Origin of the sequence: Trichlorobacter lovleyi (assembly GCF_015239775.1) — a bacterium.
GTDB lineage: Bacteria > Desulfobacterota > Desulfuromonadia > Geobacterales > Pseudopelobacteraceae > Trichlorobacter > Trichlorobacter lovleyi_B.
On record NZ_CP058409.1, the window covers coordinates 1,866,201 to 2,788,946 of the forward strand.

Consider the following 922,746-nt stretch of genomic DNA (forward strand, 5'->3'; position numbering starts at 1 on the left):
ATGTTCGCAGTGCCGTTGCGAGAAGTGGTAAGGATTCATTCGTCATCTGGTACCACCGGCAAACCAACAGTGGTTGGCTATACCAAGCATGACCTGAAAACCTGGTCAAACCTGGTGGCCCGTTTTATGACTGCTGCCGGTGTAACCCCCGATGATGTGGTCCAGATTGCCTTTGGGTACGGCCTGTTCACCGGTGCCTTTGGTCTGCACTATGGTACTGAAGCCATTGGTGCCGCGGTAATACCGATGGGTGGGGGCAACACTGAAAAGCAGATCATGATCATGCAGGACTACCGGACGACCGCCCTGGTGGGGACGCCCAGCTATGCCTTGACCATTGCAGATCGACTGGAGAAAATGGGGCTTGACCCCAAGTCACTTTCACTAAAGGTTGGTCTGTTTGGTGGTGAACCCTGGTCTGAGGCGATGCGGACTGAGATCGAGCAACGCCTGCAGATCAGTGCCACTGATAACTATGGTCTGTCTGAGGTAATCGGGCCTGGAGTGGCCGGCGAATGTCAACACAAGTGCGGCATGCACATTGCTGAAGATGCCTTTATTGCTGAAATCATTGATCCTGAAACTGGCGCAGTATTGCCGCCCGGAAGCGTGGGGGAACTGGTGCTGACCAGTCTGACCAAAGAGGCCTTCCCGATGATTCGCTACCGTACCCGTGATATCACCAGCCTGGTCTATGAACCTTGTGCCTGTGGCAGGACCCTGGCACGGATGAAGAAAACCATGGGACGCAGTGATGATATGTTGATCATCAAGGGGGTTAATGTTTTCCCGTCGCAGATCGAAGAGGTGCTGTTTGCCATTGAAGGGTGCGAACCCCATTATCAATTGATTGTGCAGCGTACCGGTACCACTGATACCCTTGAAATAAATATCGAGGTCACCGAGCATATCTTTTTTGATGAAATGAAGAAGCAGCGGGCCTTTTTAGAGTCTGTGGAACGCAGGATTCACTCCGTTCTGGGTGTCGGTGCTACTGTTAAACTGGTTGAGCCGAATAGTATTCCGCGCCATGAGGGTAAGGCTCAGCGGGTTATTGATAAGCGGAGTTTGTAGACGTTCAGAGGTATTGCCTTTTTTAAATGGTTTGTGCTATTACAATGCACACTATATCAGGTCAGCCGCAGTGCTTCCGGTACTGCGGCTTTTCTATGTAAATTTAACGTGTTGGAGTTATTTGCTGTGCCGTATATCCATTTTCTAGCGCCCATGAAGCTGAAGCATTCGTTATTGTTCCTGTTGTTATTGATCCCAATTTCATTCACTGCCTGTCAGGACAACCGCAAACCCGCCGTTGTTGCTGCACCTGCAGCAAAAAATGTGCAGACTGCGTCCAGTAGCAGTGCCGGTACCAGTCAGCTACAACCCAAAGGGTTTGCGCAGCATAGCAGTACGATTGGTTCTGAGCTTCCTACCCAGAGCCAGATCAGCTCCGCCCGGGCTGCCAAACTTAAATACAATGCCGGTGAAGATCCTGAATTTGCACGTCGCAAAGGTTGGCCCAAAAAGTATCCAACGCCGCTACAGGGGGCGATTGTACCGCAAAAACGGATTGTGGCCTATTACGGTAATCCGCTTTCAAAGCGAATGGGTGCCCTAGGTGAATTCCCCAAGGACGAGATGATCAAGCGATTAAAGCTTGAGGTTGCCAAGTGGGAAAAGGCTGATCCGGGAGTTCCGGTCCAGCCTGCACTGCACCTGATCGCTGTGGTTGCTCAAGGCGCTCCAGGCAAGGCCGGCAAATACCGGCTTGTCATGACCAATGATCTGATCAATCAGGTCTATGGTTGGGCCAAAGAGGCCGGTGCGCTCCTGTTCATTGACATTCAGACCGGTCATGATGATATTCGTGCAATTCTGCCACAATTTGAATGGATCCTGAAATATCCGGATGTCCATTTGGGCATAGACCCGGAATTCAATCTGATCTCAAGCAAAGTAAAGCCCGGTAAGAAGATTGGAACCTATGATGCTGCTGATATCAACTATGCCAGTAACTATCTGAAGGAGCTGGTGCAGAAATACAAACTGCCTCCCAAGGTGTTTACGGTGCATCGTTTTACCCGCAACGGGGTAACCAATGCTGATAAGATCATACTTCGTCGCGAAGTGCAGATTATCATGCATATGGATGGTTGGGGTGCTCCCTGGTTAAAGCGCGACTCCTACAAAGATTATATTGTGGCGGAGCCGGTACAGTTTACAGGCTTCAAACTGTTCTACCACAATGACACCAAGAAAGGGGATCCGCTGATGACCCCCCAGGAAGTGTTGAAGCTGAACCCCAAGCCGATGTATATTCAGTATCAGTAATATCAGGTAGATATCTGCATACGGAGATATTGCGCATACTTTACATAATATAGCTTATGGGTGTTTTGCTTGTGGCATGAGTCAAGGCTGGTTTTATATAAGACTTGCAAATCACACAGAATACCGGTAGTGTAACGCCGCACTTAAGAAGAGCACACAAAGGAGCAACCAGCTGCATGAGCAAAGAAGAAGCGATTGAGGTTGAAGGTACGGTTATTGAGCCGTTGCCAAATGCGATGTTCCGGGTCAAGCTTGAAAACGATCATATTGTACTGGCTCATATTTCCGGCAAGATGCGTAAATATTTCATCAAGATTCTGCCTGGCGATAAGGTGACGGTTGAGCTTTCCCCCTACGATCTTACTCGTGGACGGATTACCTACCGAGCAAAATAGAACCCTTTTCACACCAAACACAACAACATGACTCATGTATACTGCCGGTGCAGTGCATGAGTTTTATGTTGTTTATCTATCTAGTACATAACAAGGAGCCGCTATGCTGTCTGTTGCAGATTTAAAAAAAGGAACCAAGCTTATTCTTGATGGTGATCCCTATGTGGTGACGGCCTTTGACTTTGTCAAACCAGGTAAAGGACAAGCACTGTATAAATGTAAAATGAAGAACATGATCAGTGGATCGACACTTGATCGTACCTACCGTTCCGGTGAAAGCTTTGAGCCTGCCGGTATGGATGAACGGGATATGGAATATCTGTATAAGGAAGGCACCCACTACACGTTCATGGATCAGCAGAGCTATGAACAGGTAGTTATGGAAGAGGATGCTGTGGGTGACGCAAAGAACTTCCTGCTGGAGAACACCAAGGTGGCAGTACTTTTGTTTGGGGACAAGCCGATTGGGGTGACCCTGCCCAACTTCATAAATCTGCGGGTTACTCAGACAGACCCCTGGTTAAAGGGTGATACCTCAGGTAGCGATTCCAAGCCTGCCACGGTTGAGACAGGCTATGTATTGCGTGTGCCGCCATTTATTGAAGAAGGTGAGCTGATCGTGATCGACACGCGTACCGGCGAATATTCTACCCGGGTTAAAGGATAATCTCATGCAGAACCCAGGCGCTCTTTACATCCGGGCGCAGGTGCTGCAGACGATTCGACGTTTTTTTACGGAGCGGGGGTTTCTAGAAGTAGAAACCCCCTTTCGTATTCCTGCCAACGCACCTGAAGAGTTTATAGATCCGGTCCCTACCCTCGCCTCCTGGCAACTTCAAACTTCTCCCGAAATCTGTATGAAGCGGCTGTTGTGCCGAGGCTATGACAAAATCTTTCAGATCTGTCGCTGCTGGCGTGCTGATGAGCGTGGTACCAGGCACCTGACAGAGTTTACCATGTTGGAATGGTACCGCAGCAATGCCGATTACCATGATTTGATGCAGGATTGTCTTGGCTTGCTCCAACAGGTAGCAGATACCTGTAGTGTAGGCGCTTGTTTTAAACGAAACAACCTGAAAATAGACCCAAATCAAACCTGGCTGCATTTCAGCCTGCAGGAGGCGTTTTTGCGTTTTGCCAAGGCCGATGCCTTGGTCAGTGCTCAAAACGGGCTCTTTGATGAGCTTCTGACCGACCTGATTGAACCTGCTTTGGAGAAATTTGAGGTGCCGGTTATATTGCAGGACTACCCTGCTCAACTGGCTGCCTTGGCCAGATTGAAAACAGAGACCCCTGATTTTGCAGAACGGTTTGAGTTGTACGTTGGCGGGTTGGAGTTGGCCAACGGCTTCAGCGAACTAACAGACCCCTTTGAACAGCGTGCACGTTTTGAGGAGGCCAATCGAATCAGGCAGCAGATGGGGAAGTCTGAGCTGCCGCTACCGGAACCGTTTCTGGCTGAACTTTCTGCCATGCCGCCGGCAGCCGGTATCGCCTTGGGGGTGGACCGTCTGGTGATGCTCACGGTTGGCGCAGACTGTATCGATCAGGTTGTGGCCTTTACTCCGGAATCACTGTAAGTCTCTTCAACCCGACAGAGGGCGCTCCCTTGGTGCAGCCTCAGCCTGACCTCTTCTCCAATCGCCAGTTCAGCGGCATTTCTGATGATATGCTTGTCGGTCTGTCGTTCAATCACAGAGAACCCCCGCGCCAGCGTGTGCAGGGGAGAAAGTGCCTCCAGTCGCGCAGTTGCCTCTCCCCGTTCCCTGCTAAGTTGTTCAAGCTGGCTGGTTACCCGCCGCTCAGCATGTTCTGTCAACAGCAGCAGTTCCTGGCGCAGTTTACTGATCTGGATGGCAGGATGCAAACCGGCCAGATGCTGTTCATGGCGGGCAAGTTGTTCCCTGCGTCGTCCAAACAGGTTTCGTAGTGCCATGTCCAGGCGTTCAGAAAGGTCATCCACCCGCTGTAGCTGATGCCCTAACATTCGGGAGGGATCATGCAGGGCACGGCGCAACCCGGCAAGGTTGTGCATACGCAGCTTCAGCTGGCTTGAGATAGCCTGATCCAGTCGAAGGACAAGATTCTGAATTTGATTGAGCAGTTCTTCTCGAGCAGTGCAGACCAGTTCTGCAGCCGCCGATGGCGTTGGAGCTCGCAAATCAGCAACAAAATCACAGATAGTCCAATCTGTCTCGTGGCCCACTGCAGAGATAACCGGAATTTTGGAGCGATACACCGCTCGGGCAACCAGCTCTTCGTTAAAGGCCCAGAGGTCTTCCAGAGAACCACCGCCACGACCTACAATCAGGACATCAGCAGCATTCAGTCGGTTAAGATTGTCAATGGCAGCAGCAATCTCAGCAGCTGAACCAACACCCTGAACCCGTACCGGGTATACAATCAGGTGCAATCCTGCATTGCGTCGCCCCAGTACATTCAGTATGTCATGGATTGCCGCGCCACTTGCAGAAGTGACAATACCGACCTTCTGAGGCATGAACGGCAAGGACTGTTTGTGGGATTCACTGAACAGCCCCTCTCCTGTCAGGCGTTCCTTTAGCTGCACAAAGGCAGCCTGCAGGGCACCTAGGCCTTTGGGTTCGACATATTCTGCAATCAGCTGGTATTCTCCGCGCTGGTCGTAGACAGAAAGCCGGCCCCGTACAACCAGGGCCATTCCCTCTTCAAGCTTGAACTTAAGTGCCTTGACACTGCTGCGAAACATGACACAGCGCAGCATCGCTCCACTGTCTTTAAGGGTGCAATAGACGTGGCCTGATGCAGCATAGGTCAGGTTTGAAACCTCGCCTTCAACCCAGACCTGGCTAAAGTTGTCCTCAATCAGGTCTTTCAGGAGTGAGGTTAGTCGTGAGACAGTCAATATGGTCTGTTCTGCAAAGAGATTCATGGCTGAAAAGGTATCACAGTGGCTGCAGATGGTCAAACCAGGGTTGACCACAGGGCTCACTTTCCGTATGATGCGCGCCATGAATAATTTTCCCTATATCCTGACCATTTCATCTGAAAAGGGTGGTGTCGGCAAGACCACGCTGGCAACAAATCTGGCAATTTACTTGAAGGCTATGCAAGAAGATCTGCCGGTTACCATCATATCCTTCGACAATCACTTTACTGTTGACCGCATGTTTGAGTTAAAAGGTCAAGAACCGCGTGGTACGGTCGAAGATATGTTGACCGGTACCCCTGGAGCCGATCTGCTTCACCAGGGACAGTACGGTGTCAGTTACATCCCGTCTTCCAACAACCTGACTGAGCTGTATCAAGGTTTTAAAGGGCCGATGGCGCTCTGCCGTATGGTGGCGGAATCTGGCATTTCTGGCATTATTGTGCTGGATACCCGCCCAGACCTGAATATCCTGACCCAAAATGCCCTTTACGCAGCAGACCGGGTCCTGATTCCGGTAAAAGATATGCCCAGCCTCGAAAACTGCAAGCATATCTTTGCGTTGTTTGATCAGCGCGGTATTGACAAGAAATCACTCTCCCTTATTCCCTGTCTGATAGATAACCGGATCAAATATGATGGCCTGTTCAAGGACCAGCGTACCCTCTTGCGGGCCTTTGCCATCAATCGCGGCTATCGCTGCATGGATACCTATATTTCTAAAAGTCCCAAGGTTGAAAGCCTTAACACAAATCCTGATGGCAAGATCTATCCAATACTCAGTCATGCCCGTGAAACCGAGGTGCACAATCAGTTCACTGAACTGGCACGGGATATCCTTTCCAGCTATCAGCAGACCGCCGAGCCGCGCGCCTACCTGTATCATCAGTGGTTGTCCGAGCAGGAAGGGCGTAAGAAAGAGGCGTTTCTTGCACGTCTGGAAGGTGTGTTGCCCCATTGTGTTATCTGTGGCAAGCTGCATGAGGAGGCAGGTTCCAAAGGCTTCTATTTCGAGACAGCAGATCGTACATCGAGGGGCTTTTTGCACAGTGACTGCTTCGTAGGGATGCTTTGCTCAATCCTCTATGATCTGCATCCCCGCTCTGACCTGTACCAGCTTTCACTGCAGGTTGTCCGCGAAAGTGCAGGGGCATCCGTTGCCATCTTCCGTCCCCTGTTGGATCAGTCCGGTCAGCCTCGCTTGCTTTTCCAGCAGGTTGATCCTGATGGAAGCCCTCTGCTTGAGCGAGAACTGTCTCTTGAAGGGTTTCTGGAAGGTGTCTTTGACGGCATACGCGACCAGTTGTTTTTACTCCTGAACGAGTCAATGACCGGCTATGATGGCGGGTTGCGTGCTAGCTGGCTTGCAGTCCATCCGGTGGATGAGTCAAGACCTGAACAGGTATTGCAGGAAACCTCCTATCGCAGAATTCAGGATTTGCATCGGCGTGTTACTGAGATGGCCACTAACTGAAGACAGGCGACTGACAGGAACTGAATTCATGACAAACCTGATTACTTCACAGGGGTTAAAGCGACTTCAGGACGAGTTTGAATATCTTTGGCGGGTAGAACGGCCCAAAGTTGTACAGGGGGTCTCTGATGCTGCAGCCGAAGGTGATCGTTCTGAAAATGCCGAATATATTTACGGGAAAAAACGTCTGCGGGAGATCGACCGTAAGCTCAAGCAGCTGGGGGGGCGTCTGAAGGTGCTTGAAATAGCACCAGCGCCGCCACAAAACCCGGTCAGGGTAAGCTTCGGCTGTTGGGTTTCCTATGAGGATCTGGAAGGCAACTCCTACTGCTATCAGCTGGGAGGTCCGGACGAGTTTGATGTGAAACAGGGAGTCATCAGTATCGACTCACCGGTTGGCCAAGCCCTGCTGCATAGACAGGTAGATGATGAGGTCACCATCCGCCGTCCAGGTGGTGACCTCGTGGTCTATATCACCGAGATAAACACTATTCGTGGTTGATGCTTTCTTTGAGGATCGCACTTGGCTTGAAAGTCAATACTCGACGGGGGGCAATGGTAATCGCTTCGCCGGTCTGAGGATTACGGCCCCGGCGCGCATTTTTCTCCCTGACCTCGAAGATGCCAAAACCTGAAATCTTGACATTTTCTCCTTTTTCCAAAGTCTCCTTGATCAGATCCAGGAGCGCCTCAACATAGTCTGCAGCCTCTTTTTGCCGTATACCAAGTTCTTGGTGCAGTTGTTTGGCCAGCTCAATCTTGGTCATATGGATACCCTCCCTGATTCAGGTCTGCTATCAGCAGTCCGAGTGTGTTTTGATTCTGGATTATTGGGCAGTAATCAGTCTGGTTATCTTTACCAGTGTAATACCTTTTGACTGCAATTCAGGCAATGCCTTGGTCAAAGTGGCAACAGTTACAGGGTGGGGATGGCAAATAGCTATGGCACGACTGTTTTTCCGGGCACGGGCTACTGCCTGGTTCAATTGCCCTCTGATATACTCTTCATTCTGTTCATTATCCAAAAACACATCCCGACGGGCAGAAGCCAGCTTAATCTCTGCAGCCACCTTGAGACCTGTTGTTTTTGGTGTTGTGATACTATCAACAAAAAAAAGGCCATGTTCCTTCAGAACATTTAAAACAACACGCATCTTATCTGCATTTTCTGTGAAACCTGATCCCATATGGTTATTGGCACCCACTGCCTGGGGCAGAAGCTCCAGATAACCGCGCATTCTGCTGCGCAGCTCATCATCTGACTGTTCAAGCAACAGTCCATTGGATTCCAGGCGCCGCTGGGGGTATTCCTTGGGCTGCATTGGCATATGTAGTAAGACCTCAATTCCCTGCCCTGTCGCAAATAGTGCTACCTCACGGTCATGTCGCAGGCCTGGAATGATGGCAAAATTGATAGGTACCCCGATAGCTGCCAGTGAGCGGGCCTCCTGCAGCGAACTCCCCATGTCATCAATAATGATGGCAAGCTCAGCTCTGCCTGCCGTTGGCCTTTGAACTGTTTGCGGCGGCAATTGGGCGGGATGGATATCACCGGAATAATAGTCAGTTCCGGGTTGCGTCTGGCTTGTCGCAACTTCTGCAGGTTTTTGAGTTGACGGTGACAGCGTTGAGGATGACCGAGGGCTCTGGGGAACTGGTAGCTGTTGTACGGTTGTTTTATTCTGTTGGGAAGATTTCTGGAGATAGTGTTGCAACAGGTAGCCACCAATCATCAGAATACAGACAGCAATCAAAAAAACGGCAAAGGCGAAACCGCCCTTGCCGTTCTTCTTATACCTGTTTGAACGTGGTGAAGGCTGCTTTGGTGCCACCTAACGTTTCTCCGGACCTATTTTCTTCAGGATTTCCCAGCCTTTCAACAGGTCAAGGGCACGTACCAGCTGATAGTCCACCTTGAGTGGGTCCACTGCCTTCTTAGCATCAGCAGTTTCCTTTACCGTCTCTTTGGAGGTCTCTTTTTTATCGTCGGCCTTTTTCTCTGCATCGGTGTTTTCAAAGTGGTTTTCCAGATCCTTTTCCCGTATGAAAAGAGACTCACGACGGGTCGTTTCTTTAGGCATTTCCATCTGTTCTACCACTATGTCCGGAGTGATTCCTTTCGCCTGAATAGAGCGCCCTTTGGGGGTATAATAACGGGCTGTGGTCAAGCGCAGACCGGATTCATCAGCCAGAGGAATGATGGTTTGAACAGAACCCTTGCCAAAGCTCTGAGTGCCCATCACAATTGCCCTTTGATGGTCCTGTAAAGCACCGGCCACAATTTCCGAGGCGCTGGCGCTACCGCCGTTGATCAAGACCACGATCGGGTAACCAGGCTCTTTAGCACGTGAACTTGCGGTAAACTGCATGCGGGATTCTTTATCCCGGCCTTCGGTGTAGACAATCAGCTTGCCACTTTCAATAAAATGATCCGAGATGCGGACTGCCTGATCCAGCAATCCACCCGGATCATTACGCAAGTCAAGCACCAAGCCTGAAAGCTGTTTACCCTTGTTTTCTTCAACCAGTGCTTTAAGCGCCTTGGCAACATCCTCGTCAGAACGTTCCTGGAATTGTGCGACCCTGATATAGCCATAACCATTATCCAGCATACGGGACTTGACGCTTTTGACCTGGATTATGTCACGAATCAGGGTAAACTCTTTCGGGCGTTCAAAACCATCGCGCATAATGGTCAAAATGACCTTCGAGCCTTTGGGTCCACGCATCCGTTTGACTGAATCAGTGATGGACATGTCCTTGGTAAAACGTTCATCAATCCTTAAAATCTGGTCACCAGCCTTGATGCCTGCCCGCTGGGCCGGGGTATCTTCAATGGGAGAAATAACCGTCAGGATTCCCTCTTTCATGCTGATCTCTATCCCCAGCCCACCAAAAGCCCCCTTGGTTTCAACCTTCATCTCCTTGAAGGTATCAGGTGACATGAATGAACTGTGGGGATCAAGAGCAGCAAGCATGCCGTTGATTGCTCCATAGATAAGCTTCTTGGAGTCAACCTCTTCAACGTAGCTCTTCTTGACAATGGACATGACATCCGTAAACAGACCAATATATTCGTAGTCCTTGCCACCCTGGGCATCACACCGGCGCTGGGTGCTGATGCCGATAAAGGCAACCAGGGCAATAACAATAATCACAAAACCAAAGGCAATTTTCTTTGTTCTGCCGGACTTCAGCATGGTGATTCATCCTCCAGATGGGATTAAGCTAGTTAACGTTCTTTTATACATCGAACCGATAAGGAAAACGAGCGTTTTTTACAATAATTTCAGTGTCAGCGGACCCACCCGGCCGGATCAACCGGCTTACCCTGGTGCCTGATCTCAAAATAAAGGGCTGGCCCCTTGGATGAGTCCACATCACCAACCGCGGCCACCACATCCCCCTTGGCCACATCGCTGCCAACCTTGCGGTTGAGTCGCGATGCATAGGCGTAGAGGCTGAAATAGCCGCCACCATGGTCAATGATGATCATGTTGCCATAGCCCTTGAAGTAGTCTGCAAAGATAACGGTGCCTTCATAGATAGTGCGGATATCTGACCCGGCTGCAGCAGAAATGACAATCCCCTTGCTGAAGGTGTACGAGTTGAATTCAGGATGCTTGTGTTTGCCAAAGGTTTCAATCACCTCACCTTTGACCGGCATCCTCATCCGGCCTTTTTGAGAGGCAAAACCACGATCAGGCACAGGAGGCAGCTCGGGCAGCTGCTTACGCTTTGCCGATGGATCATGTTTTTCAGCCGCTTTCCTGCGGCTTTGGGCTTCAAGTCTGTTAAGCATGCTCTGAAGCCGTGAGGCATTGGCCTGCAGCTCTTTCAGCGAGGTTTCGTATCCTTGCCGGTCCTGCCTGACTTTACTTAAATAACTTGATTTTTTCTGTTTGTCCTGCTCAATCTCTTTCTTTTTGGAGGCGATATTCCCTTTTAACCGCTCCTTACGGGTTGCATCCTGTTCCAGGCGCACTTTCAGCTGACGCAGTTCTTCAATTTTCTGGTTATACTCAGCAAAGATCCGTTTGTCCTGTTCCAGCACTGAGCGCATATAGCGAATATTTTCGGCCATCTGGGGAAAACTCTCCGCAGAGAAAAACATTCGTACCGCTCCCAGTTCTCCTGCTTTGTAGAGCGAGGTCAGACGTCGTTCAATCTGCACCCGCCTTTGTTGAGCTTCCACTGTGGTCCGTTCAATTTCTTTACCTGTCTTATCAATGCTGCCTTCCACCGTCTGCAGGTCACGGTCGAGCTGTTTCAGCTCAGATTCTTTACGGTTTAATGACTGCATGATTTCCTGCAACTCACTTGAAACGGCCTGCTCAACCTTGCGGGTTTTTTTAATCAGGTGTTGTTTTTCGCGAATCTCCTTCTTGACGCCGCGCAGTTCATCCTGAGGGCTGGCCGTTACTGGCGATGTCGAGCAAACAAGCAGGCACACCTGAATAACAACAGCTATGATGATAGTAAATGTTTTCACTCCGGCTAGCCTGTGATCTCATTGATGAAGCGTCTCAGTGCAGCCAGGCTGCCGAGAAAGCCAAGTCCGGCTCCGGCCCCGAACAGTCCGGCTATGTACTCAGGCGGTAAAAAAGCGAGACCGGCAGTGGCCGGATTAAAGGTCAGAAAATTTCCGGCATTATGCAGAAACAACAGGTGCACGGACAACAGCAACAGCAGGGCTAGTATACCGCCAGCCATTCCCTGCAGCAGTCCCTCCAACAGAAAAGGCATCTTGATGAACAGCCGGGTGGCACCTACCAGCGACATTACCTCAAGTTCGTCACGACGGGCATAAATGGTAAGCTGAATGGTATTGGAGACAATAAAGACTACTGCCAAAACCAGAAAACCTCCCACCAATCCCCCAACAATCCGCATAAAGGTCAGGAAGGTGTTGAAGCGTCTGACCCACTCTTCACCATACTGTATTTCACCAATTCCTGAAATGCCCTTCAGTTTTGCGACATATGCATCTACTGCCTCAGAGCCCCGGCTGCTCTTCTTTAGGCTGATTTCAAAAGAGGCTGGCAATACTTCCGGCCTGATCCCCTCAAGGAGGGTCTCCTGGCCTTTTAAACGGGTCTTAAAGCGTTTGAATGCCTCATCACGACTGATCCAGCTGACTCTGGAGGTGGCAGGCAGAGCCTGAATCTTGTTCTTGAGATCACTTTGTTCCTGCGGGGTGAGTTCTTTATCAAAATAGACCGTAATCTGTACCTTCTCGCTCCAGGTATCAGCGGCATTTTCAAGATTTACAAAAAGCAGTAAAAACAGTGCGACAATCAGCAGTGCAAGGGTAATGGTGCCGACCGTTACGACGTTTACAAATACGTTCTGACGTATATTGGTTAAGGCCCGCCCTACAAAATACCGCAGACGTCCCTGGGCACCGGGGGCAGTCATAGTGGGACGCTTGTTATTGAATTTCTTCACTGCGTACCTCCCCGCTATCTGCAAGTTCACCGTGCTTCAAACAAATGGTCCGGTAATGGGCATGTTCAATCAGGCGGCGGTCGTGGGTTGCAACAACCACGGTGGTGCCTCGAACATTGGCCTCTTTAAAGATATTCATAATCTGCATCTTATTGGCATCGTCAAGATTGCCGGTTGGCTCATCAGCCAATAAAATTTTAGGGGCATTTACAAGTGCCCTGGCCAGCGCAACCCGCTGTTGCTCACCACCTGAAAGACGCTGAGGCGTGAGATGGATCTTGCTCTCCATCCCCATCTGACGAAGGATATGCATAACCCGCTTACCGATGTCAGCCGGGCTGCCTCCTCCCTGTACTTCAAGGGTAATCGCAACATTTTCAAAGACAGTCCTGTTTTGAAGTAGTTTAAAATCCTGGAAAACAACGCCGATACTACGTCGCAAGAAAGGTAGTTGTGATGGTGTTAATCGGCTAACATTCTGACCATCAATCAATACTTGACCACGGGATGGTGTCAGAGCCCCATAAATCAGTCTTAAAAGGGAGGTTTTGCCAGCACCCGATGGGCCGGTTAGGAAGACAAATTCACCTTTTGCAACACTGAAGCTGACGTTTTGCAGCGCTGTGGCGTCCTTTTGGTAGGCCAGAAAAACGTTATGAAACTGAATCATCATAGTCACCAGTGAGTAAAGGGATGTTCAGATTGTAATAGCACAGATGGAGGGTAATGGGAAAACTGAAAAAACCGCTAAAACAGCAATCAGGTCTTTATGCCAGACGTAAGGCTATCATCCAGAGACCTGCGCACAAAACAGAGGTTGCTCCCCAGATTATGGCCGGTCTTGCCTGAAAGACACCCAAACGAGGAAAGGCTTTAAACATGAACAACAGACTGCTGGCGACCCAGCACCAAAACGTGCACGTGGCAATCACAGACCATAGTTCCGTTGGCATGCGTCTTAGCTCCTGCGTCCAAACAGACTGCCCAGTTTCAGCTTCCAGACCATCAGCACCGCTTCTCTCACAATCCTTTTTGACATCTTTGATTGGCCTGAACGGCGATCAATAAAGATGATCGGCACTTCACAGATTCTGGCGCCAAGCTCAGCCGATCTGAAATGCATTTCAATCTGGAATGAGTAGCCGTCAGAACGTACCCTGTCAAGATCGATAGCTTCAATCAGGCTGCGACGAAAACATTTAAAGCCACTGGTGCAGTCCATAATGGTCAAGCCGGTAATTAAACGGGTGTACCAGTTGGCGCCGTAGCTGAGCATAAGCCGTCGTAATGGCCAGTTGACTACACTGATGCCGTTTAAGTAGCGTGATCCGATAACCAGGTCATGGGTCTCGATCTGTTCAAGAAAGAGCGGCAAAACCGAGGGATCATGGGAAAAGTCTGCATCCATCTCTATCAGCAGGTCAGCGCCAAGCTCCATAGCACGACGAAAACCGTCACGATATGCAGATCCAAGTCCCAATTTGGCTGGGCGATGCAGCACATGTATCCTCTCGTTTGATCGGGAGAGTTCGTCTGCAAGCTGGCCGGTACCATCAGGCGAGTTGTCATCAACCACCAAGACCTGTAATGACGCGTCCTGCGCCAGTACCTGTTCAATCAGGCGCTGCAGATTATCCTGTTCGTTGTAGGTCGGTATGACAACAAAGGCCTTGAGCATATCGAAATATGTACCTCGTTTGTTTACAAAAAGAAAGAGGGTGCCTGGAGAGCACCCTCTTTCATACTAATGGCGGGGTTGACGGGGCTCGAACCCGCGACCTCCGGCGTGACAGGCCGGCACTCTAACCAACTGAGCTACAACCCCAAATTGTTATCAGCGGTATCACTGCTGATTGCTGATAAAAAAAGGAAAAGTTGCCTTTTCCTTTTGATTGTTATGGTGGGTGAAGAGGGGATCGAACCCCCGACATCCAGCTTGTAAGGCTGGCGCTCTCCCAGCTGAGCTATTCACCCAAAAAATTTCTTTAAAATGGCGGGGTTGACGGGGCTCGAACCCGCGACCTCCGGCGTGACAGGCCGGCACTCTAACCAACTGAGCTACAACCCCAAACTATATCTGCTTAACGTGTAACCGGAACTGCTTACTTACCGTTTACGGCTTCCTTCAGAGTCTTGCCAGGCTTGAACTTGGGTACAGTCGCGGCAGCGATATTGATCTTCTTGCCGGTCTGTGGGTTCTGGCCTTTGCGAGCAGCGCGCTTGCTGGTACTGAAGGTACCAAAGCCAACCAGGCTGAGCTTGTCGCCTTGCTTGAGGCAGCCAGTCACAGCGGAGACAAATGCAGCAACAGCCTTCTCAGCCTCAACCTTCTTCAGACCAGCTTTTTCAGCAACGGCGGTAATCAGTTCAGCTTTCGTCACGTTACACCTCCATAAGAGATTGGTTAGGGAAGAATCAAAGAGAAGAAGTTTTTATCAATGCTGTTCAAAACTGTCAAGCACTTTTTTCAGTATTTATGCGACCGCAGAGCCTGCTGACGGTTCGTACACCAGTAAAGGCCGCTCTTTGTGGTAGATCACATCTTCGCTGATTACTACTTCACGAACCGTATTCTGCGAGGGAATCTCATACATTACATCCAGCATGGCCCCTTCGAGAATTGCCCGCAAACCACGAGCACCAGTGTTGCGCTTGAGGGCTTCCTTGGCAATGCTGACCAGTGCTCCATCGGTGAAACGCAACCGTACCCCTTCCATGTCAAACAGTTTCTGATACTGTTTGGTGAGGGCGTTTTTGGGCTCGGTCAGAATTTGAACCAAGGCATCTTCATCAAGTTCTGTCAGGCTGGCAAGCATCGGTAGTCTGCCAATGAATTCAGGTATGTAGCCGTATTTTAGTAAGTCTTCCGGCGTTACTTGCAACAGCAGTTCGCCAGCCTTCTTTTCCAGCTTCTTTTTGACATCGGCCCCGAAGCCCAATGTCTTCTTGCCGATGCGCTGCTGGATGACTCCGTCAAGACCGGCAAAGGCACCACCGCAGATAAAGAGTATATTGCTGGTATCAACCTTGAGAAATTCCTGCTGAGGATGCTTGCGGCCGCCCTTGGGAGGAATGCTGGCCACAGTGCCCTCAATGATCTTCAGCAAGGCCTGCTGTACACCTTCACCGGACACATCTCGGGTCAATGAAGGGGATTCAGCCTTGCGGGCGATCTTGTCGATCTCATCGATATAGACAATTCCTTTTTGCGCCCGCTCGACATCGTAGTCAGCTGCCTGCAGCAGACTCAGAATGATATTTTCAACATCTTCACCAACATAGCCTGCCTCAGTCAGGTTGGTGGCATCGGCAATGGCAAAAGGCACTTTCAGCATCCGGGCCAGGGTCTGTGCCAGCAGAGTCTTGCCCGATCCGGTTGGTCCAAGGATCAGGATGTTGCTCTTCTGCATCTCTACATCGCCCGGTTTGGCTGGACGTTCGATCCGCTTGTAATGGTTGTAGACCGCTACGGAAAGAACCTTTTTGGCGGTTTCCTGGCCAATGACATACTCGTCAAGAAACTCTTTAATTTCTTTAGGCTTTGGCAGCTTGGTGACATCAGGCCCCAGGGCGTCTTCCATCCTGATTTCTTCGGCAATGATGTCATTGCAAAGTTCAATGCACTCATCGCAGATATAGACTGCCGGCCCGGCAATCAGTTTTTTAACCTCATCCTGGCTTTTACCGCAAAATGAGCAGGTAAGATGATGCTGTGACGTGTCTCTTCGACTCACGTTAGTCACCTCCGTCTGGACGACGGGTCATGACGGCGTCAATCAGGCCGTAATTTCTGGCCTCTTCAGCCGACATGAAGAAGTCTCGCTCCGTGTCCTGTTCCAGGCGTTCCACCGGCTGTCCGGAAAGGTCAGCCAGCAAACGGTTGAGTTCCCGTTTCATGCGTAAAATCTCTTCGGCCTGAATCATGATGTCAGTGGCCTGACCGCGTGACCCGCCCGAAGGCTGGTGAATCATGATGCGGGCATGGGGTAGCGCAAAACGTTTCCCTTTTTCTCCGGCAGTTAACAATACCGCCCCCATGGAGGCAGCCTGGCCGATGCAGATGGTTGAAACCGGGGCCTTGATATAGTTCATGGTGTCAAAGATAGCCATGCCTGCAGTCACCACACCACCGGGAGAGTTGATGTACAGGTGAATATCCTTGTCCGGATCCTCTGCTTCAAGAAACAGCAACTGGGCGATCACCAGGTCTGCAACCTGATCATTGATTTCGCCCCCCAGGAAGACAATCCGCTCTTTCAGAAGCCGTGAATAGATGTCGTAGGCGCGCTCACCGCGTCCGCTCTGCTCAACCACCATCGGTACATACATGGACATGAATCCTTTATTCTCCGGCAACCGGAGCATTCAGCTCAGCAGCTTCAACTTCAGTGACTACCGCGTTATCCAACAGGAAGGCGATAGCTTTGTCTTCCTTGATTTCTGCCACCATTGAGTTGCGGGCATTGGCTTGAGAAGCATAGAACTCCTTGATGCGGCTGAGCATATCGTCATTACCTGCAGCGATCTGGGCATAACGGGCCTCAAGATCAGACTCTTCAACGGCAATATTTTCCTGCTCAACCAGCGCCATCACCAGCAGACCGCCTTTGACTTTCTGGGCAGCCTCACCCCAGAAACGCTGTCTGAAGCCGTCTTCATCAAGCCCCATCATTTCAAGGGACATGTTCTGGCCTTTTAGGCGGTTTTTGAGGTTTTCCAGCATAAAGTCGGTCTGACGGCGCACCATGGAATCAGGCACTTCAAGCGGATTTTTTTCGATCAAGGCATCAATGATCCGGGTTTTGAGGTCAGTCTTGATCCGCTCAAGTTCCTGTTGTTCACGCATCTCGGCCAGCTTGGTCCGCATATCAACGATAGTCTCGAAATCACCGAACTGCTGGGCAAACTCGTCATTCAGTTCAGGCAGTTCCTTCTTCTTGATTTCTTTCAGTGTGACCGTAAAGACTCCCGGTTTGCCGGCAAGTTCCTTGTTTGGGTTGTCGTCAGGCATCGTAACCGTAATGTCTTTGGTCTCGCCCAGCGCCATGCCGATCAGGCCTTCCTCCAGCCCAGGCAGCAGACGCCCGTTGCCAACCTCTACCGAGGCATCCTTGCCACTGGTCTCTTCCTCGGGATATCCGGGAACGGCAAAGGAAAAATCAACCGTCAGAACCATGCCCTTTTCAACGGTTCCTTCTTCGACCGGAGCCAGCTGGGCCATATTCTCGCGCATCCGCTCGATTTCGCCCTCAACTGCCTTTTCGTCAGCAACGTAGCGCTCTTTCTTGACCTGCAGACCTTTGTACTCGCCTAACAGAATCTGTGGCATAATCTCGATCAAGGCAGAATATTTGAAGGGAGTCCCCTCCTCTACCAAGGCAATATCATCGATCATCGGAGCGTCAACCGGTTCGATCTTGTGCTCATCCAGTGCCGGGAAAAGGGTCTGTTCATACAGACGGCGCATGACCTCATCCTGCATGGCATTGCGATAAAACTTTTTGACCATCTGCAGCGGTGCCTTGCCCTTGCGGAAACCGGCAAGAGTGGCCTTTTTCTGAATACCGGCAAATGATTTTTCAATCTCGGTATTTACCCGCTCAGCCGGGACTTCAACACTTATTCTGCGCTTAACTGAACTGATCTCTTCTATCTTAACCTGCATCACTGTTCCTCGCTTGCGTGGGATGAAATATTAAATGGTGCGAGAGAGGAGACTTGAACTCCTATACCTTGCGGTGCCAGATCCTAAGTCTGGTGCGTCTGCCAATTCCGCCACTCTCGCAGTATTTGGAATTGGTTAAATTAGGTCAATTACCTTGTTTCGTCAAGGTAATTTCTAAAACAATTCCATTTGTGCCTCTGATTCTACTGGGGCTCTGCGACGTTGCCTACCTGCTTCCGGTTTGTCCACCAACTCTGCGGGCAGCTCAGTAATAAAACGTGAAAGCTCGCGCAAGCCCTGCCCCATCCAACCCCTATAACCTGATGCGGTCAGGATGACACGTTGCTTTGCCCGTGTCAGACCGACGTAAAAGAGTCGGCGTTCTTCCTCCACATTAGGGGTCCCCATCAAGGTGCAAGGAAAGATCCCCTCTTCAAGGCCGGTCATGAAGATGACCGGGAATTCAAGTCCTTTTGAACTGTGGCAGGACATCAGTGCAACCGCTTCGGCCCGCGGATCATAAACCGTTGCTGAGGCATACTGCTTGAGGTGGTGACTGAAGGCGGAGAGATCCGTTCCGAACCCCTCTGCCATCTGCAGGAGTCGGTCCGTAACATCATCAGGTTCCAGGCCAAAGACGGGCAAGGAGATCCGCAGGGCAGCTGCGACGCCCTGGTCAGCTGCTGATTTCTGCAACCTGTCAAGGGTGGATGCCAGCAGTTTGAGGGCCTTGCCCGTTGCCGGGGTATGATCATGTTCAGCCGCCAGGTCAAAAAAATCCCCCCTCAGCGGCAGTTCAGACTCAAGCCGATCAAGGGTGGTTGTTCCCACCCCCTTCAGAGCCCCAAAAAGACTCAGCCAGAGGGCGATTTCATCGCTGCCGCTTGCTGCCTGCAACAGCTGATACAGGGGGCGAAGCTTGGACTCCATGTAAAAGGGAGTTGCTCCTACCAGTTGATACGGTATACCACGACGAGTGAGCGCCTCAGCTAGTTCTTCGGCCTGACGCCCCAGGCGGAACAGAATGGCAAAATCAGCAAAGCTCAGGTTGTCAGGCAATGGTGTGTTGCCACTTCGGCCAGTACTGCGGGAAAAGCTGTCAACACCGCCGATCAGCTCCTCGATTCGTCTGACAATCAGTTCTGCTTCAGCACCCGGGGAGAGTGCCCGATGGAATTCTATTGCCCCCTCCGGGCAATTGTCGGCAGCTGAAAGCGGCAAGCCGCTGCAGATCAGGTTACGGCAGATCAGGCTGCCGGCAGCCTGTACAATCCTTCTGGGCAGACGATAGGTGGTCTTGAGCGGCAACAAAACCGTGTCCGGCACCTCGGCAAAACGGAAGAAGTAGCGCAGATCTCCCCCTCTGAAACCATAAATGGCCTGATCCGGGTCGCCAATGGCAAAGACCGTAGCCTGCTCTGCCAGTAGTTGTACCAGATCGTATTGGGAGCGGTTCAGGTCCTGGAATTCATCCACAAACAGGTGCTGTACAGCCTGTTGCACCCGCTGTTTAAATGATTCGTCGGCATTCATGAGCTGGACACAGACCGGAATAATGGCATCCAGATCAAGGGCGTTCAGGCGCACCAGTTCATCCACATAGAGCTTGGTCTCTTCAGTCAGGGCCACCTGAATGCCGGAACAATGGGCTGAGATGGCATTGGATATCCTGCTGCGTTCAGCCACTCCCCGTTCGGCATAAAGCCGCTTCAGCAACCGCTGGCGACTTTCCGGCCCAACCACGGTCAGGCCAGGATTGTCCTGGCGTAACTGTTCCAGGCAGAAGCGATGAAAGGTGCCGATAAAAAGGTCCTCTGCCGTTGCCCCGCAACTCTTTGCAAGGCGTTCCCGCATCTCTTCAGCAGTGCGGGTTGTAAACGTGATTGCAACAATACGACTGGGATCTGCGCCTTGATCAAGCAAACGCTGCAGGCGTGACACCAGGGTAAAGGTCTTGCCGGTGCCGGGCCCGGCAGCCACCAGCACGCGCCGTCCATCGTTCTGAATGGCTGCCTGCTGCTCAGGGTTCGGACCGGTTGCCTTGGCTGGAACCCGCTGATTGTCAGTTGCGGGTGGAGACGCGAGTTGTTTTGGCAACGGGTCTGACAGCGGCTTTTTGCGGCTTCTGGGAACACGTTGTTCACCGAACAGCCCCCCCTGCCCTGCCAATTGAGCCAGCTCGCCTTGTTCAAAGACCCGGATGACACCAAATTCGCCGTCATAGCCAGGGTGACGGATTACGGTGCCTTCACGCATCCGCTTGACCGCTTCAGCCAGGAGTGGCTCAAAACTCCTGATCTGTTCAAGCTCTGCATGTAACAACAGATTAAATTCAGACCCGAATTGAGCCAGCGCCCGGCCATACTGATGGATGACCTGTTTGGAGGACGGCCCAACCTGGAGTAGCTCTCCCAGCAGCTCCGGCAGCGGAATCAAGGAATAAAACACGGGGGCATCATCGCGATACTGTGGCTCTGCACGATCTGCCAGTTCCAGCACCCGATGATGTACCCCCACGGTAACCGGTTTACCACAGGCCGGGCAGAGGTTTTGCAAACGGCGGGTTTCATGGGGATCAAGGCAGACCTTACAGTCCCGGTGACCATCAAAGTGGTATTTACCCTCTTCAGGAAAGAATTCAACCGTTCCACAAAAGCTGTCACGCTGGTTCTTCTTCAAGGCATCGCGCAGGGAGAAAAAATCAAGACCGGTGTTGAACAGATTGGCTTCGCGCCCCAGCTTTGAGGGAGAATGGCAGTCTGAATTAGAGATCAGGGCACAGTGATCCAGCCCTGAGATCAGGCGGTTCATGTCAGGATCAGAAGAAAGCCCGGTCTCCAGGGCGAAGATATGGCTGCTCAGGTCGCCGAAACACTCTTCAATGCTGTCAAAACCTGATTTTGAACCAAACAGGGAAAACCAGGGGGTCCAGATATGGGCTGGCACCAGAAAGGCATCTGGTGAACATTCCAGCATGATCTCCAGCAGGTCGCGACTGTCCAGCCCCAGGATCGGCCGGCCATCCGATGCAATATTGCCAATCCCGGCCAGTTTGGCGTTCAGACGCTCAACCGAGGCAAAATCAGGCAGATAGAGCAGGTTATGGATCTTGCGGGTTGCCCCGCCCCGTTTGTAGATGGAGCTGATCTCGGCAGACAGCAGAAAGCGGATCGGGCTGTCAGATTGCATCACCCCTGGCAGGATATCAGGAATGCTTTTTTCATCTTTCAGGCGGTAGAAACCTGGTTCAGCAGGTTCAAGCTGCTCTTTCAGCCGCTTGAACCAACCGGGATGGGTACAGTCACCGGTGCCGATCACCTGAATCCCTTTCAGGCGAGCCCATGCCGCCAGTCCGGCCGGACTGCTGTCCGGGCTGGTAGCCCGTGAAAAGGGGGAATGGATATGCAGGTCAGCGATATAGTTCATGGTTGTTGTGTCAACAGAGAAATGATCGGCCAGTCAGCCTCAGCCCAGTCCAGCGTTGCCAACTCATGGGGGGCAAGCCAGCAGGCAGCGCTGTGTTCATGCAGGACCATCTGTCCCTGCAGGCTGTCACAGTGAAAGGGATGGAGTGTTACCGTAAACGTGGGATAACGGTGGGTAAGCGGTTCCAACCCTGCCCCTACCCTGACCACAATTCCCAGTTCTTCCTGTAGCTCACGCAGCAGACACTGTTCTGCAGACTCCCCGGTTTCCAGCTTGCCGCCGGGAAACTCCCACTTAAGTGGCAAGGACATGCTCGCAGAGCGTTGGGTGGCCAGTATCAGGCCATCATTTTTGATGATGGCGCAGGCAACATGTATATGTGGAGTCAGGTCAGGCATGGCACTACCTGTATCATACTGTATCAAGAGCGACAATCAGGGAAAAGCAAAAGCCCGGCAACAAAGGTCGCCGGGCTTTTGCTGAAGCTGCAATTGCAGACTATTTCAGGCGGCTGGCATAGAGTGGAAATTTTTTCATCAGCTCATTCACCCGTTTCTGGATGCTGGCCAGAGCGTCATCATTGCCGATATTGGCTACGGCATCGGCAATAAATCCGGCCACCTGCTCCATCTCGGTCTCTTTCAGGCCATGTGAGGTGCAGGCCGGAGTACCGATCCGGATACCGGAGGTGACAAAAGGCGAACGGGTCTCAAACGGCACAGTGTTCTTGTTCACCGTGATGCCGGCCTTGTCCAGAGCCTCTTCAGCAGCCTTACCGGTAATTTCGGTACCGGTAAAGTTAAGCAGCATCAGGTGGTTGTCAGTACCGCCGGAGGTCAGCTTGAACCCTTTTGCGATCAGACATTCTGCCAGCTTGGCAGCGTTTTTGACAATCTGTTGCTGATAGGTCTTGAATTCAGGTTGCAGTGCCTCTTTAAAGGCCACTGCCTTGGCTGCAATCACATGCATCAACGGTCCACCCTGAATACCGGGGAAGATTTGCGAGTTAATGGTCTTGGCATATTCCTCGCGGCAGAGAATCATGCCACCGCGGGGGCCACGCAGGGTCTTGTGGGTGGTGGTGGTAACAAACTCAGCATAGGGAACCGGGTTGGGGTGCACGCCGGCAGCCACCAGGCCGGCAATGTGAGCCATATCAACCATCACCTTGGCACCAACCTTGTCAGCAATGGCACGGAAGGCCGGGAAGTCGATGATGCGGGGATAAGCACTGGCACCAACGACAATCATCTTGGGCTTGTGCTCAAGTGCCAGACGCTCAACCTCGTTGTAATCAATGGTTTCTGTGTCGGGAGAAACACCGTAGGGCACCACATTATAGAAGCGTCCCGAGAAGTTGACCGGGCTGCCGTGGGTCAGGTGGCCGCCATGGGAAAGGTTCATTCCCAGAATGGTATCACCCGGTTGACAAACCGCATTGTAGACTGCCATGTTGGCCTGGGAACCGGCGTGGGGCTGCACATTGGCATGCTCTGCGCCGAACAGCTCTTTGGCCCGCTCAATAGCCAGATTTTCAACCACGTCCACATGGTGGCATCCGCCATAGTAGCGCTTGCCCGGATATCCCTCGGCGTACTTGTTGGTCATGACACTGCCCTGAGCCTCAAGCACGGCTTCGGACACAAAATTTTCAGAGGCGATCAGCTCCAGGTTGTACTCCTGGCGCTCGGTCTCATGCTGAATTGCTTCAGCAACTGCTGGATCAAACTGGGAGAGAATTGACATCGTTCATGCTCCTTGAAAGGTTGTATACGGTTAGCACAAAAAAGCAAGCGGGACTTTTGCAAGTCCCGCTTGATAGTATAGCTGCTAAGAGACTCTACTGACAGCTCTTTTTTTCAATGGTGGTGATCTTGTCCAGACGGCGCTGGTGACGGTCTCCTTCATAAACAGCATCAAGCCAGGCTGTTACGCAGGCCTCGGCTGTTTCAAGCGACAGGATACGGCCCCCCAGGGCAAGGATGTTGGCATTGTTATGTTGCTTGGCCAACTCAGCCATCTGGGGTGTGGTTACCAGGGCAGCCCTGATACCGGGAAGCTTGTTGGCAGCAATGGAAATACCGATGCCGGTACCGCAGATCACAATTCCTGCGTCTGCCTCACCATGTACCACCAGCAGGGCCACTGCTTCAGCAAATTCAGGGTAATCAACCGAATCGGTTGAATAGGTGCCAGCGTCTGCCACCTCAATGTCCCTGCCCTGCAGAAAAGGGATCAGGGCCTGTTTTAATTCAAATCCACCGTGGTCTGAACCGATAGCAATCTTCATTGCTACACCCGCTTGAACAACAGGGTGGCGTTGGTACCGCCAAAGCCCAGCGAGTTGCTCATGACATAATCCACCTTGGCTTCACGGGCCTTGTTGGGCACGTAGTCAAGATCACAGGCCGGATCAGGCTCTTCGTAGTTAATGGTGGGTGGAATAATATTTTTGTCCAGCACCATACAACTGATTACCGCCTCAAGACCACCGGCAGCACCCAGCAGGTGACCGGTCATGGACTTGGTGGAAGAAACCATCAGTTTGTAGGCATGATCACCAAAGACCGATTTAATGGCCAGAGATTCATTCAGGTCATTAAAGGGGGTAGAGGTACCGTGCGCATTGATATAGCCAACCTGCTCAGGGTTTACGCCTGCATTCCTGAGGGCCATCTTCATGCAGCGGGCAGCGCCCTCTCCGCCATCAGCAGGCGCAGTCATATGGTAGGCATCACCGGTCAGACCATAACCAACGACCTCGGCATAGATCTTTGCCCCACGTTTTTTGGCTGCTTCATACTCTTCAAGCACCACAATACCAGCCCCTTCGCCAAGGATAAAGCCGTTACGGCCCTTATCAAATGGACGGGAAGCACGTTGCGGTTCGTCATTGCGATCAGAGAGCGCCTTCATCACCGCAAAGCCACCGATTCCCAGCGGTGTAACCGTAGACTCGGTTCCGCCGGCAATCATGGCATCCGCATCGCCACGGGCAATCATATGGTAGGCATCACCAATCGAGTGGGTACCGGTAGCGCAGGCAGACACAGAAGAGAGGTTCGGGCCTTTGGCGCCATACTTGATTGAAATATGGCCGGGAGCCAGGTTGATAATCAGCATCGGGATGAAGAAGGGCGAAATCTTCTTGTAGCCCCCTTCAAGCAGTGCCGTATGATACTTTTCGATGGTGGGCAGGCCACCCAGACCGGCACCGACCAAGACACCGACCTGCTCGGCATTTTCTTCAGTAATCTGCAGACCGGAGTCCTCCATGGCAAAGTGGGCTGCAGCCATGGCATACTGAATAAAGAGATCCATCTTCTTGATCTCTTTTTTATCAATAAACTGCTCGGCGTCAAAATCCTTGACCTCTCCGGCTATTTTGACCGGAAGGGAACTGGCATCAAATCGGGTGATATAGTCAATGCCGGAGCGGCCGTTAATCAGGCCATCCCAGTTTTTCTGATTGCCGGTCCCCAAGGGGGAGACGGCACCCACACCGGTAACGACGACTCTTCTCATCTTTAAACTCCCATTCATAGTGGGTCTGGTAAAAAAGGAAAAGAGGGGACCAGTCCCCCCTTTTCAATCCTGCCGGTCTTCGATCAGATCCTAGGTGTGCTCAGTGATGTAATCAATGGCATCCTGAACGGTCTGGATCTTCTCAGCATCCTCATCGGGGATCTCAATATCGAATTCCTCTTCAAGAGCCATAACCAGCTCAACGGTGTCAAGGGAGTCTGCACCCAGATCATCCATGAAGGATGCCTCGGAAACAGCCTGTGCCTCGTCAACTCCCAGCTGCTCGGCGATAATTTCTTTTACTCTTTTAGCTACATCAGACATCTTACACCTCCGTGTGATATAAACCGTTGCTGGTTTTGTTTTTGAAAACGTCTCTGCTTCTTAGCAAACAGAAACGACAAATGTCAAAGCAAATTTTCAGGAGATTGGAACAATATCCAACTGCCTGAAATCATGCTACATATACATGCCGCCATTCACCGAAAGGACATGCCCGGTAATGTAGGCAGAGGCCTCAGAGGCCAAAAAGACAACAGCGTTGGCAATATCATCAGCCGAGCCGAGTCGCTCCAGAGGGATCTGGGCAGCAAGTTCTTCACGCACTTTTTCCGGCAGTGCGTCGGTCATGGCAGTGGCAATAAAACCGGGGGCAACCGCGTTAACGGTTACATTCCGCTTGGCCATCTCACGGGCATTGGACTTGGTCAGGCCGATCAGGCCTGCCTTGCTGGCACAGTAGTTTGCCTGGCCGGCATTCCCCATCTGACCAACGACTGACGCGATATTGATGATCCGGCCATAGCGCTGCTTGCTCATAACCTTGAAGGCGGTACGGGTGCAGACAAAGGCACCTTTCAGGTTGACACTCAGGACCGCATCCCAATCTTCGTCCTTCATCCGCATGATCAGGCCGTCACGGGTGATTCCAGCATTATTGACCAGAATATCAACCCGGCCAAATGCCTCGACAGCCGCATCAATCATCCGCTCTACGTCTGCAGCCACCGTAACGTTGCCAACAACGGCCAGGGCCTTGGCACCGCTTGCCTGTAACTCTGCAACGGTTGCATCGGTAGCAGCCTGATCCATATCCATGGCCACAATAGTGGCACCCTGTGCTGCCAGTGCAAAGGCGATACTCTTGCCGATCCCCCGTGATGCACCGGTAATGACAGCTACTTTTCCTTTTGGCATATTCTGTCTCCTCTCAAAAATATCAGGATTGCTTATCTGCAAAGGTTGCCTTCAACTCTGCTTCAGTTACAACTTTACCATCCACCAGAGCCTTGGCATTAAAGAACCAGATACCACGCTTGCAACCGGTGGCCTCAATCTCAAAACGAAGCTGGTCACCCGGCATAACCGGCTTACGGAAGCGGGCATTATCAATACCGGTAAAATAGGTCACCTTGTCCCGTACGCTCTCATCTGATTGATAGGCCAGAATTCCGGCCACCTGGGCCATTGCCTCGATAATCAGAACCCCTGGCATAACCGGGTGGCCCGGGAAGTGACCGGGGAAAAACGGCTCGTTGATGGTAACATTCTTAAGGCCGACAATCCGCTTGCCAACCTCGATTTCAAGAATGCGATCAACCATCAAAAAGGGATGACGGTGGGGTAATATCTTCATAATCTGATTAATATCAAGCATGGGTACCACCCTCCTTTAAAACAGGAATCAAGCTGCAGCCTTTACACCGGCCGTGTCTTCAATATTAACCAGAGCCATCTCCTTGTTGATCCGCTTGACCAGCCCGGTCAAAACCTTGCCCGGTCCAATTTCTACAAAGCGGCTTACCCCCTGATTAATCATGGCATGTACAGACTGTTCCCAGCGTACCGGCGCACAGACCTGGGCCACCAGCAGTTCACGCACCCGGCCGGCGTCCTGATTGGCTGTTGCTTCCACGTTGGTGACTACCGGGAGGGTGAGCGGATGGATCGTTACACAATCCAGCACCTCTTTCAGACGGTCGGCGGCAGGTTGCATCAGTGCGCAATGGAACGGGGCGCTGACCGGCAGCAGCATGGCCTTACGGAACCCTTTGGCCTTTGCCAGCTCAATGGTTCTGTTTACTGCAGTTGCATGCCCGGCAATCACGATCTGTCCGGGGGAGTTGAAGTTTGCCGGAGCGACCACCTCTCCCTGGGCAGCCTCAGCGCAGATGGCAGCAAGTTCGTCAGCTTCAATCGAAAGCATGGCTGCCATGGCACCAACCCCAACCGGCACAGCCTCTTGCATAAACGTACCGCGGGAACGCACGGTGCGTACAGCATCCGCCAGTGACAGGGCACCACCACAGACCAGGGCCGAGTATTCACCCAGTGAGTGACCGGCGACACAATCGGCTTGTAGACCGGTTTCCTGCTGAACCACCCGTAGGACGGCAATACTTGCCGTAAGGATAGCCGGCTGGGTATTAAAGGTAAGCTTCAGGTCGTCTTCCGGGCCGTTAAAGCAGAGATCGGAGAGCTTGAATCCAAGCGCCTCATCTGCCTCATCAAAGGTATGCCGTGCAATGGAAAAATTTTCTGCCAGATCCTTGCCCATACCGGCATACTGGGAGCCTTGTCCCGGAAACAAAAAAGATGTTTTGCTCATACTATCAGTCCTTTACTGAAACATTATGGTGTTACCACTTTAACAAAACCGAGCCATAGGTAAAGCCACCACCAAAGGCATCCAGTAACACCAGGTCACCGGATTTCAGGCGGCCTTCGCGGTTGGCCTCATCCAGAGCCAAGGGGATGGAGGCAGAAGAGGTGTTGCCGTATTTATGCAGATTGACAAAGATCCGTTCTTCAGGAATGCCGACCCGCTTGCCTGTGGCCTCAATAATGCGGCGATTGGCTTGATGGGGAATCAGGAGTGACACCTCATCGGCAGTGACCGAGTTGTGTTCAAGTGCGGCAACGGCAGCATCACCCATGGCACGCACCGCATGCTTGAAAACCTCATTACCTTCCATTCTCAGGTAATACAGTTTGTCACTATAGGTGGTTGGCCCGGTGGCAGGATTTCTGCCGCCGCAACCTGGCTGGTACAGCAACCCCCAGTGGGTGCCATTGGTGAAGATATGGCTGGAGAGAATGCCCTGCTCGCCGTTATCGGCTTCAACAATAACAGCACCTGCCCCGTCACCAAACAGGATACAGGTGTTACGGTCTGTGAAGTCCACAATACGGGTTAACACCTCGGCTCCCATCACCAACACCTTGCGAGCCATGCCGCTCTTGATGTAGGCCTCTGCGATATTCAGACCGTAAATAAAACCAGAACAGGCAGCTGACAGATCAAATGCCGCAGCATGGTGGGCACCGAGTTCTTGCTGAACAATACAGGCGGTGGCAGGAAACGGGAAATCAGGTGTGACAGTACCCAGGATAATCAGGTCAAGTTCTTCAGGCGTGATGCCGGCCATTGCAAGGGCCCGGCGTGCCGCCAGTGTGGCAAAAGTGGAAGTATATTCGTTCTCGGCAGCAATACGACGTTGTTTAATGCCGGTCCTGGTGGTGATCCATTCATCGTTGGTATCGACCAGTTTTTCAAGATCGTGATTGGTGAGAACCTTATCGGGAACAGCAGAACCGGTTCCCGTGATGCGGGCGCGCAGCATGTGACCCCCAACCGGAACTGAGGAACACCTGGTTCCGGCAATCAAATAACAGATGGAAGGAAATCTTCGGTCAGGACACTGGTGGTACTGATTGACCGGTGCGTGGAAACAGTGCCCCGTAATTCTCAGAGAGTTTCTCGGCAATACGTTGCGTTACACCGCTGGTTGCATAATCGTGGGCAAAGCGGATGGCGTTCTTGATCGCCTTGGCATTGGAGCCGCCATGGCAGATCATGCCGACACCGTTAATACCGATCAAAGGTGCGCCACCGTACTCGGCGTAATCAACGGTCTTTTTAAAGCGCTTAAAGGCACCACGCATGAATAGATAGCCCATTTTGGCGATCATGTCTCCCATGATCTCGCGCTTGAGCATGGTGCCGGTAGCCTCAGCCAGACCTTCAGAAAGTTTGAGCACAACATTTCCTACAAAGCCATCACAAACCACCACCTCAACCGTACCTTTGAAGATATCGCGACCTTCTACATAACCGGCGTAGTTGAGTGATGTTTGACGGAGAATGGCATTGGTTTCGCGGGTCAGCTCATTGCCTTTGGAATCTTCCTCGCCATTGGAAAGCAGTCCAATGCGAGGGTTGGGGATACCCAGGGCATGCTTGGCATAGACCTGCCCCATAATGGCAAACTGCACCAGGTGGGAGGCCTTGCAGTCAACATTCCCCCCCACATCCAGCACCAGGGTTTTACCTTCAAGGGTTGGGAAGACCTGGGCTATGGCAGGCCGTTCAATACCGCTGATCCGTTTCAGGACAAACATGCCGGCAGCCATGGTGGCACCGGAGTTGCCGGCACTGACCGCAGCACAGGCCTGTCCATCCTTTACCAGTTCAAAGGCGAGCCGAACCGACGAGTTACGCTTCTTGCGTACCGCATCAGAGGCAGAGTCATGCATCCCCACCACCTCGCTGGCATGGTGAATGGTGATATCCAATCCTGATGCAGCATGATGGTCAAGTTCCTGACGAAGACGATCCTCATCCCCGACCAGGATAATGGGAATACCGTATTGACGGGACGCGGCAACAGCACCCTCAACCTCAATGGCCGGGGCGTTGTCACCTCCCATGGCATCAACAGCAACTCTCATGGTATGCAAATCAGACCCTATCAGGCCTGTTTTGCAGCCCCGGCTACTTCCTTACCCTTGTAGGTTCCGCAGGAAGGACAGGCGCGGTGCGGCATTTTAGGGGATTTGCATTGTGGGCAGACCGACAGGCTGGGGGCGGTCAGGAAATCGTGGGCCCGACGCATATTCTTGCGTGATTTGGATGTTTTCTTCTTGGGTACTGCCATGGCTGATACTCCTTTGTTGGTAGCCTTGAGGCCACTGTTTATGGGCGGACTTTAAAGTCCTTTAAAACAGCAAATCTTGATTGTTTCTGTTCACTGACACAACTACAGGTACCGCTGTTCAGATCAATGCCACAGACGGGGCATAACCCCTTGCAACTTTCCGAGCAGAGCGGCTTCAGCGGAATCTCCAGGGCAACCTGTTCCGCAATTTCAGGCATCAGGTCAATCTCGTCACCGCTAAAACTGCTTGAGATCAGATCCCGCTCTTCCAGTTCGACCTCATCTTCTTCTTCGTGATTTACAGCAGCACCTTCCCGGAAGAAAATGGTGAAACGTGAAAAAACTGTACGATCAAAGCTGCAGAGGCAGCGGGAACAATCCAGCTGCACCGGCACAGAGACCGTACCCTCAACCCGATAATGGTCCAGTTCACGTTCGGCTGTTAATGCAACCTGCACCGAGCCGGTAAAACGGCACTCACCGGCAGCCATCATTGCGGCAAGGACCGGAAATGACTCTGCCGGTTCATTGAAGGAAAACTCCCGAACGGCTTCCTTGATATGTTCGGTTCTGACCTTCATGCACGCACCTCGGGCTGATGGAGGGTTAAGAAATGAGGTAATATAGTGAAAGCTGGTAGTTTGTCAAGAATAAAGAGCTTTTCTACTGTGGCACGAACGCCCCGCGGTCAGTAATCCGTTTAAGCGTCGCCACAATCAGCTTGGCAGCCTGCTCCAGATCTCCCAGGGACACCACCTCTACCGGTGTATGCATATAGCGCAGCGGCAGTTTCACCAGGGCCGTGGCTACACCGCCCCGGGAAATCTGCATCACGTTGGCATCGGTGCCGGTGGCACGCGGGTTGGCGGTCAGCTGTACCGCAATCTTATCCTTCTGGGCTGTGGCGTATAACAGCTCGAACAGGGCATGGTTGATATTGGCGCCACGGGTCAGGATCGGACCTTTGCCCAGGGCTACCTCACCATTGTGTTTACGCTCCACATCGGGCTGATCAGTGGCAAAATCCACTTCAACACAGATGCCGATATCCGGGTTGACGGTATAACAGCTGGTAGTGCCGCCCCGCAGACCGATCTCCTCCTGAACGGACGAGACGCCATAGAGATCAACCGGCAGCTTTTTCTTTTCTGCAGCCACCAGGCGCAGTACCTCTGCCACCACAAAGGAACCGGCCTTGTCATCAAAGCCCCGGGATGCAATCCGATCGCCTTGCAGGCGGGTAAAACCGCTCTCAAAGGTAATGCAATCCCCTACCCGCACCAGTTTTTGAGCCTCTTTCTTGTCCTTTGCCCCGATATCAATGTACTGAGCCTCCAGCTTGACCACGGTTTCGCGATCTTTGGTATCCATCAGGTGGATCGGGCGCTTGCCGACAACACCGGGAAGCGGGCCGTCTGCCGTATGGATATGGACGACCTTGCCCGGTGTCAAATGGGCATCAACCCCGCCAATGGCGGCAAAGTAGAGAAACCCCTTGTCATCGATGTATTTGACCTGCAGGCCGATTTCATCGGAATGTCCCACCAGCATCACCTTGGGACGATCTTTGCCCTGACCTGCAATAAAGCCGTAGACGTTACCCAGTACATCGCTGCTGACCTGGCAGTAGGGGGCAACGTAGTCACGAAACAGTCGCTGGGCAGGTTGTTCATAGCCAGAGGGGCTGGGGGCGGCCAGCAGCTTTTCCAGAAAAACCAGTGATTCCTTACGCATTGAGACTCTCCTTGTAAATATCTGTGGTTATAACAGAACCTATACTCTTCTGCTGTAAGTTTTGCAGGCAAATCTGATCATGGTTCAGGCCGGGATCAGTCAGGATCCGGTCTACTGGCAGACCTGCTTGTTGCCAGCGTTGCAGGTTGCTTCGTGCATGCCCCTGCACTTCTGAAAGCCGGTCAGGGGGGCAGGCCAGCTGCAGCCCGTCAAGGGATTTGAAATGTTCTGCAAGTGTGAGAACCAGATCGTGATACAGCTGGGCCTTAACCAGCTGCCCTAGGGCCGGATGCCAGCACCCGGCCAGGATGGCGCCTTCTGCTGACAACCCCTCCTCAGTCTGTAAACCGATCCGGATAACCGGTATACCTGCCTGCAGGCAGAGATGCAACATCCGGGCACAGGTTTTTACCCCCTGCGCAAGATCCGGCGGTTGATAGTGGCCTGCCCTGTACTGATCAGCCAGTGCGGTGCCTGAAAGCACCACTGCCGGGTAAATCCGCACAAACCGGGCTCCGGCAGCCATGACTCCCTGCACGCTGGCCAGTGCCTTTGCGCGGGTATCTCCGGGCAGACCAGGTAATAACTGTGCCCCGACCTGAAACCCGGCAGCCCTGACACGCTTGATTGCAGCCAGACTGTCTGCTGCAGTATGACCTCTGTTGCTCTGCAGCAGGACCAGATCATCAAGGGACTGCACCCCGATTTCAATCGTGGCCACCTTGTGCGCAGCAAGAAATGTCAGTTCTGCAGCTTCAAGGGCATCAGGTCTTGTTGAGATCCTGATGCCGGTTATCAACTGTTGTTCAATCAGCGGCTGGACTGCTTCAAGCACCTGTTGTTGCTGCTGTTGTGGCAACAAGGTGAAGCTGCCGCCGTAAAAAGCCACCTCAGCCGGCCTATTGGGGGAACGCTCCAGCCACCCCTGTACCGTTTCTGTTATCTGGATGGCGGACGGCACACTTTGCTCCACACCGGAGATCAGGCGCTGGTTACAGAAAAGACAGGTGTGCGGACAGCCTGCATGGGGGATAAAAAACGGGATAATCAGTGGACGCATGATGCCTGGATTAACTCCGCAAACGGGCCAGCGCTGATTCTGCCGCCGACTGCTGGGCCGCCTTTTTGCTGCGCCCCTGCCCCTGTCCCAGCGCCATGCCGTCAACCGACACCTCAATACTGAAAAGGCGATCATGATCCGGCCCCTGCTGGTCAATCAGGGTATAGACCGGAGCAGCCTGTTTCCGGGCTGCCAGCAGTTCCTGCAGCTCACTTTTGGCATCATGCTGAGCCGGGGCATCAGCTGCTATGGCAGCAACCAGCGGTCTATAGAGCTGCCAAACCACCTTCTGTACGGCGGTAAATCCGGCATCGCAGTGGATGGCGCCGATCAGGGCCTCAAATACATCAGCCAGGATGGAGGGGTTTGTGCGCCCCCCTTCCCGTTCAGCGCCCTTTCCCATCAGGATCAGCGGGGCGATTCCGGCATCAGCGGCAAGCCTGGCCAAACGGGGTTGATCAACCAGTGAGGATCGCAAACGTGACAGGTCACCCTCTGAAAGACCGGGGAACTGCTGATAGAGCAGGTCAGCCAGTAGCAATCCCAGCACGGCATCCCCCAGAAATTCAAGCCGCTGATAGTCGGCAGCGCCTTCCTGGCGGGCCTCATTCAGGTATGAGGGATGGGTCAAAGCCTGTTGCAACAGAGTCCGGTTGGTGAAACTGTGGCCTAGTATCAGATTCTGGAGAGGTGACATGCCAAGGAGTATACGGGATGCACCGGTTGGCTGCAAGTAGCTTTGATCGTTGATTTGCGTTGCCAAGTATGGGCTAGATGCCTATAATGATCCACTTTCATGGAGACCGTATGTTTATTACCTTTGAAGGCATAGAAGGCTGCGGCAAGAGCACCCAGATTGCACTGCTTGCAGCATCCCTGCAGCAGGCCGGCCAGCGGGTGCTGCTCACCCGTGAACCGGGCGGGTGCCCCATAGCTGATCAGATTCGTGGTGTCTTGCTGGATGCCGCCAACACGGCCCTGGTGCCGATGGCAGAACTGATGCTTTATGCAGCCAGCCGGTCACAGCACCTGACGGAGGTGGTCAGTCCGGCACTGGCTGAAGGTACTATTGTGCTTTGTGACCGGTTCAGTGACGCCACCCGTGCCTATCAATCCTTTGGTCGCGGTATTGATCGTCAGACCATTGAAACCCTGAATAATCTGGCCTGCGACGGTATTGCCCCGGATCTAACGGTGTTACTTGACTGCCCGGTTGAGACAGGCCTGGGACGTGCCAGACAGAGGATTGAGTCAACCAGCGGTCCACGGGAGGAGCGGTTCGAGCTGGAATCCCTGGCCTTCCACCAACGGGTGCGGGATGGCTATCTGCAGCTGGCTGCAGAAGAACCCGGCCGTTTTGTGATTGTTGATGCAGCCGGAAAGCCGGCTCAGGTTGCCTTGGCAATTTCTGATGCGGTTCTGTCCCGCCTTGCGGTATCTGCCTAGATGTCTTTTTCAGCAATCAAGGGACAGGACCGGGTACTTGATGCCTTAAAACGTTCCATCCATGCGAACCGGGTAGCCCACGCCTACCTGTTTGAAGGACCGGACGGCTGTGGACGGCGCACAACCGCCCTGGCCTTGATGCAGGCGCTTTTCTGCAAGGAGCCGCAGGACGGTGATGCCTGCGGGAACTGTCCGTCCTGCCGTAAACTGGCTTCCGGTAATCACCCAGACCTGCACCTGCTTTCGCCCCTGCCGGACAAGCGGGATATCAGCATTGAGCAGATCCGGGAGCTGCAGCAACAACTGTCTCTGCGTCCGTTCGAGGCCAAGCGCAAGGCCTGCCTGATCGAACCGGCTGAGCGGATGAATGAAAAGTCAGCCAATGCACTCTTAAAGACCCTTGAGGAGCCACCTGGTCATGCGATCATCATTTTGCTGTCAACCCAGGCGGATCTGCTGCTCTCAACCATCCGTTCCCGTTGTCAGCACCTGCGCTTCAGCCCGCTGGATGACAGCGTTGTAGCAGATTTATTGATTCAACAGGGGATGGCCCCTGACAAGGCGCAGGAGCTGGCGCCACTGGCAGAAGGAAGCATGGAGCGGGCCAGCACGCTGGACGAAGAATCTGATGCCACACGCCGCCAGGAGTTGCTGGTCATGCTGTCAAAGGCATCATCCAGGCAGGTTGCCACTGTTTTTGACACTGCTGAATCGGTTGCCGGTGGACGCGAGGAAACACTGTCAACCTTTAATCTGTTGCTGTCGCTGTTACGTGACCTGTTACTGATCCGTTCCTGCGGGCAGATTGGTATAGCAAACGGTTTTCTGAGTACTGAACTTACTGCTGAGGCCTCCCGGTTTACCCCTGCCAGCATAATGGAGGCCCTTGAGTGTTGCCTTGAAACCAGGCGTGCGATTCAGGGCAATGCCAACCCCAAGCTGGCATTGGAACGCTTTCTGCTGGCCTATGATCGTTTACGAAAAGGAGTCTGATACGTGATACGTGTTGTTTCCATACAGTTCAATCCGGCCGGTAAGATGTATGATTTCAATGCCGGCGCCCTGGATCTGAAGCCGGGAGACCGGGTGGTTGTTGAAACCGAACGTGGCATCAGTCTGGGCACCATCGTCACCGGACCGCAAGAAAAAGACGAAACCGGTTTCAGTCATCCCCTTGCCCCTGTACAACGCCTGCTGGGGCCGGAAGATGAAAAAACCCTGGCTCATCACCAACGAAGAGAAAAAGAGGCCTATGACTTCTGCCTGCGCCGGATCAAGGAACGGGGCATGGATATGAAACTGGTCCGGGTTGAACATCTCTTTGATGGCAGCAAGGCGATCTTTTACTTTACCGCCGACGGCAGGGTCGATTTTAGAGAACTGGTCAAGGATCTGGCCCATACCTTCCATACCAGGATCGAGATGCGCCAGATCGGGGTGCGGGATGAGGCCAAAATGGTCGGCGGTCTGGGGATCTGTGGACGCGAGCTGTGCTGTGCCTCGTTTCTGCGTGACTTCCAGCCGGTATCGGTCAAGATGGCCAAGGAGCAGAATCTGGCCCTGAATCCCTCCAAGATATCAGGCCAGTGCGGCAGACTACTCTGTTGCCTGGATTACGAATATGAGACCTACTGCGACCTGCGGAAAAATTTCCCCAAGTGCGGCAAGCGGGCCCGGACAGCCCAGTACAACGGCACGGTGGAAAAAATGAACCTCCTGACCGGAGAGTTGATCCTGCGCCTTGAAGACGGCAAGCAGGTCAGTGTCAAGGTCAAGGAACTGGTTGATGAGAACAGCTCGTCGCCCCCTCAGCCGGAGACAACCAAGGAACAGGAAACGGTGGTTCAGCAGCCTCAGCGGAGGCCACGGGAGCAGCAGCCGCAGCAGCAGCGGCGACCACGTCCTGCACCGGCAGCAGCAGGTACAGTTTCAGCCCCCGTTGACACGGCCAGTACCAGACCAGTCGCTGCAGAAGCCGGGGAAGCCGGCACGCAGCAACCCAAGAGTGATGAGAAGCAGAAACGTAAAAAGCGTAACCGCCGTCACGGACATCGTAAACCATCTGATCAGAAACCAGATAGACCAAGCCAGGAGTAATCAGCAATGAAACCATCTTTTTACGTCACCACCCCGATCTATTACGTTAATGACGTGCCCCATATCGGCCATGCCTATACCACTGTCGCGGCTGATGTACTGGCCCGTTACAAGCGGATGAAGGGATTTGATGTCTTTTTTCTGACCGGCAGCGACGAGCATGGGCAGAAGGTTGAAAAGGCAGCCCAGACAAACGGCGAGACCCCGCTTGAACTTGCCGACCGGGTGGTTAAACGCTTTCAGGCCCTGTGGGAAAAACTGGGAATCTCTCACAACGACTTTATCCGCACCACCCAGGAACGTCACAAGCAGGGTGTCACCCATATCTTTAAACAGTTGATGGAGCAAGGCGACATCTATCTGGGGGAATACGAAGACTGGTACTGCACCCCCTGCGAGACCTTCTGGACCGAAACCCAGGTTGAAGATGGCAAATGTCCTGACTGTAACCGTCCGGTTGAGAAGCTGAAGGAAGAATCCTACTTCTTCAAGATGAGCGCCTATGGTGAAAAGCTGCTGGCACATATTGAGGCCAACCCTGACTTTATCCAACCCAAAACCAGGCGCAATGAGATCATCTCTTTTGTCAAAGAAGGGCTACGGGACCTGTCAGTATCCCGTACCTCGTTCTCCTGGGGTATTCCGGTGCCAGGCAATGAACGCCACGTCATCTATGTCTGGTTTGATGCCCTGACCAACTACATCAGCGCGCTCGGGTATCCGAATGCCGATGGCAACTATGGCCATTACTGGCCCGCCGATGCCCACCTGATCGGCAAGGATATCCTGCGTTTCCATACGGTCTACTGGCCGACCTTTCTGATGGCAGCCGGCCTGCCGATTCCCAGGAAGGTCTTTGCCCACGGCTGGTGGACGGTGGAAGGCCAGAAGATGTCAAAGTCGCTGCAGAACGTTGTTGAGCCCAACATGCTGATCGACAAATACGGCGTGGATGTGGTGCGTTACTTCCTGATGCGGGAAGTACCCTTTGGCCTGGATGGTGATTTCTCACACGGGTCACTGATCAACCGGATCAACTCTGACCTGGCCAACGACCTGGGCAACCTGCTATCCCGCTCAACAGCCATGCTGGTCAAATATTTTGACGGCATCCTGCCCGCACCAGGTGCTTTTTCAGAGCTTGATAAAACCTTGAAAGCCAAGGCTGAAGGGATGATTACTGCGGTTGACAGCTGTATGGATGAACTGGCCTTCAGCAAGGCCCTGCAATCAATCTGGGATGTTATTTCAGCCGGCAACAAATACATTGACGAAACCGCTCCCTGGGGTCTTGCCAAAGATCCTGCCAAGCGCGAACAGCTGGCAACGGTCATGTATTGTCTGCTTGAAGCCCAGCGGCTGGTACACTCGCTGGTTGCCCCTTTTATGCCAGACACCGCTCGTAAGGCATTGGCCTGCCTTGGCTGGCAACAGGAACCGGCTGGCGAAGATCTTGTCTGGGGCAAACTTGCTCCGGGGACGGTTATTGAAAAGGCCGCAGCGTTGTTTCCGCGGATTGAGACAAAGGAACAGCCCTGACAAACAACAAAGGGGGAGACCGGATTGGCCTCCCCCTTTGTTACCCATAACCTTATTAAGATTTATCTATGCGCAGGAAGAACCAAACTCCGGCGAGATCACGAATCCCTCACGCATACCAGAGTTAACAAAATCAATTACCTGACCATCAAGGAAAGAATTCAGGCTTTTTTCTGCAAGCAACTCAATGCCGTTCAAAGTCATCCTGGTATCATTTTCACCTGGCTCATCCAGAGCCAGCCCCAGACGGGGACCACCTCAACCAAAACCTTCAAACACCACCCGCAGCAGTTTGCCGGGGTTCTGGGCCAGAATCGGCTCCAGAGCTGTCTTTGCCGCATCTGTAATCTTCATGACGCCGCTCCTTTGTAAGTATTCATATATTTGAATATAACAAGTGGTCCAGACAAAAGCCAGAAAATTTTAATGGCAATTATGACAAAAAAGAGCAGCAGTAATCAGCTACGGTCTGAACCTTCATCGTGAAGGAGGAATTAGCGGCCACCTCAAACGACTGACCGCCGCCAATCCGTCTCCAGCCAGTCTCACCGGCCAATTGCAAATCCAGCTCACCGCTCAGTATCTCCATCAGCTCTGCAGCGCCGGTATTAAAGGTATATTCACCCGGCTGCATGATTCCCAGGGTCTTCTTGGAACCATCAGGAAACAGCACCGTATGGCTTGCAACAGCCCCGTTAAAATAGATGTTGGCTTCTCGAACAACAGTGACACCTGAAAACTCTGACATGCGTACGCTCCTTGGATATGTGGATATGTCTTAAAAGGGGTGTAAATCACCCTGAAACAGCTACGGCATAACACAGACGGCAGCAGCAATGTGATAAAATGCAATTATTTCAATACAATAAAAACATGGCACACCTGATGCTAATAGATGAATAACATCATCACACAAGGAGGAGTACCATGAAACGGCTCATTTTCGCAATTACCGCATTACTGATTAGCCTGGCAACAGTGTCATTTGCAGAAGAACTTAAAATTGTCGGCCCTGTTGTCAAGATTCAGGCCGAAGCAGGCAAGGCAACAGTCGTGATCAAAGACAACGCCAGCGGGAAAGATGTTGCCATCACGGTCACTGACCAGCTGACGGTGGATAAGCTTAATGACAAACGGATTACTGTCGGCGATGAGGTACGGGTCAAATACGACACCAAGGACTATGTGTCCAAGCTCTTCAGAAAGACTGCAGGCTGCTGACAGGCACACACAGGGCCGGCCGGAAACGGACCGGCCCTTTTCTTTTTAGAGCAGCTACTGAGCTGGCGGTGTCTGTGACCCTGGACCGATCCTGAGATTGGCCGTGGCAATATAGATCTCTCGCAAAAACCAGATCAGCCCCAACACCATGGAGAGCATGGCGCAGACAAACAGGACCGCCACCGGCATCGAGGGATCAAGTTCCAGAAACGTGCCGATGAACATCAGCGCAATAACGCTGCAGACCAGGAAGGCCGTGGTCGTACAGAGATTGATGGCCTGACCGATCAGCTTGGCACGGCGTGCCAGTGTCGCAAGGTCAGCCCGGATAAGTTCCCTGTGGCCTTCTTGCGCGGCAGTTTCAAAACGGGCTTCAAGCAGGCGGGCTCGGTCAATGATCCGTCCCAGTCGGTTGGTCATGACCGAGAGCATCGCGCCGATACCGGTTAACAGAAAGACCGGAGCCACCGAGAGCTGAATGGCACGGGCGACAGTGCCCACATCAGAGACTGTCCGTAACATGGTTGCACCTCCCCTTTGTCATGCGATACCTGCCAGCTCCAGCCGTTTACCCCAGCGTTGCAACAGTTCCTGGAGTATTCGTTGTCCTTCAGATGAATGCAGCTGTTCATCCCGTTCAAGTAATTTAGCGGCAGCAGACCTAGCCTGCTCCAATATGGCACCATCCCTCAGAATACTTGCCACTCTGAAATCAGGCATACCGGATTGGCGCGTACCGAGAAAATCGCCCGGGCCACGGATTTCAAGATCGGCCTCGGCAATCCTGAAGCCATCGGTGGTGGCCTCCATCACCCTGAGCCGTTTTTCTCCATCTTCAGACAGCTTACCCGCTGTTAACAGTATACAGCTGGAACGGTGACTTCCCCGCCCTACCCTGCCCCGTAACTGATGCAGTTGAGAAAGACCAAAACGCTCGGCATGTTCGATTACCATCAGGGTGGCATTCGGCACATCGATCCCCACCTCAATCACGGTAGTGGCCACCAGGATATCCAGCTCCCGCTTTTTGAAGGAGGCCATCACCGCCTCCTTTTCCTCCGGCTTCATCCGGCCATGCAACAGCCCCAGCCTGAGTCCAGGAAAAATGTCAGCCTGTAGATGTTCAGCCATCTGAGTTGCGGCCTTCAGGTCAGACTTTTCAGACTCTTCAACCAGAGGATAGATAACGTATGCCTGACGACCCAGGCCAATCTCCTGGTGGATCATCTCGTAAACCTGTTTACGGCGTGATTCAAAGTATATCTTTGTATTAATTGGTGTTCTACCCGGTGGCAGTTCATCAATGACTGACAGAGCGAGGTCACCAAACAAGGTCATAGCCAGGGTACGGGGAATCGGGGTGGCGGTCATCACCAGAATATCAGGATTAGCACCCTTTTTCTTTAGAACGCCGCGCTGCAGAACACCAAAACGGTGCTGCTCATCCACAATCCCTAACCCCAGACGGTGGAACTCAACCTTATCCTGAATCACGGCATGGGTGCCGATCACGATGGAAGCCCGGCCATCCGCAACCTGTTGCAGCGCCTCTTTCTTGATTTTGCCCCGCATACCGGAGGTAAGCAACACGACGTTGACCCCCAGCTGTTCACACCAATGGTGAATATTATGCCAGTGCTGCTCAGCCAGGATCTCGGTGGGGGCCATGATTGCCACCTGGTACTCGTTTTCCACTGCCACCAGGGCTGCCATCAGTGCCACCAGTGTCTTGCCACTGCCCACATCCCCCTGCACCAGACGATGCATCGGGTGGGAAGCCATCATATCGGCCTTGATCTCCGACAACACCCGCCGTTGGGCAGCAGTCAACTGAAATGGCAGCAATTTTACCAGCTCTTTGGTATAGCGATGGGTAACCTGGAAGGAGATCCCTTCTTCCAGGGTTACCCCCCGTTTCTTTAATGCCAAACCAAGTTCCCAGAAAAAGAACTCATCAAAGGCCAAAGATCGGTGGGCCAGAGTACGACCTTCATTCAGATCAATCAGAGGCGCATCTGATGGCGGCAGGTGGACCTGGCCAAGTGCTTCCCGCAGCGGAAGATACTGATACGTTTCCAACAGGGATTGAGGCAGAATATTTTCCAGATTGGGCAGAAAGGTATCCACCACCTGGCGCATCACCCGCCGCATCCCCTTCTGGTGCAGACCTTCCGTTAAAGGGTAGACCGGCACAATCCGCCCGAAATTGACCGGATCAGCAGCCATTACGGCATTTACATCGGCATCTTTTTCCAACCACTCTACATCGGGATGATGCACTTCAGGTTTCCACCCAAAACTGCTCACCTCACCGGTAAAGACCCCTTGCCGCCCCACCTGCCAGGTCCGTTTCATCCAGACACCGTTGGCATGAAACCACTTCAGCACAATACTGGCGCTCTCATCCTGCACCACCGCCTCAAAGACCTTGCGGCCTCCTCTGGTTGCCGTACTTTCAGCAGAAACAACAGCACCTTGAAAGACCTGGGTTATTCCCGGTTTTAACTGTCTGATGGGGATGAGTTGACGGCGGTCTTCATAACGGTGCGGCAGACAGAACAGGGCATCTTCAACCGTATGAATACCACGCTTGGCGAGCAGTTCCGCCAATTTTGGACCGACTCCTTTGATAAACCGGATACCGGTGGCCAGATTTTTATGTGCAATTGCCTGTTGAACGGAGTCTGCAGGAAGTGCAACTGTAACCTGTTTACGCAACAGGACCCCTGCATCATTGGCTTCAATCCCCACACAATCGCCCGGCTGGAGGCCAAGCTGCATCAGTTCCTTGGCAGGAATTAACAAGGCACCAGTATGATCAACCTGAAGTTTTGTCATGGCAGTAGGAGATATACCTGAAAAAACCAGAGAAGTCAGCCAGCAGTATGTTCAATCTGCTTTACACAGTGGTCAATCACCTCAGACACACTGATTTCCTGCATACAGCGAGCATTATACGGGCATGGTGGGGTCGTGCCAAAGGAAGTACAGGGAGAACAGGAAAGATTTTTATTGATAACAGTATGCAGCTTCCCACGCGGAGCCCATTTAAGGGCGCGGCCTGGACCGAACAGGGAAACTGTCGGCACCCCCAATCCTATTGCAACATGCAGCAGACCAGAATCAGCGCTGATAAGCAGGGCAGAGCGGGAAATCACAGCAGCAGTCTCTGCAAGAGAGGTCCGTCCTGCCAGATCCAGTCCTGACTCATCTGCAATGGTTTGAGCATCTGTCCGGTCAACGGTTCCTCCCACCACGACCACCCCATATCCTTTTTGTACAAGCGCAGCTGCCACAGCCCTGAACCGATCAGCCCCCCAACGACGCTCCGGGATAGAGGCACCGGGGAATATAGTTACAAAAGGCTTATCACCCAAAGTTGCAAGCAGCTTTCGAGCAGATTCTTTTGAAGTTACAGGAATGGTCAGGAACGGAATCGTGGCTTCAGTCTGCTCTGACACGTCCGTAAGCGGTTCTAGCAGACGTTTAAAACTAGAGACTTCATACTCATCATGGGAGTACGGCAGCGCATGGGTAAACATCCGCCGTCGCTCATTGGTAGCAAAACCGATCTTGATGGGAGACCGTATCAGCCGGGCTATAACAGCCGAAAGACGGTGCCACTGTTCGGTATCAATGACAACATCATATTTATCACGTACTGCACGCCAGAATTCAGCAGGTCTGTCGTAACAATACAGCAGGTCTACAGACGGAACCAGGGCAAACACACCGGCATTGCGGCGTTCTGCCAAGATAGTGATTTGAATATTGGGGTACTTGACTTTAAGTTGGCGGATCACCGGTGCCAACAAAACCGCATCGCCAATGCCGCCGGGGCGGATGAGGAGGACAGAGTAAACAGACTCAGGGAGATCAGGCGTAGACAGAGATGGCAACAGGTTTGTTATCAAACGCCCCAGCAGAGCATCAGCTGTCTTCACAAAACAGATGTTCACAACGCAGTACCGTTTACCGTAGGTTCTGAACCTTGGCGTAGTATCCGGTCCACCACCTCTACTCCCTGCATAAAGCTGTGATCCATATTGCCAACTTCATACTTCCAGGCTCCGAACCGGCCGCGCGAATACACCCCCTGGTCCTCAAGATATGGCTGGATAGTCTGCAAGGCACTATTGCGGGAAAGGGTAGGCACTGGATAGGAATAAGGAATATCAATGAGGTAGCGACTGGCAATCTGTTCCTTGGCAGCGTCCGAGATCATGCCGCTATTGCTAAGCCCTTGCACTGTTTCATCAACAATTGAGTTCTTGTCCTGAGGTTTATGGAGAGAGTACGTTGTCTCACACATGAGCGAATAATGTCGATCTATGGCACCACCCGGTACATTGTGGCGCGAATAGTTGTGAAAATTGGTAACGCGATAGAAAGGACTACTTGATTCAGGAAAATACATCCAGCACTTTGTATCGTCCCGGCGACCTTTAAACCCAAGCCCGACAATCAGGCCACCATTATGGGTAAGCCCCTCAGCTGCAGAGACAACTGCTTCTGGTATAGAGACACATGACTTAACAAATAGATCCAGTGGAAGCGTCGTAATCAACAGATCGTACGCTTCCACCTTGCCATTGGTGAACCTGACCTGTCTTGCATCAAGGTCTATTTCCTGCATTTCATGGTTCAGATGAATTTTGTCTCTGAACCGGTCTGCAATCCCTTCATAAATTGCACCGGTACCGCCACGTTCAGGGAATTTGAAGGTGTTATTCGGCCCCCAGCTCAGATCATCCCGTCCCTCAGTAATGTTCTTTTCAATACGAGACAAATCCACCATGCTGACCCGTTCAGCAATCCAATCCTTGCTCATCTGTTCAAGCGGTGTGCCCCATACCTTGCGGTTATAGGGTTCCATGAAATACGTGACAATACCATTGCCAAAGACAGCATCCATCCATTCGCGAAAGTTGGTTGCTTGCAATGGATTGCCTTTAAGGTTACGTAGACCTTCGATACACGCTCGTAAGGCGTCATCCGGGAGATGGCGGACGTTGTTCTGAAACGGGTACGGCACCCAGGTTTGCAGGATGCGGACCCAGCTTTCACGCTGGTGTTCGTAGTACGCATCACCCAGGGCTTCAGCAACAGCGTTGTCAAAACAGTCGTAGTGAGAGAAGAGGACATGCCCGCCGATGTCCCAGGTAAAACCTTTGTCATCCGCAAAAGACGCAGACAGACCTCCAACGTAGGAATTGCGCTCATACAGTTGCCAGTTGGTATAGCCCAGTTTATTAAGATGATAGGCAGCACCAAGACCGCATGGGCCTGCGCCGAGGATGAGGATGTGATAGCACATATAAACTGTTTCCGTTGCGACTTAAGTAAGTGTGCTCAAAAAAACCATTGCTATAGCTGATGATCAAACTCGACCGGCGGTATCTGATTTTTTGGTACCCTTAGCAGCCAATAGACGAACTGTCGCGCTACAATAAGCAGCTTGAATGGTAGGGGAATTACTATCACCGGAATGAACATCAAGAACAGCAATTTGTGAGGCAGATCGAGCGATACAAAAACAGTTGTGACCTTGTGATAGAAATCGTGCTTGTTAATCTTTTTTTCTAGTGCGATCCAGAACCCCAAGGATTTAACAAAACCGCGCAGTCTGGTTGCCTGAGACACCGTCTCCTTCTTCAGTTCGTGGTCAGTGATGGTTCGGCAGCAGGTTATCCATGCTTTATACCACGACAACGGCGAGAAGGTCGAAACGTTGACATCGTTCCTGATCACCATCGGCGTCTCAGGTATCAACACAGAGAAGTTCTCCCGCACAGCTTTGTTAATGAACTCGAACTGAGGATAGCTATCTGGAATGAGTCGGTAGCCGTGCATGAGGCACTCACTGTCAAAAAGCGCGGTGCGAAAAATGATCGCAGGGAAGAAGCTCAAGCTGAAATAGAACATGTAATCATCAGCGACGAGAGCTTGGGCAGTAGTGCGCCCGATCCGCTCGACGCCACCGTCGGTGACAGGACGAACCAGGATGAGGTCATCTCTCCCTGCCACGATGGCGTCGATCACCTCGTCGGAAGCTGAGAAATCAAAAGTATCGTCGTCGCATACAATCCAGGTATAGGGGGAAGTGGAGAGCTCGATAGCCCGCAGATAGTTGGCGTTGCCCCCGATGTTCTTGGGGTGCCGAACGACATTTAACCGCGGAAAGGCTTCCTTCAAGGCAGCGCACACTTCTGGGGTGGCATCGCTGGAGCAGTTGTCAAGCAGGGTTATCTTGTAGTCCCTGAAAGGGCTGTCTGCCAACTCACGCATGGTCCTCTCAAGAAAGGTCGATCGGTTGTAGGTGATGAGTATTATTTCTAGCAGGTCGCTAGTCATTGCCTCTTAGTTCTCCCTTCTAGGATATATTGTAATTCCTTGTCCAAGTCACCATCCAGACCATTCCTGGAGCGGAGATAGCTGGTCGCACGCCTCAAAAACGAGACCGGGAGAACCAGATAAATGATCAGGGCAAGGGCCACTGAACCTCTCATCCCCACGCCATAACCGATCAGGGAGAAAAGGTAGGGGAGCTGATCAAAACCGAGAGCTTTGGGTTTCAAGGCTAGCTGTAGGATGATCCGGACATTTTGTGCCCACGAGAACCTGAAACGAAACTGTTGCCTCTGGTACGACATGATGTCAGCAATGACACGTTCCTTGATCCTGCGGTCCTGTATATACCTAGTGGAACGGCAGTAATAGGTCAGCCATTCCAAGTCTCCGAAGAAATAGCCACGATCCTCGCTGGGGGTATGAACCATGAAGTCAGCACTCAGAGAGTACACCTTCACCGCGGAGGAAGTTGTCTCCTTGTAGAAAGGGACCATCTGGGGATAAAAATCGCTGATACTGAAATAGGCTTCTGAAATGTACCTAGTTGTAAAATCCCGGCGTGCGATGACCGAGGAAATCATGCTTACACTGCCGAGAAAGGAGGATGAAGTGCTAACCAGTTCGGACAGGGTGGACATGGTGCCGCGTTCCGCTGCAGCGACCTGCCAGCCCAGCCGGATCACGTCGGCTTCCCCTTTGCCGAGCACCTCTATCAATTCCGGGAGTCCCTCGAAGATCCACTTGTCATCATCGCCGATGACCCAGCAGTACTCGGAATCGGTTATCTCCAATGCCCTGAGGTAATTGGCACAGCCGCCGATATTGTAAGAATTCCTTACGTAATTAAGTTGCGGCCACTTCTGCTGATAGCTTCTTACCACTTCTGGAGTGTTGTCAGGAGAAGCGTTATCCAGGATGGTGAGCTGCATCGAACTCAGCCCGGCAGAGAAGAAAGCTTCCAATGTCTCCGCGAGTTGTTTGGCGCGATTGTAGGTGATAATGACCGGCTGCAGCTTGTCATTTGGCCAGAGAACCCCGTTAGTCGACTCACTGTTTTCCATGATTGGCCCTGGCGAGATCCAGGCGGCGCTGGATCTCGTCCCGGTATTCGTCGATGTTGTCAGGGACGATCTGCAGATAGTAGCACTCCCTGCATGCGGCGTTTTTGTGGCGTTCTCTCAACATCATGACCCTGAACTGGTACAATTCCTCACTATTCCAGATCTCGGACAAAGATTTTTCCCTTACACTTCCTACCACCGTCTGTTGAGACCAGTCGTTGCCGCAAAGAGAAACACTACCGTCACAGTTGACGGCTAAGACGTAGAAGGGATAGGCGCAAACCATCTTTTTTACGAAGGGCAGGCCGTCGTAGGTATCGGGGGCTGTCCCTAGAGTGAAATCCTTGACGCCGGAGTTTGACCAGCCCATAAGTTTCTCGATCGCTATGTGGGTACAGATGGACTGGAAGTCGTCGTAAAACTTTGACTTCTGTTCCTCTGAGAGATTTACATCCACAATCTTGATGTAGATTTCGCAGTCGCCGCGGTGCCGGTATAAATCCTCAATGTTGGTCAGCAACTTTGAGTAGTCGATGTCAACAGCAGCTATGTCTCGGTACCCATCGTGGCTGACTGCTTCGATGGAAATGCAGATGTGGTTGAGACCGGCGTCGATGATGTCCCGGTTTAGTTCCGGATTGAGCAGCGAGCCGTTAGTTTTGGTCCAGATCCTTTCGGCGATACCGGCGCGGCGGGCGATCCTGACCATTTCGGCAAAATTCGGGTTCAATAACGGCTCGCCGTCCTTGTACAGGCTAAGCAGCTTCAGCCGGCAGTTGAAGCCACTGATGTCGCCAATGATCTTGCGGAACATATCGAGCGACATCATCTTTTTGGCTCTCCCGACGCTGCGCAATAACTCGTCGTCGCTGGTAGGACAGAATTTGCACTTGAAGTTGCAAGCGTTAGTCGGGTCAATGTACATCACGAAGGGAGCCGGTAGGGGGATAATTTCCTGAAGCGGCTGCCGCTTCGCGCATCTCAGTTCTTTTGCTTCGATACGTTTGCCACTCATGACGACTTCCTAGCGTCCCATCCAACCGCCGTCCACCAGCAAGACGTGGCCGTGGATGAAACAGCTCCCTTCTGAGGCAAGGAAGAGCACCGGTTGCACGACGTCGTTGGTCGTGGCAAAACGTCCTGCAGGCACTCTGCCCGAGAGTTCCTTTGCCCGAACCGGATCGCTGAATACCCCAACCGCCATATCAGTATCGACAATGCCAGGAGCTACCGCGTTGACGTTGATACCATGACAGGCCAATTCATTGGCAAGACACTTGGTTAGACCGACCAAGCCGTGTTTGGCTGTCGAATAGCCGACGATGTTCCTGGCGCCTTGGAAGCTGCTAATCGAGGCGACGTTGATGATTTTGCCGCCATCGCGGTCGCGCATGATGCGGGCAGCCTGTATGGAGAGATCAAATATCGAGGTAAGCATTAGCTCTAGATCGGCGTCCCACCTGGCTAGGCCATAGTCGAATACCGAGGCGGTCTCTTGGAGTCCCGCGTTGTTGACCAGAATGTCGATGGTGCCAAAATCTAACACCACCTGCTCCATGAGGCTAGCCCTTTGCTCCCGGTCCAGCATGTCGACCGCATAGTATCTGCACCTGACGGCGTGGTCGCCCAACGACTCCAGCACGCCACCGTCCTCTTCGCTCTTGGCCATCACCGCAACTGAAGCTCCACAACGGGCGAATGCCTGAACCAGTGCGCGCCCGATTCCTCTGCGCCCTCCCGTGATGGCGACAACCTTGCCTGTAAAATCAAAGTTAATCATCCTTCCCCCTTGATAGGTTACCCATCCGTTTGCGGCGCTACGATCATATTCTTTTTAAACTCCTCGCGATCCAGCAGAGGCGACATATCCTCCAGTGGATTGGAGATCATTTTACCGTCGGGGAGCCGCGTGGACGAGAGTTTCGGCTCGATGGCATGGTCCGGGTTGAGGACGATCTCACAGAGGACAGGTCCGCCGGTCGCAAGCACTCCCCTAATCTTCTCCCGCATCCCTAAATTCTCCTCAATGCGCGCGGTCTTCATGCCAAAGGCTGTAGCCAATGCCGGGATATCGGGAAAACCAACTCCGGTGGCTTCGTCGCAGCCATGAAGCTTCCCGAAAAAGTTTGACTGTGTCTGCCGGATGGAAACGTAGCCGAAGTTGTTGAAGACGAAGATGGCAATGGGCAGCCGATAGTAGACAATGGTTGAAAGCTCCTGAAGGTTCATCATGATGCTGCCGTCACCAGCCAGACAGACGACCGGCTGCCTTTGGTTGGCCAGACAGGCGCCAATGGCTGCCGGGATGTCATAGCCCATGGAAGCGCATCCCGAGTTCCAGATGGCGCGCTGTCCCCTCTTTACAACCCCGCCTTGAAAGTAGACGATGTTGGCAGTCGCGTTCGACGTCACGACCACGGCGTTTTCGCCGAGCTCTTCTGAAAGTATCTTGGCAAAAAGGTAGGGATGCACCGGGGTCAGCGGATATTTTTCGGCTGCCAGCACCACCGGAAAGCGTTCTTTCCAGTCAAGGCACTTGGCCAGCCACTCTGAACGAATCTTAGGCTTACTCCTCATAAGCTCAGCCCTTAACCGTTCAAGAAGGAATTTGACATCGGTATGGATCTTCAGATCGGCGGCAAGGGTTGGCTTTACCAACTCCGCCGCGTCGATGTCGACCACTATCTTTGTAGCGGCCCGGCCGACACTCCCCCAGCCATAGCTCACCTGACGTATGTTGTTGCGGGTACCAAGGTAGAAAATAACGTCGGCGTTTTGCAGTGCGAAGTTGCCTGCTCGGTCGCCGATGGTGCCGATGCGCCCCACGTAGAGCGGGTTATCGCTGGGAACCAAGTCGAAGCCGTTGAAGGTGGTCAGGATCGGGATATGAAGTAGCTGTGCCACATCAAGGAAGATCTCCTGCGCTCCCGAGATGCGGACGCCGTGTCCTGCCACCACCACCGGACGCTGGGCCTTCTCAAGCAGATTGAAGACTTTGGGGACCGCAGCTGCAGCAGCTTCGGCATCGTAGATCGTGCCTTCCTCCGGGATGTAACCGGCCAATGTGCCCAGGTCCACTAGCGCCCCCTGTACATCCATCGGAATGTCCAGCCACACCGGACCTGGACGACCTGTTGTGGCGGCGTACCACGCTTGCTCCAAGGCGGTCCTGATCTGGTTTGGGTCGATGACGCAGGTGGCAAACTTAGTAAGCGGGCGTACAATCTCAACAATATTCACTTCCTGGTCACCAAGTTGCCGCAGGCCAAGCTCCGGGCAGGAACGTATTGTAGTTTCAAATTTAACTTGCCCCGATATATAGATCACAGGAACGGAGTCAGTCCATTGACCCATGACACCGGTAAGCGTATTCAGTCCCCCTGGTCCGGTGGTAACCAAAACTACAGCCGGCTTACCTGAAACTCTAGCGTAACCCTCAGCAGCAATTGCCGATGCCTGCTCATGATGATTGCAGAAATACTGCAACCGGCGACCCGCTGCGTCATTGAGATGCATGGCACCGCCCCCGGTTATCATGAAGATATCCTTGATTCCGAACTGAGCGAGGCGCTCCATGATGTAGTCGGCGACCCTGATCATTCCTAGAGCCCCCGGCCGTAAATTAGTTTCTTGAGTTCCTCATGGTTGGCATAAGGGCTGTCGATGGTGTCTATCATCACCGGAGTATCCTTCTCAACCGCCTTGAGCAGTACCTCGCCGCGCATCAACTCACGGCAGGATATCTGGCCTTTCTGGAGCGGTATAGCCAGATAGACATCGTCGTCGTGCAGGACATGGCCTTCAGGCAGGTCGCGTTTCGCGTAGACGCCGCGCACCAGTGCGTCGAGGTATTTTTTCTCTCGCTCCGGCACGATGCGTTTCTGAACACCGGGGCCGCCGCAAATTTCCTTGGCCTTGTTGAATGCTTTGAACCACTGGTCAATCTGGTGTGGCAGCGAGCAGTAGGGGCTGACCGCTACGGTGCCGTCGTCGATGTCGACGTGGCGTTCAAAGGTCCTTGCCCCCTTTGCATAGGCAACCAGTATGGAGTCGTTCCAATCGTGGTACTCGTGGCTGGAGAAACCAATAGTGTTGTCAGGATAGCGGCTCTTCAGGAAATCAATCTGGTTCAGCTCCAATTCGTGGTCCTCGCTGGGATAAAGAGAAACACAATGGTTGATGGCGAGCGGAATATTGCGTTTTTCGAAGAAGGAGACGAGGTCGTCGATGTCCTTGAGTGAGGTTCCACCGGTCGATACGATGACCGGTTTGCGGGTGGCCGCGATGGCTTCGATCAGTATCCAGTCACTGATGTCCGAACTGGCGATCTTGATGATCTGAATCCCCAATTCCACACATAATTGCACTGATTGTTCATCAAAGGGGGTAGCCATGGGGATGCAGCTATTCTGCCGGATAGCCTGGACGAAGGCGGCATAGTTTTCCTTCTCCATACGTGTGTCCAGCGTTTTCTTGATGTAGCGGATGTCATCACGCCCGATGAAGTCCTTGTGAATGAAGCTATCAACGTCTCTGAACTGGAGTTTGATGGCGCCACGGATATTGTTGAAGCGCACTACTTGTGCGAACTCCGAAATAATTTTCATGCCACGCGCCAGATTGCCCCAATGGTTGTTGGCCATCTCCAAGACAAACAGATCTTCAAAAATGTTTCTATTCATGGCTCTCCCCGCCTCGCATCGGATTTTATTTGTCTACAATAAGTTTTGATCTGTCGATCGAAGCTTTGTTATCGCTGTACCATTGGTAGAGCTCGGCAACTGCATCAGTAAGTTCAGTGAATTGCAACCCCGGTAACTCCTCTTTCAGGCGACTGTTGTCCCCGCTATACTCTGACCCCATCCCTTCTTGGAATATCACTACCGGCAATTTTTTCCCCGACACGGCGAGGATTAGTTCGGCTAACTCCTTGAGTGAAATGGGGGTGTCCGGCGTAACATTGTATTCCCTGGACCGAGCATCGTGGTACAGAAAGTGGTCCACCACCGGGAAAAGGTCACGGACGTAGAGGTAATCAAAGTTCCGGTTCTGCTTTATGGTGATCGGGAGGTCGAAAAGCGTCTTACAGATCGCATTCGAGATAAAGCGGATAGCATAGTCCTCGTACTTGCCAAAAACACCGAACAGTCTAAGGTCCACCACGCCGGGCGAAGCGACAATATGATGGGCTGTCACGTAGCGAAAGAAGCCGTGCTCATCGGCAGGGATATGGTGGTGCCACTCATCTTCCTTCATCTTCGGACGGTATTTTCGCAGATCATAGATACCGCCGGAACCAGCGATCAACAGCCTCCCAAAATACTCCCGGCTGTGCATTAAAACGAAGTACATCCGCGTGTCTGCCCAAAAGACACCAGTGGGGTCAGCGGCATTGCGGTGTCCAGGTTTTCCAGCGGCATGGATGATCGCATCAAAAGAGTTGGCCTTGAGGTAGCACCGCACCAAACACTCGTCAAGGAGATCAAGCTCCTGCCGCGTGGGTGTTGCCACCTCATGCGCCTGAGTCAAATGTTCAACTAGGTTCTTCCCTAAAAAGCCTGATGCGCCGGTTACCAGAATCTTCATGGCCTTGCAAAAGTACAAATCAGATCAGCCATGTATTCGAGAACATCGCCGGTCATCCCCGGATAGACGCCAACCCAGAAGCTGTTTCTCATGATCTTGTCGGTATTTCTCAGGTGACCGACCGAGCGGTATCCTGTCCCGCTGTTGCGCATCTCATCGAAGCAGGGGTGCTTGATGAGGTTGCCGGCGAAGAGCATTCTGGTTTGTAAGCCGTTTTTCTCGAGGTGCTCCACGACTTGGTCGCGGGTAAAGCGGGCACCGTCGCGGACCGTCATCAGGAACCCGAACCAGGAGGGATCGCTGTTTGGTGCCGGCTCTGGAAGTATCAGGCTCTCCTCCAGTCCCCTCAAACTTTCACGAAGCTGGTGCCAGTTGCGCCGGCGTGCTTCGACGAAGCTTGGTAGTTTCTCCAACTGCGCACATCCTATAGCTGCTTGCAGGTCAGTCGCCTTGAGGTTGTAGCCAAAATGTGAGTAGACATATTTGTGATCATAGCCGACCGGGAGTTCGCCGAACTGCCGGTCGAATCTCGTGCCGCAGGTGTCGTCCTTGCCGGAGGGGCACCAGCAGTCGCGCCCCCAGTCCCTGAAGGATTCTACGAGTCTGCTTAACAAGGGATCGTTGGTATAAACCGCTCCTCCTTCGCCCATGGTCATGTGATGGGGAGGGTAGAAACTCGAGGTGCCAAGATGACCGACGGTTCCGGTTTGGCGCCATTGCCCGTCAATCAGGTAGCGCGAACCGAGGGCATCACAGTTGTCTTCGATCAGCCAAAGGTCATGACGGTCGCAAAAGGCCTTCACCCGCTGTAGGTCGAACGGGTTACCGAGGGTGTGTGCCAGCATCACAGCCTTGGTGCGCGAAGAAAGTGCCGTCTCGAGTTGGTGACAATCGATGTTGGCAGTGGGGAGTTCGACATCTACGAAGACGGGAACCGCTCCGTACTGGATGATAGGCGCCACCGTTGTCGGAAAACCGGCCGCCACCGTGATCACCTCATCGCCCCGATAGATGCGGCGCTCCCCAAGCCTGGGAGAGGTTAGTGCCATAAAAGCGAGCAGATTGGCCGAGGAACCTGAATTGACCAGAGAGCAGTGCGCCGTCCCTAGGTACGTTGCTAACTCCTTCTCGAAGCGCTGAGCGTAGCGCCCGGCGGTAAGCCAGAAATCAAGCGAGGCATCGATCAGGTTAGCAATTTCGCTTTCATCAAAGACCCGACCGGCATAGGGGATGCGGTCGCCGGGCTGGAAAGCGGTGGAGGCAGCATGCCGGGCACGGTAGTAGGAGAGTGCCGCTTCAACAGCCTTCGCCCGGAGATCTTTTTCCTGTTTGATGTTCATCAGGCCTCCATCAGTGAGGGCATTTCCCGCTCAACGTTCGCATCGACGGAATGTGCCTGCCGTTTCCGGTCCGTTTCATTGCGTTCGATCTGGGCCAACGACCGCGCTAGCATATCTCCACCCGACCGCCAGACCTGCATCCAGTCGACGATGGCATCGAGTGCGGTCTCGAGATTCCAGCAGGGCTGCCAGCCGAGCAGGGTCTGCGCCTTCCCGATATCGAGCCGGAGGTATCCCGTCTCGTGGGGGTGAGCGCCTGAATCGATTTCAAAACCAACAGCTCCGCCCCATTTTTCACAGAGTGTCTCGACAATCCATCGGACCGGCTTAGCATCGTCACCGAAGGGGCCGAAGTTCCAACCGCTACCAAAATCGCAGCCGTCTTCATACAAACGTTGGGCCAGCATAAGATAGCCAGACAGGGGCTCCAGTACATGCTGCCAGGGCCGAATAGCATGAGGATTCCGGATGCGAACCGGTTTGCCATCCAGCAGAGCCCTGATGCAGTCAGGAATGAGACGGTCCGTTGCCCAATCTCCCCCTCCGATCACGTTGCCGGCCCTGGCAGTTGCGATTGCTACCCGATGCTCGGCATATTTTTCGGGATTAAAAAAGGAGGAACGCCAACTTGCTGTAATGAGCTCCGAGCACGCCTTGCTGTTGGAGTACGGATCATACCCCCCGAGCCGCTCGTCCTCTCGGAATGCGTGATCGTTACCAACATTCTTATAGCACTTGTCTGAGGTAACGTTGACAACTGCACGGATTGAGGGAACCCAGCGGACCGCCTCCAGGAGGTTGACCGTTCCCATCATGTTGGTGGCGTATGTTTCCACGGGCATCAGGTACGATTCACGGACGATAGGGAGGGCCGCGAGGTGAAAGACAATCTCAGGCTTGGCCTGAACGAGGACCTGTTGCAACCGGACGCCGTCCCGAACATCCCCTTTAAACGAATCAATCAGCCGGTCTAAGCCGGCAAGGCGGAACAGGCTCGGCTCGGTGGGCGGATCGAGGGCGAATCCGGTGATTTTGGCGCCCATGGCATGAAGCCAGATAGATAGCCAAGCGCCCTTGAAACCGGTATGCCCGGTGATTAAGACTGATTTTCCTTTCCAGAATGTGTTCATCGCACCACCTACCACACTTTCCACTTTGCATCTCCAGTGCGCCATTGTTCTTCGAGATCCACCTTATCACGCAAAGTATCCATCGGCTTCCAGAACCCCACGTGCCGGAAGGCCATCAGTTGCCCGTCACGAGAGAGCTCCGAGAGCGGTTCTTTCTCCCAGAGGATATCATCCGAGGCAATGTAGTCGAGCACTTGCGGCTCTAACACGAAGAAGCCGCCATTGATCCAAGAACCATCCCCTTGCGGTTTTTCTTGAAAATTACTGACTACATCCCCATGTCCCTCAAACGCCAATGCTCCAAAACGACCGGGAGGCTGCACAGCTGTTATGGTAGCATGCCTGCCATGTCCCCTGTGGAATTCCAAAAGTTTGTTGATATTAACATTGGCAACACCATCACCATAAGTCATCAAAAACGTCTCATTTCCCAGATATTGGCGAATGCGTTTCAAGCGCCCCCCGGTCGGAGTCGTTAGGCCAGTATCAACCAGAGTGACTTTCCAAGGCTCAGCAGCTGAATCATGAATCTTCATACTGTTTTGGCCCAAATCAAACGTAACATCCGAATTATGTAAAAAATAGTTGGCAAAATACTCTTTAATGACATACCCCTTGTAACCGAGGCAAATTGTGAAATCATTGAACCCGTAGTGGGAGTAGATCTTCATGATATGCCAAAGAATAGGATTTTCTCCGATTTCAATCATCGGCTTAGGCTTTAAATGTGATTCTTCGCTTATACGCGTCCCTAAGCCACCTGCAAGTATGACTACTTTCATACTAAAACTCCCGTCAATGCGATGCCATGATCAAGGGTTATGATGTTGTCACAAATTCGCGTAAGTGATGCATGGTCATGACTTACAACCAAAATTGTCCCATTATTTGACCTGATAGACTCAATGCGCTTGAGGCAACGTGCTTGAAACTCCTCATCACCCACAGCCAGAACTTCATCAAAGAGAAAGATATCTGCCGGGCTGTGAACGGCAATAGAGAAGGCCAAGCGAAGGTACATTCCAGATGAATACTTCTTGACCGGTACGTTGATAAAGTCATCAAGGCCTGAAAACTCCACTATGCTGCCAATATTCTTTTTTAACTCTCGAATGGTGAGTCCTAAAATTGTCCCGTTCATGTAGATGTTTTCAATGCCGCTCAGGTCAGGATGCATGCCTGCACCAAGCTCAATTAATGGAGCCACCCTTCCTTTTATCACAATGTCACCCCTTGTTGGATAGGTGACATTGGAAATAAGCTTCAATATGGTACTTTTCCCGGAGCCGTTATGCCCAGCAAGCCCAATACAAGCGCCCTTTCCAGCATAGAGACATATATCCTTTAAAGCCCAGAACTCGCCATCTGAAAGTTCTTCATAACACTTTTTTCCTGTCAAGAACGAAATAAGCTCCTCACGTAGCGAGTTATTTAAAACCGACTGCTTGGAATACTTTTTCCAGACATTTGACAAAGATATTATTGGGTTAGATGACATCGGCAAAGGCTCGCTCAATACGGATAAAAATTTTATATACAACAATATACAGCAAAAACACCCCAGCCAGTTCAATCCCAAGTTGCCAAAGGATAACTCCACGCCCTTCGATGGTAACACGCCGCATATTTTCAACGATAAAAGTTAGAGGGTTAAGAAATAGAAACATCTTCCATTTGTTATCGACAGAATCAATAGAATAAATTACTGGTGTAGCAAAAAACAAAAACTGAATTAAAAAAGTGGTTACAAGTTTGACATCACGGTAGTAGACATTGAGTGCGGCTAGTAACAGAGAAATTGAAGTAGTATAGATAACCAGCATACCCTGCAAGGGAAGTATCCAAAGCATATTCCAACTAATTGGGACTTGATAAACTATCAGCATCAAAAAATAAACACAGAAACCTATCAGATAGTCTATAAAGTTGATTGCTACGCCAGAAAATGGAATTATTTCGCGGGGGAAATATATTTTTGTTACAAGATTAAAGTTACCAGAAAGACTGGTAACTGCAAAGTTTGACGCTCCTGAAAAAAAGGTCCAAGGAAGTACACCGGCAAAATAAAATAGAGTGTACGGATACGCTTTTGGCGTGGTCTGTAGCACCACACCAAAGATGAATGTAAACAACAACATTAAGCTAACCGGCTGTAAGATGGCCCACAGCACACCGATAGAGGTCTGTTTGTAGCGGATCAGGAACTCTCGCCAGATGAAGACAAGCAAAAGGTCTTTATATGCATAAAGCCGCCACTTCATCCGTACACCTGTTCTTTGCTGCCCTTAAAACCTTCCAAGACTCCCAACAGGAACCCAATGCCAAAACGCCCCTGTTCTTTCAGCCGCCGGCCGGGTAGTAGAAACAACGGTGCATGGCGGGCACAATTTAACATTAACAGGATCCAGACCGGCCAGGAATAACGGTTTTTTAGCCCGAAAAATGAAAACCCTACTGCCCGTGGTTTACGGGTGTTTGGCACCAGCAATGGAGGATGAAAATAGTTCAGATCAGCACAGTTGATTGCGGTATTACCGGCGATGGTAAAACGGGTTACAAACTCCACATCCTCCTGCCCTACAAAATGATCCATAAAGCCACCGAGTTTCTGTAAGACCTGTCGGCGGTAGGCTGTGCAGCGACTGGTCATGAAATATGGATCGTGAAAGTCGTAACGATCTTCGATGCAGGCGTAGGCAGCATGGCCATGCGGCACCACAGCATCAGCAACAGGATTTTCAGCACAAAAAGAATCAAGGGCAAGTAAAAAGTCATGCTGCAATAGGATCGTATCATCATCCAGAAACAGAATAATCTCTCCCCTGCTACGTGTTAGCCCGAAGTTACGTGAGTAGCCCATTTTGCCAAACTGTGCATCTAGTGGCAGATAGACGACCTGCAACATGGTTGAAAAGTCAGAGGCCATCTGCCTGCCTGCATCCGTCCCTCCCCTGTCTTCGACAAGCAATACCTCAAAACGGTCTTTGGGATACTGCTGGTCTGCCAGAGAACAGAGTATCCCCTGCAGCAGGTCCAGACGGCCATAAAAATTAATGACACAAGAAATACGAATGCCATCTGCAGCAGACGGCACTACACCATCACCTTTAAGGTCAAAAGGGAATAACCGGTACAGCGCCTGAAGAATGGTTTTTCTCATGTCCCGTAGATCCCCCACCCCACCATGGCACTCCATCCGGCTCCGACAACCAGTATCCAGGGATCTCGCAATAATGATTCCGTCGGATCGCCGCTTAGCCCCGACTTAACTCTCAAAATATAGCGTAGTAGTCCAAAGCAACAGAGTGGAACAGTATACAGTAAAAAATTATGGGATAGAGTGTACATGGTGTAGGTGACCAGTACTGCGCTGCCGGTCATAAACAGCACGCCGTCAAGGAAACCGTCTGGATAATGTGTCAACACTTTACGATGAGATGCTGCAGTTATAACGCTGAGAGTCTGTTTTTCAGAGAGGCGTTTTCCGGCACTTAAAAACAGTGAGAGCAGCAATACGGATAAAAACAGCCACTCAGAAATACGGATGCTGAAAACAGCCCCTCCCGCCATGAGTCGGAACAGAAAACCGGTGGCAATACAAAACAGATCAACCACCGGCATTTTTTTTAAACAGCATGAATAGGCAACCGATACTGACAGGTAGGCCAGTACTAATAAAGTAAAGGTTGTACCGACAGATAGGGCAACGATAATGGCGCTGGCAGCCAGTAAAATGGCCAGTGTTTTGGCAGTCGTAACAGCGACCATACCTGACGCCAAGGGACGCGAGGACTTCCGTGGATGATTTGAGTCAGCTTCACGGTCCATCAAGTCATTGACAAGGTAGCCGGCACTTGAAGCCAGAGAGAACACAACGCAAGGGATGGTTCCCTTAACAACCATCCCTTGCGTTAACAGAGTACCACCAAGAAACGGAGGAAAAAACAGCATCAGGTTCTTCAACCACTGGTGAGGTCGAAGTAGTTGAAGGATGGCGGTAATGCGTTTCATCAAGGTCTGTTCAATGCCTCTCTAAACTGCCGGCAAACTACCATTCGTCATCCTGCTCAGAGCGGTCTTCATCATCAAAGACACTGTATTGGTTATCATCATCTTCCTGCTCTTCGGTATAGCATTCATCATCATTATCTTGATCTTCATCTTTGCCAAAATGCCATGCAGGACGTTCTTCAGGTTCTGCAGCCGCCTCAAAACGGGCCAGCATTTCAGGATCAGTACAAAAACGGTCATCCTTGAAGTGGCATTTTTCAAGTTCACAGAGATCAAACAGTTGAATCTCACTACAGAGCCTACGAGGCAGTTCCTGAGGCACCTCGTCCTTGTCAATCAGTTCTTCCACGCTACTCACGCACAAGCTCCATTTAAAAATTCTGTGGCTTTCGCCACATCTTCTTTGCAACCAATATAAATTGGTGCCCGTTGATCAAGTCCCTCTGGTTGCATGTCAAGAATCGGCATACACCCATTGGTAGCAGCGCCGCCAGCCTGTTCAATCAAATATGCCATGGGGTTCAGTTCAAACAAAAGCCGTAGCTTACCATTGGGGGAATCGGTCAGGGCCGGGTACATAAAGATCCCTTTGCCCTTCATCAAAATCTGATTGATATCCGGTACAAATCCACCTGAATAACGCAGTTTTGAACCTTTATCTTCGAGATAGCGGATATAGGCTTCGTTTTCTGGCGTATATTTCTTACGCAGGCCACCTGGAGAATAGATATCACCGGACGGCTTCATCTGAACCTTTTCGCGGGTCAGGGTAAACTCCATCAAATGGTTCATGGTAAACTCATAAACCCCCTTACCCACTGAATAGACCATGGAGACCCTTGGGCCATACAGGATGTACATGGCTCCAACCATATTACGGCCCGGTTGCAGCAGATTGTCGCCCTGATAAATCCCGACAATGGTTCCTACGGCCAGATTCACATCAACCAATGAGGAACCGTCCAGCGGGTCATAGGCCACTGAAAACATCCCCAAAGGGTTACTGGTGACTTGAAAGATTTCATCCATTTCTTCAGAAGCAATGTTACAGACCACTCCTGAATACATCAGTCGTTTGCGCAGAATTCGGTCGGACAACACATCCAGGGCCAACTGTTCTTCGCCGTACAGATTGGAGGTACCGGCAACCCCCAAGTCACCGGTACGAACCGCGTTGATCACATATTTACTGGCCTCGGCAATTTCACACAACAGATGTACCAGATTACCACTGATATTCTGCTCACGCAGATGACGACGGAAGTCGGTCTGAAATTTGGTGCTCCCGGGCTCTTTGCCCATAAGAAGGTCCTCCTGAACAGGTAGTGTGCTAGATTAAAATATAGATAGTACAGGATATGTCTGATTTCAAGGGGAATCAGGCAACCGCCAGCAGAGAGGCAAGATACGTTATCACCCCATCCAGGACAAAAATTGAAAAGAGGCTGGTAATGACAGCCCTGGTTGCAGCCTGGGGGATTTCCGTGGCACTGGTACCAACAGACATTCCGGCATTACAGCAGATAAGCGGGATAATCAGACCGAATGCCGCTGCCTTTGCCATCAAGACAATCACTTCTCGTATTCCAAGTGAGGCAACAATCCCCTGGATAAACTGATCGTACGATATATGGTGGCCAAACGAGACAATCAGAAAGCCACCTACAAATGAAGTCAGCACAAAATAAACGGTAAGGAGCATGACAGAGGTGGCAGCACCTATGACGCGGGGTAACAACAGGTAACGTTCCGGATCGATTCCCAGCCGTTCCAACGCGGCAATTTCACCATTAATTTTCATGGCCCCCAGTTCGGCTGCGATGGCAGTGCCACTGCGGGCAATGACAATCATTGCAGTTAAAAGAGGGCCTAACTCAAGAAACACAACCCAGACCAGCACTTTACCGATTAATGAACCGTTTCCACCGCCAACCAGACCAATCACCTGACTGACAATAACGGTTCCGAGGATAACAGCAACCAGCACAATGATTTTTGCAGCCTCAAAACCGGTAAAATAGAGCTGTTTCAGTAATACCATGCGAATAGCAGGGTTCCCCAGCGAGGGAGGACTGAGCAATGATACCAGAGACTGCAGAATGAGTCGTGTGATGGTGATAAAAAACTGCCCCCGGCGAAGCACAAAGGCCCCAATGCGATCAGGGAACTGCAGCACATTCGACTCAGATATCATAGATAGTCCCATCACGCAGCAGTTCAACCTGGCGGATCCCCATCTGTGCAATTTCATCCCGGATCAGCTCATAATACTGTGGCTTTGGATGGGTAATCAGAATCCGTTTGGGGAGTTCTGGGATCTTGGCCAACTCCTTTTCAAGCAATGAACAGCACAGATGCTGCGTCAAAAGCGCCAGCGACTCTTGACTGTTAGGGAACGACACCTCAACTATCAGGACATCGGCACCTGAGGCATAGCGCCAGATTTCTTCAGTCGGGCCGGTGTCACCGGTATAAACCAGACGGCGTCCGGCATGTTCAACGCAATAGCCAACTGCCGGGACCGTATGATGCACCGGTACTGCAGTCAATGAGTAGCCGTCAATACTGCGGCGTTCAGGAGTCAAATTACCAAGCACAACCGGTTCAGACGGTTGAATGACATTAAAACGCAACACCGGTTCTTCCGGCGTGGGCAGACAGGTAAAATCAGGCCAGATCAGGCCGTTAAACAGATGGGTACGCAGGGCTTCAATAACTGATAACGGTGCATAGACATCAACCAGGTGGCGCAGATTTTTGACGATTATATTGTCAGCCAGCGCCGGGATACCGCGAATATGATCCAGGTGGGCATGGGTAATAAAGATATTTCTGATTGACCATTGTTCATCTTCTGTCAAAACAGAACCGATAGTACCCGCATCAAGCAACAGTGAGTCATCGATCAGAAAGGCCGGCGGCCTGAAATCAGGAAATTCTGCCCCGGCACTTCCCAGAATACGCAGCTTCATTGCTTCTCCTCCCTGTTCATGGCTGATTCTGCACTACTGAAACTGCTCTTTTAATTGCCGGATGATTTCAACCTGACGGCCGTAAATATACTGTGAAATAACTTTGTCTGCATTCTTGTCCGGCTCGAACCGAAAGGTGTGCACAAACTCCCCTTCCTTTTCAGCCGATTTCACCAGCGTTGAAGGCAAGATCAATTCCGAACCATTGACCGAAAGCTGCAGGGTGCCATTTTCCGGGATACCTGCCGGTACAGACTGCTGGTTATGAATGGCAACCCCGGAAACTGAGATGTCGTCAGCACGACCGGACAGCGTTTGGGTGTCAGCTGTATAGGCGGCTGGCACAAAACCATCAATCTTTACGCGAACCGCACCACGTCTTTCTGCACGAATCGAGGCATAGGCAAAACGTCCCAGCACAGCAAAACTGTTCTTTACATTGACATATTCAACAAAACAGTGGACTCCCAAGCCTTGTGGAAAAGAAGAGCTTGTCAATAAAGCCTGCTTTTGCAACCCCAGGACGACTGATTGTGCCTGGTGTGCAGTAACCTCGATGCAGTCGCTATCAATTGAATCGATCTTTGCAGAATAGCTGATCGGGACTTCATGGTAGTAATTCAGCAATTTCAAATCGTTTTTGAGACGTCCTGTTTTCATCTCCCGCAGGGTGTGCAGGATCGACTCCAGGTCTTGTTTGCCATCTTTTATGCTTACGATCTGGAATGTTTCTCGCACAATCCCCCCATCCCCAAACTACCCGAGCGGCTGGCAAACAGGGCAAAAATGGGTTCCCCTCTGACCAAGCCGTTCTTTAACAATCAAAGTACCACAGACAATGCATGGTCTGCCTCCCCTGCCATACACCGCAACCGGAAATGAGCCTGCCTCAAAGACACCATCAATATTGGCACCTTTGGCAGCAACAGCCTGAACCAGCACACCATGCAGGGCATGATACAAACGCTCTGCCTCCGGTGATGACAGATCTGCAGACAAACGGGCAGGATGCAGCTGAGCACGGAATAATGTTTCATCGGCATAGATATTACCGACTCCTGCCACAAACGACTGATCCAACAGTAACGGTTTCAACTGCCTCCGCGTACCATGCAAACGGTCCAAAAATGTATTCTGCCGGATTAGCAGTGCATCCGGTCCCAGCTTGCCGGTGACTTCTGACGGTTCATCAATCAACCAGACTCGCCCAAAGGCACGGGGGTCGTCAAAACGAAGCGCCAAACCGTGGTCAAGCAGCAATGAGAACCGGGTATGACGTTCTGCAATCTCCTGCTCCGGCACCAGAAACAGGCGACCGGTCATGCGCAGATGCAGGGCCAGCCAAACCGGTTTCTGCTCAGAACAACCTTGAAATCCAAAGAACAGATACTTGCCATGCCGGCAAACAGCACAGCAGGTTAGTCCTGTGACTGTTTGTACAACAGTATCTGCATCCCCTTCAACTACCGAATCACGCAGAATCCGCACCTCACGGACCAGCCTTCCTATCAGCGAGGGATTACTGGTGGTCAGACATTGCAGAACACTTTCGACTTCCGGTAATTCAGGCATTATTTGCTTTTGGCCGTGTACACGCCATCCCAGTCTGCTGGAGGCGGCGTTTCAAGGTACTCTGCACAACGATTACTGTAGAGACGTGAAGGGCCATCAGAGTAGTCAGCAACTAACCGGTCAAAGATCTGCTGCGCTGCAACAAACTGCTTTGCACGGTATTTTTCAAGCCCTTCTTCAAACTGTGGCAACAGTGCAAGATTGGTAATCATCAGCTCATACATGACAATCGGCAAATGTTTGCCCTTGACCCGTACCCGGTCAACTTCACGGAATACAAAGCGCTCGCTTGACACCTGGTTACGGGTATCCTCACTGACCAGAATATGGGAGCCATAATACTTGTTCAGCCCTTCCAGACGGGAGGCAAGATTGACTGAATCCCCGATGGCGGTGTAGTCAAAACGGATATCTGCCCCCATGTTACCCACAACTGCCGGTCCCGTATTGATACCGACCCCAATATCCAGGGTATGCATGCCACGCTCTGCAAACCCCTCGTTCAGGCGTTTTAACTCTTCAAGCATTCGGACAGCAGCAGCGCAGGCATGCTCTGCATGACCGGGAACATCCAGTGGGGCATTAAAGATTGCCATAACTGCATCGCCGATAAACTTATCCAGCGTCCCCTTTTCTTCCAGCACAATCCTGGTCATCGGTGAAAGATATTCATTTAAAAGTGTTACGAGTTCAGGAGGCGTCAGACTTTCTGAAACTGTTGTAAAACCGCGGATATCTGAGAATAAAATTGAAATTTCACGTTGTTCACCCCCCAACACCAGTTTGTCAGGATTTTTTTCAATTTCGCGCACCAGATCAGGGGAAACATAATTGGAAAAAGCCTTCTTCAGCTGCCTCCCCTTTTTTTCAACCACCAGATTTCGCCAGGATTCGCTGCCCAGGTAGGTCAGGCCGATGCCAAGCATTGGATAGATGATGGTCATATCCCGCAAACCCAGGGTAAACCCAAAATAGTTTACCGCCAAAAACAGTACGGCCGTTCCAGCAAAGGCAGCCAAGCCGGCAAATGTGCCAGGCACAAAAGCCAGCACAACCCCCAGCAGGATCGGCAACAGCAGGATGCAGAGCATCTCCTGCATTTGCGTAATCCCATCGTACTTCAGGAAACGACGTTCAAGGGCATTTGCTGCAACAGTGGCATGCAGCTCAACACCTGGCTGGGTGGCATCAAACGGTGTTGGCCGGATATCGTAAATTCCGATCTCAGTGGCGCCTACAAAGGCAATGGCGCCTTTCAGCTCATCGGGCTTCAACCGTTTTTTGAGTACATCAGCTGCGGATACCGTTCTGAAGGAGTGAGCCGGTCCGTAATAGTTTAACGACATGGTGCCGTCTTCACGGGAGGGAATTCGCAGGGAGCCGATCTGCAGACCATCAATGCCGTAGGACTTCACCTCCAGCATGATATCACTGTTCAGATAGTGACGCAGCGCCTTCAGAGCCAGAGAAGGATAGATATCACCATTGTAGAGCAGCAGCAGGATTGAGCGCCGGTACAATCCATCACCATCAGGTCTGGCATTGAAAAAACCGAAATCACGTGCCCCGGCACCCAGCTGCGGCAGATTAACATCCAGGTTGGCATATTCAGTCAGCGGAATGGATTGCACCCCTTCAGCAACCCTCATCAGCTTGACCGTTGCCCGCTCCATCTGGGCAATGGCCGCCGGATCAACAGACTGTTCCTCGTCACGGAAAAAATAGCCCATGACCACATTGTCCGCCTTGGCAATAGAACTGGCCAGGGCAGCATCTGCGGCCGGGTTTTGGGGCTCTGAAAAGACAATATCCAGCGCAGTGACTTTGACCCCATAGCTTGCCAGGTTTTGGATCAAACGCCCGGTTACTTCTCGGGACCAGGGCCAGCGACCGATCTCCTTGATACTGGCATGATCGATCGCCACCACCACAACATTCTTGTCCGGCTTAATCGGCCCCCGGACACGAAAGCGGGCATCCTTCATCCGGTAATCAAGCTGTTGCAACGCCTGGGGGGCCTGTCGATAGGCCACAAACGTGAGGATAGCGGCAATCAAACCAAAGACAACGAAAGCAAGGCGTTTTTTCATACAGTTATGCCTACTTACCGATGCCGTTCAGCAGGGTTTCGGCATTGCTGCGTTGTTTCCCCTGGGGATACATCTTGAGATACTGTTCGAAGCGCAGCTTGGCCTGCTCGTTAAAGCCCATTTCAGCAAGGGTCTGAGCAGCATTAAACAGGGCGAATTCAGCCTGGGGCAGACTGGGGTATTCTTCCAGCACCAACAGATACTCTGCCAGGGCAAGTTCCGGATTGGACAGGAAGCGGGCATATACGGCGCCGCGCTCCATATGGGCATCGGCCCGTACAGATTCAACCTTGGTCAGGTCCAGTGCAATCTGAAACACGTTCAGGGCGTCCTGATACTTGCCGCTGTCTGCCAGGTAGTGGCCATGATTGATGTTCCAGCGCGCACAAATATCAACAATTTTTCCTGAGTCAGTCCATTCTTTGGGGGGCTCGGCAGCGGTTACGCCATCGAATATGCCTTTTGCCTCAGCCAGTGGTGTTCCCTGGTCAATCTTAACCGGCTCTGCCGGAGGCAAACCACGGGTATTCTGAACATAGGTGGACGAAGTAAGCGGCTGCTGCCCGGACTTCCCGTCACCGGAAACCGATACAGTGCCTTCATTGCCGAAAAACACGTTGGCCTGCCCTTGTGACAGCATGAGAAACTCGGTGCCCTTGATTCCGGCAACCGCCGTGCCGCTCTTCACTGTCATACCACTCTGTTTACCGCCGAACTTTACCACTGAAGCCCGCAACTTGCCTTCTGCCAGATTAAAGGTACCTTCCCGCTTGTTCTTGGTTAGCAGGAAGCCGGTCACCTCGAATTCGGTATTATTGGCCAGAGTGAAGGTGCTCTTATCATTCAGGGTCAATTCAACCCAGCCTTTGGGACCGGTCTTGATCCAGGTGCCGGTGGCAATAGCAGTGCCCTTGGTGAGTGGTGTATAAGGTACGCCGGCCTTAACCCGCATGTAGGCCTGGCCATTAAGTCCGGTGATTTTTCCTACCGGCGCAGCAAAAGCCAGTACCGGCATGAGAACGAGGCTAATCAGCAGGACAAACAACAGTTTTTTCATGAGACACCTCCAGAAAAGATATCAGGCGAAGTTGGATTGGATGGGAGTAATCAGGCTGTTTTCCGCCGATTGTACCAGTATTTCAGCATGAGTCAAACGTTGACGCAGAAAATAACCTGTATCATTTTCTTGAGTATCAGCCGGTATCTGGTATTCTTGCACCATTCAACGGTATCAGTAAGCCCCAATCTCGGTTTGGAGTACAATCATGGACCAATCTCCAACGTCAGATATGAACCTGCTCAAACAACAGCTTGAGTACCGCAAACGGTTGATGGACAAGATTAACGAGATCCATTCCGCTGATAATCTCAACACTATCCTGCTTCATATAAAAGACAGTATTGCAGCTCTGTTTACCGCCCAGCGCATCACGATCTATCTGGCTGATGCAAAACGCAATCTTCTGATATCAAAGGTTTTATCAGGCTCGGAGGTCAAACAGATCGTAGTACCGATCTCTGATACCAGTCTTGCAGGATACTGTGCCCTGTCCGGTACGGTACTGAATATCAAAGACGCCTACAATGATCATGAACTGAAGATGATCAGCTCCAACCTCAAGTTTGATCACTCCTGGGATCAAAAAACCGGCTTTGTTACCAAACAGGTCCTCTGTGTGCCGATGAAGTTCCAACGCACCCTGATCGGTGTGATTCAGATCATCAACAAGCAGAACGGCACCCCCTTTGACGATACGGATATCACCTACGCCCTGGAGCTGGGGACATCGCTTTCAATTGCCATTCACAACATCTACCGCTTGCAGGTAACCACCAAGATCATTCGCCAGCGCAGCCGCTACAACTACCTGCTGGACCGCAATATTCTGGATGACAAGGCGATTGAAAAGGCATCTGTACACCCGGATGTTGCCAAGTTCGGCCTTGATGCTGTTTTGATGCGCGAATACAAGGTCCCCAGAGAAGAGATGGCCAAGGCGCTGTCGCTCTTCTTTGGCACTGAGTTCATCAAGTATGAGCCGGCAGCCCCTCCCATGGAGGAAGAGCTGCTCAAGCGGATCAGGCCGGACCGTTTGATGAAGGAGTGGTGGGTGCCGTACAAGGTTGAAAACGGTGTACTCTATATCATCATGGATGACCCGACTGATCTGGGGCGTCAGGACATGATCAAATTCATCTATCCTGAATACAAACGGATCAGTTATGTCGGGGCCTTCAGGGATGATATTCAGAGTTATATCGGCCTATTCTACAACCGTGGGGCCTCTCTGGGATCAGGAGGCAGCATAGATGAATTGATCAACAAGCTGGACGCAACGGATGAGCCTGAAATCGAGCAGGAGTCATCAAAAGTCTCTGAACAGGACAGCGTCATTGTCCAACTGGTAAACAAGATCATCATTGATGCAGTCCAGGGCAAAGTGTCTGATATCCATATTGAGCCCTATCCCGGCAAAGAGGATGTCATTGTACGTACCCGGATCGATGGCCGTTGCAAGGTCTATCAGCGCATACCCTATAAATATAAATACGCCATCCCTTCCCGGATCAAGATCATGTGCGGCCTTGACATTTCAGAGCGCCGCAAGCCTCAGGACGGCAAGATCGACTTCAAAAAGTTTGGTCCGCTCGATATTGAGCTGCGGGTAGCCACAGTACCGACAGCCGGTCAGCTTGAAGACGTGGTCATGCGGGTGCTGGCTTCAGGTGAGGCCGCCCTGCCCTATGACAAGCTGGGGCTCACTGAGCGTAACAGCAAGGTCCTGCTGGAATGCATCAATCAGCCCTATGGGCTGGTACTGGTTGTCGGCCCCACCGGTTCCGGCAAGACCACCACCTTGCATTCTGCCATTTCCGTTATCAATACCCCTGAAACCAAGATCTGGACTGCTGAAGATCCGGTGGAGATCACGCAGCGGGGCCTGCGACAGGTGCAGGTGCACCCCAAGATCGGTTTTACCTTTGCCGCAGCCTTGCGTTCCTTCCTGCGGGCCGACCCTGATGTGATCATGGTGGGTGAGATGCGGGATCAGGAAACTGCCGAGATCGGCGTTGAATCATCCCTGACCGGCCACCTGGTCTTTTCCACCCTGCACACCAACTCGGCACCGGAGACGGTTACCCGTCTGCTGGATATGGAACTGGATCCATTCTCGTTCTCAGACGCCATTCTCTGTATTCTTGCCCAACGTCTCTGCCGTCGTCTCTGTGACTGCAAACAGGAGTATCAGCCGGACCGCAAAGAGCTGGAAGATATCATTATGGAGTACGGGGTGGAGGCGTTCAAAAAGACCGGCATAAACCCTGCCGACATCAAGCTTTGTAAGGCAACCGGATGCCCTAAATGTGGTGATTCCGGCTACAAAGGCCGTCTGGGAATCCATGAACTGTTACAGGGTACCGATGAAATGAAGACCCTGATCAAGCGTAAATCTGAGATTGAGGCAATCCGCCGTCAGGCGATCGATGATGGCATGACCACCCTGAAACAGGATGGAATTCTTAAATGCTTCCAGGGATTGACTGATCTGAAAGAGGTCAGAAAAGTCTGTATCAAATAACGACCAAGGAGGTGATAGAACAATGGCAACCTGGAAATGCGACTGCGGCTTCAGCAAGGAAGGACGCTGCAAACCGCAAAAATGTGAGAAGTGTGGAGAAAAGGGCAAGTTCACGAAGGTTGAGTAGGGTCTTCAGGCGGGGCGCTTCAGACTGAAAACGCCCCGCTATTCAGGTGGAGCAATACTGCATGGATAAACCAGACAAAGCCTTAACCGGCATCTCATATACCGACCAGCTCCTGCTGGAAAAATGCAAGACAATTGAACTGCTTAGCAGAGACCTCTACTACTGTTTTGCCGAGGCATATGCTGATTCCCCTGAGGCTGATTACCTCTGGCGGAAAACGGCTCGTGAAGAACAAAATCATGCCGACCAGTTTATCCTGGCCTTGAAATTACATAAAGGCATTCACCTCAGCACCGGTATCAGCCTTAAAAAAGCTGATCAGCTGATTGAACGGCTTACAACCGGTATAAAAAAAGTGACTGCTAAACCTCTGCCTTTGGTTGAGGCCCTGGCCTTTGCCATCAAACTTGAACATTTTTTGGTTGATCTCCACCTTTCCTGCATGGCTGAATTCACTGAGGAGTCTTTTGCAGGTCTATTCAAGGCGATGATGTCGAGCGATCAGGATCATGTCGCCTCAATTGAAGCCCTCTATGCAAAATTGACTACGGCTACCCGGACAGGGGCTTTGACTACTCCTGAAAAGAAAACAAAATCAGCCACAAATGACCGCAATGCTCAATCTACACTGGAACCCTACCAAAACAAAATACTGGAATTGTTTAAAGAACAGGAAATGTTAATGGCATCTATCTATCAGAAGCTTGCCCAACTTTTTCCTGAACATGCAGACAGTTATCTTGAACTTGTTTCTGAGGAAATGGAACACGCCGGTTGGATTGAACAGTTACAGACTGCCTGTCATGCAGGCATCGCCTGTTTTGGTGAAGGCAAAACACGGACTTATACTATTAGCGGTATGATTGCTTACATGCAGGATTTTTATACACGGCTTGAAACCAACCAACTTACCGAACTACAGGCCCTAACCGCGGTGGTTGATTTCGAGCAATCCTTGATTGAACGTAATATTTTTCAACGGTTTTGCGGAGATTCCCCTGACGTTGAAAAGACGTTAAGAATGCTTGAAAAAACACAAAAGATACATTCCGGTAACATTTTAGCCTTATTTCAACATGTTCGGTCCCCTGTTGCCTGACTGCACCTCCAATACCCTGCTAGCTACGGACCATTGACCTGACCGCACTTTGTGGCGGTTTTTCCTTTGTCGGCCTTGGTTTCAGCTTAACAGGCAGCAAAAAGTCAGTAAATCAGCACAAACAGCACATACTTTCTACACACGAGAAAACAACGGAGTGGCGCAAATGGGTGTCTATTGGCGCAAGGGACTGGAAATAGGCGTTATTGAAATAGACAAACAACACCAGAGCCTGGTGGAGGCTTTCAACTCGTTCCTGCTGGCCTGCCGTAATGGCAAAGGTAGTTCAGAATTATTAGAACTACTCAAGTTTCTTGATAGCTATGCGATCCAGCACTTTACTACTGAAGAAACCATCCAGAAGGCGTCATCATATCCCGAGTACGAATCACACCGGCTTCAGCACCTCGGTTTTATGAAAAAAATTCATGATCTCAAAGGGCAACTAACCTCAAATGACCCTCCTCAGATCAATCACCTGATAGCCGCCAATACGGTACTGCTGGATTGGTTCATAAAACATATCTCCGGCTCAGACAGTCACTTTGGCCGTTATCTGTTTGAAACCAACTATTTTGCTGAATCAGACGCACAATAATCCTATCTTAACAAGGAGTTAATCTCAGATGCATGATCTCATAAACATGGACCAGGTAAGCGAGCTGGCAAACGGGGTTTACTGGGTTGGAGCGGGAACCAAGACCTTCTTGAGTCGCAACAGCTTCCTAAGGATCTTCAAGGGAAATGGTACTACCGGCTCTCTGCTGATCGACCCGGGGCCGACCAATGATCTGGACAGTCTTTCCCAAAAGGTCTCTGCCGTGTTGCCCGGTGGCCTGTCAAAACTCAACCTGGTCTTTATCAACCATCAGGACCCTGATGTTGTCGGCGTGTTGCCCACATTAACCAAGCTGAACCAGAATCTGACGGTTATTGCCACAGAGGATACCTGGCGGCTGGTCAACCTGAACGGGATGTCTCAAACCAGTTTTCGGGCAGTTGACCGGGTTCAGGGACAGACCGTCGGGCTGCCCACCGGACATAAACTGCAATTTATCCCTACCCCGTTTTGTCATTTCCGCGGTGCCTGCATGATCTACGATCTGGAATCACGCATCCTGTTCACCGGCGATCTGTTCGGTGGCATTGCCGCAACAGGACTGCATGCCACTGAGGAAAACTGGGCTGGAATCAAGGCATTTCACCAGCTCTACATGCCCAGCAACGAAGCGATCCGGCTTGCGGTGAAAAAGATCCGTGCGCTTAGTCCGGCGCCACTGGCACTGATGCCTCAACACGGTGGTCTGATCAAGGGTGAGTTGATGGAGCTGTTCATGCAGCGGATGGAGGAACTGCAGGTCGGACTGGATATCATCATCTCCCTGACTGAAAAACTGCCGGCACTGATTGCCGGGTTGAACGAGATACTGGAGGGTGTAAAAGAGATTCTTGGTAACGATGAGGTGCATAGGATCATGGGTTTTTTCAAACCCGACGGCACCTACCCGGCCTTGTTTACCCTGGATCACGCTGATCAGGTCAAGGATATTAAAGGAGAACCGGTGGAAGCAGTGGAAGCACTCCTGCGCACCTTTCTCAGGTTTGCTTCAGAAGATCAAAAAGCCCTGTTGCAGCCCAAAATACTGCAGATCCTTCTACAGCACGGACTGCCGCCATTTGATTTTTTGCTGACCCGGGACGACCAGCCAATGGAACTAACTGTGCAATAGCTACTGTTGCCGGTGTATCTCTGCCCCGCAGTATTTACAGGCAGCCAGTTTCCAGGGGTACACTCCTCCGCAGGAAGGGCATTTCCTGAAGTAGCCCGGCACCTCCTGATCAGGCTTTTGAAACCAGAGAATAAACACAAAGAACGGAAACGGTGCTGACAAGAGCCCCCATAGCAGGGGGCTCTTGCCTCTGGAACGGGCCAGCCAGGCCCCCAGCAGCCCGGGTAATCCAAAAAAGGCTGCAATAAAAATAGGGTCATGACTAGAACAGCACATTAGAAAGTGTGCTAACATCTAGTCATGACAATGAAAAATAGGTACGCAAATCGTTCAAAAATTTCAGAGGCCAAATTCAGGGAATTATTACGGCTGTTTTCACTGAATTTGGAGGCGACTCAGATCGCTGAATTGAGCGGCCTGAATCGAAATACTGTTAACCGTTTTCTCAAAGCCATTCGTATTCGTCTGGCCGAGTTTTGTGAGCAGCAATCTCCATTTTCTGGCGAGATTGAAGTCGATGAATCGTTCTTTGGAGCCCGACGCATAAAAGGTAAGCGTGGGCGTGGTGCATATGGCAAAACAATTGTTTTCGGTGTCTTCAAGCGTAATGGTAAAGTCTACACCGAGATTGTTCCTGATTGCTCTAAAGCAACGCTACAAGCCATCATCCGTGGAAAAGTAGAGCCGGAGAGCATCATATATTCCGACGGCTGGCGTGGCTATAATGGACTTGTAGATGTCGGCTATGGCAAGCACCTAAGAGTTGATCATGGCCGTAATGAGTTCGCTAGGGGCAAGACCCACATCAACGGTATAGAAGGCTTCTGGGGCTTTGCCAAATCGAGGCTAACCAGGTTCAGAGGTATGAACTCTGCAACCTTTTACTTGCACCTCAAGGAGTGCGAGTTTAGATTCAATTTCAGAGATCAGGATTTGTACAAAATGATGCTTAAAATCATCAGACAAAATCCGCTGTTCTAGTCATGACCCTAAAAATATATTCTGTAAGTCCCATATCGTCCTCTTCCCCTGCCGTGCAATACGTCACCGATCGTGTATCAGACAACACAGAGACATGTAGCCAATCCGTGCTGGTATTTTCTCACCCACACGGGAGATTACTGACTTTGCTTTACCATTGCCATAAACTCAAGTGCAGCCGGTGACAAACTCTTGCCCCTGCGCCAGGCCAGATAAAAACTACGATGAACCGTAAGTCCGCTGACCTTCAACTCGACAAGCGTGCCATCTGCCAGCTCATGCCCAACGGCAAGGGTTGATACAAAGGCTGCCCCTGCCCCGCTTAATACGGCGCGCCGGACTGCCTCACTGCTGCCAAGTTGAGCAACCACCCGCAGCTGGCGCGGATCCAGCCCGCTTTTTTGAAGCGCAGCATCTACGGCCGTACGGGTACCCGAGCCGGCTTCTCGAATCACCAGTGGCAGCTGTAGGAGCTGATCACGTTCTATCATGGTTGCCGGACACAGATCAGGCCTGGCAACCAGTATGATCCGCTCGGTCATAACCTCCTGCATACTGATACTGTCATCATCAAGCTGTCCACCCACCACTGCCAGCTCAACCAGTTCATCTTGCAACAAGCGCAGCACCTCTCGGGTGTCCCCCTGCTGGAGTTCAAGGCGGACACCGGGCCAGGCCGTGCTGAAACGTCCCAGCATATCAGGGATGAGAAAGGCAGCCGGAATGGTACTGGCCCCTACCCGCAAGGTTGCCTGCTCAAGCCCCTGGAAGCGTCTGACCGCCTCAACAGCCTCATTGCAGTGCCTGCAGATCCCGGCGGCATGGTCGTAAAAAAGCCGCCCGACCTCAGTCAACGCAACCTGGCTTGCCGAGCGATCAAAGAGGCGTGCATTCAGTTCCTCTTCCAGTGCCCGGATATGCTGGCTGGCGGTGGATTGGGCCAGACTGACCGCCTCACCTCCCTTAGAGAAACTCCGGGTATCGGCAACGGCCAGAAATACTTCCAACTGTTTCAATGTCATAGCGTCACCTATCTAAATAATAAATTAACACTAACGCTTTTCTATCAGATTATCTATTTGCCAGGCAAGCATACAAATTGGTATCAAATATATTCACTTTTCTGCATACAAAGGAGAAACAACACCATGCTGAAGAAACTTGTCCTGTCATTTACCCTCACCCTTGCATCCGCAACAATGGCCCTGGCTGCCAATTATATTGAACCACAGGAGCTGAAAGAGCTTCTTGACAAGAAAACACCGGTCATCCTGGTGGACATTCAGCCTGCAGCTGATTTTGAAAAACAGCACATTCCCGGCTCGATAGAGACTAATGCCTTTCCTGCCAAGACGGATGAAGAAAAAGCACGTCTGGACAAGGTTCTTGCGCGTATCAAGAGCTCTAAAGATCTAGTGGTGGTGGTCTGTCCCCGTGGCAAGTCAGGCGCCAAAAACAGCTACAACTACCTTGAATCAAAAGGTGTATCAGAAGACCGGATGCAGATTCTGGAGGGTGGCATTGCCGAATGGCCCTTCAAAGAACTGTTTGTAACAGGCCGTTAACCTGAGAGAGCTACAGCAAACAACCAGGGCGGCCATGACAGATATGGCTGCCAGCTGCACCTCCTGCGGCGAATGTGTTCGCCCTTGCAGCTTTCTGCAACAGCAGGGTACTCCGCTGTCAATAGCCCAGCAGGGGGCAACTGACCGCAACCTGCTTGCTGCCTATGGCTGTTCATTGTGCGGCCTGTGCGATGCTGTCTGTCCTGAGAGTCTTTCACCTTCCGGCATGCTGCGTGCCATGCGTAGTGAGGCGGCAGATCGGGGACTGGTAGACCTGAAAGCATATGCCCCCTGGCTCAACTATGAAAAAATGGGGGCCTCTCCGTTTTTCAGACGGGATTTGATTCCGCCTGGCTGCACCATCGTCTTTTTCCCGGGCTGTTCTTTACCCGGCACTAGACCGGATGCAGTGCTAGAGCTGTTCAAGCGTCTGCGCCTGATGGAACCAGCCATCGGCCTAGTTCTGGATTGTTGTGGTAAGATATCCCATGACCTGGGATTAACAGACCGCTTCACCGCGCTCTTTGGACGGTTGTCACAACGGTTACGGCACAAAGGTATCACTCGTATTCTCACCGCCTGCCCCGGCTGCAGCAAGATTATGCGTAACTATGGAGAAGGGCTTGATGTTACCAGCGCCTATGAGGTACTTGCAGCAGGCACCCTGCCCACGCCTCCTGCTTCTCCTCTTAATGTAGTAACCATTCATGATCCCTGCCCAGCCCGGTTTGATCCGGCACAGCAAACCGCTGTCCGTCAACTGGTGCAATCCTGCGGGTACCAGATTGAAGAGCTGCCCTCCCACGGAACAACCACCCGCTGTTGTGGCCAGGGCGGCATGGTGGAAGGCTGCGTTCCGGGCACCATCAAACAGGAAACCAGGCTTATTGCTGCTGAGGCAGCCGGCCGGCCGGTCATTTCCTCTTGTGCATCCTGCAGTGATAGCCTTACAACTGCAACTGCAGCAGGCCATGTTGTTGATCTGTTGATCAACAAGACTGACTTTCCTGCCAAACCGGTCTCATCGGCCAGACGCTGGTTGAACCGTCTGAAACTGAGATTTGCGAGAATACTATGATCAAGTGGCCTGCACTAATTCTGATGTTTTTTGCCATCCCCGCCTTTGCAGACGAGATTGCCCTATCCCGTTTCGGTTCTGAAGGGATCAAGGGCTGGGAAAGCAAGAGCTTCAAAGGCACCACCGAGTACACAATAGTACAGGAAAATGGCAGGAGCGTCCTCAAGGCACATGCCAAGGCCGCTGCATCAGGCCTGTCAAAAAAGATTACATTCAAACCTGCCAACTACCGCTACCTCAAATGGAGCTGGAAAATTTCCAACACCATTGCTCAGGGCAATGAAAAGAGCAAACAGGGTGATGACTATGCTGCCCGGGTCTATGTGGTCTTTCCGGGCCGTTTCTTCTGGCAGATGCGGGCATTAAACTACATCTGGGCCAACAAACTGCCCAAGGGAGAGTTTGTCCCCAACGCCTTTACCTCAAATGCCATGCTGATTGCTGTTGAATCCGGGCCGTCAAAAGCAGGTCAGTGGGTTACTGAAGAACGCGACCTCCTGGCTGATTTTCGCCGTGTATTTGGCGAAGACCCGCCCGAGGCAGGCGCCGTTGCCATCATGACTGATACCGACAACACCGGTGCAGAGGCCACTGCCTGGTACGGAGATATCACCCTCTCGACAAACCACTGATGTTCTGTGCTATAATGTCTACCTGTTTAATCAACATATACAGGAGGCCTGTCGTGTGGAAAGCGATCTACCGTAGCATCCTTGCCTGTCTGGTCCTTATCAGCTGCCTGCACAGTACTGGTGCAACTGCAGCGACAACTGAGAGGGCGATCTTTGCCGGTGGCTGCTTCTGGTGCATGGAACAGCCCTTTGATACATTACCGGGCGTTCTGTCAGTCATGCCCGGCTACACCGGCGGCACCAAACTGAATCCGACCTATCAGGAGGTCTCTGCCGGCGGCACAGGCCATGCTGAAGCGGTTGAGATCACCTTTGACCCCAGCAAGATCAGTTACCAAAAACTGCTGCAGGTATTCTGGCACAATATCGATCCAACCGTAACTGACCGCCAGTTCTGCGACACCGGTCACCAGTACCGGGCAGCCATCTTCTACCTTTCTGAACAGCAGCACAAACTGGCTCAGGACTCCAAAGATCAGGTCAACAGGACAAAACGTTTCAAAGAAGCGATTCTAACCGGAATTGAGCCTGCCAGTACATTCTATCCAGCAGAAGAATACCATCGTCATTATTACAAAAAGAACCCGTTCAGATACCGCTTCTATCGTGCAAACTGTGGCCGGGACAAGCGTTTGAAAGAGCTGTGGGGAACTGCAGCCGGTCATTAACCGAAAAGGGGTGCTGTCATGAAAAGCATGCTACTGTTGGTAGGAACGATCCTGTTGGCCCTGTTGCTGGCCTGCAGCAACAGCACGACCTCCACCGCCACCACAGCCGCGAAAACAGCTTCAGAAGCGGTAAAAACCATCAAACTCTATTCCGTTGCCAGTAAGGGGTACATCATGAGCGACAAGGTTATCAAGACTGAAGAGGAATGGAAAAAACTGTTGACCCCTCAACAATACAACGTCACCCGCGAAAAAGGCACCGAAGCGCCGTTTAGCGGAGCGACCTGGAATACCCATGACAAGGGGATCTATCGTTGCATCGGCTGCGGCAACGATCTGTTCAGTTCTGAGCACAAGTTTGATTCTGGCACCGGCTGGCCCAGTTTCTGGCAACCGGTTGCCCCTGAAAATGTAACCGAGCGACCTGACAACAGTCTGTTCATGCGACGCACCGAAGTGGTCTGCAGCCGCTGCGATGCCCATCTGGGCCATGTCTTCAATGATGGCCCAAAGCCGACCGGGCTGCGTTATTGCATGAACTCGGCAGCCATGCAGTTTGTCAAGAGCCCCTGATGACTGCCGTTCCCCGGATACTGCCTGATACACCGTACAACAGGCAGCTGGCTGAAAATGTCCATCCCGGCCATTGGACTAACCCGGAACCGCTTGGGCGGTATAATCTGGTGGTGATCGGTGCCGGAACAGCCGGTCTGATCTGCGCTGCCGGGGCAGCAGGCCTGGGAGCAAAGGTAGCCCTGGTGGAACGCAACCTGATGGGAGGCGACTGCCTCAACACCGGCTGTGTGCCCTCCAAGGCCCTGATCCGTGCAGCCAGGGCAATACATGATGCTCGTACCGCTTCCGAGTTTGGCATGCAGGGCAGCAACCTTGCCGGCTTTGATTTCACGGTTGCCATGGAGCGGATGCAGCGCCTGCGGGCCGGGATCAGCTGCCACGATTCTGCCGAACGGTTCCGGGATGAACTGGGAGTTGATCTGTTTATTGGCGAAGCATGCTTCAGCGGGCCGGACAGTGTAAATGTGGCTGGCAAGACGCTGCAGTTTAAAAAGGCTGCCATCTGTACCGGAGCCCGGGCAGCGGCGCCAGCAGTACCCGGGCTGGCTGAAGCCGGGTATCTGACCAATGAGACGGTCTTTTCACTGACTGAACAGCCGCTTCACCTGGCTGTGATTGGGGCCGGTCCGATCGGTTGCGAGTTGGCCCAGACCTTTTGCCGCTTTGGCAGCAAGGTAACCCTGATTGAACTGGCTCCCGCCATCCTGGGCCGGGAAGACCGTGATGCTGCCGCAATCCTGCAGGAGACCTTGATTCGAGAAGGGATTGATCTTCAGCTTGGCGTTAAAATAGCAGCCGTTACATCCAGAGGTAGCCGGAAGGTTCTGCATCTTGAGCAGGAAGGACATCCCCTGGAGGTCACGGTTGATCAGATTCTGGTTGGTGTGGGCCGTGCCCCCAACACGGAGGGACTGGCACTGCAGACAGCCGGAGTCGAGTTTGACAGAAGCGGCGTCAAGGTCAATGACCGGCTGCAGACCACCAATGCGAACATCTATGCAGCCGGCGATATCTGTTCGGCCTACAAGTTCACCCATATGGCCGATGCCCAGGCCCGGATCCTGCTGGCCAATGCCCTCTTCAAAGGCCGACAGAAGGTGTCGGACCTGATCATACCCTGGTGTACCTACACCGATCCGGAGATCGCCCATGTGGGCATGTACGAACAGGATGCAACAGCCCAAGGTATCAGTGTAACCACCATAACGATCCCGCTTTCCGAGGTTGATCGCGCTGTACTGGATGGAGCAACAGAGGGATTTGCCAGGGTTCACCTGCGCAAAGGTACTGACAGGATACTGGGGGCGACCATTGTGGCCCGCCATGCCGGCGAGATGATCAATGAATTGACACTGGCCATCACCAACAACCTTGGTTTGGGTGCCATTGCCCGAACCATCCACCCCTACCCCACCCAGGCAGAGGTGGTCAAGAAGCTGGCTGACACCTATAACCGTACCCGCCTGACACCGTTTGTGACCCGCCTTTTGTCAGGTTGGCTGAAATGGCAGAGGGGTTGATGGTCCAGTTACCCGCTTTGACGGAAACCATCAGGCTGAGTGTGTTTGTTGGCCTGTTTGCGCTGCTTGCCGTGGCAGAACGGTTCTGGCCAAGGCGTCCGCTTACGGTCTCCAGAAAAAGACGCTGGCTGGCAAATCTCAGCATCATTGTGACCGATTCCCTGGTGATACGCCTGTTTTTCCCGATTCTACCGGTGGCACTGGCAGCCACAGCACAGGCGAACAACCTGGGCCTGTTCAACCGGCTGACGCTGCCGGGCTGGTTTCAGATGGCAGCAGGCCTGTTGGTTCTGGACCTGGTGATCTACCTGCAGCACCGTCTGTTCCACCGTGTGCCGCTGTTCTGGCGTCTGCACCGGATGCACCACACCGACCTTGATCTGGATGTGTCAACCGGCAATCGTTTTCATCCGTTTGAGATTGCTCTGTCTCTGTGCATCAAAATGGCTGTCGTGCTGCTGTTTGGTGTGAACCCGCAGACCGTACTGCTATTTGAAATCCTGCTGAATGCCGCCTCGATGTTCAACCATGCCAATCTGTCCATTCCCCTGCCGGTTGAGCGTTGGTTGCGCCTGATTGTGATCACGCCGGACATGCACCGGGTTCATCACTCGGTTATCCCCACGGAAACAGACAGCAACTTCGGCTTCAGCCAGCCCTGGTGGGATCGCCTGCTGGGCACCTACCGAGCGCAGCCCCGTGACGGGCACCTCAAGATGATGATCGGACTGCGCGAATACCGCGACCAGGACAAGCTGGGAATCTGGCGCCTGTTACGCATCCCCTTTGAATCCATTTCTGTCCGGAGAAGCGTGTGAAGAGTAAAAAAATCATCTTGTGCCTGATCGGCCTGGCTATTGTAGCCCTGTTCTTTTATCTTGATCTGGGCCGCTATCTGACCCTTGAGAGTCTCAAGGCCAACCGTCAACTGCTGCAGACATTCCATGCAGACCATACCGTGCTGATGGTGACAGCCTTCATGGCGCTCTATATCATCCAGACCGGCCTGGCCCTGCCCGGTGCCACCATCCTGTCGCTTTCTGCAGGCGCCATCTTCGGGCCGGTCATGGGTACGATCTACGCTGTCAGTGCCGCCTCTATCGGCGCCACCCTCGCCTTTCTGTTCACCCGCTACCTGCTGCGGGACGCCGTGCTCAGAAGGTTCGGCAGCAAGCTTGAAGGAATGAACAAGGAACTTGAAGAACGCGGCATCAACTACCTGTTATTCCTTAGGCTTGTCCCGCTCTTTCCGTTCTTTCTAATTAATCTGGCTGCAGGACTGACCCGCCTGCCTTTGCGCACCTTTATGCTGGGCACCTTCTTTGGCATCATTCCGGGTGGCTTTGTCTATGTTAACGCCGGGGCAAGCCTGGCCTCCATCAATAACCTGTCTGATATCGCTTCAGCACGGGTGCTGGGTTCATTTGCCCTGTTAGGCCTGTTTGCACTGATCCCGGCTCTGTATGCACAATTCAAGAACAGGAACACGACTACCCCATGACCTTTGATCCACCCCGTTGGACACGTTTCCAGCTTGATACCACTGCTGTCTGGCTATGCCCTGATCGTCCCGCCTGGTTTGTCCCCACCGCACATGGTGACCGGTTGCTGCAGCAGATGCCGGCCGCCGACACGGCCAGTCATGATCTTGCAACCACAACCTTCCTGCAACGGCTGCCCGATCCGCCTGCAAACAGCTACCAGGGCCGCCAGACGCTGCTGGGTACTGTACCGCAGCTACGGGAACTCTGGCTGCATATCACGGATCGCTGCAACCTGTCCTGCAGCCACTGCCTGTTCAGTTCCGGCCCGGACCAGGGGCGCCAACTCTCTCTGCAACAGCTGATACAGCATGTCGATGATGCAGCAGACCAGGGATGCCGCCTGTTTGCCCTGACCGGCGGAGAACCGCTGGTGCATCCTGATTTTGCAGAGCTGATCAACCATATCCTGGCCATACCGGACAGCCGGATTGCCGTTCTGACCAATGGTCTGTCTGTGTCTGACAAACTGGCGGCTGACTGGTCCAGGCAGCGGATTCACCTGCAGATCAGCCTTGACGGCAGGCCGGAGCACCATGATCAACTACGGGGAAGTGGCAGTTTTATCCGCCTGGAACAGCAGCTTTGCTGGCTGCGTGAGCAGGGCTGGCGCTATACCCTGAGTTGTTGCGTCACCAAGGAAAATGCCCGCGACTTGACCTGGCTGGTTGACTATGCTGCGGACCAAGGGGCTACCGCACTGCACCTGATGTGGCACTTTATCCGTGGCCGGGGCAGCGCTGACCAGCATCTGCAGCCGACGGAACTGCTGCAGCCGGTGCTGAATGCCCTGCAACAGGCAGAACAACGGGGCATCACCATCGACAACATCGAAAACCTGAAAGCCCAGATCTTCTCAGCACCGGGCACGATCCACGATGGCTCCAGTGCAGGCTGGGAGGCAGCGGCCATCGGCCCGGACAATCAACTCTACCCCTCAGCAGCCACCATCGACCTTACTGAGCTGGCGACCCCACTGGATCAGGGACTTTTGCAGGCCTGGCAGCAAAGCCCCGTACTGGCCCGGATCAGGCAGACCAGTGTAGCCGGCCTTGCCGATCCCTGGCGCTTTCTGCTGGGTGGCGGTGACCTTGATCATTGCTACCATCATGATGGCAGCTTTGTCGGTACAGATCCCTACCAGCCCCTGTTTGAACAGCTATCTCTGCAGCTGATCAAACAGGCGGCAGACCGGCTGCCTGAAGCTGCGCACCCCGGACTGCGTCTCAAGATGGGAGAACTGCTGGTCAGCTGCGGCAGTCACGGCCCGGTGGCGCTCTGCCACACCAATTGTTTACTGGCGCTGGAACCTCCTGCCGACAGTCGCAGCCGGGTGGGCAACTACTACGCCGAGGCTGTTGGAGACAAGCGGCTGGAGATCCTGAATCCAGTTCATTACGATGAAAACATGATGCACCACATCCCGGCTGCTTACCGCTTCAGGGGGTATGGCTGCGGCAGTCCGGTGCTGGATGCCGACCTCAAACCTGGTGAGCAGATGGTTGATCTGGGCTGCGGCAGCGGTGTGGAATGTTTTATTGCTGCCCGGCTGGTGGGGAAAGACGGCATGGTGACCGGCATTGACATGCTGGAGCCGATGTTGGATCTGGCCCAAAAGGGCGCAGTTGAAGTACAAGAGCACCTTGGCTATAACAACCTGCAGTTTTTAAAGGGTTTTCTCGAATCACTTCCTGTTGCTGACAGCTCGCAGGACCTGGTGGTTTCCAACTGCGTGCTGAACCTGTCTGCTGACAAGCGCAGCACCTTCAGCGAGATCATGCGCATCCTGAAGCCGGGCGGCAGGCTGGTGGCGGCTGATGTGGTCTGCGAGACCGAACCCGATGCAGCGATCCTGAATGATGAAACCCTGCGGGGTGAATGCATCAGCGGTGCCCTGACCCAGAAAGACCTGCTGGGTATCCTGGACGAAACCGGTTTCACCGGTTTCAGTGTGATCAAGCGCCTGCCCTACCGGGTGGTAAATAACCATCCGTTCTTCTCACTGACCTTTTGCGTGCGGAAGCCGGAAAACAGTTCTGAAAGCGTACTGATCCTCTACCCCGGCCCTGCAGCAGGCCTGTTGACCGCCTCCGGTGTCTGGTTGCGGCCAGGGCAGGTCAGTCGAATCCCCAGACAGGATGCTGATCTGCTGGGTTCCCAGGTCTGGCATCTGGACAGCCACGGCTTTGTTACCAATGTGCTGATTGAGCCCGGCGCCAACTGCTGCCTTCCACCCGAAGGCAGGAACAGTGCGCCGACAGCCCAACAAAACTTCGATAGCGGCTGTCTGGTCTGCGGTGCCCCCTTGGTCTACCATCCGGTCGAACAACAGACCGCCTGCCATTTCTGTGGCAAGACACGGTCAGCCAACGCCAGCTGCGAGCAGGGGCACTTTGTCTGCGACAGCTGCCATACCGGCGATACCTTAAGCCTGATTGAACACCTCTGCGCAGCCGGCAACACCTCCGACCCGATCCGGCTTATGAGGGATATCTGCCAGCACCCGGCAATACCGCTGCATGGCCCCCAATATCATGCCCTGGTGCCTGGTGTCTTATTGGCCGGCCTGCGGAATGCCGGGCACCCGGTTACCCCAGAGCAGCTGCATGCCGCTATCCAGCGTGGCGCCGGGGTCAGTGGCGGCAGTTGTGGTTTCATGGGGATCTGCGGTGCTGCAACCGGCATTGGTATCGCCTTCAGTGTGCTGTTGGAGGCAACGCCGCTCAAGGCGGCCAGCCGCCAGACCGTGCAACAGATTGTGCAGCAGGTTCTGGCCGAGATAGCGGAATATGAGGCCGCCCGGTGCTGTCAACGCGACTGCTGGACTGCCCTGCGTACCGGGATGCGGCTTGCTGCAGAGCTATGGGCACTGAACATGCCGGAGGTGACGCCGTTTGCCTGTACCCAGATGGCCCGTAACCATGAATGCCTGGGATTGGACTGCCCCCTCTGGCCATAGAGGCGCAAAAGCGGACAACAGCCATGGCTGCTTGACACAGGTCCGGACAGAGGTACTCTTACCTGTATGCATAGACACAGGGAGCATTCCTCAACATCTCACAACCATTTGACATTGTTAGATTGAGCAGAAAACGAGGCAGTTTCCGAACCAGACCGCAGATACGCCGCAACTGAATCGATTGGATCAGCCATGAATCCGCAACAGACAGATCTGCCCCTGATACTGCTGGTTGATGACAGCCCCTCCAACCTGCACCTGCTGGTGGCGGCGTTAAAGGATGATTACCGGATCAAAACCGCTGTCAGCGGCCAGGCCGCTCTAGAGCTGGCAGCCCGTGAAGACCGTCCTGAGCTGATACTGCTGGATATGATGATGCCGGAGATGAACGGGATTGAGGTACTACGCAGGCTGCGCGACAATCCTGACACTGCCGGCATTCCTGTTATCTTTGTCACTGCCGACAACTCTGAGCAAAGCCAGTTAATCGGATTGGAGCTGGGAGCCGACGATTACCTCACCAAACCGGTGGTCACGGCCCTGCTCAGGATACGGGTCCGTAATCTTCTGCAGCGCAAACGGATTGAACGGGAACTGCGCCTCGCCAGCCATGTCTTCAACTACAGTGGTGAAGCGATCATGATCACTGACCGCTCCAACCGGATCATTGAGATTAACAGCGCCTTTACCCGGCAGACCGGATATCCGCTGGAGGAGATAAAGGGACAGGATCCTAAAATACTGTCCTCCGGCCGCACCAATCCGGAAGAATATCGGGACATGTGGCAGAGTCTTCATGATCAGGGGTTCTGGCAGGGAGAACTGTGGGACCGCCGGAAAGACGGGAGCGTGTACCCCAAACTGCTGACCATCTCGACCGTCCGGAACCCCAAGGGGCAGGTTGATTTCTATATCGGCAGTTTCACGGACATCTCCCGCCAGAAGAGCGTAGAGGCTGAAATCCTCCATGTTGCCAATCACGACTACCTGACCGGCCTGCCCAACAGGATGTATGTACAGGTGGTACTGGAGCAGACCATAGCCCTGGCACGCCGGGAACATACTGAACTTGCCGTGATGTTTATTGATCTTGACCGTTTCAAGAACATCAATGACACCTTCGGGCATGCTGTGGGTGATGGGCTTTTGATACAGGTTGCGGCACGGCTTAAGCAGAGCGTGCGGGAAAGTGATCTGGTGGCCCGGCTTGGCGGAGATGAGTTTGTGGTGGTGATGACCAGTCACCTGACTGTTAACGGTGAGATTACCGTGGCACAAAAAATCCTGGAAAACCTGTCACTACCCTATCAGGTCGGTGAACTGACCCTGCGCAGCACCCCCAGCATCGGTATCAGCCGCTATCCTTTTGATGCACTGTCAGTCGAGGAGCTTATGAAGCATGCGGATATGGCCATGTATCAGGTCAAACAGTCCGGCAGAGGACAGTACCGTTTTTTTAAACCGCCACAAGCAGCCGGCAATCCTCAACAACCCGCATGAACAGTACCGCTTTTACCAAAGGGCAGCCCCGCCACTGGGCCATCTTCAGTCTTGGCGTCATCGTACTTGGTCTGGTGCTGTTTCTGTATCTGTTCAGGGAACATGAACGGGCAGGGATACGCGAGCAGGAACAACTTCTGCAGAAGGCGGAGATCATCAGTAAAAACACGGTCTGGAACCTGGAGTCGTTGAACAAACTGCTGCTCAGACTCCAAAAAGACCCTGCCCTGCTGGCAAACGACCCTGGCTACAAGCAACGCTTTGAAGACCTGACAAACGCCATGCCCGGTGTCCGTACCATAGTGCGGCTGGATGCCCGGGGGATAACCCGCCTTTCCAGCAGGGCCGAACTACTGGAAAAGGATTTCAGTGATCGTGAATATTTCAGGATTCCGCAACAACATGCGGGAGAGGATCTGCTGTATGTCTCTCCTCCCTTCAGGACAGCCCTGAACAGCTACGTTATCAACCTGAGCAGGACACTGTACAACCCTGACGGCAGCTTTGCCGGCGTCATCGCAGCCTCCCTTAACCCGGATTACTTCAGCACCCTGCTTTTATCCGTTTTGTACGCGCCGGACATGCGTTCTGCACTAGCCCACGGGGATGGCCTGCTGTTCCTCATGGAACCCGGCCACAAGGAGTTCATCGGCAAAAACCTTGCCGTGCCGGGCAGTTTCTTCAGCAGGCACCGCGCCAGCGGCAAGCTGCAGACAGTGCATACCGGTATTGTCTATGCCACCGGCAGAAACCAGATGATGGCGCAAATCACCATCCGGCCCGTGACGCTGAAGATGAACAAACCGTTGGTGGTGGCGGTATCCCGGGATCTTGAGGTTGTGTATGCCGACTGGCGGAACGAAGTGACCATACTGGGATCTCTGTTTCTGCTGGGTGTGGTGGCAGCCGGTTTCACCCTGCATTTTTTCCATACACGGCATGAGGAGTTTTCAAAACAGAAGGCAGCTTCAGACGAAAGCATCCATAAACTGAGTGAAGAGCTGGATCGATTCTTCAGCATGGCCCTGGATATGCTCTGCATTGCAGATCTGGAAGGTCACTTCAAACGGCTGAACCGTTCCTGGGAAGAAACCCTCGGCTATACCCTGGAGGAGTTGACCGGGAAGCAGTTCCTTGACTTTGTCCATCCAGATGACATCCCGGCCACCCTGGCAGCGCTGTCTGATCTGGATGCAAACAAACAGATTCTCAATTTCATCAACCGCTACCGTTGCAAGGATGGCTCCTACCGCTGGATTGAATGGCGCTCGGCCCCCTGCGCCAACCTGATTTACGCTGCCGCACGGGATATCACGAAACATAAGAATGCTGAGGCGGCGCTTGAAGAGAGTGAACGGTTCATGCGGGTATTGACCGATATCATCCCCGGCATGGTGGGTTACTGGGACAAGGACCTGCATAACCGTTTTGCCAACATCGCCTATCTGGAGTGGTTTGGGAAAACAGCTGACCAGATGCGCGGCATTCATATCCGCGAGCTGATGGGTGACGAACTGTTTGCTAAAAATGAACCCTATATCAAGGCAGCACTGAACGGCGAGCTGCAGCGGTTTGAACGCTCCCTCACCAAGGCCGACGGCAGCATCGGTTATACCTGGGCCCACTATATACCTGACATCGCCGCTGGGCAGACCAGAGGCTTCTTTGTGCTGGTCTCGGATATTACTGAGTTAAAACTGACCCAACTGCAACTGGAGCAACGTACGGCAGAGGCCGAGGCTGCCAACCGGGCCAAATCAGAATTTCTGGCCAACATGAGTCATGAGATCCGTACCCCGATGAACGCCATTCTGGGGTTGACCAGGCTGGTACTTGAGACGGAACTCGATCCGCGCCAGAGAGACTTTCTGCTCAAGGTCTACAGTGCATCTCAGGCCTTGATGGAAATTCTCAATGATATTCTTGACTATTCAAAAATTGAAGCCGGCCGTATTGAAATAGAACAGTTACCGGTCTCCGTTGAAGAGGTTATCAGGAATACCATAGAACTCTTCAGGGCAAAGATTGAAGAGAAAGGGCTTGCCACCACGGTAGAACTGCCTCCCTCCCTCCCTGCCGTGCTTCAGGGGGATCCGATGCGCCTGTCACAGGTACTCAACAACCTGGTGGGAAATGCCGTCAAGTTTACCGAGAGCGGAGAGATCCATATCAAGGTTGAACAGTTGCAGGAAGACAGCAGAACGGTCTTGCTCTGTTTTTCCGTACAGGATACCGGTATCGGCCTTGACAAGGGTGAAACAGACCGGCTGTTCCAGGCCTTTACCCAGGCTGACAACACCATCAGCCGCAAATACGGCGGCACCGGCCTGGGGTTGACTATCTGCCAAAGACTGGTGGGACTGATGGGCGGTTCCATCAGCGTCGCAAGCCAAAAGGGAGTTGGCAGCACCTTCAGCTTTGTCCTTCAGATGCGTAAAGTTCCTCCGGGAACGCAGGCAAGAAAGCTGCACAGCACTGCTGAAGACAACCGGGACAGACCTGACTCTTTGACAGCATCTCTAATGCACCAGAGAAAGCTTGAACTGGACAGGCTGCGTGTCCTGCTGGTGGAAGACAACCGGATCAATCAGGAGGTGGCTGCTGAGATGCTGCAACAGTACGGCGCAGAGGTTACCCTTGCCGAGCATGGTGCTGCTGCGCTCGAGCTGATTACACATCCCTGCTTTGACGTTGTCCTGATGGACCTGCATATGCCGGTAATGGATGGATTTGAGGCCACCCGCAAAATCAGGGAACGGTATGACAGTGCTACCCTGCCGGTGATTGCCATGACCGCTGCGGTCATGCAGGAAGACCGTGAACGCTGCGCTGCAGCAGGCATGGTGGATTTTGTAGCCAAACCGTTCAACCCGGTGGAACTGCTCACCGTACTGAAACGTTTTCAAAAAGCAGCCCCCCCATCGCTACTGCAGCATGATACAGAGGTAACACCTCCTGAGCTGAACGGTTCTGCCACGGATATGCCAGAGTTTGATAGTGTCACTGCCCTGCGTCGCCTGGGCGATCACAGCCTATTGCTGAACAAGCTGTTACTGGCCTTTGTAGAGGAACACGGCCGGTCGGCAGATGAACTTAAGGCCTTGTTGGCTGAAGGTAAAACCGCTGATGCACGGAAGCTGGCCCATAACATCAAAGGTGTCTCCGGCAGCATTGGAGCTGTGCAGCTGATGAAGGCTGCTGCTGCACTGGAGCAGCAGTTGCGTTCAGATGCACGTCAGGCGGATATGGAACTGTTCACCCATGAACTGGAGCTGAGCTTGTCGGCCATCAAACGCTATCTGCTCACCCAGGAACAGGTGGCAACCGGCCCTGCCAGCGATCATAGAGCAGCTGACCATGGGCAGCTGCTCCCCTTGCTACAGGAACTGACCACCTACCTGCGCGAACAGGAACTTGTCCCTGAACAGCTGCTACAGCAGATCGTAACGTTATCCGCCGCTACAGACCACCCGTTACTCACAATTCTACTGCGGCAGCTGGATCGCTTTGACCATGCCGGTGCGCTTGAGAGCGTGCAACAGCTCATTGCCGGGCTGACAGACCAGCCCCGGCCACAATGAAGATTTCAGTTATCATTCCGGTACTGCATGAGCAGGCACAGATCAACGGGATCATCAGCCACCTGCGTTCCATTGATCCTGATGTTGAAATTATCGTTGCTGACGGCGATCCAGGCGGCTCAACCATTGCGGTTATTGCTGATGGCACAGTGTTCCGGCTTGGCTCATCCATCAAAGGCCGTGGTAATCAGTTGGCTGCAGGAGCCGTCACTGCCAGCGGCGATATCCTGGTGATGCTGCATGCCGACACCTTTTTGCCCCCCCATGCCTTCAGCTCCATCCTTGCCGCGATCAACCGCGGGGCTGACTGGGGTGCCTTCCGGCTGGGGATTGATGCAACATCCCCCCCCTATCGCCTGATTGAACGATTTGTTGACCTGCGTTGCATGCTGTTCGAGCTTCCCTATGGTGATCAGGCCATCTTTGTCAGCAGGGCAGCTTTACAGGATATCGGTGGAATCCCCGCCATTCCACTGATGGAGGATGTGGCGTTGGCCCGCAAACTCCGGCAAGCCGGATTCAGGTTTACCCTGTTGCCTGAACGGGTCCGCACCTCCCCCCGCCGCTGGCAGCAGGATGGGATTGTCCGCCGTACCCTGCATAACTGGCTATTGCTATTGCGTTATCTATCCGGGGCTGACCCCCAAAAACTGGCCAATCAATACCGGGCAAATTGACAGTAACTGGTAATGTGTTACACAAACAAACAAAATTAATGATCCTATGGAGGAATCCCCATGAAGAGAGTAGCAGTAATCTCCTGTCTGTTGGTGCTGTTAAACATTGTCTGTGCCTTTGCCGCAGGTCCGGGTAAAGCGGAGTTTGATAAATGGGCCAAGACGGTAAAGCTTGCCGGTTACAGTTATGGCGGTGTGGACCAGACTGATCCCGGTGTTTTCATGGCCGGCTGGATGAGCAGCAAAGGAGATGTACTGGGGGTGCATCTGCATCCGCTTGCCAGCTTCAAGAGCTTTCAACAGGTGATCAACAAGAAAAAACCGGAATCCTTCAGTTACAAAGGACTGCCGGCAGTCTACAGCGACGGTAGCGGCTTTGGCCAGATAGCCATCAAATATGAGAAATCAGGCAAGGTGATCTCCATCAGTCAGATGGGACAATCAGCCCAGCCCAAGGGATTGTCAAAGGCAGAACTGCTCAAGCTGCTGGATGTTATGAAGCCCGAACTGCTGCTGAAATAACTGCTTTACGATTGCAGGAGAAACTATCATGAAAACAGTTCAAACAGTACTTTGCAGCTGTCTGTTCCTGGTTGCCACATCTGCCCTGGCCGCCGATTTTAGCGGAACCTGGTGCCGCCCTCAGCACAGCGGAATGCCGGATGACATTATCTGGGTTGCTTCAGGCACAGAACTCTACTCTGTCAGGCTTACAGAAGGCTGGCAGGGTAAGAATTATTCTCAGGGAGTCGCCTCTGAAGCAGGTAACAAACTGATTGCCACCTTAAAGGGCGAGAGCTCCGGCAAGACAATCCACGCTGTCATGACACTCTCCGGCAATCAGCTTTCGTACCGTTCCTACAAAGACAACCAGACCAGCCACTACTGGCAGGGCAACTACCAGCGATGCTCCAAACCGTAGCCCTGTTCGTCAAACCGCCTATCCCCGGCCGGGTTAAGACCCGCCTGGCCAGGGCTATCGGTGCAGATGAAGCCTGCACTATCTACCGCACTCTGGCTGATCGCACGATTCAGCAGGTACAGGCCAGCGGTACGCCACTGGCCTTGTTCTTTGACGGCTCTGATCCAACTCTGTTGCCGTCTGCATGGCAGCAGGCATCACAGCTCTGCCTGCCTCAAGAGGGGGCTGATCTTGGTGAGCGGATGGCCGCTGCCTTTAGCAGACTGTTTGCCGAAGGCAACCAACAGGTTGTCCTGATCGGCAGCGATATTCCCGGCCTGGATGCCAACTACCTGCAGGCTGCATTCAGCGCCTTGCAACAGCATGATGTAGTAATCGGCCCAACAGAGGATGGCGGCTACTGCCTGATCGGCTGTCACAGCAACTTATTCTCCCCCCGGTTCTTTCAGGGTATACAATGGAGTACCGAGTTCGTGTTTGGGCAGACCTGTCACGCCTGCACCCAGTTAAACCTGGATGTCTGTTGTCTGCCGCCACTCAGGGATATAGACACCCTAGATGATCTGAAAGCAGTACTCAGTTAGCACAGCCATACGTTCTATGGCTTGGTGCCAGACAGGAGCAGACCATGAACCACCTTTTTTCTCCTTTCCGGATGCGTAGCCTTTCAGCCAGAAACCGTATCTTCATGTCCCCCATGTGCCAATACTCAAGTGCCCACGGCATTCCCACGGACTGGCATCTGGTACACTATGGCAGCAGGGCTGCCGGTGGCGCAGGACTCATCATGGTGGAAGCTACGGCTGTGTGCCCCGAAGGCAGAATCAGCCCCCTTGATTGCGGTCTCTGGAACAGTGATCAAGCCAGCGCCTTTATCCCCATAACCCGCTTTATCAAAGAGCAGGGTGCCATTCCAGCATTACAACTTGCCCATGCCGGACGGAAAGCATCCACCCGCCCCCCCTGCCATGGCAGTGGCCCACTCGCTGGCTCCGAAGGCAGCTGGCAAACGGTGGCTCCCAGTCCGCTTGCGTTTGCACCTGATTATACCGTGCCCAAAGAACTGACTGATGCTGATCTGCAAAAAATAGAATCTGACTTTGTTGCTGCAGCTCTGCGGGCTGCATCAGCCGGTTTTGAGGTTGTAGAGGTGCATATGGCCCACGGCTATCTGTTACACCAGTTTCTGTCGCCGATCACCAATCAACGCACAGACAGGTATGGCGGCTGCCTTGAAAACCGGCTGCGCTTTCCGTTACAGATTGCACAGGCAGTCAGACAGGCCTGGCCTGCCGACCTGCCGGTTTTTGTCAGGATATCGGCAACAGACTGGGTTGATAACGGCTGGGATCTTGAACAATCACTTGAACTCTGCAAACAGTTGCAGCTGATCGGCATTGACCTGATTGACTGTTCCACTGGCGGGCTGGTGCCTGATGCTGTCATTCCGGCAGCGCCAGGATTTCAAACCGGCTTTGCCACAGCCATTAAGCAGCGGCTTGGCATTGCCACAGGAGCGGTGGGGTTGATTACATCGCCGATACAGGCTGAACAGATTGTTGCCACTGGTCTTGCCGACACTGTTTTTCTGGGTCGTGAACTGCTGCGAAATCCTTCCTGGCCGCTTTCTGCTGCCCAGCAGCTCAAGACAGAAGCGTCCTGGCCTGTGCAGTATCTCCGGGCGGCTTAACTCCTTCTCCGGGACATCCAAACCAGGCATTTTTTTATTGACCTTTCTACTCAGGAAGAATAGTTTAATATTAAACAATAAAGCATTGACCTATTGGTGATGATCATGAATGCAAAGAAGCCAGCCATACAACAGAGTTTAGCCTGCTATACCAAGCTGATGCGCGCTGCGGAATCGGTAACAGCACGTACCAGTCGCCATATGGCAGCCGCAAATCTGACCATAAGCCAGTTTGGTGTGCTTGAGGCATTGTTGCATAAAGGGCCACTCTGTCAGCGGGATATTGCGGCAAAAATCCTGCGAAGCACCGGCAATATCACCATGGTGATTGATAATCTGGAAAAACGGGATCTGGTTCGCAGGGAGCGGCACCGGCATGACCGCCGCTACCTGAACATTCATCTGACAGACAATGGGGAGCAGCTCATCAAGGAGGTTTATGCCACTGTTGAAGCGGCAATAGTTGCTGAAATGAACGTACTTTCCGATACTGAGCAGCAGCTGTTAGGAGGATTGTGCAAGAAACTTGGGCTAGGTAAAGCAACCACGTAAAAAAATTGGCAAACAATTCAAAAGCAAAACATACGTCAGAAACAGGAGGAAGATCATGAAACGCCTAATCTTTTCACTAATAACCATCATTGCACTGGGAATACCGGCATTAAGCCAGGCAGCAACCTGGAAGATCGATCCGGAACACTCGCATGTCGGCTTTCAGGTACAGCACCTGATGATTGCCAATGTGTATGGTGCGTTCACCACGTTCAACGGTGTTGTTACCCTTGATGACAACGATATCACCAAATCAACTGTTACGGTCACCATCGATACCAATTCCATCAACACCAACGTTGCAAAGCGCGATGAACACCTCAGAAGTGCTGATTTCTTCAATGTTGCCCAGTACCCGACCATGACCTTTGTCTCTCAAAAAATCATCAAAGGAGGCAAGGACACACTACAGATCATTGGCAACCTGACTCTGCACGGCGTCACCCGTCAAGTGGTGCTGAATGCCCGTGTACCGGAGAAAACCAGTAAAGACCCCTGGGGGAATCTCAGGCGTGGAGCAACCGCCAGTGCCACCATCAACCGCAAGGATTTTGGCCTGCTCTGGAACGCTGTGCTTGAAACCGGCGGCGTTGCCGTTGGTAACGACATAACCATTACCCTGGACGTAGAGCTGATCAAACAACAGATCAATAAATAATCAGGAGGAACTCGTCATGTCAACCATAGCCATTATCTATCACAGCACCTACGGCCATACCGAAGCAGTTGCCAAATCAGTGGCACAAGGCGCAGCCAGAGTTGCAGGAAGTACCGTTTCTTTACTGTCGGTTGAAGATATTGAACATAACTGGGAGACATTGCATCAAGCCGATGCCATCATCTTTGGTTGCCCAACCTATATGGGCAGCGCTTCAGCTGAGTTCAAGAAATTCATGGAGGCCAGCGCCAAATTCTGGATGGAACAGAAGTGGAAAGACAAGCTGGCTGCCGGTTTTACCAACTCTTCAAGCCAAAGCGGCGACAAACTCAACACCTTGATACAACAGGCAATCTTTGCCGCTCAACACGGCATGATCTGGGTCAGCCTGGGCATGCTGCCGGGAAACAACGCCAGTACCGCCAACATCACCGACAACAACCGTCTCGGCTCGTTCCTGGGGGCCATGGCCCAGTCAAACAACGACCAGGGTCCGGATGCCGTGCCACCGCCCAATGACCATGAAACAGCAGCACTGCTGGGCCAGCGGGTGGCAGAACTGGCACGCCGTTTCTCTGGCACCAACTGATGTTGCCAACCCATTGCCGGAGCCCGTACCTCAGCACCTGTATGGGCTCCGGTGTTTTACGGGAGTGATCCACCATGCAAACAGCACTACCGGCACTTTTTATCTCACATGGCGCACCAACGCTGATTCTTGAGCCGGGGACAACCCGCTCCTTTCTGACCAGTCTGGGGCAATCGCTACCACGACCCAAGGCAATCATAGCCATATCAGCACACTGGACCACCCATCAACCAACCGTTACCAGCACGCACTATCCAGAGACCATCCATGACTTTGGCGGGTTTCCGGATGAGCTGTATCAGATGACCTACCCTGCCCCGGGAAGCCCGCAACTGGCTGAACGTGTGCAACAGGCACTGCACCAGCAAGGTATTGCCGTACAACAGGACTCGCAGCGTGGCCTCGACCATGGCGCCTGGGTGCCGCTGAAACTGATCTACCCGCTGGCTGACATCCCGGTTATCCAGCTATCGGTGCAGCCCAATCTCAGTCCAGCTCACCATCTGGCCATTGGCAAGGCCTTAGCCCCCTTGAGAACAGAGGATGTTCTGATCCTGGCAAGCGGTTCAGCAACCCACAACCTGCGTGATTTTTTCGGGCGCCCCATTGATGCGGAAATGCCAGCCTATGTCGAGCAGTTTAACAACTGGCTGATCACGTCAATTCTCAACAATGACCAGGCCGCCCTGCTTGACTACCAGCACCAAGGTCCGCATGCTGTACAGAACCATCCCACGCCGGAACACCTGTTGCCCCTCTTTGTTGCCATGGGAGCAGGTCTGAAGCCGGAGTTGCTACACAATGCCGCCACCTATGGCGTCATCTCAATGGCTGCCTTTGCCTGGCACTGACACGTTCGGCTCTGCCTTGACAAAAGCAGGCAAACACTGAATGATGGCAACTCATTCTTTTACGAGGAGCTGCCATTTTATGACAACCATAGACCTGACCTGGAACACCGCCCTGCTCTACCCTGCCCCTGACTCTCCTGAGCTTGAGGCGGACCTTGCTTCATTTGACCAGCTTGCCGCTGACTTTCGCGCTCAATATTTTGAAAAGATCGCAACACTGGATGCCGCTGACATACTCAAGGCCCTGTCTGAGTACGAGGCGATGCAGACCCGGATGGCAAAGCCGTTCTGCTATAGCCACCTGTTGTTTGCCTCCGACTCCGGCAACGAGACCCACCGCGCCCTGTCCCAGCGCTGCTCCGAGCTGGGCAGCCGCCTCTCGCAAGCGCTTTTGTTCTTTGATCTGGAGCTGATGAACCTACCCGATGAGCTGTTCGCGCAGGTCTGCAGTTTGCCTGATGCCGCTCCTTTTGTTCACTTTCTGGAAGGTATTCGCAAGTTCAAACCGTACACCCTGCAGGAAAATGAGGAACGTCTGCTGACCCGCAAAGACCTGACCGGCAGCCGGGCCTTTACCAAACTGTTTGATGAACTGTCTGCCTCGTTGACATACCGGATGGAGTTTGAAGGCGAGATAAAGGAATTTACCGGTGAAGAACTGCTCTCCCTACTGCACCATCCCTCGGCAGAGATCCGCTTTAACGCCCAGACCTGTTTTCTGGAAAAACATGCAGAGTCCGGCAATGCCCTGGTCTTTGGCACGGTCTTCAACACCATGGCCCTGGACCATGGTCAGGAGATGGAACTGCGTGGCTACCAGTCTGCAATCCAGCCCACCAACATCGGCAACGAACTGACCGACGAGGCGGTGGAGCACCTGATGCAGACCACTGAGGCCAACTACACACTGGCCCAGGATTACTTTCGCCTTAAGGCGAAGATGCTGGGGATGGACAAGATCCGCAACTGCGATGTCTATGCACCGGTGGCTGAGGCGCAAAAAAAGTATAGCTTTGATGAGGCCCGCAACCTGACCATTGCTGCCTACCGGAACTACGATCCACAGTTCGGCGATATTATCCAGGCCTTTTTTGACGAGCGCAGGGTGGATGTCATGCCACGCCAGGGCAAGTCCGGCGGTGCCTTTGCCATGGGGATCTCACCAATTGATCCCCCCTTCCTGCTCTTAAACTTCACCAATAACCTGCGTGATATTGCAACCATAGCCCACGAAGCCGGCCATGGTCTGCATTTTGTCCTGTCCCAGAAGCAGAACAGCCTCAACTACCACGCACCGCTGCCTCTGGCTGAGACCGCCTCGGTCTTTGGCGAGATGCTGCTGACCCGCATGCTGCTGGACCAGGAGCAGGATGTTGAAGTCCGCAAGTCCCTGCTCTGCGCCAAGATTGAGGATATCATCGCCACCACCTTCCGCCAGACCGTCTTGACCCGCTTTGAGATGCGGCTGCATGCAGAACGTCAGAACGGCCTGCTCTCCAATGACCGGATCAGCCAGATCTGGCTGGAAGAGAATGCAAAACTGTTTGGTGATGCGGTTGAGATGATTCCGGCCTACAGCTGGGGCTGGTCCTACATCAGTCACTTTATTCACAGCCGTTTTTACTGTTACTCCTATACCTTTGCCGAACTGCTGGTGCTGGCCCTGTACCAGCAGTACCGCGAGACCGGAGAGAGTTTTAAACCAGGCTACCGGGCACTCCTGGAGTCAGGCGGTGCCCTGTCGCCCGCCGACACGGCTAAACTGGCCGGCATTGATATCGAATCTGCCGATTTATGGCAGAAGGGCTATGATTTTCTGGGTGGCTTGATTGAGGAATTGAAGGGAGTAATCGAATAGTTCAGCCCAGCTATCTATCGCACGGCTGTGCTGTTTCAGACATCCCGGTACGTTCCTTTATTCCCGAGAGCACTGCATACCAGACCAGATATACCCGGCGACTGATCGTGCCGGGTATATTTTTTTGTACAGCGCAAAAGTGTAAATAAACTTTACACCTGACCTTGTACTTGCTCCAAATACTGGTATACAAAATTTGACACCGTGATGTTACGAACCGGTGTCAGAAACAAACATCATGGCCAGGAGGCAATTATGCTGTCAAACATCAAGCTCGGTCCCAAGTTGATCGGTAGTTTTCTGGTGGTGGCGTTGATTGCCATGCTGATCGGCATCTTCGGTTATTTTCAGATCCACAGGATTGATGATGCCGACACCATGCTCTATGAAAAAGGACTTACACCTACAGCAAAAATCGGGATTATTGCTGCCAGTTTTCATCGCATGCGGGTTAATCTGCGTGACCTCCTGGCGGCAAAAGACACTGCCGAAACAGAAAAGTTTACCAAAAGAATCAACGAATTACGATCAACCATCGAAACAGCTGATAAAGAGCTTGAAAAAAACCTGCCAGACGCAGAAGCAAAAAAATTGTTTGATGAACTTTCAAACGCACGCAAAAGCTACATTCCCTTCTTAGATCAATCCATTGCCATGGCAAAAGAAAACAAGCACGCAGATGCCTTGGAACTCCTCAAAGGCGATGCAGCTAGCACGGCAGTACGGGCAGAAATTGAATCAATAGACAAGCTTAGTGAATATTTAACAAAATCAGGCAAATCCATATCTGACCAGAACACCGTTACCGCAAACAGGGCTGGCTGGATCATGATCGGGGCAGCAGCGCTTGGATCTATCCTGGCCTTTGTCTTGGGGCTGATTATCTCGCGTTCCATCAGTCTGCCGGTAACGACTCTGGCTGGCCAGGCCCGCCAGGTCGCTGATGGTGACCTGCAGGTACAGATTGATTATCGCTCCGGGGATGAAGTCGGTGAACTGAGCGAGGCGTTCCGCACCATGACTGAAGGACTGCGCACAACGCTCACCAAGGTGGCTGACACCTCAACCCAAGTGGCCTCTGCTGCCAACCAGCTGCAAGCCACGGCCATCAGAATCGCCACCGGGGCTGAAGAGGTTGCAGCCCAGTCAGCCACTGTGGCAACAGCCAGCGAAGAGATGGCTGCCACCAGCAGCAGCATATCCGACAATTGCCAGCAGGCTGCTGATGGTTCCAGCCAGGCCACACAGGCTGCGGTAACCGGTTCCAGTGTGGTTTCTTCCACGATCTGCGGCATGGAGCGGATCGCCAGCCGCGTACGCAGCTCAGCTGAGACGGTTGCCTCTCTTGGCTCCCGCTCTGATCAGATCGGTGCCATTGTTGCCACGATTGAAGATATTGCCGACCAGACCAATCTACTGGCCTTGAATGCTGCCATTGAGGCGGCCCGCGCCGGTGAACAGGGCCGTGGTTTTGCCGTGGTTGCCGATGAGGTGAGGGCCCTTGCTGAGCGAACCACCCGCGCCACCCGTGAGATCAGTGAGATGATCAAGGCGATCCAGACCGAGACCAGGGCAGCAGTTGGTGAGATGGAACAAGGGGTTCAAGAGGTACAGCAAGGCACCGAAGATGCTGCCCGCTCCGGCGAGGCATTACAGGAAATTCTCTCTAAAATCAATGATGTGTCAATGCAGGTCAATCAGGTGGCAACAGCAGCCGAAGAGCAGACAGCCACAACCAGTGAGATTACCAACAACATCCATCAGATCAGTGATGTGGTGCAAGATACCGCCAGCGGTGCTCAAGAGTCGGCAGCTGCAGCAAGTCAGCTGGCCGGCAATGCGGAGGAATTACAGCGGCTGGTTCGTCAGTTCAGGTTATAAAAATCAAGACAATGATGGCTAACAACGGTCTGATGCGCGGTACATGTCCAGAATGACAAATCAACGGGGAGGTCTACAATGGTAAAAAGAATCATCGCTGGGATAATCGGATCCGCACTGCTGGCAGCAGGCCTGGTATTTGCCTCAGCCACCCATCCGGCAATATCGGCTGACGAGGCGCTGCAAAAACTGGTTGAGGGTAACAAACGCTATTTGGATGAAAAACCGACTGCAGCCCAACGCTGCACCACGGCATCACGGGCAGCCCTGACAAAGTCTCAATCACCGTACGCCATCATCCTGACCTGTTCAGATTCACGTGTTCCACCGGAACTGCTTTTTGACAGCGGCCTTGGCGAACTGTTTGTGATCCGGGTGGCCGGCAATATCCCTGACCCGGTGGTGTTGGGCAGCATTGAATATGCCGCTGAACACCTTGGCACACCTCTCGTCATGGTGCTTGGCCATGAGCGCTGCGGTGCGGTAACAGCCACTGTTGATGCCAAAGGCAAGGCCCACGGCAATATTGGCGCAATCGTGAAGACTATTGCCCCTTCCATCAAAAAGGCAACCAAAGATTGCGCTGCCTGCAAAGAAGATAAACAGTGTGAAAAAACCAGAAAGAGTGAGTATGTGGAGTGCGTTATTGATACGAACGTCAAACTGGTCACCGCAAACCTGACCAAAAATTCAAAGGTACTGCAACATCTGGTTGAACAAAAAAAGCTGAAGATTGTTTCCGCCAAGTACGACCTTGACGACGGTAAGGTTACACTCTTCAAATAACAGGAGGGTCAGATAGCTGACCCGTTCCGCGTAGCAAAGCCCCCTCCGAAACCAGAGGGGGCTTTTTTGTTGCCATGCCTTGACTTATTCGGTTCACATGCTTAGCTCTAATTACAGGTACCGCATGTACTGATGAAAGGAAGCAAACTGTATGGACATCAATCGCTTGACCCAAAAATCACAGGAGGCCCTGGGGGCTGCCCAGGCTAAAGCAACCAGTTATGGCCATGTGGAGGTGGATGGCGAACATCTGCTCTGGGCCCTGCTGGATCAGGAAAACGGCCTGGTGCCCCGTATTCTGTCCAAGATGGATGTGGATGTTCCGAGCCTGCTCAAGGCCACCGAGGTCGAGCTTGACCGCAGGGCACGGGTCTCCGGCCCGGGTGCGGAACCGGGCAAGATCCATGTATCGCAACGTTTTTCCCGTTTATTGGTGGCTGCCGAGTCTGAAGCCAAGCGGTTAAAGGATGACTATATCTCGGTTGAACATCTGCTGATGGCGTTGATGGCAGAAGGAGAAGGCAGCGGCGCCGGCAAGCTGCTCAAACAGCACAACATCACGCAGGAACGGCTGTTGGCCGCCCTGACTGAAGTCCGGGGCAACCAGCGGGTAACCTCGGCCAATCCGGAAGAGACCTATGAGGCACTGGAGAAATACGGTCGCGACCTGGTCAAGATGGCCCGTACCGACAAGCTTGACCCGGTCATCGGCCGTGACGAAGAGATCCGGCGGGTGATCCGTATCCTGTCCCGCAAGACCAAGAACAACCCGGTCCTGATCGGTGAGCCGGGGGTGGGCAAGACCGCCGTGGTTGAGGGGCTGGCCCAGCGGATCGTGAAGGGTGATGTGCCTGAAGGACTGAAGGACAAGACCATCTTTGCCCTGGATATGGGTTCTCTGATTGCCGGTGCCAAATACCGCGGGGAGTTTGAAGAGCGTCTCAAGGCGGTCTTAAACGAAATCAAGCAGGCAGAAGGAAGAATCATCCTGTTTATTGATGAACTGCACACCATTGTTGGGGCCGGCAAGGCGGAAGGGGCCATGGATGCCGGCAACATGCTGAAGCCGATGCTGGCCAGGGGGGAACTGCACTGCATCGGTGCCACCACCCTGGATGAATACCGCCAAAACATAGAGAAAGATCCGGCCCTTGAGCGCCGTTTCCAACCGGTACTGGTTGATCAGCCCACCGTAGAAGATACGGTCTCGATCCTGCGCGGCCTTAAGGAACGTTTTGAGGTGCATCACGGGGTCAAGATTCAGGACAATGCCCTGGTGGCCGCATCCACCCTCTCCCATCGCTATATCACCGAACGGTTCCTGCCGGACAAGGCGATTGATCTGGTGGACGAGGCCTGCGCCATGCTGCGCACCGAGATCGACTCCTTGCCGTCTGAACTTGACACCATCTCCCGCCGGGTGGTGCAGCTCGAGATCGAAGAACAGGCGCTCAAGCATGAAAAGGATCAGGCCAGTCGTGAACGCCTTGAAACACTGCGCAAAGAGCTGGTGGAAGAGCGGGAAAAAGCCGATTCCATGCGGGCCCAGTACGATGCTGAAAAGGTAGCGATCCAGCGGGTACAGGGACTACGGGAACAGATTGAGAAGACCCGCCGCGAGATTGAGCAGGCCGAACGCTCCTATAACCTGGAACAGGCCTCTAAGTTGAAATATTCTGAACTGCCCGGTCTTGAAACCGCTCTCAAGAATGAAGAGGCAGCCCTCAACAGTAAACAGGGTGGCCAGAAACTGCTGCGGGAAGAGGTAACCGAAGACGAGATAGCCGAGATCGTTGCCCACTGGACCGGTATTCCGGTTACACGGCTGGTTGAGACTGAGCGGGACAAGCTGCTCAAGCTGGACGAGATCCTGCACCAGCGGGTGGTAGGTCAGGATGAGGCAGTGCAGCTGGTGGCAGATGCCGTACTGCGGGCCCGCTCCGGTATCAAGGACCCCAAACGCCCGATCGGCTCATTCATCTTCCTGGGCCCCACCGGGGTTGGTAAGACCGAGCTGGCCCGGACCCTGGCCGAGTCTCTGTTTGACTCGGAGGAAAACATGGTGCGGATCGACATGTCTGAGTACATGGAAAAATTTGCCGTTTCGCGCCTGATTGGAGCCCCTCCAGGCTATGTGGGCTACGAGGAGGGTGGTCAGTTGACCGAGGCGGTACGCCGCAAACCCTACTGTGTGCTGCTGTTTGATGAAATAGAAAAGGCCCACCCGGATGTTTTCAACATCCTGCTGCAGATCCTGGATGACGGCCGGGTCACCGATAGTCACGGTCGCACCGTAAGCTTCAAGAACACGGTGATCATCATGACATCAAATATAGGTGCGCCACATCTGCTTGAAGGAATCACACCTGATGGCGACATCCGCGAATCAGCCAGGATCGCGGTTATGAATGAGCTGAAGCATGCCTTCAGGCCTGAATTCCTGAACCGGGTGGATGATATCGTACTGTTCAAGCCGCTGCACCTGGATGAGGTCACCCGCATTGCCGGTCTGCTGGCCAGACAGCTGGTGGAGCGTTTGAAGGACCGCCGGATCAACCTGGAGATCAGTGACGAAGCCTTGAGGCAGATTGCCCGGGCCGGCTATGACCCGATCTATGGTGCCCGTCCCTTGAAACGCTACCTCCAGCGAGAGCTGGAGACAAAGGTTGCCCGGGCCATTATTGCCGGACAAGTAACTGATGGCGGCACCTTGCGGGTGGAGTTTGAGGACGGGAAACTGATCATCCACTGATCAGTCTGCTGACAGCATAATATATGGCACCTTTACGCGCCCTGGGCAGACAGTTCTGCCCAGGGCGTTTGCTTGCTTGCAAAAAACAGAATCAGTGCTATTTGATTATCATTGGTTAATCTTTAGCCAGATCCAGCAAGGGGGACGCCATGAAACGCCAGATCCGTACTATTGTTTATCTCGTTTTAGCGTCAATTCTACTCTCTACCCACCTGTGGGCAGAACAATGGAAGATAAGCTTCAATGGCTACCCTGGAACGATGGAACTTTCAGGGTCCCAGAATAACTACAGCGGACGTTTTAACCTGCATGGCAACTGGGAACAGATGCTGGATCTGCAGGTGTACCGCAATGCCATATTCTTCCGCCGTGCTGCGGCCGATCAAAAATATCTGGGAGTCATGGAGGGAGGCCGGATGCAGGGGGTCTTTACCCAGCACGGTTCTGGCCGGTACCCGTGGACTGCAGAACAAACTGACACCGTCTCCATTGATCCGGTTGTGCCTCCCCTTGCCGGTGGAGACACAGGAACAGTCAAAAACCTCGCCCTGAGAAAACAGGCCCGTCAGTCCAGTACGGGTTACGGCGGCAATCCAGAGCGCGCGGTAGATGGCAATAAAGACGGAAACTATTCTGCCAATAGTGTAACCCACACCAACAACTCCCCCAATGACTGGTGGGAGGTTGATCTTGGCAGCCAGAAACAGATTCAGACCATCAAACTCTGGAACCGGACAGACTGTTGCAGTGAGCGGCTCTCTAATTTTTACGTCCTGGTCTCAGCCAATCCGTTTTCAGGTAACAATCTGCAGGCATTGCTGAATGACCCGTCCATCTGGCACTTCCATCATCAAGGTGCTGCTGCACGAGAGACAACGGTTGCTGTTGCCGGCGAGGGACGCTATGTCCGGGTTCAGCTTGCCGGCCAGAACTGGCTGTCATTGGCAGAGGTCGAGGTGTTCGGACATGACAGCAGTGGCAGCACAGCATATCCTGCCGACACCGGCTCAGGCATTCCGGTTACCATCTATTGGCACATGGCTGATGACGCTGATGTCTATTTGAACGGCAAGGCCTTGCGCTCATACTCACCTTCGTTCAAGACCCGGCCTGATGAGGCACCGCGCCCTGCTTTCTCAGCCAGAGCCACCCTGCATAACGGCGATATCTTTACGGTCGGAGGCCGCAGAGGGGGCAGCTTCGGTCTGATGCTGCTGGCAGTTGATGATGGCGGCAGAATCGTCTTCAAAACTGATCGCAGTTCCTGGGCTATCTACGAACCGGATGAGCGCTCTGACTGGTACGAGCCGGCCGTGGCAAGCAGCTCAGCCAGACGTCCGGTCACCGTTCAACCAGACCCCTGGTATCCCCAAAAAGAATTAAATGCCAAGTATCACAATACTGCGCTCTCCATCTGGAGTGAACCTGACAAACGTTTTGCCTACCTGATGGGTACGGTCAGTCTGTCTGATCAGGCCGCCGGCACGGTCAATCCGGTCGGGACCTGGCGCCACCACCCCGGTGCAACCTGGGTGGTTTCACAGGGTGCTGACGGTCGCTACCACGCCCAGGAACATGGTCTGGGAAACGCCTCAGGACCGGCCTATTTCACCTCTTCCGGCAGTTTCAGGATTGATTATGTTACCCGTGACGGTGCGGTAACCGGCTTCTATGAAGTCACCTTCGCACCTGACGGCCATACCGCAACAGGCAGAGTGCAGGAGCTTTCCGGACCGCGGCGTAGCGGCAGTACCAGTTGGACAAAGGAACGCTAGTTAGATAACAGGATAGAGTCACCATGAAAAACCTGTTTATAACAGCTGTGGCCGTACTAATGACTGTTCTTCTATGCCACCCTGCTGTTTCGGCTGACCAACCGAGTCAGGCTGTTCCGGCAGAGATCAAGCAGTTCCTTGAGCAACGAGGCCTGCAGATCACGGCAACTGCAGCGGATGTCAAAAAGACCGGGTACATTCTGGTACTGGGAACAGCCAGCGGGGATAGAGTTACCGCCAAACGCGCTGCAACAGTGACTGCCCAGCGCGCCATGATTTCTCTGTTGGCAGAACTGCCGTCCGGCAAGGGAAAGGCAGGCAAACAGGTGGTCAGGACACCTCCAGTGACTAAAACCAGGGTTTCCGGAACGGTTCGGCGGGCAACGCCCCTCTTCAGTCATTATGACAGCTCACATGAGACCATGTACCTCTTGCTGCAAAAGGCGGTCACCGTGCCTTGAAGCTTTAAACTCAAAAATACGTATTGTATCAATGGGGGGCCTGGTGCCCCCCATTTGCATTTATGCAACATTGCAGATAATCCAGTCGCTGTTTGCACAAATGCAAACCGGATGTTTGGCACAAAATAAGAACATATAACAATAATATCAATATGTTAACAACAACAACACAGATTTACGCTCCTGCCACAAAACCACCACCACAAACACAACATACCGTATTTACACATATTTTTTAGATGGCATAACGTTTGCTTAGCAACAGACATATGTGCATTACGCCCAGCCAGGACCACAGAATGCCGAACAAACCGATCTGCCCTTTTTATGGAAAAAATGATGATTTTTGCGATGTCGGGTGTGGCTACATCTCACCATACGACGTCAACATGATCATCCGCTACTGCAGTAAACGCTACTGCGAATGCGCAAAATACCAGGAACTGGCAGACCGTTATCCTCAAAAAGATATGCTGCTTGTCGCTGCAGCCTGAAAGGAATCTCCCATGCTCTACATGCTTGCGAGCAAGACAGATCCAGCAACGCTTCTGATAGTCCTTACAGTTAGTATACTGTTTACCGTCGTCATCTTTGCAAAGGAGAAGAGACATGACCCAAAGAGAGCTTGAATTGATGCAGCGGATCGAAGAACTGGAGCGCCACACCTGGCGTAACAGCTCTATCCTGCGGGCAGTTGCCATGGTTTCCTTTACCGCCATGGTGGGGATCATTGTTGCAGCTGGTGTCATTGGTGGTGGACACGGCAGTCATTGGTCCGGCCCGGCCTGGAACACCATGTGGCTGTATGGCCTGTTTGCCGCCAATGCGGTCTCAATGTTCTGGACCACTCACAAGGATTAGGAGGAGATCTGTCATGCCGATGAAACTATCCCACGCTGCACTGCTTCTGGTGGTCTGTGTTATCTGTGCCGCCTTCAACATGCGTATCTTCCAGGGTCTGGACGACATGATGGGCGACAACTACTGGGTCGTTGACACCACCCAGGGCGACCATGGCTGGTATGCCATGGGGTTGCTGCCACATCTCAAGACTGTTCCCAAGGATGTCGTCAGGGCAGCCAATACTGACGCAACCATAAAAGACAAATTTATCATCTACGCCCAGAGCGGCGATTTTGCCGGCAACTCGGTCTATGGCATCTGCTTTGGTATCCCATTGATCATGTACCTGATCTGGTTTGCCTTTATTCTTGGATTTCCGGATCGAGTTGACCCCTATCTGTTACCTCGAAGGATATTCACCCTTGCCGTCATTGTTGCCTGTTCCGTCATCGTCAACCTGTTCCTGATGCGTATTGCTGCTGACTTCATCCGTGATCCGATGGCCCGTATTGCCAACATTGCCGGCAACCATTCCTCATTGTTGTTCCACAACGCCGGCATCTGGTTTGCCATCCTGTTCTCTGCCCTGGGAACCCACAACCACTCCTACAACGAGGCACCAGCACCGGATAGCCGTAACTGGCAGACCCAGGCTTCAGAAAAATTCAACTGGCTCTTCACCCTGCTGGCCTTTGTAACCATCCTTGAAGTGGCGCTGGTTAAAAACAAGCTTGCCCTGCCGGACGCTGCGGTTGATTACTCGGTCTGGATTATCTGGGTTGTTATCTTCATGCGTATGTTCGGTTTTTCCCCCAAGTACTGGATCAAGCGGATTCCCGGTATCTCAATCATGCTTGTCGGTACGCTGTTGACCCTGCCTGTCTTCTACCTGCTTGAGCGGGTAACCGGTACCCTTGGCGCCGGCTTTGCATCACCTATTCTTGCCAAGGCACTGGGTGCTGAGAACCAGAATATCGGTCTCTCACTGATGATCTCAATCTACCTCGTCTTCTGGATGGAGTTTGCCGCTGCCATCCGTATGAACGGCCCGGTGAAAAAAGCGGTACCTGAAAAGGCCTAAAGGCACGTTTTCCGCCATGAAAACGGAAAGGCCCCGGCGTGGGAACCGGGGCCTTTCGTATATCAGAGGGTAGGCAGTAGAAACAGAAAGAGACTGACACACTATTCTCAAGAAGCCTGCAGCAGCTATTCCCCCCCCACTCTATTTTTCCGTAACCCTTACAAGCTCAGCTGCCAGATCCTTTATCTTCAAAGGTTTTGTCAGATAACCATCAAATCCCGCTTTCTTGAGTTGTTCTTCAACCCCCTTCAAGGCATCTGCAGTCAGGGCAATTATTGGTGTTCTCAGGCCGGTTGCCTGCTCTTCTGAACGGATCTGTTCAAGGGCCTCCACACCATTCATGACCGGCATATGAATATCCATCAAAATGACATCAAAACTGCCCAAGCGCCAACGTTCCAAGGCTTCCTGTCCATTGCCGGTACAGACCGTCTGATGTCCGATCTTGTGCAGGATCATTTCAACAGTGCGCTGATTCAGCTGATTATCTTCAGCTATCAGGACGGTTAGCGACCGTGCTGGTGTGTACAGGTTAGTTGTCTGCAGGTCAGGTGAAGCTGTTGATGCCTTTTGCTCGATTAAGGCAAAGGGAAGATCCAGATGGAAGCTGCTGCCAGCCCCAGGAGTGCTTTCTACAGTAATGCCCCCACCCATCAGTTGGGCCAGATTACGGCAGATGGCAAGCCCAAGACCGGTGCCACCAAAACGGCGGGTCGTGCTTGAATCCGCCTGCACAAAGGGGTCAAAAATTTTCTGCAATGATTCAGGGGTGATACCGATACCGGTATCACTGACCGTTATCCTGATTATAGCTTTGTCTGCAACACGCTCCAGTATCGATACACTGACCGCTATACCGCCCTGGTCAGTAAACTTAACAGCATTCCCCAGCAGGTTAAGCAGAATCTGTTTCACTCGCAGCTGGTCACCATTTACTACCTCCGGCAGGTCATCTGCGATCTCACTTTTCAACTCAAGGTGCTTCTCGAAAATCCGTGATTTCTGCGTTGTAATAATATCCTGAAGTGCCCTCTTTAGTGAGAAATCAGTGTATTCCAACTCAATCTTGCCCGACTCAATTTTAGACAGGTCCAGAATATCATTAATCAATATCAACAGATTGTTAGCTGAAGTTTCGATGCTCTGCAGATACTCTTCCTGTTCTGCAGTAAGCTCAGTGAAACCCAGCAATTGGGCCATGCCGATCACCCCGTTCATGGGTGTCCGTATCTCATGGCTCATATTGGCAAGGAATTCGCTTTTAGCGCGGTTGGCTGCCTCGGCAGCTTCCCTGGCCTCAATCAGTCTATGTTGGTACATTTTTAATTCAGAGATATCCTGCATAATACCAACCGCATGCCACTCACCATGCAGTTGGACTGATGAGAGACTGACCAATACCGGTATTTCCACCCCATCCTTTCGCAGGGCATCAAGTTCAATTGTTTTGCCGATAACCTGCCCCTGGCCTGTACTGCTGAACAGCGGAAACGCCTCTTTAAATGCGGCGTGATAACGTGTAGGCACAAGTACCTGATGGAGGTCTTTACCTAGCGCCTCTTGGGTTGAATAGCCCGTAATTGCTTCAGCTGCCGGGTTCCAGAAGGTAATCATGCCATGCGCATCTATCATGATAATTGCACTGAGACTTGAATCGGCAATACCACGCAGTTGTGCCTGGCTTTCTCGCAACAAGGCCTCAGTCTGCTTTTGGCAGGTGATATCAACCTCAATGCCGCTCCAAAGCAGATGACCGTCTGAGGCGCGGCGGGGGGTTGACTTGATAAGGCTCCAGCGGACCTCCCCGGCGGGTGTATGATACCGTGCCTCTATCTGAAATGATGTCATCGTTGCAAGAGCACGGTTTTCTTCATCTGCCATCGCTCTCTGATCTTCTTCAACATACTGACCATAGAGCAATTGGGGGTTGTTCTTCACCTCGTCCACAGCTACACCATGCAGCTTTTCCACACCGGCGCTGAGATAGGTAAATGAGCGCAGTTCTCCAGCATGCCCCATGTCAAGTTCATAGGTCATGCCGCCGGGGAGGTTGTCACCAATAATACGCAACCGTTCTTCACTCTGCTTAAGCGCTTCAGCGGCGTGGACATGCTCGGTGATGTCGTAGAGGATAACCAGATGTTCTCCAACAAACGCGTCACCGAGAGGAGCTGCACTGGCAACCACAATCCGGTCAGATCCATCTTTACATCTGATAATAATCTCCATCGGTTCAAAGCCGGTGTGATCTGTTTCAGCCTTGTGGAATCTTGCGCTCCAATTCTCAATTACCTGCTGGCGATAGACTGGATCAGGGTAGGCCTTTAGCCACCAGTCCTCAAGAGTAGGAATATCATCCAGGATATAGCCGAAGGCATTGGTAAAGGCAGGATTCAGGAAGGTGATCTGACCTTGGGAGTTGTTAATTGCCTTAGGTACTGGTGATGCCGTAATGACTGATGCAAATCTGTCAGCGACCTGCTTCAGTTCAAGTTCCATCTGAACTTTTTCGGTAATATCCAGCTGGATGCCATTTTTAATGATATCCCCATTTTCCAGCAACTCGGGGCTTGACTGGATATTAAACCAGCGTAACGAGCCATTGCTATACACCCTGCCAGTCCAGTTCATGGCTGTCATTTCTTTTGTAGCCTGTTCACTTGCTGCCAGAAGACCTGGCAGATCCTCCGGGTGAATGAGATCAAATGCTACCTGAGGGTTGCGCAAGACATCCTCATAGGAACAACCGATCTGCTGACACCAGACCGGGCTGACATAATCAAAACCGATCGTGCCATCAGCGCGTAACCGGTATTTATACACACCCACAGGAATATTTTTGAGTACGTTGGTATGTTCAGTAAGGAGGGATTGAAGGGCCTGCTGCGTCTGCTTACGTTCGGTAATATCCTTTCCGAACACAGAAATGCCAAATACCGTGTCATCACGTTTCAGAAGGTTAAAACTCAACTCCAATGAGGTGGTGCCTGAATAGGCTACATACTCAATGGTAAATGGCCCATCTTCAAGCACCTTCCGGTAAAACGTCTTCCATATCTGCACAAACTCATCAACAGGAAACAGATCCTCAGGCCGCATCCCCTGTTCAATGGCAATACCAAGACACGCCGCAAAATACCGGGCAAGCGAGCTGTTAAAAGAGATTAAGCCGAATGAGACAGGATCAACCGACCAGATCATATCTTCCGTACTTTCAAAGATAGAGGTCAGCAGGGATTTTGACTCAGCCAGCTCCAGCTCTACCTGCTTGCGTGTGGTAATATCATGGGCAAGGTAGACACTGGCCTGGTAGTTCCCTTCGGAATCAAAAAGTGGGGTTGTAGAGATGATATAATGGCCGTCAAACCGTTCGATTGGAGCCTCTGTACTATAACCGGCAAGGGTTTGCAGAGTTTTGGCCTGCGGGCAGTAATCCGGCGGCGTATCAGTTCCGTCGATGCAGGACAGGCAGGTTATTGCCAAGGCCTCATCGTGGGTCATCTGCAACTTGTCCAGAGCAGCCTGGTTAATTTCAAGTATCTTGAACTCACGATCAATAATCATGAGCGGATCGGATATGGCGTTGAAGGTGTGTTCCCATGCCTCTTTGGCAACGGTAAGAGCAACATTCTTTTGATACAGTTCAACGGTACGATCTTCAACCATCTGCTCAAGATCATCATGGGATTTTCGAAGGGCAACAACGGCTGCCTGATCGCTTTGCCAACGCAAGTACATCTGACGTGCGGCGAAGAGACTGGCGGCCATAAAGCAGCTGACCAGCAGTAAAGACTGATAGAGGCTGGTGTGCCATGTGGCCAGATAGTCACTGTCAGCCTGGGCAACAAGTACGTACATTGGGTGGTGAGCAAGCTTTCTGAAAGAAAAAATCCGCTCCACATTATCGAAACTTGAATACCCTGTGAAGGTACCTGCAGTGTCTCCCTTCTGAACAAGCCTGAGAAACTCCTTGTTGGTTGATTTCTGGCCAACAGTGCCAGGCAGCCTGCTTTCAGGGTAACGGGCAATAACCTTCAGATCTTGGTCCCTGAGGGCAATGGCTCCGTGTTTCCCGATAGTCAGGGTTGCAAAGAGATTGGTAAAATGTTGCTGGGACACGGATACAAGAACAACACCGGCAAACCTGCCATCTGGCCCGGTTATGCGCTGGGCAACCGGAATGACCCAGTGGCCACTGATACGTCCATAAACAGGATTGGTTATAATGGTCTTTGCATCAGGATTATCGCGGAGTTGTTTAAAATATTCCCTGTCAGAAACATTTACTTTCGGATCAGGTGTGTAGGATGGTTCACTGCTATAAGGGATGGTGCCACCGGCAGAGATAATACGGATGGCCACCAGTTCCGGAAGATCTTTGAGTCTGTTTCCCAGGTATCTGTTCAGTTGTGCACCGTTGACGCTGCCATTGGCCAGTTGCCGTTCAACCTCCTCTGTTACTGCATGGGCAATAAGCTCGGCCTTGTCAAAGACGCCATTGATATTCTGTTCAAGCACTTGCGCAATGTTCTGAGTTGCAGTCTTGGCCTCCTCCTTATGCTGCACATGGCCCCGGTAGACGTTTGCACCTGACAACAGACAGACTACAAGATTCGTGATAATGACACCAACGAATAGCAGTTTGACATACCCTGACACCCCTTTATGCGATAAGTTCTGCTTATCTGACATGGAAGACACCTCATTGGATTTAATTGTCTGTGGGCGAGGATTGATTCTCTTTCTTATGTGAGACTATAGCGCAATGTGAACAGATTACAACTTGAGCACAACGCCAAAACCACCCGGACAGGAAGTGCAGAAACGCAGCTACAGCCATATATATGGTGATTTAACCGCTACGTAATGAACTACAAGAGAAAGCATGATAATTATCAATTACACGAAAGGCCCCGGCGTGATAACCGGGGCCTTTCGTGTTGTTATGGTCTTACCTCTACTTCACCAACAAATCACCAGACGATCTATTATCCGAACTATCCTGGTACGGTTCCAGGCGTCCTTTGCTCAAAGTCTGATCAGGTCATCATGTTCCTCATCATGGGGATTAATATGGATCATGACATCTCCAACATTATGAAACCGTTCAAAGATCTGACGTTTCACCTCAGTTGCAACGTCATGGGACTGCTTGACCGTCATCTCCGGGTCCATATCCAGTTTCAGGTCGATAATAATGTACTGCCCTGATCGGCGGGCACGGATTTCATGAACATGCTCGACATGTTCAACCGCCTCAGCCAGGTTGGTAACATCCTGAATGTACTCGCCATGCACTGAACCATCCATCAAGTCATGGGTAGCCCCACGGAAGGTTTCCCAGCCGATATGCAGAATAAAAAAGGATGTCAACGCTGCTGCCAGCGGGTCCATGATGCCCCATCCCAGAAACGCACCAATAACACCGACGAGAGTGGCAATCGAGGTCAGGGCATCTTTACGGTGATCCTGGGCAATGGCCAGCAGAGACGGGCTTTCAAGCTGTCTTCCGGTGGCTGTTGAAAAGCGATACAACCACTCCTTGATGATAATGGTCAGAGCTGCTGCCGCAACGGCAATCCAGCCGGGAGATTTAAAATCATGGCGTAGAATGGCTTGCACGGCATCAACAAAAATCCAGATGCCGGTTGCGCAGATCACCAGCGAGATCAACAAGGCCGCCAGAGACTCTGCACGTCCATGGCCATAGGGATGCTGCTCATCATAGGGCTGACGTCCCAGTTTAAGGGCAACCATGGTACTGCCAATGGCGATAAAGTCGCAGGCTGACTCAACACCATCAGCGAAGACGGCATCAGACCTGCCCCAGTATCCAGCTGCCAGTTTCATGACCATCAGAACAGCATTGACCCAGAAACCAACCTGGATAATCCGCTCGGCCTTATCAAAACGTTCATTACGCTGCATGGTAATCCTCTGAAGAACGAAAATCCTTTAACTCCAGCTTGAGTTGCTCACGGCCATTCCAGGTTTCAAGCCTGACCGTGCAGGCCAGATCCACCAGTGCCGGTACGGTCCGCTCTGCCATACCCCACCCCACAGCCTTAAACTGGAGCCCATCCCGCTGTAGCCGCAGGTTGAGATGTCCTTCGCCAAAGCTACGACAGTCCAGAACCTGCATCTGCCTAAGCAGTAGAACCGGTGTTGCGTTCCCCATACCAAAAGGGCCCAGACGCTGCAGTTCAGCAACCAGTGCAGATGTCAAATCACGGGGTGCAACCTCAACATCCAGCACTAGTTCGGGGATCAGCTCCTGATCCCCGAGCCGCGTCAGCGCCGCCTGTTCAAAGGCATCGGCAAAGGCAGCCATCTGCCCGGGTTCAACCGTAACACCGGCTGCGGCACGATGACCGCCGTAGCGTTGAAGAAAGTCAGCACATTCATGCAGGGCCTCCAGTAGATGAAAACCACTGATGCTGCGGCCCGAACCCTTGCCGGAGGCATCGTCCCGCTCGGCAACCAGCAGGGTGGGACGATAGTAGCGCTCCACCAGGCGGGAGGCCACAATCCCCACCACCCCCTGATGCCAGTCAGGGGACGAGAGCACAATACTGTTCCGGTCCTGAAGGCCGCCCTGTGCCTCAATTTGTGCTATGGCTTCATCAAAGATCCGGCGTTCCACCTGACGCCGTTCAAGGTTGGCCCCATCCAGTTCTGCAGCCAATGCTGCGGCCTGTTGCGGATCTTCGCTCAGCAACAGTTCGACACCGGGCACGGCACTCTCAAGCCGTCCAACAGCATTCAGCCGCGGGGCCAACTGAAATCCGACCTGACCGCTGCTGACCTCGCCTTTGATACCGGCAACCTGTTTTAACGCAGCCAGACCGATACGGCTGCCTTCACCCATCCGCTGCAGACCTGCGGCAGTCAGCAGGCGATTCTGGTCCACCAGCGGCACCAGGTCGGCAATGGTGCCCAACGCCACCAGATCGAGCCATTGCCGCAGGTCAGGCCCATTGCCGTCAAAGGCTCCCTGGTCACGCAGACGGCTCCGCAGAGCCACCAGCAGATTAAAGGCCACCCCTACCCCGGCCAGCCCCTTGAAAGGATAGCTGCAATCAGAACGATGGGGATTGATCACAGCCACCGCATCCGGCAGTTGATCGAGCAACTGGTGATGATCTGTGATGATCAGATCCAGCCCGATACTGCGGCTGATACGGGCTTCCTCAATCGCGGTAACCCCGCAATCAACACTGACAGCAATCCCGGCGCCCCGCTCTTTGATCAGACGCAGGGCATCAGCATTCAGCCCGTAGCCATCCTCCATCCGGTTGGGGATATGGTATCCGGTAGTGAGCCCCATTGCCGTGAACCCGGATACCAGCAGTGCCGTAGCGCTGATGCCATCCACATCATAATCGCCATAAATACAGACCGGCTCCTTTGCAGCTCGGGCAGCAACAAGGCGCACCACCGCCTGCTCCATACCGGCCATCAGAAACGGATCAAGCATGGCCGCCAGGGTTGGGTTCAAAAATGACGCAACCTGCTCCGGCTCTGTCAGCCCCCGGCCTGACAGAATGCTGGCGGTAACCGGTGAAAGCCCGGTGGCGGAGGCCAGGGCAGCCACCGTGGACGCTGCAGTCTGTTTGAGTTTCCATTGTTTTTGCATGTTAGAAATTGAAATCCCCCGGCTGGCGGGGGATTTCAAAACCTTTCTGACTACTTGGCAGCAGGAAGCTGCTGGAGCATCTCTCTGGCCTGCCGGGCCAGATCACTGGTTTGATCCTTTTGCAACAAGGCCTCAAAGGTTGCCTTGGCCTTGGCCGGCTGTTTCAGGTCAACGGCATAGACAATACCTATATTGAAAAGACTTTGCAGATGTTTGGGATCAATCTTGTTGGCCTTCTCAAAGTTGGCAAGGGCCCGGTCAAAGAAACCCAGGGCACGGAACATAACGCCCTGATCAGTTAACACATTGGCATTATTCGGATCGATTGCCAGTGCCTTACCATAGGCCTGCACCGCTTTCTGGGCCTGATTGGCATCAAAGTAGTCATTACCAAGGGTAATCCAGGCCTGCAGATTTTTGGGATCTTTGGCGACCACTTGCTCAAGCTCGGCAACCCTGGCCGCAGCCTGCCCAGGATTGGGCATTGCCCCGCCCCCCTGCTGCACTGCCTGCTGACCAACAGAAGTGCCGCTGCCGGACATGAACTTCGCACCCACCAGTGCACCCAACAGGAAACCGATGATCAGGGCAGCTACACCAACGATGGTTGTTTCCTTGTTCATACCAACCTCCCTAGGCTTTTACCGGTTGGCCTGTTCCGGCATCCTGTTTGTTCATGGCACGTTGTTCCAGCAGCAGCACCACAGGACTGGCAACAAAGACCGATGAGTAGGTGGCAACGCCAATACCCACCAGCAGGGCAAAGGAGAAGTCATGGATGACCTCGCCTCCCCAGACAAACAGGGAGATGGCAGCCAGAAAAGTGGTCAGAGAAGTAATAATACTACGGGACAGGGTCTCGTTGATGCTGTTATTAAAGATCTTGTGCAGCGATCCTTTCAGGTCCTTGTGCAGGTTTTCCCGAATCCGGTCAAAAATAACCACGGTATCAGTCAGAGAATAACCGGCAATGGTCAGCACCGCCGTGATGAACAACAGGTTGAACTCTCTGCCGGTAACATAGTAGGCGGCAAACATGGCCAGTACGTCATGCAGGGTAGCAACCACCGCACCAACTCCGAACTTAAAGTCAAAACGCCAGGCAATGTAGCAGATGATCCCCAGCATGGAGATAGCCACGGCAATAATGGTATCCTTACGCAGCTTTTCACCAATGGAGGGTCCTATCTCAGTGGTACTGTCAACCGTGACCTGCAGACCCGGTTGGGCCTTGACAAAGGCAGCCGGTACCAGTTCTGCCGCCTTGCCGACTGCCAGGGCATTCTTGCGCGGCAGTTTTACCAGCAGTTTATTACCTTCTTTGACCTCTTGCAGTTCTGCCTCGATACCGGCTGCATGCAATGCCTTACGGGCATCTGCCAGGGCAAACGGCTTGTCAAACTTGAGCTGTACCGAGGTACCACCGGTAAAATCAATTCCCATATTGGCAGCGCCTCTGCTCATCTGGACGATGGCAATGATGCCGATGATCGAGATAACAGCAGAGATGACAAACGAGATATTCCTTTTGCCTACAAAATCTATCGTAGTTTTTCCAAGAAACTCCATCATATCAGTATCCCCTTTTATATACTCATCTTTTTGACGTTCCCCTTATGCAGGAACAGGTCAAAGATCACCTTGGTACCCATCAACGAGGTAAACAGGTTGATCATGATACCAAGACTCAAGGATACAGCAAATCCCTTGACCGGACCGGTACCGAACTGGAACAGTACTGCTGCAGTAATCAGGGCGGTCACGTGGGAGTCCATGATGGTCAGGAAAGCCTTGTCATAACCGGCCTCTAACGCAGATTTGGGTGATTTGCCCAGACGCAACTCTTCGCGGATCCGTTCAAAGATAATAACGTTGGAGTCAACCGACATGCCCACCAGCAGTACGATGGCGGCAATGCCGGGCAGGGTCAGGGTTGCCCCCAGGGCTGACATGGCCCCCATCAGGTAGAGAATGTTCAGCACCATCCCCAGGTTGGCCACCATGCCGGACAGTTTGTAGTAGATCGCCATAAAGGCGATGACCAGAACCACACCGATGGCACCGGCCATCAGACCTTTGTCAATGGAGTCTTTCCCCAGTGATGCACCGACCGTCACGTTCTGAATGATCTTGACCGGAGCAGGCAGGGCGCCTGCACGTAGCACGATCGCCAGGTCTGAGGCGGTCTTCTCCGTAAAGTTACCGGAGATCTGGGCTGAACCACCCGAGATCCGCTCCCGGATGACCGGGGCAGAGTAGACATTGCTGTCAAGTACAATGGCAAAACGTTTGCCCACATTGGCAGCAGTCACCTGATCAAACAGCCGTGCCCCCAGCGAGTTGAACTCAATCCCAACGTAGGGCTGGTTAAACTGTGAGTCAATCCGTACCTGGGCATCAGTCAACAGGTCACCGGTGATCAGGGCCTTTTTATACACCACCAGAGGAGTCTCGCTGGTGGCACCGGTAGCAGGGTCGGTGTGCTTTTCAAACAGCACTTCACTGTCCTCGGGTACTGCGCCGCCGGTGGGTGAAACCCCCTCTTTAACCATCTTGAACTCAAGACGGGCGGTACGTCCAATCAGTGCAATGGCCCGTTGCGGATCTTTAATGCCGGGCAGCTGCACCACAATCTGGTTAACCCCCTGGCGGGCAATTACCGGCTCGGACACGCCAAACTGATCAATCCGGTTACGAATAGTCTCAAGGGCCTGGGCAACCGCCTTATCCTTGCGATCCTGGATATCCTGTTCCTTCATCCGCAGGGCAATCCCGACCATCCCCCCCTCTTCCACCGTGGGGATGATCTCGTAGTCGCGGTACTTCTCCTTGACCAGTTTCTGAACAGCGGCAGCGGTATCCTTTTCGTACATGACAATCGCGACCTTGTCGCTTCCAGTACGGCTGATCCGCTTGAAACGCAGGTTTTTGCTATTGAGAGTATCCTCAAGATCGGTTGCAACCAGATCCAGGGTTCCCTCAACCGCCTTTGTGGTCTCCACCTCAAGCACCAGGTGAGTCCCCCCCTGCAGGTCAAGCCCCAGGTGGATCTTATCTTTGGGCAACATCCCCTTCCACCAGTCCGGCAGTTTGGGGGTCAAGGTTGGCACCAGATAGATGCAGGACAGGACAATAAAGGCTGCGATCAGGGCGATGCGCCATCCGGCTCCCTTAGGCATTGGCACGGCTCCTTCTGTTTGTAGTATGCAGAAATACTAAATTCTGAAACATGGATATTCTGTTCCGGTTCTGTCAAGCAGGCTGTGGGCGGAGGCGTACAACATCATACGCCGCACAAAGTACATGCCGAAGCTTGACTGGACCAGGACAGAAAAAAGTCGTTTCCCTACTTCACGACAGTCGTAACAAACGGCTTGTCAATCTTGATCTTCACCCCGGTTGCAATTTCAAGGGTTACCACCTGATCTTCCAGGGCGGCAATCTTGCCGTGGATACCGGCTGCGGTCTTGACGCTGTCACCAATTTTAAGTGCGTCAATCATCGCCTTATGTTCCTTGGCCTTCTTCTGTTGGGGACGAATCAACAGAAAGTAGAAGATGGCAAACATGAAGATCAGCGGAACGAAGTTCATAAATGCCGCTGCGCCACCCTGCGGTGCGGCCCCACCAGCCGGAGTTCCCATTGCGAAAGCGATACCAAGCATGTTCATACGTTGTATTCCTCCTTGTTATTTTCAGCGGTAGTCTGTTGCTGATGATAAAATTCCTTGCGGAATGCCTCAAACTGATCCTGCCTGATTGCCTCGCGCATCCGGCCCATCAGGCTGAGATACCAGGCAATATTGTGGTGCGTATTCAGCATTGATGCCAGGATCTCGCCGGAACGGAACAGGTGACGCAGGTATGCCCGGCTGTAATTTCTACAGACGTAACAGCTACAGGCCGGATCGAGCGGCCCCTGATCCTGCTCATACTGCTTGCGCTTGATGTTCACGCGCCCCTGGCTGGTAAAGAGCATCCCGTTACGGGCATTACGGGTCGGCATAACGCAGTCAAACATATCATATCCGCGCCAAACCGCCTCCACTAAATCTTCCGGTGTGCCGATACCCATGATGTAACGTGGGTGATCTGCCGGCAGCAGATCGCTGCAGGCATCCATCACCTCATGCATGACCGGCTTTTCTTCACCAACCGACAAACCGCCCAGGGCGTAACCATCAAAGCCGATCCCCTGCAACTCCTGCAGACTGCGCTGGCGCAGATCACTGAAGCGGCCCCCCTGTACAATGCCGAACAGCAGCTGGTCTCTGCGGGTATGGGCATCCTTGCAGCGCTGTGCCCAGCGGGTGGTCATGGCCAGGGAACGTTCGACATACTCCCGTCCGGCATCAGCCGGTGGACATTCATCAAAGCACATGATGATATCGGCCCCCAGCGCCTCCTGAACCTTAATCGACAACTCCGGAGTCAACAGGTGCATGGAACCGTCAATATGGGAGCGGAACTTGACCCCATCTTCCGTGATCTTACGCAGGTCTGTCAGGCTGTAGACCTGAAAACCGCCGGAATCCGTCAAAATCGGCCTATCCCAGGACATAAAGCGATGCAGGCCGCCCAACTCTTCCACCAGCCGGTGTCCGGGCCGCAGATAAAGATGGTAGGTATTTGCCAGAATAATCTGGGCACCGGCATCGGTGAGATCTTCAGGACGCATTGCCTTGACCGAGGCGTTGGTACCCACCGGCATGAAAATGGGCGTCTTAATCTCGCCATGGGGCGTGGTCAAGACGCCGGTACGGGCCCGGCAACCACTATCCTGATGCACAACCTGAAAATGATCTGGCACTGCTGCTCCTAGACAATCAGCATGGCATCGCCATAACTGTAAAATCTGAATTGCCTGTCGACGGCATCGCCATAGGCGGAAAGAACCAACTCTTTTCCGCCAAAGGCCGAGACCAGCATCAACAGGGTTGATTCCGGCAGGTGAAAGTTGGTCAGCAACGCATCAACCACCTTAAACCGATAACCGGGATAGATAAAAATATCTGCTTCACCTTGACCAGCCTGCAGTTGACCGGCATCGTCTGCTGCATACTCCAGGGTCCGGCAGGCGGTGGTGCCCACGGCAACCACCCTGCCCCCCCGTGCCTTGGTTGCTGCCACAGCAGCAGCAGTTTCTGGGGGAACACGGTAACGCTCACGATGGATGCTATGATCCTGAACCCGCTCAACCCGTACCGGCCGGAAGGTACCCAGACCGACATGCAGGGTGACCCGCGCAAGGCGTATGCCTTTTTCCTGAATCCGCCCCAGCAGTTCCTGCGTAAAATGCAGGCCAGCGGTTGGGGCAGCTACAGCGCCGGATTCAGAGGCATAGACCGTTTGATACCTGACACGATCCAGTTCTTCGGATTCGCGGTTCAGATAGGGAGGGATCGGCATCTGTCCTACTCTCTGCAACCAGCTTTCAAAATCATCGCTGCCATGAAAGCGGATCAGCCAATCCTGCTCACCGAGTTGTTCAACAACTTCAGCCGTTACCCCTTCAGCCAGCCTGATGATCTGTCCCGGCCGGCATCTCTTTGAAGATCGTAACAGACAGCGCCAGCAGGTATCGCCAGTCGGCTCAACCAGAAACAGCTCAATCCGCCCGCCGGTTTCCTTCTGGCCAAACAGCCGGGCCGGAATAACCCTGGTGTCATTCAGCACCAACAGGTCATCTGGCCGTAACCATTCGATAATCTGACTGAAGGCAATCTCAGAGCGTGCAGCCGTCTGCCGGTTAAGCACCATCAAGCGTGAACCGTCCCGCTGACTGGCCGGATAACGGGCAATCAACTCATCCGGGAGCGTAAAGGAGAACTCTTTAACCAGCATCTACCGTACCACAGTCCTAGAGCTCAGACAGTTTGCTCAGCTTGGTGCCGGGATAATAGTATGACAGTATCTCGGTATAGCTGAAACCATCAAGGGCACGCTGTTTGGCCCCATATTGGCATAATCCCACACCATGACCATAGCCGGAACCGCTGAAATAGGCGATCCCTCCTTCAACCCTGACCGAAAAGTTGGTACTCCTGATCACTGTTGAGCCGACCGCCATCCTGAATTTAGTGGCAGGGATCGTCATGGTTCCACGTTCTGTCTCCAGCTGCACCGTTTTCAGACGTCCGCGGTTGTTACGCGGGCCGGCCTTGATGTCGGTCAGGCCGTACACCTTTTGGGCCTTCAGCGATGACTCAATTTTAGACAAGGGTATGCTCTGTTCCCAGCTGCTGGTGGTTGAGGTCAGGCCGTACTGACACTCAACGCCCTTAAGATACGGAAGGGCCACCCCCCAAACATTTTCTGACGACTCTGTGCGCCCGCCACTATTAGCGTGGTAAAAAGCCTGTATAACCGTACCGTTATAGGTCAACACTTCACCTTCTGTCTCAGCAACGCCGCGTGCAGCCCGGCTGTCTTCCTCATCGCTACCTTCGTAGGCCTGGTCCATAACGGTTGATTCAAGGTGGTAATAGGCCTTGCTGCGTTCCTTGCGCTTTGCCACGGCAAAGGTGCGTGCAATCACAGCCTGGGTCTTGATTGATTCCATTGGCCAGGTTGAGGAGATCTCACTTGTAATGACGCCAACCAGATACTGTTCAAGCGGCAGTTCATTTACCACCAGTATTTTACCGTTGCTCTGGAGCGACAACTCAATCTGACCACGGTATGATTTGCCGTTAACCCGCATCAGACCGCCTGCAGCAAGCCGCACCAGTTGACTGGAGCTGTTTCCGGCAAGTATCCTGCCCCGTTCACTCCTCACAGTGACGGGAAGGTCAAGCACAATGGGTTTACCGGAAGCATCAGTCGCAAGCACGCCATCGCCGTCAATGGTCACGGAATCAGCACCCTTGATAATAGCTACCCGGATCAACCCGCTTGACTGAGATGGTTCTTTGGCGCTGGCTATTTCTACAGAAAAAGCGACTGACAGCAGACAACCTATGGTTATGATGAGAAGATATAAATATTTCATGAATAAATCCAGAGGGGTCAGATAGAACCATAAAGCATGATTACTGTCAAACAGTTTCCCTGCACCTAACCACCCTGTTTCGAGGTTTGACATAGACGGTTGCAGCAAGGTAAACTGCCTCACTATGGCACTACTTGAAATCAGCGACCTGGTAACAATCCTACCGACCCAGCACGGTTCTGTCCATGCCGTGAATGGTGCCAGCCTCAGTCTTGAGCGTGGCCAGACCGTGGCACTGGTGGGAGAATCAGGCTCCGGCAAAAGCATGACCGCCCGCTCGATCATGGGCTTGATCCCTGCTTCCGGTAAAATCAGTCACGGTTCCATCCGGCTGGATGGCCGTGAACTGCTGGAACTGCCAGAGGACGAGCTGCGGCTTTTACGCGGCAACCGGATTGCCATGATCTTTCAGGAGCCGATGACCTCCCTGAATCCGGTCCTGCGAATCGGCGATCAGTTGATGGAGCCGCTTCTGCTGCACCGTGCCATGGATGTACCGAGCGCCAGGCAGCACGCAATCGAACTGTTGCATCAGGTCGGTATCCCCAGCCCTGAACTGCGGATCAGGGATTACCCGCACCAGCTTTCCGGAGGGATGCGTCAGCGGGTCATGATCGCCATGGCCCTGGCCTGTTCGCCCGATGTTCTGATTGCCGACGAGCCGACCACCGCCCTTGATGTTACCATTCAGGCCCAGATCCTTGAACTGATTGACCAGTTGCGCCAGGACAAGGGGTTGGCATTACTGCTGATTACCCATGATCTGGGTATTGTGGCTGAACGGGCCGACCGGGTGCATGTCATGTATGCCGGACGGATTGTCGAATCTGCTCAAACCGCAGAGCTTTTGACGCAGCCGTTGCACCCCTATACCCGGGGGCTGCTGGCGTCCCTGCCGGAAAATGCCGAACCGGGCAGGCCGCTCAAGACCATTGCCGGCCATCCTCCCGACATGACCGCCGAGATTACCGGCTGTCCCTTCAAGCCCCGCTGCCCGGATGCCAGGGATTGCTGCACAGTCATGCCAGAGCAACGTGACATGGGCCTGTCTCACCAGGTACGCTGCTGGAACTACCTATGAACCGAACGGTCCTGGCTGCAGATAGGGTGAGCAAGAGTTTTGATCTGAAAGGATCAGGTCTTGGCGCGGGGAATAAACTACGGCTCAAGGCGGTGGATACCGTCTCTCTGAGCCTTACAGCCGGAGAAACCCTTGGCATAGCCGGGGAATCGGGCTGTGGCAAGTCAACCCTTGCCAAACTGATCACCGGGCTGTTGCAACCGGATAGTGGTGTGGTCAGTTTTCAGGGCAACGATATCAGACAGCTTGCTGCGCCGGATGCCCGGCAGTTCCGTCGTTCGGTCCAGATGGTATTTCAGGACCCGTTCTCATCCCTGAACCCCCGTATGCGGATCGGTGATACCATCGCTGAACCGCTCCTGATCCATAAGCTGTGTGATGTGAACCGGGTCCGGGAAACCAGCGTCAACCTGATGGAACAGGTTGGCCTGTCCGGTGACCAGTACGACCGTTTTCCCCACGAATTTTCAGGGGGTCAGCGTCAAAGGATCGGCATTGCCCGTGCCCTGGCTGCCAAACCTGCCGTGCTGATTGCCGACGAACCGGTATCATCACTTGATATTTCCATCCAGGCCCAGATCATTAATCTGCTGCAGGATCTCAAACAACAACATGGCCTGAGCCTGCTGATGGTCAGCCACGATCTGGGAGTACTGCGCCATATCTGCGACCGGATAGCGGTTATGTATCTGGGGGCTGTGGTTGAATTGGCACCGGCCAGTGACCTGTTTACCCGTTGCCGTCACCCCTACAGTCAGGCCCTGCTGACTGCAATCCCCAGCATTCACAAGGTTTCCGGGAAATCCTGCCGGCCACTGCGCTCCCATGACGTGCCATCTGCTGCCAACCTGCCGGAGGGGTGCCGTTTCCACCCCCGTTGTCCCTATGCTGAAGAGATCTGCCGAAAGCAAAGCCCTCCGCTGCAGGAACAGCATCCAGGCCACCTTGCAGCCTGTCATCTCAGTGGCAGGATATTCATCGATTAGGGTAAGCTTGCGCTTTAGATCAATGTGGCATGGCACGGCGTGGCGGGTAAAAGAGAGATCCCGGTCCATCCTGGAGACCGGTGTGCTGCCGTACCGGCCGTACGGCAGTATTCCTCGGTGACGGCAGAATGTTTTCTGAAATGGCTCAGGCTGGATTGCAGTACCTAAAAGACAAAATGCAATTTGACGCTTAACCCGTTAATCGGTGGGACTTCCTGGCTCGATGCCATGTTGACACGCGGTACGTCCTGTTGGGTATGCGGGTCTTCTGGTGGGCAGTACGCAAACACCATCTGCACGGAGCCGTATTTCACCACCAGATCCCCGCTTTGATTCAGACTCACGGTTGCGGCTGTTTTCTGTCTGTTCTGGGGAGTCTGCTGCCAGGAAATAGCGCTACCTGTGTCATCTTTAAAAAAGACCAGAAGCGGTTCAGCACAGACTGTTTGAGGGATAAGAACGGCAATAAGGGCGACTGCGGCAACAAGACGTTGAAAGGTTACAATGCATAACAACCTGCGACAAGCTGCCATTGGGAGCCCCCTTCGGGCATCTGCTGCCCGGTACCGTTGAGTGCCCCGGCACAAAAAAACCGGGACGCGTTCGTATCTGATGGCAGATATTTCGGCGACCCGGCTGTCTCAGAGAGACCCTGTAGGCTTTCCGTCCCATCCTCGCGAATGGTTTAGTATTATCGTGTATCCTGATATGTAGTTTCACTAATTTAGCATAAAGCATGCCCAGCTTGATATTTTTTCAGCAACCCGCTCAAGCGGCCGTTTTGAGGGACTGAAACAGTATACCGGCATGGGCAAGCAGCTCGCCTTGTGGCGCTTTTTGCTTTTATTGAGTGACATTTTTTTGCAGTTTTTTCGCAATTTCCAACAACAGGCATGGATCGCTTGACCAGAGTGTGGAAAACTGCAGAATAGTTCAAAACAACCTACGGCTTTCATAACAGCCGGCTCTGAAACAAAGAAAGCACACTATGAACTTTACCCTCGTAAAAAAAGACGCTCAATCAGCCGCCCGGCTCGGCATCCTCCAGACCAGCCATGGCGAGATTCAGACTCCGATCTTCATGCCGGTGGCCACCCATGGGGCCATGAAACCTCTGACACCGGCTCAGATTCACGAGACAGGGGCACAGATCATCCTCTCCAACACCTATCACCTGCACCTGCAGCCCGGTGAGGGGCTGGTTAAAAAGGCCGGTGGACTGCACAGGTTCATGGCCTGGGAAAAGCCGATCCTGACCGATTCCGGCGGGTTCCAGGTTTTTTCTCTGCCCAAGAAGCGGATCACTGAAGAGGGTGTCTTTTTCAAGCATGAGCTGACCGGCGAAGAGATCTACCTTGATCCGGCCAAGGCGATCGGTATCCAGCAGGAGCTCGGCTCAGACATCATGATGGCCTTTGATGAGTGCATCCCCTACCCTTGCGACAAGGCCTATGCTGAACAGTCCACCCGGAAGACGATCCGCTGGCTGAAGGAGTGCCAGAAGGCCTGGACCAACCGAGAAACCCAGGCCCTGTTCGGTATTGTACAGGGCAGCGTGTATGAAGACCTGCGGATCATGTGCGCCAAAGAGATGCGCAAGCTGGATCTGCCCGGCTATGCCATCGGTGGTGTCAGCGTGGGCGAAGGACTGGAGCTGCTTAAAAAAGTAGTGGGCTGGACCGCGCCGCACCTGCCTGAGGACAAACCGCGCTACCTGATGGGGGTCGGCCTGCCTGAAGACATACTGGAAAGCGTTGAGCGCGGCATGGATATGTTTGACTGTGTGATCCCGACCCGTTACGCCCGCAGTGCCACCCTGTTTACCCGTCGGGGCAAGATCAGGGTCACCAATAAAAACTACAAACGGGATTTTTTCCCGGTTGATCCCTCCTGCAGCTGCTACACCTGCCAGAATTTCAGCCGGGCCTATCTGCACCATCTGTTTGCCGCCAACGAGGTGCTTTCGGCCGTGCTATCCGCCATTCATAACGTCACCTTCTACCTGCAGATGATGGCAGAGATCCGCCAGGCCATTGCAGACAACCGCTTCATGGCCTATAAACAGGCCTTTCTGGCCGAGTATCTGGCTTCAGAAAAACAGTCCCAAGGATCAAAGAAACACTTAAAATGACCAGAATCACTGTAGTAACCGCATCAGTCACCACGGTACTCATCACGTCGTTATTTGCAGCAGATGCACCAGCAGCCACCCAGCCGGTTGTCCCGGCCATCCCCCGGATGGAGGTATCCGCGAAGCCACACCAATGCGAACTGCCCCGCTGCCTGACCCTCAGCGTGCTGCAGCAACGCAAACTGGCCAAATTCCATCAGGTCATGGATGATATCAAGGCTCAACGGGCACTGATCGCCGATTTTGAACGCTATGCCGCCTGGATGAACAGCAATCTGGCCGCCTACAACCGCTATATCCAGGCTGGGTCTGCAGCGGCAGCAATAACCAGATTCCTGCCAATCCCCTATGCCGGTCAGGCAGCAGTTTTCTCAAAGTTTGTGGCCCAGTTCAGCCAAACCCTGGGTACGGCTTCAAAATCCCTTGACACCTATTTACAGATATCTCAGCAGGTCTTGACTCTGGCAGCCAGGCTTGACCCGGCCACCCCTGATCCAAAGTCTCTGGCAGATGTCCATACGCTGGCTGATGTAGACCTGCTGAAGGCCATGTCTGAGGCGAACCAGCAACTTAAAAACGTTGCGGACCTGTCTTCCGGAGCCCAGGCCTTTCTGGTTGGGTTGAACAACTACCTGGCAACTGGCGATGAATACCTGCACAAGGTTAAAGGGGTCTTTAAAAAGGAAGCTGCCCAGCAGGAAAAGAGCTTTCTGACTGAGAGCATCGGAAATCTCAAGACCCAGACCGAGTTGTTTAACTCCCGACTGAAAAATTTTGAGATTCTGGGTGGCCGGATCAGCACGACAGTCAAATCACTCTCGGTTTACGATGAACTTGCTGCAGAGACCGCAACAGCTTCAGCTGATAAATAGCCGGGGCGCTATGTATTGATGCTTTTCTTTTCCTCACCCAGTTGCTATAAAAGTGAGGTTTTTGATCCAATTCCATGAGGAGGCAGTGATGAGCGAAATCGTTGATATCTACGCACGGGAGATCCTTGATTCCCGCGGTAATCCAACCCTTGAGTGCGAGGTTTTTCTTGAGTCCGGCGCCTTTGGCCGGGCAGCCGTGCCCTCCGGTGCATCAACCGGTGAACGTGAGGCGCTGGAGCTGCGTGATGGCGATAAAGGCCGCTATCTTGGCAAGGGTGTTCTGCAGGCGGTTGACAACGTCAACAACAGGATTGCTGATGAACTGATCGGCATGGAAGCCAGTGATCAGGTGGGCATTGACCAGCGCATGCTGGAAATGGACGGTACCGAGTCCAAGAGCAACCTGGGTGCCAACGCCATCCTGGGGGTTTCTCTGGCCGTTGCCAAGGCTGCTGCTGAAGAGGCAGGCCTGCCGCTCTACAAATATATTGGCGGCGCCAATGCCCGCGAACTGCCGTTGCCGATGATGAACATCATCAACGGTGGCGCCCATGCCGACAACAACGTGGATATCCAGGAATTCATGATCATGCCGGCCGGTGCCTGCTGTTTTGCCGAGGCGCTGCGGATGGGAGCCGAGATCTTCCACGCCCTGAAAGGGGTACTGAAGGCCAAGGGCTACAACACTGCCGTGGGTGATGAGGGCGGCTTTGCCCCCAACCTGAAGTCCAATGAAGAGGCCCTGGAAGTCATCATGGAGGCGATTGTCAAGGCCGGTTACAAGCCGGGCGATGATGTGCTGCTGGCCCTGGATGTGGCCTCATCCGAACTGTTTGACAAGGAAAAAGGGACCTACACCCTGGAGAACGAGCCTCAAAAGGAAAAAACACGGGAAGAGATGGTTGCGTTCTACGAAAACCTGGTCAACAAGTACCCGATCATCTCCATTGAAGACGGCATGGCTGAAAATGACTGGGATGGCTGGAAGTTGATGACCGACCGCCTGGGCAAGAAGATCCAGATCGTGGGCGACGACCTGTTTGTGACCAACCCCGCCATCCTCAAGGAAGGTATCCAGAAAGGGATTGCCAACTCAATCCTGATCAAGCTGAACCAGATCGGTACCCTGACCGAGACCCTGGAAGCGATTGAGATGGCCAAGCGGGCCGGTTACACCACCGTGATCTCGCACCGTTCCGGCGAAACCGAGGACACCACCCTGGCTGACCTGGCTGTGGCCGTCAATGCCGGACAGATCAAGACCGGCTCACTCTGCCGTACTGACCGGGTAGCCAAATACAACCAGCTGCTGCGGATTGAAGATGAACTGGACACCACTGCAGAGTTCAAAGGACACAATGTTTTCTATAACATAAAGAAATAGTCTTAAAGTACCAGTTGACAGATGTTCAAAGGGCGGGTTTATCCCCGCCCTTTCTTTTTGGGGCTGCTGACCTGGATTTTCAGGTTGTCTGTGGTATAGGTACAGCATCATCCCTATCTGAAGGAGCAGACCTGATGCCTACAAACACCTGGAACCGCTTTCAGCAACATCTCTGCCACTGCCCCGAGATCGGTCTCTGGCTGGATATCAGCCGGATGAACTTTGATGACGAGTTCCTGAACCGGATGGAGCCTGCCATGCAGCAGGCCTTTGATGCCATGCTTGCCCTTGAACAGGGCAGCATAGCCAACCCGGATGAAGGGCGTATGGTGGGTCATTACTGGTTACGCACCCCTGCCCTCGCCCCCAGACCGGAGATCCAGCAGCAGATCGAATCCACGCTTGAGCGGGTTGCAGCTTTTACCGGCGATATCCACTCCGGCAAGATTACAGCTCCAGGTAATCGCGTATTCAAAAAGCTGCTGATAATCGGGATTGGCGGTTCTGCCCTGGGCCCCCAGTTTGTGGCTGATGCCCTGGGCAACAGCTCAGACAGGATGACACCCTTCTTTCTGGATAATACTGACCCGGACGGCATGGATCGGGTCTTCAGCCAGATCGGCGATCTCTCTGACTGTCTGGTGATTGTCATCTCCAAAAGCGGTTCCACCCAAGAGACCCGCAACGGCATGTTGGAGGCGCAGGCAGCCTGGCAACGGTCCGGGCTGGATTTCAGCAAACAGGCGATCGCCATTACCGGTGATGGCAGCGAGCTGGACAAGCTGGCCCTGGCAGAAGGCTGGGTCACCCGTTTTCCGATGTGGGACTGGGTCGGCGGCCGCACCTCGGTTACCTCGGCTGTCGGGCTTGTGCCTGCTGCCCTGCAGGGGCTGGATATCAGGGCACTACTGAAAGGTGCCCAGGTCTGCGACCAGATCACCCGCAGCAGGATTACCACCTTTAACCCGGCGGCCCTGATGGCCTTGATGTGGCACCACGCCACGGATGGCTGCGGAAACAAAGATATGGTGATGCTGCCGTACAAGGATCGCCTGCTGCTCTTCTCCCGCTATCTGCAGCAACTGATCATGGAATCCATTGGCAAGGAGCTGGACCTGAGCGGCAAACCGGTCTGCCAGGGGTTAACGGTCTACGGCAACAAAGGCTCCACTGACCAGCATGCCTATGTGCAGCAGTTGCGTGAAGGGGTGCACAACTTCTTTGTAACCTTCATCGAGGTGTTGCAGGACCGCCAGGGTGGCTCCATGCAGGTTGAGGAAGGGGTGACCAGCGGCGATTTTCTGTTTGGCTTCCTGTACGGCACCAGACAGGCCCTGTCTGAGAAGGGACGCGAGTCTCTGACCATCACGGTTGAGCAGATTGATGCTGCCACCATAGGTGCCCTGATCGCCCTGTTTGAACGGACTGTCGGGCTGTACGCCTCATTGGTCAATATCAATGCCTACCACCAGCCGGGTGTAGAGGCAGGCAAAAAAGCTGCAGGAGCCGTGATCACGCTCCAGAAGAAGGTGCAGGCATTTTTGGCTGCTCATCCTGATGAAACCTCACCAGAAAAGATTGCCAACGCAATTGGAGCAGCCGAGCAGGTGGAAACCGTGTATGCCATCCTGCGACGTCTGCAGCACCATTAAGCCTCTGTAACAGCAGCACACAAAAGGCTCAACAGACAGTAACCATCCTGCCTGTTGAGCCTTTGCACAGTGTACGGATCACAGCCCGCCCCCATCACGGGGGTTACCCCCTCTTCATCAGCACCGTCACCCTGTTGATGCCGTTGTTGCGCTGGTAGTCGATCTGCTCTGCCAGGTGGGTGATGATGTTCAGTCCCAGCTCATCGGGCAGGCGGTCTTTATCCAGCAGGTTGATTGCCTCCCCCCGGTTCTCCAGGATGATCTCCAGGCTCTCCTTCTTTTCAGAATAGGCGATGGTCAGGTCAAGGGGGGTCGTGGCCAGCAGCGGGGCATGGATCTGCAGCAGTTCCTCCACCAGCAGCAGCAGGTTGTGCCGGGTCTTTCTGGGCAGGATCTGCCGCTCGCAGAAGATCTCGATCTCCGCGTTCATGGCATACAGGTCATAGTCAGCTGAGCTGATGCCGTAGCTGAAGCTGCGGATCCGGTTGATAAAGGCCCTGGTCTTTTCCTGCTGCGGGTTTTCAAAGATCTGCTGCGGAGTGCCTTCTTCATAGATCAGGCCTTCGTCCATGTAGAGTACCCGGCTGGAGACATCACGGGCAAAGTCCATCTCATGGGTGACGATCAGCATGGTCATGCCGTCTTTGGCCAGCCGCCGGATGACCGCCAGTACCTCGCTGACCATGGTGGGGTCAAGGGCCGAAGTCGGTTCGTCAAACAGGATGATCTCCGGATTCATGGCCAGGCAGCGGGCAATCGCCACCCGCTGTTTCTGACCACCGGACAGTTCATCGGGAAAACTGTCGGCCTTTTCAGCCAGCCCCACCAGTTTGAGGATCTCCAGGGCCTTCTGTTCTGCCTCGCCTTTTGGCATGCCCAGCAGTTTAATCGGGCCGATGGTCAGGTTTTCCAGGGCGGTCAGGTGGGAGAAGAGGTTGAAGGATTGAAAGACCATGTTCATCCGCTGCCGGATCCTGGGAATGTCGCTCTTTCTGTCCAGCAGGTCGATCCCGTCCACGGCGATTGAGCCGCCGCTGGGTTGTTCCAGCAGATTGAGGCAGCGCAGGAAGGTGGATTTGCCGGTGCCGGACGGTCCGATGATGGAGATGACTTCTCCCTTGGCAACGCTGAGGGAGATATCTTTCAGTACGGTGACCTCACCGTAGGTCTTTGAGAGGTGTGCGACCCTGATCATGCCCTGCCTGCCTTTCTCTTTTTGTATTTGGGATCGGTGATCCGTTCCAGGTACTCAAGGGATTGCATCAGTGTCCATGAGATCAGGAAGTAGAGGATGGCCACCATGACCAGGGGAAAGAAGGCGTCAAAGGTGCGGCTGCGGATGATGTCGCTGGCCTTGGTCAGATCCTGTACGGCGATGTAGCCCACAATGGAGGTCATCTTGACCAGGGAGATGAACTCCCCCTTGTAGACCGGCAGGATCCGCCGCACCATCTGGGGCAGTACGATCTGGAAGAAGGTACTGGTCCTGGTGAATCCCAGTGAAATACCTGCCTCGGTCTGTCCCTTTTCCACCCCTTCGATGCCGGTCCTGAAGATCTCGGCGGTGTAGGCGCCGAAGTTCATGCCAAAGGCGATCACCGCCACAATGACCGGGTTGATGTTGACTGAGGCAAAGACGACATAGAAGATCAGCATCAACAGCACCAGTACCGGTGTGCCCCGCAGGATGGCGATGTAGAGCCTGGCAGGAGCAGAGAGCAGACGGCTCTTTGCCATCCGCATGAAGCAGATCAGCGCCCCCAGCAGGGTACCGAAGAGGGTGGCAAAGACCGAGATGATCACGGTGGTCTTGAGGCCGTCCAGGATCAGCAGATAACGCCGCTCCATGATGATGTTGCTCTGAAAACTGGTGACAAGACCGCTGAGGAAGGAAGGAACGGCTGTTGTCGCAGACGCGCCGGTCTTTCTGACCAGCACCGATATATCATTTGTAATATAGGGAACAGAAAAACTGACCAGCTTTTTCCGTTCTTCTGTCACGTTGAAATTGGAAAGTGCAAAGTCAATCTTGCCTGATTGCAGCGCTGGAATCAGGGCTTCAAAGTTCATATCAACGATCTCGATTTCTTTATTGAGACGCTCCCCGATCAGCTGGCTCAGCTCACGATCAAGCCCGGTGATGATGCCGTTAGACTGGAACGAGAACGGTTCAAGGTTGGCGCAGGTTCCCATTCTCAGCACACCGTTGGTATGCACAGCCTTGGCGGGCGGTAACTGCGGAGTGACGGCATATCTTGTATCAACCCATTTTGTTCTCAGGCGCTGCAGTTCACCTTCCTGTTTCAAGCCTTGTAATGCCTTGTTCATGCTTGCAAGCAGCGCCGTATTATCCTTTCTGACCGCTGCAGCCACCTCCAGTTTATCCACCGCCTGATCAAGAATCATCAGCTCCGGGTTCTTTTCAACCAGATTCAACAGCACGCTTTTGTCATAGACAAAGGCATCGGCCTTATTGGTCTTGATTGCCAGGGCAGCATCCGCTGATGCTGTAAAGGTTTGAAACTCTGAACCGGGAAAGGCTTTACGGGCCGCCACATCACCGGCAGAACCGGCCAGGACGCAGATCCGCTTCCCTTTCAGGCTGTTGATCGAGTTCAGCTCGGACTTGGGGTGAAAGGCAGCAGCAGGCTTTCTGACCAGCATGACCTGTTTATTGGCAAAATAGGGTTGGGTAAAATTGACCGTCTTTTTACGTTCATTGGTTGCGGTCATGCCGCTGATGATCAGATCAACCTTGCCTGACTGCAGGGCCGGAATCAATGCCATAAACTTCATATTGGAAAACTCAACGGGCCTCTCAAGTTTTGCAGCAATGATACGGGCCAGCTCACCGTCAAAGCCAGACACCCTGCCGTGGTCATCCACAAAACTGAACGGTTCCCGGGTGGCACTCACCCCTATTTTGAGTGCATTACCCTGCCTGGGAAGAACAATGGCACGTTCTTGGTACGGGCTTAAATCAGGCTTCAACCACCGTTTTTCCATATCCGCCAGCGTGCCGTCAGCTTTCAGTGCAGCAACAATCCGATCCACCGTTGCCAGCAGCTGATCATTGCCTTTTTTGACGGCAATGGCGGTATCTTCAAAATCAAGCGGTTCCGGCAGGATTCTTAATTCAGGATTCTTTTTTGAGACCTGCAGGGCAGCGGGAAACAGGGTGATGATCGCATCCAGCTGCCCTGATTTTATGGCAGCAACAGCATCCATGATGTCATCAAAACTCTTGACCTGGGCCTTGGGAAACCGCTTGACAGCAACAGCCTCGCCGGTTGAACCTGTCATCACGCCGATCCTGGCATTTTGGGCATCGGCAAAACCGGCTATACTTTTTTCATTCTTGCTGCAACCGCTAAAGAAAATACTCAGCACCAAAAGAACAAGTGCCAAATGTACAGCTTTTTTCATGCATCACCCTTTCCTGTCATCCTGCATTCCCCGATATTTTATGGCGATCATGGTAACGTCGTCGGATTGCGGAGCCCCATTGGCATGGCGTGTAATTTCGCCACGAATATAATGCACCATATCAGTCAACTCCTGATCGGGAACACGTTGCAGGGCCTGCAGCAGCTGTTCTTCCCCGTACAGCTCGTCAGCACTGTTGGTCGCCTCGGTAACGCCGTCGGTATACATAAACAGCGTATCTCCCGGCTGCAGGATAAGGCGCTCGGCTGTATAGGCCATATCCTGCAGGGGACCCAGCACAAAGCCCGGTTTCAGGTCCAGGTAACGTATTCTCCGGGACTCTATCAACAGCGGCGGATTATGACCCGCATTGGCAAAACGGACCTCGCCGGTTCTGACATCCAGAATGCCGCAAAAAACCGTAGCAAACATACAGCTGTCATTGTCGCTGGCAAGCACGTTGTTCACGTATCCCAGTATCTGGTCAGGCTCCCCCAGCCGCTGACCTTCAGACTTCAGGAGGGTCTTTGCCACCATCATGTACAGGGCGGCAGGTACCCCCTTGCCAGCCACATCAGCAATCAGGAAGCAGAGGTTATGCTCATCAATAAAAAAGAAATCATAGAAATCCCCGCCAACCTCTTTGGCCGGGTCCATTGAGGCAAAGATATCGAACTCAGGACGGTCCGGGAACGCGGGAAACAGACGGGGAAGCAGGCTGGCCTGGATATCGGTGGCAACCTTGAGTTCACTCTGAATCCGCTCTTTGGCAGCAGTGGTCTCTGTCAGATCCCTGATGTACTCCTTGAGGGACTCCTTCATCATCTGAAAGTCATGGGTGAGCAGACCGACTTCATCTTTCGTGCGGATCGGCGGCAGATCCAGATCAAAGTTTCCTGATGCCAGCACGTGGGTTGCTGCAGCCAGCGAACGCAGCGGTTTTGTGATGGAACTGGCAATTGAAACCACTGCCGCAGTCAGAACGAGGATACCGACAAGCCCCATGGCGGCCATGGTCATGCTCAACCGTCTGACATTTTCCAGCAGCTCCACCTCGGGAAACACCACGGCAAGCGTCCATCCGGTCGATCTGATCGGTGTGTAGTACATCCAGCTCCTGACCCCCACCAGACTCGTGTAGAGTATGAACCCGGACTCGCCCCTGATCATCTTTTTGCCCAGTTCCCGCAGTGACGGATCCTTGCGTTCCTCGGCAATGCTGAAGAAGGTCTCATTCATGACCGCATCCTTCAACGGATGGGCAAGCAGCATCCCGTTACGGGAAAGAAGCGCGGCATAGCCGGTCTTGAGTATCCTGGTAGAGGAAATAAGCTTCGTCAGGGAGTCCAGTGAGATATCAGCCGTCACAACCCCCTTGAGCCGCCTTGTCCCGTTGGCCGCATCGTAGAAGGGCACCGAACAGGTGGACATGGAAATATTGCCGGCCCCTTCATCAAAATACGGTTCGCTCCATTCACGTTTGCCCAGTTCCCGCGGGATCTGGTACCAGTCCCAGTAGAGGTACGGCACATGCTGGTAGGCCTTTTCCAGGCGACTGAAGGCAATCGATCCCTTTTCACGGTAAAAATAGGGAGCATACAGGCGGGTAGATCTGCTAAAGGCGTAGGGCTCAAAGGCCACGGTAGATCCGTATATTTCGGGGTTTTTCTCAACCGTTGCCCGGATCAGCGCCAGCAGTTCCTGCTCGCTATAGCGACCGGTCTCCAGTGAACGGGCCACCCCTTCCGTCACCTTGGCCACCGCAACAAGCTCTGTCTCCACCCGGTGCACCAGTGACATGGCTAGGTTGCGTGCGTTGTTTTCCAGCTCCTGTTCAAGTATCTGCCGGGAACGGTAATAGTTATAGCCGAGTGCTGCGGCAAAGATAGATGAGCAGCAGAGCGTGATCACGAACACCAACCTGACGACAATGCTGCTTTTACCGGGCATTGGACCTCCCGCTGAAGGTGGCATAGTCGGGGTAGCTCCGGATCAGACCAGTTGCACGCAGGGCGCGACCAACCCCCTCATAATCCTGCTGTTTAAGCTGACCGGGCAGTCCCTGCGGTACGTCATACATGATCAGGTCCTGCATCCGCTCAAGCATCCATTTCTGATGAACCCGGTTGGCCGGCACCTGAGCCTCACGCATATATTTGATGACAATATCCAGCGTCTCATCCGGATGGGCAAAGGCGTAACGCCATCCCTCCAGCGATGCCGCCACAAAGGCCCGTGCCAGTGCCGGATCATTATGCAATGTTTTTTCCAGTGTGTAGATCCCGTCTTCCGGGTACTGCATCCCCAGTTCATGGAGCGGGAAGAGCTGCAATTCATCGGGATCAAGCCCTGCATTGAGCATCACATGATATTCGTTGTACCACATGGCAGAAGTCAGATCGATGCCACCACGCAGAAAGAGGTTTATCGTGTGGGACTGGGGAACCTCCCGCACCTTGACCCCGTACCTGTCAAGCAGGGCGCGCGGCGGTATTGACAACTCTCCGCCCCACATCCCCACCTTCCTGCCGCTCATATCCTTAACAGTTTTAATACCGCTGGATTTTTTAGCGATCAGCATCATTGAGGACCGTTGAATGATCTGCGCCAGGTTCACCAGTTTGACACCGGCAGAGCGGCGTTGCAGAGCCGTTGTCAACCAGAGCACGGCAAAATCCGCCTTACCCTCCTGCAGGGTTTGTGCAGGAGAATAGCCCGGCCCGGCCTTGAGGATCTTCAGGTCAATGCCGTGGCGGGCATAGATCCCTTTGTCAAGGGCCACATAATACCCGGCAAACTGGGCCTGGGGGCTCCAGAGCGGCATCAGGGAGGCCTTCTTCAGGACAGCTTCAGCGGCGCCGGCAGGAAACCAGGGGGCTGAGCAGAGCACAAACAGCAGCAGTGCGCTGATCTGCCTCAACCAGGGCCATCCGGTGTGATTGCGTTGTGAGTGGGGTAAGATGGTCATAGTGTCTGCCGGTCAGGTGCAAAACCAGCCGCATTCCTCATGAAGTTTTCAGGGGATCTGGCAAAATCGGCGCAAGCAGTTATTGGGATCTACTGCCGGGCTGTTGTGTGTAAATGGTAGCACCAGCCTAGCAACTGTCAATCTGAAAGCGGGTTCGCAGTGCATGGCCGCATTGCACTCCCGCTTGCAGCAGTGTTATCTAACTGCAGCAACTCTGCATCTGCAACGCCCCGGCCGGGCAGACATGGCTGCAGAGTGAACAGCTCTTGCAGACAGCCGGATCAATCTGCGGCAGCCCTTTGTTCCAGCTGATGGCCTGGTAACCTCCGTCACGGCAGGCGGTAAAGCAGGCGCCGCAGTGAGTGCAACGATCAGCCAGCAGTCTTGGAGGAACCATCGTGCCAGCAGGCAACTTTTTGAAACTGGTGGCCGCATCTCGACAGAGCCCGACAAAATCAACCGGAGCGGTAAAATCATGCCATGTCATGAACTCCCGCAGTTCCTGTTGCATCCTGTCAATTACGCCAAAACCGCGGAGCATTACTTCGGTGGCCACCTGCACGACAGGGGCGCCCAAGAGCATGAACTCCACGGCGTCAAAGCCGTTTGCTATTCCACCGCTGGCCATGACCGGCAAACCGGGTGACTGACAGAGTTCACTGACCGCCCGCAGGGCAATCGGCTTGATACCCGGACCGGAATAACCGCCATAGCTGGTTTTACCGCCGATATCAGGTTTTGGCCGCAAGGTGCTCAGATCAAAGCCAAAGAATGAGGGAATGGTATTGATGGCACAGAACCCGTGAGCACCGGCCAGGGCCAGCTCTTCTGCAATATGCTGGATGTTGGCTACAGCGGCAGTCAGTTTGGGAATCACCGGAATGCTGATCTCTTTGCTGCCTGTTAACCAACGGGTGATCTGTGCCGCATAGTCCGGATTCTGGCCGATGGCCGCCCCACGGCCCCGTTCCGGGTAACCGTGGGGGCAGGAAAAATTCAGCTCCAGCAGGTCTGCCCCGGCATCCTGACAGCCCAGGGCAAGGGAGAGCCACTCATCCGGTGAATTGGCAGCCCCCATAATACTGCCGATGATCGGACAATCGGGAAAATCAGCCTTGATGCACCGGATGGCCCGATACCACTCATCCGGTGTCTGTTCACTCAGCAGTTCCAGGTTTTCAAAACCGGTGATCCGATTACCATGCCTGATTGCAGCAAAACGGTTGGGCAGGTTGTGTACCGGTTCACGAATCAGGGTCTTGATCACGGCCCCGCCCCACCCTGCTTCAAAGGCACGCCGCACCATGTCAGCGGTGGCAGTGGGTGGGGCCGAGGCCAGCACAAATGGATTCCGGAAGACTACTCCCAAATAGCTGGAACTCAGAACAACAGGCATATGGTTACCCCTGTCTTCATCAAAACCGCAGTAACGTGACACAACTTTGAAAGATTCAATCTGAAGTATTGCAATCTTTTCCGATTGGACGAAAGTCGGTGACCATCATTCTCCTATGCAGTGGCCAGGCCCCTTGGTGACGTTTCAGCTACAGGCAAAGACCTCTCTCCGTTACAGGGCTAAGGCCTCAAACAATGATCCACCTATAGCCTGTCTACTCAGGGCACTTACAAACCATAGCTGCCTGGAGGGGGCAGCAAGTTTTTCCTTTCACATCATCTTTGGCTGAATGTCCGTCTGATACTCTCAGCACCCTCTGTCCCTACATTTATACCGGTGTGCCTGCGTTGGCGATGACTGACTGCATTGTTGGCGTCAATTGTACCACCAGTTCTGCATTTATCGAGTGAGAGGTTGTATCACTCATCGGAACATTTCCGGTGATCCGCGCCGTGGCAATGGCGTTACCCCGCGAGGTTGTTGCCGGAGATGCAGTTGATACCGCAGGATCAACATTGGTAATAATAATTGAGACGGTGTTGTTGGTATTGCGGTAGATCCTGAAGGTACGGAACTGCTGCGGAAAATCCCGCAGTGATGAGGTCTCGACCTCCCAGAAGCTGCGGGTTGGATCAGTGGGGTGAATCTGCGGCGTGACGGTGTTCATATGGCGGTGCCCGGCAATCCACATGATCAGGTTCGGATAGCCCTGAAGTATGTCAAGCAGTGATTGAGGAGTGCCACTTGATGTTGGATAATCATTAACAACGGAAAAGGGGACCGGGAGAAACAGATGCATACGTTCAGGATTTAAGGCAACCTGGGATGGATCAGTCACCAGATTTGTGTACACGTTAAACGGAATATGGGCGGCAATGATCATCAACTGGTTATTGTCCTGACCGGCCTGCAGCTCACTTTTGAGCCAGTCCAGGCGGATCTGGTCAAGAGCGCCTCCGGCGTAGTTTGGCTGGCCAGTCCCCTTGCAGGTATCATCCAGCACAATCACCTTGATCGGTATGTTTGCCTTGGGCACAAAGCTGTAGCAGGCAAAGCTGGCTCTATCGCTGACTGGAACCAGGTTAATATTCGGGTTGGCTGCAACCAGATTAAAGCCATGCCCCATCGGGGTTGATGTGGTGGCAAAAAACTCCCGGACCCAGTTTTGACTTGAAGACACGGAGGTTGAAAGCGAACGGCGATCAGGGTCGGCTGTAACAGTCGGTGGCACTGCATAATCAGTTTTGGGTCCTGAGAAAATAACCGGCCCCAGGGGATCAGAGCCATCAATTACCCCCGAATAAAAATCACCTGTACCCATGCTCTGACATGGCGACGTCGAGTTGTTTGTAGTTAGTATGGTACTGGAGATATGAGCGGCCTGAAACATTGGGCTTTCATAACAGGACCCCATCCAGAACTGATCATGATTCCCCAGCACCTGATACCAGGGAATTGACCTGTCGAGTCCGTAGGCCTTAAACGGTTTCTGATAATCAATAAATCCGGCTCCGGCATGGTCGCCGGAACTGGGGGTGATAACCTTGCCGTCAAGCACGTCAATATACCACCTCAGCTCGTTATACTGGGTGTTGTTACAGGCGTCGCCAAGGGAAATTCCGAAGTCAAGCGGCGATTTTTTATGTAGTGCATTGATGGTCTGAACGGCAGCATCAAGCAGATGGGTTGATGCCAGAATAACCGGTGAATAGGCCGACGAATTCATCGTTGTTGAACCTGCGGGCTTACTCCATTCGTAGTACAGCGGCTGGGCTGGCGATTCCTTGTCTGCGATATGCACGTCGGTTATGGTAAAAAACGACAGCAGCAACGCAGCATTCGGTGCTTTGGTGGCAATGGTTTCCCACACCGTCCAAGGCAGCCCCGGCCCGACGGTCCATGAGCTATAGTTATACTGGCTGTAGCGTGCCAGCTCTTTGGGGGCAATCAGTGGAGCGCCTGCCGCCACCGGAACCGGGAGTATCTGATGTTCTGCAGTTGTATAGACCGTGTTCGAGATCGGCCATTGGACAACCTGTTCCGTGCTGCTGCTGCATCCGATATGCAGCGTCGTCAGATACATGCAGGCAACCGTTCCGGCTGAATATTTCACAAAATCCCGCCGTGTTACCGCACCGGACATCGTTGGATCGTTGCTTGCCATAACCGTCTCCTTTTTAAGGTTTTCAACAAACTATCAGCAGGGTCCACACACGTCATGACAATCAAAAAAGCCCCTTCTGCATACAACAGAAGGGGCTTTAAAGTAATAATCCATGTACAGCTACTGGCTAAAACTCTGTCTCGCGTGTCTCAATCAGAAGTGACTCAAGCTCTGCAATCTGCAGCTCACCAATATCAAGCACCTCCGCCTCCAGGGTCAGCTGCAGGGCCAGATCCGGTTCTTTTATCAACCCCAGTCCAACCCTGTGGCAGGTGAGGTTAACAAAGCGAACAATGGCCAGCATTTTATTGACCGGATCCCACTCTTCAAGATGATGATCCCTGATGACATCGCAATACATGGAGGGGAAATTCCAGTGTTGCATCAGACGGTAGCCCTGCTCGACATGCATCGCATCAAAGATTTCCATGATCAGGTCGTCATCAAACATGGAACTGATGACACCTGCCTTGACCAGACGCTCAATTGCCTTGAGCAGGTAGAGCTTGCCCACATCATGCAGCAGGGCAGCCAGATAGATCTCATCTGCGATGCCGCGCATACCGCAGTTGTGTGCCAGCCAGCGGGCTCCCAGGGCTGAACCGTGGCTGTGCAGCCAGAGTTCTTTCATGTAGGCATCCAAAGCCGGATTTTCAGAGGCATGGGCAGAGGCCTGCGAAGCGGCAATGGCTATATTGATCACCTGCTGGGCACCAAGTCGGATTACTGCTTCTTTGATGGTGGCGACCTTGGTACGCCCCATGTACATCGGCGAGTTGGCCATCTTCAGCATCTGACTGGCCAGCGACTGATCTTCGTTCGCCACCTGGGCCACTTCATCAACGGTAAAGTCATAGTCTGACAGCATACGCTGCAGCTTCAGCGCCACTGGATGGAAGATCGGCAGCTCGATCGGTTGAGAAGCCAGTAATTTCCTGACTGTTTCAGGCAATGCTACCTGGGACATGCATCCCTCCTGGGAGAACTAACCTATAATTGTAAATTTATGTTATTTCTAAGTTAAATTAGTCAATATGTCAATCAATCCCAGGAAAATTATGCCACTCCAAGCGTTAAATTAACGGGGTACTCCCTGATGGCTCCCTCCCTGCCCTTCTTGACCGACATAACCTGGATCGTCCTGACATTTGCAAATCCGGCATTTCTGAAATAGCCTTCCATCTCAGCAACACTGAAACCATTGTGATATATGCCGGTTGGATCATCATGGAAACTGCCGTCTTCCGACTCCAGGTCTGCAATACAGAGTTGTCCGCCACTGCGCATGGCCGCGTGGAAGACTTCAAACAGCGTGCCCGGGTCGGCAATATGGTGCATGGTCATACTGCTGACAATCAGATCAAATGGACCCGGCAGGGTAACCGGCCCGGCATGCTCAAGTTGAAACGGGAGGACGTTTGTTATGCCGGCATCAGCCAGTTTTGCACCTAACTGTTCAAGCATCCCTTGAGAACTGTCTGCTGCCACCATCTCCTGCACCAGCGGTGCAAGGGCAAGTGTCACCAGACCGGTGCCGGCACCAAAATCAAGCACCCGCATCGTCTGATTCGGCCTCGCATTCCTGATGATTGCCTCACTGACGGCAGAGGCCAGCAGGACACGGCGGGGCTCCTGATCCCATCGTGACGCCACAGCATTAAAATCACGTAGTTGTTGGCTCATTGGCACGGTTTAGCTCCTAACATCCGCAGCCACAATTGTGGCATACTTTTCTGAACTCGACATCCGGGGCCACGGTTTCCGGCGCAAAGGCAACCCTGCGAACAGCCCGTGCAATATCCTCCATGATATCCAGGCGTTCACTTTTGCTAATCAGATGACCGACACAGTGGTTGTGATGATTATCCTGTGGTGATGAGATCTTGATACAGTTTAGCAGATCGGCATAGCTGTTGATGGTGATGGTGATATCTGTGTTAAAGACCAGCCTGACACCAACTCCGAGCGGTTCCAGATCTGCAGTAAGTCCTGCGACAAAGTCAGCAAACGGCGCCCCTTCAAAATCAAAAATCCAATCCTTGCGCTGATGATTCTGGCCTAACACGGTGATGATAAGTGGTTTCATACCGTACCTTTACCTCCCTGCAGCGGGCATTCCCGCTCCCAGGCATCGTAGCCGTCTCCCTTCAACGCAAGAAACTGCCGGATACGGTCATGGTAATAGTCTCTCAGGTCAAGCTCGGCTTCGATCAGTTGCAGCTCTTCAGCGCTGATCAGATGCCGGTCTCGCAAAAAACGGTAGAATGCTTCAATGGCATCCAGATAGCGGTCCAATACCGTCATGTCCGGTTCAAGTGTGCGGGTGATATACCAGGTAGCCGCAAATCGCTTAACCAGCCCTGCCTGCGGCCGTGCCAGATTCTGCTGTGAAAAATCGATCAGGTAATCCCGCACATAGTAATCGGCACCATATGCCAGTTCCGAAGCTTTTTCAGGTGTTAGCCCACTAAGTTGCAAGTGGGAGTAGAACTGTTGCAACAAGGTGCGGCACCGTTCATCCACACGCAATTCATCCTCAAGTGTTTCACACTCAAAATCATCATGTACAAATACGATCTGTGGTTGTTGATCTGGCATGGTAAAGAAGACCTTTAGCGGGAAGTACGCGGGTCAAGGGCATCACGGATCCCCTCCCCCAGCAGGTTATAGGCAAGTACCGTAATCAGGATTGCCTGACCGGGAAACAGGGAAAGCCACCAGGCAAACTCGATATAGTCTTTCCCCGAAGTCAAAATGTTACCCCAACTGGGGGTAGGAGGCTGGACCCCGATTCCCAGAAATGAGAGTGCAGACTCAGTCAGAATCGCCCCGGCAACCCCCAGGGTGGCTGCCACCAACACCGGTGACAGGGCGTTAGGCAGGATATGGCGCAGGATAATCCGCAGGTCGGAACAGCCGATGCAGCGGGCAGCCAGGATGTAGTCCATCTCTCGAATCGTCAGGACCTCGGCCCGCACCAGACGGGCCACCCCCATCCAACCGGTCAGACCGATCACGGCCATGATGATCCAGATCGAGGGGTTCAAAAACGCGATAACCGCAAGGATCAGAAAGAATGAGGGGAAGCAGAGCATGATATCAACACAGCGCATCAACAGGCTGTCCACCCAGCCGCCATAATACCCGGCGACCAGCCCCACTGCCGAACCGAGCAGTACCGCAATGCCAATGGCCACAAAACCGACCTTCAGCGAAATCCTGGCCCCGTACAGAACCCGGGTCAGCACATCACGACCCAGCTCATCAGTGCCGAACCAGTGGTTCCAGGAAGGGGGCTGCAAGACATCCCAGGCATTGATTGCAGAGGGATCATAAGGGGTCAGAAAAGGGGCTAAAAACGAGATTACAAACAGCAGCAGCACTACCAGCAGCCCCCCCATGGCCATCCGGTTACGTTTGAGGCGCGGCCAGAAAACTGCTGCGATGAATGAGGTCTTGAATGCCGTCATTGTTGTCTGATTCGCGGATCTGCCAGCGCATAGCTGATATCGGCTATCAGGTTGCCCAGCAGGGTCAGAAAAGCACCAATGACCAGTATACCCATTACCACCGGATAGTCCCGCGACATAACCCCCTGATAGAAAAGCTGCCCCATGCCGGGGATGGCAAAGATGGTTTCAAATATGACACTGCCACCGATCAGTCCCGGAATGGAAAACCCCAGCAGGGTGATCAGCGGCAGGAGGGCATTGCGCAAGGCATGTTTCCAGATGACAACCCGCTCAGACAGCCCCTTGGCCCGTGCTGTGGTGATATAGTCCTGACCTATCACCTGCAGCATGGCTGAACGCATGTAACGTGAAACACCGGCAAAGGAACCGAATGAAGCCACACAGATCGGCAGGACAAGATGTTTGGTAAGATCCCAGAGCCGTCCAAGCCAGCTGTATGATTCATACCCCAGCGTATGCAGGCCGGAGATCGGCAGCCAGTTCAGTTTGACGCCAAAAAAATACATGAGCAGCAGGGCCAACCAGAAGGTGGGTACCGCGAATCCCAGAAACACAACAACGGTGATCCCCTTGTCAAGAATTGTATCCCTTTTTACCGCAGCCAGCACCCCGATCGGAATGGCAAGACCAAACTCAATTATCAGGGCCACCAGATTGAGCGAAAGGGTAATCGGCAGGCGTTCCTTGATCTTGTCCAGCACCGGCCGGTTGTCACTGGAAAAGGAACGGCCCAGATCAAGACGGGCAAGCCTGCCCAACCAGGTGAAGTACTGTTCAGGGAGCGGTTTATCCAGGCCATAGAACTTGGTCAGCCGTTCTCTGGCCTCTTTGCCTACCTTTGGATTCATGGCCATCTGCATATCCACCGGTTCCCCCGGCGCCAGATGGATTACCGTAAAGGTGATCAGGGTAATCCCCAGCATCAACGGCACCAGCATGGCTATACGTCTGAGCAGATAGGCTGTCATCTATACGCCGCCAAGGAAGTTTTTAAAGGCCTGCAGGGCCTGGCCGCGGTGGCTGATCCGGTTTTTCTCCTCAAGCGGGAGTTCTGCCATGGTCTGCTGATACCCATTAACCAGAAAAAGCGGATCATAGCCAAAACCGTGCTCTCCCCTGGGCTGATCAATAATCGTTCCTGCCACTCTACCTTCAAACAGTCGTTCAACACCATCCGGGCTGACATAGGCCATACTGCAGACAAAGGCAGCACTGCGCTCAGGTTGAGACAGACCGGCTATTTCCTGCAACAGCTTGAGGTTATTGGCAGTGTCAGTTGCATCAGCTCCTGCAAAGCGGGCAGAGTAGACACCGGGGCGGCCGTTAAGGCCATCCACCACCAGTCCCGAGTCATCTGCCAGAACGGCAAGCCCGGTTGCCTTGCTGGCTTCGCGGGCCTTTTTCAGGGCATTTTCAGCAAAGGTGGCACCATCTTCAACCGTTTCCGGCAGGTCCGGCAGATCAGCAGCACAGATAACCTCTTCCACCAGACCGTCCAGCAGAGCCTTGATCTCCTTGATCTTGCCCCGATTCCGGGTGGCAACCAGCAACTGCATCATCGTGCCAAGGCCTCTTGCTGATGCGCAAACAGCTGGTTAATGCCTGCCATGGCCAGGGTACGCATGGCATCCATCTGCTCCAGGGTAAACGGCTCAGCCTCGGCAGTACCCTGCACCTCCACAAAACGACCGGATGAGGTCATGACAAAGTTCATATCCACTTCGGCGCTGGAGTCCTCCTGATAGTCAAGATCAAGCACGGCCTGACTGTCAACGATCCCCACACTGACCGCGGCAACGGCCTCTTTCAGGGGGTTCTCGGCAATCTTACCCTGGGCAAGTAGCGAAGAAACCGCATCAACCAGAGCCACATAGGCACCGGTAATTGAAGCGGTACGGGTACCGCCATCAGCCTGAATCACATCGCAATCCAGATAAATGGTGCGCTCGCCAAGCTTGGCCATGTCGGTTACAGCCCGCAGTGAACGTCCGATCAGACGTTGAATTTCAAGGGTGCGGCCACTCTGCTTGCCCTTGGCAGCCTCACGGGAAGAGCGGGTATGGGTTGCACGGGGCAACATGGAGTATTCAGCGGTAACCCAACCGGTACCTTTACCACGCAAAAACGGTGGAACCGACTCTTCCACTGAGGCCGTGCAAATCACACGGGTATCGCCAAACTCAACCAGCACAGCACCTTCAGGATGCTTGATAAAGTGACGTGTCATTGTTATGGGGCGCAGGTCTGACAGTCCCCGTCCTTCTCTTGGCATCAAACGGTCTCCTCTATCAGTTGTAATTGCAGGAAATGTACGGATACCACAATGACATGTCAAACAAAAAGGGGGATCCTTATCTGGATCCCCCCTGGTATCATCAGGCTACCTATTTCAGTTTGGGTCAGCCAAGAAACGTGCTGCTGCTCCGAACCCTGTTCTGCAGGATGGTCGAATCAACCAATTCACCACAGCAACTGCACTTCCACGCATTAAAGGAACGTACAAAGTCATAGAATTTTTCGGCGAACATGCGACCCTGGCAACGTGGACATTTCATGACATTCCCTCCTTCAACTGTATAGGTTACACATCAAAATCAGCAGGTGGAGATGTTCTATACACCTTGTGTGCCAACAGGAGAGATGTTATCCGGTTTTATATTAACAAAACGAAATTCTATTTTGATATTGAATGGTTAAAATAGGGATAAAGCTGCTTCAACTTCTTTTCACCTATCCCGTCCACCTGAAGCAGATCATCAAACATTAAAGAATCGCCATTTTTTTGACGAAATTCAACAATACGGTACGCCAGGGCCGGTCCAATCCCGGGGAGTAACTCAAAATCTGCCTGGGACATCGTAGTCAGGTCAAGTGGCAGGCCGAGTGTCAGGAGTTGACTGGCTTTCATGCTTGATACACTGACTAACCCCCTATTTTCTCTGGTTTTGCATACCAGATGAATTACTTTACCAGTCTGAATGGGCATTGAGAGCAGATCATCAGAAGGAACCAGGAGCACGGCACACAGCGGAACCGCCATAATTATGGCGTCAATCGTCATTTTTTTGCCATCAACCCGATATATCCCCGGATGGGCAACATCTCCGGAAACCTGCACCACAATGCTGCCGGACTGTCCAGCAGAAAGGGCCGTCAGACCGGAATCGTTTCCGGCCTGACGGCCCTGGGCACATAACATCAGCGCCATTACCGCTGCAATCAGGGTAATGGCGCCACGTTGGAGATACAAATAATTATACCGACTCCTCATGGTGCAACTTGAAGTCTATGCCATCAATCAAGGCCTGGTACGAGGCATCAATAATATTGTCAGACACCCCGACCGTACCCCAGCGGCTGGTTTTATCACCCAGCTCAATCAGAACCCGGATGGACGATGCAGTCCCCTGACCGGCCGGCAGCACCCGAACCTTATAGTCATGCAGCTTGACCTCTTTCAGCTTGGGGTAAAACTTTTCCAGGGCTTTGCGCAAGGCATTATCCAGCGCATTGACCGGTCCATGCCCCTCAGCCGCAGTATGCTCGATCTTGCCGCCCACTTTGATCATGACGGTTGCTTCTGAGGTTGGCTTCTGGTCGTCGGTCCGTTTTTCATCAATCACTCTGAAACCCATAACCTGGAAAAACTTCTTATGGGTACCCAAGGCCTTTTTCATCATCAACTCAAAGGAGGCCTCGGCTCCTTCAAACTGGAAGCCGCGATTCTCCATCTCCTTGATCTCCTCAAGGATTTCTTGGGTAACCGGATCTTTGCTATCCAGGTTGATCTGGAATTCTTCTGCCTTGGCCAGGATGTTGGACTTGCCGGACAGGTCAGAGACCAGTACCCGGGTGCTGTTGCCGACAAGCTCTGGGCGGATATGTTCGTAGGTTTCAGGATGACGCTGGATGGCACTGACATGCACCCCGCCTTTATGGGCGAAGGCAGACTTGCCCACGTAGGCCAGGTGTTTGTCAGGAGAAAGGTTGGCCAACTCAAAGATATAGTTTGAGACTTCACGTAGATGACGCAGTTGCTCATCACTGATACAGTCCTTTTTAAGCTTAAGCTTAATGGCAGGGATGATGGAGCAGAGGTTGGCATTGCCACAGCGCTCGCCAAAGCCGTTGATAGTCCCCTGTACCTGCACAATACCCTGGTCGACCGCCACAATTGAATTGGCAACCGCACACTCACCGTCGTTATGGGTGTGAATTCCAAGCGGCGTCTTGATCTGCTTCCTGACCTTCGCGATAATATCAGCCACTTCATAAGGCATTGAACCGCCGTTGGTATCACACAGAATGATGCAATCAACCCCGGCATCTTCCGCAGCCTTCAAGGTCTTGATGGCATACTCGGGATTGGCCTTGTAACCGTCAAAGAAATGCTCGGCATCGTAGAAAACCTCCGCCACGTTCTGCTTCAAAAAAACCAGAGAATCGTTGATCAGTTCAAGATTTTCCTCCAGCGATATTCGCAGCGCTTCACGCACATGGAAGTCCCAGGTCTTGCCGAAGATGGTAATGACATCCGGCTCTGCAGCAATCAGGGTCTTGATATTATGGTCATTGGCCGGAGTGGTTTTTGCGCGGCGGGTAGAGCCAAAGGCGGCAATCTTGGCCTGGTGCAGTTTTTCCTTTTTGATGTCCTTAAAGAACGCGACATCCTTGGGGTTGCTGCCGGGCCAGCCTCCTTCAATATAATGAACGCCAAGCTCATCCAGCTTGTGCGCAATCCTGATTTTATCCTCAACCAGAAACGAAATATCCTCAGCCTGCGTTCCATCACGCAGCGTTGTATCGTACAGTTTAACCAGGCTCATCAGTTGGTGCCTCCCCTTTCATGGAATCCTACTTTATAACAATGTTAGAATAAAAATCAGTACCCCATAGCCCACACAGGTGTCAAGCCCCTTCTGACGCCTAAATTCTGTCAAGACGGTTGAGCAGCAGCAGCATGTTCCTGACAAGCAGCGGATTGAATTCGGTCCCTGAACCCTGCATCAACACATTGGCAATCACCTCGGGAGGACGGGGTTCCTGGTATGGTCTACGGGTCCGCATGGCATCAAAACAATCTGCAATGGCAGTCAGTTGACTGGCCACTGACTGTTGCCAGCCAGGCGGCACAACCGGATAACCTGACTGATTGTAGCGCATATGATGTTCAAAGGCGACAATTGCCGCCAGACGCGGCACCCCGGGAGTTTCCATCAGGTACTGGGCACCAAGTACCGGATGCCGTTTCATCTTTTCAAACTCTTCATCGCTTAGTTTTTCCGGTTTGGTCAGAATTTCTTCAGGAATAAACATCTTGCCGACATCGTGCAGCATGGCAGCAATACCGATATCATTCAACATCTGTCCGGCAATACCCAAAGACATTGCCTGAGCCAGGGTCAGGATGCAGACATTGGCGGCATGGGTAAAGGTATACTCATCCTGCTCCCGCAGGGCTGCCAGCACCAGCAGTGACTCTCCTTCCCGCCTGAATGCCTCCACCAGTTCGGCAACGGTTGCAGCGATACCACTGGGCTTCAGGCGTTCCTTACGCTTGATGGCCTCATACACCTCACTGAGTCGTGCCAACTCAAGTGCCGATATCTCGCCAAGGCTGACAGCCCGTGCCCCGTTGCCCACACCTGTTGTACCGGATGGGCCGCCACCGGCACCAAGGCTGCCCTCTTCATTCCCGACCTCCGGCATCTCAACCTTGCCAAGCCGGATATGTTCTGTGGATCCAGCCTCAGGTCCGCCAGACTGACGGGCAAGCAGGGCGATCAGCTGGTCAATCTCTTGCCGGGGAGTACCGGCCAGAAAACGGAGGTGACCGATACCATGCTCATGCATAATCTGGATAAAGCGATCGAATACCAGAGAGAACGCTTGTGGCCTGCCATCAATGACCAGCTCGCCATCGACTTCAAGTAACGCAATATCCGGCCGTTCTGCCAATGCCCGGGTAAGACTTGCGTGGGCAGCATCGGCAAGGCGGAAGACCTGGGGGTGATTAACGGTATAGAGCGCAGCTCCAGCCACCGCAGAAAGCAAGTGCCGGATAAATTCGCTGATTTCATGCAGAGCGATCGCGCTGTTCATGATGTCTTGCTCCGCAGGATGCGTAATGTTTCTGCAGCTTGACGCGCCACCTCATCATTACCATCAGCAATCCTCTCCAACAGAGGCAACACGGCTTTTGCCGGATAGCGATCAAGGGAGCGGACAATATCAATTTTCAACCGGTTAAGTGCCTTGAACGCCAGCAGACTGCGGCTTGTCAGCACCTTGACCAATTCCGGCAGCATCTCAGGTCTGCCGATCTCTCCCAGGGCCTGGATTGCCGCAGATTTAAGTTCACACTCAACCGCAGTATAGCCCCCTCCGGTAACCAGTGCCAACAGCTTGCGCATCATCTCGGGCGGGCTGCTCCGGTCAGCCATATTAATGGCGATCAGCTGTGTTTCCCGGTCAGAAGAATCAAGATCACGCAACACCTGGCGCTGCGCCACCGGATCACCGGACTGTATCAACAATTTTAATGCCTCAACACGAACCTTTTGATTGGCATGCCTGAGCAGAGGCCGTACCAGTTCGTTATCCTGCATCGGACCAAGAGCCCGCAACATGACAATGATATTGCGTAAAACATACCAGCGGTTGTCGGACAGCCTGGCAAGCAGATACGGCCGTGCAGCTTCACCAAAGGATTGCACGCGGTCCATCATAAACCGTCGCAACGACATATTCTCTTCTTCTGCCATCCGGTCCAGCAACGGCTCTATAAAGACCCGTCCCAAGACCTGAATCAGCAGCGTAACCTGATCATATTTGGGCTTACCCCAGATGGTAAGTCCGCTCAGAATCTCATCAAGGAATTCACGACGGCAGAAGGCGTCACGCATGGTACTGCGAAGCAGTGGCGGCAAGCGGGGGTCAGCGGCCTGGCTGAGGATCTTCAAGACCTGTCCGTAGTCCCCCAGTTCAAGGAAATGACCACAAAGATCAGCGAGGTTTTGAATCAGCTCCTGAGCAGTTTCGCTCGTTGGGTCTGCAATCACCAGCTGCAGAATGATCTCACTGCCACGACTGTTGATAAACACAGGGTTGAGGGTCGCCAGCAAACCGGACAGCTCCGTTGTGTCCAGCTGTTTCAACGCACCGGAATTCAGGGAGTCGAGCAGTCCCTGCATATACGCATCCGGCATGTAGGCCTCACGTTGGTGTTCCTGCAGCAGGGTCTGCATCCTGTCACGGACGTCATCATCCTGGGTCGTGGTCTGATAGCTGTCCATCAGATGGGGAAGCAGTTTTCTGAGTATTCCCTGCAAAAGCTCCGGGGCGGCGGCGTACTCGTCCGCAGAAGCATAGGTTTCCTGCAGCACGGTAGCACCGAGGTAACGAAAGAGCTCATCTGTTGTTGAGGCATCTGCGGTTCCGGTTTCACAGAAACCGTTCAGGATCTGACGCCTCAGCAGTGGGTCCAGGGCCGCGATAAAGGCCACCAGATCCGCTTTGATCACGGCAGCTGTTTCATTCAGCTCCGACCAGTCACCGGCCTCTCCAGTGTATCCGGCATCTCGGGCGGCACCGGTGTCGCCAGCATCAGAAAGTGCAATAGCCTGTTCTATGATCGCTGTGGCACGCCTCAGGGTATTATTGGAAAGCCCGCTACCGCTTCCCAGGCGGCGTGCAAAATGGGCATTCAGGGTGGCGGCAAGGACTTCGGGCCGGATCTCCCCCTGGGCGTCGGTACCGGCAAGTCCGACCTCACCTTTGGTCATCAGCAGCACAAACTGTTCCCAAAGGGAACCGCGATGCTGTTCCTCATCAGGTTCACTGTTAAGCAGTTCTTCTTCAGTACCACTAAAGCGGTCATAACGGATGGCACGTATTTCCAGCGCAGTAATACCAGCCTCTTGCCAGAGTTTTTCAATCCCCCCCTGCGCCAATACCTCTTCGCGTTTCAAAGACAAAAGAGCAAGTAGCGCCAACAGCTCTTCGTGATCGGGCAATCGGGACACGATCAGGGCACCGATACCCCGCTCAAAAAACGCAGCTGCCAAGTTCCTGCAAATCTGGTTGTTCTTTTCAACATACTCGTCGCCCAACAGCAGCCCATCCCGTGTAATACCGAGCTGAACACCAGTGCCTTCGTTGCAAAGGGTCTGAAATGACGAAAGAAGTTTTTGAACAGAGGACTCTATCAGGGGATGGCCGGACGGATAGGCATTCCAGTTGCGTCGGGCAATGTTCAGATCGCCGGCAACAGCAACAACAGCCTTTACCCGAAGAAGGGGGGCGGCAAGATCACTGACAACAGATTCGAGCACGGAACTCCCTGATGGTGGAATGGTTTGACTATAACGTACAAATTAGGTAATTCAAGCAGAAACTATGTTTTAACGAGGTGAACGATGACAGCCAGAAGACGTGCAGGCGTATTGCTGCATCCAACATCACTGCCCGGATCAGACGGCATCGGCACCTTTGGAACAGAACTAACCGGATTCCTTGATTTTATCTCCAAGGCCGGTTTTACGCTTTGGCAGGTTTTGCCGCTGACGCCACCTGCTGCTGGAAACTCGCCCTACTCCTCCTATTCCGCCTTTGCCGGCAATCACCTCTTGATCGACCTGCAGCAGCTGACAGAGGAAGGAGATCTCTCCAGCCGGGCACTGGAGAAGCGGTTCCCGCTGGAGCTGGTTGATTTCAAACAGGTGATTCCCTGGAAAGAGCAACTGCTGCACGAGGCAGCGCAAAACTTTTTCAATCAGGGGCAGACGCCGCGTCTGGAGGAGTTCTGGCAGTTCTGCGACACAACCTACTGGCTGCATGACTATGCCCTGTTCAGGGCACTGAAGCAGCATTACCGCGATCTCCCCTGGCACCGCTGGCCCGCTGAACTGGCACAGCGCAACCCGCAGGCACTCCAACAGGCCTCCCGGCAGCTTGGATCGGAGATCGGTGTCCAGAAATATCAGCAATGGCAGTTCTTTCGCCAGTGGCAACGGGTCAGAAACGCGGCAGCAGAACGGGGGGTAGCACTCATCGGGGACCTGCCGATCTTTGTGGCACACGACTCAGCCGATGTCTGGTGCAACCAGGAGCTGTTTCTACTCGATGCCAAGGGAAAACCGACGGTGGTTGCAGGAGTCCCGCCGGATTACTTCAGTGTAACCGGTCAGCTCTGGGGCAATCCGCTCTACAACTGGCCAGCCATGGAACAGCAGGGGTATGGCTGGTGGATCGCCCGTTTCCGTCAGTTATTTGAACTGTTTGATCAGGTACGTATCGACCATTTCCGGGGATTTGAGGCGGCCTGGCATGTGCCGGCCACGGCTAAAACGGCTGTCCGGGGCAGTTGGGTGCCTGGCCCGGGATCCGGCTTTTTTGATGCAGTAAAGGCCTCGCTTGGAAATCTGTCGTTCATTGCTGAGGATCTGGGGGTTATCACGCCGGAAGTTGAGGCGTTACGGGATCGCTATGACCTGCCCGGCATGAAGATCCTGCAATTTGCTTTTGACTCTGATGCTGCCAACCCCTATCTGCCCCACAACCATAGTATCAATAGCGTTGTCTACACCGGTACCCACGACAATGACACGACCAAAGGCTGGTTTCACAGCCTCTCCCCGCACAGCATCAACCGGATGTACAACTATCTCGGACTGCCTGGCACAGAACCGGTCCAGGATCTGATCCGGGTGGCCCTGATGTCAGTGGCCCGGACAGCGATCATACCGCTGCAGGATCTGTTGGAACTACCATCAGAGGCACGCATGAACCGGCCCGGTGTTGCACTGGGTAACTGGAGCTGGCGCTATCAGTCAACACAGCTGAAACCTGGATTGGCTGATTACTATGCCGATTTGCTGAGCCGCTATGGGCGGCGGTAATGACCGGTTTGAGCAGACCGTGAACAGGCTTTTGATTACTGCAACTCGTCAAGCAGCCGGTCAAGCTGCCTGATCTCGTCAGGCCCAAGCTTTTTATCCTGATACACAGCGGCAGCATACCGGTCAACAAACTGCCGTACCCGTATGTCACCGCTTGCAGCAGCAATCTCAAACAGCCCCAGGGTGTCAAGACCGTCCAAAGCCTCAAACCTGTGTTTCACAATCCGTTTGAAACGCCGCAACAAACGTTCCTCCCGGCTGCAGAACCACTGTTTTCTTGACTTGAATAATGCCAAAAGGACAAGCAGGATTACGCCTGAAGACAGCAGCCATCGCCATCGCATGGCGTGCTCCAGGGTTTGCAGCTTTGCCCCGGCACTGCGCAGTTGTTCTGCCTGGCGTTCAAAGTCATAGGAAACCACTGTCCGGGTCCAGCGGTAATCCAGCGCATCAAGAAGAAGTCTGAGTCGCGCAGCAATCCCCGGTTTTTTTCTTTCACTCCAGAGCGTTGCGGCATTGACGGCAAAACGGCTTGGATCGGTCCGTACCCATCCTTTACCTTCAACATAGGCCTCAACCCAGACATGGGCCCTGTCCTCGCTGACAAGGTAGTAACCTCCCAGCTCATTGTATTCTCCCCCCAGGTACCCACCCACCAGCCGGGCAGGAACACCGGCAGCCCTGAGTAGTATCGCCAGTGACGAGGCAAAAAACTCACAATGCCCCTGCTTTGAGACGAACAGAAACTGATCCAGGGCATCGTGTCCCGTTGGAAGCCCTACCCTGCTGTAGCGGTAGCCACCATTCAGAAAATGCTGTTCAGCCCGTTCAAGCCGTTCAGCATCGGAGCGCCCTTCCTGCCTGATCCGGGCAGCCAGCTGCCTGATCCCCGGAGAAAGTTTCCCAGGCAGTGTCAGATAAAAAGCGCGCCTAATCGGCACACTGCCCGTCAGGATGCCGCCGGTAAAGGAACGTGCCGTATAACTGGTCCGCCTGGAAAAACTCCGCAGATTTTCAAAGACGGCATCCGGCGCCACCTTGAGTCTTGGCAGGGAGATCTCTGCAGCAGTGTCAAGACTGATCAGCAAACGGGATGCCGAAGGTTCCACCGTAATGGTCTGGCTGACAGAGGCCCCACTGGGGATACTCACCTCAAGGGGGACAACAGGATTGCGACTCCACCTGTTGCCCTGTATCTGGTTAAACACCGTTACCCGCCAATAGGGCGGTTGTGTCTGGCGGGGCAGCTCTGCCCTGAATGCCAGGCTGCGGGTCTCTGCGGCATTGGCAGTACTGCCGGGCTCAACCTTGTCAGAGATGCCGGTTGTGGCTGAAACAGGGGGATTAAGAAAATGCCAGAGCGGAAATGCGGTACGCGGCAAAACCGGAAACAAGACTGCCATGGCTGGTAGGGTGACAAGCAGAATCAGCAGGGCCGCCATGAGTATCTTCCTGAACTCACTGTTCTGCAAAACCAGCCTGCTGTTCTGGGCGTGAAAGGTCAGCACTATCAGCGAGACCGGCAGCAGCAACAATAGCAGCCCCAGCCAGAACAGGAACGTTGGGCTCAGATCAAAGAGCGAGGTGGAGGCAAGACAAAAGAGGGCAAGCAGGTTAATCTGCAGCAGGTTACGGGTGTTTTTTTCACCGCAGAGCCGTACAGCCAGCATAATCGCCAGAACACTGACCACCGGCTGAACCGGGTTGCTGCGGCTGTACTGCAGGATGTACCAGATGAAGATCGGTACCAGGGCCAGATTCAGCTGCCAGCTTTTGATATACCAGCGTCCCTGCCGGAGTTCCTGCAGCATACCGATTGCAAGCCCCAGGACAACAATCAGACGGGGAAAGGTCTCAAGCCAGACAAACAGCGGTATCACCCCTGCCAGGGAGATCGCCAGAGAAAGGTACGCAATCAGTCTGCTAGTGGTGACCATAGAGAGCCAGCTCTGTCAGCAGGAGTGAAGCGTGACGTCGGCCACTGGCCGGCTGGATGATCCGGTCATCAAGCTCCAACCCCACCGGCTGTTCCATAACCCGCTGCTTGATAAGCCAGGCCGCATGGGACAGCTTTTCCTCAATATCAGTACCGGCCAGGCTCTCCAGTCTGATTATCAGAGGTGGCGCTGAGCGGCTGCCAAACTCCTTGACCAGCAGTTCTTCACTGCGCGCCGACAGTTTCCAGTGAATCGCCCGCAATGGTTCCGCACCAGAGTATTCCCTGATGCCTTCCAGTTCACCATCCTGGCCATGAATCTCCTTAGTGCGGCTACCCGGCCGCGCAGCGTCATCACCAGCCCCGTCATCTCCGGATGGCAACGGGCGAGGATAGACGATACAGGTTGTAGCATCTGCATAGTTCCAGTAACGGGTAAAAAAATTGACCGGAAAGGGAGAGCTGACGCTGATCAGGCCGACCGTCTGCCTGCCCCGTTCAGGAAAGCTGAGGGTAAGTGTTGATTCAAGCTTTTCAGCACTGCCGACAAACGGCAGCAGCGTCTCACCATTACCCGCCACACTCAGCCGTATCAAAAAGGAGGGAAGATACCGTTTTTTATTGCGCAACAGCACTTTAAACCGGGCCGGCGTCCCGGCAAAAATCTCGTCAGGAGGCAGCAGTTCAGGAATCACCCCCTTGATATTGAACATGCCTGCATAGCCGGTGGCTGCCATAAAGGCCAGCAGAGCAGACACCACCAGAAACAGCAGGTTGTTGCCGGTGTTCACCGCGGAAAATCCGAGCAGGATGGTGACAACGATATACAGGGCACCAGCCTTGCTGATTTTCAGACCAAAGGAAGGGGTATGCCGCTGATGATCTCCCGTAGCAGTTCTCCTCGGTCCTGGATTGTTTGGCCAGGCCGCATGACAAGACGATGGGCGCAGACTGCAACGGCAATGCCTTTCACATCATCCGGAGCAACATAGTCGCGGCCTGCCAAAAACGCTGCTGCTCGGGCTGCCTGTGCCAGGTTGATGGCTGCCCTGGTTGACAGACCGGTTTGTATCTGGGGGTGAAGCCGGGTAGACTGTACCAGGGCATGGATATAGCCGACGACCTTGTCGGCCAGATAGATTGACTGTTCAACCACCCTCCGGGCCGTCAGAATCTCTGCAGTTGAAACCAGAGGCGTGATGCCGGCTATCCGCTCACGGATTCCTCCACCTGCGATAATAGAGCGCTCCAGCTGTTCAGGCGGATACCCGATGCCGGTACAGATCAGAAAACGGTCAAGCTGCGATTCAGGCAGAGGAAAAGTACCGCTCTGATCAGAGGGGTTCTGCGTGGCAAAGACCATAAACGGATCGGGAAGTTGATGGGTCGTGCCTTCAACCGTTACCCGCCGTTCCTCCATCGCCTCCAGCATGGCGCTCTGGGTACGGGGCATGGCCCGGTTGATCTCATCCAGCAGAACAATATTGTTGAAGACCGGACCCGGCACAAAATTGAAATGCCCGGTCTCACGGTTAAAGACCGAAAGTCCGGTAATGTCTGAAGGGAGCAGGTCGCTGGTACACTGTACCCTACCAAAGGAAAGTCCCGTAATCCCTGCCAACGCCAGGGCAATGGTTGTCTTGCCCAGACCGGGCAGGTCTTCCACCAGAATATGACCACCTGTCAACAAGGCGATGACAGCAAGGCGCACAACCTCATCCTTGCCCTGCAGGTGGTCTTTGCAGAGCGCATCAACCAGGACGGTAACAGGCTTGACGGTATGGGCAATGGCCATGACAACCTCGCGTTAGGAACATGCTTCAGACAAATGATCCGCGTAACTGACGACAGTGTACCCCAAACAAAAACAGGGACTCAACCAATTTGGTTAAGTCCCTGTCTGTATGGTCGGTGCGAAAGGATTCGAACCTTCGACCCCTAGACCCCCAGTCTAGTGCGCTACCAGGCTGCGCTACGCACCGAAATCAATCGATTTCGTATCTTCTATCCCACCTGCACACCTAACAAAGGGCGGGCGAAGAGTTTTTCTATCTAGCACAAGAGCGTACGTGCCGTCAATCTATTATCAGCGGCTATCCCTCTTTATTCGGTACACATAGTTCTCCATTGTGCCAGGCCTGTTGAAAGATCGTCACCAAACGGGGATCAAACTGTTGCCCTGAGCAACGCTGCAGTTCAGCAAAGGCAGCTTCAAAGGTGAGGGCCTTTCGGTAGGGCCGATCTGATGTCATGGCATCAAAGGCGTCAGCAACGGCAATAATCCTGGCATGTAGTGGAATCTCTTCAGACTGACGCCTGTGGGGATAACCGCTGCCGTCATACTGCTCGTGGTGATGCAAGACCCCGGGAACAACCCGTGATAACTGGGGCAGATGCTCAATAATATCGACACCGGCTTCAGGGTGGCGGCACATCTCGTTGAACTCTTCCTGGTTCAGGCGTCCCGGCTTACGCAAGACCTGGTCAGAAACACCTATCTTGCCGATATCATGCATAATAGCAGCAAGACGCAAGATATCCATCTCCTCCTCAGACAGCCCCAGATGCGAGGCGATCAGAACAGAATACTCATGCACCCTCCGGGTATGCCCGCCTGTATAAGGATCACGCAGCTCCAGGGCCTCGGCCAGGGCAGTGGTCACCCCCAGAAAGGTCAAACGCATTTCCTGGTACATCGAGGCGTTTTCAATGGCAATGGCAACCTGGTCAGCCAGGGCCTGCACCAGTTCAAGGTCATGGTCATTAAAAACGCCTGTCAGCTTATTCAGTACCTGTAACACTCCCCAGACCTTTTCCTTGGTGGCAACCGGTGCCACAATCATGTTTCTGGTGTCATAACCGGTAAAGCGGTCAATATCTGACGCAAAACGGGGGTCATGTTTGACATCATCCACAATAACAGCTCCACCTTTACGGGCAACCCAACCGGCTATCCCTTCACCGGGTTTCAGGCGCACCTCTTTCAGGTGCCGCCCCTTTTCACCGCTTGCCGCCTCAAAGTAGAGTTCACCGGTCTCACCATCCAGCAGCAGCAGACTGGCAGCATCAGCCCCTACGCAACGCGGCACCGCCTCAACGGCCAAACGGCGCACCTCGGCAGGGTCAAGAGATGAATTAACCAGGGAAGCGAGCTCCATCAAGGAGCGTAAGGAGGTTATTGCAAATGATTCTGTTTTTTGACTGGGCGGAGTCATGGACCGGTACCTTTTTAAAAACAACCATGCTAGTCTTAATGCTTCATTTCTATCATTATCACCCGGTGTGTCAAGCCGGTAACCAAAAACAGGAGCTTTGTCCAGATGACAACCAACCACGATCAATTCAATCAGATCATGTCTATTATGCGCCGTCTGCGCGCCCCTGGCGGATGCCCTTGGGACGCAGAGCAAACCCACGAAAGCCTGAAGCGCTACCTGCTTGAAGAATCCTATGAGGTCCTAGAGGCGATTGACAGCGGTTCTGATGACCTGTTGAAGGAAGAGCTGGGAGACCTGCTGCTGCAACCGGTCTTTCATGCCGCCATTGCCGAGGAGCGCGGCGCCTTCACCATGGAGGATGTTTTGGCAACCTTGTCTGACAAACTGATCCGGCGTCACCCCCATGTCTTTGGCGATCAGGTGATCAAAGACAGTGAAGCCCAGGTAGCTAACTGGGAAAAGATCAAGAAAGCAGAAAAGGGAGAAGAGCGCCGTTCCGCCTTGTCAGGGATCCCCCCTCACCTGCCGGCCCTGATGAAGGCCCAGAAGATAACTGAAAAGGCGTCCAGGGTTGGATTTGACTGGGAGCATGTGGATCAGGTCATGGCCAAGGTGCTTGAAGAACTGCATGAGTTTGAAGAGGCCATGGAGCAGGGACGTCAGGATCGTATGGAGGCTGAACTTGGCGACCTGTTGTTTGCCATTGTCAATCTGGGACGGTTTCTCGCACTGGATCCTGAAGAGGCACTTCGCAAGACCATTGCACGTTTCCAGAATCGCTTCAGCTACATTGAAGACCGTCTGCACGCCAATGAACGTCATCTTCAGGATGCAAGCCTGGACGAGATGGAGGCCTTATGGGTCGAGGCAAAGTCGCGGGAAAATTCCTGAGGGTGACTGATCCCATCTGCTCGTATGAAAGAATTTCAGCAGGTTGAATCCTTATCCACACAATCTGTGGATAAGTTGTGGATAGTACTGTTGATGAAACAGGAAAGTAATATTCTTACAAGTGATTTTTGCCAAATGCACATTATTTAGGCATTATATTTATACTGCAATAACAGCAAGTTACACAAGAATACGGCTAGTTCTCCAATTTCTCGAGGTTTTTTTGTGTCAAGCAAAATAAATCAATTTTCTTGAAAAAAATGCTGTTCATAACTGGAGAATATCAGACCTTTTTGTTTGCCCTGAAATCAACACCTTCCAGTGATAGTAAGAATTTTTTCATCATAATGCCCCCTGTGGCACTGTACCCGGTCAGGGCACCACTGGAGGCAACAACACGGTGACAGGGAATGATGACCGGCACCGGATTGGCACCCAGGGCACCACCCACCGCACGGGCGGCCCCCGGAGAACCGACCTTGCCCGCCAGTTCTCCATAGGTAGTACTGCTGCCATAGGGGATCTGCATGGTCAGTTGCAGCACCTGCTGCTGAAACAGGGTAAGCGCAGAAATATCAACCGGTAGATCAAACTGTTGCAAATAGCCCTGAAAGTACTCGGTCAACTGTTGCGCTGCCTTTCTGGTAAGGTCAGATTCACGGAAGACGCTCCTGTCAAGATCAGACAGATCATCACCCGGCAACCAGACCCGGCAGATCCCCTGGTCGGTTGCAAGCACGGCACCGGTGCCCTGCCCGGTGGTGTAACGTGATGCACAGACGGTATGCATGGACAACTACCTCCGTATCTTTTTCTTCACCAACCCGAGAAACTCGGTGGCCTCTTCTGAGCGGAACAGATAACTGGACAGGCCGTATAACAACAGGGCAGTCAGCACAATGCCGCCCAGCCCGGCCACCTTCAACAGCTTCTGGTCCGGTAGAGACCAATTCATCAGCCCGGTCATCCACCAGGCAGCCACCCCCATCGGCAGAGAAGCCGCAACTGCGGAAAGGGCTGTGCGCACCATCCTGCGCCCCCCCAGCAAACCTGCCTTACGACGCAGCAGCCAGAACAGAAGCAGCATATTGCCCAAAGCTGACAAGGAAGAGGCCAGGGCCAGACCACCATGCAGAAGTGGCCCCATCAACCAGAGACTGAAGCCAAGGTTAAGCAAAAAAGAGACAAAAGCTGTCATGACCGGAGTTTTTGTATCTTTCAGGGCATAAAAGGCCGGAGCCAGCACCCGCACCAGTGCCACACATGACAGACCGGTTGCATAGAAAAGCAGGGCCCGGGCCGATTGCTGCGCCATGACGTAATCAAACTTCCCCCCCATGAACAGCAGTGCCATCAAGGGCTCAGCACAGACGGCAAGTCCAACCAGGGCCGGGATGGTCACAAACAGGGTCAACCTCACCCCGTAGTTAAGCGAATCCTTCATGGCCTCAAGATCACCTTCAGCTGCCTGACGGCTCATGGCAGGCAGCACTGCCTGGGCAACCGACACCGTAAAGACCCCCTGGGGAAATTCAAACAGACGCTGGGCATAGTACAGGTAAGAGACAGAACCTTGTGGCAACAGTGAAGCCAGAATATTTCCGACTGTGATATTAAGATAATAGACCCCAACACCTAAAGTGGCAGGTAACATCAGCAGGGCGATCTTCCTGACTTTAGGTTCGTTAAATCCAAAACGGGGACGGATCGGAAAGCCTTTCCGCCACAGTACCGGCAGTTGCAACAGTAGCTGGATCAGCCCTCCCAGCAACACCCCCACTGCCAGGGCAGTAATCGGAAATTGAAACAGGGGGCGTAGCAGCAAGGCGGCCAGGATCATGGCTATATTCAGGAAGACCGTAGAGATGGCCGGGGTAAAGAAGTGGCGCACCGTATTGAGGATACCCATACAAAGGGCCACCAGCGAGATAAAAAAGAGATAGGGAAACATGACCCGATTCAACAGGACCGTCAGTTCAAACTTGCCCGGTACTGCAGCAAAACCAGGAAACATCAGCTTGATGATCAGAGGAGAAAACAGGATACCCAGCAACGTGATAAAGGCAACCACCATAGTCAGCAGGGTGAAACAGAGGTTAGCCAGCTCCCGCGCCCTTTCTTCTCCCTCCTGCACCAGGGTCTCGGAAAAAGTGGGCACAAAGGCAGCAGTCAGCGCCCCTTCGGCAAAAAAGCGGCGTAGCATGTTGGGAATCTGAAAGGCTGCAAAGAAGGCATCCGTGGCCATACCGGCACCAAAAAGACGCGCCACCACGATATCCCGCACCATGCCCATCACGCGGGATAATATGGTGGCGCTGCCCAATACACCGGCAGCCTTCAGAATCCCCTTCTTTTCAGACATATGACCTATTTCCTCTCACAAACTATCACTAGGTGATTGTCGTTATTCTTAGCGGGCTGTGGTCTCAGTGGCCGTATAGGTGGCATAATGCAGATCCGTGGTCTGCTTATACCCCTTGTAGATGCGTGCGGCTATCAGATTTAGCAGCGGGTCGGAGATGCCGTTGAGAAAGGCATAGCTGGTATTATCCTGCAGATGGTGGCGGACATGATGCCGTTTTGAAAGCAGGATGCCGCAATTCCCGAGCAGCCGTGAAAGACCGGAGGTGGAACTGTGACACAGATAGTGGGACACCTCGGCAACGGAGGAGAGAATCCCCACATAGACCAGAACAAACAGAACCACCGGGGGGATAGCGAAAAAAACAGCAGACAGGTAGATAATTGCAAGATAGCTAACCAGCCAGACCTTTGATCCGGTTTCAATAAAATAGACAGCCAGCAGATTGCGTTTCTTGTACTGAGGTGTTTTGTGGTGCAGGTGGAAATTGGCGATCAACGGCCCTGCCAGGGACTCATACCGGTCATTATTGTCCATGTACATATGCACCAATCCATTAACGAAATCAGTGACCGGAAATGCCACCAGCATGACCGCCACCTGCCAGGCTGCACCGATCGAGTAGCGCCAGACACGGAACAGAAGGCAGCACTGCAGGGACAGATTGGCAACGGCCACCAGGGTACTGACTACCTGATACCGTTGTAGGCCGGTATAGCGCTGCATGGCAGCGTTAAACTGCTGCTGTTTGCATGCGATCTGAGACATCAGTTGCGTGTCCTGCAGACGCCCGGCCTAACGCCTGCGTTTTTGATCCAGTTCCAGGTCTAGGTTCTTCAGTTTTTCCAGGTTGAGCCGGAGCTCCTTGTTCTCCCGGCTGAGCTGCAGATTGAGCTCCCGTAGCGGCCTGGTCTCGCGCTGTTTCTCAAACAGCCTCTGGGTTGACACAAGGTAGCCGGATAATGCGGCTGACTGGTGGGTCCAGATGCTGTCAGGGTATTCTTTTGCCAGCCGGGCCAACAGGCTGTAACCCTCCTGCCCCCCTTTTTCACCCCCGTCCCGCAACCTCAGCAAGGCAAGCCTGAAAAGGGCATCATCTGTCACCCCCGGCAATCCCGGAGCCATAACGACCTGTTCCAGCAGTTCCCGCGCCCCCTGTTCATTACCCTGGCGCAAAAGCTGTAGTGCCCCGGCAAACTTCCGTTCATGGGACGGCACGGAGACGTCGCTATCGCCATGCTGGCGGTTCAACAGCATACAGCCGCTACAAAGCTGTACTACACAGAAGACTGCTATCCATCTACTCCAGGACAGTCCCATCACCTGTTCCCCTTCTGACAATACAGTAATTACTGCCTGTCTCTTTCTTGACCTGATCCTTCAACTGGGCGGCAGCGGTTGCAATCTCGGCAGCACTGCCGCAACTGCCTGGTGTACAGACCAGCGCAGAGATTGAGATGGAAATCAGGGGAAAGACCCGATGCACGCCGTAACGATCAACCCCTTCAATCGCCCCTTTGAGCCGGTCTTCAGCCGAATAAAAGTCGGGTATCAATGCATCGACGGCATGAATGATAGCCTGGCACGCCGCTTCAGCCTTGCCGGCAGAGATGATGACCACAAAGTCATCACCGCCGATATGGCCGACAAATGCCTGGGGTTCTTGCAGTCCATGCACGGCATCGTAGATCACCCTGCCTGCTTCCCTGATCAGATCACTCGCCTTGATATAGCCATAGCGGTCATTGTACGACTTGAAATTATCCAGGTCCAGATAGCAGACCGCAAAAGGAACCGTACCGGCCAGACGCTGATGTATGGCCCGCTCAATGGCAATATTGCCCGGCAAACGGGTCAGCGGGCTGGCGTCCAGACTGATCTGTTCCAGCTGTTTCAGGCGTATTGCCATGCGACTGAAATCCTTGGCCAGCGTACCGATCTCATCCCCCGGCGGGATCTCCGGGTCATAATCAAATTCCCCTTCGGCAATGCGATGGGTTGCCTTCTGCAACTTGCCAATCGAGCGTGCAAAGGAGTAGATCAGCAGAACGGCGATCAGCGATGAAACCACAACACCGAATGATGCGAGAAAGATTGAACGGCTGACGGTCCTGGTCTCCTGCTCGTCGGTTGTTTTCAGTTTGTACACCAGGCTTTCCTGCTGTTCATCCCTGATCTCGGCAATAATTTTCTCAATGCGTTCGGCCGATTGTTTCATTGCAGGGACAACCGACGTATTGCCGGCAAAGATTTTCTGACTGGCCTGATGGTAGAGTTTATAGGATGTCTCCAACTCCTTCAGCTTGCTTCCCTGATAAATCTGTTGGAATGAAAACAGAGTGTTGTTGAATTGCTGTACATTCTTATCAAAAACATCCCTGAAGACCTGTTCCTTGAGGATCAGATACTTGCCCAGTGCGCGCTCCTGGGCCAGAATTGCATCACGCAACCCAATGGTCATGGTGACCGCTGCCAGGTCTTTACGGGCAAACTCCTCCTCCACGCGATGCATGGCATCAAGACCTGCCAGGGCATAGACAAGAGCAGCGGTCAGGCAGACACCACTGACAGCAAAACTCAAAATCATTTTTTGTACCAGGGTCAACCGAAAGGACAGCATCACGTCGTGGTTCCTCTAGTTTTCATCAGCTACCGCATCAATACCCAACAGCGACTGAGCCTCGCCGCTGGGCAGGGCCTGCACGTTCTTCAACTTGCGCTCCATCTGACGGGTGCGGGTGGCTGCAGCCTCAATATGGTTGCCGGCCTCCTGCAGCTTCTTGCTGGTCTTGTCCAGCATCTCGCCAAACTTGCCAAACTCGGTCCGTACCGCCCCCAGCAGATTCCAGACCTCGGCAGAGCGTTTTTCAATGGCCAGGGTACGGAACCCCATCTGAAGAGAGTTGAGCAGGGCTGCCAGGGTGGTAGGGCCGGCCACCAGCACCTTTAAGTCGCGCTGCAGGGTATCAGCCAGACTGGGCCGGCGCAGCACCTCGGCGTACAGCCCCTCAGTGGGCAGGAACATGATCCCGAAATCGGTGGTCTGGGGCGGATCAAGATATTTGTCACGGATATCGGTTGCAGCCAGACGGATAGCCCGCTCCAGCAGCTTGCCCGCTTCTTCGGCTGCCACTGCATCAGCCCGCTCCTGGGCCTCAACCAGCCGCAGGTAATCCTCCTGCGGGAATTTGGCATCCAGCGGCAGATGGACCACGCTGTCCCCGCTGCCGTCACGGCCAGGCAGCCGCAGGGCAAATTCCACCCGTTGCCCACTGCCTTTACGGGTTTCCACATTGGCGGCATACTGCCCCGGAGCCAGTACCTGTTCCAGCAAGGCCCCCAGCTGCACCTCACCAAAGGTGCCACGGGTCTTGACATTGGTCAGCACCCGCTTCAGGTCCCCTACCCCGTTGGCCAGGGTCTGCATCTCGCCCAATCCTTTCTGAACCAGCTCCAACCGCTCACTGACCAGCTTGAATGACTCGCCCAGCCGTTTTTCAAGGGTATCATGCAGCTTTTCATCCACGGTTGCCCGCATCTGTTCCAACTGTTTGGCGTTATCCTCCTGAATGGCCTGCAACCTGATCTGCAGGGTCTCCCGCAGCTTTTCCATCCGGCTGTCATTGGTACTGGTCAGGTTCTTGAGCTGATCGGCAAAGATATCCAACTGGCTCTTCTGCAGGCCGGCCAGCTCGCTCATCCGCTTCAACAGACCGTCTCCCAGGGTTTGCATTGCACCAATGCTCTCCTCCCGCCCCTGCCGCCCCAGCGTCTGGGCCTCTTCCCGCCCGCGGGCCAGTTCTTCACGCAGGGTGCGCTCATTGCGCTCAAGCATCCGTTCAAGGGAGGCAAGACGGGGTTCGAGGCTTTGCCCCCCTAGGCGGGAGACCTTCACCAGCAGGATAACGGTGATGACCAGGAGTACACTAATCAGGGCAGGTAGTAACAGTTCAGGCATGGCAGCTGGTTCCTTATGGTTCTGTGATACTGCCTCAAGGTTATACCAGAGCAGACAGAGCGGTAACAAGCGGAAACCAGAATAGTTATGACAGGGAAATTCTCACCCGGCAGACAACTCCGCCTGAACCATGGCAAGCAGGGTCGGCATGGCAGCAGCAACTGCCGGTGTTAGCTCGGTATCCATCTCAAGGCTGGCCGGCTGTACGCCGATCAGCACAATCTCATCCGGCAGGTGCCCCATCAAACGGGCCACCGCCAACAGATCCTTCATCCCCATTTGGTGGGGCGAGAGCTTGGTCTCCAGGGCCATCGGCACCTCATCGCCGGCCAGACGGACACAGCTGCCGGCAGGCTGCCCGATCTCAACGGCGTCCACAATAATCAGACGCTTCACCCCTTCCAGGTGGGGCAGCAGATCCAGCCCCAGGGTTCCGCCATCCAGCAAGACCACATTTTCCGGCAGACCGCCACCTTGCAGCAACTGTTCAATTACCTTGGGGCCGATACCATCATCAGACATGATGGTATTGCCGAGCCCCAGTACCAATATTGGCGTCATGATATTCCTTTCAAAACAAACGGGGTGGTCACCCACCCCGTTCCAATCGTTCTATTTTTTACTCTTCCAGGGGAAGAAATCCCAGAATCTGCTCTTGCAGACCGCATAGGGACTGGTGGTGAACTTGTAGCCGCTGAACATGCTGGAGATCTCTCCACCCTTTTCCTTGATGTCCATCAACCAGGCACTGTAGACATGGTTGATCACAAAGCCGAAGATCAGATACATGGCCAGGTGATGATAGAGATGCATCTGCTGGGTGCTCATCATGACATAGACCGGTTTCAGCAGGCTGTGCATGGTGCCGCCCGGCGCATGCTCGGCATACATGGCAAAGCCGGTCAGGATCATGAACCAGTAGACCAGAAACAGCACAAAATAGGCGGTGGCAGCCATGGGGTTGTGCCCTGTGGTCTCAGGTGGATGCTTGCTGCGGAAGGTGTAATAGTCAAACACCTCTTTCATCTCTGCCCGGCCGGCTGCCCCCATAAAGGGAAAGTACTCCCGCCAGCCGGCATAACAGTTGCCCCGGAAGGTCCAGATCATCCGGGTGATAACGCTAACAGCAAAGGCATAGGCAAAGACAAAGTGGATGAAACGGATCCAGCCCATCAGATACGCCTCTGGAGAGCTGCCGATAAAGACCGGATTGCCGATCAGGACACCGGTCCCCGCCAGCACCACAATCGAGAGCACATTGACCCAGTGGCACCAGCGGACCGGCAGTTCCCAGATATACTGTTTAAACTTCTTCTCACCCATGGCAGCCCCCTTTCCTAGGAGACCTTGACCCGCACCAGCTCATTGCCGGTGGCATCAGTAACATGCACGGCACAAGCCAGGCAGGGGTCAAAGGAGTGAATGGTGCGCAGGATCTCCAGCGGCTGGTCAGGCTTGGCCACCGGTGTCCCCACCAGGGCGGATTCATAGGGGCCGCGCTGCCCCTTGGCATCACGGGGCGAGGCGTTCCAGGTGGACGGTACCACGGCCTGATAGTTGTAGATCTTCTGATCCTTGATCTTGATCCAGTGCCCCAAAGCTCCGCGGGGAGCCTCATGCCAGCCATAGCCGCTGGCCTCGGCCGGCCACTGCTTGGGATCCCACATCTCATTGGCATGGATGCGATAATCTCCCTTAGCAATATTGGCGATCAGGGCATCCAGCCAGAGCGGTGTCTGGCGGGCGATCAGCAGGGCATCAATCCCGCGGGCCGCAGTACGCCCCAGGGTGGAGAACAGGGCTGCCGGACCGACTCCCAGCTTGCCCAGCACCAGATCAACAGCGGCCTTGCTTTCTTTATGGCCGGCAACATAGGCCACCAGAATCCGGGCCAAGGGACCAACCTCCATCGGTGCTTCATCATAGCGGGGTGCCTTGACCCAAGAGTATTTCTTATCCGTGTCCAGGAACTCATAGGGCGGTTTGGGGCCGGTGTACTTGGCCTCTGACTCACCTTTCCAGGGATGCAGTCCCTTGCCTTTTGCATCCTGATACTCATACCAGGAGTGATCAACGTACTCAGTCACCTTCTGTTGATCCAGCGGCAGCACCTTGGAGATATCCTTGTTCATGATGGCGCCTGGCGGGAACCAGAGGTTGCCGCTGATTGGATCTGGGAACTCACCATAGGAGAGGAAATTGCCCACCCCGCCGCCGATGGCGGCCCAATCCTTGTAGAATGAGGCAATGGCCAACAGATCCGGGATGTAGACCTTTTCCACAAAATCCTGGGCCTTGGCCAAAAGACGTTTGATGGTGATCAGCTTGTCGGCATTCAGGGCGTTCTGGGAATCAGGATCCACCGGGATCGACATCCCCCCCACCAGGAAGGTCTGGGGATGGGGATTCTTGCTGCCCAGAATGGCGTGAATCTTGATAACTTCCTTCTGCCACTCCAGGGCCTCAAGATAGTGGGCCGTTGCCATCAGATTGGCCTCTGGCGGCAGTTTGTAGGCAGGATGGCCCCAGTAGGCATTGGCAAAGGGGCCCAGACGACCGGTACCGACAAAGGCCTTCAGTTTTTCCTGCACTGCCTTGAAGTGGGTGGCCGAGTTGTTGGGCCAGTCAGAGATGGAGGCAGCCAGGCTGGCGGTCTTGACCGGATCGGCCTTGAGCGCCGAGGTGATATCCACCCAGTCCAGGGCATGCAGATGGTAGAAGTGGATCACATGATCCTGTACCCCCTGGATACCGATGATGATGTTGCGGATCAGCTGGGCATTGGGTGGGACCTTGATCTTGAGCGCATCCTCAACCGCCCGGATCGAGGCTATGGAATGCACCGTGGTACAGACCCCGCAGAAACGCTGGGTCCAGTACCAGGCATCACGGGGGTCACGCCCTTTCAGGATTTTTTCAATCCCGCGGAACATGGTGCTGGAACTCCAGGCATCCTTGATCTTGCCACCTTCAAGCTCGGCCTCAATCCGCAGATGCCCCTCTATTCTGGTAATCGGATCAACGACTATCTTGGCCATAGTCTATTCCTCCCCGTCTTTCTTGTTCTCGTCAGCACCATCCTTGTCCTTGCGCAGGGCATTCAGGGCACCATGGATGGCAAAGGCGCCACCCACGCCGGCTGCAAAGGCAAGCCCGATCCTGTCGGCACTCTGTTCAATACCAAAGCCCGGCACGTTGGGCAGCCGGCGATAGAGTGGCGAGGTATCCCAGAACTGGGGCTCGGAACAGCCGACACAGCCATGACCGGAGGCTACCGGCCAGCTGACTTTCTCGTTAAAACGCTGGGTAGGACAGTTATGGAAGGTTGCCGGCCCTTTGCAGCCCATCTTGTAGAGGCAGTGCCCCTTACGGTGGGCATCATCCCCCCAATGTTCAACATACTGACCGGCATCAAAGTGGGGACGGCGCTCGCAATTGTCATGAATCCGCTTGCCATAGGCAAACAGGGGACGGCCATGGCTGTCAAGGTTGGGAAGTTTACCAAAGGTGAGGAAATGCACGACAACAGCAGTCAGGTTATCGGCATTACAGGGGCAGCCGGGCAGGTTGATCACGGTTGCACCGGGCACCGCCTCTTTGACTCCAACCGCGCCCGTGGGATTGGGCGCAGCAGCAGCAATGCCGCCGTAACTGGCGCAGGTACCCACGGCAATGGTGGCTGCTGCAGAACCGCAGACCTGTTTTGCTCTTGCCAAGTGGGACTTGCCGCCAACACAGCCATAGGCCCCTCCCTCCTTCATCGGGATGGACCCCTCGACCACGCAGAGGTACTTGCCTTGGAACTCCTTGATGGTCTTTTCGAGGTTGGCCTCAGCCTGATGACCGGCTGCAGCCATGATGGTTTCATGGTAATCAACCGAGAGGATATCCAGTACCAGCTCCCCCACGGTGGGATTGGCTGAGCGCAACAGGGCCTCTGTATCGCCGCAGCAATCCTGAAACTCCAGCCAGACCAGCGGAGGACGCTGCACCTTGTCCAGGGCCTGGGCCACCTTGGGCGCCATGGTGGCAGGTAACGCCATGGCAGCGGTGACAGTAGAACAGAATTTCAGGAAATCACGCCGCGAGACTCCCCGTTCTTCAAGCATCCTGGCAACCGAGAAACCTTCCTGTTTTTTTCCAGCACAATCATCTCTGTCCATAGGCACCCCCTCTGGCCGTAGCTGCACAACAGACCCCTGATCTTTATACTCCTCACGTGCCGCATCAACGGTTAATACAAACGATGTTATTATACTGCTGAAATAGTATTTAGCAAGCATCGAGGCGAATATTTCAATCATCCCTATCACCAGCACCAGGAGAGGCCATTACATGCAATTATGTAAATATCTATTTTCCTGCATAAAATTGACCTTTGCCAAAGGGCGTTGTATACACTCCCCATGGTTTTCCTGAGACAGCATATTTTTCTTACCATGCTTGTTACTGCAGTACTGCTTTTCAGTATGTCGGCCAGCCATTACGCCTGGATTTTCCAGGTAATGGATGGCACCCCTTCATCATCCCTACATTTGAGTTACAACGAACTTGATGTAGACAGTCAGGAAGACACATTCTCTCCAGTCTGTTTACTCCTCCCCCCGGATGTTCTGATTCCCCATTCAGCCACCTCTCATCCCAGGCTGTTTACAACGCAACTGGCACCAGAGAATCAGATCTTTCATTTCCCCCAGATTTACTTTGACATCTTTGTCCCACCTCAAAACCTCAGTTTAAATACGCAAGCCGCATAACCGTAGAAATGTATTTATCCTGACCATCCTTCGCTGTTTCAGACAGCAGGACACTATCGAAAGGAGTTATTCCATGAGTATCCGCACCAGAATTGTAGCCAGTTTCGCCATGCTCCTTACTGTTGCCTTGATGGCCGGTTGCGAAACCGGACCCGAGGTCAAGAGCGAAGCTCCGGCACCGCAAACCGTCGCTGCTGCATCAAAAGCTGCAGAAAGTCCCATGGTCAAAGGCAAGGTCAAGACCGTGGTCGGCAAGAGCAGCACCCTTTCAATCGAGGTTGGCAAGGAACTGAAGGTCTTTAAATTTACCAGCGACACAAAGTTCAAAAATGCTGCCAGCTACAAAGACCTGCATGCAGATGAACTGCTGAAAATTGAATTCAAGAACATTGGATCCGAAAATATTGCCACCGTCATCACCAAGGTCGTAGCCGAGCTTCCCAAAGGCACCAGTCTGATCAAGACTGAAGAGATGCAACAACTGGTGGCCAAAGGTCCTGAAGCAGGCAACTACGTGCTGTTTGACGCCCGGCCTGCCGGACGTTATCATCAGGCTCACATCCCTACCTCGGTTTCCCTGCCCTTTGCAGAAATGGACAAGCTGGCTAAAGAGAACAAAGTTTCCCCTCTGTTGCCGCAGGACAAGAACAAACTGGTGGTCTTCTACTGCGGAGGCCCCACCTGAGTACTTTCACCCAAGGCTGCCGGTCTGGCAGTCAAACAAGGCTACACCAATGTCAAAGTCTACTCCGGTGGTGACCCCGATTGGGCCAAAGCCGACCAACCCTTTGCCTCTTCCGCCAAATTTGTCAAAGACGACAACATCCTGCTGCTTGACCTGCGCACCGCGGACAAATTCGCCACTGGTCATATCCCCCGTGCCTTCAATCTGCCTGTTGCAGAACTGCTCAAATACCAGGAGTCAAACCTCCCTGAATACAAAGGTTCTCTGATCGTTTTCTACAGCGACAATCAGGCCGATGTTGATAAGGCGCTGGAACTGATGCGTGATTATGGTTTTACCAAGGCAACCTACTTCCCCGGCGGCCTGGCCAAGTGGCAAAAGCTGGGTAATGTAGCAGAAGGTGGTCCCAAACCGGCCCCGGCAAAGCTAACCTACGTTCGTAAACTTGCGCCGTATGAAATCAGTATCGCTGATTTCATGAAGGCAGTCACCGGCTCTGGCGTACTTATTGTTGATGCACGTTCAACAGGTGAGTTTGCCGCCGGTAAATTCCGCGGTGCTGTTAACATCCCTTCAGAAGAGATGGAGAAGCGCTTCGCAGAAGTTCCCAAAGACAAGCCGGTGTATATCCATTGTGCCACAGGCTCGCGCGCTGAAATGGCCTACGACATCCTTAAGGGCAAAGGCTATACCAACGTTAAGCTGCTCAAAGCCAACATCAGTTTTGAAGGCGACAAGTATAAAATCACCGAATAACTACAGTTTAATGGTTTAATTTACGCCAAAAGGGACGGAGCAATCCGTCCCTTTTGGTTTCACCCCACCTGCACCGGCCGCAATACCCATGAAAGCTGCCCATCTCACCACCGCCATCAAAACAACCGTAATGAAATGACAACGCCGGAAACAGCATCAGTGGTTGCAGCATCATACTGGACCTGCAACAGCCACTCTAATGCAACACGTAATCCAGCCTCACGCCAACAACAGGTAAAATCAATTCATTACATATAGTTACAAAGCAAACCAGATCAACACATACGGACATACCGCACAAAACCATGTTGCAAAACCAAATGCAACATTACCAGAGTCGCGCAACATCTAAATAAACCTGTATTTAAGCCATGTTACACTTATCAACAAATCAGTGGCGTTGCATATGCAACACTATGTATACAACAAGTTCAATCGCCAGACACCAGCCTAATAAGTAATTTACTATTTGATTTCAGCAACTTAAATGCAACGAAAGATAGACATTCAGATATTGGCATAATACTTGGAATACAACAGATGCAACAAACGCTTGTTGCACAAGAATGAAACGAGGCACACCATGACCACCGGCAAGATTGCCATACCTTATTACGGAACCTTAAGCCACCCCAACAGTGGCTTTGAACGGGTTTTCTTTATCCTCGAGCATGATGAACAGAACCAGGGCAAACAGCATCACGTCAGCATGGGCATCTGGGATGCAACAAAGACCCCTCTACTGCCAGCCTGGTTACACCAAAACGGTATTAAACAAGTTGTCTGCAGCTCTGCACCTGACCGGTCGCTGATGGAAACCATGCTGAAAGCCGGGATCAGGGTGTTTGGCGAAAGCAGTGAAAAAGCCCGTAAAATCCTTAAAAGTCTCTGCCTGATTTAAGGCCGGCACCACTAATTACTTACTGTCTGTTGTTTGTCTGAAAGGAGACAGCCATGAAAGCAAAAAGCAATTTTTCAACCCTGGTGGCAGAAACAACCGCAAAGGGAAGTCTGGCACTATTTGCGGGTATCGGCGTATTTCTGGCGGGATTCATTACATGGTCAGCAGCCGGTGCTGTAAGCGCACTTATTGATCTGTTCAGTTAATTTTCAGATACCACACTCACAAGGAGGAAGCCATGAAGGCAAAACAGAATTTTTCAGACTTGGATGACCGCAAGTATATTGGCCGCGTGCTGGCAGTTGCAGGTGTGTTTTTCACTGGTGCTGCTACCGCTGTCGCCTGGCCAGGCCTGAGCCATATTGCTCAAAAATTGATTGGCTAGTTGTTTAGACCGGGCAGGAGCTATTCCTGCCCATTTTTATGCCTTGTCGCCAACTACCCCATGCAGGTGAACCAATTTTGCAACATGCCGTAATTCATACAACTCTGGAGTGTCCAACCTGCTCAACAACACGCCTGTATCGTTTGGCAGACGGACGTTTCAAATGTTCTCTTTGCAGAAAGGTTTTCAGTGCCGGTGACAATCGCCAAGGCAGACTTTCACCGTTGATTCGTGAGGAGCTGGCAAAGGCATTCTGGAGGATGGACGGAACTGCGGACACGGCGGAAGCACTGAAACTGAATATCAAGACAGTTCAAAAGTATTTCAGCCTGTTACGGGAAAATCTGGCAAAACATGCACGTTTGAATCTGATTCAACAACTGGGGAGTGACACACTGCCAACAAGCTGGTTTGAATCGTTTTCCCAGCGCAGTGCCTGCGGACAGCAGGCTCAACCGCTTGCAGCAGTAACCAAGGCAGGTGACAATCTTAACCTCTTGCTGGCAAGCCCGGATGCAGCACAACCGGCATTTCAGGAATCAGCGTTACTGGGCTGGCTGTATGCCCTGGATAACGAGAGTAAGCAACGCATCAACCTGGACCGGATACATTGCCAATCCCGGGACAGCGACAGCATTACCCTTGCAGTTCCATTCTGGAGATTTATCAAACAAGGATTGATCCGTTACCAAGGCGGCTTCAGACATCATTTTCATCAGTATTTGCGAGAAATGGAATTCCGTTACAACGACCGTCAGAAACAGCGTGGACCAGATATCTGTCTGCATTTTCTAGCTTCCGAGTAACACAATTTATTTTCAGGAGAAAGCACCATGCGCCGAACACCAGTAACACTCGTTGTACTCATTTTTTCAATGCTGTTCATGCTGCCAGGCATGCTCCACGCTGAAGTGGACAAGATGGCCTACGACCCGGAAAACTGCCTTGGCTGCCACAGCAGCAAGATCAGCCTCGACAACTTTGCCGCGTCCCCCCATGGTAAAAACGGGTGTACCAGCTGCCACTTGCAAAGTGCCGACCTGAAAAAACACATGACCGGCAGCACCAAACTGGAAAAGGTCAACTGCTCCCGTTGCCATGGTAATGAAGCCAAGGAATTTGAAAAGAGCGTCCACGCCAAGAGCGGCCTGACCTGTGTATCCTGCCACTCGGACATCCACGCCTTCAGCTCCAAAAAAGGCAACAAGAAAGCTGCCACCCTGGCTTGCATCAAGTGCCACGACAAGCAGAAGGCCCACCTCAACTCAGTACACGGTGTGTCTCTGATGAAGGGCAACCCTGATGCCCCCGGTTGCGCAGACTGCCACGGACTGCACGGAATCAAGAAAGTACAACCGGCCAGTACCATTGAAGGCCGCATGTTCCACGTTGATGCCTGTATCAAGTGCCACGAAGACGAAAAAATGATGCATCGCAACCATGTTAACGGCACTGCTGTAGAGACCTATCTCGAAAGCTATCATGGCAAAGGATATCGTCTCGGCATGTTGCAGAAGGCTGCCGGCTGCTCAGATTGCCACACTGCACACAACGTGCTGAAAAAAGACAATCCTGCATCATCAATCAACCCTGCCAATGCAGCCAAGACCTGTGCCCAGTGCCATACCAAGGCGACCGCACTTTTCGCAAAATTCTATGCCCACGGCAGCCATTCAGATCGTCAGAACTATCCTCTCATGTACTGGACCTTCAAGGCGATGGTAGGCCTGCTGGTCGGTACCTTTGCCGTCTTCTGGGTTCACACCCTGCTCTGGATGTTCCGTGGCTTTGTTGAAAACCGCGAGAAGCAGAAGGCCCTGATTGAAGGCCATGTACACCATGTCGACGAGCCGCACAAACTGTACTATCGCTTCAAAAAACGTCACATCTTCCTGCACTTCACCGTTATCGTCAGCTTCCTGGGGCTTTCTCTGACCGGTCTGCCGCTCAAATTCAGTGACCAGGCCTGGGCTCAGACCATGATGTCCTTCTATGGCGGCGTTGAGTATGCCGGCCTGATCCACCGCGGCTGTGCTGTGCTGACCTTCTATTACTTCATGGGCGCACTCTGGATGAGCATTGACTTCCTGCTGCTCCGCAAGGATGTGAAAGGCAACATCCTGCAGCGGATGTTCGGACCAGACTCCCTGATGCCTAACTTCCGTGACATCAAGGATGTGATCGGCATGGTCAAATGGTTCCTGTTCAAAGGGCCCAAGCCGACCTTTGAGCGCTGGACCTACTGGGAAAAATTTGACTTCATCGCCGTCTTCTGGGGTATGTTTGCCATCGGCGGTTCAGGCCTGATGCTCTGGTTCCCTGAGTTTTTCGGTCAGTTCCTGCCCGGCTGGGCCTTTAACCTGGCAACTATCGTCCACTCTGACGAGGCGCTGCTGGCAACCGGCTTCATCTTCACGGTTCACTTCTTCAACACCCATGGCCGCCCCGAGAAGTTCCCGATGGACTTCGTCATCTTCAACGGCCAGATGAACAAGGAAGAGTTCATTGAAGAGCGTGGTGACCAGTGGAAGCGGTACGAAGAGCAGGGTATTCTGGAGCACTTCGAAGTTGAGAAGCCCAGTGGCGTAGTATACGACTTTGTCTTCAAGACCTTCGGCTTTATCGCAGTATTCACCGGCCTTGCCCTTGTGGTGGCCATGCTGTGGGCCTTCCTGGCCTGACAACCTGATCAGGGGGCGGCAATGCTGCCGCCCCCTGACTCTCCACGAGGAGTTAAAAACGTATGAAAAAGGATCTGTCTCTGATACTTTCCATACTGGCCTTTATCCTGTATATCGTTGGTGGACTTGGTATTTTCAGTGGTCTCTTCATGGTATTGGTACTGAAAAGCAAAGATCTGTTTGGTCTGGGTACTGCAGACACCCTGGGCTATCTGTTCCTCTGTGTCGGTGGCTGTCTTTCCGTGGCAGGTGTACTCACCCTTCGCATCATCCGTAACCGCACCAACCAGAAACTGTACCAGGCAGCGACCTGCTGAATGTAAGATCCGTTCCCGGAGGGAACCGTCATTACCATGGCTGATAAAGACAATTGCGAACAACTTAAATATTTCAGTCATATTATGGACTCTGTGGCAGATGGTGTCTTCACTGTAGACCGTGATATGCGCGTTATCGCCTTTAACCGTGCTGCAGAGCTGATGACCGGCATTAAGAGAGAAGACGCTGTCGGCCGTCCCTGTCATGAGATCTTCCGCACCTCGGTCTGTGACAACGGTTGCCCGGTGCGTGAGGCGATAAAAAAAGGCAAGCCGGTTACCAACCGCGAAGTAACCATCAAAAACTCTGAAGACAAACTGATTCCGGTTTCAGTCAGTGCCTCCATCCTGTACGACGATGAAGGCAATCCGATTGGCGGGGTTGAGACGCTGCGCAGTATGAAGCGTATCTACGCAATCATGGACAGTGTTGCCGATGGCCTCTTTACGGTTGACGAAGGGATGCACATCACCCATTTTAACAAGGCTGCCGAAGAGATTACCGGGGTTTCCGCCCAGGAGGCGATCGGCAGACCCTGCTATGAGATATTTAAATCCGAGGCCTGCACCGGCGCCTGCCCGATGGTTGAAGCCATTGCCACCGGTCAATCCATCCAGCGGGAAGTGGAAATCAGCGACCGCAAGGGCCGCAAGAAGCTGATCTCGGTCAGTGCCTCGACGCTTTATGATGCAGCCGGCAATGTCATGGGCGGGGTGGAAACCGTCCGCGACCTGACGCCGATTACCGCCATCAAGGAAGAAATTCGCGAAAAATACTCATTCCGCAGTCTGGTGAGCCGTAACCCTGCCATGCGACGCCTGTTCGATGTCATGGAAGATATTGCTGCCAGCAATGCAACCGTCTTTCTGAACGGTGAAAGCGGTACAGGAAAAGAACTGTTTGCCAGGGCCATCCACGATTTGAGCCCCCGCCGCGAAGGCCCGATGGTGATTGTCAACTGCGGTGCCCTGCCTGAGACCCTGCTTGAATCAGAGATCTTTGGTGTCCGGAAAGGGGCCTTTACCGGTGCCACCGAGAACCGTCCCGGACGGCTTGAACTGTGTAACGGCGGCACATTCTTTCTGGACGAAATCGGTGACCTGCCGTTACCGTTGCAGGTAAAACTGCTGCGCGTCCTGGAAAACCACGAGTTCCAACCCCTGGGCGCCCGTTCACCCATCAAGGCCGATGTCCGCTTCATTACGGCAACCCACCGTAACCTGGAAGAGATGGTGGCCGAAGGTACCTTCCGGCAGGATCTCTACTTCAGAATCAATATTGTCACCCTTAACATCCCTCCCCTGCGTGACCGCCGCGAGGATATCCCCCTCCTGGTGGATATGGCATTGCAGCGCTTCAACCTCACCTACAACAAAAAGGTCCGTTCCGTTTCTCCAGAAGTATTGAAACTGTTGCTTACCCACTCCTTCCCCGGCAATGTCAGAGAACTCTTGAATCTGATCGAACAGTCAGTCATACTCTGCCGTGGAACAGAGATCACTCTGGATCACCTGCCAACCAACTTTCTGGGTCAATCCCACGAGCAGGCGCAGAACACGCGCCGTTCCGGCAAGATCCCGACCGCCGCAGACCTGAACGCCCTGTTAAGCCGCTACAGCGGTAATCGGGCCGAAGTTGCACGGGAGCTGAACATCGACCGTACAACCCTCTGGCGCTGGATGAAAAGGCTTGGTGTGAAGGAGTTTTAAGAGGGGGTACGCTGATTGACACGCGCAGACCTGCAGCACAAAGCACACGCCATTGATACCCTGTTTGACCTTGGCCGGATTGAAGAAGGAAAAACCGCTATTCTGGAAGCCCTGGAGGCAGCCAAGGATGATCCGGCCTACCATCATTATTTCCAGGCTGAAGCAGCCGGTTACCTTGACCACAACAGCAAGGAACAGGGCCGCCTGTTCACCGAAGCACTCAATCTGGCGCCCGATGACCTGTTTCTGATGCGGGTGGTGGGGGTCTGGCAGCTGATGAACGGCAAAGTCTGGTCAGCTGTGCGGACCTTTGACCGTGTGCTGGCAGTTGAACCCCGCGATGGCGACACCCTGCGCTGCATGGGGATTGCCCACTCCCGACTTGACCGGGATCGCAAGGCCATCAAGTTTTATGAACAGGCTCTCTCAGTTAATGCCTCAGACAGTGATGCAATGCGTCAGATCGGTGTTTCCCTCTCAAAACTGGGGGAGGACAGAGACTCACTGGACTGGTTCCGCAAGGCACTGGCACTGAACGATCAGGATTATGATTCCATGCGGCAGCTGGGGATCTCGCTGGCTATGCTGACAGATTATGAAGGGGCCCTGCAGTGGTTGCGCCTTGCCCAGACCGTGAATCCGCAGGATTATGAGACACGGCTGAACATGGCACTGGTGTTGAAGAAAATGCGGGGAGAAGAGACCTGGCTTGAGCGGGTTTCAATCAAACTGGGGCGCTGGATGAGCCGCGTATGGGGCAAGTTGCTGGATCGGTTTAATCTGCGCTAACTGTTCAGGCAATCTCACAGCCAATTGGCAGAGCCTGATCTGCTGTTTCAGCCTGTGTTGTTGCTCCGGTGCCGTGCACTGCATCAAGACGCTGCAGGGCTATTTTCAGCGCCTCTTTTATCGCAACCCGTGCATCCTGTTCCTGACCGGCGTCAAAAAGGGCATCGGACTGTTTGAGCAGGGCATCACCACCGGCAAACGACACCACATTGGCAACGTCAGTCTGCCCGATGGAAACGATTCCTGTGATTGCGCTGTAATTGGTTTTTGCTTTCATAGCTGCCTCCTGCAACACTACCGTTTGTTAGACGGTTAAAAGCAGGAAATATGCCAACAAACAAAAACAATTAAAAATCAGCAGGTTACAAGAAACACCCTCCCGACAAGCAATGATGCAGTTGCAACACACAAATCCGCAAAAATGGCATTCCCTATAAATATCAATTAATTAGGCGTTGCACGCTCATGCAACGCCTAATTAGTAGCGCAACTGCAACAGACATCAGCTGCTTAACAGTTTGGTCACCCGACGTTTCAGGCGTTGTGCCTCCCGTGCTGACTGACTGGCCTGGCTGATCAGGAGTTGATGCAACCCGCCCTGTTCCTGGCCATCAACCGGCTGACGCTGTTGATAGCTCCCATCCGCCTGCATCTCCCAGGCATAGCGCTGGTCAGCGGCATGGGCATCAAGCAGTTCACGTAACTGCTGTTGCAATACCGGAGACTCAACCGGTACCAGTATCTCAACCCGTGACTCAAGATTCCGCTTCATGGCATCGGCGGAGCCGATAAAATATTCCTCCTGACCACCGTTTCTGAAATAGTACAGACGACTGTGCTCCAGAAAACGCCCGACAATACTGACCACTTTGGCTGTATCGGAAAGTCCCGGCACCCCTGGTCTGAACCGGCACGAATCCCGGACATACAGATCAACCCTGACACCGGCCTGACAGGCCCGATACAGGCTTTTCACAATGTCGCCATCATCAAGGGCATTCATCTTGAATTGAATCAGCCCCCCACCCTTTTCTTGATGGAGCGTAATTTCACGTTCAATCTTATCAAGCAGAGAGCGCTTCAGCAGCTTGGGGGCAGGCAGCAGCTTTTTATAGGTCCGTTTCGGAGAGAGGCCGGTGGTCAGGTAGTTGAACAGTTCGGTCAGATCCTGGCCAATGGCATCATCACTGGTAAACAACCCCAGGTCACTGTACAGCCGGGCCGTATCCGTATGGTAATTGCCGGTGCCGATATGCACGTAACGCCGGATGCCGTTATAGTCACGCCGCACCACCAGAATCACCTTGCAGTGGGTTTTCAGCCCCACCACCCCGTAGGTCACATGGATGCCGGCCTCTTCCATCCGCTCGGCAATCCTCAGGTTGGCTGCTTCATCAAAGCGGGCCTTCAACTCCACCACCACCGCCACCTGTTTGCCGTTCTCAGCCGCCCGCACCAACGACTCTATCAACCTCCCCTCCTTTGAGGTGCGATAGAGGGTCATCTTGATGGCGCAGACCTTGGGATCATCGGCTGCCTCATTCAGAAAACGCTCAACTGAACTGGCAAATGACTGATACGGATGTTTGACCAGAAAATCTCCGCTGTTGCGGATGATATGAAAGATGTTGCGTGATGACATCAACTGGGGATGGTCTTCCGGGTGATGTGGCGGGTCATGCAGCTTGGGATGGTTCAAGCGGGCAATCTCAAACAGGTCACGCATCCCCAGCATCTCTGACACCTCGAACACATCACTGGCCTCATCAAGATCCAGCTCTGCGGCCAGACGGCCTTTATGGACCGGATCCATGCCGGGCACCACCTCAAGCCGCACAATCGGTGCAAAGCGACGTTCCTGCAGTTCTGATTCAATCATCGCCACCAGGTCGTCAGCCTTTTCTTCATCCTTCTCTGTATTGGCATTTCGGGTCACCCGGAAAAGCTCACAGGAAACCACCTTCATGCCCGGAAACAGCATATCCAGATTTGCCGCCATCACCTCTTCCAGCGGCACAAAGCGTTCCCCTTTGCCGACCCGCATGAAACGGGCCACACCGGAGCCAAGCGGCACCTTGACCCGCGCCATTGAAACATCTTTTTCACGGGGATAGCGTACCGTTACCAGCAGGTTCAGCGAAAGATTGGAGACAAAGGGAAAGGGATGGGCCGGGTCAATTGACTGGGGCGTCAGAAGCGGATAGATGTCACGTGCATACAGCTCGCGTAACGCCTTTTGTTCGCGGCTGGAGAGGTTTTTCCACCCCACCACCTCAATGCCTTTCTCGTCAAGCAGTTGCACCAACTGCCGGTACAAGACGGCTTTATCAGTGACCAGCGTGCGGACCTGAACATGGCACTCCTGCAACTGCTGGCGGGGTGTACGCCCGTCAATGGTCAGTTCCTGCACACCTGCTGCAAGCTGTTGCTTCAGACCGCCAATCCGCTTCATGAAAAACTCATCCAGATTGGCACCGACTATGGCCAGAAACTTGACCCGTTCCAGCAACGGCGTGCGGGGGTCTGAGGCCTCACTCATCACCCGCCGGTTAAAGGCCAGCCAGGTCAGCTCACGGTTCAGATACCATTGGCTGTCATCCAGGTCAAAGCTTTGCACTTCAGTCACTTTATCCGTTGGCGGTACCGCTTTAACGGCTCGACGTCGTGGCTGAGCCGCCTTCTTTACAGGGGCTGCTTCACCACCCTGGTGTACCTGATCCATCTTCTTCCCCTTATGTTTGTCAAACTTGCGAGCAGCAGTCACATGCCACCTCCGATGGTTATACTCTGATTGATTCTACACTACAGTTACAATCATGCAACAAACTGACTGACTGCTGAGCCCCGTGCACAAGGCTATAAGAAAGGCCTGATACAGGGCGCACGACGCGCAGCGACTGAGAAAAAACATCCCGTTAGGCGAAGAAACAAGCACCGTGTAACGCAGTAGACGGCTTCTGCAGTAGTTTTACACGAGGCTCAGTTTGTGCAGTTGCTACCAGGCCGGTTCTGTGGTACATCAGCTACCCCATGTCACAGCTCAACCCAGAACAGTTCATTGCCGTACACCATACTGAAGGCCCCCTGTTGGTGCTGGCCGGCGCCGGATCAGGCAAGACCCAGGTCATTACCAGCCGGATCGTCCACCTGCTTGCCACGCTTAAAGTCCCGGCAGATCAGATCCTAGCCGTTACCTTTACCAACAAGGCTGCCAAAGAGATGCAGGAACGGGTCAAACGGGCAGCAGGCGCCAAGGCGGAAGGGATGCTGATCAGCACCTTTCACTCGCTGGGGGTCCGTATCCTGCGCCGCGATATCCGCAGACTGGGCTACAAACCCAACTTCACCATCTACAGCGATAGTGATCAGGCCGGCGTGGTGCGCCAGGCCCTTTCAGACCTGAACATCGACACCAAGCAGTTTCAACCGGATATGGTGCGCTGGCAGATCTCCATGGCCAAGAACCGCCTGATTGCACCTGAGCAGTATCCCAAGCTGTCAACCAACCCGCTTGAACAGGTCACGGCAGCGGCCTATCCCCGCTACCAGCAGTTGTTGCGGGCCTATAATGCCATTGATTTTGACGACATCATCATGCTGACCGTACGGATGCTGGAAGAACTGCCCGAGGTCCGCCAGCACTGGCAACAGCGCTTCAGCTACATCATGGTGGATGAATACCAGGACACCAATGCCGGCCAGTACAAACTGATCTCGCTGTTGGCACAAAGCCACGGCAACCTCTGTGTGGTGGGTGACGATGATCAGGCCATCTATGGCTGGCGCGGTGCAGACATCGCCAATATCCTCAACTTTTCTTCTGAGCGTGACCGGTGCAAGGTGGTCAAGCTGGAACAGAACTACCGCTCCACCGGCACCATCCTGAATGCGGCAAACACCGTGATCCGCAACAATAGCAAACGCAGTGACAAGGCGCTCTGGACCGCTTCCGGCACAGGAGAACTGATCAACCTGCTGGTGGCTGACACCGATGACGAAGAGGCCCGCCAGGTGGTGGAGCAGCTCCAACTGGCGCAATACCGTGACAAGCGTCCCTGGCGCGACTTTGCCATCCTGTACCGTTCCAACGCCCAGAGCCGTGCCTTTGAAGAGGCGTTACGGATGGAAGAGGTTCCGTACGTACTGGTGGGTGGCCAGAAGTTCTTTGAGCGCAAGGAAGTGAAAGACTCACTCTCCTACCTGGCGGTACTGGCCAACCCACGGGACGAGGCCGCCCTGGTCAGGACCATCAACTTTCCCAGACGGGGAATCGGCGGTACCAGCCTGCTACGCCTGCAGCAGTGGTCCCTGGAACACAATCTGTCGCTGTACGACACCCTGGGCATGGCTGATCAGATTGAAGGGCTCAGCGAGGCAACCCGTAAGGCCGTGAATGGCTTTCATGCCATGATCAGACAGGAACTGGCAGACTTTACCAACAGCTCCATGGCGCCCCAAATTACGGCCCTGTTCAAAAGGTTGGGAATCAATCAGGAACTGTATCGTACCATCGACAACCCGCTGCAGGCCCGCAAGCGGATTGAAAACATTGAACAGGTCATCAATGCCCTGGCCAGTTTTGAAGAGCGGAACCCGACGGCAGGGCTGGCGGACTTTCTGGAGCGGATCGCCCTGTTGGAAGACAACCGGAGGGAAACCGATACTGATCAGCCCCAGGACGCCGTCACCCTGATGTCGTTGCATGCCAGCAAAGGCCTTGAGTTTCCCCAGGTCTTTCTGGTTGGCCTGGAGGAAGGGCTGCTGCCCCACCACCGCTCCATTGATGAAGACCCTGAGGTGGCAGAGGAACGGCGGCTTTGTTATGTAGGGATTACCCGTGCCAGAGAGCGCCTGACCATTTCACGGTGCCTGAAACGCCGTAAATACGGAACCTGGGAGGAGCGCCAGCCCAGCAGGTTTCTGGCCGAAATCCCGGCCGAGCTGTTTGAAGGTGGGGATGCGGAACACAAAGAGGCAGAACCGGTTGATATGGGGATGGATTTTTTTGCCAGGATGCAGAACCTGTAATAAGCAACGCCCCTGCGAGATTGGCTCACAGGGGCGTTAGCAGTTTATCCTGAAATTACTTTTGCGTGGAAACGGTTCTACTTTACCGCAGCGTTCAGATCCGCCAGTAACTGCTCCGGGTCAAGGCCATGATTAATAGCCCCCAGGTCAATCGGCTCACTCTGGGCCCCCATACAGCCGGCACAGGCCAGGTTGTACTTCTTCAGAACCTTGGCTGTTTCAGGATAGGTCCGCAACATTTCAAGAAACGTCATATCTTTGGTGATTTTAGCTATTGCCTGTGCCATACCCTACCCCCTACTCGTATTTAATCTCGATAATTTCATATTCTTTAGTGCCAGCCGGCACCTTCACCTTGACGGAATCATCCAGTTTATGTCCGATCAGCGCCTTGCCGACCGGTGAGGTGCAGGAGATCTTGCCCAATTTGATGTCAGCCTCGTCTTCACCAACGATCTTGTAGGTAATCTCCTCTTCAGATGCCGTGTCATACAGGGTAACCGTGGCTCCAAAGACCACTTTATCCGGTTTGAGTCCGGTCAGGTCAACCACATGGGCACGTGCCAGCTTGCCCTGCAGCTCCTGAATCCTGCCCTCAATAAACCCCTGACGGTTTTTGGCAGCATCGTATTCGGCATTCTCAGAAAGGTCACCATGACTGCGTGCCTCAGCAATATCCTGAATCACCTTGGGACGTTCTTCACGAATCAAACGCTTCAGCTCTTCCTGAAGTGCCTCATAACTCTCTTTGGTTAGTGGTATGTTGTTTGACATCGGTTACTTCTGCTCCTGACAAAGATAGTCCTGCAGCGGCTTAACCCGTAGTTCCTGCCCTTTCAGGGCAATAATGGCATCGACAGCGGCATTGGCTCCGGTGGCAGTGGTGTAATAGGCAACGCTGTGCATCAAGGCTTCACGACGGATTGAGAATGAGTCAGCCACGGCCTGGGCTCCCTGGGTGGTATTGATCACCAGTTGCACCTCACCGTTTTTCAAGGCATCTACAATATGAGGGCGGCCTTCCATGACCTTGTTGATCCGACGCACCGGAATACCTTTTTCTTCAAGGAATGATGCCGTACCACCGGTTGCAAGGATGCCGAATCCGGCTTTATACAGTTTTTCAGCAGCAGTGACAACATGTTTCTTATCTCCATCCCGTACGCTGATAAAGGCGTTACCGGAAAGCGGCATCTTGACGTTGGCCCCCAGCTGTGATTTGGCAAAGGCCTCGGCAAAGCTGTCGCCGATCCCCATCACCTCTCCGGTGGACTTCATTTCAGGCCCCAGGATGGTATCCACACCGGGGAACTTGACAAACGGGAAGACCGCTTCCTTGACAGAGAAGTAATCCGGCACAATGTCACCGGAGACTCCCAGCTCTGCCAGGGTTTTGCCCGCCATGATCCGGGCAGCGATCTTGGCCAGCGGACGACCGGTGGCCTTGGAGACAAACGGAGCGGTACGGGAGGCACGGGGGTTAACCTCAAGGATATAGATGGTGCCATCCTTGACTGCATACTGGACGTTCATCAGACCGATAACATTCAGTTCCAGGGCCATAACCTCGGTCTGGCGGCGTACCTCGGCAATCAGCTCCTGGGACAATGAGTACGGTGGCAGGGAACAGGCTGAATCACCGGAATGGATACCAGCCTCTTCAATATGCTCCATGATCCCGCCGATCACCACCTGCTTGCCATCGCAAAGGGCATCAACATCGATCTCAATGGCAGCATCCAGAAATTTATCCACCAGGATGGGATGTTCAGGCGAGGCCTGGACCGCAGTGGTCATATAGCGCCGCAGGTTCTCCACATCGTAGACGATCTCCATGGCCCGACCACCCAGTACATAGGAGGGACGTACCACCACCGGGTAGCCGATCCGGTTGGCCACTTCTTCAGCCTCTTCAAAGGAACGGGCCGTACCGTTGGCAGGCTGCAGCAGGTTCAGCTTGTGCAGCATCTCCTGGAAGCGCTCACGATCCTCAGCCCGGTCAATGGCATCCGGGCTGGTACCGATGATCGGCACGCCGGCCTTTTCAAGGGCCACTGACAACTTGAGCGGGGTCTGACCGCCAAACTGCACGATCACCCCCACCGGATTTTCCTTGGCCACGATCTCCAGCACATCCTCCTGGGTCAGCGGCTCAAAGTAGAGACGGTCAGAGGTGTCGTAGTCGGTGGAGACCGTCTCCGGGTTGCAGTTGACCATGATGGTCTCGTAACCATCCTCTGCCAGGGCAAAGACCCCATGCACACAGCAGTAGTCAAACTCGATCCCCTGGCCGATCCGGTTGGGGCCGCCCCCCAGAATGATGATCTTCTTACGGTCAGTTACCTCTGCCTCGCACTCTTCCTCATAGGTTGAATAAAGATAGGGGGTATAGGCCACAAACTCGGCGGCACAGGTGTCCACCCGTTTGTATACCGGACGTACCTTCAGGCTCCAGCGCAGCTCACGCACCTGGTCTTCGTTGATCTTCCAGAGCTTTGCCAGCATCTTGTCGGAGAAGCCGTACTGTTTGGCCTCATAGAGCTGGTCGCGGGTAACAGCAGTTGGATGCAGTCTTTTCAGCTCTTCTTCCTTTTCAATGATCTGGCGCATGTTATTCACAAACCAGGGATCAAAGGCGGTGTGCTTGTATATCTCATCAACGGTCATACCGCTGCGCAGGGCATCCCCCAGATACCAGAGCCGGTCTGCATTGGGAACGCTCAGTTTCTCCAGCAACAGCTGCTGCTCATGGTCAGTCAGGGATCGGCGGGTCTCACTGCCAAGATCAAACAATTTTGAATCAAAACCGCAGACACCGATCTCAAGGGAGCGGAGTGCCTTCTGGAACGATTCCTTGAAGGTCCGGCCAATGGCCATCACCTCCCCCACCGACTTCATCTGGGTGGTCAGGGTGGCGTCAGCTGCCGGGAATTTTTCAAAGGTAAAGCGCGGGATCTTGGTGACCACGTAGTCGATGGTCGGCTCAAAACAGGCCGGGGTCTCGCGGGTAATATCGTTACGGATCTCATCCAGGGTGTAGCCGACTGCCAGCTTGGCAGCGATCTTGGCGATCGGGAAACCGGTGGCCTTGGAAGCCAGGGCCGAAGAGCGGGAGACCCGCGGGTTCATCTCGATGACCACCAGACGGCCATCACGGGGATTGATACCGAACTGGATATTGGAACCACCGGTATCAACACCGATCTCGCGGATGATCTTCAACGAGGCATCCCGCAGGATCTGGTATTCCTTGTCGGTCAGGGTCTGGGCCGGGGCAACGGTGATGGAGTCACCGGTATGGACCCCCATCGGATCAAAGTTTTCAATGGAGCAGATGATCACTACGTTATCGGCGGTGTCACGCATCACCTCCAGCTCATACTCCTTCCAGCCAATCACCGACTCCTCCACCAGGATCTCGTCGGTTGGTGAGGCGTCAATCCCCACCATAGCCATCCGTTCGTACTCTTCCATGTTGTAGGCGATGCCGCCGCCAGTGCCGCCGAGGGTAAAGGAAGGACGGATAATGGCCGGGAAGCCAACCTGTTTGATGACCTCCATCACCTCTTCACGGTTATGGGCCAGGCCGGACTTGGGCACCGACAGGCCGATCTTTTCCATGGCCTGTTTAAACAGGGTACGATCTTCAGCCTTTTTGATGGCTGGCAGTTTGGCGCCGATCAGTTCGACCCCGAATTTGTCCAGTATCCCCATCTCAGCCACACTGACCGCTGTGTTGAGGGCGGTCTGCCCCCCCAGGGTGGGCAGTACGGCATCCGGACGTTCTTTTTCAATGATCTTGGCCAGGATCTCAGGGGTGACCGGCTCGACATAGGTGCGGTCGGCAAAATCAGGGTCGGTCATGATAGTGGCCGGGTTGCTGTTCAGCAACACCACCTCGTAGCCTTCCTCTTTCAGCGCCTTGCAGGCCTGAGTACCGGAATAATCGAACTCACAGGCCTGGCCGATCACGATCGGCCCTGCCCCGATAATCAGGATCTTTTTGATATCTGTTCTTTTAGGCATGTACAACTCCTTGCTAAATTAAGAAATACGATTGTTTCGTCAAGACCAAGGCGGCTGTGTGACTATGCAGAGGCAGACAGCGCACCAGATAGTCAGACGGAACAACGCCGAGACGGGCAAAAGAACGTATTTCTCAGCGAAATATGAAATAGACTGCTCCGGCCAGACAGCAGCCGGCCCAAAGGTAATCAAGTTTCAGCGGAACGCCCATATACAGTATAGCAAACGGGACAAACACAGCCAGGGTAATCACTTCCTGGGTAATCTTCAGCTGTGCCAGGCTGAAGGTGCCGTGGTAGCCGATCCGGTTGGCCGGCACCTGCACCAGGTATTCAAAGAACGCGATCCCCCACGAGACCAGAACTGCAATGAACCAGTGCCGGTTGCTCAGATTCCTTAAGTGGGCATACCAGGCAAAGGTCATGAAAATATTTGAGATAAACAGCAGGGCAACGGTTCTCATGCCGGTTCGGTTATTTCACCTGTAGCAAGATATTTTTGCAATGCTGCCACATGTTCATGGTCGGCTGCCATCATGGCCTTAAAAAGACCGTTAACCGATTGGTCATCAAAACAGAGCACTGCCTTAAGGTGTGTTTCAACCAGCTGTTCTTCCAGGCTGATTGACAGTTTCAACGCCTGTTCCGGGCTTGGCGGTGCCTGCAAAACCTTGTCATGCACCCCGCGAACAGCATCAAGGATCTTATTCAAGCGCTCAACACTGACTGAGGCATCAGGTGTCAGTTGAGACGAATAGAGCCGGCTGGCCATCAGGAACTGCTGTTCATGGTTCAGCTCTTCCCGGGCTGTCTTCTGCCACAGCTCTGAAAGTTGTGGGGATTCAGCATAAAATTGCCCGAACTGAAAGTAGAGATCGCTGACCGCTCTTTCAATTTTTGCACAGGTATTGAGTAGTTCTTTCACGAAAACCTCTTCCCGGCAAATCTAAATATGCTCCCGCTCCTGATCCAGTTCCTGCACCCAGCCGTTTTCAAGGCCAGCCTCTTCAAGCGCCGCAACTGCTGCATCATATTCATCGTGGCTTAGGGCACGATTAATCCCGTCTGTACAGGTGGCTTTCCAGGCAGGAAAATACTGGCTCATCAAGGCGATATGGGTTTCCGGTCCCAGCTGTCCGGCTATCCAGGGCAAGGTCTCGGCTGAACCAGCCCTGGCCTGTGGCAGCACCAGGTGGCGAATGATCAGCCCCTGCACCGCGATCCCGTTTTCATCAACCTGTAGCTGTCCCACCTGGCGTAGCATCTCTGTCACAGCAGACCGGTTGATGGCCGTATAGCCTGGTGCGCCGGACAAGGCAATGGCCTGAGCATCATCGGCATACTTCATGTCCGGCAGATAGACACTGACCACCCCATCCAGCAGCTGCAACGCCTCAACGGTCTCATAGCCGCTGGAGTTCCAGACTATCGGCAGGCTAAACCCCTGTGGAACAGCCAGCCAGAGCGCTGCCAGAAACTGAGGCAGCCAATGGGTGGGGGTCACCAGATTCAGGTTGTGAGCCCCACGTTTTTGCAGTCCCAGCATCCGCTTTGCCAGTTCTGCCGTGCTGATGCTCTCGCCGTTGTCCTGCTGGCTGATCGGAAAGTTCTGGCAGAAGAGACAGCGCAGGGTACAGCCTGAAAAAAAGATTGTGCCGGAGCCCCTGCTGCCGCTGATCGGCGGTTCTTCCCCGCGGTGCAGATTGGCTGAAGCGATCCGCGGCTGGAGCCCGCTGCGACACCTGCCCTGCTCACCCTTGATCCGGTTGACGCCACAGCGATGGGGACAGAGATCGCAGGACAGCAACCTGCGGTACCCCTCACGGATGCGATTCAGCAGTTCGCCTGATTGATAAAGAGCGTGGTATTGCATAAATACTTAACTAAGGCCTGCCTAACGATGCTGCACCATCATTTCAACAAACCGTCCAAACAGATACTGGGAATCATGGGGACCGGGTGACGCCTCGGGGTGATGCTGAACCGAGAAGATCGGCAGCGTACAATGACTGATCCCCTCCACGGTCTGATCATTCAGGTTTTCATGTCCCAAGCAGGCAACATCACCCAGCGATGCGAGATCGACCGCAAAGCCATGGTTCTGAGAGGTTATCTCCACAACGCGGGTGGACATATCCATGACCGGCAGGTTTGAGCCATGGTTGCCGAACGGCAGCTTGACGGTCTTACCTCCCAGGGCCAGTCCCAATAGCTGATGTCCCAGGCAGATACCGAAGATCGGCTTTTTGCCGATGAATTTACGAATCTCCTGCTGCACGGCCAGCAGCGGTTCTGGGTCTCCAGGGCCGTTACTCAGGAAGATGCCGTCAGGGTTCATGGCCATCGCCTCTTCAGCCGGGAAGGTTGCAGGAACCACGGTCACATCACAACCGGCATCCACCAGGCAACGCAGGATGTTGTATTTGATGCCAAAGTCATAGGCTACCACCTTGTATTTCAAGGTAGCGGGATCAACCTGGGGGTAGCCTTCGCCCAACTTCCAGGCACCTTCAGTCCAGTGGTACGGCTTGTCACAGGAGACACCCGAGGCCAGATCAAGGCCAGCCATGCTGGGTATGGCCCTGGCCTTGGCCACCAGCGAGGCATGGTCAAAATCCACCGTGGAGATGATCCCGTTCTGCGCCCCCTTATCCCGCAGGTGGCGGGTCAGGGCCCGGGTATCCAGACCATGGATACCAACCACACCATGCTCTTTCAGATAGGCATCCAGAGTCATGGTGGAACGGAAGTTGGAAGGAAAGTCCAGATACTCCCGCACAATAAAACCTGACAGGAACAGGCCGCGGCTCTCGATATCCTCAGGGTTGATGCCGGTGTTGCCGATCTGGGTATAGGTCATGGTGACCATCTGCCCCTTGTAGGAGGGATCCGTCAGCACCTCCTGATAACCGGTCATGGCGGTGTTAAAGACCACTTCACCGGTCACTTCACCACCGGCCCCAAATGATTTGCCTTCAAAGATGCGCCCGTCAGCCAGCGCAAGGATTGCTTTCATGCGTTTGTACTCCTGAATTCTTGATTATCTACCGGAAAATACGACGTTACCACCAACCACAGTACATGCTGCTGCACCGGTCATGGTTTCCCCCAGCCAGGGCGAGTTCTTGGATTTGCTGGCCAGAGCCGACTCCGTCACAGTCCATTGCTTAGCCGGATCAATCACGGTAATGTCAGCCACGCTGCCCGCTTTAAGTGAACCACGACCAAGACCCAACAATTCTGATGGCTTGCAACTCATTTTTTCAACCAGCTGAGCAAGGGTCAGCAGCCCTTCATCCACCAGTTTGAGTGAGAGCGGCAACGAGGTTTCCAACCCCACAATACCGTTCATGGCCTCGTTGAATTCAACATCCTTTTCATCCAGATGATGGGGGGCATGGTCAGTTGCGATGCAATCGATGGTGCCGTCCTTCAGGCCGGCCTTGATGGCTGCCACGTCATCAGCCTCACGCAAGGGCGGGTTCATCTTGGCGTTGGTGTTATAGCCCCGTACCGCATCATCAGTCAGGGTAAAGTAGTGGGGAGCAGTCTCGCAGGTTACCTTGACTCCACGGGCCTTTGCCTCCCGGATAATCCGCACGGCACCTTTGGTGGAGACATGGGCAATATGGATCGGTGCCCCGACATACTCAGCCAGCATGATTTCACGGGCAGTGGCAATATCCTCAGCCACCCGGGGAATCCCCTTCAGACCCAACTCGGTTGAGGTAAAGCCCTCGTTCATCACCCCTTCACCCACCAGCTCCAGCTCTTCTGCATGGGAGATGACCATAATGCCGATACCGGCAGCATACTGCAGGGCACGCCGCATCAGTTCAGAGTTTTTGACCGGCTTGCCATCATCAGACACCGCCACGCAACCGGACTCTTTCAGCTCCCCCATCTCAGCCAGACGGTCACCGTGCATCCCCTGGGTGATGGTTCCAACTGGAAAGACATTGCATGCCCCTTCAGTCTTGGCCTTATTAATGATGTAGGAAGCAATCGCCTTGTTATCAATGGCAGGCTTGGTGTTGGGCATGCAGCAGACAGAGGTAAAACCGCCCGCTACCGCCGCCCTGGTGCCGGAGATGATATCTTCTTTATACTCAAGACCCGGGTCGCGCAGATGCACATGCATGTCAATCAGGCCAGGAACCACGTACTTTCCCGTGGCATCAACGGTCTCAGCAGCGGCTGGTACGGCTAGGCCTTTGCCGATCTCTTTAACCAGACCGTTTTCCACCACAACATCAAGGGTATCATCAATCCCCTGGCTGGGATCAATCACTCTGCCGCCTTTGATCAGAAGATTCATATAAATCACCTCATAAAAGTAAGTTAACAAACGTCGTACTGATGCAGTCATTTTTTCGCAAGGTCAAGGCGTGCAAGGGATTGCGGCGGAGGCGTACCTTACAGTACGTTGAGCACGCAATCACACAGCACAACGCCGAGATTGCAAAAAAAAAGGGCTGCATCATTCCAGTTCGCCGCCACAGACGTGATACAGCATCGCCATGCGGACAGCAACACCGTTCTCCACCTGCTTCAGCACATGGGACTGGCTGCCGTCCACCACATAGGAGGACATCTCAACCCCGCGGTTGATCGGGCCCGGGTGCATCACCATGGCATCCGGCTTGGCCAGTTTCAGGTTCTCAGGATTAAGGCCAAAATATCGGGAATACTCACGGGTATTGGGCATCAGGGTCTTGCCCTGACGTTCCTGCTGAATCCGCAGCATGATCACCACGTCTGCATCCTGGATCGCCTCTTTCATGGTGCCACAAACCGTCACATTACCCAGCCGCTCCACGCCTGGCGGCATCATGGTGGGAGGACCGGCCAGGAAGATGGAGGAGCCCATCTTGGTCAGCCCCTGGATGTCGGAGCGGGCCACCCGGCTGTGGGTGATATCGCCCACCATTGCCACCTTGAGTCCATCCAGCCTGCCAAACTTATCCTTGATGGTCAGCATGTCCAACAGCCCCTGGGAAGGATGCTCGTGGGCACCGTCACCGGCATTGATAATGGAGCAACCAACCTTCTTGGATAAGAAGTAATGTGAGCCCGAGACCGCATGGCGCATCACAATAATATCCGGCTTCATGGCCAGCAGGTTCAGAGCGGTATCAGCCAGGGTCTCCCCCTTGGTGGCAGAGCTGTTGGAGGGGGCGATATTGACCGTATCAGCTGAAAGCCGCTTGCCGGCAATCTCGAACGAGGTACGGGTACGGGTGGATGATTCGTAGAACAGGTTAATGATGGTCTTCCCTCGCAGGGTCGGCACCTTCTTGATATCCCGGCTGTTTACCTCACGCATGTTTTCAGCAGTGGAGATCAGCAGTTCTATCTCTTCCTTGCTCAGGTCACGCAGTGCAATAATATCCTTATGCTTGAATTCCATGGTCCCTCCCCTGTTTATTTTTCAAGAACCACTTCAACCGGCTGCTGTTTATCATCAAAAGTAACTTCAACATTTTCCTTCAGACTGGTGGGGACGTTACGCCCCACAAAATCAGCCCGGATCGGCAGTTCTCGATGGCCGCGATCAATCAGCACTGCCAGTTGAATGCAACAGGGGCGTCCATGGTCCATCAAGGCATCTAGGGCAGCCCGGATGGTTCGGCCGGTAAACAGCACATCGTCCACCAGCACCACCCTCTTCCCTTCCAGGGAAAAGGAGATATCGGTCTTGCCAACTGACTTATGGGGGGCCTGCTGCTTGATATCATCACGGTACAGCGTAATATCAATTGATCCTACCGGTACCCGCTCACCTTCAATGATCTCCATACAAAGCGAAATCTCGCGGGCCAGATAGGCTCCACCGGATTGAATACCGACCAGCACCACATCTGAGAGCCCCTTGTTTTTCTCAAGGATCTCATGGGATATTCTGGTTAAAGCCCGCCGGATACCGCTGTTGTCAAGAATAACCGTCTTGGTCGTCTCACCAGCCATAGCAACCCTCCCTGGAGAATAAAAAAGGGTCCCTCCGCGCATGCACGGAAAGACCCTCTTGAATATGTGGCTGAAACTGTTGCACCTTTGTTAACCTCACGGGGTTAGATTAAAAGGCAGATATGAAAAGAAGTGTGTTACCTTACCATTCTCCAGCGAAAACGGTCAAGGAGAAGTTTTGACCGACGCCATATGAATCGCCCTGATAAAGGTAGCCTCGGTTGCCTGCTTGATCTCCTCAATCACCGCCTGGGAAACAGCGGAGTCAACCGAGAGGATGACCATTGCCTCGCCTTTTTTCTCGCTGCGCCCCAGGTTCATGGAGCCGATATTGATCTCATGTTTGCCCATGATGGTGCCGATTTTGCCGATCATGCCGGGACGATCAGCATAGTGCAGCAGCAGCATATGCTCTTCCGGTGTAAAATCCATGGCATAGTCACGCAACCGGACAATGCGTGGGGCCCCTTCAAAGAGCGCACCGGCAATGGTGCGACGCTTGCCGTCACCCTCTGCAATCAGGGTAATCAGGTTGGAAAAGGCATCAGCCGAGGTAGTTTTGGTCTCTTCCACCACAATCCCCATCTGCTCAGCGATCAGGGAGGCGTTAACCATATTGACATCCTGGTCGACCACCCGCCCTAACAGTGCTGCCAAACCGCAAACCGTCAGTGGCGAACAGTCATAGTGGGCAATGGCACCGGCATAACTGAAGGTGATCTTCTCAGGATGGCCATCCAGCAACTGGATACCAAAATCAGCCATCACATTGACCAGATTCAGGAATGGCCGCATCTGGTCCATCAAGGCCATATCAAAACGGGGAATGTTCACCGCATTTTCCAACGGCTTCTCATCCAGATAGTTCAGGATCTCTTTGGACACATCCACGGCCACATTGATCTGGGCCTCGTGGGTATTGGCCCCCAAGTGAGGAGTCACCGTGACTCTGGGGTGGGCGATCAGCCCTTTGAGGACGTCGGTTCTGGGCGGTTCTTCGCTCCAGACATCCACGCCGGCAATGGCGATCTTGCCACTGTTCATGGCATCCAACAGGGCAGGCTCATCAATTATCCCGCCACGGGCTACGTTCATTACAATCACGCCGTCCTTCATCAGGCCCAGCTCACGGGCACCGATCATCCCCTTGGTCTCATCAGTCAAAGGGGTATGGACGGTAATGATATCGCATTTTTTGTAGATCTCATCATGGGACACCAGCTTAACCCCCAGATCATGGGCCCGCTTGACCGCAATATACGGGTCGCAGGCCAGCACCTCACACTCAAAGGCCTTCAAGCGGGTTGCCACACGACCGCCAACCTTGCCCAGACCGATCACACCGGCGGTCTTGCCTTTCAGCTCCACCCCGGTAAAAGGGGCACGCTTCCACTCGCCGGCCTTCAAGGAGGCGTTGGCCACCGTCACGTTACGGCAGGCCGCCATCAGCAGCGCCATGGTGTGCTCGGCAGCACTGTTGGTATTGCCAAAGGGGGCATTCACCACAATCACCCCTTTTGAGCTGGCATAGTCCACATCCACGTTATCAATGCCAACACCGGCCCGGGCAACCATCTTCAAGTTCCTGGCCGCATCCAGCAGATCTTTATCAACCGTCGTACCGCTACGGGTAATGATCACTTCATAGTCACCGATCAAGGCAAGCAATTCTTCCTTTTTCAATCCCAAACGGACATCCATCTCAATGCGCGGATCCTGCTTGAGCAGTGCCAGTCCTTGGTCAGCAACTTCATCAGTAACAATAATTTTCATGGTCATAATCCCCGTGTTTGTTGTATTCAAGTTTTTGCATCCTAGACCTGACCCGCAAAAAATGCAAGCGGACTGAAACTGTCTTGAGGTATACATTACCCATGAAAACCTTCAACATTGTACTGGTTGAGCCAGAAATACCACCTAACACCGGCAACATAGCACGTCTTTGTGCAGCTACTGCTGCAACTCTGCATTTAGTCGGCAAACTGGGATTTTCAATTGATGATCGCTACCTTAAACGGGCCGGACTTGATTACTGGGACAAAGTGGATTTAAAACAATGGGACAGTTTAGAGCAGTTGCAGCAGCAGTACCCGGATGGGCGCTTCTGGTATCTGAGTACCAAGGTTGCCAGAAATTGCTACGAGCAGGGGATCTATCAACCAGGAGATTTTCTGGTCTTTGGCAAAGAGACCGCCGGTCTGCCGGCTGAGCTGCTAATAGCTAACCAGGAACGTTGCCTGACCATCCCAATGCCGGGCCAAGTACGCAGCCTGAACCTATCCAACGCTGCGGCAGTGGTATTGTACGAGGCACTGCGCCAGTCAGGACAACTACAGTAGCCTACGCCCCATGCACCAATGAAAGAAAGAAGTCTTCCAGATTTTTACGACGTGGTTCAACCAGGACTATTTCTCGACCAGTTGCAACCTGTTCAGCAAGAAAGCGGTCAAGCAGCTCTTTAGGCACCTCTTCATCCAACACCGTACCGTCTGTATCCTGCAGGCGGACCTGATAGCCAATTATGCCGCGTGACATAATGGCATCCACCCGGTCCACCATCTTTAGCTCACCATGCAACAGAACCCCCACACGGTCACAGACCTTTTCAACATCATCAGTAATATGGGTGCTGAAGAAAACAGACTTCCCGCGCTTCTTCAGTTCAAGGATAATCTCTTTTACCAGTGCCCGGCCAATCGGGTCCAGACCACTCATCGGCTCATCCAGAATATAGACATCAGGATCATGAATCAGCACCTGTGCCAACCCCACCCGCTGCACCATCCCCTTGCTGTAGCCCCGGATAGGACGCTTACGCGCTTCCCACAACTCGAGTTGCTTCAAGACCTCTGCAGAGCGACGGGTTAACAGTGCGTCGGGTATTTTAAATGTTTTACCCACAAACTGCAGATACTCTTCCGCTGTCAGATAATCATAAAAAGCCGGATTCTCAGGCAAATACCCGACCTTACGACGGGAAGCCTCTGACCCGATCGCCTCTCCCACAATAGAAGCAGTGCCGGATGTTGGCCGGATCAGCCCCATCAAACATTTGATGGTCGTACTTTTACCGGCACCGTTGGGGCCCAGAAAGCCGAACACCTCACCCTGCTCTATTGCAAGCGACAGCCCCTTTAACGCCTCAACGGTCTGGCGCTTCTTGCCTTTAAACGTTTTACTCAGTACCTGCATATCAAGAGCGAACATTCCCACTCCTCACTTATTCTTTGTTGCAAATGCAAACTTGCTGGTTGTTGCAACCTTGCCTGACGTTTCAAGATAGAACCTGCCACCGTAAGGGTCAATCGGCGCCGGAGCAAGCAAACCGAGCTGCACCAATTGTTCAACAGAGACAGGTAAACCGCCATGTTCTGCCACAAATCTATCCCGTGCGGTTTCAATACGTTTTACTTCATGAAACGCTGCCAAACGAATCTGGTAATTCTTCTTCAATGCCTGATTTTTCTCGCCCTTTTCCATGGCAGTAAGATAGGCAATCGCCAAATCTGTCTGACCTGACTCCTGCATATACCGTCCAGCCAGACTCTTGTGCAGATCCTGTCCACTCAAATCGGCAGCCCGTTTGTAATATGCAGCAGCCTTAGGGTAGTCCTTTAAAAAATAGGCACTGTTAAACCCGGCAAAAAATGGCAGATACCAATCCCAGGTACGATACTGCATGCCGTAATCAAGCAACGCATTTGCCACCTTAAACTGTTTAGCATCCCACGTTAGAAACCCTTGTGCAAAGTAATAGGCATCCATATTATAGGGGTCTAGTTGCACTGCACCATGCAGAAGGCGGGACATTCCCTGCAGATCAGGCGGCTCGCTGATCACCTTGCCCTCTTGGGCCTTGCCTATAATGCCGCCAAAATACATCAACACCTTCATAACCAAAGATGCGCCTACCAACTCCTTCTGGTCAGCACTCAGCGGCTTTAGCAGCTTCACACTGGGGACATACCCAAGCTTTTCCTCAATCGGTTTATTGGACATATACGAGGAAAAAGGAACAATCAGCAATCCATAGCAAAGCAGACCACTAACCAGCAAGGCAACCGGAATACGCAGGCTGTTCACTTCATTTCCCTCCGGTTGAACAGCAGAGCTGCGCCCCCCAGCAAAATGGCGGTATAGGCAATAAAGTAGCCCACTGTCATCGCAAGTCCTTGTAGATTGGGGGCGATACTGTAAATAGCGTTCACCTTCAGGTCAAACCCAGCCAGATTTGGTAACAGATAATAAACAACTGATGCAACAGCCTTTAAAAACGGAGAAACAGCCTGCGCCGATGCAGGAGAGTGTACAAATTCGTAGACTTGTTGAGTAATGCCACTGGCCAAAAATGTACAGATGGTGCCAAAAACTGGCAGAAAGAAGGAAGTACTAACCGTAGAAAGCAGCATTGCCACTGCCACCAGCAGAATATACTTTAGGGTGATGAACAGTAAGGTCAGCAGCAGATAACTCCAGACAACGGGGCGAGCAGGAGGATACATTCCTGACGCAACCTTGATCACCAGTAACGAGACCGCTCCAAGTACGGCTGAAGTCAGTACCAAGAACAGAGCCAAGCCAAAGAAACGACCTAGCAGGTAAGAACTACGGCTAAGAGGCAGGCTAAGTACGCTAAAGGAATAACGTCGTTCCATATCCCTCCAGATCGAAGTGGCACCTAAAAACACTGAAAGAAGTAGCAGAATAAACGAGATCAGTGAAAGCGAGAGGGTAATCGAAAGCTCGGTCACCTGACGCATGGAAAGAGAGGCTATTGATGGGATAAAGAGAAACAACACTGCCAGAGCTATAATTCCCTGAAAGACCCGATCACGAAAAACACCTTTGAGAGTGATTTTAATTATTGTAGTCACTATATACACACTCCTTTATTGCAAACAACAAATCATATACCTACATTATTTATTTTATTCAGCATATTTTTTGCTTTATATTTTAGTGGCTCATCATCGCGTGACTGTTTAATTACCTTCTCAAAAACATCTTTAGATTTAGCTATTTCTCCTGCTTCGAAGTATTCTTGCCCTAGTCTATAACCTGTAGCAGGCAACTTATTTAATATATATAGTTTATTTAACGCTTCAAGTTTTTTACGAGTAAGCACTTTTTTCATACAAATATCGGACTCTGAAGATTCTCTATTTCTATAAAAAGTAGACATTTCTTCATAAAGCAATACTGACTTACCCTTTGTATTATATTCTATGTCATTATATAATTTTTCTGCAGTATCGTATTTTTTGTTAATACATAATATTTTTGCATATATTATATCATATTTCTCATCATATCTCATACTGTAAAGCTTTTTTGCAATAAAATATTGACGCTCAGCCTCATCATACATTTTTTTATCATACAAGGCAGATATATATATACCTCTAACATTTATAAAGTCAGGTGACTTTTCAACAGCGTCCTTAAAAAGCGTCACATTATTTTGCCAAGTGATGTTTCTTTTTAAGGTAATTGTCGCAAAGAATATCACCACCAGCATGGCTATAATTTTCAGATAGGGGCGCCATAACTCTCCCGTTGCAGAGCGAATGAAACCAATACCGCCAAGTATCCAAAAAGCTGATGGAATATAAACATAACGTTCAGCGTATCCCGTCCAAGCAATAGTTCCAAAGGCAAGAGGCAATGTTGGCACTACCATAAAAAAACCAGTGATGATAAAAGCTGCCTCTATACTCCTTAGCTGTACGAAATATATACAGCCAAGAAAACAGATAACGCCCAAAAGGGAATAGAGTGGATCAATTTCACGAATTGCTATATTAAGTGGCAGAGGGAAAAAAAACTTTTTCATATAAAACCCAGCAGCTCCCATGAACAGCTCTATGGTATAATTCATATCCGTCATCATGACCTTAACGGTGCTCGCTATCTTTGAAACATCTGAAGCAAAAACAACTTTTCTGACTCCCTGATAAATAGCCATAAGTAGAACACATGATCCGGCAACCATTAAGAATGATCGTATCTTGTGAAAAAGTAACCGCGTTAATTGAGCATGGTGAAGAACAATTAGTGAGTGCCCCCAATAGATAACACCAATGAAAACAACAACAAAATAATTCACAAACACGAGTGCTACAAGTAAGGCGGCAACTGTGTAGCACGCAAGCCGGACCAAATCGCTCCTCCTGCTATCAGAAGAGTCAAAATCGGGACGTTCCACTACCTGCAAGCTACGCGGCAACGCAAGGAGGATAAAGACCGAGCCAGGAATAAAACCGAGTGCTGTTTCCTTTGCCAGTATACCAAGTAAAGCAACCGCATATGCACAAAGAAGCAGAAGTTTACTACCGTTTTCTCGATATTTAAGGAGCAATAATAATGAGGAGAGGACGAACATACAGGCCATAGCATCCGTTCTCCCTGAAATCCAGTTAATTGATTCGGTATTGATCGGATGTAAAGCAAAGAGCACCGCTGTAAAAAGTGGCAGTGTCGAAGCGCTGTCCTTTTCGGTTTTGTACAGACTGATAGCAGTAAAGAACACCATGATGGTATTGAATAAGTGCATCAAAATATTTTCAAAATGCATTATTTTTGAATCCAGAAACCACCAAAAACGGTCTATCATGTAACTTATCCCTATGAATGGGCGATAATACCCGCCTTCCTTCCCTCCTGGAAGGAAGATTGATTTTAGACTGAATGATTCTATATTCAACAGACTGGTAATTGCATCCAGATCATCTAAGAGGCTTATCTCAGCAAAGATTGCCGGATAGTAAACAGCAAGCACAATAATGCACAGGAGACAAATCTGGTAAGATCTACCAATTTTAAAGAAATCATTTCTAACGATTATAATTTCATTCATCGGTTGTGGCACCTTGTTGACCTTGATAACTAGCAATCATACTGAGATATGCTGTTTCCAGCCTTTTAACAAACGACGCTCCGTCACACAACGTTGACATAAGCAACCTTGGCCTTAGTAGTGAACGCAAAGATTGTAATTTGGCCCGGTCGTTTACCAAACTAACCACGGTTGCACAAAATTCTTCTGGGGAGCTGGCAATCAAGCCAGGTTCACCAAGGTGTGACAGAATACTTGCTCCGACACGGGACGCATGTCTGTCTCCCGACAAGGTCACCACAGGCACTCCCATAAGGAGCGCCTCAAAGGTTGTTGTCGTACCGTTATAGGGATACGTATCAAGGGCTATATCGGTAAGACAATATGCATTAAGGTGCGCGTACAGAGTGTCCGTCGTCTTAAGAATTGTAATTCTCTCCGGGTTCACGGCAGCACTTTCGAACGATCTTAGAATATTGCGATGTAACAGGTTTTCTGTGCATTTGTTGCTACTTTTTAGGATGAGTCTCGAGTCAGGTACCTGTTTCAATATTTTTGACCAGACAACAATCGTCTCTTCAGTCAGCTTGGCAACATTATTAAATGAGCAGAACGTTATGTAGTTATTGGCTTCGCTTGGTAGAGGCACTATCTCAGGAATGACTTCCGGGGGCTGATAGCAAAGAAAGCCGTTAGGTATCCGGTACAATGACTCTGTATATCCCCGATCCGACGATGCCGGGTCGGCAACAATATCTGTCAAACGATACCCGATTTCTGTAAGCCCTGTAGTATTGGGATAGCCTAACCAACTGACCTGTATTGGAGCCGGCTGCACGAAAAAGACTCCGAGACGGTTGCCTGCCGTATGGCCAGACAGGTCCACCAGTATGTCGATACCGGCATCCCCAATACATTGAGCACTCTGAACATCGGTCATATCAGAAATATCAACCCAACTATCAACGTACTGCTGCAGCTCATAGGTTACCGCATCAGGTCTAGCTACGTTGGAAAAGCAAAACAACTCGAACTGATTGCGATCATGATGCTCGAACAGAGGTCTAATAAAGAAGCTTACCGAATGGAAACGAAAATCAGCCGAAACGTATCCGATGCGGCACTTACCGCTCTTACAGATTGTTGCCGGCACACCTGTCAAGCGTTTCTCAGACAAACGCAGAACTTCCGGCAACGTACTGCGCCATTTGATTGACATATCAAAAATGTCCTGCTGAGAAAATTCAGGCAGATAATTCATGCAAAAAAGAATATTTGAGTACGCCGAGGACAACAAAGGGTTAAGTTCCAGTGTCTGGCGAAAACAGGAAAGGGCCTCACGCTGCCGACCTAGAGCAAGACAAACATTTCCAAGATTATTATGCACTTCAAATAGAGTAGAGTTGCGTTCGAGAATCCTCCGAAGAACTGACTCCGCTTCAGAAGTCCTCCCCATCTTAGATATCGTCATGGCCAGATTATTATGTGCAGGGAAAAAATCCGGGGCTTTCTTAATTACTTCCCTGAATACCTCTTCAGCAACAGCCAAACGCCCTCTTTCCATACTATCAATACCCTCGTTATAGCGAGCAATGATTGTATCGTTTGGAACAAACAACTCCAACGAACTTTTCGTTTTAAGGGAATCACAAACAAGCTCAAACTTTGATCCGAACTTGTCAGAGTAATTTTTCCACATGAAACGGAAAGCATCCTGCAGTTTCTCGGTAAAACCAAGCCCATCGCATAATGGTGACTCTGCCATCATTAAGCGCAGTTTGGTGCGCAGACCTGCGAGATAGTCAAGGTCATTGGCAAGGGCACACGCAATTGAGATAAAATCGCTTGGAGTCGATGCAACGCATTCAGCCAGTCCAACATTAGTTAGATGCGTAAGAGAATGTCGAGATGAAAACAACTTTCCGGGGAGGGTCACAACAGGAACCCCCATCCAAAGCGACTCCAGAGTGGTTAGCCCTCCACTGTAGGGTAGTGTATCCAACTGGATATCAACAATATGATATCGCTCAAATATTTCAGCATGTGGTGATGGCCCTTCCAGCAACAACCGATCACCTCGTATGCCACGCTCCTGGAAAAAAAGTTTGATTTTCAGCGCCTCAGCCGGGTCGGCCAAGGTTGGGTTCTTCATAAACAGACGGGCTCCCTCTACCCTCCTCAACACCTCCAACCAGAGTTCAAGCGCTTCCTCAGAAATCTTGGCCATCCTGTTGAAGGAGCAAAACGTTACATATCCATTAGTAAGGGCTGGAAGAGGTGAAATATCAGGGGCAAACTCAGGCGGACAATAGGAAATATAGTCACCCGGCAAACGGACAATCTCCTCCGTGGTCCAATCATCAGCACTGTCCGGCGATTGATAACGGTCGGAAATCAAATAATCGATAGCTGTAAGTCCTGTTGTCCCTACATATCCTGCCCAGGTAACCTGAACAGGAGAAGGTTTTTGTGCAAAAACGAGCAACCGGTTGGCATTCGAGTGACCAGCTAAATCAATCAAGATGTCAATTTCATCGTGCCTTATCAGGTGATAGAGTTCTTCATCCGGCATACCGTGGACCCAGCGCCATTCGGTCGCAACAGAACGCAAAATTTCAGTCTTATCATCCTCAATGGTAGCATCAGAATAACAATAAATCTCAAACTCACCTCTGTCATGCAGCATGAAGAACGATTGGATAAAATATCCAACTGGATGTTGGTAGAAGTCTGGCGAGACGAATCCTAGGCGAAGCGGCAAGGCATTTTTTCGAGTCCGCATATGAATTTCGTTATTGAGGAGAGGGACGGCAAACCTTTTGTCCCATTGTTGACTTTCAAGAAAAATATCACGCTCAGTAATTCCGGGAAGAAAATGCATGACATAGAGAATATTGGAGTACGCTTGGACATATTCAGGTCGAATATCCACCGCCTTCCGAAATGCCTGAAGAGCCTCTTGAGGGCGGGCACGATTAAGGCTGGCAGTACCAATATTATTATATATTTCAGGAAAATCTGGTTTAATTTGCAGCGCCTTTTCGCAAATAATCAACGCTTCGTCGTTACGCCCGAGATGGATCAGGACTGTAGAGATGTTCAGATAAGCATCGACAAAATCAGGATCAAGACGAATTGCCCGTTTGAACAGCTTTAAGGCTTCGTCTAATGCACCCAACTTAAAATACACGAGTCCTAGATTGTATGACGCCTCCATGTAGCTTGGCTTTATCTCCAGTGCCGCTTGGTAGTATGCGATAGCATTGTCAAAGTCACCATTGTCCGCATAAAGGTTACCCCGGTCGTTAAAATCAATATGATCCCCCTGGAAATGCGAGGCCAGTTCTGTAGTTTTTTCTTCTTGCCTGGAGTATTCTTTCTGTTTTTCACACCAAGTTACCCACATTTTTCTAAAAGCTTGCTGAATATTCTCAGTAAACCCAAGACCATCACAGACAGGTGATGTCATCATCCGCTGTCGTAACGTAAGCCGCAGTTCTGACAAGTGGGAAAGGTCTTCTGCCAGTGTGCATGCTATGGCGATGAACTCATCACGGTTCGAGGCCACACATTCTTCAAGCCCAACATTCATAAGATGTGTCAGAGAATGGCGCGAAGAAAAAAGTTCGCCCGGCAGTGTCACAACAGGAACCCCCATCCAGAGAGACTCCAAAGTTGTGAGCCCCCCGCTGTAAGGCTGTGTGTCCAACTGAATATCAACCAGGGAATAACGTGCAATCATCTCAGGATGAGGACTTTTACCCTCAACAATAATCATCTTTTCGTCAATTCCATATGATTTGAAGAGATCAAGGTAACGTCTGACAGTCCCCTGATCACTAAAGGAAGGATTCTTTATAAAAAAACGGGAACCAGGAACAAGCTGTAATATTTCGCTCCATAGTGCAACCGCCTCCTCTGTTACCTTAGCCAGATTGTTAAAACTGCAGAAAGTAATATAGCCGTTTGATAGTGCTGGGAGCTGTGTAACTTCAGGCGCATAATCAGGAGGACAATAGCAAATGTAGTCATCCGGCAGACGAACAATCTGCTCAACCGTGTATTGCTCAGATCCTTCAGGGGACTGAAATCGGTCTGAAATAAGGTAATCGATTGTTGAAAGGCCAGTAGTGCCCATGTAACCAGCCCAAGTCACCTGCACCGGAGCCGGCTTCATCATAAACACGCTGAGCCGATTTTTATCGGTATGGCCGGCAAGGTCTACAAGTATATCAATCCGATCACGCTGGATCATTTTTGACAACTGCTCATCCGTAATCCCCAATATCCGTCGCCAGGAGTCGGCTGATTCCCGGAAAACAGGGGTTAGATCATCCTCTCCCTCCACATCGGAATAACAGACAACGTGAAATTCATCAGGGTCATGAAGCAGAAGAAAGGCCTGTACAAAATATCCTACAGGATGACGCCGGAAATCAGGCGATACCAGCCCGATGCGGAGCTGACGGTCTGGTTCAGCGGTAACATCCCACGCCGATAATGATTGAATGTTTGTGTTCTGCTTAACCATTAATTCATAGCGAATACTCTCTCGGTAGATCGTCTCCGCAGTTGTTCCGCACTGGTAGTTTAACCAAAACAAATATAATGATTGGGCATTAAAAGAATTCGGTTTTAAATGCAGTACGTTATTCATCAAAAGAATGGCATCAGCATGGCGCCCCTGGTCTAAGCGTATTTTGGCCAGATGAGCAAATCCATAGATAAAATTCGGTTTCAACTCCAACATCCTGTTTAGTGATACAATTGCTTCGTCGAAACAAAGAAATATCTTCCTGTATAACCCCAGCCAATAATGGGCATTCCAGTTGTCTTGATCACAAGACACGGCCTGAATAAGACACGCCTTAGCGTCGTCATACTGTTTTAGGTCAAGAAGAAGTGAGCCAAGTTCTCCCAGAACCTCACTTGATGCCTCACCGCGTGTAATGATCTCCCTGTAGGCATTGACGGCAGCCTTTTTGCAATCAATAGCTTTCAGTATCACACCTTGACTTGTCAATATTTCTATATTACCAGGATTAAGGCTAATCGCGTGTTCAAGACAGTCAAGCGCTTCTTCACTCCTCCCGAGACAATGCAGGACCATCCCAACAGCTCGCAACACACGGGGGCTGTTGGGGGTTAGATTCAAAACATGCAAATAGCGGGCTAACGCCTCTTCATACTTGCCCTGCTGAAATAGAATATTTGTTTCATCAAGAAACGCATCAATATCTACAGATGATGCGAAAGAAGGTGTAAAGCTAAACATAGACGCCCCTTAAATAACAGGTAAAAGATAAGACCTGATAGCAATAAAAAAAGCCTGACATTAATGCCAAGCTTTTTTTATTACAACTCATAAAAGGGAATATTACAGTGTTGTATAACCACTTCCGGTAAAAGAATCAGTAGCATTATTAACTGTCTGAGGATCAGAACCAACCGTCTTAGCAGTCCAGTAAAGCTTGGGATCCTGATTATTGGAACATATGGACCGGTCACCACTGGTATGACCTGAACATGCTGCATAGTTGGTTGTCGTTGCTATCACGTTGATCTTTACTTTATTGGATGGAGAGAAGGTACCACCTCCGAGACTTGTAGCGCCACTAATGGTGCCAGCAAAAGCAGAAGTGTACGACATACTTAAAGCTGCAACAAAACTAAGTATAAAAAAATGTTTTTTGTTCATATACAATTCACTCCTTTCCTAAATATTATAGATTAGCTAATTGTTGTGTACTCTTGCTTGTCTGCAAAATCAGACTCCATCTGGGTTTTGAAGTTTCTCAAGTCACTTGTTGCAGCTGAGTTAAACCCCTTGATGCGGTAAGCCGAGAATTGTGGAATAGCCACAGCCGCCAGAATACCGATGATCGCAACAACGATCAGCAGCTCAATCAGGGTAAAACCTTTTCTGTTCCGAATCTTGTTAAGCATAGTCTGCTTCTCCTTTCATGGTGTTGTGTGGACTGCAATCAAATTGCAGAAGCTGAGCAATAATTTTTCACATCTATTCACATGCAACATATACGCCAACAGCAAAAGCAAACCTCAACCTACTAATTTTTCATATAATACCTTTATCTAGCTCCACAAAACAGCCTTGTTTGTCACAACTAACAGACAAAAATTGTCATCAATCAAAACAATGGGTACGCATGACTGTCAGAAAACTCAGCCTCCATAGTAGTTTTAAAATAACGCAAATCAGCTGTTGCCGCCGAGTTAAATCCTCTAACAGTATAATCTCTAAAAATTGGAATGGAGACTGCCGCAAGTATCCCGATAATGGCCACAACGATGAGGAGTTCTATCAACGTAAAACCAGCTATTGCTACAGCCCGTTTCTCCATGATACGACTCCTTTCACACAATCTAAACACTATGCATTTTCAAGGCCAATTCACAACTTTACATCAATATTTTTGCTCCATCCTGGGCACATACCACCTGATCAGGTTATGTCCAATTCCAGCCGGGGCAGGTTCTATGCCGCGAATACGAGACGAGACTACCGGCAGCGCATCTGGCACATAGAGGAAGGTATAGGGCTGTTCCTCGGCCAGGATGTCCTGAATCCGGTAGTAGGCCTTTTTACGCTTTTCCATATCAAAGGTGCTGCGTCCCTCTTCCAGCAGGCGGTCCACCTCAGGGTTGTTGTAACCGATAAAGTTCAACTCCCCGGGTTTTGTCTTGCTGGAGTGCCAGATATCGTACATATCCGGGTCCTGTGAGGTAAGCCAGGCCAGCAGCACTACCTCAAAATTACCTTTGTCAATAAACTCTTTCAGGAAAGCAGCCCACTCCACAACCCTGATGCGTACATCAATCCCGACCTGTTTCAGACGTTGCTGAATAATCTGGGCCGTCATCAAACGCTGCTGATTACCTTGGTTAGTAAGAATGGTAAAACGCAGCTGTTTGCCTTCTTTTTGTAAAAAACCGTCCGGGCCGTTCTTCCATCCGGCTTCTGCCAACAGCTGACGGGCATAGGCCGGGTCATAGGCAATATCCTTCACATGTGGGTTATGCGCCCATCTGCCTGGTATCATCGGACCATTGGCCTTCTGTCCCATGCCAAACAGCACCCCCTGAATCAGTTCCTGTTTGTTGATGGCAGCGGTTATGGCACGACGGACACGTGTGTCCTTGAACGTTGGGTGACGCAGATTGTAGCCAAGGTAGAGGTAGCCATTTGATGGGTAACGATATTTGTTAAAGGCAGATTTGAAACGCGGCGAGTCGGTCTGCCGGGCAAACTGAACCGGGGTAAGCCCCATCTGATCTATCCCGCCTGCCTTCAATTCCATGTACATGGTTGAAGTATCAGGAATCAACCGAAAAACGTAGCGATCAAGATAGGGACGTCCTTCAAAGTAGTCCTTGTTGGCCTCCAGCACGATTTTCTGTCCAGCCACCCATTCTGTAAAACGGAACGGCCCGGTGCCGACAGGTTTACGGGCCAGTGGACTCCTGGTGATATCCTGTCCTTCCAGTAGATGACTGGGCAGGATCGCCACCCCCCATGAGGCAAGGGATGGCGCATAGGGTCTTGCATAACGCACCACCACAGTATGTTCATCCGGAGCGGTAACCGCAGCGACCTGTTTAAAGTCTTCTGAATAGGCAGTGGGAGTCTTGGGATCAATAATGACCCGGTAGGTATAGAGCACATCACGCGACGTAAATGGTTTACCATCATGCCAGACAACGTTGTGACGCAGCTTGAAGGTAATGATCAGACCATCGGGTGAGACCAGGTAGGACTCTGCAAGATCACCGACAATCTTGAGATTTTTATCATATTTGATCAGGCCGTTGTAGATCAGACCTGCCACGCTGTGGGAGGCACTGTCAGAGGCAAGAATGGGGATCAGGGTGGATGCTTCACCAATCGTACCCTCAACCAGCGTGTCGCCGTAGGCCGGTGATGCTGTGGATACTTCCCGTTTGGTGGATGGAGTTTCACTGCCTGTACAGGCTGCGCACAGTAGCCAGAGGACAGCCGGCATGATGACGCGCAGACAGATGTTTCGAAACCCGCCCCTTACGGTCATTTTTCTTCCAGTTCTCCGCGCAGAATCCGTCTGATTTTTTCATCCAGCCCTTTTTTACGAGGGTCCAGGGCCCGGGCCTTTTTGTAATATTTAAGGGCATGCTTCGGCTCCTTGCGGGCAAGGTGGGCATCCCCCAGATGCTCAAGAATGGTCGGGTCATCAGTCACCAGCTCAACCGATTTTTCCAAATACCGGACAGCGTCATCGTAGCGCTTCATCTGGTAATAGACCCACCCCAGACTGTCAATGAAGAAGCCGTCATCAGGTCTGATTTCCAGGGCCCGCTTGACATGGGCCAGCGCTTCTTCAAGGTTGATTCCCATCTCGGCGTAGGTGTAGCCAAGAAAGTTGTGGGCCTGGGCATCCTTGGGATTCAACTCGACAACCTTCTTCATCCGCTCGATGGACTCCGCACGCTTGCCAAGCTTGTCGTATAATATTCCCATTCTAAACTGGAATTTGGGGTCACCGGAAAAGCGCGTCTCAACGCCCAGCAGCAGTTTCAACCCTTCTGCAGGATGCTGCAGGGAATCATGGAGTGTTGCCAGAGAGAGATACAGATCAAGCTTATCCTGGTTGGTTGCAATCGTTTGCTCCAACAGCTTGACAGCCTCATCCCCCCTGCCCAGTTCCTTGTAGATAAACGCCAGATGCCCAACTGCTTCAGTATAGACCGGTGCATCGGCCGGAATTTTATGGAACTCTGCAACAGCGCGCTCAAGCTCGTTTTTTTCTTCAAAGGCACTGCCCAGATAGAGCCGTATCTGGTAAGCATCCGGGTCCGCCTCCAGCATCTGGGAAAACACCTTGATTGCATTGTCGTACTGCTCAAGCTCCAGATAGATCAAACCGATTTTTCGATTGGTCTCGGCTGTTGCCAGCCCCATCTGGTCCAGCTTTTTAAGATAAGTCAAGGCCTCCTCATACCGCCGGTTCTGTATAAACAGCTGTATCAGGTGCTGGATCAGGGGAGCCCGGTTTTCCGCATCCTCCAGGGCATCTTTGTAAGCGGCAATCGCCTTGTCGTACTCTCCGAGTGCCTCATACGAAATAGCCATATCAATTGTTGCCTGAATAAATTCCGGCCGCAGCTCAAGCGCTTTCTGATAGTAGCCGATCGATTCCCGGTACAACTTCATCTGGCTGTAAACTTTTGCCAGGTAGTAATTTCCTACAGCCGATTCCGGCTTGGCCTTGATCAAGGACTTCAGCACCGTAACCGACTCTTCATACTCAAAAAGCTGCATCAGGGCCGTTACCAGATGCAATACGGCATCTTCCTTGCCCGGCTCAAGTCTGACCGCATTCCGCAGGTAGGATGCAGCCTCCTTGGTCTTACCCATTGTCGACATGATACTGCCACCCAGCAGATAGGAAGGGCGATAATCCGGCGCCACCTTAATGGCACGATCAACAGCCGCCAGAGAGTCTTGCACACGGCCTGATTTCAGCATAATTTCAGCTTCCAGCAGAATCGGATAGGGCGTATCAGGATCGGCAGTCTGGGCCTGACGCGTCAGTATCAGGGCCTGTTCAGCGTTTCCTTCATTCCAGAAAAGACGGGCCTGAGCGTAGGCACCCAACCCGCTGTGGAGATAAGAAGAGGCTGCATCGTCATCCGGAGAATCGGCAGGACGTACAGAACCGCAGGCTGTAAGCAGACAGAGACCAACACAACAAAACAGATATCGTAACATGGGACACCACCCAGAATTCAGCAGGTTGCAGAAATAATAAGTGTTAAACGCTACCATACAACCAGACTAGCGTCAAACGATTCCGTTGAGAGAAGATTTCAACGGCCTTCGGTTGCGTGCAGTATGGTTCAATGGTAAGATTTCACGCGTCCGACCTGAACTCGAAAGGAACAGCATGCCCCATGTGGCACTCAACCAGACATAGAATTCTCAGGCGGCTGCATTTGCGGGAATCATGGGTGATCTTCTTTGTACTGGGAAACGTCATGCTCAACTTCCCGTTCCTTAAAATATTCAACCAGCCCAGCACATTATTCGGCTTCCCGCTCCTGTATCTCTACTTTACGGTTGGCTGGGCCATCTCAATCGGTGTCATATATCTGTTTGCCAGTTCGGTTGAACCGGAACCCGGCGATCAACAGACTGAAGAGCAGGCTCCTCCGTGACGCTGAATATCCTTCATGTTACTGCTACTGCAGCCGCCTATACCGGACTGCTGTTTCTGGTTGCCTGGTATGCACGCAAGCGTTTTGAGCAAGGCCGCAGTCTGGTCAACAACCCCTATGTGTACAGCCTCTCCATAGCGGTCTATTGTACTTCCTGGACGTTCTACGGCAGCGTGGGCAAAGCAGCCACCAGTGGAATCGACTTTTTGATGATCTACCTTGGACCATCGCTGGTCGCCTTTTCCTGGTTCTTTATCCTTCGACGCATCATCAGGATCAGCAAAGAAAATAATGTCTCCTCCATTGCCGACTTCATCAGCCTGCGTTACGGTAACTCCCAGCTGTTGGGCTCCCTGATTACACTGATAGCAGTTCTTGGGATCATGCCGTATATTGCCCTGCAAATAAAGGCGGTGGTCACCTCTTTTGCCCTGGTCAGCGGAGTTACCGAGCGAACCATCACCCTGCCCGGCGCGGATTCATCCGTGATACTCCCCACCGGCTTGACCCTGGCAATCATGCTCTCGATTTTCGGCGTGATCTTTGGCGCCCGGCGCCTCCCCTCAACGGAGCGGCATGAAGGATTGATTGCCGCCGTAGCATTTGAATCGGTGGTTAAGCTGGTCAGCCTGATTGGAGTGGGAGTCTTTGTCACCTGGTATCTGTTTGATGGTTTTGAAGATATTCTATTCCGCTTCCACACCCAGTATCCGCTTTTGTTTGAACGTTTATTTACCCTCAATACGACACAGGGCAATGATGTCATCCCTTCTTCAACCATGCTGTTTCTGTCCATGGGGGCGATCATCCTGCTGCCGCGCCAGTTCCATGTCCTTGTCATAGAAAACGCTGATTTACGGCATATCAGCAAGGCGATGTGGCTCTTTCCCACCTACCTGTTTCTGATCAACCTCTTCATCATGCCGATCGCCCTGGGTGGTATCCTGCAAAGCGGCAGCGCTACAGGTGCTGACTATTTTGTGATCAGCGTGCCCCTGGCGGCCGGGAATGAATCAATGGCTCTGCTGGCCTTTTTGGGAGGCCTGTCCGCTGCTGCCGGTATGGTCATGGTTGAATCAGTCGCTATTTCCACCATGCTGCTTAACAACCTGTTCATGCCGGTCATTGTCAGAATCACTCCCAAGCAATGGTTTCCTCTGCTGTTGATCAACCTGAAACGGGTGGCGATCTTTCTGGTGGTCTTTTTAGGTTATTTCTACTACCGGGCAGTTGGTGACTCTTTCATGCTGGTTAATATGGGGTTGATCTCCTTTTTGGCGGCAATGCAGTTTTTACCAGCCTTGCTGGGTGGACTGTACTGGTCTAAAGGGAACAAAATCGGTGCCATTTCCGGCATGGCACTGGGCTTTATCATCTGGTGTTACACCCTGTTGATCCCCTCACTCTACGCCGGCGCACCGGACAGTCCGATTATGCAGGATGGCCTGTTCGGCCAGGCGCTGCTGAAACCCACGGCCCTGTTTGGCCTGACCGGCATGGATATGTGGAGCCATGCGCTGTTCTGGAGCATGTTGTTTAATGTTGGCGCCTACCTGGTCTGCTCTCTGCTTATCTCCCAAAGCGACCTTGAAAAGGAACAGGTACGCCGCTTCATCGGCAAGTTTGAAACTGAACGGCGTCAGGTCAAAAGTGCTGCCAAACGCCTTTCAAAACCGGTGACCATCCCGCAGTTCATCGGCCTGATGGGCAAATTTATCGGCCCCGAAGAGGCCTCACAGGCCATGACCACCTACCTGAAGGGACGGATGATCGACGAGGAGGTCATGGTTCCCGAGTTTGAGCTGCCAGCCATGAAACGCTTTGTTGAACGGACCCTGGCCGCTTCAGTGGGAGCGGCAGCAGCAGGCGCCATCATGGACAGCTATCTGTCCGATATGGGTAGCCGGATGGAGTCGGTCTACGATATTTTCAGCACCGTCAGGGCCTCCCTTGACCAGAGCCGTGAAGCGCTGTACGTCCGTCTCAAGGCCTCTGAGATCATCAACCGCACCCTTGACCTGCAGACTATTATGGATGAACTGCTGCAGTTGCTGCTCAAGGAGTTCAGACTTGATGTGGCCCTGATCCAGATCCGCACCAGCAGTGACGTACCATTATCTGTGCAGAGCTACCAGGGCTGCGACCGCCGCCCCATCAATCCTGAACACTGGTATCTGGAGAGTGATCCCTACATCAAGATGGCGATGATCGACCAGACCACCCACTTCGTCAATGACATCACAAACCTGCAAGCGATCATCGACCTCTCCAAGACATCATCTGAGGGTTTCGTCTCCTTTGCGCATATCCCGATCTATCGCGAAGGTGAAGAGAGCCTGGGGGTACTGTCGGTATACTCAAAATCCATTATCGGCCTTTTTACTGAAGAATTTGTCGGACTGCTGACCAGTCTGACCGGGCAGCTTGCCCAGGCGGCCCGTCTGGCCAGTGAAATGCAGGCCAAAGAACGGGAACGCCGGGAAAAGGAACAGGCCTTGCTGGCCAATGCTCGGGTCAAACGCGATATGGAGATCGCGGAACAGATCCAGCTTTCACTGTTGCCAGCCGCCCCACCGCTCCTGTTCGGGATTGAGCTTGCCGGACGCTGTTATCCAGCCGCCCATGTCGGTGGTGATTACTATGACTTTTTCAAACGTGACGATCACACCATTGATCTTCTGATCGCCGACGTCTCCGGCCATAGCGTCGGAGCGGCGCTGATTATGGCTGAGGTGCGTACCCTGTTGCGCGCCCATTCCAGCCGGGCCGTCAGTCCCAGCAGCATCCTGGGCGTTCTTAACAGCCAACTCTACGAAGACCTGACAAGGGCAGAACTGTTCATCACCATGTTCTATGCCCGCTACAGTGCTGCCACCGGCCGCCTGTCCTATGCCAATGCGGGACACAACAAACCGCTGATACACCGCCAGGGTGAACAGAGCTGTATAGAGCTGGATGCAGAGGGGTTGATTCTCGGCATCAAGCCCTCCATGATCTTTGAAGAACGCTCCATAAATCTGCAGCAAGGCGACACCCTGCTCTTTTATACCGACGGTATTCCCGAGGCGACCAACCGCACCGGAGAACTGCTGGGAACCGGTCAGGTCTGTCAACACCTCACGCTGCAGAGCACCTTACCGGTGGACGCAATTGCCGACTCGTTCTTTGAGCTGGTAAAGGAGTACAGTCAAAGCACAACACTGCAGGATGATGTCTCGATGGTGGTTATGAAAATTGTTGCCTAATTAAAAGGAGGAACGCAATGAATCTGAAACTTGAAGACAACGGACAGGTAGTGCTGCTGATCGTCAAGGAGGAGCGGCTTGATGCCCATAATTCCGAACATCTTAAACAGGAGCTGGGCAGATTGTTCGGGGAAGGTAAGACCAAGATAGTGGTTGATCTGAAAGAAGTACGTTTCATCGACAGCTCAGGCCTGGGCGCGTTGGTATCCGGCTTCAAGAATGCTTCGGCCCGTCAGGCCGCCTTGAAGCTTTCAAGCCTGCAGAGCCAGGTAAAATCAATGTTTGAACTTACCAGACTGCACCGGGTTTTTGATATCTACACCACCGTTGATGAGGCCATTGAAGCGTTCTGAGCAGGACGTGCGGAGAGCAGCGATGAAAAACCAGATCCAGCTGCAGATCAAAGTACCCAATCAGACCCGTTATCTGAGCCTGATCGGACGGATCAGTGAAGAGCTGGCTGCCCAGTTACAAAACTACAGCGGTGATCGGGAGGCCTTGGCCAACCACATTAACGTGGTGCTGACCGAGGCCCTGGTCAACGCTATTCGTCATGCCAATGCCGATAATCCTGATGAAGAAGTGGAGATCAGGATTATCGGCACAGATGAAGAGCTGTTGTTACAGGTAGTTGATCATGGCAGCGGGTTTGATCTGGCCGGTATTGCACATTCCCCTGCAACCGCAGGGGATGACCTTGAAGATCATGGCAGGGGGCTGTACATCATGCGGTCACTGATGGACTCAGTGGAATACCGTCAGGTTGAGGGCGGCAACATACTTGAAATGCGCAAACGTTTTCACTGAATCACTCACGCGGGATCGAAATAGCTGACAAATTCACCGGAATTTGTCTGTACCTGCCAGCCATCCCCCACTCTGTTCAAACTATCCGGCAGAACAGGCACCTTGCCCTTCCCCCCCGGCAGATCGATCACAAAGTGGGGGATTGCCATGCCTGAAATTTTCCCCCTGAGTGACCCGATCAGCTGTCTACCCTGTTCAAGCGGTGTCCGAAAGTGGGCAGTGCCGCGCACCAGATCCATCTGATGCAGGTAGTAGGGCCGGACCTGCAGCCGCAACAGTCCACTCATCAGCGTTTGCAGAGTCAGACTGTCGTCATTCACCCCTTTCAGCAGCACCGTCTGATTGCCCAGCTGCACCCCTGCCGAGGCCAGCAATCTACAGGCATGTGCAGCCTCCGGAGTCAGCTCAAGCGGATGATTGAAATGGGTATTCAGATAGAGGGGATGATGCTCTGCCAGCATTCGACAGAGTGCGGGGGTTACCCGGGCAGGCGCGGTAACCGGCATGCGGCTGCCGATCCGGATAACTTCAACATGCGGAATCCTGCGCAATGCCAGCAGGATCTCATGCAGCTCATCATCCGACAACATCAGCGGATCACCCCCTGACAGGATAATATCCCGCAACTGGGGGGTCGCCGCAATATATTCCAGTGCCGACGAAAGTGCCGTTTGTCCGCCGGCACACCCTACCCTGCGTTTGCGCATGCAAAAACGGCAATAGGTGGCACAGCGGTTGGATACCAGCAGGACCGCCCGATCCGGGTAGCGGTGAATCAGACCCGGCACAGGGCTTAAACGCTCCTCGTCCAGCGGGTCGGGATGCTGGTTTGTGTCAACAAGTTCCAGCAGTGATGGCACGCACTGTTGCCAGATCGGATCGAAGGGGGCGGTTATCAAACCGGCGTAATAGCTGCTGATACGGTAGGGGTAGAGCTCAGCAACCGGTTTAAGCGGTGTTTCGTCAAATTTAAAGCGGTGGGCCAGCTCAGCAAGGGATACGGTTTGAAACGGCATCAACGGGCGATCACCTTGACAAACTTTGCAAGATAGTCAACACCTGACCAAACAGTCAGAACAAAGGCGATCCAGAAGAAAAACATGCCGGCATTGTGCATATTGACCGTCAACAACGGATGGGCAATACCGAAAAGCCAGTTATAATCATAGTGTAACAAAAGCCCAATGATCGCGGTCAACTGAAAGATCGTCTTATACTTGCCCAGGTCAGAGGCCTGGATCACAATACCTTCCGAGGAGGCGATACTACGCAGGCCGGTAATCACAATTTCCCGCGCCAACACCACAAATACCATCCAGGCCGGTACCCTGCCAAAAGGCAGGATCATGATCAGCGCTGCAGTCACAATCAGCTTGTCTGCTATCGGATCAAGAAACTTGCCGAATACGGTCTCAATGCCCATTCTGCGGGCAAGATGCCCATCAAACCAGTCCGTGGCGGAAGCGAGGGCAAACACCCAGGCGGCCCAGAAACAGGCCTCCCGCGAAGGTGAAAACAACAGGACCACCATCAGAGGGATGCAGGCGACCCTGAAGAGGGTCAAAATATTGGGAGGATTCAGAATGGGATGGTGCTGGGACATTGCATTATCTCATGTATGACAGAACCCTGCTGACATAGGTTCGGGTTTCTTCGTAGGGTGGAATGCCACCGTATTTGGCAACTTTGGAAAGTCCGGCATTGTAGGCGGCAAGGGCCAGAGAGACATCGCCTTTAAAGGTATCAAGCAAAAACTTCAGGTACCGTACACCACCATCAACATTCTGGTGAGGATCAAAACGGTCAGCCACCTTCAGGTGCTTGGCGGTACCGGGCATCAACTGCATCAAGCCACCGGCACCTGCCCGGGAAACCGCCTGAGGGTTGTAACCGGATTCGGCCTGAATAACCGCCCTGATCAGCGAGGCGCTGACACCGTACTTGGCCGAAGCAGATGTAATCAGGTGCTCGAACTCCTGGGGGTTACCTGAGGCGATGCGAAAGCGGGTCCGCAGTTGACGGTCCTTGCGCAGATCACGCATGAAAATCTTGAACTTTTTGTCTGTTGGCGCATCGGTAAAGTGCAGTACCCCTTCTTCATCTTCATAGCGATAAATATCGGCGCTGGAAGGGGCGGGAAATAGTGTAACAGACAGAAACAGCATCCCCAGTAGAAACAACATGCCGGGACAGCAAAGATCTCTGGTACGGCTATGGGCGGCAAGGCGGCTCATGTTAGTAACATAACGGCAAAAGTGCCCGATTTGTCAAGTTTAAAGTACCCGTATACCGGATTAAAATGTACAGTTGATTGACTTTTACCGCCCGATTGGCTAGAAGAAATATCTTCACCAATCAGCCTGCTGAAGATGACTTTTTTGCCTGATAAGGAGCAGTAACCCGTGAGCAAACCTCGTGCGACCTACAAAGAAGCTGGCGTTGATATTGAGGCTGGTAACAGCTTTGTCCAGAAAATAAAGCCCTTGGTCAAATCGACCTTCCGTCCGGAAGTGATGACAGAGATCGGTGGCTTTGGCGGACTCTTTTCGCTGAATGCAGCCAAGTACAAAAACCCAGTCCTGGTATCAGGTACCGATGGTGTCGGCACCAAGCTGAAACTGGCCTTTCTGGCTGACCGTCACGACACGGTAGGTATTGACCTGGTGGCGATGTGCGTCAATGACATTGTAGTCCAGGGCGCTGAGCCGCTCTTCTTTCTGGACTACCTGGCCACCGGCAAGCTTGACCCTGACAAGGCAGCCCAGATTGTAGCAGGTATTGCCGAGGGATGCCGTCAGGCCGGCTGCGCCCTGATCGGGGGAGAAACGGCTGAAATGCCCGGTTTTTATGCTGATGGAGAATACGATATTGCCGGTTTCACGGTCGGCGTGGTCGAAAAGGACCAGATTATTGACGGTTCTTCCATCACAGTCGGCAACAAACTGATCGGTATCGGCTCAAGCGGCCTGCACAGCAATGGCTATTCACTGGCACGCCGGATAATCTTTGACCGGATGGGCCTTGCCATCAACAGTCCGCTGCCGGACAGCACTAAAACCGTTGACGAGGAACTGCTGACACCTACCCGGATTTATGTCCGTTCCGTCCTGAACCTGCTCAAGGATTTCAGGATTAACGGGATTGCCCATATCACTGGCGGTGGACTGCTTGAAAACGTCCCCCGTGTACTTCCCAAGGGCTGTTCAGCCAGTTTCAAACTCGGTTCATGGGAGATGCCGTCCATCTTCACAACCCTGCAGGAAGCCGGAAATGTCGAGCAGAATGAGATGTACCGTACTTTCAACATGGGTATCGGCATGGTGCTGGCTGTAGCGGCAGCCGATGTGGATGATATTCTTTCACGCCTGAACGGACTGGGCGAGCAGGCCTGGCTGATCGGCGAGGTAAAGAGCATGAACAAAAACCAGACAGAACAGGTGGTGCTGGTCTGATGGGCACAGCACCGATCAAGCTGGCGGTACTGGTATCCGGCAATGGCTCCAACTTCCAGGCTATTATCGACGCCATAGAGGCTGGCCGGATCCCCAACAGCCAGGTTGTCTGCCTGATCAGCAACAAGAGCGATGCCTTTGCCCTCGAGCGGGCCAGGAAACACAACATCAAGATCGTTGTACTTGACCACAAAGCCTATCCTGATCGGCAGGCCTATGACACCGCCCTGGTTGAGCTGCTGCGCCAACACGAAGTTGACCTGGTCATCCTGGCGGGATTCATGCGGCTGCTGTCACCAATCATGATTGACGCCTTCCCGAACGCCATCATGAACATTCACCCTGCCCTGCTGCCTGCCTTCCCCGGCCTTGATGCCCAGCAGCAGGCCTTTGACTATGGGGTGCGTTACACCGGTTGCACCGTACACTTTGTTGATAAGGGGACCGATACCGGCCCGATCATCCTGCAATCCGTTGTCCCGGTGCTTGGCAGTGACACCATTGAGAGCCTGACCCAGCGCATACATGGAGAAGAGCATCGCACCTATGTCGAGGCGGTACGCCTTTTCTGTGCAGGACGCCTGAAGGTCGAAGGCCGCAAGGTCATAATCAGCGAATAAAAGCACTTTCCCCTTGACAGTATCAAGACAGCATGCTAAAAATTTCGCTTCAATTAGATTACAATCAGCATATGACTGCTGTACAACATTCGGAGGTAGCACGTGGCTCATCACAAATCGGCAATCAAGCGTATCAAGCAGAACGAAAAGCGCAATGCCCGTAACCGTCATCAAAAATCAACGCTCAAGACCTATATCAAGCGGGTCCGTGAAGCGGTTGAAAGCAAAGATAAAGAGGCAGCAGTAGCTGCCCTGCAGGTTGCAATTCCGGTTATTGACAAGACTGCCACCAAAGGGGTCATTCACAAGGCCAATGCCTCACGCAGCGTATCCCGTCTGACCAAACTGGTTAATACACTGGGCTAAACCTCCGCAACAGACCAGCCCGGTACCATTTAGATAAAACCCCTACCTGTTTTCAGGTAGGGTTTTTTTGTTCCCTCCAGCTATCCCGCTTGCAATCCCCACCCCCATGGCATAATTTATATCAACTTAATTAAGTACCCATCTAAAATTCGTACAAAAGGCTTGGTTATGCGCAGACTACTTCCGGCAAAGCATGTGCTGATTTCCCTTGTAACGGCATCTATCGCTCTGTTTCAGCAGGCCAGCGCTGCAGCCGCCACAGCCCAACTCATGGTTACGGTCAACGGCCAGGGTGCTGTCAGCGGCACTCCGGCCACCATTGCATGCTCGACCGGTTCCTGTAGCTACTCCTTCGCAACCGGAACCTCAATCACTCTGGTTGCGGTCCCTGCTGCCGGTTCTTCGTTTGCCGGATGGCTGGGAGGGTCATGCACAGGGGCAAACAGCTGTTCCCTGACGCTCACAGGTGATACCACCATGAGTGCAACCTTTGTTGAAGGACCGGCAAAGGTACGGATTCAAGGAACACCATCGCGTTATTATCCAACACTTCAGACGGCGCTTGACCATGCCGCTAACGGCGAGGTTTTACGCGCTGCAGGAGGCGTGTTCCACGAGGATATCCTGCTGACAAACCCGGCACTGCTCAGCTTTCAGGGCGGGTATAACAGCAGTTTTGAAAACCAGGACAGTGTCTCACTGCTGGATGGTACCCTGACCATTGCCGGCGGCAGTCTTGCGGTGAGCGGTTTGACCATTGCATCCGGCACATCCACAACCCAGCCGGTGGCCAATGCCGGCTCAGACCGTTTAAGTTTCCCCAACTGGCCGGTCCAGCTGGATGGCACCGGCAGCAGGGACACAGGCAGCAATCCACTCTCATTCAGCTGGGATCTGGCAGTCAAGCCGCAAGGCAGTTCAGCAGTCCTCTCCGGAGCAACCACGGCGACCCCGGCCTTTACACCTGACCTCCCCGGCCTTTACGTGGCCCGGCTGATTGTCAACAACGGCCAGCTGGACAGCACGGCAGACACGGCAACAGTCACGGTGCAGCAGGTTACTGCGCCCTACTCCGCCAGCTCCCTCTTCAGCCAGCCGGAAGCAGCAGCAGTAACGGACTCGCCAAACGCATTCTATACAGCTGAGCAGCAGGCAGCTGTGCTGCAGGCTGCCATAAAGACCTTTGATACTGCTTATACTGGTGGTGTCTACACCTTTGATCTGGTCAATCAGGATACCGACCCCAATGACACCTGGGAACCTGAAGTCAGCGCTCATTTCCTGGCCGATGACTACCCTGATGACGGTGTAGCAACCAATGCCACACTGCGGCTGCGCGGCAACAGCTCACGCCTTGCCGTCCAGAAATCATACCGGGTAAAACTTTCAAAAGATGCCAGCAGCGTCCAGCGCTACTGGCGTAATGAGACGACCCTGCAACTCAACAAACACCCCTGGGATTTGACCAGGGTCCGCAACAAGCTTGCCTTTGACCTGTTCCGTGACATTCCGCACCTTCCCAGCCTGCGGACCCAGTTCATGCAGATCACTATCGATGACGAAAACAACAGCAACGATGGCGATTACGGGCTTTTTACCCATGTGGAAAAGGTGGGCAAGGACTACCTCTCAAACCGGGGGCTGGCAACGGACGGCAACATCTACAAGGCCAACAATTTTACGTTTCGCATGGAGGATGGTCTGACGCTCGGCAGCGATGGCAAAAAACCGTTAGACAAGGCTGCCTTCGAGCTGATTCTGGAGATTGAAAACGTGAATACTGATCACCGGCCGCTTATTGCCATGATCAACGCCGTCAATAACGACAGCAGCAGCATCAATGACACGATCGCAACCTATTTTGACCGCAACAACTATATCACCTGGCTGGCAACCAATATCCTGGCCGGCAACCGTGACACCATCACCCAGAATTTTGAACTGTACCAACCGTCTGCAGGGAACAGATTCTATTTCATACCTTGGGATTACGACGGTGCATTCGGCTTTGAAAACCAGCCGGATATCCAGGTTGCTGGCAACCTGTACGCCCCCTGGCAGATGGGGATCGGCAACTGGTGGGGAGTCCCGCTTCATAACCGCTTTCTCATGGATGCCGCCAACAGGGCTGATCTTACCCGGACCGTGCTGGATATCTACAGCACCTACCTGACACCGGAAAGAATCAAGGCGTTACTGGACAGCTACAGGCCACTGGTTCAACCGCTTATCACCAGGAGCCCTGATCTTGATCACCTGCCCACCGTTGCAGGGGCAGATTCAGAAGAGCAGTGGGCACATGAGTATGCCCGCCTTGTGACGGTGACAAAAATCAATCTTGATCGTTATCTGGCGTCATTGAATCAACCAATGCCGTTTTGGCAGAGTGCAGCCGTGGAGGGATCAACTCTGGTGCTGGCCTGGGATCCTGCCGTGGACTTACAAGGCGGGGCTGTTACCTATGACATTCAGATTGCAAGTGACCCTGCGTTCAGTACCGTTATCCATAGCACCTCAACCTATTCGGACACCAGTCTGACCATAGCCAAACCAGCTGCCGGAACCTACTATCTGCGGGTAATTGCCAGAAATGCGGCAGGGCTGACGACCACCGGGTTTGATCGCCATGACACGGAAGGAGCAACCTACTGGGGGGTTTTACAGTTCACGGTATCCTGAGAATATGAAAGTATGGCTCAACGAGCCAAACCGGCTACTGTCCCGGCACAGGCGTCATAGACCAGTCCCTGCAGAACCGTTGCTGCTGAGGAGCCGGTCTTGACCCCGACATCCCCCCGGTACAACCGCTCAAACAGGGCTTCCAGTTCAGAAACCGGGTATTTTTTGGCCTGGGTGACCTGTTCCCCCAGAAAGAACTGGTGGATCTTGAGTTGCTTACCGATATCAGCAGGGGTCATCTTCTGATCCAGCAGCTCCCGGATCCGCCAGATCCTGCGAAAATGACTGGCCAGGGCGCCCAGGATCATGACCGCCTCTTCACCATTCTGCAGCATGGATTGCAAGGTGGCCAAGGCCTTTGCCAGATTCTTTTCACCCATGAACCTGGCCAGCTCAAAGGCGGTAAAAGACTTGCTCTGACTGACGATTGCCTTGACATCCTCAACCCCGATCACCGGGCGGTTACCAACATACAGGGCCGCCTTCTCAATCTGTGAAACCAGCTCCTGTAGATTGTTACCAACCATGAAGCCCAGCATCTCGGTTCCTGCCCCATCGATCTTCTTGCCATGTACTGCGGCTTCAGCATTGATAAACGGCCCCAGCTTGTTGTCATACAGCTTCTTAAACTCCAGCGTGCCAGGCTGTTTCTTCAGCTCGGAAAAAAATTTACGGCGCAGGTCAGGTTTGGCAGCCAGGAACAGCAGGCAGGTTTCCGGACAGGGATTGGCCAGATAGGGCAACAGCCCTTCCTGGGTTGCGGCTGGCAGCTTGTCGGCCTGCCTGACCACCACCACCCGGCGTTCTGCAAACATCGGCAACGTCTGGGAGGTATCAAGAATCTCGGTCCCTTTGCAATCCGCTCCATAGTAGATGTTCAGGTTAAAGTCTTTCATGGCAGGATCAACCGCCTTTTCCATGACACGACGACCAGCCCGTTCAACCAGAAACGGCTCTTCACCATAAAAGAAATAGACCGCTGAAAAACAGCCGGTCTGAAGTTGTTTTTCAAGTTCCTGTTCAGTCATCAGGTTACCTGTTTCCGTGTACAGGCCTTCACGACCCTGTCCCGCCCCGCATTTTTCGCTTCATAGAGAGCGTTATCAACCTGCTGGATAAATTCATCGATGCTGCACCCGGCGCAAAAAGCCCCCACCCCGAAACTCATGGTCAAATGAATAGGCTGATTATCCCAGACGATCTCTTTCCCGCGCACTGCAGCAGCAAGCTTTTCAGCCACAATCACAGCCTGTTCAAGCGAGGTCTCAGGCAACAGAACCATGAATTCTTCTCCGCCCCAACGGGCGCACACATCCTCTGAACGCAGGCAGTCTCTCAGTTGGGCTCCGATCTGCCGCAGCACCCGGTCACCGGCCAGGTGGCCGAAGGTATCGTTTACCTGCTTGAAGAGATCCAGGTCGCCCAGAATCAGTGAAAAGGTCTTGTTATGGCGTTCAGAACGTTTTTGTTCAATCTCAAGCTGGTTCAGCATCTCCATCCGGTTGGCAAGTCCGGTCAGGATATCGGTCCTGACCATCACCTCAAGCCGCATATTCAGGTCCTGCAACTGAAACTGATAGGAATCACTAATAGTGACGATCTTGTTAAAACGCCTCAACAGCTTGGCATAACGGCTGACAATCTTTTCCAGTTCTAGGCTCAACGGATCGCCGGCAGTTGAAATCCTTTCCAGCAGTTCTTTCATTTCACGTAGCGGTTCGTCTTCAGGTACCTCGGCCTTCTGTCGCTTACTCTGCAATTGCGGCAGAACAACAGCAGACTGTCCCTTTTCCTCCAGCTTGCTGTAGGTGGTCTTGACGCAGTCCGGACAGATGCCGTGACTGAACATGATATCCACATGGCTGCTGAAATAGGTCTCCAAACGCTGCCAGTAATTATCATCAGTCCGTATCTTGTGGCAGTACATACAGATCGGTAATGCCACTTCACTCAACTGACGCAGCTTGATATCGGATTGTTCCAGTTTCCTGGACAACTCCTTCAGTTGCTGCTGGTACGAGTCGCTGATGGCAATGGTTTTATACAACTGGTGATGGAGTTTGTTAAAGCTGTCAGACAGCACAAAATATTCAGCAAGCAGTTCCGTCCTGTCTTCCGGGGGATTGGCCAGAACCTGTACCGTGCGCTGCAGTACAGGATCAGATTGTTCTGGTTTTTGAGATGTTTTTTTTCTGGCCCTAATCATTTGCTAAGTGCCGTTATTTCAAAGGGAAAGCTGACCTCTTCGCAAAATTCCTCCGCCAGCTCAAAAGAACGGGGATTCTCAAGGTCATAATGCCAGATGATCGAGACATTGACACTCCGCCCATAGGCCTCTTCCATGATATCCAGCAGATCCAGCATACATTTGGTGCTGCTGCTGTTCATATAAGTAATGGTAATGGCAATGGTCAGCTGCCGGTTGTCCAGCAGATACTGTTTCAGCCACGCCAGCACCGGTGCATAAAAGGCAAAGGAGTTCTCAGGGTAGGACTCCCCGGAAATACGCAGGGTTTTTGCCTCACAATCAAAACTGATCAACGGCGTCGAAGTGGTCTGGGGAATGTCAAGATGTGCCATAATGTTCTCCACTGCTAAACAAAAGCGCTAAGACTGAAAAATACATAGGTTTCATCAATAGTGCGTACAGAACAGTTCATCGGCGCTGAAGAATGGCGGGCAATTTCAAGCAGCCCCAGCCCCGCCCCCAAGGCTCCGGGCTGGACCTCGCGTCGCATCTGCTCCTTGTAGCTGCGCTTCAGCTCTTCAGGCGTCATGGTGTTAATCTCGTTGATCCGGGCACAGAGCAACGCTGCATCTTCCTGCAGGACCATGTTGCCGGAAGAGACCATGTAGCCCTCGTTCCAACGGGCAATGGTAATGATCGAGGCGGCCGTATCACCTTGGCCAAGTTCTCGTAGCGCCAGGTAATTACGCACATTCTGGGCAAGTTCGATATAGACCGCAAAGACATCCAGTACCGCAGCCTTTGCGATATTTTCGGCTGCCAGGTGATTGCGCAGCGCGGTTCCGATCTCCTCAATGATGCTGTGGGAAAAAGGACCGTTAAAACACATCATCATGCCGGACTCATCAAACTGCTTTCTCAGGTTGTACAGATCCATGGCAACTCCTCTCCAGGATTACAGACGGAAGGCCAACACGGTAATATCATCACGCTGTTTTTTCGTACCACGCCAGGCATCGATCCGCTGCGCAAAAACAGTAAACTGACGCTGCAGATCAAGGCCATGGTTTTCAGACAGCAGCTGACGGAAACGGGCAGTTCCAAACCCATAGCCTTTGGGACCACCACCTTCATCCAGAAAACCGTCAGTGGTCATGTAACAGGTTACTGCACTGTTCAATGTCAGATGATGGTTCTGATAGACAAACTGCAGATCGCTGCCGCTGTACCCCACCCGCTGCCGGTCGCCCTTGATTTCAGACACCTGCTGTTGGTCGGCATAATACAAGGAGATTCCTGCCCCGGCAAAGGTCAAAGACTGCTGCTTAAGATCGATGCAACACAGACCGATATCAAGCCCGGCATCCACCAAACTCTCTCCATCCTGACGCAATCGCAGGGTTTCCTGCAGCAACCGGTTTGCCTCCTGCAAGATCCGCCCCGGATCATCAGCACAGAGGGTATCCGCAATATGGTTCAGCACAGAGTTGACGGTCATGGTCATAAAGGCCCCCGGCACCCCGTGGCCGGTACAATCCAGTACAGCCAGCAAGACCTTGCCCTTGTCAGACTCATGCAGCCAATACAGATCTCCACCAACCAGGTCGCACGGCTGATACAGAACCGACCAGTCGGCAAAGATCCGGCCAAACCGCTGCGGATCCGGCAGGATGGCGGTCTGCAGTATCCTGGCATACTGAAGACTCTCCATGATTCTGGATTGGGACGCCTCAAGCTTTTGATTGGCGTCGGTCAACTCCCGGGTCCGCTGCAGCACCCGCTCCTCCAGATGCGCGGTATGTTCCCGTACCGTGGCAGCCATACTGTTGAAGCTTTGGGTCAGCATGCCGATTTCATCCCTGTACAACACCGGCAGCGCTCTGTCATAACGCCCCTCTGCCACCTCTCCGGCTGCTCCGGTCAAGAGGTTCAGCGGCCTGAGGACCATACGGTTTATTGCATAGCCGATTACCGTAATAACAGCCAGAAGTGCAAGCAGGCTGGCCAGGATAATCGGCAGAAAAGTGGTTGTCTGCATCACGTGGGAAAAATCAACCAACGCAATGGTGTACCAGCCGATCTGAGGCATGTAGGAAACTGCTGCAAACGATTGGCGCCCATTAATCCTGATTGGAAAGGCTGACACCTTTTTTTGGGGATGACTGGCAAGGCTCTCCAGCTCCTGTTTCAACTGTTCTGCCTCTGCAGAGAGTTCAAGTTGCTGGAAGATCGTGACCCTTTTGTCATAATCCTGTTCCAGGGCATTGCGTTCAACCAGCGCCTTGTCGTGATGGGCCTGAATAATGCCGCGACGATCAATCAGGATTGCCGCAGTCCCCGGCTCATCGGTCAGTACGATCTCTTGCAGGAACTCGGTCAGGTCAATGCCGGTACCGCCAATGCCGATCTTAGTGCCCTTGTTGTCACGGATAATGGCATTAATCCAGACCTTGGTTTGATGAATCAGGGCGTCATAATTCAGATGGACCTCAAAGGTATCCACCCTGCGCAACGTATCAAAAAACCAGGAGTCTGAAGGATTATCACGACTGAGCTGACTGCTTTTGGGCTGTTCCGGCGGCGTGGAGCGGTCTGCAGTGTAATAGCTTGCGTCTGCGGCCCGGGCAATGAAATAGCTCTTGTTACGAAAAAAACGGCGATAACTTTCCAACTGATGCAAAGCAGCCTTTTTTACGGCAGGGCTCTGGCCCGGAGCAACCCAGGCCCTGATCAGATCATCATCAACCAGCTTGAGCGATAGTGCCACCTCGCGGTCAATGATTGAAAGGATCTTGTTTTTATCATGCAGGGCCTTACTGGTGGCAGACTGCAAGGCAAACGCAGTGATAATACGGGAGGTCACCCCGGAAAAAAAAGAGAAGACCGCAACTGCGGCAATCAGAAAAACTGCCGAAGTAATCAGGATAAATTTTGTTCTGAGCGTCAGTTGCTGCATATCCGCACGTTGTTGCCCCGGTTGGTCAGTACTGTTGTTCCAGGCTCCAGATCAGCTGTTGTGCCAGTTTGCGGCTGGCAGCGGTCAAAGCGGCATCCTCATTGCTGCGCTGCAACTCAATGGTGGCAGCCACCGGATAGTCCTGCCAGGCCGAGAGGGTTCCACGCCAGAGCGGAGTACTCTCTTTGGCAGCACCACGTTGACGCACGGTAATATCAGCCGTAATGGTCAGACGGTATTCCCGGGCCTTGTCAGCTGCTGAGTAACTGACCACACCGGCGCTATAACCGGTCAGAGTACCCTCCAGAATCAGATCGGCCTGTTCCGCGCTTGCAGCGGGCAGGATAGTGCGCTGTTCGGCAAACTGATCAAAGACAGCCCTTTTCAGGGCAACCGATCCATTGGCACAGGACGTAGAATTCTTAAAAAACGGCACCCAGACCCGCTGTCCGGCCGGCAGTCTGGTGCCGCTGTCTGCGGTAAAATGGTAGCCGCAACCTGCTGCCGACAATACCAGCAGCAGGAGCATCAAGGCCTTACCCAGCTTCAACCTAGCCGACAACGATGTTCACCAGCTTTCCTGGCACATAGATCACCTTGCGGATCTGCATGCCGTCAGTAAAGACCTTGACCTTGTCATCAGCAAGGGCCAGCTGCTTGATCGCCTCCTCATCAATGCCGACTGCCACCGAGAGCTTGGAACGCAGCTTGCCGTTGACCTGCACCACCACCAGCAGTTCTTCATCCACCACCGCCTCACTGTCCCAGGCAGGCCAGACGGTTGCCGAGAGGGGCGTGGCATGGCCAAGCGACTGCCAGAGTTCCTCGGTGATATGGGGGACAAACGGAGCCAGCATGGTCACCACCAGTTCCAGTGCCTCTTTCATGACCGCAGCGGCCTGTGGTGTTGCAAGACGGGCCCCCTGCAGGGTGTTCATCAGCTCCATCACCGCGGCAATGGCGGTGTTGAAGTGGAAACGTTCATCAATATCCTCGGTGACCTTCTTGAGGGTCTTATGGACGGCGCGACGCAGGCTGCGTTCCTCATCGGTCAGCGCTGCAGGGTCAAGGGCAGGAGCAGACAACACCGTCTCGATGTTCTCATGAACCAGTTTCCAGACGCGGTTCAGGAAGCGGTAACAGCCGTCAACCCCCTGCTCGTTCCAATCCAGATCTTTTTCAGGCGGTGCCGCAAACAGCGAGAACAGGCGGGCCGTGTCAGCGCCGTAGCGTTTGATCAGGGCATCCGGGTCAACCACGTTGCCCTTGGATTTGCTCATCTTGGCGCCATCCTTGATCACCATCCCCTGGGTCAGCAGATTGGTGAACGGCTCATCCACATCCACGTAGCCAAGATCGCGCATGACCTTGGTAAAGAAGCGGGCATAGAGCAGGTGCAGCACCGCATGTTCGATGCCGCCGATATACTGGTCAACCGACATCCAGTACTGGGCGCGGGCCTTGTCCAGCATGCCCCCTTCAAAATCCGGGCAGCAGTAGCGCAGAAAATACCAGGAAGACTCTACAAAGGTGTCCATGGTATCGGTTTCACGGCGGGCCGGCTTGCCGCAGAGCGGGCAATCCACCTTGGTAAAGCTTTCCAGGGTCGCCAATGGCGAGCCGCCTTCCCCGGTAAACTGCACATCATGGGGCAGCACCACCGGCAGATCCTTGTCCGGTACCGGCACTGCGCCACAACAGTCGCAATAGATGATCGGAATCGGAGAACCCCAGTATCTCTGACGGGATACCCCCCAATCCCGCAAGCGGAAGTTCACGGTTTTCTTACCCTTGCCCTGCTGCTCCAGCCAGGCGGCAATGGCCTCCTTGGCACTGTCGCTCTTCTGGCCGTCAAACTGGCCCGAATTGGTCATGACACCGACGTCAGTAAAGGCTGCCGTCATCCTGGCCGGGTCAAGCTGTTCAGCTTCAGGCTGGATCACCACCACCAACGGCAGCTCATACTTTTGGGCAAACTCAAAGTCACGCTGATCATGGGTCGGCACCGCCATGACCGCACCGGTGCCGTACTCCACCAGCACGAAATTGGCCAGATAGATCGGCATCTTGCAACCGGTAGCCGGGTTAATGCAGTAGGAACCGGTAAAGACGCCTTCCTTTTCCAGGTCATCAGCTGTGCGGGCAATCCGGTCGGTCTTTTTGACCTTGTCAATGAAGGCCTCAATCTCAGCACGACGATCAGCCGTGGTCAACTCCAGTGCCTTGGGGTGCTCGGGGGCCAGCGACATGAAGGTGGCACCAAACAGGGTGTCGGGCCGGGTGGTAAAGACCCTGATCTCCCCTTCCCGGCCATCCAGCTGAAAGTCGATCTCACAACCGATACTCTTGCCGATCCAGTTGCGCTGCATGGTCAGCACCCGCTCAGGCCAGCCAGGCAGCTTGTTGGTAAACTCAAGCAGCTCCTCAGCATAATCGGTGATCTTGAAGAACCACTGCTCCAACTCCTTCTGCACCACCTCGGTATCACAACGCCAGCAACCACCGTCCTCCACCTGCTCGTTGGCCAGCACGGTTTCGCAGGAAGGGCACCAGTTCACAAAGGACTGTTTCTTGTACGCCAGCCCCCGCTTATACATCTCCAGGAACAGCTTCTGTTCCCAGCGGTAATAGCTGACATCGCAGGTGGCCAGTTCACGATCCCAATCATAGGAAAGCCCCATCTGCTTCAACTGATCCCGCATATAGGCCATGTTTTCATAGGTCCAGGCAGCCGGGTGACAGTTGTTCTTGATGGCGGCGTTCTCGGCAGGCATGCCAAAGGCATCCCACCCCATGGGATGCAGCACATTAAAACCGCGCATCCGCTTGAAACGGCCAACCACATCACCGATGGAATAGTTACGGACATGGCCCATATGGATACGGCCGGAGGGATAGGGAAACATCTCCAGCAGGTAATATTTCTTCCGGGAAGGATCCTCTGTTACCTTGAAGGTCTTCTGAGCCTCCCATTGTTGCTGCCATTTGGCCTCAACCTCGGCCGGTGTATACTTCTGATCTGCTGACATCGGTTACTCCTCTTCTCAAAGTATCAATTTCGGACTGCCAAATCCGCCACATGCAAGTATTGCCTGACTGATGCCCGGTAACGGCACGATGCGGTCAACGCATCCGGTTGCCACGGCCTCGCGGGGCATGCCGTAGACCACCGCACTGTCCTCTGATTCCGCCAGCACCTGGCCGCCCCGTTCCTTGACTGCAACCACCCCTTTGCTGCCGTCATTGCCCATACCGGTCAGTACCACCGCCAGCATCCGGCTGCCGTACAGCGGGGCGCAGGATGTAAACAGCACGTCAGCAGAGGGGACATAACGATCACTGGCTTCCGGCGGTTTTACCCTGGCGCGGATGCCGGCACCAACCTCTTCAAGCAGCAGATTACAGCCACCAGGGGCGATCAGTGCCAGACCCGGCTCAACCGGATCCCCATCATGGGCCTCACGTACCGTAAAGGGCGAGGTACGGTTCAGGCGGTCAGCAAAGGCCCGGGTAAATCCGTGGGGCATATGCTGGGCAACCACCACGGCAAAAGGGTAGCTTTGGTCAAAAGAACTGAAAATCGATTGCAGGGCCGGTGGTCCGCCGGTTGATGAGGCAATAGCCACCAGTTCAACGGCACGTTTGCCGGCAGACCGCAACGGTTTGCGCGGCTTATCCAGCTCCGGCAGCGGTGCTGTCTGGCGAGCCTTTTTACTGAGCAGGCTCACCATGATCTGCTTTACCTTCCACTTCAGATCCAGCTCAATGCTGTTCAGTTCGAGGGCATTACCCTGAATCGGCTTGGCCACAAAATCAAGCGCCCCCATTTCAAGGGCGCGAAAGACCTTGTCTGCGTCAGACAGGGCACTGATGACCAGTACCGGCAGACTGAAGCGGCTGGTCAGAATCCGCAGCAGGGTAAAACCGTCCATGCGCGGCATCTCCAGGTCAAGGGTCACCAGATCAGGCTTGAGTGAAATAACCTGGCGGATCCCCTCCTCGCCGTCCACCGCATAGCCGACCACCTCAACCCCGGGCATTCCCTCCAGCATCTTGCTGATACTGCGACGGCTATAGGCCGAATCATCCACCACCAGTACCCGGATCGGTTTCATCAGACACCTCCTGCTGGTGAGCTGACCGGTTTCTGGTACACCATGTCGTTCTTGAAGTGGCGCAGATTAAACAAGGTTGTGATATTCATCAGTGATTCAGAGTGCCCCAGCAGCAGGTAGCCGGAATCGCGCAGGACCTGATAGAACGACTCAACCACCTTCTTTTTGGCCGGTTGATCAAAATAAATGATGACATTGCGGCAAAAAATCAGGTCAAAGCTGCCCAGCATCTTCATCCTGGTACTGTCCAACAGGTTCAGGTGACTGATGGTAACCAGTTTTCTGACATTGTCCAGAACCCGGAAGCCCCCTTCGGGTTGCTGGGCAAAATACTTGTTTTTATAGTAGTCATCGGTTGAGCGGAATGCCGATGCTCCATAGATACCGCGGCGGGCATGCTGCAGCACACGCTGGCTGATATCAGTGCCGACAATCTCGATCGACCAGTCACGCAGGCAGTCCATCTCAAGCAGCAGCATGGCAATGGTATACGGTTCTTCACCGGTTGAGCAGCCGGCAGACCAGACCCGGATACGATGATTGTGCTCCCGTGCCCCTCTGGCAGCACAGATCTCCGGAACAATCTCATCGGAAAAGGCCTTGAGCTGGTATTCCTCACGAAAGAAATAGGTTTCGTTGGTGGTGAGCAGATCCATGATCTCTTCCAGTTCCTGATCACGCTTGCGGTTAAAACGCAGCAACTGATAGTACTCACGGAATGATTTCAGCTGATGGACAACCAGCCGGCGACTGAGCCTTTTTTCCAGCAGGTAGGAATTCTGGTCGTCAAACCAGAGGCCGCAGTGACTGTAGACCAGATCACGCAGCAGCCGGAATTCCTCCTCAGACATCAGTATTTCCGGTTCAAAAGGACACATCTTCAGTCTGCGCCCAGCTGAGACCTGATCTCGGCCCTGACCAGATCATTATCTTCGCGATCCAGAGCCATCTGCAGCAATGTCGTACGGTCTTCAGCAGGCAGAGCGCTGCTGGCCCTGACAGCGGTTATTCGCACATCCCAATCCTGGTGACAGATGATATGATTAAACCAGGGCAGCAGCAGCGACAGGTCGTAACGGTGCAACAGCTCGACCGCTCCCTTCAGCACCTCACCGTCACGCCGTCCCAGATCCCTTGAAACCGCCTCCAACGCTGCGACTGAGCCGATCTGCTCAAACGCTTCGAGACAGGCCAGCTGCACCACTTCATCTCCCTCTTCCCAGAGTTGCAACAGATCAGGCAGTGCGGCCTCGCCAGCCAGCTGTACCAGGCTACGCAGGGCAGCGGCCTGGACCCAGGCGTCATTGTCATGCAGAGACAAACGAAGCGGTGCAATGGCGGCATCGTCCCGGCAGTCTCCCAGTGCCTCGGCAGCAGCAATCCGGACATCAGGTTCCTCATCAACCAGTGCCATCATCAGATGGGAACAGCCCTCGGCAGGTCTCAGTTTTCCGGCAGCTCGGGCAGCAGATTCACGCACCGAGGCATTTTCATCTTTCAACAGCCGGGCAAGCTGTTCACCATCCTGAACGGCAGCAAAGAGCAAGGCGGCCCCTCTGCGCTGTTCAGGATCCGGCGCAGATGCCAGCTGCTTTGCAGCAGTTCCGATCACCTGGAGGTCACTATCAGCGTAATGAAGCAATGCTGCCAGTGCTGCTGCCCGCACCAGGGCGTCCTCATCATTCAAAAGCTCTGCAACCTGTGCAGGCAGTTCCGGATCGGTCAGTTTGGCAGAGGCATAGACTGCAGCGATGCGTACCTGGGCTGCCGTATCCGCGAGGGCACAGCGGATAGTTTCCACCCCTTCCGGTGCCCCGCAATTCCCGATAAATCTGCACAGGGCAGACCGTTCATCAACCGATGCTGTTATAGCAAAACGTGCATTGGCAGCTCTGACCGCAGTGAGCCCCAGCTGTCGTAATGCCGATTCTGCTGCCGCTGCCAGACGTTCATCCGCCAATGCGGAAAACAGTACCTCAAGACCACGCGGATCTGCCAGCAGCCCCAGAATTGCTACAACCGCCTCGTTCACCCCGAGGCTGGCGGGGGTACATGCAGCAATCAACTGTTCGATCAGCCCTTTATCAGCCAAAAGCTGCAGGCGTGCCTTGGCCTCTGACAACCCGGCAGCATCGAGGCGTTGCAGCACCTGTGCCAGCGAGCTGACAGCAGCCTGGCGGACACTGGGCAGGTGTGACAGCACCCCCTCCAGCAGTAACTCAACAGCATCATGATCGCTACCGATTTTGCCGAGGCACTCAAACACGGCCCGTCGCAGGAGATCCTGCCCGGCAAGCTGCTTGACAACCGCCGGCAATGGCCCGGCAACCCCGATCCGCCCCAGTGCAGCCAGGGCATTGAAGCGGAAAAATGGTTCCTGATTATGTTCAAGATGCCGTAACAATTCGGGAACGGATTCCGCGTTACCTGCAACCCCCAACCCTTCAGCTGCTGCTGCAGCCACGTTGCTGTCCGGGTCTGACAGGGCACGGGTCAAACCGGCCAACGCCTCTTCACCGCCCAGGGCACCCAGGGCATCCACCACCAGCTTGCGCAGGTCATGATCCGCATCGTTCAGATAATCCAACAGAATCGGCACAACCCTGACGCCGCATCTGACCAGCAGCTCGGCAGTTGCATTGCGCAGCCCTGCATTTTCCTCATCCCGCAACAGGTCGATCAGCTGATGGATATCATCCTGGTCAGGCCGTGCTGCCAGCACAACCTCCACAGCCTGCTTACGCACACGCCAGCTTTCGTCACCAAGAGCAGCAAAGAGAACGGCTCTACTTTTCCGCAGGGGCAGATGGCGCTGTTCCTGCACAGCCCGGTAGCGTACTTCTTCGTCATGGTCTGCAGCCATCTGGCGGCTATCAGGCATCGCCATGCAGCATTCCCTCCTGAATCTGTCCCTGGGGGTGTCGTGCTGAAGGGGTAAAGAGGAAATCGATATCAAGCACCAGATAGAGCCGCTCATTGCAGAGGCACACTGCAATCAGAAATTCAGCCCCTACCCCTTCGATCATATCGGGTGGCGGTGTCAGATCCCGCACCGGCACCGTCACCACTTCATCAAGGTCATCCACCGCAAGGGCCACCAGACGTCCTGCCACCGATACGATCATCAGTTTGCCCGGTCCGCCGGGCCGGGGTGGCATCCCGAAACGGGCACGCAGGTTCATGACCGGGATCACCTGTCCACGCAGATTGATCATGCCGTCAAGGCTGCTGTTCTGCAGCGGAAATCCCGCAAGCTTCTGCGGAATGACGATCTCCTTGATCCGCATGATATCAATGGCGAACAGGTTGTCCCCCATCAGAAAACCTGCCAGTTGCAGCTCCTGAACACCTGATTCCATGCTAGGCAACCTCACCAAGGGCAGTATCAACCACCTTGCAGATATCCAGAATGATCAGCATCCGTTTTCCGGTCCTGCCGATACCCGACACAAATTCACGGGCCACCCCTTCAAGCATCGACGGTGTGACTTCGCGGTCGGTTGTGGCGATCTTGACCACATCGGTCACCCGGTCAACCCGTAAGCCATGCAGGCTGTCGCCACAGCGGACAATAATGATCCGTTCCTGACCGGCATCGTACTCAAGAGACATACCGAGCCGCTTGCGCATGGTAAAAACCGGCACAATCACCCCGCGCAGGGAAAGCACGCCATCCACAAAGCCGGGTGTTCTGGGCACCTCGGTCAGTTCCCGGGACTTGATGATCTCTTTGATCTCCATGATGTTGATGCCGTACTCCTCATCACCCAGCCGGAAACAGAGAAACTCTTCAAACAGCTCTTCAGGTACAGCTGTCTGGTGCTCCTGCTCAGTCTCCGGCAGCACCGTACCGCTCGTGGAACGGTCAGACTCCCTGCCGGCAAGAATCACAGACAGCGGGTCAAAATGGGCTGCGACAGGGACGGCACGAACCATGGCCGGCCCGGGGAAGGAAACCGGCGCAGCTTGCTGAGCAACGGAGTCATCGGATAACGTCAAGGCGGGCGGCACGACATGATCGGGCTGCAGGACGACCGGTTCCGGCAATGGAGCACTGAGCTCCTCGGTTGCCCCTGGTGCCCCCTCCTGCCGCGCCTTGTTGCGAATCTTGGCCAGTTCCATCAGAGCGTTACCTCATCACGAACTTCCTGAATAATTGATGCATCTATGACAGCAGCATCACTGCCGTACGCCACCAGCAATGCATTGGTGGCCACAGCATTGATCCTGCGCGGAACCCCGGCTGACAACTCGTAGATTGCCTGTACGGCATCCGGTGTAAAGATCCCCGGAACGCCACCACTTGCCACTATTCTGAAATCGAGGTATTCCATGGTTTCCTCAAGGGAAAGCGGCTGCAGATGAAAATGCAGGGAGATACGCTGCCTGAGCGGTTCCATCGGCTGATATCTGAGCAGGCTGCGCAGTTCGGGCTGCCCCATGATCAGGACACTGATCAGGTTATGATCATCCATCTGGTAGTTGGTCAACAGGCGGATCTCATCAAAGACTTCAAGCTCGGTTATGGTCTGGGCCTCGTCAATCACCAGCACCGGGCAGAGATTGTCCCGGTACAGATCGTAAAGCCTGCCGGTAATCTGGCGCAACAGATCATCCTTGCTGCGGGCAGGTTGCTCAATGTCCAGTCCGTGGGCCATGGTACGCAGAAACTCAAGCGCCCCCATGCGGGGATTAAAGATCAGGACAAAGCGATAGCCCGTGCCGCAACGATCCATCAATGCCCTGGACAGGGTGGTCTTGCCGCAGCCGACATCACCGGTCAAAAGGGCAATTTCACGTTCTTCCACCGCATATTCCAGCCTGGCCAATGCCTCTTCATGCCCTTTGGAGAGGAACAGAAAACGCGGGTCCGGCGTCTTGCCAAACGGCTTTTCCTTCAGGCCGAAATACTCCTTGTACACGGCCTACGCCCCGCTGCCACGCATGGTTTCAGCAATAATGCCGCCAGCGTCCAGCACCAGGATGGTGCGCTGATCCCCAAGGTCCGCTGCACCCGAGATACCGCGCAACGCCCTGAAAGCCGGTCCCAGAGGTTTGATGACAATATCCTGCTGTCCCAACAGGTCATCCACCACAATACCCAGCCGTTTTTCCGCTGAACCGACCACCACGACATACTGTTCTCCGGGATTAATCCCGACCCGCTCAACCCTGAAGAGCCGTTCCAGCCGCAGCAGCGGCAGGGTCTGCTCGCGCAGATTGATCACTTCCTTGCCTTCAACGGTCTTGATATCAGCAGGTTCAAGTATCAGGGATTCAACCACCGAGGTGATCGGTATTGCGTAGGTGCGCCCGGCGCAGAAGATAATCAGAGCCTTGATGATGGCCAGGGTGATCGGCAATATGATTGTAAAGCGGGAACCCTGCCCCAACCTGGTTTCAATATCAACCATGCCGGATACAGCAGCAATATTGTTGCGCACCACATCCATGCCGACACCGCGGCCGGAGATGTCGGTGATCGCATCTGCCGTAGAAAAACCGGGCATAAAGATCAGGTCAAGTGCCTCGCGGTCTGACATGCCGCTAATATCCTGCACCAACCCCTTGGACAGGGCCTTTTGCTTGACCTTTTCAAGGTCAATGCCGGCGCCATCGTCCTCCACTTCAATCACAACATGGTTGCCCTTCTGAAAAGAGGAAAGACGGACCGTACCCCGCTCATCCTTGCCGCTAGCCAGCCGCCGTTCCGGCGACTCGATGCCATGATCAATGGCATTCCGGATGATATGCATCAGCGGGTCGGCAATATCCTCCACAATCAGCTTGTCAAGCTCCGTCTCGGCGCCATACAGCTTCAGCTCGATCTTCTTGCCCTGCTCACGGGAGATCTTGCGCACAATCCGGGACATCTTTTCATACAGCTGCCCCACCGGGATCATGCGGATATCCATGACCCCCTTTTGCAGGTCGGTCAGGCGCCGTTCAAGACCCTTGGCCGCCTTGCCCAGATCAATGGCCATCCGGGAAAACCCTTCGGTCCGCATCCGGTTGGCAATGGATGAAATGGAGGAGTGGGCCAGCACCAGTTCTCCCACAATATTCATCAGTTCATCCAGCTTACCGATATCCACCCGCACGGTTCGGCTCATGCTCTTGGCAGAAAAGGCCTCATCCGGGCTGGCGCTGGGCAGCTCCGAAGCAGGCAGCACCACGGGAGTATCTGCTGTTTCCGATGCAGAGGCAGTGACAGCAACCGGCTGGAAATCGGCCCGGTCCGGTAGCGCTGCTGCCTTTGCATCTCCCTTCGCAGCTCCCGCCAGCAGGATGGATACGTCAAGATGCTTCAGGAGCGCTGAAAGTTCCTGTTCATTGCGATCCGTTCCCACCAGCAGATCAAAATCGATATGGGTTTCGATACGTTCGCCAACGCTTGGCAGGGTACTGATGACCTCGCCACACCCTTTCAGGATATCGGTCAGCTCAGCCAGTCCCTGATCAAAGGTCGTCAGTTCAAAGGAGGCATGCACCACATAGATATGGCGCCCCTTGCTGCAGTTTTCTTTCAGGCGGTGTTCTTCGTACTCGGTCAGCGCCCCCATCAATGAGTCTGAAAGGCCAAGTTGTTCAAGCAAGGGAGGGGCAGAGACCGGTTCAACAGGATTGAGACAGGCTGCAATGGCAGATGCATGGGCGGAGGCGGCAGCCTGATGCTGATCAAGGGTACCGTCAACACAGGCGCGCAGCAGTGTCGTAAGCAGTGCAGCAGAGGAAAACAGCAGTTCCAGCACCGCAGGGGTAAGTGAAATCTTCCCCATCCGTAACCAGTCAAGCAGGTTCTCGGCATGATGGGCGGTCTCAGCGATCATGCCAAAGCCAAACATGCCTGCCAGTCCCTTCAGGGAATGGGCACCACGAAAAATGGCGTTCAGCAGATCAGGCTCCCAGGCCCCCTTCTCAGCCATGTCAGCCAGGTCGGCCAGTTGCGTCCCGAGCTCTTCGACAATTTCCTCGGCTTCTGCCAGAAAATCACGCGCTGCGTCAGATGATGGGGGGGAGGACGAACTCATAGAAACCTTTTAACTATCTCAAGAAGTTGTTCCGGCTGGAATGGTTTTACCAGATACTCATTGGCCCCCAGGGAAAGCCCCTTTTCAATATCTTTACGGCTTCCTTCGGTGGAGATGACAACGACCGGGACATCCTTATACATAGGGTTGTTTCGAATGAAGCTGAGCAGTTCAAGCCCATTGATATCCGGCATATTGATATCGGTCAGAACCAGGTCAACCTGCTCACGGGGCAGCATACGCAACGCTTCAAAACCATTTGGAGCCTGCACAGTAGCAATGGTTCCCAATGTTTCCAGAGTGGAAACCAGCAGTGAACGCATGGCCGCCGAATCATCAACAATAAGAATGGTGAAGGTCTTCATGAATACAGGTTCCTCCAAACCTCTGACCCGTGAAAGTCGCTAGCCCTGCAATGGTAAAATATCTTTGAGGTTGTTCAGCAAAGCAGTGAACTGTTCTCCCTTGGTGTCACCGCGGCGTGGTTTGATCAGAAATGGACAGCCCAGGCCGGCAAGCTCAGAGACAGCCTCGGCATGATGAAAATCGGAAACCGCCACAAGCCTGATACCGGCAAAGTTTCGCTGTAACAGCTGGATCAGTTCCAGTCCTCCCAGCACACCGGTACCATCCATCTTTGGCATGATCAGGTCCACCAGCACCACCGGACAGGAACCGGAACGGAACAGCGCATCCACCTTCACCAGCGCCTCTTCACTTCTGGTGAATACCGATACGGTAAACCAACGTTGCAGTTCATCAGCCAGCGCCTCTGCCATGCTGCTGTCATCGTCAACAACCACCATGGCTGGCAGTGCTGTTTCAGGTTCCAGGGCAGGAGGTTCCAGAATCTCTTCAAGCGGTTCCCGGCCCTCATCAGCCCCAAGCTGTTGCTGGACACGCACGGCCTCGGCAACCAGCTGGTCCGGAGATTTCTCGCCCAGCTCCAGGATCAGTTGCACCGGGTCAAGATAGGCGGCATCCACTGTTTCAACATCAAGAGAAGCACAGTCGAAGCTCCCCTCTGTCCAGGCAAACAGGGTCATCAAGACGTTGCTGATCTGTTCCCGCACGGTCTGCTCAATCAGCTGCAGGTCAACATGGAAACGATGGTGCAGGATCGTGCCGATCCGCTCACGGAACTGCTCCTGCTGCTGGATAGCCAGGGCCTGCTGCACCATCTCGGGAGTGGCGGCACCATTACGGATCAGCAGTTCTCCAAGGCTCTGCTGGAAGCCGGTAGAGGTGACTCTGACCAGCAGGCCGTCACGGAACTGCAGCACCGCCTCACGCCCTCTGCTTTTCAGGGTCAGAATACCGGTACGCCGGCTCACTCCGACAATCTGAAGGATTTCGTCAAGTCCCAGTTCTTCCAGTTTTCCATGCAGTCCGCTCTGCATCTGCACGACAGTTCTCCTTACCGGTAATACCACGACAAACAAGGCGATAATGATAAACCACAGAATAGTTTGAGTAAAGCCATATCACTGTTTAGAGGGTTTTCTTTCCCTGCCGTCAGCCTGCTTTCGCTCCCTGCCACGGAACAGTAACCTGAACGGCGTCCCCTTGAAACCAAAGGCATCCCGGAAGCGGTTGCCCAGGTACCGTTGGTACGGCGTCAGCACTCCGTCGGGCTGGTTGGTGAAGATGGCAAAGGTGGGCGGCTTGACCGCCACCTGGGTGGCAAAATAGAATTTGACCCGCCGGGCGTGGTGCAACGGGGCATGGTGGGCCTCCACCGCTTCCTTGAAGACACGGTTCAATTCAGATGTTGTAACCCTGCGGGAGTACTGTTCTGCCACCTCTGCTGCCTCTTCCATCACCTTATGAATCCGCTGACCGGTCTTGGCCGAAACGAACACGATCGGAGCAAAGGCCAGAAACTTGAATTCATACTGGATTTGTTCCACAAACTTGCCGATGGTCTTGTTATCCTTCTCCAGGGTATCCCACTTGTTGACCACAAACAGACAGGCACGGCCTGCCTCGTAGACATACCCGGCAATATGCTTGTCCTGCTCCGTGATACCGTCTTCGGCATTCAGCACGATCAGGGCCACATCAGCCCGTTCAATACTCTTCAAGGCATCAACAACGCTGTATTTTTCAAGCTTCTGGCTGGTCTTGCCCTTACGCCGGATACCGGCCGTATCGATCAGGCAGTACCGTTTCTTGTTACAGGTAAAAAAGGTATCCACCGAATCGCGGGTCGTGCCGGCAACGGGATTGGCCACTACCCGCTCAAAACCGAGCAGCCGGTTAACCAGCGATGATTTGCCCACATTGGGCCGCCCCACCACCGCGATCCTGGTCACTTCATCTTCGCCCGGCAACGGTTCATCAGGCAGCAGGGCCTGAACCTCATCCAGGAGGTCTCTGATGCCACGATTGTGCGCCGCCGAGATGGTATGCATGTTGTCGATACCCAGGGCATAGAACTCGGCTGCCTCGTTCTCGATCTTCTCACCATCCACCTTGTTGACCACATAGAAGACCGGCTTGTCCACCCGCCGCAGCATGGTGGCAACTTCATTATCTGCCGGGGTCAGTCCCTGCTTGGCATCCATCAGAAACAGGATCACGTCAGCCTCTTCCATGGCCAAAAGCGACTGTTCGCGCATCTGCTGCAGCATCCGGTCTTCAGTGACCGGCTCAAACCCGCCGGTATCCACCAGGATAAACGGCTTGTCGTAACGCTCCACCACCGCGTAGTTGCGATCACGGGTCACACCAGGCATATCATCCACGATAGCCCTGCGCTCGCCTACAATCCGGTTAAACAGGGTTGATTTGCCCACATTTGGACGGCCTACTATGGCTACTATTGATTTCATGTATAAGCCTCTTTCAAAATGTCACGAGGAAGGCCGGATATAAGGCGCACGGAGCGCAGCGATTGAGACATACCATGTAAGGTAGGCGAAAGAGCGAGCACCGCGCAACGCAGTAGACGGCCTCCGCAGTAGTTTTGAAAGAGGCTCACTCGTATCCTAACTCCCGCAGCATGGCGGTCCGCTCGGTCCAGCGTTCCTGCACCTGCACAAACAACTCCAGATAGACCTTGGTTCCCAGCAGGCGTTCGATATCACGACGGGCCTGCTCACCTATTTTTTTGAGCATGACCCCTTTTTTGCCAATGATGATTCCTTTGTGGGAATCCCGTTCCACCATGATGGTGGCGTTGATTGCCACCAGCCCGTTCTCCCGCTCGGCAAACGCCTCCACCACCACGGCTGTGCCATAGGGCACCTCGCGGTTGGTCAGGCGGAAGACCTTTTCACGGATCAGCTCTGCCACAATAAACTTTTCCGGCAGATCCGTCAGGATATCATCCGGGAAGAGCGCCTCACCCTCCGGCAGGTGTTCCCGCACCAGGTCCACCAGACGCTCAATATTACTGCCGCTTTGGGCGGAGATCGGGATGATCTCCGGAAAGTCATACAGGTGGGTATAGCTCTCAATCACGGTAAACAGCTTTTCTTTAGGGGTGACCTGATCGATCTTGTTCAAGACCAGATAGATCGGCGCTCCGGCCTTTCCACAGATATCCTTGATGAATGCATCTTCAATCTTCTGGGTGGCATCCACCACCAGCAGCATCAGGTCAATCCCGGTCACCGCCGTCATGGCAGCATCCACCATGGCCCGGTTGATCCGGGTACGGGCAGTATGGATACCAGGGGTATCCACAAACACGATCTGGCTGGTCTCATCGGACAGGATGCCACGGATCACGTTGCGGGTGGTCTGGGGCTTGTCCGAGACCGCCACGATCTTCTCACCGAGAATCCGGTTCAACAGGGTGGACTTGCCCACATTGGGACGACCGATAATCGAGACAAATCCTGCTTTGTACGTTGAAGTATCCATACGTTAGAGAGCCTCTTGCAAAATGTTGTGAGGAAGCCGAGATGCACGGCGCAAGCGAATGAGGAAGTGAGACGTACTATCCAGGTACGTTGAGCTTCCGAGTGAGTGGCAACAAAGCAGATTGGCTCCGCAGCGGTTTTGCATGAGGCTCAGTTCTTTCCGCCCCAGGTATCACGCAGGGTCACCACACGGTTAAAGACCGGTTTGCCCGGCTGTGAATCCTTCTGATCAGCGCAGAAATAGCCCAGACGCTCAAACTGGAAGCTCTGGCCAGGTGCTGCATCCAGCAGCGACACTTCAACCCGACACTGCGGCAAAGTCTGTAGGGAGTCAGGATTCAGGAACTGCTTGTAGTCTGCCCCACCCCGGTCAGGGTTGGCATCACTGAATAGCCGATCAAACAGACGGGCTTCCACAGTTGCAGCATGGGGAGCTGACAGCCAGTGGATCACCCCTTTGATCTTACGGCCATCCGAGGTCATCGGCCCGTTGGTTGAGCCGGGATCATAGTCGGCATGCAGCTCAACCACCCTGCCCTGCTCATCCTTGATCATACCGGTACACTTGACCACATAGGCATACTTCAGTTTAACTTCGCCACCAACCGTCAGGCGATGGAATCCCTTGGACGGGTTCTCCATAAAGTCATCCGCATCAATCAGGATCTCGCGTGAAAAAGGCAGCTTGCGTGTACCTAGTTCAGGCTGTGATGGATGATTGGCCACCTCAAACTCGTCCACCTGTCCTTCCGGATAGTTGTCGATGATCAGCTTGATCGGATGCAGCACGGCCATGGCCCGCAGGGCAGTATCGTTCAGATCGTTTCTGACACACTCCTCCAGCAGCTCATAGCCGATCCAGGCATCACTACGCCCCACCCCGATCCGGTCACAGAAGGTACGGATCGCTGCCGGAGTGAAGCCGCGACGTTTCAAGCCCATGATGGTGGGCATGCGGGGATCATCCCAGCCATTCACCAGGCCGGTCTGCACCAGTTCCTGCAGTTTGCGTTTGCTCATCACGGTGTAGGAGAGGTTCAGGCGGGCAAACTCGTACTGCCGCGGCTTGGCAGGCACCGGCAGGTTGTCCAGAAACCACTCGTACAACGGACGATGTGATTCAAACTCCAGGGTGCAGATGGAGTGGGTAATCTCTTCAATGGCATCGGACTGGCCATGGGTAAAGTCATACATCGGGTAGATGCACCAGGCATCCCCCACATGGGGGTGGCTGGTATGCAGAATCCGGTACATGACCGGGTCACGCAGGTTCATATTGGGAGAGGCCATGTCGATCTTGGCCCGCAGCACCTTGGCACCGTCGCTAAACTCACCGGCCCGCATCCTGCGGAACAGGTCCAGGTTTTCCTCCACACTGCGGCTGCGGAACGGAGATTCCTTACCTGGCTCCGTCAATGTGCCGCGATACTCCTTCATCTGTTCCGGGGTCAGGTCATCCACATAGGCCTTACCCTGCTGAATCAGGTACTCGGCCCACTGGTAGAGCTGTTCAAAATAGTCCGAGGCGTGATAGAGATGCTCGCCCCAGTCAAATCCCAGCCAGCGCACGCTCTCCTTGATCGACTCAATATACTCGGTCTCTTCCTTGACCGGATTGGTGTCATCAAAGCGCAGGTGACACTGGCCGCCAAAGTCGCGGGCCAGACCAAAGTTGAGACAGATCGACTTGGCATGGCCGATATGCAGGTAGCCGTTGGGCTCAGGTGGAAAACGGGTCACCACGGTCTGATGCTTGCCACTGGTAAGGTCGTCACTGACAATGGTGCGCAGAAAGTTTGCTGTTGGGGTAACGGTTTCAGTGCTCATGCATAACCTCTCAATACTTATAACAACTCGCCCAGCAGGGAGTTGGCATATCCTTCCAGAATCTTCACATCCACCAGCCTGCCGATCAGGGCCGGAGAACCTGCCAGATTAACGATCCGTCCACTGTCGCAACGGCCACTGACCTGCCCATGCCGCTTGGCCAGCCCCTCCACCAGCACCTGCTGGGTCGATCCGACATAGGCCTCGTTGTGGATACGGGAGTGCACCGCCTGCAGCTTCTGCAGGCGATCCAGCCGCGCCAGCTTAACCTCTTTGGCCAGGTCGTCACTCAGCTCAGCAGCCTTGGTGCCGGGCCGGGGTGAATAGACAAAGGAAAACAGGTCAAAGTAGCGCACCTCTTCCATCAACGAGAGGGTCTCTTCAAACTCCGCCTCAGTCTCACCGGGAAATCCGACAATCATGTCACCGGTCAGTTTGATGCCGGGCCGGGCCTGACGCAGCTTGGCAATCGTCTCCAGATAATGTTCGCGGCTGTACCCCCGGTTCATCGCCTTCAGGATCCGGTTGTTGCCGGCCTGGGCCGGCAGGTGCAGGGAACCGCACAGCTTGGGCAGATCAGCAAAGCAGGCAATCAGGTCGTCAGACATATCCTTGGGGTGGGAGGTCACAAACCTGACCCGGTCTATACCGGACACTGCCGCCACAGCCCTGACAAGCTCGGCAAAGGAGGGCTGCTGCTCTCCCCGCAAGCCGTAGGAGTTGACGTTCTGTCCCAGCAGAACAACTTCGCGCACTCCCTGTTCAGCCAGATCCTGCACCTCCTGCAGGATCTCGGCAAAGCGGCGGCTGATCTCCCTGCCCCGTACATAGGGGACAATGCAGTAGGAGCAGAAGTTATCACAGCCCTGCATCACGGTGACAAAGGCGGAGACCCGTTTGCGTCCTTCAATCGGTGGAAACAGGTCAAGCCGTTCGCTGCTGTCCAGAAAATCGGTCTCAGCCCGTCGCCTGCCGGCTTCAGCATCTTTTACCATCTCCGGCACCAGATGCAGGTTATGGGTGCCAAACACCAGATCAACCCAGGGAAATTTCTGCAGCAGCTCCGCCCCCATCTGCTGGGCAACGCAACCGGCCACCCCGATCAGGGTGCCGGGCTTTTTACGCTTCAGGTTCTTCAGGTTGGCGATATTCTGGAGCAGACACTCCTCTGCCCCGGCCCGCACGGTACAGGTATTGAACAGGATCAGAGCGGCCTCATGCCTGCGGGTTGTCTGGGTATAGCCCAGTGGCTGCAGCATGGTCACAATCCGCTCAGAATCGTTGACATTCATCTGACAGCCAACCGTATCAATGTAGAGTTTTTTCTGGTTCATAGAATCGTTTTTTATAGTGTTTTTGGGGCATTCCGTCAATACAAAGCTGGTTGACACAACTAGTTTTTGTGGCGCAGCCAGCCTAGGCCTGCTATAGTACACCACTTATTCAGATTCCATTTCAAGGCGCTCTCTTCGTTGGCTCGTCTTCGGTTCCTCGATGTACTATGTTGTACACCTGTGTCACCGAACTCCTCGCCGCCTTGATATCATCCTTGAACTGGAATCTGAATTATTATTCAACAAGGATGTATTAACCATGAAGATAGCTGACAAACTTGCAACCGGTTGCCGTTTTGTCTCGGTGGAATACTTCCCCCCCAAGGAGCGCCAGGACTGGCCTGCCTTTTTCAAGGTGGTAGAACGTCTGGCCAGCCTGAACCCGCTGTTTGCCTCGGTCACCTATGGCGCCGGCGGCAGCAATCAGGACGCAACCCTTGAGATTGTGACCCATATGCAGCAGCAGCTGGGGCTGGAGACCATGGCCCACCTAACCTGCGTGGGTGCCCAGGCAGACCGCTTGAACCGTTTTCTTGACGACCTGTCAAAGGCCGGTATCCGGAACATCCTGGCCCTGCGTGGTGACCCTCCCCTGGAAACACCGGTGGAGCAGCTGACTGAGTCACCTTTTCATTTTGCCTCTGATCTGGTCTCCTTTGTGGGCCAGTCCCATCCGGAGATGGGGGTTGCAGTGGCAGCCTACCCGGAGACCCACCCTGAGGCTATCAGCCCCGAGGCGGATCTGGGCTACCTCAAGCTGAAGATGGATCTGGGGGGAGCCTTTGCGGTTACCCAGCTCTTTTTCGACAATCAACTCTACTTTGATTTTGTAAAGCGCGCCCAGGGGCGGGGTATCACCAAGCTGATCATCCCCGGTATCCTGCCGGTGTTGAACCTGAAGATGATCGAGCGGATCAAGCAGCTCTCCGGCGCCTTTATCCCGCCTGACTTCATGGCAGCCCTGGAGGCTGCTGACCAGCGTGGCGGCGCAGCAGAGGTACGCAAAGTGGGGGTAGCCCATGCCCGCAAACAGGCCGAAGAGCTGCTGGCTAGCGGCGTGCAGGGGGTACACCTCTACACCTTTAACAAGGCCGAAGCCATACTTGAACTGACCGAAGGACTCTTGCCATGATCAACAATCCCGTACTGCAGGCCCTTTCCCAGCGTATCCTGATCCTTGACGGCGCCATGGGCACCCAGTTGCAGGCCCGTAACCTGACCGCTGCTGATTTTGGCGGAGAAGCGTATGAAGGCTGTAATGAGATGCTGGTCTTAACCCGTCCTGGTGTGATTGAGGATGTGCATAAGGCCTATCTGGAGGCTGGCGCTGATATTGTGGAGACCTGTTCCTTTGGCTCCACCGATATCGTGCTGGCTGAGTATGGCCTAGCCGACAAGGTCTTTGAATTGAACAAGGCTGCGGCCCTGGTGGCACGCAAGGCCTGCGACGCTTACAGTACCCCTGACAAGCCGCGCTTTGTGGCCGGTTCCATGGGTCCTACCACCCGTACCATCTCGGTCACCGGTGGAGTAACCTTTGAACAATTGGTCAGCGCCTTCAGGGATCAGACCATCGGCCTATTGGCTGGCGGGGTTGATCTGCTGCTGCTGGAGACTGCCCAGGACACCCTCAACCTCAAGGCTGCCGCTGAAGGTATCCGGCTGGCCTTTGAACAGACCGGACAGCGGGTACCGCTGATGGTCTCCGGCACCATTGAACCGACCGGCACCATGCTGGCCGGCCAGAATGTGGAGGCGCTCTACGCCTCCCTGACCCACCTTGAAGAAAATCTGGGACTGATCAGTATCGGCCTAAACTGCGCCACCGGTCCTGAGTTCATGACTGACCACCTGCGGGCCCTGTCCGAGCTGGCCACCTGCCATATCTCGGTCTACCCCAATGCCGGTCTGCCGGATGAGAACGGCCACTATGCCGAATCTCCCGACTCTCTGGCCCAGAAGCTGTCCCGCTTTGTGGACCAGGGCTGGCTGAACATCATTGGCGGCTGCTGCGGCACCTCGCCGGCCCATATTGCTGCCATTGCAGGCATGGCCCAGGGCAGACAGCCCCGTAAACCGGTTACAACCCGCCGCAGGCTGGTATCCGGCATTGAACCGCTGTTTATTGAAGAGGATAACCGGCCGATACTGGTGGGAGAGCGGACCAATGTGATCGGTTCCCGCAAGTTCAAGAACATGATCGTGGCCGGTCAGTTTGAAGAGGCGGCCGAGATTGCCCGGGCCCAGGTCAAGACCGGTGCCCAGGTAATTGATATCTGCGTGGCCAATCCGGACCGTGATGAGCTGGCCGACATGGAGCAGATGCTGCTCTACCTGCCCAAGAAGGTACGGGCGCCGATCATGATCGACTCCACCGATGCAAACGTAACTGAACTGGCACTGCAGCGGTTACAGGGCAAATGCGTGATCAACTCCATCAACCTGGAGGATGGCGAAGAACGCTTTGCCAAGGTAGCGCCGCTGCTCAGGCACTACGGCGGTGCCGTGGTGGTGGGCTGTATTGATGAAGATCCCGCAAACGGCATGGCCGTTACCCGCCAGCGCAAGCTGGAGGTAGCCCGGCGCTCCTATGACCTGTTGGTCAACAAGTACGGTCTGCGGCCTGAAGACCTGATCTTTGATCCCCTGGTCTTTCCGGTGGGCAGTGGTGATGACAACTACATCGGTTCTGCCGTGGAGACCATTGAAGGGGTGCGCTTGATCAGCGAGACCTTCCCCCAGTGCAGCACCATTCTGGGGATCTCCAACGTCTCCTTCGGCCTGCCCGCAGCGGGCCGCGAGGTGCTGAATGCAGTGTTCCTGTACCACTGCGTCAAGGCCGGTCTGGGCTATGCCATTGTCAACACCGAAAAACTGGAGCGCTACGCCTCCATACCTGAAGAAGAACGCAAGCTGGCTGAAGACCTGATCTTCTGGCGCGGGACAGATCCGGTGGCGGCCTTTGCTGCTGCCTTTCGGGACAAGAAACCGGTCTCCCATGCCCCGGCAGCGGAACTGCCGTTGGATCAGCGCTTGCCGCTCTACATCATTGAAGGCAGCAAGGATGGCCTGACCGCTGATCTGGATGCTGCCCTGAGCCGGGGCGACAAACCGCTGGAGATCATCAACGGCCCCCTGATGGCCGGCATGGCTGAGGTGGGCAGGCTGTTCAACGACAACCAGTTGATTGTGGCCGAGGTGCTGCAGTCTGCCGAGGCGATGAAGGCAGCGGTCTCCCACCTGGAACCGCACCTGTCAAAGGATGAGACCTCCAGCAAAGGCAAGATGCTGTTGGCCACGGTCAAGGGTGATGTGCATGACATCGGTAAAAACCTGGTAGAAATCATCCTCTCCAACAACGGCTTTGAGGTGATCAACCTGGGGATCAAGGTCGGACCTGAAGAGTTGATTGCCGCAGCCAAGCGTGAAAAACCTGATTTCATCGGTCTGTCCGGCCTGTTGGTCAAGAGTGCCCTGCAGATGATTGTCACTGCCGCAGACCTGAAGGCAGCCGGCATTGATGCGCCGCTGCTGGTGGGGGGTGCTGCCCTGTCCCGCGCCTTTGCCGACACCCGGATTACACCTGAGTATAGCGGCCCGGTGTTGTATGCCAAGGATGCCATGGCCGGCCTGGAACTGGCTAACCAACTGGTTGATCCTGCACTGCGTCAGCAGTTGATGCTTGACCTGGCCCGCCAACAGGAGGCCAGCGCCAAAATTGCAGCAGCCAAGGCCGCAGGCCAATCAACCGTTGCAACCGGCTCAACACACTCAGCTATCAGCTGCAATGCTCCCATCCCGGCGGCTCCGGACCTTGAACAACATATCCTGCGGGATATCCCGGTTGGCCAGATCATCCCCTACCTGAATCGTCAGATGCTCTATACCAAGCATCTGGGCCTGACCGGGTCGGTGGACAAACTGCTGGCCGGCCAGGATGAAAAGGCGACCAGGCTGCACCTGACGGTAGAGGCGATGCTGGAGCGGGTACTACAGGAAGGTCTGATCAAGCCCCAGGCCATCTACCGTTTCTACCAAGCCAACGGAGATGGCAATGAACTGATCCTGTTCAATGCAGATGGCAGCGAGGCAACCCGCTTCAGCCTGCCCCGCCAGAAGAGCGGCGAACAGCTCTGCGTGGCAGACTTTGTCCGGCCGCTGGCTGGCAACGAGAAGGACAGCATGGCCCTGTTTGCCGTCACCTGCGGTCAGGGGGTACGGGAACTGTCTGAGCAGTGGAAGGCTGATGGGGATTACCTCAACTCCCACCTGCTGCAGGCTCTGGCCCTTGAAATGGCCGAGGCCACCGCAGAATACCTGCACAAGCGGATCCGCACCTCCTGGGGGATCGTGGATGACCAGGCCCTGACCATGAAGCAGCTCTTTAATGCCGACTACCAGGGCATCCGGGTCTCCTTCGGCTATCCGGCCTGCCCGGAACTGGCTGATCAGAGAAAACTGTTTACATTGCTGAAGCCCGAGCAGATCGGCATTAACCTGACGGAAGGGGATATGATGGACCCCGAGGCCTCGGTCTCGGCCTTGGTGTTCCATCACCCGGAAGCCAAATATTTTGATGTCAGCAGGTAGTCACCCCTTGAAATCAAGCATCTTGATGCTTACGTTTCAGTCACCTCAATCAACTTAGAAGGAGAAGAACCGGCATGTCCAAGGCAACAAAGCAGTTCCAGACCGAAGTTAAGCAGCTACTTGACCTGGTTATCCACTCACTCTACTCCAACCGCGACATCTTCCTGCGGGAGCTGATCTCCAACGCATCCGACGCCATTGACAAGGCCCGTTTTGAGGCCCAGTCCAATGAGTCTCTGCTGGAAGGCAACAGCGACTGGAAGATCAAGCTAATCCCCGATAAGGACAACGGCACCCTGACCATCCGCGACAACGGCATCGGCATGTCCATGGCCGAGGTGGAAGAAAACATCGGCACCATTGCCAAGTCCGGCACCAAATCATTCGTGCAGGCCATGAAGGATGCGGCAGCAGCCCAGCAGCCGGAACTGATCGGCCAGTTCGGGGTTGGCTTCTATGCCTCCTTCATGGTAGCGGACAAAGTTGTTCTCACCACCCGCCGAGCCGGTGATGCAGCCCACGCTACCTGCTGGGAATCAACCGGTGACGGTTCCTATACCATTGAAGACTGCAGCAAGGCAGAGCGCGGCACCGAGATCGTGCTACACCTGAAGGAGGAGTTCAAGGAGTATCTGGACGAGTGGAAGATCCGCTCAATCGTCAAGAAATACTCCGACTTTATCCAGTATCCGGTCTGCATGGATATCACCCGCACCGAGACCCCCAAAGGGGTGGATGGTGAGGAGATCGAAGGGGCCGGTACCATCGAGAAGATTGAGGAACAGACCCTTAACTCCATGAAGGCGATCTGGGCCCGTCCCAAGAGCGAGGTGACCGAAGAGGAATACACAGAGTTCTACAAGCATGTCTCCCATGACTTTGAAGACCCGTTCAAGACCATCCACTTTGCTGCCGAAGGCACCAGCGAGTTCAAAGCGTTGCTCTACCTGCCGGCCAAGAAGCCGTTTGACCTGTTCATGGCCGAGCGCAAGCGCGGCATCCAGTTGTATGTCAAGCGGGTCTTCATCACCGAGAAGTGTGATGCCCTGCTGCCGGATTACCTGCGCTTTGTCCGCGGCGTGGTGGACTCATCTGACCTGCCGCTGAACGTCTCCCGTGAGATCCTGCAGGAGGATGTGCAGATCAAGCGGATTCAGAAGAGCCTGGTCAACAAGATCCTCTCCACCCTGGCCGAGCTGAAGGAAAAGGAATATGACCAGTACCTGACCTTCTGGAAGGAGTTTGGCCCGGTCTTGAAGGAAGGGCTGCACTTTGACTATGCCAACAAGGAAAAGCTGCAGGAGTTGATGCTGTTCCAGAGCACCCGCTCCGGTGAAGGCGAGTATGTCTCCCTCAAGCAGTATGTTGAGCGGATGCCGGAGGCCCAGAAAGAGATCTACTACATCACCGGTGAGGACAAGGCCAGCCTTGAGCAATCTCCGCTCTTGGAGGCGTTCAACGCCAAGGGTTTTGAGGTACTGTTCCTGACTGACCCGGTTGATGAATGGGTGGTACAGTCGCTGCACGAGTACCAGGAGAAGAAACTGAAGGCCGTTGACCGGGGTGATGTGGACCTGGACAGCGAAGAAGAGAAGAAGGAAAAGGAGAAGAAGCAGGAAGAGGCCAAGAAGGAGTTCGGCTCCCTGCTGGAACTGATCAAGAACCGCCTTGAAAGCAAGATCAAGGAAGTACGTTTCTCAAACCGCCTGACCGACAGCGCCTGCTGCCTGGTGGCTGATGACTTTGGCATGAACGCCAACATGGAGCGGATCATGAAGGCCATGAACCAGGCTGTGCCTGAGTCCAAGCGGGTGCTGGAGCTGAACCCAGATCACCCGATTGTGAAGGTAATGGGCGACATGTACAAGCAAAGTGCCGATGATGCCCGCCTGCTGGATTACGCCGACCTGCTCTATGACCAGGCATTGCTGACCGAGGGCACACCGATCAAAGACCCGCTCAAGTTTACCAAGCTGGTCAGTGAACTGATGGTAAAAGCAGCTCAATAAGCTGTTTCATACGCTCGTTACACAAAAAGGACAGGCAACATGCCTGTCCTTTTTGTGTGGCAATTGTTCACGCGGACCTAAACAGAAACCGTCACAATTTTAGGAATAAAATTTTGATCCAGTTCCGCCATTCTCGACTTACCCAAAGACTCAAGCTGCTTTTTCACCGACTCAGCCTGTCTGATCAGCTCTGCAACATCGATCCACAGGCAGGTTTGCGGCAGCTTACGTAAATAGCCCACACCGCCATCGAGCAAACTGACTGCACCGCTGAAGTTACCATTACGCCAGTGGTGCAGGGCTATGGCAAGTTGGATAATCCCCTGATACAGATTACGCACCTCGCCCGTTGCCGGAATCCAGAGCAGCTCAAGGGTTTCATGGCATTCATACCACTGGGCAGCATTAAACTGCCGAATCCCCAGCAACAACTGCCCTGACGGGCTATCCTGGCATGTTTTTGTCGACTCCGGACCGGTCGGCACCTACCCCTCCCCATCACCACCATACAAAAAGGGCATCGTACCAACCGGTACCATGCCCCTCTTGCAGATACGTTACAAAGAACTGTTAAACTAGCGCGCCTTATCCATCTGGCTCTTCAGCAGGTCGCCCAGGTTTGAGGTTGCCTCACCCTGACCACCACCGAGATAGGACTCAAACTCGGCCTTCTCAGCTGCTGCTGCCAGTGATTTCACAGAGAGGGAAATCCGGCGCTCGCGAGAATCAGCGTTCAGCACAACTGCCTCGATGGAATCACCAACATTGGCGAAGTCTTTGGCAGAAGGAACTTTTTCACGGGAAAGCTCGGAAACGTGGATCAGGCCTTCAATCCCCTCTTCGATCTCAACAAACACACCGAAGTCGGTGGTAGAGGCGACCTTGCCAACCAGACGGGTGCCCGGCGCATACTTTTGCGGTACCAGTGACCATGGGTCCGGAGTCAGTTGCTTGATGCCCAGGGAGACACGCTCATTCTGGGGATCAACCTTGAGTACAACGGCCTGAACCAGATCACCCTTGCTGTACACATCGCCAGGATGCTTGACCCGCTTGGTCCAGGAGATATCTGAAACGTGTACCAGACCGTCGATACCTTCTTCAATACCGATGAACATACCGAAGTCGGTCATGTTCTTGATCTGGCCCTCCAGCTTGGTACCAACCGGATAGCGCTCAGCAATGGACTGCCAGGGGTTATCGTTAACCTGCTTGAGGCCCAGAGAGATCTTACGGTTCTGCAGGTCCACACCCAGCACAACCACATCCACCTGATCGCCAACGTTCAGCATGTCAGCGGCCTTACGAACCCGCTTGGTCCAGGACATCTCGGATACGTGCACCAGACCTTCGATGCCTGATTCAAGCTCAATAAATGCGCCGTAATCCATCAGACTGACAACCTTGCCGGATACACGGGTGCCTTCCGGGAAACGGTTGGCAATATCCTGCCACGGATCTGGCAGGGTCTGCTTGATGCCAACGGAAACCTTACCCTTTTCACGGTCAAACTTGAGGATCTTGACGTTCACTTCCTGGCCTGGTTTCAGCACATCAGCAGGCTTGCCAACCCGTCCCCAGGAGATGTCAGTCACGTGCAGCAGGCCGTCTACGCCGCCCAGATCGACAAAGGCACCGTACTCGGTCAGGTTCTTGACCACGCCCTGCATGATCTGTCCTTCAGACAGTTTCTCAAGGGTTGCCTTGCGGGATTCAGCACGCTCTTCCTCAAGCAGTGCACGACGGGACAGAACGATGTTGCCACGCTTCTGGTTCAGACTGATCACCTTGAACTGGCCGGCTACACCGATATAGGCATCGCCATTGCCGGAAGGACGGGTGTCAACCTGCGAAGCAGGCAGAAATGCATTGATACCGCCGATGGCAACGGTGAAACCGCCATTGGTCTTGGCAATAATGGTACCTTCAAGTACAGCACCCTCGCCGCCAGCTTCATGGATGGTTTCCCAGGCTGCCATCTGATCAGCACGCTTTTTGGAAAACTTGTTACCGCCATCACGGCTGGATACAACCTTGACTTTATCACCGACAGAAACCGATACATTGCCTTCAGCATCCCTGAATTCACTGATGGGAACAAAACCTTCAGATTTACGGCCAACATCCACCAATACCGTATCAGGATCTACACGAACAACGGTCCCCTCAAGTATTTTATCCCGCTCAGGCCGCTCCTGCTCTTTCAGGCTGGCGCTGAACAGTTCTGCAAATTCGTTGCTTTGGTGCTCAACGTCCATATCATCGGTATCTACGTTGAGTCGTTTCACTTCAGTCATGTGACCAATACCCCCTGGTTAATTTTCGCCGTCCGGCTACCGCCGACCGATAGCTGACGCGAGTTGACTACTTTTACACACTTTTACTATTTATTCAATGTGAATTCTTTACCTGATCAAGACGATTCATGACTTCATCAATGATCCATTTCGGGGTAGAGGCGCCAGCGGTCACACCCACCGTGTCAACCCCTTGAAACCATGAACAATCTATCTCTGCAGCCGTTTCAATATGGTAGGTCCTGGGCTGAATCTCTGTACAGATTTCAGCCAGGCGGCGGGTATTGGCACTGTTGAAGCCGCCGATTACAATCATACAGTCGACCTGCTGGGCCAGCTCTGTGGCTTCCTGTTGCCGCACTGCCGTTGCATCACAGATGGTGTTGTAAACCCGTACCTCACCACCACGGCGCAGGCATTCAGTCACCACGCTCTTCAGGTTGTCAAAGGACTGGGTGGTCTGAGCCACGACCCCCATTTTACCCATCTTGGGCAACTGCTTGACCTGGTCGCCGGAAGCCACCACATAGACCTTTTCCTTGCCATAGGAAACAATACCCTGCACCTCAGGATGGTCTGCATCCCCCACCACCAACACGTCATAGCCTGCCTCGGACAGATACTGCACATGCTCCTGTGCCTTTTTCACGAAAGGACAGGTGGCATCCACCACCTCCAGCTGCTTCTGGTGCGCCTCGTCCATCTCGCTTGCCAGCACCCCGTGGGAACGGATAATAACGGTACCGTTACTGACACCGGAGAGGTCCTTGACCACCCCGACGCCCATTTCTTCCAGCTTGTTGACAACCTGCGGGGAATGGATAATCGGCCCCAGGGTAAAGGTCTTCTGATCCTTGCCGGCAGCCTCAAAGGCCATTTGGGTGGCTCGCTTGACACCGAAGCAGAATCCGGCCCGTTTTGCCAGGATTACCTTCATAGTTCGGCTTCCTTTCCTGCTGTTCGCTCACGATAGACCTGCTCCATCAGGGCAATCACCTCGTCAATGGTCAGGCCGGTGGAGTCAATCGGGATGGCGTCCTCTGCCTGACGCAAAGGGGCAAGTTCCCGTTCCGAATCCTGCTGATCACGCTGGGCAACGTTATCAATCGTTTCCTGCAGGGTGGTCTGCACCCCCTTGGCCTGCAATTCCAGAAACCGGCGACGCCCCCGTTCTTCTGCAGATGCCGAGAGAAAGAACTTTATTTCAGCATCGGGAAATACCACCGTACCGATATCACGGCCATCAAGTACAACCCCTCCCTTGGCCCCCATTTTGCGTTGCAGACTCATCATCGCCTCACGCACCGGGGCAAGGGCTGATATCTTTGAGGTAAGCATCGAAATTTCAGGGGTACGGATCTCACTGGTAACATCCTGACCATTTGCCAGTACCCGGGTAGATCCGTTATGAAGCTGTAGCTCAACTTCGGCACGATCGCTAAACGATTTAACCGCCTGTTGATCATCGTAATTCAGTCCGGCCTCGCGGGCCAGCCAGGCCATTGCCCGGTACATGGCTCCGGTATCGATCTCCAGATACCCCAGCCGTTTTGACAATGCCCTGCTGATAGTGCTTTTACCTGCACCGGAAGGCCCATCAACGGCAATGACAACACCACGCTCACGTCTCATCGTACTGACACCCTGTCCAGCAGCTCATAAAAGCCGGGAAACGAGGTGGCTACGCAGGCAACATCATCAATCTCTACATTGTGTCTACACACCAGCGCCGCCACCGACAGTGACATGGCGATCCGGTGATCTCCACAACTGGTCACGGTACCACCTGCCAGCGATTCAACGCCCTGGATGACCATACCATCTTCCGTTTCATCAATCTGCCCTGCCCCGACAGCCCGCAGATTGCTTGCCATGGCTGCAATCCGGTCCGTCTCCTTGACTCGCAACTCCTTGGCATCCCTGATAACGGTGACACCTTCAGCCACTGCAGCGGCCACGGAGATGGCAGGGAATTCATCAATGGCACGGGGTACAACATCTCCCCCGATCTCGATCCCTTTCAGACGCGATGAACGCACCAGCAGGTCAGCCACCGGCTCACCGGAAACCTCGCGCTGGTCCTGCAGGATAATATCTCCACCCATTGCCTGCAGGATATCAATCACACCGGTACGGGTCGGATTAACCCCGACATTGCGGATCAACAGTTCTGAACCGGGTACAATTAGCGCTGCCACCAGAAAGAAGGCGGCAGAAGAGATGTCACCCGGCACGCAGATTTCCTGCCCCTGCAACTCCCTGCCACCACGCACGGTCACACCATGACTGGACCTGTCCAGATCAGCTCCAAAGAATGTGAACATCCGTTCAGAGTGGTCACGGGAGAGTGACGGCTCAGTCACCCTGGTTTCCCCGCTGGCATATAAACCAGCAAGCATAAGCGCTGATTTCACCTGGGCACTGGCAATTGGGGATTGGTAGTCAATACCGGACAAGCTGCCACCGCTAATGGCCAGAGGGGCGAGTGTGCCGCCTCCACGCCCTGCAATCCGAGCTCCCATGCGGGCCAACGGCTCCACTACCCGCTTCATCGGACGCTTACGCAGATACTGATCTCCGGTAAGCACCGAGAAGAAGCCCTGACCTGCCAAGAGACCGGTCATCAGGCGGATAGTCGTACCCGAGTTCCCGCAGTCAAGCACATCTCCAGGCTCTTGCAAACCATGCAGTCCAACACCATGCACGACAATGGTCTGACCATCATCCTCGATCGGAACCCCCATGGCCCGAAACGCCTTCATGGTGGAGAAATTGTCTTCACCCCGCAAAAAATTCGTGATGCGGCTGGTGCCCTGCGCCAGGGCGCCCAACATAATCGAACGGTGGGAAATGGACTTGTCACCAGGAATTGCAAGCTCGCCCCGCACAGCTTGGGCCGGTGAGACGCTAATTGGTTGCGCTTGTTCGTGCATGGTCACCTCAGGGTGGTGTTCCCTTAACATGTCAGATTATATTTCATCTCTCAGGCGCTTTGATGTGGTGAAATAGTTTTCAAGCCAGGCACCATCGCCACTTGCAACCTTTTCTCGCAAGGCAGCAAATTCACTCTGATAGCGATCAAGCATTGCAAGTAGCGGCAATCTGTTCATCAGGGCGATATCCCGCCACATGGAAGGATCAGACGAAGCTATCCGGGTAAAATCGCGAAAACCACCGGCAGAGAAGGCCAGAATATTCTCCTCTTCTTCTGCAGAGCCGTTTACGGCATGCACCAGGGCATAGGCAACCATATGGGGCAGATGGGACACTGCAGCAAAGACCCGGTCATGGGTCAACGGCTCCATGCATTCAACCCTGCTGCCTGCTGCCTCCCAAAGCCGCTGTACCAGATCCAGGGCCTGTTGATCGGTGCGACTGGTGGGGGTCAAGATACAGCGACGTCCCTGATACAGCGTGGCGAACGAGGCCTTTGCACCGGAATGCTCGGTACCGGCGATAGGATGTCCCCCGACAAAAAAACAGCCGGCAGGCATCAGCTGTTCGCAGGCAGAAACCAGCTCATCCTTGACACTGCCACCATCAGTCACCACGCAGCCTGCCGGGAGAAACGGAGCACAACCCGACACAGCAGCCGTCATTGCCCGAACCGGCACAGCCAGAAACACCAGATCAGCAGAGCCGACAGCCTCAGCATAATCAGCAGCAATCTCGTCAACCACCCCGAGCTGCAGTGCCTCAGCCAGGTTCGTAGAATCCAGATCAAAGCCGATCACTCTCTTAACAACACCGGCCTGTTTCAACGCGCGACTGAAGGAACCGCCAATCAGTCCCACTCCGATTACGGCGAGTGTATTGATCACAGGCTGAGTCATCGCGCCTTCGGATAGGAACCGAGTATTTTCAGGAACTGGCAAAAGCTCTTCAATTCATCAATTGCTTCGCTAACCGGCGCTTCCGAAACATGGCCGGACATATCAAGAAAGAAGATATATTCCCAGGCCTTGGTTTTAACCGGCCGGGATTCAATTTTGGAAAGGTTGACGCCGCGCCGGGCAAACGGTTCAAGCATCCGGTAGAGGATGCCGGGTTCATCCCTGACCGAAAACATGATTGAAGTCTTATCGTTACCGGTTGGCTCAGCAGGCTTGCGCGAGATCACCAAAAAACGGGTGACATTATTGACCTGGTCTTCAATTCTGCTGCGCACCATCTTGAGATCATACATCGATGCAGCCAATTCACTGGCTATGGCTGCAGCGGTATAGTCCTCACTGACAATCTGTGCAGCAACGGCAGTTGAGGCCACATCCACCAATGGCACATTGGGCAGATTTTCTTCCAGCCAGTGCCGGCACTGAGCAATCGGCTGCGGATGGGAATACACCTTGCGGATATCCTCCAGCCGGCCAGTACGCGAGAGGAGATCATGGTGAATATCAAGGATGATTTCAGAAATAATCTGGAGGTTGCTGTCCACGAACATATCAAGGGTATGGGTAACAACACCCTCAGTAGAGTTTTCCACCGGTACGACACCATAGAGTGCCTTACCTTTTTCAACCTCCTCAAAAACAGCAGGTATTGATTTTTGAGGTTCAAGCTGGGCAGACAGACCAAACTGCTGCATGGTGGCCAGATGGCTGAAGGTTGCCTTTGGTCCCATGTAAGCCACCTTCAAAGGAGACTCCAGAGACAAACAGGCAGACATGATCTCACGGAAAATGCTGTGCAAGGCCTCTTCCGGCAGGGGGCCCTGATTCATGCGGGCAACCCGCTCATGCACTTCCCTCTCACGACTGGGCACGTGGAAATCACGGTCCTGGCCAGCCTTAAGCCTGCCAACATCAGAGGCTACTCTGGCACGCTGATTCAGCAACTCAACCAGTCGGCTGTCGATCTGGTCTATCTCGCCACGCAACTGCTCAAGACTTTGATTCTTTGGCATGGGGACTCTTCCGAAACCTGCAGGGTATATACATTTTGGGACCGCTACCTTAGTGGATAGACCGTCAAAAGGCAACATTTTTTGCCCTGCAACAGCTAACGGCAGCCCACTTGTGTGGCGCTGCCGTTACACGTCAATCTGCTACTGTTTAGCAAACTTAAAAATCAGTAGGCATACAGCACCGACATGTTTGCCTGTTCAGTTGCATTTGTTACCTTTTCAGCCTGAACTTCAAGCCGATACACGTAGGGTATGTGTTGAGGAGTAATTACAGAAAGAGATTCTGCTACTCCAGCCCCCTCAAGTTCCAGACCACTGACATCAGTATTACCAAAAACAGTATCAACAATTTTGGAATAAATGGCATAAGGCTGCCCCCCGGTTGCAGAAGGCAGCCTAAAGGTAAAGTCAGCGCCAGATTTAGCTGAAACAGTACTACTACAGGCCGAACCCCACTGGGATGTTTCCTTGGTGAGTTTGTCGTTTAAACAAGAATCAGTTGCAAGCACAGAAAGGTTAATGCTTGTTCCATAGGTTGTCTCCAAAAACGTTTTAGGAGAGGCAATATTTTTTAGCACCTGTGGCACAAGCTCTTTCATGACAATGTCAGTGCCCCCATAGGATGCTTCCAGAGCTGTTTTATAGCGTTTCAACGTACCTGTACGCTGAATATTCTGGGTTATCATGTACATTACAGACATCACAATTGCCAGTGAAATCAAGGTCATTAGCAATGACGTAACAAGCGCTACTCCCTCTTCCTGTTGCATAAACTGCTTCATGGCCACTCCTCGTCTAACGAGCATCATTGATTTGACATGAGGTTTTTAGGACGGACCACTAACCGATAAATCTTCCAGCGATAATTCCGCATATCAGAGGTAAATGTATAGGTCTTGGTGATGCCATCTGTTGCAGCATCACCAAGCACAATTGAACTGCTTGGGCTCTGATAATTTGCATCACGTCGCCCTACCTGAGCCAGCAGGTACACTTTCACAACTTTCAGGCTATTGCGTAGTTTTTCAGGGTTGCCCAAAGCATCTGTCACACGTGTTTGCATTGCAGATGCAGAGGGAGTTGCTGAAGACTGAACTGTAATGGCACCACCGGTACCAATTGGGGTAGAGTAGGTATCAATCACACCATCCTGCCCTTCATTACCTTGACCGTCATCAAGATCCCAGCCAAAAATGACCTGCATATCAGCAACACAGTCAAGTAATGGAATGTAGGTTAATTTTGCATAAGCAGCAGAATTGGCATGGACCACTGCACCTTTATACAAAATCCCGGTATTTGCATGACAAAAAGAAGGAATTTTACCAGCTGTTGTTGGGCGGGCAACAAAATAATCAGTGCGGTTAAAAGGCATTCCCAGGGGATCATCGGCTTTAATACCATAAAGGTAATAGACTTCTTCTTTTAGTGTCGGGTTGAATACAGGATCAGCAAAACCGTCCGCATAATATCGAGCCCAGTAAATAGAAGGATCAGAGGAGGTTATCATCTGGTTTGAGTAGCCAGAGCTGGTGTAGGTCTTTTTTAGCACAATCACCCGTGAGGCGTCTGCGCTGGGACCGTCAATCAGGTTTCCGGTTTGCCAGATCCTGGGTTTAAGCTTACCGGTTGTTGCACTACTATAGGGCATGTAGGTCCATCTTTTTGCTGTTTCATTCATACCCAGTGTAGAACCTTTTAAGGCAAGGTAGTCGGTGCCAAGCACGATATTAGTAGCCTCGTCACCGGTAGCCCCGGCAACCGCCCCCAGATTGTCCCCAGCCACCACTGCGCGCGGCACACCGCTTGTTGTTGATCCGGTACAATCATTATAGTTGCTGGCAGGTGCATAACCGGCTTCAATGCAGGATATTGGCGATAAATACGAAAACGGCAAACCATAGCCTGCCTGTTGCAGATCATGGCGAAACATCTCAAGACCGACCACACCCTCAATGTTGCTTTCTTCTGACTTGGTGATTTTGGTCATCTGCGTCAAGATAGTTTTAAATGAGTCCGCAGTAATCATGATGACGACAACAAACACCGCCATGACTACAATCATCTCAACTAATGTAAAACCCTTACGGGAGTTTAGCATGACTGCCTCCAATGCACTCTACTGGTACTGTGACACAACTGATGATATAGAATGCACATAGCGTTGCCCTTTGTATTTCCAAATCAGCTGCATATCAATATTGGTGGATTGAGACGTAAGCGCGGTACTGGTCTTGATCACAGAATAATTCCTAAATGCACCATTAACCATACGTGGCACAACGGCAGAACGGGTATTAGTTGAAATAGCTTCAAACTTCTTGGCTTTTTCAAGATTAATCTGTTCATCACCAACCATCAACGCCTCTTGACGCAGCTGGTTGGTCATATTGTTGGAAATTGCGTAGTTGACAGTCTGCAATAACCCCAACATGCCAACCATCAAAATCACAATGGCAACCAGAAACTCGATCAGTGTAAAGCCGCCATTATTGATATTCACAGTTATTGCCATTGATCCTCCCCATATTTACCCTCGCCGTATGAACACCAATACAGTTATACGCAGGGCTACCCAAACCAGGTCCAACAGCTATAGTAACTAACGACGTCGTGTAGCCTCGATCATCAAAAGTCAGCGTAAAATTACTGAAAGCTGAATAGGTTCCTGTTGAAAATTGCTGAATCTGGTATTTAAGCGGTCGCCTGAAAACCTCAGTACCAGCAGCGTCAAACTCACTACTGTAGCGACGAAAAGTGTAAGAGGTGGGATTAAGAATCACCCTATGCTGTTGTTTAGTCGATATTGCCCTGCTACGTACATCTGTCAGATCTGTCAGCATCTCTTTAACCTGAGCTTCAATATTATACTTTACCTGCCAATCATTGAAGTTCAAGGTCACTACGGCCAACATGATTGAAATCAAAGCAATAACGACTATCAACTCTGTCAGAGAAAAACCACGGTTACTCATGGGGTACCTCGCCCCCCTGCCGCTAAATACTAGCGGTAGGGAGAATGCAGTTAACTACTTTTCTTGGATATGGATAATTTTTTTAACAGGCTTTGGGTTAGTCAGTAATGACAAGCCTTGCGCCTTGGGCGGAACCCCCTGGATGGCACCTGAACGCCTGTTCTCCTTGTCAGTAAATCCTGCCGACATGGACACCTCTGCAAATGCACCAGTTGATACTTGCACCATGATTTTACCCTTCATGGTATTTGGCGCTGGAGCACCACCAGTTGCATAATTTAGTGCCCAGATATACGAATTGCCTCCATATCCGCAGACATCGGATGTCGGGCGGAAGGTGGTGTAGAATACCGTGCCACTCGTCGAAGCAACCGGGTCAGTGATAACCCGCTCGGAAGAGTAACCATCCCCCAAGGAGTCATCATCAAGATTGATGTACCAACCTTTTTTACTTGCTGCCAGTGTAGCTGACGGCGATGTAGTCTGATCATCCAGGTCTGTCGCAGCTACTGTTGTTGTACAGCTCGGTAGAATCTTATTGGTCGCAGCATCATAACAAGGATCTTGCACTGCATACAACCGCCTAGAGCTGCCCGAGTCATCTATTTCGGTTGAGTTCTTGTAGAAATAACGACCGGTACCGAAATACAGCCATAATTTTCCGTTAGCCCTGTCCTGAAGTTTTGCCACAGCTGCAGATACCGGCCCTATACCGCTAATCACGGAACTCCAGGTCCAGGGTTTGCTACCATCATTAGGGTCAACGCTCTCATTAGTAGCCAGACGAATCACCCCACCCTTTGACCAGTGTGTTGCGTCTACCTTTTGCACATACCCGAAATATGCTGCATCATCCTTGTAGAAACCGTCTTTAAAGGAGTATGAACGATCATTGTCAACCGCAGCATTGGAGGCTGAACCTGCAAAGGCATCAGTCAGCGTCGTGGTAATAGTCTTGACTAATGCACCGGTTGCCAAATCAACAACAAAGAGCCTTAGGGGCTGATCTGAACGTCCAAGAAACTGGTTATTGACAGTATCTATAGTGCCGGTCGGGCCAGAGGCAAAGACAGCAAACCAGCGTCCGTTCTTATTTTTATCACCGACCCTCATGATAACCGGCCCTGCCGTAGCATGCCCCAGATTGTTTGCTGCAGTTGTGTTTCCAGGAAACTCCCACAGGTATTTGGGTTGCATTGGATCTGTTACGTCAAGCGCAAAATACGATGAATAGCCAAATCCTCTGGTATTGGGAGCTGCTGTACTGTCAGTAGGATCAACAATGGGGGTTTTAATACAATCCGTACCGCCACCTGCACAACTTCCTGCACGACTCCTGCTGGCGCCACCCAACCCGCTTCCACCTATCAGGACCGTCTTCCAGCTGGTATTAGCGACATCAAGATTCTGGGTACCGGAATTATATTGTGTCTGTTTAGGACACTCCCAGTAATTGGTTGAGCAGCCTGGATAAGCCACCGTGTCATAGGTAGTCGGCTTGTTGATTGAGACATCCACGATCAACGGCGTCCCATCCACATAAAACAGGTGGGGATAGGCCGTGTCTGCCAAGTATTTTAGATAGGGCAAAACCTGCCGGGGAATAAAAGCCCATTCCTCCTTTCCAATAGCATCTGCAGCATCCGCCCTTATATTCGCATTGGCGCCAATAGTTGTACCAGAGGCAACTTTTGTATAGTCGTTGAGTTTTGCCTTGTCTGCCTTGCAACTGGTGCTGTTTGAATCCGACTCCAGATTCCGGCAAGGGTCAGTAAGTTCTTTCAGCACCCCAAGTCTGAAGGCATGCAACATACCGTCATTGGCACCAACATAGGCCATACCACGATTACCGTAATCATTTGATTTTGTGAATTTTTCATACGAACTATCGGCATAGCCAACCGGTGGATTCTGACTATACGCATTCAATCCCACGTTCCCCTGAACCTTTGGGGTGGAACTGATAATATCACCCAGCCGCCAAGTACCTGCAGTGCCAGCAATAGTTGCAGCCCGGGAGCGATAGCCCGATTGATCAGTACCCTTTATGAAGTTAATGATCTTTTCTGCTTCTGTAGCATTCGCTGCCTGCAGATAGGTAAGCACGGTAGAATCTGTCTTTAAAGCAGTTGCAAATTCTGCCAGATGGGTTGCTTCACTTGCAGCGTTAAGTACTGAATCAAGAGTAGAGTCTGTTGACCCGCCAATACGGGTATAGATTTTACGTGCATCAGTCGTTAGATTGCGTGCCCAGAGCATACGACCGGCACGCCAGAGACTCTTGACGTTGGTGGTGTCATCAGGGTTGAAAGAACCGAGGTCTGCCAGGACAGTACCATCGCCCTTGGTATCCCTTAAAAGTCGAACGAGCGTTTGACTACTTGAACTGTCGAAGTAAAACTGGGCAACATAATCTTCCAGCAGATTAAGCTTGTTGTTGGCAACGGTATCCACCCTGATGGAGGTAAAATTAAGGTAGGGGTCAAGGTAGTACCACATGTTCTGAAGCTCTCCAACCCAGGTTGCTTCAGAGCCCGCATCGAAGGTTTTTTTGGGGTAGAACACTGCCTGTAACAGGCTGGCTCCGCTACCCTCACTATTATTGAGGATTGAAGCTGCCGTACCGGAAGAAACACGAGACAAAATATCGTTAAACGCTTGACTAAGGGCTGTTACCAGTTGCTGCCCCTGTTGGGCCTCAAAATACGTATCTGGAATGCCATCACCGTTTTTATCCCATTCAGAACACTTTGAGTTAGGTGATGCCGTACCACAGGTGCTGTCAGTATATGGTTTTCCGTTATTATCGAGGTCTTCATAGCCACCATACTTGGCAGTCCGCTTCAAAAGTTCACGCCCAACAGATGAATCATCAAAGGCAAACACCGTATAGATGGTCAGGTTTTGCTTACCGTCAATATTACTTTTACCAACAGAAGCTGTTCTTAAGTCAGTGTTATGGGCATAATAAGCAACCCCTTCCAGGTAATAGGTACCTTCCGAGCTATTGGCAGCGGTTGCCTTCTGGCTCGTGATCCCTTCGTTGGCTGCAATACTGTCCATCCAGGTCTGCACGTTGAAACTATAAGGATCTGTTACCTTTGAGACAGAACCGTCGCCGTTAAAGGCGCTACTTGGCAGATTCTGATCTTTTGTTGATTCACCATCAGTTACAATCATGACAAAGTTTCTCTGGCATGATTGGGTCACCGGGTCGCTGCTACTGTAATCAACTGAAGAATTATAGGCGCTGGGACGGGCCTCAAAATAGCGCACCGCCTCATACAATGATTCTGCCAGCGGTGTCCAGGAGGATGGATTAGTGGTTTCAATCTGGTAGGTAATAGTCTCTTTTGTAGAGCCTACGTTTGAGGCAATGTAACCACCGTCCTCATCACCACTGTTTGCATCTTCATAGTAGGTGCCGTCTGTGTTAAAGAACATTGTGCCGATCCGGATACGGTCGGCATACTGAGTGACCAGACCATCGGTTGGTGGCTGGGTCCCGTACAACACCTTTATATTATAGCTCTGGGTATACGAGGAACAGCTGCTTGAACTGCAAACCTTGAGCAGCGGACCGTCCATAACCTTGTAATAGACGCCGGAATACAATTTGTAATAGTCGCGACTGGTGTCAGCCAAACCTACCAGATAATTGTTGGTTGAGGTGGTAACGCGAGGGTTCACCGGATTGCTATTGCTGCCCTGTACCACCCTGCCACCAACCAGAACCTTGCGCACAACATCAACCCGTCGCATGGTCAGCCAGTTCAGCATATTGCCGGACCAGAAATTAGTTTTATCCAGCGTCTTGGTTGTGTCGAGCTCAAAATAGCCGCTGCTGTTATATTTGTACATCTTGGTGTTGTCAAAATAGCCATAATACAGCGTGCTGGAATTATAACTGGCATCAGAGCCGGAACCGGTCGAATTCCCTTTGCCTGCGGTCTTGTAGGCGAACTCTTCCATACTGCCGGAGTTGTCAACAACCAGAAGCAGGTTGGGTTTTACGCCAGTACCGGCAACAAAAGGCGGCACTTGGGCATATTCGATAACATTAGGAGGTGTCAGATTCTGCACGGTGGTAAATTTTAGAAGATAGGCACTTGACATACTGTTTCCAGCCAAGTCTTTGACACCCGTCGACACCGTGACAGTGTAATCGGTTGCATAGTTCAGCGAACCGCTACTAAGGGTCAGGGTAACTGTACGGTCACCATCAAATGAAGGTGCTGCCCAGCTGCCTCCGGACACCGTGAAGTTGGCAGCAGTAATGCTGGATGTCAGTATCGGTTCATTAAACACAATCTGAAGGGTGGGAGTAACGGAAACCCCTGTTGCACCTGTTACCGGATTTGTTGACAGCACCTGCGGCGGTGTGCTGTCGGGATTCACGGTGGTAAAACTCCAGCTATAATTACTCACCATGGTATTACCGTTCACATCTTTAACCGTATTGTGGACAGTGACGGTATAGGTGGTACCGGGGCTTAGGTTGGCTGAAGGCTGGAAAGTAGCCTCTTTGGTATCATAGCTGATGGTACCGGTTACTGCAGGAGAAAGAGTGATACTGGCAGCCGGAGATTCGACAGTAGTGGCATCCATATCTTCACTGAACAAGGCAGAAATAGACGAATCAACCGGTATGTTGGTGGCACCACTGGCAGGATAGATTGGACTGACCGTTGGAGGGGTCACATCAGTGCTGGCAACGGTTTTAAAGTAGTAGGTATAATTTGTTCCAAGATCTTCCCAGTTTGAAACTGCAATCTTTTTACTGATAGAAATCTTGTAAATGGTATTCGCCTTCAGGTTGCTCTTAGGGGTCAGGGTATAGCTTGAGCTATTTGAAGTAGGCGAGTAGGTAACGGCCACTGAATTGCCACTAACTGATTCATTTAACGTGATCCTGTAAGTATTATTATTAAGGATTGTAGACCACTTGACAGTTTTATCAAAAGTAACAACGACACCTGAAGTTACCGGCACGTTGAGGGTTCCTGGTGATGATGTGGTACCTGGGGTCACCGAGCTAATTGAGAGTGCCTGAGCAAAAGAGGAAAGACCAAGCAGACAGCTGAACAGCACAACCAAACGAAATAAGTTTTTCATTTCGGCACCTCCTCAACGACAACAAAAGCTGCTGTATCGCCCTCCAAAGAAGCAGCTATCCGGTCATTTTTTCTGGGCTTTGGCGGCTCAGACTGTTCACCAGAGCCTGGCCGGTGCATGAATTTCGTCGCTTCATTCAAATAGATCGTCTTTTTCTGTCCATCTGACAGACGGACCACCAGCCTTGTTGAGGTTAGTTCAATCACCTTGCCTCTTACTAGCTCATTGGCCACCAAAGGAACAGCACAACTGAGACTCAAAACCACCATGAGCACCCACCCCAATAATCTGTTCATACATGATCCTCCTGCTTCAAAGCCGGGCATTAATATCAGCTTAAAAGTTTAGCTGGCAGACAATTATACAAAACTACATTCCCTCAATTGCCTTCTTGATACTTTCAGCATCCCGAGGTCCCTGATACGGCTTGCCGTTCGGCAGTAACACCATCGGGGTACCGTTGATCCCCTGCTCCTGGGCAAACTGTATCACCGCGTCCACACCAGCCTTGCCGGCATCCCCCTTTGGCTTGGGCAGTTCCTTACCTTCAAAGGCAAGATCAAGGTTCTTGCGGCTCTTGGTCGACAGCACCAGCCGCGCCTTGTCGTACGCCTGGGGATGGAGCTGCTGCAAGGGGTAGAGCATGATATGGATTGCCAGATCAGGCATCATTTTTTCAAGTTTCTGCAGTTCCGGGTGCAGGGTACGGCAGTAGGGGCAATCGGGGTCGGTAAAGACATACAGCTTCTTTGCAGCCTTGGGGTTACCCATGACCATGGCATACTGCACCGGGATCAGCTTGGGATCAAGGCCGCTAAACTGTTTTGGCTTGGGAATATCTTTTTCATGGGCAGCCACCGGTTCTTTGGTCTTCAGGTCAATGATCATCCCTTGAATCAGGTGTTTCTTGCCATAGTCGATAAACACGATCCCTACACCGCCATCCTTTTGAAACAGGACCTCGTGCAGACCGTGGCTGGGAGCCGGTTTGACCGACTTAACCGTAACACCGGCAAAGCTGAGCAGATCAGTTGCTTCCTTTACTGAGAGCGAATGGCACTTGGAGCATTCCTGGGTACCGCAGCCATCTTTGGCGGGGGCCATGGCAAAGGAAGAGACCGCAAACAGCAACACAAGGGATATAGTCGACAGTGTAGTGCGAATCATTGAATAAATCCTTTCAGTTAAATTGATCAGACAGATACTTTGCAAAAAAAATGCCGCCCTTGTACGGCAGCATAACAGACTGTATTCACGAAACTTTACAACAATCAAGAACACGACCATGCAGATATTGCATAGTTAGCTGCGGGTTATTGCCAGACAACACCGCAATTTTTGCAGAGTTCACACACCAGCTTCAGTGCGCCTGGATCAGCGCACCGCAGATGCCGGCAGGTTACTCAAGGGCATATTCCTTCAACTTGTACAGCAGGGCTCGATGGCTGATTTCAAGCATCTTTGCCGCATGGGTACGATTTCCCCCGGTCCGCTCAAGCGCCTTGCGGATCAGGTCAATTTCCATAGTCCGCTCCGCCTGCTTGATGGACAGATTTTCATCCGGGCAGACCTGGATCGCAGACTCACCAGTGATCCCATCAAGCAGGCAGTGTTCAGCCAGCTGGTCGCCATCACACAGCACCAGCGCACGTTCAATCGCGTTTTCAAGTTCCCGTACATTACCGGGCCATGGATATGCCATTAGCCGCCGCAGTGCTTCAGGCTCTACTTTTGGTGCAGTTTCCCGGCCGATTCGTGCCGCACAATCCCTGACCAGCAGCCGCACCAGCAACGGAAGATCATCAACCCGTTCCCGCAGGGGTGGAATCTGGAGCAAAAAGACATTCAGGCGGAAATACAGATCTTCACGAAAGCGTCCCGAGGCGACTTCGGCCTGCAGGTCACGGGCCGTGGCTGAAACAACCCGCACATCAACCCGGGTTGAGGTCGTGGCGCCGATCCTGCGCACTTCCCCCTCCTGCAGTACCCGCAGCAGCTTTACCTGCAGTGCAAGCGGCATCTCGCCAACTTCATCCAGGAACAACGTACCGCCGTCAGCCTGCTCAAACAGACCGGGCTTATCAGAACTGGCGCCGGTAAAAGCACCTTTGGTGTGGCCGAACAGTTCCCCTTCAAGCAGGGTTTCCGGCAGGGCGCCGCAATTTATTGCCACAAACGGCTTCGCGCTGCGGCAGCCGCTTTTATGCACGGCACGTGCAACCAGCTCTTTTCCGGTGCCGGACTCCCCCTGAATCAGCACCGTGGTCTTAAGATCGGCCACCCGCTGGATCTGATCATAGATTGCCAGCATGGCAGGATTCCTGCCCACCAGGCCATAAAACGAGCTTTTACCGGCGACCTCGGCTCGCAGGGTACGATTCTCCTCCTTCAATCGCTCCCGCTCCTCCGCCTTTTTCAGGACAATCACAATTTCATCCCGCTTGAACGGTTTTGAGATAAAGTCGTAGGCCCCTTCCTGCATGCAGGCCACCGCAGTGTCAACCGCCCCATAGGCGGTCATCATCACAATCGGAGCAGTAACGCCGCTGCTGACAGCCTGTCGCAGAAACTCCCTGCCATCCATCTCCGGCATACGGATATCGCACAGGATGTAGTCATAGGCATGGCCTGACAGTTTGGCCAGCGCTTCTTCTCCGCCGGCGGCGGTATCCGCATGGTAGCCCTGTTTTCGCAACATGACCGACAGCATGTGGCGCAGGTTCTCTTCATCATCAATAATCAGGATATGAGGTTGTTTCATACCACCTGACCCTTCGTATAGACCGGTACATGGATAGTGAAGCAGCTGCCCAGCCCGACCCTGCTCTGCACCGTAATCCGGCCACCAAAGCTCTCAATGATGCGGGCTGAAATTGCAAGCCCCAGACCAGTCCCTTTTCCCGGGCTCTTGGTGGTAAAGAACGGGTCAAACAGCTTGCCAAGATGCTCTGGTGCTATTCCCGCCCCCGTATCCCAGACCTCCAGCAGCAGTGTCTTTTTATCAGCGCCCTGTTTGAGTGCCAGTTTGATTTCACCGCCCTGCGGCATGGCATCATTGGCATTGATCAGCAGGTTGATCAGCACCTGCTGCAACTGGTGCGGGTCAAGGCTGGCCAGCGAGGAGGCAGGTTCCGTGGTCATGGTCAGTTTTATCCCCTTGAAAAAGCCCTGATGTTGCAGCAGCTCAACTGTGGCCTGCATGAGCAGAGAAAGGTCAACCGGTTCATGAACGGTCTGTTTGGGACGGGCATACTCAAGCAGCCCCTTTACGATCCGGTCAATCCGGCCGCAGCTATCCATAATCCTGGCGAGGTAGTCAGCATGGGCGGGGTTATGCTCCAGTTCTTGGGCCAGAATCTCTGCGTAGCCCATTACAGAGGCCAGCGGCGTGCCTATTTCATGGGCAGTACCGGCGGCCAGCAGCCCCACCGATGCCATTTTTTCTGAACGGATCGCCTCTTCCCGTGCCTGCTGCAGATCCCGGTTGACCTGTTCAAGGGCGGCAACATGGGAGGTAACCTCCTGCTGCTTTTGCTCCAGCGTGCTGGACATGGCGTTAAACGACTCTGCCAGCCGGGCCAGTTCCAGCGCACCGGTGACCGTGAGCTGGTGACCGTAGACACCACCGGTGATCTTCTCCGTGGCTGAAAGCAGGCGGTTAACCGGCGCCACCACAATCCTGGACAGAATAAAGGCCCCAAGCCCGAGCAACAGGATAAAATCAAGGGCAAAATAGGTCAGCAGCAGCTGCCTGGTACGTTGAATGCGTCGCTGTTCATCCTGCAAGGAGAGAATCAGACCGGCCCTGCCAACCTGTTGGCCATTGCGGATGACCTGCATTGAACGGACCAGCGCTGCGCCGTCTGCTATGATCCTGCTTTCTTCCACCTGACGTCCCGGCAGGCTGAACGGGCGATACAGATCACTGCCTTCTCTGCCAACACTGTAAATAACCTTGCCCGACCTGTCCAGGAGAGTCAGGCGTTCAAAGGAGCGTTCTTCAGAAAGCTTGGCGGCATAGAGCGTTGCCGGAGCATCCAGCGGCAGCATGCCTTCCGGGAAACTGGGCAGCTGTTCAGGCAGCTGGTTGACAAAGGTGGCCAGCAGCATCCGGGCATGATCACCCTTCTGGGCGTACAGGTCATTTTCAGCGGTTTTGAAGGCGAGCAGGCTGAAGAGCAGCCAGGTAAGCACCAGCAGGCAGGCCAGTGAGGCAAGAATGGAAAACGTGAGGCTTAGCCGTACCGTCCGCATCGGTTATTTGCCCAGATGCAGATACCAGTTGATCAGCTGGGGACCATAAAAGATATAAAGCACAGCCCCCAGGGCCAGGTAAGGACCGAACGGGATGGCCAGATGGCGCCCCTTGCGTTGCAGCGCCATGATTGAGAGGCCGGCCACGGTCCCCACCAGTGATGAGGTAAAGATGATAAACGGGACAGCCTTCAGCCCCAGAAAGCCCCCCAGCATGGCAAGCAGCTTGGCATCTCCCCCGCCCATCCCTTCACGCCCGGTCAGCCAGAGATAGCTGTAAAAAACCAGTGCCAGACTCCCCCAGCCGACAACAATGCCCAGCAGGGAGGAAAGCCAACCCGGTTCAGGCAGAAAAAAAGAGGCCAGAAAACCAAGGCCGACACCCGGCAGCGAGATCTCATCGGGGATGATCTGATAATCAAAATCAATGAACGTGACAACAATCAATGCGGCAATGAGCAGGGAATAGATAAAGAAAGAGACGGTCAGGCCAAAACGCATAAACAGCAGCAGCAACAGACAGGCGGTAAGCAGTTCAACCAGTGGATAGCGGATCGAGAAGGCTGCCCCGCACCCCCGGCAGCGCCCCCGTAGCAGCAGCCAGCTGATGATCGGGATATTGTCAAACCAGCGCACGGCTGCTCCACAGGAGATGCAGCGGGAACCGGGGCTGACAATCGACTGGTCAAGCGGCAGCCGGTAAATACAGACATTCAGAAATGAGCCGATCACCGCTCCGAACAGAAACACCACCACCGCCATGTACATAAGCGGAGGCATGGTTATTCTTCACCAAATCCGTCAATGATCAAGGCGCCGATAGTCTCCATCGCCTCTGCCTCATCCGGCCCTTCCACGGTCAGACGGATCTTTGTGCCCTTTGAAGCGGCAAGCATCATGATCCCCATGATGCTCTTACCGTTTACCTCAACAGATTCACGGGCCAATTTGACTTCAGACTGAAATTTGCTGGCAGTCTTGACAAACAGTGCCGATGCACGGGCATGCAGCCCCAGTTTATTGACGATCTCAAATTCTTGCTGTTGCATGTAAGCACCCGTTCTATCTAAGAAATTCACCAGCAACAATCACACTTTCACGGCCGCAACGCAGCAATGAGGCACACAGATCCTCCAGTGTCATGCGCTCACGGCGGGAAAAGAAATCCACCATCATCGGCAGGTTAACACCGGTCACCACCTCAACCTTGCCCTCCTGCAAAAATGACATGGCCGCATTGGACGGCGTGCCGCCAAACATGTCGGTCATGATGATCGCCCCGTCCGTACCGACCTTTGCCAGTGCTTCTGCAATACGGGCAACAAGGCCGTCTGCGGGGTCGTCAACGTGCAGTTCAACGGCCTCGCAGCAGTCACTACTGCCGGTTATCATGGTTGCCGCGGCAATCAATGATGTGGCAAGTCCTGCATGGGTAACAACAACAAGTCCAATCATGGTTTACTATCCCTTCTCAATATCGCGGTGACTGATACGCACCTTGAGGCCCAATGTCTCCAAACGGGCGGCAGTTGCCTCGGTAATGGCCACTGAGCGATGCCGACCGCCGGTACAGCCGATGGCGATCGTCAGATAACTCTTCCCTTCGCGGCAATAAGCCGGAATCAGGAACTGCAACAGATTAAAAAAGTGATCGAGAAACGCCGTGGTGTCCGGTTGTTCAAGTACAAACTGACGCACCGCCGGTTCCCGACCGCTATAGGGGCGCAACGCAGGAACAAAATGGGGGTTGGGCAAAAAACGGACATCCATCACCAGACTGGCATCCAGCGGCACACCATAGCGGAAGCCGAACGAAACCACTTCCACGGTAAAATTGCTGCTGCCCTGTTCACCCTTGATGGCACGGATCACCTGTTCCTTCAGCTGGTGGACATTGAATTCGGAGGTATCAATGATCAAGGTGGCGTTCTGGCGCAGGGCTGCCAGCCGCTCCCGCTCAATCCTGATCCCCTCCGGAACCGTACAATGTTCGTCAGCCGGATGGCGACGGCGGGTCTCGGCAAAACGCCTGATCAACACCTCGTCCGAGGCATCGAAAAACAGCACCTCCAGTTCATGCCCCACACTGCGCAACTCACGGAACGACTCGACAATCCCGGTGGAGAGATCGCGGCCCCGGATATCCGTAACCAGCACAACCCCTTTAAAGGACTCGCCGGACTTCTCAATCAGCTCAACAAACTGACGGAACAGCCGCACCGGCAGGTTATCGATACAGTAGAACCCCTCATCCTCCAGGGCCCGCACTGCGGTTGATTTACCTGAGCCGGACATCCCGGTGATCACCACGATCCGCATCAGCTACTCCACCTCATCCCCAAGGTGCCTGACCTCCATCCGCTCCAGCAGGCGCTGCTGAAAATCCTTTGCGGAATGATACCCCATCCCCTTCAGCAGGAAATTCCGGGCTGCCACCTCAATGATCGAGCTAAGGTTACGCCCCGGACGGACCGGAATAACCAGATGCGGCAACTCCACCCCGAGAATGGTGGTGGTCTTGTCATCGATCCCCAGCCGGTCATACTCCTGATCGGGGTTCCACTCCATCAGTTCCAACACCAGATCAATGATCTTCTTTTCACGGATAGACGATACGCCGTACAGATCCTTGATATTGATGATCCCCAGGCCGCGGATCTCCATCAGGTGCTGGATCTGCTGCACCGGTTGCCCGACCAGGCTGGCCGGCATCTTCTTCCTGATAAAGACCATGTCATCAGCCACCAGCCGGTGCCCGCGAATCACCAGGTCCAGGGCACACTCGCTCTTGCCGATGCCGCTCTTGCCGGTCAACAGCATGCCCACCCCCAGCACATCCACCAGCACTCCATGCAGATGGGTGGTAGGAAGCAGCTGTTCCTCAAGGAATTTGGTGATCAGCGAGATGAAGGTGGAGGACTGGTGGGGAGAGACCAGCACCGGAATCGTGTGCTGCTCGGTTATCTCCAGAAAAGCTGCCGGCGGCCTCAGGCCTTTGCTGACGACAAAGCAGGAGATGGGAAACGAGCAGAGTTTTTGCGTGTTGTCACGCAGCCGCTCCTCGCTCAGTTGAAACAGATAGGATATTTCCGTATTGCCCAGTACCTGGATACGATCAGGGTGCAGATGCTGGGTGTAACCGGTCAGGGCCAGACCGGGCTTCTGGATCCGGGGGGAACTGACCCGATGCCCCAGCCCGCTGGCTCCTGCGATCAAACGCAGATCAAGACCATACTCCTTATCGTCGAGCAGGTCCTGTATGGAAAGGGTAATGCCGTCCACAGTACGTGGTGGTATGCCAGGGGAGGCGCAACACGCCTCCCCCGAGGCATCCGTTAGCCCCGCTGGGGCTCGATCAGACCGAAGTTACCGTCTTTACGACGATACAGGACATTTATTTCGTTGGAGGTTGCATCAGTGAAAACCAGGAAGTCCTTGTGAAGCAGGTCCATCTGCATCACAGCCTCTTCCACGGCCATCGGCTTGGCGGTCTCGGTCTTGGTGGTGATCACAACCGGCTCGGCATTGGTCTCAAGCCCTTCAGCCTGGAAGACCTTCTTGGACATGGTGCGGCCATTGTGCTCGCCGGCAGGCTTGTGATCCTTCAGCTTTTCCTTGTAGCGCTTCAGCTGACGCTCGATCTTGTCCAGCACGGCATCAACAGCGGCATACATGTCGTTGGTGGCTTCCGATGCCTTGGTGGTGATACCACGACCCGATATCACGATCTCAACGATGTGGCGGATCTTCTCAACCGTGAAATAGACCTGCGCCGAAATCGGCTCATCAATGTACTTTGCAACCCGCTCAAGCTTCTCCTCAGCGTAGCTTTTCAGGGCCTCGCTCTGCTCCATATGCCGAAAGGTTGTCGATACTTGCATGGTTTCTTCCTCCTCCTGTGTAGTTCCCTCTTGGTAAGTATATCAGAAATGTCGCCGTCGTTCAGACGACGATCCGATACGCATCATTTCACGGTATTTCGTTACGGTCCGCCGGGCGATATTGACGGTGGCATCAGAGAGCATCTCGGCGATCTTCTGATCGGAAAGCGGCTTGGACGGGTCTTCCTTGTCAATAATATCCTTGATCTGGTTCTTGACGCTCTCGGAAGAGACCGATTCGCCGTCGGACGTGGAGAGGCCGCTGTTAAAAAAGTACTTCAGCTCAGACAGCCCCTGGGGGGTCTGCATATATTTGTTGGTGGTAACCCTGCTGATGGTGGATTCATGCATACCGATATCCTCTGCCACATCCCGCAGCACTAGAGGACGCAACCCCTCAACTCCCCGTTCCAGAAACTCACGCTGGAACTTGACGATACTCTTGGCCACCCTGAAGATGGTGCGCTGACGCTGCTGAATGCTCTTGATCAGCCATTGGGCAGCCCGCATCTTGTCACCGACATACTCTTCAGCCTTGGCATCCATACTGCCGCCGGCCTTGGCCTCAAGATAAAAGGGCGAAAGCCTCAGATTCGGCAGTCCTTCTTCATTCAGCAGCACCACATAATCATCCCCCACCTTATGCACAAAGATGTCGGGAGAGATGTAATGCACCTCATCACTGCTGTACAAACGCCCCGGCCGGGGATCAAAACCGGCGATCACGCGAATGGCGGCCAGCACATGTTCAAGCTCAACCTTCAGGCTGCGGGCAATCTGTTTGTAGTTACGGCTTTCCACTTCCGGCAGATAGCGCAGCAGTATCGCCTCAACCACGCTGCCTTCCATCCCCAGACTACGGGCCTGAATCAGCAGACATTCCTGCAGGGAGCGGGCCCCCACACCACTGGGATCAAACTCCTGAATCCGTTGCAGCATGGTTTCCACAACCGGCTCCGGCACATCGCAGACAACGGCGACATCAGCAATGGTGGAGCAGAAATAGCCATCGTCATCAATATTGCCGATGACCTCCTCCCCCACCCGCTGTTCCTCATCACTGTACTTGCCCATCTGCAACTGCCAGTGCAGATGGTCAAACAGGGTCCCCTTGCGGGTCAGCAGGTTTTCAAAGGAGAGCTTGTCATCGTCGTCCCCGGACTGTTCCCCGGAGGTGTAATTGTAGCCGTCAAGGTAGCTGTCCCAGTCGCGCAGGGTCTCTTCACCCGCCGCAACCTCCTGGAACGAATCAGTGCTTGTCAGGGCCTCATCAGGCAGTTCGGCCTCGACAACCTCCAGCAGCGTTTCACCTTCCCGGACCTCTTCCAGCTCGGAGGACTCCTCCAGGATCGGATTCTCCTCCAATTCCTGGCGAACCACATCCTGCAGCTCGATCCTGGTCATCTGAAGCAGCTTGATGGCCTGCTGCAACTGGGGTGTCATCACCAGTTGCTGCGTCATCTTCAGTTGTTGGCGCATCTCCATCGCCATGACTGCTCCTTGCGGACGTTAGAGTTTGAAATCCTCGCCCAGATAAATCTCCCGGGCCTTTTTACTTTCTGCAATCTGTTCCGGCGTGCCGAACTCCAGCACCTCGCCTGCGCTGACAATATAGGCGGCATCACAGACACCCAGGGTCTCACGCACATTATGATCGGAGATCAGGACACCGATATTGCGGGCTTTCAAGCCGATAATCAACTGTTGAATATCAGCCACGGCAATCGGATCAATCCCGGCAAAGGGCTCATCCAGCAGAATAAACGCCGGTCTGGTGATCAAGGCCCGTGCGATCTCCACCCGCCTGCGCTCACCACCTGAAAGGGCATATCCCTTGGTATCCGCGACATGGGTGATACCAAACTCCTCCAGCAGTTCCTGGGCGCGATGCCGTTGCAGCTCCCGGTCCGGCTCGGTGGTTTCGAGGATGGCCAGCAGGTTGTCACGGACCGACAGTTTCCGGAAAACCGACGCCTCCTGGGGCAGATAGCTGATACCGCGCCGTGCCCGTTGGTGCATCGGCTGTTCGGTAATCTCATCCCCGTCCAGCCAGACCTGACCGCCATCGGGCCGCGTCAGTCCCACCATCATGTAGAATGTGGTGGTCTTGCCGGCGCCGTTGGGGCCGAGCAAGCCGATCACCTGACCGGAGTCAAGCGACAGGTTCACCCCCCGCACCACCTGACGGCGGCCATAGGTCTTGCACAGACCTTCAGCGCGCAGATTTCGGCTATGGCTGTTTTTTTGCGTCATGCTTTTTCAGGGTGGCACCTGATTTAGTGGGGTGAATCACCGCTTCAACCCTGGCGTTTTCGCCGCCGATAACCACACTGCGATCATCATCCAGATAGTAGACAATCACCTTGCCGGTAATGGAATCCTTGTCCTGAGTCACCTTGGGATTGCCGGAAAGGGTGATCTTCCCTTCCTTGTTCTCATACAGGGCATGTCCACCGGTGCCGATCCGGTTGGTCTGCAGAATCCGCACCGCGCCGATCGCCTCGATCTTGTCGACCTGGTCTTCCTTATCGCCGTAGTAGATAACCAGCTTGTCGGAATAGATGGTCACATCCTCCTGGCGTGCCACCACCCGTCCGGTAAATGTTGCGATCTTGCCTTTATTGTCGGCCTTCAGCTCATCGGCCTTGATCGTGATGGGCCGAGAAGAACGGTCACGCGCGGCCGCCCCCCCTGACGACGGCTGAGAAGCAGCCACGGCAGGCAGCGCGCCCAGGAGCCAGACCGAAACAAGCACCAGTATCCGCTCAATTTTTCCCATGTATCCCCTCAACAACCGCCTCCACAGAGCCACGGAAACGGGCTTTTTCATCATGCAGCGACATCTCCATCCCTTGCGCTGTCAGGGTAAGGCGGCCATCAACGACCTTGACCGGATGATTCGACACCACCAGTCCCGGCACGGAACGGTACTCCAGCTGTTCCGTGGTAAAGGTCATTCCCTTTCTGGTAACGGCTCGCACATTCTTCTGCATGGTAACCAGATGTTGCTCTTCCAGGTAGCTGCCGGTCTCAGAGGTGATAATCAATCCCCCTGCCTTACCGCCAAATATTTCCGTCTTCACCCCGGCAAGCTTTGCGGTGCCGGTTTCCTTATCATAATCCGCCCGCTCGGCAGTCAAATCCCAGAGCTTGTCATTTCCCCGCATTTCAGAGAAGTTCAGCCTGGAGATGGACATATCAATTTCAGGGGAGATTGGTTTGGAAGCGGTTTCAGGCGGGGTCGAACGGAACTGCCTGAACAGGATAGCCGCCACCAAGGCAACAGATGTGGTCACGATGACCACTGCCAGAACCTGCCTGATTCGCCTTGTGCTCGGCATTTGCATGGGTGCCACTATAGCATCGGGGCGGCCCGCTGTCCAGAGGATAACCACCAAGGGCCCGACAGTTGGCACAGAGATTGTATGAGTTACAACTCATACCTCTCGACAACCAGCTCCTGCCACATGCCACGCCCCTTCAGCAACAGGTCGCACAGCTCACGCACGGCGCCCCAGCCCCCTCTGGCACAGGCAACATAATCCGCCACCTTCAGCACCTCCGGCAGGGCATCCGCGGGGGCGGCAGAGAAACCGACCCGCCGCATGACCGGCACATCAATCACATCATCACCCATATAGGCGATCTGATGGTCGGCCAGGCCGGTATGGCGTTTGATCTCCTCATAACTCTCCTGCTTGCGCAACGAGCCCTGGTAGAGAATCTCGATCCCCAGCTCTTTGGCCCGCAGGTCAACCACCGGAGAGACACGTCCCGTGATGATGCCGACCTGGATACCGGCCCGCTGCACCAGCTTGATGCCGTGGCCATCCTTGACATTGAAGAACTTGATCTCGGTTCCGTTGGCATCCCAGATGATCCGGCCATCGGTCATGACGCCATCCACATCCAGCAGCAGCAGTTCTATATGTTTAAGCTTTTCGTTCACGCAATGCCCGCCTTGAGGATATCGTGCAGATGAATCACACCGCAGGGGGCCTGGCTCTGCTCATCGTCAAACGCAAACAGGGTGGTGATGGAATGACGCTCCATCAACTGCAGGGCCGCAGCCGCCAGTTCCCGACAGAGAATCCGTTTGGGATTGCGGTGCATCAGGCTGCCGGCAGTGCTGTGCAGGATATCCTCACCACGCTCAAGGCAGCGCCGCAGGTCTCCGTCCGTGATCACACCTGTCAGTTTCCCCTGGGCATCGGTGACTCCGGCGATACCCAGCCCTTTGGAGGTAATCACAAACAGCGCCTCTTTCATCAGCATCTCTTCCTGCACCAGCGGAATCGCATCACCGCCATGCATCAGATCCTCTACCCGCAGGAGCAGCTTCTTGCCCAGGGAACCGCCGGGATGGAAGATGGCGAAATCTTCCGCCTTAAAGCCACGCTCAACCAGCAGCGCCACTGCCAGTGCATCACCCATGGCCAGGGTGGCAGTTGTTGAGGAGGTTGGAGCCAGCCCCAGGGGACAGGCCTCCTCAGCAACCGAGACATCCAGAAAGACATCACTGGAGCGGGCCAGATTTGAGGCCGGATTGCCGCTCATGGCGATCAGGCTGGCCCCCAGACGTTTGATGACCGGCAGAATCCGCAGCAGCTCTTCGGTCTCACCGCTGTTGGAGATCCCGATCACCACATCACCGGTCATGATCATCCCCAGGTCGCCGTGAATCCCTTCTGCCGGATGCAGAAAAAAGGCCGGGGTGCCGGTTGAGGCCATGGTGGAGGCGATCTTCTGCCCGACCAGACCTGACTTGCCCATGCCGCTGACCACCACCCGACCGGAGCTGGCCAGGATCATCTGCACGGCCTTTTCAAAGGAACTGTCCAGGCGTCCGGCAAGCGCAGCCACCGCTGCGGCCTCGGCCTGAATAACCTTGCGTGCCTCATCAAGAATACTCATCGCACCACCGCATCAAGGGCCTGCAGACGCTTCAAGAGAGCCGGAAGCTCGGCAAGGGGGATAGAGTTGGGGCCGTCACACAGGGCACAGGACGGGTCTTCATGCACCTCCATGAAGATGCCGTCAATACCGGTGGCAACCGCAGCCCGGGACAGGGTTTCCACAAATTCACGCTGCCCGCCGGAGGACTCCCCCTGCCCGCCCGGCAGCTGAACGCTATGGGTGGCATCAAACACCACCGGATAGCCGTAGGAGCGCATGACCGGGAAGGAACGCATATCCACCACCAGATTGTTATAGCCGAAGGAGGCGCCGCGCTCGGTCAGGATGATATTTTCATTGCCCGAGGCCGCCACTTTGCCCACCACATTACGCATGTCCCAGGGGGCCAGAAACTGACCTTTTTTGACATTGACCACCTTGCCGGTTTTGGCGGCAGCAACCACCAGATCGGTCTGGCGGCAGAGAAAGGCGGGGATCTGCAGCACATCCAGCACCTGGGCAGCCGGAGCCACCTGCTCAATGGAATGGATATCAGAAAGCACCGGAATACCGAGGCGTTCCTTGACCTTGGCCAGGATCCGCAGCCCCTCATCCAGGCCCGGTCCACGGAAGGCGTTGATCGACGTCCGGTTGGCCTTGTCATAGGATGACTTGAAGATCAGCGGCATCCCCAGCCCGTTACAGATGGTCATCAGCCGCTCGGCATGGCGCAGCGTTGCCTCTTCACTCTCGATCACACAGGGACCGGCAATCAGCACCAGCGGGCGTCCGCCCCCCATCTTTACCGACCCGATCGTCAATTCTTTGGTCATGATATCCTCGCTCAATAAAAAAGCCCCGGCAACCAGCCGTGAGGCCTTCAACTACTATCATGTTCCTGGCTCCTTTGACAAGCGGGCAAAATTCGGTCATAGTTCGCCCCATGGAACGAGCCATCACACCGGAAAAACGCGACGACGACCTGCAGTTTGATGCCACCCTGCGCCCCCGTACCCTGCAGGATTACATTGGTCAGGAAAAGATCAGGGAAAACCTGAAGCTCTTTATTGACGCCGCCAAAGGGCGCAGTGAGGCCCTTGACCATGTGCTGCTGTACGGGCCGCCCGGCCTGGGCAAAACCACCCTGGCCAACATCATTGCCTGCGAGATGGGGGTCAACATCAAGTCCACCTCCGGTCCGGTGATCGAGCGCCCCGGCGACCTGGCCGCCATCCTGACCAACCTTGAACCCCATGATGTGCTGTTCATTGATGAGATCCACCGCCTCTCCCATGTGGTGGAGGAGATCCTCTATCCGGCCATGGAGGACTTTCAGCTGGATATCATCATCGGCCAGGGGCCCAGCGCCCGCAGCATCAAGCTGGACCTGCCCCGTTTCACCCTGGTGGGGGCCACCACCCGGGCCGGTCTGCTGTCATCCCCCCTGCGTGACCGTTTCGGGGTCATCTCCCGGCTTGAATTCTACACCCATGACGAACTGGCCTTCATCGTCACCCGCTCAGCCCGTATCCTGGGCATGGCGATTGACAGGGAAGGTGCGCTGGAACTGGCCCGCCGCAGCCGCGGCACCCCGCGGATTGCCAACCGCCTGCTGCGCCGGGTGCGGGACTATGCCCAGGTCAGGGCTGACGGCGCCATCACCCTGAGTGTCGTACAGGAGACCCTGCGTCTGCTGGAGATCGACGAGATGGGATTTGATCAGATGGACCGGATGATCCTGCTGACCATCATCGACAAATTCGGCGGCGGCCCGGTCGGGCTGGACACCATAGGTGCGGCGATTGGTGAAGAAAGCGACACCATTGAAGATGTCTATGAACCGTTTTTGATCCAGAACGGCTTCCTGAACCGCACCCCCCGCGGACGGGTTGCCACCCCGGCGGCCTATCAGCACTTCGGCCGGCTCACGCCGGAACGTCCCCAGGGGTCACTGTTCTGATGCAGCAACAGGCCCTTGATCTGCCGGTTACCCCACGCTACGGTTTTGAAAACTTCATCTCCTGCGCCGGTAACAGCACTGCCCTGGAGTTCAGCCGCAGGATCACCGATCCGGCTGAACCGGAAAAACTGCTCTACCTCTACGGACCGGCAGGATCAGGCAAGACGCACCTGCTGCATGCCATCGGACGCCAACTGGCCGGAGAACAGTACCAGGTCCTGTCATGCCGCAACCTGACCGTCCCGGTTGTGACCAGTCCCGGCAGCCTGTTGCTGGTGGATGACCTGGACCAGCTGCCGGACCGTCCTGAACTGCGTAACGCCCTCTGGGAGGCCTTTAACCAGCAGTACAGCAGCGGCCATACCCTGGCCCTGGCCGGCAGGTTTGCCCCCAAGGAGCTGCCGACCATCGACGACCATCTGATCTCCCGCCTGCTGTGGGGGCTGGTGGCCCGCCTGGATGTCTCTGATGACCGTTCACGTCAGATGCTGATTGCCAAACTGGCCCAGGACCGGCAGATTATCCTGCCCGATGAGGTGGCCAGCTGGCTCTTGACCGTACTGCCCCGTGATGTCGGCTCGCTGGTCTCGGCCTGCGATGCCCTCTACCGGGCGGCCTTACAGCGCAAATGCCGGATCACCCTGCGCCTGGCGCGGGAACTGGTTCTGCAGGGCACCCTGCTGTCCTGAAAAACCGCTTGCAGCCGAAGAGACTGTTTTTTATCGTAGCACCCACTCAACGCAACCGGACTGCCCATGAAATCCCCTGAAGAAATAGAACTTGCCAAAAAACGTCACGAGCTGGCAGACCTGCTTGAAGAACAGTCTCTGATAGAGCGGGAACTGGCTGCCATCAAGGCAGAGATCAGGGTCTTTGAACATGCCTATGCAGAGATGCTGGGGGGCCGGATCGCCGAGCTGGAAGAGCTTGAATGGCAGATCAGCGGGCTGCTGGGGACCGGCGAAAACGAAGAGGAACACCACAAATACTTTTACACATCCGAACATGAATCAACAACCGCCAGCTTTACCCGCACCACCCTGCTGGACGACAACCCTGACACCACCACCATCCTTGAAGAAAAAAGCCTCAAGGCGCTCTACCGTGAGGTGGCCAAGGCGATTCACCCCGACCTCTCCAATGACGACCACGAACGGTTCAGACGCCAGGAACTGATGGCCATTGCCAACCTGGCCTACCAGGAAGGGGACCGGACGCGGCTGCAGAAGATCCTGCGGGAATGGCAACTGGGCCCCAAAACCGCCAAGGGGCTCGATATCGGTGCCGAACTGGTCCGGCTGATCCGCCAGATCGCCTACACACGCCAGCATATCAAGGAATCAAACAAACGGATCGATGAATTGCGGCGTTCCGACATCTACCGCTTCAGGCAACGGGTGGATGACAGCCTGCTGGACGGCATCGACCTGCTGGCTGAAATGGCCGCCACGGTTGACCTTGACATTGCCAAGGCCAAAAAGCGGCTGGCATTGCTGAACGGAGAACAGGAAGCGCCTGAAGAACGCCCGTCGCCACCACTTGAGACCCGCATCATCCGTTTTCCCGCGGAAAACTCCTGTGGCGCCCTGTATCTCCGTGCCATCAACTCGGCGGACTACCGCGACTGGCAGAAACTGGGCTCGGCCAAAGGCCCCCGCGAAATACCGCTGGACAAGGCTCTGCGCTTGGATCTGCGGGGTGACAGCCAGGGGGGGATCACCTTTCTTGAACAGCTGCAGCCCGATGACCTGCAGGCCCTGTTTCTGTACGACGTGGACGATGACGCCCTGGCACAGATCGGCCACCTGACCGGCCTGCAGGAACTCTACCTGTCAAACACCACCATCACGGACGCCGGGCTCGGCAACCTGGCCCGCCTGACCAGCCTCCAGCGGCTCTACCTCTATCACACCGAGATCACCGACAAAGGCCTGGCCAACCTCTATCCGCTCACCTGGCTGCGCTGGCTGACCTTCAGCGGCACCAAGGTCACGGAAAAAGGGCTGGGGAAGCTGCGGACCGCCCTGCCCGCCTGCAAGGTCATCACCTTTAAATGGCGCTATGAATAACAGGCCGCCGGAAACCGGCACGCCCCGGCTGCACCTGCCCCGCAAAGCACCCCTGCAAAGACATTTTTTTCACCACAACGACTAACCAGCTGTTATGTGGGGGATCGTCCGTAATCCACAAAAAATGTGGATAACCCTGTTGATGCCGGTGGATAACTTTTAAAAATACCATGTAAACACTAGCGTTTTTACGGTTTGCACAACGGATAACCACAACACATAACTATACGTAATTACGTGTCAATATCTATTTTTCAGGCAACTGCGTCATACTTTTAAAATACCGCCCAGATGAAAAACCTAAAAAATAGGCAACTTCATTCTGACTCCTTCAAAACAGCCCCATTTTCAACAGATTTTATAACAAACCTGCCGGCAAACCATCTTGCAACAACCTTTGTCAGCAGGTCACAGCTGTGCTGCATACGTGAAGCGATCATCTGCCCTGCTGTAGCCACGCCACCGGCTTTGCTATTCAGCTGGGTCCATCTAGTGAATCCACTGCGGTCTGCTGCCAGTTTCAGCACCCATTGCTTGCACTCTGGGGATTAGTGAGGGTATGAGATAAAAACCTGTGGAGGAGAACTCAGGCGGCCACCAGACCGTTTTTCAGGGCATCATGCAGTACCGCCTCCAGCAGACGGCGGCTGTCTGCCGTGGTGGTAACAAGCTGGGCCTCCAACTGGTCGCAGAGTCCCATCAGTTGATCGACCTTGGCAACGATGCGCTGCTGTTCGGCGAGGGGTGGAAGAGGGATCATTACGGAGTTCAATATTTCAAGATTAATATTTTTCTGAGCTGTTGCCGGAGCAAATGCCAGCAAATCGGCTTTTGCTGTCCGCACAAAATATTCAAAATAACGTGCATTCTCAAACATTGATGCAGGAACAAATCCGACAACACTATCAGGAAAACAAGCATCAAAACTCAAAATACCGCTATCTGCGATATTAGCCGCAATAGTGATACAAAGAGTACCAGCTGGCCATTTCAAGCTTTGAGCAAGCCCGGTATCGTTATATTTATTTGTATAGGTGCGGATTATCCCCTGAGACCGTGCAACATCCCCTGTTTGAATAAGCAAATGAGAACCTTCTACAAAAAGAACGGAATCATTTCTTGGCCTATGTTTTGACTTCCCTCTGCCAAACTTGCCAAGCTCAGGGAATCTCGCCCATGTCCAACCAAGAGGAAGATCAAATGGAGCTTGCTCAAAGTCAATTGCAGGCAATGGAGCTTCTTTTTTTTGCCCAAGTTCCTTCACTAACCGTTCCTTCTCCGCTTGTATCCGCTTCAACAACTCCGTTGCCGGTTCATCGTTGGGGTCTTGCTCCACCAGCTTGCCACGCACCGCCAGGTTCAGGATGGTCTGGCGCAGTTGTTTGATATGTTCTGGCTTGGTGGTCAGGCGCGGGAGCAGATTCAGGTGAAAACGGGCAGCGTCCTTAGCTTCTTCTGCTGTTGTGGTGCTGATCCGGTTCAGGCTGGCAGCCACCAGTTTATCGCGGTGAGCTTCGCGCTGGTTACGCTCTGCCTCCAGCTGGTCACACAACGCCATCAGTTCATCCACCTTAGTAACAATGCGCTGCTGTTCAGCGAGGGGTGGGAGGGGGAAAGGAGTGTTCAGTAGTTCTTCAACTTTGATACCCTTCACTGTCAACCCTGAACCATCAAAACCGTGTGTTTTAAAAAAGTTGTAGTAGTAGTCGATAGAAGCCAGGCTTGAAAGAAATAATGCACGCAAGTCCTGATTGATAGCTATGGGAACACGATTGATAGAAATCTTGCCAAGCCCCATTCGAGTTACAACAATAAGGCTGCCAGGTGGAATACGATTGGATGAACTATCTTTCAGTCCGGCCTCGCTGATCCGGTCGATAGTACTATCAACATATTTACCTTTGCCAATGTCCTTGACACTTGCCCAATAAATATCGCCATCCCAATAGGTAGAGTTGTTCTTTGATGGAGTACCGCCACCAAGATGGCTATTAACTGTAATTCCAAGCGGAACCCATCTCCATGTTGCCGGTAGATCATATGGAGGGTTGGAGACCGTTTTGAATAATATTTTAGGCTCCTTTATCTTCCCTTCCTTCACCAGCCGTGCCTTCTCCGCCTGTATCCGCTTCAACAGTTCCCCCGCCGGTTCATCAGAGGGGTCTTGCTCCACCAGCTTGCCCCGTACTGCCAGATCAAGGATAAACCTCCGCAGGCGCGCAATGGCATCCGGCGCTTCGCTGATCCGGTTAAAATGTTGCAGCAGCAGTTCCGGGGTCATGGCCTGCCACCACGGCTCTTCCCCTTGGCAGTCAGCCGATACTTCTGTACCGGGCTGCGGGGAGCAGCAGGATCGGTCATCTCGATCAAACCCAGCTTCAGGGCCGGGTTAAGGTAGTTGCCCCTAAAGGTCGGTTTGTGACTGAGTTTCAGCCGTTCCATCAGGTCAGTTGCCTTCAGCTCTTCCTGTGCAGCCATAACAGCCAGCAGCCGCCTTACTTGATCGGTTACATAGTCGCTCACTTGGTCGCTCAAGGTTGCTTCTTCAACAGCCGACAGCAAGGCCTGTAGCATGAAATTGATAAACGGGGTGGCGTCACCAGCCTGATCAGCATCGGCCAAGGCCTGATAGTAGGCGGCCTGCTGGTTGTGAATGACGGTCTCCACCGGCAGATAGGCCAATACTGGCTTCCAACGGCTCAGGATCAGGGTCTGCCACAAACGCCCCATCCGTCCATTGCCGTCAGCAAACGGGTGGATAAATTCAAACTCGTAGTGAAAGACGCAACTGGCTATCAGGGGATGCTGCTCTGCACGCGCCAGCCAGCCGCCCAGATCAGCCATTAAGCCCGGTACACGGTTGGCAGGTGGTGCCATGTGCAGCAGGGTGGTGTTGCGGTAAATGCCGACACCGGCATCACGATAGTGGCCAGCGTTGTCTATCAGGCCGGACATCAGTACCCCGTGCGCTGCCAACAGGTGTTCAGGCACTGCTGGCTGCCACTCCTGAAGCAGCTCATACGCGGCAAAGGCATTACGGACTTCCTGGATTTCACGGGGCAGGCCAAGCACCCGCTTGCCATCCAGCAAGGCAGTAACCTGCTCCAGGCTCAGGCTATTGTTTTCAATTGCCAGGGAGGCATGGATAGTGCGGATACGGTTGCCGCGTCGCAGCCGTGGCGAAAATTCTGTCTCGCCATGGGCAGACCAGCGCCCCAGGGCTTCACCGATCCGCTCTACCAGATCAAGGATTTCCGGGGTGATTGAAAATGGCGGGCTGTATGCCTTCATCGCAGCAACGCCTCAGCCAGAATCGCTTTTAACTGGTCACGCAGCTGCGCGCTCTTTTGTTCGCTCTCTTCCAGCAGTTTCAGCAGTTCTTTCGGGTTGCCGTGGTCATCGGCCACGGTGTGAGGGTTTTTGAAATCAAGGTTGTAGCCCCGCGCCTTGATCTCATCAAGGGTCACCTTCCAGGCCTGCTCGGTTTCCTGCCGATTCTCCCGCTCTGCTCCGCCCCACCAATCCACACAGCCTTGCAGGTGTTCAACCCGGATTGGTCTGGTCATGGAGTAGGCCTTTTGCCCCTCTGGCACGCGGTGCTCAAAGAACCAGACATCCCGGGTCGGCTCCCCTTTTTCAAAGAACAGCAGGTTGGTGCCGATGCTGGCATAGGGCTTGAACACGCTGTTGGGGAGACGCACGATGGTGTGCAGGTTGCATTCTGCCAGCAGGTGTTCTTTCAGCCGGGTCTTGACCCCCTCGCCGAACAGCGAGCCGTCCGGCAGAACGATGGCGGCACGGCCACCTTTCTTTAAAAGGCGGATAAACAGGGCCAGAAAGAGGTCGGCAGTTTCTTTGGTGCGAAAATGGGCGGGAAAGTTGGATTCTATGCCGTCTTCCTCACGCCCGCCAAAGGGGGGATTGGTGAGGATGAGATCGACCCGGTCATGCTTGCCGTAGCTGATGTAGGGGCGCGCCAGGGTGTTGTCGTGGCGGACAAAGCTGGGGTCTTCAATGCCGTGCAGCAGCATGTTGGTGACGCAGAGCATGTGGGGCAGCTGTTTCTTTTCCACCGCCCGCAATCCGGCCTGCATGGCCTGTTCATCCGCCACCTTTTTCACATACCGGTCCCGCATGTGCCGGATTGAGCAGGTAAGGAAGCCGCCGGTGCCACAGGAGGGGTCAAACAGGACCTCCCCTGGCCTGGGGTCAATCCGGTCCACCATAAAGGCGGTGACCGCGCGGGGGGTGTAATACTCGCCAGCGTTACCGGCGCTCTGCAGATCATTCAGCAACTGCTCGTAGATGTCGCCAAAGTGCTTGCGCTCGGCCAGGTCATTAAAGTCAACGCCGCTGATCTTGTTGATCACCTGACGCAGCAACTGGCCGGATTTCATGTAGTTGTAGGCATCCTCAAACACGCTTTTGACCACGCGGGCGCGGTTGGCGTTACTACCGCTGGCAGAAAGCTCCTTGAGTGTCGGAAACAGTTCTTCATTGATAAAGGCCAGCAGCAGTTCACCGGTAATCCCTTCCGGGTCTGCCGCCCAGCTGCGCCACTGAAATTTCTCAGGAATGGGTGATTGGTAGTTGTCCTGCATGACCTCCAGTTGCTGATCCTGGTCGTCGATGATTTTCAGGAAGAACATCCAGCAAAGCTGGGAAAGACGCTGGGCATCGCCATCAACCCCCACGTCCTGTCGCATGATGTCTTGTATGGATTTAACGGTGTTGCGTGCCGACATAGTGGTTCCTTGTGAAAGTATACAATCTTAACCCCTCCAAGCCTCCCCTTGTCAGGGGAGGCTTAAAACGTATGCCAAGCTGCTTCTAAATACCTCCCCCCTGATAAGGGGGGATAGAGGGGGGGTGGTTTTCAAGCATACAACGCATCCTGCAGTTCGTGGACAGCATCCTCAAAGTTGGCCTTGGTGCCAAACTGTTTGATCAGCTGTAGCGGGGTGCCCATGCTGCTGAAAGGCGGAATCTCCAGAACACGGACATTATCAAGACCGCTTACCACTCCCTCATCCTGATATTTGGCAAGCAGGGCCTCAAGCACCGCCCTGGCCTGCGGGCCGTACTTGGTGAAGATATCCCGTTTTTTGACGTTGTTGGCCCGTTCCCGGCGGGTAAGCGGAGGCTGGTCAAAGGCGATATGGCAGATCAGGTCAAAGGGGTCCAGCTCTTTGCCGACCTCCTCCATCAGGGGATCAAGCGGTAATCCCTCGGCAGCCAGCTCTTCAATAATCGCTTCCTTGTGTTCTTCTGTTTTCCAGCGCCGCAGAAACTGGTCAAGGCTGGCATACTGGACACGGATCGCCTTACGCGAATAATCACGCAACGATTCGGTGATCAGCTTGCCGTATTCATCCAGGTATTCGACCCGCTCCATGACAACAGCAACCGGCTCACCCTTGATGTAATACTTGGGTGGTGGTGGGGGTGGTGGTGGATCAGGCCCCACTGGTGGCGGGTCTGAAATAATCTCTTCATCATCACCCGGCTCCGGCGGGATCGGATCATCTTCATCAATCACTGGCGGAACATCGTCAGGCGGCATGACCGGATCATCTTCGCCCGGCTCATAGACCTGTATTGGCGGGCCGTCAAACTCAGGGTCGGCAAAGTGGGCCGTGGCCTTGCGGAAATCAACCAGGGTAAAGAAGTACTTCTTGCTGTCTTCATGCACCCGCGTACCGCGCCCCACAATCTGCTTGAATTCGGTCATGGAACCAACAGCACGGTCCAGCACGATCAAACGGCAGGTCTGGGCATCAACCCCGGTTGAAAGCAGCCGCGAGGTGGTGACAATCACCGGATAGTCACTTTCCGGGTCGATGAAGTTGCCCAGTTGCGCCTGTCCGGCAGCATCGTCGCCGGTAATCCGCATGATGTAACGCTCGTTCTTCAGCACCAGATCCTGATTCTCAACTATCAAAGCCTGCCGTAACCGGGCTGCATGTTCAGTATCAACACAGAACACGATGGTTTTCTGAAAGCGGTCGCCACTCTGCTTGAGATAGTCAGAGATCCATTTGGCAACCCGTTGGGTGCGGGTGTCGATGACAATTGTACGGTCAAAGTCCTTGAGGTTGTAGATCCGGTCATCAATGACCAGGCCCTGCTTGTCAAACTCGCCCGTCTTGGGACGATAGCCCTCCACATCAATATCAAGATGCACCTTGATAACCTTGTACGGTGCAAGAAATCCGTCGCTGATCCCCTGTTTGAGCGAGTAGCTGAAGACCGGCGGGCCAAAGTAATTGATATTGGAAACGTACTCAGTCTCTTTGGGGGTGGCGGTAAGGCCGATCTGGGTAGCGGTGTTGAAATGCTCAAGAATTTCGCGCCAGGCAGAATCCTCCGCTGCGCTGCCGCGATGACATTCGTCAATAATGATCAGGTCAAAGAAGTCGCGGGAGAGTTCCTTAAAGAGCTTCTGGCGCTCATCCGGGCCGGTCAGGGCCTGATACAGGCCGAGATAGATCTCATAGGAGGTATCAATGCGGCGTTTGCTGTCAACGGCGGTGGTTAGTTCAGTAATGGTGCCGTCTTCACGTTCAATGGTCTTTGAGCCGGTGCTCAGCTTGGCCATGGTAGCGCCAAAGGGACGGAAGTCGTTGACCATGGTCTGATCAACCAGTACGTTACGATCAGCCAGGAACAGCACCCGCTTTTGTTTGCCGGTCCGCCAGTCTGACTTCCACAAGCGCCAGATAATCTGGAAGGCCGTGTAGGTCTTACCGGTGCCGGTGGCCATGACCAGCAATACCCGATCCTGCCCTTTGGCAATGGCTTCTACCGCTGCATTTATGGCATTACGCTGGTAATAGCGCGGTTCTTTGCCGCTGCCATCATCGTAATACGGTTGCAGCACAATCTTCTCTTCAGCAGGGGTAAGGCCTTTCCATTGCCGGTAGGCTTGCCACAGGGTTTCAGGCCGGGGGAATGCGTCCATAGACAGCTCAACTTCACCTTGAGCAATCAATCCGGTTTTGTCATGGAGCACAAAACCTTTGCCGTTGCTTGAGAATACAAACGGCACCTGCAGTGTAGCGGCATAGTCAAGGGCCTGCTGCATGCCGTGGCCAGTGCTAAAGGTGCTCTTCTTGGCTTCAATGAGGGCAATGGGGAGATGGTGGTAGTACAGAACAAAGTCAGCCTTTTTGGCCTTGCCGCGACTAACCAGCCTGCCGCGCACTATAATCCGCCCTTTGGTGAAGGATACCTGGCGGCGGATCTGGCTGGTTTCATCCCAACCTGATTTGTTCAACGCAGGCGTGATGTACTTGACGCTGATGTCGTCTTCGCTGAGATTATGCATGCGTGTCCGTGCTTGATCTGGCTGGAATTGTTATAATATGCAGGAAATGATTTCACACAATAAAGGCGCACTGTCAACGGGTATGCGCCACAAAATACTATAGAGATCAAAACGCAAAACAAAACGGCTTACCGAGTAACTCGATAAGCCGTTGATTTTATTGGTCGGAGCGAAACGATTCGAACGTTCGACCCCCTGCTCCCAAGGCAGGTGCGCTACCAGGCTGCGCTACGCTCCGAAAAGAAAGATTGTTTACCACACGCAGCGGGCTGATAGCAAGTAAAAAGTGCTATTTTTCTTCAATCCGCCCCGCCCAGACCGGATCACCGGAAAACTGGTGGCGCAGATGTTCTTCAGGGATCTGGCGGTAAAACTCTTCCGCCGTGAATGAAAACCGGTAGGACTGGACGTAGTCCATAATAATTCCGGCGGCTTCATTCAACCTGCGGATACGTTCCGGGTCAATGTCGGCATGCAGATCAGGGTGGGCCTTCCTGACCAGGGTACGATGACGCTGTTTGATCCGCTTGATGCTCAGCAGGTCATTTTCATGAAAGCCGAACAGGTACAGCGCCTCTTTTAGTTCTGCAAAGGTCATGTCCGGTCAGGGGGACTTAAAAAACATCCGTGCGGATTTGGCAATGCCTTCCTTGTCCAGGCCATGCATGGCCCGCAGTTCATGCTGTTCACCCTGCTCAACATACCGATCAGGATAGCCGATCCGCAAGACCTGCGCCTGCAGCCCCTGCTCTTCCAGCAGTTCCAGCACTGCGGTACCAAAACCGCCCTGCAGCGCATTTTCTTCAAGGGTAACCAGCCTGCCATAACGCTTGACCAGCTGAAGCAGCAGCTCTGCATCAAGCGGCTTGACAAAGCGGGCATTCACCACGCCCAGGTCAAGCCCTTCTGCGGCAAGTTCTGCAGCAGCATCCAGGGCAGGATAGACCATGGAGCCCAGGGCCACCAGGACGCCGTCAGCACCTTCACGCAGCAGTTCGGCCCTGCCGATCGGCAGCGGCTTCAGATCCTGATCCAGGGGCACGCCATAGCCGTTGCCGCGGGGATAGCGCAGGGCCATCGGGCCGTTGTGCTCGATGGCGGTCTTGAGCATGTGCTGCAGCTCGTTTTCATCCTTGGGGGCCATCAGGGTCATATTGGGGATATGCCGCAGATAGGAGAGATCAAAGACGCCGTGATGGGTGGGACCGTCGTTCCCCACCACCCCGCCCCGGTCAAGGGCAAAGACCACCGGCAGATTCTGGATGCAGACATCGTGCAACACCTGATCATAGGCCCGCTGCAGGAAGGTTGAGTAGACCGCAAAAACCGGTTTCTTACCTTCGCAGGCCAGACCTGCGGCAAAGGTGGCGCCATGCTGCTCGGCAATGCCCACATCAAAGAACCGCTCGGGATGCTGTTTTGCAAAATTGGTCAGTCCGGTACCGTCCGGCATGGCAGCCGTAATGGCCACGACCCGCTCATCCTCCTCTGCCAGCCGTGCCAGGGTGTTGCCGAAGATGGCGGTGTAGGAGGCAGCCCCCCCCTTGCCTTTCAGGACCTTGCCGGTTTCAATCTCAAACGGACCAACCCCGTGAAACAGGGATGGGTTCTGTTCTGCCGGTTTGTAGCCCTTGCCCTTGGTGGTCAGGACATGGATCAGCACGGCATTGTCCAGCTTTTTGACCCGCTCCAGGGTCTCCAGCAACAGCGGCAGGTCATGGCCGTCAATCGGCCCGATATACTCGAACCCAAAGGCCTGGAACAGCGTAGCCGGGGTAAAGAGCCCCTTAAAGGAGGTCTCCACCTTGCGGGCCAAACGGATGGCGCCCTTCCCCATCTCGCTCTTGGCCTGCTTGATCATCTGCTCGGTTTCGCGCTTGATCTTGTGGATGAATTCGCTGCTGGAGGTACGGGAAAGAAACCCGGACAAGGCTCCGACGTTCTCGGCGATCGACATCTCGTTGTCGTTCAGGATCACGATCTGGTCGCGGTTCAGGTGCCCGGCATGGTTCAGCCCCTCAAAGGCGATCCCGCCGGTCATGGAGCCGTCACCGATCACCGCCACCACCTTGTTTTTTCGGCAGGCCAGGTCACGGGCCACGGCATAGCCGGTGGCTGCCGAGAGCGAGGTGGAGGAATGCCCCACCTCCCAGACATCATGCTCGGATTCGCAGCGTTTGGGAAAGCCGCTGATGCCGTTCAATGTACGCAGCGTAGAGAAGCTGTCACGACGGCCGCAGATGATCTTGTGGGCATAGGCCTGGTGGCCCACATCCCAGATGATCTTGTCGTCGGGCGAGTTGAAGACCTTGTGCAGGGCGATGGTCAGTTCTACGACGCCGAGAGACGGGGCAAGGTGCCCGCCGTTTTTGGCGCAGGTCCCAATAATCAGCTGACGGATCTCTGCTGCCAGCTTCGGCAGATCCGATTGCGGCAACTGCTTCAGGTCTGCAGGTGCATTGATCTGATTCAATAGTGACATAGGGGGTCAGTTCTTTCTCTCAACGATGTAACGGGCGATCTCACGCAGCGGCTCTGCAGCGGCACCCAGCGGTTCCAGGGCCAGCATCGCCTCATCCATCATGGCCTGGGCCTCCTGCTTGGCCGCAGCCAGACCCATCACCGCCGGATAGGTGGCCTTGCCGCGGGCCTCGTCGCTGCCGGCATCCTTGCCGATCTCTTCGGTGGTGCCTTCGATATCCAGGATGTCATCGGCAATCTGGAACGCCAGACCGGCGGCCTCGCCATAACGGAGGATGGCAGCCAGCTGCTGCTGATCAGCCCCGCCCAGCAGCGCACCGGCCACCACCGAGGCCTTGATCAGGGCACCGGTCTTGTGGGTATGGATGTACTGCACCGTGGGCAGGTCCATATCCGGCTTGCCCTCGCTCTCCATATCCACCACCTGGCCACCCACCATGCCGTAGGTGCCGGCACAGGTGGCGATCTCATGGATCACCGCCAGGTGGACGGCAGGGTCAATCCCGGCAGCAAAGCGGGGGTCGCTCATCAGCTTGAACGCCTCGGTTAACAGGCCGTCACCGGCCAGGATGGCGATCGCCTCGCCAAAGACCTTGTGGTTGGTGGGACGTCCGCGCCGGAAATCATCATCGTCCATGGCCGGCAGGTCGTCATGGATCAGGGAATAGGTGTGGATCATCTCCATGGCACAGGCCGCCGGCATGGCCTTGTCAATCTGGCCGCCAACCGCCTCGCAGGCAGCCAGCATCAACACCGGACGCACCCGTTTGCCACCGGCAAAGATGGAGTAGCGCATCGCCTTGTGAATGCTCTGGGGACGTTCGTCCTCCTTGGGAAGATACTGTTCCAGCGCTGCATCTACCAGCGCGATCTTTTCTTTCAGATAAACCTTGAGATCCATATGATTCCTTTATTCGTCGTCATCAGTAGTAAACGGCTCTTTACGGAACGATCCATCGCGCTGCTTGATCAACACCTCAACCTTGCGCTCGGCCTCATCCAGCTTTTTAGCGCAGAAGGCGGCATGTTTGACCCCTTCTTCAAAGGCCTTGATGGAGTCATCCAGTGAAAGCGAGCCCCCTTCCAGCTTGCGGACCACCTCTTCCAGCTTTTTCAGCGATGTCTCGAATTTTTCAGCTGCCATACCTGCCCCCGTAAATGTGAAACGGCATTATACTTTGATTCCGGACGAATCGTCAACCTCAAGCCGCCAGAACGATCTTCCCATACCTGACAAACTCTGTAATAATCACTCTCAATTATACGTCAGACAGACCAGAGGTATCCGTGAACGTACTTTTTATCCACCCCCACGGCAGCAACTGGATGCCGGGAATGCAGGATATCACCACCATCTTCAATGTCATGCCGCCGCTGGGGATCCTTTCCATAGCTGCCTGGCTTGAAAAACATCAGGTGCCGGTTGAGATCATAGACTGCTATGCCACCCCGCTGACGCAGCAGGAGCTGGTGAACGAGGTGCTGCGCCGCAAACCGGATGTCGTGGCCTTTTCCTGCACCACCTCCTCGTTTCTGGAGGGCAACCGGATTGCCGAGGCGATCAAGGCGGCCGACAGCGGCATCATCACCGTCTTTGGCGGTGCCCATGCCTGCACCATGGGAGCGCCGCTGCTGGACCGTTTCCCGGCCATTGACTGCCTGGTGCTGGGGGAAGGTGAGCAGACCATGCTGGAGCTGGTGCAGGCCGGATTCCAGGGCCTTGCCAGCATCCCCGGCGTGGCCTACCGGGACAGCAATGGCCAGGCTGCCCAGTCTGCCCCACGGGAGTTGATTGCCAATCTGGATGAGCTGCCGTTCCCGGCCTATCATCTGCTGCCCGGTTTCCCCCAGAAGTACAAGCTGCCGCTGTTCAGTTCGCCGACCGCACCCAACTCCAGCATCATCTCCAGCCGGGGCTGCCCCTACCAGTGTTCCTACTGTGACCGCTCCGTGTTCTCACGCGGCTTCCGTTTCAACTCACCGGAGTACATCCTTGAGCATGTGGCCATGCTGCAGCGTGACTACGGCATCAGACATGTCTTTTTCTACGATGACCTGTTCACCTTTGACCGCAAGCGGGTGGCCCATTTTTGTGAGCTGAAGGAAAAGATGGGGCTGCAGGTCACCTATAACTGCATTGCACGTCTTGAGCATGTTGATCAGGAGCTGCTGAGCCTGCTGAAAGGCTCCGGCTGCTGGCAGGTCAATTTCGGCATCGAATCCGGCGACCCTGAAATACTGAAAAAGCACCGCAAGTTCTACGGTCTGGACGAGGTGGGGCGCAAACTGCAGATGGTCAAGGATGCCGGGATGCGGGTCAAGGGACTCTTTATGGTGGGGCTGCCGGGCGAGGATGAGGCGGCCATCCGCCGCACCATCGACTATGCCCTCTCGCTGCCGCTGGACGAGATCAACGTCACCAAGTTCACCCCCTTTCCCGGTGCGCCGGTCTTCAAGACCCTGGAGCAGTTTGGCCGGTTTAACGAGGACTGGGAACTGATGAACTGCATGAACTTTGTCTTTATCCCCAACGGCATGACCAAGCAACAGCTTGAGGATCTCTACAACGAGTTTATCCGCCGTTTCTACCGCCGCAGCCGGATTCACTGGGGCTACACCAAGATGATCTGGCAATCCCCCCACAGCGTGCTGGATTTCCTGAAAAACCTGCCGGCCATCCTGAAGTTTGAAAGGAAACAGAAGTGGTAAAAACCCTGCTGACGGCACTTCTTGTTGCCCTGGCAACCAGCCCTGCCGGTGCCGGTGACCTGGGCAAAACCACGGCCGATGCGGGCTATGAGCTGACCCTGCTGACCGGTTACGGTATCACCCACCGCGGTTTTGGCGAGACCCGCACCCAGGTGCAGACCTGGGACGCCATTGCCCGCCTGGGCTGGTATCTCTCCGATGAGGTCGCTCAAGGGAGCTGGTATCAGGGCAGGCATCAACTGCTGGTGGAATTGCCGTACCATCTGGCAGTGGATCAGGGGGGCAGATCAATGCTGGGGGGCTACCTGCTGGGCAGCTGGAAGTTTACCAGTCTAAGCCACGTAAAACCTTACATCTTTGCCGGTGGCGGGCCGCTCTTTGTTGACCTGGGGTTGCCCACTATGGGGGCAAAGCTTAACTTCAGCTATCAGGGTGGCACCGGAGTGCAGATCCCGATTGCCCAGGCTACCATGCTGAACCTGGAGTACCGCTATCACCATATCTCCAATGCCGGTACAGCCTCCCCCAATCAGCCGCTTAACTCCAGCAAGATCCTGCTGGGGGTGAGTTGGTTGTACTGAAAACAACCTGACTATTTTTTGAAAGTATCTTTGATCTCTTCCCCTGCCTTTTTCGCCCCGGCCTTTATCTCCGTACCGGCCTGCTTGAACCCGGCCTTGGTCTCTTTGCCAACCTGCTTCAAGGCCTCTTTGGTTTCCTTGGCCGCTTTTTTGGTATCCTCTTTAATGGTCTTGCCGGCCTGTTTAAAGGCCTCCTTGGTCTCACGGCCGGACTGCTTCACCTCTTCGGTAAACTCGTTGGCCCGGACCGGGGCTGCCAGACAGATCAGCAGCACCAGCTGACACAGCATTGAAAAACGCAGCATGCTCTACCTCCTTGGTGTAGTAACCAATCGTAATGTTGCCGGCACCAGCAGCAGGGCTGCCAGCACCGTGAAGCCGATCCCGAAGTTGGTGGCCCAGCCGATGGACGACATGGCACCGTAATCCGTAAAGGCCAGGGAACCAAAACCGGCAATGGTGGTCAGGGCCGACAGCAGCACAGAGCGGGCCGCCTGAATGAAGTTCTGTTCCTGCTGCTCCGCCAGACCTTCAGCACAGCGATGCTGGATATGCAGACCGTAATCACTGCCCATGCCGATAATGGTCACCAGCACCATGATGTTCATAAAATTCAGTTTCATCCCCACCAGCACCATGGCACCCAGCATGGCCACAGCCCCGAACAGTACCGGTCCCAATGATGAGATAATTCCGGTAACGTTCTTAAAGTGCGACAACAGCAACAACAACGTCAAAATTCCTCCAAAAGCAATACCATTAACAGCGCTTCTGCGTACCGCTGCCAGCAGTTCCTGACTGACCAGGTCAGTACCGGTCACCCGTGCGGCAGGCACGCTCTTGGCAAGTTCCTGCACAAATCCGGCCTGATCAAGCTGGCCTGCCTTGAAATAGAGGTAGGTCAAGGCATGCCAGCCGCTGCGATCCTGTACCAGGTGGCGATCCACCACCCCCCGCAGGGGTGAGGCCTCCAACTGTGCGATAATCACGGATTCATCCACAACCGTTGTCAGGCTGGAACCCTTGAGCTGTTTCAGGTACGACTCGAACGATGCAACGCTAAAACCCTTATCATACAGCTTTTTGGTAAGCTCATCGGCACGAAAACCGATCCCCTGCAACCGGGTAACGATCTGCTCTTGATCAGCCCGGCGGTTCATGATCTGCCCCAGGCTGGACCAGGCCTGCAACCTGCCTTCTGCTGCCAGTCGGATCACCAGCGCCTCCACGGCCAGGTTGTGCTGCATGACAGCGGACTGACCGGCCCCATCAACCGCCACCAGCAGACTTCTGGGGGCCAGATTCAGGTGCTGTTCCACCAGTTCCTGGGCATGAAACGCCTCTGAATGCTGGGGCTGCAGGTTCTTCAGCTCGCCATCAAAGGAGGTGCGCAGACTGAGCAGAAAAAAGAGCAGCACCAGGCCGCCAGCCCCCCACAGCAGGGGACGCGACCATCGGCCAGCCAGACGCCAGAGCCTGACCAGCCCCAATCCCGGCAAGGGACGGTAGACCCGCTCAGGGGTATCGGTCTTGCGCAGCAGAAGCGGCATCAGGAACAGGGTGGCATACAGGGAAAAGATCACCCCCAACCCCACCAGCAGCCCCAGCTCGGACAAGGCCCGCACCTCTGCCCAGCCCAGGGCCAGAAACGGCAGTGCCGTGGTGGTTGCGGCAGTAAACAGCCCCTGACCGGTATCAACCACTGCCAGGCTGATGGCCTGATCGGTTGTGGCACCGGCAACCCGCTCATTGTGGAAACGATCGTAGAGGTGGATGGAATAATCGGTGCCCAGGCCGATGATCAGGGCCATGAAGGCAAAGGAGATGATATGGATGCTGCTGAGAAACAGACCTGCTGTGCCGAGGGCCAGTACCACGCCTACAGCAAGAATTACCGGAATCATCAGGGTGGGCCAGATCCGGCGGTAGACCGCATAAAAGATCCCCAGCACCACCACCAGCGAAGAGATGATACAGGAGAGGATATTGGACTTCATGGCGGCTTCGTCAATCACCGCGCTGATATGGGCACCGGCGCAGGAGATCTTGACCTGTGCCCCGCTGCGGGCCTGATTGATGCCCGCCACCAGCTTGCGGGCAAAGGCCATTTCCTGTACCGGCTTGACCGGCTCGGCAATCATGATCAGCACCCGGCCATCCCGTGACAGAAAATAGGGGGATGACGGGTCCATATCCAAGGCCTGGCTGCCGGCCTTGAGGCGGGGCAGGATCAGGCTGCGCAGCCCCAGCGGGTCAGCCAGGGAGAGCGCCACACCGCTGGCACCGATGGAACCGGCCAGCTCTGCGGTCAGTTGATCCAGGGCCTGATCAACGGCCTTGGGCCTGAACCGCTCAAGCAGTACCGTGGTCTCTTCAAGCGGCACAAAGGCAGCCGGATGGGCCGCGCTGAATGCCACCAGATCGGTAAAGCGCTGGGCCTCGGACTCTTCATAGATCCGGTAGACCACCCGCTTGAAGGCCGGCGCACCATCCACCTGCAGGGTGCGCAACCGCTCTGCCAGACGGGCTGCCTCGGCCGGCAGGGCGGCAGGGTCTCCCTCCAGCAGAAAGTAGGCCTGGTTGGCACCACCGGACCACTCCAGTGAGTCCAGCAGCAGACGCATGGCAGGGCGATCAGCAGGAAACAGGCGGAAGATGTCAGTCTCAAAACGGATGCTGAACAGGGAGGCAAGGGAGCCCAGCAGCAACAGCAGCAATCCGGCGATAACCAGGCGGGGTGAGCTGCGGGTGACCTGATCAACCCACTCAAGGTGGCGGATGGTGAAACGGTTGGCCCGGTCAAGCAGGCCGCTGAAGCCCGGCAGGTTCATGGATCAGCGGGCCTTGAGCTGGGACAGGGGAAACAGGCGCAGGCCGTTCAGCGGCACCGTAAACATCTGTTCTTCAAGTTCGGTGTTCACCTCCGGCTCCTCCAGTACAAGGCGGATCCGGTCCCCTTCAGCGCTCTCCATCTGCAGTTCAAGGGGCAGGCGCACCCCGGCCAGCACGGTGTGGTTGCGGTAGCGGACCAGTTCACCGGATTTCAGGCTCTTTTCAAGCACCACGCCATCCTTGATGGTGATCTGCTCCTGCCCTCCCTGGCTGGCCTGCTGTTCAACCACGCCGGAGGCAGGGGCGCCAACGGGCGGTTCAGAATCCAGCACCCAGCGCAGCATGGTAAAACCGCGTTGCCCGGTTGCAGCCGGCAGGTCCTTGATCCGGCCCTGATAGGCCACCCCATCAGCCGGATAGGCCAGGGTAAGACGATCACCTGTCAGTTGCGCCTCCATCACCGTGGTGCCAAAGGGTGACAGCAGGATCAGCCGCATCTGGTCTGGGCGGCGGTAGACCATGAAGCCACGGCCGGAGATATGTTTTTCAGCGCTACGCAGGGACAGGGTCACGCTGGAGCTGAGGGTTTCAACCACCCTCCCCGGCACAAGCTGTGCGTTGTCAGTAAACGGAGTTTTGCCGACACATCCAGAGAACAGCGCGGTCAGCATAACAAACACGGCAGCAAGTACCACCGGTTTCAATCTGTAGAGGTGCGGCAGCACAGGATCACTCCAATCTGAAATCAGCCTCGGTCAGGCCGACATTCTTGCGGGTCTTGCGGAAGGTCATCACGGTTTTATCACCGGCCCGTTCCTCCAGCACCAGCCTGCGCACCGTGCCATCATCCTGCAGCACAATGGTCAGCTCCTTCAGCTGCCCCCCCTTGGCCGGCCTGATCAGCACCGTGGTCTGGCCGGCGCCTTGCTCTGCCCGCACCTCCATCCCTTCCGGTACGGTTGTAACCGGCTTTGCCAGTGTGGCAAACCAGCGGGACAGCCCCTGTTCCGGCGGCAGCACGATCCGCTGCAGCTCACCCTGACTACCCAGGCGCTGCTGCAGCACCGTATCTTTCAGCAGCACCTTGCTGCTGTAGGGTGGCACCAGCTCCATGTAGAAACGGTCCGGTTTCTTGAAACGGATCTGGCCCTGCATGACCAGCTTCTTCTTCATGATCGAGAGCTGTTTCTCCTGGGTCAGCTCCGCAGTAAAGTCCTGCAGGCTGTTAAAGGAGCGGCGGAGCGCCTCCAGTCCCTCAACCGGCGTAAGACTGCGGGCCTCTGCCTTCAGGGTTGCGGTCAGCAGCAGGCAAACGAGCAAACATGACAAAAACGGTTTCATAGCGGTCCAATCCCCAATGTCAGGGTGACGTGCAACAGTTCTTCATCCTCCACCAGCACCTGTCCTTCAACCAGGCATAAGCGGCCAAAGGACTTGATGATCCGGGCTGTGACCTCCAGGGTCTCGCCAAGCTGCGGGGCACGACCAAAACGGGCCTGATCAACCGCAGCCAGAAAGCCGCCCTCGCCCTGCTGTTCCACAGCCGCAATCCCGGAAAGCTGGGCAACCGCCTCAACCAGCAGGGTCTGGGGATAGGCCTGCAGGGCGGCACTGGTACGATAGCGGGCCCGGGCAAAACTGCCCGGCTGCTGTTCCAGCACCCGGTCCAGCATGACAAACGGATAGCGGTGCGGCAGGTATGCAGTGGGATCAGGATTAAGCAGGGTCGCCACCAGTCACTGACATGGCATAGTAGGGGCCTTCCGGCGAGGCTGACAATTGCAGCCCCTGCTCACCGGGTTGCAGTGATGCCGCCAACAGCCCCAGCACCGTACCACCCATGGCCAAAGAGCTGCCGATGATCCGGCCTGGATAGCGGGTCGATGCTGCCGCAACCGTGCCGAGCAGCGGCTGAACAGCCGGTTCAGGGCCGGAGAAGAACAGCTGATCACAGCTCTTTTGCGTCTGCAGCAGCTGGTTGATCCCCTGCTGCTCTGCACCGGGCAGCAGGAACCCCACGGTGTTGATTGCCGTCAGCCGGGCAGCAATGGCAGCACCGCGTCTACGGGCATGTTCAGCCCGTTCCAGCACCAGTATGCCGCAGCCCTCGCCAAACCCTGCGGCAAAACGCTGCAGCTGACCGGTAACCGCAAAGCCGCGAATCATCTGGGGGGTCAATTCATCCACACCACCAGCCAGCATGATATCGGCCCTGCCTTCTTCAATAAAGCGGCAGGCGGCCAGGATGGCCGATTCTGCCGAGCAAAAACGCTGGATAAAGGTAACATTGGGGCCTTGCAGGCCATATTCAATGGAGGCGTTGCTGGCAGCAGCATTGGCAACCGTATTGGGGAACAGCATCGGCGACAGACCCGGCAGACCGGCCTGATAATAGCCGCTGAGAAATTCCGAGGCATTGGCAATACCGCCAAAGCCGGAGCCCAGGGCAATCCCGATCCGCTCCGGGGCAAACTCGCCCTTAACAAGCCCGGCAGCAGCCAGGGCCATACCGACCGTGGCCACCGCAAACTGGCTGGCGCGATCAAGCTTGCGGGCCTTGAGTGGCGGGATAAAGTCGGTTGCCTTGAACTGATCGGCCTTGCCCCAGCAGTGCCCGCTTGTACCGGCTGCCAGTTCAGCGGGAATCGGTTTCAGGCAGCTGATGTCACTGTTCAGCGCCTCAAGTGCCGGCTTGAGACCGGTCCCTGCAGCGCTGATCAGAGCTGAGCCGGTGACTGCAATGGCCGGTGTAAAACAATCCATCAGCAGACCTCCTGCCCTAAGGCTGCAGAGCCCAGCACAAGTGTGGTGACATTGCCCCCAAAGGCAAAGGAGTTGGACAGGGCGATCCGGGTGTCAGTGGCACGACTGCCGGCATGGCCGTAATCAAGGTCACACTCCGGGTCAACACCCCTGAAATGCAGGGTCTGCGGGATGATACCGGCATTCAGGGCCAGCACGGTCGCCACGGCCTCAATGGCACCGGCTGCCCCCAGACAGTGGCCGGTAATCGCCTTGGTGGAGATCAGCGGCACCCCGGCTGCCCGCGGGCCAAAGACCAGCTTGACCGCGTTGGACTCAACCACATCGTTCAGCGGAGTGCCGGTGCCATGGGCATTGATCCAGCCGATCCGGCCAGGATCGACTCCGGCAGCAGACAAGGCAGCGTTCATGACCCTGGCAGCGGATTCACCGCTGGGCTCGGGGGCGGTCATATGGTGGGCCTCCCCCACCAGGGCATAGCCCAGCAGGTACCCCAGGATCTGCGCCCCCCGGCTGCGGGCTGCCTGTTCATCTTCCAGCACCATGAAGGCTGCCCCCTCCCCCAGAGACAGCCCCTGACGTCCGGCACTGAACGGGGCGCAGGGGTTGGGATCAACCACCTTGAGGGCATTGAACCCGGCAAAGGTCAGCATGGCCAAGGCATCGGCCCCGCCGCACAGCATGGCCTGCTGGCGGCCGCTGCGGATCAGGTCGGCTGCCCAGCCGATGGCGGTGCCGGATGAGGAACAGGCGGTGGTGATGTTGCCCTGATACCCGGCAAAACCAAAGGCATGGGCCAGGGCCGTGGTGCTGCAGTCAGGCAGCAGGGTGCGCAGCAGGCCGGGTCGGCCCGGTTTTCCGCTTAACTCCCCCTGCAACCACGCTTCGGCATGCAGCATGCCGCCAACCCCGCCGCCAACGCAGACGCCGATCTGATACGGGTCATAGCAGCCGGTGACGGCGCTCATGGCAACCGCTTCACAGGCCGCGATCAGGGCAAGCTGGTCAGTACGGGAAAGGTGGCTGATCTGGCGCCGGGTAAAGTGATCTGCAGGGTCATACCCTTTCACCTGGCAACCGATCCGGGCCGGAAACGGCGACACATCAAACAGATCAAGCGGCGCAATGCCGCTTGTACCCTGCAGGATCGCCTCCTGAAAGGCAGGAACCGTTTTGGCAGCCCCGTTGATGGTCCCCAGACCGGTTATGGCGATCCGCTTCAGACTCACAGGATGCCCCCATCAACCACCAGGCACTGCCCGGTGATGTAGGCAGCTTTGGATGAGGCCAGAAACACGATGGCGTCGGCAACCTCGTCCGGCTGACCAATCCGGCCCAGGGCAGCAGATTTCACGATCCGCTCCACCTGATCCTGCTTCAGTGCAGCGGTCATATCGGTTGCAATCAGTCCGGCTGCCACGCTATTGACCCGGACCCCCATCGGCCCCAGTTCACGGGCAAGGGATTTGGTAAAACTGATGGCAGCCCCTTTGGAGGCGGCATAGTTGGTCTGACCGGCAGCACCGCTTATACCGGAGATTGAGGAGACATTGATGATCACCCCGCTGCGGCGGGCCAGCATCTTGCGGACACCCCACTTGCAGCAATGAAACAGGGGGGAGAGGTTGGTACGCAGCACCGCCTCCCAGTCATCTTCCGCCATCATGGCCAGAAAACCATCACGGATGATCCCGGCGTTATTGACCAGAACATCCAGGTAACCGGATGCTGCCGAGGCCGCATCGATCAGGGCGGTTGCCCCGGCAGAGGTAGCAACATCGGCCTTGATGGTGGTGATGCTGCCCGGCAGCCCTGCTGCATCCAGGCACAGTTTATCTGCAGCCTCATCGTTGCTCAGGTAGGCCGCAAAGACCGTGGCCCCTGCCGCTGCAAAGCGCAGGGAGACTGCCCGGCCTATGCCACGGGTGCCACCGGTAACCACGACAACCGTATTTTCAAATTCCAGTTCCATAACGAACAGCCACCTCAAGATTCTATAAACAGCTATTATTCCGGTTTCAAATCAAGGATGAGATCAAGGCGGCGAGGAATTCGGCGACGCAGGCGTACACGCAGTACGTTGAGGAGCCGATGACGAGCCAACGCAGATATCGCCTTGAGTTGGAACTGGAATCACTTCATCGGGGCGATTCTACTTCTTCCCATCCGCTTGAGCAACTTCCAAAGTGGCCCCCGCACCTTGAACATCCGCAACGCCTCCAGCATGGCATCGCTGATATTCACCTCCAGGCCCGGCACAATCCAGTTTTTACGCTGCATGGCCTGTTCGGTCACGATGGTTGAAAGCCGGTCCCTGATGGCCGGAGCCAGGTAGAAGGTGGGTTGCAGCAGGTCGGTTGCAGTGGTGATAATCCCTTCGTCAAGGGCCGTGCGGTACAACCTGGTACGTGGGTAGATCCGTACCCCGGTCATGGCGATGACCGCGGTGGGATTCAGTTCATCCATCAGCCTGAAACTCTCCAGAATGGTCTCTTCAGTTTCGCCGGGGCCGCCAAAGATGATGTAGTGGGCAAAGTCCAGCCCCGCATCCCGGCAGAGCAGCGAGGCTGACCTGACCTGTCCGAGTGTAAACGATTTACAGAGGCTCTGCAGCATGGCAGGGGAACCGGAATCAGTGCCGAACTCAACCGCATCACAGCCGGCCCGCTGCATCAGCTCCAAGAGCTGGGGCGTGATGAAGTCCGGATTGATAAAGGCTGACCAGTTGACGCCAAGCTGTGCCTCAACCATGGCCGTACAGAGCTGTTCACAAAAGCTGACCGGATAATTGAAGATATCATCCACAAAATAGAGGTAGTCAACGCCGTGATCATCCACCAGGCTACGAATTTCAGCAATGATCTCAGCCACCGGCCGGGTCCGCATCTGCTGCCCCTCCAGCAACGGATAGGTGCAGTAGCTGCAACTGAAGGGACAGCCCCGCTTGGTCTGCAGGTTGGCCATGCCCCCCTCTTTCAGATAGCGGGCCACATCAAACAGCTCCCGGTCAGGGGTACCGATTCCGGCAACTGTTTGCGGCAGGACAAAGTCAACTTTCCCTGGCAGCACAACGCCGGGCAGATCAGCCGGATCAGCCCCGTGGGCCAACCGCTCCAGCAGCAGCGGCAGCTGTTGCTCCCCCTCCCCCACCAGACCGATATCGGCACCACAGGACGCCAGGATCTCCAGCGGCATCAGACTGAAACCTGAACCGCCCACAATCACCGTTGCCCGGCCCTTGCAGACCGTTACCAGATCGGTCAGGCCGGACAGGTAGGAACGGGCATCAGGCCAGGTGACGTTATCCAGATTGCGCAACGAAATGATCACCGCCTCAGGCTGCCCAGCAGCAAGGGCCTCCTCCAGCGCAGCAAGGGGATCGGCTTCAAAACAGAGATCCAGCACTGCCAGCTGGTGGCCGGCCTGCTTGAGCGGAGCCGCCAGAAAGGCCAGGCCAAGCGGAAAGACCGGATAGGGAGAGCGTTCGCGGTTTGCTGAAACCAGCAGCAGCTTCATGGGCAGCCACCTGCATCCAGCCAGGCCCGCATAGCGGCCACCCGCTGCTCAATTTCAGCAGGAAGCCGGTACTGCAGCACCCCCTGCAGGTCAGTCAGGGCATGGCAGACCAGGCCGCTGGCCAGCCGCTGGCCGTCTGCTGACAGCATCTCACAGCGGAAGCGCAGCATGGCCGTTGCCTCATCCTCCAGCCAGGTACGAACCGTGACGACATCATGAAAGCGGGCAGGCCGCAGATACTTCAGCTCAAGCGACACCACCGGTCCCTGACAGCCCAGGGCCAACAGGTCATCCGGCCCAATGCCGAACTGCCCGGACAGGTTGTTGCGACCGATCTCCATCCAGGCGACATAATGGCCGTGCCAGGCCACCCGGTAGGCATCCACTTCGTTGAAACGGACAGTTATCGTGGTTTCATGGGCTCTCACAAGGTGCCTGCCTCCGAATCGATCCAGCGGTTGAACTTGCTCAGGGCCTGGCCGCTGCCCACCTCAATGCAGCGGGTAACACCGGCTGCACGGGCCGCCTTCCAGGTCTGCTCCCAGTAGACCGGCTGCTGCAGTTCATCAACCAGAAAAGCCGGGATGCGGGCAGCAGTCAGGTTGGTCTGGCTGCAATGCTCCAGCAACGGCAGTGCCGGTTCGCGAAAATGATATTCGGCCACAATGGCTGCCAGATCAGCGCCCACCTCGGCCATCAGCGGCGTATGCAGCGGGGCTTCGCAGGGAAAGCTGCTGACACTGAAGGCGCCCTGTGCCCGACATTCTGCCAGAGCGGCCTCTATCCCCTGCCGGGGGCCGGCCAGCAGGAAGTGTCGGGAGGTATTGTAGTTCGCCACAAACACCCCGTTGCTGCGGGCCGCTTCCTCCAGCGGAGCAGCCTGCAGGCCGATGACACAGCCGAGGGCGTAGGTGGCAGTGGCGCTCATGCGGGCCATGCTGCTGCCGATCCGGCAGACCAGCTCCAGGGCTTCCTGTTCACCGATACTGTTTGCGGCAGCCAGCGCCGCGTAGATCCCCAGGGAGTGCTCGGCAATCAGGGCAGGACGGCTCCCTTCGCTGTGCAGCCTTCTGGTCCGGTAGAGCGACATGGCCACACCGTAGATCTGCAGGCAGGTATGCTGGCTCAGCCGGCAGCCGGCGAGCGGCTGATGGGAGATCAGGTCGTAGCCGCAGTGTTCCCGGCAAAGGTCCGCGATGGCGCGGAAGTCGTCATCGTCAGGTGTCCCCTGTTCCCACTGCAGCGGCTGTCCGGGAAAGGCCCAGAGTATCATGGGGCACCCCCTGTTCCTGCCGGGCAGCTGGCACGGTATTCCTTCATATATTCTGCCGGCTTCATCATCCGCTGGGTGCGCCACAGCACCCGGATGATGTACGGGATCTGGGAAGGACGCACCTGTTTGACCCAGTCCATGATCCCCTTGTCACCGGCGGTATTCAGGATTGAACGGCGCCAGGTCTCGGCATACAGCTCAAAAAACCGCTCAGGTCCCAGCCTCGGTTCCCAGAGCAGATGGTGCATATCAAAGTTTGACCAGGGCTGACCAACAGTCCGGTGGGCAACGGAACCATAATAGTCGGTGCCGGGCAAGGGGGTCAGGATGGTGAATCCGGCCCGTTGCAGACCGTACTGTTCCACAAAGCCCCAGAGCTGCCTGAAGCCCTCCTCGTCCCAGTCGGGATCAACCAGAAAATTGCCGTTGATGCCGTACCTGAGGTCGCGGGCAATCCGCACCGCCTCAATGCTTTCCTTGATGCCGCTGTCCTTGTCCAGACCGGACAGCCCGTTGTCGCTGGCCGCCTCCAAACCCAGAAAGATGTCAAAGTCCTTTGCCAGGGGACGCCAGGCCGCCATGATTTCGGCACTTCTGCAGATCAGGTCGGTGCGGGTCTGGACGAGAATCCAGCGTTTATAGACCCCGCGCTGCTTAAGTGCCGCAGCCAGCTCCAGGGAGCGGGCCGGATTGTACCAGAACAGATCGTCAGCCACAAAAACCGCGTCACCGCTGGTGGCAAAATCCTCCACCACCGCCGCAATGGAACGTTCCCGGCAGGTACGGTCGTACAGCTGCCAGACCGAGCAGAAGGAGCAGCGATGGGGACAGCCCCGGGCGGTCTCGATCAGCCAGACCGGCTTGAACAGCAGACAGTGGTAGCCGTTGCGGTACTGCCTGACCAGATCACGGGCAGGCAGCGGTACCAGATCAAGTGCCGGGCGTTCCTCAAGCCGGGGGGTACTCTGCCAGCCGTCCGGTCTGCGCAGCCGCAGCCCCGACACCTGTTCCAGCGGTTCCCCCCGCTCCAGGCAGCCTGCCAGCAGCGGCATCAGGCTCTCACCATCCTCCACCATCACGGCATCAACCGCACTGTCCTCCAGCGGGCCGGAGAAGGCCGCAGCAGCATGCCCCCCCACGATGATGAACACCTCCGGCGCCAGGCGCCGTACCTCACGGGCGGTTGCCAGCACCTGCTCGAACTCAAGGGTATGTAGACAGCTGATGCCGACCAGCCGGGGCCGTGAGCGGCGCAGCACCGTGGCAAGCCCGGGGCGGAAGCGCAGGTCGGCAATCGCGACCTGATGATGGTCCTGCAACAGGGCTGCAGCGATATATTCAAGGCCCAACGGTTCAACACAAAAGAACGGCCCCAGACCGAACTTGTCATGACCGGGATGGGGGCGCAGCAGCAGAATGTTCATGCTGTTTTCTCCTCCCTGCCGTAAATCCCGCCCCGCCGCAAGAGGTTGTACAACAGATTGACCCCCTTGCCGGGGCTCTGCATGACCCGTCCGGCAATGGCAGGCCAGCGGTAGGCCTCACGACGGGCCTGCAGCCAGCCGTGGTAGAGCCTCTCAGGCGACATCAGCTTGGGCCGGTACACCACCTGGCCATGGTCATAGCGCTGCCAGTCAGTATGCAGCATTCTGCCCTCCTGCTGATACTGCGAAAACAGCGCAGTGCCGGGATACGGGGTGAGGATATGAAAGGTGGGCAGGCTGGCTGCACAGTTTTCCAGGTAACGCACGGTTCGCTCAAATACTCCTGCATCATGATCGTCAAATCCAAAGATAACCGAGGCCTCCACCACCACGCCGGTATCCCGGATCCGCTTGATCAGGTCAGATTGGGAGGTCTTGCCGGCGGTCTTGGGAAGGTTGGCATACTCACCATCCACAGACTCAAGCCCCACAAAGATACCGACACAGCCGGACGCAGCCAGCAGCCGGACCAGCTCCGGGTCTTCAGCAAAACGCAGGTTGGCCTGTCCGCCCCACTTCAGCCCCATACCGGCCATCCCGCGCAGGATCGGCTTAGCCCGTTCCGGATCTCCCAGGATGTTGTCATCCAGAAAGACCATCAGGCCGGGCTTGAAACTCCTCAGCTCTGCCAGCACATCCTCCGGCTCACGGTAGCGAAAGGTCCGTCCGAAGTGGGGCGTAACCGTACAGAAGGGACAGTTGTAGGGGCAGCCGCGGCTGGCCTGCAGGGTCCTGGTGGTCAGATATTTGCGGGGTGCCAGAAAATCATGACGCGACCAGGGAATGGACAACTGGTCCCCCTCCGGCAGCACCTGATAGAACGGCTGCAACTGTCCCTGCCGCAGATCATGCAGCAAAGCGGCCCAGACCGGCTCGGCCTCCCCCAGCACCACACTGTCGGCATGTTTGATCGCCTCATCCGGCAGCACCGTGGGATGGATCCCCCCCAGCACCACCGGCACCCCCCGTGCGCGAAAGCGATCCGCAATCTGGTAGGCCCGCACCGCCTGATGGGTCATGGCTGTGATCCCCACCAGATCATAGTCCCCTTCAAAATCAATCTCTTCCTGCACCTCGTCAGCCAGCAGCACCTCCCATGCAGGCGGCGTGGCAGCGGCGACCTGCTTGAGGGACAGGGAGGGCAATTGAAAGCGTTTGACCCAGCCCAGTTTATGGGTGGCAGGATAGACCAGCAGCAGGCGGGGGTTTGAGGTCATGCATCTGCCCGTTTTTTGCGGATGGCGGCACGAAAGCCGATATTCATCGGACCAAAGACCTGGACAGAACGGTGCAACTTGAAGATACGGCGGTAGATGGACCCCCAGGAATAGAAACTGCGGCAGGCCTGGTCATAGCCGTCCTGCAGTTGCTGGACCGTCATCCCCCTGGGTTGGAAGGTGACATGTTCCATGTCGTAATCCTGCCAGTTGTTGCTGATAATCCGCCCTTCAGCCTCAAGTCTCTGCCGCACCTTGGTACCGGGATAGGGGGTCAGGATCGGAAAGATGGCTGCCTCAAGCCGGGCATCTTCACAGAAGCGCAGGGTCTGTTCAAAGACCGCCGGGGTATCACCATCGCACCCCATCACAAAGGAGCCGAGGATGCCGATGCCGTGATCCCTGAACTGCTGGGCGTATGTTTTGTAGGACGCGGCCTTGTTGGTGACCTTACCCATGGCCACCAGCGATTCCTGACTGAGGGATTCAAACCCCACAAACATGCCGACGCAGCCGGATTCACCGGCAGCCTTCATGAGCTCCTGATCCTCGGCAAAATCAATCGGGGCGTGGGAAAGCCATTTCAGCCCCATCCCCTTCATCCCTTCAAAGAGCGGTAAGGAGTAACGCCGGTCAGCCACGATGTTGTCATCCACAAAAAAGACAAACGAGTTGGCCTTACGCAGCTCCTGCAGCTCTGCCAGCACCTGTTCCAGTGGACGTTTGCGATATTTGCGCCCGTAAAAGGCGGTGACCGAGCAGAACTCGCAGTCAAAGGGGCAGCCGCGGGTGGTCTGGATGGTGTTGGTAAAGAGGTGGCCGGAACCTTTAAAGATCTCCCGCCGGGCCGACGGGATCAGGGCCGTGTCGATCAGCCCGTCAGCACGATAGATCCGCTGCAGGCGACCGGCCTGAAAATCGGCCAGCAGTTGGGGCCAGGCCAGCTCCCCCTCCCCCACCACCACGCTGTCCACATGCTGCAGCGCTTCATCCGGCAGGTTGCTGGCGTGAAAGCCCCCCATCACGACCGTCTTGCCGCGGCTCCGGAAGGCATCGGCCAGTTGATAGGCACGGTTAGCCTGGGCGGTCATGGCTGTCAGGGCAATCAGATCGGCATCGCTGGCAAGGTCCGTGGCACGGATGGCGTCATCATGAAAGGCAACATCCCAGGCAGGCGGGGTCACCGCGGCCAGGGATGCCAGCGACAGGGTGGGAAATTTGAAGCCGAGCTCCCCCCACAACCGGCCTTTGGGCCACCCGGGAGAGAGGAAAAGAATTTTCATCAGAGCGCTCGAAGAGTGTACGCCGATTTCAATTCGAGGATCATAGCAAGGCGGCGAGAAATCCGGCGACACAGGCGTACACGGCAGTACGTCGAGGAGCCGAAGACGAGCCAGCGCAGAGAGGGCCTCGAAATGGAATCGGCATTATTTTTGGTTATCTGAAATATAGGCTGCCATGGCCCGCACAGAGGCAAAGACCTTGGTGCCGGTGGCGGCATCGGGCACCACCGCCCCGAACTCCTTCTCCATCGCCACCACCAGCTGCAGGGCATCGATGGAATCTAGTCCCAATCCTTCACCGAACAGGGGAGCATCGCTGTCAATCTCATCTGCAGACATCCCCTCAATCCGCAGGGCGTCGATAATCATCTGTTTTACCTTCGGAATCAACTCATCACTCATCTGCTATCCTTTTCTTGCGGGAAGTGTCAGCCCAAAATTCAAAAAAATTGTACCACTGATCCGGATACTGCCGGATATAGCGTTCAAAGACAGCGACCAGCTGCTCCATACCGGCCTTGATTGACTGGCGATGGTGGCCGTGGCCGCCCTGAAAGACGATCGGCTCATCCATCAGCGTTGCATAGCGGCCATCCGGCAGAAGCGGGACAAACACCGGCAGGACCGGGGCTCCGGTGGCCATGGCCAGATAGGCCGCACCAACCGGAATATCGGTTGGTTGACCGAAAAAATCAAGCTGAACCGTGTTGGAGGAGCCGTCGCGGTCACCGATCAGACAGATAATCTCGTTGCGCCGCAGGGCGTTAACCGCCTCAATCACGGCCAGAGGCGAGGTGTCATGGCGGTCAACATAGATCACGCCGATACCCCGTTCTGTGCGCACCTGCTCCCGCTGCTGGTTGACCTTTGCATCCGGCTCGGGAAAGGTCATCACATGCAGCTTGTAGCCCAGATCCGCCAGGCCAAGTCCCCCCAGTTCCCAGTTACCGAAATGGGGCGAGACCAGGATCGCGCCGCTGCCTTTGGCAAGGGCATCATCCAGCGCCTTGCCGGAACTGCGTTGGCCGATCAGGGCCTGAAGACGGCTGCCCCGCAACTGGATCATCAGCATCACATCACACCAGTTCCGGGCATACTTGTAGTAACTGGCAATCAGCAGGCTCTCAACCTGCCGCCTGCCGGTCACTATCCGCAGGTTTGCCCGCATGCCACGGCGCTGCCGCGGTGTCAGCAGGTAAAACAGTGTCCCCCAGAACAGGGCAAAGGGGGCATGCAGCCAGCGGGGCACCAGCATGGTAAACAGCTTGATAAAGAACAGGTTGAGACTGCTGTAAAGCGACATTATCCGTTACGGGTTCCGTTCTTTTTATTAAAGGCCGGATGTTCCCTGAACTCCTCTTCCCAGACCTGGTCAGCGATCTCGCCATAGCTGCGCGAATACTGATCCATCTGGTCGGCCAGGCCGGTAAAGATCTCCTCTGCTCCGGCATGGGTCGGATAGGCCCCTTCACTCTCAAAAAATTCACGGCCGTTTTCCGGATGGTCAATCAGCATGCAGGGACGCAACAGGTTGTCATGCTCCCCCTGTTTTTCACGGATTTTACGGAACAGTGCCGAGCCCAGGGCATCCTTCAGACTGGTCCGCCGGATATTATCCACGGCAAAATGACAGAAAACACACGGTTCAATATCCCCGCTGGCATTGATATGCAGGTATTTACGCCCGGCAGCCAGGCAGCCGGAGATCATCGGACCGTCATTCCAGAAATCAACAAACAGCATCGGCTTGCTGGCCCGGAACTGAACCGTTGCCCGCCGCAGCTGGTCACGCTGTTCCGGCGATGGCATCAGGGCTGGGTCCGGTTCTCTGCCCACCGGCACGTAGGAGAACAGCCAGAGTGCAAACACCCCCTGTTCCAGCAGGAAGTCGATATAGGCCGGATCGGTGATGATGCCGGTATTTTTGCTGGAATGGGTAAAGGAACCGCAGAAGGAGAGTCCGTTCTCCCGCAACAGTCGCATGGCGTTCATCACCTTTTTGAAATGACCGGCACCCCGCCGTTCATCGGTTTCCTGCTCATACCCTTCCAGCGAGAAGGCCGGCATGACGTTACCCACCGCAATCAGACGCTGCACCAGGGTATCATCAATCAGTCCGCCGTGGGTAAAGACCAAAAAGGCCATGTCGCTATGCTTTTCAAACAGCTCAAAAATGCCTTCCATGAAGAACGGCTCACCGCCGGAGATCACCGCAAAGTAGATCCCCATCTCCTTCATCTGGGTCAGCACACCATCAATCTCGTCCAGGGTCAATTCAAGGGACTTGTTGTAGTCTCCGGCGTAGCAGCCGTAACAGGACAGGTTGCAGCGCATGGTGACCGAGATGACCACGGTGGATGGTGGGTAGAAACCGTTCGTATCAGCCCATTCCTTACGTTTGTTGGTGCCCGAGAGCAGATGATTGATCGCCAGGTTGGTGATCCACTTGTCGCGCTGATTGGGGTGCAGCTCCTTCAGAATCCGGCGCGGGAACTCAATGGAGGGGTGCTTCTGCTGCACAAGGTTGCGGATCCAGCGGATTCGATCCCGATAGTAATCCTTCTTGGGGATCATCTCCATCAGGTGGGTCATCTTGATCAGGGTTTCATCAGATGAGCTGGTCGCCATATTCAACAGATAGGATACGACTTTATCACGAGTATATGTCTTCAGTGACTGCAGCATTGGCCGCCTCTCTACATGTATCTCAGGAATGTCATACAGATATTCCAGGTATCCTGCACCGGACGATAATGGCTGGTGGCCCGGCCGTCGGCAACCCGTGCCGGAACCGGCAGCGAACCGATCTTGAAACCGGCCTTCCAGCCTTTCACCAGCAGTTCCATCTCCAGATCATAGCCATCCTTTTCAAGCCTCACCGCACGCAGCAGCCTGGCATGGTAAAAACGAAAACCGGACTGGCTATCGGTAATTTCAAATCCGGTCCGTTTACGGATGCACCAGACACCAAAACGGTTCCAGACCTTGCGCAGCCCGGCCATTTCTTCAAATTGACTGTGCCGGGATGCGAGAAGACAATCATAACCTTTTTTGTCAGCTTCAGCAAGTAACCGTGATATGGCGCCGGGATCATGCTGGCCATCGGCATCAAGGGTGACGACTCCCTCATACTGCTGCTGGAGTGCCCAGGCAAAACCGGTCTTGAGGGCAGCCCCCTTGCCCCGGTTAACCGGATGGCTCAACAGGGTTACCGGCAGCCCGTCAAGGGTTTCCGCTGTGGCGTCAGTGGAACCATCATCAACCACGACAAGCGGGTAGCCCTGCGCCAGTGATTCCAGCACCACCTCCCTGAGTGTAGCGGCAGCATTATAGGCTGGTATCAGGATACAGGGGGACACGATTCAAGCAACTCCACTAACGGTTTAAAGGTATGGTTCGTCAGCAGCTTTTTCAGGCGAGCTTCAGAACCGGCGCGGGGGCCATACGCCAGAAAGCCGCGCAACAGGGGTAGTGACAGGCGGGGGCTGTCGGGATCCAACTCACGGGGATGCACAAACAGCACTCCCGGCACCCCTGCCAGCTGACAGCTGTGTAAGGCACGCTCAATCATCCCATAGGGAAACGCCCTGAAGCCCCAGCCCCCTCCGACCGGCAGATTCCCCAGCAGGGATTGCGCAACCAACGGCGGGAACTCACAGATGCTCCCCTGTGACGTCATAATCAGATGCGGCACCCGCGGTCCGTTCGGATCGCCGATGGCGGCAAGCGGTGTCAGGCTGCTGTCGTAACGGTAGCCGAGCTCTTTCAGGATTTCAAAGGCCCAGGGGGTCTTGCGTCTGTCCAGAGACCAGCGGGGTGCCCTGAAACCAAGCGGCGTACAGCCGGTCTGATGCTTCAGCACGGCAGCTGTACGTTCAAGCTCAGACCTGAATTCAGCCGGGGTCAACCCGGTAACCAGGCGATGCGACCAGCCATGGGAGGCAAGCTCATGCCCATCGGCAACAATTGCAGGGGCCAGCTCCGGAAAAGCATCTGCCACCTCACCAAGCATGAAAAAGGTCGCCCTGCTGCCCTGCCCGCGTAACAGCTCCAGCAGGCTCCGGGTGGCAGCAACAACCCGTGATTGCCTGCGATAGTCCGGCAGAATCTCAGCTCCACAGACGTGGTACCAGTCCTCAACGTCAACGGTCAGGCTGTGGCAGACGGATTCTGGCGATCCTGAATTTAACATCCGAATTTAATACCTGATTATCGAAAGGTACTCAATAAGTATATGCAACAAACAGGCTGCCCGCAGCAGCAGGAACCTGGCGTTGAATAGCCTGCCAGCTGACGGTTAACCGGTACATGGGCTGGCTTGCATCTGCTGCACAGCTGAACGTTCAGGGCAGTATGCGGACACGTGGACTCAGCAGGGCAGGACGGCCATCATGACAGCGGAACGTCAGAATACAATGTTTCACCATGTCACTAGGCCAGTGCAGGATGCGGGGCCCGAGCACCACCCGGTGCCGTCATGGCACGGGGGAGACCGTAAAGGCTCCATTCCCGTAAGCAGCCCCCTTGCCGAGATGCAGCAGCCCCCCCAGGCTCAGCAAGGGGCCCAGTTCATTGCAGGGGCCTTCCAGTACAAAACGACCAGACACGCCACGCCGGCCCTGTTGTTGCACACTTTGGGACAACAGACGAAACCGCTCAGCCGATTGTGCATACCTGCGAAACAGATCGGGGTCAGCGCCTGTGCCGTAATAGGCCGTCAGGGACGAGATCCGGCGCAAAACCGCCTTGACAAACAGTCCGGGTTCAAAGCGGTTCAGTTCACGCCCCTGATGCATCATTCGGAGCGGACTGGTAATCGTAATCAGGATTTGCCGGCAGGAGGCAAAGCGGGGTGTTGCGAGATCAAGCATGGTGGCAACAGAGAGGACCGGTATGCCGGCAAGGCTGCGGGATGAGAAGTCAGGCAGGATACGCCGCAGGTTCTGATAGTCGCAGACAGAGACCTGATGCAGACCAACAGCACCAAGCGACTGCTCAACAGCCTGTACAAACAGTGCGACCTGATGAATGGCCGGCCCCAGCAGGACCAGGCTCAGCTCAACCTGTCCTGATTCTGTCTGTTGCGGTGGCCCCAGAACAAATGGCACCCCCGGCCGCTGATAGATCCTGACCATCTCAGGGTCTGAGGAAAGCTGACGGCCACAGAGCAGCGTAAAACTGCAGATCCCGTTTTGAGGGCAGCCTGCACACTCCCGGTCATGCCGGTTGCAGACCAGGGCACGTAGCGCAGCTTCAAACCGCAGGGCACTGCCAAGCAGCTGCGTGAGCTTTGCGAGCACTTCCGATGACAATGTCAGCTGTAGGGTAACGAGATTCAGGTCCATAAATAAAGCAGGGCGACCGTTGCCGGTCGCCCCTTTACTCCATCATCCATCAGACACAATTAAAATTGGGCCTTGAGATACTCCCTGTTCATCCGGGCGATAAACTTGACGTTGATCCCCTTAGGACAGGCAGCCATACACTCATAGTGGTTGGTACAGTTACCAAAGCCACAGTCCTTCATGGCCTGGACCATGTTCGTGACACGGGCCTTGGCTTCCACTTTGCCTTGGGGCAGCACAGCCAGCTGGGAGACCTTGGCACCGGTGAACAGCATGGCCGCACCGTTGGGGCAACCAGCCACGCAGGCACCGCATCCGATACACTCGGCAGCATCCATTGCCTCATCTGCAGCAGGCTTTGGAATCAGGATGGCGTTACCATCGGCAACACCGCCGGTGTGGCAGGAGGTGTAACCGCCGGCCTGAATGATCTTGTCCAGGGCCTCGCGGTCAACCACCAGGTCTTTCACGATCGGGAATGCACGGGCACGCCACGGCTCGATGTAGATGGTGTCGCCATCGTGGAACTTACGCATATGCAGCTGGCATACGGTAGTACGCTCCTGGCCGCCGTGGGGCATACCGTTGATAACCTGTGAGCACATACCACAGATACCTTCGCGGCAGTCATGGTCAAAGGCCACCGGCTGCTTGCCGGCCTTGATCAAGTCCTCGTTCAGGACGTCGAGCATCTCCAGAAAGGAGTGATGCTCAGTGATCCCCTTGACAGTGTAGTTTTCAAATTTTCCAGTGTCGTTAGCGTTCTTCTGGCGCCACACGACAAGGTTAATCGTCATGGTCTTGTGATCGCTCATTATTTGTAGCTCCTTACGGCGAGATGGACGTTCTCGAATTTGAGGGGCTCCTTGTGCAGTTCAGGCTCGTTGTTGATACCCTTGAACTCCCAGGCGCCTGCATAACAGAAGTTGGCGTCATCACGTTGTGCCTCGCCGTCGTCTGTCTGGTACTCGGTCCGGAAGTGACCACCACAGGACTCGTTGCGATGCAGGGCATCACGGCACATAAGCTCTGCAAATTCAAGGAAGTCTGCGGTACGTCCGGCATTTTCAAGATCCTGGTTAAACTCGGCACCGGTACCGGTAACCTTGACATTCTTCCAGAACTCTTCACGCAGGGCGGGAATTTTCTCCAGGTTTATCTTCAGTGAGGCATCGGAACGGGCCATACCGCAGTTTTCCCACATCAGTCCACCAAGCTCACGCATAAACTCTGAAACGGTCTTCTTGCCGTTTACGTTGAGCAACTTATTGCCGTAAGCCTTGATTTCTTCAACGGACTTCTTGAACTCAGGATTGTCAGTAGAGGTACCGGAAGGCTTCACGCCGGCCAGGTAACCACCGATGGTGTACGGAATGACGAAGTAACCGTCAGCCAGGCCTTGCATCAGGGCTGAAGCACCCAGACGGTTTGCGCCGTGTACCGAGAAGTTAGCCTCACCAAGTACAAACAGGCCGGGGATGTTGCTCATCAGGTTGTAGTCAACCCAGAGACCGCCCATTGAGTAGTGGGGAGCAGGATACATACGCATTGGGCGCTTGTAGCCGTCTTCATCGGTGATCTTCTCATACATCTCAAACAGGTTGCCGTAACGTTCCTTGATGGTATCAGCGCCGACACGTTTGATGGCGGTGGAGAAGTCAAGGTAGACACCGCGGCCGCCAGGTCCAACACCACGGGCATCATCACACTGCTCTTTGGCAGCACGGGAGGCGATATCACGGGGGGCAAGGTTACCGAAGGAGGGGTACTTGCGCTCCAGATAGTAGTCACGGTCATCTTCAGCAATCTCATTGGGATGCTTGCCGCAATCTTCCTTCTTCTTGGGAACCCAGCAGCGGCCGTCGTTCCGCAGGGATTCGGACATCAGGGTCAGCTTGGACTGATAATCACCGGCCTGCGGAATGCAGGTCGGGTGGATCTGGGTGTAGCAAGGGTTGGCAAAGAAGGCGCCCTTCTTGTGAGCTGCCCAGTTTGCCGTTACGGAGCACCCCATGGCGTTGGTTGAGAGGTAGAACACGTTCACATAGCCGCCGGTTGCAAGACAGACTGCGTCAGCAGCATAGCTTTCGATTTCACCGGTAACCAGGTTACGTACGGTGATCCCTTTGGCAACACCGTCAATCACCACCAGGTCAAGCATTTCACGGCGGGTGTACATCTTTACGGTACCGGCCTTGATCTGACGTGCCAGGGCAGAGTAGGCACCCAGCAGCAGCTGCTGACCGGTCTGACCACGAGCGTAGAACGTACGGGAAACCTGGGCGCCACCGAAGGAGCGGTTATCCAGATAGCCGGCATAGTCACGGGCAAACGGCACACCCTGGGCTACGCACTGGTCGATGATGTTATTGGAGACCTGGGCAAGACGCCAGACGTCCGCTTCACGGGCACGGAAGTCGCCACCCTTGATGGTGTCATAGAACAGACGATAGATCGAGTCACCATCGTTCGGGTAGGCCTTGGCAGCGTTGATACCGCCCTGTGCAGCGATCGAGTGTGCGCGACGGGGGCTGTCCTGATAGCAGAAAGCCTGTACGTTGTAGCCGAGCTCTCCGAGAGAGGCTGCGGCAGCGCCACCGGCCAGGCCGGTACCAACCATGATGATGTTGTATTTACGCTTGTTGGCGGGGTTAACCAGCTTCAGATCGAAGCGGTGCTTGTCCCAGCTCTGTTGAATTGGTCCGGTTGGACATTTACCATCGAGTATCACGTGTACCCCCTTAACCTTTTATGATTCCGAAGAGAATTGACAGTGGGATGGCAACGAACCCGGCGAACAGCACCAGAGCAACCAGGGCACCGGCCTTGGTGATGGTGGGCAGGGTGTTACCGTTTGCCAGACCAAAGGTCTGGAACAGGCTCTGAATACCGTGATAGAGGTGCATGAACAGCACCACCATGGCCACGGCATAGATACCGGCACCGGCGATGGATGAGAAACTGGAAGCCACCATGGCAAAGACATTAAAATGACCGGCAGCATCATTAACCAGTGTCAGACCGGGGGTAGCGCGGAACGTGAAATGCAGCAGGTGATACACAATAAAGACAAACAGCAGCAGACCGGTCCAGATCATGTTTTCACTGGCAAAGGTCGCCTTGCGGGTTGCCTTGACAGCGTAGTCGGAGGGACGGCCACCACGGTTTTCAATGGTCAACTGGATACCGTAGACCACGTGTACTACAAACAGTGCCAGCATGATTGCCCTGAAGATCATGATGATGGGCAGCGGCATGCTGTGCAGATGCTCGGCGTAGGCGTTGATCCCGCTCGGGCCTACAAAAATGGTACTGTTGCCGATAAGATGGACAACAGCAAACAGGACCATACACAGACCTGTTACTGCCATCACAATCTTTCTGCCGATGGATGTGTTCAGAAATTCCATAAACTCCCTTCCTTTTATGATGTAGTGATGATGCTCACTGCGTGACTGACTAGCCCAAATACGTCGATTATACGCCCTGCGGTGGTCCCCGCCAGTTAAGCCTGCGGTAATGCGGCATGAAGAGCCTCCTTGTGGGGTATCTATGTCTTGTGCAGAATCCCTTTGAAACAGTATTTCAAAGCACCGCGTATACTAAACGCCGTTTTAGGAAATTGCAAGGGTTTTATGTATACAGCATACAAAGCTGGCCTGCCCCGTAAGACCATCCAAACGGCCCGCCGGCTTGTCTGACGCAAAGCTGGTGGACATCTACCAAAACCCATGTTATATAGTCCATCTTTTGCGGGCATGGTGGAATAGGTAGACACAAGAGACTTAAAATCTCTCGGGGGCAACCCTGTGCCGGTTCGAGTCCGGCTGCCCGCACCACTCTTTCTTAACATCCCTTAATCACTCACCTCTGTTTGCACCTTTTTTCTTTTATTCAGGCTTTTTTTTGTTCTGTTATCAGCCAGCTGTGCTATAAGGCGATTATCTTAATTAATCTCCACAGGGAGGCACTATGAAGAAATCAGAACTTGTTGCAAAGATGGCTGAAGGGGCTGGGCTCACCAAGGCACAGGCTGAAAAAGCCTTGGCAAGCTTCATTGCCGGCGTAACCGGTGCATTGACTGCAGGCGATAAGGTGACCCTGGTGGGATTCGGCACTTTCTCAGCCATTACCCGCAAAGCCCGTACTGGTCGTAATCCCCAGACCGGCAAGGCGATCAAAATTGCTGCAAAGACATCCGGCAAATTTTCTCCTGGCAAGTCACTTAAAGACCTTGTGTGTAAAAAGGCCGCCTGTAAAGCCAAGAAAAAGTAGTAACAACGATAGACGCAAAAGACCCCGCTCTGGCGGGGTCTTTTTTTGTCTCATGCTGACACAATCAGCGGAAATCACTTCCCAAGTTTACTCCTGATCGCCTCCACCACATGGTAGGCATCATTAATAGCCGTATAAATCAGGTTGGGATGCTTCTCTTCCTGAATTGATCCCTCACTGATCTTCATGTATGAAGGTGAAATTGCTCCACCCACCACATAAACCCCTTTGCGGGTTGATTCAAATTCAGCCGAAAGCAGCACCAGACGATCTCCCTCTTTGGCAACCCTGCAGACTCCAGCAGTACAGGAGATCGTCTGCACTCCCAGTTTATCAAAGATCGGTACCGGCCCCTGAGAACCGATACAGGCGATCACATTCTGCATAGGGAAGCTCAAGGCATGATAGAGGTCAATGCCATCCGCCTGCTTGAATTCATTGATCCTGATCACAAGACGATCAACCCCCTCGTCATCCACCTCACCGATACGTGGCGTCGCCCCTGGCAGGAGGCGAATATTACCGCCCAGCAAAATTTCCTCACCGAGTCGCTGAGCAGTCTCTTTGTTGACATCAAATTTTTCAGACTTATGGGCCCAATAAACCGGCTGGGTATCATTACACTCCCGCTTTGACTTTAGAATCGTAATTACCACATCAGCAGCCGTATTACCGCCACCAATCACCAGGGTCTTAACTCCCACATACTTTGTGGGGTCATCCACGTTCTTAGCCACCATCTTGGCATCGCCATAGACCGACAGTTCACGGGGGATGCTACTGCCAAAGGCCAACACCACCTTACGGGCCTTAAAACGGCCCTTATCAGTCGTAATACTCAGAAAATCACGTTCATCCTGAATATTTTCAAAAGCCACCTCGGTGCGAATATGCAGGTTCTCGTGCTGCACAAAATGCTGCACATACTGCAGGTAACTTTCCACTGTCACCGGCTTGTCCGGTGGTCGCAACTCATCCACCAGAAACGGTTCCGGTGCATCTTTGGGCTTGGAGGCATAGACCAGCTTACCCTGGGGATAGGTATTGGCTATCCCCTGAAATGGGGCCTTTCCGGACTCCAGTACGAGATACGTCAGGTTATGTTTGTGGCAGAGATAGGCCGTTGCCAGACCGGCAGGACCACCACCGATAATAATGACATCATAGAATTCAGCAGACATGGGCAGTTAAACCTCCTGCAGGTGGGAGCAAACGATTAAAATAATCAATAGTTACAAACCTATTGGATACAGTCGGCACACACTGCGAACTGTAGTGACTCACATAAAAAAGATACTTAATACCGTAATCAGCTGCAGTCTGCAGATTGGTCTCACTATCCTCCCCCAGCATTGTCCGTGCCGGATTATAGCTGACAAAACGCTGCAATTCTGCCCAAAAACCACCGTCTTCCTTGGGCAGACCTACCTGGTGGGCTGAAACAACACCATCAAACCAGTGACCGATCAGAGTTTTCTTCAACTTAATATCCAGAGTTTTACTATGGGCATTGGTTACCAACCAGAGCTGCTTGCCCTGCTGGCGACAAAAGGTCAAAAACTCAATCACGCCAGGATGCACCGCAATCAGGTGTTCCACTTCCAGCTTTAAGAGCGGAATATCCAGACCAAGCCGGTCAGACCAGTAATCAAGGTCAGTCCAGTTCAGGGTGCGCTCCTGCGAACGAAACAGGTCGTGCAACTGCTCTCTGGCCTGCTTTACCGGTACCTTATGCTTTGCTGCCCAACGTTTAGGTACATGCTCCAGCCAAAAGTGATCATCAAAATGACGATCCAGCAGCGTGCCGTCCATATCCAGCAACACTGTATCAACATCGTACCAGTCAAGTATCATTGTGTATTTATATACCTCTTTGCGCAGAAAAAAAAGGGCAGACCCGAAGGCCTGCCCTTTTCCACATGAAGGTTTACAGCTACTGCATTACAGCTTAGAAGTGAACTTCGAAGGTACCATAGATGTCATGTGCTGACTTAACTGGTGCTTGAAGCAGCATAGTGTTGGCAGTTACGTCAGAAATTTTCATCGGAGCACCAACCCAGTTGTTGCTGCCGGTGTACTCAAAGTCATAGAACTGATAGCCCAGCTTAAAGAATGCCTTAGCAAAGACCGAAGAGATCGGCTTCAGGTCAAGCTCTTGAATAACATAGGGCTCATAGACCTTACCACGAGTTCCAACCTTGCTGGTCCACATGTCATCAGCAGCAGGTGAGAAGGTGATCCAATTTTTTGAACCGTAGTTAAATTCAAAGCCAAGCTTGGTCTTGGTGGGCAGGTCATAACGCACACCAGCAAACACAGCATAACCGGTCTTGTCTGAAGGTGCTTCAGGGTTCATAAAACCACCTGTCAGCAACCCCTGAAAACCAGCATTGGCGGAAACAGCTTGAGTTGGGTGAGTAACACTCAGACCGCCATCAACAAAGAAGTTCAGGTCGCCAGGGCCAACCTTCTTAAGGGTAGACATACCACCCAGACCAAACCAGTCAATGGAACCAAGGTTTGTGGAAGGAGCTGTATCACCAAAGGCGGTGTTTTTCATGACCGGGAAGTCAAAGATATTGAAACCACGGTTCCATTGGAACCAGACCCGCAGAGGATCAGTATCAACCGGGATAATAGCCACACCCAGCATATCAGTATCTTTCAGGCTGTTAGAGGTAGCCTGATGATAGCCGGAATCAAAACCACGGCCATAACAGACCTTGGCATAGAAGCCGGGCAGCATGTCAATATCAGGGGCATAGCCCAAGGTCATACCATCAAAGGCATAGTTAACTAACAACGCAGGAGTACCACCGTTGCCAGGACGCTCATTGTTAGACTTCAGGTTAGTAGGGGCGCCATCAGTTGAAGGACGACGACCAACCGAAAGCCAGACCGGCTGATCCATAATATTTGACCAGGTTGCATAGGCACGGTCAACATTCAGATAACTGCTGGAAGGCACATGGCCCAGCACACCATCAAAGATACCTACACGGTCAGCAAAGTAGGCATTACCGTTAATAGCAGTATCGTCCTGTGAACCAAACACCTTGTACATACCCAACTTGACGTTAACAGTTACGTCCTTGGTTGCCTTGGCCTTCAGGTCAAGTGCAAACTTATTGGTATAGAGTGTTTCATTTTGTGGCTTACCAGCAGGTACCTGAACCATTCCTGCTGTACCCATCATGGCTTGCAATGCAGCGACATTTGCAGGGGTCATGAAACTACTGATAGCACCATAATTATTATAAGCCATAACCGTTGACAACAGATTATATGGCGCAGCGTTACCAGTAAGATATTGCATTTGAGCATAATTTTGCAAATTCATCATTGTACCATAGGCATCTGTGTAAGCTTCAGTCTTACCGTGCAGACTGTCCATACGGAACTGATAGCTACCACCAATTTGCAGCCACTTGCCCAGGGACTTGTCTTCAATCCGCTGAACCTGGCCCTTCAGGTCTTCCATCTGCTGGGACAGCTTGTCAATCTTGACCTGCAGATCTGCCTCTGCAGCCATGGCGCCAGCCGGAATGGCCAGTGCAAGTACGGTGGACAACAACAGCTTGTTTACTTTACGCATGCATCTTCTCCTTTTGGTGGGATGAATACTGCTGGTGGACGTTAACTGCTCTTAAAACCACATCAACATCTTCTATATCATGACAACAAAACGGTGTGACCATACACAAATCTTTACCCAACTGCAACAATTTATCGTATTCATTCAAATATTTGAATATTCACATAAAGACAAAATCAAGATTCATTGACGTTCTATCAATTCACGTACCTGATCCAGCAACACATTAGAATCAGCCGCTTTAACAACCTGTTTATCAACAACTGCAAAGGGTTCTTGCTTACAGGTTTTGCACTGCTTTGCACATTTTTTAATTTTAATATTCAGCCCTGCAAACTGTTCATTTAACCGTTTGGCCAGTTTTTCTGCTCCCTGGTTATGTTCACAGAGCCGGATTTTCACCACTACGCCACCGGAAACGGTGCTGCGCCACCAGGGGGGGCGACAAAGACCCGTGTGCCAAGATCGCCATCAATCATCAGGATGCCGTGGCCGTTATCGCCCACCAGTTTTAGCTTGGCAATGATATCGCGGTCATTGTTTTCTTCCTCAATCTGCTCGGTTATAAACCACTGCAGAAAAATCTGGGAGGCGTGATCTTTTTCCTTTACCGCAAGCTCTGCCAGATCATTGATCCGGCCGGTCACGATCTGCTCATGGGCCAGGGTCTTTTCCATCATATCCAGCAATGACTTGTACTTATTTGGCACCGCCTTGCTGGCGGTCAGGGTGATATTAATTCCCTGGTCAACCAGATAGTTGAAGAACTTCATAAAATGGGTCATCTCTTCCTGATACTGGACCATGAACCAGGTAGCTGCCCCTTTCAGCCCCATTTCATTGGCGGCTGATGACATGGAGAGGTAGATGTTGGCGGAATACAGCTCAAAGTTCATGTGATTATTCAGGGCATCTGCCGTGGTTTTACTGATCATGCTAAAACCTCCTAAATCTTATTTTTTTGTGAGTATACTGCACTAATGCCCAATTTCAAGCAGGCTGATGCTGTCAGGTTGCCAAAAGTGGTGTATAGTTACGGATAGCACTGCTGAAGGAGGGGACCATGAGCCTGCACAACCTGCTGGAATGGCTGAAACAACAACGGAAAAAGCTGCTCGTCTGGGGCGGAGGTATATTTGTCACCTTTGTCCTATTCTCAACCCTGATCCTGCCGGTTATTATCAAATCCCAGGCTGAAAAAGCAATTCTGAAGGCAACCGGTCGCGTTGCCAGCATTGAAAAAGTACGTTTTAACCCCTTTGGCATGACCCTGACCGTGCAGGGGGTCAAGCTGCTTGAGCCTGATGCAAAAACTCCCTTTGTCCAACTTGGACGCTTGCGGGTATCACTTTCCAGCACCAGTATATTCAGATTTGCGCCGGTAGTTGATGAACTGAGCCTTGATACGCTGCAGGTTGGTCTGGTGCGTACGGCTGCCAACCGTTACAATTTTTCTGACATTCTTGATCGGCTGGCTGCTCAGCCTAAAAAAGAGAAGAGCGGCACACCACGATTTTCAATCAACAATATTGCTCTGCAAAATAGTAGTATTGATTTTGATGATAGAGCTGTTGCTGGCGGTAAAAAGCATACCATTCGGGATTTACAACTGGCCATTCCGTTTATCAGCACCATCCCCTATCTAGCAGAACAGTATACTGACCCCAAGTTTGCTGCTGTAATCAATGGTGCCAAATTCAGCTTTAACGGCAAGTCAAAACCATTGGCCAAATCAATGGAGACTGATCTTAACATTAAACTTACGGACCTTGATCTGCCCCACTATCTGGCCTACCTTCCTGCCCAGGTACCAATCAAACTGGACAGCGGCAAACTAAGCCTTGATCTGGCTGTGGCCTATCGTATTTTTCAGAACAAGAAGCCTGAATTGACGGTTAAAGGCCTGACACGGCTTGATGCGATCAGCATTAAGGAAAAGAACAGCGCTGCACTGGCATCATTCAAGCGGTTTGATGTTGTGTCAAAAGAGATTGAACTGTTTAGCCGCAAGGTGGTGCTGCAACAGGTGGCCCTTGATGGCCTGTCTCTGCAGGTTGAACGTGACAGCACAGGCAAGCTGAACTTCCAACGGTTATTGCCAGCACAGTCGGCACCGCCCAAAGTGGTTAAAAAGCCTGCAAAAAAGGAAGAAGCCCCTCCCCTGAAGTTGCTGGTTGAAAACCTGGCGCTGACAGATGGAACCATCTCATTTCATGACAAACAACCTGCCGGAGGATTCAAAAGCCAGCTGCAGGCGATCGCGGTCAAGCTCAGCAACCTTTCCACCACTGCCAATGCTCAAAGCACCTATGACATTTCTTTTAATGGGGATAGTGCAGAAAAGTTTGTTGCTTCAGGCACCGCCGCACTTTCACCAATCAGCGCAACCAGCCAGTTCAACCTGACCGGCATCAAATTACAGCGGGGCTGGCCCTATCTGCAAAACCTGCTGACAGCACCGGTTAAGGGCAATCTGTCATTGGAAGGCAAGGCTGCTTTTACTGCAGAGGATGGAGCATCTGTAAAGGATTTAGGTGTTCATCTAAAAGATATCGTTGCTGAGTATGGTGACAAAGACAGCACCAGACTTACCAGCCTTGATCTGACCGGCATCTCCTTTAGCCAGAAAGAAAACAAGGCTGCGGTTGAAGAGATCAAACTGGCAGGGGGTAACATAAAGCTCTCCCGCGAGGCTGATGGCAAACTATCAGCGCTTTCACTGCTGAAACAACCAGCAGCAAACAGCGCCAAACCGGTTAAGCCAGAACCTGCACCTGTCAAGGCGGCAGTAGCCAAGGCAAATCAGAAGCCGCTTGCCTGGCTGGTCAATAAAATCAATGTAACCGGGCTTTCCACCACCTTTGCGGATAAGCAGTTCAGCGAACCACCTGTCTTTACCCTCTCAAATATTCGGCTAAGTACCGGAAACCTGACCGGCCCGACCTTCTCAGCCATGCCTTTGCAGTTTAGCAGTATCTTTGGCAAAAATGCACCGATCAAGGTTGCAGGTACGGTCACCCCGTTGCCGTTCAAATTTAACGGCACAACCAGCTTTGCCAAACTGCCGATCCAGGATTTTGAAAGCTACATTCCTGATAACGTCAACGTCTTTGTACTGGGGGGCACCCTGGACAGCAGCATGAAGGTGAATGTTGCGTTAGATAAGGATAACAAACCGGTCGGCAGTTTCAGCGGCAGCGCCGGGGTGCGTGGTTTTCATACTGTTGACACGGTGCAGGAAGAAGACCTTCTGAAATGGGAAAGCCTGCAGCTTGACCAGATCAATGGCAATCTGGCCCCCTTCTCTTTGTCCATCCGTCAGATTGCGCTGAATGGTGTCTATTCAAAAATTGCTGTCCGTAAAGACGGCACCCTGAACCTGCAGAACCTGGTGACTAAAGAACAGCAGCAAAAACAACTGCCAACTACAGGGACGGCAGCACCGCCATCTGTTGCGCCTGCACCAGCCACGGTAGCCCCGCAAGCATCCCAAAAGGCACAGATAAAGATTGATACCCTGACGGTTCAGGACGGCACCATCGCCTTCAGCGACGCCCACCTGCCCCAGCAGTTCCGTAGCACCTTTCATAATCTGGGAGGACGGGTCAGCGGCTTATCGTCTGACATGAATACCCGTGCCGAGGTTGACCTACGCGGCAATCTTGAGAGCCATTCACCGCTTCAAATTACCGGAAAAATCAACCCGTTGCGTGACGATCTGTTTGTGGATCTGACCATATCGTTTAAGGATATTGAGCTGTCACCTGCCACCCCGTACTCCGGCACCTATCTGGGCTATGAGATTGACAAGGGCAAGCTGTTCCTTGATCTGAAGTACCATATTGAAAACAAGAAACTGGAAGCATCCAACAAGGTGTTTGTTGATCAGTTTACCTTTGGCAAGTCGGTTGACAGTGCCAAGGCAACCAAACTGCCGGTTCGTCTTGGCATCGCCCTACTGAAGGATCGCAATGGCCAGATCAATCTTGATCTGCCGGTTAGCGGCCGGACCGATGACCCCAAGTTCAGTATTTGGGGTGTGGTCTGGCAGGTGGTGGCCAACCTGTTTATCAAGGCAGCCACCTCTCCCTTTGCCCTGCTCTCTTCCATGATGGGTTCCAGTGAAGACCTGAGCAGCGTAACCTTTGCACCTGGTTCAGCGGTGCTGGCACCAGCAGAGGCAAAAAAGCTGGAAACTCTGGCCTCTGCCCTCAGCCAGAGGCCCGGTCTGAAGGTTGAACTATCAGGCTTTGTTGATAAACAGCGTGACCCTGAAGGATACCGTGCGGAACTGCTGCAACTGAAGATGCGGCAGGAAAAATTCCATGAACTGGTAAAGAACCGCCAAACAAAAGAGGGCGATGATGCAGAGAAGATGGTCATCCAGCCAGCCGAATATTCCCGTTATCTGAAGGCTGTCTATCTTAAGGAAAAATTTCCCAAACCGCGCAACATGATCGGCATGATCAAGGATCTGCCTGATGCTGAGATGAAAAAACTGATTATTGCCAACACCAAAGTAACTGATCAGGATCTGCAGCAACTGGCTGCACAACGGGCCGCTGCGGTCAAACAGCACCTGATCACCAAGGGCAAACTGGAATCCCAGCGGATATTTCAGAAGCAGGATAACATCCTGAAACCACCTAAACAGGAAACTGCTCCTGCCAGCAGGGTGGAACTGAATCCGATTGCATCATGACCAGTACAGAACCACACCATACGAAACGGTTTGCTGTAGCCACACTGGGCTGCAAGGTTAACCAGTTTGAGACAGCAGATATGGTTGAGCAGCTAAAGGCTGATGGCTGGCAACTGGTGCCGTTTACTGCAGAGGCTGACCTCTACCTGATCAACAGCTGTACGGTCACTGCCCGCAGTGATGCTGAATCACGACGTCTGATCCGTCGCGCCCGGCGAGCCAATCCCCTTGCCAGGGTGGTTGCCACCGGTTGCTATGCCCAGGTGGCACCATCAGATCTTCAAGCACTGCCTGAGCTGAACCTGGTGCTGGGTAATGAGGAAAAACATGATCTGGTACTGCATATGGAGCGGGGTGAGCATCGAGTTACTGATCTGACCAGCCTGAAAACAAGCGGACCTTTACGTTTGACCAGTTTTAGCGAGCATACCAGAGCGTTTCTACAGATCCAGAACGGCTGCGAAACAGGCTGCAGCTACTGCATTGTGCCGATTGCCCGGGGGCCGAGTCGGTCCGTCCCCCCCCAAGAAGTTACAGAAGCAGTGAGCAGACTGGTTGGCTCTGGGTATCAGGAGGTGGTTTTAACCGGTATCCATATGGGTGCCTATGGGCTTGACCTGTCCCCCTGTAGCAGCCTGACTGAACTGGTACTGCTTCTGGAAAAGCAGAATGCAATCCATCGTCTGCGCCTTGGTTCCATTGAACCCAATGAACTGACAGACGGGCTGCTGGCCCTGTTCAAACACTCAACACGGCTCTGTCATCACCTGCATATACCGCTGCAAAGCGGCTCTGACAGCGTACTGCAACGGATGGGGCGCGGCTATGACACCAACTTTTATGCCAACCGGATTACAACTGCGGCACAGTTGCTGCCTGATGCCTTTATTGCTGCAGACCTGATTGCCGGCTTCCCTGGTGAAACAGAGCAGGAGTTTAGCGAGACCTGTACCTTTGTGGCATCACTGCCCCTGGCTGATCTGCATCTGTTCCCCTACTCTATCCGCCCAGGCACCAAGGCAGCTGCCATGTCAGGCCATCTCAAACCAGCCATCATCAAGGAGCGGGCAGAGCGGTTACGCGGCATAGCTGCAGATAAACGTGCGGCCTTTCAGCAACGTTTCATTGGTAAGCCTTTACCGGTTCTTGGGCAGCGACACAATCCAGTCACCGGTCTTATGACCGGGCTTTCACGTAACTATCTGGAAGTCTGCTATCCGGCCCCCCCATCGTTACTGAACCATGAAGTTACTGTGCATGTCGATTATCTGCACAGCAACTATTTGCACGGCATCTGTGAAGGAGTCTGACATGGCAACAGCAACATCCCTTGATGAGGCCCTGAAACGCACCAACCTTTCCCGCACAAACCAGATGGAGATGCTCACCTTCCGTTTAAGTGATGGTCAGCTTTATGGCATCAATGTCTTCAAGATTATTGAAATACTGGAAAGCCCAAACCGTTTTGACCGGATGCCCCATGCCAACCAGGCGGTGAAAGGGGCGGTTGATTTCAGGGGCAAGCCGATCGTTGCCATTGATCTTTCAGAGGCGCTTGGTATGGAACCGGTCCCTTTTGACCGGCAACTGGCCTACTTGATTATCTGCGAATACAGCCAACAGCTGAATGCCTTTATTATTGCCTCTCCTGAGACTCTGATTACCCGTGGCTGGGATGAAATCCATAAGCCGGATGGTATTCAGGCCCGTTCGCTGGTGGCTATCGCCTACAGTGATACCAATGAAACAATCTTGTTGCTTGATATAGAGGGAATTCTAGCGGATTTAATGGGATATGAAGCAGAGGTGACGGATGAGCTTGCCAGCCGTGGTGCTGCACTCAAGAACCGGAGCGTCCTGCTGGTGGATGATTCACGAACCGCCCTGGCCATGATGCAGCAGACCTTGAACCATCTGGGGATGACATACAGTTCACAATCATCTGCGGTACAGGCATTAGCCTGGCTTGAGGAACGGGACAAGCAGGGAGAACCGGCCTTTGACCTGGTTATTTCCGATATTGAGATGCCGGGGATGGATGGTTTTACCTTTACCCGCAGTCTGCGCAGCATGCCATCCTATGGGAACACCAAGATACTACTGCACAGTTCCATGAGCAACCCCACCAATCGCCTGAAGGCCGAAGAGGCCGGTGCTGACGACTTCGTTGCCAAGTTTGCCCCCAACACCCTGGCAGAGCATATCTTCAAGGCCCTGGAACGGTCCGACGACGACCTGTTTATCACCCCAGGCGAAACATAACCACCTCTACCTCAGCCACCACCTGTCCATCCAGCTCTGCCCTGCCTTTTGCATCCACCAGGCGACGGCGTTCACCCACCACCTCGCCGATCACCGTGATGGTTGAGCCGGTGGGAACCGGTGCGCGGTAACGCAACTTCAGCTCACTGGTGACCACCTGCATGCCGGTGCCCATGCAGGCCTGAGCACAGATCTCGTCCAGCAACGCCGAGATGATGCCACCATGGGTGATCCCCTGCCAGCCCTGAAAATGCTCAGGGATCTGCACGGTCGTCTCAGCCCGCCGCCTCTCGGGATCGATGACAAACCTCGCCTTCAGCCCGATCGGGTTATCCTTGCCGCAGATGAAACAGCGGCCATCGTCAACAACGTCCATAGTGATAACGACTCCTTCTCTATAAAACTTGCGAGGAAGGCCGGATACAAGGCGCCCGGAGCGCAACGACCGAGACATACCGTTTCAGGTAGGCGAGGGAGTGAGCACCGCGTAACGCCCTCAACCGGCCTTTGGCCACCCTCTCCTGCGGGGAGAGGGTTAAGCTTGCCCTTCCCCCTCGGGGAGAAGGGAGGGGATGAGGGACTGACGGTCTCCGCAGCAGTTTTATCCGAACCGGTAGATCAGCTTGCCATCCTGATACAGCTCAATCGGTCCATCCTGTGAGACCTTGATCACCTTGCCAAAGAAGGAGGCGGCAATGGCGGCCGTGGTCCGTCCACCGCCGGTAACCATCTCACGGGCATGGGAGGTATCAATGATAAAGCCGGTTTCAAGCAACTTGCCCTTATTGTCCAACACGGTCATGCCGTCCGAGGACAGAATCCTCAGCAGAATGCCCGACTGTTTCAGCTGGGCGATGGTCTGCCCCTTGACCTGGCTGATCAGCAACCTGCCGATCGGATCATCACCGCCCACCGAGCCTTTTTTCAGGGTTGCCAGGTGGCGCGGCGTTCCGGCATGGATCAGGATGACCGTGCCATGGCGCTGTTTGGAGACCGCATAGAGGGTCCAGAGCAGGTCATCCACCGCCTCGTTATCAATACTGTCAGCCAGGAAGGAACGGAAGATATCCGGATCAAAGATAACCCAGGCCCCTTTGCGCCGGAGCAGCAGCTTGGCCGGGCTGATCAGCACCTCGATCTCCGACACCTCATTGACCGTAATGGCAAAGGCACCACTGCCGCTGCGCCTGACCAGAGAAAACAGTTCCCGCTGGGTCAGACGTTCAATATCGGTCTGGACAGAGTTGTTGGCTGTCCGCAGCACACCAACCACCTGCATCTGGATCGTGGCAACAAAGAACAGGTTGTTGCCGTCGATAAAACGGTAGGCCAGCGGGTTGTCCAGAAAGGTGGGTGTGACGTTCTGATGGGGTTGCAGCGGGATCAGGGTGTGGCTGCGATCCTTGATGGTTTTACGCAGGGCCGGTTCCGTGGTTCGATGCACCAGAAATCCGGTGGTGGCCGGTTTACCTTCATAGCGCTGATAGGAGAGGTTTTTCAGGAGCTGGATCAGCTGCTGGATCGGCCAGAACCCCTTGCTGCGATCGCCCCGCAGAAACCGGGCAACCGTGATATCCATGATGGATGCCAGCAACGCCGTACGGAAATGGGCAGCATACCCTTCCAGCTTGAACCCGCTGTACAGGCCTGAAAATGCGGTCAACAGCTCACGGCAGAACTGGAGTTCGGTCTTGGTAAAGGGCAACCCCTGTCTGACAGCTGAAAAGGTGTACGACTTGCCCTCAATGGTCACCGGCTGCAGCAGCCTGCCCTCTCCTGTCTTTGTCTCATCCTCACCGGCACGCAAATCAACACCGGCACCCCCCAGGAGGGTGCTGATGGTGGGTCTGATGGCATCAAAGACATTGAGAGGCATGCTCGACTCCTGTACCGATTCCATTTTCAGGCGCTATCTTCGTTAGCTCGTCCCCGGCTCCTCGATGTACTACGTGTACACCTGCGTCGCCGGAATCCTCGCCGCCTTGATATCAGCCTGAAACTGAAATCGGAGTTAATGATTCATTTGCCCCAGTCGCGGGAGTAGCGGAAGTCCCGGTCAATGGTACGTCCGGAGACCTTGGCAATCACCGGCAGACGACGTTTGAAGTGCGAGTTCTGCACCTTGTTGTAGATACTGCTGATAAACTCCTGCTTGAAGCCGGCAGCAACCAGCTCAGCACTATCGGCCCGCTGATCCACCATCCGGTAGAGCAGTTCGTCCACCTCACGGTAGGTAAAACCCAGTTCTTCTTCATCGGTCTGACCAGCCCAGAGGTCAGCCGATGGTTTTTTCTCGATCACCGGCTTGGGCACGCCGACCTCTTCCGAAAGCTGCCAGACCTGGGTCTTGTACAGGTCCCCGATCGGATTGAGCGCAGACGCCATGTCACCGTAGAGTGTGCCATACCCCAGCAGCAGTTCGGTCTTATTGCTGGTACCCAGCACCAGTCCGCCGTACAGGGCAGAATGGTCAAACAGGATGGTCATCCGTTCACGGGCCATCTTATTGCCGCGCCGCATGTTGTCGGCATCGGGAAACTGATCGAAGTAGGCATCCACCATCGGCGTGATCCCCACCACGCTGAACCGCACACCGCTTGCCTCAGCCACCAGCCGGGCATGGGCCTCGGACTCAGGGTTACTGGTTTTGTACGGCATGCAGATGGCATGGACATTTTCAGGCCCCAGCGCCTCGGCTGCCAGGTGGCAGACCAGGGCCGAGTCAATACCGCCCGACAGCCCCAGCACCGCCTTTTTTGCGCCGACCTTCCAGATCTCGTCCTGCAGAAACCCCACCAGCATCCGGCGCACCAGGGGGGTGTTGATAGTCAGTTGCGACATCAGCGACTCCTTTCCCGATCAATCCTGGCCAGCTCACGCAGCGTGATGCAGAGATTTTCGTCACGCACCAGCGGAGAGCTGATCCGCTCCCGCCGCAGCTCGGCATCGCTCAGTGCGACCTGCAGGGTTGCAGGCTCAAACTCAGGCGCGGCAGCAACAATCTCCCCTGAGGGGGCAACAAGATGTGAGCCGCCCCAGAAGCCGACTCCGTCTTCATAGCCCACCCGGTTGACATAGATGACCCGGCAGGTCAGAAAACGTGCCGTTGAGGTGGTCAGGTTGCGCCAGGCGGTCGCAGTCCCCAGTGTCTGCTCATCCACCCCGCGACCCGGGCTGCTGGAGAGGCAGACCAGCGTGGTTGCCCCGTCCATGGCCAGCAGATACGGCGCCGAGAGATGCCACATATCCTCACAGACCAGCAGGCCGATCCTGCCGAATTTTGTATCAAAGGCGCGGAAGCGGTCACCACGGCCAAGGTAGCGCTGTTCATCAAACAGGCCATAGGTAGGCAGGTAGACCTTGCGATGCAGGTGCTTCAGCTCACCATCCTCAAACCAGGCGGCACTGTTGTAGAATTGGTAGTCTGCCGTGACCTCCACAAAGCCGACCGCAATACTGATCCGTCTGGACAGCTGCCGCAGGGCAGAGACTTCAGGGCTGTCCAGGGTCAAGGCGACTTCCGGCACCAGATCCTTCAGAAAGTAGCCGGTCAGGGCCAGTTCCGGCAGCACCGCTAGGTCTGCCTTTTGGGCAATGGCCTGCTCCACCTGTTCCTGAATCAGGGCCAGGTTGTCAGCCACCCGGCCAAGCTTCGGTTTTATCTGCACGAGGGCAACACTGAAATCCATGTAACTGATCTCCTTCAATAGGCCAGATCAAAGGCATTGGGTATATGTTCAATCCTGGGCGCAACACCATCTTGCAGCAAAACGGCGATCACGTCAAACCGTGCCGGACAGTCATGCCGCCTGTTTTTTGAGAGCCACGCCAGCGCCCCTTTGCTGATCTGATGCTGTTTACGCGGCGTAACCGCTAGTTGCGGCAGGCCGTAGGTCAGGCTGCGGCGGGTCTTGACCTCCACAAAGACGATGCAGCCATCCCGATCTTTGGCCACGATATCGACTTCACCGCCACGGCTGCGAAAATTACGTTCCAGTAGCGAGTAGCCCCTGCTGACCAGGTACTCTGCGGCGGCCCGTTCCCCCAGTTCACCAACAGCCTGATTGCGCTGCCCGATCAAAGGCACTGAGCTGCCCTGATCCGGTGATAGGCTGCCAGCTCCTGTTCAAAACGTTGCTGGTCAAGTGGTGCCAGTCCATTGGCTGATTCCGTAAAGAATCGTTGCGGCAGGTTATCGTCGGCAGCAGTAAAACCGCACTGCTGGTTAAACAGCCGTTCCTGCTGGACAGTCCGGCGCCCGATCCTGATCAGATCAGCAGGGCTGTACCCCTGACCAGCAACCGCTGACAGCAGGGCTGCCAACTCTTCCAGCTCAACCGCTGCAGAGGCAAACCGGCAGAGTGACAGGCAATCTACTGCAGCATTGGCATCCTCAAACATGGCAATCACTCTGGCCTTGCCATCAAAGGAGAAACGGTCAGTGGGCACCGGCTTGCGCAGGATCTCCGAGGCGATCGGCCAGGCAGGCAGATGGCTGCCACCATGGGGAGAAGTGGCATAGGCCAGGGCCAGACCGGTTGAGGCACGGGGATCATAGGGAGGCAGATCAAGCCCCTTGACAGTCATGGCCGTTTCTCCTGCAGTCGCTATTTTTTCAGAGCCATAAGAGACCGGATCAACCCCCTGATCATGGCACCAGCTGCACAGCTCAATGATCTGCTCCAGATCGTCCAGACCACACAGGCCGCCAAAGGCCGCCAGCTGGTCATACTCCGGCAGCAGCGTTCCATCTGACACAATCCGTTTGCAAGCCACCGTACAGTCATAACAGCCACCTGGCTGCGGATGAAACCGTTGCTGCAGGGCATGGGCGTTCCAACGGGTCTCGTCGCCGGTGAATGAGGCAAAATGTCTGCCCGGCAGCATGCCGCGCTGTTTCAGCAGATCCACCAAGGCTGAAGTACCATGTTCGCGAATACCTAGTGGCCCAAGCAGAAACGGCGAGGCACGAAAGAGCCGCATCAGGTCCTCCAGGGCCTTGTCAAAACCGGGTTGATCAGCAATTGCCGCTGTTGCCGGACCGGTTTTCAATACAATCCCTTTCAGCCTTTTGCTGCCCATCACCGCACCAAGCCCGCCACGACTGAACGGTTCACCGGATGTTGTTTCAACAGAGGCGTACAGCACCTGCTGTTCTCCAGCAGGTCCGATAACAGCTGCAGCGCCAACCTTGCCCAACTGCTGCATGGCTGCCTCACAACCAAGCCCCCAAAACTGGTCCGCCGGCACAAGCTGCTCGCCATCTTGGCTTATTTCAAGCAAGCAGGGGCTGGCTGCCCTGCCCTGCACCAGAATCGCTGTCAGACCGGCACCCAGCAGGCAAGGCCCCAGAGGACCGCCACTGGTACTACTGAAGATGGTTTTGGCAAGCGGAGAACAACCGGTCAGCACACAACGGGAGGACATCGGGACTGGCGTGCCGCACAAAGGTCCGATGGTCAGTACCAGCGGCATCTCAGGACTGAGCGGATCAAGGTTGGCATACTCCTGCAATAAAGCCGCCCCCAGCCCTCTCCCCCCCAGCGCAGCGGTCATGACCTCTGCAGAAAGCTGCTCACGAAAGCACTGCCCGCTTGTCAGGTCAACCCGTACAATCTGTCCGCCAGCAGTTCCAGCCATGACCTGCACGCTACTCCTGACCGGTCGGGAGCACAATCACCGGCTTCACTGCAGCACGGTACAGCAGGAAGGTCTTACCCAGCACCTGGGCAATATCCGAACCGGTGGCTTCCGACAGCGCCTCCGCAGCCTCGTGGCGATCGAGCATACAGTTTTCCAGCACCTTTACCTTGATCAACTCATGGCAGGCCAGGGCGGCCTCGGTTTCGGCAATCAAGGCCTCATCAACCTCTTTTTTACCGATCAGAATAACCGGTTTCAGGCTGTGTCCCAATCCACGCAGATGACGTTTTTGTTTTCCCGTTAACATAATAAGCTCAAATCCTTTCACACTGAAACATCAGAAAGTAGGATATAGCACACCCCGCAAGTCCGGCACCAGCAGAATCCTGCACAATCCAACGGACTTTCAGCAAAGAGTGTGTACATTTTTTTACTATTGTGCTACAAAAACTCTGTTTATCGTCATCATGGGCTGCATATTCAGCAGCACATATCTGCCTTCAGGAGAAGCATCAACCCTATGAAGTCAAGCAAATACCCGATTTCCCACGCTCTGACATCGTTTAATCATACCACGGCAGCACCAGTGGAAGCTCCGGCCGCCATCAGTGTCAAGAGCCCCGCAAAAGTCCACCGCCTTCCCTCCTCCATCTGGAAAAAGATGGAAGGCAGTGCAGGCAACCCTCTGGATAAGGCCGTTGAACTGACCCGTGACTTTTTCTTTCGCGAGCAGTTGCCGGATGGCTACTGGTGGGCGGAACTTGAGTCAAACGTCACCATCACGGCAGAGTACATCATGCTGTTCCACTTCCTTGGCATGGTTGACAAGGATAAAGAGCGCAAGATGGCCAACTACCTGTTGCGCCAGCAGACCGAGGACGGCTTCTGGACGGTCTGGCACAACGGCCCGGGCGACCTTTCCACCACCATTGAAGCCTACTTTGCCCTGAAGCTGGCCGGCTACCCGGCTGACCATATCGCCCTGCGCAAGGCCCGTGACTTCATCCTGGCCAATGGCGGTATTCTCAAATCACGCGTCTTTACCAAGACGTTTCTGGCCATGTTCGGCGAGTTCTCCTGGCTGGGTGTCCCCTCCATGCCGATCGAACTGATGCTGCTGCCTGACTGGGCCTACCTGAACGTCTATGAGTTCTCCAGCTGGGCCCGTGCCACCATCATCCCCATGTCGGTGCTGATGGCCAACCGCCCGGTCTATAAACTACCGCCCCATGCACGGGTACAGGAACTATACGTCCGTCCGCCACGCCCCACCGACTACACCTTTACCAAGGAAGATGGCATCTTCTCCCTGAAGAACTTCTTCATCGGCGTGGATCACCTGCTTAAGGTCTATGAATCAAGCCCGATCCGCCCCTTTAAGAAGCAGGCAACCGAAAAGGTTGAACAATGGATCCTTGAACACCAGGAGAAAACCGGCGACTGGGGCGGCATCCAGCCCGCCATGCTGAATGCCATCCTGGCGTTGCACTGTCTGGGTTATGCCAACGATCATCCGGCAGTGGCAAAAGGGTTGGAGGCCCTGGCCAATTTCACTATTGAAGACAATGATTCCTTGGTACTGCAGTCATGCATCTCACCAGTCTGGGATACGGCGCTGGTACTGCAAGCCATGCAGGAGGCCAGTGTTCCTTTGGATCACCCGTCCCTGATCAAGGCATCCCAGTGGCTGCTTGACCGCGAGGTACGGATCAAGGGGGATTGGAAGATCAAATCCCCGGACCTGGAACCGGGTGGCTGGGCCTTTGAATTCCAGAACGACTGGTACCCTGACGTGGACGACTCAACAGCCGTGATGATCGCCATCAAGGATATCAAAGTCAAGAACACCAAAGCCCGTCAGGATGCCATCCGGCGCGGTATTGACTGGTGTCTGGGGATGCAGAGCGAAAACGGCGGCTGGGCTGCCTTTGACAAAGACAACACCAAGCATATGCTGAACAAGATCCCCTTTGCCGACCTTGAAGCGTTGATCGACCCCCCCACTGCTGATCTGACCGGCAGGATGCTGGAGCTGATGGGCAATTTTGGTTATTCCAAGGACCATCCCCAGGCGGTCAGCGCCCTGGAGTTTCTGAAAAACGAGCAGGAGCCGGAAGGCCCCTGGTTTGGCAGATGGGGCGTCAACTATATTTACGGCACCTGGTATGTGTTGATCGGGCTGGAGGCGATCGGCGAGGATATGACCAGCCCCTATATCAAGAAGTCGGTCAACTGGATCAAGTCCCGGCAGAACCTGGACGGCGGGTGGGGCGAAGTCTGTGATTCATACTGGGACCGCACCCTGATGGGTTGCGGCCCCAGCACCGCCTCCCAGACCTCCTGGGCCCTGATGGCCCTGATGGCTGCCGGCGAAGTCAGTTGCCAGGCGGTTGAGCGGGGCATTCAGTATCTGCTGGCAACCCAGAACAGTGATGGTACCTGGGACGAAGAGGCCTTTACCGGCACCGGGTTCCCCAAGTATTTCATGATCAAGTACCATATTTATCGCAACTGCTTCCCGCTGACCGCACTGGGCAGATATCGCCGCCTGACCGCAGGAACGCACGCGCAGTAGCAGCTACCGGCAGTAACAGCCACGTACGGGAAGCCCCGCTGTTGCAAGACGGGGCTTTTCCCATTCTGGAGAGACGACAGACCATGAAGGCTTTTGTCACCGGCGCCACCGGATTTATCGGCGCCAGCATAGTACGGGAACTGCTGAAGGATGGGCACAAGGTTCGTGTGCTGGCCAGGAACGGCTCTAACACCGCCAATCTTCAGGGGCTGGATGTTACCATCCTGCAGGGTGATCTCCATGATCAACAGCAGCTTGAACAGGGCATGGCCGGTTGCGATTGGGTCTTTCATGCTGCTGCCGATTACCGGCTCTGGTGCCCTGAACCACAGGCCATGTACCACGCCAATGTGGATGGCACCCGCACCCTGCTGGCTGCAGCCCTTGCTGCCGGTGTGACACGGGTGGTCTACACCAGCAGTGTCGGCACCCTGGGAAATCCCGGCAATGGGACGCCAGGCACAGAAGAGACGCCGGTCAGCCTGGCCGACATGGTGGGAGACTATAAAAAGAGTAAGTTTCTGGCAGAGCGGGAAGCGGAAAAATTCGTTGACAAGGGTCTTGGCCTGATTATAGTCAACCCTTCCACCCCGGTGGGACCGTTTGACATCAAACCGACCCCGACCGGCAAGATCATTGTGGATTTTCTGAACCGCAAGATGCCGGCCTACCTTGATACCGGCCTGAATCTGATCGCCGTGGAAGACTGCGCCAGGGGCCATATCCTGGCAGCGGAAAAGGGGCGGATCGGCCAGAAATACATCCTTGGCAACCGGGATCTCACCCTGCGTGACATCTTCAGCATGCTTGAGCAGTTGACCGGTCTTGCAGCCCCCAGGGTGCGTCTGCCCTACAGACCGATCCTGCTGGCTGCCTATGCAAATGAAGCACTTTCACGGCTGACCGGCAAAGAACCGCTGATCCCGCTGGCCGGTGTGCAGATGGCAAAGAAATTCATGTTTTTCGATGCATCCAAGGCAGTACATGAACTGGGACTTCCCCAGACTCCGGTAGAAGAGGCGCTCCGGCGGGCTGTTGACTGGTTCCGCTCCAATGGCTATGCCTCTGCATAAGGAAACCGCTATGTTACTTGAAACCATACAGAACCCTGCTGACCTGAAAAAACTGACACCGGAGCAACTCCCGGATCTGGCTGAAGAGATCCGCTCTTTTCTGCTCTCCACCGTGTCGGAAACCGGGGGTCACCTGGGGTCAAACCTTGGTGCCGTCGAGCTGTCCCTGGCCCTGCACTACTGCTTTACCACCCCGCAGGACAAGATCGTCTGGGACGTTGGCCATCAGGCCTACACCCACAAGCTGCTGACCGGCCGTCGGGATCGCTTTGCCACCCAACGCCAGTACAAAGGGATATCCGGCTTCCCCAAACGGTGCGAATCAGAGCATGACGCCTTTGGAGTGGGGCACGCCTCCACCTCCATCTCGGCTGCCCTGGGCATGGCGGTTGCCGACAACCTGGATCAGAAGAAGAATAATGTGATCGCTGTCATCGGTGATGGTTCCCTGACCGGCGGGATCGCCTTTGAAGGCCTGAACCAGGCCGGTCATCTCAAGAAAAACCTGATTGTGGTGCTGAACGACAACGAGATGTCCATCTCTAAAAACGTCGGCGCCTTTTCCGCCTTTGTCTCCCGCAAGATGACCACCCGCCACTTCCGTGAGCTGAAGAAGGAGATGAAGGAGCTGCTGACCAGCATCCCGGCCTTTGGCAAGGATATCCTCAAGTTTGCCCGCCGGGCTGAAAACTCGCTCAAGGGATTTCTGACACCCGGCGCGCTGTTTGAGGCCCTGGGGTTTGACTACATCGGCCCGATTGACGGCCATGACCTGCCCGGCCTGATTGAGGTCTTCAACAATGCCCGTGAATTTGACGGCCCGCTGCTGCTGCATGTCATGACCACCAAGGGCAAAGGCTACCGTCCGGCCGAAGAGACACCGGATAAATTCCACGGTGTGGGGGCCTTTGATCTCTCAACCGGCAAGGCGCCGGCCAAGTCATCCACCCTCTCCTACACCGAGGTCTTTGGACGCACCCTGGTCGATCTGGCCAAGGAGGATCCCAAGATAGTGGCCATCACCGCCGCCATGCCGGACGGTACCGGCCTGAACTTCTTCAGCGAAGCCCTGCCGGAGCGCTTCTTCGACGTGGGCATTGCCGAGCAGCATGGCGTCTGCTTTGCCGCCGGACTGGCCGCTGACGGTTTCAAACCGGTCACCGCCATCTATTCATCCTTCATGCAACGGGCCTATGATCAGGTCTTCCATGATGTCTGTCTGCAGAACCTGCCGGTGGTGATCGCCATGGACCGCGGCGGTCTGGTGGGTGATGACGGCCCGACCCACCATGGCGTGTTTGATCTCTCCTTCATGCGGCATCTGCCCGGCCTGACCTTTATGGCCCCCAAGGATGAAAACGAGCTGCGTCACATGCTGAAGACCGCACTGGAGCTGAAAGCCCCGGTGGCCCTGCGCTACCCCCGCGGTGCCGGCTACGGCGTCCCCCTGGACAAGAAACTGGAATGCCTGCCGATCGGCAAAGGGGAACTGCTGCGGGAAGGCACTGACCTGACCATTGTCGCCATCGGTTCAACGGTGATGCCCGCGGTCAAGGCCGCTGAGCAGCTTGCAGAGCAGGGGATCAGCGCGAGTGTGGTGAATGCCCGTTTCATCAAGCCGCTGGATGCCGATCTGATCCTTGCTCAGGCCAGGACAACCGGCAGGATTGTGACGGTTGAAGAAAACGTCCTGCAGGGCGGTTTTGGCAGCGCCGTACTGGAACTGCTGCAGGACAACGGCATGGCACAGGTCAGGGTCAAGCGGCTCGGCATCCCGGACCAGTACATTGAACAAGGAACCCAGGCACAACTCCGCAAGGATGTGGGGATTGATGCCGAAGGCATAGCAACGGCTGCAGCAGCATTTTTCCATCACTAACCACAACAACAGCAGTGTCAATTTTTCAATGAGTTCAAGATGTTTAAGGAACTGCGCGGAGGCGTGCTGAAAATGTACGCCGCACAAGCGGTTCCGCAAAACAACGAAGAAATCGCGGAAAAGTGTCACTGCCACACGAGGATTACATGCGTTTCCCCTGGCGTTTGAATTACGATTTGACCAAGTACATCATCAAAAACAACCTCAACAAGGTTGAAAAGTACCCGCTGGTATTGATGCTGGAACCGACCCACCTCTGCAACCTGACCTGCTCCGGCTGTGGACGTATCCGGGAGTATGCCAACACCATCAACGACATGATGTCGCTGGAGGACTGCCTGAAGTCGGTGGATGAGTGCCCGGCACCGGTGGTCACCATCACCGGCGGCGAGCCGTTCCTGTACCCCCATATCTATGAGCTGGTACAGGGGATCCTGGACCGTGGCCGCCACATCATGTTCTGCACCAATGCCGTGCTGATGGAAGAGTCCATCAAAAAGATGCAGCCCCACCCCAACCTGACCTTCAACGTGCATATGGACGGCCTGGAGCAGACCCATGACCGTATCCTGGAGCGTAAAGGCTGCTTCAAGACCGGCATGGCTGCCATCAAGGCAGCCAAGGCAAAGGGTTTCCGGGTCTGTACCAACACTACCATCTTCACCGACACCGATCTGGTGGAGATTGAGATGCTGTTCCAGCAACTGGAAGAGCTCGGGGTTGACGGTATCCTGGTGGCACCCGGCTTCAGCTATGAAGCGGTTGAAGAGGAAAAGCAGTTCCTGGTGCGCCTGGAAATTGAGAAGAAGTTCCGGCAGGTCTACGAGATGAGCAAGAAGCACCGCTTCTGGTCTACCCCGATGTACCTGCGTTTCCTGAAGGGGGAGAAAAAACTGCAATGCACCCCCTGGGGCAACCCGACCCGCAACCCCCAGGGCTGGAAGGCCCCTTGCTACCTGATCACCGACGGTCACTACCCCACCTTCAAAGAGATGATGGAGCAGGTCGATTGGGACAGTTATGGGGTGGGCAAAGACCCCCGCTGTGCCCAGTGCATGATGCACTGCGGCTTTGAACCCACTGTCGTGACCGAGGTGGGCAAGAGCCCCAAAGACATTCTTGAAATGCTGCTCTGGAACCTGTCTTAGAAGCCTGATTTGGTGATGTTGCCCGCCATGAGAAACTTCATTCTGTACCTTCTGTTCATACTGGCCATAGCCGCCTTCTGCCCCCATCAGGCAGAGGCGGTTCAGCCCAAAGCCCACCAACTCCTTTACCCTTCAAGCAAACGGGTCGTCATCTTTGTTGCCGATGGCTGAGGCTTCTGTGCCAAGGCGGAAAGTTATTTCGCCACACATGGAATTTCCTATGAAGCGCGGGATATCCAGCAGGAACATCGCTGGTACCAGGAATGGCATGATCATTTTCATGGCGATATTGTCCCACTGATTGTTTTTGACAATGGCAAGATAATCGTAGACGGCTTTGACGTGAGAGAGATCGATCGCGCCTTGAAAAAGCGGGGAATCAGGCCTAAAACCAGGAAATAAGCTACTATGCCAACCCTTATTGATAGCCACTGCCATATTTATTACGATGACTTCCAGCACGATCTGGCGCAGGTGTTTGAACGGGCCGAGGCTGCCGGGGTCAAAGGGATGATCGTGGTTGGGGCAGATCCGGTCACCAGCCGCCAGGCGGTTGAGATCGCTGCCGGCCACCCCGCCCTCTTCTGCACGGTGGGCATTCACCCCCATGATGCTGCCGGGGTTGATGAGGCCGCCGTCATGGCGCTGGAAGAACTGGCACGGACCAGCCCCAAATGCGTTGCCATCGGCGAGATCGGCCTTGATTTCTATCGCAACCGTTCCCCCCGTGAGGATCAGGAACGGGTCTTCAGACGTTTTCTGCAGATGGCAAAAAGGCTTGATAAACCGGTAGTGATCCATGACCGTGACGCCCATGCCGAAACCCTGGCCATGATCAAGGAGGCTGGCGTTACCCGTGGGGTGATGCACTGTTTTTCCGGCGATCTGGCCTTTGCCCGACAGTGCCTTGAGCAGGGCCTGCACCTCTCCATCCCCGGCACCATCACCTACCCCTCCAATGAGCAGTTGCGGGAAGTGGTGCGTAACGTCCCCTTGGAGCGTTTCCTGCTGGAGACTGACTGTCCCTATCTTTCGCCGGTGCCCCACCGCGGCAAGCGCAATGAACCGGCCTACACCCGTATCACCGCTGAAAAGGTGGCCGAGTTGCGCGGCCTGACTGTCGAGGATGTCGGCCGGATTACCACCATGAATGCCGGTCGCCTGTTCGGTATCCCGCTCTGGGATGAATCAACCAAGATCGCCTACCGTATCCGCAACTCGCTCTACCTGAACATCACCAACCGCTGTTCAAACCAGTGTACCTTCTGTGCCAAGTTTGACGAGTTTACCGTTAAGGGACACAACCTGTTGCTGGACCACGAGCCGGGCTTTGAAGAAGTGATGGCTGCCATCGGCCAGCCAGAGGATATTCATGAGGTGGTGTTCTGCGGTTTTGGGGAATCACTGCTGCGGCTGGATCTGGTCAAACAGGTGGCACAGGCCCTGAAACAACGGGGCTACCCGGTCAGGATCAACAGCGACGGTCAGGCCAACCTGGCCCATGGACGGAACATCCTGCCTGAACTGGCCGGGCTGGTTGACAGCATCTCGATCAGTCTCAACGCGCCTGACGCCGCAACCTACGGCAGGCTCTGCAACACCCCCTTTGGTGAAGCAGGCTGGCAGGGGGTCTGCGATTTCCTGCGGGAGGCGCCCCGCTATATCCCTGATGTGACCGCAACCGCGGTCACGATCCCCGGCATAGACATTGAGGCCTGCCGCAGAGTAGCTGAAGGGCTGGGGGTAAAGTTCAGGGTGCGGGAGTACGCCGAGGTAGGGTAGCATCCCCCCTGACAAGGGGGGAATGAAGGGGGTTAAAGCCCTTTCTGCTCTGCCTGATGCTCCTCATAGATCCGCTTCAGGTAGGTATGCGAAACGGTTTTCCTAAACTCTTTCTTAAAGTGATCCGACAACTGTCGCCATGACAGCCCCTCCTGCTCACGCAAACGAATCAGCTCGGTCAGATAGCGTTTTTCAAGTGCGGCCCGCAGCCGTTTTTTGTACGGCTTGTGCTCACGGACCGGCTGCGTCACCTGTGGTGCCTGCTCTATCCAGATCTGTTTCAAGACCGCCAGAAAGGCAGCATAGCCGGCCTCGCCGCCCCGGCTGGGGGCCACCCTGCCCAGGGCAAGCCACTCCTTGAACAGCTCACGCTGCCGGCGATGCACCTCCACCCGCAACTCTTCATCAAGCCGGGCATACAGTTCGCCAAGTGCCGCACGCTGCTCAGCGCTCAGGCCGGTCAGGATCTCTATGGAGCGATGATCGTACATACGCTCTAGTAGGTCATGCTGGCGGCATTCAACAGGCCGATGGCAGCCGAGAAGAAGGCCAGCAGTGTGGCGGCAGCAACCTGGTTATCCTCAATCTGCTTGACTAGGTCCTTGAAAATGACCCGCACAATGGAGAAAACCAGTATCTGCACCACCATGGCCACCAGGGCCCAGATCAGCATATCCAGAAAACCGACACTGTGGGTGATGGCACTGTGCAGCGGCAGCACAAAACCGATGAAGGCACCGCCGAAACTGATGGCAGGGGCGGTTTTGCCTTCCCGCACCAGCTTCAGCTCGTCGTACGGGGTCACCTTGCAGTAGATGGTGCAGAACACCAGCAGAAAACAGAGCGCTGCAACAAAGTACTTGCCAAAATCAATCAGGCCTTGAAAGGAATCCAGCTGCAGTTCGTTCATGACTAACCTCCGTTAAGTCTGATACTGAAAGATCAGTTAAAATAGTGGGGTACAAACCTGCTGGCATTGGTGGTGACCAGTTGCCGGTCCTCACGGATGCCGATCCCGGCAGATTCACCGGCCACAATCCAGGAGCCGATCACCGGATAGTTGCCGTCAAAACAGGGGATCTGCGCCAGCTGCTGGTACACCGGCGCCTTGCCGCCATAGCTGCCCTCAACCTCATGCACCTGACCGTTACGATGTACGGTCACGTTTTCACCCTCACGGGAAAGCAGCGGTTTGGTGACATAATTATCCCTGAACGGTCCGGCCTCAAAACCGGCCCGCAGCAGGTTTTCATGCCCTTCAAACAGCTCCCACATGATTGCCAGCAGCCCCTTGTTGGACAACAGCATCTTCCAGGCCGGTTCAATCAAGCGCATCCGGGCTGTTGCCAGTTTACGGCCGAAATACTCATTTACCAGCCACTCCCAGGGATACAGCTTGAACATGAGATCAATCGGCCGGTCCTCCAGGTCAACAAAACGCCCTGCCACCTCTTCAAAACCGATATCGTTCATAAACAGCTGGGACGTGGTCAGTCCGGCCTGGATGGCCGTATCCCGCAGGTATTCCAGATTGCCAAAATCCTCCGGCGCATCAGCCACACAGGAGAAGTGCACCGTTGACCCGATCCGCATCCCTTTCCAGGCCTCTATCAGCCGTTCATGGATCGAGTTGAACTGGTCGGCATCGGGGTAGAGATCCTTCAGCCAGAACCATTGGATCACGCTGGCTTCCAGCAGAGAGGTGGGAGTATCGGCATTGTATTCCAGCAGTTTGGGCGGTGTATGGCCATCGTAGGCCAGGTCAAAGCGGCCATAGAGCGAAGGCTCATCCCTTTCCCAGGAATCAACGATTAGCGGAACCGCATGGGGCGGGATCTGCAGCTTATCGAACAGGTCTTTGTCGATGACATGCTGGGCAGCCTCAATGCAGCGTTCCTGCAGCTCATTGGTGGCATCTTCCAGCAGATCGATCTCGGCGCCGTCAAAACGGTAACAGGCCGTCTCATCCCAATACGGCTCGTCATCAATGGTATGGTACGCCATCCCCTGGGACTCAACACTCTGCTGCCAGTTTATGCGGGGCGGACGGCTGATCCGTTGCATCCGGCTAGCCTCCGAAAGAGGAGTGGAAGGAGGAAAGGCTGCCAAAACCGCCCCGTGAGACTGAAACCGTCCGGATGGAACGGCTGCCCTGACCGGGGTAGGTACGCCCCATGCTAAAACGGGGGCCGTAGAAATAGCCGTGGCTGTAGTTACGATCCCCCTGCTTCATCTCCTCACAGTTTTTGGGATCGTTGCCCCAGTCATCCAGGCAGTCCTGCTTGTTTTTATAGACGTGCCGCTCCTCCTTTTTACCGCAACCGCCAAGGGCCAGCATGCCGCCAATCAGGACCAGCGATATCTGCAGGGTGCTTCGTCTGCGCATAGGTCGCTCCAACAGATGTACTTGTCAACCGGTTTGCATTCAGCTGACTATCGGGTATAGATATACCAGTAAACAGTATTCTCGCAAGCACTGGGAGTATTTTTATGGAAAATGCACTCTGTTTTGAAACACAGGAGCGCACTACTGTTCAGTGCCACCTTTGCCGGCACCACTGCACGATTGTTGATGGCGGTCGCGGCATCTGCCGGGTGCGTGAAAACCGGGGCGGGCAACTGTACTCACTGGTTTCGGGCCTGATTGTGGCAGAACATAGCGATCCAATTGAGAAAAAACCGCTTTTCCATGTCCTGCCCGGTTCGCACTGTTATTCCGTTGCCTCTGTGGGCTGCAATTTCCGCTGCCTGCATTGCCAGAATGCCGATATTGCCAAGTATGATGACCAGGGAAGCGGCCAGATGCCGGGCCGCCCGCTTCCGCCGGCTGAACTGGTGCGTCGTGCAATGGCCAGCGGGTGCCGTTCGATTGCCTACACCTACACCGAACCGACGGTCTGGTTCGAACACGCCCTGGCAACCGCACGGCTGGCAGCGGAAGCCGGCCTCTACAACATCTTTGTCACCAACGGCTACATCAGCTCAGAGGCCCTGGGGATGATCGCACCGGTGCTGCATGCCGCCAATATCGACCTGAAGGGGTTCAGCAGCGGCTTTTACCAGCGTGTCTGCGGTGCACAGCTGAGCGAGGTACTGGACTGCATCAGGGACTACCGCAGACGCGGCATCTGGATTGAGATCACCACCCTGGTGATACCGGGAGAAAATGATGACATGGAACAACTGAACGGCATTGCCCGGTTCATTGCCGATGAGTTGGGGCCGGACACCCCCTGGCATGTCTCGCGCTTTTTCCCCTGTTATCGGATGCCGGACCACCCTCCCACCCCGCTCAGCTCGCTGGAGCGGGCAGTTGAGGCCGGTGTCCGGGCCGGCCTGAAGTACATCTACGAAGGAAACGTGACCAATGGCCGGGAACAGACCATCTGCACCGCCTGCGGAGCAGTACTGATCGGACGCCGCGGCTATACGCTCACACAGCTGAACCTGCGGGATGGTGCCTGCGCCAGCTGCGGAAAACCGCTGGCCGGGATCTGGGGGTAGAAAAACAAGTGCGAAGAGTGAAGGTTGAAGGATGAAAGGATTGAGGAGTTACCATGTTTGAAAACATATATGATCTTCCGGTTAACCAAGACGAAGAACTGCCGTTTCAGCTGCCGGAATGGATCGCTACAGCACCGTTTGAGGAGTTCCTTGGCATGACCATCCACGAGGCCAAAAACGGCAAGGCGGTGCTGAGTATGCCGTTCAAGGCAGCGCTCTGCCAGGGCAAGGGGCTGATGCATGGCGGGGCGGTGGTCGCGCTGGCAGACACCGCCCTGGCCATGGCAATCAAGAGTCTGCTGCCCGAAGGGACTGATTTTGTGACCATCAAGCTGGGACTGGAGTTTCATGCCCCGGTACGTTGGGGGCGTGTGCGGGCCGAGGCCAGGGTGACGGATCAGGAGGACCGGAATATTGAGGGGATGACGGAGATCATGACCGAGGAGGGGATCAAGGCCGCCACCTTCAAGGCCACCTTCAGGATCAGGGGGCAGCGCTCCTCAGTTAATTTCTAACCGCTTCATCTTTTCAACCAGGGTTGTACGGTTCAGCCCCAGCAGGGCAGCGGCCCTGGCCTTTACCCCATTGGACATCTGCAACGCCTTACTGATCATCTTGCGTTCAAGCTCTTCAATGGCAGCCGGCATATCAATCCCTTCCGGCGACAGATCAAGGCAGACCCCTTTGGGGCGTTCGGATGCCTCGGTAATCTCAACCGGCAGGTCATCGGGCCCGATGCTGTCCTGCTCGGTCAATGCCACCAGCCGTTCCACCACGTTTTCAAGCTCGCGCACGTTACCGGGCCAACGGTAGCGCTCCAGCGCATCGAGGGCCGGCTTGTTGAGGCTCATCAAAGGCCGTCCCATCAGGTGGCAGAACTTGTCCAGAAAATGGCTGACCAGCGGCAGCAGGTCTTCACGCCGTTCACGCAGGGGCGGCAACTGCAGCGGAATGACATTCAGGCGATAGAACAGGTCTTCACGGAAACTGCCCTGCCGCACCTGGTCTTCAAGGTCGGCATTGGTGGCGGAGATCACCCGCACGTCCAGCTTGATCGGCTTGGTGGAGCCGACCCGCTCCACCTCCTGTTCCTGCAGTACCCGCAACAGCTTGGATTGCAGGTGCATCGGCATGGTACCGATCTCATCCAGGAAGATGGTGCCATGGTTGGCCGCCTCAAACTTGCCGATCTTGTCCCGCACCGCTCCGGTAAAGGCCCCCTTGGCATGGCCGAACAGCTCGCTTTCCAGCAGGCTTTCCGGGATGGCGCCACAGTTGACCGCCACAAAGGCATGCCCCTTGCGACGGCCATTGTGGTGTAACGCCTTGGCAACCAGTTCTTTACCGGTGCCGGACTCACCGAATATCAGCACCGTTGAATCCGTCTTGACGATCCGCTGCATCCGTTCAAACAGGCGCTGCATGGCAGCAGAGCCGCCGATGATGCTGCTGAACTGAAAACGCTCCTGCAACTGTTTACGCAGGTAGACGTTTTCCGACAGCAGGCGCTGCTTTTCACAGGCCTTGGCAATCACGATCTTCAGCTCTTCAAAATTGACCGGCTTGGTTATGTAGTCAAAGGCCCCTTCCTTCATAGCCTGCACGGCGGTCTCGGCAGAGGCATGGCCGGTAATCACCACCACCTCCAGCTCCGGGGCAACCTGCCGGATCTCCCTTAAAATCTCAATGCCGTTTTTGTCAGGCAGGAACAGATCGACCAGCACCAGGTCGGCCCGCCCCTCATGCACCAGCGCCACCCCCTGCGCGCCGTTCTCGGCGGAAAGCGGTGCAAATCCGGCCTTCTTCAGCAGCAGCTCCATCACCTGCCGCCCCGGCTCGTCGTCATCAATGATAAGAATTCGTGTCAATTCACTCATGCCCATGGATTCCGCCTGCGTCAGGTTAGTGCCCGTACTATGGCACACTCATCCAAGCTGCTGCAATGATTTATACTTTACCCAAGGGTAATTTATGCTAAGCTAAAACTGATTACAGGGAGCGACCATGAGCGAGCAACCGACCCAGACACAGGAAAGCAAGCCGGACGGACAACGTTTTTACCACGCCCAGACCGGCTACCAACTGATCTTGAGTCTCTCTCAGGATGAGATGGAATGCCGTGCTCACCTCGAGGTCAAGGCTGACGGCTCTCCGCCCAGTGCCGATGAGTTGCAGGGCTATCTGGCTGCAAACGGTATTACCACCGGCATTGACGACGAGGCTGTGCAGCAGCTGCTGTGTGAAGCGCGTCCCGGCACAAGCGCCAACGGGTTGCTGGCAGCCGGCATCCAGCCGTTGCGCGGGGAAGACGGCAGGCTGGCCTTCAGCTTTGCCCCCGCTGATCAGCCACCCGCCGAGACCGCAGCTGATGACGACCCTGAAAAACGCCAGATTGACTTCAGGGCGGTTCAGCAGTTCATCAACGTGGACCCTGACCAGGAAATCGGACGGATACTGCCCCCCACCAGCGGTATCACCGGCAGGACCGTACGTGGCAAACCGGTCCCGGCAGAATCAGGCAAGGCGCTGCTGCTGAAACTGGGCCAGAACGTCCGTTCGGGAGGCGAGCAGAACGATATCCTGATTGCCGAAATCCACGGACGGGTCAAACAGGACGGTGAGACCGTCCATGTGGTTGAAGAATACGTGGTGGATGGCGATGTTGGCTTCAGCGTCGGCAATATCCGCTTTAACGGCTTTGTCGAGGTGCGCGGTGATGTGCTGGACGGTTTTCAGGTCAGCGCCAGCAAAGGGCTGAAGATCACCGGCAACGTGGGTGCCTGCCGCCTGGTATCCCATGGCAACATTGAATTTTGCGGCATGGATGGTCAGGGTAAAGGCAGCATCCTCTGCGGCGGCGCCATTACCGCCCATTTCATCCATGACAGCACCGTTGAATGCTGGGGCAACATGCAGGTTGATGTTGAGCTGCGCAACTGCAGCGTCCATTGCCGCGGCAGCCTCAGCACCGGCCTGCTGGCAGGTGGAGACTGCGTCACCCTGGCAGGTCTTGAGGCCAAGAAGCTGGGAGCACCGTCTGCGGTCAAGACCACCATCCATAGCGGCGTTGACTACCACGACCTTGACCGGCTGCATATCCTGCTCGAACAGCTTGAGGCCCTGCAGCAGCAGATCGCCAAGACCAAAGACCTGCAGGAGCAGAGTTCCCTGACTGAAAAGAAGCAGCAGCTTGCCCGGGTCATCCTTGATGTCCGCTCCCACCGTCCAGCCGGCTCAAACCCAAAGATCAATATCAAGGACCGGGTGCATGAAGGGGTCACCATTTATCTGGGGGACGCGGTTGAAGAGTTTTCAGCCGAGTTGTCCGGCCCGATCAGCCTGATCGAGAACAGCCGTGACGGCGGATTGCGCAGGCTCAGCCTCAGCAGCCTTGAAATCCCGGCCAGCGAGCTTGAAAAGGCCTGGCTTGAAAAGGACGAACAGGAGCGCCAGGAACGGCTCAGACAGGAGGCGGCTGAGCAAGAGGCCGCAGAGGCAGAGGCTGCCCAAGCCCCTGATGAAGCGACAGAGACTGATCCGCCAGCTGAACCGCCTGCTCAGGACTAATCCGTTACCGCCCTGATCGCCTTTTGCAGCCCATCCAGAAGAAATGCCAGCTCATCTGCCGTAATCGCCAGCGGCGGGAACACCACCACCGTATTGCCCAGCGGACGGGAAAAGACCCCATGCCTGCGGGCCTCCAGACAAACCTTCACACCACGTTTCTCCTCCCACGGGTAGGCTGCCTTCGTCGCCTTGTCCTGCACCAGCTCAATTCCTGCTGCCAGGCCGCACTGACGCAGATTACCCACATGGGGGTGATCCTCCAGCTGTTGCAGCAAGGCCGTCAACTGTTTACTGCGTTGCCCGACCGACTCCAGCAGAGCGGTTTCCTCAAACAGCTCCAGGCTGCGCAGGGCAACGGCACAGGCCAGCGGATTGCCGGTAAAGGTATGCCCGTGAAAGAACGTCTTTAACTCAGCATAATTCCCCAGGAAGGCCTGGTAGATCTCCTCGGTTGCCAGGGTGGCTGCCAGCGGCAGGTACCCGGCACAGAGCCCCTTTGAGATCGCCATGATATCCGGTGCTACCCCCTCCTGCTGACAGGCAAACATGCTGCCGGTACGCCCGAAGCCGGTGGCCACCTCATCGGTGATCAGCAGCACGCCGTAGCGGTCACACAGCTCCCGCACCCCCTTAAGATATCCGGCGGGATGCACCAGCATCCCGCCCGCCCCCTGCAGCAGCGGTTCCATCAGCATCCCGGCCAGTTGCTCCCTGTGCTCGCGCATCAACTGCTCCAGCGCCCCCAGGCAGGCCATGCCGCAGGCTGCCGGATCGCTCTGCCCCATGGGACACCGGTAGCAATAGGGCGCCGGGGCCTCAATGGTTGAAAACAGCAGCGGCTTGAAGGTGTCATGGTAGATCGAAATCCCGCCCACACTCATGGAACCGATGGTATCGCCATGGTAGGCATGCTGCAGCCGCAGAAACCTGCTGCGCTGCGGCTCCCCTTGATGGCAGTGGTACTGATAGGCCATCTTCAGCCCCACCTCCACCGCCGTAGAACCGTTATCGGAATAAAAGACCTTGCTCAATCCGGCCGGAGCGATCTCAATCAACCGCTTTGCCAGCAGGATTGACTGCTCATTTGCCAGCCCCAGTAATGTCGAGTGTTCAAGACGCGCTGCCTGATCAGCCAGTGCCTTGTTCAGGGCAGGATGGCTATGGCCATGCACGTTGGTCCACAGGGAGGCGACACCGTCCAGATAACGGTTGCCATCCGAATCGATCAGCCAGCTCCCTTCCCCCGCCACGATCACAATCGGGTCATCAGCCAGCCAGTCCTGCATCTGGGTAAAGGGGTGCCAGACATACTGCTTGTCCCAGGCCTGAAGTTGTGCGGTAGTCGTTTTCTCCGGAGTATTCATAATCTCTCAACCCTGTCCTTCACTTGCGAATGTAAAAAAATATGCTATAAGTGGAACTTGTAAGACCCGTTTAGTCCTCTGCAACAACTATCTTGTTTGAATATACTAAAAACGCTCGTCGGGCAACACCCGGCATCACCAGACCAACTGCTCCGACAGCTTAGGGCCAACAACTGTCGCAACGTATTGCATGGCCGATCATTGCAGGCACGTGACAACAACCAACCGGTAACACCATTCTGCTGCTGCCGGACAGGTCACGCACAGCACAGCCCCACGGCACATTTTTCCTGGAGAAGACACCATGCCCCAGCAAGCAAACGACGACATCACCCATGAAAAACTAAAGGCCATGATGGAAATGGCAGCCCTGGTCAACTCATCCCACGAGCGTTCCGTCATTATGGACCACGCCGTAAAATCCGTCTGCCGCCTGACCGGCGCTGAAGCCGGCAGCCTGCTGCTGCTCGACGAATTTACCGGCCACCTTGACTTTGAAGTAGTCACCGGCGGCAGAGAAGAACTTTTGCCGTTCTTCCGTGTGCCCAAAGGCCAGGGAATTGCCGGGTGGGTTGCCCAGAATGACCTGCCGATCATAGTACAGGATGTCCAGTCCGATGAACGCTTCTTCAAGTTTACCGACCAGGAACTGGGATTTACCACCCGCGACATGATTGCCGTGCCGCTACGGGTCAACGGAGCAGTAATCGGTGTCCTGCAGGCGATCAACAAAAACGCCGGCGCCTTCAGTCATGATGACCTGAAACTGACCATGGCATTTGCCAACCAGATCGCCGCCATCATCAACAAAGCAGACAAAGGGCAGCCACGCACCCCAACCCCCGACATATAATCCGGTTCCAGACCAAGCATGCTGTCCCGGTAGCGGGGATTGAGGCACAGAAGGCGTACAGACAGCAGGTTGAGGAGGCGGAGACGAACCAACCGAGAGAACATCTTGAGTTGAAATTGGCATAAAGCCTCTTGACGCGCACCGGATTGATTAGGTATAGTCTCAAGACTTTGCCAGAGTGGTGAAATGGTAGACACAGCAGACTCAAAATCTGCCGAGGGCAACCTCATGCCGGTTCGAGTCCGGCCTCTGGTACCACACAACAATCAGCATCATCCGATGCAATCCAAAAGCCCTTGAGCATCAAGGGCTTTTTTGTTTCTTTCCCGGAACGTTCCAATACCTGCTAGGCAAGCCGGTCCAGCGGCGACAACACCCCCATCCCGCCCTTATTCAACACATGGGTATAGATCATGGTCGTCTGCACATCCTTATGTCCCAGCAACTCCTGCACCGTTCGGATATCGTAACCGGCCTGCAGCAAATGGGTGGCAAAGGAATGACGTAGGGTGTGGGGCGTTACGTTCTTGGTCAACCCGGCATCCGCTGCGGCCTGCTTGATTGCCCGCTGCAGCCCTTTTTCATCCAGATGATGCCGCCTGGTCACACCGGAACGGGGGTCAACCGACAACCGCGCAGACGGAAAGACATACTGCCAGATCCACTCCCGCCCGGCATTGGGATACTTACGGGCCAGACTATCCGACATCCAGACCTCACCGTGCCCCTTCAAAAGATCCTGCTCATGCAGCCTTCTTACCTGCTTCAAATGCTCCTGCAACGACACCCTCAACGACTGCGGCAGCATCGTCACCCGATCCTTGGCCCCCTTTCCTTCCCTAATCAGCACCTCGCACCGTTCAAAATCAATATCCTGCACCCGCAGACGAAATATCTCCAGCAGCCGCATGCCGGTTCCATACATAAGCCGGGCAAGCATGGCATAGGCCTGCGGCATCTGGGCCAGCAACGCCTGCACCTCCTTCTCAGTCAGCACCACCGGCAACCGCTTCGGCTTCTTGGCCTGCTCCACCTCATCCAGCCAGGGTAACTGAATTTCAAGCACCTCCTTGTACAGAAACTGCAAAGCCGCCTTTGCCTGATTTTGAGTAGCCGCCGCCACATTCCGCTCTGTTGCCAGGTAGGTTAGAAACTCTTCAACTTCCCGCTTGCCCATCTCTTGCGGATGCCTTTTCTTGTGGTACAGTATGTAACGTTTTGCCCAATCAAGGTACACATCCTCAGTCCGGCGGCTGTAATGTTTCAACCTGATACGATCACGCAACTGATCGAGCAACTTGGGCTTAGCAGGCTGGTTCTGCATGACGTTTTCCCCTCTATATTTAGGACGTTTTTTATTTATGTTAGGTAAATAATAACAGCTAATTGAGAAAAGTCACGCCGCACAAACCGACAGTTTTACGTTTTTTATCAAAAATTTATGGTGTCTAATAAACGTTAGAAGCTTTTTGTAGCAGCGTCCTTCGTGGCACCTAAAGTCAAAAACGCTTCGGCCAGCTAGGCCGCATTACATCTGGGCTGGCGGGCTTTTCGCAGCAAGTTAAAATTCAGTGGTTGTTTGGTAAGCTGTTTCGGCAAGTCGGCAAGGTCTAGCAAGTCAGTATTTCCGGCCCCGGTGGGCGGTTTGTGGCAACACAAGGTAAACGCCAACTTGGGTCAGTTCGTCGTTACTTCTAACGGCTCAATCAACTCGGACTGGCTTACTGTGTGTTGAATTGCACCAGTTCTCAGTCGTCAGTTGGTTGGTAACTCAGGCAGCATCGCTCCGGCTCCGCCAGCCGGTTATCTCGTAAACGTTAGGTAAAGTCATGATGAAAGAAATGTTTTGCCAAGCATGCGGCAACAAGCTTTCTACCGTAAGGAGCTTAAACCAGCATTATGCAACCTATTTCAAATGCACCAAATGCCGTAGTGCATTTCTCCATGTATGGGACATGAGAAATATTTATCATTTATGCATGATTCATAGCCGAAAAGCTCAGAAAGTTCTCGAGTATGCATCACCTCAGGAGCTTGAAAATGCATTTAAGGCCTTAGTACGCGTAGATTCATATTCACTCGCAACAGAAAATTTTGAAAATCATCTTTCAAACCTTTGGTTTAAAGACATTACTAACAGGTCGTTGCCAGAGCCTTAGGAGGTATAACTTTGCAACGCCTGCTTTACCTAACGGCTCAATCAACTCGGACTGGCTTACTGTGCGCTGAATTTCACCAGCTTCTCAGTCGTCAGTTAGCAGGTTAGTCTGACAGCACCACTCCGGCATCGCCAGCCGGTTATCTCGTGAACGTTAGAGCAATATACAAATTTATAATGGAGCAAACATCTTGAAACACGTAAAAATATTTATATTTTGTGCTGTTATTGTATGGTTGTGTTTTTCAAAATCTTTTTCGTTTGCGGAAACTCCGAATGTAGAAGGAATGGTGTTGTTTGATGGGCAGGTATTAACTAAATTGGACCATATCGATTTTTGGTTTCGTAACAACAATGCGAACACAGTTGTTTCACCGAAAGTTGTATATGAAGGCTGAATATATCAAATATTTGGTTTGCCGCCTGGTAATTATTACATGAAAGTTGTATCTAGGCAGACTAAACATTTGCAAGGAACACTTCAAGGTGATTTAAAAGTAGGAGTTCAATTAAACTTAGAAAATGACAAACCTAAAAAACTAGATATTAATATGACAAAGCTGATTCACATAACAAGTCCAATAGATAATGCAAAGAAAATTAGCAGGAAAAATTGTGGAAAAGGCGAAATACATAAGCCACCAGTTGAAATTGCATGGGAGCCAGTTGTTTCTGATGCAGAATATATTTATGAAATTTACAAAGGTAGATGCGAACCATTTTCATATGGAGATGTAGTTGCAAGAGGGTCAACCAAAGAGCTTTTTTTAGACATTAATCTCCCTGTCACTAAAAGCAATGAATTTTATATATTTATGCTTACAGCTAAAAAGAATGGAATATTTGTTGGCTCAATGGAAACACGCAGTCGTAATTTTTTAGCATTTGATTACAGTTTTAGGGTAATTCAGTCTGGTCTATATTATGACTTTTTGAAATACATAAGTACTTTTACAGGAGCACAGAAATGATTTCATCAAAATTTGCTCTAACGGCTCAATCAACTTGGACTGACTAGCTGTGTGCTTAATTCCACCTGTTTCTCAATCGTCAGTTGGCCGGTTAGCCTCAAAACACGCCCAGTACCAGACCGGTGCACCAGGACACGTTGACATGTAAAGGAACCTTTCATGAAAGTTATCAGCTACCTTTTTGTTTTTATTGTTTTTTCTTGTTTAATGATCTCCTGTAGCGGGTCAGGTGACACCACGCAACACGTGGCCTGGGCTGTTGGGCATAATAATCCCAGTGGTCCATCCACTGTCCTCCTGAGTACCGATGGGGGTAACAACTGGTCACGTTCAGGTGAAAATGCAGCTGTTATGCAAAATTTTGGCGCAAATAATCTGTATGTGCCAGACGCACAAAATATTTGGGTGGTTGGAACAAACAGTACAATCATTCATTCAAGCAATCAGGGTAACAGTTGGGAAAAAATCACCACCATCCCAAGTGCAGTTGGATCAAATGAGTTTTATGATATTTCCGTGGTTGGCAACAGACACTTCTGGGTAAGTGCCTTTAGCGGTCTGGTGCTGCATAGTAGCGATGCTGCCCAGACCTGGACGGTACACGACCTCAGCAGCTTCAACCTGGGTGTAGTGCAAGGCATTAAGGCTATTGATGAAAATGTCATTTACGCTGTTGGAGGGGAAACAAATTCCACCAAAGGTGTTGTTGTCAGGACAGTGGATGGTGGAACAACCTGGGAACAGATCTCGAATGCAAAGGTGGATTTCCCTGCCGGTGTCATTGGTGTTACTGCAACAGATGTCAATCATGTCACCATCAATGGTGCTCAAGGATCTTGTGCCTCGACAGCCGATGGTGGCACCACCTGGGAATCCTGTTCAAAAGTTATGGCTGGTGGTGGTGCCAATGCTGACATCAATGACCTGATTATGCTTGATACTGAGAATTGGTGGGCAGCTTTGGACTTCAACTACATCATACTGACCCATGATCGCGGTATAAACTGGATTGAGCAAAATGCTTTGGGAGTAAGCAACCTGTTCCTGCTCGGTATTGACGCTATCAACAACTCTCACGCGGTTACTGTTGGTTCGACACAATCCTATCCGATGTCCGGCTATGCATTTGTTACTCACGATGGCGGTACCACCTGGACACAGTCCAATGTGCCTGCAAATACTAATGCGCTCAGCAAAGTTGCCTACGCGCCATAAACAATTTTACGCTTTCAACAGCATCGTTGAGTAAATTAACATGCTATCTCGTATTTACCAATTAGTCAGGCAGTACCGCTCCGGCATCGCCAGCCGGCTATCTCGAGAACGCTAGAGGCTATCTTATGAGATACATCCACAAGAAGGACCCTGCTTCATTAGTAGTTATGGCCATTACGCTTATTCTATTTATCAGTGCTCTTTTCACAACGGGTTTCACACATGATCTTTTATTGGAAACTGGTGTTTTTCTTGTCTCTGTAAAACTAGTTATCATGAATTATAAAAATGGAGTAACTGCAGATGCTATTCAAACACAACTCAAAGAGATAAAAGAAATATTAGACAAACGGTAGCCAATATATCTGATCAACATCTAACAATTCAATCAACTCGGACTGGCTTACTGTGTGCTGAATTCCACCAGTTCCTCAGTCGTCAGTTGGCAGGCAAGTCAGGCAGCACTGCTCCGGCATCGCCAGCCGGTTATCTCATGGAAATCAGGAACCTGTCACATGAACTCGTCATCCAGCTCTGAGCAAAGTTCAAACGAATATAGCGGCAACAGCGTTTCAGCTCCAATTATGGGCCTGATTATTGGATTACTAATAGATATAGGCGGTTCAATGTTATTATCAAGCATGATTTATTCTGCTTATTCAGTTTATTCAATTATCAATGGCATACCACATGAAACTGTTAACAACATTAAATCAATCTCAGAATACTTGAGTAAACCACATTTCGTAATCAGCAGCATTTTAGGCAGTTTTTTGTCGATACTTGCAGGCTTTGTATGTTCCAGAATAGCTCAGACAAAAACCATGAAACTGGCATACATAATGGCAACAATTTCATTTATAATTGCTTTTGCTTTGTCTTATTTGACATATCCAGTGATGCTTATAATTATACTTTCAGCTATTTCGTATGTGCTACTGATAACCGGTTATGCTATTGGCCAACGAGCAAACAAACCACAGTAATTACTAATGGTTCAACGTCAACAGCATCCTGTTTATCAGTTGGCTGGTTATTTAAACAGCACCATTCCGCCATTGCGGCCGGTTATCACGTGAACGTTTAAAAAGGGGCAAGGCCATGGTATTTTTAAGATTAAACTTACTGTTGATGTTGATTCAGCTTATTCCTGCTCTAGCTTTCGCAGAAACATTGTATAAGTGTAGCAAGGATGGTGTGCTGGTTTTCTCTGACCAACCCTGTCAGGGACAGCAGCTGGAAGCAGAGAGCATAAGCAGTCCAGCACCTGCAAGTCAGAACAAATCAAAAAACAGACAGCTGAAAAAACCGGGCTATATGGATAGCACGGACAATTTATTCAAACGCTGCTCTAATGGAGATATGGAGGCCTGCAGACTGCTGGGGGTTTCAAAGCCTGGCCAGCGCTGGACGCAGCAGACAGGAACAACTCGAAACATAACAAACAATCGGCAGCTTTCCGGCAAGTATGCTCGCTACCCAAAAGAGACCGAGATCCATATTGAATGCCTGCCATCAAGACATCGGGTTACTGTTTACAGCCGTAATGATATCAATGCTGTTTTTCTACGCGACGGCGACAAAATTGTGAATTCAGAAAGCGGGATGCGTGGACTCAGAGAGTACGGAACCCGGTTCCGGTCCATTGACGAGGCTGCGGAGGCCCTGTGCCGATAAACACAGCCGGAGCCACCCTGCCGCCTCAATCAACCCGGGCTGACGTACTGTGCGTGGACCTCCAGAGAGGAGCAGTGTATTGAACAACACCACACTCTATATTTTTTCCGGCCTGCCGGGATGCGGCAAGACCTCGATTGCCAAACTGCTGGCAGGTCGCATCAAGGCCGCCTACGTGAGGGTTGATACCATTGAGCAGGCGTTAAGAGAGTTGTGCTCGATTGAGATCCAGGGGGAAGGCTATCGTTTAGCGTACCGGGTTGCATCAGACATACTTAATTCGGGCGTCAGCGTTGTCGCTGATTCATGCAACCCCATTCTGTTAACACGCCTTGAATGGGAGCGGGTCGCTCTGGACGCCGGCGCCCACCATGTCAATATTGAGATAACCTGCTCCGATAGCCAGGAACACCGGACCAGGGTAGAGACACGCCCCCCAACGGTCTTTGGCCTGCGCCTGCCGACCTGGCAGGATGTTCAAAGCAGGGAGTATCATGATTGGACAAGCCCGAGAATTACGATTGATACTTCAGGCAGGTCTGTATTGGAGTGTGTCGAAGAGCTGGCATCAAAAATTCCAGGCGAGCTGCGCTAGCGGCTCGATCAGCCCGGGTCGGCGTTCTGCCCCTGGATTTACGCATCCCCCCTCATCAATCGCCTGTCCACACAAACAGCCCGGTTACTGTCCAGCGGCCGTTGTCCCCACAGATTAATAGCATCTATACCTATCCAGGAACTTGTGTTAGACAGTAGCGCTAACAGATCCTGACCTGTCTTCAGAGACCCATACCTCACAGGTGCATGTATGACGGCAAAAAAGCTGCTGGGAGAAATACTGGTACACAAGGGCATCCTTTCACCGGTAACGGTTGAGCGGATGATCAGACTGGCCAACCGTGAGCAGAAACGCTTTGGCTGGTTTCTGGAGGACAAGGGACTGATCACGGGAAATGAGCTGTCTGAGGCGCTGGCTGAACAGTTCAACATGAAGCATTTGACCAGTATTGAACAGTACAGCTACCCCAAGCAGCTGCTGGCCTTGCTTACGCCTGAGACGGCACTTGAATTCAACCTGTTTCCGCTGCGTCAGGAAGGCAACAACCTGCTGCTGGCAGTGACCGACCCCACTGACATGAGGATGGCGCAGACCATTGCCAAAAACCAGGGGATGACGGTTGTTCCGGCTGTCATTTCCCGTGAGGCGTTTTTTGCTGCCTTTTGCAAACATTATCTTGGCAGGCAAATCCAGAAGCCCAAGGCCGAAACCGTCCTGATTGCAGACGACGACAAGCTGACACGGGAGATGCTGAAGGAGATTCTGGTCAGCAACGGTTATCGGGTGTTGCTGGCCGCTGATGGCATGGAGGCATACAAGGAGATCGTTGCCAGCCGCCCTCAGGTTGTGCTGACAGACAAAGAGATGCCGAATTTCGATGGTTTCCAGTTAATCAAGCTGATCAAGGCCATCCATGATCTCAAATCAATACCGGTCATACTGATCAGTGACAAGACAACCGATGATGATGAGGCCAGGCTTTTTGAGCTGGGCTTTTTCGACTTTATGAGTAAGCCGATCAAGGCGGTCACCCTGGTGTCAAGGGTCAAGCGGGCCATGGGGGTATCTGGCGCCTCAGCGGAATCCACGCTCTAGCCCTGCGTCATAGCCGGCATCAGCCATCTCCAGCCCGGCCCCGCAAAGTGTGCAGACATGCAGTCAGGGCGGTTACCCCAGCTTTGCCTGCACGCTGTTGATCTTGTCTTCCATGGTCTGATCCCGGTCAGTGCGGGTACCCATCTTGATGGTGGTGGTAATGCGCGGGGCGCCCATCTGATGCACCACTTCATGGCAGCGTTTGATGGCCGCAAAGACCGCATCCCACTCCCCTTCAATGTTGGTGCCGTAGGAATGCAGTGCCGTCTTCAGCCCTGCCTCGCTCAGTACCTTTTCGCAGGCAGCAACATAACTTGAAACAGAGACCCCCACCCCCATCGGTACGACACAGAGATCAACCAGAACCTTCATAACACCCCCGGAGACGTAAAATAGTTGCCAATTGTGACTCGTTGATTACTATCAGATCAGGTCAAGGGATTGAACAAAAATCATCTGTACCCAGGATGCAGCCATGCCCCGTTACATTGAACCGGTATTCCGCCCCCCCAGTGAAGCCCGCAGCCTGATCTTCCAGATTACGGTGGGCTGCTCCCAAAACCAGTGCAGATTCTGCGGCATGTACAAGGGCAAGCAGTTCCACCTGCGGCCTGCAGCAGAGATACTGGCTGAGATCGCCGAACTGCCGGCCGCCTACCGGACACGGGTTGAACGGGTCTTTCTGGCCGACGGCGATGCACTGGTCTATCCCTTTGAGGGACTGGTCACGATCCTGGATGCGCTTGCCGGCAGTTTTCCGCACCTGACACGGATCGGCTCCTATGCCTCACCCAACAGCCTGACCACCAAGACCGCAGAGCAGCTGCAGCTGCTGCGGGAGAAGAAGCTGCGGATCCTGTATTTCGGCCTGGAATCGGGCGATGATGACACCCTGCAACAGATCAACAAGGGCTTTGACAGCAACCGTATGGCTGAGCTGGCACTGATGGCACGCCAGGCCGGCATGAAGCTGTCAGTCACGGCGATCCTCGGCCTGGCCGGGCGGAACCGCAGCCTGGAGCATGCCAGAGCCACCGCCGCCTGGGTCAACCGGGTCAACCCGGAGTATTTCTCACTGCTGACGCTCTTTCACCGCCACAACGAACCGTTTGTCCGTTCACTTGAGCAGTGCAACCACCGCGAGCTGTTGCTGGAGGCGCGGGAACTGCTCTGTCACCTGTCACCCCAGCGCACCATCCTGCGCTCCAACCATGTATCCAACTTCCTGAACCTGGCCGGCAGCTATCCCAAAGACCGGGAACGGCTGATTGCCGATCTTGACCGGGCCATGGATCAGGCAGAGCAGCTGCCGGGCTTTCTGGATCAGGTACCGGCCTACGAAGAAGAATATTATTGATTCCGGCTGCAACGCAAGGCGTTCCTTCATGGAGCCTGCCTTCGGCTCCCCACAGCCTTGAATCAGCCCTGATTTGAAATTGAAATCTGCCATTACCTGCCAATTTTCTTGAAAAAATATTCATTTTCATATATTTTTACGCATTTGATTTTATTAGCCTAGGAGTCTGTCGGATTTAGGAAATCGTAGCGAAAATTTGACTGGGCGAGGGCAGATTTTGTCGTTTTTTCAGTCAATAGTTATTCTATTGACTGAAAAAACGGCGAGATATGAACCGTCCGGGCAAATTTGCAGCAGATTTACCCTAAGTCCGACAGGCTTCTGATAAAGGCAGGAAACAGCCCTTGAACCCATTCATCGCACCGCTTGAGGAACAGCTCGACCGGATTGTACCGGAGCAGCTGGGAGACACCGGCTTCTGTCAGGAGCTCGGCATCCGCTACCCGTACCTGGGTGGCTCCATGGCCAAGGGGATCAGTTCGGTACCCCTGGCAATTGCACTTGGCAAGGCAGGCATGCTGGGCTTCTTTGGCGCTGCCGGACTGCCGCTGGCAGCGGTTGAGGCGGCTGTTGACCAGCTGCTGGCCAGCAACGTCCCGTTCGGCTGTAACCTGATCCATTCCCCCCAGGAGCCTGATCTTGAGGCAGCCCTGGCAGAGCTGTACATCCGCAAAGGGGTGCAGCTGGTGGAGGCCTCGGCCTTCCTGGCCCTGACCCTGCCGCTGGTACGCTACCGCCTGCATGGCATCCATCGTGGTGCCGATGGCAGCATCGTCACCCCCAACCGGATCATCGCCAAGGTCTCCCGCGAGGAACTGGCTGAAAAATTCTTCTCCCCTGCCCCGGAAAAACTGATCAACAGCCTGCTGCAACAGGGACTGCTCACTGCTGAACAGGCGGAACTGGCCCGTAAAATCCCGATGGCGCAGGATATTACGGCCGAGGCCGATTCCGGCGGTCATACCGATAACCGGCCGGCCCTGACCCTGCTGCCCACCATCCAGTCGGTGGCCCAGCGGATGCAACAGCTGCACAACTACCCGCTGGCACTGCGGGTCGGCCTGGGTGGCGGCATCGGCACCCCCCAGTCGGCAGCAGCAGCCTTCAGCATGGGTGCCGCCTGGATCATGGTCGGCTCGGTGCATCAAGCCTGCGTTGAATCCGGCACCTCCGATGCCGTTCGCAGCATGCTGGCAGAGACCCGTCAGGCTGATGTAACCATGGCACCGGCAGCCGACATGTTCGAGATGGGGGTCACGGTGCAGGTGTTAAAGCGCGGCACCATGTTTGCCATGCGGGCAGCCAAGCTGTTTGAGCTGTACCGCGGCCATGCCAGCCTTGAGGCGATCCCGGCACCAGAACGGGAAAAACTGGAAAAGACCGTCTTTCTGACACCGCTGGAGCAGATCTGGCAACAGACCCGCAGCTTCTTTCTGCAGCGGGACCCGCGTCAGGTGGAGCGGGCCGAGCGTGATCCCAAACATCGCATGGCACTGGTGTTCCGCTGGTACCTGGGGCAGGCCGCCCACTGGGCCAAGGATGGCGACCCCAAACGGACCATTGATTATCAGGTCTGGTGCGGTCCCGCCATGGGGGCCTTTAACGAATGGGTCAAGGGCAGCCCGCTGGAGGTGCCTGCCAACCGCCGTGCAGCCTGTGTGGCCCGTAACATTCTGGAGGGTGCGGCAGCCATCAGCCGTGCCAACCTGCAACGCTTTACCGGGGGCAGCAACAGCTCCCCAATGACGAAACCGGAGATCAAGGAGTTTCTCGCGTGAAACAATCAGAACAGGATCGCACCCTTACCACTGCCGGAGCACCACTGGCCATTATCGGCATCGGCTGCCTCTTTCCCAAATCAGAGGACAAGGCCGCCTACTGGGCCACCATCCGCGAAGGCGTGGATGCCATCACCGAGATTCCTGCATCCCACTGGCGCGTGGATGACCTCTACGATCCCAATCCCAAGACCCCGGACAAGACCTATGGCAAGCGCGGAGGTTTCCTGTCTGAAGTGCCGTTCAACCCGATGGAATACAACATCCCCCCCAACTCGCTGGAGGCGATTGACACCTCGCAACTGCTTGGTCTGGTGGCTGCCGGTCAGGCGTTGCAGGATGCAGGCTACGGATCAGACAAGCAGTTTGACCGCAGCAAGGTCAGCGTGATTCTGGGGGTTACCGGTGCGCTGGAGATGGTGATTCCGCTGGGTGCCCGCCTGGGCCACCCCCGCTGGCGCGAGGCCTTGAAGGATGCCGGTGTGGCGCCGGATGTGGCCGAGGATGTGGTACAGCGGATTGCCGACTCCTATGTGGGCTGGCAGGAAAACTCCTTTCCCGGACTGCTGGGCAACGTGGTGGCAGGGCGGATCAGCAAACAGTACGACCTGGGCGGCACCAACTGCGTGGTGGATGCTGCCTGCGCCAGTTCCTTCAGTGCCCTGCATCTGGCCGGGATGGAGCTGACCACCGGTGCTGCTGATATGGTGGTGACCGGCGGGGTGGATACCTTTAACGACATCTTCATGTATACCTGCTTCAGCAAGACCCCGGCTCTTTCAGCCACCGGCAATGCCAAGCCGTTTGATGTTTCTGCCGACGGCACCATCCTGGGCGAAGGCCTGGGGTTGGTGGTCTTGAAGCGTCTGGCGGATGCAGAACGGGATGGCGACAAAATCTACGCAGTTGTCCGCGGCATCGGCTCCTCCAGCGACGGCAAGGGTGAGGCGATCTACACCCCAAGTGCCCAGGGACAGCAAAAGGCTATCCTGAACGCCTGCGCCAATGCCGGGGTCAGCCTGGACAGCATCGGCCTGCTGGAGGCCCACGGCACCGGCACCAAGGTGGGCGATGCGGTTGAGGTCGCGGCAGCACGGGAGATCTTTGGTGAGGCGGACCAGCCCTGGTGCGCCATCAGCTCGGTCAAGTCCCAGATCGGCCATGCCAAGGCTGCTGCCGGGTCTGCAGGCCTGATCAAGGCTGCCCTGGCCCTGCATCACCGGGTCATACCCCCCACCATCAAGGTCACCAAACCACAGGATGAGGTCACCGCTGGCCGCACCCCCTTCTATATCACCACCCGCAAACGGCCCTGGATTACCCGTAACAACAGCCCCCGCCGTGCCGGTGTCAGCGCCTTCGGGTTTGGCGGTTCCAACTTCCACACCATTCTGGAAGAGTACCGCCCCCTGCAGGAGGCTGCAGAATGGGATGGTTCGGTACAGGTGCTGACCTTCAGCGGCGCTGATGCAGCCGGTCTGACCGCACAACTTACCAGTCTTTCTGCTGATATGGCCTGGAATGACCTGCGTGCCAAGGCAGCCGGCCTGCGGGCCGCTTTTGATCCAAAGGCAGCCTGCCGTCTGGCCCTGACCGTTGAACGCAGTTCCAATCTGGGCAGCCTGCTGCAGACTGCTCAAACCATGCTGGCCAAGCAACCTGACGCCAACTGGACCACTCCGGATGGCATCTGTTATGCCACCGGTGCTGCTGTTGCCCAACCCGGCCTGTTGTTCCCCGGCCAGGGAGCCCAGTATGTGGGTATGCTGCGGGATCTGGCCTGCGCCTTCCCCCAACTGCTGGACAGCCTTGAACAGGCTGAAACCACAACACCCGGCCTGACCGACCTGATCTACCCTGCTGATCGCTTTGAGCAGGGGGCAGCTGAGCAGCAGGAGGCTGAACTGCGTGCTACCCAGATCGCCCAGCCAGCCATTGGTGCGGTCAGCCTGGGTGCCCTGCGCCTGCTGGAGACGTTCGGCCTGAAGGCTGCCGCTGCGGCTGGCCACAGCTATGGTGAACTGACCGCCTTGTGTGCTGCAGGCCTGCTGGATGAGAGTTCCTTCCACAGCCTGTCCCGTTTGCGCGGCTCCCTGATGGCCGAGGGTTCCGGCGACAAGGGCGGAATGCTGGCAGTTTCAGCCCCCCTGGCCGCGGTTGAGCAGATGCTGGCTGAGGAAAAGATCACCCTGGTGATTGCCAACCGCAACGCCCCGACCCAGGCGGTCCTGTCCGGCGCAACCGACCAGATCAAGCTGGCCGAAGCTGCCTGCAAGAGCCGCACACTGACCTGTAAACAGTTGCCGGTTGCTGCTGCCTTCCACAGCCCGCTGGTGGCTGATGCTGCAGCACCGTTTCTGGCCGGCCTGGCAGATATCCGGTGGGGCAGCGGCAGCATGCCGGTCTATGCCAACAGCAGTGCCGCCCCCTACCCGGCTGACATGGTTGCTGCCAAGGAACTGCTGGCTGGCCAGCTGGCCCGCCCGGTTGAGTTTGTGGGCCAGATTGAGGCGATGTACGCTGCCGGCATCCGTTGTTTTGTCGAGGTCGGCCCCGGTGCCCGCCTGTCCGGTCTGGTCAAGGCGATCCTCGGGGACAGGGAACATAGCTGCGTGGCCCTGGACAGCTCCAACGGCAAGCGTAACGGTCTGGTTGACCTGGGACGCTGCCTTGCGCAGCTGAGTGTGCTTGGCCTTGAGATCAATCTCCAGCTCTGGGATCAGGGCTACCACGCCCCTGCAGCGCCTGCCAAAAAGCCGCTACTGGTGGTTCCGCTCTGCGGCGCCAACTATGTCAAGCCCAAGCCCAAGCGGCCTGCAGTGCCCCCCAAGCCGGTCAGCGCTGCACAGCCGGCCAGTAGCATACCGGTTGCCCCGGCACCGCAGACTGTTCAGGCAGCTCCACCGGCTGCCTCCCGCGATGCCCTGGCAGAATCGTTGCGGGTGACCCGTGAAGGGATGGCAGTGCTGCAACGGATGCAGGAAGAGACCGCCCAACTGCACCGCCGTTTTCTGGAAGGACAGGAGACCGCCTCCCGCACCATCCAGACCCTGCTTTCCCAGCAGCAACAGGTTCTGCAGGGTGGTATGGCGATCATGCCGGCCATGCCGCTTGCATCTGTCAGCACGGCTGCACCGGTCATGCCTGCACCAGTTGTACAGCCCCAGCCGGTTCAGGCTCAGGTTATTGCTCAACCAGCCCCTGTTGCTGCACAGCCGGTCTCCACTGCCGTCAGCGAGACCCTGCTGGCAGTGGTCAGCGAAAAGACCGGCTACCCAATGGAGATGCTGGAACTGTCCATGAGCATGGATGCTGATCTGGGGATCGACTCCATCAAGCGGGTCGAGATCCTCTCCGCTCTGCAGGAGCGACTGCCCTCTTCACCGGTAATCGGCCCTGATCAGTTGGGCGTGCTGAACACCCTGGGACAGATTGCCGACTATCTGGGGGCCGGAGCTGCTGATGCAGCACCTGCTTCAACGCCTGTGCCGCAGGTATCCAGCGCCATCACCGAAACCATGCTGGCTGTGGTCAGTGAAAAGACCGGTTATCCGGTTGAGATGTTGGAACTGACCATGAGTATGGATGCTGACCTGGGGATCGACTCCATCAAGCGGGTCGAGATCCTCTCCGCCTTGCAGGAACGGCTACCCGCAGCGCCGGTGATCGGTCCTGACCAGCTGGGTGTACTGAACACCCTGGGGCAGATCGCCGACTATCTCGGGGCAGGAGCAGCCCCCACAGCTGCGGTTGCTACTACTGTCAACACAGCTCAGCCGGCAGCATCAAACATCAGCGAGACCATGCTGGCAGTGGTCAGCGAGAAGACCGGCTACCCGGTTGAGATGCTGGAGCTGTCCATGAGCATGGATGCCGACCTGGGGATCGACTCCATCAAGCGGGTCGAGATCCTCTCAGCCCTGCAGGAACGGCTGCCCGCAGCGCCGGTGATCGGCCCTGACCAGTTGGGTGTGCTGAACACCCTGGGACAGATCGCCGACTATCTCGGAGCAGGAGCAGCCCCCACAGCTGCGCTTGCTCCAGCTGTCAGCACAGCTCAGCCAGCAGCGTCAAACATCAGTGAGACCATGCTGGCAGTGGTCAGCGAAAAGACCGGCTATCCGGTTGAGATGCTGGAACTGACCATGAGCATGGATGCCGACCTGGGAATCGACTCCATCAAGCGGGTCGAGATCCTCTCCGCCCTGCAGGAACGGCTGCCCACAGCGCCGGTGATCGGCCCTGACCAGTTGGGTGTGCTGAACACCCTGGGACAGATCGCCGACTACCTGAGTGCCGGTACTGCAGCGGTTGCACCGCTTCAGGCAGCAGCGCCTGTTCAGACCGCCCCGTCAGCGGCCCAGGCTGTGCTGAACCGCAGCCAGATTATGGCAACGCCCGTTACAGCCCTGTCTGAGCCCATCAGCCTGGCGCAAAACGGGGTGATCGTAGTGACCGATGATGGCTCCGGCTTCTCTGCCGAGCTGTGCAGTTGCCTGACCAGTCAGGGGCACGGCGTGATCCTGACCAAGGTCCTGGATATCCTGGAACTGCTGCCCATGGATCAGGTGGCTGGCCTGGTGCTGGTCGCGCCGGCTGACGGCACTGATGATGCCTTTCTGAAAAACGGGTTCCAACTGTTGAAGCAGATGGCCCCCGGCCTGAAACGGGCCAGCCGCGAAGGTGGCGCCCTGTTTGCTACTATTTCACGCCTGGATGGTGCCTTTGGCTGCACTGAAGCCCCATTGATTGATCCGCTCTCAGGCGGCCTGGCAGGTATGAGCAAGACCGCCCGCCACGAATGGCCGGAAGTGGCCTGCAAGGCGATTGATCTGGGGCTCTTCCCTGACCGGTCTGCTGCGGTACAGGCAGTTGCCGCAGAGCTGTTCCTGAACGGACCGATTGAGGTGGGGCTGTCAGCAGGGCAGCGGATCAGCCTGACCCTGCAGGACCTGCCTGAACTGGCTGCAACCGCAGCGGCACCGGTCCGGCCGGGTGAACCGGTGGTCATCACCGGTGGCGGACGGGGTGTGACTGCCGCTGCTGCGGTGGCCATGGCAAAGGCCTGGCAACCGCTGCTGGTGCTGCTGGGACGCAGTCCCCTGCCGGAGCAGGAACCGGACTGGCTGCAGGGCATAACCGATGAGGCCGGCATCAAGCGGGCAATCCTGACCCATGCCACAGAAAAACTGCATCCCCGGGAGATAGAGGAACGTTATCAGGCCACAATTGCCGGTCGAGAGCTGCGGGAAACCATGGCACAGATCCAGGCGGTGGGTGGCAGATCGCTCTACTGCTCAGTGGATATCCGCGACCATCAGGCCGTGGCTGACCTGCTGGCCGACCTGCGGAAGGAGCATGGCCAGATCCGCGGTCTGGTGCATGGTGCCGGTGTGCTGGCTGACCGCCTGATCGTTGACAAGACCAGGGAGCAGTTTAACCAGGTCTACAGCACCAAGGTGGTTGGCCTGCGTTCGCTGCTGGATGCCACCCGCACCGATGAGCTGCGCTTCATCGCCCTGTTCGGCTCCACCACCGGCCGCCTGGGACGTTCCGGCCAGGTGGATTATGCTGTGGCCAACGAGGTACTGAACAAACTGGCTCAAGGAGAGGCACGCCGTCGAGTGAACTGCCGTTCCCTCTGCCTCAACTGGGGCCCCTGGGATGGCGGCATGGTCACCCCGGCCCTGAAAAAGGTCTTTGCCGCCGAAGGGATCGGCCTGATCCCGCTGCAGGCCGGTGCAGACCTGCTGGTGCAGGAGATCGCCGCGCCAGCCGGCCCGGTTGAAGTCACGGTGCTGGCCGGTGTCAAAGGGGCCGCTCTGTCCATTGATGCCCCGAAACCTGCTGCACCGCTCAAAAAGGCGCTGCGGCTGACCCTGAACGTGGATGATTTCCCGTTCATCAGCTCCCATGTCATTGACAACAAGGCGGTGCTGCCGATGGCCATGATTGTGGAATGGCTGGCCCACGCTGCCCTGCATGGCAATCCCGGTTTCCGCTTCCACGGTTTCAATGATCTGCGGATCTGCAAAGGGGTGATCATTGACCGTTCCACCCCCTGCAGCCTGCAGTTGATGGCAGGCAAGGCCAAGCGTCAGGACGCCTTTTACACCGTGCCGGTGGAACTGGTCAGCAGTCTGGGAGAAGGACGCAGCCAACTGCATGCCCGGGCAGAGATCGTTCTGGCAAACAAGCTGCCGGAAGGAATCCGCATCATCAAGGAACTGCCAAGCAGTCCCTACAACCAGAGCAGTGCGGTCTATGACCAGCCCTACCTGTTCCACGGTCCTGACCTGCACGGTATTGAGCAGGTGATCGGCTGTTCCGACAAAGGGATAGCCGCATTGGTCAAGGCGGCTCCCCTGCCTGGTAACTGGATCAAGCAACCGCTGCGCAGCAACTGGCTGACTGACCCGCTGGTGGTTGACAGCGCCTTCCAGATGATGATCCTCTGGAGCTTTGAGCGGTTCGGTGCCGGCTCACTGCCCTCCTTTGCCGGCCGCTACCGCCAGTTCCATGAGTCCTTCCCCAAGGATGGCGCTCAGGTGGTGATCAGGGTCACCTCGCAGCAGAGCCACAGCGCTGTTGCCGACGTTGAATTCCTTGAGCGGGCAAACGGCAAGCTGATTGCCCGCCTGGAAGGATACGAATGCGTCATTGACGCCTCGCTGCAGCAGGCCTTCCAGCGTAATCAGTTGCCGCAGGCCGGACAGGCGGCTGCCCTGGTAGCGGCCTGATGCAGGATTACAGCAGCACGGTTGCCATAGTCGGAATCGGCGCACTCTTTCCTGACGCACCGGATCTGATCCGCTACTGGGAGCTGATCCGTAGCGGGAACAGCGCTGTCCGCGAGGTGCCGCCAGGACGCTGGCAGGTGGCCCCGGAAGAGCTCTTTGACCCGGAGGTGGGCAAGCAGGATCACCTCTACACCACCCGTGGCTGTTTTCTGGACCAGACCCCGCAGCTGCCCGAGCTGGATGGCCTCGATCCGCTGTTTCATGTCCTGGTCAGCGCAGGCAGAAAGGCCTTCAGCGACAGCCGGACCGCAGACCTTGACCTTTCCCGGGTCGGGGTGATCATCGGCAATCTGGCCCTGCCGTCCGAGACCTCCTCACTGCTGGCCCGCAACTGGCTTGGCCGCAGCTTTGAAGAGCAGGTTGTCGGACAGGCTTCCGATCCAATTCCCACCTCTCCGCTTAACCGCTATCTGGCCGGTCTTCCGGCCGGCGTACTTGCTCAACAACTCGGGCTGGGCGGGGTCACCAACACCCTTGATGCCGCCTGCGCCTCATCACTGTATGCCATCAAGCTGGCCATGGATGAGCTGCTCTCCGGCCGCGCCGATGCCATGCTGACCGGCGGGCTTTCCCGGCCTGATCCGCTCTACACCCAGATGGGCTTCAGCCAGCTGCGCGCCCTGTCAAAGCGCGGGATCTGCTCGCCCTTTGATGCGGCCGGCGACGGCCTCTTAACCGGCGAAGGGGCCGGTATCTTCCTGCTGAAGCGCACCAGCGATGCCGTGGCCAGTGGCGACCGGATCTACGGCGTCATCCGGGCAGTGGGTCTTTCCAATGACGTGGGCGGCAGCCTGCTGGCACCGATGTCAGAGGGTCAGTTGCGCGCCATGCGGGCAGCCTACCAACGGGCCGGCTGGCAACCGCAGGATGTTGACCTGATTGAATGCCATGCCACCGGCACCCCGGTTGGCGACGCAGTGGAGGTGGCCAGCCTGAAGGAACTCTGGCAGGGTAGCGACTCCCGCCAAAACTGCGTGATCGGTTCGGTCAAGTCCAACATCGGCCATTTGCTGACCGCTGCCGGGGCAGCAGCCCTGACCAAGGTGCTGCTGGCCATGCAGCATGCAACCCTGCCACCTACTGCAAACTTCTCTGTCCCCCAGCCCGGCATGCAACTGGAACAAAGCCCGTTCAAGGTGTTGACCCGTGCAGAGCCGTGGCAACGCCGTGGCGAAACCATCCCCCGCCGTGCTGCAGTCAGCGCCTTTGGCTTTGGCGGCATCAATGCCCACCTGCTGGTGGAAGAGTGGCTCCCCCGGACAGAGCAGCCCACAAGCAGTGCAATCAACCTCCCCCCCTCAGAGCCGATTGCCATTGTTGGCCTGGACGCCTCCTTTGGTCCCTGGCAGGGTCTGCAGGCAGTGCAGCAGCGGGTGCTGGGAGGCAGCAGCAACGCCGTGGCCCCAACCACTCCCGACAAGCGCTGGTGGGGTGTTGAACAGCGAGCCTGGTTCAAACAGCAGGGGCTTGACCGGACACCGTTCACCGGCTGGTTCATGGATCAGGTCAGGGTCGGCAACAACCGTTTCCGCATCCCTCCCAAGGAGATGGAAGAGATGCAGCCCCAGCAGTTGCTGATGCTGCAGACCGCTGCCAATGCCCTGCAGGATGCCGGTCTGGACAAACAGGACAACCCCGCTACCGGGGTGATGATCGGGATCGCCTTTGACCTGAACAGCACCGGGTTTTCCCTGCGCTGGCCCATGCAGCAGCAGGCCAGAATCTGGGCAGACCGGCTGGGACGGCAGCTGACTGAAAACGAGCTGGCAGACTGGACCGCCAGGCTGCGGGACAGCATCAGCCCTGCCCTGAACGCCAACCGGACCATGGGCAGCCTGGGCAACATTGTGGCCAGCAGGATTGCACGTGAGTTCAAGATCGGCGGCCCCAGCTTTACCCTTTCCAGTGAAGAGAGCTCCGGTATCCGAGCCCTTGAAACCGCTGTCAGGATGCTGCAGCAACGAGAACTGGATCAGGCCGTGGTCGGTGCGGTTGATCTGGCCGGTGATCTGCGGGCAGTGCTGGGCCAGCATGCGGTACGCCCTTTTTCTGCCAGCGGTCAGTGCCGCCCCTTTGACAGCCAGGCTGATGGCACGGTCATTGGCGAAGGTGCCTGCGCCTTTGTGCTGAAACGGCTGTCCGATGCAGAGGCCGCCGGCAACCGGATCTATGCCGTGATCCGCGGCATCGGTTCCAGTAACGGTACCCCCCCCTCGCCCCCCCCTAATGTAGGGGGGGGATGGGGGGGGTACAACCATGCCCTGCAGCGTGCCTATCAGGATAGCGGCGTTGCCCCGGCCAGCATTGACCTGCTTGAGGCCACGGCTGATGCCAATCCCGAACAGGACCGGCTTGAGGCAGAGGAGCTGACCCGTTTCTTTGCCGACGCTGCTGATGCAACAGTGCTGGGCAGCGTCAAGGGGGCCATCGGCCATACCGGTGCCGTATCCGGCCTGGCATCACTGCTGCGGGGCTGCCTTGCCCTGTATCAGGAGATCATCCCGGCTGCCGGCGGCACTGAGACGGCCTGCCCGGAACTGGCCAACGGACCGCTGCAGCTGGCAACCACCCCCCGCTACTGGCTGCGTAACCGGGAAGCCGGTCCGCGCCGGGCCGGTGTATCGGTCTGCGGCGTTGACGGTTCCTGCAGCCACGTGGTGCTGGAAGGGTGGGATCAGCAGCCCGCTGCAGATGCTGCCAGACGGCATGCGCCGTTGGGACCGTGTCAGGAGCTGCTCTTTCCGCTGGTTGCCAACAGCAGTGCCGAGCTGTCAGCAGAGCTGGATCTGCTGCAGCAGCGTTGCCGCGCCACTGCCGGTAGCAGGCTGGAGCTGGCAGGGCTGGCATCTGAATACTGCAGCAGGATCACCCTGCAGTCGGTACAACCGCAAGGGATGGCACTGGTGGCGGCCGATGCAGACCAGCTTGAGCAACTGATTGAGCAGGGCCGGCAGACCCTGCGGCAGGCTGCCGACTCTGTCGAGATCCAGCCCGGCCTGCGGGACCGGCTGTTCTACAGCAGGGAACCGTTGGTCAGCCAGGGACGGATCGCCTTTGTGTTCCCCGGCTCCGGCAATCATTACCCTGCCATGGCCAGGGATCTGTTTTGCTGCTGGCCCGAGGTTCTGCGGCAGCAGGACACAGAAAACCGCTGGTTGAAAAATCAGTTCCAGCCGGATCTATTCTGGTCCGGCAACGAGAGTGCCCTGATCAATGACAACCACCGGGCCGTGATCTTTGGCCAGGTGGCCACCGGCTGCGGTGTCAGTGACCTGGTGCGCAGCTTCGGCATCAGCCCCGGCAGTGTGATCGGCTACAGCCTGGGTGAGTCAGCCGCCCTGTTCTCCACCCGCACCTGGGTGGATCGCGACCTGATGTACAGCCGGATGCAGCAATCAACCCTGTTTACCCATGACCTGGCCGGTGAGTGCCGGGCAGCCCGGACCGCCTGGGGGCTGCCGGATGACCAGCAGGTCAACTGGAGCCTGGGGGTCGTGATGGCCCCGGCTGATCAGGTACGGGCACAGCTCAGCGCATTGTCGCAGGTCTATCTGCTGATCATCAATACCCCTGATGAATGCGTGGTGGGTGGTGACAGCGCTGCAGTTGCCGAGCTGGTCAGCCGTCTGGGCTGCCACTTCTTCCCGCTCTACGGTGTGACCACCGTGCATTGCGAAGTGGCCCGACCGGTGGCAACCCCGTACCATGACCTGCACCTGTTTACGACCAGCCCGCCCCCGGGGGTGACCTTCTACAGTGGCGCCAAGGGGGATCGTTTTGAACCGACCCGCGAGAACTGCGCCGCAGCGATCCTGGATCAGGCACTGCACGGGATTGATTATCCGGCCACCATTGAGGCTGCCTACCGTGATGGCGTGCGACTGTTTCTGGAAATGGGGCCCGGCAACTCCTGCAGCAGGATGATCAGCCGGATCCTGGATGGACGCCCGCACCTGGCCCGTTCCGCCTGTTTCAACGGCCAGGATCAGGTACTGACCCTGCTGCGGCTGCTGGCCAGCCTGATTGCCGAGCGGGTGCCGCTGGACCTGTCACCACTCTGCATGGCTGAGCCGCTTGCAACCCAGGTCACAAGCAACAGCCCACAGGTCCGGCTGGCTGTCGGTGGTAAACCGTTTCATCCGCCGCAACCGCCGGTGACAATCCATGCAGAATCAGTCCCCTCTAACCCTCCCCGACCCTCCCTTGTCAGGGAGGGAGCACAACCTGTTTCTAGCCCCCCTGACAAGGGGGGATGGGGGGTTACTTCTTCTAACTATGCTACCCTGTTGCAGGAGTTCAGTCAGGCCCAGGCTGCCCAGATTGCAGCCCACGAGGCGTTCTTGAACCTCAGCAACAGCCTGACCCAATCCATGGCACAGGCCCTGGTGCTCCAGGCCGGCCTGCAACAGGCCCTGGGTGATGATGCAGAGACAAACCCACTCCAGCCCGCAAACCCCTCCCGTCCTCCCCTTGTCAGGGGAGGAGAAAAGCCTTTAAGCGCTCCTGACAAGGGGGGTTGGGGGGTTGCCTTTAACCGTGAGATGTGCCTGGAGTTCGCCATCGGGAAGGTCAGCACGATGCTGGGGCCGCAGTTTGCCGAGGTGGATAGTTTCCCTACCCGGGTACGCCTGCCGGATGAGCCGCTGATGCTGGTGGACCGGATTATCCGGGTCGAGGGTGAGCCACGCTCCATGACCAATGGCCGGGTGATCACCGAGCATGACATCTTTCCCCATGCCTGGTACCTGGATGGTGGCCGGATACCGACCTGTATCGCGGTTGAGGCGGGTCAGGCCGACCTGTTCCTGTCCGGGTATCTGGGGATCGACTTCATCACCAGAGGACTGGCGGTTTACCGTCTGCTGGATGCGGTGGTGACCTTCCACCGTGGTCTGCCCGGCCCTGGTGAGACCATCAACTATGATATCCGGATTGAGCGTTTTTTCCGCCAGGGCGACACCTGGCTGTTCCGCTTCTTCTTTGAGGCAACCGTGGCTGGTGAGCCGCTGCTCTCCATGCGGGACGGCTGCGCCGGGTTCTTCTCATCCGCCGCCCTTGAGGCCGGTAAAGGGATTGTCAGACCACTGGTTGACCCGCGTCCAACAACAGGGATCAGACCGGCTGACTGGCAGGATCTGGTACCCCTGAAGCGGGAAGGGTTCACGGCTGAGCAGCTTGACAAACTGCGCCAGGGTGATCTGGCCGGCTGCTTTGGTCCTTTGTTCAGCGGCCTGGCTATCAAGCAGCCCCTGACCATTCCGGGCAACAGGATGCGTCTGGTACACCGGGTCAATGAGATCATCCCCCATGGTGGACGCTACGGCCAGGGAATGATCCGGGCTGAGGCGGATATTCACCCGGATGACTGGTTCATCACCTGCCACTTTGTGGATGACCGGGTCATGCCCGGCACCCTGATGTACGAGTGCTGCATGCATACCCTGCGGATTCTGCTGCTGCGGATCGGCTGGGTGGCTGAAGCGAGCCATGCGGTCTGGGAGCCGGTGCCCGGGGTGGCCAGCAAGCTCTGCTGCCGTGGTCAGGTACTGGAGACCACCAAAGTGGTCACCTATGAGGTCACCATCCGCGAGATCGGCTATCGCCCGGAACCGTATGTGATTGTGGATGCCCTGATGTATGCCGATGGCAAGCCGATTGTGGAGATCACCAGCATGTCGGCCCGCCTGACCGGCACCACCAGGCAGCAACTTGAACAGCTCTGGCAGGGACGTAACAGCAGTCCGGCCAGCTATATCAAGCCAGCCATCTACACAAAAGAGCAAATTCTTGCATATAGCAACGGCAACCCCTCGGAAGGCTTTGGCGACCGCTACCTGGTCTTTGACCAGCAGCGCAAGATCGCCCGTCTGCCCGGCCCGCCGTTCCAGTTCATGGACCGGGTCACCGCAGTCACCGGTGAGCCGTGGCAGATGAAGGCCGGAGCCGCAGCCGAGGCCCAGTACGACCTGCCGTCTGACGCCTGGTTCTTTGGGGTGGAACGTCAGCCCCGTATGCCGTTCTGTGTGCTTCTGGAGGCAGCCCTGCAGCCCTGCGGCTGGCTGGCAGCCTATGTGGGCTCAGCCCTGACTACCCCCAACGACATCTCGTTCCGCAACCTGGGCGGCAGTGCCATCCAGCACCGCCCCGTGACCCCGGATAGCGGCACCCTGACCTGCAGTGCCACCATGACCAAGGTGGCCACCAGCGGCGGCATGATCATCCAGGAGTTTGACTTTAGCGTGGCTGACAGCCAGGGGCTGATCTACGAAGGCCAGACCATGTTCGGGTTCTTCTCAAAGGAGGCGTTGGCCAACCAGGTCGGTATCCGCGATGCCCAGCCCTACCAGCCGTCAGAGGCGGAAATTGACCGGGGCCGCAGCCTTGACTATCCAACCAACGCCCCGTTCCCAGACCGGCAGCTGCGGATGATCGACAGGATCGAGCTGTACGTGGCCGATGGCGGCCCGGCTGGGCTGGGCTACCTGCAGGGGATTAAACAGGTTGATCCTGAGGAATGGTTCTTTAAGGCACACTTCTTTGAGGACCCGGTTACCCCCGGTTCTCTGGGGCTGGAGTCATTCCAGCAGTTGTTGAAGTTTGCGGCTGTTGAACGCTGGGGCTGGCAGGAAGGCACTATCATCTCCAGCGTGGCCCTGCAGCAGAAGCACCGCTGGCTCTACCGCGGCCAGGTGGTGCCTTCAAACAAGCAGGTCCGGGTCACCGCCTGGATCACTGCAGTGGATGATCAGCAGCAGCTGATGACTGCCAGCGGTTTCCTGGCCGTGGATGACAAGCTGATCTATCAGATGATTGATTTTACCGTGAGAATGGAATCCCTGACATGAAGTATCAGAAGGTAGTAATTGAGGCGTTGGAATACGAACTGGCGCCGGTGGTGGTTTCCAGCAGTGATCTTGAGGCACGGCTGGAGCCGCTCTACCGCGAACTGCGGATTGCACCGGGCCAGTTGCAGGCCTTGACCGGTATCCGTGAGCGGCGCTGGTGGGAGCCGGGCTACCCGCTTTCCCATGGCGCCATCATGGCAGCCCGCAAGGCGCTGCTCAGCGCCGGTATTGCCGCCAGCGAGATCGGCGCCCTGGTCTACACCGGCGTCTGCCGTGAGCAGTTTGAACCGGCCACCGCCTGCCGGGTGGCAGACGGCCTGGGGATCAGCGGTGATGTGGCGATCTTTGACCTTTCCAACGCCTGCCTGGGGGTGTTAAACGGCATCCTGGACATGGCCAACCGGATCGAGCTGGGCCAGATCAAGGCCGGTCTGGTGGTTTCCTGCGAATCAGCACGCGAGATCAATGAGGTCATGATTGCCAAGATGCTGGAAGAACGCAACATGCAGCATTTTGCCCATTCCCTTGCCACCCTGACCGGTGGTTCCGGTGCCGTGGCAGTGCTGTTGACCGATGGTTCATTCGGCAGCAGTGCCCCCCATCGGCTACTGGGCGGCATCACCAAGGCAGCTCCGCAGCACCACAACCTCTGCCTGTGGGGAGTGGGGCCGGACGGTAAGGGCGGTTACCAGCAGTCCATGGCCACTGACGGGGTCAATGTCATGAACCATGGCGTGGAGCTGGGGCGCCGCACCTGGGAGGCGTTTCTGCCCCATGTGGGCTGGAAGGCGGAACAGGTTGACCGGGTGATCTGCCACCAGGTCGGCTCAGCCCACCAGAGCATGATCCTGAAGACCCTGGGGGTGCCTGCCGACAAGGACTTCACCACCTATGAATTCCTGGGCAACATGGGTACTGTCTCCCTGCCGCTGACCGCAGCGTTGGCGGTGGAGCGGGATATCCTGCTGCCTGGCGACCGGGTGGCATTCCTGGGGATAGGCAGCGGTCTGAACTGTATGATGCTGGGGATAGAATGGTGACCAGCGCCCTCTTCAAGCGCTAACGGCGTTGGCTCGTCTGCGGCTCCCTCAACGTACAGCTTGGTACGCCTCAGTCACCGCCTCCTCGCCGCCTTGTTATCATCTTGAATATGACGCTGGTTTAGCACTGAAAGGTTACTCCCTTAAATGGCATTGGATCTGGCAAAAGAATATCCCTTCAAAAGCAACTACCTCGACCTGAACGGCCTCAAGTACCACTATCTGGATGAGGGCAACGGCTCGCCGGTGGTGATGTTGCATGGCAACCCGTCCTGGTCGTTCTACTACCGCAATCTGGTCAAGACGCTCTCCAACCGTTTCCGTTGCATTGTGCCGGACCATATCGGCTGCGGCCTGTCGGACAAGCCGGGGGATGACCGCTACGACTACACCCTGCCACAACGGGTGGATGATCTGGAACAGCTGCTGGACAGCCTGCAGCTGAACGAGAAGATCACCCTGGTGGTGCATGACTGGGGCGGCATGATCGGCATGACCTATGCGGTGCGCCACCCGGAGCGGATCAGCCGGCTGGTGATCCTGAACACCGGTGCCTTTCCATTGCCAAAGGCCAAACCGTTTCCCCTGGGCCTGAGGATCTGCCGCGACACCTGGCTGGGCACCCTGCTGGTGCGAGGCTTCAATGCCTTCAGCCGTGGTGCTGCCCGGGTGGGCTGCAAAGAGAATCCGATGTCTAGCGAGTTGCGGGCGCTGTACGAGCTGCCCTATGACTCCTGGCAGAACCGGATCGCCACCCTGCGCTTTGTGCAGGATATCCCGCTGCAACCGGGTGACCGCAACTATGACCTGATCTGCGCTGTGGCGGACGGCATCAACCAGTTTGCTGGCCTACCGATGCTGATTCTCTGGGGTGAGCTTGATTTTGTCTTTGACCACCACTTCCTGGCCGAATGGCAGACCCGCTTCCCCAAGGCAGAACTGCACCGTTTCCCGCAGGCCGGGCATTACATCCTGGAAGACCGCAAGGATGCGGTGATACCTCTGATCAACGAATTCCTGGACCGGACATGACCGGTAGCAGCCTGGTCAACATCGCCGCCCATCTGCCCAGGATGGCGCAGCTGCAGCCGGATACCACGGCGATCATCTTCCCCAAAGGCAATCAGCAGCTGACCTTTCAGGAGCTGGATCGTCTCTCTGACCGGATCTGCCACGGCCTGACAGCCAACAACATCAGCCAAGGCACCCGCACCGTGCTGATGGTCACCCCTTCGCCGGAGTTCTTTGCGTTAACCTTTGCCCTGTTCAAGCTGGGGGCAGTGCCGGTACTGATTGATCCCGGTCTGGGAATCAAAAACCTCAAGAGCTGTCTGGCCGAGGCGCAACCGAGCGCCTTTATCGGCATTCCCAAGGCACAGCTTGCCCGTCTGCTGTTCGGCTGGGCAGAGCAGACGCTTAAAACCATCATTACGGTGGGGCCGCGTCTGTTCTGGGGCGGCAGCATCCTGAACGCGCTGATCAAGGCATCCCCTGACACCCCGTTTACGCCTGCGGAGACGTCTGCAGAGGATCAGGCAGCCATCCTGTTTACCAGCGGCAGCACCGGCCCTCCCAAGGGCGCGGTCTACAGCCATGGCAACTTCAGCGCCCAGGTTGAGGCCTTAAAGCAGGTCTACAGGATCCAGCCCGGTGAGATTGACCTGCCCACCTTTCCACTGTTTGCCCTGTTTGCCCCGGCCCTGGGTATGACCGCCGTCATCCCGGAGATGGACTTTACCCGGCCCGGTTCGGTTGATCCGCAAAAGATCATCTCTGCCATTACAACCTATAAGGCCACCACCATGTTCGGCTCACCGGCCCTGATCAATCGGGTTGGCCGTTACGGTGCCGAGCGGGGTATCAAACTGCCGACCCTGCAACGGGTGATCTCAGCAGGGGCACCGGTGCCGGCTGTGGTGCTGGAGCGGTTCAGCAGGATGTTACAACCTGGGGTGGAGATTTTTACCCCCTATGGTGCCACTGAGTCGTTGCCGGTCTGCTCCATCGGCAGTAGCGAGATCCTGGGGGAGACCCGCGCTGTTACCGAGAACGGCGGTGGGGTCTGCATCGGCAAGCCGGTAGACAGTATCCGGGTTGAGTTGATCAGGATCAGCGATGAACCGATTACGGCCTGGAGTGATGATCTGCGTGTTGCACCGGGTCAGGTAGGCGAGATTGTGGTACAGGGACCGCAGGTGACCCGTGGTTATTTCCAACGTCCCGAGGCAGATCTGCTTTCCAAGATCAGCGACCCATCCGGCGGTTTTTTCCACCGCATGGGGGATCTGGGCAGGCAGGACAGCGAGGGCAGACTCTGGTTCTGCGGCCGCAAATCACACCGGGTTGAGTCCGCCCAAGGCCCGCTGTTCACCATTCCGGTGGAGGCGGTCTTTAACACCCATCCGGCAGTCTACCGCAGCGCCCTGGTTGGCATCGGCCCCAAAGGCAGCCAGCAGCCGGTCATCTGCATTGAACCGGAACAGGGGATCAGTATCAGTCAGGAACAGCTGCGGTCTGAACTGTTGGGCATTGCAGCCAGTCATCCCCATACCAGGGAAGTCAGCACCATCCTGTTTCACCCTGCCTTTCCGGTGGATATCCGCCATAACGCCAAGATCTTCCGAGAAAAGCTGGCCATCTGGGCTGCGGAGCAACTGGCATGAAGGCGCTGGTTACTGGAGGAGGCGGGTTTCTGGGCGGGGTAATCGTCAGGATGCTGCGTGAGCGGGGCGATCAGGTGGTCAGCATCTCACGTGGCAGCTATCCGGCGCTTGATCGTCTTGGCGTTGAGCAGGTTCAGGGCGATCTGGCTGATCAGACTGCCGTGATCAAAGCCGCTACGGGGTGCGACGGCATCTTTCACGTGGCTGCCAAGGCCGGCATCTGGGGCAGCTACAGCGACTTTTATCAGGCCAATGTAACCGGCACCAGGAACGTACTGGAGGCCTGCCGGGTACATGGCATCAGGCAACTGGTCTACACCAGCTCCCCCAGTGTGGTGTTTGATGGCAATGATGTCGAGGGTGGCAATGAATCCCTGCCCTACCCTGACCACTTTGAGGCCTTTTATCCCCAAACCAAGGCGCTGGCGGAACAGCTGGTGCTACAGGCGAACAGCCCGCAGCTTGCAACCGTATCCCTGCGTCCCCACCTGATCTGGGGGCCGGGTGATAATCATCTGGTGCCACGGATTATTGCAAAGGGAAAAAGCGGCAGGCTACGGAGGATTGGCAACCGCCCCTGCCTGGTGGATACGGTCTATGTGGACAATGCTGCCAGGGCACACCTGCAGGCAGCAGAACAACTTGCACCGGGCAGCCCGGTGGCGGGCAAGGCCTATTTTATCAGTAATGGTGAACCGCTACCGCTCTGGGAGATGGTCAACCGGATCCTGGCGGCAGGTGGTGTTGCTCCGGTCAGAGGAAGTATCTCACCAAAGGCGGCTTATGCGGCGGGAGTGATCTGCGAAGGGATCTGGCGGCTGTTCAGGCTGTCCGGGGAGCCCCCCATGACCCGCTTTGTGGCAAAAGAACTGGCCACAGCCCACTGGTTCGACATCTCGGCAGCCCGCCGGGATTTTGGCTATCAGCCGCAGGTAACGCTGGATGAGGGGTTGGTGCAACTGCAGCACTGGATGGCCGAGACTACCCCTTGACCGTTTCCTTTTCTTGAGCCGTTTCCTTTTTCCTGCGGTTTAACATGATCAGCAGCACCCCGCCAGCCAGGTAGACCGGCAGACTGAGCAGTTGCCCCATGGAGAAGAAGTTGAAGTAGAGGCCCAGCTGGCTGTCGGGCTGGCGAAACAGTTCCACCACAAATCTGAACAGTCCGTAGCCGCACAGGAAGGCTGCCATGGCGGTACCGGGGGCCTGATAGCGTCGGGAGATCCAGCGGACCAGAAAGAACAGCACGATCCCTTCAAGAAATGCCTCGTACAACTGGGACGGATGCCGGGGCAACGGCCCGCCATCAGGAAAGATCATCCCCCAGGGCAGGCTGGTGGGTCTGCCGAACAGTTCACCATTGATAAAGTTTCCGATCCGCCCCAGGCCAAGGCCCACCGGTGCCGCCAGGGCGGCAAGATCGGCCAGCTGCAGATAGGAGAGCTGAAAACGGCGGGCGTACCAGAGTGCAGCGACCGCAACACCGATCAAGCCGCCATGGAACGACATCCCCCCCTGCCAGATGGCAAAGATCCGCAGCGGGTTTGCCAGGTAGTTCCCCAGATCATAGAAAAGCACATAGCCCAAGCGGCCACCGGCTACCACTCCCAGGGCTAGACAGAAGATCAGGTCTGCAACGGCCTCATTGTCCAGCGCAAGGTTTCTGCGGCGGGCTTCATTGCGGATGATGAAATAGCTGAACAGAAAACCGATGACATACATCAGCCCGTACCAGCGGAACTGCAATGGACCCAGGCGAAAGAAAACAGGATCAATTGCTGGAAAGTGCATAACGGATTACTCCTCAGAAGTCCTGATCAGGAAATAGGTATAAAAAATCATCCACGTTTTCCGGCTGCTGTGCTATATAAAACAGCTGGAGGGTATCATGAAAGATATACTTTTGTTGCTGCTTATTCTGGCTGTCTGGTTTGTCGTCAACAAATATCTGCTACCCAGGCTGGGGGTTCCTACCTGAATGTCAGACAGTTGTGCTCCCCCGGTTCGGGAGGAGAAAAAAACACCACCACAAAATAAATAGCAGTTTAGCAGTCAGGTAAGACGGACAAGGCCGGTTGCTCTCAGCGACCGGCCTTGTTGCGTCGTTCTGTCGGTTCCTCCAGAACCACCAGATAACCATCAGGGTCAAAGCACCACATCTCCTTGACACCATAGGGTTTCTCTTCCAGGTGGTAGAGGATTTCCATATCCTCCTCCAGGATGGCGTCCCGGATCCCTTCTATATCCCTGACCTCAAAATGCAGTGTCACCCCGACCCCTTTGGGAAACATGCTGAAGCGGTGTTCAAGCACGGGGTGGGTCCTGATCACATCGCTTTCTTCAACAAAGATCAGGGAGATGCCGCCCATGTCAACAATCAGATGTTCAGGTGCCCCCGGAGCTGAGAATGAACGCCGGATCGGCAGCTCCAGGATACCGGCATAGAATGCCTCAGTAACAACCAGTTGCGTTACAGCCAGCTGAATTGAGTGTTCAGAACGGTGCGCCTTGACCATCTTAGTTTTTCATAAACAGCAGATTGACATACCCGGAGAGTACGGACAGCCAGTTGGTAAATATCAGCACACCAACAATCACCAGGAAGAAACCGGTAATGATCTCAAAGAGCCTGATATGCTTTTTAAAACGGTTAAACACGGTGATAAAGCGGTGCAGTGCAAGGGAGGACAACAGAAACGGTATCCCCAGGCCGATGGAGTAGAGTAACAGCAGGACAATCCCGTGGGCGACCTTTTCTTCAGTTGCCGCAATCATCAGGATCGAGGCCAGGATTGGGCCGATGCAGGGGGTCCAGCCAGCTGCAAAGGCTAATCCAACAAGAAAACTACCCAGAAAACCTGCTGGTTTATTCTTCAGCGAGACCCGTTTCTCGCCCAGCAACCATTTCAACGGCACCAGGCCGGTGACATGAATACCGAAGACAACAATCAGGATGCCGCCAAGCTTGCGGACCAGCTCCATATGCTGCTGCAGAAACGAGCCGATATAGGTTGCCGATGCCCCAAGCAGGACAAACACCACAGTAAAGCCACTGACAAAGGCCAGCGAATGCAGCATGGTCTTTCTACGCACAACATGGGTGGGATGCTCGGCATCCAGGTCACTGAATGAAAGACCGGTGATATACGTAATATACGACGGAATAAGCGGCAGGACGCAGGGAGACAGGAAGGAAAGCAGTCCTGCGACAAAGGCACCGATATAGGTAATCTGTTGAGTTTCCATAAGGTGGCCGGCTACTTCATCAGTCCTTCAAGAAAGGCGATCACTTCAGGGCTGTTCCAGTCCAGGCCGCCAATCACCTTTTTGACAATTATACCGTTCTTGTCGATCACAAAGGTCTCAGGTACCCCGGTAATACCGTAGGTCTTGGCAACCTGTCCGCTTGGGTCGGTATAGGCAGGCAGCGAGTATTTTGAATTTTTCAAAAACTCCTGTACCGCCTGTTTGCCCCCTTCATCAACCGAAACGCAGACCATCTGAAACGGCTTACCTGCCATAAACGTGTTCAGCTTGATCATGGAAGGGATCTCTTCCCGGCAGGGAGGACACCAGGTGGCCCAGAAATTAAGCAGCACCACCTTTCCCTTCAGGGCGGCCAGGGTCAACTGCTGGTTGTCAAGCGAGACCACACTGATCTCGGGGGCCTGACTCTTCTCAGCAGGGGCCTTGGAAGGGGCGGCAGACTTGTCCTTGCTGCAACCGGCGGTAAGGGCAACAGCACAGCAAAGCAGTACCAGCAACTTTTTCATGTATGTATCCTCCAGCAGAAAAACGGGATTTGCAGCGTGAAAGAACAGCGCCAGGGGTGGTTAACGGTTGCGCGTTACCACATATTCAGCCAGATCCAGCAGTGCTGCCTTGCAGCTATTGGCAGGAAAACAGGAGAGATGTCGTGCACAGTTTGCAACACAATCACGGGCTTTTTCAACCGTGTACTCAATACCGCCGTAGCTCTGCACCAGACCTGAAACCAGGCGGAAGTCTTCGGGGGTCAGCTCGTCTTTTTCAATAATGGCGCTTACCGCCTCACGCTCTTCATCGCTGCAGCCACGCAGGGCATGGATCAGAGGCAACGTCAGCTTGCCTTCTTCAAGGTCGTGGCCGATGCTCTTGCCGAACTCCTCTTCAGAGGCCGTGTAGTCAAGGATGTCGTCCATCAGCTGGAAGGCGATCCCCAGCTCCATGCCAAAGTCTGCCAGCGCCTGTTCCTGTTCCGGAGAAACCCCGCCCAGAATGGCACCACACTGACAGGCCGCAGACAGCAGTACCGCCGTCTTGGCACGCACCACCTCGATATACTGCTGCTCGGTGAGTTCCACCTCGCCGGTATACAGCAGCTGCAGCACCTCCCCTTCAGCAATAACGGTGGTGGCCTTGGACATGACCCGCAGCACATCAAGACTGCCGGCAGCGACCATCAGGGAAAATGATTTGGAGAAAAGGAAGTCGCCGATCAGAACCGAGGCCTCGTTACCCCAGAGGGTATTGGCAGAGGCAAGTCCACGGCGCAGGGTGGCACTGTCAACAACGTCGTCATGCAGCAGGGTGGCGGTGTGGATAAACTCAACCACGCTTGCCAGAGGGATGGCCTGATTGCCTTGGTACTCACACAAACGGGCGGCCAGCAGCAGCATGGCGGGACGTATGCGCTTTCCGCCGCTGGCAAGGACATATTCGCCAACCTTGCGGATAAGCGGAACATCAGACTCAAGATCTTTTCTGAACTGTTCCTCGACCTGTTTGAGATCTTCACCAATCAGTTCTAACGCAGCCTGCATGCCTGTCCAATCCATGAATAAAGTTTACACATACTACTGAAGCGCCGCTTAATTTGTCAAAGTATTTCTGGATTTACCTGCAGAGCCGGATGCGTATAAAGTTGCTTGTATCAACGATCCGGTGTATAGCAGTCAAGACTTTCTATCCCATCTATCAACCGGAAACGACTCTATGAAATTCAGTGATCTTTCGCTCCCCGCGCAGGTGCTGCAGGGGATCCATCAGGCCGGGTTCAGTGCCTGTACGCCGATTCAGGCCCAAACGCTCCCCCTGTCACTAAGCGGCAAGGATGTTGCCGGACAGGCGCAGACCGGCACCGGCAAGACCGCTGCCTTCCTGATCACCCTCTTCACCAAGCTGCTTGCCTCACAATCCGAAACCGCCGCCGGCAGTCTGCCGCGCCCGCGGGCCCTGATTCTGGCACCGACCCGCGAGCTGGTTGTCCAGATTGAAAAAGATGCCCAGTTGCTGGGCAGCCACTGCGGCTTTAACATCCAGGCCATTTATGGCGGCGTTGATTATATGAAGCAGAAAAACGCCCTGAAAGACGGTGCAGACGTCGTTATCGGCACGCCGGGACGCCTGATCGACTACCTGAAGCAAAAGGTCTATTCCCTGAAACATATTGAGATGCTGGTGATTGACGAGGCGGACCGGATGTTCGACATGGGCTTCATCCCGGACCTGCGCTATATCCTGCGCCGGCTGCCCCCCTTTGATCAACGCCAGAATCTGATGTTTTCAGCCACCCTGAACCAGCGGGTGATGGAACTTTCCTATGAATTCATGAATGTGCCGCAGAAGGTCTCGGTCACCCCGGAAAAGATGACGGCCGAACGGGTTGAGCAGGTGCTCTATCACGTTTCCAACAAGGAAAAGTTCCCCTTGCTGCTTGGCCTGCTACGGCGTGAAGGGATGGCCCGGACCATGCTCTTTGTCAACACCAAACGGGAGGCAGAGCGGTTACAGGACCGGCTGAATGCAAACGAGTTTCCCTGCCGGGTTATTTCCGGGGATGTTGATCAACGCAAGCGGATGAATATTCTTGAACAGTTCAAGCGGGGGGAGCTGGCAATTCTGATTGCCACGGATGTTGCCTCACGGGGGCTGCATATTGACGGCGTTTCCCATGTCATCAACTACGACCTGCCGCAGGATGCCGAGGACTACGTCCACCGGATCGGCCGGACCGCACGGGCTGGGGCTGAGGGCAAGGCGATCTCGCTGGCCGATGAAGACGGGGCCTTTTATATCGAGGCGATTGAGGAGTATATCAGACACAAGGTGGCTGTAGAATGGGCTGAAGACGACCTTTTCATGCACGACTACAAGCGGCCGAAGCACCGTCCGGCGCCGGTTGCCTCAACCAAGCAGCCCCACGGGCAACGTCACAAGCCCAAAGATCAGAAAAGCACGCCACGCAAAACAGCTGCAGCCTCTCCGCCGGAAGGAGAAAAAAAGAAACGCCGCCCGCGCCGGAGAAAACCGGGGGGCAGCGCCGCTCCAAGCGAGGGGACCGTCAAAACCGACTAGCCCTGCTGGTACACCCGTTTAAAACTATCTGCCTTGAGGTACAGCAACAGAAAATACAGCGGCACCATCCAAAGCGCTGAAACCAGCAAGGCGCTGAAACCTTCCACGAGATAGGCCCACCAGGGGGGGGCAATCGATTTCACGATCCAGACGACGTACAGCCCCACCTCATAGACTGGTGCCAGCACCAGCGAGGCCATGACAACCTGCTGTACCCCTTGCATGCCCCATGTTGCGCGCTGCAGGAAACCAAACGCAGCAGACAGGACAGCCAGACCGTAGAGCAGCTTTACCCAGGGCAGAAAGCCATAGCCCCAGAAGACCTGCCAGGCCGAAACCGGCTCAACAGACTGTTCCGACAGCTGCGCCTGAATGTCGGTACCAAGGTAACCGATTACCTCCCAGCCCCCCACCAGCAGGAAAACGGCTGCCCAGACTGCCACCCCCCAGCCCACGGCAGCGACCGGATCAAAACCATTGGCAAAGCCGGCCAGGCTGATGGCCGTTTTTTCCTTCACAGCTGGCGCAGCCGGTGCTTTAGCGGCAGCCGGCAACGGCACGGCGACCACCGTGTCAGGGCGGCAGTTCCGGTTCAGCAGCTCCTGCTCCCGCTTGAGCGCCTCTTCCTCCCGTTTTTTGGCAGCCACGGTCTTAACATCCATCCCACAGTGGGGACATTCGTCAAAGACCTCTTCGCAGAACGTGCTGTAGCCGCAGGAAGGGCAGGTATTGGTGGCAAAGGCAGAGGTCGCCTTTTTACGCGGCTTCTCAACCCGAAAACTCTCCTTACAACGCGGACAGGCGAGCATCATCCCATCATCAGGGATCTCAAGGTCATTCATGGTTCCGCTTGCCTTGCAGTTGGGACACTCTATACGCACAGTAGCTACCCCACGGTAGAAATGATGAATTCTCGCACCTGTCCGGCATCTGCCTGCATCCGCACACAACGGGTCGGCAGCCCCTCCAGTCGGGCAATGGCCGGCGGAACCGGAACCGCTTCACCGGTGGCCTCAACCACAGCCTCACCGAACTTTGCCGGATGGGCCGTGGACAGACAGACCACCGGCGTATCATCCGCAACCAGTTCCTGTGCCGCCCGCACCCCTACTGCGGTGTGGGGGTCCAACAGGTAGCCGGTATCATGCTTAAACTGTCTGATGGTCTCCAGGGTTGCCTGACGATCAACCGAGGCAGACCGGAAATCCTGACGGGCCTGCTGCAGCTCTTGCTGGCTGAAGCTGATTTTCCCCTCGGTCTTGAGCTGGGCAAAGGCGGCAGAAACCCGGGCTGCATCCTGCTTGAAGAGATAAAAGAGGTAGCGCTCAAAGTTGGAGGCGACCTGAATATCCATGGATGGCGACAGGGTTTGCACCACCGTACCGACCGAGTAATCCCCCTGATTGATGAAACGGGTCAGGATATTGTTTTCATTGGTGGCCAGCAGCAGTTTTTCAACCGGCAGCCCCATCTGCTGTGCCACATAGCCGGCAAAGATATCCCCGAAATTTCCGGTGGGAACCGAGAAGACCACCTTCTGCCCCTGTTGTGCCACCCGCAGCCAGGCGTAGATATAATACACCACCTGGGCCAGCACCCGGGCCCAGTTGATTGAATTCACCGCCCCAAGCGAGTATTTCTGCTTAAACTCCAGGTCGCCCATCAGCTCCTTGACAATATCCTGGCAGTCATCGAAGGTCCCGTCCACGGCAATATTGTGGACATTTTCATCCAGCACCGACGTCATTTGCAGGGCCTGTACCGGCGAGGTCTTACCATGGGGGTGCAGGATGAAGATGCTGATGCCGGCCTTGCCCCGTACGCCATGAATGGCTGCACTGCCGGTGTCACCGGAGGTTGCCCCCACAATGGTCAGCTGCTCATGCCGCTCCTGCAGGATATACTCAAACAGGTTGCCCAGAAACTGCAGGGCAACATCTTTGAAGGCCAGGGTGACGCCGTGGAACAGCTCCAGGATATAGACGCCGTCTTTCTGCACGACCGGCGTCACCTCCGGGTGGCTGAAGGTGGCGTAAGAACGATCAATCAGAGCCCGCAGCTCACTGGCCGGTATGTCATCAACAAAACGTGAAATAATCTCGAAGGCAAGTTGCGGGTAGTTCAGAGAGCGCCAGGACTCCAGCTCTGCAGCAGAAAAGACAGGAATCGACTCCGGCAGCAAAAGGCCGCCGTCGTTGGCCAACCCCATCATAACCGCATCTTTAAAACGTACCGGCGCAATGCCGCCACGGGTACTCAGGTAACGCATGGACATTCCTTTCAGGCGGAGAGTTGAACGGTTTTATGTAACAGGTTTGGACAAAAAAAGCTAGAGGCTGACCGGTCGCAACTCTCCCGGTGAGAACAGGAAAAAGACACGAAAAATACAATATTTATAGAACTCGGAAAACAGCAGCCGGAAGGTGCCCAGATGATGCCACCACTCCTCCTTGACATTGCTGCTGTCAACCGGATAGGGGTACACCGCAACTTCCGGGGGAAGGGCGTTACGAAAGAGTATGGCCGAACGTTTCAGGTGATAGCGTGAGGTGATCAACAGCACCGAGCGGACCTTGTGTTCCACCAGGATATCCCGACCGTAAATGGCATTTTCCAGCGTATTCCGCGACAGTTTTTCCAGAACCACATTATCAGCAGACGGGTCACCGGGCTTGGGACGGTACAGGTCTGATTTTCTTACCGTCGGGTCCACCCCCACCAGAAAGAGCCAGGTTGCGCGACGCTCCCTGAAAAGCCGGACCCCCTCATCAACCCTGCCTTTACCGCCGGCCAGCACCACGATCGCATCGGCCTGCACCTGACGCGGACGGGCAGAAAAGGTCTTATAGGTAAAATCAATAAAAAGCGCTGTCACAATCAGCAGTGCCAGCATGAGCAATGACAGGAGGGCCTTAAAGATTTTCATGTCAGTATTTTTCCTTGCACCAGAGAAACGATTCTGATAAAAGAATTTGTTCAGTTAGCACGGGAGGTAAGATCCATGTCCAGAAAATGTGAAATTTGCGGTAAAGGCCCCAGCACCGGCAACAATGTGAGCCATGCCAACAACAAGACCCGTACCACCTGGTACCCTAACCTGCAGAAGGTAAAGGCCAAGGCAGCCAACGGCAGTGTGTCCACCATCAAGGTCTGCACACGCTGCATCCGTTCCGGCTCCGTTACCAAGGCTCTGTAGCCTTTCCGGTAACACCTACATTAAACAGCCGTGTGCACCCGCTTGCACACGGCTTGTTTAGTTTTGTGCGATCGCGACCGCCTCTACTTCAACCCGCGCTCCCCGCGGCAGGGCAGCAACGGCAACCGTGGCCCGGGCCGGTTTGACACCCGGGAAGTACTGGCCGTAGACCTGGTTGACAAGCGGAAAATCAGCCATATCCGTTAAATAGATTGTCGTTTTCACCACCTGGTCAAAATCGCTACCGGCGGCCTCAAGTACCCCCCGCAGATTTTCCATCACCCGCCCGGTCTCCTGCTCAACCGTACCGGTGACCATCTCACCCGATACCGGATCAAGCGGAATCTGACCGGAACAGAACAACAATCCACCTGCCACCACAGCCTGGGAATACGGACCGATCGCTGCCGGTGCCTTGTCAGTTGCTATGCTTTTCATATACTCCCCCACTCAACTACAAATTAAAGGACAGGATAACTGCTTAACTCCTCGCTCCTTAATACGTTCTTCAACTCAAACAAAAAAATTGCGAGGAAGGCCGGATACCAGGCGCACGGAGCGCAATGACCGAGACATACCAGACAGGTAGGCGAGGTTATGAGCACCGCGCAACACCGTAGACGGCCTCCGCAGCATTTTTTGCCTAGCTTTTTACCCGCTCCACCTTCATAACCCCCTTCACCTTCATCAAGGCATTCACAACCTTGTTCAGGTGAGTCAGGTCGGTCACGTTCAACTCAAAGATGTTCTCTCCACGCTTGTCGACGGTACTCTTGATCTGGGCACTGACAATATTGGCTTCGGCATTGGTGATTGCCAGCGTCATATTGGCTAGAATCCCCTTTTCATCCATACAGAAGACCCGCAGCCTGACCGGCAGTGCAGCACTCTTTCCCTTAGCCCAGGTCACATCAATCCGCCGCTCCGGATCACTCTCGGCAACAAAGGGGCAGTCGGCGGTATGAATGGTAACCCCCTGCCCGCGGGTGATGAAGCCGACAATCTCATCGCCGGGCAACGGGTTGCAGCATTTGGCATAGCGGATCATGATATCCTCCATGCCGCCGACCTCAACAGCACTGGAGGAACGGCCCTTCAACTTATTGATGACACTGGTTATGCGGGATTCTTTCTGATCCTGACGGACCTGCAGCCGCTCTTCAGGAATCAGCTTGCCGATCACCTGCCCTGCTGAAACCTTGCCATAGCCCATGGCCGCCAGCAGATCATCTTCACTGTTGAAACCATACTCGTTGGCAATCTTCCTGAGCTCCCCCCCCTTGATCACCTTCTGGAGGTTCAGGGAGTATTTGCGGAACTCCTTTTCACAGAGTTCACGCCCCAGCACGATACTGCGCTTGCGCTCCTCAATCTTGATCCAGGCCCGGATCTTGTTACGGGCGCGGGAGGAACGGACGATCTTGAGCCAGTCTTTGCTGGGCGTGTGGTGGGGGGAGGTGATCACCTCGACAATATCGCCGTTCTGCAGTTCATGTTTCAACGGTACCAGCTTGCCGTTGACCTTGGCCCCCACGCAGCGATGCCCCACATCGGTATGCACGGCGTAGGCGAAGTCGATCGGGGTGGAACCCTTGGGGAAGCCCTTCACATCCCCTTTGGGGGTAAAGACATAGACCTCCTCGGGAAACAGCTCAACCTTGACCGAGTCCATGAACTCCCGGGAGTCCTGTAACTCCTGCTGCCACTCCAACAGCTGGCGCAGCCAGGCAAAACGCTTGACCTCTTTTTCGTCGTAGCCCTTGCCTTCCTTGTACTTCCAGTGGGCCGCAATCCCTGCCTCAGCCACCCGGTGCATCTCATGGGTGCGGATCTGCACCTCCATCCGGTCGCCATGTGGGCCGATCACGGTGGTATGCAGCGACTGGTACATATTCCCCTTGGGCATGGCGATATAGTCTTTAAACCGCCCGGGAATCGGCCGCCAGGAAGAATGAATCAGCCCCAGCACCTCATAGCAGCTCTTGATATCATCCACCAGAATCCGCAGGGCGGTCAGGTCATAGATCTCCTCAAAATCCACCTTCCGTTTTTCCATCTTACGGTAGATTGAATAGAGGTGTTTGCTGCGGCCCGAGACCTCACCCACAATCTGGTGTTCGACAAGTTTCTGCCGGATGGCCTCCTGAATCTCATGGATGAATGATTCCCGCTCCTGCTTCTTGCGCTGGATCTTGGTTGCCAGGTCAAAGTAGACATCCGGCTGCAGGTACCTGAACGACAGGTCCTCAAGCTCGGTCTTGATCCAGGAAATCCCCAGGCGGTGCGCAATCGGGGCGTAGATATCCATGGTCTCGCGGGAGATGGAGCGCTGCTTGGTATCAGGCTGAAACTGCAGGGTCCGCATGTTATGCAGCCGGTCAGCCAGCTTCACCAGGATCACCCGGATATCATTGGCCATGGCGATCAGCATCTTGCGGAAGTTTTCGGCCTGATTCTCTTCCTTGGTCTTGAAATGGATCTTACTGATCTTGGTTACCCCGTCAACCAGTTCGGCAACTTCCTTGCCGAACATCTCGGCCAGCTCTTCCGAGGTGGTCAGGGTATCTTCGATGGTATCATGGAGGAAACCGGTCACAATGCTGGGCACATCCAGCTTTAAACCGGCAAGCAGTCCGGCAACTTCCAGGGGATGAATGATATACGGCTCACCGGAAAGGCGGGTCTGGCCCTGATGCACCTTGGCACAGTACACGTAGGCCTTCCTGATCAGATTCAGATCAGCAGACGGGTTATAGGTTACAACCGTATCAAGGATATCGTTCAGGCGTATCATGCAGGGGTACGTGCTATCGGGTGACCAGTGTCACAAACACCGGGGGAAGGTGCAAAAATGGAGGCGCTACCAAGCGGCAGGCCTCCAGAGTTGATCCAATCATGCAGAACGCTTGCTGCTCAGCTCAGCCGACAACTTACCGGCAGCAATTTCGCGCAGCGAGGTAACCACATGGCGGTTGTTCTTGGGGTCAATCAGCGGCTTAGCCCCCTTGTAGAGCTGCTTGACCCGTTTGGAGGCCATCATGACCAGCATGAAGCGGTTATCCACTTTTTCAAGGCAATCTTCAACAGTAACCCGTGCCATCGTCTCTATCTCCTTTTGTCCACAAACGAATAATGGAGCGGTGATTATACCTATAGCTGCTCAAATATCAAACATTTTCGACACCTGACCCAACATACGTGCCGTGGTATGGCGTGCGGCAGTCACCAGTGACGCCAAGGCCTCGTGGGCCTCATCAAGCCGGTCGTTTACCACGATGTAATCATACCAGCGCGCCTCACGGATCTCCTCGGTTGCCCGCTCGATCCGGCGTTCGATTACCTCTTTGGCGTCGGAAGAGCGGGATTCAAGCCGGCGCCGCAGCTCTGCCATGCTGGGAGGCAGCACAAAGACAAACAGGCCGTTAATACCGCGGTCCTTGAGGATACGCGCCCCCTGGCAGTCAATGTCGAGCAGGATATCAATGCCGTCAATCCTGGCCTGTTCCAGCGTCGCAATGGCGGTTCCGTAAAAATTTCCATGCACCTCGGCCCACTCGGCAAAACCGTTTTCAGCAATCATCTGCTTGAAACGCTCAATCGAGACAAAATGGTAATCAACACCATCCTGCTCCCCCGGCCTGGGTTGCCGGGTCGTATAACTGACCGACTCCTTCAGTGCAGGAAAACGGCTGACCAGCCCGTTACAGAGTGTTGTCTTGCCAGCCCCGGACGGTGCTGAAATAACGATGAGAAGCCCTTCTTGCTGCATATCCCCCCCGCAGGTAAGGAACGATGATTTTTTTGTTCTGAGTGCGGCAGTTAAGAAATGGCGCGAAGGCGTACCATCAAGTACGTTGACAAGCCATTTTGAAGACTGACGTGCTCAGAGCAAAAAAAGACCGTTCCTATTCGATGTTCTGGACCTGTTCCCGCATCTTCTCCAACTCCGCCTTCATCTGCACCACCAGCGAGGTAATGGCGGAATCATTCGCCTTGGAACCGATGGTATTCACTTCACGGTTGATCTCCTGCATCAGGAAGTCAAGCTTGCGCCCAACCGGTTCCTTCAGCAGCAGGGTCTCATCAAACTGGGCAAAGTGGCTCTCCAGACGTACCAGTTCTTCCGTAATATCACAACGGTCAGCCAGCAGGGCAACCTCCTGGGCCAGCCGCTGCGGATCAAGCTCTGTCCCGCCCAGCAACTTCTCTAGCCGTTGCTGCAGCTTCTGCTGATACTCCTCAACCACCCGGGGGGCACGTTCCCGCACCTGGGCAACCAGGGCCGCCAGTTCAGTACGCCGCGCCTTCAGGTCAGCCTGCAGTGCCTCGCCTTCGCGCAGCCGCATCCCGTCCAGACCGGCAAGGGCCTGCCCAACTGCCTGCAGTACCAGCGGCAACAGATCCCCCTGGTCCTCACTGGCCGACTCCTGCAGCACATTGCGTTGAGCCAGTATCAAAGAGAGCGGAATCTCCGCCGACACATGCAACTCATGGGCAAGCTCCTGGAAGGCCTGATGATACCCCTTGGCAACCCCGTGGTTCAGCGGCGGAACCACCACCTCGCCCACAGCCGGCTCCCACTGTACAAACAGATCGGCCTTACCACGCTTGACATAGCCGCCGACCGCCTTACGTACCTCATGTTCATAGGCCAGAAAACTGCGCGGCATCTTGACCGACACCTCCCCGTAGCGGTTATTGACGGTCTTTATCTCAACCAGACAACGGCCCTGATGATCCGTTGATTCGCCTTTGCCATACCCGGTCATGCTCTTGATCATGCCTGCCTCCTCATCGTTCGTACCTACTCATATACTTCAGCTGCCCTGCTGCTGTCCATAGTGAGAACGCAGCAGCAACGATCCTCAGGTTCATGCAACTGCCTATTGACAACATCCGGGATCAATGTGCAAAGTCGTAGAACAGGTTAAAAACCGGATACATTCCATGGGGATCAAATTTCGATTCCAGCTCAGCAATGCCTGCAGGGGGCTGCCAAAGCGAGTACCCTGCCCGTACATTGAGATAACGGGTGAAACCATATGAGCCATGCCGCAAACATCCGCAGCCGGATACTGATTCCGTTGTCTCTGACCTTTCTGGTGCTGCTTTGCAGTTTCCTCTACAGCGCCTTTGCCATCCGGGGCGCCGGGATTGCCAATGAGCTGGAGCGGGAACATGGTGAAACCATCTCCATCTTTAAAGGGATGCTGTCAGCCAGAACCAGGCTGATGACAGCCGCTGCCGAGATCATACTCAAGGACCCTGCGCTGAAGCAGGCCATGCGCAGCCGGAACCGCGCTGGCCTCTACGCCGCAGCCCTGCCCTACCAGCGCAAACTGACAACCAACGATGTCACTCATTTCTATTTTCACACTCCCGACTCCAAAAACTTTTTGCGGGTTCACCAGCCGGACCGCTACGGAGACCTGATCAACCGGGATTCCATGCAGCGTGCTGTGGAGACCGGTGATGCGGCCGATGCCCTTGAGATGGGCCCCTTCGGCACCCTGACCCTGCGGCTGGTCATCCCCTGGCATGACCAAAGCGGCCTGATCGGTTATCTGGAACTAGGAACAGAGGTCAACGACATCCTTGACGATCTTGCCATTATTAACAACATTGACTATCTGGTCGTGCTCAACAAGGAGCTGCTGGACAAAAAGACCATGGCAACAGGCTATGCCTGGGTGGGAAGAAAAGTCGACTGGGAGCGTTACCCGGATAAAGTCGTTATTGCCCAGTCGATTCCAAGCATTCCACCGGCACTGGACCACCAGCTCGCAGAGGAAACAAAGAAGCTTTCCCGCAGCAGGGCCTGGAACAGCGCAGCACTCGGTAACCAGCACTACGCCTTCAGAACCTTTCCCTTTCACGAATCAAGCGGCCGCGAAATCGGAAACTTCATCCTGTTATATGACATAACCAATCAGACACGAAGTTTTCACCACTTCATCATCTATTCACTCTGCTTCAGTTGCGGCATATCGATCATACTGTTCATGTTTGCCTGGAAGATCCTGGGGCGCGTTGAGCAGACCATCGAGGAAACCCGGCAAAAATTATCAGAGGAAGTGGACAAGACCTCTGAAGCCAACAACCTGCTTGAAACTGAGATTGCCGAACGCCAGAAAGCAGAGGAGGCGCTTGTCCATCTGAATAGCCACCTTGAAGAACGGATTGCGGAGCGGACCAGACACCTTGAAGCAGCAACCGAAGCGCTTGAACTGGGACGGCATGAGCTGGAAAAGGCCTATGCAGAACTGACCTCACGGCAGGCGATTATCCTGCATCAGGACAAAATGGCCAGTATCGGTCTCCTGGCTGCCGGGGTGGCCCATGACATCAACAATCCGATCGGTTTTGTAACCAACAACCTGGAAGAGCTCAGTATCTACCTGACCCGGCTTCAGGCGTTTATTGAAGAGCAGCAGGCCATAATCCAGGCCACCGCCTCCCCTGAAGAGCTGAAAAAATTGCACGAAGACTGGAATCAACTGGGAATTGATTACATTCTCGATGATTTTGGAGCGTTGATTGCAGAGTCATTGGAGGGGGCAACCCGGGTCAGCGACATTGTCAAAAATCTGCGCAACTTCTCCCGTGTCGATGACTTTGCCTTCAAGCAGGCTGATATCAATGAGTGCCTGGAAAACTCAATCAAGATCACCCATCATGAATTGCGGCATAAAGCGCAGGTACATCGGCAGTTTGGCGAGATTCCAAAAATTTTATGCTGCCCGCAGCAGCTGAACCAGGCCTTCATGAATCTGCTGGTCAATGCTGCCCATGCCATTGACAAACGTGGCGACGTAACACTTAAAAGCTGGTCTGATGCAGACTCTGTGCATATCTCGATCACTGATACCGGATGCGGCATTCCGGAGAACCTGCAGCCACAGATATTTGAACCGTTTTTTACCACCAAGGAAGCTGGCAAAGGAACCGGCCTGGGACTCAGCATTGTTGCTGACATCATCAAACTGCACCAGGGAGAGATCAGCGTGCAGAGCCGGCCGGGTCAAGGAACAACCTTTACCATTACACTGCCAACAAGGCCCGAGGTCGGCGATGCCTGACACGCTGCGACTACTCTGTGTTGACGACGAGGAGCATATCCTTAAAACACTGGCGCGGTTCTGTCATAATGAAGGGATCACCCTGCTGACTGCCGGTTCAGCCGCCGAGGCCCTGTCCATACTGGAACGGGAGCCGGTCATGATTGTCATCTCCGACTACCAGATGCCGGAAAAAAACGGACTAGACTTTTTGAGTGAAGTCCGTAGCAAATGGCCAGAGATCGTCAGGATCATGTTGTCCGGCTTTATCGAGCCAAGCGCGGTCAGCCAGGCATTGCAACAGGGTGAAATATTTGGTTTTCTGCCCAAGCCCTGGCAACGAAGTGACCTGAAAAACCTGATTCAAACCGCAGCCGTCCAGTACAAGGCCGGCACTGCCACAGAAAGAACTCCCAGATGACGGTAGCCACCCGTATCCTGTTTGTCGATGATGAACCTGCCTATTGCCGTATTTTCAGCAAACGGATCGGTGCTGACCCCCGCTTTCAGGTTGAGACCGCCGGGAGCGGCCCTGAAGCGCTGGCGCGTCTGCAACAGTCTCCGGCCGACATTGTCATTACCGACCTGAGCATGCCGCTCATGGACGGCATTGAACTCTTAAGTGAAATCAAAAGCCTGTATCCCCAGATCTTTATCCTGATCCTGACCAGTGATGACAGCACCTCGCAAGTCGTCAAGGCAATGAAGGCCGGGGCCTATGACTACCTGCTGAAGCCCTTTGATTTTGAAATGGTTGAGCGGGCGATTGAGACCATACTGTCTCATAAGGCCGCCATACTGGCCGGTCTCTGTCCGGAATGCCGGGACGGGGAGCAGTATTGCTTTGAAAACCTGATCGGCCAGGACCGCAAGATGTTTGAGATCTATGAAATGATCAGCCAGGTTGCCTAGACCAGCGCCACCGTACTGATTACCGGTGAAAGCGGTACCGGCAAAGAGCTGATCGCCTCTGCCATCCACGCCAAGAGCACCCGCAAGGACAAGCCGTTTATCCAGATCAACTGTGCTGCCCTGACAGAAGGGCTGATCAGCAGCGAACTCTTTGGCCATGAAAAAGGCGCCTTTACCGGCGCCGTGGCCAGAAAAAAAGGGCTCTTTGAGCAGGCCTCCGGCGGCACGCTGTTTCTGGACGAAATCGGCGACATTTCCCCCACCACCCAGGTTTCACTCCTGCGTATCCTGGAACTGGGCACCTTTCAGCGGGTTGGCGGCACTGAGACCATCAAGGCCGATGTGCGCCTGATCTGCGCCACCAACCGGGACCTGGCCGCTGCCGCCCGGGAAAAACAGTTCCGCGAAGATCTGTATTACCGCCTTAATGTGGTCTCCCTGCAGGCCCCTCCCCTGCGGGACCGGCGATCAGACATTCCCCTGCTGGTACGCTACTTCCTGGAGCGTTACTGCAGCCTGAACAACAAACAGCTCGATGGCGTCACCCGTGATGCCATGACCCTGCTCTGCAACTATGACTGGCCGGGCAACTGCCGTGAACTTGCCAACATCATTGAACATGCAGTCATCTTCAGCCGTGGCAGAACCCTTGACAAAGACAGCCTGCCAACCCAGCTCAGAACATCAGACAGCCACTCCAACGGACTCACCCTGAACCTTGCCACATCGACCCTGGCTGACGCCGAAAGCGCCCTGATCAAAAAGGTGTTGGAAGAATCCAACTGGAACCTGAAAAAGGCAGCCGAACTACTGGATATTGCACGCGGTACCCTCTACGGAAAAATGGAAAAATACCATCTCACCAAGCCGGCCTGAAGCCTGCCTACCACACTGCCGCAAACTGGACAAACGAAGATCAACACACCCAACACAATGTATTAATTACATAAACACCAAGCTGCAACCAAACAGTGTCGGGATTTGAACACCGCCTAGTATCAACATACCAGTCTAAAATCATTAACTAAATATCCAACGCCCACGTTCCGCCTCTAACTTATGTCGGATATTGAACAGATTAGAACATCTGTCCGATTCTGAACAGTCCAACCTGCTGAACAAAACCTGCTAAACAGAATTTTAAATCTGTAAATCAAGCTAGTTGCCTCAAGCGGCATAGTTGTTGCTCAATTGATTAACCAAATTGCACAACTACGCGAATAAACTAATTAATATTATTTAATCCAACTCCAGCATACAGCCAACGGAAACGAGTACGATGACCAGAATCCCATCCACAACCGGCAATCCCAAGCACCGTCAGGCAAGCGACAAGGATACCGCTTCAACGGCGGAGCGGATTATTACAGCGACCCAGGTGCTGTTATCATCCCGCTGCCTCCATGCCATCTCGATTCGCGACATCGCCTCTGCAGCGAACGTCAACAGTGCCCTGATCTCGTACCACTTCAAGAACAAGGAAAACCTGTACAACACGGTGGTTGCCTCACTGTTTCAGGCCTATCAACAGCAGGTCGTCTCCGCATTTACTACTGAAGGCGACATCCGCGAAACAATCGGCACGGTCTGCCACCGAATCGCCTCTTTCCACAGTTCAAATCCCTGCATGCTCATACTGTATTTCAGGGAACTCACCAACCCTTCACCGGCATACAAAACAATCATTCAACCCTGCATCAAAGAAGCCTCGGATAAATGTGTCGCCATGATCAACGCCGGCATCCGCGCCGGAGTAGTTTGTCCAACAACAAATCCCCGCCATGTCACACTGTCACTGGTGGGGATGGTCAATTACTTCTTCATGACCAGACAGATCATGCAGGACCTTGCGCTGGAACCAGCCAACAACGTTAGCGAATATATCGATTTTGTTATCAAAACAATTTTAAGCAAGATCATTGCAGATTAACCCGGTCTGTACTGACACCCTATACAAAGGAGAGGAGGCAAAAGCTGTACCGCAAACAGTTGAAACACTTACATGGAAAGGAGGTTCGCTAGATGGGGTACAAAAATGGAATACTCCGCATAATGTTGGGCGGGACACTGCTGCTTTCAGCAGCATCTGTTCAGGCTATTGAACTACATGGCCGGGCATCAAGCCAGTATCTGTGGTTCAACAGCATCTTTAATGGAAAGAAACAGGCAGATTTCGCACAGTTGCTAAATTTCTCCTTATCCGACATTGACCCTGACAAAAAACTAACGCTGCAGGGCTACGGCCGTATCAGCCAAGATGTAATGAATGGCAATGGTTTTGAAGGCCGTCTTTTTTATCTGTATGCAGATTATCGCGATCTGTTCAATAAAATCGATATCAGGGCCGGTCGCCAGTTTGTTAACTACGCTGCCGGCAGCGCCCTGGTTGACGGCGGCATGGTGGATCTTAAAAATGTCGGGCCAGTAGCATTTTCAGTAATGGGCGGCCGCAACGTGGTCTATGGAATTGACCGTGAACTGACCAGGGCAGGCGATACAGTGTTTGGTGGAGCAGCCACCCTGACCGGCTTTCCCGCTACAAACGCAGAGCTCAGTTACTTCTTAAAACAGGATAGTGACGGGGTTGCACGGGAAACTATCGGAGCGATGTTTAACCAGTATCTGTTTGGAGGTTTAAAACTCTATGGCAACACCAGATTTGATACTGCCAGTGAAACTTTTGAAGAGGTATTGGCAGGCGTCAAATACTTTGCCACGACAAACCTGGTGTTGACCGCAGAATGGTTCCAGAGCTACCCAACCTTTGACTACACCTCAATTTACTCGGTTTTTGCCGTGGACCGCTATCAAGAAGGGTCTTTCAGGGCAGATTACACCATCAATGACATGTTTGCCGTGCGCGGTGCCTACAAACGACAAGATTTTGGCGAGAATACGGCCGGCGACGTCTACGAGGTTGGACTAAAAATCCGCCCGTTTACCTCTTTGATGTTTGATCTGGCCTATGACCGCCGTCAAGGGTACGCAGGCAGCCTTGACGGTTTTACCTTTGATGTTCAGTACGACGTCAAGCCCAACCTTCAATTGGCAGGCGGAATGGCCTACGACGTCTATCAGAAGGACAGCATGACCGGAGATACCACCTCGCAAACCTACTGGTTGGGCACCCGCTACAAACTGAATAAGGCTATCTCGTTTGATGCACGAGTACAGGACAACGTTGATGTATGGAAATTCAAACATGACTGGTCAGGTCGAGTCGCCTTTAACTACGACTTCTAGAAAGGGGGGATTATTGTGAAAAAAGTTTTTTTCATCTGCGCATTACTCATCTATGGCCTGTTGATATTCAATCAGCAGCAGTCCAGTGCAGAGAAGATGTCGCATAAAGAGTACGCCAAGCTAGAGCTCAAAGACTGCAATGAATGTCACAAGGCTCAAGGCATCCCCCTGTCCCATGACAACGACTGGGCCGGAAAACACCACCAGAATACCGACTGGATGGGTGAGCACCGGGCAATAGCCGGCAAGGGTGGTGCAAACTGTGTTGAATGTCATACCCAGGCATTCTGCAGCGATTGCCATTTTGGCGGTGGCGCTGATGTTGAACTGCGTAAAAACAGTTTTCAACAAAACTATGTTCCCAAGAATCACCGCAGTGATTTCATCAGTATCCACCCGATCAAGGCCAAGGACAATCCCCAGACCTGTACCCGCTGCCACAATCAGAAGTACTGCAGCGACTGCCATGCCCGCTTCCCCAAGGGCTCTCTGCGGATCAAGTCTCACAACCCACTGGGGCAGAATGGACAAAAGTATTGGGCAATGGATCACAGCACTGAGGCCCGTAGAAACCTGATGTCATGCCAGACCTGTCATCCCAGCGGCGATGTCTGTATTCAATGCCACAGCAGCGGCAAGGTGCGACCGCACCCACGTAACTTCAAAGCAGGTAATTTTAGAGACAAGACCAATGGCAAGATGTGTCTTAAGTGCCACTTGCCAGGGACCTATTAACAACCCATCACAACAAGGAGGAAAAGAGTATGCAGATACGAAGATTAGCCATGACGCTGTTTTGTGCGCTTCCCATGGCAGCACTGATGTACGGCTGCGGCTCGTCCAGCAAAGAGGGATCAAGCTCTTTATCTGACGTAGCAACCGTTGGCGACACTGCCTGCATCCAGTGTCACAGCTCTCTTACAGAACCACTTACAGGGGAAAGCCTTATAACCCAGTATCAGCAAAGCTCACCGCACAATGCAAATGGTGTCGGCTGTGAGGCCTGCCATGGTGGTGGCACACAACACAATGGCGTTGGCCCAATACCTTATCCAATTCCAGATGCCAATCGCTGTGCAACCTGTCATAATGGCCTAATCGCCCAAGCTACCAATGCAAACACAGCCTTTGAAACATCGAATCATGTTGATGGGACTCCTTCCCACACCTCTGGCGTCTGCGTACGCTGCCACACCCATGAGGGCGCTGTACTCTCCAACAAGAGTGGCTTCACCGGTGACGGTACCGTGATTGATGGTGGTGTATACCTGCCTCCCGCATATACAGGGGCATACACCGGCATCAAGTGCGAAACCTGCCATGAGCATGGCGGCGGGCTGCGCAGTATTATTGCAAAAGACACCTTGGGCAGAGATGTTGCCTGGAACCCCAGCAAGACCAGTGGCGCAAAAAACAACCAGTTCAATCTCTGCACCAGTTGCCACACCATGTATGACTACACAGGCAACAAACTTTTGGCTGATGGTATCATCACTGTGAATGGCGCCCTCACCGGTACAGTTGGACACCATACTACTAGCTGGTACCGGATGATTGCTTCAACTCACTTTGACGACCCTTTAACCACAACAACAATTGAAGGCTACAACATCCGCAAAAACGGAGCCACCCCCTGTTTTGATTGCCACGGTCACGAAGCAAAAACTGGCACACGGTATGGAAATACGACAACTCCTTCAATTCACACCGACTGGGCACAGTCAGGTCACGCAGGGAAGTTGCTTGCCAACAAGTATGCCTCAAACGGCGGAAGCCCTACTGTCGCATCCGTATTTTCTGCTGGCGCAATTGAAGCAACCGGTGCTGCCTGGGTTCATTACGACTGGGATGCAACCACAACGGTTACCGCAGGTGTCGCAACACCTAACCGTGGTGCCTGCCAAAAATGTCACACCGCAACCGGTATTTCAAACATGCTTAATAACCCTGATACCTATGACAATACCGGTGCAGGTAATGACTTCACACATCTCTCAGGCTGGAAAAAGGCCACCGCAACTGCTTCAACCGTTTCATCAGGCCAGAATGAAGTATTGTACTGCTGGGGCTGCCACAGCAACGCCGGCAAAGGCACCCTGCGCAACACCACCAAAGCTGTGCTTGATTTCACCTATCAATCACAACCTATCGTCATTACCAATGCTGGCAAATCAACCGCCTGCGTAACTTGCCACGGCGGTCGAGGTAACGTTGAAAGCCCACGCAGCACCAGATTCCAGGGGCACCACGCTCCGACTGCTGGCTTCATGTACAATGAGAAGACTCATATGGGTTATGAGTATGCTGGCAAGGATTACTCCAACGCCACGACCCACTTCCAGCATGACACCATCGGTGCAAATGCAGATGGTCCGTGCGCAAGCTGCCATATGGGCAACAAGAGCCATACTTTTGCAGCTGTTACTGAAACCGCTGGTACAATTACCGGCATTACCAACCAAACGCTGTGCAACACTTGCCACACCGTTGGCGGCCCCTATGAAATGACCGCCACCAAGCTTGAAGAAGAGAAGCTTGGCTACCAGCAGGCAAGCACCATTCTGAACAACTATGTTAACAACGTGTACACAAACCCGATCAACCACGCTGTAAGTACTGCCGCGGCCGATTCGGCACAGCCGTACTATTACCTGAACGTATCAAATGACGTGTACGGTGCTTTCCAAAACGCCAAGATCAGTGCTGACGAGCCAGGTGCTTATGTTCACAACCGCACCTATGTCAAGCGCCTGATCTTCGATTCCATCGACTTCATGGATAACGGTGTTCTTGATGGCACGATTACCCTTTCCTCGGCGATGATGACTGCCTATCCTGACGCAGTCGCCTGGTTACGTGCAAACGCTACAACCGGTGTAGCATCACGCCCGTAGGTACAAGGAACCAGTTCCCGGAGGCATCGCGCCTCCGGGAACAACTTAGTTACAACGTGGTGTACCGCAACGGTACTGCTTGGCCGCCCCCGTACGGGGGCGGCATTTTTTAGCAGCGGAGATTTACATGATAAAGCTCGCAATTGTTGTAGCAGTTAGTTCTATAAGCCTGATTGGTGCCCAAGAGCAGCCAAAACCTGAGAGTACTACTGCGCCACAAACCATAACCTTACCGGCTGGACACCCACCAATTAAAGCAGGACAAACTGTTCCAAAAGTTGATGCTCACGCTAACATGAAGGCGGCCACACTGCCCGACAACGTGCCAACCACTAAGGCGACCGTACTACAGACCATTGATGCTGATGTCTACACCTATATTGAAGCTAAAGCAGCCGACAACAAGACTATCTGGCTGGCACTACCAAAAGTTACTGTGTCAAAAGGCACCACAATTGAATATCCAACCAAGGCCTTTGCTGTCACGAACTTCACCAGCAAGACCTTAAAAAAGACCTTTGATAATATCCTCTTTGTTGAAGGCATTAGAATTGTTAACTAACAGTACCTTTTCATGACTCCGCTTCCTCTTGTACAGGAAGCGGAGCCTAATAAGGTAGTCATGAAAAATTCTGCCACCCCATACGCAATGCACCGCAGCTCACGCTTCCTGGCAATCTGTATTCTACTTTCTTTACTGGGACATGCCTTTGCGAGCGTCATCCTGGAACGATTCGGTACCTTTTATTTTGGTGCAGCCATAACGCAGCCAGCCGTGGTTATGGTTGATCTGACTTCCCCCAAACAGAAACCTTACAAAAAACAAATTGCTACAAATGTTTCACCGCTAAAGAAACCAGCCAAGCCAAGCCTTTCCTCAAACGTACCCGTTGCTCCAGCAGCGTCAATGCAGCCGCTTGTGCATGCCATAGCAAAACCAGAGGCTGATCATGCACCTGCCAAGCCTCAGCCAGCGATTCAGCCGAGCGCTGCACAGGCTCCTGCAGCAGCACCGCCACAGCCCGCCCTTGCCTCTCCTGAAGATATTTTTGTTAAAGGTGACAGTATTGTGGCGTTACTGCAGGAAAAACTGGTCTATCAGCTTAGCCTTTCTGGGGTACCGGTGGGCAGTGCTCAACTTGAGGCAAGCAACAACAATGGAGAGGTTCGGATTCAATCAACCATCCGCTCAAATAGTGTCGTTTCTCCCATCTATACCGTTAACGACAGTACCGACACCCGCCTGATCAAAGGCCGTTTCCTGCTGACTCGTATCAAACAACAGGAAGGATTGTTCAAGAGCGACACCGGCTTCACCATCATGTACCCAGACCGCAAGATCTTCTGGGTTGACCGGCTCAAAAAACGTTACAGCAATGAACCGCTTGAATCATTGGATACGCTGGATTTTGTTTCCGGCTTTTATTTCCTGCGACAAAGAACACTTAAGATTGGCGATAAGTTCTCTTTGAAGCTGTATGATGGCGATACCACAACCACAGCGCCAGTTATTGTGCTACGCCGAGAAAAACTGTCGCTACCCGGTATGCGGAGTGCTGACACACTGGTAATACAACCTGCCTTTGCTGAAAGCGGTTTTTTCAGAAATAACCGTGACCTACTGGTCTGGTTCACCAATGACGAAAACCGTGTGCCGGTACGTTTTGAAGCAACCACACCAATTGGCCGGGTTGTGGCAGAGTTGGTCTCATCAGAGAGGATCATGCAGCCTGTCAGCCATTCTGAAAAATAATCATTAATCCTATCTTGACATTGACTCCGTACACACGTGCATGCATAATATGCATGCACAATATCATCATAAGCATCCACCTTTGGAGTCAGTAGATGCAGCAACTAATCATCGATACAAATATCTACGCTGCCTTTAAGCGCAACGACCCTGTTGTTCTTGGCATATTGCGACAAGCTGAAACCATAGCGGTAAATACCGTTGTGCTTGGTGAACTACTGGCAGGTTTTAAAGGGGGAAACAAAGAGGCACTCAACCGTAAGGAGCTTGATCTGTTTCTGGATACACCGCGTGTACAATTTTGTGCCGTTGAGGAAACAACTGCGGAGTTCTTTGCACTTATATTCAACAATCTTAAACAGGCAGGAAAACCTATTCCCGTTAATGACATCTGGATTGCTGCATCAGCCATGCAACATGGACGAACCCTGTTAACGCTAGATAGCCATTTTTCATATATTGCCGGACTTTCACTGCATCCGGCTTTAGAAAGGAAGTAAAGATGGCAACCATGACCTTGCGAGGTATTGATGACTCTCTCGCACAAACCTTGAAAGAACTGGCCCGAAATCAAGGAGTCAGCCTTAATACACTTGCTTTACGTCTGATCCGTGAGGCAACTGGTAATGACAAACGAAAAAGAACGGCCGTCCACCATGATCTTGATTGTCTTGCCGGTACATGGAACGAAGAGGATGAAGCTGCGTTCAGACATGCTGTTGAACCATTTGATATGATTGATACTGAGATCTGGAAACAATAAGGATGTATGCCCGTTGTTCACCAACTCGCTTTCCCTCGGTAAACGTCCGGACAGTTTTTCAACCGTTCTACCTAACACCGGAATAACAGATAAAAACCATGTACTGTACCTACTTCGGACTGAAAGAACGCCCCTTTACCCTTACCCCGAACCCGGATTTCATCTTCCTGGGCAAGGCCCATCAGGAGGCGTTTGCCCACCTGCTGTACGGCATTGACCAGAAGGCCGGCTTTATTGCGTTAACCGGTGAAGTAGGAGCCGGAAAAACCACGGTCATCCGCACCCTGCTGACCCGGCTTACCCCAGAAACCCACGCCACGGCCCTGATCCTGAACCCGATGCTCTCTTCACTCGGCCTCTTGAAGACGATCAACCGGGAATTCGGCATCTCTGATAACGGTGATGAACCGGCTGAACTGGTGGAGACGTTGAATCAGTTTCTGCTGCTGCAAAAAGCGGCACACAAGACCGTGGTGCTGGTCATTGATGAGGCCCAGGATATGGAACCGGCGGTACTGGAGCAGGTCCGGCTGTTGTCGAACCTTGAGACCGCCACGGAGAAACTGATCCAGATCATCCTGGTCGGCCAGCCGGAACTGGAAACACTGCTGTCCCGTTCCGAACTCCGCCAGCTGAATCAACGGATCACCGTGCGCTATCATCTGACCCCCATGGATGCAGCAGACACGCGCGACTACATCGCCCACCGCCTGAGGGTGGCCGGCGGCACCCCGGAGATGATACGTTTCAGCACCGGCGCGGTGCAGGCGATTCACTGCTTTGCCGGTGGACTGCCCCGCCTGGTGAATGCTGTTGCCGACCGTTGCCTCCTGATCGGCTATACCGCGGAGAGCCGCCAGATTGAGGCCGCTCAGGCCCGGCAGGCTGTCTGCGAAGTAGCCCCTGCCGAAGGACGGCGCACCCGGCGGCGCACCCGGATGCTGGCAACGGCCGTTGCCGCACTCCTGCTGGCTGCTGCTGTGCTGGCCGGCATGGTCTATCGCCGCCCGGCCCCTGCCCCCCCGGTTGCGGCAGCTACCCTGCAACAGACCGCCACACCGCTGGCCCTGCTCCTGCAACGGCTTGACGAAGGCCGCAGCAGCCGGGAGGCCTATCAGACCGTACTGAAGGCCTGGAATATTGTTCCGCCCGCATCGGTACTCCCTGACAGCTCCCTTGAACGGTCACTCAAACAGGCCGGCCTTGACATCTTTCGCTACACCGGGAATCTGGGGGGGCTGTCGCGAATCGGCTATCCCGCGATCCTGGAACTGTCCCTGCCAAACAACCAGAAACGCTATCTGGTGTTTGGGGGTCTAAGCAGTGAACAGGCCTTGGTTGCCACTGAGTCAGGCAGCCTGACAAGGGTCTCAACAGCCGCGCTTGAGCAGGTCTGGACCGGTCGTGCGCTGATCCCCTGGAAAAACCTGCTGGGGCTGTCGGTACCGGTCCCGTACCTGCCCAACCACACCCAGCGTGAGCTGCTGGCACGCCTGCTGGTCTCAGCCAGGACCTGGCCGCCAAACCAGCCGGTCATCACGGAGGGGGCGGTGCGGGAAGCGGTCAAGCTCTTCCAACAATCACAACGAGTTGAAGCAGACGGGGTTGCCGGTGGGCAGACATTGCTGCTCCTGTACCGTCAGGCACCCGACTTTAAGACTCCAGTCCTGAAGAAAGCAGAGAAAACCGATCCATGAGCAATATTCTTGAGGCACTGCGCAAGGCACAAGACGAAAAGAGCAGGGCAGCTGATCAGACAATCACCGGACGCGAGGCCCTGATTGCGCACCGGACAACCCGCAGCTGGGCCGGTGCGAACAAGCGGGTCATCTGGCTGGGCTGTTCCGGCGCTGTGCTGCTTGCGATAGTGGGCTGGCTGCTCTATGGCCCGTCAAAACCTGCTTCAGAACCCAAGGCGCCCCTGACCGCAGCAGCACCTATCAACATGCCGGCTGAACCGCCTCTGCCACCACAGCAGGCGCCGCCGGCACCGCAACCCGCGCCTGCCGCGTCCGCAGTACCGTCGCCAGCCCCTCCGGCCATTCAGGCCCCTGCGCCACTACCCGCAGCGCCTCAGGCCAATGATGATGAGGAACGTTCTCCGAGCCGGAGACACCGCACCGCAGCAAGCCCTCCCGCAGTTGCTGCCAGCCAGGCAGCGCAGCCTTCCCGCAGCGCAGAAGCGACCATTTCAGGTGTTCCTGAAGGGGTAAAACTGACCGGTATCGCCTGGCAGGACAGCCGTAAAATGCGCAGGGCGGTGATCAATGATGTGCTGGTTGGTGAAGGGGCTGTTGTTGCAGGGGCAAAGGTGCTTGAGATCAGACCGGCGCTGGTGCGGTTTGAAAAAAACGGGACAGTCTTTGAGGCGGCACTGCCGCGCTAGCAAACGGTTAAGGCCGTCACGGGGCAACATGGCTGCAGGACGCAGAGCGTACAGCGACTGAGGCATAACGACTAGTGCGGCAAAGGGCGGACTACCGCGCAACGCAGCAGACAGGCTTCACAGTACCTGCCGACGCGTCACGAACCGGCGCTGAACTCCCGCTGCCAGGCATCAAAGATGGCAACCTTGTCATCACCGAATTTTGCCAGGTTTTTTCTGATCTTTTCCACTGGCTTCTCCTTTTCAAGCCGCTCGGGATGCTTTGAAAAAAAGAGATCAGCATAGCAGATGATCCGCTCCGCCAAGGTTTCAGGGGTCATATCCCGCTGCGGCAGCGGCAGGTTCTGTCTGGTTATGTCAGTGATCGTGAGTCCTACCCCGGTATGACGCTCACAGATCAGGGCGTGCAGCGGCAAGCCTTCTGCATCGAGCAGCTCACGTCCCAGCAGACCGTGCCTGATGTACGGTTCTTTGCCATGACAGGCAATATCCGGTGCATCAACCCTGCAGACACCGATATCATGCAGATAGGCGGCCTCTATGACCAGGCGGCGGGTATCAGGGTCTGCGTTGACGGCAGCACAGGCGGAAAGGGCCTTGCCAGCCACCATCCTGCCATGGGTCATCAGGATCTCAACGGTCTCAGGACAACAATAACGCTTCAGCAACTCCTCGACTGCCAGCATCGCCTACCCCTTTCCAAAGAAGTCCCTCAGCCGCTTCAGGTAATCAACCGGGCTACGTTCATCAACAACGGAATCCAGCTGTCGCTCCTGCAGTTGCCGGTTGCTTGCAGTATGCCGCGACAGCGCCTCTCCCAGCCGCTCCATCAGCTTGTCGTTGCTGTCCAACAGGTCGGCGATGGCCGGTTTGGAAAGTTCTGCCAGGATCGCCTCGCTGTGGGCCCTGACCGTGGCCCGGCGGGGTTCGCCGGTCAGAAGCGACATCTCGCCGAACATCCTGCCCTGGCCAAGACGGGCCACTTCTTTCCCATCAACCTCAACCGCCATCTCGCCACGCAGCACGAAAAAGAGCGAACTGCCTGCATCCCCCTGCCTGACCGCGGTCTCGCCGGGTGAAAAGGGTTGCATCCGGGCAGCTTCAACCAGATGGGCAAGCTCATCAGCAGTCAGCACATCAAACAGATGTGACTGGCGTATCCCTGCCAGAATCTCATCACGCTGATTGGGAAACGACTCCTTAAGCGCCCCGGTAACCAGTTGACGATGGGGAAAGGGAAAGCTCCAGCCGGCGCGATGAACCGCGTACCAGGCCTTGGTCTGCAGTTCCGACAGGGCCTGGTTGCGCTGGGCCGGATCTGCCAGCCAGAACTTGAGCAAGTAGACAATGCTGCTGTCAGCCATGTTCTGAAGCCGGACGGCCGGTGCCGGTTCAGCAAGCACCAGCGCATCCTCCTGTAAAACCTGCAACAGCAGCGCCTTGGCCTGTTCAGGAGGCAGTTCATAGGGCAGACCGATGGTCAGGGTCAGGGCGGCCCGTTCCTGGGCCGCTTCCCTGAGCGAGCCGTGGGTGGTGACCACGCTCTGGACCACCACGGTATTGGGTACCAGCACCTGATTGTTGTCCAGTGTCCGCAGGGTGATGTAACGGAAGCCGACGTTGACGATCTCGCCAAACAGGTTTTTTTCAGGAATCGAGATCCAGCTGCCCCGGGTCATCAGGGGGTCGATCTGGACCGTAAAGCCGTAAAAGGCATTGGAAAGCGTGGTCTGCATGGCAAAGGCGATGGCGGCAGTCAACACCGTGGTGGTGGTGATAACGGCAGACAGATCCACCTGAAAGACCAGCCGCAACGAGGCGATCCCCGCCGCCAGATAGACTGCCAGGCGGATGGCGTCCCGCAGCAACATCGGCACATCGCCATGACGCCGCAGGCAGAGGATCATGTCAACCAGTATGTAGATCACCAGCTTGGCCAGACAGATCAGGACGATCACGCTCTGGATACGGGCCAGGATCTGACGATAGTTGGGATAGCCGGTCAGGGTGGCCTCAAAATAGAGCAGCACCAGTCCCAGCAGCGACAACTTGAGCGCAGTGGGCGCCAGGGGCGAGAGCGGTTTGCCCTGCACCCGACGTACCACCGTCACTGTAGTAAAGAACAGGATCACCACCAACAGCACAACCAGCTTGTTGACCAGAAAGAAGTTCAGGTCCACCAGTGAGAGCATTCCCTGATTCAGCTGTTGTGCTGCTGTTGTCGCCATCCTACCCCTCCAGTGCGCCGATCAGGCTCCTGATATCAGCAATCCCCCGCTCAGCCAGCCACTGCTCCATCCCTTCGGCAATCTCCTGGGCGGCACCGGGGTTCACAAAACTGGCAGTACCGACCTGCACTGCCGTTGCACCGGCTAGGATGAACTCCAGGGCATCGGTTGCCGACATGATGCCGCCAATACCGATCACCGGCAGCTTAACCGCCCTGGCCACCTGCCAGACCATCCGCAGGGCAACCGGTTTGATGGCCGGACCGGACAGACCGCCGGTAACATTGGCCAGCACCGGCCTGCGACGTTCCAGATCAATCGCCATACCGGTCAGGGTATTGATCACCGACAGGGCATCGGCCCCGGCCCCTTCACAGGCCTGGGCCATTTCTACAATATCGGTCACATTGGGAGAGAGCTTGACGATCAGAGTCTTTTGCGTGGCAGCGCGACAGGCCGCAACCACACTGGCAGCGCAGCCCGGATCAGTGCCGAACACGATCCCGCCCTGTTTGACATTGGGGCATGAGATATTTACCTCAAGGGCGGCAACCTCGGGAATCGCATCCAGACGGGCAGCCAGCTCGGCATACTCATCCGGGGTATAACCGAAGAAATTGGCAATGGCCGGGGTATTCACGGAACGCAGGAACGGCACTTTTTTCTGGATAAAGGCATCAATCCCCACATTCTGCAGGCCGATGGCGTTCAACATGCCGCCGGGAGTCTCTACAATCCGCGGGGTGGGATTACCGGCGCGAGGCTTCAGGGACAACCCCTTGGTGACAAAGGCACCGATCTTTTCCAGATCAACATACTGGCTGAACTCTTCACCGTAGCCAAAGGTGCCGGAGGCGGTCATGACCGGGTTACGCAGCTTGAGGCTGCCGATCTCAACAGACATAGCAGGTCTCATGTCAGTTCCCCTCCCACTTCAGTTCAGCCGCCTCAAAGACCGGCCCCTCAGTACAGACACAGCGGTAGTCGGGGTTTTCAGCACTGTGTTCAGCCCCCTGACAGACGCAGCCCAGGCAGGCCCCCATGCCGCAGGCCATGTACCCTTCCAGGGAGACCTGTGTCGGAACATTGCGTTGCGCCCCAATGCCGGCCACCGCCTTCAGCATGCCGTGGGGACCGCAGGCAAAGATCTGGCCCTTGTTGGCGGTTGCATCCAGACGCTGCTCCAGCACCTTGGTGACCAGACCGCACTCCCCCAGTGAACCGTCTTCGGTCGCCGTGTAACACTCAACCCCCAGCCGCTCAAATTCGGTGATACAGAGCACGTCATCCCTGGTACGACCACCGGCAAACAGGCGTACCGGCGAATCCTTGACCAGCTCCTTGGCCAGCAGGTAGAGCGGGGCCAGACCGACACCGCCGCCAACAATCAGCTTCTCCTCACCGGCCGGGCCTTTCTCAAAGCCGGTCCCCAGCGGGCCGAGGATATCCAGAATATCGTTATCATGCAGGGTGGAGAGCATGCCGGTCCCCTTGCCCACCACCCGGTAAAGGATCTCCAGGTAGGGCTGGGGAGCGGCGCCGGTATAGGCAGGCTGCAGCGTTCCCACATCAAAAACCCCAAAGGGACGCCGGATCAACGGATCGATGGACGGATTGACCCGCACCATCACAAACTGGCCCGGTCTGGCTGCAAGCATCTCCGGTGGTGCCGTCATCCGCATCCGCCAGTAGCCGGGGGAGACCTCGGCATTGTCAAGAATCATGGCCTTAAACTGCATTCACATCCTCCTCAACGAGGTTTTTATCCATTAACAGGGCATCAACGCCCTGTTCGTAGTACGCCTTCCTCACACCGTTTCTGACAAACCCGAACCGTTCATAGAGGGCAATGGCCGGGGCACTGGTGGCCCGTACCTCAAGCCGCAGCAGCGTTGCCCCTTGCCGGACCGCCTCATCACAGGCCCAGACCAGCAGTGCGGCGCCTATGCCGCTGCGCCGGCAGGCAGGATCAACCGCCAGGTCCAGAATTTCCGCCTCATCCAGCAGCACGGTCAGACAGAGATAACCGGCCACCCGGCCATCAAGCTCGGCAACCACCGGCGTGGCACGTTCCGAACCGATCTCTGCATGAAAATGCGCTCTGGTCCAGGCACGGGGGAAACAGGTCTGTTCAATCCGCAACACCAGATCAAGGTCAGACTCAGCCATGGGACGGATACGGATCATTGGGGTAGAATATCGTCAAGGATGTTGTGCGTAAACAAAAAAGGCACCTGCTGTGAGCAGGCGCCTGTTTTTTGTCTATCCCCGGCTGACAGGTGACGACCATCGATCAAACAGTACGGCGAGGTTGCAAAGCGGGAGGCTACTGCTGTTCTTCAACCCTCAACATCCTTTTTTCCAACCTAATCAGCTTTTTCTTCATTTCAGGCAGGTGCGGAAACACGGCTGCCGATTTCAGCCGTGTCTGATGTGCAATTGCCGGCGTGCCACTGAGCACGGCGCCTGCCTCGACATTATTAAACACGCCTGACTGTCCTGATATCATGGCATTATCACCAATCGTAAGGTGATCAACGATAGCGACCTGCCCCCCGAGGGTGACATGTTTTCCAAGCGTGGTACTCCCCGCAATCCCGGTTTGAGCAACAATCATACAGTCCGGGCCGATCTGGCAATTGTGCGCAATCTGGACAAGATTATCAATCTTGGTGCCCCTGCCGATACGGGTAACATCCAGAGCTGCCCGGTCAATGGAACAATTGACACCGATCTCCACATCGTCATCAATGATAACAATGCCAACCTGGGGAATCTTAAACCAGCCTTCTCCATCAGGGACATAACCAAAACCGTCACCACCAATAACGCTTCCGTTGTGAATGGTGACGCGATTGCCGATCCGGCAGCCTTCACGTACCGATACGCCGGCATGCAGGGTGACATCATCCCCCACTACCGCCCCTTCATACAAGGTGACATTGGCATGCAGGGTGACCCGCTTGCCCAGTTGAACACGGTCTCCAACACAGGCGCCGGGATAAATGCTGACATCCTCACCGATCACCACATCGGTACCGACATGGGCACCGGACATGATCCCGCGCGCAACCCGTGTACGGCTGGTAAAGAGGGTCAGGAGTTTGGCAAAGGCAAGATAGGGATCGGCTACCATGATGCCGTTTCGGCCACAGGTATCGGAGGAGGTATGAAATACTATTGCAGAGGCCCTGGTTGTCACGACCTTTGACGCATACTTCTCATTGGCGAGAAAGGTGATCTGGCCATCCCCTGCGTTATCCAGGGTACCCAGGCCGGAAATAACCAACGAAGGGTCACCAGTTACACTCCCCCCAAGATACTCAGCCAGCTCTGCAAGATTTCTAGTTAGAGCCATGGAGGTAGTCCTTTAACTGCCGTAGTTGAATTTAATTAGAACAACGTACACGTTTTCATCCGAGTTGAACAGAATAATAAAAAAGGCCCACCCGAGGTGAGCCCTGTGGCCTCTTGATCGCAGAAGAGCTGAAACGTGCCGGAAAAGAAAAAAGCACCTGCGATTGCTCGCAGGTGCTTAATTTCTATGGCAGGGGTGCCAGGATTCGAACCTAGGAATGCCGGAATCAAAATCCGGTGCCTTACCGCTTGGCGACACCCCTAAAAAAGAGAAAAGTTAAATAGCAAACTATCAGCTGCGAGTCAAGCTTTTCGTGCAGAAAAAACTGCAGCAGCCCCCGCCTCAATCGCCTTGATGTTAGCCGGAATCAGTTTGTGGTTGCGTTCCGGCAGGGCATCCTGCAGTGCTTCCCGCAGTGATTCCAGGGCAAGGGCGCCGGTTGCAGCGGCATAGGCACCGCAGGCCACCATGTTGACCATCCGCACATCTCCCAGTTCAATCGCAATCTGGTTCATCGGCACGGCAAGCAGCTCCCGTCCCTCACACGCCTCCCCGCCCAGTTCAACCAGCGAGCTGTTTACCAGACAGATACCGCCCTGCTTGACCTTTGCGGCATATTTTTCAAAGGAAAGCTGATTCAGGATCACGGAGACAGAAGGTTCACCGACCACCGGTGAGCCGGTCTCACCATCGGCAAACACCACGGTACACATGGCTGCCCCGCCCCTTTTTTCCACGCCGTAGGCCGGAAAAAAAGAGACGTTTTTACCTTCACGAATGGCCGCATAGGAGAGCAGGTTACCGGCCAACAGTACACCCTGGCCGCCGTACCCTGCAAAAAAGACATCATAACGCATAGAATTTGCTCCAGTTACAGGTTTTCGTTATTTTTAAAGACACCCAGCGGGAAGTAGGGAATCATTTCACTCCCCACCCGCTCATTGGCTGCCAGCGGATTCATGCCCCAGTTGGTGGGACAGGCTGCCAGCGCCTCAATAAAGGCAAACCCCTTGCCTTCCACCTGATACTGAAAGGCGTTTTTGATGATCTTCTTGGCCTGCAGCACATTCCTGGGGTTGTTCAGGGCCACCCTGGCCGAGTAGGCCACGCCATCAAGATTGGAAAGCAGCTCCGCCATCTTGAACGGCTTGCCGTCATTGGCCACATCCCTGCCATTGGGTGAGGTCGAGGTCTTCTGGCCCGGCATGGTGGTGGGGGCCATCTGGCCACCGGTCATGCCGTAGGTGGTGTTGTTGACAAAGATCACGGTGATCTTCTCACCACGGTTGGCTGCATGGATGATCTCGGAGGTACCGATGGCAGCCAGGTCGCCGTCCCCCTGATAGGTGAACACGATCCGGTCGGGCCGGGCCCGTTTGACACCGGTGGCCACCGCCGGAGCGCGACCATGGGGAGATTCCACCACATCAATAGTAAAGTAGCCGTACAGGAACACCGAGCAGCCCACCGAGGCGCAGCCGATGGTCTTGTCGGCAATCCCGAAGCTGTCCATCGCCTCAGCCACCAGACGGTGGATTGAACCGTGGTGACAGCCGGGGCAGAAATGGGTCTGAACATCCTTCAAACTTACCGGTTTGGAAAATACCTGCTTCATATCCATTGGTCCTTAACAGAATTTCTTGATCTGGGTAAACAGTTCTTCCGGGGTGGGCAACGAGCCGGCCCCCGGCGGGCGGCCATAGAACTCCACCTCGGCATCCCGTGCCACAGCCAGGCGGACATCATCCACCATCTGACCGGTGGAGAGCTCCATGGTCAGCCAGCGCTTACAACGGGCCGAGAGCTCGGCATACCCCTTTTTCGGGAACGGGAACAGGGTAATTGGCCGCATCAGGCCGACCTTGAGCCCTTCTGCACGGGCCATTTCAACGGCAGTACGGGCGATGCGGGAGGTGCAGCCAAAGGCGGTCACAATCAGCTCGGCATCGTCGGTGGCAAACTCTTCCCAGCGTGACTCCTTGTCTGCCAGCTCCTGATAGCGGGCATGCATCTTCCAGTGAAACTTCTCCATCTCGCCATCACCCAGGTAGAGCGATTTGACCACGTTCTGCACACCACCACCGGTGCCACGCACGGCCCACTCCTTGGCAGGCAGGTCGGCCTTCGGCCGGGGATGGGGGACAATCGATTCCTTCATCTGCCCCAGCACCGAATCAGCCAGCACCATGGCCGGCATGCGGTACTGATCGGACAGGTCAAAGGCCAGCATGGTCAGGTCGTACATCTCCTGGCCGGAGTTGGGAGCCAGCACAATAATCCGGTAGCCGCCATGCCCGCCCCCTTTGGTGGCCTGATGATAATCTGCCTGGGAGGCATCAATACCGCCCAGTCCCGGACCGGAGCGCATGATATCAACAATCACGCCGGGCAGCTCGGAACCGGCCATGTAGGAGATCCCTTCCTGTTTGAGCGAGATGCCGGGGCCGGAGGAGGAGGTCATGGCGCGGACGCCGCAGGCCGAGGCCCCCAGCACCATGTTGATGGCGCCGATCTCGCTCTCCACCTGAATGAAGGTGCCGCCGGCCTTGGGCAGTTCACGGGAAAGGTACTCAGGAATATCGCTCTGGGGGGTAATCGGGTAGCCGAAATAACACTGCACCCCCGCTTCGATGGCAGCCATGGCAACCGCTTCATTGCCTTTGACAAACTTCCGTTTCAACGCACTCATTGTTTATCTTCCTTAAACACGGTTATGGCAACATCCGGGCACATCTCGGCGCAGAGACAGCAGCCGGTACAGTTTTCTGGGTTGCTGAATACTGCCAGGGTGTATCCCAGGGCATTGGGCTGACTGCTTAATTGCACCAGCTTTTTAGGGCAGGCGATGGTACAGAGCCCGCACCCCTTGCAACGTTCTTCTTCAATCACGATATACGGCATATTCACGTCACCTCAGACAAAGTCGGCATGTTGAAAGTTTTTTGTAGTACCAGAAGGATGTTAGCACGGTCAAACTTTTTTTCAGATCCACTTTCAGAGCAAAAGAAACTGCTTGATTTAATGAATGTATACTGTTAGATGAGAAAAGTTATTAATACTGGCATAGCATATATGGAGGAAACATGTCATCAATACTGGTTGAGTTAACGGCAAACATTGTATCATCTCACGCTGCAACAGTTGAAATGAGTTCCGATGAACTGTTACAAGAGATTCAAAAGGTCTATGCCGCACTCAAAAATCTCGACTCCGATCTTCCGGCTGCAGAAGAGGACGTTGCAAAAGAGGCTACACCTGCCATCGCCCCTAAAAAATCAATTCAGAAGGATCAGATCATCTGCCTGATCTGCGGCAAGGGCGGTTTCAAGACCCTTTCCCGCCACCTGAAGCAGGCCCACGGCCTGAAGGCCAGTGAGTATCGCAAACAGTTCGGTATCGCCAGTGGCACCCCGTTGGCTGCCAAAAACTACTCAGAAGCCCGGCGCCAGTCGGCGATCAACAATAATCTGGGTGAAAAGCTGGCCAAGGGTCGTGCAACCCGTATGGCCAACCTGGCAGCCAAGAAGGCGGTTGCGGAGGCACCTAAAAAGGCTGCTCCGGCAAAGGCCCCAAAAGCTGCTGCAGCTCCCCGGGCAAAAAAGAAATAACCCCATCTGCTGCATTGACACAAGGCCGCCGCTGAAAAGCAGGCGGCCTTTTTTATATCCCGAGCTGGTTTGACAGGGAGCGTGACAGCAGGGCAAATTCCTCAATAGTCAGGGTTTCACCGCGACGGCGGCCATCAACGGAACAGTCCTGAAGCAGCTGTGCAAGCTGTTCCGGTTCTGCCAGAGCGCCGCTTTTGAGGCAGTTCCAGAGGGTCTTGCGCCGCATGCCAAAGGCGGCCTTGACCAGCCGCTCAAACAGGGCCTGATTGCCCACGTCTACCCGTGACACCGCCAGCGGGGTCAGACTGATCACCACGGAATCAACCTTGGGCGGCGGAAAAAAACAGCCCGGCGGCACCAGAAACTCCCGTCTCACCTCGAACCACTGGCGGAACAGCACCGTCAGTATGCCGTAATCGCTACAGTCAGGCTGCGCTGCCAGACGTTCGCCCACCTCTTTCTGCAGCATCACCACCAACCTTGAAAAACGCTGGCGTTCTTCAAGAAACCTGAACAGCACCGGGGTTGAGATATTGTACGGCAGGTTGGCCACCACCTTGTAGCGGCCACTGCCCAGCAGCTGTTCAAAGTCGACCTTCAGAATGTCCTGCTCATGGATCGTGACCTGTTGTTGTCCGGCAAACCGCTCACGCAGCAATGCAGCCAGATCACGATCAAACTCCACAGCCACCAGCTGTCCGGCCTGCCCGGCCAGCAGCTCCGTCAGCGCCCCCCTGCCCGGCCCCACTTCCAGCACCCGGTCCGTCGGCTGCAGGTCAGCTGCAGTCAGGATCTTCCTGATGATGTTATGGTCACTCAGAAAGTTCTGCCCCAGGGCCTTGCGGGGACGGGGAAAAGACTGGTTCATGGCAGTTGCTCCCAACGGGCCACCTGATCAAGGGGCCAGGTGGCCACCGCATCCAGGGCAAGGGAATCCTGACACCCGGCCGAGAGGTAGGCATCACCGGCCACAGCCAGCATGGCAGCGTTGTCACCGCACAAGACAGGGGGCGGTATCTGCAGTTCAATCCCGCGCCGGGTTGCCAGCTGCTGCATAGTTTGACGCAGTCCGCTGTTACAGGCCACACCACCGCCCACCACCAGCCGCTGCAGCCCTTCCTGCTTCAGGGCAGCCTCGGTCTTCTTTACCAGCACCTCGCAGACCGCCGCCTGAAACGAGGCGCAGAGATCATGCAGTTCAGCACCTTCCGGAAGACGGGGCTGTTTCTTCAGATGGGTCAGTACGGCGGTCTTAAGCCCGCTGAAACTGAAATTAAGTGAGCCGTCATGCAGCAGAGGACGGGGCAGTTTCACCGCTGACGGACTGCCCTGTTGCGCCAGGCGGTCAATCACGGCTCCTCCCGGATAACCAAGTCCCAGCAGGGTTGCGGTCTTGTCAAAGGCCTCGCCAACCGCATCATCAATGGTGCGTCCCAGGATACGATAACGGCCGATACCATCCACCCGATAGAGGTGGGTATGGCCACCGGACACCACCAGCGCCAGAAACGGAAACGCAACCGGCTGTTCCAGAAAACCGGCCAGCAAGTGCCCTTCAATATGATGCACCCCCACCAGCGGGATCTTGCAGGCCAGGGCCAGGGATTTTGCCATTGAGACCCCCACCAGCAATGCTCCCAGCAGCCCGGGACCGCGGGTCACGGCAATCCCCTCAATCGCGGCCAGCGCAACACCGGCCTCATCAAGGGCCTGCCGTACAACCGGCGTGATCATCTCCAGATGTTTGCGGGAGGCGATCTCCGGCACCACGCCGCCATACTCGGCATGCACCGCCACCTGGGAGGAGACGACGCTGGACAGGACCAGACGGCCGTCGCGAACTACTGCGGCGGCCGTCTCATCACAGGATGTTTCAATGGCTAACAGTACCATATCAGCTCAATTTCTTTCCGATTCAGGAAACATGACATTTCCGCAAGGTCGCAGACCAGCACCGGGTTGCGAAAAAATACGTTTCTACAGCAGGTTGGCAGCCAATTCAGCCAGTTCTGACCGCTCACCTCTGGTCAGGGTCACATGGGCCGAGATCCGCTCGTTCTTGAAGCGCTCCACCAGGTAGGACAGGCCGTTACTGGAGGAATCCACATAGGGGTTGTCAATCTGGTACGGGTCACCGGTCAGGACGATCTTGGTCCCCTCTCCGGCCCGGGTCACAATGGTCTTGATCTCATGGGGGGTCAGGTTCTGGGCCTCGTCCACGATCAGGTACTGGTTCGGAATCGAACGGCCACGGATATAGGTCAGCGGTTCGATATCCAGCAGCCCCATGGCCATCAGCTCCTTGTAGCCTTTGTTGCTATGACGCTTTTCAGACTCATGGCCGGAGATCAGCAGCTCAACGTTGTCAAAGATCGGCTGCATCCAGGGGGTCAGCTTCTCTTCAATATCACCGGGCAGAAAACCCAGGTCCTTGCCCATCGGGAAGACCGGACGGGAGACCAGCAGGCGGTTGTAGACATTCTCCTCAGCCACCTTCTGCAGGCCAGCTGCAATGGCCATCAGGGTCTTGCCGGTACCGGCCTTGCCCACCAGGCTGACCAGTTTGATATTGTCATCCACCAGGGCATCCAGGGCAAACTGCTGTTCACGGTTGCGGGCATGGATACTCCAGACACCCTCCTTGGGCACCTTGCGGACCGGCACCACCTTGCCGGTGGCCAGATCAAAACGGCAGAGCGCCGTATGGGAGGGGTTGCTGGTGTCGATCAGGGTGGCATACTCATTGGGCAGCAGCCCCTCCGGAGCCTCAAGCCAGCCCTGACCGTAGAAACGGTCAATGGAATCAGGCCCCATCTCGATGGTGCGGGCACCGGCATACAGCTCCTGGATGTCAACCTTGTCAGATTCATAATCCTCTGCCACCAGACCGATGGCATCGGCCTTGATCCGCAGGTTGGTATCCTTGGTTACAAAAACGACCGCCTCATCGGGAAAACGTTCATGGGTGACCTGGGCCACCGCCAGAATCCGGTTATCCCCCTTATCATCCCGCAGATCCTTGGGCATCCGGTTCAGAGCCTGTTCTTCACACAGCTCCACCCGCAGCAGACCGCCGCCCGGCAGGCTGACACCGCTGGACAGTGATCCCTTTTCCCGCAGCATATCCAGAACCCGCGAGATGGAACGGGCATTGCGCCCGGTTTCATTCATGTCTTTCTTGAAACGGTCTATCTCTTCAATCACCGTAATCGGTATGATGATGGTGTTATCTTCGAACTTGAACAGTGCCTGTGGATCATGGAGGAGTACGTTGGTGTCGAGAATAAAGAATTTCATGAATCGCCTTTCTGGGTAATCGAGATAAGAGCATCACAGCAGCTATCAATATCAGCAAGGGTGTTAAACCAGCCCGGACTTATGCGCAGGGTTCCGGTCGGGTAGCTGCCGATCGCGCGGTGGGCACGGGGGGCGCAATGCAGACCGGCCCGAACCGCAATACCATACTCGCGATCAAGGTAAAAGGCCAGAAGTGAGGGGTCCCATCCCTCAACCGTCAGTGACAGCAGACCGGAGCGCCGCTCCGGCTGCAGCGGCCCGAACAGCCTGCAGCCGGCCAGACCGCCAAGCCGTTGCCGCAGATGTTCCGCCAGCAGCTGTTCATGCTGTCCGACCGTGCTAACACCGGTTTCAAGCAGAAATGCCAGACCGGCTCCCAAGCCGGCAATACCGGGCAGATTATGGGTACCGGCCTCAAACCCCTCCGGGAAGCTGTCCGGCTGGTGGTCCTGGTCAGAACTGCTGCCGGTCCCCCCGGCGATGATCGGCCGCAGCGGTACACCCGGGGCAACGGCCAGCAAACCGGTCCCCTGCGGTCCAAGCAGTCCTTTATGGCCCGGCACCGCCAACAGGTCAATCCCCATGGCCTGCATATCGATCGGCAGGGCGCCGGCAGACTGGGCTGCATCAAGCAGCAGCAAAGCGCCGGCTTCGCGGGCAATACCGGCGGCCTGCTGAATATCCTGAATCCCGCCGGTGACATTGGAGACATGGGACAGTGCAATCATCCTGGTCTGCGTACGCAGCGCCTGCCTGATCTGTTCAGGTTCCACCAGTCCCTGCGCATCAGCCGGCAGAACCGTCAGTTCAACCCCCTGTTTTTCAAGTTGAAACAGCGGCCGCAGCAGGGAGTTATGCTCCATGGCACTGGTAATCACATGGTCACCCGGCAGCAGGGTCCCCACGGTTGCCAGATTCAGGGCCATGGTGGCGTTGCCGGTAAATACGATGCGGGAGGAATCAGCACAGTTGAAAAGCCGTGCAGCAGCCTCGCGGGTATCCAGCACCAGACGGGAGGCATCCAATGAACGGCCGTAGCCGCCCCTGCCGGGTGATGCCCCGACCTGTTGCATCGCCTGCAGGGCTGCCTGATAGACCTGTTCAGGCTTGGGAAAACTGGTGGCTGCATTATCAAGGTAGATAGACATGGCGCAGACCGGCTAAGGGGCCGTTACCGGGCGTTCTTTCAGAAAGGGAACAAACAGGACCAAGGCAGCATCCTGCTTCCGCTCCGGGTCAAGGATACCGGCTGCAACCTGCGTTTCATCGGCACTGCCCCACCAATTAAGCAGGGCCGCAAACGGCTCGCTGCCACGGTTGTGCAGATTGCCGCCCCTGTTATCGTCAAACACAGACCCGGCAACACTGCCGCGGGCGTTTTCAAGCAGGAGGCCAACCCCGCTGTTCTGTATGAAGGATGAGTTGTTGATCCGTATTTTCACCCCCACCAGTTCAGCTCCGCTTTCACGGTTCTGGGAGAGACGGCAGAGAAAGAGCTGGCCGTCCCCCCCGGTCAACCTCACTCCGCTCCGGTTCTCGGCAAACAGACTGCTGGTCAGACGAAAGCGGCACTGATCCGCACTGACCCCTTCCTGGGAGTTACTCAGCACCTTGACGCTGGACAGGGTAAATGACGAATGCTGTGCGACAATCCCCTGGCGATTCTCCCGCACGGTACTGTCACGCAGATCAAGTTCACTGTCGGCGAGCCTGCAGCCCCTGTCGCAGCGGCTGATGGTACAGCCCTGCAAACTGGCTTCGGAATCATACAGGGCAATGCCTGTCCGGGACTTGGAAACCATGACCCCGCGCCCCGAGAAGCGGGAAGAATGGGCCGCAATACCGGTCTGGGCACCTTCAATACGGCAATGGTCAAAGCTGTTCTTCTTCTCGCTGTTTAACAGCACCACCCCGCCCCAGTCACCGGCCAGCGAATCACTCAGGGCAGGTGCGAAGACAACCGGCTGCTGCACCGTACCGTTGGCCACAATCCGCCCCTGTACCACCAGGTGCGCAAGCTCTGCAGAACCGGGACCGGGAGCAAACCTGATCTGGGTACCGGGGTCAATCCGCAAGGTTGCCTGGGGTGCAATTACCAGCGCCCCCCTGATCAAAACGGTACCACGCAGCACCAGATCTTCTGCAACGGTCTTGTTGACCAGCACGGTATCAGCCTTTTCCACCGCACTGCGAACCGGCTTTGACAGATCAGGCTTGGGGGCATCGGGCTGTGGTTTGACTGACAGCGGATCGTTGTTAACAGCAGCCTCGCTTGGCAGCAGGCGGCTGTCAAGCGGCTTCTGTTGTGCTGTTTTCTGCTGCGCCGGCGCTTCAGCCCCCTGCTGTAACGGTTTCGCTGCAGGGGGCGGCGGCTGCGGGACCGTCATGGAGACGGTTACCGTCTGCCCTTTGAGCGGGGCGTCCTGGGCATGAAACAGCTGCTGGCAGCCGGTCTGAGTCATGATCAGAGCAGCAAACAGCACTGTACGGAGTAGAGACGCAGGGGATACGTGACAGCTTTTGCGGGCGGTGGGCTGCACCGGCAAAACATTCAATTTTTTAAATATACGAATAATGTTCATAGCATAGTGTCCAGAGAGCGTAATTTTTAAAAACCTTCCTGTATTCAAAAACTTTGCTGACCACACCAAACATATCTTAACATTTGCTGTTGACAGCACATATATGTTGTGGTTCTATCGCTACGTCAGCACAAAATGTTGTGATCAGCCCGTAACAGCCAGCATCACCTTCATCAGCACTTCCCTGTACCACGTTATAAAGCATATAGGAACCATCTGACAAGGAGAACACAACCATGCCCGCACAAGCGTCTGCTGCCGGTCAACCTGCGCTCACCCCCAACGCCCTTACCGTCCTTGAAAAACGCTACCTTAAACGGGACCCCAGCGGCAAACCGCTTGAGACCCCGTCTGATATGTTTCGCAGGGTTGCAGAGACCATTGCCGAGCCGGACAAAAAATTTGATAAAAAGGCTGATGTCAAAAAACTTGCAGACCGTTTCTATGAGATGATTGTCAGCTTTGACTTTCTGCCCAACTCCCCGACCCTGATGAACGCAGGACGTGAACTGGGGCAGCTTTCCGCCTGTTTCGTGCTTCCGGTGGGCGACTCGATTGAAGAGATCTTTGATGCGGTCAAGTTTACCGCCATGATCCACAAATCCGGCGGCGGCACCGGCTTCTCCTTCTCCCGTCTGCGTCCGGCCAACGACCTGGTCAAGACCACCACCGGTGTCTCCAGCGGCCCGATCTCCTTTATGCGGGTCTTTGATACCGCCACTGAAACCATCAAGCAGGGCGGCACCCGCCGTGGCGCCAACATGGGTATCCTGCGGGTTGATCACCCCAACATCATGGATTTCATCATGTGCAAGGCCGATCAGAAGCTGTTCAACAACTTCAATATCTCGGTCGGCCTGACCGAGAAGTTCATGGAGGCGGTTGAGCGTGACGAAGAGTATGACCTGCTCAACCCCCGCGACAAAAGCAAGATGGGCACCCTGAACGCACGCAAGGTGTTCCAGCGGATCGTCAACCAGGCCTGGGAAAACGGCGAACCGGGCATCATCTTCCTGGATCGCCTTAACCGTGACAACCCGACTCCCCATGTCGGTGAGATCGAATCAACCAACCCCTGTGGCGAGCAGCCGCTACTGCCCTACGAGTCCTGCAACCTGGGCTCCATCAACCTGGGACGTTTTGTCAACGACGGGGCGATTGACTGGAGCCGGCTCAAAGAGGTCATTCATGACTCGGTCCACTTCCTGGATAACGTGATCGAGGCCAACAAGTACCCGCTGCAGCAAATCCACGATATGACCCACGCAAACCGCAAGATCGGTCTGGGAGTCATGGGCTGGGCAGACATGCTGATCCTGCTGGGAGTTCCCTACAACTCCGGTGAAGCGGTCAAACTGGGCAAAAAGGTCATGCAGTTCATTAATGACGAAGGCCATGCCGCCTCACGTGAACTGGGCCAGAAACGCGGTTCCTTCCCCAACTTTATCGGCTCAACCTTTGACAAAAAGGGTGCCCTGCCGCAACGGAACGCCACAGTCACCACCATCGCCCCCACCGGCACCATCTCCATGATCGCCAACGCCTCTTCAGGCGTAGAGCCGCTCTTTGCCATCTCCTATGTCAAGAACGTCATGGACGGCACCAAACTGATCGAGGTCAATCCGACCTTTGAAAAACTGGCCAAGGAGCGTGGCTTCTATTCCGCAGAACTGATGGAAAAAATTGCTGAACATGGCACGGTACATGATCTGGACGAGGTTCCTGCCGATGTCCGCCGGGTCTTTGTCACTGCCCATGACATCACCCCGGAAGACCATATCCAGATGCAGGCCGCCTTCCAGTACCACACCGACAACGCCGTATCCAAGACGGTCAACTTTCCCAATACCGCCACCATTGAAGATGTTGAAAACGTCTACATGCTGGCCTACAAGACCGGCTGCAAAGGGGTCACCATCTACCGCGACGGCTCCCGTGACGAGCAGGTCCTCTCCACCACCAAGAAAGAAGAAAAGGCCGCTGTAGCAGCGCTGCCGATGGAAGACGACAAACATGCCATCAAGCGTGAACGCCCCAAGGCGCTGAAAGGCTGGACCTACCAGATGCAGACCGGCTGCGGCCCGCTCTACATCACCGTTAACGAAGACAAGAACGGCCTGTTTGAACTGTTCACCACCATGGGCAAGGCCGGTGGTTGCGCAGCCTCCCAATCAGAGGCGATCGGACGGATGGTTTCCCTGGCATGGCGCAGCGGCATCCAGGCCCGCCAGGTCATCAAGCAACTGCTCGGCATCTCCTGCCACTGCCCTTCCGGTTACGGCGAAAACCGGGTACTCTCCTGCGCCGACGCCGTGGCCAAGGCAATTCAGGCCCACATGCTTGAAAACGGCTACGACCTGAATGCAGAGGCTACCCAGCATGAGCGTGGCGCCTGCCCCGAATGCGGCGGCATTGTCGAGCACGAAGGCGGCTGCATGGTCTGCCATGTCTGCGGCTACTCTGAATGCGCATAAATCTAGAGATTGACAAGGCGGAGCACCTTTCGCTATAAAAGGTGCTCCATTGAGCGGGAATAACTCAGTGGTAGAGTGTCAGCTTCCCAAGCTGAAGGCCGCGGGTTCGAATCCCGTTTCCCGCTCCAAAAAAATCAAAGGCTTAGCCAAATCGGCTAAGCCTTTTTGTTTGCCGCCATTTCGCGATACGTATTGTGGCCCCCGGTTGAAGTCACATCGTTCTGTTTTGCAGCGCCAAAAGGACTCCTGCTGCACTACGGTCAAGCGGATTTAACTCCAGCAATGCTCGCAGAGCGGCTTCGCATGCACAATGATCTGATGCACTCTGGCACAGGAGTTGTGCCCGCTCCAGCGTGGCAGCAGCATTTTCCGTATCTGCGGCTATAGCCTGCTCAAGACAGTAAAGCCGGTCTGCCAGTTTTACACAGCTATGTGCCCGGTGCCACCACCAGGCAGAGAGCAGTTGCTGACGGGAAGCGGCGGTTTCTACGAAAAGTCTCGCCAGGAAAGGCTCTGACGGCATTTCTTCCACCGGCCAACCTGACGACGCCAGCTGTTGTTCAAGGGTTTGATACATACTAACCAGTTGATTGAACAGTCCCCCCTGTTGTTTTGACAGACTTTCCGAAGGGTTCCGCAGTTCATGACGGTAACGCCGATACAACTTTTTCCGGGTTGCCACCATGTCCGCCTTATGGCGGGTCGAGGTATTGGTAAGGTCGTCCCGGATGCGGTATTCACAGGTAATCCGGGGGACCCGTTTGATTGGATAGTGGCGTGCGATCCTGATCCACAAATCCCAATCCTCATGGGTCCATAGTGATTCATCGAACATGCCGGCTGTTTCCAGGCAGCTCCTCTTATGCACCATGCAAAGAATCGGGATATAATTTTCACACAGCAGCGTTTCCCGATCAAATTCGTCTGCATAGATCACGTTACGCTCGATCGTCACATAGTTGCCATCAAGCGACTGCTGGCGTGCACGGTAGGCGTCACTGTAGGCTGCCGGTACCCCCTGCTGCTCCATAAAGCCAATCACGGTGGCCAGATGATTCTGATAGTACAGGTCGTCGTCATCCAGATAGGCGATATACTGCCCGCGTGCGGCCCGGATGCCGGCATTCCGTGCTGCTGAACGTTCCCGCCGTTCGGGCAGCCTGAGATGTACGATACGGTCGTCGTGCAACGACTCCAAAAGCGCAGTCAGATCGTCGCCGCCATCGTTTACCACAACGACTTCAAGACTGGAGATACTTTGATGCAGAATACTACCGATAGCCTCCCGCAACATGTCCGGACGATTGCGTGTGGGAACGATGACAGACACGAGAGGTGGCAGAACGCCTCTGGCAATACCAGCCCAAAAGCGGGCACCGGTATGCTCACCGCACCGGATTGACTTGATAATTCCAAGATTTTGATGCGCCAATGCATTGGAAGGGTCCCATACCAGCGCCTGCAGAAACATGGCTTCGGCAAAATCCAGATCGCTTACCCAGTGGTCTCCCCAACGGTAAAATTGAAACCCTAATGCGCCAGTTTCCACGTAGAGCTGCGCCAGCTCCTCCTGTTGTACAGGCACTGAGCGCCCGTAAAGCCTTGCCAGACGTTCAGGTGAGGTATATTGGTTTCGGAGTGCGATCAACTCCTCTTTTCCAGATTTCTCGGCATGTTCAACGCTTACAGCATGTTCAAGATAGAGGCCGAGTGTCGCGGCAACCCGTTTTGCCTTCAGGCCGGCACTGGCGAACCGCAGCATAAGTTCACGATCTCCAGCCACCTTCAGGTCGGATTGATACATTCCGATTTTATCAAATACGGAGCGGCGAAGCATCACGGCATGGGAGCTGATCTGATAGTACAGCAGCAAAGGAGGATAAAACGGCGGATACCTGAAGTGAAACTGGTGCGCATCGTAGTTAAACCGGTCATTTTCAATGTTTGTCACCAACCAGTCGCCGTAAACGGCGTCGAGGGAAGGGTCGGCATCGAGGTATCTGCTGAGTAGCTCAAGGGCATTGGCGCAGAACCGGTCGTCTGTGTTTGCGTTGATCACATAACGGCCACGAGCCATACTGATACCACGATTCCAGGCGGCGTAGACCGTTTCCCGCCGTTCTGTACGCAGGTAGCGGATGTTCTCGGGATAGGCTGTCAAAAACGGTTGGATGCTGACGAGTTCATTCTGCGGAGAGTTGGAATCAATGATGATCAATTCAAGTAGCCCTTGCGCGAACAATGTCTGTTCGACAAGATTTTCAAGCCTGCCCCGCATAAAACGTTCGGCATTGTAGACTGAGATAATTGCCGTTACCAGAGGAGGCTCAGTGCTATTCCGGTAGTGTGGTGATTGCCTGAGCGGTTGTTGCTCATGACAGTGCGATGACTCGAGCAATGAGATCGCACGGACCAAACGGTTATAGCTCCTATAGCTGCAAGAGTTTCGCATAATGGGTTATCCAGAGAGAGGTACCTGTCATCTCACAGACAGGTTACCTGTCCAGCTCCTCGTGCGACGCCAGACCAAGGGCTAAGCGACGTATTTCCTGACTATCCGGGTTAATCGTCAAGTATTCGCGGCAAAATGCCGCTGCCACAGTATCCTGCCCCAACCGGCACAGGACCGCAATCATCTCTTCCGCCAGACCGGCATTGTATGGCTGATACTCCAGAGCAAAACGGAACTCGTTAAAGGCACGCGCGTATTCGCCCCGGCACAGATTGAGACGCCCGAGGTCACGATGAAGACGCGCTGAACAAGGATCAATGACTGCAGCCCGGCTGAACCGCTGTTCTGCCCCTCCGCACTCTCCCTGCCCCAGGAGATCCTCCCCCTCCTGCAAAAGACGCTGACACTGGTCCCGCAGGACTGACAACTTATTAAGCTGCAGCAGCTCCGCAACAAGGTGCCGCTTTTCGATCAACGCAAGCAGGCCGACTTCCTGCTGAAAAAAATCCACCCGGTCAAGTTGTTGGCCATTATGAAGCCTGGCTACTGCCACTCGAATATCGCTCAGGTACTGTCTCCACGCCGGGCGGGTATCTAAAGACAGGGCAGGGGCAAAACCGGGTTGAGCTATCAGTGCGGCAACCTGTTCACGAGTTATCTTAAACGGTGCCGGCATACCCGGTAAGGTATCAAGAACCCCGGCAAACCGTGCCCGCTCTGCCGTCAGGATGTTTTTGGCCTCATGATAATATTGCTCACGGTGCAAGTAGCTCTTTTGCGTACCGTAAACGCGGCGGAACCCGGCCAACAGGGTGTCAACCTGATGAAGTACGGTCACCCTGAAAAAGCGCACCCAAAGCTCCAGATCGCCTGCCAGCTCAAAATTGCTTGAAAGTGCGCCGCCTGCAGCTTCCCATAACGTCCGCCTCCAGAAGGTTCCTTCCTGCTGTATAAAAGGTTTATCAAAGATGCCGTTCAGATACTTACGGCGGCTCAGCACCTCCAAATCTTCTTGAAGATAATGAAGCCTGCCGGCACGGTCCCATTCATTTTGTCGGCCTGTGATCCACTCGGCTTCCGGGTGGGTTATGAAAACGGAGACCACCTTGGCAAAGGCCAAGGGATGAAACTTGTCGTCTGAATTCAACCAGGTCATCAGTTCACCGCGGGTATGCCGGAACCCTTCGTTGATGGCTTGGTACTGGCCGCCATCCGGCCTGCTCTGCCAGTAGGCCAGATGTCTTTCATATTTGCGGATGATGTCGACAGATCCATCGGTGCTGCCGCCATCCATGATAACGTATTCCAGGTTCGGATAGCCCTGCCCCAGGACAGAATCAATACATTCCTCCAGATAGTCAGCCTGGTTGTAGGAGGGAGTCACCAGTGCAATCGTAGGCAGTGGTAACTTGCAACATATTTGTAAGTCTGCCTTTTCCGGGCATTCACGCTGCTCAGGCAGGGGTAGCTGCAACGATGCGGCATCGGCAGAGCTGTCCCGTGTCTGGCTGGAGCAAAACAGGTGCCAGCCGTTGCCGAGGTCGATGCAGGGATAAGGAGCGCCTCCACCCTGTTGCAGTGCTCCGGCAACCGCTGTATGAGCGACGAAGCTGTGCTGTTCCTTCAAATGTTCGGCATCCTGTGCCAGCCCGTGCAAAAAGCCAGGCATGATACGACGCAACTTGATCAGTTGTTGTTCAAGACAGCTAAGGTAGGGAGCGACACAGCTGGTAACGACGTGCACAGGCAACGGGTAGTGCAAATCCCGTGCAGGCATGACAACATCAGGTGTCAGGAAGGTAAACGCGTGAAAATGGTAAAAGATGACCGGATTGCCGTCCACCAGGGGGTGCCCTGATGCATCGCATGAGAAGCGATAATTATCGTGATTCCAAGGGGCCACCCCGCCGCCGGCATGATCCAGTACCCGCACCCCGGTGAAGCGGGCGGGCCAGTCCTCAAGGTAAAGCTGATCCCCGAACTTGCCATCTTCAACCCGCTGATAGCACCATTCAAGACAACGATCCCGCCACCAGCTGAGTGCCTCACGGCCATTGCTATTGTTTCTGAAGCAAAGCAGTCCGACATTATAGGTGCCGTACTTTGCCAGAAAAGCCAGCTCCGGCGAAAAACGATGTTCGTGGATCAGTACCGCGTTGTCACCAAGAGCAGCATAGATCGGGGCGGTTGAGGAAAAGAAGTACAGATCGGCATCCAGGTACGTGATCAATTCGATCGAGGGATAACATTTCAGAAGGTAGGCTATAACGGAAGGCGTCAGGGTCCAGTAGTATTCAACCTGGCTCCGGTTTTGCTTTGCCGATGCCAAAGCGCTGTCTCCGGCCTCAATAGCGGCCAGCGGCACCGTAACCACCTGGGTGATCGCCAAACGATTCAGCAGCTCCTGCGTCAGCTCATCAAGGCAGACCACATACAGCCTGAACGGATCCGGCTCATGGGCGTGCAGGGAACTGATCAGGGCCAGCCCCTTCAGCAGGTAGTTCTTATCAAAATAGGTGCAATAATACCGCATCGGTACCTCTGGCCTCTCCCGCACTTCCGGTACCGCAATACGCGTCAGACGTCCCCTCAAAGGCGGCCACCTCAGGCGCCGGCACATGCCACCCGTTTGAGTTCATTGGCTATCCGCGTCCAAGCAGCCGGTTGGCTGCAGCGTTGCTCGAAAAGCGCTGAGGCAGACTGTATATCCTTTGCGGCATTGCCACAAAATCGCCTTTTGACAAGGTTGCATAAACCGACCGGATCTCATGGGCTTCATTCGTCCCTGGATAGACAATTCCCAGACTGGCAGGCACATAGAGGCGCCAGTCACATTCAAGAACCACAAAACCGGCGCAGTTGCTCAAGTAACGTAAGCAGTCAGGGGTGTAGCGCCAAAAATCATCCGGTGAGGGATGGTAGGGATAGGCAAAAACCGTCTCGATAATCAGCAGACTGTTGTCTCTCATCACTTTAAACAGCGCCTCAAAGACCTTGAAAGGATTTTTGACATGTTCTATGACGTTCAGGCAGACTGCTGTACTGATCCGATTTTCAAAGACGTAAGGTAAATATTCTATTGCGGGATCACCCTTGTCCGGGTTCAAAATTATATACTGAGGGTCAATATGATCAAACGGACGCTGCCCTAATGAGATGGAACAGGCATCCTGGTCACCGGTAGTAATAGCCAGATCATAGTCGGCAATAAACGGTTGTTCCATACCACCTATGTCAACAAGCGTTCCACGCAGGCCATAGCGTGATATTTGCTCTGTTACCAGCTTGATATCATCCCAGAACATTATTCGGTCTCCTGAAGCCAATAACGTTTTGTATCCCGGCTTGGAAAAACGCCCGTACAATCATGGCAGATTGTCTCACAATAGCCATCACCACTTATCTGATTTTTCAATAATGCCCGGCAATACCGATACTTTTCGCCATTCCAGATTTCCCAGAAATCGTCAGTCACAATATTGCCGATACGGTACTCCCGCATGCCTGAAGGAAAGCAACACGTATACCAATCACCATTCCAATCGATCGTTACATGGTTGTAAGGCTCTGAGCATGACTTCATGGCCCCATAGGGAAAGTGTGGTTGAAAATCCTGATGCGACGGTATGTAGCCGTTATTTTGCGCCTTGGCCCGACCATACGATGACATATACGACATTTTTATGAAGTTAACCGTATCCACCCCTTTTGATAGCCAAAATTGTTCATACGGCTGCATCTGGTGTTCATTAAAGGCAAAGACGATACATTGCATTTCAATATGCGGGTGCAGTGTACGCATACGGCGTTTTTGCAGAATAATATTTTCAACTGACGTCACAACCTTAGCCAAATCACCACCGGAACGATATTTTTGATAGGTTGCCTGGTCGAGACCATCACATGAGACAATCAGCTTATCAAGCCCTGACTGAATCAGGTGCAGACCTGTTTCTTCAGTGTACAGCATCATGTTGGTACTGAGCTGCGTGCGGACATGATAGCCCTTTGCGTATTCAATGCATCGAAACAGATCGTTATTAAGAAGCGGCTCTCCCCAGTTATAGAGTAAAATTGACTCGATCTCCGGCAAAAGCTTATCCAGGCCGGCCTTAAAGGTCTCAAACCGCATAGTGCCCCGTTCAACGCCCGGGAAATGCGGTCTCATTGCCCCGGTATTACAAAGTGAACAATGCAGGTTGCATCGGTTTGACATCTCGAAGATGGCATAGGTCGGTTTGTTTTTTATGGTAATCAGTTGGTGCCGGGCAGAAAACTCGCTTAAACAGGAGTTAACCGTACGATGAGTCCGCAACTCTTTTTGTTGTTCTCCGGTTTGACAGCCATCTGCTAAAAAATGTTGTTTGTTGGCAGGCGTATCGATTCGCCTGATAAAATCGCCAAGTTCATTGTAGTGAGCCCATTCAGCGGCATCTGCGGTTGATGCCTCAGCGGGCTTTGGGGCAATACGCTTAAACACGAACCCCTCGAAGGTTGAAGGGATGTTAACGCTATCCTGTGCTGAAAAGCCTGCTACTATCTCATATTGACCGGTAAACAGCCGGAGAAATTTCTTTTTTGAGAAAAACCATGCCGGATAGGAGGCCTCATAGATTTCAGGAGACACGAATTGCACCGTTAAACGGTCATGGTCTCCTGCAATAAAGGGGGTTCTGTCAAAAATGATATAGTCAAAGTTATAAGCAAGCAGCTCCTCAATAAATCCGTATGGTTTCTCCAGATACTCAAGCACCGCGGACAGCAGGACAATTGAAGGTTTTTGATGTTGCACGCACTCAGACATGCTGCTGAAGAATCTCAAACAACTATCGGAAATTGCGGCATTGCCATATTCGACAAAATGAGCCTGCTCAACGATATTCCACTTTAACTCCCTGACTCCTGCCAGATACCCCCTTAAGGCAAAGTAGGTACTCCCCAGTGAGCCTCCGAAATCTATCAGATTAAGAGCTTGGTCATATTCAGAGGCGATCTGCGGCAGCCAGTACGCAAGCGGTGCTATCCATTCATAAGGGATGGTATCAAAGACCACCGTGTCTCGTTCGTAGGCAGCCTTGCCTGACTTTACCTGCAGTGCGGCCTCTTTAACCCTTTCAAAAATCAGGGGCGCATCATAACGCCCCGCATACTGCACCGCTTCTGCCCAGGTGGAAAAATCCCCGAAAAACCCATATTCATTGCTTTTCCTTTGAAATGGCGCAGCAGCCAAAGCGGCGTCAGCAAACAAATCGCCAAAGGCAACCCTTGGAAAAACATCCAGTAGAGTGCCTTCAGCCGCATTCAAGATAGCAATTCCTGACCGGGCAGCGGCCTGCCTGATTGCCTGATACTGTTGCACCAGCTGAAGATAGGAGTGGCCGTCTTTTTCCAGGCCACCATCGTGCCTCTCCCTGTCCCTGCTGTCATGAACACTGGCCCCATGTGCATCCTGATGATCAACGTCCTGACTGATATTCAGCGGCACGAGCCAGTCATGATCGTGCCCGAGCAGGTAAATATCCTTAAACCCCATATACACTGCCGCCTGAAGCGCCATGACAGGAGCTGTTTGAGATCCTGAAACCGGCTGCGTCAGGTCAATCCCCTGCCGCAATAAAAAGTCAGGAGAGGCTGAGAAATCCAGATAATAGGTTTCTGCCTCGACAGGGGTGCTGCTTCTGTTGTTTCTTTTTATATCAGCTAAAGGGCAAAGCAGAACCGTGTCCGGGTGGCACAGCTGAAGAGCAGTGGTGAATGACCGGATCCAGTCATCCCAGACGGCCTCGGTGATCGACGGACGGAAGGTGGGTAGACAGTGATACCGGGGTTTAATGCAAGCAAAGTCGAAATGAACAGGAATGGTACTGACCGTTATGCATATTTCATCCTTCAGCGGTTCAAGATCCAGATTCTTTATTGCAGGCCCGTCAACAAGTATAAAGCAACGCTCACCCCGATGGCGACCACCCAGCACAGCATTTCGCTCGAGTATATGCCGTCTTACTATTTCAGGAAGCACATGCACCTCATAGGAGCAGGGACAGGGAGGTTATGCCGGCCATTGTATCGTCACAAACGCAGTCACGATGAAGAGATATGAGCCACAGATTTCCTGATAGCATCTTTCCGCAGATCCGGACAAACAAAAAGCAGGAACTGCCTTGAGTAACACCATGTAAAATCACCAGTTTAAATCTTTTTCATAGCCAAGTTCCATCAATAGATTTCCTGCATGTTTCTTAAAAATGTATTTGCTCGTGCTATCAAATAGATTTTTCCAGTCACCCACTATTCCTTTTCTGACAAAATCACCTTTAAAAAAGCTGAGGCTGGCACGCATATTTTCCTTAGAGTGTTTTTCCAGCGCGGACTCAATAGCATCCTGTGAAAAATCAAATCCAAGCCGGTGCCCAAGATCCTTAAGTGTCCTGACCGGGTCTTCAATCAGTTTTTCATAACGACACGACGCCTGATGCTTACCCTGCCATGAATACACATAATCAACCCATTCCAAGACCGTCTTTGTCAAAAAAACATTGAAAGGGATATCAAATTTTTCATTAAATCCATTAAGAACACAAAACTCCTTCTCAAAGCAGAATCTGGAAACTATTACATCTCGGCCATCTCGCAGCAGATGTACGGTTGCATGTTCAAAATCATGCAGCCGGCTTCCAGGTTTCTCATGACTTTTTATAACGCAGGAGGGAGTTAAGCCGAAATCGGTTCCTCCCTTATACCAGGGGTGAATTACTATGTGGGGAGCGGGGTTGTTGGCATCCACATAAATATCGCGGGTTGGCACATGCAGGAGCTCTCCGAGCAGATTGCATAACCAGCTGCCCCCGGATTTAGGGTACTCAGCCACGACTATTCTCATACATCACCCCTGGAAAATTCCAAAGTTTGTCTCAGTTGCCAGTTGGCGTGGCACTGCAACAGAATCTGCAGGCAGCTCCAGGTGCCGGTGAGTTGCCGATACTGGGTTTTCTGTCAAAACAGACTATGACAGATTTGAAGGAAGGATGCTCTATTTTGTCAAATCGGCAACTGCCCTGCCTTTCTTTATCAGGTCAGTTCACCTCAAGAACCGTTCTATTCCTGAGTAAGCCTCCGTCCATACACTAACGGACCGTTGCCATGCTCTTCCCGGCCCTGATCTCCCTTTCGCTGGCAGGACGCACACTGATCACCGTGCCTTCAAACACCAGGGCCATCCCGGCCAGGGGATGGTTGCCATCCAGTACCACCTTGCCTTCAGCAACATCCGTCACCGTAAAGAGCAGATCATGGCCGTTTTCAGTCTGTTCCAGCTGCATGCCGACTTTCACCTCTTCATTGAAGGCATCGACAGATTCAATCCGCACCAGATCGGCATCATATTCACCAAAGGCCTCAGCCGGCTGCAGATTGATTATGATGCTATCACCTGCCGACTTGCCCTCCAGGGCCGCCTCAATCTGCGGAAAGACATCATCATAGCCGCCATGCAGATAACTGAGCGGTTCCTGCCCCTCATCAACAGGCATACCATCAATATCGGTAACAGTATAATCAAGGGTAACAACGGTGTTTTTTGTAATTCCCGCCATCTTTGTCTCCTGTCTTCAGGTCTTAAGCAGCCGGTACCATACGGTATTGTGCCGATTATGGCAACTGCAGGCTGCCCGGATGGTGGTATACTTGCCTCAAAAAGGAGGTGGAGTATGAAGCTGCTCAAAACCAAGGTCTGGCACTGGCGCGATATTGCGTTACTGAAATGGTGCGCATTCCTGTTCGGTAGTGCGGTGGGGGCCTACTTTCATCAGTGCGTTGTACAGTATGCCTGGGTAATCATCATTGCGGCGCTGCTGCTGGCACTCCGTCCGGCAGCAGCCTACTGGAAGGATTAACCGGCCGTGTCAGCCAGCGGGTTGGCAGCGGTTGTCTGCCGCTATAGCTGCAGGGCATACCACCAGGCGGTTACGACAAGCAGACAGCTGCATACCGCCAGCAGCAGATTCAGAAAGCGGCCGGGATAGCCATAACGGCCAATCAAGACCTCGGTGAGCAGTCCCAGCAGCAGCCCTGCCAAAAGGCCGAAGAAATGGGCACCTACATCGGTGTTTTTCCCTTCACTGCCGACCAGGACAAGCAGTGAAAGCGCTGTAGCCACAGGCACGGCCCAGCGCCGTTTCTTCAGTTGGCTGTAGCGCCGCACACTGAGGCCGGCCAGAATACCGACCGCGCCGAACACGGCGGTGGAGGCGCCGATCGAACTATGCGTAGCAGGCTGCAGATATCCGTTGGCAAGATTGCCGAGCAGACCGGCCCCCAGCAACAGGGTCCAGCCCAGCCCAGTTCCCAGCTCCCGGCAGAGCAGGACAACAAATACCCCACCGATACAGAGATTGCCCAAGAGATGCGACAGATCGGCATGCAGCGTCAGGGAGGTAATCAGCCGCCACCATTCCCCGTCCATGATTTTTGCCGACTGCATCATGCCGTTTGAGAACCAGTCCGGGTAACTGCCGGCAACGGTTATCAGATCGGAACGGATAAGATTGTGGAATGCTGCGAGCAGGACCAGGACTGAAAGGGTGGTATAGGTACCGGCATCCAGTGTCGGTCGTTGGGGCGGCAACGGCGGCCAGTTGCGGTTTTCATCTTCGTAGAGCACTATCTCCTGCATCGCGGTTACCAGCTGTTCCTCCGGCACCAGCAGCCGCCAGCGGTCATGTTCAGGCTCCAGGCGGTACGGAATCCCCTTGGCTGCCAGCACCACCGCCCAAACCGCCGAATACCGGGCACCGGCAGCAACTTCCTCCGGTAGAAGCGGCTTCCACTCCCCCGGCGGGACTGTTTCGCTGCCATGACCGTCATCCAGCTCCATTATGCCGCGCCCCCGGCTTCCCGGCTAGCTGGGAGTAGCGGCCGGAGAGATCGCCCCCCCCTGCAGAGGTGAAGCGGATGAGCAAGGTAATAGAAGCGTGATATCACGGAAATGGCAGGTTCAGACAGCCGGAGCCAGCAGGTAGGCAGCAGCCCGTATTGCGGCCCAGCCCAGAACAGCAATGGTGGCCAGACCACAGATGAGGGCAACAGCCCGGTCAACGTTGTTTTCACGTCTGCGTTCAAGGTAGCCAAGGACTGCGCCAAGTATGATGCCACCGGCAATACCGCCACCGTGCCCCCAGTTATTTATGCCGGGAAATAGCAGACCAAACAGAAAGATACTGATCAGCCAGCCACTGACTTCACGGTAGACCGAATTGCCGTAGGACCCTCCCCGGCTTTTCCCGTAGTAAAGCAGGGCTCCCATCAGGCTGCAGACCGCTGCTGAAGCGCCAATCGTAAACATGACCCCCGCCAGATAGGAGACCACGTACCCGGCAACACCACCCAGGGTGTAGATGGTGAGCATACGGCTGCTGCCGTACTCGTTGATGACCCGGGGTGCCAGCTGCCTTAAGGCCATGAGGTTGAACAGCAGATGCAGAATACCGCCGTGCAGGTAATTGGCGCTGAGCAGGGTCCAGTAGCTGCCGGAGTGATCAATGGGATAGGTGCCGGTTGCCCCCAGCAGCAGCAGGCTGTCCTGGCCCGGGGATAACAAGCCGCCCGCGGCCCCGTTGCTGATGCTGAGCAGCAGAGAGAGCGCGAAATAGACAATGTTGATCGAGATCAGGGCCTTGACAGTCCAGTCCCCCTCCATGCCGCCCCGTGTCCAGTGGATAAGCTGCCACCAGGCTGATGAACGGGAGGTGCCGCACCATGAACAGACCGTCTCATCGCTGCCGATCAGCCGCCTGCAGCGTGGACAAAGTATAGCCCGCTGTGTCATGTGAACTCCGGGGAGAGATTGCGCGTCCCCCGGCCATCGGCAATAGTCATGCAAGCCCCCGGAGCCGCTCCAGCCACTCCTCTATAAAGAGATCGATGTATTCCCGGCTGACAGCACTGGCATGCGGCGTGACAAGCAGATTGTGCTGTTCCCACAAGGGGGATGAGGAAGGCAGCGGTTCATCGGCAAAGACATCCAGCCCGGCTCCTGCAAGGGGGCCATGGTTGAGGGCCGCCAGAAGGTCTTCCTCCCGGTAGCAATTGCCGCGTCCCAGATTATACAGGAACGCCCCCGGCTTCATCGCAGCGAAGTGTCGCCTGGTAATGATACCATCCGTCTCCTTTTCACCCGGAAGCAGCAGTACCACATGGTCGGCCCGGGGAAGCTCCTGCTCAAGCCGGTCAAAGGTGATCATGCGATCGATACAGGCCGGAAGCTCCCCTGAGACAGTACGTCTGACCCCGATGACTCGTGCACCGAACGCCTTCAGCAACTCCGCCATGGATCGCCCCAGCGCACCGCAACCAACGATCAGCACCTGCTGGCTGAAGAGCGCCACACAGCTGCTGTAGTCATTCCGTCCCCACACTCCCCGTTTCTGATCCTCAAGGGTTTTCCCGATCCTGCGGTTGAAATACAGCATCATCGAAAGCAGGCTTTCACGCATGATACGGCCATGAAAGCTGCCGTAAAAGGTCCTCACCCTGCCAGAGGGATCTGCCGCCACCCAGTCATGCCCGGCAGCGGGGGTAAAGACAGCTTTCAGCTGCGGGGCCAGTTTGTACCACTCCGGCCTGAACGACCAGACCAGGGCACACTCAGCTGCAGGAAGCTTCTCCAGAAAGTCGGTTTTTCCCTCGGCAACCGTGATACAACTGCCCGGAAGGGCCTCCCGGATACGCTCGATATGGCATGGGTTGTTGGAAAAGGCGGCTACCGCCTTGTTCTGCAGGTTGATGAGGAGATTGGTTATCTGCATGACTTACCCGTTACGGTTCAGGATCTTGATGGCGCCACAGACGGTCTGACAACAGTGAGGGCAGCCTATACAGCCTCGCCGTTGATGGCGTCACGCAGTACCGAACCGGGCTTGAACGTGAGTACCTTACGGGCCTCAATCGTGATTGCCTCACCGGTCTGCGGGTTACGCCCACGGCGTGCAGCCTTCTGGCTGACAACAAAACTGCCGAAACCGGATATCTTGATGGTCTCGCCCGCTTCCAGCGACTCTTTCATAATGGCAAAAACGGATTCCAGCATGGCAGCGGCATCTTTTCTGGACAGACCGATGCTGGCCTGTAGTTTCTCTACTAAGTCTGTTTTGGTCATGACAGCTCCTTTATTTTAGTGATCGGTAGACGACACGTCTAGTATTCCGCATCCCTTGAACAGGGACGCTAGCAATTCCCGGGCTTGAGCGTCCCGAGGCCATCTGCCTCAGGTGAGTATCCGGGCCCGGAACTTTTCAAGCAACACCGCACCGAAGACCCGGCCCCTACAGTAGCACCACACCCCGGCGTGATGGGATATTTTTTTCAACTGGAGTCCAAAAAAGCCTTTATCTCTTTAAGGGGCGGATGGCCGTCCCTACGCTTGAACATGCAATTATCGGAACAGTAGTTAAGGGCACCTGCAAGCAGCTCATGAGCTATTGTAATCCGTTCTGTATCCTGGTCTATAAGCACAGAATAGACATGGCTGCAGGTAGCAGCATCGATAAGCTTGCCGCAATGGCAACAGTATGTCCGGTGCTGTTGAGTCATAGCGTAGTAGGTGTACCCCTGGTTGGCGCCGGATAGCACAATGGTCCGGTTCAAACGGTTCTCATTCACCGGCTTGGATGCACTTTTCTGCTTCGGGATGTCGCGCAGCGGTCAACCAGCTGCCTGAAAACAAAAAAGCCCGGCTTTTCTTTCGAAAAGACGGGCTAATAAGAACGCCTGTATACAGACATCCTGCTAACCGCTTCGGTAACCCCTCTTCCCGGTCCGGGTAGGTGGCTTTGCGTCATCCAGTCCCCTGGATTTTGCCTTTTCGGTGAAAGCTTATTAATTTTTGACTAGGTACTGCTACTATGCTGCCACACGGGATAACTGTCAACACAAATGCTCTTACAAGTATTACGGTATGTTACTTGCGCCTTTGACGGTTTTACCTTATCCAGATCAAGCTGTGGTTATAAGAATAGCACGTTCTATCTGTTTTTCAATCCGGCCAACCGTTTTTGCTGACCCGTAAGGCGCCGATACAAAGCAGTAAGACACAAGCTCCGGCGGGACTGGTAGCGGCCTGCAACAAAAGCGATCTAAACCGGACTGCGGGTCAGACGTGTGATGACCGCCTCATGTTCCGGATACTGCTGCAGCAATCTGTTTCTCTCCCCCATTTCAAAATCTGCAAAGGCAAACCCCGGCGCCACCGTGCAGCTGACCAGGGCATATGCCCCTGTCCCGCCGATTTCGGCCCCGAACCAGGTCCCGGCAGGGACCATGGCCTGGAAAACCTCTCCTGCTGCGAGATCAGACCCAAGCCTGATTGCCGAATGACTCCCGTCCGCTGCCAATAAATGGATGGTCAGAGCTGTGCCACCATGAAAAAACCACAACTCATCGGATCTGATTCTATGCAGCGCAGAGCAGTCGCCCCGCTCCAGCAGGAAATAGATGGCGGTGCATAGTGAACGCGGACCATCAAAACAGTCCGGCAGGGCACTGCCGGGGATCTCTCCGCCGGAGCGGTAGGTCTCACGATACCAGCCCCCTTCCGGGTGCCGGACAAGCCCAAGGGCGCTGATCAACGTTGCTGCAGACCTGTTTGGCTCACTCATGGCAGCACTCCATCCATCCGGCACTACTCGCCGATAATCTTGACCAGCACCCGCTTCCGGCGCTTGCCGTCAAACTCACCATAAAAAATCTGCTCCCACGGCCCCAGGTCAAGCCTGCCGCCGGTAATTGCCACCACCACTTCGCGCCCCATCACCGTGCGTTTCAGGTGGGCATCACCATTATCCTCGTAGCCGTTGTGACGGTAGCGGGAATACGGTTTTTCCGGGGCAAGCTGCTCCAGCCAGTCCTCAAAATCCTGATGCAGGCCGGATTCATCATCATTGATAAACACGCTGGCCGTAATATGCATGGCATTGCACAACAGCAGTCCTTCACGGATGCCGCTCTGCTTCAGGCACTCTTCAATGGTGGCGGTGATGTTGATAAATGCCCGGCGGGCCGGGGTCTCAAACCAGAGTTCCTTACGAAATGTCTTCATATGACCTCAACAATCTGATCCTCTGCTGCAGGATAAAATCAGGGCGATGCCTTGCTTGCATCGCCTCAAGCTGATCTCTGTCGATCCCCAGTTGCACACTGTTCATGGCAACAACATCCAGGGCCTGAAACCACCGGACAGGGGTACTACCGCCCGGTTTGTCTGCAGCCGATACAATCGGCAGGATCCGGCTGATACCGGCCTTGCGGGCCTGTTCCGCTATCCGCAGCCTGGTTGCATCCCGCAGCTCCGACCAGCGGTTCAGCGTGCCATGCAGGCGGCTGGTCCAGGCCAGTGCCCTGCCCCACTCTGTTGGCAGACAGAGTCGCCGGCAGAGGTTCAGGGCCGGCTTGAAGCCGGCCTCGTCATGGCCATGGTGTTTGGGATACCGGGCCGGATCGCTGGACAACTTGCCGATGTCGTGAAAAAAGGCACAGAAACGGGTTAAAGGATCAGGACTGACCTCTGCCACCCGTTGCAGCACCTGCAGACAATGGGTCAAGAGATCCCCTTCAGGGTGATGCTGCAGTGGCCCGGCAGGGATATCCGGCATCCTGAACAGCTCCGGCAGCCAGCCGGCAGCAAGCCTGAATCGCACCATCTGCTCAAAAAACCGTTGCGGTTGTCTGCCGGCCAGGGCCTTGACCATCTCGCGGCTGAACCGTTCAACCGGCAGGCAGGCCAGTTGCTCAGCCCAATCCTGGTGCTGGATCAACTGCGCGGTTTCCGGCAGCAGCTGCCAGCCGTCTGCCATAAAGCGCAACCCGCGGATAACCCGCAACGGGTCATCAACAAAGCTCTGATCCGAGCAGACCCGCAGCAGCCGCTGCTGCAGATCCTGCCGGCCGTGCAGGGGATCATACCATCTGCCACTCAGACTGCAGGTGATAGCGTTGATGGTAAAATCACGACGCTGCAGATCGGTAGCAAGCCGGCTGAGATCATCAAGCCGGACCAGTTCAAGCTTCCCCAAGCGGTCATCATGGTGAAACCAGACCGGCCCGGTGGTCTTGCCCGTAACCAGCCGGAAGCCAAGTGATGGCAGCAGCTCCTCAGGCAGCACGGCAATCAGGTCATAATCCCGGCCTGGTTGCTGCAGCAGAAAATCACGTATTGTGCCGCCAACCAGAAAGATCCAGTCATGGTACTGCTGTGGAAAGCGTTGTTGCAAGGGATGCAGCAGGGTGTTCATACAAAATGAGCGGAGATGATCTTCCGGGCCTCTGCAACCGGGTCGTTGGCCCCATCCAGCCAGTGGATGGCCACGCCATTGCGCTCCATCCTGCGAAACCAGGTCTCCTGGCGTTTGGCAAAATCATGGATCGCGGCATTCAGCTTCTGGAACAGATCATTGCGGTTCAGCTCCCCCCGCAGGAACATCCCCCCATAACGGTACTCCAGGCCATAGTAGTCCAGACGTTCCCACGCGACCCCGTTGGTATGCAGCTGCTGTATCTCATCAAGCATGCCTGCCTCAAGCCGCTGACGCAGGCGTTGGGTGATCCTGCGGCGCAACTCTGCCCGGTCCCAGCGAATCCCCAGCACCAAAGGGCAGATGACAGGGAACGGCTCCTGTTCCTGCTGCCCATCAGGTTGATGGCTGGCGATCTCAATGGCACGGATCGTACGGGCTCTCTCGGTCTGATCAGTCCTGTTATGCTGGTCAGGCAGCAGTTTCACCAGCATCGCAACCAGCTCGGCGTCACTTTTGTCGGCCAGCTCTGCCCGCAGTTGCAGGTTTTCAGGCACCTCAACCATCCGGTAGCCCCGCAGTGCCGCATCCAGATACAGGCCGGTCCCCCCGCACAGCACCGGCAGACAACCACGTGCGGCGACCTCTTCAAAGGCCTGCAGAAACAGACGTTGAAAGGTAAACACGCTACACTCCTGCCCCGGTTCCAGAACATCAATCAGGTGATAGGGGACAGAGCCGTACTCATGGAGATCCTTGCCGGTGCCGATATTCATCTGCCTGAAGACCTGGCGGGAATCAGCGGAGATAATCTCTCCGGACAGTTCCCGGGCCAATGAGACGGCAAGACGGGTCTTGCCGGAAGCGGTGGCTCCGAGGATGGTCAGCAGATTGTACGATTGCGATGGCTTCATGACAGATCCGGTTTGACGCTGCTATTGCCGGGACCGGCTGGCCGATCCGGCAGTCCCGAAAGCAGATGCCTTCCTACTTCTGCACATCCAGCAGCTCCACATCAAACAACAGGGTGGCGTTAGGCGGTATCACGCCGCCGGCCCCTCGGGCGCCATAGCCCAGATTGGCAGGGATAACCAATTTGCGCTTACCCCCTACCTTCATGCCCATCACCCCTTCATCCCAGCCCTTGATGACCTGCCCAATGCCGATGATGAAGCTGAACGGCTGTCTGCGGTCCACCGAGCTGTCAAATTTGGTGCCGTTCTCCAGCGTACCGGTGTAGTGTACCTTAACCTGCTTGCCCCTGGTCGGTGAGGCCCCTTTGCCCACCACCAGATCAACATACTTGAGCCCTGAATCGGTTGTCACCATCTTGTTCACCTTTGTTTCCGCAGCATGCACCGGCATCGCACAGAAGATTGCAAGTACCACGACACTACACATTTTGATCAGGTTACGCATCTGAACCGCCTTTCAATAGGTTGTCTGGACACCAGCCACTGCCGGGTTGTCCTAGTAGGGCCGCAGCTGTTCACCGGCGCCGATATGCCAGTGCAGGTGCTTGGATGACTGGTAGCTCCCCAGGTTGGTATAGACCCGGCAGGCCCCGAAACGGGTCATAAAGTCAGCTGCGATCAGCTTGGCCGTCCGCATCAGCTCCAGCAGCAGCTCGTTGTCGGATTCTTCCAGGCTGATCAACGACTCGATATGTCTTTTTGGGAGCAGCACCACATGATGTTCCCAGAGCGGGTTGGTGTGATGAAAGGCAAAGACCTGGTCATTCTGGAGGTAGACCGGCACCTCCAGCAGCCCTTTCAGGATCTTGTCGCAATAGAAGTCACAGATCGTATCTGACATGGCAACTCGCTTTAACATGATATGTGCTCAGCAGTAACGGCTCAATCTCTCACACAACGCAGCTGCTGATCAACAAAACTGAACAGATCCGGCGTAAAGGCATGAAAATCCCGTTGCAGGGTGGCATGGTGCAGACTGAGTTCAACCTCGCAGCCGGCCAGCGGGTTCGGACGGACAATCCGGCGCGACATACGGGCAAACGCCCTGCCGATCCCCTCCCGGCTGCCGTAGGAAGGCAGCAGTTCATTGAATATCACCGCCAGCAACGGCTGCAGTTCCGGCGGCAGGGCCTGCTGATTGCCTTCAATCACCGTCCGTGTCCTGGCAAGGAAGGCACCAAACGGTTCATCAGTCCAGTCAGACCAGCTGTTCACCAGAAAATAGTCGTAGAACAGATCAACCATGATGCCGCGGTACAGGCCATACTGCGGCGAGAGCGAGTAACGGCTCTGCCTGAAAAGCCGGTGCTGTTCTGCAAAGGAATCTATCCGGCGGTGCAGTTGCACCCCCTGGCGGATACGGGGATGAAAGCGGTCCTGCAGGCTGCCTTTGACAAAGTCGCCCATGAAGTTGCCGATCAGCAGTTGATCGTCATCACCCGACAGGAGCATATGGAACAGAAAGTTCATCCGCGTCCCCCAAGGTCAAGGTTTTCCCCGCACCGCCAACACCCTGTTGCCTAACCGGATGCAGAGATGTAGAGTGTACAGCAGCTGATGTCAATTGCATAAAACCGGGAGCAGACAGATGACCACACCGCGAGAAACATCACTCTACAAGGTACTGCCGCTTGCATCGGATCTGAAGGCCCGCCGCCGTTACATGGTTGTGGATGAGCCGATTGTGGGCAACTTCAGGTTCGGTCTGTTGCTGGAAGACCTGGATATCATGGCCGAACAGGCTGCGCTGGGCTACGCCCGCAGCATCCACCCCGATGCCAAGGTGGTGACCGCCGCCATCGACAATATCATTGTACGCCATGTGGTTGACAATGACCGGGATATCCAGATTGATGCCCGAATCAACCATGTCGGCAGGTCATCCATGGTGGTGGGGATGCGGGTCGAGCATGCCGGCGATCCGGCCACCCATATCGCTTCCTGCTACTTTACCATGGTGGCCCGAGGCGGTGAATCAGCCGAGGAAAGCAGGGTGCTGCCGCCGCTTGAGTATCAGGATGAGCTTGAACGTCACCGGGCGGAAAAATCAATGCAGGAGCGGGAACAGTACCGCCAGCAGCAGGCGGCCCAGCAGGAGCCGCCCAGCCGCGAAGAGTATGAGCTGCTGCACCAGCTCCACACGGCGCAGGATCAGCCCGGCTTTGGCGGAATCAAGGCGGACAGCCTGGTGGTGGAATCCTGGGAGCGGATGTATCCGGAACAGGAATATGTGCCCCACAGGATCTTCGGCGGCTATATCATCCGCAGGGCCTATGAACTGTCCTCCATGTGTGCCGAACTGATTGCGCCTGACCGGCCCCTGATTGCTGCGGTCAACCGGATCAACTTCTTCCACCCGGTCAGATTGGGGGACAAGCTGCACTACACCTGCCGGGTGGTCTACACCTGCGACAGCTTTGTCTGCGTTGAGGCCAGCATCGAGCGGATCAGCCGGGACCGCAACAGCAAGGCCCTTTCAAACTCCTGCCTGTTCACCTTTGTCAACGTGGACAGCAGCTTGCAACACCAGCCGGTTCCAGCCATCTATCCCACCACCTATGCTGAAGATGCCCGTTATCTGGCGGCCTTTCGCAGCCACAGGGCGATGGTCAGACACTACCACCTGATCTGACCCTAGCCTGCTGTCTGTTCCAACGGTCCGGCATGGGAAGGCAGCCTGATAAACTGGGCCAGGATCAGGGAGACCACCCCCAGTGCCGCCCCCATGATGAACGGTATCCGGTAGTCCAGCATCCAGAGATAGCCCCCCAGAGCCGGCAGGAAGACGGCAGCAACATGGTTGATGGTGAAACCGACTGCCGAGGTGGGGGCGATGTCCGCCGGATCGGCAATCTTCTGGAAGTAGGTGCGGATCGCCACGGCAAAGTTGAACAGGATATAGTCGATGATGTACATCCCGGCCACCACCCAGCGTGAAGAGGCGTAGGCATAGGTCAAAAAGACCAGAATCACACCGGCATACTCAATCGTGCAGAGGGTCCGTTCACCAAAGGCGTTAATGGCCCGGCCGATCATCGGATTGATGATCCAGTTGATCAGGTTGTTGATGATGAACAGCACGGTGATGGCCTGCACGGAAAAGTGAAAGATCTTGACCAGCAGAAACATCGAGAAGACCATGTAGATCTGGCGCCGGGCGCCGGACATGAAGGTCAGGGCGTAGTAGAGCCAGTAGCGCCGCTTCAGAAACATCCGCAGTTTCTGGGGTGGCACGCTTGCATGACTGGGATCCTGAAAGACCGCCCAGAGCCCGGCCAGGGCGACCACGCAGCCCACCACCAGAAACATGCCGCGGTAATCCAGCACAAAGCCCATACACCAGATTGCAGCGGCAGAGATGATGCTGGTAATGGCGGCCAGGCTGCGCAGTTTGCCCATGACCAGAGGGGACTGGTGGGTGGAGAAATACTGCAGGGTCAGGGACTGGTTGACGGTTTCGTAATAGTGGAAGCCGAAACTCATCAGCAGTGTAGTCAGCGCCACCCCGCTGAAGACAGGGAAGAAGCCGGTCAGGGCAACGCCGACCCCCAGCAGGACGATCGACAGGGCGGCTAGCCGGTGTTCTCTGACCATCAGCATCACATAGATTGCAGTCAGCGCCAGAAAACCGGGAATCTCACGGATCGACTGGGTCAGGCCGACCTGAAGCCCGTCAAGGTGCACGGCCTCGACGGCAAAGTTGTTGAACAGCATGGTGTAACCCTGCATCCCCGCCATGGAGGCTGCAGTCAGGATGGCCAGAAAGCGGAACATCGGCTTGTTGATGGTGCTGGTGAGCATTGCTACATGAGTCCTTACACAGGGCGTTGAAAAACGTCATGAGGAAGGCCGGATACAAGGCTCACGGAGCGCAGCGACCGAGACATAACATGGTTAGGCGAGGCAGCGAGCACCGCGCAACGCCGTAGACGGCCTCCGGAATAGTTATTCAAGGCCCTGTTCATTAATCCCGTCTCCCGCCCATCAGACGCAGCAACATCAGGAACAGGTTGATAAAGTCAAGGTACAGGGTCAGGGCACCTAAAATCGCCGGTTTGCGTCCCTCCTCCCCTGCAGCGGCAAGGGCCTTGATCTTCCAGGTATCATAGGCGGTCAGGCCGGTAAAGACAATCACGCCGATGGCAGAGACCACCCAGGATACGGCATTGCTCCGCAGGAAGATATTGACCAGTGACGCGATCACGATGCCGATCAGCCCCATGAACAGGAAACTGCCCCAGGAGGTCAGATCCTTCTTGGTGGCATAGCCATAGATACTCATGGCACCGAACATGGCGGCAGAAACCGCAAAGGTTGAGGCGATGGAGTCGGCGGTGTAGACCAGAAAGATGACGGAAAGGGTCAGACCGTTCAGGGCGGAATAGCCAATGAACAGCATGGTGGCAACACCGGCACTCATACGGTGAATGGCGCCGGAAAGGGTAAACACCAGGGCAAGTTCTCCGATCATCAGCCCGTAGAACACCAGCCGGTTACCGACAATGACCTGCAAAAGCTCCGGGGTCGAGACCGTAATCAGCGCCATAAGCGCGGTAAGGGCCAGACCGCAGCCCATCCAGGCATAGACCTGGCGTACCAGTGTATTCTGCCTGACGATCAGCCCTGTGCTGGTCTGGGTGGTATCAAATTGATTCATACATTCTCCTCCTCTGCTGTGGGACATATCGTTATCGCAGTGTAGAGCAACTGGCCGCATCAGGCAACAGTATCTGCCAGGCCAGGCTGATTTGCAATCATGTCCGTTCCTGTGCTATGCATGGGGCAAGGGAGAAAGGCATGAATAATCAGCTGCAACAAACCGTCAATGCCCGTTATCACGAGCTTGACCCGCACAACCGGGTACGCCTACCCGTCATTTTTGCCTGGTTGCAGGAGGTTGGTGCAGAGCATGCCCTGCAGCTGGGGGTAGGGCTCAAAGATCTGAAAAAACTGGGCTTAACCTGGGTGCTGTCCCGATTGACCCTTGAGCTGCAGCGTCCGATACATGGCACCGAGCAGGTAACGGTCACAACCTGGCCGGTTACCCGCGAGGGACGGTTTTCAATCCGGGATTACCTGTTGACTGATCAGCAGGGAAAAAACATTGGCCGGGCAACCAGTTCATGGGCGGCAATCAACCTGAAGAGCCGCCGCCCGGTCAAGATCGATGAGCATCTGCCGCACTACCCGCTGCACCCGCTACGGGCTTTGGATGACCCCTTTGATACGCTGCCGTCGCTTGAGCAGTGCCAGACCATGCTGCAACTACCGGTTTTACGGGCTGACCTTGACATGAATAACCATGTCAACAACACGGTCTATCCGGGCTGGGCGCTGGAGGCGGTGCCGGAGGCCCTGTTCAGCCAGTCCGTGCCGGTTCTGATTGAAATCGGGTTCCGCTCCGAAGCGCTTTACGGTGACAGTATACGCAGCTGCTGTGCCCCCCTCGGGACCGACCCCCAGGTTTTGCTTCACAGGATTGAATCGGTGCAGGACGGCACGGAATTATGCCGGCTGCGCACAACCTGGCAGCCCGTTGCCCCACGGAAGCCGTCGGAATAACCGCCGCTGACTGAACAAACGAGAAGAGGCCCGCTCTGTTACGCGGGCCTCTGGTTGTACCTCTAGCTATGCACCATGTTCATGGTATGCAGGCTAAGCTGATAGCCTGTTGGTTTCCTTCATATGTTGCCCAAACAGCCAGGCGGCGTATCTTCCATAGTGATTCCTCCATAAAACCAGCATGTACTGCGAGGAAATAATCACATACCTTCTTTTACTGCTCCCTCTTTTGCTTCTCCTTCTGATGCTTTGTTTCAGGTAGCGCTACCTTGATTTCAAGATACCTTTTCCCAGCAGATAAAACAGTCTGTTTTTATTTTTTTTTGCGGCGTATAGTTAGCAAGTATGCCTTCCGGCAGGCCCCTCAATCAGCGGCCGGTTATCCCCTGACGTAACGGGGCGAACAGATATTCCAGCCCGTTTACCTTGATTGCATGAACCGTCTGCAGCATCCTGCCCAAGCGCCCCTCCGGAAATCCATTGTTGGCAAACCAGACCACATAGCGTTCCGGCAGATCGATCAATAAGCGGCCCTGATACTTGCCGAACGGCATCCGCATCTCTGCCAGCGCCATCAACTCTTCCGGATCAGACGTTGCCTCATGACAAGGCTGCAGTGGATCATAGCAGGCAGGGGTGCCCAAGCCGGCCTACTCTCCCCCGCAACTGCCGGAGCAGCCGCAGGAGGAACAGCCCTCTGAAGCGGCCGGTGCCGAGCAGCCGCTGTCTTCGGCACCGCCCAGCACCCGCAGGATGATGTCACTCTTGGGATCAGCATTAAACTGCTCAGCCAGCCGCTCGACAACCTCCTCCGCAGAACCGGGCAGGTCATCCCAGATCCCCAGGATCGGTGCACCGCACAGCGAGCCGATCTGGTGTGGCGCCCCCTTCTCGGCACGGCCGGGGTTGGCAGGGAAACGGTTGACCATGACCCCCTTGACCTCAATATCCATCTGGCCGGCTGCAAAACAGGTCAGGACACTATGGTTGACGGTCCCCAGGCCGGGACGGGCCACCACCAGCAGCGGCAGCTCCAGTTGCTTGACCAGATCAGCGACCAGCAGACCGCCATTCAGCGGCACCATCAGCCCCCCTGCCCCTTCCACAATCACAAACTCATGCTGCGCTGCCAGACGTTGGTAGCATGCGGCAATCCTGCTGAAATCGATCTTGACCCCGTCCAGCTGCGCTGCTTCAACCGGAGCAATCGGTTCACGCAGGCAATAGGGGGCGACATCTTCGCTACAGTCAACACCGGCAGCCCAGGCCAAAAGCTCGGCATCCTCCGAGACCAGCTCGCCGTTACGCTCAATACAACCGCTGGTAACCGGTTTCATGACACCGACATTCACCCCCCGCAGTCGCAGAATGCGGGCCAGGGTTGCAGCCACTATGGTTTTGCCGACACCGGTGTCCGTGCCGGTAATAAACAGTCCGTTGCTCATCGCAGCATCTCCTTTGCAATCACCAGCCCCAGATCTTCAATCATCCGCAGATCATCAGCCGGCTGGCGGCCTTCCTTGGTTAAATAGTTGCCGGTCATGACCCCGCTCGCCCCTGCCAGGAAGACCCAGGACTGCAGTTCACGCAGATTACGCTGACGGCCGCCACAGATAGTGATATGGGCCTCAGGCAGAATCAAACGGAACAGGGCAATGGTATGCAGACAGGCAAGCGGCGTCAGCGCCGGCATGGCGGCCAGCGGTGTGCCCGGTATCGGGTCCAGAAAATTGATCGGCACCGAATCGACCTGCAGCTCCCGCAGGGTCAGCGCCAGTTCAACCCGCTGCGCCATGGTCTCACCCAGCCCGAACAGACCGCCGCAGCAGACCCGCAGGCCGACCTGTTTTGCCAGCTGCACCGTGGCAACATCATCGTCATAGTCATGGGTGCTGCAAATCTGCGGAAAGAAACTGCGGGAGGTCTCCAGGTTGTGGTGATAGGTCACCAGACCGGCGGCCTTGAGCTGTTCTGCAGCAACCGTGGTCAAGGTACCCAGTGAGGCACCGGGGGCAATCCGTCCTTCAGCTCTGATGGCCCTGATGGCAGCACAGACCTGCTCCAGCTCTTCGCCTTCGCTGATACCGCTGCCACTGGTCACGATACCGTAACAGGCAGCACCATGACCGGCCACTGACCGGGCTCCCGCCATCAGGGTATCCTGATCCAGCAATGGATAGCAGGCCACACCGGTGGCATGGTGGGAGGACTGGGCACAGAAGGCACAATCTTCCGGACAGAGCCCGGATTTTGCATTGATGATGCCGCACAGCGAGACCTGATTGCCGAAATGGTGTTCCCGCACCCGGGAGGCAGCAGCAAAGAGTGACGGCAGCGCTGCATCGCTCAGTCCGGTCAGGGCCAGAGCCTGGTCACTGCTGATCGAAGCGCCATCAATAATGGAGCCGGACAACGCCTGGAGCATGGTATCAGTAATAATCATGGCAGGTTGGGTACCACGGAGCAGGCAGACTTGTCAACCAGATCAACCTCCATAGGTTGACAAGTCTGACAGACTGATTCACCCAATACGTTAAATTTGTATAATAATTCAGTTGAATGATTGACGTGAAAAAAACTTGGACTATACTTTTCCCGAATGCAAGTTCAGGCAGCAGATAGTACATTCACCACTATTCCGCCGCTTCAACGGCACACCACAGGAGGAAGACATGAAAAGGCTGTTCGCACTGGTTGTAATGTTCGCACTGACTACTCTGGCAACAAGCGCTTTTGCTGGCGAACTGAAGATGATCGGCACTGTCAGCGCAATCAGGATGGTTGGCGGTGGTGCTGAAATGACCGTAAAAGATCGCAAGACTGATGCACCGGTGGTGCTGCAGGTCCGTGACGGTTCGAATATGGAAAAGATCAAGGACCGCAAGGTTCGGGTCGGTGATGAGCTGCGGCTGCGTTATGACAGCGACAGCAAGGTTGTCCGGACAATCCAGAAGACCGCCGGCTGCTGATCGCAAACTGAGCACCACACGCATAAAAAGGCCTGCTTCTGCAGGCCTTTTCTATTCCAGCGCCCCCTGCTTTCAGCACAGGCATGATCGCAAGAGGGAGAGAAATGCTGCAACGCAGGTGTACACGCAGCGTATCGGGCAGCCAATCACAACGCCGTGCAATGGCATTGGCATTACCCGGTAATTGAGATCACCTCATCGTAGGTGGTTGCCCCTTCCAGCATCTTACGAACGGCAAGTTGACGCAGGGACAGAAAACCGTCCTGCTCGGCAGAGCGCACCAGTTCTGCAAGGTCAACCTTGTCTCCCACCATGGCCCTGATCCGCTCGTTCATCTCAAGCACTTCAAAGATACCGGTGCGGCCTTTATAGCCGGTACCCCGGCACTCCTTGCACCCCTCACCCTCATACACGGTGTAGGCCTCACCGGTCAATTGCAGGTAGGTTCGTTCCTCCGCAGACAGCTGACGCGGAACCTTGCAATGGGAACAGACCTTGCGTAACAGACGCTGTGCAATAATGCCGACCACCGTTGCCGTAATCAGATAGGGCGGCACCCCCAGATCCAGCAGACGGGCAATCGACGAGGGGGCATCATTGGTATGCAGGGTGGACAGCACCAGGTGGCCGGTCAGGGCTGCCTGGACGGCATTCTCGGCAGTTTCTTCATCGCGGATCTCACCAACCATGACGATATCAGGGTCCTGACGCAGGACCGTCCTCAGGATATTGCCGAAGGTAACACCGATAGCCTGCTGCACCGCAATCTGGTTAAACTCCTCCATCACCATCTCGATCGGATCTTCAATGGTAACGATATTCACTTCCGGCGACGAAAGGTTGCGCAGGGTTGAGTAGAGGGTCGTTGTCTTGCCTGAACCGGTTGGGCCGGTAACCAGAATGATCCCGTTGGGACGGTGGATAAAGTTGTTATACAGGGAGTATTCCCGCGTATAAAAGCCGATTGAATCCAGTTCCTGAAACAGTATATCCGGGTCAAAGATCCGGATAACCACCTTTTCGCCAAAGGCGGTCGGCACGGTGGAAACCCGCAGTTCCACCTCTTTGTTGTTATGGCTGGTCTTGATCCGGCCATCCTGAGGGCGTCGCTTTTCAGCCAGATCCATGCGGGACAGGATCTTGATCCGGGAAACAATCGGCGCATGCAGCGGCTTGGGCAGCAGATGGATGTTATGCAGCAGGCCGTCCAGCCGGAAGCGGATCAGACATTTTTCCCGCTTTGGTTCAATATGGATATCGCTGGCACGCTGGTCAAAGGCGTAGGAGAGCAGAAAATCAACTGCGGAGATGACATGACGGTCATTCCCTTCAAGCTCATGCTCACCTTTCAACTTGAAGAGCTGTTCGAGGTTTCCCAGATCAATGGTCGTGGAGGATTCGGCCTCGGCAGCCAGGACTGAAGCCCGGAAACCGTAAAACTCACGCAGTATTTTCTGGATGTCGCTGCAGGAACTGAGTATCCGCCGGACCTTGAGACGATGGGCCGTGGCAAACTCGCTCAGCACCTGATCATTAAAGGGATCAACCACCGCAATTGCCAGTTCATTGTCACGGATGGCCACCGGCACGATCAGGTGTTTCAGGGCAAAGGGACGCGGGATATAGGAAGTGACCACATCGAGATCAAGTTTAAGCGGGTCAATCTTGAGATAGGGAATATTCAGGAATGAGGCCAGCGCTTCCGTTATGGCATCCTCTGACAGAATACGTCCATTACCCCCCGGTGTCTCAAGATTGAATGAAGCCAGCAGCTGGGCAGGTGACGGCGCCTCCCCCCCGCGATGCAGACGGCGCCCGCCAGCCTGCGGCCCTGCTGTCAGACGGGCCTCCTGGGCCTTGGCCTTGGCCAGCACCATGGCCCGCTGATCGGCAGTGAGCAGTTTTTTTTCAAACAGTAGCGCGGTCAGATATTCAATGGTCAGTTTTGACTGTGTCCCCATGCCTCAGCTTTCCTGTCTAGTGCATCAACTTGTTTTTTTTCAATCCCTCTTCACGCTGCTGCTCGATCCGTTTACTGACCGCTTCAAGCACTTCGGCTTCACTGTATTTCGGTTTGGCCGCAATCCGTGGCAACTCAGAGTCAGCCCCCGACATAGTGGCAGCCACCTCCTCCTGCTTTGCCAGCGCATCAAGCACCTGTTTTTTCTGCTCTTCATAGAAGATGCTGTCCTTGGCCAACTCCATGGCGCTCTTTACCATCCCGCGCAGGGTTAAGGCCAGCAGCAGCAGCGGCACAATATCGTCCAGCCAATAGTCCAGACTCAGTTCACGTACCATTGTACCGGCCAGCAAACCGGCACAGGCCATCAATGCACCAAACAGGTTCCCAAGAAAGCGGAACTCGGCCCCTTCGGTATATCCCTCACCTGTTCTTTCAGTCATCTGCCTTCTCCTGGCGCGGCGTCTGCCTGATACGCTGCTGCAGACGGTCAAGATATATATAGACTACTGGCGTAATGTACAGTGTTAAAATTTGTGACACAAGCAAACCGCCAACCACCGCCAACCCCAGAGGGCGGCGTGCATCAGCACCGGCACCGATCCCCAGTGCAATCGGAAGTGCCCCGGTCAGTGCGGCCATCGTGGTCATCATGATGGGACGGAAACGGATCAGGCAGCCTTGATAGATGGCCTGTTCAGGGCTGATCCCTGCCGCCCGTTGGGCATCCAGGGCAAAGTCGATCATCATGATGGCGTTCTTTTTGACAATCCCCACCAGCAGGATGATCCCCACAAAGGCGTACAGGTTCAGCTCATGGCCGAACAGCAACAGGGTCAACAACGCCCCGAGCCCTGCCGACGGCAGGCCGGAAAGGATAGTCACCGGATGGATGTAACTTTCGTACAGCACCCCCAGCACGATGTAGATCACTGCCACAGCGGCGATGAGCAGCCAGCTGAGCCCGGAGAATGATTGTTTGAAGGCCTGGGCTGTCCCCTGAAAGGCGGTCGTGATCCCGGTGGGCAGGGCCTTGGCCTCCCTTTCCACAGCGGCAGTTGCCTCACCAAGCGGCACGCCGGGGCGGATATTGAAGGAGACGGTCACTGCAGCGGACTGGCCAAGGTGGTTGACAGTCAGCGGCCCGACCGAACGTTGGGCGGTCAGCAGGGTAGCAAGCGGCACCAACTGGCCGGTTGTGGAACGGACATGGAGCAGGCCAAGGGCAGCCTGATCCTTCTGGTACTGCGGTTCCACCTCCAGTATGACCTGATACTGGTTGCTCGGGGCAAAGATGGTGGATACCTGGCGGGAACCATAGGCGTAGTACAAGGCATCCTCCAGCTGCAGAGGGGAGACCTGCAAGGCCGCAGCATGATCCCGGTCTATGGCAAGCCTCAGCTCAGGGTTCCTGATCTGAAGGTCCGAGGTAACATCCTGCAGAATCGGCAGGCCTTTAAGGCGCGACTCGAACTGGGTGGCAGCCTGATACAGCTGGGTGGTGTCGGGCGACATCAGGGCAAACTGGTACTGAGCCTTTGAAAGTGTCGCCTCCAGCCTGATGGGCGGCGGATTCTGCAGAAAGACCTGAATGCCGGGCAGCTGAGCCAGTTTCGGCCTGAGCTGCTGAATAACCTTGTCGGCGCTGTCTGTACGCTGACTGAGGGGTTTCAGCCGGATGAACATGAAGCCGCTATTGGAGCCGACCCGTGAACCGGAAGCACCGGCAGAGGACATGAACGCCTCAACATTGGGGTTCTGACGCACAATATCAGCAGCAAGCTGCTGGTTACGCTTCATCTCTTCAAAAGAGATCCCCTGGGCGCCTTCCGTAATGCCGTAGATACCGCCGGTATCCTCACTGGAAAAGAGTCCGGCAGGCATGCGCGCAAAAAGCCAGATGGTGACCAGAGCGGTTGCAATGGTAAAAAGCAGTGCGGACCTGAGATGCCTCAGCACCCACTGCAGCGACGTAGCATACCCGTCACGCAACAGATCAAAGAAACGTTCCAGCAGCAGATAGAGGCGGCCATGCTGCCGGGAGACGTCGTGTGGCTTCAGAAACCTGCTGCAGAGCATCGGCGTCAGGGTCAGGGAGACAAAACCTGAAATCAGGATCGCCGCAGAGATGGTAACGGCAAACTCGTTCAAGAGCCGCCCCAGCATCCCCCCCATGAACAGCACCGGGATAAACACCGCAACCAGTGAGATGGTCATGGAAATAATCGTAAATCCGATTTCCCGCGATCCGCGCAGGGCCGCCTCCATCGGCTTCATCCCCTCCTCAATGTGGCGCACGATATTTTCCAGCATCACAATGGCGTCATCCACGACAAAACCAACCGACAGGGTCAAGGCCAGCAGACTGATGTTGTTGATGGAAATACCCAGGCCGCTCATGACGGCAAAGGTCCCCACAATCGAGAGGGGCACCGCCAGACTGGGGATCAGGGTGGCCGGCAGGTTGCGCAGAAAAAGAAAGATCACCATGATCACCAGGCAGATGGTCAGGACCAGCGTAAACTTGACTTCATCAACCGACTCCCGGATCGAAACCGTCCGGTCGTAGAGGATATTCATCTGCAGGGCGGCAGGAAGCTGGTTCTGGAATTCCGGCAGGAGTTGCTTGATGGCATCCACCATCTCAATGGTATTGGCGCCCGGCTGACGCTGGACCGCCAGTACAATGGCCCGGGTCGCAAACTCCCTGCGATTGTACCAGGCCGCCACCTTATCGTTCTCCACACTGTCCAGCGTGGTACCGACATCCTGCACCCGCACCGGCGAACCGTTCTTCCAGGCAATGATGGCCGGCCTGAAGGCCTCTGCCTTCAGGAGCGGCGCATTGGTTTGGATGGTCAGGGCCTGCTGCTTGCCCTGCAACACACCGGTGGGAAGGTTCGAGTTTGCACGGGCCAGGGCTGAGGCGACCTCATCAATCCCGATCCCGCGGGCCGTCAGCTGACGCGGATCGACCTGCACCCGGGCAGCGTATTTCTGTGAGCCATAGACCAGCACCTGGGCCACACCGCTGACCATGGAGATCCGCTGTGCCAGCATGGTATCGGCGTACTCGTTCACCTGATGTAACGGCATGCTGTCCGAGTAGAGTGCGAGGTAGAGCACCGGCGAATCGGCAGGGTTGACCTTGCGGTAGGAGGGCGGGGTTGTCATGTCGGCCGGCAGCTTGCGCATCGCCTTTGCAATGGCGGCCTGCACATCCAGCGCAGCTGCGTCGATGTTGCGTTTCAGGGTGAATTTCAGGGTGATGATCGAGATCCCCTGCCCATTGGTTGAGGTCATGGAATCCAGACCGGCAATGGTGGAAAACTCCCGTTCAAGCGGTGTGGCCACTGCAGAGGCCATGGTTTCCGGGCTGGCGCCGGGCAGGTTGGAGGTTACCTGGATAGTGGGAAAATCAACCGTGGGCAGGTCATTCACCGGCAGGCCGCGATAGGCCAGCAGACCGAACACCAGCACGGCCAACATGACCAGGCTGGTGGCAATCGGCCTGCGGATAAAGAGTTCGGAAACGTTCATGGCTGCCCTGTGCCCAAGAAAACAGTCAGACGGATACGTTATCCGCCTGATCACTGGTTAGTGTAACGTTATTCTTTTCGGCAGAAAGGGCGGATAACTTGTGTTGATAAACTCTTTTGGACTGTTTTGGCAAAGCGCGGCAATAAAGGGCGACGCTGCAGCAGGCGGCCGGTCAGGGCTGTCCGGCACCGCCTGCGCTCTGCATGATCGTTATCCGCTGTTCCCGTGAGTTACTGACCGTGCCGAGTTTTTTCAGATACTCCCTGAAGGCATCGCTGTCGATAATCCCGCTATCACTCCGGAACCCTGCAGCATTTTTTACGGCAGCAAAACCGTCACCGCCGCCAGCCACAAAGGTGTTGACGACGGTACGATACAGCGTAGCAGGCTCAACCGGCTGAAAGACCCCCCTTCTGTCTCTGACGGTCAGGGCTGTCACCCGTGAACCTCTGGGGGCTGACAGCTCTACCGCAAACCTGATGCCGGCAACATAGGGCATGACCGGCTGCTTGAGACCATATTTGCGAATCAGGAAGTCGATAGTACCCTCCAGGGCAGCTTGCAGCTCAGAACCGTTCAGATCAATCAGCACCAGGGTATCCGCAAAGGGCATCACCTCCAGCAGATCCCCCTCTGAAATCATGCCGGACAGCAGACTTTTCCTCACGCCGCCGTAGTTCAAAAGCGCCACCTGAGCCCTGGGGAGCGCTCCCAGCATGGCATCGGCGACCAAGGGGCCCGGACCGCTGTTCACCCCACGTTTCAGGTCTTCAGCAGCCCGGGCAACAACGGCCGTATGAAACTGGGCAAGCTGCCGCTGGTAGGGTGCCAGGGCTGCCAGCACCGCCGGGTCTTCAGCAACAATCTGCGCTGATCCGCTTTGGGCCAGCGCCTTGACAATGGCCTGATACTGGCTGCTCTCCGGGGATACCGGGGTACCGTCACGACTGAAACGCTCACCGACCGGGATCACCTGTTTACTGCTGTAGCCGGAGACCACCCCTGCCCCATCGAACCGGACGTTCAGCCTGCCCAGCAGATGCCCCCACTGCCAGGCCTGGGCCACCAGCACCGGACTGCCGTCCGGTGCCGCCAGCTCAGTCGGATAGGCCCCATCCGGTGTGAGGCCAATAGCGGCCAGCTGGGTTATGTCACCCAGCAGACTGTGGCTGTGCCCGCCGATGATCAGGTCAACCCCGGCGACCTGGCTGGCCAGTTGCAGATCCTGTTGATATCCCAGGTGGGACAGCAGAATGATCTTGTTGATGCCCTGGGCGGTCAAGGCTGCCACCTGTTGGCGGGTACTGGCCACGGCATCGTTAAAGCGCACGAGGCCCACATCACGGGTAGTCTGGGGGGTTGTCTCGGTGGTGACACCGATAATGGCCACTTTTTCACCGGCCACGGTCTTGATCAGATACGGCTTGACCAGGGGGGCGATGGCCGGTTCAGCTGAAAAATCGATATTTGCCGAGAGCCAGGGGAAGCGGGAACGTTTGATCCAGCCCGGAATCGAGGCGGTTCCCCGATCAAACTCATGGTTGCCGAATGTCATGGCATCCAGCCCCAGCAGATTCAGGAAATCGAACTCCACACCGCCATTGAACAGAGTAAAGTAGAGGGTGCCCTGCAGGGCATCACCGCCATGCAGGAGCAGCAGCTCAGGTTCGGACGCCCGCATCCGGTCAAGCACCGTCTTAATCCTGGCAAAGCCCCCCAGCTCTGCGGTGGTGCTGCCGACCCCCTCAATTTCCAGATTGACCGGTACCGCTTCAAGGTGGGAATGGGTGTCATTCAGGTGCAGCAATGTCAGGTTGAAGTGTGCCGGAGGGGTGCTGCAGGCGGTTACAGCTGCGACCAGCACAAACGCAACCAGCGCCTGCACAAAGATCCTCAATCTATTTTGCACGGTACACATCCTTTAACCAGGTCAGACAGGATACCGGCAACAGCCGGGGTTGAATCACTGCAGAAAATACTCAGCCGTGGTCTTGACCGACCTGATACCGACCGAGATGTACTTCGGTGCCCCCTGCTCATCGATCCGGTTGCCATGGGCCACGAATTCACTCAGACCGACACGCCCCGGACTGCCCCAGTCATAGGTATAGCCCAGCCGCGTCCAGGGATAGGGCAACGGATCAGAACTGCTGCTTGCCGGATAAGGGTAGCTGTAAATGAACTGGGTACGGTTATCAAACCAGCCCCGGTACTCCATGAATTCAGAAACGCCCCCTTCGGTTGCCTTGATCTTCTCCTGTGCCGAAAAGCTCCAGAACATGCTGTAGGGGAAATCGGTCTGGCATTCCCGGTCCGTTATCTCCGGGTCGGGACAGGGCCTGAACAGGTCGTTGGGCGAGACCCACAACTCAAGAAAATAGAGCGCTTCCTTCGGATTGCCCGGTGTTGCATACTCAGGCGGCAGCCCCAGCAGTTGCGCAATCCGCAGCGCAGAAGGCGCTGTCCCGCCAAAGTAGTTTTTCAGTTCAGGGGCCACCGTCACCCAGGTATCCCAGCGGTAGGTGGGACATTCCTTGCCCTCCTTGCAGGTATCGCCGGCAGAACAGCCTCCGGGCGGACATTTGTAGTAGGCGCCGGCACTCCCCATCCAGGTCGTCACCAGGATCCGGCTTCCCACCACGCCGTTTTCCCAGATCAGTTGGGGGTTGTCATTGGTGATCGGCGTCAAGCCCTGATAGATCTTTGCAGGGGTTACCAGGCTGGAATCCAGTACCGCCTGCACGTAAGCAGCCTGGGGATCCTGGTTTGTCTGCGCCGCATCGTTGCCACAGCCGGCAACCAGGAGGAACAGGCTAACCAGCAGGGTCTGCGTCAGCACCAGACTCTTTTTCAGCAACCTACTCATATCCATGGCAACCTCCTGGGTCTGCGTCCGGCTCAGCTGCAGCTATGGTACTCCATTGTTCAGGAGGACAGCATCAGGTCAGCTGGGCCGGGGCAGCTAACGCCCCTACTCTTCCGTGCAACTCTTCAATGCGCCGTTTTCAAAGAATGCTACCGGTTGTCCCTGCATGCAGTTTTTAGCTCCGACAACCGCAGGTTTCGTCAGGGTGCAGGAATTCAGCTTGCCGGAGGGATACAGCACCAGCGTGGCAAGGTCACCACAGACGACACCACCGATGGCCAGATCCTCGTACAGCACGCAGGAACGCAGTGCCCCGTTTTTGAAGAAGCTGATCTTGCTGTAGGCGTTACACTTCAGGCTACCCTGTTCGTAGACTTTTTTCAGGTCGCATGACTGCAGTACGCCGTTGGCATGGAAGGTAATATCAGCATCGGGATTACAGATGGACGGGTCGGCCGCATAGACGTTCCCGGACATCAGTGACAGACACACCATCAGGTTCAACGCCAGCATCCTCATAGTCAGTCTCCTTATATTTTCAAGTTTTTTTGCTTCCAATCAGCTACCTTCTGACCACATTCGGCTGATTCTTGATCCCGGTATAAAAGACCACCAGCCGGACCGGCTCGGTGCCCCTGTTGCTGCCGTTGTGAAAGGCATCCACCACCTCGATAATGGCATCGCCGGCTTTATAGGTAATGCGCTGGCCACCTTCCAGCTCAACCTCGATCGCGCCGGCCAGCACATAGGCATAGACCGGTATGGCATGTTTGTGCCAGCCGGTTTCAGCACCGGGGGCCAGATCAACGGTCATGGCCGTCACCTCGGCCCGGTCAGTGACAGGATAGGCAATCTTCTGGCCGTTGGCGGTCAGCGTGGTCTGTTTTAACAGCTTTGAGGTTACGCCGCCTTTATACCCTGTTGCCGGAGCCGGTCCCCCTTCAAACAGCAGTTTTTCACCGACAAAGTAGCGCCCGATCCCCTGATGTTCCCAGAAGGTGCGGGTGCCGTCACTGTAGCGGGCACCCGAGCCGGACACGGCAACGGGCAGCACCACCCTGCTGCCGTCAGCCAGCCCGACCGTGACATTTTTACGCACAAGGTCAAAACAGGCCTGTAACTGCTCACCGCCGGCTGCAGCATAGGTTGCGGGCACCTGCTGCGCCCCGCTGCACGGCAATGTGGCGGCAGACAGCGGCAACGCACACAACAACAGTATTCCTGCAATAGCCAGACGAACCATAGTCTCTCCCTTCATCCTGTCAGACTCCGATATCCTCATTCCACAGCTCCGGTTTTTCCGCAATAAACTGTTCCATCAAGCGGATGCAGCGTTCATCCTGCAGCACCTCCAGCTGTACCCCCCGTGAGCGCAGCAGCTCCTCTTCTCCCAGGAAGGTACGGTTTTCGCCAATCACCACCCTGGGGATGCCGTACAGCAGGATGGCACCACTGCACATCGGGCAGGGAGAGAGGGTGGTATACAGCACCGCTTCCCGGTAGACCGAGGCAGGTTGACGTCCGGCACGCTCCAGGGCATCCATCTCACCGTGCAGAATGGCGCTCCCCTGCTGTACCCGCCGGTTGTGGCCACGGCCGATAATCCGGTTGTTATGGACAATCACCGCGCCGATCGGGATGCCGCCCTCTGCCAGCCCGGCCTCTGCCTCTTCAATGGCTGCCTGCATGAAACTATCCATAGCCCCCCCTTGTCAGGACTTCAGCCCGGATCAGTTCAGGCTGGTTTCAGAAAATCAACCACAGCGCGGACAAACAGCTCCGGTTGTTCCGTCTGGAGCGAATGCGCTGCATCCTGCAGAACCGTCAACACGGCATTGGGCAACTGCCGGACCAGGTCGTTTGACTGTTCAACCGGCATCAACAGATCCAGCTCACCTGCCAGCACACAGGCCGGCACATTCAGCTGTCCGAGCCACCCGCGGGCATCAAATGCCTCGATTGCCCGGATCTGCTGCCGGAATGCCGCTGCCGACTGGGGCCAGGGATAGCTGAGCAGGTACTCCAGTGTCAGCTGCAGCAGCCTCTGATCCTCAAAAAAACGTTCCGTGAAGATCCAGTACAGGATGTTGCGAAACCAGGCGGCACGGTCGTAACCGGCGTCATACAGGTCAGCCCAGTCCTGAAACAGCAGATTGTTGCGAACCGGATTTCTTGCAGCCGTGGCAGCCACCAGCAGCCGTTCAACCAGCTCCGGGTGGCGACGGGCACACTCCAGTGCCACCATCCCCCCCATGGAATGTCCCAGCAGGCTGACTCGCGTCAGCCCCAGATGGCGGATCAGGGCAGCACAGTCATCGGCCATCAGACTGATGCTGATCGCGCAATCCTGGCTTGAACGGCCGACGCCCCGGTTATCCAGCAGGATCAGGGTAAACCGTTCCGCCAGGCCGGGCAGCACCGCCGGCCAGCTCTGGGAATCTGAGGCCAGTCCGGCAAGCAGCAGCAGGGGAGGACCGCTACCCTGCTGCTCAAAATACAGCTGTATCCCGTCATGGCTCAAAAACGGCATAGCACCCTTTCTGCCGCAGCTTCGGACAGCCGTAGCCGACCTGCGCAAGGAGTTATCAGAGCATTCCCACCACGGCGCCGGTCATCAATGACGCCAGCACACCGGCCAGCAGCGCCTTGAACCCCAGGCCAACGATCTCATTGCGGCGCTCCGGGCAGAGCGTCCCCAGTCCGCCGATCAGGATCCCCAGGCTGCCGAGGTTGGCAAAGCTGCACATGGCATAGGTCATGATGAGCCTGCTTTTGGGGCTGAGCGCCGCCTCCGGCAGGCCGGAAAACTGGATATAGGCCAGGAACTCGTTCAGCACGATCTTGATCCCCATCAGCGACCCGGCGGTGACCGCCTCCTGCCAGGGCACCCCGATCAACCAGACCACCGGGGCCAGCAGCAACCCCAGCATCCGTTCCAGGGTCAGTGGGGCACCGGCAATATCAGGCAGTTCTCCCAGCCCGATATTGGCCAGCTTCACCAGGGCAACAAACACAATCAGGAGCGCCACAATATTGACCAGGATCTTCAGGCCGTCCCAGGTCCCCTTAGTCAGTGCATCCATGGCGCTTGAGGCATCATAGGAGGAGATCTCACCCCCCAGAGTCTGCTCTTCAGTCTCGGGTACGATGATGGAGGCAACAACCAGTGCGGCAGGGGCATGGATAATGGAAGCGGTCAGGATATGTCCCAGAGCATCAGGAATGACCTTCTGCAGCACCGTGGCGTACAGCACCAGCATGGTACCGGCAATGCAGGACAGCCCGGTGGCCATCATGGCAAACAGCTCACTGCGGGTCATACGGACCAGATAGGGTCGGATCAGCAGCGGTGCCTCGATCATCCCCAGAAAGATGCAGCCGGAGGCCACCACCCCCAGCGCGCCACCGATCCCCATGGTCGTGCGCAGCAGCCATGAAAAGGCCTGCACCACCTTGGGCAGGATACGCCAGTAGTAGAACAACGCGGTCAGGGCACCGATTATCAGCACCAACGGCAAGGCCTGAAAGGCAAGGGAAAAGGAGCCGCCCGGTGTCGTCTCGGCAAACGGCAGCGGCCCGCCCCCCAGGTAGCCGAAGACAAAGGAGGTGCCGGCCCGCGTGGCCGTTTCCAGGGCGCCAACCATGGCGTTCAACCCCAGAAACAGCTGGCGGAACGGCGCGGCCTTCAGCATCAGCAGGGCGATCAGCACCTGCAGCGCAGCACCGGCCACGATCAGGCGCCAGTGGATCACGCGCCGGTTTTCACTGAGCAGCCAGGCAACCCCCAGCAGGACAATCATTCCGAAAACAGCATGCAGCATCAAACAGCTCCTTTTTTTCTGTATCAACAGAGGTCGGCCCGGCAGTCGGCAGTTCCCCTCCGCATCCGCCACAGCCTGGCGGCTGTCTGTAACCATAACAGACAAATGAGGTCAGGCAACCGCTTGCGCCAAAAATATTCGGCGTTATACTCAAGCCAGCTCAAGGCACGCACCGGGCTGGACCGACCGGCCCGGGCAAACCGGCACCAGCTTTCGGGGAGGGATCCATGACCGTTCTGAAAATGCTTACCAGGATTGTACCGGCAGCCATGGCCCTGTTAGCCCTGACGGGCTGCGCAACCACCGAGATTTCCTCCACCTGGAAAGACCCGGCCTACCATGGCCATCCCAACAGGATCATGGTCATCGGGATGACAAAGCAGATCACCAACAGAAGGGTGTTTGAGGATGAGTTTGTCAGGCTGATCAAGAGCAGGGGAACTGATGCGATTGCCAGCTATACGGTACTCCCCGGCAAACTGGATACCGATCATGCGGCCATAACAGCAGCAATGAAACGCCGGGGAACGGATGCCGTACTCATCACCCGCCTGTTGGAGATCAGGACCGAAAGCACCTACGTGCCCGGCACCGTGGACCCCCTGCCGATGCGCTACACCAGCTGGTCCAGCCGCTATCGCTTTGGCTATGATATGATGTACTCTCCCGGCTACATGGCAGAGGAGCAGTATGCCGTGGTTGAAACCAGCCTGTACGATACAACCGATGACAGGTTACTCTGGTCTGCCAAATCCAGGACAGCACTCAAGGGCGCCGACCACCAGCAGATCAAATCCATTGTCAAGGCACTGGTCACCAGTATGACCGAGGAGCAGATCCTGAAACCGGCCCAATGAGTGCCGGGCAGGCGGCTGCCCCGCTACCCCCGGGCTGTGACCGGCAGCCAGGCGCCATTGACCACGTTGATCGGTTTCCCCTGCAGATACCCGGCCAGATTTGCCGCCACAATGGCGGTCAGCCGCTGCCGGGCCGCCAGTGAGGCCCAGGCGATGTGGGGGGTAAAGATGCAGTTGGGGGCTTGCAGCAACGGGTTTTCCGGCAGCATCGGCTCCACCGCCACCACATCCAGGCCCGCCCCGGCAATCACACCATCCCGCAGTGCTGCTGCCAGGTCAGACTCATTCACCAGCCCGCCCCTGGCCACATTGATCAGGAAGGCACTCCGTTTCATCCGCTCCAGCAGGGCTGCATTGACAAAGCCGCCATTCTCAGCGGTCTGGGGACAGTTGAGTGAGACCACATCCGCCTGACTGAACAGCTCCTCAAGAGAGACAAACCGCACCAGAGGAAACTCCGTTGCAGCAGGAGGACGGGGGGTGTAGGCGACCACCTGCATCCCGAAGGCGTTCCCGATCCGGGCCATAGCCCGGCCAATGGCGCCGAATCCGACAATTCCGAGGGTCAGGCCGGCCAGTTCCACAAGCGGCCTCTTCCAGAAGGAATGGTCCGGGGAGCGGACCCACTCGCCCTGTTTGACCGCCTGATCATGCAGACCGGCATGGGTGGTCAGCTCCAGCAGCAGGGCAAAGGTGGTCTGAGCCACAGAATCGGTGGAATAGGCCGGTACATTGGAAACCGTGATCCCCAGCCGTCCGGCCGCCTCAATATCCACATTGTTGTAACCGGTGGCCAGCAATGAGATGAACCGCAGACCGGGCAGTTGCTGCAGGATAGCGCCAGTCAGTTTGACCTTGCTGGTCAGGATCACCTCGGCTCCGGCAGCCCGCTCCAGCACCAGTTCTGCCGGGGTGCGGTCATGGATGCTGCAGCGGCCCTGGGCCATAACCGCATCCCAGGGATTGTCGCCCGGATTGATGGTATAGCCGTCCAGAATGACGATTGCAGGCTCTTCAGGCATCGTGTCCCTCCCGGTTCTCAACAGTGCAAGGTTGTTCAGAGTAGCACAGCGCTCTGATCCGTCAATAGCCTGCTTTGTATACGTAGATTAACGACAGCAAGGCAACTCATGATTGTCTTTGTGGGGGCCTTTTACCGCTGGTACCAGCTGTTCAGGATTCAGGAGGCGGTGCAGGACAGCCATGGCGACACCGTGCTGGCATTGGCCGAAATACCGCCTGACCCGGTGGGCATGCAGCGGGAACCGCTGATGACCTCGGAACCGTAGCCCCAAACAACTCCCCCACGTACAAACAGGGCCTCCCGCTGGGGAGGCCCTGTTTGTGTCTGTTCTTGATTCACTGCTGCAGGCAGTTCAGCCCAACTCAAAGCTGGTGATACCATAGATCTGGTCCAACGGCAGCTCCGGCGCGGGACCACGGTAGACACGGGCCGTTTCAAAGACCTTCTGCATCTGATACCGTTCCGCCAACTCCTGCGCAGCCTGGTTGCAGACCGGAATATCCAGGAATACCGGTTGATCAACAGCCAGCCCGGCCAGTTCCCGAAAGAGCTGATCGGCAATCTCCGGCGTGTCGGCAAACAACGGTGCAATCTTGAAGCCGCGGTAGCAGGGCCGTATCACGCCATAGCCCACCAGGCGGTCACCATCAGTGACAACACGGCCCTGGCTGCCGGGGCGGCTGATCCAGCTCTGCAGAAAGGCTGTCCGCGGGGCCGGGAAGAAGCGGCGGTCATAGCGTTCCAGTTCTTCAAACGGAACCGACGAGATATCCGCCAGCGTCGCTTCCGCAGGCCTGCCGACACCTTCGTAGCGGGCGTTGTAATGGGCGATGGCAACCCCCATCTGCTGTACATATTTGTCCAGCATCGCCACCACCCCGTCAAGTCCGTAGACGCGATCCCCCATATACTCCAGCAAGGCATCGCAGAGCTTCATGCCGATGCCGAGGTGCCGCAGCTCCTCTTTTACGATATAGAATCCCAGAAAGCCGTAACGGTCATCGTAGGCAACGGCAGAGGCGGTGCCGACCGGTTCTCCGTTGATCTCGGCAATAAAGAAGCCGTTCGGGTCAGCGGCGTAAAAAGGGTCAGCATCATGCAGCCCCGGATTCCAGCCTTCATTTCTGGCCCACTCAACAGCCAGTTGCAGATCCTTTTTGTTCATGCGGCGGACAGCTATCGTATTATTTGACATGGCGATTCCCTCACAGTGTGAATGCAGCAGGTCTGTGCCGTTACTTGCTCCCCCTCACCAGCACCTGTGTCCTGATCCATTTAGCCAGGATCTCCTGCAGGCGTCCTTCCCGCCGCATCCGGGTCAGCTCCAGGTTAAGTTGTTCCAGCAGGGCCGGATCATTTTTGCGCACGGCCCAGGCCAGCGGTTCATCGGTTAACGGCTCAAACAGGCCGACCAGCCCCTGATGCTGGGTGGCAAGGTCTGCGCTGAACCTCCAGACCGTGGGGGCGTCATGCACAAAGCAGTCGATACTGCCCTGTTCAAGTGCCCTGACCCCTGCCTCGGTGGTATCAAAGTGGGTGACACCGCCCCAGGCAAAGGTTTTGAGTGCATACTGCTCGCCGGTGCTGCCCTTCTCCACACCGATTCTGACACCTGCTGACTGATCAAACAGCGCCCTGGGGAAACGCTTGATATCCTTTTCCCGTATCAGCAGCATCTGCCCCACCTTCAGATAGCTCTCGGCAAAACTGACCTGACCCTGACGCTCGGCGGTTATTGACATCCCGGCCATGATCAGATCTATCTGCCCCCCCTGCAATGCGGGGATCAGGCGGTCAAACGGGATGATCTCAAACCTGATCCTGCGACCGGTCTGTTTGGCCAGCTGCTGCGCCAGATCAGGTTCGATCCCGGCCAGTACCCCGTCCTGCATAAACGCCAGCGGCGGATAGGTGGGGGCGATGCCCACCCGCAGATCAGGGCCGCTTGCACAACCGCCCAGCACCAGACCCAGCAACACCAGTAGCACCAGCAACAATCCCTTCAATCCAGATCCCATCGCTCCCACTCCTCATCATGTTGTACGAGCGCCGTATACTGACCGGCAGCAGGGCTGCCTGCTACCCCTTGCGCATGGTGGTCCCGAGACGGTGTAGGCCTGCGGAACAGTCCAGTTTCTGCACGCACATCTCGATCAGTACCAGCCTATCCTGTGCCGCAGCGGCGGCCTGCAGGGCGGCATGCAGCTCGTCTTCAGTTGTCACCCGGATGCCGAGCCCGCCTGAGCCGGCATTGAACAGTTTCGGAAGCGCAGCATAGCGCCACATCCGGATATCATTGTAGGGACCGTCCTCATGCAGCATCCGCTCAACCAGGTAGCCGTCGTTGTTGATCACCAGCACAACTGCCGGAATCTGCAACCGCACCAGGCTTGAAACCTCCTGGGCGGTCATCTGGAAGGCACCGTCACCGGTCATGACCACCGGACGTCTGCCGGGCCGTGCCAGCCCTACCCCCAGCGCGGCAGGGGTGCAGTAGCCGATTGAGGAGTAGAAGGACTGGACGATGAAATGCTCTGCCTCTTCGATGGTGAATTCAGGTGCCGCACAGAAGGCATCCCCCGGTTCTGCCAGCAGGATCATGCTGTCATCCAGGAAACCGTGGATCGCCTCGTACATCCGGGCTGCCGTAAGCGCGGCACCGGCAACGGGATGGAACGCACCACAGCCGACGCGCGGTTCATGCGGGTGCAGATCCAGATAGGAGCGGGGGCGCAGACGGGTCACAAGCTCCCTGATCAGATCACCCGGCAGGATATCGGGATACTGATGCTCACCGATCCGCACCGTATCCCGCCCCACGTCGATCACCCGCTGCGGGTCAAGATGGATGCTGAAAATGCCGGTATCCAGGTCGGTCATCCAGGCCCCCAGTGACAGCAGGCAATCGGCCGACTCGATCTGCTGCTGAACCGCCGGTCTGCTCCAGCCCCCCTGATAGAGTCCGATAAACTGAGGATGCAGCTCCGGCAGGACCGATTTGCTGCTGAGCATGGTGGCAAACGGCAGTTCGGCCTGTTCAACCAGCTGCAACAGTGCCGGCCCCAGACCGAAGCGGGATACCTCGATACCGGCCAGGATGGCGGGATTGGCAGCCCTGTTCAGAAGCTCGGCAGCGGCATCTGCACAGGCCTTCAGACTGGCCGGGGCAGAACTTCTGACAGCCGGCAGCAGGGGGGCAGAGGGTGGACGGCAGGCAGCGCGGGCCATATCAACCGGCAGCTCCAGGTAAACCGGCAGCTTGCGGCTGATACAGGTTGCCAGCAGGCGGTCGATAAGTACCGGTGCCGTCTCAGGGTCGTCCAGCAGGGCAGCATCAACCGTCACCTTCTGGAATATCTCCAGCTGCCGGTTATAGTCCGCCACCAGGTGGTGCACCAGAGCCCCGGCCTTGCGCCGGCCGCTGGGGGGGGCACCGCTGATCAGCACCAGCGGCACCATCTCCGCAAACGCGCCCGCCACGGCATTCAGGATACTGAAGCCACCCACCCCGTAGGTCACCACGGCACCGCCCAGACCGTTCAGGCGGGCATAGCCGTCGGCGGCATAACCGGCATTCAGTTCATTACAGGTGCCGACCCACGCAAGCGGGCTCTCGATCACCTGGTCAAGAAAATCCAGTACGTAATCGCCCGGCACACCAAAGAGATGATTGACTCCCAGCTCCTTCAGGCGCTGCAGCAGATAGGTTGAAACCGTAGCTTCAGTTGGCATCGCTTGGTGCTCCTTTCCAGCGGAAATCAGGAGGGTGATGGTGTATGATCCCGGCCGGCATCATTCTACAGCCGCCGCAACAACACCGCCTTCCCGGGCCAGCAGCGAACTGACCGCTGCCACGGCAAACAGAACCGCACCGACCGCATAGACCGTACTGAAGGCTGACAGCAGCTGGGTGCGTTCGACCGTTTTAAGCGCATCCGCGTGCAGCGTGCCGGCCTGCAGTGCTGCCAGGGCAAAGATGGTCTGGAACAGGCAGACCCCAACCGTCATCCCCACCCGCCCCACCATCCTGAAACTGCCGGATACCGCCCCCTGCTTGCCCGGCGGCGCCATACCCATCACCACGTTGTTGTTGGACGGGATAAAGGTGGCCATTACCAGTGCCAACCCCACAAAATAGCCGTACACCGGCAGCATCCCTCCAGCATTCAGGAGGAGGCTGAAACCGAAAGAGACCAGCACCCCTGCCAGCAAGGCTGCTGTACAGAGGATGCGCGGGTTGACCCGTTTTGAAAGTTGTCCGGCCAGCGGCCCCATCCCCATGTAGATCAGTGAATAGAGCAGAAAGACCGTACCGGCCCGCTCGGTGGGCAGGGCTTTGACGGTCATCAGGTAAAAGGGGGTGATAAAGTTATGCCCGGCCAGATAGCACAGACAGAGAAAATTGGCCAGATTGCCGTAGTTGAAGGCAGCTGAACGGAACAGGCTGTAATCCAGCAAGGGATGGGCGACCTTGCGTTCCCAGAGGACAAAGGCACCCAGGCTGACCACAAACAGCAGCGCAGCCCCCAGCACCGTTGGCGCCAGCCCGAGGCTGTTCAGCTTGCTGAAGCTGTAGATCAGGCTGACCAGGGCCAGGGCACTGAAGGCTGAACCGGCATAATCAAATGAGGGCAAAGGAGCTTTTTCAGCCGCAGAAAGATCGGCTGGCAGGACCCGCTTGGCAACCAGCATGGCCACAATCCCGATCGGGATATTGATCAGAAAGGCCCAATGCCAGGACAGCAGACCGGTAATCAGTCCGCCCAGCGGCGTACCGACCGAGATCCCCAGGGCCGCCGCCGTTGCCAGGGCGCCAAAGGCCGGACCGCGCTGCTCCGGCGGCAGGTAGCGCGGCACCATGGCGGGGGTCAGGGCATACAGGACCGAGGCGCCGATCCCCTGCAGGGCCCGGCTGGCAACCAGCCAGCCCAGGGTGGGTGAGACGGCACAGCACAGGGAGCTGACCGTAAAAACCGCATAGCCCAGCATGAACAAGCGCTTGATGCCGATCCGGTCCCCCAGGGTGCCGAACACCAGCAGCAGGGCCGTGACGGTCAGCTGGTAGGACATCACCACCCAGGAGACCGCCTCGGTACCGACCTTGAAATACGCGGAGATAACCGGCAACGAGATATTCACGATGTAGGAGTCAGCATTCACCATGAAGGTGGCAAAGGCGATGCTGAACAGGATCAAGACGCCTCTATGGCCGGGGCGCTCCTGGACTCCGGTCACAACGTTCCTGCCAGGGCGTAGCGGGCCATCTGCTGGGCATTCATGCCGGACAACCCCATCTTTTCAACGGTCCTACCGCTTGTCCAGTAATCAACACCATTGGCCATGCAGGCCACATTCACCATCGCCTCGATGCGCGGCACCGGCACCCCGATCTGGCGGCCGATTGCCGCGATGGTGGCCAGACCATAGGGGATATCCTCGGTCACGTAGCGGTGATGCAGACTGTCCGGCGCCATCTGGACGTTATGGGCCGAGACCTGGTACATCATGTCGTAGGCACTTTCTCCTTTGACCTTGTACAGCACCTGCATGGTATCCATGAACGAAAAGGTCTCGCGGCAGAGCAGCCTGGCCACCTCCATCCGCTCCTGATCCACCGCCTCCATGATCCGCCCCACGGAAGGGGTGATATCGTAGTGGGAGTTGCGGTACGGCCCCATCTGTTCGATCCGGCTCATGTTCATCAGGGTGGAGATCGGGTGGATGATCAGGCCCGGCGCATCAATACTGGTCTGCAGCACCCCCATACTGGGGGAGAGCTGGGGATAGAGATCGGTCAGGATCCAGAGCGCCTCGGCAGTCCGCTTGGCCGGAAGGGCGGCAAAGGGCAGTTCCTCCTTGGCTGCCTTGATGTTGACATGCCCCAGCCCCTTGGTCTTGGCAGCAAAGATAAACGAGGTGGTCTCGCCGATAATGAAATCATTGAAACGTCCGGCCTCCCGCAGCATCTTTGCAAAGACCAGCGTACCGAACTTGCCGGGGTTGAAGACCACGACCTGACCTTTTTCGCCGTACTCAATCAGGGCCTGCATATACGGTTCCTGGCCAAAGGCAGGCACCACCACCATCACCACCTCGGCCCCTTTGATGGCCGCGGCAATATCGGTCGTCATCATGGCCGGTTTTGCAAACCCCACCGGCGCACCGCTGGAGGTAATCCCCTCCACCATGATGCCGCCAAAGGCCATCAACAGCTGCAGGTTGGAGGCATGGTTTGCAGACGCAGCCAGACGTACCTCATGGCCTGCCAGGGTCAGGTCGCCAGCCATGGCGATACCGCCGTGACCGGCGCCAAGAATTGCTACTTTCATACCGACACCTCATCTTGTCATCTCAACAACCGCAGCAAGTATGCCACAGCTTCTCTAAATGTGAAGCGCTGCTGGATTTTTTTGCCTACTGTGGTAAAAACCCAGATTGACGGCAATTTTTCATCAGCGTATGGTGCGCAAACATATTTTTGCTCTCTTTTATAGCAGTGTCTCATAATGAGGAAGCGATGCCCATCACTCCCGAACATGATCAACAGGCCCTCAGGCATTACTGCACCCTGCGCTGCAGAATCATCTCCAGTGTGCTGCTGCTGCTGACGGTACTGGTGATCATCTCAAGCTGGCATAGCTATAAAGGGTATCAGGTTGCCATCACCAACGCCGAGCATCAATCCCAAAGCTACGCCCGGGCCCTGAAAGAACATGCCGAACGGGCCTTTTCTGAAGCTGACCAGTCCATCCATAACACGATCAGCCAGATCTCAGGCCGGGGCGGCCTGCAGTCCCTATCCCGCCGGGAACTGTCTGACCTGCTTGCTCAAAACGCAGCCAACATCACCCAGATCGGCACCATTGCCATCATTGATGCCAACGGCAGGATGCTGGCGGCATCCGGCAACACCCCCTCACTGCCATCGGACATCACCTTCAGGGACTACTTCAAACATCACCGTTCAGATCCGTCACCGGATCTCTTCTTCGGTCCGCCCATCAAATCGATCATTGCCGGCAACCGCTGGCACTTCACCGTTTCACGCCGGATCAACACCCCTGCCGGCGGCTTTGCCGGCATTGTGCGGGTCGCCTTTGAGATTGCCTACTTTGAAGAGCTGTACAGCTCGATCGTTGCCGACCGCAACGGCCGTTTCACCCTGGCCACCACAACCGGCGGCGACTATCTGGTGCTGGTCCCCTCGGATGAAAAGGTCTATGCCAGCGGCAAGAAGACCGCCCCGTTCTTCCGCACCTACGTGACTGAACAGGCCGCCCGTACCTACCACAACAAAAAATCGAACATTGCCGGCGAATACCGGATCATCTCCTATCACCGGCTGGATCATTATCCGGTGGTGGCCATCTGCTCCTTTGGACGGGATCAGGCGATTGCCGAGTGGAAAGAGACCACGATCAAGCAGGGCATTATTACCACCCTGCTCTGCCTGCTGGCCCTGCTGCTGACCCGTATCCTGCTGGTGCAGATCAAACAGCTTGACCTGACCAACCGGTTGCTGCAACTGCAGCAGGAAGAGCTGCGGGCGGCAAAGGAGACTGCCGAGGCAGCCACCCAGGCGAAAAGTGAATTCCTGGCCAACATGAGCCATGAGATCCGCACCCCGATGAACGCAATTATCGGCCTGGCGCAGCTGACCCTTGAAACCCGGCTGGATCCGCAACAGAAGAACTATCTTGAACGTTTGAAAAATGCATCCACCGCCCTGCTGTCCATCATCAACGACATCCTTGATTTCTCAAAGATTGAGGCCCACAAGATCGAGATTGCCCATCTTGAGCTGAACCTGGCTGATATTCTCAAGGATGTTGTGACCCTCTTTCAGACTGCAGCAAAGGATAAAGGACTCACACTCAGCCTTGAGATTGCTGATGAAATCCCGCACCACCTGATCGGCGACCCGCTACGACTGGGGCAGGTACTGAACAACCTGATCAGTAACGCCGTCAAGTTCACCGAACGGGGAGGGGTCACCGTGCGTGCCGAACTGGCCGGCAGGGATGGTCAGCAGGTGATTATCCGGATTCTGGTCAATGACACCGGGATCGGTGTAAACAAAGAACAGTCTGAACGTCTTTTCCAACCCTTTACCCAGGCCGACAGCTCGATTGTGCGCCGTTTTGGCGGCACCGGGCTGGGACTTTCCATCGCCCGCAACCTGGTTGAACTCATGGGCGGCAGCATCACCCTCTCCAGCAGCCCCGGCCAGGGCAGCTCCTTTGCCTTTACCGCCCGCCTTGGCCTGGCAGCAATCGCACCATTGCAACCGAGTCAACCCCAGCACACCCCCTATGAGATCGCCGCACCGATTCACGGCGCCCGGATCCTGTTGGTGGAGGATAACGAGGTAAACCAGTTTGTTGCACGGGAGTTTCTGACCAAGGCCGGCCTGAAGGTCACCTGCGCCGCCCATGGCGGCGAAGCGATTGAATGGATCAAGAACTCGGCATTCGATGCTGTCCTGATGGACATGCAGATGCCGGTCATGGACGGAGTGCAGGCTACGCTGCTGATCAGAAGGCTGCCCGCCGGCAAGCAGCTGCCGATTATTGCCATGACGGCGGCAGCACTGGAGGCGGATCGCCAGACCTGCCTCGATGCCGGCATGAATGACTACCTTTCCAAACCGATTGTACCGCTTGAGATGCTGGAAAAGTTGATCAAGTGGATTACAGCCGCGCAGCAGCAGCCCCATGAATCGTAATCTGTTTACAATTTTGCCGATCCTTGCCCTGGTGGCAGGTGCGCCATTCAGCGGCGCAGCCCAACCGGTTGCGGTTGATCCCCTGGTTCTGCAGCAGATGCAGGAGACCATCCGGCAGCAACAGCAGCAGTTGCAGCAGCAGGCTGAACAGATCAAGGCCCAGTCAGAGACCCTGCAGAGACTGCAGCAACAGCTCAACGCACTGCAGCAGGCCCCGGCACCACCGGCAACGGTGGTACAGTCGCCCCCTGCAACAGCGGCCGTCAGCTCAGGTAACGACAAGATCAGGCTTGCCGTCTCCGGCCAGCTCAACCGGGCCGTGGTGGTCGCCAACGACGGCTACAACAGCACCCTCTACCATGTGGATAACACGGTCAGTAACAGCCGGCTCCGCTTTGTCGGCACGGCAACGGCCAGTCAGGAGCTCAGCCTGGGCACCCGGATTGAGATAGCGGTATCGCCTGACCGTTCGTCCGCCGTCTCTCAGCAACAGAAATATTTAACCGACACCTACTTTGACCAGCGCTGGGTGGAGATCTCGCTGACCAGCAAGGCCTTTGGCAAGCTTTCGATCGGCAAGGGTGACACGGCCTCCAACACCACGGCAGAGGTGGATCTTTCCAGAACTGATGTCGTGCAGTACGCCAGCATTGCCGACATGGGGGGCGGTTTCCTGTTCCGCAGCAAAAACGGTACGCACTCGTTTATTCCCAACGGCACAGGCAACCTGAAGGTCTCCGATGTCTTCAGCAGCTTTGACGGCCTCTCCCGCCAGTCACGCCTGCGTTACGACAGCCCCGGACTGTACGGCTTCAGGCTGGCCGGGTCGCTGGTCAGCAATCAGCGTTCCGACCTTGCCCTGTTCTGGGGCGGCCAGGGCTACGGCTTCAAGGGGGCAGGCGCCTTTGCCGTTGCCAATCCCAAGGAAACCGGCGCCGGCCTGCTCTACGACGGCTCCTGCTCCCTGCTGCACACTGCCAGCGGCCTGAACCTGACCCTGTCCGGCGGCTTGAAGGAGTACCGCCTGCGCAGGGATGCCACCAACCTGTACGCCAAACTGGGTTGGCTGACCAACCTGACCAGCCTGGGTTACACCGCCTTTGGCGTTGACTACACCCGTTCCGAAGGGCTGGCGCAAAGCGGAGACAAAGGCTGTTCAGTGGGGGCAGCAGTGGTGCAGACATTTGAGAAATTTGCCACCGAACTGTACCTCCAATACCGGGTCTATTCACTGGAGCGTACCGCCGGGAGTAGCCCGGTGTCCGACATCAGCATCGGAACCCTCGGCGCCAGGGTGAAATTCTGATGAAAACTGTTTTCAGTTTGCTGTTTCTGATACTGCTGGCCGGTTGCAGCGGTATCATGCCGTACCAGCCTCCCAACCACCGTGAAGAAGGACCACAACAGGGACTGTTCACCGGAGAAAAGGGAGCATTTGAGATTGGCATACTGCCCGAAAGTAACCGCCCATTGAGGCAGAAGGAGGAAACGCGATGAAGATGCTATCAAGAATGATCATGCTTCTGGCTGTTCTGCTGGTTCCCGGTATCTCTCTGGCTTTCAGTGTTGCCGGCAGCTATTCAAGCAGCGAAGGTGCCGTTACCCTGCATCAATCAGGAGACCGCGTCACCGGACGTTACACGAACGACAATGGCGAGCTGACCGGCCTGATGTTCGGTCCCATCTTTGAGGGGTTCTGGATCGAGGACGGCTCGGACCGGCGCTGTTCAACCCCCAAGAATGGCCGTTACCATTGGGGACGTGTTACCCTTACCTTTGACGGAAACGGTTTCAACGGTGTCTGGGGTCATTGCGACGACAAGCCGGCCCGCCCCTGGAACGGCTCCCGCAGTTCCGGCAGTCAGGGGGGCACACCACCTGCCGATCCCGGCCATGATCCCTTTAGCGTTACCACCGACGGCCCCGGCATTGAGGGGCTTTGGGGTTCTTCAGAGGGCGACATCAGGTTCCGCCAGCAGGGCAACCGGGTGGCGGGACGTTACAGCAGCGACAACGGCGAGCTTGTCGGGACGTTGCAGAACAGCACCCTGAGCGGCTACTGGATCGAAGACCACTCAGCCCAGCGCTGCCCTACAGCCAGAAACGGACGGTACTTCTGGGGCAGGATTGAATTCAGCTTCTCGGGCAACAGATTCAGCGGACGCTGGGGCTACTGCGACGGCCCCCTGACCGGCAACTGGGGTGGTGAACGCAAGTGACAACGGAGATCAGCATGCCTGACCAGCTCCCTGCAGCTGAAAATCTCGCCATCGCCCTGCTTGGCCCCAACCTTGCCAGGCACCCGGACAAGTGCGCCTATATCTGTAACGACGAGTCAGTCAGCTACCAACAGCTGGCTGAGCGTGCCTGCCGTTTTACCACCCTGCTGCGGCAAAGCGGTATCGCTGCCGGCGACCGTGTACTGCTGATACTGCCTGACAGTCCGGTCTTTGTTGCCGCCTTTCTCGGCACGGTACTGCATGGTGCCATTGCCGTGCCGGTCAGCACCGCCCTCAGCCTTGAGGAGTACCGTTATATCCTGCAGGATTCCGGCGCCCGTTTTCTGGTACGCTCCGCCGCTGTCCCTGCTGCCGCAGGGTTGGCATCATCACCCGGGCTGGCCGACCTGCTCTGTGGCGAAAGCCTGTCCGGCTGGCTGGATGACTGCCCGGCTGCCCGGCTGGACGCAGCAGCGCCAGACAGGGCTGAACTGGCCTTCATGCTTTACACCTCAGGTTCAACCGGCAAGCCGAAGGGGGTGCCCCACCGTCACCATGACCTGCTGGTTGCCGCCCGCCAGTATGCCGTCCAGGTTCTGGGGATGCAGCAGGACGACCTGATCTTTTCAGCCAGCAAGCTGTTCTTTGCCTACGGCCTGGGCAACAGCCTGGCCTTTCCGCTCTACGCCGGGGCAACCGCGATCCTGTACCCCGGCAAACCGCTGCCCGATGAGCTGCTGCATCTGATCGCACAGCACCGCCCCACCCTGTTTTTCTGCGTCCCCACAGTCTATGCCCAGATCATCCTCTCCACCGCCACCCCGCAGCTGAACCTGCCGATGCGGCTCTGCATCTCTGCCGGCGAAGGGCTGCCGGGTGCCGTGCTTGACGAGTGGCAGCGCCTGACCGGTCTTGCCATTCTGGATGGGATCGGCACCACTGAACTGACCCATATCTTTATCTCCAACTACCCGGGCCGGATCCGGAGCGGATCTGCCGGAGAGGCCGTCCCCGGCTACCAGGTCCGTCTGGTGGATGATGAGGGCAAGCAGGTTCAGAGCGGTACGCCGGGGCATCTGCAGGTCCGGGGAGACAGCACCGCCCCCTGTTACTGGAATCTGCCGGAGAAGAGTGCCGCTACCATGCTGCCGGATGGCTTCATCAAAACCGGCGATGTCTTTCTGGAGGAAGGCGGCTACTACTACCACCGGGGACGCAGCGACGACATGTTGAAGGTCGGGGGGCAGTGGATCTCGCCGGTGCAGGTGGAAGAGGTGCTGCGCTCCCATCCGGCGGTAGCGGATTGTGCCGTGGCGGCCTGCCAGATCTGGGGGCTGATGCGACCGGCAGCCCACCTGATCCTCACACCGGGCTGCACGCCGGACCCGGCCTTTGAACGTGAGCTGCGCAGCTTCATGGCTGCCCGGCTGCCGGACTACATGGTACCGGTGCGTTATCACCTGGTGGATGACCTGCCCCGTACCGCCACCGGCAAGGTTCAGCGCTTCAAACTCAGGAGCTGATTTCGTCACCGAAGCGGATGCCGATCCGGGCAGCCCCCAGCGCGGCAACAAACTGCCGCATCCCGTCGGCGGGCAGCCGGACCTGGCCGCCCAGTTTCTGCTGCAGCAGTTCGGCTGCCGTCGAAAAACGCAGCACCCCTCCCGCCAAGACCAGCTCATCCTGCCGACCGGCCTGCCGCAGGATCTGCAGGGCACGGTCAACACAGGCAACCAGCGCCCCCTGCATGATATCCTGCGGGGGCACCGCCTGCATCAGCTGGCTGATGATCTCCGATTCGGCAAAGACCGCGCAGACCGATGAAATCGGCGCAGGATGCAGCGACTGCCGCGCCAGCGCATCAACCTGATCAAGCCCCACCCCCATGATCCGGGCGGTCCGTTCCAGAAAGGCACCGGTGCCGGACGCGCATTTTTCATTCAGGCGGAAGGCCAGAATCCTGGCCCGTTCATCAAACCTGCAGGCCTTGATGGTCTGTCCGCCAAGATCCAGTACCGAGCCTGCAGCGGGGAACAGCAGCCGTGCCCCATGGGTTGCGGCGGTCAGTTCAGTCACCGCCCGGTGGCGCATCGAGGCCAGATGCCGGGCAAAGCCGGTGCTGATAACGGCGGACAGGTCGCCCTGCGCCAGCCCGGCAGCCTCCAGTGCGCTTGCCAGGCAACGTGCTGCCGCCCGGTCCGGCTGAAACCCGGTCTTTTCCAGGCTGCAGGCCAGCACCCGGTAATCGCCGTCAATGACAACCGTCTTGGTGCAGGCAGTCCCCAGATCAATACCGGCAGCAAAACGCCTCATCCCTGCAGCTCCTGCCGGCCGGCCAGCAGCCGGTCACGGGCAAACAGGGCCGCCCCCAGGGCACCGGCAAAGGGGGTCTGTTCCCCCACCTGCAGCTGACTGCCCAGCAGCCGTTCAAGCTGGGCAACCATACAGCTGTTGCGGGAGACGCCGCCGGTAAAGGTAATGGCCGGTTGCAGCCCCACCCGCTTCAGCAGGGCCAGGGAACGGCTGGCAATCGCCTGGTGGGCCCCCAGCAGGATATCGTTGATCGACTTGCCCCGTGCCACCCAGGCCAGGATCTCGCTCTCTGCAAAGACGGTACAGGTGGTGCTGATGGTAACCGGATGACGGCCGGTGGCGGCAACAGCGGCCAGCTCATCCAGCGGCATCTCCAGCACGGCGGCTGCGGCCGACAGAAACCGGCCGGTCCCGGCAGCGCATTTGTCATTCATGCAGAAATCGATTACCCCGCCATCGGCGGCCACCCTGATCGCCTTGGTATCCTGCCCCCCCATGTCAAGCACGGTCCTGGTGGCAGGAAAGAGATGCACCGCCCCGCGGGCATGGCAGCTGATCTCGGTAACCTGCAGATCACCGAAGGCGATCCTGAAACGGCCATAGCCGGTACCGGCAACGTACGAGACGGCGTCAGCCCCCAACCCCGCAGCTGCCAGCAGCCGTGCATAGACGGTGCGGGCAGCGGCATCGATATCAAAGCCGGTGTCGATCAGCGCGGTCCCGGCAAGCCGGGCCGAGGCATCCAGCAACACCGCCTTGGTCTGGGTGGAACCGACATCAATCCCGGCGCTAAAGGGGGCCTGAAGGCTGATCATGGTGCATTGCCCTTCCTGCGCAGCCGCAGGGTTTCAAAAAATGCATCAATCCGGTTCTGCATCTGGGCCGGAGAGATCAGGCGGCGGTCCATCATGTCTGATTCAAGCAGCAGGGTCGGCACGGAGGAACGGGACAGCAGGGCCAGCCGGGCATCGGCCAGCCCGGTTGAGACGGTCCGGCAGCTCTTGACCCCGTGGAAGACCACCCCATCGGCCCTGCAGGCAGCCTGGGCCTCCAGCAGCCGGTCTCCGGCCAGAAACATGCTGTCCATCGCCTCACGGGTCGTCAGCAGCAGCCCTTCGGCAAAACTCTCCACCGGCCGGCCGGTATCGAAACGGTACTCCAGGTTTGCGCCGCCTGAGGCGAACTGCAGGTAGGTTGAGCGGACAAACAGACCGCCCTGGGTGCTGAACATCCTGATGAAGCTGCTGTAAAGCGGGTAGCAGGGCAGCCCGGCAAACAGCAGCCGGAAAGGGGCTTCAGAGGGCGGTTCCTCCAGGCAGCGCTGCCTGATCTGCTGCAACTCCTCCAGTGCATTCCTGAAATAGCGCACCCCGGCCTCGCTTCCCCGATAGACATTGAAGACCCCCAGATAGGCGCCCCCCTGCCGCACCGCATCAAAGCAGACCGGTCCCTGCTGATTCATCGCCAGCATCTGCCGGAAGGCATCCCCCATCTGATTGGTGCAGTGCAGGGCATGGCTGAGACGGTCAGTCTCAAGACGTCTGCCGGTAATCCGTTCGCACAGGCTGATCAGGCTGCGGACCTGCTCCATCACATAGGCCAGGTCAGCGGCAAAGCCCGGATCCCCGGGGCGGGATGGCCGGGCCGGATTGCGGGAACCGGGAATATCGAACACAAACAGCGGCATGCCGTAGAGCCGCTGCCAGACCTCGGCCCATTTGATGTAGGTGTTGCAGGCCGTGGTGGCAATGGCCAGACAGGGGGCGGGCAGACGTTTATCCGGCAACCGGCGCCCCTGCAGGTGCATGCCGACATCGGCCTTGAGATAGTTGCAGATGTCGGAGGGATAGCCCTGCTCCTCGGCATGCTGCAGCAGCCCCTGCGCAGTGCCGTTGACGGCGGTCTGCAGGCAATTGATCTCCGGCAGGAACAGCGGTATCTCAAAGGCTGACAGCAGCTCGGCACAGCTGCCCATCACAAAGGCGTAGGCGGCCGGGAGCTGCTGTTGCGCAAGCAGGTCCAGCCGCTCTGACCAGTCCTCCAGCAGTGAGCTGGCCTCGATCTTTGCCCGCACAGCCGGAAAGGTCATGGCAGTTCTCCGGCATAGAGGATATTCTCGCTAAAGGTCTCCACCTGCAGCTCCACCAGCTCAAAGGAGTTCATGCCCTGTTCAAACTCGCAGACACAACTGGGGATGCCGGCTTCGGTCAGGGCGGCAAGCACCGGAACCAGCTCATCCAGTCCCGGTTCACACATCTTGGGGGCCGTAACGATCACCGCCTGGGCCCCCTGTTGCCTGACCTGCTGCAGCAGCAGCTCGGTCCCCTGCCCCTGCGGTGCATGCTGCACCGGACTGTGGGATGAGCTGCAGCAGTAGGCATGGGCCAGGGCAGCCAGCGGATCCCCCTGCTGGGCAACATCCCCGGTCAGCCAGCGCAGTCCGATCAGCAGGTCATCGCTAACCACATGGCAACAGCGGGCAATCGCCTCCAGCATCCCCAGCGGCGGCTGTTCGCAAAAGCAGCCGCAGAGCACCACCCGGATCTTATCCTGCTGCCGGATCTGCCGCATTGCCAGCAGGGACAGCACCCGCTCCAGCAGCCGGTTATGCTCTCCGGGCGGCAGCAGGCTCCCCACGGCGGTCAGCAGATAGTATTCATCCACCGCCAGCTTCCCGGGCTCGCGGGATTTCAGGGCCTGCAGCTCACGCAGCAGCCTGCGATGATGGTTATAGAGCCCGATTGAGCGCCGCACCGCCTCCAGTTCCAGCGGTCTGCCGGTCACCTCGCCCACCAGGGCGGCAAGGCCGGCGTACTCCTGCCGCAGATAGCTCTCAGCAGCGGGAGCGGTACTGTTTTGCGGCAGGTAGAGCGTCCGGCAGGGGGTACTGAAGTTGCGGGACCAGATGGCAGGCAGGTTACGGGCCGCATCACAGATGGAAGGGGCGACAAACAGATCCAGGTTGAGATCGCCCCCCTCCACCAGATTAAAGACCTGCTTGACCACGCCGCAGAGGTAGGAACCGAAATGGGCGCCACCCGCCCCGCCGCTGCCGGTGGTGCAGCCCAGCTTCACTGCCAGCATCCCGGCTGCGTCGGCGATCTCTTCCGGCAGGTAGACCTGAAAATGCCCCAGCACCCTGCCCCCCCGTTCCCGCCAGAGCCGGAGCGTGGGAAAACCGGTATCACCGAGCAGCCCCCGGCAGGCAGCAAGGATCTGTTCCAGGGATGCATCAGACGGCAGGGTCCGACCGAAAAAGAGGGGGGCGCGCAGGTCCATGGGCGAGCCATAGCACTCTTGACCGAAAGGGTCAAACAGAAAGCGGAGGTTGCACTTTCGGGTTTCTTTGTTATGATTCAAGCACCATTCAGGGCGTCGCACCCAACCGTAAAGGAGAGCACACCATGGCCGCAACCGTAGAAGAGATGAAAGAGCTGATGCTTCAGATCGGGATGGACAAAGAGCTGGTAGCCGGACTTGACCCGGTTGCGCCGTTGGCAGGCCAGGGGGTTGATTCAGTGGACTGCCCCGCCTTTGCGGTGGCACTGGAAAACAGGTACAAGGTCAAGATATCCGACTCCGATTCCATGCAGCTGCGGGCCATCAACGACTTTGTCGCCTTTGTGAACCGGGCGGCATGACCCTGCGGCAGGAAGCGATCAGGCGACTGGCAGCGGACAGCCGTCCGCTGCCGGAGACAGAGCCGTTCACGACACGGCTGTATCAGCCGGAAGACGGCTACGGGGTAACGCGGCTGTTTTATGCCGTGTATGGCGACGGCTACCCGATCGACACCTTCTACCTGCCTGAACGGCTGACCGAAGAAAACCGGGCCGGCCGGATCAGGAGTGCCGTGGCCCGGACCGAAGACGGCCAGGTGGTCTCGCACATCGCCTTGTACCGCAGCTCTGCCCCCAACCCTGAGCTGTATGAATACGGCCTGGGACTCACCCTGCCCGCCTACCGTGCCAGCCTTGCCTTTGCCCGCTGCAACAGCCTGTTGCTGTCACTGGTGGAAGATGGCGTTGTTGACTCTTTTTTCGGCGAGGCGGTCTGCAACCACATCATCACCCAGAAGCTTACCAGACAGAGCGGCGCCATAGAGACCGCGCTTGAACCGGCACTGATGCCGGCCCGTGCCTACGAGGCAGAGCAGAGCGCAGACGGCAGGGTCGGCTGCATCATCTCCTTCAAGGTCTGCCGTGACCGGATCAGGCCGCTCTGCATTCCCTCCTGTTATCACCAGGAACTGACATTCGCCATGGAGGGACTGAAGCTTGGGCGTGAGCTGATTCCTGACAACGGGCAGCTCTCAGACGAGGACTCACAGCTTGATACCGTCCGGTTTGACCATGCCGGTGTTGCCCGCTGTACCATCACCACCCCGGGCAGAGACCTTGTCCCACGGCTGTTGTCGCTTGAAGCAGAACTCCGGCAGGCCGGGTATGCCGTGTTGCAGTGCTTTATTCCGCTGGGCGACAGCCGGGGCGCCGCCGCCGCTACCCAGCTGCAACCGGCCGGTTTTTTTCTGGGCGGTTTTCTGCCGGCCTGGTTTGGCGAGGATGGCCTGCTGATGCAAAAACTGTTTATTGATCCCGGCTTTGAATCACTGAAGCTGCATTCGGAACGGGCCCGCACGCTTGCCGCACTGGTGCGGAACGACTGGCAGCGCAGCCTGGAAGGATAGTACGATGGAACTGAGACTGGAGCTTGAACCGGCACGGATGCCGATGGCGGTTGCCTTTGCTGAAACTGCGGCACAGGGGGCCGGGTTGGGCAGCCATGAGACCGCCATGCTGGCACTCAGCGCTGAAGAGCTGTTCCTTGCGCTCTGCAGCAGCATGCCCGGCGCTGAGCTGATTGTCGGCTTTCTTGACCGGCGCTACGCGGTTGATCTGCTGTTTCAGATCCCCCGGCCGCCGGCTGATCTGCGCATCTTCAACATCACGGCCCGGCCGGACCATGATTCCGAGGAAGGGCTGGCCGGCATGGGGCTGTACCTGGCATCACGGGCCTGTGACCAGTTCAGTATCCAGCAACTGGCGTCAGGCAGCTGGAAGATCATGCTGCGCAAGGAGCGGAGCTACCCGCCCCATCCCGCTGCGCCGGCAACCGCACACGAAGCAGCGGCAACCTGGCAGATTGCCGCCGTTCCAACACCGGATGCGGTCAAGCAGCTTTCAGCACTGATCGGCGACGCCTATGCCGCCCTCCAGTTTCCCGAGACCTTCACCCCGCCGGGACGGCTGCTGGACAAACTGGCCAGCACAGAGTACGGCGTCATCCTGGCACAGGACCAGCAGGGAGAACTGGCCGGCGGCCTGATCTGGCGTGCCGGTGGCGGCAAGGTGGTGGAATGCTTCGGCCCCTACCTGCGCAGCCCTGCCACGGACGGCACCCTGGCAACAGCACTCTGCGAAAAGGTTACCGAACAGTTTGGCCGCAGCGACCGGCTCGGCCTGGTGCTCTACGCCCCCCAGCAACCGCCCTCCACAGCCGGCTTTGAGGCTGCCGGACAGCTTGAGACACCCGGCGGCACGGTCTGGACCGGCTACCGGATGCTGGCCGAGGAGTTTGGCGCCGACGCCTGGGTTCCGCAGGAGCTGCTGCCGTTCTATCAGGAATGCTGCGCCGGCATGGTCCTGACACGCAATGTCCGTGTCTGCCATGATGACGGTGAAACCGGCAACGGACTGACCCTGTTCGCCACCCGCATCGACCGTTCAAACGGCATGGCCCTGCTGACGCCACTTCTGGTGGGTCGCGATGCAGCGGACGTACTGCAGGAACACCTGCAGCTGCTTGAGCAGGAACAGTTTTCCGCCATCTACTGCACCCTGGACACCGGGCACCCGTTTGACGCCCTGCTTGCCCCCCATCTGCTGAGCCACGGGTTCCTGCCCCGGATTCTGGTCCCCTGGGGCGGCAGCGGCGACCTGATACAGCTGCACCGGATCAGGGGCAGCCGATGAACCTGGATGCGCTGATGCCGCAGTATGTGCGGCAGTTTGAGACCTACATCCCCTCACCGCCGGATGACGAGCTGAAACGGATGTTCGGCTGTTCACGCCTGATCCGCCTCAACAACAATGAAAATCCACTGGGGCCGCCCCCTGCGGTGGCCGCATTGCTGCGCAGCCTTGACCCGGCCCTGGTGCCCCGCTATCCCAGCGGCGACTGTTTTCACCTGCGTGAAAAGCTGGCCGCCCACCTGGGGCTTACCCCCAAGCAGCTGCTCTTCGGCAATGGCGCCAACGAGGTGATCGCCTTCGTGATCAAGGCCTTTTGCGAACAGGGCGACAACATTGTCACCGCCGACCGTACCTTTGCCGTCTATGAGTGGATTGCCCGTTTTTCCGGCCTGGAAGCCAGGCTGGCGCCGCTAAACGACTTCGGCTTTGATGAAGAGGCGCTGCTTGCGCAGGTGGATCGCCGTACCAAGCTGGTCTTCATCTGTAACCCCAACAACCCCACCGGCAGCTGGTGGAGCCGGGACCGGCTGATCAATTTTCTGGAGCGGCTGGGCCCCGATCATCTGGTGGTACTGGACGAAGCCTATTGCGAATTCATGGACCAGCCTGACTACCCTGACGGCATCTCGCTCCTGTCCCGTTTTCCCAACCTGATCATATTCCGCACCTTCTCGAAGATGTATGGTCTGGCAGGCTTACGGATCGGCTACCTGGCCGGGGTGGAGCAGGTGGTGGACTGTATTCGCAAGACCTGCATTGTCTATTCGGTCAACAGCATTGCCCAGGTGGCCGCCCTGGCTGCCTTTGGCGATCAGGAGTTTATCCGTGCGACCCGCAGCATGGTGCGGGAAGGTCAGCAGATGCTGGCAGAGCTGTGCAGCACCCTGCAACTGCCGTTGCTGGCCGGTGACTGCAACTTTGCCATGATCAAGCTGCCGTTCAGCGACACCCTGGCCTACCGCTCGCTGATGCAGCAGGGGGTCATGATCCGCACCATGACCGCCTTCCGCTTTCCCGGCTGGATCCGGGTCAGCATCTCCACCCGTGATGAGATGCGGCTGTTCTGTGAGGCCCTGTCGCGGCTGGTTCACTCACGCACCGACCAGAACCCGCTGGCCAGGGCCTACGGCGTCAGCGGCTCCATGCCGCACATTGCAGCCGTTTAAAGCTATGGAGAAGCCGTCTGTCAAACAGGCCGCCCCCGCTGCAGCGGCAATGACGACCAGGGCGGCGGCGATCAGGCAGCTGGAAGGGGATACCCGGCCCTGGGCTGAGGGAGAACCGTTCACGGTACGCTTTTATCAGCCTGAGGACGGTTATGGCGTGGCCCGCCTGATCTACGCCGTGTATGGAAACGGCTACCCGATCGATACCTTCTACATCCCTGAACAGTTGACTGAAGAAAACCGGGCCGGCCGGATCAAAAGTGTGGTTGCCCGCACCAGCAGCGGAGAGGTGATCTGTCATTTCTCGCTGCACCGCAGTTCCGCCCCCAATCCCGACATGTATGAAGCTGGCCTGGGGCTGACCCATCCGGCCTATCGCGCCTGCGGGGCCTTTGAACGCTGCTTCACGCTGTTGTTCTCCCTGGTTGAAAACAACAGCGTCACGGCAATTTTCGGCGAGGCGGTCTGCAATCACACCATCACGCAGAAGATGGCGGAACCGGCAAAACTCGTCGAAACGGCCCTTGAAGTCGACCTGATGCCGGCCGACACCTATGCCAAAGAACAGGCTTCCGATGGCAGGGTCAGCTGTCTGATGTACTTCAGAATCGGTGCAGATCAACGGCGGCCGCTCTGCACACCGGACTGCTATGCCGCTGAGATCAGGTTCATGATGGAAGGGATCACGCTTGAACGTGAGCTGCTCGGCAGCAGCGGGTCATTGCCCCTGCCCGCAGACTCAGAGCTGCAGACCGAGTCCTTCAGCTCGTCCGGCGTCTGCCGCTGCAGCATCATCAGACCGGGACAGGATCTTGCCGGACGCCTTGGGGCACTGGAAGACGACCTTCGTTCCCGGGGGTATGCGCTGCTGGAATGTTTTGTGCCGCTCGGCGTCCCGGAAGCGGCATATTCCGTTGCGACCCTGCGCACGGCCGGATTTTTTCTGGGTGGCTTTTTACCCTGCTGGTTCGGCGACGACGGTCTGTTGATGCTGAAACTGTTCGGAACAGCGGGCTTTGACAGCATCAAGCTGTTTTCTGAGCGGGGAAAGGCGATTATGGCGATGGTACGGGCGGACTGGGCACGGGCCTGCGGTCACGGCCGGTAGTCGTAGACCCCCTGGCCGCTCTTTCTCCCCAGCCGCCCCCTGGCAACATAGTCCCGCAGCAGCGGGGAGGCGGCATATTTATGGTTGTCGATACCGTCTGCCAGGGTCTCCGTCGCAGCCAGGATCACATCAAGCCCGATCATATCGGCCAGGGCCAGCGGCCCCATCGGATGGTGGGCCCCCAGTTGCATGGCCGTATCAATATCCTCGGCAGCGGCAATGCCGGCCTGCAGCATCCCGAACGCCTCGTTGATCAGGACACAAAGCAGCCGGGTGATGATAAAGCCGGGCTGATCCCTGCTGCAGACCGACTGCTTGCCCAGGGCAGTCACCATCTGCCGGGCAACGTCGATGGTCCGGGGCGAGGTCTCTGCTCCGGCAATCAGCTCAACCAGCTCCATCAACGGCACCGGATTCATGAAATGCATACCGATGAACCGTTGCGGGATGCCTGAGGCGGCTCCCAGGGCGGTGATGGAAAGGCTGCTGGTGCTGCTGGCCAGGATGGCCTCTTTGCCCAACGCAGCTCCAAGTTCCGCAAGCAGCTCACACTTGGCTGCCATCTGCTCGGCAATCGCCTCGATCACCAGATCACAGTCAGACAGAGCGGCAGGCTCATGGCAATTGCTGATTCTGGCACGGATCACGGCTGGTTCCTCGCTGATCAGCCCCTTTTCATGCAGCTTGGCAAGGCTGGTCTCGATCCTCCCCGCGGCATCAGCAAGGGTAGCCGCATGCCGGGCATACAGCCGGACCCTGAAACCTGCCATTGCAGCCAGTTGCGCAATGCCGGCCCCCATACTGCCTGCCCCTGCCACACCGATCAGCGGTATCTCTCTGTTCATGACCATCTCCCGGAGCAGCATTGCATTTTGGCACTGCTGCTGTATGCTGTCAGTTGCATGGCGTCTCGGCCGGCATTACCACTTCAATACCTGTGGGGAGCTCGATGGACTACTCGCTCAAGAATGTCAGGATCGCCGGAACCGGTTCCGCAGTACCGGCAAGGATCGTTACCAATCAGGATATCAGCAACATGGGTGTGCAGGTCAAGAATGACTGGATCATTGAGAACCTTGGTATCCGGCAACGCCATATCGCTGACAACGAAAGCACCACGGATCTGGCGACCCGGGCCGCCCTTGCGGCCTTGGAGAACGCCGGGATCGACAGGGAAGAGATCAGCCTGATCCTGCTGGCCACCATTACCCCGGATCGCAAGGCCCCATCCACGGCCTGCCTGGTCAAACACCGGCTGGGGATGACCAACCTGGCCCCGGCCCTTGATATCTCAGCCGCCTGTTCCGGGTTCATGTACGGCCTGACCATTGCCGGCAATCTGATCCGTTCCGGGGTACACAAGAATGCGTTGATCATCTGCTGTGACCGGATGTCCAGCATCACTGACTGGTCGCGCCGGGACTGCATTTTCTTCGGCGATGGCGCGGCAGCGGTCGTGCTGACCGAAAGCAACTACGAAAACAGTCTGTTTGAGGCCAGGATCTTCTCAAACACCGAGTTTACCGACGGCGCAACGGTCTTTGAGGGAGACAGCGCCTTTACCATGGACGGCCATGCCGTGTACGAAGCCGCCTCCTCGGTGCTGCCCGGCTCGATTGTCTCGGTCCTGCTGCGTTGCGGCCTGAGCGAAGAGGATCTCACCTGGGTCATCCCCCACCAGCCCTCCATCAAGATCCTGAAAAAGATGGCGGAACAGCTGGGCATCCCGTTTGAGAAGGTCTGCCACAACATGGAGCGCTACGCCAACACCTCCGGGGTCTCGATCCCGCTGCTGCTGGATGAGGTCAACCGTGCCGGCAAACTGAAAAAGGATGACCTGGTCGCCTTTGCCGGTGTGGGGGCGGGTTGGACCTTCGGGGCGGCGATCTACCGCTGGCACTGACAACCGTCTCAGATCAGGCGGAAAGCGCAGCCAGCCCCTCATCAAGGCCATCATACAGCGCCACAAACTGGTTAAAACCGGCTATCTTGAACAGGTCTCTGACCGGCCCTGTCATGGCGCAGGCCGCAAGCCTGCCGCCACGCGCCTCAAGCACCTTGCAGATCTTCAGAATACTTCGCAATCCGGCACTGGTGATATAGGTCATAGCACTCATTTCCAGCAGGTAAAAGCGGCACTCCGGTTTATCCTGCCCAACAAACCAGAGATCAAAAAGCGGTGCTGCCCCGGAATCCAGCCGTCCGGTCAGGCTGATCACACCGACACCTCCTTCAAATCTGATTGTAGATTCCATGTTTCAGTACCTCTCGGTATGCTTGGTAGTGATTCAACCGGTAATACGACCTTTAAGCCGGGCATACTGTTCAGGCGTATCCATATCCAGTAGCACGGCCTGATCTTCAGACGGCAGCTCCAGCATCCGCCAGCCGCAATACAGGCTGCGCAACCCTCCGGCAGCATCAGCATGCAGCAGTTCCTGCCGCAGTGTCATCCGCAGCAACGGTGGATGGCCCCGTTTACCGTTAAAGAGGGGAATCACCCCGTCAGCAGCGGGATGCTGCTGCAGTGCGGCGAGCAGGCCGGTCAATGTTGCCGGGCTGACCAAAGGGATATCCACCGGCTGCACGAAAAAGGCGTCCGTTGCAGGTCCAAGCGCTGCAACCCCGGTCTGGATTGATGAAAACATCCCTGCCGTCGGGTCAGGATTCTGCACCAGCTCAACCGGCAGACACAACTGGACCAGGGCGGCATGATTCTGCCCGGTCACCACGACAACCTGCCCTATCCCGGCGGCCTGATAGCTGCTGACAATCTGCTCAAGCGTTGTCCGTCCTCCCAGCTCAAGCAGCGCCTTGTCACTGCCCATCCGGCTGGAAAAACCGGCGGCAAGTATAATGGCAGCGCTTTTCATGCAATACAAAGTAGTTGCCACAGAGGACACAGAGTTCTCAGAGTAAAAGCAAACAGACATGACTTGAGTCCTGAAACTGTACAGGCAAATGAATTGGATCTGGTTTCAGCTGTACTCCCTCTGTGTTCTCTGTGAACTCTGTGGCTAAATCCGGTTTTCAGGTTCATTGCCTGCCCCTGCGAACGGCGATCAGTTCGGCCAGGATACTGACCGCAATCTCCGCCGGGGTTTCGGCCCTGATCGGCAGCCCCACCGGGCAATGCACCCGGGACAAGGCATCATCAGCCACTCCGGCGGCACGCAGCTGACCAAACAGCTCTTCCCGTTTGCGGCGGCTGCCCACCATGCCGATATAGCCGGCAGCGCTTGCCAGGGCCTGTTCCAGCACAACCCGGTCATGCCGGTGGCCATAGGTGGCGATCAGCACAGAGGTGGCCAATGTAATCTGTTGACACTCCAGACAGCCCTGAAAACCTTCGACCAGAACGGTTTCTACAGCAACAGGAAACCGGTCTGCAGCAAGCAGCTCAGCCCGGTCATCAAGTACCGTGACCTTGAACCCCGCCATCAGCGCCATCGGCGCCAATGCCTGAGCGATATGTCCTGCCCCGCAGATCAACAGCCCCGGGGCAGCCTGCAGAGGGATGCGGTAACACGGCACGGCAGTAAGCAATGGCGACTCAACAGACCAGCAGGCCTGACCGCTCTCAGTCAGAGCGGCCTGCAAGGTACAGCCCCTGCCTGCCTCCAGGCCGGCTGCTGCTGTTGCAAAGACAGGGATCGCAGCTGGAGCGAGCCGTGCCAGCAGCAGGGTCAGGCTGCCGCCACAGGGCATACCATCCTGCTCCGGCAGCAGCTGAAAAGATCGGACACAGGCCTGACCATCCTGCTGCAGCTGCTGCAATGCCTCCAGAACCTGCTGTTCCAGGCTGCCGCCACCCACCGTCCCCAGACAGCTGCCGTCCGGGCGGAGCAACAGCATGGCCCCCACCCCGCGGGGGGCAGAGCCGCTCCGTTCGACGATCAGGGCCACTGCACCGCAGCCGCCTGCTGCAACCTCCTGCAGTATCAGCAAGGCCTCAGACATCCCTGTTCCTCACCAGCAGCACCAGCACGGCAGCCAGCAGCTGCACACCGGCTGCAGCGCCGAAGAGGGCCGGGTAGCCGCCCCGGGGCAGCAGCCAGCCACCTGACAGCGGCCCCAGAAAAAAGCCGCACTGCAGCATCAGCAGCCCCAGATTCTGATTGAGCCCCCGTGTTTCCGGCTGCGAGACATCAAAGATCAGCGCATTCAAGAGCGGCATCACCACGCCCCAGCCGATACCGCACAGCACCGCCAGTGCCAGCAGGATGGCAGCGTTGGACGCTGACAGGATCAGACCGGTGCCTGTTGCAGACAGCAGCAGAAAAATCATGGTCATGCGGCGTTTGTCAAAGCGGTCAAACAGGCTGCCGCCAAACAGGCGGACCAGCATCATCATCACCGTGGCAAGCGTGAAAAACAGGCCGCTGTTGGCCAGCCCGGCTGCCCGGCCAAACCCCTTTAGATAGAAGAAGGTGGCAGCATACCCGGCGTACAGCAGCACCGTGGCGGCAAACAGCAGCAACAGGCTCCGGTCGGCCAGGCTGTTTCTGATGCCGGCAAAGGATGTCCCGCTGGCCGGTTCCTGCTCCTGGGGAAAACGGGGCAGCAGCCAGAGCAGCGCCCCGGCCAGCAGGGCCAGCAGGGCCGACCAGCGGATCACTCCACCCAGGGCTGCAGGGGCGACCTTAAACAGATCAAACAAAAGCGGCACCACGGCGTAGGGCACCAGCCGCACCAGCGAGATCCAGCCAAAGGCGCGACCACTCATCTCGCGGGGGATGCAGAGCACAAACAGCGGCATGATCGCCGCCACCACGCAGATAAAGCCGGTCCCTTGCAACAGACGGGCTGCTGTAAAGGCAAACTCACCGCTGCTGCCCCCCTCCATGACCAGCGCCAGGGCAAGGATCAGGGCCCCGGCCAGTAGCCAGCGCCGGGCAGTGCGGGCCGTAATCAGCGGGGTAATGAACGGTTGCACAATCAGGGCTGCCAGGGCGTCAGCCCCCAGAATAAAGCCGGCTGAGGCAGCAGGCATCCCCAGCAAGGTCAGGTATTCCTGCAGCGGAAAGAAGAGTGCGACAATGGTTGAAACCGCCAGGAACTGGCTGCAGAGCAGCAGGAAGGGACGGGTCAGGAGCGGATTCGGCATCAGTTGACCAGCCTGAGCAGCAGATTGCCTGCCACGCTGCGACGATAATCGGCAGAGGCCCGGATATCGTCAATCGGGCTGACCGCCTCGCGAACCAGGGCCGCCGCCTCGTGCAGCACCGCCTCCTGTAACGGCTGTCCAGTCAGCACAGCCTCGGCAGCCGGACAGCGCAGCACGGTTGGGCCGACACTGCCCCAGGCAAAGCGGGCCTCAAGCGCGGTGCCGTCATCAGCCAACCGCAGCATTGCCGCCAGTGACGCCACGGCAATGGCCAGGGACTTGCGGCGGCCGACCTTTTCAAAGAGCTGCAGGTTCCACGCAACTGCAGGGGGCAGGATAATCCGGCTGATGATCTCCCCCGGCTGCAGCATGGTCCGGCGCGGTCCAAGAATAAACTCATCAATCGCCACGGTCCGGTTACCTGTTGCGGAGCGCAGTTCCAGCCGGGCATCCAGCAGATACAGGGCAGGCAGGGAATCAGCAGCCGGTGAGGCGGTCACGATATTGCCTCCGATGCTGGCCATGGTGCGGATGGCCGGTCCGCCAACCGTTGCGGCAGCCTGGGTCAGCAGCGGATAGCGCGCCTTTAACAGACGGTTGCCCGTGATGGAACTGAATGTGACAGCAGCGCCGATGCTGACGCCGTTGTCCGGCTGTTCTTCAATCCGGTGCAACTCATCAACCCGTTCCAGACCGATGATTGTCCGTTCATGCTGCGGCGCGTGCCGGAGGGATACCAGCAGATCCGTACCACCGGCCATGAACTGGGCATTGCTATAACGCTGCGTCTGCTCGAACAGATCGTCTATTGTCGTAGGAAAAAGTACCATTAAAATGTGAAGAGTGAAGGGTGAAGAGTGAAAGAAAAACTCTTGTACCTCACACTTTCCTTTCGTTGTTTGCCCGACACTTTTTGACTATTGCGGTGAGTATTGAAACAAGCTGATGCGCTTCTTCAAGCAGTTCTGAGAGCTGCGACTGAGGCAAAATCTCTGTGGCAGCCAGAAGACGCAGCCAATAGTGTGTTTCACGAGCCTCTTTGCAGGCAATGGAGTACTTTGCAATAAAGTCCGCACGGCTCTGGCTTCCCTGCCCTTCCTCAACATTAGCACCAATCGATGTCCCAGAACGCAGTAACTGGTTTGACAGTGTTCTACTCACACCCGGCACTTGATCAAGCACCTGGCAGAGCTTAACAATCTTTCTGGCAAACTCAAACGTCCGTTCCGGTATATCCCTCTTTTCCATTTCACCCTTCACCCTTCACCCTTCACCCTTCACCCTTCACCCTTGCCGTTTTCTCCACCGCATCCACGATCTTGACATAGCCGGTGCAGCGGCAGAGGTTGCCGGACAGCCCTTCCTTGATCCGCTCCCGGGTCAGCGGTTCATCCTGCCGCAGCAGCGCCAGCGAGGCCATCTCCATACCGGGAATGCAGTAACCGCACTGCACCGCCCCTTCCTCAGCAAAGGCGGCCATCAGGGTGCGGCCCGTTTCAGTCTGCTGCAGCGCCTCAACGGTCTCCACCTGCCGACCCTCAAGCTGGGCCGCCAACATCAGGCAGGCCAGTTTCGGCAGACCATCCACCAGGATGGTGCAGGCCCCGCATTCACCGGTGCCGCAGCCTTCCTTGCTGCCGGTCAGCCCCAGATCTTCACGCAGCAGATCAATCACCCGGCGCTCGGCAACGGCCTCAAGCACCGTTGCCTGCCCGTTCAGGGTAAAGCGGATGGTCTGATTATGCTGTAACATGGCTGTCAATGTAGGCGATCATCTCACCTACCGTCTTGGTCGCCACGGCATCCTCTTTGCTGATCGTGAGACCAAAGGCCTCCTCGGTCAGCACCAACAGTTCCATCATTGCCAGTGAATCCAGGCCGAGGTCGCTGCGCAGATCAGCAGCAGGCACAATCTTCTCCACAGCCACCTTGCCCTTGCCTGCCTTCTGGATCAGTCCCTGTACCTTCTCAAATCTCGTCATTCCTGTTCTCCTTTCCTTTGTAGCTCTTCACGATCCGAGCGGATGTCATGCAGCATCTTTCTGGCAACGCCAGTGTAGAGCTTGATACCGTCATAATCCGGCTCTTTGCCGAACAGCTGTTGCAGCATCACACCGTCATTGCCAAACCAGCGGGGGTACAGCCCCCCGATAAAGAACCCCCGTTGCCGCAGCTGAGCTACAGCCTCGCTGATGCAGGGCAGCGCCGTTGAAACAATCAGCTGAAGACAGACCGCTTTCCGCTCCCGGCTTTTGACCAGCATCCGGTCCAGAAACATTCCCCAGTCTTCTCCGATTACACTGACGGAAAAACGCCAGGTTCCGGCCTCTTCAAACCAGTGATCAGTGGCGACCGTCTCCTCATGCCGGGGCAGTGGCGAAGTACCGGGCAGCAAAATACGGGGACGCAGCCGTTCATAGATCCCGTGCAAAAAGGCACGGTACTGTTCAGGCAGGTAACAGGGACCTTGCGGATCAGACAGTTCATACAACTGCACCACACAGGCCACCCGTTCCGTTTCTGGGCGATGCTCGGAGAAACTGGCGCCATCAAGCAGGTCAAGCGCCAGGCCGCACTCCTGAAACCCCAGCTTGACCGCTCCCACCTGGGTAAAATAGTGATGACAGACCGCTTCTCCAATGATGCCGTCAGACTGCAGACCGGGCAGATTTCCCGGCTGCAGGTAATGCTGCATCAGTCCCCAGCCCAGTTCATCCTTGCCGCCACCGGGCACAACCACCAGGTTTCCCCCTTCCCAGAGGTTCGGGTTGGGGGCGCATTTGAAGAACGAGACATAGCCGATTGCGTTCCCTTTGCTGTCAAACGCAAGTGAGGCGGCAAGCCGCCCGGCCCTGATCTCTGCCATGATCAGATCGGCATGGTAGACATACGGCACCGGAAAGCCGTCGCCATAGACCGATCTGAAGACCGTGGCCACCTCTGCTGCATTGGAAGCGGTTACGGGTTGTATGGTGTAGCCAGTTTCAGGCATGACGTCCTTTTCTGCCATCAGGAGACGACGGTCCCCTCGATAAAGGCCAGTATACCGCCAATCGTGGTCACCTTTGCAGCCTCCTCAAGCCCGACCGTGATGGCGAACGTATCCTCCACCAGCACGATCAGCTCAGACTGCGCCAGGGAATCCAGCCCCAGGTCTTCATTCAGCCGGGCCTCCGGTGTCAACACCGCCTCCGACAGCCGCCCCTTGCTGACCTTGACAACCAGTTGTTGCAGCTTTTCCATGGTGCTCATCATCCATCTCCTTCCGCCCTTGAAATTCACTCCTCAACGGAGTGCCAACGCACGAGAGCCGATCCCCAACTGACACCACCACCGAATCCGGTCAGTACCAGCCGGTCGCCATGCCTGATCCGTCCCGCATGCAGGACGTTATGCAGAGCGATCGGGATTGAGGCGGCCGAGGTATTGCCGCACTGCTCAAGATCTATCACGATTTTATCCATCGGCAGGTCCAGACGCCCGGCTGCAGCCTCAATAATCCGGCGATTGGCCTGATGGGGGATGAACAGATCAATATCCTCCAATGACAGTCCTGCCTTCTGTATGACCCGCATGGCCGAATTGCCCAGGACCCGCATGGCAAACATAAAGACCTGCTGTCCATCCATCCGCACATACTGCAACTGTTCGGCCAGGGCCTCAGGGGAAGCCGGAAGCCGGCTGCCGCCTGCCGGAATGACAATCGCCCCATGTTCAGAACCGATGCTTCCCGCATCAGTGGCCAGCAGCCCGTAGCCGTCAGGCACAGCACCGAGCACCACGGCACCGGCACCGTCACCGAACAGGATCGCGCTGTCGCAGTCCACAGGACTGGCAACCTGCGACAGCACCTCGGCACCGATCAGCAGCACCTTGGGGCAGAACCCGCAGGAGACGGCATGGCACGCAACCACCAGCCCGTAGACAAACCCCGAGCAGGCAGCAGACAGATCAAAACAGGCTGCCGCTGGTATACCCAGCGCCCCCTGAACAATGGCTGCCGTGGCAGGCATCCGGTAATCAGCGGTGGAGGTGGCCATGATCACCATACCGATCTCATCCGGTGTGGTTCCTGAGGCTGCAAGTGCCTGACGGGCCGCAACAACGGCCAGATCAGAGCAGGCCTGTCCGGGAGCAACAATCCGGCGGTTATGAATGCCGGTCCGCTCATAGATCCAATCGGTTGTGACCCCGAAACGCTCTGCCAGTTCCTGATTGCTCAGAACATTGTCCGGCAGATAGGCACCGGCCCCCAGAATGCCTGCCCCGATCTTCATCATACGCCCCTCTCGTCACCCACGTGCGGCAGCCGCTCCATAACGAGATCAACACAGTCTCCCACAGACCGCAGCCTGAAAAGGTCTGCATCATCGATTGCGATTGCCAAGCGGTCTTCCAAGGCAAGCACCAGCTGCACAAACCGGATTGAGTCAATGCCAAGATCACGCTGCAGATGTTGCTGCGCCTGATATGCCGGGCCACTGCCGGGCAGCAGCTCATGCAGAATGGCGGTAACCTCAGCACAGGCCTGCTCCCTGTTCATCGCTATCCTCCCCCGGCTCATAGAGCGGACATCATTTCAGGCGCCAGGTCAGAACCGAATCATACTGCCCATTGCTGGTATAGCCGGTCACCAGCACCGCCTGATCAAGCTGCAATGCCAGGCCGTTGGCCACATCGGTGCCGCCGCCGGGCCCTTCAAAGATCAACAGCCCCTCCCCGCCAAAGAGAGGATCAAGCTGGCCGTCCGTGGTGTAGCGCAGCAGCACGGCATCCTTGTTGCCTGCGCTGTTCATGCTGCTGCCGGCAACAATGATCCTGCCCCCCTGCTGCACCAGCAGGCCATAGGGATAGGCATCGCTGCCGGTCAGTCCGGTGTAGGAAACCAGACCGTCCTGGCCGAATCCGCTGTCAAGCTGTCCCGAGGAGAGCAGCCGCATGGTGACGATCTGAAAACCGGTTGCGCTGGCAGCCGCGCCGGTCACGATGACCTTGCCGTCCGGCTGCAGGGCAAGGTTATTGGCATAATCGGCATAATCGCCGGGACTGCTCCAGACAAAGCTGCCATTGGTTGCAAAACTGCTGTCCAGGCTGCCGTCCTGGTTGACCCGGATCACCAGCATATCCTCCTTGCTGCCACTGGTAACGGAAGCACCGCTGGCGACCAGCTTGCCGTCAGGCTGGACCACCACCGCAAACCCTTTTTCGTTGCCGCTTGCCGGGCCGTTGTAGTGAAAGGCGCCGAACTGGGCAAAGCCCGGATCAAACTGCAGGTCAAAATCCAGCCGCAACAGCAGCAGATCCTGTTTCTGGGCCTGGGATGACGAGCTTTCTCCGATAATCACGATCTTCTGGTCCGGGGTCAAGGCGATGCCGAAGCCGATATCGGTCCCCAGATCAGAATAGAGCAGGTCTTTCACAAAGGTGCCGTTGGCGGAAAACTTGACCACCAGCAGCTCCCGGCTGCCGCCTATGGTCGAGTAGCCGGTCACGATGATCGAGTCATCAACCGGCAGGATGGCCAGTCCCAGGCCGCGGTCTCGGTCGTAATCGCCGTAACGGACATAGCCGTTGGTGCCGAAGCTGGTATCAAGCAGGCCGTCTTTGGTGTAGCGGATCAGCAACAGGTCATCGTCCGTGCCGTTGACGGTCGAGCCCATCACAATCACCTTGCCGTCCGACTGCAGCGCGGTTTCCACCCCCCGGCTGGAAAAGCCGGAAGCGGGTGTAAACAGGGCATAGCCGAGCGGAGGATTGAAACTGTAATCAAGGCCAACGTACCGCACAGCAGGGTCATTGCTGCTGCAGCCGGTCAGCAACGCCGCGCCAAGCAGACACCATCCAAGAAGCATCTTCAGATTCATACAGGTAGCCCTCTGTCAGCCCGCAGGAATAAGCGGTGCCCCAGCATCTTACGGCAGGAGCGCAATGGTGACGGCCACAGCGCCGCTGCTATCCACGGTTACCGCGTAATTGGTGGTGGCTGACGGCGTGGCAACGGTATAGCTGCCCAGCAACGGATTTGCCCCGCCGGCGGTATTCACCACCGAGATCTTGTCGATGCTCTTGTTGATGAAGGTGGTATAGGTGCGCGAATCTCCGGGGTAGACCGTTACCTGGCTCTCCGAGCTGCCGGCATGGATACCGACCCTGACGGCGCTTGCAAACTTGTTGTTGATGGCAACGGTGCCGGCCCCGGCGTCTGCCTGGAACAGCAGCACGGAAAACAGCAGGACCATCAGACCGACAGCACGGTATCCCTTTTTCATCTGAACATTCCTCCTCTTCCGTGTGGCTTACCAGCCCGGCTCTGCTCAATACATGCTGCAACACGTTTCATGCCAAGACAAAAGCCTTTGGTTACGGCATGTTAGCAACACCATGCAACCAACTTTTGTCCTGCATCGCCAAACCTGTTGGCGGTCTCAGCCCGCCTGGCGTCAGATGCTGCTCAGGCCTGATTCAGGCTTGTTCCTGTTCATGCAGAGTATCGGCATGGCACCGTTCAATCGTATCAAACAGCCTGTCCAGATCAGCCGGTTTGATGATGTAGTCGTAAAAGCCGATGGCGCTGAACCGGTCCAGATAGCTTTTATCACTGTGGCCGGTGAGCACGATGAAACTGGTGCCGGGCTGCAGCTCCCTGATCCGCTCGGCCATCTCGATGCCGTTCATGACCGGCATGTTGATGTCCGTAAGGACGATCTCCGGCGCATGCTCCCGGAACAGCTCAAGGCCGCGCTGGCCGTTGTCGGCGGTGTAGACCTGGGCCCCGGAAAACTCCCTGGCAAGCATGCGGCCAATGGCGTGGCAGACAACCGCGTCATCCTCCACAAAAAGCAGCTTGAAGCGGGCTGAGGCGCGGGAATGTTCCATATCAGACCTCGATTCTGAATTCTGCACCATCGGCGGTGTTACGCACGCTGATGCAGCCACCCATATTCTTCTCAATAATGGTTTTGGCCAGAAACAGACCGACCCCGGTCCCTTTGCCGAGCGCCTTGGTGGTAAAGAACGGGTCAAAAATCTTGGCCATGATCTCCTCGTTGATGCCGCCGCCGTTGTCGCTGATGCTCACCCTGGCCCGCCCTTCTTCGGACCAGGATCGCACAACAACCCGGGGGTCGCCGGGCTGCCGCTCCTGCAGGGCATCCTTGGCATTCAGAATCAGGTTCATCAGCACCTGACCGAATTCATTGGGATAACCGTTGATCTGCGGTTCACCGGCAGTTGCGACCTCCAGGCGGATGCTGCTGTTTTTCAGGCTCTCTTCCAGAATCTGCACCGTGTCGGCAATGACCTGCTCCACCCTGAACAGGCTCTTTTCCTTATCCGGGACGTTGTAGTTCTGGAAGACGGTAATGGTCTGGGACAGGTGCTGCAGGACCCCCATGGCAGAGGAGATATTGGCATCCAGCAGCTCCTTGCTCAACTCGCCGTGGCGGTGGGAAAAGCCGATTTCCTGCACCTTGACCCCGACCACATTGAGGGGCTGACGCCACTGGTGGGCGATGTTGCCCAGCATTTCACCCATGGCCGCCATGCGGCTCTGCTGGATCAGCAGTTGCTGTTTTTCCCGCAGCTCCTCCATGGCCTGCTGGCGTGCTGCCGTCTCTGCCTGCAGCTCAGCATAGGTCTGCTGCAGCTGGACATTCTGCTGCTGCAGTTCAGCGGCCCGCTCGGCCAGGGCCATGTTCAGCCTTTCGACCTCCCTGGCCGAGCTGTGTAGCGGCCGGGCAACCCAAAACCAGATAAACGGGGCACTGATCAGCACCAGCAGCACGGAGTCGGCAAAGTTATCGACAAAGGCGATCGAGGTATGGAAAATCAGCGGCAGGATAAACATCACCAGCGCCTCGCCCAGAAACAGCACCACCAGCAGGCTTACGATCAGGCGCATGGGTGACATCACCCTGGGTGGTTCACTGCCGATCTCCCTTGCTGTTGCTGACTGGTCCATGGCCTCCCCTCGCTTTCTTCCCATTCCTTCCCCCCAAACAGCAGAAGGAACATCACACTCTTTTATAGTCCTCTTACTTCCATTTCCATGAGGTCAACGTGTACGGCGTTTCCTTGTTCCAGGCCTGCCACCAGACCGTTGCCTCTGCCTTTTTGCGCGTACCGTTCAGTTTTACCTTCAGCGCAAGGTGGTAGTTCATGCCGGAGACAACCTGTTCTTCGGCACGCAGAATAGAGACCAGGCGCAGCTTTGCTGCTGCCGGTTCCAACTCTTTCTGCATCAGCTTGGCCTGTTCAGCAACGGCAAATTTTGCTGCAGCAACCACCTCCGGCTTGGTCGCTGCTGCCGAGACCCAACCGCCGGAGATCTGCTCTTGTGCCAGACAATGGGTATTAGGTAGTGCGGTAAAAAGAATAACTGCAAGGATATAGACGGGAACAGTCAGTTTTTTCATCTGTTTTCCTTTCCGGGTTTGGCACGCTTACCCCCTATGTGCCTCTATTCAGGGGTTACATCACCGTCCGGCACGACAAAGCTCACCACGGTTACGGATACCGAATCAACCAGGTCTCTCTTGATTCCATTCGTTACGCGCGCAACAGCATCATGATAAAACCAACAATGCCGGATGCCCCCAGCAGCAGATAGAGCCAGGCCAGAGACTTGGGGAATGGCGGCGTGGCTGACTCAAAATCCTGCATCAGCGCCTCTTCCTCCGGCAGCAGTTCCTGCCGCAATATCCGGCAGGCCTGTTCAGCACAGCTTTCAGGCACATTCACCTTGATACCACCGAGGGCGTTTGCATACAGACTGTTTATGCCGATCGTATACTCGTCAGCCAGAAACACCGGTATGTCATAGGACTCCAGCTCACTTTTAGCCAGACCTGCCTCATAGGGTGTACCGTACACAGCCACCGTCACCATAGGTTCCGTGACAGCGCATATTTCGTCATTATTAACTTCTGTGTTCTTCATAATGAAACCTTTGTGCCACAGTCGAAGAGATCTGTTGCTCTAACGGCTATGAGTGTGACCGGCGCGGCAGGTTTTCTGCCGCGATCGAGTCCACACGAGAGTTGGGACATCCATTCTCTCAAATGTGAATATGAGCAAGGCCCCTCTGAAACTTCTCCTAACGAATAGAATCTGACTATCACCTATTTCTGTAGCGGTGACAGTTTAATGGTAACTTGATTTGGGAACGTGTAGTAACCTGGAACAGTTTTAACTACGGCGCTTGAGCTAAAAACAGGTTGTCTAATCTTATCTTGAGGCGGGTGATAAGTTCCTACAAATACTTTTTTCGTCTCATAACCAACAAGTTGGGCTTCGATCTCTAACTGCTGATAGGACCCGTACACGTATCTAGTCGCCCCTCCTGGGTCTGGATCAATTTTTTCACTTGGTTTGGGGGCGTTTATTGGAGATTTACCAATATAATCTCCCTGCAATGATATGTCAGCACCTTCAGGAATAGTATGAATTGTGATGACTGAAGTATTAATAGCTGTCTTAGGTGATGTTGCGCAACTGCACAATAGAATAGATAGAATTATCAGATAGTAAAAATAAATTTTGTGAACATTATTTGCTAGCAATGCAAATTTATTATTGTATTTTTTCATTATTATTCCTCCTCAATTTAACATCATTTATTATAATAAATTTGAAATTAAAACTATATATAATAAAATTTTATATTTGCTATTTATTAGCTTTAACAGCATTTCAAACCTTTTATAAAAACACACAACTTCAATACTATTGCAAAGTATTAACTACTTAACCACATTATTAGATATGGCTTGTATACCTGTAAGTTGGTTTATACATTCACAAACAAGATTATAACAATATAAGTTTGTTGTGTTTATAGCAGTACAAACCTCAACTCTCTCCTTATCCCTTCACCCCCGCCAGCACCCGCTGCGGTGTCAGCGGACCATGACAGAGCCGCACACCGCAGGCATCAGCCACGGCATTGGCAACCGCAGGTAAGGGGCCGTTCATGGCCACTTCGCCGATCCCTTTCATGCCAAAGGGGCCGGTCTCTTCCGGCTCTGCCTGGGCTGCAATGGAGATAATCTCCGGGATATCCAGGCTACCGGGGATCAGGTAGGTGGCAAAATCCGGGGTCTTCACCACACCTTCCTGCACCGTGAACTCCTCCATCAAGGCATAGCCCAGCCCTTGCCCTACCCCACCCTGCACCTGCTGGTCAAACATGCCAGGGTTCAGCACCCTGCCGCCGTCAGTCACAGCCAGGTAATCACAAACCGTGATCTGGCCGGTCAGGCTGTCCACCTCCAGCCGCACCAGATGGGCGCCATAGCCGAAGATCACATGGGGAAAACCGATAAAGAAGCCTTTGGCTGTGGCAGGCACCTCTTTACAGGTGGGGGCCACGTACTGGCCCAGGCAGACCCGTTCTTCCGGCTGCATGTAGCCGGCCAACGCAACAAGAGAGACCTCTTTCTGGCTGGGTAGATGGACCACCCTGCCCGGCTGCAGCTCCAGGCCGTCATTGTCCTGCAGAAACAGGATCATCCCGGCCCAGTTGAGCAGACGGGACTTCAGTTCTTCCGCAGCGGTGATCAATGCCTTGCCATAGGTGTAGGTGGTGCGACCAGCCGAGGATGAGCCGGAGGGATAGGCGGTGCGGGTATCCGGCTGTTTCAGCACGAGCCGGGAGGCATCCTGTGACAGGATATGTCCGACGATCTGCAGGAAGGCCGAGGAGTTGCCCTGGCCCATGTCAGCCACCGCGTTGTGGACAATGAAGCTTCCTTCTGCGGTCAGTTCAATCTTGGCAGTGGCAGCATCCCGCACCCCGCCGCCGTACCCGGCAGCATTGAAGACCGAGGCCAGGCCGATGCCGCGCTTTTTAAAGCTGGGCGCTGCTGCCTTCCATTGTTCCCGTTCCTGCCAGAAGGGGTGCTGCTGCAGTTGTTGCAGACAGGTTGTGATGCCGGTGGAGCTGGTCAGGCGGACGCCGGCGCAGTTTTCATCCCCCCGCACCAGGGCGTTTTTCAGGCGCAGCTCCAGCGGGTCCATGCCCAGCCTGGCAGCCAGCAGGTCCATCATGGATTCAAAGCCAAAGGTGGCCTGACAGACCCCAAAGGCCCGCATGGCACCGGCCACCGGGTTGTTGGTGTAGACGCACCAGCCTTCGATCAGGGTGTGGGGAATCCGGTACGGGCCACCGGCATGCTCCATGCCCAGTTCCATCACCTCGGCCCCCAGGTGGGCATAGGCGCCGGTGTCGTACCAGAGCTTGGCATGCAACGCCTGCAGGGTGCCGTCCGCCTTGGCGCCCAGCTTGTACGCCATCCTGCAGGCATGGCGTTTGTAGCCGGCCCTGAAGCTCTCTTCCCGCTCCCACTGCATCCGCACCCAGCGTCCATCGGCATGTTGGGCAGCCAGCCCCAGCAGGCACTGTACCGTGGCGCCATCCTTGCCGCCAAAACCGCCCCCCAGCGACGGGGCAACAATCCGGATCTTGCCCCAGGGGATGCCCAGGGCATGGCTGATCTCAAAGCGGTCACGGAAGGGGGATTGGCTGGAGATCTCCATCAGCAGGCCGCCATCCTCCTCCAGGCGGGCCACACCGCTTTCGGTCTCCAGAAAGGCGTGGGCCTGTACCGGAGTGCTGAAGCTGCCTTCCACCACCACGTCACAATCAGCAAAGCCATCCAGACCAGCGCCTTTGCAGATGCTGGCCTGGGCCAGCAGGTTGTTGGGCTTGTCTTCGTGGATCAAGGGTGCATCCGCTGCCAGGGCTGCATCCGGATCAAAGAGACCGGGCAGCGGTTCAAGCTGCAGCTGTACCGCGCTCATGCCGCGCTGCAGCGCCTCTTTGGTCTCTGCCAGCACCAGGGCCAGCGGGTCGCCGCAGTAGCGCACCATCTCATCGCACAGCACCGGCATATCCTTGTGGATGATCCCCTGGCGGTTGCTGCCGGAAACATCAACAGCGGTCAGTACCTTGACCACACCGGGCAGCGCTGCTGCAGCTGCGGTGTCAATGCTGATGATCCGCCCGCAGGCCAGACTGGAACGGACCGCACCGGCCCAGAGACAGTCTGGCGGGTACAGATCAGCTGCGTACCGTTCTGTGCCGGCTGCCTTGGCAGCGGCATCGCCGCGGGGGTGGGCCGTTCCTATGCTGAGCGGGGTGCCGTTGCCCATCTCTTAACCGAGCTGCCCGTCAATACAGGCCAGCAGGTCGTTAAAGGCAACCGGTTTTGCCAGGAAGGTATGGCTGCCGATCTGGCTGCCGGTAGGCTCCACCTCTTTCTTGCTGACAATGGCGGTCAGGAAGATGATCGGCACCCGCGCAAGCTGCGGTTCTTCTGCAAAGGCAGCAGCCACCGAGCCGCCATCCATCTCGGGCATCATCACGTCAAGCAGTACCAGGTCCGGCCTGAACTGCCGGGCGGTCTCAAGCGCCTGGGTCGGATCATTGAGATCACGCACCTCAAAGCGTCCTGTGGCCTCAAGGTTGCGTCGCATCATTCTGGTTACCCCGGCCTCATCATCCACCAGCAGAATACGTTTTTTCATGGCTGTGCATCTCCCTTTGGCAGTGTAAACAACAGTAGCGCTTCAGCCCCCTGCCGGTCACGCCGGTTGCCCAGTGTGATGGCGGCATGGTGCAGTTCAAGAATCTTCCTGGTTACCGACAGGCCGAGCCCGGTGCCGACCCCCACCGGTTTGGTGGTAAAAAACGGATCAAACAGTTTTGTCACAACCTCTTCCGCGATACCTTTGCCGGTATCCGCAATCCTGACCATGACCGCCTGTTCACCTGCTGCCGCTGCGGTCTGGCCGCTGCCGAAGGCTGCCAGGTCTGCAGGGCAGAGCCGGTGCAGTGCAACGCCGACCGTCAGCGAACCGCCATCCGGCATGGCATGCACCGCATTCATGAACAGATTGATAAAGACCTGCTTCAGCTTGTTTCTGTCCAGCAGCAGCGACGGCAGGAGCTCTGCAGCCTCACGCACCACCGCAATATGCCCGTTGTTCAACTCGTGACGGACCAGCAGCAGCGAATCATCAATGACGGTCTGCAGATCGGCCTCCTGCAGATCAAGCTGCTCCGAGCGGGAAAAATCCAGCATCCCCTTGATGACACGGTCGGCCCGCTGCACCGCATCGGCCATATCCATGACCGTTTCATACCAGAGCGGGGTATCCTTGAGCTGATCGGCCAGAAAGTCGGTCCCGAGCTGGATGATGGCCAGCGGATTCTTGACCTCATGGGCCACCCCGGCCGCCAGCCGCCCCACGGTCTCCATCTTGGCCTGTTGAATCAGCTGCATCTGGGCCTGCTGCAATTCCTGCAGCGACTGCTGCAGCCGCTGGTTCGTCACGGTCAGTTCATCCCGGGTCCTGGTCAGGTCATCAATCATCTGCTCCAGCCGGAATTCACGGGCCTCGATCTTGACCGCCATCATGCCGAATGCCTCGGCAAACCGCGCGACAACCGGGGGATAACGGCCGTCATCAGTCATGGCAAAGATCTGCTGATCTCCCTCATAACGCCCCATTGACAGCTTTTCAGCGGCAACGATCAGCTGGGCAAGCAACTCTTCAACCTGTCGGGAATACATCCATGCTCCTCCTGTGCAGCATCCTGGCCGGGCAGACCTGATGCGTGCCCCTGGCGGCCAGGGGAGGCCGGAACGGCACGTAGGGGAAGGAAACTGAAAAGGGGTGATACGCGGGACAGCCGGAGCGATTAAGCTGCCCGGCAGCAGACGGCCCCTGCAGGGCTGCAGGAGCCGGGGAAAACGGGGAGATGCAGAGCTGCCCACGCATCGGTTCTGACAAAGGTTCCGGTATGCCGCTGCTGCTTCGTGGGACTGACGCGGCTTACTGAAACGAGGCGCAGGCAGCCTCTACAGTGGGGAACGAGGGCAGTATGCTCAGAAAGCCGGAGATCCTGAACACCTCTTCGACCGTCCCCCCCAGACAGCAGAGCACCAGTACGCCATTGTGGATCTTGATCTGTTTGGCAGCAGCCAGAAGGGAGCGCAATCCGGCGCTGCTGATGTAGCCAAGCCCCTCCAGATTCAGGACCAGACGGGTTATGCCGCCTGCACGCTGTTCACTGAACCAGCGGTCAAACTCAACCGTGGTCATGGCATCCATCCTGCCGGTAAGCGTGGCAATCGTAATTCCATCCTGCACAGCCGGTATGATCTGCATGGTGTCCCCCTCCTCAGTCCAGAGAGTAGCGAATCAGAATTTCCAGAGAATAAAGCCGTTCGGCGAGGCGCGGTTCCATTCCTTGCGGCTGATCTGGCCGCTTTTATCCGCATCGATCTGACCAAAAAGGCGCTGCTTTTGTGTTTCGGTCAGGGCAGCGGCATCCCCCTGCTTGACCATATCGCGATGTACCACATGGTGTTGGCCTTTGGCATCCTTGACCACAACCAGATCCGACTTGATCAGCTCATCACGGCTGATCTGACCGTTCTTGTCGCCATCAAGCCGGTTAAAAAGTGCTTCGTCGCTGGCGTTTCCCGCCACTGGGGCCAGCACGGCCAGTACTGCCAGGGTGTACCCTATCAACTGCTTCATGGTCTGAAGATCCTCCTGTAAAATAATACTGCAATGCATGCCATCTTCTGCCAACCAGCCGCTCGGCCTGCCGATGCGGGGAGGCTGCCACCGGCTGCGGCGTCACTAGCCACCCAGATAGCGGGTAAGTTCTTCGCAGAGGGTCTGGGGATAGAGCAAGCGGGCCGGGATCTTTTCACTGCCAAAGAACTCCTCACGCCAGGGCTGCCGCTTGACCCAGGTCATCAGTTGTTCCCACCCCTGCCAGGTTGAGAAATCAACCCCATGGATATTGGTTAGTTGTTCAAGAAAGGTTTGTTCGTATGAAGCCATGCCCTGGACACTCCCTGGTTACCTGCTGCCAGTATACCCGGCTTCGCTCAGTTGGCAACCGCTGGCAAAGAAAAAAACTACGGTTTGCTGGTGATTTTCAGCGCGCCCTGCTGCGGCTGTTCGGCCTTTTTGATCTCAAGCCGGGCGTCCGGCGAGACCCGCAGCTGGCCATCAATCACCACCTGCTCACCGACGGCAAGCCCTTTGTCAATCGCGGTCAGACCGTTGTAGACGGCCCCAGCCGAAACCGGCCGCATCTCGGCCGTCAGGTCGGGCCGCACCACATAGACAAACGTCCCTTTCTGACCGGTCTGCAGCGCCTGTGAGGGTACCGCCACCACACCTTTCCGCTCTGCCAGGGTCAGGGCAACCTGTACAAACTGGCCGGGCCAGAGACGGCGGCTGCTGTTGTCAAAACGCCCCTTTAACTTGATGGTGCCGGTTGTGGTATCAACCAGGTTATCCAGAAAACTGACCAGCCCCCGTTCAACGATCCCGCCCGGCAGCTCTGCCTCCACGGCCATCCTGCCGGCTGCCATCCGCCCGCGGACCGCTGCCAGTTCCCGTTCCGGCAGACTGAAGGTCACGTAGATCGGCGCAATCGCGTTCAAGGTTACCAGGGTGGTCTTGTTGGCTTCAACCACGTTCCCCCGGCTGACCGCCAGATTACCCAGGCGGCCGGCAATCGGCGCGGTCATGGTGGTGTAGGAGAGCTGCACCCGGGCATTTTCAACAGCAGCCTTGTCGGCCTCGACATCTGCGGCAGCAGAGTCTGCCTTGGTGCGGTACGCCTCTGCCTGTTCCTGGGTGACAATCCCTTCTTTGACCAGCTGGGCATAGCGCTGATAATCCTTGAGGGCGTTTTCCATGATCACCCGGTTGCGGGCCAGCGAGGCTTCCGCCTTCCTGAGTGCGGCATGGTACGAGCGGGGGTCCATCTGGAACAGCTTCTGGCCCCGGCTGACCTCTTGGCCTTCTGTGAAATAGACAGCGGACAGTTCGCCGGAGATCTGGGGACGCACCACGACGCTCTCGGTCGCTTCAACGGTGCCAACTGCGGCCAGGCGCTGGGGGATATCGGCCCTGCCGGCAACGGCAACCAGCACCGGTGCAGGCGGCCGGGCCAGCTTCTTTTCTGCCTTTTTCGTACAACCGCTAGCGGTCAGGGCCACCAGTACGAGCAGAATGGTCATGCTGCGCAACACAAGACGCATGGACAACTCCAGGACTCCCCAATGGATATATTCAGCTGCAAAACTGGTTGTATAGCACAAAACGGTGGTGCTGCCACGAAAAAGCCCCTGCCGGTGTGACAGGGGCTTTGCGAAGATTCGATGTGCATAAACGGCGGGTGGCTATTCCCGCACAAAGGTATCCATATCGCTCTCATGCACCATCCCCATGACCCTGGCATACTCGGATTCAATCAGCAGGTAATGGTTATGGGTCTCACGGGCGTTCAACTCGAAAATCGCCTTGACCGCCGGATCGTCGATCCGTGCAGCGGTTTCACGAAGCGCCTCCTCCAGTTTTTTCTCTTTCTGCAACGCCAGCTCAAGTGCTGCCTTTTCCGTAAAGTCTACCCCAATGACCTTGTTCATTGAAGCCATCCAGCCTGATGCCGCATCGGCAGGGGCGTCAAGAAAGGCCTCAAGGGACGGCAGGTCATTGCCCTGATAGATCTTATAAAAATGGCCGGCATGCTCCCGCTCTTCTTTTGCCAACAGTTCAAAGGTACGCCTGGCAGCGGGGTCCTTCATATGACTCGCCCCGATCTGGTAAAAATTCATCGCGTTTTTTTCCGTTTGAATCGAATTCCTGATAGCCTGCTGCAGATCAACACTCATGATGCCCTCCAGGATGTAAGATGTATTAAATTAACAGATACCAATCTACACAATAAAGATCAATAATTATTTGGGACAGCTATAATCCCATTTCCAAAGACCGCTTGCCATTGACATTCAAGGCACTCCATGCAATAAAAAAATCCTTTATAAACAGCGGAGGTGGACGTTCGTGAGCGTTGACGACAAAAAAGTTATCTATAGCATGATGCGGGTATCGAAATTCTACGATAAGAAGCCGATCATCAAGGACATTTCCCTATCCTACTTCTATGGCGCCAAGATCGGTGTGCTGGGTCTGAACGGCTCCGGTAAATCGACCCTGCTGAAGATCATGGCCGGGGTGGATACCGAGTTTAACGGTCAGGTGGCGCTGTCACCCGGCTATACCGTGGGGTATCTTGAGCAGGAACCAAAGCTGGACGAGAACAAGACCGTCCGGCAGGTGGTTGAGGAAGGCTGCCAGGAGATCGTAGACCTTTTGGCGGAGTTCAACGGCATTACCGACAAGTTTTCCGAGCCGGATGCCGATTTTGAAAAGCTGTGCGACCGCCAGGCGGTACTGCAGGAGAAGCTTGACCATATGGACGCCTGGGATCTGGACTCCCGCCTTGAGCTGGCCATGGATGCCCTGCGCTGCCCCGATGGCGACACGCCGGTCAAGGTGCTTTCCGGCGGTGAAAGAAGACGGGTGGCCCTCTGCCGCCTGCTGCTGAAAAAACCGGACATCCTGCTGTTGGACGAACCGACCAACCACCTTGATGCCGAGACCGTGGCCTGGCTGGAAAAACATCTGCACAGCTACAGCGGCACCGTGATCGCCGTTACCCACGACCGTTATTTCCTGGATAACGTGGCCGGCTGGATTCTGGAGCTGGACCGCGGCGAAGGGATCCCCTGGAAAGGCAATTACTCCTCCTGGCTGGAGCAGAAACAGGGACGTCTGGCGGTTGAGGAGAAGCAGGAGAGCGAGCGTCAGAAGACCCTGAAACGTGAGCTTGAATGGATAAGGATGTCTCCCAAGGGCCGCCATACCAAGGCCCAGGCGCGGATCAGCAAATACGAGGATCTGGCAGCGCAGGAAGGTGAGGCACGGGGCAAGGATCTGGAACTGTACATCCCTGCCGGCCCACGGCTGGGGGATATCGTGATTGAGGCGGATAATGTCAGCAAAGGTTTCGGTGACCGGCTGCTGTACGAAGGGATGACCTTCAAGCTGCCCCGCGGCGGGATCGTCGGCGTGATCGGCCCCAACGGCGCCGGTAAGACCACCCTCTTCCGGATGATCACCGGTGCGGAGACGCCGGACAGCGGCACCATCCGGATTGGTGATACGGTCCAGGTGGCCTATGTGGACCAGAGTCGCGACACCCTGAACCCTGACCGCCTGTTGTGGGAAGAGATCAGCGACGGCCAGGAGATGATCCAGCTGGGCAAGCAGACCGTCAATGCCCGCAACTATGTGGCCCGCTTTAACTTTACCGGCGGCGATCAGCAGAAAAAGGTGGGAATGCTGTCCGGTGGCGAGCGCAACCGGGTCCACCTGGCCAAGGTACTGAAAAGCGGCGCCAACGTATTGCTGCTTGACGAACCGACCAACGATCTGGATGTCAACACCATGCGGGCACTGGAGGAAGGGCTGGAGAACTTCGGCGGCTGTGCCGTGGTTATCTCCCACGACCGCTGGTTCCTGGACCGGATCGCCACCCATATCCTTGCCTTTGAAGGGGATTCAAAGGTAACCTGGTTTGAAGGCAACTACTCCGAATATGAGGAGGACCGCCGCAAACGCCTTGGCAGCGAAGCGGACCGCCCGCACCGGATCACCTATCGCAAACTGACCCGCTAACCTCACGGAGGCCGCATGGCTGACACCGGTATCCCGATTCTGCTGGTTGACGACGACCGCTTCATGCGGACAGTGCTGTGCCAGACCCTGCAGGATGCAGGATACCAGGTCAGTCAGGCTGCCAACGGTAAAGAGGCGCTGGAGCTCTGCCGCTCCACCTATTTTCCGATCATCCTGACCGACTGGGTCATGCCGGAGATGGATGGCATCGCGTTCTGCCGCGCCTTCCGGGAACAGGCTGCAGAGTGCTACACCTACCTGATCCTGCTGACCTCACAGGAAGGCAAGGAGAAACTGATTGAAGGGCTTGAGGCCGGTGCCGACGAGTATCTGATCAAGCCGGTCAATGAGGCGGAACTGATGGTACGCCTCAAGACGGCCCGCCGGATTCTTGACCTGGAAAGTTCCCTGCAGCAGAGCCTGGAGGAGATCAAACAGCTCTCGATCCGGGACGCCCTGACCGGCGCCTTTAACCGCGGTTACCTGGATCAGCATCTGCCCCACGAGATCCGCCGCGCAGACCGCTACATGCGCGACCTGTCACTGATCATGATGGACCTTGACCATTTCAAGAAGATCAACGACACCTGGGGCCACCAGGCCGGTGATGCGGTTCTGCAGCACTGCACCCGTATCATTGCAGGCACGATACGCCATGAAGTTGACTGGGTGGCCCGCTATGGCGGCGAGGAGTTTGTTCTGGTGCTGCCCGAAACCGACCGGACCGGCTGCCGGGTGGTTGCGGAACGGTTGCGCAGCCTGATTGAGGCTGCTCCCTGCAGCTTCAGGGGGGCCACCCTGGGCGTAACCGCAAGTTTCGGCAGCGTGACCCGTACCCATGCCGACAGCCGCGCCATCAACAGCCCGGATCAGCTCCTGAATCTGGCTGACCAATGCCTGTATGCTGCCAAACAGGCCGGACGTAACCGGGTCGTAGCAGCCCAACGTGAGGGGACGACGCCATGAACTACTCCACCTACTTTACGCGAGGCCAGAAAGTCTTCCTGATCAACACCTCGGCTGACCGGGACAAAAGCCTTTTTGAGGCCTTCTCCGCCACCATTACAACAGCGGAAAATCACCAGTTTGTGATGCGTCCCCGCTACCCGCTGCAGCATGGGGATCTGTATACCCTGAAGCCGGGAATGCGCTTCAAGGTGACTGCCGAAAGTTATGGATCAGGCATGCAGTTTATCGGATCTGTTCACTCGGTTTCAGGCAGGGAGATCGTTATCCATCCGGCCGAACAGCTTGAGATGTACCAGCGCAGCCAGGTTCCCCGGATGGACCTGATTCTTGACTTTCGTACCTTTACGCGCTCCTCCCCGCTGCCGTTCTTCCGGCGCGAATGGGAACGCTACCAGAGCATGCTGACCAACAGCAGCAGCGCCAAACTTGAACTGAAATCCGGCGAGATCAACCTGGGGGTGGGTGGTTTCCGCCACCTGGTGGACAAATCAGACCCGCAGTCGGAACTTTGCATGGCCTTTATTGATCTGGAGCAGGGAACAGCACCGGTCTGCGCCGTTGCAGAGCTGCTCTGGCGCCGCAGCCTGCCGGATGACGACAGGCTCGCCATCGGCCGGAGATTTATCCTGATACGCAAGACGGATCAGCAGCGCATCCAGGCCTACATCCAGCACCGTCAGAAGAAACAGAGCAAAAAGGCGATCCGCCCAAGGCACAACTGGGAGCTGCTTGACCGGATGTTTCACGAATAGGCACGCCGCCCGGCATACTCTACAAACGGACACCATGACAACCAGATGAACTACGACCGCTACTTTATCCGTGGACAGAAAGTCTTCCTGATCAATATTTCGGAAGAACGGGATGAATCCATCTTTGATTCATTCACCGGCAAGGTTGTGCTCTGCAACGATGACCGGCTCCAGCTGAAAACCGCCTACCGGCTCTATTCAGGCGAGGTGATGAGCCTGAAACCGGGGATGCAGTTCAAGCTGACGACTGAGGCCATGGGTATGGGGGTACAGCTTCGGGCTGAGCTTACGGAGCTGATTTCCCCTGAAGAGCTGCAACTGCGTCCCCTGGGTGAGCTTTCCGTGTACCAGCGGCGCCAGACCCCCCGTATCGATGTCACGCTGCCCTTGCTGCACGTACCCCAGAAGTCATCACTGGCAGCCTTCCAGCGGGAGTGGAAACGGGTTGTCAGTGATCTGCACAAACCGGATCCTCCCCGCCTGAAGCTGTCCGAAACCGTCCTGAATCTCAGCGCCGGGGGGGCGCGCATCGATCAAAGCGCTACCCCGACCCATCTCTCGCTCCTGGTTATCGACCTGCAGGATGAAAAACCGCCGCTCTGCGCCGTTGCTGAGCTGGTCTGGCATCAGCAGGATGATGAGCAGAATCTGGTCAAATGCGGCTACCGGTTTGTGGGGATACTGAAGGAAGATCAGGAGAGGATAACGGTACTGGTGGAAAAGGAGATCGGTGGAAGGGCCTCAATAACCAAGCACCGGGAGTTGATTGACCGCATGCTGCCGTAGAAGCTACCTGTTGCGGTAGTGATGCTCCATCAGCCCCTGCAGGGCCTGCCGCAATTCAGCATCATCAACGGAGCTGACCTGCTGCCTGATCTGCTCAAGCTGTTGGGGAGGAAGCGGTTTGGGTGCCGGACGGGCCTCCTCGCCCTCTTCCGGGTCACGACTGATCCTGCCGGCCTTGAGCACAATCTCCCTGACCCGCTCCTCACCCAGCAGGCTGTTGACCCGGTCACGCAGCTCAGCCTTCATAAAGCTCAACTGTTGCATCCAGGGGCCACTGGAGACCACAACGGTCAGGACCCCGCCAACCAGCCGCAGCGGTCTGGCCCGCCGGGCAATCGCCTCTCCCACGGCCCGGTCCCAGCTCTGCCAGACCACCAGGTCTTTCAGCCGGGCCGCCAGTTCAGGGTTGATACCGCTACCGGCCAGCAGCCTGCCGATCGGTTCAGGGCTGCCTTTGGGACGCTTTCCTGCCATGTTTCACCCTCCGCTTGTACCTGCCGCCAACCATCTGCCCGGCTATCGCGCTGAGCAGGGTAAGGGGAATGACGCGCCAGCCGAATCCTGCCAGATGCCTGAAATGAACCACAAGCGGAATCGGCAGATGGGCGAAAAACAACCAGGGAAGAGAAAATTTTCTGAATGACTCCCGTATGTACCCGCAGGGGATACTTACCAGAAAGGCGCCTATGACCAGCCCGGCAAGGGCAAATGAATCTTGCATGGTTATCCCCTTTTCGGCATAGTAAGAAGTTCGACTACAGTTGTCAATCACGTCGCATCAAGGAGTACACTTGTATGGGCCAGCAGGTGGTTGAGGAAGGACAGTATCTGGCGGTATTCAACTCGACCCACCGGGTTCTAAAGGCCGAGGGACTGCTCAAGGCGCAGGGACTGCCGATCATGCTGATTCCGGCCCCGCGTGCCGTGCAGGCCGACTGCGGCCTCGCGATCCGTTTTGACGAAAAACTGCGCGAACCGGTCATGCAGCTCCTGGCCGATCAGTCACTGCTGCCTGCTTTTTTATGCCAGCTACGGGACGCCGAGTACATTATTCTTCAGGAGTTCAACCATGAAAACCATTGATTGCCGTGGTCAGGCCTGCCCAGCACCGGTCATTGCCACCAAAAAAGCCCTTGAAGAGTCTGCAGCCGGGGTCTGCGTGCTGGTGGACGATGGCGCCCCCCGGGAAAACGTCGGACGTTTTGCCAGAAACCGGGGTTATCTGGTCACCGAAACCGCCCAGGGGGACGGCTGGTCACTCCAGTTGAGCAGTTCTGGAACCACTGCGATAGCGGAACCGGCCGGACAGACGGGAGGACCGGCAGGCGAGCGCGTGCTGCTTGTCACCTCGGACCGGCTGGGAGAGGGTCCGGAAGAACTCGGCCAACTGCTGATGAAAAATTTTCTCTTCACCCTGCTTGAGACCCCGCAGCAGCCTGACCGCATCCTGCTGTTAAACAGTGGTGTCCTGCTGGCCACAGCAGGGGCCGAGACCGTAGAGGCCCTCAAACGACTGGAAGAACGGGGCACGGAAATCTTTGCCTGCGGTGTCTGCCTTGATTATTTCAAGAAAAAGGATCAGCTTGCCGCAGGCCAGGTCACGAACATGTTCAGCACGGCCGAGAACCTGCTGGCGGCGGCTTTGGTCATCAAACTATAGATATGGCAGATATTTCTTGACAAGCAAACATAACTCCCCTTATAGTTTGCTCCTTTTAGGATACCCTGAGTCTACTGACACTAATGTTTGATAACCTTTCGGATAAACTGGAATCAGTCTTCAAGAAGCTCCGCGGCCAGGGGGTGATGACTGAGGACAACATCAAGGACGCCCTGCGCGAAGTTCGCCTGGCGCTGCTTGAGGCTGACGTTAATTTCAAGGTTGTCAAAGACTTTGTTGAGAACGTCCGCCTGAAGGCAGTCGGCACCGAAGTCATGCAGAGCCTGGCACCAGGTCAACAGGTCGTCAGGATTGTCCATGATGAACTGATCACCCTGATGGGGGGCGACCAGGACAACGCCCTTGATCTGGCGGCAAAGCCTCCGGTGACGTTAATGCTGGTCGGCCTGCAGGGTGCGGGTAAAACGACCACCTGCGGCAAACTGGGCAGCTGGCTGCGCAAACAGAAACGTCGTCCCCTGCTGGTGCCCGCCGATGTCTACCGTCCTGCGGCCATCGAGCAGCTCAAAACCGTCGGACGGCAGCTGAATATCGATGTCTTTGACTCCCGGGCAGATCAGGATCCGGTTGAGATCGCAACGGCAGCGCTCCGTTTTGCGGAATTGAACGGTTTTGATACGGTTCTGCTTGACACGGCAGGCCGTCATCAGATTGATGACTTCCTGATGAGCGAGCTGGAGCGGATCAAGGGCGCCGCTCAGCCCCGTGAGATCCTGTTTGTGGCAGACGCCATGACCGGACAGGAAGCGGTTACGGTTGCCAGCGGTTTTAATGACCGCCTCGGCATCACAGGCGTCATACTCAGTAAGCTGGATGGTGACGCCAAGGGTGGCGCCGCCCTTTCGATCAAGGCGGTTACCGGCGCGCCGGTCAAGTTTGTCGGCCTGGGCGAGAAGCTGGATGCCCTTGAGGTATTCCACCCGGACCGGCTGGTTTCGCGCATTCTGGGAATGGGTGATGTGCTGACCCTGGTGGAGAAGGCCCAGTCAGCCCTTGATGAAAAAGAGACTGCCCGCCTTACCCAGAAACTGAAGAAAAACCAGTTTGACCTTGAGGACTTTCTGGCCCAGCTGCAACAGATCAAGAAACTCGGTTCCCTCGAGTCGATCATGGGGATGATCCCCGGCATGGGCAAGATGGTAAAACAGATGCAGGGGGCCCAGCCCAGCGAAAAGGAGATGAAGCGGATTGAGGCAATCATCCGTTCCATGACCCCGGCAGAGCGGGCCGACCACGGCATTATCAACGGCAGCCGCCGTCTGCGGATCGCCAAGGGCAGCGGCACAACCGTACAGGAAATAAACCTGCTGCTGAAACGTTTTACTGAAGCGCAGAAGATGATGAAGCAACTGACAAAAATGGGACCCAAAAACCTGATGAAGGGGATGGGCGGTTTACCAGGACTTGGCAATCTGGGGGGACTTGGTAAAGGGATGTTCCCTTTTGGCCGTTAATGAACTGACACTCTAACCAACTCGCATTTTCATAAAATCGAGACACAACGCAGGAGGAAATACACAATGGCAACAAAAATCAGACTGCAGCGTCACGGCGCCAAGAAGCGCCCTTTTTATCAGGTAGTGATTGCCGATGAGCGTTCACGCCGTGATGGCCGCTTCATTGAAAACGTCGGTTACTATGACCCCACCAAAAATCCGGCTGTTCTGAAGCTGAATGTGGAAAAGGTAGTCGCCTGGCTTGACAAGGGTGCACAGCCCACCGATACCGTTAATCAGATTCTGAAAAAAGAAGGCATCCTGGAGAAGGCAGCCCAGGCAGCCTAGTAGAACGCTTCTTGCTCTATCCCGGCCTGGCCGGACACTACGAAGCAGAGGTACGCCAGATGAAAGCACTTGTCGAAACCATCGCGCAGGCTCTTGTCGACGACCCCTCCAAAGTGGTCACCTCCGAAGAGATGGAGGATGATACTTTGGTTATCAAGCTGTCCGTGGCCAAGGAAGATATGGGGCGGATCATAGGCAAGGAAGGCCGGACTGCCAAGGCGGTCCGGACACTCCTGAATGCCGTGGCCACCCGGGATAACAAGAAGGCGATTCTCAAGATCGTTGAATAATGGATGTTTCCAGCGACAACCTGATTGCCGTCGGTCGAATCAGTGGCACCCATGGCATTCGAGGCCAGTTGCGGCTGCATTCCTACTCCGGCAACCTTGCAAGCCTGCAGGCAGCTAAAAACGTACAGATCCGTTTTCCTGCCGGTGCCATCCGACAGATTCAGCTCAAGAAGGCCGCTTATCACAGTGGCAAGTTTCTGCTGACACTGGAAGGATTTGACACCATTGAAAAGGCCCAGGAGTTAACCGGGTGCGAACTGCTGCTGCAGCGGGAGCAACTGCCACCACCCGACGCCGACGAGTACTACTGGCAGGATCTGCTCGGCCTTTCAGTTGTGACTGATGCAGGTCAGACGCTGGGCACCATCAAGGATATCCTGGAAACCGGTGCCAATGACGTCTATCTGGTCCGGGATGAGGCAACGCAACGCGAGTACCTGATTCCGGCCATTGCCAGTGTCATCAGCAGCGTGAACCTGCAGGCCGGCACCATGACCATCACCCCGCTGGAAGGGTTGCTTGATCTTTGAGACCGTTTTTGAAAGCCTGTATGCGATTTGACATCCTGACCCTCTTCCCCGACATGTTCCGGGGACCGTTTGATGAAAGCATCATTCGCAGGGGACAGGACAAGGGGCTGATCCAGATCGGCCTGCACCAGATTCGCGATTATACCACTGACCGTCACCGTACCGTCGATGATACACCCTACGGCGGCGGTGCTGGCATGCTGATGAAACCGGAGCCACTCGCAGCTGCCATTGAATCGGCCAAACAGCTGAACGCTGACGCCACTGTTCTTTTAACAACACCACAGGGTAGGCCGTTCACCCATGCACTGGCCCAGGAACTCTCCCGCAAACCGGGACTGATTATCCTCTGCGGCCGGTATGAAGGGGTTGATGAGCGGATTCACCAGCACTATGTTGATCATGAGATCTCGATTGGTGACTACGTACTCTCAGGCGGAGAGCTTGCAGCCATGGTTATTGTCGACAGTGTGACCCGGCTGATTCCAGGGGTACTTGGATCTGACGAATCTGCACTGACCGACTCGTTTGGGGATGGACTGCTTGAGTACCCCCAGTACACGCGTCCACCTGAGTTTAACGGTTTGCCGGTACCGGCTCCGCTTCTCTCCGGCAACCACACAGAGATTGCACGATGGCGACGGGAACAGGCGCTTAAGCGCACGGCAGAGCGACGGCCGGACCTGCTGGCCCATGCAGCCTTAAGCGCTGCAGACAAGCTCTTTTTACGTTCACTAGGGGTTTTACATGTCGGTTAACCTGGCGGTTGCTCTGTTGCATTACCCGGTTTATAACAAGCATCGGCAGCTGGTAACCACGGCCTTTACAAACCTTGATATCCATGACATTGCCCGGACCGCCCGGACCTTTGGCCTGTCCCGCTACTATCTGGTTACACCGTCCGAGGAGCAGCAACAGCTGATCCAACGGATTGTGACCCATTGGGACTCAGGCTGGGGAGCCGATTACAACCCGGACCGGCGTGAAGCGCTCTCGATCGTCAGGCCTGTGCAGAGTCTTCAGGATGCCCTGGCCGATTTGCAGCAGGGGCACCAACAACCGGTAAACATTATCGCCACCGGGGCTGCCCGCCGGCCCGATGCCGTATCGTTTACCGCCCTGCGCCGGCAGCTTCAGGACAAGGACCAACAGCACCTGCTGTTGCTTGGTACCGGCTGGGGGCTGGCTGACGAGATCTTTGAACAGGCCACCACCATCCTGGAGCCGATCCAGGGGCATGGTGCTTACAATCATTTGCCGGTTCGCTCGGCTCTGGCGATTATGCTGGATCGACTGCTGGGAGAACGCCCATAACAACGAAACCTGAAAAAGGTTATATCTGAGGAGGAACAGTACCATGAACACCATCGACATCATTGAATTTGAGCAGATGAAAAAGAATACGCCGGTCTTCAAGACCGGTGATACAGTCAAGGTCCACGTTAAGATTGTGGAAGGTGACAAGCAACGGATCCAGGCCTATCAAGGTGTCGTTATCTCACGCCAGAACGGTGGCATCCGCGAATCATTCACCGTTCGCAAGATCTCCAACGGCATCGGCGTTGAGCGGGTATTCCCTCTGCACTCCCCCACGGTCGAGAAGATTGAGGTGGTAACCCGTGGTCACGTTCGCCGTGCCAAGCTGTACTACCTGCGCAAACTCAAAGGCAAGGCTGCCCGGATTCGCGAGCGCAAGTACGTTCCAGGTCAGGCCTGATTATGCAAAGCCCCGCTCACCAGCGGGGCTTTTTTCATCCCCATGCACGATCTCCTTTTTGAACTGCCTCCACACGATCTCTACCATTTTGAACGTCAGGCCCGGGCAAACGGGTACATGTTCGTAGCCGGCATTGATGAGGCCGGTCGCGGTCCTCTGGCCGGGCCGGTCGTTGCTGCGGCAGTGATACTCAACCCTGAAGCACCGGTTGAAGGGGTCAATGATTCCAAAAAACTGACCGAGCAGCGTCGCGAACGCTTATTTGAACTGATCATGGCCAGAGCCCTCGCCGTTGGCGTTGGACAGGTTGATGCGGCAACCATTGACCAGATCAATATCCTGCAGGCGACCCGCCGGGCGATGCTTGCAGCGGTTCAGGCCTTGTCAGCCAGCCCGGACCTGCTCCTGATAGACGGTATTACCACCATCGCCTCCCCCCTGCCCCAGCAAACCATCAAGCAGGGAGACAGCCGTTCCGCCTCCATTGCCGCAGCCTCAATCATTGCCAAGGTCACCCGTGACCGGATGATGTCTGCCTATGACGAGCTCTATCCCGACTACGGTTTTCTCCGCCACAAAGGCTACGGCAGTGCCGCACATCTTGCCGCTCTGCGACAGCACGGCCCCTGCCCGATCCACCGTATGACCTTTGCAGGGGTAAAACCGTAAAAAATCCTCACAACCACCTGAATCTCCCTTTGCAATTTTCCTGAAAGCTTGTAAACTTCCGCCCCATGAGCGCATTTCCTCCTTCACACGTGAAAAGCACGCAAGAGGTCAAGATCGGGGTTATTCCTACCCTGCTGATCAAGGACGGCATCATCACCCATGATCAACTGGCCTATGCGGTGCGGGTCCACAGCAAGCTCACCACCCCCCAGACCATGCTGGACACCCTGCTGGAGCTGGGGCTGATCTCGCAGGAACAGCTGCAGGTCACCCTGCGGAAACACCAGCTCAATCTGCGGCTAGGTGATCTCCTGCTGGAACTGGGTTATCTGCGCGACATTGATCTGCAGCAGGCCCTGGCCATCCAGAAGGAATCCCAGGGACAACGCAGGCTGGGTGACGTACTGGTTGAAAACGGTTTTATTGAAGAACGTAAACTGCTGGAGACCCTTTCCTATCAGCTTGGCTATCCCCTGATTGACCCCGACTTTGTCAAGATTGACAAGACACTGCTGGCCCGTCTGCCGTTGAATATCTGCCATCAATTCAACGTGCTGCCGCTGTACCGTCAGGGTGAGCAGCTGGTGGTGACCTTTGCCGACCCGCTCGACCAGCGGGCACGCGACATCGTTGCCGCCCACCTCGGCAACTTCATCCCGGCCATCTGCTCTAAAAACTCGCTGAAAGAGGCGCTTGCCGCACTTGAACATGCCGGTCAGACCGTTGCAGCCGATGACAACACCATCATCGGCATGATCAACCTCCTGTTTGAAGATGCGATTGAGGAGCAGACCAGCGATATCCACATCGAGCCACAGAAGGATCGCCTGCGGGTACGTTTCCGCCGGGACGGCGTGATGGGGCACTACAAGGACTTTCCCAAGGATATCGCTCCCCAGCTCACCACCCGCATCAAGGTCATGGCCCAGGCCGACATTGCTGAAAAACGCCGCCACCAGGATGGCCGGATCCTCTTTACCAGCCGCAAACATGGTATCAACCTTGATCTGAGGGTCTCTTTCTTCATCACCATCTATGGTGAAAAGGTGGTATTGCGGCTGCTGAACAACAAGGGCACCCTGCTGGACGTCAAGGAAATCGGCATGGCCCCCCGGATGCTGGAGCATTTCATCTATGATGCCCTGGAGGTACCCACCGGCGTCATGATCGTCACCGGCCCGACCGGCTCCGGCAAGACCACCACGCTGTACGGTTGCGTCAATCACCTGAATGATATCAACACCAGCATCATCACGGCAGAGGACCCGGTTGAGTATGTGATCGACGGGATTTCCCAGTGTTCGATCAACCCCAAGATCGGCGTTACCTTTGAAGAGACCCTGCGCCATATTGTGCGCCAAGACCCGGATGTCATTGTCTTGGGTGAAATCCGCGATCAATTCTCAGCCGAAGTGGCCATCCAGGCTGCCCTGACTGGTCACAAGGTTCTGACCACCTTCCACACCGAAGATTCCATCGGCGGCCTGATCCGCTTGATGAACATGAATATTGAGGCGTTTCTGATCTCTTCCACGGTGGTCTGTATCGTGGCCCAACGGCTGCTGCGCAGGGTCTGTCCGGAATGCGCCGAGCCGTACATCCCGACACCGCTCGACCTTACCCGCCTGGGACTTTCCGCCCACGACCTGCAGGGATCTGAGTTCAAGTTTGGCCGGGGCTGTAAAAACTGCCGTTTCAGCGGGTATCGCGGCAGGGTCGCAATCTTTGAGCTGCTGGTGATGAACGAGATGGTCAAGAACGCCATCCTTGATCACAAGAGTTCCTACGAGATCAGAAAGATCAGCGTTGAGACCTCCGGGATGGTGACGCTGATGGAAGATGGTCTGGTTAAAGGGGCCCGGGGGCTTATTTCAATGCAGGAGATCATTACCGACCTGCCACGTCTGGGCAAACCGCGGCCACTGCATGAACTGCGTAGAATTCTGGGGGTACAACGATGACAGCAGAAAAGCCGCTGGTCCGGCTGATTCAGGACCGCCTGGACGGCAATCTTCAGGAACTGCCGGTCTTTCACACGGTTGCGGTGAAACTGCAGCAACTGCTTGCAACCCGCAGCTTTGAGATTGACGATATTATTGAACTGATCGGCGAAGACCAATCCCTGTCGGGCCGGGTGCTGAAAGTGGCCAACTCATCCTATTATGCCGGCCTGAGCAAGATCGCCACCATCAAGGATGCGATCATCCGGTTGGGGGCGCAGGAAATCGCCAATATGGCCATGCTGGCATCCCAGTTTGAATTCTACAACTCTCCGAATGAAACCCTGAACAGGATGATGCATAATCTGTGGGGCCATGCACTGGCCTGTGGCGTGGGGGCCAAATGGCTGACCCGCAAGGCAGGCTATCCGGGCATGGCATCCGAGGCGTTTATGGGCGGCCTGATGCACGACATCGGCAGCCTGGCACTGTTGAAGGTGCTGGATGACATCCAGAAGAGCAAAGAGACCACGGTCCTTTTTTCAGATCAGCTTATCAATGAAATCATCGAGGCAATGCACGAAGAGGTTGGCTTCAACCTGATGCGATCCTGGAACTTCCCGGATTTTTACTGCGATATTGCCCACAGTCACCATGCTGCGGAGTTTGACCAGTCCAACATCCTGCTGGTGGCAGTGCGGCTTTCAAACCTTGCCTGCAAAAAGCTGGGGCGTTCCCTCCAGCCTGCCGACCCCGGCATCTCTATCTTTTCAGCACCCGAGGCACAGTACCTCGGTCTGAAGGAGATCGCCCTGGCTGAGCTTGAAATCATCATTGAAGATGCCGATGGCATCAGCATGGCATAGCAGGCGCGCCTACAACCGCTTTTTCTTTCCTTTTTTCAAAAACCGGTCAACCCCCTGGTTATGCTCTGCAAGGGTCCTTGAAAACTGGTGGGTGCCGTCTTTCCGGGCCACAAAATAGAGATAATCGGTTTTGGCCGGCTGCAGTACCGCCTGCAGCGCCGCCAACCCCGGATTTCCGATCGGCCCCGGTGGCAACCCCTTCACCAGGTAGGTATTATACGGGCTTGAGCGCTGCAGATCCTGCTTTGTCACGGTCCCCCCGAACACCCTGATACCATAGATGGCGGTCGGATCGCTCTGAAGCGGCATCCCGATTCTCAGCCGATTCAGGAAAACCGATGCGATCAGCGGTTTCTCCTCCGGGGAGACCGCCTCCCGCTCAATGATTGAAGCCAGGGTCACGGCCTGCCCCAGGCGCAGAGCGCTTGCCTCAAGCAGCGGCCTCAACTTCTCCGTCCGGCGACGGAACTCTCGCACCATCTCGGTGACCAGGCCCACCTCGTTCATCTGAAAACCGACCTGATAGGTGCCGGGAAAGAGATACCCTTCAACGGTCCGTGCGCTGATGCCAAGCTCACGCAGTAACCCCTGATCAGTACAGGCGGCCAGGAAGGCCGCGCTGTCAAAGATGCCCTGCTTTTCGAGCAGTTCCGCGGCCTGATAGATAGAATACCCCTCCGGCAGGGTAAACTTGCAGGCATCGGTCTGTCCGTCGGCCAGTTTTTCAAGGATCTGGGACGGCAGCATGGCACCGCTGATCCGGTAGTCGCCGGCCTGCATCCTGCGATCCTGACCACGCAAGCGGGCAACAAGCCGCAGATGCAGACTGCTGCGGATCACGCCGGCCTGCTGCAATTCCCTGGCGATGGCGGCAAAGCCGGCCCCTTTGGGCACCGTCAGACCATAGACCTGTGCAGGGCTTCCGGCAGGCAGGTACAGCAGTATCAGATACCACCCCACCAGCAGCAGGGCAACGGCACGAAACAACCAGGGGAGTGCACGGCGGATTGCAATGTTTGAGATACGTGAGGGCAGACGAAGCATGGCGCGATTGTACGATCTTTGATCCGAAGGTCAAGCAAAAGAGTCTTTAACAATTTCCATAACCCTGTTATAGTTTCAAAATATTTTCGAGATATCATTGCCTTATTAAAATTTTATAACAAGAACAAAAACAATCCCCGTCAAGGAGCAGCCCTGCAGCTTCCGGCAGGGCACCAACCTGAACGTAAGGACCCGATCTGCAGCTCATGTACCTGCCCCTGCCAGCCATACTTGCCATCCTCACCCTGCTCATCTGCGGTGTCACGTTTCTGTTGACGGTCTGGCAACTCAAATGCAGGCGCGCCAAGAGCTCGTTAGTGCTGCTGAAATCCGCCATTTTTGACAACACCTTTCAATTGCAGGGGTTGCTGGCTCCGGACGGTACCCTCCTTGATGCCAACCAGACCGCTCTCCTGTTCGTTGGTCTGGACAAGGCAACCGTGGTCGGAAAGAAGTTCTGGGACACCCCCTGGTGGTGCCACGATCCCGATTCCCAGGCGCGGCTGCAAGAGTATATCAAGCGCTGTGCAGCAGGAGAATCCATCCGTTTTGAAGGCACGCACCAGGATGCCGACGGCCGGTTACGGGCCATTGATGCCACGCTCAAACCGCTGAAGGATGCCAGCGGCAAGGTGATCTATCTGATCCCTGAAGGGCGGGACGTCACCGACCTGAAAGAGGCCCAGAACGCCCTGCGGCACAAGAACATTCTTCTTGAAACCCTTTTTGAGAACATCCCCTTTGACATCTGGATCCGTGATACCGAAGGCCGGCTGCTGCTGCAAAACGAGATGAATGCCCGCCACTACGGCGTCAAGATCGGCAACACGCCTGAAGAAGACGACCTTACACCAGAGCAGTGCCGCCTGTTCCGCATCTCGCTGGATCAGGCCCTTGAAGGTTTCACCCTTGATCTTGAACTGCGTGAGCAAGAGCAGATCTACCGCAAAATCGTGGCCCCCATCCGCCACAACAACCAGATCACCGCCATTTTCGGGCTGAATATTGATGTGACCGACCGCTTCACGGCCATGGAGGCGCTGCGTTCAGGCGAAAAACGGTTCAAGGCGATCTTTGAGGAAAGTCCGATCGCCATAGCCATCACCGACCTGACCCACCGCCGCTACGTTGACGTCAACCGCAGCTTCTGCAGCTTAAGCGGCTACAGCAAGTCCATGATCATCGGCAAGACTCCTCAGGAGCTGGGGCTGTTCTGGAACCCTGGCGATGATGCACGTCTCTTCAAGATGCTGAGCAGCACCGGAAGTATCAATGCCGAAGAGATCCAGACCCGGACCGCCACGGGTGAACAGCGTACCGGCATCCTGTTTACCAGCATCATCATGATTGAAAAGGCTGCCCATGCCATTTCGCTGTATCAGGATATAACCGAGCAGAAACGGGTTGAAGAACAGCTGAAGAGCTCTGAAGAGAGCTACAAGGGGATCTTTGACAACGCGCCGATCGGCATCTTCCAGTCATCACCCGCCGGTCACTTCATCAGTATCAACAGTGTTTTTGCAAGCATCTTCGGTTATGCCTCACCACAGGAGATGATGGCGCTGGTGCATGACATCCCGCGCCAGATCTATGCCGATGCTGAGCAACGGCAGGAAGTCATCAGCAAGCTGCGCAGCAGAGACACCCTGATTGTGGATGACATCCAGTTCTACCGTAAGGATGGTACGCGCTTCTATGCAACCATGTATATCCGCGGCACCCGGGACATGACAACCGGTGAGGTCATCCTGCTGGACGGCTTTGTTGTGGATACCACCGAGCACCGGAAAACCCTCGAGATCATGCTGCAGCACGAAAAGATGCTGATGATCAGCGGCCTGGCCGCCGGAATGGCCCATGAGATCAACAATCCGCTGGGAATCATTGCCCAGGATCTGCAGAACCTTGAACGCCGCCTCTCCCCTGCGCTGCCCAAAAACCGTCAGGTGGCCGAAGAGCTCGGTATTGACCTGACGGCCCTGCAACAGTACCTGAAACAGCGCGAGATCAACGGGTACCTCGCCAGCATGCAGAATGCAGCCCGGCGGGCCTCCCGGATCATGGACAATATGCTGCAGTTCAGCCGCAGTAACGGTACCAGCCGGCACCCGGCACCGCTCTACACGGTCATAGAGCATGCCCTTGAACTGGCCGGCACTGACTTCGATCTGCGCAGGACCTACAACTTCAGCACCATCAGGGTAATCCGCGACTACACCCCGGACCTGCCGCTGGTGGTCATCAACACCACCGAGATCGAGCAAGTCCTGATCAATCTGATCAAAAATGCGGCTCAGTCGCTGCATGCCAGGCGGAACGGAGCGCAGCCAGAAATCAGGATCAGTGCGCATCAGGACGACACGGTAGCCGTTATCTCCGTTGCAGACAACGGCCCCGGAATGACTGAAGAGGTCAGGCGGCGGGTCTTTGAACCGTTCTTCACCACCAAGGATGTCGGTAAGGGGACCGGGCTCGGCCTGGCCGTTTCCCATGCCATCATAACCAAAAATCACCACGGTCTCCTGACCGTCAGCTCAAGCCCCGGCCAGGGCTGCTGCTTTACCATCACCCTGCCCACACTCCAGGCGGAACAACCATGAACAGCGTAGAATCACGTTCAATTTTGATCATTGATGATGATGATGCCCTGCGGCGCAGCATTGTCGGGTATCTTGAAGACACCGGATTTGAAGTGCACCAGGCCAGCAACGGCTATGAAGGGATCAGGAAGTTTGAAGAGCTGCTGCCCAACCTGGTGCTGACCGACCTGATGATGCCGGAGCTGGACGGCCTGGGAGTGGTCAACGCCATCCGGCAGCACTCACCGGATACGCCGATTGTCGTTATCTCCGGCAACGGCTCGGTGGGCTATGCCATCGAAACCATGCGGCAGGGGGCCTGGGATTATATCACCAAGCCGATCCATGATTTTTCCGTGCTTGAACAGGTCATCAGCACGGTGACAGCCCGTTCGGAAGAGGCCCGTGCAAGCCGCAAGCGGCTTGAAGAGCTGGAAAGGTCCGTAGACGCACAGACCGCCCAGTTGCAGGATGCCGACCTGCGTGACCCCCTGACCGGCCTGCCCACCAGAAACCACCTCCAGGAGCTGTTTGCCCAGGCTGTCAAACGGAGTGACTTCCCCGGCAGCCTGTTTGTCATGCTGCTCGATCTTGACAACCTGAAGTCGGTCAACAAGACTCTGGGGCACGCCTGCGGCGACCGTGTACTGGTGGAAACCGCCAACCGTCTGTTGGAGCTTCAGACCGAGAACCGGGTGGTGGGCAGACTGGGGGCAGACCAGTTCATCATCATGGTGGTTGACTGCCACGAGGTACATGGCTGCATCACGGCAGTGCGGCAACTGCTTGCCATTCCCTACACCACAGGACCGGATGAGCTGTTTGTCACCGGCTGTATCGGCATCGCCGTCTTCCCCCATGATGGTGAATCGCTGGACGGACTGCTGCAAAACGCCAATGCAGCCCTTTCCCAGGCCAAGCAGCTGGGCACCAACAAGTATGCATTCTACTCCAGGGATCTGGGAGAACGGCTCAGGGAGCGGATGGCACGGGAGTCCGGGCTGCACCGGGCCCTGGAACGCGACGAGTTCTTCCTGGAATATCAACCCAAGATTGATGTGCAAACCGGCATGGTCTGCGGCATGGAGGCGTTGCTGCGCTGGCAGCCGACCACGCAGGGCAGCCTGGTTGCCCCGTCCGAATTCATTCCGATCCTTGAAGAGACCGGCATGATCGTCGAGGTGGGCAACTGGGTGCTGGAAACCGCCTGCAGGCAGCACCTGCTCTGGCAGCAGCAGGGGATGCCCCCGCTCATCCTGTCGGTCAACATCTCGGCAGTACAGTTCCATGCCGGCAACCTGCCGGAGACGATTGCCGCGCTGATTCAGCAGACCGGCATAGCCCCTGACTGCCTCTGCCTTGAACTGACCGAAAGCATTGTCATGCAGGATATCGAGCAGACCGTTGCCACCCTGCACCGGCTGCGGGAACAGGGGATCAAGCTCTCGATTGACGACTTCGGCACCGGCTACTCTTCACTGAACTACCTGCAACGGATGCCGTTGACCGAACTGAAGATTGACCGTTCCTTTGTCATGAACCTGCCCCAGGACACCAGCGCCATTGCCATTGTTGACTCCGTGCTGACACTCTCAAAAAGTCTGAACCTGACCGTTGTGGCCGAAGGGGTGGAAACACCGCAGCAGGCAGCCTTTCTGACCGCCCGTCAGTGCCACCAGCTACAGGGCTACCTCTTCAGCAGACCGCTGGACCCGGCCGCCTTTGAGGCGTTTGTTGATTTTTCCTGTAAAACCGTCCGCTAGTCTGCTATCACTGGCCAGACACCAGTCCGGAAGGATAGAACCCCATGTCTGATTCCCTGTTCGGCGCCTCCTGCAAAACGCCTGCTGCCGTTGCCGCCCTGAAGCGCCAGCTGAAACCGGCACAACCGGAACATCACCGTCCCTACCCGGAAACCGTAAACCTGCCCTTTAACCGTCAGGCACTGCCTGATGGCTTTGTGCTGCACCCCACCCCCCAGCCACGGCAAGATGACGATGCGGTCTGGGTATTGCTGCAGGGGGGCACCGTGCTGATGCGTGCAGAACAGGATCAGCTGTTCCTGCCGCAAGGCCCCTGCCCGGCCTGGCTGAACCTCAAACATCCCCCCTTGGCATTTGCGACACTGCAAGGACGTCCGGTACAGGTTGCCGCGGTCCCCTCCGCCCTGCAGATCCCGCCTGAGCTGGTGGCAGAACCGTTCAATGCCTTCCGGGAGCGGATTGCTCCGGAACTGATGACCATTGCCGGAATCGGCAAACAGCTGCTGCACTGGCAGCGGATGAGCCGTTTCTGTTCACACTGCAATGCTGCGCTGGAACAACTGCCTGAGAGCTGGGGCAAAAAGTGCACTGTCTGCAATAACGAGCACTACCCCCATATCCATCCCTGCGCCATTGTACTGATCCGGCGTGATGACCAACTCCTGCTGATCCATAAGCCGGAATGGCCGGTTGGACGTTACAGCCTGGTGGCGGGCTTTCTGGATGTCGGGGAATCACTGGAGGAGTGTGCCATACGGGAGGCGATGGAAGAGACCGGCGTGACCATACGCAACGTGCGCTACGTGGCCAGCCAGGCCTGGCCTTTTCCTTCGCAGATGATGGTTGGATTTGTGGCGGACTACGCCTACGGTGATATCAAGGTGGATGGCAACGAGATTGACGATGCGCGCTGGTTTACCATCGGCTCACTCCCCTCACTGCCTGCCAGCCGCAGCATCGCCCGTTTTCTGATCGACAGTTGCCGCTAAGACCACCCTCCGGCAGTGCTACTGCTCACTTGCCTCAAACCGGTTACGGCCATGCTGTTTGGCCCGGTACAAGGCCTGATCGGCGCGTTTGACAAGATCGTCAGGCCCGTCTCCGTGCAGCAGGGTTGCTGCACCGATGCTCACAGAGACCTGACCTGCCAGCGGATCACGCAACCCTTCCCGCACCGCAACCAGCAGTTTTTCCGCCAGCATCCGCGCCTCAACCGCATCGGTTTCAGGGGCAAGGATCAGGAACTCATCCCCCCCGGACCTTCCCAGCAGGTCACTGGCGCGCAGTACCTCCTGCAGGAGCGCCACCAGCCGCGACAGTATCCGGTCGCCGGTATCATGACCGTTGGTGTCGTTAATCTCTTTAAAGTGATCCAGATCAAGCATCAAGACCGACAGTTGCCGGCCATAACGCAGGCTGCGGCTGATCTCCACTGTCAGCATATCGTAAAAATGGCGCCGGTTGGCCGTTCCGGTCAGGGGATCAGTATCTGCCAGACGCTGCAGCTGCTGTTCCAGCTGCCTGCGTTCGGTCACATCAACCACATATTCAATGCACTGGGTGATCGTGCCTTGTTCATCCTGCATCGGATAGCCGTGGATCTCTACAATTTTCTTTTCGCCGTTTTCATCATAGCGGCTATGCTCCACCACCGCTGCAGCTCCGGTTTCCAGCACCATCTGGATCGGACAGGGATGTTCACTACTGCCGCAGGTCTCGGCACAGCCCTGGCTCAAGGCATGACAGGTCTTTCCTTCCAGATGCTCCACCCCTTTGGCGGACTGCCGGTTGGCTACCCGGACCTGGTAGGTGCGGGTGTCAATGATATGGAACGGATACGGCAGTGCATCAATTGCCTGGTGAAACAGCCGGTTCAGGCTGCGCATGGCCCTGGCCCGCTGATAGAGGCTCACCATCAGCCCTCCGCCCAAGAGTGCCACCAGCGAGGCAGACCAGGCCGCAATGGCATACCCTTCTTTCAGGGATTGCAGCTTTTCGTCACGGTTCAACTGCACCAGAAAGGCCTCGGGAGTCCCTTCAATATTGGTCAGGGGCAACAGATAGACCGACACGGTACTATCTTTAAGTCCGGCAGCCAGTGCAACGGGACGGTTCGCGGCCTGGGCCCGTTCAAATTCAGTCCTGACCGCAGCAGCGACCGTATGGATCTCAAAGGAGGAAAGGTGATCCTTGTGCGTATCATCAGTGATCGGTGCCTGCAGAAAACCGTTGCTGAATGGGCTGGGAACCATGCGGGACTGCACGTTGTTGAACAAGCGCTGGCTGGTCAGGTCTGATTTGATCAGCAGCATGTATTCGCCGGCAAAACGGCGCCGCAGCTGGGTGGTGAAGCTGTCAAAGGAGATGCTGGTCTCGACGGTCCCGACAAAACCGTCATCATCCTTGAAGAGCGGAAAGATAAAACGGAAACCGCCTTCATGGCGCCCGACTTCAAACCCGCTGACATAGGCATGCCGTTTATTGGCAACAACCAGGGCAGGTCTGACGCTGGCCAGGTTGTCACCAAAGACTGCAGGGCGGTGCATCCTGAGAAAGCTGGTCAGGTCCGGCAGGTGGAAATGGATCTGGTTCAGGTGGTTCTGCAGCAATTCCCGGTAGGATGGCAGCATCATGGCGTGTAACTGCTGACGCAGACGCTCCTGCTGTTGCCGATCTGCCCGGGAGGCCTGCTGCATCAGATTGATGACAGCAGGCTTATTGATGGTTTCGTTAAAGACCGCCCTGGAAAACAGCTCGTAGGTTTCAAACACCGACTGGTAACTGTGTACCATCTCGTTATAGCCGGACTTGAGAAAGGCCTCGCGGCGGTCAAGATACAGATAGCGGATGCCGGCCAGGGCCAACAGCTCCAGCAGCAGCACAAACAGGATACCCACCAGCAGTCCTGATCGCTTCACCGGGTCTTCCTCCTGTCTGTCCGGGACGTCATCAGCGGGTCAGCAGATCCATCAAGCCATGCCCTTCAGCCAGGAAAAGCCCGGTTGCCTTGGCCTGGGCTTCATCGTAGGCAGCGGCTCCGTTACCGCACTCCTGCCCCGGACGGTAGATGACAAATGGTACCGGGTCGCTGGTATGGGTCATCTTCTGGACCGGTGTGGGGTGATCCGGACAGCAGAGGATACGCAGGTCCGCAAAACGCTCCGCCCCGGCCAGCACAGTGCCCACCACCAGTTGATCAAAATCCTCAATCGCCTTGATCTTATGCTGCAGATTACCGCTGTGGGAGGCCTCATCCGGCGCCTCAACATGCACATAGACAAAGTCAAGCCGCTCCAGGGCAGCCAGGGCAGCCTCGGCCTTGCCGGTATAGTTGGTATCAATGTAACCGGTGGCGCCCGGCACGTTGATCACCTCCAGGCCGGCACAGAGACCGATCCCCTTCATCAAATCCACGGCCGAGATCACGGCGCCGGACAGACCGAATTTTTCCTGATACGGTTGCAGCACCGGCGACTTGCCATGCCCCCAGAGCCAGATCGAGGTGGCGGGCAGTTCATCCCGCTCCTTGCGTTGCTTGTTGATGGGGTGATTATGCAGCACCATCTGGGAGGAGTTCATCAGGTTGATCAGCTCGTCGGCCCCATCCCCCTGAGGCAGGTATTCCAGCACCTTTTTGCCGCTGATATCATGGGGTGGCGTAGCGGTCATGGCATCCTTGCCGTTACGCCAGACCAGCAGATGACGGTAGCCCACCCCAGGGTGGAACTCGAAACGTTCATCCCCCAGCTCAGCCTGCAGGATGGCGATCAGCTGATGGGACTCTTCACTGCCGATATGACCGGCAGAGAAATCCTCCATGTAGATCTTGCCGTTGTGGGGGGTCAGGGTGACCAGGTTCATCCTGAAGGCCACATCATGGGGGCCGAGCTGCACCCCCATACTGATCGCCTCCAGGGGAGAACGGCCGGTATAGCAGCTGCGGGGGTCATAGCCAAAGACCGACAGGTTGGCCACATCGCTGCCGGGGGGCAAGCCATCCGGCACGGTCTTGGCCAGACCGACCTGACCGGCCCGGGCCATCCGGTCCATGTTGGGGGTTTGTGCTGCCTGCAGCGGGGTCTTACCGTCCAGTTCTGCACAGGGCTCATCGGACATGCCGTCGCCCAGAAGGACAATGATCTTCATAGCAACCTTTCCATACGGGTAAAATAAGCTCTGATACTAGCTGTTCCGCCTTCTCTTTGTCAATTACCGCTCGATCCTTCTGACAAAGATCTCACGTGCCAGGGCCGTATCAATGGCAAACTCGGAAAAGCCGACCCTGAAGATATAGGACGGAAAGGACTGAGCCAGTATGATCCGGTTGCCGGGCAGCACCCCCATGGCCATCAGTTTCTGCATCTTCTTGCTGTCCTCGGTCTGGATGTAGGCGATCTCCCCCTCCTGGCCGGACCTGAACTCGGTCAGCGGCACCACCCCCAGATCACCCTGCTGGCGTGCCTCGGCGCAGCAGTCGCCGGGCGGGATCGGCTTGCCGTGGGGGCAGGTGGCCGGATGATTCAGCATGGTGCAAAGCTTGGTATCCACCCCTTCATTCAGCAGATGTTCAAACTGGCAGGCCTTGCTGTCCCCCTCTTCCCCCTTGATATTGAAGACATCCATCATCAGACGTTCTGCCAGACGGTGGCGCCGGATGGTCTTTTTGCCCTCCTCCCGGCCCTCCTGGCGGAAGTAGAGCATGCCGTGCCGCAGCTCGACCAGCGACTTTGCGGTCAGTTCCCGGCAGGCAGCATCATCCTCGGGAAGCTCCATCCTGGCGGGGTCGTAAAAGGCCGCCCCCTCCTCTTCAATGGCAATCCACATCGCCTCAAGGATCTCTTCCGCATGTTCAGAGAGTTTCATTCGCCATGCTCCTTATCTTTCCTTGTTACCATACTTTTCAGACGTTTCAAGAAGGCCGGTTCCGGGACATTCTTGTACCCGCAGCGCGGGCAGTGGATACCGTGGCAGCCACCGGCACAGGCGCCGCAGCCCGGCTGGGTCCCTTCCGACTCATCAAACTCATGCCCGCAGAATCCGCATCGCATAGTAAAACTCCAAACCCCTTCATCACCGCTTTGCCGAAGCCGGTTTCACTTCCGCAAAAGGAGAGCAGGGAGTTATTCCGGTGCCAGTTCAAGGATGATGGCCAGGCGGCGATGGCTTTGGCGACGCAGGCGTACAGGTCAGTACGTTGAGGAGCCAAAGACGAGCCAACGCAGCCAGCGCCTTGAAATGGCACCGGAACTACCCCAATAAGCGGGTCGTCACCAGCACCTGATTCAACAGATACCCGCTGCCAAAGGCCAGCAGACTGACAAAGACAAAGATCGCCAGCGAGACCTTCCAGCCGCGCTCCTTCAACATCATCAGAAACTGCGCCACACAGGGGATGAACAGGGTCAGCGTCACCGCGGCAACGGTCAGTTGACGGCCATCCAGCAGCCCCTTGCTCTGCAGGTCGTACAGCCCGGCTGCCCCGTAATCCCGCCGGAAAAAGCCGAAGATAAAGGCAATCGCCGCCTCCTTGGGCAGGCCGATCCCCTGCATCAGCGGGGTCATGGCATTAACCAGCTTCTCCATGCCGTGGGTGATCTTGCCCAGCCACATCAGCACCGAGGCCAGCACAAACAGCGGCAGGATCTCCAGAAAATACCACTGCATGCGGGTATAGGTCTTGGTCAGCACGTTGGAAAGCTGGGGCAGCCGCATCGGCGGCAGCTCCATATAAAACATCGGCGCCTCGCCCGGCATCAGCTTCCCGGCCAGCACCCCCACCAGCACAAACAGCAGGGTCATACAGACGATCCAGACCAGCAGGCCGCCCGGGGTACGGGCCAAAAGTGCCAGGATCACCCCCAGCTGGGCGGAACAGGGGATAGCCAGGGCCAGCAGCAGCGTGGCGATCACCCGCTCCCGCACCGTCTCCAGGGTACGGGTCACCATGGTGGCCATGGTGCTGCAGCCGAACCCGAGCACCATCGGGATGACGGAACGGCCGGACAGGCCGAACCACTTGAAGCCGCGATCCACCAACAGGGCAAGACGGGGCAGGTAGCCGGCATCCTCCAGAATCGAAAAGAAGATAAAGAAGGTGGTCACGATCGGCAGGATAATCCCCACCGCATACCGCAACCCCAGGGTGATGATGCCGTACTCCCCCACCAGCAGTTCCTGCAACCACCACCAGGGAATCCAGCCGGTCAAAAGCGTGGTGATCCAGGGGTTGAACAGTTTTTCAAACAGCTCCCCTTCCAGAAAATCCACCAGGGTACCGGCGCCAAAATCCCCCACAAACTTGTAGAGGCCGAAATAGAGCGTCAGAAACAACAGGGGGATACCGGTCAACGGCTGCACAGCCAGCCGGGAAAGCCGTCCGCCCCAGGTTTCATGCCGTTTGTCCGGCAGGGTAATCACCCCCCGCACCAGACGGTTGACGATCTCCTTGCGTTCCATGGAGAGATCCAGATGAAACGATTCGCGCCGCTCAAAGGCGATCTCGCGCACCTTCTCCGCCAGGGCCGGGTAACGTTCCCCCTCCCCCTGCGCCACCAGGCCGCTCACCTCCTCATCCCCCTGCAACAGCAGCAACGACAATGCCCGGCGGGAGAGCACATAACTGCCCTGCAGCAGCCGCGACACCTCGGCGATATCCCGCTCCAGCAGACGACTGTAACTGATCGGCAGACCGCAGCTCTGGCCGAACTCGGCAATGGCTGTCTTGATCTCTTCAATCCCGCGCTTGCGGGCCGTTGCCGCCGCGATCACCGGAATACCCAGGCGCTGCTGCAACAGCGGCAGATCAAAGGAGAGCCCCAACCGCTCAGCCTCATCCATGATATTGACCACCAGCACCACCGGCAACCCGGCCTCGATCAACTGGATCGTCATGGCCAGCATCCGCTCCAGATTGCGGGCATCCAGCACGTGCAGCACCACATCCGGTTTTTCATTCAGGAGGATCTCACGGGCAACCCGTTCCTCCTCGGTAATGGTATGCACCGCGTACATGCCGGGGGTATCAATCACCTGCCAGCTCTGGCCTGCTATCGTGGCATGTCCCCGCGACACCTCAACCGAGGTGCCGGGGTAGTTGGAAACCGTGACATAGCTGCCGGTCAGGGCATTAAACAGGACGCTCTTGCCCACATTGGGGTTCCCCACCAGGGCAACCCGGCGAGGCGGCTGAAGAGAATCGGAAGTTACCGCAGAAGCTGACATCGTCTATTCCTTATAGTGAAAACCATTTTCACAGATTTACGGTAGTGCTACGCCGTTGCCACCTGACAGGCTGGACAGAGCCCGAACAACTGCATCTTATGGGCCGTCAGACTGAAACCGTGGCGTCCGGCAATCTCGCGCTGCAGCTGCTCAATCGTCTCATCCTCAAACTCAATGATGGCGTTACAGCCGGTACAGATCAGATGGTCATGGTGTTCCCCCACCAGCTGATGTTCATAACGGGTCTGACCGTCCGGCAACATCATCTCACGGGCCAGGCCGGCCTCCACAAACAGCTTCAGGGTACGGTAAACCGTGGCCTGCCCGATACCGGGATGGGATGCCTTCACCTTCAGGTACAGCTCCTCAACACTTAAATGTTCACGGGTAGCAAGGAAGACATCCAGGATAACATCACGCTGGCGGGTTGAGCGCAGCCCCTGCCGGGCGGCAAAGGCATTAAACGTCTTTTTCTTTTCCAGGATCATGGCACCGCTCCATCTGATTTTTATTATCAATAACAGATGCGGCACACAGGGGTCAAGGCTTTATGAAAACGATTTTCAATAACTTGATGCGGATCAATAAAGGTGGGGACTGGCCTGCTCCGCCATCGGGTTCATCCGGACTGCCAGCGAGAAAAGATAGGGGTAATCCTGCTTCAAATGCTGCATATACAACACCCATTCACGGGACAGATAGCCAAAGACCCGCTTGATATCGCCATTCAGATGCTCGACATCGGCCTGCGGAATCCCGGCCAGGGAGTCACGGGCATCAAGCTCCTCAACCAGATGAAACACAGCCCACAGCAGGTCAGTAAAGGCCTCATGTTCAAGCAGGTTCTGGTTTTCCAGAAGCCCGACCAGAAAACTGCGTTTTCCCACCAGAAAGCGCTTCAGCTGTTCAAGATCCAGACCGGCACCAACAGTATCAATCCTGCTGTCATGCGAGCCGAGAAACGCCAGGGCAGCGCTGAAATCGGCATCCTTCCACTGCGGTGTCACCAGCAAAGAGACCCGCAACTGCTCATGCTGCAGCACTGCCGTTGCCAGCTCACGAAACAGCCGCGTCCCCACCTCACTGAAAAAGACACCGATCACCATATTCAGCTTGCGGCGCAGGGTCTGACGCTCACGTTCCTTTAACAACTGCTCCATGGTCAGCGTCACCACCATGATATAGATCGGCAGAAAGGCCAGATTGCCGAGGAAACTGGTTGTGACCTCCTTCAGACTGCCATCCACCATATAATCAACCAGGTAAATCAGGCTGGAGATACAGACCAGGATGATCAGCATCAAGCGGGGCCGGTTGATCAGAAGCTGCTTGTTCAACATAAAAGAGTCCTCGTAGCCATCTTAGAAGTTCGGTTAGCGCTAGACAATCAATTGATTGAAATCAGGTATCAGGCGGATGCTCAGTGGCGTTGTACCGAAGGAGTCGCCATCCAGTTGAACCGGTTTGTCTCCTTCAATCAGGATCGGTTCCTGAGACGTGCAGAAGGCATCAGCCGCTTCGTATGTTCCGTGAATGAAGACGGAGCCGGCAAAGCGGAGCAGATCCGACGGACCGCGAAACAACAGCGGGACAAGTTCAAAATGGGGGGCGAACAGGCTGGCACGGGGAGCAAGACGGTAGGGACCGGCATAATGGGCGGCATTGGCCACCAGCAGGCTGTGGCAGCTGTGCTGGTGCCGACCGATCGTGACGGTCAAGCTGCCGCTGTCCCAGTTGAGGCACTGGCGCAGCGCCGAGAGGATGTAGGCCCCTTTACCCAGCAGACGTTTTTCGGATGGCCGGACATCCGCCACGGCGGCGGCATCAGCACCGATCCCGGCCATCAGGACAAAGCGCCTGACACCGGCGGCGGAGCTGGCTTCACCTACGGAAAAGGGGCGCAACGTGCCGCGGGCTATTCGCGCAATGGCGTCCTGCTGGGAGGAGATGCCCAGTTCCCGGGCCATGACATTGGCGGTACCAAGCGGGATGATCCCCAGGGTGGCCCTGCCCTGCGGCATGCTGTTGATGACGGTGTTAATGGTGCCGTCACCGCCGACAGCGATAATGGTGGGGGGAGTGGTCCGGTTACAGAGTTCTGCCACCGCCTGCATGGATTCTGCAAGGGTTTGGGGAAGCAGGGGTTGCGGGTCAAGCCCGGCAGCCCGCAATCCGGTAAGGATCTGTTCCGCCCTGGCGGGGGCATAGCTGCCGGAGGCGGGGTTAAAGACAACATGGACGGTCTGCATGGCGCAGTTGGCCTATGAGAGCAGTTCTTGCAGTTTTGCGCCGATATCTTCTTCCCGCATCAGGGATTCGCCAACCAGAAACGCACCGGCACCGCCGGCCTGCAGCCGTTCAATATCAGCCCGGCTGTTGATACCGCTTTCAGCAACCAGCAGACGTCCGGCAGGCAGCATTTTGGCCAGCCGTTCGGTGGTGCCCAGATCGGTGACAAAGGTGCGCAGGTTGCGGTTGTTGACGCCGATCAGGCCGATGTCGGTGCTGCAGGCCACCTCCATCTCCGCTTCATCATGCACCTCCAACAGGACGTCCAGCTGTACGGATCGGGCAACACCGGCCAGGTCAACGATCTGCTGCGGTTCCAGGATGGAGGCGATCAACAGGATGGCATCGGCACCGGCGGCACGGGCTTCATAGACCTGAAACGGATCAATGATGAAGTCTTTTCGCAGCATCGGCAGACCGACCTGTTCACGGATCAGTGCCAGAAAACGCAGATGCCCCAGAAAGAACTTCTCATCGGTCAGGACGGAAAGACAGGTGGCACCGTTGTTCTGGTAGATCTCCGCGATCTCCAGCGGATCAAAATCGTCCCGGATCACCCCTTTGCTGGGGGAGCCTTTCTTGACCTCGGCAATGATGGCGGTCCAGTCTGAGGCAACCGCCTCGCGCAGGTGCCGTTCAAAGCCGCGGGGGGTGTCTTCAAGGTCTGATATGCGTAGCTTCAGCTCATCCAGCGAGGCCGCCAGGCGCGCCGCAGCAACTTCGTCCCGTTTGTGGACAACAATGGTTTTAAGGATGTCCGGCGTAGAGCTCATCTCGGTCCTCTTAGTTGGTGAGTGTGGCCAGTTTTTCAAGCTGCGTGAGGGCAGCGCCGGAATCAATGGCATGTGCCGCCAGGTCAATGCCTGCTGCAACCGTTGCGCAGCGTCCGGCAGCCACCAGGGCAAAGCCTGCATTCAGCAGGACGATCTCGCGCCGCGGTCCCTGTTCTCCCCCGAGGACGGCACGGACGATAGCCGCATTGGCAACGGCATCGCCCCCTTTCAGCGCCTGCATACTGCAGCGGCAGAAACCGAACTCTTCCGGCGTAATGGTAAACAGGCGGACACCTTCAGGGCTGACTTCTGCAGCGGCGGTTTCACCGGTCAGGGTGATCTCATCCATACCATCCCTGCCATGAACCACAAAGCCGCGCTTGCAGCCCAGCCGATGCAGTACGCCAGCCATCTTTTCAACCAGTTCCTCCCGGTAGACCCCCATCACCTGGCAATCGGCATTGGCCGGGTTGGTCAGCGGCCCCAGGATGTTAAAGATGGTGCGGATGCCGATCTCACGCCGGGGACCGATGGCATGTTTCATGGCGCCATGCAGGGCCGGTGCAAACAGGAAGCCGATACCGATCTCATTGATACAGCGCTCAACCTGCTCCGGGGTGACGTCAAGGTTGACCCCCAGCTTCTCAAGCACATCGGCGCTGCCGCAGGCAGAGGAGACGGAACGGTTGCCATGCTTGGCCACCTTGACGCCGCAGGCCGCGACAATAAAGGAGACCGTGGTGGAGATATTGAAGGTGTTGGTGCCGTCACCGCCGGTACCAACCACATCCAGGATGGTCTCCTGATCCAGGTTGATATCATCGCGATCAATGTCCAGTACGTTGCGACCGACCCGGATCGGGGTGGCCCGCTCCCGCATGACCCGTGCAGCACCGCTGATTTCTTCAACGGTTTCGCCCTTCATCCGCAGTGCGGTGATAAATGAGCCGATCTGGGCCGGGGTGCATTCTCCGGACATGATCTGGTTCATCACCTCGATCATCTCCCCCTCGCTCAGGTCATGCAGTTCAACTACCTTGGCAATCGCCTGTCTGATCATGTCGTTCCTCCTGCACAATGCAAAATGGGGATGTTGCCATCCCCATTTGCAACCAGTATGTAGTAACGCTTATTTTGCTTCAGTGATCCGTTTGATGGCTTCCTTGATCATGGCCTCAGCCAGATCAGGCACCACTTCCCAGACGATCCGTTCAATGGTCTCTTTGGATGCCGACAGGAGGGCCGCCTTCAACTGCTCATCCGTCAGAGCAACCGCAGCGGCGGCCTGCGGCGCAACTGCCGTTTCTTCAACAGCAGCAACAACCGGGGCAACCACCTGGGCCGGTACTTCGGCAATCGGCTCAACAACCGGTTCAGGGGCGGCCACCGGTTCAAAGACATCGGGACTGAACGGTTGCTCCGGCTCGGGCAGCGTACCGGCTGCCGCCGCTTCTTCAACCACCTGGGAAGGTGCCGAGGCGACCTCCTCACGGAACTCAAAGGTCTGCTCCTCAACCGGCACCCATGAAGCCCCGATGTTATCATGCCCGGACTGTTCAGCGGGCAGCTCAGCGGGCTCGTCGCTCATCAGTGCCATGACATCAGGCTGGACGGTATCAAAGGGAGAGGCGGGCGCTTCTTCTTCAGCAGCAGCAGGCTGCTGGGTAAAGGCCCCCCAGGGATCGTCGAGGGAACGTGCCGGTTCAGGCTCAACCGGAGGTGTTGCAAAGAATGCCGCAGGTTCAGCGGCCGGTTCAAAAGCAGCCATCGGTTCTACAGGGGAAGGTTCTGCGGTGAAGGCCGGAGCAGTCGTTTCAAAAACAAACGGCTCTTCTGCAGCCGCCGTTTCCATCTGGGGCGGTTCAGGTACCGGTTCAGCTACCGGCTCCGGAGCCGGGGCTGCGACGGTTCCGGCGGCACGGCTGAGACCGAGCTGGTACAGCTCCTGAACCCTGGCAACGATCTGCTGGGACTCGAACGGTTTGACAATGTGATCATCAGCGCCACATTGGCGGGCCTTGTCCTCATCAAACGGCTCAAAGGAACCGGTCAACAGCAGGACCGGTTTGGTGGCAAGGACGGCATCCTTGCGAATGGCCTCACAGACCTCATAACCGCTCATGCCCGGCATCAGGGCATCGATCAGCAGCACATCCGGCTGCAGCTCCTGTGCCTTCTGCACGGCGGCCTTGCCGTTATCAACAACGGTGAGGGTATAGTCGTCTGAACCAAAAATGATACTGACGACCTTTTGGATGGTGATGCTGTCATCGGCCAGAAGTATTGAGATGCTGCCCATCGGTCCCTCCCCGCGAGGATTGCTGATGATGCACTACTGAAGTGTCGGCACAAAACGAGGCAAACCTTAACACAGGGTCCGGGTAGTGTCAAGGAGCAGTGTTTTTCGGTATTTGTACATCACCGCCCGTTTTATGCCCGGCAAACAGGGCGGCCGCGAGGGTCGAGATGTCACTGCGCAACCGGTTGAAACTACGCCTGTTGCGGTAATCAAGCCGGGTCGTCAACAAGATTACGTACAGATCTTTTTCCGGATCGATCCAGACCGAGGTGCCACTGTATCCGGTATGCCCATAGGAAAACTCGGTAAAAAGGGAGCCTTTGGGAGCGGAGAAGGGCGATTCCCGATCCCAGCCAAGGCCGCGCACAATGCTGCCGTTTCTGAAGTAGTAGGGTGCGGTCATCTGGGCAACCGCCCTGGCGGACAGTACCCGGCGGCCATCCAGTTCCCCTTCGTTCAGCAGCATGCGCGCAAAACGGGCCAGATCCTCCGCCGTGCTGAACAGCCCCGCATGGCCTGCCACCCCACCCAGCAAACGGGCATTGGGGTCCTGGACAACCCCGTTCAGCACGCCGTTGCGGCCACCCAGCGTGGCGGCCGTGTTCAACTTTACCGCAGGATTAAAACCGGTATGCAGCATCCCCAGCGGCCGGTAAAAGCTGTCCTGGCAGTACCCGTCAAGACTGAAGGAGGTAATCCGGCGGACCAGATTGCCAAGCAGGATAAAATTGATATCGGCATAGAGAAAGCGGGTCCCCGGCTGGACAGAGCCCGACTGGGCAGCAGCGCGGCTGATGGCGCTTTCCAGCGGGGCTGCCGGGTCGAGCATGCCGTCATGCAGCCCGGAGGTATGGGTCAGCAGATGCAGCACGGTGATATTTTTCCCCTCAAACTCGGGAAACCAGCGCGAAAGCGGATCAAGCAGCGAGAGCGCCCCCTGGTCCATCAACCTGATAATGGCCGGCGTGGTGGCAAACACCTTGGTCAGGGAGGCGATATCAAAGACAGTGCCGACGGTCAGCGCAGGAGAACCGGCCTCAAAACCGGCACGTCCGGCCGCATGGCTATAGAGGGTACCGTTCCGGTTGCCGATCAGCACCACAGCACCGCTGATCAGGCCGCGCCGGACCGCATTCTGCAGCATGGTATCAAGCACCGCGGTCCGCCCGAGTTCCTGCAGCGGGTCCTGTTCAGCAGCGGCCCCGGCAAAGGACAGATCTGACAGACAGCAGGTGATCAGCAGCAGCACGCCCACAGTCAGGCGCAGAAAAAAGCCGCCCAGCAGGCGGCTTGAGGTTACTCTGTACATCTTCATTTAGTGTATCCTGAACTCCACTGATTTGATAACCGTTCCTGACTCGTCCTTGATATCGACACGCCAGTTGCCCACGCTTGAGGCATCCACCGGCAGGGTGCTGTAGGCCCGCCAGCGTTTGCCCCGGATCGGCAGGTCGGTTTCCTTCACCACCTGCCCACCCCGCAGCCAGATGTGTTTGATGGAGGTCTCGGCAGCGTCGTCGCTGAGCGTTCGGGTAAAGCAGTAGAGTGCCTTGACGGTACGGTGGGAAATGCGATGGACCGCATCGATCGGCTTGCCCTTTGACACCTTGGTGGTGACCGCCAGTTCAGTGATACTGAGAGACCCGGCCCACAACGGGACCGCCAGGCCGAACACACACAGCGCACACACAATCGAAAGCAGTTTCTTCATCGTGCTACCTCCCGCCGGGGAATCAGGTACGATAATCTGCGTTGATACTGACGTATTCGTGGGACAGGTCAGAGGTGTAGACCGTTGCACTCCCCTGCCCCAATCCAAGATCGACCTGCACGCTGAACTCTTTTTTACGCAACACCTCGGTGCCGAGCGCCTCGGCATCACCGCCGCTGAAGACACCGGCCCTGGCCATACAGACATCATCAAACCAGAGCGCCAGCAGATCAGGATTGACCTTGGCACCGGAGTAGCCCACCGCGGCAAAGATCCGGCCCCAGTTTGCATCCTGCCCAAAAAAGGCGGTCTTGACCAGCGAGGAGTTTGCCACCGCCATGGCGGCCCGCTTGGCATCGGCATCAGACTCGGCACCGCGGATCCTGATCTCGACAAACTTGGTGGCACCCTCGCCGTCCCTGACAATCAGCTTGGCCAGTTCCAGCAGCACCTCGTCAAGCAGCCGGGCAAACTCTCCAGCCTCCGGTGTACCGGCGATAATGACCGCTGTTCCGGCTGCGCCGTTGGCCATCAGCAGGCAGGTATCATTGGTGGAGGTATCACCGTCAATGGTAATGGCGTTAAAGGAACGATCAACAGCAGCACGGAAGAGCGTATCAATCAGTTCTGGGGCAAGCGCTGCGTCGGTCATAACAAACGACAGCATGGTGGCCATGTTGGGCATGATCATGCCGGCCCCCTTGGCCACCCCGGCCACGGTATAGCTGACGCCGGCAACGGAACCGCTCCGCTGGACCGCCTTGGGAAAGGTATCGGTGGTCATGATGGCAGCCGCCAGATCATCGATGCCTGCACTGCCGCATCCTGCCACCAGCCCTGGCATTGCCTTTCTCAGGCGCTCCATCGGCAACGGCACCCCGATCACCCCGGTGGAAGAGACCTGCACCAGCTCTTCTGCAATCCCCAGCCCCGCTGCCAGCAGCTGAGTGGTTTCCCGTGCATCCAGCATGCCTTGGGCACCGGTGCAGGCGTTGGCGTTACCGCTGTTCACCACCAGGGCCTGGGCCTTACCGGCGGCAATCCGCCCGGCTGACAACAGCACCGGAGCCGCCTTGACCGCATTGGTGGTAAAGACCGCTGCAGCCGTTGCCGGTGTCTCGGAAAAGATCAGGGCCAGATCCTTACGGCCCGGTTTCTTGATGGCTGCCTCTACAACAGAGAATTTGTAACCTTTTAAGGACATATTTTCAATTACCTCACTAACGGCACAGCCAGGGGCTTCAGATGCAAGGCGCATGAGGAGTCCGGCGCAACGGTGTACAAAGATAGTACATCGAGCGTCGGACGACGAATGCAACGCCGCAGATGAACTGCTGGCGAAGCCGTACTACTTACCGCAGCATTTTTTGTATTTTTTCCCGCTGCCGCACGGACAAGGTTCATTCCGGCCCGCATTCTTCTGGCTCTTGGCCGGCTCGGCAGGGTGCTCATCATCGTTGACCGTGATCGCCTTGAACATCTTGCGGCTGCGCTCAACCTGCTCTTCTTCCAGCTCCTCAATATCCTCTTCTCTTTCAATCTGTACCCAGAAGACCTTTTCAACCGTTTCCTCACGGATCCGGATGATCATCTCCATGAAGAGCTGATAGGCCTCCTTCTTGTACTCCTGCTTGGGATCCTTCTGGCCGTAGCTGCGCAGCCCGATCCCTTCCTTGAGATGGTCGATATTCAGCAGGTGATCCTTCCAGTGCACGTCGATGGCCTGCAGCATGACGACCCTGATCAGGTGATCCATCAGCTCGTCACCCAGCTCATCCGCCTTACGCTTGATGGCGTCATGGGCCTGTTCCTGCAGCATCTTCTGCAGTCCGTCGGCATTCAGGCGGGCAATCATCTCGCGGGACAGCTCCAGCTGTATGGAGAAGCAGCGGAAGACCGTTTCAGAGAGCGATTCCCAGTCCCATTCAAGCGGCGCATCCTTTTCAAAGGCATAGGCCTTGACGATATCCCCGATGGTGTCGTCCAGCATCTCAAGGAAGCTCTCACGGATATCCTCACCGGCCAGGATCTCGCGGCGCTGGGTGTAGATCACCTCACGCTGCTTGTTCATAACGTCATCGTAATCGATCAGGTGCTTACGGATCTCGAAGTTGTGGGCCTCCACCTTCTTCTGGGCATTCTCGATCGACTTGTTGATCATGGCGTGGGTAATCGCCTCGCCCTCTTCGATCTTGAGGAAGTCCATGATCTTGGCCACCCGCTCGGAGCCGAAGATCCGCAGCAGGTCATCCTGTAACGAAAGATAGAAGCGGGACGAACCGGGGTCCCCCTGACGGCCGGAACGGCCGCGCAGCTGGTTGTCAATCCGGCGGGATTCATGCCGTTCGGTACCGATGATATGCAGACCGCCCAGGGCCACCACCTCGTCATGCTCTGCGGCACACTGCTGCCGGTACTGTTCCAGCATGGCAGCTGCCTGTTCCGCAGCGGCTTCAGGGTTGGCCAGCCGCCACTGTTTCAGCAGGCTGTCCGGGTTACCACCCAGCACGATATCGGTACCACGGCCCGCCATGTTGGTGGCGATGGTGATCGCCTGTTTACGGCCGGCCTGGGCCACGATTTCGGCCTCTTTCTCATGCTGCTTGGCATTCAGGACAAAGTGGGGAATGCCCTGCTTGCGCAGCAGTTCGGACAGCACCTCGGATTTTTCAATCGAGATGGTACCCACCAGACAGGGCTGCCCTTTTTCATAATGTTCCTTGATATCCTTGATGACCGCGTCAAACTTTTCACGTTCAGTCTTGTAGATCACATCGGGATAGTCAGGACGCAGCAGGGGACGGTTGGTGGGGATGACCGTCACATCCAGCTTGTAGATCTTGTGGAATTCCTCTGCCTCGGTATCGGCGGTACCGGTCATGCCGGACAGCTTGGCATACATCCGAAAGTAGTTCTGGAAGGTGATGGTGGCCAGGGTCTGGTTCTCGCTCTCGATCCGCACCCCTTCCTTGGCCTCAACCGCCTGGTGCAGACCGTCGGACCAGCGCCGGCCGGGCATCAGACGGCCGGTAAACTCATCAACAATCAGTACCTCGCCATCCTTGACCACATAGTCGACATCGCGGCGATACATGGCATGAGCACGCAGGGCCTGATTGACATGGTGCAGTGTCTCGATATTGCGGGGATCATACAGGTTTTCGATCTTGAGCAGCTTTTCGACCTTTGAAACCCCCTGTTCGGTCAGGGTGGCACTCTTGGCCTTCTCATCAATCGTGAAGTCACCGGTGTAGACCTTTTTCTTGCCGGACAGGGTGTTGGCCTCAACCTCCTTGACCTCACCCTGCTCCAGACGCGGAATGATCTGGTTGATGACGTAATACTTGTCAGTGGATTCCTCGGTCGGACCGGAGATGATCAGCGGCGTACGGGCCTCATCGATCAGGATCGAGTCAACCTCATCGACAACGGCAAAATTGAAGCCGCGCTGGACATAGTCATCCAGGGAAAACTTCATATTGTCGCGCAGATAGTCAAAGCCGAACTCATTGTTGGTGCCGTAGGTAATATCGGCGGCGTAGTTGGCACGGCGCTGTTCATCATCCAGCCCATGGACAATCACGCCGGTGGTCAGCCCCAGAAAGCCATAGAGCCGCCCCATCCACTCCGAGTCGCGCTTGGCCAGATAGTCGTTCACCGTGACCACATGTACGCCCTTGCCTGAAATTGCATTCAGGTAGGCGGCCAGGGTTGCCACCAGGGTCTTGCCCTCGCCGGTCTTCATCTCGGCAATCTTGCCGGCATGCAGGGTCATGCCGCCGATCAGCTGCACATCAAAGTGCCGCATCCCCAGCTCACGGCGTCCCCCCTCGCGGCAGACCGCAAACGCTTCCGGCAACAGGGCATCAAGGGACTCACCCTTGCCATAACGCTCTTTAAACTCGGCGGTCTTGGCCCGCAACGCCTCATCGGACAAGGCCTGCATCTGGGGTTCAAGGCTGTTTATCTTTGCCACAATCGGCCAGAGCCGTTTCAGTTCACGTTCGTTTTTACTGCCGATAACCTTGCGGATCAGGGTACTGAGCATTGAGTATCTCCAAGCGTGGTTAAATATTTTAGATGGGAAAACCGGTGAACTTTAGCACAAAAAAGTTAAAACATGAAGCGTCGCATGCTGATGCTCTGCAAAATACCGACACCGACCATGGAGGTGATCATGGAGGTACCACCATAGGAGAAAAACGGCAGCGGCACGCCAACCACCGGAAAGAGACCGATCACCATGCCGATGTTGATCGCCGTGTGCCAAAACAGCATGGCGGTTACACCGACCGCCAGCAGGCCGCCAAAACGGTCATTGCAACGCCGGGCGATGTTCAGTCCCCAGAGTACCAGACAGAGGTACAGCACAAGCAGGATCAGGGTACCGAAGAAGCCCCACTCCTCGGCAAAGACGGAAAAGGCGAAGTCGGTATGCTGTTCCGGCAGAAAACGCAACTGGGCCTGGGTCCCCTTGACATAGCCCTTGCCCCAGAACCCGCCTGAACCGACCGCGATCTTGCTCTGGATGATATGGTAGCCGCTGCCCAGACGTGAACGTTCCGGGTTGATAAAATCAAGCACGCGGTTTTTCTGGTACGGCTTCATGTAGACGGCCCAGGTAAACCAGAAAAAGGGCACCGTCACCAGGGCGAAGGTCACGATGGTAGACCAGCGGAAGCCGACATAAAAGGCCATGGAGGCGGCAATCAGCACCACCAGGGTGGCAGTGCCAAGGTCGGGCTGCTTCATGATCAGCAGGGCTGGTATAGCCAGCAGCCCCAGGGGAAACAGCATATCCTTGACGGTCAATCCCCCCACCGTATGAAAATTGTTAAAAAATCGCGCAAAAGTCACAACAATGACGATTTTCATCAGTTCTGAGGGCTGGATGGTGAAAAAACCGAGGTTCAGCCAGCGGGTGGCCCCCAGCGACCGTTTCCCCACCAGCAGCACTGCCACCAGCAGGAGTATCAGGAAGCCGTAGAACCAGTAGGAGAAGTCTTCCAGGATATGGTAGTCAACACTTGCCACCACCAGAGACAGCAGCAGCCCGAAGGCCATCCAGTTCAGCTGCTTGATGTAGTAGGGAGCCCCACCCATCTTGTACGCCGCAGAGGCACTGTAGACATTCAGGATCCCCATCAGGCAGATGGCACTGACCAGGCCGATCAGGGTCCAGTCAAAGTTGGTGACAAGACGTCGATCAATCACTCGCAGCCCCCTGTTGCACCTGATGATCCTGCTTTCCGGCAGGAGCCTCTGCCTGGGCATCATCCTGCGATTCTTCTGCCGGTTTCGGTTTGGGTGCGGGCGGCTTCTGCAAATCAAAATAGCTGCGCAGTATTTTGCCGGCAATCGGTGCTGCTACCGCGCCACCGCCGCCACCATGCTCCACCACCACGGCCACGGCGATCTCCGGTTTGTCAAAGGGGGCAAAGGCCACAAACAGACCATGATCCTTGTACTGGTAGGCAACCGCCTTCTTGCGGTCCTCTCCCAGCTTCACCACCTGCGACGTACCGGTCTTACCGGCCACTTTCACATCCCATAGCCGGGCATTGGCACCGGTTCCGCCCGGATCGTTGACAACGGCAAAGAGTCCCTGTTTCACCTTTTTAAACGAGGCCGGAGAGATGCCGGTGGTTCCCAGCACTTCCGGACTGAACTCCTTGATGGTCTTGCCGTCCGGGTCAACGACCTTCTTGACCAGGTGCGGACGGTAGATCGTTCCTTCATTGGCAACCGTCGCCACCATGGAGGCCAGCTGAATCGGGGTCATCAGCACATAGCCCTGGCCGATGGCCACCGGCAGGGTCTCGCCGGGAAACCACTTTTTGCCGAAACGTTTCAGCTTCCAGGCCGAGGTGGGAATCAGCCCCCTTTTTTCATTCTGCAGCCCGATCCCCAATTCTTTACCCAGCATAAAACGCTCCGCCATGGCGGCAATCCGGTCCACCCCCAGCTTTTCCCCCAGCTGGTAGTAGTAGACGTCACAGGACTCTTTCAGGGATTTGCGCAGGTTCACGCTGCCATGGCCGGACCTGCTCCAACAGCGGAACTTGCTGCCCCCCATTTCATAGGCGCCGTCACAGTACACGCTTGTGTTTTCATTGACCACCCCTGCCTCAAGACCTGCCAGGGCGGTCAGCATCTTGAAGGTGGAACCGGGCGGGTACTGGCCGGACAGGGCCTTGTTCTCCAGCGGGTGCCGTTTATCCTCCAGATAGCCCTTCCAGACATCGGCCGGAATACGTCCGGCGAAAAGCGACGGGTCAAAGGTCGGGCTGCTGACAAAGGCCAGCACTTCACCATTCGTCACATTCATCACCACGGCAGCACCGGCCTGCGCTCCGAACGCCTGCTCCGCTGTCCGCTGCAAACGGCTGTCAACCGTCAGCACCAGACTGTTTCCCACCGTGGGACTGCTCTCGCTCAGCACCCGCAGGACGCGCCCCCGTGAATCCACCTCAAGCTGTCGGCCTCCATCACTGCCGTGCAACTCATGCTCCCAGGCCTTTTCTATGCCGTTCTTACCGATATAGTCGCCGGGATTGTAATCACCGTAGGCGGGCAGATCCAATTCCTTGTCAGAGACTTCACCGATATAGCCCAACAGGTGCGCGGCCGAGTTTTGAAAGGCATACTCCCGGACCGGCTTGACACTAACCTCAATGCCGGGCAGCCGCAACTTGTTCTCTTCGACAATTTCAACCTGATCACGGTTGATGTTGATCGCAATCACGACCGGATAATAGCGGGCGCGGCCTTTTGATTTCTCCCAGCGTTCCTGCAGCTCCGCCCTGTCCAGCTTCAGCAGTGATGCCAGCGTATCCAGCATCCCCTCAACATCCTTGACCTCCTGGGGAATGATCGACAGACTGAACGAAGGACGGTTGTTAACCATAACCGTGCCGTTACGGTCCATCAGGGCACCACGGGAGGCGGCAACGGGCAGGAAGCGCAACCGGTTATTTTCCGACATGGCCCGGTAGTCGTCAACCTTGATGATCTGCAGGTACCAGAGACGCAGCAACAGCAGAAAAAACAGTACCGTCACCACAATGGCCAGCGGGATGGTGCGCTGCCGCGGCTGGGCGACCTCTCTGACGTAACGTTGCCCTTTGATCATTTTGCGGTCCGCGGGCTGCCGAATTCGGGCAGGATTGCCACCAGCGATGCCACAAAGGCATTGATCAGCAGGTGCGGAATCAGGGCCGTCATCAACGACGAAAAAATTCCTGCCGCCTCAGAGAAGATCGACAACAGCAGGGCATTGACCAGCATGGTGGCAAAGGTGGAGAGAGAGACCGTCAGGACCAGCAGCAACGCGTTCTGAACGTAGAGACGATCAGAAAGGGTCTTCAGGACCAGATACACCAGCAGGAATGAAAAGGCGTTCAAACCGAGGTAGAGCCCGCTCAGACAATCCTTCAACAACCCCAAGCCATAGGCAGCCGGAAGACTGGTACTGACCGGAGCGCGCAAGGCAAGAAAGACCATCAGTATCAGCAGCAGGTCAGGCTTGTAGAGCGCAATCAGGTACTGCGGCAGCACCGATGTCTGCAGCAGCACGATTCCCAGGACCAGGGCGGTCCCCTTTAAAAAACCGGTCATACCAGCCTGCCCTCAGGTCTGCGGGACACGAAGTACCACCAGTACTTCTTCAAGGTGTGCGGTGCTGACTGCCGGACGGATCGTAACGGTCTGGAAAATTCCGTACTCACCCTTTTTAACCATGGTCACCTCACCAATCGGCAGCCCCTTGGCAAAGATGCCACCGATACCCGAGCTGACCACCTGATCGCCGACCTGCACATCCTCCCCCCGTACGGCAAATTCGAGCGAGCAGAGGTTGTCACCACGCCCCTTGACTACCCCGCGGGCACGGGAGCGCTGTACCATGGCGGCAATACCGCTGGCGTGGTCTGTCAAAAGCAGTACCCGGCTTGAGTTGGCCGTTACCTTGACGGTCTGTCCCACCACACCGTCTGCCGCCAGGACCGGCATCCCTTCCCGGATACCGCTGTCGGAGCCCCGGTCAATGGTCAGCGAGCGGAACCAGGGGGTGACATCCTCACCAATCACCATCGCTGCAACGGTTGGTTCCTTGACGCTCTTGCGCAGATCAAGCAGGCGGACCAGGCGCTCGTTTTCCCGCAACGATTCACCTGCCGCAGCCAGGGCGCTGTTCAGGTGTTTGATATCATCCTTCAGGCGGACGTTTTCCTGTTTCAGGTCAACCAGCGCAATATAGTCATGCCAGATCCGCCGAAAGAGCCCGCCACTGCGTGATGCCTGTTCCTGCATCGGCGCAAGCGAGCCGTTGACGCCCCGTTCAAGCAGATTTGCCTGGCGTGTCCGCGGCAGATTCAGCGAATAGGTAATCAGAGCGGCCAGGAGCCCCACACAGACCAGAATCGGCAGGGTAAATTTACGAATGAATTCAAACATAGATCAGGGTTATCCCTCTGCTCATCGCCTTCTTTACGGGCGGCAGGAGCATACAGGTCTCATTTCATAGAGTAACAAGAAAGTAGCATTAGCACAGGCTCGAACCGCCTGTCAAACAGCCGTAATCAGCTGCGCTGCAGCCAGCAGATCGGGGCAACGGGGCACCTCCGGCGACAGCCCATCGACCGCCTCGGCGCCATAGCCGGTCATCACCAAGACCGGCTTGCATCCGGCCGCCAGGCCGGCCTCAATATCAACCAGCTTGTCGCCAACCATCCAGGAGCGGGAAAGATCAATGCCGTGCTCTGCTGCCGCCTGCAATAACATGCCGGGCAGCGGCTTGCGGCAATCGCACTCCTGATTATAGGGAGGGTTGCCGCTTGCATGGTGGGGGCAATAGTACCAGGCATCCACCCGCCCCCCGTGCGACTGCAGCAGCTGATCAACATGGCTGTGCAGCGCTTCCACATCAGCCTCGGTATAATAGCCCCGCGCCACACCGGACTGATTGGTGACCACCACCACCAGATAACCGGACTGATTCAGCAACCTGATCGCCTCGATCGCACCGGGGGTAAACTCAAACTGATCAACCCGGTAGAGGTACTCTTTTTCAATGTTAACGGTACCGTCACGGTCAATAAATACGGCCGGTTTGGTACCACGAAACCTGTTTGAATTTGACAAGCTTTACTCCTATCCAGTAGAAAGAATACTTGTTTCCATTTTCCCAGCAGCGAGGCCTTACCATGATCAAGACCAACAACCTGAAGGTTTCCGGCATTACCCCCATCATAGCCCCGGCTGATCTTCGTCAGGTGTTTCCCATGTCGGATACCGGCCGGGAATTCGTCTCCCGCAGCCGTGAGAAGATCAAAGAGATCCTGCAGCGTCGCGACCGCCGCCTGATGGTGGTAGTCGGTCCCTGCTCAATCCACGACACTGAGGCGGCCATTGACTACGCCAAGCGGCTTTCCGCCCTCTCCCGGCGGGTCGATGATCAGTTGATGCTGGTGATGCGGGTCTATTTCGAGAAGCCCCGCACAACCGTGGGCTGGAAAGGGCTGATCAACGATCCGGGCATGGACGGCTCACACAACATCTCAAAGGGGCTGGGGATTGCCCGCGGCCTGCTCTGCCGCCTGACGGATCTCGGGGTGCCGGTGGCCAACGAGATGCTTGACCCGATCACCCCTGAATACGTGGCTGATCTTATCTCCTGGGGCGCGATCGGCGCACGCACCACTGAATCCCAGACCCACCGGGAGCTAGCCAGCGGTCTTTCCTTCCCGATCGGCTTTAAAAACGGCACCGACGGCAATCTGCAGATCGCCATTGATGCCATGATTTCATCCCGCGCCCCCCACAGCTTTCTGGGCATCAACCGCGAAGGGCGTGCCTCCATCATACAGACCACCGGCAATCCGGATGTGCATATTGTGCTGCGGGGTGGGTCACGCAAACCCAACTATCTGCCCGAAGATATCAGCCACACCGAAGAAAGCCTGAAAAAGAACGGTCTGGCCCCCACCATCATGGTGGACTGCAGCCATGGCAACTCCAACAAGGACTACCGCAAACAGCCGGAGGTACTGGAGCAGATCATCGATCAGGTGGTGGCAGGCAATCAGTCAATCTCCGGCCTGATGATCGAAAGCAACCTGGAGGAAGGCAACCAGAAGGTGCCGGCAGACCATTCACAACTGAAGTACGGCGTATCCATCACCGATGCCTGCATCAACTGGGACACCACCGAAAAAATCCTGCTGGAGGCGCACGCACGGCTGCAGACGCGGAAGTAGGAAAACAGATAGCTGAAGGAGCGCGGAGTTTTGCGTTCTGGGCACGGCAAGCAAGGGATACTGCGGAGGCGTACGGGTTAGTACGCCGCACAAAGTATCCCGCAGATTGACGCGGTCAGAACGAAAAAGAACCGCTCCTACTCGTAGGTGACCTGCAGGCCCCGTCCCACCGCCCTGTTCAGGACACCGTTGAATTTTTCCTCTGCCCCCTCTGCCAGCAGTTCAAGGTAGTTGACCTTTTTCTTGGGAGGCAGGATCAGTGCCGGTTCGCCGGAGATACCGGCCAGCCGGCCGGCCTCTGCGATGGCATCCGGCAGGTTGCCCAGTTTATCAACCAGTTTGATCGCCTTGGCCTGTTCACCTGACAGGACCCGGCCATCGGCGATGCTGCGCACCTCCTCCACCGGCAGTTTGCGCCCTTCGGCCACGGCCTTGACAAACTGCTCATGGGTGCTGTCGATCAGGGCCTGGAACATGGCCCGGTCTTCCGGCGAGAGCGGACGGTCCGGTGCACCGGCATCCTTGAAGGTGCCGGTTTTTATGGTGGTGGAGCTGACCCCCAGCTTGCCGAACAGCCCCTCAAGGTTGGAAAATTTGATCAGCACGCCGATACTGGCGGTGATGGTGCCGGGATTGGCGTAGATCACCGAGGCAGGCGCGGCAATGTAGTAACCTCCCGAGGCAGCCAGACTGCCCATGGAGACCACCACCTTCTTCGTGGCGGCCAGCTTGCGTACCTCTTCGTAAATCTCCTGGGACGGGCCGACCACCCCGCCCGGGGAGTCGATCCGCAGCACCACCGCCTTGACCGAATCTTTTTTAGCAAAATGGCGCAGTTGCCGGATCGCTTCAGTTGAGTCAACGATCATTCCCTTGACCTCAACCAGCCCGACCCCGGGACCGCTGGCAAAGCCCTTCTCTTTGTCGCTGAAGAGCAGCGTTGACAGGGCGATGCTTCCCAAAAAGAGCAGTATCAGTCCTGCAAAGCAGGCGCCTACGATCACAAGAATTTTTTTCGCGGACATAACAACTCCTGCGGCAGCTGCCGCCTTCAGAGGTAACACTGCAATGCGTATTCTGGTTGTTTCAGACACCCACGGTAATCAGGCCGCCTTGCTGCGGGCTCACGAAGCAGCCGGCAGGTGCGAGGCAATTATACATCTGGGCGATGGCGAAGAGGATGCCGCGTTACTGGCAGTGCTTGACGAAGATTGTCCGGTTGTACGGTTAGCCGGCAACTGTGACCTCGGCTCAACAGCCCCCCGGGAACTGATCCGTGAGTGGGCCGGTCTGCGGCTGCTGCTCTGCCACGGTGATCGCTATGGTGTCAAAGGCGGTCTGTCACGCCTGATAGAACAGGCCCACGCCAGCGGTGTTGATGCCGTCCTGTACGGCCATACCCACCTTGCCCAGGCTGTCAGGCAGGAAGGCATCTGGCTTATCAATCCGGGCACCCTGGCCGCTCCGGCACCGTTCCACTCCTATGCCGTTCTGGAGATAAGCCCCGCCGGCCTGCAGGCTACGATCCATCCCCTCCCCTGAGTACCGGCTCATGCTCCTGCAGCAGCTCCTCATGCCCCTTGTGAATCGCCTTTTCAAGCCGCCGCCGCCGGGGCCAGGTCAGTAACAGGCCAATCGGTCCGGAGAGAACGTAACTAAGCATAATCACGAACATCATCACCGCCGGTTCTGCCGCAACAATGATCAGCAGCACCACCGCCAGCACCAGGAAGCCGAACGGCTGTTTCTTGATCAGCTCCGGATCCTTGAATGAGTAGTATTTGACACTGGAAACCATCAGGAAGGCCAGCAGATAGATCAGGGCCAGAATAGCCAGCTTTTTGTAGGAGCTGGGCCAGCCGAAGTGGTTAAAGAGCAGGACGGTGGAGGCCACCATGCTGGCTGCTGCCGGAATCGGCAGGCCAATGAAGCGTTTGCTCTCAACCGTATTGACCTGCACGTTGAAACGGGCCAGCCGCAGGGCACCGCAGACTACGAACAGAAACGCCGCCAGCCAGCCCAAGCGGCCAAACGGCTTCAGGGCCCAGGCGTACATCATCAAACCGGGCGTCACCCCGAAGGCCACCAGGTCGGCCAGAGAATCAAACTCGACGCCAAACTGGCTGGTTGTATTGGTCAGCCGTGCCACCTTGCCGTCAAGGCCGTCGCAGATCGCCGAGATAAAGATCCAGATTGCCGCTGAACCGTAATTACCGTTCAGGGTGGCAACCATGCTGTAGAACCCGGCAAACAGGCTGCCGGCAGTAATCAGGTTCGGCAGGATATAGATCCCCCGCCTGATGTTCTCATGCCTCTCGACAGGCTGCGGGTCTAATTGTTCAGGTGTCTCCATAGGTGTCGGCTCCTTGTTGCTGTTATCCCAGCCTGACCAGGGCTGTTTCACCTGCGACCGTCGTCTGTCCCACAACGACCAGACTTTCCAGACCCTCCGGCAGATAGACATCAACCCGGGACCCAAAACGGATCATACCGTAGCGCTGTCCCCGCTCAAGACGATCGCCGACCTCGGCATAGCAGAGGATTCTGCGGGCAATCAGCCCGGCTATCTGCACAAAGGCCACCCGCACACCGTTATCCTGCTCCATGACCAGCCCGCACTGCTCGTTTTCGCAGGAGGCATCGGCGTGCCGGGCGTCATAAAACTTGCCCTGCTTGTAAAAACGATCCACCACCGTGCCGGTAATGGGGGCGCGATTCACATGGACATTAAAGACCGACATGAAGATGCTGATCTTCTGACAGGCCCCCAGGTGTTCCTGGGTCGCCGGCCCGACATACACAACCGTCCCATCGGCAGGAGCCACCAGCAAGGCCTTGTCAGCCGGCGGCTGCCGTTCCGGGTTGCGAAAAAACGATATCACAAACAGCAGCAGAAGCAGTGTCACAACGGCAGGTACTGCCAGTGCAACGGATTTAAGCAGCACGGCACCACCGGCCAGAAACAGAAACAGACCGGCACTATAGGCGATAAACGGGTATCCTTCAGGGGTTATCAGGGCATTTGATGGGCGCATGAATAGTCCATTATACATAACGTAGAAAACCCCGCTCCCAGTAAGAGCGGGGTCTGAATTGCAGTCACAACAGCAGGTTAGTTCTTCGCCTTGTCAACGATCTTGTTCTTGCCGATCCAGGGCATCATGGCACGCAGGTTGCCACCAACCACCTCGATCGGATGAGCAGCATTCAGGCGGCGGCGGGCTGTCATCTCGGGGTAGTTGGACATCCCCTCCAGGATGAAGCGCTTGGCATACTCGCCGTTCTGGATATTGTTCAGACACTCCTTCATGGCAGCACGGCTCTGCTCGTTGATCACCTTGGGGCCGGTGACGTACTCACCATACTCGGCGTTGTTGGAGATGGAGTAGTTCATATTGGCAATGCCGCCCTCAAACATCAGGTCAACGATCAGCTTCAGTTCGTGCAGACACTCGAAGTAGGCCATCTCAGGGGCATAACCGGCCTCAACCAGGGTCTCGAAACCGGCCTTGACCAGTTCCACGGCGCCACCGCAGAGCACGGCCTGCTCGCCGAACAGATCGGTCTCGGTCTCGTCCTTGAAGGTGGTCTCAATGATACCGGTGCGGCCGCCGCCGATGGCGCTGGCATAGGAAAGGGCCACTTCACGGGCCTTGCCCGAGGCGTCCTGGAACACGGCGATCAGGTCAGGGATGCCGCCACCGCGGACATATTCAGAGCGCACCGTATGACCCGGCGCCTTGGGGGCGATCATGATCACATCCAGATCAGCACGGGGCACGATCTGGTTGTAGTGGATGGCAAAACCGTGGGCAAAGGCCAGGGTGGCACCTTTTTTAAGCTTCGGCTCGATCTCGTCACGGTACAGCTGTGACTGGAACTCGTCCGGAGTCAGGATCATAATCACGTCTGCAGAGGCGACAGCCTCGGCAACGGTTGCCACCTTGAGGCCTGCGTTCTGTGCCTTGATGGCGGATGCAGAACCTTCACGCAGCGCGACAGTCACATCCACGCCGGAATCCTTGAGATTGCAGGCATGGGCGTGGCCCTGGGAACCGTAACCGACGATAGTCACCTTCTTGGACTGGATTAATGCGAGATCACAATCCCGATCGTAATACACATTCATTGACGTTCTCCTCGTATGTTTTGAATCTGTTTGAAACAGCGTATTTCTGTTAAAAAACGCAGCGCACGATACTACAGGAGCCTGCTGCTGTCAATCGACGCCTGCCAGCTCCTACCCTTTCCAGCCCTTGGCGCCACGACCGATGGCAACCGCACCGGTCCTGACCAGCTCCTTCAGTCCCAGGGGACGCAGCAGGTCGAGGATGGCATTGATCTTGGCCGGTGATCCGGTGGCCTCGATGGTGTAGGACTTGGGGGTGACGTCAATAATCTTGGCCCGGAAGATGTCAACGATCCTCAGGACCTCGGCCCGGCTATCATCTTCAGCCGTCACCTTGATCAGTGCCAGTTCACGTTCAATGGCACTGCCGTCACTGAAATCCAGCACCTTGATCACATCCACCAGCTTGTTCAACTGCTTGGTGATCTGCTCCAGCACCGCCTCATCGCCACTGGTGACAATCGTAATCCGGGAAAGCGATTCATCACTGGTTGGTGCGACCGACAGCGACTCTATGTTAAACCCTCTACCGGAGAACAGCCCGGAAACCCGGGCAAGCACGCCGAATTCATTTTCAACCACAACCGATATGGTATGTTGATGATGCATTATCTTGTTTCCTCCACGTCCCTAGGCGTTCAATACCATTTCATTCAGCGACGCCCCGGCGGGGACCATCGGCAACACTTTTTCTTCACGGGCAATCGTGAACTCCATGATCACCGGGCCATTGTGAGCAAACCCCTCCTTGATCACCTGCTCAACCTCGGATGGTTTTTCAGCCTTCAGCCCCTTGGCACCGTAGGCCTCGGCAATTTTGGAAAAATCCATCGGCAGTTCAAGACAGGTCTGGGAGTAGCGCTTGTCAAAGAACAACTCCTGCCACTGGCGTACCATTCCCAGGAAGTTATTGTTCAGGATGACAATTTTTACCGGCAGGCGATGCTGTACCATGGTGGCCAGCTCCTGCATATTCATCTGCACGCCGCCATCACCGCAGACGCAGATCACCTGACGTTTGGGATAGGCAGCCTGCGCCCCCATGGCCGAAGGGATACCAAAGCCCATGGTGCCGAGTCCGCCTGAGGTCAGCAGGGTGCGTGGCTGATGGAATTCAAAAAACTGGGCCACCCACATCTGATGCTGCCCCACATCCGTTGCCATGATGGCATCATCCTCAGACAGTTCACGCAGCTTCTGGATGACGTACTGGGGCTTGATAACACTGGTGCTCTGCTTGTAAGAAATCGGATGTTTTGTCTTCCAGCCGCTGATATCCTCATGCCATGCTTCCATGGCAGCATGCTGTGCCGTCACCTTATCGGCCTGCCCTTTCAGACAGTCAATCATCTTGACCAGAACATCCTTGGTATCACCCACGATCGGCAGATCCACCCGCACATTCTTACGGATTGAGGTAGGATCGACGTCAATATGGATGATCTTGGCGTGGGGTGCAAAGGTGGCGATCTTGCCGGTTACCCGGTCATCAAAGCGGGCGCCGACCGCCAGGATCAGATCCGAGTGGGTCATGGCCATGTTGGCGGCATAGGCACCATGCATTCCCAGCATCTTGAGAGCCAGGGGGTCATTTTCAGGAAAGGCCCCCAGCCCCATCAGGGTGGTGGTCACCGGAAACTGCAGGGTACGGGCCAGCTCAGTCAGCTCCTCGGCCGCATTGGCAAGGATGACCCCGCCGCCGACATACATCACCGGGCGCCGGGCATCCAACAGCATCTCCACCGCTTTTTCAACCTGCTTCTGGTGACCTTCCAGGTTCGGCTTGTAGCCGCGGATATCAATTGACTCAGGCCACTTGAACTCGGCCTGGCTGATCTGGACATCCTTGGGGAAGTCGATCAGTACCGGGCCGGGACGGCCGGAGCGGGCGATGTAGAACGCCTTGCGCACGATGGTCGGGATATCCTTGGCATGCCGGATCAGGAAGCTGTGCTTGGTGATCGGACGGGTAATACCGATGATATCCACCTCCTGAAAGGCGTCGTTGCCGATCAGGGGCGTAGGGACCTGACCGGTGATGATGACCATCGGGATTGAATCCATGTAGGCGGTGGCAATGCCGGTAATGGTGTTGGTGGCACCGGGACCGGAGGTGGCTATGGCCACGCCGACCTTGCCGGTGGCACGGGCATACCCGTCAGCCGCATGGGTACCGCCCTGCTCATGGCGGGGCAGGATATGGCGGATCTCCCGCACATTCATCAGTTCATCATAGAGATTGATCACCGTTCCGCCGGGGTAGCCGAATACCAGATCCACCCCTTCACGCTTCAGGCTTTCAAGCAGGATACGTGCTCCATTCATTTTCATGCAAAACCTCGTTAAGTCTAAAAATTATTGGGATTACCGGTTACAATATTAATAACCGTATATTTTACATCACCATTGCCATCAACCAGCTTGCGCTGCTGGCTGACATTATCAAAGAAGACCTTATAGCAGGCGCTGGGGGCAAAGTTGGCATTCCAGTTGCTGAAGCAAAGCTGCCCCTCCTGGGTGATGTTCCAGTTGCCTTTGTTCTTCTCACCATAGGAACCCTTGCCGATCACGACGCCACCACGGTCAAAATAGTAGGTATCGCCGTTTGCCGCGGTAACCGTGTTGCCAAGCAGCAGCTCCTTGACCTCTCTGGCGCCCAGCAGGGTTGAGCTGGAATCACGCAAAGCCGATTCGTCGGTCTTGCAGGCGGTGACACTCAGGGCCAGAACAGCGGCAGCAGCGAGGGTAAGCAGACGTTTCATGGCAGGTTCCTCCTTTGATACACGTGGTTTAGTTGGGGAAACGAGGCTTTTTTTGTTCTGGTTTCCATAGCCGGGGAACGACGTGGAGGCGTTCCGAAGACTAGCGGGACCAGGGCGAAAAAGGGCCGTTTCCTAGTCTGCGGTGGTAACGGCCCCCGTGTAGGCGGATGTCACCACTTTGGCATAACGGGCCAGCCAGCCGGTCTTGATCTTTGGCTCCGGCGCCGTCCAGGCCGCCCGGCGAGCCGCCACGGTTGCCTCATCCACCAGCAGATCAAGCTTGCGATTCGGGATATCCAGCAGGATCCGGTCGCCATCCTGAATCAGGGCGATCGGGCCGCCTTCTGCTGCTTCCGGCGAGACATGGCCGATACAGGGACCACGGGTACCGCCGGAGAAACGGCCGTCGGTGATCAGGGCCACCGAGTCCCCCAGGCCAAGTCCCATCAGGGCAGCGGTGGGTGCCAGCATCTCGCGCATACCCGGTCCGCCTTTGGGACCTTCATAGCGGATCACCACCACATCACCGGCCTTGATCACCCCTTCCATCAAGGCTGCCATGGCCAGTTCCTCTGAATCGAAACAACGGGCCGTGCCTTCAAACAGCATCATCTTGTCCGAAACACCGGACTGCTTGACTACCGCCCCCTTCGGCGCGATGGAACCGAACAGCACCGCAATGCCGCCCTCCTTCTTCACCGGCGCCGATAGGGGACGAATCACCTCTTGATCAACATTTTCTATGCTTGCCGCCAGCTGGCGGGTGGTCAGACCGAACAGGGTCTGGGTATCAATCACCTTGTCACCCAGCTGTTTCAGCACGCCGCAGACGCCACCGGCAATATCCAGATCTTCCATAAAATGCTTGCCGGCCGGGTTCATGGAGGCCAGCTGCGGCGTTTCCTTCGCCAGGATATCAAAGGTCTCCAGCGGCAGATCCACCCCGGCTTCACGGGCAATGGCCAGCAGATGCAACACGGTGTTGGATGACCCACCCAGGGCCAGGTCAACCCGGATGGCGTTTTCAAAGGCAGCCCGGGTCATGATATCGCGGGGTTTGATATCATTATGGACCAGTTCAACGATCTTCTCGCCCGACGCAAAGGCGATCCTCCGCTTCATGGCGGAGACCGCCAGGGCCGTACCGCAACGGGGCAACGACATCCCCAGGGTCTCGGTCAGGATCGCCATGGTATTGGCGGTAAAGAGTCCCTGGCAGGAGCCCATGCCGGGACAGGCGTTATCCTCACAGGCCTGCAGCTCTTTGGCGTCGATCACTCCGGCCTTGTAACGGGCCATGGCCTCAAAGGTATCAGTCACAAAGGAATAGGCACGGCCCTCCACCCCTCTGCCGCTCATCATCGGACCGGCGGTCACGATGATGCAGGGGATGTTCAGGCGTGCAGCTGCCATCAGCATGCCGGGGGTGATCTTGTCGCAGTTGGTCAGCAACACCAGACCATCCAGACGGTGGGCCTCCGCCACTGACTCAACCATATCGGCGATCAGTTCACGGGTCGGCAGGGAGTAGTGCATCCCTTTATGCCCCATGGCGATACCGTCACAGACTCCGGGAATGCCAAAAAACTGGGCATAACCGCCGCCGCTGTGGATCCCCTTTTCAATAAACCGCTCCAGATCACGCATCCCGACGTGGCCGGGAATCAGGTCGGTAAAGCTGGTGGCAACGCCGATAAAGGGGCGGTCCATCTGACTCTGCGGTATGCCTGTGGCCTTCAGCAACGCCCGGTGCGGTGTCCGCTCCAGACCTTTTTTAATCATATCACTACGCATGCACAGCCTCCTGCAAAAACTTTGTTTGTTATCGTCAAATCAAGCGGTTGGAAGAAGCATGAACACTAATATATTCATGCTTGCGGTGTCAACCGATGATTCACAACCACGTTCATCAGCAATTTACTATATAAATCCAGCATTTTTATGGTACTCTTGCACAGAAACAATCATGATATCGACTATTTATTAGACAACTCTAATCATACCAAAGACCCACCATCCCCCAGAGAAAGGAGTAGTACACCATGAATTTTTATCTTGCGAAACGATTCGTCACCGCCATGGCACTCACCCTTGTTGCCGGCACCGCCTTTGCTGAAGATATCCGCATCGGAGCTGGAGCCGCCCCGACCGAGAACATCCTGAAGCCGATCCGGGCCGCCTTTGAAAAGGCCAGCGGCATTACCCTCAACACCATCTCCAACGGCCCCAAACAGGCCTTTATCGAACTCGAAAAAGGGACTGTGGATGCAGCCGCAGCAGGTCTGGCCCTGGATGACTGGTGGGCGCTGCTGAAGAAGGAAGGGGTGGCAGTAGCCGATCCCAAGGCCTACACCCCCACCCTGATCGGTAAAGACCGCGTGGTGGTGATTACCCACAAAGACAATAAGATTCCCGCCCTTTCCAAGGAGCAGCTGCAGGGGATCTTCAGCGGCAAAACCCAGAACTGGAAGGATGTCGGCGGCAAAGACATGCCGATCCTGATTGTCTGGGGCAGCCTGATTCCGGGCACCAACAGCATGTTCAGCAAGGTCGCCCTGGGCGGCACCACGGTCACCAAAGAGGTGCTTGATGCAACCACGGCCGAGGATGTCAAGGACAAGGTCAAGAGCAACCCTGAAGCGGTCGGCATCGGACCGGCAGCCATTGTTGACGACAGCATCTGGTCCCCCAAATCACCGGAAGTCGCCCGCGATATCACCCTGCTCACCAAGGGTGCCCCCTCAGCCAAGATTCAGAAGCTGCTGGGATTCATCAAGGGTGATGGCGCCAAGCTGATCAAGTAATTCATACTACTGCTTCCAGGCCAAAAGGGCATCTCATTTTATGACCATTAAGACCAAACTCACCCTTAATATTGTAATTGTGCTGGCCATCGTGGCAACCGTGGTGGTGACCAGCATCTTCGGGATGCGCTTCATCAGCGGCAAGCTTTCCTACCTGACCCAGAGAAGCACGCCCTACCAGATGCGGACCCTGGAGTTTCAGCGGGAGATTCAGGGGGCCACCGCCACCCTGTTCAAGATCAACACCGCTGCAACCCCGCAGGAGCTCCAGAGTTTCAAGGCAGAGGCAGAAAAGGCGCTGGGAGAGGTGAAGTCTTCGCAGGAACAACTGGAGAGCCTGACAGCAGGTGGGGCCAGACTGGACACCCACGAATCGCTGCGCACAGTCGCAACGGAACTGTTCGATATCTCAGCCGGCAAGCTGAAGGCGCAGGAGGACGCGGCCAAGGCGGCCGTTGACCTGAACAGGCGTATGGCCGAGGCAACCGCCAAACTGCGCCAGCTGGACAGCAAGATCAGGACCCTGCAGGGCAATCGTACCGGGGCATTCAGTAATGCCCTGGATGAATCCGGCAAGATTTCCAGCCGCCTGCGCGGGGTGGAGGCGGCACGGCTGCAGCTGAAAGACCTGCAACTGGCCTTCTACGAAGTGCAGCATGCCCAGAAACGCCCGACGCTGCTGATTGCACGGGGCAAGGTCAATGCAGCCGTCAACAAGCTGAACCAGAACGACCACCTGAAAACCACCAAGGGGGCGGCTGCCGAGATCAAACTGCTGGCTGATCGCCTGGATGAGCTGCAGAAGCTGCAGGGCAACTGGCTGTCCCAAAAGGATGATGCCACCAAAGGCAAGGTTGAAGCGCTCAGCCGTGAAATCAGCGAAAAGTTGAATTCACTCTCCCTGTCCATTGAGCAGGATGCCATCCTGGCCGGAGAGAAATATGCAGCCGAGGCAGCCCGTCAAGGCACCATGTTCGGACAATCCAATCAGGCCAACAGCATCCTGATCGCCAATTCCGAGCTGATGAGCCAGGGGCTGGCCATTGAAGCCGGTTCAGCCAGGCTGTTTACCCTGAAATCCATTCAGGAGATCGATGCGGCAACACCGGCCATCCGGGCTGATTTTGCCAAGGCAGCCAGATCGACTGCGATGCTGGAGAAGGACCTGAACAAGCTGGGGGTCAAAGGAGAACTGCAGATGCTGCGCAGCGCAGCCGCTGCCCTGACCGGCATCCAGGGTATGCTGTTGAGTGAAAGCGGTATTGTGGCCACCCTGAAGAAGCGGTTCGAGATGGAGCAGAAGGCGGTCCAGTCAGCGCTGAAGCTGCGTGATATCGTCATCAAACAGGCTGAAAAGGGCAAAGAGTCGGTTTCAGCGGCCCGGGGCGAGCAGGAGAAGGCGATCGCCTCGGTCAACAAGATCGTCAAGACCAGCATCACCCTGCTGGTGATCATCAGTATCGCTGCTGCAGTTGCCGGCACCGTGATCGGCGCCTGGGTCTTTAAATCCGTATCGTCCCCCCTTGCCCAGCTGATCACCGTTTCCGACCATGTTGCCGGAGGCGACCTGAAAGAGGTACAGCTGCGTTCCACCAAAGATGAGTTCGGCAAGGTACTCTCATCCATGGGGGCCATGGTAACCAACCTGCGGGAGATGGCAGGCAAGATCTCCCGTTCAACCGCAACGGTGGCCAACAGCGCCGATGAGCTGGCCAACACCGCCGGGGAGCTGGAGACCGACTCCACCAGCCAGACCAGCCAGATTGAACAGTCAGTCACCGCCATGACAGAAATGGTCCAGACCATCCAGGACGTCTCCCAGAACGCCCTGGCCACCTCCGATGCCGCCGGCAGGATGAAGAGTCTGGCCACGGAGGGCAAACAGGCCCTGGATCTCACCTCCCGTGAACTGTTCGCCTTTGCGGAGGTGGTCAAACAGTCGGTTGCCCGGGTTGAAGCACTGGGCGAACGGTCGGCTGCGATCAACGAGATCGTGAACATGATCAAGGATATCGCTGATCAGACCAACCTGCTGGCACTGAATGCCGCCATTGAGGCAGCCAGGGCGGGCGACAGCGGACGCGGTTTCGCCGTGGTGGCCGACAGTGTCCGCCAGCTGTCGCAGCGCACCACCGAGTCTGCCGATGAAATCGCCGCCACGGTCAAAGGGATGCAGGTTGAGGTGAGCTCATCGATTAGCAGCATGCAGCATGAGCGGCAGGCGATCGACAAGATCGTGGCTGCCGTTGACAGCACCCAGACCGCCATGGAGCAGATCGTCGGCAACGTGGAACAGGTCTTTGAGATGGTCCAGACCATTGCCACGGCCACTGAAGAACAGTCGGCCACGGCCGAGGATGTCAACCGCTCGATGCTTGCCATCCACCAGATCACCGGCAAGCTCTCAAACTCGGTCGAGCAGATCAAGCAGACCTCTGAGGCGTTTGATCAGCTGGCCCATGAACTGCAACAGATGGTGGGCTGGTTCAAGCTATAGCCAACGCCATTCATCCACCATGCAAGAACAGAGGGGGACCGACCGGGTCCCCCTTCTTTTTTCACTGCCCGCCTTGAACAATAGGGCTTTGAACGGTATACTTTCGCATCACATTCCGAGACCGTGAGGATACCACATGGACCAGGTAGCACAGCCAAGCGTCAAGGATCTGCAGAAATCATTCATCTACCACCTGCAGCACACCCTGGTGAAAGACAAATATTCAGCCACCAAGGCCGACATGTACCTGGCGTTGGCCTATGCCGTGCGGGACCTGCTGGCAACCCGCTGGCTGGACACCCAGCAGTCCTACTACCTCAAGGACGCCAAACGGGTCTACTACATCTCGATGGAATTCCTGATGGGGCGCACCCTGGGTAATGCCCTGATCAACCTGGGGGTGATGGAGGAATGGGATATGGCCCTGAAGGAGCTGGGGCTGAGTATCGAAGACCTGCAGGAGGTGGAATGGGATGCCGGTCTGGGCAACGGCGGTCTCGGACGTCTTGCCGCCTGTTTCCTTGACTCGATGGCCTCGATGCAGTTGCCGGCCTACGGCTACGGTATCCGCTATGAGTACGGCATGTTCTACCAGAAGATCGTGGATGGCGGCCAGCACGAGGTGCCGGACAACTGGCTGCGCTACCAGAACCCCTGGGAGTTTGACCGTCAGGAGCACCTGCACCCGATCCGCTTTGAAGGCCGGGTGGTGGAGTTTACCGACCGGGACGGTTCAAAACGCTGCTCCTGGGTGGACTACTACGAGGTCATGGCGTTGGCCTATGACTTCCCGGTGCCGGGCTACAAGAACAACACGGTCAACACCATGCGGCTCTGGAGCGCCAAGGCCAGCCGGGATTTTGACCTGAACTTCTTCAACCAGGGCAACTACATCGGCTCGGTTGAATCCAAGATGAAGACCGAGAACATCTCCAAGGTACTCTACCCGGCCGACCATATGCTGGAAGGCAAGGAGCTGCGCCTGCGGCAGGAATACTTCCTGGCATCGGCCACGGTGCAGGATATCCTCTACCGCTTTGCCAAGAAGCATGACAACCTGGCGGAGCTGCCGGACCAGGTGGCGATCCAGCTGAACGACACCCATCCGGTGCTGGCCATCCCGGAGCTGATGCGAATCCTGATCGACGAAAGAAAACTGACCTGGGAGGCCGCCTGGGAGATCACCACCAGGACCTTTGCCTACACCAACCACACCATCCTGCAGGAGGCGCTGGAAAAGTGGCCGGTGCCGATGATCAGCCGCCTGCTGCCGCGTCACCTGCTGATCATCTTCGAGATCAACCGCCGCTTCCTGGAAGAGGTGGCAGGCCGCTTCCCCGGCGACACCGCCCGCCTGCAACGGATGTCGATCATTGACGACAGCGGTGAGAAGCAGGTACGGATGGCCCACCTGGCCATTGTTGCCAGCCATTCCGTCAACGGTGTCTCAGCCCTGCACAGCGAGATCCTCAAGGATGATCTGTTCCACGACTTCTACGAGGTCTGGCCGGAGCGTTTCAACAACAAGACCAACGGCATCACCCAACGCCGCTGGCTGAAGCACTGCAACCCCTACCTGTCCGACCTGATCAGCGAGGCGATCGGCGACAAGTGGACCACCGACCTGGATGAACTGCAGAACCTGAGGCCGCTGGCAGAAGACAGCGAATTCCGCAGACGCTGGATGGATATCAAGCGGATGAACAAACAGCGGCTGGCCGATCATATCTACCAGCGCAACTGCATTCAGATCTCACCCGATTCGCTGTTTGACTGCCAGACCAAACGGATCCACGAATACAAGCGCCAGCTGCTGAACATCCTGCAGGTGATTGCCCGCTACAACCGGCTCAAGGAGTATCCCGGCCTGGAACTGCCCCCCCGTACCGTGATCTTTGGCGGCAAGGCGGCCCCCTCCTACAGCACGGCCAAACTGATCATCAAACTGATCAACGCGGTCGGCAGCGTGGTCAATAACGACCCGGCGGTCAATCAGCAGCTGAAGGTGGCGTTCCTGGCCAACTACAGCGTCTCGCTGGCAGAGAAGATCTTCCCGGCAGCCGACCTGTCCGAACAGATCTCCACCGCCGGCACCGAGGCCTCCGGCACCGGCAACATGAAGTATGCCTTAAACGGCGCCCTGACCATCGGCACCCTGGATGGCGCCAACATCGAGATCATGGAAGAGGTGGGCAAGGACAACATCTTCATCTTCGGCCTGACCACCCCGCAGGCAGTGGGGCTGCGCTCATCCGGCTACCGTCCCCAGGATTACTACTATCAGCTGCCCGAGCTGAAGACCGTACTGGACCAGATCTCATCCGGCATGTTCTCGCCGGGCAACCCGGGCCTGTTCCGCCCGCTGGTGGACAACCTGCTCAACAGCGACTACTACCTGCTGCTGGCGGACTTTGACGCCTACATGGATGCCCAGGCCGATGTGGACCGGCTCTACATGATACCGGATGAGTGGGCCAGAAAATCGATCCTGAACACCGCCGGCATGGGCAAGTTCTCCAGCGACCGCACCATTGGTGAGTATGCCCGTGACATCTGGGGCATCAAGCCCCAGCCGGTGGAACACAAAGGGATCCACCACTGGTAATGAACAGACAATCCGCTCTTTTTGACCAATCCCTGACGCCACCGCTGGCAGAACGGATGCGCCCCCGCAGCCTCGGGGAGTTCTGCGGCCAGGAGCACCTGCTCGGGCCGGGCAAGGCCCTGCGCAAGATGATTGAGGCAGACCAGCTCCCCTCCATGATCTTCTGGGGCCCGCCGGGCTGCGGCAAGACCACCCTGGCCCATATCATTGCCCACGAGACCAGCTCCCGCTTCGTCTTCTTCTCCGCCATCATGGCCGGGGTCAAGGAGATCCGCGAGATCTTCAAGGATGCCGAGACCCATGCCGCCGGCGGCACCCGCACCATCCTGTTTGTGGACGAGATCCACCGTTTCAACAAGGCCCAGCAGGATGCCTTTCTGCCTGCGGTGGAAAAGGGGCTGGTCACCATCATCGGTGCCACCACGGAAAACCCCTCCTTTGAAGTGATCGCCCCCCTGCTCTCCCGCTGCCGGGTCCTGCGTCTGAAACAGCTTGAGGCAGGCGAGCTGGCCGCCCTGCTCAAAAAAACCCTGCAGGATACCGACAAAGGCCTGGGAGGTCTGCAGCTTGCCATTGCGGACGAAGCCCTTGCCTTTCTGGCTGAGGCAGCCCAGGGGGATGGCCGCAAGGCCTTGAACACCCTGGAGGTGGCAGCAGGACTGGCCCAGGACGGCCTGATCTCTCTTGAGATCGCCCAGGAGGCGATGCAGCAGAAGGCCTTGCTGTACGACAAAGGTGGCGAAGAACATTACAACGTCATCTCCGCCTTTATCAAATCCATGCGGGGCAGCGATCCCGACGCAGCCCTCTACTGGCTGGCCCGCATGCTTGAAGCCGGTGAAGACCCGCTCTTTATCCTGCGCCGGATGATCATCCTGGCCTCTGAAGATATCGGCAATGCCGATCCCCGCGCCCTGCAGATGGCGGTCTCTGCCCTACAGGCCTTCCAGATGGTGGGGATGCCGGAAGGGCGGATTATCCTGGGGCAAGCCGTCACCTACCTGGCCACCGCCCCCAAGTCCAACGCCTCCTACCTGGGGATCGATGCCGCCCTGTCGGAAGTACGCAAATCCGGTGCGCTGGAGGTACCGTTGCATATCCGCAATGCCCCCACCAAGCTGATGAAGGAGCTGGGCTACCACCAGGGCTACCAGTACGCCCACGACTTCAGCGCCGGTTATGTACAGCAGGAATACCTGCCGGAGAAACTGCAGGGCCGGAAATTCTATGCCCCCAAAGGGCACGGCTACGAGAAGAACATCCTTGAACGGATGGAATGGCTGAAGAGGCTGGGGAACAAAAAAACAACCGAATGAAGGAATACGTATGTTTTTTATCAACCGCTTGTATCGCCGGCTTCTAACGAAAGCGATCTGCATCAGCTCTTTTTCGCTTCTGGCCCTACTGGCACAACTATCCTTATCGGGTTGTATCAGCACACACCAGGAGCGCCCCCTGGCAACGGTCTTGGCTGATATAAACAGAAATGCTCTCGAAAAAGACTACAACCCCAATGCAAGGGAAAAATTGAATGAGACCTGGAACGTATATCCATTAAGCATCGCTGCACTTGAAAATCAGCCTTTAACGGTGACCATGTTGCTGAATAAAGGCGCCGATATTGATGCTTCGATACAAGATTTGAAACAAATAGCATCCATGCAGGTTCCGTATTTAAGTTATGCACGAAACAGAATTATGTATGACAAGGCCAATTCCGCCATAGAACGACTCAATCAGCTCAAATCACAACACGTAAAGCCGGTCAACAACACTAGTCCCCCCGTTCGCACGCAGGAAGAAATCACGATCAAACCGGTTGCGGACGAGCTTCTGAACATCAAGACCAAGCCCGGCAAACCGGCAGGCAGATACGACATTGCCGTAGTAATCGGCAATGCCAATTACTCTACCGGCGGCACCCCCAATGTGGATTTTGCCCTGCAGGATGCGCGGGTCATGAAGCAGTACCTGACCACGACCTTTGGCTACGATCCGGCGAACATCATCTACCTTGAGAATGCCACGCTGGCAAAAATGTATGAGGTCTTCGGCACAGATAACGACTACCAAGGCAAGCTTTTCAAATGGGTCAAACCAGGCCAGAGCAGGATCTTTATCTACTATGTCGGCCACGGGGCGCCGGACCAGGAATCAGGTGAAGGTTACTTTGTGCCGGTGGATGCCACCCCCCAGTACATCCGTACCAGCGGCTACAAACTCTCCACCTTTTATGAAAACCTCGCCAAGATTCCGGCGGTTCAAAAGACCGTGGTGATCGACGCCTGTTTCTCCGGCAGCTCTGCCAACGGCCAACTGCTGCAAGGAGTCAGCGGCCTGACAGCCAGGCTCAAATCTGAACCCAAGGCATCAACAGCTGCAGATATCCTGCTGACCAGCGCCGGCATGAATCAGGTGGCTGGCTGGTATCCTGAAAAAGGGCATTCCCTGTTCACCTACTTCTTCCTGAAAGGGATTCAAGGCAGTGCCGACACCAACAGAGACGGTACAATCACCCTGGGAGAAATGAAGGCCTGGTTAAACGATCAGGTTCCCTACATGGCCAGGCGCCTGACCGGTAACGAACAGCAACCGGTGCTGCTGGGCAGGGACAGCGATGAGCTTGTAGTGCTGAAACCATAGTCGAAACCTACACGGGAGGGAGCCATGAGCGTCCGCAACATGCAGGGCAATCCGCACATCTGGGAGCAGTTGGGCTGGGAGGATATGAGCGCGACGGAACAGCAGCTATGGAGCGCATTGGGCTGGGATCAGGACCACTGGGACAACAACGATGCCCCGCCAAGCTCGGACAAGGAATGGAGCGAGCTGAACCAGCAGGAGCAGTATGCCGCCCGCGGCCTCGGGTTTAACGAGCAGCTCTGGAACGGCACCGAGGATCAATAATGCCCTTACAGGCCAGACATCACCGATACACCTCTTTCCGGTGGCCAACCTTGACCACCCATACGGTCAACTCGGTATCCTGAATAGAGTATACGATACGGTAGTTCCCCTGACGGACCCGGTAACGATCCTGCCCCACCAGTTTTTCAGAACCGGCAGGGCGAGGATTCTCTGAAAGTGCGGAAATGCGCTCCATAATCCGTTTCAGATCATGGTTTGCAATATCAACCAGGTCTTTCCGAACCGACTCTTTGAAAAAGATACTATAGGCGGCCATCAGCCTTGAGTTCTTTCAGAATGGTTTCATAACTGACCAACGGTTCATGCACACGCTCGGCAAAGGCAGCCAGATCATCTGCATCTTCAGCCAATGACTGGCGTACAGCCTCGTTCACCAGATCTGAAAGACTGCGTGATGTTTCAACCGATTTATGACGCAAGGCCTGATGCATTGCAGCGTCAAAGTACACCGTTGCTCGCTTAACCGCAGTATTCATAATCAACCACCTCCATATGAATTTTAACGTTATGACGTCACAACGTCAACCAATTAACAACCTGCGTAAGGAGACACCCCATGTCAAAACGGATGAAGATCTGTATCAATACCGGCGGCGGTGATGCACCGGGCCTGAACGCGGTGATTGAAGCGGTCACCATGGCTGCCTATAACCGTCAGTGGGAGGTCTATGGCATCAAGTCCGGCTACACCGGGCTTTTGAACACCGACGAGATCATCCGCCTGACCCCGGAAAAGGTGGACGGCATTGCCAGCGTGGGCGGCACCATCCTGGGTACCACCAACAAGGGCAACCCCTTCATGATGCAGGTCTGTAACGCTGCCGGCGAATGCGAACAGCGCGACCTGTCGGACAAGGTCATGGACAACTTCAGACGGTTGCGCTTTGATGCCCTGGTGGCGGTGGGGGGCGACGGCAGCCTGGAGATCGCCCACCGTTTTGCCCAAAAAGGGATGCCGGTGGTGGGGGTGCCCAAGACCATTGACAACGACATGGGCGGCACCGTGATCACCTTCGGCTTTGACACCGCCGTCAACATCGCCACCGAAGCGATCGACCGGCTGCATTCCACGGCCAAATCCCACGACCGGGTGATGGTGGTGGAGGTCATGGGGCGCAATGCCGGCTTCATCGCCTTAAACAGCGGCATCTCCGGCAACGCCGATGTGATCCTGATCCCGGAGATCCCCTTTGATCTTGAAAAAATCTGCGACAAGCTGATGGAAAACGAGCTGAATGGCCGCAAGTACGCCATTGTGGTGGTGGCCGAAGGGGCCGTGCCCAAGGGTGGCGAGGTGATCATCAAGGGTGAGGCCGAAGGGGGGCGTCAGCATGTGGTGCTGGGCGGCATTGCCGAGTATGTGGCCAAAGAGATCAGCAAGCGCACCGGCAAAGACTCCCGCTCCATGGTGCTGGGCCACCTGCAGCGGGGCGGCTCCCCCACCACCTTTGACCGGCTGCTCTCCCTGCGCTTCGGCGCAGCTGCGGTGCGGGCCATTGAAGCAGGCAAGTTTGACCATATGGTAGCGCTTAAATCACCGGATATCGCCCTGGTACCGCTGGAAGAAGCACTGGGCATTCAGAAACGGGTGGATGTCAACGGCGACACCGTGCTGACCGCACGGGATATCGGGATCTGTTTCGGGGATTAAGGGCTTAGGCAAACGGTTTCTTTACCGCAAGGAGACAACAGGAGCATCGGTATGATCAAAAGCATCCTCGCCTACAGCCTGCTTGTGCTGGGGCTGCCACTGATTACGGCCTGGCTGGCAAGCTATCTACCCAATGCGCTGGTTGAAAAAATCTGGCCGATTGAAAGGATCAGCGCTGTCTACTACATGGCCAAGAGTTCGCTTGAAGGCCTGATTGCCATACTCTGCGCCTATCTGTTGTTCAAACTGTTGCAGGTTGAGATCACGATCTGGATACCGGTGTTGGTCTGTACCGTTTCCACGCTTTGGAGGCTTGTGCAGAACGAAGGCTTCATGGTGGTATTCATCAATATCGGTATTTTGGTTGGTTACAAACTGTTTCCGCATTTGCAGGTATTTTTCAATCAATGGTAGCGACCCGTCGAATGGCCCTTTACCGCTGAGTGTTCAGATTCAAAAAGGGAGCTGCGATGAAAAAGCAGATCGGATCAGCCTGCTGACAACAGTCGTAACTAAATGGTTTTGTGATTTGGAACGGGAAAAGAGGACAGTCCCCCTTTTCTACACGCTCAAACAGCCGGCCTTCTTTGAGGACCGTGCCGCAGCCAACCCGCGACACCGTTGTGTCGCACAGGAGCACTCATGGTGACACACCAGGCTGGACTTCTCAATACCGGTATCAGACTGTTTGTATTTTGCCTTGCAGCCTCGCTGCTGCTGTCAAGCACGGCTTTGGAAGCCAAAGAAAAAGCACCATCAGGCTCAGTACGCAAGGGGTATCAGGGGTATCTGGTGGCAGACGAGGTGCCGAACGGTTTAAAGCTGCTTGCAGCCCCTCCTGTTGCCGGTTCAGCGGCATATTCAGCCGATGAAGAGGAATATCGCTCAACGAGAAAACTGCGGGGAACCATCCGCTGGAACATGGCGGTGCAGGATGCCGACCTGTCCGTTCCCGATGCTTCAAGCCGTTTTGCATGTACCCTGGGGGTACCCTTATCACCCCAAACAGCACCGCAGCTGTATGATCTTTTACTGCGTGTTGAAGCTGATGCCAGGGCTGCAACCGTTCAAGCAAAGAATTATTATCAGCGTGTGCGCCCTTTTATTATCAATCATCACGCAAGCTGCACACCTGCTGCAGAACCGCACCTGAGAAAAACCGGTTCATATCCCTCCGCCCACGCAACCATTGGATGGACCTGGGCACTTGTGCTCGCAGAGGTTGATCCGCAACAGGCTGAAAATCTGCTTGCCCATGGACTCGCCTTCGGACAAAGCCGCGTCATCTGTGGCGCACATTGGCAAAGTGACGTAATGGCAGGCAGAATACTTGCTTCTGCGGTGGTAGCCGGTTTACATGCAAAATCGGCTTTCCGCCACTAGGTAGAGGCAGCCCGGAATGAGCTTGCAGCATTAAGGGCCCAGAACCTGCAGCTGAAGTGCAACTGTTCAGACGTGCTTACAGCGACACCATGATCCACTCCTGTTGATCAGGTTCCTGCATGAGACCGCTTGGCATGCATGAAGTAAAAGTCTGCGTGGTCTGGTCCCAGTGCTTGACGTAGACATCAGCTGCGGGGATTAACCGGTTTACTGGACATTTGAACCACAAGGGATTATACAAGCAGTATCAAGAGCTACACGAGGATCGCCCATGCGAACCCGGCAACCAAGCCAAACATATCGTACCCACACGAAGACCCCGCCTCAACAGGCGGGGTCTTCGCTTTTTAAGGGTGTAAAGAAATTTTACAGTTTTTTCATAACACAGCAATATCACCCAATAAAATAGCATCGCAAAACCGTATCGGGCGGTCTGTAGGCCTTAAACAGCAAAAGGGGAGATACGATGAAAAACACAGGTCGTGGCAGCCGGCTGACACGGGCATTGATTCCATCCAGGTTGTAAGCGGGGTAATACAAAATGGCCGTAACAATAATGTTGTTTTTAATACTATCGCTTGCCTTTACCCTATCAAGCTTCCTGTTTATGGTGCTTGCATATTTTAACAACAGCAACTCAAGCAAACTGAGTGAGCTAGGTTCAATTGTTTTCTTCATCCAGTACATCAACAACGAACTCCATAACAACAACCAGTCCATCAGGCTCTGTGTAAGAATATTCTGGGCAAGCCTGCTGATAACAGTTTTAACCAAATGGCTTTTGTGAATTGGAATGGGAAAAGGGGATAATCCCCACTTCTGCCGGGATTGATCAACCACCCACTTTAGGGGGATGAGCGGTTCACGCGCGCACGCGCGTGAACCGCTCAATAAGATGTTAGCTAAAGATTTTTACAAGGGTTAAGCAATGCAAATCCATGAAGATGCAAAATCAAGCTTCGATAATAAAGGCAACGATCTACTTACAAAAGTTGAAGAAGCACCTCCTGAACAACCTCGCTCGACTTTCTCCTCGGATGTTCACATCAAGCATCATTTTACCGATAAAGACATGATTAGCATTCATCCAGGCACCCTCGTTGACGGTTTCGGAGAAGAACATGGATTTTTCTTTTTCCATGAGGGAAAGAAATATGGGATTTTTGATGACAAATACAAAGAATTATTGAAACTTGCCGAATCAATTACCAGGATTCCAACAATTAGACAAAGGATAAGTCAGAAAACAATCAAAGACCTTATATACGAGTGGATAAACAAGAAAAGTAATAGACTAATTACTGATGAATTAACCGAATATATATTAAGAGAGGCGTCAAATAAGGTTGCATTTCAAGAAGTATGGTTGCCTATAAGGTTCTTGCAAATAGAGGTACCATTCACAGTCGGAAGAGTCATGACCACCCGCAGAGCGGGTGGCTTGAGGAAAGCCCCTAAAAGGGGCTAGGTATTTTGGGTAAAGTCCAACTCTTCTTGTTTGTCCAGATGTTCCTGATCACGGACGTAGGCTCGGATCATTTCTTCATCCAGCCCAACTGTGCTGACACAGTAACCTCGTGACCAGAAGTGCCGACCGGTAAAACCTTTCTTGACGCCTTGGGCTTTGCGGTGGATATGGATCGCTGACTTACCCTTCAGATAACCGATAACCATCGCAACGCTGTACTTCGGCGGAATACTTAATACCAGATGGATATGGTCTGCCATGGCATGACCTTCGATAAGTTCGACTTCCTTCTGGCGACACAACTGACGGATGATTTTGCCAACTTCTCCTCGAAGCCTACCATAAAGCACTTTCTTACGGTACTTCGGCACTATCACCACATGGTATTTGCACTCCCATTTTACATGCGCTAAGCTTTGCCACTCTCGCATGGCATTTCCTCCTGTTGATTGCCTCTAGGGGCTTTCCTCAGGAGGAAATGTCGCTGGAACGGCATAGCCTTTTCAAGTCTCACCGGCAGAGCCGGTGGTTTACTGAAAACCTACAATTACTTTTAAACCGATAACAAGAGCAATGATTAATGGACTTGAGAGCAAATGGATTAATGACTCTCCAGACAACGAAGATAAAATTAGAAAATTGTTCGACAAAGATATGCGAGATTTTCAGGGGTACGCAGCTGCAACGCTGATAGTCGAAGCAGACCCAAGTCGTGCTGAAGAAATAGCCCTTGAAGAAACTCAGAAATCGTTGTTAATACTTCGACTTTTTTCTGCTGCCGCGTTTCATCCTAAAATTACGACTAAATACAACATATGGGGATCAGAACAAATTGATCGAGCAAAAATATTATTCTTAAAAGAGGATAAGTTATCATTATTCAATGATCGCTTGCTAGACAGTCCACATACAATTGAGAATATGGACCAAGAGTGCATTAAGATGCACATGGCTGCTGGCCTTAATATAGTGAGTGATTTGCTTACAAGAGAGAGTGCAAACCCATTTCAAAAAATGCGCTCGATGCATTTTTCATTTTTGCCCGTTGTGCTACTTCAAAAGATCCAGCGGATAAACTCGTATACATATTAGTTGCTTTAGAAAGTTTATTTTTACGGAATAACACTGAACCGATACAACAAAATCTCGCTGAAAGAATGGCTTTCCTTATCGAAAATAATATTGAGAGCAGAAGAAAGGTCATCAGAGATGTCAGAAACGCATACTCAATTCGGTCATCTTTTGTTCATCACGGTGCTTCTATTGACGATTTCGATGCACTTGAAAAATTTATGTGGCATGCTTGGCGAGCTATCACTGTAATAATTTCAGCAACTAAATCTATTAAGACCAAGGAAGAACTTCTGGATCATTTAGACGAACGAAAGCTTGCCTGAAGCTAACCATCGGCGACAGTCGGTTTCCGTTCCGCTAACGCTCCACTACACCGCTGCGCCTCAGCACCGTTGACCTTCACCTTCACGAGGAGTCTTCTATGACAAGGATACAAAATTACTTTAACGGAGTGGCGGACAAGATCGCAAGTGCTTCGCTAATTGCAAGCACTGCGCAACACCGGCCAGACATTGGGGCGAACAGGGAAAATATCATCAGAGATTTCCTGCATCACCATCTACCAAGGCGACTCTTTGCCACTCTTGGTGGCCAGATTATTTCTCATGACGGTAGAGAATCAGGCCAAGTAGATGTGATTGTCTCAAATGACCTTGGCGTAAGGTTTGACGAGAATGAAAAGACTTTCGTCACAGCGGAAAGCGTTGCAGGAGCAATTACAGTAAAATCCACTCTAAATCAGACTACCTTGGTTGATGCGCTGACCAATTTGTCAACTATTCCTGAACCGAGTATAGAAGCATTTAGCTTCAAAATTCTAAAACCCGGTGCCGCCGAGGCATTTCTAGAGTGCCACCCTTCGCTATATCTATTTGCCTATGACGGCATCAATGGCGAAACGTGTCTTGCTTATGTAAAGGACTTCTATATTAATCACCCTGAAATTCCAGTAAGGAGATATCCGAAAGGAATCATCGTTAACCGTAAGTATATAATTAGGTTTTTCCGAAATGAAACATGTACGTCGACGGGTTGCACCATTTCTAAAGATACTTTCTATCTTATGCCATTGGAAGAGTCGCTACACGGTTATCCGTTTGTGCAGCTACTAAACGATTTGTCGTCGTACGCAGACTGGCTAAACCATATGGACGTTTCTATTCATCATTACTTCAATTCTGGATTTGGCTTAAACAATGCGTAGACCCAACCTACCGACCTAGCGCTGCTTACTCGTCAGGTACGGTGAATTCAGACGCTACGATGATATGAAAAAGGATAACAGGACTATGTCACTGCCAAAGTTGAACAGAAACTTGCTGCCCATCGGCCCTGAAATGAAAATCCTGTCCGAGTTTTACAAGGATATTGATAAGCCCAGTGTTGTGGCAACCGGTAGAGCAATATCAACAGCAGTTGAAACATCAACGACCTTTCTATTGCCGTTACAACTCTGGTCGGAAAAACGAAAACGCATTTTTCAACATAATATCAACATGCTCGAGAAGGAATTGGTCGCGGCTGCTAAACAAGGAAAGACTGTAATTCCTGCTGCTCCTGAGATAGCCAACGCACTTCTCGATAAACTGACCTACATAAGTGACGAGGATCTGTCTGCTTTATTCGTTCGGCTGTTACGGAGAGCATCAATTGAAGAGGAGAGCGGCTTAGCACATCCAAGGTTTGTGGATATCGTTTCGAGCATTTCTCCGGATGAAGCGAGAATTTTAAAAGCTACTGCTCAGAATGATTATTTCCGTTGCCTGAGTGTCAGCTGGGAAAAAATTGAGGAAGATGATGACGGAATTATAACAAAGATCATTTATATGTCGGACAGGTGCCTGACGAGACTTGAAAGCAAAATTACCATTCTATTTCCGGATAATGTCTACAAGTACCTTGTTTCTTTGGAAAGCCTTGGGTTGCTGTTAATTCACGAAGATACTTCTCTGGATGAACATCTTGTGCCAAGCAAAGAATATCGTGCCTTGAAAAGATTCTACAGAGATCGGATAAAGGACGGAGTTATGAAAGAGGACGGGCACGTGTCTCGTGTTTCATATGGAAGAATCCAATACACAGAGTTTGGCCTGTTCTTTTTAGATGCCTGTGTACGGTCGAACGACACTGTCATAAAGCCACAAAATAACGAAAAAAAAGCTTCGGCTGAATTTACATCCACTTCGCTATGAACGCGCAGATCAAAGAAATATGTTGATTAAATGTTAATTTGAGGGATGCCATCCCAACTAGGCTTACGACCTGCCTAAAAAAGGTGGCAGGCTACTTTTTAGTAAAAAGCAGCCTGTCCCCTTTTCCCATTTGCATTAAATCGCCTCCTTTGCTGACCGATCCACGGTATATACAATCGGCCTCAAAAACTCACACTGCTTCACCGTTGCCGCCAAAACGCAGTAGACTTTTGCTACGCCAATGAAAAATCTACGCGACCTGCTTGCATGCCACCCGTAACCGCGCTATCGTTCACGGCATAAAATCACCAATTGAATTGAAATCACCAATCCCTTGAGGAGAATTCCATGAAGCGACTTGCCATTCTGACCAGCGGCGGTGACTGTTCCGGCATGAACGCCACCATCCGGGCTGCGGCCCGCACGGCCATTGCCAATGATGTGGAGATGATCGGCTACCGCAAGGGCTATGCCGGACTGCTGAAGAACGAGTATATCGTGCTGGACAGCATGGCGGTGTCAGGCACGCTGCAGCGGGGCGGCACCTTTCTGCAATCAGCCCGTTCCCAGGAGTTCCGCACCGAGGAGGGACGCAAGAAGGCGCTGGACAACCTGATGAAGGAACGGGTGGAAGGCCTGATCGTGGTGGGGGGTGACGGTTCCCTGTCCGGCGCCCTGGCCCTGGATAAGCTGGGCTTTCCGGTGATCGGCATTCCGGCCAGCATTGACAATGACATCGCCTACACCGATATGGCGTTGGGGGTGGATACGGCCCTGAACAACATCATCTATGCGGTGGACTGCATCAAGGATACCGCCTCATCCCATGACCGGGCCTTTATTGTTGAGGTGATGGGCCGCAACTCCGGCTATCTGGCCTCCACCGCCGCCATCGCCACCGGGGCCGAGTTTGCGATTGTGCCTGAGGTGGAGCTGGACCTGACCGACATGTGCCACCAGTTGCGGCGACGCTACGAAGAGGGGCGCACCAATGCCCTGATCATCATGGCGGAAGGGGCCGGCCATGCCCAGTCCATTGCCGACGGGATCAAGGACGCGGTGGGGTTTGAGACCCGCGTGACCGTGCTGGGGCATTACCAGCGCGGCGGCGCCCCGTCGGTCTTTGACCGTCTGCTGGGCAGCCGTTTCGGCAGGAAATCGGTGGAGCTGCTGCTGTCCGGCACCAAGGGGGTGATGGTCGGTCTGTCAGCCAATTCACTGACCACCACCCTGCTTGAGATGGTGGTCAAGGGTGGCCAAAAGAAGCTGAACGAAGACCTGCTACGGATGGCCGACATCCTGGGGATTTAAGCCATGAGACGCACCAAAAAGCTGTTTAGAACCCGGGCCTCCAAGGAGGGCCTGCCTCCGGGCAGCCTGATCCACATTGGCGAAGCGCCGGCTGATGCGGTCAGCATCTCGGTCTTTTCCTACAGCGAGCAGGGGCTGCAGGAGAACTGCTCTGAAACCCTTGATCTCAGCCTTATTCAGCCCCAACCGTCCGGTGTAGTCTGGGTGGATGTGGAGGGGGTGCATCAGGTTGAGACCATCCGCAGCCTGGGCGAGGCCTATAATCTGCATCCCCTGGTGCTGGAGGATATTGTCAGTACGGTGCAGCGCCCCAAGGTTGAGGATTATGATGACTACCTGTTTGTGGTGGTCAAGATGCTGCTGCCCCTGCCGGACGGCGATTTTGCCGCGGAACAGCTGAGCCTGGTGCTGGGCAGGGGCTACGTGCTGACCTTCCAGGAGGGGATCCGGGGCGATGCCTTTGAGCCGGTCCGGGAGCGGATCCGTTCCGTCAAGGGCAAGATCCGCACCCTGGGGGCCGACTACCTGCTCTACACCCTGCTGGACGCGGTGGTTGACCGCTATTTTACGGTGCTGGAAGGGTTCGGGGAGCGGCTGGTCAACATCGAGGAAGAGGTTGCCATGCACCCCCATCCCCGTACCCTGGTGCAGCTGAATGACCTGAAGAAAGAGGTGATCTACCTGCGCAAGTCAACCTGGCCGCTGCGTGAGGTGCTGTCGTTTCTGGAGCGGGACGATACCGACCTGATCTGTGATGCCACCCGCCTGTTTCTGCGGGATGTCCATGACCATGCGGTGCAGACCATTGATACGGTTGAGACCTTCCGGGACCTGCTTTCCGGCATGCTGGATCTCTACCTCTCCAGCATCAGCAACCGCACCAACGAGATCATGAAGTTCCTGACCATCATCGGCACCATCTTTATCCCGCTGACCTTTGTGGTTGGCCTCTACGGCATGAACTTCAAGTATATGCCGGAGCTTGAGTGGCACTACGGCTACTTTGCCGTGCTGGGACTGATGGCGCTAATGACCATCGGGATGGTCCTCTACTTCAAACACCGGAAATGGCTGTAACCGCCGCACACATGCCTGCACCAATCCACCACAAGCTGCTGGACGCCATCCAGCGTTTCAACCTCTGTAGGCCCGGTGACTGCCTGATTGTCGGGGTCTCGGGCGGTGCCGACTCGGTGGCGTTGCTGGACCTGCTGGCCACCCTGCCCGGCTTTCCGCTGAACCTGGTTGTGGCCCACCTGAATCACTGCCTGCGCGGTGATGAAAGCGATGGCGACCAGCAGTTTGTCCAGCAGCTGGCAGACCGCTACCAGCTGCCCTGTGAGCTGCGTTGCGTTGATGTCAGCCAGCTGGCCCGGCAGCAGCGCCTCTCCCTGGAGGAGGCCGGACGCACGGCGCGCTACGCATTTTTTGACGAACTGCGGACCAGGCACCATGCCGCTGGCATCGCGGTTGCCCACCATGCCGACGACCAGGCCGAGACCCTGCTGTTACGGCTGCTGCGGGGTGCCGGCACCACCGGACTGGCCGCCATGGTAGCGCGGAACCGGGCCGGGATTATCCGGCCGCTGCTGGCGATCAGCCGCCAGGAACTGCGGGAGCACCTGACCGCCCGTGGGCTGACCTTCCGTGAGGACAGCAGCAACCGTGACCAGGCCTACCTGCGTAACCGGGTCCGCCATGAGCTGCTGCCGCTGTTGCAGGAGTACAACCCTGCCATTGCAGAGCGGCTGTCAGCCACCGCCAGCCTGCTGGGGGAGGACGAGACGCTGCTGCTCCACTGCACGGAGACGGCCTTCAGCCAGCTGGCCTGCAGCGGTGCCGGCTGGAACGCCCTGGCGCTGGCCGGTCTGAGGCAGCAGCCGCACGCACTCAGGCTGCGCCTGTATCGTATGGCAATCGAATCACTGCAGGGTCATCAGCAACGCCTTGAACTGCGCCACTACCAACTGCTGGACCGGCTGCTGCTGGAGGGCAGCACCGGTGCCGGCCTGGACCTGCCCGGCAGGCTGACCGCCCTGTTGACCGCAGACCGGCTGCTGCTTGCCCCCAAAGAGCTGCTGCGGCCCGCCCCACCCCGCTGCTGCGGGATTGACGCCCTGGGCAGGTACGAGCTGGGCAACGGCCTGTCACTGCTGGTCGAAGCTGCGGCGGCACCGTCCTCCTGGCACAACCTGCCTGCAGCGGTCTGCTATGTTGACCCGGAGCAGGCCCCCTTCCCCTGGCAGGTACGCCCGGTTGCCCCCGGCGACCGTCTGGAACTACTGGGCAGCACCGGCAGCCGCCCGATTCAGGACATCCTGACCGACCAGAAACTGCCCCGCCACCTGCGGGGATGCCTGCCGCTGATCAGCCAGGACAACCGGCCGCTCTGGCTGGCCGGTATCCGCCGCAGCCGTCATGCCCTGGCTGTTCCCGGCTGCCGGCAGGCGATCCGCATCACCCTCTCCGGGCAGGATCAACTCCCGCTGTTCCCCTGATTCTCTGGCCCCTCGACTCTTAAAAGCCTTGTCGTTGAAGTACAAAGTATGTTAATTTTCCTCAATTTCGCCAGATACTCGAATACACTTAGTTGTTCCGCTCGTGGAGGATTAAACTCTTGAACCAGTTCTACAAAAATCTCGCCCTGTGGCTGGTCATCAGCCTGATGATGATCATGCTGTTCAACATGTTCCAGAAGCCGCGCGTTGTTGAAGACAAACTCAGCTTCAGCGAATTCATGACCCAGATTGATGACAACCGGGTCAAGTCGGTCATCCTGCAAGGCAATGAACTGACCGGTAAATACCTGGACAAGGACAACAAGGAAAAGGCGTTCCGCAGCTACAAGCCCACCTTTGATGCCGACCTGACCGAAAAACTACTGGAAAAGAAGATCACCATCCAGGCCAAGCCGGAAGAAGAGCGGGTCTCCTGGTTCTCAATCTTCATCTCCTGGTTCCCGCTGTTGCTGCTGGTGGGGATCTGGATCTTCTTCATGCGCCAGATGCAGATGGGGGGCGGCAAGGCCATGTCCTTCGGCAAGAGCCGCGCCAAACTGCTGACCGAGGCCCAGGGCAAGATCACCTTTGAGGATGTGGCCGGCATTGAAGAGGCCAAGGAAGAGCTGGAAGAGATCATCGCCTTCCTGAAAGAGCCCAAGAAGTTTACCGCCCTGGGGGGCAAGATCCCCAAAGGGGTGCTGCTGGTCGGCCCTCCCGGCACCGGCAAGACCCTGCTGGCCCGCGCCGTGGCCGGTGAGGCCGGAGTGCCGTTCTTCTCCATCTCCGGTTCCGACTTTGTGGAGATGTTCGTAGGGGTTGGCGCCAGCCGGGTGCGTGACCTGTTCCTGCAGGGCAAGAAAAACGCCCCCTGCATCATCTTTATTGACGAGATCGACGCGGTCGGACGCCATCGCGGTGCCGGACTGGGCGGCGGTCATGACGAGCGCGAGCAGACCCTCAACCAGCTGCTGGTGGAGATGGATGGTTTCGAGTCCAACGAAGGGGTGATCCTGATCGCCGCCACCAACCGCCCTGACGTGCTTGACCCGGCCCTGCTGCGTCCCGGCCGTTTTGACCGGCAGGTGGTGGTTCCCCGCCCGGATGTCAAGGGACGGGAGCAGATCCTGACCGTGCATGCCAAGAAGGTGCCGCTGACCCCCGAGGTTGACCTTGGCGTCATTGCCCGCGGCACCCCCGGTTTCTCCGGTGCCGACCTGGCCAACCTGGTCAATGAGGCAGCCCTGCTGGCAGCCCGTGGCAACAAGACCCTGGTGGATATGCAGGACTTTGATGCTGCCAAGGACAAGGTCCTGATGGGTGCCGAACGCCGCAGCATGGTGATCTCCGACGAGGAGAAGAAGAGTACCGCCTACCATGAGGCCGGCCATACCCTGGTGGCCAAGATGGTGCCGGGCAGCGATCCGGTCCACAAGGTATCGATCATCCCCCGCGGCCGTGCCCTGGGTGTTACCATGCAGCTGCCGATTGAGGACAAGCACAGCTACAACCGTGAATCCCTGCTGGGCCGGATTGCGGTGCTGATGGGCGGTCGTGCCGCTGAAGAGCTGATCTTCAAGACCTTTACCACCGGTGCCGGCAACGACATCGAGCGCGCCACTGAAATGGCCCGCAAGATGGTCTGCGAATGGGGTATGAGCGACCTGATGGGACCGGTCTCCCTGGGCAAGAAGGATGAGTCGATCTTCCTGGGCCGCGACATGGCCATGCACAAGAACTTCAGTGAAGAGACCGCCATCAAGATCGATGAAGAGATCAAGCGGATTGTGGACGAGAGCTACACCCGCGCCATCACGATCCTGCGTGAGCATGAAGAACACCTGCATCAGCTCTCACTCTGCCTGATTGAGAAGGAAAACCTGACAGGCGCCGAGGTTGACGACATCATCGCCGGTAAAGGCCCGGTCTGCACCGGCAAAAAGGCTGATGAACCGGCAAAGCCCGCTGCCGAACCGGCCGCAGAGGCCGTTGAAGAGCCGCAAAAGCCGGTGGACATTCAGGCGTGACCGACGCGCAGGGCCTTGGGGCACAAACTGCAGGGCGCGTATCGTTTGTGCGCGCCCTGAGCCTCAGCTCCCCTGCGGCGGCACAAAAAGAACTGGAGCGGATCGGGGTTGATCCGGCCGGCATCGTCCGGATGCTCCCCAAACTGGAACAGCAGGCCCTGCTGGTACCGCAGGTCCGGGCTGCAGCCGCCAACATCCTGAAGCAGGAGATGCTCTCCCTGGGGGGCGATGCAGCGGTGGCACGGGGTACCGTGGCCTGTTCGGTCAGCAGCACCGACGTGTTGTTGACCGGCACCCGCAAACAGCTGCTGCTGCTCTGCAGCAAGCTGGCAGGACAACCTTTCGGCCTCAAGGCCCTGGCCCTTGAGATAGCAGCCGTTTTGAAAACCGTTCAGCAGCCGCCATCCTGCTGGCAGACCTCCAGACGTCAACTATCCCTGGAGCGTCCGCTGATCATGGGCATCCTGAATGTCACCCCGGACTCCTTTTCCGACGGCGGTTGCTACGCCACGGTTGAGCGGGCGGTTGAGCGGGCCCTGCAACTGGAGGCTGAAGGGGCTGACCTGCTTGACATCGGCGGCGAAAGTACCCGGCCCGGCGCACCGCTTATCTCTGCAGAACAGGAGCTCGCCCGGGTACTGCCGGTGATTGAGGCGCTTGCCAACAGGCTCTCCATCCCGATCTCGGTTGACACCTGGAAAGGCAGCGTGGCTGAGGCCTGTCTGGCTGCCGGGGCAGAGATCATCAATGACATCAGCGGCCTGCACTTTGATCCTGATCTGGCAGCGGTGGTCGCCCGGCATCAGGCCGGTCTGGTCGTGATGCACACCCGGGGCACACCCCAGCAGATGCAGCAGGATACCGCCTACACCGACCTGCTGGGTGAGGTGGCGGCCAGCCTGCTGCAGTCGGCTGCCACCGCACGTGCAGCCGGCATCACCCAGGCGCAGATCTGCCTGGACCCCGGCATCGGCTTTGCCAAGGATCTGCACGGCAACCTGGAACTGCTGCGCCGGCTGCCTGAGCTGGCAAAGCTTGGCTACCCGCTGCTGGTGGGAACCTCACGCAAGGCCTTTATCGGCAGGGTGCTGCAGCGGGAGGTTGCTGCTGACCGGCTGTTCGGCACTGCCGCCACCGTGGCCCATGCCGTAACATCCGGCGCCCGGATTGTGCGGGTGCATGACGTGCAGGCCATGAGAGATGTTGCCCTGATGGCCCATGCCATCAACACCCGCTAACCCTGTACCCCCGAGACAACCAATGAGCTGCCCCATCGACCTTACCGGCATCAGTGACAGCATTATCCTGGCCGCACTGATCTATCTCTTTTCCCTGCTGATCCGGCGTGACGTTGCCCTGCGCCTGCTGGGGGTGATGGGGATCCTGGTCGGCTTCTCGCTGCTGGCCCGCCTGATGCAGGTTGCCCCGCTGATTCGTGTCATCGACGTGATTGTCCTCTCCATGCCGGTTATCCTGGCGATCATCTTCCAGAACGACCTGCGCCGCGCCCTGCTGATGCTGGGCAAGCGCCAGCAGCAGACAGCGGATCAACCGGCGGATGACGGGGCGGTGGATGAGGTACTGCGGGCACTGGCCGACCTGGCCAGCCGCCAGATCGGCGCCCTGATCGTGGTGGTCAGACAGCAGCCGATTGAGCACCTGATCCAGGTGGGCACCGACATTGATGCCAAGGTCACCAGTGAACTGCTCAATTCCATCTTCCTGCCCTACTCGCCGATCCACGACGGGGCCGTGATCCTGCACAAGAGCAAGATCACCCGGGCCGGCTGCCTGTTGCCGCTTTCCCACAATCCTGATATCTCGAAAAGCTTCGGCACCCGGCACCGGGCAGCCCTGGGGCTTTCAGAGCTTTCCGATGCCCTGGTGCTGGTGGTTTCGGAGGAGACCGGCAAGATTTCAGCGGTCCATGACAGCAAGATCACCTACGACATCGACCAGAGCGACCTGAAAAAACTGTTAAAAAAGGCCATGGCGCACCATGGCTGAGAAGCATAAAGGAGTGCATCACCTATGAAAAAACTGTTCGGCACCGACGGCGTCCGCGGCGTTGCCAATATCCACCCCATGACCACCGAAACCGCCATGCAGCTGGGACGGGCCGCCGCCTACATCTTCAAGAGCAGCAGCCGGCGCCGCCACCGGATCGTGATCGGCAAGGACACCCGCCTTTCCGGCTATATGCTGGAAAGCGCCCTGGTGGCAGGGATCTGCTCCATGGGGGTGGATGTGCTGCTGGTGGGGCCGCTGCCCACCCCCGGCATTGCCAACATCACCAAGTCGATGCGGGCTGACGCCGGTGTGGTGATCTCCGCCTCCCACAACCCGTTTCAGGATAACGGGATCAAATTCTTCTCCGGCGACGGCTTTAAACTGCCGGATGAGATCGAACTGAAGATGGAAAAACTGCTGGACTCAAAAAAGATCGAGGCGTTACGCCCCACCGCCACCGAGGTGGGCAAGGCATTCCGGATTGATGATGCGGCCGGACGCTACATCGTGTTCCTCAAAAACAGCTTCCCCCCGGAGCTAGACCTGGCCGGCCTCAAGATCGTGCTGGACTGCGGCAACGGTGCCGCCTACAAGGTGGCGCCGGCAGTGTTTGAAGAGCTGGGGGCCGAGGTAATCCCGCTGGGGGTCAAGCCCAACGGCACCAACATCAATGCCGGCTGCGGCTCGCTGCACCCGGAGGTGATCAGCGAGGCGGTCAAGCAGCACCGGGCCGATATCGGGATCGCCCTGGACGGTGACGCTGACCGGGTAATTGTCTGCGATGAGTTCGGCAACGAGGTTAACGGCGACCAGATCATGGCGATCTGCGCCACCGACATGATCGCCCGCAAACAACTGAAGAAGAAGACCCTGGTGGCCACGGTCATGAGCAACATGGGTCTGGATATCGCCCTGCGCAAGGTTGGCGGCAAGATCATCAAGACCGCCGTAGGTGACCGTTATGTAGTGGAGGAGATGCGTAAAGGGGGGTATAATCTGGGGGGTGAGCAGTCCGGTCACCTGATCTTCCTGGACAACAATACCACCGGTGACGGCGTATTGGCGGCACTGCAGCTGCTGGCCGTGATGCGGCGCCGGGAAAAACCGCTCTCGGAGCTGGCAGAGGTGATGATCCCGCTGCCCCAGGTGCTGGTCAACGTACGGGTCAGGGAGCGCCAGGATATCATGACCATCCCCCCGGTTGCCGCCGCCATCAAAGGGGTTGAGGAGAAACTGGGCAATGAAGGCAGGGTTCTGATCCGCTATTCCGGCACTGAGCCGCTGCTGCGGATCATGCTGGAAGGGCAGGATAAATACGAAATTACCGGATGGGCCAACGAGATCGCCGATCTGGTCAGGCAGCAGATAGGAGAGAAGTAGCATGGCAAAGCTGGGCTTGAATGTTGATCATATCGCCACGGTACGGCAGGCCCGCGGAGGGACCGAGCCGGACCCGGTCACCGCTGCAGCCATCGGTGAGCTGGCCGGGGCCGAAGGGATCACGATCCACCTGCGGGAGGACCGCCGCCATATCCAGGATCGTGACCTTGAGATCCTGCGCAGGACCGTGCAGACCAAACTGAACCTTGAAATGGCTGCCACCGACGAGATGATGGAAATCGCCTGCCGGATCAGGCCGGAACAGTGCACCCTGGTGCCGGAAAAACGTCAGGAGCTGACCACCGAAGGCGGCCTGGATGTGCTGGGCAACCTGGCCGCCATCAGCGGGGCAGCCGGCAGGCTGCACGGGGCCGGGATCCTGGTCAGCCTGTTTGTTGATCCGGCAGCGGAGCAGATCAGGGCCTCAAAGGAGAGCGGTGCCGATGCGATCGAGATCCATACCGGCCGCTATGCCGAGGCCCGCGGTGAAAAGTCCCGCCACCATGAGCTGGCTGCGATCCGTGAGGCGATCAGGCTGGGCAATGAGCTGGGATTGACCGTGCATGCCGGGCATGGCCTGAATTACGTCAACATCCTCCCCCTGACCGGGCTGGCCGGCATCGAAGAGTTCAATATCGGGCACAGCATCATCTCCCGTGCCATGCTGGTGGGCCTTGACCGGGCGGTGCGCGAAATGGTGGCGCTGATCCGCCGGCCATGATCCTCGGCATCGGCATAGACACGGTGGAGATCAGCCGCTTTCAGCGTTTTCTGGATGAGAACAACCAGCCCCTGCTGAACCGGCTCTTTGCCCCGGCCGAGCAGGAGTACTGCCGTCCCAGAAAACAGGCCGCCTCCTGTCTGGCCGCCCGTTTTGCCGCCAAGGAGGCCTTTGTCAAGGCACTGGGGACCGGGCTGCGGGACGGCATCTGCTGGACCGAGATAGCAGTCGGCAACGATCAGCTGGGCAAACCGTTCCTGAAACTGTCAGGACGCGCCCTTCAGCTATTTTCGGAACAAGGGGCTACAGCCGCACACCTGTCACTGTCCCATGATGGTGGCCATGCGGTTGCGCAGGTCATACTGGAGGCGCCATGAAGATCGTCACCGCCCATACCATGCAGGAGCTGGACCGTCGCGCCATTGACGAATACGGCATCCCCGGCCGTGATCTGATGGAACAGGCCGGGCGGGGCTGTGCCGAGCATATCCTGGCCGCCTACGGCACCCGGAGAAGCAAACGGGTCGTGATCCTGGCCGGCAAAGGCAACAACGGCGGCGACGGGTATGTGATTGCCCGCTGTCTGCTGGAAAAAGAGTGGCAGGTGCTGGTGATCGTGCTGGCTGACCGTGACAGCATCCGGGGTGATGCCGAAACCAATCTGGTGCGGCTCCCGGAGGAGATCATAAGTTTTTGCCCCGGCGAAGGGGAGCTGACCGAGAAACATGCCGACGACCTCCTGCAGGCCGACGTGCTGGTGGATGCGCTGCTGGGAACCGGGCTGCGCAGCGACCTGACCGGGGTCTACCTGGAGGCGGTGGAGCTGATCAACACGGCGCCGGGTAAAGTGGTGGCCGTGGATATCCCCACCGGCATCCACGGCACCACCGGCCGGATTCTGGGAAAGACCGTCCACGCCAACATGACGGTCACCTTCGGAATCGCCAAACTGGGCCATGTACTCTATCCGGCTGCCGAGCATGTGGGCAGACTGGTCATCGTGGATATCGGCATCCCGCCCCAACTGATGCAAGAGGCGGTCGGCTACGACTATCTGAACGAAAAGCTGATGGCCCCGCTGGTCAGGCGCCGTGACCGCCAGGCCCACAAGGGGACCTACGGCCACTGCCTGATCATTGCCGGATCAACCGGCAAGACCGGCGCAGCCGCCCTGGCGGCAAACAGCGCAGTCAGGACCGGTTCCGGCCTGGTGACCCTCGCCGTCCCGGAGAGCCTCAACCAGATCCTTGAGATGAAGACCACCGAGGCGATGACCCTGCCGTTGCCCGATGCCGGCAGCGGACACCTGACGACCCACGCCATTGCCCTGCTTGAGAAATACCTGCCGGGCAAAAACGCCCTGGCGATCGGTCCGGGCATTGACCGCCGCCCTGCCGGTGTCACGGTGGTACAGAATCTGGTGGAGAATATTGCTCTTCCGATGGTGATTGATGCCGATGGCCTGAATGCCCTGGCCGAAGACACGACGGTGCTGCACCGCAGACGCTCCCAGAACATTGTCCTGACCCCTCACCCCGGTGAGATGTCCCGCCTGCTGGGTTCTTCCATCCCTGATGTGGCTGCCATCCGCATCTCGGTTGCCCAGGAATTTGCCCGTACCTTCGGGGTGTATGTCGTCCTGAAAGGGGCCCGGACCATCATTGCCGCCCCCAACGGCATGGCGGCCATCAACGGCAGCGGCAACCCCGGCATGGCAAGCGGCGGCATGGGGGATGTACTGACCGGCATTATCGTATCGCTGCTGGGTCAGGGCTACACAACCTGGAACGCCTGCCGCCTGGGGGTATTCATCCACGGCCTGGCCGGCGACCTGGTGGCCATGGAACAGGGCGAGATCGGCATGACCGCCACCGACCTGATGGCACGCATTCCGCTGGCGCTCAACCGGCTCCTGAACCTTCCCGCTAACTATCATCAACCCGCTTAAACCAAGGAGCGACCCATGAAAACTGTTGCCGAGATCATGACCAAAGAGGTGATCACCGTAGGTACCGAGACAACCATCCGCGAGCTGGCCGAGCTGTTCGTCACCCACCGGATCAGCTCACTTCCGGTGGTTGATGCCGCCGGGTCCCTGATCGGTATCGTGACTGAATCAGACCTGGTTGAGCAGAACAAAAGCGTGCACCTGCCGACCGTGATCAGCCTGTTTGACTGGGTGATCTACCTTGAATCAGAGAAGACCCTGGAAAAGGAGCTGAAAAAGATGGGGGCCAGGAGCGTTGCCGACATCTATCAGCCGGAAGCGGTCTCCATCGCCCCGACCGCCTCACTCAGCGAGGCTGCCGACCTGATGAGCGCCCATCACACCAACGCAGTACCGGTGCTTGAAAACGGCAGACTGGTGGGGATTGTGGCACGTATCGACATCATCCGCACCCTGCTGGTGTAGGGAAAAGCATGTCCTGTCCGGTGACATCGCTGGTGATTGAAACCGGCTCTCCAGAACAGACCGAGGCCGTGGGAACCAGCCTGGGCAGACTGCTTGAGGCCGGTGATCTGGTGACCCTGTCCGGTGAACTGGGGGGCGGCAAGACCTGTTTCGTACGTGGCGTGGTCGCATCGCTGGCCCCTGCCAGCAAAGAACTGGTGGCCTCCCCCACCTTTGCCATCCTCAATGAATATCCGGGGCAGCCGCCGGTGCTGCACTACGACTGCTACCGCCTGCGCGGCAGTGACGATGCCCTGGAATTAGGCATAGATGAGCAGCTCTGCGGAGACGGTGTCTGCCTGATTGAGTGGCCGGAACGGATAACCGCCATCCTGCCGGATGACCGGCTTGAAGTCCTGTTTGAATATGCCGGTGACACCCGGCGTGCCATCACCTTTTTGTCCCATGGTTGCCGTGGGGCAAAACTGCTGGCACAGCTTGCTGCCATCGGCGATTCCTGCAAAAAACCCTTGTCTGAGGAACAGCGTTCTGCTATGTAATAGCCCTTTCATCTTTGAACTGTTCTGCGAAGGAGCAACAGTATGGCACTGGTAGTCCAGAAATATGGAGGTACCTCGGTCGGCACCACGGACCGAATCAAGAATGTCGCCAAGCGGATCATCAAGACCTATGAGGCCGGTAATGAGGTGGTGGTGGTGGTTTCCGCCATGTCAGGTGAGACCAACAAACTGGTGGCGCTGGCCAATGATATGGTGGATATCCCTGACAACCGCGAATACGACGTGGTGGTTGCCACCGGTGAGCAGGTCACCATCGGTCTGCTGGCAATGTACCTGAAGTCGCTGGGCTACAAGGCCAAGTCCTACATGGGCTGGCAGGTGCCGATCATCACCGACAGCACCTTTTCCAAGGCCCGGATCGAAAGCATTGACGACACCAAGATGCGCGCCGACCTGAAGGCCGGCAACATTGTAGTGGTGGCCGGTTTCCAGGGCATGGACAAGGACGGCAATCTGACCACCCTCGGCCGCGGCGGTTCCGACACCTCGGCGGTGGCGCTTGCAGCTGCCCTCAAGGCTGATGTCTGCGAGATCTATACCGATGTTGACGGTGTCTATACCACCGACCCCAACGTCTGCAAAGAGGCCCGCAAGGTTGAGAAGGTTTCCTACGACGAGATGCTTGAGCTGGCCAGCCTTGGTGCAAAGGTGCTGCAGATCCGCTCGGTTGAGTTTGCCAAAAAATTTAATGTGGACATTCATGTCCGCTCTAGCCTGAATGAAAACACCGGTACCATGGTTACCAGGGAGGATAAGGATATGGAAGGGATTCTCGTTTCCGGGGTTGCGTACGACAAGAATGAAGCCAAGATTGCCGTACTGGGAGTACCGGACAAACCGGGCATTGCAGCACAGATTCTCACCCCGCTCTCTGATGCGGCTATTTCAGTCGATATGATCGTGCAGAACGTCAGCCATGACGGCCTGACCGACTTCACCTTCACTGTCACCAAGGCCGACCTGAAGAAGGCCCTGCTGATCACCAACGAGGCCGCCAAAGAGATTCAGGCCCAGGAGGTTCAGTCTGACGAGAACATCAGCAAGATCTCCATTGTCGGCCTGGGCATGCGCAGCCATGCCGGTGTTGCCACCCGCATGTTCTCGGTGTTGGCCAAGAACAACATCAACATCGGCATGATCTCCACCTCCGAGATCAAGGTTTCGGTGGTAATCGATGAAAAGTACACCGAGCTGGCCGTACGGGTGCTGCACGAAGAGTTTGGTCTGCAGGGATAATTCTACTCTATTTAATCCAATAACAGATGGGGACACCCTGCCGGTGTCCCCATCTTTGTTTTTGACCTTTGCAAGCATTCTTGCCTATGACGGATAGCATGGTATGCTTACTATCGCAGGCAAATCTTGCAGTACATGGGATACCGGTATGGCAACCAGCCGTAAAACAACACCTCCAGCCAGGCAGACCGGCGCTGATGCAGAACAGGCCCGCATTGCCCGGAATGAGTTTCTCACCAACATGAGCCATGAGATCCGCACGCCGATGAACGGTGTGATCGGCATGGCGCAGCTGCTGCGGACCACGCCGCTGGATGCCGTCCAGAAGGAATATCTTGACTGCCTGGAAGTCTCAGCCAAGAGTCTGATGTACCTGATTAACGACATCATTGACTTCTCCAAGATTGAAGACGGACAGGTTGAGCTGGAAGAGGTTGACTTCAGCCTGCGCGCCACCATCAACAACATCATCAAGACCCAGCATGCCGACCTGCATATCAAAGGCCTGGACCTGCTGATCGAGATCCCCCATACCGTGCCCGACGCCCTCAGGGGTGATCAGCTGCATACCAAGCAGGTCATTCTCAACCTGCTGGGCAATGCCATCAAGTACACCGTACAAGGAACCATCAGGCTGGTGGTCAGCGTTATCGAGCAGCAGGAGGATCAGGTCCTGCTGCAGTTGAGCATCACCGACACCGGCGTCGGCATTGATGAGGAAAATCTGGACAAGCTGTTTGCACCGCTGCTCCGGACCAGCTCACCGGCAAACCGGAAACTGGGAGCAAAGGGGTTGGGGCTTTCGATCAGCAGACGGCTGGTTGAGCTGATGGGCGGCAGGATCTGGGCTGAAAGCAGCGTTGGTATCGGCAGCAGCTTCCACCTGGCACTGCCCTTTATCGTGGCACGCAGGACCGCTGCCTCCGATACCATGGAGGAGCGGGACGCCATCTCGGCACAGTGGGAAGGTCCGGCCTTACAGATCCTGCTGGCTGAAGACAACGCCATTAACCAGAAATTTGCGGTCACCATCCTAGAACGGATGGGGCACCGGGTTACCAGCACCAACAACGGCAAGGAAGCAGTGCAGTTCTGGAAACAAGGGCAGTTTGACCTGATCCTGATGGATATCCAGATGCCGTTGATGGATGGCCGTTCTGCAACAGCCGCCATCAGAAAAGCGGAAGACGGCACTGGCCGGCATATACCGATCATTGCCCTGACCGCCCATGCCCTGCAGGAAGAAAAGCTGCACCTGCTCAGCTCAGGCTTTGACGGCTACGTTCCCAAACCGATGGAGATCAGTGTGCTGACCAGCGAGATGTACAAGCTGCTCATGCAGCCCTGACAGCGTTGTACTACCCCTCCCCGTGCAGCACAAAGACCCCCCAGTAAAACGGGTTGGGGTACCTGCTGCGCATCTGCTCCCGGGCCAGTTTCAGGGCCAGGGCATGGGGCTTGCCCTGCTTCAGGTAACCGTAAAAGAGTGCGACATACTCCACCGCCGGTTCCGAGGCCACCTCCCACAGGCTGACCACCACGCTGCCCGCACCGGCCGACTGGAAGGCCCGGGCAAAGTTGGCCACCCCTTCCCCCTCCACCTCTTTCCCCACCCCGGTCACACAGGCCGAGAGCATCACCAGCTCGGCATGCAGCCTCAGATCAAGCACCTCGCTCAGGGTAAGAAAGCCATCGCTTCCACTCCGCTTGTCCCGTTGACTGAGCAGGATGAACGGCTCATTCACCTCCTGGATCAGCCCCGGTAGCGAGGCATGGGTGGCAAAGTGCAGATAGCGGTACTCCCCCAGCGGCGACTGTTTCACCATTGCCTCGGAGGCCTGCTGCCCCAGCAGTATATCGGGAGGGGCGACAGCCGTACCCAGCAGGGCTGCAATCCTGCGCACCTCGGTCTCGGTTTCCGGCAGGGGGGGAAACAGGATCTGCTGGCCGTGCTGCTTGGGGGCGATGGCCAGACCACGGAAACCCTGCTGGCTCCCCGCTGCCGTTCCAAAATCAGGATTTCCAAGGGCAAACAGGGTGCGGGTCGGATGCCCAGCCGGCAGGGTACGCTTCAACGCCAGCAGGCTGGCTGACTGGTAGTAGGAGACCGCATACCGATCCCCCACGTAGCGTACCTCTTTGCCGGAGCCGGAGCCGGAGCCGTTGCCGGAGCCGGAGCCGTTGCCGGGCAGGGCCAGGATCTCAAACGGCAGGGTGCCCAGGATGCCGTCCGGCACAATGATCAGACGATCGGCCGGACGCGCTGCAGCCAGGCCTTCGGCCAGCAGCAGCCGGTACAGTTCTGCCGCCTGCGCTTGGGAAAAGTCCTGCTGATGGCGGTTGGTAAGCGGCTCCAGGAAGTTCTTGACCTTCTCTTCCAGTAGCGTCCTTTGCAACGGCAGCCGCACCACCTGCTGCACACCGCCTTTCCTGACCACAAACAGGTAGCTCGCATCCTCCCCCAGGGCATAGGCCAGCAGCAGTTCGTCATCTGCCAGCGGCAACTGTTCAGCCGCCACCGGCCGGGGGTAGTTGATGGCCGCGTAGAGGGGGAACTCCCGTTGCAGCCGGGCAATCAGGCGTTCAAGTCGCTGATTCAGCTCCTGGCGCTGCTGCCGGTACTGCGCATACCGCTCTTTCCCGCCACGCACAGCCTGATCCCGCCCGGCATCCAGACTGGTCAGCTGCCGGCGGAGCTGTTGTTCCTCCTGCCGGAGCTCCCGGGAGATTCCGGCAGCGGCCAGCGAACGCCGCCCGCTCTCGGCCACCCGCTCGATCAGGCTGCGGGCCTTGGTTGCCTCGGCAAAATAGAAGGCAGCAGCTGCAGTGCCGGTGCCATAGGAGCGCAGTTCCGGGACAGGCGCCTGATTGTGCAGGACCTGCTCGGCAACGCTGGCGGTCAGGGCACGATAGGTGCGGAACCGTCCGCCACCACCACCGGCTGCCAGGAACGAACCCCGCTCAGCCACGGAGGCCCGCAACTCCTCCAGCAGCTGATAGGATTTCAGCAGGTGCCGGCTCGCCCCGGCATACTCGCCACGCCCCAGCAAGGCGCGGCCGGTCTGCATCTCATGTTCAGCCACCACCTGATCCCCTGCCAGCACCGCCGGGGTCTGTTGCTGCAGTAATGCCAGGGCCTGATCATAGCGGCCGGTCTGCAGGTAGACCTCCACCAGGCCGGGATGCCGCAGATGGACCCCGCTTTTATCAATATGCAACCGGCGGCGTTCATTCAGCAACTGTTCTGCCGTACCCGGGTCGCCGCTAAAGAGATAGGCAGCGGCAAGATTGCTCAGGGCCAGGGCGATATCGAGCTTATTGCCGATGCTGCGCTTCAGCTCAAGCGCCTGCTGATGCCAGCGGATCGCTTCATCGTAGCGCCTGGACTGATAATAGACCATGGCAATATTGTTCAGATTGGTGGCCATATCCTGCCGGGCGCCGATCTCGCGGTTGATCCGCAAGGCATCCTGATAGTTCGCAAGGGCCTGGTCCTGCTGCCCCAGCGCCGCATACACATCACCAATGTTATTGCTTGCCGTGGCCAGCATCCCTTTGCGCCCCAACTGCCGGGCCAGGGTCAGGGCCTGCTGATAGTAGTTTCGAGCCTGGTCATACTGGCCGGAACTCTTGTGCACCACTCCGATATTGTTAAGTATGTTGGCCTGCTGGCGCCTGTCCCCCAGACGTCCGGCAACCTGCAACGCCTCGTCGAAAGCAGCCAGGGCAGCGGGAATCCTGTGCAGATCAAACTCGTTCAGCCCTTTGCGGTTCAGGCTTGAGCAGAGGTCCTCATCCAGGTGATTGCGACGCTGGATGGCAATGGCCTCATCATAGTAGCCAGCGGCCTGGCTGTAATTACCGGACATATTGTAGGCCTGCCCCAGGGTTGCCAGGGCATTTGAAATCCCCGCATGGTTCCCCAGCCGGCGGTTGATGCCAAGCGACTCCTGCAGGTCGCGGATCGCCTCCGGGTAACGTCCCAGCACGGTCTTGACCGTTCCGGTATGAAACAGCAGCAGGGCACTCTCCTCGGACTTAGCTGAGCGGCGTGTCAGGAGCAGCGCCTCTTCCAGCAGCGGCAGGGCCTGCTGATACTGTTCCAGTCCTTTGTACAAAAGCGCACCAAGGTTCAGCAGGTCGTTGGCCAGATCCTCCGGGTTGTTGCGCCGCCGGCTCATCTGCAGCGCCTGTTCGTAATAGCTGCGCGCCCGTTCATTCTGATCGAGCGCATCATAGACCACCCCCAGGCCGTTCAGATTGGCCCAACGGCAGTCGATATCACTACCGCACAAGGCAAACGAACGTTCAAACAGCCGGACCGCCTCGGGATAACGTTTGGCTTCGGTGGCCCTGCTGCCCTCCTCCCAGAGATTCTCGGCCTCGTTCCTGCCGGCAAAGGCGAGCTGGCAAAAAAGCATCAGCATCAAGCCTATCAGGACTATTGTCTGTACGATACGGGACATGCATCACCTCCTGAATGGAAACCTTGCGCGTAATGTTTCAACAAAGGCGTGATCAGGCCGGCTTGAAACCATTTCCAACGGCGAATAACCTCGTTTCCAGGCCAGATAGAACATCATGACTAACAAACTTCCGGTAATCACAAAATTGGGCCAGGCATTCAGCTCCCATTGACCATCCCAACTCCACTGCCAGACATCTGAAAACGGCATCAGGTAGGGTATCGGCCAATGATCATTTTCCGGCCCACGCGCCCCCAGCAGATCTCCCAACAGGTGTACATGGAAGCTGATTAAGGCCAGCAACGCCACCCGCCAGCGCCGACCGGTACTAATTGCACAGACCGCAGCGACGAACAGGGCAAAGGTTACATTATGCAAAGCCGTATGGTGATACTGCGTCCACCAGAGCAGTTCATGCTTAGTGCCGCGGGTTAAGGCCTCAGCCACCAGGCCAAGACCGTCCAGATCAGGAGCAATGCCAGCCAACGTCACCGCTGTCCGCTCCCTGCGCACGAGCGACTGGTCAGTATTGGCTACAGCCCAACCAAGCAATAGATGGGTAATAGGGTTCATAGGTCTGCCGTGCGAGGTGTCAGCATCACCGCACGCGCCCCACCGGAAAACCCTGCCCGCTGATCGACACCGTGGGAAACTGGGCACGTTTAAAGATCTTTTCTGCCAGGTTAGGCACCTCATCCTCCACATAGGCGGCAAGGTCAGTTGTTTTGACAAAGCCGGTCAGTCCTTTATCTGCCTTGCCTTGCAGTCCCTGCACCAGCGTCCAGGTAAACAGACCATGGCCCTGATAGCCCTCCAGTGCCTCCTGCACCGAGGTGGAGGCGGAGAGGATCGTCGAGCCCACCGCACGGGACAGCACCTTCATGGCGGTCTCCTCACTCATGCCGCGGGTCAGCAGCGCGGTCTGCATGGCCTGGCCCAACTGACCGGCATTGCAGGTATCGATCACGATCAGCTTCTTGGTTGAGGGTATGTTGGCCACCAGCTCTTTCAGTGCAGTCTGGGACAAGGCGTCGCTCTTCAGTTTTTGCGTGCTGAGCGCCCCAACGTTGGAAGTAATCAGAAAATATTCACCTTCGTCAACCGTGCCGTGGCTGGCAATGTAGAGGATAAACAGGTCATCAGGATTGATGGCCTGGTAGCGTTGCAGGGCGCTGACTACTGCATCCCGGCTGGTGACTTCCCGCGTAGTGAGCGAGGTAATCTTCACCTGTTCAAACAGCCCAACCGCCCCGCCACGCAAGGTGGTGGCAAACAGGTTGGCGTCGGCCACGGCATACTTGAGTTGCAACTTCGGGTTACGGAATTCCTGTACGCCGATCACCAGGGCATGCAGGGTCGGCTTTTGAATTGCAGCAAAACCGGCCTGCAGCTGGTGGATCGCCTCATTGCTCTGCATGGTATTGTCGGCATTGAAGGCGATGGCCCGGATGGTGTTGCTGCCGGGGGAAAGCTTGAGGGTATAGCTGCGATAGGTTGCGTCGCCCCCCTCCTTCTGCACCGCCTTAAGCGAGCGGCTGCTGTCCAGCACGACGGCTGAGCCGTTCAGGAACAGCCGCACATCGCCGATGCCGCCGCCCTGTTCTTCCAGTTTCAAGGTCAGCTTGAAGCTTTCGCTGGTTGCAATGACAGCTGTCTGGACGACACTGACCCGGGGAGGCTGTTTGACATCGGCCAGGGTGCGGTACCCCTGCAGCGAACCGCCGGCCAGGGCCAGCTTGACCAGATCGGGCCGAAAGAAGGTCTCGCGGTAGTTCTCGATGCCGTAGATATTTGGACCAACACGCACATTGAGATACTTGTCTCCATTGGCAGAGGCGTTGTAGTAGCCATCCGGGGTGATAATGATCCATTCGCCATCCTCAAAGGCATACAGATCCGCCAGCTGTTGCTTGGTTTTCCTGCTGCGCAGTTCAAGCTTGTGCGCTGTGTCGTGTGTGTAAAAGTCACCGTTATCGCTGGTCAGAAAAATCATCCCCTGCAGTTTTCGGTAATGTTTCTCATCCCGATAATCATCCTTCATGAACTCTCGGGGAATTTTTCGGTACAGGCCTTCCGGGTCAAGCACTTCCCAGGTGTATCCTCCCAGCCCACCGACTTTTGTACCCTTCAAGCGTGACCTGGAGGTCACATTCTGCTGCGTTAAGGCGGCGGCTTGCAGATCCCACAGGTGAAACTGCAGCACCACCTCTTTACTGGATGATGACCACTCTTCACGCCAGTTGAGCAAACGGCTGCCGGAACTTAACGAGCTTCTGAAGCCGGCCGGCCTGACCCCAAAGTTCCTGACCACCTCACCGGTCTGCGTCTGCCAGACCCGTACCCGACCGTCATTAAACCCAACCCCCAGCAGTCCGTTGGCAGCCAAGGCGTAGGGCTGTGCCTGATAATTCAGTAACAGGTGCAGGTTTTCAAACAGAAGCTTTCGCTCCGTGTACATGCCGTTTTTCAGCGGGGTAAGCAGCACCAGTTCCATGCGGGCTGCCTGGGGTGTGTCAGTTGTGTGCGTATAACCGACCAGCAGCCTGCCATCAGGTGTAAATCTTAAAAAAATCTGCTCATCTTTGAGCAGCTCTCTGGGGCTGTAGGTGAGCAGCACCTGTCCGCTTGCCAGGTCGTACAGCTGTATGGCACTGGAAGACGCGCCCCCCTGGTAGGCCAGTTGTTTTCCATCCGGTGAAAGTTTGAACGTGCTTCCATGAGAAATGCTTGGGATGACCAGCGAACCTTTCTTGACAGCATTCAGGCTGTCGTCATACAGCACATAGCCGACAGTGCCCGGTTGGCCAGCCCCTTTATGGAAGACGCCGTAATAGCCGAACCCCAGATCGGTAACGCCATTGTTCCGGGTATAGATCTCATAACTTTTATAGCGACCCAGCTCCGGCAGGACCAGTTCTGAACCATCTTTCAGGCTATAGATCTTTGTGCCGAAGGACTGATTGAACAGATGTTGCCCGTCCTTACTGATGACCGGATTTTGTAAAAAAACAGTCCCGCCGAACGTGGGCAGGGTAATTGAACGCAGTTTCTGCCCATGCAGATCATAGAGCTCGGCTGTTTTTTGATATACAACCATGAAGGTGCCGTCATTGACAAAATAGATATTCGAAGCATGACCATATTCCGTTTGCAGCTTGATGGTCCTGACTTCCCGGCCGGTGGCCACCTCCCACGTCTTCAGGTACCCCTCTGCCTCCTTGCTGACCAGATGACTGGCCGCCGGATTTATGGCCACGAATTCGATGAGACCGGCATGACCGGTTTGGGCAAAAACCGCCGGTTTGTCAGACGCCCATGACGCCCCCGGCAACGCCGACAGCAGAAAGCAAGAGACCACCGCAGCCAGCAGCCAGGTGGTTTGAAAGGCGCGCCCCATAGACTCCTCCAGTCGACACATCACGCTCAACGTACCAGCCTCCACAGAATACTGCCAACCACAGACACAAGCGTTATCACCAGGGCAGCCATCACAAACCAGTGCGGGACAAAGCCGGGATGCTGGCCATTACCACCTGCGGAGGTCCCCCCGGCAGGAGATTGCCGGCGGCGCATCCCCTGCAGCAGTGCTGCTGTCAGGCCGCCGAACAACAGGCTGAAGGCGAGAAATAAAGCTGCACTGCCAGGCTGTTCTGCAGTGAACACCAGAGCGGTGGTCACCAGGCTGAAGATGGTACAACATGCGAAGACAACCAGCATGGCAATGCGCATAAGCCGACCCTTTCTCTACGCTGTACGACCTGATCACCATGATAGCACAATCCTGACAGCTTTCAGGGTTGGCTTGCAGATCTATCTGCGACTGGTATAGTCACAATTGCAATCTCACCCCACAACAGACGAGGACCCCCATGTACCCTGTCCGATTTGCCTGCTACCTGGTATCAATCCTGCTGGCCGCGCCGGGGCTGACCCGGCCGGTGGCCGCTGTCGAACTGCCGGAGCTGTGCCGTTTGCAACCGGTGAAAGGCCCCTGTAAGGCGATGATCGAGGCGGCCTATTTTGACCACAAACAGGGAAAATGCGTCACCTACTTTTACGATGGCTGCGGAGCGGTGAAACCGTTCGATAACCTGGAGGAGTGTCAGCGAACCTGTGAACAGCCCGGGCTGGCACCAAAAAAACGACCGTCATCCGGCCTGTACTACGATCCGGTTGAGGATGACCCGCGTTATGCCGAGGTCTTCAGGAAGATTGATGCAGAAGTGAAAACGGCACTTGATGTGCCTACGAAACGGAGCGGCAGGGGATCTGTTCATATCTTTTGGGGAACAAAAAAAAGAATCCTGAAGCAGAAGTACAACATCGATTGGCGCACCCCGGCTGAGCTAAATCCATGGGTTATTTTTGATTAGCGAGAGCAGGGCTGTCATGCAGCGCCTTGACGACCGCTGCAACGACAGGGGCCCATTCGCCGGGCGCGGACTGACGGAACAGCCGCATGCCGGGATACCAGCAGCACTGCTCCCCTGCCAGCCCCCAGCGCCAGTCCGGCGCAAACGGCAGCAGCAGCCAGGTCGGTTTGCCCAGTGCGCCGGCCAGGTGGGCGACAGCCGTATCAATGGTGATCACCAGGTCAAGCTGTTCCAGCAAGGCCGCGGTATCGGCAAAATCCTGCACCAGCATGGTCAGATCAACCATGGTCAGGGCAGGTTTTTCAACCGGCTCCCCCACCTGCAGAGATACCCACATGGTACCGGTACAGCAGGCCAATTGCGCAAGCAGTGCGGCAGGCAGGCTGCGCCCAGGATCAGGATAGCGCTTGCCTGACCAGCAGAGCCCAATCCGTGTGTCACCGTTGCCACCGGGCAGTACGCTCTGCCAGAACGGCAGCCGCGCGGCAGGCGGGGTCAGATACGGCACAACAGCCGGAATCGTCTCAAGGGTACTGCCCAGCAGGTACGGCAGGGACAGCAACGGCAGCTGGTAATCAAAGTCAGGCAGATCCCGGCCGAACGGCAGTACCGTGATACCGGCGCCAAGGCTCTGCATCAGCGGGACCAGAGGAGGATGGCACTCGAACAGGACCTCTGCCCCCCGCTCCACCAGCAGCGGCAGGTAGCGGCAGAACTGCAGGGTATCGCCAAAGCCCTGCTCGGCATAGATCAGGATCGTCTTGGCGGAGAGATCACCACCATGCCAGCGTGGCTGGGTAAACTCACGCACCGGCGAGGTAAAGCGCCGCTTTTTCCAGCGCCACTCGTATTCCCTGAAGCCTGCCGAATACTTACCCTGCAGCAACAGCAGCAGGGCATAATTCCAATGGGCCTCAGCATGATTCGGAGAGGCCTTCAGTACCTTTGCACATTCAACCAGGGCCTGCTGCACCTCCCCCTGCATCTGCAGGCAGGTGGACAAGGCCACCCGGCTGTCATGCAGGGACGGGGCAAGCTGTAATGCCTGCTGATAGCTTTTGACCGCCTGGTCGAAGAAGCCCATTTCCAGCAAGGTATTGCCGCGGTTGTTCCAGAGCAGCGCCAGGGTTGGCCAGCGTCCGACCGCCTCATCGTACAGGGACAGGGCTTCGTCATAGCGCCCGGCCTCGTGCAACGCTGCGCCTTCACGCATTATCTTCTCCAGCTCACCCATCGGCTACCTCTGGCTACTTCAGGTTTCTGATCTTCTCCAGACTTTCTTCCAGCACCGCCTTCTTAGAGCTAACGTCAGCCAGCTTGGCCTTTTCCTTGGCCACGATATCAGCCGGAGCCCGGTCAACAAAGCTGGGATTCTCGAGCTTTTTCGAAAACTGCTCGATCTCTTTATCCAGTTTGGCGATCTCCTTCAGGAGCCGTTTTTCCTCTTCAGCCACATCCACCAGCCCCTTCAGCGGGACAAAGACCTGAAACCTGCCAGCCGGTTGTACTGAGGCATCTTCCGGCTTTTCCAGGTTCCGCCCGATGGTCAGATCGGCCACCCGGGCCATGCTCCTGATCTTTGATTCAAACAGCCGCGCCAGATCCTCGGCCTGCTGGGACCCGGTTGAAAGGGTGACCGTTATCTCGCGGGAAGGGGGCACCTCCATCTCACCACGGATGGTGCGGATGGCCGAGATGACCTCCATCACCTGCTCCATCCGGCCGGCTGCGTCTTCAAACTGCCAGTCTTCACGGGGCTGCGGATAGGGTGCCAGCATGATGGACGGAGCCCAGTCGCCACCTGATCCGCGCAGGTTGCAGCGGTCTCCCTTGGGCAGGGTCTGCCAGATCTCTTCCGTGATAAACGGCATGATCGGGTGCAGCAGACGCAACAGGTGTTCCAGCACGGTCCAGAGCACGTACTGGGTGGTGCGGCGACGCAGCGGATCATCACCGTACAGCTCCTGCTTGGACAGTTCCAGGTACCAGTCGCAGAACTCGCTCCAGGTAAACTGGTACAGCGTCATGGCGGCCTCGTTAAAGCGGTACTCGTCAAGGGCCTGGTTGGTTGCACGGGCGGTTTCATTCAGACGGTGCAGAATCCATTCATCGGACTCGGTCAACCGCAGGTCTTCAAAAACCAGTTGATCCGGCTCAAACCCTTCCAGGTTCATCATGGTAAAACGGGCCGCATTCCAGACCTTGTTGCAGAAGTTACGGTAACCGGAGATCCGCTCTTCAGCCAGTTTGATATCCCGGCCCTGGGCTGCAAAGGCCGCCAGCGTAAAGCGGAAGGCATCGGTACCGTACTGGTCGATCACCGTCAGCGGATCAATCACGTTCCCCTTTGACTTGGACATCTTCTGGCCGTGGGCATCCCGTACCAGGGCATGGATATAGACATCCCTGAACGGCACCTCATCCATGAAATGCAGCCCCATCATCATCATCCGGGCCACCCAGAAGAAGAGGATGTCAAAACCGGTTACCAGGGTTGCGGTGGGATAAAACCTTTTCAGCTCAGCGGTCTGATCAGGCCAGCCCATGGTGGAGAACGGCCAGAGTGCCGAAGAGAACCAGGTGTCCAGCACGTCGGTTTCCTGGCGCAGTTCATCACTGCCGCACTGACTGCAGCTGGTCGGATCATCCATCGCAACCGTTATCTTGCCGCAATGATCGCAGAACCAGGCCGGGATACGGTGTCCCCACCAGATCTGGCGTGAGATACACCAGTCGCGGATGTTTTCCATCCAGTCATAATAGGTGTTCTCCCACTGCTTCGGCAGAATCCGGGTCCGTCCGTCCTTAACCGCTGCAAGGGCCTTCTCTGCCAGCGGCCCCACCTTGACGTACCACTGCAGGGAGAGGTACGGCTCCACCACGGTCTTGCAACGGTAGCAGCCCCCCACCGACAGACCGTGATCGTCGATCTTCTCCAGCAGCCCGGCAGCCTCAAGCTCCTCCACAATCCTGGTGCGGGCCTTAAAACGATCCAGTCCTTCATACTGATGACCGGCAGCATTGATAATGCCCGACTCGTCAAAGACATTGATCTTGTCCAGACCGTGGCGTGCCCCCACCTCAAAGTCGTTGAAGTCATGGGCCGGGGTGATCTTGACCACACCGGTGCCGAACTCGCGGTCCACATACTCATCCGCAACCACCGGAATCTCACGGTTCACCAGCGGCAACAGCACCTTGGCACCATGCAGATCGGCGTAGCGTTCATCTTCAGGATGCACCGCCACGGCGGTATCGCCCAGCATGGTCTCTGGCCGGGTGGTGGCCACGGTCAGGAAGCGGCCCGGCTGCCCCACCACCGGATAGCGGATATGCCAGAGATGCCCCTTTTTCTCTTCATGCTCCACCTCGATATCTGAAAGGGCGGTATGGCAGCGGGGGCACCAGTTGATCAGACGGTTATCGCGGTAGATCAAGCCGTCTTCGTACAGCTTGACAAAGACCGTGCGTACCGCCTTGGACAGACCGGCATCCATGGTAAAGCGCTCCCGTTCCCAATCACAGGAGGCCCCCAGCCGCTTCAGCTGCCCGATGATCTGGCCACCCGACTCGGCCTTCCACTGCCAGACCCGCTCGATAAAGGCCTCGCGCCCCAGGTCATGACGATCCGTGCCTTCAGCAGCCAGTTGCCGCTCAACCACGTTCTGGGTGGCAATACCGGCATGGTCGGTGCCGGGCATCCAGAGCACGCTGTGACCGGTCATCCGCTTCCAGCGGCAGAGGATATCCTGCAGGGTATTATTGAGGGCATGCCCCATATGCAGGGCACCGGTGACGTTGGGCGGTGGAATGACAATGCTGTAAGGTCTGCGGGGGGAGGCCTCATCTGCATGAAAGTAGCCCTTTTCAGCCCACTCGCCGTACCATTTTTTCTCTACCTCATGGGGTTCATACCCCTTGGCCAGTTCTTTGTTAGACATCACGACTTCCCTGCCTTTGCATGTTTTTACAGCGGATTGTGTTTATATACCGATGCAGCAGCCCCGGTCAAGGTTCTGCTCAAGCAAGGCCCGCCAAGCCATCTTCATTAAAATTGACATTGACCAACTAATACGCAAATTGTTATCTTGACCAATATGCTGGCAATTAAACATCACCGCGTTCTGCAGAACAACCAGGAAAGGATTTCACCATGCAGCATCACTCCTCCATGCGCAACCTGTTGGCCGGTCTCAGTCTCACCACACTCATTGCCGGAATGACCTCGCTTGCAGCTGCCGAGACCGCACCGGCAGCTCCTGCAGAAAACGGGAAAACGGCCTCAGAGGCAGGCCCCAGCGGCTGCGGCGGCATGCAAAAGTGTCCCAAGTGCGCCAAGCATGAAACTAATGGTGCCAGTGGCTGCGGCGGTGCCATGAAACAGCCGCAAGCAGAGCAACCGGCCCCGACAAAAGGCGCCAGTGGCTGTGGCGGGGCATCCGGCTGCGGCGGCGCAGCCAAACCAGACACACCTCCCAAGCAATAAATCCAGTATAGCGATTTGACAATCGTCCTACTATTGCTAAAATCACTTGCGGGCGGTACAGCTACCGCCCTAACAGGGCTGTAAAAAACGTCATGAGGAAGGCCGGATACCAGGCGCACGGAGCACAGTGACTGAGACATAACAACCCGTTAGTCGAAGGAGCGAGTACCGCGCAACGCCGTAGACGGCCTCCGGAATAGTTTTTCAAGGCCCTGTTAAATCCACGCAGGAGGTTTGCTATGGAGAAGGACCGGTTGAAGTCCATCCTGGCAGGAATGGGCATCGCCAGCCTCGTTGCAGGCATGGCGGTTGTTCCGTTCAACGCCCAGGGTGCGAGTGGTTGAGGCGGCAAGGAGGGTGCCGGGAGCACCCCGCAGAAGGAAGCAGGCAAAAGTGGCTGAGGCGGTAAGAGCGGCGCCGGGAGCGCTGAGACCCCCAAAGACAAGGATGGCACACAGACGACGGATGACAAGAAACCGGCAGAAAGCAAGCCTGCAGAAAAACCGGCCCCCAAACCGGGCGGCAGCGGCTGAGGTTCAAGTGGTTGAGGCGGCTCAACCGGCGCCGGGAGCGCCAAATAAAAGATTACTGCAGTAGCATTGACCGGGCGGCAGGGTATACTCATCTCTGTCGCCCGTTGTTTAGAGCAACCACCTATTTCCCTGGAGGCCCGCCATTTTCCCCACGACCCGCAAACTGTTGGGACAGGATGCCTGGAATCGTCTGATCGGCAGATCCCTGAATGAGCTTGATCCTGAGACCGTGCCTGTCCAGCTGGAAAAAGTGGCCGGCCTGACTCACCCGGAATGGCTGCCGGACCTGGCCCGGCTGGAGCTGAGCTGCCACCGGGCCATGAATACTCCACTGCCGCAGCCCGAAGAGCTGCAGGCCCTGACCATCAACCCCTCACTGCAACTGCTGCCGGTCCCCTGGACACATCTGCTGACCCTACTGACCTTTGCCAAAAAGCAGGATATGGAGCGGGTTGAGCCGGGTGAGGAGCTGGTGCTGATCTGGTCTGATCCGGCAAACAAGAATCTGCGTTTTGAATCCGCCCTGCCGGATCACCTGCTTGCCCTGAAGATGGTGGCTGAAGGGATCAGCCCGGAAGAGGCGGCACAACAGGCAAACCAGCCGATTGCGCTGTTCGATGCCGTGCTGTGGGACGCAGTGCGCAAGGGGGTACTGCTGGCACCGCTGTCAAGTCTGCGCCGTACTCCGGCAATTGCATCACAGGCGGTTGACCATCGCTTTGTTGCAGCCGAGGTCTTCACCCTGCAGTGGCATCTGACCCAGAGTTGCGACCTGTCCTGCAAGCATTGTTACGACCGCAGCCAGCGGGCAGCATTTCCGTTTTACCGCGCTGTCACACTGATGCAGGAGCTGCGCGATTTCTGCTGGAGCCGCTTTGTACGTCCCCAGGTTTCATTCAGCGGCGGCAACCCGCTCCTGCATCCGGATTTCTACCGGATCTATCAGGCGGCAGCTGACCACGGCCTGATGACCGCCATCCTCGGGAACGCCACCGAACGCAGCAACATTGAACGGCTAATGGCGATCCAGCGTCCGGTCTACTATCAGGTCAGTCTTGAAGGGCTGGAAGAACATAACGACACCATCAGGGGGGAAGGCAACTTCAGGCGGACAATTGCATTTCTTGAAATGTTGACTGAGCTGGGTGTGCCCAACATGGTGATGCTGACCCTGACCAGGAACAATCTTGATCAGGTGATCCCGTTGGCTGAACAGCTGGAAGGCATTACCGGCGGGCTGACCTTCAACCGCCTGGCACTGTTTGGCGAGGGGGCGCGGCTGGCCCTGCCGACCCGTGAGGAATACAGGGCATTTCTTGAACAGTATGTGGCAGCCATGCCGACCCACCCGGTGCTGGCACTGAAAGACAGCCTGCTCAACTCGATCTACGACGACCAGGGCAAGCCGCTATTCGGCGGCTGTGCCGGATTCGGTTGCGGTGCCGCCTTCAACTTCGTGGCCATCCTCTCCGATGGCGAAGTGCATGCCTGCCGCAAATTCCCCTCGCCCATCGGCAATATCCTGAACCAGAACCTTGAGGAGGTCTACAACTCGGAAACAGCGGCCCGCTATCGCGATGGTTCCACTGCCTGCAACGGTTGCACGCTGCGGGCGGTCTGCGGCGGCTGCCTGGCGGTTACCGCCAGTTTTGGGCATGACCCGTTGACCAGCAAAGACCCTTACTGCTTCAGGACAAAGTGATCCACCACCCAGGCCGCAAAGGGGAAGCTGCAGGTGAATGCCGGCGACACGGCATTCAGCACATGGATGCTGTGCCGGTCTCCTTCCACAACAAAGTCCTGCACCAGCTCCTTGGTAGCGGTATTCAACAGCTGGGCCCGGATACCCGGCTTGCTCCACTGGTTGAAACCGGCCGTATTGATCTGTTTCACCATTTTCGTGGCCAGACCGGTAAAATAGCCGCGGTCGTACTTCTTTAACTCAGACAGCGCCAGCGAGCGAAAGCCGAAGTTGTCCCCCAGAAACAGGCGCGACTCCCAGCCCAGTATCTCCAGCAGTTCCCCGAGCCGGAAATGCTCCAGACCGGCATAGTTCTGGCGCCAGAAGGCCGGTATGGCGGTGGGGCCGATCTTGATCGTCCCATCCACCGTCACCGTATAATGAACCCCCAAAAACGGATTCTTCAGATTGGGTACCGGATAGATGTTGGTGCGGATCGGTTTATCCGTACCGGTGTACTTCAGGTAGATCCCCTTGAACGGGATGATGGTATACTGCTGTGAAAAGCCGTAGTCACGGGCAACCGTATCGGCATACAGACCGGCGGCATTGATGGTCAGACCGGCCTCCAGCACCAGACCGCCGGTTGTCAGAATGGCCGCATCCCCCTGACGTTTCAGATACCCCTGGCCAAACAGAAAACGGACACCAGCCGCCTCAAGATCCTCTTTCAGGGCATGGCAGACCTGGCTCGGATCAACCGTGGCGGTGGTGGGGGAATAGAGTGCGATCCCGCTGGTCTTTGCATTGGGATCGATCTCGGCCAGCTCCTGTTCATCGATGATCCGCACATCCACGCCGTTCTTCTCGCCACGGCGCTGCAGTTCCTGCACCCCTTCAATCTCATTCAGATCCGAGGCGACAACGACCTTGTGGCAGCGATTGATTGCCAGGCCGCGGCCCGCAACGTAATCGGTCATCATCCGGTTGCCTTCACGGGTAAAACGGGCCTTCAACGAATCGGCCGAATAGTAGAACCCGGCATGCAGCACCCCGCTGTTGCGACCGCTGCCGTGGTAGGCCACGTCTGCCTCCTTGTCGATCACCAGGACATCGGCCGCGGGAAAACGGTTCTTCAGCTCACGAGCCAGGGCCAGGCCGATGATCCCGGCCCCGATGATCAGGTAATCCGCCTGCAGACGGGTGGTCACAGCGCTACCGGATACTGGCGGGAAAGCTTCAGAAAGTTATCCAAGAGCGCCATGCCACCTTCGGTCAGGATCGATTCCGGGTGGAACTGCACCCCCCAGACCGGCAGGTCGCGGTGACGCAAGCCCATGATCTCGCCATTATCCACCCAGGCGGTCACTTCCAGACAGTCCGGCAGGCTGGCACGTTCAACCACCAGCGAATGGTAACGGGTGGCATTGAACGGGTTGGGTAAACCGCTGAACAGCTCCTTGCCGTCGTGGTGGATCGGCGAGGTCTTGCCGTGCATCAGGGAGACACTGCGCACCACCTTGCCGCCAAAAGCGGCGCCAATGGACTGATGCCCCAGACAGACCCCCAAAAGCGGTATCTTTCCGGCGTACTCCCTGATGGCCGCCACCGAGATGCCCGCCTCCTCCGGAGAACAGGGGCCGGGCGAGACCACAATCCGGTCGGGACGCAGGGTTGCAATATCGGCAACGCCAATCTCGTCGTTACGCACCACCTTTACCTCTTCACCCAGCTGGGCCAGATACTGGACGATATTGAAGGTAAACGAATCATAATTATCGATCATTAAAAGCATGGCAGACTCCACTCTTCTAGTAAACTGACAACAGACCAACAGGCCGTTGAAAAACGGTATGAGAAAACACGACAACAAGGCACACAACGATTGAGGCACAACAAACCGTCAGACGAAGGAGCGAACAGACTGCTAACGCCGCACCCTGAACCCGGCCTTTTCCATGGCGCTCAGATCAAGACCTCCTGAGGTAACCTTCTGTTCCTGCCTGGGCTGGGCAGCAGCGGGTGCCGTTTTACGCACCGCTGCCCCGCCGGGCTCAGCCTCTTTGATGGACAGGGCGATCCGCTTGCGCTGCGGATCAGCAGACAGCACCTTGACCTTCACCACCTGCCCCACCTGCACCGCGTCATTGGGGTCCTTGATAAAACGGTTGGCCAGGTGACTGACATGCACCAGACCATCCTGATGCACCCCGATATCCACAAAGGCGCCAAAGGCGGTCACGTTGGTCACCACCCCCTGCAGGATCATCCCCTCCTGCAGGTCACTGATCTCGCGGATATCATCCCTGAAGTCGGCGGTCTGGAACTGCTGGCGCGGATCGCGTCCAGGCTTTTTCAGCTCTTCCAGGATGTCCCGCAGGGTCGGCAGACCGACCTGGTCACTGACGTACTTTTTCAGGTCGATCTTTTCAGCCAACCCCGGGGTTTTGCTCAGCTCTTCGAGGGAGACGCCCAGATCTTTGGCCATCTGTTCCACCAACGGGTAGCGCTCCGGGTGGACTGCAGAGTTATCCAGGGGATGTTTACCACCACGGATCCGCAGAAATCCGGCGGCCTGTTCAAAGGCCTTGGCCCCGAAACGGGACACCTTCAGCAGGCCTTTGCGGGAACTGAACGGACCGTTTTCATCACGATGACGGGCTATGGCCTTGCCCAGGGCCGGACCAACACCGGCCACATAGGACAACAGCGCCCATGAGGCGGTATTCAGATCCACCCCCACATAGTTAACCCCCGATTCCACCACCTCATCCAGACTCTTCTTCAGCATGGCCTGATTGACATCGTGCTGGTACTGCCCCACACCGATGCTCTTGGGATCGACCTTGACCAGCTCTGCCAGCGGGTCCTGCAGGCGGCGGGCAATGGAGATCGCACCGCGCACGGTCAGGTCCAGTTCGGGAAACTCCTCACGGGCGATCTCCGAGGCGGAATAGACACTGGCGCCGGCCTCGCTGACCATCACCACCGGCAGATGCCTGCCGGCCCTGGCCAGGGTCTCTTTGGTGAACAGCTCCATCTCACGCCCGGCAGTGCCGTTACCGATGGCGATCATCTCAATCCCATGGGCCTCCACCAGCCGCAGCAGGTCCGCCCTGGCCTGATCCACCCGGCCAGCGCCGGTGTGGGGATAGATGGTGACATGTTCCAGAAAACGACCGGTCTGATCCACCGCTGCCAGCTTGGAACCGGTCCGCAGACCGGGATCGATTCCCAGTACCCGACGGCCACCGGCAGGCGGTGCCAGCAGCAGGTTTTTCAGATTTCTGGCAAAGATGGCAATGGCCGCCTCATCAGCCAGATCCTTGGACTGCAGCCGCAGTTCAACCTCGATCGAGGTGGCGATCAACCGTTTGTAGGCATCCTCGGCCACTGTTTCAAGCCAGGGCCTGAAGATGCTCTCTCCCTTGATCAGGCGGTGCTTGAGGCCGGCCATGATCTCGGCCTGGGGTGCCTGCAGGGAAAGGCGCAGCACCTCTTCCTTTTCGCCGCGCCGCATGGCCAGCATCCGGTGGGACGGGATCTCCTTCAGCGGTTCCTGATAGTCGTAGTACATCTCAAACTTGGTGACCTGCTCCTTTTTATCCGGCACCACCTTGGTGGCCATGACCCCCTGCTCCCAGGTCAGACGGCGTACCATGGCCCGGCAGTCAGCATCATCAGCCAACCGCTCAGCCAGGATATGACCGGCCCCTTCCAGGGCAGCCTCCGGGCTGGGCACCTCTTTGTCAGGATCAACAAACGGGGCTGCCGCCTCCAGGGCGCTGCCGCCGGTCAGCTCCTGGGCCGCCATCAGATCAGCCAACGGTTCCAGACCGCGCTCCTTTGCAATGGTGGCCTTGGTACGACGCTTGGGCTTGTACGGCAGGTACAGGTCTTCCAGTTCGGTCTTCTGGCGGGTCGTCTCGATACGGGCCTTCAGTTCAGGGCTCAGCTTGCCCTGTTCATCAATCGAGGCCAGGATGGTCTGACGCCGGGCCTCCAGTTCCGTGAAATAGGCCAGCCGTTCCTCAATGGTACGGATCTGCACCTCATCCAGTTCACCGGTCTGTTCCTTACGGTAACGGGCAATAAAGGGGACCGTGGCCCCTTCCTGCAACAGGGTGACGGTATTGCTGACCTGGCCCTGCCTGAGCCCGGTCTCTTCGGTAATGATGCTTATGATTGCTGCATGCTGCTGCTGATTAAGTGCCATTCCAGAGTAATCCTTACTTCAACGCAGATCCGTGCTGACGAAACGGTAATAAGCCTATCTATTCAGGTGACAACGGCGTACTGTAAACAGATCAGACAAGGAGAGACCATGATTATCAAAACAGGTGCCATCGTCATTCATCCCGGAGCAGCTGCTTGGGGCGTTGGCAAAATAACCGAGGTAGCAGCCCAGAAGGCAACCATTCAATTCAGTGACGGCATCATCAGGAAGATCGCCTCTTCCCATTATGCCAGCCTGCGCCCCGGCGATCCGGCCGACTTTGTTGCACTGGTGGAAAGTGCCCCGGTTGAAAAGGTCCGCGCAACGCCCAAGCGGACAAAAAAAACAAAAGAACTGGCGGTCTAGGCACAAACCGCCAGCAGCATTCCTTATTCCGGTTCCAATGCAAGGAGGCCCCATCAGGGCGGCGAGGAGTTCGGCGACGCAGACGTACACGCAGTACGTTGAGGAGCTGAAGACAGGCCAACGAAGAGGGGCCCTTGAAACGGAATCGGAATTACCAGCGCTTGGTGACCTCAATCAGGTGATAGCCGAACTGTGTCCTGACCGGTCCCAAGACCTTGCCGATCTCACCGGAAAAGACCACCTCATCAAACTCCCTGACCATCTGACCGGGGCCGAACGCCCCCAGGTCACCACCCCGCATCCGGGAGGGACAGGATGAGTTGAGCTTGGCCACCTCGCCGAAATCGGCGCCGCCCTCTATCTCTGTCTTCAGTTTCAGACATTCCTCTTCGGTTGAAACCAGGATGTGTCGTGCCGTTGCTGTTGCCATGGTGTCGCTCCTTATCTTTAAGCCTCGGTAGTTTTACTTCAGTCCATGCTCTGCAATTTCGATGGCCCGGCGGACTGCCATCGCCTTGTTAACTGTTTCCTGCCATTCAGCGGCCGGGTCAGAATCGGCAACAACACCGCCTCCGGCCTGGAGGTGCACCATACCGTCCTTAATCACCAGCGTGCGGATGGCAATCGCCAGATCCATGTTGCCGGAGAAAGAAAAGTAGCCCACCGCGCCACCGTAAATCTCACGCCGCACCGGCTCCAGCTCGTCAATGATCTCCATGGCCCGCACCTTGGGTGCGCCGGACAGGGTACCGGCCGGGAAGGTGGCCCGCACCAGATCAAAGGCATCCCTGCCTTCCGCCAGCTCGCCATAGACGTTGGAGACGATATGCATGACATGGGAGTAACGCTCGATCACCATCAGCTCTGAGACTGTTACCGTGCCGGTGGCACAGACCCGCCCCAGGTCGTTGCGCCCCAGGTCCACCAGCATGACATGCTCGGCCCGTTCCTTGGGATCGGCCAACAGCTCCTCTGCCAGTCTGGCATCTTCTTGCGGTGTTGCACCACGCGGCCTGGTTCCGGCAATCGGCCGCAACTCCGCCCGTGTTCCCTCCTTGCGCACCATGACCTCGGGTGAAGCACCGGCTATCACGGTATCATCCAGGCGCAAAAAGAACATGTAAGGCGAGGGGTTCAAGGTACGCAAGGCCCGGTAGATGTCAAAGGGATCCGCAGAAAGCGTGCCGCTGAAACGCTGTGACGGGACAACCTGGATGATGTCGCCGGCACGGACATATTCCTTGGCCTTCTCAACCGCTGCCTCATACTCCTCACGGCTGACATTGGAGCGCAGTTCAGACGGTTTGACCGCTTCCGGCGCACCGGCAGCCGGCAACGGACCGCGCAGCTTGCCGATTATCCCCTCAATACGGGCCAGCGCCTCTGCATAGGCCTCCTCGGCAGAGACCGTGCCGCCAAGATGGGCGTTGGAGACCACCTTGATCTTCTGACTGAGATTATCAAAGATGATCAGGGTATCGGTAATCAGAAAATAGGCGTCGTAGGCATCAATCAGCGCCGGTTTCTGCGTTGGCAGATGTTCAAAATGACGTACCATTTCATAGCCGAGGTACCCCACTGCACCGCCAAAGAACCTGGGCAGCCCCGGCACCTCAACCGGCGTGAAACGGCTTAACACGTCACGGATACTGTTCAGGGGGGCAGCGACCGTCTGGCTGTTGGTGACGCCATGTTCAATGGTTTCAACCGTTTTCCCCTTGGCACGGACGATGAGTGAAGGACTGGAGCCGAGAAAGGTGTAGCGTCCCCACTTCTCTCCACCCTCGATACTCTCCAGCAGAAACGAGTAACAGCCGTCATCAATCTTGCGAAAGGCGGTTACCGGCGTATCCATATCAGCCATAATCTCACGATAGACCGGCACCAGGTTGCCCTTTTGCGCCAGCTGACAAAACTCTTTAAAATCAGGAAATACCATGCTATCTCCAAGCGTTGAAATGTTTTTGAAGCTATCACAGGGGGTATTTCGTGTCAATCGTGCACCATCCTCTTTTCATTATAAAGAGTTGTGCTATACTCCCCTGACAAAATCCACGGCAGGAGTCCGCCATGAAACAGACCAACATCCTTCTCGAAAGCGACACCAACGAACTGGAGATCGTGGAGTTCCGCGTTGACGAACTGGACTCCCACGGCAACCTGGTCCCCTGCCATTACGGTGTCAACGTTGCAAAAGTACGCGAGATCATCCGTCTGCCCAAGCTGACCAAGGCCCTCAACACCTCCGATGCCGTTGAAGGGATGATCAAGCTGCGGGAAAAGGTGATCCCGATCCTGAACCTCTCCAAGATCCTGAACAAATATACCGGCGACCTGCTGTCAGACCGGGTGATCGTGCTTGAGTTCAACAACGTCATGGTCGGCGTCCTGGTACACTCTGTCTCCCGCATCTACCGCATCTCCTGGAAAAATGTCGAAGCCCCCTCCTCGGCGGTCTACTCTGATCAGGTCACCGGCCTGGTCAAGATGGATGACCGGATCATCCTGGTGCTTGATTTTGAAAAGATCGTGGCTGAATTCTGCGCCTCCAGCGCCCTGCAGCCGCTGGCCCCTGAACAACTGCTTGAAGGCGCCGGTATTGACCGCAGCAGCAAGAGCATCCTGGTTGCCGATGACTCCCCGTTTATCCGCCACACCATGTGCAGCGCCCTGCGGGGAGCCGGGTACAATGTCGAAGAGGCGGTCAATGGTGCCGAGGCTTGGGAAAAGATCCAGAACAAAATGCAGCAGTGCTCAAGCGATGGCGTTTCATTCCGCTCACGGATGCAGCTCCTGATCACCGATGTGGAGATGCCCCAGATGGACGGCCTGCACCTGACGTCGCTGGTGCGCAAGGAAGACAGCCTGAAGGATCTGCCGATCATCATCTTCTCGTCACTGGCATCGGAAGACAACATCCGTAAATGGCATGACCTGGGCGCCCAACAGATTCTGACCAAGCCGGATCTGCCAAACCTGGTCAAATACGCTGACGAATTTACCGCCTGATCAGGCGGCATCGATCAATGCATCACCAACAGGGGCCCTTTGCGGCCCCTGTTCTTTTTCCTGTTGACATCCCCCGCTGTTTCTGGTTAAGTGCCGCCACCGTAAACGCCATAACTATTCAAAATAACTAAATTTTTTAAGCATAACTAAAAATCGTCGAACGAACCTTTACTACCATCAAAAACAGGAGAACTCGCATGAAGAAAATCAACAAGTTCAGAAAGGTCATGGCTGCCAACCGTGGCGAGATCGCCATCCGGATCTTCAGGGCCTGTACCGAGCTGGGGATCAGCACGGTGGCGCTCTATTCTGAAGAGGACAAACTCTCCCTGCACCGCTACAAGGCGGACGAGGCCTACCTGATCGGCAAAGGCAAGGCACCGATTGATGCCTACCTGGGGATTGACGAGATCATCGCCCTGGCGCTGAAGGCCGATGTGGATGCGATCCACCCCGGCTACGGCTTCCTGGCGGAAAATGCCGAGTTTGCCGAGAAGTGCGAGGCAGCCGGCATTACCTTTATCGGCCCCACGGCTGAAATGCAGCGTGCCCTGGGTGACAAGGTGGCCGGCCGCAAGGCTGCCATGTCTGCAGAAGTGCCGGTCGTGCCCGGCACCGAAGACCCGATTGAGAAGGAAGAAGAGGCACTGAAGTTTGCCAAGGACTCCGGCTATCCGATCATCATCAAGGCGGCTGCCGGTGGTGGCGGCCGTGGTATGCGGGTGGCCCGCAACAAGAAGGAGCTGCTGGAAGGACTGGTCGCTGCCCGCAGCGAAGCCAAGGCCGCCTTTGGCAACGCCACCGTCTTTCTGGAGCGCTACATCGAGAACCCCAAGCATATCGAAGTGCAGGTCATGGGTGACAACTACGGTAACCTGGTGCACTTTTTCGAGCGGGACTGTTCGATCCAGCGCCGCCACCAGAAGGTGGTGGAGTTTGCGCCATCACTCTGCCTGACCCAGCAGCAGCGTGAAGAGATCTGCACCGCCGCCCTCAAGATCGCCGGTCAGGTCAAATACCGCAACGCCGGCACGGTCGAGTTCCTGGTGGATCAGGAGGGCAGTTTCTACTTCATCGAGATGAACCCCCGCATCCAGGTCGAGCATACCGTGACCGAGATGATCACCGGCCGCAACCTGGTACAGAACCAGCTGCTGGTGGCCCAGGGTTACAAGCTGTCCGACCCGGAGATCAACATCCCGTCCCAGTCGGCCATCGACATGCGCGGCTATGCCATCCAGTGCCGGATCACCACCGAAGACCCCTCCAACAACTTTGCCCCTGACTTCGGCACCCTGACCACCTACCGTTCCGCTGCCGGCGCCGGTATCCGTCTGGATGCGGGCAACGCCTTTACCGGCGCCCAGATCACCCCCCACTATGACTCGCTGCTGGTCAAGGTCAGCTCCTGGGGCCTCAACTTCAAGGATGCCGCCTCGATCATGCACCGCGCCCTGCAGGAGTTCCGGGTACGGGGCGTCAAGACCAACATCGGCTTTTTGGAGAACGTGATCACCCACTCGGTCTTCCTGGGTGGCAAGTGCGACACCTCCTTCATCGACAAGCACCCGGAGCTGCTGCAGTTCCGCGAAAAGAAGGACCGTGCCAGCAAGGTACTCTCCTTCCTGGGGGACGTGGTGGTCAACGGTTCCCCCGGCATTGCCAAGCCGCTCAAATCCTCGGAACTGATCGAGGCGCAACTGCCGCATGTGGATATGACCAAGCCCCGGCCGATCGGTTCCAAGGACCTGTTCATGCGCCTGGGTGCCGAAGGGCTCTCCAAGTGGATTCTTGAGCAGAAGAAGCTGCTCTTGACCGATACCACCATGCGGGACGCCCACCAGTCCCTGCTGGCCACCCGGGTACGGACCCACGATATCCTCAAGATTGCCGAGCCCACCTCCTACCTGGGGGCCGATCTGTTCTCGCTGGAGTGCTGGGGCGGCGCCACCTTTGACGTCTCAATGCGCTTCCTCAAGGAATGCCCCTGGCAGCGGCTGCACAAACTGTCCGAGGCGATCCCCAACATCCTGTTCCAGATGTTGCTGCGCGGCTCAAACGCCGTGGGCTACACCAACTACCCGGACAACGTGGTCCAGAAGTTCGTGGAAGAGGCTGCCAATTCCGGCGTAGACATCTTCCGGATCTTTGACTCGCTGAACTGGACCACCGGCATGCAGGTCGCCATGGAGGCGGTGCGCAAGTCTGGCAAGATCTGTGAGGCCGCCATCTGCTACACCGGCGACATCACTGATCCCAAGCGGGACAAGTACCCCCTGGAATACTACGTCGGCATGGCCAAGGAGCTGGAAAAGATGGGTGCCCACATCCTGGCCATCAAGGACATGGCAGGTCTTTTGAAGCCGATGGCCGGCTACAAGCTGGTCAAGGCGTTGAAAGAAAACATCGGCATTCCGGTCCATCTGCACACCCACGACACCTCCAGCAATGCCGGCGCCATGCTGCTGATGGCCTCCGAGGCCGGGGTGGATATTGTGGATACCGCCCTCTCCTCCCTGTCCGGCCTGACCGCACAGCCCAACATGAACGCCCTGGTGGCGGCACTTGAAGGGACCGAGCGTGATCCTCAGGTCAACGCCGCCGGTCTGCAGCACCTGGCCAACTACTGGGAGACGGTGCGGGATTACTACGCCCCGTTCGAATCCGGTCTCAAGTCCGGCACTGCCGAGGTCTATCACCACGAGATTCCGGGCGGCCAGTACTCCAACTACAAGCCGCAGGTTGCCGGTCTGGGCCTGATTGACCGCTGGGAAGAGTGCAAGGAGATGTACCACAAGGTCAACATGATGTTCGGCGACATCGTCAAGGTTACCCCCTCCTCCAAGGTGGTGGGCGACATGGCCATGTTCCTGGTCAAGAACAACCTCCAGCCTGAGGATGTCTACACCTCCAAAGAAGACCTGGCCTTCCCCGAGTCAGTGGTCGGCATGTTCAAGGGGATGCTGGGCCAACCATACCAGGGCTGGCCGGAAGAGCTGCAGAAGATCATCCTGAAGGGTCAGCAACCGATCACCTGCCGTCCCGGCGAGCTGCTTGAGCCGGTTGATTTTGATGAAGAACGCCTGATCCTTGAGGAAAAACTGGGACACAAGGTGGATGACAAGGCGCTGATCTCCAACATCCTCTACCCCAACGTCTATCCTGAATTCGACCGCTATCGCCAGGAGTTTTCCGACACCTCGGTCATCCCCACCCCGATCTTCTTCTACGGGCTGGAACCGAACCAGGAGACCTCCATCGAGATTGAACCGGGCAAGACCCTGATCATCAAGCTGAACGCCGTTGGCGAGCTGAAAGAGGACGGAACCCGTTCCGTCTACTTCGAGCTGAACGGCAACAACCGCTCGGTGGTGATCCGCGATCAGTCGATCCAGAACAGCGACGCCATCCGTGAAAAGGCTGACAAGGGCAACCCCAGCCATATCGGCGCCCCAATGCCGGGCAAGGTCTTCAAGGTCAACGTCAAGGCCGGTGACGAAGTCAAGGCCGGTGATGTCCTGATGGTAACCGAGGCGATGAAGATGGAGACCAACATCAAGGCCAAGGCCGATGGCAAGGTTGCCGAGGTCAAGTTCAAGGAAGGCGACAAGGTGGAGAAGGAAGATCTCGTGATAGTCATGGGCTAAACCATCCTTGTCTGGGTATGCTCCAACACGACAGCCTGCTCCGGTAATCCGGGGCAGGCTGTCGTGTTTCCACTGGACAATCTGCGGGAATTGGGCTAGAAACAGCCCATTACACCAGACCCATGGAAGAGACCGATGACGATCAGTCCACCAGATACCCAATACCCAACGTGAGAACCACCAAAACCCGCCAGAAATGGCGGGTTTTGCTTTTTTCAAACTGTAAAGTTTTTTTACAGAAAATCGCAAACCCGCAGCCCATCGCAGTTCCGGGACTGGCAAATTTCTTTACACCCTGTTCCGTCACGGCGTGAGCAGCCCGAACAACACGGAGGATCAGCAGCATGGCGACACTTTCCGAGTACTTCAGCAAGCACGAAGAACAGGCCTTTATCGGCAAAGCCTTTCTGACCATCTTTGCCATCATGCTGATCCGTGAATACCTGAGCGGCCTGCTCATGCTGTTTTTCATCCTCTTTCCGGTACTGTTCCTGATCTACATCAGACTCCAGGCCGCTGTCCTTGATATGCGGCCAACAGACCTGTTGGCCCAACATATAACCTTCATGCCGGTCATGCATACCGACAAGGAGCTGCTGCGGAAAGAGACACCCTATCTCACCTACGGCATTGTCCTGCTGAACGTTGTTATCTACTACCTGCTTGAAGTCGGATTTGACAACCTGGAATTCATTGAAAAGAACCTGCTCTTTCTCCCGCTGGAACCGAACGCATGGAACATCCCGGCCAGCCTCTTCTCCTCCATGTTCCTGCATGCCGGTAGCGGCCATCTCTGGGGCAACATGCTGTTTCTATGGGCCATTGGCAGTGTTGTTGAACGACGTATCGGCCCACAGCGGTTTGGCATACTGTATCTGGTAACCGGCCTCTTTGGCAGCCTGGCCTATGTGCTGGTTGAGTTCCTTGCCAACGGCACGGCCGGACATGCCTTGGGCGCCTCTGGCGCCATATCGGGAATCATGGGGATCTTTGCCGTGCGCTGCTACTTCAAGAGCATGGTTTTCCCATTGCCTGTCCTCGGCATCTTTTCACTCATTTTTCCGATCAGCCTGAAGGTCAGACTTAATTCTCTGGTCATTATCGGGCTCTTTTTCCTGGCCGACCTTTCAGGCGGTATTGGGCAGCTCGCCGGCACCAACAGCTCCATGATCGGTCATTGGGCCCACCTGGGTGGTATGATCTCAGGCATGATCATTGCCGGCTTCCTGAAACTGGGCAAAGACGCGGTAGAGGAACGGCACCTTGAAGCCGGAGTACAGGCGTCACATGCCAAAACAGGCTATGCCGGTGGAGAAAAGTCCATTGCCCTTGTTCTGCAGAACAGCCCGGACAACTCTGATGCCCTGTTGGCCATGGCCAGACTTAAATCAAAGTTTACCCCCACAGATGAAGGCCGGGAGTACTACGCAAAGGCTATTGCCACGCTGCTTAGAACCCGTCAGCAGGAGGCAGCCGATGTCTTCAAGGAATACTACCAGAAATATCTTAAAGGCCTTGATCCTGCTTTATTGCTGACACTGGCCGGCGTCCTGCAGCGCAGACAGGATTTGAATACCGCTTCACGCTGTCTGGAAATGGCTGCCGACGATCCTGATGCATCTCCCCAGATCAGGGAGCGCGCCCTCCTCCAGAATGCCATCCTGCTGAACAGAATGGGACTTGACGAAGCGACCGGCGCGGCCTATCAAACCTATCTGAGGGAGTTTCCCCACGGCGATAGCGCAGCCAAGGCCAGAATGTATCTGGGACTGCCTGAGCCTGAAATGCAGCCGCATACAGCGCCGCCCCCACCACCGGCTGCCCCACGGCAGACAACAGATCCGATAAAACAGTGCCCGGCCTGCCGGGAAGTTATGATCAAGCGCACGGCAACCAATGGCGAACATGCCGGCAAGCAGTTCTGGGTCTGCACGGGCTATCCGGCAAGCTGTAAAACCGTTGAGGCGGTCGGATAGGGCAACGCTGCAAAAACGAACGTTTGGGGGGAGACACAAGTCAAAATTACTAGGCATACTGGCAATCATGCTGTCCATGTCACAAACAGCCGTTGCAGCCGATAGAGTTGTCAGCTGTAAAATAACCACCGGCAAGACACAGGTCTACAACGGCCCTTGTCTGTTCATGCCTGAACCGGGCGGTTCATTTTCCCTCTCCAACACCAATCGCCAGGGGCCACTGTTTGATGATGTCGGCGTACTATCCGTCTTCATCATTGCCAAAGGAACTGCAGAGGTGCGCGGTCTGACCAGCAGCGGCAACAACTCACGCTGGGGCGAGGCGCGGCGTTCATCCAAAGACAGGGCCTGCTGGGAAGGGGCCGATTTCAGCATCTGCGCACGGTAACAGGCGCAACGCAGAGGGGCGTGAGGTAACAGCCCCGATTGACATCAGCCGTAGCATCTCACCCACCTCCCCAATACACAAACGCCCTGCCCGGATAATCCGGACAGGGCGTTCTGGTTTACATCATCACAACGGGCTGATTAGCGCTGGCTGCGGCCCCGCTGCTGATAGCCTGATTTTGATTTGGGTGCTGCACCGCCCTTACCGGCACCGGCTCCCTGACGGCGTTGGCCACCGGCTGCAAAAGGACGACGCCCCTTGCCTGCAGCGTTGCCGCCACGGCCCGGCACCGGCAGGGTGCTGACCGGCTCAAGGCCGGGGATGGTGTGCATCTGCACGGTTTGGCCGGTGTAACGTTGAATCCGCTGCAGATAGACCGCATCAGCAGGGGAGACAAAGGAGATGGCGACCCCGGTGGCACCGGCACGACCGGTCCGGCCGATCCGGTGCACATAGTCTTCAGCGGCACGGGGCAGGTCAAAGTTGATGACATGGCTGATACCGTTGATATCAAGACCGCGGGCTGCCACATCGGTGGCAACCAGGAAGCGGACCCTGCCGCGACGCAGGTTGTTCAAGGTACGGGTACGGGCACCCTGGGTCATGTCACCATGCAGGGCAGCGGCAGAGAGGCCACGATCATACAGATCACGGGCCAGGGTATCGGCATCCCGCTTGGTGGCAGAGAAGATGATCGCCTGGGTAATGGTTGGGTCTTCCAGCAGGTGATGCAGCATCTTGTGCTTGTGACCCAGGTTGTCGGTCAGGTGCATCCGCTGTTCAATGGAGTCATGGTTCTCCTTGGGGCTGGAGATGGCGATCCGGGTCGGCTCCTTCAGCAGGCGTCCGGCCAGGCGTGCCATCGGGTCATCCATGGTGGCGGTAAACAGCAGGGTCTGGCGCTTTTTGGGGGTGGCAGCGGCAATCTGATCCACGGCATCGGTAAAGCCCATGTCCAGCATCCGGTCTGCCTCATCCAGCACCAGCAGCTCTACCCGTGACAGGTCAATGCGGCCACGCTCAAGGTGGTCGATCAGGCGGCCCGGGGTGGCAACAATCAGGTCAACCGGCTGACGCAGCAGACGGACCTGATCGGGGTACGGCATACCGCCCACGATGGAGCCGTAGCGCATACGCAGGAAGCGGCCATAACGGGCTACCGAGTCAGCAACCTGGGCGGCCAGCTCACGGGTGGGGGTCAGTACCAGCACGCGGGGTCCGATCCCGGCCGGCCCCGGCTTTGCCAGACGCTCAAGGGCCGGAATGATAAAGGCCGCGGTCTTGCCGGTACCGGTCTGGGCAGAGGCGATCAGGTCGCGTCCTGAGAGCGCCTGAGGAATGGCCTCGGCCTGAATCGGTGTCGGGGTGGCATAACCACAGGCGGAAATGGCCTTCTGGATGGAGGCATGCAAATTCAGTTCTGCAAACGACATAAAAATCTCCTGATTCAACACGAGCGGAAACCTGCCGGCATCGCTGTTTAGGTCTGTCGAATCGTCTATACGTGGGTCGTGTGGATGGGCGCGTCGGGACAACCGTTATCCCCGTAGGATCAGCGCAACAACCACGTGTGGCCGGCAGTACTCATTCAGATTCCCGACAGGCATATCAGCCTGCATCAAAAGGGAATCAAGTATCGCAAACCAAACGCGGTGCTGCAGAATCGGGAAATAAACCGGATGCAGAAGGGGGTCAGGCAGCGAAATAACGAGGCGAAAATTAACTTTTGATATTTACGCGAATACGTTTAGAAATACAAGCAAAATAAGTCAACGAAACAAAAAAGCATAAAAAAGGTCATGGGGAAGACCGGATACCAGGCGCCCGGAACGCAACGACTGGGACATACCGAACAGATAGGCGCGGAAGCGGGTACCGCGTAACGCCCTCACCCGGCCTTTGGCCACCCTCTCCCGCAGGGAGGGGGTGTAAGCTTGCCCTTCTCCCTCTGGGAGAAGGCGGGGGATGAGGGACGACGGCCTCCGAATAGTTGTCAGGCAAGCCGTCCCTGCAGCCGCAGCAAGCCATCCAGGATGGTTGCCGGATGGGGGGGACAACCGGGAATATACAGATCCACCGGCAGCAGTGTATCAAGGCCGAGACTGATCCGGGGTGAGCCACTGAACGGACCGCCGGCAATGGCACAGGCACCGCAGGCCACCACGATCTTGGGGGCCGGAATCGCCTCCCAGGTCTTGAGTAGCGCCTCACGCATGTTTTCGCTGACCGGGCCGGTCACCCAGAGACCGTCGGCATGGCGGGGCGAGGCCACGAACTGGATCCCGAAACGTCCCATATCCCAGCCGATGGTGGACAGCACGTTGCTGTCAGCTTCACAGGCATTGCAACCGCCGGCGCTGACTTCACGGAACTTGAGCGAACGCCCGAACAGCCTGCGCAGATCAGGGGGCAACGGTCGGGCCAGCGTATGTTCTGCATTGCTCTGCACCAGCAGATCCGCTCTGCTGGAGACGGCCAGACGGTGGTCATTACTGAAACCGACACAGGCCTCGGCCGGGCAGTCGGCACAGAAGAGACATTTGGCCAGATCAAGCGCCAAGCCACTTTCAGAACAGCTGAGCGCCCCAAAGGGGCACGCTGCCGCGCATGACTCACCATCCAGATGACAGAGTATATCCTTCTGAAGCGTTGGATAGCCCCGAAACCGTTCCGGCAGGGAGACCGGTCCGTCCGGATAGGCCATGGTCCGGTGGCCCTGGATGCTCAGACGTTCTTTAAGGGCACGCAGCATGCTCCACTCCTCCGATCAGAGATCAAATCCGCAATATGAGAGATTAAAGCTCTTGTTACAGAGCGGAAAGTCGGAGATCTGCTCATTACGCAGCGCCATGGCCAACCCCTGCCAGTTGTGGAAGGAGGGGTCGCAGACCTTGTACTGTTTGAAGCGGCCGTCCGGCCCGGTAATGGCCAGGTGGCAGATCTCGCCCCGCCAGCCTTCGGTCAGGGCCACCACCAGCTGATCGGGCTGCAGCGTCCCGAGATCTGCAGCGTGTGCCCCTGACGGCAGCTGACGCAGCTGTTCCACACAAAAATCAAGCGACTTCTGGCACTCCTGCCAGCGCACCGTGCTGCGGCTGCAGACATCGCCATGGTGGGCAGTAATGATCGGTACCTGGGCCATGCGATAGATCCCGAAGGGATAGTCGGAGCGCACATCCCGCTTCAACCCGCAGGCCCGGGCAGCGGGCCCCACCAGTCCAAGCTCACTGGCCGTCTCCGGCGACACGACACCGGTCCCTTCCAGACGGGACATGACCGACGGGGTACTCCAGAGCAGCTCAATGGCACTGGTCAGCTCCAGCCGCGCCGTTGCCAGGCGCTTTTGCAGTTCTTCACGCTGCGCCTGATCCAGACCGAAGACGGTACCGCCCGGTTTCAGCAGCCCGCGGCCAAAACGGCTGCCGCAGATAAAGGCGCTCATATTGAGGAAGTCGCCCCGGATCCGGCCACAGAACGAGGAGGTTGGCAGGTAGCCCACATCACCGGCAATCGCCCCCAGGTCACCGCTATGATTGGCCAACCGCTCCAGCTCGAGGGCAATCCCCCGCACGGCATGGGCAGCTGCCGGCGGACGGGTTTTGGACAACGATTCAAGCACCATGCAGTAGGCCAGACCATGGCCGATGCTGGTATCACCGGCAATCGCCTCCATCTGGCGCAGGGTTTGGGGATGGGGTCCGTTGGCCAGCAGCTGTTCAATACCGCGGTGCTGATACCCCAGTGATATCTCAAGGTGAAAGACCTGTTCCCCGTGACACTGGAAGCGGAAATGCCCCGGCTCGATCACCCCGGCATGGACCGGACCGACCGCCACCTCATGGATCTCTTCACCCTCCACCCGGTAGTACTCCATCACCCCGACCTGCAGCGGCTGCCCATCAGGGCGGTCCCAGGCATCCCGCCCGCTCACCGCTGAACGGACAAAACGGACCGGCTTGAACCAGGGGTGCCCGACAAAACGGATGCCGCACTGCTCTGCAATCTCCCTTTCAAACAGCTGCAGCTGGGGACACTGGACCGCAAGGGAGGGAAACTCCGTGCCGTTGCAGACGGTCTGCATGATCCCCAGCACACCGTCGCCGGGGGAGGCCAGCAGGCAGTACAGGGTGGTTGCCTCATCGGCCGGGAAGCCGCAGTAGCTGCTGACCCGCCAGCCGCGGCCGGTCATATCGAGGATGGTCTGCAGAAAACGATCCTGGTCGCAACAGGGGATATCGCTGCAGGCAACCGCACGGCCATTGTAGATCAGGCGCAGGCTCTCGTTCATGGCCGCACCTCCAGCATGGCAGCCCCATCCTTGAGCAGTTGCAGCAGCGCCTCCGGCGGCCAGACCCCCAACCAGACAATTACCAGCAGCATCACCAGCGGCGGCCCCACCGTCAGCAGCCGGTCATGGTACTCGCTTTTTCCCAGGTCAGTGCGTGGGCTGCCCATCACCATCGGCAGCACGGTCAGGGCCATACCGATAAAGATCACGGCCAGGAACAACAGAAACAGCCCCCCCACCAGGTAGCGGCGTTCGACAAAGATACTGCTGACAATGGAAAACTCACTCACAAAGGGAGAGAACGGCGGTGAACCGGTAATGGCGATGAATCCCGCCAGAAAGAGCCCGCCTGACCAGGGCAGCCGGGTCAGGGCCCCCTGTACGATCTCAGTGGTCTTGCCGCCATAGGAACGGTGGATATTGCCGGAGGAGAGAAACAGCACCCCCTTGGTCAGACCGTTGTTGATCAGGTGAAACAGCACCCCGAACAGGGCCCCTTTACCGATCCCCAGGCCGATGGCCAGGATACCGACATGCTCAACACTGGAGTAGGCCAGCATCCGCTTGAAGTCATGCTGGCGGGCCATGAAGATGGCAGCCACCGCCATGGAGAGCAGCCCCAGCCCCACCAGTACCTGCTGAAAGAACAGCAGCTCGGCCACCGAGGCCAGGCAGACCTGATAGACCCGCAGGATGGCCAGAAAGGCACAGTTGACCAGACCGCCGGCCAGCAGCGCCCCCACCAGACCCGGGGCCTCGCCGTAGGCATCCGGCTTCCAGGTATGCAGCGGCGCCAGCCCCAGCTTGGAGCCGTATCCCACCAGCAGGAAGATAAAGGCGGCATGCAGCCAGCCGCGATTTAACAGCCTGGCATCCTCCAGCAGATCAGGGAGCAGCAGGGTGGCATCCTGATGGGCAACATGGGTGGCGTAGGCCAGAAACAACAGCCCCAGCAGGGCCAGGGCGATCCCCACCGAGCAGATCAGCAGATATTTCCAGGTGGCCTCGATGGAACGGGCATTGCGGTTAAAATAGATCAGCGGCGCCATGGATACGGTGGTGGTCTCAACCGCCACCCAGAGCAGCCCCAGGTGCTGGCAGAGGGTCACCAGCGACATGGCTGCCAGACAGACCAGCAGCCCCAGGCAGAGTACCCGGTTGGAACGTTCCTGACGATAGGCCAGGTAGCCGACCGCATAGACGGCACACACGCAAAACAGGGTGCTGATTGCCAGCAGGGTGATCTTGCCCAGCGGGTCAAGCCAGATCCAGCCGCCATGCTGCGCCGGTGTCGCTGAAGCGATCAGGTAGAGGCTTAGGGCCAGATGCGGCAGGGCAATGGCAGGCAGCAGGAGCGGACGCAGACGGTTGCTCGGTATCAGCCAGGCGGTCAGTCCCCCCAGCAGCGGCAGCAGGACAAGCAGATGGATCATGGCCCTATTCCTCCCGCAACGCCTGCAGGCGCGAGGTATCCACGCTTGAGAACTCACGGCTGATATGGTTGATCACGATCCCCATCACAAAAATCCCCACCAGCAGATCCAGCAGCGCCCCGGCCTCAACCATAAACGGCATCGCCTCGGCCAGCAGCAGTCCGAAGATGAAGATCCCGTTTTCCAGCACCAGGTAGCCGATCACCTGCGAGATGGCCTTTTTACGGGTGGTCAGGATCAGAAATCCGGTCATCAGGGTGGCTATCGAGGCCGGTACGAACAGCAGGTCACGGTGTTCCGGCGCCAACGGCAGTTTCTGGGCAAACACAAAGGCCAGGGCCGTAAAGACGGCCCCCAGCAGCAAGGTCGGCACATAGCCGAGAAACGGCTCAACCTCACGCCGGATCTGGGCCTTCCGGACCGCATCATTGATCAGATACGGGATCACCATCCCCTTGGCCAGGATGATACTGACCGTAATGGCCAGCAAATGCCCGGAAAAGGGATGCAGCAGCCCGGGTATGATCCCCAGCACCACCCCCTGAACCGCCACAGCCCGGATGGCAAAGGCCAGACGGCTGGAACCGAGCATGATGAAGTTGATCAGCATCACCAGCACCAGCAGTTGATCGGCAAAAGATACCATCTAGGGTCACCTCACTATCAGCAACATGGCAAAGGCGGAAAGGATGGTGGCAGCCACCAGCAGTTGCGGAATTCTGACCAGCCGCAAACGGGCCATGACCGACTCCACCACGCCGACCAGCACCGCCAGAAACAGCATGGCCGCCGCAAAGGCAGCCCAGTCAACCAGCAGGTTGCCGCTCTTGAACGGCAGGGCCAGATTGACAAAGACGGCTCCCAGCACAAACAGCTTCAGGGCTGCACCGTACAGGATCAGACCAAAGGCCGGACCGCTGTGATCCAGCACCATCACTTCGTGGATCATGGTCAGTTCCAGGTGGGTGGTGGGGTCATCAAAGGGAATCCGGCAGTTCTCGGCCAACAGCGCAATGAACAGCGCCCCCACCAGCAACAGCATGGCAGCTCCGGCCTCACCCCAGACCGCCGGCGAAGGATAGAGCAGCATCGGGGTCAGGGAGAGGCTCTTGCTCATCCGGGCCAGGGTGATCAGGATAAAGAACAGGGTCGGTTCAACCAGACAGGCAAAGGTCACTTCGCGGGCCGCCCCCATCCCTTCAAAGGCAGATCCGGTATCAAGGGCGGCACTGGTGGTAAAGAAGCGTGCCAGACCGAACAGGTAGGCGAACAGGATCATGTCGCCGTTAAAGGAGATGATGGCAGGGTGGTTGCCCAGCGGCACCAGCAGCGCCGCCACCAGGGTTGCCGCCAGGGTCACCACCGGCCCGGCCCGGAAAACCCAGGTGGTGGTGCTGCTGAAGACCGAACCTTTGCGCAGCAGCTTGGCCAGATCATAGTACGGCTGCAGACAGGGTGCCCCCACCCGCCCGGCAAAGGCGGCCTTGGTCTTGTTGATCACCCCCAGCAACAGCGGCGGCATCAGCAGCAACAGCAGAATATGAAACAGGGTGCTCGGCATCATGGCTGACTCCAGACCATCAGGACAAACAGGGTGGCAAAGACGTACAGGATATAGAGGTGCAGATGCCCGTGCTGCATCCGGCGCAGCCAGGCCAGGCACCAGTCCGCCCCACGCAGGGATGGCATGATCATCAGATCCAGTATCCGCTCGGTGGTGGCACCGGCAAAACGGCTTGAGGCTGGAAAAAGTCCGCTCAGCCCGGACAGCCGGCCTCGTGATCCGACCAGTCCGCTGACCAGCCCGCCAAGCAGCTCGGAAAAGGCGCTGCCGGTGTACTGCATACGCGCTGTCGGCGCCAGGTAGCCGCAGCCCCAGGTACCGGATGCCGCCACAGGGGCCCGCTGCACCAGCACACGCCAGAGCAGCCAGACCGCCACGATTCCGGCCAGCAACAGACCGTTTAACAGGGCAATCTGCCGCAACGGCACCGCTCCGGAAATCTGGGCAAACAGCTGCGGTGAAACGGCTGCATACTGAATCACCACCGGCGCCACCAGTTGCAACAGTAAGGGCGCGCCAACCCCGGCAAGCAGACAGAGTCCGGCCAGAAGCCCCATCGACAGCACCATGGCAGCCGGTGCCTCGTGACCGTGCGCCGGTCCGGGATCACGGGCGGTCCCCAGGAAAATCGCGCCGAACAGCTTGACAAAGGTAATCACGGCCAGCCCCCCCACCAGGGCCAGGATTGGCGCCACAAAACCGATCAGCGGCAGGTCCGAAAACATACCGTCGGTAAAAGCACCGAAATAGAGGAACAGCTCGCCGACAAAACCGTTCAGGGGCGGCAGACCGCAGATGGCAAGGGAGCCCACCAGAAACAGAGGAGCGGTGCGGGGCAGGACGCGGGAGAGCCCCCCCATCCGGTCGATCTGGCGGGTACCGCTGGCGTGGATGATCGCTCCGCTGCCCAGAAACAGCAACGGCTTGAAGAGGGCATGGTTGATGATATGGATGAAGGCCCCGGCCAGGCCGAAGACGGCCAGCACGCGATTACCGGACTGGAGTCCCACCAGGGCCATCCCCAGCCCGATACAGATGATACCGATGTTTTCGATACTGCTGCAGGCCAGCAGGCGCTTCAGGTCACTCTGTACCGATGCCAGCGCAATTCCGGTAACCGCCGAGACCGCCCCCAGCAGCAGCACCAGCCAGCCGAACCAGACCGGCAGCTCCTGAAAGAAGGAAACCGTCCTGATGACACCGTAGATCCCGATCTTGAGCATGATGCCGGACATCAGGGCCGAAACATGGCTGGGAGCATTGGCGTGGGCGCCCGGCAACCAGATATGCAGCGGCATGATGCCGGCCTTGGCGCCAAATCCGACCAGGGCCGCCACCAGCATCACCAGGGTCACCGTGCCGCCCAGGGCCAGGCTGTGGGCAGCGGGAAACGCAAAAGAGCCGCTTTCCCCCTTCAGCAGGCCAAACAGGACAAACAGCGCCATGCTGCCGGTGTGGGTGGCCAGCAGGTAGACCGTACCGGCCCGTTGCACCTGCAGGTTCTGCTGGTCAGTCATCAGCAGCAGCCAGGAAGAAAGGGCCATCACCTCCCAGGCAACCAGCAACAGCACCCCGTGGCGGGCCACCAGCACCAGTGCCATGGAGCCCAGCAACAGACCGGAAAAGAGGGTAACCCGCTTTTCGGCAGCGGGCTGGGCAGCCGCGGGCAGATAGGCAAGACCGTAGAGAGAACAGCAGAGAGCAGCCAGTAACAGCGGGAGCAGAAAGAGTGCAGAGAGAGGGTCAACCGAGAGTTCGCAGGGGCCGAACGGGAGTGGCCAATCAAACAGGTAGCGGGAGGCAGGGGCACCGCCGAGAATTCGCAGGGCCCCTGCCATCCCCCACAAGGCGGCACAGGCAGTGATACAAACCGACAGCAGCTGGCCTGGTCCGGGCCGCTTCAACAGCAGGCCGGGCAGACCAATTAACCCGATCAGCACAATCGCCCACAACAGGCTGCCGACCGGATCAACGTCTATGTTCCAGACAAAGACCATAGTAAAACGGTTCCATTAATTGAGAAATAGCGCTGGACTATCGTTCATACAGAGACAGCGTTTTAGCAAAAGCGGTTTTTCTATACCACATCCGGAAAGAACATGGTATATTTTTTTGCCAGGCCCTGTTAACTGGCCATTGCCACTGCAGAAACAACGTTATTGCACACTCACTGAAAGGCACTCCCAACTATGCAACTCAAGGCAGCCGACGCGGCTCAGGCCCTGCATGTGGATGAAAAAACCGTCCTGCGCTGGATCAGGAACGACAAACTGCCGGCTGAACAGATCCGGGGGGACTACCATATCAACCGGGTTGATCTGCTGGAGTGGGCCACTGAGCGGGGCATCAAGGTCGATCCGGCCATTTTTGAACTTGACGACAGCGACGATACCCGGCCGCTACCGCTCTTGAGCCAGGCCCTGGAGGCGGGCGGGATTCACTGCAACGTCAGCGGCAGCGATGTGCAGTCCGTCTTGCAGCAGGTGGTGGATCTGCTCAATCTGCCCGAAGAACTTGACCCTGATTTTGTGTTGCAGGTACTGTTGGCCCGGGAAGCGATGGGTACCACGGCGGTAGGTGACGGCATCGCCATCCCCCATGTCCGTAACCCGCTGCTGCTGCGTCTGCCGGTGCCCAGGGTATCGCTCTGTTTTCTGGCGCAGCCGGTCGACTTCGGGGCTATGGATGGCAAACCGGTGCAGATCCTGTTCACCATCACCAGCCCCACGGTACGCACCCACCTGCACCTGCTCTCAAAGCTGGCCTATGCCCTGCGGGATGAGCGCCTGCGTCAGGCCCTAAAGAACTCCTGCCGGCCGGAGCTGATTCTGGCAACCCTGCGCCAGATTGAGAGCGAGATCGGCAAGGCAAGCCCATGAGCTGCGCAGCCGGGGGGCTTGATCCAACACTGCTGCTGATCAGCGCGGTGCTGCTTGCCGCCCTGTCCGGTCTGCCAGCGTTGTTAAAGCTGCTTTCCCCGGTCGCTGCCCAGCGTCTGGCCGTCACCCTGATCAGCGCTGCCGCCTTGCTGGGGCTTGGCGCTGCAATCAGCGCCCTGCTTTCCGGCCGCACCGTCGCTTACAGCGTGACCATCCCGCTTCCCTTCGGCCCGCATCTGCTGGGGCTTGACCCCCTCTCAGCCCTGTTCGTGATTCCGATTCTGCTGGTGGCCTGCAGCTGCAGCATCTACAGCCTGGGCTACTGGCCGGCCAACCAACATTCCCGCACTGCCGGCAAGCTCACCTTTTTCTTCGGGCTGCTGGTGGCAGCGCTGCTCTGGGTGCTGATGGCCCGTTCAGCGGGCCTGTTTCTGATCGGCTGGGAGATCATGGCCCTGGCGGCCTACTTTGTGCTGACCACCAACGACGATGACGCCGAGGTGCGCAGCGCAGGCAGCCTCTACCTGATCTGCACCCATACCGGCACCCTGGCGCTGTTTGCACTGTTTTCCCTGCTGGCGGCCCGGACCGGCAGTTTTCTGCTGCCACAGGCCGGCAGCCTTGACGGCGCAGCCCCCCTGGCAACGGCAGCGCTACTGGTTGCCCTGCTGGGCTTCGGCCTCAAGGCCGGCATCATGCCGCTGCATATCTGGCTCCCCGGCGCCCACGCCAACGCCCCCAGCCATATCTCGGCCATCATGTCCGGGGTGATCCTCAAGATCGGCATCTACGGCCTGATCCGCACCCTCTCCTTCTTTAACGCCGTCCCGCTCTGGTGGGGCATCACCCTCCTGGCCCTGGGGGTCATCTCAGGAGTCGTCGGTGTGGCCTTTGCCATTGGCCAGCATGACCTGAAACGGCTGCTGGCCTACCACAGCATTGAAAATATCGGCATCATCTGCATCGGCATCGGGGTGGCTTTGATCGGCGCCGCAAACGGATCAAACCTGCTGATCCTGCTGGGGATGGGAGGGGCACTGCTGCATGTGATCAACCATGCCCTCTTCAAGGCGCTGCTGTTCCTGGGGGCCGGCTCCCTGATCCATGCCATCGGCACCAGAGAGATCGACCGGATGGGCGGTCTGTTGCGCCGGATGCCCTGGACCGCCTGCTTTTTCCTGATCGGCGCTGTTGCCATCTGCGGCCTGCCGCCCCTGAACGGCTTTGTCAGTGAGCTGCTGATCTACCTGGGTCTGTTCAACGGCGCCATGCAGGGCAGCGGTGCTGCAGCGGTTGCCCTGGCAGCACCGTTTCTGGCACTGGTGGGCGGACTGGCCGTGGCCTGCTTTGTCAAGGTCTTTGGGGTGGTCTTCCTGGGGACGCCCCGCTCTGAACAGGCCGCCCGGGCCCACGAAGCCGGCAGCAGCATGAAGCTTCCCATGGCGCTGCTGGCGCTGGCCTGCATCAGCATCGGCCTGCTGCCGGCCCTGCTGGCGCCGCTGTTGGACCGTGCCGTTATCGCCTGGCATCCCGGCCTGGCAGCCTCAGAGCTGCGGCTTGGCGTTGCAGCACCACTGGGCTGGGTCACCCTGCTGGGGCTTGCCCTGCTTCTGGCGATTGCCCTTTTCTACCGGATCAGCCAGCGCCGCAGCAGCGATCCGGCCAGTGAAACCTGGGGCTGCGGCTATCTGGCCCCCACCAGCCGGATGCAGTACAGCGCCTCATCATTTGCCGACATCCTGGTCAGCCTGTTTGCCGGCATCCTGCGGCCCCACTGCCACCAGCCGGAGGTCAGCGGACCGTTCCCGCCATCCACCAGCTTTGCAAGCCACCTGCCCGAGACGGTACTGGAGCGGGTCTATCTGCCGTTCCTGGCCTGGGCCAATCAAAAACTGACCCCATTGCGCCACCTGCAGCATGGCCATCTGCACCTCTATATTCTGTACACCCTGCTGACATTGATTGCCCTGCTGGCCATTCCCCTGTAAACTGACCTCCTGTTCCAGACCAAGGCGTCATCTTCATTGACCTTCAAAATGGAGCCGCCTTGAAATCATCAGTTTGCCGCAAAAGGACACAAAGAAACAAAAAACAGCGGGCTGACAACAGTTCCAGACCTTCCATGCAGCTCTGTTGCAAGCCTGTTCATAACGGTTTAAATTCTTTGCGATCCTTGCGGTCTTTAGCGGCCAATCAGTATCTCAACATCAGGAGAGTACCCATGTCCTTTCTGAATCGACTGTTGTCCCTCGTTGCCGCCGGTATTTTCTGCCTGACACTGTCGGCCGTCCCAGGCTGGTCCGCAGAGCCCCAACGCACACGGGGACAGACCGTCTATGTCCCGGCCTACTCCCATGTCTTTACCGGACCACGGGCCAACCCGTACAACCTGGCCATCAGCCTGACGGTCAGAAACACCGACCCTTCCGCCGGTATGACCGTGACCGCCATTGACTACCACGACCACAACGGCCGGCTGATCCGCCGCTATGCCCCCTCCCCCCTCAGCCTGGCACCACTGGCCTCCAGCTATGTGCATCTGGAAGAGAAGGACACCAGCGGAGGGTTCGCCCCCAAATTCATTGTCCGCTGGGAGGCCTCGCGCCCCATCAGCGCACCGCTGATTGAGGCGGTCATGATCGGCGCCACCTCAGGCCAGGGGATCTCCTTTGTCAGCCGGGGGCAGGTGCTGCAGGAACGCTAACCGCCTGCCGCAAAAAAATGCGGCGCCCACTTGACAGATCCGTTGACTCGGCAGATGATGAGGAGTTTTTATTTTAACCAAGGGGTACATGGTATGAAAAGCAAACAGGAAGACCACCTGAAGGAATGGCAGGGGCTGGAAGAGGCGGCAGAGCAGATTCTGCCCCTGGTTGGCCAGCTCTACCGCGAACGGAATATTGTCTGTACGGTCTACGGCCGTTCACTGGTGCACAGCACCACCATCGACATCCTCAAGGCCCATCGTTTTGCCCGTCTGATCATCGATGAAGAGCTTTCCACCCACAAGACCCTGCCGATTGTCGAGGCGCTCTGCCAGCTTGATCTGGCCCCGGCCCGGATCGATATCGGCAAACTTGCCGTCGGCTTCGGCAACCAGCAGGCACCCACCAGTATCAGCGACTACCTTGCCGCCGAACTGGCAACGGTCAACACCGGACGCCACACCCTGCTGGATGAGCCGCAGGATATCGTCCTGTACGGTTTCGGCCGGATCGGCCGTCTGCTGGCCCGCCTGCTGGTTGAGAAATCAGGCAGCGGCGAGAAGCTGCGTCTGCGGGCTGCAGTAGTGCGTAAGGGCAGCGCCGACGACCTGATCAAGCGTGCCAGCCTGCTGCGCCGTGATTCGATCCACGGCCAGTTCAGCGGCATCATCACCGTGGATGAGGAAGAAAACGCCATCATCGCCAACGGCAACATGATCCGGATCATCTACGCCGATGCCCCTGAAAATGTGGACTACACCGCCTACGGCATCTCCAACGCCATCCTGATCGACAACACCGGCAAGTGGCGCGACCGTGAAGGGCTGGGCCGCCATCTGCAGGCCAAGGGGATCAGCAAGGTGATCCTGACCGCCCCGGGCAAGGGAGATATCCCCAACGTGGTGGCCGGGGTCAACAACGAACTGATCGTTGAGAACGAGACCATCTTCTCCGCTGCCAGCTGCACCACCAACGCCATTGTGCCGGTGCTGAAGGCGATCCATGACCGCTTCACCATCCAGCACGGCCATGTGGAGACCTGCCACTCCTACACCAACGACCAGAACCTGATCGACAACTACCACAAAGGTTCACGCCGCGGCCGCAGTGCCCCGCTGAACATGGTCATCACCGAGACCGGCGCTGCCAAGGCCGTTGCCAAGGTCATCCCGGACCTGGCCGGCAAGCTGACCGGCAATGCCATCCGGGTGCCGACCCCCAACGTCTCCCTGGCGATCCTGAACCTGGGACTGGGCCAGGAGACCACGGTCAAGGAGCTGAACAGCTTCCTGCGGGATACCGCCCTGAACTCACCGTTGCAGAACCAGATTGATTATGTGGTCTCACCGGAGGTGGTCTCCAGCGACTTTGTCGGCTCACGTCATGCCGGCGTGGTTGACTCACTGGCCACCATCGTGCAGGGCAACCGCTGCGTGCTGTACGTTTGGTACGATAACGAGTTCGGCTACAGCTGTCAGGTGGTGCGGATGGTGCAGAAAATGGCGGGGATTGAACTGCCGTCGTTGCCGTAATTAGGGTGGTATAAAACCAGACAGGGCATCCAATCCGGATGCCCTGTTTTTTTAGGACCTCCTACCCAAACGTCCGGCCCACTTCTCCCCTTCCAGCAACAAAAACACCGCCACTGCCGGCAACAGTACCAACCCAAGCTGCTCCCAGGTAAGGGCGGTGGTACGGAAAAAGCCCTGCAACTGCGGCAGGTAGACTGCCAGCCCCTGCAGCAGCAGCACACAGACGGCCATGGCCAGCAGCGGCAGGTTGCTGAACAGCCCCATCTGCAGGAAGGAGCTGCGGAAGGAACGCAGCCCCATGGCCTGGGCGATCTGGGCCAAGGCCAGCGAGGCAAACAGCACGGTCTGCCAGGGACCGCCTGACTGCCAGGTGAACCAGGTAACCAGCATGCAGGAACCGCCGATCAGGCTGCCGGTCAGCAGGACATAGCGGATGGTGCGGCCATCAAAGATCTGACTGTCCGGTGCAATCGGCGGACGCCCCATAACATCCGGTTCAGCCCGTTCCAGCCCCATCCCCAGCCCCAGCAGGCCATCGGTCAGCAGGTTCAGCCACAACAGCTGCAGCGGTGTCAGCGGCATCCCCAACCCCAGAAACGGCAGGATCAACACAGCCAGGATCTTGCCGGTGTTGCCTGCCACGGAAAAGACCACAAACTTGCGGATGTTGTCGTAAATGGTGCGGCCTTCCTCCACCGCCGCCACAATGGTGGCAAAGTTGTCGTCCAGCAGCACCATCTCGGAGGCCTCCCGGGCCACGTCAGTGCCGACCTTGCCCATGGCCACCCCCACATCGGCCTTTTTCAGGGCCGGGGCATCATTGACCCCGTCACCGGTCATGGCCGCCACACCGCCGCTGCGCTGGATCGCATCCACAATCCGCAACTTGTGTTCCGGCGCCACCCGGGCATAGATCGAAACCTGTCCCACCGCCGCATCGAACTGCTCCGGGCTTAAGCGGTCAAGCTCAACTCCGGTCAGGGCGCCGCCCGCATCATCAATCCCCACCTGACGGGCAATGGCACGGGCGGTCAGGGGATGGTCACCGGTGATCATGACCGGCCTGATCCCGGCGGTCAGACAGCGCTGCACCGCCGCTTGCGCCTCCTGCCGGGGCGGGTCGGTCAGGGCCACCAGACCGATGCAGGTAAACCCCTGTGCCAGCGACTGCAAACGGTCATCTTCACCCGGCTGCAGCACCCGCAGGGCCAGGGCCAGCACCCGCTGCCCCTCGGCGGCAAAGTGATCCGCTGCTGCCTGCAAGGCCTCGTGATGCTGGTGCGTCAACCGCTCCGGCCTGCCCTGCAGCAGCAGCCCGCTGCACAGCCCCAGCACACTGTCCAGTGCCCCTTTGGCGGCCAGCAGCGTGCCGCCCGTTGGCAACGGTTCCAGCAGCCAGGGGACAGCCGGTGGCGCTGCAATCCGGTGCACGGTAATCATCCGCTTGGTAACGGAATCAAAGGGGATCTCGGCAATCCGGGGCAGCCCCTGCTCCAGCTCGCTGCGATAGAGCCCGCTGACGGCGGCGGCAGAGACCAGCGCCCCCTCGGTCGGATCGCCCAGCACCAGCTCTTCCCCGTTTTCGACCTTCAGCAGCGCATCATTGCAGAGGGTGCCGATCAGCAGCAGCAAGCGGTCTGAAGCGGTTTCCTCCCCGGCCCGGAGCAGTGCATCCGTACTCACCAGGCCGGTCACGGTCATCCGGTTCTGGGTCAGGGTACCGGTCTTGTCGCTACAGATCACCGTTACCGATCCCAAGGTCTCCACGGCGGGCAGACGCCGGATCAGGGCATTCCGTTTCAGCATCCGCTGGGCCCCCAGGGCCAGGGTAATGGTGACCACTGCCGGCAGTCCTTCCGGGATGGCCGCCACCGCCACACTGACCGCCAGCAGCAGCATCTCACGCAATCCCTCGCCCCGCAGCATACCCACCGCAAAGATCAGACCTGCAACAGCAACGGATACCACGGCCAGCACCTTGCCCAGCCGGTCCAGCCGTTTCTGCAGCGGGGTCCATTCCTGCCCCACCTGCTGCAGCATGGTGGCGATGTTGCCCAGTTCGGTCTGCATGCCGGTGGCCACCACCAGTGCCACGGCCCGGCCGGCCGAGACCAGGGTGCCCATGAACAGCAGGTTGCGGCGGTCACCCAGCGGCAGCTCAGCGCTTGCAATCAGGTCAGTCTGTTTCTCCACCGCCTCTGATTCGCCGGTCAGGAGCGCCTCCTGCACCCGCAGGCCGTGGGCCTCCAGCAGACGGCAGTCCGCCGGGACCACGCTGCCCGCCTCCAGCAGCACGATATCGCCCGCTACCAGCTGCAGCGCAGGAAGCTCCTGCACCACGGCATCCCGCCGTACCCGCACCAGCGGCACCGCCATCCGCTTCAGGGCGGCAATGGCCCGCTCGGCACGGAAATCCTGGGCAAAGCCCAACAGCGCAAACAGGATCACGATCGCAAAGATGGTGGCGGCATCCTTGAATGATCCCACCAGGCCGGAAACCACCGCAGCTGCGGTCAGGATCAGGGCCATGGTGGAGGTAAACTGCTCCCAGAGGATCTGCCAGGGGGTTCTGCCCCCCTGTTCAAGCAGCTCGTTGCGGCCGTCCCGCTCCAGCCGCATTGCGGCCTCGGCGTGCGACAGACCGTTATCCGGGTCACTCTGGAGAAGCCGGAGGGTCTCATCCCCTCGCAGGGTATGCCATGCCGTTTCAGGTTTTCTGTTCATGGTTGCCAGTATACCACCAATGCTTCACTTTTCAGCCGGATGATAGTACACTGCGGCCATGAGCAAATCAGCCGCTGTCCTGTTAATCTGTTTCATCATTGCCATTTTGGGGTTTGCCACCTGGCAGCTCTTTCTTGGCAGGTTTGAGGCCGCCTTTTCCGCCCTGCCCTTTCTGGTAATCCTCTACCTGTTTGTCGCCCCCTGGAAAAAACAGACACCGCGCAACCAACAACCCTGACCTGGAGTATCCCGATGTCCGCATCCCGTCTGTTTGGCGCTATCATCCGCCATCCCCGCATCGTGCTGGCCGTTGCCCTGTTGCTGGCCGTTCTGTCAATTATCTACACCTCCCAAAAGCTGGAGTTTCTGACCGGCCGTGATGACCTGATGCCCCGGCATGCGGCGTTTCAGCAGGATTACCAGGCCTACCGCGCGGCCTTTGGCGATCAGGAAGAGATCGCCGTGGTGATTGAAGGGGCTGATCCGGCCCTGGTCAGCCGCTTCAGCGACACCCTCTACGCACGGCTGACCCAGGAAAAGCGCCTGTTTCTGGAGGTATTGTACCCCGGCGGCATGCCCTACTTCCGCCAGAACGGCCTGCTCTTCAGCTCCCTTGATGAGCTGAAGGCAATGCGAAGCACCCTTGAGTTGGCAGGGCCGGTGCTGCAGGATCTGGCAGCAGCCCCATCGATCCAGACCCTGTTCAGCTCCTTAACCAACCAGATCGACGACTACCTCAAGGCCCCGACGCCTGACAAGCTGCAGCGCCTGACCTTCATGCTGGGCACGCTGGACAAAGGCTTTGCCGGGTTTGACGGCAAAAAGAGCGCCCTCTCCATGGACTCGTTCCTGTCCGGCAGCAGCGCCGACAAGCCCTCTGCCCTGGAAAACGCCGGCAGGCAGCAGGTGCTGGCCATCCGCCCCCTGAAGGAGACCGACAGCTTTGTACCGGCTGAAAAGGCGATCAAAAAGGTACGGGAAGAGCTGAATATCCTGCGTCAGAAACCGGAATTCAAGGGGATTAGCGCCGGGATCACCGGGGTGCCGGTGCTGGAATACGAAGAGATGGCCACCAGTATGAATGACATGACCATCGCCTCGATCCTGTCGCTGGTGCTGACCGTTATCCTGCTGCTGGTTGCCTTCCGGGGGGTCAAAAACACCATTGCCGCCATGGTGGCGCTGCTGATCGCCATCAGCATCGCCTTTGGCCTGGCAACCCTCTTTGTCGGCCACCTCAACATCCTCTCCATGGCCTTTGCGGTCATGCTGCTGGGGCTGGGAGTGGAATACGGCATTCAGGTGGTGCTGCGCCACCAGGAGCTGCTTCAGCAGGACAACTATGCCACGGCGCTGCAGGAGAGCCTTAGCTCCAACCTGCGCCCGGTCCTGCTGGCCTTTAGCACCACCGCCCTGGCCTTCCTGACCTTCCTCTTGACCGACTTCCGCGGCATTGCCGAGCTGGGGCTGATCGCCGCGATGGGGGTCTTTGTCTGCTTTGCAGCCACCTTTACGGTGCTGCCTGCCATGCTGGTCATGCTGCACAAAGAGTCAGACTCCGCAGCTCTCAAGCCGGTCCCCCACAACCGTAAACCGGCCCTGCAGCGGCTGTTTGCCCGGCCCGGCCTGATCGTGGCTGCCACCGCCCTGCTGGCCCTGGCCGGCACGGCCGCCCTGACCCGCGTGCCGTTTGACTTCAACATGCTCAATCTGCAGGCCAAGGGGCTGGAGTCGGTCACCTATGCCTACAAACTAATGAAGAGCAAGGAAAACTCCGGTTACTTCGGGGTCTCCATGGCCAGGGACCGTGACGAGGCGCTCAGGCTGACCAAACGTTTTGAGGCGCTGCCCAGTGTGGACCATGTGGTCTCCCTGCCGGCCCTGGTGCCTGATCAGCAACCGGAAAAGCTGGCCGAGCTGGAGCGGATCAGACAGATCATGGCAAAGGTCCAGCCGGTGCCCTATGAGGAAAACCTGCGGGTGATGGAGCTGCCGGCCATCTTTGAGGGCTTCCGTGAGCGGGTGGAAAAACTGAAGCTTAACCTTGAGGGCCGCAAGCTGCCCGAGGCGCAACCGATAGCCGCCTTCCTGAAGACCCTGGATACGTTCTTTGCCGGACTGGAAAAGGAAAAGGACGGCAACGCCCTGACCATGCTGCGGGAGATGCAGGAAGCCATGTTTGCCCCGCTGCCGGAGAAGCTGAAGCTGCTGAAGGAGAGCCTGCAGGCCCGTGCCGTGACCGAGGCGGATGTCCCCCAGGCGTTGAAGCAGCGCTTTGTGGGCAAGGATGGCCGTCTGCTGCTGCAGATCGCCCCGAAAAAGGAGATCTTCAACGAACAACCGCTGGCGGAGTTCGTTACCCAGATCAAGTCCGTTGATCCCCACGCCACCGGCGAACCGGTCAGCGTCTATGAATCATTCAAGATCCTCAAACTCTCCTACCTGCAGGCCTTCCTGTATGCCCTGGGGGGGGTGGTGCTGATCCTGCTGATCGCCTTCCGCAGCCTGCGCTCCACCCTGCTGGGGGTCGCCCCGCTGGCAGTGGGACTGCTGCTGATGGTGGGGGGGATGTGGCTGTTCGGCCTGAAGTTCAATGTGGCCAACATCATTGTCATGCCGCTCTTGCTGGGGGTCGGGATCGACTCGGCCATCTACATCATCAGCCGCCACCTGAAGGGGGAGGAATCACCGGTAGAGGTGGCCACCAGCAGCGCCGGCAAGGGGGTCTTCCTGAACGCCCTGACCATCCTGTTCAGCTTTGGCGCCCTGATGGTGGCCCGCCACCAGGGGGTCTTCAGCATCGGCGCCGTCATGTCGCTGGGCATGACCGCCATTGTACTGGCGTTTCTGATCTTTCTACCGGCCCTGCTGCTGGTATCGGTCAAACGCTACCGGAACTAGCCTCAAGGTGCGGCACCGGCTCCGCTGCACCAGGAGCCGCAGTATCAGTCTGTCAACGCCTTGCCGGGGTGCAGTTTTTACTGGACAGCCCCGACCTGGCTGGACTATACAAGCCGTTATCCCTACACCATAAACGAGGATCGCACATGCGAACCCGGCGCCTACAGACAGCAGATAGCGTTACACACCAAGACCCCGCCCCACCAGGCGGGGTCTTCGCTTTTTCAGGGTGTAAAGAAATTTTACAGTTTTTTTGTAACAAGCAGGAATAACAGTACAATTCAAACTGGGCCAAAACGGCACAAAGCGGCTGATGGTAGAATACGGCAAGAAAATGCTGTGCGTTCGTTACCGTTATGACGAAGCAACCTGCACACGAATAAAAACTATTCGTGCTTATTGTCGAAACAAAGCCGTGGACACCATCTGGGCCACGCTACCGAGATGAAGAACTGGCTCAGGTACGCATCGCTTATGCGGAAACAGTATTCAAGAATCAGGCAAAGGCTGCCCGTGGCACATGGGATGCACAGGCAAAACTGTGGTTCATTCAATATGACAGAATCAAAGGGACCACCTTGGAAAAGCATATAGTATTAGATGCGACTGATGAGTAGTTAAAAGCACTAAAGCATCTAATACTATAAACCTGTGTGACATCTAATATTAGATGCTGGCATATACTATTATAAACAAACATCTATTATTAGATGCTACGAGCTGACCGCTCAATAACTAGTTATGCGAGGAAAAGAATTAATGGAAGTATCGATAATAATATTGGTGGTTGTGGCTATTGCTGAGACCGTGTTGAACAGTCGATGGCTACCATTTTATTTTTTGAACGGGATACCACTTTTCAAAAAAACCGTCTCAATTGTTGAAACACCTTGTTTATCTCCCGATGACCTTACAAATCAGTTCAGCCAAGGCATAACTACACCCATAGTATTTGCCCCTATTGGCGAAGATTTAATAGCTTTCAGAGAAAAAATGATCAGTTTCAGATTTTTTCATTACACGCCTGTGATGCATGGTTTGATTCGCGTTGATCGTGATCGACTTGAAATAAGTGTAACTGGTTATGCTAACTGGTTTTCCTTGCTTTTCGCTTTCATTTTCCCTGCTGCATTTATTACCAACTCCCCAGCAAAATCGGAGCTTGGCTTCATTATTCCGTTTTTGCTCGTTCTCTTCGGATCGCTTTACGCCATTCAGTTTTATCGCTTCACAAAAATCTTGGAAGCAATCAAACAGAAGCCTTACATGCCATCGCAACCCTTGATGCAACAGCAGTCAGTGTTGACAAAGAAGATAAACAACAAGGTACTGGCTGTCATTGTTGTTGTACTCGTAGTGGTTTGGGTAATTCCCACATTTATAGCTGCCTTTGATCGAGACTTATTCTTATGGCTTACCATGTCCGGCAAGACAGTTAAACTTGCGCCATCCGGCCAAAACGGGAAATTCGTTTACGACCATAGTGCTAAAATCCGTTTCTCCGCTGAGCCACAATACCCCGTCTACATTTCCATAAGAAAAGTCGTACATGACGGCCCACCTCCTAAACCTGAACACACAATTATCGTTTCAAAAGGCGACCAATACGCAATTCAAGCCAACTTGGCGTCCGGAGATTATGAAATATATTCATCACTCGACCCCAAGGATGATTGTTGCAGTGACACTGGAAAATATTGGGGAGCTTTTGGTGGACAAATTCATATACAGAACGATGGGAAATCGAAAACTGAAGAGCAAGCAATCATCCATTACTTGAAAATGCAGATAATCTCACCTGTCAGCAAGAGCCTTGTGGCAGAGAAACGCCCGACGTTACGCTGGAAATCTGTGCCCGGTGCTGTCCAATACAAGGTTGATTGGCGTAACGATAAGCGGAATTTTGGACACGAAAAAACTGCAAGTCCTGAGTTCACGTTTGGAAAAGACATCGAAGCTGCTACGGTTTATCACTGGGATGTCGAGGCATTCAATAAATCAGGCGAAAAGATTGCTTACTACTCTGAACCGTCTTTCAAGACTCCCAGCCAATAACGCAAAGGACTGTGAAGCAAGCACATAACCACGTCCTTGGACGCCGACCGCCCGAAAAAGCTGGGCGGGCGGGTCAAGGCCGGCCCCGTTATGCGGAAGAGAAGACAATGAAGAAACCCCTGCTAATTTCCTGCCTTGTGGTCGCTATTATTGTGGGGTTCATATCTGCCCGACGGACATCGCCGTTCTTCAACTTCCTGCTCCCACCCTCGGATAAATTTGTGCCCCTGGCCTCGGCGGAGATAGATCTGTCGAAGAAGGGAATGAAAGTGGAGTTTCCGTTTAAACCCAAATATCCAGGGAATCACCAATTGGATCTTGAAGTCGAGAAACTTGACTTGGGAGCAAAGTTCAGGGGCAGGTTCCTTTTAGACATACAGATCAGGAACAAGAAAAATGAGACTGTCATCACAGGAAAAGTAGCAGAACCGAGCTCAGCCTTTTGGGGGAACCACAAAAGAGGATTTACCCTGCAATCGTTTGCAGTACCAGGCCAAATCGGTCTTGGGGAAACTGCTGTAGCGGAAATCACGATTATTACGCCAGATGCTGAATTCGCAAAGATTTATGGCCAGACCAAGCTTGCCGTACGTAAAGGGGCGGATGAATAACGAAGGAGGAAAGGGGACAGGCTGCTTTTTGACCCACAACATTAAAGATCTCCTGCCCTCTTAGTTATGCCCGAACAACTCCCACACCGTTGCCTCCAAAGAGGTTTCATATAAAAAAAGGTGGCTGCTGCTCCTTGTCTAAATTCAACAATCACTCACGCAATGGATTTTATCTGATAATGGGGTATTATTGTAAAAACAGATCACGGAGGCACAACATGAAAAATCGTAGTGGCATCCTGTCAATGTTCCTGTCTATTCTGTTTCTTTTGGTTACCCTTTCGTCTGGTATGGTGGTGGCTGGCCAGGAGCGCCTGAAACGGACTGAAACTCACAAATTCACACTGCTCCCTGCCCCTGGTGGCGAGAACGACCCTTACTCGGTAAGGTTCCCCATCACGCTTGATGAGCCGGGCCTCATCACCGTGGATGTTGAGGTAGGAGGTGGCCGAATCAAGCATGACGGCTCCCCCTTCAAGGTATGGATTGTTGAGACTGCCGGTATTAATGATGAAAAGACCAACAGGATCGAGAAAAGGTATATCAAGAAACTCGCGAAGTTTAAAACAAAGGAAGCCATCTACTATGGGGTTGATGCGGGTGAGCTTGTCAGGACAAAAGGAGAATATACGGTCTATCTCTCTAACCTGAGCACGAAATCTCACGCAGTGGGAACAGTTGTAATCACCTATCCGGCGGAGCCTCAAGCGCGACACAAGAGAGATTAAGCGCAACGGGGTAAAATGGCTTTCAAGGCATCTCGGAAGAGACCACACTCCAAGGAGGAAGGGGGACAGGCTGCTTTTTTTGAGAGCAGGCCTTAAAAAGTAGCCTGTCCCCCATTTTTAAGAGATAGTGTTGCACACTAGGACCCCGCCCCACCAGGCGGGGTCTTTGCTTTCGACCTGGATGGCAGGCAGCTCGAGGCTACTCACCGAGCGCCCTTTTGGTTTTCTGGCCCAATTCCCTTTTTCCGCTCGTGGCAGGATCAGAGGTTTTGTCCATGTGAACGATAAAGTAGCCGGCGACTAGAAGTACTATGATAACCACCAGGTACTTCAAGGTCTGCTTCGGGTTCTGATACAAAAAAATGACCAGAGCTATCAGAGCAATGATACTGATAAACTGGTAGTCATGATAGAAGCTCATGACAACGGCGATGATTTGATCCATGCTGCCCCCTTGCCTGTTCGTGTCAACAACAGAAGTTTGCGAATTTTTCCCTCAACGAGCAAGAATTGTATCACCTTCTGTATCGTGCCAAGCATATTTGCACGTTTGGGAAGTGCCGTCGTAACAATCGTCACCTGGATTGTTCTGATAGGGGGCAGTCAGGATTTTGAATCCGCCAACCACGGTACAGAAAATGTAGCCGGAGAATGCAAAGAGTAATCAGCGCATGCCCAACCACAAGCCTGACACTGAAACACTTTATACCCAGGACTGAGAGGGGTTACTGAGAATACGGTGACTCCCCTTCCACATCGAATGGAATGGTTTCCCCTCCCAGCAGTTGTTCAAGCTCCTTCACCTTGGCACCGTTCACACGTTTTCCAGACAGAAAATATGTCGGTGTGCCGACAACATCCAGTCTGGCTGCTACAGCCTGATGCCGCTTCAGGGCGCCATGGTCATCATAGCGGCGTGCCGCTAGTTTTTCGTCAAAATCAAGGGAGCCGCTAAAGACCTGACGGTAGGCGGCTGCACGGTCCGGCGAGCTGAGGATGTAGTGAGCTTTTTGAGCCGCATCCGGGTGGTTCTTTAAGGCAATCAGGAAGATGTAGCGGGTCACATCCTTCCGCATCGCCCAATAACGGGCCATGCGGCGACTGAAACGGCAGTCTGGGTCGGATATTTCAACCACAATCGTGGCGCCGGTACCGACCCGGATCGCGTCTTGAAGCGGAATTTCCTTGAGCCAGCTGTTGTCCGCAGCTGTCGTCGCTGCAGACGCAGATGAAGCCCAGGCCAGAAAAACCAAGAGGATAACAATGCGCAACATAGGCAACTCCTGAACATGAATCCGTTGATGAAGCAACCGGGCTTTACCGCAGGGCAAGACAGGAATGAGCAGAAACCGGGCCAGACCTTACCGGTCTGCCCGGCAATCCATAGTACACCATGATTTCAGGAATTTTCCAGAGGTTTGGGTGGTATAGCAAGACAACCAGCATCAACAGGCTGCTTTTCCTTGAATAAAACCGGTGATCGGAACCAACAGCCGTTACTGCTGCTTGACGGTCATGGAAAGCCAGATGCCGCTGAGGACAAAGATCAGGTTGGCGCCCCAGGCAGCCACAAAAGGGGGCAGCACCCCGCTGCGGCCGTAGGACTGGACAGCAGCATTGATGATGAAGTAGGCGAACCCGATCGCCACCCCGGCCCCGATCCCCATGGCAACCCCGCTGGTGCGGCCGGTCTTGAGGGCAAAGGGGATCCCCAACACCACCATCACAAAGGCGCCAAACGGCAGGGCCAGCTTGGCATGCATCATGGTACGGTAGCGTCCGGCAGGGTAGCCGCCTTTTTCAAGGCTGACCGCATACTCCCGCAGCTTGCGGAAGCTGAAGTTGTCGGCGTTGTTGTCCAGAATCCGCAGATCATCCACCTTGAGGGTAAGCGGCACGCTCAGCCGTGCCGATGCCACCACCCCGCCCTGCCCGGCAAAGCTGCGGGTACGGACCTGTAGCAGTTCCCAGCCACCGCTGCCATATAGCGCCTGTTCGGCATCCATGCGCCTGACCGGCTGCATGTCGGCCGAGAGTTCCCAGACGGTCACCCCTTTCAGGGTGCGGGTGAGCGGCTCAAATACCTTGGCCTGCAGGATCAGGTTGTTGGAGCGGAACCAGATATTGTTGAGCCGGAAGAAGGTGTTGACGCTCTGCTTCTTGATGACCACTTTTTCAATATGCTCCATCTGCTGGTAGCTTTTGGGCACCACGAATTCAGAGTTGACCAGCAGTACCAGGCTGCAGAGCAGCCCCAGCATCAGGATCGGCAGGACAATGCGGGGGATACTGAGGCCGCAGCTGCGCAGGGCGGTCAGTTCACTGCTGCGGGAAAGCATCCCCAGGGCCAGCAGGGTGGCCATCAGCACGGCAAACGGCATGGTCTGGCCCAGCATCTCGGGGATCTTGAACAGGAAGAACTGCAGGATGGCGCTGAGGGAGGCGCCGGCCTTGCTGAAACGGCCCAGTTTCTCCATGAAGTCCAGGATCAGGTAGACCGCCAGAAAACCGCCCTGACAGAGCAGGAAGAGCCGCAACCAGGTGCCAGCCAGATAGCGTCCGACAATACCAAACATCAGGCAGCCCTCCCGGATCTGAAGAGGCGGCCCAGGGCCGCTTTGAGCGTCATTTCCTGCGAGGCCAGCCACAGCAGCAGCAGTCCGATGGCCAGGAAGAGCAGGTTGGGCAGCCAAACCGCCAGAGCCGGCGGGATGCCCCCCTTTTCGGCCAGGGTACGCAGAAAGGAGAGCAGGACATAGTAGATCAGCAGGATCAGGATGCTGATGGTAAAGCCGGAGCCTTTGCCGGAACGGCGGTTGGAAAGCCCCAGCGGCAGGGCCAGAATCGCAAAGACAAAGGTGGCGCAGGGGAACGCAAAGCGGCTGTGCAGTTCAGTGGCCATCTTGAGCCGGGCCTGGGGCGCCAGCTGCGGTGAGTGGCTCCCGCGCTGCAGCTCACCGATCCCGAGATCCAGTTCCGTCCTGACCGGCGGCGTGCTGCGCCCGGATTCGGCAGTCAGCAGGTATTCGCCAAAGGAGACCAGGCGGTAATCGTTCTTGTGCTGGGTGTGGATGCTGCCGTTTTTGAGCAGGATCCGCAGCACGCCGTTGACCTCATCGGAGGAGACCAGACCGCTCTTGGCAAAGATGGTCAAGGGACGTTCAGGATCGCGGCTGTCCTGGATCATGACCCGCTGCATGGTACGCCGGGCCTCATCGTACTGATCCACGTAGAGTACGATGCCGGGCAGGTCGTCGCGGAAGATCCGCTCACGAATGGCCGAGGCGGCGTATTTGCGGGCCACATCCATGGTCATCTGCTTGAAACCGGTATTGCCCCAGGGTACCGCCACCACGCTGATAAAGAGGGTCAGCAGCGCAGCAGCAGCGGCTGTCAGCAGGACCGGCGGCAGCAGGGCGCCAAGGCTGAGGCCGCAGGCCTTCAGGACTGTAATCTCGTTATCACTGGAGAGCCGGCCAAAGGCCAGCAGGACCGCCAGCAGAAAGGCCATCGGAATGGTCAGGACCAGAAAGGAGGGTAACAGCAGGAGAATCAGGCGCAGGACTTCGGCAAGGGGAACCCCGTTTGCCACCACCATCTCCATCAGCTTGACCATCCGCCCCATCAGCAGCACCAGCGTAAAGATGGTCAGACCAAGTGCGAAGATGCCGACGATTTCGCGCATCAGATAGCGGTTGATAATGCGATGGTTCATGGCCGGCCATACTACATGATGTGGCAAGGGGTGTAAAGCTGCGGAGCGATGTTAGAGCTGAATGCGGAACTCGGCCCCGGCAGCCGTATTGGAGACGGTCAACTGCCCCCCCATGTTCTTTTCGATAATCATCTTTGCCATATACAGGCCCAGCCCGGTCCCCTGGGTCTTGGGCTTGGTGGTAAAATAGGGGTCAAAGATCCGGTCGATGATCTCAGCCGGTATGCCTCCGGCATTATCGCTGATCGTGATCAGCGCATGGCCATCACGGCGCCGGGCATGGATCTCTACGCAGGGGGTTGCCACCTGACGCTGGACACAGGCGTCTTTGGCATTATTCAGGATGTTCAGCACGGCCTGGGCAAACTCCCGCGGGAAACCATCCACGCTGCCGGCAGCTTCGTCCTTGATGATGACCTGGACCCCGCAGCTGTCAAAACTGGCTTTTAAGAGTGAGACGGCACTCTGGACAGCCCCCATGAGGTCGAACGATTGCGGCTCACGCTCAGGCATGAAGAAGTTTCTGAAGTCGTCGATGGTCTTCGACATGTACATGATCATTTCCATGCCGGTGGCAACATGCTGGTCCAGCGCCTCCTGATCCAGCTCCTGCAGGTCATGATCAAAGCGGATGCTTTGCAGTATGATACCGAGGTTGTTCAGCGGCTGGCGCCACTGGTGGGCAATGCTTGAGATCATCTCCCCCATTGCCGCCAGACGTCCCTGGTGGATCATGATCCGGTTTTTTTCGATATTCTCGGCCACTTCAGCCGCGATCCGCTCGTTGAGGGTTGCGTTGATGGCCTCCAGTTCCCGCGTGCTCCCGGCCAGTGATTCCTGGGCCTCCTGCCGCTCGGCAACCTCCTGTTCCAGCAGGACCGCCTGCTGGTGAAGCTCTTCTTCAATCCGCCGGCGTTCCTCCACCATCTGGTTCGCTGAACAGGCGATGCTCTGCAGCTCTTCAAACGGCAGGGATTCAGGGGCCAGGTAGGCGGAACCGGTTGCCGCCTGCTCGAAAAACCGGTGAAAGTGATCAAGGGCCACCTGCGTCCTGGCGGCGGCCCGCTGCGCCACCCGGAAGGCGAAGGCCACAAATATTGCCAGGATCAGCACCAGCAACAGCACGGTCTTGATCATCCGGACGACCATCTCATGGTGGGCCTGGCGTACCGAGCTCTCGATATCCTCAACGTAGATGCCGGCACCGACATACCACTGCCAGTCCTTGACACCACGCACATAGCTCATCTTGGCCCCCTGACGGACCCCGGACAGGTCAGGCATCCGGTAGGTGACGTAGCCCCCGCCGCTTTTAGCCAGCTGAATCAACCTTTCCACCACGGGATTGCCCTCGGCATCGGTGGTCGAGAGCATGTTTTTCCCTTTTGCAGGGCCGGCAATGGCATAGCCGTCCCATTGCCCTGCGAAGATATAGCCATCTTTCCCGAACCTGATATTTTCCAGGTACCCGGCAACGTCTGTCTTGACCTGCTGTTCGACATCATCCAGGTACAGCCCGGTACCGATAAGCCAGTTAAACGGTGCAAACTTTTTCAGGTACGAGATCTTTCTGAAATGGGTGCCCGGCTGATCAGGCTTAGTCCAGGTATAGCGGTAGAAGCCTGCCCCCTTTGTACGGGCAATACGGATCATGTCCTGAATGACATACCGTCCTTCCGTGTCCTGCATGCGGAGCAGATTTTTCCCTTCAAGCGACGGCCGGTCGGCAAACAACTGTTCCGTACCGTCCAGCCCGGTGGCGAAGTAGTACCCTTTGCCAGCGGCATAGCGGATCGGGCGCAGGGCCTCCCGCACCATCTCCTGCAGTTCCTCCGGACTCTTTTCTGCCCGGTACCTGGCAACGATATGGGTCGCAACGGCATGGGCCTCCTCCACCCGCTGCCGGATATCATCCTGGGCCTGCCCTTCCAGCCTGGAACGGCGGTACTCAAGGTACTCAATGGCACTGTCGACCTGGCGCTTCAACTCCTGCTGGCGCGGTTCCAGCATGTTGCGGTCCAGCTCATGACGTTCCTGTTCGAAGCGGCTCCCCTCGAAATAAAGGGAAAGCAGCACAAACAGCCCGACTGCCACAGTCACAATCGTGACCATGTTGACCAGCAATGTTCGGGGCAGTGTCGTAACCTTGCGTTCCATAAAAACCTTACAAAAACACCTGCCGTTCCAGGGGAGCGGCAGGTGTTTGTAGCAGACTGGTCATCAGTGTATTTGTTATGCTTCTGCTTTCCACTGACCGTGCAGATTGCAGTATTCGCGGGCGGTCACAGTGGTGGCGGTAACGCAGAAGGTGGCCTCGGGGGCCTGACCCGGCTCAAGGAACTGGGTGTAGACCTTGCCGTCGGCAATCAGTTCAATCCATTGAATGTAGTGCTTCTCTTCCATCGGGTGGGAAACCTCACCGACCTTGACGGTGATGGTGCCGTCGCCCTTGACGATGACCGGTACATGCTTTTCCTTGGCAGCATCAACGGTATTTTCGGACTGCAGCTGCATATTTTCGCCGCAGCAGACGATGTTGGCGCCGCCACCGATCAGTACTTCGATGATGTTACCGCAATGTTGACACTTGTAAACTTCAAGACGCTTAGGCATTGGAATCTCCTCCTCATGGGTAGTCAGGCGGTTGCCCGTGTTGGTTGTATGGAGAGATACTAGCGCATTTTTTTCTGATTGCAAGCATAAAAGACAAATCTAGTCTTCTATGCCGGCAAAAAAAAACGGGGGCCGATCAGCCCCCGTCTCCTGGTCATTATGGCTAGACGTTAAAACGGAAGTGCATCACATCACCGTCTTTCACGACATACTCTTTGCCTTCCAGCCGCATCAGCCCTTTTTCCTTGGCGCCTGATTCACCGTTGCAGGCGATGTAATCCTCAAAGCCGATCACCTCGGCCCGGATAAAGCCCTTTTCAAAATCGGAGTGGATCACTCCAGCGGCCTGGGGGGCCTTGGTGCCTCTGGTGATGGTCCAGGCCCGGACCTCTTTGACCCCGGCGGTGAAGTAGGTGATCAGGCCCAACAGGTCGTACCCGGCCCGGATCAGACGATCCAGACCTGACTCCTGCAGCCCCATCTCCTGCAGAAAGGCAAGCTTCTCATCACCATCCAGCTCGGCGATCTCTGCCTCGATCTTGCCGCAGATCACCACCACACCGGCACCTTCGGCGGCAGCGATCTCACGCACCTGCGCCACAAAGGGATGCTTCCCCTCCAGATCGTCCTCTGCCACGTTGGCCACATACAGGACCGGTTTGGCAGTCAGCAGGTGCAGATCCCGCAGCCAGATCCGCTCATCCTCGTTTTCTGCACAGTCACGGACCTTTTTACCCTGTTCCAGCAGCCCCTTGATCCGCTCATACAGGGCCACCTCTTCCTTGGCCTTCTTATCGCCGCTGCGGGCCAGCTTCTCTGCACGCAGGACCTTTTTTTCAAGGGTATCCAGGTCCGACAGGGCCAGCTCGGTGTTAATGATCTCAATATCATCGGCAGGGGAGACCTTGCCGGCCACATGCACGACATTGTCATCATCAAAGCAGCGCACCACATGGACAACCGCGTCCACGGAGCGGATATGACCCAGAAACTGGTTACCCAGCCCTTCACCGGCGCTTGCCCCTTTGACCAGTCCGGCAATATCAACGAATTCGATGGTGGTAAACTGGCACTTCTGGGGTTTGACAATCGCGGAAAGCTGATCGATCCGGGGGTCCGGCACCTGCACGATACCGACATTGGGATCAATGGTGCAGAACGGATAGTTAGCCGATTCAGCACCTGCCGAAGTGATGGCGTTGAAGATAGTGGACTTGCCCACGTTTGGCAGGCCGACGATGCCGCAATTGAAACCCATAACCGTTATCCTTCCAGGTAAGACTTGTTGTTAAAAAGGCTCATCGCCTTGGGAACCCCTTCATCAAGGGCGGTTTCCAGCATATCCAGGGCGCCGTCCAGCACCCTGGCAAAGATCTCCATCTCCGGAGGCGTGAAGACGCCCAGCACATGGTTGGTCACGTCACCATGCAGCGGCCGCCCGATGCCGAGACGCAGACGCACAAAATCACCTTTGCCCAGCAGCTCCATGATGGAGCGCAGACCGTTCTGGCCGCCATGCCCTCCCCCCTGCTTCAGGCGGGCAGCCCCCAGCGGCAGGTCAATCTCATCATGCACCACAATCAACTGATCAGGTTTGAGCTTGTAGAACTGCAGCGCAGGCATGACCGAACGGCCGGAGAGGTTCATAAAGGTCTGCGGCTTGAGCAGCACCAGCCGCTTCCCCTTACGTTCCCACTCGGCAGTCAGGCCACCAAACTGTTTCCGGACAATCGACAACCCTTCCAGCTGGGCGATCCTGTCCAGAAACAGAAAACCCGCGTTGTGGCGGGTCCATTGATACTTTGAGCCGGGGTTACCCAGCCCTGCAATTACGATCGTATCCATAGTGTCAGACAAAAACAGGCCGTGGAGCCCATAAGGACCGCCACGGCCTGCTCATGCAGTGAATCAGGCCTCTGCTGCAGCCTCGTCCTTGGCCTTGCCAAGCACACCGACAACCGGGGTCTTGGGGTTGTCGACACACTTCACACCGGCCGGGAAGCTGATTTCAGAAACGTGGATGGCGTGACCGATCTTGAGGTCGGCGATATCGATCTCGATATGCTCAGGGATCTGGCCCGGCAGACATTCAATATGCAGGCTGTGGTGGGCAAAATCCAGCAGGCCGCCTTCCTTGACACCGGCAGCAGTGCCGACCAGGCTGACCGGAACGTTCACCCGTACCTTCTCGCTCATGTTAACCCGGTGCAGGTCGACATGCTCAGGGGTACGCTTGATGGCATCACGCTGAATCTCAGCCACAATCACAACCACCTTGTCCAGGTCGCCGCCACCCTCAAGGGTGATCAGGTTGTTCAGGCCGCCTTCACCGGCAATGGCAGCACTCAGGGCCTTGGGCTCCAGGCTGATTGCCACCGGCTCCATACCGCGTCCATAGACAATACCGGGAATGCGTCCGGCAGCACGCAGTTTGCGGCTGATGCCTTTGCCAGTGCTGCTACGGGTTTCAATCTTCATTTGGGTCTGTTGCATGGTCTTCCTCCCAACCTAAAAGCGGCCTGTCTGACCGCAAAATTTTTTCCTGCTAGTTAGATTTTATACAAAAAGCGAGCTTACGGATTCGTCTTCGTGGATGCGGCGGATCGCCTCACCCAGCAGTGGCGCAACCGACAGCACCTTGATCTTGGAGGTACGCTCGGCATGGGCTCCCAGAGGGATGGTATCGGTCAGCAGCACCTCTTCGATCACGGAGCCGTTGATGCGGTCAATGGCCGGACCGGACAGGACGCCGTGCGTGGCAGCCGCATAGATAGCGGCAGCACCGTTCTGTTTCAAGGCACCGGCAGCCTGGGTCAGGGTACCGGCCGTATCAATCATATCATCCAGGATGATGGCGATCTTGCCCTTGACATCGCCGATCAGATGCATCACCTCAGCCACGTTGGGACCGGTACGACGCTTGTCAATCAGTGCCATCGGGCACTCAAGACGCTTGGCAAACCCGCGGGCACGCTCGGTACCACCGGCGTCGGGAGTGACCATGACGATATCCTGGCCGGAAAAACGCTCCTTCAGGTGATTCAGGATAACCGGCGCGGCATACAGGTTGTCCACCGGGATATTGAAGAAGCCCTGAATCTGGGCGGCATGCAGGTCAATGGTCACCACGCGGTCAGCCCCTGCCGTGGTGACCAGATCAGCCACCAGTTTGGCGGAGATCGGGGTACGGGGAGCAGCCTTGCGATCCTGACGGGCATAGCCGTAATACGGAATCACCGCCGTAATGGTGGCAGCCGAGGCCCGCTTCAGGGCGTCGGTCATCACCAGCAGCTCCATCAGGTTGTTATTGGTGGGAGCACAGGTCGACTGTACCACATAGACGTCACGACCACGGACGTTCTCACAGATTTCAACCATCACCTCGCCATCAGAAAAGGTCTTGACCCTGGCATTTCCCAACGGGACGCCAAGCACATCACAAATCTTCTGAGCCAGATTGGGGTTGGAATTTCCAGAAAACACTCTGATCTTGTCGTACATGGAACGTACTCTACCTTTCAGACAGAAAAATACCGTCTAGACCGTCTCAACCACCGCTACAAACCAGTCGTTATTGCCACGCAGCGCTTCGCCGGCCGCGCGGGCAGTTGCTTCATTATCAAACAGACCGAACACGGTCGGGCCGCTGCCGGACATCAACGAGCAACATGCCCCCAGGGCAATCAGCTCATCCTTTATCTCGGAAATAACCGGAAATGCTGGGATAGTTACACTTTCAAGATCATTCGACAGCACACGACAGATTGATGCAACGTCCTCAAACGAGTCGGGAATTGTAGCCAGACGCTCCCGTTGTGTCAACTGCAAATTTTTATAGACCCAGGCGGTGGAGACCGGCAGGTTGGGGTTGACCAGCACCACCCAGGCCGGAGGCAGACCGGTCAGCGGGGTTAACTTCTCACCGATCCCCTCTGCCAGCGCGGTCTGCTGAAAGACAAAAAACGGTACATCAGCACCCAGTTTCACCCCGATCTCCATCAGCTGTTCACAGGAAAGTCCCAGCCCCAGCAGTTCATTCAGCCCCAGTAGCACGGCGGCACAATCACTGCTGCCCCCGCCCAGGCCGGCCGCCACCGGTATATTCTTCTGAATGGCGATCTCAACGCCGGAGGGCTGTCCTGCCAGATCCAGCAGGGCCCGGGCAGCCTTCCAGGCAATATTCCCTTCGCCGTCCGGCACCCCCTCCCGTCCGCAGCTGACCTTGATTTCATTGCCATCAACCAGCTTTAAGGAGACCTGATCGCACAGATTGACCCGCTGCATGATCATACGCAGCTCGTGGTAGCCGTCCGGACGCCGCGCAATCACATCCAGACGATAGTTAACCTTGGCCGGGGCCTGCAGGATAATACTTTGAAGCATGGAAAGACTCCGTTAAAAAATGTGTACAAGCTCAGATTTCTTAAACCAAACCGGACTGCAAGGCAAGGGTAAAGAAACTTGCAGCTCACGCGGTTCACCGCTATACTTCGTTAGTTCAATCCGCCAAAAACCGTATCATCAGTTACCGAGAAAGGAAGATGCCGCTTCATGAAGATTCGACTGCCGGCTGAATGGGAACCACAGGACGGCGTCCTGCTGGCATGGCCCCACCCCGACACTGATTGGTCAGACCAGCTACCCGAGGTCTGCACTACCTATACCGAGCTGATCCGCCAGATCGTCCGCTTTGAAAAAGTGCTGCTGGTTGCACCTGACCCTGATGCGGCACGAAACCATCTTTCCGCTGCCGGGGTGGATCTGGCCCGCGTTGCGATCTGTCCGGTTGCCACCAACGACACCTGGACCAGGGACTTCGGCCCGATTACGGTGGAGGTGAATGACCAGCCGGTGCTGCTCGACTTCGGCTTTAACGGCTGGGGCCTGAAATTTGCCGCCAATCTGGACAACCAGGTCACCCGGCAACTGAAACAGCAGGGCGCCCTGCTGCCCCGCATCAACAGCATCGGCCTGGTGTTTGAAGGCGGCAGCATCGAGAGCAACGGCTGCGGTACCGTCATGACCACCGCTCAGTGCCTGCTCTCCCCCAACCGCAACCCGCAACTGACCCGCCAGGAGCTGGAAGGGGCGATGCAGTCCCTGTTCGGTGCGCAGCAGGTACTCTGGCTTGAGCACGGCCACCTGGAGGGGGATGACACCGACGCCCATATTGACACCCTGGCCCGGCTCTGCCCCAATGACACCATCGTTTATGTGGCCTGCGACAATCCGGCTGACAGCCATTACGAGGCGCTGCAGAAGATGGAGCAGGAACTGAAGCAGCTGACTACGGCGGGAGGCAGCCCCTACCGGCTGCTGGCCCTGCCCTGGCCCGAAGCCAAATACGATGCCGCAGGCAACCGCCTGCCGGCCAGCTACGCCAACTATCTGGTGATCAACGATGCCGTGCTGGTTCCCACCTACCGCGATCCGGTGGATAACGGCGCCCTGGCCATGATCGCCCTGGCCTTCCCCGGCAGGGAAATCATCGGCATTGACTGCCTGCCGCTGCTTGAACAGCACGGTTCCCTGCACTGCATCACCATGCAGTTGCCGGCCGGGGTGCTGCCATGAAACGTCTCAAGGCCGCCCTGATCCAGCAAAGCTGCAGCGACAACCAGCCCGAGACCTTTGCCAAGACCGGCCGGATGGTCCGTCAGGCTGCTGCAGACGGCGCAAAACTGGTGGTGCTGCAGGAGCTTCACAACGGCACCTACTTCTGTCAGACCGAGGCCACCGAACAGTTTGACCGGGCTGAACCGATCCCCGGCCCGGCCACGGAACGGCTCGGCGCACTGGCCAGGGAGCTCGGGATCGTACTGGTCACCTCGCTGTTCGAGCGCCGCGCCCCCGGGCTGTATCACAATACCGCCGTGGTGTTTGAGCAGGATGGCTCGATTGCCGGCATCTACCGCAAGATGCATATCCCGGATGATCCCGGCTTCTATGAAAAATTCTACTTTACCCCGGGCGACCTGGGTTTTACCCCGATCCGCACCTCGGTCGGCACCCTGGGGGTACTGGTCTGCTGGGACCAATGGTATCCGGAGGCAGCCCGTCTGATGTCCCTGGCCGGTGCCGACCTGCTGATCTACCCCACTGCCATTGGCTGGGACCCGGCTGACACGGCTGAAGAGCAGGAGCGGCAGCGGGAGGCCTGGGTAACGGTCCAGCGCGGCCACGCCGTTGCCAACGGCCTGCCGGTGCTCTCGGTCAACCGGGTCGGCTTTGAAAAATCCCCCGACCCCCATGCCAGCGGGATCAGGTTCTGGGGAACCAGCTTCATCGCCGGACCGCAGGGTGAGTTCCTGTGCAAAGGCAGTACGGAACAGGAAGAGATACTTGCCGTAGAACTCGATCTGGAACGCAGCGAAGCGGTACGCCGCATCTGGCCGTTCCTGCGGGACCGCCGCATTGAGGCGTATGGTGACCTGACCCGGCGCTTCCGGGACTAGGAGCAGCGCATGACACAGGCAGCAGTGCTTGATCAGGACTACCTGATGGCAAATTACCATCAGCCCGGCTTCAGCTATCTGCTGCCTGAAATCCTCACCCTGTTCCGCAGGCAGGCCGCCATCTACCTGCAGTCAATTGAGCAGTACCTTGAAAAAGGGGATATGCAGGTCCTGGCAATGGAGGCCCACACCCTGAAAGGGGCGGCCGGCTCAGTCGGTGCCGCGGCCCTGGCAGAGATCGCCGAGTACCTGGAGGAGACGGCTCCTGCCAGTGACATCGCCGAGGTCAGGCTGCAGGTAGGTTTGCTGCGCGAGGTAACAGGCCGGACCGACGCTGCAATTGCTGTGGAGCTGGCACGTCTGGCCGCTGAAGCGGATGACGAGCTGGGTCTCCCCTGAGACCGTCCTGCCGCAGACATGACAAGGGCCACCCGCTACGCCGGGTGGCCCTTGTTTTTTTACGGTTGGAAATCTGCTGGCGTTACGGCTTCAGCCCGGCCTCGACAGCAAGCTGTCCCCAGGCCGGCAGGCTACGTTCAATCATCCCCTTGTCCACGCAGTAGGCGATCCTGAAGTAGCCCGGCGCGCCAAAACCTGATCCGGGCACCAGCAGGATATGATGCTTCTGGGCCAGCTTGACGAACTCCACATCATCGGCGAACGGGGATTTCGGGAACAGGTAAAAGGCGCCATCGGGCTTGACCATGCTGAAGCCCAGCCCGGTCAGGCTGGTATAGAACAGGTCGCGCTTATCCCGGTAGGCCGCGCTATCCACTGAAACATCCTGCAGATCCGTCACCAGGCGCTGCATCAGGGCCGGGGCATTCACAAACCCCAACGTGCGGTTGCAAAAGACCGCCCCTTCCATGAACTGCATGGCCGTTGCCATGCGTGGATTGGCAGCCAGGTAGCCGATCCGCTCACCGGGCAGTGCCAGATCCTTGCTATGCGACGTTACCACGATGCTGGATTCGATCAGCGGGAAGATATTGGGAACCTGTGCCCCGTCATAGGAAAGCCGTGCATACGGTTCATCCGATATCACATAGACCTGGTGGCCGGTACGGGCCTGGGCCCGTTTCACCAGCTCGCCCAGAGCTGCAAGCTCCTCGGCCGTATAGATTACCCCGGTGGGATTATTGGGCGAGTTGACAATGATGGCACGGGTCTTGGTGGTGATGGCAGCCTCAATGGCAGCCAGATCAAGGCGGAAGGTCTCCCGGTTGGTCCAGACCTCCACCGGAACGCCGCCATGGTTGTCGATGTAAAATTTGTACTCGACGAAATAGGGGGTCAGGATGATGACCTCTTCGCCAGGATTCAGGATGGTCTTCAGCACCACGTTCAGGGCGCCACCGGCACCACAGGTCATGATGACATGGGCAGCCGTCACCTCCAGACCTGAATCGGCAGCAAGCTTGCGGGCAACCGCCGCCCGGGTCTCCGGATAGCCGGCATTGTTCATGTAGCGATGCATGCCGGGCAGCGGCTCATTTGCTAGCCGCCGCAGGGCGGCATGGAACGCCTCAGGCGGTTCAACCTCGGGATTGCCCAGGGTAAAGTCATAGACGTTCTCAGCACCGAATTCCTGGCGCAGACGCTCCCCTTCTTCAAACATCTTGCGGATCCAGGACGAACGGGAAATGTATCCGGCAATCTTGTTTGCTATGGCCATAGTGCTCATCTCTCCCCTACAATAAATATAAAATGGTTACTTCTTCAGCTGTTCAACAAGTGCCGGCAGGGCCCGTTTGAAGGCAGAGGCAAAGGCCTTCTGCAGGACCTCCTGGTGCAGCTTTTCACGATCCCTGACCGCAAAATCGGAGAAGCGGGACTCAAAGCTCAGGGTATTGGTTTTGACACCTTTCAGCCAGACCTCAACCGAAAAGCTGACCCGACAGTCAGCCTCCACCTTGATCAGTGAGCGGGTCTCATCAAGATGCAGCGAGCTGGCAGCCAAGACCAGCCCATAGCCGGCATCCTTCGGCACGGACCCGGCAACCTGCACCGCATAACCGGCCCGCAACAGCTCCTGCTGCAGTGCATTGCGAACCAATGCGCTAGGGGCGGTCGGACTGGTGACGTTCCCCCGCACCGTGCCGTCGGTCTCCTTGACCTCTCCCAGAATCCACTGAATCCGCTCGCCCACGCCGGGCACGGTTCCTTCCAGTGACGAGGCCAGCACCAGTGTCCCGCCAGGACCTCTGACATCACCAACCGGCTGGTAGCCGGGTTTCAGCTGGAGATCAGCAGTGGCACAACCGCCGAGCAGCAAGGCGGCAGCCAGTGGAATGAGCAGGGTAAGCCGGTACCATACAGGGAAAGGGGACATGACAGATCCTCCATCAATGCAGCGTTACGATCAGGTGGACACTATACCGGGAATGGCGCCAAACGCAAGGGGCAGCTACGGGCTAATCACTTTCCGCAACAGCGTTGTCACGGCCGGAGATCGCCAGTGCGGCCTGTTTTACCAGTGCCTCAGCCACTTTACGGCGGGCCTCGGAAAGCAGGCGTTGTACGGTGCCGCGGGAGACCCCCATGCAGTCTCCGGCCTCGGCCTGGGTCATGCCCTGGCCGTCACACAGGTGGAGGGTCTCCAGTTCGTCGCGGAAGAGTGTAATGCATTCAAGCTGGCCCAGCGGGGTACCGGCCGGCTTGTAGACCGCCTCAAAATTGGCGCGGTGCGGACAGCTGCATTGTCTCGGTTTACGGGGACGGGCCATCGGTTACACTCCTGCCGGTTTGCCAAAAATTCGATCAGTCAGTTTGACATACCAGGCTGCCGACTGCACCTGAATAATGTAGGCAAGGGCAATCACCAGGGCCGCATCGGAGCAGGTCTTGCCGAAGACGTTGATTGCCAGGGCAAGGGCGATTGAAAGGTTGCGCATGACCGTGCCGTAGACCAGCGCAATGGCATCGCCCCGCGGCAAAAACAGTTTTCCAACCAGGGTGCTGAGCAGATAATTGATGCCGTAGAGCACCAGCAGCGGCACCAGGATACTTACCAGCATATCGGGCCGGCAGGCGATATCCTGAGACTTCAGGGCGATCGCAATAAAGACGATTCCCAGCACCCCCAGGGTGGAAAGCGCGGGAAAGCGCGGAGCCCATTGTTCCTGAAACCCCTTGGGACCATATTTTTTAATCAGAAAGGTCTGGGTCAGATATCCGGCCAGCATCGGCAGAAAGACAATCACCACAATCTGCCGGAATGTCGCGCCGACATTGACCGGGACATGCGCCCCCATCAGCCACTGCACGTAGAAAGGCGTTGCCAGCGAGCCGAGTATCAGACCTACCACCGTCATCTTGACCGCAGCCTCAAGATTGCCCTTGGCAAAACCGGTCCAGGAGATGGTCATGCCGCTGGTGGGCAACAGTGCCGCCAGCAACAGCCCCAGGGCGGCAAACGGCTGCCCCGGAAAGAACAGCCGTCCCAGAGCATAGGCGATGAACGGCACAATGCCGAAGTTGATCAGCTGCGTCAGCAGCTGGGCCTTGCCGTCGCCCCCCTCGATCACCTTCTTGAGTTTGAGGGTCACCATCATCGGGTAGACCATCAGGAAGGTGAACGGTATGATCAGCACCTTCAGCCAGGCAGCCCCGGCCGGATGAACGTAGCCGTACAGGAATCCGGCGATCATCATGACCGGAATGGCAGTAATCAGGTTTTTCGAGATTGTTGCTAACAACTTCCACATAAATTTAACCGTCCTCAGCGCAATTGATTGTTACAGCGACAGCCTGATTATCTGCTCGATCTCATCATAGCTGCTGCCGACCGACACGGCAAACTCGGCATCCTGCACCAGCTCTTCGATCATCTGCCTGTTAAAACGCAGAAAACGCACCTGAGTACGCCCCTCTGCACTGAACACGGTCACAAACTTGGGCATCAGGGCTGCCCGTTCCGGATTTTTCTGCAGACTGACGGCAGCCTTTTCCGGCTTGCAGACCTGGATCATGTGCAGGTCAAAGCCTTCAGCAACCTGCATCCCGTGTGCCCCAAAGGTATGGACCATCTCCATCTTGTCTTCGTTGTGGATCAGAAAGCCGGACCGCAATCCGGCCTCTTTCAGATCAGCCACAAACTGCCAGACCGGCTTGGCTGTCTCAGCGCGATACAACTGGGCCCAATTGTTCATATCGTCGTTCTCCTTCAGCAGGATTGCGGGGCTCTGCCCGTCATGTCAACTTCAAAATCAATCGGCGCCGCCTCACCGGTGATCGTGCTGGTGTACTGGGCAATGGCCGCATGCACTGCCGAGGCGATCAGGTTGGAGCAATGCTCCTTCTCCTCGGGCAGCCCCCCCAGGGCGGCGGTCACGGTGGCATCCGTGACCAGCAGCGCCTCGTTCAGACTCTTGCCCCTGACCAGCTCAGTTCCCATGGAGGCGGTGGCTATGGCAGCGCCACACCCCTTGATCAGAAAACTGACCTTGGCCACACAGCCGTCATCTATCCGCATGAACAGCAACAGGGTATCTCCGCACTCCGGGTCACCCACCTGCACCACGACGTTGGCGTCATCCATCCCCCCAACATTCCGGGGATTCCGGGCATGGTCCAGAACCGCCCCGGTATATTGGTTATAGCCGTCGCTCAATGGCAGCACCCTCCACCATCCGTAGCATGGTTATGACCACCGCAGACACTGCCCGGCTCAAACTCCTGCAGACCGTCTCCGCTGAGGGCAGCCAGGGTATCCCGCACTGAAGCCCCCTGAGCCTGAAAGACCCTGAAACCGGCACGATTAAGCGAGATCAGCGCCCCGCGGCCGATGCCGCCGACCACAATACCGTCAACCTCCAGACCAGCTACCGCTTGGGCAGGGTTACAGGCACCATGCGCATGCACCTTGTCACTGTTATCCACCAGACTGGTCTGGCCGGTTGCCGCATCAACAATCAGAAAACGGGGCGCAGAGCCGAAATGGCCATATACTTCACTATCCAGCCCCTGGTCCAAAACAACGGGGAAACAAAGTTTCATAGATCATACTCCTCCAATCAGTTATTTGCATATGCACACATTAAAGACCGCCAATCCCCCCCTTGTCAAGCTTTTGTTCATATACACAAAATATATTTCTGCTTGCCTTTAAACGCCATCTATAGTAAAGCCTTATTCCTTTCAGGCGGACAGACCGTCCGCTACTCCTTGCTCCGGTCAGAACCGGGGCTACCTAATCCATAAGGAGGATTACACATGAGGAAGTACGAAACCATCTTCATCCTCCAGCCGGACCTTGCAGAGGACGACATCAAGTCGGTCACCGACAAGGTTCAGGACGTGGTTGCATCCCTGAAGGGTGACTTCCACCGGCTGGACGACTGGGGAACACGCAAACTGGCCTATGCAATCCGGAAGTTCCCCCGCGGGCGCTACTACTACCTGCGTTTTGACGGTGGAGCACAACTGGTGGCTGAACTGGAGCGTCGTCTCCGGCTTGACGAAAAAGTGTTGCGTTTCTTAAGCGTCAACATCACCGACGAGCCCGAGAAAAAGGTAGCTGAGCGCAAGCCGGTTATCGAAGCTGCTGAAGCCCCTGAAGCTGCTGAAGCTGCGGCTGAATAACGTTCCGGAGGATCACGCCAATGAGCGAAGCAACAACGACGACAACAACCACTTCCGCCCCCCGTCCCGGCGGTCGCCCCAGCGGCCCCCGCCCTGATCGCGGCCCCGGCGGCCCCCGTAAGAAGCGTCCTTTTCAGCGCCGCAAGGTCTGCCGTTTCTGCGCAGAAAAAGACACAACCATTGATTACAAAGATCCACGCACCCTGCGCTACTTCATTACCGAGCGCGGCAAGATCGTGCCCCGCCGTATCTCCGGCAACTGCTCCAAGCACCAGCGCGAGATTACCGAAGCGATCAAGCGGGCCCGTAACCTGGCCCTGCTGCCGCTTGCAGCCGGCCACGCACTTCCGTAGTCCGGAATTTTGTGGAGAAGATTGAATCGCAATCAAACGGCGGCCAGAAGCTGGCCGCCGTCTTGATCGGCACCCTGGGCTCAGGCCTGCTGTTCAGTGCCAGCCTTGCGGTACCGCTGATAGGTTTTGTCTCGGCTTTTCTGGCCCCGGTTCCGCTGGGGCTTGCCCGTATCAAGGGTGGCAGTGCGGTTGCCGGTTTCAGCGCAGTACTGGCCACCCTGCTGCTGGCAGTACTGTTCTCCCCGCCGGTCGGGGCATGGTACGCAGTCCAGTGCGGCCTGATCGGACTGATGATTCCGGAGCTGGCACTGAAGGGTTTCAGGCCGTCCCGGACCATACTCTGGACAACAGCTACCTGCGTCACCCTGACAGCGGTACTGGTGGCGGTGTTTTCCCTCACCAGCGGTATCAATCCGCAGCTCTTTGCACAAAAGGAAATTACAGACGGCATCAGCCAGGCGATCAAGCTATACGAGCAGCAAGCAGGACTGTCTGCCCAGGATCTGGAAATGTTCAAGCAGGGGATGCAGACCGTCGGGCAGATTATGGCCCGTATCTACCCCGCCCTGGCCACCATCAATCTGGGGCTGATCAGCGCGGTCACGTTACTCCTGTTCATGCGTACGGCGGCCAAGTGCGCCCTGGCAATCAACCTGGCCCCCTTCAGGGAGTTCAGGACACCTGAGCTGCAGATCTGGCTCCTGATTGCTGCCGGGTTTGCCATGCTGGCACCTGTTGCACTGATCAACACGCCGGCACTCAACATCCTGACGGTGCTGGCAGTACTGTATTTCATGCAGGGTCTTGCTGTCCTGCTCACGATCTGTGAGCGTTCCAGCTTTGCCGGCACTCTTAAAATACTACTGGGTGTGCTGTTGCTGACACAGCCCTATCTGGCGGTCATCGTAACCGTACTCGGTATTTTTGACTACTGGGGCGACTTCCGCACCCCACGCATCACGCAGGACGAAAACCTGTAAAACAGGCTCGAAAGGAGAAGGAATCATGAAGCTCATTCTGAAAGAGAACATTGAACATCTGGGACAGATCGGCGATATCGTCAAGGTCGCTCCAGGCTACGCCCGCAACTATCTGCTGCCCAAAGGTCTTGCCATTGAGGCCACCGAGAAGAACGCCAAGGCACTTGAGCACGCCAAGCGTCAGCTGGCCTATAAGAAGAACAAGTCCCTTGAAGCTGCCAAGAATCTGGTGGCCAAGCTTGAGGCCCTCTCCATTGTATTGACGCACCAGGCCGGCGAAGAAGGCAAGCTGTTCGGTTCGGTCACCAACATGGAGATCGCCGCCTTCCTGAAGGACAACGGCCTTGAGATCGACCGCAAGAAGATCGTGCTGGCTGAGCCGATCAAGCAACTGGGCGAGTACACCGTACCGGTCAAGGTTCACCCTGAAGTCGCTGCAACGCTGAAGGTCACTGTTTCAGCAGCATAACGCTGCCCTGCAAAGCAGCCTTGAAGGCCCGCCTCACCGGCGGGCCTTTTTTATTTAGCCGGCCAATATGGCGCTCTCCCGATTGACAATCAGAACATTCCAGTGGAGAATAGTCCTGCTATGGACACCGTGACTCTAGAACTGATTGTGATTATCCTGTTGATAGGCCTGAACGGTTTTTTCTCCATGGCGGAGTTTGCCATCATCTCAATCCGCAAGGGCAGAATTGCCCAGCTGGTTGCCGACGGGGATGAGCGGGCAGAGATTATCGAACAGTTCCAGAAAGACCCGCATCCCCTGCTGGCCGTCATCCAGATCGGCGTTACGGTTGCCGGTTCTGCCGCTTCAACCGTCGGCGGTATCATTGCGATTGAACATCTGCGCCCCACCCTGCTGAGCCTGCCCTGGCCGATCCTGCAGAAAACCGCAGAACCCCTGGCTGCACTGACGGTTGTCATCATCGTTTCGTATGTCTCCCTGATCATCGGTGAGCTTGTTCCCAAGGCGATCGGCCTGCAGTACGCCGACAAGGTGGCCCTGAGCCTGGCGCGTCCGATGCAAATCATAGCCAGAATCACCGCTCCGGCGGTGCTGCTGCTGACCTCCTCCAGCAGGGCCGTGCAGCACCTGATCGGGTTGCGGGGGGAACAGGATGCCTTTATCACCCGCGAAGAGGTCCAGCACATGGTTCTGGAAGGCCACGAGACCGGGGTCTTCAGCGAATCGGAAAACGAGTACATCCGCAACGTCTTTGAGTTCACCCATACCTATGTTCGTGAAGTGATGGTGCCCCGCACCAGGATGGTTGCCCTTGAACTGCAGATGAGCAGGGATGAGCTGGTCAGGATCATCCTGGAGGCGCAATACTCCCGCTACCCTGTCTACCATACCGACATCGAGGAGATTGTCGGGGTGCTGCATGACAAGGATATCATGGCTGCCCTGGTGAAGGGGGAGGAGCTGAACCTGGAGCAGATCATCAGGCCACCGGTCTTTGTACCTGAAGGAAAGAAGGTGAATGAGCTGCTGAAAGAGATGCAGCGTACCCGTAACCATATGGCCCTGGTGGTTGATGAGTACGGCGGCATCTCCGGTCTGGTCACCACCGAGGATCTGCTGGAAGAGCTGGTGGGGGAGATTGAAGACGAACACGATGCCGGAGAGCCGGTCAAGCTGGTGCAGCAGCCTGACGGCAGCTGGCTGGTTGATGGACTGACCTCGATCTTTGACCTGCAGGAACCTTTGGGGATCAAGCTGGAAGAGGCACCACTCTATGAAACCGTGGCCGGACTGGTCTTAAACGAGCTGGGGCACCTGCCGCTGCAGGGTGAGACCGTTGACTGGAACGGTTTCAGGCTGGTCTGTGAGCAGGTTACCCGGACCGCTATCCTGCAGGTACGGATCAGTGTCCTTCAGCCGGACATCTCTCTCCCGCAACCCGGAACAGACGGACCCTGAACGGCGGCGCACTATGCTGAGTATCCCACGCGCACGGTTTCTTAGGCTGCTTATCCTGCTGCTATTGCTGTTCGGCTCCATTTCACTGGGGCTTTCGATCCTGCTGCCCCGCCTGCTTGACCTGAACAGCTACAAAACCCAGTTGACCGAGTTGCTGCAGAAACAGCTGAAACGTCAGGTCAGGCTGGGCAACAGCCAGTTTTCCTGGACACTCGGCCCGGAATTTACCTTCAGCGACCTGTATATCCAGGAACGCAACAGCAGCCTTGAGTTTCTCTCTGCCCGCCGGGTTTCCTTTCGGCTGGCCCTGTTGCCGCTCCTGAACAAGAAGATTGAACTGCGCGAAATCATCATCGACGATGCCCGGGCCACCGTCAGCCGTGACGAACAGGGCGTCATGAATATCGATGACCTGCTGCAACCGGCCCCTGACGCCTATGATCTGCGGGCCAGGGGGCTGCGTATCCGCAACGGCACCCTGTTCTGGCGGGACCAGGCCACTGCTGAGACCTGCACCAGGCTGACGGTCTCGGGCATTAACCTGAGTATTGACAAGCTGATCCGGGGCAGGAAAAGCTCTTACAAACTTGCTGCCACGCTGGAAGGCAGCAGTCCGGGCACCATCAACACGGCCGGTACGATCAGACTGCCCAAAACCGGCAACCTGCTGCAGCAGACGGATGTCGATGCCAAGCTTGAGCTGACCCAGGTCGAGTACTGGCGTTTCTGGCCGTACGTCGCCAGCTACGTGCCGTTCCCCTCTCCCGACGGCACGGTTTCCCTGAACCTTGCCGTGAAAGGCCGCTGGCAGAATCTGAAGGCCAACGGCAGCTTGCTGCTGCGTAATCCGAACGTGGTCTGGCCCAAGGTATTCCATGCCCCGGTGGCCCCGAAGCAACTGCAGCTGGCCGTTGACCTCAAATGGAGTCCCAGCCTGCTGGATATCTCATCGGTGCAACTCAGCCTGGACGGTTTTGCCATCAAAGGCTCCGTCCGCCTGGGCGACCTGCAGGGCAAAGACCCCTCTATCAGTGTCAAGGCCACGTCCGAGCCGTTTGAATATCTCCGGGTCAAAAACTACATCCCGTTCGGGATTATTGCCGATGATGCTGCCGGCTTCATCGAACACAAGATCAGGGGCGGTATCTTCAAACTGACCACCGGCACCCTGAATGGACGGATCTCGCAACTGGCCCGTTTCGGTGTCGGCGACAATGCCAACGCCCTGTATATCCGCGGCACCGCGGACCAGGCCAGCATCCAGTATGGAGAAAAGAGCCCCACCTTCCGTCAGATCAAGGGTACCCTTGAGATGAAGGGCCGCAATTTCAACCTGATCGGCATGAGCGGCAGCTTCGGCGGCTCTCCCTTTACCATGGAGGGGAGCATCACGGAGTATGCCACTGAGGGAGTCCCCTCCTTCTACCCTTTCAGCATGACGGTCTCCCCCCGTCCGGCAGAAGTAGCCTGGCTTGCCGAGATTGCCGGAGCAGAGGCACTCCGCTTCAACGGCTCCGCAACAACACTCAGGCTGCGGGGAGAGGGGCCGACCTCCGCCTATCGGCTCTCGGGCGAGTGGATCCTGACAACGGCTGCCTATGAATACCCGGCGGTTGTCAAGAAACCGGCCAACCAGCCCAACAGCCTGACCTTCAGCGCGCTACTGGGCAGGGATGCCACCAGATTCACCTCCATTTCCTACCAGCTGTCGCCGCTCAAACTCTCCGGCAGCGGTCTGCTGCGCTACAGCGGCACCGTTCCCTACCTGGCCTTTGACCTGGAAACCAATCAGTTCCAGCTGGACAACCATCTGCCGATCCTGACCGATTGGCAGGCCTACCAGTTGCGGGGCGGCGTACAGGCCCATCTGCTTGGCGAGGGGGATCCCCGCAGCATCGCCAGCATGCTGTTTTCAGGCACCGTCAAGCTCAACGGGTTCTCACTCAAACCTCATCAAAAGGCTGCGCCGGTCAGCGCCATCAACACCCAGATCAACTTCAAGGGACACTCGCTGGAAACCTCGCATATGGCGATCCGCTACGGCAGCACGCCGCTTAACATCAAAGGCCGGGTTGCCAGCCTGAAAAACCCCGAGGCGGACCTGATTATCAGCTCGCCCGACCTGAACCCGGCTGACTTCGGCCTCGCCACGGCAGAAAAGCCACCCCGGATACAGCAGTTCAGCACCAGTCTCGGTTTGCGCGACGGCCTGCTGACTATCCGTAACGTCTCCGGCAAGCTGCCCAGGACCATCTTCAGCGCCTCCGGCACGGTCCGGACCGAAGGCACCCCGGATATCAACCTGCGGGTAGCGGCGACCCATCTTGATCTGGAGGAACTGCTTCCGCTGGTGGCCCCCTCCCGCACTTCAGAGGCCGAAAAGAAACAGCAACCACCAGCCCCGTTCAGGCTCCAGGCCTATGTGACGGCTGAAACCGGGACCTTCCGCGGCACCGCTTTCAACAAGCTCTCGGCATCCCTGAAAAACGAAGACGGCATACTGAAGCTGCAGAAACTGACCACCGGTATCCTCGGAGGCAAGCTCTCGCTCAACGGACAACTGGTGCGGACCGCCGGCCAGGCATCCAAATGGGATCTCTCACTCCTGCTTGAACGAGCCAAGTCCGGAGAACTACTGGAACTACTTAATATCGGAAGGGAAATACGGGGACTGACCACCGTGAAAGGCCGGCTGACGGCCAGCGGCGATCATCTTGCCGAGATCAAAAAAACCGCCAATGGAGCCATCAGCCTCAAGGTGGAGCGGGGCGCCCTGAAACGTTTCAACACCCTCTCCAAGGTTGTCTCAATCCTGAATGTCTCGCAGCTGCTCAGCTTTAGCCTGCCGGATATGGCCCGCGACGGCATGCCGTTCAACCAGATCACCGCCACCATGGGTATCAAGAACGGCATCCTGACCACCCAGGACTTTTTCATCGACAGCAACGTCATGCATGTCACCACGGTCGGCACGATTGATATCGTCAAAGAGACCCTGGATATGCTGATCGGGGTCCAGCCGCTGCAGACCGTTGACCGGATTGTCAGCCGGATTCCGGTGGTGGGCTGGATCTTGAGCGGCGGCGACGGCAGCCTGGTCACCACCTATTTTGAGGCCAAGGGCAGCTGGGAAAACCCGGAAGTCACCGCCATTCCGGTCCAGACCATGGCAAAGGGCACCCTGGATATCTTCCGGCGGGTCTTTGAGCTGCCGGTACGGCTCTTCACCGACAGCGGCGAGGTTATCTTAGGTAATCAGAAGGAACGGCCCAAGGCGGGAGAGCTGCCAAATCAGTAGATCTGATAATTGGCAGGATCAGAAAAGAGTTGTTTCAAAAGCAGATTGTTCAGGTGGTGGCCGGTCTTGTGGGCCTCAACCTTGCCCAGGATGCGGTAGCCGCTGGTATAGAGATCACCGATCAGGTCCAGGATCTTGTGGTTGACCAGCTCCTTGCGGTAACGCAGCCCCTGCGGGTTCAGCACATCGTCCTCCCCCACCACCACGGCATTATCCAGTGAGCCGCCTTTGGCCAGCCCCATCTTCTTGATCGCCTCGATCTCCTCCTGCATGGTGAAGGTACGGGAGTTGAGGATTGAAAAGGCGTTTTCCACATCGGAGACCCGGCGGCGCTGCAGCCCCACCGGCTGGCGGAACTCAATCGTCATGGTGATATCCAGGGTATTCAGCGGCTTGATCCGCACCCAGGCATCACCATGGGTTGCCTCCACCGGTTTTACCACCTTCAGGTAGACCTGTTCTTCGGGAAATTCATAGACCCCGGCCTTCCACATCCCCTGATAGAACTCCCAGGCAGAACCGTCCAGAATCGGCACCTCGGGACCATCAATATAGACCAGGCAGTTGGTGATACCGGCGTAGTAAAAGGCTGCCATCAGGTGTTCAATGGTGGAAACCGCGGCACCGTCTCTGGCGATCAGGGTTGAAAGGCGGGTATCGGCAACCTGGTCATACCTGGCCGGAATCTGCACGCCATTCAGCACAAAGACAATGCCCTGTTCACGGCGGGGCAGAAATTCCAGATTGACCGGATGACCGGAATGCAGGCCGATGCCGGACAGCTTAAAGATACGGTTGATGGTGGTCTGGCGCTTGATCATGTCAGGGGTTATCGCATGATTTTGGTGTCGCGTCAACCAGCTGTTTTTTCAGTGCTTCATGTTCTTTCTGCAGATTGTCGTACTTCTCTTCAAGTCCCTTCAGCTGATCAAACAGGCAGGCGATGGCGGTGGCCGACGGGTCGGGCAGCTTGCCGTGTTCCAGATCGGGACGGCCATCCCTGGCAGCCTCCGGCGCCAGCACGATCTTGCCGGGTATTCCCACCACCGTGGCATTGGGCGGCACCTCTTTGACCACCACCGAATTGGAACCGATCTTGGCCCCTCGCCCCACGGTAAACGGCCCCAGCACCTTGGCCCCGGACCCGATCACCACCTTGTCCTCCAGGGTCGGGTGGCGCTTGACCTTGTCCCAGGTCACCCCGCCCAGGGTCACGCCATGGTAGATGGTGACATCATCGCCGATCTCGGCGGTCTCGCCGATCACCACCCCCATACCGTGGTCGATAAAGAACCGCCTGCCGATCCTGGCGCCGGGGTGGATCTCAATCCCGGTCACAAAGCGGGAGAACTGGGAGACAAAGCGCCCCAGGAAAAACAGTTCCCGCCGCCAGAACCAGTGGGCAATCCGGTGCAGCCAGACCGCATGCAGGCCGGGGTAGCAGAACAGGACTTCAAGGGAACTGCGCGCGGCCGGATCACGGTCAAAGACCGAGTTGATATCATCGCGGATCTGGCTGAACATGGGTACCCCCTCAACATTTTCATTAATTAGAAAGTAACATACCTCACAAATTGAGTCAACTTTCATGCTACCAACTTATCACTCGACAAAAACCGCTGTTTTGCATACTATGCCGAAGATTTTGTATACACTATCGGACATCGTTCCGAACCTTCTATCGAAAGGAGTTTTACGCATGTCAACCAAACCGTTCGTGTACCAGGAGCCGTTCCCGCTTGGCAAGGATGAGACCAGCTATTACAAGATTGAGGGTTCGGAGAAGTACGTCTCCGTGGCAGAGTTTGACGGCAAGCCGGTGGTCAAGGTTGATCCCGAGGCGCTGACCGTGCTGGCCAATCAGGCCATGAAAGACCTCTCCTTCCTGCTGCGCCCCAGCCACAACGAGCAGGTGGCCAAGATCCTGGCCGATCCCGAGGCATCCATGAACGACAAGGGCGTGGCCCTGGCCTTCCTGCGCAACGCCATGGTTGCGGCCAACTTCGAGCTGCCGCTCTGCCAGGACACCGGCACCGCCACCATCGTGGCCAAGAAGGGCCAGCAGATCTGGACCGGCGGCAACGATGAAGAATATCTCTCCAAGGGGGTCTACAAGACCTACACCGAAGAGAACCTGCGTTACTCCCAGACCGTGGCCCTGAACATGTACGATGAGGTCAACACCGGCACCAACCTGCCGGCCCAGATCGACATCATGGCCACCAGCGGCGACTACTACAAATTCCTGTTCATGGCCAAGGGTGGCGGCTCCGCCAACAAGACCATGCTGTATCAGGAGACCAAGGCACTCCTGACCCCCGAAAAGCTGGAGAAGTTCCTGATCGAGAAGATGAAGTACCTGGGCACCGCTGCCTGTCCCCCCTACCACATCGCCTTCGTAATCGGCGGCACCTCGGCCGATGCCTGCATGAAGACCGTCAAGCTGGCCACTGCCCGCGACATCGACGCCCTGCCCACCGAAGGCAATGCCCACGGTCAGGCCTTCCGTGATGTCGAGCTGGAGGCCAAACTGCTGACCGCCGCCCAGAAGCTGGGGATCGGCGCCCAGTTCGGCGGCAAATACTTTGCCCACGATGTGCGCGTGATCCGCCTGCCCCGCCACGGTGCTTCCTGCCCGGTCGGCATGGCGGTTTCCTGCTCGGCTGACCGGAACCTCAAGGCCAAGATCACCAAGGACGGCCTCTTCATCGAGCAGCTGGATCGCGATCCGGGCCGCCTGCTGCCGGAGCAGTACCGCATGGCCAAGCATGAGCACGGCCACAAGGTTGACCTGTCCAAGCCGATCGCCGAGACCCTCAAAGAACTGTCCGGCCTCAAGGTGGGTGATGCCCTGCTGCTGAACGGCACCATCGTGGTGGGCCGCGACATCGCCCATGCCAAGTTCAAGGAGATCCTTGACTCCGGCAAGCCGCTGCCCGAGTACCTGACCAAGTACCCGATCTACTACGCCGGTCCGGCCAAGACCCCGGCTGGCAAGCCCTCCGGCTCATTCGGCCCCACCACCGCCGGCCGGATGGACTCCTACGTGGATCTGCTGCAGAGCAAGGGCGGCTCCATGATCATGATCGCCAAGGGTAACCGTTCACAACAGGTCACCGACGCCTGCCAGAAGTACGGCGGCTTCTACCTCGGCTCCATCGGCGGCCCGGCAGCCATCCTGGCTGAAGAGAACATCAAGAAGGTTGAGTGCATTGACTTCCCTGAACTGGGTATGGAAGCGGTCTGGAAGATCGAAGTCGAGAACTTCCCGGCCTTTATCCTGGTGGATGACAAGGGCAACGACTTCTTCAAGCAGCTGGGCCTGTAAACAAATTCCAGCTCAAGGCGCTAGCTGCGTTGATCCAACCTTTTCAGAGGTACCAAGATACGTGACGCCGAGCCCCCGGTGAGAAGCCGGGGGCTCTTATATTATCCAAAAGTGAGAGAACCATGTTTAACCTGAAACCAGAAGTCGTTGCCCGCCTGGAGCGGGTTTTAAGTTCCGTCGAGATGCTGCTGCCCCGCGCCATTGCCCCGGTTGACTGGTCCAGCTGCTACGCTGCCAACTGGCGCCGTCACTCCTTTTCCGGCTACCTGGAGGCGGTGCGGGTGACCGACACCACCACCCTGGAAGAACTGCTGGGGGTAGATGAGCAGAAAGAGGTCATGCTGCACAACACCCGTCAGTTCCTGATGGGGCTGCCTGCCAACAACGCCCTGCTCTGGGGCTCACGGGGCACCGGCAAATCGTCGCTGGTCAAGGCACTGATGAACAAGTTCGCCCCGGAAGGGCTGCGGGTGATCCAGATTGAAAAGGAAGACCTGATCTACCTGTCCGAGATCTTCAGCGCCGTTGAAAACGAGCCCTACCGCTTCATCCTGCTCTGCGACGACCTGACCTTTGAGGTGGGAGAGCTGAGCTACAAGATGCTCAAGAGCGCCCTGGACGGTTCGGTCTACTCGCCGCCGGAGAACGTGCTGATCTACGTCACCTCCAACCGGCGCCACCTGCTGCCGGAGTACGAGTCAGACCACCTGGGGGGCAAGTTTGTGCGGGGCGAGCTGCAGCAGAGCGAGGCAATGGAGGAAAAGGTCTCCCTCTCCGACCGTTTCGGCCTCTGGGTCGCCTTCTACGCCTTTTCCCAGGACCGCTACATCGACGCCGTCCGGCTCAGCATCAGCCGCGAGGCCCGTGAACGCAAGGTTGAGATCCCCTGGACCAAGGAACTGGAGCGCGAGGCGATCCAGTGGTCCCAGGAAAAGAGCAAGCGCTGCGGCCGGACCGCCTACCAGTTCTCCAAGAACTATGTCGGCAGGTTCCTGCTGCCGGCCTGAGACGTTCTCCTGATTGCCAGCGGCCTGAATCAGGTATAGGATGACAGCACCGCTGTTCATCCCGACCAAAGGAGCCTTTACCATGAAACGCCTGATCAGTCTTGTTCTCTGCGCCATGCTGCTTTCGCTGTCAACCGCTGCCTGGGCCAGCCTGGACGGTTTTCTGGCCAACCTGAACATCCAGGCCCAGGCCGACCTGCCCGGCTTCAAGGCCAAGGTCTCGGCCCAGTTTGGTGTACCGCTGCCAAAGGTTGAGGCGGTCTTCACCCAGGTCAGTGTACCGGCCGATGTTTTCATGACCTTCCAGCTGGGCCAGATGGCCCATAAACAGCCCGAGACCGTGCTGAAGACCTACACCGTCAGCAAGAGCAAGGGCTGGGGCGCCATCGCCAAGGAACTGGGGATCAAGCCCGGCTCAGCCGAATTCCATGCCCTCAAACGGGGCGACCTGGCCTTTACCGGCCAGCCCACCGGAGCAGGCAATGATGCAGCACCGGCCCCCGGCAAGGGTAAGGGCAAAGGCAAAGGGCACAACAAATAGCCACCGCAGTGCAATCCAACAAGCAACGGCCCTGGCAGACAATATCGGGGCCGTTGCTGTTGGGGCAGTTTTTTGTTTCCCGCACGCTTTCATTTTGATACATCATCTCTCAAAATATAATCACCGCACCCTCTAACGTCTATTTATTCAAACAAAATAAACTAGTTACAAACAAGAAGTGTGTGGCACATCTTGTGCAATTCTCAAGCAGCAGCTTTGACGCGCCGTGAACTACCGGAAAACAACTCTGGTGGCGGTTGCAAAGTGCTCGGCACGCTGAGCCGCAATAATAAGCCTTTTCACAACAACACGTTACACGGTTGGGTGTGACTTTTATAGTCCGGGTCTGTGCTTCAGATCAGTGACAGGTGCAGAGCTGGCGGCATGCTGCCTTGGGAAAAAACCAGGATTCGACAAAGGAGTGAGTGTATGTCAATGAGTCATCTGAGATGTGGCGGTTGTGATCACGAATTTTCGGTGCCTTCGGACGGTGGCGATCCCACTAAACAGCCCTGCCCCAAATGTGCAGGCACTGAAATTTACGAACGGTTTGGCATGGTGAATGCCAAGTGCCTTGATGCGATGAAAGAGTGTTCAGCCTGTCCTTTTGAAAGCAACTGCGGCGCCTATTAAGCGGGGATTCGCAAGGAGCAGTGCAACCCCTTGTTCATATCATAAGACCTGCCGTGTACTGCAACCTACGAGTCCGGCTTTATCCGGCGGCAGTAAAACTGTCGCCGGACGCATGTACAGCCGGCTCAGTGACTGAAGTGGTGTGACTTCTCCAGATAGTATTCGTAATTACCCTCGTAGGTCCGCATCTCACCATGATCCACCTCAATCACCCGATCAACCAGGCAGCGCAGGAAGTGGCGATCGTGGCTGACCAGCATCACGGTGCCGGTGAAATTCTGCAGAGCATTCAGCAGCATCTCCCGTGAGCGGATATCCAGGTGGTTAGTCGGCTCGTCCAGCACCAGAAAGTTGATCGGCCTGGCCAGCAGGGTTGCCAGCACGACCCGGCTTTTCTCGCCACCGGAGAGGTTTTCGATCTTTTTATCAACGGCATCGCCGGAGAACAGGAACGCCCCCAGCAGGTTCATGATCACCCCGCGATTGGCCAGCGGGAGCGTATCCTGCACCGTCTCAAAGATGCTCTTTTTCGGATCAAGAACCTCCATGGCATGCTGGCTGAAATACCCCAGTTCCACATTGGCCCCCAGACTGACCGTGCCGCTGCTGGGTTCGGTCTGCCCGGCCAGCACCTTCAGGAAGGTGGATTTACCGGCACCGTTGACACCCACCACCGCAATCTTGCTCTGACGCTTGATAATGCCGCTGACCCCGGAGAACACCGGCTTGACGCCGCCATCGGGCAGCGGCCACTGCTTGGCCAGGGCATTCATCACCACCACGTCATCGCCGCTGCGGGGCGGCTCACTGAACTCAAAGCGCACCACCCGCTCTTCAGCCGGGATCTCGATCCGCTCGATCTTCTCAATCTTCTTGACCCGTGACTGCACCTGGGCGGCGTGGGAGGCCCGGGCGGCAAAGCGGGCAATGAACTCCTCTTCCTTGGCCAGCATCTCCTGCTGACGCTTGTGGCTGGCCAGCAGCTGTTCATGCCTGATCTCACGCTCTTTCTCGTAGAAATCATAATTGCCGCCGTAGGTGGTGACGGTCTTGTTGGCCACCTCGACGATACGGGTCACGATCCGGTTCATGAAGTCCCGGTCGTGGCTGGTCATCAGCAGGGCACCGTCAAAGGTGTCGGCCAGCCACTCCTCCAGCCAGACGATCGATTCCACATCCAGGTGGTTGGTCGGTTCGTCCAACAGCAACACATCCGGCTTCAAGGTCAGAATCTTGGCCAGGGCGATCCGCATCTTCCAGCCGCCGGAGAACGACTCCACCGGATGATTGAAGCGATCCGGCCCGATCCCCAGGCCGGTCAGCACGGTCTGGGCACGGGTGTCCAGGTCATAGCCGCCGCGGTGCTCGAACTCTTCCTGGGCCACGCCGTAGCGCTCCAAAAGTGCTGCCATCTCATCATCAGACTGGGGCTCGCACATGGCGGCCTCCATCTGCTTCAATTCACCGGCCAGCCGCATGGTCTCGGCTGATCCGGCCATCACCTCTTCCAGGGCAGACCTGCCGGACATATCCCCCACATCCTGGGAAAAGTAGCCGACGGTGGTCCGCTTGGCACAGGTCATGTCGCCGCTGTCCGGCTCTTCCTCACCGGTGATGATCCGGAAGATGGTGGTCTTACCGGCACCGTTGGGCCCCACCAGGCCGGTGCGGGAGCCGGGCAGGATCTGAAACGAGGCGTCGCGGAACAGGACCTGCGAGCCATGCTGTTTGGTGATGTTGGAAAGGTGAATCATACTGCAGCTCCTCGAAACTACTGCGGAGGCCGTCTACTTCGTTGCGCGGTGCTCACTCCCTCGCCTACCGATTATGGTATGTCTCGGTCGTTGTGCTCCGTGCGCCTTGTATCCGGCCTTCCTCATAACGTTTCTGTTTTTGTCTGTGTACTAGCGCGGCCGTTGCGGCCGCTGCGGATGCCGAGCCCCACCGGCCGACTCCGGTTTGCTGCCACTTGGCTTGACCCCTGCAGCGGCGTGTACGGCGCCCTGCCCTGCTGCCGGCTTCGGCTGCGGTTTCTTGGCCTTGGGCTGGTTCCGGGGCGGACGTGGCGGACGGGCAAACTCGTCATCCTTGCGCGGGGCAGGCACGCTGTAATCAAACCCCTCCACGGTACGACGTTCAATGGCAGTCCCCAGGGTGCGTTCAATCGCCTTGACCATGACCGTGTCCTCATCGGTGACCATGGTAAAGGCATCGCCGTTTCTGGCGGCCCGGCCGGTACGGCCGATGCGGTGGATATAGGCCTCACTGGTGTCCGGGATATCGTAGTTGATCACGTGGGAGACCTGCGAGACATCAATCCCGCGGGCGGCAATGTCGGTTGCCACCAGGATCTGATAGGTACCGTTCCGGAAGCCGTCCATGGCCGCCTGACGCCGGTTCTGGGAAAGGTTACCCTGCAGCGAGGCAGCGGTGTAGCCGGCCTTTTCCAGCTGTTCCCCCACCCGCTTGGCGCGGTGCTTGGTGCGGGTAAAGATCAGCACCGAATCAGTATCGGTATGCTTCAGCAACTGCATCAGCAGCGGGGTTTTCAGGTGCTGGGCCACCGGATAGAGCGCATGGCTGACCGTGGAGGCCGGAGCAACGTTATCCACCTGCACCGTGGCCGGATCGCGCAGGATCTCGCGGGCCAGGCCGCGGATCTCGGCCGGCATGGTGGCGGAAAACAGCATGGTCTGACGCTGGCTAGGCAGGTGTTTCAGAATCCGGCGGATATCCGGCAAAAAACCCATATCGAACATCTGGTCGGCCTCGTCCAGCACCAGCAGTTCCAGATTGGTCAGGTCAATGGTGCCCTGGCTGATATGATCCAGCAGGCGGCCGGGGCAGGCCACGACGATCTCTACCCCGTTTCTGAGTTTCTCTATCTGCGGGTTAACGTTGACGCCACCGTAGACCGTGATGCTCTTCAGACGGGTCTGCTGCCCCAGCTCCAGCATGGCGTCATTTATCTGTTCGGCCAGCTCGCGGGTCGGGGCGATCACCAGGGCGCGCACCTGCTTGCGCGGCCCCTGCATCAGACGGTGCAGGATCGGCAGGGCAAAGGCAGCGGTCTTGCCGGTGCCGGTCTGGGCCAGTCCCATCAGGTCATGGCCGGCCATGATCTTCGGTATGGCCTGGGCCTGGATCGGTGTGGGGGTGGTGTAGCCAAGGGCATTGATTCCTGCTACGACCTTGGGGTGAAAACTGAATTGTTGAAACGGCATCTACGTCCTTCTTTCCTCAAAATTACTGCGGAGACCGTCTACTGCGTGGCGCGGTGCTCACTCCCTCGCCTACCGAGTAGTCGTTGTGCGACCTACGCCTTGTATCCAGCCTTCCTCATGACATTTTGAAAACGGCACCATATGGTGCATGAAAAAAGCCCCGGAATTGTCCGGGGCTACAAGTACTCTTAAACTCGTGATCTTCCTGGAACAGCGTGTAATTTTAAAATAATATCAGTTAGCCAGACACAGGTCAAACAAAATACTGCTATCCTATTCTGACACAGCCAACAGGCAGCATTGCCGGGAAAAGCCGTTGCCCGGCGCCGTTGCAGCTTGACCACGGCAGACTCTGCCTGCATAATGCTGATATCTTTCCAGATATTACGTTTCATCGCAACAGCAGCCGCATCACCGGGACAAGCGGGGAAGACAGCCCCGCCAAGACTGTGCAGCCATGACCCCCATCAGGAGTTGCCATGAAAACCACCCATTCAAAACTGATCCGGATCCTGATCGGCTTTGCCGCCACCGCGCTATTCAGCCTGCTGCTGCTTAAACCACCCCACACCTTTGATCTGATCGAAGCCAAGCTGTATGACATCCGCTTCAAGCTGCGCGGCAGCATCCCTCCCCCTGATTCGGTCGTGATTGCCACTATTGATGAAAAGAGTCTGGATCGCCTGGGACGCTGGCCCTGGAGCCGAAATGTCCTGGCCCGCCTGGTTGATCGCCTGAACCAGGCAGATGCGGCGGTGATTGCGTTTGACGTCATCTTTCCTGAGCCGGAGGCCCATGACGAGACGTTTGCCCGTGCGATCGAACAGGCCGGCACGGTCGTGCTGGCGGTGGCCTTTGATTTTGAACACAGGTCGGACCATACCGCCGCTGACCCTGTGCTTGAGCAGTCGGCCATTGTGTCGGTGGAACATGATGAGCTGTTCAACACCTATCCGCCGATCATCTCGGGCGGCATGCTGACGGTTCCGGTCAAAAGGCTCAAAGACAAGGCCCTGGGCTTTGCCCATATCAATATGTTCCCGGACGAGGTTGACGGCACCCTGCGCTGGGAATCGCTCCTGCTGGGCCATGACCGCTTCCTGTATCCCTCCCTGTCACTGCGGGCGGCAGCGGAATATCTGGGGATACCGCCGGAACGGATTGTTGTTGATGCCACCCGCGGCATCAGGGTCGGCAAAGTGTCGATCCCCACGGATCACTGGGGGCGGATGCCGATCAACTACTATGGCCCAGGCAAGACCTTCCGGCACATTTCGGTGGTTGATATCCTGGACGGCAAGGTCGGCAGGAAGGAACTTGCCAACCGGGTCGTCTATATCGGCGCCACCGCCATCGGCATCTATGACCTCAGGGTGACCCCTGTCTCTGCGGCCTACCCCGGTGTGGAAAAGAGCGCCGCAGTAACCGCCTCAATCCTTGAGCAACGCTTTATCCGCCAGGCCTCCCAACAGCAGAATCTGCTGTTCCTGATCGGCAGCGGCGTGCTGCTGAGCCTGCTGTTAAGCCGCGTGCGCCTGGTCTGGGGGGCGCTGGTAACCCTGCTGTTCCTGGCTGCGGTGTTCCTGACCGGCCAGCTCTTTTTCAGTAGCTCCGGGCTGTGGCTGAACCTGGCCTGCCCCCTGAACAACATCATCCTGATCTTCATGGCGGTCACGGCCTGGAACTACGCCTTTGAGGAGCGCCATGCCCGCCAGATACGCGCCATGTTCTCCAGTTATGTAACCCAGACCATCGTCAACGAGCTGATCAACAACCCCCAGATGGCAAAACTGGGCGGAGAACGGCGGATCATCACGGTGCTGTTCTCGGATGTAAAGGGGTTTACGACCTTTTCCGAGCAACATACGCCGGAGGAGGTGGTTGCCTTGCTGAACGAGTTCCTGGGGGCCATGACCGACGTGATCCTGAAGTGGGGCGGGACACTGGACAAGTTCATCGGTGACGCCATCGTGGTATTCTGGAACGCGCCGGGGCCGGTGGAGAACCATGCCGAACGGGCGGTCCGCTGCGCCGCCGAGATGATTGAGCGCCTGACGGAGCTGCAGCAGGCCTGGCAACAGGCCGGCAAGCCGTGCCTGTCGGCAGGTATCGGCATCAACACCGGCGAGGCGGTGGTGGGCAACATCGGTGCCGAAGGGAAGAAGATGGACTACACCGTGATCGGTGACCAGGTCAATCTGGGGGCACGTGTAGAGTCGCTGACCCGGCTGTTCAAGGCCGATATCCTGATCACCGGAGGGACCCTGGCAGCGCTGCAGCCGGGCATTGCAGCGGGGCAGTTGAACGGCATTGCCATCCGCGGGGTGCAGCAGGTGATCGTGAAGGGGAAGGAACAGCCGGTTTGTCTGTACGAGGTCAGCATGTTGAACAAAAATGAGCTATTCCGGTTTAGTGAATGCCCGACCGGCGAACCGCTCAAGCTGACGGAGAAGTAACAGTGGCTGCGCCCCCCGCTGCAAAGCAGGGGGCGCAGCTGTTCCTACTGTACGATATAGCTGGTGAGACTTTCGGTCTTCGTCCTTGTTTCGTAGGGACCGATGCTGGTCTGGGACGTCTTGACCAGACCGACATAGGGAGCATACCAGTAGTCGCCGCTGACGGTGGTAACCCCGGGAGAGGGGGATGCCATCGTGTTTGTTTCGGTAAAGCTGACCCTGATGGCACTAAAGCTGCCGGCCGGAACCATCACGGTTTCAGGGCCAACCACGGTATGCTGGCTGCTAATCGTGGCGCTGTACACGCTTGGAGATCCCTCGATGGTGATGGTTTCAGTTCTGGTGGTTGAACCGCTGACGATGGTCCCCGTTGCCGGCTGTCCGATAAAGACGATATAGCCGGGAGTGGTATAGGTCTCACTGAAGGTGCTTGTCGAACTGCCGATGCTGTATAGGGAGGTCTTTGAGCCGTTCGAGCTTTGCAGATAGCCGTTGCCGTTCATAAGCAGCAGGTCGTCAATGGAGGTGCTGGTAGTGGTGGTGCCGGTGCTGGAGGTTTCGGAACCATCATGCTGGACGCTGAACCCGCTGACAGCGGTTGATACCTGGGTCACCAGCCGTGTAAACGACCCGCTCGCGGTCTCGGTGGTGGTGCCGTAGATTACTGTTGACGACGTGTCGTAGATCCACTTGTTCCCGACGGTTATCGGGAAGTACGGCGTACCCGGCGCACCGGTAAAGTTCTGCCCGGTCAGGCTGGTTGTGTCGATAATCACCGTGGTACTGCTCGGCGTAAAGGTATAGTCGGTCTTTGAGGCGGTCAGCAGGTAGGTGCCGCTTGGCAGCCCGATGATGGTGTAGTCGCCGTTGGCGTCGGTGGTTGCGGAATAACTGGCAGTCAGTGCCGCAGCAGCATAGGCAATGGTGGAGGATTCGGCCGTAATGGTCACCCCTTCCAATCCGGTGCTTCCGTCCAAGGTAACCTTGCCGCTGATGGAGTAGCCCCCCACCGGCTCCATCACAACCGTGCCGGCATCACTGGTCTGGCCTGCCACAACCGTAATATTCGTCACCTCACCGGCATAAAGGGCAGCACCGGCACTGTCCAGCCCCAGTATCTTCAAGACCCTTTCAGTACCGACCGGCACACCGTCGATAGTGCCCTGGCCATCTTCCACCGGAAAGTCTTTGGTGATGGGTGTCATGCCAGGACCGGAGATGGTAAGGCGGACCGTTACGGCCCCCGCCATCTTTTCCACAACCGGCGTCCCCTTTGCGGCCGTGCTCTTTGGCCAGGCAACATTCAGCGTAATGGTACCGGTGGTTCCGTTACCGGATGAAAAACTGGCCGTGCCACCGCCACAACCGGCCAGGGAGAGCAGGCAACCTGCCAGAACCAGACTGGCTATGATCAGCAATCGTGTTTTCATCTGAGCACCCCCCTTATTACTGCCATTTAGCCGTTACCGAGCCTGTCTGAGAAACCGCCGGCGGTGGAGGTGGCGGTGGAGGTGGCGGTGTCACCGTATCGGTGACAACCTGGGTAGCTGTCTTAACCAGCTGAGTGCTGAGGACCTCCGTCACGGGGACGGCGACCCCATCTCCGGTCAGTGAGGCGGCAGCCGTCACCCCCTGACCGCCGCTACCGGATTTCCCGGCAGCACTGCTCTTCATTTTTTTAAGGTCGCTATCCAGGGCAGGTCTGGGTGGTGACGGCTGGTTCCTGCCCAGCACCGTTGTAATTGTACCGGGGGTCAGGTTGACAATCTGACCGTCCATCAGGGTATTGTAGACGTACACATCCCCGGCTGTGACCAGCACGCTGGTCTGGGCCCTTTCATAGGCCACGGTATAATCGGTGCCCCGTACCCCGGCAATGGCGTTGGGGGTGCGGATCTCAAACCTCTTCGCACCGGGTGCGGCGCTGGGGATCTTTTTCAGGTCAACAATCGCCTGCAGCCTGCCCCTGACCAGTTTCACCTCACTGGAGTTGGGGCGTTTGGCGGAAAAATGCTCACCGATGTCAACCCGGCTGCGCTGGGCAATACGCAGCACCGTGCCGTCGTTGTAGACCACCTCGGCGCTGCCGCCGGTCTTGGTACGGATCAGGTCGCCGCTGGAGAGCCGGCTGCCGTTCTGACCGGCAACGGCCGGCAGCCTGCCATTACTGAGGATATCCACCCGGCCTGCCACCGCACGCAAGCTGGCAATGGCGGCAGCATGCAGATCAGCGGCACAGAAGAGGGAGACCAGCAGGACGATGCTCAACCAGAGCGCGCCATTCCGCAGCATGTTTCCGATATTCTTCATGGTATCCACTCCTTAAAAGCGCAGCTCAACGCCGGTTGTAATCACATTGCGCTGATAATCGTACAGATCAACATTTGAGAAGGCGCGTGTAAAATAATACTGCAGGTTCAGATAGAGATGTGTCGTCAGCTGCTGATTCAGGGTGGCCGAGGCGACAAGCGTCGTGTCACGGCGGCCGCTGCTGCTGTCCAGGTACTCCTGCCGGCACCCCTCTGCGGTCAGGATCAGCTTGGTACTGGTGCTGAGCGGCGCCAGCAGGTCAACCCCTGCCCGCGCCCCCCGGTTACGCCACTCATCGCCCGTGGTATTTTCATAGAAGCCCTCGCCCCGCAGGTTCACCAGACCGCGGCCATCGGCAAACAGGAAGATATAGCCTGCCTGCAGGTTGAAGATATTGGCGGTACGGTCATTGGCGGGAAGGCCGTTGTTCTGGAGCATATCCCGGTAGGTATACCCGAGGGAGAGCTGTGCCAGGTTACGGGAGTTGAATATCGCGGTCAGGGTGGGTTTGAACGAGACCTGAAATGAGTAATCCCGGTAGTCCAGCGTGGTGTGGCTCAGGTTGAGCGGCAGGGCCAGCAATCCGTTCTCACTGCGGTTGATCAGGCTGGTGGTCAGGCCATGCACCAGCATGCTGTAATCATGCAGCCTGATGTAGTTGTTGTTCTGCAGGGCATACTGGAGGTTGGCAGACCACTGGCCGTCCAACGGGGTATCGTATTCCAGTCGTAGATGTTCAGAAACAGCGCTGTCCCGCTGGTCACGGGTGTCGGATGACGCACCGGACTCCCTGGACTTGAGGGTGGCGTTGTCGTCGTACAGATAGCTGATACCGGCATAGATATTCCAGCGTTTATGGGGAGCGGCCGTACTGATCCGCTGGTCATACTCTGCGGCAAAATCTGCCGCCTCAGTACCGGGATAACGGGTCACGATCGCCTTCAGGCTGTCTCTGGCATCCTGGGTCTTGCCGGATTGGGCATAGGCCAGTGCAATCTGCAGGTCGATCTGCTGGTCGGTCTCAGCAAGACCGGTACGGGCACTCTGAAACGACGCAACCGCCTCATGGTAGCGTTTCTGCTTGGCCAGCAGAACCCCCTTCAGATAGGCAACATCCTTGGGCCTGACCTGTTCCTTTTCCGCCCACGCCACCCATTGCCAGGCATCAGACAGCTGCTCCAGGTTTATCAGCAGGGCCACCAGTTCCACTGCAGCGTCCTGTTCAGGCGGCTGTGCCTGCAGGGCCGCCTTGAGGCTGGCAACGGCCCCGGCCAGGTCGCCGGTCTGTTTCTGGCACAGGCCGGTGTAGTACCTGTTCAGCGCCGTCTCTCCCTCGGCCTGCCTGGCCGAGGTCAGCATCTGCAGCGCCTCTTCGTAATTCTCCTGGTTGTACTCGGCAATTGCCTGCTGGGTGGCCGACGGGGCAGCAGTTGCAACACCGCACGTCACAGACAGACACACGACCATCACGGCTGCAATACGTTTCATACTCCCCCCTCTGAACATGTAATCGAACCGCACGTTCTTCAGTTTCAGATACCACCCTTTATGAAAAATGCAAGTCAGGCCAATCAGTTTGGCGGGATCAGATCAAACCTTGTTTAGCCGGAGCAAACCGGGTGGAAGGGGTCTTCAGCGGGAGCGCTGTGTGCATGGGGTGATTCAACTGGCAAGGCGGCAGGGGCAATCATGAAGGGCTGCCGGGACAGCGCAGTGTCCCAAGGCAGCCCCCGGAAAAATCAAGGCAAGACACTATGGCTCAAGGCTGCTCCCGCATCAGAACCATCTTTTATGGGAGGAGAGAGCAACCGGACAGACCGGCATACCAAGAGCTTACAACGCCCCCAGCACCTTCAGCAGATGGGGCACCATCTGCTTCTTGCGGGACATGACCCCTTTCAGCTCATACAGGTGCGGTTCCACCTGGGGATAGCCCATCAGGTGGGCCAGCTCGTTCTTGCCCTCAGCCAGGAACAGGGTGGTCTCGCTGTAGATATCAGTCACCATCAAACCGGCCAGATCCAGTTTGTCAGCCTGCTTGACCTGACGTAATACGTCCCAGAGCAGCTCCTTCAGTTCATAGAACTCATCAAAGCCGACCACCTCCACCTGCCCGACCCCGAAAACCGTCTCACCGGCAGTAAACTCTTTAAAGTCGGCCCGCACCGCCTTTTCAAGGCTGGCATGGGCAGAGAATCCGCTGCAGGAGGCAAAGATATCCTTGCCAAAGCTGCTGTGTTCAAGCCCGGCCAGCGGCTCCAGCCAGGCCACCAGTTCACGGTCACGTTTGGTGGTGGTGGGGGATTTGAGGATGACGGTGTCGGACATGATCCCTGCCAGCAGCAGGGCGGCAATCCGCTGTTCCGGCTCCATGCCCCGCTCACGGTAGAGTGAGGCCACAATGGAGCAGGTACTGCCCACCGGGGCTGCCATGAAGGTAATCGGCTGGTTAGTGGCCGGATTACCCAGCTTGTGGTGGTCAATCACGGCCAGGATCTCCACCGCTTCGGCACCGGGCACGGCCTGGGTCAGCTCATTGTGATCCACCAGGATCAGGGCATAGGGCAGCGGGGTCAGCAGCGACGACTTGGTGGCCACCCCGGCGATGCTGCCATCCTCCTCCAGCGCGACCACGGCCGGTTCGCCGGAGTGCAGCAGTTTCAGCCGCAGATGTTCCACCGACTCCATCACCCCGATCCGCTCGAACTTCTGATCAACAAAACAGGCCAGCGGCGTGGAGAGCCGGGCCAGCGAGGCGGCGGTGGCGGTATCATGGGGGGTGGAGAAGACCGTTACACCACGTTCCTGCGCCAGGTCGATCAGATCCTCCCGCAGCGGCAGGCCGCCGGTGATCACCAGCAGCCGGACCCCTGATTCAATGGCCGACTGCTGGATCGAGGGACGGTCTCCGGTCATGATCAGCAGGCTGGCCGGGTCGTAGCCTTCGATCCGTTTGCTGAACGACTCTTCGGTCATGGCACCGATGAACAGGTGCAGGTGTTCCATCTGCTCCGACAGGCCACCGGACAGGACCGTTGCCTCAAGGCAGCGGCCAAGGGCCGCCAGGGTGCTGTCCACACCGCGCCGCCGGTCGGTGCCGGCCACCAGGTACTTCTCCGACAGCTTGAGCAGGGAGACCACCCCCTGGGGCCTGCACTCCTGATCAACCACCGGCAGGACCCGGATGGCATGGCGGTGAAACAGCTCAAGGGCGTCTTTCAGCGGCAGGTCCGTGGGTGCCGTGACCGGGCTGCGGTTGATCACATCCCGCACCTTGGGATGGACGTCGGCCAGGTAGGTGGGCGGATCAATCCCCAGCCGTTTCAGGATGTAGCTGGTCTGGGGATTGGGTTGTCCGGCCATGGCGGCACAGACGTTGCTGTGCCCCAGACTGCGGCGGAAGACGGCATAGGCGATGGCAGAGGCGATGGAGTCGGTATCCGGGTTACGGTGGCCGATCACGTAGATTTTTTCATGCATGGCAGGTTCTCCTGAGGTTGTATCAGCAGGCATGATATGCCAGAATGCATTTCTCTGCATCAGGAAATCAGCTTCATGTGAGGTTGTTATGCCGACATTGAAGGTCAACCAGGCCGACTGCAGCTGTTGCGGCGAATGTGCCGCCACCTGCCCGCTGCGGATCATCCGCCTGCCGGACGGCAACTTTCCCCGTTTTTGCGATGACGGTGCCGGGCGCTGCATCATCTGCGGCCACTGCGAGGCGGTCTGCCCCAGCGGTGCCATAGCGGTAGAGGATCCACGGCTTGATCCAGCCAGCTACCCTGGCCGGCAACCGACCATTCCCAAAGAACAGTTTGCCCGGCACCTGCGGATGCGGCGTTCCATCCGGCGCTTCAGCCCGGAACCGGTTGCACGGGAGACACTGCAGGAACTGCTGGATCTGATGCGCTACGCCCCCACCGGCATGAACTGCCAGGAAGTACAGTGGCTGGTGATCTACGACACCGCTGAACTGCGTCGGCTGTCCGGGCTGGTGGTGGACTGGATGCGTCACGTGGCAGGCCAGACTCCTGCTGGAGGACTGAAAATAAATTTTGAAGGAATGATCAAGTCCTGGGACAAGGGCAAAGACCCGATCAGCCGCAAGGCGCCGCACCTGGTGCTGACCCATGCCCATCAGGATCTTTCGCTGGGCAAGGTGGACGGGCTGATTGCCCTCTCCTACCTGGACCTGGCAGCTCCGGCCTATGGTATCGGCAGTTGCTGGGCCGGTTACTTCCAGTATGCCTGCGAAGGCTGGCAGCCGTTACGGGATGCCCTGGGGCTGCCTGAGGGACATCAGCCGATCTACGCCATGTTGCTGGGAAGACCGGCAGTCCGTTATCAGCGTCCCCCCAAACGGAACTACGGGCAGGTTATCTGGCGCTAGGACCGGGGCAGCAGCTGAATGCATCCTGTCTGCACCGGCATATGAACGGCCCGCCGGTTCCGCCGTGAGGTACCCGGAGCCCTGCTACAGGACCAGTTGCTGCGTCTCTTCAGTACAGGTTAGACCTTCCAGGATATCGAGCAGACGGGCATCAAAGGCATCCTTCATCTCCTGCCGCATGACCTGGATGGTCAGGTAGGGAGGTAACGCCTTGCCGCCGGTGCGATCAATGGTGAGGGTGCAGTAAACATCGCAGAGTCCCCCCACCTGGGCACTGCGGGAGATCTCCGTTCTTTTGAGCCCACGGGGGTAGCCGTTACCGTTCACCCGCTCATGGTGGTCCCGCACGATGGCCAGCGAGATCTCATTCAGGCGGGTATTTTCCTTGAGGTAGAGGTAGCCCTCTTCCGGGTGACGTTTGATGATGGCAATTTCATCCTCGGTCAGTTTGCCGGTCTTGTTCAGGATCTGTTGCGGGGTAAAGGTCTTGCCGAAGTCGTGCAGCAAGGTGCCAACACCGACATCCACCAATTCGTCATGGGCAAGGCTATAGGCCTCGGCATGCATCAGCACCGACAGGGCCGTCACCTGCAGGCTGTGCACAAAGGTGTAGTAATTATGGGTCATAACGGTCTCAAGGGAGGAAAGGGCATCGCGGTCGCTGGAAAGGTACAGCAGCAGGTTTTCCATCAGTTTCTTGCTGCGGTCGATATCGCCAACCTTTTTGGGGTTCTGGAAGATATCCCCCACAAAGTTAATTGAGGTCTGGTAGATGATCTTGCCCTTGGTCCTGCCGTCAAACTGATCGCTCTGCAGCAGGCGTTCGGCATTTTCCTCAAGGTACTTGGTGATGACCTCCATATCGCTTGGGCTGACATACAGAAAATCAATGCTGTTCGCCATCAACCGGACGGCATCCTGTTTTGAAAAGTTGCGGCCATGACTCTTGTAGAGCACATAATTGCCGCCGCTGCGCAGATAGAGTGCCACATCGGGAAAAAGGTCCGGCTCAATGCTCTCAACCCCTACCGGGACATAGTAGCCGTTCATGCTGTCCTCCTGAACTGGATTGATCCCACTATAGCGCAATTACTCACAAGGACAAGGGTTCCCGTTGCAAATTCCAGGGCGTCATCGTATCGTCCGGCCCAAAAGATCTGAAAGCAGAAGGTCCCGCATGCATACACTTATCCATGAAGTTCAGCAAAGACAGCTGTTTTTTGATCAACTCTGCGCCGCCTGGAGCAGTGAATACCGGCAGCGCGGCGGCAGTATCCACTGTGCCAAAGGCTGCGGCGGCTGCTGCTCGCTGGTGGTCAACTGCAGCTTTCCCGAGGCGCTGCGTGTCGCCGGGGCACTCACGGAACAGCATCACAACCGCTTGCGGGAGCGGATTGCTGCCATTCAAGAGACGGCAGAGCGAGCCAGCGACCTGAAGCAGTGGCTTGCCGCCTACCGCCGGTTACCGGAGGCCTGCCCGTTTCTGAACCGGTCAGCAGCCTGCAGCATCTACCCGGAGCGCCCCTTCTCCTGCCGTTCACTGCTTGCAACCATGCCGCCGGACTGGTGTGTAACCGACTTCAGCGGCCTCAGCAGCGAGGAAAAACACGCCTTCATGGCAGCGCTCGATCGCTCCAGTGTCGCCTTCCCGACCCACTATGCCGCAACACCGCAGGAGATCGGCCGGGAACTGGAGGAGGCCAGCCTGCGCCAAATGGAAACAGTTTACGGTTTTTCCATCACAGGGGCATTACCCTGGCTAGTCTGGCTGGAAACGGAATATCAACTGAGCAGAGTGCTTCCGGAGGGGCGTGAGACCGTGCAACGCTATCTGGCTGAGCGGCAACTGCTGAATCAGTTTCTGGTGGCGATACACTGAAAACAAAAAAGCCCCGGTCTGAGCGGGGCTTTTCAGCTTCATGTCACAACGAACCGGATTAAATGCGGGTTACGTTGGCAGCCTGCAGCCCTTTCGGACCCTTGACCACTTCAAATTCAACCGTATCGCCTTCAGCAAGGGACTTGAAACCGTTGCTGTTGATAGCGGAGAAGTGAACGAAAACGTCCTCGCCACCTTCCTGCTCCAGAAAACCAAACCCCTTGCTGTCATTGAACCACTTAACTCGACCTGTTGTCATACCCTACTTCTCCTTCTGTGTCCTGCTTGGTGTAATGCACCCATTATGGCGGGTGTTCGAAAACAGACAAAGGCCCCGGCAACTTCCAAAGTCACCAGGGCCGTAAACTTCGTAAGAGTCATTAGCGTAGCACAGAGTTTTGTGCAAGTGTGCCAAAAATATACGACTCCAAAATTAATTTTATTTAAAGCTGGCTATGTAATGCCTCCAGCAGCTGATCAACCATGGCCTCCGGCTGCCTGGTCGCATCCAACGGGACCAGCAATGCCTCATCCCCGTCCGGCAGTTCAAAACTGCCCATCTGCTGCTGATAGACCTGCCAGGTCCCGTCCGAGGCCGAGTCACCGCGGGCCTGCCGCTGCTCCAGCCGTTGTCTGACCACCGCTTCAGGACATTGCAGCTGCAGAATAACCGGCACCACCCCGGACTCAGCGGCCAGACGGACAAACCGTTCCCGGTCCGCGCGGACACGGAAGGTTGCATCAACAATCACGCCGGCACCGGAGCGCAACTGCTCCCGGGCAGCTTCAAACAGGCGATCATAGGTTGCCCGATTCCAGTCAGCACTGTAGATGGCACTGCCACGCTCCGTCGGGGCCACTCCGGCCAGACGCTTGCGCTCCAGGTCAGAGGAGAGGTGCCGCACCCCCAGCTGAAAGGCCAGTTCATCAGCCAGGGCCGATTTACCGCAACCGGTTAGACCACAGGTAAGCAACAGCAGCCGGGGAAACTGCTCACGCAGGACATATCCCCGTGCAAGCCGGAAAAAACGTTGTGCCCGAGCGCCTGCCGCCAGCTTTTCATCACTGGAGATCAGGGGGTCATCCAGACGGAAGCTTTCCACCTTGCCGCGGATAAAGGCCCGGTTGGCCAGGTAGAGCGGCAGCACCTGCTGCAGGGTGGTATCTCCGCTTGCAGCCTGATAGTGGCTGATAAAGCTGAGCGCCAGGTCTTGGCGGCCATGGTTGGCCAGATCCATGGCCAGGAAGGCCACATCTGCGGCGGTATCGCCGTAGCGGAATTTCTCGTTGAACTCAATGCAGTCAAAGATATGCACCTGACCGTCCAGGCAGATATTTTCAGCATGCAGGTCGCCATGGCATTCACGGACAAAGCCGTGCTGCAGCCGTTGTTGAAAGGACTCCCCACGCTGTTCAAGGCGTTGCAAGGCCCACTCCCCGATCAGAGCGTGGTCCCGCTCCGACAAGGTCCGGCCGCAATACGGCACGGTCTGACGCAGGTTTTCCAGCCAGTTGTTCCTGATCGCCTCAACCGTGCCGAACAGGGCGATCCCGTTGCCTTGGGCGGCAGCGGCATGAAAACCGGCCAGCTTTGCGGCGATATCCGCAATATCAGCCTCCGTGACGCTCCCCTGCTCCAGCAGGCGCGACAGCATCCGTTCTTCCGGCATTCTGCGCATCTTGACGGCATATTCCTCAGGGACTCCATCAGCCCGGAAGCTCAGCTGGCCGTCAGCAGCACGGGACAACGCAACCACCTCAAGGTAGATATCAGGAGACAGACGCCGGTTCAGACGCAGCTCTTCATGGCAAAAAAAGTGACGCTTTTCAAGGGTGGTAAAATCCAGGAAGCCGAAATCAACCGCTTTTTTGACCTTGTAGACGTACCGGTCGGTCAGGAAGAGATGGGAAATATGGGTCTGCAGATGCTGCACTGCCGTGGTGGGCTCGGGGTAGCTGGAGGGATTCAGCATATGATCGAGCATTAAACGATCCATACCAATCTCCTTGTCCTGGTCGAATGCAGTATACACCTGAAGCCGGCACGGCTCAAACAAAAGAAGCCCCGGACCAGGCGGGGCTTCTTTTGCAGACAGGTCAGGACAGGCGACTGTCAGGCCCTGGATTTCTCAATGGCGTCCCAGTTGCGGGGAGCGCGTACCTGAGGAGCTTCAAAGCCGAGGAACACTTTGAGTCCCAGAGAAAACTCGGCCCAGAACTCCTGCCAGCGTGAAGGCTCGGCCTCACCGGCAACGGCCTTCTTCTTGTCAGCCAGGAAGACACTCAAGGCAGCGCCGCAGAGCAGCAGTACACCGGCAGCAATAAAGGAGTTGTTGTTGCCGTTCGGCATGGCCTTGATCTTGTCAGCCGCCTGCACCAGGACAAAGCCGCCAAGGCCCCAGGCGGTAAAAAGGGCGCCATAGTTCAGGCCGTAGTTCTTGAGCCCCCAGTAATCCTTGGCAAAGGAGGGGAACAGGGCCAGGTTGGAACCATAGTTAAAAGCCATGAAGGTGGCAAGCAGCACCAGGGTGATCGGGTTGGGGTTTGCAATAATCGGTATGGCGGCAAACATCAGGATCGCCTGGAAGGTCAGCATGATAAACAGGGTGGCACGACGACCGACCCGATCTGACATCACCCCGGCAACAATCCGGCCGGCGGCATTACCCAGAGCAGCAACAGCGACCGCCACAAAGGCCATCTCGCCCATACTCTTCTTGGCCATGCCTGCCACACTGCCGATAACCATCAGGCCGGCACCGGCACCGATAAAGAAACAGGTCCAGAGCACATAGAACTTGGGGGAACGCAGCACCTCGCTGACCGTGGCGTTGGCCTCCTCCTTTTTCTTCTTTTCAGCATCCAGAGCAGGATAATAGCCACGCAGCACTTCACGGGGCACGTAGCCCTTGGGCGGGTTCACCAGCAGGAAGGAAAGACCGCAGACCACCACCAGGAAACCGATCCCCAGGATCAACATCGAGTTCTGGATACCGTAGGCATGCAGCAGAAACTTTGCCAGTGGCGCAATGTAGACCGGTGCCAGACCAAAACCGGCCACCACGATACCGGCCACCAGACCGGTCTTGGCCGATGAGAACCACTTAACCGCCGGTGGTGTGGCGGCAGAGTAGCCGAAGCCGAAACCGGCGCCGGCCAGGATGCCGAAACCGAGGACCCAGCCGATAAAACTGGTGGTGAAACCAAGCAGGACAAAACCGGCACCCACCAGCAGGCCGCCGATCAGGGCGGTCTTCGCCGGACCGATCTTGTCCTGGGCCTTACCGGCAATGATCATGGCAAAGGCAAAGGTCAGACAGCAGACCGCATAGGGGGTACCGACCGAGGTCATTTCCCATTGGAAGGCTCCGGGACCACCGGCCTTGATAGAGCCGACGATGGCCTCCTTAAAGATACTCCAGGCGTACAGCACCCCCAGGGCCAGGTTGATACCGGTACCGGCGATAACCACCTGCCAGCCCCTGCTCTTGTGTGGATTCTGATCAGACATGAACACCCTCCTCGTGGATGATATGATTCTTTGGAAGCGTTGCTTCGTTAACGCAACTGACGTGCCAAACCGCCCTATCTCACAAAAAGGTTTTTTTGCTTTTAATATCTGCCAGTTAAAGCGAGGGAGGCATCATACCGCCTTCGGTGCGCCACACCCCCTTTGCAGCAATGCAAACAGCGTTTCACGGCAAACCGGCAGGTAACCACCTGGAGACATTACATTTGCCATTTTGCAAAAGTCTATTTTTGCTTTACATTGATATCGCATTTATGCAACAAACAAAAATATCAAACGCGCTGTATACAGCGACAGGATAACGCCCTGATGAACAGACAAGAAAACAATGAGCATCGAACACTGTGTGCCCGTTGTGGAGGCCAATGCTGCCGCACCAGACCAGGCATTGAGGCGCCGGAACGCTTTCTGGCCCAGCCTGACCCGGCAGCTGCACTGGCCGCATTGCTGATACAAAATGAATGGGGGCTGGAAACACACTACGGGGTACCCTACACCCCCGGTGTCACCGCACCTGATCCGGACCGGATCATCAAATATCCGCGGCCTCTGACCATTGGCGAGCAGGACAACGACAACAAGGATCCCTCCCGTTCCGACGACTGCATCTACCTGACACCAACCGGCTGCAGCCTGACATTTGAAGCCCGCCCCCGCATGTGCCGGGAGCTGGTACCGGACAGCTGTTTTGAGTGTGAAAGCCCCTGGGGCCGGCGTGAGGCTGCCCTGGCCTGGCTTCCTCACCAGGATATGGTCCTGGCCGCCTCTGGGGCCCTGCCGGCGGGTGAAGGGAGCTGCCCATGAGTTCCCCCCTTGTCCTGCTGATTTCCCGCAGTGCAAGCCGCTCGCAGATCTACCGCGAGGCGCTTGACGCCCTGGGGATTTCCTGTCTGGCGATTTCCGAACTGAAAGAAGCGGTGGTGCTGGCATCCGGCACCCCCTTAAGCGGCATACTGCTGGATATGCCGGTGCTGATCAAGGCAACGCCGAGTGAGAAGCTGGCCAGTGAAGATATCTTCAAGGCGCTTCCCAGTGCCTACCTGAACATTGCGCCAGCCACCGACACCATCAAGCTCCTGACGGCAAACGGCATGCAGGGTGTTGCCAGAACGCTTGAGGAGTTTGCCGAACTCTGCAAGGGATTTGCCCCTCGCATGGTTCGCCCCAAAGATCGCTACCCGCTTCACCTGCAGGCCCTGCTGACCGCCGCCCCCGGCCAGGGCAGCCCGGAGCAGACCGTTACCCTGAACGTCTCATCCCAAGGCTGCTTTCTGTTCAGCAGCAGCCCTGATTATCAGCTCAATCAGCAGGTAGAGATTCAGTTTATCGACCTGGCGGATAAAGCCCCGATCAGGGCCACCATCTGCTGGCTGCGGCGCTGGGGTTCAGGCGAGCACCAGATACCGGGCATTGGTGTCAGCTTTGATGCCCTCAGCGAGGCACAGCGTTCCGAGATCACCCGACTGCTGGAACCGCTGCAACCGCACTGACTCCAAACCGTCAGATCACCCACAGACACACACCGGTGCCTATGCTGAGAACGGTAGTACATCATATGAAACTGCGCAGCAAACTGCTGCTGTTGGTGCTGCCGCTGGTCATCACCCCGATTATCGTGGTGGCGCTGGTGACCGGCTTTATTGCCAACCAGAAGGCCTATCTGGGCATCACCCAGACCAGCAAGGACGACCTGCAGCATATGGCTGATTTCACCATCGACCTGCTGCGTTCCTACGACAAGCAGTATCAGGACTACCGCCAGGAGATATCCGGCGACCTGGAAAACGAACTGGCATCCCAGGCCTTTGCGGCCCTGAAGGCCAAAATCAAGAACAAGCGGGTCGGCAAGACCGGCTACATCTACTGTATTGACCGCAGCGGCACCCTGAAGATCCACCCCGAGGCCGAGGGGCGCAACATCATTGATGCCAAGGATTCCGACGGCAATCCGTTCATCCGCGAGATGGTTGAAAACAAGAGCGGCTGGATCCGCTACCCCTGGGAGAACGTGGGCGACCAGAAACCGCGCATGAAAATAGTACGTTACGAATACTTCCCCACCTGGGACTGGATCGTGGCGGTCGGTTCCTACGAAGATGAGTTCTACAAGGAAGCCAATGCCATCAAGAGTCACATCTTCCTCAGTACACTTGTGCTGATCGGTGTAGTCGGTTTCCTGGCCACCCTGTTTGTCTTCTATGCCTCAACCGTGGCAACCAACCCGATCACCCATATGATTGAGACCATCCGCAAGGTCAAAAGGGGTGATATGCAGGCACGGATGGAGGTGGTCGGCAGTGACGAGCTGGCAGAGATGGCCACCGCCTTTAACCATATGACCAACATCATCCAGCGTAACCAGGAGATGGAAAGCACCCTGGCGCAGCAGGGCAAGATGGCCTCCCTGGGGGTGCTCTCCTCGGGGGTGGCCCATGAGATCAATAACCCGCTGGGGGTGATCCTGGGGTATGCAGCCTATCTGGAAGGGAAGCTCTCCCCCGATGACCCGCATTACAAGTACATCCATGAGATCAAGCGGGAAAGCAAACGCTGCAAGAAGATCGTACAGGACCTGCTCTCCTATGCCCGCACCCCGCGCCCTACACTTGAGATGACCGACCTGAACGAGCTGCTGACTGAGATTGTCGAATTTGCAGCCAACCACACCGACATGCGGGGGGTCACGATCAAGCCGGAGTTTGAGGCGAATCTGCCCAAGGTGCTGCTGGACGGGGATCAACTGCGCCAGGTGGCCATCAACCTGATCCTGAACGCCGGTGGTGCCATGCCTGAAGGCGGTACCCTGCAGGTCAGAACGGAAACCGGCCCGGAACGGACCATCAAAATCAGCTTCCGGGACACCGGCTGCGGCATCCCCCAAGAAAGCCTGGAAAAGATCTTTGAGCCGTTCTACACCACCAAGGCCCGCGGCACCGGACTGGGGCTGGCCATCACCCGTCAGATTGTAGAGATGCATCACGGCGATATCACGATTGAAAGCGAGACCGGCAAAGGGACCACCGTAACCGTGATACTGCCAATCGACCACGAGGAACTGGTATGACCGACAAACAGCGTATTCTGCTGATCGATAACGAGGAAGGCCTCTGCCGGATGATGGAGCAGGTGCTGTTGGACAGCGGCTATCTGGTGCGGGCCTACACCAGCCCGGTCAAGGCGATGGAAGAGTTCTCGGCCGCTGCCTGGGATCTGGTGATTACCGACATCAAGATGCCGGGGATGACCGGACTTGAGGTGCTGCAGCGGGTCAAGGAGAAGTGCCGTGACCTGCCGGTGATCATCATCACCGCCTATGCCACGGTGGAGATGTCAATCCAGGCCCTGCGCAAGGGGGCCTATGACATGCTGACCAAACCGTTTGAACCGGATGAACTGGTCTTCCGGGTCAAAAACGCCCTGCAGCAGGCCCAGCTGACTGAAGAAAACCGGGAACTGCGGCGTGAGATCGAAGAAAAGCTGCAGTTTGACAATATCATCGGCTCATCAGGGGCCCTGCGCAATGTGCTGGACAAGGTGGCCAAAGTGGCGGGCAGGGACACCTCGATCCTGATTACCGGCGAATCAGGCACCGGCAAGGAACTGATCGCCCAGGCGGTACATATCCACTCCAACCGCAAAGAAGGCAGGTTCATGGCGGTCAACTGCGGTGGGCTGCCGGAAAGCATCCTGGAAAGTGAGCTGTTCGGCTATCGCAAAGGCGCCTTTACCGGCGCCGCCGAAAACCGCCAGGGCCTGCTGGAGGCGGCGGATGGCGGCACCCTGTTTCTGGACGAGGTGGGCAACCTGCCGATGAACGTGCAGAAGACCCTCTTGCGCTTTCTGCAGGAAAAGGAGTTTCGCCGGGTGGGTGACACCAACTCCACCAGGGTGGATGTACGGATCATCTCGGCCACCAACGCCGACCTGAAGGAAGGGGTCCGGACCGGCACATTCCGGGAGGATCTCTACTACCGCCTGAATGTGGTCAACCTGCACCTCCCCCCCCTGCGGGACCGGATCGATGACATTCCGCTGCTGGCTGCCCATTTCATCCACCTGCAAAACCAGAAATTCGGCACGGCGGTCAAGGCGTTTGAGCGGGATGCCATGCAGATCCTCTGCACCTTTGAGTGGCCCGGCAATATCCGCCAGCTGCGTAACGTGATCGAGGCCTGCATGGCCATGGAGGCGAGCGACTATATCAGCCTGGACACCCTGGGACAGGTGATTGATCTGCCGGAGGGACGGATCATACCGGCAACGGTCCAGGCCGGGCCGGTGCTGTCCGATGACCTGCCGTTTACCGAGGCGCTGGAGCGGTTTGAACGGGACCTGTTGCGTGACCTCTTGAAAAAGCACGGCGGCGCCGTGGACAGTGCCGCCAAAGAGGCTGGTATGAATGTGGCCACGCTCTACCGCAAGATCAAGCGCTACGGCCTGAGAAAGGAAGAGTACGCCGACTAGAACAGCCGGGGTCGGCCCGCTTACCCCTACTTTATCAACAGATTTTCAATCGACAGACTACCGTTGCCAATAGTCAGACTACCAGCAAGGGTGGTGTAAAAACCGGTATTGGTACTGAATGCGGCATTAAAGCCACCTTTGAAGGCAACGACAATATCCCTGTTCAATAGCCAATCTTCCTGAAATTCAACCTCGCGGGCCAAGATTTCTGCCCCGGTAGTGCTGCCTGTGTAGGCTGCTGTCAACGTGTCATACCCTACCGCGTCCACCCTTGCCTTGGGTGCCTGGTTAAAGTTTGCCGTCACATAACGGTTTGCGGACATTAGTAGTGAACAACCTGCAGAGCCATTGCACTCCTGTGACCAGAGCTCAAAGGTAGAATCATTATCAGGCACGGGCTGAAGAACTACTGTTGTCCAAGGCACAAATTCTGCCAGACAGGTACCATCTGTGCAGTAGAGCCCCACCGGATCGCTATACACAACGCCATTGCCAGTACCGGCCATGGTTAGTATCAATGATGAAGTTGTCAGGTCCACCCCGTTACCGGTCAACGCCATTGATTTCAACGGCGCTGCCGGGGCACTTGAGGCAATGTTCAAAACAGCTGTTTTTACACCACTTGCCAACGGAACAAAATAAACCGTAACGGTACAGCCCCCTCCGCCGGCAATGATCGGCATCGGCCCACAACTGCCATTGCTGCCATCACCCGTATCGAGTAGAAACATATTGATATCTGGCCCATCAATACCCAGACTGTAGACAGACAGGTTATCTGGTCTCGACGGGTTGCTTATGGTAATAACCTGGCCGGAGCTGCTACCGATTCCTACTGAACCGAAATCTTTGGAACCAGGCACAACCGAAATGACCGAACTAACACTACGAACTGGCCAGACGTAGTAGTTACTGTCTTTGCTGTTAAAATCCACCTCCCCCACCAGCATGCTCACATAGAAGGAGTTATTTCGAAGGGGCAAATAGGTGCTGGAGGACCAGTACTCAGAACGCTGGAGGTTACTGAAAGAACGGTCCAGAGGCGAAGCGTCAGTGGCCAACCACGTATCAATCAGACTTTCTAGCTCATCCACGTTGGGCAAACGCCACTGACCGGCAGTGGAGCCGTCAGTCAAACCGCAGAGACCGGAGGTCAGATTATTACTCCAGGTTAAGGCATTGGCCCAGCTTAAGGAACCACTGTTCTTGTCCACCCCCCCTGCGCTGTCGGTACAGTTGGTGTTCTTCAGCCAGATCAAGCCGGTCAGGTTGTCGGTTATGGTACCATTACCGTTATCCGTGAAACGAGGATCAGGCCAGACCACTCCTGGCCCGCCACGAACAGGCCAAACCAAGAAGGAATTGGCCTTATTCTCAATACGCATGATGCCATCGAATATAAACACCTTCCAGCCGTAATAATCATTAACATCGAGCAACAGGCTACTGGAAGACCAATACATGATTCCAACATTGGTGAAACCTTGTGTATCGAGCCAGTAGGAATTGTTGACCTGTCCACGATTGACCAGGCTTTTCAGTTCTCGCCTGCGGGGGAGGTGCCACTGTCCGGCTGTTGAGCCATCACTTAACCCGCAGGCACCGGAAGCAAGGGCGTCGGCCGCAAAAGTAGCTTCCAACCAAGGTTTGCTGCCAAAACAGTCGGCATCCTTCAGCCAGACCAAGCCGGTCAGGTTGTCGGTTATGGTACCATTACCGTTATCCGTAAAACGGGGATCAGGCCAGACCACACCAACTTGTAGATCGCCATCCTGACCGGTACCGCTGCAGGGTATCTCCGATCCAGCGGTATTGTAGCAGGAGGTCTGACCGGTGGCCGGGACAGGAGCGGGGGCGGCAAGAGAGGTGCAAATGCAAAATGGAAAATAAAAAAGTGAAAATGCAAGCAACAAAACCGTAATGGCATGCTTGAGCATAACAGGAATACCTCTGGTTTGTGACATTATTACAGCGGTCATCAAAAGCCGCGACGTTCCTGACGAGTAAACCGAAAACGACCTCTAAAGCTGCAAAGCACGTTCATTGCACTGCTGTGACACTAGAGCATCTCATGCGATGTGAAAGACATGAACAGTAAAAATTTGTATACACTAACATTCAAGGATGTCAAGGTCTTGAAGCTATATTCAAATGGTATCAAACACAAACTATTCCAACCTCTACCCGACAACCAAAACCTACAAAAGGCAAGTGACATTAGCATGTTACAAATGCACCCAAACAGCCATTCCTGCAGTTAATCATCTGCATTGGATTGAGGTTGAGATCATCGCACTGGCATGGAACCATCCACAGGCCCCATCTGGATAAAAAACTCAGTTCTGATTTCCACCATCACTGCCGCCATAGGTATCCAGCCATTGCTCCTGCGGGCTGCGGCTGTCACCATACTGGACAATCACACCGTCTTCACGCTGGTACGAGCATGACCAGCCGGCCCGGTCGGCCTTGTCAAAGGTGGGATAGTCGCGGGGATGTTCCAGCGGATCGTACGGTTCAGAGTAGTTGCTCCAGTCCGTCGGCCGCGGACAGCGTTCATCGCCGCGGTAGTCACCGGCAGCAAACGCCTGTACTCCCAAACTTATGGCTATAATCATAAAGGCCAATTGTACGATTCTTTTTAACATGGCACAGGCTCCCTTCCTGTTTCATAACTTCCATGAGTAAATTCTAACACAATTCCCGATTCATGTGATCAGGAAAATGCCAGCCTGACCTGACGCTGGCGTGGTCCATCAAACTCGCAAAAGTAGACCCCCTGCCAGGTTCCCAGCCAGAGAGTTCCTGCCCTGACAATCACCTGTACTGACGAGCCGAACAGGCTGGCCTTGATATGGGCATCCGAATTGCCTTCAACGTGGCGGAAACCGGGGAGATCCGGCACCAGCTGCTGCATGAACCAGGTCATGTCACGGGCCACATCCGGGTCAGCATTCTCGTTGATGGTGACCCCGGCGGTGGTATGGGGCACAAAGACCGTCAGGATGCCATCCTGCCAGCCACGCTGTTGTACCAGGTCAGCCAGCAGTCCGCTGATCGGCAGCATCACATTTTTCTGTCCTGTCTTGATCTGAAGTTCGGCGGTCTCCATGGCGTCTCCTGATACGCAAAAGGGGCAAAAACCATCGGTTCATGCCCCTCTGAAGGTCATATCACGGCTCAATAACGGCTAGGCCGCGTCAACGATCCTGATCCAGCCATAACGATCATCCAGCTTGCCGGTCTGGATACCGGTCAGGGCGTCGTACAGTTTCTGGGTAATCGCACCAACGCCGCCGTCGCCAACCTGCAGCGCCTCATCCTTGTAACCGAGCTTACCCACCGGGGTCACCACTGCAGCGGTGCCGCTGCCAAAGGCCTCGGTCACCTTGCCGCCGCGCAGGTCTGCGAACAGCTCATCCACATCAATCAGCCGCTCCTCAACCGTGCAGCCCAGTTCAATCGCCAGCCGCAGCACCGATTCACGGGTAATGCCGGACAGGATCGAACCGGTCAGGGGGGCGGTGACAATATGGTTGCCGTAGGCAAAGAACATGTTCATGGCCCCGACCTCTTCAATGTAGCGACGCTCCTTACCATCCAGCCAGAGCACCTGATCATAGCCCTTCTTCTTGGCTTCCAGGCCGGCCTTGAGGGAAGAGGCGTAATTGCCGCCGGTCTTGGCATCACCGGTGCCGCCTGCCACGGAACGGACATATTTGTCCTCCACCAGGATGCTGACCGGGTTGAAGCCGGCTGCATAGTAGGCCCCCACCGGGGAAAGGATCACAAAAAAGTAGTAATGGTCGCCGGGCTTGACTCCAAGATAGGGATCAACCGCTATCATGGCCGGCCGGATATACATCGCGGTGCCGGGTGCGGTGGGAATCCAGTCCTTTTCCAGCTCAACCAGCTTGTCGATGCCGTCCAGAAACAGCTCTTCAGGCACTTCCGGCATGCACATCCGGCTGGCGGACTGATTGAAGCGTCGGGCGTTCATCTCGGGGCGGAACAGGGCGATCCTGCCATCATCCCATTTATAGGCCTTGAGCCCCTCAAAGATCTCCTGGGCATAGTGCAGCACCGACGTGGCCGGGTCCAGCATGAACGGCTCGTACGGCTTGATCCGGGCATTATGCCAGCCTTTGTCAACAGTCCACTCGACCAGCAGCATCCGGTCGGTAAACAGCTTGCCAAAGCCAAGTTGTGTCTCATCAGCCACCTTCTGTTTCATCCGCTCAGGGGCCAAGGGAAGTACTTCGATCTGCATCTGACACCTCCTGCAAAAATATCTGAAAAAAGAGGCGGCCCATGGCCGCCGTTGCCTTTCATACTTACTGCCAGCCCGAAACAGTGTCAACCATTTCTTGGACAAACCGGGACACGGAAGCGCCGGCTGAAAGACCTGACAGCGGCTGCGGCCTGATTTTTTTAAGCCATTTGTAAAAAAATGTAGGTTGGGCGCTTGCAGACTAAAAAACTGGTGTTATCATGCTCTACCAAGCAGTAGCCGGTGCAGGAGACGTCCTGTCCCGTATCCAACCAAGGGGGTACCCAGATGAAGAAGGCAGATCTCGTTGCAAAGATGGCAACCGACGCAGGCATCACCAAGGCACAGGCCGAAAAGGCACTGGCCGCCTTCACAGCTGCTACTGAAGCAGCTCTGAAAGCAGGCGACAAGGTAACACTGGTAGGATTTGGCACATTCAGTACCATTTCCCGCAAGGCCCGCACCGGCCGCAACCCCCAGACCGGCAAGGAGATCAAGATTGCAGCCAAGACATCGGCAAAGTTCTCACCCGGCAAGGGGCTGAAAGATCTGAAGATCAAGGCAGCCAAGAAGAAGTAGCCCACTGCTCTTGATGTAACTAAAAAGCCCCGTCTCGACGGGGCTTTTCTTTTATGCAGCAGACCACAGCTCCTCTTGTGAGGGCAGGGGCCATGCACTCCGGCATATCAAAACAGGCCGACCTTGTTCAGCAGCACCAACGCCACCAACACCGGTGAAACATAGCGGATCAGAAAATACCAGACGTGGTAGAATGCCCGGCTTCCCCCACCCTTCAAAAGCTCATCCCTCCCGATTCTGGGGATCAGCACCCACCCGGCGAACAGCGTAATCAGCAGTCCTCCCAGCGGCAGGAGATAGTTACTTGCCAGGAAATCGATGGAATCCAGAAAATTGCGATCACCGATGACATGCCACTCCTTGAGCAGATTATTTGAGAATGCCGAAGGAACGCCCAGTGCAAAAATAGCCAGCCCCATCAGCAGCGTTGCCCTGGTACGGTCCCATTTCTGCTCATCACAGTAGTAGGCCACCACCACCTCCAGCAATGAAATGCCCGAAGTAAGCGCGGCAAACACCAGCAGCAGGAAGAACAGGATGGCAATCAGGGTACCGCCCGGCATCTGGCTGAACAGGATCGGCAGGGTCTTGAACACCAGACCGGGCCCTGCCGCAGGGGCCATGCCGTAGCTGAAGACGATCGGAAAGATGGCCAGCCCGGACAGCAGTGCCACCAAGGTGTCCATAATTGATACCGTAATGGCCACCTTGGGAATACTGATCTCTTCATCCGCATAGCTGCCGTAGGTCAGCATCGCCCCCATGGCCAGACTGAGGCTGAAGAAGGCGTGGCCCAGCGCCTCCAGCATGGCAGGCGGGTCCAGCCTGGACCAGTCTGCTGCAAACAGAAACCGGAACGCCTTGGCCCCCCCCGCTGAAAAGAGGCCATGGGCGGCCAGGGCCACCAGGATCAGAAACAGGACCGGCATCATGATCTTGTTGGCCCGCTCCAGGCCGCTCTTGACGCCACCGATCACGATCAGTACGTTGGCAGCAACAAACAGGGCCTGCCAGAACAGCTGGCTGAAATCGCTTGCCAGCAGACGGTCAAAAAGCTGCGGCACCTGATCGGCATACTGCGGTGTGAAGGTCCCTTTAAGCGCCAGCCAGAGGTAGTCCACGGCCCAGCCGGCCACCACGCCATAGTAGGAGAGGATCGAAAACGCAGCAACCACCCCCATCCAGCCCACCAGTGTCCAGCCGCCCCCTTTCAGCCGTTTAAAGGCCCCCACCGGGTCTTTGCGGGTATGCCGGCCGATCACCATCTCGGCCACCATCAGCGGGACACCGATGCTCAGGATGCAGAACAGGTAGAACAGGACAAAGGCGCCACCGCCGTGCATGCCGGTGACATAGGGGAACTTCCAGATGTTGCCCAGGCCGACGGCAGAGCCGGCTGCAGCCATGATAAAGCCCAGCCGGCTGGACCAGCGGCCGCGGAAATGCTGTGGAGGCTGTGGTTGATGACTCATGGGACACCTCAGGATAAGATGGGAAACAACGGCGATGCTACCAGATGTACTCTTTGGCAAAGGCCCGTTTATCATGCCCGGAAAGCACATGCAACACCCGCAACTGCTTCAGCCGCACCGGCGAGAGTGACCCCAGCGGGATATAGACAATGGTCCGGCCGATCCTGGCGGCATGCTGTTTAAAGCTGCTGCGTGGCGGCTTTGCCGCAACATAGACCACATTCCGTTCCGTTGAGTAATCCAGCGCAGCCAGCAGCAGTATCTCGGCCCTGCTATCGGCAAAACGGTAGTCGGGGTCGCTCCAGACCTCCCGCAGGCGGCGGGGTGGATAGGAGAGCATGAAGCCACCGTATTCACAGCGGCAGATCCCCGGCCCCACCACATTTGCTGCCGGGTCAGTGGCATAGAAGGCCATATCCGACTCCTGCTCATGTTCACCGAGCCAGGTGGTCTGGTAGGGGTACTCGCCACGTCTGCCTTCACTGAAGATCATGACCACACTGCCGACGCCCCCCTTGGCCCTGACCTGCTGCCGTACGTAGATAGCCCCTTCATGCATGTTCCGCAAGGTCTCACGCATGTCAATGCCGTCAAGCAGCGAGGTGGAGAACTTTTCGCTGCGGGACTGTTCCTCCGACAGCTGCAGGCTCCCCTTTTGTTTGAGAAAGTTGCCGAAGTTCTCAATGGCAAGGTCTTCAGGGGGGTAGGAACAGATCGAAGGATTATCAAACCCCTCCAGCCATTCTCCGGGGCGTTTCTCCCGCTTGCGCTGCATCAAGCGCAGGCCGGAAAGTCCTTTTTTGCGTTGCTGACGGGGACGGAACCTGATCTGGCGCTGCCCTCCCCACAACTCTTCCGCCGAGATGCTGCGGTCAGGCAGGTCGCTGCCTTCCTGCTGCCAGGGATAACTGACGGCCAGGCGGCAGAAGGCATAGGCAAAGTTGTCATCCAGACAGCCGCGGGCAGCCGCCAGCAGCTGGAACAGGTCCGGCAGCAGCATCTTGTCCAGCAGGGCGTAGTTGCGGGCAAAGCGGAAGAAGGCCCGCTTTTGCCAGATATGCACCGGTTCGCCGGTCTCCTGCTTGTAATGGCGGGCCGTTTCGCTGAACAGGTGATAGATAATCCGCTGCCGGTCGGGAAAGCGGCCTGCTGTCCCAAGCTGGTGGGCCGAACGCCGGATGGCGGCATCCATCACCTCTGCCTCCGGCAGCTCCTGCCTGCCGCCGCCGATCAGTTCCAGTGCATGGAACTGCTTACGCAGCCCGTTACCACGCTCAACCGGCAGATCCGGCAGCCCGTGTCTCCGGTATTCATAGACGGCCGACAGAAAGGGGAACTCGGCCAGCGCCTCACCGCAGCAGGCAGGATGCAGGTTCCAGAGGGTGATCCCTTCCCGCTGTTTCCGCGCCACAGGGGGCGCCTGGGGCTGCTCATACAGCCCGGCAACCCGCTGCAGATGGGCCATACCGCAGACAAACAGAATCCGCTGATGCTCCTGCCCGAGCTGCTGCAGGGCATAGGCCATCCCCTGCTCACGGCGGCGGTCGGCATGGCAGGGGATCTCTGCTGCCATTGCCTCACAAAAGGCCTGATAATAGGCAGCCAGCCCTATGCGGGCAATGCTGTAGGAGTCAGGCAGCGCTTCACGGTGGCGGGGGTAGCGGTCAATATCCGGATCAACACAATGCAGCGGAATCCCCAGCTCCATAGCCAGCCGCCCGGCCTCGACCAGGGGATCGGCAGGCTCAACAAGCAGATGGACTGACGACTCACGGCCATCGGCCTCTCTGACCGGATAGCTGACTAAACTGATCTGGGGCAGCCGTGCCAGGGCACGGCGGAAGGGGGCTGCAAGGGTTGGCGGCAGCTCAATGGCAATGGCATCAGGGCGGATCTGCTGCACGGCCTGGCGAACCAGATGGGCAAACTCCATCCGGTAGTGCAGCACCGGCAGTCCGTACACAGGACCAAAGTGGTGAAGAAAGAGTCGTCGCGGCATGATCAGGAGAGGTACGGAAGCGCCTCGTCCCCCAAAATACGCTCAACCGCTGTTGCCAGCATCTCACGGGGGGCGCTGTTGCTGACGGCAGACATCTTCAGGGCGTAGCGGGCGATATTGATGCCGTCCCGTACCGAATAGCGCTCATCCCTGGCATGGGCCTGCTGGAGAAAATCAACCACGTAATGCAGGATCTCCGGTTCTGCAAAGGGCAGGTTCTCCTGCAGGATCAGCAGCTCTTCGTCCGCCTCGGGAAAATCGATATAGATCTGGGGCTGCAGGCGGGAATGGATATACTCGGGGATCTCAAAGGTCGAGGCATCCTCGTTCATGGTCACCACAATCCTGAAATCGCGGTGCGCCGGGATCCTGAGCCCGGTAATCACCGACTCGACATAGCGGCGATCATCCAGCAGGGGAGCCAGGGAGGCCCAGGATTTCTCGCTCATCCGGTTGCCTTCATCCAGGATCAGCACCCCGCCGTTCACCATGGCAGACACCAGTGATGAGCCCACGTACTGGATGGTACCGCCCGGCCCGATCACCGGTGTTACAATCAGATCCTCCGGCCGGGTATCCATGGTGGCCTGAAACAGATAGACCGGCCTGTTCAGACGCTTGGCCGCTGCGTAGGCCAGGGTTGTCTTGCCCACCCCCGGCTTGCCGATCAGGCGGGGATTAAACGGGATATCACGGGCCTCAAGCACCATCCAGGCTGCCAGCAGCTGACGTAACAGCTCGTCCTGTCCGATCCAGTTCAGTGCCAGCTCAACCGGCCTGGCCAGCGCAAGGGTGATACCATCTATGGTGGTCTGCTGCATAGGGAGACTCCAGCCTGCATTGGGTTATTTTTTTGACGAACGGTCCTTGAGAAGGTGTTTTCTGAAAAACGCCTCCATGGCCCCGTAAAACTCAAACTGGTTTTCCTCGTTATGGAAACCATGCCCTTCGTTATCCTTTACCAGATACTGCACCTCAACCCCGCGTTTCTTCAGGGCGGCCACCATCTGGTCGGATTCAGCCTTGTTCACCCGGGGGTCATTGGCCCCCTGGGCAATGAACAGCGGCGTCCTGATCCGGTCGGCGTGGAAGACCGGCGAGGTCTGTTTAAGCAGGGCCGTATCCTTTTGCGGGTCCCCCACCATCTCATACATCATGGCCAGATACGGTTTCCAGTAGGGGGGAATGGTCTGCATGAAGGTAAACAGGTTGGCCACACCGACATAATCAACCGCCGCAGCATAGAGATCCGGAGTAAAGGTCACCCCGGCCAGGGTGGCATAGCCGCCGTAGCTGCCGCCATAGATCCCCACCCGCTTGGGATCGGCAATCCCCTCCTTGATCAACCAGGCAACCCCGTCCGTGATATCATCCTGCATGCGCCTGCCCCACTGCTTGAAACTCTTTTCCCAGAAGGCCCGGCCGTAGCCGGTTGAACCGCGATAATTCATCTGGAAGACAGCAAAGCCACGGTTGGCCAGAAACTGGATTTCCGGGTTATAGCCCCAGGAATCCCGCACCCACGGCCCGCCATGGGGATTGACGATGACCGGCAGCTGCTTGGCCTCACGGTTCACCGGCACCGTCAGGTAGCCGTTGATGGTCAGACCGTCCCGGGTCGTATAGGTTATCGGCTGCATGCCGGCCATATCGGCCGGATTGATGCGGGGATTGATCTCGCCCAGGCTGGTCAGGGTATCGGTTTTAAGCGAGTAGACATAACGGGCACCCTGGGTGCGGTCATTGTAGGCAGCCACAATGAAGGTATCTTCAGCACGGTTTTCGCTCTGCAGAGCGATCTCATAACCGGGCAGTCTTTCCTTTAGTCTGGCATAGAGCGCCCTGGTTTCGGCATCAAAGAAATGCTGCTGGCTCTTCCAGGTGGTAAAGCTGACCTGTGTAAGCAGTTTACGTTTGTGAGAGTAGGACAGCCCGTCCAGATCAACCTCCGGATGTTCAAAAAGCGGTGGTGATTCCGTACCGTTGTCCGGATCGAGCAGTACCAGTGCGGTCTTGTCCCGGCCGCGGTTTGAAAGGGTATACAGCGACCTGTTGTCAAAGGTGAAAAACAGCGGGGAGACCGTGGTACGGAAATCAGTGGTCAGAATGGTCTTGAACGGCTCCTTTTCAGTTGCCCGGTACAGCAGACTGGTAGTGACACCGTCGGATGTTGAGGCCATCCGGACACGACCGGCATGGTCAGTGATCCAGCCGGTGATATTGCCGGGGTTCTGAGCCACCAGTTGAGCATCACCGGTCTTGACATTAACCCGGTACACGTCAAAAAACTGCGGGTCACGCTTGTTGTGCTGCACCAGAACATGCTCAGGGTCATCCAGCAGGTCATCCACAATTGAGGCACGGACCTTGGGAAAGGGGGTTAGATCCCTGACCTTGCCGCTTTTCAGATCAACGGACAGCAGATGGTAATTTTCATCTCCCCCAAAGTCCTTCAGGTAGAGGATGGTGTCACTCCCCTTCCAGAAAAAACCTGCAATATCCCGCTCGGTTTCAGACGTAAGCTGCGTTGCCTTGGCAAAGTCAGGTGTCTTGCCGTCCGGCGGCAGGGAGACCACATACAGGTTCTTGCGGCGCTCATAGGGCTGCATGAACCCGAGGGTCTTTCCATCTTCGGAGAGACGGAAAACCGAGCGTTCCGGCTTACCGAAAAAATCCTTCAGGTCATACTGTGTTACCCCCTGGCCGGCCATGGCCGGGCCTGTCAGGGCAGAAAGCAGCACCAGATTGCAGACACCGTGTGTTACCAAAGACTGCCTCATTACCAAACCCCTTTAGAATTGAACATTTTCATACCTGCAACGCCCCCGGCATCGAGGCGGCAGCGCACGTCGATCCCGCCTCAATCAGCTGCAACGCATCAAAAAGGCGTTGATTCACCGGCGTCAGGATACCGTGCTGTTTTCCAAGCATAATCACGGTTCCGGCCAGCATCTCCAGCTCGGTCTTGCGGCCCGCCTCCACATCCTGCAGCATGGAGGTCTTGCTTGAGGCCCCCAGTGTGGCAAGAACCGTGTACCAGGCAGCGATATCCTGCTCTGACAGATCCACCTGCATGGCCCGGGCAATCCTGATCACCTCACGCATGGCGGCATCCATCAGCTCCCGTGCCTCGGCAGAGGAACGGATGGCGCCATAGGTCAGCCCCATCACAGCCGAGACCTGGTTCACCCCCACGTTGATCATATACTTGAACCAGAGACTGCGCAGCATATCCGGCGGAATCTCATGGGCTATGGCGGCCCTGTTGAAAAGATCCCGGACCTGCCTGACCCGCTCCGTCAGTCTGCTGTTCCGTTTTTCGCCGAAAAGCACCCGCCCCAGGCTGCTGTAGGTCACAACGTTGTGTTCCCTGACCGCATCAATCCCCAGGGTCAGACCATACAGCATCCTGTCCATGCCATAGACCGCCCCGATCCGCTCTTCACTGTCAATGCCGTTCATGACCGAGAGGATGGTGGTTGCAGGGCCGACCGCCTGTTTCATCCCAACGATGGCCTGATCAAGCTGATGGTGCTTGACCGCCACGATCAGGAGATCAACGGGGCCTGCCTCTTTCGGCTGCAGCACCGCGATGCGAGAGGTTGTGCCGTTGACCGTGACGCCATCCCGGCGCAGCCGTTCCGCCCGCTCTCCTGAAGCGATGAAACAGACCGCGGCCGGGTCCATGGCAAAGAGCAGACTGCCGTAGGTTGCCCCCAGTGCCCCGGCACCGATAATGGCTGTCTGTCTCATTGAACGCTGCATGTAACGGCCCCCCGTATCCTTTGCGGCCAGACAATCCGGCCTGCGATGTTCCTTCAGCCCAGCTTGAACCAGATGTAGGTGATTCCGGAGATCTCCACATGGTGCAGATCCCGTACCAGGCCTTTTACCAGCACCAGCCCCAGGGACGATATCTCCTCTTCGGTTGCAGCCATCAGATCAGCGGGCATCCCCTTAAAGTTGACACTTTCCACCCGTTCGCCGTGGATGATCTCCACCACCAGTTCTTCGTCGTGACGCAGCACCTTGATCTTCACGCTGGAGGTTGCCGGGCTGCGCTTGGCAATATGCGCAAACAGCTCCTCACAGACCAGCTGCAGCCGGTACTGCTGCTGCTGATCGAGATCGAGGTCATTGCCGGCCTGCTGCAGGTTTTCCAACAGGACCGGGTACTGACTGGCCACAACCGGAAAGCTGAACTCTTTGCTCGACAGGATGGCAAAACGGAACAGCAGGCTGAGGGCAACGGCAACCAGCCCGCCGGCGGCAACGCTGCTGTTCAGGAACAAGGCAAAGGTTGGCGGGAACACGCCGGGAAAAAACTTGCCGCTTTCAGCCAGCATGCCGACACACAGCGACACGCCGACCAGCAGCCCGGACTGATGGGTAATGCCGTGCGCAAACACCAGTTCAAGACCGGCCGGAAACATCATGGCGGCCAGCCCCATGATAAAGCCGCCGTACACCGGCGCAGGCAGGTTGACCATCACCATGCTCAGCTTGGGCAGAAAGGGCAGTAGGATCAGCATCAAGGCACCGAAGACCCCCACCATCCGGCTGGCGACCCCGGTGATCCGCACAACCGAGATATTCTCGGAATAGGTCTCATTCGGCATGGTCCCAAGGGCGCCGGAGATCAGGTTGCCGCAAGCATCCGCGTACATGGTGCCCTGAATAATACCGTAGTTGACCTGCCGCGGCTCACGGTGGGAGACCCGCTGGATCGCCATGCTGTTGCCGATGGCCTGTACGCCGTTTATCAGGGTCAGCAGGGCCAGGGTCAGAAAAAACGGAAAATGTTCCGGCTTCAGGTTGAAGGTCAGGCCGGGCCAGCTGCCGGCAAACCTGCCGAACCAGGGGTAGGCGGCTGCCGCGCTCACATCCAGGATCCCCAGCCCCCAGGACACCGCAAGGCCGGCAACCATACCGATGATGGGGCACCAGAGCCGCAGGGTCCGGTTGCCGAACAACGCCATCCCCAGCAGGGCACACATGGTCACCCCACCGGCGATCAGATGCTTGGCAGAACCGTACAGGGCGCTCCCATGCTCCCCCATCCATTCCTGATGGCCGACAGAGATCAGGCTGATCACCACCAGCAGCAGGATGACGCCCCCCACCACCGGTGTGAAGACATGGCGCAGATGCCGCAGGCAGTAGGCCAGCAGCATCTCAACCGGTGCAACCAGTATGCTCAGGGTGGCCAGCAGCGCAAAACCGCCTGCGGTCACCACATCGACACAACAGCTGAAGTAGGCCGCAGAACTGCCCATGAAAAGCACATAGCCGGTACCGACCCTGCCGATACGCACCACCTGCAGCAGCGTTGACAGCCCTGCCGCCAATGCCGCCGCACACGAGGCGAACAGGATATGCTCCAGTGGCGCACCGGCCTTTTTGCCGACAATAACCGGGAAGATAATGATCTCGCTGTAGATCAGCATCACATGCTGTGCCGCCATCAGCAGCGTCAGCCAGAAGGGGGAGCGTTCGGCCATATCGTAGAGCAGGTTTGTTTTAACGGAGGTCATCGGGCTTGGCGCCTCCGCTGCTGTTTCAGGATCTCCATGATCACCCTCCCCTTCAGGATCCGATACTGCTGGTGCGTGCCGGTCAGCTCCCGCCCCCCTGCAGGCCGTTGAAAAACGTTATGAGGAAGCACGACTACAAGGCGCACGGCGCGCAGCGACTGAGACATAACAGACCGTTAGACGAAGGAGCGAGCACCGCGCAACGCCGTAGGCGGGCTCCGCAGTAGCTTTTCAACAGCCTGCTAAGATTTCCTCAAGCGCAGCAGATCAGTGGCAAAGATAATGCCGACAACGATCAACAGGATACCAAGCAGGTGGTAGCCCTGCAAACGCTCCTTTAAAAACAGAACCGCCAGAATGGTGCTGAATACCGGCATCAGGTGGATAAACTGGCCGCCCACCTGCGCCCCCACGGAACGGATGCCGCTGTTCCAGGCCACAAAGGCAACCACAGATGCCAACACCCCCACGTAGCCGATGCTGGCCAGGCTTGCCGCCGTCACCGGCACCGTTGCACCGTTGATCACTTCCAGCAGATAGAGCGGCAGGATAAAGAACTGGCCGCACAGGGCGATACAGAACAGAAACAGCAGCGGGTCCAGCCCCTCCGGGTAGTAGCGCAGGCAGACGGAGTAGACTGCCCAGGAGGTGGCGGCCCCCAACACCAGCAGGTCGCCGGCACTGAAGGTCAAATGGGCGATGGTGGCCGGGTTGCCCCGCAGGATAATGATACAGACCCCTCCCAGCGACAGCAGAATGCCGACCCATTGCCGGAAACTGACCCCTTTGCGAAAGAAGACCCGGGTAAAGAGGATGATCAGTATCGGTATGGCAGAGTTTACCAGGGCCGCATTGATGGCGGTGGTGGTGTGCATCGCCAGATAGATCAACAGGTTGAAGAGGGTGACCCCGAACAGGCCGAAGAGGGGGAAGATCTTCAGGTTGGCCCGGATCAGTGGCCACTGGCTTTTCAGGCGGGGCAGCACAATCGGGCACAGCACCGCAAGGGCCACCGTCCAACGCCAGAAGAGCAGCCCCACCGGCGGAATCAGGGTGGCAACGGCCCGGCTGATCACAAAGTTGCCGGACCAGATCAGGGCGCTCAGGGTTAACAGCAGATAGGCAAACAGTGGCCGATGTACGCTTGGTGTTGTCATGCGTAGTTAGCCGCATGGTACGAGCTGCGGACATAGGGACCACTCTCCACATGTCTGAATCCCAGTGCCAGAGCCTCATCCCGCAGCAGGTCAAACTGCCGGGGCGGAATATAGGCCACCACCGGCTGATGCCGTCGGCTGGGGGCCAGATACTGGCCAAGACTCAAGTAGCTGCAGCCTGCCCTGCGCAGATCCCGCAGCACCGCCCGCACCTCATCCAACTCCTCCCCCAGCCCCAGCATGATGCCTGATTTGGTGGGAATGCCCGGCGCACGCAGCGCTGCCTGCTGCAGCAGCTCCAGTGAACGTTGATAATCAGCCCCTTTGCGCACCTCGTACAGCCGCGGCACCGTTTCAAGGTTGTGGGCCAGGATGGCCGGCTGCGCCGCCAGCACCGTTGCCAGACTGGTCAGGTCACCGCCGAAATCAGGCACCAGCAGTTCCACCGCAGTACCAGGTGAGACCTCCCGCACCGCAGCCACGGTGGCTGCATAGTGAGCAGCACCGCCATCAGGCAGGTCATCACGGGTAGGGCTGGTGATCACCAGATGGGAGAGCTTCAGGCGCAGCACCGCCTCTGCCAGACGGCGCGGTTCATCAGCATCCGGGGCCTGGGGCCTGGGCGCCTTATCCACGTTACAGAAGCTGCACTGGCGGGTGCAGTCCCTGCCCAGGATCAGAAAGGTGGCCTGACCGCAGCCGAAACACTCCGCTATATTGGGACACAGCGCCTGCTGGCAGACCGTGTTCAGCTTCAGTTCGGACAGCAGTCCCCGCATGGCGGCCTGTTCTCCCTGCGGCACCTTTTTGCGCAGCCATTCCGGCTTGCGTTGGATTTTCATGGTTCTTCGCCTTCCAGATTCCAGCAATCAGCCTGGTATTTTCCTGTCAGCAACTGCGCTGAAACCGCCTGCTCCTGCCCGGTCAATCCAGCGGGCTGCAACACGGCCCCCAACTGCGCGGCAAACTGCTGCACAAGTATCTGCTTCAGTTGTTCATCCCCAAGCGCAACCCCCTCATCCCCCAGACAGGTGGTTGCCTGTTCAAGCCCCTGCGGCCTGATCTTCAGGTACTGCACACCCTGCCCGACCCGGTTCTGCAGCGGGATCGAGCCATGCTGAAAGATGATCTCCCGCGAGCGGCGCTGGGCATTGCCGCCGATCTTGCGGCCCTGCAGCATGATATCGTAGCTTTCCTGGCCTGCGAAACAGAGCGGTGTGCGCTGCCCCAGCCTGCTGCCTGCTGGGGCCAGATCAACGGCATAACCGGCCTGCAACCCCAGGGCATGATAAAAGCCCAACAGAAAAGCGGTCAGCACCCGGAAGGAATCCTTCACCGAGCTGGCAGGCGGGATCTGCGAGGGCGTACAGACCAGGCTGTAGGTCAGCTCATCGGCATGCCAGATCGCCCCGCCACCGGTAATCCTGCGTACGATGGTCAGGTTGTCGGCCCGGCAACGGGCCAGATCAAGGTCATCTCCGGCCTTCTGAAAGCGCCCCAGCGACAGCGCAGGCGGTTGCCAGCCGTACAGCCGCAGCACCGGCCGTGATGCAGCCGGATCAAAGCAACGGAAAAGCGCCTCATCAATCGCCATGTTCTCCCTGCCGCAACAGGGTCCGGTATCAATGACCCGCCAGATTACACCATCTTCAGCCTGTCTGTGCATCTATCCTTATCCTGTCCTCAGGGACACGCAAAAAAAACAGCGGACTCTTTCGCCATGCCAACCGTTGCAGCGCCTGGTTTATACCATGATGGTCGTCAGACGGGAATGCCCCAATAGCCCCCGGGGCACACGAAAATTGCAGCCAGCCTGTCAACAGAGGGCTGGCACAAGGATGGCGCAGGATGATACCACAGTGTCCGGCAGGAAGGAATGTTTGGCATCTATGCGGCAAAACTGGCGACTTTACAAACAGCACCAGCATGGTTATACATCTTTAGACTCCCTGCCCCACCTCAACAGCACCAATGCTCCAGCACCAGAGACGCACAAAGGAACAGGACGTTCTTATGCGACAATTACAGCTGAGCAAGGCCTTTACCCTGATAGAAGCCGGGCCTGTTGTCCTCGTGACGACTCATGATGGTCAGAAGGACAACATCATGACCATCTCCTGGACGATGGTGCTGGATTTCACCCCGCTATTTGCCATTGCCACGGGTGCATGGAATCACTCCTTTCTGGCACTGCAACAGACCAGGGAGTGTGTCATTGCGATCCCCACGGTTGATCTGCTCGATACGGTGGTCGGCATAGGGACATGCTCCGGAGCGGACACCGACAAGTTTGCCCGTTTTGGGCTTACGCCTGTGCAGGGCAAGGTCGTCAGGCCGCCCCTGATCAAGGAGTGCCTCGCCAACATAGAGTGCAAGGTGATCGACATGATTAAGAAGCACAACATCGTCGTGCTAGAGGGGGTTGCCGCGTACCTCGATACAGCACGCAAGGAAAAGCGCACGGTTCACGCTGTTGGCGACGGAACCTTCATTGTCGACGGGCATTCGATTGATCGCAGGGAGATGATGGCCTCCAAGATTCCATCCGGTGTGTAGCGCTCATTGCCCTCAAACGGGGACAGGCTGCTTTTAAAAAAGCAGCCTGTCCCCGTTACTACTGAAGACTATTTGAACGGCAGCAAGCGAATATAAAGCATATTATATAGGAAACCCCGCAGGTTTCTTATATAAGAAATAAGCATCCTATATAGGAGACAAGTTTACTATATAGGGAAACCTTAGATTAACGAATTATCTGGAAAGGATTGAATAATGCCTCCTAGACTTATTGAGTTACGAATCAATTCCTGGAAAGAAATACACGATATCTCAGAGTTACTTACCCCTTACGTCTTCAGAGGACAATGTGATGCAGATTGGGCTTTATCTACATCACTGGAGAGATGCTTTAAACGGTTTAACCCTCCTCTAAACATCCCACACAACAGGGAATATTGGATGTTGCATGAGTTTAAAAGGAAATACCACCTTTACTCCTCAACATCTCCAAGCGAGACAGATAATTTTGAATGGCTAGCAATAATGCAGCATCATGGTTGTCCGACAAGACTTCTGGATTTTACATATTCTATATTTTTAGCAGCATTCTTTTCCGTCATTGATGCAGAAACTGATTCAGCGATTTGGGCTATAAATCAATGGGATTTAAAAGAAAGCTTGAAAAAACATTTCCAGTTAAAGTTCAGTCCTGACACCTTAAGGGATGGCATGAACATACATCATATTGAACTTGCCAACTCATTCTTCGGAAAAAGAAAAACAGATCATACCTTCATAATTCCAGCAGAACCGAAAAGCTCACAGAGCGCATCTCAAGGCAGCAGGGGTTGTTTATAATACCCACCAATGCGGATATTTCATTTATGGAAAACCTCTATTCTGCGTATGGTTTTGATTTATCCACTGCTACAAAAGTTGAGGAAATTTCACTTGAGAAGCTTTCAGAATTAAACAAAATTTCCTTTAGCGGAATGGGCCCAAAATCTATTGCAAGAAAGATGAAAACAAAATATCCATACCCAATCATAAAGTTAATAATACCAAGGTCACTCCACTCCAAAGCGATCGATGGCCTGAATAGAATGAACATTAATAGAGAAACGCTTTTCCCAGGAGTTGACGGCCTTGCAATGTCATTAGTTCAGACAGTGATAAGAAGCTGAAAATAGTAGTAGATAACAATATAGATGCACTTGACCGAAAGACAGTCAGGTGATCTTCTTCACCGCTGGAAAGATTCAACACAATATTCAGAAAAACCTAGTGAAATCTAAATGAGAGTGAAGCTCCTGATGTTCCAATTACTGACAACTTTATCTCATCAAAAGCGGAAGGTATTGCGGATGGCGGTTATTCTGGCTACCTTGCTTATGCTGTTGGCGAGTGGTTGCGCCCCACAGCATCCGGTGGTGCCGCTTGATCCACGAGGGCAATTTCTCTCTGAGAAGACAGATGCACAGGCAATTGTCCGCACCGCCAAAACGGTTTCTCTGAGCCGCTATCGTGCACTGGCTGTAATTACGCCGCCCGATTGCCGCATCACCGCCGACGAGGTTGGTCAGCTGAAAGCTATCGGTTACTTCGATGAGGTGGTTGGCCTCCTTGAACTGCCGAAGTTTGCGACTGAACGGCATCTGCTGGAGAGTCCGGTCCGCTTCGAGAAGTGGGCTGATTATCAGGCCCTGGCGCGGGCCTACAAGCCGTTCCTGCTCGTCAGATTCCGCTGCATCCGCAAGGGGGATATCTGGTATCGCCTTACCGTTACAGACCCTGAGAAACCGGAAGATCTTTTCGTCAGCGAGGTCCGCGTCCGGACCGAGGCGGGGTACTTCATGCAGGGGTTGCTGACGCTGGGCGGCGGCTTGACGGTTGATGACGATTGTGTTGGTGCAGACAAGGATGTTCGTCACCCGCTTTACAATTCGCTTATTGAGTGGATCAACACCAATCGGTGATGATCTAGACGCTGAGTAACGTAACTTGGTATGTATTATCAGGATAGTTATGGCGTAACCAGCCAAAGAAGGCGATTCCAACAAGTTTTACGACCGGCCCCAAAACTTCGCAGGTCAAAACCATACCCGTTGCCACGAGTAAGTCCATACCTGCATGCAGCCGAAACAGTGCTAGCTCATGGTCAGCTCCCGCTATTTGCAGAGAAATAGTGCGCGATCCGGTCGGCGGCGTTCTGTCTGAGATTGAAGAAGTAGAATGGTATGTCGAAATTATGGTAGATACCATAGGCATTGTAGACGGCCGGATTGACGGTGCTGCAGATCACCACTCCCTTGGCTTGGTCAACCCGCGCATCGGCCAGACCGGTGACGCGCAGAATTTCTCCGTACTGATCAAGCACCGGAAACCCGGTTGCATCCAACTGAAGTGAGCCGAGGTTCTGGGAGGCAGCTGCCGTATTTTCGCCCAACGTCCAGGTGATCGGATTGATAGCGATGCCACCCGGTTGTGTGACGGGATTCGGTATGGTGGTAGTGGGAGCCTCAGTGTTCCAAGAGACGATAACGCCTGTGTCGCTGCTGCCCGTGGCAAACCGCAGGTGGGAATTCTGCGCCAGGTACTGCGGGGTGATCGACTGGCCGATGACGTACGCCGCGATCATCCGCTGATAGACGTCAGGGTGTAGCGTCATGTAGTCCGCCAGGAGATACTTGAGCACGGCTGCGCCCTGTGAATGACCGACAAGGATAAAGGGACGGCCGTTGTTATAGTGCTGCAGATAGTACTCAAAGGCCGCAATGACATCGGGGCCCGGCACTTTCCGGATGTTTTCGTCCTGCTGGTCGAAAGGGAGTGCCAACTGATAGGTGGCGTCCACCTGCCGGTAGTAGGGGGCAAAGATGTTGGCATAGGGTGCAAAGGCAGTAGCCTGTTGCTGATAGGCCCGCTGCGCGCCCTGCACCATGGTTGGGTTGTCAATGGCGCAGAAGACGGGGTCACTCGGGGTGGCCTTTTTATAGGCCGTCGGATATATGTAGAAGACATCCACATTTTTAATAGCCGATGAGGAGAGGACCAGCCAGTTCGCGGTTTGCGAGTAATCAGGGACAGATGAACCGGAGCTGCCGCCCCCGCAGCCGATCATCAGCAGTAGTGCGAGGCCGGTAACGACACCTGCGAATTTACGAAGCTGCGCCATGCATCCCATGTTTCGACCTCCCTGTGCTTTGCCCTCAAGTTGAGCCAGACCCGGTTCCACTACACTCCCGGCAGGTATCGTGTTGGTACGTTCTGCTGTTTTCAGCAGACGTGTCTGTATGCAACTTTTTCAAATAATAAGTCAATCAGGACAAGAGAACTGTGACAAAAAAAACCGACGCCATCTATGCCTCCCCCCTCCAGGATATCATCGATTTCCAGTTTGATGAGCGGGTCGTTGCGGTGTTTCCCGACATGATCCAGCGCTCGGTGCCGGGCTACGGCATGATCATAGCCAATATCGGCATCATTGCCGCCAGGTACGCCCAGCCCGGAAGTCACTGCTATGACCTCGGCTGCTCCCTTGGGGCGGCAAGCCTGGCCATGCGCCAGCGGATCACCACGCCGGACTGTGACATTATTGCGGTGGACAACTCTCCGGCAATGATTGAGCGTGCCCGGGAGCTGCTGGCCCTTGATAACGGACCGTCCATTCCGGTGACGATGCTCTGCAGCGATCTGCAGGAGGTAACGATTGAGAACGGGTCGGTCGTGGTGCTTAACTTCACCCTGCAGTTCATCCCACCGCCACAACGGCTGGCACTGCTGCAGCGGATCTATGCCGGGCTTAATCCGGGCGGTATCCTGATCCTCTCGGAGAAGATCGCCTTTAGCGAACCGGGGCGGCAACAGCTGCATACGGCACTGCACCATGACTTCAAACGGGCCAATGGCTACAGTGATCTGGAGATCAGTCAGAAGCGCTCAGCCCTGGAAAACGTGATGATCCCGGAGCCCCTTGCGGTGCATCAAAAGCGGTTGCAGAAGGCCGGTTTTTCCTGCGCTGAGCTGTGGTTTCAATGCTTTAACTTTGCCTCTTTGGTTGCGATAAAATGAAATGCTACGATGCACTCTATCCGCAGCTTGCTGCCATGGGGCAGGAACGTTGGGCTGAACAGCTGCAAAACACCCTGTCCGAGGAACGGCTGCTTGAACGGTACGGCGATATGCCGGAATGGCTCAGCGCCCTGCAGGCGCTGCCGGAGTTACGGCCCTCCTGCATTGATCTGCAGGACTCGGTGACCATCGGTTCAAGCAGCGATCTTGGCCATATCAGCCACGAAGAGCTGATCGCCCAGCTGCAGGCCTTTCACCCCTGGCGTAAAGGCCCCTACACCGTTTTCGGCGTTGAGATTGAGACTGAGTGGCGTTCTGACTGGAAGTGGGATCGCCTGCTGCCGCACATCCAGCCGCTGGCCGGACGCAGGGTCCTGGATGTGGGCTGCGGTAACGGCTACCATGGCTGGCGTATGCGTGGCGCTGGTGCCGACTTTGTGCTCGGTATTGAACCGTTTCTGGTTTCGGTGATGCAGTTTCAGGTCATGCAGCGCTACCTGCAGGATCCACAGCACCAGGTCATCCCGATCGGCGTTGAAGATCTGCCTGCCAACCTTGCCTGCTTTGACAGCGTCTTCTCCATGGGGGTGCTCTACCATCGCCGCTCCCCCCTTGACCATCTGCTTGAGTTAAAGGGCTGCCTGCGCCCGGGGGGACAGTTGATTCTGGAGACGCTGATTGTTGAAGGGGATCAGGAGACGATCTTCATGCCAGCGGGGCGTTACGCCAAGATGCGCAATGTCTGGTTCCTGCCGTCAATACCGGCCATGATCTTGTGGTTGCAGCGTTGTGGCTTTACTGAGATTGCCTGCGTCAACACCAATCGCACCAGCCATGGGGAACAACACGCGACAGACTGGATGCGTTTTGAGTCGCTGGCGGATTACCTTGACCCGAATGATGAATCAAAGACCATTGAAGGACACCCGGCACCGCTGCGGGCGATCTTTATTGCAACCAGGCCGTAGGGTAGCTTTATTAAGTTAGTTTCTCTGCACAGTCTTTAACCCCTCCCCGCTCCCCTTGTCAGGGGAGAGCCTATAAACGTCCCCCATGGCAAGGGGGGGATTGAGGGGGGTTGGTTTTGAATCTGACAAAATAGAAATAGAAGTCTGCTGCCGAAAAAGGCCGACTGGAATTACTTCCAGCCGGCCTTTTCATGTGAGACAGCAACGACCTGCTACCCGAGGCAGCAGACGGTCTGGCTGCGTGCCGCCCTGGTTTCATCCAGACGGGTAACCGGCATGCTGACCGGCATGGCTGCAAAGGAATCAGGATCAGCCTCGGCCTGTCTGGCAGCCTCGATCATCACCTCAATAAAGGCATCCATGGTGGCCTTGCTCTCGGTCTCGGTCGGCTCAATCATGATCGCCTCTTTGACGATCAGCGGGAAGTAGACCGTGGGCGGATGATAGCCCTTGTCGATCAGGAACTTGGCAATATCAATGGCATGGACACCCTGGGCCAGCTGTTTTGAGGCCGAGAAGACCACCTCATGCATGCAGGTCTGGCTGTAGGGCAGGTCAAACCAGTCCTTCAGCTTTCCCTTGATGTAGTTGGCATTCAGCACCGCCTGCTCGGAGACCTGAATCAGCCCTTCCCGGCCCAGCATGATCATGTAGGTGTAGGCCTTGACCATGACCCCGAAGTTGCCGAAGAAGTTGGCGGTACGGCCAATGGAGAGCGGATTGTCGGTCTGGATCTGCAGCGTGCCGCTGACCTCGTCATGGATAATGCGGGGCATCGGCAGGAACGGGATCAGGCTCTTCTTGACCCCCACCGGACCGGAACCTGGACCGCCGCCACCGTGGGGGGTACCGAAGGTCTTGTGCAGGTTGACGTGTACCACGTCAAAGCCCACATCGCCGGGCCGCACCTTGCCCATGATGGCGTTCAGGTTGGCGCCGTCGTAGTACATCAGGGCATCATGACTGTGGGCGATATCAGCAATTTCCTTGATGTGCGGGTTAAACAGCCCCAGGGTGTTGGGACAGGTCATCATGACCGCAGCCACTTCATTGTTCATGGCCTGCTTGAACAGCTCCAGGTCCATGTCACCGTAGGGAGCCGTAGGGATGGTGATGATCTCATAGCCCACCATGGCTGCCGAGGCCGGGTTGGTGCCGTGGGATGAGTCCGGCACTACCACGTATTTCTTCTTGTTACCCTTGGCCTTGTGGTAGGCCGCAACCAGCAGCATGCCGGTCATCTCGCCATGGGCGCCTGCCAGCGGCTGGGTGGTGACCTCATCCATGCCGGTGATGTCGGCCAGCATCTGGCCCAGGTCGTACAGCATCCCCAGCGCACCCTGGCACAGCTCTGCCCCACCGGGCAGGAAGGCGGTTAAGGGATGCAGCGGCGCAAACAGATTGGCAGCGTTTTCCAGCACCTTGGCGTTGTATTTCATGGTGCAGGAACCCAGGGGGTAGAAGTTGGTATCCACCGAGAAATTGCGGCGGGACAGGTTGGTAAAGTGACGCACCATATCCAGCTCGGACAACTCAGGCAGGGCCGCAGTTTCAGAACGCAGCAGGTTTTGCGGCAGCTCTGCAGCTGCAGGCACATCAGAGAGCGGCAGCATCACACCACGGCGGCCGGAGACGGATTTTTCATAAATCAGTTGCATAGTGCCACCTCCAGCGCCTTCACCAGCTGATCAATCTCTTTTTTGCTGCGTTTTTCAGTCACCGTCACCACCAGCATGTTTTCCGATCCGGCATAGAACCGGCCCAGCGGCAGACCGGCAGCAATCCCCTTGTCCAACAGGGCCGCCACCACCGTTTCCGCCGGTTTCGGCAGGCTGATGGTAAACTCGTTAAAGGTTGGAGCGGTCTGCAGCACCACCACACCCGGCAGTTCTGCCAGACGGGCCTTGGCATACTCGGCCTTGTCCCGGTTCAGGCGGGCCAGGTCAGCCAGCCCCTGTTTGCCGATGGCAGCCAGGAAGATCAGGCCGCGCAGGGCGCAGAGCGACTGGTTGCTGCAGATGTTGGAGGTGGCCTTGTGGCGCTTGATGTGCTGCTCCCGGGCCTGCAGGGTCAGCACGAAACCGCGCTTGCCGTTTTTATCCACCGTCTCACCCACGATCCGGCCCGGCATGTTGCGGATATGTGACTTCTTGGCGGCAATAAAGCCGAAGGAAGGGCCGCCAAAGGAGAGCGGATTGCCCAGTGACTGACCATCACCCACGGCAATGTCAGCCCCCAGCTCACCCGGTGACTTCAAGATGCCCAGGGCGACCGGGTAGACCGCGGTTACCAGCAGGGCGCCGGCAGCATGGGCCTGATCAGCCAGGCCGGAGAAATCCTCCACCCCGCCAAAGACGTTGGGATACTGCACCAGCACCGCAGCGGTGTTGCCATCCAGCTGTTTTGCCAGTTCGTCCCGGTTCAGCAGGCCATCCAGGGGGGGCAGCTCCACCAGTTCTGCATCCTGATTGGAGAGGTAGGTGGCCAGTACCTGACGGGCAATCGGAGAGACACAGCCATCCACCACCACCTTGGTCCGGTTGGTGGCACGCATTGCCATCAGGGCGGCCTCGGCCAGACCGGTGGCGCCATCGTAGAGCGAGGCGTTGCTGACATCCAGGCCGGTCAGACGGCAGATGGCGGTCTGGTACTCAAACAAGGCCTGCAGGGTTCCCTGGGAGCATTCCGGCTGATAGGGGGTGTAGGCGGTATAGAACTCGGCCCGGCCGGAGAGATGGTCAACCGCGGCCGGAATGACATGGTCATAGAATCCGCCACCGATGAACAGCGACAGGTTCTGATTGTTATCGGCAGCAACCGCCTGCAGCTTGGCATAGGTCTCAAATTCAGACATGCCGGCAGGCAGGTTAAAGGTGCTGCAGCGCAGCTCTACCGGAATCGGGGCAAACAGTTCCTCGACACTGGAAACGCCGATGGCAGCCAGCATCTCCTGAATCTCTTCAGGAGTATGGGGGCAATAGTGACTGGTGTTCATAGAATCTCCCTACAGGGTTTTAAGGTAGTCCTCGTACTGTGCCTTGGTCATCAGCTTTGACAGCTCAGCTGCATCGGCCAGTTCAAGCTCCACCATCCAGGCCTCCTCTTCTGCGGACTCGTTCACCTTTTCCGGTGCATCATCCAGCTCCGAGTTCACCTTGACCACCTTGCCGGAAACCGGGGCATAGATATCACTGGCGGCCTTGACCGACTCAATGGCAGCCATGACCTCTTCCTGCTTGACCACCTTGCCGATAGCCGGCAGCTCCACAAACGTGATGTCACCCAGCTCATGGGCCGCATGATCACTGATGCCGCAGACGGCACTGCTACCGCTCACTTTGACCCACTCATGTTCTTTGGTAAAATAGATCTCTGACATACGCTAACCCTCCAATGGTATATGGTTACAGCTGAACCTACTTATTTTTTGGGACACTCGCCGATCCGTTTTCCCTTTACCTTGACGGTCATGGCATGGCCCTGACTCTTCATCTTCATGATTGAGGCATAGGAATCCTGGCTGAAGATGGTTTCACCGTTAAAGGTACCGGCATTTTGCCCGGTGCATTTCATGGCCCAGACCACCTTGTTGCCGGACACCCGGTAATCGGTCAGGGTGCAGTTCTTCTCCCGGGCGATCACCTTCTTCTGATCCTTGACATCCTCTTTGGTGTAGCAGTGTTTGATGGTTGAGGCAGGAATCTTCATCGGCATGCCGGGCATCTCGGTCTGCGAGGTAACCTCCCAGTAGCCTTCACGGATACTGTCGGCGGCAAACGCCCCTGTTGACACCAGCAACACAGCCCCCAGCACAAAAACAGCGGTACCTTTCATGACAGACTCCTTTCGCTCAGATAACGTTAGCTGCGTACTGACCCTTGATCATAAAACGGCACGGAACAGACCGCCGCCTCCATCGCGGCCCGGTCCTGCCTGATGCTGAGACTGGTGCCAAGCGCCGCATAGCCCGGCTCAACATAGCCCAGGCCGATGCCGCAACCCAGCATGGGTGAAAAGACCCCGCTGGTCACCTCGCCGATCTGCTTTTCACCATCAAAAATACCGAAACCGTGGCGTGGGGTGCGACGTGAAGTAACCTTAAAGGCCACCTTGACCCGCTTCAAGGCCTGTTCCTTTTGCTGCAGCAGCGCCTCTTTGCCCACGAACTGTTTGTCCAGTTTGACAAAGGCCGCCAGATCGGCTTCAAGCGGTGTGGTTGCCTCGTCAATATCACTGCCGTAGAGCGAGTAGCCCACTTCCAGACGCAGCACGTCCCGTGCCCCCAGACCGGCAGGTTTCACCCGTTCGTCGGCCAGCAGTTTTTCCCACAGCTCGCCTACTTTATCGGCCGGCAGGAAGATCTCATAGCCCAGCTCACCGGTGTAGCCGGTACGGCTGACAATGGCCGGCACCCCCAGCACCGTCTGCTGCACGAATTTGAAATACGGGATCTCAGCCACCCAGCCACCCAGCAGGTCTACCAGCACCTCACGGGAGCGGGGCCCCTGCAGGTCAAGCTTGGCAGTGACAGCGGTGATGTCGCTGAACTGGCCCCCCTTCAGGCGGGACTGGATCACCTTGAAATCATTCGGGGCGGTGGCAGCATTGACCACAATCATGGCCTGATCTTCTGCCTGACGGAACACGATCAGGTCGTCAATGATCCCGCCCTGCTCGTTCAGCAGAAATCCGTACTTGGAGCGGCCGACCGGGATGGCGGTGATGGAAAAGGTAAACAGGTCCTCGAGTCCGCTGGCAACGATATCACCCGTGAACTGGAACTCTCCCATATGGCAGATATCGAACAGGGCTGCCTGCTCGCGGCACCAACGGTGCTCGGCAATGATCCCCTCGTACTGGATCGGCATATCCCAGCCGCCAAAGGGCGCCATCAGGGCCCCCAGGGCACGGTGCTGCCGGTTCAGGGGGGTAACCTGCAGTGTCTCGGTCTGATCGCTCATACACAAACTCCTTATTGGGATCTATCGTTTCTTTTTCCGGTGGCCCGCCTGGGAGGCAAGGGCCTTGATATCGGTCATCCGCATCTTCCAGCGCCCTTCTTCATGGTCCAGGGTGAACTCACGGCTCTGGCTTTCATCAGTACCGGGGCTACCCTCCATCCCCAGCCTGGCAAAGACCTTGGCGGTGGTCCGTTTCTCGCTGATCAGACGGAAATTGTTCAGCTTGTTAAAACAGCAGGCAGGCTTGATCCCGGCATCCTTCATGGTTTGGACAAAGCGTTCCCGGGTCATACCGCTTCTGTGGGAAAGGCTGTCGTACAGCTGTTCAAAGCGCCCCTCGCGCCAGAGATCAAGGCTGTCAGAGATGGCCTGTTCTCTGGGATCAGTACGTTGATCGGCACCGGCTGCGGCAGTCAAAGCGAAAACGAGGATCAGGATAATCAGAAATGACAGGCGGGACATAGGAAACGACCTCCCTGAAAAGTTCCCCATCGTAGTGCATCCTGTCCCTCGCAGCAATCAAAAATTAACGGAATTGAACCTTGCCAATCCCTCTTCTTCAGCTACAATAGTATTCTTAATGGCATACGTGCAGGAGGCGGGGCATGAGAGATTATAATGAGACATTACAGCAGCTTCTTAATTTTGGCCTTGATATCTCCCAGATCAAGGATATCGACTTCCTGCTTGAAAAGATCCTTTCCGAGGCCCGACGCTTCACCGGCTGCGATGCCGGCACCATCTACATCAAAGACGGCAACTGGCTGGCAGCCCGCTACTCACAGAACGACACGGTTAATACCCAGTTGGCGCCCCACCGCAAATCGGTCTACTCAAACATAACCATGAGGGTCGATAACACCTCCATTGCCGGTTATGTGGCTGCCACCGGCAACCAGCTCAATATCCCGGATGTCTACCATCTGGATGCCAACCTGCCCTACTCTTTTAACCGTTCCTTTGATGACTTGACCAACTACCGCACCACCTCGCAACTGGTCCTGCCGCTGACCAGCATGCGGGGCGAGACCGTGGGGGTGTTGCAGCTGATCAACGCCATGGATGCTGCTGGCCAGGTCACCTCCTTTGACGGCAACGATGAAAACGGCATCAGCTACTTTGCCGTGACCGCCGCCAACGCCATTGAACGGGCCAAAATGACCCGCGAGATCATCCTGCGGATGAACCGGATGGCTGAGCTGCGGGACCCCAAAGAGACCGGGCCCCACGTCAACCGTGTGGCAGCCTACTCGGTGGCGCTCTATGAAGGATGGGCAGCCCGCAAGGGGCTGGAACAGGATGAGATCGACCGCACCCGCGACATCCTGCGGATGGCCGCCATGCTGCACGATGTGGGCAAGGTGGCCATCTCCGACAGTATCCTGAAGAAACCGGGCCGTTTCACCCCGGAAGAGTACGACGTCATGAAACTGCACACCGTTTATGGCGCCCGGCTGTTTCCCGATGTCTACTCAGAACTGGACGAGTCTGCGGCAGCAGTCGCCCTGAATCACCACGAACGCTGGGATGGCAACGGCTACCCCGGTCATATCAGCCTGGCGACCCTGAAGCCGTTGCCGGGCTATGAAAAAGAGGATGGTACGGCCCGTGGCAAAAAAGGGGAGGAGATCCCCCTCTTTGGCAGGATTGTGGCGATTGCCGATGTCTATGACGCCCTCTCAAACCGGCGCTGTTATAAAGAGGCCTGGGATCCGGCTGCGGTGGTGGATGAGCTGAAGAAAGATGCCGGCACGGTCTTCGATCCTGAATTGATGGATGTATTTCTGGACAGCATCGACACCATCCGCCAGATCGGCACACAGTTCCCGGATGATGCCGATGCCCACGCTTGATACGGCACGGGCTGCCTTCCTATCGGCAGCCCGTGCTGTTACATGATGCAGCAAACTAGCCGCACCCGTTTCACAGACTCCGGCCATCCGCCTCGGCAAACAGACGCAACTTCTGCATCATCGCCGCGAATTTCTTCGGTTTCAACGATTGCGGACCATCGCTTGACGCCCGCTCGGGATCAGGATGCACCTCAACAATCAGGCCGTCTGCCCCGGCTGCCACTGCGGCATAGCACATCGGCGCCACATAGTGGTAGTTGCCGGTGCCGTGGGACGGATCAATCACCACCGGCAGATGGGTTTTGCCCTTCAGCACCGGAATGGCGGACAGGTCAAGGGTATTGCGGGTAGCCGTCTCAAAGGTTCTGATCCCCCGCTCGCACAGCACCACCCCCTGGTTGCCCTCGCTCATGATGTACTCGGCGCTCATCAGGAACTCCTGAATGGTCATGGCCATGCCACGTTTGAGCAGGATCGGCTTGCCGCACTGGCCGACCTTCTTCAGCAACGCAAAGTTCTGGGAGTTGCGGGCTCCGATCTGCAGCATGTCAGCGTAGTCGGCCACCAGATCCACGGTCTCGGGGTTGATGACTTCGGTCACGAACGGCAGGCCGGTCAGATCACGGGCCTTTGCCAGCATCTTCAGCCCCTCCTCTTCCAGCCCCTGGAATGAATAGGGGGAGGTACGGGGTTTGAAGGCACCGCCGCGCAACATGGTTGCTCCGGCCTCTTTAACCAGCCTGGCGCTTTCAATGATCTGCTCTTCACTCTCAACCGAGCAGGGACCGGCCATCACCACGACGCGGGAACCGCCAATCACAACAGAGTCACCGACCTTCACCTGACTTGGCTCATGTTTTACCTCGCTGGAGGCCAGTTTGTACGGTTGCAGGATCGGCACCACACTCTCAACGCCGTGCATATTCTCCAGCGACTGCAGCACCAGCTTCGCCCGTTCATCACCAATGGCGCCGATCACGTCTCTGGTGGTGCCATGAATAATGTGGGGCTTATACCCCAGCTCCTTGATCCGCTTCACCACTTCATCCCTGTCTTTCTTGCCTGCGCCTGCCTTCATGACGATGATCATCTCTCGCTCCTTTTTCCCAAAAACAAAAGGCCGGGAGGAATCCCCCGGCCATAGAATCGTTTTGCCACATCAAACGAAAAAAGCCGGGGAGACTCTTCCGTCTGCCCCGGCTTTTGGTTGTGTAATCGGTTTTTTGTTCCTAAACCGCGTACACCCTTGCCCGGGCAGACGGCGTAAAATAAAAGCCGTACCAAAAAAACCCGAAAAAAGATGCAAAACGGTAGAAGGAATTCATGGCGTGAATCAAAACACAGAGCGCCCGCCCTGTCAAGAGCTTTGATGCTCCTCAGCCTGTTGTTTGACATTAGCAGCACTATCGTCTACATATTCAGATACAAAAGCCCGTTGATCATCGTCAAAACAGATCCATGCCTCAGGATGCGTATGCCGAACAATCGCCTCAAATTTGCCCGCAAGTTCATGGTTGGAGCCGTAGTTATTATCAGTCTGGTCATCTGCGGCATTTTTCTGGCCTTTAACATGCGGGCGGAAGAGCTGACCGTCAGCATGATCCATCAACAGGCCAAGGCGTTGTTTCAGCAGGTGATCCTGATCCGCCGCTGGGTCACCGGCTACGGTGGTGTCTATGTCGAGGTCAAGCCCGGCGTCAACCCCAACCCTTTTCTGACCAGCCTGCCCGGCCTCAAAGTCAATATTGTCGACAAGGACAACAACAAGCAGTACACCCTGCGCAACCCCGGCCTGGTGACCCGTGAAATGTCCCAGCTTTCAAGCGAGGCTGAAGGCTATTCGTTCCATGTCTCAAGCCTTAAACCGGTCAACGTTGAAACCAACTCCCCTGATGCCTTTGAACGGAGCTCTTTGCTCAGGTTTGAGCAGGGTGTCCGTGAGACCTTCATGATCGAGCAGCGACCCAGCGGCCCGGTATACCGCTATATGGCGCCACTTGCCTACGAAACCACCTGCAACCGCTGTCACAACAACCAGGGCTACAAGGTCGGCGACATCCGCGGCGGCATCAGCGTCTCCATCCCGATGAAGGAGGTGGTTGCCAAGATGCGGATGAACCGTCTGCTGACTGCCGCCTCTGCGGTGCTGGTACTGGGCCTGCTACTGGGACTGCTGGCGGTTATCAACAACCGTTTTCTCAAGCAGTTGCGCGAGGCGCAGGAAAAGCTGGTCGAAATGGCAACCATCGACGCCCTTACCGGCCTGCTGAACCGGAGAGCAGGCCTGGAGCGGGTAGAGGAAGAACTGTCACGCCATCAGCGGTCTGAACAGGCGTTTGCCTGTCTGCTACTGGATATCGACCGTTTCAAAAAAATCAACGATACCTACGGTCATCAGGCAGGTGATGCCGTGCTCAGCGAGTTTGGCGCAACACTCCGGAGGCATGTCAGAAAACATGACATAGTCTGTCGCTACGGGGGGGAGGAATTCCTGTTATTACTGCCGGACACCTCATCTTCAGCAGCACGGACAACAGCCGAAAAAATCAGGGCCGTTACTGCAGCAACCCCCATCATGTTTGCCGGCAGGCGGATAACCGTTACCACCAGTATCGGAATCAGTATGATGCAGGGGGCAGAGACGGCAAAAACCATGATAGCCCGCGCCGATGCGGCGCTGTATGAGGCAAAAAACTCCGGCCGGAACCGGGTGGTCTGTGCGGACGCTGAGGAACTGCAGGCGGGCTGATCGAACAGCGTGCCAAAGCGTTATGAGGACGTACGGGCTAGACCCTGGAAGACTGCTCGATCATTTCTGTGGCATGCTGTAAGGCGGCATCACTGACCTGCTCTCCGGCCAGCATCCGTGCAACCTCCTGCACCCGTCCCGGCTCGTCAAGCAGCGTAACCAGGGTACTGGTCCGGCCATTATCAATCCGTTTTTCCACACGAATATGCTGCATGGCCCAGGCAGCCACCTGGGGCAGGTGGGTCACGCAGAAGACCTGTTGACCGCTTGCCAGATTGCGCAGCTTGCGCCCCACCACACCGGCAACCGCCCCCCCGACCCCGGTATCCACCTCATCAAACACCATGGTGGGCGCCTCGCCTTCAGGCAGCACCTGCTTGAAGGCCAGCATCAGACGGGAAAGCTCACCGCCGGAGGCCACCTTGGCCAACGGACGGGGAGGTTCACCCGGGTTGGGCGAAAACAGCAGTTCCACCTTTTCAAAACCGCTGCTGCGCGGTTCAGCCAGCGGCTCAAACGCCACCTGTACCACGGCATGGGGCATGGCAAGCTGACGGGTCTCCGCGGCAAGTTGTTGTTCCAGCTCCACGCTGGCAGCGCGACGTTTTTCGCTCAGTTCCGCCCCCAGCCGTTCAAGGCTTGTGCGCTGATCAGCCAGCCCCTGCTGCAGCTCATCCCGGGACCGGCAGCGCCCCTGCAGCTCTTCAAGCTCTGTAGCAAGGGCAGCCCCCAGTGCCATCACCTCTTCCACCGTTGGCGCATATTTACGCTTCAGGCGGGTCAGCAGGTCCAGACGATCATCAACCTGTTTCAGCTGCTCCGGGTCGGCCTCAATCCGCGCAGCATAGTCACGCAACTGCAGGGCCGCATCTTCAAGCTGCAGGTAGCCTTCATCCAGCAGGCTGTGCAGCGGGGCAAGTGCGGCATCAACCGTTGCAGCCTCCCGCATGGCAGCGGTTACCCGCTTCAAATCACCCAACAGTGCCTGATCACCACCATACAGCGCCTCATAGGCAGAGCCGGTGATACAGGCCAGCCGCTCTGCATTGGCCAGCAGACGCTGCCGCTCCTCAAGCTCTTCCTCTTCACCGGACTTCAGCTCCGCTGCGGCAATCTCTTCCACCTGATAGGCCAGCAGATCGATCCGTCTGGCTGTATCACGTTCCTGCTCATCAAAGTGGGCCAGGCGTTCTGTAATCTGTTTCCACTGTTCAAAGGCAGCAACCACCCGTTGTCTCAGTTCAGAGGCACCGGCAAAGGCATCCAGTAGCACCAGATGGTAGTCCGGCCTCAACAGCCCCTGGGACTCATGCTGGCCGTGGATGGTGACCAGTTGCCGCCCAATATCCGCTAACTGTCCGAGGGTTGCCAACGAACCGTTCAGATAGACCCTGTTACGGCCGGAACGGTTGATAGTGCGCTTGATCAGCAGTTCGTCACCCGCCTCAAGTCCCGCCTCCTGCAACTGGGCCTGCAGCACTGGTAGGCCAGACAGATCAAAAAGCGCCTCGACGGTTGCCTCTTCTTCGCCGGTACGGATCAGATCGGCCGATGCCCTGCCTCCGCAGACCAGGGTCAGGGCATCAATGATGATTGATTTGCCGGCACCGGTCTCGCCGGTCAGCAGATTCAGGCCCGGCCCGAAGGAAAGCTGCAAATGATCGATAATGGCGACATTACGGATGGAGAGTTCGGTCAGCATGGCAGCTTATCGCTCACCCCACTTCAGTTTGGCACGCAGGATGGCAAAATAATCCTTTTCAGGCGAGGTCACCAGAGCGGTGGTTGTTTCTGCGCGGCTGACCTCGATACAGTCCCCCTCCCGCAGTTCAACCCCCACCTGACCATCCAGGGTCAGGTAGACCATCTCATCAAAGGAGGATTTGACCGTAATCCTGATCACCGACTGGTAGGAAAGGACAATTGGCCGGTTGGTCAAGGTGTGGGGGCAGATCGGCGTGATCAGCACACACTTCATCAGCGGCTGGACAATCGGTCCTCCGGCGGAAAGGGAGTAACCGGTGGAACCGGTCGGGGTGGAGACAATCAGGCCGTCGGCCTTGAAGTTGGTAAGAAAGTCATCGTTGACCCTGGCCTCAAGCTCAATGATCCGGGCCAGCGCCCCTTTGTTGATCACCGCATCATTCAGCACCTGACAGCGGGAGATCTCCTGATCGCCCCGGGTGACCGCCACATCAAGCATCATCCGTTCGGTAATCCGGTGGCTGCCGGCCAGACACTGCTCAAGCACCGGATACAACTGCTCAACGGTTATTTCCGTCAAAAAGCCGAGGCTCCCCAGGTTGACCCCCACAATCGGCACCTGACGGCCACTGAACAGACGGGCAACCGAGATCAGGGTGCCATCCCCCCCCAGCACCACCACCAGCTCGGCCCGCTCACGGATCTGCTTTTCCGTCAACCCCCTGGCATAGCCGACATGCCGCGCCAGATGGGTATCCACCAGCGGCAGACATCTGCGTTCTTCAAGCCAGGTAACCAGCTCACTGGCGACTCCCTGACAGCGTGGATCATGCACTTTGGCAAATATGGCGACCTGTTTCATGACGTTCCTGTATCACAGCTTGTACGGGTTGTCCACAAGCCGTCAACGTACCCTCCCCCTGTATCGCAGGCGGTCCAAAGCAGCATGGCGATACTGCCGTTTGAACTGCCGTCTGTCACACTGGCAACTACGGTATCACCCGACGGACGACACCGTAGTGCTGCTGACAACTGTGGCCTTATGCAACGCCACCCGCAGCTGATCCTGCCTGAATGGCTTGGAAAGGTACCCGTCAAATCCGGCTTCAAGCAGTTTTTTATCGGTACCCTTCAGTGCATCGGCAGTCAGGGCAATAATCGGCGTATGGACTCCTGTTTTTGCCTCTTCAGCGCGGATCAGCTGCAACGCCTCACTCCCACTGCAGACCGGCATATGGATATCCATCAGGATACTATCTATGCCGCCTTGCCGCCATACAGCCACGGCTTCCTCTCCGTTACCGGCCAGCTTGGTATGATAGCCCATATTCTGCAGCAGCAGAACGGCAGTCCGTTGATTGAGCACATTATCCTCAACCACCAGGACCGTCTGAGACTTTGCCGTAACGGGTATCGGCTCGAAGCTTGACGCAGCAGGTTCTGCCTCAAGTGCCTGTGTCGACAGGCGGAAGGGCAGCTCCAGGTAAAACTGACTGCCTTTTCCTGCTTCACTGGTTGCGCTGATACGCCCCCCCATCAATTCTGCAAGCTGACGGCAGATCGTAAGCCCCAAACCGGTACCGCCAAACCTGCGGGTTGTACAGGCGTCAGCCTGGATAAAGGGATCGAATACCTTGGCCAGCACCTCTGGTGACATGCCGATACCGGTATCGCTGACCGTTATCTGCACAACGGCATTGTCATCCTGCTTTTGCAGCAGCGTCGCCTCAATGGAAATTTTACCTTCTTCAGTAAATTTGACGGCGTTACCGAGCAGATTCAGCAACACCTGTTTGACTCGCAACTGGTCGCCATACACCTCCAGAGGCAACCCTTCATCCAGCTTGGCCTCGATCTGGACCCCCTTCTCAAAGGCCCTGCTCGTCTGCATCAGGAGGACATCATTGATGCAACGGCGCAGCGAGAAGCAGTTCAGTTCAAGTTCGACCTTTCCGGCTTCAATCTTTGACAGGTCAAGGATATCGTTGATAATGGCCAGCAGATCATCCGCAGAGGTTTCAATGGCACTCAGGTAATCTTTCTGCTCATCTGTCAGTTCCGTAAAACGTAACAGTTGCAGCATGCCAATCACGCCATTCATCGGATTGCGGATCTCGTGGCTCATGTTGGCCAGAAACTCACTTTTATGCTGGTTGGCAGTATCTGCAGCATTGCGGGCTGTCGTCAATAGCTCAAGACTCTCATGTAATTTGCCCTGCAGCTGTTTCATGGTGACCATATCATTATCAATCTGCAGCGCCATATTTCTAAAAACATGCACCGAAGCAGCTAATTCACCTATTTCGTTATCTGATTCAACAGAAGGAATTTCTATGGTCAGATCCTTGGAAGCCAGACGCCTGATAGCCGAGGTCAACTGCGACAAGGGTTTGATAATATGATAATGCACATAGAAAAATATCAGAGCAATCAGGGCAAAAGAAGCTAAACTGGCCACAACCTGCACAACAATCCTTTGTTTATGTTCTTGTCTATTAAGCTCTGCGTAGTGCTTGGTTGTCTCCACAAGAACGGTATTAAAAGCAGTTATATGGTCCAACGCCTGCACTCCCCGTTTTAAAAAATCGGGTTGCGGGCAGGGATAAGGGCCACCGCTGAGCGCAGCGTTAAAAATGGCATTTCGACAGGGCAAATAACTGGTCGTATAAAAATCTTTCAACTCACCAAGGGCCCTGGGAATTGGTGATGTCACCAGATTCCGGCTCAGCAGTTCAAGCTTCTTAAAGTGGCCTTGGGAGACAAGCTGCAGCTGTTCAATTTTCTTGCTCTGATCGACAGCGATGGGTGCACCGGACAACATGGTGCCGGAAAGAATAGAAATTTCGGGGCCGGCGCTGTTACGCAGGGAAAGGGTTACATGCTTTAAGGCTGAATACCTGGCGATCATCCCGTCTTTATCACTGATGTCACCTGAAATGACCTGCAGAAGATTTTCAACTTTCTCTATATAGTTGGTCATTGCCGTAAACCACTGCAGTGCCAGCTGCGGGTTTCTGTCATTTTTAGGCACGCGCATTGCCACTGCCACTTGTGTACGCAATGAATCAATCAAGGTTTTCAGACGTAGAATCTCAGCGGTCTGGTGGTTGACCCTGACTTTAAACTCAATCTCCTCCAGTCTGGTCAGCGCACGGGCCAAAGCAGCATCAGCATCTGAACTGCGGGCTGCAATAAACCGCCTGTTTGCCTCCATACCTTTTACCGGACCGGCGTCATTCAAAACAACATTGACGCGCCCCCGTTCAAACCCAAGATTATTCACCACAGCATACAGGTCATCACTGATATTGTTCAGTAAATATACGTTGTTTGCCTGTTCATAGGATCTGTAGGAATGGTAGAGGGAAGGCAGAGAGGACAAAAGCGACAAAAGCGCGACCATGCACAGGGCTGTATAGACGATGCTGCTCAGGTGCAGCCTGCGCCCCGCGGGTCTCGAAACATCCTGTATTTCAGTCATATGTTGACCCCTAGCGGTTTGAGCATGCCACGTTCTCCCCCGAGCCCTGGGTCTGAAAGACCAGGACGGTCTGGCATTTATAGATCATCTACTGACCGTAACGCTCCCGACTCAACACTCCGTATGATACCCCAGGCGTACCGACAGCATAACATCCAACCAGCAAACTGCCTCACCACACATTGTAATTTTTAAAAACTGAGCTACGATAAATTAATAAACGTGTCTCTAACGCAGGCTGAGGGAAATCCATGTCAACAAGCTACCTAACCAGGACTGTCTTGAAAGAAAAAACGGGTAACCTTTTTTTTCTCCGTCTCTGGCGCAGCTCTCGAGCATGCTTAGTACTACTTTTACTGTTGTCATTTCAACTAATCTTCACTTCCAGCGCCTGGTCAGCTGAACCGCTCAGACTATCAGTATCAAAGACCCCGTTGTCGCTCCCTATCTACATCGCTGACAGCATGGGCTATTTCTCGTCTGAAGGCCTGCAGCTCAAAATATCCGAGGTTATTGGCGGGCATCGTACACTGCATGAGCTGCTGGCAGGCAATGCAGATCTTGCGACCTCATCTGACACAGTGGTGATGTTTAACAGTTTTGAGAACAGTAATTACGCGGTTATTGCCACATTTGTAACCAGTGATGACGATATCAAAATTGTAACCCGCTCCAATACAGACATCTCTCACCCCCGCCACTTGCAAGGAAAGCGGGTCGGAACCGTAACCGGGACGGCCAGCCACTATTATCTGGATATGCTGCTTCTACTGCATGGTGTCGATCCCAAATCCGTTCAGGTACACAATCTGCAACCCGAGGAAATGGCTGACGCACTAAAAAACAGGAAGATTGATGCCGTTGCAATCTGGGAACCGTACCCTTTTATCATGCTCAAGTCTGTTCCCGGTACCAGGACCCTGCCAAAGTCCAATGTCTACCGGTTATCCTTCAACCTGCTTGTGCATAAGAAACACCTTGGCGTGCGTGATGATGATCTGGTCAGGTTGCTGCGCGCCCTGGACCGTGCAGAACAGTTCATCAAGCTTGAACCCGCAAAGGCGATGGTCATTCTTCGCAACCGTCTTCAGCTTGACCAGTCGTTCATCCACTGGATCTGGCCGCGCTACAACTATCGTCTCTCGCTTGATCAGTCACTGCTGACAACCCTGGAAGGAGAGTCCCGCTGGGCACGCCATGAAGGTCATGTCAAACAGGAACGTTCACCAAACTATCTCGATTTTATCTACGCCACCCCGCTGAGCAGGGTGCGTCCAGGCTTGATTAGTATTGTCAGGTAGCCCATGCAGATAAGAACATTACTTAAAATTGCAATATCGATTGCTTTTCTGATGGTGTTGGCCCTGGCTACAACCAGTTGGGTGATCACAATCAAGCTGAATGCGATTTCTCAGGCAGAAGAACGGGCGCAAACCGCCTCAAACACCATCTCCCGGCTATTGATACTGACCCATGAATACATCACCTACTCGGAAAAGAGATCCATACAGCAATGGCAGATATTGCAGACCACCCTGGTAGACACACTGGAGGCAGGGGCCCATGATGTTGTTCCGGTGTCGTCTATGGCCCTCAACGAAGCAAAATCGCTAACCAATCTGTTCCAACGGCTTGTTGCAGCAAGTCCTGCCAAAACAGATCTGCAGATCCGCCAGAAAGATCTGCTGATAGATCAGGCCCTGACCCATACCCAGATCATCTCTGACTCGGTACAACGCTGGGGCAACGAGGCACGGAAGCAGCGGATGCATATCGAGCGGACATTCCGCACCATCACCATTGCCATCCCGCTCCTGATGCTGCTGATTCTGATCTTGTTGACCGGCATTCTGGTGCAACGTGTCCTGCGCCCCCTGTCAAAGCTGCACCAGGCGGTACTGGCGGTGGCAAACGGCGATCTGACCGTACGCAGTGCCACCCAGACAAACGATGAGTTCGGTGATCTTTCCCGCACATTTGATGCAATGGCAGTGGATCTGGTGACTGAACTGAAGCATGAAATCAAGATGCGTAAACAGACAGAGGACGATCTGGCCCAGGCAAAACATGCGGCAGAAGCGGCCAACACCGCCAAAAGCCAGTTCCTGTCCAATATGAGCCATGAGATCCGCACCCCCATGAGCGGTATACTGGGTATGACTGAACTGCTCAGGTTCACGGAGCTTACCCCCGAACAACAGGAGTATCTGAGTGACATCAAGACATCTGCCGACAACCTGTTGTCGATCATCAATGACATCCTTGATCTTTCCAAGATAGAGGCCGGCAAAATAGAACTCGAGGCAGTCGACTTTTCACTGCAGCAGTGTCTGCGTGACATAACTGCCATGCAGATGTCCAAAATATTTGAAAAACATTTACAGGCCGACATACAGATCGACCCGAAAATCCCTGAATTTGTCCGCGGTGACCAGCTGCGGGTCAAGCAGATCCTGCTCAACCTGCTCAGTAACGCCGTCAAGTTTACCGCCCACGGCAAGATCTCCATTCAGGCCTCTCTGCAGGAAAGCCGCAACGACCTCCTCATCATCCGGATAGAGGTTGCCGATACCGGGATTGGCATTGCGGCTGAAGCGCTGGACAGGATATTTGATCCGTTCACCCAAGCTGATACCAGCACCTCGCGGAGATTCGGCGGAACCGGTTTGGGGCTTACGATCTGCCGTCAGCTTGCAGAATTAATGGGCGGGCGCATCTGGGTGGAGAGTGCAGCAGGCACAGGCAGCCGGTTCCACCTGGAACTGCCCTTCAAGCGGCCTGCAGAGCCGCCCCCCGAGCCCTCTGCGCAGCAGCTGTCGGCGCTCACCCTGCCCCGCCAGAAACCGCTGACAATTCTGGTGGCTGAAGACAACCTGCTCAATCAGCGTACTGCCGTATTGCTGCTGCAAAAGGCGGGACACCACCCTCTGTGTGCCGAAAACGGCCAACAGGCCCTGGAGATCTGGAGAAAAGAGGCTATCGATCTGATCCTGATGGATCTGCACATGCCCTGCATGAGTGGCGGAGAGGCGCTGTCGGCTATTCGTGCTGAAGAGGAAATCAGCGGGAAACACACGCCGGTCATTGCCCTGACTGCCGATGCGCTGAAAGGGACCAGGGAGGCCTTGCTGCAGCAGGGATTCGACGCCTACCTGACAAAACCGTTCAGACTGGAAGTACTCCTGAAAACATTAGACAGCTGCGTGGTACGCGCTGCGGGGAACAAGCCGGACTCCCCCTGACGGGCCGGAGGCCTCACGTCAGAGGCAGCCGTTGGGCCAGCCGTACGGTTGCCGCAATATCACGGGAGGTATGCAAGAGGTTTGCAGCTGCGTCTGCCAAGGCGTCCTCCATGCTGCAGGGCCGTGCCGTGGTACTGAACATGGCCGCAATCCCATGGCTATAGACAATATCCGCATCAGCGGCCAGGCTGCCGGCAATGGCAATCACCGGCTTCCCCCAACGTGCCGCAACACGGGCCACACCGACCGGCACCTTGCCGTTGACGCTCTGGCTGTCGATACGGCCTTCGCCGGTAATGACAAGATCAGCCTTTTGCACAAGCGTCTCAAAGCCGATGCAGTCCATGACCAGCTCAATGCCGGAACAGAGCCTGGCCCCCAGGGCCAGCAATGCCGCCCCCATCCCTCCGGCAGCACCTGCCCCCGGCACCGCTGCCACCGCCTTACCCAGATCCCGGCTGATAATCCCGGCATAGTGCGCCAGATTGGCATCAAGCTGCGCAACCATCTCAGGGCTGGCCCCCTTTTGGGGGCCAAACACCGCTGAGGCCCCCTGTTCCCCCAGCAGCGGATTTGTGACATCACAGGCCACCTCAAGTGAAACATGCTGCAGACGCTGATCAAGTCCGCTCAGGTCGATCCGTGCCAGCCCCGACAAGGCGCCACCGCCGGAGGCCAGTTCCCTGCCCTGCCGATCCAGCAGCACCGCCCCGAGCGCCTGCAACATGCCGGCACCGCCGTCATTGGTTGCACTTCCGCCTATGCCGATAATGATGCGCGACACCCCGGCATCCAGGGCAGACCGGATCAGCTCGCCGGTTCCATAGCTGGTTGTCAGCAGCGGGTTGCGTGCTGCCGGGGGAACCAGCATCAGGCCGCTCGCAGCGGCCATTTCAATGACGGCGACAGCGCCATCGCCGGTCAGACCATACGCGGCCTGCACCGGCCTGCCCAGCGGGTCCGTTACCCTGCAGGACAGATGTGAGCCGCCGCTGGCTGCCACAACCGCCTGTACGGTACCCTCGCCGCCATCAGCCAGGGGGGCGATCAGATACTCTGCCTCCGGGAACGACAACCTGAATCCCGACTCGATCTGCTGCGCCGCTTCCAGAGCCGTCAGGCTCTCCTTGAATGAATCGGGCGCGATCAGGATCTTCATGGGCAGCCCCCTTCCAGGCCGGGATACTCTATTTCCAGATAACGGCGAACGGCCCGTCTGAGAGAGCCGAATCCGATTTTATCGTATTCCACCGCATCATGACTGACCCACAGCGCATCCGCCAGGTCATCGGCAGCCTTCACCGCAGGCGGCTCATCCCACCTTGCCAGAAATATCAGGTCCAGCGTGTCGTATTCAATGCCGCGATAGCGGTATTTGTTCGGGAAGGAAAAGAGATAGCGCATGTCGTGGATCGCAATCCCCAACTCCTCCTGCACCTCACGCCGGACCGCCTCTTCAGCACTCTCGCCCTGGTCCACGAACCCGCCGGGCAGATCAAGCATGCCAAGCTGCGGCTCATGCTTTCTCACACCGAAGAGGATCTTGCCTTGGCACTCCATGATGACCGCCACCGCTGCGGCACAATTCAGGTACAGTACAAAGCCGCAGTCCGCACAGCTGAAATGTTTGGGCGACGGCCAGGTCAACGCTTGACTGCCGCACTGCGGGCAGTGTGAGATTAATGCATCACTCTCTCTCGTCATCTGCGATCCTTCCCTTTCAGCGTCCTGCCTCATGCCGGCAGATACCCGCTGGCAAGCTCCGTAAATGCCGTAACCTGCGTCTCCTGCCAGGCCTGGTCCTGCCCCAGCTCGGACGCCATCAGTGCCGCAACCTGCGGCGCCGCGCTGATACTGGCACGGGCATCCAGCAGCAACGCCCTGGTGCGACGGGCCAGGATATCCTCCACGGTCCGTGCCTGTTCGTAGCGTGTCCCCCAGATCACCTCCCCAGCACAGTAGGGCAGCGCCGGATGCAGCGCTTCCCGCCAGGCCGGATTTTCCGCCAGCAACAGTTCCAGTGCTGCGGCATCACTGCCGTAGACCTGCAAGGGCCGGTCAACAGCCACCCCCTCCTGCCAGCCGTGAATCCTCAGCTCGGCGCTAACCGACGGCCGTTCCTCCAGCCCGGCGATCTGGGCAGCGGCAGTAACCGTATCCTCCCCCATCTTGCGGTAGGTGGTCCACTTGCCACCGGCAATGGTAACCAGACCGCAGCTCTCCACCAGCAGGGTATGATCGCGGGAGAGCGACGCGGTGTCGCTGCCTGCATCGGCACGGACCAGCGGCCGGATACCGGCAAAGACACTCAGCAGGTCGGAGCGCTGCGGGTGGCGGGTCAGGTAGCGGCTGGCATGGGCCAGCAGGAAGTCGATCTCTTCCGCCAGCGGACGTGGTTCCGGACCGGCCTCCGGAATCGGGGTGTCGGTGGTGCCGACGATGGTACGGCCATGCCAGGGGACCGCAAACAGCACCCGGCCGTCATCGGTATGGGGCACCATGATTGCGCTGTCACCGTTCAGGAACGAGCCGTCCAGCACCAGATGCACGCCCTGGCTGGGGGTAATCAGCTCCCTGACCGTGGAGTCGACCATCCGCCGCACCTTGTCGATAAACGGACCGGCCGCGTTGATGACGACCTTGCCCCTGATGACGAACTCCCGGCCGGTTTCCCTGTCCAGCGCCCCCACCCCGCTCACCAGCCCATCTGTCCGGATGATGCCGGTCACCGGCAGGTAGTTGAGCGCAACACCGCCCAGATCGGCCAGGGTCAGGGCCAGACTGACCGCCAGACGGGAATCGTCAAACTGGCCGTCATGGTAGATTACCCCGCCCCGCAGACCGTTCGGCTCTACAGTGGGGATATGGCGCAGGGTCTCCTCCTTGGACAACAGACAGGAGGGGCCGAGCCCCAGCTTACCGGCCAGCAGGTCGTACATTTTAAGGCCGATACCGTAGAACGGCCCTTCCCACCAGTCGTAGAGCGGCACCACAAACGACATATTGTGCACCAGATGGGGGGCGTTGCGGATCAGCAGTCCCCGCTCCCGCAGCGCCTCCAGCACCAGCGACAGGTTGCCCTGCTGCAGGTAGCGCACCCCGCCATGGATCAGCTTGGTGCTCCGGCTGGAGGTCCCCTGGGCAAAATCCCCCTGTTCCAGCAACAGGGTCCGGTAGCCGCGGCTGGCCGCCTCCACCGCCGTGCCAAGGCCGGTAGCACCGCCGCCGATCACGATCATGTCCCAGATTGCACCATCTGCAAGCTGCTGCAAAAGTTCCGCACGTTTCATGGCTGTGCCCACCCTTTTGAGCGCTCAACGGCCCTGCTCCAGTTGTAACGCAACTCCGCCATCCGTTCCTGTTCCCGTGCCGGGGTAAAGGTCTGCTCCGCCTGCCAGAGCCGGCTAAGCTCCCCACGATCCTGCCAGTAGCCGATTGCCAACCCGGCCAGATAGGCCGCCCCCAGGGCAGTGGTTTCCCGCACCCTGGGCCGCACAACCGGCACCCCCAGCAGGTCGGCCTGGAACTGCATCAGCAGATTGTTGGCAGTGGCACCGCCATCCACCCGCAATTCAGTCAGGGGAGTGGCTGCATCCGACTCCATCGCCTCCAGCAGGTCAGCGGTCTGGAAGGCGATACTTTCCAGGGTGGCCCGGGCGATATGGCCGGCAGTGCTGCCGCGGGTAATGCCCAGCAGGGTACCGCGGGCGTAGGGGTCCCAGTGGGGCGCTCCCAGCCCGGCAAAGGCCGGGACAAGGTAGACACCGCCGTTGTCCGGCACCGAGGCAGCCAGCGTTTCAACCTCCTCAGAACTGCGGATGATCCCCAGACCGTCCCGCAGCCACTGCACCGCGGCGCCAGCCACAAAGACACTGCCTTCAAGGGCATATTCGGTCCGGTCCCCCAGGCGGCAGGCCACGGTGGTAAGCAGGTTCCGCTCAGAAAGGACCGGCCGTTCGCCGGTCTGCATCAGCATGAAACAGCCGGTGCCGTAGGTGTTCTTGACCATCCCGGGCCGGTCGCAGAGCTGGCCGAACAGCGCCGCCTGCTGGTCCCCGGCAATACCGGAGATCGGCAGCCGGGCAGCAAAAAAGCGGGCCGCTGTCTCACCGTAGACCTGGCTGGAGGGCACAACCTCCGGCAGGATTGCAGGCGGAATCCGGAGCAGCTGCAACAGCTCCTGATCCCAGTTGCCTTCGTGGATATTGAACAGCAATGTGCGGGAGGCGTTACTGGCGTCGGTCAGATGCCGCTCGCCACCAGTCAGGTTCCAGACGAGCCATGAGTCGACGGTGCCGAAGGCCAGCTCTCCCTTCTCAGCCCTGTCCCTGGCCCCGGGCAGGTGATCGAGCAGCCAGGCCAGCTTGGTGCCGGAAAAATAGGGGTCCAGCACCAGCCCGGTCTTGGCCCGGAAGGTTGCTTCCAGCCCCAGCCTTTTGAGCCGGTCACACTCCGCGGCAGTACGCCGGTCCTGCCAGACAATCGCATTGTGGATCGGCTTGCCGGTACGGCGATCCCAGACCACCGTTGTCTCCCGCTGGTTGGTAATGCCGATGGCCGCGATATCGGCAGCGCTCACCCCTGCCCGGGCAATCGCCTCCACCATCACGCCCAGCTGTGAGGCCCAGATCTCCTCTGCATCGTGTTCCACCAGTCCGGGCTCGGGAAAGATCTGGCGGAACTCCTTCTGGGCCAGCCCCCGGACAGTACCGTCATGGTCAAACACCAGGGCACGGGAACTGGTGGTACCCTGGTCAAGCGCAAGAATAAAACTCATCGTGTGCCACCTCGGTCTGAAGTAAGTGCTGATTATATCGCGCTCTGCCCACTTGGCAATTGCGGACGCCCATTCGATCAGCCTTGCAGGGAGACCACCCTCGGCGAGCAGGTGCCCTGAAAAAGCAAAAGCCCCCGATTTATCGGAGGCTTTTGAACTTATCCGCACCATGACGGACGGTTAATTGGTGGAGGCGGTGGGAGTCGAACCCACGTCCGAAAGACCTACGTCGAGAGCTACTACACCGTTAGTCCGTTGATCGATTTAGTCATCAGGCTGTACAGCGGACAAGACAGCGAGATGACGATCCCTGAATTTCGGACTGCGTATCGGGCTTACGCGATCCTATTCGGTAGTGAATGACGTTCCCTTCCTACCACCGACATCTCAGTCGGGAACGCCTGTTAAGCAGCTAGTGCAACAGGTTGGGTGTTATAATTGTCGGCAGATATTGCCGTGCAGGTTTATTAAGGTCGGCCACCTGCCCCGACCCGGTGCAACCCAGGAGTTCATTCCCCCGTCGAAACCTTTACGCCCCCAGTTTTCAAAGATCCATACTTATACTATACGCTATCGCGCCTTTATTTTGAACTCTTTTGCATGCTCGCGCTTCAGATCCTTCTTTTTCAGGTCCTCCCGCTTGTCATGCAGCTTTTTGCCTTTGGCCACCCCGACCTCAACCTTGACCTTGCCTTCCTTGAAGTACAGCCGCAACGGCACAGCCGTACAGCCGTCCTGCCGGATTCTGGCATGCAGTTTTTCTATCTCCCTGCTGTGCAGCAGCAACTTGCGCTGCCGCTCAGGGTCGTGGTTCTGGCGGTTGCCGAAATCATAGGGGGCGATATGCAGGTTATGCAGCCAAGCCTCGCCGTTGCGTACCAGTACAAAGGCGTCCACCATATTGGCTTTCCCGGCCCGCAGGGATTTCACCTCGGTACCGACCAGGACAATTCCGGCCTCCAGACGCTCTTCAATATGGTATTCGTGGAAGGCCCGCTTGTTTGCGCAGATAAGTTTCTCAGCCATGATGGTCAGACTGTAGCAGAGCCTGACAAAAAAGGAAACAACCGGAACTGTTTCTGTCACAATCAGGCTACAAGGTTCTTGCAGGTTGACTTTGACCAGATCGAAGGCTATACAAATCCAATCACATACGGGTCTTCAGCTGAAGGCCCGTTTCCTATAACGAGCCAAGCAGATGACTATGCGCACAGAATACAGCGAAATATATTTGAGCAGCGTGATCGGGCGCTCGATCATCACCAGTTCCGGGCAAGAGGTCGGTACCCTGCGGGACCTGATCATGGTGCCCGGCGAGGTGTTTCCCGAGGTTTCCCACCTGGTGATCCGCCGTGGCAGAAATCTTGAGCTGCTGCCCTGGGGCATGGTCAAACTGTTTACCCACATTGTTATCTCCACCACCGGAACAATCCCGACCGGACTGACCAGCTATATCCCCGCCGAGGGTGAAATCCTGGTTCGCCACGACCTGCTGGACAAGCAGATCGTTGATGTTGACGGCGCCAAGGTGGTACGGGTGAATGATGTCAAGCTGGGCAACCTGCATGACAAACTCTGTATCTTCTCGGTTGATATCGGCTTCCGCGGCATCCTGCGACGCCTGGGCTATGAGCGGCTTGGCGAACGGGTGGCACGCACCCTGCGCAAGGATATCCCCACCACCGAGATCAGCTGGGAGTATGTCCAGCCGATTGAGGCGAATTCATCCAAGCTGGCCCTGAATATTGCCCGCAACCAGATGAACGAGATCCACCCGGCCGACCTGGCTGACATTCTTGAGAGCATCCCGATCCAGAACATCAAGACGGTTCTGGAGACCATTGATGCCGAGACCACCGGTGAGACGCTGTATGAGCTTGAACCGGACATGCGGAACCTGGTGATCAACCAGATGGATTCGGAGCAGGCCTCTGACATTCTGGAGGAGATGGAGCCTGATGAGGCTGCCGACGTTCTGGCTGACCTGCCGGAGCAGAAGGCCCAGGAACTGCTGGAGCTGATGGATGAGGAGAACGCCGAAGAGATCCAGGAACTGCTGGAGCATGAGGACGACACGGCCGGCGGCCTGATGAACAGCGACTACTTCCGCCTGTCCCCAAACGAGACGGTGGGATCAGCCCTGACAGCCTTACGTCTGGCCTATGAAGAGCTGAATGAGATTCACTACGGCTACGTGGTCAACGAGGAGAACCGGCCGGAAGGGGCCGTTTCCATCCGGCAGTTGCTGACCCATCCCCCCGAGGTGGCGCTGAGTGAGCTGATGGACGAGGATCTGGTTACGGTTGAGGTCAGTGAAGAGCTGACCGAGACCCTGGAACTGATGACCAAGTACGACCTGTTGGCCCTGCCGGTACTGGATACAGACGGCACCATGGCCGGCGTACTGACCGTTGACGACCTGTTGCAGCACCTGCTGCCCAAACTTATTAAATCCCGCCGTGGCGGCATGATGTAGGAGACCGTATGTTCCGCGGCATTTTAACCACCAAACTGGTCAAGCCATTTACCCAGATCAACACCAAGAACATTCTGCTGTTTCTTGCGCTGCTTGGGCCCGGCATCATCACCGCCAACGTTGACAACGATGCCGGCGGTATTGCCACCTACTCCCTGGCTGCCGCCAACTACGGCTATTCCATCCTCTGGATGATGATCCCCACCACCATTGCCCTGGTGGTGGTGCAGGAGATGTGCGCCCGGATGGGAGCCGTCACCGGCAAAGGCCTGGCAGACCTGATCCGCGAGTCCTTCGGCGTCAAGATCACCTTTTACGTCATGATCGCCCTGTTTATCACCAACCTGGGTAACTCCATCTCCGAATTTGCCGGTATTGCCGCATCGCTGGAGCTCTTCGGCATCAGCAAGTACGTTTCAGTACCGGTCAGTGCGGTGCTGGTCTGGCTGTTGATCGTCAAAGGTTCCTACCGCACCGTTGAAAAGGTCTTTCTGGTGGCCTGCCTGGTCTACATCGCCTATCCGATTGCCGCCTTCATGGCAGGCCCGAAGTGGGACATCATCCTGAAGGCCACGGTCACCCCCGAATTCAAGCCGGACAGCGCCTACATCATGACCCTGATCGGTATCATCGGCACCACGATTGCCCCCTGGATGCAGTTCTACCAGCAATCTGCCGTGGTGGAAAAAGGGATTACCGCCGAGCAGTACGGCTTTACCCGGCTTGATGTGATTGTCGGCTGTGTCCTGGCAATTGTGGTGGCCTTCTTTATGATGGTGGCCTGCGCCTCCACCATCCACCTTCATGGGCTGAAGATCGAGACCGCTGCCGATGCAGCCCTGGCCCTGAAACCGCTGGTGGGGCAGCATGCCTCATCCCTGTTTGCCTTTGGCCTGTTCAATGCCTCACTGTTCGGCGCCTGTATCCTGCCGCTGTCCACCGCCTTCTATATCTGCGAAGGGATGGGCTGGGAGTCCGGCGTTGACAAGGATTTCGAGCAGGCACCACAGTTTTTCTGGTTCTTCACCGTCATCATCGCCATCAGTGCCCTGTTGATCCTGATACCCAATGCACCGCTGATGAAGATCATGTTTCTGTCCCAGGTCCTAAACGGCATGGTGTTGCCATTTGTTCTGATTGTGATGCTGCTGCTGATCAACGACAAAAAACTGATGGGCTCCTACGTGAATGGCCCTGTCTTCAACCTTATTGCACAGATTACCGTTGTCATCATGGTTGTGCTGACCATTATCATGACACTGGATATTGCCCTGCCGGGCATACTCAATCGCCTGCTGGGACACTGATGTCAAAGCAGCAACAGGACTGTTCCCATGACCTTTGATACCACGCACCTCTTCCCCTCCACCGATACCCGCAGCTTTGACGAGCAACGTCCCGAGATACTTGAGGCCTGTAAACAGTTCATAACCTCCTCCCACGAAGAGATCCGCCAGCGCCATGCTGCCGGTGCAAGCGGAACCGACGTGGTGCACCAGCTTTCAGCGGTCATGGATGCCATGGTTTCCACGTTGTTCAACGGCATTCTCGGCCTGATGGGGGCCGACGGCAAGCGCCTGACCGGCCACCTGACCCTGGCTGCGGTGGGCGGCTACGGCCGCGGCGAACTCAACCCCTATTCCGATGTTGATATCATGTTCCTGCACGACGGCAGTGTGCCGGTGGAGGCCGTCGAGGCCTTTGCCCAGAAGCTGCTCTACTTCCTGTGGGACCTGCGGCTGGATGTGGGCTATTCGGTACGCACCCCGGCCGATTGTGTTGAGATGGCGGCCCAGGATACCACCATCAAGACCGCCCTGATCGACTGCCGCTTCCTGGCCGGCCATCAACCGCTCTTCACCACCCTGCGCAAGACGGTCTATTCCCAGATCCTGCCCAAGGCCAGCGACAAATTCATCAAGGAGAAGATCACGGAGATGCGGCGGCGGCGTGACAAATACGGTGCCACCATCTATCTGCTGGAGCCAAACATCAAAGAGGGAGAAGGCGGCTTGCGCGACCTGCAGACCGCCCTCTGGGTGGCACAGGTCAAGTACAAGTTTGATGACCCCAAGGAGCTGGTCATCAAAGGGGTGTTGTCCGAGGCAGAGCTGGAGGTCTACCACTCAGCCCTGGATCACCTCTGGCGGATGCGTAACGAACTGCACTTCCATAGTCGCAGAAAATCGGACCAGATGAACTTTGACCTGCAGGTCCACCTGGCGCAGTTCCTGGGGTACAAGGACCGCGGCAAGGTGCTGGCAGTGGAAGACTTCATGCGGGATTATTACCGCCATGCAGCCCGGGTGGAGCATTTCTCCTCCACCCTCACCTCGCGCTGTGTCTGGCGTGACGAAGGCGCGGCAAAGATCCTGGGCTACTTTGTACGCCGCCCGGTGGGCAACGGCTGTTTTGTACTCAAGGGTGAACTGATTATCCCGGATGAATCGATCATTGACAAGAATCCGGCGGTACTGATGCAGATCTTCGAGCTGGCCCAGAAACACGGGGTGACGCTGAATATCCGTGTCAAATGGCTGATCAGGCGGTCCCTGCACCTGATCAACGACAAATTCAGGCGCAACCGCGAGGTCAACCAGTCCTTCCTGAATATCCTGCGCTCTGAAAAAGGGATGGCGGACACCCTGCGGCTGATGCATCACCTGGAGTTTCTGAACGAGTATATCCCCGAGTTTGAGCATATCTACTGCAAGGTGCAGCACGACCTGTACCATATCTACACCGTGGATATACACACCCTGTTTGCCGTTGAGCAGATCGAGAAGATCCTGAATGGCGAGCTCAAAAAGCAACTGCCGCTGCCCTGTGCCATCGCCCGCCAGATCGGCAAGCGGGAGCTGCTGATCCTGTCGATCCTGTTCCATGACATCGGCAAGGGAGAGGGGGGCGGCCACGCCGACAAGGGGGCCGACATGATCCCCACCATTGCCCGCCGGATGGGGCTCTCCAAAGAGGACAGCGAGCGGCTGGAGTTCCTGGTGCGCCAGCACCTGATATTTGCCCATATCTCCCAGCGCCGTGACCTGGCCGACGAACGGATGATCATGCAGTTCGCCCGTCAGATGGTCACCAGCGAAAACCTGAAGATGCTGTTTCTGCTGACCATTGCCGATGTACGGGCGGTCGGCTCCGATGTCTGGACCACCTGGAAGGCGATGCTGTTCAACGAGCTGTACGAGAAGGCGTTCAACATCCTTGAGCGGGGTGACTTCAGGCTTGAGGCCGGTACGGAACGGGTCCGCAGCGTCCGGCGCAAGGTGCGGGAGATGGTGGAATACGACATCCCTGCCGCCACAGCCCGGGAAGAGTTGCGCGCCCTGCCGACCCGCTACTTGCTGTCGGCACCGTTGCAGACCATTGCCGACCATCTGCACCTGCTGGTGCAGCTGAATGACAAGGATCTGGTCATGCAGGTCCAGCATGAGCAGGAAAGCGGTTTCTCCAGCTTCACCATCTGTACCTTTGACACCCATGGACTGTTTTCCAAGATAACCGGCGTCATGGCAGCCAACGGCATCAACATCCTGGGTGCCCAGATCTTTACCGGTAAAAACGGCAAGATCCTGGATATCCTGCAGGTCAACTCTGCCCAGGGCTTCCTGATTACCGACGAGGCCCGCTGGCAGAAGGTGGAGGCAGACATGGCCGATGTCCTGCACGGCACGGTGCAGGTCTCTGATCTGGTGCACAGGCGTCAGCGCCCCACCCTGCTGCCGGCCAAATCGGCCCGCCACTTCCCGACCCGGATCGAGATCGACAACGAGGTGTCGGATGAGTACACCGTCATCGACATCTATGCCCATGACAAGGTGGGGCTGCTCTACCTGATCACCAGCACCATCAACCAACTGGGGCTGTATATCGGCGTATCCAAGATCTCCACCAAGGTGGACCAGGTGGCAGACGTCTTCTATGTACGGGACATCTTCGGCCAAAAGGTCTTTGCCGAAGACAAACTGGAAGAGATCCGCACCAGTCTGGCCTGGGCCATTGATGACTGGCAATGAACCGTTTTCTCGACCTGTTCCTGGCCTGGCTGACCGTGGAAAAAGGTCTGTCCGCCAACACCCGCAGTGCCTACGCCGCTGATCTGGGGCGCTACCTGGACTATCTGGAACGGCTGCAGCGCGACACCCCGGACAGCATCCAGCCATCCGACATTGCCGAATTTCTTGGCAAAGAACGTGAACGGGGCCTGGCCCCCCGCAGCCGGGCCAGACTGCTCTCCGCCATCAGGATGCTCCACCGCTTCCTCTTGATCGAACGTTATGCCACCACCAACCCCTCAGCCATCATTGAAGCCCCCCGCCCCCTGAAAAAGCTGCCGACCTTCCTGAGCATGGCAGAGGTTGACAGGTTGCTGGGGGCAACGCACGGCAGTCGTTCCGAAGACATCCGCGACCGGGCCATGCTGGAACTGCTCTACGCCACCGGCCTGCGGGTGTCTGAACTGGTAAACCTGAAACAGCGAGAAGTAAATCTGGAGATCGGCTATCTGATGACCATCGGCAAGGGCAACAAGGAACGGCTGATACCGATCGGCGCCGCCGCCTGCCACCGGGTGGCCGACTATCTGGAGCAGGTGCGCAGCAAGCAGGACCCGGAGGGTCTCCAGCCTCAGCTCTTCCTCTCACGCCTGGGTAAGGCGATGACCCGTCAGGCCTTCTGGAACATCATCAAAAAGCGTGCGCTGCTGGCCGGTGTCCGCACCAGCATCTCCCCCCATACCCTGCGTCACTCCTTTGCCACCCACCTGCTGGCAAACGGTGCCGACCTGCGCAGCGTCCAGATCATGCTGGGTCATGCCGACCTCTCCACCACCCAGATCTATACCCATGTCACCCGTGAACGTCTGAAACAGCTGCACCGCGAACTGCACCCGCGGGGATAAAACCGCTTGCAGCAGTTGTCAAAACGGGCTTATTCGGCTATCGTGCAGCGCATGCAACTCCTCAGCATCAACAGAAAAGCAGTCCGCAGTGCGATTATTGCAGGAAGCGTGTTCGCTATTCTGGCAGCCGTCACACTATTCTGGCTCTCACGCAATCTGACCAGACTGGTCGAGACCACGCTGCAGAAAAATCTGGGGCCTGATGTTTCTTTAGGCAGCATCAAGGCTGGCTGGAACCGGGTGGTGGTGACGGACATCCGCATCCGCCGCAGCGGGCCCGGCCCTTTCCCGGACCGGCTCTTGATCCCGCGGCTTGTGATGACTCCCAGCTTCCGTGCGCTGGCCTCCCGCAGGATTGAAATCAGGCAGCTCAGCATTGAACAGCCCAAGCTGCTGTTTGAAATCGGTCCCGACGGCAAGCTGATCCCTCCCTTGCCCTCTGTCCGCAAACAGCGTGGCGATGTTGCTCCCCGGGGCGACAGCCCCGCCTTTGCCACCTCCATTGGCGAAATAAGGCTGACAGACGGTGAGCTGATCATCCTTGACCGCCAGACCAAACGACGGACTGCCGTGGGTACCAGCCATCCCAGAGAGGGATACCATCTGCTGCGCTTTCCCAGGCTGCAGCTGACCTGCGGCCCCTTTAACTACCCCTTGCTCAACCAGCCAATGCCGCTCAAGGCCTCCCTGGCTGCCCCGCAGTCCGGCAGCCTGACGTTGGCAGGACAGATTTCACCGGCCTCCCTTGACAGTTCTCTCAAACTTGCTCTGCGCCAGTGGGACCTGACCCGTTTCCGTCCCTACTACCTCAAGCCGGGCGATCTTGATGTGACGCGTGGCACCCTTGATGGTGATGCGCAGATTACCATCAGCAAACGGCGGCTGAACATGCCGGGGGAAATCCGTATCAAGGGGCTGGAGCTCAACCTGAGTGGCGGCCGCGGGCTCTTTCTGGGGCTGCCTGCCAAGACCGTACTGGCTTTTCTGAAGGACAACAAAGATGAGATCGTCGTCCCCTTTACGCTGGCTGGTGATCTTGCCAACCCTCGCTTCCAGGCCCGTCAATCCCTTGTCGATCAGATTGCAACCGGTGTAGCCAGCAAGATCGGCATACCGATTGTCTCCGATGTCGCCCGCGGGGTAATATTTCTGGGGGGCAAAGGGGTTGAAGGGATAGGCAAGCTGTTCGGCAAATAGACCCGCCAGGTTCCGCTGATGACGGATAAGCAGTAGAAATAATTAACAAACAACAACCCGTCGATGATGCGGGGCTATGCAGGAAAAATCATATACCATGTACACAAGGAGAAACAGATGATCCGTACATCATTCGCAGCAGGTCTGGTATGTATGCTCTTAGCAACAAACGTGGCCGTTGCCCAGGTAGGGGTAGGTGTAAGCGTCTCCACCCCCAATGTCAGTGTACAGGTCGGCACAACTCCGCCACCGCCTCCCCCACGCGTAACGGTTATTGAAAAGGAGCGGATTGTTGTGAAGGACAACGGCAAGCACAAGGGCCATTACAAAAAGCATAAGAAAGAACAAAAACATCACCGCGACTAACAGGCTGTTGAAAAACGTTATGAGGAAGCACGGCTACAAGGCGCACGGCGCACAGCGACTGAGACATAACGTATAGTTAGGAGAAGGAGCGAGCACCGCGCAACGCCGTAGACGGGCTCCGTAGTAGTTTTTCAACAGCCTGCTAAACGTATCCCGGACAATCCCGGCTATAAGCACCGGTCGTGACCGGCTATGAATCGGGGGTATGCCTGACGGCCTGCCCCCGGCTCATGAGTGCGTATCCAGCGTGCGGACACAGACTGACCAGACGTTAAACGAGGCAACTGCTGCATCGGGAACACCCATCGCGAAGATAGTCAACCATTTCGACATGTTTCACGTCTGCCTTGCCACAGACATAGATAATCCTGTATAAACATTCGAATGAAAATCTGTTCACTGGCCAGCGGCAGCAAAGGGAACTGCCTCTTCATTGAGACAGGCGGTGTCCGTCTGCTGATTGATGCAGGTTTGTCACTGAAGGAGATCACAACCCGCCTGACAGACTCGGCACTAGACCCGGAGTCTATCCATGCAGTGCTGGTCACCCATGAGCATATCGATCATATCCGCAGCGCCGGTTCCTTTGCCCGGCGGTACAAGGTACCGGTTCTGACCAGCTACGCTACCCGTCAGGCAGCTGAACGCTACCTGCAGAAGGCACAGCTGGTGGAGTTTGAAACCGGCTATTCCTTTACCTTTCGTGATATCATGATTGATCCGTTTCCAATCTCCCATGACTGTTGTGATCCGGTCGGGTTTGTGCTTGAATCCCGTGAGGGACGGACAGGGTCGGCCACGGATCTGGGGATTGTCACCCGTCTGGTGCGGGAGAAACTGAAGGGCTGCCGGGCCCTGAACCTGGAATCGAACCATGACCCGGAAATGCTGTTGAACGGCCCATACCCCTGGAACCTGAAACAGCGGATAAAATCACGCCATGGCCACCTCTCCAACCAGGAATCACTGGAGCTGCTGCATGACCTGGCCCACGAAGGGCTTGAAGCGCTGGTGATGGCGCACCTCTCTGAGGTCAACAACCACCCGGACAAGGTGGTTGAGACAACAACGGCATTTTTACGGGACCAGAACTGTTGCGCACCGCAGATCGTGATTGGGGAGCAGCACCAGGCCGGACCGATGATGAAAATCTAAAGCTTTTACTTACCGCAGAGGACACAGAGGGAAACTCAAAAGAAGAGACAAAACCAAGTAGACTGGTGGTTTACCCTCCACCTCCAAAAATTTGAGTTTTGTTTTCTCCGCGTCCTCTGCGGTGAAAATATTCAGTGTGCTAAGGAGTGTTGAACATGATCCCCCGTTATACAAGACCCGACATGGCAAAAATCTGGGAACCGGAAAACCGTTTCCGCATCTGGCTTGAGATCGAGACCCTGGCCTGCGAGGCCCAGGCCCAGCTTGGCGTTATCCCGCAGGAAGTCGTGCCGGTCATCCGCGAAAAGGGCAACTTTGATATCGCCCGGATTGACGCCATTGAGGCCGAGGTCAAACATGACGTAATCGCCTTCCTGACCTCGGTGGCCGAGTATGTCGGCCCTGAGGCACGTTTTATCCACCAGGGTATGACCTCCTCCGATGTGCTGGACACCTGCCTTTCCGTACAGCTGGTGCAGGCTGCGGATGAACTGCTGGCTGATCTGGATATGATCCTTGAATCGATCAAGGTGCGTGCCTATGAGCACAAAGATACGGTCTGCATGGGGCGCTCCCACGGTATCCACGCCGAGCCGGTCACCTTCGGCCTGAAGCTGGCCACCTGGTATGCCGAGATGGACCGTAACCGGACCCGTCTGCGGGCAGCCCGCGAAGGGATCGCCACCGGCGCCATCTCCGGCGCGGTCGGGACCTTTGCCAACATCAACCCCTTTGTTGAAGAGTATGTCTGCGAAAAGATGGGACTCAAGCCGGAGCCGGTCTCGACCCAGGTCATCCCCCGCGACCGCCATGCCGAGTATTTCTGCGCCCTGGCCATCATCGCCTCCTCGATGGAGCGGATCGCCATTGAAGTCCGTCACCTGCAGCGCACCGAGGTGCTGGAGGCGGAGGAGCAGTTTACCAAAGGTCAGAAGGGCTCCTCGGCCATGCCCCACAAGCGTAACCCGATCCTGTCCGAGAACCTGACCGGTCAGGCCCGCTACGTCCGGTCCATGTGCATCCCCGCCCTGGAAAACGTGGCGCTGTGGCATGAGCGGGACATCTCCCACTCCTCGGTTGAGCGCTACATCGGCCCGGATGCCACCGTGGCGCTGGATTTCTCGCTGCGCCGCCTGAACGGCCTGATCAGGAATCTGGTGGTCTACCCTGAAAACATGCTCAGAAACCTGAACCAGATGAAGGGGCTGGTCTTCTCCCAGAAGATCCTGTTGGACCTGACCCAATCGGGCGTATCCCGCGAGAACGCCTACCGCCTGGTACAGAAGAACGCCATGAAGGTCTGGGAAGAGGGCAAGGATTTCCAGACCGAACTGCTGGCCGACCCGGAGGTGGTGGGTGCCCTGGGCGAGACCAAGATCCGTGAATCCTTTGATCTCTCCTATCACCTGAAGCATGTCGACACCATCTTCAAGAGGGTCTTCGGTGCCTAGTCTGCTGGAAGCGTTCATAACCTCCTTTGTGCCGTCAAGTAGTGACACAGGCTCGCTGTTCTGGGCCAAACGGCTGCTGACGGCCCTGCTTGTCTTCGGCTGTTTCTGGCTTCTGGCTCAGGTGGTCTGCTGGATTATCAACCGCTGGGGCAGCAAGATCGCCTCGTTCACCTCAACGGATCTTGATGACCGGATCCTGAAGCGGGTCACCCCTTCCGTCTCGCTGTTGCTGACCTTCCTGGGAATTTATTACGCCTTCCGGACACTGCCGCTGCATGAAAAGCTTTTCAGGCTGTTGTCAGGAGGCCTGTTCATTGCCAATGTGGCAATTGTCTGTATCCTGATTTACCGGGTGCTGCACGAGACCCTGCTCTGGTACGCAGAACGGCAGCAGGACGGCGAGGCCGGGGCCTTCTCACGCCAGATGGCACCGATAATCGAAAAGGTGACCATGCTGTTCATCATCGGCGCGGCGCTGATGGTAGTGTTGAAGCACTTCAACTATGATATACTCTCACTGGTCACCGCCCTGGGGATCGGCTCACTGGCCATCGGTATGGCCGCCAAGGATACCCTGGCCCACGTCATCTCAGGTTTTACCCTGATGATCGACCGGCCGTTCAGGATCGGGGACCGGATCCAGCTGTCAGGGGGTCAGGTGGGGGATGTGCAGGATATCGGGCTGCGCTCCACCAAGATCAAGACTTTGGACAACCAGTTGCTGATCATCCCCAACTCGGATCTCTGCAACACCATGCTGACCAACCAGGCCTTTCCCGATAACCGGATCAAGGGACGGATCAATGTGGGGGTCGGCTACGACAGTGACGCGGAGCGGGTCAAGCAACAGCTGGTCGCCATCGCCCTTGAGATTGATGATGTGCTGAAAGACCCGGGGCCGGAGGCGTATTTTGTTTCCTTTGGCGATTCGGCCCTGAATATGTCGCTCTTCTTCTGGGTTGAAGAGTACGCCAAGCTGTTTGCCACAACCGATAAGATCAACTCCCGGATCCTGAATCGCTTCCGCGAACAGGGGATCGAGATTCCGTTCCCGATCAGGACCGTTACATTGAAACAGGAACAAGGTGCACACACCCCATAACTAAAGGGAGGTAGAGGCCATGAAACCAGTCCGGTGCTATGCAGCAGTTGCCCTGTTGACACTGACAGCAGGTTTTGCCTTTGCTGCCGATGAGGCAGGCGGGGTCAAACCTGAGACCACTGCCCTGTATCAGAAGGCCAGGGATCAGGTTGCCAAATTGAGCGGCACACCAGCGGCCAAGTATGCCCCGGAAGTGATTGAGCAGGCGGCAGCCAACCTGGAAACCGCCCAGAACGGTTTAAAACAGGGGGATGACCGTGCCACCCGCCAGGCCTCCGAGTTGGCAACAACCCAGGTCAAACTGGCCCTGGCCCTGACCGACGAACGGATCGCCCTTGAGAAATCTACAGCATCCCAGAAGGAGCTGACCCAGCTTGAACAACGTCTGGCAGCCATTCTGGACGGGAAAGGGGAAAAACCATGAGCCGCCTGATTCGTGCAGCAGTCATCTGCAGTCTGATTGCCGGTCTGACCGCCATCATCCCCCTCTCCGTATCTGCATCAGATGAACCGCTACCGGCCTACCTGCAACAGGCCCAGAGTGCCGTTGCCCAGGTCCTGTCGAAGGGGGCTGATCTGCCGGCACTGAATGACGACATCCTGATTGCGCAGAACTCCCTGCGTAATGCCGAGGCGGAATACAAGAAAAATCTGGGTTGGAGCGGCAAGCTCGACCAAAAGGCCGAGCCGACCGTCCGCTATCTTGCAGAGGCAGCCAGACTGCAGGCAGCGGTGCTGCTGGCCCGCATCGGCAAACAGGACCAGGACAAGGAGAAGTCCCGGCTTGACGGCCTGATTACGGTTACCAAGTCCAAGATCAAGGTCTTTGATGATCTGGTGGCCCAGGTGAAGGCCCTGAAAAAACAGAGCGCTGATCAGACCAGTCAGATCACCAGCCTGAACGCCAAGGTCGCCTCGTTAACAGCGGAACTGTCAGCCAAAGGCTCGGTCATCACCAGCTCCGACCAGAAAACCGGCGAACTGCTCAAGGCACTGGATGAACAGAAAAAGGCCACCGCTTCATCTGAGCAGCGGGTGGCAGCCCTGACCCAGGAGCTGGAAGGATTGAAACAACAGACCGCACAGCTGCAGGCCACCGGAGAACAGTTGGCTGCCGAAAAGCGGATCAAGGCGTTTGAAGCAGAGGCAGGCAAGCTGGGCGGCATTGTCAAGACCACCAGCGCCGGCCTGTCGGTCACCTTCCCTCGCTCTCAGATGTTGAAGACAACCGGCAAAAGCACCACCCTGACCCCTGCCGGCACCACTACAATTGTCAGGCTGGCTGACCTGCTTAAAACCTATCCGGAATACCGGATCAAACTGCGGGTACACGGTTTTGGCCAGCCCAGCCGCCACGAAGATGCCGCCGCCACTGACCAGATGGCCCGCTTCATCCGGGAAGGTCTGTTGACCAAAGGCAAACTTGAGCAGGCAACGGTTGAGGCCCTGGGGGTTGGATCTGCTGAACCGGTTTATCCCAAGGGCAATGTGGAAGGTAATCGTCGCGTTGAAATTATCTTTGTGAAGAAATAAAGGACTGACATGTCGAGCAGAGTTGAAGTAGCCCTGAAAGACGGTGTGCGCGACTCCCGCGGTGAGCGGATCAAGCGCGAGATTGAACATTTTCTGCATCTGAAGGTGAAACAGGTGCGTACCATCGATGTCTACACGGTGGATGCGGCACTTACACGGGAAGAGCTGGAAGCTGCAGCCAGCGGGCCGTTCTGTGATCCGGTCATCCAGAGCTACAGTGTCGACCTGCCCCAGGCCAGCGGCTTTGACTGGGCCGTGGAAGTGGGCTTCCGCCCCGGCGTAACCGACAATATCGGCCGGACTGCCGGTGAAGCGGTTTCCTACCTGATCCAGCGTCCCCTTGCAGACAGCGAGGCGGTCTATTCGTCGGTCCAGTACCTGCTCACGGGTGATCTGGGCAATGAGCAGGTGGAAAAGATCGCCACCGGCCTGTTGTGCAACACCCTGATCCAGCGCTACAGCATCATGTCCGCAGCTGACTTCATGGCCAGACGCGGCTTCCCGGTTACGGTACCCAGGGTAACCGGCGAGACCAGAGGGCAGGTACGGGAGATCGATCTGGAGGTCCCGGATGAGGAACTGCTGCGGATCAGTAAAGACGGTGTACTGGCCCTGACCCTGGAGGAGATGAAGATCATCCAGGCCCACTACCGTGATCCGCAGGTGCTGGCAGAGCGGAAAAAACAGGGACTGGGCAGCAGGCCGACCGATGTGGAGCTGGAATGCCTGGCCCAGACCTGGTCAGAGCACTGCAAGCACAAGATCTTTGCCGGTACCGTGCAGTATGAGGATGAAAGCGGTGCCAAGCAGGAGATCAAGTCGCTCTTCAAGTCCTACATCCAGCGGGTCACCAAAGAGGTGCGCCAGAACATGGGTGACAAGGACTTCTGCCTGTCGGTCTTCAAGGACAACGCCGGGGTGATTACCTTTGACGAGAACAACTCGCTGGTCTTCAAGGTCGAGACCCACAACTCACCCTCCGCCCTTGACCCCTACGGCGGCGCCCTGACCGGCATTGTGGGGGTCAACCGTGACCCGTTCGGCACCGGCCAGGGTTCCAAACTGATCTTCAACACCGATGTGTTCTGTTTTGCCGACCCGTTCTACGACAAGCCGCTGCCATCACGGCTGCTGCATCCCCGCCGGATCTTTGAGGGAGTGGTGGAAGGGGTGGAGCATGGCGGCAACAAGTCCGGCATCCCCACCGTGAACGGCTCGATCGTGTTTGATGAGCGCTTTGCCGGTAAGCCGCTGGTATTCTGCGGTACCGCCGGTATGATGCCGGCCCGGGTCAACGGCATTCCGGGCCATGAGAAGAGCATCAAACCGGGTGACCTGATCGTGATGGCCGGCGGCCGGATCGGCAAGGACGGCATCCACGGCGCCACCTTTTCCTCCGAAGAGCTGAACGAGAACTCACCGGTCACCGCCGTCCAGATCGGCGACCCGATCACCCAGAAGCGGATGTTCGACTTCCTGATCCGGGCCCGCGACAAGGGCCTCTACCGCTTCATCACCGACAACGGTGCAGGAGGGCTCTCCTCCTCCATCGGTGAGATGGCGGGCGAGTGCAACGGCTGCCGGATGGACCTGGCCAAGGCCCCACTTAAGTATCCCGGCCTTAATCCCTGGGAGATCCTGATCTCCGAGGCCCAGGAACGGATGTCCATGGCCGTACCGCCGGAAAAGCTGGATGAATTCATGGCCATGTCCAAACGGTTCGGCGTGGAATCAACCGTACTGGGCGAATTTACCGACAGCGGCACCTTCCATATCCAGTACGGCGAAGCAACGGTGGCCTGGCTGCCGATGGCGTTCATGCACGAAGGGCTGCCGCCGATGCAGATCCCGGCCAAGTGGCAGCCACCGGTTAACCCGGAGGCACCGGCACAACACAAGGACGACTGGACTGCTGACCTGCTGCAGCTGCTGGGACAGCTCAACATCTGTTCCAAGGAGTCGGTGGTGCGGCGTTACGACCATGAGGTCCAGGGGGGCTCGGTGGTCAAGCCGTTCACCGGCGTGACCAATGACGGCCCTTCCGATGCGGCGGTGGTCAGACCGATCCTCGATTCCTACAAAGGGGTGGTGGTCTCCCACGGCATCTGTCCCCGTTATTCGGATATTGATGCCTACCACATGGCCGCCAATGCCATTGACGAGGCGCTGCGCAACTATGTGGCGGTGGGCGGCAACCCGGAGCATTGGGCCGGTCTGGACAACTTCTGCTGGTGCGACCCGGTCCTGTCCGAAAAGACTCCGGACGGCCCCTACAAGATGGCCCAGCTGGTACGGGCCAATCAGGCGCTGCTGGACTACTGCGTGCCGCTCAACCTGCCGTTGATCTCCGGCAAAGACTCGATGAAGAACGATTTCTACGACGGCTCCACCAAGATCTCGATCCCGCCGACCCTGCTGTTCTCGGTGATCGGCACGATTCCGGATATCCGCAATGCCGTCACCATGGACTTCAAGCGCCCCGGCGACATCATCTGCCTGCTGGGCGCCACCAAGGATGAGCTGGGTGGTTCCGAGTACCTGGCCATGCAGGGCTACACCGGCAACAAGGTGCCCGAGGTGGATCTGGCTGCGGCACTGGCCCGCTACAAGGCGCTGCACCAAGCCATTATGAGCGGTCTGGTGGCCTCCTGCCATGACCTGTCCGATGGCGGTCTGGCGGTGGCCCTGGCTGAGTCGGCCTTCTCAGGTGGTTTCGGCTGTTGTGTGGAACTTGGCAACGTCCGTTTTGAGGGTGATCAACGCTACCGTAGCGATGAACTGCTGCTGTTCTCCGAGTCGGCCTCACGTCTGCTGGTCACGGTGCATCCGGCCCAATGGTCGGCCTTTGAAGAGGCCATGGCCGGTACCACCTTCAGCCAGATCGGCCAGGTAGCAGAGACTGACCTGGTCAGCATTGCCGGCCTGGAAGGCAAGACCGTGCTGCACAGCAGCCTGGAACAACTGAAAGAAGCCTGGCAGGCAACGCTGCGCGAGCTATGATCGGGCCACTGTCAGACATAAGCAGCGCCCATCAGGATTCGTTCTACAGACAACTGCTCGAGAATATTCACGATGGTGTGTATTTTGTTGACATGAACCGGGTCATCACCTTCTGGAACAAGGGTGCGGAACGGATTACCGGTTTTACTGCGGAAGAGGTGCTGGGCTCCGGATGCCAGGACAACATTCTGGTCCATGTTGATGCCGACGGCAATGAGCTGTGCAGCTCCGCCTGCCCGCTCTTGATGTCTGCAACCGGTGGTATGCCGGATAGCGCTGATGTCTACCTGCATCACAAGGACGGCCACCGTGTGGCGGTCTCGGTTCAGGCCTCGCCGGTCAGGGATGGGGACGGCACGGTCATCGGCGCCATTGAGAGCTTCAGGGAGACCTCTGCCCCCCCCTTCGACAGCCTGGAGTTCGAAGAATTGCAGCGTCTTGCCCTGCTGGACCCGCTGACAGAGATATCCAACCGCCGCTACCTGGAGATGAAACTGCAGGCGGATCTGGATAAGTTTCAACGTTACGGCATCGGCGTCGGCGTCATCTTTGCCGATATCGATCATTTCAAGGCCTTTAACGACACCTACGGCCATGGGCTTGGCGATGATATCCTGCGCGTGGTTGCCCGGACCCTGCAGGGCAATGTGCGTAGCAGCGACCTTGCCGGACGCTGGGGCGGCGAAGAGTTCCTGATTGTCGTGCCCCACGCCGATGCTGCACGGCTTGTACAGCTGGCGGAAAAGCTGCGCAGGCTGGTTGAAAGCTGTTTTGTCATGCACCAGGAACAGCGGGTGACGGCAACCATCAGTATGGGGGCTGCTGTCGCACACACGGGGGATACCATGGAAAGCCTGCTGGAACGGGCTGACCAGATGCTATACAAGGCAAAACGGGCAGGACGGAACTGCATTATGACCGACCAGCAAGCAGCTGGTCCGGATGAACCGACAAAGGAAAACGCTGCATGACACCGATACGAGCGCTGGTCATTACCGGCAATGGCACCAACTGCGAGACAGAGGCAGCCCACGCCTGTCGCCTGGGAGGCTTTGATGAGGCGGTCATCGCCCATATCGCCGAGATACTCTCCGGAGAAATCCGGCTGGACGACTTCTATTTTCTGAACCTGACCGGCGGTTTTCTGGACGGTGACGACCTGGGTAGCGCCAAGGCCCAGGCCAACCGCCTGAAAAATGCCTCCGTCAGTGGCAGTGGTGAGAAGCTGGTGGAACAGTTCACCCGTTTTATCAATGCCGGCAAGCTGGTACTGGGGGTCTGCAACGGCTTTCAGTTGATGGTCAAGATGGGGATGCTGCCCGCCCTGGACGGCAACAACCTGAACCAGACCGTCACCCTCTGCCATAACGACTGCGGCCGTTTCCAGGATCGCTGGTGCTACCTGAAGGCCGATCCGGCCTCCCCCTGCGTCTTTACCAAAGGGATTGAAAAAGGGATCTACCTGCCGGTACGCCACGGTGAAGGAAAATTCCTGACCGATACCCCCCAGACCCTGGAGCGGATTGAGGCCGGCCACCTGGCGGTGCTCAAGTACAGCGAGGCCGGCTACGCTGAGCCCACCATGGAATTCCCCGCCAACCCCAACGGCTCCACCAACGCCATTGCCGGGTTGTGTGACCCCACCGGCCGCCTGATGGGGCTGATGCCCCACCCTGAGGCCTTTGTCCACTATACCCAGCACCCCCGCTGGACCCGTGAGCAGTTGCCGGAAGACGGCGACGGCCTGATCCTGTACAAAAATGCTGCCGACTTTGCGAGGAAAAACCTGCTATGAAACTCTTCCGCCCTGAAGAAGAATGTGGCGTCTTCGGCATCTATGGCCATCCTGAAGCAGCCAACCTGACCTATCTGGGGCTGTACGCCCTGCAGCATCGCGGCCAGGAAAGCTGCGGCATTGTCTCCTCCGACGGCACCGGTCTCCATGCCCACAAACGGATGGGGCTGGTGGCCGATGTATTCGGCAATCAGAAGGTGTTTGAGAAGCTGCCGGGCAAGTCAGCCATCGGCCATGTACGCTACTCCACGGCCGGGGCCTCGGTGGAAAAGAACGTACAGCCGATCATGGTGGATTACTCCCGCGGCTCCATTGCGGTGGCCCACAACGGCAACCTGGTCAACGCCAACCTGCTCAAGGCAGAGCTGGAGGCCTACGGCTCCATCTTCCAGACCACCATGGACACCGAGATCATCATCCATCTGCTGGCTATTTCCCGCACCCACTCGCTGGTTGAGCGGATCGGCGATGCCCTGAACCGGGTCAAAGGGGCCTATTGCCTGCTGTTCCTGACCGAGTCCCGCATGATCGCCGTGCGTGACCCCCACGGTTTCCGCCCCTTGTGCCTGGGCAAGCTGGGAGACGGCTGGGTGGTGGCCTCGGAGAGCTGCGCCCTGGACCTGATTGAGGCCACCTTTGTACGCGAGGTTGAACCGGGCGAGATGCTGGTCTTCACCAAGGATGGCCAGATGCAGTCGCTGTTCCCGTTCAAGAAGATCGAACCGACCCCCTGCATCTTTGAATTTGTCTATTTTGCCCGGCCCGACTCCAACATCTTCGGCAAGAACGTCTACCAGGTCCGCAAGGAGCTGGGGCGCCAGCTGGCCCGTGAATACAAGGTGGATGCCGATGTGGTGATTGCCGTGCCGGATTCCGGCGTACCGGCCGCCATGGGCTATGCCGAGGAGGCAGGCATCCCCTTTGAACTGGGGCTGATCCGCAACCACTATGTGGGACGTACCTTTATCGAACCGGCCCAGTCAATCCGCCACTTCGGGGTCAAGATCAAGCTCAACCCGGTGCGGGAGCTGCTGGAAGGAAAACGGGTGGTGGTGATCGACGACTCGATCGTACGGGGTACCACCTCCCGCAAGATCGTCAAGATGGTGCGCAATGCCGGGGCCAAAGAGGTGCATATGCGCATCTCCTCCCCTCCCACCAGTTATCCCTGCTTCTACGGTATCGACACCCCCAACCGCAAGGAGCTGATCTCATCCTCCCATACCCTGGACGAGATCCGGCGCTACATCACTGCCGACACCCTGGGCTACCTGTCAGAGGAAGGGCTGGTACAGGCCACCGGTCTCAAGCACAGCTTCTGTACCGCCTGCTTTACCGGCGAGTACCCGATCAATTTCCCGATGCCATCACAGATTCCCCAAATGGGACTATTTTCCAAAGACGAGGAGTATATCGAGCAATGACCGACCGCGAAAAGCTGAAGCAGATCATCCTGGAACTGTCCTACGAAAAACGTCTGGTAACCCTGGCTTCCGGCCGTCAGAGCGACTTCTATTTTGATGGTAAACAGACCACCCTGCATGCCGAAGGCGGCCTGCTGGTGGGCAAGCTGTTCTACGAGGCGATCAAGGATGTACCGGGCGTACAGGCCGTGGGCGGCATCACCCTGGGGGCCGACCCGATCGCCACCGCCACCTCCATTGCCGCCTGCCTGGACGGCAAGCCGCTGCACGCCTTTATTATCCGCAAGGAACCCAAGGGACACGGCACCGGCCAGTGGCTGGAAGGGCGCAAGAACCTGCCCCCCGGCACCAAGGTGGTGATTGTCGAGGATGTCGTCACCACCGGCGGTTCCTCCATGAAGGCGGTCAACCGCGCCAAGGAGGAAGGTCTGGACGTGCTGGGGATCGTCTCGCTGGTGGACCGCGAAGAAGGCGGCCGCGAGAACATCGAGGCTGAAGGCTACTGGTTGAAGGCGATCTTCACCAAGAGCCAGCTGGTTGGCTAACGGCTTCGACAGCGGCTCATCTGCGGCGTTACGCTCGTCGCGCAACGCTCAACGTACTTCCAAGGTACGCCTTCGCGCTGCACTCCTCGCGTGCCTGGCATCTGAAACCGCTGACTGTGCCGTGTGATTGACAATCATGTCTCAAAAACTACGACTGGATAAACTGATGGTTGAACGAGGCCTGGCCCCTTCCCGCGAGAAGGCCCAGGCCTTGATCATGGCCGGGCAGGTGGTGGTGGGCGACCATGTTGCCGAAAAGGCCGGACAGCAGGTAAAGGCCGAGGTTGAGATCAGAATCAAAGGCGAGGTCATGCCCTATGTCAGCCGCGGAGGGCTGAAGCTGGCACAAGGTCTGGATGCCTTTGGGATTGATCCGGCAGGACGTGTCGCCATTGACGTAGGCGCCTCCACCGGTGGCTTTACCGACTGCCTGCTGCAGCGGGGGGCCAGCCGGGTCTATGCGGTGGATGTGGGCTATGGCCAGCTGGCCTGGAAGCTGCGTGAGGATGCCCGGGTTGTTGTAATGGAGAAGACCAACATCCGCCATCTGCAGCCGGAGTCGCTTGAGCCGCTGCCGGACCTGGCAGTGATCGATGCCTCGTTCATCTCGCTCAATCTGGTGCTGCCCCCTACCCTCGCACTGCTGAAACGACCAGCCGAGGTGGTAGCCCTGGTCAAGCCGCAGTTTGAGGTGGGTAAAGGTGCGGTGGGCAAAGGCGGCATTGTGCGGGACCCCAAACTGCATGAAGAGGTGCTGGCCGGCATGGAGCGCCTTGCCGCAGAACTGGGAGCAGAACTGCTGGGAATCTGCGATTCACCGATCACCGGCGCTGACGGCAACCGTGAGTTCTTGATGGGATTGCGCATGACAGGAGCAACAACATGAGTGACTGCATCTTTTGCAAGATCATCGCCGGAGAGATCCCGGCCAGGAAGGTCTTTGAGGACGAGCTGGTGGTGGCGATTGAGGATATCGCCCCCAAGGCCCCGTTGCATCTGCTGCTGATGCCGAAACGGCACTTCAGCAACTGCCTGGATATGGCTGAGCAGGATGAAGCGGTTGTCGGGCACCTGTTCCGTGTTGCCGGCCAGCTGGCCCGTGAGCGGGGGCTGTCCGAAGGCGGTTTCCGACTGGTGCAGAACAACGGTGCTGATGCCGGACAGACGGTATTCCACCTGCATATCCACCTGCTGGCAGGGCGAGAGCTGCAATGGCCTCCGGGCTAGCATGGTGATGGTCTCTTTTCGCCCTGAGCTCATCATGTCTCGCAATGACGTGTGCGACGTACCAATGAGTACGCCTCCGCGCCATTGCTTGCGAGCCGCACTCAAGAACGAAAATTTCCTCATCACCGCTGATACGGTGAAAGCGAGAGGCGTGTGAAAGCGACTCCTGACAGAAAACCGAAGACCAATGACCTGCCCAACAAGCTCTGTGCCCGCTGCAGGAGAAGTTGCAAGCAGCCGGCCTCCGCCGTGGTCGCCTCCTGCCCGCGTTACTACCCGCTGCACAAAAAGCAGCAGATCGTCAAGGAGTGGAAACAGCAGGAGCTGTTCGGCGATGCCTGATACAACGAGGCAGCCGAAGACAGCTCCGCTCATCGATACCAAGCGTTGCTCCGGTTGCGGCCGCTGCGTCGCAGCCTGCCCGGAGCGGATCATCACCCTGGAAACCGTACACCACCGCAAATCTGCCTACATAACCGAACCACAGCGCTGCAGCGCCTGTGGCCGCTGCATCACGGCCTGCCCGATTGAGGCGATCTCCAGCAGTCCTTTTTACCCTTGATTTCCCTACTTATGTTGTGATAAAAAATAATGCTTTTTAATTCACACGCCCCAGGCAAAACCGGCGGTGTCCCTTTTGTGACGTGCAGGGATTCAGACGGGGCGGAGGAAAAACCAAAGGAGAACAGTATGTCAAGTATCAGCATGAAGGAACTGCTGGAGGCCGGCGTCCATTTCGGCCACCAGACCAAGCGTTGGAACCCCAAAATGAAGCCCTACATCTTCGGGGCACGTAACGGCATCTACATCATCGACCTGCAGAAGACCGTCCGCTACTTCAAATCCGCTTACAACTTTGTCAAGGAATCTGCCGAGCAGGGCAACACCGTGCTGTTTGTCGGCACCAAGAAGCAGGCTCAGGATTCCGTTGCCGAAGAGGCTACCCGTTGTGGCCAGTACTACGTCAACCAGCGCTGGCTGGGCGGCATGCTGACCAACTTCTCCACCGTCAAGCAGAGCATTGAGCGCCTGAAAAAGCTGGACGCCATGTTTGAAGACGGCACCATCGAGGCTTACACCAAGAAGGAAGCGCTCAAGATGGACAAGGAGCGTGAGAAGCTGGAAAAAGTCCTGGGCGGCATCAAGAACATGAACAAGCTGCCCGGCATGATGTTCGTCATTGACCCCAAAAACGAAGAAATCGCCGTTCAGGAAGCCAAGAAGCTGGGCATTCCGGTGGTGGCAATCGTCGATACCAACTGTGACCCCGACATGATTGACCATGTCATCCCCGGTAACGACGACGCTATCCGCGCCATCCGCCTGCTGACCGCCAAGATTGCCGATGCCGTACAGGAAGGTGCCGATGCACGCAACGTTGTCCTGCAGAGCGGCGCTGAAGGTGCTGACGACCTGGAAGAGGCCCTGGCCGACGAGGTTGCCTGCGAGGCATCAGCTGACTAGTTTCACCGGTTGCACCATTTCAGACGATTACTAACGACCACGCGGATGTGGTCCGGAGGATAGAAACAATGGCTATTACCGCAGCACAGATCAATGAACTGAGAAAAGCCACCGGCGCCGGGATGCTGGATTGCAAGAAGGCCCTGGAAGAGGTTGGCGGCGATATGGAGCAGGCGGTTGACTACCTGCGCAAGAAGGGTCTGGCAGCAGCTTCCAAGAAGGCCGGCCGTGCCGCAACCGAAGGTATGGTTGCAGCAGCAGTAACCGCTAACGGCAATGCCGGTGTGCTGGTTGAGATCAACAGCGAGACCGACTTTGTTGCCAAGAACGACAAGTTCCAGGACTTCGTCAAGCAGGTAGCGGACCATGTCCTGCAGAAAACTCCTGCCAACATCGAAGAACTGATGGCACAACCGTTCGTCGGCGACGCCTCCAAGACCGTACAGACCCTGCTGAACGAGGCGATTGCGGTGATCGGCGAGAACATGCAGATCCGTCGTTTTGTCAGCTTTAGCGCTGACGGCGGCGCCGTTGGCAGCTACATCCATGCCGGCGGCAAGATCGGCGTACTGGTTGAGGCAAGCTGTGACAATGCTGCTGTCTGCAGCGGCGAGGCATTTGCCACCGTGCTGAAGGACGTTGCCATGCACACCGCAGCCGCTTCTCCCCAGTTCCTCTGCCGTGAAGATGTCTCCGCTGACGTTCTTGAGCGCGAGAAAGAGATCTATCGCGCCAAGGCACGCGAAACCGGCAAGCCGGACAACATCATCGAAAAGATCATCGGTGGTCAGGTCAACAAGTTCTACGGCGACATCTGCCTGCTGGAGCAGGTCTATGTCAAGGACACCGACAAGACCGTACAGCAGTACATCGATGCCAGCGCCAAGCAGCTGGGCTGTTCAATCACCCTGAAGCGCTTTGCCAAGTTCGTGTTGGGCGAAGGACTTGAAAAGAAGGAATCGGACTTTGCCGCCGAGGTGGCGGCAGCGGCCGGACTGAAATAAGACTGAAAGCGCCGGCCTTCACAGCCGGCGTTTTCGTATCAACTCAAACCTGCTCTTGACCAGGGAAACAATCAGCTTGCACAGGTGATTGTCTCAAGCACACAGAAACCAGGAGGAAGCATGCCACGTAAATCCTTCAAACGGGTACTACTGAAGCTTTCCGGTGAGTCGCTGGCCGGAGATCAGGGCTACGGCATTGACCCATCGACCATCAACACCATTGCTGCCGAGATTAAAGAGGTCGTCGAGGATGGGGTTGAACTGGCACTGGTGATCGGCGGCGGCAACATCTTCCGGGGGCTGGCCGCCTCGTCAAAGGGGATGGACCGCGCCAGCGCCGATTACATGGGCATGCTGGCCACCGTGATCAACTCGCTGGCCATGCAGGATGCACTGGAAAAGGTCGGCGTTTCTACCCGCGTGCAGTCCGCCATTGCGATGCAGGAGGTTGCTGAACCGTACATCCGCCGCAAGGCGGTCCGTCACCTGGAGAAAGGACGGGTGGTGATCTTCGGCGCCGGCACCGGCAACCCCTACTTCACCACTGACACCGCCGCCAGCCTGCGGGCCATGGAGATCAACGCCCAGGTCATCCTGAAGGGCACCAAGGTGGACGGGGTCTACACTGCCGACCCCAAGAAGGATCCGACGGCAACCCGCTATAACGAGCTGTCCTACATCGAGGTACTGCAAAAGGGGCTGCAGGTGATGGATGCCACCGCCACCTCGCTCTGTATGGACAACAACCTGCCAATCATTGTATTTGATCTGACGACGCCGGGTAACATCAAGCGGGTTATCAGCGGCGAAGCCATTGGAACCATCGTACAAGGAGAGTGACCATGTACAAATCAGTCATAACAGAGATGAAATCCCATATGGAAAAGTCGGTTGAGGATCTGCGCAAGGAGTATCAGCGTATCCGTACCGGCCGTGCCAGCACCTCGCTGCTGGACGAGGTAAAGGTGGATTACTACGGCAACCCTTCGTCCCTGTCCCAGGTGGCAACCCTGGCAGTACCGGAGCCGCGGACCATCACCATCACCCCTTGGGAATCCAAGATGATCGGCCCGATCGAGAAGGCGATCCTGAACGCCAACCTGGGTCTGACTCCCGGTAACGACGGCAAGCTGATCCGCCTGAACCTGCCGCCCCTGACCGAAGAGCGCCGTAAAGAGATCGTCAAAGGGATGAAAAAGATGGATGAAGACCACAAGGTCGCTGTCCGCAACATCCGCCGCAAGGCGATTGACGACCTGAAAAAGCTGGAAAAGGACAAGGCCATCACCGAGGATGAGCTGAAAAAGGCTGAAAAAGAGGTCCAGACCGTTACTGATAGCATCATTGCGAAGCTGGACGAGATCCTGGCCCACAAAGAAAAAGAGGTTATGGAAGTCTGATATGACCGGGCTGGATCCGACAAAAATGCCACGCCACCTGGCCATTATCATGGATGGTAATGGCCGCTGGGCAGAGCAGCGGATGTTGAAACGGATCGTCGGCCATCAGCGCGGCGCAGAAACCGTTCAGATGGTGGTGGATCAGGCCTCCAGCCTGGGGATCAGCTACCTGACCCTGTTTGCCTTCTCCTCTGAGAACTGGTCCCGCCCCAAGCTCGAGGTACGGGCCTTGATGGCGCTGTTGAAAAAGTACATCCGCAACGAACTGCGCCGGATGCTGAAGAACAACATCCGCTTCAATGTGATCGGCAACCGTGCCGATCTGCCCTCCGAGGTCAATGAGATCCTGGATGACGCCCTGCGGCAGACCGCATCCAATACCGGCATGGTGCTGACCCTGGCGCTTTCCTACGGAGGCCGCCAGGAGATCGCCCGCGCTGCGGCCCGGATCGCGCAGCAGGTACAGGATGGCACGCTGCAGCCGTCCCAAGTTAACGAAACCGTTTTCAGCCACTACCTGGATACGGCCGGACTGCCTGATCCGGACCTGTTGATCCGCACCAGCGGCGAAATGAGGATCAGCAACTTTCTGTTGTGGCAGTTGGCCTATGCAGAACTCTATTTCACCGACATCAACTGGCCTGACCTGACCATTAACGCACTGCACGCTGCGCTGGCCGATTTCCAGGCCCGTGAACGCCGTTTCGGCAAGACCAGCGCCCAGCTGGTTTCAATTTCGAATCAAGGATGACGGAGTCCGTCAACGCCCGCGCAGCATGTGCAGGTTGACGAACCAACGACGAACCCTTACAGAATAGCGCCTTGAGCTGGAATTGAAACACCCCAAAGGAGTTGACCATACAACGTCTGCTGACTGCATTGATCCTGCTGCCGCTGGTACTGGCGACCATCATCAAGGGTGCTCCGTGGCTGTTCGCCCTGATGTTGTCCCTGTTCTGCCTGATCGCCATGCTGGAGTTTTTTGGTATGGCCCTGCCCAACCGGAAAACCGAGCTCTACCCCTTTGCCCTGCTGGGTGCGATTGCGCTGGCAACCCCGCTGCTGGGTGATGGCCGCATCTTTATCATGTCCCTTGCGGTTGCCTTTCTGCTGGGTGGCTTTCACTTTCTGTTCAGGCTGCAGGATATCAAAACGGTGGCACAGGAACTGTCCCTGGTCATGACCGCCTTCCTGTACATCCCGTTTCTGATGGCCCACCTGCTGATGATCCGCCTGCTGCCCCAAGGGGTCAACTGGCTGCTGCTGATCATGCTGATCGTCATGACCAACGACTCCACCGCCTATTACGTCGGCAGTGCCTTTGGCAAACACCGGCTGTATCAGGCGGTCAGCCCCAAAAAGAGCATTGAAGGGGCGCTGGGCGGCCTGCTGGGCAGCCTGGGGGGCACCCTGCTGGCAAAGTTCACCTTTTTCCCGCAGCTCAGCCTTGTTGATGCCGTCATCACCGCCCTGGTGATCGGTATTATCGGCCAGCTCGGGGACCTGTTCGAGTCTCTGCTGAAGCGCAGCTTCGGCGTCAAGGATTCCGGCAGCATCTTCCCCGGCCACGGCGGCGTGCTGGACCGGATGGACAGCATCATCTTTGCTGCGCCGGTCACCTACTACTACGCGGTCTACCTCTTCGGGAGGTTTTAATCATGAAACAGATTGCCATTCTCGGTTCAACCGGTTCCATCGGTGTCAGCACCCTGGAAATCGTTGCTGCACACCCTGACAAGTTCCGGGTCATTGCGCTCTCCGGCGCAAAAAACCTTGATCTGCTGGCACGTCAGATCCGTCAGTTCAGACCCAAACTGGCTGCCGTCGCCGACCCTGCCGACATCCCGCGTCTCAAGGAACTGCTGAGCGGTGTCGAGGTGGAGCTGGCCGGGGGCAGCGAGGGGCTTTGTGCCGCAGCCACGGCACCGGGCGTACAGATGGTGGTGGCAGCCATTGTGGGAGCTGCCGGCCTGGTACCGACTGCCGCAGCCATCCGGGCCGGCGTTGATGTGGCCCTGGCAAACAAGGAGACCCTGGTGACTGCCGGCCACCTCTTCATGGAGCTGGTGGAGCGCCACAAGGTCAAGCTCTACCCGGTTGACAGCGAACACAGCGCGATCTTCCAGTCCATTGAAGGGCATCGCAGCCAGGATATCACCAAGATCATCCTGACCGCCTCCGGCGGGCCGTTCCGCGAGACCCCGCTTGAAAAGCTGCAGAGCGTCACCATCCAGGATGCCCTCAACCACCCCAACTGGAGCATGGGCCGCAAGATCACGATCGACTCGGCCACCATGATGAACAAAGGGCTGGAGGTGATCGAGGCACGCTGGCTGTTCGACGCCCCCGCTGAGAAGATCAGCGTCAACATCCATCCCCAGAGCATCATCCACTCCATGGTGGAGTATATCGACGGCTGCGTGATCGCCCAGCTGGGCACCCCGGACATGAAGGCCCCGATCGCCTACGCCCTCTCCTACCCGGAGCGGGTCAGCACCGGCGTCAAGCCGCTTGACCTGACCGAGCTTTCCGGCCTGACCTTCTATAAACCGGACCTGGAGCGTTTTCCCTGCCTCGGCCTGGCCTACCGTGCCCTGGGTGAGGGTGAGAGCATGCCGGCCGTGATGAATGCCGCCAATGAAGTTGCCGTGGAGGCCTTCCTGGACGGCCGGATCTCCTACCTGCAGATTGCGGCCTTGATTGAGAAGACCATGGATGCCCATCAGGCTCACCGCCTCGGCTCCATCGAAGAGGTGCTGGAGGCCGACCGCTGGGGTCGGGCAACGGCACGGGATATCTGCAGCACGCTCAAGTCAGGCAGGTGCCTATGATCGTCGTAAACTTTATTATCGTCCTCGGTATTTTGATCTTTGTCCATGAATTCGGCCACTTCCTGGTGGCAAAATGGATGGGGGTCAAGGTTGAGAAATTCTCGCTCGGCTTCGGTCCCAAGCTGTTCGGCCGCCAGATCGGTGAAACCGAGTATCTGATCTCGGCCTTCCCGCTGGGGGGCTACGTCAAGATGTTCGGTGAAGGCGGCTTCAGCGAGATCGAGATGATCGAACAGGAATATGAACGGGAGGCGCCCGGTTCAAAACCGGTTGAGGCCTACAAGCTGACGCCGGCCGACGAGGCCCGTTCCTTTGCCCACAAGACCATCCCGCAGCGGATGGCAATCGTCTTTGCCGGGCCGTTCTTCAACATGGTCTTTGCCTGGCTGCTGCTGATCGTGCTGTACATGACCGGCATGCCGATCCTGAAGGCAACGGTGGGCGAGGTCTTCCCCAACCGTCCGGCAGCCCTGGCAGGCATCCAAAAAGGGGATCTGATCACTGCCGTCGACGGCCAGCGCATCATTCAATGGGAAGATTTCTCGGCCCATATGGCAACCGTGAACGAGACGGTGACACTGAGCATTACCCGTAGCGGCAAGCCGCTGACCATTCAGCTGAAACCGCAGACCGGTGAAACCAAGAACCTGTTTGGCGAGATCGTCAAAAAACCGATCATCGGCGTCTCTCCGGCCTATGACTTTGCCACCGAGCGCTTCGGGCTGGTGGATGCCTTCAAGCTGGGCAATGCCAAGACCGTAGAGGTCACCCGACTGACCGTACTGTCGCTGGTCAAGCTGTTTCAGGGAGTGGTGCCGTTGAACAGCCTGGGCGGGCCGATGATGATTGCCGACATGGCCAACAAGGCGGCCCAGACCGGCGGCGCCACCTTCTTCATGCTGCTGGCCGTGGTCTCGATCAACCTGGGGATCCTGAACCTGCTGCCGGTACCGGTACTGGACGGCGGGCACCTGATGTTCTACACCATCGAGGCGGTCATCCGCCGCCCGGTCCCCCAGAAGCTACGGGAATACGCCCAGCAGGCCGGCATGATCCTGCTGATCGGGATGATGGTGCTGGCCTTTTACAACGACATTATCCGCTACTTCTTCAGCGGCAAGGCATGATCTGTCTCTGCATTGAGACCGCCGCGGCCAGGGTCGGCATCGCCCTGACCAGTGACGGCAGGCTGCTGGCAGAATCGCTGCTGGATGCCCCCGGCGGCCGTCAGAATGCGCTGCTGATGCCTGAGCTGCAGCGGCTGCTGGATCTGAACAACCTCACCACCAGCCAGATCGACCTGTTTGCCTGTGCAACCGGCCCCGGATCGTTTACCGGGGTCCGCACCGGCATTGCGGCCACCCAGGGGCTGGCACTGGCAGCAGGCAAGCCCTGCACCGGTGTCTCCACCCTGGCCATGCTGGCCATGAACCTGCCCCATGCCGCCTGGCCGGTCTGCCCCATGCTGGATGCCCGCAAGAACGAGGTCTATACCGGCCTCTACCGCACAGACGAGCACGCAACCCAACTCACCCAGGACTGCGTCATAGCCCCTGCCGATTTCTTGCAGCGGCTCAACGGCCCCACCATCTTTGTCGGTGACGGCGCCCTGCGCTACCAGGCGCTGATCCGGCAGACCATGGGGCAGAACGCCCTGTTTGCCCCGCTGTCTCACCAGCTGATCCGCCCTTCCTCCGGCTGCCTGCTGGCGGAAGCAGCCCTGCAGAACGGCACGGCCGTCCCCCCGGAACTGCTGCTGCCCACCTACCTGCGCCTTTCCGAAGCAGAATTAGCCCGCCAACAAAAAATTTAGCCAAACTATATATATTTACCAGCAATAAAAAGCACTTGTAGTCCGCCTGAAGGCTGGTATAGTTGCGCGTATACATGCATCCCAGGGAGGGACCTATGAATATTCATGAGTACCAGGCCAAGGAGATCTTGAGTACCTACGGGATTCCGGTACCCCGCAACCGGGTGGCATTGACCGCTGATCAGGTTGAGCGGGCCGCCAAGATGATGGGGGGCCACTGCGTCGTCAAGGCCCAGATCTATGCCGGCGGCAGGGGCAAGGCCGGCGGCGTCAAGCTGGTGCATCACCCGGAACAGGCCAGCGACGTTGCCAAGGAGCTGTTCGGCAAGCGGCTGGTCACCAAGCAGACCGGACCGGAGGGTTTGAAGGTACGCCGGATTCTGGTGGAAGAAACCGTGGAGATCGCCCGGGAGTTCTACCTCTCCATCACCCTTGACCGCGAGACCTCCCGTTACTGCCTGATCGCCTCGGCCGAAGGCGGGATGGATATTGAAGAGGTGGCCCAGAAAGCTCCCGAGAAGATCCATGTCCTGACCATTGACCCCTTCACCGGCCTGCGCACCTACCAGGCCCGCAAGATCGCCCTGGCCCTGGGGCTCTCCGGCGCCGTCTGCGAAGACTGCGTTGAGCTGATCCTGAACACCTACAAATGCTGTCTTGAAAGAGACTGTTCCCTGATCGAGATCAACCCGCTGGTGGTGACCCGGGCCGGCTGGCTGCTGGCCATGGATGCCAAGATCTCCTTTGATGACAACGCAGTCTATCGCCACCGTGAATACCCGGACATGATGGACTACTCCCAGCTTGACCCGCTGGAAATCACGGCCGGCAAGTACGACCTGGCCTACATCAAGCTGACCGGCAACATCGGCTGCATGGTCAACGGCGCCGGGCTGGCCATGGCCACCCTGGATGTGCTGAAGGAGTTCGGCGGCGAACCGGCCAACTTTCTGGATGTGGGGGGCGGGGCCACCCGCGAAAAGGTGGCCGAGGCGTTCAAGATCATCCTGCAGGACTGCGATGTCAAGGCGGTCTTCGTCAATATCTTCGGCGGCATCATGCGCTGCGACGTGATCGCCCAGGGGATTATCGAGGCGGCCAACGAGGTCCACTGTCCCCTGCCGATTGTGGTCAGGATGGATGGCAGCAATGTGGAGGACGGCAAAAAGCTGCTGCTTGAATCGGGCCTGAATGTACAGATCGGTGACAACCTGGGCGACGGCGCACAGAAGATCGTTGCCATGCTGGCCAAGGCGTAAGGGGGAGCGCAACCATGTCTATTCTGATCAATAAAGATTCAAAGATACTGGTCCAGGGGATCACCGGCAAGAGCGGCCTCTTCCACACCCAGCAGTGCCGCGCCTACGGCAGCCAGATCGTGGCGGGCGTCACCCCCGGCAAGGGGGGCATCCATATTGAAGGGATTCCGGTCTTTAACACCGTGGCAGAGGCGGTCCAGTACACCGGCGCCACCATCTCGATGATCTTTGTACCGCCGCCGGGCGCGGCCGATGCCATCCTGGAATCCTGCGAGGCCGGCCTGGAACTGGCGGTCTGCATCACCGAAGGGATTCCGGTGCGGGACATGGTGATTGCACGGGCGGTACAGGCCCAGAGCAAGACCCTGCTGGTGGGCCCCAACTGCCCCGGCATCATCACCCCGGGCCAGTGCAAGCTGGGGATCATGCCGGGCTACATCCACACCCCCGGCAAGATCGGGGTGGTCTCCCGCTCCGGCACCCTGACCTACGAGGCGGTCAAGCAGCTGACTGACATGGGGCTGGGGCAGTCCACCTGCGTTGGTATTGGCGGAGATCCGATCATCGGCATGAAGTACATTGACGTGCTGAAGATGTTTAACGAAGACCCCGGCACTGAAGCGGTCTTCATGATCGGCGAGATCGGCGGCGGCGCTGAAGAAGAGGCCGCCTACTGGATCAAGGAAAACATGAAAAAGCCGGTGGCCGCCTTTATTGCCGGCAGCACCGCTCCTCCGGGCAAACGGATGGGCCATGCCGGTGCCATCATCACCGGCGGCAAGGGCAAGGCCGAAGACAAGATCCGCACCCTGCAGGATTGCGGCGTCACCGTATCAATCTCTCCTACCAAAATGGGCGAGACCATGGCAGAGGCACTCAAGAAATAACCACCACAGCAACGGCAACCCATGCCCTGCTGCAGTACAGGCTGCAGCAGGGCATGGGCTTTTACTGGACAAGACCAGCGTTAATGCGCTACATACAAGCCAGATCACGCAGACAGGAACCGCCGATGCCGCACCGGAGCTACGACATAGCCCTTGCGCAGAAACACTGAAACCCGCCCCAAAGGCGGGTTTTTCGTTTTTTCAGGGTGTAAAGAAATTTTACAGTTTTCACACAACACACCGCTTTTATTAACTAATTAACATCACTTTAAGGAGCGAACAATGAAAACCAAAAAGTTTTTGACCGGCCTCCTGTCGATGTTCACCCTATGTACCTGCCTCTGCCTCAGCGCGTTCGGGCTGGACAACGGCCAGGCCCAGGTCAGGCACGAACCGATCACCCAGCAGCTGATCACCATGATGGACCATAATGCACCGCTCAAGCAGATGCTGCTCGACTCGATTGCCTCTGCCAAGAAGATCAATCCCGACAAGGTCATGAACCCGGCCCAGACCCTGGAAGAGTATTACACCTTCATGGACTGGGCCACCAAGGCCATGCCCTGGTCAATCCTGCGCAACATCCCCTACTCGTCCCTGTATGACCAGATCGACCAGAGCCTGGACTACTTCTACTACATCAACGACCAGCCCCTGGCTGCCCTGAAAAACAAGGGCTACTACAACAACTCGCTGCAGTACCACGAGCCGTACCGCAGCTGGATGATCAACTTCACCAGGGAATGGGGCATCTACCTGAGCACCGAGGCCTCCTGGAACGACCAGTACTACCAGGCAGCCCTGGCCGATCCCCGCTTTGGCCTGCAAAAGGGCTGGTATGAAGACCCGTCCAACTGGAAGACCTTTAACCAGTTCTTTGCCCGCTACCTGAAATCCCCTGACCAGCGCCCGATCGTCTCGCCCGATGACTCCTCCATCATCGCCTCACCGGCCGATTCCAAGCCGCAAGGGGTCTGGAAGATCGACAAGCATTCCAATCTGGTGGGCAAAGGGGTCAGGATCAAATCCACCCTGTTCAAATCCGTGGCCGCCCTGATCGGTGAAGACAGCGCCTACAAGAAGGCCTTTGCCAACGGCACCCTGACCCACACCTTCCTGGATGTGAACGACTACCACCGCTACCACTTCCCGCTTTCCGGCACGGTCAAAGAGGTGCGCCTGATTGCTGCCGACGATGCTGTCGGCGGCATCGTCACCTGGGATGCCAAGGCCAAGCGCTACGTGCTCGACTCAAACAACCCGGGCTGGCAGAACATTGAAACCCGCGGCTGTGTGATCATTGAAACCAATGAATACGGCCTGGTGGCCCTGCTGCCGATCGGCATGTCGCAGGTCTCATCTGTCAACTTTGAAAAAGAGGTCAAGGTGGGGGCCAGCTTTAAGAAGGGGGATATGCTGGGCTACTTCCTGTTCGGCGGCTCAGACTACGTGATCCTGTTCCAGGACAAGGTAAAGTTTACCCTGACCGTGCCCAAGGACAAAGACGGGCATTACAACCACCTGCTGATGGGTGAGCAGTACGGGAAGGTTTCAGTCAGAAGGTAGTGGAATGACCAGCGGTGGGTGTGACACCAAGCGATAGAAGCGGGTGGGAGGCATCTAGTATTAGATGCCAAGGATGAATCATAAAAAACACAAAAGCATCTAATACTATAAACCTATGCTGCATCTAATAGTATATGCCAGCATATATTATTGTAAACAAGCATCTACTATTAGATACCACAAGCTAACTGCTCAATAGTGAGTTAAACAATAAAATTGAAGGAGCACAAACAATGAGCGCTATTGCAATGTCAGAAAGAGCACAAACCGCCATAACACTCGGTGAGAGTCATTTTAGAGAGTTTAAAAGTGGATTGGAAGGCGCTCCAGGGAACAAATCAAAACGTCCAAATAAAGAGATTGCTACCAACATTGCTCAAACTCTCGTGGCATTTGCGAATGCGGATGGAGGCGAACTCCTTGTTGGAGTAGAAGATAACGGAGAAATTACAGGATTAAATGATTTTTTAGACGAAGATTTAAAGTACTTAGAAGAATCTCCACGAATTCGTATCCACAAAGATACGCCTTTAGCATCTGTAAAAATCGCCAGAGTTAATATCGATGGAAAAATAATCTTGTATTTTTCTGTGCCCAAAAGCGTCAAATACGTTCATTTGACTTCCGATGGAAGATGCCTACAACGACGTGACCTTGAATCAGTTCCAATAGCCAGTGAAAAAATAATTTTCCATAGACAAGAGGAATTGTCTCGACACTTTGATAGAGATTTTATTGAGGGGCCGCAAGCTGATGCATTAAGTCTAGATTTGGTCAATGCTGTATCTGATCAGATACTCAAAGGAATGTCCCCAGAAAAGTGCCTTCAATATCTTGAAATAGGCGAATACTCATTTTCTGGTTTGAAGTTGAGGAGAGCTGCCCTTCTTCTATTTGCAAAGGACCCGAACCGTTGGCATCCTCGATTACAAGTTAGAATAATAAAAGTGGACGGTACGGATCTGAAAACCGGAGAAGCTTACAACGTAATTACTGATCAAATTGTAACAGGCAATATACTCACATTAGTCGACAAAAGCTGGGAGTCTCTGAGGCCACATCTCGTCCAGACAAAATTAGAAAAAACTGCAAAATTTGAACAAAAATCTATTTATCCAGAGTTGGCATGTCGAGAGGCTTTATTGAACGCTATAGCTCATAGAGACTATGCACAAGAGGGCCGCGGAATAGAAGTTTATGTTTTCAGTGACAGGCTAGAAATTAAAAGTCCAGGTGCGTTATTATCAACTATCAACTTGGAAGACATAATCCTTCAAAAAGGCGCGCATCAATCAAGAAATACATACATTGCAAGAGTGTTAAGGGAACTCGGGTACATGAGAGAACTTGGTGAAGGTATGCGGCGCATCTATGACTTGATGCAAACAAACGAACTTTCACCTCCAGAGCTTCGGAGTAATTCAGATACATTCAGTATTGTCCTAAATAACAAACCAATTTACTCAGATAAAGATCAATTGTGGCTTGACCAATTTGATATTACTGATTTGGACAGAGAAAAGAAGTCAATAATTCTACTTGGCCAAGAAGGAAGGGTGTTTTCTGCTCAGGAAATATGGGATGTTGTCGGTATCGTTGACACCGAACATTATCGTAGGCTTGTTGATTCGTTGCAAAAATATGGGATTTTAACTCCAAGCGTTGATCGTGATACTGCAAAAAAAATAGCTCGAAAAAAGAAAATACCTTACCGAGAATTTCCAAGGTACCAAATTCAAATTCCAGGTCAAACCTTGAGCAAACCTCCTTCCAAAACGCTTAAATCACATTCAATTATTATTGAGAGTGAGGAGTTAAGAGATGACAGGAAGAGGATATGGGTTGGCAACCTAAACACTGACACAACGAGAGACAACTTGTTTGATGAATTTGCAAAACTCGGTGATATTGAAGAGATTTTTATCCCTATGGATGGCAACAAAAATAAGGGATATGCATTTATAGAATTTTCAGAGAACAAAAGCGTATCCGCTGCAATTGATCTTGATAAACAGCTCACTATAAATGGTCGGTCTTTAACAATCCGAAATGCTAATCGACGAGGGTGAAAATGTCTAACAAAGTGCAGCAGCGGCCGGCAAACAATCGCCGCCGCTGTGCTCTCAGCCGTTGGATGAGTAGAAAATGAAAAAGCAAATTATGAAACATCTCAGATTTCTGCTGGACGTCATCGGAGCCGTTTCGCTTGTGGCGTTTGCTGCATTCGTAGTGTTGAACTTCCAGCAAGTATCCGGCTTGATTGGTGTCCAACGACCGAAAGTAGATCAACTGACTCCGAAGAGAGCCATGTTTGTACTTAATTGGGGTAACATTGGCGAAAAAGCCAAGATCGATAAAATCATGCATAGTTATGAATCACCTCGATCCTTGACTGGAGATCATCTGGACGCCTACTGCATTAAGATAGATAACTTCCCCGATTCAGTTTTGAAAGTCGATGAAGGACGTCCACAGGAATGGTCGCAGGCTCCGGTAACAGAGCGGATTTTAAAAGTAGCAGTCGAGCTTTCGAGTAATGCGGCGGCATCAGATGGACTAAAATGGTTTCCCAAGGCGACCGATCTGAATAGCGACAGGTTTTACTTATCATTTCATCAAATTGTATTACACGATCAGTTCCCAACTGCTGTTCAGCTCATCGCCTACGACCGGAAAGAAAAGCTTCTGTACTATCTGAGTTACAAAACATGACATCCAAACCGACAATGGCACTTGGCCTCCGCCACCGTTGATGAAGATTATGAAAAAGAAAATTCTTCAAATATCAATTTTTGTTATGCTCATCAGCCTGATGTTGTTCGGAGGCAGGCAATACTATCTTGAACATGTAAAGTATGCTGCCCTGGAAACCGAGCTAAGAAAGATACATCGACAGATGGAAGCGGACTTTCCGAAGGAATTGATTGAGAAAGCCCAGCATTTCGGCATCGGGATCTCAATCAGAAACACTTATGGACTGTGGGGCAGTGAACAAAGCCCGCTTAAACAGGAGCTGCAACTAGCTGGTGTGACACATCCGGATGATATGTCGAGCATAATAGTGGAGACGTACGTACGGGCGAAAAAGGGTATCCCATTCAAGTTGTACCGATTGATCAAGCTTCAACAAGCCTTTTACGAATCGAAGGATAAACAGGAACCACTTAAAAAGCTCGCAGATGAATTCTACATCTACGAGCAGTACCGAAAAGATCAACGATGAAATCACCCCGTGAACGTTCCGGGAGTAACAAAACATTTGAAGTTAGCCAAACAAAACCATACACTTTGCCGGAGTTTCTGACTTATCAGAAAAACCAAGGAACAGACATGCCTCCTCAACCAACCACACGGAATACGACACCGCTTGTCCTGATCGTTGACGATAGCAGGGCGGTGCGGGTCTTTGTCCGGGAGCTGCTGGAACAGGCCGGCTATGCTGTTATTGAAGCTAACGATGGCGTTGCCGGACTGGAAGTGCTTGCCACAAGGAAGCCGGATGTTGTTTTGCTGGACATTGAAATGCCCCACAAAACAGGGCTTGAAGTGCTTGATGAGCTGGATGCCAGCAGCAGGTTGTATTCCGTGATCCTGTTTACCACCCTGTCCAGCCTTGATTCGATTGTGAACGGCCTGGAACGCGGGGCAGACGACTACATCGTCAAGCCGTTCAAGGAGGCCGAGTTTCTGGCCCGGATGACCGCTGCAATCCGGATCGCCCATAACAAGCGTCTGCTGTTTGAGGCCCGCTTGAAGGCGGAGCAGACCAACACGCAGTTGCGCCAGTTGCAGAGCATCCTGTCGGATCAAAAACTGACCGAACAGAAGATCAGGGAGATCTCCGAGGCACAAAATGCCACCATCTTTGCCATGGCAAAACTGGCCGAGTTCCGGGATGAGGATACCGGCGGGCATCTGGAGCGGGTCAAGGAGTATTGCCGGCTGCTTGCCGATGATCTCAACCGCCACTCACCCTATTCTGATCTGATAACCGCGGAGTTCATTGATTGTATCCAGCATGCGGCCCCGCTCCACGACATCGGGAAGGTGGCCATTCCCGACCATATCCTGCAGAAGCCTGAAAGGCTGACCCCCGAAGAGTTTGACCGGATGAAGACCCACACCGTTATCGGTGCCGATAACCTGCAGCTGGTCTACAACAACTACCCCGGCAATCTGTTTGTGGGAATGGGGATTGAGATCGCGCTCTACCACCATGAGCAGTGGGATGGATCAGGCTACCCGGATGGCCTGGTGGGCAAGAACATACCGTTGCCGGCCCGGATCATGGCCCTGGCGGATGTGTATGACGCGTTGCGCTCGGACAGGTGTTACCGCAAGGCCATGACCCATGAGCAGGCCAGAACCATCATCCTCGAAGGTGACGGCAGGCATTTTGATCCTGAAGTGGTGATGGCATTTTTACGTGTTGAGACTATTTTTGCCAAGACCGCCGAGGAGATCTAGGGCGGTTTCATAAAATACAATCGCAACGTCCCGCCGCTGCCAAGCCAGCCTCAGCCGCATATGACCGCTTCAGTTTGTCCGTAGCAACCAACAGCCACTGGTGGATCAGAGCAACCCCGGAAACAGTCCCCGTATGTCACGAAGCGCAGGTGCAGACGGTGCTAGGAGCACAGTAAAGTGCCATCAGCTATTCCAGTCCAGCCCCTGTTTGACCATTCTGACATTATTGCAGTTTGGCAAGCCATTCTGCAGTGACATTCTCGCGATAATCCCTTGCAGGCTTCACGTCGGCAAGCGCAGCAAACGAAGGGATAACAGTTCCAGACTGTGCAACCTGGATGTCGTAGTCAATCACCGTCACCGATGCCGCCCGCCTGCGCCACAAGTCGGCACGCGCATCAAAATCCAGCAGCCAGGAATCCTCCCGCAGATTGGTCATTGAGTCAGCATCGTCGTCAAATACAAACCCCAGATGCCGGAGCGTCAGCTCATAGGAGGCCAGGAAGTCGGCTGGATTACGCCGGTAGATCACAACGTCAACCTCGCGTCCGTCAAATAGCTCAAACAGCGCATCCAGTTCGGATACTTCCCGCAGCAGAGACAGCGCCTCGTTCGAATAGATAAGCTGCGGCAGAGCCGATTCCACCTGGGCACGCACCGTTTGGTACACCTCCTGCCTAAGTAGCTGCAAATCTGCCCCGTCACGCCCCAGCACGACCTTGAACATGGCCGACCGGCACAGCTCCCGCTGTACCGGCTCACGCAGGCAGTAGGCGGACAATTCAAGGTGCACATTCTCCAACCACTTCCCCACCGGAAAAACCGGGGCACCGACCTCATCACGCAGGAATCTCTGGATCGATTTGGTCCCGGTCTTGAAATGCCCGATATGCAGGAGGATCCGTCCCTTGGCCGCCGCCACCTCCTGGGTGGAGCATCTGAGGGTGTTTTTCAGCAGATACAGATGTTCAGCCTTGAGCAGGCGGTTCCTCAGTTTGGCACCGTCCAGTTCATGCTGTAATGCCTCCCGTTGCTTCGCCAGTTCCAGGTTTTGGGCAAAGACATCATAGTCGTACAAAGCTGCGCTCAACTCGCAGGGATGCGGCGTGGCAACAAAGTTGCCCAGGAAGGACGGAAAGATCGCCGGCCGTTCAAATTTCTTGCCCCTGATCCGCAGATACTCCTGTTGCAGTTCCTCAAATTTCTCGACTGAGCCCTGATTGGTCATGACCCCGCCATGAACCTGATGAAAGGTGGCCTCGCCGAGCAGTATGACCGGTGCTATGTCCGGGAGTGCACACGCCCGTACCCAGGTATCAAGGTTTACCAGCCCCCCGCCCGGCTCCTGAAAACGCTCGTCATAGCCTCCCAGTTCAGCCCATAACGTCCGCGACATGAAAAGGCCGTTGCTTTCACAGATCGGATCAAACCAGGTCGGTCCGGATGACTCATCAAAGACCGAGACATCAAAAAGCCTGTAGCCGTTTGTCTGCCACTGGATGCTGTCGAGCATCAGATCTTCGACATCGGCACAATATCCGTCCAGCAGGATACTTTCCCGCTGCACCCGTGGCCCCAGATACCTGCCACGGCTGCCGACAATGGCACGCGGGTGCATGCCGAGCGCCTCCCTGGCGCGGAACAGCAGGCCGGGTGACGCCATGCGTGCCCCGTCGATAAAGACGCCGACATATTTGCCTGTGGACAGATTAAGCCCCATGTTAATGGCGCGGGCCGGGGATGGAGACGGCTTGTCAATGCGATAGATCTGCAGATCGATTCCCAGACTGTGCAGGCCGGCTAAATCGGGCATGCTGCCTGAGCCGTTGTCGATCACGATGACTTCATACTCGTCCCGCTGCAGCCCCAACTGGAACCGGGGAGAGAGCGAGTAGAGGGTACGCGGCAGTTCACGCAGGATGTTCCAGCAGACGATAACGATCGAGAGGCGTGGTTTCATAGGAGATTACCCAGCATCCTGGGGAGGCTGTCATGGTAGAAGGTTCTTACCGGCTGCATATCCGCCGGTACAGCGGCATGGCAACGAACCGTCTTCACCCGTGACAGGAGCTGGCCAATAACCGGGTCGCTTGGATGCAGGGCCCCTTTCCTCTGCAGCACGTCCTGTGGCGGGTCCTGCGGCTTCTGCCAGCTATCAACAATAAAATCAAAGCCTTTACTAAAATTCTGATTCCCGGCATCAGCTCCGAGCACAATGAGTGTCCCGGCAGGGTATGTATCCACCGGGATCAGTTCCAGATCCGGACGCACATCCCGCAATATCTGCACGATCTTCCAGACATCGCCGGTCCAAGCCAGGGTTTCACGCTCTCTACGAGCCTGAACTGGATGATTGGGATAGATGTCATCCAGCACAATGATGGTGCCGGGATGGCTGCGCGCCTCAATATTGATGAAATCCTTGATAACATTTTCAATCAGGTGCATGCCGTCGATATAGACCAGATCAAGCATACCCTGGTAGGCCCGATTGGATTCATCAAAAAAATAGTCGTCACTGGTTGCAACGACAATTTTTTCCCACAGCGGATTATCTGGCCCCATACAAGGTGCCGGGTCGATACCGAGGGCCGGGCAGTTGGCAAGCTGCAGACTCGCCCCCATGAAGACACCGATCTCCAGATAAAAGCGGGGTTCCAGGACCTGGTGGAGATACTGGAGGAAGTCACTGGTGGGCGCGGCCCCCCGCATCACCTCATAGGCGGCATCCGGGTGCGGAGTAAAGGCGTCATATTCTTGAACAACCGGCAATGCAGCCTCTGCAACCGGCCGGCGCCACTCCTTTGAACGGAAAACCCCCACGACGTTGTAAAACGGACCACGCTCATCACGCCACGATTCCACCAGTTCAAGCCCGGCATATCGCGCCAGTGCCTGGCAGCTGTCGGGCAGAAACCGGTAACAATCCACCGGGTAGCGATGGATGGCCCCTGCCGATGGTGCAATAAGGATAATAACCCCTTCAGGACTGCACACCCTGGCCATCTCCTTGAAGAGCAGCCAGAAAAATTCACAATGTTCAAAGGTTTGCCCTGAGATCACGACATCAAAGCCGCCGTCATGAAACGGAAGCTGGTACGGGTCTGCCTGCACGGCATTGAGCCGTGTATCGCCGGCAATATCGCTAACCAGATATTCGCATCGGGTGGCAGCAGCAAGCGTTGAGGCAAAAAGCGGCCGGTATGAGCCGTTGATTTCCGCCCCGCCCACATCCAGCACCCTGAGGATTGGCCGCCCGGCCAGTACCCTGTCCGGCAAAATATGCCGCTTTATGCAAGCCTCCATGTTATCGAAAGAAGATTGATGCATGCCGTGGTTTCCCTTCGGATGGCCAAGGAAGCGTTCAGCGCCTGCTGCTCCGGATGGACGGTAAAAAACAGGCCCATAATGACAAAATCGGTAGGTTTTTCAAGTCTCAGTTGAACAGCAGAGAGAAACAGAGACGCCGGCATCATTTTCAGGTCAAACAAAAGAGCGCTACTTGGTGATCCCGTTGTTGATGCCGACCAGTTGACCTGAGTAGCCGCCACGTCCTGTCACGGTACCGCTGGCGGAACAAGCGCTGATCGTTCCGTTGTTCACACCGGCAAAGCCCCCCCTGAAACCGCCTGTGCCGCTTACGGGGCCGCTGGTCTGGCTGTTGTTGACAGTCCCGTTATTACTGCCGAGCATACCGCCGATAAAGCCTCCCCCAAGGCCTTGCACCGTTGTTGAACTTGCACAACTGGTGATGGTGCCGTAGTTGATGCCGGCCAATGCGCCAACACTGCCGTATCCGCTTACCATGCCGCTCTTGAGCGTCGTGTTCTGTACCGTGGCATTTGCACCAACAACACCGAACAGACCGACACGATTGAGCGTTCGTTGCCTGCTGATCAAATTGTTAATGCTGTGCCCCTGGCCGTTAAAGCTGCCGGAAAACGGCACTGAATAGCTAGCCACCGGCGCAAAGCCGGAACTACCCCAGACATCGCCACTGCCGGATGTGCCGTTTGCATCAACATCCGTATTCAACGTATAGGCGGCAGCAGGATTCAGCGCCATAAGTTGCAACTGATGCGCCGTGCCGATTGTGGTGGAGTATTCGCTTGCCAGCATCGGGTAGGTTGCTCCATAAGCGCCATTCGCATTATTCAGCGTACCGTCGTTATCCACGATAACCCACACTGGTGTTTTGAAATCAAACCCGATGAAATTGCCGGTTACCAGCATATCCGCGCCATTCAGCCCCTGCCCGCCGGCTGAAGCCGTCTGCCCGGATGCTGGTATGTTCCAGTAACTGTTGTTGACCGTTCCCTGGTTTCCACCGACCAGTCCACCGACTGCAGAGCCGGAGCCGGTTACATTACCAGCAGCGTAACTGCTGGCAACCGCAGCTCCCTGAACGTTCGCCCCGACCAAGCCGCCTACATTAGAACCTCCGCGTACCATACCGGTTGCATAACAGTTGTTTATGGTTCCCTTACTGCCGTTGTTGCCAACAAGCCCTCCGACACCGCTACCGGCACCGCTTACACTTCCCGTAGCATAACTCAAACTGATGGCACCCGTACTGGCGCCAGCCAGTCCACCCACGGTATTGCCGCCGCCCCGGACATTGCCGGTGAAGAAACAGTTGTTGAGCGCCCCCCCGTTGAGGTATCCCACCATCCCTCCAACATTGCTGGAACCGCTGACATTGCTGCCGATCAGTCCCACATTTTTGATGGAGGAGGCTGGCGATGTGGTTCCAAACAGGCCGACAGAACTGACCGTAGGCTGGTTAATGACCAAGTTTGCGATGGTATAGCCCTGTCCATCAAAACTACCAGAGAATGGTGTATTGCTATTGCCGACTGGGGCGAATCCCCCTGTGCCCCAGACATCCGAACCGTTTCCGGTGGCTGAGGCGTCTATGGTTGCACCTAGCGTATAATGTGCGGCAGGAGCCATTGCCATCAGTTGCAACTGGCGAATCGTGGTGATGGCTGTGGTGTATTGCGAGGCGGCTATCGGCAGGGTAACACCGGGTGCTCCGTTGGCATTATTCATCGTGCCGTCCTGATCGATTATGACCCAGCCGGCTGCACCTGGAGTGGTGGTAAAACTGATATTCAAGCCTGAATAACTGTTCACGCTTGTCATTTTTGCGCCCGGGTCGACATCAAACAGATACGGCACCCCGGGGGTCATCACCAGTAATTGGAATTGGTGGGCGTTATGCACCACGGCTGAGTATTCCGAGGCCAGCAGCGGGTATGTAGCCCCCGTTACTCCTCCGGCGTTGTTCAGACTGTTATCCGTGTTCACAATTACCCAACCGGATGCACCGGGGGTGGTCGCAAAAGAAAACCCAGCCAAACTGGAAACGCTTTTCATCTGGCTGCTGGTCAGTCCTGTGCCCCCGGCGGAAGCCGTCTGGCCTGAGGTACTGACATTCCAGTAGCTGGTGATTATGTTACTGCCCGGCTCTGCATATCCGACCAGCCCACCGACGTTTTTACCCTTGCTGTTCACCAGGCTGACGGAGTAACTGCTGGTAATACTGTTGCCGCCGCTGCCGTTGTCAGTCCAGATGATTCCCGCCAAACCTCCGGTATTGATACTGCCGGTAACCACGCCGGTGGCGTAACTTTGGGTGATAGTGACAGCACTGGATGAATCGCTGGCATACATTTGCCCCACAAGGCCACCGACGCCGTTGTTCCCCTGGACAGCGCCGATGGCATAGCAGTTGCTGATCTCGGTGTAATCTTTTGCCGAACCAACAAGACCACCAACATTGTTCCCGCTCGACAGGACTGTACCCGTAGCATAGCTGTTGGTAATCATACCGTAATTTTCTCCTACCAACCCGCCTACGGCCGTTGCGGCCATGCCGTTCGCCTGAACGACTGTAGCCGAGACGTTGCCCATGGCAAAACTGGTGGTGATTGTACCGGAATTACTTCCAGCCAGTCCTCCGACATCATACCCCCCGCCTGTCACGGCGATCGAGGTAAAGCTGTTGCTGATCGTTCCGTTGTTGTCCCCGACCAGGCCGCCAACATACAGGTTGCCTCTGATGCTCCCCCCGGACAGCCCGATATTTCTGATGAACCCCACGTTTCGCATACCATTGCCGACAACGCCAAATAGTCCGACATAGTTATTTGTGCCTGACTGGACATAGTCTGTCGGCAAGTTGATGGTAATGTTTCTGATACGGTGTCCCAAACCGTCGAAGGTACCCATAAACGGATTAGTACTAGTGCCGATCGGTATAAAGCCTGCATTGGATCCCCATGCGGCCGTTGCCGTGGCATCAATATCGCTGCCTAGTGCATAGTTGCCGGACAGATTGGCTGTCGCCGCCATCCCCTGCAGTGTTGGAATGAAAGGTGGTGCCTGGGCATCAGCTGCCGATCCAAGACTATTGATCACGGTATAGCGGGTACCAGAGATACTTAACGCAGGGGTTGCGCCTGAGAGGGTTATTGCGGGCACTGCAAGTATATAGCTCCCAGAACCGCTCGGTTGCTCACTGCCGTTAGCTGTGTTTGGACTGATCGTCAGCCCTGCTGTAGCTCCGGTGGCGACGATACCGGCATTGATACTGACATTGTTTGATGCTGTCAGCGTCAGTGTACTGTTGGCATTCCAGGTCACGGTGTCACTGATGATCACATTGCCGGACCCAGCGTTCTTGCCCTGGCTGCTTTGCAAGGTCACACTTCCAGCCGCCAGTCGGGCCGAAAGGTCCGCACCAGTGATGTCGCCACCGACAGGAGCAACTACGAAATCATTGGCCGCATGTGCCATAGCAGCCCAGAGAATCAACGAAATAATAACAAGCCAGAGGTGGTTTTTAGTTGTTATACGGAGATGCATGACCTTCTCCTTGATCGTTTTGTCGCTATCACGGGTTTTCCAGTACGGGGTATGCTTATGGTGTATAGCCAGCCGGCATGTCGCGTAATGCTGGATAGGTCTGCATCTGCCAGATATTGGTAAAGTCCCAGCCGGAAAAGCTGGATTGCTGTTGCATCTGCGCGTCGCTCAGGCCGGTACCGCCACCAGCACTGCTCGACTGGCCGGAGGTGGTAGTATCCCAGTAACAGCCTGTGGTTAAGCAGTTTAAGCACCACCCTACCAAACCACCGGTAGCAACCATCTTGTTTGCCAGTACCATTCCCCTGGCATAACAGTTGGTGATCGTACCCACATTACTTTCTCCAATTACCCCTCCTGCTCTTCCACCCCTTGCATTCACCTTGGTCGATGCATGGCTGTTGCTGATGGTGCCAGCGTTGTTGTATCCCACTATTCCACCGACATATCTATATCCATAGGTACTGCCGTCAGCAGAGCAAGTGCTGACGGAGCTATTGTTGTTGTACCCGACCAATCCACCGATATTGTCTCCACACCCTGGTTGTCCGATAACCTCGCCACTGACAAATGCTGTTGCATAGCTGTTGCTGATCGTGCTTGCGTTGTTGTACCCCACTATTCCACCGACATTGGTGTTTCCACGTATGCGGCTTCCTGAAAGCCCGACGTTACGTATTGCCGCCTTGTTTGTGTAGCCGAGCAAGCCAACATTATTGTCCCAGCGATTGATCGAAAGCCCGCTGACTTTATGCTGTTGGCCATCAAAAACGCCGCTGTAGGGGGCGGCAGCACTCCCCACCGGCACAAAACCCAGCGTCCCCCAGACCTCTCTGCCGCTGGCGGTACCTTCAGCAGCAATATCCGCCCCCAGACTGTAGCTTGCCCCCAGGTTCATCAGCATCAGTTGGAGCTGGTGTGCATTGATGACCGTGGTTGAATATTCAGTCGCCAGCATCGGTGAGGTCGCTGCCGCCGCGCTGCTGGCCGATGCCTGCAAACTGCCGTCGGTATTGACCACAACCCAGCCCTGCGCACCCGGTGTTGTGGTTAAAACGAAGTTGGGGAAACTGGATGAAACCAGCATCTGTGCCGCTGTCAGCCCCATAGCTCCCGCCGCTGTGCCGCTGCCGACCCCGTTCGCACTGAGACTGCTGTTCCAGTAGCCGTTACTGATGGTACCCTTGTTGCTCCCCACCAAGCCCCCGGTATTCGCTTTTCCGGCCACACTGCCGGTGGCATAGACGTTGCTGACCGTGCCGTTGTTGGTACCTGCAAGACCACCGGCATTGGCACCACTCCCGTTGGCACCGCCAGTGGCATAGCAGTTGCTGACCGTACCGTTGTTGTTACCCACCAGACCGCCGCAGGAGGAATTATTACCGCAATCTGTCCTGCCCAGTGCGTTGCTGTAACTGATGCTGCCGCTGTTAAGCCCTGCCAATCCACCCATTTCGCCGGTTACACCGACGTCGCCCACCTGGCCGCCGGCATAGCTGGCACTGATACTCCCCGCAAGTTCATTGGTCCCGACCAGGCCGCCTGCCTGGTTCGTGTTGTTTGTCACACGTGCCAACGCGTAGCTGGCGTTGATCTGCCCTGTGTTGACGCCGACAAAGCCGCCCACGTCATCAATGCCGGTAACGCTGCCGGAGGCATGGCTGCTGCTGATCGTGCCGCTGTTGGAGCCGACAAGCCCGCCGCTGCCGCTGCTTCCGTCCCCATTGCCGGTAACATTTGACTGTTCAGCATAACAGTTGCTTATGGTGCCGTTATTGTTGCCAGCCAGTGAGCCGACACTGTTCCGGCCGGTTACCGTACTGGCGCTCATGCCGACCCTGCTGATCGCAGAGGCCGCCCCCGTGTAACCGAACAGGCCAACGTTATCGTTTCCCTGGGCATTGATCGTGAGCTGCCTGATGGCATAGCCGTTGCCGTTTAACGTTCCGGTAAAGGGTGTTGTTGCACTGCCGACCGGCACAAAGCCTGAGGCCCCCCAGATGCCTTGACCGGTTCCGGTCACCGCAGCATCAATATCGGCACCAAGCCTGTAGTTCGCATTCAGATTTGTTGCCATCAACTGCAACTGGAGCACATTGTAGATCGTGGTGGAATATTCAAACCAAAGCAGCGGAAAGGTCACCCCCTCCAGGATGATCCAGGTATTGGTGAAATCAAAGCCGGTAAAGCTTGCCTGACTCTGCATCTGTGCCGTGGTCAGTCCTGTACCGCCGTCTGACGCAGATTGGCCGGATGTTGTGCTGTTCCAGTAACTGGTACTGATTGTGCCGCCGATGTTGACCCCGACAAGTCCGCCCACACTCGACGTCCCCGCAACAGCTCCTGTGGCGTAACAGCTTACGATCTGCCTGGGGCCCGTATTAAGTATATCCCCATTGGAACCTACCAGCCCGCCGACATTAGTGCCTTTGCCACTCACAGTGCCTATTGCATAGCTATTGCGGATTACCCCCGAACTGGCTCCCGCCAAAGCGCCGACATTCTGCCCATCCAATGTGGTCACCGAACCAGCGGTATAACTGTTTTCAACCGTGCCTAATGCGGTATTGTAACCAACCAGACCGGCAGTATTATTACCGCCAGTCACATCAGCCTTTGCATAGCACTGACTGATCAGTCCGTTATTCTCGCCTGCAAGGCCACCAACACGATAATTACCCGTGATCTGCGCATCGACCAGCTTCACGTTCCGGATCACAGCTCCACTCGCCGTGGCACCGAATAAACCGACCCCCAGCTTTCTGCTAGCCAGCTGAATGGAAACATTCTTGATCGTGTGCCCCAATCCATCAAAATTTCCGGCAAACGGACTTGTGGCAGGCGATTGTGGATTATCGCCGCGCACACCAATCGGGGCAAACCCCGCGCCTGAGTTCCAGCTGCTAGTCGCCGTAGCATCGATATCGCTGCCGAGCGCGAAATTCTTTGCCAGGTTTGCGGTTGCCGCCATGCCCTGCAAGGTTGGCGTTGTTGGCGGTGTAACGGCATCCGTTGCCGCACCGAGGCTGTTGACGACAGCATACGTAATCCCTGCAATCTTCAGTGCCGGTGCGCTGCCGGAGAGGGTGACGGATGCGCCGTTAAGACGGTACAGGCCGGTAGCTGTCGCTGATTCGCTGCCATTTGCCGTTGCCGGACTGATTGTTAAGCCGGCTCCAGCGCCGCTGGCGGAGATCTCTGTGTTGATAATGACGTTGTTCGAGGCTTCCAGAGCCAATATGCTGTTGGCAGCCCAGGTCACAATATCGTTGATGACCACATTGCCTGACCCACTATTCTTGCCCTGGCTGCTCTGCAGCGTTACGTTACCGTTTGCCAATTGCGCCGAAAGCGCCGCCCCGGTTATGTCGCCACCACTCGGCGCAACAATATAGTCGTTGGCAGCATGTGCTTTGATTGCAAAGATTACCAGTGCGGCCGCTGTCAGCCAGCAGACTCTCTTACTATTGGCCTGAATGTTCATCGGATTCTCACTTATCTTAGATTGGTTTTAAACCATCAGCCATTGCAGGACAAAAACAAACAGTGGATATAATTTGACTCTCTGGCACTCTATATACCAGCTGATTGCCGGGATGACAAAGCAGCTGGCTATCTTTTCTCATGCTGTGTGGATCGCATCAACATCTTGCGTCAAAACCCCGACATTGACACCATATCTTGCTATAAGGCATACTTCTTCCCTCACAGCTACGTAGGGAGGCAGCCCCCATGGAAATGCCTGAAAATAGTCCTGTTACCCCCTTTGTTCACCTGCACCTGCATTCCCAATACTCGCTTTTGGACGGCGCAATCAGGATTGAAGACCTGGTTAGCAAGGCCAAACAGTACCAGATGCCTGCCCTGGCCATCACCGACCACGGCAACATGTTCGGTGCGGTGGAGTTTTACCTGAAATGCAAGAAGGCCGGGATCAAACCGATCATCGGCTGTGAGCTGTATATCGCCCCTGACTCCCGTTTTTCAAAGGATTCCAAGGGGATTTCCGATGCCGCCTATCACCTGATCCTGCTCTGCGAAAACCTTGAAGGCTACAAGAACCTCTCCTACCTGACCTCTGCCGGCTACAAGGAGGGCTTCTACTACCGGCCCCGGATCGACCGCGCCCTGCTGGAACAGCACAGTGAAGGACTGATCGCCCTGTCGGCCTGCCTGAAGGGCGAGGTGGCGATGCAGTGCGGCCGCAACAGGATGGAAGATGCGCTGGAGACCGCCCGCTGGTACAGTCAGCTCTTCCCGGACCGCTATTACATCGAGATCCAGGAAAACACCCTGGCGGAGCAGGACGTGGTCAACCAGCGCCTGCTGGAGGTGGCCAGAGAGCTGAACCTGCCGTTGGTGGCCACCAACGACTGCCACTACCTGAACCGCGAAGATGCCAAGGCCCATGAGGTGCTGCTCTGCATCCAGACCGGCAAGACCATGTCCGACCCGACCCATATGAAGTTCTCGGCCGATGAGTTCTACGTCAAGACCCCGGACGAGATGGTGGCGGCCTTTCACTATGCCCCGGAGGCGGTTGCCAACACCGTGGCGATTGCCGAGCGCTGCAACCTGGAACTGCCGTTGGAGAAGGAGTACTACTTCCCGCACTTTGAACCGCCGGAAGGCAAGACCCACGACGACATGCTGGAGGAGCAGGCCATCTCCGGCCTTGCCGAGCGTCTGATCACCATCCGGGCCAAATACCCGGACATGACCGAGGAACAGGTCCAGGCCTACCATGACCGCTTGCGGATTGAGCTGGACTGTATCCGCCAGATGAAGTTCCCGGCCTATTTCCTGATCGTGGCGGACTTCATCAACTGGGCCAAGCGCCAGGGGATTCCGGTGGGACCGGGCCGGGGCTCGGCTGCCGGTTCGCTGGTGGCCTATGCCATCAAGATTACCGACCTTGACCCGCTGCCCTACAACCTGCTGTTTGAGCGTTTCCTGAACCCGGAACGGATCTCCATGCCTGATATCGACGTGGACTTCTGCCAGGACCAGCGGGAAAAGGTGATCGAGTACGTGGTGCAGAAGTACGGCCGTGAGCGGGTCTGCCAGATCATCACCTTTGGAACCATGAAGGCCAAGGCGGTGGTGCGGGATGTAGGGCGCGCCCTGGATATGGCCTATGGCGATGTGGACAAGATCGCCAAGCTGATCCCCGACGACCTGAAGATGACCATTGAAAAGGCGATCAAGCAGGAACCGCAACTGAAGGAGATGGCTGCCGCCGACCCCAAGGTGGCCCAGCTGCTGGAGACCGCCAACTGCCTGGAAGGGCTGGCCCGCCACGCCGGCACCCATGCCGCCGGGGTGGTGGTGGCGCCGAACCAGCTGGAAGAGTACCTGCCGGTCTACAAGGATCAGAAGACCGGCGGCATCAACACCCAGTATTCCATGAAGTATGTCGAGATGGTGGGGCTGGTCAAGTTCGACTTCCTGGGCTTAAAGAACCTGACCGTAATCCAGAACGCGGTGCGGATGATCCGGGAAGGCCAGAACCCTGACTTCGACATCACCCGCCTGCGGGATGATGACCAGGCCAGCTACGACCTGATCACGGCCGGCAACACCACCGGCATCTTCCAGCTTGAATCCAGCGGCATGAAGGAGATGCTGGTCAAGCTGAAGCCCTCCTGTTTTGAAGACGTGATCGCGGCCTGCGCCCTCTACCGTCCCGGCCCGCTTGGCTGCGGCATGGTGGACGAGTTCATCGAGCGTAAGCATGGCCGCCAGAAGGTGGTCTACGACCTGCCCCAGCTGGAGCCGATCCTGAAGGACACCTACGGGGTCATTGTCTACCAGGAGCAGGTCATGCAGATCTCCCGTTCCCTGGCAGGCTACTCCCTGGGACGGGCCGACCTGCTGCGCCGCGCCATGGGTAAGAAAGACCCGGCGGTTATGGCCAAGGAAAAGGAACCGTTCCTGGAAGGGGCCAAGGCCCAGGGGCTGGACATCAAGAAGGCCGAGGCGATCTTCGACCAGATGGCCAAGTTTGCCGAGTACGGCTTCAACAAATCCCACTCGGCCGCCTATGCCCTGATCGCCTACCAGACCGCCTATCTCAAGGCCCACTACCCGGTTGAGTTCATGGCCGCCCTGCTCTCCTGCGATATGGACAGCACCGACAAGGTGCTGAAGAGCATCAGCGACTGCCGTGAACAGGGGATCGAGGTGCTGCCGCCGGATATCAACACCTCGGGCCAGTCCTTTACCGTGTCGGGCAAGTCGATGCGCTTCGGCCTGGGCGCGGTCAAGGGGGTTGGCGGCGGTGCGGTGGAATCGATTATCGAGGCCCGCGCCGATGGCCCCTTTACTGATATCTACGATTTCTGCGAACGGGTGGACCTGCGCCGGGTCAACAAGCGGGTCATGGAGGCACTGGTCAAGTGCGGTGCCTTTGATTCGTTGCACAAGCATCGTGCCCCGCTGATGGCGGCCCTTGATGATGCCGCCTCGGCAGGCCAGCGTTTTCAGGAGGAGCGGGACAGCGCCCAGGTCTCCCTGTTTGGCGATATGCCCACCGCCACCGCCACCCGTTCCGGCCGCAAGCTGCCGGATATCGAAGAATGGCATGACAAGGAAAAGCTGGGCTATGAAAAGGAGGCCTTGGGCTTCCTGATCACCGGACATCCGCTGGACCGTTATGCCTCTGACATCAAACGTCTGGCCAGTGCCGAGATCGCCCGTCTGCCGGAGTTCCCGGACAACTGCGAGGTGCGGGTCTGCGGGATCGTGACCTCCCTGAAGGAGATCATCACCAAAAAGGGTGACCGGATGGGCTTTGTCACCATTGAAGACCTGACCGGCCAGATCGAGATCACGGTTTTTTCCGACATGTACGTACCGGCAGCCGCCCTCTTGAAATCCGATGACCCGCTGCTGTTTACCGGCAAACTGGAAAAGGGTGAAAAGGGCTGCAAACTGCTGGTGATGAAGCCCCAGGAAGGTAATGGCCGCAAGTTCCCCAACCAGGTCAGCGTCAACGGCGATATCAAGCTGCTGTCCGAGGCCCAGGAACAGCAGACCACCCGCGTCAGCCTGGCACTGCGCCTGCTGGAGCTGACTGCGGAACAGTTGACACCGATCAGGGAACTGCTGGAAAAGCACCCCGGCAACCTGCCGGTGCTGCTGCAGCTTGAGATCCCCAACCGCAGCCGGACCACCATCAAACTGCCGGATCATCTTAAAGTGGCGGCCAGCGATGAATTTAGGGTAGCGGTAGAACGGTGTGTCGGGTATAATGCCGCGATCTTCGAATGAATGATCTTTTTCCGCCCTGGCTACGTCAAGCGGCGGCCTTACTTGTGCGACGTACCCGGCTGTACGTCTCCGCGTAAGTCCTTGCTTGCCGCACCCAGAACGAAAAAATCCTCATTCCTTACCTGATACTCTAATTTAATTTTTTGTGAGGTACTCTGATGGCAGCTACTGTCTACATGGAGTTTGAAAAGCCGATTGCCGAGCTGGAAAAAAAGATCGAGGAGTTGCGAGCCCTGGGCGCCGGCGACCTGTCCGCCGAGATTGATGCCCTGGAAGGCAAGGTCGAAGAAAAGCGCCAGGAGATCTTCAACAACCTGACCCGCTGGCAGAAGGCCCAGGTGGCACGCCACATCAACCGCCCCTTTACCCTTGATTACATCCAGCACCTGTTTACCGATTTCAACGAGCTGCACGGCGACCGCAACTTCGGCGATGACCATGCCATCGTGGGTGGTCTGGCCCGTTTTGACGGTCAGCCGGTGATGGTGGTGGGGCACCAGAAGGGACGCGACACCAAGGAGAAGGTCTTCCGCAACTTCGGCATGCCCAACCCGGAGGGCTACCGCAAGGCGCTGCGCCTGTTCCAGATGGCCGAACAGTTCAACCTGCCGATCATCACCTTCGTGGACACCCCCGGTGCCTATCCCGGCATCGGTGCTGAAGAACGGGGACAGGCCGAGGCGATCGCCCGCAACCTGCGCGAGATGGCCAGCCTGACCGTACCGGTGATTGTCTGCGTGACCGGCGAAGGCGGTTCCGGCGGCGCCCTGGCCATTGCCGTGGGCAACCGTGTGCTGATGCTGGAGCATTCCGTCTATGCCGTTATCTCGCCGGAAGGCTGCGCTGCCATCCTCTGGTCCGACGGCACCAAGGGCCAGCAGGCTGCCGAGGCGCTCAAGCCTGCAGCCCAGGATATCATTGAACTGGGTGTGATTGACGAGATCGTCCACGAGCCGGTGGGCGGCGCTCACCGTGACCACGAGGCCACTGCCCAGGCCATGGGATCGGCCATCCGCCATCACCTGGCTGAACTGAAGGCGATGACGCCGGAGCAACTGGTTGAGGACCGCTACCAAAAGTTCCGCGCCATGACCCGCATGGCCGAGTAGCTCCGATTCCATTTCAAGGCGCTCTCATCAGCGGCTCGTCTTCGGCTCCTCGACGTACTGACGTGTACGCCTGCGTCGCCGGATTCCTCGCCGCTGCGAGATCATCCTTGAACTGAAATCGAGCCCGCGCCGTTTACCAATAATCTTAACAGGGGTGCCACGGCGCCCCTGTTTCTGTTCGAGGGGCCATGAACAAAAAACTGCTTAAATTTCTGATTCTGATTGGTGGCGGGGCGTTCGCAGGGGGAGTCTTCGGCTGGATCTCCCGTTGCACCGGAGGCGGCAGCTGAGCCATGCTAAGCAACCCCTGGTCAGGGGCACTGTATGGAGCTGCAGCAGGCTTATTTCTTGCCCTGATACCGGGCGAAACCGACACAAAAAAACCTGAGGACACGCCATGATTGAGCGTCTGCAAAAAATTATTTCAGCTGCCGGGATCACCTCCCGTCGCGCCGCCGAAGAGATGATCCTGGCCGGGCGTATCACGGTCAACGGTCAGGTGGTGACCGAACTGGGCAGCAAGGCGGACCCGGCCAAAGACCTGATCGCCCTGGATGGACAACCGGTCAAGCCGGCTGAAACGTTCTATTATGTACTGCTGCACAAGCCGGCCGGCTATGTCACCTCGCTGAAGGACCCTCAGGGACGGCAACTGGTCACTGAACTGGTTAAAGATATTGGTGAACGGCTTTTTCCGGTGGGGCGGCTGGACTATAACTCTGAAGGGCTGTTGTTGTTGACCAATGACGGTGCCTGGGCCAACCGGCTGATGCATCCCCGTCATCAGGTGGACAAGGAATACCATGTGCGGGTACGGGGCAAGATTGATCCGCAGCAGATCAAAAAACTGGCCGATGGCGTGGAGTTGGAAGACGGCCCCACCGGCGCCACGACAGTGCGCCTGCTGAAAAACGACCAGAGCAATGACTGGCTCTCCGTCACCATCCGTGAAGGCCGCAACCGTCAGGTACGGCGGATGTGCGCGGCAGTGGGACTGTTTGTGGTGCGGCTGCGCCGGATCCGCTACGGCAACCTGACCCTGGGGGGGCTGCAGCCGGGGGAATACCGCCTCTTGAGCAAGGAGGAGGCGCAGGCGCTGGACGGACCGCCACCGGTCAAGCAACGTGAACAACGGACCACAGCTTCTCCAAAGGTTCCTCAGCCACCGACGCCAACCAAGCGGCCACCACGCAGAAAAATCATCGGGCAGTAGGCGGAGTTTCCCATGGCCAAACGCACACTGATCGCAGACCTTCTGAAACAGCCTGAAGCAGGCGGCGACCATACTGTAGCCGGCTGGGTACGCTCAACACGGGCCTCCGGCGACATCGCCTTCATCGTCCTGAATGACGGTTCCAACCTGGCCGGCATCCAGCTGGTGCTGGAGCGGGCAGCAGTGCCTGATTTTGACAACCTGTGCAAGACCGGCACCGGTACCGCGCTGCAAGCCCGCGGCAGACTGGTTCCCTCCCCTGCCGGCGGCCAGCAGTATGAGCTGCAGGTGACCGGATTGACCGTGGTGGGCAGTGCCGGTCCAGACTACCCGCTGCAGAAGAAACGCCACAGCTTTGAGTACCTGCGCAGCATTGCCCACCTGCGTCCCCGGTCCAACACCTTTGGCGCCGTATTCCGGTTGCGCTCGCGGTTGGCCCAGGCCATCCACCGTTTTTTTGCAGAGCGCAACTTCCTCTACGTTCATACCCCGATCATCACCGCCAGTGACTGCGAAGGGGCCGGCGAGCTGTTCCGGGTGACCACCCTGCCCCCCAATGGCGCCCCCCGCAATGAAGGGGGCAGCATCGACTTCAGTCAGGACTTCTTTGGTCAGAAGACCGGCCTGACCGTCAGCGGCCAGCTGGAAGGGGAGCTGTTTGCCCAGTCCTTTGGCAACATCTACACCTTCGGCCCCACCTTCCGGGCTGAAAACTCCAACACCGCCCGCCACGCCTCGGAATTCTGGATGATCGAACCGGAGATGGCCTTCAGCGATCTGGCAGATGATGCCGACCTGGCTGAGGAGTTTATCCGCTATCTCTGCGACTTTAGCCTTGCGCACTGCGCCGAGGAGATGGCCTTCTTTGATCAGCATATTGAAAAAGGCCTGCTGGAGCGGGTACGGGCCGTTGCCGAGGCACACTTCGCCCGGATGGATTATGGCGACGCCATTACCCACCTGCAGAAGGCTCCGGTCAGCTTTACCTTTCCGGTGGAGTGGGGATTGGATCTGCAGACCGAGCATGAACGCTACCTGACGGAACAGGTGGTGGGTGGGCCGGTCTTCGTGTTGAACTATCCCAAGCAGATCAAGGCCTTTTACATGCGTCAGAATGACGATGGCAGGACCGTGGCAGCCATGGACCTGCTGGTACCCAAGGTGGGTGAGATCATCGGCGGCAGCCAGCGGGAAGAGCGTCTGGATCTCCTTGAACAACGGATAGGTGAACTGGAGATCCCCAAGGAGCCGCTCTGGTGGTACCTGGACTCCCGTCGCTGGGGCAGCACCCCCCATGCCGGATTCGGCCTGGGCTTTGAGCGGCTGATCATGTACCTCTCCGGCATGGAAAACATCCGTGACGTGATCCCGTTCCCCCGCACCCCGCGGCATGCCGAGTTCTGATCGGTGTTTGTCTTCTGCTCCGAGATCCAGCTTTCGCTGCCGGCTTTTTCGTTGAAAGACAAGCGCGGGATCGTCAAGAGCATCCTGGGGCGGGCCCGTAACCGCTTCAATGTTTCCTGCGCCGAGGTGGACCGCCAGGACAACTGTCAGGTGGCAGTACTCGGCTTTGTCACCGTCAGCCCGGACAAGACCATCGCCCGCAACACCCTGGACCGCCTGGAAGACTGGATCTATGACGGCTGGCCGGATGTGGAGATCACCGCCAGTCATGTAACAGAACTATAAATTGACAGTATTCATGCCCACCGCGTATAATTCATCTCTCATTATGTACACGAACCTCTCCACATATCTTCTCGTACGCACCGCCTGACGGTACGCCATGCCCGAATCCCCCGGACATACTTCAGAACAGTCTACCCAGACCTACCTTTCCAAGGTGGGTAGCAATCTGCTTGATTCTATTGTGCGACGGTTCTCTAACCCGGTGACGGCCCGGCGCAACAGGGTACTGTTGCTGCTGGTGACCGCCGGGCTTTTGACCCTGATCCTGCTGCCCAGCCAGCACCTGGTGACCGCCCGTTACAAGCCGGGCGAAATCGCCACCTCTGACATCCGTGCCAGCCAGGACTACCTGCTGGAAGACCACGAGCTGACCAAACAGCTGCGTAGTGAAGCAGAGGCCAAGGCACCGGTCGTCTACACTGCCGGCGAAACCGTTGCAACGACCCTGCTCAACAGCATAACCCGGGCAATGAACGCCACACGAAACGCCCGCTCTGAAAATCCGGCCATCACCACAGCCGAGCTGCGCCCCCTGCTTGAGCCGGTGCTTGAGGCACAGCTTGCCGAGGGAGAATTACGCTCTCTGCTGAAGGTAACCAACCAGCCCCCCGTACTGAGCAGCCTGAAACAGATCCTTGACGAGCTTTACAAACAGAAGATCATCCTTGATGAAAAGGTGTTCCGCTCCGATATCCAGCGCGGCATAGAGATCTGCAGCACCACAGGCAAAAGCATCGGCACGGCAACCATGGCAACACCGTTTATCGAGATCGGTGAGGCCCGCAGGTTGCTGCAGTCCAAGCGGCTTGACGGTGTTACCGCCGATGTCTCCCGCCACCTGTTGGCCTTGACCGCCAAAATCCTGAAACCCAATCTGTTCTTTGACCGGGAGGCCACCGAGGCCCGTAAAAGGGGGCTCTTAAATGATGTCAAACCGGTGCTGTACAAGATCCAAAAAGGTGAAATGATCGTCCGGGTGGGGGAGCGGGTCAGCAGTGAACAGTCTCACAAGCTGCAGATGATCTACGAGGCCAGCCGGGGCGAAGGGACGCTCTATACCGTGCTTGGCATCTTCGGCCTGGCGCTGGTGCTGTTCTACTTTCCCTACCGCTTTGCCTGCAAGAACATCCGCAAATTCAACCCCAGCAACCGCGATCTGCTGGCCATTGCCGTCCTGATTGTGGGCAGCTTCTTTGTCTTTAAACTGGCGCTGCTGATATCGGCCAACATCGGGGCAGCCTTCCCGGCCGTATCACCGGCCTCCTACGCCTACCTCTTCCCCTTTGCAGCCGGTGCCATGATCGTGCGGATCCTGCTCAACTCGGAAGTAGCCCTGGTCTATTGCGTCATGATGGCCCCCCTGCTGGGTATCCTGTTCAACAGCAACATGTACGTCGTGATCTATGCCCTGCTGGGAAGCGTGGTGGGCGCCCACGGCGTGCGGCAATGCCAGGACCGCAGCGTGATCTATACGGCCGGCCTCAAGCTGGCGGTGATCAACCTGGCCCTGGGGCTCTGCTTCCAGACCATCAACAGCGCCCTCTTCACCATGCAGACCCTCTATGTCATCTGCTTCACGCTGGTGGGGGCACTGCTCTCCGCCATGCTGGTTTCAGCCTTTACGCCGCTGTTTGAATCGCTTTTCCATTTCACCACCAATATCAAGCTGCTGGAGCTGGCCAACCTTAATGCGCCACTGTTGCGTGACCTGATGATCAAGGCACCCGGCACCTATCACCACAGCGTGGTGGTGGGTAATCTGGTGGAGGCCGCAGCCGAGGCGATCGGCGCCAACCCGCTGCTGGCACGGGTGGCAGCCTACTACCACGACATCGGCAAGACAGCCAAACCGCTCTATTTCATTGAAAACATGCAGGGCGGCGAAAATCGCCATGACAAACTTTCACCCCATATGTCCGCCCTGATCCTGATCTCCCATATCAAGGAAGGTGAGGCAATGGCGCGGGAACGGCACCTGGGACAACCGATCATTGATGTGATCCGGCAGCACCACGGTACCGCCCTGATCAAGTTTTTCTACGAGAAGGCCAAGACCCAGGCGGATGCCACCGGCCAACAGGTTGACCCCCAGGAGTTCCGCTACCCCGGCCCCAAGCCCCAGACCCGTGAGGCCGGACTGGTGATGCTGGCCGATGCGGTGGAGGCGGCCTCACGCACCCTGGTCAACCCCACCCCGGACCGGATCCAGGGGATGGTGCAGAAGCTGATCAACCGGATCTTCTCCGACGGCCAGCTGGACGAGTGTGAGCTGACCCTCAAAAACCTGCATGAAATCGCCAAAAGCTTTAACCGGATTCTGGGAGCCATCTTCCACCACCGGATCGACTACCCTGAACCGGCCCACAAAGGCGGCATCGGAGGCAAAAAAAGCAATGCACATTCTGGTACAGAACAACCAGCGAAGACACCCGGCCCCGTTGCGCCCCATCAAGGCAGCAGCAGCGAGGATCTTAAACGCCTTGGGATGTCCTGACGAAACCGAACTGTCGGTAACCATTGTCGGTGACCGGGCCATCCACCGCCTGAACCGTGATTATCTGGGTAAGGACCGCCCCACCAACGTGATCTCTTTTTCACTGCATGAGGGTGAGTTTGGCGACCTGACCCCCCATGCCCTGGGTGATGTGGTCATATCGGCTGACACCGCCGCCAGCGAGGCACAGCACTGCGGCTGGAGCGGCTATGAACGGCTGATCTTTCTGCTGTTGCACGGCATCCTGCATCTGACCGGCTATGACCATGAGCGCAGCGGAGAGGCAGAGGCCCGCCGGATGGAGCGCAAGGAGCGGGAGATCTGGAAGCTCTTGCAGAGTGAAGGGCTGACCGTTTTAGCGGTACAGAAATAACCCCGGAGGAAGAAAAAACGTGGACGAAGGAAGTAGTCGCAGGCCGGCTAGTCTGCTCGATAGAGTCACCCGACTGGTAATTGGACGTAAAAAGGTTACCGAAGAGGAGATTCACGACCTGATCGAGGCCGGCGAAGAAGAAGGGATTGTTGACGAGCAGGAACGGGAGATGATCAGCGCCATCCTTGAACTTGATTCAACGGTGGTGCGTGAGATCATGGTGCCCCGTACCGAGATGGCTGCCATCAGTGTCGAGGCATCGGTACGCGAAACCATCGACGCCATCATTGCCTGCGGTCACTCCCGCATACCGGTCTATGACGGCACCCTGGATAACATCATCGGCCTGCTGTATGCCAAGGATCTGCTTAAAAACTGGGGGATGGCGGATTCACAGATCCAGTTGCGCGATCTTATCCGGCAGCCGTTTTTCACCCCTGAAACCAAGACCCTTGAACTGCTGCTGCAGGAGTTTAAAAAGAAGAAGGTTCATCTGGCCATTGTGGTGGATGAGTACGGCGGCACCTCCGGGCTGGTTACGATTGAAGACCTGCTTGAGCAGATCGTGGGTGACATTCAGGACGAATACGACATGGAAGAGGATCTCTATGTCCGCAACCCTGACGGATCACTCACCACCGACGCCCGCCTGCCGATTGAAGAGCTTGAGGAACAGTTCCAGCTTGAGATCGAGCGGGACAAGTTTGACACCGTTGGTGGCCTGGTGGTGCATCTGGCGGACGGTATCCCGGTTGCCGGCACCGTGGTCATTGGCGAAGACCTTGAAATTGAGATTCTGGAGGCCGATCCCCGCAAGGTCAAACGGGTGAAGATCTCCCGTCTCTCCAAAGCAACGGAGCTGCCTACCTCGTGACATTCACCGCTTTTCGCCTGCCACCGTTGTCCGGCACCATCCGCCCCGCTGTCCTGGCAATTGTTTCCGGTCTGTTGATTGCCCTCTCCTTTCCCAAGGCAGACCTCTCATTTCTGGCTTGGATCGCCCTGCTGCCGCTTTTGATCAGCCTTGAAGGCAGATCTGCCCGTACGGCCTTTTACCTGGGACTGACGACCGGACTGACCGCCTATGCCGGCCTGCTGTACTGGGTCATCATTGTCATGGGGGTCTACGGTCATCTGCCCCTGTTTGCCAGCATCCCGCTCTGGCTGTTGCTCTCAGGCTGGCTGGCCCTGTTTTACGGCATGGCAACCTGGGCGACCTGCCTGGGTCAACGCCTCGGACTTAAATCAGCGCTTATCATGCCCCTGGCCTGGGTTGGGGCCGACTACCTGCGCAGCTTTCTGCTGACCGGTTTCCCCTGGACCATGCTGGGGCATACCCAGTACCGCATGCTGCCATTGATCCAGGCAGCCGACATTACCGGCGTGTACGGCATCACCGCCCTGATTGTGCTGGCGAACGTCGTCTTTTACCGTATCACCAGGGCGTTCTCCGGCAGCGACGTGCCCTACCCGGCCAAAAGCGCCATCATCTTTGTGCTGGCCCTGACAGCCACCCTGGGCTACGGTTTTTTCCGTCTGAACTCACCCCTGCCCACAGCAGCGCCTCTCCGGGTCGCCCTGATCCAGGGCAATATTGATCAGGCCGTCAAATGGTCTCCGGCCTTTCGTGAAGCCACCCTTGACATCTACACCGGCCTCTCCCGTCAGGCCGTTGCCCAGCAGCCTGCCGACCTGATCGTCTGGCCGGAAAGTGCTGCGCCATTTTTCTTTCAGGAAAACAGCCCCGCCTCGGACCGGATCCGCAACCTCAGCCGCGAGCTGCAGGCACACCTGCTGTTTGGCAGCCCGGCCGCAGAACAGCGCAACGGACGCTACACCAACCTGAACAGCGCCTTTTTGCTGGGTCCTGACGGCGCTGAAATCGGCCGCACCGACAAGATGCACCTGGTGCCCTTTGGCGAGTACGTCCCCCTGGCCCGCCTGCTGCCGTTTGTCAACAAACTGGTACACGGCATCGGCGACTTTGCCCCCGGCCGGGAGGTCAGACCGCTTAAAGCCGGCACAACCCCGCTGGGAACCTTGGTCTGCTACGAGGTGATCTTCCCTGAACTGGCGCGGGCGCAGGTCAGGGCCGGCAGCCGGGTACTGGTCAACATCACCAACGATGCCTGGTTCGGACGCTCGTCCGCCCCCTACCAGCACCTTTCCATGGCCGCCTTCCGGGCCATCGAGACCCGCACCCCCCTGGTTCGTGCCGCCAACACCGGCATCACCTCCATCATCGACCAGAACGGCCATATCCGCGGTATGACCTCGCTGTTCAAGGAGGCGGTCATGGTGGGCGAGGTGCAACCGGGCAGCGCCAACGCCCCCTACCTGAAGATCGGCGATCTGTTTGCCCAGGGCTGCCTGGGGCTTGTCGCCGGGATTCTGCTGTTGCAGAGGTGGCGGAAAAAAGGTACAAATGAGCCTCGGCACGAGCCGTAAATCAGACTGAAATGAGAGCACCATGTACCGCGAAGAAGTTGCACTGCTTGACGACCTGACCAGCCGCATCTCCTCCCTTCGGAGGTCTCTTTGACCTGGATAGCAAACGGGAAGAGTTGCAGGAGCTTGATGCCCGTATCGCAGCCCCCGGCTTCTGGGACGACCCCTCCGGTTCTCAGGATATCCTGAAAAAACGAACGGTTATCGAAAAACTGCTGCAATCGTGGGACTCACTCAACCGCCAGGCCGATGATGTACGGGTGATGATTGAGCTGGGTGAAGAGGCCTCAGATGAGGATACCCTGACTGAAGTCCACCAAATGAATGAACGCCTGAAGAGCGGCGTTGAAGAGGCCGAATTTCAGCGGATGCTGTCCGGCACCCATGACCGCAACGGCTGTTTTGTGTCGGTCAACTCCGGCGCAGGTGGCACCGAGTCCCAGGACTGGGCCAACATGCTGCTGCGGATGCTGTTGCGCTACTGTGAAAAAAAGGGCTGGAAGGCGGTGATTACCGACTATCAGGACGGCGAAGAGGCCGGCCTCAAATCTGCCACTTTCAGCGTCTCCGGTGAGTTTGCCTATGGCCACCTCAAGGCCGAGGCCGGGGTCCATCGCCTGGTGCGGCTCTCTCCCTTTGACAGCAACAACCGCCGCCACACCTCCTTTGCCTCGGTCTTTGTCTTTCCCGAGATTGAGGAGGAGGATATCGATATCCGCATTGCAGACTCTGACCTGCGGGTGGATACCTATCGCTCCAGCGGCTCAGGCGGCCAGCATGTCAACACCACCGACTCGGCGGTACGGATCACCCACCTCCCCACCAATATCGTGGTGGCCTGCCAGTCGGAACGCAGCCAGATCCTGAACCGTGCCACTGCCATGAAGGTGTTGCGGGCCAAGCTGTACGAGAAGGAGATGGAAGAGCGGAATGCCAAGGCCTCGGAGATTGCCGGTGAAAAGAGGGAGATCGGCTGGGGCAGCCAGATCCGCTCCTATGTGCTGCATCCCTACAAGATGGTCAAGGACCTGCGTACCGGCGTAGAATCAGGCAATCCGGATTCCGTTCTGGACGGGGCCCTGGACGATTTTGTGATCCCTTTCCTGATGGGTGTCCGGCGTGATGTCAAGGACGAGGACTAGGCCATGAAACAGATCATCGCCATCGGCTACCTGACCATCATCGCTCTGGGGCTCTCGGTCACCTCCGGCTGTGCATCCCCCAAGGCCGGCAAGTCTCGCCAGGAACCGCTCAAGAGCGGCAGCAACGTCAAGTACGCCAAAGGGGTCAGCCGCCTGGGGTATGCAATCCAGATGGGCGCCTTTTCAGAGGTCAAGAATGCCGAGCGTTTTGCCAGCCGGCTGCAGGACAAAGGCATTGAGGCCTTTTACTACCGCAAGGACAACGGCATCTATGCCGTGCGGTTCGGTGACTTTCCCAGCAAGGAGAAGGCCCGCGCCGTTGCCAACCGCCTGGTGGCTGACAGGCTGATTGACGGTTTCTATATCGCCCCTCCCAATGAGGTGGTCTTTTCCAGCTCCCAAGAGCCGGTTATCAAGCAGAACCGGCCGGAGCTGCATAAGCCGCCAAAACCCTATCCGCCTCCAACCAATGAGCTGGGCCTGCCGGCTGACGAGTCAACTCCGCTAAAACCGGCAACCGCCAAGCCACCTGCAACCAAACCGGGTGAACGAGATCTGGGCTATATTGCCGCCCGTACTGCCGAGCGGTTTGTGGGGATCCCGTACCAGTGGGGCGGCACCACCGTGGTGGACGGCATGGACTGCAGCGGTTTCACCAAGGCGGTCTACAACCTGTGTGGCGTCAATATTCCCCGTACCTCGCGGGAGCAGTACAAGGCCGGTAACCCGGTCTCCAAAAGTGAGTTGCGTGACGGCGACCTGGTCTTCTTTGGCGCTTCCGAGTCCTCCATTACCCATGTCGGTATCTATGTCGGCAACGGCAAGTTTGTGCATGCCCCCAGGCGGGGGGAGGAGATCAAGACTGCATCAGTTGATGAATCCTACTTCGAGCGCCGTTTTGTGGGTGCCCGACGCTATATTCAATAAAAGCAGGAGCAAACCATGGCAATTATCAGACCTTTTGAGGCCCTGCGGCCTCCCGTACACCTGGCCCCCCGTGTGGCCGCCCTCCCCTATGACGTCATGGATGTGGAGGAGGCCCGCCAGATGGCCGGCGACAATAGTGATTCGTTTTTGCATATTTCCAGACCTGAAATCGACCTGCCCGCCTCGGTGGACCCCCATGCCGACGAGGTCCACAGCCAGGGCAAACTGAACCTGCAGGGTTTTATCGAGCGCAAGGTCCTGATTCAGGAGCCGGCACCCTGCTACTATATCTACCGCCAGCGGATGGGTGCCATTGTCCAGACCGGACTGGTGGCCTGCGCTGCGGTGGATGATTATGTCTCCGGCGTGATTAAAAAGCATGAGCATACCCGGGCAGACAAGGAAGAAGACCGGATCAAACATATTGACACCCTGGATGCCAATGACGAGCCGGTCTTTTACATCTTCCGCTCCCATCCGGAGGTGGAAGATATCCTGCAGAACGTCACTTATGAACCGGCTGATTACAACTTCACCACAGCCGACGGGGTCTCCCACGCCCTCTGGGTAGTGGCTGATCCCTACCTGATAGAGCATCTGACCAGACTATTCAGTGCCATCCCGACCCTGTACGTTGCCGACGGGCACCACCGCAGTGCAGCAGCCGCAAAGGTGCGCGACCTGCGCAAGGCGGCCAACCCCGACCACACCGGCAACGAAGAGTACAATTTCTTTCTGACGGTGATCTTCCCGGAAAGCCAGCTCAACATCATGCCCTACAACCGGGTGGTAAAGGACCTGAACGGGCTTGACACCCCCCGGTTCCTTGATACCGTGAGCAAATCCTTTCTGATCACCCCTGCACCTGCACCACTGGCGCCTGAAGAGCGGCATCACTTCGGCATGTACCTTGGCAGACAGTGGTATCGTCTGCAGGCCAGACCGGAACTGACAGACGAGGCCAACACCGTTGGACGCCTGGATGTCTCGATCCTGCAGAACCACCTGCTGCACCCAGTTCTGGGGATTGAAAACCCCCGCACCGACAAGCGGATCAGCTTTGTAGGCGGTATCCGCGGTCTGGATGAGCTGGTACGGCTGGTGGACAGCGGTGAGTATGCCGTGGCCTTTTCCATGCACCCCACCGGCATCCAGGAACTAATGGATCTGGCTGATGACGATCAGATCATGCCGCCCAAGTCCACCTGGTTTGAACCGAAGCTGCGAAGCGGACTGTTTGTGCATCTGCTGTCATAGGAGTGGTCTTTTCCGCGATATCTGCGTAAGTCTTCAGTCGTGCTTGTGCGGCGTACTCAATGGGTACGCCTCCGCGCACTCCTTCAACAGCCTTGATCTCACAAAAAAACACTCACTCCTTTCAGTGGAGGATGGCATACATGCGTTACTGGCTCTTCAAATCGGAACCGGGCTGTTTTTCCTTCCAAGACCTGCAGTCCCGTCCCAACGCAACTGAGCAGTGGGACGGGGTACGTAACTTTCAGGCCCGTAACTTTCTGCGGGATGAGATCAAACCCGGCGACCGGGTGCTGTTCTACCACAGCTCCATCCCGGAACCGGCCGTGGTCGGCCTCTGCAGCGTGGTACGAGAGGGCTATCCTGACCACACCGCCCTTGACCCCGCTGCCGATCACTTTGATCCCAAGGCCACACCTGACAAACCGATCTGGTACATGGTTGATGTCCGTGCGGATCAGGCGCTGCCTTCCGAAGTCCCCCTGGCCGTCATCCGTGAACACCCGCTCCTGACCGGCATGCCGCTGGTCAACCGCAGCCGTCTTTCGATCCAGCCACTTACCAAAGAACAGTTTGAGACCATTCTGCAGCTGGGAGGTCTTGCATGACCATGCGTTGCCTGTTGCTCTGCCTGACACTGCTTGCAGCTACCCCATTGGCTCAGGCCGCCCCGCGGGAGCTGACCCTTTTCCCCGATGCCAGCCTGATTGAGGTTGAGGTGGCAGCAAAAAAAGGGAGTGCGGAGTTTTCATTCCCGTTGCCGATCAGAGAGGGCACCCTGCGGGTAAAACCACTGGACAGCAGCAGCACGATCGGACGGGTGGAACTGTTTCCGTTCAGGACGCCTGACAGGCTGCAAAAGGAACTGGACAATCTGACCGAACAGAAAAACCGCCTTGAAGACCGGCTGAAGGCCCTTGACACCCGCGAAGATATCTTTGCCGCTGCAGCAAAATCACAAAGTTCCAAAGCCCCCCGCAAGACCAAGAGCAATCCCGACCCGCTAACATCGGTGCGCCAGGGCACCGACTTTGCCATTGCCCAGCTGGAGGCGGTCTTTACGGCCCGCCGCCGTACCGAACAGGAGCTGAAAAAGGTTGTGGCGCGACTGGCAGCCCTTCAGAAAACAGCCCTTGGCGGGCCAACACTGCGCGTGTCGGTAGCACCGGCAACAAGCCGCATCAGAATCGCCGCCCTACTGAAAGAGGGGGGCTGGACTCCGCGCTACGAGATCCGCATCCAGGGGAGTGGCAGTGCTCAGGTGACACTGGCAGCAGACAGCAGCGCGTCGTTTCCTGATGGCTATACGGTTTCGGCTACCGCAGCAGCACTGAGCGCAGGCCAACCACGGCAGACTTATCCCTTCTCCGCCAACGGCGCGCCCCGCCTGTCGACATGGCAGTTGCCGGTGGAACAGGAGCAGGTCTCAGCCGGCCCGCTGCCCGCTTTTTCCCTTACCATAAAAAACACGACCCCCCAGCCACTGCCAGCCGGCAAGGCTACGCTCTATTATGCCGGCGAATACCTTGGCACCACCGACTTTTCCGCTGTGGCAGCCGGAGCCTCCGCCACCCTGACAGGCCCCAAATAAGTAAAGGCCGGCCCCTTTTGCAAGGAACCGGCCTTTACTGCAGCTGACAGACAACCGCACTACCAATCGGGACTATTTCAGGAAGACCTCAATCTTGGCCTTCTTTTTGGCATCTTCCAGTGTGGCATTAATTGCCTCAGTCACCTTTTTCCGCTTGAGTGAATCGGCGATCTTGGCCTTGACTTCATCAAATGCAATCTTGGCTGCGGCCTTTTTCTCGGTCAGTTTGATGATATGATAGCCGAACTGGGTCTCCACCACACCGCTCACGTCGCCCGGCTTCATGGCGAAGGCGGCCTCTTCAAACGGCTTTACCATCTGACCTTTGCCGAAATAGCCCAGATCACCACCCTGTTTGCTACTGGGGCAGCCTGAGTTTTCCTGGGCCAGCTTGGCAAAATCTGCACCGGCCTTGACCTGCTTGAGCAGTTCTTCAATCTTCTCTTTGGCCTTCTTTTTGTCCGCGTCGGTGGCCTTGGCATCCAGGGTGATCAGGATATGGCTGGCGCGAACCTGTTCCGGCTGGGTAAAGGTCTCGGGGTTCTTATCATAAAACTCCTTCACCTCTGCATCAGTCACGGCCTGTTTAGGCACGATTACCTGCTCAATATGGTTTTCAATAACTACATTGCGACGAATCAGCTCGCGCAGATCCTTCTCATTCAGCCCCTGCTCCTGCAGACCGCGCAGATACTCTTCATTGGTCTTGAAACGGGTCTTCAGCTTGGCAACGGCATCATCGATCTTCTTGTCCAGATCCTTGACCGGGGTAGCCTTGGCGACCTGATACATCAGCTCACCACCCAGCATCTGGTTCAGCAGGAACTGCTGCACTTCCTTCTCCTTACCGGGAGGCACCTGGGCTGCAGAAGGTGACTTACTGAAGGCATTCAGCGCCTTCTGCAGATCAGCTGCAGGGATGGCAACACCATTCACCCGTGCCACCGGGTCAGGCAACGAGTTGGTCTTTTCAACAGCAACAGGAGCCGGCTTCTTCTCAGCAGCTCCTGCACCTGCACTACCCAGCATGGCTACAGCTGCTGCCAGTACCGCAATGGTCAGACAACGGTTGAACATCATAACAGTACAATCTCCTTTAGTGATGGTTTTGATAGAGAATGTATAACACGGCGTCAATCAAGGAAAAAGCGGATTTTTTTTTAGAATCATTTTTGACTTTTCAATTACTTTCGAGTACAGTTCCGGCATACAAAACCTGCCATTCGGCAGGGCCACCACGCCACACTGGGAGGGAAGGTGTCTATGAAGAAGGTGCTTGTCGTTGATGACAGCCTCTCCGTAACCCGCCAGCTGGAAAAGATCATAAATGATTCCGGCGATTTTGTCTGTGTCGGTCATGCAAAAAACGGGGCCGAGGCAATCAAGATGAACCATACGGAAGACCCTGACATTATCTGCATGGATATGAACATGCCCGGTATGGATGGTCTGACCGCCCTGCGCAGCCTGGTGATGCTGGACAAGGCAGTGCAGGTGGTAATGGTCACCTCTCTGGGGGGTGTCGGTGACAAATTTACCGAGGCCATCAAACTTGGGGCAAAAAATGTTATTTCCAAGCCGTTCGAGACGGAAAACGTGCTGCGTATCCTGCGGGCGCTCTAACAGGGCTGGGGGGCTAAGCCAATGGCAGTAAAATTCTTTGGACAATTTCTGGTGGAACAGGATGCGGTGACCGGTGAGTCGCTGCTCCACGCCATAGAACTGCAGGAGCGGACCAATCTCAAGTTGGGCGAGATGGCCGTTGCCATGGGGTTCATTACACAGCAGGATATCGAAACAGCCCATTCAGCCCAGCTGTCAAAAGACATGAAACTTGGCGACCTACTGGTTGAACTCGGCTTTCTTTCACAAAAACAGTTGGAGGAGGTTATTGCCCACCAAAAGGCAACCCACCTCTATATTGGTGAGGCCCTGGTCAAGGTTGGCGCACTTACTCCGGAAAAACTGGAGCAATACCTTGAAGCGTTCAAGGCTGACCAGGCTCCTTATGTTGCCAATCGCGTTGAACTTCCTGCCTGGCTGAATGAAAACACTGCGGCTTGGGAAATGACGGTTGACCTGACCTACAAGATGATCACCCGCGTGCTTGGAATCCAGTTCCGACCGGGCAAATTTGTTGAGGCCAGCGTACTTTCCAACAACCATATGATTGCCGCCATGGATCTCAGCGGAGATCTGAGTGCCCGCTATCTGCTCTCAGTCTCGGCAGGCATTCAGAAAACCATCGCCAAGGCGATCCTTAAAGAAGACAATGTTGATCATGAGGATGATGAAATCCTTGAAGATACGGTGATGGAATTCGTGAACATTGTCTGCGGTAACGTTGTGGCAAAGGCATCGCAGATGGGGGTTACCCTTGATATCAATCCCCCTATCACCCTGCATCCCCCATCAGACGGCCTGGCCGTGCCGGACAATTATCGCTGCGTCGTATTTCCGATCCATGTCGGCGATGATGAAGTCATGGAAATGGCACTGTTTATCAAATAGCTGCCTTCCAGCAGACGGAAACCGACAAGGGCACCCCCACCAGGGTGCCCTTGTTACGTTCCAAGCAAGATGTGTGTTAGCTCATCCGTATAGTTATCAGTATCACTCCTCACCAGCAGTGGTGGCATAATCTGCAGATTAACAGACTTTCTTCCCTTTGACAGCTCCACCAGAAAGACCTTGGCAGGTGCAGCGGGCAAGCCATGCACCATCCTCAGCCGCAGCACGGCAAGCTTTTGGGAGGCAGCCTCAACCATCAATTCAGCCAGACGGTCCGGGTGATGGACCATGCAAATTCTTCCGGAAGGCTTAACCAGATACTTGGCCGCAGCCAGAAAATCAGCCAGCCCCGCCGTGGTTTCATGACGGGCGGCCAGTTTTCCGGGGTGGGGGTTCAACCGGCCCCTGCCCTGCTTGCGATAGGGGGGGTTACTGACCACCAGGTCACAGCTTGAAACCGGCAGATGACGCCGGACCTGCAGCACATCCTCATGCAGTACCGCCACCCGGTCGCCAAGCCCGTTCAGCAGGATATTCTGCTGAGTCAGCTCTACGGCAGCAGCATCCTGCTCAAAGGCGGTAATATGGGCAGCAGCAGCCATGCGAGCCAAAACAAGCGCCATGACGCCGCAGCCGGTCCCCAGATCAACAATGGACGTTTCCTCACCTGCCGCACTGAAGTCACACAGCAAAAGCGGATCCAGGGTAAAGCGGTAGCCCTGCCTCGGCTGCAACAGGGTCAGACCGAACCGCTTCAACTCATCTTGAGTGAGATCAGCACGTGCCAGCATGGTCCTGTCTCCGCAACCACCATTCCCGCGCTGCAATCAAACCAAACAGGGCAAATGAACCCAAGGTCAGCCATTTGCCGATCTTGAACGGCAGCGGATCAAAGCGGAACTCAACCGTATGTTTTCCCGGTGTCAGGTAGACCCCGCGCAGGATATGGTTGACCGGTACAATGGGAATTGGTTTGCCGTTGTCAATGGCATACCACCAGTTATAATATTTCTCGCCAAGCACCAATAAAGCTGATTGAGGCGTGTTTGCAGACAACCGGATACGGTTTGACTCATACCGTTCTATGCTAACTGCAGGCAATGCGGCGAGTCCCCCTGGCAGAGCAAACGGCGGGGCAGACTCAACCACAGCAACAGCACGGGGATCAAACTGCGGACCGCGCATGAAAGCAATCCGATCGCGGGAAGACGCTATCTGACGTATGGCCGGCACCAGCCAGGCCTTGGGAAGCACGGCCCTGTTCTCAAGCACGATCGAATTATTGGCAGATTTGAATACTGGCTGATACTTCCTGGCCAAGAGTTCTTTCTGGGCATTATACTCGTTAGCCGGCATCACCAGATATTTAAGGTTCATGATATCCGGCATTGCCGAAAGTAGCGCCAGATTGTCCAGGTATTCCCGATAGCGCTTCTCACTGACTGTGACATAGGAGGCCAACGTAGGCAGATGGTAGTCGCTATAGTAATGAGCCTCCTGTTCATTGAGCGGTTGCATCCGGTACAGCCCGATCTGTTTTTCCAGGAATGCGACCGTATCCGTTTTGGCCCGCTGTTTATCTGCAACCGGTGGAGCCGTAACTACGAGGAAGCGGGTGTTCACCCTCCAAAGGTCTGCAACCAGCAGCAGCCCCAACAGTGGCACAATCACCGACCAGCGCAGCCAACGCTTATACCCGGCAAACAACATCACTAAATAAACGCAGGCAATACCAAAAGCTGTCCCCACTTCAGTCAGCATAAACCAGATCCGCTCATTGATCAGCCCGATGCCGCTCTGATAGCGAGTGGGCTCATCAATAAATCCTCTGGTGAGCGCCAGCACCTTATCAGGCATCATCATAATCTGTAGCCATAACGCCCCGATAATCAGTACCACCAACGCAATGGCAGCTATCCACCCCGGAAGCTTCTGCTGCAGTTCCTCCTGATCACTCAACAGCAGGTCAATTGCTCTCCCCATCAGCACGGCTGCAGCAAAGGCACAGAGAAACAGAATCATCTTCGGCACCCGAAAGGTGGAAAAACCTGGCAGATGGTCAAACATAAACTGATAGACAAAGGTGTACTTCCCCAAGGCCATCAGCAGGGTACTCCCCATCAGAAAGCTGAAAAACCAGGTCAGGCGGTCTCGCCTGAACAACAATGGCAACGGCAATAAGAACCACGGTAACAGGCCCAGGTAGTCACTGGTCTGGGTGAAGTACATCCGCCCCCAGTAATAGGCCTCACCTTTTTGAGGCGTATCGCCGGCTTCCTGACGGGAAAAACCGAACATGCCCGGTATCAGAAAGGTGGCAATCTCTTCAGGCGGCATTGACCAACTCATCCCTTGAGTCTGGCTCATACCTCCGCCCCGTTCAGACTGTTTTGACCAGCTTAAGAGTGGCGCAAACGACATGGCAATGGTACTAAAAAACAGGGTCACCATAACAATCGCCAGGGCGACATCTTTGGATAAGGCAGAGATGCGGTATCCCCCCTCCTCGTCATGCCAGCGGAAGACCACCCAGAACAGCCAGTACAGGGCAACAGCAAGACAGGTATAGAATGATATCTGCCAGTGCATATGAAAGAACTGCAGTGCCAGCAGCAGGCTGGTCAGGGTGTAATAAAAGAGCCGACCACCAGACAGGGCAGCCTCAAACGAGAGCATGATCCAGGGCAGCCACGCAATTGCTTCGATTTTTTGGATATGTCCGGCATTGATCAGGGTCAGGTTTTCTGAGCAGAGGGCGAATAAAAGACCGGCCAGAAAGGCACCAGCCCTGCCGATGCCTACCTTCCTGCAATAGTAGAAGGTGCCAATGCCGCCCCATGCCAGAGCCAGCACAGCCAGCCAGGCAATACTGGCAGGAAACGGCAGCAGGCGCTGGATCAAATAACGATGAAACAGGAGCGTAATGGCATTCCAGCCCCCTTCCAAGGAGCGCCCACCATCGCTGAACGGCTCCCAGTTGGCCTGAAAGGCGCCAGCCACACTGGTCAGGTACTCAAACGGGGTCTGTTGCTTGACCTGTTTGGCAGCCCAGAAAAACTGGGTAATCACATCCGAAGCCCTGATGATCTGGTCGGTGAAAAGTATCCGTCCACAAAACAAAATCACCACGCAAAGCAGCAGGACAGCCCAGAACAGGTCGTGATCCCAAAGACGAGGCTTCTGTTCAGCCATGCGGTTGCTCCTTATGCGACGCGATCAGATCGCGATAGATTTCTTCCAGACGAGACATCATTCTCTCAATGGTAAACTGTGCAAGAAAAGCCTGGCCATGGGCAACCAGCCAACGGGATCGTTCCGGTTCTGTCAGACACTGTATCAGACAGTCTGCCAATGTTTCCGTATCATCCAGGTCGAACAAAAAGCCGGTTTCACCATGCTGTACCAGCTCCGGATGGCCGCCAACCCGTGAAACAACAGGGGGCAGTCCGGCCATGGTCCCCTCGGCAATCACCAGCGGTGTAGCCTCAATCTCCGACGGCAACACCAGCGCCTTGCCCCTACTGTAGGTCTGATACACCTGTTCCCGCGGCATGCCGTAGATGTACTCAACCGGCAGGTTGCGCGACAGAAAACGGGCAAACAATCTGGAGTGCAACGGCTCCTTACCAATTACCAGCACCCTGGCAGTGGGCACCTTTTCCAGTACCAAAGGCAGGGCTTTCAGCAAACGGTGCAGACCTTTGCGAAAATAATCACCGCCCACAAACAGAATCAGATCCTCACGTTCCTGCCACGGCTTGGGGGTAATGGCTGAATAATCCAAGCCAAAATAGAAGCTGAGATACTTGCGGGGATGCTGAATCAGATCATACAGAAACTGCCCGTGCAGGATCAGGCCATCAATCTTTTTAAATAGAAAATGATACTTCAGTCTTCTCAGCTTCTGCAGCAGAAAACGCAGCGGGAAGTCAGGACAGAAAAAGTGGTAATAATGAACCCAGTAATAGTCATGGACATCCACCACCAAAGGACAACGCAGACGACTGGCCACAGCCCGGGAGAGATGCTTCAGGTTGGTACAGTGGGCAATATCCCAATCACCGGCGAGATCCTGCTCGGATTCATACAATTTGACAGTACAGCGTTTACCCAGCTCCCTCAGCAGGTTGGCCTCATAGGTGCCACTGCCGGTTAAAGACAGATTGGGACGGGTCAACAACAGAACCTTTAATCGGTTGTCACTGGTCACGACAACACCTTTCCAGGCAATCCACTCCTTTTTAATAAACGGTACAGAGCAGAATGAATGATCTGATAATAGAGTGGCAACAGGTGTGCAAACCACCAGGGGAAGAGAGCCGGATGCAGGGCCACTATCAGACGATGCATGGCCAGCCGCTTCTTGCTGTCCATGAGCGCATTCATAGACTCATGCCTGATGCGGTACCCAAACCCCACCTCCGGCAGCCTCAGCACCTTACGCCCCAACTCCAGCAAAGAAATCCAGAATTCCCAATCCTCGCAGCCATAGCGCATCTCCGGCTTATAGCCACCGACCCTCTCCCAGTCTGCCTTTCTGAACAGGGCAGCACTGAAGATCAGGTTGCTGAATCGCATCCGGGATAATGAGAAGGAAGCGGCTTGAATCAGGCCCTCGGCATCCCCAAACTTTTCCCCCCTGCAGTACACTATGCCGAGTTCATGGTCAACCGCAAGGGCTGCCGCAGCCTGCCTGATATAGTGTGGTCCGATCCGGTCATCCGCGTCCAATGGCAGGATATACTGTCCTTGAGCTGCAGCTATGCCTGTATTACGAGCTGTGGACAGTCCACCGTTTTGACGCCGCACCAAGATGGTTCTGGGATAGTTCAGCGCCTCCAGAATCCGGCAGGTTTCCGGTTCAGTCGAGCCATCGTCCACCACAATGATCTCCAGATCTTCAAAATCCGATGCCAGTACCGAACCGATTGATTCTGCCAGATACGGTCCCTGATTGTAGCAGGGTATGACTACAGAGACGGCTGGCATAGCTATCCTTGTATTACCTTGCGGTACTGTTCACAGAACCGGTCACCGCCAAACTGCGCCTGAGCATGACCATAGGCTGCAATAGCCAGCTGTTCCAGCAGCTTTCTGTTGCCATGAAGTTGGACAATGGCATCATGCAGTGCCGTAACAACGGCATCCTCATCCTGACCTGGCAACAGCCAGCCGTTTTCAGCATGCCGGATATGCTCCGGTATACCGCCGACAGCCGTACAGACCGGCACACAGCCCTGGGCCATACCCTCCATGACCGTCAGTGGGAACCCTTCACGGATGGATACGATCACAATCAGGTGGGCGTTGGCATAGATCTCTGCCAACGCTGCAGCATCACCAATATGCCCCGTAACGCGACAGTACAAGTCATCACCCGACTCAAGACTCTCAGGTCCAGCTCCCACCAGTATGAAGTTGGCCTGCAGCCCCTTCTGGCAACAACGCCGGGCGGTTCGGCCAATCAGATGCACCCTTTTTTCCTCGCCGCCGCGACCGACAAACAGCACCTGCAACGGCCCGTCCCATCGTTTTGCAGGCATGACTGACGGCACAGGCACACAATTGGGAATCAGCACGATCCGCTCAGCAAGGGCGGCATCAAGACCTGATTTCTCATACTGTTCCTGCAGATCCTGCCTGGTCTTATGATTGATCACTACCCGGCAATCAAGCCGTGGCACAGCCGGCAGGGTAAAGGTCTCAACACCTGCACCAAAGGCATGGATCAGATCGGAACAACGGACATGGGGTTTCAAAAATGGCAGCAGCAAGGCATAAAAAAGGCTGTTGGCCCCAAATACCACAGGCCGTTGGTGGCGATTGATAAACCCGGCAGCCAAGCCTACGCTAAAGGGATAGAGATACTTGCAGATTGGCCAGAGATTGAACAGCCTGGCTCCCTGATCAAACAAGCCATAAAAATCACGCGAAGACGACTTTTTGGTAAAAACAATCCACGGCTTTTCGTTATGAAAACAGCGCACCACGCCGGCATGAACCCGTTCTGCACCACCCGTGTGGAAAAACGGAAAGAAAAAAAACAGACCGGAACGGTTGACCACGGGGAGTAACGAACCAATCAGTGCCGATAGCTGTATAAGCCGCCGCACAACAGCAGTACGGTTGAGTTGTAAAGCCAGTTTATCGCGATTATCATCCGGCCAGTCGCCTAGCAACAGACGGAATAATCGCTTTACCGCCAGGCGGGCAGCATCACGAAGTAGTGACACGCTCACCTGTAAGCAAAATGAATTCAGACGCAAATTGACAAGGGCGTGGCGTAGAAAGTAGTTCTTTGCTCTCAAATGCCTATATTCCGGTGGCAATGACCGCCCCGCAGAACTGAAAGACGAGTTAACAATCCGGTAACACAGTAGAACTGCCGGTATCTTTGCCACCTGCAGACCATCAGACACCAGCCTGAGCAACAGATCATAATCCTCAACGGCGTCCCGTCCACCTCGATAACGGTATTGGCGCAGGACATTCGCCCTGATCATCAAGGAAGAGTTTGCAACACAATTGGCCCTCGGCAAAAATGCTCTTATCTGATCAGGAGTGACCGTAGATCTGTCATCTGCCCAGCCACTCAGGAAGGTTCCGTTTTCATCAACACACTCGATACATGCAGCCACTGCAGCCACGGACTGATCCGTATCCAAAAAAGCGACCTGTTCGGCAAGCCGTTCCTCTGTGCTGATATCATCACAATCCATCAAGGCGATATACTCCCCACGGGCCAGCTCAATCCCCCTGTTGCGAGTTACCACAATCCCTTGATTGATTTCATTTTTAACGCTGATTATGCGGGTATCATGATACGAGGCAATGCAAGCAGCAGAAGAATCGGTTGAGCCATCGTCAACAATGATCAGCTCAAAATCATGGAAGCTCTGTCCCAGAATACTGTCGATCGCCTCCCGCAGAAAGCGTTCACCATTGTAAACCGGCATCAAAACCGAGACCCGTGGGGATATCATGGCAGACGCACCCAGGTTTCCGGCACAAGATCATTGGTAGTAATGGCCGGGTCAGTGAACCACCGGCAGGGGGCGACAACCAGCTTGTGCGGAGACGGATTCAACCAGGCTCCCCACCAACTGAAGCTGCTATTGGCAATAACCTGATGAGCACAGCGCGAAATCAGCACCAATTCCTCGGCCGGGCCGTTCACCCCCATGTCTACGGCAAGCCTGAACGGCTGCCCAAGATCAAGATGCTCCTGACACCATGCCGGATCATCCGAAAACACCAGAAACTGAGAATCGGGATAACATGTTAGAATATTGGTAACGGCAGCCCGATAATAATCCTGAGAGCAGATACCATGAAAACTGGCTGCTGCCGGATTGGTGACATAGTCACCACGCCTGACATGCACAGCCACAGTGGCATCAGAGAGTACGCTGCTTGCCTTACGCAAGGCAGGACTTGGGGAGTTAAGACTGAGTTCCTGCTGCAGAAGACCGGTAATCTGCTTAAAATAACGCTCAGATTGCCAGAAGCCATCCAGAACACAACTGGACGGTGCCCTGGAAATCAATGGATCAAACCCGCAGCCCTGCTCTTTTAGTATGATGTTGCCCAACAAAGGAATGCCGGCCTTCAGCACCAGCCGATGCAGACATGCCTGATAATTCCCCAATGGCTGCCGGTTCTCCTCAGCCAATAGCGATGCCTTGATGTTAAACGGAGCAAGTTCAAAACAACGAGGCGTATCCCCCGGTTTTGGATGTTGTAACCTTGAAAGATCAAGGAACAGCTCAACACCATGTTTTTCAGCCAGCGCCCTCCCCGCTGCATACTGAAAAAGCTGGTTTCCCAGCCCTCCATTCAGCAGTACTGTAATCACAACAGGTCCTCTAGCCGATCCTTCATAAATGTTGCCATATCCATTTGGTTTAGTAAGGACACGATATCCTGATACTACTCATCGAGCGGCCCAGACGGCTTTGTCAAGAAAGATTGTATTTATGTAGGTGTCTGCATAAACAAAATAATTTTTAGAGATCATAAGCTCTATGATCGCTTCAATTTTTTCTTCGCTCTTATCTTCCGTGTAGGTAATTGTTTCTACGCAAAAGACTTCTGGTCTGTATTTGCTAAAATCAAAAGAACATAATATTTCAAAATCCAGTCCTTCAACATCCAGCGACACAATATTGGGCGATGTAACAAAGTTTTTTTCTATCAAATCGTTTATATTGATTAACGGTATTTGCTTAATATCATGAATCTTGTGTTTACCGTAGCTTTGATATCGTTCAGCTTCATCTCTGCTAAAAGTGTTTAATGTCCTGCAAGACATGACATAAAAATCAACCTGCGCCTGTTGCATAACTCCTACGCCAGCATTCAGGCAAACATCTCGTGGACGTTTGTTTTTTATCACATTAAATAATGCCGGATCAGGTTCAATACAAACACCATGCCCGCCTTTTTTATAGAATTTATAGGTATTACTTAAATAGACTGGATGGTGAGCGCCAATATCAAGGTATAGAGGCTTATCAATGTGTAATTGATCAAGAACAAACTCCATAATTATATCTTCACCACACTGCGAATAGCTAATTTTACTTTTCTTTTCCCCAAGAACCCTGTTTCTAAGCTTATCTATGAATGCCATACTGCTTCCTTTAATAATTATGGGTAAATTTAATTCTACTGTTAACAACAAATATCGCCATAAGGTAAATAACCGATGAAATACAAAGGGCTAAAGCAACGCCCATGATTCCGGAGCTCTTTGCCATACTAAATGCTGCTGCCAAAAAAGTGAAAGCCTGGATTGCTTTAGGCCAGAAATATATTTTCGGCCTATTAAAACATGCCCCTTTGAGCGTAAAAATTTGTGCAATATTAAATACGGCGATTCCGAAAACAGTTACCGGAAGCAAATTATGAAAGGCAGTAAAAGCCTTACTTGTGAACAGAGACACCAATTGCTCACTAAAAATCCAGGCAATCACCATTACCAAGACCATAGCTGCCGAAGAGAGTAATGCTGTCTGCCGAACAACAGAGGCACTGCTATCAGCCTGATTTGCAGTGGTCATGGCACCGGCATGCTCGAAGACGATTGGGATGATCAGCTGATTTAACATCGAAAAAAACATATTTACCGGTGAAGCCGCAATCTGAAAAATTGCAGCATAAACACCAACTGCCCATGCGCCAAGTGTTCCCTGCAGCACCCAGCGATCCGCATACATACTTATGGCTGCAAAACTTGAGAAAATCATAAAAGAAGCAGCGTAGCCGGACAACTCACGAAAACACCGTTTCTCAGCTATTTCATCATTATCACGTTTTTTCCAGTGCGCTTTGATTTCAGAATTCCGCAGAGCAAACAAACCTTGGGACAAAGTAATGAGCAGCGTCCCCAGAAGATACCCGGCAAGGGCAGTAAAACCACTAGTATCAAAAAGCAGCAGCAATACGATTGACAAACCAATTCTTAACCAGGCATCTGCCGCCTGGTGAAGTGCTACAACCTTGCGCTGCCTGATCGAGCTTTGCAGTGAAATATAAGAAGCATTAATTCCACTTACTACCCCAAACAAAGCAGAGAGCAGTACAATCATTGCCCATTCATATCCCGAAACAAAATAGGTAATCATCCCGGCCAGTAGAGCTGACAGAATGAGAAAAACAGCTAGTACCGCATGGGACTTTTTCAAAACAGAGAAATAAGCTCCCAACTCACTCTTTTCCCGATAAACAACATAAAAGCGTGCCACTGCATTTGCCAGAGGTCCATAGACATACATAGTGAACAATCCAGCGATGGTAAGGCCCAGCGCAAGCTGACCATAACCTGCAGGCCCCAAAAGATTTGTAAGGACTTTTATACCGATAAAACCACCGGCAAACGCAAGTAGTTGTCCCACAAGAATCCAGAAGACCTCATTACCAAGCTTGGACAAGCAAACTTTAATACCTCGGAATGACAACAGATACTTCAAAAGTTAATCTCCTGTTATCTATTCAAGCTATTGCAATATCGAAGGCAGGCAAATTTTATGGAAAAACATGCCCCACAAACCACCGGTACGCATCCCGCACGCCTTCTTCAAGCTCTATGCGATGCTTCCAGCCTAAGGCATGCAGCCGGGAGGAGTTGGCCAGTTTACGGGGTGTACCGTCAGGTTTGTCCGTATCAAAGACTAGCTCACCTTCGAAGCCCACCACCTGCTGCACCATCCGGGCAAGGTCGGCGATACTGATCTCCTGACCGGACCCAACGTTGATCAAGGCTGGCGCGTCAGAATAAGTCAGAATACTACCGTAACGTTCGTCGTCAAGCAGCATCAGGAAAAGCGAGGCATCGGCCAGGTCATCCACATGCATGAATTCACGCAGCGGAGTGCCGGTTCCCCATACGGTGACATTCGGAGAACCCGATTGCTTGGCTTCGTGGAACTTGCGCAGCAGGGCCGGCAGGACATGGGAACCGGTCAGGTCGTAGTTGTCACCGGGACCATAGAGATTATTGGGCATTGCGGCCAGAAAGCGGGTCCCGTACTGCTGGTTGTAGGAACGGCACTGGACAATACCAGCAATCTTGGCGACGGCATAGGCATCATTGCTTGGTTCAAGCGGTGAAGTCAGCAGGTCTGCCTCACGAATCGGCTGGGGCGCAAACTTCGGGTAGATACAGGTACTGCCCAGAAACAGTAGCCGCTGGACCCCGCTTTTCCAGGCCTCATGGATTACGTTGGTCTGGATCATCAGGTTATCATAGATAAACTCTGCCTTACGGGTGCTGTTGGCAATGATGCCGCCAACCCGTGCTGCAGCCAAAAAGACATAGTCAGGCTTGTGCTGTTCAAAGAAGGCAGCAACCGCAGATTGATTACGCAGATCCAGCTCTGCCGAACTCTTTAACAACAGGTTGCTGTAACCGGCCTGTTCCAGCTTTCTAACGATAGCAGAGCCGACCATGCCACGGTGGCCGGCTACGAAAATTTTTGCATCAGATCTCATGACCTCTCCTCAAGAAATACAACCGGAACCTTGATTGACATCGGGTCTGCCCCGAGGTCCAGCAAGGCATGATAGAGTAATTCAGCCCGATTACGTGAGCTGATCATTATCTTGTACATCCCGCTCAACATGGCACGGGCCAGGGACACCACTTCACGCCCCATGAACGTGCCATCCGTCCCATCCAGATCCATGACCAACACCACCTCAATGCCCGCCTCAAGCAAAGCCAGCCAGGCCAGCTCAGCCCCCCCGTCTATGCCGCACAAGGCCACCCGCTCGACCCCTTCTTCCTTAAACTGCCGGCACAACTGGCGATACTCCTGTAGCAGCAGTGGAATCATGCGATCCAGATAGCGGCTGTGCAGCAGCGCCAATCGCCGCAGTTCGACACTGCCTCTGGAGGTAAGATGGTAGGTGCAGCGATTGCCGGACAACTCTTTGATTCTGACCCACCCTTTGGCAACGGCGGCCTTAAGGTAGTTGTTGACCAAGCCCAGGGCGCTATCCAGCCTGCGGGCCAGTTCCCGCTGCGAGCAGACGGGACCGGGCTCCAGTTCACAGAGCAGGCGAAACAGCGTATAGTCGTCAAGCGCAGGTTGCGTTGTCTTGTTCATGGCCTGAACCGTACCCCAGTACAGATTATTTTTCAACCTTCAGCAGCCGTTGATAGATCGCTTCCAGCTCCTGGACCCGGACATCCCAGCCAAGCTGTTCTACGGCCCGCGAACGCAAGCGTCTGCCCTGTTGGCGTAACTGTTCCCGGTCTGCCAAGGCCGTGGCCATACAGCCGGCAAGATCATCGGCATCGCTAAAGCGAGCATAGCTGCCGTCATCCCCCAGCAGCTCACGGTTTACCGGCGTATCAAAGGCCACCACCGGCAGCCCGCAGGCCATGTAGTTCAAAAGTTTGCCATTGGCCTCAGTGTCAGAAATCTTGGGCGAGACCGCCAGGTCTCCTGCAGCAAGCATCTGGGGAGCCCTGGCATAGTCAACCATCCCGGTAAAGGTCACAAAGCTTGCAATATTCAGCTGATCTGCCAGCTGGCGATACTGCTGCTCCGGATACCCCATGATCACCAGATGAAAGATCCGCCCCTGGTGAATCAACTGTTTTGCTGCCTGTAAAAGCAGATCAACCCCTTGATACTGATTAAGTAGCCCGAGATAGACAATTACCGGCACCCCATCAGCAACCCCCAGCATCTGTTTTGCTTCGCTGCGGGAATAGGGGCGAAAAACAGTTGTATCCACACCATCGGGCAGGGCAACCACCCGCTCCTGCGGAAGCTTCCACAATCTGGTCAGCTCTTCCCGGCCCGGTGTCGAACTGGTGATGACCAGATCGGCCAAGCGGTTGATGCGGTTCTCAATGCTGGAAAACAGGCGATGCAACAGGGAGCCTGAACCAAAAAAACCATGATTAAGCGACTCGCCAGTCAGGCTGCCCTGATAATCAAACAGGAGCGGTATGTGCCGCAACCGGGCCACCAGCCAGCCGATCAAGGTTCCTTCATGGAGATGGGCATGGATTACGTCCGGCTTGAAGCGCCGTGCAACTCCGAACGCCTTGCAGAACAGCAGCAGATCAAGATACGGCTTGTGCCAGGAAGGGCCCGCCTCACGTTTCCGGTACCAGGGCAGCGGGAGCGTACGATCAACCGGCACCGGTTCCAGATCCCGCCCCAGGTGGTAGGTCACAATCCGGACCTGATACCCTCGCGCCATCAGCGCCTTTGCCTCTTCGAAGATCCTGACGTGGCACCCCCGATCCGAAAAATACGGGGTTGGCGCAATCATCAGGATACGTAACCGCCTTTCAGACATAGTCATCCGGCTCGTTCAGACGCTCCCGCACGGAGTAGATCGGCTTGCCCTGGGATTCGTAATAGGTGCGGGCATTCAACTCCCCCAGCAATCCAAGGGTGATGAACTGGACCCCCATGAACATCAGGAAGGCGGTCAGGATCAAGAGCGGATTGCGGTTCATGCTGGTATTGGCAAACAGCTTCATATAGATCATGGCGCCACCGCTGACACCAGCCAGCAGCATCGAATAGATACCCCACTTACCGAACAGCTGAATCGGCTTGGTGGCATAGGAAAGCAGGAATTTGACCGTCAATAGATCCAGCACCACCCGCACGGTACGGGAAATGCCATACTTGCTGGTGCCATACAGACGGGGATGATGCCGCACCGGAAGCTCAGTTACCCTAGCGCCGATCCGTGAGGCCAGGGCAGGCACAAAACGGTGCATCTCCCCGTAGAGGCCGATCCCGTCCAGTACCTCGCGGCGATAGGCCTTCAGGGTGCAGCCATAGTCATGCAGATGGACATCGGTCAGACGGGAGATCAGGCCGTTGGCAATCATGGAGGGCAGTTTCCGGTTGATGAAGGTATCCTGCCGCTCCTTGCGCCAGCCTGAGACCACATCATACCCCTCCTTGATCTTTTCCAGCAGCAACGGGATATCAGCCGGGTCATTCTGCAGATCACCGTCCATTGGTACGATCACGGCCCCGCGGGCCGCCTCAAATCCGGCGGCCATGGCTGCTGTCTGGCCGAAATTGCGCCGGAAACGGATCACCCGCAGCCGTTGATCCGCTGCGGCAAGCTCCTTAAGCAGCGGAAAGGAGTTATCGCCTGAACCGTCATCAACACAGATGATCTCGTAGACAAGACCGCTTGGGTCAAGGGCGGCGGTTATGGCGGCATAGAGCGGCCTGATATTATCTTCTTCAAAGTAGATCGGTACGACAATACTGAGATCCATCTCAAATACTCCAGTAGGTATCAAGGCTTAAGGTGACGGATGAGCACCGGCGGACGGTTATAGCATGTTTGAGGTTTCAGAGGGAGCAGAAAGCCGGCCAGCAATCCGAGACCGTTGGAAATATGCATCATCGGGAACAAGAGCGGCAGAAGCAGCAAATGTGATGCCGTCCGTTCCTTCGCAGCCGCCCGGAGTGTACAGAGGCCTACGGCAAGCAGGTAGCCTGCAAGCGGCAGCCGCAAAAGCGGCACCTGTAATAACGGAACTGCCAGGAGATACACCAGAAACAGCAGCGGCACAAACGGCATCAGGCCGTGCAAGCCGGCGATCCTGGTCTGTTCCGACCTGCCGCGGCCATAGCGGAACATCTGCCGGGCAAAGGCAGCCAGTGAAGCACGCTGGCTGCGCTCAACCGCAAGTTGCGGGTCATGCAACAGTAGCCCCCCGCCCTTCTGCAGACGGTCCAGCAGTTCGTTTTCTTCATTGGGGTAGAGCCGTTCATCCAGACCGTTGTTGGCAAGAAAGGCCTCACGTCGGATCGCCAGATTACAGAGAATCAGTTCCCGCTCGGTGGTTCGCCTGACGGTTCCCACTGCACGGTAACGATTCCGTACCCCCCCTGCTCCAAGCGGTGACGCCAGTGTTGCACCGATGGCCCGTTGCAGCAAGGTATCGGTTGACGGCGTCAGCGACGGTCCCCCGACAGCAACCACCTGCGGATCAACGAAATGCCGTGCAAGCCTCTGCAAGGCATCAGGTACCACCAAGGCGTCGTCATCAAGAAAATAGATGATGTCACCGGTGGCCTGTTGTACCGCCTGGTTACGCTGGCAACTCGGGTTGGTTCCTTCGGCAATCAGCAGTTCATACTGACCGGATGGCCAGCCAAGGGCGGCTATCCGTCCGGCAGCCTGCGGGCGTAGCCCCGGCTTGATCGGTATGACGACGGAGATGGTCAGCAATGCAGCCCCACAAACAGAAAAAACCGGGCAAAACCCGGTTTTTTCAAGCTTAATCAAACAAAAAACTTAGCTCATATTACCATAGCTATGCAGTCCTGACAACAGCAGGTTCACTCCCAGATAGCAGAAAATGGTGGCAGCAAAACCGATGATTGAAAGCCAGGCAGCCCGCTTGCCGACCCACCCTTTGGTGAAGCGGGCATGCAGGAAGGCGGCATAAACAAACCAGACAATCAACGACCAGGTTTCCTTGGGGTCCCAGCTCCAGTAGGTGCCCCAGGCATAGTTGGCCCAGGCCGCACCGGTGATGATCCCCAGGGTCAGCAGCGGAAAGCCGACCATGATCGCCTTGTAGTTCAGGTCATCCAGGGCACGGGTCGGGGGAAACTGGGACATCAGACCACCGGCAGCCTCATTCCCCTTTTCCTCGCTCTTGGCCTTGATCAGATACATGATCGAGACGCCGCACGCCACCGCAAAGGCGGCATAGCCCAGAAAGCAGGTAATCACATGGTAGAGCAGCCAGTTGCTCTGCAGAGCAGGCATCAGCGGGTTGATATCGGTGGGCAGATAGAGCTGGGCCCAGGCCATCCCCATCAGGGCAAAGGGCATTACAAAGGCACCAATAATCCGGTACTTGTACTTGATATCGATAATGCCGAAGATCAAAACGATACTCCAGGCAAAAAAGACCACTGATTCATACAAGTTCGACATCGGGGCGTGTCCCAGACCGATATCATAGGACTCTTTCCAGCGCAGACCGATAGCAGCGGTCTGTACGACAAAACCGATCCAGGCCAGTGCTGAAGCTGCAGTTCCAACGTGCTTGTTGCGGCCGGCCAGGTATCCGAAAAATACCAGTGTCGAGGCCATATAGAAGATGGTAGTAGCGTTAAAGAGTTTTGCACTCAACATGTAGAAATTCCTCCGCTCAGATAGTCTGCTTCTGGAGTTCTTCAGCCAACCGCTCAAACTCCGTCAGAAATGCCGGCTGATTTTTGCTGGCATTGCCGTAGATCCGTGCATAGCCGTGCTGCACCACAATCCAGACCCGTTTATGGGACATGAAAAAGGCAATACAGAGACCCAGGCACATCATCAAACAGCCGGCCCAAACGACCCAGACACCGGGGTCTTTATTCACCTGCAGGCCGGTATACATCCGGGCATCAGTACCGGTAAAGGTAAAGATCAGACGGTCTCCGCGGAGATCATCGAGCCCGGGATTGTTTTTATACACCTTGAAAAACTTCGGTTCCGCACCTTTATCACTCACACCCAGCACTGCCGCCAGCCCTTCACCCGGATTGTCGGTCAGATCAACGATTGAAGCGGAACGTCCATCCGGCAGACGTGTCTGGCTGCCCGGACGCAGCACAATCTGCTCGCTCTTGCCGCTCTCACGGTTTCTCACCGTAAAGAAGAACAGGCTGGGATCGTTGGCCTGGCCATAGCTGGATTGATAGAAGGTGATTCCTTTGTATGTCAACGGCTCATTGACCACCACACGGACATGCTTGTAGCCGGGGATTTCTTTACCGTTTTCAGTCAGAGTCAGGATACTCTTGAACTCCTTCGGCATCTGGCTTGGTCCGCCACCGCCCGGCGCGTCGTAGAAAGAGACCGTAAACTGATCGCACTTGACCTCAAATCCCAGTGGTACATCCTTACCGCTGCGGGCCTTGACCATGTTGATGGTTTCACCCTCGACAATGGCAACAAACCCCTTGTAGCCGCCTATGTTGCCGATGATGGTTCCGGCCATGATCACCAGGATACTGAAGTGGACGACATAGACCCCCAGCCGGCACCAGGCATTTTTCTGGGCAAAAAGATGATACTGATTTCCGACCTGGGTGATCGTGGGTGTGGCAAAGCGGGCGCCGAGGAAGGCAGCAAGTTTGTCTCGCGAGGCATCCAGTGAGCCCTCAAGCTTCAGCTCTTTGCTGGGAAAGATTTTTTGCTGCGTTTCAGAGATGGTTGTCGCCGGTTCGCTGACAAATTTGAAGACATGGGGCAGGCGCTTGATCGAGCAGGCGATCAGGTTGACACAGAACAGCGCCAGCAAGGCCAGAAACCACCAGGAGTGGTACATATCAAAGAAACCGAGTTTCTCGTACAGCGCCTTGCGACCCGCACTGATGGTTGCCCAATACCGCTCATCAATATTGGGATACTGCGGTATGACAGTGCCGATGATTGAGGTGATTGCCAGCGTGATCAGCAGAAAGAGGGTTAACTTGAGAGAACAGAAAAAATCCCACACCTGTTGCACAAAGCCACGTTGATTGGTACTCACTGAACGCTCCATTAAAACCGTATTAAAAGAGTTACATGAAGATAACACAATTTACGACTATTTCTGTCTTGTATAGTCAGTTATAGCTCATCCCGAAAAAAATGGGTAGCGGTTTTTTGGCATACCCGTTTGACAGAAATCAAATAAAATAAAAAAGGCCAGCAGAAGCTGGCCTTTTCACACGCATGTAACGAACGGCAACAAAACTACTTCTTGTGGCAATCCTTGCAGCCTTGAGGACCTTTTTTCTCGGCCTTGTGGCACTTGACACAGAGCTTGTTGTGAGCGACGTCCTTGTTGATTTCAATCTTCTTGGGGGCACCCTCATGGCACTTGGCACAGCCCAGCTTCATGTGAGCCTTGTGGGGAAAGGTCACTTTACCCATTGCGCCGCCTTTGTATTCAGCAACGTCAGCAGCGAAAGCGCTACCAGCAAAGGCGACCATGGCAATCAGGGCAATAATTGACTTTTTCATTGTTACATCCTCCTAGACTGTTGTTAAAAAAGATGTGGGCACTTAATCATAGCCCTTGAAGTGATGTCAAGCATTATGCGTACCAACTCACCAGCTTAGAGCCTTCCAAGGGCCTTTTTGCCGATGTCGCGACGAAACTGCACCCCGCGCCAGGAGATCTTCTCAACCCCCTGGTAGACCCGCTCGATCGCAGCAGCAACGGTGTTCCCCAGGGCCGTCACCCCCAGCACCCGGCCACCGGCCGTCACAATCCGGCCATCTTTTTCAGCAGTTCCGGCATGGAAGACCGTCACATCAGCCACCTGTTCGGCTGCCTCAATTCCGGTAATAATATCCCCTTTGGGGTAATCACCGGGATAGCCTTCAGCAGCCATGACCACGCAGATTGCAGCCTGGTCGTGCCACTCAATGCTATGGCCGGACAGATCACCTTCAGCCACCGCCAGCAAGAGCGGCACCAGATCTGACTTCATCCGCATCAAGAGCGGTTGGCACTCCGGATCACCAAAACGGGCATTGAACTCCAGGGTCTTGACCTCACCATCCTTGACCATCAGACCGGCATAGACAATCCCCTGATAGGCGCAGCCTTCAGCAGCCATACCGTCAACTGCCCGCTGTACCACCTGCTCCATCGCCTTTTGGTGCACCTCGGCAGTCACCACCGGAGCCGGTGAGTAGGCCCCCATGCCACCGGTATTAGGCCCCTGGTCTCCATCGAAAATCGCCTTGTGATCCTGGGCCGAGGCCAGCGGGATCACAAACTTTCCATCGGTAATGGCCAGAAAGGAAGCCTCTTCACCGGTCAGAAACGCCTCCACAACCACACGGGACCCGGCATCACCAAAGGCGTTACCGGAAAGCATATCCTGCACCGCCGCAATCGCCTCGGCTTCCGTCTGGGCTATGATCACCCCTTTACCCGCGGCCAGACCATCGGCCTTGACCACAATCGGTGCCCCGGTCTTGCGGATAAAGGCCTCGGCAGCAGGGATCTCGGTAAAGACGCCATAGGCTGCGGTGGGGATGGCGTACTTGTGCATCAGATCCTTGGAAAAGGCCTTGCTGGCCTCGATCCGTGCGGCAGCGCGGCTGGGCCCGAAGATCTTGACCCCGTACTCGCGGAACAGATCCACAATCCCCAGCGACAGCGGCAGTTCCGGTCCGACAACCGCCAAGTCGATCCCTTCTGTCTTGGCAAATCCCAGCAACTTGTCGATCTCTTCCACCTTGATCGGCAGGTTGGTAGCCAGCTGCGCTGTACCGGGATTGCCGGGAGCACAGAAAATCTGCTTAACCAGCGGAGACTGAGCGATCTTCCAAACCAGGGCATGTTCGCGGCCACCGCCGCCAATTACCAGAACTTTCATACAGATCACCTCAATACCAGGCCCGCTCGGGACCGTTCAATTTTACGTGAGGTCAAGGAAGATGAGCACAGGCGCGGAGGCGTACCGTAAGTACGCCGCACAAGCTCTGTACGACATCTGACGCAGAGATCGCGGAAAAGGGGACGGTCCTAGTGCCTGAAATGGCGCATATTGGTAAAGACCATCGCCATGCCATGTTCATTGGCAGCCTGAATCACCTCTTCATCCCGCACTGAACCGCCCGGCTGAATGATCGCCGTGACACCGGCCTCGGCTGCGGCATCCACGCCATCGCGGAACGGGAAGAAGGCGTCGGAGGCCAGTACCGTCCCTTTGATCAGCAGCAACGCCTTTTGAACGGCGATCTTGGAGGAGTCCACCCGTGACATCTGACCGGCCCCGATCCCGACAGTCTGATCGGCATTGGTAAAGACAATGGCGTTTGACTTGACATGTTTGCAAACCCGCCAGGCGAAATCCAGTGCAGCCAGTTCCTGGGCGGTTGGTTGACGCTCGGACATCACCTTGCAGTCATTGGCGGCAACCATGCCCAGGTCACGCCCCTGCAGCAGCAGTCCTCCCACAACCCGCTTCAGGTCATAACCGGTCTGGAGATGTCCGGCCAGCAACGGCACCTGCATCACCCGCACATTTTTCTTGGCAGTAAAGATCGCCAATGCCTCTTCATCATAACCAGGGGCGATCACCGCCTCAAGGAAGGTCGAGGTCAACTCACGGGCAGCTGCAGCATCAACAATACGGTTAAAGCCCACAATACCGCCAAAGGCGGAGACCGGATCACACTCGCGGGCCTTGAGATAGGCCGAGATGGGAGAATCTCCCAGTGCAACGCCGCAGGGGTTGGTATGCTTGATGATAACGGCTGCCGGCTTGTCGGTAAACTCCTTGACCGTCTCAATAGCAGCATCCAGATCGATAATGTTGTTAAAGGACAGCTCCTTGCCCTGCAACTGGACTGCATTGGAAACGCAGGGTTCGGTAATGCCCCGCTCCACATAGAAGGCGGCCGACTGGTGGGGGTTCTCGCCATAGCGCAGATCCTGCGCCTTTTTAACCTGAATCGTAAAGGTATCCGGATACTCGTTAACGGCCTCACCCAGCCGGGCCCCCAACCAGTTTGAAATGGCACCATCATAGGCAGCGGTGTGCTGATAGACCTTCACGGCCAGACGGAAATTGGTCTTTACCGAAACACAGCCTGCATTTGCCGCCATTTCATCCAACACGGCAGTGTAATCTGCAGCATCCACCAGTACCGTCACGTCATGGTTGTTCTTGGCAGCAGAACGCAGCATGGTGGGGCCGCCGATATCAATGTTCTCAATGGCATCCTCGAGGGTGCAGTCCGGTTTGGCCACCGTGGCCTCAAAGGGATAGAGGTTGACCACCACCATATCGATCGGCTCAATGCCGTGTTCTTTCATCTTGGCCTGGTGGTCTGCATTGGCACGGATACCCAGCAGACCGCCATGCACCTTGGGGTGCAGGGTCTTGACCCGGCCATCCAGCATCTCGGGGAAGCCGGTGAACTCGGACACATCCTTTACCGTCAGGCCGGCTTCACGCAACAGCTTGGCGGTCCCGCCGGTGGAAAGGATCTCCACACCATATCCTGCCAGAGCCCTGGAAAGCTCCACAATACCGGTCTTGTCGGAGACACTGATCAGCGCCCGTGTAATTTTGGCCATGATGACACCTCGATGTACGTTGGTTTGATTATCTTAATGAACTGCGGTCAGAAGAGAGCTTTGTAGCATGGGAGACAAGGTCCTGCCAAGAGCTTTTGAAATTGCAACATGTATACAACACAAGCGGATTTAAACCACGATCACCGGCAGCTCCGCCCGGGGCAGCACATCACCGATCTGCACACAAAAGATACTGTTTTTCGCAGCTTCCGCCTGAAACAACGCTGCTGCATCGGGTTGCAGGGCGATCAGCAGCCCTCCGGAGGTCTGGGGATCAAACAGCGGCAGCAAACGCTCCGGGTCGCAACCACCCGCATCGATCCGGGCAAGATAATAGCTGCGGTTCCGGTAGCAGCCGGCCGGCACCATACCGTCGGCGACCTGGGCAGCAACCCCGCGCATCAGGGGGACCGCATCAAGATGCAGGCGGATGGTCACGCCTGCCCCCAAGGCCATTTCACAGCTGTGTCCAATCAGGCCAAAACCGGTGATGTCGGTGCAGGCGGACGGCGCATAGCGCAGCATCAGCTCAGCAGCAGCACGGTTCAAGAGCGACATCCAGCGTACCGCCTCTGCCTCCTGCTCAACGGTTGCCATCTCTCCCTTGACTGCCGTGGACAGAATGCCGCTGCCCAGCGGCTTGGTCAACAGCAGGAGGTCACCGGGGCGGGCCGTGCTGTTGCGCAACACCTGTTCAGGATGTACGGTGCCGGTCACCGACAGTCCGTACTTCAACTCGTCATCCTCAACCGTATGCCCCCCCAGCAGACAACAACCGGCCTCATTGAGGGCGTCCTGACCTCCGGCCAGCACCTCGCCAAGCACCTCCGGCGGCAGGCTGCAGCTGGGAAAAAAGGCAAGATTCATGGCGGTTAGCGGTCTTCCACCCATGGCGTAGATATCAGAGAGTGCATTGGCCGCGGCGATCCTGCCAAAGGCCCGGGGGTCATCGGCAGGGGGGGTGATCACATCACAGCTTTCAATCAGCGCGATCTCCGGCGTCAGGCAATAGACCCCCCCATCATCGGACGTCTCAGGTCCCACGATCAATCTGGGGTCAGCAGGACGATTGAGTCCCGCCAACGCGGTGGCAAGGCCCTCCGGGCCCAGCTTGGCCGCTCAGCCGGCAGCTTTGACGGTTTGCGTCAGTTTGATCTTCTTGTTGGTCATGGGACTACTTTCCCGCTCCAAGATACACCCGCGGCACCCGCTTGCTGATACCGCACAGCAACTCATACGGAATTGTACCGGCCCAATGGGCCACTTCTTCCGCAAAGACGGTATTTCCTTTCCGGTCCTCCCCGATCAGGGTGACATCGTCCCCCACAGCCACACCGGGGATATGGGTGACATCCAGCATCAGCCAATCCATGCAGACCGTGCCAGAAACCTGTGCCCGCTCCCCCCTGACCAGCACCTGTCCCCTGTTGGTCAGGGCACGGGGATAGCCATCGGCATAGCCCACCGGCACACTGGCAATCAGGGTCCGCTGTTCAGCCGTGAAGCGGCGGCCATAGCTGATCGTAGTGGCAGGTTCGACCCACTTCAGCATGGCGATCTTGCTTTTCAGACGCATCACCGGACGGAGGGAGAGCCGGCCCTGAAAATCAGGCGAAGGCAGGGCCCCGTACAGCGCAATACCGGGACGCACCAGATTGCAGAAGGGATAATCATTCAGCAGTGCCCCGGCACTGTTGGCGATATGGATATAGCGTGGCGAAAAACCGGCCTTGCGGATCTGCTCGACCGCCCAGCCAAAACGTTCTCCCTGCAGCCGGGTAAAGTACTGGCCCGACTCATCCAGCTCATCGGCAGAGGCAAAGTGGGAGATCACCCCTTCCAGGTAGATATTGGGCAACAGCTTGAGGGCGTCCAGCAGGGCAGGCACCTGGTCATAGGGAATTCCCAAACGCCCCATGCCGGTGTCCACCTTGAGATGCACCAACGCCTTGCGGTAGAGCTTACCCGCTGCCAGATCAAGCGCCTTTAACTGTTCAAGGGAGAAGACCGCAGAAGAGATACCGAATCCGACACATTTGCGTTCCTGACCGGGGTAGACGCCCCCCAGCAACAGGACCGGTTTATCAATACCGGCTTTGCGAAGCTGGATCGCCTCGGCCAGAAAGGCCACCCCAAAGGCATCCACCCCCTGGCGTTCCAGTTCCTTGCTTACCTCTAAAAAGCCGTGGCCATAGGCATCTGCCTTGACCACTGCCAGCACGGCTGACCGTGACGGCACCGAGGCCCGGACAACCGAGTAGTTCTCCCTCAGGGCACCAAGATCTATCTCTGCAAAGGTTGGACGACTGTCAAACATGCCACTTACTTACCACGGCCTGCCGCAGGGGGCAATCTGAAAACTCCTGTTTACGGAAGCGGTTGACGACCTGCTGATTTTATCGTATGGTTACGTCGCCCTGGGGGAGCCTTGCATAGGCTGAGACGGCTTTGCCGGACCCCTTGAACCTGAACCGGGTAATGCCGGCGGAGGAAAGCGGCCTCGTTCCCAGCATCTATCTTCGGGCCGCCTGAGTTGTATTCAGTGCGGCCCTTTTTCGTACCACGAGGTACTACACCATGTCTGAAAAATCCATGCCGCTGCGCCTGGTGGTAACCACGCCAAAGACCATCCGGAACCGGCCCATTGCCGGGGTCTACCTGATTACCGATCAGCAGGACGACCTGCTTAAACGGGTAGCCCAGGCCCTGCGCGGCGGGGTGACGGTACTGCAGTACCGTGCCAAGGACAAGCCATACGAGTTCTGCCTGGAGGAAGGGAGCCAGCTGAAACAGCTCTGCAGCCGTTTTGGCTCCCTCTTTATCGTCAATGACGACCTGAGGCTTGCCCATGCCCTGGATGCCGATGGCGTGCACCTGGGACAGGATGACAGCTCTCCGCAGCAGGCCCGGGAACTGCTGGGACCGGACAAGATCATCGGCGTCTCCACCCACAATCTTGATGAGGCCCTCAAGGCGGAATCCGACGGCGCCGACTACCTGGGCTTTGGCGCCATGTATCCCACTGACAGCAAATCGATCACCCATATGCCCGGCACCTCCGGCCTGGCTGCCATCCGGGATCGGGTCAAGCTGCCGATTGTGGCCATTGGCGGCATCAGCCCGGCCAATGCCTGCCGGGTGATTGAGGCCGGCGCCGATGCGGTTGCCGTCATCTCTTCGGTCCTGTCCGCCCCCCGGCCGGAGGTGGCTGCCTCGGAACTGCGCCTGCTGTTCAACCGGCTGGCCCCCTACCCCCGCGGTGCCGTACTGACCATTGCCGGCAGCGACTCCGGCGGCGGTGCCGGTATCCAGGCCGACCTGAAGACCATCACCCTGTTGGGTAGCTACGGGGCCTCAGCCATTACGGCCCTGACCGCCCAGAACACCAGAGGGGTCAAATCAATCCACGGCATCCCCCCTTCATTTGTCCGGGACCAGATTGATACAGTCCTGACAGATCTGCCGATTGATGTGATCAAGACCGGCATGCTGCATACCCCGGCCATCATCTCGTTGCTGGCCGAGTACCTGAACGAGCAGTCCCACTACTACCCGGTTGTGATCGACCCGGTCATGGTGGCCAAGGGGGGCGCCTCGCTGCTTGAACTGGATGCCGTATCGATCTTTCAACAGGCCCTGCTACCCCAGGCCTACCTGTTGACCCCGAACATCCCCGAGGCAGAACGTCTGCTCAATTGCCGCATCAACAGTGAAGCCGCCATGGAACAGGCCGCCCGGCGACTGCACGGCATGGGTGCCGCCAATGTCCTGCTCAAGGGGGGACATCTGAGTGGCGGCGATGCCGTTGATATCCTCTTTGACGGACAGACCATCCAGCGCTTCAGTTCTGAGCGTTTCTTCACCAGCGCCACCCACGGCACCGGTTGCAGCTTTGCCTCGGCCATTGCCGCCTGCCTGGCCCAGGGCGAACCGCTCAAGGAAGCGGTCCGCCTGGCCAAGGAATTTATCAGCACCGCCATCCGCCTGTCCCGTCCGATGGGTAAAGGACATGGCCCGATCAACCACTATCTTGCTGCAAAGGAAACTGACCAATGACCCAGCTTGAAGCCGCCCGTAAAGGGATTATTACTGACAAGATGAAGACCGCCGCTGCTGCTGAAGGAGTTGCCCCGGAGTTCATCCGTGACGGTATTGCCAAAGGTACTATCATCATCAGCCATAACGACAAGACCCACCAGCACGGCGTCCCGCTGGCAGTGGGAACCGGGCTGCGCACCAAGGTCAACGCCAACATCGGCACCTCGGCTGACGACACCGATATCACCAAGGAGCTGGAAAAGGCCCGGGTGGCGGTCAAGCATGGTGCCGACGCCATCATGGACCTCTCCACCGGCGGTCCGGTGGACGAGATCCGCCGCGCCATCGTGGCCGAGACCACCGCCTGCATCGGCTCGGTACCGCTCTACCAAGCCGCCACCGACACGGTGCGGGTCAAGAAAAAGGCCCTGGTTGATATGACTGCCGATGATATCTTCAAGGGGATCATCAAGCACCTGGATGACGGCGTCGACTTCATCACGGTCCATTGCGGTGTAACCCGCTCCACGGTGGAGCGGATGAAGAATGAAGGCAGGATCATGGATGTGGTCTCCCGTGGCGGTTCCTTTACCATTGAGTGGATGTCCTACAACAACAAGGAAAACCCGCTCTATGAGAACTTTGACCGCCTGTTGGAGATTACCAAGGAATACGACGCCACCCTCTCGCTGGGGGATGGTTTCCGCCCCGGCTGTCTGGCCGACGCCACCGACCGGGCCCAGATCCATGAACTGATCATCCTGGGTGAGCTGACCCAGCGGGCCTGGGATGCCGGGGTGCAGGTCATGATCGAGGGGCCGGGCCATGTGCCGCTCAACCAGATTCAGACCAACATTCAGCTCCAGAAACGGCTCTGCCACGGTGCGCCGTTCTACGTGCTGGGACCGCTGGTGACCGACATCGCGCCGGGTTACGACCATATCACCTGTGCCATTGGCGGCGCCATCGCCGGGGCGGCCGGGGCAGACTTCCTCTGCTACGTCACCCCGTCTGAACACCTGGCACTGCCGGAGATTGAGGATGTCCGCAACGGCGTGATCGCCTCCCGGATTGCCGCCCATGCCGCCGACATCTGCAAGGGGCTGCCCGGTGCCATTGAGAAAGACAACGCCATGGCCAGGGCGCGTAAAAAACTCGACTGGGAGGGGCAGTTTGCCCTGGCCCTTGACCCGGACCGGGCACGGGAGTATCGTGCCAATTCACCGGTATCCGAGCATGGCGCCTGCACCATGTGCGGGGAGTTTTGTGCGTATAAGGTCATGGACGAAGCCATGAAACGGTAGTCTGCGCGGTTCTTTTCCGGCCTGGGGTCGTCAGCCGTTTCCGTGCTGCGTGCGGCGTACAGCAATGTACGCCTCCTGGCACGAAAGCGGCTTTCTACCCAGACCGAAAAACTCCTCGCGCTTCACCATGGTAGTTTCGATGGAGGTTGGTCATGGGCGATATCACCCGCTTCGGCATCTCAATTGACAGCGACCTGCTGGACAGCTTTGATCGTCTGATCAGCCGCAAGGGCTACCAGAACCGTTCAGAGGCGATCAGAGACCTGATTCGGGCGACGATTGTGGAAGAAAAAATGGATGCCGGCCACGAAGAGATGGTCGGCACCGTTACCATGGTCTATAACCATCATGTGCGCGATCTGGCCGATAAACTGACCGAACACCAGCATCAGCACCACCATCAGGTCATCTCTGCCCTGCATGTGCACCTAGATGCCCATAACTGCCTGGAGGTACTGGTACTGAAAGGCAGTAGCGCCGAGATCAAGCAGATTGCGGATGAACTGCTGGGCGTTAAGGGGGTCAAGCACGGCAAGCTGTTCCTCACCTCTGCAACCCCAGAACATCACTGATTCATGTCCGCTGCGCCACCAAGCCGGAAGACCCGGTCCATCCGGCTCTATCTGTCTGTCTCACTACTGCTGCACGGATTATTCTTTGTGGCGGCAATCGTACTGCTGCCTCCCCTTGTCCAAGCCCCTCCCAAAGAACCCGCTCTGGTGATGACCCACCTTGTGTCTCTGCCACCTCAAAAGGCTGCCAGCGCGACAAAGTTGCCGGTGCCTTCCCTGCCGGCCATCAGCAAAGCTGCCCCCCAAGCCAAACCTCAACCACAGCCGGCACCGCCCAGGACTGCCACACCAACGGCACACAGCAGCAGCCCGCCACCCAAACCCAGTGAACCGGCACCGCAGCCCCCCCCTGCACCGGCATTCAGCGCACAACAGAGCAAGGCCGGCGGTGCAGCAAAACCGGAATCAGCTTCCCCGCCGGCGGTTCAAGCCAGTGCAGCAACAGGTGGCAATCGGGTTGTACCTCAGGAGATGGCCTTTGGCAGTGCCAGCGGACCGGCATTCCGCAGGCAGGCGGTACCTGCCTACCCGGCCCTGGCAAAACGGCGGAATAAGGAAGGGGTTGTGCTGCTGCGCCTCAGTATCAGTGAAACCGGCCAGCTGACCCAGCTTGAGATCCTGGAGGACCCGGGCTACGGCTTTGGCGAGGCCGCCCAGGAGGCCGTCCGCAATTCAAGCTTCACTCCGGCCCGCCACAACGGAAAGCCGATTGCCGTACGGGCAGTCCTGCCGATCCGCTTTACCCTGCGCTAGCCGGCGGTTCGCCTGCCGCAAACGACACAGGCCTGCATGGAAAACGGTGGTTCCAGCCTGCATCCGGCAAGCAATTCCGTATCGGCAAAGATCTCCTCAGCAGTACCGTCTGCCCGGATCTCACCCCCGTGCATCACAATCACCCTGTCGCAGACCTCTGCCACCATATCAAGGTCATGGCTGGTAATGATCCTGGTATGGCTGAAATTTTTCAGCAGCTTGATAACCTCCCTGCGCGAGAACGGATCAAGACCAGCGGTCGGCTCATCCATAACCAGTATGGCTGGGTCCATGGCCAGTACCGTGGCAATGGCAACCCGTTTCTTCTCACCGCAGGAAAGCCGGTAAGGCGGTTTTCCCGCCAGATGCCCGGCACCCACGGCCTGCAGCGCAGCAGTCACCTGCGCTGCAACATCCTTGGGAGCCACGCCGCGGTTGAGCGGCCCAAAGGCAACGTCATCAAACACCGTCGGCATGAAGAGCTGGTCGTCAGGGTCCTGAAACACCATCCCCACTGTCCGCCACACCTCACGCAAGGTCTTGGGCGTGACCGGGAAGTCACCGATTCTGACCTCACCCGCGCTGGGGGTCAGACAGCCGTTTAACTGCTGCAACAGGGTGGATTTTCCGGCCCCGTTGGCGCCGATCAGCGCCACCGACTCACCATGGTGGATGCAGAACGACACGGAACGCAACGCGGCTGTCCCATCCGGATAGGAGAAGCTGAGCCGGTCTGCGGCAACAATGTGGTGGCTCATGGCACGAGCCTCCCTGCATTGAAAAATGCGGTAACAGCATGACCGATACCGAGAGGAATGTTTGTGAAACGCAGGATCATGAACAGGCCTGTCCAGCTGAGGAGAAAGGACAGTTCAGGCAGGCCAAAACCACTACTGCGCTGGAGATGAAAGGTACCCTGAAATCCCCGAGCCAGCATCGCCATATGGATCCGCTCAGCACGTTCCCAGGATTTAAGCAGCAAATGCCCTGCCATGGATGCAAACGGCCCGATACCCATCCCACGTGTGCCAAAGGCGCGCAGTTCACGGGCACGGGAGGCCCTGGCAGCGGCATCAGCAAGCACAAACAGGTAGCGATGCATGAAGAGCAGTTGTACCGCAAGCGGATGCGGCATGCCGAGTCGTTCCAACGCCTCACAGACCGCCGTAAAACCGGTGACCGCCACCAGTATGACTGCAGCAGTTACGGTCAGCGCAGCACGCAGTACAATGGATGCACAGGACAGCCAGCCGCCACTGACCGCAACGGACCCGAGGTAAAGCTGGATCTCCCGGTCAAACAGGGGGTTGAATATGCCGATTGCAGCGGCAAACGGGATCACCAGGGCAACCTTGCGGGCAATAAATCCTGCCGGCAGATCCGCCAGCACCACCACCGCCACCGGGAACAGAAAGAACGGAACCATTGCACTCAGTTCATACCGGCCAAACGATACAACCGTCACAATGAATACCAGTACCACCAGCACCTTGGCCCGGGCATCAAGGCGGTGGATAGACGTATCCCCGGCAGCAAGCTGATCCAGCTGCCGAAAATCCAGCATCGCCCCTTCTATGGTTGCCATGACCGCCTGCAGCCTTTCACGCCGTTGCTCTGACCCGTTTCAGCAGGGCTCCTCCCAGCATCAGCAGCAGCAGGGTAATCATCACGCCGACGATCCCGGCCAGGCTGGTTCCGGCTGTTTCAGCAGCACGGCTTGCAGGAGACTGCGGTTCGGCAACGGCAGGATGTTTGAAGGCATAGTCCGGCAGGAACGAAGCGGTTTCCTGCAGACCGGCCAGCCAGGTATGCCAGCGGTTGTCCGGTGCCTTCAGCTCTGCAGTCCCGGCAACTCTGGTTATGGCCCATTCCAGTCCGTCAGGGTCCTTTGATGCGATCAGTGAGACAACACCACCGGTCAGAATGGCAGCGCAGAGAAAACCGACCACCAGATTACGCAGCGGATAGGCGACCGGCGCTGCAGACGGCAACCCGGCATGCATCAGTTCCGGACGGGCCAGATACACAAAGGAGACAATCGCAGCGGTCACCACCCCTTCAACCAGGCCGATGGCCAGATGCACCGGCTGCATCAACAGCAGGAAGGTGCTAAAAGGCAGCGCAGACAGACCGGAAAACAGGGTCTCAAGGACAACGGCAAAGGGGCCGAGCTGCAGCGTCAGCACCGCCGACACAATAACGGCAAAGCTGAGGCGTGTCCCGGCCGGGCGTTGTCCGGCAAGTTTTTTGTAGACCAGGGGATAGACCAGAAAGGCAGGGATCACCCCCATGTTGAAGATATTGCACCCCAGGGCAAGCAGTCCGCCATCGGCAAAAAACAGGGCCTGCACGATCAGGACCCCTGTTATGGCCAGCAGGGCGGCGTGCGGCCCCAACAGGATGGCAAGCAGCAGACCGCCACCAAGGTGCCCGCTTGAACCGGTGCCCGGTATGCTGAAGTTGATCATCTGGGCTGCAAAGAGAAAGGCCCCCATAACCCCCATCAAAGGGATCCTGCGTTCATCCGTATCTGTCCGAAGTTGCGCTGAGCTATAGGCAACAGCACCCGCAGATACTGCCCACATGACCCCGCCCACAGCCGGCGAGACAAGCGCGTCTGCCATATGCATGGATATCTCCAGTGCCACAAAAAGTAAATTCGTAACACCAGTCTATACTCCACTGGCTATCCGCTGTCAACCGGGACGATCATGCACAGAACCCATGAGCAGGACTGTGCAAGCGTGATGAGGAAGGCCGGTCAAAGGAGTGCTGGACGCAGCGTCTGCGACAGAACAGCCCGGTAGATGAGTGCGTGAGTAGCGTATAAGGGAGTAGGCAGACTCTGGAGTAGCTTTTGAAAGCCTTGCTAAAGCAGGTTATTTATTGCCGTCAGGCCTTCCAGCGCCCCGCAGGCCAGGCCGATGTGCGGTGCTGCTATCTCAGGTTCACGGGTATTGATCCTGATCACGGTTGCAGCGGCATGACGCCAACCCAACCGTTCAGACATGGTCCGTATTGTCGGGATAGCTGTTCCGGCTCCCATTTCCAGTACAACAATCTGCTTATTGTGCTGTTCGGCCAGAAACTGCTGCAGGCGTTGCTCCTGGCAGTGGGTCCGGTCCGGCAACCATGACCAGTCACCAAACATCAGGATATTGGGGCGGCTGACACCGTGACAGCGGGGACAGCGGGGGACATGCCCGGCCCGCATGGTCACCGGATCAACGGGGATCTGTTCCCGGTTGGGCCAGATGGTATCAGAACAGGGGGAGAGACATTGCAGCCAGTGGATTGATCCATGCACCTCAAGTATCCGCTCGTCGTCAAAACCGGCTTTTTGAAACTGGCCATCCACGTTGGAGGTAATGACAAAGCAGGTTGCAGCGTTTTGCTCAACCCACTGCCTGATGAGTTGAAACCCCTGATGAGGGACGGTATCACGATACAGATTGGTTCGGTGGCCATAGAAGCCCCAGCCAAAGACAGGATCGCGCTGAAAATGTTCCGGGTTGGCGCACTCCACAAAAGAGAGTCCCAGGCGCGCATAGGGCGGATAAGCCTGCCAAAACCCCTGATTACCGCGAAAATCGGGCAAGCCCGAGTCTACGCCCATCCCGGCACCGGCAGTGATCACAAAGCAGTCGGCAGTGCGCACCAGAGCGGCCGCCCGTTCAATCAGGGAGAGGTCATGTTTAGGGTTCATCATGCCTCCCCTGGCTGACAAACCGGGCAAGCTGATCCGGCGGCAGTGGCCTGCAGAACAAAAAGCCCTGTATAATGGTGCAGCCGCGACCGATCAGATGGGACTTCTGCCCTTCGGTTTCCACCCCTTCTGCAATCAAGGTCAGCCCCAGCTCCTGTGCCATGGCGATGACGGTATTCACCACCGCCGTATCAGACGGTGTGTCATGCAGCCGACGGACAAAGGACTGATCAACCTTGAGTTCCTGAACCGGTAGACGCGAGAGATAGGCCAGCGACGAATAACCGGTGCCAAAATCGTCCAGCGAGAGGCTGACCCCCAGATCACGCAGCTCCTGCAGTTTCTGCTGGGACTGGGCCGTATCAATCATCAGCATGCTTTCGGTCAATTCCAGACAGAGCAGCGCCGGATCAAGACCTGTTTCTGCCAGGACCATACGGACCGTCTCTCCCAGGTCGCCCCGCTGGAACTGTACTGCCGAGATATTGACCGACAGCCGCATGCGAGGCAGTCCGGCCTGCTGCCAGGCGACTGCCTGATGACAGGCCCGATACAGCACCCAGGTGCCCACCGGAACAATCAGGCCGGTTTCTTCAAGGATTGGGATAAACTCTGTCGGGGAGACCGGGGGCAGATCGGCAGGTGCCCAGCGCAGCAACGCCTCAACACCGATCACCCGGCTGTCTTTCGTATCGATCTGGGGTTGATACTGCAGGGCAAAGTCGCTGTTTTCAAAGGCCCGGTGCAACCTGGCAGCCAACATCAGACGGTATTGTGCCCGTTTGTGGAAATCGGTCGTATACCAGACAACCGTATTCCGCCCCAGCCGCTTGGCCTCATACATGGCCGCCTCGGCATTACGCAACAGGTTGTCAGCATCTTCTCCATCGTTAGGAAAGACAACCACACCGATACTGACAGTGATCAGCACCTCAGCCCCGTCCATGACAAACAACTGGGACATCTGCTGTTTTATCCGGTTGACCAGCGTTACCGCCTGATCTCCTCCCTCGGCAAGCGGGGGGACCAGGGCAAACTCGTTGCCCTGAAAACGTCCGACAACGGACAGGGGACAAGCAGCCTGCGTGAGACGGCTGGCGATCTGTATCAGGAGACGGTCTCCAAAATCATGACCAAAGGTATCGTTGACAAATTTGAGGTTATCGATATCGATCAGCAGCAGCGAGAGGGTCTGGTGTTGCCGATCCATCCGCTTGATTTCAGCCGTGAGGTGATTCTCCAGGTAGTAGCGGTTATGCAGACCTGTCAGGGTATCATGGCTGGCCTGCCAGGTCAGGATCTCTTCCTGGGCCTTACGGCTGGTAATATCCTCTTTGATGGCAACAAAATTGGTAATTTCACCGCTCTCATTCCGGATCGGCGCAATACTGCACAGATCCCAGTACAAGGAACCATTCTTGCGCTTGTTGCGGAATTCACCGCGCCATTCCCGGCCGGCCTTGATGGTTTTCCAGAGATCGGCATAGAGTTCGGCAGACTGATGACCTGACTTGAACAGGCTGTTTTTTTGTCCGATCACCTCTGCGCTGCGATAGCCGCTGACCATACAGAAGTGGGGGTTCACATACTCTATGACCCCCTCAGTATCGGTGATGACGACCGAATTGGCGCTTTGTTCAACGGCTGCAAACAGTTTACGCCGTTCCTCAACCTCATGATGCAGGTCGGCAGTCTTGCGGCGGACTTCACGACGCAGCAGCAGGGCAAAAACCCCCAACAACGCCGCCCCCCCCGCCACACCGCCCAGCGTCCACCAGACCCAGGGGGGCATGAGATAGCCCGCCCCCTCAATCCCCAGCCAGCGACTGAGGGACTGATGGTAGACTGAATCACGTTCCTTCTTCATCACCTCAAGATGGCGATCAAAGGCCGCCAGAATATCCTGACTCCTGCCCTTGGGAGCGGCAACCTGCACAGAAACAGGACTGAAGATGATCGGAGTGGCCTTTACCTTGAAGGAGCGCTCATTCAAGAGCGAGAAGAAACGGTTTGCCACCCCGGCATCCACCTCTCCCCAGTCAATCATGTCAAAAATGTCCTTGAAATTATCAGCATAGACCAGGTCACAGCGGATATTGAACTGCTGCAACATCTTGATGAAGGTGTTGCAGTAGACATCGTTTTTTACCACCGCAATTCTTTTGCCGTTCAGATCGGCATAGCTCTCAATTCTTTGACCTGGGCGGCTATAGAGCAGTCCCCAGTTTGATATGACCGTGTGCTGATTATAGCTGTATTTCTGTGCTCTTTCAGGGGTATAGGCGATCCCCACCAACAGGTCGATCTCGGCATGCTGTAAGTTTTCAAGGCATTTACTCCAGACACAGGGGACATACTGGATGGTCCAGCCCTCGTGCCGGGCAATCTCCTCCACAATATCAATCATGATCCCCTGGGCCTTGCCGTTCTCAGCGGTACCGGCCATGGGATGGTTCTGTTCGTAGCCGACCCGCACGACCGGAGCCACCCGGGCAAAGAGCGGCAGGGGCAGCAGCAGCAGCAGCACAACTGAACAGACTGCACGCATCTTACGATGCAGATTTTTCATGCAGCTTCCCCCTTGAAGATAACGGCCCGTTCTTCAAACATTTTTCACTTTTACCACACTGCCAGAATCCTGCAACCTTTACAGCCTGTCCGCACACCCGGTGTTTACAGGCGATCAGCGCGGCAGGCAACAAAAAAGCCGCACTCCGAAAAGTGCGGCTTCAGACCCGGATAGTGTCCTTGGACGATCAGATCCCTTCCCAGCCAAACAGTCCGGTCCCTTTCGGTACCTCAACCATCACTCGGTCACCGTCCTTCACCTGCAGGTGTTCTGCAGCAGCCAGGGTAATCAGCACCCTGCCGTCAAAGAGGTTCTCCTTGTCATCCTCAATAATATCCAGCGAGATTATTGAATTAATTTTATTACGGGGGTTGGTCAGAGAAAATTTCTTTGAAGGACGGGAGCTGTAATGGCGCCAGATGCTACGACAGGTAGCCCGGTTGACAGAGACATGCTCCTCCATTGAAGACCAGAACGTGCCTCCGGTCCGGTCCACGATCTGTACCTGCAGCAGCATCTTGCCGTTCTCAACTTGCAGCGGCATGAAAGTCCAGCCGGTGCCGGACTGCAACGGCGGGGTCAGTTGACTGGGCTGGCTTGCAGCAGCCTGCTGCAGTACCGGCTGCGCCGGCATTTTTTCCAGCTTTTTTGATGCCACGTTCAAGGCGATTGAGAGCACCTGCAGGTTAACCCCCGGCTCACAGAGCAGTACCAGCGAACGCTCCCCGGCCGACCGGGCAATCAGCTTGCCCAGTTCAAAGCGGATCTCAGCCTGTCTGACCCCGCCGGTCGCCTCTTCAAGGCCGAACTGCTGCTCCACCAGCAGGGTACCAACCCTGGCCAGCTGGCTGCTGTCGTACATATCAGGCATTGAGCGTACAAGCAGTTGACCGGTATCATCCGCAATCATACCGCCAATGACGCCCGTCGACGTAACCACGCTCCGCAGAACTGTTTCCATCATCCCCTCCTAGCCCTGGCTTGACAGGGCACGACGGACTTCAGCCTCAACCGCAGCAGGCTTTGACTCCCCCTGCACACCGACAAACAGATAGTTTTTGGCCCCTTCCAGTGTGACTATATGGCCGGAGACCCCTTGCACCACCGCCCCTTTGAAGCTGCCAAGCCCCAGTTCATCGGCGATTTGATTGGATGTTGCAACCAGGTACATCCCCTGGGCGGCAAGGGCCTCGGCATTGTTGCCCACAGACTGGATCAGCGTGCCGCTCCGATCGGTCAAGGCAACGTCCTGCAAACCTGCAATACCGGACAATCGTTCCTTCATGCCCCCCCCCTTTTGCGACTGTGCTGTGCCAGACGCCGGAGCCTGCTGCTCCATACCTGCTGCTATCTCATCCTGCAGACGCAGGGCATCCAGCAGGAGATACTGAAAACTTTCGTTAATGGTCTGCCTGGTGGTGCTTACTTTGGGTTCGGCACGAAACGTGCCGCCGCCCCAGGCCAGAATACGTGCAAAGGCATCCTTCCCCTCAAAAAGGTCAAGCTGGGCATGGACCAGATCACCGTCACGGAAAAAGAGATGGCCGGATTGCCCCCCCTGCTCCACCACAACCCTGCCGCTGAAACGCCCCATAGCCTTAATCTGCAACAGATCTGTCAGGCTCATACCTGACACTTCACCATCAAACCCTGTTGCCTGCTGAGCTACACCATTCATGCTGCCTCCTTCACCTGGCGCAAGCAAGGTACATAACGGCTGTTTAAATGCCCATGTTCACAAAATACAGCTATTTTTATTACGTTTATTATATAATATTAATATTCGCATGTCTAGATTTAGATTAGTTTACATAAAACATTGTTTTTGTCAATCCTGCACATTGCAAAGTCTGATTCCAGCACCAGCGTCGTGCTGCGCAGACTTGACTTAACCTGCTCTTTGGTATAGAAGATGAGCCTCTTCAGGCCACTTTAGCTCAGATGGTAGAGCAACTGATTCGTAATCAGTAGGTCAGCGGTTCGATTCCGCTAAGTGGCTCCAGCAATTACAATGGGTTACTGCGCTAGCGGTAGCCCTTTATTCTTTTTATAATCCTTCATGTATCCTCCAGCCCCCTGCCTGCCTGACTGAACTGATTTGATAAAATGCTGAAGTGCTGGCGATCGCAACAAAAGCTGCAATGACAGAGCCATGGACATCTGCTATAGTGCTCAACCACGCACTGACTATGAACCAGAGGTGATGCCAATGCTCAACCTTCGTGATCCTTCCCTTTTACGCCAATCCTGTTACCTGAACGGCCAGTGGCTTGCTGCTGACAGTGGCAAGACTATTGATGTCACCAACCCCGCCACCGGCGAGATTCTGGGCAGCATCCCCAGGATGGGTACCGCTGAAACCCGTCGTGCCATAGAGGCAGCCGATGCCGCCTGGCCGGCCTGGCGGGCAAAGACCGCCAAAGAGCGTGCAACCATCCTGCGGCGCTGGTTTGAACTGATGCTGGAAAACCAGGAAGACCTGGCCATTATCATGACCGCCGAACAGGGCAAGCCTTTGGCCGAGTCCCGTGGCGAGATCGCCTATGCCGCCTCGTTTATTGAATGGTTTGCCGAAGAAGGCAAACGTCTCTACGGCGACACCATCCCGGCCCATGGCCGTGACAAACGGATTGTGGTGATCAAGGAGCCGATCGGTGTCTGTGCTGCCATTACCCCCTGGAACTTCCCTTCCGCCATGATTACCCGCAAGGCCGGGCCTGCCCTGGCTGCCGGTTGTACCATGGTGGTCAAACCAGCCACGGCCACCCCCTTTTCCGCCCTTGCCCTGGCTGAACTTGGAGAGCGGGCCGGCATTCCGGCCGGGGTCTTCAGTGTGATTACCGGCTCAGCCAGTGAGATCGGCACCGAGATGACCTCCAACCCGATTGTCCGCAAACTGACCTTCACCGGCTCCACCGAGATCGGCAAGCAACTGACGGCCCAATGCGCTGCCACCATGAAGAAGGTCTCCATGGAGCTGGGAGGCAATGCCCCGTTTATTGTATTTGATGATGCGGATCTGGATGCGGCCGTGGAAGGGGCAATCGCCTCCAAGTACCGCAACACCGGACAGACCTGTGTCTGCACCAACCGTCTGCTGGTACAGGCTGGTGTCTATGACCTGTTTGCAGAGAAACTGGCAACTGCAGTTGCCAGGATGCGGGTAGGCGATGGCCTGAAGGGAGATGTACAACAGGGGCCACTGATCGATGAGGCCTCAGTGCTGAAAGTGGAAGAACATATCCATGACGCCGTATCCAAAGGGGCCAGGATCGCCCTGGGCGGCAAACGCCATGAACTGGGCGGCACCTTCTTCCAGCCCACCATCCTGTGTGATGTGACCCCCCAGATGCTGGTGGCTCGGGAAGAGACCTTTGGGCCGGTGGCACCGATCTTCAAATTCAGCACCGACGCAGAGGCGATCCAGATGGCCAACGACACTGAATTCGGACTGGCCTCCTATTTCTATACCCGTGACATCGGCCGGGTCTGGCGGGTGGCAGAGGCGCTGGAGTACGGCATGGTGGGAATCAACACCGGCCTGGTGTCAACGGAGATCGCCCCCTTTGGCGGGGTCAAGGAGTCCGGCATCGGCCGGGAAGGTTCCAAGTACGGCATCGAGGAGTTCTGCGAAGTGAAGTACCTTTGTATGGGCGGGATATAGCAAGCGATGAGCCTTCTGCATCCCTCATTGCGGGCCAGAATGACCCTGGCAGTGACCGGCCTGATCCTGGTCCTGATGCTGGTAACGGCCATCGTCACGCTGACCTTTTTCGAGCGGGAATACGAGCGGAATATGACTGCACAACAGTCCGATATCGTTCGTTACCTTGCTGGAGATGTTGATGCCACATTAACCAACATCCAGGAGGCCTTGTTCGTCAATGCCCAGTCGGTGCCGGACAGTGCCTTGACCAACCCCCATGCAGCGCAAGAGTACCTTGCGAGCCGCACCGGACTGCAACGTTTTTTCAAAAACCATCTACACCTGTATGGGGCTGACGGCCGCTTGATCGGCACGTCAGTTCAGCATCATCACGACACCCTGGAATCAATTGCCAACCAGCCGTACTTCAGACAGACCCTGCAACAGGCCAAACCGCTGATCAGTGATCCTGCAAGCCATGGACACACGGCCAACCAGGCCAATATCATCTTTACCGCGCCGGTTGTACGCGGAGACGGCCATGTTGTTGCCGTCTTGACCGGAAGCTTCAATCTGTATGAAAAGAACCCGCTTTCACGTTATGTTTCAATCACCCTGGGCAGAAGCGGCATTCTCCGGCTTATTTCAGACAGTGGCAGGGTTCTGCTCCACACACAACGCAGCAGACTTCTTCAGGATGTCTCCCGGGGCGCCAGCCCGCTTGTAGAGACGGCATTGCGTGAAGGCACCTCAACCGGCCGGCACATTGGTATCGATAACCGGGTTATGATCGCCTCCATGCAACGTTTGAAGTCTGTTAACTGGGTGCTGGCTGCCAGTTATCCGGAGGCGGATGCCTACACCCCGGTCCGCACCGCACGAATCTGGTTCACCGTTGCCACCCTGCTCGGCATGGCAGTGGCTGTACTGCTGGTACTGTTCATGATGCGTCTGCTGACCCGGCCGCTGGCCCAGCTGGCCAGCCATGTCGCAGGGTTGCCGGAAAAACGGGGCGATGCCCGTTTCATCCACCTGCCGGTCAATGGTGAGATCGGCAACCTGACCGGCGCCTTCAACAGCATGGTGGAAGAGATTGACCAAAGCACCCAGGCGCTGCGCAACAGTGAGCAGCGCTATCGCATTGTGACTGAATTCACCAACGACTTCACCTACTGGCGACGGCCCGATGGCAGCTTTGAGTTTATCTCGCCAGCCTGCTTCGAAGTGACCGGCTACAGCCGTGAAGAACTGTTTGCCCAACCCTCTCTGATGGAAGAGATGATCCATCCCGGTGACCGTGAGTTGTTCAACCAGATGGCGGCTGAAAGCGGGGAGGATGGCAACTGCAGCAATGAAGAACTGGAATACCGCATCATCACCAAAGGGGGCAGTACCCGCTGGGTACGCCACACCTGCCGCCCGATTGTTGATGAAAACGGAACCTTTCTGGGACGACGCGGCTGTCGTTCCGATATCACCGAACACAAACAACTGGCTGACCAGGTCTCGCATATGGTGCTGCATGACCTGCTGACCGGCCTGCCCAACCGCTCTTTGTTCGCAGACCGGCTGTTCCTCACAACCACCCAGAAAGAGCGGGGGGATCACGACTTGACGGTAGTGCTGTTCTTCGGCATCGACCGCTTCAAACTGATCAATGACACCCTGGGGCATGAAACCGGCGACCGGCTTCTGATCATGGTTGCCGAGCGGCTTCGGAAGCTGTTGCACCCCAACGACACCCTCTGCCGTTTTGGCGGCGATGTCTTTGCCTTCATCCTGCCGGGCCGCGAAAGCCGCCATGAAGCGGTAACCATGTCGTACCGCATTCTGGCCAGCCTGGCTGACCCTTTCAATCCGTCCGGCCAGCAGGTCACCCTGAGCGGCAGTATCGGCATTGCCATCTACCCCCAGGACGGGACCGATGCGGAGACACTGCAGAAGAATGCCGAAACCGCCATGTACGACGCCAAGCGCAGCGGCAAAAACAGCTTCCGCTTCTATGCCCGCGAGATGAACGCCCAGGCAGCCGAGATGCTGCGCCTGGACAACAGCATGCCCCAGGGGCTTGTCAACGGCGACTTCTACCTCCACTACCAGCCCCAGCTGAATCTGGAGGACAATTCAGTTGTTGCGGTTGAAGCGCTCCTGCGTTGGCGCCATCCGGAACTGGGCATGATCCCTCCTGACCGTTTTATCCCCCTGGCAGAGGAAAGCGGCTTCATCATCAAGCTGGGTGAATGGGTACTGCGTACCGCCTGTGCCCAGTGCGCGGCATGGCAGCAGGAGGGTCCGGCCCCTTTGCGGATTGCCGTCAACGTATCCGGCTGCCAGTTCAACGAGCCTGACTTTGTTGACATGGTCTCCACCGCACTGAGCAGCAGTGGTCTTTCCCCGGAGTTTCTTGAGCTGGAGCTGACTGAAAGCCTTTTGATTTCAAACGAACAGCAGGCGTTACAGAAGCTGCAGTTGTTGAAAAACATGGGGATCTATCTGGCCATTGACGATTTTGGCACCGGCTACTCATCATTGGCCTACCTGAAACATTTCCCGCTGGACCGCCTCAAGATCGACAAGTCATTTATTAACGACATCCTGAGCGACCCTGATGATGCGGCCATTACCGAGGCGATCATCGCCATGGCGCACTCTCTGAAGCTGAAGGTAATTGCAGAAGGGGTTGAAACGAGGGAACAGTTGCTCTTCCTTGAAGACAGGGGCTGTGATGAGATGCAGGGGTACTACCTGAGCAAGCCGTTGTCTGAACATGACCTGAAGGTCTTCATTACTGCCCGGGCGGAAGAAAATAAGGCACAAGATACCTAACACGTTTGAAACATCAGAAAACTGGCCAGCAGAGCAGATCCCCCCTGAGCCAGCCGGCAGCACAATTCTTTTAAACCATTCTTGCAGACACAAAAGCGGGCCTGGGAACCAGTCCCCAAGCCCGCTTTTGTCAATCAATGCACCTCTGCTAAAGAAACCGATTTTTGTTGTGACTGCGACGCTTAAGGAACGTCTCAGGGGCGCAGCGCTGCAACGCGAGCAGTGACGTCAGAGCAGAAACAACCACTCCGGCCTACTGCAGCCTGAAGCGGGAAACCGCTCCATGCAGCCCCTCCGCCATCCCAGAAAGGTTTGACGCTGCACCAGCAGTCTCATGGGAACCACGGGCCGTATCCTGAATAATCTGCGTCATACGGTGAATATTGTCGGTAATCTCGCCGGTGGTGGCACTCTGTTCTTCTGCAGCGGTGGCAATCTGCCTGACCTGATCGGCAACGGCATCGATCTCGGCCAGAATCTGCTCCAGGGCTGCACCGGAACGTTCAGCATCATGGGTCCCGGCCTCAACTTCACGAACCCCCTCATTCATGGCATTCACCGCACTTCTGGTTTCCGACTGGATCGCCTTGATCATCTCACCGATCTCACGGGTGGCCTTGGTCGTCCGCTCCGCCAGGGCACGCACTTCATCCGCAACCACAGCAAAGCCCCGCCCCATTTCACCGGCCCGGGCTGCTTCAATAGCCGCATTCAGGGCCAGCAGGTTCGTCTGGTCGGCAATATCTTCAATGGTGGCAACAATGGCACCGATCTGATCGGAACGGGCCCCGAGCGAATCGACCGTACGGGCAGTATCCTGTACGCGACTGGCGATTCTGCGCATCCCTTCAACGGTCTGACGTACGACATCGGATCCGGATTGGGCTGCCTGATTGGCCCGCTGGGAACCCTCAACAGCAATCTGACAGCTGTGGGCAATGTCATGGCTGGTTGCCGCCATCTCTTCACTGGCAGTGGCAACACTGATCGTCTGCGCTGCTGCGACCTCGGCGCCACCGGCGATCTCCGTCGAAGTCCCCTGCAGTTCTCTGGTTGCCGACGTAACGGCACCGGTGGTTGCATTGACCTGGGCGATCAGATCCCGCAGCTGCTGCACCATGGCTGCAAACGAGCGGGCAAGATTGCCCATCTCATCACAACAGTGTGCATCAATTGTCACGGTCAAATCACCTTCAGCAACCTGCTGGAAACGTTTCTGCAACTGCTGCAGGGGGTTGCTGATCCGGCCGGAGACAAAGATGCCGATGGCGAGCGCCACAGCCACTGCCGCAACCGACATGATCAGTGAAAAAACCAGGGCTGTCTGAGCCAGTTGGGCGTTGTTGGCAGCGGTTTCCTTGGCATGCTTCACACTGACCGTTGCCATCTTGTCCAACGACCGTAACATGGCGTTTGCATGGCGCCCTGCATCCCCCTTGGCAAGCTGCAGCGCCTCTTCGCTTTTCCCACCCATTGAAAGGTCAATCATCTGTTTCAAAAGCGGCACATAGGCATCAAAGGCTGTCTTGAATTCAGCAAAGGCTGCCTTTTCTTCAGCACCATCCATCTTTTTGACATAGGCGGCGGTCTTGGCCTCCAGCGCAGCCAGGCTTTCCTTCAGACTGTCGGCAATCTCCTCCCGCTCATCAGGGTCGGTTGCGCCGATCAGGGCGCGGGTACTGATCCTGTTCAGCAGAAAGGCCTGGGTAATATCCCGCAGACCGGCCAGCGGCACCGCCACTTCCTGATACATGAAGGTATCGGCCTTCTTCATCTTCTGGATGTTGACGATACTGACGCCACCCAGCAGACCGGCAAAGGCGGCCACCACCAGAAAGGCAATCACCAGCTTGGTCTTGATCCCCAGATTTTCAAATGAACTTAACATGTCCCCTCCCCTTCTGACTGCTTATCGCTTTTCTATCTTGTCCCACGTGGGCTTTTCATGCGGATTCTGCAGCCTGAACAACAGATAGGCCGCAGCCTTTTTCAGCTTTTCCGTGGTTTTGATTTCCCCATCAAACCGCTCCAACGCGGCAACCATACGCGTGCGTGAGTAGTCAGCAACGACCTCCTGCTCAATCACTGTCCGCAACAGCCCCAAGACCTGCTTATGCTGCTCAGCCTCCTCCAGCTTGCATGGATCAAGCAGAAAGACCAGCAGCCAGGCCATGACCCGCTCTTCGGTCTCGACAGCAGCAGCGGCGAACTGGAGCAAGGCGGTTGCCAGACTGCTCTGCTCGGCAGCATTCAGAGAACTCTTTTCCAGGTATTCGCGCAGGTAGCGCAACGCCGCAAGGTGATGCCGGGTTCCCGAAACATTAAAAAGCAACAGGTTGGCAGCCTGGGGCTTCAGCTCCTCATGCTGGTCGCTTTTCAGGAAACTGTGCAGGATACGGGCAATCTTGTCAGTGGCCAGATCGGAAAGGCCACCACCGGTCAGCTTGCTTTTAACAGTCGACAGCAGCTCCTGTTTGACCGGATGCCCACTGTACACCACTGCCATGATGCCATCCCTGACCTCATCGTCGGCGGCAAACTCCCATAACTCCTCAACCTGTTTCAGGATGCTGGAACGGAAGCGCTTGACCTTGTCCATCTTGGTAATCTCTTCCGGTTCCCAACTCTCCGGCCAGGTATCAATATGGTTGTCCACCTCGTCTTCATTCCAGGTCTTGTCCAGCAAAAAACAGAAATAGGTCAGGATCTTGAGCTGATAGACCTTGCCTCCTTCCTGCAGGGGACGCATCAGGTCTTCCAGGTAGCTGGCAGTCAGGCCGCAGGTGCCGCTGCAGAGGAAACGGTAGACGCTTTCACCTTTTTCAACCTGCTTCTCAATATATTTTGCCTTGAGATGGGCTCCAAGTGCCGTGGTGGAAACCTTTTTAAAGAAGACCGACAACAGGTTGGTGGCATGGTGCTTGACCGGCATCTCGATCTCATCAGAGAGCACAATATCCAGACAGGCATTGAAGATCTTGACCTGTTCCGGCTCATCCTCCGAGGCATCGATATACTGTTCAAGGATATCAATAATCTCGACAATATGGGAACGGTTGCGGCTGGATAGCAGACTGGTCAGGGTGATCCGCAACGAATCGGCATCCACGATCCCGAACAGAAACCTGACCGCGGCATTACGCCGGGCAGGCCCCTTGTGTTCGGCAGAGCGCAGCACCTGCAGAATACTGGCAGCCGGGTCAGCCACCCAGCCGGGGATCAGCGCCTCCAGCAACAGCTCTGCCTTGCGGCGGATATGGGCGTCAAGGTCATTGACAAAATAGCGGGCAATCTCGATCTTGAACTCACGGCCGGCATTCGACTCAACAATCAGCGAAAAGGCCGAAGCCTTATCCTTGGCAGAGAGCTTGGCCATATCCTTTTTGGCCCGGGCACTGTCATTGATCTTGATATAAAATCCGATAATGTCTTTGACGCCTACTTCTTCTTCAAAATCCTTCATGACACCCTCGTTGTGGGTTATGGCATTTCAATTCCGCTCATTCAAGGTGCTGATCGCTTCCCTGGCCAGGGAATCGCAACGTTCGTTCTCGGCATGGCCGGCATGACCACGTACCCATTGCCAGTCAACCTGATGCGGTTTGACAGCCTCAACCAGCGCCTCCCAGAGATCGCGGTTGAGTACCGGTTCCTTCTTGCTGTTTTTCCAGCCGTTACGCTGCCAGCCTGCCAGCCACTCCGTCATCCCTTTCACCAGATACTGGGAATCCGTCGTTATCGTCACCCGGCAGGAACGGGTCAGCTGCCGCAACCCCTCCAGGGCGGCTGTCAGCTCCATCCGGTTATTGGTGGTCTCTGGCGCAGCACCGGACAGCTCCTTTTCCTTGCCGCGGCAACGCAGAATAGTGCCGTAACCGCCGGGGCCGGGATTGCCGCTGCAGGCGCCGTCACAAAAGATCTCCACCTCAGTCAAGCTGTTCTGTTGCTTCAAAGAGCCATCCTCAAAATATGGCGGTTGTTCTGCCCGCCACCCTTACTTTTCCGCACGCCCGACATAGGCCCCTTCCTGCTTCAGCAATGCCGCAATTGACTCCATCAGCCGCTCAACAATCAGCTGGTGGGTTTCCTTGCAGTCCTCCAGAGTAAACAGATCGTCAAAATGGACCTGAGCACCAAAGACAATCGCTCCCCTGGCCCCCAGGCTGGGAAAACGCCAGTGGTTCAGCCCCACCAGGGCCGTAGGGATCACCGTTGGCCGGGTGTCAAAGATCAGTTTGCCCACGCCACGGTTTCCCGGCCCCAGGCGACCATCCTTATGACGGGTTCCTTCCGGGAAAAGCATCACCTTTTGATCCTGCAAAAGATCATTCAACACCTTGCCGGCCTTGACATCCCTGCCCCGTCGTACCGGAAAAGCCCCCCAGGATGAATAGATCAGCCGCTGAAACGGTTTCCTGAACAGCTCTTCCTTGGCCGGTGCCCAAAGCATCTGCAAGGGATGACTGCGTAGGACGGCCCAGGGCAGAAAAATGGTCTCATAGGCCGAGATATGGTTGGAGGCCAGCAACACACCGCCCGAGCCGGGGATGAACTGTCCTCCCCGCACCTCCAGGCGGTTCAGCAACGAAGCATATATACCGACAACATAGGCAGAGAAGGTCACCCAGACCCTGCGCAACAATGACACCTTCACTCTGTCACCTCAAAAATGCAGAAAAACGACGGCTTCACAACGGAGAATGTATAACATGCAACGGACGATTCGGCAACAATCCTGCAGCTTTTTTGAAAACAAGGCACTGATTGCACTAACCCTGAAGATAACGTATACTATTTCTTTAAACATTATCGCCAGTGACGGAACAGGTTAGCCCATACTATGGATCAGACCGGACAAAAATACCTGATCGGACGTCAGCCGATCCTGAATCGTGATGAGCAGATCTGCGCCTATGAACTGTTGTTCCGCTCCGCCGATTCGCTGAGCAGCGCCAATGTCAGTGACGCCTCACAGGCCACTGCCAGTGTGATCCTGAATACCCTGGCCGGGTTTGGTATTCAGCAGATTCTGGGCAATCACCAGGGATTTATCAACCTTGAGCTGGATATCCTGATGAGCGACTCCCTGGAACTGCTGCCCAAGGATATGGTGGTGCTGGAGCTGCTGGAGACCCTTGAAGTAACACCGGAGCTGATAGAACGCTGCCGTGAGCTGAAGGAGGCCGGATTTGTACTGGCCCTGGATGATCACGACTATGACCCGATCTACGAAGAGCTGTACAAGATTGTCGAAATCGTCAAGGTCGATCTGATGGCAACCCCGGTTGACACTCTGGGGGCAACCATTGAGTGCTATCGCAACTACCAGTTCAAGTTGTTGGCAGAAAAGGTGGAAAGCAAGGAAGAATTTCTGAAGTGCCTTGATCTGGGCTTTGACTACTTTCAGGGCTATTACTTTGCCCGACCGGCGGTAATTGAAAAGAAGAAGATCGACGAAGGCGGCGCAGCGCTGTTGAAACTGATGCGCCAGATGATGGATGATGCAGATATTGAAGAGATCGAAAAGACCTTCCGCAGCAGTCCGGGACTGACCTACAAACTGCTGTTGCTGGTCAACTCAGTTTCCTATGCCGGCCTGCAGAAGATTCAGACCGTACGTCACGCCATCAGCATGCTGGGACGTGCCCAGATCAAACGCTGGGTACAACTGGCCCTGTTCGCCACCGATGACAGCCATGCCACGGAAAATCCGCTGGTGGATATGGCAGCGGTGCGGGGAGGTTTCATGGAGCAGATGGCCACAGCCTGTCCCCGCCTGCGCAGCAATCGGGAGGCCCCGGACCAGGCCTTCATGACCGGCATACTCTCCCTGCTTGAATCGCTCTACGACATTCCGATGGGGCAAATTGCCGAGGAACTGAACCTGTCCGAAGAGGTACAACAGGCCCTGGTGGACCGGGAGGGGGTTTACGGCAGCCTGCTGGCCCTGGCCGAGGCCCTTGAACAGGTTGATTTTTCAACCGCCTCAGCACTGCTGGAGACGTTGTCAATTCCGTACAATACCGTGATGGAGGCCCAGCTAAAGGCCTATAACTGGCAGGCAGGCATGCAGTAATGGCAAGCCCGCTTTTCGCCGTCAGTGATCAGAAAAACAGATGGCTGGTAGCCCGCATGGCGGAGCTGGGAGTAAAAGAGGAGGAACTGGAGGAACAGTTTGTACGTTCATCCGGCAGAGGAGGCCAGCACCTCAACAAGACCTCATCCGCCGTTCAGGTCCGTCACCTGCCCACCGGCATTGAGGCGCGCTGCGGTCGCGAACGGAGTCAATCCCTAAACCGGTTTCTGGCCCGCCGCGAACTGCTTGAAAAAATAGCCCGCCACCTGGGGCTTGTCACCGAACAGGACCGGGAACTGGCCCGGATTCGCAAACAAAAAAGCCGCCGCAGCCGTCGTTCTGCCGCCAAACAACAGACCAACGAAATCCCATGATCTCACACACGACCCTTTGCCGTCTTGAATTCAACAAAGTCCTGCAGTCCATTGCGAGCCATGCACGCAGTGACATCACTGCACACAGCATCATGGCCATGCAGCCCTCCAGGCAGCCGCAGGAGATCCGCACCGGCTGGCAGCGCATCGAGGAGATCAGGGGGCTGTTGCGCCAACGGATCTGTCTGCGAATCAGCCGCTTCAGCGACATCCGCCCGCTGCTTGACGCGGTCCGTCCCAGCGGCGCCATCCTCTCCCCCTTTGAACTGCTGGAATTCATCCCGGTACTCGGTTCACTGGCCGAGCTGGCCCGACAACTGGCCCCGCGCGAGGATATCCCGGCCCTGAAGCTGCTGTCCCCCTTCCCGGTGGCTTTCAACGACATCCTTGAGCCGCTTGCCGCCACCCTGGATGACGAAGGCAACATCCTGGACAGCGCCTCGCAGGAACTGTCCCAGATCCGCAAGGCCAAACGCACACTGGCGGCACGGGTCCGCAAAAAACTGGAGGAATTTGTCCGCAGGCATGAGACCGCCATTTTTTTGCAGGATGATTTCATCACCATCCGCTCCGGCCGCTGGGTCATTCCGGTCAGGATGGATTCAAAGGGGATGGTACCGGGGGTGGTGCATGACGTCTCCTCCTCCGGTGAGACCGCCTTCATGGAACCGCTGGAGATCATCCCCTTTGTCAACGAGCTTGAAAACCTCTCTGCCGAAGAAAAAGCCGAAGAGATCCGCATCCTGCGGCGCCTCTCAGCCTGGATTCGTGAAGATGCCGAGCAGATCGGCGCCTGTTTCAAGAGCCTGGTTGAGCTGGACCGCCTGGACAGCGTGGCGGCGTTTGCCGAAAAATTCAACATGTCGGTTCCGGAGTTGAACCAAAACGGCTCACTGCGCCTGCTATCAGCCCGTCATCCGCTGCTGCTGGTGATGCGGGAACAACAGCAGGATACCACGCCGATTGTGCCGCTGGACCTGGAGCTAAACAGTGCACGGGTTCTGGTTATCAGCGGCCCCAACGCCGGGGGTAAAACAATCGCGCTGAAGACCGTCGGTTTAATCACTGCCATGGCCCTGTCCGGGATGCCGGTACCTGCCTCACCCTCCTCATCTATCCCGTTGCTGGATGCCCTGCTGGTGGATATTGGTGATGATCAATCGATTGAACAGAGCCTTTCGACCTTTTCAGCCCATGTTGCGGCCATAGCCGGCATTTTGGGTCAGACCGGCAGCCGCAGCCTGGTACTGCTGGATGAGCTGGGAACCGGTACCGAGCCGCTGCAAGGGGCTGCCATCGGCTGCGCAGTACTGCATGAGCTGCAAAGCCGCGGCGCGCTGGTGCTTGCCACAACCCACCTGACCGAGATTGTCGGTTTTGTGCAGCGCAGCCAAGGGATGCAGAACGCCGGAATGGAGTTTGACAGTGCCACCTGGACCCCGCTCTACCGCCTGGTGATGGGTGAACCGGGGCAGTCCCATGCCCTGGAAACCGCCCGGCGCTACGGGCTGCCTGAATCTGTGCTGCAGTTTGCCCGTAACCTGCTGGGGGATGCCGGCACCGCCTTTGCCGGTATCATTGACGAACTGCGTCAGAAACGGAACGCCCTGGCAGATGAACTGGACAGCCAGCAGCAGGAACGCCAGCGGCTTGATGGTCTGGCTATGGCATTGAAGCAGCAGGAGGCTGACCTTGTCAGTCTCAGGCAGGAAACCATTGAAAAGGCCCGTCAGGATGCACGGGACACCATCACCGCTGCCCGGCGTGAAATGAATCAGTTGCTGGAGCAGTTCAAGCAGGATCGACGGAAGGAGACTGCTGATAAGTTCAGACAAAAATCTGAAGAGCTGGAGGCCAACTTTGCTCCGGCAGGACAGCAGGCTCCATCCGCTGATGCCCTACAGCCCGGCAGCATCGTGCAGGTACGTTCTCTGGGGCGCGAAGCCACCGTCATCAGCATTGACCAGGCCCGTCACAAGGTACGGGTCAGGGCAGGCAGCATTGAGATGGAGGTGCCGCTGCACGGCCTGATTGCGGGTACGAACGCAACGCACAGCAAGACACGCAAAAACCGGCCGGAGATCAACATGAAGCTGCAGCCTGAAGAGGCAGCACATGAATTGAACCTGATCGGCAAACGGGTGGAAGAGGCCTTGATTGAGCTGGAAGGATTCATTGATCAGGCAGTTCTGGCCGGACAGAAAGAGATCAGGATCATCCACGGCATCGGCACCGGTACCCTGCAGCGGGCAGTGCGTGAGTTTTTGGGGCGGCACCCGCAGATCAGTTCCTTCCGTAGCGGAGAACCTCACGAAGGACGGGACGGCGCGACTGTTGCCGGACTGGGGTAACCATGAGCGAATTTATTATTGAGGTATCAGAGGAAGAGATCAGGCGAGAACGGGACAAATCCCGGGAACTGCGCCGCAGCCGTTGGTGGAAAAACCGACTGGCCCTGGGGATCTGTCACTGGTGTGGCAACCGTTTTGCACCGGATGAACTGTCCATGGACCATATCGTACCGGTGACCAGGGGCGGCAAGGCCAGCCGCAACAACGTGGTGCCGGCCTGCAAGGAATGCAACAGCCGCAAAAAATATCTGCTGCCCATGGAATGGGATGAATTTCTGGCAAAGGCCCAGCAACGGGAAGAGGAAGATAGATGACAGCACGTTACAAGGCGGTAATCTACGACTGCGATGGTGTGATCCTGGATTCCATTGAGTCAAACTACATCTTCTACAACCGGATCATGGCCGGCCTGGGCAGACCGGAGATCGACCGGCTCTGCACCGAATCAGAACGGGTGCTGCACACCTTTTCCTATCTGGATGTGATTGAACATTTTTTCGGCCGTGATCCCCAGAAGGAAGAGGCGATCGCCATCGGCAAGACCATCCGCTACAAGGAACTGATGCCGTACATGCGCAGGGAAGAAGGGCTGGTGGAGACACTGAGCGCGCTGAAAGGAAAGGTTGAACTGGCCATCTGCACCAACCGAGCCGCCTCCATGGAGATGATCATTGAAGACTTCGGGCTGGAAGGGTTCTTTGGCTGTATCATGACCGCCGCCAAGGTCCAGAACCCCAAGCCACACCCTGAACCACTCTTGAAGGTGCTGGAACATTACGGCATTACCCCGCAGGAAGCCCTGTTTGTGGGGGATAGCGCGGTGGATATGCACGCTGCCGCAGCTGCAGGAGTACCGTTTATCGCCTACAAATCAGATCTGCCTGCACTGGCGGTGATTGAACGACACGAGCAACTGCTGGAGCATGTCTTCGGCTAAAAAACAGCAGGGGCCGCTTCTGGCCCCTTGTTGAGAGTATGCTTCCGGACAGTAGCCCACCCAAGACAGCAGCCCGTTCCTTTTTTGTTACATAAATAACCGCACGGCATCCCGCCCGCTTTCTTTTACCTGGTACATGGCCGTATCGGCATTTTTACACAATGCAACCTCGTCAGAGCCATGCTCAGGAAAGACGGAAATACCGATACTTGAAGAGATCTCTAGGGAAAGAGTAGTAAGCATAAACGGCATGTTCAGTGAAGTACGTATTTTTTCACCAACCGCCAAGGCATCTTGCGCGTCTTTAATATTCTTTAAGAGCACCACAAACTCATCACCACCAATGCGTGCCACAGTATCAGACTCTCGAAGAGACAGTTTAATTCGATTTGCTACTTCCTTCAGCAACAGATCGCCAACGGCATGGCCATAATTATCGTTCACCGGCTTGAATTTATCCAGGTCGATAAACATAATGGCTAAGCATTTTCGATCACGTTTTGACTCGGCAAGCGCCTGTTGAACACGGTCGCTGAACAAGGCGCGGTTGGGTAGACCCGTCAAAACATCATAATGTGCCATTTGCTGCAATACTTCTTCCGCTTTCCTGCGTTCGGTGATGTCGACAAACGTAATGACCGCCCCTACAAGCCTGTCATTTGTTACCTGAGGGTGTGTCCATATCTCTACCGGGAAGCTGGAACCGTCAGAGCGCCACAAGGTTTCACTGTCCAGATGGATCTGAAGACCGTCATGAATTGCGCGGTGAAAGCAACTCTTTTCAACCGGAAATGGAACCTCGTCAGGAGAGGTGTGATGCGTGAGCTGATATACATTTTTTCCAATGACTTGCACCAGATCAGTGTAACCAAACATTTTGAGAAAGGATGGATTGGCAAAAGTGCAGTTGCCATTCAAGTCAATGCCGCAAATAGCTTCAGCAGCCGAGTTGAGCAGAAGACGCACATTTTCTTCGCTATGCTTTAACGCCTCCTGTTGTTTTAAACTTTCTGTAATATCACGGAGTATCCCAACGGAATGCCACTCACCATTAAGCAGGAATGCCGAAAGAGAGTGTGATACAGCAATCTCTTGACCATCCTTCCGGAGGGCAAAAAAACTGCGAATATTTCCAACCGCATTACCACTTCCCGTATGGGAAAAATTGGGCAGCGCTGCTTGGTACTCTGCATGGTAACGTTGGGGTGCCAGCAGCTCATGGAGGTTTCTTCCTATAACCTCTTCAGAACGATAGCCCAGCATCTGTTCAGCGGCTGGGTTCCAGTAGGAAATAGCCCCCTGGGGGTCCATTATAATGATGGCATCTCCTGCCGTATCAGTGATTGCGCGTAAACGTTCTTCACTGTCCTTGAGGAGTCCCACAGACGTTTCCAGATTTTTTAAAGTCGGCCGAAAAACGAATAAAAAAACAAGGTAAAGCACCAGCAGGTCGGCGACGAGGATACTGTTTTGCAAATGCGCAAGCAGCTTGATCCGTTTTTTCGCACCTTCATCAAAGTGAAGCGTTATTTTCTCCATGATCGACAGAAAAGAAGGCTCATTAGCAAACATGACATCAATCGTACGTTGCAACATGCCCTGATCAATAGTTGGCCCCGTACTTTTTTCGAGTAGTGTTGTAAGTGCCTGGATGATCTTCGCATGATACGGCTCAACAGCAACAAACAATCCCTGTATCTGCGGCGTAGTATCACGGATTGCCAGACCAAGCTTTGGGTCACCATGCTGTAATCCGAGGTGAACTTGCTGTATGTCATGTAATGATTTTGACAGGACCTCTAATTGCCGCTTCTGCTCAGTTGAATCCTTTGTACGCTCAAGGATAAGAAGTGTTTTGGTGATAAGCTGACTCAGCATGCGTTGACGGCCGGATAGATTCACTATTTTTGAATCGGCTTCATTACGCTTGATGGCGTTATGCATGAGCAGGGCTGACAAAAACATGGTCAACCCGATAAATGCCAATGCAATACCGTAAATCAGTTTGAGGTTATGGATTTTCTTTTGGTCCATCCAACAGTAGCCCTTTTCGTTGCGGTGGCCCTCACCATGATTTTGTTTACCTGATACTACAAATTCCTCATGGACGGCTCGATGCAAGGTTCTGATGTAAGAAATGCTCGAAACAGGAGCTGTATTTCGATTTGTCTGTTGCCTTTAATTACTACTGTATCAGGCTGTTTTCAAAGCCGCGCAATTCACATCAGCTTACGCATACTGCCGCAGATGATAACACCACGCACTGTTGCAAGCCACCAGTTTCTTAGAGAAACTGCACTCGAATATCATCAGCCTGTTCAGTGGCGATTAGCTCCTCAATCGTCACACCCGCTGTGAAAATCTGGTCTGTAGACATGGATGGAGCACAAAAAAAGTCCCCGCCTGAGGCGGGGACTTTGTCAGCAGTCTGTGAAGCCGTTTCCGGCTCCTGTGCGTTAATCCTTTTTGATACTGACCCCCAGCTCACTGATCTTCTTGCGCAGGGTATTACGGTTAATCCCCAGAATATCAGCAGCGCGCACCTGGTTACCCCGTGTCTTTTCAAGCACGTAACGGATCAGGGGACGTTCCACTTGTTCCAGCACCCGGTCGTAGATATCACCTTTATCCAGCTTTTCAATCCCGTTCATGGAGTTGCGCAGCTTCATCTCCACCAGCGATTCCAGTGACTGTTCCTGCGGAATGGCATGGATGGTTTCCTGGCGGTTGGTCAGACTGGCAAAATCGGCTGTGGTCAGATAGGGGTCACTGGAGAGAATAACGCCGCGTTTGATGGTGTTTTCCAGCTCCCGCACGTTACCGGGCCAGGAGTAATTGCTCAGCAGCTCCATCGCCTCAGGGGCGCACTGCTTGGTTGGGATCTCAAGCTCGGCGCAGGCCCGCTCCAGGAAGTACTCCACCAGGGCGGGAATGTCCTCACTGCGCTCACGCAGCGGGGCAAGATTGATCGGCACCACATTCAGGCGGTAGTAAAGGTCTTCGCGGAATTCGCGGTTGCGCACCCGTTCCTGCAGCTCCTGATTGGTGGCTGCCACCACCCGCACATCAACGCTCAGGTTCTGGGAACCGCCGATCCGGGTGATCTCCTGTTCCTGCAGCACCCGCAGGATCTTGGCCTGCAGGTCCAGCGGCATGTCGCCGATCTCATCCAGGAAGATGGTGCCGTGGTTGGCCTGCTCAAACTTGCCGGTCTTGCGCTCGGTGGCCCCGGTAAAGGCTCCCCGCTCGCTGCCGAACAGCTCGCTCTCCAGCAGATCCTTGGGGATGGCGGCACAGTTGATCGCCACAAACGGCTTTCCCAGCCGGGTTGAGTTAAAGTGGATCGCCCGGGCGATCAGTTCCTTGCCGGTACCGGATTCTCCCTGGATCAACACGGTGATATCACTGCCGGCCACCTTGCCGATGGTCTTGTAGACCTCCCGCATGGCTGCCGAGTTGCCGATGATATTCTTTTCGACCTGATAGTGATCCTTCAGTTCCTGCTTCAGCAGCGAGACCTGATTGCTGACATCCCGTGCCCGGCTGACCTTTTCAATGATGGCATCAATCACCTCAAGGTCAAACGGCTTGGTGATGTAATCGTAGGCACCGCGCTTCATCGCCTCAACCGCGTTCTTCATACTGGCCTCGGCGGTCATCACCACCACCAGCAGGTCAGGGCGCAGCTCCCGGGCCTTGTCCAGGAATTCAAGACCGGACATGCCGGGCATCTTGATATCGACGATTACCAGATCATAGGACTGTTCCCGCACCTGACGCAGGGCCTGGTTGCCGTCAGCAGCCAGATCAACTGAATATCCTTTTTTGCGCAACGCCTTGGAAAGCACCCAACGCATGCTCTCTTCGTCATCAGCCACCAGTATCCGATGCAGTCCCATACTGTCTATCCTTTCACGGGTGACTGGATCAACGGCAACAGCACACTGATCTTGGTCCCCTGTCCCGGTTTTGAGTCTATCTTCAGCATACCGCGGTGCTCCCCGACAATCTTCTGACAGATGGCCAGCCCCAGCCCGGTACCGTTGTCCTTGGTCGTGAAGAACGGTGTACCGACCTTGGCAAGATTTTCTTCGGATATGCCCGGACCGGTGTCAGCCACCTCCACCGCCACCATACGTGAACGGTTCTCGTTGCGGGCTAGGTGATACTCGGCCAGCACACGACTGGTGACAGACAGACGCCCGCCCTCGGACATCGCCTCAATGGCATTGCGGATCAGGTTAAGAAAGACCTGGGTCAACTGGGCCTCATCTGCCATGATCGGAGGGATACTGGGGTCGAACCCGGTGGAGATGGAGACATCCCGGCTACCGGCCGCCTCCCGTTGCAGCAGGATGATATCCCCCAGCACCATATGCAGATTGACCGGCGTATAGCGCGGCCCCCGCGGGGATGCCAGCTCAAGCAGCTGCCTGATGATCTTGTCGATCCGCTCCGCCTCTTTGATCATCACCCGCGGATACTCCAGCAGATCGCTGTCATCATCCAGCTCACGCTCCAGCAGCTGGGCCGCCCCCTTGATCCCTCCCAGCGGATTCTTGACCTCGTGAGCCAGACCGGCAGCCAGGGTACCCAGGGTGGCAAGCCGGTCAGCCTGCCTGACCGCTGCCTCCAGTTCACGGATTGAGGTGAGATCACGCAGGGTCAGGACGACCCCGATGGTTTCTCCGTCTGATCTCATCAGGGGAAATGTTGTGGCATTAGCCGGAATGACCCGCCCGGAGGGGTTCAGCACCACATTATCCTGATCAGAGAGTGAAATACCGCTTGCAGAGGTGCGCTCCACCATCTCAACCAGCACAGGCTCTGTCTTGAAGGAATCGAGAAAGCGTGAGCCCACCACCTGACGGCGGGAACGGCCCGTCATCTCCTCGGCGGCCGGATTCATCAGCGTAACCAACCCTTCAGCGTTGATGACGATTACCCCGTCACCGACACTGTCAAGTACGGTGAGGGCGTATCCACTCAGGTCTGTATGCACCGTAGTATCAGACTCCTGTTTTCCTGATCTGTTCGATCACGTCCAGCAATTCATCTTGAGTGCGGGCTGTATTGACGGCCCTGCGCAAGGCCGCTGCTCCCGGCACACCATGAATATACCATCCCAGGTGTTTCTTCATCTCCCGCACCGCAATCGATGCACCGGCATAATCGCTATACAGGGCAAGGTGCTGTTCGGCCATTGCCATCCGATCGGCACAGCTTACCGGGGTTAGCGGCCTTCCCTCCAGCAGCTCACAGGTCTGGCTGAAGATCCAAGGGTTACCCAACGCCCCCCGGGCCACCATCACGGCGTCACACCCGGTCTCTTTCAGCATCCGCTGGCAATCCTGCGGGGTGAACAGATCTCCGCTGCCGATCACCGGTATCTTCACCAGCTGTTTTAACTGCCCAAGCTGCCGCCAGTCGGCCTGTCCGTTAAACATCTGGGCCCGGCTGCGGGGATGCAGGGTAATGGCGTCACACCCTTCCGCCTCGGCAATCCGCCCCACCTCCTGCCAGGTAACATCACCGCACTGCCAGCCACTGCGGATCTTGATCGTCAGAGGCAGTTCCGTTGCCCTGCGGACCGATCTGATGATTTCTGCTATCCGCGCCGTATCCTGCAACAAGGCGGACCCGGCGCCGGTACCAACCACCTTGCGTACGGGACAGCCCATATTGATATCAATAAGATCTGCGTTATCCTTAACCATACTGGCGGCTTGAGCCAGCAGTTCGGGGGAGTTTCCAAACAGTTGCACCCCCAGTGGACGATCATCTGGAGAGCTTGCAAGCAAGGCCAGTGTCTTTTCACCTTCACGAACCATGCCGTTGACACTGACCATTTCAGTAAAGGCCAGACTGGCTCCCGCCTGTCTGCAGATAAGCCTGAAAACATGGTTGGTAATGCCTGCAAGCGGCGCAAGCAATAAATTATGCGGCAGTGTCAGACTGCCAATTTTGAGGGGACGAAGCAATGACACCGGCAACTCCTGACTATATTTTAATCACTTGTGATTATTTTTTGCGCATATTTGTACATCGCCACCACTGTACAAACAACTCATTTTTTTGTTGCCTTGCACCAGCGAATAACGCTTTAATAGGCCAGTACTACAAGACAGGTATCCAGGAGAATATCATCATGTTTGGAATCGGCATGCCGGAACTGATTGTCATAATGGTCATCGCCCTGATCGTAATCGGCCCGAATAAACTGCCTGAGCTTGCCAAATCCCTGGGTAAAGGGCTGGCCGAGTTCAAAAAGGCCTCAGAAGACTTCCAGCGTAACATACAGGAAGAGGCCCGCAAGGTAGAGGCACAGGAACCAGAAAAAAAGGCGGAGGTTGCACCTGAAGCCCAGCAGCAGCAGGCAGCTGCCACCTCTGATGAAAGCAAAAAGCCTGCCTGATTTTTGATCAACGTGCGGTTACACGCAGAAAAGGCCGGGGTTTTCCCCGGCCTTTTCTGCGTTACAGCGTTCCTGATGTTCGTGAAAATCAGGCTATTATTTTACCTCAACATTGATCTGCTTCGGCTTAACCTCTTCCTTTTTGGGCAGCGTCACGGTTAAAACCCCCTTCTCGCAACTGGCTGCAACCTTTTCCTGCTCAACCGTGGCAGGCAGCTTGAAACTGCGCTGGAAGGAGCCGAAATAGCGTTCAATCCGATGGTAATTCTCCTTCTTGACCTCACTTTCGTGTTTGCGCTCACCCTTGATGGTCAACAGATTGTCCTCAATCCGGACATCGATATCCTTTTGATCCACATCAGGCAGCTCGGCCTTGATCACAATCGAGTCAGCGGTCTCATAGATATCCACCGCCGGTTGCCAGATCCCCTCTTTGATATCCTCCCCCGGGTACTCACCACTGCCCCAGGAAAGGTTCAGCAGACGGTCCATCTGGTCCTGCATACTGCGCAGCTCACGTAACGGGTTGTACTTGACGATTGCCATGACACAGTCCTCCTTTGTTCACTTGGTACGTTATGCGGTCCTTCTGGTCAAAAGATAAGCATTCATTTCCGGCTGTCAAGGGGGGGGGATGAAGAACGTTCCAGGCGCTGGATGAGCCCCCCGTCAGGGCTGTACAACTCCAGCTGCAGCGGCATCCTGCCCATGGCATGGGTAGAACAGGAAAGACAGGGATCGTAGCAACGGATGCCGTGTTCCACACGGTTTAAAAGTCCCTCATCCAGCCGGCTGCCGGCGAGGTAGTGCTTGGCGATCTGCAGCACGGTCTTGTTCATGGCCAGATTGTTCTGACCGGTGGCAATGATCAGGTTGACATGATTGAGCAGCCCGTCATTATCCAGATGGTACTCGTGAAACAGCACCCCGCGCGGCGCCTCCACCACGCCGATCCCGACCCGGTTGTTGGTGCGGGCGTGACTGCGCACATGGCTGTCCAGCAGGTGCGGATCATCCAGCAGCTCGCCGATCCGCTCCAGACAGTAGAGCAGTTCGATCAGCCGGGCCTGATGGTAGTAGAAACTGCCCAGCACCGGACCGCCCCCTTCCCTGAATTGACGAAACCGCTGCAGTTCCTGCTCGGCCAGGGGTGTTCCGGCATAACTGGCCACATTCAGACGGGCCAGGGGACCAACCCGGTACATGCCGGCATCGCCTTCATGACCACGGGGCCTGTAATAGGGGAACTTCAGGTAGCTCCAGCTCTGTTCTGCCTCACCGATAAACTCGGCATAACGGGATGGATCACTATCACCTTCCAGATTTGCGCCATCCGCATCAATCAGCCGCAGCTTGCCATCGTACTGTTCCAGCCCGCCATCTGGCGAGACCAGCCCCAGAAACAGGCTGGGGAAGCTGCCGTAGCAACCGGCCTCTTCGGACAGGCGTTGCAGGGCCTCATAGCCAAGGGCCAGGGCCTTCTTCGCGGTTGCCAGCGCCTCCGGCAGCCGGGCTGCAATCCAGTCCCGCTTGTCTGCTGTCAGCGGCTCCCGCACCCCGCCTGATACCGCCCAGGCCGGATGCACGGCCCGGTCACCCAAAAGTTTGATCACTTCCTGGCCGAACTGACGCAGCCGGATCCCTTGCCTGGCCAGCTCAGGTTGGGCCTCGATCAGACCGATCAAGTTGCGCTTGGCCGGATCGCTCTCCATCCCCAACAACAGGTCCGGGCCGGAAAGCAGAAAAAAACTCAGGGCGTGACTCTGTACCAGCTGGGCATAATGCATCAGGCGCCGCAGCTTTTCGGCCGTTGGCGGTATGTTAACCCCTTTGAGCATATCACCGGCCTTGGCCGAGGCCAGGGCATGGCTGACCGGACAGATGCCGCAGATCCGCTCGGTAATCGAGGGCATCTCGCGGTAGCTGCGCCCCAGACAGAACTTTTCAAAGCCGCGAAACTCGGTGACATGGAAACGGGCATCAGCCACCTCACCGGCATCATTCAGCTGGATGGTGATCTTGGCATGTCCCTCGATCCGGGTAACCGGCGCTATGGTAATGGTCTTGGACATAGAGTAGCTTCCTTCAACCACCCCCAACCCCTCCTTATCAAGGAGGGGAGCAAGGCGTGTGATCGTCGTCCCCCTCCTGATTCAGGAGGGGACAGGGGTGGTAAGACTATCCAAACGTTCGTTGTTCTTCACTCAACTGCACCGTTTGCCCCTGCAACAGGGCTGACAACGCCGCCATAATCCGTTCCGGATCGGGGGGACAGCCGGGGATGTAAGCATCCACCTCCACCACCTGATGCAGCGGCAGCACCCGCGGCAGCAGTTCCGGCAGCACCTGATCCGCTTCATCACTGCGGGGTGCGCTGCCGGGACCGGCATGGTAGACCGCCGTCAGCAGGTCATCCACACTGAAGAAGTTGCGTAAACTGGTTACATTGCCGGTAATGGCACAGTCACCAAAACTGATCAGCAGTTTTGATCTATTACGAATCTGCTGCAGCAGTTCAAGGTTCTCAAAATTGGCCACGGCACCTTCGATCAGGGCCACATCCACCTCTTCCGGGAACTCCTTGGCATCCACCAGCGGACCGTAGACCAGTTCAAGTGCGTCAGAAATCTCAATCAACTGTTCTCCCAGGTCCAGAAAGCTCATATGGCAGCCGGAGCAGCCCCCCAGCCAGGCTGTTGCCAGACGCAACCGGCTCATGGCGTACCCCCTTGGGCTGCCAGCCGCCGCCGCTCCAGAATCCGGTTCAGGAAGCTGCGTTCCTTGCGCATCTCGCCAACAGTGGCCCCTTTCTTGAACAGGGCACCGGTGGGGCAGAGCTGGACACATTTACCGCAGTCAGTACAACTGGTACTGGTTCCCCAGGGACGATCCAGGTCAGCCACAATCCGGCTGGTTGATCCCCTGCCCCGCACATCCCAGGTATGGGCGCCTTCCACGGCATCGCAGACCCGCACGCAGCGCAAACAGAGCACGCAACGGTTGTGGTCCAGGGCAAAGCGCTCCCGGCTGGCATCCATCGGCAACTGCTGGTTCAGGTAATCAAAACGGACATGGTCAATCCCCAGTTTGGCAGCCAGAGTCTGCAGCTCGCAGTTGTTGTTCTGCACACAGATGGAACAGGTGTGGGTCCGCTCCGCCAGCAGCAGTTCCACCAGCATCTTGCGGTATTCCACAAGCTTGTCACTGTGGGTGGTCACCACCATCCCCTCGGCCGCCCTGGTGACACATGAAGGAACCGGGCGCGAACTGCCCTGTAGTTCCACCAGACAGAGGCGGCAGCCACCCATCGCCTCAAGTCCATCCAGATGGCAGAGGGTGGGAATCTCAATCCCGTGCTCACGGGCCACCTCCAGCAGGGTCTGGCCCTGACGGGCAGAGATCAGGTCATTGTTGATGGTCAGGGTTATGGCCGGCATCAGTATCCCTCCCCGTCACAGCGCAGTGCCGCGATCCGCTGCAGCAGCTGTTCACCCAGCAGATGCAACGGCAGCTCATCCATGCTGCAGACCCCGGCCGGACAGCGCCGCTCGTTCACATGGGTCTCATACTCTGCCCTGAACCAGCGCAGGGTGGACAACACCGGGTTGGGTGCCGCCGCCCCCAGTCCGCAGAGCGAGGTGTCCTTCACCATCTGGCAGAGCTGTTCCAGGGTCTGTAGATCCCGTTGAGAAGCACTGCCGTTGCAGATCCGCGAAAGCAGACGATAGATCTCCACCGTGCCGGTGCGGCAGGGCACGCACTTGCCACAGCTCTCATCCAGACAGAACTCCATGAAGAAGCGGGCCACATCCACCATGCAGCTCTGCTCACCCATCACGATCAGGCCGCCCGAGCCCATGATCGAGCCCAGCGCCTGCAGGTTCTCGTAATCCACCGGGGTATCCAGTTTTTCAGCCGGGATACAACCGCCACTGGGGCCGCCGGTCTGGGCTGCCTTGAAGGCGGCGCCGTTTGCCAGCCCTCCGCCGATCTCAAACACGATCTCCCGCAGTGGAATCCCCATCGGCACCTCAATCAGGCCGTTGTTGACCACCTCGCCGCACAGGGCAAAGACCTTGGTGCCCCGGCTCTTGCCGTTGCCGATGGCGTTAAAGGCCTGGGGACCGATGCTGAAGATGGCGGGGATATTGCCGAAGGTTTCCACATTGTTGATCAGGGTGGGACAGCCCCACAAGCCTGCCTCGGCCGGATAGGGGGGACGGATGCGGGGCTGGCCGCGCCTGCCCATGATCGAGGCCAGCAGCGCGGTCTCTTCGCCGCAGACAAAGGCACCGGCACCGATCCGGATATCGATCCTGAAGCTGAAGCTGGAATCCAGCACCCGGCTGCCCAACAGTCCGGCCCGCTCCGCATCCCGGATCGCCTTACGCAGCCTCTGGGCTGCCACTGGATACTCGCCCCGCACGTAGATGTAGCCCTGCTCGGCTCCGATGGCGTAGCCGGCAATGGCCATTCCCTCCAGAATCCGGTGCGGATCAGACTCCATCAGTGAGCGATCCATGTAGGCACCGGGGTCCCCTTCATCACCATTGGCCACGATAAACTTGCGGCTGCCGCTGCTCTTGCGCACCAGCTGCCACTTAAGACCGGTGGGGTAGCCGCCACCGCCCCTGCCCCGCAGGCCGCTCTGCACCACGCTGTCGCAGACCTGATCCGGGATCATCTCGTGCAGCACCTGAGCCAGACCGTCATAGCCTCCCCGGGCAATGTACTGTTCAAGGTTCTCAGGGTCGATCCTGCCGCTGTTAGCCAGTACCAGCCTGGTCTGGCACCTGAAGAACGGCCAGTCCGCAGGCAGCAGGTTGGTGTCAGGAAAGGCAGATTGCTGTAGTTCTGCCTCAAGAATCGACACGGCCAGTTCCGGCGTGCACTTCTGCCAGACCTGCTCAGGCTGGCCGGGACGCAGCACCGTCAACAACGGGCCACGGCTGCAAGGGCCTTGGCAGCCAGTACCCACCAGCTCCAGATCCGCCGGATGCCCCAGAGCGGCAAGCCGTTCCCGCAGGGCCGCCACCACCGCCTGACTACCGGCCGCTACACAGGGGGTGCCGCAGCAGACCAGCAGCCGCATGCGGCAGGACTGCTGTTGGGCTGTCACCGCTTCGGCCAGTTCAGCCAGCTCAACCCTGTTCATGGGGTACCTCCAACAGCGTGTTCAGCTTCTTAGCCGCACCATCCGGGCTTTCCGGCCCATGCACCGTATCATCCAGCATCATCATCGGTGCCAGGGAACAGTTGCCCAGGCAGCGGGCCGTGCCCAGCGAGAGCTTACCGTCTGCCGTGGTCTGACCGGCCTTGATCCCTGCCTCCTGCTCCAAACGGCCCAGGATCTCGCCCGCCCCTTTGACATAACAGGCCGTGCCGGTGCAGACGATGCAGGAATGCTCACCCTTGGGGCGCAGGGTAAAGAAGTGGTAGAAGGTGGCCACCCCGAAGACCTGGCTTTCCGGCAGTTTCAACTGGGCCGCCACATGGGCCAGCAGCTCGCGGTTTAAATAGCCGAACGCCTCCTGGGCCGTATGCAGCACCTCAATCAGGGCATCAGGCTGGTACTGCAAGCGCTTCATGGCCCGCTCCACCAGCTTCAGGCGGGGATCATCGGCCAGCAGTGCATGTTCGCAGCAATCACCACGCATAGGCGCTCCTTGACGGGCTAAACATGAATATTCCCGTATAGTTTTAGATACAACTGATTTGGCGATTGTCAAGACCGCTTTCCGGATTGTAACCAACCTGTATGATCAGGTAGTATACCAGCGAACGGAGGTGTCTCATGCTGCAGTACAAGGTAGTTGAACTCTCAAACGTAACGGAAGAGACCATTGAAGAGGCCTTGAACGAGAAGGTCGTCGAAGGATGGAACTTTGACGGCATGCAGTTTGCCATGCGGGAGAGCAGCAAGCGCCCGGCCATGGCCTTTCTGCTGTTTACGCGGGATAAAGACAAGGCATAACCCTATTACCGGAGGTCTTTCACAATGTACCGTTTTTACATAGTCTGTATCCTACTGCTGTTGAGTGCAACATCTGCCTCTGCCGCTGTGCCCCCCTCCTCCATCAACCTGAGTGTGGAGACCTCGGCGGCTGATCTCTCGACCATCGTGAACCAGTCACTGCCCAAAGAGCTGTACAAGGGGCAAGGCGGGCTGGGCACCTCGGTAACCGTGCAACGCACCGGCCCGGTTGCGGTAACGGCCAACGACAACTTCATTTACCTGACCCTGCCAATTCAACTGACCTTCAGCTATGGCTTTTACGAAAGCTATCCGCTGCGGGCCGGACTGCGCTTTAAGGCCAGGGTGAACATCACCCCGGATTGGCGCCTGAAGACCGAGCTGTACTACACCGGCCTGTCCGACAACCTGGCCGACACCCTCAAGCTGGGGCCGCTCTCCCTGAAACCCAAGAGCATGGTGGAGGGGATTACCCAACCGGTGCAACGTCTGCTGGCACCGATCATCGACAGCAAGGTCAACGATGCGGTCCAGCTACGGGCCAAGGTAACCCCGCTGTGGCAACAGGCCTTTACCCCCACTCTGGTCAATAAGGAGTTCAGCACCTGGCTGAAGCTGACCCCGGAAAGGGTCGTGATCAGCCCGTTACAGGCCTCAAACAATCAGATCAGGCTGTCGCTCGGCGTCATCACCGGTGCTGAAATCACCATTGGCCCCAAGCCGGCCGCGGCTGCGGCACGGCCATTACCTCCGGTCCAGCTGCTGTCAAGTTTCGACAAAAACTTTCATATCCAGCTTGCCACCGATATCTTCTTTGATGATCTGGTGACGGCCCTGAATCCGGTCCTGCTGGACAAGACTTTTGGTGAAGACAAGAAGATCACCATCAAAAAATTCAGCATCAAGGCTGCAGAAGGCCGCCTGATGGTGAACCTGACCAGTACCGGTGATTTTGACGGCGAGCTAACCGTGCTGGCCAAGCCGGTCTACAATCCGCAGAACAACAGCTTGACCTTTGAAGAGGTGGATTTTGATACAAAGAACGCCGGTTGGCTGATCAGCGCCGGCAGCTGGCTGTTCAGCAGCACGATCCGCAGCACCATCAAAGAGAAGCTGGACAGCGCCGTTGTCGAGCAGCTGGACAAGGCCCGCACCAAGGCCTCTGAAGCGCTCTCAACCATGAAACTGGCTGATCGGGTCAGGCTGACCGGTACCGTCAAGTCGCTCTCCCTTGGCGAGGCGGCTGTGCTGCAGGATCGCCTGTCTATGCAGGTGGTGGCGCAAGGTGAGGCCGGGGTGATTTTAAAGTGACTCCAATTCCATTTCAAGGCGACATCTTCGTTGGCTTGTCATTGGCTCCTCGACGTACTGCTTGTACGTCTGCGTCGCCAATTTCCTTGCCGCCTTGATCTCATCCTTGATCTGAAATTGGAATAAAGCGGCTCTAATCTTTGGATACGAGATGAGACACACAATGACTGAACAGACAAACAACATACATTTCTGCCGATGAACTTAATCATGCTTCAACTGTGTCCAAAATGGAAAGAGTTCAATCCGAGGAAAAGCGCCCTGTCAAGCTGGTCTATAGCGTTCAAATTCACTTGGTGGGTTAGATAGATTCTCAAAGGCATATTATGGACCGACAACTAGTAGCAAAGACATGGATTAACTACGGCTTGACTGATTTGTATTTTGCCTTCGACAGCGATTATGATGCTTTTTCTGACAACGTTCTGTTCTCAGAGATCATGGGGTTAGAGAAGTTTGCTAAAGCAGTGCTTTTATTTCATCTCCATAAAGAATATGAGGCGATGGATCGTCCAGCTGCAAAGAAAAAGATTGACGAACTTGCCAGAGACATGGGTCATAACTTCAAAGAAATGCTGAAACAATTATCCCATTTTATGGCAGATGACATTTCTCGGATAAGAAAGACCGACTTCGACGGGTACTCTGGTTCTGAATTAATCCGTGCTGTGCGCGCTGGATATATGGAAACGAGATATCCTGTGCCTAAACCAATATCAGACACGTTCCCGATAATGGGCACAAAATTCAAACATGATCCTCTGTGGTCCTCTGGGATTACAAAATTCATTTACGCCGTATGCAATGCTTGCTTTGCCTCATTGTCATTGGACATAGATTTCACAGACTTGATAAGCCAATACAGTCAAAAATTCAGTCACAAAGAATCATTTCGGCGGTTCAACAATCTTTTCTGGGAAAGCCAATATAAACCGAACATCTAATCAACTTTATGAACACTGATCGGACGGAAAAGCTGCCCGGACTGGTCAGCGGCGGCCTTCGCTAAACAACCGAAGTACTATAACAGAAACCGGACACCCCATGACCAACAACACCCTCTATCTGATCGACGGCTCCTCCTACCTCTACCGGGCTTATTTTGCCATCAAACGGCTGTCATCACCCAGCGGCTTTCCCACCAACGCCATCTACGGTTTTACCCAGATGCTGCTGAAGCTGCTGAAGGATTACCAGCCCCAGCACCTGGCCATGGTGTTCGATGTGGGACGGGTGACCTTCCGCACCGAGCTGTACCCGGCCTACAAGGCCAACCGGGCCGAGATGCCGGATGACCTGCGCCAGCAGGTGGGGCCGATCCGTGATCTGGTGCGGGCCTTCAACATTCCGGTGGTGGAGCTGGAGGGGTACGAGGCGGACGACCTGATCGGTACCCTGGCAGCCCGCTGGGAGGCAACCGGCGGCCAGGTGGTGGTGGTGACCGGCGACAAGGATCTGATGCAGATCGTGACTGAGCAGACCACCCTGCTGGACACCATGAAGAACGTGACCTCGGCCATCCCCCAGGTGCATGAGCGTTTCGGCGTGGGACCGGAAGGGGTGATCGACATCCTGGGTCTGGCCGGTGACAGCTCCGACAACATCCCCGGTGTGCCGGGGATTGGCGAGAAGACCGCCATCAAGCTGGTCCAACAGTTTGGCTCCATGGACAGTCTACTGGAACGGGCTGCTGAGGTACCGGGCAAGGTTGGCGAGAAGCTGCGGGAGTTTAGCGAGCAGGCCCGTCTTTCCCGCACCCTGGCCACCATTATCAAGGATGTACCCTATGAGCTGCACCCGGATCAGCTGCTGGCACAGGAGCCGGACAACGAACGACTGAACGAGCTGTTCAAGCTGTACGGCTTCCACACCCTGATCAAGGAGATGACCGCCCAGGCCACCCTGCAGACCGACCAGTACCACTGCATCCTGACAGGCGAAGAGCTGGAACAGCTGGCCCAGCGCCTGGAGGCAGCCTCTGCCTTTGCCTTTGATACCGAGACCACCGGCCTTGATCCACGCACGGCCGAACTGGTGGGGATCTCGATCTCGCTGCAGGCACACGAGGCGTTCTACATCCCGGTGGGACACCGCTATCTGGGGATGCCGGATCAGCTGCCGCGGGAGACCGTGCTGGACCGCCTGCGCCCCGCCTTTGGCAACCCGGCCATCCGCAAGGTGGGCCAGAATCTGAAGTTTGACCTGCAGATACTGGCCACTGCCGGGCTGGAGGTCCAGGGCAGCTGGTGCGACACCATGCTCTGTTCCTACCTGTTAAACCCCTCCCGCGGCGGCCACGGCCTGGATGCCCTGGCCCAGGAGCACCTGAATCACAAGATGATCTCCTACGACGAGGTGACCGGCTCCGGCAAGAACCGGATCTGCTTCAGCGAGGTGGAGGTGGAGAAGGCCACCCGCTACGCGGCCGAGGATGCCGATGCCACCTGGCTGCTGCATGAGAAGCTGCTGCCGATGCTGAAAGAACAGGGGCTGGAGAAGCTGTTGTTTGAGCTGGAGATGCCGCTGATGGAGATCATGACCCGGATGGAACAGCATGGCGTGCTGCTGGATCTGGCCTATCTGGCCGAGCTGGGTAACGGTTTTGGCCAGCGGATGCAGGAGCTGGAAAAGCGGATTATTGAGCTGGCAGGTGGTCCGTTTAACCTCAACTCCCCCAAGCAGCTGGAAGAGGTACTGTTCGAGCGGCTGGGGCTGCAGGCCGGCAAGAAGACCAAGGGCAAGACCGGCCGTTCCACTGACAACGAAGTGCTGACCGGCCTGGCAGAGGAACATGAAATTGCCAAACTGCTGCTGGATTACCGCGGGCTGGCCAAACTGAAGTCCACCTATACCGACGCCTTGGCCAAGCTGACCGACAGGCAGGGCCGTGTCCATACCTCCTATAACCAGGCCGTGACTGCCACCGGACGGCTCTCCTCTTCAGACCCGAACCTGCAGAATATCCCGATCCGCACCGACGAAGGCCGCCGCATCCGCGAGGCGTTTATCGCCCCTGAAGGCAGCTGTATCCTGGCAGCCGACTATTCCCAGATCGAGCTGCGGGTGCTGGCCCATCTGTCCGCTGATCCGGTCTTCTGTGATGCCTTCAGCCAGGATGAGGATATCCATACCCGTACCGCCAGTGAGGTGTTCGGTCTGTTCCCGGAGATGGTGACCAGCGAGATGCGGCGTCAGGCCAAGACCATCAACTTCGGCATCATCTACGGTCAGGGGGCCTTCTCGCTGGCCAAGCAGCTGGGGGTTGCCCGCAACGTGGCTGAGAAGTTCATAGCCGCCTACAAAGAGCGTCACAGTGGGGCGATTGTCTTTCTTGATTCCTGCATCGCCAGCGCAAAAGAGACAGGATATGTCACAACCATCCTGGGACGTAAACTGCCGATTGCCGATATCACCAGCAGCAACGGCAACCTGCGTTCCTTTGCGGAACGCAACGCCATCAACTACCCGATCCAGGGCTCGGCAGCCGATATCATCAAGCAGGCCATGCTGGGGGTGGATCGCGCCATCCGTGCCGAAGGGCTGCAGAGCCGTCTGATCATGCAGGTGCATGACGAACTGGTCTTTGAGGTGCTGGAGACAGAATTGGAGCAGATGCGGGCACTGGTGAACCGGGAGATGTCGCAGGCCGTGGCGCTGAAGGTGCCGTTGAAGGTTGATATTCAGTGGGGAAAAAATTGGAGTGAGGCGCATTAACCTGAAAACGACAGTTGGCGTTCCCCCGGCTTCGCTCCGACGCCCGAAATCTGTAGCTCTAGGGCTCATTTCGCTACAGCCGATAAGCTCGCCCTGCAGGCTCAGACAGTATAGGCTGCTTTACGCTTCATTTTGCCAAGAGCTACAACGATCTACGGGCGAGTCGCTCTCTCGGGGGACCGCCAACTGCCGAATCCAGGATTAATCATGAAATCTGAGCAGTGTCAGGCCATTGTCCTTTCAACCCTCAACTACGGCGAGAGCGACCGGATTGTCTCACTCTTGACCCTGGAACATGGGCGCCTGCGGGGTTTTGCCAAGTCTGCACGGGCCAGCCGCAAGCGGTTTGGCGGACAGCTTGAGCCGGCCAACCGGCTTGCAGTGACCTTGTCCCTGAAGGAAGACGGCCTAAGCAGGATTGAACGGGTCGAACAGAGCAGCTGCTACCCGGAGCTGCGGGAACGACTTGAATCTCTGGCCCTGGCGCTGTATGCTTGCGAACTGGTTGAGACGCTGACCCCGGAAGGGCATCCCCTGCCAAGGCTGTTCAGGCTGTTATCCACACTGTTCGAACACCTGGCAGGCCGGGCCGGATCAGCGGCAGACCGGCGTTTTTTTGAAATAAACCTTCTGAACATCCTGGGCTATCGCCCGGTACTGGATACGGCGGCACTGCAGCCGCTGTCCGATTGCCTGAAGACCGGCAGTTTTGGAAGGGTCCGCTTCACTGACACCGAACTGGAGACAGCAGGACGTTTACTTGACAGGGAGATTGCCGGGCACTGCTCACGTCCGTTAAATAGTCTCGCATTTCTTGAAGATCTGGCAGGTTATTGAAAAACGTTGTGAGGAAGCACGGCTATAAGGCGCACGGCGCACAGCGACTGAGACATAACAGACCGTTAGGCGAAGGAGCGAGCACCGCGCAACGCCGTAGACGGGCTCCGCAATAGTTTTTCAACAGCTTGCCAGGCTGAAGGGGGATAAGATTGATGCAAGGCCTTAAAACAATAGTATGGCTGTCTGCGCTGTTCATGCCGATCCAGGTGTGGGCTGCCCCCGGCTTTGATCTTGACCTGAAGGAACTGAAAAAGCCGTCCGCTCCTCCGGCTGCTGCCAGGAAATCAAAGCCTGTTGTCGCAGCAAAAAAGAAGGTCTCAGCGCAACCGAAACGCTCCGTGAAACCAGCACAACCACCGGCAACGTCACCTGCAGCAGAGCCTGCTGGTGCACCGGTGGCACCGCTCAGCCCATCTGAACTGGCCCTGAAAGCAGGTGATCCCTGCCTGTTGGCCGAGCGGATTGCGGTTGCCGTAGCCCGCTCCGTCCCAGCCGCCACCCTGCTGAACGGTCTGGAACTGCATCCGGTGGCAGCGGTCAGTTATGGTGAGGTGGCAGCACTGGTTACCTGCGGGATTTCGGCTGCAGAGGCCTATACCTATGGGCGCCTGCTTGAGGAACATCAGGTGGAACTGGTAAATATCAGGGGGGATGAAACAGCAGGTCAGACCGCCCGCAAGGTCATCGATGCGCTGGCCCTGCCCTACCGGATTGAAAGCGATAACGCATCAGAGGATGGCACACTGACCTATCTGATGCCGGCATCCCAGGAACGTCAGCGTCCCCTGCGGCTGACCCTGCAACCCTAGCCGTCAACGCAATCGGCTGCGGGCATTTCCGTACTGAAAAAAGGCGATCAGGTTGAATTCGTCCTTGCCATAGGTCTTGGGAAAGTTCCCCATCGGTCCGATCAGACGCAGTGTCCTGAACACCTCATCATCAAGAACCCGGCTGCCGGAACTTTCCAGCAACTGCACCTTTACGATCTCACCGTTTCTGTTAAAGGTGATCTTGACCGGTGTCACCCCTTCAATGCCCTTCAATGCCGCTTCCTGCGGATAGCGCCAAACGCCATAGACCGCCGTCTCAAAACGTCTCAGAAACGAGCCGAACTGGATATCGTCGGTATTCAGAAACCGGGTGGTACCATCGTCAATGTCGTCGGCAAACCGCCGACGGTAGTTTTCCTCCAGGCGCGCCATCCGGCTGGCACTGGGGGCCAGATTGGGCTGTTGCTTGGTGCCTCCGCCGCCGCCAGTTCCGGTCTGCTGCTGTGGTTTGCGACGCAACAGCTCATTGGCAGAGCTGCTCGCTTCCGATGGCTTGGCAGGCGGCCCGGCCTGACCGGGGCGTCCCGGCGATCCGGCAGACGGTGCCCTGGCTGATTGACGTGGGGATGTTTTTTTAGCAGACGGAGGTACCGGCGTTGCAAGCCGGGGAGCTGTTTCTCTGGCTACACGGCGCCGCTGGTCTGACGGCCGTGCCTTTGGGACTGTCTGTTGGGGAGGCGGGGTCTTGAGATCCGGCACATCCTGCAGATCAATGAAGGTCGGCTCCGAGATCTGCTGGCGCTGCTCTTTGGGCCAGAAATACAACGCTGCAAAGCCTGCCACGTGCAGCACAATTGAAATGAGCAGCAGGTACAGAAACGTCTTTTCGACATACTGATCTGACGACAACCCTCTGGCCAGGGGTACATCCTCCCGAAAACTGGAGAGGGGATGCTTAAAATCCGCATCCCCTCTCGTTGTTTCGTCTCTCCGCTCTGACGTTGACCTTAAAAGGTCCTCTGGCGAGTTCCTTCACAGATGGGTCTCAGTATGCCGCTTCAGGCAAATCCCACAGACAGAGGGCAGCACACCACGGCAGGGAACGATCCCCGTTTCAACAAGTATTCCGCCCGGGCGCTACAGGTACAACGGGCAGAGCAGAGAGCAATTGATTACGTTTTTATCCTAGACCCAGCAGACATTTTTTTCAAGCGCTTTGTTCCGGTGTCAGCGTCTGAAATCAACCGCAGCAGCTCAGGCAGTTCTGCAGTTTTTTCAGATCCGCCATCAAGGCCTCAAAGCCGGGAAAGGTGAGGGATTGAGGGCCGTCGGACAAGGCCTTTTCGGGCTCGGGATGCACCTCTACCAATACACCGTGGGCACCGGCCACCAGGGCGGCCTTGGACATCGGGGTGACCAGGCTGCGTTTGCCGGTGGCATGGGAGGGGTCAACCATGACCGGCAGGTGAGTCAGTTCCTTGACCAGCGGCACCATGGCCAGGTCAAGGGTGTTGCGGGTGGCGGTCTCAAAGGTGCGGATGCCGCGTTCGCAGAGTATGACCTGTTCATTCCCTTCGGCCAGGATGTATTCGGCGGCGGCCAGAAATTCTTCGATGGTGGCGCTCATGCCGCGCTTGAGCAGGATCGGTTTTCTGATTCTGCCCAGTTCCCGCAGCAGGTCAAAGTTCTGCATGTTGCGGGCACCAACCTGTAACAGGTCGGCATAGTCGGCCACCAGGGCGACGTTGTCGGGGCTCATGACTTCGGTGACGATCGGCAGGCCGGTGGCTGCACGGGCCTTGGCCAGCAGCTTCAGTCCTTCTTCCCGCAGCCCCTGGAAGGTGTGGGGGCCGGTACGGGGTTTGAAGGCACCGCCCCGCAGCAGGTCAGCACCGGCCTGTTTGACAAAACGGGCGGTGGTGAGGATCTGTTCTTCCGATTCTACGGCGCAGGGACCACCCACCACCACCGGACGTTCTCCCTCGCCGATCTTGACGCCGGCCACGTCAACGATGGTGTTGTCAGGGTGGAAGTCGCGGGAGACCAGTTTGTACGGCTTGGAGACATGGATCGCCTGTTGTACGCCGGGCAGGTCGCGGATCTTGCTGTCATCCACGTAGCCTTTGTTGCCCAGGACGCCGATGGCGGTCCGCTCTCCACCGGGAATCGGGGCTGCGGTGAATCCCATCCCGCTGACCGTCTCAATAACCTTGTCTATATCTGCCTGGCTGGCGGTGTGGCTCATTACGATCAACATTACATCCCCCTCAATCCCCTTTGTACGGGGAAGACTACTGCTGCCTGTTTGCCAGTTGTTGCAGGCGATCCATCTGCAGAATGGTCACCTTACGCCCCTCCAGCTCGATCACGCCTTCCTCCTTCAACTTGCGGAAGGTACGGGAAACGGTCTCGTTGGCGGTACCCAGCTGGGCGGCCAGTTCGCCTTTTTTAATCCCCAGTTCCAGGTAGGTGATACCGTTGTAGCTGGTTGACTTTTCCGCTGCCCGTTTGACCAGAAACGATGCCAGCCGGGAGGCGACATCCGCAAAGGTCAGCTCTTCTATCTGACGGGCAAAACGGCGCAGTGAAAGCGAAAGAGAAACCACCAGATTCAAGGCGAACTGGGGATTTTTCTCCATCAGGTTCAAAAAACCCTGCCTGGGCAGGAACAACGCCTCTCCTGCCTCGAGAGCTCGGGATTCAGCCGGGTAGCGTCCATCACCAAAAAAGGCTGCCTCGGCAAAGGTCTCGCCGGGACGGACAAAATGCAGCACCTTTTCCCGTCCATCCGGTGAGACGCGGCACAGCTTGAGATGCCCTTCCACCAGCAGATAAAAACCGGTGGCCTCGTCACCTTCACTGAACAGCGTCTCTCCTTTGGCAAAACTGCGCCGCACCGTAATGGCTGCCAGTGATGCCAGGTCAGCGTCGTTCAGACCTGAAAACAGCAGCGATTTTTTCAGCAGCGGGATCAGTTCCATGGCTACTTCAGAAACCCTGCCACCTTGTCAGCCACTTTTGCGGGGGTCAGGCCGAACTGTTCAGCCAGGATCTCCGCCGGTGCGGATGCACCAAACTGCTCCCAGCCGATGAACAGGCCTTCTTCCCCCAGCAGCTTGCCAAAGGACTCACCACGGCCAGCCTCGAGGGCTACCCGCTTGACCCCTTTGGGCAGTACCGATGCGCGGTATTCAGCTGATTGAGCCGTGAAGGTGCCCACATCCGGCATTGAAACCACCCGTGCTGCGATCCCTTTGTCGGCCAGCAGCTTGGCGGCATCCAGGGCAAGGGAAACCTCTGAACCGGAGGCCATCAGCACCACCGCCGGATTGGCAACATCCGCCAGCACATAGCCGCCCATCAACGGCAGGGTCTGGTCAGCGCCTGCCATACGGGGCAGCAGCGGCAGCTTCTGACGGGTCAGGATCAGGGCGGTCGGGCCATTGTGATACTTGATGGCGGCATACCAGGCCAGGGCGGTCTCAACGGCATCAGCAGGACGGATCACCTGCAGACCGGGGATCAGCCGCAGGGAGGCGGTATGCTCGATCGGCTGGTGGGTCGGTCCATCTTCACCAACGGCATAAGAGTCATGGGTAAAGATGTAGACCACCTGCTGCTGCATCAGGGCGGACAGGCGTACGGCCGGACGGCAGTAGTCGGAGAAGACCAGGAAGGTGGCACCGTAGGGGATGAAGCAGCCGTAGAGTGCCATGGCGTTACAGACCGCCCCCATGGCATGTTCGCGGATACCGAAGTGCAGGTTGCGGCCGCCAAAGGCGTCTGCCTGTACCGAGCCGCCCCCTTTGATGTCACTGTTGTTTGAAGGGGACAGGTCGGCCGAGCCACCGGCAAGGGCCGGAAGCAGGGCGGCTGCCTTCTGCAGTACGGCACCGGACAGTGAACGGGTGGCGCCATCCTTGCCGGCAACCGATGCCAGCAGTTCCTCAGCCAGATTCTCAGGCACCTGCTTCTGCCACATGGCATCCCACAGGGTAGCTTTTTCCGGATTGGCAACCCGCCAGGCGGCGAAACCCTGCTGCCAGGCATCGTACTCAGCCTTCAGCTCAGCCACGCGGGCGGCGCACTGGGCGGCAACATCTCCGGGCACGGTGAACGGCTTCTCAGTCCAGCCCAGGTTGGCACGGGTGGCCTCGATCTCATCCTTGCCCAGCGGCGAACCGTGGGCGCCGGAAGAGTCCTGCTTGTTGGGGGCACCATAGGCGATATGGGTGGTGGCAATGATCAGCGAAGGCTTGCCGGTCTCGGCAATACCGTTCTGCAGGGCAGCGCTGACCTGATCGTGGTCATGGCCATCCACGCTCTGAATATGCCAGCCGGCTGCCTCAAAGCGTTTGGCAACATCCTCTGACCAGGCCAGGTTGGTCTTGCCTTCAATGGTGATGCTGTTGCTGTCATAGAGATAGACCAGGTTACCCAGCTTGAGGTGGCCAGCCAGGGCGGCTGCCTCATAGGCGATCCCTTCCTGCAGGTCGCCGTCCCCCACAATGGCAAAGACCCGGTGGGTAATGGGTGAGAAATCAGGGGTATTGAACCGTTCGGCAGCCATCTTGGCAGCCAGGGCCATGCCAACACCATTGGCCACCCCCTGCCCCAGAGGACCGGTGGTTACCTCAACGCCGGGGGTATGCCCGAACTCCGGGTGACCGGGAGTCTTGCTGCCCCACTGACGGAAGTTTTTCAGCTCTTCCATGGAAAGATCAAAACCGAACATATGCAGTAGCGAGTAGATCAGCATGGAACCATGACCGGCGGAGAGGATGAAACGGTCACGGTTGGCCCAGGCAGTATCGGCAGGATTGAACTTCAGCACGCCGCCCCACAGGGCAACCGCCATATCAGCTGAGCCCATCGGCAGGCCGGGGTGGCCTGAATTGGCCTTTTCAACAGCATCAGCAGCAAGAAGACGGATCGTATTGGCGCAGCGCAGAGCCTGCTGGGCAGTAAGCGGGGTGGACATCGGTACAGCTCCTTTCAAATGGTCATCAAAAATGGGTATAGCCGGAAGCGGATGGCTGGAAGTGTGTTCCATCAGACAGGATGGCATGCACCTGTCTTGAGTTGGTCACTTTACCAATAACCGTGACCTGAATGCCAGCAGTTTTTGCCAATTGCCGGATGGCGGCACGATTGTCGGCAGGGGCAGTAAAGCAGAGCTCGTAATCCTCCCCGCCACTGATGACAAGCGGCCAGGGAAAGACAGACTGTGTGCTGCTGCAGGAATGCAGGGTTGGAGAAAGGGGAAGCTGTCCAAGCAGGACCTCGGCGCCGCAAACGGACTGTTCACAGATATGCCCCAGGTCAGCCAGCAGGCCGTCGCTGATATCGATCATGGCATTGACCAGACCGGCCTCAGCCAGCTTCAGCCCCAGCTCACAGCGCGGAGTTGGATTAAGTTGACGCAACAAGAGTGGATCATGCACACCGCCCAGCCGGGTCCCTTCCATCAGCAACTGCAACCCCAGGGCAGCATCTCCCAGAGAACCGCTGACCCAGATATCATCACCGGGCTGAGCACCGCTCCGTTTCAGAATCAGTTCCGGGCGTTGCTCCCCCATGATGGTAACCGAGACCGTCAGCCCCCCCTTTGAACCGCAGGTATCACCGCCGGCCAGGATGCAGTTGTGCTCACAAGCCAGCTCTGCCAGACCATCCAGAAAGCCTTCAATGATTTCAGACGAAAATCCTGACGGGATCGCCAGAGAGAGAAAGAACCAGCGGGGGATGGCCCCCATGCTGGCCAGATCGGAAAGGTTGACTGCCAGGGACTTGCGTCCCAGCAGCCGTGCCGGGCCAAAGCCCAGATCAAAATGGACCCCCTCGGCCAGCAGATCAGTGGAGACAACCACCTGCCTGCCGGCAGAGGGGGAGAGCAGCGCGGCATCATCGCCGATTCCCAGTTCAGGCGCAGTGGGCTGGGGGAAGCGGGCGCGGATATGATCAATCAGACCAAATTCGCCAAGCTCTGCCAGACCTTTCACGCTGAGATTTCTTTACTCGGTCTGACCACCACCTTGGGGGTGGCCGCTTTCGTCTTGGCTTTCGGAGCGGGGATCGGAAACTTCTCAAGGGCCAGCTTCAGCACCTCGTCGATCTCCTTGACCGGCACGATTTTGACCTTCTTCTGCATCGCTTTCGGGATATCTTCCAGGTCTTTCCGGTTCTGTTCCGGAATGATGACCATCTTCATACCGGCCCGTACCGCTGCCAGGATCTTCTCCTTCAGTCCGCCGATCGGCAGCACCTTACCCCGCAAGGAAAACTCGCCGGTCATGGCCACATCCTTGCGCACCGGCACCTTGGTCAGCACCGAAACCAGGGCGGTGACCATGGCGCAACCTGCAGAAGGCCCATCCTTGGGCACGGCGCCGGCAGGGACATGCACATGGATCTCATTTTCCTGGAACCAGTCCGGGTTGATATGGAACTCACTGCCATGGGAGCGGATATAGGCCAGGGCTGCCTGGACCGATTCCTTCATCACGTCACCCAACTGGCCGGTCAGGGTCAGCCCCCCCTTGCCTGCCATGGTGGTGGCCTCAATATGCAGCACTTCACCCCCCACCGAGGTCCAGGCCAGACCGTTGACCACGCCGACCTCGTTCTTGTCCATCTCATCCTCACGCAGGAACTTGGCCGCCCCCAGGAAGGTAGCCACTGCGGCAGGAGTGATCCTGATCTGGCGCTTGTGCCCTTCAGCAATCTTGCGGGCCACTTTGCGGCAGACATTGCCGATCTCACGCTCCAGGTTCCTTAAGCCCGCCTCGCGGGTGTACTTGGCGATGATCTCCTTGAGCGCCTCTTCTTCAAACTGAATATGCTTGGCCTTGAGACCGTTGTCCTTCAGCTGGCGCGGCACCAGGTAGCGGGTGGCGATCTCCAGTTTTTCCTCTTCAGTGTAACCGGGGATGTTAATGACCTCCATCCGGTCAAAGAGGGCCGAGGGGATCGGGTCACTAAGATTGGCCGTGGCCACAAACAGTACGTTGGAGAGGTCGTAGGGCAGGTTGACATAGTGATCCGAAAAGGTGTTGTTCTGCTGGGGATCAAGCACCTCCAGCAGGGCAGCCGACGGGTCACCCTTGTAGTCGTAGCCCAGCTTATCCAGCTCATCCAGCATGAAAACCGGGTTTTTGGTGCCGGCCTGCTTCATCCCCTGGATAATCCGGCCCGGCAGCGCCCCCAGATAGGTACGGCGGTGGCCGCGAATCTCAGCCTCATCACGCACGCCGCCAAGGGAGATACGGACGAACTTGCGGTTCAGCGCCCGTGCAATGGATTTGCCCAGGGAGGTCTTGCCCACGCCGGGAGGCCCTACAAAACAGAGGATCGGCCCCTTCATCTGCTTGTTGAGCTTGCGCACGGCCAGAAACTCAAGAATCCGCTCTTTGACCTTATCCAGATAGGAATGGTCTTCATCCAGGATCTTCTTGGCGCGGAGAATATCCAGCGAATCACGGGTGGTCTTTGACCAGGGGATCTCGATCAGCCAGTCCAGGTAGGTACGGATAACCCCGGCCTCGCCGGAGTCACCATGCATCCGCTCCAGCCGCCCCAGCTGTTTCAGGGCCTCTTTCTGCACATTTTCAGGCATCTTTGCTGATTCAATGGACTTGCGCAGTTCTTCCAGCTCTTCCTTGCCGTCGTGGTCGCCAAGCTCCTGCTGGATCGCCTTCATCTGCTCCCGCAGGTAGTATTCCTTCTGATTTTTACCCATTTCCTCACGGGCGGCATTCTGGATCTGGGCCTGTACCGAGAGCATCTCGTGCTCACGGGCCAGCAGGTCATTCACCTTGGTCAGACGTCTGACCGGGTCTTCAATCTCAAGCAGCATCTGGGCTTCGGACAGTTTCAGCCCCAGGTTGCTGGCAATCAGGTCGGCCATACTGCCGGGATCGGTAATATTCTCCAGGATGACCATCACCTCGGGCGAGATCTGCTTGCCCAGCTCGGCAATCTTGGCCAGCTGCTCCCGCACGGTACGCATCAGGGCCTCGGTCTCCAGGTTATCCACTGCTGCCGGTTCAACCAGGCGCTCGATCCGTACGGTATGGAACGGCTTGAACTCGACAAACTCGGTGATCTTGGCCTTGACCAGCCCCTGCACCAGAATCTTGACCCGCCCGTCCGGCAGTTTCAGCATCCGCATGATCATGGCCACGGTACCGACGTTGTAGATCTTGTCCGGGGTCGGATCTTCATCACCAATGTCATGCTGGGTCGCCAGCATGATCATCCGGTCACCGGCCAGGGCCTGATCGACCGCCTTGATCGACATCTCACGGCCTACAAAGAGCGGAATGATCATAAAGGGATAAACCACGACATCACGGATCGGCAGCAGCGGTAACAGTTCCGGTATCCGCAGTTCCTCTTCTGCCACGATGGCGGGTTCGGTAGTTGTATGTTCCTGATCTGACTTACTCACGAGCTAACTCCTTAATCAAAATACGACGTTCGCGTCCCTTGGGACAGATGATGCGCAAGACCCCGCGGCTGTACTCGGCATGGATATGGGTGGGATCAACCAGGTCCGGCAGCCTGACGGTGCGGCGCAGCCGGCCGAAGTGGCGCTCAAGACAGAGATACCGGACCTGATCACGCGGGGGTTCAGACAGCTTCTCCACCTGGATTACGCAGACCATGCCACGTTGCGTCAGACTGATATGCTCAGGACTGATACCGGGCAGATCAAACTCCAGCACGAGATCACGGTCGGTTTCATAAATATCCATGGCAGCGTTCAGGCTCCCCTCATCCTCAGCGGCCAGCCGCGGGTCAAGGGTACGCATGAGAGAGCGCATCTCATCAAGATGCCGGTTGTACTGCCCTGCAAACGACGGTTTCCTGCCCCCGGAATGTGGCATGGTGTCACCTGTTACTAGCTGATAAAGAAAACAAAAACAGACTGGTATGGTATCTTTTCAAAGATGTAACCATTCCACTGCTGAAAGTCAAGCTGCAGCCCCAAATGCAGCAACGAAAAAGTCGTTGACATTTACTGCCGCTTTACAGGAAAGTCAGCCTATTCTTTACTAAACAAGGAGTTGTTTTAATATGGAACTGAAAACAAAAATCTGGATGACCGGATCATTGGACTGGTTCGGCTTTATTGATGACGAAGAGGTCTTTCTGGGGCACCGCAACTTCCCGAACCCGCCGGAAGAAGGGGATGCCTGGACCTGCGAAAGTGGTGACATGTTCAAGATTATTGATGGTGAGATCAAGAAGGTCGGCCATACCGAGCCACCAAAAAAATACTGGTAATACCGGTTCCAGCACGTGCCGTTCCCTAACCCGTCCTGTTGCAAGCGCCAGCAGGACGGGTTATTTTTTATCAGGTTCCAGATCAATCACCGTCAGTTCCGGCGGGGCAAGAAATCTGATCGGCGGCCCCCAGGTGCCGGTACCGCGGCTGACATACAGACGGCTGTCACCCGCCAGCCGGTTCATCCCGGCCCGTACCGGAAAATTAAGCCAGGTCAGCAGATTAAACGGAAAGATCTGCCCCTTGTGAACATGCCCGGAAAGCTGCAGATCAAACTGTCCGATACTGTGCGGTTCCACCACCGGGCGATGCTTCAGCAGCAGCACAAACCGCTCATGGGGTATAGTGCCCAAAAGTTGCCTTTCATCAGCGGTCCCGCTTTTTCCAAACCGTTTGGCTGCAGGGTCATCCACCCCCACCAGGGCCAGATGTTCGCCGACCAGCATGGCTTGATCCTGCAGCAGACGAAAACCTGACAGCTCCAGAAACCGGCGGGACGAGCCGAGACCGGCGTAATACTCATGGTTACCCAGCACAGCCACCATCCCCAGCGGCGGTTGCAATGCGCGCAGCATCTGCGAAACGCCATCCAGATGACTGATATGGCCGTCGACGACATCACCGGTGGCAACCACCAAATCAGGTTGCAGCCCTTGCAGTACCGTCACAAGTTGCTGCACCTGACGCGGGCCGACAATCAGGCCGATATGCAGGTCCGAGATCTGGGCAATCCTCACCCTGGCTGCCCCTCCGGGCAGTTTGGAACTTGCCACGCGCTGATATTCAACCTTCAGGTTGCCCGCCTCAAACCAGCCGTAGACGCTGATCAGCAGAGCCAGACCAAAACAGCAGAGAAAGCCGGGACGGGGTGCGAGCAGCGCGACATCCGGCAGCCGCAAGAAGAAATGGGCAGACCAATACAGCAGTCGCAGCAGCTCCAGCAGCACTGACAGGCAAACAAACAAAAACAGCAGCCCCATCCAGCTGTAACCGACGTAGGCAGCCAGAGATGCAGCAGTTGTCTGCCCTTCCCGCTCCAACAGACGGCTCAATACCGGCGCAGCCACCATCAGCAGGCACCAGCCGACCGGGAACGGCCACCAGCTCTTCAGGACCGGAAAGGCCTGAAGCAGTCGCAGCGCAAACCAGGTGTGGGCTGCACCGTAGATCATCAGAAAAACAAGCAGAAACAGGGTCATGGTTTTCTGGTTCCCCCCACCACTTTCCGCTTGTCACCAAGCCGTGGCTGAAAGATACTGCTCGTCATCGTGACTACCACAGAGACCGGACATACTCAACAAAATCAGACCATAGCCGACAAACAGCCCGTTACTGTTGAGGTTGTTGTTCCGCTCCCCCTGGATACCACCTTTCACTACCGGGTGCCTGAGGCGCTTGTCGCCCGGACGAGACCGGGGCTGCGCGTCTTTGTCCCGTTTGGCAGACGCAAGCTAACCGCCTACGTGCTCCGCTTCAGCACACCACCGGAGGGGCAGCAGCTGAGGGATCTGCTGGATGTACTGGACCCTGAACCGCTTTGGACCGAGGCAGAACTGGCTTTCTTTCACTGGATTGCCGAGTACTACCTGCACCCCCTGGGCGAGGTGTTCAAGACCGCCCTGCCGACCGGCATCAACCTGCAAAGCCGTAGCAGCGCTGACGGTGAGGCGGTAAGCGGCGGCAAGAAGGTCCGACACGAACGGATCTTCAGCGCACTGCCTGTTGATGCCCCTGCCAGGCTCAGGGGTAAAGGGCTGGACATCCTCGCTTTTCTGCGCCAGTCCGGACCGGTTTCAACAGCAGAACTTAAGGCTCGCTTTGGTGAATGCAGCCCCAACCTGCGACGGTTGGTGGAGCTTGGGCTGATCCGGATGAACGAACGTGAGGTCTACCGCGACCCCTTTGCCGGCCTGACCGTGGCAAAAGACTCGCCAAAACCGCTGACCCTGTACCAGCAACAGGCCCTGACAACCATCCTGACGGCCCTGGACGGTAACGGTTTTGCCCCGTTTCTGCTGCATGGCATTACCGGCAGCGGCAAGACCGAAGTCTATCTGCAGGGGATCGCCCACACCCTGGCGGCCGGCAGGAACGCCCTGGTGCTGGTACCGGAGATATCCCTGACCCCCCAGCTGGTACAGCGCTTTCGTGCCCGCTTCTGCGATGGCATTGCCGTACTGCACAGCGCCCTTTCCGATGGCGAACGCTATGACGAATGGCGCCGCATCCGGCGCGGTGAGGTGCGGATCGTGATCGGTGCCCGTTCAGCCATCTTTGCCCCGCTGGAGCGGATCGGCATTATTGTGGTGGATGAGGAACATGAGGCCTCCTTTAAACAGTCGGACGGTCTGCGTTACAATGCCCGCGACCTGGCCCTGGTACGGGGGCAGCAGGAACAGGCCGTGGTGCTGCTGGGCTCAGCCACACCTCTGATCACCACCCGCTTTGCAGCCCAGCAGGGGAAGCTGGGCTACCTGTCGCTACCGGAGCGGGTTGGTAACCGTCCCTTACCTGCAACCAGCATCATCAACACCCGCATGACGGCCGAATCACCGCTGTCCCCCCAACTGATCGAGGCGCTGGCAGACAACCTGGAACGGGGTGAGCAAAGCCTGCTGTTTCTGAACCGGCGCGGCTTTGCCAGCTGGCTGGTCTGTCCCGCCTGCGGGGCTGACCTGCAATGTCCCAACTGTTCAGTCTCCCTGACCTACCACCGCCAGCGCAGAAAGAGCCTCTGCCATTACTGCGACTATCAGGTGCCGGCCCCCTGCATCTGCCCTGCCTGCGGCGAACTGGAACTGAAAGAGATGGGGGTAGGCACCGAACGGATCGAGCATGAACTGCAGGAACGGTTCCCGGATGCGCGGATCGCGCGGATGGACAGTGACACCACCAGCGGCAAGGGCGGCCACGCCCGGATACTGGACAAGGTTGGACGCGGCGAGGTGGATATCCTGGTGGGCACCCAGATGATCGCCAAGGGACACGACTTTCCCGGTGTGACCCTGGTCGGCGTACTCCAGGCGGAAGGCAGTCTCTATCTGCCGGACTTCAGGGCAACGGAACGGACCTTTCAGGTGCTTTCACAGGTGATAGGGCGGGCTGGCCGGGGAGAGCTGCCGGGGCGGGTACTGCTGCAGGCGATGACACCGGATCACTACGGGATTGCCTACGCAGCTGCGCATGACTTTGAGAGCTTCTATCAGGAAGAACTGCTGTTCCGGCAGGAGTTGAACTACCCACCTTTTGGCTTTCTGGCGGCAATCAAACTTTCAGCCACCAGTGAAATGAGTCTGACCACAGCGGCCGAGCAGTCAGCCACGGTACTGCGTGCCATTAAAAACAGGTTGGGGTTGCGGGTTGAAATCCTGGGACCGGCACCGGCGCCGCTCTACCGTTTGCGGGGGCGTTTCCGCCAGCAGATTCTTTTGAAGGACGCCAGCCGGGCGGCACTGCGCCGCCTGCTCATCGCCTACCGCCGGGAGCAGTCCCTGCCGGCGACCGTCAGGATGGCAATTGATATCGATCCGGTGGACCTGTTGTAAGGCAGACCGCTATCAGGCAGTAAATGCCGAATAGTATTGCTTCACCTTTACCAGATACTCCCGGGTCTCGCGGGGAAGGCGGTCCGGCCTGCGATCCACGTTGCCCGGCCCCCAGTTATAGGCTGCCAGGGCAGAATCAAGGTCGCCATTATATCTGTCCAGCAACCCTTTTAAAAACCGGGTTCCCGCCATCACATTCTGCTCCGGATCAAAGGAATTACTGACCCCCAACCCGCGGGCCGTGGCAGGCATCAGCTGCATCAAGCCCTGCGCCCCGGCAGAGGAGACCGCACGAGGGTTAAAGTTGCTCTCGGCCTTGATGACCGCCTTGATTAATCCGGCATCAACGCCATAGCGTTGTGAAGCCTTGCTGATGGTCTGTTCAATAGCACCTGATTGCGATGCATCAGACAAACGGGAGGCACGGCGTTCCACCTGCTCCGGGGCCCTGGGACCGGGTTCAACTTCCTGTTCCGGTACTGCCTGTCTGTTCGTTTGGCCCGCAGGACGGGTTGCAGCGTCGGCCAGATTTGCCAGATAGCTGTTCAGGGGTGAAATGGTCGAAGCCGCTCCGGAAGCAGACAAAGAGGCAAGGGGCAGTGCCGCAGTGCCATCGGCCTCGTGCTGGTCTGCCAGCAGTTCCAGCGAACTGCGCAAGCTGGTTAGCTGCAGCAACTCGGCCGCATGCTGTACCGCCTCGGGCGATGCCTCCGCAGGTACCGTGCCGCGGTCAATGGCGGCATCCAGCCGATCCGAAAACCGGGACGAGACCGTGCTTGTAGTCTGCTCTGCTGCCGGACGGGACTGTTCCCGCAGCATGCTCTGCAATAACGACATGGTCTGGGTTGCATTGATCGACATACGTACCTCCCCGTTCAGGGGAACTGCAGGTTTTTCTTCTTAAGCTTCTCAATCAGGGTCGTCCGTTTCAGGTTCAGAAGGGCGGCGGCCTCTTTCTTGTTACCGCCGGTACGGTGCAGGGCCTGCATGATCAGGCCGTTCTCAAAGGCATCAACGGCACTGTTCAGACAGATTCCTTCAGGCGGCAGCTCCTTGCCGACAGGGACAGAACCGGAAACCGACTGCGGCGGCGGCACAACCGTACGGGGGGCCAGGTATTTTTCCGGCAGATCATCCACCGTGATAAACCCGCTTTCCTTCATGGTGATCATCCGCTCCACCAGATTTTCAAGCTCCCGCACATTGCCCGGCCAATCGTAGTTACAGAGCATCTCAAGCGCCTCGCGGGTAAAGCCTTTGACCAGACGCCGGCGATCACGGTTAAACTGCCCCTGGAAGTGATTGATCAGCAGCGGAATATCTTCACGCCGGTCCCGCAGGGGAGGAATCGTAATCGGGATCACTGAAAGCCGGTAGTAGAGATCCTCCCTGAAGTCACGGGTCGCCACCTGTTCATCCAGATTCTTGTTGGATGCGGCAATAATCCGGACATCCACCTTCTGGGAGCGGGTTGATCCAACCGGCTCAAACTCCTTGGCCTGCAGCACCCGCAGCAGTTTGACCTGCAGGGTCGCCTTCATATCACCAATCTCATCCAGAAACAGGGTGCCCTTGTCCGCCATCTCAAAGCGGCCGACCCGGTTGGCATAAGCGCCGGTGAACGACCCTTTCACATGCCCGAACAGCTCACTCTCCAGCAGGTCATCCGGAATAGCGGCGCAGTTAACCGGCACAAAATTTTTGCTGCTCCGGCTTGAAAGCTGGTGTATTGCCCGAGCTGCAAGTTCCTTGCCGGTTCCGGACTCCCCCTGAATCAGGACCGTCGCACTGGATTCTGCGACCTTCTCAATCATCTCAAACAGATTAAGCATCTGACGGCTTCTGCCAATGATGGTGGAGCAAAGAAAATGAGGGTACTCGTCAACCGGCTGCTCCGGCATCCGGACTTTCAGGGCCTGGTACTCCAGGGCCCGCATCACCACGCTTTCAAGCTCATCAAGGTTAAGCGGCTTGGGCAGAAAAATCAGCCGTTCGTCATGGGGCAGTGTACGGGCAGCGTCAGATTGGGCATAGACGATCGCCACCTGTTCGGGGTCAACCTGCCAGATCTGCTGCAGTGCATCAGCGGATCTGGCAAACAGCGAGACCAGGTCGGCAACCAGTATCCGCGGTGATGTTGTCCGTGCCGTGTCAAAAAGATCCGCATTATCATCGAGAATATCGGTCTCGTAGCCTTTATATGTCAGAAAAGCTGACACAAGATCACGGGTTTTACGATCACCATCCAGCACTCTGAACGAGCTTTTCATAGTCATAACAACCCCTTAAACTTAACAAAGCATATTTCGCCCTGAGTAGGGGTATAGTATACGGCGCAACCAGTCCCTATGTCAATAAACTGACCCACGTCTTCAGATGAACAATTTGTACTATGAAGCAACCGATAATAAAAACAAACATTCTGTTCGCCTCAAGCTTGCACCGCTACGGCTTGCATGATACATATACACGATCTCAACCTGTGTCATGTCAGGTGATAGAAGCATATCCGTATCTGTATGTAATCAGTCGTACAAATTAACCTTAAAAGTCAGATCCAGAAGGAGGTTGTCCATGTCCAATGCCCTAGTGCCGATGAACGCCAACGAGGCACGCGCTGGTGACCATGGTGAACTGATTCAGTTGGTCAGCTTTAACCTGGACAACGAAGAATATGGCGTTGACGTCCTGAAGGTGCGTGAAATCATCAGAATGCCCAGTATCACACGGGTACCCAACACCCCTCACTATGTTGAAGGTGTGATCAACCTGCGTGGCAAGGTTATTCCGATCATCAACATGCGGCGCCGTTTTGGCCTGGTTGAGGTGGAATACGACAAACAGACCCGCATCATGGTCATGGATGTTGAAGGAGAGCTGATGGGCTTTATCGTGGATGCCGTTTCAGAGGTAATCCGGATATCCAGCAGCGAAATCCAGCCCTCCCCGGCCGTCGTAACCAGCGGTATTGATCAGGAATGCATTGCCGGTGTGATCAATCAGGCCGAGCGCTTACTGGTTCTGCTTGATCTGCAGAAGATGTTCTCCCAGGATGAGCGCCAGCTTTTCGGCACTTTGTAACAACATGCGCTGTTACCTTTCACTACCATCTCAGCACGGCGAGGTGAGCAATGCCCATTGATTGTGAAGACCAGGAACTTCTTGAAGGATTTCTGGCAGAAACGACTGAACTTCTGGAGAAGCTCGACGACGACCTGATTGCGTTGGAAAAGTCTTCTGATGACCCGGAGCTGATGAACCGGATCTTTCGCTCCATCCACACCGTAAAAGGCGCATCCAGCTTTTTGGGATTCGATCTGCTGGTTCGGGTCACCCACAAAACCGAGGACGTCCTGAATCGCCTCCGCAAGGGTGAACTGCAGCTGACCTCAGAGATCATGGATGTCGTGCTTGAGGCGACAGACCTGGTTAAGACACTGGTGGCAGATATCAAGGGCGGCGAAATCGTTGATCGCGAGATCAACGAGACCATCAACAAACTGATCCCCCTGCTTACCGAGCAGCCGGCAGCCCCGGCTCAACCGGCGGCAACGGAGCCCCCGGCAACAACCGTGGCAGAGGAACAGCCGGCGGCAGCCGAAACACCGGCGGCACAGCCGGAACCGCCACCTGCCGCACAACCTGCGCCGGCAGCGGCAATGCCTCCCGCGCCGGCCCGCCCTGCCCCTGAAGCTGCTAAAAAACCGGCCCCTCCAAAGGGCGGGGAAAAAGGCGGCGACGACCTTTCCGACAACACCACCGTCCGGGTCGATGTCAAGCGCCTTGACGATCTGATGAACCAGGTCGGCGAGCTGGTACTGGAACGCAACCGAATGATCCAGCTCAATCAGGATCTGCAGGGCGGCACCTCGGACCACATCCTGTTCAGTGAAGAGTTCGGCAAGCTGGCAAAACGGATGAATTTTGTCACCTCGGAGCTGCAGATGCAGGTCCTGAAGATGCGGATGATCCCGGTGGAAAAGGTCTTCAAGAAGTTTCCCCGCATTGTCCGTTCCCTGGCCCGCGACCTCGGCAAAGAGGTGGATCTGCAGATCTTTGGCGAAGAGACCGAACTTGACCGCTCTGTTGTTGATGAAATCGGCGACCCCCTGATCCACCTGATCCGCAACGCCATGGACCACGGTCTGGAAACGCCGGAGGAGCGGATGGCAGCCGGAAAACCGCGCACCGGCACCCTGGTGCTTGCCGCAGTACATGAAGGCAACTCAATCATTATCAGCATCAAGGATGACGGCCGCGGGATTGATACGGAACGGGTCGGACGCAAGGCAATTGAAAAGGGTCTGATTACCGAAGACCAGTTGGCTGCCATGAGCCAGCGTGAGATGTTCGACCTGATCTTCCTGCCGGGCTTTTCAACCAAAGACAAGGCATCCGACCTGTCGGGACGCGGCGTCGGCATGGATGTGGTCAAGACCAACATCAAAAAACTGAACGGCCTGATTGAGATCAAGAGTGAAAAAGGGATGGGATCAGAGTTTATCCTGCGCCTGCCCCTGACCCTGGCCATCATTCAATCGCTGCTGGTCGAGGTCGAGGGTGAGATCTACTCTATTCCACTGGCCTCGGTGCTTGAGACCCTGCGGGTTGATCAACGGGAGTTTCACGTGATTGGCGGCCAGGAAGTTCTTAAACTGCGCGATATGGTGCTGCCGCTGGTCCGGTTGGAGCAGGTCTTCAACGTCAGGCGTAGCCGTGAACAGGATAACTTCTGCTACATCGTCGTGATCGGTTCTGCGGATAAACGGGTTGGTCTGGTGGTAACCCGCCTGGTGGGACAGCAGGAAGTGGCCATCAAGTCACTGGGCAAGTACCTGGCCAATGTCACCGGTATTGCCGGCTCAACCATTCTGGGGGATGGACGGGTTGCCTTGATTGTTGACCCGGTCGGCATGGTTGATGGCGGCGAAGGGGCGTCCGGCGGGCGCTAAAGCATCAGCTTAACACGAAAGAGGGACGTAACGTGGCTATATCTGATAAGGATTTCGAACTACTACGAGACTTTATTTATAATCTGTGCGGGATGTACTTCCACACCACAAAAAAATATTTCCTTGAAAGCCGTCTTACCAAACGGATGGAGGCCACCGGCACCAAGAGCGCCATGGATTATTACGGCCTGCTCAAATCCCCCCGTGGTGGTGAAGAACTGCGTTTTCTGCTTGATGAAGTCACCACGAACGAAACCTACTTCTTCCGCTGTGTGCCTCAATTGAACGCCATTGAGACCAAATTCCTGCCGGAGATCGTTGAAGCCAAAGGCAAAATGGGGTTCCGGAAACTGAGAATCTGGTCTGCCGCCTCCTCATCCGGCGAAGAGGCCTACACCCTGGCCATGATCCTGCTGGAAAAGCGTGCCACCATCCTCAAGGACTGGATCATCGAGATCATCGGTACCGACATCAACGAGACCGTGGTTGCCCAGGCCAAAGAGGGGATTTACAACGCCTACTCGGTCCGTAACGTGCCGGATCTGTACAAGAAGAAATATTTCAAGGAGGATGCCGGCAAGTTCATCCTCTCACCGGATGTCAAAAAATTTGTCACCTTCAACAAGATGAACCTGTACGATGACACCAAGATGGTCTTCATGAAGAGCTTCGACTTCATCTTCTGCGCCAACGTCCTGATTTACTTTGACCTCGCGTCAAAATCAAAGGTTGTACAGCACTTTTACAACAACCTGCAACCCTACGGATACTTCTTTGTTGGCCAGTCCGAATCCCTTCACGGCGTAAATGACAAGTTCAAGACCGTTCATTTTCCAGGCGGTTTTGGTTATAAGAAATAGCGGGGGATCCCACGATGGATAAACAGGCAATGTTGGAAACAGCCCGCCAGATGGTGGCCAAGATCGATGACCTGCCCACGATTCCGGTTGTGGCAACCCAGGTACTGCAGCTGCTTGACGACCCGGATGTCAATGTAGACAAGGTGGCAGACCTGATGCTGACCGATCAGGTCATGACCGCACGGGTCATGAAGATGGTCAATTCACCCATCTATCGTCCCTCCCAGGAAATCACCTCGCTCAAGCGTGCACTGGTCTACCTTGGCATTCGTCATATCAAGGAAATCGCCCTGACCTCCTCGTTCATCAGCGCCTTTGAAGACAAGGGTGGCGTGATTGACATCAGCACCTTCTGGGCCCATGCCTTCGGCGTCGGCATGGTATCCAAGATCATTGCCGAAAAAATCCGCTACGCCGACATTGAGAAGGCCTATCTCGCAGGTATTGTGCATGATATCGGCGAAGTGGTGCTGAGTTACTATCAGCCCGAGACCTTTGCCCAGATTCTGACGACCATCAAGACCCGTCCGGTACGTCTGATTGATCTGGAGCAGGAGGCGTTCTCGACCACCCACAACGAAATCGGCTACTGCATCGCAGAAAAATGGAATTTTCCTGAGGCCTACCGTGAAGTGATCCTGTACCACCACACCCCGCGTGAGGCCAGCAATGATCCGGTGTTGTGTGCTATTGTCAACCTGGCGGACCTGTTCTGTTCGGTCAGGGACCTCTACTATGGCGGCAATGTCTGGGCCAGTTTCAACCTGTCTGAAGAGGAAGGCTGGGCCATACTGAAAGAGCAGCACCCGAACCTTGCACAGCTTGATATTGAACGGTTCTGCTACGAGCTGGATGATGCCGTACCTGATGTCAAAGAGCTGGTAGCGTCCATATTTTCCAAGGAATAACCAACGGAGGCATGATGTTTTCTCCAACGTCGGGTAGCAAGACCCGTGTTCTGATTGTTGATGATTCATCCTTCATGCGGATGGCGATTCGTGGCATTCTGGTCAAAGAGCCCTCCATCGAGGTCGTCGGCACAGCCAGTGACGGGGTTGAGGGGGTTGAAAAGGCAATTGCCCTGAAACCCGACCTGATCACCATGGACGTTGAAATGCCGCGTATGGACGGGATTTCTGCGTTGAAACAGATCATGGCCAAGGCCCCCACCAAGGTCCTGATGGTTTCCACCCTTACCAACGAAGGGGCCAAGGCAACCTTTGAGGCGCTGGACGCCGGGGCGTTGGACTATATCCCTAAAAACGTCACCGATTCATCCGATGCCCAGAACATCTTCCGTGATGAACTGCTCAAAAAGGTTCGTGAAGCGACCCGTTCCCGCATCCTGCGTCCGGCAAGCGGTTTGAGCATGCCCCGTCCGGGCACGCTGGCTGCGCCGCCCCCCCGGGCAGCCGTCAAGACCTCAAAGATCCATTCCAAAAAAATCACCCATGTCGGCATCGGCGCCTCAACCGGCGGTCCGGTGGCACTGCAGGAGGTCATCTCCCGCATCCCGATGAACTTCCCCTACGGTATCGTGGTGGCGATCCACATGCCCAAGGCCTTTACCGGTCCCTATGCCGACCGCCTGAATGCCAAGTGTTCCATCACGGTCAAAGAGGCGGTTGATGGTGAAGCGATCAAACCGGGTACCATCCTGATCGCGCCCGGAGGCATGCATACCCAGGTGGTACGCGGCGCCGGCGGCCTGGTGGTCAAGACAGCTCCGACCTCGGCCTACCCCCAGTATGTCTATATCCCTTCCGTAGACCTGATGATCTCTTCCATGGCAGAGGCCACGGCAGGCTCCATGCTGGGGGTGGTCTTAACCGGCATGGGCAATGATGGTTTCAAGGGGATGCAGTTGCTGAAACAAAAAGGAGGAGTGACCCTGGTACAGGATGAAGCAACCTCGACCATTTACGGCATGCCCAAGGCCTGTGTGGATGGCGGGGTGGCTGATGAAGTGCTGCCGCTGGGACAGATCGGCTACGAGATTGGCAAGTTCATGGGCTAGCCAGATCCCGTTATACAGCAACAAAAAGGCGGCCAGCTGAGAACTGGCCGCCTTTTTTATCTTTGGGCATACACCACCAGCCCTTTGGCACTGCTGTCCACCCGGCAGTTGGAGTAGCCCAACCGTTTCAGGCGCCGCAGGACAAAAAAGGCAGCGACCTTATGCACATCAGGCAGGATCAGAGGGAAGTGATCCGTGGGCAGATCGGTCATCGCCCGCCAGGTTGCTTTAAAGGAATAGTTTTGCATGTTTTCTACCGTTTCACCTTGAACTGAAACGAGGATTTTTTATCATGGGTCTGGAAGAAATTCCGATTTCAAATCAAGGATGATATCAAGGCGGCGAGGAGATCGGCGACGCAGGTGTACACTCAGTACATCGAGGAGCCGAGGACGAGCCAACAAAGATAGTGCCTTGAGTTGGAATCGGAAAAAGACCATTTTAACTATGCTCTGAAGTGGCGTGAAACTCCAGCTCCGGCCAGTTTTCGATGGTGTTATCCAGACGCCACTGACTGCCTGCCATGTAGGTCAGCTTGCCCTCACCATCAATATAGAGGTTCATCTTCTCTTTCTTCTCAAAATCCTCGATCAACTTCTTTTCACCGGTTACCCAACGGGCCGTGGCATAGGCCACCGGTTCATAGGCGATCTTGACCCCGTACTCAAACTCCAGCCGGTGCAGAACCACCTCAAACTGCAGGATACCTACCGCACCAACCACCCACTCCGCACCGAAGATCGGCTTAAAGACCTGGGTGGTACCTTCTTCAGCCAGTTGCACCAGCCCTTTCTCAAGGGCCTTGGACTTCATCGGGTTCAGCAGCCGCACCTTGCGAAAATGTTCCGGCGCAAAGCTGGGGATACCGGTAAACTTCATCTCCTCTCCCATGGTAAAGGTATCACCGATCTTGATGGTGCCATGGTTGTGAATGCCGATGATGTCACCGGGGAAGGCCTCTTCCACATTGCTGCGATCCTGGGCCATGAAGATGGTGGCATTGCTGATCTGGAAATCACGCCCCAGACGCAGGTGGCGCACCTTCATGCCACGTTCAAAGCGTCCCGAACAGATTCTGAAAAAGGCGATCCGGTCGCGGTGGGCCGGGTCCATGTTTGCCTGAATCTTGAAGACAAAGCCGGAAAACGGTTCCTCATAGGGGGAAACCAGCCGGGTGGTGGTGGCACGGGGCCGGGGGTGGGGGGCATTCTGGACAAAGGTATCCAGCAGTTGCTGCACCCCGAAGGTGTTGATGGCACTGCCGAAAAAGACCGGGGTCTGACGCCCTGCCAGATAGGCATCCAGATCAAAGGGATGGGCTGCCCCTTCCAGCAGCTCCACGTCGTTGCGCAGCTCTTCGGCCTGACTGCCCAGCAGTTCATCCAGCAGCGGATCATCCAGTCCCTGCACGGTCACAACGCGGCCGACCCCATGTTCGGCATCAGGATCAAACAGCAGCACCTCTTTACTGTAGAGGTGATAGGTGCCACGGAAGCGCTTACCCATGCCGATCGGCCAGGTCATGGGAGCGGTCTGCATCCCCAGATTCTTTTCCACATCATCCAGCAGGTCCAGCGGTTCCTGCCCTTCCCGGTCAAGCTTGTTCATAAAAGTCATGATCGGGGTGTCACGCAGACGGCAGACATCCAGCAGCTTCTTGGTCTGGCTCTCCACCCCCTTGACCGAATCGATCACCATCAGGGCCGAGTCAACGGCGGTCAACACCCGGTAGGTATCCTCGGAAAAGTCGTTGTGACCGGGGGTATCCAGCAGATTGATCTCAAAGCCGTCATAGGTAAACTTCATCACCGACGAGGTAACGGAGATGCCACGCTGCTTTTCCAGCTCCATCCAGTCCGAGGTGGCATGGCGACCGGATTTGCGCGCCCGCACCTCACCGGCCTGCTGGATGGCGCCGCCGAACAGCAGCAGCTTTTCGGTGATGGTGGTCTTACCGGCGTCAGGGTGGCTGATAATGGCAAAGGTACGCCGTTTATTGACTTCTTCCTGGTTAAACATAGCTTCCACGCTACGACTCCTTACACAGAAAAGGCGGGCCAAAAGCCCGCCTGATAGGTTGATTGATGTTGCTAGGCCCTGAAAATAAGGCGATCAATACACCACTTGCCGCCACCGGCCACCATCAGGTAAACCGCCATCCCCAGCAGGGCCAGCGTGAACTCGATACCGTGGCCGCGTCCGGAGACACAATTGGCATTCAGAAAGAAACCATGGGCCCAGTGTACTTTATAGATCGCCACCGCCATCACCGAGGCGATACCGGCTGCCGACACACGGGTCAGGAACCCGGTCAGCACCCCCAGGCCACCGCCAAACTCGGCAATGATCGCCAGCAGGGTAAAGATCGGCGGGACCCCCAGTTTCTGCTCAAAGGTGGCAAAGGTTGCCGTCAGACCGCTGCCGCCAAACAGGCCGAACAGCTTTTGCGAACCATGGGCAAGAAAGATCAGCCCCAGCGGGATACGGATGACCAGCGGTGCTACGGCATCAGACAGTTCAAAACCACCTCTGGCCATGGGACACCTCCGCAGCATGAAATAGAAAGGGGACCAATGGTCCCCTTTTGTGCTGATTTGGCGGGCGGTATTGGATTCGAACCAACGACCTTTGGCTTCGGAGGCCAACACTCTATCCAGCTGAGCTAACCGCCCGTGAAACAAATCTTTTACACTATCAGCCCTGCCAACTCAAGGGAAAAATCTGGTCAGCCCCGGTATGCTCTGCTACTATTGCGTCATGCTGACTATCGGACTGACAGGCGGTATCGCCACCGGCAAGAGCAGTGTTGCGGCATTCCTGGCCGAACATGGTGCAGAGGTGATTGATGCGGATCAGCTTGCCCGCGCTGCGGTGGCACCGGGCACCGCAGCCCTGCAACGGATTGTGGAGCTGTTCGGACAGCAGGCCCTGCTGCCGGATGGCAGCCTGAACCGTCAGGCAGTGCGGGAGTTGGTCTTTAACGAGCCTGCCAGGCGGCAGCAGCTTGAGGCGATCCTGCACCCGGCCATCAAGGAGCTTGCCCTGCAGCAGATTGAGCAGGCACGTTGCCGCGGCTCCCGCGTGGTGGTCTATATGGCACCGCTGCTGATTGAGGCCAGGGCCACCGACCGGGTGGATGAGATCTGGGTGGTAACCGTGCGGCCCGAGGTACAGCTGGCGCGCCTGATGGCCCGCGACGGCTGCAGCAGACAGCAGGCAGAACAGATCATAGCGGCCCAGATGCCGCTGGCAGAAAAAGAACGCTTCGGCGTGGTGGTCATCGACAACAGTTCCAGCCTGGAGGAAACCCGTCGTCAGGTTGAAGCGGCATGGCAGCAAAGGATCGGATCATGACTGAACAACGCACCATACTCCGCCGGAAAGGCAGCGCCACCAGACAACCGGACGGCCTGCTCACCCTGTTTGCCACGGTGCCGCTGGGGGCGGAAGAACTGACGGCAGCAGAGCTGGGACGCCTGGGGGCAACAGGGATTACTGTGGTGCGGGGCGGCGTCAGCTTCAGCGGCAGCCGCAACACCCTCTACCGCAGCCTGCTACAGCTGCGGACCGCCAGCCGGATACTGCTGCAACTGGGGCAGTTCCCCTGCGGATCACCGCAGGAGCTGTACGACGGCATGCGCAGCCTTGCCTGGGGCGAGCTGCTGACCCCAGACATGACCCTGGCGGTGGACTGCACCGTGCGCGATTCGGCACTAACCCACTCCCACTTTGCCGCGCTCAAGGCCAAGGATGCCATTGTTGACCTGCTGCGGGAGACAACCGGCAGCCGCCCCAATATCGACACCAAGGCACCTGATCTGCGGATCAACCTGCATATAGCCAAAAACAAGGCCAGCGTCTCACTGGATGCCAGCGGCGACCCGCTGGACCGGCGCGGCTGGCGCCTGGACCGTAACGACGCCCCCCTGCGTGAAACCCTGGCCGCCGCCATCATGCTGCATACCGGCTGGGACGGCAGCGTCCCGTTGCTTGACCCGATGTGCGGCTCCGGCACCCTCCTGCTGGAGGGGACAGCCATTGCCCTGGATCAGGTGGCCGGTGCAGGACGGGAGTTTGGCCTGATGCGCTGGCGGGATTTTGACCGCAGGCTGTGGGAGCAGGTCTTGCACGAGGAACAGGCCAAGGCGGCCGAAAGCCTGGAGGTGCCGGTACTGGGCTATGATCAGGACCCACGGGCCATCATTGCCTGCCGGGAGAATGCCCGACGGGCCGGGCTGGCCTATCAGGTGGCCTTTGACCGCAAGCCGTTTGAGGAATCCGAACCATGCGGCCATCAGGGGATATTGGTGATGAACCCGCCCTACGGCCTACGGATGGGAGACAAGCGGGAACTGGAACTGCTGTACCGCAAGATCGGCGAGGTATTCAAGCGCCGCTTCACCGGCTGGACCGCCTATCTGCTGGCCGGAGATCTGGAGCTGGCAAAACTGGTGGGGCTGAAGCCTTCCCGCCGTTTTGTGCTGTTTAACGGACCGTTGGAGTGCAGGCTGCTGAAGTACGAGCTGTACTGACTTTCCATCCTGAATACTAAACGGTTATACCGATATGACGCCCATCAGCCAGTTCTACATCCAGAGATAATTTCCCGCCAAGTGCCTCAACATAGCGTTTGAGAGAAGAAATTTTAACTTCATGACCGCGTTTTTCCAGATTGGCAACAGATGGCTGGGATATGCCGAGTGCTTCCGCCAGATCATGTTGTGACATCTCAACCGTTTGGCGCAATTGAGCAAGACGAAGTTCAAAAATCTCCTGATCCGCTTGAGTACGTGCTGCTGCCACAACGGTCGGGTCTACTTTTTTTATTAATTCTGAAAGTTGCTTTGCCATAACCTACTCCAATTCTTGCAGATAGTTCAGGAATTCACGCTCTGCAACAGGGACCATGGATTCGTAAAATTGTTTATTGCCGGTTTTGTCGCCGCCACATAGCATCACCGCCTGACGGAGAGGATCAAAGGCAAAAAACACCCGGTACGGTTTACCTTTGTGTTGTACGCGAAGCTCTTTCAGGTTCTTTACCTTGTCTGTGCCTTTGAGACTATCAACGTGCGGCCTGCCCAAGGTCGGGCCGTATTGCTCAAGCACGAATATGGCGGCCAACACATCTTGTTGTTCTGAAGCATCTAGCCCCAAAAACCAATCATCAAAGTATTCAACCGTTACAATTTTCCAGAGCACGTTTTTCCCTTTTTCTTAAAATAGCCTGCAAGCTATATAACGTCAAGACTATATTCGGAGATTTTAAGTTGGACCATACAGACAGGCGCAAGTCTGTAAAATAAATGTTGTTCATGCATTAAGCAAACTGTTCCCGGAATACCAAGGCAATTGTGCAAGCACCTCTTGCACAAATTGCGCATCCGGCCACGCCTCCGCAAAAGCACGCATGTATTTGAGGTTTCTGGGCGAGAATCCCTGCATGTCAGGAAACGCGGTGAGCAGGTCATGGGCCAGCCGTTCAATCACCTTGGCTCCCCAGCCTTGCTCAGCCTGCCGGGCCAGAATGTCACGACCAATCTGCCAGTAGAGCAGCACCAGTTCACGTTTGACCGCCTGTGTGGCACGCTGTTGAGCCGAATGAATACGACTTTTCAACTCCATAAGCCAGTCGGCACAACCTTCCGGTACGCTAATCAGAGATACAGGTGTATTATTCATGCCTCGCCCCTGCCCCTCAGCACCTGCATCAGTATTTCAGGATCGCCGTGGTTTATTTCTTCCTGATGAGTTTTTTTGCTATCAAGGTTATAATTTCGATCAACACTATCCTTCACAGACACCTTCCATGCATGGTTACTTGTCTTGCGCTTGTTCCACCACGAATTAAATATGGTGTCCCCGGAATTCCCCAAGCGTTCCATCTCCGCACCCAAGATCAAGTATACGTCGAGGACGGGGACACCAAGACTGTATGATCTGATTGATTATTTCGAGTTGTAATCCGGCAGCGGGAATTGCTCCACGAACACCTTGCAGAAAGGTTGCTACCAACTCATCTGTTTGCCATTTGCTTTTGCTATCTGTCATTTCTTTTTCCATTCAACGGATAGCCGCTCACCCGCTTGTCGGGTGTAGTGAGCGGTGTTAGACCTTATCCCGAAACAACATCAAGGAATTCTTTGCCAACGTATGTCAGATATAATAAAACGTTGCCGTCTCCTGGCTTATGTGTTTCAGGTGCCAAGTAATTTGTAAGTCCAAATTCACATAAGATGCTACAGGACAAATCCCAATCATTCAGCTCTCCTTTGTTTTCAGTGGCCCATTTTCGAATCTTATGAGGCCGAATCAAGACGTTATTTGAAATATTTCCAATATGTTCGAATGGTTTTAATCTCGCAAGAAGCAGTGCTTCTTTCGAACTCAATGTTGACAGAATGTCGACGAAAAAAGGATGACACCTATCATCACTCAATTGTGATGCAAGCAAATTTGTCCATAAGATATTTAACAACGGATCGACCTCTTTTGACGTCTCTTCCATTGCTCTTATGAAAGATTTTGGACTCGCTGGTATTGTAATTTTTCTGCCTTGATTCTCAATTTTTATCCGGGCGTTGTTAATTGCGTACGTCAGCAAGGATTTCTCTACATCTACCATATTGTCAAACTTCTGCTTGATATACCGACCAAAGCCACTTGTGGTTTCAGTGATTGGAGCGATCAGTTTTTCAAATGTACTCGTTACGGTTTCAGAGGCCTGCAAATAAACATCATCCGGAATGGACTTAGCTAACTTGCCGAGACCGATAAGATCTATGTTTCTATCTTCATTTTGCATTTATCATCCTCCATCTTCTCAGGGCTAAACTACTTAATCAACACCCCAGGCTGCATCTATGGTGACGGTTCATAAAACTCAAGCTCCTCCACAGCATACCAGAAAAACCTGATTTCACTATCACAGGCGGTACATGCTGCACCGCAAAAACCGGCTACTCCTCACCAATCCCGTACCGCTTCATCTTGCGCCAGAGGGTTGTTTTATTAATCCCCAGCAGGCGGGCTGCCTCCAGTTTACGGCCATTGCAACTCTTCAGCACCCGCAGGATATGTTCCTGTTCTGCCTCGTCAATCCGCAGTGACTCCCCTTCATCCACACTGCTAGGTTCATTTCCGCAGCCGATCAGCAGGCTTTCCGGGGTCAGTTCTGTGCCGGTTTCCAGGATCATGGCCCGCTCGATGATGTTCTCCAGCTCCCGCACATTGCCGGGGTAATCATACTGTTCCAGCAGCCGCATGCCAGCCGGCGTAATGGTGGTGATACGGGGATTAATGGCCCCGTGCCCGGCCAGAAAATGTTCCGCCAGCAGACGGATATCCTCAGGCCGCTCCCGCAGGGGCGGTACCCGCAGGGTAACCACCCCCAGCCGGTAGTAGAGATCTGTGCGGAACCTGCCCTGTCGGGCCTCCTCTTCCAGATCCCGGTTGGTGGCAGCGATGATCCGGCTGTCAACCGGGATCGACATGCCGCCACCGACCCGCTGCACCACCCGTTCCTGCAGCACCCGCAGCAGCCGCACCTGAAAGGCGTTGTTGGTGGTGCCGATCTCATCCAGAAACAGGGTACCACGGCTTGCCAGCTCGAAATAGCCGATCCGCCGGGCATGGGCGCCGGTAAAGGCCCCTTTTTCATGGCCGAACAGCTCGCTTTCCAGCACCCCCTCTGACAGGGCACCACAGTTGACCGGCACAAAGGGCTGCTCTCTGCGGGGCGACCAGAGATGGATCGCCCGTGCCACCAGTTCCTTGCCAACCCCGGTCTCACCTTGAATCAGTACCGTGCTGTCAGTGCGGGCCGCCCGTCTGGCCAGATCAAGCAATTGCTGCATCTGGGGGTTGCCGGTGAGCGGGATGTGACGTGAACGCTGGCGTTCCTGTTCACTGCGATAAAGCGCAACCTCGTCTTCAAGCCGTCGTTCCTTGAGCGCCCGGTTGATCCGCAACAGGACATCATCAGGATCAAACGGCTTGGCAATAAAATCGTAGGCCCCCTGCTTGACCGCAGTAACCGCGCTTTCCAGGGAAGAATGGCCGGTAATCACAAAGACTATCACCTGCGGATCGAGCCTGATCAGCTGTTCCAGCAGTTCCTGTCCCCCCATGCGCGGCATCTTCAGATCAGTCAGGACAATATCAGCACCGTGACGGCTGAAATGCTCCAGCGCATCGGCGCCATTGCTGAAACTGTGCACCTGATAATCCGGCCCCAGCATGCGGGTCAGAATCTTACAGGCCAGGGGATCATCATCAACCACGAGCACTCTGGTCATAGGCTGTCCTCCGTTGCCACGTGCAGGGGCAGTATGACGGTAAAGGTCGTTCCTGTTCCGGGTTGGCTTGCAACCTCAATCCGCCCACCCATCCCCTGCAGCATGCCGTAGCTGACCGAGAGCCCCAGCCCGGTCCCCTGCCCCACCTCTTTGGTGGTAAAAAACGGGTCAAAGATCCGGTCGAGATGCTCGGCCTGGATGCCGCTGCCGGTGTCGCAAAAACGGAACAGCATCCGATCCGCCTCTGCCAGCACCGAAACCGTTACCGACCCGCCCGGCGTTGCATCAATGGCGTTCAGCAGGATATTGACAAAGACCTGACGCAACTGGTCGCCATCGACACACAGCCGGGGCAGACGGCCTGTTTCAGCACACTGCAGGGTGACCTGCTGTTTTTCAGCGCGTAAGCGGACCAGGGCAAAGGCATCCTGCACTAGCGTTAACGGATCATGGCTGGCAGGGATACCTTCCGAGCGCCGGGCAAAGCTGAGCAGGCCGCCGATGATGCTGCTGCATTTACTGGCCTGATCAGCGATATCATCCAGATCCCCCTGCAACGATTCCCGGTCACAGCCGCCCTGGGCGACCCCTTTGCGAGCCAGCAGTGCCAGGGCCTTGATATTCCCCAGCGGCGTGTTCAGCTCATGGGCCAGTCCGGCTGCCATCTCACCAATGGAGGCCAGTTTTTCGGTAGTGCGGATCTGTTCCTCCACCCGCAATTTCTCTTCGGCCTGTTCCTGCATGGCATCAGCCATCCGGTTGATCTCGGTGGCCAGAAAGCCGACTTCGTCACCAGCAGCAATCCTGATCCGCTCCTGCGGCTGCTGCCCCATCCGGCGCACCCCGTCCACCACCCCCTGCAGCGGGCGGGTTAAGGAACGGGCAAAAAAGAGCGAGACCGCCGTTGCCAGGATCACCACCACCACGGCCCAGAGACCGGTCAGACGCCCGATGGTGGCAAGCGGTTCCAGAAAGAAATCCCGCCTGGCGTTGACCACCACCACCCAGCCGCGATCCTGGCGGCCATAGGGAGAATAGAAGGCATGGGCCAGCATATCCCGGCTGCGGGGGTCACGGGTGACCCCGTGGTCGCTGGTCAGCCAGGCCGTGGTAATTTCCGGGGGATAATCGTTCAGGACGGTACGATGACTGCCGGTCTGGTCGCCAAACTCACAGGTAGTGTCCCGGTGGAAGAGATAGATGCCGTTGCGGCTTTTGTCTGCAGGGTTACGTTCAATCAGAAAGGCATTACCTTCCTCCTCCGCAATGGCTCGGTTGATCAGCCGGCCGGCCTGTTCACCCCAGACATTGATCACCAGTACCCCGACCCGCTTATGATCAGCCAGCAACGGAATGGCAAACCGGACCATGGCCGGGCAGAACGCCTCTTCTTCATCAACCTTGCCACGTTCAAGATTCGAGATCAGGATGCTGTTCTGCGGCAACTGCAGGGCAGACTGGAAGAAATCCCTGCCGCCGACAAAGTGCACCATCGGCATCCGGTAGGGCAACTGCGGGGGGCCAACCGCCTGATTAAGCTTGCCCTCCTTGACCTTGACCAGCACATGCCCGGCCGGATCAATCAGGCGGATCGCCTGCAGGGTGGGATCAAGCTTCTGCCAGCCCAGGAAGCTCTGTTCCATCCGTCCAAGCACGGTTTTCAGCTGCAGCTGGTTGCCCGCACGTGCGGCAGCACGGAAGGCGTCAAGCTCAGGCGAGGCAGCCATGGTGCGCAAGGTTGTCTGTGAATGATCTACCAGTTCTGCCAACCCCTGGGCAGAACGGGTGGCCAGGGAGCTGACCTGGCGCCCGGCGTTTTGCTGCAGAATATGGGCGGTGGTCAGGATAATCAGGGCAGAGAAGGCAATCAGGGCAGGCACGGCCACGCCTAACAGGGCAATCAAGGTCTTGCGGCGAATTCCGAGTCGTTGCATGGCAACTCCATGGTGCAGTTTGCACCCAAAAGCAAGGACAGATCCGGCAGAATCAGGTGCAAATTGCACCCAAACAACCTACGCCATTTTTAGCCATTACGCAACAATCTTAAATAACTGATGTTTTAAATGTGGCACACATTATGTAAGTTTATAATCGGTTTCATAGTCCGGTTCCCGTTCAAGGATGACAGCAAGGCGGTGAAGAGTTCGGCGACGCAGTGTGTACCTGCAGTGTAATCGGTGGGCCGAAGACGAACCACAAAGGTCGCGTCTTGAAGGGGAAGTGGAATTACATCTCAAGGAGGATATCATGAGGACAATCGGGCTGCTGCTGATCCTGCTACTGACAGGCTCTGTTGCGTGGTGCTTTGATGCAGGTTCAAGTTGTGTTACCTGCCACAGCGACCGGGCCAAACTGAAAGAGCTGGGGGCCGAGGCGATGTACCTTGACCCGGCTCAGGTCGATCGGGAAGTGGGTATGAAGGGTAAGCCGAGCTGCGTGGACTGCCACCTGGGTGATCCCAAGGCTGCCGACAAGGCTACCGCCCACAAGGGGATGCTGGCACCGTTTCTGGTGGCAGCCGGCAAAAACCATAAAGGGCAGGCCGTGTCCCGTGAAGCTGCCGGGGCTTTGCAGCCTCTGGTACCAAAAGGCAAGGGGATCAGCAGCATGATCCCCAAGGGTGATCCCAAGAAACTACAGGAAGCAGGAATCAAAAAGATTACCGGTATCCAGTGGCACGACCGGGACCCCGAGACCATGGCCTACGCCCCCAAGATTGCTGAACAGACCTGTGGAAAGTGTCATGCCAAGGCGGTCAAGGAGTACAACAGCTCTGCCAAGGGGCTGACCAAAAACCAGCGTGCCTTCCGCGACTGGTCGGAAAAACAGCCCGGCCCGCAAAACTGCGGCATGTGGCCCGGCCAGAACGAGGAGACCATTCGCAGCCACACTGCAGTTCCCTACACCAAGGCCATGAACGGGGCCATGGAGCGTTCCTGCAACATGTGCCACGCCTCATGCAACGATTGCCATTTCAAGCCGGTGGCCAATAAGGGCACCCACTCCTTTGGCAAACCGGATACCCCCAGCTGCTATGGTGGCGGCAGGGCCAGCATCTGCCATGCCGGCCCGATGGACCGGCGGCGCGGCGCAGGCTACGCCAGAGGCGAATACGCCTTCCCGGCCAACCTGCCCCAGGGTGCCCATGTCAAGGCCGGCCTGGAATGTCTTGACTGCCATAAGCCGGCCAACCACCAGTTTGGTCACCTGGCTGCCGACGATGCCCGCAATGCCTGCAAAAACTGTCATGGTCAGATCGTCAAGGCGGTACAAAGCTCAAGCCACGGCAAGGTGGATTGCGCCTCCTGCCACGTCACCGTGTCAGGCGCCTACCAGTACACCTTCTGGGGCCAGGGGCACTACTACGGGGTAGAGACCCCCTATGGCAAACATAAGGAATATTACGGCACCCGCGACCTGCCAACCATTATCAAAAATGCTTCAGGCCGCTGGATTCCGGTCAAACCGTATCCGATGGCAGTCTTGAACCAGACAACAGAACTGGGCCCCACCGGTCTGTTGTTCCGCGCTATCCCACAACGGACCCTACCGGGCAATCCCAGGATCGGTGAGCCGGTGACCTTTGAGGTGGCACGTGCCGCAACCGATGTGAACGATGCCTATATTGTGGTTGGTACCCGCAATGACCTGCCTGGCGGCAACAAGGCGATCCTCTGGATCCAGATGGACAAGCTGAGCCATGCCATGGGCAAGCCACGGAACTGTGGCAGCTGCCACGACAGCAAGACCCAGCAGGGCAAATCGGAATGGAGCTACTTTGAAGACCGGGACGTGACCAAGCCATTCAAGGGCAGCTACACGATTATCGCAGACAAGAACGGTATCCGTTTCAGCAATCTGGCCTGGGAGCAGCCTTCGCTGGCCCCCAACCGCAAGCTGCAGGATATCGCCCCCTTTGCGGTGCTGCCCACCACCGCCTGGGATGTGAAGGGGATCAACTTTGAGCTGCCGTACAACAAGGCCAAAACCGACAAGACCCGTAAGGAACTTGACTCATTTCTGGCTAAATTGGACAAGCAAAAGGCTGACCCTAAGACCGCGGAGATCCGCAGCGTCGCCTATCACAACCTGGCCATGGCAAAGAAGATGCTGAAACAAAAGTAGCCGGACAGCGCAGCACCAACACAAACGGCCCCCCCAGTACGGGTGGCCGTTTGTGTTGCATCAGAAAGATCCGGCTATTTCACCAGCTTGTGGCAGAACAGGCAGCGGTATTTGGGAGGGTGGTTAGGTGGCAGCTTGATGTTGTTTTGCGCGTGACAGGGTTCACAGAGTTTTTCCGCATCCTTCTTGGCCGGCCTGAAAAAAGCTCGTTTAAAAATGGAGGCATCTGCCGCAGGGGCATTTTTATACGCGACCTCATAGACCTGTTTGTGGGTGGCATTATTGGGCACCGGTTTGGTTTTTTCCTTGCCGGAGATGCCGATAAAGAGGGCCAGAATCACAACAACCAGGGCAATAAAGAACCAGTCCCGCTTTTCAATTTTCATGGGGGCACCTAATCCTTGACAAACATAAAATAGACAATCACTCCGCCGATTCCCAGGCCAAAGGCGATAAAGGGCAGGATGCTCTTCATGGTCAGTTCCTGTCCTGGTGCAGGCATGGCGAACTTGACCATGACAATCAGGGCCAGCAGGAAAAACAGGGTCAGCAACACCGTTTTTGACCGCTTGTAAACCCCGAAGAAGAGGATACCAAGCGTCACCAGCAGAAAGACCCAGTTCGAGAAGATCTGCTGCAGCGTCAGGTTTTGTATGGTGGTCATCAGGTTCTGGGTCTCAAGCGGGCGCAAGACTTCAACTGTTTTTTCCACCATCTCCTGCTTTTCCATACCACCTCCCACCGGCCAGAGTAGTTGCATGCTAACGCAAAAACTGCAACCGGGCAAGCATCCCGGCAAAATCAGCTCAGGAAATCCATCACCTTATCCAAAAAGCCCTTTTTCATCGGATGGGCCTCTTCACCGCTGATCTTGGCAAACTCCTCCAGCAGTTCTTTCTGCTTCTTGTTCAGGTTGGTGGGAGTCTCCACCTTGACAACCACCAGCTGATCCCCCCGGCCGTAGCCCTGCAGGGAAGGGATCCCCTTGCCCCGCAGCCGGTAGATCTTGCCGGATTGCGTGCCATCAGGAATCTTCATGGAGACCTTGCCGTCAAGCGTGGGTACTTCAATTTCACAGCCTAGGGCGGCCTGGGCAAAGCTGATCGGGATCTCACAGATGACATTGTCATCTTCTCGTTGGAACAGGGGGTGATCCTTGACCGCAATGGCGACATAGAGATCGCCGTTGGGGCCGCCTTTCACCCCCTGCCCGCCTTCGCTGGTAAGCTTCAGACGCGAGCCGGTTTCCACACCGCCCGGCACCTTGACCGAGAGGGTCTTGGTATCCTTGATGCTCCCCTTGCCGCGGCAATCGGGACAGGGGTCATCAACCACCTTGCCTTCGCCATTACACTGGCCACAGGTCTTGCTGACGCTGAAGAAACCCTGTTGATAGCGCACCTGGCCGGCACCACGGCAGCTGGGGCAGATCTTGGGATCAGTACCCGGCTTGGCACCTGAGCCGTTACAGCTGCTGCAGCGCTTGGCATAGGGGACCTCAATCTTCTTCTCACAACCAAAGGCGGCCTCTTCAAAGGAGATCTCCATGTTGTAGAGCAGGTCGTCACCACGCCGGCCCTGGCTGCGACGGCCACCACCGCCGCCGAAGATATCACCGAAGATGTCGCCGAAGATGTCACCAAAGGGAGAACCGGCCCCGAATCCGCCAAACCCGCCACCGGAGAAACCGCCGGCGCCGGATACGCCGGCATGGCCAAACTGGTCATACTGGGCCCGCTTCTGGGCATCGGAAAGGACTTCGTAGGCCTCGGTGGCCTCTTTGAACTTTTCCTCGGCCTCCTTGTCCCCCTGGTTCTTGTCCGGGTGATGCTGGATGGCCAGCTTGCGGAAGGCCTTCTTGATCTCGGTCTCAGAGGCGTTTTTATGGACGCCGAGGATCTCGTAATAGTCGCGTTTTTCGCCGTTTGCCACGCTTCATATCCTTATCAGTCGGAATACAGATGTAGGGGCGGGTCTGAAACCCGCCCCTACCGTTACCAGCCGGATACCTTCGTATCGACTACTTCTTCACTTCCTCAAAGTCTGCATCAACGACTTTCTCATCCTTGGGCTTGGCACCCGCCTCCTGCTGCTGACCGCAGTCACCGCCGCAAGAGTCTGCACCTGGTGCCTGCTGGGCCTGGGCATACATCGCCTCAGCCAGCTTGTGGGCGGCCTGGGCCAGTTCATCAGTAGCCTTCTTGATCACCTCGGCGTCATCGCTGTCCATCACCTTCTTCAGATCGGCAATCTTGTTCTCGATGTTGCCCTTCTCAACGGCATCCACCTTGTCACCAACCTCTTTCAGGGACTTTTCGGTGCTGTAGATCATGGAGTCAGCCTGGTTACGGGCCTCGATCGCCTCACGCTTTTTCTTGTCTTCAGCAGCATGGGACTCGGCATCCTTGACCATCTTGTCGATCTCTTCCTTGGACAGACCGGACGAGGCAGTGATCCGGATGGACTGTTCCTTGCCGGTTCCCAGGTCCTTGGCAGAGACATGCACAATGCCGTTGGCATCAATATCAAAGGTCACTTCAATCTGCGGCACTCCGCGGGGTGCCGGCGGAATACCGGTCAGCTCAAAGTTGCCCAGGGTCTTGTTGTCGCGGGCCATTTCACGCTCACCCTGCAGTACATGGATGGAAACCGCAGGCTGGTTATCCGCTGCTGTCGAGAAGGTCTGGGACTTACGGCAGGGGATGGTGGTGTTCTTTTCGATCAGACGGGTCAACACGCCACCCAGGGTCTCGATCCCCAGCGAAAGCGGGGTAACATCCAGCAGCAGCACATCCTTGACGTCACCCTTGAGCACGCCGCCCTGGATGCCGGCGCCGATGGCCACCACCTCATCCGGGTTAACCCCTTTATTGGGGACCTTGCCGAAGATCTCCTGCACGCGCTGTACAACAGCCGGCATACGGGTCATACCACCCACCAGAATAACCTCGTCAATCTCGGAAGCGGTCAGACCGGCATCCTTCATGGCGGTGCGGCAGGGGCCTTCCAGTTTACGCAGCAGGTCATCACAGAGCGACTCCAGCTTGGCGCGGGACAGCTTCAGGTTCAGGTGCTTGGGGCCGCTGGCATCAGCCGTGATAAACGGCAGGTTGATGTCGGTCTCCATGGAACCGGACAGCTCGCACTTGGCCTTTTCTGCCGCCTCTTTCAGACGCTGCAGGGCCATCTTGTCACCGCGCAGGTCAATGCCCTGGTCCTTTTTGAACTCGTCGGCGATCCAGTCGATGATCTTCTGGTCAAAATCCTCGCCCCCCAGGAAGGTGTCACCGTTGGTGGATTTTACCTCAAATACGCCGTCACCCAGTTCAAGCACGGAGACGTCAAAGGTGCCGCCGCCCAGGTCAAATACGGCAATCTTCTCATCCTTCTTCTTGTCCAGACCATAGGCCAGCGCAGCGGCGGTCGGCTCGTTGATGATCCGCAGCACGTTTAAGCCCGCGATCTTGCCGGCATCCTTGGTGGCCTGGCGCTGGGAGTCATCAAAATAGGCCGGCACGGTAATAACCGCGTCAGTCACGGTCTCGCCCAGATAGTCTTCAGCGGTCTTCTTCATCTTCTGCAGAATGATGGCCGAGATCTCCGGCGGAGAATATTTCTTATCCCGTACATCAACCCAGGCATCACCGTTGTCAGCCTTGACGATCTTGAACGGGGAGATGGCGATATCCTTCTTGACCGCCTCGGTCTCAAATTTACGGCCGATCAGACGCTTGATGGCGAAGAGGGTGTTTTCCGGGTTGGTGACCGCCTGACGCTTGGCCTGCTGGCCGACAATCCGCTCACCGGCCTCCGTAAAGGCCACCATTGAAGGGGTGGTACGGCTTCCTTCGGAGTTGGCGATAACGATCGGCTCCCCGCCCTCCATGATTGCAACGCAGGAGTTGGTGGTTCCCAGGTCAATGCCGATAACTTTACTCATGACTGTAATTCTCCTTCCTGAATGTCTTCCTGATATGAAACGTGGGTATTGGTTCTTTAAAAAACAAGGGGTAGCTAAAAATAAATCCTAGGGATTTTTTGCGACCGACACCATGGAGGGACGCAGCAAACGTTCCTTCAGCAGGTAGCCCTTCTGGAACTCCTGTACAATGGTGTTACCCGGATGGTCGCTGGTCTCCACCTGGGCCATGGCCTGGTGGAAGGCCGGATCAAACAGGGTGCCGCAATTTCCATCCACAGCACAGACTCCGAATTTTTTCAGTGCCGTCAGCAACAGGGTATGGGTCATCTTAACCCCTTCAACCAGGGCAGGCAGACCGTCTTCATTGGCATGTTCAAGGGCACGCTCAAGGTTGTCCAGTACCGGCAACACCTCTTCCACCAGCGACTTGATACCGTAGTTCAGCAACTCTTCCTTTTCACGGGAGGCCCGCTTGCGGTAGTTTTCCAGGTCAGCCCGCTCACGCAGCAGTTTGTCCCAGTTATCCTTTGCTTCCAGCTCCTTTGCCGCAAGCTTTTCCTGCAGCTGTACAAGCTGCTGCTCCGGCGTCAATTCAGCCGTTTCAACCGCTGCTTCCTGCTCTGTCTGCACGTCCTGTTGTTCTTTGTTCATGGTACCTGACTTATCCTCTCAGAGCGTTAAAACGGCCACGCTCATTATCGTTCCGTCAGCAAACGGCTGACCAGTTGTGCGGTGTAATCAACAATCGGAATCACCGATGAATAGCCCATCCGGGTCGGACCAATCACCCCCATCAGGCCGATGGTATTGATATCGGTCATATAGGTCGAGGTAATCAAACTCATGCCGGCCATCTCTTTGAGCGGCGTTTCTGAGCCGATAAATATCTGCACCCCTTGAGCCTGCATGCAGTTGCCCAACAGCTGCACTAAGCGGCCTTTTTCCTCAAAGGCCTGGAATATTTCCCGCATCTTGTTAACATCATTAAACTCGGGTTGTTCAAAGATACGGGATTGACCGGTGATGTACACCTCGTCCTGCTCATCCGGCAATGCCTGGCGTGACAGACTCAGTGCCTTGCCCATCATCTGGTCATAACGATTCTTTTCCGACTCCATTTCAGCCAGAATCTTCTCCCGCACCTGGCTGATAGAGAGACCTTCGAGTGTACTGTTCAGGTAATTGGACATCCTGACCAGATCTTCAGGCATAAAATCTTGATCTGCTTCAACAATCCTGTTTTGCACAGCGCCACTGCAGGTGACCAGGATAGCCAGGATCCGGCGGGGGCCAAGTTTGACAAACTCAATCTGACGAAACATACCGGTGGTAAAACGGGGGGCCACCACAATACCGGTATAGTTGGACAGGCTTGAAAGGGTGCGGCTGGCCTCTCGCAGCAGGTCCGTCAGATTACCGCCGGTTTCCCGGCACCGTTTCAGGATCTCTTTTTTCTCCGTATGGGTGATCGTCCGCAGCCCGACCAACGAGTCTACATAGAAACGGAAACCTTTATCGGTGGGAATCCGCCCTGCAGAGGTATGGGGCGATGCCAGCAAGCCCAACTCTTCAAGGCTTGCCATGACATT

General features: G+C 56.0%; 833 protein-coding genes, 12 tRNA genes, 2 other RNA genes, 2 pseudogenes and 3 riboswitches (2 of these 852 running past the window's edge). Of the genes and pseudogenes, 328 read left to right on the plus strand and 521 right to left on the minus strand.

Annotated features, from left to right (window positions below):
* From FY034_RS08580 to epmA, 5 genes are all read left to right on the plus strand, one after another.
* A protein-coding gene (locus FY034_RS08580; RefSeq protein WP_265549601.1) for a phenylacetate--CoA ligase family protein crosses the window boundary here: on the plus strand, positions 1–1,074 show its 3' portion. It extends 237 nt beyond the left edge of the window; only the last 1,074 of its 1,311 coding nucleotides appear in the window; its start codon lies beyond the left edge, outside the window; its stop codon occupies positions 1,072–1,074.
* A gap of 264 nt (positions 1,075–1,338) precedes the next feature.
* Complete coding sequence (locus FY034_RS08585) at positions 1,339–2,331, plus strand: hypothetical protein (RefSeq protein ID WP_416222758.1); 993 nt, start codon at positions 1,339–1,341, stop codon at positions 2,329–2,331.
* A 176-nt stretch (positions 2,332–2,507) separates the two neighbouring features.
* Entirely contained in the window at positions 2,508–2,726 is a 219-nt protein-coding gene (infA, locus tag FY034_RS08590; protein ID WP_012469967.1) for a translation initiation factor IF-1, read from the plus strand.
* A 103-nt stretch (positions 2,727–2,829) separates the two neighbouring features.
* The gene (gene efp / locus FY034_RS08595) at positions 2,830–3,393 is read left to right on the plus strand and encodes an elongation factor P (protein WP_012469968.1); all 564 of its coding nucleotides are present in this window, start codon (positions 2,830–2,832) and stop codon (positions 3,391–3,393) included.
* A 4-nt stretch (positions 3,394–3,397) separates the two neighbouring features.
* Positions 3,398–4,306: an EF-P lysine aminoacylase EpmA gene (gene epmA / locus FY034_RS08600; protein ID WP_265549606.1), complete on the plus strand. Its 909-nt coding sequence runs from the start codon at positions 3,398–3,400 to the stop codon at positions 4,304–4,306.
* Here epmA and xseA read toward each other — a convergent pair.
* Positions 4,273–5,637 carry an exodeoxyribonuclease VII large subunit gene (xseA, locus tag FY034_RS08605; protein WP_265549609.1) on the minus strand — a complete coding sequence of 455 codons (1,365 nt, stop codon included), beginning with the start codon at positions 5,635–5,637 and terminating at the stop codon, positions 4,273–4,275. The two genes, epmA and xseA, sit on opposite strands and share 34 nt — an antisense overlap.
* A 79-nt stretch (positions 5,638–5,716) precedes the next feature.
* Here xseA and FY034_RS08610 point away from each other — a divergent pair, with 79 nt between their 5' ends.
* Positions 5,717–7,108 carry a ParA family protein gene (locus FY034_RS08610; RefSeq protein ID WP_322573217.1) on the plus strand — a complete coding sequence of 464 codons (1,392 nt, stop codon included), beginning with the start codon at positions 5,717–5,719 and terminating at the stop codon, positions 7,106–7,108.
* Between the two features lie 28 nt (positions 7,109–7,136).
* Complete coding sequence (locus FY034_RS08615) at positions 7,137–7,610, plus strand: GreA/GreB family elongation factor (protein WP_265549611.1); 474 nt, start codon at positions 7,137–7,139, stop codon at positions 7,608–7,610.
* Here FY034_RS08615 and FY034_RS08620 read toward each other — a convergent pair.
* From FY034_RS08620 to rnc, 31 genes are all read right to left on the minus strand, one after another.
* On the minus strand, positions 7,597–7,875 hold the full coding sequence (locus FY034_RS08620) for an integration host factor subunit alpha (protein WP_265549613.1): 279 nt from the start codon (positions 7,873–7,875) through the stop codon (positions 7,597–7,599). The genes FY034_RS08615 and FY034_RS08620 overlap by 14 nt on opposite strands.
* A 60-nt stretch (positions 7,876–7,935) precedes the next feature.
* On the minus strand, positions 7,936–8,823 hold the full coding sequence (locus tag FY034_RS08625; protein WP_265549615.1) for a divergent polysaccharide deacetylase family protein: 888 nt from the start codon (positions 8,821–8,823) through the stop codon (positions 7,936–7,938).
* 117 nt (positions 8,824–8,940) lie between these two features.
* On the minus strand, positions 8,941–10,308 hold the full coding sequence (locus FY034_RS08630; RefSeq protein WP_265549617.1) for a S41 family peptidase: 1,368 nt from the start codon (positions 10,306–10,308) through the stop codon (positions 8,941–8,943).
* 95 nt (positions 10,309–10,403) lie between these two features.
* Positions 10,404–11,600, minus strand: coding sequence for a murein hydrolase activator EnvC family protein (locus FY034_RS08635; RefSeq protein ID WP_265549619.1), 1,197 nt, complete (start codon positions 11,598–11,600; stop codon positions 10,404–10,406).
* A 5-nt stretch (positions 11,601–11,605) separates the two neighbouring features.
* Positions 11,606–12,556 carry a permease-like cell division protein FtsX gene (gene ftsX / locus FY034_RS08640; protein WP_265549621.1) on the minus strand — a complete coding sequence of 317 codons (951 nt, stop codon included), beginning with the start codon at positions 12,554–12,556 and terminating at the stop codon, positions 11,606–11,608.
* Positions 12,540–13,226 (minus strand): cell division ATP-binding protein FtsE, encoded by a 687-nt coding sequence (gene ftsE / locus FY034_RS08645; RefSeq protein WP_265549624.1) that lies wholly within the window; start codon positions 13,224–13,226, stop codon positions 12,540–12,542. The genes ftsX and ftsE overlap by 17 nt, the downstream gene beginning before the upstream one ends.
* A 288-nt stretch (positions 13,227–13,514) precedes the next feature.
* Positions 13,515–14,234 (minus strand): polyprenol monophosphomannose synthase, encoded by a 720-nt coding sequence (locus FY034_RS08650; RefSeq protein WP_265549626.1) that lies wholly within the window; start codon positions 14,232–14,234, stop codon positions 13,515–13,517.
* 70 nt (positions 14,235–14,304) lie between these two features.
* Positions 14,305–14,381, minus strand: a tRNA-Asp gene (locus tag FY034_RS08655).
* Between the two features lie 73 nt (positions 14,382–14,454).
* A tRNA-Val gene (locus FY034_RS08660) sits at positions 14,455–14,530 on the minus strand.
* A gap of 17 nt (positions 14,531–14,547) precedes the next feature.
* Positions 14,548–14,624, minus strand: a tRNA-Asp gene (locus FY034_RS08665).
* Between the two features lie 34 nt (positions 14,625–14,658).
* Positions 14,659–14,937 carry an HU family DNA-binding protein gene (locus FY034_RS08670; RefSeq protein WP_078790688.1) on the minus strand — a complete coding sequence of 93 codons (279 nt, stop codon included), beginning with the start codon at positions 14,935–14,937 and terminating at the stop codon, positions 14,659–14,661.
* A gap of 93 nt (positions 14,938–15,030) precedes the next feature.
* Complete coding sequence (gene clpX, locus FY034_RS08675; protein WP_265549630.1) at positions 15,031–16,290, minus strand: ATP-dependent Clp protease ATP-binding subunit ClpX; 1,260 nt, start codon at positions 16,288–16,290, stop codon at positions 15,031–15,033.
* Position 16,291: 1 nt separating this feature from the next.
* Complete coding sequence (gene clpP / locus FY034_RS08680) at positions 16,292–16,885, minus strand: ATP-dependent Clp endopeptidase proteolytic subunit ClpP (protein ID WP_012469983.1); 594 nt, start codon at positions 16,883–16,885, stop codon at positions 16,292–16,294.
* A gap of 13 nt (positions 16,886–16,898) precedes the next feature.
* A complete protein-coding gene (gene tig / locus FY034_RS08685; protein ID WP_265549634.1) occupies positions 16,899–18,221 on the minus strand; it encodes a trigger factor in 1,323 nt (440 codons plus the stop codon).
* Between the two features lie 35 nt (positions 18,222–18,256).
* Positions 18,257–18,341: transfer RNA gene (locus tag FY034_RS08690), tRNA-Leu, on the minus strand.
* A gap of 54 nt (positions 18,342–18,395) precedes the next feature.
* Complete coding sequence (locus FY034_RS08695; RefSeq protein ID WP_265549636.1) at positions 18,396–21,647, minus strand: UvrD-helicase domain-containing protein; 3,252 nt, start codon at positions 21,645–21,647, stop codon at positions 18,396–18,398.
* Positions 21,644–22,045, minus strand: coding sequence for a (deoxy)nucleoside triphosphate pyrophosphohydrolase (locus FY034_RS08700; protein WP_265549639.1), 402 nt, complete (start codon positions 22,043–22,045; stop codon positions 21,644–21,646). Before FY034_RS08700 ends, FY034_RS08695 begins: the two co-directional genes overlap by 4 nt.
* Before the next feature lie 100 nt (positions 22,046–22,145).
* The gene (glyA, locus tag FY034_RS08705) at positions 22,146–23,393 is read right to left on the minus strand and encodes a serine hydroxymethyltransferase (protein ID WP_265549641.1); all 1,248 of its coding nucleotides are present in this window, start codon (positions 23,391–23,393) and stop codon (positions 22,146–22,148) included.
* Between the two features lie 94 nt (positions 23,394–23,487).
* Complete coding sequence (gene rpiB, locus FY034_RS08710) at positions 23,488–23,937, minus strand: ribose 5-phosphate isomerase B (RefSeq protein ID WP_265549643.1); 450 nt, start codon at positions 23,935–23,937, stop codon at positions 23,488–23,490.
* A 2-nt stretch (positions 23,938–23,939) separates the two neighbouring features.
* Positions 23,940–25,172: a beta-ketoacyl-ACP synthase II gene (gene fabF, locus FY034_RS08715; protein WP_012469989.1), complete on the minus strand. Its 1,233-nt coding sequence runs from the start codon at positions 25,170–25,172 to the stop codon at positions 23,940–23,942.
* A 90-nt stretch (positions 25,173–25,262) separates the two neighbouring features.
* A complete protein-coding gene (gene acpP, locus FY034_RS08720; protein WP_012469990.1) occupies positions 25,263–25,496 on the minus strand; it encodes an acyl carrier protein in 234 nt (77 codons plus the stop codon).
* Between the two features lie 135 nt (positions 25,497–25,631).
* Positions 25,632–26,369 carry a 3-oxoacyl-[acyl-carrier-protein] reductase gene (fabG, locus tag FY034_RS08725; protein ID WP_012469991.1) on the minus strand — a complete coding sequence of 246 codons (738 nt, stop codon included), beginning with the start codon at positions 26,367–26,369 and terminating at the stop codon, positions 25,632–25,634.
* A 22-nt stretch (positions 26,370–26,391) separates the two neighbouring features.
* Positions 26,392–26,829: a 3-hydroxyacyl-ACP dehydratase FabZ gene (gene fabZ / locus FY034_RS08730; RefSeq protein WP_416222759.1), complete on the minus strand. Its 438-nt coding sequence runs from the start codon at positions 26,827–26,829 to the stop codon at positions 26,392–26,394.
* Positions 26,830–26,856: 27 nt separating this feature from the next.
* Positions 26,857–27,780 (minus strand): ACP S-malonyltransferase, encoded by a 924-nt coding sequence (gene fabD / locus FY034_RS08735; RefSeq protein WP_265549650.1) that lies wholly within the window; start codon positions 27,778–27,780, stop codon positions 26,857–26,859.
* A gap of 31 nt (positions 27,781–27,811) precedes the next feature.
* On the minus strand, positions 27,812–28,795 hold the full coding sequence (locus FY034_RS08740; RefSeq protein WP_265549652.1) for a beta-ketoacyl-ACP synthase III: 984 nt from the start codon (positions 28,793–28,795) through the stop codon (positions 27,812–27,814).
* Positions 28,796–28,865: 70 nt separating this feature from the next.
* The gene (gene plsX / locus FY034_RS08745) at positions 28,866–29,903 is read right to left on the minus strand and encodes a phosphate acyltransferase PlsX (RefSeq protein ID WP_012469995.1); all 1,038 of its coding nucleotides are present in this window, start codon (positions 29,901–29,903) and stop codon (positions 28,866–28,868) included.
* Positions 29,904–29,923: 20 nt separating this feature from the next.
* Positions 29,924–30,109, minus strand: coding sequence for a 50S ribosomal protein L32 (gene rpmF, locus FY034_RS08750; protein ID WP_012469996.1), 186 nt, complete (start codon positions 30,107–30,109; stop codon positions 29,924–29,926).
* A gap of 38 nt (positions 30,110–30,147) precedes the next feature.
* On the minus strand, positions 30,148–30,690 hold the full coding sequence (locus tag FY034_RS08755; RefSeq protein ID WP_265549655.1) for a YceD family protein: 543 nt from the start codon (positions 30,688–30,690) through the stop codon (positions 30,148–30,150).
* Between the two features lie 82 nt (positions 30,691–30,772).
* On the minus strand, positions 30,773–31,843 hold the full coding sequence (locus tag FY034_RS08760; RefSeq protein WP_265549657.1) for a M42 family metallopeptidase: 1,071 nt from the start codon (positions 31,841–31,843) through the stop codon (positions 30,773–30,775).
* Positions 31,836–32,903 (minus strand): elongator complex protein 3, encoded by a 1,068-nt coding sequence (locus tag FY034_RS08765; RefSeq protein ID WP_265549659.1) that lies wholly within the window; start codon positions 32,901–32,903, stop codon positions 31,836–31,838. The genes FY034_RS08760 and FY034_RS08765 overlap by 8 nt, the downstream gene beginning before the upstream one ends.
* A gap of 10 nt (positions 32,904–32,913) precedes the next feature.
* Complete coding sequence (rnc, locus tag FY034_RS08770) at positions 32,914–33,600, minus strand: ribonuclease III (RefSeq protein WP_265549661.1); 687 nt, start codon at positions 33,598–33,600, stop codon at positions 32,914–32,916.
* 110 nt (positions 33,601–33,710) lie between these two features.
* Between rnc and tmk the strand changes: the two genes are divergently transcribed.
* From tmk to metG, 4 genes are read left to right on the plus strand one after another with little or no spacing between them, the layout of a single operon-like run.
* The gene (gene tmk, locus FY034_RS08775) at positions 33,711–34,349 is read left to right on the plus strand and encodes a dTMP kinase (RefSeq protein ID WP_265549663.1); all 639 of its coding nucleotides are present in this window, start codon (positions 33,711–33,713) and stop codon (positions 34,347–34,349) included.
* Entirely contained in the window at positions 34,350–35,342 is a 993-nt protein-coding gene (gene holB / locus FY034_RS08780; protein WP_265549664.1) for a DNA polymerase III subunit delta', read from the plus strand.
* A 3-nt stretch (positions 35,343–35,345) separates the two neighbouring features.
* Positions 35,346–36,446: a PSP1 domain-containing protein gene (locus FY034_RS08785; RefSeq protein WP_265549666.1), complete on the plus strand. Its 1,101-nt coding sequence runs from the start codon at positions 35,346–35,348 to the stop codon at positions 36,444–36,446.
* Positions 36,447–36,452: 6 nt separating this feature from the next.
* On the plus strand, positions 36,453–37,985 hold the full coding sequence (gene metG, locus FY034_RS08790; RefSeq protein ID WP_265549668.1) for a methionine--tRNA ligase: 1,533 nt from the start codon (positions 36,453–36,455) through the stop codon (positions 37,983–37,985).
* A gap of 66 nt (positions 37,986–38,051) precedes the next feature.
* Here metG and FY034_RS08795 read toward each other — a convergent pair whose 3' ends face one another.
* Positions 38,052–38,339 carry an iron-sulfur cluster biosynthesis family protein gene (locus FY034_RS08795; RefSeq protein ID WP_265549670.1) on the minus strand — a complete coding sequence of 96 codons (288 nt, stop codon included), beginning with the start codon at positions 38,337–38,339 and terminating at the stop codon, positions 38,052–38,054.
* Positions 38,340–38,418: 79 nt separating this feature from the next.
* Positions 38,419–38,733 carry a pyrimidine/purine nucleoside phosphorylase gene (locus FY034_RS08800; RefSeq protein WP_265549672.1) on the minus strand — a complete coding sequence of 105 codons (315 nt, stop codon included), beginning with the start codon at positions 38,731–38,733 and terminating at the stop codon, positions 38,419–38,421.
* Between the two features lie 179 nt (positions 38,734–38,912).
* Here FY034_RS08800 and FY034_RS08805 point away from each other — a divergent pair, with 179 nt between their 5' ends.
* The gene (locus FY034_RS08805) at positions 38,913–39,206 is read left to right on the plus strand and encodes a hypothetical protein (protein WP_265549674.1); all 294 of its coding nucleotides are present in this window, start codon (positions 38,913–38,915) and stop codon (positions 39,204–39,206) included.
* Positions 39,207–39,260: 54 nt separating this feature from the next.
* Here the strand turns inward: FY034_RS08805 and FY034_RS08810 are convergent, their stop codons facing one another.
* The 26 genes from FY034_RS08810 to FY034_RS08935 all read right to left on the minus strand — a co-directional run bounded on the left by FY034_RS08810 (position 39,261) and on the right by FY034_RS08935 (position 66,376).
* Positions 39,261–39,728 (minus strand): DUF2721 domain-containing protein, encoded by a 468-nt coding sequence (locus FY034_RS08810; RefSeq protein WP_265549676.1) that lies wholly within the window; start codon positions 39,726–39,728, stop codon positions 39,261–39,263.
* Positions 39,729–39,746: 18 nt separating this feature from the next.
* Positions 39,747–42,044 (minus strand): ATP-dependent DNA helicase RecG, encoded by a 2,298-nt coding sequence (gene recG / locus FY034_RS08815; RefSeq protein ID WP_265549678.1) that lies wholly within the window; start codon positions 42,042–42,044, stop codon positions 39,747–39,749.
* Positions 42,045–42,079: 35 nt separating this feature from the next.
* Positions 42,080–43,009, minus strand: a complete 930-nt coding sequence (locus FY034_RS08820) for a glycosyltransferase family 9 protein (protein ID WP_265555238.1) — start codon at positions 43,007–43,009, stop codon at positions 42,080–42,082.
* A gap of 152 nt (positions 43,010–43,161) precedes the next feature.
* Entirely contained in the window at positions 43,162–44,523 is a 1,362-nt protein-coding gene (locus FY034_RS08825; RefSeq protein ID WP_265549680.1) for a protoporphyrinogen/coproporphyrinogen oxidase, read from the minus strand.
* Between the two features lie 50 nt (positions 44,524–44,573).
* Positions 44,574–45,560 (minus strand): glycosyltransferase family 2 protein, encoded by a 987-nt coding sequence (locus FY034_RS08830; RefSeq protein ID WP_265549682.1) that lies wholly within the window; start codon positions 45,558–45,560, stop codon positions 44,574–44,576.
* Positions 45,557–46,618, minus strand: coding sequence for a glycosyltransferase family 2 protein (locus FY034_RS08835; RefSeq protein ID WP_265549684.1), 1,062 nt, complete (start codon positions 46,616–46,618; stop codon positions 45,557–45,559). The genes FY034_RS08830 and FY034_RS08835 overlap by 4 nt, the downstream gene beginning before the upstream one ends.
* On the minus strand, positions 46,605–47,633 hold the full coding sequence (locus FY034_RS08840) for a radical SAM/SPASM domain-containing protein (RefSeq protein WP_265549685.1): 1,029 nt from the start codon (positions 47,631–47,633) through the stop codon (positions 46,605–46,607). The genes FY034_RS08835 and FY034_RS08840 overlap by 14 nt, the downstream gene beginning before the upstream one ends.
* Before the next feature lie 9 nt (positions 47,634–47,642).
* Entirely contained in the window at positions 47,643–48,398 is a 756-nt protein-coding gene (locus FY034_RS08845) for an SDR family NAD(P)-dependent oxidoreductase (protein WP_265549687.1), read from the minus strand.
* Positions 48,399–48,415: 17 nt separating this feature from the next.
* Positions 48,416–50,218 (minus strand): thiamine pyrophosphate-binding protein, encoded by a 1,803-nt coding sequence (locus FY034_RS08850; protein WP_265549689.1) that lies wholly within the window; start codon positions 50,216–50,218, stop codon positions 48,416–48,418.
* A 2-nt stretch (positions 50,219–50,220) separates the two neighbouring features.
* The gene (locus FY034_RS08855) at positions 50,221–51,300 is read right to left on the minus strand and encodes an N-acetylneuraminate synthase family protein (protein ID WP_265549691.1); all 1,080 of its coding nucleotides are present in this window, start codon (positions 51,298–51,300) and stop codon (positions 50,221–50,223) included.
* A gap of 25 nt (positions 51,301–51,325) precedes the next feature.
* Positions 51,326–52,204 carry an NAD-dependent epimerase/dehydratase family protein gene (locus FY034_RS08860; RefSeq protein WP_265549693.1) on the minus strand — a complete coding sequence of 293 codons (879 nt, stop codon included), beginning with the start codon at positions 52,202–52,204 and terminating at the stop codon, positions 51,326–51,328.
* Positions 52,201–53,544 carry a lipopolysaccharide biosynthesis protein RfbH gene (rfbH, locus tag FY034_RS08865; RefSeq protein WP_265549696.1) on the minus strand — a complete coding sequence of 448 codons (1,344 nt, stop codon included), beginning with the start codon at positions 53,542–53,544 and terminating at the stop codon, positions 52,201–52,203. Before rfbH ends, FY034_RS08860 begins: the two co-directional genes overlap by 4 nt.
* Positions 53,544–54,674 carry a CDP-glucose 4,6-dehydratase gene (gene rfbG / locus FY034_RS08870; protein ID WP_265549698.1) on the minus strand — a complete coding sequence of 377 codons (1,131 nt, stop codon included), beginning with the start codon at positions 54,672–54,674 and terminating at the stop codon, positions 53,544–53,546. Before rfbG ends, rfbH begins: the two co-directional genes overlap by 1 nt.
* 8 nt (positions 54,675–54,682) lie before the next feature.
* Positions 54,683–55,456: a glucose-1-phosphate cytidylyltransferase gene (gene rfbF, locus FY034_RS08875; RefSeq protein WP_265549700.1), complete on the minus strand. Its 774-nt coding sequence runs from the start codon at positions 55,454–55,456 to the stop codon at positions 54,683–54,685.
* Positions 55,453–56,172 carry an ABC transporter ATP-binding protein gene (locus tag FY034_RS08880; RefSeq protein ID WP_265549702.1) on the minus strand — a complete coding sequence of 240 codons (720 nt, stop codon included), beginning with the start codon at positions 56,170–56,172 and terminating at the stop codon, positions 55,453–55,455. Before FY034_RS08880 ends, rfbF begins: the two co-directional genes overlap by 4 nt.
* Positions 56,162–56,935 (minus strand): ABC transporter permease, encoded by a 774-nt coding sequence (locus tag FY034_RS08885; RefSeq protein WP_265549704.1) that lies wholly within the window; start codon positions 56,933–56,935, stop codon positions 56,162–56,164. Before FY034_RS08885 ends, FY034_RS08880 begins: the two co-directional genes overlap by 11 nt.
* A complete protein-coding gene (locus tag FY034_RS08890) occupies positions 56,932–57,834 on the minus strand; it encodes a glycosyltransferase (protein WP_265549706.1) in 903 nt (300 codons plus the stop codon). The genes FY034_RS08885 and FY034_RS08890 overlap by 4 nt, the downstream gene beginning before the upstream one ends.
* On the minus strand, positions 57,831–58,685 hold the full coding sequence (locus FY034_RS08895) for a decaprenyl-phosphate phosphoribosyltransferase (protein WP_265549708.1): 855 nt from the start codon (positions 58,683–58,685) through the stop codon (positions 57,831–57,833). Before FY034_RS08895 ends, FY034_RS08890 begins: the two co-directional genes overlap by 4 nt.
* Before the next feature lie 37 nt (positions 58,686–58,722).
* The gene (locus tag FY034_RS08900; RefSeq protein WP_265549711.1) at positions 58,723–59,043 is read right to left on the minus strand and encodes a hypothetical protein; all 321 of its coding nucleotides are present in this window, start codon (positions 59,041–59,043) and stop codon (positions 58,723–58,725) included.
* The gene (locus tag FY034_RS08905; RefSeq protein ID WP_265549713.1) at positions 59,040–59,987 is read right to left on the minus strand and encodes a class 1 fructose-bisphosphatase; all 948 of its coding nucleotides are present in this window, start codon (positions 59,985–59,987) and stop codon (positions 59,040–59,042) included. Before FY034_RS08905 ends, FY034_RS08900 begins: the two co-directional genes overlap by 4 nt.
* Before the next feature lie 76 nt (positions 59,988–60,063).
* Positions 60,064–60,879, minus strand: coding sequence for an ABC transporter permease (locus FY034_RS08910; protein WP_265549715.1), 816 nt, complete (start codon positions 60,877–60,879; stop codon positions 60,064–60,066).
* A complete protein-coding gene (locus FY034_RS08915; RefSeq protein WP_265549717.1) occupies positions 60,869–61,657 on the minus strand; it encodes a 3',5'-cyclic-nucleotide phosphodiesterase in 789 nt (262 codons plus the stop codon). Before FY034_RS08915 ends, FY034_RS08910 begins: the two co-directional genes overlap by 11 nt.
* Before the next feature lie 33 nt (positions 61,658–61,690).
* The gene (locus FY034_RS08920; RefSeq protein WP_265549719.1) at positions 61,691–62,395 is read right to left on the minus strand and encodes a PilZ domain-containing protein; all 705 of its coding nucleotides are present in this window, start codon (positions 62,393–62,395) and stop codon (positions 61,691–61,693) included.
* A gap of 18 nt (positions 62,396–62,413) precedes the next feature.
* Positions 62,414–63,229 (minus strand): DNA-formamidopyrimidine glycosylase, encoded by an 816-nt coding sequence (mutM, locus tag FY034_RS08925; RefSeq protein WP_265549721.1) that lies wholly within the window; start codon positions 63,227–63,229, stop codon positions 62,414–62,416.
* The gene (locus FY034_RS08930) at positions 63,229–65,319 is read right to left on the minus strand and encodes a CHASE2 domain-containing protein (protein ID WP_265549723.1); all 2,091 of its coding nucleotides are present in this window, start codon (positions 65,317–65,319) and stop codon (positions 63,229–63,231) included. Before FY034_RS08930 ends, mutM begins: the two co-directional genes overlap by 1 nt.
* A 10-nt stretch (positions 65,320–65,329) precedes the next feature.
* Positions 65,330–66,376, minus strand: a complete 1,047-nt coding sequence (locus FY034_RS08935; protein WP_265549725.1) for a FecR domain-containing protein — start codon at positions 66,374–66,376, stop codon at positions 65,330–65,332.
* Between the two features lie 208 nt (positions 66,377–66,584).
* On the opposite strand from FY034_RS08935, the gene FY034_RS08940 reads away from it, so the two are divergent.
* The 6 genes from FY034_RS08940 to FY034_RS08965 all read left to right on the plus strand — a co-directional run bounded on the left by FY034_RS08940 (position 66,585) and on the right by FY034_RS08965 (position 72,837).
* A complete protein-coding gene (locus tag FY034_RS08940) occupies positions 66,585–68,900 on the plus strand; it encodes a GspE/PulE family protein (protein ID WP_265549727.1) in 2,316 nt (771 codons plus the stop codon).
* A 22-nt stretch (positions 68,901–68,922) separates the two neighbouring features.
* Entirely contained in the window at positions 68,923–69,027 is a 105-nt protein-coding gene (locus FY034_RS08945) for an RCKP-type rubredoxin-like domain-containing protein (protein WP_265549729.1), read from the plus strand.
* A 61-nt stretch (positions 69,028–69,088) separates the two neighbouring features.
* Positions 69,089–70,126, plus strand: a complete 1,038-nt coding sequence (locus tag FY034_RS08950) for a hypothetical protein (RefSeq protein WP_265549731.1) — start codon at positions 69,089–69,091, stop codon at positions 70,124–70,126.
* A gap of 166 nt (positions 70,127–70,292) precedes the next feature.
* Complete coding sequence (locus tag FY034_RS08955; protein WP_265555239.1) at positions 70,293–70,724, plus strand: bacteriohemerythrin; 432 nt, start codon at positions 70,293–70,295, stop codon at positions 70,722–70,724.
* A 28-nt stretch (positions 70,725–70,752) separates the two neighbouring features.
* Positions 70,753–71,856 (plus strand): MBL fold metallo-hydrolase, encoded by a 1,104-nt coding sequence (locus tag FY034_RS08960; protein WP_265549733.1) that lies wholly within the window; start codon positions 70,753–70,755, stop codon positions 71,854–71,856.
* A gap of 300 nt (positions 71,857–72,156) precedes the next feature.
* Positions 72,157–72,837, plus strand: coding sequence for an IS1595 family transposase (locus FY034_RS08965; RefSeq protein ID WP_265549735.1), 681 nt, complete (start codon positions 72,157–72,159; stop codon positions 72,835–72,837).
* 137 nt (positions 72,838–72,974) lie between these two features.
* Here the strand turns inward: FY034_RS08965 and FY034_RS08970 are convergent, their stop codons facing one another.
* The gene (locus tag FY034_RS08970) at positions 72,975–73,859 is read right to left on the minus strand and encodes a selenium metabolism-associated LysR family transcriptional regulator (RefSeq protein WP_265549737.1); all 885 of its coding nucleotides are present in this window, start codon (positions 73,857–73,859) and stop codon (positions 72,975–72,977) included.
* Positions 73,860–73,985: 126 nt separating this feature from the next.
* Here FY034_RS08970 and FY034_RS08975 point away from each other — a divergent pair, with 126 nt between their 5' ends.
* The 29 genes from FY034_RS08975 to FY034_RS09115 all read left to right on the plus strand — a co-directional run bounded on the left by FY034_RS08975 (position 73,986) and on the right by FY034_RS09115 (position 105,833).
* A complete protein-coding gene (locus tag FY034_RS08975; RefSeq protein WP_265549739.1) occupies positions 73,986–74,402 on the plus strand; it encodes a rhodanese-like domain-containing protein in 417 nt (138 codons plus the stop codon).
* Positions 74,403–74,436: 34 nt separating this feature from the next.
* Complete coding sequence (locus FY034_RS08980; protein WP_265549741.1) at positions 74,437–75,480, plus strand: (Fe-S)-binding protein; 1,044 nt, start codon at positions 74,437–74,439, stop codon at positions 75,478–75,480.
* Positions 75,477–76,112: a DUF3047 domain-containing protein gene (locus tag FY034_RS08985; RefSeq protein WP_265549742.1), complete on the plus strand. Its 636-nt coding sequence runs from the start codon at positions 75,477–75,479 to the stop codon at positions 76,110–76,112. Before FY034_RS08980 ends, FY034_RS08985 begins: the two co-directional genes overlap by 4 nt.
* A gap of 53 nt (positions 76,113–76,165) precedes the next feature.
* Positions 76,166–76,780: a peptide-methionine (S)-S-oxide reductase MsrA gene (msrA, locus tag FY034_RS08990; protein WP_265549744.1), complete on the plus strand. Its 615-nt coding sequence runs from the start codon at positions 76,166–76,168 to the stop codon at positions 76,778–76,780.
* A gap of 18 nt (positions 76,781–76,798) precedes the next feature.
* Positions 76,799–77,353, plus strand: a complete 555-nt coding sequence (gene msrB / locus FY034_RS08995; RefSeq protein WP_265549746.1) for a peptide-methionine (R)-S-oxide reductase MsrB — start codon at positions 76,799–76,801, stop codon at positions 77,351–77,353.
* Positions 77,353–78,876: a mercuric reductase gene (locus FY034_RS09000; RefSeq protein ID WP_265549748.1), complete on the plus strand. Its 1,524-nt coding sequence runs from the start codon at positions 77,353–77,355 to the stop codon at positions 78,874–78,876. The genes msrB and FY034_RS09000 overlap by 1 nt, the downstream gene beginning before the upstream one ends.
* On the plus strand, positions 78,876–79,694 hold the full coding sequence (locus FY034_RS09005; protein WP_265549750.1) for a sterol desaturase family protein: 819 nt from the start codon (positions 78,876–78,878) through the stop codon (positions 79,692–79,694). The genes FY034_RS09000 and FY034_RS09005 overlap by 1 nt, the downstream gene beginning before the upstream one ends.
* Positions 79,691–80,377 (plus strand): TVP38/TMEM64 family protein, encoded by a 687-nt coding sequence (locus tag FY034_RS09010; protein ID WP_265549752.1) that lies wholly within the window; start codon positions 79,691–79,693, stop codon positions 80,375–80,377. The genes FY034_RS09005 and FY034_RS09010 overlap by 4 nt, the downstream gene beginning before the upstream one ends.
* Complete coding sequence (locus FY034_RS09015) at positions 80,374–83,376, plus strand: DUF5714 domain-containing protein (protein WP_265549755.1); 3,003 nt, start codon at positions 80,374–80,376, stop codon at positions 83,374–83,376. The genes FY034_RS09010 and FY034_RS09015 overlap by 4 nt, the downstream gene beginning before the upstream one ends.
* Before the next feature lie 192 nt (positions 83,377–83,568).
* On the plus strand, positions 83,569–84,876 hold the full coding sequence (locus FY034_RS09020; protein WP_265549757.1) for a diguanylate cyclase domain-containing protein: 1,308 nt from the start codon (positions 83,569–83,571) through the stop codon (positions 84,874–84,876).
* The gene (locus FY034_RS09025) at positions 84,873–88,457 is read left to right on the plus strand and encodes a PAS domain S-box protein (RefSeq protein ID WP_265549759.1); all 3,585 of its coding nucleotides are present in this window, start codon (positions 84,873–84,875) and stop codon (positions 88,455–88,457) included. The genes FY034_RS09020 and FY034_RS09025 overlap by 4 nt, the downstream gene beginning before the upstream one ends.
* Positions 88,454–89,134 carry a TIGR04283 family arsenosugar biosynthesis glycosyltransferase gene (locus FY034_RS09030; RefSeq protein ID WP_265549761.1) on the plus strand — a complete coding sequence of 227 codons (681 nt, stop codon included), beginning with the start codon at positions 88,454–88,456 and terminating at the stop codon, positions 89,132–89,134. The genes FY034_RS09025 and FY034_RS09030 overlap by 4 nt, the downstream gene beginning before the upstream one ends.
* 60 nt (positions 89,135–89,194) lie before the next feature.
* Positions 89,195–89,656 (plus strand): hypothetical protein, encoded by a 462-nt coding sequence (locus FY034_RS09035; protein ID WP_265549763.1) that lies wholly within the window; start codon positions 89,195–89,197, stop codon positions 89,654–89,656.
* Between the two features lie 28 nt (positions 89,657–89,684).
* Positions 89,685–90,056, plus strand: coding sequence for a hypothetical protein (locus FY034_RS09040; protein ID WP_265549766.1), 372 nt, complete (start codon positions 89,685–89,687; stop codon positions 90,054–90,056).
* The gene (locus tag FY034_RS09045; protein ID WP_265549767.1) at positions 90,041–90,640 is read left to right on the plus strand and encodes a TIGR04282 family arsenosugar biosynthesis glycosyltransferase; all 600 of its coding nucleotides are present in this window, start codon (positions 90,041–90,043) and stop codon (positions 90,638–90,640) included. The genes FY034_RS09040 and FY034_RS09045 overlap by 16 nt, the downstream gene beginning before the upstream one ends.
* Positions 90,641–90,684: 44 nt before the next feature.
* On the plus strand, positions 90,685–91,746 hold the full coding sequence (locus tag FY034_RS09050) for an NADH:flavin oxidoreductase/NADH oxidase (protein WP_265549769.1): 1,062 nt from the start codon (positions 90,685–90,687) through the stop codon (positions 91,744–91,746).
* 105 nt (positions 91,747–91,851) lie between these two features.
* Positions 91,852–92,298: a MarR family winged helix-turn-helix transcriptional regulator gene (locus FY034_RS09055; protein ID WP_265549771.1), complete on the plus strand. Its 447-nt coding sequence runs from the start codon at positions 91,852–91,854 to the stop codon at positions 92,296–92,298.
* A 55-nt stretch (positions 92,299–92,353) separates the two neighbouring features.
* The gene (locus FY034_RS09060; RefSeq protein WP_265549773.1) at positions 92,354–92,956 is read left to right on the plus strand and encodes a YceI family protein; all 603 of its coding nucleotides are present in this window, start codon (positions 92,354–92,356) and stop codon (positions 92,954–92,956) included.
* A 16-nt stretch (positions 92,957–92,972) separates the two neighbouring features.
* The gene (locus FY034_RS09065; protein ID WP_265549775.1) at positions 92,973–93,545 is read left to right on the plus strand and encodes a flavodoxin family protein; all 573 of its coding nucleotides are present in this window, start codon (positions 92,973–92,975) and stop codon (positions 93,543–93,545) included.
* Positions 93,546–93,619: 74 nt separating this feature from the next.
* A complete protein-coding gene (locus FY034_RS09070; protein ID WP_265549777.1) occupies positions 93,620–94,396 on the plus strand; it encodes a DODA-type extradiol aromatic ring-opening family dioxygenase in 777 nt (258 codons plus the stop codon).
* Between the two features lie 79 nt (positions 94,397–94,475).
* On the plus strand, positions 94,476–96,254 hold the full coding sequence (locus FY034_RS09075) for a M3 family oligoendopeptidase (RefSeq protein WP_265549779.1): 1,779 nt from the start codon (positions 94,476–94,478) through the stop codon (positions 96,252–96,254).
* 255 nt (positions 96,255–96,509) lie between these two features.
* A complete protein-coding gene (locus tag FY034_RS09080) occupies positions 96,510–98,135 on the plus strand; it encodes a methyl-accepting chemotaxis protein (protein ID WP_265549781.1) in 1,626 nt (541 codons plus the stop codon).
* Between the two features lie 78 nt (positions 98,136–98,213).
* On the plus strand, positions 98,214–98,921 hold the full coding sequence (locus FY034_RS09085; RefSeq protein ID WP_265549783.1) for a carbonic anhydrase: 708 nt from the start codon (positions 98,214–98,216) through the stop codon (positions 98,919–98,921).
* 151 nt (positions 98,922–99,072) lie between these two features.
* Positions 99,073–101,673 carry an ATP-dependent chaperone ClpB gene (gene clpB, locus FY034_RS09090; protein WP_265549785.1) on the plus strand — a complete coding sequence of 867 codons (2,601 nt, stop codon included), beginning with the start codon at positions 99,073–99,075 and terminating at the stop codon, positions 101,671–101,673.
* Positions 101,674–101,822: 149 nt separating this feature from the next.
* Complete coding sequence (locus FY034_RS09095; protein ID WP_265549787.1) at positions 101,823–103,448, plus strand: discoidin domain-containing protein; 1,626 nt, start codon at positions 101,823–101,825, stop codon at positions 103,446–103,448.
* A 23-nt stretch (positions 103,449–103,471) separates the two neighbouring features.
* On the plus strand, positions 103,472–103,909 hold the full coding sequence (locus FY034_RS09100) for a hypothetical protein (RefSeq protein ID WP_265549789.1): 438 nt from the start codon (positions 103,472–103,474) through the stop codon (positions 103,907–103,909).
* A gap of 299 nt (positions 103,910–104,208) precedes the next feature.
* Positions 104,209–104,403 carry a hypothetical protein gene (locus FY034_RS09105; protein WP_012470054.1) on the plus strand — a complete coding sequence of 65 codons (195 nt, stop codon included), beginning with the start codon at positions 104,209–104,211 and terminating at the stop codon, positions 104,401–104,403.
* Between the two features lie 115 nt (positions 104,404–104,518).
* Positions 104,519–104,770, plus strand: a complete 252-nt coding sequence (locus FY034_RS09110; protein WP_012470056.1) for a hypothetical protein — start codon at positions 104,519–104,521, stop codon at positions 104,768–104,770.
* 13 nt (positions 104,771–104,783) lie between these two features.
* Positions 104,784–105,833: a hypothetical protein gene (locus FY034_RS09115; protein ID WP_012470057.1), complete on the plus strand. Its 1,050-nt coding sequence runs from the start codon at positions 104,784–104,786 to the stop codon at positions 105,831–105,833.
* A gap of 141 nt (positions 105,834–105,974) precedes the next feature.
* Here FY034_RS09115 and FY034_RS09120 read toward each other — a convergent pair whose 3' ends face one another.
* The 10 genes from FY034_RS09120 to FY034_RS09165 form a co-directional block, all read right to left on the minus strand.
* Positions 105,975–110,525: a PAS domain S-box protein gene (locus tag FY034_RS09120; RefSeq protein WP_265549795.1), complete on the minus strand. Its 4,551-nt coding sequence runs from the start codon at positions 110,523–110,525 to the stop codon at positions 105,975–105,977.
* Between the two features lie 336 nt (positions 110,526–110,861).
* A complete protein-coding gene (locus FY034_RS09125; RefSeq protein WP_265549797.1) occupies positions 110,862–111,761 on the minus strand; it encodes a cation diffusion facilitator family transporter in 900 nt (299 codons plus the stop codon).
* A complete protein-coding gene (gene recJ, locus FY034_RS09130) occupies positions 111,751–113,469 on the minus strand; it encodes a single-stranded-DNA-specific exonuclease RecJ (protein ID WP_265549799.1) in 1,719 nt (572 codons plus the stop codon). The genes FY034_RS09125 and recJ overlap by 11 nt, the downstream gene beginning before the upstream one ends.
* A gap of 50 nt (positions 113,470–113,519) precedes the next feature.
* Positions 113,520–114,092, minus strand: a complete 573-nt coding sequence (locus FY034_RS09135; RefSeq protein ID WP_265549801.1) for a tetratricopeptide repeat protein — start codon at positions 114,090–114,092, stop codon at positions 113,520–113,522.
* Positions 114,093–114,102: 10 nt separating this feature from the next.
* Entirely contained in the window at positions 114,103–115,038 is a 936-nt protein-coding gene (gene secF / locus FY034_RS09140; RefSeq protein ID WP_265555241.1) for a protein translocase subunit SecF, read from the minus strand.
* Between the two features lie 17 nt (positions 115,039–115,055).
* Positions 115,056–116,648 (minus strand): protein translocase subunit SecD, encoded by a 1,593-nt coding sequence (secD, locus tag FY034_RS09145; protein ID WP_265549803.1) that lies wholly within the window; start codon positions 116,646–116,648, stop codon positions 115,056–115,058.
* Positions 116,649–116,815: 167 nt separating this feature from the next.
* Entirely contained in the window at positions 116,816–117,133 is a 318-nt protein-coding gene (yajC, locus tag FY034_RS09150) for a preprotein translocase subunit YajC (RefSeq protein WP_041243321.1), read from the minus strand.
* 2 nt (positions 117,134–117,135) lie between these two features.
* Entirely contained in the window at positions 117,136–118,278 is a 1,143-nt protein-coding gene (gene tgt, locus FY034_RS09155) for a tRNA guanosine(34) transglycosylase Tgt (protein WP_265549804.1), read from the minus strand.
* An 8-nt stretch (positions 118,279–118,286) separates the two neighbouring features.
* Positions 118,287–119,312, minus strand: coding sequence for a tRNA preQ1(34) S-adenosylmethionine ribosyltransferase-isomerase QueA (gene queA / locus FY034_RS09160; RefSeq protein ID WP_265549806.1), 1,026 nt, complete (start codon positions 119,310–119,312; stop codon positions 118,287–118,289).
* Positions 119,313–119,328: 16 nt separating this feature from the next.
* Complete coding sequence (locus FY034_RS09165) at positions 119,329–120,459, minus strand: SpoIID/LytB domain-containing protein (RefSeq protein ID WP_265549808.1); 1,131 nt, start codon at positions 120,457–120,459, stop codon at positions 119,329–119,331.
* A 124-nt stretch (positions 120,460–120,583) separates the two neighbouring features.
* Between FY034_RS09165 and FY034_RS09170 the strand changes: the two genes are divergently transcribed.
* Together FY034_RS09170 and FY034_RS09175 are read left to right on the plus strand one after the other, a co-directional pair.
* Entirely contained in the window at positions 120,584–121,540 is a 957-nt protein-coding gene (locus FY034_RS09170; protein ID WP_265549810.1) for an ABC transporter ATP-binding protein, read from the plus strand.
* Positions 121,537–122,526, plus strand: coding sequence for an ABC transporter ATP-binding protein (locus FY034_RS09175; RefSeq protein WP_265549811.1), 990 nt, complete (start codon positions 121,537–121,539; stop codon positions 122,524–122,526). The genes FY034_RS09170 and FY034_RS09175 overlap by 4 nt, the downstream gene beginning before the upstream one ends.
* Before the next feature lie 164 nt (positions 122,527–122,690).
* On the opposite strand, the gene FY034_RS09180 is transcribed toward FY034_RS09175, so the two are convergent.
* Positions 122,691–123,059 (minus strand): hypothetical protein, encoded by a 369-nt coding sequence (locus tag FY034_RS09180; protein WP_265549812.1) that lies wholly within the window; start codon positions 123,057–123,059, stop codon positions 122,691–122,693.
* 90 nt (positions 123,060–123,149) lie between these two features.
* Positions 123,150–123,226: riboswitch (cyclic di-GMP riboswitch) on the minus strand.
* A gap of 288 nt (positions 123,227–123,514) precedes the next feature.
* Between FY034_RS09180 and tgt (FY034_RS09185) the strand changes: the two genes are divergently transcribed.
* The 4 genes and pseudogenes from tgt (FY034_RS09185) to FY034_RS09200 form a co-directional block, all read left to right on the plus strand.
* Entirely contained in the window at positions 123,515–124,657 is a 1,143-nt protein-coding gene (gene tgt, locus FY034_RS09185; RefSeq protein ID WP_265549813.1) for a tRNA guanosine(34) transglycosylase Tgt, read from the plus strand.
* Entirely contained in the window at positions 124,654–125,529 is an 876-nt protein-coding gene (locus FY034_RS09190; RefSeq protein ID WP_265549815.1) for a hypothetical protein, read from the plus strand. The genes tgt (FY034_RS09185) and FY034_RS09190 overlap by 4 nt, the downstream gene beginning before the upstream one ends.
* A gap of 88 nt (positions 125,530–125,617) precedes the next feature.
* The gene (gene eno, locus FY034_RS09195) at positions 125,618–126,913 is read left to right on the plus strand and encodes a phosphopyruvate hydratase (RefSeq protein WP_265549817.1); all 1,296 of its coding nucleotides are present in this window, start codon (positions 125,618–125,620) and stop codon (positions 126,911–126,913) included.
* A 134-nt stretch (positions 126,914–127,047) separates the two neighbouring features.
* A pseudogene (locus FY034_RS09200) lies at positions 127,048–128,553 on the plus strand (glucose-6-phosphate isomerase); the annotation flags it as partial.
* Between the two features lie 115 nt (positions 128,554–128,668).
* Here FY034_RS09200 and FY034_RS09205 read toward each other — a convergent pair.
* The 18 genes from FY034_RS09205 to FY034_RS09290 form a co-directional block, all read right to left on the minus strand.
* A complete protein-coding gene (locus FY034_RS09205; RefSeq protein WP_322573219.1) occupies positions 128,669–129,760 on the minus strand; it encodes an amino acid ABC transporter ATP-binding protein in 1,092 nt (363 codons plus the stop codon).
* The gene (locus FY034_RS09210; protein ID WP_265549818.1) at positions 129,757–131,991 is read right to left on the minus strand and encodes an ABC transporter permease subunit; all 2,235 of its coding nucleotides are present in this window, start codon (positions 131,989–131,991) and stop codon (positions 129,757–129,759) included. Before FY034_RS09210 ends, FY034_RS09205 begins: the two co-directional genes overlap by 4 nt.
* A gap of 3 nt (positions 131,992–131,994) precedes the next feature.
* A complete protein-coding gene (locus tag FY034_RS09215; protein WP_265549819.1) occupies positions 131,995–133,941 on the minus strand; it encodes a SpoIIE family protein phosphatase in 1,947 nt (648 codons plus the stop codon).
* Entirely contained in the window at positions 133,931–134,959 is a 1,029-nt protein-coding gene (locus FY034_RS09220; protein ID WP_265549820.1) for an ABC transporter substrate-binding protein, read from the minus strand. The genes FY034_RS09215 and FY034_RS09220 overlap by 11 nt, the downstream gene beginning before the upstream one ends.
* Before the next feature lie 199 nt (positions 134,960–135,158).
* Complete coding sequence (gene preA / locus FY034_RS09225; RefSeq protein WP_265549821.1) at positions 135,159–136,355, minus strand: NAD-dependent dihydropyrimidine dehydrogenase subunit PreA; 1,197 nt, start codon at positions 136,353–136,355, stop codon at positions 135,159–135,161.
* Positions 136,356–136,683: 328 nt separating this feature from the next.
* Positions 136,684–138,519, minus strand: coding sequence for a TIGR03768 family metallophosphoesterase (locus FY034_RS09230; RefSeq protein WP_265549822.1), 1,836 nt, complete (start codon positions 138,517–138,519; stop codon positions 136,684–136,686).
* Between the two features lie 127 nt (positions 138,520–138,646).
* The gene (locus tag FY034_RS09235) at positions 138,647–139,486 is read right to left on the minus strand and encodes an HDOD domain-containing protein (protein ID WP_265549823.1); all 840 of its coding nucleotides are present in this window, start codon (positions 139,484–139,486) and stop codon (positions 138,647–138,649) included.
* Between the two features lie 89 nt (positions 139,487–139,575).
* The gene (locus tag FY034_RS09240; RefSeq protein ID WP_265549824.1) at positions 139,576–140,202 is read right to left on the minus strand and encodes a class I SAM-dependent DNA methyltransferase; all 627 of its coding nucleotides are present in this window, start codon (positions 140,200–140,202) and stop codon (positions 139,576–139,578) included.
* A 16-nt stretch (positions 140,203–140,218) separates the two neighbouring features.
* Complete coding sequence (locus FY034_RS09245) at positions 140,219–140,605, minus strand: hypothetical protein (protein ID WP_265549825.1); 387 nt, start codon at positions 140,603–140,605, stop codon at positions 140,219–140,221.
* Positions 140,602–141,117, minus strand: coding sequence for a hypothetical protein (locus tag FY034_RS09250; RefSeq protein WP_265549826.1), 516 nt, complete (start codon positions 141,115–141,117; stop codon positions 140,602–140,604). Before FY034_RS09250 ends, FY034_RS09245 begins: the two co-directional genes overlap by 4 nt.
* Positions 141,118–141,131: 14 nt before the next feature.
* Complete coding sequence (gene opp4C / locus FY034_RS09255; protein ID WP_265549827.1) at positions 141,132–141,989, minus strand: oligopeptide ABC transporter permease; 858 nt, start codon at positions 141,987–141,989, stop codon at positions 141,132–141,134.
* Positions 141,986–142,960, minus strand: a complete 975-nt coding sequence (locus tag FY034_RS09260) for an ABC transporter permease (RefSeq protein WP_265549828.1) — start codon at positions 142,958–142,960, stop codon at positions 141,986–141,988. The genes opp4C and FY034_RS09260 overlap by 4 nt, the downstream gene beginning before the upstream one ends.
* Entirely contained in the window at positions 142,961–143,551 is a 591-nt protein-coding gene (locus tag FY034_RS09265; RefSeq protein ID WP_265549829.1) for an XTP/dITP diphosphatase, read from the minus strand. It lies immediately after the preceding gene.
* Entirely contained in the window at positions 143,548–144,264 is a 717-nt protein-coding gene (gene rph, locus FY034_RS09270; RefSeq protein ID WP_265549830.1) for a ribonuclease PH, read from the minus strand. Before rph ends, FY034_RS09265 begins: the two co-directional genes overlap by 4 nt.
* A gap of 402 nt (positions 144,265–144,666) precedes the next feature.
* Positions 144,667–145,242 (minus strand): helix-hairpin-helix domain-containing protein, encoded by a 576-nt coding sequence (locus tag FY034_RS09275; RefSeq protein ID WP_265549831.1) that lies wholly within the window; start codon positions 145,240–145,242, stop codon positions 144,667–144,669.
* Between the two features lie 4 nt (positions 145,243–145,246).
* Positions 145,247–146,818, minus strand: coding sequence for a citramalate synthase (cimA, locus tag FY034_RS09280; protein WP_265549833.1), 1,572 nt, complete (start codon positions 146,816–146,818; stop codon positions 145,247–145,249).
* 100 nt (positions 146,819–146,918) lie between these two features.
* Positions 146,919–148,094, minus strand: coding sequence for an HD-GYP domain-containing protein (locus FY034_RS09285; protein ID WP_265549834.1), 1,176 nt, complete (start codon positions 148,092–148,094; stop codon positions 146,919–146,921).
* Positions 148,091–150,325 carry a HEAT repeat domain-containing protein gene (locus FY034_RS09290; RefSeq protein WP_265549836.1) on the minus strand — a complete coding sequence of 745 codons (2,235 nt, stop codon included), beginning with the start codon at positions 150,323–150,325 and terminating at the stop codon, positions 148,091–148,093. Before FY034_RS09290 ends, FY034_RS09285 begins: the two co-directional genes overlap by 4 nt.
* An 84-nt stretch (positions 150,326–150,409) precedes the next feature.
* On the opposite strand from FY034_RS09290, the gene malQ reads away from it, so the two are divergent.
* Positions 150,410–151,891 carry a 4-alpha-glucanotransferase gene (gene malQ, locus FY034_RS09295; protein ID WP_265549837.1) on the plus strand — a complete coding sequence of 494 codons (1,482 nt, stop codon included), beginning with the start codon at positions 150,410–150,412 and terminating at the stop codon, positions 151,889–151,891.
* Between the two features lie 35 nt (positions 151,892–151,926).
* Here malQ and FY034_RS09300 read toward each other — a convergent pair whose 3' ends face one another.
* The 5 genes from FY034_RS09300 to FY034_RS09320 form a co-directional block, all read right to left on the minus strand.
* Complete coding sequence (locus FY034_RS09300; RefSeq protein ID WP_265549839.1) at positions 151,927–153,828, minus strand: DUF3488 and transglutaminase-like domain-containing protein; 1,902 nt, start codon at positions 153,826–153,828, stop codon at positions 151,927–151,929.
* Positions 153,815–154,618 carry a DUF58 domain-containing protein gene (locus FY034_RS09305; protein WP_265549841.1) on the minus strand — a complete coding sequence of 268 codons (804 nt, stop codon included), beginning with the start codon at positions 154,616–154,618 and terminating at the stop codon, positions 153,815–153,817. Before FY034_RS09305 ends, FY034_RS09300 begins: the two co-directional genes overlap by 14 nt.
* Before the next feature lie 59 nt (positions 154,619–154,677).
* A complete protein-coding gene (locus FY034_RS09310; protein WP_265549843.1) occupies positions 154,678–155,622 on the minus strand; it encodes an AAA family ATPase in 945 nt (314 codons plus the stop codon).
* A gap of 110 nt (positions 155,623–155,732) precedes the next feature.
* Positions 155,733–155,809 (minus strand) — tRNA-Pro (locus FY034_RS09315).
* Positions 155,810–155,920: 111 nt separating this feature from the next.
* Positions 155,921–157,042 carry an HD-GYP domain-containing protein gene (locus FY034_RS09320; protein WP_265549845.1) on the minus strand — a complete coding sequence of 374 codons (1,122 nt, stop codon included), beginning with the start codon at positions 157,040–157,042 and terminating at the stop codon, positions 155,921–155,923.
* Positions 157,043–157,147: 105 nt separating this feature from the next.
* On the opposite strand from FY034_RS09320, the gene mazG reads away from it, so the two are divergent.
* Positions 157,148–157,936 carry a nucleoside triphosphate pyrophosphohydrolase gene (gene mazG / locus FY034_RS09325; protein WP_265549847.1) on the plus strand — a complete coding sequence of 263 codons (789 nt, stop codon included), beginning with the start codon at positions 157,148–157,150 and terminating at the stop codon, positions 157,934–157,936.
* Between the two features lie 283 nt (positions 157,937–158,219).
* Here mazG and FY034_RS09330 read toward each other — a convergent pair whose 3' ends face one another.
* From FY034_RS09330 to FY034_RS09375, 10 genes are all read right to left on the minus strand, one after another.
* Complete coding sequence (locus FY034_RS09330) at positions 158,220–158,726, minus strand: methylated-DNA--[protein]-cysteine S-methyltransferase (RefSeq protein ID WP_265549848.1); 507 nt, start codon at positions 158,724–158,726, stop codon at positions 158,220–158,222.
* 6 nt (positions 158,727–158,732) lie between these two features.
* Positions 158,733–160,298 carry a murein biosynthesis integral membrane protein MurJ gene (murJ, locus tag FY034_RS09335; protein WP_265549850.1) on the minus strand — a complete coding sequence of 522 codons (1,566 nt, stop codon included), beginning with the start codon at positions 160,296–160,298 and terminating at the stop codon, positions 158,733–158,735.
* Between the two features lie 48 nt (positions 160,299–160,346).
* Positions 160,347–161,066 (minus strand): fatty acid desaturase CarF family protein, encoded by a 720-nt coding sequence (locus tag FY034_RS09340; RefSeq protein ID WP_265549852.1) that lies wholly within the window; start codon positions 161,064–161,066, stop codon positions 160,347–160,349.
* Between the two features lie 27 nt (positions 161,067–161,093).
* Positions 161,094–161,555, minus strand: a complete 462-nt coding sequence (locus FY034_RS09345) for a tetratricopeptide repeat protein (RefSeq protein ID WP_265549854.1) — start codon at positions 161,553–161,555, stop codon at positions 161,094–161,096.
* Between the two features lie 43 nt (positions 161,556–161,598).
* A complete protein-coding gene (locus FY034_RS09350) occupies positions 161,599–162,918 on the minus strand; it encodes a GGDEF domain-containing protein (RefSeq protein ID WP_265555243.1) in 1,320 nt (439 codons plus the stop codon).
* Positions 162,919–162,933: 15 nt separating this feature from the next.
* Positions 162,934–164,256 (minus strand): DNA recombination protein RmuC, encoded by a 1,323-nt coding sequence (rmuC, locus tag FY034_RS09355; protein ID WP_265549856.1) that lies wholly within the window; start codon positions 164,254–164,256, stop codon positions 162,934–162,936.
* Positions 164,257–164,358: 102 nt separating this feature from the next.
* Positions 164,359–164,817, minus strand: coding sequence for a HyaD/HybD family hydrogenase maturation endopeptidase (locus FY034_RS09360; protein ID WP_265549858.1), 459 nt, complete (start codon positions 164,815–164,817; stop codon positions 164,359–164,361).
* 51 nt (positions 164,818–164,868) lie between these two features.
* A complete protein-coding gene (cybH, locus tag FY034_RS09365; RefSeq protein ID WP_265549860.1) occupies positions 164,869–165,579 on the minus strand; it encodes a Ni/Fe-hydrogenase, b-type cytochrome subunit in 711 nt (236 codons plus the stop codon).
* Positions 165,580–165,593: 14 nt separating this feature from the next.
* Entirely contained in the window at positions 165,594–167,294 is a 1,701-nt protein-coding gene (locus tag FY034_RS09370) for a nickel-dependent hydrogenase large subunit (protein ID WP_265549862.1), read from the minus strand.
* A 3-nt stretch (positions 167,295–167,297) separates the two neighbouring features.
* Positions 167,298–168,419, minus strand: coding sequence for a hydrogenase small subunit (locus FY034_RS09375; protein WP_265549864.1), 1,122 nt, complete (start codon positions 168,417–168,419; stop codon positions 167,298–167,300).
* Between the two features lie 667 nt (positions 168,420–169,086).
* On the opposite strand from FY034_RS09375, the gene FY034_RS09380 reads away from it, so the two are divergent.
* Positions 169,087–169,698, plus strand: a complete 612-nt coding sequence (locus FY034_RS09380; protein WP_265549866.1) for a rhodanese-like domain-containing protein — start codon at positions 169,087–169,089, stop codon at positions 169,696–169,698.
* A 6-nt stretch (positions 169,699–169,704) separates the two neighbouring features.
* Here FY034_RS09380 and FY034_RS09385 read toward each other — a convergent pair whose 3' ends face one another.
* Positions 169,705–169,884: a hypothetical protein gene (locus tag FY034_RS09385; RefSeq protein ID WP_265549868.1), complete on the minus strand. Its 180-nt coding sequence runs from the start codon at positions 169,882–169,884 to the stop codon at positions 169,705–169,707.
* Between FY034_RS09385 and FY034_RS09390 the strand changes: the two genes are divergently transcribed.
* The 9 genes from FY034_RS09390 (at position 169,852) to FY034_RS09430 (ending at position 177,237) form a co-directional block, all read left to right on the plus strand.
* Entirely contained in the window at positions 169,852–170,454 is a 603-nt protein-coding gene (locus FY034_RS09390) for a rhodanese-like domain-containing protein (RefSeq protein ID WP_416222782.1), read from the plus strand. The two genes, FY034_RS09385 and FY034_RS09390, sit on opposite strands and share 33 nt — an antisense overlap.
* Positions 170,455–171,037: 583 nt before the next feature.
* Positions 171,038–171,355, plus strand: a complete 318-nt coding sequence (locus FY034_RS09395) for a hypothetical protein (RefSeq protein WP_265549870.1) — start codon at positions 171,038–171,040, stop codon at positions 171,353–171,355.
* A 53-nt stretch (positions 171,356–171,408) separates the two neighbouring features.
* The gene (locus tag FY034_RS09400) at positions 171,409–171,561 is read left to right on the plus strand and encodes a hypothetical protein (RefSeq protein WP_167370396.1); all 153 of its coding nucleotides are present in this window, start codon (positions 171,409–171,411) and stop codon (positions 171,559–171,561) included.
* Between the two features lie 32 nt (positions 171,562–171,593).
* Positions 171,594–171,740: a hypothetical protein gene (locus FY034_RS09405; RefSeq protein WP_265549875.1), complete on the plus strand. Its 147-nt coding sequence runs from the start codon at positions 171,594–171,596 to the stop codon at positions 171,738–171,740.
* A 260-nt stretch (positions 171,741–172,000) separates the two neighbouring features.
* Positions 172,001–172,546 carry a hypothetical protein gene (locus FY034_RS09410; protein WP_265549877.1) on the plus strand — a complete coding sequence of 182 codons (546 nt, stop codon included), beginning with the start codon at positions 172,001–172,003 and terminating at the stop codon, positions 172,544–172,546.
* A 27-nt stretch (positions 172,547–172,573) separates the two neighbouring features.
* On the plus strand, positions 172,574–174,421 hold the full coding sequence (locus tag FY034_RS09415; protein WP_416222760.1) for a cytochrome C: 1,848 nt from the start codon (positions 172,574–172,576) through the stop codon (positions 174,419–174,421).
* Positions 174,422–174,483: 62 nt separating this feature from the next.
* Positions 174,484–174,738, plus strand: coding sequence for a hypothetical protein (locus tag FY034_RS09420; protein WP_265549879.1), 255 nt, complete (start codon positions 174,484–174,486; stop codon positions 174,736–174,738).
* Between the two features lie 36 nt (positions 174,739–174,774).
* On the plus strand, positions 174,775–176,448 hold the full coding sequence (locus FY034_RS09425) for a sigma 54-interacting transcriptional regulator (protein ID WP_265549881.1): 1,674 nt from the start codon (positions 174,775–174,777) through the stop codon (positions 176,446–176,448).
* A 15-nt stretch (positions 176,449–176,463) separates the two neighbouring features.
* Entirely contained in the window at positions 176,464–177,237 is a 774-nt protein-coding gene (locus FY034_RS09430) for a tetratricopeptide repeat protein (RefSeq protein ID WP_265549883.1), read from the plus strand.
* A 4-nt stretch (positions 177,238–177,241) separates the two neighbouring features.
* On the opposite strand, the gene FY034_RS09435 is transcribed toward FY034_RS09430, so the two are convergent.
* Positions 177,242–177,514: a hypothetical protein gene (locus FY034_RS09435; protein WP_265549885.1), complete on the minus strand. Its 273-nt coding sequence runs from the start codon at positions 177,512–177,514 to the stop codon at positions 177,242–177,244.
* Between the two features lie 225 nt (positions 177,515–177,739).
* Positions 177,740–179,959, minus strand: coding sequence for a polyphosphate kinase 1 (ppk1, locus tag FY034_RS09440; protein WP_265549887.1), 2,220 nt, complete (start codon positions 179,957–179,959; stop codon positions 177,740–177,742).
* A gap of 308 nt (positions 179,960–180,267) precedes the next feature.
* On the opposite strand from ppk1, the gene FY034_RS09445 reads away from it, so the two are divergent.
* Positions 180,268–182,265, plus strand: coding sequence for an ATP-dependent helicase (locus FY034_RS09445; protein ID WP_265549889.1), 1,998 nt, complete (start codon positions 180,268–180,270; stop codon positions 182,263–182,265).
* A gap of 77 nt (positions 182,266–182,342) precedes the next feature.
* Here FY034_RS09445 and FY034_RS09450 read toward each other — a convergent pair whose 3' ends face one another.
* From FY034_RS09450 to serA, 11 genes are all read right to left on the minus strand, one after another.
* A complete protein-coding gene (locus FY034_RS09450) occupies positions 182,343–182,552 on the minus strand; it encodes a DUF1858 domain-containing protein (protein ID WP_265549891.1) in 210 nt (69 codons plus the stop codon).
* Positions 182,553–182,562: 10 nt separating this feature from the next.
* Entirely contained in the window at positions 182,563–183,039 is a 477-nt protein-coding gene (gene greA, locus FY034_RS09455; RefSeq protein ID WP_012470133.1) for a transcription elongation factor GreA, read from the minus strand.
* 3 nt (positions 183,040–183,042) lie between these two features.
* Positions 183,043–186,291 (minus strand): carbamoyl-phosphate synthase large subunit, encoded by a 3,249-nt coding sequence (gene carB / locus FY034_RS09460; protein ID WP_265549893.1) that lies wholly within the window; start codon positions 186,289–186,291, stop codon positions 183,043–183,045.
* Positions 186,292–186,424: 133 nt separating this feature from the next.
* Positions 186,425–186,754: a DMT family protein gene (locus FY034_RS09465; RefSeq protein ID WP_265549895.1), complete on the minus strand. Its 330-nt coding sequence runs from the start codon at positions 186,752–186,754 to the stop codon at positions 186,425–186,427.
* Positions 186,751–187,215 (minus strand): hypothetical protein, encoded by a 465-nt coding sequence (locus FY034_RS09470; RefSeq protein WP_265549897.1) that lies wholly within the window; start codon positions 187,213–187,215, stop codon positions 186,751–186,753. The genes FY034_RS09465 and FY034_RS09470 overlap by 4 nt, the downstream gene beginning before the upstream one ends.
* A 21-nt stretch (positions 187,216–187,236) precedes the next feature.
* Positions 187,237–188,163 carry a radical SAM protein gene (locus tag FY034_RS09475; RefSeq protein ID WP_265549899.1) on the minus strand — a complete coding sequence of 309 codons (927 nt, stop codon included), beginning with the start codon at positions 188,161–188,163 and terminating at the stop codon, positions 187,237–187,239.
* A gap of 21 nt (positions 188,164–188,184) precedes the next feature.
* The gene (gene carA / locus FY034_RS09480; RefSeq protein ID WP_265549900.1) at positions 188,185–189,306 is read right to left on the minus strand and encodes a glutamine-hydrolyzing carbamoyl-phosphate synthase small subunit; all 1,122 of its coding nucleotides are present in this window, start codon (positions 189,304–189,306) and stop codon (positions 188,185–188,187) included.
* A gap of 24 nt (positions 189,307–189,330) precedes the next feature.
* Positions 189,331–190,608 carry a dihydroorotase gene (locus FY034_RS09485; protein WP_265549902.1) on the minus strand — a complete coding sequence of 426 codons (1,278 nt, stop codon included), beginning with the start codon at positions 190,606–190,608 and terminating at the stop codon, positions 189,331–189,333.
* A gap of 162 nt (positions 190,609–190,770) precedes the next feature.
* Positions 190,771–191,700, minus strand: coding sequence for an aspartate carbamoyltransferase catalytic subunit (locus FY034_RS09490; protein ID WP_265549904.1), 930 nt, complete (start codon positions 191,698–191,700; stop codon positions 190,771–190,773).
* A 14-nt stretch (positions 191,701–191,714) separates the two neighbouring features.
* Positions 191,715–192,257 (minus strand): bifunctional pyr operon transcriptional regulator/uracil phosphoribosyltransferase PyrR, encoded by a 543-nt coding sequence (gene pyrR / locus FY034_RS09495; protein WP_265549906.1) that lies wholly within the window; start codon positions 192,255–192,257, stop codon positions 191,715–191,717.
* Between the two features lie 165 nt (positions 192,258–192,422).
* Positions 192,423–194,030 carry a phosphoglycerate dehydrogenase gene (gene serA / locus FY034_RS09500; protein ID WP_265549908.1) on the minus strand — a complete coding sequence of 536 codons (1,608 nt, stop codon included), beginning with the start codon at positions 194,028–194,030 and terminating at the stop codon, positions 192,423–192,425.
* A gap of 101 nt (positions 194,031–194,131) precedes the next feature.
* Here serA and FY034_RS09505 point away from each other — a divergent pair, with 101 nt between their 5' ends.
* Positions 194,132–194,596: a tRNA (cytidine(34)-2'-O)-methyltransferase gene (locus tag FY034_RS09505; RefSeq protein WP_265549910.1), complete on the plus strand. Its 465-nt coding sequence runs from the start codon at positions 194,132–194,134 to the stop codon at positions 194,594–194,596.
* Between the two features lies 1 nt (position 194,597).
* Here the strand turns inward: FY034_RS09505 and FY034_RS09510 are convergent, their stop codons facing one another.
* The 10 genes from FY034_RS09510 to FY034_RS09555 form a co-directional block, all read right to left on the minus strand.
* Entirely contained in the window at positions 194,598–195,464 is an 867-nt protein-coding gene (locus FY034_RS09510) for an ABC transporter ATP-binding protein (protein WP_265549912.1), read from the minus strand.
* Between the two features lie 9 nt (positions 195,465–195,473).
* A complete protein-coding gene (locus tag FY034_RS09515; protein WP_265549913.1) occupies positions 195,474–196,340 on the minus strand; it encodes a hypothetical protein in 867 nt (288 codons plus the stop codon).
* Positions 196,337–197,131 (minus strand): ABC transporter permease subunit, encoded by a 795-nt coding sequence (locus FY034_RS09520; protein WP_265549916.1) that lies wholly within the window; start codon positions 197,129–197,131, stop codon positions 196,337–196,339. Before FY034_RS09520 ends, FY034_RS09515 begins: the two co-directional genes overlap by 4 nt.
* A gap of 32 nt (positions 197,132–197,163) precedes the next feature.
* Positions 197,164–199,113 carry a tetratricopeptide repeat protein gene (locus FY034_RS09525; protein ID WP_265549917.1) on the minus strand — a complete coding sequence of 650 codons (1,950 nt, stop codon included), beginning with the start codon at positions 199,111–199,113 and terminating at the stop codon, positions 197,164–197,166.
* The gene (locus tag FY034_RS09530) at positions 199,106–204,367 is read right to left on the minus strand and encodes a tetratricopeptide repeat protein (RefSeq protein WP_265549919.1); all 5,262 of its coding nucleotides are present in this window, start codon (positions 204,365–204,367) and stop codon (positions 199,106–199,108) included. The genes FY034_RS09525 and FY034_RS09530 overlap by 8 nt, the downstream gene beginning before the upstream one ends.
* 102 nt (positions 204,368–204,469) lie before the next feature.
* Positions 204,470–204,790: a hypothetical protein gene (locus FY034_RS09535; protein ID WP_265549920.1), complete on the minus strand. Its 321-nt coding sequence runs from the start codon at positions 204,788–204,790 to the stop codon at positions 204,470–204,472.
* A gap of 32 nt (positions 204,791–204,822) precedes the next feature.
* Positions 204,823–205,038 (minus strand): type IV pilin protein, encoded by a 216-nt coding sequence (locus FY034_RS19045; protein WP_265549923.1) that lies wholly within the window; start codon positions 205,036–205,038, stop codon positions 204,823–204,825.
* Between the two features lie 203 nt (positions 205,039–205,241).
* Positions 205,242–205,454: a pilin gene (locus tag FY034_RS09545; RefSeq protein ID WP_265549925.1), complete on the minus strand. Its 213-nt coding sequence runs from the start codon at positions 205,452–205,454 to the stop codon at positions 205,242–205,244.
* A 63-nt stretch (positions 205,455–205,517) separates the two neighbouring features.
* Positions 205,518–207,158, minus strand: a complete 1,641-nt coding sequence (locus FY034_RS09550; protein WP_265549926.1) for a peptide-binding protein — start codon at positions 207,156–207,158, stop codon at positions 205,518–205,520.
* On the minus strand, positions 207,155–208,855 hold the full coding sequence (locus tag FY034_RS09555) for a tetratricopeptide repeat protein (RefSeq protein WP_265549928.1): 1,701 nt from the start codon (positions 208,853–208,855) through the stop codon (positions 207,155–207,157). Before FY034_RS09555 ends, FY034_RS09550 begins: the two co-directional genes overlap by 4 nt.
* Positions 208,856–209,037: 182 nt before the next feature.
* Between FY034_RS09555 and FY034_RS09560 the strand changes: the two genes are divergently transcribed.
* The 4 genes from FY034_RS09560 to FY034_RS09575 are packed head-to-tail and all read left to right on the plus strand — an operon-like array spanning position 209,038 to position 213,353.
* Positions 209,038–209,301, plus strand: coding sequence for a hypothetical protein (locus tag FY034_RS09560; RefSeq protein ID WP_265549930.1), 264 nt, complete (start codon positions 209,038–209,040; stop codon positions 209,299–209,301).
* Positions 209,298–212,546 (plus strand): SpoIIE family protein phosphatase, encoded by a 3,249-nt coding sequence (locus tag FY034_RS09565; protein ID WP_265549931.1) that lies wholly within the window; start codon positions 209,298–209,300, stop codon positions 212,544–212,546. Before FY034_RS09560 ends, FY034_RS09565 begins: the two co-directional genes overlap by 4 nt.
* Before the next feature lie 17 nt (positions 212,547–212,563).
* Positions 212,564–212,899: an STAS domain-containing protein gene (locus FY034_RS09570; RefSeq protein WP_265549934.1), complete on the plus strand. Its 336-nt coding sequence runs from the start codon at positions 212,564–212,566 to the stop codon at positions 212,897–212,899.
* A 22-nt stretch (positions 212,900–212,921) separates the two neighbouring features.
* On the plus strand, positions 212,922–213,353 hold the full coding sequence (locus tag FY034_RS09575) for an ATP-binding protein (RefSeq protein ID WP_265549935.1): 432 nt from the start codon (positions 212,922–212,924) through the stop codon (positions 213,351–213,353).
* A 5-nt stretch (positions 213,354–213,358) separates the two neighbouring features.
* On the opposite strand, the gene FY034_RS09580 is transcribed toward FY034_RS09575, so the two are convergent.
* The 3 genes from FY034_RS09580 to FY034_RS09590 are packed head-to-tail and all read right to left on the minus strand — an operon-like array spanning position 213,359 to position 215,536.
* Positions 213,359–214,369 (minus strand): KamA family radical SAM protein, encoded by a 1,011-nt coding sequence (locus FY034_RS09580; RefSeq protein WP_265549936.1) that lies wholly within the window; start codon positions 214,367–214,369, stop codon positions 213,359–213,361.
* Positions 214,369–214,956 carry a CDP-diacylglycerol--glycerol-3-phosphate 3-phosphatidyltransferase gene (gene pgsA, locus FY034_RS09585; RefSeq protein WP_265549937.1) on the minus strand — a complete coding sequence of 196 codons (588 nt, stop codon included), beginning with the start codon at positions 214,954–214,956 and terminating at the stop codon, positions 214,369–214,371. The genes FY034_RS09580 and pgsA overlap by 1 nt, the downstream gene beginning before the upstream one ends.
* A gap of 4 nt (positions 214,957–214,960) precedes the next feature.
* The gene (locus FY034_RS09590; RefSeq protein ID WP_265555249.1) at positions 214,961–215,536 is read right to left on the minus strand and encodes a lytic transglycosylase domain-containing protein; all 576 of its coding nucleotides are present in this window, start codon (positions 215,534–215,536) and stop codon (positions 214,961–214,963) included.
* Between the two features lie 219 nt (positions 215,537–215,755).
* Here FY034_RS09590 and purM point away from each other — a divergent pair, with 219 nt between their 5' ends.
* From purM to FY034_RS09610, 4 genes are all read left to right on the plus strand, one after another.
* Positions 215,756–216,805 (plus strand): phosphoribosylformylglycinamidine cyclo-ligase, encoded by a 1,050-nt coding sequence (gene purM / locus FY034_RS09595; RefSeq protein WP_265549938.1) that lies wholly within the window; start codon positions 215,756–215,758, stop codon positions 216,803–216,805.
* Complete coding sequence (gene purN / locus FY034_RS09600) at positions 216,805–217,425, plus strand: phosphoribosylglycinamide formyltransferase (RefSeq protein ID WP_265549940.1); 621 nt, start codon at positions 216,805–216,807, stop codon at positions 217,423–217,425. The genes purM and purN overlap by 1 nt, the downstream gene beginning before the upstream one ends.
* A gap of 102 nt (positions 217,426–217,527) precedes the next feature.
* Complete coding sequence (gene rpsT / locus FY034_RS09605) at positions 217,528–217,791, plus strand: 30S ribosomal protein S20 (protein ID WP_012470163.1); 264 nt, start codon at positions 217,528–217,530, stop codon at positions 217,789–217,791.
* 168 nt (positions 217,792–217,959) lie between these two features.
* Positions 217,960–220,470, plus strand: a complete 2,511-nt coding sequence (locus FY034_RS09610; RefSeq protein ID WP_265549942.1) for a CotH kinase family protein — start codon at positions 217,960–217,962, stop codon at positions 220,468–220,470.
* Positions 220,471–220,487: 17 nt separating this feature from the next.
* On the opposite strand, the gene holA is transcribed toward FY034_RS09610, so the two are convergent.
* From holA to miaB, 20 genes are all read right to left on the minus strand, one after another.
* Positions 220,488–221,498, minus strand: coding sequence for a DNA polymerase III subunit delta (gene holA, locus FY034_RS09615; RefSeq protein ID WP_265549944.1), 1,011 nt, complete (start codon positions 221,496–221,498; stop codon positions 220,488–220,490).
* Positions 221,498–222,676 (minus strand): diguanylate cyclase, encoded by a 1,179-nt coding sequence (locus FY034_RS09620; RefSeq protein ID WP_265549946.1) that lies wholly within the window; start codon positions 222,674–222,676, stop codon positions 221,498–221,500. Before FY034_RS09620 ends, holA begins: the two co-directional genes overlap by 1 nt.
* Positions 222,673–223,050: a SiaC family regulatory phosphoprotein gene (locus FY034_RS09625; protein ID WP_265549949.1), complete on the minus strand. Its 378-nt coding sequence runs from the start codon at positions 223,048–223,050 to the stop codon at positions 222,673–222,675. The genes FY034_RS09620 and FY034_RS09625 overlap by 4 nt, the downstream gene beginning before the upstream one ends.
* A gap of 14 nt (positions 223,051–223,064) precedes the next feature.
* A complete protein-coding gene (locus tag FY034_RS09630; protein ID WP_265549951.1) occupies positions 223,065–223,595 on the minus strand; it encodes a SiaB family protein kinase in 531 nt (176 codons plus the stop codon).
* 18 nt (positions 223,596–223,613) lie between these two features.
* Entirely contained in the window at positions 223,614–225,614 is a 2,001-nt protein-coding gene (locus FY034_RS09635) for a SpoIIE family protein phosphatase (protein ID WP_265549952.1), read from the minus strand.
* Positions 225,615–225,639: 25 nt separating this feature from the next.
* Entirely contained in the window at positions 225,640–226,176 is a 537-nt protein-coding gene (gene lptE / locus FY034_RS09640) for an LptE family protein (protein ID WP_265549955.1), read from the minus strand.
* On the minus strand, positions 226,166–228,643 hold the full coding sequence (gene leuS, locus FY034_RS09645; RefSeq protein WP_265549957.1) for a leucine--tRNA ligase: 2,478 nt from the start codon (positions 228,641–228,643) through the stop codon (positions 226,166–226,168). Before leuS ends, lptE begins: the two co-directional genes overlap by 11 nt.
* 15 nt (positions 228,644–228,658) lie before the next feature.
* Positions 228,659–229,729, minus strand: coding sequence for a chemotaxis-specific protein-glutamate methyltransferase CheB (gene cheB / locus FY034_RS09650; RefSeq protein ID WP_265549959.1), 1,071 nt, complete (start codon positions 229,727–229,729; stop codon positions 228,659–228,661).
* The gene (locus FY034_RS09655) at positions 229,729–230,580 is read right to left on the minus strand and encodes a CheR family methyltransferase (RefSeq protein WP_416222761.1); all 852 of its coding nucleotides are present in this window, start codon (positions 230,578–230,580) and stop codon (positions 229,729–229,731) included. Before FY034_RS09655 ends, cheB begins: the two co-directional genes overlap by 1 nt.
* A gap of 29 nt (positions 230,581–230,609) precedes the next feature.
* Positions 230,610–232,616, minus strand: a complete 2,007-nt coding sequence (locus tag FY034_RS09660) for a HEAT repeat domain-containing protein (protein ID WP_265549962.1) — start codon at positions 232,614–232,616, stop codon at positions 230,610–230,612.
* Positions 232,603–233,088, minus strand: coding sequence for a chemotaxis protein CheW (locus FY034_RS09665; protein ID WP_265549964.1), 486 nt, complete (start codon positions 233,086–233,088; stop codon positions 232,603–232,605). The genes FY034_RS09660 and FY034_RS09665 overlap by 14 nt, the downstream gene beginning before the upstream one ends.
* Before the next feature lies 1 nt (position 233,089).
* Positions 233,090–233,851, minus strand: a complete 762-nt coding sequence (locus FY034_RS09670; protein WP_265549967.1) for a chemotaxis protein CheW — start codon at positions 233,849–233,851, stop codon at positions 233,090–233,092.
* Positions 233,851–234,651, minus strand: coding sequence for an ExeA family protein (locus FY034_RS09675; RefSeq protein WP_265549969.1), 801 nt, complete (start codon positions 234,649–234,651; stop codon positions 233,851–233,853). The genes FY034_RS09670 and FY034_RS09675 overlap by 1 nt, the downstream gene beginning before the upstream one ends.
* A 3-nt stretch (positions 234,652–234,654) precedes the next feature.
* Complete coding sequence (locus tag FY034_RS09680) at positions 234,655–236,760, minus strand: chemotaxis protein CheA (protein ID WP_265549971.1); 2,106 nt, start codon at positions 236,758–236,760, stop codon at positions 234,655–234,657.
* Complete coding sequence (locus FY034_RS09685) at positions 236,757–237,125, minus strand: response regulator (RefSeq protein ID WP_265549973.1); 369 nt, start codon at positions 237,123–237,125, stop codon at positions 236,757–236,759. Before FY034_RS09685 ends, FY034_RS09680 begins: the two co-directional genes overlap by 4 nt.
* Positions 237,126–237,164: 39 nt before the next feature.
* Positions 237,165–238,160 carry a response regulator gene (locus tag FY034_RS09690; RefSeq protein ID WP_265555251.1) on the minus strand — a complete coding sequence of 332 codons (996 nt, stop codon included), beginning with the start codon at positions 238,158–238,160 and terminating at the stop codon, positions 237,165–237,167.
* 84 nt (positions 238,161–238,244) lie between these two features.
* Positions 238,245–239,594, minus strand: a complete 1,350-nt coding sequence (der, locus tag FY034_RS09695; RefSeq protein WP_265549975.1) for a ribosome biogenesis GTPase Der — start codon at positions 239,592–239,594, stop codon at positions 238,245–238,247.
* Between the two features lie 145 nt (positions 239,595–239,739).
* Positions 239,740–240,630, minus strand: coding sequence for a GTPase Era (era, locus tag FY034_RS09700; RefSeq protein WP_265549977.1), 891 nt, complete (start codon positions 240,628–240,630; stop codon positions 239,740–239,742).
* 149 nt (positions 240,631–240,779) lie between these two features.
* A complete protein-coding gene (locus FY034_RS09705) occupies positions 240,780–242,456 on the minus strand; it encodes a glutamine--tRNA ligase/YqeY domain fusion protein (protein WP_265549979.1) in 1,677 nt (558 codons plus the stop codon).
* Between the two features lie 17 nt (positions 242,457–242,473).
* Entirely contained in the window at positions 242,474–243,790 is a 1,317-nt protein-coding gene (gene miaB, locus FY034_RS09710) for a tRNA (N6-isopentenyl adenosine(37)-C2)-methylthiotransferase MiaB (protein WP_265549981.1), read from the minus strand.
* A 259-nt stretch (positions 243,791–244,049) separates the two neighbouring features.
* Here miaB and FY034_RS09715 point away from each other — a divergent pair, with 259 nt between their 5' ends.
* The 3 genes from FY034_RS09715 (at position 244,050) to htpG (ending at position 250,389) form a co-directional block, all read left to right on the plus strand.
* Positions 244,050–244,922, plus strand: coding sequence for a methylenetetrahydrofolate reductase (locus FY034_RS09715; RefSeq protein WP_265549983.1), 873 nt, complete (start codon positions 244,050–244,052; stop codon positions 244,920–244,922).
* On the plus strand, positions 244,919–248,380 hold the full coding sequence (metH, locus tag FY034_RS09720; protein ID WP_265549984.1) for a methionine synthase: 3,462 nt from the start codon (positions 244,919–244,921) through the stop codon (positions 248,378–248,380). The genes FY034_RS09715 and metH overlap by 4 nt, the downstream gene beginning before the upstream one ends.
* 74 nt (positions 248,381–248,454) lie before the next feature.
* Positions 248,455–250,389: a molecular chaperone HtpG gene (gene htpG / locus FY034_RS09725; RefSeq protein ID WP_265549985.1), complete on the plus strand. Its 1,935-nt coding sequence runs from the start codon at positions 248,455–248,457 to the stop codon at positions 250,387–250,389.
* A gap of 77 nt (positions 250,390–250,466) precedes the next feature.
* Here htpG and FY034_RS09730 read toward each other — a convergent pair whose 3' ends face one another.
* The 29 genes from FY034_RS09730 to kdsA form a co-directional block, all read right to left on the minus strand.
* Positions 250,467–250,874, minus strand: a complete 408-nt coding sequence (locus tag FY034_RS09730) for a DUF309 domain-containing protein (RefSeq protein WP_265549987.1) — start codon at positions 250,872–250,874, stop codon at positions 250,467–250,469.
* 90 nt (positions 250,875–250,964) lie between these two features.
* Positions 250,965–252,686 carry a 30S ribosomal protein S1 gene (locus FY034_RS09735; protein ID WP_265549989.1) on the minus strand — a complete coding sequence of 574 codons (1,722 nt, stop codon included), beginning with the start codon at positions 252,684–252,686 and terminating at the stop codon, positions 250,965–250,967.
* A 94-nt stretch (positions 252,687–252,780) separates the two neighbouring features.
* Positions 252,781–253,623, minus strand: a complete 843-nt coding sequence (ispH, locus tag FY034_RS09740; RefSeq protein ID WP_265549991.1) for a 4-hydroxy-3-methylbut-2-enyl diphosphate reductase — start codon at positions 253,621–253,623, stop codon at positions 252,781–252,783.
* Positions 253,620–254,318: a (d)CMP kinase gene (cmk, locus tag FY034_RS09745; protein WP_265549993.1), complete on the minus strand. Its 699-nt coding sequence runs from the start codon at positions 254,316–254,318 to the stop codon at positions 253,620–253,622. The genes ispH and cmk overlap by 4 nt, the downstream gene beginning before the upstream one ends.
* The gene (aroA, locus tag FY034_RS09750; protein WP_265549995.1) at positions 254,315–255,619 is read right to left on the minus strand and encodes a 3-phosphoshikimate 1-carboxyvinyltransferase; all 1,305 of its coding nucleotides are present in this window, start codon (positions 255,617–255,619) and stop codon (positions 254,315–254,317) included. The genes cmk and aroA overlap by 4 nt, the downstream gene beginning before the upstream one ends.
* A 36-nt stretch (positions 255,620–255,655) precedes the next feature.
* Positions 255,656–256,519 carry a prephenate dehydrogenase gene (locus FY034_RS09755; protein WP_265549998.1) on the minus strand — a complete coding sequence of 288 codons (864 nt, stop codon included), beginning with the start codon at positions 256,517–256,519 and terminating at the stop codon, positions 255,656–255,658.
* A complete protein-coding gene (pheA, locus tag FY034_RS09760) occupies positions 256,516–257,592 on the minus strand; it encodes a prephenate dehydratase (RefSeq protein WP_265550000.1) in 1,077 nt (358 codons plus the stop codon). Before pheA ends, FY034_RS09755 begins: the two co-directional genes overlap by 4 nt.
* Before the next feature lie 164 nt (positions 257,593–257,756).
* A complete protein-coding gene (locus tag FY034_RS09765) occupies positions 257,757–258,374 on the minus strand; it encodes a hypothetical protein (protein ID WP_265550002.1) in 618 nt (205 codons plus the stop codon).
* Positions 258,375–258,397: 23 nt separating this feature from the next.
* Positions 258,398–259,693 (minus strand): prepilin-type N-terminal cleavage/methylation domain-containing protein, encoded by a 1,296-nt coding sequence (locus FY034_RS09770; protein WP_265550003.1) that lies wholly within the window; start codon positions 259,691–259,693, stop codon positions 258,398–258,400.
* 18 nt (positions 259,694–259,711) lie between these two features.
* A complete protein-coding gene (locus FY034_RS09775) occupies positions 259,712–260,107 on the minus strand; it encodes a type IV pilus modification PilV family protein (protein WP_265550006.1) in 396 nt (131 codons plus the stop codon).
* Complete coding sequence (locus tag FY034_RS09780; protein ID WP_265550008.1) at positions 260,082–260,567, minus strand: pilus assembly FimT family protein; 486 nt, start codon at positions 260,565–260,567, stop codon at positions 260,082–260,084. Before FY034_RS09780 ends, FY034_RS09775 begins: the two co-directional genes overlap by 26 nt.
* Before the next feature lie 54 nt (positions 260,568–260,621).
* Positions 260,622–265,682 carry an Ig-like domain-containing protein gene (locus FY034_RS09785; RefSeq protein WP_265550010.1) on the minus strand — a complete coding sequence of 1,687 codons (5,061 nt, stop codon included), beginning with the start codon at positions 265,680–265,682 and terminating at the stop codon, positions 260,622–260,624.
* Positions 265,679–265,978, minus strand: coding sequence for a hypothetical protein (locus FY034_RS09790; protein ID WP_012470210.1), 300 nt, complete (start codon positions 265,976–265,978; stop codon positions 265,679–265,681). Before FY034_RS09790 ends, FY034_RS09785 begins: the two co-directional genes overlap by 4 nt.
* A 73-nt stretch (positions 265,979–266,051) precedes the next feature.
* On the minus strand, positions 266,052–266,849 hold the full coding sequence (locus FY034_RS09795) for a DsbC family protein (protein ID WP_265550012.1): 798 nt from the start codon (positions 266,847–266,849) through the stop codon (positions 266,052–266,054).
* A 232-nt stretch (positions 266,850–267,081) separates the two neighbouring features.
* Positions 267,082–268,443, minus strand: a complete 1,362-nt coding sequence (locus tag FY034_RS09800) for a sigma-54-dependent transcriptional regulator (protein ID WP_265550014.1) — start codon at positions 268,441–268,443, stop codon at positions 267,082–267,084.
* Positions 268,440–269,936, minus strand: coding sequence for a sensor histidine kinase (locus FY034_RS09805; protein WP_265550016.1), 1,497 nt, complete (start codon positions 269,934–269,936; stop codon positions 268,440–268,442). Before FY034_RS09805 ends, FY034_RS09800 begins: the two co-directional genes overlap by 4 nt.
* A 3-nt stretch (positions 269,937–269,939) precedes the next feature.
* Entirely contained in the window at positions 269,940–270,716 is a 777-nt protein-coding gene (locus FY034_RS09810) for a prepilin peptidase (RefSeq protein WP_265550018.1), read from the minus strand.
* 2 nt (positions 270,717–270,718) lie between these two features.
* Entirely contained in the window at positions 270,719–270,985 is a 267-nt protein-coding gene (locus FY034_RS09815; protein ID WP_265550019.1) for an HPr family phosphocarrier protein, read from the minus strand.
* A gap of 13 nt (positions 270,986–270,998) precedes the next feature.
* Positions 270,999–271,391: a PTS sugar transporter subunit IIA gene (locus FY034_RS09820; RefSeq protein WP_265550021.1), complete on the minus strand. Its 393-nt coding sequence runs from the start codon at positions 271,389–271,391 to the stop codon at positions 270,999–271,001.
* A gap of 6 nt (positions 271,392–271,397) precedes the next feature.
* A complete protein-coding gene (rapZ, locus tag FY034_RS09825; protein ID WP_265550023.1) occupies positions 271,398–272,255 on the minus strand; it encodes an RNase adapter RapZ in 858 nt (285 codons plus the stop codon).
* A gap of 3 nt (positions 272,256–272,258) precedes the next feature.
* Positions 272,259–273,218 carry an HPr(Ser) kinase/phosphatase gene (hprK, locus tag FY034_RS09830; protein WP_265550025.1) on the minus strand — a complete coding sequence of 320 codons (960 nt, stop codon included), beginning with the start codon at positions 273,216–273,218 and terminating at the stop codon, positions 272,259–272,261.
* A 53-nt stretch (positions 273,219–273,271) separates the two neighbouring features.
* On the minus strand, positions 273,272–273,817 hold the full coding sequence (gene hpf / locus FY034_RS09835; RefSeq protein ID WP_265550027.1) for a ribosome hibernation-promoting factor, HPF/YfiA family: 546 nt from the start codon (positions 273,815–273,817) through the stop codon (positions 273,272–273,274).
* A 42-nt stretch (positions 273,818–273,859) separates the two neighbouring features.
* On the minus strand, positions 273,860–275,308 hold the full coding sequence (gene rpoN / locus FY034_RS09840) for an RNA polymerase factor sigma-54 (RefSeq protein WP_265550029.1): 1,449 nt from the start codon (positions 275,306–275,308) through the stop codon (positions 273,860–273,862).
* Positions 275,309–275,326: 18 nt separating this feature from the next.
* The gene (lptB, locus tag FY034_RS09845) at positions 275,327–276,070 is read right to left on the minus strand and encodes an LPS export ABC transporter ATP-binding protein (protein ID WP_265550031.1); all 744 of its coding nucleotides are present in this window, start codon (positions 276,068–276,070) and stop codon (positions 275,327–275,329) included.
* Positions 276,048–276,596 carry a lipopolysaccharide transport periplasmic protein LptA gene (gene lptA, locus FY034_RS09850; protein WP_265550033.1) on the minus strand — a complete coding sequence of 183 codons (549 nt, stop codon included), beginning with the start codon at positions 276,594–276,596 and terminating at the stop codon, positions 276,048–276,050. Before lptA ends, lptB begins: the two co-directional genes overlap by 23 nt.
* Positions 276,583–277,164, minus strand: coding sequence for an LPS export ABC transporter periplasmic protein LptC (gene lptC / locus FY034_RS09855; RefSeq protein WP_265550035.1), 582 nt, complete (start codon positions 277,162–277,164; stop codon positions 276,583–276,585). The genes lptA and lptC overlap by 14 nt, the downstream gene beginning before the upstream one ends.
* Before the next feature lie 83 nt (positions 277,165–277,247).
* The gene (locus FY034_RS09860; RefSeq protein ID WP_265550037.1) at positions 277,248–277,766 is read right to left on the minus strand and encodes a KdsC family phosphatase; all 519 of its coding nucleotides are present in this window, start codon (positions 277,764–277,766) and stop codon (positions 277,248–277,250) included.
* Positions 277,763–278,731 carry a KpsF/GutQ family sugar-phosphate isomerase gene (locus tag FY034_RS09865; RefSeq protein ID WP_265550039.1) on the minus strand — a complete coding sequence of 323 codons (969 nt, stop codon included), beginning with the start codon at positions 278,729–278,731 and terminating at the stop codon, positions 277,763–277,765. Before FY034_RS09865 ends, FY034_RS09860 begins: the two co-directional genes overlap by 4 nt.
* A complete protein-coding gene (kdsA, locus tag FY034_RS09870) occupies positions 278,728–279,546 on the minus strand; it encodes a 3-deoxy-8-phosphooctulonate synthase (protein WP_265550041.1) in 819 nt (272 codons plus the stop codon). The genes FY034_RS09865 and kdsA overlap by 4 nt, the downstream gene beginning before the upstream one ends.
* Positions 279,547–279,656: 110 nt before the next feature.
* Between kdsA and ruvB the strand changes: the two genes are divergently transcribed.
* The 3 genes from ruvB to FY034_RS09885 all read left to right on the plus strand — a co-directional run bounded on the left by ruvB (position 279,657) and on the right by FY034_RS09885 (position 282,742).
* Entirely contained in the window at positions 279,657–280,673 is a 1,017-nt protein-coding gene (gene ruvB / locus FY034_RS09875) for a Holliday junction branch migration DNA helicase RuvB (RefSeq protein ID WP_012470227.1), read from the plus strand.
* On the plus strand, positions 280,673–281,362 hold the full coding sequence (locus FY034_RS09880) for a DnaA ATPase domain-containing protein (protein ID WP_265550044.1): 690 nt from the start codon (positions 280,673–280,675) through the stop codon (positions 281,360–281,362). Before ruvB ends, FY034_RS09880 begins: the two co-directional genes overlap by 1 nt.
* Positions 281,363–281,428: 66 nt before the next feature.
* Positions 281,429–282,742 (plus strand): hypothetical protein, encoded by a 1,314-nt coding sequence (locus tag FY034_RS09885; RefSeq protein WP_265550046.1) that lies wholly within the window; start codon positions 281,429–281,431, stop codon positions 282,740–282,742.
* 586 nt (positions 282,743–283,328) lie between these two features.
* On the opposite strand, the gene FY034_RS09890 is transcribed toward FY034_RS09885, so the two are convergent.
* From FY034_RS09890 to FY034_RS09930, 9 genes are all read right to left on the minus strand, one after another.
* On the minus strand, positions 283,329–285,023 hold the full coding sequence (locus tag FY034_RS09890; protein WP_265550048.1) for a restriction endonuclease subunit S: 1,695 nt from the start codon (positions 285,021–285,023) through the stop codon (positions 283,329–283,331).
* Positions 285,020–286,033 (minus strand): Fic family protein, encoded by a 1,014-nt coding sequence (locus tag FY034_RS09895; protein WP_265550050.1) that lies wholly within the window; start codon positions 286,031–286,033, stop codon positions 285,020–285,022. Before FY034_RS09895 ends, FY034_RS09890 begins: the two co-directional genes overlap by 4 nt.
* Positions 286,030–287,487, minus strand: coding sequence for an HsdM family class I SAM-dependent methyltransferase (locus FY034_RS09900; RefSeq protein WP_265550052.1), 1,458 nt, complete (start codon positions 287,485–287,487; stop codon positions 286,030–286,032). The genes FY034_RS09895 and FY034_RS09900 overlap by 4 nt, the downstream gene beginning before the upstream one ends.
* A 131-nt stretch (positions 287,488–287,618) precedes the next feature.
* On the minus strand, positions 287,619–290,069 hold the full coding sequence (hsdR, locus tag FY034_RS09905) for an EcoAI/FtnUII family type I restriction enzme subunit R (RefSeq protein WP_265550053.1): 2,451 nt from the start codon (positions 290,067–290,069) through the stop codon (positions 287,619–287,621).
* A 161-nt stretch (positions 290,070–290,230) separates the two neighbouring features.
* Positions 290,231–290,307: transfer RNA gene (locus FY034_RS09910), tRNA-Pro, on the minus strand.
* A 51-nt stretch (positions 290,308–290,358) separates the two neighbouring features.
* Positions 290,359–290,667, minus strand: a complete 309-nt coding sequence (locus FY034_RS09915; protein WP_265550055.1) for a molecular chaperone DnaJ — start codon at positions 290,665–290,667, stop codon at positions 290,359–290,361.
* A 6-nt stretch (positions 290,668–290,673) separates the two neighbouring features.
* On the minus strand, positions 290,674–292,551 hold the full coding sequence (gene dxs, locus FY034_RS09920; RefSeq protein WP_265550057.1) for a 1-deoxy-D-xylulose-5-phosphate synthase: 1,878 nt from the start codon (positions 292,549–292,551) through the stop codon (positions 290,674–290,676).
* Between the two features lie 6 nt (positions 292,552–292,557).
* Entirely contained in the window at positions 292,558–293,451 is an 894-nt protein-coding gene (locus FY034_RS09925; protein ID WP_265550059.1) for a polyprenyl synthetase family protein, read from the minus strand.
* Positions 293,452–293,460: 9 nt separating this feature from the next.
* Positions 293,461–293,694 (minus strand): exodeoxyribonuclease VII small subunit, encoded by a 234-nt coding sequence (locus FY034_RS09930; RefSeq protein WP_078790767.1) that lies wholly within the window; start codon positions 293,692–293,694, stop codon positions 293,461–293,463.
* A 143-nt stretch (positions 293,695–293,837) separates the two neighbouring features.
* Here FY034_RS09930 and FY034_RS09935 point away from each other — a divergent pair, with 143 nt between their 5' ends.
* Positions 293,838–295,259 carry a B12-binding domain-containing radical SAM protein gene (locus FY034_RS09935; protein WP_265550064.1) on the plus strand — a complete coding sequence of 474 codons (1,422 nt, stop codon included), beginning with the start codon at positions 293,838–293,840 and terminating at the stop codon, positions 295,257–295,259.
* Complete coding sequence (locus FY034_RS09940; protein ID WP_265550066.1) at positions 295,253–295,840, plus strand: acyloxyacyl hydrolase; 588 nt, start codon at positions 295,253–295,255, stop codon at positions 295,838–295,840. The genes FY034_RS09935 and FY034_RS09940 overlap by 7 nt, the downstream gene beginning before the upstream one ends.
* 11 nt (positions 295,841–295,851) lie before the next feature.
* Here FY034_RS09940 and FY034_RS09945 read toward each other — a convergent pair whose 3' ends face one another.
* The 23 genes from FY034_RS09945 to FY034_RS10055 all read right to left on the minus strand — a co-directional run bounded on the left by FY034_RS09945 (position 295,852) and on the right by FY034_RS10055 (position 318,963).
* Positions 295,852–296,145, minus strand: coding sequence for a hypothetical protein (locus tag FY034_RS09945; RefSeq protein WP_265550067.1), 294 nt, complete (start codon positions 296,143–296,145; stop codon positions 295,852–295,854).
* 3 nt (positions 296,146–296,148) lie between these two features.
* Positions 296,149–298,671 carry an MMPL family transporter gene (locus tag FY034_RS09950; protein WP_265550069.1) on the minus strand — a complete coding sequence of 841 codons (2,523 nt, stop codon included), beginning with the start codon at positions 298,669–298,671 and terminating at the stop codon, positions 296,149–296,151.
* A gap of 3 nt (positions 298,672–298,674) precedes the next feature.
* Complete coding sequence (locus FY034_RS09955; protein WP_265550070.1) at positions 298,675–299,397, minus strand: lipoprotein insertase outer membrane protein LolB; 723 nt, start codon at positions 299,395–299,397, stop codon at positions 298,675–298,677.
* A gap of 4 nt (positions 299,398–299,401) precedes the next feature.
* Positions 299,402–300,013, minus strand: a complete 612-nt coding sequence (locus tag FY034_RS09960) for a LolA family protein (RefSeq protein WP_265550071.1) — start codon at positions 300,011–300,013, stop codon at positions 299,402–299,404.
* Positions 300,010–300,405 carry a 3-hydroxyacyl-ACP dehydratase FabZ family protein gene (locus FY034_RS09965; protein ID WP_265550073.1) on the minus strand — a complete coding sequence of 132 codons (396 nt, stop codon included), beginning with the start codon at positions 300,403–300,405 and terminating at the stop codon, positions 300,010–300,012. Before FY034_RS09965 ends, FY034_RS09960 begins: the two co-directional genes overlap by 4 nt.
* Positions 300,389–301,435 carry a beta-ketoacyl synthase N-terminal-like domain-containing protein gene (locus FY034_RS09970; protein ID WP_265550075.1) on the minus strand — a complete coding sequence of 349 codons (1,047 nt, stop codon included), beginning with the start codon at positions 301,433–301,435 and terminating at the stop codon, positions 300,389–300,391. Before FY034_RS09970 ends, FY034_RS09965 begins: the two co-directional genes overlap by 17 nt.
* Positions 301,435–302,664 carry a beta-ketoacyl-[acyl-carrier-protein] synthase family protein gene (locus FY034_RS09975; RefSeq protein WP_265550077.1) on the minus strand — a complete coding sequence of 410 codons (1,230 nt, stop codon included), beginning with the start codon at positions 302,662–302,664 and terminating at the stop codon, positions 301,435–301,437. The genes FY034_RS09970 and FY034_RS09975 overlap by 1 nt, the downstream gene beginning before the upstream one ends.
* On the minus strand, positions 302,661–303,407 hold the full coding sequence (fabG, locus tag FY034_RS09980; RefSeq protein ID WP_265550079.1) for a 3-oxoacyl-ACP reductase FabG: 747 nt from the start codon (positions 303,405–303,407) through the stop codon (positions 302,661–302,663). The genes FY034_RS09975 and fabG (FY034_RS09980) overlap by 4 nt, the downstream gene beginning before the upstream one ends.
* A 161-nt stretch (positions 303,408–303,568) precedes the next feature.
* The gene (locus FY034_RS09985) at positions 303,569–304,951 is read right to left on the minus strand and encodes a lipid biosynthesis B12-binding/radical SAM protein (protein WP_265550081.1); all 1,383 of its coding nucleotides are present in this window, start codon (positions 304,949–304,951) and stop codon (positions 303,569–303,571) included.
* Positions 304,948–305,379: an acyl-CoA thioesterase gene (locus tag FY034_RS09990; RefSeq protein ID WP_265550083.1), complete on the minus strand. Its 432-nt coding sequence runs from the start codon at positions 305,377–305,379 to the stop codon at positions 304,948–304,950. Before FY034_RS09990 ends, FY034_RS09985 begins: the two co-directional genes overlap by 4 nt.
* On the minus strand, positions 305,376–306,224 hold the full coding sequence (locus tag FY034_RS09995; RefSeq protein ID WP_265550084.1) for an ACP S-malonyltransferase: 849 nt from the start codon (positions 306,222–306,224) through the stop codon (positions 305,376–305,378). The genes FY034_RS09990 and FY034_RS09995 overlap by 4 nt, the downstream gene beginning before the upstream one ends.
* Positions 306,221–307,648 carry a B12-binding domain-containing radical SAM protein gene (locus tag FY034_RS10000; RefSeq protein ID WP_265550086.1) on the minus strand — a complete coding sequence of 476 codons (1,428 nt, stop codon included), beginning with the start codon at positions 307,646–307,648 and terminating at the stop codon, positions 306,221–306,223. The genes FY034_RS09995 and FY034_RS10000 overlap by 4 nt, the downstream gene beginning before the upstream one ends.
* Positions 307,645–308,925 carry a B12-binding domain-containing radical SAM protein gene (locus tag FY034_RS10005; RefSeq protein WP_265550088.1) on the minus strand — a complete coding sequence of 427 codons (1,281 nt, stop codon included), beginning with the start codon at positions 308,923–308,925 and terminating at the stop codon, positions 307,645–307,647. Before FY034_RS10005 ends, FY034_RS10000 begins: the two co-directional genes overlap by 4 nt.
* Complete coding sequence (locus tag FY034_RS10010; protein ID WP_265550091.1) at positions 308,922–310,208, minus strand: B12-binding domain-containing radical SAM protein; 1,287 nt, start codon at positions 310,206–310,208, stop codon at positions 308,922–308,924. Before FY034_RS10010 ends, FY034_RS10005 begins: the two co-directional genes overlap by 4 nt.
* A 144-nt stretch (positions 310,209–310,352) precedes the next feature.
* Complete coding sequence (locus FY034_RS10015) at positions 310,353–310,610, minus strand: phosphopantetheine-binding protein (protein ID WP_265550092.1); 258 nt, start codon at positions 310,608–310,610, stop codon at positions 310,353–310,355.
* Positions 310,603–311,511 carry a lysophospholipid acyltransferase family protein gene (locus FY034_RS10020; protein ID WP_265550094.1) on the minus strand — a complete coding sequence of 303 codons (909 nt, stop codon included), beginning with the start codon at positions 311,509–311,511 and terminating at the stop codon, positions 310,603–310,605. Before FY034_RS10020 ends, FY034_RS10015 begins: the two co-directional genes overlap by 8 nt.
* Positions 311,511–312,893, minus strand: coding sequence for a radical SAM protein (locus FY034_RS10025; RefSeq protein WP_265550096.1), 1,383 nt, complete (start codon positions 312,891–312,893; stop codon positions 311,511–311,513). The genes FY034_RS10020 and FY034_RS10025 overlap by 1 nt, the downstream gene beginning before the upstream one ends.
* An 11-nt stretch (positions 312,894–312,904) precedes the next feature.
* Complete coding sequence (locus FY034_RS10030; RefSeq protein ID WP_265550098.1) at positions 312,905–313,567, minus strand: glycosyltransferase family 2 protein; 663 nt, start codon at positions 313,565–313,567, stop codon at positions 312,905–312,907.
* Positions 313,549–314,400 (minus strand): polysaccharide deacetylase family protein, encoded by an 852-nt coding sequence (locus FY034_RS10035; RefSeq protein WP_265550100.1) that lies wholly within the window; start codon positions 314,398–314,400, stop codon positions 313,549–313,551. The genes FY034_RS10030 and FY034_RS10035 overlap by 19 nt, the downstream gene beginning before the upstream one ends.
* A 283-nt stretch (positions 314,401–314,683) precedes the next feature.
* Complete coding sequence (gene cas6 / locus FY034_RS10040) at positions 314,684–315,508, minus strand: CRISPR system precrRNA processing endoribonuclease RAMP protein Cas6 (protein WP_265550102.1); 825 nt, start codon at positions 315,506–315,508, stop codon at positions 314,684–314,686.
* A 104-nt stretch (positions 315,509–315,612) separates the two neighbouring features.
* Entirely contained in the window at positions 315,613–316,368 is a 756-nt protein-coding gene (locus FY034_RS10045; protein WP_265550104.1) for a succinate dehydrogenase/fumarate reductase iron-sulfur subunit, read from the minus strand.
* Positions 316,368–318,284: a fumarate reductase/succinate dehydrogenase flavoprotein subunit gene (locus FY034_RS10050; protein WP_265550106.1), complete on the minus strand. Its 1,917-nt coding sequence runs from the start codon at positions 318,282–318,284 to the stop codon at positions 316,368–316,370. The genes FY034_RS10045 and FY034_RS10050 overlap by 1 nt, the downstream gene beginning before the upstream one ends.
* Before the next feature lie 10 nt (positions 318,285–318,294).
* Complete coding sequence (locus tag FY034_RS10055; protein ID WP_265550108.1) at positions 318,295–318,963, minus strand: succinate dehydrogenase cytochrome b subunit; 669 nt, start codon at positions 318,961–318,963, stop codon at positions 318,295–318,297.
* A gap of 342 nt (positions 318,964–319,305) precedes the next feature.
* Here FY034_RS10055 and FY034_RS10060 point away from each other — a divergent pair.
* Both FY034_RS10060 and FY034_RS10065 read left to right on the plus strand, forming a co-directional pair.
* Positions 319,306–319,392, plus strand: a tRNA-Leu gene (locus FY034_RS10060).
* Between the two features lie 133 nt (positions 319,393–319,525).
* Positions 319,526–319,828, plus strand: coding sequence for an HU family DNA-binding protein (locus FY034_RS10065; RefSeq protein WP_265550110.1), 303 nt, complete (start codon positions 319,526–319,528; stop codon positions 319,826–319,828).
* Positions 319,829–319,902: 74 nt separating this feature from the next.
* Here the strand turns inward: FY034_RS10065 and FY034_RS10070 are convergent, their stop codons facing one another.
* The 5 genes from FY034_RS10070 to FY034_RS10090 form a co-directional block, all read right to left on the minus strand.
* On the minus strand, positions 319,903–321,009 hold the full coding sequence (locus tag FY034_RS10070; protein ID WP_265550112.1) for an NAD(P)-binding domain-containing protein: 1,107 nt from the start codon (positions 321,007–321,009) through the stop codon (positions 319,903–319,905).
* Complete coding sequence (gene yrfG / locus FY034_RS10075) at positions 320,999–321,682, minus strand: GMP/IMP nucleotidase (RefSeq protein ID WP_265550114.1); 684 nt, start codon at positions 321,680–321,682, stop codon at positions 320,999–321,001. The genes FY034_RS10070 and yrfG overlap by 11 nt, the downstream gene beginning before the upstream one ends.
* A gap of 94 nt (positions 321,683–321,776) precedes the next feature.
* Positions 321,777–323,423: a DUF3373 domain-containing protein gene (locus FY034_RS10080; RefSeq protein ID WP_265550116.1), complete on the minus strand. Its 1,647-nt coding sequence runs from the start codon at positions 323,421–323,423 to the stop codon at positions 321,777–321,779.
* Between the two features lie 183 nt (positions 323,424–323,606).
* Positions 323,607–323,825 (minus strand): DUF1450 domain-containing protein, encoded by a 219-nt coding sequence (locus FY034_RS10085; RefSeq protein WP_265550118.1) that lies wholly within the window; start codon positions 323,823–323,825, stop codon positions 323,607–323,609.
* A 2-nt stretch (positions 323,826–323,827) separates the two neighbouring features.
* Complete coding sequence (locus FY034_RS10090; RefSeq protein WP_265550120.1) at positions 323,828–324,358, minus strand: ferritin; 531 nt, start codon at positions 324,356–324,358, stop codon at positions 323,828–323,830.
* 128 nt (positions 324,359–324,486) lie between these two features.
* On the opposite strand from FY034_RS10090, the gene FY034_RS10095 reads away from it, so the two are divergent.
* The 3 genes from FY034_RS10095 to FY034_RS10105 are packed head-to-tail and all read left to right on the plus strand — an operon-like array spanning position 324,487 to position 330,387.
* A complete protein-coding gene (locus FY034_RS10095; protein WP_265550123.1) occupies positions 324,487–328,125 on the plus strand; it encodes a DUF748 domain-containing protein in 3,639 nt (1,212 codons plus the stop codon).
* Entirely contained in the window at positions 328,122–329,435 is a 1,314-nt protein-coding gene (mtaB, locus tag FY034_RS10100; protein WP_265550125.1) for a tRNA (N(6)-L-threonylcarbamoyladenosine(37)-C(2))-methylthiotransferase MtaB, read from the plus strand. Before FY034_RS10095 ends, mtaB begins: the two co-directional genes overlap by 4 nt.
* A 1-nt stretch (position 329,436) precedes the next feature.
* Positions 329,437–330,387 carry a chemotaxis protein CheV gene (locus tag FY034_RS10105; RefSeq protein ID WP_265550127.1) on the plus strand — a complete coding sequence of 317 codons (951 nt, stop codon included), beginning with the start codon at positions 329,437–329,439 and terminating at the stop codon, positions 330,385–330,387.
* Here FY034_RS10105 and FY034_RS10110 read toward each other — a convergent pair.
* From FY034_RS10110 to yhbY, 7 genes are all read right to left on the minus strand, one after another.
* A complete protein-coding gene (locus FY034_RS10110; protein WP_265550129.1) occupies positions 330,368–330,763 on the minus strand; it encodes a PaaI family thioesterase in 396 nt (131 codons plus the stop codon). The two genes, FY034_RS10105 and FY034_RS10110, sit on opposite strands and share 20 nt — an antisense overlap.
* A gap of 225 nt (positions 330,764–330,988) precedes the next feature.
* Positions 330,989–332,263: a diadenylate cyclase gene (locus FY034_RS10115; protein WP_265550131.1), complete on the minus strand. Its 1,275-nt coding sequence runs from the start codon at positions 332,261–332,263 to the stop codon at positions 330,989–330,991.
* A 143-nt stretch (positions 332,264–332,406) separates the two neighbouring features.
* Positions 332,407–333,228, minus strand: a complete 822-nt coding sequence (locus FY034_RS10120) for an NAD+ synthase (RefSeq protein ID WP_265550134.1) — start codon at positions 333,226–333,228, stop codon at positions 332,407–332,409.
* A complete protein-coding gene (locus FY034_RS10125; protein WP_265550136.1) occupies positions 333,228–334,076 on the minus strand; it encodes a nitrilase-related carbon-nitrogen hydrolase in 849 nt (282 codons plus the stop codon). Before FY034_RS10125 ends, FY034_RS10120 begins: the two co-directional genes overlap by 1 nt.
* A 14-nt stretch (positions 334,077–334,090) precedes the next feature.
* Positions 334,091–334,465 carry a YraN family protein gene (locus FY034_RS10130; RefSeq protein WP_416222783.1) on the minus strand — a complete coding sequence of 125 codons (375 nt, stop codon included), beginning with the start codon at positions 334,463–334,465 and terminating at the stop codon, positions 334,091–334,093.
* A complete protein-coding gene (locus FY034_RS10135) occupies positions 334,465–336,027 on the minus strand; it encodes an aldehyde ferredoxin oxidoreductase C-terminal domain-containing protein (protein WP_265550140.1) in 1,563 nt (520 codons plus the stop codon). The genes FY034_RS10130 and FY034_RS10135 overlap by 1 nt, the downstream gene beginning before the upstream one ends.
* Positions 336,028–336,037: 10 nt before the next feature.
* Positions 336,038–336,337 (minus strand): ribosome assembly RNA-binding protein YhbY, encoded by a 300-nt coding sequence (gene yhbY, locus FY034_RS10140; RefSeq protein WP_265550142.1) that lies wholly within the window; start codon positions 336,335–336,337, stop codon positions 336,038–336,040.
* A 213-nt stretch (positions 336,338–336,550) separates the two neighbouring features.
* Between yhbY and shc the strand changes: the two genes are divergently transcribed.
* The 6 genes from shc to FY034_RS10170 all read left to right on the plus strand — a co-directional run bounded on the left by shc (position 336,551) and on the right by FY034_RS10170 (position 344,487).
* Positions 336,551–338,605 (plus strand): squalene--hopene cyclase, encoded by a 2,055-nt coding sequence (gene shc / locus FY034_RS10145; protein WP_265550144.1) that lies wholly within the window; start codon positions 336,551–336,553, stop codon positions 338,603–338,605.
* A gap of 83 nt (positions 338,606–338,688) precedes the next feature.
* A complete protein-coding gene (gene hpnA / locus FY034_RS10150; protein ID WP_265550146.1) occupies positions 338,689–339,678 on the plus strand; it encodes a hopanoid-associated sugar epimerase in 990 nt (329 codons plus the stop codon).
* A gap of 10 nt (positions 339,679–339,688) precedes the next feature.
* Entirely contained in the window at positions 339,689–341,557 is a 1,869-nt protein-coding gene (gene dxs / locus FY034_RS10155; protein WP_265550148.1) for a 1-deoxy-D-xylulose-5-phosphate synthase, read from the plus strand.
* Positions 341,558–341,703: 146 nt separating this feature from the next.
* The gene (gene hpnH / locus FY034_RS10160) at positions 341,704–342,705 is read left to right on the plus strand and encodes an adenosyl-hopene transferase HpnH (RefSeq protein ID WP_265550150.1); all 1,002 of its coding nucleotides are present in this window, start codon (positions 341,704–341,706) and stop codon (positions 342,703–342,705) included.
* 213 nt (positions 342,706–342,918) lie between these two features.
* Positions 342,919–343,107: a hypothetical protein gene (locus tag FY034_RS19050; protein ID WP_416222784.1), complete on the plus strand. Its 189-nt coding sequence runs from the start codon at positions 342,919–342,921 to the stop codon at positions 343,105–343,107.
* A gap of 6 nt (positions 343,108–343,113) precedes the next feature.
* Entirely contained in the window at positions 343,114–344,487 is a 1,374-nt protein-coding gene (locus FY034_RS10170) for a TatD family hydrolase (RefSeq protein ID WP_265550154.1), read from the plus strand.
* A gap of 32 nt (positions 344,488–344,519) precedes the next feature.
* Here the strand turns inward: FY034_RS10170 and FY034_RS10175 are convergent, their stop codons facing one another.
* From FY034_RS10175 to FY034_RS10190, 4 genes are read right to left on the minus strand one after another with little or no spacing between them, the layout of a single operon-like run.
* Positions 344,520–344,978, minus strand: a complete 459-nt coding sequence (locus FY034_RS10175) for a hypothetical protein (protein ID WP_265550156.1) — start codon at positions 344,976–344,978, stop codon at positions 344,520–344,522.
* A 5-nt stretch (positions 344,979–344,983) separates the two neighbouring features.
* A complete protein-coding gene (locus FY034_RS10180; protein ID WP_265550157.1) occupies positions 344,984–345,397 on the minus strand; it encodes a DUF350 domain-containing protein in 414 nt (137 codons plus the stop codon).
* A 32-nt stretch (positions 345,398–345,429) separates the two neighbouring features.
* A complete protein-coding gene (locus tag FY034_RS10185; RefSeq protein WP_265550159.1) occupies positions 345,430–346,551 on the minus strand; it encodes a glutathionylspermidine synthase family protein in 1,122 nt (373 codons plus the stop codon).
* A 4-nt stretch (positions 346,552–346,555) separates the two neighbouring features.
* Entirely contained in the window at positions 346,556–346,873 is a 318-nt protein-coding gene (locus tag FY034_RS10190; RefSeq protein ID WP_265550161.1) for a hypothetical protein, read from the minus strand.
* Positions 346,874–346,977: 104 nt separating this feature from the next.
* On the opposite strand from FY034_RS10190, the gene amrS reads away from it, so the two are divergent.
* Positions 346,978–347,991: an AmmeMemoRadiSam system radical SAM enzyme gene (gene amrS, locus FY034_RS10195; protein ID WP_265550164.1), complete on the plus strand. Its 1,014-nt coding sequence runs from the start codon at positions 346,978–346,980 to the stop codon at positions 347,989–347,991.
* 53 nt (positions 347,992–348,044) lie between these two features.
* Positions 348,045–348,506: a PaaI family thioesterase gene (locus FY034_RS10200; protein ID WP_265550167.1), complete on the plus strand. Its 462-nt coding sequence runs from the start codon at positions 348,045–348,047 to the stop codon at positions 348,504–348,506.
* Here the strand turns inward: FY034_RS10200 and FY034_RS10205 are convergent.
* Entirely contained in the window at positions 348,492–349,868 is a 1,377-nt protein-coding gene (locus tag FY034_RS10205) for a sigma-54-dependent transcriptional regulator (RefSeq protein WP_265550169.1), read from the minus strand. The two genes, FY034_RS10200 and FY034_RS10205, sit on opposite strands and share 15 nt — an antisense overlap.
* Positions 349,869–349,995: 127 nt before the next feature.
* On the opposite strand from FY034_RS10205, the gene FY034_RS10210 reads away from it, so the two are divergent.
* Positions 349,996–351,558: a FapA family protein gene (locus FY034_RS10210; RefSeq protein ID WP_265550171.1), complete on the plus strand. Its 1,563-nt coding sequence runs from the start codon at positions 349,996–349,998 to the stop codon at positions 351,556–351,558.
* Here the strand turns inward: FY034_RS10210 and bioA are convergent.
* Positions 351,555–352,922 (minus strand): adenosylmethionine--8-amino-7-oxononanoate transaminase, encoded by a 1,368-nt coding sequence (bioA, locus tag FY034_RS10215; protein ID WP_265550173.1) that lies wholly within the window; start codon positions 352,920–352,922, stop codon positions 351,555–351,557. The genes FY034_RS10210 and bioA overlap by 4 nt on opposite strands.
* 304 nt (positions 352,923–353,226) lie before the next feature.
* Here bioA and FY034_RS10220 point away from each other — a divergent pair, with 304 nt between their 5' ends.
* Together FY034_RS10220 and FY034_RS10225 are read left to right on the plus strand one after the other, a co-directional pair.
* Positions 353,227–353,775, plus strand: a complete 549-nt coding sequence (locus FY034_RS10220) for a GAF domain-containing protein (RefSeq protein WP_265550175.1) — start codon at positions 353,227–353,229, stop codon at positions 353,773–353,775.
* A 172-nt stretch (positions 353,776–353,947) separates the two neighbouring features.
* Positions 353,948–354,033: transfer RNA gene (locus FY034_RS10225), tRNA-Leu, on the plus strand.
* An 88-nt stretch (positions 354,034–354,121) separates the two neighbouring features.
* On the opposite strand, the gene FY034_RS10230 is transcribed toward FY034_RS10225, so the two are convergent.
* Complete coding sequence (locus FY034_RS10230; protein ID WP_265550178.1) at positions 354,122–355,099, minus strand: integron integrase; 978 nt, start codon at positions 355,097–355,099, stop codon at positions 354,122–354,124.
* Between the two features lie 1,271 nt (positions 355,100–356,370).
* Here FY034_RS10230 and FY034_RS10235 point away from each other — a divergent pair.
* The 7 genes from FY034_RS10235 (at position 356,371) to FY034_RS10265 (ending at position 361,447) form a co-directional block, all read left to right on the plus strand.
* Positions 356,371–356,904: a hypothetical protein gene (locus tag FY034_RS10235; protein ID WP_265550181.1), complete on the plus strand. Its 534-nt coding sequence runs from the start codon at positions 356,371–356,373 to the stop codon at positions 356,902–356,904.
* A gap of 159 nt (positions 356,905–357,063) precedes the next feature.
* Positions 357,064–358,119 (plus strand): WD40/YVTN/BNR-like repeat-containing protein, encoded by a 1,056-nt coding sequence (locus FY034_RS10240; protein ID WP_265550183.1) that lies wholly within the window; start codon positions 357,064–357,066, stop codon positions 358,117–358,119.
* 125 nt (positions 358,120–358,244) lie between these two features.
* Positions 358,245–358,475 carry a hypothetical protein gene (locus FY034_RS10245; protein WP_265550185.1) on the plus strand — a complete coding sequence of 77 codons (231 nt, stop codon included), beginning with the start codon at positions 358,245–358,247 and terminating at the stop codon, positions 358,473–358,475.
* A 159-nt stretch (positions 358,476–358,634) separates the two neighbouring features.
* On the plus strand, positions 358,635–359,105 hold the full coding sequence (locus FY034_RS10250) for a hypothetical protein (protein ID WP_265550187.1): 471 nt from the start codon (positions 358,635–358,637) through the stop codon (positions 359,103–359,105).
* 115 nt (positions 359,106–359,220) lie between these two features.
* The gene (locus FY034_RS10255; RefSeq protein WP_265550189.1) at positions 359,221–359,796 is read left to right on the plus strand and encodes a DUF4124 domain-containing protein; all 576 of its coding nucleotides are present in this window, start codon (positions 359,221–359,223) and stop codon (positions 359,794–359,796) included.
* Between the two features lie 79 nt (positions 359,797–359,875).
* Positions 359,876–360,391 (plus strand): AAA family ATPase, encoded by a 516-nt coding sequence (locus FY034_RS10260; RefSeq protein WP_265550191.1) that lies wholly within the window; start codon positions 359,876–359,878, stop codon positions 360,389–360,391.
* A gap of 210 nt (positions 360,392–360,601) precedes the next feature.
* The gene (locus FY034_RS10265) at positions 360,602–361,447 is read left to right on the plus strand and encodes a response regulator (RefSeq protein ID WP_265550192.1); all 846 of its coding nucleotides are present in this window, start codon (positions 360,602–360,604) and stop codon (positions 361,445–361,447) included.
* A gap of 72 nt (positions 361,448–361,519) precedes the next feature.
* On the opposite strand, the gene FY034_RS10270 is transcribed toward FY034_RS10265, so the two are convergent.
* Complete coding sequence (locus FY034_RS10270) at positions 361,520–361,819, minus strand: MTH1187 family thiamine-binding protein (RefSeq protein WP_265550195.1); 300 nt, start codon at positions 361,817–361,819, stop codon at positions 361,520–361,522.
* A 103-nt stretch (positions 361,820–361,922) separates the two neighbouring features.
* On the opposite strand from FY034_RS10270, the gene FY034_RS10275 reads away from it, so the two are divergent.
* The 8 genes from FY034_RS10275 to FY034_RS10310 all read left to right on the plus strand — a co-directional run bounded on the left by FY034_RS10275 (position 361,923) and on the right by FY034_RS10310 (position 382,922).
* Complete coding sequence (locus tag FY034_RS10275; RefSeq protein ID WP_265550198.1) at positions 361,923–362,804, plus strand: radical SAM protein; 882 nt, start codon at positions 361,923–361,925, stop codon at positions 362,802–362,804.
* A 344-nt stretch (positions 362,805–363,148) separates the two neighbouring features.
* Positions 363,149–364,582 (plus strand): PfaD family polyunsaturated fatty acid/polyketide biosynthesis protein, encoded by a 1,434-nt coding sequence (locus FY034_RS10280; RefSeq protein WP_265550202.1) that lies wholly within the window; start codon positions 363,149–363,151, stop codon positions 364,580–364,582.
* On the plus strand, positions 364,579–371,322 hold the full coding sequence (locus FY034_RS10285; RefSeq protein ID WP_265550204.1) for a type I polyketide synthase: 6,744 nt from the start codon (positions 364,579–364,581) through the stop codon (positions 371,320–371,322). The genes FY034_RS10280 and FY034_RS10285 overlap by 4 nt, the downstream gene beginning before the upstream one ends.
* Positions 371,322–378,227: a beta-ketoacyl synthase N-terminal-like domain-containing protein gene (locus FY034_RS10290; RefSeq protein WP_265550206.1), complete on the plus strand. Its 6,906-nt coding sequence runs from the start codon at positions 371,322–371,324 to the stop codon at positions 378,225–378,227. The genes FY034_RS10285 and FY034_RS10290 overlap by 1 nt, the downstream gene beginning before the upstream one ends.
* The gene (locus tag FY034_RS10295; RefSeq protein ID WP_265550207.1) at positions 378,224–379,267 is read left to right on the plus strand and encodes a 3-oxoacyl-ACP synthase III; all 1,044 of its coding nucleotides are present in this window, start codon (positions 378,224–378,226) and stop codon (positions 379,265–379,267) included. Before FY034_RS10290 ends, FY034_RS10295 begins: the two co-directional genes overlap by 4 nt.
* A gap of 147 nt (positions 379,268–379,414) precedes the next feature.
* On the plus strand, positions 379,415–380,299 hold the full coding sequence (locus FY034_RS10300) for an alpha/beta fold hydrolase (protein ID WP_265550209.1): 885 nt from the start codon (positions 379,415–379,417) through the stop codon (positions 380,297–380,299).
* Positions 380,296–381,930: a fatty acid CoA ligase family protein gene (locus FY034_RS10305; protein ID WP_265550211.1), complete on the plus strand. Its 1,635-nt coding sequence runs from the start codon at positions 380,296–380,298 to the stop codon at positions 381,928–381,930. Before FY034_RS10300 ends, FY034_RS10305 begins: the two co-directional genes overlap by 4 nt.
* Positions 381,927–382,922, plus strand: coding sequence for an NAD-dependent epimerase/dehydratase family protein (locus FY034_RS10310; protein ID WP_265550213.1), 996 nt, complete (start codon positions 381,927–381,929; stop codon positions 382,920–382,922). Before FY034_RS10305 ends, FY034_RS10310 begins: the two co-directional genes overlap by 4 nt.
* On the opposite strand, the gene lgt is transcribed toward FY034_RS10310, so the two are convergent.
* From lgt to FY034_RS10335, 5 genes are all read right to left on the minus strand, one after another.
* A complete protein-coding gene (gene lgt, locus FY034_RS10315; RefSeq protein WP_265550215.1) occupies positions 382,912–383,721 on the minus strand; it encodes a prolipoprotein diacylglyceryl transferase in 810 nt (269 codons plus the stop codon). The two genes, FY034_RS10310 and lgt, sit on opposite strands and share 11 nt — an antisense overlap.
* Before the next feature lie 290 nt (positions 383,722–384,011).
* Entirely contained in the window at positions 384,012–384,446 is a 435-nt protein-coding gene (locus FY034_RS10320) for a VOC family protein (protein WP_012470324.1), read from the minus strand.
* A gap of 1 nt (position 384,447) precedes the next feature.
* Entirely contained in the window at positions 384,448–385,176 is a 729-nt protein-coding gene (locus FY034_RS10325; protein WP_265550219.1) for a cytochrome c biogenesis CcdA family protein, read from the minus strand.
* Positions 385,177–385,187: 11 nt separating this feature from the next.
* Positions 385,188–385,703 (minus strand): TlpA disulfide reductase family protein, encoded by a 516-nt coding sequence (locus FY034_RS10330; protein ID WP_265550221.1) that lies wholly within the window; start codon positions 385,701–385,703, stop codon positions 385,188–385,190.
* A 60-nt stretch (positions 385,704–385,763) separates the two neighbouring features.
* Positions 385,764–386,732, minus strand: a complete 969-nt coding sequence (locus FY034_RS10335) for a polyprenyl synthetase family protein (protein WP_265550223.1) — start codon at positions 386,730–386,732, stop codon at positions 385,764–385,766.
* 172 nt (positions 386,733–386,904) lie between these two features.
* Between FY034_RS10335 and FY034_RS10340 the strand changes: the two genes are divergently transcribed.
* Entirely contained in the window at positions 386,905–388,266 is a 1,362-nt protein-coding gene (locus tag FY034_RS10340) for a DEAD/DEAH box helicase (RefSeq protein ID WP_265550226.1), read from the plus strand.
* On the opposite strand, the gene FY034_RS10345 is transcribed toward FY034_RS10340, so the two are convergent.
* Genes FY034_RS10345 through FY034_RS10355 form a run of 3 tightly spaced genes read right to left on the minus strand, consistent with a single transcriptional unit; the run spans position 388,263 to position 391,192 of the window.
* Positions 388,263–389,147 carry a zinc-ribbon domain-containing protein gene (locus tag FY034_RS10345; protein WP_265550228.1) on the minus strand — a complete coding sequence of 295 codons (885 nt, stop codon included), beginning with the start codon at positions 389,145–389,147 and terminating at the stop codon, positions 388,263–388,265. The genes FY034_RS10340 and FY034_RS10345 overlap by 4 nt on opposite strands.
* 5 nt (positions 389,148–389,152) lie before the next feature.
* Entirely contained in the window at positions 389,153–390,535 is a 1,383-nt protein-coding gene (gene thrC, locus FY034_RS10350) for a threonine synthase (RefSeq protein ID WP_265550229.1), read from the minus strand.
* Between the two features lie 60 nt (positions 390,536–390,595).
* The gene (locus FY034_RS10355) at positions 390,596–391,192 is read right to left on the minus strand and encodes a YdcF family protein (protein ID WP_265550231.1); all 597 of its coding nucleotides are present in this window, start codon (positions 391,190–391,192) and stop codon (positions 390,596–390,598) included.
* 75 nt (positions 391,193–391,267) lie between these two features.
* On the opposite strand from FY034_RS10355, the gene rpmB reads away from it, so the two are divergent.
* Positions 391,268–391,462, plus strand: coding sequence for a 50S ribosomal protein L28 (rpmB, locus tag FY034_RS10360; RefSeq protein ID WP_012470332.1), 195 nt, complete (start codon positions 391,268–391,270; stop codon positions 391,460–391,462).
* Positions 391,463–391,519: 57 nt separating this feature from the next.
* Here the strand turns inward: rpmB and FY034_RS10365 are convergent, their stop codons facing one another.
* The 5 genes from FY034_RS10365 to FY034_RS10385 form a co-directional block, all read right to left on the minus strand.
* A complete protein-coding gene (locus FY034_RS10365) occupies positions 391,520–391,900 on the minus strand; it encodes a RidA family protein (protein WP_265550233.1) in 381 nt (126 codons plus the stop codon).
* A 205-nt stretch (positions 391,901–392,105) separates the two neighbouring features.
* On the minus strand, positions 392,106–394,256 hold the full coding sequence (locus FY034_RS10370; RefSeq protein ID WP_265550235.1) for a RelA/SpoT family protein: 2,151 nt from the start codon (positions 394,254–394,256) through the stop codon (positions 392,106–392,108).
* Positions 394,257–394,355: 99 nt separating this feature from the next.
* The gene (gene rpoZ, locus FY034_RS10375) at positions 394,356–394,562 is read right to left on the minus strand and encodes a DNA-directed RNA polymerase subunit omega (protein WP_012470335.1); all 207 of its coding nucleotides are present in this window, start codon (positions 394,560–394,562) and stop codon (positions 394,356–394,358) included.
* 60 nt (positions 394,563–394,622) lie between these two features.
* The gene (gene gmk / locus FY034_RS10380; protein ID WP_265550240.1) at positions 394,623–395,231 is read right to left on the minus strand and encodes a guanylate kinase; all 609 of its coding nucleotides are present in this window, start codon (positions 395,229–395,231) and stop codon (positions 394,623–394,625) included.
* Positions 395,232–395,367: 136 nt separating this feature from the next.
* Positions 395,368–396,243 (minus strand): YicC/YloC family endoribonuclease, encoded by an 876-nt coding sequence (locus tag FY034_RS10385; protein WP_265550242.1) that lies wholly within the window; start codon positions 396,241–396,243, stop codon positions 395,368–395,370.
* Between the two features lie 261 nt (positions 396,244–396,504).
* On the opposite strand from FY034_RS10385, the gene FY034_RS10390 reads away from it, so the two are divergent.
* From FY034_RS10390 to FY034_RS10455, 14 genes are all read left to right on the plus strand, one after another.
* Positions 396,505–398,541 (plus strand): sensor histidine kinase, encoded by a 2,037-nt coding sequence (locus FY034_RS10390; protein ID WP_265550243.1) that lies wholly within the window; start codon positions 396,505–396,507, stop codon positions 398,539–398,541.
* Positions 398,534–398,941 carry a response regulator gene (locus FY034_RS10395; protein WP_265550245.1) on the plus strand — a complete coding sequence of 136 codons (408 nt, stop codon included), beginning with the start codon at positions 398,534–398,536 and terminating at the stop codon, positions 398,939–398,941. Before FY034_RS10390 ends, FY034_RS10395 begins: the two co-directional genes overlap by 8 nt.
* Positions 398,938–399,432: a response regulator gene (locus FY034_RS10400; protein WP_265550247.1), complete on the plus strand. Its 495-nt coding sequence runs from the start codon at positions 398,938–398,940 to the stop codon at positions 399,430–399,432. Before FY034_RS10395 ends, FY034_RS10400 begins: the two co-directional genes overlap by 4 nt.
* 15 nt (positions 399,433–399,447) lie before the next feature.
* Positions 399,448–400,308, plus strand: coding sequence for a sigma-54 dependent transcriptional regulator (locus tag FY034_RS10405; protein WP_322573243.1), 861 nt, complete (start codon positions 399,448–399,450; stop codon positions 400,306–400,308).
* Between the two features lie 403 nt (positions 400,309–400,711).
* Positions 400,712–401,362 carry a TetR/AcrR family transcriptional regulator gene (locus tag FY034_RS10410; protein WP_265550249.1) on the plus strand — a complete coding sequence of 217 codons (651 nt, stop codon included), beginning with the start codon at positions 400,712–400,714 and terminating at the stop codon, positions 401,360–401,362.
* 92 nt (positions 401,363–401,454) lie between these two features.
* A complete protein-coding gene (locus FY034_RS10415; protein ID WP_265550251.1) occupies positions 401,455–402,675 on the plus strand; it encodes a hypothetical protein in 1,221 nt (406 codons plus the stop codon).
* A 15-nt stretch (positions 402,676–402,690) separates the two neighbouring features.
* Complete coding sequence (locus tag FY034_RS10420) at positions 402,691–403,410, plus strand: cytochrome C (RefSeq protein WP_265550253.1); 720 nt, start codon at positions 402,691–402,693, stop codon at positions 403,408–403,410.
* A 29-nt stretch (positions 403,411–403,439) separates the two neighbouring features.
* Positions 403,440–405,569: a C-type polyheme cytochrome OmcB gene (locus tag FY034_RS10425; RefSeq protein ID WP_265550255.1), complete on the plus strand. Its 2,130-nt coding sequence runs from the start codon at positions 403,440–403,442 to the stop codon at positions 405,567–405,569.
* Between the two features lie 127 nt (positions 405,570–405,696).
* Positions 405,697–406,131: a hypothetical protein gene (locus FY034_RS10430; protein WP_265550257.1), complete on the plus strand. Its 435-nt coding sequence runs from the start codon at positions 405,697–405,699 to the stop codon at positions 406,129–406,131.
* Between the two features lie 345 nt (positions 406,132–406,476).
* Positions 406,477–407,322 (plus strand): DUF3108 domain-containing protein, encoded by an 846-nt coding sequence (locus FY034_RS10435; RefSeq protein ID WP_265550259.1) that lies wholly within the window; start codon positions 406,477–406,479, stop codon positions 407,320–407,322.
* A gap of 95 nt (positions 407,323–407,417) precedes the next feature.
* Positions 407,418–407,822: a type II toxin-antitoxin system VapC family toxin gene (locus tag FY034_RS10440; RefSeq protein WP_265550261.1), complete on the plus strand. Its 405-nt coding sequence runs from the start codon at positions 407,418–407,420 to the stop codon at positions 407,820–407,822.
* Between the two features lie 2 nt (positions 407,823–407,824).
* Entirely contained in the window at positions 407,825–408,085 is a 261-nt protein-coding gene (locus FY034_RS10445) for a FitA-like ribbon-helix-helix domain-containing protein (protein ID WP_265550263.1), read from the plus strand.
* Between the two features lie 98 nt (positions 408,086–408,183).
* On the plus strand, positions 408,184–409,782 hold the full coding sequence (locus tag FY034_RS10450; protein ID WP_265550265.1) for an AAA family ATPase: 1,599 nt from the start codon (positions 408,184–408,186) through the stop codon (positions 409,780–409,782).
* Positions 409,779–410,471: a hypothetical protein gene (locus FY034_RS10455; RefSeq protein ID WP_265550267.1), complete on the plus strand. Its 693-nt coding sequence runs from the start codon at positions 409,779–409,781 to the stop codon at positions 410,469–410,471. The genes FY034_RS10450 and FY034_RS10455 overlap by 4 nt, the downstream gene beginning before the upstream one ends.
* A 137-nt stretch (positions 410,472–410,608) precedes the next feature.
* Here the strand turns inward: FY034_RS10455 and FY034_RS10460 are convergent, their stop codons facing one another.
* The 11 genes from FY034_RS10460 to FY034_RS10510 form a co-directional block, all read right to left on the minus strand.
* Positions 410,609–411,157 (minus strand): HD domain-containing protein, encoded by a 549-nt coding sequence (locus tag FY034_RS10460; protein ID WP_265550269.1) that lies wholly within the window; start codon positions 411,155–411,157, stop codon positions 410,609–410,611.
* A 3-nt stretch (positions 411,158–411,160) separates the two neighbouring features.
* Positions 411,161–412,699: a mechanosensitive ion channel family protein gene (locus FY034_RS10465; RefSeq protein WP_265550271.1), complete on the minus strand. Its 1,539-nt coding sequence runs from the start codon at positions 412,697–412,699 to the stop codon at positions 411,161–411,163.
* Between the two features lies 1 nt (position 412,700).
* On the minus strand, positions 412,701–413,615 hold the full coding sequence (locus FY034_RS10470) for a dihydroorotate dehydrogenase (RefSeq protein ID WP_265550273.1): 915 nt from the start codon (positions 413,613–413,615) through the stop codon (positions 412,701–412,703).
* A 1-nt stretch (position 413,616) separates the two neighbouring features.
* Positions 413,617–414,438, minus strand: a complete 822-nt coding sequence (locus FY034_RS10475) for a dihydroorotate dehydrogenase electron transfer subunit (protein ID WP_265550275.1) — start codon at positions 414,436–414,438, stop codon at positions 413,617–413,619.
* A complete protein-coding gene (gene rimI / locus FY034_RS10480; protein WP_265550277.1) occupies positions 414,428–414,886 on the minus strand; it encodes a ribosomal protein S18-alanine N-acetyltransferase in 459 nt (152 codons plus the stop codon). Before rimI ends, FY034_RS10475 begins: the two co-directional genes overlap by 11 nt.
* A gap of 139 nt (positions 414,887–415,025) precedes the next feature.
* Positions 415,026–416,057: a UDP-3-O-(3-hydroxymyristoyl)glucosamine N-acyltransferase gene (lpxD, locus tag FY034_RS10485; protein ID WP_265550279.1), complete on the minus strand. Its 1,032-nt coding sequence runs from the start codon at positions 416,055–416,057 to the stop codon at positions 415,026–415,028.
* A 187-nt stretch (positions 416,058–416,244) separates the two neighbouring features.
* Positions 416,245–416,319 (minus strand) — tRNA-Gln (locus FY034_RS10490).
* A gap of 40 nt (positions 416,320–416,359) precedes the next feature.
* Positions 416,360–416,914, minus strand: coding sequence for a 2-oxoacid:acceptor oxidoreductase family protein (locus FY034_RS10495; protein WP_265550281.1), 555 nt, complete (start codon positions 416,912–416,914; stop codon positions 416,360–416,362).
* Between the two features lie 14 nt (positions 416,915–416,928).
* A complete protein-coding gene (locus FY034_RS10500; RefSeq protein ID WP_265550283.1) occupies positions 416,929–417,672 on the minus strand; it encodes a thiamine pyrophosphate-dependent enzyme in 744 nt (247 codons plus the stop codon).
* Between the two features lie 12 nt (positions 417,673–417,684).
* Positions 417,685–418,746 (minus strand): 3-methyl-2-oxobutanoate dehydrogenase subunit VorB, encoded by a 1,062-nt coding sequence (locus FY034_RS10505; protein WP_265550287.1) that lies wholly within the window; start codon positions 418,744–418,746, stop codon positions 417,685–417,687.
* Complete coding sequence (locus tag FY034_RS10510; protein WP_265550290.1) at positions 418,743–418,958, minus strand: 4Fe-4S dicluster domain-containing protein; 216 nt, start codon at positions 418,956–418,958, stop codon at positions 418,743–418,745. Before FY034_RS10510 ends, FY034_RS10505 begins: the two co-directional genes overlap by 4 nt.
* Before the next feature lie 182 nt (positions 418,959–419,140).
* Between FY034_RS10510 and FY034_RS10515 the strand changes: the two genes are divergently transcribed.
* The gene (locus FY034_RS10515; protein ID WP_265550291.1) at positions 419,141–419,665 is read left to right on the plus strand and encodes a MucR family transcriptional regulator; all 525 of its coding nucleotides are present in this window, start codon (positions 419,141–419,143) and stop codon (positions 419,663–419,665) included.
* Positions 419,666–419,717: 52 nt separating this feature from the next.
* Here FY034_RS10515 and rsmA read toward each other — a convergent pair whose 3' ends face one another.
* The 5 genes from rsmA to FY034_RS10540 all read right to left on the minus strand — a co-directional run bounded on the left by rsmA (position 419,718) and on the right by FY034_RS10540 (position 425,424).
* Positions 419,718–420,533 carry a 16S rRNA (adenine(1518)-N(6)/adenine(1519)-N(6))-dimethyltransferase RsmA gene (gene rsmA, locus FY034_RS10520; RefSeq protein WP_265550293.1) on the minus strand — a complete coding sequence of 272 codons (816 nt, stop codon included), beginning with the start codon at positions 420,531–420,533 and terminating at the stop codon, positions 419,718–419,720.
* Complete coding sequence (gene tsaD, locus FY034_RS10525; protein WP_265550294.1) at positions 420,530–421,558, minus strand: tRNA (adenosine(37)-N6)-threonylcarbamoyltransferase complex transferase subunit TsaD; 1,029 nt, start codon at positions 421,556–421,558, stop codon at positions 420,530–420,532. The genes rsmA and tsaD overlap by 4 nt, the downstream gene beginning before the upstream one ends.
* 84 nt (positions 421,559–421,642) lie before the next feature.
* The gene (locus FY034_RS10530) at positions 421,643–422,962 is read right to left on the minus strand and encodes a PhoH family protein (RefSeq protein ID WP_265550296.1); all 1,320 of its coding nucleotides are present in this window, start codon (positions 422,960–422,962) and stop codon (positions 421,643–421,645) included.
* Positions 422,959–424,110 (minus strand): aminotransferase class V-fold PLP-dependent enzyme, encoded by a 1,152-nt coding sequence (locus FY034_RS10535; RefSeq protein WP_265550298.1) that lies wholly within the window; start codon positions 424,108–424,110, stop codon positions 422,959–422,961. Before FY034_RS10535 ends, FY034_RS10530 begins: the two co-directional genes overlap by 4 nt.
* Positions 424,111–424,122: 12 nt before the next feature.
* Positions 424,123–425,424 carry a right-handed parallel beta-helix repeat-containing protein gene (locus FY034_RS10540; RefSeq protein WP_265550300.1) on the minus strand — a complete coding sequence of 434 codons (1,302 nt, stop codon included), beginning with the start codon at positions 425,422–425,424 and terminating at the stop codon, positions 424,123–424,125.
* Positions 425,425–425,780: 356 nt separating this feature from the next.
* Between FY034_RS10540 and FY034_RS10545 the strand changes: the two genes are divergently transcribed.
* Both FY034_RS10545 and FY034_RS10550 read left to right on the plus strand, forming a co-directional pair.
* Entirely contained in the window at positions 425,781–428,018 is a 2,238-nt protein-coding gene (locus FY034_RS10545; RefSeq protein ID WP_265550302.1) for a vitamin B12-dependent ribonucleotide reductase, read from the plus strand.
* 53 nt (positions 428,019–428,071) lie between these two features.
* Positions 428,072–428,146 (plus strand) — tRNA-Gly (locus tag FY034_RS10550).
* 83 nt (positions 428,147–428,229) lie between these two features.
* Here FY034_RS10550 and FY034_RS10555 read toward each other — a convergent pair.
* From FY034_RS10555 to FY034_RS10580, 6 genes are all read right to left on the minus strand, one after another.
* On the minus strand, positions 428,230–430,434 hold the full coding sequence (locus FY034_RS10555) for a glycosyltransferase family 2 protein (protein ID WP_265550303.1): 2,205 nt from the start codon (positions 430,432–430,434) through the stop codon (positions 428,230–428,232).
* Between the two features lie 79 nt (positions 430,435–430,513).
* A complete protein-coding gene (locus FY034_RS10560) occupies positions 430,514–433,003 on the minus strand; it encodes a glycosyltransferase (protein WP_265550305.1) in 2,490 nt (829 codons plus the stop codon).
* Positions 433,004–433,112: 109 nt separating this feature from the next.
* On the minus strand, positions 433,113–433,775 hold the full coding sequence (locus FY034_RS10565) for a methyltransferase domain-containing protein (RefSeq protein ID WP_265550307.1): 663 nt from the start codon (positions 433,773–433,775) through the stop codon (positions 433,113–433,115).
* On the minus strand, positions 433,775–436,489 hold the full coding sequence (locus FY034_RS10570; RefSeq protein ID WP_265550309.1) for a methyltransferase, TIGR04325 family: 2,715 nt from the start codon (positions 436,487–436,489) through the stop codon (positions 433,775–433,777). The genes FY034_RS10565 and FY034_RS10570 overlap by 1 nt, the downstream gene beginning before the upstream one ends.
* 162 nt (positions 436,490–436,651) lie before the next feature.
* Complete coding sequence (locus tag FY034_RS10575) at positions 436,652–437,350, minus strand: sulfotransferase domain-containing protein (RefSeq protein ID WP_265550311.1); 699 nt, start codon at positions 437,348–437,350, stop codon at positions 436,652–436,654.
* Positions 437,351–437,594: 244 nt separating this feature from the next.
* A complete protein-coding gene (locus FY034_RS10580) occupies positions 437,595–438,062 on the minus strand; it encodes an FKBP-type peptidyl-prolyl cis-trans isomerase (RefSeq protein ID WP_265550313.1) in 468 nt (155 codons plus the stop codon).
* Positions 438,063–438,176: 114 nt separating this feature from the next.
* On the opposite strand from FY034_RS10580, the gene FY034_RS10585 reads away from it, so the two are divergent.
* A complete protein-coding gene (locus FY034_RS10585) occupies positions 438,177–438,362 on the plus strand; it encodes a hypothetical protein (RefSeq protein ID WP_265550315.1) in 186 nt (61 codons plus the stop codon).
* Positions 438,363–438,403: 41 nt separating this feature from the next.
* On the opposite strand, the gene FY034_RS10590 is transcribed toward FY034_RS10585, so the two are convergent.
* From FY034_RS10590 to FY034_RS10640, 11 genes are all read right to left on the minus strand, one after another.
* Positions 438,404–439,342 (minus strand): rhomboid family intramembrane serine protease, encoded by a 939-nt coding sequence (locus tag FY034_RS10590; RefSeq protein ID WP_265550316.1) that lies wholly within the window; start codon positions 439,340–439,342, stop codon positions 438,404–438,406.
* Between the two features lie 120 nt (positions 439,343–439,462).
* Complete coding sequence (locus tag FY034_RS10595; RefSeq protein ID WP_265550318.1) at positions 439,463–440,293, minus strand: rhomboid family intramembrane serine protease; 831 nt, start codon at positions 440,291–440,293, stop codon at positions 439,463–439,465.
* A gap of 46 nt (positions 440,294–440,339) precedes the next feature.
* Complete coding sequence (locus FY034_RS10600) at positions 440,340–441,272, minus strand: D-2-hydroxyacid dehydrogenase (protein ID WP_265550320.1); 933 nt, start codon at positions 441,270–441,272, stop codon at positions 440,340–440,342.
* A gap of 65 nt (positions 441,273–441,337) precedes the next feature.
* Positions 441,338–441,622, minus strand: coding sequence for an integration host factor subunit alpha (locus FY034_RS10605; protein WP_265550322.1), 285 nt, complete (start codon positions 441,620–441,622; stop codon positions 441,338–441,340).
* Between the two features lie 637 nt (positions 441,623–442,259).
* Positions 442,260–442,334: riboswitch (cyclic di-GMP riboswitch) on the minus strand.
* A gap of 264 nt (positions 442,335–442,598) precedes the next feature.
* Positions 442,599–443,120, minus strand: a complete 522-nt coding sequence (locus FY034_RS10610; protein WP_265550324.1) for a cupin domain-containing protein — start codon at positions 443,118–443,120, stop codon at positions 442,599–442,601.
* Between the two features lie 23 nt (positions 443,121–443,143).
* Positions 443,144–443,560, minus strand: a complete 417-nt coding sequence (locus tag FY034_RS10615; protein ID WP_265550326.1) for a secondary thiamine-phosphate synthase enzyme YjbQ — start codon at positions 443,558–443,560, stop codon at positions 443,144–443,146.
* A complete protein-coding gene (locus FY034_RS10620) occupies positions 443,544–444,752 on the minus strand; it encodes an HD domain-containing protein (protein ID WP_265550328.1) in 1,209 nt (402 codons plus the stop codon). The genes FY034_RS10615 and FY034_RS10620 overlap by 17 nt, the downstream gene beginning before the upstream one ends.
* A complete protein-coding gene (gene miaA / locus FY034_RS10625) occupies positions 444,749–445,666 on the minus strand; it encodes a tRNA (adenosine(37)-N6)-dimethylallyltransferase MiaA (protein ID WP_265550330.1) in 918 nt (305 codons plus the stop codon). Before miaA ends, FY034_RS10620 begins: the two co-directional genes overlap by 4 nt.
* 73 nt (positions 445,667–445,739) lie before the next feature.
* A complete protein-coding gene (locus tag FY034_RS10630) occupies positions 445,740–446,171 on the minus strand; it encodes an FKBP-type peptidyl-prolyl cis-trans isomerase (protein ID WP_265550332.1) in 432 nt (143 codons plus the stop codon).
* A 51-nt stretch (positions 446,172–446,222) separates the two neighbouring features.
* Complete coding sequence (locus tag FY034_RS10635; RefSeq protein WP_265550334.1) at positions 446,223–446,567, minus strand: HIT domain-containing protein; 345 nt, start codon at positions 446,565–446,567, stop codon at positions 446,223–446,225.
* 41 nt (positions 446,568–446,608) lie between these two features.
* Positions 446,609–447,196, minus strand: coding sequence for an ACP phosphodiesterase (locus FY034_RS10640; protein WP_265550336.1), 588 nt, complete (start codon positions 447,194–447,196; stop codon positions 446,609–446,611).
* A gap of 118 nt (positions 447,197–447,314) precedes the next feature.
* Here FY034_RS10640 and FY034_RS10645 point away from each other — a divergent pair, with 118 nt between their 5' ends.
* Positions 447,315–448,358 carry an acyl-CoA thioesterase gene (locus tag FY034_RS10645; protein ID WP_265550338.1) on the plus strand — a complete coding sequence of 348 codons (1,044 nt, stop codon included), beginning with the start codon at positions 447,315–447,317 and terminating at the stop codon, positions 448,356–448,358.
* 2 nt (positions 448,359–448,360) lie between these two features.
* On the opposite strand, the gene FY034_RS10650 is transcribed toward FY034_RS10645, so the two are convergent.
* Together FY034_RS10650 and FY034_RS10655 are read right to left on the minus strand one after the other, a co-directional pair.
* Entirely contained in the window at positions 448,361–449,527 is a 1,167-nt protein-coding gene (locus tag FY034_RS10650) for an MFS transporter (RefSeq protein ID WP_265550340.1), read from the minus strand.
* A 163-nt stretch (positions 449,528–449,690) separates the two neighbouring features.
* Entirely contained in the window at positions 449,691–450,383 is a 693-nt protein-coding gene (locus FY034_RS10655; protein WP_265550342.1) for a Bax inhibitor-1/YccA family protein, read from the minus strand.
* A 140-nt stretch (positions 450,384–450,523) separates the two neighbouring features.
* On the opposite strand from FY034_RS10655, the gene FY034_RS10660 reads away from it, so the two are divergent.
* The gene (locus tag FY034_RS10660) at positions 450,524–451,288 is read left to right on the plus strand and encodes an acyl-[acyl-carrier-protein] thioesterase (RefSeq protein WP_265550344.1); all 765 of its coding nucleotides are present in this window, start codon (positions 450,524–450,526) and stop codon (positions 451,286–451,288) included.
* 368 nt (positions 451,289–451,656) lie between these two features.
* Here FY034_RS10660 and FY034_RS10665 read toward each other — a convergent pair whose 3' ends face one another.
* The 3 genes from FY034_RS10665 to bioB are packed head-to-tail and all read right to left on the minus strand — an operon-like array spanning position 451,657 to position 453,731.
* Positions 451,657–451,932 carry a DUF3820 family protein gene (locus FY034_RS10665; RefSeq protein WP_265550346.1) on the minus strand — a complete coding sequence of 92 codons (276 nt, stop codon included), beginning with the start codon at positions 451,930–451,932 and terminating at the stop codon, positions 451,657–451,659.
* A gap of 6 nt (positions 451,933–451,938) precedes the next feature.
* Entirely contained in the window at positions 451,939–452,733 is a 795-nt protein-coding gene (bioD, locus tag FY034_RS10670; RefSeq protein WP_265550348.1) for a dethiobiotin synthase, read from the minus strand.
* A complete protein-coding gene (gene bioB / locus FY034_RS10675) occupies positions 452,730–453,731 on the minus strand; it encodes a biotin synthase BioB (RefSeq protein WP_416222762.1) in 1,002 nt (333 codons plus the stop codon). The genes bioD and bioB overlap by 4 nt, the downstream gene beginning before the upstream one ends.
* 229 nt (positions 453,732–453,960) lie before the next feature.
* Between bioB and FY034_RS10680 the strand changes: the two genes are divergently transcribed.
* Positions 453,961–454,257 carry a hypothetical protein gene (locus tag FY034_RS10680; RefSeq protein WP_265550350.1) on the plus strand — a complete coding sequence of 99 codons (297 nt, stop codon included), beginning with the start codon at positions 453,961–453,963 and terminating at the stop codon, positions 454,255–454,257.
* A gap of 173 nt (positions 454,258–454,430) precedes the next feature.
* Here the strand turns inward: FY034_RS10680 and FY034_RS10685 are convergent, their stop codons facing one another.
* The 10 genes from FY034_RS10685 to FY034_RS10730 all read right to left on the minus strand — a co-directional run bounded on the left by FY034_RS10685 (position 454,431) and on the right by FY034_RS10730 (position 466,444).
* Positions 454,431–456,218 carry a GspE/PulE family protein gene (locus FY034_RS10685; RefSeq protein WP_265550352.1) on the minus strand — a complete coding sequence of 596 codons (1,788 nt, stop codon included), beginning with the start codon at positions 456,216–456,218 and terminating at the stop codon, positions 454,431–454,433.
* Positions 456,219–456,234: 16 nt separating this feature from the next.
* Positions 456,235–456,660 (minus strand): hypothetical protein, encoded by a 426-nt coding sequence (locus FY034_RS10690; RefSeq protein WP_265550354.1) that lies wholly within the window; start codon positions 456,658–456,660, stop codon positions 456,235–456,237.
* Positions 456,653–459,757, minus strand: a complete 3,105-nt coding sequence (locus tag FY034_RS10695; RefSeq protein WP_265550355.1) for an efflux RND transporter permease subunit — start codon at positions 459,755–459,757, stop codon at positions 456,653–456,655. Before FY034_RS10695 ends, FY034_RS10690 begins: the two co-directional genes overlap by 8 nt.
* A 172-nt stretch (positions 459,758–459,929) precedes the next feature.
* Positions 459,930–461,675 carry a bifunctional metallophosphatase/5'-nucleotidase gene (locus FY034_RS10700; protein ID WP_265550357.1) on the minus strand — a complete coding sequence of 582 codons (1,746 nt, stop codon included), beginning with the start codon at positions 461,673–461,675 and terminating at the stop codon, positions 459,930–459,932.
* Positions 461,676–461,720: 45 nt separating this feature from the next.
* Complete coding sequence (locus FY034_RS10705) at positions 461,721–462,629, minus strand: hypothetical protein (protein ID WP_265550359.1); 909 nt, start codon at positions 462,627–462,629, stop codon at positions 461,721–461,723.
* 99 nt (positions 462,630–462,728) lie between these two features.
* Entirely contained in the window at positions 462,729–463,142 is a 414-nt protein-coding gene (locus FY034_RS10710) for a hypothetical protein (RefSeq protein ID WP_265550361.1), read from the minus strand.
* A gap of 43 nt (positions 463,143–463,185) precedes the next feature.
* The gene (locus FY034_RS10715; protein ID WP_265550362.1) at positions 463,186–463,866 is read right to left on the minus strand and encodes a cupin domain-containing protein; all 681 of its coding nucleotides are present in this window, start codon (positions 463,864–463,866) and stop codon (positions 463,186–463,188) included.
* 19 nt (positions 463,867–463,885) lie between these two features.
* The gene (locus FY034_RS10720; RefSeq protein WP_265550364.1) at positions 463,886–464,323 is read right to left on the minus strand and encodes a nucleoside deaminase; all 438 of its coding nucleotides are present in this window, start codon (positions 464,321–464,323) and stop codon (positions 463,886–463,888) included.
* A gap of 35 nt (positions 464,324–464,358) precedes the next feature.
* Positions 464,359–465,153, minus strand: a complete 795-nt coding sequence (locus FY034_RS10725) for an alpha/beta fold hydrolase (protein ID WP_265550366.1) — start codon at positions 465,151–465,153, stop codon at positions 464,359–464,361.
* 55 nt (positions 465,154–465,208) lie between these two features.
* The gene (locus FY034_RS10730) at positions 465,209–466,444 is read right to left on the minus strand and encodes a NupC/NupG family nucleoside CNT transporter (RefSeq protein WP_265550367.1); all 1,236 of its coding nucleotides are present in this window, start codon (positions 466,442–466,444) and stop codon (positions 465,209–465,211) included.
* 227 nt (positions 466,445–466,671) lie between these two features.
* Between FY034_RS10730 and FY034_RS10735 the strand changes: the two genes are divergently transcribed.
* A complete protein-coding gene (locus tag FY034_RS10735) occupies positions 466,672–467,301 on the plus strand; it encodes a hypothetical protein (RefSeq protein WP_265550369.1) in 630 nt (209 codons plus the stop codon).
* Positions 467,302–467,324: 23 nt separating this feature from the next.
* Here FY034_RS10735 and FY034_RS10740 read toward each other — a convergent pair whose 3' ends face one another.
* Positions 467,325–468,323: a D-2-hydroxyacid dehydrogenase gene (locus FY034_RS10740; RefSeq protein ID WP_265550371.1), complete on the minus strand. Its 999-nt coding sequence runs from the start codon at positions 468,321–468,323 to the stop codon at positions 467,325–467,327.
* A 108-nt stretch (positions 468,324–468,431) separates the two neighbouring features.
* Between FY034_RS10740 and FY034_RS10745 the strand changes: the two genes are divergently transcribed.
* Positions 468,432–468,590, plus strand: coding sequence for a hypothetical protein (locus FY034_RS10745; RefSeq protein WP_265550373.1), 159 nt, complete (start codon positions 468,432–468,434; stop codon positions 468,588–468,590).
* 87 nt (positions 468,591–468,677) lie between these two features.
* On the opposite strand, the gene FY034_RS10750 is transcribed toward FY034_RS10745, so the two are convergent.
* From FY034_RS10750 to FY034_RS10770, 5 genes are all read right to left on the minus strand, one after another.
* Positions 468,678–469,520 (minus strand): GNAT family N-acetyltransferase, encoded by an 843-nt coding sequence (locus FY034_RS10750; protein ID WP_265550376.1) that lies wholly within the window; start codon positions 469,518–469,520, stop codon positions 468,678–468,680.
* Positions 469,521–469,560: 40 nt separating this feature from the next.
* Positions 469,561–470,343 (minus strand): transporter substrate-binding domain-containing protein, encoded by a 783-nt coding sequence (locus FY034_RS10755; RefSeq protein ID WP_265550379.1) that lies wholly within the window; start codon positions 470,341–470,343, stop codon positions 469,561–469,563.
* Positions 470,344–470,404: 61 nt separating this feature from the next.
* Positions 470,405–472,057 carry an alpha-keto acid decarboxylase family protein gene (locus FY034_RS10760; RefSeq protein ID WP_265550381.1) on the minus strand — a complete coding sequence of 551 codons (1,653 nt, stop codon included), beginning with the start codon at positions 472,055–472,057 and terminating at the stop codon, positions 470,405–470,407.
* Between the two features lie 60 nt (positions 472,058–472,117).
* Positions 472,118–473,560 (minus strand): MFS transporter, encoded by a 1,443-nt coding sequence (locus FY034_RS10765; protein ID WP_265550383.1) that lies wholly within the window; start codon positions 473,558–473,560, stop codon positions 472,118–472,120.
* The gene (locus tag FY034_RS10770; protein WP_265550385.1) at positions 473,557–474,654 is read right to left on the minus strand and encodes an NAD/NADP-dependent octopine/nopaline dehydrogenase family protein; all 1,098 of its coding nucleotides are present in this window, start codon (positions 474,652–474,654) and stop codon (positions 473,557–473,559) included. Before FY034_RS10770 ends, FY034_RS10765 begins: the two co-directional genes overlap by 4 nt.
* A gap of 188 nt (positions 474,655–474,842) precedes the next feature.
* Between FY034_RS10770 and FY034_RS10775 the strand changes: the two genes are divergently transcribed.
* From FY034_RS10775 to FY034_RS10795, 5 genes are read left to right on the plus strand one after another with little or no spacing between them, the layout of a single operon-like run.
* Entirely contained in the window at positions 474,843–477,050 is a 2,208-nt protein-coding gene (locus FY034_RS10775) for a hybrid sensor histidine kinase/response regulator (protein WP_265550388.1), read from the plus strand.
* On the plus strand, positions 477,040–478,356 hold the full coding sequence (locus FY034_RS10780) for a porin (RefSeq protein WP_265550389.1): 1,317 nt from the start codon (positions 477,040–477,042) through the stop codon (positions 478,354–478,356). Before FY034_RS10775 ends, FY034_RS10780 begins: the two co-directional genes overlap by 11 nt.
* Positions 478,356–478,547, plus strand: coding sequence for a hypothetical protein (locus FY034_RS10785; RefSeq protein WP_265550391.1), 192 nt, complete (start codon positions 478,356–478,358; stop codon positions 478,545–478,547). Before FY034_RS10780 ends, FY034_RS10785 begins: the two co-directional genes overlap by 1 nt.
* On the plus strand, positions 478,544–479,269 hold the full coding sequence (locus tag FY034_RS10790; RefSeq protein ID WP_265550393.1) for a hypothetical protein: 726 nt from the start codon (positions 478,544–478,546) through the stop codon (positions 479,267–479,269). The genes FY034_RS10785 and FY034_RS10790 overlap by 4 nt, the downstream gene beginning before the upstream one ends.
* Positions 479,270–479,283: 14 nt before the next feature.
* Positions 479,284–480,792, plus strand: a complete 1,509-nt coding sequence (locus FY034_RS10795; RefSeq protein WP_265550395.1) for a benzoate-CoA ligase family protein — start codon at positions 479,284–479,286, stop codon at positions 480,790–480,792.
* On the opposite strand, the gene FY034_RS10800 is transcribed toward FY034_RS10795, so the two are convergent.
* The 4 genes from FY034_RS10800 to FY034_RS10815 are packed head-to-tail and all read right to left on the minus strand — an operon-like array spanning position 480,782 to position 484,861.
* Positions 480,782–481,582: an acyl-CoA dehydratase activase gene (locus FY034_RS10800; protein ID WP_265550397.1), complete on the minus strand. Its 801-nt coding sequence runs from the start codon at positions 481,580–481,582 to the stop codon at positions 480,782–480,784. The genes FY034_RS10795 and FY034_RS10800 overlap by 11 nt on opposite strands.
* A complete protein-coding gene (locus FY034_RS10805) occupies positions 481,579–482,397 on the minus strand; it encodes an acyl-CoA dehydratase activase (protein ID WP_265550399.1) in 819 nt (272 codons plus the stop codon). Before FY034_RS10805 ends, FY034_RS10800 begins: the two co-directional genes overlap by 4 nt.
* Entirely contained in the window at positions 482,394–483,671 is a 1,278-nt protein-coding gene (locus tag FY034_RS10810) for a 2-hydroxyacyl-CoA dehydratase family protein (RefSeq protein WP_265550401.1), read from the minus strand. Before FY034_RS10810 ends, FY034_RS10805 begins: the two co-directional genes overlap by 4 nt.
* Positions 483,668–484,861: a 2-hydroxyacyl-CoA dehydratase gene (locus FY034_RS10815; protein WP_265550402.1), complete on the minus strand. Its 1,194-nt coding sequence runs from the start codon at positions 484,859–484,861 to the stop codon at positions 483,668–483,670. The genes FY034_RS10810 and FY034_RS10815 overlap by 4 nt, the downstream gene beginning before the upstream one ends.
* 125 nt (positions 484,862–484,986) lie before the next feature.
* Here FY034_RS10815 and FY034_RS10820 point away from each other — a divergent pair, with 125 nt between their 5' ends.
* Genes FY034_RS10820 through FY034_RS10840 form a run of 5 tightly spaced genes read left to right on the plus strand, consistent with a single transcriptional unit; the run spans position 484,987 to position 489,828 of the window.
* Entirely contained in the window at positions 484,987–485,223 is a 237-nt protein-coding gene (locus tag FY034_RS10820; RefSeq protein WP_265550404.1) for a phosphopantetheine-binding protein, read from the plus strand.
* Positions 485,220–486,269: a hypothetical protein gene (locus tag FY034_RS10825; RefSeq protein WP_265550406.1), complete on the plus strand. Its 1,050-nt coding sequence runs from the start codon at positions 485,220–485,222 to the stop codon at positions 486,267–486,269. Before FY034_RS10820 ends, FY034_RS10825 begins: the two co-directional genes overlap by 4 nt.
* 4 nt (positions 486,270–486,273) lie before the next feature.
* Positions 486,274–487,554, plus strand: a complete 1,281-nt coding sequence (locus FY034_RS10830) for a hypothetical protein (protein WP_265550408.1) — start codon at positions 486,274–486,276, stop codon at positions 487,552–487,554.
* Complete coding sequence (hisC, locus tag FY034_RS10835) at positions 487,551–488,720, plus strand: histidinol-phosphate transaminase (RefSeq protein ID WP_265550410.1); 1,170 nt, start codon at positions 487,551–487,553, stop codon at positions 488,718–488,720. Before FY034_RS10830 ends, hisC begins: the two co-directional genes overlap by 4 nt.
* Before the next feature lie 4 nt (positions 488,721–488,724).
* Positions 488,725–489,828: a hypothetical protein gene (locus FY034_RS10840; RefSeq protein WP_265550412.1), complete on the plus strand. Its 1,104-nt coding sequence runs from the start codon at positions 488,725–488,727 to the stop codon at positions 489,826–489,828.
* On the opposite strand, the gene FY034_RS10845 is transcribed toward FY034_RS10840, so the two are convergent.
* The gene (locus FY034_RS10845; RefSeq protein WP_265550413.1) at positions 489,816–490,673 is read right to left on the minus strand and encodes a 3-hydroxyacyl-CoA dehydrogenase family protein; all 858 of its coding nucleotides are present in this window, start codon (positions 490,671–490,673) and stop codon (positions 489,816–489,818) included. The genes FY034_RS10840 and FY034_RS10845 overlap by 13 nt on opposite strands.
* Before the next feature lie 104 nt (positions 490,674–490,777).
* Between FY034_RS10845 and FY034_RS10850 the strand changes: the two genes are divergently transcribed.
* Positions 490,778–491,731: a 3-oxoacyl-ACP synthase III family protein gene (locus FY034_RS10850; RefSeq protein WP_265550414.1), complete on the plus strand. Its 954-nt coding sequence runs from the start codon at positions 490,778–490,780 to the stop codon at positions 491,729–491,731.
* A gap of 13 nt (positions 491,732–491,744) precedes the next feature.
* On the opposite strand, the gene FY034_RS10855 is transcribed toward FY034_RS10850, so the two are convergent.
* The 27 genes from FY034_RS10855 to FY034_RS10985 form a co-directional block, all read right to left on the minus strand.
* A complete protein-coding gene (locus FY034_RS10855; protein WP_265550415.1) occupies positions 491,745–492,083 on the minus strand; it encodes an STAS domain-containing protein in 339 nt (112 codons plus the stop codon).
* A 33-nt stretch (positions 492,084–492,116) separates the two neighbouring features.
* Positions 492,117–492,701, minus strand: a complete 585-nt coding sequence (locus FY034_RS10860; RefSeq protein WP_265550417.1) for a nucleotidyltransferase family protein — start codon at positions 492,699–492,701, stop codon at positions 492,117–492,119.
* Between the two features lie 163 nt (positions 492,702–492,864).
* Entirely contained in the window at positions 492,865–493,788 is a 924-nt protein-coding gene (locus FY034_RS10865; RefSeq protein WP_265550419.1) for an XdhC family protein, read from the minus strand.
* Complete coding sequence (locus FY034_RS10870) at positions 493,781–494,935, minus strand: MFS transporter (RefSeq protein WP_265550422.1); 1,155 nt, start codon at positions 494,933–494,935, stop codon at positions 493,781–493,783. The genes FY034_RS10865 and FY034_RS10870 overlap by 8 nt, the downstream gene beginning before the upstream one ends.
* Complete coding sequence (locus tag FY034_RS10875) at positions 494,935–495,765, minus strand: FAD binding domain-containing protein (RefSeq protein WP_265550424.1); 831 nt, start codon at positions 495,763–495,765, stop codon at positions 494,935–494,937. The genes FY034_RS10870 and FY034_RS10875 overlap by 1 nt, the downstream gene beginning before the upstream one ends.
* A 49-nt stretch (positions 495,766–495,814) precedes the next feature.
* Complete coding sequence (locus tag FY034_RS10880; RefSeq protein WP_265550426.1) at positions 495,815–496,183, minus strand: four helix bundle protein; 369 nt, start codon at positions 496,181–496,183, stop codon at positions 495,815–495,817.
* Between the two features lie 22 nt (positions 496,184–496,205).
* Positions 496,206–496,688, minus strand: a complete 483-nt coding sequence (locus tag FY034_RS10885) for a (2Fe-2S)-binding protein (RefSeq protein WP_265550429.1) — start codon at positions 496,686–496,688, stop codon at positions 496,206–496,208.
* Positions 496,675–496,917: an acyl carrier protein gene (locus tag FY034_RS10890; protein ID WP_012470464.1), complete on the minus strand. Its 243-nt coding sequence runs from the start codon at positions 496,915–496,917 to the stop codon at positions 496,675–496,677. Before FY034_RS10890 ends, FY034_RS10885 begins: the two co-directional genes overlap by 14 nt.
* A complete protein-coding gene (locus tag FY034_RS10895) occupies positions 496,914–497,945 on the minus strand; it encodes a hypothetical protein (protein ID WP_265550435.1) in 1,032 nt (343 codons plus the stop codon). The genes FY034_RS10890 and FY034_RS10895 overlap by 4 nt, the downstream gene beginning before the upstream one ends.
* Positions 497,945–498,187: an acyl carrier protein gene (locus FY034_RS10900; RefSeq protein ID WP_265550438.1), complete on the minus strand. Its 243-nt coding sequence runs from the start codon at positions 498,185–498,187 to the stop codon at positions 497,945–497,947. The genes FY034_RS10895 and FY034_RS10900 overlap by 1 nt, the downstream gene beginning before the upstream one ends.
* A 26-nt stretch (positions 498,188–498,213) precedes the next feature.
* Positions 498,214–499,215 (minus strand): beta-ketoacyl-ACP synthase III, encoded by a 1,002-nt coding sequence (locus FY034_RS10905; RefSeq protein WP_265550439.1) that lies wholly within the window; start codon positions 499,213–499,215, stop codon positions 498,214–498,216.
* Positions 499,212–499,478, minus strand: a complete 267-nt coding sequence (locus tag FY034_RS10910; RefSeq protein ID WP_265550442.1) for an acyl carrier protein — start codon at positions 499,476–499,478, stop codon at positions 499,212–499,214. Before FY034_RS10910 ends, FY034_RS10905 begins: the two co-directional genes overlap by 4 nt.
* A 31-nt stretch (positions 499,479–499,509) precedes the next feature.
* Positions 499,510–500,799, minus strand: a complete 1,290-nt coding sequence (locus tag FY034_RS10915; protein ID WP_265550444.1) for a delta-60 repeat domain-containing protein — start codon at positions 500,797–500,799, stop codon at positions 499,510–499,512.
* Between the two features lie 48 nt (positions 500,800–500,847).
* Positions 500,848–501,204, minus strand: coding sequence for a hypothetical protein (locus tag FY034_RS10920; protein WP_265550446.1), 357 nt, complete (start codon positions 501,202–501,204; stop codon positions 500,848–500,850).
* A 193-nt stretch (positions 501,205–501,397) separates the two neighbouring features.
* The gene (locus FY034_RS10925; RefSeq protein WP_265550449.1) at positions 501,398–501,811 is read right to left on the minus strand and encodes a response regulator; all 414 of its coding nucleotides are present in this window, start codon (positions 501,809–501,811) and stop codon (positions 501,398–501,400) included.
* Between the two features lies 1 nt (position 501,812).
* A complete protein-coding gene (locus FY034_RS10930; RefSeq protein ID WP_265550450.1) occupies positions 501,813–502,919 on the minus strand; it encodes a sensor histidine kinase in 1,107 nt (368 codons plus the stop codon).
* A 49-nt stretch (positions 502,920–502,968) separates the two neighbouring features.
* Complete coding sequence (locus FY034_RS10935; RefSeq protein WP_265550452.1) at positions 502,969–503,349, minus strand: cystatin domain-containing protein; 381 nt, start codon at positions 503,347–503,349, stop codon at positions 502,969–502,971.
* A gap of 133 nt (positions 503,350–503,482) precedes the next feature.
* Entirely contained in the window at positions 503,483–503,872 is a 390-nt protein-coding gene (locus tag FY034_RS10940; protein ID WP_265550454.1) for a putative signal transducing protein, read from the minus strand.
* Positions 503,873–504,054: 182 nt separating this feature from the next.
* Positions 504,055–504,522 (minus strand): PEGA domain-containing protein, encoded by a 468-nt coding sequence (locus FY034_RS10945; RefSeq protein ID WP_265550456.1) that lies wholly within the window; start codon positions 504,520–504,522, stop codon positions 504,055–504,057.
* A gap of 274 nt (positions 504,523–504,796) precedes the next feature.
* Entirely contained in the window at positions 504,797–507,085 is a 2,289-nt protein-coding gene (locus tag FY034_RS10950; protein WP_265550457.1) for a xanthine dehydrogenase family protein molybdopterin-binding subunit, read from the minus strand.
* A gap of 3 nt (positions 507,086–507,088) precedes the next feature.
* Positions 507,089–507,460 carry a response regulator gene (locus FY034_RS10955; RefSeq protein WP_265550459.1) on the minus strand — a complete coding sequence of 124 codons (372 nt, stop codon included), beginning with the start codon at positions 507,458–507,460 and terminating at the stop codon, positions 507,089–507,091.
* Complete coding sequence (locus FY034_RS10960; RefSeq protein WP_265550461.1) at positions 507,457–508,509, minus strand: sensor histidine kinase; 1,053 nt, start codon at positions 508,507–508,509, stop codon at positions 507,457–507,459. The genes FY034_RS10955 and FY034_RS10960 overlap by 4 nt, the downstream gene beginning before the upstream one ends.
* Positions 508,510–508,771: 262 nt before the next feature.
* On the minus strand, positions 508,772–509,107 hold the full coding sequence (locus FY034_RS10965) for an STAS domain-containing protein (RefSeq protein ID WP_265550463.1): 336 nt from the start codon (positions 509,105–509,107) through the stop codon (positions 508,772–508,774).
* A gap of 33 nt (positions 509,108–509,140) precedes the next feature.
* Positions 509,141–509,482, minus strand: coding sequence for an EF-hand domain-containing protein (locus tag FY034_RS10970; RefSeq protein WP_265550466.1), 342 nt, complete (start codon positions 509,480–509,482; stop codon positions 509,141–509,143).
* Between the two features lie 105 nt (positions 509,483–509,587).
* Positions 509,588–509,794, minus strand: coding sequence for a hypothetical protein (locus FY034_RS10975; RefSeq protein WP_012470485.1), 207 nt, complete (start codon positions 509,792–509,794; stop codon positions 509,588–509,590).
* Between the two features lie 77 nt (positions 509,795–509,871).
* Positions 509,872–511,008, minus strand: coding sequence for an efflux RND transporter periplasmic adaptor subunit (locus FY034_RS10980; RefSeq protein ID WP_265550468.1), 1,137 nt, complete (start codon positions 511,006–511,008; stop codon positions 509,872–509,874).
* A 141-nt stretch (positions 511,009–511,149) separates the two neighbouring features.
* Entirely contained in the window at positions 511,150–511,641 is a 492-nt protein-coding gene (locus FY034_RS10985; protein WP_265550470.1) for a ferritin-like domain-containing protein, read from the minus strand.
* Positions 511,642–511,813: 172 nt separating this feature from the next.
* Here FY034_RS10985 and ettA point away from each other — a divergent pair, with 172 nt between their 5' ends.
* From ettA to FY034_RS11005, 4 genes are read left to right on the plus strand one after another with little or no spacing between them, the layout of a single operon-like run.
* The gene (gene ettA / locus FY034_RS10990; RefSeq protein WP_265550472.1) at positions 511,814–513,490 is read left to right on the plus strand and encodes an energy-dependent translational throttle protein EttA; all 1,677 of its coding nucleotides are present in this window, start codon (positions 511,814–511,816) and stop codon (positions 513,488–513,490) included.
* A gap of 15 nt (positions 513,491–513,505) precedes the next feature.
* Entirely contained in the window at positions 513,506–514,456 is a 951-nt protein-coding gene (locus FY034_RS10995; RefSeq protein WP_265550473.1) for a diguanylate cyclase, read from the plus strand.
* On the plus strand, positions 514,453–515,211 hold the full coding sequence (locus FY034_RS11000) for a hypothetical protein (protein ID WP_265550475.1): 759 nt from the start codon (positions 514,453–514,455) through the stop codon (positions 515,209–515,211). Before FY034_RS10995 ends, FY034_RS11000 begins: the two co-directional genes overlap by 4 nt.
* A 45-nt stretch (positions 515,212–515,256) precedes the next feature.
* Entirely contained in the window at positions 515,257–515,997 is a 741-nt protein-coding gene (locus tag FY034_RS11005; RefSeq protein WP_265550477.1) for a PilZ domain-containing protein, read from the plus strand.
* 3 nt (positions 515,998–516,000) lie between these two features.
* Here FY034_RS11005 and FY034_RS11010 read toward each other — a convergent pair whose 3' ends face one another.
* Together FY034_RS11010 and FY034_RS11015 are read right to left on the minus strand one after the other, a co-directional pair.
* Positions 516,001–516,471, minus strand: a complete 471-nt coding sequence (locus tag FY034_RS11010; protein WP_265550478.1) for a DUF721 domain-containing protein — start codon at positions 516,469–516,471, stop codon at positions 516,001–516,003.
* Positions 516,440–516,718, minus strand: a complete 279-nt coding sequence (locus tag FY034_RS11015; RefSeq protein ID WP_265550480.1) for a hypothetical protein — start codon at positions 516,716–516,718, stop codon at positions 516,440–516,442. Before FY034_RS11015 ends, FY034_RS11010 begins: the two co-directional genes overlap by 32 nt.
* Before the next feature lie 74 nt (positions 516,719–516,792).
* Between FY034_RS11015 and FY034_RS11020 the strand changes: the two genes are divergently transcribed.
* The 12 genes from FY034_RS11020 (at position 516,793) to FY034_RS11075 (ending at position 525,474) form a co-directional block, all read left to right on the plus strand.
* Positions 516,793–517,080: a DUF3343 domain-containing protein gene (locus FY034_RS11020; protein ID WP_265550482.1), complete on the plus strand. Its 288-nt coding sequence runs from the start codon at positions 516,793–516,795 to the stop codon at positions 517,078–517,080.
* Positions 517,067–517,657 carry a sulfurtransferase-like selenium metabolism protein YedF gene (gene yedF / locus FY034_RS11025; protein WP_265550484.1) on the plus strand — a complete coding sequence of 197 codons (591 nt, stop codon included), beginning with the start codon at positions 517,067–517,069 and terminating at the stop codon, positions 517,655–517,657. The genes FY034_RS11020 and yedF overlap by 14 nt, the downstream gene beginning before the upstream one ends.
* A gap of 83 nt (positions 517,658–517,740) precedes the next feature.
* Positions 517,741–519,132 (plus strand): signal recognition particle protein, encoded by a 1,392-nt coding sequence (gene ffh, locus FY034_RS11030; RefSeq protein ID WP_265550485.1) that lies wholly within the window; start codon positions 517,741–517,743, stop codon positions 519,130–519,132.
* 66 nt (positions 519,133–519,198) lie between these two features.
* On the plus strand, positions 519,199–519,462 hold the full coding sequence (gene rpsP, locus FY034_RS11035; protein ID WP_265550487.1) for a 30S ribosomal protein S16: 264 nt from the start codon (positions 519,199–519,201) through the stop codon (positions 519,460–519,462).
* Between the two features lie 59 nt (positions 519,463–519,521).
* Positions 519,522–519,752 (plus strand): KH domain-containing protein, encoded by a 231-nt coding sequence (locus FY034_RS11040; protein WP_012470498.1) that lies wholly within the window; start codon positions 519,522–519,524, stop codon positions 519,750–519,752.
* Positions 519,752–520,282: a ribosome maturation factor RimM gene (rimM, locus tag FY034_RS11045; protein WP_265550491.1), complete on the plus strand. Its 531-nt coding sequence runs from the start codon at positions 519,752–519,754 to the stop codon at positions 520,280–520,282. The genes FY034_RS11040 and rimM overlap by 1 nt, the downstream gene beginning before the upstream one ends.
* Positions 520,283–520,302: 20 nt before the next feature.
* A complete protein-coding gene (gene trmD, locus FY034_RS11050; protein ID WP_265550493.1) occupies positions 520,303–521,040 on the plus strand; it encodes a tRNA (guanosine(37)-N1)-methyltransferase TrmD in 738 nt (245 codons plus the stop codon).
* Positions 521,030–521,596 carry an RNA methyltransferase gene (locus FY034_RS11055; protein ID WP_265550495.1) on the plus strand — a complete coding sequence of 189 codons (567 nt, stop codon included), beginning with the start codon at positions 521,030–521,032 and terminating at the stop codon, positions 521,594–521,596. The genes trmD and FY034_RS11055 overlap by 11 nt, the downstream gene beginning before the upstream one ends.
* Before the next feature lie 43 nt (positions 521,597–521,639).
* Positions 521,640–521,999 (plus strand): 50S ribosomal protein L19, encoded by a 360-nt coding sequence (gene rplS / locus FY034_RS11060; RefSeq protein WP_012470502.1) that lies wholly within the window; start codon positions 521,640–521,642, stop codon positions 521,997–521,999.
* Positions 522,000–522,041: 42 nt separating this feature from the next.
* Positions 522,042–522,668: a ribonuclease HII gene (locus FY034_RS11065; RefSeq protein WP_265550498.1), complete on the plus strand. Its 627-nt coding sequence runs from the start codon at positions 522,042–522,044 to the stop codon at positions 522,666–522,668.
* An 89-nt stretch (positions 522,669–522,757) separates the two neighbouring features.
* Entirely contained in the window at positions 522,758–524,629 is a 1,872-nt protein-coding gene (locus FY034_RS11070; protein ID WP_265550500.1) for a GspE/PulE family protein, read from the plus strand.
* On the plus strand, positions 524,626–525,474 hold the full coding sequence (locus tag FY034_RS11075) for an HDOD domain-containing protein (protein WP_265550502.1): 849 nt from the start codon (positions 524,626–524,628) through the stop codon (positions 525,472–525,474). Before FY034_RS11070 ends, FY034_RS11075 begins: the two co-directional genes overlap by 4 nt.
* Positions 525,475–525,483: 9 nt before the next feature.
* On the opposite strand, the gene mltG is transcribed toward FY034_RS11075, so the two are convergent.
* Positions 525,484–526,518 (minus strand): endolytic transglycosylase MltG, encoded by a 1,035-nt coding sequence (mltG, locus tag FY034_RS11080; protein ID WP_265550504.1) that lies wholly within the window; start codon positions 526,516–526,518, stop codon positions 525,484–525,486.
* A 206-nt stretch (positions 526,519–526,724) separates the two neighbouring features.
* Between mltG and FY034_RS11085 the strand changes: the two genes are divergently transcribed.
* The 3 genes from FY034_RS11085 to nudC are packed head-to-tail and all read left to right on the plus strand — an operon-like array spanning position 526,725 to position 531,849.
* Positions 526,725–529,118, plus strand: a complete 2,394-nt coding sequence (locus tag FY034_RS11085; protein ID WP_265550506.1) for a PAS domain S-box protein — start codon at positions 526,725–526,727, stop codon at positions 529,116–529,118.
* Positions 529,115–530,860 (plus strand): putative bifunctional diguanylate cyclase/phosphodiesterase, encoded by a 1,746-nt coding sequence (locus tag FY034_RS11090; protein WP_265550508.1) that lies wholly within the window; start codon positions 529,115–529,117, stop codon positions 530,858–530,860. The genes FY034_RS11085 and FY034_RS11090 overlap by 4 nt, the downstream gene beginning before the upstream one ends.
* 44 nt (positions 530,861–530,904) lie before the next feature.
* The gene (gene nudC / locus FY034_RS11095; protein ID WP_265550511.1) at positions 530,905–531,849 is read left to right on the plus strand and encodes an NAD(+) diphosphatase; all 945 of its coding nucleotides are present in this window, start codon (positions 530,905–530,907) and stop codon (positions 531,847–531,849) included.
* Between the two features lie 18 nt (positions 531,850–531,867).
* On the opposite strand, the gene FY034_RS11100 is transcribed toward nudC, so the two are convergent.
* The 20 genes from FY034_RS11100 to gmhB form a co-directional block, all read right to left on the minus strand.
* Positions 531,868–533,778: a diguanylate cyclase gene (locus FY034_RS11100; RefSeq protein WP_265550513.1), complete on the minus strand. Its 1,911-nt coding sequence runs from the start codon at positions 533,776–533,778 to the stop codon at positions 531,868–531,870.
* A 31-nt stretch (positions 533,779–533,809) separates the two neighbouring features.
* On the minus strand, positions 533,810–535,006 hold the full coding sequence (locus FY034_RS11105) for a cofactor-independent phosphoglycerate mutase (protein ID WP_265550515.1): 1,197 nt from the start codon (positions 535,004–535,006) through the stop codon (positions 533,810–533,812).
* A gap of 63 nt (positions 535,007–535,069) precedes the next feature.
* The gene (locus tag FY034_RS11110) at positions 535,070–535,723 is read right to left on the minus strand and encodes a metal-dependent transcriptional regulator (RefSeq protein ID WP_265550517.1); all 654 of its coding nucleotides are present in this window, start codon (positions 535,721–535,723) and stop codon (positions 535,070–535,072) included.
* Entirely contained in the window at positions 535,720–535,908 is a 189-nt protein-coding gene (locus tag FY034_RS11115; RefSeq protein ID WP_012470513.1) for a hypothetical protein, read from the minus strand. Before FY034_RS11115 ends, FY034_RS11110 begins: the two co-directional genes overlap by 4 nt.
* Positions 535,909–536,107: 199 nt before the next feature.
* Positions 536,108–538,081 (minus strand): ferrous iron transport protein B, encoded by a 1,974-nt coding sequence (gene feoB, locus FY034_RS11120; RefSeq protein ID WP_265550520.1) that lies wholly within the window; start codon positions 538,079–538,081, stop codon positions 536,108–536,110.
* Between the two features lie 47 nt (positions 538,082–538,128).
* The gene (locus FY034_RS11125; RefSeq protein ID WP_265550521.1) at positions 538,129–538,569 is read right to left on the minus strand and encodes a Fur family transcriptional regulator; all 441 of its coding nucleotides are present in this window, start codon (positions 538,567–538,569) and stop codon (positions 538,129–538,131) included.
* A gap of 93 nt (positions 538,570–538,662) precedes the next feature.
* Complete coding sequence (locus tag FY034_RS11130) at positions 538,663–539,421, minus strand: hypothetical protein (RefSeq protein WP_265550523.1); 759 nt, start codon at positions 539,419–539,421, stop codon at positions 538,663–538,665.
* A 39-nt stretch (positions 539,422–539,460) separates the two neighbouring features.
* Complete coding sequence (locus FY034_RS11135) at positions 539,461–540,330, minus strand: diacylglycerol/lipid kinase family protein (RefSeq protein ID WP_265550524.1); 870 nt, start codon at positions 540,328–540,330, stop codon at positions 539,461–539,463.
* 12 nt (positions 540,331–540,342) lie between these two features.
* Positions 540,343–541,143: an indole-3-glycerol phosphate synthase TrpC gene (trpC, locus tag FY034_RS11140; protein ID WP_265550526.1), complete on the minus strand. Its 801-nt coding sequence runs from the start codon at positions 541,141–541,143 to the stop codon at positions 540,343–540,345.
* 10 nt (positions 541,144–541,153) lie between these two features.
* Entirely contained in the window at positions 541,154–542,203 is a 1,050-nt protein-coding gene (gene trpD / locus FY034_RS11145; protein ID WP_265550528.1) for an anthranilate phosphoribosyltransferase, read from the minus strand.
* A gap of 69 nt (positions 542,204–542,272) precedes the next feature.
* Positions 542,273–543,442 (minus strand): response regulator, encoded by a 1,170-nt coding sequence (locus FY034_RS11150; protein WP_265550530.1) that lies wholly within the window; start codon positions 543,440–543,442, stop codon positions 542,273–542,275.
* 88 nt (positions 543,443–543,530) lie between these two features.
* Positions 543,531–544,757, minus strand: a complete 1,227-nt coding sequence (locus tag FY034_RS11155; protein ID WP_265550532.1) for a serine hydrolase domain-containing protein — start codon at positions 544,755–544,757, stop codon at positions 543,531–543,533.
* Positions 544,758–545,153, minus strand: coding sequence for a DUF2914 domain-containing protein (locus tag FY034_RS11160; RefSeq protein WP_265550534.1), 396 nt, complete (start codon positions 545,151–545,153; stop codon positions 544,758–544,760).
* Between the two features lie 22 nt (positions 545,154–545,175).
* Positions 545,176–546,357, minus strand: coding sequence for a bifunctional glutamate N-acetyltransferase/amino-acid acetyltransferase ArgJ (gene argJ / locus FY034_RS11165; protein ID WP_265550536.1), 1,182 nt, complete (start codon positions 546,355–546,357; stop codon positions 545,176–545,178).
* A gap of 144 nt (positions 546,358–546,501) precedes the next feature.
* On the minus strand, positions 546,502–549,201 hold the full coding sequence (gene secA / locus FY034_RS11170) for a preprotein translocase subunit SecA (RefSeq protein ID WP_265550538.1): 2,700 nt from the start codon (positions 549,199–549,201) through the stop codon (positions 546,502–546,504).
* Positions 549,202–549,266: 65 nt separating this feature from the next.
* Complete coding sequence (gene rodA / locus FY034_RS11175; protein ID WP_265550540.1) at positions 549,267–550,367, minus strand: rod shape-determining protein RodA; 1,101 nt, start codon at positions 550,365–550,367, stop codon at positions 549,267–549,269.
* Entirely contained in the window at positions 550,360–552,285 is a 1,926-nt protein-coding gene (mrdA, locus tag FY034_RS11180; protein WP_265550542.1) for a penicillin-binding protein 2, read from the minus strand. The genes rodA and mrdA overlap by 8 nt, the downstream gene beginning before the upstream one ends.
* Complete coding sequence (gene mreD, locus FY034_RS11185; RefSeq protein WP_265550545.1) at positions 552,282–552,770, minus strand: rod shape-determining protein MreD; 489 nt, start codon at positions 552,768–552,770, stop codon at positions 552,282–552,284. Before mreD ends, mrdA begins: the two co-directional genes overlap by 4 nt.
* 12 nt (positions 552,771–552,782) lie before the next feature.
* Positions 552,783–553,607, minus strand: a complete 825-nt coding sequence (gene mreC, locus FY034_RS11190; RefSeq protein ID WP_265550547.1) for a rod shape-determining protein MreC — start codon at positions 553,605–553,607, stop codon at positions 552,783–552,785.
* A gap of 111 nt (positions 553,608–553,718) precedes the next feature.
* Positions 553,719–554,294: a D-glycero-beta-D-manno-heptose 1,7-bisphosphate 7-phosphatase gene (gene gmhB, locus FY034_RS11195; RefSeq protein ID WP_265550549.1), complete on the minus strand. Its 576-nt coding sequence runs from the start codon at positions 554,292–554,294 to the stop codon at positions 553,719–553,721.
* A gap of 62 nt (positions 554,295–554,356) precedes the next feature.
* Here gmhB and FY034_RS11200 point away from each other — a divergent pair, with 62 nt between their 5' ends.
* A complete protein-coding gene (locus tag FY034_RS11200) occupies positions 554,357–555,409 on the plus strand; it encodes a 3-deoxy-7-phosphoheptulonate synthase (RefSeq protein ID WP_265550551.1) in 1,053 nt (350 codons plus the stop codon).
* 137 nt (positions 555,410–555,546) lie between these two features.
* Here the strand turns inward: FY034_RS11200 and sppA are convergent, their stop codons facing one another.
* Positions 555,547–556,434, minus strand: coding sequence for a signal peptide peptidase SppA (gene sppA, locus FY034_RS11205; RefSeq protein ID WP_265550553.1), 888 nt, complete (start codon positions 556,432–556,434; stop codon positions 555,547–555,549).
* A gap of 43 nt (positions 556,435–556,477) precedes the next feature.
* Between sppA and FY034_RS11210 the strand changes: the two genes are divergently transcribed.
* Positions 556,478–556,951, plus strand: coding sequence for a metallophosphoesterase (locus tag FY034_RS11210; RefSeq protein ID WP_265550554.1), 474 nt, complete (start codon positions 556,478–556,480; stop codon positions 556,949–556,951).
* On the opposite strand, the gene pssA is transcribed toward FY034_RS11210, so the two are convergent.
* From pssA to ilvD, 7 genes are all read right to left on the minus strand, one after another.
* The gene (gene pssA / locus FY034_RS11215; protein WP_265550556.1) at positions 556,929–557,762 is read right to left on the minus strand and encodes a CDP-diacylglycerol--serine O-phosphatidyltransferase; all 834 of its coding nucleotides are present in this window, start codon (positions 557,760–557,762) and stop codon (positions 556,929–556,931) included. The two genes, FY034_RS11210 and pssA, sit on opposite strands and share 23 nt — an antisense overlap.
* Positions 557,763–557,784: 22 nt before the next feature.
* On the minus strand, positions 557,785–558,444 hold the full coding sequence (locus tag FY034_RS11220; protein ID WP_265550558.1) for a phosphatidylserine decarboxylase family protein: 660 nt from the start codon (positions 558,442–558,444) through the stop codon (positions 557,785–557,787).
* 77 nt (positions 558,445–558,521) lie between these two features.
* Positions 558,522–559,538 (minus strand): ketol-acid reductoisomerase, encoded by a 1,017-nt coding sequence (gene ilvC, locus FY034_RS11225; protein WP_265550560.1) that lies wholly within the window; start codon positions 559,536–559,538, stop codon positions 558,522–558,524.
* Positions 559,539–559,649: 111 nt separating this feature from the next.
* Positions 559,650–560,147: an acetolactate synthase small subunit gene (gene ilvN / locus FY034_RS11230; protein ID WP_265550561.1), complete on the minus strand. Its 498-nt coding sequence runs from the start codon at positions 560,145–560,147 to the stop codon at positions 559,650–559,652.
* Between the two features lie 21 nt (positions 560,148–560,168).
* On the minus strand, positions 560,169–561,869 hold the full coding sequence (gene ilvB / locus FY034_RS11235) for a biosynthetic-type acetolactate synthase large subunit (RefSeq protein WP_265550562.1): 1,701 nt from the start codon (positions 561,867–561,869) through the stop codon (positions 560,169–560,171).
* A gap of 17 nt (positions 561,870–561,886) precedes the next feature.
* Positions 561,887–562,300, minus strand: coding sequence for a DUF995 domain-containing protein (locus FY034_RS11240; RefSeq protein WP_265550563.1), 414 nt, complete (start codon positions 562,298–562,300; stop codon positions 561,887–561,889).
* 132 nt (positions 562,301–562,432) lie between these two features.
* Positions 562,433–564,094, minus strand: a complete 1,662-nt coding sequence (gene ilvD / locus FY034_RS11245) for a dihydroxy-acid dehydratase (RefSeq protein WP_265550564.1) — start codon at positions 564,092–564,094, stop codon at positions 562,433–562,435.
* Positions 564,095–564,342: 248 nt separating this feature from the next.
* Here ilvD and FY034_RS11250 point away from each other — a divergent pair, with 248 nt between their 5' ends.
* The 6 genes from FY034_RS11250 (at position 564,343) to FY034_RS11275 (ending at position 573,113) form a co-directional block, all read left to right on the plus strand.
* The gene (locus FY034_RS11250) at positions 564,343–565,104 is read left to right on the plus strand and encodes a substrate-binding domain-containing protein (RefSeq protein WP_265550566.1); all 762 of its coding nucleotides are present in this window, start codon (positions 564,343–564,345) and stop codon (positions 565,102–565,104) included.
* 40 nt (positions 565,105–565,144) lie between these two features.
* A complete protein-coding gene (locus FY034_RS11255) occupies positions 565,145–567,601 on the plus strand; it encodes a methyl-accepting chemotaxis protein (protein WP_265550568.1) in 2,457 nt (818 codons plus the stop codon).
* 136 nt (positions 567,602–567,737) lie between these two features.
* A complete protein-coding gene (locus tag FY034_RS11260) occupies positions 567,738–570,206 on the plus strand; it encodes a glycogen/starch/alpha-glucan phosphorylase (protein ID WP_265550570.1) in 2,469 nt (822 codons plus the stop codon).
* Positions 570,206–571,522 carry a replication-associated recombination protein A gene (locus tag FY034_RS11265; protein WP_265550571.1) on the plus strand — a complete coding sequence of 439 codons (1,317 nt, stop codon included), beginning with the start codon at positions 570,206–570,208 and terminating at the stop codon, positions 571,520–571,522. The genes FY034_RS11260 and FY034_RS11265 overlap by 1 nt, the downstream gene beginning before the upstream one ends.
* A 382-nt stretch (positions 571,523–571,904) precedes the next feature.
* Positions 571,905–572,849 carry a caspase family protein gene (locus FY034_RS11270; protein WP_265550573.1) on the plus strand — a complete coding sequence of 315 codons (945 nt, stop codon included), beginning with the start codon at positions 571,905–571,907 and terminating at the stop codon, positions 572,847–572,849.
* A 24-nt stretch (positions 572,850–572,873) separates the two neighbouring features.
* Positions 572,874–573,113: a hypothetical protein gene (locus FY034_RS11275; protein ID WP_265550575.1), complete on the plus strand. Its 240-nt coding sequence runs from the start codon at positions 572,874–572,876 to the stop codon at positions 573,111–573,113.
* A gap of 19 nt (positions 573,114–573,132) precedes the next feature.
* On the opposite strand, the gene FY034_RS11280 is transcribed toward FY034_RS11275, so the two are convergent.
* Both FY034_RS11280 and FY034_RS11285 read right to left on the minus strand, forming a co-directional pair.
* On the minus strand, positions 573,133–573,390 hold the full coding sequence (locus FY034_RS11280; protein WP_265550576.1) for a type II toxin-antitoxin system RelE family toxin: 258 nt from the start codon (positions 573,388–573,390) through the stop codon (positions 573,133–573,135).
* Positions 573,377–573,610 (minus strand): CopG family transcriptional regulator, encoded by a 234-nt coding sequence (locus FY034_RS11285; protein ID WP_265550578.1) that lies wholly within the window; start codon positions 573,608–573,610, stop codon positions 573,377–573,379. The genes FY034_RS11280 and FY034_RS11285 overlap by 14 nt, the downstream gene beginning before the upstream one ends.
* 80 nt (positions 573,611–573,690) lie before the next feature.
* On the opposite strand from FY034_RS11285, the gene FY034_RS11290 reads away from it, so the two are divergent.
* The 3 genes from FY034_RS11290 to FY034_RS11300 all read left to right on the plus strand — a co-directional run bounded on the left by FY034_RS11290 (position 573,691) and on the right by FY034_RS11300 (position 576,168).
* Positions 573,691–574,785, plus strand: coding sequence for a 6-phosphofructokinase (locus FY034_RS11290; RefSeq protein WP_265550580.1), 1,095 nt, complete (start codon positions 573,691–573,693; stop codon positions 574,783–574,785).
* Between the two features lie 51 nt (positions 574,786–574,836).
* Positions 574,837–575,199, plus strand: a complete 363-nt coding sequence (locus FY034_RS11295) for a hypothetical protein (protein WP_265550582.1) — start codon at positions 574,837–574,839, stop codon at positions 575,197–575,199.
* A gap of 228 nt (positions 575,200–575,427) precedes the next feature.
* Positions 575,428–576,168 (plus strand): acid phosphatase, encoded by a 741-nt coding sequence (locus FY034_RS11300; RefSeq protein WP_265550584.1) that lies wholly within the window; start codon positions 575,428–575,430, stop codon positions 576,166–576,168.
* A gap of 393 nt (positions 576,169–576,561) precedes the next feature.
* On the opposite strand, the gene FY034_RS11305 is transcribed toward FY034_RS11300, so the two are convergent.
* Complete coding sequence (locus FY034_RS11305) at positions 576,562–577,059, minus strand: hypothetical protein (RefSeq protein ID WP_265550586.1); 498 nt, start codon at positions 577,057–577,059, stop codon at positions 576,562–576,564.
* A gap of 37 nt (positions 577,060–577,096) precedes the next feature.
* Here FY034_RS11305 and FY034_RS11310 point away from each other — a divergent pair, with 37 nt between their 5' ends.
* Positions 577,097–577,636, plus strand: coding sequence for a hypothetical protein (locus FY034_RS11310; protein ID WP_265550589.1), 540 nt, complete (start codon positions 577,097–577,099; stop codon positions 577,634–577,636).
* Positions 577,637–577,656: 20 nt separating this feature from the next.
* On the opposite strand, the pseudogene tnpA reads toward FY034_RS11310, so the two are convergent.
* Positions 577,657–578,067: pseudogene (tnpA, locus tag FY034_RS11315) on the minus strand (IS200/IS605 family transposase); the annotation flags it as partial.
* Positions 578,068–578,209: 142 nt separating this feature from the next.
* Here tnpA and FY034_RS11320 point away from each other — a divergent pair.
* The 17 genes from FY034_RS11320 to FY034_RS11400 all read left to right on the plus strand — a co-directional run bounded on the left by FY034_RS11320 (position 578,210) and on the right by FY034_RS11400 (position 596,406).
* Positions 578,210–578,728, plus strand: a complete 519-nt coding sequence (locus FY034_RS11320; protein ID WP_265550593.1) for a hypothetical protein — start codon at positions 578,210–578,212, stop codon at positions 578,726–578,728.
* A 403-nt stretch (positions 578,729–579,131) separates the two neighbouring features.
* Positions 579,132–579,914 carry a DUF6602 domain-containing protein gene (locus tag FY034_RS11325; RefSeq protein ID WP_265550594.1) on the plus strand — a complete coding sequence of 261 codons (783 nt, stop codon included), beginning with the start codon at positions 579,132–579,134 and terminating at the stop codon, positions 579,912–579,914.
* An 85-nt stretch (positions 579,915–579,999) separates the two neighbouring features.
* Entirely contained in the window at positions 580,000–580,902 is a 903-nt protein-coding gene (locus FY034_RS11330; protein ID WP_265550596.1) for an Abi-alpha family protein, read from the plus strand.
* Between the two features lie 348 nt (positions 580,903–581,250).
* A complete protein-coding gene (pfkA, locus tag FY034_RS11335) occupies positions 581,251–582,213 on the plus strand; it encodes a 6-phosphofructokinase (RefSeq protein WP_265550598.1) in 963 nt (320 codons plus the stop codon).
* A gap of 3 nt (positions 582,214–582,216) precedes the next feature.
* Entirely contained in the window at positions 582,217–583,290 is a 1,074-nt protein-coding gene (gene corA / locus FY034_RS11340) for a magnesium/cobalt transporter CorA (protein ID WP_265550600.1), read from the plus strand.
* Between the two features lie 11 nt (positions 583,291–583,301).
* The gene (tilS, locus tag FY034_RS11345) at positions 583,302–584,711 is read left to right on the plus strand and encodes a tRNA lysidine(34) synthetase TilS (RefSeq protein WP_265550601.1); all 1,410 of its coding nucleotides are present in this window, start codon (positions 583,302–583,304) and stop codon (positions 584,709–584,711) included.
* A gap of 119 nt (positions 584,712–584,830) precedes the next feature.
* On the plus strand, positions 584,831–586,738 hold the full coding sequence (gene ftsH, locus FY034_RS11350; RefSeq protein WP_322573220.1) for an ATP-dependent zinc metalloprotease FtsH: 1,908 nt from the start codon (positions 584,831–584,833) through the stop codon (positions 586,736–586,738).
* Positions 586,739–586,785: 47 nt separating this feature from the next.
* Entirely contained in the window at positions 586,786–587,976 is a 1,191-nt protein-coding gene (folP, locus tag FY034_RS11355) for a dihydropteroate synthase (protein ID WP_322573221.1), read from the plus strand.
* Between the two features lie 22 nt (positions 587,977–587,998).
* The gene (cdaA, locus tag FY034_RS11360) at positions 587,999–588,745 is read left to right on the plus strand and encodes a diadenylate cyclase CdaA (RefSeq protein WP_265550602.1); all 747 of its coding nucleotides are present in this window, start codon (positions 587,999–588,001) and stop codon (positions 588,743–588,745) included.
* 24 nt (positions 588,746–588,769) lie between these two features.
* A complete protein-coding gene (gene glmM, locus FY034_RS11365; RefSeq protein WP_265550605.1) occupies positions 588,770–590,128 on the plus strand; it encodes a phosphoglucosamine mutase in 1,359 nt (452 codons plus the stop codon).
* Between the two features lies 1 nt (position 590,129).
* Positions 590,130–590,849: a pyridoxine 5'-phosphate synthase gene (locus tag FY034_RS11370; RefSeq protein ID WP_265550607.1), complete on the plus strand. Its 720-nt coding sequence runs from the start codon at positions 590,130–590,132 to the stop codon at positions 590,847–590,849.
* Entirely contained in the window at positions 590,846–591,226 is a 381-nt protein-coding gene (locus FY034_RS11375) for a holo-[acyl-carrier-protein] synthase (RefSeq protein ID WP_265550610.1), read from the plus strand. Before FY034_RS11370 ends, FY034_RS11375 begins: the two co-directional genes overlap by 4 nt.
* Positions 591,223–592,797, plus strand: a complete 1,575-nt coding sequence (locus FY034_RS11380; protein WP_265550611.1) for an NAD(P)H-hydrate dehydratase — start codon at positions 591,223–591,225, stop codon at positions 592,795–592,797. The genes FY034_RS11375 and FY034_RS11380 overlap by 4 nt, the downstream gene beginning before the upstream one ends.
* A 15-nt stretch (positions 592,798–592,812) precedes the next feature.
* Positions 592,813–593,262 carry a CBS domain-containing protein gene (locus tag FY034_RS11385; protein ID WP_265550614.1) on the plus strand — a complete coding sequence of 150 codons (450 nt, stop codon included), beginning with the start codon at positions 592,813–592,815 and terminating at the stop codon, positions 593,260–593,262.
* An 8-nt stretch (positions 593,263–593,270) separates the two neighbouring features.
* The gene (gene tsaE / locus FY034_RS11390) at positions 593,271–593,801 is read left to right on the plus strand and encodes a tRNA (adenosine(37)-N6)-threonylcarbamoyltransferase complex ATPase subunit type 1 TsaE (RefSeq protein WP_265550616.1); all 531 of its coding nucleotides are present in this window, start codon (positions 593,271–593,273) and stop codon (positions 593,799–593,801) included.
* Positions 593,802–593,843: 42 nt separating this feature from the next.
* Positions 593,844–595,058 (plus strand): aspartate kinase, encoded by a 1,215-nt coding sequence (locus tag FY034_RS11395; RefSeq protein ID WP_265550618.1) that lies wholly within the window; start codon positions 593,844–593,846, stop codon positions 595,056–595,058.
* 148 nt (positions 595,059–595,206) lie between these two features.
* A complete protein-coding gene (locus FY034_RS11400; RefSeq protein ID WP_265550620.1) occupies positions 595,207–596,406 on the plus strand; it encodes an ATP-binding protein in 1,200 nt (399 codons plus the stop codon).
* 10 nt (positions 596,407–596,416) lie between these two features.
* Here FY034_RS11400 and FY034_RS11405 read toward each other — a convergent pair whose 3' ends face one another.
* From FY034_RS11405 to FY034_RS11420, 4 genes are read right to left on the minus strand one after another with little or no spacing between them, the layout of a single operon-like run.
* Positions 596,417–599,524, minus strand: a complete 3,108-nt coding sequence (locus FY034_RS11405) for a CHAT domain-containing protein (protein WP_265550623.1) — start codon at positions 599,522–599,524, stop codon at positions 596,417–596,419.
* 3 nt (positions 599,525–599,527) lie between these two features.
* Complete coding sequence (locus FY034_RS11410) at positions 599,528–600,097, minus strand: metal-dependent hydrolase (RefSeq protein ID WP_265550624.1); 570 nt, start codon at positions 600,095–600,097, stop codon at positions 599,528–599,530.
* A gap of 25 nt (positions 600,098–600,122) precedes the next feature.
* The gene (locus FY034_RS11415) at positions 600,123–602,921 is read right to left on the minus strand and encodes a caspase family protein (protein ID WP_265550627.1); all 2,799 of its coding nucleotides are present in this window, start codon (positions 602,919–602,921) and stop codon (positions 600,123–600,125) included.
* 26 nt (positions 602,922–602,947) lie between these two features.
* A complete protein-coding gene (locus FY034_RS11420) occupies positions 602,948–603,253 on the minus strand; it encodes a hypothetical protein (RefSeq protein WP_265550630.1) in 306 nt (101 codons plus the stop codon).
* A gap of 140 nt (positions 603,254–603,393) precedes the next feature.
* On the opposite strand from FY034_RS11420, the gene FY034_RS11425 reads away from it, so the two are divergent.
* The gene (locus FY034_RS11425) at positions 603,394–603,897 is read left to right on the plus strand and encodes a BPTI/Kunitz-type proteinase inhibitor domain-containing protein (protein WP_265550632.1); all 504 of its coding nucleotides are present in this window, start codon (positions 603,394–603,396) and stop codon (positions 603,895–603,897) included.
* Here FY034_RS11425 and FY034_RS11430 read toward each other — a convergent pair.
* Entirely contained in the window at positions 603,884–605,110 is a 1,227-nt protein-coding gene (locus FY034_RS11430) for a tetratricopeptide repeat-containing glycosyltransferase family protein (RefSeq protein WP_265550634.1), read from the minus strand. The genes FY034_RS11425 and FY034_RS11430 overlap by 14 nt on opposite strands.
* Before the next feature lie 34 nt (positions 605,111–605,144).
* Complete coding sequence (locus FY034_RS11435) at positions 605,145–607,838, minus strand: valine--tRNA ligase (RefSeq protein WP_265550636.1); 2,694 nt, start codon at positions 607,836–607,838, stop codon at positions 605,145–605,147.
* A 212-nt stretch (positions 607,839–608,050) separates the two neighbouring features.
* On the opposite strand from FY034_RS11435, the gene FY034_RS11440 reads away from it, so the two are divergent.
* The 3 genes from FY034_RS11440 to sbtM all read left to right on the plus strand — a co-directional run bounded on the left by FY034_RS11440 (position 608,051) and on the right by sbtM (position 610,618).
* Entirely contained in the window at positions 608,051–608,383 is a 333-nt protein-coding gene (locus FY034_RS11440; protein WP_265550638.1) for a hypothetical protein, read from the plus strand.
* Between the two features lie 239 nt (positions 608,384–608,622).
* On the plus strand, positions 608,623–608,916 hold the full coding sequence (locus FY034_RS11445; protein WP_265550640.1) for a selenobacteriocin: 294 nt from the start codon (positions 608,623–608,625) through the stop codon (positions 608,914–608,916).
* Positions 608,917–609,082: 166 nt separating this feature from the next.
* Positions 609,083–610,618 (plus strand): thio(seleno)oxazole modification radical SAM maturase SbtM, encoded by a 1,536-nt coding sequence (sbtM, locus tag FY034_RS11450; RefSeq protein WP_265550642.1) that lies wholly within the window; start codon positions 609,083–609,085, stop codon positions 610,616–610,618.
* On the opposite strand, the gene lhgO is transcribed toward sbtM, so the two are convergent.
* The 3 genes from lhgO to FY034_RS11465 all read right to left on the minus strand — a co-directional run bounded on the left by lhgO (position 610,597) and on the right by FY034_RS11465 (position 614,813).
* Entirely contained in the window at positions 610,597–611,808 is a 1,212-nt protein-coding gene (lhgO, locus tag FY034_RS11455) for an L-2-hydroxyglutarate oxidase (RefSeq protein WP_265550644.1), read from the minus strand. The genes sbtM and lhgO overlap by 22 nt on opposite strands.
* On the minus strand, positions 611,805–612,392 hold the full coding sequence (locus tag FY034_RS11460; RefSeq protein WP_265550646.1) for an anthranilate synthase component II: 588 nt from the start codon (positions 612,390–612,392) through the stop codon (positions 611,805–611,807). The genes lhgO and FY034_RS11460 overlap by 4 nt, the downstream gene beginning before the upstream one ends.
* A 132-nt stretch (positions 612,393–612,524) precedes the next feature.
* A complete protein-coding gene (locus FY034_RS11465) occupies positions 612,525–614,813 on the minus strand; it encodes a Tex family protein (protein WP_265550649.1) in 2,289 nt (762 codons plus the stop codon).
* A gap of 108 nt (positions 614,814–614,921) precedes the next feature.
* Here FY034_RS11465 and FY034_RS11470 point away from each other — a divergent pair, with 108 nt between their 5' ends.
* Positions 614,922–615,179 carry a DUF3553 domain-containing protein gene (locus FY034_RS11470; RefSeq protein WP_265550651.1) on the plus strand — a complete coding sequence of 86 codons (258 nt, stop codon included), beginning with the start codon at positions 614,922–614,924 and terminating at the stop codon, positions 615,177–615,179.
* A 151-nt stretch (positions 615,180–615,330) separates the two neighbouring features.
* Here FY034_RS11470 and FY034_RS11475 read toward each other — a convergent pair whose 3' ends face one another.
* Positions 615,331–615,609 carry a peptidylprolyl isomerase gene (locus FY034_RS11475; RefSeq protein ID WP_265550653.1) on the minus strand — a complete coding sequence of 93 codons (279 nt, stop codon included), beginning with the start codon at positions 615,607–615,609 and terminating at the stop codon, positions 615,331–615,333.
* Between the two features lie 33 nt (positions 615,610–615,642).
* Entirely contained in the window at positions 615,643–617,118 is a 1,476-nt protein-coding gene (gene trpE, locus FY034_RS11480) for an anthranilate synthase component I (protein WP_265550655.1), read from the minus strand.
* Between the two features lie 131 nt (positions 617,119–617,249).
* Between trpE and FY034_RS11485 the strand changes: the two genes are divergently transcribed.
* Together FY034_RS11485 and FY034_RS11490 are read left to right on the plus strand one after the other, a co-directional pair.
* Positions 617,250–618,188 (plus strand): chemotaxis protein CheV, encoded by a 939-nt coding sequence (locus FY034_RS11485; protein ID WP_012470594.1) that lies wholly within the window; start codon positions 617,250–617,252, stop codon positions 618,186–618,188.
* Between the two features lie 197 nt (positions 618,189–618,385).
* Positions 618,386–621,835 carry a pyruvate carboxylase gene (locus FY034_RS11490; protein WP_265550659.1) on the plus strand — a complete coding sequence of 1,150 codons (3,450 nt, stop codon included), beginning with the start codon at positions 618,386–618,388 and terminating at the stop codon, positions 621,833–621,835.
* A 142-nt stretch (positions 621,836–621,977) separates the two neighbouring features.
* Here the strand turns inward: FY034_RS11490 and FY034_RS11495 are convergent, their stop codons facing one another.
* On the minus strand, positions 621,978–622,181 hold the full coding sequence (locus FY034_RS11495) for a hypothetical protein (protein WP_265550661.1): 204 nt from the start codon (positions 622,179–622,181) through the stop codon (positions 621,978–621,980).
* Here FY034_RS11495 and FY034_RS11500 point away from each other — a divergent pair.
* Positions 622,180–623,811 carry a rhomboid family intramembrane serine protease gene (locus FY034_RS11500; protein ID WP_265550662.1) on the plus strand — a complete coding sequence of 544 codons (1,632 nt, stop codon included), beginning with the start codon at positions 622,180–622,182 and terminating at the stop codon, positions 623,809–623,811. The genes FY034_RS11495 and FY034_RS11500 overlap by 2 nt on opposite strands.
* Before the next feature lie 76 nt (positions 623,812–623,887).
* The gene (locus tag FY034_RS11505) at positions 623,888–624,199 is read left to right on the plus strand and encodes a hypothetical protein (protein ID WP_265550664.1); all 312 of its coding nucleotides are present in this window, start codon (positions 623,888–623,890) and stop codon (positions 624,197–624,199) included.
* A 140-nt stretch (positions 624,200–624,339) separates the two neighbouring features.
* Here the strand turns inward: FY034_RS11505 and FY034_RS11510 are convergent, their stop codons facing one another.
* From FY034_RS11510 to FY034_RS11540, 7 genes are all read right to left on the minus strand, one after another.
* Positions 624,340–625,632: a DEAD/DEAH box helicase gene (locus tag FY034_RS11510; RefSeq protein WP_265550665.1), complete on the minus strand. Its 1,293-nt coding sequence runs from the start codon at positions 625,630–625,632 to the stop codon at positions 624,340–624,342.
* Between the two features lie 560 nt (positions 625,633–626,192).
* Positions 626,193–626,951 (minus strand): hydrogenase, encoded by a 759-nt coding sequence (locus tag FY034_RS11515; RefSeq protein WP_265550667.1) that lies wholly within the window; start codon positions 626,949–626,951, stop codon positions 626,193–626,195.
* Positions 626,952–626,966: 15 nt separating this feature from the next.
* Positions 626,967–628,487 (minus strand): NADH-quinone oxidoreductase subunit C, encoded by a 1,521-nt coding sequence (locus FY034_RS11520; protein WP_265550669.1) that lies wholly within the window; start codon positions 628,485–628,487, stop codon positions 626,967–626,969.
* Positions 628,484–629,920 carry a proton-conducting transporter membrane subunit gene (locus FY034_RS11525; RefSeq protein WP_265550671.1) on the minus strand — a complete coding sequence of 479 codons (1,437 nt, stop codon included), beginning with the start codon at positions 629,918–629,920 and terminating at the stop codon, positions 628,484–628,486. The genes FY034_RS11520 and FY034_RS11525 overlap by 4 nt, the downstream gene beginning before the upstream one ends.
* A 4-nt stretch (positions 629,921–629,924) precedes the next feature.
* On the minus strand, positions 629,925–630,566 hold the full coding sequence (locus tag FY034_RS11530) for a hydrogenase (protein ID WP_265550673.1): 642 nt from the start codon (positions 630,564–630,566) through the stop codon (positions 629,925–629,927).
* A 6-nt stretch (positions 630,567–630,572) separates the two neighbouring features.
* Positions 630,573–631,481: a respiratory chain complex I subunit 1 family protein gene (locus tag FY034_RS11535; RefSeq protein WP_265555259.1), complete on the minus strand. Its 909-nt coding sequence runs from the start codon at positions 631,479–631,481 to the stop codon at positions 630,573–630,575.
* On the minus strand, positions 631,481–633,481 hold the full coding sequence (locus FY034_RS11540; protein ID WP_265550675.1) for a proton-conducting transporter membrane subunit: 2,001 nt from the start codon (positions 633,479–633,481) through the stop codon (positions 631,481–631,483). The genes FY034_RS11535 and FY034_RS11540 overlap by 1 nt, the downstream gene beginning before the upstream one ends.
* Positions 633,482–633,673: 192 nt before the next feature.
* Between FY034_RS11540 and FY034_RS11545 the strand changes: the two genes are divergently transcribed.
* The 4 genes from FY034_RS11545 to FY034_RS11560 all read left to right on the plus strand — a co-directional run bounded on the left by FY034_RS11545 (position 633,674) and on the right by FY034_RS11560 (position 638,600).
* Complete coding sequence (locus tag FY034_RS11545) at positions 633,674–634,363, plus strand: PTS sugar transporter subunit IIA (protein ID WP_265550677.1); 690 nt, start codon at positions 633,674–633,676, stop codon at positions 634,361–634,363.
* Positions 634,360–636,351: a proton-conducting transporter membrane subunit gene (locus FY034_RS11550; RefSeq protein WP_265550679.1), complete on the plus strand. Its 1,992-nt coding sequence runs from the start codon at positions 634,360–634,362 to the stop codon at positions 636,349–636,351. Before FY034_RS11545 ends, FY034_RS11550 begins: the two co-directional genes overlap by 4 nt.
* 233 nt (positions 636,352–636,584) lie before the next feature.
* Positions 636,585–637,067: a DUF3124 domain-containing protein gene (locus FY034_RS11555; RefSeq protein ID WP_265550680.1), complete on the plus strand. Its 483-nt coding sequence runs from the start codon at positions 636,585–636,587 to the stop codon at positions 637,065–637,067.
* A 93-nt stretch (positions 637,068–637,160) separates the two neighbouring features.
* Positions 637,161–638,600: a glyceraldehyde-3-phosphate dehydrogenase gene (locus FY034_RS11560; protein WP_265550682.1), complete on the plus strand. Its 1,440-nt coding sequence runs from the start codon at positions 637,161–637,163 to the stop codon at positions 638,598–638,600.
* A gap of 51 nt (positions 638,601–638,651) precedes the next feature.
* Here FY034_RS11560 and FY034_RS11565 read toward each other — a convergent pair whose 3' ends face one another.
* Entirely contained in the window at positions 638,652–641,324 is a 2,673-nt protein-coding gene (locus FY034_RS11565; RefSeq protein WP_265550684.1) for a cation-translocating P-type ATPase, read from the minus strand.
* Between the two features lie 58 nt (positions 641,325–641,382).
* On the opposite strand from FY034_RS11565, the gene FY034_RS11570 reads away from it, so the two are divergent.
* From FY034_RS11570 to FY034_RS11590, 5 genes are all read left to right on the plus strand, one after another.
* Positions 641,383–641,562, plus strand: coding sequence for a hypothetical protein (locus FY034_RS11570; protein ID WP_265550686.1), 180 nt, complete (start codon positions 641,383–641,385; stop codon positions 641,560–641,562).
* Positions 641,563–641,576: 14 nt separating this feature from the next.
* Entirely contained in the window at positions 641,577–644,225 is a 2,649-nt protein-coding gene (locus FY034_RS11575) for an MMPL family transporter (RefSeq protein WP_265550688.1), read from the plus strand.
* Positions 644,226–644,984: 759 nt separating this feature from the next.
* The gene (locus FY034_RS11580; RefSeq protein WP_265550690.1) at positions 644,985–646,280 is read left to right on the plus strand and encodes a hypothetical protein; all 1,296 of its coding nucleotides are present in this window, start codon (positions 644,985–644,987) and stop codon (positions 646,278–646,280) included.
* A 107-nt stretch (positions 646,281–646,387) separates the two neighbouring features.
* Complete coding sequence (locus FY034_RS11585) at positions 646,388–646,891, plus strand: hypothetical protein (protein WP_265550692.1); 504 nt, start codon at positions 646,388–646,390, stop codon at positions 646,889–646,891.
* 218 nt (positions 646,892–647,109) lie between these two features.
* A complete protein-coding gene (locus FY034_RS11590) occupies positions 647,110–647,619 on the plus strand; it encodes a hypothetical protein (protein ID WP_265550694.1) in 510 nt (169 codons plus the stop codon).
* Positions 647,620–647,818: 199 nt separating this feature from the next.
* Here the strand turns inward: FY034_RS11590 and FY034_RS11595 are convergent, their stop codons facing one another.
* The 11 genes from FY034_RS11595 to ispE all read right to left on the minus strand — a co-directional run bounded on the left by FY034_RS11595 (position 647,819) and on the right by ispE (position 658,330).
* Complete coding sequence (locus FY034_RS11595) at positions 647,819–648,064, minus strand: hypothetical protein (RefSeq protein ID WP_265550696.1); 246 nt, start codon at positions 648,062–648,064, stop codon at positions 647,819–647,821.
* A gap of 280 nt (positions 648,065–648,344) precedes the next feature.
* On the minus strand, positions 648,345–648,893 hold the full coding sequence (locus FY034_RS11600; protein WP_265550698.1) for a thioredoxin fold domain-containing protein: 549 nt from the start codon (positions 648,891–648,893) through the stop codon (positions 648,345–648,347).
* Between the two features lie 222 nt (positions 648,894–649,115).
* Positions 649,116–650,195, minus strand: a complete 1,080-nt coding sequence (lptG, locus tag FY034_RS11605; RefSeq protein ID WP_265550699.1) for an LPS export ABC transporter permease LptG — start codon at positions 650,193–650,195, stop codon at positions 649,116–649,118.
* On the minus strand, positions 650,195–651,334 hold the full coding sequence (lptF, locus tag FY034_RS11610) for an LPS export ABC transporter permease LptF (RefSeq protein WP_265550701.1): 1,140 nt from the start codon (positions 651,332–651,334) through the stop codon (positions 650,195–650,197). The genes lptG and lptF overlap by 1 nt, the downstream gene beginning before the upstream one ends.
* A 51-nt stretch (positions 651,335–651,385) precedes the next feature.
* Positions 651,386–653,491 carry a cache domain-containing protein gene (locus FY034_RS11615; RefSeq protein ID WP_265550703.1) on the minus strand — a complete coding sequence of 702 codons (2,106 nt, stop codon included), beginning with the start codon at positions 653,489–653,491 and terminating at the stop codon, positions 651,386–651,388.
* Positions 653,492–653,566: 75 nt separating this feature from the next.
* Positions 653,567–653,947, minus strand: a complete 381-nt coding sequence (locus tag FY034_RS11620; protein WP_265550705.1) for a desulfoferrodoxin — start codon at positions 653,945–653,947, stop codon at positions 653,567–653,569.
* Positions 653,948–654,110: 163 nt separating this feature from the next.
* Entirely contained in the window at positions 654,111–655,205 is a 1,095-nt protein-coding gene (ychF, locus tag FY034_RS11625; protein WP_012470637.1) for a redox-regulated ATPase YchF, read from the minus strand.
* A gap of 5 nt (positions 655,206–655,210) precedes the next feature.
* Entirely contained in the window at positions 655,211–655,792 is a 582-nt protein-coding gene (gene pth, locus FY034_RS11630; protein WP_265550708.1) for an aminoacyl-tRNA hydrolase, read from the minus strand.
* Positions 655,793–655,855: 63 nt separating this feature from the next.
* Positions 655,856–656,440, minus strand: a complete 585-nt coding sequence (locus FY034_RS11635) for a 50S ribosomal protein L25 (protein ID WP_265550710.1) — start codon at positions 656,438–656,440, stop codon at positions 655,856–655,858.
* 63 nt (positions 656,441–656,503) lie between these two features.
* Complete coding sequence (locus tag FY034_RS11640) at positions 656,504–657,448, minus strand: ribose-phosphate pyrophosphokinase (protein ID WP_265550712.1); 945 nt, start codon at positions 657,446–657,448, stop codon at positions 656,504–656,506.
* A 36-nt stretch (positions 657,449–657,484) separates the two neighbouring features.
* Complete coding sequence (gene ispE / locus FY034_RS11645) at positions 657,485–658,330, minus strand: 4-(cytidine 5'-diphospho)-2-C-methyl-D-erythritol kinase (RefSeq protein ID WP_265550714.1); 846 nt, start codon at positions 658,328–658,330, stop codon at positions 657,485–657,487.
* Positions 658,331–658,498: 168 nt separating this feature from the next.
* On the opposite strand from ispE, the gene FY034_RS11650 reads away from it, so the two are divergent.
* From FY034_RS11650 to FY034_RS11660, 3 genes are read left to right on the plus strand one after another with little or no spacing between them, the layout of a single operon-like run.
* Positions 658,499–659,521 (plus strand): agmatine deiminase family protein, encoded by a 1,023-nt coding sequence (locus tag FY034_RS11650; protein WP_265550716.1) that lies wholly within the window; start codon positions 658,499–658,501, stop codon positions 659,519–659,521.
* On the plus strand, positions 659,518–660,402 hold the full coding sequence (locus FY034_RS11655) for a carbon-nitrogen hydrolase (protein WP_265550718.1): 885 nt from the start codon (positions 659,518–659,520) through the stop codon (positions 660,400–660,402). Before FY034_RS11650 ends, FY034_RS11655 begins: the two co-directional genes overlap by 4 nt.
* A gap of 9 nt (positions 660,403–660,411) precedes the next feature.
* Complete coding sequence (locus FY034_RS11660; RefSeq protein ID WP_265550720.1) at positions 660,412–660,801, plus strand: Hpt domain-containing protein; 390 nt, start codon at positions 660,412–660,414, stop codon at positions 660,799–660,801.
* 82 nt (positions 660,802–660,883) lie between these two features.
* Here FY034_RS11660 and FY034_RS11665 read toward each other — a convergent pair whose 3' ends face one another.
* From FY034_RS11665 to FY034_RS11695, 7 genes are all read right to left on the minus strand, one after another.
* Positions 660,884–662,077, minus strand: a complete 1,194-nt coding sequence (locus tag FY034_RS11665) for a pyridoxal phosphate-dependent aminotransferase (RefSeq protein ID WP_265550722.1) — start codon at positions 662,075–662,077, stop codon at positions 660,884–660,886.
* 36 nt (positions 662,078–662,113) lie between these two features.
* On the minus strand, positions 662,114–662,734 hold the full coding sequence (locus tag FY034_RS11670) for a hypothetical protein (RefSeq protein WP_265550724.1): 621 nt from the start codon (positions 662,732–662,734) through the stop codon (positions 662,114–662,116).
* An 82-nt stretch (positions 662,735–662,816) separates the two neighbouring features.
* Positions 662,817–663,128, minus strand: coding sequence for a DUF134 domain-containing protein (locus FY034_RS11675; protein ID WP_265550726.1), 312 nt, complete (start codon positions 663,126–663,128; stop codon positions 662,817–662,819).
* Positions 663,129–663,131: 3 nt separating this feature from the next.
* A complete protein-coding gene (locus FY034_RS11680) occupies positions 663,132–664,109 on the minus strand; it encodes an arsenic resistance protein (protein ID WP_265550728.1) in 978 nt (325 codons plus the stop codon).
* Between the two features lie 30 nt (positions 664,110–664,139).
* Entirely contained in the window at positions 664,140–664,553 is a 414-nt protein-coding gene (locus FY034_RS11685) for a DUF302 domain-containing protein (RefSeq protein WP_265550730.1), read from the minus strand.
* Between the two features lie 14 nt (positions 664,554–664,567).
* Positions 664,568–665,014 carry an iron-sulfur cluster assembly scaffold protein gene (locus FY034_RS11690; protein WP_265550732.1) on the minus strand — a complete coding sequence of 149 codons (447 nt, stop codon included), beginning with the start codon at positions 665,012–665,014 and terminating at the stop codon, positions 664,568–664,570.
* On the minus strand, positions 665,011–665,400 hold the full coding sequence (locus FY034_RS11695; RefSeq protein WP_265550734.1) for a NifB/NifX family molybdenum-iron cluster-binding protein: 390 nt from the start codon (positions 665,398–665,400) through the stop codon (positions 665,011–665,013). The genes FY034_RS11690 and FY034_RS11695 overlap by 4 nt, the downstream gene beginning before the upstream one ends.
* 216 nt (positions 665,401–665,616) lie before the next feature.
* Here FY034_RS11695 and rpsF point away from each other — a divergent pair, with 216 nt between their 5' ends.
* The 6 genes from rpsF (at position 665,617) to FY034_RS11725 (ending at position 672,543) form a co-directional block, all read left to right on the plus strand.
* Entirely contained in the window at positions 665,617–665,985 is a 369-nt protein-coding gene (gene rpsF, locus FY034_RS11700) for a 30S ribosomal protein S6 (RefSeq protein WP_265550736.1), read from the plus strand.
* Between the two features lie 20 nt (positions 665,986–666,005).
* Positions 666,006–666,338: a 30S ribosomal protein S18 gene (rpsR, locus tag FY034_RS11705; RefSeq protein WP_012470653.1), complete on the plus strand. Its 333-nt coding sequence runs from the start codon at positions 666,006–666,008 to the stop codon at positions 666,336–666,338.
* 11 nt (positions 666,339–666,349) lie between these two features.
* Positions 666,350–667,318, plus strand: coding sequence for a YybS family protein (locus FY034_RS11710; RefSeq protein WP_265550739.1), 969 nt, complete (start codon positions 666,350–666,352; stop codon positions 667,316–667,318).
* A gap of 25 nt (positions 667,319–667,343) precedes the next feature.
* On the plus strand, positions 667,344–667,787 hold the full coding sequence (gene rplI, locus FY034_RS11715; RefSeq protein WP_265550740.1) for a 50S ribosomal protein L9: 444 nt from the start codon (positions 667,344–667,346) through the stop codon (positions 667,785–667,787).
* A 120-nt stretch (positions 667,788–667,907) separates the two neighbouring features.
* On the plus strand, positions 667,908–669,245 hold the full coding sequence (locus FY034_RS11720) for a hemolysin family protein (protein WP_265550742.1): 1,338 nt from the start codon (positions 667,908–667,910) through the stop codon (positions 669,243–669,245).
* Positions 669,246–669,258: 13 nt separating this feature from the next.
* Positions 669,259–672,543 (plus strand): AsmA-like C-terminal domain-containing protein, encoded by a 3,285-nt coding sequence (locus FY034_RS11725; RefSeq protein ID WP_265550744.1) that lies wholly within the window; start codon positions 669,259–669,261, stop codon positions 672,541–672,543.
* Here FY034_RS11725 and lpxC read toward each other — a convergent pair.
* Both lpxC and cysE read right to left on the minus strand, forming a co-directional pair.
* Positions 672,537–673,364, minus strand: a complete 828-nt coding sequence (gene lpxC, locus FY034_RS11730) for a UDP-3-O-acyl-N-acetylglucosamine deacetylase (protein WP_265550746.1) — start codon at positions 673,362–673,364, stop codon at positions 672,537–672,539. The two genes, FY034_RS11725 and lpxC, sit on opposite strands and share 7 nt — an antisense overlap.
* Position 673,365: 1 nt before the next feature.
* Positions 673,366–674,067, minus strand: coding sequence for a serine O-acetyltransferase (cysE, locus tag FY034_RS11735; protein ID WP_265550748.1), 702 nt, complete (start codon positions 674,065–674,067; stop codon positions 673,366–673,368).
* Between the two features lie 175 nt (positions 674,068–674,242).
* On the opposite strand from cysE, the gene FY034_RS11740 reads away from it, so the two are divergent.
* The 4 genes from FY034_RS11740 to FY034_RS11755 all read left to right on the plus strand — a co-directional run bounded on the left by FY034_RS11740 (position 674,243) and on the right by FY034_RS11755 (position 678,052).
* A complete protein-coding gene (locus FY034_RS11740; RefSeq protein ID WP_265550750.1) occupies positions 674,243–675,871 on the plus strand; it encodes a fumarate hydratase in 1,629 nt (542 codons plus the stop codon).
* A gap of 122 nt (positions 675,872–675,993) precedes the next feature.
* Positions 675,994–676,878 carry an ATP-binding protein gene (locus FY034_RS11745; protein WP_265550753.1) on the plus strand — a complete coding sequence of 295 codons (885 nt, stop codon included), beginning with the start codon at positions 675,994–675,996 and terminating at the stop codon, positions 676,876–676,878.
* Positions 676,879–676,960: 82 nt separating this feature from the next.
* Positions 676,961–677,419 (plus strand): hypothetical protein, encoded by a 459-nt coding sequence (locus FY034_RS11750; protein WP_265550755.1) that lies wholly within the window; start codon positions 676,961–676,963, stop codon positions 677,417–677,419.
* A gap of 429 nt (positions 677,420–677,848) precedes the next feature.
* Positions 677,849–678,052, plus strand: a complete 204-nt coding sequence (locus tag FY034_RS11755; protein ID WP_265550756.1) for a hypothetical protein — start codon at positions 677,849–677,851, stop codon at positions 678,050–678,052.
* Between the two features lie 125 nt (positions 678,053–678,177).
* On the opposite strand, the gene FY034_RS11760 is transcribed toward FY034_RS11755, so the two are convergent.
* Both FY034_RS11760 and FY034_RS11765 read right to left on the minus strand, forming a co-directional pair.
* Positions 678,178–679,806, minus strand: a complete 1,629-nt coding sequence (locus tag FY034_RS11760; protein WP_265550758.1) for an ABC-F family ATP-binding cassette domain-containing protein — start codon at positions 679,804–679,806, stop codon at positions 678,178–678,180.
* Positions 679,807–679,956: 150 nt separating this feature from the next.
* Complete coding sequence (locus FY034_RS11765; protein ID WP_265550760.1) at positions 679,957–681,276, minus strand: DEAD/DEAH box helicase; 1,320 nt, start codon at positions 681,274–681,276, stop codon at positions 679,957–679,959.
* 479 nt (positions 681,277–681,755) lie between these two features.
* On the opposite strand from FY034_RS11765, the gene FY034_RS11770 reads away from it, so the two are divergent.
* Entirely contained in the window at positions 681,756–683,732 is a 1,977-nt protein-coding gene (locus FY034_RS11770) for a CHASE2 domain-containing protein (RefSeq protein ID WP_265550762.1), read from the plus strand.
* A 44-nt stretch (positions 683,733–683,776) separates the two neighbouring features.
* Here FY034_RS11770 and FY034_RS11775 read toward each other — a convergent pair whose 3' ends face one another.
* The 4 genes from FY034_RS11775 to FY034_RS11790 all read right to left on the minus strand — a co-directional run bounded on the left by FY034_RS11775 (position 683,777) and on the right by FY034_RS11790 (position 689,522).
* Complete coding sequence (locus FY034_RS11775; RefSeq protein WP_265550764.1) at positions 683,777–685,162, minus strand: carboxypeptidase-like regulatory domain-containing protein; 1,386 nt, start codon at positions 685,160–685,162, stop codon at positions 683,777–683,779.
* Positions 685,163–685,178: 16 nt separating this feature from the next.
* Positions 685,179–686,042, minus strand: coding sequence for a FecR family protein (locus FY034_RS11780; RefSeq protein ID WP_265550766.1), 864 nt, complete (start codon positions 686,040–686,042; stop codon positions 685,179–685,181).
* A 12-nt stretch (positions 686,043–686,054) separates the two neighbouring features.
* The gene (locus tag FY034_RS11785) at positions 686,055–687,530 is read right to left on the minus strand and encodes a tetratricopeptide repeat protein (RefSeq protein WP_265550767.1); all 1,476 of its coding nucleotides are present in this window, start codon (positions 687,528–687,530) and stop codon (positions 686,055–686,057) included.
* Between the two features lie 345 nt (positions 687,531–687,875).
* Entirely contained in the window at positions 687,876–689,522 is a 1,647-nt protein-coding gene (locus FY034_RS11790) for a putative manganese-dependent inorganic diphosphatase (protein ID WP_265550769.1), read from the minus strand.
* Positions 689,523–689,610: 88 nt separating this feature from the next.
* Here FY034_RS11790 and FY034_RS11795 point away from each other — a divergent pair, with 88 nt between their 5' ends.
* On the plus strand, positions 689,611–690,432 hold the full coding sequence (locus FY034_RS11795) for a nitroreductase family protein (protein ID WP_265550771.1): 822 nt from the start codon (positions 689,611–689,613) through the stop codon (positions 690,430–690,432).
* Between the two features lie 84 nt (positions 690,433–690,516).
* Here the strand turns inward: FY034_RS11795 and FY034_RS11800 are convergent, their stop codons facing one another.
* A complete protein-coding gene (locus FY034_RS11800; protein ID WP_265550773.1) occupies positions 690,517–691,482 on the minus strand; it encodes an HD-GYP domain-containing protein in 966 nt (321 codons plus the stop codon).
* A 127-nt stretch (positions 691,483–691,609) separates the two neighbouring features.
* On the opposite strand from FY034_RS11800, the gene FY034_RS11805 reads away from it, so the two are divergent.
* Positions 691,610–692,311 carry a YkgJ family cysteine cluster protein gene (locus tag FY034_RS11805; protein ID WP_265550775.1) on the plus strand — a complete coding sequence of 234 codons (702 nt, stop codon included), beginning with the start codon at positions 691,610–691,612 and terminating at the stop codon, positions 692,309–692,311.
* Between the two features lie 58 nt (positions 692,312–692,369).
* Here FY034_RS11805 and FY034_RS11810 read toward each other — a convergent pair whose 3' ends face one another.
* From FY034_RS11810 to FY034_RS11820, 3 genes are all read right to left on the minus strand, one after another.
* Positions 692,370–692,570: a cold-shock protein gene (locus tag FY034_RS11810; protein WP_012470672.1), complete on the minus strand. Its 201-nt coding sequence runs from the start codon at positions 692,568–692,570 to the stop codon at positions 692,370–692,372.
* A 184-nt stretch (positions 692,571–692,754) separates the two neighbouring features.
* On the minus strand, positions 692,755–694,308 hold the full coding sequence (locus FY034_RS11815; protein ID WP_265550778.1) for an AAA family ATPase: 1,554 nt from the start codon (positions 694,306–694,308) through the stop codon (positions 692,755–692,757).
* Positions 694,309–694,424: 116 nt separating this feature from the next.
* The gene (locus FY034_RS11820) at positions 694,425–695,822 is read right to left on the minus strand and encodes an OFA family MFS transporter (protein WP_265550780.1); all 1,398 of its coding nucleotides are present in this window, start codon (positions 695,820–695,822) and stop codon (positions 694,425–694,427) included.
* 327 nt (positions 695,823–696,149) lie between these two features.
* Here FY034_RS11820 and FY034_RS11825 point away from each other — a divergent pair, with 327 nt between their 5' ends.
* The 4 genes from FY034_RS11825 to FY034_RS11840 all read left to right on the plus strand — a co-directional run bounded on the left by FY034_RS11825 (position 696,150) and on the right by FY034_RS11840 (position 700,304).
* Positions 696,150–696,644, plus strand: a complete 495-nt coding sequence (locus tag FY034_RS11825) for a hypothetical protein (protein ID WP_265550781.1) — start codon at positions 696,150–696,152, stop codon at positions 696,642–696,644.
* The gene (locus FY034_RS11830) at positions 696,641–697,330 is read left to right on the plus strand and encodes a PilZ domain-containing protein (protein ID WP_265550783.1); all 690 of its coding nucleotides are present in this window, start codon (positions 696,641–696,643) and stop codon (positions 697,328–697,330) included. Before FY034_RS11825 ends, FY034_RS11830 begins: the two co-directional genes overlap by 4 nt.
* 65 nt (positions 697,331–697,395) lie before the next feature.
* Positions 697,396–698,904 carry a Cache 3/Cache 2 fusion domain-containing protein gene (locus FY034_RS11835; RefSeq protein WP_265550785.1) on the plus strand — a complete coding sequence of 503 codons (1,509 nt, stop codon included), beginning with the start codon at positions 697,396–697,398 and terminating at the stop codon, positions 698,902–698,904.
* Positions 698,901–700,304 carry a sigma-54-dependent transcriptional regulator gene (locus FY034_RS11840; RefSeq protein ID WP_265550787.1) on the plus strand — a complete coding sequence of 468 codons (1,404 nt, stop codon included), beginning with the start codon at positions 698,901–698,903 and terminating at the stop codon, positions 700,302–700,304. Before FY034_RS11835 ends, FY034_RS11840 begins: the two co-directional genes overlap by 4 nt.
* Positions 700,305–700,330: 26 nt before the next feature.
* Here FY034_RS11840 and FY034_RS11845 read toward each other — a convergent pair whose 3' ends face one another.
* From FY034_RS11845 to FY034_RS11860, 4 genes are all read right to left on the minus strand, one after another.
* A complete protein-coding gene (locus tag FY034_RS11845) occupies positions 700,331–702,241 on the minus strand; it encodes a DUF1566 domain-containing protein (RefSeq protein WP_265550789.1) in 1,911 nt (636 codons plus the stop codon).
* Positions 702,242–702,640: 399 nt separating this feature from the next.
* Positions 702,641–702,952, minus strand: a complete 312-nt coding sequence (locus FY034_RS11850; RefSeq protein WP_265550790.1) for a hypothetical protein — start codon at positions 702,950–702,952, stop codon at positions 702,641–702,643.
* A 68-nt stretch (positions 702,953–703,020) separates the two neighbouring features.
* A complete protein-coding gene (locus FY034_RS11855) occupies positions 703,021–703,416 on the minus strand; it encodes a secondary thiamine-phosphate synthase enzyme YjbQ (RefSeq protein WP_265550792.1) in 396 nt (131 codons plus the stop codon).
* A 78-nt stretch (positions 703,417–703,494) separates the two neighbouring features.
* Positions 703,495–704,574 (minus strand): branched-chain amino acid aminotransferase, encoded by a 1,080-nt coding sequence (locus tag FY034_RS11860; protein WP_265550795.1) that lies wholly within the window; start codon positions 704,572–704,574, stop codon positions 703,495–703,497.
* Positions 704,575–704,862: 288 nt separating this feature from the next.
* Between FY034_RS11860 and FY034_RS11865 the strand changes: the two genes are divergently transcribed.
* Positions 704,863–705,153: an HU family DNA-binding protein gene (locus tag FY034_RS11865; RefSeq protein WP_012470684.1), complete on the plus strand. Its 291-nt coding sequence runs from the start codon at positions 704,863–704,865 to the stop codon at positions 705,151–705,153.
* Positions 705,154–705,260: 107 nt separating this feature from the next.
* On the opposite strand, the gene FY034_RS11870 is transcribed toward FY034_RS11865, so the two are convergent.
* The 9 genes from FY034_RS11870 to FY034_RS11910 form a co-directional block, all read right to left on the minus strand.
* Positions 705,261–706,625 (minus strand): sodium-dependent transporter, encoded by a 1,365-nt coding sequence (locus tag FY034_RS11870; protein ID WP_265550797.1) that lies wholly within the window; start codon positions 706,623–706,625, stop codon positions 705,261–705,263.
* 37 nt (positions 706,626–706,662) lie between these two features.
* Complete coding sequence (locus FY034_RS11875) at positions 706,663–708,624, minus strand: hypothetical protein (RefSeq protein WP_265550800.1); 1,962 nt, start codon at positions 708,622–708,624, stop codon at positions 706,663–706,665.
* A 2-nt stretch (positions 708,625–708,626) separates the two neighbouring features.
* The gene (locus FY034_RS11880; RefSeq protein WP_265550802.1) at positions 708,627–709,445 is read right to left on the minus strand and encodes an AAA family ATPase; all 819 of its coding nucleotides are present in this window, start codon (positions 709,443–709,445) and stop codon (positions 708,627–708,629) included.
* Between the two features lie 24 nt (positions 709,446–709,469).
* Entirely contained in the window at positions 709,470–711,404 is a 1,935-nt protein-coding gene (locus FY034_RS11885; RefSeq protein ID WP_265550804.1) for an alpha/beta hydrolase family protein, read from the minus strand.
* A 28-nt stretch (positions 711,405–711,432) separates the two neighbouring features.
* A complete protein-coding gene (locus FY034_RS11890; RefSeq protein ID WP_265550806.1) occupies positions 711,433–712,389 on the minus strand; it encodes a ketopantoate reductase family protein in 957 nt (318 codons plus the stop codon).
* Between the two features lie 53 nt (positions 712,390–712,442).
* Positions 712,443–714,158: a solute carrier family 23 protein gene (locus FY034_RS11895; protein WP_265550808.1), complete on the minus strand. Its 1,716-nt coding sequence runs from the start codon at positions 714,156–714,158 to the stop codon at positions 712,443–712,445.
* 242 nt (positions 714,159–714,400) lie between these two features.
* The gene (locus FY034_RS11900) at positions 714,401–715,315 is read right to left on the minus strand and encodes a DMT family transporter (protein WP_265550810.1); all 915 of its coding nucleotides are present in this window, start codon (positions 715,313–715,315) and stop codon (positions 714,401–714,403) included.
* Complete coding sequence (lipA, locus tag FY034_RS11905) at positions 715,312–716,157, minus strand: lipoyl synthase (RefSeq protein ID WP_265550812.1); 846 nt, start codon at positions 716,155–716,157, stop codon at positions 715,312–715,314. The genes FY034_RS11900 and lipA overlap by 4 nt, the downstream gene beginning before the upstream one ends.
* Positions 716,154–716,981, minus strand: coding sequence for a lipoate--protein ligase family protein (locus FY034_RS11910; protein ID WP_265550814.1), 828 nt, complete (start codon positions 716,979–716,981; stop codon positions 716,154–716,156). The genes lipA and FY034_RS11910 overlap by 4 nt, the downstream gene beginning before the upstream one ends.
* Positions 716,982–717,328: 347 nt before the next feature.
* On the opposite strand from FY034_RS11910, the gene FY034_RS11915 reads away from it, so the two are divergent.
* The 4 genes from FY034_RS11915 to FY034_RS11930 all read left to right on the plus strand — a co-directional run bounded on the left by FY034_RS11915 (position 717,329) and on the right by FY034_RS11930 (position 719,790).
* Complete coding sequence (locus FY034_RS11915) at positions 717,329–717,871, plus strand: flavin reductase family protein (protein WP_265550815.1); 543 nt, start codon at positions 717,329–717,331, stop codon at positions 717,869–717,871.
* Between the two features lie 216 nt (positions 717,872–718,087).
* On the plus strand, positions 718,088–718,672 hold the full coding sequence (locus tag FY034_RS11920) for an FRG domain-containing protein (protein WP_265550817.1): 585 nt from the start codon (positions 718,088–718,090) through the stop codon (positions 718,670–718,672).
* Positions 718,673–718,698: 26 nt separating this feature from the next.
* On the plus strand, positions 718,699–718,998 hold the full coding sequence (locus tag FY034_RS11925; RefSeq protein ID WP_265550819.1) for a hypothetical protein: 300 nt from the start codon (positions 718,699–718,701) through the stop codon (positions 718,996–718,998).
* Between the two features lie 129 nt (positions 718,999–719,127).
* On the plus strand, positions 719,128–719,790 hold the full coding sequence (locus FY034_RS11930; RefSeq protein WP_265550821.1) for a hypothetical protein: 663 nt from the start codon (positions 719,128–719,130) through the stop codon (positions 719,788–719,790).
* A gap of 182 nt (positions 719,791–719,972) precedes the next feature.
* On the opposite strand, the gene FY034_RS11935 is transcribed toward FY034_RS11930, so the two are convergent.
* Complete coding sequence (locus FY034_RS11935) at positions 719,973–720,998, minus strand: DUF3089 domain-containing protein (RefSeq protein ID WP_265550823.1); 1,026 nt, start codon at positions 720,996–720,998, stop codon at positions 719,973–719,975.
* A 152-nt stretch (positions 720,999–721,150) separates the two neighbouring features.
* Here FY034_RS11935 and cmoA point away from each other — a divergent pair, with 152 nt between their 5' ends.
* A complete protein-coding gene (cmoA, locus tag FY034_RS11940) occupies positions 721,151–721,885 on the plus strand; it encodes a carboxy-S-adenosyl-L-methionine synthase CmoA (protein ID WP_265550825.1) in 735 nt (244 codons plus the stop codon).
* Complete coding sequence (cmoB, locus tag FY034_RS11945; protein WP_265550827.1) at positions 721,882–722,853, plus strand: tRNA 5-methoxyuridine(34)/uridine 5-oxyacetic acid(34) synthase CmoB; 972 nt, start codon at positions 721,882–721,884, stop codon at positions 722,851–722,853. The genes cmoA and cmoB overlap by 4 nt, the downstream gene beginning before the upstream one ends.
* 212 nt (positions 722,854–723,065) lie before the next feature.
* On the opposite strand, the gene gcvPB is transcribed toward cmoB, so the two are convergent.
* Genes gcvPB through FY034_RS11975 form a run of 6 tightly spaced genes read right to left on the minus strand, consistent with a single transcriptional unit; the run spans position 723,066 to position 728,276 of the window.
* On the minus strand, positions 723,066–724,511 hold the full coding sequence (gene gcvPB, locus FY034_RS11950; protein ID WP_265550830.1) for an aminomethyl-transferring glycine dehydrogenase subunit GcvPB: 1,446 nt from the start codon (positions 724,509–724,511) through the stop codon (positions 723,066–723,068).
* Positions 724,502–725,848, minus strand: coding sequence for an aminomethyl-transferring glycine dehydrogenase subunit GcvPA (gene gcvPA, locus FY034_RS11955; RefSeq protein ID WP_265550832.1), 1,347 nt, complete (start codon positions 725,846–725,848; stop codon positions 724,502–724,504). The genes gcvPB and gcvPA overlap by 10 nt, the downstream gene beginning before the upstream one ends.
* Positions 725,849–725,857: 9 nt before the next feature.
* A complete protein-coding gene (gene gcvH, locus FY034_RS11960) occupies positions 725,858–726,232 on the minus strand; it encodes a glycine cleavage system protein GcvH (RefSeq protein WP_265550834.1) in 375 nt (124 codons plus the stop codon).
* 41 nt (positions 726,233–726,273) lie between these two features.
* Positions 726,274–726,687, minus strand: coding sequence for a DUF3617 domain-containing protein (locus FY034_RS11965; protein ID WP_265550836.1), 414 nt, complete (start codon positions 726,685–726,687; stop codon positions 726,274–726,276).
* Between the two features lie 26 nt (positions 726,688–726,713).
* Positions 726,714–727,814 carry a glycine cleavage system aminomethyltransferase GcvT gene (gene gcvT, locus FY034_RS11970; protein WP_265550839.1) on the minus strand — a complete coding sequence of 367 codons (1,101 nt, stop codon included), beginning with the start codon at positions 727,812–727,814 and terminating at the stop codon, positions 726,714–726,716.
* Between the two features lie 21 nt (positions 727,815–727,835).
* Positions 727,836–728,276, minus strand: coding sequence for a hypothetical protein (locus tag FY034_RS11975; RefSeq protein WP_265550841.1), 441 nt, complete (start codon positions 728,274–728,276; stop codon positions 727,836–727,838).
* Positions 728,277–728,419: 143 nt separating this feature from the next.
* On the opposite strand from FY034_RS11975, the gene FY034_RS11980 reads away from it, so the two are divergent.
* Positions 728,420–729,667 carry a GAF and HD-GYP domain-containing protein gene (locus FY034_RS11980; RefSeq protein ID WP_265550843.1) on the plus strand — a complete coding sequence of 416 codons (1,248 nt, stop codon included), beginning with the start codon at positions 728,420–728,422 and terminating at the stop codon, positions 729,665–729,667.
* Positions 729,668–729,737: 70 nt separating this feature from the next.
* On the opposite strand, the gene aroF (FY034_RS11985) is transcribed toward FY034_RS11980, so the two are convergent.
* Entirely contained in the window at positions 729,738–730,757 is a 1,020-nt protein-coding gene (aroF, locus tag FY034_RS11985; RefSeq protein ID WP_265550845.1) for a 3-deoxy-7-phosphoheptulonate synthase, read from the minus strand.
* 384 nt (positions 730,758–731,141) lie between these two features.
* Between aroF (FY034_RS11985) and FY034_RS11990 the strand changes: the two genes are divergently transcribed.
* Positions 731,142–732,416: a diguanylate cyclase gene (locus FY034_RS11990; protein WP_265550847.1), complete on the plus strand. Its 1,275-nt coding sequence runs from the start codon at positions 731,142–731,144 to the stop codon at positions 732,414–732,416.
* Between the two features lie 37 nt (positions 732,417–732,453).
* Here FY034_RS11990 and recN read toward each other — a convergent pair whose 3' ends face one another.
* The 3 genes from recN to FY034_RS12005 form a co-directional block, all read right to left on the minus strand.
* A complete protein-coding gene (gene recN, locus FY034_RS11995; RefSeq protein WP_265550849.1) occupies positions 732,454–734,118 on the minus strand; it encodes a DNA repair protein RecN in 1,665 nt (554 codons plus the stop codon).
* 6 nt (positions 734,119–734,124) lie between these two features.
* On the minus strand, positions 734,125–734,982 hold the full coding sequence (locus FY034_RS12000) for an NAD(+)/NADH kinase (RefSeq protein ID WP_265550850.1): 858 nt from the start codon (positions 734,980–734,982) through the stop codon (positions 734,125–734,127).
* 135 nt (positions 734,983–735,117) lie between these two features.
* A complete protein-coding gene (locus FY034_RS12005; protein ID WP_265550851.1) occupies positions 735,118–737,601 on the minus strand; it encodes an ATP-binding protein in 2,484 nt (827 codons plus the stop codon).
* 359 nt (positions 737,602–737,960) lie between these two features.
* On the opposite strand from FY034_RS12005, the gene FY034_RS12010 reads away from it, so the two are divergent.
* Complete coding sequence (locus FY034_RS12010) at positions 737,961–738,902, plus strand: ABC transporter substrate-binding protein (protein ID WP_265550853.1); 942 nt, start codon at positions 737,961–737,963, stop codon at positions 738,900–738,902.
* 3 nt (positions 738,903–738,905) lie between these two features.
* Positions 738,906–740,843 (plus strand): ATP-binding protein, encoded by a 1,938-nt coding sequence (locus tag FY034_RS12015; RefSeq protein WP_265550855.1) that lies wholly within the window; start codon positions 738,906–738,908, stop codon positions 740,841–740,843.
* A gap of 13 nt (positions 740,844–740,856) precedes the next feature.
* Here FY034_RS12015 and FY034_RS12020 read toward each other — a convergent pair whose 3' ends face one another.
* The 6 genes from FY034_RS12020 to smpB all read right to left on the minus strand — a co-directional run bounded on the left by FY034_RS12020 (position 740,857) and on the right by smpB (position 746,646).
* Complete coding sequence (locus tag FY034_RS12020) at positions 740,857–742,002, minus strand: glycerate kinase (RefSeq protein ID WP_265550856.1); 1,146 nt, start codon at positions 742,000–742,002, stop codon at positions 740,857–740,859.
* Positions 741,999–742,547, minus strand: coding sequence for an NUDIX hydrolase (locus FY034_RS12025; RefSeq protein WP_265550857.1), 549 nt, complete (start codon positions 742,545–742,547; stop codon positions 741,999–742,001). The genes FY034_RS12020 and FY034_RS12025 overlap by 4 nt, the downstream gene beginning before the upstream one ends.
* Positions 742,548–742,576: 29 nt before the next feature.
* Positions 742,577–744,133 (minus strand): glycerol-3-phosphate dehydrogenase/oxidase, encoded by a 1,557-nt coding sequence (locus FY034_RS12030; protein ID WP_265550859.1) that lies wholly within the window; start codon positions 744,131–744,133, stop codon positions 742,577–742,579.
* Entirely contained in the window at positions 744,130–745,620 is a 1,491-nt protein-coding gene (gene glpK, locus FY034_RS12035; RefSeq protein ID WP_265550861.1) for a glycerol kinase GlpK, read from the minus strand. Before glpK ends, FY034_RS12030 begins: the two co-directional genes overlap by 4 nt.
* Before the next feature lie 185 nt (positions 745,621–745,805).
* Positions 745,806–746,159: a transfer-messenger RNA gene (gene ssrA / locus FY034_RS12040) on the minus strand.
* Positions 746,160–746,190: 31 nt separating this feature from the next.
* Entirely contained in the window at positions 746,191–746,646 is a 456-nt protein-coding gene (smpB, locus tag FY034_RS12045) for an SsrA-binding protein SmpB (protein ID WP_265555261.1), read from the minus strand.
* A gap of 172 nt (positions 746,647–746,818) precedes the next feature.
* On the opposite strand from smpB, the gene FY034_RS12050 reads away from it, so the two are divergent.
* From FY034_RS12050 to FY034_RS12225, 36 genes are all read left to right on the plus strand, one after another.
* A complete protein-coding gene (locus FY034_RS12050) occupies positions 746,819–748,096 on the plus strand; it encodes a magnesium transporter (protein WP_265550863.1) in 1,278 nt (425 codons plus the stop codon).
* Positions 748,097–748,104: 8 nt separating this feature from the next.
* On the plus strand, positions 748,105–749,403 hold the full coding sequence (locus tag FY034_RS12055; protein WP_265550865.1) for an Nramp family divalent metal transporter: 1,299 nt from the start codon (positions 748,105–748,107) through the stop codon (positions 749,401–749,403).
* Between the two features lie 27 nt (positions 749,404–749,430).
* Positions 749,431–752,124, plus strand: a complete 2,694-nt coding sequence (glnD, locus tag FY034_RS12060; protein WP_265550868.1) for a [protein-PII] uridylyltransferase — start codon at positions 749,431–749,433, stop codon at positions 752,122–752,124.
* Positions 752,121–753,008: a site-specific tyrosine recombinase XerD gene (gene xerD, locus FY034_RS12065; protein ID WP_265550870.1), complete on the plus strand. Its 888-nt coding sequence runs from the start codon at positions 752,121–752,123 to the stop codon at positions 753,006–753,008. Before glnD ends, xerD begins: the two co-directional genes overlap by 4 nt.
* Before the next feature lie 51 nt (positions 753,009–753,059).
* Positions 753,060–754,205, plus strand: a complete 1,146-nt coding sequence (locus tag FY034_RS12070; protein ID WP_265550872.1) for a DUF748 domain-containing protein — start codon at positions 753,060–753,062, stop codon at positions 754,203–754,205.
* A 117-nt stretch (positions 754,206–754,322) separates the two neighbouring features.
* Positions 754,323–754,571: a hypothetical protein gene (locus FY034_RS12075; protein ID WP_265550873.1), complete on the plus strand. Its 249-nt coding sequence runs from the start codon at positions 754,323–754,325 to the stop codon at positions 754,569–754,571.
* Between the two features lie 384 nt (positions 754,572–754,955).
* Entirely contained in the window at positions 754,956–755,726 is a 771-nt protein-coding gene (locus FY034_RS12080) for an MBL fold metallo-hydrolase (RefSeq protein ID WP_265550875.1), read from the plus strand.
* A 155-nt stretch (positions 755,727–755,881) separates the two neighbouring features.
* Complete coding sequence (gene purB, locus FY034_RS12085) at positions 755,882–757,177, plus strand: adenylosuccinate lyase (RefSeq protein ID WP_265550877.1); 1,296 nt, start codon at positions 755,882–755,884, stop codon at positions 757,175–757,177.
* Entirely contained in the window at positions 757,170–758,279 is a 1,110-nt protein-coding gene (locus tag FY034_RS12090; protein ID WP_265550879.1) for a mechanosensitive ion channel family protein, read from the plus strand. Before purB ends, FY034_RS12090 begins: the two co-directional genes overlap by 8 nt.
* Positions 758,280–758,298: 19 nt before the next feature.
* The gene (locus FY034_RS12095) at positions 758,299–758,703 is read left to right on the plus strand and encodes a DUF4398 domain-containing protein (protein WP_265550880.1); all 405 of its coding nucleotides are present in this window, start codon (positions 758,299–758,301) and stop codon (positions 758,701–758,703) included.
* Positions 758,700–759,812, plus strand: a complete 1,113-nt coding sequence (locus FY034_RS12100) for a hypothetical protein (protein WP_265550883.1) — start codon at positions 758,700–758,702, stop codon at positions 759,810–759,812. Before FY034_RS12095 ends, FY034_RS12100 begins: the two co-directional genes overlap by 4 nt.
* Before the next feature lie 9 nt (positions 759,813–759,821).
* Positions 759,822–762,812 (plus strand): phosphoribosylformylglycinamidine synthase subunit PurL, encoded by a 2,991-nt coding sequence (gene purL / locus FY034_RS12105; protein WP_265550885.1) that lies wholly within the window; start codon positions 759,822–759,824, stop codon positions 762,810–762,812.
* Entirely contained in the window at positions 762,809–763,783 is a 975-nt protein-coding gene (locus tag FY034_RS12110; RefSeq protein WP_265550887.1) for a sensor domain-containing diguanylate cyclase, read from the plus strand. The genes purL and FY034_RS12110 overlap by 4 nt, the downstream gene beginning before the upstream one ends.
* Positions 763,780–764,607 carry a phosphoribosylformylglycinamidine synthase subunit PurQ gene (locus FY034_RS12115; protein WP_265550888.1) on the plus strand — a complete coding sequence of 276 codons (828 nt, stop codon included), beginning with the start codon at positions 763,780–763,782 and terminating at the stop codon, positions 764,605–764,607. The genes FY034_RS12110 and FY034_RS12115 overlap by 4 nt, the downstream gene beginning before the upstream one ends.
* The gene (gene purF / locus FY034_RS12120) at positions 764,604–766,031 is read left to right on the plus strand and encodes an amidophosphoribosyltransferase (protein ID WP_265550890.1); all 1,428 of its coding nucleotides are present in this window, start codon (positions 764,604–764,606) and stop codon (positions 766,029–766,031) included. The genes FY034_RS12115 and purF overlap by 4 nt, the downstream gene beginning before the upstream one ends.
* Positions 766,028–766,576: an orotate phosphoribosyltransferase gene (gene pyrE, locus FY034_RS12125; protein WP_265550891.1), complete on the plus strand. Its 549-nt coding sequence runs from the start codon at positions 766,028–766,030 to the stop codon at positions 766,574–766,576. The genes purF and pyrE overlap by 4 nt, the downstream gene beginning before the upstream one ends.
* Before the next feature lie 136 nt (positions 766,577–766,712).
* Complete coding sequence (locus FY034_RS12130) at positions 766,713–767,462, plus strand: TlyA family RNA methyltransferase (protein ID WP_265550892.1); 750 nt, start codon at positions 766,713–766,715, stop codon at positions 767,460–767,462.
* The gene (locus FY034_RS12135) at positions 767,459–767,803 is read left to right on the plus strand and encodes a histidine triad nucleotide-binding protein (protein ID WP_265550894.1); all 345 of its coding nucleotides are present in this window, start codon (positions 767,459–767,461) and stop codon (positions 767,801–767,803) included. Before FY034_RS12130 ends, FY034_RS12135 begins: the two co-directional genes overlap by 4 nt.
* Before the next feature lie 153 nt (positions 767,804–767,956).
* On the plus strand, positions 767,957–768,145 hold the full coding sequence (locus FY034_RS12140; protein WP_265550896.1) for a hypothetical protein: 189 nt from the start codon (positions 767,957–767,959) through the stop codon (positions 768,143–768,145).
* A complete protein-coding gene (locus tag FY034_RS12145) occupies positions 768,138–768,365 on the plus strand; it encodes a DUF362 domain-containing protein (RefSeq protein WP_265550898.1) in 228 nt (75 codons plus the stop codon). The genes FY034_RS12140 and FY034_RS12145 overlap by 8 nt, the downstream gene beginning before the upstream one ends.
* Positions 768,366–768,493: 128 nt before the next feature.
* Positions 768,494–769,267 (plus strand): 30S ribosomal protein S2, encoded by a 774-nt coding sequence (gene rpsB, locus FY034_RS12150; RefSeq protein ID WP_012470750.1) that lies wholly within the window; start codon positions 768,494–768,496, stop codon positions 769,265–769,267.
* Positions 769,268–769,335: 68 nt separating this feature from the next.
* On the plus strand, positions 769,336–770,271 hold the full coding sequence (gene tsf, locus FY034_RS12155; RefSeq protein ID WP_265550900.1) for a translation elongation factor Ts: 936 nt from the start codon (positions 769,336–769,338) through the stop codon (positions 770,269–770,271).
* A 120-nt stretch (positions 770,272–770,391) separates the two neighbouring features.
* Positions 770,392–771,111, plus strand: a complete 720-nt coding sequence (pyrH, locus tag FY034_RS12160; RefSeq protein ID WP_265550902.1) for a UMP kinase — start codon at positions 770,392–770,394, stop codon at positions 771,109–771,111.
* 2 nt (positions 771,112–771,113) lie between these two features.
* Entirely contained in the window at positions 771,114–771,671 is a 558-nt protein-coding gene (gene frr / locus FY034_RS12165; protein ID WP_265550904.1) for a ribosome recycling factor, read from the plus strand.
* 1 nt (position 771,672) lies between these two features.
* On the plus strand, positions 771,673–772,422 hold the full coding sequence (locus FY034_RS12170) for an isoprenyl transferase (RefSeq protein WP_265550905.1): 750 nt from the start codon (positions 771,673–771,675) through the stop codon (positions 772,420–772,422).
* Positions 772,423–772,523: 101 nt separating this feature from the next.
* Positions 772,524–773,327, plus strand: coding sequence for a phosphatidate cytidylyltransferase (locus tag FY034_RS12175; protein ID WP_322573222.1), 804 nt, complete (start codon positions 772,524–772,526; stop codon positions 773,325–773,327).
* A 2-nt stretch (positions 773,328–773,329) separates the two neighbouring features.
* Positions 773,330–774,502 carry a 1-deoxy-D-xylulose-5-phosphate reductoisomerase gene (gene dxr / locus FY034_RS12180; RefSeq protein ID WP_265550908.1) on the plus strand — a complete coding sequence of 391 codons (1,173 nt, stop codon included), beginning with the start codon at positions 773,330–773,332 and terminating at the stop codon, positions 774,500–774,502.
* Complete coding sequence (gene rseP, locus FY034_RS12185; RefSeq protein WP_265550910.1) at positions 774,499–775,629, plus strand: RIP metalloprotease RseP; 1,131 nt, start codon at positions 774,499–774,501, stop codon at positions 775,627–775,629. The genes dxr and rseP overlap by 4 nt, the downstream gene beginning before the upstream one ends.
* On the plus strand, positions 775,626–776,315 hold the full coding sequence (tsaB, locus tag FY034_RS12190; RefSeq protein WP_265550912.1) for a tRNA (adenosine(37)-N6)-threonylcarbamoyltransferase complex dimerization subunit type 1 TsaB: 690 nt from the start codon (positions 775,626–775,628) through the stop codon (positions 776,313–776,315). The genes rseP and tsaB overlap by 4 nt, the downstream gene beginning before the upstream one ends.
* A gap of 95 nt (positions 776,316–776,410) precedes the next feature.
* Entirely contained in the window at positions 776,411–777,574 is a 1,164-nt protein-coding gene (gene sucC / locus FY034_RS12195) for an ADP-forming succinate--CoA ligase subunit beta (protein WP_265550914.1), read from the plus strand.
* Positions 777,575–777,588: 14 nt separating this feature from the next.
* Complete coding sequence (gene sucD / locus FY034_RS12200; RefSeq protein WP_265550916.1) at positions 777,589–778,461, plus strand: succinate--CoA ligase subunit alpha; 873 nt, start codon at positions 777,589–777,591, stop codon at positions 778,459–778,461.
* Positions 778,462–778,743: 282 nt separating this feature from the next.
* Positions 778,744–780,027 carry a phosphatidylserine decarboxylase gene (locus FY034_RS12205; protein WP_265550917.1) on the plus strand — a complete coding sequence of 428 codons (1,284 nt, stop codon included), beginning with the start codon at positions 778,744–778,746 and terminating at the stop codon, positions 780,025–780,027.
* 233 nt (positions 780,028–780,260) lie between these two features.
* Positions 780,261–782,096, plus strand: coding sequence for an ATP-binding protein (locus FY034_RS12210; protein WP_265550919.1), 1,836 nt, complete (start codon positions 780,261–780,263; stop codon positions 782,094–782,096).
* A 76-nt stretch (positions 782,097–782,172) separates the two neighbouring features.
* On the plus strand, positions 782,173–782,739 hold the full coding sequence (locus FY034_RS12215; protein WP_265550920.1) for a hypothetical protein: 567 nt from the start codon (positions 782,173–782,175) through the stop codon (positions 782,737–782,739).
* A 49-nt stretch (positions 782,740–782,788) separates the two neighbouring features.
* Positions 782,789–783,250, plus strand: a complete 462-nt coding sequence (locus FY034_RS12220) for a DUF6794 domain-containing protein (RefSeq protein WP_265550922.1) — start codon at positions 782,789–782,791, stop codon at positions 783,248–783,250.
* A 107-nt stretch (positions 783,251–783,357) separates the two neighbouring features.
* On the plus strand, positions 783,358–784,494 hold the full coding sequence (locus FY034_RS12225; protein ID WP_265550924.1) for an HD domain-containing phosphohydrolase: 1,137 nt from the start codon (positions 783,358–783,360) through the stop codon (positions 784,492–784,494).
* Positions 784,495–784,717: 223 nt separating this feature from the next.
* On the opposite strand, the gene FY034_RS12230 is transcribed toward FY034_RS12225, so the two are convergent.
* The 5 genes from FY034_RS12230 to FY034_RS12250 are packed head-to-tail and all read right to left on the minus strand — an operon-like array spanning position 784,718 to position 794,848.
* Positions 784,718–786,454, minus strand: a complete 1,737-nt coding sequence (locus FY034_RS12230; RefSeq protein ID WP_265550926.1) for a glycosyltransferase family 2 protein — start codon at positions 786,452–786,454, stop codon at positions 784,718–784,720.
* Positions 786,451–787,773, minus strand: a complete 1,323-nt coding sequence (locus FY034_RS12235; protein ID WP_265550928.1) for a methyltransferase domain-containing protein — start codon at positions 787,771–787,773, stop codon at positions 786,451–786,453. Before FY034_RS12235 ends, FY034_RS12230 begins: the two co-directional genes overlap by 4 nt.
* Before the next feature lie 11 nt (positions 787,774–787,784).
* The gene (locus FY034_RS12240; protein ID WP_265550930.1) at positions 787,785–787,985 is read right to left on the minus strand and encodes a hypothetical protein; all 201 of its coding nucleotides are present in this window, start codon (positions 787,983–787,985) and stop codon (positions 787,785–787,787) included.
* A 7-nt stretch (positions 787,986–787,992) separates the two neighbouring features.
* Positions 787,993–791,364 (minus strand): beta strand repeat-containing protein, encoded by a 3,372-nt coding sequence (locus FY034_RS12245; protein ID WP_265550932.1) that lies wholly within the window; start codon positions 791,362–791,364, stop codon positions 787,993–787,995.
* A gap of 55 nt (positions 791,365–791,419) precedes the next feature.
* Positions 791,420–794,848 (minus strand): beta strand repeat-containing protein, encoded by a 3,429-nt coding sequence (locus FY034_RS12250; RefSeq protein WP_265550934.1) that lies wholly within the window; start codon positions 794,846–794,848, stop codon positions 791,420–791,422.
* A 248-nt stretch (positions 794,849–795,096) separates the two neighbouring features.
* On the opposite strand from FY034_RS12250, the gene dnaE reads away from it, so the two are divergent.
* From dnaE to FY034_RS12320, 14 genes are all read left to right on the plus strand, one after another.
* Positions 795,097–798,636 carry a DNA polymerase III subunit alpha gene (gene dnaE / locus FY034_RS12255; protein WP_265550936.1) on the plus strand — a complete coding sequence of 1,180 codons (3,540 nt, stop codon included), beginning with the start codon at positions 795,097–795,099 and terminating at the stop codon, positions 798,634–798,636.
* A 158-nt stretch (positions 798,637–798,794) separates the two neighbouring features.
* Positions 798,795–799,745 (plus strand): acetyl-CoA carboxylase carboxyltransferase subunit alpha, encoded by a 951-nt coding sequence (locus FY034_RS12260; RefSeq protein ID WP_265550938.1) that lies wholly within the window; start codon positions 798,795–798,797, stop codon positions 799,743–799,745.
* 397 nt (positions 799,746–800,142) lie between these two features.
* Entirely contained in the window at positions 800,143–800,958 is an 816-nt protein-coding gene (locus tag FY034_RS12265) for a pseudouridine synthase (RefSeq protein WP_265550941.1), read from the plus strand.
* A 12-nt stretch (positions 800,959–800,970) separates the two neighbouring features.
* Positions 800,971–802,362, plus strand: a complete 1,392-nt coding sequence (gene asnS, locus FY034_RS12270) for an asparagine--tRNA ligase (RefSeq protein ID WP_265550943.1) — start codon at positions 800,971–800,973, stop codon at positions 802,360–802,362.
* A 3-nt stretch (positions 802,363–802,365) separates the two neighbouring features.
* Positions 802,366–802,647: a DUF503 domain-containing protein gene (locus FY034_RS12275; RefSeq protein WP_265550945.1), complete on the plus strand. Its 282-nt coding sequence runs from the start codon at positions 802,366–802,368 to the stop codon at positions 802,645–802,647.
* Between the two features lie 97 nt (positions 802,648–802,744).
* On the plus strand, positions 802,745–805,141 hold the full coding sequence (locus tag FY034_RS12280; RefSeq protein WP_265550947.1) for an HD family phosphohydrolase: 2,397 nt from the start codon (positions 802,745–802,747) through the stop codon (positions 805,139–805,141).
* Positions 805,128–805,514: an rRNA maturation RNase YbeY gene (ybeY, locus tag FY034_RS12285; RefSeq protein ID WP_265550949.1), complete on the plus strand. Its 387-nt coding sequence runs from the start codon at positions 805,128–805,130 to the stop codon at positions 805,512–805,514. The genes FY034_RS12280 and ybeY overlap by 14 nt, the downstream gene beginning before the upstream one ends.
* Positions 805,515–805,533: 19 nt before the next feature.
* Positions 805,534–806,388, plus strand: a complete 855-nt coding sequence (locus tag FY034_RS12290; RefSeq protein WP_265550951.1) for a hemolysin family protein — start codon at positions 805,534–805,536, stop codon at positions 806,386–806,388.
* Positions 806,385–807,962: an apolipoprotein N-acyltransferase gene (gene lnt / locus FY034_RS12295; RefSeq protein ID WP_265550953.1), complete on the plus strand. Its 1,578-nt coding sequence runs from the start codon at positions 806,385–806,387 to the stop codon at positions 807,960–807,962. The genes FY034_RS12290 and lnt overlap by 4 nt, the downstream gene beginning before the upstream one ends.
* Before the next feature lie 22 nt (positions 807,963–807,984).
* A protein-coding gene (gene prfB, locus FY034_RS12300; protein WP_265550955.1) for a peptide chain release factor 2 occupies positions 807,985–809,104 on the plus strand; the annotation gives its coding sequence in 2 pieces (ribosomal slippage) (positions 807,985–808,053 and positions 808,055–809,104; 1,119 coding nt in all).
* 3 nt (positions 809,105–809,107) lie between these two features.
* Entirely contained in the window at positions 809,108–810,031 is a 924-nt protein-coding gene (locus FY034_RS12305) for an NlpC/P60 family protein (protein ID WP_265550957.1), read from the plus strand.
* Positions 810,032–810,046: 15 nt separating this feature from the next.
* Positions 810,047–811,288 (plus strand): DUF1015 domain-containing protein, encoded by a 1,242-nt coding sequence (locus tag FY034_RS12310; protein WP_265550959.1) that lies wholly within the window; start codon positions 810,047–810,049, stop codon positions 811,286–811,288.
* Between the two features lie 140 nt (positions 811,289–811,428).
* Positions 811,429–811,893 (plus strand): EVE domain-containing protein, encoded by a 465-nt coding sequence (locus FY034_RS12315; RefSeq protein WP_265550961.1) that lies wholly within the window; start codon positions 811,429–811,431, stop codon positions 811,891–811,893.
* The gene (locus tag FY034_RS12320) at positions 811,890–812,876 is read left to right on the plus strand and encodes a hypothetical protein (RefSeq protein ID WP_265550963.1); all 987 of its coding nucleotides are present in this window, start codon (positions 811,890–811,892) and stop codon (positions 812,874–812,876) included. The genes FY034_RS12315 and FY034_RS12320 overlap by 4 nt, the downstream gene beginning before the upstream one ends.
* Before the next feature lie 72 nt (positions 812,877–812,948).
* On the opposite strand, the gene FY034_RS12325 is transcribed toward FY034_RS12320, so the two are convergent.
* Complete coding sequence (locus FY034_RS12325; protein ID WP_265550966.1) at positions 812,949–813,956, minus strand: peptidylprolyl isomerase; 1,008 nt, start codon at positions 813,954–813,956, stop codon at positions 812,949–812,951.
* Positions 813,957–814,139: 183 nt separating this feature from the next.
* Between FY034_RS12325 and FY034_RS12330 the strand changes: the two genes are divergently transcribed.
* Positions 814,140–814,499, plus strand: coding sequence for a response regulator (locus FY034_RS12330; RefSeq protein WP_012470783.1), 360 nt, complete (start codon positions 814,140–814,142; stop codon positions 814,497–814,499).
* A gap of 21 nt (positions 814,500–814,520) precedes the next feature.
* The gene (locus tag FY034_RS12335; protein ID WP_265550969.1) at positions 814,521–815,387 is read left to right on the plus strand and encodes a chemotaxis protein CheX; all 867 of its coding nucleotides are present in this window, start codon (positions 814,521–814,523) and stop codon (positions 815,385–815,387) included.
* 53 nt (positions 815,388–815,440) lie between these two features.
* Here the strand turns inward: FY034_RS12335 and FY034_RS12340 are convergent, their stop codons facing one another.
* The 20 genes from FY034_RS12340 to alr form a co-directional block, all read right to left on the minus strand.
* Positions 815,441–816,178: a tRNA1(Val) (adenine(37)-N6)-methyltransferase gene (locus FY034_RS12340; RefSeq protein WP_265550970.1), complete on the minus strand. Its 738-nt coding sequence runs from the start codon at positions 816,176–816,178 to the stop codon at positions 815,441–815,443.
* Entirely contained in the window at positions 816,162–818,579 is a 2,418-nt protein-coding gene (locus FY034_RS12345; protein WP_265550972.1) for a hypothetical protein, read from the minus strand. Before FY034_RS12345 ends, FY034_RS12340 begins: the two co-directional genes overlap by 17 nt.
* Positions 818,572–819,597, minus strand: coding sequence for a glycosyltransferase family 4 protein (locus tag FY034_RS12350; RefSeq protein WP_265550973.1), 1,026 nt, complete (start codon positions 819,595–819,597; stop codon positions 818,572–818,574). The genes FY034_RS12345 and FY034_RS12350 overlap by 8 nt, the downstream gene beginning before the upstream one ends.
* Positions 819,594–820,376 (minus strand): glycosyltransferase family 2 protein, encoded by a 783-nt coding sequence (locus FY034_RS12355; protein WP_265550975.1) that lies wholly within the window; start codon positions 820,374–820,376, stop codon positions 819,594–819,596. Before FY034_RS12355 ends, FY034_RS12350 begins: the two co-directional genes overlap by 4 nt.
* A 2-nt stretch (positions 820,377–820,378) precedes the next feature.
* The gene (locus tag FY034_RS12360) at positions 820,379–822,370 is read right to left on the minus strand and encodes a glycosyltransferase (protein ID WP_265550977.1); all 1,992 of its coding nucleotides are present in this window, start codon (positions 822,368–822,370) and stop codon (positions 820,379–820,381) included.
* On the minus strand, positions 822,367–823,242 hold the full coding sequence (locus FY034_RS12365; protein WP_265550979.1) for an alpha-1,2-fucosyltransferase: 876 nt from the start codon (positions 823,240–823,242) through the stop codon (positions 822,367–822,369). The genes FY034_RS12360 and FY034_RS12365 overlap by 4 nt, the downstream gene beginning before the upstream one ends.
* A gap of 78 nt (positions 823,243–823,320) precedes the next feature.
* Entirely contained in the window at positions 823,321–824,019 is a 699-nt protein-coding gene (locus tag FY034_RS12370; protein WP_265550981.1) for an FkbM family methyltransferase, read from the minus strand.
* A gap of 10 nt (positions 824,020–824,029) precedes the next feature.
* Complete coding sequence (locus FY034_RS12375) at positions 824,030–825,358, minus strand: oligosaccharide flippase family protein (RefSeq protein WP_265550983.1); 1,329 nt, start codon at positions 825,356–825,358, stop codon at positions 824,030–824,032.
* Between the two features lie 55 nt (positions 825,359–825,413).
* Positions 825,414–826,379: a GDP-L-fucose synthase family protein gene (locus tag FY034_RS12380; protein ID WP_265550985.1), complete on the minus strand. Its 966-nt coding sequence runs from the start codon at positions 826,377–826,379 to the stop codon at positions 825,414–825,416.
* A complete protein-coding gene (locus FY034_RS12385; protein ID WP_265550987.1) occupies positions 826,376–826,996 on the minus strand; it encodes a winged helix-turn-helix transcriptional regulator in 621 nt (206 codons plus the stop codon). Before FY034_RS12385 ends, FY034_RS12380 begins: the two co-directional genes overlap by 4 nt.
* Positions 826,997–827,021: 25 nt before the next feature.
* Positions 827,022–828,206, minus strand: a complete 1,185-nt coding sequence (locus FY034_RS12390) for a glycosyltransferase family 4 protein (protein WP_265550989.1) — start codon at positions 828,204–828,206, stop codon at positions 827,022–827,024.
* Complete coding sequence (locus FY034_RS12395) at positions 828,199–829,155, minus strand: glycosyltransferase family 2 protein (RefSeq protein WP_265550991.1); 957 nt, start codon at positions 829,153–829,155, stop codon at positions 828,199–828,201. Before FY034_RS12395 ends, FY034_RS12390 begins: the two co-directional genes overlap by 8 nt.
* Before the next feature lie 20 nt (positions 829,156–829,175).
* Positions 829,176–830,117: a glycosyltransferase gene (locus FY034_RS12400; protein WP_265550993.1), complete on the minus strand. Its 942-nt coding sequence runs from the start codon at positions 830,115–830,117 to the stop codon at positions 829,176–829,178.
* Positions 830,118–830,183: 66 nt separating this feature from the next.
* Complete coding sequence (gene ccsB / locus FY034_RS12405; RefSeq protein ID WP_265550995.1) at positions 830,184–831,035, minus strand: c-type cytochrome biogenesis protein CcsB; 852 nt, start codon at positions 831,033–831,035, stop codon at positions 830,184–830,186.
* Positions 831,036–831,051: 16 nt separating this feature from the next.
* A complete protein-coding gene (gene resB / locus FY034_RS12410; RefSeq protein WP_265550997.1) occupies positions 831,052–832,419 on the minus strand; it encodes a cytochrome c biogenesis protein ResB in 1,368 nt (455 codons plus the stop codon).
* 206 nt (positions 832,420–832,625) lie between these two features.
* Positions 832,626–832,895: a cytochrome c3 family protein gene (locus FY034_RS12415; RefSeq protein WP_265550999.1), complete on the minus strand. Its 270-nt coding sequence runs from the start codon at positions 832,893–832,895 to the stop codon at positions 832,626–832,628.
* Between the two features lie 95 nt (positions 832,896–832,990).
* Positions 832,991–834,265: a phosphoribosylamine--glycine ligase gene (gene purD / locus FY034_RS12420; RefSeq protein ID WP_265551002.1), complete on the minus strand. Its 1,275-nt coding sequence runs from the start codon at positions 834,263–834,265 to the stop codon at positions 832,991–832,993.
* Positions 834,266–834,414: 149 nt separating this feature from the next.
* Positions 834,415–835,974 carry a bifunctional phosphoribosylaminoimidazolecarboxamide formyltransferase/IMP cyclohydrolase gene (purH, locus tag FY034_RS12425; protein ID WP_265551004.1) on the minus strand — a complete coding sequence of 520 codons (1,560 nt, stop codon included), beginning with the start codon at positions 835,972–835,974 and terminating at the stop codon, positions 834,415–834,417.
* Positions 835,975–836,103: 129 nt separating this feature from the next.
* Positions 836,104–837,144 carry a selenide, water dikinase SelD gene (selD, locus tag FY034_RS12430; RefSeq protein ID WP_265551006.1) on the minus strand — a complete coding sequence of 347 codons (1,041 nt, stop codon included), beginning with the start codon at positions 837,142–837,144 and terminating at the stop codon, positions 836,104–836,106.
* A 4-nt stretch (positions 837,145–837,148) separates the two neighbouring features.
* Positions 837,149–838,291: an alanine racemase gene (gene alr, locus FY034_RS12435; protein ID WP_265551008.1), complete on the minus strand. Its 1,143-nt coding sequence runs from the start codon at positions 838,289–838,291 to the stop codon at positions 837,149–837,151.
* Between the two features lie 92 nt (positions 838,292–838,383).
* Positions 838,384–838,484: riboswitch (TPP riboswitch) on the plus strand.
* Positions 838,485–838,551: 67 nt separating this feature from the next.
* Here alr and thiD point away from each other — a divergent pair.
* The 4 genes from thiD to FY034_RS12455 all read left to right on the plus strand — a co-directional run bounded on the left by thiD (position 838,552) and on the right by FY034_RS12455 (position 842,641).
* Complete coding sequence (gene thiD / locus FY034_RS12440) at positions 838,552–840,030, plus strand: bifunctional hydroxymethylpyrimidine kinase/phosphomethylpyrimidine kinase (protein ID WP_416222763.1); 1,479 nt, start codon at positions 838,552–838,554, stop codon at positions 840,028–840,030.
* The gene (gene thiC, locus FY034_RS12445) at positions 840,027–841,316 is read left to right on the plus strand and encodes a phosphomethylpyrimidine synthase ThiC (protein WP_265551010.1); all 1,290 of its coding nucleotides are present in this window, start codon (positions 840,027–840,029) and stop codon (positions 841,314–841,316) included. The genes thiD and thiC overlap by 4 nt, the downstream gene beginning before the upstream one ends.
* Before the next feature lie 152 nt (positions 841,317–841,468).
* A complete protein-coding gene (gene nikR / locus FY034_RS12450; RefSeq protein WP_265551012.1) occupies positions 841,469–841,888 on the plus strand; it encodes a nickel-responsive transcriptional regulator NikR in 420 nt (139 codons plus the stop codon).
* Positions 841,889–841,975: 87 nt separating this feature from the next.
* The gene (locus tag FY034_RS12455) at positions 841,976–842,641 is read left to right on the plus strand and encodes an energy transducer TonB (protein ID WP_265551014.1); all 666 of its coding nucleotides are present in this window, start codon (positions 841,976–841,978) and stop codon (positions 842,639–842,641) included.
* Here FY034_RS12455 and FY034_RS12460 read toward each other — a convergent pair.
* From FY034_RS12460 to FY034_RS12490, 7 genes are all read right to left on the minus strand, one after another.
* On the minus strand, positions 842,638–843,399 hold the full coding sequence (locus FY034_RS12460) for an energy-coupling factor ABC transporter ATP-binding protein (protein WP_265551016.1): 762 nt from the start codon (positions 843,397–843,399) through the stop codon (positions 842,638–842,640). The genes FY034_RS12455 and FY034_RS12460 overlap by 4 nt on opposite strands.
* Positions 843,396–844,226 (minus strand): cobalt ECF transporter T component CbiQ, encoded by an 831-nt coding sequence (gene cbiQ / locus FY034_RS12465; protein WP_265551018.1) that lies wholly within the window; start codon positions 844,224–844,226, stop codon positions 843,396–843,398. Before cbiQ ends, FY034_RS12460 begins: the two co-directional genes overlap by 4 nt.
* Before the next feature lie 16 nt (positions 844,227–844,242).
* On the minus strand, positions 844,243–845,271 hold the full coding sequence (locus tag FY034_RS12470; RefSeq protein ID WP_265551020.1) for an energy-coupling factor ABC transporter permease: 1,029 nt from the start codon (positions 845,269–845,271) through the stop codon (positions 844,243–844,245).
* Positions 845,272–845,510: 239 nt separating this feature from the next.
* Complete coding sequence (locus tag FY034_RS12475; protein WP_265551022.1) at positions 845,511–846,347, minus strand: SIR2 family NAD-dependent protein deacylase; 837 nt, start codon at positions 846,345–846,347, stop codon at positions 845,511–845,513.
* A complete protein-coding gene (locus tag FY034_RS12480; protein ID WP_265551026.1) occupies positions 846,337–848,916 on the minus strand; it encodes an EAL domain-containing protein in 2,580 nt (859 codons plus the stop codon). Before FY034_RS12480 ends, FY034_RS12475 begins: the two co-directional genes overlap by 11 nt.
* Positions 848,917–849,103: 187 nt before the next feature.
* Complete coding sequence (locus FY034_RS12485) at positions 849,104–849,877, minus strand: hypothetical protein (protein ID WP_265551028.1); 774 nt, start codon at positions 849,875–849,877, stop codon at positions 849,104–849,106.
* Positions 849,878–849,886: 9 nt separating this feature from the next.
* Positions 849,887–850,594: a DUF4388 domain-containing protein gene (locus FY034_RS12490; RefSeq protein ID WP_265551030.1), complete on the minus strand. Its 708-nt coding sequence runs from the start codon at positions 850,592–850,594 to the stop codon at positions 849,887–849,889.
* 248 nt (positions 850,595–850,842) lie between these two features.
* Here FY034_RS12490 and FY034_RS12495 point away from each other — a divergent pair.
* The 3 genes from FY034_RS12495 to FY034_RS12505 all read left to right on the plus strand — a co-directional run bounded on the left by FY034_RS12495 (position 850,843) and on the right by FY034_RS12505 (position 855,388).
* Positions 850,843–850,918, plus strand: a tRNA-Thr gene (locus FY034_RS12495).
* 207 nt (positions 850,919–851,125) lie between these two features.
* A complete protein-coding gene (gene gabD, locus FY034_RS12500; protein WP_265551032.1) occupies positions 851,126–852,580 on the plus strand; it encodes an NADP-dependent succinate-semialdehyde dehydrogenase in 1,455 nt (484 codons plus the stop codon).
* A 6-nt stretch (positions 852,581–852,586) separates the two neighbouring features.
* Positions 852,587–855,388, plus strand: a complete 2,802-nt coding sequence (locus FY034_RS12505; protein ID WP_265551034.1) for an EAL domain-containing protein — start codon at positions 852,587–852,589, stop codon at positions 855,386–855,388.
* A 253-nt stretch (positions 855,389–855,641) separates the two neighbouring features.
* On the opposite strand, the gene FY034_RS12510 is transcribed toward FY034_RS12505, so the two are convergent.
* From FY034_RS12510 to FY034_RS12525, 4 genes are read right to left on the minus strand one after another with little or no spacing between them, the layout of a single operon-like run.
* On the minus strand, positions 855,642–857,276 hold the full coding sequence (locus FY034_RS12510) for a methyl-accepting chemotaxis protein (RefSeq protein ID WP_265551036.1): 1,635 nt from the start codon (positions 857,274–857,276) through the stop codon (positions 855,642–855,644).
* Positions 857,277–857,297: 21 nt separating this feature from the next.
* Positions 857,298–858,851, minus strand: a complete 1,554-nt coding sequence (locus FY034_RS12515) for a hypothetical protein (RefSeq protein ID WP_265551037.1) — start codon at positions 858,849–858,851, stop codon at positions 857,298–857,300.
* A 27-nt stretch (positions 858,852–858,878) separates the two neighbouring features.
* Entirely contained in the window at positions 858,879–859,322 is a 444-nt protein-coding gene (gene rnhA / locus FY034_RS12520) for a ribonuclease HI (RefSeq protein WP_265555266.1), read from the minus strand.
* 60 nt (positions 859,323–859,382) lie between these two features.
* Positions 859,383–860,042: a lysophospholipid acyltransferase family protein gene (locus tag FY034_RS12525; RefSeq protein ID WP_265551040.1), complete on the minus strand. Its 660-nt coding sequence runs from the start codon at positions 860,040–860,042 to the stop codon at positions 859,383–859,385.
* Between the two features lie 186 nt (positions 860,043–860,228).
* Here FY034_RS12525 and FY034_RS12530 point away from each other — a divergent pair, with 186 nt between their 5' ends.
* From FY034_RS12530 to FY034_RS12550, 5 genes are read left to right on the plus strand one after another with little or no spacing between them, the layout of a single operon-like run.
* Complete coding sequence (locus tag FY034_RS12530; RefSeq protein ID WP_265551042.1) at positions 860,229–861,464, plus strand: EAL and HDOD domain-containing protein; 1,236 nt, start codon at positions 860,229–860,231, stop codon at positions 861,462–861,464.
* A complete protein-coding gene (locus FY034_RS12535; protein ID WP_265551043.1) occupies positions 861,464–861,838 on the plus strand; it encodes a peptide chain release factor family protein in 375 nt (124 codons plus the stop codon). Before FY034_RS12530 ends, FY034_RS12535 begins: the two co-directional genes overlap by 1 nt.
* Positions 861,835–864,189, plus strand: coding sequence for an endonuclease MutS2 (locus FY034_RS12540; RefSeq protein ID WP_265551045.1), 2,355 nt, complete (start codon positions 861,835–861,837; stop codon positions 864,187–864,189). The genes FY034_RS12535 and FY034_RS12540 overlap by 4 nt, the downstream gene beginning before the upstream one ends.
* A gap of 2 nt (positions 864,190–864,191) precedes the next feature.
* On the plus strand, positions 864,192–864,503 hold the full coding sequence (locus tag FY034_RS12545) for an HNH endonuclease (RefSeq protein ID WP_265551046.1): 312 nt from the start codon (positions 864,192–864,194) through the stop codon (positions 864,501–864,503).
* On the plus strand, positions 864,500–865,126 hold the full coding sequence (locus FY034_RS12550) for an HAD family hydrolase (protein WP_265551048.1): 627 nt from the start codon (positions 864,500–864,502) through the stop codon (positions 865,124–865,126). Before FY034_RS12545 ends, FY034_RS12550 begins: the two co-directional genes overlap by 4 nt.
* Before the next feature lie 87 nt (positions 865,127–865,213).
* Here the strand turns inward: FY034_RS12550 and FY034_RS12555 are convergent, their stop codons facing one another.
* The 4 genes from FY034_RS12555 to dusB all read right to left on the minus strand — a co-directional run bounded on the left by FY034_RS12555 (position 865,214) and on the right by dusB (position 871,107).
* Positions 865,214–867,160, minus strand: a complete 1,947-nt coding sequence (locus FY034_RS12555) for a diguanylate cyclase domain-containing protein (protein WP_265551049.1) — start codon at positions 867,158–867,160, stop codon at positions 865,214–865,216.
* A 422-nt stretch (positions 867,161–867,582) separates the two neighbouring features.
* A complete protein-coding gene (locus FY034_RS12560; protein WP_265551051.1) occupies positions 867,583–869,025 on the minus strand; it encodes a sigma-54-dependent transcriptional regulator in 1,443 nt (480 codons plus the stop codon).
* A 5-nt stretch (positions 869,026–869,030) separates the two neighbouring features.
* Positions 869,031–870,128 (minus strand): two-component system sensor histidine kinase NtrB, encoded by a 1,098-nt coding sequence (locus FY034_RS12565; protein ID WP_265551053.1) that lies wholly within the window; start codon positions 870,126–870,128, stop codon positions 869,031–869,033.
* A 7-nt stretch (positions 870,129–870,135) separates the two neighbouring features.
* A complete protein-coding gene (gene dusB / locus FY034_RS12570; RefSeq protein ID WP_265555268.1) occupies positions 870,136–871,107 on the minus strand; it encodes a tRNA dihydrouridine synthase DusB in 972 nt (323 codons plus the stop codon).
* 167 nt (positions 871,108–871,274) lie between these two features.
* On the opposite strand from dusB, the gene FY034_RS12575 reads away from it, so the two are divergent.
* Positions 871,275–871,541: a TatA/E family twin arginine-targeting protein translocase gene (locus FY034_RS12575; protein ID WP_265551056.1), complete on the plus strand. Its 267-nt coding sequence runs from the start codon at positions 871,275–871,277 to the stop codon at positions 871,539–871,541.
* A 96-nt stretch (positions 871,542–871,637) separates the two neighbouring features.
* Here FY034_RS12575 and FY034_RS12580 read toward each other — a convergent pair whose 3' ends face one another.
* From FY034_RS12580 to hoxE, 6 genes are all read right to left on the minus strand, one after another.
* Positions 871,638–872,087: an Hsp20/alpha crystallin family protein gene (locus tag FY034_RS12580; protein WP_265551058.1), complete on the minus strand. Its 450-nt coding sequence runs from the start codon at positions 872,085–872,087 to the stop codon at positions 871,638–871,640.
* Positions 872,088–872,149: 62 nt separating this feature from the next.
* Complete coding sequence (locus FY034_RS12585; protein WP_265551060.1) at positions 872,150–873,613, minus strand: Ni/Fe hydrogenase subunit alpha; 1,464 nt, start codon at positions 873,611–873,613, stop codon at positions 872,150–872,152.
* Positions 873,614–873,719: 106 nt separating this feature from the next.
* Positions 873,720–874,259: an NADP oxidoreductase gene (locus tag FY034_RS12590; protein WP_265551062.1), complete on the minus strand. Its 540-nt coding sequence runs from the start codon at positions 874,257–874,259 to the stop codon at positions 873,720–873,722.
* Positions 874,256–874,978, minus strand: a complete 723-nt coding sequence (gene hoxU / locus FY034_RS12595; protein WP_265551064.1) for a bidirectional hydrogenase complex protein HoxU — start codon at positions 874,976–874,978, stop codon at positions 874,256–874,258. The genes FY034_RS12590 and hoxU overlap by 4 nt, the downstream gene beginning before the upstream one ends.
* Complete coding sequence (locus tag FY034_RS12600) at positions 874,978–876,696, minus strand: NuoF family protein (protein WP_265551066.1); 1,719 nt, start codon at positions 876,694–876,696, stop codon at positions 874,978–874,980. Before FY034_RS12600 ends, hoxU begins: the two co-directional genes overlap by 1 nt.
* Entirely contained in the window at positions 876,683–877,198 is a 516-nt protein-coding gene (gene hoxE, locus FY034_RS12605; RefSeq protein WP_265551068.1) for a bidirectional hydrogenase complex protein HoxE, read from the minus strand. Before hoxE ends, FY034_RS12600 begins: the two co-directional genes overlap by 14 nt.
* 137 nt (positions 877,199–877,335) lie before the next feature.
* Here hoxE and FY034_RS12610 point away from each other — a divergent pair, with 137 nt between their 5' ends.
* From FY034_RS12610 to FY034_RS12635, 6 genes are all read left to right on the plus strand, one after another.
* Positions 877,336–877,515 (plus strand): DUF4177 domain-containing protein, encoded by a 180-nt coding sequence (locus FY034_RS12610; RefSeq protein WP_265551070.1) that lies wholly within the window; start codon positions 877,336–877,338, stop codon positions 877,513–877,515.
* 24 nt (positions 877,516–877,539) lie between these two features.
* Entirely contained in the window at positions 877,540–878,826 is a 1,287-nt protein-coding gene (locus tag FY034_RS12615; protein WP_265551073.1) for a DUF4403 family protein, read from the plus strand.
* Positions 878,827–879,152: 326 nt separating this feature from the next.
* The gene (locus FY034_RS12620) at positions 879,153–879,770 is read left to right on the plus strand and encodes a hypothetical protein (RefSeq protein WP_265551075.1); all 618 of its coding nucleotides are present in this window, start codon (positions 879,153–879,155) and stop codon (positions 879,768–879,770) included.
* Positions 879,771–879,870: 100 nt separating this feature from the next.
* Positions 879,871–882,540, plus strand: coding sequence for a DNA polymerase I (gene polA, locus FY034_RS12625; protein WP_265551077.1), 2,670 nt, complete (start codon positions 879,871–879,873; stop codon positions 882,538–882,540).
* A gap of 207 nt (positions 882,541–882,747) precedes the next feature.
* Entirely contained in the window at positions 882,748–883,377 is a 630-nt protein-coding gene (gene recO / locus FY034_RS12630) for a DNA repair protein RecO (RefSeq protein WP_265551079.1), read from the plus strand.
* Positions 883,378–883,532: 155 nt separating this feature from the next.
* A complete protein-coding gene (locus FY034_RS12635) occupies positions 883,533–884,189 on the plus strand; it encodes a hypothetical protein (RefSeq protein ID WP_265551081.1) in 657 nt (218 codons plus the stop codon).
* A gap of 3 nt (positions 884,190–884,192) precedes the next feature.
* Here the strand turns inward: FY034_RS12635 and FY034_RS12640 are convergent, their stop codons facing one another.
* The 8 genes from FY034_RS12640 to FY034_RS12675 form a co-directional block, all read right to left on the minus strand.
* Complete coding sequence (locus FY034_RS12640; RefSeq protein WP_265551083.1) at positions 884,193–884,993, minus strand: TonB family protein; 801 nt, start codon at positions 884,991–884,993, stop codon at positions 884,193–884,195.
* A 140-nt stretch (positions 884,994–885,133) separates the two neighbouring features.
* Positions 885,134–885,317, minus strand: a non-coding RNA gene (gene ssrS, locus FY034_RS12645) — 6S RNA.
* Between the two features lie 73 nt (positions 885,318–885,390).
* Complete coding sequence (gene aroF / locus FY034_RS12650; protein ID WP_265551084.1) at positions 885,391–886,407, minus strand: 3-deoxy-7-phosphoheptulonate synthase; 1,017 nt, start codon at positions 886,405–886,407, stop codon at positions 885,391–885,393.
* Between the two features lie 34 nt (positions 886,408–886,441).
* Positions 886,442–887,131, minus strand: a complete 690-nt coding sequence (locus FY034_RS12655) for a Crp/Fnr family transcriptional regulator (RefSeq protein WP_265551086.1) — start codon at positions 887,129–887,131, stop codon at positions 886,442–886,444.
* 2 nt (positions 887,132–887,133) lie between these two features.
* Positions 887,134–889,131 carry a transketolase gene (tkt, locus tag FY034_RS12660; RefSeq protein ID WP_265551087.1) on the minus strand — a complete coding sequence of 666 codons (1,998 nt, stop codon included), beginning with the start codon at positions 889,129–889,131 and terminating at the stop codon, positions 887,134–887,136.
* Positions 889,132–889,156: 25 nt separating this feature from the next.
* The gene (gene thiL, locus FY034_RS12665) at positions 889,157–890,152 is read right to left on the minus strand and encodes a thiamine-phosphate kinase (RefSeq protein ID WP_265551089.1); all 996 of its coding nucleotides are present in this window, start codon (positions 890,150–890,152) and stop codon (positions 889,157–889,159) included.
* Positions 890,149–892,539 carry an endopeptidase La gene (lon, locus tag FY034_RS12670; protein ID WP_416222785.1) on the minus strand — a complete coding sequence of 797 codons (2,391 nt, stop codon included), beginning with the start codon at positions 892,537–892,539 and terminating at the stop codon, positions 890,149–890,151. Before lon ends, thiL begins: the two co-directional genes overlap by 4 nt.
* Positions 892,540–892,591: 52 nt before the next feature.
* Entirely contained in the window at positions 892,592–893,038 is a 447-nt protein-coding gene (locus FY034_RS12675) for an Hsp20/alpha crystallin family protein (protein WP_265551094.1), read from the minus strand.
* A gap of 190 nt (positions 893,039–893,228) precedes the next feature.
* Between FY034_RS12675 and FY034_RS12680 the strand changes: the two genes are divergently transcribed.
* Entirely contained in the window at positions 893,229–893,438 is a 210-nt protein-coding gene (locus FY034_RS12680; RefSeq protein WP_012470850.1) for a hypothetical protein, read from the plus strand.
* A gap of 60 nt (positions 893,439–893,498) precedes the next feature.
* On the opposite strand, the gene FY034_RS12685 is transcribed toward FY034_RS12680, so the two are convergent.
* Positions 893,499–894,638 carry a metallophosphoesterase gene (locus tag FY034_RS12685; protein WP_265551098.1) on the minus strand — a complete coding sequence of 380 codons (1,140 nt, stop codon included), beginning with the start codon at positions 894,636–894,638 and terminating at the stop codon, positions 893,499–893,501.
* A 69-nt stretch (positions 894,639–894,707) separates the two neighbouring features.
* Here FY034_RS12685 and priA point away from each other — a divergent pair, with 69 nt between their 5' ends.
* Entirely contained in the window at positions 894,708–896,984 is a 2,277-nt protein-coding gene (priA, locus tag FY034_RS12690) for a replication restart helicase PriA (protein WP_265551100.1), read from the plus strand.
* A gap of 12 nt (positions 896,985–896,996) precedes the next feature.
* On the opposite strand, the gene FY034_RS12695 is transcribed toward priA, so the two are convergent.
* Both FY034_RS12695 and FY034_RS12700 read right to left on the minus strand, forming a co-directional pair.
* The gene (locus tag FY034_RS12695; RefSeq protein WP_265551102.1) at positions 896,997–897,845 is read right to left on the minus strand and encodes a lytic transglycosylase domain-containing protein; all 849 of its coding nucleotides are present in this window, start codon (positions 897,843–897,845) and stop codon (positions 896,997–896,999) included.
* Between the two features lie 14 nt (positions 897,846–897,859).
* Positions 897,860–899,260: a sigma-54 interaction domain-containing protein gene (locus FY034_RS12700; protein WP_265551104.1), complete on the minus strand. Its 1,401-nt coding sequence runs from the start codon at positions 899,258–899,260 to the stop codon at positions 897,860–897,862.
* 298 nt (positions 899,261–899,558) lie between these two features.
* On the opposite strand from FY034_RS12700, the gene FY034_RS12705 reads away from it, so the two are divergent.
* From FY034_RS12705 to FY034_RS12725, 5 genes are read left to right on the plus strand one after another with little or no spacing between them, the layout of a single operon-like run.
* Entirely contained in the window at positions 899,559–900,065 is a 507-nt protein-coding gene (locus tag FY034_RS12705; protein ID WP_265551105.1) for a chemotaxis protein CheW, read from the plus strand.
* A gap of 50 nt (positions 900,066–900,115) precedes the next feature.
* The gene (locus tag FY034_RS12710) at positions 900,116–901,936 is read left to right on the plus strand and encodes a chemotaxis protein CheA (protein WP_265551107.1); all 1,821 of its coding nucleotides are present in this window, start codon (positions 900,116–900,118) and stop codon (positions 901,934–901,936) included.
* A gap of 32 nt (positions 901,937–901,968) precedes the next feature.
* On the plus strand, positions 901,969–902,796 hold the full coding sequence (locus FY034_RS12715) for a CheR family methyltransferase (RefSeq protein ID WP_012470857.1): 828 nt from the start codon (positions 901,969–901,971) through the stop codon (positions 902,794–902,796).
* Between the two features lie 14 nt (positions 902,797–902,810).
* The gene (locus tag FY034_RS12720) at positions 902,811–903,704 is read left to right on the plus strand and encodes an HDOD domain-containing protein (RefSeq protein WP_265551110.1); all 894 of its coding nucleotides are present in this window, start codon (positions 902,811–902,813) and stop codon (positions 903,702–903,704) included.
* Positions 903,705–903,718: 14 nt separating this feature from the next.
* A complete protein-coding gene (locus FY034_RS12725) occupies positions 903,719–904,813 on the plus strand; it encodes a protein-glutamate methylesterase/protein-glutamine glutaminase (protein ID WP_265551113.1) in 1,095 nt (364 codons plus the stop codon).
* 56 nt (positions 904,814–904,869) lie between these two features.
* Here the strand turns inward: FY034_RS12725 and FY034_RS12730 are convergent, their stop codons facing one another.
* The 4 genes from FY034_RS12730 to FY034_RS12745 all read right to left on the minus strand — a co-directional run bounded on the left by FY034_RS12730 (position 904,870) and on the right by FY034_RS12745 (position 907,485).
* Complete coding sequence (locus FY034_RS12730; RefSeq protein WP_265551115.1) at positions 904,870–905,061, minus strand: hypothetical protein; 192 nt, start codon at positions 905,059–905,061, stop codon at positions 904,870–904,872.
* A 193-nt stretch (positions 905,062–905,254) separates the two neighbouring features.
* Positions 905,255–906,832, minus strand: coding sequence for a peptide chain release factor 3 (locus FY034_RS12735; protein WP_265555270.1), 1,578 nt, complete (start codon positions 906,830–906,832; stop codon positions 905,255–905,257).
* Between the two features lie 71 nt (positions 906,833–906,903).
* A complete protein-coding gene (locus FY034_RS12740) occupies positions 906,904–907,350 on the minus strand; it encodes a DoxX family protein (RefSeq protein ID WP_265551117.1) in 447 nt (148 codons plus the stop codon).
* A 58-nt stretch (positions 907,351–907,408) separates the two neighbouring features.
* Positions 907,409–907,485: transfer RNA gene (locus FY034_RS12745), tRNA-Arg, on the minus strand.
* 85 nt (positions 907,486–907,570) lie between these two features.
* Here FY034_RS12745 and coaE point away from each other — a divergent pair.
* Together coaE and FY034_RS12755 are read left to right on the plus strand one after the other, a co-directional pair.
* On the plus strand, positions 907,571–908,167 hold the full coding sequence (gene coaE / locus FY034_RS12750; RefSeq protein ID WP_265555272.1) for a dephospho-CoA kinase: 597 nt from the start codon (positions 907,571–907,573) through the stop codon (positions 908,165–908,167).
* Positions 908,164–909,345 carry a THUMP domain-containing class I SAM-dependent RNA methyltransferase gene (locus FY034_RS12755; protein WP_265551119.1) on the plus strand — a complete coding sequence of 394 codons (1,182 nt, stop codon included), beginning with the start codon at positions 908,164–908,166 and terminating at the stop codon, positions 909,343–909,345. The genes coaE and FY034_RS12755 overlap by 4 nt, the downstream gene beginning before the upstream one ends.
* 16 nt (positions 909,346–909,361) lie before the next feature.
* On the opposite strand, the gene FY034_RS12760 is transcribed toward FY034_RS12755, so the two are convergent.
* The 6 genes from FY034_RS12760 to FY034_RS12785 form a co-directional block, all read right to left on the minus strand.
* Positions 909,362–909,664, minus strand: coding sequence for a helix-turn-helix domain-containing protein (locus FY034_RS12760; RefSeq protein ID WP_265551121.1), 303 nt, complete (start codon positions 909,662–909,664; stop codon positions 909,362–909,364).
* Between the two features lie 3 nt (positions 909,665–909,667).
* Positions 909,668–910,015 (minus strand): type II toxin-antitoxin system RelE/ParE family toxin, encoded by a 348-nt coding sequence (locus tag FY034_RS12765; protein WP_265551123.1) that lies wholly within the window; start codon positions 910,013–910,015, stop codon positions 909,668–909,670.
* A gap of 111 nt (positions 910,016–910,126) precedes the next feature.
* Positions 910,127–910,495 carry a DUF1016 N-terminal domain-containing protein gene (locus FY034_RS12770; protein ID WP_265551125.1) on the minus strand — a complete coding sequence of 123 codons (369 nt, stop codon included), beginning with the start codon at positions 910,493–910,495 and terminating at the stop codon, positions 910,127–910,129.
* A gap of 433 nt (positions 910,496–910,928) precedes the next feature.
* Positions 910,929–911,618 (minus strand): Abi-alpha family protein, encoded by a 690-nt coding sequence (locus FY034_RS12775; RefSeq protein WP_265551127.1) that lies wholly within the window; start codon positions 911,616–911,618, stop codon positions 910,929–910,931.
* Positions 911,619–911,772: 154 nt separating this feature from the next.
* Entirely contained in the window at positions 911,773–913,110 is a 1,338-nt protein-coding gene (locus tag FY034_RS12780; RefSeq protein ID WP_265551129.1) for a sigma-54-dependent transcriptional regulator, read from the minus strand.
* Positions 913,107–915,044, minus strand: coding sequence for a sensor histidine kinase (locus FY034_RS12785; RefSeq protein WP_265551131.1), 1,938 nt, complete (start codon positions 915,042–915,044; stop codon positions 913,107–913,109). Before FY034_RS12785 ends, FY034_RS12780 begins: the two co-directional genes overlap by 4 nt.
* 313 nt (positions 915,045–915,357) lie before the next feature.
* Here FY034_RS12785 and FY034_RS12790 point away from each other — a divergent pair, with 313 nt between their 5' ends.
* Positions 915,358–917,235, plus strand: a complete 1,878-nt coding sequence (locus tag FY034_RS12790; RefSeq protein ID WP_265551133.1) for a cytochrome C — start codon at positions 915,358–915,360, stop codon at positions 917,233–917,235.
* Positions 917,236–917,309: 74 nt separating this feature from the next.
* On the opposite strand, the gene FY034_RS12795 is transcribed toward FY034_RS12790, so the two are convergent.
* From FY034_RS12795 to hrcA, 6 genes are all read right to left on the minus strand, one after another.
* Positions 917,310–917,621, minus strand: coding sequence for a cytochrome C (locus FY034_RS12795; protein WP_265551135.1), 312 nt, complete (start codon positions 917,619–917,621; stop codon positions 917,310–917,312).
* Between the two features lie 8 nt (positions 917,622–917,629).
* On the minus strand, positions 917,630–917,965 hold the full coding sequence (locus FY034_RS12800) for a hypothetical protein (protein WP_265551136.1): 336 nt from the start codon (positions 917,963–917,965) through the stop codon (positions 917,630–917,632).
* Between the two features lie 71 nt (positions 917,966–918,036).
* Positions 918,037–919,167: a molecular chaperone DnaJ gene (gene dnaJ, locus FY034_RS12805; RefSeq protein WP_265551139.1), complete on the minus strand. Its 1,131-nt coding sequence runs from the start codon at positions 919,165–919,167 to the stop codon at positions 918,037–918,039.
* An 88-nt stretch (positions 919,168–919,255) separates the two neighbouring features.
* Entirely contained in the window at positions 919,256–921,175 is a 1,920-nt protein-coding gene (gene dnaK, locus FY034_RS12810; protein ID WP_265551141.1) for a molecular chaperone DnaK, read from the minus strand.
* An 87-nt stretch (positions 921,176–921,262) separates the two neighbouring features.
* Positions 921,263–921,808, minus strand: coding sequence for a nucleotide exchange factor GrpE (gene grpE / locus FY034_RS12815; RefSeq protein WP_265551143.1), 546 nt, complete (start codon positions 921,806–921,808; stop codon positions 921,263–921,265).
* A 44-nt stretch (positions 921,809–921,852) separates the two neighbouring features.
* Positions 921,853–922,746, minus strand: the 3' portion of a protein-coding gene (gene hrcA, locus FY034_RS12820) for a heat-inducible transcriptional repressor HrcA (RefSeq protein ID WP_265551145.1). It continues 141 nt past the right edge of the window; the window shows 894 of its 1,035 coding nt (coding positions 142–1,035); its start codon lies beyond the right edge, outside the window; the stop codon is at positions 921,853–921,855.

Bases quoted from the DNA above. Each gene is read 5' to 3' on its own strand.
- FY034_RS09435 (WP_265549885.1), bottom strand. From the start codon at position 177,514: ATGAAAGCAAAAACCAATTACAGCGCAATCACAGGAATCGTTTCCATC.
- FY034_RS08950 (WP_265549731.1), top strand. From the start codon at position 69,089: ATGGATAAACCAGACAAAGCCTTAACCGGCATCTCATATACCGACCAG.
- FY034_RS12560 (WP_265551051.1), bottom strand. From the start codon at position 869,025: ATGGGACTGCATCGGATACTGGTGGCTGATGACGAAGAGAGCATGCGT.
- FY034_RS10230 (WP_265550178.1), bottom strand. From the start codon at position 355,099: ATGCAGAACCAGCCTGCTAAGCCCAAGTTGCTCGATCAGTTGCGTGAT.
- FY034_RS11800 (WP_265550773.1), bottom strand. From the start codon at position 691,482: ATGAACGGCTACTATGTCCCGGTAGGGGTTGAGAGCATTGAGCCGGAC.
- FY034_RS10010 (WP_265550091.1), bottom strand. From the start codon at position 310,208: ATGAAAATTCTTTTCCTCTCTCCCGGGTGGCCCAAAGGCCGGTTGTGG.
- FY034_RS09400 (WP_167370396.1), top strand. From the start codon at position 171,409: ATGAAAGCAAAAAGCAATTTTTCAACCCTGGTGGCAGAAACAACCGCA.
- FY034_RS11695 (WP_265550734.1), bottom strand. From the start codon at position 665,400: ATGAAACTTTGTTTCCCCGTTGTTTTGGACCAGGGGCTGGATAGTGAA.
- FY034_RS08935 (WP_265549725.1), bottom strand. From the start codon at position 66,376: ATGAAAAAACTGTTGTTTGTCCTGCTGATTAGCCTCGTTCTCATGCCG.
- FY034_RS10865 (WP_265550419.1), bottom strand. From the start codon at position 493,788: ATGTCTGAGGCCTTGCTGATACTGCAGGAGGTTGCAGCAGGCGGCTGC.
- FY034_RS11105 (WP_265550515.1), bottom strand. From the start codon at position 535,006: ATGAAGATCATTGTCCTTCTGGGCGACGGCATGTCCGATGAGCCCTGT.
- FY034_RS11875 (WP_265550800.1), bottom strand. From the start codon at position 708,624: ATGCCGCGACGACTCTTTCTTCACCACTTTGGTCCTGTGTACGGACTG.
- ispH (WP_265549991.1), bottom strand. From the start codon at position 253,623: ATGAAGGTAATCCTGGCAAAACGGGCCGGATTCTGCTTCGGTGTCAAG.
- mazG (WP_265549847.1), top strand. From the start codon at position 157,148: ATGACAACCAACCACGATCAATTCAATCAGATCATGTCTATTATGCGC.
- FY034_RS09810 (WP_265550018.1), bottom strand. From the start codon at position 270,716: ATGCCTCCGCTTATGTACATGGCGGTGGTGGTGTTTCTGTTCGGAGCG.
- plsX (WP_012469995.1), bottom strand. From the start codon at position 29,903: ATGAGAGTTGCTGTTGATGCCATGGGAGGTGACAACGCCCCGGCCATT.
- rpiB (WP_265549643.1), bottom strand. From the start codon at position 23,937: ATGAAGATTGCTATCGGTTCAGACCACGGTGGATTTGAATTAAAACAG.
- FY034_RS10695 (WP_265550355.1), bottom strand. From the start codon at position 459,757: ATGAACGTTTCCGAACTCTTTATCCGCAGGCCGATTGCCACCAGCCTG.
- dxs (WP_265550148.1), top strand. From the start codon at position 339,689: ATGTTACTTGAAACCATACAGAACCCTGCTGACCTGAAAAAACTGACA.
- FY034_RS10730 (WP_265550367.1), bottom strand. From the start codon at position 466,444: ATGCTGCATGCTGTTTTCGGAATGATTGTCCTGCTGGGGGTTGCCTGG.
- FY034_RS11300 (WP_265550584.1), top strand. From the start codon at position 575,428: ATGGTGACACACCAGGCTGGACTTCTCAATACCGGTATCAGACTGTTT.
- FY034_RS09065 (WP_265549775.1), top strand. From the start codon at position 92,973: ATGTCAACCATAGCCATTATCTATCACAGCACCTACGGCCATACCGAA.
- FY034_RS10840 (WP_265550412.1), top strand. From the start codon at position 488,725: ATGGAGAAGCCGTCTGTCAAACAGGCCGCCCCCGCTGCAGCGGCAATG.
- FY034_RS09885 (WP_265550046.1), top strand. From the start codon at position 281,429: ATGAAATCCCCTGAAGAAATAGAACTTGCCAAAAAACGTCACGAGCTG.
- FY034_RS12635 (WP_265551081.1), top strand. From the start codon at position 883,533: ATGCAAGGCCTTAAAACAATAGTATGGCTGTCTGCGCTGTTCATGCCG.
- rfbG (WP_265549698.1), bottom strand. From the start codon at position 54,674: ATGAACACATTCTGGAAAGGAAAATCAGTCTTAATCACCGGGCATACC.
- FY034_RS10755 (WP_265550379.1), bottom strand. From the start codon at position 470,343: ATGGGATCTGGATTGAAGGGATTGTTGCTGGTGCTACTGGTGTTGCTG.
- FY034_RS10455 (WP_265550267.1), top strand. From the start codon at position 409,779: ATGAGCAATATTCTTGAGGCACTGCGCAAGGCACAAGACGAAAAGAGC.
- FY034_RS11810 (WP_012470672.1), bottom strand. From the start codon at position 692,570: ATGACAACAGGTCGAGTTAAGTGGTTCAATGACAGCAAGGGGTTTGGT.
- FY034_RS12555 (WP_265551049.1), bottom strand. From the start codon at position 867,160: ATGGACCAAAAGAAAATCCATAACCTCAAACTGATTTACGGTATTGCA.
- FY034_RS11825 (WP_265550781.1), top strand. From the start codon at position 696,150: ATGAACAGACAAGAAAACAATGAGCATCGAACACTGTGTGCCCGTTGT.
- rpmB (WP_012470332.1), top strand. From the start codon at position 391,268: ATGTCCAGAAAATGTGAAATTTGCGGTAAAGGCCCCAGCACCGGCAAC.
- FY034_RS10410 (WP_265550249.1), top strand. From the start codon at position 400,712: ATGACCAGAATCCCATCCACAACCGGCAATCCCAAGCACCGTCAGGCA.
- FY034_RS12800 (WP_265551136.1), bottom strand. From the start codon at position 917,965: ATGGAAAAGCAGGAGATGGTGGAAAAAACAGTTGAAGTCTTGCGCCCG.
- gmk (WP_265550240.1), bottom strand. From the start codon at position 395,231: ATGCAGCAAGAAGGGCTTCTCATCGTTATTTCAGCACCGTCCGGGGCT.
- dnaE (WP_265550936.1), top strand. From the start codon at position 795,097: ATGGAAATGCCTGAAAATAGTCCTGTTACCCCCTTTGTTCACCTGCAC.
- FY034_RS09235 (WP_265549823.1), bottom strand. From the start codon at position 139,486: ATGTCCCAGGTAGCATTGCCTGAAACAGTCAGGAAATTACTGGCTTCT.
- FY034_RS10980 (WP_265550468.1), bottom strand. From the start codon at position 511,008: ATGCGTCTTGTGTTGCGCAGCATGACCATTCTGCTCGTACTGGTGGCC.
- FY034_RS12475 (WP_265551022.1), bottom strand. From the start codon at position 846,347: ATGAACCCTAAACATGACCTCTCCCTGATTGAACGGGCGGCCGCTCTG.
- FY034_RS09635 (WP_265549952.1), bottom strand. From the start codon at position 225,614: ATGCAGCAACTGACGCTCAGAACAAAATTTATCCTGATTACTTCGGCA.
- metG (WP_265549668.1), top strand. From the start codon at position 36,453: ATGAAACCATCTTTTTACGTCACCACCCCGATCTATTACGTTAATGAC.
- FY034_RS12785 (WP_265551131.1), bottom strand. From the start codon at position 915,044: ATGCAACGACTCGGAATTCGCCGCAAGACCTTGATTGCCCTGTTAGGC.
- FY034_RS10930 (WP_265550450.1), bottom strand. From the start codon at position 502,919: ATGGGAAGAAAGCGAGGGGAGGCCATGGACCAGTCAGCAACAGCAAGG.
- recO (WP_265551079.1), top strand. From the start codon at position 882,748: ATGAAATCTGAGCAGTGTCAGGCCATTGTCCTTTCAACCCTCAACTAC.
- FY034_RS11870 (WP_265550797.1), bottom strand. From the start codon at position 706,625: ATGAGTCATCAACCACAGCCTCCACAGCATTTCCGCGGCCGCTGGTCC.
- murJ (WP_265549850.1), bottom strand. From the start codon at position 160,298: ATGTCTGAAAAGAAGGGGATTCTGAAGGCTGCCGGTGTATTGGGCAGC.
- FY034_RS11270 (WP_265550573.1), top strand. From the start codon at position 571,905: ATGTATGACAAGGCCAATTCCGCCATAGAACGACTCAATCAGCTCAAA.
- cdaA (WP_265550602.1), top strand. From the start codon at position 587,999: ATGAGCTGCCCCATCGACCTTACCGGCATCAGTGACAGCATTATCCTG.
- FY034_RS11020 (WP_265550482.1), top strand. From the start codon at position 516,793: ATGGGCCAGCAGGTGGTTGAGGAAGGACAGTATCTGGCGGTATTCAAC.
- hpnA (WP_265550146.1), top strand. From the start codon at position 338,689: ATGAAGGCTTTTGTCACCGGCGCCACCGGATTTATCGGCGCCAGCATA.
- FY034_RS12620 (WP_265551075.1), top strand. From the start codon at position 879,153: ATGGACCGACAACTAGTAGCAAAGACATGGATTAACTACGGCTTGACT.
- ppk1 (WP_265549887.1), bottom strand. From the start codon at position 179,959: ATGGATCAGGTACACCAGGGTGGTGAAGCAGCCCCTGTAAAGAAGGCG.
- FY034_RS10330 (WP_265550221.1), bottom strand. From the start codon at position 385,703: ATGAAAAAGTTGCTGGTACTGCTTTGCTGTGCTGTTGCCCTTACCGCC.
- msrB (WP_265549746.1), top strand. From the start codon at position 76,799: ATGAAAAGCATGCTACTGTTGGTAGGAACGATCCTGTTGGCCCTGTTG.
- FY034_RS11460 (WP_265550646.1), bottom strand. From the start codon at position 612,392: ATGCTTTTAATGATCGATAATTATGATTCGTTTACCTTCAATATCGTC.
- FY034_RS12510 (WP_265551036.1), bottom strand. From the start codon at position 857,276: ATGTTAAGTTCATTTGAAAATCTGGGGATCAAGACCAAGCTGGTGATT.
- opp4C (WP_265549827.1), bottom strand. From the start codon at position 141,989: ATGACGGCATTCAAGACCTCATTCATCGCAGCAGTTTTCTGGCCGCGC.
- FY034_RS10070 (WP_265550112.1), bottom strand. From the start codon at position 321,009: ATGTCTGCTGAATTCTATGATGTCATTATTATCGGTGGTGGTCCTGCC.
- FY034_RS12740 (WP_265551117.1), bottom strand. From the start codon at position 907,350: ATGGCCAGAGGTGGTTTTGAACTGTCTGATGCCGTAGCACCGCTGGTC.
- FY034_RS11760 (WP_265550758.1), bottom strand. From the start codon at position 679,806: ATGATTCACCTTTCCAACATCACCAAACAGCATGGCTCGCAGGTCCTG.
- ilvB (WP_265550562.1), bottom strand. From the start codon at position 561,869: ATGAAAATGAATGGAGCACGTATCCTGCTTGAAAGCCTGAAGCGTGAA.
- FY034_RS11005 (WP_265550477.1), top strand. From the start codon at position 515,257: ATGAACTACGACCGCTACTTTATCCGTGGACAGAAAGTCTTCCTGATC.
- FY034_RS11795 (WP_265550771.1), top strand. From the start codon at position 689,611: ATGCCGACATTGAAGGTCAACCAGGCCGACTGCAGCTGTTGCGGCGAA.
- FY034_RS10640 (WP_265550336.1), bottom strand. From the start codon at position 447,196: ATGAACTTTCTGTTCCATATGCTCCTGTCGGGTGATGACGATCAACTG.
- bioA (WP_265550173.1), bottom strand. From the start codon at position 352,922: ATGAATACTCCGGAGAAAACGACTACCGCACAACTTCAGGCCTGGGAC.
- FY034_RS09530 (WP_265549919.1), bottom strand. From the start codon at position 204,367: ATGTTTAGCTTTACACCTTCTTTCGCATCATCTGTAGATATTGATGCG.
- FY034_RS09360 (WP_265549858.1), bottom strand. From the start codon at position 164,817: ATGACGCCAATATTGGTACTGGGGCTCGGCAATACCATCATGTCTGAT.
- FY034_RS09410 (WP_265549877.1), top strand. From the start codon at position 172,001: ATGGACGGAACTGCGGACACGGCGGAAGCACTGAAACTGAATATCAAG.
- FY034_RS09505 (WP_265549910.1), top strand. From the start codon at position 194,132: ATGAAAACCTTCAACATTGTACTGGTTGAGCCAGAAATACCACCTAAC.
- FY034_RS11660 (WP_265550720.1), top strand. From the start codon at position 660,412: ATGACACAGGCAGCAGTGCTTGATCAGGACTACCTGATGGCAAATTAC.
- FY034_RS10530 (WP_265550296.1), bottom strand. From the start codon at position 422,962: ATGAAATTCTTTATTCTCGACACCAACGTACTCCTCCATGATCCACAG.
- secA (WP_265550538.1), bottom strand. From the start codon at position 549,201: ATGCTCAGTACCCTGATCCGCAAGGTTATCGGCAGTAAAAACGAACGT.
- clpB (WP_265549785.1), top strand. From the start codon at position 99,073: ATGGACATCAATCGCTTGACCCAAAAATCACAGGAGGCCCTGGGGGCT.
- rpsF (WP_265550736.1), top strand. From the start codon at position 665,617: ATGAGGAAGTACGAAACCATCTTCATCCTCCAGCCGGACCTTGCAGAG.
- mreD (WP_265550545.1), bottom strand. From the start codon at position 552,770: ATGACCGGTTTTTTAAAGGGGACCGCCCTGGTCCTGGGAATCGTGCTG.
- FY034_RS09770 (WP_265550003.1), bottom strand. From the start codon at position 259,693: ATGCTAAACTCCCGTAAGGGTTTTACATTAGTTGAGATGATTGTAGTC.
- FY034_RS12230 (WP_265550926.1), bottom strand. From the start codon at position 786,454: ATGAAACCACGCCTCTCGATCGTTATCGTCTGCTGGAACATCCTGCGT.
- FY034_RS08970 (WP_265549737.1), bottom strand. From the start codon at position 73,859: ATGACATTGAAACAGTTGGAAGTATTTCTGGCCGTTGCCGATACCCGG.
- FY034_RS11200 (WP_265550551.1), top strand. From the start codon at position 554,357: ATGATCAAGACCAACAACCTGAAGGTTTCCGGCATTACCCCCATCATA.
- FY034_RS09995 (WP_265550084.1), bottom strand. From the start codon at position 306,224: ATGATACTCTGGGCCTTTCCCGGACAGCCGCTGCAGTGGGAACAGGGG.
- FY034_RS09815 (WP_265550019.1), bottom strand. From the start codon at position 270,985: ATGCAACAGCAAGAATTTGAGATCGTCAATAAACTGGGGCTGCATGCC.
- FY034_RS09950 (WP_265550069.1), bottom strand. From the start codon at position 298,671: ATGAACCTGCCGGGCTTCAGCGGCCTGCTTGACCGGGCCAACCGTTTC.
- FY034_RS10275 (WP_265550198.1), top strand. From the start codon at position 361,923: ATGCCCCGTTACATTGAACCGGTATTCCGCCCCCCCAGTGAAGCCCGC.
- smpB (WP_265555261.1), bottom strand. From the start codon at position 746,646: ATGGCTGAGAAACTTATCTGCGCAAACAAGCGGGCCTTCCACGAATAC.
- hisC (WP_265550410.1), top strand. From the start codon at position 487,551: ATGAACCTGGATGCGCTGATGCCGCAGTATGTGCGGCAGTTTGAGACC.
- FY034_RS11755 (WP_265550756.1), top strand. From the start codon at position 677,849: ATGTCAATGAGTCATCTGAGATGTGGCGGTTGTGATCACGAATTTTCG.
- FY034_RS11880 (WP_265550802.1), bottom strand. From the start codon at position 709,445: ATGCAGCAGACCACCATAGATGGTATCACCCTTGCGCTGGCCAGGCCG.
- FY034_RS10270 (WP_265550195.1), bottom strand. From the start codon at position 361,819: ATGAAGGTTCTGGTTGATCTCTGTGTCGTACCGATGGGGGTGGGGGTC.
- preA (WP_265549821.1), bottom strand. From the start codon at position 136,355: ATGCCTGTTGTTCTGAGTTCCAGCTATTTGGGAGTAGTCTTCCGGAAT.
- pyrH (WP_265550902.1), top strand. From the start codon at position 770,392: ATGCCACGTAAATCCTTCAAACGGGTACTACTGAAGCTTTCCGGTGAG.
- sucC (WP_265550914.1), top strand. From the start codon at position 776,411: ATGAATATTCATGAGTACCAGGCCAAGGAGATCTTGAGTACCTACGGG.
- FY034_RS09220 (WP_265549820.1), bottom strand. From the start codon at position 134,959: ATGACCATCTTACCCCACTCACAACGCAATCACACCGGATGGCCCTGG.
- FY034_RS10190 (WP_265550161.1), bottom strand. From the start codon at position 346,873: ATGCGCAGACGAAGCACCCTGCAGATATCGCTGGTCCTGATTGGCGGC.
- FY034_RS12135 (WP_265550894.1), top strand. From the start codon at position 767,459: ATGAGTGACTGCATCTTTTGCAAGATCATCGCCGGAGAGATCCCGGCC.
- queA (WP_265549806.1), bottom strand. From the start codon at position 119,312: ATGCTGGTTAAAGAGTTCTCCTTTACGCTCCCGGATGAGTTGATTGCC.
- FY034_RS12110 (WP_265550887.1), top strand. From the start codon at position 762,809: ATGATCGGGCCACTGTCAGACATAAGCAGCGCCCATCAGGATTCGTTC.
- FY034_RS11415 (WP_265550627.1), bottom strand. From the start codon at position 602,921: ATGGGGCGCGCCTTTCAAACCACCTGGCTGCTGGCTGCGGTGGTCTCT.
- FY034_RS12100 (WP_265550883.1), top strand. From the start codon at position 758,700: ATGAGCCGCCTGATTCGTGCAGCAGTCATCTGCAGTCTGATTGCCGGT.
- lpxC (WP_265550746.1), bottom strand. From the start codon at position 673,364: ATGATCAAGCGCCAGACCACCATCAACCGTATCTTTAAGCTGTCCGGC.
- FY034_RS09180 (WP_265549812.1), bottom strand. From the start codon at position 123,059: ATGGCAGCTTGTCGCAGGTTGTTATGCATTGTAACCTTTCAACGTCTT.
- fabZ (WP_416222759.1), bottom strand. From the start codon at position 26,829: ATGCTTGATATTAATCAGATTATGAAGATATTACCCCACCGTCATCCC.
- FY034_RS11590 (WP_265550694.1), top strand. From the start codon at position 647,110: ATGAAAAATCGTAGTGGCATCCTGTCAATGTTCCTGTCTATTCTGTTT.
- FY034_RS08910 (WP_265549715.1), bottom strand. From the start codon at position 60,879: ATGATATCTGAGTCGAATGTGCTGCAGTTCCCTGATCGCATTGGGGCC.
- FY034_RS10705 (WP_265550359.1), bottom strand. From the start codon at position 462,629: ATGGATATGAGTAGGTTGCTGAAAAAGAGTCTGGTGCTGACGCAGACC.
- FY034_RS10540 (WP_265550300.1), bottom strand. From the start codon at position 425,424: ATGACTCAGACCGGCTGCCAGCAGCTGTTTCATGCCCAGGACGCCCCG.
- FY034_RS12320 (WP_265550963.1), top strand. From the start codon at position 811,890: ATGACCATGCGTTGCCTGTTGCTCTGCCTGACACTGCTTGCAGCTACC.
- FY034_RS10685 (WP_265550352.1), bottom strand. From the start codon at position 456,218: ATGGGGACACAGTCAAAACTGACCATTGAATATCTGACCGCGCTACTG.
- FY034_RS11845 (WP_265550789.1), bottom strand. From the start codon at position 702,241: ATGCTCAAGCATGCCATTACGGTTTTGTTGCTTGCATTTTCACTTTTT.
- corA (WP_265550600.1), top strand. From the start codon at position 582,217: ATGAGACGCACCAAAAAGCTGTTTAGAACCCGGGCCTCCAAGGAGGGC.
- FY034_RS11290 (WP_265550580.1), top strand. From the start codon at position 573,691: ATGTCAAAACGGATGAAGATCTGTATCAATACCGGCGGCGGTGATGCA.
- FY034_RS09125 (WP_265549797.1), bottom strand. From the start codon at position 111,761: ATGCAGCGTAATGAACGTTTTGATAAGGCCGAGCGGATTATCCAGGTT.
- FY034_RS12610 (WP_265551070.1), top strand. From the start codon at position 877,336: ATGCTGCAGTACAAGGTAGTTGAACTCTCAAACGTAACGGAAGAGACC.
- FY034_RS09610 (WP_265549942.1), top strand. From the start codon at position 217,960: ATGCGCAGACTACTTCCGGCAAAGCATGTGCTGATTTCCCTTGTAACG.
- FY034_RS10830 (WP_265550408.1), top strand. From the start codon at position 486,274: ATGGAACTGAGACTGGAGCTTGAACCGGCACGGATGCCGATGGCGGTT.
- tkt (WP_265551087.1), bottom strand. From the start codon at position 889,131: ATGTCCACCCCGCTTACTGCCCAGCAGGCTCTGCGCTGCGCCAATACG.
- thiD (WP_416222763.1), top strand. From the start codon at position 838,552: ATGTCTGAAAAATCCATGCCGCTGCGCCTGGTGGTAACCACGCCAAAG.
- FY034_RS10545 (WP_265550302.1), top strand. From the start codon at position 425,781: ATGCCCGCACAAGCGTCTGCTGCCGGTCAACCTGCGCTCACCCCCAAC.
- FY034_RS09765 (WP_265550002.1), bottom strand. From the start codon at position 258,374: ATGAAGCAGTTTATGCAACAGGAAGAGGGAGTAGCGCTTGTTACGTCA.
- pheA (WP_265550000.1), bottom strand. From the start codon at position 257,592: ATGCCAAAGAATCAAAGTCTTGAGCAGTTGCGTGGCGAGATAGACCAG.
- tsf (WP_265550900.1), top strand. From the start codon at position 769,336: ATGGCTATTACCGCAGCACAGATCAATGAACTGAGAAAAGCCACCGGC.
- FY034_RS10370 (WP_265550235.1), bottom strand. From the start codon at position 394,256: ATGATACGCCTGAACGATATCCTTGATACGGTTGTAACCTATAACCCG.
- lptC (WP_265550035.1), bottom strand. From the start codon at position 277,164: ATGCAAATGCCGAGCACAAGGCGAATCAGGCAGGTTCTGGCAGTGGTC.
- FY034_RS10220 (WP_265550175.1), top strand. From the start codon at position 353,227: ATGCCCCAGCAAGCAAACGACGACATCACCCATGAAAAACTAAAGGCC.
- FY034_RS10415 (WP_265550251.1), top strand. From the start codon at position 401,455: ATGGGGTACAAAAATGGAATACTCCGCATAATGTTGGGCGGGACACTG.
- gcvH (WP_265550834.1), bottom strand. From the start codon at position 726,232: ATGTCAGAGATCTATTTTACCAAAGAACATGAGTGGGTCAAAGTGAGC.
- FY034_RS11535 (WP_265555259.1), bottom strand. From the start codon at position 631,481: ATGCCGAGCACCCTGTTTCATATTCTGCTGTTGCTGCTGATGCCGCCG.
- FY034_RS12505 (WP_265551034.1), top strand. From the start codon at position 852,587: ATGAGCCTTCTGCATCCCTCATTGCGGGCCAGAATGACCCTGGCAGTG.
- gcvT (WP_265550839.1), bottom strand. From the start codon at position 727,814: ATGAGCGATCAGACCGAGACACTGCAGGTTACCCCCCTGAACCGGCAG.
- FY034_RS09775 (WP_265550006.1), bottom strand. From the start codon at position 260,107: ATGGCAATAACTGTGAATATCAATAATGGCGGCTTTACACTGATCGAG.
- ilvD (WP_265550564.1), bottom strand. From the start codon at position 564,094: ATGCGTAGTGATATGATTAAAAAAGGTCTGGAGCGGACACCGCACCGG.
- FY034_RS12245 (WP_265550932.1), bottom strand. From the start codon at position 791,364: ATGCATCTCCGTATAACAACTAAAAACCACCTCTGGCTTGTTATTATT.
- FY034_RS11840 (WP_265550787.1), top strand. From the start codon at position 698,901: ATGACCGACAAACAGCGTATTCTGCTGATCGATAACGAGGAAGGCCTC.
- FY034_RS08630 (WP_265549617.1), bottom strand. From the start codon at position 10,308: ATGCTGAAGTCCGGCAGAACAAAGAAAATTGCCTTTGGTTTTGTGATT.
- FY034_RS10655 (WP_265550342.1), bottom strand. From the start codon at position 450,383: ATGAATCAATTTGATACCACCCAGACCAGCACAGGGCTGATCGTCAGG.
- FY034_RS10825 (WP_265550406.1), top strand. From the start codon at position 485,220: ATGACCCTGCGGCAGGAAGCGATCAGGCGACTGGCAGCGGACAGCCGT.
- FY034_RS09215 (WP_265549819.1), bottom strand. From the start codon at position 133,941: ATGCCCGGTAAAAGCAGCATTGTCGTCAGGTTGGTGTTCGTGATCACG.
- FY034_RS08890 (WP_265549706.1), bottom strand. From the start codon at position 57,834: ATGAGAAAAACCATTCTTCAGGCGCTGTACCGGTTATTCCCTTTTGAC.
- FY034_RS08930 (WP_265549723.1), bottom strand. From the start codon at position 65,319: ATGAAAAAACGCCTTGCTTTCGTTGTCTTTGGTTTGATTGCCGCTATC.
- FY034_RS12700 (WP_265551104.1), bottom strand. From the start codon at position 899,260: ATGACTATGAAAAGCTCGTTCAGAGTGCTGGATGGTGATCGTAAAACC.
- FY034_RS12250 (WP_265550934.1), bottom strand. From the start codon at position 794,848: ATGAACATTCAGGCCAATAGTAAGAGAGTCTGCTGGCTGACAGCGGCC.
- FY034_RS09035 (WP_265549763.1), top strand. From the start codon at position 89,195: ATGAAGAGAGTAGCAGTAATCTCCTGTCTGTTGGTGCTGTTAAACATT.
- FY034_RS09800 (WP_265550014.1), bottom strand. From the start codon at position 268,443: ATGAAACAACCTCATATCCTGATTATTGATGATGAAGAGAACCTGCGC.
- alr (WP_265551008.1), bottom strand. From the start codon at position 838,291: ATGTTTGACAGTCGTCCAACCTTTGCAGAGATAGATCTTGGTGCCCTG.
- trpC (WP_265550526.1), bottom strand. From the start codon at position 541,143: ATGAGCTCTACGCCGGACATCCTTAAAACCATTGTTGTCCACAAACGG.
- FY034_RS12545 (WP_265551046.1), top strand. From the start codon at position 864,192: ATGAGCGAATTTATTATTGAGGTATCAGAGGAAGAGATCAGGCGAGAA.
- FY034_RS11910 (WP_265550814.1), bottom strand. From the start codon at position 716,981: ATGCACAGACAGGCTGAAGATGGTGTAATCTGGCGGGTCATTGATACC.
- FY034_RS11575 (WP_265550688.1), top strand. From the start codon at position 641,577: ATGTCCGCATCCCGTCTGTTTGGCGCTATCATCCGCCATCCCCGCATC.
- FY034_RS12080 (WP_265550875.1), top strand. From the start codon at position 754,956: ATGAAAATCTGTTCACTGGCCAGCGGCAGCAAAGGGAACTGCCTCTTC.
- glyA (WP_265549641.1), bottom strand. From the start codon at position 23,393: ATGTCAATTCTCTCCCAGTTTGATCCAGCAGTTGCTGAAGCAATTCAG.
- fabF (WP_012469989.1), bottom strand. From the start codon at position 25,172: ATGAGAAGAGTCGTCGTTACCGGTGTGGGTGCCGTCTCCCCCTTGGGG.
- FY034_RS09570 (WP_265549934.1), top strand. From the start codon at position 212,564: ATGAATCTGAAACTTGAAGACAACGGACAGGTAGTGCTGCTGATCGTC.
- FY034_RS09660 (WP_265549962.1), bottom strand. From the start codon at position 232,616: ATGGCGATGCCTGATAGCCGCCAGATGGCTGCAGACCATGACGAAGAA.
- FY034_RS19045 (WP_265549923.1), bottom strand. From the start codon at position 205,038: ATGCTTAACAAGATTCGGAACAGAAAAGGTTTTACCCTGATTGAGCTG.
- FY034_RS12205 (WP_265550917.1), top strand. From the start codon at position 778,744: ATGAAAACCAAAAAGTTTTTGACCGGCCTCCTGTCGATGTTCACCCTA.
- lptF (WP_265550701.1), bottom strand. From the start codon at position 651,334: ATGAACCATCGCATTATCAACCGCTATCTGATGCGCGAAATCGTCGGC.
- FY034_RS11130 (WP_265550523.1), bottom strand. From the start codon at position 539,421: ATGTTGAACAAGCAGCTTCTGATCAACCGGCCCCGCTTGATGCTGATC.
- secF (WP_265555241.1), bottom strand. From the start codon at position 115,038: ATGGAGTTTCTTGGAAAAACTACGATAGATTTTGTAGGCAAAAGGAAT.
- FY034_RS11320 (WP_265550593.1), top strand. From the start codon at position 578,210: ATGATTAATGGACTTGAGAGCAAATGGATTAATGACTCTCCAGACAAC.
- FY034_RS12395 (WP_265550991.1), bottom strand. From the start codon at position 829,155: ATGGATCTCAGTATTGTCGTACCGATCTACTTTGAAGAAGATAATATC.
- FY034_RS10000 (WP_265550086.1), bottom strand. From the start codon at position 307,648: ATGAACATTCTGCTGCTGCGCCCCCATCCCGGTCATGACAAGTTCGGT.
- greA (WP_012470133.1), bottom strand. From the start codon at position 183,039: ATGTCAAACAACATACCACTAACCAAAGAGAGTTATGAGGCACTTCAG.
- miaB (WP_265549981.1), bottom strand. From the start codon at position 243,790: ATGAACCAGAAAAAACTCTACATTGATACGGTTGGCTGTCAGATGAAT.
- FY034_RS10690 (WP_265550354.1), bottom strand. From the start codon at position 456,660: ATGACTGAAAGAACAGGTGAGGGATATACCGAAGGGGCCGAGTTCCGC.
- FY034_RS10950 (WP_265550457.1), bottom strand. From the start codon at position 507,085: ATGGGCAACGGCACCCCGCTCAGCATAGGAACGGCCCACCCCCGCGGC.
- FY034_RS09405 (WP_265549875.1), top strand. From the start codon at position 171,594: ATGAAGGCAAAACAGAATTTTTCAGACTTGGATGACCGCAAGTATATT.
- FY034_RS10250 (WP_265550187.1), top strand. From the start codon at position 358,635: ATGAACTCGTCATCCAGCTCTGAGCAAAGTTCAAACGAATATAGCGGC.
- FY034_RS11585 (WP_265550692.1), top strand. From the start codon at position 646,388: ATGAAGAAACCCCTGCTAATTTCCTGCCTTGTGGTCGCTATTATTGTG.
- recJ (WP_265549799.1), bottom strand. From the start codon at position 113,469: ATGCAAAAACAATGGAAACTCAAACAGACTGCAGCGTCCACGGTGGCT.
- FY034_RS09630 (WP_265549951.1), bottom strand. From the start codon at position 223,595: ATGGATCTGTACAACCTGAGAAAGCAGTTTGATGAGTCCGGCATGATG.
- FY034_RS12005 (WP_265550851.1), bottom strand. From the start codon at position 737,601: ATGACTGAAATACAGGATGTTTCGAGACCCGCGGGGCGCAGGCTGCAC.
- ilvC (WP_265550560.1), bottom strand. From the start codon at position 559,538: ATGAATGTGTATTACGATCGGGATTGTGATCTCGCATTAATCCAGTCC.
- FY034_RS12075 (WP_265550873.1), top strand. From the start codon at position 754,323: ATGATCCGTACATCATTCGCAGCAGGTCTGGTATGTATGCTCTTAGCA.
- FY034_RS09380 (WP_265549866.1), top strand. From the start codon at position 169,087: ATGAGTATCCGCACCAGAATTGTAGCCAGTTTCGCCATGCTCCTTACT.
- FY034_RS10390 (WP_265550243.1), top strand. From the start codon at position 396,505: ATGAGCCATGCCGCAAACATCCGCAGCCGGATACTGATTCCGTTGTCT.
- FY034_RS08650 (WP_265549626.1), bottom strand. From the start codon at position 14,234: ATGCTCAAGGCCTTTGTTGTCATACCGACCTACAACGAACAGGATAAT.
- FY034_RS11665 (WP_265550722.1), bottom strand. From the start codon at position 662,077: ATGGCCATAGCAAACAAGATTGCCGGATACATTTCCCGTTCGTCCTGG.
- FY034_RS10340 (WP_265550226.1), top strand. From the start codon at position 386,905: ATGAAATTCAGTGATCTTTCGCTCCCCGCGCAGGTGCTGCAGGGGATC.
- FY034_RS10720 (WP_265550364.1), bottom strand. From the start codon at position 464,323: ATGGATAGTTTCATGCAGGCAGCCATTGAAGAGGCAGAGGCCGGGCTG.
- FY034_RS10475 (WP_265550275.1), bottom strand. From the start codon at position 414,438: ATGCAGTTTAAGGCCATGATTCTTGACAATGCCGAGGTCTCCCCCGGC.
- FY034_RS09685 (WP_265549973.1), bottom strand. From the start codon at position 237,125: ATGAAGACCTTCACCATTCTTATTGTTGATGATTCGGCGGCCATGCGT.
- FY034_RS12755 (WP_265551119.1), top strand. From the start codon at position 908,164: ATGACTGAACAACGCACCATACTCCGCCGGAAAGGCAGCGCCACCAGA.
- FY034_RS11505 (WP_265550664.1), top strand. From the start codon at position 623,888: ATGTCACAAACAGCCGTTGCAGCCGATAGAGTTGTCAGCTGTAAAATA.
- FY034_RS11375 (WP_265550610.1), top strand. From the start codon at position 590,846: ATGATCCTCGGCATCGGCATAGACACGGTGGAGATCAGCCGCTTTCAG.
- FY034_RS10935 (WP_265550452.1), bottom strand. From the start codon at position 503,349: ATGAAAAAACTGACTGTTCCCGTCTATATCCTTGCAGTTATTCTTTTT.
- aroF (WP_265550845.1), bottom strand. From the start codon at position 730,757: ATGATCATCGTCATGAAGGCAGGCGCAGGCAAGAAAGACAGGGATGAA.
- holA (WP_265549944.1), bottom strand. From the start codon at position 221,498: ATGACTGAACAGGAACTTGAAAAACAACTTCAGACCGGCTGTTTTTCA.
- rfbF (WP_265549700.1), bottom strand. From the start codon at position 55,456: ATGAAAGTAGTCATACTTGCAGGTGGCTTAGGGACGCGTATAAGCGAA.
- rplI (WP_265550740.1), top strand. From the start codon at position 667,344: ATGAAGCTCATTCTGAAAGAGAACATTGAACATCTGGGACAGATCGGC.
- FY034_RS12215 (WP_265550920.1), top strand. From the start codon at position 782,173: ATGAAAAAGCAAATTATGAAACATCTCAGATTTCTGCTGGACGTCATC.
- FY034_RS10855 (WP_265550415.1), bottom strand. From the start codon at position 492,083: ATGGAATCTACAATCAGATTTGAAGGAGGTGTCGGTGTGATCAGCCTG.
- rimM (WP_265550491.1), top strand. From the start codon at position 519,752: ATGGATGTTTCCAGCGACAACCTGATTGCCGTCGGTCGAATCAGTGGC.
- FY034_RS10975 (WP_012470485.1), bottom strand. From the start codon at position 509,794: ATGGCTTCATACGAACAAACCTTTCTTGAACAACTAACCAATATCCAT.
- FY034_RS11285 (WP_265550578.1), bottom strand. From the start codon at position 573,610: ATGAATACTGCGGTTAAGCGAGCAACGGTGTACTTTGACGCTGCAATG.
- FY034_RS11720 (WP_265550742.1), top strand. From the start codon at position 667,908: ATGGACACCGTGACTCTAGAACTGATTGTGATTATCCTGTTGATAGGC.
- FY034_RS10435 (WP_265550259.1), top strand. From the start codon at position 406,477: ATGCAGCCGCTTGTGCATGCCATAGCAAAACCAGAGGCTGATCATGCA.
- FY034_RS12515 (WP_265551037.1), bottom strand. From the start codon at position 858,851: ATGAAGGATTTTGAAGAAGAAGTAGGCGTCAAAGACATTATCGGATTT.
- FY034_RS10910 (WP_265550442.1), bottom strand. From the start codon at position 499,478: ATGAACAGGGAGCAGGCCTGTGCTGAGGTTACCGCCATTCTGCATGAG.
- FY034_RS10495 (WP_265550281.1), bottom strand. From the start codon at position 416,914: ATGCGTTATGATGTCTTTTTTGCAGGGTACGGCGGCCAGGGTGTACTG.
- FY034_RS10915 (WP_265550444.1), bottom strand. From the start codon at position 500,799: ATGAATCTGAAGATGCTTCTTGGATGGTGTCTGCTTGGCGCGGCGTTG.
- FY034_RS10245 (WP_265550185.1), top strand. From the start codon at position 358,245: ATGAGATACATCCACAAGAAGGACCCTGCTTCATTAGTAGTTATGGCC.
- FY034_RS11685 (WP_265550730.1), bottom strand. From the start codon at position 664,553: ATGAACAATTGGGCCCAGTTGTATCGCGCTGAGACAGCCAAGCCGGTC.
- FY034_RS09915 (WP_265550055.1), bottom strand. From the start codon at position 290,667: ATGACCTTTGCAGAACTAAAAGAGGCGCTGTACCTGTTCGGCTTTCAT.
- FY034_RS11740 (WP_265550750.1), top strand. From the start codon at position 674,243: ATGTCAACCAAACCGTTCGTGTACCAGGAGCCGTTCCCGCTTGGCAAG.
- FY034_RS10585 (WP_265550315.1), top strand. From the start codon at position 438,177: ATGAAGCTGCTCAAAACCAAGGTCTGGCACTGGCGCGATATTGCGTTA.
- holB (WP_265549664.1), top strand. From the start codon at position 34,350: ATGTCTTTTTCAGCAATCAAGGGACAGGACCGGGTACTTGATGCCTTA.
- FY034_RS12725 (WP_265551113.1), top strand. From the start codon at position 903,719: ATGTTTTCTCCAACGTCGGGTAGCAAGACCCGTGTTCTGATTGTTGAT.
- FY034_RS11855 (WP_265550792.1), bottom strand. From the start codon at position 703,416: ATGGAGACCGCCGAACTTCAGATCAAGACAGGACAGAAAAATGTGATG.
- FY034_RS09015 (WP_265549755.1), top strand. From the start codon at position 80,374: ATGACCTTTGATCCACCCCGTTGGACACGTTTCCAGCTTGATACCACT.
- FY034_RS08610 (WP_322573217.1), top strand. From the start codon at position 5,717: ATGAATAATTTTCCCTATATCCTGACCATTTCATCTGAAAAGGGTGGT.
- ftsE (WP_265549624.1), bottom strand. From the start codon at position 13,226: ATGATTCAGTTTCATAACGTTTTTCTGGCCTACCAAAAGGACGCCACA.
- FY034_RS11405 (WP_265550623.1), bottom strand. From the start codon at position 599,524: ATGTCCCGTATCGTACAGACAATAGTCCTGATAGGCTTGATGCTGATG.
- FY034_RS10850 (WP_265550414.1), top strand. From the start codon at position 490,778: ATGGACTACTCGCTCAAGAATGTCAGGATCGCCGGAACCGGTTCCGCA.
- FY034_RS10810 (WP_265550401.1), bottom strand. From the start codon at position 483,671: ATGACCTTTCCGGCTGTGCGGGCAAAGATCGAGGCCAGCTCACTGCTG.
- FY034_RS11560 (WP_265550682.1), top strand. From the start codon at position 637,161: ATGAAAAGCAAACAGGAAGACCACCTGAAGGAATGGCAGGGGCTGGAA.
- FY034_RS11090 (WP_265550508.1), top strand. From the start codon at position 529,115: ATGAACAGCGTAGAATCACGTTCAATTTTGATCATTGATGATGATGAT.
- FY034_RS09205 (WP_322573219.1), bottom strand. From the start codon at position 129,760: ATGATCAGGGTCGCACACCTCTCAAAGACCTACGGTGAGGTCACCGTA.
- FY034_RS11310 (WP_265550589.1), top strand. From the start codon at position 577,097: ATGCAAATCCATGAAGATGCAAAATCAAGCTTCGATAATAAAGGCAAC.
- FY034_RS11325 (WP_265550594.1), top strand. From the start codon at position 579,132: ATGACAAGGATACAAAATTACTTTAACGGAGTGGCGGACAAGATCGCA.
- thiC (WP_265551010.1), top strand. From the start codon at position 840,027: ATGACCCAGCTTGAAGCCGCCCGTAAAGGGATTATTACTGACAAGATG.
- FY034_RS12735 (WP_265555270.1), bottom strand. From the start codon at position 906,832: ATGTTTAACCAGGAAGAAGTCAATAAACGGCGTACCTTTGCCATTATC.
- FY034_RS09005 (WP_265549750.1), top strand. From the start codon at position 78,876: ATGGTCCAGTTACCCGCTTTGACGGAAACCATCAGGCTGAGTGTGTTT.
- FY034_RS12675 (WP_265551094.1), bottom strand. From the start codon at position 893,038: ATGCCACATTCCGGGGGCAGGAAACCGTCGTTTGCAGGGCAGTACAAC.
- FY034_RS10445 (WP_265550263.1), top strand. From the start codon at position 407,825: ATGGCAACCATGACCTTGCGAGGTATTGATGACTCTCTCGCACAAACC.
- amrS (WP_265550164.1), top strand. From the start codon at position 346,978: ATGGAAAATGCACTCTGTTTTGAAACACAGGAGCGCACTACTGTTCAG.
- FY034_RS11775 (WP_265550764.1), bottom strand. From the start codon at position 685,162: ATGAAAACACGATTGCTGATCATAGCCAGTCTGGTTCTGGCAGGTTGC.
- FY034_RS11280 (WP_265550576.1), bottom strand. From the start codon at position 573,390: ATGGCCGCCTATAGTATCTTTTTCAAAGAGTCGGTTCGGAAAGACCTG.
- FY034_RS11545 (WP_265550677.1), top strand. From the start codon at position 633,674: ATGCAACTCAAGGCAGCCGACGCGGCTCAGGCCCTGCATGTGGATGAA.
- FY034_RS09550 (WP_265549926.1), bottom strand. From the start codon at position 207,158: ATGACCGTAAGGGGCGGGTTTCGAAACATCTGTCTGCGCGTCATCATG.
- FY034_RS08825 (WP_265549680.1), bottom strand. From the start codon at position 44,523: ATGTGCTATCACATCCTCATCCTCGGCGCAGGCCCATGCGGTCTTGGT.
- FY034_RS11370 (WP_265550607.1), top strand. From the start codon at position 590,130: ATGGCAAAGCTGGGCTTGAATGTTGATCATATCGCCACGGTACGGCAG.
- FY034_RS09510 (WP_265549912.1), bottom strand. From the start codon at position 195,464: ATGTTCGCTCTTGATATGCAGGTACTGAGTAAAACGTTTAAAGGCAAG.
- cheB (WP_265549959.1), bottom strand. From the start codon at position 229,729: ATGAAACCGATCCGGGTACTGGTGGTGGATGATTCGGCCTATAGCCGT.
- FY034_RS11265 (WP_265550571.1), top strand. From the start codon at position 570,206: ATGAACAGACAATCCGCTCTTTTTGACCAATCCCTGACGCCACCGCTG.
- FY034_RS12530 (WP_265551042.1), top strand. From the start codon at position 860,229: ATGGATCAGACCGGACAAAAATACCTGATCGGACGTCAGCCGATCCTG.
- FY034_RS09030 (WP_265549761.1), top strand. From the start codon at position 88,454: ATGAAGATTTCAGTTATCATTCCGGTACTGCATGAGCAGGCACAGATC.
- metH (WP_265549984.1), top strand. From the start codon at position 244,919: ATGATCAACAATCCCGTACTGCAGGCCCTTTCCCAGCGTATCCTGATC.
- trpE (WP_265550655.1), bottom strand. From the start codon at position 617,118: ATGGTATTTCCTGATTTTAAAGAGTTTTGTCAGCTGGCGCAAAAGGGC.
- sppA (WP_265550553.1), bottom strand. From the start codon at position 556,434: ATGTCCGCGAAAAAAATTCTTGTGATCGTAGGCGCCTGCTTTGCAGGA.
- FY034_RS11915 (WP_265550815.1), top strand. From the start codon at position 717,329: ATGCGACAATTACAGCTGAGCAAGGCCTTTACCCTGATAGAAGCCGGG.
- FY034_RS10635 (WP_265550334.1), bottom strand. From the start codon at position 446,567: ATGTCAGATACGATCTGTGACTTCTATTGCGACAAGATCCTGAAAGGG.
- FY034_RS09135 (WP_265549801.1), bottom strand. From the start codon at position 114,092: ATGAACAAGGAAACAACCATCGTTGGTGTAGCTGCCCTGATCATCGGT.
- FY034_RS09100 (WP_265549789.1), top strand. From the start codon at position 103,472: ATGAAAAACCTGTTTATAACAGCTGTGGCCGTACTAATGACTGTTCTT.
- FY034_RS12130 (WP_265550892.1), top strand. From the start codon at position 766,713: ATGTCTCAAAAACTACGACTGGATAAACTGATGGTTGAACGAGGCCTG.
- trmD (WP_265550493.1), top strand. From the start codon at position 520,303: ATGCGATTTGACATCCTGACCCTCTTCCCCGACATGTTCCGGGGACCG.
- FY034_RS12330 (WP_012470783.1), top strand. From the start codon at position 814,140: ATGAAGAAGGTGCTTGTCGTTGATGACAGCCTCTCCGTAACCCGCCAG.
- FY034_RS10355 (WP_265550231.1), bottom strand. From the start codon at position 391,192: ATGAAAATCTTTAAGGCCCTCCTGTCATTGCTCATGCTGGCACTGCTG.
- FY034_RS10170 (WP_265550154.1), top strand. From the start codon at position 343,114: ATGCCAACCCTTATTGATAGCCACTGCCATATTTATTACGATGACTTC.
- lptB (WP_265550031.1), bottom strand. From the start codon at position 276,070: ATGACGCAAAAAAACAGCCATAGCCGAAATCTGCGCGCTGAAGGTCTG.
- FY034_RS11580 (WP_265550690.1), top strand. From the start codon at position 644,985: ATGGAAGTATCGATAATAATATTGGTGGTTGTGGCTATTGCTGAGACC.
- FY034_RS10760 (WP_265550381.1), bottom strand. From the start codon at position 472,057: ATGCCAACTGAAGCTACGGTTTCAACCTATCTGCTGCAGCGCCTGAAG.
- FY034_RS10180 (WP_265550157.1), bottom strand. From the start codon at position 345,397: ATGAACGAACTGCAGCTGGATTCCTTTCAAGGCCTGATTGATTTTGGC.
- FY034_RS08955 (WP_265555239.1), top strand. From the start codon at position 70,293: ATGGGTGTCTATTGGCGCAAGGGACTGGAAATAGGCGTTATTGAAATA.
- FY034_RS11525 (WP_265550671.1), bottom strand. From the start codon at position 629,920: ATGATCCATCTGCTTGTCCTGCTGCCGCTGCTGGGGGGACTGACCGCC.
- FY034_RS11470 (WP_265550651.1), top strand. From the start codon at position 614,922: ATGATTATCAAAACAGGTGCCATCGTCATTCATCCCGGAGCAGCTGCT.
- FY034_RS11890 (WP_265550806.1), bottom strand. From the start codon at position 712,389: ATGCAGCGTTCAATGAGACAGACAGCCATTATCGGTGCCGGGGCACTG.
- frr (WP_265550904.1), top strand. From the start codon at position 771,114: ATGTACAAATCAGTCATAACAGAGATGAAATCCCATATGGAAAAGTCG.
- FY034_RS09925 (WP_265550059.1), bottom strand. From the start codon at position 293,451: ATGGATCTCAAGGTTTATCTGAAAGAAAAGATCGCGCTGGTAGATGCA.
- FY034_RS11680 (WP_265550728.1), bottom strand. From the start codon at position 664,109: ATGTGGAAGTTGTTAGCAACAATCTCGAAAAACCTGATTACTGCCATT.
- FY034_RS12050 (WP_265550863.1), top strand. From the start codon at position 746,819: ATGACTATGCGCACAGAATACAGCGAAATATATTTGAGCAGCGTGATC.
- FY034_RS09230 (WP_265549822.1), bottom strand. From the start codon at position 138,519: ATGGCAAGCAACGATCCAACGATGTCCGGTGCGGTAACACGGCGGGAT.
- pfkA (WP_265550598.1), top strand. From the start codon at position 581,251: ATGAAGCGACTTGCCATTCTGACCAGCGGCGGTGACTGTTCCGGCATG.
- FY034_RS10090 (WP_265550120.1), bottom strand. From the start codon at position 324,358: ATGATCAGTAAAACCACGGCAGATGCCCTGAATAATCACATGAACTTT.
- FY034_RS09780 (WP_265550008.1), bottom strand. From the start codon at position 260,567: ATGAGTAACCGTGGTTTTTCTCTGACAGAGTTGATAGTCGTTATTGCT.
- FY034_RS11085 (WP_265550506.1), top strand. From the start codon at position 526,725: ATGTACCTGCCCCTGCCAGCCATACTTGCCATCCTCACCCTGCTCATC.
- yajC (WP_041243321.1), bottom strand. From the start codon at position 117,133: ATGCTTGGTATCGCTTTCGCAATGGGAACTCCGGCTGGTGGGGCCGCA.
- coaE (WP_265555272.1), top strand. From the start codon at position 907,571: ATGCTGACTATCGGACTGACAGGCGGTATCGCCACCGGCAAGAGCAGT.
- purD (WP_265551002.1), bottom strand. From the start codon at position 834,265: ATGAAAGTTCTGGTAATTGGCGGCGGTGGCCGCGAACATGCCCTGGTT.
- FY034_RS09320 (WP_265549845.1), bottom strand. From the start codon at position 157,042: ATGACTCCGCCCAGTCAAAAAACAGAATCATTTGCAATAACCTCCTTA.
- clpP (WP_012469983.1), bottom strand. From the start codon at position 16,885: ATGTATGTACCGATGGTGGTTGAGCAGAGCGGACGCGGTGAGCGCGCC.
- FY034_RS10680 (WP_265550350.1), top strand. From the start codon at position 453,961: ATGAAAAGGCTGTTCGCACTGGTTGTAATGTTCGCACTGACTACTCTG.
- rpoN (WP_265550029.1), bottom strand. From the start codon at position 275,308: ATGGCGATGGAGATGCGCCAACAACTGAAGATGACGCAGCAACTGGTG.
- FY034_RS10450 (WP_265550265.1), top strand. From the start codon at position 408,184: ATGTACTGTACCTACTTCGGACTGAAAGAACGCCCCTTTACCCTTACC.
- purB (WP_265550877.1), top strand. From the start codon at position 755,882: ATGATCCCCCGTTATACAAGACCCGACATGGCAAAAATCTGGGAACCG.
- FY034_RS09020 (WP_265549757.1), top strand. From the start codon at position 83,569: ATGAATCCGCAACAGACAGATCTGCCCCTGATACTGCTGGTTGATGAC.
- FY034_RS10045 (WP_265550104.1), bottom strand. From the start codon at position 316,368: ATGAGCGATCACAAGACCATGACGATTAACCTTGTCGTGTGGCGCCAG.
- FY034_RS11670 (WP_265550724.1), bottom strand. From the start codon at position 662,734: ATGTCCCCTTTCCCTGTATGGTACCGGCTTACCCTGCTCATTCCACTG.
- lipA (WP_265550812.1), bottom strand. From the start codon at position 716,157: ATGAAAATCCAACGCAAGCCGGAATGGCTGCGCAAAAAGGTGCCGCAG.
- FY034_RS12775 (WP_265551127.1), bottom strand. From the start codon at position 911,618: ATGCAAAATGAAGATAGAAACATAGATCTTATCGGTCTCGGCAAGTTA.
- polA (WP_265551077.1), top strand. From the start codon at position 879,871: ATGACCAACAACACCCTCTATCTGATCGACGGCTCCTCCTACCTCTAC.
- FY034_RS10660 (WP_265550344.1), top strand. From the start codon at position 450,524: ATGAATAATCAGCTGCAACAAACCGTCAATGCCCGTTATCACGAGCTT.
- FY034_RS11465 (WP_265550649.1), bottom strand. From the start codon at position 614,813: ATGGCACTTAATCAGCAGCAGCATGCAGCAATCATAAGCATCATTACC.
- FY034_RS09820 (WP_265550021.1), bottom strand. From the start codon at position 271,391: ATGATTGGACTTGTTGTTGTTACCCATGCAGGACTTGCCACATCATTG.
- FY034_RS09890 (WP_265550048.1), bottom strand. From the start codon at position 285,023: ATGACCCCGGAACTGCTGCTGCAACATTTTAACCGGATCAGCGAAGCG.
- gabD (WP_265551032.1), top strand. From the start codon at position 851,126: ATGCTCAACCTTCGTGATCCTTCCCTTTTACGCCAATCCTGTTACCTG.
- FY034_RS10905 (WP_265550439.1), bottom strand. From the start codon at position 499,215: ATGATGAAGATCGGGGCAGGCATTCTGGGGGCCGGTGCCTATCTGCCG.
- FY034_RS10610 (WP_265550324.1), bottom strand. From the start codon at position 443,120: ATGAGTGAGCCAAACAGGTCTGCAGCAACGTTGATCAGCGCCCTTGGG.
- FY034_RS08805 (WP_265549674.1), top strand. From the start codon at position 38,913: ATGAAACGGCTCATTTTCGCAATTACCGCATTACTGATTAGCCTGGCA.
- rsmA (WP_265550293.1), bottom strand. From the start codon at position 420,533: ATGAACCAGTCTTTTCCCCGTCCCCGCAAGGCCCTGGGGCAGAACTTT.
- FY034_RS10300 (WP_265550209.1), top strand. From the start codon at position 379,415: ATGGCATTGGATCTGGCAAAAGAATATCCCTTCAAAAGCAACTACCTC.
- FY034_RS10265 (WP_265550192.1), top strand. From the start codon at position 360,602: ATGACGGCAAAAAAGCTGCTGGGAGAAATACTGGTACACAAGGGCATC.
- FY034_RS10005 (WP_265550088.1), bottom strand. From the start codon at position 308,925: ATGACCTCAAACCCCCGCCTGCTGCTGGTCTATCCTGCCACCCATAAA.
- FY034_RS12310 (WP_265550959.1), top strand. From the start codon at position 810,047: ATGGCAATTATCAGACCTTTTGAGGCCCTGCGGCCTCCCGTACACCTG.
- FY034_RS10460 (WP_265550269.1), bottom strand. From the start codon at position 411,157: ATGCTGGCAGTCGAGGAGTTGCTGAAGCGTTATTGTTGTCCTGAGACC.
- FY034_RS10815 (WP_265550402.1), bottom strand. From the start codon at position 484,861: ATGGACCTGCGCGCCCCCCTCTTTTTCGGTCGGACCCTGCCGTCTGAT.
- FY034_RS09345 (WP_265549854.1), bottom strand. From the start codon at position 161,555: ATGCTGTTGAACCGCCAGCATGGCGATAGCGACGTCTCCGTGCCGTCC.
- secD (WP_265549803.1), bottom strand. From the start codon at position 116,648: ATGCCTAAGGGAGCCGGATGGCGCATCGCCCTGATCGCAGCCTTTATT.
- FY034_RS12485 (WP_265551028.1), bottom strand. From the start codon at position 849,877: ATGGAAACAGTTCTGCGGAGCGTGGTTACGTCGACGGGCGTCATTGGC.
- FY034_RS10500 (WP_265550283.1), bottom strand. From the start codon at position 417,672: ATGAAGCAGGTATTTTCCAAACCGGTAAGTTTGAAGGATGTTCAGACC.
- FY034_RS12015 (WP_265550855.1), top strand. From the start codon at position 738,906: ATGCAGATAAGAACATTACTTAAAATTGCAATATCGATTGCTTTTCTG.
- hpnH (WP_265550150.1), top strand. From the start codon at position 341,704: ATGCGTTTCCCCTGGCGTTTGAATTACGATTTGACCAAGTACATCATC.
- FY034_RS10385 (WP_265550242.1), bottom strand. From the start codon at position 396,243: ATGATCAAGAGCATGACCGGGTATGGCAAAGGCGAATCAACGGATCAT.
- FY034_RS11650 (WP_265550716.1), top strand. From the start codon at position 658,499: ATGAAGATTCGACTGCCGGCTGAATGGGAACCACAGGACGGCGTCCTG.
- FY034_RS08800 (WP_265549672.1), bottom strand. From the start codon at position 38,733: ATGTCAGAGTTTTCAGGTGTCACTGTTGTTCGAGAAGCCAACATCTAT.
- FY034_RS09370 (WP_265549862.1), bottom strand. From the start codon at position 167,294: ATGGCCAAGATAGTCGTTGATCCGATTACCAGAATAGAGGGGCATCTG.
- FY034_RS09210 (WP_265549818.1), bottom strand. From the start codon at position 131,991: ATGAAAAAAGCTGTACATTTGGCACTTGTTCTTTTGGTGCTGAGTATT.
- dnaK (WP_265551141.1), bottom strand. From the start codon at position 921,175: ATGAGTAAAGTTATCGGCATTGACCTGGGAACCACCAACTCCTGCGTT.
- FY034_RS10995 (WP_265550473.1), top strand. From the start codon at position 513,506: ATGGCTGACACCGGTATCCCGATTCTGCTGGTTGACGACGACCGCTTC.
- tsaE (WP_265550616.1), top strand. From the start codon at position 593,271: ATGTCCTGTCCGGTGACATCGCTGGTGATTGAAACCGGCTCTCCAGAA.
- FY034_RS11210 (WP_265550554.1), top strand. From the start codon at position 556,478: ATGCGTATTCTGGTTGTTTCAGACACCCACGGTAATCAGGCCGCCTTG.
- FY034_RS11990 (WP_265550847.1), top strand. From the start codon at position 731,142: ATGCCGAACAATCGCCTCAAATTTGCCCGCAAGTTCATGGTTGGAGCC.
- FY034_RS10115 (WP_265550131.1), bottom strand. From the start codon at position 332,263: ATGCCTCTCAATGTCTTTGATGCCATCAGACCCACCATCAGCACCCTC.
- lptG (WP_265550699.1), bottom strand. From the start codon at position 650,195: ATGTTTGGTATTGTCGGACGCTATCTGGCTGGCACCTGGTTGCGGCTC.
- FY034_RS08855 (WP_265549691.1), bottom strand. From the start codon at position 51,300: ATGAATAGAAACATTTTTGAAGATCTGTTTGTCTTGGAGATGGCCAAC.
- FY034_RS10210 (WP_265550171.1), top strand. From the start codon at position 349,996: ATGAGCGAGCAACCGACCCAGACACAGGAAAGCAAGCCGGACGGACAA.
- FY034_RS11255 (WP_265550568.1), top strand. From the start codon at position 565,145: ATGACCATTAAGACCAAACTCACCCTTAATATTGTAATTGTGCTGGCC.
- rnc (WP_265549661.1), bottom strand. From the start codon at position 33,600: ATGTCACCTCTCCAGAATCTGATACTAGGCCACAGTTTCACCAACCGG.
- FY034_RS09385 (WP_265549868.1), bottom strand. From the start codon at position 169,884: ATGACCAGTGGCGAATTTGTCCGCGGTGCGCAGGTCAAGCAGCAGGAT.
- FY034_RS09680 (WP_265549971.1), bottom strand. From the start codon at position 236,760: ATGAGTTCGTCCTCCCCCCCATCATCTGACGCAGCGCGTGATTTTCTG.
- rpsP (WP_265550487.1), top strand. From the start codon at position 519,199: ATGGCAACAAAAATCAGACTGCAGCGTCACGGCGCCAAGAAGCGCCCT.
- xseA (WP_265549609.1), bottom strand. From the start codon at position 5,637: ATGAATCTCTTTGCAGAACAGACCATATTGACTGTCTCACGACTAACC.
- FY034_RS09300 (WP_265549839.1), bottom strand. From the start codon at position 153,828: ATGGTCACCACTAGCAGACTGATTGCGTACCTTTCTCTGGCGATCTCC.
- FY034_RS12225 (WP_265550924.1), top strand. From the start codon at position 783,358: ATGCCTCCTCAACCAACCACACGGAATACGACACCGCTTGTCCTGATC.
- grpE (WP_265551143.1), bottom strand. From the start codon at position 921,808: ATGAACAAAGAACAACAGGACGTGCAGACAGAGCAGGAAGCAGCGGTT.
- FY034_RS09715 (WP_265549983.1), top strand. From the start codon at position 244,050: ATGAAGATAGCTGACAAACTTGCAACCGGTTGCCGTTTTGTCTCGGTG.
- FY034_RS10235 (WP_265550181.1), top strand. From the start codon at position 356,371: ATGAAAGTTGTATCTAGGCAGACTAAACATTTGCAAGGAACACTTCAA.
- FY034_RS11785 (WP_265550767.1), bottom strand. From the start codon at position 687,530: ATGAAACGTATTGCAGCCGTGATGGTCGTGTGTCTGTCTGTGACGTGC.
- FY034_RS12265 (WP_265550941.1), top strand. From the start codon at position 800,143: ATGATTGAGCGTCTGCAAAAAATTATTTCAGCTGCCGGGATCACCTCC.
- FY034_RS08615 (WP_265549611.1), top strand. From the start codon at position 7,137: ATGACAAACCTGATTACTTCACAGGGGTTAAAGCGACTTCAGGACGAG.
- tgt (WP_265549813.1), top strand. From the start codon at position 123,515: ATGAACTTTACCCTCGTAAAAAAAGACGCTCAATCAGCCGCCCGGCTC.
- rph (WP_265549830.1), bottom strand. From the start codon at position 144,264: ATGCCAAGAGAAGGACGGGGACTGTCAGACCTGCGCCCCATAACAATG.
- FY034_RS12580 (WP_265551058.1), bottom strand. From the start codon at position 872,087: ATGGCAATCGTCAAGTACAACCCGTTACGTGAGCTGCGCAGTATGCAG.
- yedF (WP_265550484.1), top strand. From the start codon at position 517,067: ATGAAAACCATTGATTGCCGTGGTCAGGCCTGCCCAGCACCGGTCATT.
- FY034_RS12575 (WP_265551056.1), top strand. From the start codon at position 871,275: ATGTTTGGAATCGGCATGCCGGAACTGATTGTCATAATGGTCATCGCC.
- FY034_RS12680 (WP_012470850.1), top strand. From the start codon at position 893,229: ATGGAACTGAAAACAAAAATCTGGATGACCGGATCATTGGACTGGTTC.
- FY034_RS08850 (WP_265549689.1), bottom strand. From the start codon at position 50,218: ATGATCAGGGTCGCCGACTACATCATGGAGCGCCTCGCTCAGTTCGGA.
- FY034_RS09795 (WP_265550012.1), bottom strand. From the start codon at position 266,849: ATGATTCGCACTACACTGTCGACTATATCCCTTGTGTTGCTGTTTGCG.
- lgt (WP_265550215.1), bottom strand. From the start codon at position 383,721: ATGCACTTTCCAGCAATTGATCCTGTTTTCTTTCGCCTGGGTCCATTG.
- FY034_RS11015 (WP_265550480.1), bottom strand. From the start codon at position 516,718: ATGCAAGATTCATTTGCCCTTGCCGGGCTGGTCATAGGCGCCTTTCTG.
- FY034_RS12655 (WP_265551086.1), bottom strand. From the start codon at position 887,131: ATGGAACTGATCCCGCTGCTGAAAAAATCGCTGCTGTTTTCAGGTCTG.
- FY034_RS11595 (WP_265550696.1), bottom strand. From the start codon at position 648,064: ATGGATCAAATCATCGCCGTTGTCATGAGCTTCTATCATGACTACCAG.
- FY034_RS10110 (WP_265550129.1), bottom strand. From the start codon at position 330,763: ATGGACGTTGTTGACGATGGCCGCTGTTTCATCTGCGGCAAGGATAAC.
- FY034_RS09330 (WP_265549848.1), bottom strand. From the start codon at position 158,726: ATGCATACCGTCTGTGCATCACGTTACACCACCGGGCAGGGCACCGGT.
- FY034_RS09075 (WP_265549779.1), top strand. From the start codon at position 94,476: ATGACAACCATAGACCTGACCTGGAACACCGCCCTGCTCTACCCTGCC.
- FY034_RS12415 (WP_265550999.1), bottom strand. From the start codon at position 832,895: ATGAAAAAGTCAATTATTGCCCTGATTGCCATGGTCGCCTTTGCTGGT.
- FY034_RS10965 (WP_265550463.1), bottom strand. From the start codon at position 509,107: ATGCAGATCATACCGGCTGTGCAGGATGGAATTACGATTGCCACGCTT.
- FY034_RS10240 (WP_265550183.1), top strand. From the start codon at position 357,064: ATGAAAGTTATCAGCTACCTTTTTGTTTTTATTGTTTTTTCTTGTTTA.
- FY034_RS10590 (WP_265550316.1), bottom strand. From the start codon at position 439,342: ATGGAGCTGGATGACGGTCATGGCAGCGAAACAGTCCCGCCGGGGGAG.
- FY034_RS09970 (WP_265550075.1), bottom strand. From the start codon at position 301,435: ATGGATTGTTTTACACCGGCCATTGCAGTCACCGGCTCAGCTCTGATC.
- FY034_RS11765 (WP_265550760.1), bottom strand. From the start codon at position 681,276: ATGCCGTTTCAACAATTCAGTTTTCACCCCAAGGTCGTAGCAGGAATC.
- dxr (WP_265550908.1), top strand. From the start codon at position 773,330: ATGAAACAGATTGCCATTCTCGGTTCAACCGGTTCCATCGGTGTCAGC.
- recG (WP_265549678.1), bottom strand. From the start codon at position 42,044: ATGACAAAACTTCAGGTTGATCATACTGGTGCCTTGTTAATTCCTGCC.
- rseP (WP_265550910.1), top strand. From the start codon at position 774,499: ATGATCGTCGTAAACTTTATTATCGTCCTCGGTATTTTGATCTTTGTC.
- aroA (WP_265549995.1), bottom strand. From the start codon at position 255,619: ATGCACGAACAAGCGCAACCAATTAGCGTCTCACCGGCCCAAGCTGTG.
- FY034_RS09580 (WP_265549936.1), bottom strand. From the start codon at position 214,369: ATGCCGTTTCAAACCGTATCCCTTGCTGAGCTGGCCCACCGCTTTAAA.
- FY034_RS12325 (WP_265550966.1), bottom strand. From the start codon at position 813,956: ATGATGTTCAACCGTTGTCTGACCATTGCGGTACTGGCAGCAGCTGTA.
- FY034_RS12480 (WP_265551026.1), bottom strand. From the start codon at position 848,916: ATGAAAAATCTGCATCGTAAGATGCGTGCAGTCTGTTCAGTTGTGCTG.
- FY034_RS10080 (WP_265550116.1), bottom strand. From the start codon at position 323,423: ATGCGTAAAGTAAACAAGCTGTTGTTGTCCACCGTACTTGCACTGGCC.
- FY034_RS12025 (WP_265550857.1), bottom strand. From the start codon at position 742,547: ATGACGAGAGAGAGTGATGCATTAATCTCACACTGCCCGCAGTGCGGC.
- FY034_RS12760 (WP_265551121.1), bottom strand. From the start codon at position 909,664: ATGGCAAAGCAACTTTCAGAATTAATAAAAAAAGTAGACCCGACCGTT.
- FY034_RS11490 (WP_265550659.1), top strand. From the start codon at position 618,386: ATGAAGAAAATCAACAAGTTCAGAAAGGTCATGGCTGCCAACCGTGGC.
- FY034_RS10600 (WP_265550320.1), bottom strand. From the start codon at position 441,272: ATGCAGATAACCAATCTCCTCATCAACCTGCAGAACAAGGCGGTAGCC.
- FY034_RS10400 (WP_265550247.1), top strand. From the start codon at position 398,938: ATGACGGTAGCCACCCGTATCCTGTTTGTCGATGATGAACCTGCCTAT.
- FY034_RS09310 (WP_265549843.1), bottom strand. From the start codon at position 155,622: ATGGCCATTGCCCATACCGTCAAGCCTGTTACCGTCCTGGTTGATGCG.
- FY034_RS10505 (WP_265550287.1), bottom strand. From the start codon at position 418,746: ATGAGTGCGTTGAAACGGAAGTTTGTCAAAGGCAATGAAGCGGTTGCC.
- FY034_RS10105 (WP_265550127.1), top strand. From the start codon at position 329,437: ATGGCAACAGCAACATCCCTTGATGAGGCCCTGAAACGCACCAACCTT.
- FY034_RS10940 (WP_265550454.1), bottom strand. From the start codon at position 503,872: ATGAAGAACACAGAAGTTAATAATGACGAAATATGCGCTGTCACGGAA.
- FY034_RS12795 (WP_265551135.1), bottom strand. From the start codon at position 917,621: ATGAAAATTGAAAAGCGGGACTGGTTCTTTATTGCCCTGGTTGTTGTG.
- FY034_RS12335 (WP_265550969.1), top strand. From the start codon at position 814,521: ATGGCAGTAAAATTCTTTGGACAATTTCTGGTGGAACAGGATGCGGTG.
- FY034_RS09115 (WP_012470057.1), top strand. From the start codon at position 104,784: ATGCCGATGAAACTATCCCACGCTGCACTGCTTCTGGTGGTCTGTGTT.
- recN (WP_265550849.1), bottom strand. From the start codon at position 734,118: ATGCTGACCGAACTCTCCATCCGTAATGTCGCCATTATCGATCATTTG.
- FY034_RS09265 (WP_265549829.1), bottom strand. From the start codon at position 143,551: ATGATGCAGTTGCTGGTTGCCACCCGGAATCGGGGCAAGATCAAGGAG.
- FY034_RS10710 (WP_265550361.1), bottom strand. From the start codon at position 463,142: ATGAGGATGCTGGCGTTGAACCTGATGGTGTGTCTGTCACTGATGTCC.
- tig (WP_265549634.1), bottom strand. From the start codon at position 18,221: ATGCAGGTTAAGATAGAAGAGATCAGTTCAGTTAAGCGCAGAATAAGT.
- FY034_RS09475 (WP_265549899.1), bottom strand. From the start codon at position 188,163: ATGCAATACCACGCTCTTTATCAATCAGGCGAACTGCTGAATCGCATC.
- efp (WP_012469968.1), top strand. From the start codon at position 2,830: ATGCTGTCTGTTGCAGATTTAAAAAAAGGAACCAAGCTTATTCTTGAT.
- FY034_RS08700 (WP_265549639.1), bottom strand. From the start codon at position 22,045: ATGCCTGACCTGACTCCACATATACATGTTGCCTGCGCCATCATCAAA.
- FY034_RS11075 (WP_265550502.1), top strand. From the start codon at position 524,626: ATGACAGCAGAAAAGCCGCTGGTCCGGCTGATTCAGGACCGCCTGGAC.
- FY034_RS09055 (WP_265549771.1), top strand. From the start codon at position 91,852: ATGAATGCAAAGAAGCCAGCCATACAACAGAGTTTAGCCTGCTATACC.
- nikR (WP_265551012.1), top strand. From the start codon at position 841,469: ATGGGCGATATCACCCGCTTCGGCATCTCAATTGACAGCGACCTGCTG.
- FY034_RS09095 (WP_265549787.1), top strand. From the start codon at position 101,823: ATGAAACGCCAGATCCGTACTATTGTTTATCTCGTTTTAGCGTCAATT.
- FY034_RS10440 (WP_265550261.1), top strand. From the start codon at position 407,418: ATGCAGCAACTAATCATCGATACAAATATCTACGCTGCCTTTAAGCGC.
- FY034_RS09865 (WP_265550039.1), bottom strand. From the start codon at position 278,731: ATGAGTATTCTTGATGAGGCACGCAAGGTTATTCAGGCCGAGGCCGCA.
- FY034_RS11635 (WP_265550710.1), bottom strand. From the start codon at position 656,440: ATGCAACAGACCCAAATGAAGATTGAAACCCGTAGCAGCACTGGCAAA.
- FY034_RS10630 (WP_265550332.1), bottom strand. From the start codon at position 446,171: ATGCGTAACCTGATCAAAATGTGTAGTGTCGTGGTACTTGCAATCTTC.
- FY034_RS10880 (WP_265550426.1), bottom strand. From the start codon at position 496,183: ATGGAAAAGAGGGATATACCGGAACGGACGTTTGAGTTTGCCAGAAAG.
- FY034_RS09040 (WP_265549766.1), top strand. From the start codon at position 89,685: ATGAAAACAGTTCAAACAGTACTTTGCAGCTGTCTGTTCCTGGTTGCC.
- FY034_RS08895 (WP_265549708.1), bottom strand. From the start codon at position 58,685: ATGAAACGCATTACCGCCATCCTTCAACTACTTCGACCTCACCAGTGG.
- FY034_RS10960 (WP_265550461.1), bottom strand. From the start codon at position 508,509: ATGTATTCCCGACAGGTTGAAGAGTTGCTTGCCCAGCTGATCGTTGCC.
- FY034_RS12210 (WP_265550919.1), top strand. From the start codon at position 780,261: ATGAGCGCTATTGCAATGTCAGAAAGAGCACAAACCGCCATAACACTC.
- glpK (WP_265550861.1), bottom strand. From the start codon at position 745,620: ATGAGTTTTATTCTTGCGCTTGACCAGGGTACCACCAGTTCCCGTGCC.
- FY034_RS12705 (WP_265551105.1), top strand. From the start codon at position 899,559: ATGTCCAATGCCCTAGTGCCGATGAACGCCAACGAGGCACGCGCTGGT.
- FY034_RS09240 (WP_265549824.1), bottom strand. From the start codon at position 140,202: ATGAGCCAACAACTACGTGATTTTAATGCTGTGGCGTCACGATGGGAT.
- FY034_RS11240 (WP_265550563.1), bottom strand. From the start codon at position 562,300: ATGAAACGTCTGCTTACCCTCGCTGCTGCCGCTGTTCTGGCCCTGAGT.
- miaA (WP_265550330.1), bottom strand. From the start codon at position 445,666: ATGAAGCCATCGCAATCGTACAATCTGCTGACCATCCTCGGAGCCACC.
- FY034_RS10895 (WP_265550435.1), bottom strand. From the start codon at position 497,945: ATGGCAGAAAAGGACGTCATGCCTGAAACTGGCTACACCATACAACCC.
- glnD (WP_265550868.1), top strand. From the start codon at position 749,431: ATGACCTTTGATACCACGCACCTCTTCCCCTCCACCGATACCCGCAGC.
- FY034_RS08960 (WP_265549733.1), top strand. From the start codon at position 70,753: ATGCATGATCTCATAAACATGGACCAGGTAAGCGAGCTGGCAAACGGG.
- purN (WP_265549940.1), top strand. From the start codon at position 216,805: ATGGGCACAGCACCGATCAAGCTGGCGGTACTGGTATCCGGCAATGGC.
- FY034_RS11385 (WP_265550614.1), top strand. From the start codon at position 592,813: ATGAAAACTGTTGCCGAGATCATGACCAAAGAGGTGATCACCGTAGGT.
- FY034_RS10185 (WP_265550159.1), bottom strand. From the start codon at position 346,551: ATGCAACGGATCAGCCGTCCGCCCCGCATAAACTGGCAGCAGAGTGTT.
- FY034_RS10715 (WP_265550362.1), bottom strand. From the start codon at position 463,866: ATGGTTCGTCTGGCTATTGCAGGAATACTGTTGTTGTGTGCGTTGCCG.
- FY034_RS09670 (WP_265549967.1), bottom strand. From the start codon at position 233,851: ATGGAACTGGCCAAGATTCGCAACAAGGCGCGGCAGGAGGGGGCACCA.
- FY034_RS10650 (WP_265550340.1), bottom strand. From the start codon at position 449,527: ATGCTCACCAGCACCATCAACAAGCCGATGTTCCGCTTTCTGGCCATC.
- FY034_RS10615 (WP_265550326.1), bottom strand. From the start codon at position 443,560: ATGAAGACATTTCGTAAGGAACTCTGGTTTGAGACCCCGGCCCGCCGG.
- FY034_RS08980 (WP_265549741.1), top strand. From the start codon at position 74,437: ATGACAGATATGGCTGCCAGCTGCACCTCCTGCGGCGAATGTGTTCGC.
- FY034_RS10925 (WP_265550449.1), bottom strand. From the start codon at position 501,811: ATGGAACATTCCCGCGCCTCAGCCCGCTTCAAGCTGCTTTTTGTGGAG.
- FY034_RS12145 (WP_265550898.1), top strand. From the start codon at position 768,138: ATGCCTGATACAACGAGGCAGCCGAAGACAGCTCCGCTCATCGATACC.
- FY034_RS11965 (WP_265550836.1), bottom strand. From the start codon at position 726,687: ATGAAAGGTACCGCTGTTTTTGTGCTGGGGGCTGTGTTGCTGGTGTCA.
- FY034_RS09070 (WP_265549777.1), top strand. From the start codon at position 93,620: ATGCAAACAGCACTACCGGCACTTTTTATCTCACATGGCGCACCAACG.
- FY034_RS10535 (WP_265550298.1), bottom strand. From the start codon at position 424,110: ATGTCTATCTACCTTGATAATGCAGCCACCAGTTTTCCCAAGCCTGAA.
- FY034_RS11500 (WP_265550662.1), top strand. From the start codon at position 622,180: ATGGCGACACTTTCCGAGTACTTCAGCAAGCACGAAGAACAGGCCTTT.
- FY034_RS09785 (WP_265550010.1), bottom strand. From the start codon at position 265,682: ATGAAAAACTTATTTCGTTTGGTTGTGCTGTTCAGCTGTCTGCTTGGT.
- FY034_RS12535 (WP_265551043.1), top strand. From the start codon at position 861,464: ATGGCAAGCCCGCTTTTCGCCGTCAGTGATCAGAAAAACAGATGGCTG.
- FY034_RS12470 (WP_265551020.1), bottom strand. From the start codon at position 845,271: ATGCATATGGCAGACGCGCTTGTCTCGCCGGCTGTGGGCGGGGTCATG.
- FY034_RS10795 (WP_265550395.1), top strand. From the start codon at position 479,284: ATGCCTGACCAGCTCCCTGCAGCTGAAAATCTCGCCATCGCCCTGCTT.
- FY034_RS11295 (WP_265550582.1), top strand. From the start codon at position 574,837: ATGATCAAAAGCATCCTCGCCTACAGCCTGCTTGTGCTGGGGCTGCCA.
- purL (WP_265550885.1), top strand. From the start codon at position 759,822: ATGTCGAGCAGAGTTGAAGTAGCCCTGAAAGACGGTGTGCGCGACTCC.
- FY034_RS09655 (WP_416222761.1), bottom strand. From the start codon at position 230,580: ATGTCTGAGGAGGAATTCCGGCTGCTGCGTGATCTGGTCTACAGTCAC.
- sucD (WP_265550916.1), top strand. From the start codon at position 777,589: ATGTCTATTCTGATCAATAAAGATTCAAAGATACTGGTCCAGGGGATC.
- FY034_RS11830 (WP_265550783.1), top strand. From the start codon at position 696,641: ATGAGTTCCCCCCTTGTCCTGCTGATTTCCCGCAGTGCAAGCCGCTCG.
- FY034_RS11790 (WP_265550769.1), bottom strand. From the start codon at position 689,522: ATGCATGAAAAAATCTACGTGATCGGCCACCGTAACCCGGATACCGAC.
- FY034_RS10885 (WP_265550429.1), bottom strand. From the start codon at position 496,688: ATGTTACAGCATAATCAGACCATCCGCTTTACCCTGAACGGGCAGGCA.
- FY034_RS09625 (WP_265549949.1), bottom strand. From the start codon at position 223,050: ATGGCACATCTTGACATTCCCCAGACCACTTCGACGCCGTTGATCAGT.
- FY034_RS09170 (WP_265549810.1), top strand. From the start codon at position 120,584: ATGGCACTACTTGAAATCAGCGACCTGGTAACAATCCTACCGACCCAG.
- feoB (WP_265550520.1), bottom strand. From the start codon at position 538,081: ATGTCAGCTTCTGCGGTAACTTCCGATTCTCTTCAGCCGCCTCGCCGG.
- hoxE (WP_265551068.1), bottom strand. From the start codon at position 877,198: ATGCGTGGTGATTGCTGCGAACATGCACTGCTGGCCGATGATCCCCGC.
- FY034_RS11770 (WP_265550762.1), top strand. From the start codon at position 681,756: ATGAAAACCACCCATTCAAAACTGATCCGGATCCTGATCGGCTTTGCC.
- FY034_RS10035 (WP_265550100.1), bottom strand. From the start codon at position 314,400: ATGTTAAATTCAGGATCGCCAGAATCCGTCTGCCACAGCCTGACCGTT.
- FY034_RS08975 (WP_265549739.1), top strand. From the start codon at position 73,986: ATGCTGAAGAAACTTGTCCTGTCATTTACCCTCACCCTTGCATCCGCA.
- FY034_RS09485 (WP_265549902.1), bottom strand. From the start codon at position 190,608: ATGAATCTTCTGATCAAAGGCGGCAGAGTGATTGATCCCAGCCAGGGG.
- FY034_RS11640 (WP_265550712.1), bottom strand. From the start codon at position 657,448: ATGTACGACAAGATCAGAGTGTTTTCTGGAAATTCCAACCCCAATCTG.
- FY034_RS10920 (WP_265550446.1), bottom strand. From the start codon at position 501,204: ATGAAAAAGGGATACCGTGCTGTCGGTCTGATGGTCCTGCTGTTTTCC.
- FY034_RS11160 (WP_265550534.1), bottom strand. From the start codon at position 545,153: ATGAAGAAACTGCTTTCGATTGTGTGTGCGCTGTGTGTGTTCGGCCTG.
- FY034_RS09375 (WP_265549864.1), bottom strand. From the start codon at position 168,419: ATGGACAGAGATGATTGTGCTGGAAAAAAACAGGAAGGTTTCTCGGTT.
- FY034_RS08830 (WP_265549682.1), bottom strand. From the start codon at position 45,560: ATGACTAGCGACCTGCTAGAAATAATACTCATCACCTACAACCGATCG.
- FY034_RS10470 (WP_265550273.1), bottom strand. From the start codon at position 413,615: ATGAGACCTGCTATGTCTGTTGAGATCGGCAGCCTCAAGCTGCGTAAC.
- tmk (WP_265549663.1), top strand. From the start codon at position 33,711: ATGTTTATTACCTTTGAAGGCATAGAAGGCTGCGGCAAGAGCACCCAG.
- FY034_RS09260 (WP_265549828.1), bottom strand. From the start codon at position 142,960: ATGACAGCCTATCTGCTCAGACGTATAGCCATGCTGGTGCCGTTGATG.
- FY034_RS11040 (WP_012470498.1), top strand. From the start codon at position 519,522: ATGAAAGCACTTGTCGAAACCATCGCGCAGGCTCTTGTCGACGACCCC.
- FY034_RS11250 (WP_265550566.1), top strand. From the start codon at position 564,343: ATGAATTTTTATCTTGCGAAACGATTCGTCACCGCCATGGCACTCACC.
- FY034_RS09805 (WP_265550016.1), bottom strand. From the start codon at position 269,936: ATGCGGACGGTACGGCTAAGCCTCACGTTTTCCATTCTTGCCTCACTG.
- FY034_RS11925 (WP_265550819.1), top strand. From the start codon at position 718,699: ATGGAAAACCTCTATTCTGCGTATGGTTTTGATTTATCCACTGCTACA.
- FY034_RS09340 (WP_265549852.1), bottom strand. From the start codon at position 161,066: ATGTCTCAGATCGCATGCAAACAGCAGCAGTTTAACGCTGCCATGCAG.
- FY034_RS11975 (WP_265550841.1), bottom strand. From the start codon at position 728,276: ATGTCCCGCCTGTCATTTCTGATTATCCTGATCCTCGTTTTCGCTTTG.
- rpoZ (WP_012470335.1), bottom strand. From the start codon at position 394,562: ATGGCACGGGTTACTGTTGAAGATTGCCTTGAAAAAGTGGATAACCGC.
- FY034_RS09120 (WP_265549795.1), bottom strand. From the start codon at position 110,525: ATGTCAGATAAGCAGAACTTATCGCATAAAGGGGTGTCAGGGTATGTC.
- FY034_RS12590 (WP_265551062.1), bottom strand. From the start codon at position 874,259: ATGAGCCGGTTGCGTCTGGCAACAGCCTGGCTGGGGGGCTGCTCCGGC.
- FY034_RS11420 (WP_265550630.1), bottom strand. From the start codon at position 603,253: ATGCGCATTGCCATGCTGGTTGTCTTCGCATGTTGTACCATCTTCAGC.
- FY034_RS10320 (WP_012470324.1), bottom strand. From the start codon at position 384,446: ATGGTCAAGGCGCACCGTTCTGAACACTCAATTCAGCTGGCTGTAACG.
- FY034_RS08695 (WP_265549636.1), bottom strand. From the start codon at position 21,647: ATGAACTATATCGCTGACCTGCATATCCATTCCCCCTTTTCACGGGCT.
- fabG (WP_012469991.1), bottom strand. From the start codon at position 26,369: ATGCCAAAAGGAAAAGTAGCTGTCATTACCGGTGCATCACGGGGGATC.
- tsaD (WP_265550294.1), bottom strand. From the start codon at position 421,558: ATGGTACTGTTAGCCATTGAAACATCCTGTGATGAGACGGCCGCCGCA.
- FY034_RS12030 (WP_265550859.1), bottom strand. From the start codon at position 744,133: ATGAAACGTGCGGAACTTTTGCAGCAGCTTGCAGATGGTGCAATCTGG.
- FY034_RS10025 (WP_265550096.1), bottom strand. From the start codon at position 312,893: ATGCTGCAGTCACTGAAGACATATACTCGTGATAAAGTCGTATCCTAT.
- tilS (WP_265550601.1), top strand. From the start codon at position 583,302: ATGCCTGCACCAATCCACCACAAGCTGCTGGACGCCATCCAGCGTTTC.
- FY034_RS08840 (WP_265549685.1), bottom strand. From the start codon at position 47,633: ATGAGTGGCAAACGTATCGAAGCAAAAGAACTGAGATGCGCGAAGCGG.
- FY034_RS10820 (WP_265550404.1), top strand. From the start codon at position 484,987: ATGGCCGCAACCGTAGAAGAGATGAAAGAGCTGATGCTTCAGATCGGG.
- gcvPB (WP_265550830.1), bottom strand. From the start codon at position 724,511: ATGCAACTGATTTATGAAAAATCCGTCTCCGGCCGCCGTGGTGTGATG.
- gcvPA (WP_265550832.1), bottom strand. From the start codon at position 725,848: ATGAACACCAGTCACTATTGCCCCCATACTCCTGAAGAGATTCAGGAG.
- FY034_RS10095 (WP_265550123.1), top strand. From the start codon at position 324,487: ATGAGCCTGCACAACCTGCTGGAATGGCTGAAACAACAACGGAAAAAG.
- era (WP_265549977.1), bottom strand. From the start codon at position 240,630: ATGGATACTTCAACGTACAAAGCAGGATTTGTCTCGATTATCGGTCGT.
- FY034_RS11750 (WP_265550755.1), top strand. From the start codon at position 676,961: ATGAAACGCCTGATCAGTCTTGTTCTCTGCGCCATGCTGCTTTCGCTG.
- FY034_RS12260 (WP_265550938.1), top strand. From the start codon at position 798,795: ATGGCAGCTACTGTCTACATGGAGTTTGAAAAGCCGATTGCCGAGCTG.
- mrdA (WP_265550542.1), bottom strand. From the start codon at position 552,285: ATGATCAAAGGGCAACGTTACGTCAGAGAGGTCGCCCAGCCGCGGCAG.
- kdsA (WP_265550041.1), bottom strand. From the start codon at position 279,546: ATGACCAAAGAATTGACGATCGGGTCGGTAAAGATGGGGGGCGGACGC.
- purH (WP_265551004.1), bottom strand. From the start codon at position 835,974: ATGGCCAAAATTACACGGGCGCTGATCAGTGTCTCCGACAAGACCGGT.
- FY034_RS12115 (WP_265550888.1), top strand. From the start codon at position 763,780: ATGACACCGATACGAGCGCTGGTCATTACCGGCAATGGCACCAACTGC.
- ccsB (WP_265550995.1), bottom strand. From the start codon at position 831,035: ATGTTGAGTGCAAAACTCTTTAACGCTACTACCATCTTCTATATGGCC.
- FY034_RS09050 (WP_265549769.1), top strand. From the start codon at position 90,685: ATGAACCACCTTTTTTCTCCTTTCCGGATGCGTAGCCTTTCAGCCAGA.
- FY034_RS11540 (WP_265550675.1), bottom strand. From the start codon at position 633,481: ATGGTCTTTGTCTGGAACATAGACGTTGATCCGGTCGGCAGCCTGTTG.
- FY034_RS10790 (WP_265550393.1), top strand. From the start codon at position 478,544: ATGAAGATGCTATCAAGAATGATCATGCTTCTGGCTGTTCTGCTGGTT.
- FY034_RS10785 (WP_265550391.1), top strand. From the start codon at position 478,356: ATGAAAACTGTTTTCAGTTTGCTGTTTCTGATACTGCTGGCCGGTTGC.
- FY034_RS10605 (WP_265550322.1), bottom strand. From the start codon at position 441,622: ATGACCAAAACAGACTTAGTAGAGAAACTACAGGCCAGCATCGGTCTG.
- FY034_RS09945 (WP_265550067.1), bottom strand. From the start codon at position 296,145: ATGCTGCGTTTTTCAATGCTGTGTCAGCTGGTGCTGCTGATCTGTCTG.
- FY034_RS12600 (WP_265551066.1), bottom strand. From the start codon at position 876,696: ATGAACAGGGTTGAGCTGGCTGAACTGGCCGAAGCGGTGACAGCCCAA.
- FY034_RS09930 (WP_078790767.1), bottom strand. From the start codon at position 293,694: ATGGCAGCTGAAAAATTCGAGACATCGCTGAAAAAGCTGGAAGAGGTG.
- dxs (WP_265550057.1), bottom strand. From the start codon at position 292,551: ATGTCACTATTGAATCAGATCAATGCACCTGCAGACCTGAAGCAGTTG.
- eno (WP_265549817.1), top strand. From the start codon at position 125,618: ATGAGCGAAATCGTTGATATCTACGCACGGGAGATCCTTGATTCCCGC.
- xerD (WP_265550870.1), top strand. From the start codon at position 752,121: ATGAACCGTTTTCTCGACCTGTTCCTGGCCTGGCTGACCGTGGAAAAA.
- FY034_RS09525 (WP_265549917.1), bottom strand. From the start codon at position 199,113: ATGAATGAAATTATAATCGTTAGAAATGATTTCTTTAAAATTGGTAGA.
- FY034_RS10900 (WP_265550438.1), bottom strand. From the start codon at position 498,187: ATGAGCACCATGGAAAAGCTGCAACAACTGGTTGTCAAGGTCAGCAAG.
- FY034_RS10620 (WP_265550328.1), bottom strand. From the start codon at position 444,752: ATGAACACCCTGCTGCATCCCTTGCAACAACGCTTTCCACAGCAGTAC.
- FY034_RS09085 (WP_265549783.1), top strand. From the start codon at position 98,214: ATGGTAAAAAGAATCATCGCTGGGATAATCGGATCCGCACTGCTGGCA.
- FY034_RS08740 (WP_265549652.1), bottom strand. From the start codon at position 28,795: ATGCTGCGCGCCCGCATCACGGGAACCGGTTCTGCTGTTCCCGATAAG.
- FY034_RS11510 (WP_265550665.1), bottom strand. From the start codon at position 625,632: ATGTCGTTTGCAGAACTGAATTTGCATGCCTCCATCCAGAAGGCCATT.
- FY034_RS11555 (WP_265550680.1), top strand. From the start codon at position 636,585: ATGTCCTTTCTGAATCGACTGTTGTCCCTCGTTGCCGCCGGTATTTTC.
- FY034_RS12345 (WP_265550972.1), bottom strand. From the start codon at position 818,579: ATGGCTGAACAGAAGCCTCGTCTTTGGGATCACGACCTGTTCTGGGCT.
- cmk (WP_265549993.1), bottom strand. From the start codon at position 254,318: ATGAGACGTGAGCGTGGTGTTGTCATTGCCGTTGATGGGCCTTCCGGT.
- FY034_RS10065 (WP_265550110.1), top strand. From the start codon at position 319,526: ATGAAGAAATCAGAACTTGTTGCAAAGATGGCTGAAGGGGCTGGGCTC.
- FY034_RS10290 (WP_265550206.1), top strand. From the start codon at position 371,322: ATGCAGGATTACAGCAGCACGGTTGCCATAGTCGGAATCGGCGCACTC.
- FY034_RS09735 (WP_265549989.1), bottom strand. From the start codon at position 252,686: ATGACTGAAGTGAAACGACTCAACGTAGATACCGATGATATGGACGTT.
- FY034_RS10945 (WP_265550456.1), bottom strand. From the start codon at position 504,522: ATGAAAAAATACAATAATAAATTTGCATTGCTAGCAAATAATGTTCAC.
- FY034_RS12360 (WP_265550977.1), bottom strand. From the start codon at position 822,370: ATGATATCCCCACGGGTCTCGGTTTTGATGCCGGTTTACAATGGTGAA.
- rpsB (WP_012470750.1), top strand. From the start codon at position 768,494: ATGTCAAGTATCAGCATGAAGGAACTGCTGGAGGCCGGCGTCCATTTC.
- FY034_RS09590 (WP_265555249.1), bottom strand. From the start codon at position 215,536: ATGTTGTTTCTACTGGGGATGCTGTTTCTGTCTGTTACACTATTTCCC.
- FY034_RS10775 (WP_265550388.1), top strand. From the start codon at position 474,843: ATGCCCATCACTCCCGAACATGATCAACAGGCCCTCAGGCATTACTGC.
- FY034_RS11675 (WP_265550726.1), bottom strand. From the start codon at position 663,128: ATGGCCCGTCCCCGTAAACCGAGACAATGCAGCTGTCCGCACCGCGCC.
- FY034_RS12170 (WP_265550905.1), top strand. From the start codon at position 771,673: ATGACCGGGCTGGATCCGACAAAAATGCCACGCCACCTGGCCATTATC.
- FY034_RS10295 (WP_265550207.1), top strand. From the start codon at position 378,224: ATGAAGTATCAGAAGGTAGTAATTGAGGCGTTGGAATACGAACTGGCG.
- ruvB (WP_012470227.1), top strand. From the start codon at position 279,657: ATGGAACGAGCCATCACACCGGAAAAACGCGACGACGACCTGCAGTTT.
- FY034_RS12720 (WP_265551110.1), top strand. From the start codon at position 902,811: ATGGATAAACAGGCAATGTTGGAAACAGCCCGCCAGATGGTGGCCAAG.
- FY034_RS09060 (WP_265549773.1), top strand. From the start codon at position 92,354: ATGAAACGCCTAATCTTTTCACTAATAACCATCATTGCACTGGGAATA.
- FY034_RS10120 (WP_265550134.1), bottom strand. From the start codon at position 333,228: ATGTCGCAACTGACTATCAACACCCCCCTGGTGCGCCGGATGCTGGTG.
- FY034_RS09285 (WP_265549834.1), bottom strand. From the start codon at position 148,094: ATGAACAGCGCGATCGCTCTGCATGAAATCAGCGAATTTATCCGGCAC.
- FY034_RS10560 (WP_265550305.1), bottom strand. From the start codon at position 433,003: ATGCGGTATTATTGCACCTATTTTGATAAGAACTACCTGCTGAAGGGG.
- FY034_RS11395 (WP_265550618.1), top strand. From the start codon at position 593,844: ATGGCACTGGTAGTCCAGAAATATGGAGGTACCTCGGTCGGCACCACG.
- pyrR (WP_265549906.1), bottom strand. From the start codon at position 192,257: ATGGCTGGTGAGACGACCAAGACGGTTATTCTTGACAACAGCGGTATC.
- FY034_RS09425 (WP_265549881.1), top strand. From the start codon at position 174,775: ATGGCTGATAAAGACAATTGCGAACAACTTAAATATTTCAGTCATATT.
- FY034_RS11485 (WP_012470594.1), top strand. From the start codon at position 617,250: ATGAAACAGACCAACATCCTTCTCGAAAGCGACACCAACGAACTGGAG.
- pgsA (WP_265549937.1), bottom strand. From the start codon at position 214,956: ATGTCCCAGCACCATCCCATTCTGAATCCTCCCAATATTTTGACCCTC.
- FY034_RS11400 (WP_265550620.1), top strand. From the start codon at position 595,207: ATGGCAACCAGCCGTAAAACAACACCTCCAGCCAGGCAGACCGGCGCT.
- FY034_RS11570 (WP_265550686.1), top strand. From the start codon at position 641,383: ATGAGCAAATCAGCCGCTGTCCTGTTAATCTGTTTCATCATTGCCATT.
- FY034_RS08810 (WP_265549676.1), bottom strand. From the start codon at position 39,728: ATGTTACGGACAGTCTCTGATGTGGGCACTGTCGCCCGTGCCATTCAG.
- FY034_RS09395 (WP_265549870.1), top strand. From the start codon at position 171,038: ATGACCACCGGCAAGATTGCCATACCTTATTACGGAACCTTAAGCCAC.
- FY034_RS11055 (WP_265550495.1), top strand. From the start codon at position 521,030: ATGTCGGTTAACCTGGCGGTTGCTCTGTTGCATTACCCGGTTTATAAC.
- FY034_RS08880 (WP_265549702.1), bottom strand. From the start codon at position 56,172: ATGTCATCTAACCCAATAATATCTTTGTCAAATGTCTGGAAAAAGTAT.
- pyrE (WP_265550891.1), top strand. From the start codon at position 766,028: ATGACCGACCGCGAAAAGCTGAAGCAGATCATCCTGGAACTGTCCTAC.
- FY034_RS08915 (WP_265549717.1), bottom strand. From the start codon at position 61,657: ATGAAGCTGCGTATTCTGGGAAGTGCCGGGGCAGAATTTCCTGATTTC.
- thrC (WP_265550229.1), bottom strand. From the start codon at position 390,535: ATGCGTTACCTGAGTACCCGTGGCGGCATTGCGCCGGTACGTTTTAAA.
- FY034_RS12490 (WP_265551030.1), bottom strand. From the start codon at position 850,594: ATGAATGGTGTAGCTCAGCAGGCAACAGGGTTTGATGGTGAAGTGTCA.
- FY034_RS08755 (WP_265549655.1), bottom strand. From the start codon at position 30,690: ATGAAGGTCAGAACCGAACATATCAAGGAAGCCGTTCGGGAGTTTTCC.
- FY034_RS11780 (WP_265550766.1), bottom strand. From the start codon at position 686,042: ATGAAGAATATCGGAAACATGCTGCGGAATGGCGCGCTCTGGTTGAGC.
- FY034_RS10205 (WP_265550169.1), bottom strand. From the start codon at position 349,868: ATGAGTGAATTGACACGAATTCTTATCATTGATGACGACGAGCCGGGG.
- FY034_RS12550 (WP_265551048.1), top strand. From the start codon at position 864,500: ATGACAGCACGTTACAAGGCGGTAATCTACGACTGCGATGGTGTGATC.
- FY034_RS12685 (WP_265551098.1), bottom strand. From the start codon at position 894,638: ATGACCCTGTTTCTGCTTGTTTTTCTGATGATCTACGGTGCAGCCCAC.
- carB (WP_265549893.1), bottom strand. From the start codon at position 186,291: ATGCCTAAAAGAACAGATATCAAAAAGATCCTGATTATCGGGGCAGGG.
- FY034_RS12070 (WP_265550872.1), top strand. From the start codon at position 753,060: ATGCAACTCCTCAGCATCAACAGAAAAGCAGTCCGCAGTGCGATTATT.
- rplS (WP_012470502.1), top strand. From the start codon at position 521,640: ATGAACACCATCGACATCATTGAATTTGAGCAGATGAAAAAGAATACG.
- FY034_RS09420 (WP_265549879.1), top strand. From the start codon at position 174,484: ATGAAAAAGGATCTGTCTCTGATACTTTCCATACTGGCCTTTATCCTG.
- FY034_RS09880 (WP_265550044.1), top strand. From the start codon at position 280,673: ATGCAGCAACAGGCCCTTGATCTGCCGGTTACCCCACGCTACGGTTTT.
- FY034_RS11835 (WP_265550785.1), top strand. From the start codon at position 697,396: ATGAAACTGCGCAGCAAACTGCTGCTGTTGGTGCTGCCGCTGGTCATC.
- FY034_RS08860 (WP_265549693.1), bottom strand. From the start codon at position 52,204: ATGAAGATTCTGGTAACCGGCGCATCAGGCTTTTTAGGGAAGAACCTA.
- fabD (WP_265549650.1), bottom strand. From the start codon at position 27,780: ATGAGCAAAACATCTTTTTTGTTTCCGGGACAAGGCTCCCAGTATGCC.
- rimI (WP_265550277.1), bottom strand. From the start codon at position 414,886: ATGATCCGTATCCGTCCCATGGCTGAGTCTGACCTTGATCTGGTGTTG.
- FY034_RS11860 (WP_265550795.1), bottom strand. From the start codon at position 704,574: ATGCAGATCGAAGTACTTCCCTTGGCCCCTGAGCGGATGAAACAGAAG.
- FY034_RS09755 (WP_265549998.1), bottom strand. From the start codon at position 256,519: ATGACTCAGCCTGTGATCAATACACTCGCCGTAATCGGAGTGGGACTG.
- FY034_RS12460 (WP_265551016.1), bottom strand. From the start codon at position 843,399: ATGAGCCACCACATTGTTGCCGCAGACCGGCTCAGCTTCTCCTATCCG.
- ispE (WP_265550714.1), bottom strand. From the start codon at position 658,330: ATGCTTCAAAGTATTATCCTGCAGGCCCCGGCCAAGGTTAACTATCGT.
- hpf (WP_265550027.1), bottom strand. From the start codon at position 273,817: ATGCAAGTATCGACAACCTTTCGGCATATGGAGCAGAGCGAGGCCCTG.
- FY034_RS11430 (WP_265550634.1), bottom strand. From the start codon at position 605,110: ATGCGTGAAGGCGCAGCGTTGCACGAGGCCGGGCGCTATGACGAAGCC.
- FY034_RS12390 (WP_265550989.1), bottom strand. From the start codon at position 828,206: ATGTCTGAAAGGCGGTTACGTATCCTGATGATTGCGCCAACCCCGTAT.
- FY034_RS10595 (WP_265550318.1), bottom strand. From the start codon at position 440,293: ATGACACAGCGGGCTATACTTTGTCCACGCTGCAGGCGGCTGATCGGC.
- ffh (WP_265550485.1), top strand. From the start codon at position 517,741: ATGTTTGATAACCTTTCGGATAAACTGGAATCAGTCTTCAAGAAGCTC.
- FY034_RS11155 (WP_265550532.1), bottom strand. From the start codon at position 544,757: ATGAAGATGTACAGAGTAACCTCAAGCCGCCTGCTGGGCGGCTTTTTT.
- argJ (WP_265550536.1), bottom strand. From the start codon at position 546,357: ATGTCCTTAAAAGGTTACAAATTCTCTGTTGTAGAGGCAGCCATCAAG.
- mutM (WP_265549721.1), bottom strand. From the start codon at position 63,229: ATGCCTGAATTACCGGAAGTCGAAAGTGTTCTGCAATGTCTGACCACC.
- fabG (WP_265550079.1), bottom strand. From the start codon at position 303,407: ATGGAACTGGAATTTGAAAATACGGTTGTCGTGGTTACCGGTGGCACC.
- FY034_RS08885 (WP_265549704.1), bottom strand. From the start codon at position 56,935: ATGAAGTGGCGGCTTTATGCATATAAAGACCTTTTGCTTGTCTTCATC.
- bioD (WP_265550348.1), bottom strand. From the start codon at position 452,733: ATGAGCAACGGACTGTTTATTACCGGCACGGACACCGGTGTCGGCAAA.
- FY034_RS10750 (WP_265550376.1), bottom strand. From the start codon at position 469,520: ATGTCAAATAATACGATAGCTGTCCGCCGCATGAACAAAAAGGATCTG.
- FY034_RS10700 (WP_265550357.1), bottom strand. From the start codon at position 461,675: ATGTGTACCGTGCAAAATAGATTGAGGATCTTTGTGCAGGCGCTGGTT.
- FY034_RS11930 (WP_265550821.1), top strand. From the start codon at position 719,128: ATGTTCCAATTACTGACAACTTTATCTCATCAAAAGCGGAAGGTATTG.
- tsaB (WP_265550912.1), top strand. From the start codon at position 775,626: ATGATCTGTCTCTGCATTGAGACCGCCGCGGCCAGGGTCGGCATCGCC.
- FY034_RS08760 (WP_265549657.1), bottom strand. From the start codon at position 31,843: ATGCGTAAGGAATCACTGGTTTTTCTGGAAAAGCTGCTGGCCGCCCCC.
- FY034_RS10800 (WP_265550397.1), bottom strand. From the start codon at position 481,582: ATGAGGCGTTTTGCTGCCGGTATTGATCTGGGGACTGCCTGCACCAAG.
- FY034_RS08845 (WP_265549687.1), bottom strand. From the start codon at position 48,398: ATGATTAACTTTGATTTTACAGGCAAGGTTGTCGCCATCACGGGAGGG.
- FY034_RS12540 (WP_265551045.1), top strand. From the start codon at position 861,835: ATGATCTCACACACGACCCTTTGCCGTCTTGAATTCAACAAAGTCCTG.
- carA (WP_265549900.1), bottom strand. From the start codon at position 189,306: ATGAAAGCAATCCTTGCGCTGGCTGACGGGCGCATCTTTGAAGGCAAA.
- FY034_RS12315 (WP_265550961.1), top strand. From the start codon at position 811,429: ATGCGTTACTGGCTCTTCAAATCGGAACCGGGCTGTTTTTCCTTCCAA.
- FY034_RS09000 (WP_265549748.1), top strand. From the start codon at position 77,353: ATGACTGCCGTTCCCCGGATACTGCCTGATACACCGTACAACAGGCAG.
- FY034_RS08985 (WP_265549742.1), top strand. From the start codon at position 75,477: ATGATCAAGTGGCCTGCACTAATTCTGATGTTTTTTGCCATCCCCGCC.
- FY034_RS08945 (WP_265549729.1), top strand. From the start codon at position 68,923: ATGGCAACCTGGAAATGCGACTGCGGCTTCAGCAAGGAAGGACGCTGC.
- FY034_RS10200 (WP_265550167.1), top strand. From the start codon at position 348,045: ATGTTTGAAAACATATATGATCTTCCGGTTAACCAAGACGAAGAACTG.
- trpD (WP_265550528.1), bottom strand. From the start codon at position 542,203: ATGATCAGACAGGCGATTGCCAAGGTAGTTGAACTGCATGACCTGAGC.
- cybH (WP_265549860.1), bottom strand. From the start codon at position 165,579: ATGGGTGAGAAGAAGTTTAAACAGTATATCTGGGAACTGCCGGTCCGC.
- FY034_RS11275 (WP_265550575.1), top strand. From the start codon at position 572,874: ATGAGCGTCCGCAACATGCAGGGCAATCCGCACATCTGGGAGCAGTTG.
- FY034_RS11865 (WP_012470684.1), top strand. From the start codon at position 704,863: ATGAAGAAGGCAGATCTCGTTGCAAAGATGGCAACCGACGCAGGCATC.
- cmoB (WP_265550827.1), top strand. From the start codon at position 721,882: ATGAAATGCTACGATGCACTCTATCCGCAGCTTGCTGCCATGGGGCAG.
- FY034_RS11515 (WP_265550667.1), bottom strand. From the start codon at position 626,951: ATGCTGCGTGCCCTTAAAGAACGTCTGAGCATCCAGGGCCACCGGACC.
- malQ (WP_265549837.1), top strand. From the start codon at position 150,410: ATGACAGCCAGAAGACGTGCAGGCGTATTGCTGCATCCAACATCACTG.
- FY034_RS09415 (WP_416222760.1), top strand. From the start codon at position 172,574: ATGCGCCGAACACCAGTAACACTCGTTGTACTCATTTTTTCAATGCTG.
- FY034_RS11920 (WP_265550817.1), top strand. From the start codon at position 718,088: ATGCCTCCTAGACTTATTGAGTTACGAATCAATTCCTGGAAAGAAATA.
- FY034_RS11895 (WP_265550808.1), bottom strand. From the start codon at position 714,158: ATGACCTCCGTTAAAACAAACCTGCTCTACGATATGGCCGAACGCTCC.
- FY034_RS11885 (WP_265550804.1), bottom strand. From the start codon at position 711,404: ATGAGGCAGTCTTTGGTAACACACGGTGTCTGCAATCTGGTGCTGCTT.
- FY034_RS09245 (WP_265549825.1), bottom strand. From the start codon at position 140,605: ATGAAACCACTTATCATCACCGTGTTAGGCCAGAATCATCAGCGCAAG.
- FY034_RS11065 (WP_265550498.1), top strand. From the start codon at position 522,042: ATGCACGATCTCCTTTTTGAACTGCCTCCACACGATCTCTACCATTTT.
- FY034_RS08835 (WP_265549684.1), bottom strand. From the start codon at position 46,618: ATGGAAAACAGTGAGTCGACTAACGGGGTTCTCTGGCCAAATGACAAG.
- cysE (WP_265550748.1), bottom strand. From the start codon at position 674,067: ATGTTCAGCCAGATCCGCGATGATATCAACTCGGTCTTTGACCGTGAT.
- FY034_RS11530 (WP_265550673.1), bottom strand. From the start codon at position 630,566: ATGGTATCTTTTGCCGATCAACTGCTGGTGCTGGTGATGCTGATCAAC.
- FY034_RS09985 (WP_265550081.1), bottom strand. From the start codon at position 304,951: ATGAAGCTGCTGCTGGTTTCAGCAAACCGCGAACGCTCTCCCTATCCG.
- FY034_RS11820 (WP_265550780.1), bottom strand. From the start codon at position 695,822: ATGTCTGATCAGAATCCACACAAGAGCAGGGGCTGGCAGGTGGTTATC.
- FY034_RS12280 (WP_265550947.1), top strand. From the start codon at position 802,745: ATGCCCGAATCCCCCGGACATACTTCAGAACAGTCTACCCAGACCTAC.
- FY034_RS10890 (WP_012470464.1), bottom strand. From the start codon at position 496,917: ATGACGAGATTTGAGAAGGTACAGGGACTGATCCAGAAGGCAGGCAAG.
- FY034_RS10510 (WP_265550290.1), bottom strand. From the start codon at position 418,958: ATGCCGTATATCGTGATTGAAGAAGAACGTTGCAAGGGGTGCGGGCTC.
- FY034_RS11565 (WP_265550684.1), bottom strand. From the start codon at position 641,324: ATGAACAGAAAACCTGAAACGGCATGGCATACCCTGCGAGGGGATGAG.
- mtaB (WP_265550125.1), top strand. From the start codon at position 328,122: ATGACCAGTACAGAACCACACCATACGAAACGGTTTGCTGTAGCCACA.
- FY034_RS09560 (WP_265549930.1), top strand. From the start codon at position 209,038: ATGTGGCACTCAACCAGACATAGAATTCTCAGGCGGCTGCATTTGCGG.
- FY034_RS11410 (WP_265550624.1), bottom strand. From the start codon at position 600,097: ATGAACCCTATTACCCATCTATTGCTTGGTTGGGCTGTAGCCAATACT.
- FY034_RS09555 (WP_265549928.1), bottom strand. From the start codon at position 208,855: ATGTTACGATATCTGTTTTGTTGTGTTGGTCTCTGTCTGCTTACAGCC.
- FY034_RS12385 (WP_265550987.1), bottom strand. From the start codon at position 826,996: ATGAACAAGACAACGCAACCTGCGCTTGACGACTATACGCTGTTTCGC.
- mltG (WP_265550504.1), bottom strand. From the start codon at position 526,518: ATGCTTCGTCTGCCCTCACGTATCTCAAACATTGCAATCCGCCGTGCA.
- FY034_RS10770 (WP_265550385.1), bottom strand. From the start codon at position 474,654: ATGAAAGTAGCAATTCTTGGCGCCGGTCACGGCGGTATCGCCATGGCT.
- ilvN (WP_265550561.1), bottom strand. From the start codon at position 560,147: ATGCATCATCAACATACCATATCGGTTGTGGTTGAAAATGAATTCGGC.
- FY034_RS10305 (WP_265550211.1), top strand. From the start codon at position 380,296: ATGACCGGTAGCAGCCTGGTCAACATCGCCGCCCATCTGCCCAGGATG.
- FY034_RS10780 (WP_265550389.1), top strand. From the start codon at position 477,040: ATGAATCGTAATCTGTTTACAATTTTGCCGATCCTTGCCCTGGTGGCA.
- FY034_RS10955 (WP_265550459.1), bottom strand. From the start codon at position 507,460: ATGAAAAAACGTATTCTGCTGGTGGATGATGAGGCCGGGGTAACCAGA.
- FY034_RS10335 (WP_265550223.1), bottom strand. From the start codon at position 386,732: ATGCAGGCTGCGTTAGAACTGATTGGTGAAGATCTCAAACAGGTCGAG.
- FY034_RS11815 (WP_265550778.1), bottom strand. From the start codon at position 694,308: ATGGATCGTTTAATGCTCGATCATATGCTGAATCCCTCCAGCTACCCC.
- FY034_RS09025 (WP_265549759.1), top strand. From the start codon at position 84,873: ATGAACAGTACCGCTTTTACCAAAGGGCAGCCCCGCCACTGGGCCATC.
- FY034_RS10135 (WP_265550140.1), bottom strand. From the start codon at position 336,027: ATGGCTGGAACTGCTGGCGGACAGATTGTACGGGTTGACCTGACAAGC.
- FY034_RS09445 (WP_265549889.1), top strand. From the start codon at position 180,268: ATGTCACAGCTCAACCCAGAACAGTTCATTGCCGTACACCATACTGAA.
- yhbY (WP_265550142.1), bottom strand. From the start codon at position 336,337: ATGTTAACGGGAAAACAAAAACGTCATCTGCGTGGATTGGGACACAGC.
- hsdR (WP_265550053.1), bottom strand. From the start codon at position 290,069: ATGCATAATCTCAGCGAAGACGACATCAGCGTCAAGTACATCACGCCT.
- FY034_RS12710 (WP_265551107.1), top strand. From the start codon at position 900,116: ATGCCCATTGATTGTGAAGACCAGGAACTTCTTGAAGGATTTCTGGCA.
- FY034_RS12340 (WP_265550970.1), bottom strand. From the start codon at position 816,178: ATGCTGGCACGTGCTGATCTCACTCAAGATGAGTTGAAGCGGTTCGGT.
- purF (WP_265550890.1), top strand. From the start codon at position 764,604: ATGAAACTCTTCCGCCCTGAAGAAGAATGTGGCGTCTTCGGCATCTAT.
- mreC (WP_265550547.1), bottom strand. From the start codon at position 553,607: ATGTTTGAATTCATTCGTAAATTTACCCTGCCGATTCTGGTCTGTGTG.
- FY034_RS10255 (WP_265550189.1), top strand. From the start codon at position 359,221: ATGGTATTTTTAAGATTAAACTTACTGTTGATGTTGATTCAGCTTATT.
- FY034_RS10860 (WP_265550417.1), bottom strand. From the start codon at position 492,701: ATGAAAAGCGCTGCCATTATACTTGCCGCCGGTTTTTCCAGCCGGATG.
- FY034_RS12355 (WP_265550975.1), bottom strand. From the start codon at position 820,376: ATGCCAGCCGTCTCTGTAGTCATACCCTGCTACAATCAGGGACCGTAT.
- FY034_RS09665 (WP_265549964.1), bottom strand. From the start codon at position 233,088: ATGGAATCAGGTGTTCAGGAGCTGCAACTGGCAGGTTTTCTGATGGGG.
- FY034_RS09545 (WP_265549925.1), bottom strand. From the start codon at position 205,454: ATGGAGAAACGGGCTGTAGCAATAGCTGGTTTTACGTTGATAGAACTC.
- FY034_RS10395 (WP_265550245.1), top strand. From the start codon at position 398,534: ATGCCTGACACGCTGCGACTACTCTGTGTTGACGACGAGGAGCATATC.
- FY034_RS09190 (WP_265549815.1), top strand. From the start codon at position 124,654: ATGACCAGAATCACTGTAGTAACCGCATCAGTCACCACGGTACTCATC.
- FY034_RS12095 (WP_265550880.1), top strand. From the start codon at position 758,299: ATGAAACCAGTCCGGTGCTATGCAGCAGTTGCCCTGTTGACACTGACA.
- FY034_RS09575 (WP_265549935.1), top strand. From the start codon at position 212,922: ATGAAAAACCAGATCCAGCTGCAGATCAAAGTACCCAATCAGACCCGT.
- FY034_RS09535 (WP_265549920.1), bottom strand. From the start codon at position 204,790: ATGAACAAAAAACATTTTTTTATACTTAGTTTTGTTGCAGCTTTAAGT.
- FY034_RS11425 (WP_265550632.1), top strand. From the start codon at position 603,394: ATGTACCCTGTCCGATTTGCCTGCTACCTGGTATCAATCCTGCTGGCC.
- FY034_RS11805 (WP_265550775.1), top strand. From the start codon at position 691,610: ATGCATACACTTATCCATGAAGTTCAGCAAAGACAGCTGTTTTTTGAT.
- FY034_RS09790 (WP_012470210.1), bottom strand. From the start codon at position 265,978: ATGAACAGATTATTGGGGTGGGTGCTCATGGTGGTTTTGAGTCTCAGT.
- aroF (WP_265551084.1), bottom strand. From the start codon at position 886,407: ATGTTGATCGTAATGAGCCACACCGCCAGCCAGGCAGATATAGACAAG.
- htpG (WP_265549985.1), top strand. From the start codon at position 248,455: ATGTCCAAGGCAACAAAGCAGTTCCAGACCGAAGTTAAGCAGCTACTT.
- glmM (WP_265550605.1), top strand. From the start codon at position 588,770: ATGAAAAAACTGTTCGGCACCGACGGCGTCCGCGGCGTTGCCAATATC.
- lpxD (WP_265550279.1), bottom strand. From the start codon at position 416,057: ATGGCTCTAACTAGAAATCTTGCAGAGCTGGCTGAGTATCTTGGGGGG.
- acpP (WP_012469990.1), bottom strand. From the start codon at position 25,496: ATGTCTGATGTAGCTAAAAGAGTAAAAGAAATTATCGCCGAGCAGCTG.
- FY034_RS09175 (WP_265549811.1), top strand. From the start codon at position 121,537: ATGAACCGAACGGTCCTGGCTGCAGATAGGGTGAGCAAGAGTTTTGAT.
- FY034_RS10985 (WP_265550470.1), bottom strand. From the start codon at position 511,641: ATGAGTGTTGATCTGCAGCAGGCTATCAGGAATTCGATTCAAACGGAA.
- FY034_RS09895 (WP_265550050.1), bottom strand. From the start codon at position 286,033: ATGAAGGCATACAGCCCGCCATTTTCAATCACCCCGGAAATCCTTGAT.
- serA (WP_265549908.1), bottom strand. From the start codon at position 194,030: ATGAAAATTATTGTTACTGATGAAGTTGCTGACCAAGGACTGGCACTG.
- FY034_RS10740 (WP_265550371.1), bottom strand. From the start codon at position 468,323: ATGCCTGAAGAGCCTGCAATCGTCATTCTGGACGGCTATACCATCAAT.
- FY034_RS10125 (WP_265550136.1), bottom strand. From the start codon at position 334,076: ATGGATTTCAGTGTTGCCCTCGTGCAGATAAAACCGAAGCTTGGCCGG.
- ychF (WP_012470637.1), bottom strand. From the start codon at position 655,205: ATGGGTTTCAATTGCGGCATCGTCGGCCTGCCAAACGTGGGCAAGTCC.
- FY034_RS12000 (WP_265550850.1), bottom strand. From the start codon at position 734,982: ATGAAACAGGTCGCCATATTTGCCAAAGTGCATGATCCACGCTGTCAG.
- FY034_RS09960 (WP_265550071.1), bottom strand. From the start codon at position 300,013: ATGAAACCGTTTTTGTCATGTTTGCTCGTTTGCCTGCTGCTGACCGCA.
- der (WP_265549975.1), bottom strand. From the start codon at position 239,594: ATGAAATCAATAGTAGCCATAGTAGGCCGTCCAAATGTGGGCAAATCA.
- FY034_RS12305 (WP_265550957.1), top strand. From the start codon at position 809,108: ATGAAACAGATCATCGCCATCGGCTACCTGACCATCATCGCTCTGGGG.
- FY034_RS10515 (WP_265550291.1), top strand. From the start codon at position 419,141: ATGTCATCAATACTGGTTGAGTTAACGGCAAACATTGTATCATCTCAC.
- FY034_RS09250 (WP_265549826.1), bottom strand. From the start codon at position 141,117: ATGCCAGATCAACAACCACAGATCGTATTTGTACATGATGATTTTGAG.
- FY034_RS10425 (WP_265550255.1), top strand. From the start codon at position 403,440: ATGCAGATACGAAGATTAGCCATGACGCTGTTTTGTGCGCTTCCCATG.
- FY034_RS09900 (WP_265550052.1), bottom strand. From the start codon at position 287,487: ATGTCGGCACGCAACACCGTTAAATCCATACAAGACATCATGCGACAG.
- FY034_RS10020 (WP_265550094.1), bottom strand. From the start codon at position 311,511: ATGTCGCTTTACAGCAGTCTCAACCTGTTCTTTATCAAGCTGTTTACC.
- FY034_RS09165 (WP_265549808.1), bottom strand. From the start codon at position 120,459: ATGAAATATTTATATCTTCTCATCATAACCATAGGTTGTCTGCTGTCA.
- FY034_RS11260 (WP_265550570.1), top strand. From the start codon at position 567,738: ATGGACCAGGTAGCACAGCCAAGCGTCAAGGATCTGCAGAAATCATTC.
- FY034_RS11725 (WP_265550744.1), top strand. From the start codon at position 669,259: ATGCTGAGTATCCCACGCGCACGGTTTCTTAGGCTGCTTATCCTGCTG.
- rpsR (WP_012470653.1), top strand. From the start codon at position 666,006: ATGAGCGAAGCAACAACGACGACAACAACCACTTCCGCCCCCCGTCCC.
- infA (WP_012469967.1), top strand. From the start codon at position 2,508: ATGAGCAAAGAAGAAGCGATTGAGGTTGAAGGTACGGTTATTGAGCCG.
- epmA (WP_265549606.1), top strand. From the start codon at position 3,398: ATGCAGAACCCAGGCGCTCTTTACATCCGGGCGCAGGTGCTGCAGACG.
- FY034_RS10430 (WP_265550257.1), top strand. From the start codon at position 405,697: ATGATAAAGCTCGCAATTGTTGTAGCAGTTAGTTCTATAAGCCTGATT.
- shc (WP_265550144.1), top strand. From the start codon at position 336,551: ATGAAGTCAAGCAAATACCCGATTTCCCACGCTCTGACATCGTTTAAT.
- FY034_RS11115 (WP_012470513.1), bottom strand. From the start codon at position 535,908: ATGCGATGCGGATTCTGCGGGCATGAGTTTGATGAGTCGGAAGGGACC.
- FY034_RS09105 (WP_012470054.1), top strand. From the start codon at position 104,209: ATGCCGAACAAACCGATCTGCCCTTTTTATGGAAAAAATGATGATTTT.
- FY034_RS11125 (WP_265550521.1), bottom strand. From the start codon at position 538,569: ATGATCCTGGAAAAGAAAAAGACGTTTAATGCCTTTGCCGCCCGGCAG.
- FY034_RS08940 (WP_265549727.1), top strand. From the start codon at position 66,585: ATGGACCAATCTCCAACGTCAGATATGAACCTGCTCAAACAACAGCTT.
- FY034_RS10735 (WP_265550369.1), top strand. From the start codon at position 466,672: ATGACCGTTCTGAAAATGCTTACCAGGATTGTACCGGCAGCCATGGCC.
- FY034_RS11475 (WP_265550653.1), bottom strand. From the start codon at position 615,609: ATGGCAACAGCAACGGCACGACACATCCTGGTTTCAACCGAAGAGGAA.
- hoxU (WP_265551064.1), bottom strand. From the start codon at position 874,978: ATGCCGGCCATAACCCTGACCATCAACAATGACCTGATCTCTGCCCGT.
- FY034_RS12020 (WP_265550856.1), bottom strand. From the start codon at position 742,002: ATGAAGATCCTGATCGCGCCCGATTCATTCAAGGAGAGCCTGACGGCT.
- FY034_RS10875 (WP_265550424.1), bottom strand. From the start codon at position 495,765: ATGGTACTTTTTCCTACGACAATAGACGATCTGTTCGAGCAGACGCAG.
- FY034_RS10325 (WP_265550219.1), bottom strand. From the start codon at position 385,176: ATGGAAACTCAACAGATTACCTATATCGGTGCCTTTGTCGCAGGACTG.
- bioB (WP_416222762.1), bottom strand. From the start codon at position 453,731: ATGATTATTACTGATACCATGCTCCAGGCGTTGTCCGGCTCCATTATT.
- FY034_RS10365 (WP_265550233.1), bottom strand. From the start codon at position 391,900: ATGAAAAGCATAGCAACTGACAAGGCACCGGCAGCGATCGGTCCGTAT.
- FY034_RS11550 (WP_265550679.1), top strand. From the start codon at position 634,360: ATGAGCTGCGCAGCCGGGGGGCTTGATCCAACACTGCTGCTGATCAGC.
- FY034_RS11980 (WP_265550843.1), top strand. From the start codon at position 728,420: ATGAGAGATTATAATGAGACATTACAGCAGCTTCTTAATTTTGGCCTT.
- FY034_RS11150 (WP_265550530.1), bottom strand. From the start codon at position 543,442: ATGGGCAGCATCTCAATACTTCTGGCCGATGACAGCATCACCATCCAA.
- FY034_RS10725 (WP_265550366.1), bottom strand. From the start codon at position 465,153: ATGCCGTTTTTGAGCCATGACGGGATACAGCTGTATTTTGAGCAGCAG.
- FY034_RS11935 (WP_265550823.1), bottom strand. From the start codon at position 720,998: ATGGGATGCATGGCGCAGCTTCGTAAATTCGCAGGTGTCGTTACCGGC.
- FY034_RS09045 (WP_265549767.1), top strand. From the start codon at position 90,041: ATGCTCCAAACCGTAGCCCTGTTCGTCAAACCGCCTATCCCCGGCCGG.
- FY034_RS10970 (WP_265550466.1), bottom strand. From the start codon at position 509,482: ATGAAGCAGTTGATAGGGTACACCCTGGCAGTACTGGCCGTGCTGGCC.
- FY034_RS11380 (WP_265550611.1), top strand. From the start codon at position 591,223: ATGAAGATCGTCACCGCCCATACCATGCAGGAGCTGGACCGTCGCGCC.
- FY034_RS11220 (WP_265550558.1), bottom strand. From the start codon at position 558,444: ATGCGCCCATCAAATGCCCTGATAACCCCTGAAGGATACCCGTTTATC.
- FY034_RS12220 (WP_265550922.1), top strand. From the start codon at position 782,789: ATGAAAAAGAAAATTCTTCAAATATCAATTTTTGTTATGCTCATCAGC.
- FY034_RS11520 (WP_265550669.1), bottom strand. From the start codon at position 628,487: ATGAACGAGAGCCTGCGCCTGATCTACAATGGCCGTGCGGTTGCCTGC.
- FY034_RS11850 (WP_265550790.1), bottom strand. From the start codon at position 702,952: ATGTTAAAAAGAATCGTACAATTGGCCTTTATGATTATAGCCATAAGT.
- rmuC (WP_265549856.1), bottom strand. From the start codon at position 164,256: ATGCCTGAACTGTTACTACCTGCCCTGATTAGTGTACTCCTGGTCATC.
- FY034_RS09490 (WP_265549904.1), bottom strand. From the start codon at position 191,700: ATGGAATTCAAGCATAAGGATATTATTGCACTGCGTGACCTGAGCAAG.
- FY034_RS08905 (WP_265549713.1), bottom strand. From the start codon at position 59,987: ATGGGCAAAGAGCCCGGGAGCACCAAATTTCAGACCGACTTCCGTCGT.
- FY034_RS11110 (WP_265550517.1), bottom strand. From the start codon at position 535,723: ATGAAACTCTCTGAACATGCGGAAGAGATCCTTGAGGCGATGTGGATT.
- FY034_RS10175 (WP_265550156.1), bottom strand. From the start codon at position 344,978: ATGTACGATCATCGCTCCATAGAGATCCTGACCGGCCTGAGCGCTGAG.
- FY034_RS10015 (WP_265550092.1), bottom strand. From the start codon at position 310,610: ATGAGTGATGAGTTGATTCCGAAGGTAAAACAGATGATTATCGACGCC.
- FY034_RS12055 (WP_265550865.1), top strand. From the start codon at position 748,105: ATGTTCCGCGGCATTTTAACCACCAAACTGGTCAAGCCATTTACCCAG.
- rapZ (WP_265550023.1), bottom strand. From the start codon at position 272,255: ATGCGGATCGTGGTGATCACCGGGATGTCCGGCTCAGGTAAATCAACC.
- FY034_RS10565 (WP_265550307.1), bottom strand. From the start codon at position 433,775: ATGTTCTGGGATGATATCAAGCTGGTAACAGAGCAAATATCACGCTAT.
- FY034_RS10580 (WP_265550313.1), bottom strand. From the start codon at position 438,062: ATGGCGGGAATTACAAAAAACACCGTTGTTACCCTTGATTATACTGTT.
- FY034_RS11900 (WP_265550810.1), bottom strand. From the start codon at position 715,315: ATGACAACACCAAGCGTACATCGGCCACTGTTTGCCTATCTGCTGTTA.
- rfbH (WP_265549696.1), bottom strand. From the start codon at position 53,544: ATGAACATCAAACAGGAAAAAGATCTCCGGGCGAAGGCTGTTGAAGCG.
- FY034_RS12380 (WP_265550985.1), bottom strand. From the start codon at position 826,379: ATGAGATCTGATGCAAAAATTTTCGTAGCCGGCCACCGTGGCATGGTC.
- FY034_RS11440 (WP_265550638.1), top strand. From the start codon at position 608,051: ATGCAGCATCACTCCTCCATGCGCAACCTGTTGGCCGGTCTCAGTCTC.
- FY034_RS11135 (WP_265550524.1), bottom strand. From the start codon at position 540,330: ATGCAGACCGTCCATGTTGTCTTTAACCCCGCCTCCGGCAGCTATGCC.
- cbiQ (WP_265551018.1), bottom strand. From the start codon at position 844,226: ATGGCAACCATAGAAGGGGCGATGCTGGATTTTCGGCAGCTGGATCAG.
- FY034_RS11745 (WP_265550753.1), top strand. From the start codon at position 675,994: ATGTTTAACCTGAAACCAGAAGTCGTTGCCCGCCTGGAGCGGGTTTTA.
- FY034_RS09080 (WP_265549781.1), top strand. From the start codon at position 96,510: ATGCTGTCAAACATCAAGCTCGGTCCCAAGTTGATCGGTAGTTTTCTG.
- FY034_RS09620 (WP_265549946.1), bottom strand. From the start codon at position 222,676: ATGATTAGGGCCAGAAAAAAAACATCTCAAAAACCAGAACAATCTGAT.
- FY034_RS10055 (WP_265550108.1), bottom strand. From the start codon at position 318,963: ATGGAATTTCTGAACACATCCATCGGCAGAAAGATTGTGATGGCAGTA.
- FY034_RS10845 (WP_265550413.1), bottom strand. From the start codon at position 490,673: ATGAACAGAGAGATACCGCTGATCGGTGTGGCAGGGGCAGGCAGTATG.
- FY034_RS09350 (WP_265555243.1), bottom strand. From the start codon at position 162,918: ATGCTGTCCTTTCGGTTGACCCTGGTACAAAAAATGATTTTGAGTTTT.
- FY034_RS10575 (WP_265550311.1), bottom strand. From the start codon at position 437,350: ATGAGAATAGTCGTGGCTGAGTACCCTAAATCCGGGGGCAGCTGGTTA.
- rpmF (WP_012469996.1), bottom strand. From the start codon at position 30,109: ATGGCAGTACCCAAGAAGAAAACATCCAAATCACGCAAGAATATGCGT.
- FY034_RS08620 (WP_265549613.1), bottom strand. From the start codon at position 7,875: ATGACCAAGATTGAGCTGGCCAAACAACTGCACCAAGAACTTGGTATA.
- leuS (WP_265549957.1), bottom strand. From the start codon at position 228,643: ATGTCAGCAGATCAGAAGTATACACCGGCCGAGGTTGAGGCCAAATGG.
- FY034_RS11655 (WP_265550718.1), top strand. From the start codon at position 659,518: ATGAAACGTCTCAAGGCCGCCCTGATCCAGCAAAGCTGCAGCGACAAC.
- FY034_RS09465 (WP_265549895.1), bottom strand. From the start codon at position 186,754: ATGAGAACCGTTGCCCTGCTGTTTATCTCAAATATTTTCATGACCTTT.
- FY034_RS08765 (WP_265549659.1), bottom strand. From the start codon at position 32,903: ATGCGTCCACTGATTATCCCGTTTTTTATCCCCCATGCAGGCTGTCCG.
- FY034_RS10310 (WP_265550213.1), top strand. From the start codon at position 381,927: ATGAAGGCGCTGGTTACTGGAGGAGGCGGGTTTCTGGGCGGGGTAATC.
- FY034_RS09690 (WP_265555251.1), bottom strand. From the start codon at position 238,160: ATGCAGAGCGGACTGCATGGAAAACTGGAAGAACTGGGACTTGACGAA.
- FY034_RS12695 (WP_265551102.1), bottom strand. From the start codon at position 897,845: ATGTCGATCAATGCAACCCAGACCATGTCGTTATTGCAGAGCATGCTG.
- FY034_RS12585 (WP_265551060.1), bottom strand. From the start codon at position 873,613: ATGTCCAAGACCATTACCATAGCGCCGGTTACCCGGATCGAGGGACAT.
- FY034_RS12780 (WP_265551129.1), bottom strand. From the start codon at position 913,110: ATGACCAGAGTGCTCGTGGTTGATGATGATCCCCTGGCCTGTAAGATT.
- FY034_RS11330 (WP_265550596.1), top strand. From the start codon at position 580,000: ATGTCACTGCCAAAGTTGAACAGAAACTTGCTGCCCATCGGCCCTGAA.
- FY034_RS11000 (WP_265550475.1), top strand. From the start codon at position 514,453: ATGAACTACTCCACCTACTTTACGCGAGGCCAGAAAGTCTTCCTGATC.
- yrfG (WP_265550114.1), bottom strand. From the start codon at position 321,682: ATGATACTTGACTGGTACGATGTTGATACAGTGTTGCTGGATATGGAC.
- FY034_RS12790 (WP_265551133.1), top strand. From the start codon at position 915,358: ATGAGGACAATCGGGCTGCTGCTGATCCTGCTACTGACAGGCTCTGTT.
- FY034_RS09450 (WP_265549891.1), bottom strand. From the start codon at position 182,552: ATGGCACAGGCAATAGCTAAAATCACCAAAGATATGACGTTTCTTGAA.
- FY034_RS11615 (WP_265550703.1), bottom strand. From the start codon at position 653,491: ATGGAACGCAAGGTTACGACACTGCCCCGAACATTGCTGGTCAACATG.
- FY034_RS09110 (WP_012470056.1), top strand. From the start codon at position 104,519: ATGACCCAAAGAGAGCTTGAATTGATGCAGCGGATCGAAGAACTGGAG.
- FY034_RS12370 (WP_265550981.1), bottom strand. From the start codon at position 824,019: ATGGCATTCATAGATAAGCTTAGAAACAGGGTTCTTGGGGAAAAGAAA.
- lptA (WP_265550033.1), bottom strand. From the start codon at position 276,596: ATGGGAAAAATTGAGCGGATACTGGTGCTTGTTTCGGTCTGGCTCCTG.
- FY034_RS11495 (WP_265550661.1), bottom strand. From the start codon at position 622,181: ATGCTGCTGATCCTCCGTGTTGTTCGGGCTGCTCACGCCGTGACGGAA.
- FY034_RS12770 (WP_265551125.1), bottom strand. From the start codon at position 910,495: ATGAATAATACACCTGTATCTCTGATTAGCGTACCGGAAGGTTGTGCC.
- FY034_RS11600 (WP_265550698.1), bottom strand. From the start codon at position 648,893: ATGTTGCGCATTGTTATCCTCTTGGTTTTTCTGGCCTGGGCTTCATCT.
- FY034_RS08965 (WP_265549735.1), top strand. From the start codon at position 72,157: ATGACAATGAAAAATAGGTACGCAAATCGTTCAAAAATTTCAGAGGCC.
- cimA (WP_265549833.1), bottom strand. From the start codon at position 146,818: ATGAGCCTGGTTAAACTGTACGATACAACGCTGCGTGATGGAACGCAG.
- FY034_RS12615 (WP_265551073.1), top strand. From the start codon at position 877,540: ATGTACCGTTTTTACATAGTCTGTATCCTACTGCTGTTGAGTGCAACA.
- FY034_RS09705 (WP_265549979.1), bottom strand. From the start codon at position 242,456: ATGAGCACTGAAACCGTTACCCCAACAGCAAACTTTCTGCGCACCATT.
- pth (WP_265550708.1), bottom strand. From the start codon at position 655,792: ATGGATACGATCGTAATTGCAGGGCTGGGTAACCCCGGCTCAAAGTAT.
- FY034_RS10870 (WP_265550422.1), bottom strand. From the start codon at position 494,935: ATGCCGAATCCGCTCCTGACCCGTCCCTTCCTGCTGCTCTGCAGCCAG.
- FY034_RS11620 (WP_265550705.1), bottom strand. From the start codon at position 653,947: ATGCCTAAGCGTCTTGAAGTTTACAAGTGTCAACATTGCGGTAACATC.
- FY034_RS11010 (WP_265550478.1), bottom strand. From the start codon at position 516,471: ATGGCAGGAAAGCGTCCCAAAGGCAGCCCTGAACCGATCGGCAGGCTG.
- FY034_RS10745 (WP_265550373.1), top strand. From the start codon at position 468,432: ATGATTGTCTTTGTGGGGGCCTTTTACCGCTGGTACCAGCTGTTCAGG.
- pssA (WP_265550556.1), bottom strand. From the start codon at position 557,762: ATGGAGACACCTGAACAATTAGACCCGCAGCCTGTCGAGAGGCATGAG.
- nudC (WP_265550511.1), top strand. From the start codon at position 530,905: ATGTCTGATTCCCTGTTCGGCGCCTCCTGCAAAACGCCTGCTGCCGTT.
- FY034_RS10645 (WP_265550338.1), top strand. From the start codon at position 447,315: ATGACCACACCGCGAGAAACATCACTCTACAAGGTACTGCCGCTTGCA.
- asnS (WP_265550943.1), top strand. From the start codon at position 800,971: ATGGCCAAACGCACACTGATCGCAGACCTTCTGAAACAGCCTGAAGCA.
- FY034_RS10805 (WP_265550399.1), bottom strand. From the start codon at position 482,397: ATGATCAGCCTTCAGGCCCCCTTTAGCGCCGGGATTGATGTCGGTTCC.
- FY034_RS12730 (WP_265551115.1), bottom strand. From the start codon at position 905,061: ATGCAAAACTATTCCTTTAAAGCAACCTGGCGGGCGATGACCGATCTG.
- FY034_RS11435 (WP_265550636.1), bottom strand. From the start codon at position 607,838: ATGTCTAACAAAGAACTGGCCAAGGGGTATGAACCCCATGAGGTAGAG.
- FY034_RS10465 (WP_265550271.1), bottom strand. From the start codon at position 412,699: ATGGCGACAACAGCAGCACAACAGCTGAATCAGGGAATGCTCTCACTG.